Source organism: Saccharopolyspora galaxeae (genome assembly GCF_016526145.1).
Classification (GTDB): Bacteria; Actinomycetota; Actinomycetes; order Mycobacteriales; family Pseudonocardiaceae; genus Saccharopolyspora_C; species Saccharopolyspora_C galaxeae.
On record NZ_JADDUE010000001.1, the window covers coordinates 1 to 922,746 of the forward strand.

General features: G+C 70.8%; 767 protein-coding genes, 14 tRNA genes, 1 other RNA gene, 3 pseudogenes and 1 riboswitch (1 of these 786 only partly in view). Of the genes and pseudogenes, 459 read left to right on the forward strand and 326 right to left on the reverse strand.

What is annotated here, in order from left to right; genetic code table 11:
* Positions 1-311: pseudogene (locus INP57_RS00005) on the forward strand (Fe-S oxidoreductase); the annotation flags it as partial.
* A gap of 151 nt (positions 312-462) precedes the next feature.
* Positions 463-702, forward strand: coding sequence for a hypothetical protein (locus INP57_RS00010; protein WP_307849820.1), 240 nt, complete (start codon positions 463-465; stop codon positions 700-702).
* Between the two features lie 90 nt (positions 703-792).
* Here INP57_RS00010 and INP57_RS00015 read toward each other — a convergent pair whose 3' ends face one another.
* Positions 793-2,199, reverse strand: coding sequence for a sugar porter family MFS transporter (locus INP57_RS00015; protein WP_200067927.1), 1,407 nt, complete (start codon positions 2,197-2,199; stop codon positions 793-795).
* 177 nt (positions 2,200-2,376) lie between these two features.
* Positions 2,377-2,961, reverse strand: a complete 585-nt coding sequence (gene dcd, locus INP57_RS00020; protein WP_200067928.1) for a dCTP deaminase — start codon at positions 2,959-2,961, stop codon at positions 2,377-2,379.
* A gap of 92 nt (positions 2,962-3,053) precedes the next feature.
* Here dcd and INP57_RS00025 point away from each other — a divergent pair.
* A tRNA-Gly gene (locus INP57_RS00025) sits at positions 3,054-3,124 on the forward strand.
* Between the two features lie 97 nt (positions 3,125-3,221).
* On the opposite strand, the gene INP57_RS00030 is transcribed toward INP57_RS00025, so the two are convergent.
* The 6 genes from INP57_RS00030 to INP57_RS00055 all read right to left on the reverse strand — a co-directional run bounded on the left by INP57_RS00030 (position 3,222) and on the right by INP57_RS00055 (position 7,962).
* A complete protein-coding gene (locus tag INP57_RS00030; protein ID WP_200067929.1) occupies positions 3,222-3,773 on the reverse strand; it encodes a flavoprotein in 552 nt (183 codons plus the stop codon).
* A gap of 192 nt (positions 3,774-3,965) precedes the next feature.
* Positions 3,966-4,769, reverse strand: a complete 804-nt coding sequence (locus INP57_RS00035) for a S1 family peptidase (RefSeq protein ID WP_200067930.1) — start codon at positions 4,767-4,769, stop codon at positions 3,966-3,968.
* Between the two features lie 148 nt (positions 4,770-4,917).
* Positions 4,918-5,379, reverse strand: a complete 462-nt coding sequence (locus tag INP57_RS00040; RefSeq protein WP_200067931.1) for a GtrA family protein — start codon at positions 5,377-5,379, stop codon at positions 4,918-4,920.
* A 131-nt stretch (positions 5,380-5,510) separates the two neighbouring features.
* Positions 5,511-6,242 carry an SDR family NAD(P)-dependent oxidoreductase gene (locus INP57_RS00045; protein ID WP_200067932.1) on the reverse strand — a complete coding sequence of 244 codons (732 nt, stop codon included), beginning with the start codon at positions 6,240-6,242 and terminating at the stop codon, positions 5,511-5,513.
* Positions 6,242-6,649 carry a nuclear transport factor 2 family protein gene (locus INP57_RS00050; protein WP_200067933.1) on the reverse strand — a complete coding sequence of 136 codons (408 nt, stop codon included), beginning with the start codon at positions 6,647-6,649 and terminating at the stop codon, positions 6,242-6,244. The genes INP57_RS00045 and INP57_RS00050 overlap by 1 nt, the downstream gene beginning before the upstream one ends.
* A gap of 11 nt (positions 6,650-6,660) precedes the next feature.
* Positions 6,661-7,962, reverse strand: coding sequence for an MFS transporter (locus INP57_RS00055; RefSeq protein ID WP_200067934.1), 1,302 nt, complete (start codon positions 7,960-7,962; stop codon positions 6,661-6,663).
* A 262-nt stretch (positions 7,963-8,224) separates the two neighbouring features.
* Here INP57_RS00055 and INP57_RS00060 point away from each other — a divergent pair, with 262 nt between their 5' ends.
* Positions 8,225-9,670, forward strand: coding sequence for an FAD-binding oxidoreductase (locus tag INP57_RS00060; RefSeq protein WP_200068623.1), 1,446 nt, complete (start codon positions 8,225-8,227; stop codon positions 9,668-9,670).
* A gap of 1 nt (position 9,671) precedes the next feature.
* Here the strand turns inward: INP57_RS00060 and INP57_RS00065 are convergent, their stop codons facing one another.
* From INP57_RS00065 to INP57_RS00080, 4 genes are all read right to left on the reverse strand, one after another.
* Entirely contained in the window at positions 9,672-10,262 is a 591-nt protein-coding gene (locus tag INP57_RS00065; RefSeq protein ID WP_200067935.1) for a DJ-1/PfpI family protein, read from the reverse strand.
* Positions 10,262-11,605, reverse strand: coding sequence for an amidohydrolase family protein (locus tag INP57_RS00070; RefSeq protein ID WP_374220911.1), 1,344 nt, complete (start codon positions 11,603-11,605; stop codon positions 10,262-10,264). Before INP57_RS00070 ends, INP57_RS00065 begins: the two co-directional genes overlap by 1 nt.
* A gap of 87 nt (positions 11,606-11,692) precedes the next feature.
* Positions 11,693-12,352 (reverse strand): response regulator transcription factor, encoded by a 660-nt coding sequence (locus INP57_RS00075; RefSeq protein ID WP_200067937.1) that lies wholly within the window; start codon positions 12,350-12,352, stop codon positions 11,693-11,695.
* A gap of 112 nt (positions 12,353-12,464) precedes the next feature.
* Positions 12,465-14,186 (reverse strand): sensor histidine kinase, encoded by a 1,722-nt coding sequence (locus INP57_RS00080; RefSeq protein ID WP_200067938.1) that lies wholly within the window; start codon positions 14,184-14,186, stop codon positions 12,465-12,467.
* A gap of 243 nt (positions 14,187-14,429) precedes the next feature.
* Here INP57_RS00080 and INP57_RS29950 point away from each other — a divergent pair, with 243 nt between their 5' ends.
* The gene (locus INP57_RS29950) at positions 14,430-14,561 is read left to right on the forward strand and encodes a hypothetical protein (protein WP_255520687.1); all 132 of its coding nucleotides are present in this window, start codon (positions 14,430-14,432) and stop codon (positions 14,559-14,561) included.
* Here INP57_RS29950 and trmB read toward each other — a convergent pair.
* Together trmB and INP57_RS00090 are read right to left on the reverse strand one after the other, a co-directional pair.
* Positions 14,543-15,190 carry a tRNA (guanosine(46)-N7)-methyltransferase TrmB gene (gene trmB / locus INP57_RS00085; protein ID WP_233626627.1) on the reverse strand — a complete coding sequence of 216 codons (648 nt, stop codon included), beginning with the start codon at positions 15,188-15,190 and terminating at the stop codon, positions 14,543-14,545. The two genes, INP57_RS29950 and trmB, sit on opposite strands and share 19 nt — an antisense overlap.
* 105 nt (positions 15,191-15,295) lie before the next feature.
* Positions 15,296-15,871 (reverse strand): hypothetical protein, encoded by a 576-nt coding sequence (locus INP57_RS00090; protein WP_233626521.1) that lies wholly within the window; start codon positions 15,869-15,871, stop codon positions 15,296-15,298.
* Between the two features lie 242 nt (positions 15,872-16,113).
* Between INP57_RS00090 and INP57_RS00095 the strand changes: the two genes are divergently transcribed.
* Positions 16,114-16,557: a universal stress protein gene (locus tag INP57_RS00095; protein ID WP_200067940.1), complete on the forward strand. Its 444-nt coding sequence runs from the start codon at positions 16,114-16,116 to the stop codon at positions 16,555-16,557.
* 415 nt (positions 16,558-16,972) lie between these two features.
* On the opposite strand, the gene INP57_RS00100 is transcribed toward INP57_RS00095, so the two are convergent.
* From INP57_RS00100 to INP57_RS00115, 4 genes are all read right to left on the reverse strand, one after another.
* Positions 16,973-17,698, reverse strand: a complete 726-nt coding sequence (locus INP57_RS00100; RefSeq protein ID WP_200067941.1) for a hypothetical protein — start codon at positions 17,696-17,698, stop codon at positions 16,973-16,975.
* Complete coding sequence (locus tag INP57_RS00105; RefSeq protein ID WP_200067942.1) at positions 17,698-18,645, reverse strand: ABC transporter ATP-binding protein; 948 nt, start codon at positions 18,643-18,645, stop codon at positions 17,698-17,700. The genes INP57_RS00100 and INP57_RS00105 overlap by 1 nt, the downstream gene beginning before the upstream one ends.
* A 141-nt stretch (positions 18,646-18,786) precedes the next feature.
* Entirely contained in the window at positions 18,787-19,587 is an 801-nt protein-coding gene (locus INP57_RS00110) for an HAD family hydrolase (RefSeq protein WP_200067943.1), read from the reverse strand.
* Positions 19,588-19,705: 118 nt separating this feature from the next.
* Positions 19,706-20,107: a hypothetical protein gene (locus tag INP57_RS00115; RefSeq protein ID WP_200067944.1), complete on the reverse strand. Its 402-nt coding sequence runs from the start codon at positions 20,105-20,107 to the stop codon at positions 19,706-19,708.
* Between the two features lie 188 nt (positions 20,108-20,295).
* Between INP57_RS00115 and INP57_RS00120 the strand changes: the two genes are divergently transcribed.
* On the forward strand, positions 20,296-21,837 hold the full coding sequence (locus tag INP57_RS00120) for a dynamin family protein (RefSeq protein ID WP_445326506.1): 1,542 nt from the start codon (positions 20,296-20,298) through the stop codon (positions 21,835-21,837).
* A 171-nt stretch (positions 21,838-22,008) separates the two neighbouring features.
* A complete protein-coding gene (locus tag INP57_RS00125) occupies positions 22,009-23,877 on the forward strand; it encodes a dynamin family protein (protein WP_200067945.1) in 1,869 nt (622 codons plus the stop codon).
* Positions 23,878-23,923: 46 nt separating this feature from the next.
* On the opposite strand, the gene INP57_RS00130 is transcribed toward INP57_RS00125, so the two are convergent.
* Entirely contained in the window at positions 23,924-24,865 is a 942-nt protein-coding gene (locus INP57_RS00130) for a quinone oxidoreductase family protein (RefSeq protein WP_200067946.1), read from the reverse strand.
* A 120-nt stretch (positions 24,866-24,985) separates the two neighbouring features.
* Here INP57_RS00130 and INP57_RS00135 point away from each other — a divergent pair, with 120 nt between their 5' ends.
* The 4 genes from INP57_RS00135 to INP57_RS00150 all read left to right on the forward strand — a co-directional run bounded on the left by INP57_RS00135 (position 24,986) and on the right by INP57_RS00150 (position 30,983).
* A complete protein-coding gene (locus tag INP57_RS00135; protein ID WP_200067947.1) occupies positions 24,986-25,690 on the forward strand; it encodes a DUF6802 family protein in 705 nt (234 codons plus the stop codon).
* A gap of 144 nt (positions 25,691-25,834) precedes the next feature.
* On the forward strand, positions 25,835-28,291 hold the full coding sequence (locus INP57_RS00140; RefSeq protein WP_200067948.1) for an EAL domain-containing protein: 2,457 nt from the start codon (positions 25,835-25,837) through the stop codon (positions 28,289-28,291).
* Between the two features lie 367 nt (positions 28,292-28,658).
* Complete coding sequence (locus INP57_RS00145; protein WP_200067949.1) at positions 28,659-30,476, forward strand: phosphoenolpyruvate carboxykinase (GTP); 1,818 nt, start codon at positions 28,659-28,661, stop codon at positions 30,474-30,476.
* 351 nt (positions 30,477-30,827) lie between these two features.
* Positions 30,828-30,983, forward strand: a complete 156-nt coding sequence (locus INP57_RS00150; RefSeq protein ID WP_200067950.1) for a hypothetical protein — start codon at positions 30,828-30,830, stop codon at positions 30,981-30,983.
* 88 nt (positions 30,984-31,071) lie between these two features.
* Here the strand turns inward: INP57_RS00150 and INP57_RS00155 are convergent, their stop codons facing one another.
* Genes INP57_RS00155 through INP57_RS00165 form a run of 3 tightly spaced genes read right to left on the reverse strand, consistent with a single transcriptional unit; the run spans position 31,072 to position 34,108 of the window.
* Positions 31,072-31,893, reverse strand: coding sequence for a carbohydrate ABC transporter permease (locus tag INP57_RS00155; RefSeq protein ID WP_200067951.1), 822 nt, complete (start codon positions 31,891-31,893; stop codon positions 31,072-31,074).
* A complete protein-coding gene (locus INP57_RS00160; RefSeq protein WP_233626523.1) occupies positions 31,890-32,723 on the reverse strand; it encodes a carbohydrate ABC transporter permease in 834 nt (277 codons plus the stop codon). The genes INP57_RS00155 and INP57_RS00160 overlap by 4 nt, the downstream gene beginning before the upstream one ends.
* Before the next feature lie 59 nt (positions 32,724-32,782).
* Complete coding sequence (locus INP57_RS00165) at positions 32,783-34,108, reverse strand: extracellular solute-binding protein (protein ID WP_200067953.1); 1,326 nt, start codon at positions 34,106-34,108, stop codon at positions 32,783-32,785.
* Between the two features lie 177 nt (positions 34,109-34,285).
* Here INP57_RS00165 and INP57_RS00170 point away from each other — a divergent pair, with 177 nt between their 5' ends.
* Positions 34,286-35,494 (forward strand): ROK family transcriptional regulator, encoded by a 1,209-nt coding sequence (locus INP57_RS00170; protein ID WP_200067954.1) that lies wholly within the window; start codon positions 34,286-34,288, stop codon positions 35,492-35,494.
* Positions 35,495-35,634: 140 nt separating this feature from the next.
* Here the strand turns inward: INP57_RS00170 and INP57_RS00175 are convergent, their stop codons facing one another.
* The 5 genes from INP57_RS00175 to INP57_RS00195 all read right to left on the reverse strand — a co-directional run bounded on the left by INP57_RS00175 (position 35,635) and on the right by INP57_RS00195 (position 41,690).
* Positions 35,635-36,561: an SGNH/GDSL hydrolase family protein gene (locus INP57_RS00175; protein ID WP_307849822.1), complete on the reverse strand. Its 927-nt coding sequence runs from the start codon at positions 36,559-36,561 to the stop codon at positions 35,635-35,637.
* Between the two features lie 137 nt (positions 36,562-36,698).
* The gene (locus INP57_RS00180) at positions 36,699-38,972 is read right to left on the reverse strand and encodes an oxidoreductase (protein WP_200067955.1); all 2,274 of its coding nucleotides are present in this window, start codon (positions 38,970-38,972) and stop codon (positions 36,699-36,701) included.
* A gap of 267 nt (positions 38,973-39,239) precedes the next feature.
* On the reverse strand, positions 39,240-39,992 hold the full coding sequence (locus tag INP57_RS00185) for an amino acid ABC transporter ATP-binding protein (RefSeq protein WP_304611125.1): 753 nt from the start codon (positions 39,990-39,992) through the stop codon (positions 39,240-39,242).
* Between the two features lie 29 nt (positions 39,993-40,021).
* Positions 40,022-40,816: an amino acid ABC transporter permease gene (locus INP57_RS00190; RefSeq protein ID WP_200068628.1), complete on the reverse strand. Its 795-nt coding sequence runs from the start codon at positions 40,814-40,816 to the stop codon at positions 40,022-40,024.
* Between the two features lie 67 nt (positions 40,817-40,883).
* Complete coding sequence (locus INP57_RS00195) at positions 40,884-41,690, reverse strand: basic amino acid ABC transporter substrate-binding protein (protein ID WP_200067956.1); 807 nt, start codon at positions 41,688-41,690, stop codon at positions 40,884-40,886.
* Between the two features lie 528 nt (positions 41,691-42,218).
* Here INP57_RS00195 and INP57_RS00200 point away from each other — a divergent pair.
* Positions 42,219-43,010, forward strand: coding sequence for an endonuclease/exonuclease/phosphatase family protein (locus INP57_RS00200; protein ID WP_200067957.1), 792 nt, complete (start codon positions 42,219-42,221; stop codon positions 43,008-43,010).
* A 130-nt stretch (positions 43,011-43,140) separates the two neighbouring features.
* Positions 43,141-43,326, forward strand: a complete 186-nt coding sequence (locus INP57_RS00205; RefSeq protein WP_200067958.1) for a PspC domain-containing protein — start codon at positions 43,141-43,143, stop codon at positions 43,324-43,326.
* 9 nt (positions 43,327-43,335) lie between these two features.
* Here the strand turns inward: INP57_RS00205 and INP57_RS00210 are convergent, their stop codons facing one another.
* Positions 43,336-44,751, reverse strand: coding sequence for a M20/M25/M40 family metallo-hydrolase (locus tag INP57_RS00210; protein WP_200067959.1), 1,416 nt, complete (start codon positions 44,749-44,751; stop codon positions 43,336-43,338).
* A gap of 429 nt (positions 44,752-45,180) precedes the next feature.
* Between INP57_RS00210 and pdhA the strand changes: the two genes are divergently transcribed.
* Genes pdhA through INP57_RS00225 form a run of 3 tightly spaced genes read left to right on the forward strand, consistent with a single transcriptional unit; the run spans position 45,181 to position 48,809 of the window.
* Positions 45,181-46,416, forward strand: coding sequence for a pyruvate dehydrogenase (acetyl-transferring) E1 component subunit alpha (gene pdhA, locus INP57_RS00215; protein WP_200067960.1), 1,236 nt, complete (start codon positions 45,181-45,183; stop codon positions 46,414-46,416).
* Positions 46,416-47,444, forward strand: coding sequence for an alpha-ketoacid dehydrogenase subunit beta (locus INP57_RS00220; protein ID WP_200067961.1), 1,029 nt, complete (start codon positions 46,416-46,418; stop codon positions 47,442-47,444). Before pdhA ends, INP57_RS00220 begins: the two co-directional genes overlap by 1 nt.
* 12 nt (positions 47,445-47,456) lie before the next feature.
* Positions 47,457-48,809 carry a dihydrolipoamide acetyltransferase family protein gene (locus INP57_RS00225; protein ID WP_200067962.1) on the forward strand — a complete coding sequence of 451 codons (1,353 nt, stop codon included), beginning with the start codon at positions 47,457-47,459 and terminating at the stop codon, positions 48,807-48,809.
* A 58-nt stretch (positions 48,810-48,867) separates the two neighbouring features.
* On the opposite strand, the gene INP57_RS00230 is transcribed toward INP57_RS00225, so the two are convergent.
* On the reverse strand, positions 48,868-49,092 hold the full coding sequence (locus tag INP57_RS00230) for a hypothetical protein (RefSeq protein ID WP_200067963.1): 225 nt from the start codon (positions 49,090-49,092) through the stop codon (positions 48,868-48,870).
* 492 nt (positions 49,093-49,584) lie between these two features.
* Between INP57_RS00230 and INP57_RS00235 the strand changes: the two genes are divergently transcribed.
* On the forward strand, positions 49,585-50,121 hold the full coding sequence (locus INP57_RS00235; RefSeq protein ID WP_200067964.1) for a DUF4232 domain-containing protein: 537 nt from the start codon (positions 49,585-49,587) through the stop codon (positions 50,119-50,121).
* 130 nt (positions 50,122-50,251) lie between these two features.
* Here the strand turns inward: INP57_RS00235 and INP57_RS00240 are convergent, their stop codons facing one another.
* Together INP57_RS00240 and INP57_RS00245 are read right to left on the reverse strand one after the other, a co-directional pair.
* Positions 50,252-51,469, reverse strand: a complete 1,218-nt coding sequence (locus INP57_RS00240; RefSeq protein ID WP_200067965.1) for an acyl-CoA dehydrogenase family protein — start codon at positions 51,467-51,469, stop codon at positions 50,252-50,254.
* Between the two features lie 36 nt (positions 51,470-51,505).
* The gene (locus tag INP57_RS00245) at positions 51,506-52,057 is read right to left on the reverse strand and encodes an SCP2 sterol-binding domain-containing protein (protein WP_233626524.1); all 552 of its coding nucleotides are present in this window, start codon (positions 52,055-52,057) and stop codon (positions 51,506-51,508) included.
* Between the two features lie 165 nt (positions 52,058-52,222).
* On the opposite strand from INP57_RS00245, the gene INP57_RS00250 reads away from it, so the two are divergent.
* Positions 52,223-52,921: a TetR/AcrR family transcriptional regulator gene (locus tag INP57_RS00250; protein ID WP_200067967.1), complete on the forward strand. Its 699-nt coding sequence runs from the start codon at positions 52,223-52,225 to the stop codon at positions 52,919-52,921.
* Positions 52,922-52,981: 60 nt separating this feature from the next.
* Here the strand turns inward: INP57_RS00250 and INP57_RS00255 are convergent, their stop codons facing one another.
* Together INP57_RS00255 and INP57_RS00260 are read right to left on the reverse strand one after the other, a co-directional pair.
* Positions 52,982-53,860 carry a MaoC family dehydratase gene (locus tag INP57_RS00255; RefSeq protein ID WP_200067968.1) on the reverse strand — a complete coding sequence of 293 codons (879 nt, stop codon included), beginning with the start codon at positions 53,858-53,860 and terminating at the stop codon, positions 52,982-52,984.
* A gap of 1 nt (position 53,861) precedes the next feature.
* Complete coding sequence (locus INP57_RS00260) at positions 53,862-55,202, reverse strand: 3-oxoacyl-ACP reductase (protein WP_200067969.1); 1,341 nt, start codon at positions 55,200-55,202, stop codon at positions 53,862-53,864.
* Between the two features lie 264 nt (positions 55,203-55,466).
* Between INP57_RS00260 and INP57_RS00265 the strand changes: the two genes are divergently transcribed.
* Positions 55,467-56,744: an acetyl-CoA C-acetyltransferase gene (locus INP57_RS00265; protein ID WP_200067970.1), complete on the forward strand. Its 1,278-nt coding sequence runs from the start codon at positions 55,467-55,469 to the stop codon at positions 56,742-56,744.
* Between the two features lie 64 nt (positions 56,745-56,808).
* Here INP57_RS00265 and INP57_RS00270 read toward each other — a convergent pair whose 3' ends face one another.
* Complete coding sequence (locus INP57_RS00270; protein WP_200067971.1) at positions 56,809-57,912, reverse strand: sulfite oxidase; 1,104 nt, start codon at positions 57,910-57,912, stop codon at positions 56,809-56,811.
* A gap of 373 nt (positions 57,913-58,285) precedes the next feature.
* On the opposite strand from INP57_RS00270, the gene INP57_RS00275 reads away from it, so the two are divergent.
* From INP57_RS00275 to INP57_RS00295, 5 genes are all read left to right on the forward strand, one after another.
* On the forward strand, positions 58,286-60,088 hold the full coding sequence (locus INP57_RS00275) for a C69 family dipeptidase (RefSeq protein ID WP_200067972.1): 1,803 nt from the start codon (positions 58,286-58,288) through the stop codon (positions 60,086-60,088).
* Positions 60,089-60,179: 91 nt separating this feature from the next.
* Complete coding sequence (locus INP57_RS00280; RefSeq protein WP_200067973.1) at positions 60,180-62,036, forward strand: NHL domain-containing thioredoxin family protein; 1,857 nt, start codon at positions 60,180-60,182, stop codon at positions 62,034-62,036.
* 50 nt (positions 62,037-62,086) lie between these two features.
* Positions 62,087-62,407 carry a GroES family chaperonin gene (locus tag INP57_RS00285; protein ID WP_200067974.1) on the forward strand — a complete coding sequence of 107 codons (321 nt, stop codon included), beginning with the start codon at positions 62,087-62,089 and terminating at the stop codon, positions 62,405-62,407.
* A gap of 217 nt (positions 62,408-62,624) precedes the next feature.
* Positions 62,625-65,033 (forward strand): VanW family protein, encoded by a 2,409-nt coding sequence (locus INP57_RS00290; RefSeq protein WP_307849823.1) that lies wholly within the window; start codon positions 62,625-62,627, stop codon positions 65,031-65,033.
* Between the two features lie 155 nt (positions 65,034-65,188).
* Positions 65,189-66,223: a zinc-dependent alcohol dehydrogenase family protein gene (locus INP57_RS00295; protein ID WP_200067975.1), complete on the forward strand. Its 1,035-nt coding sequence runs from the start codon at positions 65,189-65,191 to the stop codon at positions 66,221-66,223.
* A 64-nt stretch (positions 66,224-66,287) separates the two neighbouring features.
* Here INP57_RS00295 and INP57_RS00300 read toward each other — a convergent pair whose 3' ends face one another.
* Positions 66,288-68,132, reverse strand: coding sequence for an acyl-CoA dehydrogenase (locus tag INP57_RS00300; protein WP_200067976.1), 1,845 nt, complete (start codon positions 68,130-68,132; stop codon positions 66,288-66,290).
* 314 nt (positions 68,133-68,446) lie between these two features.
* Here INP57_RS00300 and INP57_RS00305 point away from each other — a divergent pair, with 314 nt between their 5' ends.
* Positions 68,447-68,974 carry an OmpA family protein gene (locus tag INP57_RS00305; protein ID WP_200067977.1) on the forward strand — a complete coding sequence of 176 codons (528 nt, stop codon included), beginning with the start codon at positions 68,447-68,449 and terminating at the stop codon, positions 68,972-68,974.
* A 119-nt stretch (positions 68,975-69,093) separates the two neighbouring features.
* Here INP57_RS00305 and INP57_RS00310 read toward each other — a convergent pair whose 3' ends face one another.
* Positions 69,094-69,771 carry an SDR family oxidoreductase gene (locus INP57_RS00310; RefSeq protein WP_200067978.1) on the reverse strand — a complete coding sequence of 226 codons (678 nt, stop codon included), beginning with the start codon at positions 69,769-69,771 and terminating at the stop codon, positions 69,094-69,096.
* A gap of 102 nt (positions 69,772-69,873) precedes the next feature.
* Between INP57_RS00310 and INP57_RS00315 the strand changes: the two genes are divergently transcribed.
* The gene (locus tag INP57_RS00315; RefSeq protein WP_200067979.1) at positions 69,874-71,217 is read left to right on the forward strand and encodes an MFS transporter; all 1,344 of its coding nucleotides are present in this window, start codon (positions 69,874-69,876) and stop codon (positions 71,215-71,217) included.
* 158 nt (positions 71,218-71,375) lie between these two features.
* Here INP57_RS00315 and INP57_RS00320 read toward each other — a convergent pair whose 3' ends face one another.
* On the reverse strand, positions 71,376-73,370 hold the full coding sequence (locus INP57_RS00320) for a PhoX family protein (protein ID WP_200067980.1): 1,995 nt from the start codon (positions 73,368-73,370) through the stop codon (positions 71,376-71,378).
* 539 nt (positions 73,371-73,909) lie between these two features.
* Between INP57_RS00320 and erm the strand changes: the two genes are divergently transcribed.
* The gene (gene erm, locus INP57_RS00325) at positions 73,910-74,653 is read left to right on the forward strand and encodes a 23S ribosomal RNA methyltransferase Erm (protein ID WP_200067981.1); all 744 of its coding nucleotides are present in this window, start codon (positions 73,910-73,912) and stop codon (positions 74,651-74,653) included.
* 11 nt (positions 74,654-74,664) lie between these two features.
* Here erm and INP57_RS00330 read toward each other — a convergent pair whose 3' ends face one another.
* Positions 74,665-75,891, reverse strand: coding sequence for an MFS transporter (locus INP57_RS00330; RefSeq protein ID WP_200067982.1), 1,227 nt, complete (start codon positions 75,889-75,891; stop codon positions 74,665-74,667).
* A 261-nt stretch (positions 75,892-76,152) separates the two neighbouring features.
* Here INP57_RS00330 and INP57_RS00335 point away from each other — a divergent pair, with 261 nt between their 5' ends.
* Positions 76,153-76,806 (forward strand): HAD family hydrolase, encoded by a 654-nt coding sequence (locus INP57_RS00335; RefSeq protein ID WP_200067983.1) that lies wholly within the window; start codon positions 76,153-76,155, stop codon positions 76,804-76,806.
* A 30-nt stretch (positions 76,807-76,836) separates the two neighbouring features.
* Here INP57_RS00335 and INP57_RS00340 read toward each other — a convergent pair whose 3' ends face one another.
* From INP57_RS00340 to INP57_RS00375, 8 genes are all read right to left on the reverse strand, one after another.
* Positions 76,837-76,986: a hypothetical protein gene (locus INP57_RS00340; RefSeq protein WP_200067984.1), complete on the reverse strand. Its 150-nt coding sequence runs from the start codon at positions 76,984-76,986 to the stop codon at positions 76,837-76,839.
* Between the two features lie 30 nt (positions 76,987-77,016).
* Positions 77,017-78,858: a hypothetical protein gene (locus tag INP57_RS00345; RefSeq protein ID WP_200067985.1), complete on the reverse strand. Its 1,842-nt coding sequence runs from the start codon at positions 78,856-78,858 to the stop codon at positions 77,017-77,019.
* A 240-nt stretch (positions 78,859-79,098) separates the two neighbouring features.
* Positions 79,099-81,564, reverse strand: coding sequence for a replicative DNA helicase (gene dnaB / locus INP57_RS00350; protein ID WP_200067986.1), 2,466 nt, complete (start codon positions 81,562-81,564; stop codon positions 79,099-79,101).
* A gap of 597 nt (positions 81,565-82,161) precedes the next feature.
* Positions 82,162-82,614 carry a 50S ribosomal protein L9 gene (gene rplI, locus INP57_RS00355; RefSeq protein ID WP_200067987.1) on the reverse strand — a complete coding sequence of 151 codons (453 nt, stop codon included), beginning with the start codon at positions 82,612-82,614 and terminating at the stop codon, positions 82,162-82,164.
* Between the two features lie 88 nt (positions 82,615-82,702).
* Positions 82,703-82,942: a 30S ribosomal protein S18 gene (gene rpsR / locus INP57_RS00360; RefSeq protein WP_200067988.1), complete on the reverse strand. Its 240-nt coding sequence runs from the start codon at positions 82,940-82,942 to the stop codon at positions 82,703-82,705.
* 47 nt (positions 82,943-82,989) lie between these two features.
* Positions 82,990-83,475 (reverse strand): single-stranded DNA-binding protein, encoded by a 486-nt coding sequence (locus INP57_RS00365; RefSeq protein WP_200067989.1) that lies wholly within the window; start codon positions 83,473-83,475, stop codon positions 82,990-82,992.
* Between the two features lie 99 nt (positions 83,476-83,574).
* Positions 83,575-83,928, reverse strand: a complete 354-nt coding sequence (gene rpsF, locus INP57_RS00370; RefSeq protein WP_200067990.1) for a 30S ribosomal protein S6 — start codon at positions 83,926-83,928, stop codon at positions 83,575-83,577.
* Positions 83,929-84,130: 202 nt separating this feature from the next.
* On the reverse strand, positions 84,131-85,129 hold the full coding sequence (locus INP57_RS00375) for a hypothetical protein (RefSeq protein ID WP_200067991.1): 999 nt from the start codon (positions 85,127-85,129) through the stop codon (positions 84,131-84,133).
* Between the two features lie 178 nt (positions 85,130-85,307).
* Here INP57_RS00375 and INP57_RS00380 point away from each other — a divergent pair, with 178 nt between their 5' ends.
* Both INP57_RS00380 and INP57_RS00385 read left to right on the forward strand, forming a co-directional pair.
* Positions 85,308-86,078: a deoxyribonuclease IV gene (locus tag INP57_RS00380; RefSeq protein ID WP_200067992.1), complete on the forward strand. Its 771-nt coding sequence runs from the start codon at positions 85,308-85,310 to the stop codon at positions 86,076-86,078.
* A gap of 194 nt (positions 86,079-86,272) precedes the next feature.
* Positions 86,273-87,520, forward strand: coding sequence for a glycosyltransferase family 87 protein (locus INP57_RS00385; protein WP_200068631.1), 1,248 nt, complete (start codon positions 86,273-86,275; stop codon positions 87,518-87,520).
* On the opposite strand, the gene INP57_RS00390 is transcribed toward INP57_RS00385, so the two are convergent.
* The 3 genes from INP57_RS00390 to INP57_RS00400 all read right to left on the reverse strand — a co-directional run bounded on the left by INP57_RS00390 (position 87,513) and on the right by INP57_RS00400 (position 93,291).
* Positions 87,513-89,159 (reverse strand): glycosyltransferase family 87 protein, encoded by a 1,647-nt coding sequence (locus INP57_RS00390; RefSeq protein WP_307849824.1) that lies wholly within the window; start codon positions 89,157-89,159, stop codon positions 87,513-87,515. The two genes, INP57_RS00385 and INP57_RS00390, sit on opposite strands and share 8 nt — an antisense overlap.
* Before the next feature lie 81 nt (positions 89,160-89,240).
* Positions 89,241-92,789: a transglycosylase domain-containing protein gene (locus tag INP57_RS30245; protein ID WP_200067993.1), complete on the reverse strand. Its 3,549-nt coding sequence runs from the start codon at positions 92,787-92,789 to the stop codon at positions 89,241-89,243.
* Between the two features lie 97 nt (positions 92,790-92,886).
* Positions 92,887-93,291, reverse strand: coding sequence for a DUF5318 domain-containing protein (locus tag INP57_RS00400; RefSeq protein WP_200067994.1), 405 nt, complete (start codon positions 93,289-93,291; stop codon positions 92,887-92,889).
* A 399-nt stretch (positions 93,292-93,690) separates the two neighbouring features.
* Here INP57_RS00400 and INP57_RS00405 point away from each other — a divergent pair, with 399 nt between their 5' ends.
* Entirely contained in the window at positions 93,691-94,776 is a 1,086-nt protein-coding gene (locus tag INP57_RS00405) for an inositol-3-phosphate synthase (RefSeq protein ID WP_200067995.1), read from the forward strand.
* A 24-nt stretch (positions 94,777-94,800) separates the two neighbouring features.
* Here the strand turns inward: INP57_RS00405 and INP57_RS00410 are convergent, their stop codons facing one another.
* Positions 94,801-95,649: a sensor domain-containing diguanylate cyclase gene (locus INP57_RS00410; RefSeq protein WP_200067996.1), complete on the reverse strand. Its 849-nt coding sequence runs from the start codon at positions 95,647-95,649 to the stop codon at positions 94,801-94,803.
* 328 nt (positions 95,650-95,977) lie between these two features.
* Here INP57_RS00410 and INP57_RS00415 point away from each other — a divergent pair, with 328 nt between their 5' ends.
* Positions 95,978-97,273 (forward strand): glycosyltransferase 87 family protein, encoded by a 1,296-nt coding sequence (locus INP57_RS00415; protein WP_307849825.1) that lies wholly within the window; start codon positions 95,978-95,980, stop codon positions 97,271-97,273.
* A gap of 54 nt (positions 97,274-97,327) precedes the next feature.
* On the opposite strand, the gene INP57_RS00420 is transcribed toward INP57_RS00415, so the two are convergent.
* Both INP57_RS00420 and INP57_RS00425 read right to left on the reverse strand, forming a co-directional pair.
* Complete coding sequence (locus INP57_RS00420) at positions 97,328-98,671, reverse strand: hypothetical protein (RefSeq protein ID WP_200067998.1); 1,344 nt, start codon at positions 98,669-98,671, stop codon at positions 97,328-97,330.
* 99 nt (positions 98,672-98,770) lie between these two features.
* A complete protein-coding gene (locus tag INP57_RS00425; RefSeq protein WP_200067999.1) occupies positions 98,771-99,685 on the reverse strand; it encodes a hypothetical protein in 915 nt (304 codons plus the stop codon).
* Positions 99,686-99,926: 241 nt separating this feature from the next.
* Here INP57_RS00425 and INP57_RS00430 point away from each other — a divergent pair, with 241 nt between their 5' ends.
* A complete protein-coding gene (locus INP57_RS00430; RefSeq protein WP_200068000.1) occupies positions 99,927-101,150 on the forward strand; it encodes an AI-2E family transporter in 1,224 nt (407 codons plus the stop codon).
* A gap of 70 nt (positions 101,151-101,220) precedes the next feature.
* Here the strand turns inward: INP57_RS00430 and INP57_RS00435 are convergent, their stop codons facing one another.
* On the reverse strand, positions 101,221-102,411 hold the full coding sequence (locus INP57_RS00435) for a GGDEF domain-containing protein (RefSeq protein WP_200068001.1): 1,191 nt from the start codon (positions 102,409-102,411) through the stop codon (positions 101,221-101,223).
* A gap of 272 nt (positions 102,412-102,683) precedes the next feature.
* On the opposite strand from INP57_RS00435, the gene macS reads away from it, so the two are divergent.
* The 7 genes from macS to INP57_RS00470 all read left to right on the forward strand — a co-directional run bounded on the left by macS (position 102,684) and on the right by INP57_RS00470 (position 108,069).
* Positions 102,684-104,021 carry a MacS family sensor histidine kinase gene (gene macS, locus INP57_RS00440; protein ID WP_295138638.1) on the forward strand — a complete coding sequence of 446 codons (1,338 nt, stop codon included), beginning with the start codon at positions 102,684-102,686 and terminating at the stop codon, positions 104,019-104,021.
* The gene (locus INP57_RS00445; protein ID WP_200068002.1) at positions 104,018-104,686 is read left to right on the forward strand and encodes a response regulator; all 669 of its coding nucleotides are present in this window, start codon (positions 104,018-104,020) and stop codon (positions 104,684-104,686) included. The genes macS and INP57_RS00445 overlap by 4 nt, the downstream gene beginning before the upstream one ends.
* Positions 104,687-104,986: 300 nt before the next feature.
* On the forward strand, positions 104,987-105,181 hold the full coding sequence (locus INP57_RS00450; protein WP_200068003.1) for a hypothetical protein: 195 nt from the start codon (positions 104,987-104,989) through the stop codon (positions 105,179-105,181).
* A 123-nt stretch (positions 105,182-105,304) separates the two neighbouring features.
* Positions 105,305-105,484 (forward strand): hypothetical protein, encoded by a 180-nt coding sequence (locus INP57_RS00455; RefSeq protein ID WP_233626907.1) that lies wholly within the window; start codon positions 105,305-105,307, stop codon positions 105,482-105,484.
* 65 nt (positions 105,485-105,549) lie between these two features.
* Entirely contained in the window at positions 105,550-105,714 is a 165-nt protein-coding gene (locus INP57_RS00460; RefSeq protein ID WP_200068004.1) for a hypothetical protein, read from the forward strand.
* A 78-nt stretch (positions 105,715-105,792) separates the two neighbouring features.
* A complete protein-coding gene (locus tag INP57_RS00465; protein WP_200068005.1) occupies positions 105,793-107,202 on the forward strand; it encodes a hypothetical protein in 1,410 nt (469 codons plus the stop codon).
* 117 nt (positions 107,203-107,319) lie between these two features.
* Complete coding sequence (locus tag INP57_RS00470; protein WP_200068006.1) at positions 107,320-108,069, forward strand: AfsR/SARP family transcriptional regulator; 750 nt, start codon at positions 107,320-107,322, stop codon at positions 108,067-108,069.
* Positions 108,070-108,404: 335 nt separating this feature from the next.
* On the opposite strand, the gene ptsP is transcribed toward INP57_RS00470, so the two are convergent.
* Positions 108,405-110,045 carry a phosphoenolpyruvate--protein phosphotransferase gene (gene ptsP / locus INP57_RS00475; RefSeq protein WP_200068007.1) on the reverse strand — a complete coding sequence of 547 codons (1,641 nt, stop codon included), beginning with the start codon at positions 110,043-110,045 and terminating at the stop codon, positions 108,405-108,407.
* A gap of 202 nt (positions 110,046-110,247) precedes the next feature.
* Here ptsP and INP57_RS00480 point away from each other — a divergent pair, with 202 nt between their 5' ends.
* Positions 110,248-112,476 (forward strand): DUF2339 domain-containing protein, encoded by a 2,229-nt coding sequence (locus tag INP57_RS00480; protein ID WP_200068008.1) that lies wholly within the window; start codon positions 110,248-110,250, stop codon positions 112,474-112,476.
* A gap of 222 nt (positions 112,477-112,698) precedes the next feature.
* Here INP57_RS00480 and INP57_RS00485 read toward each other — a convergent pair whose 3' ends face one another.
* Positions 112,699-113,064, reverse strand: coding sequence for a glutaredoxin family protein (locus INP57_RS00485; RefSeq protein ID WP_200068009.1), 366 nt, complete (start codon positions 113,062-113,064; stop codon positions 112,699-112,701).
* Positions 113,065-113,282: 218 nt separating this feature from the next.
* Here INP57_RS00485 and INP57_RS00490 point away from each other — a divergent pair, with 218 nt between their 5' ends.
* The gene (locus INP57_RS00490) at positions 113,283-114,026 is read left to right on the forward strand and encodes a TetR/AcrR family transcriptional regulator (RefSeq protein ID WP_200068010.1); all 744 of its coding nucleotides are present in this window, start codon (positions 113,283-113,285) and stop codon (positions 114,024-114,026) included.
* A 102-nt stretch (positions 114,027-114,128) separates the two neighbouring features.
* Here the strand turns inward: INP57_RS00490 and INP57_RS00495 are convergent, their stop codons facing one another.
* The 4 genes from INP57_RS00495 to INP57_RS00510 form a co-directional block, all read right to left on the reverse strand.
* Entirely contained in the window at positions 114,129-114,599 is a 471-nt protein-coding gene (locus INP57_RS00495) for a CAP domain-containing protein (RefSeq protein WP_200068011.1), read from the reverse strand.
* Positions 114,600-114,874: 275 nt separating this feature from the next.
* A complete protein-coding gene (locus INP57_RS00500) occupies positions 114,875-116,839 on the reverse strand; it encodes an acyl-CoA dehydrogenase family protein (protein WP_200068012.1) in 1,965 nt (654 codons plus the stop codon).
* 161 nt (positions 116,840-117,000) lie between these two features.
* On the reverse strand, positions 117,001-119,967 hold the full coding sequence (gene leuS / locus INP57_RS00505) for a leucine--tRNA ligase (RefSeq protein WP_200068013.1): 2,967 nt from the start codon (positions 119,965-119,967) through the stop codon (positions 117,001-117,003).
* 129 nt (positions 119,968-120,096) lie between these two features.
* Positions 120,097-121,182: an esterase-like activity of phytase family protein gene (locus INP57_RS00510; RefSeq protein ID WP_200068014.1), complete on the reverse strand. Its 1,086-nt coding sequence runs from the start codon at positions 121,180-121,182 to the stop codon at positions 120,097-120,099.
* Between the two features lie 67 nt (positions 121,183-121,249).
* Here INP57_RS00510 and INP57_RS00515 point away from each other — a divergent pair, with 67 nt between their 5' ends.
* A complete protein-coding gene (locus INP57_RS00515; protein WP_307849826.1) occupies positions 121,250-121,648 on the forward strand; it encodes an SdpI family protein in 399 nt (132 codons plus the stop codon).
* 6 nt (positions 121,649-121,654) lie between these two features.
* On the opposite strand, the gene INP57_RS00520 is transcribed toward INP57_RS00515, so the two are convergent.
* Together INP57_RS00520 and INP57_RS00525 are read right to left on the reverse strand one after the other, a co-directional pair.
* Entirely contained in the window at positions 121,655-122,227 is a 573-nt protein-coding gene (locus INP57_RS00520; protein ID WP_200068016.1) for a YqgE/AlgH family protein, read from the reverse strand.
* Between the two features lie 219 nt (positions 122,228-122,446).
* A complete protein-coding gene (locus INP57_RS00525) occupies positions 122,447-123,943 on the reverse strand; it encodes a CCA tRNA nucleotidyltransferase (RefSeq protein WP_200068017.1) in 1,497 nt (498 codons plus the stop codon).
* Positions 123,944-124,041: 98 nt separating this feature from the next.
* On the opposite strand from INP57_RS00525, the gene INP57_RS00530 reads away from it, so the two are divergent.
* From INP57_RS00530 to INP57_RS00570, 9 genes are all read left to right on the forward strand, one after another.
* The gene (locus tag INP57_RS00530; protein WP_200068018.1) at positions 124,042-124,602 is read left to right on the forward strand and encodes an NUDIX hydrolase; all 561 of its coding nucleotides are present in this window, start codon (positions 124,042-124,044) and stop codon (positions 124,600-124,602) included.
* Entirely contained in the window at positions 124,599-126,899 is a 2,301-nt protein-coding gene (locus INP57_RS00535) for a DUF6049 family protein (RefSeq protein WP_200068019.1), read from the forward strand. Before INP57_RS00530 ends, INP57_RS00535 begins: the two co-directional genes overlap by 4 nt.
* Before the next feature lie 71 nt (positions 126,900-126,970).
* Positions 126,971-128,890 (forward strand): murein biosynthesis integral membrane protein MurJ, encoded by a 1,920-nt coding sequence (gene murJ / locus INP57_RS00540; protein ID WP_307849827.1) that lies wholly within the window; start codon positions 126,971-126,973, stop codon positions 128,888-128,890.
* A gap of 204 nt (positions 128,891-129,094) precedes the next feature.
* Positions 129,095-130,645: a protein kinase family protein gene (locus INP57_RS00545; RefSeq protein WP_200068020.1), complete on the forward strand. Its 1,551-nt coding sequence runs from the start codon at positions 129,095-129,097 to the stop codon at positions 130,643-130,645.
* A 69-nt stretch (positions 130,646-130,714) separates the two neighbouring features.
* Positions 130,715-131,323, forward strand: coding sequence for an RNA polymerase sigma factor SigM (gene sigM / locus INP57_RS00550; protein ID WP_200068021.1), 609 nt, complete (start codon positions 130,715-130,717; stop codon positions 131,321-131,323).
* Positions 131,320-132,126 (forward strand): RsmA family anti-sigma factor, encoded by an 807-nt coding sequence (locus INP57_RS00555; protein WP_200068022.1) that lies wholly within the window; start codon positions 131,320-131,322, stop codon positions 132,124-132,126. Before sigM ends, INP57_RS00555 begins: the two co-directional genes overlap by 4 nt.
* 121 nt (positions 132,127-132,247) lie before the next feature.
* A complete protein-coding gene (trxB, locus tag INP57_RS00560) occupies positions 132,248-133,255 on the forward strand; it encodes a thioredoxin-disulfide reductase (RefSeq protein ID WP_307849828.1) in 1,008 nt (335 codons plus the stop codon).
* Between the two features lie 38 nt (positions 133,256-133,293).
* Complete coding sequence (gene trxA, locus INP57_RS00565) at positions 133,294-133,626, forward strand: thioredoxin (protein WP_374220898.1); 333 nt, start codon at positions 133,294-133,296, stop codon at positions 133,624-133,626.
* A 247-nt stretch (positions 133,627-133,873) separates the two neighbouring features.
* Positions 133,874-135,031: an N-acetylmuramoyl-L-alanine amidase gene (locus INP57_RS00570; protein WP_200068025.1), complete on the forward strand. Its 1,158-nt coding sequence runs from the start codon at positions 133,874-133,876 to the stop codon at positions 135,029-135,031.
* 6 nt (positions 135,032-135,037) lie between these two features.
* Here INP57_RS00570 and INP57_RS00575 read toward each other — a convergent pair whose 3' ends face one another.
* Complete coding sequence (locus INP57_RS00575) at positions 135,038-135,658, reverse strand: GNAT family N-acetyltransferase (protein WP_200068026.1); 621 nt, start codon at positions 135,656-135,658, stop codon at positions 135,038-135,040.
* 268 nt (positions 135,659-135,926) lie between these two features.
* Here INP57_RS00575 and INP57_RS00580 point away from each other — a divergent pair, with 268 nt between their 5' ends.
* On the forward strand, positions 135,927-137,288 hold the full coding sequence (locus tag INP57_RS00580) for an aminotransferase-like domain-containing protein (protein ID WP_200068027.1): 1,362 nt from the start codon (positions 135,927-135,929) through the stop codon (positions 137,286-137,288).
* An 82-nt stretch (positions 137,289-137,370) separates the two neighbouring features.
* The gene (locus INP57_RS00585) at positions 137,371-138,321 is read left to right on the forward strand and encodes a D-alanine--D-alanine ligase family protein (RefSeq protein ID WP_200068028.1); all 951 of its coding nucleotides are present in this window, start codon (positions 137,371-137,373) and stop codon (positions 138,319-138,321) included.
* Between the two features lie 231 nt (positions 138,322-138,552).
* Here INP57_RS00585 and INP57_RS00590 read toward each other — a convergent pair whose 3' ends face one another.
* The 8 genes from INP57_RS00590 to rpmH all read right to left on the reverse strand — a co-directional run bounded on the left by INP57_RS00590 (position 138,553) and on the right by rpmH (position 144,109).
* A complete protein-coding gene (locus INP57_RS00590; protein WP_200068029.1) occupies positions 138,553-139,569 on the reverse strand; it encodes a ParB/RepB/Spo0J family partition protein in 1,017 nt (338 codons plus the stop codon).
* Complete coding sequence (locus INP57_RS00595) at positions 139,566-140,423, reverse strand: ParA family protein (protein WP_295148279.1); 858 nt, start codon at positions 140,421-140,423, stop codon at positions 139,566-139,568. Before INP57_RS00595 ends, INP57_RS00590 begins: the two co-directional genes overlap by 4 nt.
* Positions 140,424-140,566: 143 nt before the next feature.
* On the reverse strand, positions 140,567-141,289 hold the full coding sequence (gene rsmG / locus INP57_RS00600; protein WP_200068636.1) for a 16S rRNA (guanine(527)-N(7))-methyltransferase RsmG: 723 nt from the start codon (positions 141,287-141,289) through the stop codon (positions 140,567-140,569).
* Between the two features lie 255 nt (positions 141,290-141,544).
* On the reverse strand, positions 141,545-142,093 hold the full coding sequence (locus INP57_RS00605; protein WP_200068030.1) for a Jag family protein: 549 nt from the start codon (positions 142,091-142,093) through the stop codon (positions 141,545-141,547).
* Between the two features lie 29 nt (positions 142,094-142,122).
* A complete protein-coding gene (gene yidC, locus INP57_RS00610; protein WP_200068031.1) occupies positions 142,123-143,097 on the reverse strand; it encodes a membrane protein insertase YidC in 975 nt (324 codons plus the stop codon).
* Positions 143,097-143,414 carry a membrane protein insertion efficiency factor YidD gene (gene yidD / locus INP57_RS00615; RefSeq protein ID WP_200068032.1) on the reverse strand — a complete coding sequence of 106 codons (318 nt, stop codon included), beginning with the start codon at positions 143,412-143,414 and terminating at the stop codon, positions 143,097-143,099. The genes yidC and yidD overlap by 1 nt, the downstream gene beginning before the upstream one ends.
* Positions 143,415-143,428: 14 nt before the next feature.
* Positions 143,429-143,956, reverse strand: coding sequence for a ribonuclease P protein component (gene rnpA / locus INP57_RS00620; protein ID WP_200068033.1), 528 nt, complete (start codon positions 143,954-143,956; stop codon positions 143,429-143,431).
* A gap of 9 nt (positions 143,957-143,965) precedes the next feature.
* Positions 143,966-144,109, reverse strand: coding sequence for a 50S ribosomal protein L34 (gene rpmH, locus INP57_RS00625; protein ID WP_200068034.1), 144 nt, complete (start codon positions 144,107-144,109; stop codon positions 143,966-143,968).
* 592 nt (positions 144,110-144,701) lie between these two features.
* Here rpmH and dnaA point away from each other — a divergent pair.
* The 12 genes and pseudogenes from dnaA (at position 144,702) to INP57_RS00680 (ending at position 160,030) form a co-directional block, all read left to right on the forward strand.
* Positions 144,702-146,522, forward strand: a complete 1,821-nt coding sequence (gene dnaA, locus INP57_RS00630; protein WP_200068035.1) for a chromosomal replication initiator protein DnaA — start codon at positions 144,702-144,704, stop codon at positions 146,520-146,522.
* Between the two features lie 1,382 nt (positions 146,523-147,904).
* Positions 147,905-149,029, forward strand: coding sequence for a DNA polymerase III subunit beta (gene dnaN, locus INP57_RS00635; RefSeq protein WP_200068036.1), 1,125 nt, complete (start codon positions 147,905-147,907; stop codon positions 149,027-149,029).
* 110 nt (positions 149,030-149,139) lie between these two features.
* Positions 149,140-150,027 (forward strand): phosphogluconate dehydrogenase (NAD(+)-dependent, decarboxylating), encoded by an 888-nt coding sequence (gene gnd / locus INP57_RS00640; protein ID WP_200068037.1) that lies wholly within the window; start codon positions 149,140-149,142, stop codon positions 150,025-150,027.
* 144 nt (positions 150,028-150,171) lie between these two features.
* Complete coding sequence (gene recF, locus INP57_RS00645; protein WP_200068038.1) at positions 150,172-151,347, forward strand: DNA replication/repair protein RecF; 1,176 nt, start codon at positions 150,172-150,174, stop codon at positions 151,345-151,347.
* An 82-nt stretch (positions 151,348-151,429) separates the two neighbouring features.
* Complete coding sequence (locus INP57_RS00650; protein WP_307849829.1) at positions 151,430-151,996, forward strand: DciA family protein; 567 nt, start codon at positions 151,430-151,432, stop codon at positions 151,994-151,996.
* A gap of 345 nt (positions 151,997-152,341) precedes the next feature.
* The gene (gene gyrB / locus INP57_RS00655) at positions 152,342-154,315 is read left to right on the forward strand and encodes a DNA topoisomerase (ATP-hydrolyzing) subunit B (protein ID WP_200068040.1); all 1,974 of its coding nucleotides are present in this window, start codon (positions 152,342-152,344) and stop codon (positions 154,313-154,315) included.
* Positions 154,316-154,451: 136 nt separating this feature from the next.
* On the forward strand, positions 154,452-156,953 hold the full coding sequence (gene gyrA / locus INP57_RS00660) for a DNA gyrase subunit A (protein WP_200068041.1): 2,502 nt from the start codon (positions 154,452-154,454) through the stop codon (positions 156,951-156,953).
* Between the two features lie 33 nt (positions 156,954-156,986).
* Complete coding sequence (locus tag INP57_RS00665; RefSeq protein ID WP_307849830.1) at positions 156,987-157,748, forward strand: DUF3566 domain-containing protein; 762 nt, start codon at positions 156,987-156,989, stop codon at positions 157,746-157,748.
* Positions 157,749-157,848: 100 nt separating this feature from the next.
* Positions 157,849-157,922: transfer RNA gene (locus INP57_RS00670), tRNA-Ile, on the forward strand.
* A gap of 61 nt (positions 157,923-157,983) precedes the next feature.
* Positions 157,984-158,091, forward strand: a pseudogene (locus INP57_RS29285) (DLW-39 family protein); the annotation flags it as partial.
* Between the two features lie 171 nt (positions 158,092-158,262).
* A tRNA-Ala gene (locus INP57_RS00675) sits at positions 158,263-158,335 on the forward strand.
* Positions 158,336-158,809: 474 nt separating this feature from the next.
* The gene (locus INP57_RS00680) at positions 158,810-160,030 is read left to right on the forward strand and encodes an MFS transporter (RefSeq protein WP_200068042.1); all 1,221 of its coding nucleotides are present in this window, start codon (positions 158,810-158,812) and stop codon (positions 160,028-160,030) included.
* A gap of 74 nt (positions 160,031-160,104) precedes the next feature.
* Here the strand turns inward: INP57_RS00680 and INP57_RS00685 are convergent, their stop codons facing one another.
* Entirely contained in the window at positions 160,105-160,698 is a 594-nt protein-coding gene (locus INP57_RS00685; RefSeq protein ID WP_200068043.1) for a hypothetical protein, read from the reverse strand.
* 126 nt (positions 160,699-160,824) lie between these two features.
* Between INP57_RS00685 and INP57_RS00690 the strand changes: the two genes are divergently transcribed.
* On the forward strand, positions 160,825-161,382 hold the full coding sequence (locus INP57_RS00690; RefSeq protein WP_200068044.1) for a peptidylprolyl isomerase: 558 nt from the start codon (positions 160,825-160,827) through the stop codon (positions 161,380-161,382).
* Position 161,383: 1 nt separating this feature from the next.
* Positions 161,384-162,292, forward strand: coding sequence for a rhomboid family intramembrane serine protease (locus INP57_RS00695; protein WP_200068045.1), 909 nt, complete (start codon positions 161,384-161,386; stop codon positions 162,290-162,292).
* Positions 162,293-162,295: 3 nt separating this feature from the next.
* On the opposite strand, the gene INP57_RS00700 is transcribed toward INP57_RS00695, so the two are convergent.
* On the reverse strand, positions 162,296-162,706 hold the full coding sequence (locus INP57_RS00700; protein ID WP_200068046.1) for a PH domain-containing protein: 411 nt from the start codon (positions 162,704-162,706) through the stop codon (positions 162,296-162,298).
* A 165-nt stretch (positions 162,707-162,871) separates the two neighbouring features.
* The gene (crgA, locus tag INP57_RS00705) at positions 162,872-163,138 is read right to left on the reverse strand and encodes a cell division protein CrgA (RefSeq protein ID WP_200068047.1); all 267 of its coding nucleotides are present in this window, start codon (positions 163,136-163,138) and stop codon (positions 162,872-162,874) included.
* Between the two features lie 243 nt (positions 163,139-163,381).
* On the opposite strand from crgA, the gene INP57_RS00710 reads away from it, so the two are divergent.
* From INP57_RS00710 to INP57_RS00720, 3 genes are read left to right on the forward strand one after another with little or no spacing between them, the layout of a single operon-like run.
* On the forward strand, positions 163,382-164,200 hold the full coding sequence (locus tag INP57_RS00710; protein WP_200068048.1) for a class E sortase: 819 nt from the start codon (positions 163,382-163,384) through the stop codon (positions 164,198-164,200).
* Positions 164,200-164,355: a hypothetical protein gene (locus tag INP57_RS00715; protein ID WP_200068049.1), complete on the forward strand. Its 156-nt coding sequence runs from the start codon at positions 164,200-164,202 to the stop codon at positions 164,353-164,355. The genes INP57_RS00710 and INP57_RS00715 overlap by 1 nt, the downstream gene beginning before the upstream one ends.
* A 40-nt stretch (positions 164,356-164,395) precedes the next feature.
* Complete coding sequence (locus tag INP57_RS00720; protein WP_200068050.1) at positions 164,396-165,037, forward strand: aminodeoxychorismate/anthranilate synthase component II; 642 nt, start codon at positions 164,396-164,398, stop codon at positions 165,035-165,037.
* A 154-nt stretch (positions 165,038-165,191) separates the two neighbouring features.
* Here INP57_RS00720 and pknB read toward each other — a convergent pair whose 3' ends face one another.
* Genes pknB through INP57_RS00755 form a run of 7 tightly spaced genes read right to left on the reverse strand, consistent with a single transcriptional unit; the run spans position 165,192 to position 174,880 of the window.
* Positions 165,192-167,171 (reverse strand): Stk1 family PASTA domain-containing Ser/Thr kinase, encoded by a 1,980-nt coding sequence (gene pknB, locus INP57_RS00725; RefSeq protein ID WP_200068051.1) that lies wholly within the window; start codon positions 167,169-167,171, stop codon positions 165,192-165,194.
* Positions 167,168-168,766, reverse strand: a complete 1,599-nt coding sequence (locus tag INP57_RS00730; RefSeq protein WP_307849831.1) for a protein kinase domain-containing protein — start codon at positions 168,764-168,766, stop codon at positions 167,168-167,170. Before INP57_RS00730 ends, pknB begins: the two co-directional genes overlap by 4 nt.
* A gap of 3 nt (positions 168,767-168,769) precedes the next feature.
* Positions 168,770-170,221 carry a peptidoglycan D,D-transpeptidase FtsI family protein gene (locus INP57_RS00735; RefSeq protein ID WP_200068052.1) on the reverse strand — a complete coding sequence of 484 codons (1,452 nt, stop codon included), beginning with the start codon at positions 170,219-170,221 and terminating at the stop codon, positions 168,770-168,772.
* Complete coding sequence (locus INP57_RS00740) at positions 170,218-171,627, reverse strand: FtsW/RodA/SpoVE family cell cycle protein (RefSeq protein WP_200068053.1); 1,410 nt, start codon at positions 171,625-171,627, stop codon at positions 170,218-170,220. The genes INP57_RS00735 and INP57_RS00740 overlap by 4 nt, the downstream gene beginning before the upstream one ends.
* Entirely contained in the window at positions 171,627-173,063 is a 1,437-nt protein-coding gene (locus INP57_RS00745) for a PP2C family protein-serine/threonine phosphatase (RefSeq protein ID WP_200068054.1), read from the reverse strand. The genes INP57_RS00740 and INP57_RS00745 overlap by 1 nt, the downstream gene beginning before the upstream one ends.
* Positions 173,060-173,524 (reverse strand): FHA domain-containing protein FhaB/FipA, encoded by a 465-nt coding sequence (locus tag INP57_RS00750; RefSeq protein WP_200068055.1) that lies wholly within the window; start codon positions 173,522-173,524, stop codon positions 173,060-173,062. Before INP57_RS00750 ends, INP57_RS00745 begins: the two co-directional genes overlap by 4 nt.
* 51 nt (positions 173,525-173,575) lie before the next feature.
* A complete protein-coding gene (locus INP57_RS00755) occupies positions 173,576-174,880 on the reverse strand; it encodes an FhaA domain-containing protein (RefSeq protein ID WP_295142127.1) in 1,305 nt (434 codons plus the stop codon).
* A 222-nt stretch (positions 174,881-175,102) separates the two neighbouring features.
* Between INP57_RS00755 and INP57_RS00760 the strand changes: the two genes are divergently transcribed.
* Positions 175,103-175,185 (forward strand) — tRNA-Leu (locus INP57_RS00760).
* Positions 175,186-175,426: 241 nt separating this feature from the next.
* The gene (locus INP57_RS00765; protein WP_307849832.1) at positions 175,427-175,909 is read left to right on the forward strand and encodes an HD domain-containing protein; all 483 of its coding nucleotides are present in this window, start codon (positions 175,427-175,429) and stop codon (positions 175,907-175,909) included.
* 1 nt (position 175,910) lies between these two features.
* Here the strand turns inward: INP57_RS00765 and INP57_RS00770 are convergent, their stop codons facing one another.
* The gene (locus INP57_RS00770) at positions 175,911-176,141 is read right to left on the reverse strand and encodes a hypothetical protein (RefSeq protein WP_200068057.1); all 231 of its coding nucleotides are present in this window, start codon (positions 176,139-176,141) and stop codon (positions 175,911-175,913) included.
* Positions 176,142-176,299: 158 nt separating this feature from the next.
* Between INP57_RS00770 and pcaD the strand changes: the two genes are divergently transcribed.
* From pcaD to INP57_RS00790, 4 genes are all read left to right on the forward strand, one after another.
* Positions 176,300-177,085 (forward strand): 3-oxoadipate enol-lactonase, encoded by a 786-nt coding sequence (gene pcaD / locus INP57_RS00775; protein WP_233626539.1) that lies wholly within the window; start codon positions 176,300-176,302, stop codon positions 177,083-177,085.
* A gap of 132 nt (positions 177,086-177,217) precedes the next feature.
* Positions 177,218-178,000, forward strand: a complete 783-nt coding sequence (locus INP57_RS00780; RefSeq protein WP_200068059.1) for an IclR family transcriptional regulator — start codon at positions 177,218-177,220, stop codon at positions 177,998-178,000.
* A gap of 263 nt (positions 178,001-178,263) precedes the next feature.
* Positions 178,264-178,893, forward strand: a complete 630-nt coding sequence (locus INP57_RS00785) for a hypothetical protein (protein ID WP_233626540.1) — start codon at positions 178,264-178,266, stop codon at positions 178,891-178,893.
* Positions 178,894-178,954: 61 nt separating this feature from the next.
* The gene (locus tag INP57_RS00790) at positions 178,955-179,611 is read left to right on the forward strand and encodes an SDR family oxidoreductase (protein WP_200068061.1); all 657 of its coding nucleotides are present in this window, start codon (positions 178,955-178,957) and stop codon (positions 179,609-179,611) included.
* 38 nt (positions 179,612-179,649) lie between these two features.
* Here the strand turns inward: INP57_RS00790 and INP57_RS00795 are convergent, their stop codons facing one another.
* Positions 179,650-180,966, reverse strand: coding sequence for a D-arabinono-1,4-lactone oxidase (locus INP57_RS00795; RefSeq protein ID WP_200068062.1), 1,317 nt, complete (start codon positions 180,964-180,966; stop codon positions 179,650-179,652).
* 96 nt (positions 180,967-181,062) lie between these two features.
* Here INP57_RS00795 and INP57_RS00800 point away from each other — a divergent pair, with 96 nt between their 5' ends.
* Positions 181,063-182,274, forward strand: coding sequence for an amino acid deaminase/aldolase (locus INP57_RS00800; RefSeq protein ID WP_200068063.1), 1,212 nt, complete (start codon positions 181,063-181,065; stop codon positions 182,272-182,274).
* Here the strand turns inward: INP57_RS00800 and INP57_RS00805 are convergent.
* Positions 182,244-182,822, reverse strand: coding sequence for a TetR/AcrR family transcriptional regulator (locus INP57_RS00805; protein WP_200068639.1), 579 nt, complete (start codon positions 182,820-182,822; stop codon positions 182,244-182,246). The genes INP57_RS00800 and INP57_RS00805 overlap by 31 nt on opposite strands.
* A gap of 962 nt (positions 182,823-183,784) precedes the next feature.
* Here INP57_RS00805 and INP57_RS00810 point away from each other — a divergent pair.
* On the forward strand, positions 183,785-186,721 hold the full coding sequence (locus INP57_RS00810) for an L-tyrosine/L-tryptophan isonitrile synthase family protein (protein ID WP_200068064.1): 2,937 nt from the start codon (positions 183,785-183,787) through the stop codon (positions 186,719-186,721).
* A 326-nt stretch (positions 186,722-187,047) separates the two neighbouring features.
* Here INP57_RS00810 and INP57_RS00815 read toward each other — a convergent pair whose 3' ends face one another.
* A complete protein-coding gene (locus INP57_RS00815; protein WP_200068065.1) occupies positions 187,048-187,386 on the reverse strand; it encodes a hypothetical protein in 339 nt (112 codons plus the stop codon).
* 13 nt (positions 187,387-187,399) lie between these two features.
* Entirely contained in the window at positions 187,400-187,684 is a 285-nt protein-coding gene (locus tag INP57_RS00820; RefSeq protein ID WP_233626543.1) for a hypothetical protein, read from the reverse strand.
* A gap of 221 nt (positions 187,685-187,905) precedes the next feature.
* On the opposite strand from INP57_RS00820, the gene INP57_RS00825 reads away from it, so the two are divergent.
* From INP57_RS00825 to INP57_RS00835, 3 genes are all read left to right on the forward strand, one after another.
* Entirely contained in the window at positions 187,906-189,273 is a 1,368-nt protein-coding gene (locus tag INP57_RS00825) for an NsdA family TPR-like regulatory protein (RefSeq protein WP_200068066.1), read from the forward strand.
* 79 nt (positions 189,274-189,352) lie between these two features.
* On the forward strand, positions 189,353-190,261 hold the full coding sequence (locus INP57_RS00830) for a phosphotransferase family protein (RefSeq protein ID WP_200068067.1): 909 nt from the start codon (positions 189,353-189,355) through the stop codon (positions 190,259-190,261).
* 162 nt (positions 190,262-190,423) lie between these two features.
* The gene (locus INP57_RS00835; protein ID WP_200068068.1) at positions 190,424-190,708 is read left to right on the forward strand and encodes a hypothetical protein; all 285 of its coding nucleotides are present in this window, start codon (positions 190,424-190,426) and stop codon (positions 190,706-190,708) included.
* A gap of 181 nt (positions 190,709-190,889) precedes the next feature.
* Here the strand turns inward: INP57_RS00835 and INP57_RS00840 are convergent, their stop codons facing one another.
* On the reverse strand, positions 190,890-191,420 hold the full coding sequence (locus INP57_RS00840; RefSeq protein ID WP_200068069.1) for a copper resistance CopC family protein: 531 nt from the start codon (positions 191,418-191,420) through the stop codon (positions 190,890-190,892).
* The gene (locus tag INP57_RS00845; RefSeq protein WP_200068070.1) at positions 191,417-192,145 is read right to left on the reverse strand and encodes a YcnI family copper-binding membrane protein; all 729 of its coding nucleotides are present in this window, start codon (positions 192,143-192,145) and stop codon (positions 191,417-191,419) included. The genes INP57_RS00840 and INP57_RS00845 overlap by 4 nt, the downstream gene beginning before the upstream one ends.
* Positions 192,146-192,949: 804 nt before the next feature.
* On the opposite strand from INP57_RS00845, the gene INP57_RS00850 reads away from it, so the two are divergent.
* The 6 genes from INP57_RS00850 to INP57_RS00875 all read left to right on the forward strand — a co-directional run bounded on the left by INP57_RS00850 (position 192,950) and on the right by INP57_RS00875 (position 198,941).
* Entirely contained in the window at positions 192,950-194,734 is a 1,785-nt protein-coding gene (locus INP57_RS00850; RefSeq protein ID WP_200068071.1) for a BCCT family transporter, read from the forward strand.
* Complete coding sequence (locus INP57_RS00855; protein ID WP_200068072.1) at positions 194,731-195,378, forward strand: ABC transporter permease; 648 nt, start codon at positions 194,731-194,733, stop codon at positions 195,376-195,378. The genes INP57_RS00850 and INP57_RS00855 overlap by 4 nt, the downstream gene beginning before the upstream one ends.
* Positions 195,371-196,633 carry an ABC transporter ATP-binding protein gene (locus INP57_RS00860; protein WP_307849833.1) on the forward strand — a complete coding sequence of 421 codons (1,263 nt, stop codon included), beginning with the start codon at positions 195,371-195,373 and terminating at the stop codon, positions 196,631-196,633. Before INP57_RS00855 ends, INP57_RS00860 begins: the two co-directional genes overlap by 8 nt.
* Positions 196,630-197,397, forward strand: a complete 768-nt coding sequence (locus tag INP57_RS00865; RefSeq protein ID WP_200068073.1) for an ABC transporter permease — start codon at positions 196,630-196,632, stop codon at positions 197,395-197,397. The genes INP57_RS00860 and INP57_RS00865 overlap by 4 nt, the downstream gene beginning before the upstream one ends.
* A complete protein-coding gene (locus INP57_RS00870) occupies positions 197,394-198,401 on the forward strand; it encodes a glycine betaine ABC transporter substrate-binding protein (RefSeq protein WP_233626552.1) in 1,008 nt (335 codons plus the stop codon). Before INP57_RS00865 ends, INP57_RS00870 begins: the two co-directional genes overlap by 4 nt.
* Positions 198,402-198,686: 285 nt before the next feature.
* Positions 198,687-198,941, forward strand: coding sequence for a Smr/MutS family protein (locus INP57_RS00875; protein ID WP_200068074.1), 255 nt, complete (start codon positions 198,687-198,689; stop codon positions 198,939-198,941).
* A gap of 226 nt (positions 198,942-199,167) precedes the next feature.
* Here the strand turns inward: INP57_RS00875 and INP57_RS00880 are convergent, their stop codons facing one another.
* Positions 199,168-199,863 carry a DUF6474 family protein gene (locus INP57_RS00880; protein WP_233626554.1) on the reverse strand — a complete coding sequence of 232 codons (696 nt, stop codon included), beginning with the start codon at positions 199,861-199,863 and terminating at the stop codon, positions 199,168-199,170.
* A 195-nt stretch (positions 199,864-200,058) separates the two neighbouring features.
* Between INP57_RS00880 and INP57_RS00885 the strand changes: the two genes are divergently transcribed.
* A complete protein-coding gene (locus INP57_RS00885; protein ID WP_200068075.1) occupies positions 200,059-201,693 on the forward strand; it encodes a TM0106 family RecB-like putative nuclease in 1,635 nt (544 codons plus the stop codon).
* Positions 201,694-201,766: 73 nt separating this feature from the next.
* Here the strand turns inward: INP57_RS00885 and INP57_RS00890 are convergent, their stop codons facing one another.
* Positions 201,767-202,810 carry an NAD(P)-dependent alcohol dehydrogenase gene (locus INP57_RS00890; RefSeq protein WP_307849834.1) on the reverse strand — a complete coding sequence of 348 codons (1,044 nt, stop codon included), beginning with the start codon at positions 202,808-202,810 and terminating at the stop codon, positions 201,767-201,769.
* Positions 202,811-202,846: 36 nt separating this feature from the next.
* Positions 202,847-203,605 carry an SDR family NAD(P)-dependent oxidoreductase gene (locus INP57_RS00895; RefSeq protein WP_200068076.1) on the reverse strand — a complete coding sequence of 253 codons (759 nt, stop codon included), beginning with the start codon at positions 203,603-203,605 and terminating at the stop codon, positions 202,847-202,849.
* Positions 203,606-203,783: 178 nt separating this feature from the next.
* Between INP57_RS00895 and INP57_RS00900 the strand changes: the two genes are divergently transcribed.
* From INP57_RS00900 to INP57_RS00920, 5 genes are all read left to right on the forward strand, one after another.
* Entirely contained in the window at positions 203,784-204,296 is a 513-nt protein-coding gene (locus tag INP57_RS00900; RefSeq protein WP_200068077.1) for a hypothetical protein, read from the forward strand.
* Between the two features lie 182 nt (positions 204,297-204,478).
* The gene (locus INP57_RS00905; RefSeq protein WP_200068078.1) at positions 204,479-204,781 is read left to right on the forward strand and encodes a type VII secretion target; all 303 of its coding nucleotides are present in this window, start codon (positions 204,479-204,481) and stop codon (positions 204,779-204,781) included.
* Complete coding sequence (locus INP57_RS00910) at positions 204,781-206,028, forward strand: putative T7SS-secreted protein (RefSeq protein WP_200068079.1); 1,248 nt, start codon at positions 204,781-204,783, stop codon at positions 206,026-206,028. The genes INP57_RS00905 and INP57_RS00910 overlap by 1 nt, the downstream gene beginning before the upstream one ends.
* Before the next feature lie 49 nt (positions 206,029-206,077).
* The gene (locus tag INP57_RS00915; protein ID WP_200068080.1) at positions 206,078-206,566 is read left to right on the forward strand and encodes a hypothetical protein; all 489 of its coding nucleotides are present in this window, start codon (positions 206,078-206,080) and stop codon (positions 206,564-206,566) included.
* Between the two features lie 198 nt (positions 206,567-206,764).
* Positions 206,765-208,075 (forward strand): UDP-glucose dehydrogenase family protein, encoded by a 1,311-nt coding sequence (locus INP57_RS00920; protein ID WP_200068081.1) that lies wholly within the window; start codon positions 206,765-206,767, stop codon positions 208,073-208,075.
* A gap of 354 nt (positions 208,076-208,429) precedes the next feature.
* Here INP57_RS00920 and INP57_RS00925 read toward each other — a convergent pair whose 3' ends face one another.
* From INP57_RS00925 to INP57_RS00935, 3 genes are read right to left on the reverse strand one after another with little or no spacing between them, the layout of a single operon-like run.
* Entirely contained in the window at positions 208,430-209,092 is a 663-nt protein-coding gene (locus INP57_RS00925) for a response regulator transcription factor (RefSeq protein ID WP_200068082.1), read from the reverse strand.
* Positions 209,092-210,543: a sensor histidine kinase gene (locus INP57_RS00930; RefSeq protein WP_233626556.1), complete on the reverse strand. Its 1,452-nt coding sequence runs from the start codon at positions 210,541-210,543 to the stop codon at positions 209,092-209,094. Before INP57_RS00930 ends, INP57_RS00925 begins: the two co-directional genes overlap by 1 nt.
* Complete coding sequence (locus tag INP57_RS00935) at positions 210,536-210,799, reverse strand: hypothetical protein (RefSeq protein WP_200068084.1); 264 nt, start codon at positions 210,797-210,799, stop codon at positions 210,536-210,538. The genes INP57_RS00930 and INP57_RS00935 overlap by 8 nt, the downstream gene beginning before the upstream one ends.
* A 131-nt stretch (positions 210,800-210,930) precedes the next feature.
* Between INP57_RS00935 and INP57_RS00940 the strand changes: the two genes are divergently transcribed.
* The gene (locus INP57_RS00940) at positions 210,931-214,179 is read left to right on the forward strand and encodes a glycosyltransferase (RefSeq protein WP_200068085.1); all 3,249 of its coding nucleotides are present in this window, start codon (positions 210,931-210,933) and stop codon (positions 214,177-214,179) included.
* Here INP57_RS00940 and INP57_RS29955 read toward each other — a convergent pair.
* Positions 214,166-214,291, reverse strand: coding sequence for a hypothetical protein (locus INP57_RS29955; protein WP_255520697.1), 126 nt, complete (start codon positions 214,289-214,291; stop codon positions 214,166-214,168). The two genes, INP57_RS00940 and INP57_RS29955, sit on opposite strands and share 14 nt — an antisense overlap.
* Positions 214,292-214,350: 59 nt before the next feature.
* Positions 214,351-215,553, reverse strand: coding sequence for a hypothetical protein (locus INP57_RS00945; RefSeq protein WP_200068086.1), 1,203 nt, complete (start codon positions 215,551-215,553; stop codon positions 214,351-214,353).
* A gap of 212 nt (positions 215,554-215,765) precedes the next feature.
* Between INP57_RS00945 and INP57_RS00950 the strand changes: the two genes are divergently transcribed.
* Positions 215,766-217,001 carry an acyltransferase family protein gene (locus tag INP57_RS00950; protein WP_307849835.1) on the forward strand — a complete coding sequence of 412 codons (1,236 nt, stop codon included), beginning with the start codon at positions 215,766-215,768 and terminating at the stop codon, positions 216,999-217,001.
* Between the two features lie 21 nt (positions 217,002-217,022).
* Positions 217,023-217,679, forward strand: coding sequence for a peptide-methionine (S)-S-oxide reductase MsrA (msrA, locus tag INP57_RS00955; protein WP_200068087.1), 657 nt, complete (start codon positions 217,023-217,025; stop codon positions 217,677-217,679).
* A 171-nt stretch (positions 217,680-217,850) separates the two neighbouring features.
* On the opposite strand, the gene INP57_RS00960 is transcribed toward msrA, so the two are convergent.
* Entirely contained in the window at positions 217,851-218,450 is a 600-nt protein-coding gene (locus tag INP57_RS00960) for a lytic polysaccharide monooxygenase auxiliary activity family 9 protein (protein ID WP_200068088.1), read from the reverse strand.
* Between the two features lie 188 nt (positions 218,451-218,638).
* Here INP57_RS00960 and INP57_RS00965 point away from each other — a divergent pair, with 188 nt between their 5' ends.
* Positions 218,639-218,848: a dodecin gene (locus INP57_RS00965; protein ID WP_200068089.1), complete on the forward strand. Its 210-nt coding sequence runs from the start codon at positions 218,639-218,641 to the stop codon at positions 218,846-218,848.
* Positions 218,849-218,906: 58 nt separating this feature from the next.
* Here INP57_RS00965 and INP57_RS00970 read toward each other — a convergent pair.
* Positions 218,907-218,979 (reverse strand) — tRNA-Gly (locus tag INP57_RS00970).
* 69 nt (positions 218,980-219,048) lie between these two features.
* Complete coding sequence (locus INP57_RS00975) at positions 219,049-219,492, reverse strand: PPOX class F420-dependent oxidoreductase (RefSeq protein ID WP_307849836.1); 444 nt, start codon at positions 219,490-219,492, stop codon at positions 219,049-219,051.
* A 263-nt stretch (positions 219,493-219,755) separates the two neighbouring features.
* Here INP57_RS00975 and INP57_RS00980 point away from each other — a divergent pair, with 263 nt between their 5' ends.
* The 15 genes from INP57_RS00980 (at position 219,756) to INP57_RS01050 (ending at position 233,170) form a co-directional block, all read left to right on the forward strand.
* Positions 219,756-220,193: a DUF983 domain-containing protein gene (locus tag INP57_RS00980; protein ID WP_200068090.1), complete on the forward strand. Its 438-nt coding sequence runs from the start codon at positions 219,756-219,758 to the stop codon at positions 220,191-220,193.
* A gap of 39 nt (positions 220,194-220,232) precedes the next feature.
* The gene (locus tag INP57_RS00985; RefSeq protein WP_200068091.1) at positions 220,233-221,084 is read left to right on the forward strand and encodes an Fpg/Nei family DNA glycosylase; all 852 of its coding nucleotides are present in this window, start codon (positions 220,233-220,235) and stop codon (positions 221,082-221,084) included.
* 187 nt (positions 221,085-221,271) lie between these two features.
* Positions 221,272-222,519: a histidine kinase gene (locus INP57_RS00990; RefSeq protein WP_295143348.1), complete on the forward strand. Its 1,248-nt coding sequence runs from the start codon at positions 221,272-221,274 to the stop codon at positions 222,517-222,519.
* 9 nt (positions 222,520-222,528) lie between these two features.
* Positions 222,529-223,428: a S49 family peptidase gene (locus INP57_RS00995; protein ID WP_200068092.1), complete on the forward strand. Its 900-nt coding sequence runs from the start codon at positions 222,529-222,531 to the stop codon at positions 223,426-223,428.
* A gap of 344 nt (positions 223,429-223,772) precedes the next feature.
* The gene (locus INP57_RS01000) at positions 223,773-224,621 is read left to right on the forward strand and encodes a LytR/AlgR family response regulator transcription factor (protein WP_307849837.1); all 849 of its coding nucleotides are present in this window, start codon (positions 223,773-223,775) and stop codon (positions 224,619-224,621) included.
* 37 nt (positions 224,622-224,658) lie between these two features.
* The gene (locus INP57_RS01005; protein ID WP_200068094.1) at positions 224,659-225,054 is read left to right on the forward strand and encodes a DUF485 domain-containing protein; all 396 of its coding nucleotides are present in this window, start codon (positions 224,659-224,661) and stop codon (positions 225,052-225,054) included.
* A 7-nt stretch (positions 225,055-225,061) separates the two neighbouring features.
* Positions 225,062-226,855, forward strand: coding sequence for a sodium/solute symporter (locus INP57_RS01010; RefSeq protein WP_200068095.1), 1,794 nt, complete (start codon positions 225,062-225,064; stop codon positions 226,853-226,855).
* Positions 226,856-227,087: 232 nt separating this feature from the next.
* The gene (locus INP57_RS01015; protein WP_200068096.1) at positions 227,088-227,459 is read left to right on the forward strand and encodes a DUF485 domain-containing protein; all 372 of its coding nucleotides are present in this window, start codon (positions 227,088-227,090) and stop codon (positions 227,457-227,459) included.
* 23 nt (positions 227,460-227,482) lie between these two features.
* The gene (locus tag INP57_RS01020) at positions 227,483-229,105 is read left to right on the forward strand and encodes a monocarboxylic acid transporter (RefSeq protein WP_200068647.1); all 1,623 of its coding nucleotides are present in this window, start codon (positions 227,483-227,485) and stop codon (positions 229,103-229,105) included.
* Between the two features lie 203 nt (positions 229,106-229,308).
* Positions 229,309-229,650 carry a rhodanese-like domain-containing protein gene (locus INP57_RS01025; protein WP_200068648.1) on the forward strand — a complete coding sequence of 114 codons (342 nt, stop codon included), beginning with the start codon at positions 229,309-229,311 and terminating at the stop codon, positions 229,648-229,650.
* Between the two features lie 38 nt (positions 229,651-229,688).
* A complete protein-coding gene (locus INP57_RS01030; RefSeq protein ID WP_200068097.1) occupies positions 229,689-230,564 on the forward strand; it encodes a DUF4328 domain-containing protein in 876 nt (291 codons plus the stop codon).
* A gap of 121 nt (positions 230,565-230,685) precedes the next feature.
* On the forward strand, positions 230,686-231,627 hold the full coding sequence (locus tag INP57_RS01035; protein WP_200068098.1) for a DUF5926 family protein: 942 nt from the start codon (positions 230,686-230,688) through the stop codon (positions 231,625-231,627).
* 4 nt (positions 231,628-231,631) lie between these two features.
* Complete coding sequence (locus INP57_RS01040) at positions 231,632-232,003, forward strand: hypothetical protein (RefSeq protein WP_200068099.1); 372 nt, start codon at positions 231,632-231,634, stop codon at positions 232,001-232,003.
* Between the two features lie 103 nt (positions 232,004-232,106).
* Entirely contained in the window at positions 232,107-232,685 is a 579-nt protein-coding gene (locus INP57_RS01045; protein WP_200068100.1) for a SigE family RNA polymerase sigma factor, read from the forward strand.
* Entirely contained in the window at positions 232,685-233,170 is a 486-nt protein-coding gene (locus INP57_RS01050; RefSeq protein WP_200068101.1) for a hypothetical protein, read from the forward strand. The genes INP57_RS01045 and INP57_RS01050 overlap by 1 nt, the downstream gene beginning before the upstream one ends.
* Before the next feature lie 66 nt (positions 233,171-233,236).
* On the opposite strand, the gene INP57_RS01055 is transcribed toward INP57_RS01050, so the two are convergent.
* The 3 genes from INP57_RS01055 to INP57_RS01065 form a co-directional block, all read right to left on the reverse strand.
* On the reverse strand, positions 233,237-233,797 hold the full coding sequence (locus INP57_RS01055; RefSeq protein WP_200068102.1) for a ferritin: 561 nt from the start codon (positions 233,795-233,797) through the stop codon (positions 233,237-233,239).
* A 245-nt stretch (positions 233,798-234,042) separates the two neighbouring features.
* Positions 234,043-235,224 carry an arginine deiminase gene (locus INP57_RS01060; protein ID WP_200068649.1) on the reverse strand — a complete coding sequence of 394 codons (1,182 nt, stop codon included), beginning with the start codon at positions 235,222-235,224 and terminating at the stop codon, positions 234,043-234,045.
* Between the two features lie 116 nt (positions 235,225-235,340).
* The gene (locus INP57_RS01065; protein WP_374220899.1) at positions 235,341-236,150 is read right to left on the reverse strand and encodes a CPBP family intramembrane glutamic endopeptidase; all 810 of its coding nucleotides are present in this window, start codon (positions 236,148-236,150) and stop codon (positions 235,341-235,343) included.
* Between the two features lie 196 nt (positions 236,151-236,346).
* Here INP57_RS01065 and INP57_RS01070 point away from each other — a divergent pair, with 196 nt between their 5' ends.
* The gene (locus INP57_RS01070; protein ID WP_200068104.1) at positions 236,347-236,736 is read left to right on the forward strand and encodes a hypothetical protein; all 390 of its coding nucleotides are present in this window, start codon (positions 236,347-236,349) and stop codon (positions 236,734-236,736) included.
* A 22-nt stretch (positions 236,737-236,758) separates the two neighbouring features.
* Here INP57_RS01070 and INP57_RS01075 read toward each other — a convergent pair whose 3' ends face one another.
* Positions 236,759-237,538, reverse strand: coding sequence for a DUF2470 domain-containing protein (locus tag INP57_RS01075; RefSeq protein WP_295148744.1), 780 nt, complete (start codon positions 237,536-237,538; stop codon positions 236,759-236,761).
* Positions 237,539-237,909: 371 nt separating this feature from the next.
* Here INP57_RS01075 and INP57_RS01080 point away from each other — a divergent pair, with 371 nt between their 5' ends.
* From INP57_RS01080 to INP57_RS01120, 9 genes are all read left to right on the forward strand, one after another.
* Positions 237,910-238,779 carry a hypothetical protein gene (locus INP57_RS01080; protein WP_295148747.1) on the forward strand — a complete coding sequence of 290 codons (870 nt, stop codon included), beginning with the start codon at positions 237,910-237,912 and terminating at the stop codon, positions 238,777-238,779.
* Entirely contained in the window at positions 238,776-239,981 is a 1,206-nt protein-coding gene (locus INP57_RS01085; protein ID WP_200068105.1) for a fumarylacetoacetate hydrolase family protein, read from the forward strand. The genes INP57_RS01080 and INP57_RS01085 overlap by 4 nt, the downstream gene beginning before the upstream one ends.
* Positions 239,982-240,001: 20 nt before the next feature.
* Positions 240,002-240,688, forward strand: a complete 687-nt coding sequence (locus tag INP57_RS01090) for an IclR family transcriptional regulator (RefSeq protein ID WP_200068652.1) — start codon at positions 240,002-240,004, stop codon at positions 240,686-240,688.
* Between the two features lie 212 nt (positions 240,689-240,900).
* Positions 240,901-242,400, forward strand: coding sequence for a cytochrome ubiquinol oxidase subunit I (locus INP57_RS01095; protein ID WP_200068106.1), 1,500 nt, complete (start codon positions 240,901-240,903; stop codon positions 242,398-242,400).
* A gap of 16 nt (positions 242,401-242,416) precedes the next feature.
* A complete protein-coding gene (cydB, locus tag INP57_RS01100; RefSeq protein WP_200068107.1) occupies positions 242,417-243,424 on the forward strand; it encodes a cytochrome d ubiquinol oxidase subunit II in 1,008 nt (335 codons plus the stop codon).
* Positions 243,421-246,699, forward strand: coding sequence for a thiol reductant ABC exporter subunit CydD (cydD, locus tag INP57_RS01105; RefSeq protein WP_307849838.1), 3,279 nt, complete (start codon positions 243,421-243,423; stop codon positions 246,697-246,699). Before cydB ends, cydD begins: the two co-directional genes overlap by 4 nt.
* A gap of 1,228 nt (positions 246,700-247,927) precedes the next feature.
* Positions 247,928-248,224, forward strand: coding sequence for an antibiotic biosynthesis monooxygenase family protein (locus tag INP57_RS01110; RefSeq protein WP_200068108.1), 297 nt, complete (start codon positions 247,928-247,930; stop codon positions 248,222-248,224).
* A gap of 273 nt (positions 248,225-248,497) precedes the next feature.
* The gene (locus INP57_RS01115; RefSeq protein WP_200068109.1) at positions 248,498-249,409 is read left to right on the forward strand and encodes an EamA family transporter; all 912 of its coding nucleotides are present in this window, start codon (positions 248,498-248,500) and stop codon (positions 249,407-249,409) included.
* Positions 249,410-249,999: 590 nt separating this feature from the next.
* Positions 250,000-250,962, forward strand: coding sequence for a LysR family transcriptional regulator (locus tag INP57_RS01120; protein ID WP_200068110.1), 963 nt, complete (start codon positions 250,000-250,002; stop codon positions 250,960-250,962).
* Between the two features lie 326 nt (positions 250,963-251,288).
* On the opposite strand, the gene INP57_RS01125 is transcribed toward INP57_RS01120, so the two are convergent.
* Together INP57_RS01125 and INP57_RS01130 are read right to left on the reverse strand one after the other, a co-directional pair.
* Entirely contained in the window at positions 251,289-251,492 is a 204-nt protein-coding gene (locus tag INP57_RS01125) for a DUF397 domain-containing protein (RefSeq protein ID WP_200068111.1), read from the reverse strand.
* Complete coding sequence (locus tag INP57_RS01130; protein ID WP_200068112.1) at positions 251,485-252,321, reverse strand: helix-turn-helix domain-containing protein; 837 nt, start codon at positions 252,319-252,321, stop codon at positions 251,485-251,487. The genes INP57_RS01125 and INP57_RS01130 overlap by 8 nt, the downstream gene beginning before the upstream one ends.
* 1,659 nt (positions 252,322-253,980) lie before the next feature.
* Between INP57_RS01130 and INP57_RS01135 the strand changes: the two genes are divergently transcribed.
* The 12 genes from INP57_RS01135 (at position 253,981) to INP57_RS01190 (ending at position 263,594) form a co-directional block, all read left to right on the forward strand.
* Positions 253,981-254,280: a hypothetical protein gene (locus INP57_RS01135; protein WP_200068113.1), complete on the forward strand. Its 300-nt coding sequence runs from the start codon at positions 253,981-253,983 to the stop codon at positions 254,278-254,280.
* A gap of 1,044 nt (positions 254,281-255,324) precedes the next feature.
* Entirely contained in the window at positions 255,325-255,657 is a 333-nt protein-coding gene (locus INP57_RS01140) for a hypothetical protein (protein ID WP_200068114.1), read from the forward strand.
* Positions 255,650-256,021: a WhiB family transcriptional regulator gene (locus INP57_RS01145; protein WP_200068115.1), complete on the forward strand. Its 372-nt coding sequence runs from the start codon at positions 255,650-255,652 to the stop codon at positions 256,019-256,021. The genes INP57_RS01140 and INP57_RS01145 overlap by 8 nt, the downstream gene beginning before the upstream one ends.
* A 43-nt stretch (positions 256,022-256,064) precedes the next feature.
* Positions 256,065-256,265 carry a hypothetical protein gene (locus INP57_RS01150; RefSeq protein WP_200068116.1) on the forward strand — a complete coding sequence of 67 codons (201 nt, stop codon included), beginning with the start codon at positions 256,065-256,067 and terminating at the stop codon, positions 256,263-256,265.
* Positions 256,266-256,497: 232 nt separating this feature from the next.
* Positions 256,498-256,704 (forward strand): hypothetical protein, encoded by a 207-nt coding sequence (locus tag INP57_RS01155; protein WP_200068117.1) that lies wholly within the window; start codon positions 256,498-256,500, stop codon positions 256,702-256,704.
* Positions 256,705-256,907: 203 nt separating this feature from the next.
* A complete protein-coding gene (locus tag INP57_RS01160) occupies positions 256,908-257,171 on the forward strand; it encodes a hypothetical protein (protein ID WP_200068118.1) in 264 nt (87 codons plus the stop codon).
* Positions 257,172-257,192: 21 nt separating this feature from the next.
* Positions 257,193-257,375 carry a hypothetical protein gene (locus tag INP57_RS01165; protein ID WP_200068119.1) on the forward strand — a complete coding sequence of 61 codons (183 nt, stop codon included), beginning with the start codon at positions 257,193-257,195 and terminating at the stop codon, positions 257,373-257,375.
* Positions 257,376-257,505: 130 nt separating this feature from the next.
* Positions 257,506-258,921, forward strand: coding sequence for a cell division protein FtsK (locus INP57_RS01170; protein ID WP_307849839.1), 1,416 nt, complete (start codon positions 257,506-257,508; stop codon positions 258,919-258,921).
* Positions 258,922-259,029: 108 nt separating this feature from the next.
* Positions 259,030-260,736: a replication initiator gene (locus tag INP57_RS01175; RefSeq protein ID WP_200068120.1), complete on the forward strand. Its 1,707-nt coding sequence runs from the start codon at positions 259,030-259,032 to the stop codon at positions 260,734-260,736.
* Between the two features lie 38 nt (positions 260,737-260,774).
* On the forward strand, positions 260,775-260,930 hold the full coding sequence (locus tag INP57_RS01180; protein WP_233626564.1) for a helix-turn-helix domain-containing protein: 156 nt from the start codon (positions 260,775-260,777) through the stop codon (positions 260,928-260,930).
* 181 nt (positions 260,931-261,111) lie between these two features.
* The gene (locus INP57_RS01185) at positions 261,112-262,296 is read left to right on the forward strand and encodes a tyrosine-type recombinase/integrase (protein WP_200068122.1); all 1,185 of its coding nucleotides are present in this window, start codon (positions 261,112-261,114) and stop codon (positions 262,294-262,296) included.
* A 158-nt stretch (positions 262,297-262,454) separates the two neighbouring features.
* Complete coding sequence (locus INP57_RS01190; protein ID WP_200068123.1) at positions 262,455-263,594, forward strand: GAF domain-containing sensor histidine kinase; 1,140 nt, start codon at positions 262,455-262,457, stop codon at positions 263,592-263,594.
* Between the two features lie 273 nt (positions 263,595-263,867).
* Here INP57_RS01190 and INP57_RS01195 read toward each other — a convergent pair whose 3' ends face one another.
* Positions 263,868-264,503 carry a response regulator gene (locus INP57_RS01195; protein ID WP_200068124.1) on the reverse strand — a complete coding sequence of 212 codons (636 nt, stop codon included), beginning with the start codon at positions 264,501-264,503 and terminating at the stop codon, positions 263,868-263,870.
* 108 nt (positions 264,504-264,611) lie between these two features.
* Positions 264,612-265,124 carry a DoxX family protein gene (locus tag INP57_RS01200; protein ID WP_200068655.1) on the reverse strand — a complete coding sequence of 171 codons (513 nt, stop codon included), beginning with the start codon at positions 265,122-265,124 and terminating at the stop codon, positions 264,612-264,614.
* Positions 265,125-265,309: 185 nt separating this feature from the next.
* On the opposite strand from INP57_RS01200, the gene INP57_RS01205 reads away from it, so the two are divergent.
* Positions 265,310-265,804 carry an Hsp20/alpha crystallin family protein gene (locus INP57_RS01205; RefSeq protein ID WP_200068125.1) on the forward strand — a complete coding sequence of 165 codons (495 nt, stop codon included), beginning with the start codon at positions 265,310-265,312 and terminating at the stop codon, positions 265,802-265,804.
* A 119-nt stretch (positions 265,805-265,923) separates the two neighbouring features.
* Here the strand turns inward: INP57_RS01205 and INP57_RS01210 are convergent, their stop codons facing one another.
* Positions 265,924-266,523, reverse strand: a complete 600-nt coding sequence (locus INP57_RS01210; RefSeq protein WP_374220900.1) for a macro domain-containing protein — start codon at positions 266,521-266,523, stop codon at positions 265,924-265,926.
* A gap of 120 nt (positions 266,524-266,643) precedes the next feature.
* On the opposite strand from INP57_RS01210, the gene pheA reads away from it, so the two are divergent.
* Complete coding sequence (gene pheA, locus INP57_RS01215) at positions 266,644-267,567, forward strand: prephenate dehydratase (RefSeq protein ID WP_200068127.1); 924 nt, start codon at positions 266,644-266,646, stop codon at positions 267,565-267,567.
* Complete coding sequence (locus INP57_RS01220) at positions 267,564-268,211, forward strand: histidine phosphatase family protein (protein ID WP_233626565.1); 648 nt, start codon at positions 267,564-267,566, stop codon at positions 268,209-268,211. Before pheA ends, INP57_RS01220 begins: the two co-directional genes overlap by 4 nt.
* 120 nt (positions 268,212-268,331) lie before the next feature.
* On the opposite strand, the gene INP57_RS01225 is transcribed toward INP57_RS01220, so the two are convergent.
* Both INP57_RS01225 and INP57_RS01230 read right to left on the reverse strand, forming a co-directional pair.
* Positions 268,332-268,685 carry a metallopeptidase family protein gene (locus INP57_RS01225; protein ID WP_200068128.1) on the reverse strand — a complete coding sequence of 118 codons (354 nt, stop codon included), beginning with the start codon at positions 268,683-268,685 and terminating at the stop codon, positions 268,332-268,334.
* A gap of 4 nt (positions 268,686-268,689) precedes the next feature.
* The gene (locus INP57_RS01230) at positions 268,690-269,691 is read right to left on the reverse strand and encodes a septum formation family protein (protein ID WP_200068129.1); all 1,002 of its coding nucleotides are present in this window, start codon (positions 269,689-269,691) and stop codon (positions 268,690-268,692) included.
* 164 nt (positions 269,692-269,855) lie between these two features.
* On the opposite strand from INP57_RS01230, the gene INP57_RS01235 reads away from it, so the two are divergent.
* The 5 genes from INP57_RS01235 (at position 269,856) to serS (ending at position 274,503) form a co-directional block, all read left to right on the forward strand.
* Positions 269,856-270,569, forward strand: a complete 714-nt coding sequence (locus INP57_RS01235; RefSeq protein ID WP_233626572.1) for a hypothetical protein — start codon at positions 269,856-269,858, stop codon at positions 270,567-270,569.
* Positions 270,570-270,572: 3 nt separating this feature from the next.
* Positions 270,573-271,739, forward strand: a complete 1,167-nt coding sequence (locus tag INP57_RS01240) for a glutathionylspermidine synthase family protein (protein WP_200068130.1) — start codon at positions 270,573-270,575, stop codon at positions 271,737-271,739.
* A gap of 117 nt (positions 271,740-271,856) precedes the next feature.
* Positions 271,857-272,915 carry a hypothetical protein gene (locus tag INP57_RS01245; protein WP_200068131.1) on the forward strand — a complete coding sequence of 353 codons (1,059 nt, stop codon included), beginning with the start codon at positions 271,857-271,859 and terminating at the stop codon, positions 272,913-272,915.
* Complete coding sequence (locus INP57_RS01250) at positions 272,912-273,160, forward strand: hypothetical protein (RefSeq protein WP_200068132.1); 249 nt, start codon at positions 272,912-272,914, stop codon at positions 273,158-273,160. Before INP57_RS01245 ends, INP57_RS01250 begins: the two co-directional genes overlap by 4 nt.
* Before the next feature lie 77 nt (positions 273,161-273,237).
* A complete protein-coding gene (gene serS, locus INP57_RS01255; protein ID WP_200068133.1) occupies positions 273,238-274,503 on the forward strand; it encodes a serine--tRNA ligase in 1,266 nt (421 codons plus the stop codon).
* Between the two features lie 32 nt (positions 274,504-274,535).
* Here the strand turns inward: serS and INP57_RS01260 are convergent, their stop codons facing one another.
* Positions 274,536-275,171: an endonuclease gene (locus INP57_RS01260; protein ID WP_200068134.1), complete on the reverse strand. Its 636-nt coding sequence runs from the start codon at positions 275,169-275,171 to the stop codon at positions 274,536-274,538.
* A gap of 100 nt (positions 275,172-275,271) precedes the next feature.
* Between INP57_RS01260 and INP57_RS01265 the strand changes: the two genes are divergently transcribed.
* Positions 275,272-275,886 (forward strand): helix-turn-helix domain-containing protein, encoded by a 615-nt coding sequence (locus tag INP57_RS01265; protein WP_307849840.1) that lies wholly within the window; start codon positions 275,272-275,274, stop codon positions 275,884-275,886.
* A 150-nt stretch (positions 275,887-276,036) separates the two neighbouring features.
* Here INP57_RS01265 and INP57_RS01270 read toward each other — a convergent pair whose 3' ends face one another.
* On the reverse strand, positions 276,037-276,912 hold the full coding sequence (locus INP57_RS01270; RefSeq protein WP_200068136.1) for an LLM class flavin-dependent oxidoreductase: 876 nt from the start codon (positions 276,910-276,912) through the stop codon (positions 276,037-276,039).
* 172 nt (positions 276,913-277,084) lie between these two features.
* On the opposite strand from INP57_RS01270, the gene INP57_RS01275 reads away from it, so the two are divergent.
* Complete coding sequence (locus INP57_RS01275; RefSeq protein WP_200068137.1) at positions 277,085-277,900, forward strand: HAD family hydrolase; 816 nt, start codon at positions 277,085-277,087, stop codon at positions 277,898-277,900.
* A gap of 7 nt (positions 277,901-277,907) precedes the next feature.
* On the opposite strand, the gene INP57_RS01280 is transcribed toward INP57_RS01275, so the two are convergent.
* Positions 277,908-279,146 carry a glycosyltransferase 87 family protein gene (locus tag INP57_RS01280; protein WP_200068138.1) on the reverse strand — a complete coding sequence of 413 codons (1,239 nt, stop codon included), beginning with the start codon at positions 279,144-279,146 and terminating at the stop codon, positions 277,908-277,910.
* 283 nt (positions 279,147-279,429) lie between these two features.
* On the opposite strand from INP57_RS01280, the gene glf reads away from it, so the two are divergent.
* The 6 genes from glf to INP57_RS01310 all read left to right on the forward strand — a co-directional run bounded on the left by glf (position 279,430) and on the right by INP57_RS01310 (position 286,558).
* Positions 279,430-280,614 carry a UDP-galactopyranose mutase gene (gene glf, locus INP57_RS01285; protein WP_200068139.1) on the forward strand — a complete coding sequence of 395 codons (1,185 nt, stop codon included), beginning with the start codon at positions 279,430-279,432 and terminating at the stop codon, positions 280,612-280,614.
* A 1-nt stretch (position 280,615) separates the two neighbouring features.
* Complete coding sequence (locus tag INP57_RS01290) at positions 280,616-282,604, forward strand: glycosyltransferase (protein WP_307849841.1); 1,989 nt, start codon at positions 280,616-280,618, stop codon at positions 282,602-282,604.
* Between the two features lie 123 nt (positions 282,605-282,727).
* Positions 282,728-283,246, forward strand: coding sequence for a phosphatase PAP2 family protein (locus INP57_RS01295; RefSeq protein ID WP_200068660.1), 519 nt, complete (start codon positions 282,728-282,730; stop codon positions 283,244-283,246).
* 205 nt (positions 283,247-283,451) lie between these two features.
* Positions 283,452-284,408 (forward strand): decaprenyl-phosphate phosphoribosyltransferase, encoded by a 957-nt coding sequence (locus INP57_RS01300; protein WP_233626697.1) that lies wholly within the window; start codon positions 283,452-283,454, stop codon positions 284,406-284,408.
* Positions 284,409-284,547: 139 nt separating this feature from the next.
* A complete protein-coding gene (locus tag INP57_RS01305; protein ID WP_233626583.1) occupies positions 284,548-285,507 on the forward strand; it encodes a D-alanyl-D-alanine carboxypeptidase family protein in 960 nt (319 codons plus the stop codon).
* Positions 285,508-285,619: 112 nt separating this feature from the next.
* Positions 285,620-286,558 (forward strand): hypothetical protein, encoded by a 939-nt coding sequence (locus INP57_RS01310; protein ID WP_307849843.1) that lies wholly within the window; start codon positions 285,620-285,622, stop codon positions 286,556-286,558.
* 133 nt (positions 286,559-286,691) lie between these two features.
* Here the strand turns inward: INP57_RS01310 and INP57_RS01315 are convergent, their stop codons facing one another.
* The 5 genes from INP57_RS01315 to INP57_RS01335 form a co-directional block, all read right to left on the reverse strand.
* Positions 286,692-287,960 carry an NAD(P)/FAD-dependent oxidoreductase gene (locus INP57_RS01315; RefSeq protein ID WP_233626584.1) on the reverse strand — a complete coding sequence of 423 codons (1,269 nt, stop codon included), beginning with the start codon at positions 287,958-287,960 and terminating at the stop codon, positions 286,692-286,694.
* Entirely contained in the window at positions 287,957-288,361 is a 405-nt protein-coding gene (locus INP57_RS01320) for a GtrA family protein (RefSeq protein WP_200068140.1), read from the reverse strand. Before INP57_RS01320 ends, INP57_RS01315 begins: the two co-directional genes overlap by 4 nt.
* Positions 288,348-289,355 (reverse strand): glycosyltransferase family 2 protein, encoded by a 1,008-nt coding sequence (locus tag INP57_RS01325; protein ID WP_200068141.1) that lies wholly within the window; start codon positions 289,353-289,355, stop codon positions 288,348-288,350. The genes INP57_RS01320 and INP57_RS01325 overlap by 14 nt, the downstream gene beginning before the upstream one ends.
* A gap of 172 nt (positions 289,356-289,527) precedes the next feature.
* The gene (locus tag INP57_RS01330) at positions 289,528-292,770 is read right to left on the reverse strand and encodes an arabinosyltransferase domain-containing protein (protein WP_307849844.1); all 3,243 of its coding nucleotides are present in this window, start codon (positions 292,768-292,770) and stop codon (positions 289,528-289,530) included.
* 184 nt (positions 292,771-292,954) lie between these two features.
* Complete coding sequence (locus INP57_RS01335) at positions 292,955-293,887, reverse strand: helix-turn-helix domain-containing protein (RefSeq protein WP_200068143.1); 933 nt, start codon at positions 293,885-293,887, stop codon at positions 292,955-292,957.
* Between the two features lie 365 nt (positions 293,888-294,252).
* On the opposite strand from INP57_RS01335, the gene INP57_RS01340 reads away from it, so the two are divergent.
* Positions 294,253-294,741 (forward strand): hypothetical protein, encoded by a 489-nt coding sequence (locus INP57_RS01340; protein ID WP_200068735.1) that lies wholly within the window; start codon positions 294,253-294,255, stop codon positions 294,739-294,741.
* A 95-nt stretch (positions 294,742-294,836) separates the two neighbouring features.
* Complete coding sequence (locus INP57_RS01345; protein WP_200068144.1) at positions 294,837-295,760, forward strand: alpha/beta fold hydrolase; 924 nt, start codon at positions 294,837-294,839, stop codon at positions 295,758-295,760.
* On the opposite strand, the gene INP57_RS01350 is transcribed toward INP57_RS01345, so the two are convergent.
* The 3 genes from INP57_RS01350 to INP57_RS01360 all read right to left on the reverse strand — a co-directional run bounded on the left by INP57_RS01350 (position 295,738) and on the right by INP57_RS01360 (position 300,818).
* Entirely contained in the window at positions 295,738-296,688 is a 951-nt protein-coding gene (locus tag INP57_RS01350) for an LGFP repeat-containing protein (protein WP_233626587.1), read from the reverse strand. The genes INP57_RS01345 and INP57_RS01350 overlap by 23 nt on opposite strands.
* 159 nt (positions 296,689-296,847) lie before the next feature.
* Positions 296,848-299,865 carry an arabinosyltransferase domain-containing protein gene (locus tag INP57_RS01355; protein WP_200068145.1) on the reverse strand — a complete coding sequence of 1,006 codons (3,018 nt, stop codon included), beginning with the start codon at positions 299,863-299,865 and terminating at the stop codon, positions 296,848-296,850.
* A gap of 125 nt (positions 299,866-299,990) precedes the next feature.
* Positions 299,991-300,818 (reverse strand): SDR family NAD(P)-dependent oxidoreductase, encoded by an 828-nt coding sequence (locus tag INP57_RS01360; RefSeq protein WP_200068146.1) that lies wholly within the window; start codon positions 300,816-300,818, stop codon positions 299,991-299,993.
* A 255-nt stretch (positions 300,819-301,073) separates the two neighbouring features.
* Between INP57_RS01360 and INP57_RS01365 the strand changes: the two genes are divergently transcribed.
* The gene (locus tag INP57_RS01365) at positions 301,074-301,949 is read left to right on the forward strand and encodes a helix-turn-helix transcriptional regulator (protein ID WP_200068147.1); all 876 of its coding nucleotides are present in this window, start codon (positions 301,074-301,076) and stop codon (positions 301,947-301,949) included.
* Between the two features lie 258 nt (positions 301,950-302,207).
* On the opposite strand, the gene dprE2 is transcribed toward INP57_RS01365, so the two are convergent.
* The 3 genes from dprE2 to dprE1 (INP57_RS01380) are packed head-to-tail and all read right to left on the reverse strand — an operon-like array spanning position 302,208 to position 305,661.
* A complete protein-coding gene (gene dprE2, locus INP57_RS01370; RefSeq protein ID WP_200068148.1) occupies positions 302,208-302,969 on the reverse strand; it encodes a decaprenylphospho-beta-D-erythro-pentofuranosid-2-ulose 2-reductase in 762 nt (253 codons plus the stop codon).
* The gene (gene dprE1 / locus INP57_RS01375; RefSeq protein ID WP_200068665.1) at positions 302,966-304,300 is read right to left on the reverse strand and encodes a decaprenylphosphoryl-beta-D-ribose oxidase; all 1,335 of its coding nucleotides are present in this window, start codon (positions 304,298-304,300) and stop codon (positions 302,966-302,968) included. The genes dprE2 and dprE1 (INP57_RS01375) overlap by 4 nt, the downstream gene beginning before the upstream one ends.
* Before the next feature lie 26 nt (positions 304,301-304,326).
* The gene (dprE1, locus tag INP57_RS01380) at positions 304,327-305,661 is read right to left on the reverse strand and encodes a decaprenylphosphoryl-beta-D-ribose oxidase (protein ID WP_233626703.1); all 1,335 of its coding nucleotides are present in this window, start codon (positions 305,659-305,661) and stop codon (positions 304,327-304,329) included.
* Between the two features lie 242 nt (positions 305,662-305,903).
* On the opposite strand from dprE1 (INP57_RS01380), the gene INP57_RS01385 reads away from it, so the two are divergent.
* Positions 305,904-306,416 (forward strand): GtrA family protein, encoded by a 513-nt coding sequence (locus tag INP57_RS01385; protein ID WP_374220901.1) that lies wholly within the window; start codon positions 305,904-305,906, stop codon positions 306,414-306,416.
* 113 nt (positions 306,417-306,529) lie between these two features.
* Here the strand turns inward: INP57_RS01385 and INP57_RS01390 are convergent, their stop codons facing one another.
* From INP57_RS01390 to INP57_RS01415, 6 genes are all read right to left on the reverse strand, one after another.
* Positions 306,530-306,796 (reverse strand): hypothetical protein, encoded by a 267-nt coding sequence (locus tag INP57_RS01390; protein ID WP_200068150.1) that lies wholly within the window; start codon positions 306,794-306,796, stop codon positions 306,530-306,532.
* Between the two features lie 148 nt (positions 306,797-306,944).
* The gene (locus INP57_RS01395; protein WP_374220902.1) at positions 306,945-310,262 is read right to left on the reverse strand and encodes an arabinosyltransferase domain-containing protein; all 3,318 of its coding nucleotides are present in this window, start codon (positions 310,260-310,262) and stop codon (positions 306,945-306,947) included.
* A gap of 245 nt (positions 310,263-310,507) precedes the next feature.
* A complete protein-coding gene (glfT1, locus tag INP57_RS01400; RefSeq protein WP_200068151.1) occupies positions 310,508-311,434 on the reverse strand; it encodes a galactofuranosyltransferase GlfT1 in 927 nt (308 codons plus the stop codon).
* Positions 311,431-312,291, reverse strand: a complete 861-nt coding sequence (wzt, locus tag INP57_RS01405) for a galactan export ABC transporter ATP-binding subunit Wzt/RfbE (RefSeq protein ID WP_445326507.1) — start codon at positions 312,289-312,291, stop codon at positions 311,431-311,433. The genes glfT1 and wzt overlap by 4 nt, the downstream gene beginning before the upstream one ends.
* Positions 312,266-313,138: a galactan export ABC transporter permease subunit Wzm/RfbD gene (gene wzm / locus INP57_RS01410; protein ID WP_200068153.1), complete on the reverse strand. Its 873-nt coding sequence runs from the start codon at positions 313,136-313,138 to the stop codon at positions 312,266-312,268. The genes wzt and wzm overlap by 26 nt, the downstream gene beginning before the upstream one ends.
* 94 nt (positions 313,139-313,232) lie before the next feature.
* The gene (locus INP57_RS01415; RefSeq protein ID WP_374220903.1) at positions 313,233-313,763 is read right to left on the reverse strand and encodes a bacterial proteasome activator family protein; all 531 of its coding nucleotides are present in this window, start codon (positions 313,761-313,763) and stop codon (positions 313,233-313,235) included.
* Positions 313,764-313,848: 85 nt separating this feature from the next.
* Here INP57_RS01415 and INP57_RS01420 point away from each other — a divergent pair, with 85 nt between their 5' ends.
* Both INP57_RS01420 and secA2 read left to right on the forward strand, forming a co-directional pair.
* Complete coding sequence (locus tag INP57_RS01420) at positions 313,849-315,048, forward strand: cysteine desulfurase-like protein (RefSeq protein WP_200068155.1); 1,200 nt, start codon at positions 313,849-313,851, stop codon at positions 315,046-315,048.
* 152 nt (positions 315,049-315,200) lie between these two features.
* Complete coding sequence (gene secA2 / locus INP57_RS01425) at positions 315,201-317,528, forward strand: accessory Sec system translocase SecA2 (RefSeq protein ID WP_200068156.1); 2,328 nt, start codon at positions 315,201-315,203, stop codon at positions 317,526-317,528.
* Positions 317,529-317,655: 127 nt separating this feature from the next.
* On the opposite strand, the gene INP57_RS01430 is transcribed toward secA2, so the two are convergent.
* Positions 317,656-318,636, reverse strand: a complete 981-nt coding sequence (locus INP57_RS01430) for an NAD(P)H-quinone oxidoreductase (RefSeq protein WP_200068157.1) — start codon at positions 318,634-318,636, stop codon at positions 317,656-317,658.
* A gap of 129 nt (positions 318,637-318,765) precedes the next feature.
* On the opposite strand from INP57_RS01430, the gene INP57_RS01435 reads away from it, so the two are divergent.
* A complete protein-coding gene (locus tag INP57_RS01435; RefSeq protein WP_200068158.1) occupies positions 318,766-320,226 on the forward strand; it encodes a M28 family metallopeptidase in 1,461 nt (486 codons plus the stop codon).
* Between the two features lie 33 nt (positions 320,227-320,259).
* Here the strand turns inward: INP57_RS01435 and INP57_RS01440 are convergent, their stop codons facing one another.
* Together INP57_RS01440 and INP57_RS01445 are read right to left on the reverse strand one after the other, a co-directional pair.
* Positions 320,260-321,033, reverse strand: coding sequence for an ABC transporter permease (locus tag INP57_RS01440; RefSeq protein WP_200068668.1), 774 nt, complete (start codon positions 321,031-321,033; stop codon positions 320,260-320,262).
* Between the two features lie 59 nt (positions 321,034-321,092).
* The gene (locus tag INP57_RS01445; protein WP_200068159.1) at positions 321,093-322,064 is read right to left on the reverse strand and encodes an ABC transporter ATP-binding protein; all 972 of its coding nucleotides are present in this window, start codon (positions 322,062-322,064) and stop codon (positions 321,093-321,095) included.
* Between the two features lie 191 nt (positions 322,065-322,255).
* Between INP57_RS01445 and INP57_RS01450 the strand changes: the two genes are divergently transcribed.
* A tRNA-Ser gene (locus tag INP57_RS01450) sits at positions 322,256-322,340 on the forward strand.
* Positions 322,341-322,573: 233 nt separating this feature from the next.
* Complete coding sequence (locus INP57_RS01455; RefSeq protein WP_200068160.1) at positions 322,574-324,655, forward strand: NACHT domain-containing protein; 2,082 nt, start codon at positions 322,574-322,576, stop codon at positions 324,653-324,655.
* 56 nt (positions 324,656-324,711) lie between these two features.
* On the opposite strand, the gene INP57_RS01460 is transcribed toward INP57_RS01455, so the two are convergent.
* The 13 genes from INP57_RS01460 to INP57_RS01520 all read right to left on the reverse strand — a co-directional run bounded on the left by INP57_RS01460 (position 324,712) and on the right by INP57_RS01520 (position 334,181).
* Complete coding sequence (locus tag INP57_RS01460) at positions 324,712-325,914, reverse strand: tyrosine-type recombinase/integrase (protein WP_200068161.1); 1,203 nt, start codon at positions 325,912-325,914, stop codon at positions 324,712-324,714.
* A gap of 10 nt (positions 325,915-325,924) precedes the next feature.
* Complete coding sequence (locus tag INP57_RS01465) at positions 325,925-326,239, reverse strand: helix-turn-helix domain-containing protein (RefSeq protein WP_200068162.1); 315 nt, start codon at positions 326,237-326,239, stop codon at positions 325,925-325,927.
* Positions 326,236-327,483, reverse strand: coding sequence for a DUF3631 domain-containing protein (locus INP57_RS01470; RefSeq protein WP_200068163.1), 1,248 nt, complete (start codon positions 327,481-327,483; stop codon positions 326,236-326,238). The genes INP57_RS01465 and INP57_RS01470 overlap by 4 nt, the downstream gene beginning before the upstream one ends.
* 34 nt (positions 327,484-327,517) lie before the next feature.
* Positions 327,518-328,528 carry a bifunctional DNA primase/polymerase gene (locus tag INP57_RS01475; RefSeq protein WP_200068164.1) on the reverse strand — a complete coding sequence of 337 codons (1,011 nt, stop codon included), beginning with the start codon at positions 328,526-328,528 and terminating at the stop codon, positions 327,518-327,520.
* A gap of 20 nt (positions 328,529-328,548) precedes the next feature.
* The gene (locus tag INP57_RS01480; protein ID WP_200068165.1) at positions 328,549-329,151 is read right to left on the reverse strand and encodes a GGDEF domain-containing protein; all 603 of its coding nucleotides are present in this window, start codon (positions 329,149-329,151) and stop codon (positions 328,549-328,551) included.
* Positions 329,152-329,238: 87 nt separating this feature from the next.
* Positions 329,239-329,496, reverse strand: coding sequence for a hypothetical protein (locus INP57_RS01485; protein WP_307849846.1), 258 nt, complete (start codon positions 329,494-329,496; stop codon positions 329,239-329,241).
* 141 nt (positions 329,497-329,637) lie between these two features.
* Entirely contained in the window at positions 329,638-331,890 is a 2,253-nt protein-coding gene (locus INP57_RS01490; RefSeq protein ID WP_200068166.1) for an FtsK/SpoIIIE domain-containing protein, read from the reverse strand.
* Positions 331,887-332,750, reverse strand: a complete 864-nt coding sequence (locus tag INP57_RS01495; protein ID WP_200068167.1) for an ABC transporter permease — start codon at positions 332,748-332,750, stop codon at positions 331,887-331,889. The genes INP57_RS01490 and INP57_RS01495 overlap by 4 nt, the downstream gene beginning before the upstream one ends.
* Complete coding sequence (locus INP57_RS01500; protein WP_233626589.1) at positions 332,747-332,986, reverse strand: hypothetical protein; 240 nt, start codon at positions 332,984-332,986, stop codon at positions 332,747-332,749. Before INP57_RS01500 ends, INP57_RS01495 begins: the two co-directional genes overlap by 4 nt.
* Before the next feature lie 84 nt (positions 332,987-333,070).
* On the reverse strand, positions 333,071-333,241 hold the full coding sequence (locus INP57_RS01505) for a hypothetical protein (RefSeq protein WP_200068168.1): 171 nt from the start codon (positions 333,239-333,241) through the stop codon (positions 333,071-333,073).
* Positions 333,242-333,292: 51 nt separating this feature from the next.
* Positions 333,293-333,478: a hypothetical protein gene (locus INP57_RS01510; RefSeq protein ID WP_200068169.1), complete on the reverse strand. Its 186-nt coding sequence runs from the start codon at positions 333,476-333,478 to the stop codon at positions 333,293-333,295.
* Positions 333,479-333,495: 17 nt separating this feature from the next.
* Positions 333,496-333,897: an RRQRL motif-containing zinc-binding protein gene (locus tag INP57_RS01515; RefSeq protein WP_200068170.1), complete on the reverse strand. Its 402-nt coding sequence runs from the start codon at positions 333,895-333,897 to the stop codon at positions 333,496-333,498.
* Positions 333,897-334,181, reverse strand: coding sequence for a hypothetical protein (locus tag INP57_RS01520; RefSeq protein ID WP_200068171.1), 285 nt, complete (start codon positions 334,179-334,181; stop codon positions 333,897-333,899). The genes INP57_RS01515 and INP57_RS01520 overlap by 1 nt, the downstream gene beginning before the upstream one ends.
* 109 nt (positions 334,182-334,290) lie before the next feature.
* Here INP57_RS01520 and INP57_RS01525 point away from each other — a divergent pair, with 109 nt between their 5' ends.
* The gene (locus tag INP57_RS01525) at positions 334,291-334,695 is read left to right on the forward strand and encodes a GntR family transcriptional regulator (RefSeq protein ID WP_200068172.1); all 405 of its coding nucleotides are present in this window, start codon (positions 334,291-334,293) and stop codon (positions 334,693-334,695) included.
* Here the strand turns inward: INP57_RS01525 and INP57_RS01530 are convergent.
* Entirely contained in the window at positions 334,688-334,888 is a 201-nt protein-coding gene (locus INP57_RS01530) for a hypothetical protein (protein WP_200068173.1), read from the reverse strand. The two genes, INP57_RS01525 and INP57_RS01530, sit on opposite strands and share 8 nt — an antisense overlap.
* Positions 334,889-335,075: 187 nt before the next feature.
* Here INP57_RS01530 and INP57_RS01535 point away from each other — a divergent pair, with 187 nt between their 5' ends.
* From INP57_RS01535 to INP57_RS01545, 3 genes are all read left to right on the forward strand, one after another.
* Positions 335,076-335,867, forward strand: a complete 792-nt coding sequence (locus tag INP57_RS01535) for an aminotransferase class IV family protein (protein ID WP_233626590.1) — start codon at positions 335,076-335,078, stop codon at positions 335,865-335,867.
* Positions 335,868-335,904: 37 nt separating this feature from the next.
* The gene (locus INP57_RS01540) at positions 335,905-336,861 is read left to right on the forward strand and encodes an SUMF1/EgtB/PvdO family nonheme iron enzyme (protein ID WP_200068174.1); all 957 of its coding nucleotides are present in this window, start codon (positions 335,905-335,907) and stop codon (positions 336,859-336,861) included.
* Between the two features lie 505 nt (positions 336,862-337,366).
* Positions 337,367-337,561 carry a helix-turn-helix domain-containing protein gene (locus tag INP57_RS01545; protein ID WP_307849848.1) on the forward strand — a complete coding sequence of 65 codons (195 nt, stop codon included), beginning with the start codon at positions 337,367-337,369 and terminating at the stop codon, positions 337,559-337,561.
* Positions 337,562-337,587: 26 nt separating this feature from the next.
* Here the strand turns inward: INP57_RS01545 and INP57_RS01550 are convergent, their stop codons facing one another.
* Both INP57_RS01550 and INP57_RS01555 read right to left on the reverse strand, forming a co-directional pair.
* The gene (locus tag INP57_RS01550) at positions 337,588-337,761 is read right to left on the reverse strand and encodes a hypothetical protein (protein WP_200068175.1); all 174 of its coding nucleotides are present in this window, start codon (positions 337,759-337,761) and stop codon (positions 337,588-337,590) included.
* Positions 337,762-338,031: 270 nt separating this feature from the next.
* Positions 338,032-338,256 carry a hypothetical protein gene (locus INP57_RS01555; RefSeq protein ID WP_200068176.1) on the reverse strand — a complete coding sequence of 75 codons (225 nt, stop codon included), beginning with the start codon at positions 338,254-338,256 and terminating at the stop codon, positions 338,032-338,034.
* 182 nt (positions 338,257-338,438) lie between these two features.
* On the opposite strand from INP57_RS01555, the gene INP57_RS01560 reads away from it, so the two are divergent.
* The gene (locus INP57_RS01560) at positions 338,439-339,668 is read left to right on the forward strand and encodes a helix-turn-helix domain-containing protein (protein WP_200068177.1); all 1,230 of its coding nucleotides are present in this window, start codon (positions 338,439-338,441) and stop codon (positions 339,666-339,668) included.
* 264 nt (positions 339,669-339,932) lie between these two features.
* A complete protein-coding gene (locus INP57_RS01565) occupies positions 339,933-340,751 on the forward strand; it encodes a hypothetical protein (protein ID WP_200068178.1) in 819 nt (272 codons plus the stop codon).
* 428 nt (positions 340,752-341,179) lie between these two features.
* On the opposite strand, the gene INP57_RS01570 is transcribed toward INP57_RS01565, so the two are convergent.
* The gene (locus INP57_RS01570) at positions 341,180-341,503 is read right to left on the reverse strand and encodes a hypothetical protein (protein ID WP_200068179.1); all 324 of its coding nucleotides are present in this window, start codon (positions 341,501-341,503) and stop codon (positions 341,180-341,182) included.
* A gap of 1,422 nt (positions 341,504-342,925) precedes the next feature.
* Between INP57_RS01570 and ldtCP the strand changes: the two genes are divergently transcribed.
* The 3 genes from ldtCP to INP57_RS01585 all read left to right on the forward strand — a co-directional run bounded on the left by ldtCP (position 342,926) and on the right by INP57_RS01585 (position 345,257).
* Entirely contained in the window at positions 342,926-343,789 is an 864-nt protein-coding gene (gene ldtCP / locus INP57_RS01575) for a L,D-transpeptidase (protein WP_233626591.1), read from the forward strand.
* Positions 343,790-343,926: 137 nt separating this feature from the next.
* Complete coding sequence (locus INP57_RS01580) at positions 343,927-344,412, forward strand: hypothetical protein (RefSeq protein ID WP_200068180.1); 486 nt, start codon at positions 343,927-343,929, stop codon at positions 344,410-344,412.
* Positions 344,413-344,501: 89 nt separating this feature from the next.
* Complete coding sequence (locus tag INP57_RS01585; protein ID WP_200068181.1) at positions 344,502-345,257, forward strand: hypothetical protein; 756 nt, start codon at positions 344,502-344,504, stop codon at positions 345,255-345,257.
* A gap of 218 nt (positions 345,258-345,475) precedes the next feature.
* On the opposite strand, the gene INP57_RS01590 is transcribed toward INP57_RS01585, so the two are convergent.
* Together INP57_RS01590 and hisC are read right to left on the reverse strand one after the other, a co-directional pair.
* A complete protein-coding gene (locus INP57_RS01590) occupies positions 345,476-346,231 on the reverse strand; it encodes a serine hydrolase family protein (protein WP_200068182.1) in 756 nt (251 codons plus the stop codon).
* 76 nt (positions 346,232-346,307) lie between these two features.
* Entirely contained in the window at positions 346,308-347,363 is a 1,056-nt protein-coding gene (gene hisC, locus INP57_RS01595) for a histidinol-phosphate transaminase (protein WP_200068183.1), read from the reverse strand.
* Positions 347,364-347,764: 401 nt separating this feature from the next.
* On the opposite strand from hisC, the gene INP57_RS01600 reads away from it, so the two are divergent.
* From INP57_RS01600 to INP57_RS01615, 4 genes are all read left to right on the forward strand, one after another.
* Positions 347,765-348,469, forward strand: a complete 705-nt coding sequence (locus INP57_RS01600; protein WP_200068184.1) for a dienelactone hydrolase family protein — start codon at positions 347,765-347,767, stop codon at positions 348,467-348,469.
* Positions 348,470-348,586: 117 nt separating this feature from the next.
* Positions 348,587-350,581 (forward strand): acetoacetate--CoA ligase, encoded by a 1,995-nt coding sequence (locus INP57_RS01605; RefSeq protein WP_200068185.1) that lies wholly within the window; start codon positions 348,587-348,589, stop codon positions 350,579-350,581.
* Between the two features lie 78 nt (positions 350,582-350,659).
* Positions 350,660-350,749 (forward strand) — tRNA-Ser (locus INP57_RS01610).
* A 37-nt stretch (positions 350,750-350,786) separates the two neighbouring features.
* Positions 350,787-350,859 (forward strand) — tRNA-Arg (locus INP57_RS01615).
* 223 nt (positions 350,860-351,082) lie between these two features.
* On the opposite strand, the gene INP57_RS01620 is transcribed toward INP57_RS01615, so the two are convergent.
* Together INP57_RS01620 and INP57_RS01625 are read right to left on the reverse strand one after the other, a co-directional pair.
* The gene (locus INP57_RS01620) at positions 351,083-352,234 is read right to left on the reverse strand and encodes a glutathione-independent formaldehyde dehydrogenase (protein ID WP_200068186.1); all 1,152 of its coding nucleotides are present in this window, start codon (positions 352,232-352,234) and stop codon (positions 351,083-351,085) included.
* A gap of 199 nt (positions 352,235-352,433) precedes the next feature.
* Complete coding sequence (locus tag INP57_RS01625) at positions 352,434-352,781, reverse strand: group I truncated hemoglobin (protein ID WP_200068187.1); 348 nt, start codon at positions 352,779-352,781, stop codon at positions 352,434-352,436.
* Positions 352,782-352,895: 114 nt separating this feature from the next.
* Here INP57_RS01625 and INP57_RS01630 point away from each other — a divergent pair, with 114 nt between their 5' ends.
* Positions 352,896-353,687, forward strand: coding sequence for an aminotransferase class IV (locus tag INP57_RS01630; RefSeq protein ID WP_200068188.1), 792 nt, complete (start codon positions 352,896-352,898; stop codon positions 353,685-353,687).
* A 253-nt stretch (positions 353,688-353,940) separates the two neighbouring features.
* On the opposite strand, the gene INP57_RS01635 is transcribed toward INP57_RS01630, so the two are convergent.
* Both INP57_RS01635 and INP57_RS01640 read right to left on the reverse strand, forming a co-directional pair.
* A complete protein-coding gene (locus INP57_RS01635; protein WP_200068189.1) occupies positions 353,941-355,140 on the reverse strand; it encodes a thiolase family protein in 1,200 nt (399 codons plus the stop codon).
* Positions 355,141-355,185: 45 nt separating this feature from the next.
* Positions 355,186-356,163, reverse strand: a complete 978-nt coding sequence (locus tag INP57_RS01640) for a prephenate dehydrogenase (protein WP_307849849.1) — start codon at positions 356,161-356,163, stop codon at positions 355,186-355,188.
* Between the two features lie 128 nt (positions 356,164-356,291).
* Between INP57_RS01640 and INP57_RS01645 the strand changes: the two genes are divergently transcribed.
* The 4 genes from INP57_RS01645 (at position 356,292) to INP57_RS01660 (ending at position 357,656) form a co-directional block, all read left to right on the forward strand.
* Positions 356,292-356,780 (forward strand): tRNA adenosine deaminase-associated protein, encoded by a 489-nt coding sequence (locus INP57_RS01645; protein ID WP_200068191.1) that lies wholly within the window; start codon positions 356,292-356,294, stop codon positions 356,778-356,780.
* Positions 356,777-357,235: a nucleoside deaminase gene (locus INP57_RS01650; protein WP_200068192.1), complete on the forward strand. Its 459-nt coding sequence runs from the start codon at positions 356,777-356,779 to the stop codon at positions 357,233-357,235. Before INP57_RS01645 ends, INP57_RS01650 begins: the two co-directional genes overlap by 4 nt.
* A gap of 63 nt (positions 357,236-357,298) precedes the next feature.
* Complete coding sequence (locus tag INP57_RS01655; protein ID WP_200068193.1) at positions 357,299-357,520, forward strand: CsbD family protein; 222 nt, start codon at positions 357,299-357,301, stop codon at positions 357,518-357,520.
* Between the two features lie 51 nt (positions 357,521-357,571).
* Positions 357,572-357,656: transfer RNA gene (locus INP57_RS01660), tRNA-Ser, on the forward strand.
* Positions 357,657-358,085: 429 nt separating this feature from the next.
* Here INP57_RS01660 and INP57_RS01665 read toward each other — a convergent pair.
* Positions 358,086-359,279, reverse strand: a complete 1,194-nt coding sequence (locus INP57_RS01665; RefSeq protein ID WP_200068194.1) for a lipase family protein — start codon at positions 359,277-359,279, stop codon at positions 358,086-358,088.
* 66 nt (positions 359,280-359,345) lie between these two features.
* Positions 359,346-360,926, reverse strand: a complete 1,581-nt coding sequence (locus INP57_RS01670; RefSeq protein ID WP_200068195.1) for a GMC oxidoreductase — start codon at positions 360,924-360,926, stop codon at positions 359,346-359,348.
* A 201-nt stretch (positions 360,927-361,127) separates the two neighbouring features.
* Here INP57_RS01670 and INP57_RS01675 point away from each other — a divergent pair, with 201 nt between their 5' ends.
* Both INP57_RS01675 and INP57_RS01680 read left to right on the forward strand, forming a co-directional pair.
* Complete coding sequence (locus tag INP57_RS01675; RefSeq protein ID WP_200068196.1) at positions 361,128-361,682, forward strand: TetR/AcrR family transcriptional regulator; 555 nt, start codon at positions 361,128-361,130, stop codon at positions 361,680-361,682.
* 77 nt (positions 361,683-361,759) lie between these two features.
* Entirely contained in the window at positions 361,760-361,945 is a 186-nt protein-coding gene (locus INP57_RS01680) for a hypothetical protein (RefSeq protein WP_200068197.1), read from the forward strand.
* 130 nt (positions 361,946-362,075) lie between these two features.
* On the opposite strand, the gene INP57_RS01685 is transcribed toward INP57_RS01680, so the two are convergent.
* Positions 362,076-362,161, reverse strand: a tRNA-Ser gene (locus INP57_RS01685).
* 137 nt (positions 362,162-362,298) lie between these two features.
* Positions 362,299-362,958, reverse strand: a complete 660-nt coding sequence (locus INP57_RS01690; protein ID WP_200068198.1) for a superoxide dismutase family protein — start codon at positions 362,956-362,958, stop codon at positions 362,299-362,301.
* A 102-nt stretch (positions 362,959-363,060) separates the two neighbouring features.
* On the opposite strand from INP57_RS01690, the gene ffs reads away from it, so the two are divergent.
* Positions 363,061-363,157: signal recognition particle sRNA small type (ffs, locus tag INP57_RS01695), an RNA gene on the forward strand.
* A 68-nt stretch (positions 363,158-363,225) separates the two neighbouring features.
* Positions 363,226-365,475: a DNA polymerase III subunit gamma and tau gene (locus INP57_RS01700; protein ID WP_200068199.1), complete on the forward strand. Its 2,250-nt coding sequence runs from the start codon at positions 363,226-363,228 to the stop codon at positions 365,473-365,475.
* A 12-nt stretch (positions 365,476-365,487) separates the two neighbouring features.
* Here INP57_RS01700 and INP57_RS01705 read toward each other — a convergent pair whose 3' ends face one another.
* Complete coding sequence (locus INP57_RS01705; protein ID WP_200068200.1) at positions 365,488-367,299, reverse strand: alpha/beta hydrolase family protein; 1,812 nt, start codon at positions 367,297-367,299, stop codon at positions 365,488-365,490.
* A 299-nt stretch (positions 367,300-367,598) separates the two neighbouring features.
* On the opposite strand from INP57_RS01705, the gene INP57_RS01710 reads away from it, so the two are divergent.
* Both INP57_RS01710 and recR read left to right on the forward strand, forming a co-directional pair.
* Positions 367,599-367,916, forward strand: a complete 318-nt coding sequence (locus INP57_RS01710; protein ID WP_233626592.1) for a YbaB/EbfC family nucleoid-associated protein — start codon at positions 367,599-367,601, stop codon at positions 367,914-367,916.
* Between the two features lie 12 nt (positions 367,917-367,928).
* Positions 367,929-368,525 carry a recombination mediator RecR gene (recR, locus tag INP57_RS01715; RefSeq protein ID WP_200068202.1) on the forward strand — a complete coding sequence of 199 codons (597 nt, stop codon included), beginning with the start codon at positions 367,929-367,931 and terminating at the stop codon, positions 368,523-368,525.
* Positions 368,526-368,622: 97 nt separating this feature from the next.
* Here recR and INP57_RS01720 read toward each other — a convergent pair whose 3' ends face one another.
* Positions 368,623-370,227, reverse strand: a complete 1,605-nt coding sequence (locus INP57_RS01720; RefSeq protein ID WP_200068203.1) for a hypothetical protein — start codon at positions 370,225-370,227, stop codon at positions 368,623-368,625.
* An 836-nt stretch (positions 370,228-371,063) separates the two neighbouring features.
* Positions 371,064-371,297: an HC3 family zinc finger protein gene (locus tag INP57_RS01730; protein ID WP_200068205.1), complete on the reverse strand. Its 234-nt coding sequence runs from the start codon at positions 371,295-371,297 to the stop codon at positions 371,064-371,066.
* Positions 371,298-371,554: 257 nt separating this feature from the next.
* Between INP57_RS01730 and INP57_RS01735 the strand changes: the two genes are divergently transcribed.
* Both INP57_RS01735 and INP57_RS01740 read left to right on the forward strand, forming a co-directional pair.
* Positions 371,555-372,418, forward strand: coding sequence for a helix-turn-helix domain-containing protein (locus tag INP57_RS01735; protein ID WP_200068206.1), 864 nt, complete (start codon positions 371,555-371,557; stop codon positions 372,416-372,418).
* Positions 372,415-372,618 (forward strand): DUF397 domain-containing protein, encoded by a 204-nt coding sequence (locus INP57_RS01740; RefSeq protein ID WP_200068207.1) that lies wholly within the window; start codon positions 372,415-372,417, stop codon positions 372,616-372,618. The genes INP57_RS01735 and INP57_RS01740 overlap by 4 nt, the downstream gene beginning before the upstream one ends.
* A 68-nt stretch (positions 372,619-372,686) precedes the next feature.
* Here INP57_RS01740 and leuA read toward each other — a convergent pair whose 3' ends face one another.
* A complete protein-coding gene (gene leuA, locus INP57_RS01745) occupies positions 372,687-374,474 on the reverse strand; it encodes a 2-isopropylmalate synthase (protein WP_200068208.1) in 1,788 nt (595 codons plus the stop codon).
* Positions 374,475-374,642: 168 nt separating this feature from the next.
* On the opposite strand from leuA, the gene INP57_RS01750 reads away from it, so the two are divergent.
* The 4 genes from INP57_RS01750 to INP57_RS01765 all read left to right on the forward strand — a co-directional run bounded on the left by INP57_RS01750 (position 374,643) and on the right by INP57_RS01765 (position 377,898).
* Entirely contained in the window at positions 374,643-375,005 is a 363-nt protein-coding gene (locus INP57_RS01750; RefSeq protein WP_233626593.1) for a hypothetical protein, read from the forward strand.
* 174 nt (positions 375,006-375,179) lie between these two features.
* Entirely contained in the window at positions 375,180-375,566 is a 387-nt protein-coding gene (locus INP57_RS01755) for a hypothetical protein (RefSeq protein ID WP_200068209.1), read from the forward strand.
* Between the two features lie 137 nt (positions 375,567-375,703).
* On the forward strand, positions 375,704-377,593 hold the full coding sequence (locus tag INP57_RS01760; RefSeq protein ID WP_307849850.1) for an FUSC family protein: 1,890 nt from the start codon (positions 375,704-375,706) through the stop codon (positions 377,591-377,593).
* 146 nt (positions 377,594-377,739) lie between these two features.
* A complete protein-coding gene (locus INP57_RS01765) occupies positions 377,740-377,898 on the forward strand; it encodes a hypothetical protein (protein ID WP_200068211.1) in 159 nt (52 codons plus the stop codon).
* Positions 377,899-378,042: 144 nt separating this feature from the next.
* Here INP57_RS01765 and INP57_RS01770 read toward each other — a convergent pair whose 3' ends face one another.
* From INP57_RS01770 to INP57_RS01780, 3 genes are read right to left on the reverse strand one after another with little or no spacing between them, the layout of a single operon-like run.
* Positions 378,043-379,164, reverse strand: a complete 1,122-nt coding sequence (locus INP57_RS01770; protein ID WP_233626594.1) for an aminotransferase class V-fold PLP-dependent enzyme — start codon at positions 379,162-379,164, stop codon at positions 378,043-378,045.
* Between the two features lie 41 nt (positions 379,165-379,205).
* Positions 379,206-379,799, reverse strand: a complete 594-nt coding sequence (locus INP57_RS01775) for a nitroreductase family protein (RefSeq protein WP_200068212.1) — start codon at positions 379,797-379,799, stop codon at positions 379,206-379,208.
* Between the two features lie 16 nt (positions 379,800-379,815).
* Positions 379,816-381,057 (reverse strand): mannosyltransferase family protein, encoded by a 1,242-nt coding sequence (locus INP57_RS01780; protein ID WP_233626595.1) that lies wholly within the window; start codon positions 381,055-381,057, stop codon positions 379,816-379,818.
* 308 nt (positions 381,058-381,365) lie between these two features.
* On the opposite strand from INP57_RS01780, the gene INP57_RS01785 reads away from it, so the two are divergent.
* The 7 genes from INP57_RS01785 to INP57_RS01815 all read left to right on the forward strand — a co-directional run bounded on the left by INP57_RS01785 (position 381,366) and on the right by INP57_RS01815 (position 389,775).
* A complete protein-coding gene (locus tag INP57_RS01785) occupies positions 381,366-382,631 on the forward strand; it encodes an aspartate kinase (RefSeq protein WP_200068213.1) in 1,266 nt (421 codons plus the stop codon).
* Positions 382,631-383,683: an aspartate-semialdehyde dehydrogenase gene (locus INP57_RS01790; RefSeq protein ID WP_200068214.1), complete on the forward strand. Its 1,053-nt coding sequence runs from the start codon at positions 382,631-382,633 to the stop codon at positions 383,681-383,683. The genes INP57_RS01785 and INP57_RS01790 overlap by 1 nt, the downstream gene beginning before the upstream one ends.
* Positions 383,684-383,833: 150 nt before the next feature.
* Positions 383,834-384,406 (forward strand): Uma2 family endonuclease, encoded by a 573-nt coding sequence (locus INP57_RS01795; RefSeq protein WP_233626597.1) that lies wholly within the window; start codon positions 383,834-383,836, stop codon positions 384,404-384,406.
* Positions 384,407-384,484: 78 nt separating this feature from the next.
* Entirely contained in the window at positions 384,485-385,984 is a 1,500-nt protein-coding gene (locus INP57_RS01800; RefSeq protein ID WP_200068215.1) for a gluconokinase, read from the forward strand.
* 193 nt (positions 385,985-386,177) lie between these two features.
* Entirely contained in the window at positions 386,178-387,593 is a 1,416-nt protein-coding gene (locus tag INP57_RS01805; RefSeq protein WP_374220904.1) for a GntP family permease, read from the forward strand.
* Between the two features lie 188 nt (positions 387,594-387,781).
* Positions 387,782-388,294 carry a Fur family transcriptional regulator gene (locus INP57_RS01810; protein ID WP_200068216.1) on the forward strand — a complete coding sequence of 171 codons (513 nt, stop codon included), beginning with the start codon at positions 387,782-387,784 and terminating at the stop codon, positions 388,292-388,294.
* 29 nt (positions 388,295-388,323) lie between these two features.
* Positions 388,324-389,775 (forward strand): catalase, encoded by a 1,452-nt coding sequence (locus INP57_RS01815; protein WP_200068217.1) that lies wholly within the window; start codon positions 388,324-388,326, stop codon positions 389,773-389,775.
* Positions 389,776-389,963: 188 nt separating this feature from the next.
* On the opposite strand, the gene INP57_RS01820 is transcribed toward INP57_RS01815, so the two are convergent.
* From INP57_RS01820 to INP57_RS01830, 3 genes are all read right to left on the reverse strand, one after another.
* A complete protein-coding gene (locus INP57_RS01820) occupies positions 389,964-391,433 on the reverse strand; it encodes a dynamin family protein (RefSeq protein WP_200068218.1) in 1,470 nt (489 codons plus the stop codon).
* Positions 391,430-393,241, reverse strand: a complete 1,812-nt coding sequence (locus tag INP57_RS01825) for a dynamin family protein (protein ID WP_200068219.1) — start codon at positions 393,239-393,241, stop codon at positions 391,430-391,432. Before INP57_RS01825 ends, INP57_RS01820 begins: the two co-directional genes overlap by 4 nt.
* Positions 393,242-393,403: 162 nt before the next feature.
* Complete coding sequence (locus INP57_RS01830) at positions 393,404-394,519, reverse strand: IniB N-terminal domain-containing protein (protein WP_200068220.1); 1,116 nt, start codon at positions 394,517-394,519, stop codon at positions 393,404-393,406.
* Positions 394,520-394,848: 329 nt separating this feature from the next.
* Between INP57_RS01830 and INP57_RS01835 the strand changes: the two genes are divergently transcribed.
* Together INP57_RS01835 and INP57_RS30175 are read left to right on the forward strand one after the other, a co-directional pair.
* Positions 394,849-396,297: an Hsp70 family protein gene (locus INP57_RS01835; protein WP_200068221.1), complete on the forward strand. Its 1,449-nt coding sequence runs from the start codon at positions 394,849-394,851 to the stop codon at positions 396,295-396,297.
* Between the two features lie 41 nt (positions 396,298-396,338).
* Entirely contained in the window at positions 396,339-398,825 is a 2,487-nt protein-coding gene (locus INP57_RS30175) for a helix-turn-helix transcriptional regulator (RefSeq protein ID WP_200068222.1), read from the forward strand.
* Positions 398,826-398,872: 47 nt separating this feature from the next.
* Here INP57_RS30175 and INP57_RS01845 read toward each other — a convergent pair whose 3' ends face one another.
* On the reverse strand, positions 398,873-399,970 hold the full coding sequence (locus INP57_RS01845) for an alpha/beta hydrolase (protein WP_200068223.1): 1,098 nt from the start codon (positions 399,968-399,970) through the stop codon (positions 398,873-398,875).
* 158 nt (positions 399,971-400,128) lie between these two features.
* On the opposite strand from INP57_RS01845, the gene INP57_RS01850 reads away from it, so the two are divergent.
* Positions 400,129-400,686: an NADPH-dependent FMN reductase gene (locus INP57_RS01850; protein WP_200068224.1), complete on the forward strand. Its 558-nt coding sequence runs from the start codon at positions 400,129-400,131 to the stop codon at positions 400,684-400,686.
* Between the two features lie 103 nt (positions 400,687-400,789).
* Entirely contained in the window at positions 400,790-401,281 is a 492-nt protein-coding gene (locus INP57_RS01855; protein WP_200068225.1) for a Dps family protein, read from the forward strand.
* Positions 401,282-401,394: 113 nt separating this feature from the next.
* Here INP57_RS01855 and INP57_RS01860 read toward each other — a convergent pair whose 3' ends face one another.
* Entirely contained in the window at positions 401,395-402,459 is a 1,065-nt protein-coding gene (locus INP57_RS01860; protein WP_200068226.1) for an NADH:flavin oxidoreductase/NADH oxidase, read from the reverse strand.
* A gap of 413 nt (positions 402,460-402,872) precedes the next feature.
* Here INP57_RS01860 and INP57_RS01865 point away from each other — a divergent pair, with 413 nt between their 5' ends.
* Entirely contained in the window at positions 402,873-404,681 is a 1,809-nt protein-coding gene (locus INP57_RS01865; protein WP_200068227.1) for an ABC transporter ATP-binding protein, read from the forward strand.
* Between the two features lie 41 nt (positions 404,682-404,722).
* Here INP57_RS01865 and INP57_RS01870 read toward each other — a convergent pair whose 3' ends face one another.
* Positions 404,723-406,567, reverse strand: a complete 1,845-nt coding sequence (locus tag INP57_RS01870; protein ID WP_200068228.1) for a prolyl oligopeptidase family serine peptidase — start codon at positions 406,565-406,567, stop codon at positions 404,723-404,725.
* A 188-nt stretch (positions 406,568-406,755) separates the two neighbouring features.
* Here INP57_RS01870 and INP57_RS01875 point away from each other — a divergent pair, with 188 nt between their 5' ends.
* Complete coding sequence (locus INP57_RS01875) at positions 406,756-407,775, forward strand: hypothetical protein (RefSeq protein WP_200068229.1); 1,020 nt, start codon at positions 406,756-406,758, stop codon at positions 407,773-407,775.
* A 1,044-nt stretch (positions 407,776-408,819) separates the two neighbouring features.
* Positions 408,820-409,305 carry a hypothetical protein gene (locus tag INP57_RS01880; protein WP_200068230.1) on the forward strand — a complete coding sequence of 162 codons (486 nt, stop codon included), beginning with the start codon at positions 408,820-408,822 and terminating at the stop codon, positions 409,303-409,305.
* A 121-nt stretch (positions 409,306-409,426) separates the two neighbouring features.
* On the opposite strand, the gene INP57_RS01885 is transcribed toward INP57_RS01880, so the two are convergent.
* From INP57_RS01885 to INP57_RS01900, 4 genes are all read right to left on the reverse strand, one after another.
* Positions 409,427-409,500: transfer RNA gene (locus tag INP57_RS01885), tRNA-Pro, on the reverse strand.
* 51 nt (positions 409,501-409,551) lie between these two features.
* Positions 409,552-410,493, reverse strand: a complete 942-nt coding sequence (locus INP57_RS01890; protein WP_200068679.1) for a metallophosphoesterase — start codon at positions 410,491-410,493, stop codon at positions 409,552-409,554.
* Positions 410,494-410,621: 128 nt separating this feature from the next.
* Complete coding sequence (locus INP57_RS01895) at positions 410,622-411,407, reverse strand: siderophore-interacting protein (RefSeq protein ID WP_307849852.1); 786 nt, start codon at positions 411,405-411,407, stop codon at positions 410,622-410,624.
* Positions 411,408-411,438: 31 nt separating this feature from the next.
* Positions 411,439-413,907, reverse strand: a complete 2,469-nt coding sequence (locus INP57_RS01900; protein WP_200068680.1) for a transglycosylase domain-containing protein — start codon at positions 413,905-413,907, stop codon at positions 411,439-411,441.
* Between the two features lie 214 nt (positions 413,908-414,121).
* Between INP57_RS01900 and INP57_RS01905 the strand changes: the two genes are divergently transcribed.
* Complete coding sequence (locus INP57_RS01905) at positions 414,122-414,421, forward strand: WhiB family transcriptional regulator (RefSeq protein WP_200068231.1); 300 nt, start codon at positions 414,122-414,124, stop codon at positions 414,419-414,421.
* Between the two features lie 68 nt (positions 414,422-414,489).
* Here INP57_RS01905 and bagB read toward each other — a convergent pair whose 3' ends face one another.
* The 3 genes from bagB to INP57_RS01920 form a co-directional block, all read right to left on the reverse strand.
* Positions 414,490-415,635 carry an ATPase BagB gene (gene bagB, locus INP57_RS01910; protein WP_200068232.1) on the reverse strand — a complete coding sequence of 382 codons (1,146 nt, stop codon included), beginning with the start codon at positions 415,633-415,635 and terminating at the stop codon, positions 414,490-414,492.
* Positions 415,632-416,633 (reverse strand): ATPase BagA, encoded by a 1,002-nt coding sequence (bagA, locus tag INP57_RS01915; RefSeq protein WP_200068233.1) that lies wholly within the window; start codon positions 416,631-416,633, stop codon positions 415,632-415,634. The genes bagB and bagA overlap by 4 nt, the downstream gene beginning before the upstream one ends.
* An 88-nt stretch (positions 416,634-416,721) precedes the next feature.
* Positions 416,722-416,973 (reverse strand): hypothetical protein, encoded by a 252-nt coding sequence (locus tag INP57_RS01920; RefSeq protein WP_200068234.1) that lies wholly within the window; start codon positions 416,971-416,973, stop codon positions 416,722-416,724.
* 141 nt (positions 416,974-417,114) lie between these two features.
* On the opposite strand from INP57_RS01920, the gene sp36 reads away from it, so the two are divergent.
* From sp36 to INP57_RS29295, 4 genes are all read left to right on the forward strand, one after another.
* Positions 417,115-417,276 (forward strand): Sp36 family protein, encoded by a 162-nt coding sequence (sp36, locus tag INP57_RS01925; RefSeq protein ID WP_200068235.1) that lies wholly within the window; start codon positions 417,115-417,117, stop codon positions 417,274-417,276.
* 2 nt (positions 417,277-417,278) lie between these two features.
* Positions 417,279-417,737, forward strand: a complete 459-nt coding sequence (locus INP57_RS01930) for a RidA family protein (protein ID WP_200068236.1) — start codon at positions 417,279-417,281, stop codon at positions 417,735-417,737.
* A gap of 343 nt (positions 417,738-418,080) precedes the next feature.
* Positions 418,081-418,689, forward strand: a complete 609-nt coding sequence (locus INP57_RS01935) for a hypothetical protein (RefSeq protein WP_200068237.1) — start codon at positions 418,081-418,083, stop codon at positions 418,687-418,689.
* 2 nt (positions 418,690-418,691) lie between these two features.
* Entirely contained in the window at positions 418,692-420,152 is a 1,461-nt protein-coding gene (locus INP57_RS29295; protein ID WP_307849854.1) for a hypothetical protein, read from the forward strand.
* A gap of 41 nt (positions 420,153-420,193) precedes the next feature.
* Here INP57_RS29295 and INP57_RS01945 read toward each other — a convergent pair whose 3' ends face one another.
* Positions 420,194-421,084, reverse strand: coding sequence for a Gfo/Idh/MocA family protein (locus INP57_RS01945; protein WP_200068238.1), 891 nt, complete (start codon positions 421,082-421,084; stop codon positions 420,194-420,196).
* A gap of 481 nt (positions 421,085-421,565) precedes the next feature.
* Between INP57_RS01945 and INP57_RS29965 the strand changes: the two genes are divergently transcribed.
* The 3 genes from INP57_RS29965 (at position 421,566) to INP57_RS01955 (ending at position 423,702) form a co-directional block, all read left to right on the forward strand.
* Positions 421,566-421,694, forward strand: a complete 129-nt coding sequence (locus INP57_RS29965) for a hypothetical protein (RefSeq protein ID WP_255520707.1) — start codon at positions 421,566-421,568, stop codon at positions 421,692-421,694.
* A gap of 386 nt (positions 421,695-422,080) precedes the next feature.
* Positions 422,081-422,917 carry an NUDIX hydrolase gene (locus INP57_RS01950; RefSeq protein WP_200068239.1) on the forward strand — a complete coding sequence of 279 codons (837 nt, stop codon included), beginning with the start codon at positions 422,081-422,083 and terminating at the stop codon, positions 422,915-422,917.
* Positions 422,914-423,702: an MBL fold metallo-hydrolase gene (locus tag INP57_RS01955; protein WP_200068240.1), complete on the forward strand. Its 789-nt coding sequence runs from the start codon at positions 422,914-422,916 to the stop codon at positions 423,700-423,702. Before INP57_RS01950 ends, INP57_RS01955 begins: the two co-directional genes overlap by 4 nt.
* Before the next feature lies 1 nt (position 423,703).
* On the opposite strand, the gene INP57_RS01960 is transcribed toward INP57_RS01955, so the two are convergent.
* The 3 genes from INP57_RS01960 to INP57_RS01970 all read right to left on the reverse strand — a co-directional run bounded on the left by INP57_RS01960 (position 423,704) and on the right by INP57_RS01970 (position 426,558).
* Positions 423,704-424,927 carry an MFS transporter gene (locus tag INP57_RS01960; protein ID WP_200068241.1) on the reverse strand — a complete coding sequence of 408 codons (1,224 nt, stop codon included), beginning with the start codon at positions 424,925-424,927 and terminating at the stop codon, positions 423,704-423,706.
* Positions 424,928-425,533: 606 nt separating this feature from the next.
* Positions 425,534-426,208 (reverse strand): Crp/Fnr family transcriptional regulator, encoded by a 675-nt coding sequence (locus INP57_RS01965; RefSeq protein ID WP_200068242.1) that lies wholly within the window; start codon positions 426,206-426,208, stop codon positions 425,534-425,536.
* Between the two features lie 95 nt (positions 426,209-426,303).
* Positions 426,304-426,558 (reverse strand): hypothetical protein, encoded by a 255-nt coding sequence (locus tag INP57_RS01970; RefSeq protein ID WP_200068243.1) that lies wholly within the window; start codon positions 426,556-426,558, stop codon positions 426,304-426,306.
* Between the two features lie 301 nt (positions 426,559-426,859).
* Between INP57_RS01970 and nth the strand changes: the two genes are divergently transcribed.
* The 4 genes from nth (at position 426,860) to INP57_RS01990 (ending at position 430,211) form a co-directional block, all read left to right on the forward strand.
* Positions 426,860-427,597 (forward strand): endonuclease III, encoded by a 738-nt coding sequence (nth, locus tag INP57_RS01975; RefSeq protein WP_200068682.1) that lies wholly within the window; start codon positions 426,860-426,862, stop codon positions 427,595-427,597.
* On the forward strand, positions 427,594-428,253 hold the full coding sequence (locus tag INP57_RS01980; protein ID WP_307849855.1) for a TlpA family protein disulfide reductase: 660 nt from the start codon (positions 427,594-427,596) through the stop codon (positions 428,251-428,253). The genes nth and INP57_RS01980 overlap by 4 nt, the downstream gene beginning before the upstream one ends.
* Positions 428,250-428,945 carry an NUDIX hydrolase gene (locus tag INP57_RS01985; protein ID WP_200068244.1) on the forward strand — a complete coding sequence of 232 codons (696 nt, stop codon included), beginning with the start codon at positions 428,250-428,252 and terminating at the stop codon, positions 428,943-428,945. The genes INP57_RS01980 and INP57_RS01985 overlap by 4 nt, the downstream gene beginning before the upstream one ends.
* 78 nt (positions 428,946-429,023) lie before the next feature.
* A complete protein-coding gene (locus INP57_RS01990; protein WP_200068245.1) occupies positions 429,024-430,211 on the forward strand; it encodes a MarP family serine protease in 1,188 nt (395 codons plus the stop codon).
* A 131-nt stretch (positions 430,212-430,342) separates the two neighbouring features.
* Here the strand turns inward: INP57_RS01990 and INP57_RS01995 are convergent, their stop codons facing one another.
* The 4 genes from INP57_RS01995 to INP57_RS02010 all read right to left on the reverse strand — a co-directional run bounded on the left by INP57_RS01995 (position 430,343) and on the right by INP57_RS02010 (position 435,248).
* Entirely contained in the window at positions 430,343-430,849 is a 507-nt protein-coding gene (locus INP57_RS01995; protein ID WP_200068246.1) for a phage holin family protein, read from the reverse strand.
* Positions 430,850-430,961: 112 nt separating this feature from the next.
* Entirely contained in the window at positions 430,962-432,179 is a 1,218-nt protein-coding gene (gene nhaA, locus INP57_RS02000; RefSeq protein WP_200068247.1) for a Na+/H+ antiporter NhaA, read from the reverse strand.
* A 153-nt stretch (positions 432,180-432,332) separates the two neighbouring features.
* Positions 432,333-434,315 carry an acetate--CoA ligase gene (acs, locus tag INP57_RS02005; protein ID WP_200068248.1) on the reverse strand — a complete coding sequence of 661 codons (1,983 nt, stop codon included), beginning with the start codon at positions 434,313-434,315 and terminating at the stop codon, positions 432,333-432,335.
* 495 nt (positions 434,316-434,810) lie between these two features.
* Entirely contained in the window at positions 434,811-435,248 is a 438-nt protein-coding gene (locus tag INP57_RS02010; RefSeq protein WP_200068249.1) for a hypothetical protein, read from the reverse strand.
* Positions 435,249-435,464: 216 nt separating this feature from the next.
* Here INP57_RS02010 and INP57_RS02015 point away from each other — a divergent pair, with 216 nt between their 5' ends.
* On the forward strand, positions 435,465-436,220 hold the full coding sequence (locus INP57_RS02015; RefSeq protein WP_200068250.1) for a Fic family protein: 756 nt from the start codon (positions 435,465-435,467) through the stop codon (positions 436,218-436,220).
* A 134-nt stretch (positions 436,221-436,354) separates the two neighbouring features.
* Positions 436,355-437,290, forward strand: coding sequence for a nucleoside hydrolase (locus INP57_RS02020; RefSeq protein WP_200068251.1), 936 nt, complete (start codon positions 436,355-436,357; stop codon positions 437,288-437,290).
* 69 nt (positions 437,291-437,359) lie between these two features.
* On the opposite strand, the gene murQ is transcribed toward INP57_RS02020, so the two are convergent.
* The 6 genes from murQ to INP57_RS02050 all read right to left on the reverse strand — a co-directional run bounded on the left by murQ (position 437,360) and on the right by INP57_RS02050 (position 445,584).
* Positions 437,360-438,280: an N-acetylmuramic acid 6-phosphate etherase gene (gene murQ / locus INP57_RS02025; RefSeq protein WP_200068252.1), complete on the reverse strand. Its 921-nt coding sequence runs from the start codon at positions 438,278-438,280 to the stop codon at positions 437,360-437,362.
* Entirely contained in the window at positions 438,277-439,221 is a 945-nt protein-coding gene (locus tag INP57_RS02030; protein ID WP_200068253.1) for a MurR/RpiR family transcriptional regulator, read from the reverse strand. Before INP57_RS02030 ends, murQ begins: the two co-directional genes overlap by 4 nt.
* A gap of 185 nt (positions 439,222-439,406) precedes the next feature.
* A complete protein-coding gene (locus tag INP57_RS02035; RefSeq protein ID WP_200068254.1) occupies positions 439,407-441,155 on the reverse strand; it encodes a serine hydrolase in 1,749 nt (582 codons plus the stop codon).
* A gap of 33 nt (positions 441,156-441,188) precedes the next feature.
* Positions 441,189-442,436 carry an exo-beta-N-acetylmuramidase NamZ family protein gene (locus INP57_RS02040; protein ID WP_200068255.1) on the reverse strand — a complete coding sequence of 416 codons (1,248 nt, stop codon included), beginning with the start codon at positions 442,434-442,436 and terminating at the stop codon, positions 441,189-441,191.
* Positions 442,437-442,440: 4 nt separating this feature from the next.
* Positions 442,441-444,240 (reverse strand): glycoside hydrolase family 3 protein, encoded by a 1,800-nt coding sequence (locus INP57_RS02045; RefSeq protein ID WP_307849856.1) that lies wholly within the window; start codon positions 444,238-444,240, stop codon positions 442,441-442,443.
* A 504-nt stretch (positions 444,241-444,744) separates the two neighbouring features.
* Complete coding sequence (locus tag INP57_RS02050) at positions 444,745-445,584, reverse strand: HAD family hydrolase (RefSeq protein ID WP_200068256.1); 840 nt, start codon at positions 445,582-445,584, stop codon at positions 444,745-444,747.
* 606 nt (positions 445,585-446,190) lie between these two features.
* On the opposite strand from INP57_RS02050, the gene ssd reads away from it, so the two are divergent.
* The 8 genes from ssd (at position 446,191) to INP57_RS02090 (ending at position 452,207) form a co-directional block, all read left to right on the forward strand.
* Positions 446,191-447,303, forward strand: coding sequence for a septum site-determining protein Ssd (gene ssd, locus INP57_RS02055; RefSeq protein WP_200068257.1), 1,113 nt, complete (start codon positions 446,191-446,193; stop codon positions 447,301-447,303).
* Positions 447,300-448,469, forward strand: a complete 1,170-nt coding sequence (locus INP57_RS02060; protein ID WP_200068258.1) for a TadA family conjugal transfer-associated ATPase — start codon at positions 447,300-447,302, stop codon at positions 448,467-448,469. Before ssd ends, INP57_RS02060 begins: the two co-directional genes overlap by 4 nt.
* The gene (locus tag INP57_RS02065) at positions 448,463-449,302 is read left to right on the forward strand and encodes a type II secretion system F family protein (protein WP_200068259.1); all 840 of its coding nucleotides are present in this window, start codon (positions 448,463-448,465) and stop codon (positions 449,300-449,302) included. Before INP57_RS02060 ends, INP57_RS02065 begins: the two co-directional genes overlap by 7 nt.
* The gene (locus tag INP57_RS02070) at positions 449,299-450,024 is read left to right on the forward strand and encodes a type II secretion system F family protein (RefSeq protein WP_200068260.1); all 726 of its coding nucleotides are present in this window, start codon (positions 449,299-449,301) and stop codon (positions 450,022-450,024) included. Before INP57_RS02065 ends, INP57_RS02070 begins: the two co-directional genes overlap by 4 nt.
* Before the next feature lie 112 nt (positions 450,025-450,136).
* Positions 450,137-450,400: a DUF4244 domain-containing protein gene (locus INP57_RS02075; RefSeq protein ID WP_200068261.1), complete on the forward strand. Its 264-nt coding sequence runs from the start codon at positions 450,137-450,139 to the stop codon at positions 450,398-450,400.
* Between the two features lie 86 nt (positions 450,401-450,486).
* The gene (locus INP57_RS02080; protein WP_200068262.1) at positions 450,487-450,831 is read left to right on the forward strand and encodes a TadE family type IV pilus minor pilin; all 345 of its coding nucleotides are present in this window, start codon (positions 450,487-450,489) and stop codon (positions 450,829-450,831) included.
* Positions 450,828-451,193 carry an Rv3654c family TadE-like protein gene (locus INP57_RS02085; RefSeq protein ID WP_200068263.1) on the forward strand — a complete coding sequence of 122 codons (366 nt, stop codon included), beginning with the start codon at positions 450,828-450,830 and terminating at the stop codon, positions 451,191-451,193. The genes INP57_RS02080 and INP57_RS02085 overlap by 4 nt, the downstream gene beginning before the upstream one ends.
* A 306-nt stretch (positions 451,194-451,499) precedes the next feature.
* Positions 451,500-452,207, forward strand: a complete 708-nt coding sequence (locus tag INP57_RS02090; RefSeq protein ID WP_200068264.1) for a bifunctional DNA primase/polymerase — start codon at positions 451,500-451,502, stop codon at positions 452,205-452,207.
* 138 nt (positions 452,208-452,345) lie between these two features.
* Here INP57_RS02090 and sftH read toward each other — a convergent pair whose 3' ends face one another.
* Positions 452,346-454,724 carry a DEAD/DEAH box helicase gene (gene sftH / locus INP57_RS02095; protein ID WP_200068685.1) on the reverse strand — a complete coding sequence of 793 codons (2,379 nt, stop codon included), beginning with the start codon at positions 454,722-454,724 and terminating at the stop codon, positions 452,346-452,348.
* A 572-nt stretch (positions 454,725-455,296) separates the two neighbouring features.
* Here sftH and INP57_RS02100 point away from each other — a divergent pair.
* The 5 genes from INP57_RS02100 (at position 455,297) to INP57_RS02120 (ending at position 463,743) form a co-directional block, all read left to right on the forward strand.
* Positions 455,297-457,609: a sodium-translocating pyrophosphatase gene (locus INP57_RS02100; RefSeq protein ID WP_233626737.1), complete on the forward strand. Its 2,313-nt coding sequence runs from the start codon at positions 455,297-455,299 to the stop codon at positions 457,607-457,609.
* 225 nt (positions 457,610-457,834) lie between these two features.
* Positions 457,835-458,530 carry a hypothetical protein gene (locus tag INP57_RS02105; protein ID WP_200068266.1) on the forward strand — a complete coding sequence of 232 codons (696 nt, stop codon included), beginning with the start codon at positions 457,835-457,837 and terminating at the stop codon, positions 458,528-458,530.
* 88 nt (positions 458,531-458,618) lie between these two features.
* Positions 458,619-459,203, forward strand: coding sequence for a hypothetical protein (locus tag INP57_RS02110; protein ID WP_200068267.1), 585 nt, complete (start codon positions 458,619-458,621; stop codon positions 459,201-459,203).
* 189 nt (positions 459,204-459,392) lie between these two features.
* Positions 459,393-462,419, forward strand: a complete 3,027-nt coding sequence (topA, locus tag INP57_RS02115) for a type I DNA topoisomerase (RefSeq protein WP_374220905.1) — start codon at positions 459,393-459,395, stop codon at positions 462,417-462,419.
* 73 nt (positions 462,420-462,492) lie between these two features.
* Positions 462,493-463,743, forward strand: coding sequence for a DNA polymerase III subunit delta' (locus INP57_RS02120; RefSeq protein ID WP_200068268.1), 1,251 nt, complete (start codon positions 462,493-462,495; stop codon positions 463,741-463,743).
* Between the two features lie 72 nt (positions 463,744-463,815).
* On the opposite strand, the gene INP57_RS02125 is transcribed toward INP57_RS02120, so the two are convergent.
* From INP57_RS02125 to INP57_RS02135, 3 genes are all read right to left on the reverse strand, one after another.
* Positions 463,816-464,616, reverse strand: a complete 801-nt coding sequence (locus tag INP57_RS02125; RefSeq protein ID WP_200068269.1) for a hypothetical protein — start codon at positions 464,614-464,616, stop codon at positions 463,816-463,818.
* A gap of 165 nt (positions 464,617-464,781) precedes the next feature.
* Positions 464,782-465,621, reverse strand: a complete 840-nt coding sequence (locus tag INP57_RS02130) for a DUF4231 domain-containing protein (protein WP_200068270.1) — start codon at positions 465,619-465,621, stop codon at positions 464,782-464,784.
* Positions 465,622-466,178: 557 nt separating this feature from the next.
* Positions 466,179-466,252, reverse strand: a tRNA-Thr gene (locus INP57_RS02135).
* Positions 466,253-466,448: 196 nt separating this feature from the next.
* On the opposite strand from INP57_RS02135, the gene INP57_RS02140 reads away from it, so the two are divergent.
* Positions 466,449-467,969, forward strand: coding sequence for a hypothetical protein (locus tag INP57_RS02140; protein ID WP_233626599.1), 1,521 nt, complete (start codon positions 466,449-466,451; stop codon positions 467,967-467,969).
* Positions 467,970-468,065: 96 nt separating this feature from the next.
* On the opposite strand, the gene INP57_RS02145 is transcribed toward INP57_RS02140, so the two are convergent.
* Entirely contained in the window at positions 468,066-468,557 is a 492-nt protein-coding gene (locus INP57_RS02145; protein WP_200068271.1) for an inorganic diphosphatase, read from the reverse strand.
* A gap of 274 nt (positions 468,558-468,831) precedes the next feature.
* On the opposite strand from INP57_RS02145, the gene dacB reads away from it, so the two are divergent.
* The 9 genes from dacB to folK all read left to right on the forward strand — a co-directional run bounded on the left by dacB (position 468,832) and on the right by folK (position 481,684).
* Entirely contained in the window at positions 468,832-473,400 is a 4,569-nt protein-coding gene (gene dacB, locus INP57_RS02150; protein WP_200068272.1) for a D-alanyl-D-alanine carboxypeptidase/D-alanyl-D-alanine endopeptidase, read from the forward strand.
* 140 nt (positions 473,401-473,540) lie between these two features.
* Positions 473,541-474,638 (forward strand): Rv3626c family coenzyme F420 biosynthesis-associated protein, encoded by a 1,098-nt coding sequence (locus tag INP57_RS02155; RefSeq protein WP_255520732.1) that lies wholly within the window; start codon positions 473,541-473,543, stop codon positions 474,636-474,638.
* Between the two features lie 34 nt (positions 474,639-474,672).
* A complete protein-coding gene (tilS, locus tag INP57_RS02160; protein WP_374220906.1) occupies positions 474,673-475,704 on the forward strand; it encodes a tRNA lysidine(34) synthetase TilS in 1,032 nt (343 codons plus the stop codon).
* A 33-nt stretch (positions 475,705-475,737) separates the two neighbouring features.
* Entirely contained in the window at positions 475,738-476,295 is a 558-nt protein-coding gene (gene hpt, locus INP57_RS02165; RefSeq protein WP_200068273.1) for a hypoxanthine phosphoribosyltransferase, read from the forward strand.
* A 224-nt stretch (positions 476,296-476,519) separates the two neighbouring features.
* Positions 476,520-479,081 carry an ATP-dependent zinc metalloprotease FtsH gene (ftsH, locus tag INP57_RS02170; RefSeq protein ID WP_200068274.1) on the forward strand — a complete coding sequence of 854 codons (2,562 nt, stop codon included), beginning with the start codon at positions 476,520-476,522 and terminating at the stop codon, positions 479,079-479,081.
* Between the two features lie 109 nt (positions 479,082-479,190).
* On the forward strand, positions 479,191-479,832 hold the full coding sequence (gene folE / locus INP57_RS02175; protein ID WP_295142362.1) for a GTP cyclohydrolase I FolE: 642 nt from the start codon (positions 479,191-479,193) through the stop codon (positions 479,830-479,832).
* The gene (gene folP, locus INP57_RS02180; RefSeq protein ID WP_200068276.1) at positions 479,832-480,677 is read left to right on the forward strand and encodes a dihydropteroate synthase; all 846 of its coding nucleotides are present in this window, start codon (positions 479,832-479,834) and stop codon (positions 480,675-480,677) included. The genes folE and folP overlap by 1 nt, the downstream gene beginning before the upstream one ends.
* The gene (gene folB / locus INP57_RS02185; RefSeq protein ID WP_200068277.1) at positions 480,670-481,056 is read left to right on the forward strand and encodes a dihydroneopterin aldolase; all 387 of its coding nucleotides are present in this window, start codon (positions 480,670-480,672) and stop codon (positions 481,054-481,056) included. Before folP ends, folB begins: the two co-directional genes overlap by 8 nt.
* 124 nt (positions 481,057-481,180) lie before the next feature.
* Positions 481,181-481,684, forward strand: a complete 504-nt coding sequence (gene folK / locus INP57_RS02190) for a 2-amino-4-hydroxy-6-hydroxymethyldihydropteridine diphosphokinase (protein WP_200068278.1) — start codon at positions 481,181-481,183, stop codon at positions 481,682-481,684.
* Positions 481,685-481,908: 224 nt separating this feature from the next.
* On the opposite strand, the gene INP57_RS02195 is transcribed toward folK, so the two are convergent.
* Complete coding sequence (locus INP57_RS02195; RefSeq protein ID WP_307849858.1) at positions 481,909-482,856, reverse strand: MerR family transcriptional regulator; 948 nt, start codon at positions 482,854-482,856, stop codon at positions 481,909-481,911.
* Between the two features lie 121 nt (positions 482,857-482,977).
* On the opposite strand from INP57_RS02195, the gene INP57_RS02200 reads away from it, so the two are divergent.
* From INP57_RS02200 to INP57_RS02255, 12 genes are all read left to right on the forward strand, one after another.
* Positions 482,978-483,439 carry a DUF3180 domain-containing protein gene (locus tag INP57_RS02200; RefSeq protein WP_200068280.1) on the forward strand — a complete coding sequence of 154 codons (462 nt, stop codon included), beginning with the start codon at positions 482,978-482,980 and terminating at the stop codon, positions 483,437-483,439.
* A 135-nt stretch (positions 483,440-483,574) separates the two neighbouring features.
* Positions 483,575-484,795: a DUF6779 domain-containing protein gene (locus tag INP57_RS02205; RefSeq protein WP_233626600.1), complete on the forward strand. Its 1,221-nt coding sequence runs from the start codon at positions 483,575-483,577 to the stop codon at positions 484,793-484,795.
* Positions 484,796-484,929: 134 nt separating this feature from the next.
* Positions 484,930-486,480, forward strand: a complete 1,551-nt coding sequence (locus tag INP57_RS02210; RefSeq protein WP_307849859.1) for a PrsW family glutamic-type intramembrane protease — start codon at positions 484,930-484,932, stop codon at positions 486,478-486,480.
* A 210-nt stretch (positions 486,481-486,690) separates the two neighbouring features.
* Positions 486,691-487,605, forward strand: coding sequence for a Rossmann-like and DUF2520 domain-containing protein (locus tag INP57_RS02215; RefSeq protein ID WP_200068689.1), 915 nt, complete (start codon positions 486,691-486,693; stop codon positions 487,603-487,605).
* Positions 487,602-488,495 (forward strand): pantoate--beta-alanine ligase, encoded by an 894-nt coding sequence (panC, locus tag INP57_RS02220; RefSeq protein ID WP_200068281.1) that lies wholly within the window; start codon positions 487,602-487,604, stop codon positions 488,493-488,495. The genes INP57_RS02215 and panC overlap by 4 nt, the downstream gene beginning before the upstream one ends.
* 53 nt (positions 488,496-488,548) lie before the next feature.
* Positions 488,549-489,034 (forward strand): aspartate 1-decarboxylase, encoded by a 486-nt coding sequence (gene panD / locus INP57_RS02225; protein ID WP_200068282.1) that lies wholly within the window; start codon positions 488,549-488,551, stop codon positions 489,032-489,034.
* 57 nt (positions 489,035-489,091) lie between these two features.
* Positions 489,092-489,889: a type III pantothenate kinase gene (locus INP57_RS02230; RefSeq protein ID WP_200068283.1), complete on the forward strand. Its 798-nt coding sequence runs from the start codon at positions 489,092-489,094 to the stop codon at positions 489,887-489,889.
* Positions 489,890-490,605: 716 nt separating this feature from the next.
* Entirely contained in the window at positions 490,606-490,959 is a 354-nt protein-coding gene (locus INP57_RS02235; RefSeq protein WP_200068690.1) for a histone-like nucleoid-structuring protein Lsr2, read from the forward strand.
* Between the two features lie 1,001 nt (positions 490,960-491,960).
* Complete coding sequence (locus INP57_RS02240; RefSeq protein ID WP_200068691.1) at positions 491,961-492,965, forward strand: FecCD family ABC transporter permease; 1,005 nt, start codon at positions 491,961-491,963, stop codon at positions 492,963-492,965.
* Entirely contained in the window at positions 492,962-494,038 is a 1,077-nt protein-coding gene (locus INP57_RS02245) for a FecCD family ABC transporter permease (protein WP_200068284.1), read from the forward strand. Before INP57_RS02240 ends, INP57_RS02245 begins: the two co-directional genes overlap by 4 nt.
* Positions 494,035-494,901, forward strand: coding sequence for an ABC transporter ATP-binding protein (locus INP57_RS02250; protein WP_200068285.1), 867 nt, complete (start codon positions 494,035-494,037; stop codon positions 494,899-494,901). The genes INP57_RS02245 and INP57_RS02250 overlap by 4 nt, the downstream gene beginning before the upstream one ends.
* A gap of 277 nt (positions 494,902-495,178) precedes the next feature.
* Positions 495,179-497,743 (forward strand): ATP-dependent Clp protease ATP-binding subunit, encoded by a 2,565-nt coding sequence (locus INP57_RS02255; RefSeq protein ID WP_200068286.1) that lies wholly within the window; start codon positions 495,179-495,181, stop codon positions 497,741-497,743.
* Between the two features lie 156 nt (positions 497,744-497,899).
* Here INP57_RS02255 and INP57_RS02260 read toward each other — a convergent pair whose 3' ends face one another.
* Positions 497,900-498,637 carry a DedA family protein gene (locus INP57_RS02260; protein WP_200068287.1) on the reverse strand — a complete coding sequence of 246 codons (738 nt, stop codon included), beginning with the start codon at positions 498,635-498,637 and terminating at the stop codon, positions 497,900-497,902.
* A gap of 330 nt (positions 498,638-498,967) precedes the next feature.
* Between INP57_RS02260 and INP57_RS02265 the strand changes: the two genes are divergently transcribed.
* Positions 498,968-499,462: a hypothetical protein gene (locus INP57_RS02265; protein ID WP_200068288.1), complete on the forward strand. Its 495-nt coding sequence runs from the start codon at positions 498,968-498,970 to the stop codon at positions 499,460-499,462.
* A 153-nt stretch (positions 499,463-499,615) separates the two neighbouring features.
* Here INP57_RS02265 and INP57_RS02270 read toward each other — a convergent pair whose 3' ends face one another.
* Both INP57_RS02270 and INP57_RS02275 read right to left on the reverse strand, forming a co-directional pair.
* Positions 499,616-500,440, reverse strand: coding sequence for an ABC transporter permease (locus INP57_RS02270; RefSeq protein WP_200068289.1), 825 nt, complete (start codon positions 500,438-500,440; stop codon positions 499,616-499,618).
* A complete protein-coding gene (locus INP57_RS02275; RefSeq protein WP_200068290.1) occupies positions 500,437-501,414 on the reverse strand; it encodes an ATP-binding cassette domain-containing protein in 978 nt (325 codons plus the stop codon). Before INP57_RS02275 ends, INP57_RS02270 begins: the two co-directional genes overlap by 4 nt.
* Positions 501,415-501,518: 104 nt before the next feature.
* On the opposite strand from INP57_RS02275, the gene INP57_RS02280 reads away from it, so the two are divergent.
* Positions 501,519-502,517, forward strand: coding sequence for an endonuclease/exonuclease/phosphatase family protein (locus INP57_RS02280; protein ID WP_200068291.1), 999 nt, complete (start codon positions 501,519-501,521; stop codon positions 502,515-502,517).
* 1 nt (position 502,518) lies between these two features.
* On the opposite strand, the gene INP57_RS02285 is transcribed toward INP57_RS02280, so the two are convergent.
* The 6 genes from INP57_RS02285 to INP57_RS02310 all read right to left on the reverse strand — a co-directional run bounded on the left by INP57_RS02285 (position 502,519) and on the right by INP57_RS02310 (position 508,083).
* The gene (locus INP57_RS02285) at positions 502,519-503,340 is read right to left on the reverse strand and encodes an SIR2 family NAD-dependent protein deacylase (RefSeq protein ID WP_200068292.1); all 822 of its coding nucleotides are present in this window, start codon (positions 503,338-503,340) and stop codon (positions 502,519-502,521) included.
* A gap of 73 nt (positions 503,341-503,413) precedes the next feature.
* Positions 503,414-503,716, reverse strand: coding sequence for an antibiotic biosynthesis monooxygenase family protein (locus tag INP57_RS02290; protein WP_200068293.1), 303 nt, complete (start codon positions 503,714-503,716; stop codon positions 503,414-503,416).
* A 39-nt stretch (positions 503,717-503,755) separates the two neighbouring features.
* Positions 503,756-505,696, reverse strand: a complete 1,941-nt coding sequence (locus INP57_RS02295) for a YhgE/Pip family protein (protein ID WP_200068294.1) — start codon at positions 505,694-505,696, stop codon at positions 503,756-503,758.
* On the reverse strand, positions 505,693-506,388 hold the full coding sequence (locus tag INP57_RS02300; RefSeq protein ID WP_200068295.1) for an ATP-binding cassette domain-containing protein: 696 nt from the start codon (positions 506,386-506,388) through the stop codon (positions 505,693-505,695). Before INP57_RS02300 ends, INP57_RS02295 begins: the two co-directional genes overlap by 4 nt.
* 182 nt (positions 506,389-506,570) lie before the next feature.
* Positions 506,571-507,068 carry a 2'-5' RNA ligase family protein gene (locus INP57_RS02305; RefSeq protein ID WP_200068296.1) on the reverse strand — a complete coding sequence of 166 codons (498 nt, stop codon included), beginning with the start codon at positions 507,066-507,068 and terminating at the stop codon, positions 506,571-506,573.
* A 124-nt stretch (positions 507,069-507,192) separates the two neighbouring features.
* On the reverse strand, positions 507,193-508,083 hold the full coding sequence (locus INP57_RS02310; protein WP_200068297.1) for an iron-sulfur binding domain-containing protein: 891 nt from the start codon (positions 508,081-508,083) through the stop codon (positions 507,193-507,195).
* A gap of 180 nt (positions 508,084-508,263) precedes the next feature.
* Between INP57_RS02310 and INP57_RS02315 the strand changes: the two genes are divergently transcribed.
* Positions 508,264-508,872, forward strand: a complete 609-nt coding sequence (locus tag INP57_RS02315) for a hypothetical protein (protein WP_200068298.1) — start codon at positions 508,264-508,266, stop codon at positions 508,870-508,872.
* Between the two features lie 91 nt (positions 508,873-508,963).
* On the opposite strand, the gene radA is transcribed toward INP57_RS02315, so the two are convergent.
* A complete protein-coding gene (gene radA, locus INP57_RS02320) occupies positions 508,964-510,340 on the reverse strand; it encodes a DNA repair protein RadA (protein ID WP_200068299.1) in 1,377 nt (458 codons plus the stop codon).
* A gap of 116 nt (positions 510,341-510,456) precedes the next feature.
* Entirely contained in the window at positions 510,457-511,095 is a 639-nt protein-coding gene (locus tag INP57_RS02325; protein WP_307849860.1) for a copper chaperone PCu(A)C domain-containing protein, read from the reverse strand.
* A gap of 276 nt (positions 511,096-511,371) precedes the next feature.
* Here INP57_RS02325 and INP57_RS02330 point away from each other — a divergent pair, with 276 nt between their 5' ends.
* The 4 genes from INP57_RS02330 to INP57_RS02345 all read left to right on the forward strand — a co-directional run bounded on the left by INP57_RS02330 (position 511,372) and on the right by INP57_RS02345 (position 513,447).
* Positions 511,372-511,860, forward strand: coding sequence for a CarD family transcriptional regulator (locus INP57_RS02330; RefSeq protein WP_200068300.1), 489 nt, complete (start codon positions 511,372-511,374; stop codon positions 511,858-511,860).
* Between the two features lie 19 nt (positions 511,861-511,879).
* Positions 511,880-512,656, forward strand: a complete 777-nt coding sequence (gene ispD / locus INP57_RS02335; protein ID WP_200068301.1) for a 2-C-methyl-D-erythritol 4-phosphate cytidylyltransferase — start codon at positions 511,880-511,882, stop codon at positions 512,654-512,656.
* Positions 512,653-513,144, forward strand: a complete 492-nt coding sequence (gene ispF / locus INP57_RS02340) for a 2-C-methyl-D-erythritol 2,4-cyclodiphosphate synthase (RefSeq protein ID WP_295150762.1) — start codon at positions 512,653-512,655, stop codon at positions 513,142-513,144. The genes ispD and ispF overlap by 4 nt, the downstream gene beginning before the upstream one ends.
* A gap of 102 nt (positions 513,145-513,246) precedes the next feature.
* Entirely contained in the window at positions 513,247-513,447 is a 201-nt protein-coding gene (locus INP57_RS02345) for a hypothetical protein (RefSeq protein WP_200068302.1), read from the forward strand.
* A 3-nt stretch (positions 513,448-513,450) separates the two neighbouring features.
* Here INP57_RS02345 and INP57_RS02350 read toward each other — a convergent pair whose 3' ends face one another.
* The gene (locus tag INP57_RS02350) at positions 513,451-515,373 is read right to left on the reverse strand and encodes an NACHT domain-containing protein (RefSeq protein WP_200068303.1); all 1,923 of its coding nucleotides are present in this window, start codon (positions 515,371-515,373) and stop codon (positions 513,451-513,453) included.
* A gap of 134 nt (positions 515,374-515,507) precedes the next feature.
* On the opposite strand from INP57_RS02350, the gene INP57_RS02355 reads away from it, so the two are divergent.
* The 6 genes from INP57_RS02355 to INP57_RS02380 all read left to right on the forward strand — a co-directional run bounded on the left by INP57_RS02355 (position 515,508) and on the right by INP57_RS02380 (position 522,233).
* Positions 515,508-516,215 (forward strand): HAD family hydrolase, encoded by a 708-nt coding sequence (locus tag INP57_RS02355; protein ID WP_200068304.1) that lies wholly within the window; start codon positions 515,508-515,510, stop codon positions 516,213-516,215.
* An 86-nt stretch (positions 516,216-516,301) separates the two neighbouring features.
* Entirely contained in the window at positions 516,302-517,696 is a 1,395-nt protein-coding gene (cysS, locus tag INP57_RS02360; protein WP_200068305.1) for a cysteine--tRNA ligase, read from the forward strand.
* Between the two features lie 7 nt (positions 517,697-517,703).
* Positions 517,704-518,660, forward strand: a complete 957-nt coding sequence (gene rlmB / locus INP57_RS02365) for a 23S rRNA (guanosine(2251)-2'-O)-methyltransferase RlmB (RefSeq protein WP_200068306.1) — start codon at positions 517,704-517,706, stop codon at positions 518,658-518,660.
* A gap of 292 nt (positions 518,661-518,952) precedes the next feature.
* Positions 518,953-520,386: an MBOAT family O-acyltransferase gene (locus INP57_RS02370; protein WP_200068307.1), complete on the forward strand. Its 1,434-nt coding sequence runs from the start codon at positions 518,953-518,955 to the stop codon at positions 520,384-520,386.
* A gap of 44 nt (positions 520,387-520,430) precedes the next feature.
* Positions 520,431-520,898, forward strand: coding sequence for a GNAT family N-acetyltransferase (locus tag INP57_RS02375; protein WP_200068308.1), 468 nt, complete (start codon positions 520,431-520,433; stop codon positions 520,896-520,898).
* 54 nt (positions 520,899-520,952) lie between these two features.
* A complete protein-coding gene (locus INP57_RS02380) occupies positions 520,953-522,233 on the forward strand; it encodes an alginate O-acetyltransferase AlgX-related protein (RefSeq protein ID WP_200068309.1) in 1,281 nt (426 codons plus the stop codon).
* Between the two features lie 5 nt (positions 522,234-522,238).
* Here INP57_RS02380 and INP57_RS30250 read toward each other — a convergent pair whose 3' ends face one another.
* The 5 genes from INP57_RS30250 to INP57_RS02405 form a co-directional block, all read right to left on the reverse strand.
* Positions 522,239-522,727: an ion channel gene (locus INP57_RS30250; protein ID WP_200068310.1), complete on the reverse strand. Its 489-nt coding sequence runs from the start codon at positions 522,725-522,727 to the stop codon at positions 522,239-522,241.
* 52 nt (positions 522,728-522,779) lie between these two features.
* Positions 522,780-523,658, reverse strand: a complete 879-nt coding sequence (locus tag INP57_RS02390; RefSeq protein ID WP_200068311.1) for a metal ABC transporter permease — start codon at positions 523,656-523,658, stop codon at positions 522,780-522,782.
* The gene (locus INP57_RS02395) at positions 523,658-524,503 is read right to left on the reverse strand and encodes a metal ABC transporter ATP-binding protein (protein ID WP_233626601.1); all 846 of its coding nucleotides are present in this window, start codon (positions 524,501-524,503) and stop codon (positions 523,658-523,660) included. Before INP57_RS02395 ends, INP57_RS02390 begins: the two co-directional genes overlap by 1 nt.
* 43 nt (positions 524,504-524,546) lie before the next feature.
* A complete protein-coding gene (locus tag INP57_RS02400) occupies positions 524,547-525,560 on the reverse strand; it encodes a metal ABC transporter solute-binding protein, Zn/Mn family (protein ID WP_200068312.1) in 1,014 nt (337 codons plus the stop codon).
* A gap of 469 nt (positions 525,561-526,029) precedes the next feature.
* On the reverse strand, positions 526,030-527,127 hold the full coding sequence (locus INP57_RS02405; RefSeq protein ID WP_200068313.1) for an ABC transporter ATP-binding protein: 1,098 nt from the start codon (positions 527,125-527,127) through the stop codon (positions 526,030-526,032).
* Between the two features lie 187 nt (positions 527,128-527,314).
* On the opposite strand from INP57_RS02405, the gene INP57_RS02410 reads away from it, so the two are divergent.
* A complete protein-coding gene (locus tag INP57_RS02410) occupies positions 527,315-528,415 on the forward strand; it encodes a LacI family DNA-binding transcriptional regulator (protein WP_200068314.1) in 1,101 nt (366 codons plus the stop codon).
* Between the two features lie 122 nt (positions 528,416-528,537).
* Here INP57_RS02410 and otsB read toward each other — a convergent pair whose 3' ends face one another.
* The 3 genes from otsB to INP57_RS02425 all read right to left on the reverse strand — a co-directional run bounded on the left by otsB (position 528,538) and on the right by INP57_RS02425 (position 534,361).
* On the reverse strand, positions 528,538-531,087 hold the full coding sequence (gene otsB, locus INP57_RS02415; RefSeq protein WP_200068315.1) for a trehalose-phosphatase: 2,550 nt from the start codon (positions 531,085-531,087) through the stop codon (positions 528,538-528,540).
* Between the two features lie 157 nt (positions 531,088-531,244).
* Positions 531,245-532,684 carry an alpha,alpha-trehalose-phosphate synthase (UDP-forming) gene (locus tag INP57_RS02420; protein WP_200068316.1) on the reverse strand — a complete coding sequence of 480 codons (1,440 nt, stop codon included), beginning with the start codon at positions 532,682-532,684 and terminating at the stop codon, positions 531,245-531,247.
* Between the two features lie 222 nt (positions 532,685-532,906).
* The gene (locus tag INP57_RS02425) at positions 532,907-534,361 is read right to left on the reverse strand and encodes a threonine/serine exporter family protein (RefSeq protein WP_200068317.1); all 1,455 of its coding nucleotides are present in this window, start codon (positions 534,359-534,361) and stop codon (positions 532,907-532,909) included.
* 231 nt (positions 534,362-534,592) lie between these two features.
* Here INP57_RS02425 and INP57_RS02430 point away from each other — a divergent pair.
* Positions 534,593-534,665, forward strand: a tRNA-Thr gene (locus tag INP57_RS02430).
* An 87-nt stretch (positions 534,666-534,752) separates the two neighbouring features.
* Here the strand turns inward: INP57_RS02430 and INP57_RS02435 are convergent.
* Positions 534,753-535,535: a VOC family protein gene (locus INP57_RS02435; protein ID WP_200068318.1), complete on the reverse strand. Its 783-nt coding sequence runs from the start codon at positions 535,533-535,535 to the stop codon at positions 534,753-534,755.
* Between the two features lie 244 nt (positions 535,536-535,779).
* Between INP57_RS02435 and INP57_RS02440 the strand changes: the two genes are divergently transcribed.
* The 5 genes from INP57_RS02440 to thpD all read left to right on the forward strand — a co-directional run bounded on the left by INP57_RS02440 (position 535,780) and on the right by thpD (position 540,685).
* Positions 535,780-536,520, forward strand: a complete 741-nt coding sequence (locus tag INP57_RS02440) for a S1 family peptidase (protein ID WP_307849861.1) — start codon at positions 535,780-535,782, stop codon at positions 536,518-536,520.
* Positions 536,521-536,897: 377 nt separating this feature from the next.
* Complete coding sequence (gene ectA, locus INP57_RS02445; protein WP_200068320.1) at positions 536,898-537,497, forward strand: diaminobutyrate acetyltransferase; 600 nt, start codon at positions 536,898-536,900, stop codon at positions 537,495-537,497.
* Positions 537,498-537,737: 240 nt separating this feature from the next.
* Positions 537,738-538,985: a diaminobutyrate--2-oxoglutarate transaminase gene (gene ectB / locus INP57_RS02450; protein ID WP_200068321.1), complete on the forward strand. Its 1,248-nt coding sequence runs from the start codon at positions 537,738-537,740 to the stop codon at positions 538,983-538,985.
* A 104-nt stretch (positions 538,986-539,089) separates the two neighbouring features.
* Positions 539,090-539,479: an ectoine synthase gene (locus INP57_RS02455; RefSeq protein WP_200068322.1), complete on the forward strand. Its 390-nt coding sequence runs from the start codon at positions 539,090-539,092 to the stop codon at positions 539,477-539,479.
* A gap of 303 nt (positions 539,480-539,782) precedes the next feature.
* Positions 539,783-540,685, forward strand: coding sequence for an ectoine hydroxylase (gene thpD / locus INP57_RS02460; protein WP_200068323.1), 903 nt, complete (start codon positions 539,783-539,785; stop codon positions 540,683-540,685).
* A gap of 46 nt (positions 540,686-540,731) precedes the next feature.
* Here thpD and INP57_RS02465 read toward each other — a convergent pair whose 3' ends face one another.
* Complete coding sequence (locus INP57_RS02465) at positions 540,732-541,769, reverse strand: ADP-ribosylglycohydrolase family protein (protein ID WP_200068324.1); 1,038 nt, start codon at positions 541,767-541,769, stop codon at positions 540,732-540,734.
* Positions 541,770-542,128: 359 nt separating this feature from the next.
* Between INP57_RS02465 and INP57_RS02470 the strand changes: the two genes are divergently transcribed.
* A complete protein-coding gene (locus INP57_RS02470) occupies positions 542,129-544,975 on the forward strand; it encodes an AfsR/SARP family transcriptional regulator (RefSeq protein WP_200068325.1) in 2,847 nt (948 codons plus the stop codon).
* Positions 544,976-545,325: 350 nt separating this feature from the next.
* Here the strand turns inward: INP57_RS02470 and INP57_RS02475 are convergent, their stop codons facing one another.
* Entirely contained in the window at positions 545,326-546,171 is an 846-nt protein-coding gene (locus tag INP57_RS02475) for an SGNH/GDSL hydrolase family protein (protein ID WP_200068326.1), read from the reverse strand.
* A 2,772-nt stretch (positions 546,172-548,943) separates the two neighbouring features.
* On the opposite strand from INP57_RS02475, the gene INP57_RS02480 reads away from it, so the two are divergent.
* The 3 genes from INP57_RS02480 to INP57_RS02490 all read left to right on the forward strand — a co-directional run bounded on the left by INP57_RS02480 (position 548,944) and on the right by INP57_RS02490 (position 550,730).
* Complete coding sequence (locus INP57_RS02480; RefSeq protein ID WP_200068327.1) at positions 548,944-549,201, forward strand: hypothetical protein; 258 nt, start codon at positions 548,944-548,946, stop codon at positions 549,199-549,201.
* Between the two features lie 45 nt (positions 549,202-549,246).
* Positions 549,247-549,927, forward strand: coding sequence for an ESX secretion-associated protein EspG (locus INP57_RS02485; protein WP_200068328.1), 681 nt, complete (start codon positions 549,247-549,249; stop codon positions 549,925-549,927).
* A gap of 122 nt (positions 549,928-550,049) precedes the next feature.
* Positions 550,050-550,730, forward strand: a complete 681-nt coding sequence (locus INP57_RS02490; RefSeq protein ID WP_307849862.1) for a DUF3159 domain-containing protein — start codon at positions 550,050-550,052, stop codon at positions 550,728-550,730.
* 230 nt (positions 550,731-550,960) lie between these two features.
* On the opposite strand, the gene INP57_RS02495 is transcribed toward INP57_RS02490, so the two are convergent.
* Positions 550,961-551,923, reverse strand: coding sequence for an N-acetylglucosamine kinase (locus INP57_RS02495; protein ID WP_200068329.1), 963 nt, complete (start codon positions 551,921-551,923; stop codon positions 550,961-550,963).
* Positions 551,924-552,035: 112 nt separating this feature from the next.
* On the opposite strand from INP57_RS02495, the gene INP57_RS02500 reads away from it, so the two are divergent.
* The gene (locus tag INP57_RS02500) at positions 552,036-552,878 is read left to right on the forward strand and encodes an amidohydrolase family protein (protein WP_200068330.1); all 843 of its coding nucleotides are present in this window, start codon (positions 552,036-552,038) and stop codon (positions 552,876-552,878) included.
* 112 nt (positions 552,879-552,990) lie between these two features.
* Here the strand turns inward: INP57_RS02500 and INP57_RS02505 are convergent, their stop codons facing one another.
* Positions 552,991-554,025, reverse strand: coding sequence for an SIS domain-containing protein (locus INP57_RS02505; protein WP_200068331.1), 1,035 nt, complete (start codon positions 554,023-554,025; stop codon positions 552,991-552,993).
* Between the two features lie 271 nt (positions 554,026-554,296).
* Between INP57_RS02505 and INP57_RS02510 the strand changes: the two genes are divergently transcribed.
* Positions 554,297-555,055, forward strand: a complete 759-nt coding sequence (locus INP57_RS02510) for a GntR family transcriptional regulator (RefSeq protein WP_200068332.1) — start codon at positions 554,297-554,299, stop codon at positions 555,053-555,055.
* Positions 554,986-555,807, forward strand: coding sequence for an rRNA methyltransferase (locus INP57_RS02515; protein ID WP_200068333.1), 822 nt, complete (start codon positions 554,986-554,988; stop codon positions 555,805-555,807). The genes INP57_RS02510 and INP57_RS02515 overlap by 70 nt, the downstream gene beginning before the upstream one ends.
* A gap of 1 nt (position 555,808) precedes the next feature.
* On the opposite strand, the gene INP57_RS02520 is transcribed toward INP57_RS02515, so the two are convergent.
* Entirely contained in the window at positions 555,809-556,792 is a 984-nt protein-coding gene (locus tag INP57_RS02520) for a threonine ammonia-lyase (RefSeq protein ID WP_200068334.1), read from the reverse strand.
* Between the two features lie 154 nt (positions 556,793-556,946).
* Here INP57_RS02520 and INP57_RS02525 point away from each other — a divergent pair, with 154 nt between their 5' ends.
* Both INP57_RS02525 and INP57_RS02530 read left to right on the forward strand, forming a co-directional pair.
* Positions 556,947-557,969 carry a hypothetical protein gene (locus INP57_RS02525; protein WP_200068737.1) on the forward strand — a complete coding sequence of 341 codons (1,023 nt, stop codon included), beginning with the start codon at positions 556,947-556,949 and terminating at the stop codon, positions 557,967-557,969.
* A 175-nt stretch (positions 557,970-558,144) separates the two neighbouring features.
* Positions 558,145-559,263, forward strand: coding sequence for a S1 family peptidase (locus tag INP57_RS02530; protein ID WP_200068335.1), 1,119 nt, complete (start codon positions 558,145-558,147; stop codon positions 559,261-559,263).
* A gap of 81 nt (positions 559,264-559,344) precedes the next feature.
* On the opposite strand, the gene thiE is transcribed toward INP57_RS02530, so the two are convergent.
* Positions 559,345-560,019 (reverse strand): thiamine phosphate synthase, encoded by a 675-nt coding sequence (thiE, locus tag INP57_RS02535; RefSeq protein ID WP_200068336.1) that lies wholly within the window; start codon positions 560,017-560,019, stop codon positions 559,345-559,347.
* A 61-nt stretch (positions 560,020-560,080) separates the two neighbouring features.
* Positions 560,081-560,190: riboswitch (TPP riboswitch) on the forward strand.
* Between thiE and thiO the strand changes: the two genes are divergently transcribed.
* From thiO to INP57_RS02555, 4 genes are all read left to right on the forward strand, one after another.
* The gene (thiO, locus tag INP57_RS02540; protein ID WP_200068337.1) at positions 560,181-561,347 is read left to right on the forward strand and encodes a glycine oxidase ThiO; all 1,167 of its coding nucleotides are present in this window, start codon (positions 560,181-560,183) and stop codon (positions 561,345-561,347) included. (Overlaps the previous riboswitch by 10 nt.)
* The gene (thiS, locus tag INP57_RS02545) at positions 561,344-561,535 is read left to right on the forward strand and encodes a sulfur carrier protein ThiS (RefSeq protein WP_200068696.1); all 192 of its coding nucleotides are present in this window, start codon (positions 561,344-561,346) and stop codon (positions 561,533-561,535) included. The genes thiO and thiS overlap by 4 nt, the downstream gene beginning before the upstream one ends.
* Before the next feature lies 1 nt (position 561,536).
* Complete coding sequence (locus tag INP57_RS02550; protein WP_200068338.1) at positions 561,537-562,295, forward strand: thiazole synthase; 759 nt, start codon at positions 561,537-561,539, stop codon at positions 562,293-562,295.
* Between the two features lie 205 nt (positions 562,296-562,500).
* On the forward strand, positions 562,501-564,714 hold the full coding sequence (locus INP57_RS02555) for an AAA family ATPase (protein WP_200068339.1): 2,214 nt from the start codon (positions 562,501-562,503) through the stop codon (positions 564,712-564,714).
* Between the two features lie 160 nt (positions 564,715-564,874).
* Here the strand turns inward: INP57_RS02555 and INP57_RS02560 are convergent, their stop codons facing one another.
* Positions 564,875-565,525 (reverse strand): LytR C-terminal domain-containing protein, encoded by a 651-nt coding sequence (locus INP57_RS02560; RefSeq protein ID WP_200068340.1) that lies wholly within the window; start codon positions 565,523-565,525, stop codon positions 564,875-564,877.
* Entirely contained in the window at positions 565,525-566,157 is a 633-nt protein-coding gene (locus INP57_RS30465; RefSeq protein WP_374220907.1) for a DUF3263 domain-containing protein, read from the reverse strand. The genes INP57_RS02560 and INP57_RS30465 overlap by 1 nt, the downstream gene beginning before the upstream one ends.
* A gap of 186 nt (positions 566,158-566,343) precedes the next feature.
* Here INP57_RS30465 and INP57_RS02570 point away from each other — a divergent pair, with 186 nt between their 5' ends.
* Positions 566,344-566,919 (forward strand): peptide deformylase, encoded by a 576-nt coding sequence (locus tag INP57_RS02570; RefSeq protein WP_200068341.1) that lies wholly within the window; start codon positions 566,344-566,346, stop codon positions 566,917-566,919.
* Positions 566,920-566,927: 8 nt separating this feature from the next.
* On the opposite strand, the gene INP57_RS02575 is transcribed toward INP57_RS02570, so the two are convergent.
* Positions 566,928-567,503: a Uma2 family endonuclease gene (locus tag INP57_RS02575; RefSeq protein WP_200068342.1), complete on the reverse strand. Its 576-nt coding sequence runs from the start codon at positions 567,501-567,503 to the stop codon at positions 566,928-566,930.
* Between the two features lie 281 nt (positions 567,504-567,784).
* Between INP57_RS02575 and thiC the strand changes: the two genes are divergently transcribed.
* The 3 genes from thiC (at position 567,785) to INP57_RS02590 (ending at position 572,933) form a co-directional block, all read left to right on the forward strand.
* Positions 567,785-569,482, forward strand: coding sequence for a phosphomethylpyrimidine synthase ThiC (gene thiC, locus INP57_RS02580; RefSeq protein WP_200068343.1), 1,698 nt, complete (start codon positions 567,785-567,787; stop codon positions 569,480-569,482).
* Positions 569,483-569,717: 235 nt separating this feature from the next.
* Entirely contained in the window at positions 569,718-570,578 is an 861-nt protein-coding gene (gene thiD, locus INP57_RS02585) for a bifunctional hydroxymethylpyrimidine kinase/phosphomethylpyrimidine kinase (RefSeq protein WP_200068344.1), read from the forward strand.
* Positions 570,579-570,974: 396 nt separating this feature from the next.
* Complete coding sequence (locus INP57_RS02590) at positions 570,975-572,933, forward strand: FUSC family protein (protein ID WP_233626603.1); 1,959 nt, start codon at positions 570,975-570,977, stop codon at positions 572,931-572,933.
* A gap of 150 nt (positions 572,934-573,083) precedes the next feature.
* Here INP57_RS02590 and pssA read toward each other — a convergent pair whose 3' ends face one another.
* The 4 genes from pssA to moeA form a co-directional block, all read right to left on the reverse strand.
* Complete coding sequence (pssA, locus tag INP57_RS02595) at positions 573,084-574,022, reverse strand: CDP-diacylglycerol--serine O-phosphatidyltransferase (protein WP_200068346.1); 939 nt, start codon at positions 574,020-574,022, stop codon at positions 573,084-573,086.
* Positions 574,019-574,768, reverse strand: coding sequence for a phosphatidylserine decarboxylase (locus INP57_RS02600; protein ID WP_200068347.1), 750 nt, complete (start codon positions 574,766-574,768; stop codon positions 574,019-574,021). Before INP57_RS02600 ends, pssA begins: the two co-directional genes overlap by 4 nt.
* A gap of 562 nt (positions 574,769-575,330) precedes the next feature.
* Positions 575,331-577,292: a M48 family metallopeptidase gene (locus tag INP57_RS02605; protein ID WP_200068348.1), complete on the reverse strand. Its 1,962-nt coding sequence runs from the start codon at positions 577,290-577,292 to the stop codon at positions 575,331-575,333.
* A 71-nt stretch (positions 577,293-577,363) separates the two neighbouring features.
* On the reverse strand, positions 577,364-578,611 hold the full coding sequence (moeA, locus tag INP57_RS02610; RefSeq protein ID WP_200068349.1) for a molybdopterin molybdotransferase MoeA: 1,248 nt from the start codon (positions 578,609-578,611) through the stop codon (positions 577,364-577,366).
* Positions 578,612-578,929: 318 nt separating this feature from the next.
* Here moeA and INP57_RS02615 point away from each other — a divergent pair, with 318 nt between their 5' ends.
* The 5 genes from INP57_RS02615 (at position 578,930) to INP57_RS02635 (ending at position 586,055) form a co-directional block, all read left to right on the forward strand.
* A complete protein-coding gene (locus tag INP57_RS02615) occupies positions 578,930-579,607 on the forward strand; it encodes a TIGR00266 family protein (protein ID WP_200068350.1) in 678 nt (225 codons plus the stop codon).
* A 307-nt stretch (positions 579,608-579,914) separates the two neighbouring features.
* A complete protein-coding gene (locus INP57_RS02620) occupies positions 579,915-580,118 on the forward strand; it encodes a cold-shock protein (protein WP_200068351.1) in 204 nt (67 codons plus the stop codon).
* A 284-nt stretch (positions 580,119-580,402) separates the two neighbouring features.
* Positions 580,403-581,791 carry a serine/threonine protein kinase gene (locus INP57_RS02625; RefSeq protein ID WP_200068352.1) on the forward strand — a complete coding sequence of 463 codons (1,389 nt, stop codon included), beginning with the start codon at positions 580,403-580,405 and terminating at the stop codon, positions 581,789-581,791.
* Positions 581,792-582,089: 298 nt separating this feature from the next.
* A complete protein-coding gene (gene groL, locus INP57_RS02630; protein WP_200068698.1) occupies positions 582,090-583,727 on the forward strand; it encodes a chaperonin GroEL in 1,638 nt (545 codons plus the stop codon).
* 309 nt (positions 583,728-584,036) lie between these two features.
* Positions 584,037-586,055, forward strand: coding sequence for a glycoside hydrolase family 84 protein (locus INP57_RS02635; protein WP_233626604.1), 2,019 nt, complete (start codon positions 584,037-584,039; stop codon positions 586,053-586,055).
* Positions 586,056-586,062: 7 nt separating this feature from the next.
* Here the strand turns inward: INP57_RS02635 and INP57_RS02640 are convergent, their stop codons facing one another.
* Together INP57_RS02640 and INP57_RS02645 are read right to left on the reverse strand one after the other, a co-directional pair.
* Positions 586,063-586,305 (reverse strand): PspC domain-containing protein, encoded by a 243-nt coding sequence (locus INP57_RS02640; protein WP_200068353.1) that lies wholly within the window; start codon positions 586,303-586,305, stop codon positions 586,063-586,065.
* Positions 586,306-586,426: 121 nt separating this feature from the next.
* Entirely contained in the window at positions 586,427-586,984 is a 558-nt protein-coding gene (locus INP57_RS02645; RefSeq protein ID WP_200068354.1) for a suppressor of fused domain protein, read from the reverse strand.
* 78 nt (positions 586,985-587,062) lie between these two features.
* On the opposite strand from INP57_RS02645, the gene INP57_RS02650 reads away from it, so the two are divergent.
* The 7 genes from INP57_RS02650 to INP57_RS02680 all read left to right on the forward strand — a co-directional run bounded on the left by INP57_RS02650 (position 587,063) and on the right by INP57_RS02680 (position 595,693).
* A complete protein-coding gene (locus tag INP57_RS02650; protein ID WP_200068355.1) occupies positions 587,063-587,959 on the forward strand; it encodes an AAA family ATPase in 897 nt (298 codons plus the stop codon).
* A 108-nt stretch (positions 587,960-588,067) separates the two neighbouring features.
* Positions 588,068-589,243, forward strand: coding sequence for a vWA domain-containing protein (locus INP57_RS02655; RefSeq protein WP_200068356.1), 1,176 nt, complete (start codon positions 588,068-588,070; stop codon positions 589,241-589,243).
* The gene (locus tag INP57_RS02660) at positions 589,236-590,348 is read left to right on the forward strand and encodes an XdhC family protein (RefSeq protein ID WP_200068357.1); all 1,113 of its coding nucleotides are present in this window, start codon (positions 589,236-589,238) and stop codon (positions 590,346-590,348) included. The genes INP57_RS02655 and INP57_RS02660 overlap by 8 nt, the downstream gene beginning before the upstream one ends.
* Before the next feature lie 273 nt (positions 590,349-590,621).
* Entirely contained in the window at positions 590,622-591,170 is a 549-nt protein-coding gene (locus INP57_RS02665; protein WP_200068358.1) for a (2Fe-2S)-binding protein, read from the forward strand.
* Positions 591,167-593,608 carry a xanthine dehydrogenase family protein molybdopterin-binding subunit gene (locus INP57_RS02670; protein WP_200068359.1) on the forward strand — a complete coding sequence of 814 codons (2,442 nt, stop codon included), beginning with the start codon at positions 591,167-591,169 and terminating at the stop codon, positions 593,606-593,608. Before INP57_RS02665 ends, INP57_RS02670 begins: the two co-directional genes overlap by 4 nt.
* Positions 593,605-594,459, forward strand: coding sequence for an FAD binding domain-containing protein (locus INP57_RS02675; RefSeq protein ID WP_200068360.1), 855 nt, complete (start codon positions 593,605-593,607; stop codon positions 594,457-594,459). The genes INP57_RS02670 and INP57_RS02675 overlap by 4 nt, the downstream gene beginning before the upstream one ends.
* 355 nt (positions 594,460-594,814) lie before the next feature.
* Complete coding sequence (locus INP57_RS02680) at positions 594,815-595,693, forward strand: SRPBCC family protein (RefSeq protein WP_200068361.1); 879 nt, start codon at positions 594,815-594,817, stop codon at positions 595,691-595,693.
* Between the two features lie 19 nt (positions 595,694-595,712).
* Here INP57_RS02680 and INP57_RS02685 read toward each other — a convergent pair whose 3' ends face one another.
* The 5 genes from INP57_RS02685 to INP57_RS02705 all read right to left on the reverse strand — a co-directional run bounded on the left by INP57_RS02685 (position 595,713) and on the right by INP57_RS02705 (position 600,060).
* On the reverse strand, positions 595,713-596,096 hold the full coding sequence (locus INP57_RS02685; protein WP_200068362.1) for a type II toxin-antitoxin system VapC family toxin: 384 nt from the start codon (positions 596,094-596,096) through the stop codon (positions 595,713-595,715).
* Positions 596,093-596,398: an AbrB/MazE/SpoVT family DNA-binding domain-containing protein gene (locus tag INP57_RS02690; protein ID WP_200068363.1), complete on the reverse strand. Its 306-nt coding sequence runs from the start codon at positions 596,396-596,398 to the stop codon at positions 596,093-596,095. Before INP57_RS02690 ends, INP57_RS02685 begins: the two co-directional genes overlap by 4 nt.
* Positions 596,399-596,427: 29 nt before the next feature.
* Positions 596,428-597,414 carry an o-succinylbenzoate synthase gene (locus INP57_RS02695; RefSeq protein ID WP_200068364.1) on the reverse strand — a complete coding sequence of 329 codons (987 nt, stop codon included), beginning with the start codon at positions 597,412-597,414 and terminating at the stop codon, positions 596,428-596,430.
* Positions 597,415-597,677: 263 nt separating this feature from the next.
* Positions 597,678-598,271 (reverse strand): suppressor of fused domain protein, encoded by a 594-nt coding sequence (locus tag INP57_RS02700; protein ID WP_200068365.1) that lies wholly within the window; start codon positions 598,269-598,271, stop codon positions 597,678-597,680.
* A 127-nt stretch (positions 598,272-598,398) separates the two neighbouring features.
* Entirely contained in the window at positions 598,399-600,060 is a 1,662-nt protein-coding gene (locus tag INP57_RS02705) for a DNA repair helicase XPB (RefSeq protein ID WP_200068366.1), read from the reverse strand.
* Between the two features lie 221 nt (positions 600,061-600,281).
* Here INP57_RS02705 and mdlC (INP57_RS02710) point away from each other — a divergent pair, with 221 nt between their 5' ends.
* Positions 600,282-601,865 carry a benzoylformate decarboxylase gene (gene mdlC, locus INP57_RS02710; protein WP_200068367.1) on the forward strand — a complete coding sequence of 528 codons (1,584 nt, stop codon included), beginning with the start codon at positions 600,282-600,284 and terminating at the stop codon, positions 601,863-601,865.
* Between the two features lie 207 nt (positions 601,866-602,072).
* Here the strand turns inward: mdlC (INP57_RS02710) and INP57_RS02715 are convergent, their stop codons facing one another.
* Positions 602,073-603,131 carry an ABC transporter substrate-binding protein gene (locus tag INP57_RS02715; protein ID WP_200068368.1) on the reverse strand — a complete coding sequence of 353 codons (1,059 nt, stop codon included), beginning with the start codon at positions 603,129-603,131 and terminating at the stop codon, positions 602,073-602,075.
* Positions 603,132-603,390: 259 nt separating this feature from the next.
* On the opposite strand from INP57_RS02715, the gene mdlC (INP57_RS02720) reads away from it, so the two are divergent.
* Positions 603,391-604,983: a benzoylformate decarboxylase gene (mdlC, locus tag INP57_RS02720; RefSeq protein WP_200068369.1), complete on the forward strand. Its 1,593-nt coding sequence runs from the start codon at positions 603,391-603,393 to the stop codon at positions 604,981-604,983.
* Between the two features lie 181 nt (positions 604,984-605,164).
* Here mdlC (INP57_RS02720) and INP57_RS02725 read toward each other — a convergent pair whose 3' ends face one another.
* The 3 genes from INP57_RS02725 to INP57_RS02735 are packed head-to-tail and all read right to left on the reverse strand — an operon-like array spanning position 605,165 to position 607,505.
* Complete coding sequence (locus INP57_RS02725) at positions 605,165-605,935, reverse strand: ABC transporter ATP-binding protein (protein WP_200068370.1); 771 nt, start codon at positions 605,933-605,935, stop codon at positions 605,165-605,167.
* Between the two features lie 2 nt (positions 605,936-605,937).
* The gene (locus INP57_RS02730; RefSeq protein ID WP_200068371.1) at positions 605,938-606,741 is read right to left on the reverse strand and encodes an ABC transporter permease; all 804 of its coding nucleotides are present in this window, start codon (positions 606,739-606,741) and stop codon (positions 605,938-605,940) included.
* Positions 606,738-607,505, reverse strand: coding sequence for an ABC transporter permease (locus INP57_RS02735; protein WP_200068372.1), 768 nt, complete (start codon positions 607,503-607,505; stop codon positions 606,738-606,740). The genes INP57_RS02730 and INP57_RS02735 overlap by 4 nt, the downstream gene beginning before the upstream one ends.
* A gap of 819 nt (positions 607,506-608,324) precedes the next feature.
* Between INP57_RS02735 and INP57_RS02740 the strand changes: the two genes are divergently transcribed.
* The 5 genes from INP57_RS02740 to INP57_RS02760 all read left to right on the forward strand — a co-directional run bounded on the left by INP57_RS02740 (position 608,325) and on the right by INP57_RS02760 (position 614,933).
* Complete coding sequence (locus INP57_RS02740) at positions 608,325-611,771, forward strand: sensor histidine kinase (RefSeq protein WP_200068373.1); 3,447 nt, start codon at positions 608,325-608,327, stop codon at positions 611,769-611,771.
* A gap of 20 nt (positions 611,772-611,791) precedes the next feature.
* A complete protein-coding gene (locus tag INP57_RS02745) occupies positions 611,792-612,199 on the forward strand; it encodes a roadblock/LC7 domain-containing protein (RefSeq protein WP_200068700.1) in 408 nt (135 codons plus the stop codon).
* 40 nt (positions 612,200-612,239) lie between these two features.
* Entirely contained in the window at positions 612,240-613,055 is an 816-nt protein-coding gene (locus INP57_RS02750; RefSeq protein WP_200068374.1) for a DUF742 domain-containing protein, read from the forward strand.
* Positions 613,036-613,671 carry a GTP-binding protein gene (locus INP57_RS02755; protein ID WP_200068375.1) on the forward strand — a complete coding sequence of 212 codons (636 nt, stop codon included), beginning with the start codon at positions 613,036-613,038 and terminating at the stop codon, positions 613,669-613,671. Before INP57_RS02750 ends, INP57_RS02755 begins: the two co-directional genes overlap by 20 nt.
* A gap of 275 nt (positions 613,672-613,946) precedes the next feature.
* Positions 613,947-614,933 (forward strand): methyltransferase, encoded by a 987-nt coding sequence (locus INP57_RS02760; RefSeq protein ID WP_233626605.1) that lies wholly within the window; start codon positions 613,947-613,949, stop codon positions 614,931-614,933.
* Between the two features lie 169 nt (positions 614,934-615,102).
* Here the strand turns inward: INP57_RS02760 and INP57_RS02765 are convergent, their stop codons facing one another.
* A complete protein-coding gene (locus tag INP57_RS02765; protein WP_200068377.1) occupies positions 615,103-617,364 on the reverse strand; it encodes a helicase-associated domain-containing protein in 2,262 nt (753 codons plus the stop codon).
* Positions 617,365-617,543: 179 nt separating this feature from the next.
* Between INP57_RS02765 and INP57_RS02770 the strand changes: the two genes are divergently transcribed.
* From INP57_RS02770 to INP57_RS02785, 4 genes are all read left to right on the forward strand, one after another.
* Positions 617,544-617,720 (forward strand): hypothetical protein, encoded by a 177-nt coding sequence (locus INP57_RS02770; protein WP_200068378.1) that lies wholly within the window; start codon positions 617,544-617,546, stop codon positions 617,718-617,720.
* A gap of 281 nt (positions 617,721-618,001) precedes the next feature.
* Positions 618,002-619,456 (forward strand): NAD-dependent malic enzyme, encoded by a 1,455-nt coding sequence (locus INP57_RS02775; protein ID WP_200068379.1) that lies wholly within the window; start codon positions 618,002-618,004, stop codon positions 619,454-619,456.
* A gap of 191 nt (positions 619,457-619,647) precedes the next feature.
* Positions 619,648-620,127 (forward strand): cyclic pyranopterin monophosphate synthase MoaC, encoded by a 480-nt coding sequence (gene moaC / locus INP57_RS02780; RefSeq protein WP_200068380.1) that lies wholly within the window; start codon positions 619,648-619,650, stop codon positions 620,125-620,127.
* 273 nt (positions 620,128-620,400) lie between these two features.
* Entirely contained in the window at positions 620,401-621,348 is a 948-nt protein-coding gene (locus INP57_RS02785) for a molybdenum cofactor biosynthesis protein MoaE (RefSeq protein WP_200068381.1), read from the forward strand.
* Positions 621,349-621,493: 145 nt separating this feature from the next.
* Here INP57_RS02785 and INP57_RS02790 read toward each other — a convergent pair whose 3' ends face one another.
* The 3 genes from INP57_RS02790 to moaA form a co-directional block, all read right to left on the reverse strand.
* Entirely contained in the window at positions 621,494-622,135 is a 642-nt protein-coding gene (locus tag INP57_RS02790; protein WP_200068382.1) for a LysM peptidoglycan-binding domain-containing protein, read from the reverse strand.
* Positions 622,136-622,923: 788 nt separating this feature from the next.
* Positions 622,924-623,178, reverse strand: coding sequence for a MoaD/ThiS family protein (locus INP57_RS02795; RefSeq protein WP_307849867.1), 255 nt, complete (start codon positions 623,176-623,178; stop codon positions 622,924-622,926).
* A gap of 56 nt (positions 623,179-623,234) precedes the next feature.
* Positions 623,235-624,293, reverse strand: a complete 1,059-nt coding sequence (gene moaA / locus INP57_RS02800; protein ID WP_200068383.1) for a GTP 3',8-cyclase MoaA — start codon at positions 624,291-624,293, stop codon at positions 623,235-623,237.
* A gap of 161 nt (positions 624,294-624,454) precedes the next feature.
* Between moaA and INP57_RS02805 the strand changes: the two genes are divergently transcribed.
* From INP57_RS02805 to INP57_RS02825, 6 genes and pseudogenes are all read left to right on the forward strand, one after another.
* Positions 624,455-624,853: a TOBE domain-containing protein gene (locus INP57_RS02805; RefSeq protein ID WP_200068384.1), complete on the forward strand. Its 399-nt coding sequence runs from the start codon at positions 624,455-624,457 to the stop codon at positions 624,851-624,853.
* Between the two features lie 2 nt (positions 624,854-624,855).
* Positions 624,856-625,629 (forward strand): molybdate ABC transporter substrate-binding protein, encoded by a 774-nt coding sequence (modA, locus tag INP57_RS02810; RefSeq protein ID WP_307849868.1) that lies wholly within the window; start codon positions 624,856-624,858, stop codon positions 625,627-625,629.
* A gap of 29 nt (positions 625,630-625,658) precedes the next feature.
* On the forward strand, positions 625,659-626,429 hold the full coding sequence (locus INP57_RS02815) for an ABC transporter permease (protein WP_200068385.1): 771 nt from the start codon (positions 625,659-625,661) through the stop codon (positions 626,427-626,429).
* A gap of 56 nt (positions 626,430-626,485) precedes the next feature.
* Positions 626,486-626,908, forward strand: a pseudogene (locus tag INP57_RS30620) (ATP-binding cassette domain-containing protein); the annotation flags it as partial.
* Between the two features lie 363 nt (positions 626,909-627,271).
* The gene (locus INP57_RS30625; protein WP_445326510.1) at positions 627,272-627,523 is read left to right on the forward strand and encodes a TOBE domain-containing protein; all 252 of its coding nucleotides are present in this window, start codon (positions 627,272-627,274) and stop codon (positions 627,521-627,523) included.
* Between the two features lie 26 nt (positions 627,524-627,549).
* A complete protein-coding gene (locus tag INP57_RS02825) occupies positions 627,550-628,314 on the forward strand; it encodes an HAD-IIA family hydrolase (RefSeq protein WP_200068703.1) in 765 nt (254 codons plus the stop codon).
* A gap of 105 nt (positions 628,315-628,419) precedes the next feature.
* Here INP57_RS02825 and INP57_RS02830 read toward each other — a convergent pair whose 3' ends face one another.
* On the reverse strand, positions 628,420-628,818 hold the full coding sequence (locus tag INP57_RS02830; protein ID WP_200068387.1) for a YccF domain-containing protein: 399 nt from the start codon (positions 628,816-628,818) through the stop codon (positions 628,420-628,422).
* Positions 628,819-628,910: 92 nt separating this feature from the next.
* Positions 628,911-629,684, reverse strand: coding sequence for a PhzF family phenazine biosynthesis protein (locus INP57_RS02835; RefSeq protein WP_200068388.1), 774 nt, complete (start codon positions 629,682-629,684; stop codon positions 628,911-628,913).
* A 212-nt stretch (positions 629,685-629,896) separates the two neighbouring features.
* Between INP57_RS02835 and INP57_RS02840 the strand changes: the two genes are divergently transcribed.
* Positions 629,897-631,546 (forward strand): AMP-binding protein, encoded by a 1,650-nt coding sequence (locus INP57_RS02840; RefSeq protein WP_200068389.1) that lies wholly within the window; start codon positions 629,897-629,899, stop codon positions 631,544-631,546.
* Between the two features lie 54 nt (positions 631,547-631,600).
* Here INP57_RS02840 and INP57_RS02845 read toward each other — a convergent pair whose 3' ends face one another.
* Complete coding sequence (locus tag INP57_RS02845) at positions 631,601-632,563, reverse strand: R2-like ligand-binding oxidase (RefSeq protein ID WP_200068390.1); 963 nt, start codon at positions 632,561-632,563, stop codon at positions 631,601-631,603.
* A gap of 131 nt (positions 632,564-632,694) precedes the next feature.
* On the opposite strand from INP57_RS02845, the gene INP57_RS02850 reads away from it, so the two are divergent.
* Entirely contained in the window at positions 632,695-633,297 is a 603-nt protein-coding gene (locus INP57_RS02850) for an HAD family hydrolase (RefSeq protein WP_200068391.1), read from the forward strand.
* 3 nt (positions 633,298-633,300) lie between these two features.
* Here INP57_RS02850 and INP57_RS02855 read toward each other — a convergent pair whose 3' ends face one another.
* Complete coding sequence (locus tag INP57_RS02855) at positions 633,301-633,504, reverse strand: hypothetical protein (protein WP_200068392.1); 204 nt, start codon at positions 633,502-633,504, stop codon at positions 633,301-633,303.
* Positions 633,505-633,797: 293 nt separating this feature from the next.
* Between INP57_RS02855 and INP57_RS30180 the strand changes: the two genes are divergently transcribed.
* Complete coding sequence (locus tag INP57_RS30180) at positions 633,798-634,190, forward strand: cold-shock protein (protein ID WP_200068704.1); 393 nt, start codon at positions 633,798-633,800, stop codon at positions 634,188-634,190.
* 229 nt (positions 634,191-634,419) lie between these two features.
* Here INP57_RS30180 and INP57_RS02865 read toward each other — a convergent pair whose 3' ends face one another.
* On the reverse strand, positions 634,420-635,316 hold the full coding sequence (locus INP57_RS02865) for a CPBP family intramembrane glutamic endopeptidase (protein WP_200068393.1): 897 nt from the start codon (positions 635,314-635,316) through the stop codon (positions 634,420-634,422).
* A gap of 62 nt (positions 635,317-635,378) precedes the next feature.
* Here INP57_RS02865 and INP57_RS02870 point away from each other — a divergent pair, with 62 nt between their 5' ends.
* Positions 635,379-636,071, forward strand: a complete 693-nt coding sequence (locus INP57_RS02870; protein ID WP_200068394.1) for a TetR/AcrR family transcriptional regulator — start codon at positions 635,379-635,381, stop codon at positions 636,069-636,071.
* Between the two features lie 293 nt (positions 636,072-636,364).
* Here the strand turns inward: INP57_RS02870 and INP57_RS02875 are convergent, their stop codons facing one another.
* The 3 genes from INP57_RS02875 to INP57_RS02885 form a co-directional block, all read right to left on the reverse strand.
* Entirely contained in the window at positions 636,365-636,868 is a 504-nt protein-coding gene (locus tag INP57_RS02875) for a DUF2771 family protein (protein ID WP_200068395.1), read from the reverse strand.
* A 9-nt stretch (positions 636,869-636,877) separates the two neighbouring features.
* Positions 636,878-638,272 (reverse strand): MFS transporter, encoded by a 1,395-nt coding sequence (locus INP57_RS02880; RefSeq protein WP_374220908.1) that lies wholly within the window; start codon positions 638,270-638,272, stop codon positions 636,878-636,880.
* Positions 638,273-638,597: 325 nt separating this feature from the next.
* The gene (locus INP57_RS02885) at positions 638,598-639,404 is read right to left on the reverse strand and encodes a glutaminyl-peptide cyclotransferase (RefSeq protein ID WP_374220909.1); all 807 of its coding nucleotides are present in this window, start codon (positions 639,402-639,404) and stop codon (positions 638,598-638,600) included.
* Between INP57_RS02885 and INP57_RS02890 the strand changes: the two genes are divergently transcribed.
* Both INP57_RS02890 and INP57_RS02895 read left to right on the forward strand, forming a co-directional pair.
* The gene (locus tag INP57_RS02890; RefSeq protein WP_307849869.1) at positions 639,300-640,409 is read left to right on the forward strand and encodes a DUF3027 domain-containing protein; all 1,110 of its coding nucleotides are present in this window, start codon (positions 639,300-639,302) and stop codon (positions 640,407-640,409) included. The genes INP57_RS02885 and INP57_RS02890 overlap by 105 nt on opposite strands.
* Complete coding sequence (locus INP57_RS02895; RefSeq protein ID WP_200068398.1) at positions 640,406-643,384, forward strand: ATP-binding protein; 2,979 nt, start codon at positions 640,406-640,408, stop codon at positions 643,382-643,384. The genes INP57_RS02890 and INP57_RS02895 overlap by 4 nt, the downstream gene beginning before the upstream one ends.
* Before the next feature lie 9 nt (positions 643,385-643,393).
* Here the strand turns inward: INP57_RS02895 and INP57_RS02900 are convergent, their stop codons facing one another.
* Entirely contained in the window at positions 643,394-643,699 is a 306-nt protein-coding gene (locus INP57_RS02900; protein WP_307849870.1) for a DUF2530 domain-containing protein, read from the reverse strand.
* 46 nt (positions 643,700-643,745) lie between these two features.
* Here INP57_RS02900 and INP57_RS02905 point away from each other — a divergent pair, with 46 nt between their 5' ends.
* The 3 genes from INP57_RS02905 (at position 643,746) to INP57_RS02915 (ending at position 647,223) form a co-directional block, all read left to right on the forward strand.
* A complete protein-coding gene (locus INP57_RS02905; protein WP_200068399.1) occupies positions 643,746-645,293 on the forward strand; it encodes an NCS2 family permease in 1,548 nt (515 codons plus the stop codon).
* A 126-nt stretch (positions 645,294-645,419) separates the two neighbouring features.
* Positions 645,420-645,854 carry a MarR family winged helix-turn-helix transcriptional regulator gene (locus INP57_RS02910; RefSeq protein ID WP_200068400.1) on the forward strand — a complete coding sequence of 145 codons (435 nt, stop codon included), beginning with the start codon at positions 645,420-645,422 and terminating at the stop codon, positions 645,852-645,854.
* Positions 645,855-645,993: 139 nt separating this feature from the next.
* A complete protein-coding gene (locus INP57_RS02915) occupies positions 645,994-647,223 on the forward strand; it encodes an MFS transporter (protein WP_200068401.1) in 1,230 nt (409 codons plus the stop codon).
* Positions 647,224-647,473: 250 nt separating this feature from the next.
* Here the strand turns inward: INP57_RS02915 and INP57_RS02920 are convergent, their stop codons facing one another.
* The 4 genes from INP57_RS02920 to INP57_RS02935 form a co-directional block, all read right to left on the reverse strand.
* Positions 647,474-648,103, reverse strand: a complete 630-nt coding sequence (locus INP57_RS02920; RefSeq protein WP_200068402.1) for a superoxide dismutase — start codon at positions 648,101-648,103, stop codon at positions 647,474-647,476.
* Positions 648,104-648,225: 122 nt separating this feature from the next.
* Entirely contained in the window at positions 648,226-649,722 is a 1,497-nt protein-coding gene (locus INP57_RS02925; protein WP_200068403.1) for a glutamate-cysteine ligase family protein, read from the reverse strand.
* A gap of 157 nt (positions 649,723-649,879) precedes the next feature.
* Positions 649,880-650,815 carry an aldo/keto reductase gene (locus INP57_RS02930; RefSeq protein ID WP_200068404.1) on the reverse strand — a complete coding sequence of 312 codons (936 nt, stop codon included), beginning with the start codon at positions 650,813-650,815 and terminating at the stop codon, positions 649,880-649,882.
* 54 nt (positions 650,816-650,869) lie between these two features.
* Positions 650,870-652,204: a multidrug effflux MFS transporter gene (locus tag INP57_RS02935; protein ID WP_200068405.1), complete on the reverse strand. Its 1,335-nt coding sequence runs from the start codon at positions 652,202-652,204 to the stop codon at positions 650,870-650,872.
* 182 nt (positions 652,205-652,386) lie between these two features.
* Here INP57_RS02935 and INP57_RS02940 point away from each other — a divergent pair, with 182 nt between their 5' ends.
* Together INP57_RS02940 and INP57_RS02945 are read left to right on the forward strand one after the other, a co-directional pair.
* Complete coding sequence (locus INP57_RS02940) at positions 652,387-653,193, forward strand: TrmH family RNA methyltransferase (protein WP_200068406.1); 807 nt, start codon at positions 652,387-652,389, stop codon at positions 653,191-653,193.
* The gene (locus INP57_RS02945; protein WP_233626610.1) at positions 653,190-653,813 is read left to right on the forward strand and encodes a DUF2537 domain-containing protein; all 624 of its coding nucleotides are present in this window, start codon (positions 653,190-653,192) and stop codon (positions 653,811-653,813) included. The genes INP57_RS02940 and INP57_RS02945 overlap by 4 nt, the downstream gene beginning before the upstream one ends.
* 122 nt (positions 653,814-653,935) lie before the next feature.
* On the opposite strand, the gene sepH is transcribed toward INP57_RS02945, so the two are convergent.
* The 3 genes from sepH to INP57_RS02960 form a co-directional block, all read right to left on the reverse strand.
* Positions 653,936-654,898, reverse strand: coding sequence for a septation protein SepH (sepH, locus tag INP57_RS02950; protein WP_200068407.1), 963 nt, complete (start codon positions 654,896-654,898; stop codon positions 653,936-653,938).
* A 266-nt stretch (positions 654,899-655,164) separates the two neighbouring features.
* Entirely contained in the window at positions 655,165-656,304 is a 1,140-nt protein-coding gene (gene serC / locus INP57_RS02955) for a phosphoserine transaminase (protein WP_200068408.1), read from the reverse strand.
* Positions 656,305-657,002: 698 nt separating this feature from the next.
* Complete coding sequence (locus tag INP57_RS02960; RefSeq protein ID WP_200068409.1) at positions 657,003-658,133, reverse strand: citrate synthase 2; 1,131 nt, start codon at positions 658,131-658,133, stop codon at positions 657,003-657,005.
* A gap of 649 nt (positions 658,134-658,782) precedes the next feature.
* On the opposite strand from INP57_RS02960, the gene pdxH reads away from it, so the two are divergent.
* From pdxH to INP57_RS02990, 6 genes are all read left to right on the forward strand, one after another.
* Positions 658,783-659,451 (forward strand): pyridoxamine 5'-phosphate oxidase, encoded by a 669-nt coding sequence (gene pdxH / locus INP57_RS02965; RefSeq protein WP_200068410.1) that lies wholly within the window; start codon positions 658,783-658,785, stop codon positions 659,449-659,451.
* Positions 659,452-659,744: 293 nt separating this feature from the next.
* Positions 659,745-661,046: an MFS transporter gene (locus INP57_RS02970; RefSeq protein WP_307849873.1), complete on the forward strand. Its 1,302-nt coding sequence runs from the start codon at positions 659,745-659,747 to the stop codon at positions 661,044-661,046.
* Positions 661,047-661,270: 224 nt separating this feature from the next.
* Entirely contained in the window at positions 661,271-662,665 is a 1,395-nt protein-coding gene (locus tag INP57_RS02975; RefSeq protein ID WP_200068411.1) for an APC family permease, read from the forward strand.
* Positions 662,666-662,767: 102 nt separating this feature from the next.
* The gene (locus INP57_RS02980; protein ID WP_200068412.1) at positions 662,768-663,694 is read left to right on the forward strand and encodes an aldose 1-epimerase family protein; all 927 of its coding nucleotides are present in this window, start codon (positions 662,768-662,770) and stop codon (positions 663,692-663,694) included.
* Positions 663,695-663,969: 275 nt separating this feature from the next.
* Positions 663,970-664,332, forward strand: coding sequence for a hypothetical protein (locus tag INP57_RS02985; protein ID WP_200068413.1), 363 nt, complete (start codon positions 663,970-663,972; stop codon positions 664,330-664,332).
* A gap of 9 nt (positions 664,333-664,341) precedes the next feature.
* Complete coding sequence (locus INP57_RS02990) at positions 664,342-664,644, forward strand: hypothetical protein (protein WP_200068414.1); 303 nt, start codon at positions 664,342-664,344, stop codon at positions 664,642-664,644.
* A gap of 69 nt (positions 664,645-664,713) precedes the next feature.
* Here INP57_RS02990 and INP57_RS02995 read toward each other — a convergent pair whose 3' ends face one another.
* The gene (locus INP57_RS02995) at positions 664,714-665,859 is read right to left on the reverse strand and encodes an acyl-CoA dehydrogenase family protein (RefSeq protein WP_200068415.1); all 1,146 of its coding nucleotides are present in this window, start codon (positions 665,857-665,859) and stop codon (positions 664,714-664,716) included.
* A 186-nt stretch (positions 665,860-666,045) separates the two neighbouring features.
* Between INP57_RS02995 and INP57_RS03000 the strand changes: the two genes are divergently transcribed.
* The 4 genes from INP57_RS03000 to INP57_RS03015 all read left to right on the forward strand — a co-directional run bounded on the left by INP57_RS03000 (position 666,046) and on the right by INP57_RS03015 (position 670,938).
* Positions 666,046-666,720 (forward strand): TetR/AcrR family transcriptional regulator, encoded by a 675-nt coding sequence (locus tag INP57_RS03000; protein WP_200068416.1) that lies wholly within the window; start codon positions 666,046-666,048, stop codon positions 666,718-666,720.
* A 133-nt stretch (positions 666,721-666,853) separates the two neighbouring features.
* Positions 666,854-667,789: a carbohydrate kinase family protein gene (locus INP57_RS03005; protein ID WP_200068417.1), complete on the forward strand. Its 936-nt coding sequence runs from the start codon at positions 666,854-666,856 to the stop codon at positions 667,787-667,789.
* Positions 667,790-668,166: 377 nt separating this feature from the next.
* On the forward strand, positions 668,167-669,468 hold the full coding sequence (locus INP57_RS03010; protein ID WP_200068418.1) for a citrate synthase: 1,302 nt from the start codon (positions 668,167-668,169) through the stop codon (positions 669,466-669,468).
* Positions 669,469-669,555: 87 nt separating this feature from the next.
* Positions 669,556-670,938, forward strand: coding sequence for a cryptochrome/photolyase family protein (locus INP57_RS03015; protein ID WP_200068419.1), 1,383 nt, complete (start codon positions 669,556-669,558; stop codon positions 670,936-670,938).
* Positions 670,939-671,177: 239 nt separating this feature from the next.
* Here the strand turns inward: INP57_RS03015 and INP57_RS03020 are convergent, their stop codons facing one another.
* Both INP57_RS03020 and eccE read right to left on the reverse strand, forming a co-directional pair.
* On the reverse strand, positions 671,178-671,915 hold the full coding sequence (locus INP57_RS03020) for a hypothetical protein (protein ID WP_200068420.1): 738 nt from the start codon (positions 671,913-671,915) through the stop codon (positions 671,178-671,180).
* The gene (gene eccE / locus INP57_RS03025; protein WP_200068421.1) at positions 671,912-673,210 is read right to left on the reverse strand and encodes a type VII secretion protein EccE; all 1,299 of its coding nucleotides are present in this window, start codon (positions 673,208-673,210) and stop codon (positions 671,912-671,914) included. Before eccE ends, INP57_RS03020 begins: the two co-directional genes overlap by 4 nt.
* A 166-nt stretch (positions 673,211-673,376) precedes the next feature.
* Between eccE and eccB (INP57_RS03030) the strand changes: the two genes are divergently transcribed.
* On the forward strand, positions 673,377-674,954 hold the full coding sequence (gene eccB, locus INP57_RS03030; RefSeq protein ID WP_200068422.1) for a type VII secretion protein EccB: 1,578 nt from the start codon (positions 673,377-673,379) through the stop codon (positions 674,952-674,954).
* Positions 674,955-675,304: 350 nt separating this feature from the next.
* Here eccB (INP57_RS03030) and mycP (INP57_RS03035) read toward each other — a convergent pair whose 3' ends face one another.
* A complete protein-coding gene (mycP, locus tag INP57_RS03035; RefSeq protein WP_200068423.1) occupies positions 675,305-676,696 on the reverse strand; it encodes a type VII secretion-associated serine protease mycosin in 1,392 nt (463 codons plus the stop codon).
* Entirely contained in the window at positions 676,696-678,114 is a 1,419-nt protein-coding gene (gene eccD / locus INP57_RS03040; protein WP_200068424.1) for a type VII secretion integral membrane protein EccD, read from the reverse strand. Before eccD (INP57_RS03040) ends, mycP (INP57_RS03035) begins: the two co-directional genes overlap by 1 nt.
* 303 nt (positions 678,115-678,417) lie before the next feature.
* Here eccD (INP57_RS03040) and eccCa (INP57_RS03045) point away from each other — a divergent pair, with 303 nt between their 5' ends.
* From eccCa (INP57_RS03045) to INP57_RS03105, 13 genes are all read left to right on the forward strand, one after another.
* Complete coding sequence (eccCa, locus tag INP57_RS03045; protein ID WP_200068425.1) at positions 678,418-682,527, forward strand: type VII secretion protein EccCa; 4,110 nt, start codon at positions 678,418-678,420, stop codon at positions 682,525-682,527.
* Between the two features lie 140 nt (positions 682,528-682,667).
* The gene (locus INP57_RS03050) at positions 682,668-683,558 is read left to right on the forward strand and encodes a helix-turn-helix domain-containing protein (protein WP_200068426.1); all 891 of its coding nucleotides are present in this window, start codon (positions 682,668-682,670) and stop codon (positions 683,556-683,558) included.
* Between the two features lie 28 nt (positions 683,559-683,586).
* Positions 683,587-683,793 (forward strand): DUF397 domain-containing protein, encoded by a 207-nt coding sequence (locus INP57_RS30255; RefSeq protein ID WP_307849875.1) that lies wholly within the window; start codon positions 683,587-683,589, stop codon positions 683,791-683,793.
* Positions 683,794-683,989: 196 nt separating this feature from the next.
* On the forward strand, positions 683,990-685,897 hold the full coding sequence (locus INP57_RS03060; protein WP_200068428.1) for a type VII secretion-associated protein: 1,908 nt from the start codon (positions 683,990-683,992) through the stop codon (positions 685,895-685,897).
* A 269-nt stretch (positions 685,898-686,166) separates the two neighbouring features.
* Positions 686,167-686,478, forward strand: a complete 312-nt coding sequence (locus INP57_RS03065; RefSeq protein WP_200068429.1) for a WXG100 family type VII secretion target — start codon at positions 686,167-686,169, stop codon at positions 686,476-686,478.
* Between the two features lie 56 nt (positions 686,479-686,534).
* Positions 686,535-686,813 (forward strand): WXG100 family type VII secretion target, encoded by a 279-nt coding sequence (locus INP57_RS03070; protein ID WP_200068430.1) that lies wholly within the window; start codon positions 686,535-686,537, stop codon positions 686,811-686,813.
* Positions 686,814-687,291: 478 nt separating this feature from the next.
* On the forward strand, positions 687,292-687,738 hold the full coding sequence (gene rplM, locus INP57_RS03075) for a 50S ribosomal protein L13 (RefSeq protein ID WP_200068431.1): 447 nt from the start codon (positions 687,292-687,294) through the stop codon (positions 687,736-687,738).
* Between the two features lie 86 nt (positions 687,739-687,824).
* On the forward strand, positions 687,825-688,259 hold the full coding sequence (rpsI, locus tag INP57_RS03080) for a 30S ribosomal protein S9 (protein ID WP_295140260.1): 435 nt from the start codon (positions 687,825-687,827) through the stop codon (positions 688,257-688,259).
* A gap of 123 nt (positions 688,260-688,382) precedes the next feature.
* A complete protein-coding gene (gene glmM / locus INP57_RS03085) occupies positions 688,383-689,717 on the forward strand; it encodes a phosphoglucosamine mutase (protein WP_200068432.1) in 1,335 nt (444 codons plus the stop codon).
* 51 nt (positions 689,718-689,768) lie between these two features.
* Positions 689,769-689,930 (forward strand): hypothetical protein, encoded by a 162-nt coding sequence (locus tag INP57_RS03090; RefSeq protein ID WP_200068433.1) that lies wholly within the window; start codon positions 689,769-689,771, stop codon positions 689,928-689,930.
* Positions 689,931-690,221: 291 nt separating this feature from the next.
* Positions 690,222-690,527 carry a type VII secretion target gene (locus INP57_RS03095; protein ID WP_200068434.1) on the forward strand — a complete coding sequence of 102 codons (306 nt, stop codon included), beginning with the start codon at positions 690,222-690,224 and terminating at the stop codon, positions 690,525-690,527.
* Positions 690,524-692,017, forward strand: coding sequence for a hypothetical protein (locus tag INP57_RS03100; RefSeq protein ID WP_200068435.1), 1,494 nt, complete (start codon positions 690,524-690,526; stop codon positions 692,015-692,017). Before INP57_RS03095 ends, INP57_RS03100 begins: the two co-directional genes overlap by 4 nt.
* Positions 692,018-692,024: 7 nt before the next feature.
* Positions 692,025-692,315, forward strand: a complete 291-nt coding sequence (locus tag INP57_RS03105) for a hypothetical protein (protein ID WP_200068436.1) — start codon at positions 692,025-692,027, stop codon at positions 692,313-692,315.
* A gap of 33 nt (positions 692,316-692,348) precedes the next feature.
* Here the strand turns inward: INP57_RS03105 and INP57_RS03110 are convergent, their stop codons facing one another.
* The gene (locus tag INP57_RS03110) at positions 692,349-693,176 is read right to left on the reverse strand and encodes a dienelactone hydrolase family protein (RefSeq protein WP_200068437.1); all 828 of its coding nucleotides are present in this window, start codon (positions 693,174-693,176) and stop codon (positions 692,349-692,351) included.
* A gap of 110 nt (positions 693,177-693,286) precedes the next feature.
* On the opposite strand from INP57_RS03110, the gene glmS reads away from it, so the two are divergent.
* The 5 genes from glmS to tsaE all read left to right on the forward strand — a co-directional run bounded on the left by glmS (position 693,287) and on the right by tsaE (position 699,934).
* Positions 693,287-695,149, forward strand: coding sequence for a glutamine--fructose-6-phosphate transaminase (isomerizing) (glmS, locus tag INP57_RS03115; protein WP_200068438.1), 1,863 nt, complete (start codon positions 693,287-693,289; stop codon positions 695,147-695,149).
* Between the two features lie 267 nt (positions 695,150-695,416).
* The gene (locus INP57_RS03120; RefSeq protein ID WP_200068439.1) at positions 695,417-696,931 is read left to right on the forward strand and encodes an NAD(P)H-hydrate dehydratase; all 1,515 of its coding nucleotides are present in this window, start codon (positions 695,417-695,419) and stop codon (positions 696,929-696,931) included.
* A gap of 290 nt (positions 696,932-697,221) precedes the next feature.
* A complete protein-coding gene (gene alr, locus INP57_RS03125) occupies positions 697,222-698,370 on the forward strand; it encodes an alanine racemase (protein ID WP_200068440.1) in 1,149 nt (382 codons plus the stop codon).
* Entirely contained in the window at positions 698,367-699,461 is a 1,095-nt protein-coding gene (locus tag INP57_RS03130; protein WP_200068441.1) for an alpha/beta fold hydrolase, read from the forward strand. Before alr ends, INP57_RS03130 begins: the two co-directional genes overlap by 4 nt.
* Positions 699,458-699,934 (forward strand): tRNA (adenosine(37)-N6)-threonylcarbamoyltransferase complex ATPase subunit type 1 TsaE, encoded by a 477-nt coding sequence (gene tsaE / locus INP57_RS03135; protein WP_200068442.1) that lies wholly within the window; start codon positions 699,458-699,460, stop codon positions 699,932-699,934. The genes INP57_RS03130 and tsaE overlap by 4 nt, the downstream gene beginning before the upstream one ends.
* Positions 699,935-700,021: 87 nt before the next feature.
* Here the strand turns inward: tsaE and INP57_RS03140 are convergent, their stop codons facing one another.
* The gene (locus INP57_RS03140) at positions 700,022-700,798 is read right to left on the reverse strand and encodes an IclR family transcriptional regulator (RefSeq protein WP_200068443.1); all 777 of its coding nucleotides are present in this window, start codon (positions 700,796-700,798) and stop codon (positions 700,022-700,024) included.
* 235 nt (positions 700,799-701,033) lie between these two features.
* Between INP57_RS03140 and aceB the strand changes: the two genes are divergently transcribed.
* Positions 701,034-702,629 carry a malate synthase A gene (gene aceB, locus INP57_RS03145; protein ID WP_200068444.1) on the forward strand — a complete coding sequence of 532 codons (1,596 nt, stop codon included), beginning with the start codon at positions 701,034-701,036 and terminating at the stop codon, positions 702,627-702,629.
* Between the two features lie 74 nt (positions 702,630-702,703).
* Complete coding sequence (locus tag INP57_RS03150; RefSeq protein WP_307849876.1) at positions 702,704-703,966, forward strand: DUF6986 family protein; 1,263 nt, start codon at positions 702,704-702,706, stop codon at positions 703,964-703,966.
* A gap of 89 nt (positions 703,967-704,055) precedes the next feature.
* Here the strand turns inward: INP57_RS03150 and INP57_RS03155 are convergent, their stop codons facing one another.
* The gene (locus INP57_RS03155) at positions 704,056-704,445 is read right to left on the reverse strand and encodes a hypothetical protein (RefSeq protein ID WP_200068445.1); all 390 of its coding nucleotides are present in this window, start codon (positions 704,443-704,445) and stop codon (positions 704,056-704,058) included.
* Positions 704,446-704,965: 520 nt separating this feature from the next.
* Here INP57_RS03155 and INP57_RS03160 point away from each other — a divergent pair.
* A complete protein-coding gene (locus INP57_RS03160; protein ID WP_200068446.1) occupies positions 704,966-705,301 on the forward strand; it encodes a hypothetical protein in 336 nt (111 codons plus the stop codon).
* Between the two features lie 68 nt (positions 705,302-705,369).
* On the opposite strand, the gene INP57_RS03165 is transcribed toward INP57_RS03160, so the two are convergent.
* Together INP57_RS03165 and INP57_RS03170 are read right to left on the reverse strand one after the other, a co-directional pair.
* Positions 705,370-706,269, reverse strand: coding sequence for a serine hydrolase (locus tag INP57_RS03165; RefSeq protein WP_200068447.1), 900 nt, complete (start codon positions 706,267-706,269; stop codon positions 705,370-705,372).
* Positions 706,251-707,150, reverse strand: coding sequence for a LysR family transcriptional regulator (locus INP57_RS03170; RefSeq protein WP_200068448.1), 900 nt, complete (start codon positions 707,148-707,150; stop codon positions 706,251-706,253). Before INP57_RS03170 ends, INP57_RS03165 begins: the two co-directional genes overlap by 19 nt.
* Positions 707,151-707,232: 82 nt before the next feature.
* Here INP57_RS03170 and bla point away from each other — a divergent pair, with 82 nt between their 5' ends.
* Entirely contained in the window at positions 707,233-708,189 is a 957-nt protein-coding gene (bla, locus tag INP57_RS03175) for a class A beta-lactamase (RefSeq protein WP_200068449.1), read from the forward strand.
* Between the two features lies 1 nt (position 708,190).
* On the opposite strand, the gene INP57_RS03180 is transcribed toward bla, so the two are convergent.
* Together INP57_RS03180 and INP57_RS03185 are read right to left on the reverse strand one after the other, a co-directional pair.
* Complete coding sequence (locus INP57_RS03180) at positions 708,191-709,081, reverse strand: serine/threonine-protein kinase (protein WP_200068450.1); 891 nt, start codon at positions 709,079-709,081, stop codon at positions 708,191-708,193.
* Between the two features lie 33 nt (positions 709,082-709,114).
* Positions 709,115-709,318 (reverse strand): hypothetical protein, encoded by a 204-nt coding sequence (locus INP57_RS03185; RefSeq protein ID WP_200068451.1) that lies wholly within the window; start codon positions 709,316-709,318, stop codon positions 709,115-709,117.
* 115 nt (positions 709,319-709,433) lie between these two features.
* Between INP57_RS03185 and INP57_RS03190 the strand changes: the two genes are divergently transcribed.
* From INP57_RS03190 to INP57_RS03215, 6 genes are all read left to right on the forward strand, one after another.
* Positions 709,434-709,964 (forward strand): SdpI family protein, encoded by a 531-nt coding sequence (locus INP57_RS03190; protein ID WP_200068452.1) that lies wholly within the window; start codon positions 709,434-709,436, stop codon positions 709,962-709,964.
* 141 nt (positions 709,965-710,105) lie between these two features.
* Complete coding sequence (locus INP57_RS03195) at positions 710,106-710,387, forward strand: hypothetical protein (protein ID WP_200068453.1); 282 nt, start codon at positions 710,106-710,108, stop codon at positions 710,385-710,387.
* 7 nt (positions 710,388-710,394) lie between these two features.
* Positions 710,395-711,660 carry a hypothetical protein gene (locus INP57_RS03200; RefSeq protein ID WP_200068454.1) on the forward strand — a complete coding sequence of 422 codons (1,266 nt, stop codon included), beginning with the start codon at positions 710,395-710,397 and terminating at the stop codon, positions 711,658-711,660.
* 3 nt (positions 711,661-711,663) lie between these two features.
* Positions 711,664-711,933: a hypothetical protein gene (locus tag INP57_RS03205; RefSeq protein ID WP_200068455.1), complete on the forward strand. Its 270-nt coding sequence runs from the start codon at positions 711,664-711,666 to the stop codon at positions 711,931-711,933.
* Positions 711,930-712,187 carry a hypothetical protein gene (locus tag INP57_RS03210; protein WP_200068456.1) on the forward strand — a complete coding sequence of 86 codons (258 nt, stop codon included), beginning with the start codon at positions 711,930-711,932 and terminating at the stop codon, positions 712,185-712,187. The genes INP57_RS03205 and INP57_RS03210 overlap by 4 nt, the downstream gene beginning before the upstream one ends.
* A 4-nt stretch (positions 712,188-712,191) precedes the next feature.
* Entirely contained in the window at positions 712,192-712,560 is a 369-nt protein-coding gene (locus tag INP57_RS03215) for an SAV_915 family protein (RefSeq protein ID WP_200068457.1), read from the forward strand.
* Between the two features lie 155 nt (positions 712,561-712,715).
* On the opposite strand, the gene INP57_RS03220 is transcribed toward INP57_RS03215, so the two are convergent.
* On the reverse strand, positions 712,716-712,985 hold the full coding sequence (locus INP57_RS03220) for a hypothetical protein (protein ID WP_200068458.1): 270 nt from the start codon (positions 712,983-712,985) through the stop codon (positions 712,716-712,718).
* 170 nt (positions 712,986-713,155) lie between these two features.
* On the opposite strand from INP57_RS03220, the gene INP57_RS03225 reads away from it, so the two are divergent.
* The 4 genes from INP57_RS03225 (at position 713,156) to INP57_RS03240 (ending at position 716,681) form a co-directional block, all read left to right on the forward strand.
* Positions 713,156-714,022, forward strand: coding sequence for a helix-turn-helix domain-containing protein (locus INP57_RS03225; protein ID WP_200068459.1), 867 nt, complete (start codon positions 713,156-713,158; stop codon positions 714,020-714,022).
* Positions 713,991-714,185: a DUF397 domain-containing protein gene (locus tag INP57_RS03230; protein ID WP_200068460.1), complete on the forward strand. Its 195-nt coding sequence runs from the start codon at positions 713,991-713,993 to the stop codon at positions 714,183-714,185. Before INP57_RS03225 ends, INP57_RS03230 begins: the two co-directional genes overlap by 32 nt.
* 35 nt (positions 714,186-714,220) lie before the next feature.
* Positions 714,221-716,347 carry a tetratricopeptide repeat protein gene (locus tag INP57_RS03235; RefSeq protein WP_307849877.1) on the forward strand — a complete coding sequence of 709 codons (2,127 nt, stop codon included), beginning with the start codon at positions 714,221-714,223 and terminating at the stop codon, positions 716,345-716,347.
* Between the two features lie 121 nt (positions 716,348-716,468).
* A complete protein-coding gene (locus INP57_RS03240; protein WP_200068461.1) occupies positions 716,469-716,681 on the forward strand; it encodes a hypothetical protein in 213 nt (70 codons plus the stop codon).
* An 82-nt stretch (positions 716,682-716,763) separates the two neighbouring features.
* On the opposite strand, the gene INP57_RS03245 is transcribed toward INP57_RS03240, so the two are convergent.
* The 9 genes from INP57_RS03245 to INP57_RS03285 all read right to left on the reverse strand — a co-directional run bounded on the left by INP57_RS03245 (position 716,764) and on the right by INP57_RS03285 (position 724,770).
* Complete coding sequence (locus INP57_RS03245; protein WP_200068462.1) at positions 716,764-717,777, reverse strand: S8 family serine peptidase; 1,014 nt, start codon at positions 717,775-717,777, stop codon at positions 716,764-716,766.
* A 387-nt stretch (positions 717,778-718,164) separates the two neighbouring features.
* A complete protein-coding gene (locus INP57_RS03250; RefSeq protein ID WP_200068463.1) occupies positions 718,165-719,160 on the reverse strand; it encodes a glycoside hydrolase family 43 protein in 996 nt (331 codons plus the stop codon).
* 215 nt (positions 719,161-719,375) lie between these two features.
* Positions 719,376-720,653, reverse strand: coding sequence for a VanZ family protein (locus INP57_RS03255; RefSeq protein WP_200068464.1), 1,278 nt, complete (start codon positions 720,651-720,653; stop codon positions 719,376-719,378).
* 113 nt (positions 720,654-720,766) lie between these two features.
* Positions 720,767-722,101, reverse strand: a complete 1,335-nt coding sequence (locus INP57_RS03260; protein WP_200068465.1) for a nucleobase:cation symporter-2 family protein — start codon at positions 722,099-722,101, stop codon at positions 720,767-720,769.
* A 159-nt stretch (positions 722,102-722,260) separates the two neighbouring features.
* Positions 722,261-723,151, reverse strand: coding sequence for a factor-independent urate hydroxylase (gene pucL, locus INP57_RS03265; RefSeq protein ID WP_200068466.1), 891 nt, complete (start codon positions 723,149-723,151; stop codon positions 722,261-722,263).
* 6 nt (positions 723,152-723,157) lie between these two features.
* Entirely contained in the window at positions 723,158-723,481 is a 324-nt protein-coding gene (uraH, locus tag INP57_RS03270) for a hydroxyisourate hydrolase (RefSeq protein ID WP_200068467.1), read from the reverse strand.
* Entirely contained in the window at positions 723,478-723,975 is a 498-nt protein-coding gene (uraD, locus tag INP57_RS03275; RefSeq protein ID WP_200068468.1) for a 2-oxo-4-hydroxy-4-carboxy-5-ureidoimidazoline decarboxylase, read from the reverse strand. Before uraD ends, uraH begins: the two co-directional genes overlap by 4 nt.
* Positions 723,976-724,062: 87 nt before the next feature.
* Entirely contained in the window at positions 724,063-724,413 is a 351-nt protein-coding gene (locus INP57_RS03280) for a helix-turn-helix domain-containing protein (protein ID WP_200068469.1), read from the reverse strand.
* Positions 724,414-724,494: 81 nt separating this feature from the next.
* On the reverse strand, positions 724,495-724,770 hold the full coding sequence (locus tag INP57_RS03285; protein ID WP_200068470.1) for a hypothetical protein: 276 nt from the start codon (positions 724,768-724,770) through the stop codon (positions 724,495-724,497).
* A 209-nt stretch (positions 724,771-724,979) separates the two neighbouring features.
* Between INP57_RS03285 and INP57_RS03290 the strand changes: the two genes are divergently transcribed.
* The 6 genes from INP57_RS03290 to tsaD all read left to right on the forward strand — a co-directional run bounded on the left by INP57_RS03290 (position 724,980) and on the right by tsaD (position 731,083).
* The gene (locus INP57_RS03290) at positions 724,980-726,092 is read left to right on the forward strand and encodes a glycerate kinase (RefSeq protein WP_200068471.1); all 1,113 of its coding nucleotides are present in this window, start codon (positions 724,980-724,982) and stop codon (positions 726,090-726,092) included.
* Positions 726,093-726,188: 96 nt separating this feature from the next.
* Positions 726,189-726,830 (forward strand): GntR family transcriptional regulator, encoded by a 642-nt coding sequence (locus tag INP57_RS03295; RefSeq protein ID WP_200068472.1) that lies wholly within the window; start codon positions 726,189-726,191, stop codon positions 726,828-726,830.
* A gap of 326 nt (positions 726,831-727,156) precedes the next feature.
* Positions 727,157-728,500 (forward strand): allantoinase AllB, encoded by a 1,344-nt coding sequence (gene allB, locus INP57_RS03300; protein WP_307849878.1) that lies wholly within the window; start codon positions 727,157-727,159, stop codon positions 728,498-728,500.
* 263 nt (positions 728,501-728,763) lie between these two features.
* Entirely contained in the window at positions 728,764-729,528 is a 765-nt protein-coding gene (tsaB, locus tag INP57_RS03305) for a tRNA (adenosine(37)-N6)-threonylcarbamoyltransferase complex dimerization subunit type 1 TsaB (protein WP_200068473.1), read from the forward strand.
* Entirely contained in the window at positions 729,525-730,013 is a 489-nt protein-coding gene (rimI, locus tag INP57_RS03310) for a ribosomal protein S18-alanine N-acetyltransferase (RefSeq protein WP_200068474.1), read from the forward strand. The genes tsaB and rimI overlap by 4 nt, the downstream gene beginning before the upstream one ends.
* The gene (gene tsaD, locus INP57_RS03315; RefSeq protein ID WP_200068475.1) at positions 730,010-731,083 is read left to right on the forward strand and encodes a tRNA (adenosine(37)-N6)-threonylcarbamoyltransferase complex transferase subunit TsaD; all 1,074 of its coding nucleotides are present in this window, start codon (positions 730,010-730,012) and stop codon (positions 731,081-731,083) included. Before rimI ends, tsaD begins: the two co-directional genes overlap by 4 nt.
* Before the next feature lie 164 nt (positions 731,084-731,247).
* On the opposite strand, the gene INP57_RS03320 is transcribed toward tsaD, so the two are convergent.
* From INP57_RS03320 to INP57_RS03340, 5 genes are all read right to left on the reverse strand, one after another.
* Positions 731,248-731,676, reverse strand: a complete 429-nt coding sequence (locus INP57_RS03320; RefSeq protein WP_200068476.1) for a thioesterase family protein — start codon at positions 731,674-731,676, stop codon at positions 731,248-731,250.
* On the reverse strand, positions 731,673-732,602 hold the full coding sequence (locus tag INP57_RS03325; protein WP_200068477.1) for a 3-hydroxyacyl-CoA dehydrogenase NAD-binding domain-containing protein: 930 nt from the start codon (positions 732,600-732,602) through the stop codon (positions 731,673-731,675). Before INP57_RS03325 ends, INP57_RS03320 begins: the two co-directional genes overlap by 4 nt.
* Entirely contained in the window at positions 732,602-733,489 is an 888-nt protein-coding gene (locus INP57_RS03330) for a beta-keto acid cleavage family enzyme (RefSeq protein ID WP_200068478.1), read from the reverse strand. Before INP57_RS03330 ends, INP57_RS03325 begins: the two co-directional genes overlap by 1 nt.
* Positions 733,490-733,627: 138 nt before the next feature.
* Positions 733,628-734,209 carry a SanA/YdcF family protein gene (locus INP57_RS03335; RefSeq protein WP_307849880.1) on the reverse strand — a complete coding sequence of 194 codons (582 nt, stop codon included), beginning with the start codon at positions 734,207-734,209 and terminating at the stop codon, positions 733,628-733,630.
* Positions 734,210-734,333: 124 nt separating this feature from the next.
* On the reverse strand, positions 734,334-735,905 hold the full coding sequence (locus INP57_RS03340; RefSeq protein ID WP_200068479.1) for an alkaline phosphatase D family protein: 1,572 nt from the start codon (positions 735,903-735,905) through the stop codon (positions 734,334-734,336).
* Between the two features lie 815 nt (positions 735,906-736,720).
* Between INP57_RS03340 and groES the strand changes: the two genes are divergently transcribed.
* Both groES and groL (INP57_RS03350) read left to right on the forward strand, forming a co-directional pair.
* A complete protein-coding gene (gene groES, locus INP57_RS03345; protein WP_200068480.1) occupies positions 736,721-737,011 on the forward strand; it encodes a co-chaperone GroES in 291 nt (96 codons plus the stop codon).
* A gap of 248 nt (positions 737,012-737,259) precedes the next feature.
* Positions 737,260-738,876, forward strand: coding sequence for a chaperonin GroEL (gene groL, locus INP57_RS03350; protein WP_200068481.1), 1,617 nt, complete (start codon positions 737,260-737,262; stop codon positions 738,874-738,876).
* Between the two features lie 232 nt (positions 738,877-739,108).
* On the opposite strand, the gene INP57_RS03355 is transcribed toward groL (INP57_RS03350), so the two are convergent.
* A complete protein-coding gene (locus INP57_RS03355) occupies positions 739,109-739,411 on the reverse strand; it encodes a WhiB family transcriptional regulator (RefSeq protein ID WP_200068482.1) in 303 nt (100 codons plus the stop codon).
* Between the two features lie 208 nt (positions 739,412-739,619).
* Between INP57_RS03355 and INP57_RS03360 the strand changes: the two genes are divergently transcribed.
* From INP57_RS03360 to INP57_RS03375, 4 genes are all read left to right on the forward strand, one after another.
* A complete protein-coding gene (locus tag INP57_RS03360; RefSeq protein WP_233626812.1) occupies positions 739,620-741,020 on the forward strand; it encodes a MerR family transcriptional regulator in 1,401 nt (466 codons plus the stop codon).
* 286 nt (positions 741,021-741,306) lie between these two features.
* Positions 741,307-741,903 (forward strand): response regulator transcription factor, encoded by a 597-nt coding sequence (locus INP57_RS03365; RefSeq protein ID WP_184483053.1) that lies wholly within the window; start codon positions 741,307-741,309, stop codon positions 741,901-741,903.
* Between the two features lie 620 nt (positions 741,904-742,523).
* Positions 742,524-743,096: a sigma-70 family RNA polymerase sigma factor gene (locus INP57_RS03370; RefSeq protein ID WP_200068483.1), complete on the forward strand. Its 573-nt coding sequence runs from the start codon at positions 742,524-742,526 to the stop codon at positions 743,094-743,096.
* A complete protein-coding gene (locus tag INP57_RS03375; RefSeq protein ID WP_200068484.1) occupies positions 743,097-744,425 on the forward strand; it encodes an anti-sigma-D factor RsdA in 1,329 nt (442 codons plus the stop codon).
* 195 nt (positions 744,426-744,620) lie between these two features.
* On the opposite strand, the gene INP57_RS03380 is transcribed toward INP57_RS03375, so the two are convergent.
* The gene (locus INP57_RS03380) at positions 744,621-745,022 is read right to left on the reverse strand and encodes a DUF5319 domain-containing protein (RefSeq protein WP_200068485.1); all 402 of its coding nucleotides are present in this window, start codon (positions 745,020-745,022) and stop codon (positions 744,621-744,623) included.
* Between the two features lie 235 nt (positions 745,023-745,257).
* Between INP57_RS03380 and guaB the strand changes: the two genes are divergently transcribed.
* The 4 genes from guaB to guaA all read left to right on the forward strand — a co-directional run bounded on the left by guaB (position 745,258) and on the right by guaA (position 751,742).
* The gene (gene guaB, locus INP57_RS03385) at positions 745,258-746,769 is read left to right on the forward strand and encodes an IMP dehydrogenase (protein ID WP_200068486.1); all 1,512 of its coding nucleotides are present in this window, start codon (positions 745,258-745,260) and stop codon (positions 746,767-746,769) included.
* Between the two features lie 154 nt (positions 746,770-746,923).
* Positions 746,924-748,054 (forward strand): GuaB3 family IMP dehydrogenase-related protein, encoded by a 1,131-nt coding sequence (locus INP57_RS03390; protein ID WP_200068487.1) that lies wholly within the window; start codon positions 746,924-746,926, stop codon positions 748,052-748,054.
* A gap of 110 nt (positions 748,055-748,164) precedes the next feature.
* Positions 748,165-749,883, forward strand: coding sequence for an FAD-dependent oxidoreductase (locus INP57_RS03395; protein ID WP_200068488.1), 1,719 nt, complete (start codon positions 748,165-748,167; stop codon positions 749,881-749,883).
* A gap of 263 nt (positions 749,884-750,146) precedes the next feature.
* Positions 750,147-751,742: a glutamine-hydrolyzing GMP synthase gene (guaA, locus tag INP57_RS03400; protein WP_200068714.1), complete on the forward strand. Its 1,596-nt coding sequence runs from the start codon at positions 750,147-750,149 to the stop codon at positions 751,740-751,742.
* A 141-nt stretch (positions 751,743-751,883) separates the two neighbouring features.
* Here the strand turns inward: guaA and INP57_RS03405 are convergent, their stop codons facing one another.
* From INP57_RS03405 to INP57_RS03415, 3 genes are all read right to left on the reverse strand, one after another.
* On the reverse strand, positions 751,884-752,798 hold the full coding sequence (locus INP57_RS03405) for a glycoside hydrolase family 16 protein (protein ID WP_295148197.1): 915 nt from the start codon (positions 752,796-752,798) through the stop codon (positions 751,884-751,886).
* Positions 752,799-753,099: 301 nt separating this feature from the next.
* Positions 753,100-753,303 (reverse strand): hypothetical protein, encoded by a 204-nt coding sequence (locus tag INP57_RS03410; protein ID WP_200068489.1) that lies wholly within the window; start codon positions 753,301-753,303, stop codon positions 753,100-753,102.
* Entirely contained in the window at positions 753,296-754,468 is a 1,173-nt protein-coding gene (locus tag INP57_RS03415) for a PspC domain-containing protein (protein ID WP_200068490.1), read from the reverse strand. The genes INP57_RS03410 and INP57_RS03415 overlap by 8 nt, the downstream gene beginning before the upstream one ends.
* Before the next feature lie 120 nt (positions 754,469-754,588).
* Here INP57_RS03415 and INP57_RS03420 point away from each other — a divergent pair, with 120 nt between their 5' ends.
* Positions 754,589-755,953, forward strand: a complete 1,365-nt coding sequence (locus tag INP57_RS03420; RefSeq protein WP_307849881.1) for an ATP-binding protein — start codon at positions 754,589-754,591, stop codon at positions 755,951-755,953.
* Positions 755,950-756,621, forward strand: a complete 672-nt coding sequence (locus INP57_RS03425) for a response regulator (protein ID WP_200068491.1) — start codon at positions 755,950-755,952, stop codon at positions 756,619-756,621. Before INP57_RS03420 ends, INP57_RS03425 begins: the two co-directional genes overlap by 4 nt.
* Positions 756,622-756,625: 4 nt before the next feature.
* On the opposite strand, the gene INP57_RS03430 is transcribed toward INP57_RS03425, so the two are convergent.
* The gene (locus tag INP57_RS03430; protein WP_200068492.1) at positions 756,626-757,597 is read right to left on the reverse strand and encodes a DMT family transporter; all 972 of its coding nucleotides are present in this window, start codon (positions 757,595-757,597) and stop codon (positions 756,626-756,628) included.
* Between the two features lie 151 nt (positions 757,598-757,748).
* Here INP57_RS03430 and INP57_RS03435 point away from each other — a divergent pair, with 151 nt between their 5' ends.
* Positions 757,749-758,645, forward strand: a complete 897-nt coding sequence (locus INP57_RS03435) for a LysR family transcriptional regulator (RefSeq protein WP_200068493.1) — start codon at positions 757,749-757,751, stop codon at positions 758,643-758,645.
* 28 nt (positions 758,646-758,673) lie between these two features.
* Here INP57_RS03435 and INP57_RS03440 read toward each other — a convergent pair whose 3' ends face one another.
* The 5 genes from INP57_RS03440 to INP57_RS03460 all read right to left on the reverse strand — a co-directional run bounded on the left by INP57_RS03440 (position 758,674) and on the right by INP57_RS03460 (position 764,667).
* A complete protein-coding gene (locus INP57_RS03440) occupies positions 758,674-760,245 on the reverse strand; it encodes a serine/threonine-protein kinase (protein WP_200068494.1) in 1,572 nt (523 codons plus the stop codon).
* A gap of 160 nt (positions 760,246-760,405) precedes the next feature.
* The gene (locus INP57_RS03445) at positions 760,406-761,875 is read right to left on the reverse strand and encodes a serine/threonine-protein kinase (protein WP_200068495.1); all 1,470 of its coding nucleotides are present in this window, start codon (positions 761,873-761,875) and stop codon (positions 760,406-760,408) included.
* Positions 761,876-762,350: 475 nt separating this feature from the next.
* Entirely contained in the window at positions 762,351-763,076 is a 726-nt protein-coding gene (locus tag INP57_RS03450; RefSeq protein WP_200068496.1) for a hypothetical protein, read from the reverse strand.
* A gap of 162 nt (positions 763,077-763,238) precedes the next feature.
* Positions 763,239-764,225: a hypothetical protein gene (locus INP57_RS03455; protein WP_200068497.1), complete on the reverse strand. Its 987-nt coding sequence runs from the start codon at positions 764,223-764,225 to the stop codon at positions 763,239-763,241.
* Between the two features lie 121 nt (positions 764,226-764,346).
* Positions 764,347-764,667, reverse strand: a complete 321-nt coding sequence (locus INP57_RS03460) for a hypothetical protein (protein ID WP_200068498.1) — start codon at positions 764,665-764,667, stop codon at positions 764,347-764,349.
* 135 nt (positions 764,668-764,802) lie between these two features.
* Between INP57_RS03460 and INP57_RS03465 the strand changes: the two genes are divergently transcribed.
* Positions 764,803-765,588, forward strand: a complete 786-nt coding sequence (locus INP57_RS03465; protein ID WP_200068499.1) for a 3-hydroxybutyrate dehydrogenase — start codon at positions 764,803-764,805, stop codon at positions 765,586-765,588.
* 42 nt (positions 765,589-765,630) lie between these two features.
* Here the strand turns inward: INP57_RS03465 and INP57_RS03470 are convergent, their stop codons facing one another.
* Complete coding sequence (locus tag INP57_RS03470) at positions 765,631-765,945, reverse strand: chorismate mutase (protein WP_200068500.1); 315 nt, start codon at positions 765,943-765,945, stop codon at positions 765,631-765,633.
* A gap of 307 nt (positions 765,946-766,252) precedes the next feature.
* On the opposite strand from INP57_RS03470, the gene INP57_RS03475 reads away from it, so the two are divergent.
* The 4 genes from INP57_RS03475 to INP57_RS03490 all read left to right on the forward strand — a co-directional run bounded on the left by INP57_RS03475 (position 766,253) and on the right by INP57_RS03490 (position 770,527).
* Positions 766,253-766,615 carry a hypothetical protein gene (locus tag INP57_RS03475; RefSeq protein WP_200068501.1) on the forward strand — a complete coding sequence of 121 codons (363 nt, stop codon included), beginning with the start codon at positions 766,253-766,255 and terminating at the stop codon, positions 766,613-766,615.
* On the forward strand, positions 766,612-767,010 hold the full coding sequence (locus INP57_RS03480) for a type II toxin-antitoxin system VapC family toxin (RefSeq protein WP_200068502.1): 399 nt from the start codon (positions 766,612-766,614) through the stop codon (positions 767,008-767,010). The genes INP57_RS03475 and INP57_RS03480 overlap by 4 nt, the downstream gene beginning before the upstream one ends.
* A 58-nt stretch (positions 767,011-767,068) precedes the next feature.
* Positions 767,069-769,633, forward strand: coding sequence for a UvrD-helicase domain-containing protein (locus INP57_RS03485; RefSeq protein WP_200068503.1), 2,565 nt, complete (start codon positions 767,069-767,071; stop codon positions 769,631-769,633).
* A 69-nt stretch (positions 769,634-769,702) separates the two neighbouring features.
* Positions 769,703-770,527, forward strand: coding sequence for a class I SAM-dependent methyltransferase (locus INP57_RS03490; RefSeq protein ID WP_200068504.1), 825 nt, complete (start codon positions 769,703-769,705; stop codon positions 770,525-770,527).
* 50 nt (positions 770,528-770,577) lie between these two features.
* On the opposite strand, the gene INP57_RS03495 is transcribed toward INP57_RS03490, so the two are convergent.
* Positions 770,578-771,294 carry a M23 family metallopeptidase gene (locus tag INP57_RS03495; RefSeq protein ID WP_307849882.1) on the reverse strand — a complete coding sequence of 239 codons (717 nt, stop codon included), beginning with the start codon at positions 771,292-771,294 and terminating at the stop codon, positions 770,578-770,580.
* Between the two features lie 665 nt (positions 771,295-771,959).
* Between INP57_RS03495 and INP57_RS03500 the strand changes: the two genes are divergently transcribed.
* The 12 genes from INP57_RS03500 (at position 771,960) to INP57_RS03555 (ending at position 790,500) form a co-directional block, all read left to right on the forward strand.
* Complete coding sequence (locus INP57_RS03500) at positions 771,960-773,762, forward strand: hypothetical protein (protein ID WP_200068506.1); 1,803 nt, start codon at positions 771,960-771,962, stop codon at positions 773,760-773,762.
* 200 nt (positions 773,763-773,962) lie between these two features.
* Positions 773,963-775,132 carry an ADP-forming succinate--CoA ligase subunit beta gene (gene sucC / locus INP57_RS03505; RefSeq protein WP_200068507.1) on the forward strand — a complete coding sequence of 390 codons (1,170 nt, stop codon included), beginning with the start codon at positions 773,963-773,965 and terminating at the stop codon, positions 775,130-775,132.
* Positions 775,133-775,137: 5 nt separating this feature from the next.
* Positions 775,138-776,022 (forward strand): succinate--CoA ligase subunit alpha, encoded by an 885-nt coding sequence (gene sucD, locus INP57_RS03510; RefSeq protein ID WP_200068717.1) that lies wholly within the window; start codon positions 775,138-775,140, stop codon positions 776,020-776,022.
* Positions 776,023-776,391: 369 nt separating this feature from the next.
* Entirely contained in the window at positions 776,392-777,273 is an 882-nt protein-coding gene (locus INP57_RS03515) for a DUF5336 domain-containing protein (protein ID WP_200068508.1), read from the forward strand.
* 164 nt (positions 777,274-777,437) lie between these two features.
* Positions 777,438-778,952, forward strand: coding sequence for a cell division protein PerM (locus INP57_RS03520; protein WP_200068509.1), 1,515 nt, complete (start codon positions 777,438-777,440; stop codon positions 778,950-778,952).
* A gap of 229 nt (positions 778,953-779,181) precedes the next feature.
* Positions 779,182-779,808: a phosphoribosylglycinamide formyltransferase gene (gene purN, locus INP57_RS03525; RefSeq protein WP_200068718.1), complete on the forward strand. Its 627-nt coding sequence runs from the start codon at positions 779,182-779,184 to the stop codon at positions 779,806-779,808.
* Positions 779,805-781,400 (forward strand): bifunctional phosphoribosylaminoimidazolecarboxamide formyltransferase/IMP cyclohydrolase, encoded by a 1,596-nt coding sequence (gene purH, locus INP57_RS03530; protein WP_307849883.1) that lies wholly within the window; start codon positions 779,805-779,807, stop codon positions 781,398-781,400. The genes purN and purH overlap by 4 nt, the downstream gene beginning before the upstream one ends.
* Before the next feature lie 684 nt (positions 781,401-782,084).
* A complete protein-coding gene (gene imuA' / locus INP57_RS03535; RefSeq protein ID WP_307849884.1) occupies positions 782,085-782,981 on the forward strand; it encodes a DnaE2-dependent mutagenesis accessory factor ImuA' in 897 nt (298 codons plus the stop codon).
* Positions 782,971-785,037, forward strand: coding sequence for a DNA polymerase Y family protein (locus INP57_RS03540; protein ID WP_200068510.1), 2,067 nt, complete (start codon positions 782,971-782,973; stop codon positions 785,035-785,037). Before imuA' ends, INP57_RS03540 begins: the two co-directional genes overlap by 11 nt.
* Positions 785,034-788,450 (forward strand): error-prone DNA polymerase, encoded by a 3,417-nt coding sequence (locus INP57_RS03545; RefSeq protein WP_200068511.1) that lies wholly within the window; start codon positions 785,034-785,036, stop codon positions 788,448-788,450. The genes INP57_RS03540 and INP57_RS03545 overlap by 4 nt, the downstream gene beginning before the upstream one ends.
* A 100-nt stretch (positions 788,451-788,550) precedes the next feature.
* The gene (locus INP57_RS03550; protein ID WP_200068512.1) at positions 788,551-789,552 is read left to right on the forward strand and encodes a DUF418 domain-containing protein; all 1,002 of its coding nucleotides are present in this window, start codon (positions 788,551-788,553) and stop codon (positions 789,550-789,552) included.
* A 39-nt stretch (positions 789,553-789,591) separates the two neighbouring features.
* Positions 789,592-790,500 carry an aminoglycoside phosphotransferase family protein gene (locus tag INP57_RS03555; protein WP_307849885.1) on the forward strand — a complete coding sequence of 303 codons (909 nt, stop codon included), beginning with the start codon at positions 789,592-789,594 and terminating at the stop codon, positions 790,498-790,500.
* Positions 790,501-790,561: 61 nt separating this feature from the next.
* Here the strand turns inward: INP57_RS03555 and INP57_RS03560 are convergent, their stop codons facing one another.
* Entirely contained in the window at positions 790,562-791,845 is a 1,284-nt protein-coding gene (locus tag INP57_RS03560) for an ArgE/DapE family deacylase (protein WP_200068513.1), read from the reverse strand.
* Between the two features lie 17 nt (positions 791,846-791,862).
* Between INP57_RS03560 and INP57_RS03565 the strand changes: the two genes are divergently transcribed.
* Positions 791,863-792,366 carry a universal stress protein gene (locus INP57_RS03565; protein WP_200068514.1) on the forward strand — a complete coding sequence of 168 codons (504 nt, stop codon included), beginning with the start codon at positions 791,863-791,865 and terminating at the stop codon, positions 792,364-792,366.
* Between the two features lie 335 nt (positions 792,367-792,701).
* A complete protein-coding gene (locus INP57_RS03570; RefSeq protein ID WP_200068515.1) occupies positions 792,702-793,301 on the forward strand; it encodes a pentapeptide repeat-containing protein in 600 nt (199 codons plus the stop codon).
* A 167-nt stretch (positions 793,302-793,468) separates the two neighbouring features.
* On the opposite strand, the gene INP57_RS03575 is transcribed toward INP57_RS03570, so the two are convergent.
* Positions 793,469-796,597, reverse strand: coding sequence for a glycohydrolase toxin TNT-related protein (locus tag INP57_RS03575; protein WP_200068516.1), 3,129 nt, complete (start codon positions 796,595-796,597; stop codon positions 793,469-793,471).
* A gap of 103 nt (positions 796,598-796,700) precedes the next feature.
* Here INP57_RS03575 and INP57_RS03580 point away from each other — a divergent pair, with 103 nt between their 5' ends.
* The 4 genes from INP57_RS03580 (at position 796,701) to INP57_RS03595 (ending at position 799,347) form a co-directional block, all read left to right on the forward strand.
* The gene (locus tag INP57_RS03580; RefSeq protein ID WP_200068517.1) at positions 796,701-797,105 is read left to right on the forward strand and encodes an MFS transporter; all 405 of its coding nucleotides are present in this window, start codon (positions 796,701-796,703) and stop codon (positions 797,103-797,105) included.
* Positions 797,102-798,058: a DMT family transporter gene (locus tag INP57_RS03585; RefSeq protein ID WP_200068518.1), complete on the forward strand. Its 957-nt coding sequence runs from the start codon at positions 797,102-797,104 to the stop codon at positions 798,056-798,058. The genes INP57_RS03580 and INP57_RS03585 overlap by 4 nt, the downstream gene beginning before the upstream one ends.
* 58 nt (positions 798,059-798,116) lie before the next feature.
* Positions 798,117-798,980: a bifunctional methylenetetrahydrofolate dehydrogenase/methenyltetrahydrofolate cyclohydrolase gene (locus tag INP57_RS03590; RefSeq protein WP_200068519.1), complete on the forward strand. Its 864-nt coding sequence runs from the start codon at positions 798,117-798,119 to the stop codon at positions 798,978-798,980.
* A 70-nt stretch (positions 798,981-799,050) separates the two neighbouring features.
* Complete coding sequence (locus tag INP57_RS03595; RefSeq protein ID WP_200068520.1) at positions 799,051-799,347, forward strand: DUF3017 domain-containing protein; 297 nt, start codon at positions 799,051-799,053, stop codon at positions 799,345-799,347.
* 100 nt (positions 799,348-799,447) lie between these two features.
* Here INP57_RS03595 and INP57_RS03600 read toward each other — a convergent pair whose 3' ends face one another.
* The 3 genes from INP57_RS03600 to INP57_RS03610 all read right to left on the reverse strand — a co-directional run bounded on the left by INP57_RS03600 (position 799,448) and on the right by INP57_RS03610 (position 801,617).
* A complete protein-coding gene (locus INP57_RS03600) occupies positions 799,448-800,398 on the reverse strand; it encodes a DUF4253 domain-containing protein (protein ID WP_233626614.1) in 951 nt (316 codons plus the stop codon).
* A gap of 105 nt (positions 800,399-800,503) precedes the next feature.
* A complete protein-coding gene (locus INP57_RS03605) occupies positions 800,504-800,701 on the reverse strand; it encodes a DUF1918 domain-containing protein (RefSeq protein WP_200068521.1) in 198 nt (65 codons plus the stop codon).
* 82 nt (positions 800,702-800,783) lie between these two features.
* Positions 800,784-801,617 carry a metal-dependent hydrolase gene (locus tag INP57_RS03610; protein ID WP_200068522.1) on the reverse strand — a complete coding sequence of 278 codons (834 nt, stop codon included), beginning with the start codon at positions 801,615-801,617 and terminating at the stop codon, positions 800,784-800,786.
* Between the two features lie 180 nt (positions 801,618-801,797).
* Here INP57_RS03610 and INP57_RS03615 point away from each other — a divergent pair, with 180 nt between their 5' ends.
* From INP57_RS03615 to hsdR, 4 genes are all read left to right on the forward strand, one after another.
* Positions 801,798-803,018, forward strand: coding sequence for an NADP-dependent isocitrate dehydrogenase (locus tag INP57_RS03615; protein WP_200068523.1), 1,221 nt, complete (start codon positions 801,798-801,800; stop codon positions 803,016-803,018).
* Positions 803,019-803,159: 141 nt separating this feature from the next.
* The gene (locus INP57_RS03620; RefSeq protein WP_200068524.1) at positions 803,160-803,360 is read left to right on the forward strand and encodes a DUF4177 domain-containing protein; all 201 of its coding nucleotides are present in this window, start codon (positions 803,160-803,162) and stop codon (positions 803,358-803,360) included.
* A gap of 110 nt (positions 803,361-803,470) precedes the next feature.
* Positions 803,471-803,545: transfer RNA gene (locus INP57_RS03625), tRNA-Val, on the forward strand.
* Positions 803,546-804,033: 488 nt separating this feature from the next.
* Entirely contained in the window at positions 804,034-805,944 is a 1,911-nt protein-coding gene (gene hsdR, locus INP57_RS03630) for an EcoAI/FtnUII family type I restriction enzme subunit R (protein WP_200068525.1), read from the forward strand.
* Between the two features lie 370 nt (positions 805,945-806,314).
* On the opposite strand, the gene INP57_RS03635 is transcribed toward hsdR, so the two are convergent.
* Complete coding sequence (locus INP57_RS03635) at positions 806,315-807,190, reverse strand: GlxA family transcriptional regulator (RefSeq protein WP_445326508.1); 876 nt, start codon at positions 807,188-807,190, stop codon at positions 806,315-806,317.
* A gap of 173 nt (positions 807,191-807,363) precedes the next feature.
* Here INP57_RS03635 and INP57_RS03640 point away from each other — a divergent pair, with 173 nt between their 5' ends.
* Together INP57_RS03640 and INP57_RS03645 are read left to right on the forward strand one after the other, a co-directional pair.
* Complete coding sequence (locus INP57_RS03640; protein WP_200068527.1) at positions 807,364-807,675, forward strand: putative quinol monooxygenase; 312 nt, start codon at positions 807,364-807,366, stop codon at positions 807,673-807,675.
* A gap of 776 nt (positions 807,676-808,451) precedes the next feature.
* A complete protein-coding gene (locus tag INP57_RS03645; RefSeq protein ID WP_200068528.1) occupies positions 808,452-809,777 on the forward strand; it encodes an ISL3-like element ISPfr2 family transposase in 1,326 nt (441 codons plus the stop codon).
* On the opposite strand, the gene INP57_RS03650 is transcribed toward INP57_RS03645, so the two are convergent.
* Positions 809,708-810,304, reverse strand: coding sequence for a tyrosine-type recombinase/integrase (locus tag INP57_RS03650; protein ID WP_233626615.1), 597 nt, complete (start codon positions 810,302-810,304; stop codon positions 809,708-809,710). The genes INP57_RS03645 and INP57_RS03650 overlap by 70 nt on opposite strands.
* A 79-nt stretch (positions 810,305-810,383) precedes the next feature.
* Between INP57_RS03650 and INP57_RS29320 the strand changes: the two genes are divergently transcribed.
* Together INP57_RS29320 and nhaA (INP57_RS03655) are read left to right on the forward strand one after the other, a co-directional pair.
* Complete coding sequence (locus INP57_RS29320) at positions 810,384-810,545, forward strand: hypothetical protein (protein WP_233626616.1); 162 nt, start codon at positions 810,384-810,386, stop codon at positions 810,543-810,545.
* An 84-nt stretch (positions 810,546-810,629) separates the two neighbouring features.
* A complete protein-coding gene (gene nhaA, locus INP57_RS03655) occupies positions 810,630-812,444 on the forward strand; it encodes a Na+/H+ antiporter NhaA (RefSeq protein ID WP_200068530.1) in 1,815 nt (604 codons plus the stop codon).
* A gap of 57 nt (positions 812,445-812,501) precedes the next feature.
* Here the strand turns inward: nhaA (INP57_RS03655) and INP57_RS03660 are convergent, their stop codons facing one another.
* Positions 812,502-812,957 carry a DUF4186 domain-containing protein gene (locus INP57_RS03660; protein WP_154076178.1) on the reverse strand — a complete coding sequence of 152 codons (456 nt, stop codon included), beginning with the start codon at positions 812,955-812,957 and terminating at the stop codon, positions 812,502-812,504.
* A gap of 87 nt (positions 812,958-813,044) precedes the next feature.
* Between INP57_RS03660 and INP57_RS03665 the strand changes: the two genes are divergently transcribed.
* Together INP57_RS03665 and INP57_RS29325 are read left to right on the forward strand one after the other, a co-directional pair.
* Positions 813,045-813,785, forward strand: a complete 741-nt coding sequence (locus INP57_RS03665) for an alpha/beta hydrolase (RefSeq protein ID WP_200068531.1) — start codon at positions 813,045-813,047, stop codon at positions 813,783-813,785.
* Positions 813,786-815,045: 1,260 nt separating this feature from the next.
* On the forward strand, positions 815,046-815,342 hold the full coding sequence (locus tag INP57_RS29325; protein ID WP_233626618.1) for a hypothetical protein: 297 nt from the start codon (positions 815,046-815,048) through the stop codon (positions 815,340-815,342).
* 654 nt (positions 815,343-815,996) lie between these two features.
* Here the strand turns inward: INP57_RS29325 and INP57_RS03675 are convergent.
* The gene (locus INP57_RS03675; RefSeq protein ID WP_200068532.1) at positions 815,997-816,599 is read right to left on the reverse strand and encodes a DUF4232 domain-containing protein; all 603 of its coding nucleotides are present in this window, start codon (positions 816,597-816,599) and stop codon (positions 815,997-815,999) included.
* A gap of 504 nt (positions 816,600-817,103) precedes the next feature.
* Here INP57_RS03675 and INP57_RS03680 point away from each other — a divergent pair.
* From INP57_RS03680 to INP57_RS03695, 4 genes are all read left to right on the forward strand, one after another.
* The gene (locus tag INP57_RS03680; protein ID WP_200068533.1) at positions 817,104-819,161 is read left to right on the forward strand and encodes an N-acetylmuramoyl-L-alanine amidase; all 2,058 of its coding nucleotides are present in this window, start codon (positions 817,104-817,106) and stop codon (positions 819,159-819,161) included.
* Between the two features lie 215 nt (positions 819,162-819,376).
* On the forward strand, positions 819,377-819,859 hold the full coding sequence (locus INP57_RS03685) for a hypothetical protein (RefSeq protein ID WP_200068534.1): 483 nt from the start codon (positions 819,377-819,379) through the stop codon (positions 819,857-819,859).
* Positions 819,852-820,181 carry a winged helix-turn-helix domain-containing protein gene (locus INP57_RS03690; protein WP_200068535.1) on the forward strand — a complete coding sequence of 110 codons (330 nt, stop codon included), beginning with the start codon at positions 819,852-819,854 and terminating at the stop codon, positions 820,179-820,181. The genes INP57_RS03685 and INP57_RS03690 overlap by 8 nt, the downstream gene beginning before the upstream one ends.
* A gap of 295 nt (positions 820,182-820,476) precedes the next feature.
* Positions 820,477-821,157 (forward strand): helix-turn-helix transcriptional regulator, encoded by a 681-nt coding sequence (locus tag INP57_RS03695; RefSeq protein ID WP_307849886.1) that lies wholly within the window; start codon positions 820,477-820,479, stop codon positions 821,155-821,157.
* A gap of 212 nt (positions 821,158-821,369) precedes the next feature.
* Here INP57_RS03695 and INP57_RS03700 read toward each other — a convergent pair whose 3' ends face one another.
* Entirely contained in the window at positions 821,370-824,048 is a 2,679-nt protein-coding gene (locus INP57_RS03700) for an AAA family ATPase (protein WP_200068536.1), read from the reverse strand.
* Between the two features lie 209 nt (positions 824,049-824,257).
* On the opposite strand from INP57_RS03700, the gene INP57_RS03705 reads away from it, so the two are divergent.
* Both INP57_RS03705 and INP57_RS03710 read left to right on the forward strand, forming a co-directional pair.
* Complete coding sequence (locus INP57_RS03705) at positions 824,258-825,628, forward strand: helix-turn-helix transcriptional regulator (protein ID WP_200068537.1); 1,371 nt, start codon at positions 824,258-824,260, stop codon at positions 825,626-825,628.
* Positions 825,629-825,967: 339 nt separating this feature from the next.
* Positions 825,968-827,047 (forward strand): sensor histidine kinase, encoded by a 1,080-nt coding sequence (locus tag INP57_RS03710; RefSeq protein WP_200068538.1) that lies wholly within the window; start codon positions 825,968-825,970, stop codon positions 827,045-827,047.
* 216 nt (positions 827,048-827,263) lie between these two features.
* Here INP57_RS03710 and INP57_RS03720 read toward each other — a convergent pair whose 3' ends face one another.
* From INP57_RS03720 to INP57_RS03740, 5 genes are all read right to left on the reverse strand, one after another.
* A complete protein-coding gene (locus tag INP57_RS03720; RefSeq protein ID WP_200068540.1) occupies positions 827,264-828,631 on the reverse strand; it encodes a PLL family lectin in 1,368 nt (455 codons plus the stop codon).
* A 247-nt stretch (positions 828,632-828,878) separates the two neighbouring features.
* Positions 828,879-830,003, reverse strand: coding sequence for a sensor histidine kinase (locus tag INP57_RS03725; protein ID WP_200068541.1), 1,125 nt, complete (start codon positions 830,001-830,003; stop codon positions 828,879-828,881).
* Positions 830,000-830,740 carry a response regulator transcription factor gene (locus tag INP57_RS03730; RefSeq protein ID WP_200068542.1) on the reverse strand — a complete coding sequence of 247 codons (741 nt, stop codon included), beginning with the start codon at positions 830,738-830,740 and terminating at the stop codon, positions 830,000-830,002. Before INP57_RS03730 ends, INP57_RS03725 begins: the two co-directional genes overlap by 4 nt.
* Positions 830,741-830,890: 150 nt before the next feature.
* A complete protein-coding gene (locus tag INP57_RS03735) occupies positions 830,891-831,592 on the reverse strand; it encodes a Mut7-C RNAse domain-containing protein (RefSeq protein WP_200068543.1) in 702 nt (233 codons plus the stop codon).
* 91 nt (positions 831,593-831,683) lie between these two features.
* Positions 831,684-832,889: a cytochrome P450 family protein gene (locus INP57_RS03740; protein ID WP_307849887.1), complete on the reverse strand. Its 1,206-nt coding sequence runs from the start codon at positions 832,887-832,889 to the stop codon at positions 831,684-831,686.
* Positions 832,890-833,144: 255 nt separating this feature from the next.
* On the opposite strand from INP57_RS03740, the gene pabB reads away from it, so the two are divergent.
* From pabB to INP57_RS03760, 4 genes are all read left to right on the forward strand, one after another.
* Positions 833,145-835,292 carry an aminodeoxychorismate synthase component I gene (pabB, locus tag INP57_RS03745; RefSeq protein ID WP_200068724.1) on the forward strand — a complete coding sequence of 716 codons (2,148 nt, stop codon included), beginning with the start codon at positions 833,145-833,147 and terminating at the stop codon, positions 835,290-835,292.
* Between the two features lie 142 nt (positions 835,293-835,434).
* The gene (gene idi, locus INP57_RS03750; protein ID WP_200068544.1) at positions 835,435-836,025 is read left to right on the forward strand and encodes an isopentenyl-diphosphate Delta-isomerase; all 591 of its coding nucleotides are present in this window, start codon (positions 835,435-835,437) and stop codon (positions 836,023-836,025) included.
* 132 nt (positions 836,026-836,157) lie between these two features.
* Positions 836,158-837,126, forward strand: coding sequence for a quinone oxidoreductase family protein (locus INP57_RS03755; protein WP_200068545.1), 969 nt, complete (start codon positions 836,158-836,160; stop codon positions 837,124-837,126).
* A gap of 133 nt (positions 837,127-837,259) precedes the next feature.
* A complete protein-coding gene (locus tag INP57_RS03760; protein WP_200068546.1) occupies positions 837,260-838,009 on the forward strand; it encodes a thioesterase II family protein in 750 nt (249 codons plus the stop codon).
* A gap of 160 nt (positions 838,010-838,169) precedes the next feature.
* On the opposite strand, the gene INP57_RS03765 is transcribed toward INP57_RS03760, so the two are convergent.
* Positions 838,170-838,517, reverse strand: a complete 348-nt coding sequence (locus INP57_RS03765; protein WP_200068547.1) for a beta/gamma crystallin domain-containing protein — start codon at positions 838,515-838,517, stop codon at positions 838,170-838,172.
* 435 nt (positions 838,518-838,952) lie between these two features.
* On the opposite strand from INP57_RS03765, the gene INP57_RS03770 reads away from it, so the two are divergent.
* Entirely contained in the window at positions 838,953-839,366 is a 414-nt protein-coding gene (locus INP57_RS03770) for a hypothetical protein (protein ID WP_200068548.1), read from the forward strand.
* A gap of 55 nt (positions 839,367-839,421) precedes the next feature.
* Here INP57_RS03770 and INP57_RS03775 read toward each other — a convergent pair whose 3' ends face one another.
* Both INP57_RS03775 and INP57_RS03780 read right to left on the reverse strand, forming a co-directional pair.
* Positions 839,422-839,616: a DUF397 domain-containing protein gene (locus tag INP57_RS03775; RefSeq protein ID WP_200068549.1), complete on the reverse strand. Its 195-nt coding sequence runs from the start codon at positions 839,614-839,616 to the stop codon at positions 839,422-839,424.
* Complete coding sequence (locus INP57_RS03780; protein WP_200068550.1) at positions 839,613-840,479, reverse strand: helix-turn-helix domain-containing protein; 867 nt, start codon at positions 840,477-840,479, stop codon at positions 839,613-839,615. The genes INP57_RS03775 and INP57_RS03780 overlap by 4 nt, the downstream gene beginning before the upstream one ends.
* Before the next feature lie 261 nt (positions 840,480-840,740).
* Here INP57_RS03780 and INP57_RS03785 point away from each other — a divergent pair, with 261 nt between their 5' ends.
* Complete coding sequence (locus INP57_RS03785) at positions 840,741-841,001, forward strand: hypothetical protein (protein WP_200068551.1); 261 nt, start codon at positions 840,741-840,743, stop codon at positions 840,999-841,001.
* Positions 840,998-841,417, forward strand: a complete 420-nt coding sequence (locus tag INP57_RS03790) for a hypothetical protein (RefSeq protein ID WP_200068552.1) — start codon at positions 840,998-841,000, stop codon at positions 841,415-841,417. Before INP57_RS03785 ends, INP57_RS03790 begins: the two co-directional genes overlap by 4 nt.
* A gap of 343 nt (positions 841,418-841,760) precedes the next feature.
* Here the strand turns inward: INP57_RS03790 and INP57_RS03795 are convergent, their stop codons facing one another.
* Positions 841,761-844,577, reverse strand: a complete 2,817-nt coding sequence (locus INP57_RS03795; protein WP_200068553.1) for a LuxR C-terminal-related transcriptional regulator — start codon at positions 844,575-844,577, stop codon at positions 841,761-841,763.
* A 320-nt stretch (positions 844,578-844,897) separates the two neighbouring features.
* On the opposite strand from INP57_RS03795, the gene INP57_RS03800 reads away from it, so the two are divergent.
* The 3 genes from INP57_RS03800 to mycP (INP57_RS03810) all read left to right on the forward strand — a co-directional run bounded on the left by INP57_RS03800 (position 844,898) and on the right by mycP (INP57_RS03810) (position 852,971).
* Positions 844,898-847,675, forward strand: coding sequence for an AAA family ATPase (locus INP57_RS03800; RefSeq protein WP_200068554.1), 2,778 nt, complete (start codon positions 844,898-844,900; stop codon positions 847,673-847,675).
* A 194-nt stretch (positions 847,676-847,869) separates the two neighbouring features.
* Positions 847,870-851,691 carry a hypothetical protein gene (locus INP57_RS03805; RefSeq protein WP_200068555.1) on the forward strand — a complete coding sequence of 1,274 codons (3,822 nt, stop codon included), beginning with the start codon at positions 847,870-847,872 and terminating at the stop codon, positions 851,689-851,691.
* Positions 851,688-852,971 carry a type VII secretion-associated serine protease mycosin gene (gene mycP, locus INP57_RS03810; protein WP_307849888.1) on the forward strand — a complete coding sequence of 428 codons (1,284 nt, stop codon included), beginning with the start codon at positions 851,688-851,690 and terminating at the stop codon, positions 852,969-852,971. Before INP57_RS03805 ends, mycP (INP57_RS03810) begins: the two co-directional genes overlap by 4 nt.
* An 83-nt stretch (positions 852,972-853,054) precedes the next feature.
* Here the strand turns inward: mycP (INP57_RS03810) and eccCa (INP57_RS03815) are convergent, their stop codons facing one another.
* Complete coding sequence (gene eccCa, locus INP57_RS03815) at positions 853,055-857,050, reverse strand: type VII secretion protein EccCa (RefSeq protein ID WP_200068556.1); 3,996 nt, start codon at positions 857,048-857,050, stop codon at positions 853,055-853,057.
* Positions 857,051-857,187: 137 nt separating this feature from the next.
* Between eccCa (INP57_RS03815) and eccD (INP57_RS03820) the strand changes: the two genes are divergently transcribed.
* The 16 genes from eccD (INP57_RS03820) to INP57_RS03895 all read left to right on the forward strand — a co-directional run bounded on the left by eccD (INP57_RS03820) (position 857,188) and on the right by INP57_RS03895 (position 921,860).
* Entirely contained in the window at positions 857,188-858,594 is a 1,407-nt protein-coding gene (eccD, locus tag INP57_RS03820; RefSeq protein ID WP_200068557.1) for a type VII secretion integral membrane protein EccD, read from the forward strand.
* Positions 858,594-860,033 (forward strand): type VII secretion protein EccB, encoded by a 1,440-nt coding sequence (gene eccB, locus INP57_RS03825; protein WP_200068558.1) that lies wholly within the window; start codon positions 858,594-858,596, stop codon positions 860,031-860,033. The genes eccD (INP57_RS03820) and eccB (INP57_RS03825) overlap by 1 nt, the downstream gene beginning before the upstream one ends.
* A 181-nt stretch (positions 860,034-860,214) precedes the next feature.
* Positions 860,215-860,544 carry a hypothetical protein gene (locus INP57_RS03830; protein WP_200068559.1) on the forward strand — a complete coding sequence of 110 codons (330 nt, stop codon included), beginning with the start codon at positions 860,215-860,217 and terminating at the stop codon, positions 860,542-860,544.
* Between the two features lie 56 nt (positions 860,545-860,600).
* A complete protein-coding gene (locus tag INP57_RS03835; protein ID WP_200068560.1) occupies positions 860,601-860,900 on the forward strand; it encodes a WXG100 family type VII secretion target in 300 nt (99 codons plus the stop codon).
* Between the two features lie 122 nt (positions 860,901-861,022).
* Entirely contained in the window at positions 861,023-861,469 is a 447-nt protein-coding gene (locus INP57_RS03840) for a DUF2563 family protein (RefSeq protein WP_307849889.1), read from the forward strand.
* Between the two features lie 66 nt (positions 861,470-861,535).
* Positions 861,536-864,271 carry a hypothetical protein gene (locus INP57_RS03845; RefSeq protein ID WP_200068561.1) on the forward strand — a complete coding sequence of 912 codons (2,736 nt, stop codon included), beginning with the start codon at positions 861,536-861,538 and terminating at the stop codon, positions 864,269-864,271.
* 4 nt (positions 864,272-864,275) lie between these two features.
* Positions 864,276-866,327: a hypothetical protein gene (locus tag INP57_RS03850; protein ID WP_200068562.1), complete on the forward strand. Its 2,052-nt coding sequence runs from the start codon at positions 864,276-864,278 to the stop codon at positions 866,325-866,327.
* Positions 866,324-866,785 carry a YbaB/EbfC family nucleoid-associated protein gene (locus INP57_RS03855; protein ID WP_200068563.1) on the forward strand — a complete coding sequence of 154 codons (462 nt, stop codon included), beginning with the start codon at positions 866,324-866,326 and terminating at the stop codon, positions 866,783-866,785. The genes INP57_RS03850 and INP57_RS03855 overlap by 4 nt, the downstream gene beginning before the upstream one ends.
* Positions 866,778-867,104: a hypothetical protein gene (locus tag INP57_RS03860; RefSeq protein WP_200068564.1), complete on the forward strand. Its 327-nt coding sequence runs from the start codon at positions 866,778-866,780 to the stop codon at positions 867,102-867,104. Before INP57_RS03855 ends, INP57_RS03860 begins: the two co-directional genes overlap by 8 nt.
* A gap of 68 nt (positions 867,105-867,172) precedes the next feature.
* On the forward strand, positions 867,173-915,109 hold the full coding sequence (locus INP57_RS03865) for a WXG100-like domain-containing protein (RefSeq protein ID WP_200068565.1): 47,937 nt from the start codon (positions 867,173-867,175) through the stop codon (positions 915,107-915,109).
* A gap of 223 nt (positions 915,110-915,332) precedes the next feature.
* Entirely contained in the window at positions 915,333-915,920 is a 588-nt protein-coding gene (locus INP57_RS03870) for a type VII secretion system-associated protein (RefSeq protein ID WP_200068566.1), read from the forward strand.
* Positions 915,921-915,941: 21 nt separating this feature from the next.
* On the forward strand, positions 915,942-916,832 hold the full coding sequence (locus INP57_RS03875; RefSeq protein WP_200068567.1) for a type VII secretion system-associated protein: 891 nt from the start codon (positions 915,942-915,944) through the stop codon (positions 916,830-916,832).
* 94 nt (positions 916,833-916,926) lie between these two features.
* Complete coding sequence (locus INP57_RS03880; protein ID WP_307849891.1) at positions 916,927-917,895, forward strand: hypothetical protein; 969 nt, start codon at positions 916,927-916,929, stop codon at positions 917,893-917,895.
* A gap of 20 nt (positions 917,896-917,915) precedes the next feature.
* Positions 917,916-918,548: a type VII secretion system-associated protein gene (locus tag INP57_RS03885; RefSeq protein ID WP_200068568.1), complete on the forward strand. Its 633-nt coding sequence runs from the start codon at positions 917,916-917,918 to the stop codon at positions 918,546-918,548.
* Positions 918,545-919,135: a type VII secretion system-associated protein gene (locus INP57_RS03890; protein WP_200068569.1), complete on the forward strand. Its 591-nt coding sequence runs from the start codon at positions 918,545-918,547 to the stop codon at positions 919,133-919,135. Before INP57_RS03885 ends, INP57_RS03890 begins: the two co-directional genes overlap by 4 nt.
* Positions 919,136-919,451: 316 nt before the next feature.
* Positions 919,452-921,860 (forward strand): right-handed parallel beta-helix repeat-containing protein, encoded by a 2,409-nt coding sequence (locus tag INP57_RS03895; protein WP_200068570.1) that lies wholly within the window; start codon positions 919,452-919,454, stop codon positions 921,858-921,860.
* On the opposite strand, the gene INP57_RS03900 is transcribed toward INP57_RS03895, so the two are convergent.
* Together INP57_RS03900 and INP57_RS03905 are read right to left on the reverse strand one after the other, a co-directional pair.
* A complete protein-coding gene (locus INP57_RS03900; RefSeq protein WP_200068571.1) occupies positions 921,847-922,188 on the reverse strand; it encodes a hypothetical protein in 342 nt (113 codons plus the stop codon). The two genes, INP57_RS03895 and INP57_RS03900, sit on opposite strands and share 14 nt — an antisense overlap.
* Before the next feature lie 24 nt (positions 922,189-922,212).
* Positions 922,213-922,746 carry the final stretch of a hypothetical protein gene (locus INP57_RS03905; protein WP_200068572.1) on the reverse strand. The gene runs 1,698 nt beyond the window's last position, so only the last 534 of its 2,232 coding nucleotides appear in the window; its start codon lies off the right edge, out of view — the gene reads right to left on this strand; it ends in the stop codon at positions 922,213-922,215.

Below are 922,746 nucleotides of genomic sequence, written 5' to 3' on the forward strand. Positions count from 1 at the left end.
TCGACCGCGTGGACGAGGCGCTGGGCACCGCGCCGCAGAAGATCGCCACCGGCTGCCCGTTCTGCCGCGTCATGCTCACCGACGGGCTGACCTCCCGGCAGAACGAGCAGGCCGCCTCCGAGGACGTCGAAGTCCTCGACGTGGCGCAACTGCTGCTGTCCAGCGTCAAGCGCGGCACCGACGGCGCCTCGGCGCCGGTCACCGAGACCGACCCGGGCGCCGAGGCCGAGGCCAACGGCAAGGCCGACGTCGCCACCGACGCCGAACCCACCGGCACTCCGCTGCCGAAGGAGGACAAGGCCGACAGCTGACCGCAACAGCGAGAAGGGCAGGCCCGAGTGGCCTGCCCTTTTTGCGTTCGGCGGCACTGGCACAGCGATCGATCACTTCGCGGTGCTACGCGCCCCTGCCGAGGGGCAAGTGTGGGTTCCGGCAGAGAAGGCGTTGCTGGTCGGTGAATGCGTGTCACCGTCGAGCCGCAAGCGGGACCGCATCGACAAGCCTGCCCGCTGCGCCGAGGCGGGCATCGAATACTTCATGCGGGTCGAGGTCTCCTACGCGCGGCAACACGCCGAGGTCGTGCTGCTGCGGCTGGACGAAGCCGGCTACCGGGTGCACGCGAAGGCGTTGGCCGGGTCGCGGTTCGAGACGGAGGTTCCGTTCCCGCTGGCGTTCGATCCTGCCGAGCTGCTGGAGGACTGACCTCCCGCCAGGGCCGGACCGCGGCAGAAAAAGAACGGTCCAGCCGGGAAGTCGTCCCGGCTGGACCGTCCGCGAGTCGATCAGCTGCTGTCAGCTGCCCATCTCTTCCAGGGACCGGCCGTTGGTCTCCTTGAGGTACCGCAGCACGAAGACCAACGAGATCAGCGCGAACGCCGCGTACATGAAGTAGGTCGCGGGCAGGTTCCAGTCGCGCAGGCTCGGGAAGCTGACCGTGACCAGCCAGTTCGCGATCCAGTTGGTCATGGTGCCCACGGCCAGCGCAGCGGCGCGGATGCGCGGCGGGAACATCTCGCCGAGCAGCACCCACATCACCACGCCCCACGAGGAGGCGAAGAACAGCACGAACGCGCTCGCCGTGATCAGCGCGACGACACCCCACTCCGGCGGGAGCTTCGCGTCCTCACCGACCACCTCGGCGAAGCTGAACGCCCAGCCGGTCACCGCCAGCGAGACGGCCATGCCGATGGAACCGATGACCAGCAGCGGCTTGCGGCCGATCTTGTCGACCAGCGCGATCGCGACGAACGTGCCGAGGATGTTCACGATCGAGGTGAACAGGCTCAGCAGCAGCGAGCTGCTCTCGTCGATGCCGACGGACTGCCACAGCGACGAGGAGTAGTAGAAGATCACGTTGATGCCGACGAACTGCTGCAGCGCGGCGATGGCCATGCCGACCCAGACGATCGGCAGCACGCCGAACCGGCCGCGCAGGTCGGAGAGCTTCGGCTTGCGCTCGCCGAGCGCGTCGCGGATCTCGGAGATCTTGCCGTCCGGGTCGCCGGGCTCGATCTTGGCCAGCACCGCGCGGGCTTCGTCGGTCTTGCCCGCGGCGACCAGGTAGCGCGGCGATTCCGGAATCCGCGACGCGACGATCAGGTAGATCAGCGCCGGGACCGCGGCGACCGCGAGCATCCACTGCCACGCCTGCCACGGGCCGAGCTCGTTGGAGGCGCTGCCGCCCGCCGCAGCGGCCAGCCCGTAGTTGACCAGCTGGGACAGCGCGATCCCGAGCACGATGGCGAGCTGCTGCAACGAGGTCAGCCTGCCCCGGTACTCGGCGGGCGCGACCTCGGCGATGTAGCCGGGGGCGATCACCGAGGCGATGCCGATCGCGATGCCGCCGATGATGCGCCAGATCGCCAGGTCCCAGATGGCGAACGGGACGGCGGAACCGAGCGCGCTGATGATGAACAGCACCGCCGCGAGCTGCATCACCCGGATGCGCCCGATCCGGTCGGCGAGCCCACCGGCGATCGCGGCGCCGACGGCCGACCCGAGCAGCGCCGAGGAGACGACCAGCCCGGTCAGCGCGGACCCCACGCGGAAGTGGGCCTGGATGGCATCGACGCCACCGTTGATCACGGAGGTGTCGTAGCCGAAGAGGAAACCACCGAGCGCCGCCGCGCTCGCGATCATCAACACGTGCCCCAAGTGCCCCGAAGGGGCCTCGGAGGCGCGCGACTGCGAAACCGACATCGAAGTTCTCCTGTGCCCGCTCGCCGGTATGCCACCTTGCATCCCTGGGGAGAGCGCCGGGCTTCGGGGACTTTAGAGTCTGAACCTCAGCTTTACTTCCACGATTCAGCGTGACGATCGTCACGATCCGCTCTGGATCGTTCAGGCAGGAGTTGTGCGGACACGCCTCGTGTGCATTCAGCCGCGGCGAGTGTCCACGCGGTGGAAGCTCATGTACGCGCGCGAGGGAGTCGGCCCGCGCTGCCCCTGGTAGCGGGAACCGGCGCGCTTCGTGCCGTACGGGTGCTCGGCCGGACTGGACAACCGGAACAGGCACAGCTGCCCGATCTTCATGCCCGGCCACAACGTGATCGGCAGATTGGCCACATTGGACAGTTCGAGCGTGATGTGCCCGAAGAACCCGGGATCGATGAACCCGGCCGTGGAATGCGTGAGCAGCCCGAGCCGGCCCAGCGAGGATTTGCCCTCCAACCGGCCCGCCAGGTCCTCCGGCAGCCGCACCGCCTCGTAGGTCGACCCGAGCACGAACTCGCCGGGGTGCAGCACGAACGGATCGTCGTCGGGCACCTCCACCGGCGAAGTCAGCTCGTCCTGCTGCTGCGCCGGGTCGATGTGGGTGTACTTCGAGTTGTCGAAGACCCGGAAGAACCGGTCCAGTCGCACGTCGATGCTCGACGGCTGGATCATCGCCGACTCGAACGGGTCGAGCCGCAGCCGACCCTCGTCGAGTTCTTTACGCAGGTCCCGGTCGCTCAGTAGCACGCGGTGCAGCGTATCCGGAGGGGGTGGAACGATCTTCGACGGCCGCCGTGCTAGGCTGATGAACACCGCAGACGGCAATACGGCTGTGGAATGCGGATGTAGTTCAATGGTAGAACATCAGCTTCCCAAGCTGAGAATGCGGGTTCGATTCCCGTCATCCGCTCCGAACACGAAGGCCCAGGTCAGAAGCGTCGAGCGCTTCGCCTGGGCCTTTTTGCAAGCTCCCGGGGATGCTGCAATGCCGAGGGAATGATCAGTCCCTATCGGCTCGGGACGAGCATTTCGACCACGTCGAGGATCTGCTGCCAAGGCAGGTCCTCGTCCGGCGCACTACGCGGCTCGTGCAGCGGCAAGTAACCCATGAGCAGGTGCACACCGGCGCTGCGCAAGGCCTCGATGTGCGAGTTCCACGCGGGTTGGCGCGCATGGGCGGCGTTGATCCTCGGGAACACGGCGACCGGCACGTCCTGGCCGCCGATCGCTTCGCAGACGGTGGTGAGCGCCTGGTTGTCGGACAGGCCCAGCGCGAGCTTGGCGACCGTGTTGGACGAAGCCGGGCAGACCAAGTAGCAGTCGATCGGCGGGTGCGGCCTGGCCTCGGACGGCATTCGCGGTTGCACTCGGCACGGCAACCCGGTGACGCGCTCGATCCGATCCCGCTCACCCGTGGAGTCCAGCCAGGTTCCGGCGGTCGGTGTCAGCGTGACCGCGACCCGCCAACCGCGCTCCATCGCAGGCTCGACCAGCGACGAGCGGAGCGTCTCCAGACCGCCGGCCGCCGAGCCGATCAAGCCCAGCGTGCGAGTGCCCATCGAACCGCCCTGCATCGCTCCGCCAACCCCAGCAGCGGGAAGACCTGCCGCTGCTCACCGGCGAGCGACGATACATCGCCCGGACCGTGTGCCGGACCACCGCCGAGTGCGCGGAGCCGCTTCGGGCGCACGGCACGAAGGCCCAGGCCGGAAGCGTCGAGCGCTTCGCCTGGGCCATCGTCGCGTCGAGACCTACGCCGCCGTTTGCTGGTCGATCCAGTCGCGGTGGGTGGTCACGTCGGTGTAGACGCCGGTGCCGGTGCCGCACTTGGGGTCGTTGTCGCCGTCGCGGCTGGTCGCGCCGATCAGTTCCCACTCGCCCGGCTTGCCCTTCAGCTGCGGGCCGCCGGAGTCGCCGTTGCAGGCTTGGGTGCCTTCGGTCTGGCCGTCGATGCAGAGTTCGCGCTCGGCGTTGATCTCGTCGCAGCGCTCGGCGGGGACCAGGTCCATGCCCACTTCCTGCAGCCGCAGCGGCGGTTCCGGGCACTGCTGGCGGTCATCGCAGGTCGCTCCCCAGCCGATGATGCGGGTCGGAGTTCCGGCGGGACCGGCTTCCGGGGCGATCCGGATCGGTTCCTGCGGGACCGGCTTGTCGAGCTTGAGCAGCGCGACGTCGAAGCCCTTCTCGAAGTGCTGCGGGTCGAACTCGGGGTGCGGGATCGCCTCGCTGACGCCCGCCACGGTGCCGCCGGTCGTGCGGTCGGCGCTGCCGATGCGGACCTGCATCTCGCCGGGTTCCTTGCCCAGCACGCAGTGTCCGGCGGTGACCACCCAGTCCTTCTTGATCAAAGAACCGCCGCAGGAGTGTTCGCCGGTGGGGCCTTGCAGCGACACCATGAACGGATATTCCTCGGTGGAGTCGTGCCCGCCGACGACGAAGGGCTGCACCTGCGCGGCGGCGGACGGCACCAGTGCCGCCGTCAACGCGCACGCCGCCAATGCCGAGCCCAGCGCTAAGCGCGCTTTGGAGGTTCGCTTCCGGCCGCTGTTGGTCATGTTCTCCGCTCCCGATGATCGCGATGATCTCCTGCGGCACGGACGTTAGGACCTCGGCGCGAACCACCGGATCAGCCGAAAAGCCGAGCGAACCGTACTTTCGGCCACAAACCGCCGCGCCGTGGCGCGGCCTGGAGTCGACGACCGGTCAGCGCGAAGCCGGGTTCGGATGATCGTTCTCGCGGTCCGGGTCCCGCCGCCGGAAGACGAAGGTTCGCTGGGCGACGAAGTTGAACGCGGTCGCGATCGCCTGCGAAACGGCCCAGGCGAGGGTGATCTGCCACGACGAGTCGGGCAGCAGCTGGCGCGCCAGCGCGTTGGTCACCCCGACCAGGACGAACGTGATCGCGAGGACGGTCGTCAAGGCGGCCTTCTCGCGGAAATCGCGCCGCGCGGTGAAAGTCCAGCGCCGGTTCACCAGGTAGACGGCGGTGCTGCCGATGGTGAAGCTGAGCACGCGGGCCAGGTTCGGCCACACCCCGGCCGCGAGGATCAGCTGCAGGCTGCCGAAGTCGACGACCGCTCCGCCGATGCCGACCAGGCCGAAGCGCAACGCCTGGGAGAAGAAGCCGATCCGCTCCGCCTCCCGCGGCGGGCTTGCTGAAGTCAACTTTCCCCCAGTGCCGAGTTCTCGCGCCGGAGAGTATCAACGCGGAACCGGAATCGACCGGCTCGCGTGCAACACCGATCAGCCTCGAACGTCCAGTCGCCGGGCGGCGGCACCGCCCGGCGAACTCGGCGTCAATCCGCGGTGCCCTGGGCGGTCCAGCCACCGTCGATGGGGATCACGGTTCCGGTGATGTAGGACGACAGCGGACTGCCGAGGAAGTGCGCCAGCTCGGCGACCTCTTCGGGTTTCCCGAAGCGCCGCAACGGAACCCGGTCCAGGAAGTCCTGTTCGCGGATCACTCCGCGGCGGATGAACTCGGCGGACATCTCGGTGCGGATCGGGCCGGGCGCGATCGCGTTGACCCGCACGTCGCCGGCCGCCCACTCGGTCGCGAGTCCTTTGACCAACCCGGCGACGCCTGCTTTGGCGGCGCCGTAAGCAGTGCGGCCGGGGAAACCGACCTGGCCATTGATGGACGAGAGCACCACGATCGACCCGCCGCCGGACATCCGGGCCGCGGCTTGCCGCGCCCCGACGAAGAAGCCGGTGAGGTGCACATCGAGCATCTTGTGCCACTGCTCCAGCGGGTAGTCCATGCTCGCGCCCGCGCGGGCGTGACCGGCGTTGGCCACGAACGCCCGCAGACCACCGGCCGCGGCGCGCTCGCAGACCTCGCCCACCGCCGCTTCGTCGGTGATGTCCGCGCAGCAGGCCACGTGCGTGCCCGGCCAGCCATCGACCCGTTCCCGCAGGGCGTCGCCGTCCAGGTCGACGCCGAAGACCTCGTAGCCTTCGCGGGCGAAGCGCTTCCCGATGGCGGCGCCGAGTCCGCGAGCCGCACCGGTGACGACGACGGCGCCCATCAGCGGAGCACGTCGGCGCGGAAGATCCGCTGGATCCGGATCCCCTTGCGGGACAACCACCAGCGCCCGTCGATGCGCCGGAACCTGTCGGCGTACTCGCCGAAGACGATGGTGCCCTGCCCGTCCTTGTCCATCGGCGCCTGGAAGTAGGACCCGACCTCGGCGGAGTCGCCGTCCACCCGCACGTCCACGTTGACGATCAGATGTTTCGACCACACCTCGGGGTCGCCGAGGAGTTGGTGGTAGACGCGCAGGAACGCCTCCTTGCCGCGGTGCACACCGTCCTCGCGTTCGATCTCCACGTCGTCGGTGACCAGCTGCGCGAGCTTGTCGAAGTCGCGCGTGTCGCACGCGCGGGCATAGGCGTTGAGCACGTCCTGGATCTGCTGCTGCGCGGAGTCGGTCATGTTCGCCTCTCTCATACGGTTGACACAGCGTTGTGCGGTGCGGGCACGGACGAACGGGTGCGCGGAAGCAGCAGCACGAACACCGCGCCGAGCGCCACCGGGAGCAAGAACACGTAGAAGTTCCACTGCGCGGGCACCTGCGCGGCCGCGATCCAGCCGCCGAGCAGCGGGCCGAGGATGCCGCCGAACCGGGCCACGGTCATGATCGTGCCCAGCGCCGATGCGCGTACCTGCGCGGGGAACCACGTCGCGATGAAACCGTTGAGGATCACCGCGGTGCCGTTGGCGCCGACGCCGGCCAGCGCGACCGCCACGTACAGCACCGCGGTCGGCGGGTTCAGGCTCAGCACCACCAACGCGGCGACGCCGATCAGAAAGCCGGTGAACGCCACCCGCCGCGGCCCGATCCGATCCGCCGTCCAGGACATCACCGCTGCCCCGGCGATCGCGCCGACGCTCATCGCGGTGAGGAACTGCAACGCGGACCCGAGCGGATAGCCTGCCGAGCGCATGATCTGCGGCAGCCAGGTCCCGAGGCCGTAGATGAACAGCTGCCCGATCAGGCAGGTCGCGGCGAAAACCGCGACGACGCGCCGGAAAGGCGGCTTGAGCAGCGTGCCGATTCCGGCATCGTCGGCTGCGGAGACCGGTTCGGGCACGGTTTTGCCGTACCGCGCGGCCACTTCCCGCGCCTCGGCGAGCCTGCCCTTGGCCACCAGGAAGTCGATCGACTCCGGCAGCACGCGCCAGGCGATCGGCACGATCAGCACCAGCGGCAGCACGCCGAACGCGAACATCGGCCGGAACCCGTGGCTTTCCAGCACCGCGATTCCCAGCAGCGAAGCCACGATCGAGCCCGCGGAGAACCCGGAACTCATGACGGCGCTGAAGAAGTTCCGCCGGTTCGGCGGCGCGAACTCCACGGTCAGCGCGATCGCGGTCGGCAGGATCCCGCCGAGTCCGATCCCGGACAGCAGCCGGAACAGCGCGAACACCCAGCTGCTCGGGGCCAGCGCGCAGCCCAGCATGCACAGCGAGAACCAGGTGGCGCAGGCCAGGAAGAGCCTCCTGCGGCCCAGCAGGTCGGTGGCGAACCCGGACAGCAGCGTGCCCAGCAGCATCCCGATCATCGCGTAGCCGGCGATCACGCCGAGCTGCGCGGCGTCCAGCGACCACGGTTCGTAGGCCAGCAGGCTCGGGATGGTGGTGCCGAAGACGATCAGGTCGTAGCCGTCGAAGACGACGGTGACCAGGCAGATGACCGCGACCAGCGTGCCGCGGTGGTTCGGCCGGGATTCCGGGGTTCTCGCCACCTGAGCCCTCCGGGGTGCGGATTCGGTTGTGTCTCGCGAGCACGCACCGAATCGCTCGGCTGATCCGATGTGCGACCCGGACGGGCAACTCCCAGACTCGGATAATCATGATAATGATCCATGCCCAGCGTCGAGTCAAGGACGCGTCGCCTACCGCTCCGGCGGGCCGCTGTCAACAGTCGGCGGGCACTGGTCGATCCCCGGCCCAGGCGATTGCCTGGTGCGCACAGCGATCTCGCAACCGACCAAGAGGTGAACGGCCATGGCGGTACGGCTCAGGACCCTGGGCACCGCGGAGATCAGCGGTGAAACGACCCTGTCCGACGAGGTGCTCGCCGAGCTGCGCACCGCCTTCCGCGGCCCCCTGATCGGCCCCGATGACGACCGGTACGAGAAGGCGTGCGTGGTGCAGAACGGCATGTTCCGGCGCAGCCCCGGTTTGATCGTGCGCTGCACCGGCACCGCCGACGTCGTGGACGCGGTGCGGCTCGCCCGCGAGCACGACCTGCTGATCGCGGTGCGCGGCGGCGGGCACAGCATCGCCGGGCACAGCATCCACGACGGGGCGCTGCTGATCGACCTGTCCGGGATGCGCTCGGTCACGGTGGACCCCGCGCTGCGCACGGTGCGGGTGCAGGGCGGCGCGACCTGGGGCGATGTGGACCGGGAGGCGCAGCTGTTCGGACTCGCGGTGCCCGGCGGCATCGTCTCCAGCACCGGTGTCGGCGGGCTCACGCTCGGCGGCGGCATCGGCTGGTTGCACCGCAAGTACGGGTTGACCTGCGACAACCTTCGGTCCGCCGAGGTCGTCACGGCCACCGGCAAAGTGCTGCGGGTCGACGAGGACAACCACCCCGAACTGCTTTGGGGGCTGCGCGGCGGTGGCGGCAACTTCGGCATCGTGACCGCTTTCGAGTTCGACGCGCACCCCGTCGGCCCGGTCGTGTGGAACGGCACCGCGATCTACCCGGCGGCCAACGCCGAACGGGTGCTGCGCTTCTGGCGGGACTGGACCACCGACCTGCCGGACGAGATCACCACGCGGGCGGTGCGCTGGACCACGCCCACCGACCCGCACTTGCCGCCGGAGCTGCACGACCAGGACGTGCTGATCATCGGGGCGCTGCACGCCGGAGGCACCGCGGACGGCGAACGCGCGCTCGCACCGATGCGGCGGTTCGGGACCCCGCTGGTCGACCTCAGCGGGCCGACGCCGTACCGCGCGGTGCAGTCGATGCTCGACCCGTTCTTCCCGAAGGGCGAACTGCTCAGCTACTGGAAATCGACGTACTGCCGGGAGCTCGACGACGCCGTGCTCGACCTCGTGCTGCGCAGCGCACTGGAGCGGCCGCACCCGCGAACGATGGTGCACGTGCCGCTGCTGGGCGGCGCGGCCGGGCGGATCCCGGAAACCGCGACGGCGTTCGGCGACCGCAGCCCGCAGTACATGCTCAGCTTCGACGCGAACTGGACCGACGCGGCCGACACCGACCGCGCGGTGCGGTGGGTCCGGGACGTGCTCGCGGAGGCCGGAGCGCAGCCTTCGGCGACCGGGACTTACCTGAACTTCAGCGGGGAAGCGGTGCTCGACCCTGGTGCGCGGATGGCCGCCTACGGGCCGAACCTGGAGCGGCTGGGCCGGTTGAAAGCGACCTACGACCCGGAGAACCGTTTCCGGCTGAACAACAACATCCCACCGGCGAGCTGATTCACACCGGCGGCGCGGGGTCGTACTGGATGCCGCCGCGGACTTCGGCGGCTCGTTCCGGCGAGGACAACCGAGCCACCAAGTGCAGCGCCATGTCGATGCCCGCCGAGATCCCCGCCGAGGTGACCACGTCGCCGTCGTCGACGAACCGGTCGTCCGGGCGCACTTCGACGGTCGGGTCGAGTTCGCCCAACCGCGCCAACGACGCCCGATGCGTGGTGGCCGGGCGACCGCGGAGCAGGCCCGCTGCGGCGTACACCAGCGAGCCGGTGCACACGCTGGTCATCAGCGGCACCGACGCGCGCTGCTCGCGCACCCAATCGAGGTGCTGCTCGTCCGTGAGCAGCGGACGGGTGCCCCGGCCGCCGGGGTGCAGCAGCACCTCGTACTCCGGGGCGGCGGCGAAGGAATGCTGCGCGAGCACCGTCAGCCCCTTCGCGCACTCCACCCGGCCGCCATCGCGGGCCAGCGTCGAGACCGCGTAGCCGTCGCCGGGGAAGTTGCGCGTCCAGTAGGACAGCACCTCCCACGGCCCGATCGCGTCGAGTTCTTCGACCTGGGGAAACAGCAGAACGCCGAGGTGCCGGACCATCACGCCGCCCGCAGGTGCTGTGCGGCGGTGCGCGCGGTGGCCTGCACGGCGCGGCGGTCGACGCGGGTCGGTTCGCGGTCGTGCAGCACTTCCGCACCGGCCACCCACACGTCGCGCACGCTGCGCGAACCGGCCGCCCACACCAGGTTCGACAGCAGCTGCTCGTCCGGGGTGTCCAACCCGGTCGCGAACGCGGGGTTGTCCACGTCGAGGTGCACGACATCCGCCCAGTTGCCGGGTTCGAGCGAGCCGATGTCGTCGCGGTGCAGCGCCCTGGCGCCGCCGCGAGTGGCCGCCAGCAGCGCGGAGCGCGCGCTCAGCGCCGTCGCGTCACCCCGGGACAGCCGGGCGAGCATCCCCGCGAGCTGCACTTCCTCCCACAGGTCCAGGTCGTCGTTGCTGGACGGCCCGTCGGTGCCCAGCCCGACCGGGATGCCGGCGGCGAGCATGTCGACCAGCCGCGCGGTTCCCGAAGCCAGCTTCGCGTTCGAGCCGGGGCAGTGCGCGATCCCGGTGCCGCGGCGGGCGAACAGCGCGAGGTCCGCGTCCGACATGTGCACGCAGTGCGCGGCGAGGACCCGGCCGTCCAGCACGCCGACCTTGTCCAGCAGCGCGGGCACCGAGCCGAACCGCTCCCGCTGCTCCACGTCCTCGTCGGCGGCTTCGGCGACGTGCGTCTGCACCAGCGCGCCGCGCTGCTGCGCCGACTCGCCGATGGTCTGCAACGCCTCCGGCGGCAGCGTGTAGGCGGAGTGCGCGCCGTAGCCCAGCTCGACCCGGTCGGCCGGGCCGAACCGCAGGCCGTCCGCGTCGATCCACCGGCTGATGTCCTCGACCACGCGCTGCCAGGACCCGACGCCCTCCAGGCCCGGTGCCGCGATCACCGCGGGGCCGAGCACCAGCCGCGACCCGACCGCGAGCACCGCCTCGACCACCGACTCCCCGGAGAAGTACATCTCCGCGCTGGTGGTGACCCCGGCGCGCAGCATCTCCACGGCACCCAGCTCCATGCCCGCGCGGATGTCCGCGGGCCGCAGCCGCGCCTCGGCGGGCCAGATCACTTCCTGCAGCCAGCGCAGCAGCGGCAGATCGCCGCCCATCCCGCGCAACAGCGTCATCGGGCTGTGCGCGTGCGCGTTGATCAGGCCGGGCAGCAGGATGCCGCCGCACTCCCGCACATCGCTGTCCGCGGGCCGCGGCGGGGCGTCGGTGCGCGGCCCGCAGAACAGGACCCGGCCCTGCTCGTCGACGTCGAGCACGGCATCCCGGATCACTGAGCACGCCGCGTCGCACGGGAGCGCGACCGGGGCGTGCAGGCGCAGAGCTGTGGGCATGTCCCGCATTCTCCCGAAGCCGGTCCCGCGGGACGCCGATGGCTCGGCCATCCACAAGGACACCGATGGCTCGGCCATCCATCGGACGCCGATGGCTCAGTCATCCATCAGTCCGCTGCGCCAGGCCCAGGACGCGGTTTCCACCCGGTTGCGCGCGGAGATCTTGGACTGGGCCGCGGCCAGGTGGGTCTTCACCGTGGACAGCGACATGTACAGCTCCGAGCCGATCTCGATGTTGGTGAGCCCGCGCGCGACCGCGCGGACCACGTCCAGCTCCCGCTCGGTCAGCTCGTCGTGCGGCTGCGGCACGGCGCGGCGCGGTTTCTGCTGCGGCTGCTCGAAGTGCTTCAGCAGCCGGACCGTGATCTGCGGCGACACCAACGCGTCCCCGCGCACGGCCGCGTTGATCGCTTCCACCAGCAGCGCGGGCCCGGCGTCCTTGAGCAGGAAACCGCTGGCACCGTTGGACAGCGCCGTGGCCACGTACTCGTCGAGGTCGAACGTGGTGACCACCACGACCTTGATCGGGTCGGCCACGCCGGGGCCGGTGAGCTGCTTGGTCGCCTCCAGACCGTCCAGCCCGGGCATCCGGATGTCCATCAGGCACACGTCCGGGCGCAGCTCGCGGGCGCGCTGCACCGCGTCCACGCCGTTGGCCACATCGGCGACGACCTCGATGCCCTCCTGCGAATCCAGGATCATCCGGAATCCCGCCCGCACCATTTCCTGATCGTCGGCGATCAACACCCGGATCATCCTGAAACCCGCCTCCCGGCCTGGTCGTGACATGACTTCGATTCGTCGAACGGCCCGCGCGGCGGAACCCCGGTCCCGTCTCGTCCGGCGGCCGCCGAGCGGTCCGCGGTGCTCACTCGGCCTCCTGCTCGGCCAGCGGCAACCACGCCTCCACGCGCCAGCCGGCGCGTTCCCCGGGCCCGGCGCTGAACCGGCCGCCGAGCAGCTCGATCCGCTCCCGCATCCCGACGAGACCGTAGCCGCCCGACCCGCCGACCGGGGCGGTGCTGCGCCCGGTTCCGTTGTCGGTGATCCGGACGTGCAGGTGCTCGTGCGGGGAGCGGACCAGCACGCGCACGTGCGTGACGTCGGTGCCGTGCTTCTCGGCGTTGGTCAGCGATTCCTGCACCAGCCGCAGCGCGGAGCGCGCGACCTCCTGCGGCACCTCGTTGACCAGCTCCAGGGTCAGCGCGACCTCCGGACCGGCCTTCTCGACCAGTGCGGAGAGGTCGGCGTGCAGGTCGGTGCTGGCGTGCTCGGCCGGGCTGCTTCCCGCGGGCTCCGCGCCGCGCATGCTCGCGACCAGCCTGCGCATCGCGACCAGCGCCTCGGTTCCGCTGTTGGCGATCTTGTCCAGCGCGTCGGCCGCCGCCTCCGGTTGCTTGCCCGCCACCATCTGCGCCGCCTGCGCCTGCACGACGATGCCGGTGACGTGGTGCGCGACGATGTCGTGCAGTTCCCTGGCAAGCGCCAAGCGCTCGGTCTGCTGCGCCTGCTCCACCGCGACGTGCACCGTTCGGTTCCTTTCTCCGTCCCTGGCCCGGAAGTACATCCCGGCGCCGACCGACAGCGCCAGCAGCAGCGCCCCGAGCGCGAGCAGCTGGGCGATCGTCGACAGCTCCTGCCCGCGCACCGCGAACAGCACCGCGAACAGCGCAGCGACGACCAGCGCGCCCACTGCCCAGCAGGCTTTGCGCACGTCCGGGTAGCGGGTCGCGAACGCCACCAGCAGCATCGCCGCGACCACCGCGGTCAGCGGCAGCGGCAGCGGATCCAGCAGCGCCGTGCGGCTCAGCGAGCCGCCGACCAGCCGATCGGCGACGCCCATGAACGCCAGCGCGCTCGCGCCCAGCAGCGCCGACTCCACCGGCCGCAACGGGGCGATCACCGCCAGCGCCGCCAGCACCACCGCGCCCAGCAGCATCGGCAGCCGTCCGGCCGAGCCGATGCCGCCGTTGCCGAACTCCACGAACAGCAGCACCGACAGGCCCGCCATCATCGGCCACTGACGGCGCAGCAACTGCACCAGCGGAGTCGAGTTCAACCGCAGGCTCTGGCCGCGCAGGTAGCTACCGGTACCGACTGCGAGCACGCACTCCAGCACCCCGAAGGCCACCAGCTGCGACTCGCTCCAAGCTGCCTCGTACGGCCGCAGGTGCAGCGAGATCAGGAAGGCCGACGCGAGCAGACCGGTCACCGGCGCGGCTTTGGCCGCGGGCAACCGCCGGTGCACGTACAGCACCAGCAGCACTCCGCCGATGTTCTCGGTCGGCAGGATCGGACCGAACGGCTGCAGGTAGGGAACGGCGCCGGTCACGTTGACCACGAGCGAACTCAGCACCAGCACGCCTGCCGCGGCCGCCCCGCACAACGCCGGATACGCGCGGCCGCGCACCGCGAGCAGCGCGAACAGCGCCAGCCCCGGCACCAGGACCAGGTCCGCAGTGGAGTGCAGCGCGGAAAGCACGCTGTCGATGCAGCACAGGATCGTCAGCACGGTCGCGGGCAGCCACGGGCCGAGCACCACGCGGCGCAGGCGCCGCCGCCACGGCTGAGTCGTCGGGCTGGAGCTCACGCGGCGACCTTAGTGCCCGCCCCGGACCGGGCGGATTGGCCGATGGGCTCCGGCCACCCCGGCCGAACGGTCCGAAGACCGCTGCCGCAGCGCACCGGGCGCGCCGCGGCGGGCACCCACACGTCGCAGCGAGCCGCGAAAACCGCGCCGGAAGGCCGCCCGTACCAGCCACCCGGCCGATTCGCCGCAGCCCCGTGCCCGGCGACGCTGAGGTCACAAGCTCGAAACAGGGGAGGACGAGCCATGTTCGCCACCGCAATCAGCACCGCTGGAACCGTCGTCGCACTCGGCGTCCTGGTCTTGATGGCCGCCGGGTCCGTGCTCAACGACATCACCGAGGCCGTGCAGGACCGTCGTTACGGAACCCGCTCGTAGATCAGGTCGTGGATCACGCGGCCCTCGTCGTGCGCGCGGTTCTCGAACTTCGTGACCGGACGCCACGAAGGCCGGGGCGCCCAGCCGCCCGCCGCGTCGGCGTACCGGTTGCGCAGCGCCGGTTCGGCGTCGCAGACCTCGCGCATCTGCTCGGCGTAGTGGTCCCAGTCCGTGGCCAGGTGCAGGTAGCCGCCCGGGGCCAGCCGGGACGCGATCAGCTCGACGACGCCGGGCTGCACCAGCCGCCGCTTGTGGTGGCGCTTCTTCGGCCACGGGTCCGGGAAGAAGATCCGCACCCCCGCCAGGGCGGACGGGGCGAGGTGCTCGCGCAGCAGCACGACCGCGTCGCCGCGCAGCAACCGCAGGTTCGCGAGTTCCAGCGACTCGGCGCGCAGCAGCAGCTGTGCAAGACCGGGCTTGTAGACCTCGACGGCGAGGTGGTCGACCGCCGGGTCGGCCGCGGCCAGTCGCGCGGTCGTCTCGCCCATCCCGGAGCCGATCTCCAGCACCAGCGGAGCCGATCGGCCGAACCACGCTTCGGTGTCCAGCCCTCCCGCGGGCAGCTCACCGACATCGGCGCCCAGGTCCGCCCACTGCCGGTCCCAGGCGCGTTGCTGGCCCGCGGTCATCCGCTCGCCGCGCTGGACGTAGCTCACGACCGTGCGGCGGTGGCGTACCTGCTGGTCAGAAGTGTTCACAGGACGCCAGTATCGCAAACCGGCCGGACGCGGTGACTACCAGGACTCGACCTCGGGCAGCGCGGTGCGCAACCCGCCGGGACCGTCGACCGCGCGCGGTGCGGGCGGCTGGTCGGTGCTGGCGGGCACGACGTGCAGCCAGCCGGGGTGCTGATCGGTGAGGCTGACGGTGGTCGGCGCCTGCCTGCCGCCGCGTTCGGACGGGGCGTACTCCCAGTAGCCGGTCTCGCCGACGCCCGCCCACGGCACGAAGACCCAGCCGCTGCTGCCGGTCAGCAGGGCGTGCACGGCGTCCTCGACGGCGAAGCCCTCCGCCCGGGAGCCGAGCTCGCCGCGGTCCAGCGCCCGCAGCCACCAGGGGGCGGGAAGGCGGCCGCTCGGGCCGTTCAGCTGGCGGTAGAGCTCGAGCACCTTGCGCTGCGGTGCGGTGTGGATCCAGCTGCGCCGCAGCGCAGCCGGAGCGGCGGCTTGGGCGATCGCCGGTTGCGGGTGGGCTTCGGTGGCCAGCGACCACTCCAGCCGGGGAACGGGTTCCAGGTGCACTTCCGGGGGGAACCGCCGACTCGGCAGCGGGTTGCGCCGGTCCTCGAAGCACTCGGTCGAATGCACCATGGCCCACCTATCTGCTGTTGAGGTGACACGGCCGGGCGCGCGCCCGGCCCGCTGCTCTCAAGCGACATTGGTTCAGAGCAAACGTCCTTACCTATCCATTACCACAACGAACCGGTCAAACGGTGGTCACGGCCGAAATGTGTGCAAATTCTTATGCATCCGGCAGAGATGTCGTCGCTCGATTCGACAGCGCGGCCGCGAGCAGGTGAAGTAGGAGTGTGGCGGAGAGCACAGTACAGCGCGTGGAACTCGACGGCGGAGTAGCCGTCGGCTTGGACGGGTCGGCTTCCTCGGTGCGAGCGTTGGACGTCGCCGCGCGCGAAGCCGAACTGCGCGGCGCGACCTTGCACGTCGTGCGGGCCTGGAGCATTCGGACCGCGCGCCGCCCGGCGCACTGCCCGCCGGGCGCCGTGCCGAGCATGGACGAGTACCAGCAGGCGGTCACCGAAGCGACCCAGGAGCTGGTGAACGGCAAGCTGGGCGCCTCGCCCGCGTTCGCGGTGGAGCTGCACGTGGTGCATTCGCCGTCGCCGCAAGCGCTGCTGTCGGCCTCGCGCGGTGCCGACGTGCTCGTGGTCGGGCACCGCGGCCGCGGCGGGTTCGCGGGGCTGCTGCTCGGCTCCGTGGCCGAGCAGTGCGTCCGGCACGCGGCGTGCCCGGTGCTGGTGGTCCGGCCTGCGGTGTGAGCACCTCGCGAGTCCGATGAGGACGGACGCGGTCGCGCGCCGCCGAGAAAAGCCGGGCCTGCGGGCCGGATCCGGAAAGCCGCGAGCTGCGGAGAGCGCAGGATCCGCGGAAACCCCCGGTTCGCGGAAAGCCCCCCATTCACGGAAAGCACAGGGCCCGGGCCATCCCCCGAATGACAGCCCGGGCCCTCCCCCGTCCCGACCGCCGGCGCCCCCGAGCGCTGGTGCAGTCGGTCGCTTTTCGTTGTGCCGGATCGCGCGCGGCGTCCACTGTGTCCGGTCCCGGCGGAGTGCGAGCACCAGGAAGGATCACCACGGCTCGATCTTGCCGAGATCCTAACGGCCGGGGTGATCGACCTCTCCAGCGGGCTCGATAACGCGGCGCTGCGACTGTTGAACGCGCTGGTTCCGCTTCTCAGGCGTCCCTGCGCCGGACGACGAAGGCCGCGACGGTGAGTACCGCGACGGCTACGGCGGCGAAGTATGCCAGGGACCCCCACGGGCCCAGCGGCCCCCCGCTTTCCGCCGACCGGAAGAAACTCATGCCCACGTGGAAGGGCAACCAGTCGCCGACAGCGCTTCCGAAGCCCGGGATCGCGCTGATCAGGTTCTCCGCGAGCAGCGTCCAGATCAGCAGGAAGGTGACCGCACCCGCGGTCTGCCGCAGCAGTGCTCCGACACCGACGGCCAAGACCGCGGCGCAGGCGAACACCGGGCCGGCGCCGAGCAGTTCGCGCCACGCATCGGCGTCGTCGACCGCGAGTCCGGGACCGGGCGCCACGCCCAGCGCGATCGCCCACGACAGCAGGGCGGCGAGCTCACCGAGCACGAAGCCGAGCGCGGCGACGACGCCTGCCTTGGCGAACAGCACCGACGACCGGTTCGGCACCGCTTGGAAAGTGGTGCGGATGGTGCCGAAGCGGTATTCGCTGGTGACGCTGAGAGCGGCCAGCGCGAGCACCACGACCATCGACGTCTGCAGCCCGCTGGCGAGCCCGGTCAGGTGCATTCCGCCCGAGGAGCCGCTGTTCATGGCGCTGAGGCCGGTGAACAGCACCGCCAGCGCGACCGCAGTGCCCGCGCACCACCAGGGCGAGCGGATGGACAGCAGTTTCATCCGTTCCACGGCGAGCAGGTTCATCAGGCACTCTTCCCGGCGGTCGCCAGCGCGCCGCCCGATTCGGTCCGGTATTCCACGGCTTGGCCGGTGATCCGCATGAACGCCTCTTCCAGCGAACCGCGCTGGGGCGACAACTCGTGCAGCACCACGCCTTCGGCGGCGGCGATCTCGCCGACCTGGGCGCTGGGGACGTCGCCCAGCAGGAGCGTGTCGGGGTTCTGCGGGTCGGGGTCGCCCACCGGCAGCCCGCGCGCGCCCAGCACCTGCCGCAGCTTGGCGGCTTGCGGCGAGCGGACCTTCAGCGATGCGACCCCGGAACCGGCGACGAACTCGTCGGTGTCGCATTCCGCGATCAGCTCGCCGCGGCCGACGACCACCAGCCGATCAGCCGTCTGCGACATCTCGGACATCAGGTGGCTGGAGACGAACACGGTGCGGCCCTGTTCGGCGAGTTGCCGCATGAACCGGCGGACCCAGTGGATGCCCTCCGGGTCGAGGCCGTTGACCGGCTCGTCGAACAGCACCACCTGCGGATCCCCGAGCATCGCGGTGGCGATCCCGAGTCGTTGCGACATGCCCAGCGAGAACCCGCCCGCACGCTTGTCGGCCACGTCGTGCAGCCCGACCATGCCGAGTACTTCGTCGACCCGGCCGGCCGGGAGGTTGTTGGACTTGGCCAGCCAGCGCAGGTGGGCGCGCGCGGACCGGTTCGGGTGCACCGCCCTGGCGTCCAGCAGCGCGCCGACCGTGCGCAGCGGCTCCTTGAGCTGCTCGTACGGCCGGCCTGCCACGCGGGTCTGGCCTGCGCTGGGACGGTCCAGCCCGAGGATCATCCGCATCGTGGTGGACTTGCCCGCTCCGTTCGGCCCCAGGAAACCGGTGACCTTGCCCGATTGGGCGGTGAACGACAGGTCGTTGACCGCGACCGTCGCTCCGTAGCGTTTGGTGAGGCCGACCGCCTCGATCATGTTCGCTCCTGTGCTGCGGTGAGCGCCGGGCTCCTTACCGCCCCGGCGGATCGAGCCTGTCGCAGCACCCGGAGCCGTCACATCAGCCGTGCGGCCTTTCGGATGGGCCGATCGGCCGGGACGGAGCAGCGCCGAGCGCGATCACCGGAACCACCGGGCGAGCGCGGACACCAGTCCGTCTTCGGCGACCGGCGCGGTCACCTCGGTCGCGGCGGTGCGCACCTCCACCGGGGCCTGCCCCATGGCGACGCTGTGCGCTGCCCAGCGCAGCATCTGGATGTCGTTGCTGCCGTCGCCCGCCGCGAAGGTGTCCTCGACGGCGAGTCCGAGTTCGGTGCGCAGCTTCTCCAGCGCGGCGCCCTTGGTTACGCCGGCGGGCACCGCGGTCACCCACGGCTCGTAGTGGTCGACGGTGATCGTGCAGTTGGGCAGTTCGACGCCGACCAGGGCCGCGGCCACCTCCTCGGGCCGCTGGCCCTCCCACTGCGCGATCATCCGCGGCACCGGCTCGGCGACCAGTTCGTCGAGGTCGGCGAGCCGTTGCGGTCCGTGCAGCTGGTATTCGCGGAACGGGCTGGTCACCAGGCTGCCGGTGCCGATCTGCTCGGCGGCGAAGATCGCTCCGGGCAACGCCGCGGCGAGCCTCGCGTGCACCGGTGCGGGGTCGAAGGTCTCCACCGCCAGCGCGTCACCGGTGGCCGCGTCCAGCGTGACCGCCCCGTTCGAGCACAGCGCCACACCGGAGTGCAGCTCGAGTTCGCGCAGCACCGGCACGGTGCCGAGCATGCTGCGACCGGTGGCGAGCACCACGTGCACACCGGAGTCCGCGATGCGGCGCACCGCGTCGCGGACCGCGGGGGAGATGGTCTGGGTTTCGGGGTCGAGCAGCGTTCCGTCCACGTCCAGCGCGGCGAGCTGCGGTTTCGATGCGGGGTCGGACACCGGTCCAGGCTAACCGGTCACCTGTGCCGAGGTGCCGGTTCGCCGGGCCCGCGGCCTCCGGCCCCGCCTGTTCCGGCCACTGTGGACCCGGCGTGGGGCACCGGACGCTGGGAGCGCCTCACGCCGTGCCCGCCTCCGGCTTGGCGTCGAAGTGCTCGCTGGTCCGGCTGGTGATCTCCTCCTGCAGCACCTTGTCCCGCTGCCTGGAACGCATCCGGGCCAGGATCAAGATGGTGACGCCGTGCGCGGCCGCCAGCACCAGGAACAGCGCGCCGAGCCTGCTGACCATCGCGGTGAACGGATCCCCGCCGCCCATCGGCAACGTCGAGACCAGCGCGACGACCCCGAGGGTCGTCAGGTGGAACAACACGGTGACCAGCTGGTTCACCGAGTCCGCGACCTTCCCGTCCGGGTAGACCGCGGAGAGGTAGGTCGTGCCGCTGCGGCGCAGCAGCCAGCCGTCGACGAACACCAGCACGGCGCCGATGACGAGGAACGCGAACGTGTAGCCGGTTCCCATTGGAATCACCGAACTCCTTTCCGTCGCGGAGTGCGCATGTCCGTGCACTCGACGGTGTTCCCGGCAAGATCCCCGGACAAACCGGGTGATCGGGCCGCGGCTCGGCCGCATGGCAAGATGTCGGCGTTCGGTTCCACGTACGCAGGGGGAACAGGCACCCGGACCGGACAGGCACACAGGGGGCAGGGGTGAGCTCGCCGGTCGAACAGCAGAACTGGCCCGGTCCGCTCTCGGCCGCGGTCGCCCGGATGTGCACCGGCCTGCGGCCGGAGGTTTCGCAGCGCACCGCGGAAGGTTTCGACGAAGTGCTGCGCAGGCTGGCCGCGCCGTTGCAGGTCGCCGTGGCCGGCCGGATCAAATCCGGCAAGTCCACGCTGGTCAACGCGCTGATCGGACGACGCGTCGCGCCGACGGACGTGGGCGAGTGCACCCGGCTGGTGACCCGCTTCCAGTACGGCACGGTGGACCGGGTCGAGGTGGTCTTCCACGACGGCGAGAAGCAGGCGCTGCCGTTCGACGCCGACGGCGGCATCCCGGCCGATCTCGGCGTCGAACCGGAGCGGGTCTCGCACCTGGAGGCGTACCTGACCAACGCGGTGCTGCGCGATCTCACCGTCATCGACACGCCTGGACTGGGTTCGCTGGACGCGGCCTCGGTGGCCCGGACCGAGCAGCTGCTCGGTGCCCTGGACCCGGATCCCGACTCGGACTCGGACGAGCTGGACCCGGTCTCGCGCAACGCGGTCGCAGGGGCCGAGGCGGTGCTCTACGTGGTCACCCAGGCGGTGCGCGCCGACGACCAGCAGGCGCTGGCCGCGTTCACCGCCGCGACCGCGGGCCGGGAGGCCGGACCGGTGAACGCGATCGCGGTGCTGAACAAGGCCGACACGGTCGAACCGGACTCGGTGCCCGATTCCGGCGGGGACACCTGGCGGGCCGCGGAGCTGCTGGCTGCCGAGCAGGCCGGCCTGCTGGGTCCGCGGGTGGCCGACGTGCTGCCGGTGATCGGGCTGCTCGCGGAGACCGCGGAGGCGGGCGGGTTCAGCTCGGCCGACGCGGACGTGCTGCACCGGCTCGCCGCGCTGGACGCGGAGACCCGGCAGACCCTGCTGCTGTCGGCCGACCTGTTCACCGGCTGGGAGTGCGAGATCCCCGCGGACGAGCGGGAAGGGCTGCTGGCGCGGCTGGACCTGCACGGGATCCGGCGGGCGCTGGCCGCGGTGGACGACGATCCGGAGATCACCGCGGGCGCGTTGCGGCGGACGCTGCGCGACGCCTGCGGGCTGGACGGGGTGCTGCACCGGTTGGACGACGTGTTCCGCGCCCGCGCGGACGGGATCAAGGCCGCTGCCGGGCTCGCGTCGCTGACCGCGCTGGCGCACGCCTCCGACGACCAGGCCAGGGTGCACGACGCGATCGAACTGCTGCTGTCCCGCCCGGAAGCGCACCAGCTGCAGCTGCTGGAGGCGTTGACGCTGGTCAGCTCGGGCGCGGTGACGTTGCCGGAAGATCTGGCCGAAGAAGTGCTGCGGGTCGGCGGGAGCTCCGGCACCGCGGAGCGGCTGGGCCTGGCCGGGAAGGAACGGCAGGCGCTGGTCGACTACGCGATGGAGCGCGCGACCTGGTGGCGCTCGTTCACCTCGTTCGGAGCGACTCCGGCGCAGGCCCGCGTCGGCTACGTGGTGCACCGGGCTTACTTCTTGATCTGGCAGGAACTGCGCAACGGCTGAGCTTCCTCGGCACGGCGGCGCGCCGACCGGATCCGCCTGCGCAGAGCTCGCGCGGCCGCGCCCACTCCCCGAACGGAGGCGTGGGAACCGGCCGCGCGCGGCGCCGTCGCGGGTACATTCACGCCCGCGCGGAACCAGCGCGAGGCGACCCAGCGACAGGAGTGCCAGCAGATGACTTCGGCCGGCCCGGCGACCGGGGTGCCCGCAGCGGCGACCGCGCTGCCGCAGCAGGTCAAGCAGACCCGGGACAAGCTGTTCGCGCTGCTTCGCCAGGCCGCCCCGGACGCGGCGGAATGGGCCGAGGAGGTGCGCCGCTCGCGCCCGGACGTGCCCAGCGTGGTCGTGGTCGGCGAGACCAATCGCGGCAAGAGCTCCTTGGTGAACGCGCTGCTCGGGCACCCCGATCTGTCCCCTGTGGACGCCGCGGTGGCCACTTCGACCTACCTGGAGTTCCGGCACGGGCAGCGGTGGTGCGGATCCGCGCACTACCCGGCGCAGTCCGAACCGGTGGAGTTCGACGTGGCCGAACTGCCCGCTTGGGCCTCGGTGCGCCACGAACTCCCGGAGGGCAGGCTGCCGCCGCGGCACCTGAGCGTGCACGCGCCGCTGGACACGCTCACCGAGCTGACCATTGTGGACACTCCAGGGGTCGGCGGGCTGGACTCGGTGCACGGCGAGCTCGCCGCGGAGGCGGCCTCGGCGGGAACCGCGCTGCTGTTCGTCATCGACGCCGCCGCCCCGTTCACCCGCGGAGAGCTCGAATTCCTGCACCGCGCCGCCGACCGGGTGGAGACCGTGGTGTTCGCGCTGGCCAAGACCGACCAGCACCGCAGCTGGCGGCAGGTGCTGGAGCAGGACCGCAAGCTGCTGGCCGAACACGCCCCGCGGTTCGCCGAAGTGCCGATCCACCCGGTCTCCGCGCGGATGCTGCAGCTGGCCGCGCAAGCGCCGAGCGAGCAGGCGGCCGAGCTGCTGCGCGAGCGCTCCGGTGTCGCCGAGCTGCGTTCCGCGCTGGTGCAGCTCGTCGGCGGTCGCGCCGCGATGCTCGGCGAGGCCAACACGATGCGCGCGCTGTCCACTGTGCTCGGAGAGCTGATCGCGCGGCTGGAGGCGGAGACGCGCGCGCTGACCGTCGGCGCGGACGAGGCCGAGTCGCTGCGCGCGCGCCGCGACGAACTCGCCGCCACCCGCCGCTCCGCCACCCGCGGCTGGCAGGTGAAGCTGCGCGGCGAGATCCAGCGCACCCGGGTGGAAGCAGGTCACGAGGTGACCCGGCAGATGCGCGAGGTGCAGAGCTGGTTCCGCCGCACCATCGACGGCGCCGACCGGGTCACCCTCGGCGAACTGCCCGCGCAGGTCGACGCGGCGCTGCAGATGGTGTCCTCGCGGGTCTCGGCGCTGCTGTCCGCGCGGCTGGCGAAGGTCGCCGAGGTCGCGCTGGCGGAGCTGTTCTCCGCGGAGGAGCTGGACGTGATCCGCTCCCAGTTCGCCCGCGGCGCGCAGTCGCCGATCGCGCTGCGCCCACCGGACAAGCGACCGCCGACCGCGGAGGACAAGCTGCTGGTGTTCATGGGCGTGTCCGGCGGGCTGGGGCTCGGCCGGGCCGCGGCGATGCCGCTGGCCGGGGTCGGGGTGGCGGTGCTGAACCCGGTGGTGCTGCCGGTGACGATCGTGCTCGGGCTCGGCGCCGGGTGGTGGATGGCGCGCACCCGCAAGCACGCGGCGGACAAGCAGCACTTCAAGCAGTGGCTCACCGAGGCGATCGCGGACGCGCGTTCCGCGCTGGACCAACTGGTCTCCGAGCAGCTCATCGACGCCGAGCAGCAGTTGTCGCTGGCCCTGGACGACGCGCTGAGCAGGCGCATCGAGTCGATCGACGAGCAGGTTCGGGAGGTCGACAAGGCGCTGAAGATGGACGCCGCCGAACGCGGCGACCGGCTGCGGACCGCGAACCGCAGGCTCCAGGAGGCCCAGGCGGGCCGCGACCGCGCCGAGCAACTGCTGCGCTCCGTGCGCGCCTTGCGCGACCACGCCGAATGACGCGCGGTGCGCACGGCCCGGGCGGACCGCGCGCACCGGAAGCGGATCAGGGCAGCAGCACGAGCTTTCCGCCGGGGTGGCCGTCGATCGAGAGCCGATGCGCCTCGGCCGCCTCGGTGAGCGGGAACGTCCGCGCGATCGGCAACTCCAGCCGCCCCTGCGCGGCGAGCTGGAACAGCCGCCGCCACGCGTTGCCGCGGACCTCGGTGCCCGGGTCCGCGCCGGGGCCGCCACCCACCGGCTTGATTCCGTCGTCGGCCCGGTGGAACGCGGCCGCGGTGACGATCCGCTCCGGATCCACCAGTTCCAGCGAGGTGTCGATCGCCTCGTCGGTACCGACCGCGTCGACCACGCCGACGACCTCGGACGGTGCCGCGGCGCGCACCCGATCGGTCAGTCCGGGACCGTAGGCGACCGGCGTGATCCCGCGCTCGCGCAGCGCGGCGTGCCGCGACTCGCCCGCGGTGCCGACCACTTCGGACCCCGCTTCCAGCGCCAGCTGCGCGGCCAGCAGCCCGACCGCGCCGGAAACACCGTGCACCAGCAGCGTCTTGCCGTGCGGCGTGCCGGTCAGCGAAAGCATGTGCACGGCGGTCGATCCGGCCAGCAGCAGCCCGGCGGCGTCTTGCCAGGACACCTCGGCGGGCTTGGACACGGCGTTCGCCGCCGAGACCGTCACCGCGCTCGCGTACGCACCGGGTGCCGGGTGCACGACCACCTCGTCGCCGACCGCGAGCGGCCCGTCCTTGCCGTGGGCGTCCGGCCCGGCGGCGGTGACCACACCGGCCAGTTCGTGCCCGAGCCGCATCGGCAGCTTCCCGGGATCCTCCCCGAACGCGCCGCTGTAGAGCTTGAAGTCGATCGGGTTCACCCCGATCGCCCGGGGCTCGACCGTCACCTGCCCCGGTCCGGGGTCGGGCACGTCGACGTCGACGACGGACAGATTCTCTGGGCCACCGAAGCCGGTGGCGACAACAGCCTTGGCCATGTCATGGCGAACACCGCCGGACACCGGGTGGATTCCCGCCGTCACCGGCTCGATCGCGCCGATCGGGTGTCGTGGTGGAACCGCCGCGCTCTACGCTGCGTCGCAGGAGTTGAACGCACGGTGGCAGCTAGCCGAATCGAGGGGCGCATGTACATCGAGGAGACCGGTGCGGGCGACGGCGACATCAAGGTCACCGTCGAAGGGCAGGAGTACACCGCAGAGGCGAACTACGACCTCGATGGCGACGGCGTGGACGACACCGTGACCGTGCTGACCGACGACGGCCACGTCGCCTACATCGACGAGAACGCCGACGGCGAAGCCGACGTCATGCAGACCGTGCGCGCCGACGGCACCGTCGCGGGTCAAGCCCGGTTCGAGCCGGCCTCCGGCGACTGGGTCGCCGAACGGCCCGAACAACACCCCGCTCCGCCGCAGGACGAGCAGCCGATGATGATCGACACGCCGCACGGCGACCGGCCGATCGGCCCGGCCACCGAGGACACCGACAACGACGGGAACCCGGACACCGCGGTGGTCACCACCGGCACCGCGACGCTGCTGGCCACCGACGTGGACGGGGACGGCTCGGCCGACCAGCTGGTGGAGATCGGCGACGCGGGCGAGGTCACCATCACCCAGCACACCGGCGACGGGCAGTGGACGCTCGTCGAGCAGGGCCACCTGGACCACAACGGCCGCTACACCGCCGAACCGCATCCGCCTGCCGTCGCGACCGACGACGCGACCTGGACCTTCGATCCGCCGCCCGCGCCTGCCGACGGACCCGCCGCGCGGCCCGCTCCGGGTACCGCCTGGGCCTGACGCCGCGCGCCCGCGGCGACGGCTCGCCCGGCCACGTCATCCCGATCGCGCCGTTCCCGATCGCGGCGAGCGCGAGTCGCCCGCGAATCGCTCGGCACTTACGCTGCGGCCGTGGCCTGGCTACGGCGCGCACGGTCCTCGCTGGTGCGACGGGTCCACCTGCTGGTCGCCGTCCTCGTGTTGCTGATCGGCGCCGTAGCCGCGTCGACCCTCGGGTTCTGGCAGCAGGCCGGAGCCGCGACCACCCGGCTGACCACCGTCATCCTCCCGGCCGAAACGGCCGTCACCGAGCTGAGCACTGCCTACTCGGACCAGTCCAACGCACTGGGCGGCTACCTGCTCACCCGTGATCCGTCGTTCCTGCGCACCTACCGCGATGCGCAGGCGGACGCGGCGCGGCTGACCGGGATCATCGATCTGCAGCTCGCCGACGACCCGACGACGATGCAGCTGCTGGACAGCGTCCAGGCGGCCGCCCGCGCGTGGCGCGAGCAGTCCGCACGACCGCAAGTCGAGGGCAGGCCCAGTCCGGGCGGGCCGGAGCAGTCGCCGCACCAGTTCGACACGCTGCGCACCGAACTGGCCGAGCTGCACACCCGGATCGGCCGGCTGGCCTCGGACGAATCCGCCAAGGCATCGGCCGCGCGCGCCACGGCCACCTGGTTGACCACGGCCACGGTGCTGGTCGCCTTCGTCGTCGCCGCCGTAGTGGTCCTGATGCTGCGCAGATCGCTCACGAGACCGCTGCGCGCGCTGGTGTCCGACGTCGACCAGGTGGCCGAAGGGGACCTCGACCGGCAGGTCCGCGAGACGGGACCGTCGGAGCTGACCACGCTCGCCCGCGCCGTCGAGACGATGCGCGCCCGGATACTGAGCGAATCCCGCCGGATCGCGCAGATGCAGCAGGACCTGGCCCGGCACGAGGAAGCGGAGCGGCGGCGGGCCGAACAGGACTTCGCCACCGTCGTCGCAGCGCTCGACGAGGGCGTGCTCGTGGTCGGCCAGACCGGCACCATCGAGTCGGCCAACCCGGCGGCGCAGCAGGTCTTCGGCGCGTCCGAGTCCGAGATCGTCGGCTCATCGCCCGCGGCCTGGCCGGTGCACGACGAGTCCGGGGCGGTGCTGCGGCGCAACCACCTGGCGATGCCGACGCAGCAGACCGGGGAGCCGGTGAACTCCCGCGTCGTGTGCTTCGAGCGGGCCGACGGTCGCAACGTGTGGCTCGCGGTCACCTCGCGAGCGCTGAACCCGCAGGAAACGGCTCCGCACGCGGTGGTCGTCTCGTTCACCGACGTCACCGAGACCCGGGCCGCGCGGGAGCGCTTGGAGTACCAGGCCACCCACGACCCGCTCACCGACCTGGCCAACCGCACGCAGGTGCTGCGCCACTGGGCCGACGACTCGCGGACGCACCCGATCGCCGTGCTGTTCGTCGACCTGGACAACTTCAAGCTCATCAACGATTCGCTCGGGCACGCTGCCGGTGACGAAGTGCTGCGCACCGTCGGGGCACGGCTGGTGCGGGCGGTGCCGGAAGGGGCTCAGGTCGGCAGGCTCGGCGGGGACGAGTTCGTGGTGCTGGTCCTGGACGAATCCGACCACGGCGCGCTCGCCGCGCTCAGCGACCGCCTGCTGCGGGAACTGACCCGGCCGATCCACGTGGAGGGCAGGCCGCTGCACGTGAACGGCAGCATCGGAGTGCTGGTCTCGCTGCCGGACGACGGGCGGGACGGTCCGGACGTGCTGCGGGACGCGGACGTCGCCATGTACCGGGCCAAAGCGCGGGGCGGCGGTGGCCACGCGTTCTTCGACGTCGAACTCCGGGAACGGGTGCAGCGGCACATGATCTTGGAGCAGGACCTGCGGCACGCCGTTGCGCAGGACCAGCTCTGGGTCGCCTACCAACCGATCGTCGACCTGCGCACCGAAGGCACCGTCGCCGTGGAGGGACTGTTGCGCTGGCAGCACCCGGACCACGGCACGGTTTCCCCGGCCGAGTTCATCCCGCTGGCCGAACAGAGCGAGCTGATCAACTCGATCGGCGCGCACATGCTGCGCACCGCGTTGCGCCAGCTCGCCGCCGAACGCGAGCGCCGCGGCGGCGACCTGCGGCTCAACGCGAACCTCTCGCCGCGCCAGCTCAAAGACCCGCACCTGCCCGCCCTCGTCCGGCAGTCGCTCGCGGAGACCGGCCTGCCCGCGCACACGCTGTGCCTGGAGATCACCGAGAACGTGATCATGCAGGATCCCGCGGGGGCCGCGGGGATCCTGACGGGGTTGCGCGATCTAGGAGTGCACCTGGCGATCGACGACTTCGGGACCGGGTACTCCTCGCTGGCCCAGCTGCGGCGGCTGCCGCTGGACAGCCTCAAGGTCGACCGCTCGTTCGTCACCGACCTCGCCGGTTCGCACGAGCTGCACACCATCGTCAGCAGCATCATCGCGATGGCGCACTCGCTGGGCGTGGTCGTGGTCGCGGAAGGCGTCGAGACGGCTGCGCAGCTCGAGGTGCTGCGCGCGCTCGACTGCGACGAGGCGCAAGGTTTCTACTTCGGCAAACCCGGCCCGGTGGAACGACTTCGCGTTCCACCGGGCGGTTGAGCGCGGTGCCCGCGGGCGTGCGCGGCCCGGGCAACCGCCATCCGGTGGTCGATCCCGCGTCACCCGTCGTTCGCACGACTGTCCGCTTCGCCGGAAATCCTTGGTCATCATCGGCTCGGCACGGCCGAATTTTCGTCTAGACCTATGCGTCGAAGTGGTTCTGAATCGATCCCCTTATCGTTCCTGTGAGAGAACCGACACAGCTGATCTCCATTGCGAGCGCCCGGCACCGTTAGCCTCGATGCATCCCTTTTCCGCACCGCCCGTTCTCCGCGGGCGGGGCGGAGCATTCTCTGAACACGCCGGTGGCACCGTCGCCGCCGGTCCGGATTCCGGGCTGTGGCGCCCAGTCAGGAGACACGACGCGATGACCGCATTGACCATCCCCGGTCTCGACCAGGCACCGACCACGCACGAGCGCCTGCTGTCGTGGGTGCGCGAGGTCGCCGAGCTGACCACGCCCGACCGTGTGGTGTGGTGCGACGGTTCGCAAGAGGAGTGGAACCGGCTGACCGACGAGCTGGTCGCGGCGGGCACCTTCGAACGGCTGGAGAAGAAGCCGAATTCCTTCTGGGCCGCATCGGACCCCAGCGACGTGGCGCGCGTCGAGGAGCGCACGTTCATCTGCTCCCGGGAACGCAAGGACTCGGGCGTGACGAACAACTGGATGCAGCCCGACGAGATGAAGGCGATCATGACCGAGCTCTACCGGGGCTCGATGCGCGGTCGCACCATGTACGTCATCCCGTTCTGCATGGGCCCGCTGGACGCCGACGAGCCGAAGCTGGGCGTGGAGATCACCGACACCGCCTACGTCGTCACCTCGATGCACATCATGACCCGGATGGGCTCGAAGGTGCTGGACAAGCTGGGCACCGACGGTGACTTCGTACCGGCGCTGCACTCGGTGGGCGCCCCGTTGGAGCCGGGCCAGCAGGACGTGCCGTGGCCCTGCAACGACACCAAGTACATCACGCACTTCCCCGAGGAGCGGATGATCTGGAGCTTCGGCTCCGGCTACGGCGGCAACGCGCTGCTGGGCAAGAAGTGCTACTCGCTGCGGATCGCCTCGGCGATGGCCCGGGACGAGGGCTGGCTCGCCGAGCACATGCTGATCCTCAAACTGATCTCCCCGGAGAACAAGGTCCACTACGTCGCCGCGGCGTTCCCGTCGGCCTGCGGCAAGACGAACCTGGCGATGCTGGAACCGACCATCCCGGGCTGGAAGGTCGAGACCCTCGGCGACGACATCGCGTGGATGCGCTTCGGCGACGACGGCAGGCTGTACGCGGTGAACCCGGAGGCCGGCTTCTTCGGCGTCGCGCCCGGCACCAACTGGAAGACCAACCCGAACGCGATGCGCACCATCGAGAAGGGCAACTCGCTGTTCACCAACGTCGCGCTCACCGACGACGGCGACGTGTGGTGGGAGGACCACGAGGGCGAGCCCCAGCACCTCACCGACTGGAAGCAGCGGGACTGGACGCCGGACTCCGAGGAGAAGGCCGCGCACCCGAACTCCCGCTACTGCACGCCGATGTCGCAGTGCCCGATCCTGGCGCCGGAGTGGGACGACCCGCAGGGCGTGCCGATCTCGGCGATCCTGTTCGGTGGCCGCCGCAAGACCACGGTTCCGCTGGTCAACGAGGCGTTCGACTGGCAGCACGGCGTTTTCATGGGCGCCACGCTGTCCTCGGAGAAGACCGCCGCGGCCGCCGGCAAGGTCGGCGAGGTGCGCCGCGACCCGATGGCCATGCTGCCGTTCATCGGCTACAACGTCGGCGACTACTTCCAGCACTGGGTCAACGTGGGCAAGGAGGCCGACGCCTCCAAGCTGCCGCGGATCTTCTACGTGAACTGGTTCCGCCGCGACGAGTCCGGCAAGAAGATCGTGTGGCCCGGTTTCGGGGAGAACTCCCGGGTGCTCAAGTGGATCGTCGACCGGATCGAGGGCAACGCGGCCGCGGAGGACACCGCGATCGGGCGGGTGCCCGCGGGCGACCAGATCGACCTGTCCGGGCTGGACACCCCGCGCGCGGACGTGGACACCGCGCTGCACGTCGACGTCGAGGAGTGGAAGTCCGAGCTGCCGCTGATCGAGGAGTGGTTCGACACCATCGGTGACGACCTGCCGACCTCGATGCGCGACGAGTTCGAGGCGCTCAAGCAGCGCCTCGGCGCCTGACCTGACCAACCGGCGACAGGGCCGTCCGCGGATTCCGCGGGCGGCCCTGTCGCATTTTTTTGCGATTAATCGGAACGATTCCGCACCTGTGCGCAATGCACGCGGCCGAATCGGTCTGGAATGCAGGTGGGTCGCGGCGCCGGCGCGGACGCCACCGCAGGCGCCGCGGCCCGCTTTGGGGGTGTGGAGCACCGGGGTCCGCACCGGCCGAACACGGTGCGGACCTCGGTGCGCGGCGGGCCGCGCTGGACGCCGCGAAGGAAAAAGTTCGACGGAGTGGAACCGGAAGGGCACGCTGTGCGTCTTACGGAGACCGGAAAGGCCGATGCGAATGGAAAGGAGGTGATCGAAATGGCTGCTAGTGCGGCGATGATGGTGCTGGCACTGGTCGCGGTCGTGGCGGTGTGGCTGGTGCTGCGCCGAGACGACGAGGTCGTCCCCGCGCGATGCCACGGGAACGAGGCTGACAACGACACGAAGCCCATCGAGAACAAGGGACGGGCCTGATGAGGGACGGTCACGCGGTGTCGCGGGGCGGTGAGCGGAAACCCGGCTCACCGCCCCTTTCACATCGCGGGGTTCGTCCGAAGTGGACTCACTTGATGGCCCCGGTGAGCGCGAAGGCGCCGCCGAGCGAGCGCGAGACCACCAGGTACAGCGCGATCACCGGCGCGGTGTAGAGGATCGAGTAAGCCGCGAGCTGCCCGTAAGCGATCAGCCCGCCCTGCCCGAAGAAGGTGTACACGCCCACCGAGGCGGGCTGCTTGGCCGGATCCAGCAGCAGCACGAACGGCACGAAGAAGTTCCCCCACGCGGTGATGAACGTGAAGATCCCGACCACGCCCATGCCGGGCGCGATCAGCGGCAGCACCACCGAACGCAACGCCTGCGCGGGCGAGGCTCCGTCCACCCACGCCGCCTCTTCCAGGCTCAGCGGCACGCCGTCCATGAAGTTCTTCGTCATCCAGATCGCGATCGGCAGCGACGTCGCGGCCAGGAACAGCATGGTGCCCGCCATCGAATCCACCAGGCCGAACCGCACGAACATGCTGTAGACCGGCACCATCACGGCGGTGATCGGCAGTCCGGTCGCGAACAGCACGGTGTAGAGGAACGGCCGCCGGAACCGCAGCTGGTAGCGGGACAGCGGGTAGGCGCACAGCACCGCGGTCAGCACCGAGACCACGGCCGCACCACCGGAGAGCAGCAGCCCGTTCCACAGTGGACGAACGCTGGTCTCCCAGTTGAGCACCTGCGCGAAGTTGTCCAAGGTGAACCGTTCCGGGACCGACGCGGAAAGCGGCGCCTCCGCGTCGAACGCCGCGGTCACCAGCCACAGCAGCGGAGCCGCGAACAGCAGCGCGATCACCGCGAGCACCAGGGTGACCACAGTGGACTCGACCCGCGCACGGCTCATACTTCCTCCCGCAAACTGCGCGCGTACACCACGGCGAACAACGCGCCGACCGCCAGCAGCACCAGGGAGATCGACGCGCCGTAGCCGATCTCGTCGAGCTCGAACGCCTCGTCGTACATCAGCAGCGGCAGCGTCCGCGTCGCCGAACCCGGGCCGCCGGCGGTGAGCACGTAGATCAGCGTGAACATGCCGAGCGTCTGCAACGTGACCAGCATCAGGTTGGTCAGCACCGAACGCCGGATCACCGGCAGCGTCACGTGCCAGAACCGGCGCAGCGCACCGGCACCGTCCACTTCGGCCGCCTCGGCCAGCTCGGTCGGCACCTCGGACAGCGCGGCCTGGTAGACCAGCATCGAAAAGGCCGTGCCACGCCAGATGTTGCCCAGCACCACGGCGAGCATCGGCACGCTGTAGAGCCAATTCGCGCCCGCCCAGCCGAACGCGCCGAGGACCCCGTTCAGCGTTCCCGCCGGATTCAGGAACGCGTAGAGCGCGAACGCCGCGACCAGCTCCGGCAGCACCCACGCCGCGACCACGGCGATGCCGACGGTGTTGCGCAGCAACCGGTTCCGGTGCCGGGTCAGCACGGCGATCAGCAGTCCAACCACGTTCTGCCCGAGCACCGCGGAACCGACCGTGAACACCACGGTCAACCAAGCCGAGCGCCACGTGTCCGGGTCGCTGAACAGGCGGCGGAAGTTCTCCAGCCCCACGAACTCCGGCGAGGTCGCGGCCGCGCCGGTCAACGCGGCGTTGGTGAACGAGACGTAGCAGCTCCACAGGATCGGGCCGGCGACGAACAACCCGAGCAGCACGAACGCGGGCGCCATGGGGAGCAACCACCGCGCCGCGCGCGGCCGCCCGAGTCGTCGCTGCGCCAGGACGGCCATCAGCCGCCTCGCGTGTTCGCGGGCTCGACGATCCGCCGCACCGACTGCGTCCACTCCCGCGAGGCTTCCGCCGGATCGGTGCCGCCGACGACGTCCTGCACGGCCTGCTGGATCTCCTCGGAGATCTTCGGGTACTCCGGCAGCGTCGGGCGGAAGTGCGTGTTGTCCAGCAGTCCCAGCCAGAACCCGGCCAGCGGGTTGGCGCCGGTGAGCCGGGGATCCTGCGCTGAGTCCTCGCGGGACGGCAGGTTCCCCGAAGCGACCGCGTAGTCGGCGATGTTGTCCCGGGACAGCGCCAGCTTCACGAACTCGAAGGCATCGTCCTGCTTGCGCCCGGACGCGCTCAGCGCCAGCGTCCAGCCGCCGGAGAGCGTCACCGTGCCCGGCGGCTGCCCGTACTGCGTCGGCATCGGCGCCGCCGACATCGTCTCGGCCCAATCGCGCCAGCCCGAGCCTTCCCACTGCCCGGCGGCGAAGCTGCCGTCCAGCCGGATCGCGACCTTGCCCTGCCTGGTGAGGTCGTCGCGCAGCTTCTTGTCGTACTGCGCGTCGGCGATCTGGGCCTTGCTCTGGGTGCGGCCTTCGCCGACGGCGGTGGACAGGAACCGCATCGCGTCGGTGAAACCGCGGTTCGGCGCTACCCACTTGCCGTCGTGCAGGGTGCCGGTCGGCGTGCCCTGGAGCAGCATCCCGACCGTCTGCATGCTCACCGCCTCGCCTTCCGCCTTGCCCAGCGGCAGGTCCAGTCCGATCACGTCGGGGAAGCGCTGCTGCACCTGACGAGCGGCGTCGAGCACGTCCTGCCAGGTGCGCGGGCGCCAGTCGGCGGGCAGCCCGGCACGCGCGAACAGGTCGCGGTTGAACCAGAGCCCGCGGGTGTCGGTGTCCAGCGGAACGCCGTAGACGCGGCCGTCGGTGGCGCGGCCGGCCTGCTTGGTCACGTCGATGAACGACGACCACTCCGGCCAGCGCGCGAGCCGGTCGTCCAGCGGCGCCAAGTAGCCGGCCGCGACGTCGGAATTGACCGAGAAGCTGTCCTCGTAGAGCACGTCCGGCGCGGTCGAGGGCGAGCGCATCCGCAGTTGCAGCTTCGAGAGGTACTCGCCCTCCGGCGCGACCACCGGGTCCAGCGCGACCTCCTTGCCCGGGAAAGCCCGCTCGTACTGCTGCTCGACCCGCTGCATCAGGCGGTCGATCTGCACGACGTTGCCGTAGCGGTGGTAGGCGACGGTGATGGTGTTCGGGTCGTCGGTGGCTCCGCCGCCGCAGCCGGTCAGCACCAGCAGCGCGGCGGCAAGAGCGACGGGTAATCGCCTGCGGCGCATCGATCCTCCCCGGGCTATGTGCCCGGCGGCCGGTGCGGGAACGGAACCGGACTGCCGGTGCGGGCGAGCCGAGCGCCGAGTGCTTGCGCCCGATGTGAGATCAGGATCACACTGCACCGTAATTCCATTCGATGAAGCAAGTCAACGAATCCACCCATCTCCCGGGAGCGCCCCTAGATGCCGCAGGAGTTCTGGCAAGGCACCAACCTGCCGAAGGTGGGCGGGTTCAACCGCGCCGTCGTGCTCGACGCGATCCGCGCCAACGGCGGCGTGAGCCGCGTGGAACTGGCCCGCACGACCGGGCTCACAGCGCAGACGATGTCCAACATCGTGCGCGCGCTGATGGACGACGGACTGGTCATCGAGGACGGGCACGCGCCGTCCACCGGCGGCAAACGGCGGGTGATGCTGCGGGTCGTGCCGGACGCCTACTCGTCGGTGGGGCTGCACCTCGACCCGGAGCGGATCACCGGAGTGCTGCTGGACCTGGACGGGCGGGTGCGGCTGCGCAGCCAGCGCCGGGTGCCGCCGGGCGCGTCGCCGGAAGCCGTGGTCGGCGCGCTCGCCCGCACCTTCCACCACCTCGTGCAACGTTCCGGGATCGACGGCGGCCGAGTGCTCGGCGCGGGCCTTGCGGTGCCGGGCCCGCTGGACCGCACGCACCGGCGGCTGTTCGGGCCGCCGAACCTGCCCGGCTGGACCGAGGTGGCGCTGGCGGACCTGCTGGAGGACCGCACCGGGCTGCCGGTGGTGATGGACAACGACGCGACCGCCGCGGCCATCGGCGAGCGCTGGGCGGGCGGGGCGGACCGGGCGGGTTCGTTCGTCTACGTCTACGTCGGTACCGGCGTCGGAATCGGCGTCGTGCTGGGAGATCAGGTCTATCGGGGGACCAGCAGCAACGCGGGCGAGGTCGGGCACGTGCCGGGCGCGGGCAAGGAATGCACCTGCGGCAAGCGGGGCTGCCTGGAGGCGTACTGCTCGATGCGGGCCGTGGTGGCCGAGTGGGCGGCCGCGGGCGGCGCAGCCGACGGCTCGGTGTCCGCGGCGTACCAGCGGATCTGCCGCGAAGCCGCGGACGGCGACGACGGCGCGGTGAAGATCCTGCGCGTCGCCGCGAACCGGCTCGGTCAGACGCTGGCCACGGTCGTCAGCGTGCTCGACGTGGACCGGGTGGTGCTCGGCGGACCCGCGTTGCGGCACGCGGGCGAGCTGATCCGCGCGCGGGTCGGGAAGGTGCTCAAGGCTCAGGTGTGGGCGCCGCACGTGCGTCCGGTGCGGGTGCAGGCGGCGCTGATCGGGGAGGACGCCGGGGCGGTGGGCGCGGCCTGCCTGGTGCTCGACCACGCCTACTCGCCGCGGCTGGCGACGTTGCTCGGCGGCTGACCCGCCTCCGCCCGGGAACGAACGGACCTCTTCGCCCAGTCTCACCGGGCGAAGAAGTCCTGCACGCGGATTCCCCACACAACGACCGTTCGACCAGCCATTTCGGACGAGCGGTCCGTTCACTCGGGGAGTACGTGGGGTCAGGTGGCAGCGGACGACCCGACGGCATCGGCGACGGCGTCGCCGAAGGCCGCCATGCCGCGGGCGTTCGGGTGCAGCGGAGCGGCCACCGAGGTCGGCAGCACGCCTTCCAGGTACTTCTCATCGGGCGCGGCGCACACGTCGTGGCCCTCGCTGACCGCGGCGGTGTCCACGAACTCCGCGCCGTGCGCACTGGCCTGCTCCGCCAGCATCGCGTTCATCTTGTCCACACTGGACTGCAGGTAGTCGGCGTCGCGCGCCCAGATCGGCTCCTTCGGATGGCAACCGCCCGGCCGGATGTAGGTGCCGTACCCGGCGACCACGACCTCCGCGTCGGGCGCGCGCTGCGCGATGCCGTCCAAGGCCGCGGCGAAGTCGTCGGTGACGGCGTCGATCCGCTCGGCCAGTTCGTCGCCGTGCTCGGTGAACCGGTCCGCGCAGGAGATCCCGACCGGTTCGGGCAGCGCGTTGAGGCAGCTCACCGCCGCCTGCACCAGCTGCGCGTCGTTGCCGCCGATGGTGAGGGTGACCAGGTCGGTGGTCTCCTCGAGCGCGTCGAACTGCGGCGGCAGGAAACCGTGCTGGCGACCGGTGAAGTCCTCGATCTCGGCGCCGGAGCAGGTTACGTCGGTGAGTTCGGCGCCGAGCTGCTCGGCCGCGACGCGCGGGTAGTTCATCGTGGAACGCAGGCAGGCGAGGTTCGGGTCCGGCCCCGGGACCAGCGGCCCGGCTGCCGCCGAGTCGCCCAGCGCGACGTAGTCGATGCGCTCCGCGGACTGCGCGGGGGCGGGCAGCAGCGCGCAGGACGCCGAAACCGCGAGCAACGCGGCGCAGCGCCGCAGCGCCCACTTCTTGTCCACAGTGGAGTTGGGTCGGGTGCGGGTAGCGGATCTGCGACGGCCGGGTCGATCGGGCTGGACGTCCACGGTGACCTCCGATGCTCGGTGTCTACTTGATGTAGCACGTACCGAGCTCGATTCCCGCCGCCGTTCGCGGGTTGTTCCGCGTCACCAGCACTTCGGGTGACGACCGGGAAGCGCGATCCGCCTGCCGCCGCGCCCGCTCAATGCTCCCGGCGCAGCGCCCTGGTGATGCCCGCCGCCACCGTGGTCGCCAGGATCCATCCTGCGGCGATGAGCACCACGGTGATCCACTGCGAATTGCCCTCGGCCCGCCACATCACGTCGTGCCCGAGGTTGATGATCGGCACCAACTGGTCGACGGTGTAGAGCAACGGGTTCCAGATCGGATTGTCCTCTTCGTTGATCGGCTCCAGCCGGTGGTAGCTGAACCAGACCGTGCCGCCCACCGCGAAGGCCAGCAGCCACAGCAACGCCCGCAGCGGCCGGTACCCGTAGGCGACCGTGCTGCGCTGCAACATGCTCCACAACCGGACCGAAGGCCGCAGCAGCCGCGGGGAGGCACCGGCCAGCGCCTGGTAGCGGCGGCGCTGCTTCTCGATCAGCACCGTGACCGCGTGTTCCTCGTTGCCGTTGTTGCGGAACACCTCGGCCAGCTGGTCGTACGGGCCGGGCTGGTAGCGGCCGGTGGTCGCGCGCAGCCACGACAACCGTTCCCGCACGCGCGCCGCGTCGGTGGGTTCGATCGGGTGGCTGAGGTTGTAGTACGTGAAGTCCTCGACGTCGACGCCGCGAGTCGCCGACCACGTCAAGGCGTTGTCGTCGAGCAGTTCGCACTGCGCCTGGCGCAGCACGACCCGGCCCTGCGGGGGCTGCGCGGGCAGCAGCATGATCTCCTGCGCCACCAGCCCGAACGCGTTGAAGGCGTTCGTCGAGCTCCCGTCGCCGAGCACGCAGCCCCAGAAGTTCGCCTGCCTGCCGATCACCGCCCGGCGCAGCTGCACCTCGCCTTCGGCGCGGAAGAACTGCTTGCCTTCCGCGCACACCAGGTCCCGGCCGATGCTCGCCGCCCGCAGGTCCAAAGAGGACTTGTACGCCTGGCGGTGCCGGTGCCAGGCGGGTTTGAGCAGTTGCGCGGCCCGCAGATCCACGTTCGCGCCGATGTTCGCGCCCTGCAGCTGCAACGTGCCGGTGATGTCGGCTTCGCGGCAGTCGAAGTTGCTGCCCACCTGGATCCGGTTGGCCTGCACGGTGTCGGTGCGCGGCCCGGCCAGGGACGCGCGGGTCAGTTGGAAGCTGCCGTGCACGCGCACGTCGACCATCCGCATCTGGCCGTGCAGCGTCGCTCCCACGGCTTCCAGGTTGCCGAGGACTTCCGTGCCGTCGAGGTGCAGCGCGCGCATCGGCTGGTCCACCGACGCCGCCGGGGAGCGCGCCCAGCTCAGGTCGATCTGCGCGCCCGCCATCCGCAGGTCGCCGCCGATCTTGCTGCTGACCAGGCGGATCGTGCCGCCGCTGCGGAAGTTCTGGTCGAGCTGCACGTCGCCGCGGACCTCGCCGCGGTCCAGCAGCAGCGTGCTGATCGGGTCGTCGTACTGGGACTCGCCGCGCTTGGGCGGGCTGACACCGGGTTCCAGCACCGCGTCGCGCAGCCGCAGGTCGCCCTGCAGGTGCGCGCTGGGCAAGTACAGCAGCCCGGCCACGGTGAACGGCGCGCCGCTGATCCGGTCCACGTCGCCGCGCAGGCTGCCGCCGATCTGGATGCCGTTGGCGTTGAGCGCGTTGCGCCCGCGGTTGCGCAGCGCGCCACCGGAGAAGTTCAGGTTGCCGCCGATCTTCGCCCCGGGGATGCGCACCTCGCCGGAGACCTTGATCCGCTGGCCGAGCATCGCGCCCGCCACCGCCAGCCGGTCGGCGTAGATCGCGCGACCGCCGGGGTTGCGCAGCTCCGAATCGTCGAGCTGCAGCGAGCCGCCGAGTTCGGCGTCGGCCAGGTCCACCGTGCCGCCGACGCTGGTGCAGTTGCGCAGCACCGTGTCGTGGCTGGTGTGCAGGTTCCGGCCGTTGAGCCCGGGGAACCGGCAGTGCCACAGCACCAGGCCGGTCAACGTGGCCTGCCGCAGGTCCGGCCGCATGTCGAAGCGGCAGCGCACGAACTCCAGCAGGTAGGGCAGTTCGGCCGCGCGCAGGTCCAGCCTGCCGGTGATCACGGCGTCCTCGATGCGCACCACCGGCTGCTGCCCGCCGCGGCGCCAGAACGCGCGCCAACCCTGCTCGTCGGGGGATTCGACGAGTTTGCGGGTCAGGTACTCGCCGCGGATCTCCCGCTCCGGGTCGTACATGTCGGCGTGCACGTCGAGCGGGATCACCGGCGTGTCCTGGCGGCGGCCCCACGCCCTGCCCTGCCCGAGCAGGTCGTCGAGCCGCTGCTCGGCGGTCGTCGGCGCCCCGGCGTTGTCCCACGGCCTGTTCGGCACGGTCCTCCCCGACTTCGGTCCGGCACAGCTGTTGATCCGGCACAGCTGTTGATCCGGCGAATCGCCGGAACAGTAGTAGATCAACTACCACCGACAGTTCAGACGCTCGAGTTCAGCCTGAGGTTGTGACCCCCGCGGGCGACACCGCCGAGGGAGCGGTATGCCGCCGCACGGCGCAGGATCCATGCCGTCGAATGTCCGATGAGGACTCGTCGATCTCGCGTAATCTCGATATTCGCGAGAATCGATCGCCGAGTCCGATGATTTTCACGCGTGGCTGCGCGTCGGATCGAGCACCCTGGCCAGGAACGCGCGGGTGCGCTCCTCCTTCGGCGAGCCGATCACCTCGGACGGCGGCCCCTGCTCGACGATCCCGCCGCCGTCCATGAACAGCACCCGGTCGGCGACCTCCCTGGCGAACTGCATCTCGTGGGTGACCACCAGCATCGTCATGCCCTCGTCGGCGAGCCCGCGCATCACGCCCAGCACGTCGCCGACCAGCTCGGGGTCCAGAGCCGATGTCGGCTCGTCGAACAGCATCACGTTCGGATCCATCGACAGCGCCCGCGCGATCGCCACCCGCTGCTGCTGCCCGCCGGACAGCTGCGCGGGCATCGCCTCCGCCTTCTCCGCGAGCCCGACCCTGCCGAGGTTCTCGCGCGCGATCCGCTCGGCATCGGCCCGCTGCCTGCGCAGCACCTTCCGCTGCGCCACCGCGAGGTTGTCCAGCACGTCGAGGTGCGTGAACAGGTTGAAGCCCTGGAAGACCATGCCGATGTGCCTGCGCGCGGCGTCGATGTCCGCGTCCGGGTCGGTCAGCTCCACCCCGTCCACCGAGACCTGCCCCGAGGTCGGCTGCTCCAGCAGGTTCACACAGCGCAGCAACGTGGACTTGCCCGAGCCGGACGGCCCGATCACGCACACCACCTCGCCGCGCTGCACCCGCACATCGACGCCGCGCAGCACCTCCAGCGAGCCGAACGACTTGCCCAGACCGGAGATCTCGATCATCGCGTGCATCCGGTGCTCCTGTTCCGACGTGCCGGTGCTCATTGGGTACCCGACGGGACCCGGCCGCCGTAGCGGCGCTCCAGCCGGTTCGACAACCGCGACAGCGGGATCGTGATGATCAGGTAGCACAGCCCGGCCAGCAGGATCGGGGTCAGCGACTGGTACTGGGTCAACGCGGCGCGGCCGAACTTCGCGAGCTCGTACTGCGCGGTGGACAACCCGAGCAGGTAGATCAGCGACGAGTCCTTGGTGAGCAGGATCAGCTCGTTCGTCAGCGGCGGCAGGATGATCCGGAACGCCTGCGGCATCACCACCGTGACCATCGCGCGGGCGCTGGACATGCCCAGCGAGCGCGCCGCCTCGACCTGCCCGGCGGGCACCGCCTGCACCCCGGCGCGGATCGTCTCGGCCATGTAGGCCGCGCCGACCAGGCCCAGGCTCAACATCACCGTGGAGTAGATGTCGAAGACCAGCTGGAACGCGATCGGTACCCCGTAGCCCAGCGCGATGAACACCAGCAGCGCGGGCACGCCGCGGAAGAACTCGACGTAGACCGCGGCGATCCACCGGTACGGCGCCACCGAGGACAACCGCATCAGCGCGAGCACCACGCCCAGCACCAGGCCGAAACCGAAGCCGAGCGCGGTGTAGACGACGGTGTTCAGCAGCGCGCTGATGATGATCGCCGGGAATTGCGCGGCGGCGACTTCGACGTCGAAGAACGCCGAAGCGATCCGCCCCCAGTCGGCGAAGATCGCCAGCAGCACGGCCGCGAGCACCAGGATCGCGTACTGCACGCCGCGGGTGATCTTGCTGCGCTGCCGCTTGCTCATCCGCGGCGCCGTCGCGGTGTCGGTCGTGGTCATCGCCGTCCCCGGCCTCGTCCCGTGGTTCCGCCGCTCATGGCCGGTCCGGCGGCTTGCCGATCCACTTCTGGTAGATCCGGTCGTACTCGCCGTCGGCCTTGGCCTTGGCCAACGACTCGTTGACCTTCGCCAGCAGCGGCCCGTTGCCCTGCTGCACGCCGATGCCGTACTTCTCCCCGGTGGGGATCTCGGTGCTCACTTCGGTGTCCGGGTTGTTCTTGGCGAAGTGCAGCAGCACGCCGTTGTCGTTGATCGCCGCGTCGACGCTGCCGTTCTGCACGCTGGACTCCAGCAGCGCGACGTCCTCGTACTGGCGGACCTGGTAGCCGAACTCGGCCCGGTGCTCGTTGGCGTACTCCTCGCCGGTGGTGCCGAGCTGCACGCCCAGCACCTTGCCGCGCAGCGCTGCCAGCTCCTTGTCCGCGGCGCCCTTCTTGACCAGCAGCGCCTGGTCGGCGTCGAAGTACGGGTCGGAGAAGTTCATGTTCTGCTGCCGGGTGGGCGTGATCGTGATCGCCGCGGCGGCCACGTCGCACTTGCGGGTGTTGAGCGCCTCGCCGGACTGGATGCCCTCGAACGGCGTGTCGAACAGTTCCTGCTGCAGGCCCAGGTCGCGGGCGATGTAGTCCACCAGTTCCACGTCGAAGCCGACCTTCTTGCCGTCCTGGACGAACTGGAACGGCTCGTACGGCAGGTGCGTGCAGGTGGTGAGCTTGCCGGGGCGCGTGAACCGCAGCTGCCCGTCCTCGCCGACCGGGGCGATGGACTTCGCGCAGCCCGCCGCGGTGAGCAGCAGAACGGGCAGCAGGGCGAGCGCTTTCCAAGTTCTCCGACGCGCCACGACGTCTCCTAAGTGGGTCTCCTGGTGGGCGAGAACGCGAGTGCTCCGGATCCTGCCACTCGAAATGATCGGATTCTCCCGCGCGATGTTTCGAATCAGTCAATTTTTCGGCTTGCTGGGCGAAAACGCCGGTGCCGCCGGAACCGAACCGCGCGGTTCGCCGAGAACGCGCGCCGCCCACCTTGCTGTTGCACGTCGTAGTTGCGTCCCGACCGAGATCGCGGCTGTAGTTTCATGCGCCGATCGTGGCCGGTCAACAGAAAGTTCACCACGCGGATCTAAACTCGTGCGCTGCAAGATCACCTCCACAGCTACGAGGTTGCTCCATTCGGACCGTCCCGCTGCACCGGTCGGAGCCGTCCGCCGTGATCACTTTTTCCGGCCGATTCCCACTTTTGCGGAAATGTGTGGGAAAGACGAACACCGCAATGGCCGATTCGGCCGCTGTCGAACGGCCGTGAGCTTCGGCAGACTGCGCCGTCGACAGGGGAACGACACCGCCGAGACGAGAACAAGGAGATCAGGTCGATGACCGACGGCCACTTATCCAGCGGAGTAGCCCGGCGGCTCTCGCTCGCGGGCGCGTTGCTCGCCTGCGTGGGCTTCGCCGTACCGGCCGCCGCGGACACCGCGACGGCCGCGCCCGCAGCCGGGTTCGATGTGCTGCAGCTCAACGTTTGCCACAGCGGTTCCGCGGAGTGCCCCTCGACGGGCAACGCGGTCGAGTCCGGGATCGCAGCCGTGCGGGAGCGCGCCCCGAGGATCGTCACGATCAACGAGGTCTGCGCGCACGACGTCACGAAGATGACCCGCGAAACCGGTTACCACGCCGAATTCACCCCGGCGCGTGCCGCCGACGGCGCGCCGGCGGCCTGCACCGACGGCCGCGGCGACTACGGCATCGCGGTGCTCGCCCACCCCGACCTCGGAGCGGTCAGCGGCGCGGTCACCGAGCAGGTCTTCACCGCGCAGGACGGCACCGGGCAGCAGCGGGTCGCGCTGTGCGCACCGTTCTCCTCGTTCGCGGCCTGCACCTCGCAGCTTTCGGCGGCCGATCCGCAGGTCGCCGCGCAGCAGTGCGCGGAGCTCAGCGAGGTGGCCACCGGCCTGGGCAGGCCGACGGTGCTCGGCGGCGATTTGAACCTGCGCCACGGCGCGGCACCGGACGTGCAGGACTGCGTGCCCAGCGGTTGGGTGCGGACCGGCGACGGCTCGGTGCAGCACGTGTTCAACAGCGCCGACTTCGCCTTCGAGCGGACCGAGAACCTCCCGCTCGACGGGACCGACTACCCGGGCCTGGTCGTCGAGCTCTCGCACTGAGCGGCGAACGGGTCGGGCTGCCGCGCGTTGTACTGGACGGCCCCGCGCGATCTCCGGGTGGCCCCCGATGCGGCAAGTCGTCGCAATCTTGCACGATTACCGCAAACGATCACCGAAGCAGGAGGAGACGATGAGCAGCCTGACCCGACCCAAGCACGGCACTTTGATCGCGGGGGTGTGCGCCGGGCTGGCCGACCGGTTCGGCATGAAGACCGGCCTGGTGCGGTTCCTGTTCATCCTGTCGTGCCTGCTGCCGGGCCCGCAGTTCGTGCTCTACATCGTGCTGTGGATCGTGATGCCCAAGAACTCCTACTGATCGAGCGGCTCAGCGCCGGGCGTGCGCGTCCAGTGCGTAGGCGATCGCGGTGCTGACCTTGGCCGCGTAGGCGAGGTCCAGCGATTCGTCCGGCACGTGGGCGTTGCTGCCCGGCCCCAGCGCCCCGGTCACCACGAACTGGGCGTCCGGGTAGGCGTCCTGCAGGATGCCCATCAGCGGGATGGATCCGCCGACGCCCATGGTGCGCCAGCCGCCCTCGAACACGTCGTCGCTGACCTCGTCCAGCGCCTCGGACAGCCACGGCTCGACTTCCGGGGCGTTCCAGCCCGCGGCGCCGTCGGAGAGCGGGAAGGTCACTTCGGCGCCGTAGGGCACGTCCGTGGACAGCGCCTTGCGCAGCGCCTCCAGCGCGGTCTCCGGGTCCGTGGTCGGCGGAGTGCGCACGCTCAGCGCGAGCGTGGTGAACGGGCGCAGCACGTTGCCCGCGTCCGCCAGCGCCGGTAGCCCCTCCGCGCCGATGACCGACACCGCGGGGCGCCAGGTGTTGTTCAACGCGAGTTCGACCTCGTCCTCGCTGACCGGGCGCATCCCTTCCCTGGTGGGCACCGAGTCACGGGTCATGCCGGGCACGGCTTCGATCGCCGCGCGAGCCTCGGCGACGCGGTTGGGCGGGATCTGCACGTTCAGCTCCGGCAGCAGCACTTCGCCGGTAGCGGAGTCCTCGACCCGGTCCAGCAGGCTGCGCAGGACGCGGAACGAGCTCGGCACGATTCCGCTGGCCATGCCGGAGTGCTGGCCGCTGTCGAGCACCCGCACCTGCACGCCCACCCGCACGTCCCCGCGCAGCGAGGTCGTCAGCCACAACCGCCGGTAGTCCGCCGCACCGGAATCCAGGCACACCACCAGCGACACGTGCCCGAGCCGGTCGGCCAGGTGCGCCACGTAGGCGGGCATGTCCGGGCTGCCGGACTCCTCACCGGTCTCCAGCACCAGCACGCATCGCGCGTGCGAGCCGCCGTGCGCGCGCACGGCTTCGATGGCGCTGATCGCGGCGTAGGGCGCATAGCCGTCGTCGACGCTGCCGCGCCCGTAGAGGCGGCCGTCGCGCACCACCGGCGTCCACGGGTCCAGGCCCTCCGACCAGCCTCCGACCGGCGGCTGCTTGTCCAGGTGGCCGTAGAGCAGCACGGTCTCCTGCACGGCTCCGGCACTGGCCGGGATGTCCACCAGCAGCAGCGGGGTGCGCCCGGGCAACCGGACTTCTTCGAGGTGCGCGCCGGGGATCCCGCGCGCCGCGATCCAGTCGCGCACGTGCGCGATCGCGGCGTCGAGGCGGCCGCCGGCCGCCCAGTCCGCGTCGTAGGCCGGCGATACCGCCGGAATCCGGACGAGGTCGCTGAGGCTGGGCAGCACCGAGTCCTGCCACGCCTGCTGCACGGTCTTGCGCACGGCGGAACGATCCATGTTCGCGATCGTATGCCCGCAGCACGCGCAGCAGGCCCGGCGCTCGCCGCGACCGGAACGCCGGGCACGACCGGCAACGTTGGCAATTTCCAACGGAGGTCGATGATCATTCGCCCGCAGTGTCGGTACCGCGATCGTTCCAAGCACGTCATTCGGACGCCCATTGCTTTGATGACCTGGCGTTTTGGCCTCGCCGACCGCGAACTACGGTGCGCCGCGGGACGATCTCCGGGCGCGTCGCGCGCGGCGTTCGCCCCTGTGGCAGGGCTCACTGATCCGGGGATTTCCGTGCCAGGATTGGCCCAGAGCGATCCAACCGCTCCCGGTCGAGAACCCGCGCGGCCCCAACCCCGGTCGCACGGTCCCGGCCGGGGTTGCCGGGCAGCGTCGCCACAAGCGGCCGCCCGGCGTGACATATAGGAGATCCGCATGTCCCCGGAACACTGGACGCGACCGCTCCGACCAGGAGACGAGCACGACAACGACGTCGCCACCGGCCCCCCTGCCGCTACCGCAGCGAAACCCACACGGGAGCAGGTGATCGCGGGCTTGCGCGCGACGAGCGAAGGTGGAGCCGACCTGGTTCAGCTCCTCACCCCGGAAGGCCAGCGGGTGCACCACCCCGACTTCGGCCTGGACATCGGCGACGAGCAGCTGCGCGGGCTGTACCGCGACATGGTGCTGGTGCGCCGCTTCGACCGCGAAGGCAATGCGCTGCAGCGCCAGGGCCAGCTGGGCATCTGGGTGCCGCTGCTGGGCCAGGAGGCCGCGCAGATCGGCGCGGGCCGCGCGCTGCGCCCGCGGGACATGGCCTTCCCCAGCTACCGCGAGCACGGGATCGCGTGGTGCCGCGGGCTGGACCCGACCGAGCTGCTGGGCATCTTCCGCGGCACCGACCACGGCAGCTGGGACCCGGTGGCCACCGGGATGCACCTGTACACGATCGTCATCGGCAACCAGGCGCTGAACGCGGCCGGCTACGCGATGGGCCAGAAGTTCGAGGGCAAGGTCGGCGACGACGACGGCGAGGCCACCATGTGCTTCTTCGGCGACGGCGCGACCAGCCAGGGCGACGTGCACGAGGCGATGGTCTGGGGTTCGGTCTACGACGCGCCGCTGGTGCTGTTCTGCCAGAACAACCAGTGGGCGATCTCCGAGCCGGTGGAGCGCCAGACCCGCAGCCCGCTGTACGAGCGCGCGGGCGGCTACGGCTTCCCCGGCATCCGCGTCGACGGCAACGACGTGCTGGCCAGCCTCGCGGTCTCGCGCTGGGCGCTGGACGAGTGCAGGCACGGCAACGGGCCGGTGCTGGTCGAAGCGTTCACCTACCGGATGGACGCGCACACCAGCAGCGACGACCCGACCCGCTACCGGCTCGCCGACGAGCTCGAGGCGTGGAAGCTCAAGGACCCGATCGAGCGGCTGCGGGTGCACCTGGTGCGCGAGCAGCTCGCGGATCAGGACTTCTTCGACGGCGTGCAGGCCGAGTCCGACGAACTGGCCGCCCGGTTCCGCGAGTTCTGCTTCGCCATGCCCGAGCCGGATCCGGAACGGATCTTCTCCGAGGTCTACGCCCAGCCCAGTCCCGAACTGGACGCCCAGCGGGAGGGCTACCTGAACTACTTGGACGGCTTCGCCGACCAACCGCGAGGAGGTGTGCGCTGATGGCCGCGCCCGCGATGGAACGCGCCGGCAACGGCGCCCGCACCGACCAGACCGCGCGGACGGCGACGCTGGCGAAGAGCCTGAACATGGGCCTGCGCGCCGCGCTGGAGAGCGACCCGAAAGTCCTGATCATGGGCGAGGACGTGGGCAAGCTCGGCGGTGTCTTCCGGGTCACCGACGGCCTGCAGAAGGACTTCGGGCAGCACCGCGTGCTGGACACCCCGCTGGCCGAGGCCGGGATCATCGGCACCGCGGTCGGACTGGCCATCCGCGGCTTCCGCCCGGTCTGCGAGATCCAGTTCGACGGGTTCATCTTCCCCGGCTTCGACCAGATCGTCTCGCAGCTGGCGAAGCTGCACTACCGCAGCCAGGGCAAGGTCAAGATGCCGGTCGTGGTGCGGGTGCCGTTCGGCGGCGGCATCGGCGGGGTGGAGCACCACTCGGAGTCGCCGGAATCGCTGTTCGCGCACGTCGGCGGGCTGCGAGTGGTCGCGTGCTCGAACCCGGCCGACGCCTACTGGATGTTGCAGCAGGCGATCGCCAGCGACGATCCGGTGCTGTTCTTCGAGCCGAAGCGGCGCTACTACGAGAAGGCCGAGCTGGACGTGGCCGCCGAGCCGCCGCCGCTGTTCAGCTCGCGCGTGCTGCGCCGGGGCACGTCGGCGACGCTGGCCGCGTACGGGCCGCTGGTGTCCACCTGCCTCACGGCGGCGGACGCCGCCGCCGAGGAGGGCACCGAGCTGGAGGTCATCGACCTGCGCACGCTGTCCCCGCTGGACCTGGGCCCGGTGTTCGAGTCGGTGCGCCGCACCGGCAGGCTGGTGCTGGCCAGCGAGGCGCCGCCCGAGTCGTCGATCACCTCGGAGATCACCACCCGCGTGCAGCAGGAGTGCTTCTACTCGCTGGAGGCGCCGGTGCTGCGGGCGACCGGCTTCGACTCCCCGTACCCGCCGAGCAAGCTGGAGAAGCACTACCTGCCCGATCTCGACCGGGTGCTCGACGCCGTCGACCGCTCGCTGGCGTTCTGAGGGGAGCGTTCGATGCCGCAGCTCAAGCACTTCCCGCTACCGGACGTCGGGGAAGGGCTCACCGAGGCCGAGATCCTCGGCTGGAAGGTGGCGCCCGGCGACGCGGTCGCGGTGAACCAGGTGTTCGTGGAGATCGAGACGGCCAAGGCGGCGGTCGAGCTGCCGTGCGCCTACTCCGGCAAGGTGGTCGAACTGCTCGCCGAGCCGGGGCAGACCGTCGAGGTCGGCACGCCGATCATCTCGATCGACCTGGACCCCGACGGCGCCGACGCGCCTGCGGGGCCGCCAGCGAACGGTGCACCGCAGCGGACCGACCAGGACGCCACGCCGAACCTGGTCGGTTACGGGCCGCAGGCCACCAGTTCCAAGCGCCGCCCGCGCAAGGCGCCCGCCAGCGCGGACACCGCGCAGGAGGCGTTGCAGGGCGCGATGCAGGGCGCCCCGGTGGCGTTGCAGGAGGAACCGGCCGCGAGCTGGTCCCCGCCGTCCAAGCGGGTCGAGCCGGAATCCGGCTCGGTTCCGCAGGCGAAGCCGCCGGTGCGCAAGCTCGCCAAGGACCTGGGCGTGGACCTGCGGGCGCTGACCGGGTCCGGCGCGGGCGGAGTGATCACCCGCGAGGACGTCGAAACGGCCGCGCGACCGGCACCCGCCGAGCCCGCGACCGGAGCCCGGGAGCACCGGGTACCGATCAAGGGCGTCCGCAAGGCCACCGCCCAGGCAATGGTGCAGAGCGCCTTCACCGCACCGCACGTCACGGAGTTCCTCACGGTCGACGTGACGCCGATGATGCAGCTGCGCGAGCGGCTCAAGTCGGACCCGGAGTTCCGGGACGTGAAGATCACTCCGCTGGCGTTCGCCGCGAAGGCGCTGTGCCTGGCCGTGCGCCGGACTCCGGACGTCAACGCGACCTGGGACGAAGCCGCCGGTGAGATCGTCTACAAGGACTACGTGCACCTCGGGGTCGCGGCGGCCACGCCGCGCGGCCTGGTGGTGCCGAAGGTCCGCGACGCCGACGGCATGTCGCTGCGATCGCTCGCGGCTGCGCTGCAGGAGTTGACCACGACCGCGCGCGACGGCAAGACCGCTCCGGCGGACCTGGTCGGCGGCACGATCACGATCACCAACGTCGGCGTGTTCGGCGTGGACACCGGTACCCCGATCCTGAATCCGGGGGAGTCGGCGATCCTCGCGTTCGGCGCGGTCCGGGACCTGCCGTGGGTCGTCGACGGCCAGGTCGTGCCGCGCAAGGTGTGCCAGCTGGCGCTGAGCTTCGACCACCGGGTGGTCGACGGCCAGCAGGGCTCGCGGTTCCTCGCCGACGTCGGCGCGCTGCTCGCCGACCCGGGGATGGCGCTGACCTACTGACGCCGAAGGCCGGGTCCGCGCCGTTCGCGCGGGCCCGGCCCTGGTCAGCGGGGAGAGCTCAGTCCTCCTTGCGGCGGCGCCCGCCGGAGCGGGTGGCGCTCTTGGTCTGCGCTGCTTGACCGGACTGCGTCGCGGCCGCGGTGTCCTGCTGTTCGGACTCACCGGACTCGCCGCCGAAGTCGAAGCTGTGCGAGTCGAACTCGTGCACGTCGATCTCGGGCAGACCGCCGAGCTCGTTGTTCAGCTCGCCGAAGATCGGTGTACCTGGATCGGGCTTGTTCACCGCTTCGCCCTCCCATTTCGTTCTCGAAGCCGTGTTGCCGGTGCGGACGGCCGCCGCGCGGCGACGGCACAGGGCGCGAGGGGCTTCAGCAGCCAACGGCACGGCGCGGACCCACGCGTCCACTGTGCCGATCGAACGCGAACTGGTCCGTTCGCCTCGCGTCGACCACCGGCATTCATCCCTACGGGTGATGGTGATGAACCCTGCCATGATGCCTTCCATTCCGGCCGGAAGTCAGGCACCCCCCGGGATCTTGCACTCTCAAGTGCAACACCGCCCGGTGTTCGCCGATTCCCGGGAGTGGCGATCGCCACTGCTGCCAACCGGCCGACCGAGCCGCCGCGCATGCCGTTTCCTAGGGCATTTCCGCAGGTCGGATCGAAAGAAGTGTTCCACGTCACAGCGAGTCAACGTCGAGCACCCTCCGCGCATCACACGAATGTGTGGCGGTGCGGGGCACCGCCCCCAACCGACTTGAGGAGTGTGAGCGGAATGTTCAACAACAAGCGCAGCAGCACCGGCCGGATCGCCGCGATCGCCGGATCGGCGGTGCTCGCCGGCCTGCTGCTCGGCGGCACGGCGCAGGCCATGCCCGACGACCACCCGGGCTACGACCGCTACTGCACCGCGGACCAGGTCGACGTCGGCATCACGCCGCTCGACCACAGCACGATGCAGGCCGGCGCGGACGTGCAGTTCACCGCGAAGCCGGGCCAGAGCTGCCAGCTCGGCGGCGCGCCCGGGCTGACCTTCCTGGACGGGCAGGGCAAGCCGCTCGGCATCAGCACCGAGCGGGCGGGCGGCGACGCCGCGGACCACGTCGTCGACGGGCAGCACGCGGTGAACGCGAGCTTCCACTACCAGGTCACCGACCCGAACACCGGCGACGCGCTGCCCGGCCCGACGCCGGCGTCGGTGGACGTCGCCTTCCCCGGCCCGGTCGCGCCCTACACCGTGAACGTGCCCTGGAACGGCACTTCCGTGCCCGGCCCGGTCTCGATCAGCGACGTCGCCCCGGCGCAGGGCTGACCGGCACCGGCGCGGACCCGACCCGCACCGCCTGAGCCGGGTACCAGTCTCAGGCGCGGCGGGCAGCGGGCACCCCGGCCGGCGGCGAGCCGGCGGACCGGACCGGCAAGATCCGGGAACCGTTCGGCGCCTACTGGATGTGCCTGCCCGAGATGGAGCGGGCGACCACCAGCTGCTGGATCTGCTCGGTGCCCTCGAAGATGTCGTAGATCTTGGCGTCCCGGTGCATCCGCTCGACGGGGAACTCGCGGGTGTAGCCGTTGCCGCCGAGGATCTGGATCGCGCGCTCGGTCGCCCAGGTGGCGACCCGCCCGGCCTTGAGCTTCGACATCGAGCCCTCACCGGCGGTGAACGGCTCGTCGTTGCGGCCCATCCAGGCCGCCCGCCAGACCAGCAGCCGCGCCGCGTCGATCTCGGTGCGCATGTCGGCGAGGGTGAACGCGATCGACTGGTTGTCGATGATCGGCCGCCCGAAGGTCTCCCGCTGCTTGGCGTATTCCAAGGCGTGCTCGTAGGCGGCGCGCGCGATGCCGAGGGCCTGCGAGCCGACGGTGGGCCGGGACAGCTCGAAGGTCTTCATCGCGGCCTGCCCGCCACCTGCGGCCTTGCCGCCTTCGCGGGCGCGGGCGAGCTTCTCGTCGAGCTTGTCCTTGCCGCCGAGCAGGCAGCTGCCGGGCACCCGCACGTCGTCCAGGAAGATGTCGGCGGTGTGCGAGGCGCGCAGGCCGTGCTTCTTGATCTTGCTGGGGGACTCCAGCCCCTTGGTGCCGGGCGGGATCACGAACGCGGCCTGCCCGCGCGAGCCCAGCTCGGAGTCGACGACCGCCTGCACCACGTGCACGTTCGCGATGCCGCCGTTGGTGGCCCACGCCTTCTGGCCGTTGAGCACCCATTCGTCCTTGGCCTCGTCGTAGACCGCGCGGGTGCGCATCGCCGAGACGTCGGAACCGGCGGCGGGCTCGGACGAGCAGAACGCGGCGACCTTCGGGTCGTCGGCGTCGCCGTAGCACTGCGGCACCCACTCGGCCATCTGGTCCGGAGTGCCCGCGGCGAAGATGCCCGCCACCGCCAGCGTGGTGCCGAAGATCGCCATGCCGATGCCGCCGTCGCCCCAGAACAGCTCCTCGTTGGCGATCGGCAGCGACAGACCGGTGTCGTCGGCCCAGAACGTGGCGACCGTCTCGAAGCCGTAGAGGCCGATCTTGGCGGCTTCCTGGATGACCGGCCACGGGGTCTGCTCCCGCTCGTCCCACTCGGCGGCCGCGGGGCGGATGACCTTCTCCGCGAATCCGTGCACCCATTCCCGCAGGTCGCGGTGTTCCTCGCTCAGTTCAAGGGAGAAGCTCATCGATTTCCTTCGCGCGTCGGGCCGGTGGTGTGCGGGTCAGGCCTTGGGGATCTGGAAGAGTTTGGTGAGCCCGGCGGCGAAGCCGACGTCCCCGGCGACCTTCAGCTTGCCGGTCATGAACTGCACCGGAGCGGAGGCGTTGCCGGAGACCAGTTTCAGGAACTCCACCGGCGTGATCATGATCGTGACCCGCGGGTCGTCGTGCTGCGGCTCCTTGTTGACCGTGCAGGTGCCGCCGGTGAGCACGGTTTCGTAGCGCACGGTGTCCGCGTCCTCGGTACCGATGCGCCACCGCACCACCGCCTCGGTGGAGCGCGCCTTCTCGGCCTTGTAGTGCTCGCCCATCCGCCGGAACACCTCGTCGAGCACCTGCACGCGCAGCTCCGGGCGCGCCATGACGGCCTCGACCTGGGCCGCGGAGGCGCGGGAGATGAGCTTGGCGAACTGCTCCGGCCGCAGCGCGCTGAGGTCGGCGGTGCCCTGCTTGGCGTGCTCGGAGGCGGCTGCCAGGAGTTCCACGAACTCCTCGTTGCCGACCTTCTTCGGGTCTGCCTCGGCGAGCGCGCCGATCGGGTCCGGCTGGGACATGGTGACCTCCATTTACCTACTCGCTAGTAAGACTACGCGCGAGTAGGTTAGTGGGCAAGGCATGCGCGTGATCGTTGCTGTTCTAGCCTGATCGGCGCGCGCACGGGCGGTTTTCGGCCGGAACGGCCCGGATGGCCGGTTGGAACGGCCCGAACAGGAGGTGGGATGCAGGCAGCCGGTGGGAGCCAGGCCGACGAGGACGACGGCGACGGGCCGCGGCGCCCGCGCAGCCGGCGGCTGCCGCGGTCGGTGCGGGAACGCCAAATCCTCGACGCCGCCGTCGAGTCCTTCGCGGCGCGCGGCTTCCACCTCGCGTCGATGGACGAGATCTCGGAGTTCGCGGGCATCTCGAAACCGATGATCTACGCGTACCTCGGTTCCAAGGAAGAGCTGTTCATCGCCTGCATCCAGCGCGAGGCGAACCGGTTGATCGAAGCCATCGGCACGGCGGTCGAACCGGACCTGCGCCCGGACGAGCAGCTCTGGCGCGGGCTGCGGGTGTTCTTCGACTACGTGCAGCGGAACCGGGCGAGCTGGACGATCCTGCACCGCCAGGCCGCGACCGGTGGCGAGCCGTTCTCCTCCGAGTTCGCCCAGTGGCGGCAGCAGGCGATGGCGCTGATCTCGACGTTGCTGGCACGTGCGACCGAATCCGCCGCGCAGCCGATGCAGCCGCAGCAGATGGAGCCGTTCGCCGCGGCCCTGGTCGGTGCGGGGGAGTCGCTGCTGGACTGGTGGGTGGAGCATCCCGAGCACACCGCCGACGGCCTGGCCATGCGCCTGATGAACCTGGCGTGGATGGGCTTCGGCGACCTGGTCGAAGGACGTTCCTGGAGCCCGCGGGTCCCGGACCAGCCGGAGTGAGCCGCCGGGCACCGCGGCAAGCCCCGCCCGCAGCCGAGCGGGGCTTGCGCGCCCGCGAAATCAGCGCAACCGGCCCTGCAGGTGCGGCTTGCCGGAGCGGGAGTGCACGGCGAACCGGGCGTCCCGGCCGGGCCGTGCGGTTCCCGTGCCCGGGCCGACCCCCGTGCCTGGGCCGGCCTCGGTGAACTCGACGGTCGAGGGCAGCAGCAGCGGTTTCACGAAGTCGACGTCCACGGTGAACGACTCCGGCAGCCTGCCGTCGAACGCCGCCAGCGCCCGCGCCTTCGTCCACATGCCGTGCGCGATCGCGCGCGGGAAGCCCAGCACCTTCGCCGACCACGGGTGCAGGTGGATCGGGTTGCGATCCCCGGACACCGCCGCATAACGGCGCCCCTGATCGCCGGGGACCCGCCAGGTCGCGGTCGGCGCGCCCGGTTCGACCTCGGCGGCCCGCTCGGCGTGCGGCGCGGAGTCGTCGGGCTTGCCGCGGCGCAGGTAGGTGCTGGTCTCGCTCCACACCATCTCGCCGCCGACGCTGGTCTCGGCGATCACGTCGAGCTGCTTGCCCTTCGGGTGCGCGCGCAGGTTCGCCACCCGCACCCGCTGGTCGAGCACGTCGGTGACCCGCAACGGCCGGTGCACCGTGATGCTGTTGGCCACGTGCACCAGTCCGACCAGCGGAAACGGGAATCCGGGGTCGGTCATCAACCGCACCGACAGACCGAACGAGAGCACGTGCGGGTAGGTCGGCGGCAGCTCGTCGCGCAGCCCGAACCCGCAGACCCGGTTGTACTCGGCGAGGTGCGCCTGGTCGATCTCGATGCCGCGGCGCACGTACTCGGTCTGCGGCAGTTCCCCGCCGCGCCGCAGCGGGCCGGAGGTGACCGCCTTCAGGTACAGCGCCGAGAGATTCGGGGCGGAGTCGACTTCGGTGCTCATCTCACGCCCCCAACAGGCTCTGGCCGCAGACCCGCACGACGTTGCCGTTCACGCCCGCCGATGCGGGGCTGGCGTACCAGGCGATCGTTTCGGCGACGTCGACCGGCAGCCCGCCCTGCTGCAGGCTGCTCATCAACCGCCCGGCCTCGCGGATGAACAGCGGCACGGCCGCGGTCATCTTGGTCTCGATGAACCCGGGCGCGACGGCGTTGATCGTGACGCCGCGGCGGGCCGCGGTCGGCGCCGACGCCTGCACCAGGCCGATCACGCCCGCCTTCGACGTCGAGTAGTTCGCCTGCCCGACGTTGCCCGCGATGCCGCTGATCGAAGCGACACCGATCAGCCGGCCGCCGGAGCGCAGCGGCGAGTCCTCCCGCAGCAGCGCCTCGTTGATGCGTTCCTGGGCGGTGAGGTTCACCGCCAGCACCGAGTCCCACTTGCCCTCGTCCATGCGCCCGAGCGTCTTGTCCCGGGTGATGCCCGCGTTGTGCACCACGATGTCGAGCCCGTCGTGGCGTTCGGTGAAGTGCTCGGCGATGCGCTGCGGCGCGTCCTCGGCGGTGATGTCGAGCTGCAGGGTGGACCCGCCGATGCGGTTGGCGACCCTGGCCAGGTCCTCGCCTTGGGCGGGCACGTCCAGGCAGACCACGTGCGCGCCGTCGCGGGCGAGGGTTTCCGCGATCGACTCGCCGATGCCCCGCGAGGCGCCGGTGACCAGCGCGACCTTGTCCCGCAGCGGGTGCTGCCGGTCGACCTTGGGCGCGTCCGCGGAACCGACCCGGATGACCTGGCCGGACACGAACGCGGACTTCGGCGAGAGCAGGAAGCTCAGCGTCGAGTCCAGCGCGGCCTCGGCACCTTCGGAGACGTAGACCAGCTGCGCGGTGGCGCCGCGCTTGAGCTCCTTGCCGACGGTCCGCATGAAGCCTTCCAGGGCGCGTTGCGCGACCCGCTCACCGGCGGAGGTGGTCTCCTCCGGCGGGGTGCCGAGCACGATGACGCGGCCGCAGCCGCCGACCTGCCGGATCAGCGGGCCGAAGAAGTCGCGCAGCTGGTGCAGCTGGTCGCTGCCGGTGATGCCGGTGGCGTCGAAGATCAGCGCGGCGTACCGCGCGTCCTCCTGCGGCTCACCGGACTCGACCTCGGCGTGCGCGCCGGTGAGCGTTGCCGCCACGGAATCGGTCAGCCGCGAACCCTTCGCCGCCCCGGTGCGCACCGTGCCGCTGACGACGGGATCACCGGACCGGTGCCTTCGCAGTGGGGCAGGCGTGGGCAGGCCGAGGCGCTTTGCGAGCGAGCGGCCGAACGCGGTCGAGGTGAACTGCTGGTACCGATCGGGCATGCGTACTCCCGTGCAGGCAGGTTGTCGGATGGATTCGTGCGCGGAAACGGGCCAGGGGCCGTCGCGCGGTGATCCTGCTCGACGACTAACCTACCCGCGGGTAGGTTAGTGCGTCACCGGGGTGCGCACCAGACCCGCGATCCCGGAATCCCAGTACAGCGGCCGACCCCAGCCGCACGCCGGACCGACGGTCCTCGAACGCACCCGGACCGACGGTCCTCGAAACGAACCCGGACCGACGGTCCTCAAACGAAGGAGTCCAGCATGTCCACCACTCGCCGCGTAGCGATCGTCGGCGGCAACCGGATCCCCTTCGCGCGTTCCGGCGGCCGCTACACGCGGGCCTCCAACCAGGACATGCTCACCGCAGCGCTGGACGGGCTGCTGGCCCGCTTCGGACTGCAGGGCGAGCAGCTGGGCGAGTTCGTCGCGGGCGCGGTGCTCAAGCACAGCCGCGACTTCAACCTCGCCCGCGAAACCGTGCTCGGCTCCCGGCTCGACCCGCGCACCCCCGCCCACGACGTGCAGATGGCGTGCGCGACCGGGCTGGAGTCGGTGGTCTCGGTGGCCAACAAGATCGCGCTGGGCCAGCTCGAGTCGGGCATCGCAGGTGGCGTGGACTCGGCCAGCGACGCGCCGATCGCGCTCAACGACGACCTGCGCCGGGTGCTGCTGGCGGCCAACCACGCGAAGAGCTTCGGCGGCAGGCTCAAGGCGCTGACCGGCGTGCGCCCGCAGCACGTGGTGCCGGAGATCCCGCAGAACTCCGAGCCGCGCACCGGACTTTCCATGGGAGAGCACGCCGCGAAGACCGCGCTGGCCTGGGAGATCTCCCGGGAGGCGCAGGACGAGCTGGCCGCGCGCAGCCACCAGCGGCTCGCCGCCGCCTACGAGCGCGGGTTCTTCGACGACCTGGTCACGCCGTTCCAGGGCGTGGCCGAGGACCAGAACATGCGTGCCGACAGCACCCCGGAAAAGCTGGCGAAGCTGAAGCCGGTGTTCGGCAAGGGCGAGGGCGCGACCATGACGGCGGGCAACTCGACCCCGCTCACCGACGGCGCCTCCACCGTGCTGCTGGCCAGCGAGGAGTGGGCGAAGGCGCACAAGCTGCCGGTGCTGGCGTACCTCAGCGACGTGCTGCCCGCCGCGGTGGACCACGTCAGCGGCGACGAGGGCCTGCTGATGGCGCCCGCCTACGCGGTGCCGAAGTTGTTGCAGCGCAACGGCATCGGCCTGGGCGAGTTCGACTTCTACGAGGTGCACGAGGCGTTCGCCTCGCAGGTGCTGGCCACGTTGCAGGCGTGGCAGGACCCGGAGTTCTGCAAGAACCGCCTCGGCCTGGACGCGCCGCTGGGCGGCGTGGACACCGCGAAGCTGAACGTGAACGGCTCGTCGCTGGCCGCCGGGCACCCGTTCGCCGCGACCGGCGGGCGGATCGTGGCGACGCTGTCGAAGCTGCTGTCCGAGCAGGGCTCGGGCCGCGGGCTGATCTCCATCTGCGCCGCCGGCGGGCAGGGCGTCACCGCGATCCTGGAGCGCTGATCCCGGTTCGCTCGAGGGTGAGCGGACCGCTGGACCGCCAAGAACGGTCCGCTCACTCGCCGGATCACTCGGGGATGCAGCTGACCGGGACGGTGTGCACCAGGTTGTTGCCGAAGCCGCCGCGGTTCCAGGACTGGCCGGTCGGCTGGACGTTCCCGTCGGCGTCGGTAGCGCGGGCGGCCAGCACGTGCGAGCCGGGCTCGGCCCGCCACCTGCTGCGCCAGCCGCGCCACGACCAGCGCGGCCGGTCGGCGTCGAGTTCGGCTTCCGCCCAGTTGCGGCCGCCGTCGGTGCTGACCTCCACCCGGTCGATCGGCGCGTGCCCGGACCAGGCGCGACCGCGCAGCTCGAGCTCACCTGGGCGCACCACCCGCGCGCGGGACATGAAGTCCGGGAAGCCCGGCGGCTCGATCAGCGAGCGCGGCACCATGCGGGTCGCGGGCTCGCCGGGATCGTCCGGGGACTGCCGGTAGCGGTACGCGCGGTGCTGGAAACCGCGGAACGGCTCCTCGACCACCGAGATCTCCTGCAACCACTTCACGTTCGTCATGCCGTACCAGCCGGGAACGACCAGGCGCACCGGATGACCGTGCTGCGGCGGCAACGGCTGCCCGTTCATCTCGTAGGCCAGCAGCACCTCTTCGCCCAGCGCCTCGTCGAGCGGCAGGCCGCGCTGGTAGTCCTGCTCCACACCGCGCTCCACGCCGTGATCGGCACCGGTGAACACGACCTCGGCCGCCGAAGGCCGCACGCCCGCGGATTCCAGCACGTCGCGCAGCGGCACCCCGGTCCACTCCGCGGTGCCGACCGCCTCCACCAGCCACGGCTGGCTGATCGGGCGCGGGTGCATCCGGGCGCGGCCGTTGCCCGCGCACTCCATCGTGACCCGCACCGTGCGGGCGGGCCGCGAGCGCAGCTCGTCGAGGGTGAGCTCGAGCCTTCGGGAGACCGCCCCGGTCACCGCCAGCCGCCACGTCGCCGGGTCCAGCGCGGGCATGTCGTAGTGCGTGAGCAGGTAGTGCAGGCCGATCGGGGTGACGTCGTAGCGCAGCGCCTCGAGCATGATGCCGTGGTTGCGCGCGGCCAGCGCGAGTTCCTCCTGGCTGATGCCTTCGTCCTGATCGGCGAGCCGGGAAGGCAAGCTGACATCGGCGAGCTGTGCGTCCATGGCTACCAGGATGCGGTTCGCGCGCGGGTGGGAACACTCGTCCACTCGGCGGCACGCGGGTGAGGTCGCCGCGGCCGCGCCGTTCGGCCGAAGCCGCGGCGATCCGATGTGATGACGATATGTGCTGGTCAGCAGCCCACATCCACACGCGCGGAGGCCCGTTTCGTCACCCACCCGCGGTGACTTAAAGCACAGTGCGGGCGGTGTGTAACAACGCCCGGGGGCCCGGCGATATGCATGGTGACCCCGCGGTGCTGTCGGACCCCCGACCTGGCAGCACCGCGGGGATTTCCAATTTCCGGGCCGTTCCCGCTGGTCTTGCGCAGCGGGATGATCTATCAACGACTCCTGCCCTCGAAGCGCAGGAGGTCCCATGCCCCGGCCGCGGCACGCCCTCGCCTTGGCGGTTCTCGTCGCAGCGGCGGCGACCCCCGCCCACGCGGCACCGGCGGACGCGCAGGCACCCCGGCGGGCGCAACATCCGAGCGCGGACAAGAGCATCGCCTTCTACGTGGGCAAGAACCGCACCGAGAGCGGCTCGACGCTGCTCGGCGGTTTCGGGCACGAGCCGTCCAGCCACTGGCTGGAGATCGTGCCGCACCGGCGGCACCCGCCGGGCTCGACGATCACCGTCGGCGCCACCGCGGAGGCCGACCTGCCCGGCAGGCTCACCCGGATCCCGCAGGCGACCGAGACCGCGAAGTACCTCACCTCGAACTACTCCGAGTTCTCCGGTTTCCCCGCCCCGCTGACCAACGGCGGTCTGAACGAGCACGGCGTGGCCGCTCGCGACGTCTGGTCGGACTCCCGCCCGGAGCTGGTGGCGATGACCCCGCCCGGCCAGACCGGCCCGAACTACAGCGACCTGTCCCGGATCGCGATGGAGCGGGCGCACTCGGCGCGCGAAGCGGTCGACATCCTCGGGCGGTTGATCGACGAGCACGGCTACACCACCTACGGCGGCAACTCGCACCTGTTCGCCGACGCGAACGAGGGCTGGGTGTTCGTCGAGTACGCAGGCGGTCAGGGCCTGTGGGCCGCGGAACGGCTCGGGCCGGACGACGTCCGGGTGTCCTACCCGGGCTACATCGGCGATTTCCCGGCCGCACCCGGGAACCCGGACTTCCGCGGCTCGCCGAACCTGGTGGACTTCGCGGTGCGGCAGGGCTGGTGGAACCCGGCGAGCGGGAAGCCGTTCAACCTGCAAGAGGTCTACGGCACGCCGTTCCCCGGCCACCCCGGCAAGTCCGCGCCGCGCGACGAGGCGCCGTGGCGGCATCCGCCGACGCTGGAGTCCGAGCTGCGCAGGCTCGGCGACGTGTCCCTGGTGGACATGCAGCGCATGGTGCGGGATCCGCGGTGGTCCGACGACCGTTCCGGCTACGGGCAGGTGGCGCAGCTGCGCGCGGACCTGCCGAACCCGGAGCTGGCGACGCTGTGGGTGGCGAACACGGCTGCGGTGACCGCGCCGTACATCCCGTTCCACATCGGCGCGACGGCGGTGCCGCCGGAGTACGCCCAGCACCGCTACCTCACCGCTGGTGCGGCGCAGGACTACCTGAACCCGGAGTTCGCGGCGCAGGAGGCGACCCGCTCGGCGACCCACCTGTCCAAGCGCCTCATGTACTACACCTGCGATCGGCCGGAGGTGTTCCTGGACCGGGTCACCAAGACCTACGAGGGGTTCGAGGCCGAGACGCTCCACGAGATCGGTGACGTGCAGCGGCGCGCCGCCGACGCCTACCGCGCCGGGCGCGCCGAGCAGGCTCGGGCGCTGCTGACCGGCTGGAGCAACCGCCGGGCGCTGCGGGGCGTGGATCTCACCGAGCACCTGCTCGACGAGGTGGAAGCCGAGACGAAGGCCCGGTTCGGCATCCGCCCGCCGCGCGTCGACGTACCGCCGGGAACCACCGCGGGACCGGGCAGCATGGACATGTCGCTGCCCGCGGACGCCGTCGCGGCGCGGGACCGGATCACCTGCGACATGGGCAACGGCTGGGCCGACGGCACGACGGTCGACCGGAAAGGCCAGGTGGGCGATCCGGCGAACGTGCCGGACCTCCGCGCGCAACCTTCCGCCGAGGGCGGCTTCGGGTGGCTGCCGCTCGCGGGCGCCGCGCTGGGCGGGCTGCTCGCCGGGGTGCTGATCACTCTGTTCGTCCGGCGCTGGAGATGACTTCGCGCCGCGCGGCATCCCGTGAAGTGGGAAGCGCCTCGGATCATCGTCGAGCGGGAACAGCTTCATCGAGCGGTGTTGTTGCCCGGGCGTGAGCATCGCGCAGCAGAAGCCCAGAACCCGTGTCCGCGCGCCGGAGCTGACCGGCCGGGAGTGGTTGAACACCGGCGGCCGGGAGGTCCAGCTCGGCGAGCTGCGCGGGAAGGTCGTGCTGCTGGACTTCTGGACCTTCTGCTGCATCAACTGCCTGCACGTGATCGACGAGCTGCGGCCGCTGGAGGAGGAGTTCGGCGACGAGCTGGTCGTGGTCGGCGTGCACTCGCCGAAGTTCGAGCACGAAGCGGACCCGGACGCGCTGGCCGCGGCCGTGGAGCGCTACGCCGTGCGGCACCCGGTGCTCGACGACCCGGAGCTGAGCACCTGGCGCAACTACGCGGTCAAGGCGTGGCCGACGCTGGCCGTGATCGACCCCGAGGGCTACCTCGTGCACGTCGCCGCAGGTGAGGGGCACGTCGAGGCGTTGCGCAGCGTCATCGGCGAAATCGTGGCCGAACACGACGAGAAGGGCACGCTGCACCGCGGCGACGGCCCGTACGTGCCGCCGCGGACCGCGGCGACGACGTTGCGGTTCCCGGCGAAGGCGGTGTCCGGACCGGGCACGATCCTGGTCGCCGACTCGGCCAACCATTCGCTGGTGGAGTTCGCCGAGGACGGTGAGACGGTGCTGCGGCGCATCGGCAGTGGTGCTCGAGGCCGTGCCGATGGCGAAGCGCAGGACGCTTCGTTCGCCGAGCCGTCCGGGCTCGCGGTGCTGCCGAAGGACGTCGCCGCCGCGGCGGGCTACGACCTGGTGGTGGCCGACACCGCCAACCACCTGCTGCGCGGGGTGCGGCTCGCGGACGGCGCGGTGACCACCATCGCGGGCACGGGACAGCAGTGGCGCGACGGCGAGGACGGCGGACCTGCGCTGGACATCCCCCTCACCAGCCCCTGGGACGTCGCTTGGTGGGAGCCCGCAGGCGGTGTGGTGATCGCGATGGCGGGCAACCACACGCTCGGCCTGTTCGACCCGACCGGCGGGAAGCTGCGCAGGCTGGCGGGCACCACCGTCGAAGGGCTGCGGGACGGCGCGGCGCCGGAGGCGTTCTTCGCCCAGCCGTCCGGGCTCGCCGACGGCGGTGAGCGGCTGTGGCTGGCCGACTCGGAGACCTCGGCGCTGCGCTGGATCGAGCCGGACGGGGACGGGTTCGCGGTGCGCACCGCGGTCGGCCGCGGGCTGTTCGACTTCGGGCACGCGGACGGTCCCGCCGATGGCGCGTTGTTCCAGCACCCGCTGGGCGTCGCGGCGCTGCCGGACGGTTCGGTCGCGGTCTGCGACACCTACAACGGCGCGGTGCGACGTTACGATCCGGCATCGGACGAGGTCTCCACGTTGGCCACGCACCTGGCCGAACCTTCCGGGGCGACGCTGGTCGACGGCGAGCTCGTGGTGGTCGCCTCGGCCGCGCACAAGCTGGAGCGCCCGGTGCCGCCCGGCGTCTCCGATCGGCTCATCGAAGGCGCGTCGCAGCAGGTCACGCGCCCCGCGACCGATGTCGCGCCGGGCTCGGTGGAGCTGGCGGTGGTGTTCACCCCGCCGCCGGGCAGCAAGCTCGACGAGCGCTACGGCCCGTCCACCCGGCTGGAGATCACCGCGTCACCGGCGGAGCTGCTGGTCGAAGGCGCGGGCACGGGGACGGACCTGACCCGGCGGCTGGTGCTCGCCGACGACGTCGAGCACGGCGTGCTGCACGTCGTCGCGCAGGCCGCCAGTTGCACCGACGATCCGGGGGTGGAGCACCCCACCTGCCACCTGACCAGGCAGGACTGGGGAGTTCCGGTGCGGGTCGGCGGCTCCGGCCCGGACCGGCTGCCATTGATCATGGGCGGGATGGACGCCGGTTCATGAGGGGCTCCCCGCTCGGAAGGCTTCGGTGGGCCGGGTCGTAAACTTTTCGAGTGACCGATGCCAAGCTTGAGATCCAGATGCTGCATGACCGGGTCATGGTGCGGGTCTCTGCGGAATCCGGGGAACGTCGCAGCAGCGGCGGCATCGTGATTCCGGCGACCGCCCAGATGGCCAAGCGGCTCCTCTGGGGCGAGGTCTTCGGGGTGGGCAGCCACGTGCGGGCCGTCAAGGTCGGCGACCAGGTGCTGTTCAACCCCGAGGAGCAGTTCGAGGTCGAGGTGCAGGGCCAGTCCTACCTGGTCATGCGGGAGCGAGACCTGCACGCCGTGGCCAGCGAGCAGACCGAGCAGGGCACCGGCCTGTACCTGTGATCGCGCGCTGACCTCGGCCCTGCTTCGGGGTCACCGGGAGTCCCGGTGGCTGGGAGTCCCGGTGGCTGGGAGTCCCGGTGGCCGCGACCGGTCCGGTGCGCCGACCGGCGTTCTTGACGGGCTGGCGTTCTTGACGGGCTGGGCGTTCTTGACGGGCTGGGCCCGACGCCTGTTCGCTGTGCATCCCGCCGCACGACCAGACGATGAAGGGGAAGCGGTGCCGGAAAACTACGACGTCCCGCCGGACGACGACCCGCATCGGGGTTCGGACCGGCCGGGCCCGGCCGAGAAGGAATCCGGCTCCGGCGACACGACCGGCACCGACCGGGAAGCGACCTCGCCGGAGTCCGCGGGCGAGCGGACCACCCGCATCTCGGCGGGGAGGCTCGCCGCCGAGCAGTCCGGCCAAGCGGATCAATCGGGCCGGACCGGACAAACCGGCACGGCTGAAGCCGATCACGCCGAATCCGCCCAGGCTCCGCCGACCGGATCAACCACCGCGGAATCGCAGCACGGGCAGCTCGCGGGCGAGCTGACCGAGCAGGGCACCCGCCCCATCTCGCAGTCCGGCGCGCAGTCCGAGGGCACGGAACGGATCGACGGCACCGGGACGACCGCGGCTTCCGGCGCCTCCGGTGAGCAACCGCCGGAGTCCGACGCCGAGCGCACCGCGACGATCCCTCCGGTGCCCGGCACCGAACCGGCCGCGGCCACCGAGCAGACCTACGCCTCACCGACGGACTTCATCGGCATCATCGGCGGAAGCTCGCAGCAGCAGACCGCGCGGTTCCCCGAGCACGACACCGAACGCACCGACACCATCCCGCGGGTCCAGCCGCAGGAGCAGCCGACCTGGTCGTTCGCCGACGGCGTCGGCGGTTTCTCCGCGGACCCACCGGAAGGCCCGAAGCCGCGCCCGCAGAACCGCAGCCGCTTGGTGCGCGCGGGCATCGGCGCGGGCATCGCGGTCGGTGCGCTGGCACTGCTCTACCTCGGTGATCTGTTCTTCAGCAGCGGCAGCGTGCCGCGCGGCACCACCGTCGCCGACGTGCAGATCGGCGGGATGAGCAAGACCGCCGCCGAGCGCAAGCTCAAGAACCAGCTGGAAGCCGGCCTGCACGAACCGATCCGGCTGACCACCGGGGAGACCCAGGCGAGCCTTTCGCCGGACGACGCCGGGCTGCGGATGGACTGGGGCGAGACCGTCGAACGCGCCGGTTCGCAGCCGCTGAACCCGATCACCCGGATCACCTCGCTGTTCACCGAACGCGAGATCACCCCCGCCAGCTCGGCCGACCGCGCTCAGGTCCGCCAGGCCCTGGAACAGGTGAAACCGCAGCTGGACCGCGCGCCCGCGGAGGGCACCATCCGCTTCGAGGGCGCGACTCCGGTGCCGGTGGACCCGGTCACGGGCCGCACGGTCGACCTCTCGTCGGCGACCGACGTGGTGTTGTCGAAGTGGGCGATCAACGGCCCGGTGCGGATCCCGTACTCCGAGCAGCCGGTGACCACCACCAAGGAAGGCGTGCAGAAGGCGCTGCGCGAGGTCGCGCAGCCGGCGGTGTCCGGTCCGGTGACCGTCCGCGGTGAGGGGCACGACGCCGCGATCTCCCCGGAGACCATCGCGGCCTCGCTGCGCTTCGAGCCGGACGGCGACGGCGGCCTGCGCGCGGGCGTGGACGTCCCGGCCGTGGTCGGCGGGGTGGAACCGCAGCTGCGCGACACGATCAAGCCCGGCCAGGACGCCCAGATCGTGCTCGAAGGCGGCAAACCGGTGGTCCGCCCGTCGGTCGAAGGCCGCGGGGTGGACTGGAACAAGAGCTTCGAGAAGCTGCTGGACATCTACAAGAAGCGGGACGGTCGCAGCGTCCAGGCGATCTACCAGCAGCAGCCGCCGCCGTTCACCACCGAGCAGGCCAACGGGCTCGGCATCCGCGAGGTCATCAGCGAGTTCGAGACCGGCGGGTTCGAGCCCGCCTCCGGGGCGAACATCCGGCGGGTCGCCGAGCAGGTCAACGGCGCGGTCATCAAACCGGGCGAGACGTTCAGCCTGAACGGCCACACCGGCCCGCGCGGCGTTCCGCAGGGTTACGTCGAGTCCGGGATCATCGAGGACGGCCGCCCGGCGAAGGCCGTCGGCGGCGGGATCTCGCAGTTCGCCACCACGCTCTACAACGCCTCCTACTTCGCAGGCGTGAAGGACGTGGAGCACAAGGAGCACAGCTACTACATCAGCCGCTACCCCCCGGGTCGCGAGGCGACGGTGTTCCAGAACCCGGACGGCAGCAGCGTCATCGACGTGAAGTTCAAGAACACCCTCAACAGCGGGGTCATGATCACGACGCAGTGGACGCCGTCCTCGATCAAGATCCAGTTCTGGGGCACCAAGCAGTACGACGTGACCTCGCAGACCGGTCCGCGCACGGATGAGAAGCCGCCGCACGAGAAGGTCGTCCCGCCGGGGCAGCCGTGCAGCACCAGCAAGGGCACCGGCGGGTTCACCGTCACCGACACCCGCACCCTGCGAGACGTCAAGACGGGCAAGGTGACCACCGAGAAGCCCAGCAAGACGGTGTACAACCCGCAGCCGATCATCCACTGCGGGCCGCCACCGCCCAAGCCCTGACCGGCGCGAACCGACCTGGCCGGCCCTCTTCCCGCGCGGAAGGGGGCCGGCCTTTTCGCGCTGCGGTGAGTCTTCCCACATGCCCGGATCGAAATACGTGCATCCGCTCCGGACGTCGAACCAGGGGAAGACGAATCGATTCCGGAGGTGTCCGAATGCGTGCCACCGTGATCCACGGTGCGGGGGACGTGCGCGTGGAGCAGGTCGCCGACGCGGCGCTGCTCGAGCCGACCGACGCCATCGTGCGGGTGAGCCTGACCTGCGTGTGCGGCAGCGACCTGTGGCCGTACAAGAGCATGGGCGCCGACGAGCAGGGCCAGCGGATCGGCCACGAGTTCATCGGCGTCGTCGAGGAGACCGGCTCGGCGGTGACCGGTCTGCAACGGGGCGACCTGGTCGTTTCCCCGTTCACCTACTCCGACGGCGAATGCGAGTTCTGCCGGGATTCGCTGCACACCTCATGCGTGCAGGGCGGTATCTGGGGCTCGCCCGGCAACGACGGGGCGCAGGGCGAGGCGGTCCGCGTACCGGTCGCGGACGGCACGCTGGTGAAGCTGCCGGTGGAGCCGGACGACGCGCTGCTGCCCTCGCTGCTGACGCTCGCCGACGTGTTCCCGACCGGGCACCACGCCGCGGTTTCCGCCGGGGTGCGCAAGGGCGACACGGTGGCCGTCGTCGGTGACGGCGCCGTCGGTGTCAGCGGGGTGCTGGCCGCGTCCCGGCTCGGTGCCGAGCGGATCGTCATCATGGGCAGGCACACCGACCGCACCGACCTGGCCCGCGAGTTCGGCGCCACCGACGTGATCCCGGAACGCGGCGCCGAGGGCGTCGAGCGGCTGCGCGAGCTGACCGGCGGACAGGGCGCGCACGCGGTGCTGGAGTGCGTCGGAACCGGCGACTCGCTGAGCATGGCGCTGCGCTTGGCCCGGGACGGCGGCGGCGTCGGCTACGTCGGCGTGCCGCAGGACGGCGAGGGCGTCGACGTGCGCGAGATCTTCATGCGCAACGTCGCGCTCGGCGGCGGCGTGTGCCCCGCCCGCGCCTACATCGAGGAGCTGATGCCGGACGTGCTCTCCGGCAAGATCCAGCCGGGCCGGGTGTTCGACCACACCACCGACCTGGACGGCGTCCCGGAGGGCTACCGCAGGATGGCCGACCGCGAGTCGCTCAAGACGCTCGTGCGGCCCTGACCCGCACCGACGAAAAAGGCGGGCGCCCCGATGTGGGGCGCCCGCCTCGTTTCGTCCGGGACGATCAGAAAGCGGCCTCGTCCAGGTCCATGATCGCGTTGTCGGCGGACTCGACGATCTTGCGCCGGGAGGCCAGCTCCGGCAGCACATTCTTGCTGAAGAACCGCGCCACCGCGACCTTGCCCTGGTAGTAGGGCTGGTCCTTGGCGGAGGCTCCGGCGTCCAGCGCGGCCTGGGCCACCTCGGCCTGGCGCAGCAGCAGCCAGCCGATCAGCAGGTCGCCCATGCTCATCAGCACGGTCACGGCGTGCTGGCCGACCTTGTAGACGTTGTTGACGTCCTCCTGCGCGGAGGTCAGGAACCCGAACACCGCGCCGAGGGTGGCCTGCGCGTCGTCCAACGCCTGCGCGACCAGCGCCCGCTCTTCCTTCAGCCGGTCGTCGGCGCCGTCGGCCTGCAGCGTCTGCTGCACCTGCTCGGCGATGTGCCCGAGCGCCGCGCCGTTGTTCTTCACGATCTTGCGGAAGAAGAAGTCCTGCGCCTGGATCGCCGTGGTGCCCTCGTACAGGCTGTCGATCTTGGCGTCCCGGATGTACTGCTCGATGGGGTAGTCCTGCAGGTAGCCGGAGCCGCCGAGGGTCTGCAGCGACAGCGTCAGCATCTCGTAGGCCCGCTCCGAGCCCACGCCCTTGACGATCGGCAGCAGCAGGTCGTTGACCTGCTCGGCCAGCGCGACGTCCGCTCCGGTGGCTTTGCCCTGCGCGATCTGGTCCTGGTAGGTCGAGGTGTACAGGTACACCGCGCGCAGCCCCTCCGCGTACGCCTTCTGCAGCATCAGGATCCGGCGCACGTCGGGGTGGTTGGTGATCGTGACCCGCGGGGCGGTCTTGTCCGTGGTCCGGGTCAGGTCGGCGCTTTGCACCCGCTCCTTGGCGTACTCCAGCGCGTTGAGGTAGCCGGTGGACAACGTGCCGATGGCCTTGGTGCCGACCATCATCCGCGCGTACTCGATGACCTGGAACATCTGGGCGATGCCGTCGTGCACCTCGCCGAGCAGCCAGCCCTTCGCCGGGACGTCGTGCTGGCCGAAGGTCAGCTCGCAGGTCGCCGAGGCGTTCAGGCCCATCTTGTGCTCGACGTTGGTGACGTAGGCGCCGTTGCGCGCGCCGGACTCACCGCTCTGGTCGTCGAAGTGGAACTTCGGCACCAGGAACAGGCTCAGGCCCTTGGTGCCGGGCTTGTTCTCGATGCCTTCGCCTTCGGGGCGGGCCAGCACCAGGTGCATGATGTTCTCGGTCATGTCCTGGTCGGCGGAGGTGATGAACCGCTTCACGCCCTCCAGGTGCCACGAGCCGTCATCCTGCTGCACGGCCTTGGTGCGACCGGCGCCCACGTCGGAGCCCGCGTCCGGCTCGGTCAGCACCATCGTGGCGCCCCAGCCGCGCTCGATCATCAGCTCGGCCCAGCGGCGCTGCTGCTCGGTGCCGTTGTTCCACAGGATCGTCGCGAAGTTCGGCCCGGCCATGTACATGAAGATCGCCGGGTTGGCCCCGAGCATCAGCTCGGCCGACGCCCACTGCACGGTGGGCGGGATGCCGTAGCCGCCGAGCTCGTCGGGCAGCCCGAGCCGCCACCACTCGCCGTCCATGACCTGCTGGTAGGACTTCTTGAACGCCTCGGGCAGCGTCACCGAGTGCGTCTTGGGGTCGAACTGGGCCGGGGTGCGGTCACCCTCTTCGAAGGACTCCGCGAGCGGGCCGGTGGCCAGCGTGTTCAGCTCGGTGAGCACACCGCGGACGGTGTCCTCATCGGACTGCTCGAAGGCGCCGGTGCCGAGCCGGTCCTGCACCTTGAACACCTCGAACAAGTTGAATTCGAGGTCGCGGATGTTGCTCTTGTAGTGGCCCATTCGAGGCTCCCTCTGCGCGCACTGGTGGTCCGAGCCGGCCCCGCTTGTGTCGGACATGGCCTTACTCGTCGGTAACCCGAGCGTATTACTTAGCAGTAACTTCTGTCGAGGCGGGGAGGCGAAATCGGTTCACGTTCGATCGCGGACATCACACGTTCGCGTTGCGCTGGGTCGCTCGACCTGCTCAACCGGACCGCTCGGAATGGAATGGAGCACACCCCGCTCGCCGGGCGGTCCGGGTCCGTGGCACGGGGCCACCGGTCGGACGACGCGCCGGCGGAACGTCCGGCGAGCTCCCGACAGCGGAGGTTGGCATGGACCGAATCAAAGCCACGAACGCCGTCGCCGGAATCGCTTTCGCCGCGGCGCTGGTGGCCGGGTGCTCCGGCGGACAGCAGCAGGGCCAAGGGGGCCAAGAGGGCGAGGTGCCACCCGCAGCACCGGCGCCCGAGCAGCAGCAACAGCAGCAGCCCCCGAAGCCTGACCCGGGCGCAGCGAAGGCGGCGCTGCAGCAGCAGATCGATCAGGCGCTGCAGCAGCGCCCGATCACCTTCGAACCGGACACCGCGAACCTGACCGAGCAGGGCAAGCAGACCGCCACCAAGGCGGCCGAGCTGGCCAAGTCGGCCCCGCAGGAGCTGCGGTTCACCATCGCCGGGTTCATCGCCAACACCGGCACACCGAAGCCGCAGGACCAGGAATTGTCCCAGCAGCGGGCGCAAGCCGTCGCCGACAAGTTCAAGGAGGCCGGAGTGCCCGCGGAGCGCCTCGAAGCCGTCGGACGAGGTGCCGCGCAAGGGAACCAGGAAAGCGATCGCCGGGTCGAGATTCAGGTCATGTAGCCGCTGCGCAGCGAAAAAGGGAGGGCACCCCTGGCACCCTCCCTTTTTCATGCGCTCATGCGGTAGCGCCGATGAATAGGCGTGAGTATCGACTGCTCGCTATTACGAGCGAGAAGTGCTCAGGACGGGCGGACGACGATCTCGGTGAGGTGCGCGTCGCGGGAGGCGTGCACCGCGGAAACGACCGGGGCGGCGACGGACTCCGGGCGCAGGTAGTGCTCCGGCTGGTACTCGCCGCCTTCGGAAACGCGCACCTCGCGCTGCATGTCGGTGTCCACCCGGCCCGGGAAGACCGAGGTCACCCGCACGTCCGCTTCCTCGGCGCGCAGGGTGTCCGCGAACGCCCGCAGCGCGAACTTGCTGGCGGCGTAGGAGCCCCAGTTTGGCTTCGCGGACAGTCCGGATCCCGAGTTGACCAGCACGACGTGGCCCTCCGCCGCCCGCAGCGCGGGCAGCAGCAGCCGGGTCAGCTCGGTGACCGCGAACAGGTTCAGCTCGAACGTGCGACGCCACGAATCCACCGGCAGATCGGAGACCGGGCCGAGCTCCACCAGGCCCGCGCTGTGCACCAGCACGTCCAGCCGATCGATGCCGGAGACCGCGTCGGCCACCGACGCGGAATCGGTCAGCTCCACCGGCCACGGCTTCGCACCTTCGACCTGGCTCGCCAGGGTCCGCAACGCCCCGCCGTCCCGGCCACCCAGCAGCACGTCGTGGGTCTCGGCCAGGGAGCGTGCGACGGCGGCCCCGATTCCACGGGACGCGCCTGTGACCAGGGCAATCGGACGTTGTGCCATGTTCTGAATCGTATCGGTCGCACGTTCGCGCACACTGTGCCGGGGACCTCTTCGCGGGCGGCGGGCTTGACCCGCGTCAGCGGTGCGGAATAGGACGTTCCGGTGAACAGCACCGATGCCGCCGCCGGCAACCGGGTCCTGCGCAAGGTCTCGCTCCGGCTGATGCCCTTCCTGTGCCTGCTGTACTTCGTCAACTACCTGGACCGGGTCAACATCGGGTTCGCCGGTCCGAACGGCATGAACGACGAACTCGGCATGACCGCCACCGCGTTCGGGCTCGCCTCGGGCATCTTCTTCCTCGGCTACCTGGTGCTGGAAGTGCCGAGCAACCTGGCGTTGCACCGGTTCGGCGCGCGCCGCTGGCTGGCCCGGATCATGATCACCTGGGGTGTGCTGGCCACGATCATGGCGTTCGTGCCGAGCGCGACCGGGCTGATCGTGCTGCGGTTCCTGCTGGGCATCGCCGAGGCCGGGTTCTTCCCCGGCATCATCCTGTACCTGACCTACTGGTTCCCGGCCGCGCAGCGGGCGAAGGCGGTCGCGCTGTTCATGACCGCGGTGCCGGTCTCCAGCGCCATCGGCGCGACCGTGTCCAGCCTGCTGATCGACGCCGGGCACGGGGTGTTCGGGTTGTCCGGCTGGCGGTTCATGTTCCTGGTCGAAGGCGTGCCCGCGATGCTGCTGGCCGTGGCGACCTGGTTCTACCTGACCGACCGCCCGGAGCAGGCCAAGTGGCTCACCGCGGGCGAACGGGAATGGCTCGGCGAACAGCTGGCGGCCGAGCGGCGCGAAACGGAGCAGGCGCACCACTGGCCGCTGCGCAAGGCGCTGACGCACCCGCGGATCCCGGCGCTGGCGTTCGTCTACTTCGGGATCTCCTACGGGCTATACGCGCTCGGGTTCTTCCTGCCGACGATCATCGACGGCTTTGAGCAGCAGTACGGCACCAAGCTCTCCACCGTGCAGTCCGGCCTGGTCACAGCGGTGCCGTACGTGATCGGCGCGGTGGCGATGGTGTTCTGGGCCGCCCACGGCGACCGCACCCGCGAGCGCGTCTGGCACGTGGCGCTGCCGATGCTGCTCGGCGGGGTGTGCATTCCCATCGCGCTGTACCTGGGCAACCCGATCCTGGCGATGATCGCGGTGACGGTGTGCGCGGTGGGGGTGTGCGCGGCGCTTCCGACGTTCTGGGCGTTGCCGAGCACGTTCCTGTCCGGGGCCGCTGCCGCGGGCGGTATCGCGCTGATCAACTCGCTGGGCAACATCAGCGGGTTCGCCGCGCCGTACGTCACCGGTGCGCTGCGCGACGTGACGGGATCGCAGCGGGCCGGGTTGTGGGTCGTCGGCCTGGTCATGATCGCGGCGGCGTTCGTGGCGGTCGCGCTGCGCGCGACGCCCGCGCAGACCGGGCGGGGCGCGGAGAAGGAATCGCCGGCGGAGAGCTAGTCCGCGCTCGACGAGCCGGGCCGTCTCGGAGAGCCGGCCCGCTGCCGACGTGCCGACCCGCACGCGGCGAGTTGGCCGCTCAGCCCGTATTCGGGGACCAACCAGAGCGCAACGGGGGCCTCCCGGGTTCGGAAGGCCCCCGCGCTCGCCGGGCCGGATCAGCGCACGCCGATCCGGCCTCCGTCTTCGCGGTAGACGACCGCCACCGCGGGCCGGGGCGCCGAAGTGCCGCCGTCCGGCCAGTGCGAGGTCGGGTGCTGCGGGTCCTCCGCGTCCTCACCGGGGTGCTGCACGTTGACCGTGATCAGGTCTTCGAGGATCACCGGGCCGCAGGTCTCGGCCCCGACCGGAACGGTCAGGAACTGCTTGACCTGCCCGCGCTCCGGGCCTTCCACCGGCACCGCGAACAACCCGTCGTTGGAGCCGAGCTCGTTGCCGTCGGTGGTGATCCACAGGTTGCCGAACCGGTCGAAGGCGACGTTGTCCGGGCAGGAGATCGGGCTGACGGCGCTCTTGTCGAAGCCGCCGAAGTAGGTGCCCGGATCGTTCGGGTCGCCGCAGACCAGCAGCAGGTTCCAGCCGAACCGGGTACCGGTGGTGTCGTCGTCGACCTCCAGCACGTGCCCGTGCTTGTTCTCCACGCGCGGATTCGCCTCGTCCGGCCCGGCGTTGCCCGCCGAGCCGCGGTTGGAGTTGTTCGTCAGCGCGCAGTAGATGCGGCCGTTGACCGGGTTCGGCTCCATGTCCTCGGGCCGGTCCATCTTGGTGGCACCGGCCGCGTCGGCGGCGAGCCGGGTGAACACGTAGACCTCTTCGGCGGTGAACCCGGGCACGAACGACTCGTCGCCGCTGGCCAGCTTGATCCACTCGCCCGCACCGTCGAAGTGGCCGTCGGCGGGCAGCTTGCCGGAGCCGTCGATCTCGGACTCCGGGCTGTTGCCGGTGAACTTGGCGACGTAGAGCGTGCCGTCGTCGAGCAGCGCGGAGTTGTGCCTGCGCGCGTGCGCGCTGCGGCCCGGTTTGATCCGGCCGTTCGAGACGAACTTGTAGACGTACTCGAACCGCTCGTCATCGCCCAGGTAGGCCGCGACCCGGCCGTCGTCGGCGACCTGGATGGTCGCGGCCTCGTGCTTGAACCGGCCCAGCGCGGTGTGCTTGATCGGGGTGGACTCCGGGTCGTTCGGGTCGATCTCCACGATCCAGCCGAACCGGTTCGGCTCGTTCGGCTCCCGCGGGACGTCCCAGCGCTTGTCGAACCGCTCCCACTTGCGCTCCGAGACGCCGGTGCCGATCGCGTAGCGCTCGTAGCGCTGCTTGGCGACCGGGTCGGTGACCTTGTCCGAGTTGGCGAAGTACTGGTGGATGTTCTCCTCGCCGGACAGGATCGTGCCCCACGGAGTGACCCCGCCCGAGCAGTTGTTCTGAGTGCCGAAGACCTTGGTGGCGGTCGGGTCCGCGGAGGTCTTCAGGTGCTCGCTGCCCGCGGCCGGGCCGCGAACCTCGAACTCGGTGTTCAGCGTGATCCGGCGGTTGTACTTGCCGATCTTCGGGGTGAGCCCCTTGCCGGGTTCGCGGGTCACCTCGACCACGGAAAGACCGTGCGCGGCCCACGCGATCCGGGCGTGCTCCTCGGTGGGGTTCTCGGCGTCGTAGTCCGGGAACATGTGCGGCTCGGTGCTGTACTCGTGGTTCACCACGAGCAGGCCGCGCTCGCCGGTGCTGTCCAGCGGGACGAACCCGGCGAAGTCGTTGTTGTAGCCGAACTGCTTTTCCTGCGCCGCGGAGTTCTGGTGGTGGAAGTCGAACTCGGGCGCGCCGGGCAGCACCGGGTCTCCCCAGCGGATCACGATGTCCTGCCGGTAGCCCTCGGGGACGGTGACCCGGTCGTCCTTGTTCGGCGCGACGGGGGTGAAGTCGGTACCGGGCACGCCGCGGCCTGCGAACTCGCCCGGTGCCGCTGCCGCGGTGCCGGACAGCGCGCCGGCCGACCCGGACAGCGCGGTGCCGCCGACCGCGAGCGCCAGCACGCCGCCTGCTTTGAGGGCGCCGCGGCGGTTGAGCACCCGTTCCACGACGTCACCGAAGTAGCCGTTGTCCGAAGTGTTCGGCGCCTCGTGCGCGCAAGCGTTGCCGCAGCGGTACTTGCAGGTCACGGCGGAACGCCGCGCGGAGTGGTGGGACAGGAGTGGGAGCGGGACGACCCGCCCGCTGTCCGATCGGGGAGTCAAGCGGCCCTCCAGGGGTCAGTCGGGAACATCCGAACGCTATGCCGGGCAGGCGAGAAATCCTGGACCGTCAGGTGAACAGCGCCCGAACTCATGACGCGCGGTGCGCACTCGAATCCGCAATCGGCCGATCCGGTAGCTCCGACGCTCCCGGCCGGACACGCAGTGCGAGCAAAATTCGTTCGCGCCGGTGTCCGGGCTCGGCTAGCTTGCCCGGCATGGCATGTGCAGCGTTCGTCATCCGGCCGCGGAACAGCTGAGCGACCACCGGACTTCCGCTTTCCGGTGAGCCGCCACGCGCCCGGGTCCGTCCCCGGGGCGTGTTCCGCCGCCTCGTACCCGCGCGGCGCAGCTGAGCCGCTCAGCACGGCCGCCGCGGGCCTATCGGCATCCGCCGCGCGCGCAGCCACACGTCCCGGCCGACGCGAGACCCGGTGTTCCCCGGTCCCGCGAACGCTGGAGCACCCATGCCTTCCCGCACGTCCCGTGCGAGCCGCGAACTCGGCCAGAACTTCCTCATCGACCCGCAGGTGCCCGCGCGCGTGCTGGAACTGCTGGATCCGCGCGACGGGCGTCCGCTGGTCGAACTCGGCGCCGGCGGCGGCGCGCTGACCGGTCGGCTCGCCGCGACCGGGCACCCGGTGACCGCCGTAGAACTCGACCCGCGCTGGGCGGCCCGACTGCGCGGCAAGTGGTCCCGAGTCCGCGTCGTGCGCTGCGACATGCTGCGGTTCCGCTTTCCGGCAGGCCCGTTCGACGTCGTCGGCAACCTGCCTTACGGGCTCACCACCGCCATGACGCGGCGGCTGCTCGACATCCCGGCCTGGCGACGCGCGGTATTGCTGGTGCAGTGGGACGTGGCGCGAAAGCGCGGCGTCGGCGGCTCGATGCTCAACGCCCAGTGGGCGCCGTGGTACGAGTTCCGGCTGCACGACCGGATTCCGGCGCGTGCCTTCCACCCGAGGCCCGCGGTCGACGGTGGTCTGCTGCGCATCGACCGCAGGCCGGACCCCGCGCTGCCGTTCGCCGAACGCGGACCGTTCCAGGACTTCGTGGAAGCGGTGTTCACCGGACGTGGGCACGGCATCGGCGAGATCGTCCACCGCAACCACGGCCGGGTGCCGCGCTGGCTCCCGGCCGCGTCGTTGCCGCGAGATCTAACACCGGAGTCGTGGAGCCGTCTCTACCTGGAGCTGCGACGGGCCTCCTGAGCGTCCGCGGGTCAGAACTCCTCGCCGACCAGAGCGGCCTCGCTGGGCACCTGGTGCGGATCGCGCCGCTTGCGCAGGTCGACCGCCAGCAGCGCGGCCGCGACCAGGCAGGACACCGCGGCGACCGCGAACGGGGCGTGCGGCGAACCCAGCCACTCCGCGACGTGGCCGACCAGCGTCGCCGCGAGGGCACCGCCGAGCCAGCGGCAGAAGTTGTAGCCCGCGCTGGCCACCGGCCGCGGCGCGTTGCTGATGCTCATCGCCGTGCCGGTGAACAGGGTGTTCAACAGCCCGGATGCGATACCGCTGAAGATCACCGCGACCACCACGACCGGCTTGGTGCCGATCGCCATCGCGAACAGCAGCACCGCGTAGATCAGCACCGCGATCACGGTGCCGCCGGCCTCGCCGAACCGCGCTGCCAGCCGCGGCGCCAGCGTCACCCCGGCCACCGCCACGCACAGCCCCCAGCCGAAGAACACCAGCCCGACCGCGATCGCGCCGAACTCCAGCACGAACGGCGCCCAAGCCAGCACGATGAAGAACGCCGCGGTGTAGAACGCCGAGCCGACCGCGGTGCGCAGCAGGCCGCCGTGCCCGAGCGCGCGCAACGGGTCGAGCAGCCGGATCCGCTGCCGCTTCGACGGGTCCTTGTCGTCGGCGGGCAGGAACCCGGCCGAGAGGATCAGCGCAATCGCCATCAGCACCGCGGTGCCCGCGAACGGTCCGCGCCACGAGATGTTGCCGAGCAGTGCTCCCAGCAGCGGGCCGGTGGACAGGCCGATGCCGAGCGCGGCCTCGTAGAGCAGGACCGCGGCCTGCTGCCCGCCGCTGGCCGCACCGACGATCACCGACAGCGCCGTCGCGATGAAGAAGGCGTTGCCCAGTCCCCACACCGCGCGCAGCGCGACGAGCTGCCCGATCGAACCGGCGACCGCGCACGCGATGGTGGCGAGCACGATCAGCACCAGGCCGGTCACGACGGTGCGCTTGGCACCGAACCGGGCGCTGAACGCGCCGGTGATCAGCATCGCGATGACCTGTACGCCCAGGTAGGAGGAGAACAGCAGGGTCACCTGCTCCGGCCCGGCGTGCAGCGCCTCGGCGATGGACAGCAGGATCGGATCGACCAGCCCGATTCCCATGAAGGCGATCACCGCGGCGAACGCGGTGACCCACACGGCCTTGGGCTGGCCTTTGAAGACGTCCAGCAGCCGGACGTCGTGCGCGCCGCTCATCGGCCGCGCCTCCTCGCCAGGTCGATGTGGGTGGAACGGACATCCACCACAATTTCGTTCGCCATGCTAACTTTTAGGTGGCTGCGGAACCAGCGGGCATGAGCAGGCACACATTGCGCGAATCGCCCGACGCAGCAACGGTGTTCGAGACCGGCGGTGTCAGCTGGTCGCTCGAACAGCGGTGTCCGTGCTGCGTCGGGGGCAGCACGGACATCCCTCGCCGAAGCGCCGGTCGTGCAGCGCGGCTCTTATGATCGAGGTGTGCAACCTGCTGCTGTGCTGTTCGACCTCGACGGCGTGCTCGTCGACTCCGAACACCTCTGGGATCGGATTCGCCGCGAAACCGTCGACGCCCACGGTGGTCGATGGACCGAAGGCGCGACCGAGGCCATGATGGGCATGAGCACTCCGGAATGGTCCCGCTACGTGGTGGCGGAACTGGGGGCTCAGCTCACGCCGGAGCAAGCCGCCGAGACCGTCATCGACGGGATGGCCGAGGTCTACCGCAACGATCCCCCGGTACTGCCGGGCGCGGCGGAAACCCTGCGCACGATCGCGGCCGAGTACCGGACCGCGATCGCGAGCTCCGCACCACCGCGCATCATCCGGGCCTTCCTGGAAAGCGCCGGGGCAACGGTCGGCTACACGATCTCCAGCGAAGAGGTCGGCGCAGGCAAACCGGCCCCGGACGTCTACCTGGAAGCCGCGCGAGGGCTCGACGTCTCGGCGGCGGAGTCCGTCGCCGTCGAAGACTCCAGCAACGGCTTGCGCGCGGCCGCCGCTTCCGGCGCCACCGTGTTCGCGGTGCCGAACGCGCACTTCCCGCCCGCCGAGGACGCCCTGGCCGGCGCGTACCGGGTGCTCGGAGACATCAGCGAACTCCCCGAAGCCCTCCGCGACCTCGCCCGCGGCTGACGCCGGCAGCAACGGCGTGCGCATAGCCGGTCACATCGCCGCTTCGCGCTCTACCGCCGCGACGGTGTCCGCGATCCCGGAGAGCATGTACCGCCGCCACAACGGAGCCAGCCCGATCAGCCCGATCAGCCCGAGCGCCCACTGCGCTCGGGTTCGTGCGCATCGACCGCGCTCGGTCAAACCGTGCGCTCGGGTATACCGGCCCGCTGTTCAGGCGGGTTCGTCGGCGGTGCGGTGGGCGAGATGGCGGCGGGCAGCGGCGGAGACCTGGTGGTCCGGATGTTGCTGGGCGAGCAGGCCGAGCAGCAGGTCCGCGCGGGCGTGCCGGGTGCGGGCGAGCTCGTCGACGAAGGCGAGCTGGTCCGGGCGGGCCTGGAAATCCGCGAGGAACGCGGCCGGATCCTCCTGCGCGGTGACCACCATGGCGTCCAGCGAGACCGCCAGTTCGTCGCCGTGCTGCAACGCCACCTCGGTCTCCACCGGCCGAACCCGCAGCCACATCCGCGCAGCCGCGCCGCACAACGGATCCTCGCGCAGGCCGAGCACTTCCGCGACGCCCTCCTGGCCGGTGTGCTCCAGCAGCCACAGCGCCCCCAGCCGCAGTTCCGGGTCGTCCACCCGGCGCAGCACCTCGGCCAGTTCGGCACTGGCCGCGGCCCGCCCGCGCCGGGCGACCCAGTCGCCCACGACCTCCTCGACCACGTCCGCGGGACTGCCCGGCAACGCGAGCACGACGACTTCCGCAGGCAGCGCCGCCATTCCGGCGACCGTCGGCACGACGAAACCGAACTCCTCCAGCGAACCGTGCGCGGCCCGCACGCCCAGCGGCGTCAGCTCCACGACGGTCCGGTCCGGCTCGCCTTCCGGGGCGAGCTCGGCGATGCGCTCCAGGCGCTCCGGCAGCTCGGTCGGCTCGCAGCGCACCACGCCGAGCACGGCCCACTGGTCGAGTACGCGGCCGACCGCGCGGTGCACCGCGCGGCGATATTCCGGGGTCAACTCGTCCTCGTCCGCCAGCGCATGAACGGCCAGGCTCACCACCTGCTCCACCGGCACCGCCTCGGTCTCCGAATACAGCGCGGTCAGCACCGCCTGCACCAGATCCAGCAGCAAGCCGGCATCGCCGGCGGGGAACTCCGGTTCATCACCGAGAACGTCCTCCAACTGCAGGAAGAGCTCCCACAGCCGGGACCACAGCACCCCGGGTTCCGCCAGCAACGCGGCACTGATCTCGGTGCGCACCAGGCGGTCGCCGGTCGTTCGCACCAGGTGCGCCCGCTTCGCCCACTCCAGCGTCAGGCCCGCCGTGAACCGGTCGGTGCCGAGCGCGCCCGCCAGCTCATCGAGGCCGTCCTCCGAACCTGCGATCAGCGCCCGGCCCGCGCCGACCCACTCGTGCAGCAGCTTCATGCGTTCCAGGACGGGAGCCCGCTCCGCCTCAGCACCCGGCGTGTTCGAGTCCGGGACCCGTACCGGCGGCAACCAGTACGCGGGCGCGTCCGCCGGCTCCGGCTTCTCTTCGATCGCGTGCAGCAGGTCGTGATCAAGTCCCGCGGCACCGTCCCGCGCCTCGGCGACGAACCGCTCGAACTCCACCGGATCGTCCGGGTCCACACCGCGCTCGCGCGCTTCGGATGCCCAGAACTTGCCCGCTCCCCACTTCGCGGGACGGGCCATCGCATCGAGGTAATCGGGAGTCGCGGCATCAACCGCCGCGTGCAGCGCGCGCAGCGAGCCGCTGCCGGGTAGCAGCAATCCCGCGGCAGCGAGGAAGTCGAACCACTCGTGCAGCACCCGCGGCACCGCCGACCAGTTCGGCAGCACCATCCGGCGCGGCACGACGTCGGCGAGGAAACGGGTCACGTCCGCCTCGGTCCACCGGGTGAGCAGGCCGTCCTGCACGCCCTTCTCGTGCAGCATCGCCGTGATCAGACCGGGTGCCTCGGCGCGCGGCCCGAACCGCTCGGACAGCGCGGCAGCCGCCTCCGAGCAGCGGTCCGCCTCGCCGTGCAGGAAAACGGTGCGCATCGCCGACCCTTCGTCGCAGTGCATTCGTGATCGAGGGTAGGCATCGCGCAGTGATCACTCGGGCACAAGATGCATCGGCGTGTCGGCCGCACCCACCACCTGCCGCGTGCTAACCGGATCGAGTCATCGGCGGCCACGACGTGCAGCACGGCGGGCGAACGAACCGCTGCTCCGACGAGTCAGCGGCGGCGCATGCCCGTCCGGGGTGCTGCACGCAAGGAAAACGGGCCACGGCAAGCCGACCGCGGCTCTACGCAGGCCGGCTCATTCCTGCGCCATGTCCACGAAACGGCTGTAGTGCAGCTGGTGCGCGACGGTCACGGTGGAGGTCGGACCGGCGCGGTGCTTGGCCAGGATCAGGTCCGCCTCACCCATCCGCGGATCGTCCCGCTCGAACGCGTCCGGGCGATGAATCAAGATCACCATATCCGCGTCCTGCTCCAGCGAGCCACTTTCACGCAGGTCAGCAAGTTGTGGCCGCTTGTCGTTGCGCTGCTCGGGGCCGCGGTTGAGCTGGGAGATCGCCACCACGGGCACTTCCAGTTCCTTGGCGAGCAGCTTCAGGTTCCGGGAGAACTCCGAAACCTCCTGCTGGCGCGACTCGACCCGCTTGCCGGAGGTCATCAGCTGCATGTAGTCGACCACGACGAGCTGGATGTCGGAGCGCTGCTTGAGCCGCCGGGCCTTCGCCCGGATCTCCATCATCGTCAGGTTCGGCGAGTCGTCCACGAACAGCGGCGCTTCGCTGACCTCGCTCATCCGCCGGGCCAGCCGGGTCCAGTCGTCGTCGGTCATCCGGCCGCCGCGCATGTCGCCGAGCCGGATGCGGGCCTCCGCGGACAGCATCCGCATCACGATCTCGGTGCGGCCCATCTCCAGCGAGAAGATCACGCTGCCCATGCCGTGCTTGATCGAGGCCGCGCGGGCGAAGTCCAGGCCCAGCGTGGAGTTGTGCGTCGGCACCATGCCGCGCCCGGCCAGGTAGAGGTGGTCCGGTGCGTCGACCTCCACGCAGCGCACCGGCACGCCTGCGACCTCGCGGACGGCGACGATGGCGCGCGCGGCCGGGGTCCGGTCCAGGCGGTGGGTCTTGTGCTCGGCGTTCTTCGCGGGGAGCCGGAAGACCTCGTCCGCACCGCTGTCAAAGACCAGCACCACCTGGTCGAAACGGTCCGCCGCGGAGTCCGCGAGCCGCGCCCCGCAGGCGTAGCCGAGGCTGAGCACGAGTTCCCGGACGCGCACCGACATCGGCTCGCTGACCTCGAGCCGCAGCGCGCCGTCCGCGGAGACCGAACCCGCCGCGTCGAGCAGGCCCGCCAGCAGCGCACGCCGCTGTTCCGGGCCTGCGCGCAAGTAGCGGAGCGGGACGTCGTGGTCGTCCCACACGCCGAGCCGGGCGAGCGCACCGGCGATGTCCGAGTCGAAGTTCGCGCTGGGCGACTCGACCGGCCCGTCCGTCCGAAGTGGACTGCTCTCGTCGCCCTGCGCAGGCTCGGCGGATTCGGGCGCTTCGGCGTCGTCGCCGGACGACTCGGCCTCGGCGGACGACTCAGGCTCGGCGGGCTGCTCGGCCTCGGCGTGCTGCTCGGGCTCGGCCTGCTCCGGCTCACCGGCCTGCTCGGCCGCGACCCGCGGCTGCAGACCGGCCTGCTCGAGCAGCTCCGGTTCCGCGTGCACCACACCGGAACGATCCCCGGCGGCCAGCCACACGCCGAGCGTGTAAGGCGACACCGGCAGCTCCCGCTCCGGCAGCTCGAACGCGGCGTGGGTGGGCAGCGCCGGACGCGAACCCGACTGCGCCAACTCGCCGGTGGTGCGCACGCTGCCGTCGGCGAGGCGCCACTGGTGCTCGGCGTCGGCGACGATCAACGCGCCGTCGGAGAACTCCACCTCGAAGCAGCGCCGGTCGTCGAGCACCTCGGTCGCGCGCAGCACCCGCACCGGCTTGCCGTGCGCGCCGATCAGCTCGTCACCGGCGGCGACCTCGCCCATCGTGGTCCAGCCGCCCGGTGTGGGCAGCGGCGTGTCCAGCGCGAGCGCTTTGCCGACACCGGGACGGGCGGCGACGATGACCATCTGGCCCGGGTGCAGCCCGTTGGTGACCTCGTCGAGGTCGGTGAAGCCGGTGGGGATGCCCTGGGACTCGCCGCCGCGCGAAGCGATGGCGTCGATCTCGTCCATCGTCGGCTGGAGCAGGTCTTCGAGCGCCGCGTAGTCCTCGCTGGTGCGGCGTTCGGTCACGTCGTAGATCGCGGCCTGCGCGCGGTCCACGACCTCCTCGATCTCCGAGCCCTCCGAACCGTGGTAGCCGAGCTGCACGATGCGCGTGCCCGCCTCGACCAGCCGCCGCAGCACCGCCTTCTCGGAGACGATTTCCGCGTAGTAGCCCGCGTTCGCGGCGGTGGGCACGCTCGCGATCAGCGTGTGCATGTAGGGCGCGCCGCCGATGCGCAGCAGTTCCTGGCGGCGCTCCAGCTCGGCCGAGACGGTGATCGCGTCGGCGGGCTCACCGCGGCCGTAGAGGTCCAGCACGCAGTCGTAGATCTTCTGGTGCGCCGGCTTGTAGAAGTCGTTCGGGCTGAGCACCTCGACGACGTCCGCGATCGCGTCCTTGCTCAGCATCATGCCGCCGAGCACGGACTGCTCGGCGGCGAGGTCCTGCGGCGGCTGGCGCTCGAAGCTGTCGCTGTAGTCGCCGGGCTCGACACCGCGCTCGTCTGCTAACGCCACCGGTACCCGTCACCTCCGAGCCGTCGCCACCGACACCGGTGGCATTGCTGATCGGGCAACCCGCGCCGGGTGCCGCTGCTGCGCGGCGCCGGGTACGGCGCACGCGCGATCCCGGGCCGACGGCCGCGGCATGATCACCCACCGTTGCGCACGAGTGCGCTCGCGAAGCTAGATCGCCCGCTTGGAGCAGGCAAACCGAGCTGTGGACAAGCCTCGGGACAACCTGTGGACAACTGGGGACAGGTCGGTGGACAGCTGTGCACAACTCGGGTGGATAGCTGGGGACAACCTGGGGACAACCGACGAAGATCATCTAAACACCGCAGGTCAGAGCTTGTGCATGCGGTGTGGAAGAAATTCGTGGAAAAGCCTCGGCGTGTCGCGCCAACTGCGCACATCGGCGTGTCGGGCACAGCGCCCGGCGACCGCGCGTTGCTCACGGTCAAGCGGCCGATCGAGTGGGGAGCACTGTCCAAACCAGACTCGAACGGCGCAACGCACGTTGCCGACCCGAGTCCGGGAGCGAGTGCTCCCGGACCGGTCGAGGCGCCCCGCGGCGACCGGGCGCAACCGCCTCGGCCGCCGGGGGTCCGTGGTTCAGTCCGCGGCCGCGACCTGCACGTCGACCGACGCCTTCACGTCGGGGTGCAGCCGCACGTCGACGCCGTGCTTGCCCAGCGCCTTGATGTGCCCGCGCAGGTCCACCGAGCGCTTGTCCAGGTTCGGGCCACCGGCCTTGCGCACCGCGGCGACCACGTCGGCCGGGGTGATCGAACCGAACAGCTTGCCCTGCTTGGACACCTTCGCGGTCAGCGTCACCGAGCCGAGCTCCTGCAGCTGCTGCTTGAGCTCCTGGGCGTGCTCCAGGTTCCGGACCCGGCGCGCCTCCTGTGTGCGGCGGATGGTCTCGACCTGCTTCTGCGCGCCCTTGGTGGCGACGATCGCCAGGTTGCGCGGCAGCAGGTAGTTGCGGCCGTAGCCGTCCCGGACCTCGACGATGTCACCCGACTCGCCCAGGCCGGTCACGTCCGCAGTCAGAATGATCTTCACGACGTGTCTCCTTCTAGCGTTCCTAACGGGACCGCACCGCGTCCGCCGCCCTGCGGCACCCGCCGCGGGGCGGACGAGCGGTCCCGGATCAGCGGGCGGTCGAGGTGTAGGGCAGCAGCGCCATCTCGCGGGCGTTCTTCACCGCGATGGCGACGTCGCGCTGGTGCTGGCTGCAGTTGCCGGTCACCCGACGAGCGCGGATCTTGCCGCGGTCGGAGATGTACTTGCGCAGCAGCGTCGTGTCCTTGTAGTCGATGCTCTGCGCGGCGCGGTCCTTGCAGAACGCGCAGACCTTCTTCTTCGGCTTGCGCACCGGCGCCTTGGCCATGGTCTTCCTCCTGAAAAGCTATCTCGAGTCTGGTGCGCCGCGGGCGGTCAGAACGGCGGCTCGTCGTTGAACCCGCCGCCGGAACCGGCGGGCGGGGCCGAGCCCCACGGGTCGTCGGCGGGCGCGGAAGAACCGCCGCCACCGCCGAAACCACCGCCACCGCCGCCGCGGCTGATCTTGTTCACCTTGGCGGTCGCGTACTTCAGCGACGGCCCGATCTCGTCGACCTCCAGCTCCACGACCGTGCGCTTCTCGCCTTCCTTCGTCTCGAAGGAGCGCTGGCGCAACCGGCCCTGCGCGACGACCCGCATCCCGCGGGTCAGCGTCTCGGCCACGTTCTCCGCCGCCTGCCGCCAGATGTTGCAGCGCATGAACAGCGCTTCCTGGTCCTTCCACTCGCCGCTCTGGCGGTCGAAGGTCCGCGGTGTGGAAGCGATCGTGAAGTTCGCGACCGCGGCACCGGAGGGCGTGAAGCGCAGTTCCGGATCGGCGGTGAGGTTGCCGACCACCGTGATTACCGTTTCACCGGCCATCGCCTGGACTCCGTCCTTGAGGTGCGGGAACTGTCTTGCCGTGCGGATTCAGCGAGGCGCGAACCGCCTGCCGCCGGGGCGGGAGGTCCGATCGGGTGCTCAGGCCGAGGCGGTCTGCTTGTTCGCCTTCGCCGCGGCGCGGGCGACGCGGGCGGCCTTGCGCGGCTCGACCACGCGCCGCAGCACCTTGGTGCGCAGCACGTTCTCGTTCAGGTTGAGCTGGCGGTCCAGCTCCTTGATCGAGGCGGACTCGCTGTTGATGTCCAGCACGACGTAGATGCCCTCGGCGTGCTTGTCGATCTCGTAGGAGAGCCGGCGACGGCCCCAGACTTCGAGCTTCTCGATGCTGCCGCCATCGTTGCGGATGACCTTGAGGAAGTTCTCCAGGGACTGCGGCACGTTGCGCTCGTCCAGGCTCGGGTCGAGGATGACCATGAGCTCGTAATGACGCATGAGGACCACTCACCTCCTGTGGACTCACGGCCACGGACTTTCCGTGGCAGGAGGGTCGTTCGCGTCCACGAACGTCGACCAGGCTAGCAACCTGCCCCGACAGGACCGCGTGGCGGGTGCGCCGCGCGCCGGTCCGGTGGGTACGAGTGCCTCAAGGTTTCCGGGCCGGTCGGCGAGGCGGCCGGCCGCAAGCAATTCCGCATCAGGCGCGGCGCAGCACCCAGGTGCGCACCAGCGCGGCGGTCACCCCGGCCAGCGAGATCGCGGCGATGAGCACCGGCAGCGCGACTCGGTTGTCCTGCCCGGCAGGCAGCGTCTCGGCCTTGCCCGCGGCGCGGACCTCTTGCTGCGCGGCGTTCTCCCGCTGCTCGCGCTGCTTCGCGGCGGCTTGTTCGCGCAGATCACCCACGTTCGGGGCGAATCCGGGTGCCGCGCCGAACTGCGACTGCGCCCACGGCGGCAGTGTTCCGGGCGCGGCCGAGCCGTAGTTCGGCGGCACCACGACGACCGGCGCGGAAGTCCCGACGCGCGGGTCGGCGCGCGGCGTGCCCGGCGCCGCGACCGGCGCGGAAGTCTCGTCGTCCGCAGGAACGCCGGGTTCGGCCGACGGTGGTGCGGGTTGCTCGCTGGGTTCCTCGGGTTCGGGCGCGGGCTCCGGTGGCGGCGGTGGCGGCTGCTCCTGACCCGGCACCCGCGCGCCGCCGATGCAGCCGAGCGCGGCGAGGTTGCGGACGTGGGTGCTCACCTCGGAGCCCTTGTCCTGCAGCCCGGAGAGACCTTCGATCTGCCCGGCGAAAGCGTCCGCGAGGTTCTGACCGGAGAAGGTCTGGGTCTCCTCGCCGACGGTGCCGAGGCCGACCGACCCGCTGCCGCTGAACTCCTCCTTCGCCTGCTTGGCGAGGTCGAACTGCAGCGGGAACGCCAGCAGCACGGCCTGCTCCACCTTCGCGTCCAGCGCGGCCGGGCTGGCCACGATGCGCTGGCCGAACTCGCTGCTGTCGGTGCTTCCGGTGCACTGCTCGATCACCGCGGAGCCGGCGGCGTTCGCGGTACCCGCGCCGAGCAGGGTGCTCGCGGTGACCAACGCTCCTGCCGCGCCCGCGGCGAGCACCCGGCCCATCGCCTTGCTCGGCGGACGTTCGCTGACCAGTGGGTTCACCTGCGCGTTCGACTGCTGATCGGCGGCCAGGCCGTCGCTCATGGTTCCTCCCCGAAGATCACCGCCGCGTGACAGCGATTAACACCCTCCGGTGAAAATAACGTGGATCAGCGCGCTGAGTGACGGCCAGTGCAGTGAAAAACCGGCGGAATCCGCATCCTGGGAATCCGGCGCCGGGTCCGGCCGCCGCGCTGTCCGGGCTCGCTCGTAAGCTGCGGCCATGCGCATCGGGGCCCACGTCCGCGACGACGACCCGCTGACCGCCGCCACCGAGCGGGGTGCGGAGGTCGTGCAGTTCTTCCTGTCCGAGCCGCAGGGCTGGAAAGCCCCGAAGCCGCACCCGCAGGCCGCCCAGCTGCGGGACAGCGAACTCGCGGTGTTCGTGCACTCCCCGTACGTCATCAACGTCGCCTCGCTGAACAACCGCATCCGCATCCCGTCCCGCAAGGCGGTCACCCAGCAGGCCAAGGCAGCGGCCGAAGTCGGCGCGCAGGGCCTGGTCGTGCACGGCGGGCACGTGACCAAGGACGACGACCCGGCCGAAGGCATCGCGAACTGGCGCAAGCTGTTCGAGCGGCAGGCCGCCGAAGGCGGGTTCGAGGTCCCGGTGCTGATCGAGAACACCGCGGGCGGGGCGAACGCGATGGCCCGCCGGTTCGACGTGCTGGCCCGGTTGTGGGACGCCGTCGGCGAGTTCGGCGCCGGGTTCTGCCTGGACACCTGCCACGCGCACGCGGCGGGGGAGGACCTGCCCGGCATCGTCGAGCGGGTCAAGGCGATCACCGGGCGGATCGACCTGGTGCACCTGAACGACTCGCGGGACGGTTTCGGCTCCTCGCGGGACCGGCACGCGAACATCGGTGCGGGCGAGATCGACCCGGACGTGCTGGCCGAGGTGTGCCGCAACGCCGGTGCGCCGGTCGTGGTGGAGACGCCGGGCGAGGGGCAGGCCGCGGACATCGAGTTCCTGCGGAGCAAGGTCGGCGGCTGATCGTCCCGATCGCCCGTTAGGGTCGGTTCCGCGGGCGCGCCCCCGACCGCCCGGAGCCGAAGCGGCGGGAAGGACATCGATTGCGCGAACAGCTCCCGACCGCCCCGATCTTCGACGTCCCCGATCCCAGCCGCACCGCGCGGCGGCTCACCTTCGCAGCGCTGGCCCTGCTGTGCTTGCTGACCGCGTTGACGATGGCGGCCGGGTACGCGAACAAGGCGCGCTGCACCGGGCCGGAGTTCGACGAGTGGGGCCGTTCCGAACCGTCCTACCAGGAGCGTTCCTACCGGGACGGCTGCTACTCGGACATCCAGAACCTGTGGATCGGCCGGGACATCGACCGGCACACCTTCCCGTACGTGCACGGCGGAATCGACGAGGACGGTTCGCTGCACGGCGGTGTCGTCGAATACCCGGTGCTGTCCGGGCTGTTGATCTGGCTCGGGGCGTTGCTGGTGCACACCGATGCCGGCTTCCTGGCCGCATCGGCGCTGCTCATGGCCCCGTTCGGGCTGGCGGTCGCCTGGTGGCTGGGGCGGTTGAGCCGGTGGCGCGCGCTGCTGTGGGCGCTGGGTCCGCCACTGGTGCTGTACGCGTTCCACAACTGGGACCTGCCTGCGGTCGGGTGCGCGACCGCGGCGGTGTTCGTCGTGCACCGGTGCACTTCGATGCCGTTGCGCAAGCGCGCGTTCTGGGCGTCGGTGCTGCTCGGAGCGGGGTTCGCGTGCAAGATCTACCCGGGCTTGTTCGTGCTGCCGCTCGCGCTGTACGTGCTCACCGGTGGCCGCCGCGGCGCTGAGCTGCCATCCGGGCTGCCGCCGGGCAAGCGCTACGACGTGCGCGGTGCGCTCGCCGTGGTCGCCGCCGCGGCGGGAACGGTGCTGCTGGTCAACCTCCCGTTCGCGCTGGCCGGCTTCCGCGGCTGGCTGGCGTCGTTCCAGTTCCAGTCGCAGCGCGAGGTGGACCTGAGCACGAACTCCATCTGGTACTGGGGTTTCCGCTCGTTCGCCGACGCCGACGGGTTCCAGTCCGCGGTCAGCGTGGCGTCCCCGCTGCTGATGCTCGGCTCGTTCGCCGCGGCTTGCCTGATCGGATGGCGGATGCAGCTGCGGGCGGGGACGTTCCCCTGGCTGCAGGTGTCGGCGGCGATGCTGTGCGGATTCCTGCTGCTGCACAAGGTGCACTCGCCGCAGTACACGCTGTGGCTGTTGCCGTTCTTCGTGCTGGTCCGGGTGCGCTGGGGCTGGATCGTCGGCTACCTGCTGGCGGACCTGGCGATGGGGTTGAGCATCTTCCCGTGGATGTACTCGCCGACCGGGATCAACGACGGGTTCACCGCGCAAGCCCTGATGATCGGGGTGTGGGGCCGGGCCGTGTTGCTGGCCGGATTGTTCGTGGCATTCCTCGGCGCGCGGAACTCGGTGGACGAGCCGCTCACTTGAACGGCGCGGGACCGCCGACGGCGGCGCGCGCCCCTTCGGACAGCCGCTTCGTCAGGCGATGCGGCCACGGCAGCGTGAACCGGTCCGGTGCGTCGTCGAGCACGCCGCCGGACGGGTCGTGCACGGCCGGACGCTCGTGCGCGCCCGCGGGTTCGAGCGAGGTACGCACCCGATCCGTCTTCGGGCGCAGGATCTCCCGCACCACCAGCACGCACAGCGCGATCACCAGCGCGTCCCGCACCAGCACGGCGCCGAGGAACCAGCCTTCCGGCAGTCCCTTGTTGCCGGTGCCGAGGTAGTAGTACATCCGCGGTGCCCACAGCGCCGCATCGGCGATCATCCAGCTCAGCAGCCACCGCCAGCGCGGCACCGCCAGCACCGCCAGCGGCACCAGCCACAGCGAGTACTGCGGGCTCCACACCTTGTTGGTCAGCAGGAACACCGCCACGACCAGGAAGCACAGCTGCACCAGCCGCGGGCGCACCGGCGCGGCCAGCGCGAGCCAGGCGATTCCCGCGCAGGCGAGGGCGAACACGCCGAGCGAGACCGCGTTGAGCACCACCGGCACCTGGCCGGCGGCCAGCGGACCGTCGAACCCGGCCCAGCCGGTGTAGTGGTACAGCACGTTGTACAGCGAGTCCGGGTCCGCAGACCTGCTGCCGTTGAGCCGGTAGAACTCGCTCCAGCCCCTCGGGTACAGCGCCAAGATCGGCACGTTCACGATCAGCCAGGCCACCGCGGTCGAGAGCAGCACTCGTCCGCCGTCCCGCAACCTCCCGGAACGCAGGCACAGCACCAGCAGCGGCCCGAGCAGCAGGAGCGGATAGAGCTTCGCCGCGGCGCCCAGCCCGATCAGCGCCCCGGCCCAACCCGGTCGTCGCCGCGACCACGCGAGCAACCCGCCGGTCGCGAGCGCGACGGCGAGCGCGTCGAAGTTGGTGAAGGCGTGCACGAACGCCAGCGGTGACAACGCCACCAGCGCCGAATCCCACGGTCGTCGCCCGCCCAGCAGCAGCACCGCCCACGCCGTGCTCAGCCACGCCGCGGTGAGCCAGAACGCGGTGACGTTGAAGTACACGACGGTGATCAGCGCGGAAGGCAGCCAGCCGAGTCCGGCCAGCGTCGACCAGCCGTCGGCGATCTTCGCGTTGACCCACTGGAAGACGCCGGTGACCACCGGGTACTCCATGTACCGGTCCGGCTGGGTCGCCCCGGGGCTCTGCGTCCACGGCGTCTTGTACGGGAACACCCCGTCCGGGGCGAGATCGCCCATGCCGAACCGGGGGATGACGTCCGAATAGCACATCGCCGTGTACTGCTTGCCGTGCCGCCAGTCCAGCTGCGGACCCTGCGACGTGTCGTAAGTCTGCAGGCACGGCGCTTTGAACAGGTAGGCGGCCGAGAGCGTCACCATCGCCAGCAGCAGCACCACCCGCAGCGGCGTCCAGAACCACTGCCTGCCGACCTGCGCGTGCCTGCCCATCCGGCCGCCGAACGGCCGCGCGGCCGCGGCCGCGACGGGTTCGGTCCAACTCGGCGCGACCCGGTCCGCGGCGTCCAGCGACTCGCCGTCCACGGCCGCGCTCACCTTTACGGGCTCCTCAAGCTCGGTGCCGGCGTGCTCGGGCTTCGTGGACACGCCCGGATGCTACGTCCCGGGCGAGCCCTCGCCCGCGCCCGCACCGGGCGGCGCCGGAAGCGCCACCCGGTGCGGATCGGTTCATTCGCCGTCGCGTCCCCGGGTCGGGGCCACGCCGTTCGGCATCCCCGCGCCGCCGTCGTCGCCGCCCGGGCTGTCGTTCCCGCCACCGGGGCAGCCGAACAGGCCGCAGCCGGAACCGGGACCGGGCCGCGACGACTCCGTCTCGCTCTCCGACGTCTCGCTCTCGCTGCTCGTGGGCGGCAGCGAAGACGTGGTCGGCGGCAACGAGGACGTGGTCGGCGGCGGTGCCGTGGTGGACGGCGCCGGCGGCGGTGGCGGCGGCTTCACCTGGTACTGGCCGATCGGCGTCGGCTTCGGGAACTGCTCCACCGGCAGGTTCTTGTGGTAGGCGTTCATGAACTCCTGCCAGATGTCACCTGGCAGTCCGCTGCCGTAGAACGACTTGCCGGTCTTGTCCCGCACCGCAACGGGCTTGCCGTTCTCGTCCGCGAGCATCCCGACCGCGGTGGACAGCTGCGGCGTGGTGCCGATCATCCACGCGTTCTGGTTGTCGCCGGTCTCGGCGAACTGGTGGGTACCGGTCTTCGACGCCACCGGCCGGTTGCGGTCCAGCGGCAGCTTGGAGTGCTCGGCCACCCCGAGCATCGACTCGATGACGTTCGCGGCGATGTTCTTGGACTTCTCGCCGTCCTTGTCGAACGCGGGCTGCGGCGGCGGGGGCGAGAAGGTCTCCGACTTCACGGAGTTCTCGACCTTCTGCACGAACCTCGGCTGCACCCGTTTGCCGTCGTTGGCGAAGGTGCCATATGCGGAGGCCATGTCGATGGTGCGCACCGGGTAGGCACCCAGGGCGATACCGGAGTCGATGGTGCCGTCCGCGTTCTGCAGGCTCGGCTTGCCGCTGAACTGGGCCGGGATGCCCGCGTCGATCGCGGCTTCGCGGACCGAGGGCGGTCCGAACCGCACCGCCATGTTGACGAACACGGTGTTCACCGACTCGTTCATCGCTTCACGGACGCCGCAGTTCTTGGGGTCGTCGCAGGTCGAGCCTTCGGCGTTGGAGAACTTCGTACCGGCGATCATCTGGTTGTTGCTGCCGTCGTAGGTCTCGCCCAGGCCGTAGCCCTTCTTCAGGCCCGCGGCCGCGACGAACGGCTTGAACGACGAACCCGGCGGCTGCGGCGAACCGGCGTAGTCGAAGAAGACGTTGTCACCGCCGCCGTAGTAGGCGCGCACGTTGCCGGTCTTCGGCTCGACCGCTGCGAGCGTGGTGTGCAGGTTCTGGGGCTGGCCCTGCAAGGTGCGCTGGACGGCTTCCTCCGCGGCCCGCTGCGCGTTGGGATCGATGTTCGTGGTGATCGTGTAGCCGCCGAGGGACAGCGCCTGCTGGTCGTAGCCCTCCCGTTCGAGCTCCGCGAGGACCTGCTTGCGGACGTGCAGGTGGGAGCTGCCGTCGCCCTTGCTGGTCCACGCGTCGCGCGGACGGGTCTCGGGCAATTGCATCGCGTCGCGTTCGGCCTTGCTGACGAACTTGTTCGCCAGCATCTGCCCGGCCACGTACTCCCAGCGGCTCTGCGCCTGTTCCTTGTCCGCGCGCGGGTCGTTGTCGTAAGGGCGCTGCACCATGCCGGCGAGCACTGCGGCCTCACTCGGAGTGAGCTGCGAGGGCAGCTTGCCGAAGTACGCCTCGGCAGCGTCGTGGATGCCCCGCGCGCCCCGCCCGTAGTAGGCGGTGTTCATGTAGGCCTTGAGGATGTCGTCCTTGCTCTGCTGGTTCGTCACCTTGTAGGCGATGACGACTTCCTTCACCTTGCGCGTGATCGAGTACTCGTCCTGGTCCAGCGCGAGCTTGACGTACTGCTGAGTCAGCGTGGAACCGCCGCCCTGGCCACCGACGAACTGGTTGAACACCGCGCCGGCGATCCCCCTGATGGAGAACCCGGGGTTGCTGTAGAAGGACGCGTCCTCGGCCGCGACGGTGGCGTCGAGCATCGGTTTCGCCACTTCTTTGCGCAGGTCGCGGATCATCGTCGTCCCGCCGCCCTCGGGCTCCACGCGGGTCATCTCTTGGCCGTTGGCGTAATTGATCGTGATGGTCTGCTGGGTCTCACTGGCGATCTTCTCCGGGTTCGGGACCTCCCACATGGTGTAGCCCCAGGCGAAGGTGCCGATGCCGAGCAGCAGCATCGCGGCCGCGGCCACGTAGCAGCCGCGGCGTATCCGGCGCCAGATCACCTTGCGCTTGGCCTTGCGGGCGCTCATCTCGTCGTCCGGGAAGAGACCGTCCGGATCGTCGTCGTACGGGCCGTCCGCGTAGGCGCCATCCGAATACCCGTCGTCGTAGTCGTCGTAGTCGTCGTAGCGCCCGCCGTCCGAATAAGCGCTGTCCGAGTAGTAGTTGTACCCGGCGGCACGGGATTCGTGGGTGAGCAGCTCCGGCTCGCGCATGGAACCGCCCGCGCCGCCCGCCGCGCCCGCGGCACCGGCGGCACCGCCCGCCGCGCCGGAGCCCGCACCGGCTGCGGCCGCGGCACCGCCGGCCGCAGCGGCGCCGGCTACTCCACCGACGACGCCACCGGCGGCTGCGGCACCACCCCGCGATCCCCGGTTCGAACCGCCGTCCCGGGCGTTGCCGGGAGTTTGCGGAATGTTCGCGGTTGGCCGTTCGCCCGGATCCTGCGGCGGCCTACCGGTCGGCGGCACCTGGCGGGTGCCCTGCTGGCCGCCCGGGGGCGGAGGGGGGCCCTGCCGGGTCGGCTGCTGGCCGGGGCGCTGCTGCGGGCCCACCTGCTGAGTGCCCTGCTCGCCGGGCTGCTGCGGGGGCTGCTGAGGGTTCTGCTGCTGCGGATTCGGCTGCTGGGCGTTCGGCGGCTGCTGGGGCGGCTGCGGACGCTGACCCGCACCGGGCGGCGCCTGCCTGCCACCGGCCTGCTCCCGCGGAGGCGGCGGCTGCTGGGCGAACGACGTCGGTAAGTCGAGCTTGCGCCCCTCCGCCGAATCGCCGCGCGAACCCGAGGCGCCATCGTCGTCGTCATCGTCGAACGACGGAGTCCACGCGCCGGTCGTCTCCTGCGGCGACTCCGGAGCCGAACCCGAGCGCTGCTGGCCGGACGGACCGTTGCGCACGGTGTCCGGGGACTGCGCTCCTTCACCGGGCCACTGCGGCTGTTCGCCCTGCCGGGAACGGCCCGCACCGTCTCCTGCGCGCGGCCCTTGCCCCGGCGGCGGTCCGGGCGGCGGTCCTTGCTGACCGGCTCCCTGCTGACCGGGCCCCTGTTGGGGACCTTGCTGACCGGGCCGCTGCGGCTGGCCTTGCTGCGGGCCCTGCTGCCCAGCAGGCGGACCCTGCGGCGGGCGCTGCGGAGCGCCGCCCTGCCCGGGCGGCGGACCGGCGGGCCTGCCGGACTGCGGCGGCTGCTGGTTCGGCGGCGGCCCCTGCGGCGCACCACCCTGCCCGGGGGGCGGCCCCGGCGGTGGTCCTTGCGACCGCGGACCCTGCTGCCGGGCCGTGGGGGGCGTGTCCCGGTCTTCGGGGGGACCGGGGTTGCGACCTTCGGGCTGCCGGGAGTGGCGGCCACGAGCCGGGTCGTCACGCTCGTCGTTCACGAGTTGGCCTCCAGGACAGGCGTCGGTCGACGCCAGGTGATGCATTCAAGTCGGGGTACGCCCGCTGAGCGGCGCTGCTGGGGTGTCACGGCCCGGTTCACTCCGCCGCAGTCTTGCGCCGGTGGCGGCGGTCGTTCAAGTCACCGGTGCCCAGCACGTACGACTGCACCAGGTGGTTCCACCGACAGGTGCGGCACACCTCGACGACGTGCACGGTGAATTCCTTGAACACGGCCGCGAACCGTTCCAGCTCTTCGGGGCCGCGGGCGGAGCCCGAAGCGTGCTTGAGCTCCTCGCCGAAGATCCACGAAACCATCGTGAGCGACTCCTTGCGGCAGACCGGGCAGGTCACGTCGCTGGGCTGGCCGTGGTACTTCGCCGCCCGCAGCAGGTACGGGTTGGCATCGCAGACCTCATCAACCCCGACTCGGCCCGCGTGGACCCGCGCGAGCAGCGCCCGGCGCTGCAACGCGTAATCCACCACTTGCCGTTGGGTCCGCACGAGGGACAGGGTACGTGTCCGCTGCTGCGGCTCCATGCGCCGTTCAGGGCAGGACCGGTTTGTGCGGTCTGCCCGGCCTGACGGTAGCGGCGCCGTAGCGCCCGACCTGCGATTTTCCGAGATCCCGGACGGATATACTGCTTCGGCGAGCAAGTGCCGCGGGTGGTCCGGCGGCCCCGGGACGCACCGGGGGCCGCGGTTCGCGCGCCTTTCGAGGGGGAGCCGGCTCAGCGGGAACAGCCCGGGCCGGGCCGCGGTTGTCAGGTTCAGCGGCGCAGCGCGCGGACCGGTCGGGGTCCGGAGGCGGCCGCGCACCAGGTCGGTCGATGCGCGCCGCCCGCGCTGCGCGCCGGACCGCCAGGGAAAGGGAGACGAATGATCAACAAGGAGAACCCTGCCATGAGCACAGACCGCCGCGAGGGTGCGGTTCGAGTGGCGATCGCAGGCGTCGGCAATTGCGCCGCTTCGCTGGTGCAGGGCGTCCACTACTACGCCGACGCCGACCCGGACGCCCGCGTACCCGGACTCATGCACGTGCAGTTCGGCGAGTACCACGTGCGCGACGTGCAGTTCGTGGCCGCGTTCGACGTGGACGCCAAGAAGGTCGGCAGGGACCTCTCCGAAGCGATCGTGGCCAGCGAGAACAACACCATCAAGATCGCCGACGTGCCGCCGCTGGGCGTGCCGGTGCAGCGCGGGCGAACCCTCGACGGCCTCGGGCAGTTCTACCGCGAAACGATCACCGAGGCCGAGGAGCAGCCGGTCGACGTGGCGCAGGCACTGCGCGACGCCGAGGTGGACGTGCTGGTCTCCTACCTCCCGGTGGGCTCGGAAGACGCGGGCAAGTTCTACGCGCAGGCCGCGCTGGACGCCGGGGTGGCGTTCGTCAACGCGCTGCCGGTGTTCATCGCCTCCGACCCGGAGTGGGCGCGGAAGTTCACCGACGCCGGGGTGCCGATCGTCGGCGACGACATCAAGTCGCAGGTCGGCGCGACGATCACGCACCGGGTGCTGGCCAAGCTGTTCGAGGACCGGGGCGTGCACCTGGACCGCACGATGCAGCTCAACGTCGGCGGCAACATGGACTTCCTGAACATGAAGGAATCCCAGCGCTTGGAGTCGAAGAAGACCTCCAAGACCCAGTCGGTCACCTCGCAGGTGCAGCGCGACCTGGACAAGCGCAACGTGCACATCGGCCCGTCGGACTACGTGCCGTGGCTGGACGACCGCAAGTGGGCCTACATCCGGCTGGAAGGCCGCGCGTTCGGCGACGTGCCGCTGAACCTGGAGTACAAGCTGGAGGTGTGGGACTCGCCGAACTCGGCGGGGATCATCATCGACGCGCTGCGCGCCGCGAAGATCGCCAAGGACCGCGGCGTCGGCGGACCGGTGCTGTCCGCTTCGTCGTACTTCATGAAATCGCCGCCGGAGCAGTACGCGGACTCCGACGCCTACCAGGCGGTCGAGGACTTCATCACCAGCTGAGGAACTCCCCGCCGCCCGCGCGGATCAATGCTGCAGCTGCTGCTCGGCGCGGGAGAGCACCGCGTGCGCGGTGGCGTTGCCGTTGGTGGTGACCCAGGAGACCCGCAACCCCGGCCGCACCCGGGAGCGGCCGATCCGCATCGGCCAGGTCGCCACCCGGCGCGCCTGCTGGGCGATCGCCGCACCGGTGCCGTGCGGGTGGTCGGCGACCAGTGCGAACTCGTCGCCGCCGTAGCGGGCCACGGTGTGCTCGTCGGACAGACCTTGCCGGAGCCTGCCCGCGAGGGTGCTGAGCAGTTCGTCGCCGCGGTCGAAACCGTGCTCGGTGTTGAACGCGGCCAGCTGCTGCACGTCGATCAGCACCAGGGTGGTGAGCATGCCGCGGGTGCGCGCCCGCACCAGGGACTGCTCCAGCCGGTCCAGCAGCAGCGCGCGCCCCGGCAGGCCGGTCAGCGGGTCGAGCAGGCCGCGGGCGTGACCGACGTCGGTCTGCACGGCCTGCAGCAGGATCAGCACCCGGCGCTTGCCCTGTGCGCGGACCGCGTGGAAATCGCCCCACAGCCGCGTCGGGTGGCCGCCGCGCTCGACCACCATCGGGGTGGACAGCGGGGAACCGGCGCGCAGCACCTGGCCGGCCAGTTCGGACCAGTCCGGCATGGCCGCGCCGGTGTCGTCGCGCACCGTCCAGCCGCTGGGGCGGGCGCCGGTGAGCAGATCGGACTTGGTCAGCTGCATGAGGTCCGCGGCGACGTCGTTGGTGGCGAGCACCTGGCCGCGCTCGTCGGTGAGCAGCACACCAACGGTCAGCCCGGTGATCAGCTCGTCCCAGATCGGCGGCAACTGGGACGGTGCTGTCACGTCGAGGACACTCATTCGGCCCCTCCTCCCCACCAAACGGAGCAGTCCTCTGGACTCTCCTCCGCGGAGAGGGGCTAATTCAAGAGCATCACTACCACCCGTAATGGTGGTATTCACGGAACGCTAATAACGCTGGGTCAGCAAGTATCGTTGCTGTCGATCAGGCGCCACCCGATGCGGGAATCGACCTGTCCGGACGGTTGACGGTAACCGACTCCGGTCCGCCCGGCCGCCCGCGACGCGGCGACGCGCTCCGAGCGCGATCAAGGCGGCCTCTAGGCTGGGCAAGGTCGCCGGATCGGCGACGGCACCCGCACTACGACCTGGACGGTGAACCGTGGCGGTGAGCGGACCGGCGACGAGACCCGCACTGCGCCAGCTGATGCACGAGCACCGAGGACTGCTGCTGGCGATCGGGATCGCCGAGCTGGTCGCCGTGCTCATGGTCTCCACGATCAGCCCGCACGACCACATCGACGGCGAGGTCTACCGGCTCGGCGCGCGCGCCTGGCTCGCGGGCCAGGACGTCTACGGACCGCTGCCCGCCACCGAGTCGGGCCTCAAGCTGCCGTTCATCTACCCGCCGTTCGCGGCGATCCTGTTCAGCCCGCTCGGGCTGGTGCCCAAGACCGCCGCGGTGGCGGTCATCATGCTCGTCTCGCACCTGTCGCTGCTGATCACGCTGTACGTGGTGCTCGGCACCGCGAAGTTCCTGCGCGGGCAGCGCGAGCGATTGCTGCTGGGCACCGCGGTCGCGCTGCCGCTGGCGACGTTGTCCGAGCCGGTGATGGAGACCATCACCTACGCGCAGATCAACCTCGTGCTGATGGCGATGGTCGCGGTGGACTGCCTGTGGCGCACCGAACCGGGCCGCAAGCTGCCCTACCCGCGCGGGCTGCTGATCGGGATCGCCGCAGGGATCAAGCTCACCCCGGCTGCCTTCCTGCTGTTCTTCTTGCTGCGCAAGGACTTCCGACCGGTCCTGATGGCGGTGCTGGGCTTCCTCGGCACCGTGCTGGCCGGAGTCGTGCTGGCCTTCGACGACGCGCGCGAGTTCTGGCTGCACCAGGTGCTGGCCACCGGCAACGTTTCGTTCGGGCCGACGTTCACCGGCGACGCCTCGGTGTACGCGGGCAACCAGTCGCTGCGCTCGGCGCTGACCAAGCTCGGCGTCGGGCACGTGTCGATCGTGTTCCTCGTGCTGGCGGTGCTGGTGCTGGCGCTGGCCGTGGTGGGCATGGTGCACGCGATCCGGCAGCAGGACCTGCCGATGGCGGTGACGCTCAACGGCGTCCTGTCGCTGCTGGTGTCGCCGATATCCTGGTCGCACCACTGGGTGTGGGCGATTCCGGGGCTGGTGCTGCTGGCGGGGGCCGCGTGGAGCAGGCGGAACTGGCCGCTGCTGGTGATCACCGCGCTGGCCGCGTCCTTCTTCATGATCGGACCGCACTGGAAGGTGCCGCAGGGCTACGGCCGCGAGCTGCGCTGGAACCTCTTCGAGCACCTGATCGGCAACGCTTACGTCTACTTCGGACTCGCGCTGCTGGTTTACGCCGGGCTCGCTTGGTGGCGGGCGCGGCGGACCGGCGCGGGCCGGAACATCGCGGAAACCACCGAGCCGGTCACCGCGGCTTCCTGAGCGAGCGACGAAAACGGCCGCCGGATGTCCGGCGGCCGTTTTGCGCGGCAGGGCTCAGATGCGCTGCAACTCGACGGTGTCCTCGATGCTGCGTCCCGGGGCGGGGCCCGGCGATGGCGAACCCCTCCCCGGCACGACCAGCGACGGCAGCGGGCCGCCGAGCACCGGCAGCGCCATCTCGACCGGCGCCGCACGCGGCATCGGGAACGGGTTGCGGGCCACCACGTCCCGTTCCGCCAGTACTGCATCGAGCGCGTCGAGCGGTTTGACCTGCACCGGCAGCTTCAGCGGGTCGCTGGTGAAGCGGGCGGCCAGCAGCGGCGTGGTCGGCAGGTCGCCGGTCCGCATCGCTCGATCGAACGCAGCGCCCACCCGCTCGGGAGCGGGCGCGGAGACGCGGTCGGCGCCGAAGGCGTTGAGCTCGCCCAGCGGCGGCAGCGGTGCCTGCACACCGGGCCGCTCCGCCGCGCGCGGCTCGGCCACCAACGGGTGCTGAAGAGCCGGCGCCTCGTTCGCGGCGACCAGGTACTCGCCCGGCAGTTGCGACGACACGGAGTCCCGCTGGCCGATCGCGTGCGCGGGCTCGTCCAGCGCCACCGCGAGCAGCGACGGCGGCAGCGTGTGCAGCCGGTACTCCGGGGCTGCGAGCACGCCGGAAGTGAGGTCGACCGACTCGGCGTCGAGCAGCGCGGCCGTGGGCGGCGCCTGGCGATGAACCTCCTGCCGCCGAGCCTCCTGCGGCTGGGTCTCCTGCCGCTGGGACTGCTGCCACAGCGACACCAGCCCCTCGCCCGCCGGAGCCGCTGCGCGCGGTTGCTCGCGAACCACCTCGCCGATCGCTCCAGCCCAGCTCAGCGACCGGTGGAACCCCTCAGCCGGAGTGCGCAGCGCGTGCCGGGAGGGCGCGGCACCGGGCTCCATGCTGTGCCTGCCCGCGCTCGGCGCCGGGCGCGCGGTGGCCGGGTCGGCCACCCAGCCCGCGAGTTCCATCCGCGGCACCCGCGACGCGAGCCAGCCCTGCTCGCTCAGCGCGGGGATCTCCCGCGTGGGCGCGTCTTCGACGGCAGGAAGCAGGTCCCGCACCGGGTCGATCCGGCCGGTGAGCACCAGCGCCCGGTAGCGCCCATCTCCACCGGAACGCAGGTGCGCGGGGAACAACTCGCCGTCCATCCGCGCGGCTGCGTCGCGCGCGGGGAATATCGGCTGGGTGTCCTCCGCGCTGTGCAGCGGCCGGTGCTGGTCCGCGCTCGACGCGCGATGCGCGCCGTTGCCTGCGGGGAAGTCGCCGGAATGCCGCGCGGCGTTCGCGTCTTCGGTGGCGGCCATGGTCGTTCCCACGGCCAGCACACCGCCGGTCACCAGCGCGGCGCGGACGCCTCGCTTCGCCCAGGTCTGCATGGGGTCTCCTTCGGATGTGTCCCGCGCGGGCGGGGAAGAGCAGTGGTTCGGGGGAGCGCCGCATCGGATCTCCGGGGCGCGTCGCGGTTGATCGCCGACCTAGTCGGGCGTGGTGCCGGGTGCCGAGCCTTCGGCGCCGAGCAGGGCGCGCGCGGCCGGATGTTCGACGCGTTGCGCGGCCGTGGGCAGCGGTGTGGACGACGGCGGTTGCCCGGTGATGCCGAGTCCGCCGCCGTGGCCGAGTCCGTCGGCCGGGCAACCACATCCGGCGGCGGGCGGCGCGGGCAGCAGACCCGGGTGGCGCGGTGGCCAGGGCAGTGGCGGCGCGGGACTGTCCGGGCTCTCGCTTGTGATCACGGCGCCGCCGTCGGCTGCCGGCTCGGGCGCGGTGCGCGGTTGGTCGAGGTGGTGCGGAAGCGGTGCCACAGCGGAGGGCGGAGGTCGCGCGGCGAGCGGCGCGGGCGGCGCCTCCGGTGTCCACGCTGGCGGTTCGGGTTCGGCCGCGGGCGGGGCGGGCTCCGTCGGGGCCGGATCGCCGGAGTGCCCGTCGCTCAGCGGGTCCAGCAGCGAGTGCGCACCGGGCACCAGGTCCGCGGCCGACTCGGCCGTGCCGACGAGGCGCTGCGGGTCCAGGTCGTGCAGCGCGAACTCGCCGGCTTCCGCGGAGTCCGGCTCGGGCTGCGGCGCGGGCACGAGCCCGCGAGCGGTGTCGGTAGCTAAGGACAGCAGCGAGGGCGCGGAATCGTCCGCCGCGGGCCGGGAATCCGCGGCCTGCGCGCCGTCGTCGATCATCGCACGGCCTTGCTGGGCAGCGGCCCCGTCCGCGTGGCCGACCGCAGCGGCGGCGACCTGTTCGGCCGGGCCAGGCACGGTGATCTCGGGCAGGACGGGCTCCGCCGCGTGCGCCAGCCAGCCCACCGAGGTGCCCGCGGCCGTCGCGCCCGCGACGACCAGCGTCCGGGCCAGCAGCCGCCATCCGCGGCCGCCGCCCGTCCTCCGGAGGCTGTCCGACATCTGCTGTTCCGGTCCCGTGCTCGGCGTTGTCGCCCGGGCGCCGCACTCGCTCACCCGCGAGATTGCGCCATCCGGCGGTTTGATCCGCATTGCCGACGGGAACTTTGTCAGCGCAGCGGCCGCGGAGGTACCCGGTCACCACCAACATCGCCGGATCGAGTTACAAGAAAATCTCCGCGGAAACCGCGTCAAGATCGCTCCGGGCGCCCGGGCACGCAACCGGCACGGCTACGGTTGCAGGGTGAGCGACGCGAAGATCACTCCGGCCGATGCCGCCTCCGACGTGCCGCGCGTGCTGCGGGTATCGGCAGCGGTGTCCTGGCGGATCCTGGTGGTGCTCGGCCTGTTCTACGTGCTGGGGATGGCGATCGGCCGGCTGTACGTCGTGGTGATCCCGGTGGCCATCGCCCTGCTGCTGGCCGCGCTGCTGGCACCCGCGGTGTCCTGGGTGACGCGGCTGCGGATGCCGGAGCGGGTCAGCACCGCGGTTCCGTGGCTGGGCCGAATCCGGGTGCCGCGGGCGCTGGCGACCGCGGTCGTGCTGATCGGCGGGCTGGCGCTGGTCGGCAGCGTGCTCAGCTTCGTGATCAACGCTTTCATCAGCGGTTTTCCGGCGTTGCAGCGGCAGATCCTGCGCAGCTTCGACCAGATCCGGGGCTGGCTGCTGCAGGGGCCGCTGCACCTGCGCGAGGAGCAGATCGACCAGTACATCGGGCAGGCCGCAGGCTGGCTGCAGGAGAACCAGGCCGCGCTGACCAGCGGGGCGCTGTCCACCGCCTCCACGTTCGGCAACCTGCTCACCGGCCTGGTGCTGGCACTGTTCACGCTGATCTTCTTCCTGCACGACGGGCGGCAGGTGTGGACGTTCCTGCTGAAGCTGGTGCCGAGCGCGGCGCGGGACCGGGTGGACGTGGCCGGGGTGCGCGGGTTCGCCTCGCTGGTCGGCTACGTGCGGGCGACGGCGCTGGTCGCCGTGGCCGATGCGATCGGCATCGGGATCGGGCTGACGGCCATCGGGGTGCCGCTGGCGCTGCCGCTGTCCGCCCTGGTGTTCCTCGGCGGGTTCGTGCCGATCGTCGGCGCGGTGGCTTCCGGCGCGGTGGCGGTGCTGGTCGCGCTGGTGACCAGCGGCCCGGTGGACGCCCTGCTGGTGGTCGCGGTGGTGCTGGCGGTGCAGCAGCTCGAAGGCAACGTGCTGCAGCCGATGCTGCTGGGACGTGCGGTGCGGATCCACGCGCTGGCGGTGGTGCTGGCGATCAGCGCGGGCGTGGTGGTCGCGGGCATCGTGGGGGCGCTGCTGTCGGTGCCGCTGGTCGCGGTGCTGAACTCGGCGATCCGCTCGCTGGCGGCCGGGGAGACCTCGGCGTCGCTGGTGGATCCGGACGACCCGCGGCAGGCGGAGCCGGACGCGGATTCCGACGGGGAATCGGTCGCGCGGGAAACGGATTCGGACGACGCTCGGTGACCGCACGCCGGGATTCCACCGAACACGAAATCTATTCAGGAATTGTCGCCTGCGCGGTCCGGAAAGGCGGCTACGCCACGGTGACCGCATTCCGCCCCGCCGACTTCGCCTGCATCAGCGCCGCGTCCGCGGCGGCCAGCAGATCCCCGAGCTCGTAGCCGAACCGCACCGAGGTCGCCACCCCGGCGCTCACCGTCACCCCGCACAGCTCGCGCGGCTCGCCGAGGGTGTCCCGCGTGGGCACGGAGAGCGCAGCGATCGCCAATCGGATGCGGTCGGCGACCACGCGGGCCACCTCCGGTGCGGCCGTCGGCAGCAGCACCACGAACTCCTCGCCGCCGAACCTGCCGACCACGTCGTCCTTGCGGACGCTGCCGCGCAGCGTCAGCGCCACGGCCGCGAGCACCGCGTCACCGGCCATGTGCCCCACCTCGTCGTTGACCCGCTTGAAGTGGTCCAAGTCCAGCAGCAGCACCGCGGTCGGCTGCTGCCGCGCGCACGCCCGGCGCAGCTCGGCGCGGGCGAGGCGGTCCCAGTGCAGCGCATTGGCCAGCCCGGTCTTGCCGTCGCGCTGCGCCGAGCGGCGCCAGTGCGGCAGCTGCCCGGCCAGATCGAGCAACGCCAGCACCGGAGCTCCCAGCAGCGCCACGCCCGGCTCCCGCAGCACCGCCATGCCCAGCACACCGCCGAAGCACGCCGCCACGATGCCCAGCAGCACGTCGGCGGACTCGCCCAGCACTTCCGAACCGCGCGCGTCCGGGTCCCGCAGCCGCAGGCCGATGGCGACGAGCGCGGCCCGGACCAGCAACAACACGGTGCCCGCGAGCACGATCAGCACCGGATTCCACGCCGGGTCCCGCCAGCCGATCACCCACCGGGCGGCGAACACGGCCCAGACCGTCGCGGCGCTGACGAACAGCCACCGGTGCGGCTCCGGGCGCCGCTCCAGCGCGGCGTGCAGACCGGGCCCGACCAGCAGCAGGACCAGCAGATCCGGCGGCAGCGTCAGCCCGCCCGCCGCGAGGTAGGCGGTGTGCACCGTCCACGGGTCGCGCCGCACCTCGCTGCGCACCCGGATCGACACCGAAGTCGCGATGATGACCACGCCCGCGGTGGCCGCCAGCATGCTGAAGCGCAGCCATTCGCCCGGGCTCGGCGGCGAGCTGCCCAGCACCACCGGGAGCACCGCGGCGAGGGCCGCGGTTTCGACCAGCAGCCCGTAGATCAAGGCGGGCGCCCGGAGCCTCGGCCACAGCGCCATGAATCCTCGCGTCTCTTCGCCACCCGCATGGACCAGGGCGATTGGTCCGTTCGCAATTCCCGATCCGCACGAATGGCGTCGTTGTCGCACAACCGATCAACGGATCGATCACTGCTCCAGAGACTCGCATAACCCGATCAAGCGGTGATAGCCGGGACGGCCTCCCATTCGATTGATCCATTCGGTGACAACAAACACCCAGCGTGTTCACCGATCGCCGGGTTACGAGATCGTCGCCGTACGGCAGGATGGGCCGCCGGGAAGGAGCAACCGTGGCCACACCGCACGCCAGCCAGCCAGCGCAACGACCGCGCGTCGCCGACGGCCGGACACCGCTGTGGCGCACGCACAACTTCTTCCGCTCCGTGGGGCTGTGCTACGCGATCCTGTGCTTCGCGATCCAGTTCCGGGACTACCGGTACCCGGCGCTGGCGGCGGCCGAACTGCTGATCATGATCGGCTGGACGGTGTTCACGGTCCGGCGGTTCCGGGTGCGCGAGCACCGCACGAACCGACTCGTGCTGATCGACCAGGTGCTGGTCTCGGTGCTGTTCCTGAGCAACGAGCTGATCATGACCGAGCAGCAGATGACCGACGACCTGCCGTCGGTGGTGACCCTGTGGCAACCGTCGATGGTGACGCTGGCGGCGGTGCAGTGGGGTTGGCTCGGCGGCGGCGTGTCCGGCGTGCTCTCCGCGGGGATCAACTTCCTGATCCGCGGCCACTCCAACTCCGTGATGCTGCAGGAGGCCGTGCTGCTGGTCGGCACCGGAGTGCTGTTCGGGCTGGCCGCGGACACCGCGCGCCGGTCGACCGAGCGGCTCAGCCAGGCGTTGCGCGCGGAGGCGGCCACCGCCGAGCGCGAACGCCTGGCCCGGTCGATCCACGACAGCGTGCTCCAAGTGCTGGCCAGGGTGCGCAGGCGCGGCACCGAACTCGGCGGGGAAGCCGCCGAACTCGCCCAGCTCGCGGGGGAGCAGGAGATCGCGTTGCGCTCGCTGGTGGCGACCGCCCCGGTCGAACCGACCGCCGGGGGCGAGACGGACCTGGTGGCCCGGCTGCAGGTGTTGCGCAGCGGACGAGTGCAGGTATCGGTGCCCGCCACGAGCGTGCTGCTGCCGGAACCGCTGTGTTCGGACCTGTTCTCGGTGGTGCGGGAAGCGTTGGAGAACGTCGAACGGCACGCGGGCTCCGAGGCGCGGGCATGGGTGCTGCTGGAGGAACTGCCGGACGAGATCGTGCTCAGCGTCCGCGACGACGGGCCCGGCATCCCCGAAGGGCGGCTCGACGAGGCCGCCGCCGAGGGGCGGATGGGCGTGGCCCAGTCGATCCGCGGTCGCGTCGCCACGCTGGACGGAACGGTCGCGCTGGACACCTCGCCGGGGGAAGGCACCGAGTGGGAGCTGCGCGTGCCGCGCCCCTCCACGACCGACGGGACCGCTGACACGGCGCCCCTGGGCGAACGGGCGAAACGCCCGGACGGGAAGATCTCCGGCAGGCGTACCGCCGCGGGCACCGGAACCGAGCAGGACGCCGCCGGGCGCCGGTCGCCGGACTCCGCGGACGAGGTTTCCGCAGCCGAGGCACGTCGCATAGGAGGAGACGGATGACCGAGCCGCAGGTCTCGGTGATGGTTGTCGACGATCACCCCATTTGGCGCGACGGCGTGTCCAGGGATCTCTCCGAGCGCGGCTTCGAGGTGCGGGCCACCAGCGCGGACGCGGTCTCCGCGCTGCGCATCGCCCGTACCGTGCGCCCGGACGTGGTGCTGATGGACATCAACCTCGGCGACACCTCCGGGGTGGACGCGTCCCGGCAGATCACCCAGGAGATCCCCGGCACCCGGGTGCTGGTGCTCTCGGCCAGCGGCGAGCACAGCGACGTGCTGGAAGCGGTCAAGGCCGGTGCCTCCGGCTACCTGGTGAAGTCCGCCTCGGTGGACGAGCTGGTCGACGCGGTGCAGCGCACCGCGGCCGGGGATGCGGTGTTCAACGCGGGGCTGGCCGGGCTGGTGCTCGGCGAGTACCGGCGGATGGCCGTCACCCCCGGCGGGGAGTCGCAGGCTCCGCAGCTCAGCGACCGGGAGACCGAGGTGCTGCGGCAGGTGGCGAAGGGCCTGACCGCGCGCCAGATCGCGAACAAGCTGGTCATCTCGCACCGCACGGTGGAGAACCACGTGCAGTCCACGCTGCGCAAGCTCCAGCTGCACAACCGCGTGGAGCTGGCCCGCTACGCCATCGAGCACGGCTTGGACGCCGACGGCGAAACCGAGTGATCCGCCCCGGTTCTCGGCAACTTCTTTCAGCCCTCCGCAAGATCTTTCCCGGTTCACCCGACCCGGTCACCCAGCGCGGCGGCCGGGTCGTCGCTTGTCCGGACCCGACCGGATTTCCCCCAGGTCACACCGCTGCTCACCGCCGGTGAGCAGCGCGTCGGCGCTCGTCGTCCGGGCGGGTGCCGCGGATTCGCCGTGACGCGCGCGTGACGAGTCGGTGACGGCGTGTTTGGCGTACTCGCCGCCAGCGGCAAGAGGGCCGCGGTTCGCAAGTTCGTCAACACGATGAGGAGCACGACCGTGAGCGTTTTCGAGATCTCCGAGTTGGAACTGTCCGCCGAGCTGTTGCCGGCGCGCGAGGCGCTGGGCGGGCTGAACCTGAACGTCGCCGACATCACCGCCGAGAACACCGCGGTGGCCATCAACGGTGGCTTCGGCGACGCCGTGGCGACCGCCGAGCAGGACCTCGACGTCGGCCAGCACAGCGGCTGGTGAACCGTTCCCTGCACCGCAGGGGCCCGGTTCTGCACCGTTCGGTGACTCCGGGGCGGTGGTCCCGGAGCACCACCAGCGGCCAGCGGCCGCGACCGATTCCCACTTCGATTTCAGGAGCACATCGTGAACTTCGACATTTCCGCGGAAGCCTCGGCCGAGCTGCTGCCTGCGCGTGAGGCGCTGGGCGGGCTGAACCTGAACGTCGCCGACATCACCGCCGAGAACACCGCAGTGGCCCTCAACGGACCGTTCGGCGACGCCGTGGCGACCGCCGAGCAGGACCTCGACGTGAGCCAGAAGTAATCGAGTTCCCGGCCGCGTGCTGAGCACCGGTGCGCGGCCGGGTCACCACCCACCAGGAGGAGCACATGCACGAATTCGAGCTGGCCGAGCAGTCGGCCGAACTGCTGCCGCAGCGCGAGGCCACCGGCCTCGTCGACGTCACAAATGCCGTGGGGGTCAACGTCGGCGTCGCGGTCAGCATCGGCGGCGACGCTGCGGCGATTCTGGATCAAGGCGTCAGCGCGAAGTAACAGCGGATATCGGACGTGCCTGCCGGCCGGGGATGGGTCGTTTCCCGTCCCCGGCCGGTTTGCCAAGAGGGGAATCCCATGTCAGAAGCCACCGAGGCCGGGCAGCCCGGGACCGCGTCCGTCCAGCGCCCCGGAACCGAACTCGCGGATTCCGCGGGCGAGGCCGATCCCACCGACGAGCACGCGGTACCCGTAAGGGCCGAGGGCATCTCGCTGTGCGGACGGTACGAGGGCGCCGGTTACGCCGAACCGCGCTACCTGCTGTCCCGCGCCGACGGCCAGATGGTCCTGGTGTCCGAACTCCTGTACCGGGTGACCGAGCAGATCGACGGACAGCGGACGCTGCGCCAGATCGCCGAGCGGATCACCGCCGACTGCGGCAAGCAGCTGTCCGTACCCGGCGTCGAGTACCTGATCAACGACAAGTTGCACGAACTCGGCGTGGCCACCCTGGCCGAGCCGGTGGCGAAAGCACCGCGGGCCGATCCGCTGATCGCGCTCGCGATGCGCGGCGTGCTGCTGCCCGCGCGGTTCGTGCGTCCGCTGGCCGCCGTGCTGGCGCCGCTGTTCCAGCCCGCGCTGGTGGTGGCGGTGCTGTGCGCGCTGGTGATCGTCGACGTCGCGCTGGTGAGTTCGGGCGCGCTGGATCCGGCGTTCCACCGCGCGGTGGGCGATCCGGCTCAGGTGCTGACGGTGATGGCGCTGGTGATCACCTCCACGTTGTTCCACGAGACCGGGCACGCCGCCGCCTGCCGCTACGGGGGAGCGCGGCCGGGCTCCATCGGCGTCGGGATCCTGCTGGTGATCCCGGCCTTCTACACCAATGTCACGGACGCCTACCGGCTGGACCGAGCGGGCAGGCTGCGTACCGACCTCGGTGGGCTGTACTTCAACGCGATCTTCATCCTGGGCGCCGCGGGGCTCTTCTGGGCCACGCACTTCCCGCCGCTGATGGTGTTCATCGTGCTCAGCCACATACAGATGCTCCAGCAGCTGCTGCCGCTGATCCGGCTGGACGGGTACTACATCCTCGGCGACCTGGTCGGCGTGCCGAACCTGTTCGCGCACGTGCGGCCGTTCCTGCAGCGGCTCGCGGGCAAGCACCGGCTGGCCGGACAGCCCGCCGGCGGGGCACTGCGTCCGCGGGTGCGCATGATCGTGACGGCCTGGGTGATGGTGGTCGTACCGGTGCTGGGCCTGGCCATGGTGTCGCTGCTGGTACGGGTGCCGCGCTACCTGGAGACCGCGTTGACGCGGGGGCGGAGCTTCTGGGACGCGGGAGTCGCCGGTCTCGGACAGGGCCAAACGCTGGCCGGAGTGCTGGCGATCGTCTCGCTGGTGGTGGTGCTGCTGCCGTGGCTCGGCGCGACGGCGTTCCTGCTCCGCACCGGCCGCAAGGTGTTCCTCTGGCACCGCCGCAAGCACCCCAAGCACCAGCCGCGGCATCGTGCGCAACTCGCGCATCGTGGCGCGGCCAAAACGCCCTGACCTGCACAGACATCACGCTGGGTAGTGGTGTAACGGCTTGCCGTCGCGTCCCCGACGGCACCGGTGACGGGTCCCGCCCGCGGGCGCGGCCGGTCTTGCTCGGCAGAAGGGGGAGTCATGAACGAGGGACCTGTGCGTCCGATCCCGCAGCCCTTGCGGCTGGATCTGCTCGGCGGATGGTCGCTGCACCGGGACGGTGCCGGGGTGGCGATGTCCAGCAGCGGGCAGCGGCTGCTGGCGTTGCTGGCGCTGCGGGGGCGGACTCAGCGGGACTTCGTCGCGGGGGTGCTGTGGCCGGACAACGACGACCAGAGCGCGCTGGCGAACCTGCGCACCACGCTGTGGCGAGTGCGCAGGCGGGTGCAGGGGGCCATCGAAGGCAGCGGTGCGGAGATCGAGCTCGGCCCGCAGGTGGTGGTGGACGTGCACGAACTGATCACCACGGGGGAGCGGTTGTTGCAGCAGGACGCCGCGGAGCCGATCTCGGACTGGGCCGGGATCGGGCACGCCCTCGCGCGGCACGACCCGCTGCTGCCGGGCTGGTACGAGGACTGGGTGCTGGCCGAGCGGGAGCGGTTGCAGCAGGTCCAGGTGCACGCGCTGGAGATCGCCGCGGAACGGCTCGTGCAGTCCCGCCAGCTGGCGACCGCGCTGGAGGTGGCGCAGGCCGCCACGGTCGTCGAGCCGTTCCGGGAGACCGCGCACTGCGCGGTGGTGCGGGTACTGCTCAAGCAGTCCAATCCCGCGCAGGCGCTGCGCCACTACCGCCGCTACGCGCAATTGCTGGATCGGGAGCTGGGCATCGAACCGTCGCCGGACCTGCGCGAACTGGTGCGGCCGGTACTTGGGGACCACGTGCGCGCCTGACCCGGGTGCCGCAGGGCACCCGTGGACGACGGGCTCCCCTGGGGATGGAGCCTGCCGTCCGCTGCCGGTCGCGTCCCGGTACTGCCCCGCCGGGGCGCGGCCGGTGGCCGGGGTGGGGGCGCGCCATGAGCCCCCACCCCGGTCCGCTGCTCCGCCGATATCGCGCCACCACCGAGCGGGCCGCGCGGAGCGCGACCCGGCAGGCGGAGCCCGCGGTGCCGATCGGCGCGGAACCACCGATCAGGCGGGCCGGATCCGGCTAGCGGATCCGGCCGGGAACCCCCTCCCGCGGGATGTGACGGCCGGGACCCCGGCGCATTACGCGAATCGCGGAATCAAGCTTGCAGCGAAGTCACCGCGGCTTCCCGCGCGCGAGCCGCGCTCGGCGCGTTCTGCGCCGCGTCCGCCGCGACCTGGTAGGCGGCCAACGGGTGAGCGGCCAGCGCCGAGCCGACGGCGGGCACGGCAGCGGCGGTCATCGAGAGGCTCGTCACTCCCAAGCCGGTGAGCACCCCGGCCAGCAGCGGGTCGGCCGCCGCCTCGCCGCACACGCCGACCGGTTTGCCCAGCTTCTGGCCTGCCTGGCCGACCTGCGCGATCAGCCGCAGCAACGCCGGCTGCCACGGGTCGTTGAGGCTCGCCAGCGCACCGGACATCCGGTCGGCGGCGAACACGTACTGCGCGAGGTCGTTGGTGCCGATGCTGACGAAATCGACCGCGTCCAAGATCTCGTGCGCGGCCAGCGCGGCTGCGGGCACCTCGATCATCACGCCGGCCCGGCCCAGCCCGGCGGCCCGCACCCGTTCGGCGAACCAGGAGGCTTCGTCGGCGGTGGCGACCATCGGGGCCATCACCGCGACCTGCGCGCCGGATTCCTCCGCGGCCGCGACGATCGCTTCCAACTGGCGGTCCAGCACGCCGGGCCGCTCGAAGCAGATCCGCAACCCGCGAACGCCCAGCGCGGGGTTCGGCTCCACGCCCATGTCCAGGAACGACAGCGGCTTGTCCGCGCCCGCGTCCAGGGTCCGCACCACGACCGGCCGTTCCGCGAACGGCGTGAGCACGCCGGCGTAGGCGGCGCGCTGGGTGGGCACGTCGGGTTCGTCGTCGGTGGCGAGGTAGCAGAACTCGGTGCGGAACAGCCCGACGCCTTGCGCTCCGGCCTCCACCGCCAGGTGCGCGTCGGCGACCGAGCCGACGTTGGCGAGGATCGAGACGCTGTGCCCGTCCGAGGTGCCGCCGGTGCCGGTCCAGTTCACCTCGGTCGGCCGCTGCGCGGCCTGGGTGCGCACCGCCTCGGACGAAGTGTCGACGGCACCGGTGTCGCCGTCGACGGTCGCCCCGACCACCGGCGCCGCGGCGAGCACCCCGCGGGCGGCGACGACCGCGGGGATGCCCAGCGAACGCGCCAGGATCGCGGTGTGGCTGGTCGGCCCGCCTTCTTCGGTCACCAGCGCGAGCACCAGCCGCGGATCCAGGTCGGCGGTGTCGGCCGGGGCCAGGTCGCGGGCCAGCAGCACGCTCGGGCGTTCCAGGTCCGGCACGCCCGGCGGGGTCGCACCGAGCAGTTCGGCGATGATCCGGTCCCGCACGTCGTGGATGTCCCGGACCCGTTCGGCCAGGTAGCCGCCCGCGCTGCGCAGCGCTTCGGCGAAGCCGTTCGCGGCTTCGTGCACGGCACGGGCCGCAGGCAGCGAGTTGCCGGTGACCAGTTGCTCGGCCTGGGACAGCAGCGCCGGGTCGAGCGCCATCGCCGCGGTGGTCTCCAGCAGCGCCTTGGCTTCGCCGCCGACCGCTCCCGCCCGCTCGGACAACCGGTCGGCGACGGCTTCGGCGGCCGGTCGGATGCGTCGCGCCTCGGCGGCGGGATCGGTTGGCGCCGGCGCGGCGGCAGGCTCGGGGAGGGCTTCGGCGACCCTGGCGACGGGGCCGGATGCGCGGCCGGAACTGACTCCGACACCACTGAACGACGACATGGTCTAGACCATACCTTTCTCTTGCGGCCTCTCCTCGATCGTAGGCACCGCTCATCCGATCGGCCCGGATGCGCGCAGGTACGACGGCCACCGCGAGCACCGGCTACGTACCCGCACGGAGCAGCGATTGCGCTGACCGATGAGTAACCGATGAGTAGCCGTACGGATCCCGGCGAACCCCTTCGGCCGACAGAGTGTGCTCATGGCAACACAGCAGACGGCACGGAACATGGTCGCAGGCCCGACTCCGGACCTCGGCAAGCTCGCCGACCCGATCGAACGACTCGCGGGAATCTTCGCCGACCTGGGCGGCGAACTCGGCGAATTCGGAGCGCAGCTCCGCGAGCTCCGTGCGGACGCCGAGAAACCTGGGGAGAAGGCCACTACTGGGGAAGGCAACGACATGACCGGGCAAGACACCCAGCCGGAGCGCACCGGGCCGCCACCGGAGCATCCGCCGAAACAACGACAACCCGTCCCGGACAAGCTACCGCCGCCGACAGCAGCGGTGGACACCGGACCAGCACCGCTACCAGGTGAACCGGTGGACACCAGCTTCGCCGAACCGACGCAGACCCCGGCCGCTCAGGCGGCCGGGGCTGCCCCGTATCAGGGGGCCGATGCGGAGCGGGGACGAATCGGCGGCGAAGGATCGACCGAGCACCGAGCGCCCGCCGGGGACCAGCTGCCCGCAGCATCCGCTGCCCAAGACGGACCCACCGGCGACCACGTCCTCGCCGACGCACCGGCACGGGCTGACGACCGGGCGTTCTCCGACGAGTGGTTGCCCGAAAACCGCGCGCCGTCGCTCGATCCCGTCCCGCAGCGCGCCGGGGTGCTCGACGTGATCGCGAACTGGACCGCTCGCCAAGGCACCCGCGTGCTCGCATGGGCGGGAGCCGCGATCACGCTGCTCGGCGTCGTGCTGCTGATGGTGATGGCGGTGCAGCAGGGCTGGATCGGCCCGCTCGGCCGGATCGCCGCCGGCGGCGGCCTCGGGCTCGCGCTGCTCGCCAGCGGCGTGTGGGTGCGCCGCCGCTCCGCGCCCGCGGCCGCGTTCTCGCTGGCCGCGACCGGCATCGCCGCGCTTTACCTGGACGTGCTCGCGGCCACCGCGCTCTACCGCTTCCTGCCTGCCCCGGCCGGTCTGGGGGCCGCGCTGGCGCTGTCGGTGGCCGGGCTCTGGCTCGCCGACCGCTGGCGTTCGCAAGCCTTGGCGGTCGGCGTCGTGCTCGGGTGCGCGTTGTGCGCGCCGTTGCTGTGCGCACCGCTGCTGTTCGGGCCGGTGCCGGCTGCTACCGCGCTGCTGACCGGATTCCTGGTCGTGCTCAAGATCGCCGCAACGCCGGTGCAGCTGCGCCGGGGCTGGCGCGGGCTCACGGCCGCCTCCGCCTTCCCCGCGATCCTCGCCGCGCTGATCAGCGACGGACTCGCGCTGAGCGCCCGCGAGCCGTGGACGGCCGCGTGGGCCGCCCTCGCCGTCTCCGTCACCGGCCTCGCGCTCGCCGCCGCCACTGCGCACCGCCGCGGCAAGGACCCGATCGGCATCGCGCTGCTGATCAGCGCCGCCGCACCGACCGCGCTGGTCGCCCCGATGCTGGGACGCTGGCCCGCGTTCGGATTCCTCGCGCTGCTCGGCGCGCTGTACTTCGCGGTGTGGTGCGCCGGCCGAGTCGGTCGACTGCCCGCTGCGTTCGGCGTCGTCGCAGGCGGGGTGAGCGCCATGCTGCTGTTCCAGCTGACGGTGCTGTGCACCGGCGCTTCGGCCCGTTCGATCAGCGTCCTCGCGGAAGCACTGCTGCTGGCAATGCTGGCATTCCGGCTGCGCGGCAAGGGACTGCTGCTGAGCGCCGCCCTTTTCGGTTCGGCGGGAACCCTGCTGGCGCTGCTGATCGACGTGCCGCCGAGCCTGTTCACCGGCTTCCCCGCTCAGCCGTACTTCGACGACGGCCGCGCGCTGACGCCCGCGATGCTCGGCGGGCTGGCGGCCTTCTTGCTCATAGCCGGCGCTACCACCGCCACTACCTGGGCCGCGGTCCGGATGAACGTGCTACCGCGAACTCCGCAAGCGTTGACGCTCGCAGCTGTCGGACTTCTCTACGGCTGCGGTGGTGCCGTGCTCACCGCGAGCCTCCTGGTGCTGCCGACTACCTCGGGCTTCCTGGCCGGGCACGCGCTGATCACCGTCTCGTGGATGGTGCTGGCTTTCCTGCTGCTGTTGCGCGGCATCGGTTCGGTGCCGCCGCGGGTCGCGGGATTCGCGCTGGTCGGCGTCGCGCTGGCGAAACTGCTGCTGTTCGACCTCGCCGCGCTGTCCGGCCTGGCCCGAGTGCTGGCGTTCCTGGCCGCCGGGCTCATCCTGCTGGCGGGCGGCACCCGGTACGCGCGGCTGATCGGCGGCAGAGAGGCCCGCGCGGGCATCGCGTCGTGACCCCGCACCGACGCGGGTTCCACCCGTTCGGGCGTAGTTGGGAACGAAGATGCATCCTCGCGGGGAGGCTGAACGTCAAACTGGATGAGTTGCTGCTCGCCGGTATCGCGCCACCGACGATCGCAACCCCCAGGTGCCGGTCGCAACGCCCCCCGTGCGGCCGGCCCTGGTTCATCCCGGCCCGTGCGGTTGCGCGACCGGGTCGGCCGCGGCCCGCGCTGCTCAGCCGTTGCGCCGCAGGCCCAGCGCGTTCAGCGTGCCTTGCACCGGACCCGGCTTCTGCTCCGGCAGCAGCTCCGGCGCGTGCTCGCCGAGCGCCGCGACGACCTCGGACGCCGACGGGTTCACCGCCGAGAACTCACCGACCACGACCGTCGGGACCGTCTCGTTGCCGTCCGCGATCGACCGCACGACGGCCCTGGCTTCGTCGTCCTGCCAGATGTCGAGCTCCCGGAAGGCCACCCCCTGCTTGCGCAGGCCCGCCCGCAGCGATGTGCAGAACGGGCAGCCGGGCCTGGTGTAGACGACGAGTTCCCGCGCCGCCGCGTCGTTCGTTCCCGCTGGGTCGTTCGTTCCTGCCGCGTCCATCGAGTACACCTTTCCGCCCCGGAGGCCACCGACCGGCCGTCTTCGGCAGCGCCAACACATGCCGACAAGTCGATATTCCTGATCGGCGTTCGGTGGTGGCGACCGGAACGGAACCGATAACGTGCACCGCAAGTAATTGATCGCCGTCCGATCGGTGAGCTGCGCAGCGGTCGAACCCGCGGCGCGGCACCGGCGGAACACGCCATGGAGTCGGTCAGATGAGCGAGGGCACTCGGCGCGAACGCATCCGTGCTGCCACCGAGATGGAGATCCGCCAGCACGCCCGGACGCTGCTCATCGAACAGGGCCGGGACGCGGTCACGTTGCGCGCGATCGCCCGCGAGCTGGGCATCACCGCACCCGCGCTGTACCGCTACTACGACTCGCGCGAAGACCTCCTGCGCCAACTCGGCGAGGACATCTGCGGCGACCTGGTCGACGAGCTGAGCGAGCGGTTGCGCGAGATCGACCAGCGCGACTTCCACGGGAAGCTGCGGTCGGTGTGCCACGGCTTTCGGCGCTGGGCGCTGGCGCATCCCAAAGAGTTCGGGCTGGTTTTCGCCACCCGCGCGGACGAGACCGCGGAACCCGGCGCGGACGGCGCCGGTCCGGAAGGCGCCCGGGACCAGTTCGCCGGGGTCTTCCTGCGGCTCATCGGCCCGCTGATGGCCGAGAGCACGCACGTGGTGGACCGCGAGTCGGCACCGGCGAGCCTGCAATCGGAACTGTCCCCGAACCAGCTCGCGCTGGCCGAGGCGTTCTCGCAGCACGGGATCGACCTGCCCGCGGAAGCGCAGGACACCGACGCGGTCTACTTCCTGCTGCGCTGGTGGGTCCGGATCTACGGGCACGTGGCGCTGGAGGTGTTCGGGCGGTTCCCGTTCACGTTGGCGCACTCCGACCGGCTCTACGAGTCGCTGCTCGACGAGCTGGCCCACGAGCTCGGGCTGACCACCGGATGACACGTGCGGCCAGGTCCCCTCGGCGAACCGGGAGCCCTGGCCGCACGCCGATCGGGCCGCGATGCTCGCTGCGCCCGTGCAGCGGAGTCGCGGTCCGGGGGATCAGTAGCCGAAGTCCTGCGTCCAGTTCCAGCCGCTGGTCTCGACTCCGACGCCGATCTTGTTCAGCTTGCAGTTCAGGATGTTCTTCTTGTGCCCTGGCGATTTCATCCAGGCGTTCATCACCTGCTCGGGGCTGCTCTGGCCGGCGGCGATGTTCTCCGCGCCCGGGGACGGGTAGCCCGCGTTCTTGATCCGCTTGTCGAACGACACGCCTTCCGGGGTGTCGTGCGAGAAGTAGTTCCGGTTGGCCATGTCGGAGCTGTGCCCGTTGGCCGCTTGGGTGAGCCGCTTGTCGACCTTCACCGGTCCGCAGCCGGCACCGGCGCGCTGCTGGTTGACGAGTTCGACGACGCGGTTCTGCTGCCCGGCGTCGGCGGCGAGCGCCTGCGCGGGCATGGCGGCGCCCGCACCGAGCGCCGCGGCTACGAGTCCGGATGCGATTACAGTGCGTTTAAAATTGGTCCGTGCCATGCGGCGAGAAACTACCCATTCGCATGAAGCAGTTTCCGCCATGTGTGCATATCGGCACAGATCAAGCGACGGTGAGTATTCGGTCCATATCGTTTCGAATTCGTCGATCTTCCATTATTCCTGCACAGCGCCATACCGGAAAGATATGGTTCCGCAAAAACGGCCGGTTTCGCACGCCTTGCCGAACAATTCCGGATCAGTTCGGGGTCGCGCCAAAAAAGCGCGGCCCGCCCGTCGGCGAATCGCCACGAGCGGGCCGCCCGGCAGAATGCGGATCAGTCGTCCCGGCGGTCGTGCTCCCGCTGGACCTCCTGGCGCTGCTGCTCCGCACCGGTCGCGATCGGCGCGGTGAGCCACTGGCGCGGCAGGCCGAACGCCGCCACCAAGTCCACCGCGTGCGGGCGCAACGCCTGGCACAACCCGTTCACCGCCTCGGTCACGGCCTTCGCCCGCCGCGGGGTGATCCGCTCGTGCTCCAGGAACCAGCCCCGGTCCTCCTCGACCGTGGACAGCACGTACAGATCGCACAGGCGCTCCAGCACCAGCGCGGTGTCCGGATCCTGGCAGCGCTCGACACCGGCGACGAACGCCTCGAGCACGACCCGGTCGATGTGCACCCGCGCCGCGCGCAGCACGTGGTCCTGCGCGTCGTTGAACACCTCGAACGGGTCCGCGGAACCGCCGGTGGCGCGCCGCAGGCGGCGGGCGAGGCCGTCGAGCACGTGCCGCTCGCGGTCGTCGAACAGCTTCACCTGCCAGCCGCGCTCGAACACCGCCTCCTCGTCGTCCGGCACCGCGGCGTCGACCAGGCGCTGCACCAGCGACTTCGCCGCCGTGCGTTCGATCACCGCGCCCACGAACTGGTCGGCGACGAACCTGGCCATCCCCATCGTGCCGAGCTCGTCGAACTGGCCCTTGTAGTTCGTCAGCAGGCCCTTGGCGACCAGCTGCAGCAGCACCGTGTTGTCGCCCTCGAAGGTCGTGAACACGTCGGTGTCCGCCTTGAGCTGCGGCAACTGGTTCTCCGCGAGGTAGCCGGCGCCGCCGCACGCCTCGCGGGCGATCTGGATGGTCCGGGTGGCGTGCCAGGTGGTGACGGCTTTGATCCCCGCGGTGCGCGACTCCAGTTCCCGCTGTGCGCGTTCGTCCCCGGAGCCCTGCACCTCGTGCAGCGTCGATACCAGCTGTTCCTGCGCGAAGTGCAGCGCGAACGTCTTCGCCAGCGCGGGCAGCAGCTTGCGCTGGTGCCCTAGGTAGTCCAGCACGACGGTTTCCTCGTCGGTGCCGGGCCGGTCGAACTGCCTGCGCGCCGAGCCGTAGCGCAGCGCGATCTCCAGGGCCAGCTTCGTGGCGCTGCCCGCCGTGCCCGCCACCGAGATCCGGCCGCGGATCAGCGTGCCCAGCATGGTGAAGAACCGCTTGCCGGTGCTGTCGATCGGACTGCTGTAGGTGCCGTCCGCGGCCACGTCGCCGTAGCGGTTGAGCAGCGCTTCGCGCGGGACTCGCACGTTGTCGAAGGTGATGCGCCCGTTGTCCACGCCGTTGAGCCCGGCCTTGCGGCCGCAGTCCTCGATGTGCACGCCGGGCAGGACCGCACCCGCGGAGTCGCGGATCGGAACCATGAACGCGTGCACGCCGTGCCCATGACCACCGGTGAACAGCTGGGCGAACACCACCGCCATCCGGCCGTCGCGGGCGGCGTTGCCGATGTACTCCTTGCGCGCCGACTCGTGCGGGGTGTGCACGACGAACTCTTCGGTCGCCGGGTCGTAGGCGGCGGTGCTGCGCAGGCGCTGCACGTCCGAGCCGTGCCCGGTCTCGGTCATCGCGAAGCAGCCCGGCAGGTCCAGGTTGATGATCGACGGCAGGTAGCGCTCGTGGTGCCGTTCGGTGCCCAGCGCCTGCACCGCACCGCCGAACAGGCCCCACTGGACCCCGGACTTGACCATCAGCGAGAGGTTCCCGGCCAGCATCTCCAGGGACACCACCGAACCGCCGGTGTCGCCCTGCCCGCCTTGCGCGACCGGGAAGCCGATCTCCGGGATGCCGCTTTTGACCAGCAGGTGCAGCTGCTCCAGGGTCAGCGCGCGGTGCGCCTCGGTGTCCAGGTGATCGCCGGGTGGCAGCTCGGTGCCCTCCAGCGCGCTGCGGACCTGCGCGCGGACGTCAGCCCAGCGCCCGTCCAGCAGGGCCGCCAGCTCACCCGCGTCGAATCCGGCCGGTGTCCTCGGGATGTCCATGCCAGCCTCCGCACTTGGAGTTCCGTCGCCGCCGAGCGTAGTTACTCGTGAGTAACCAGCGCTACGTGACCTGCCTCGCCACCTCGGCCTACCCGTTCCGGAACCGGTGCGACGCGAAAACGGCCCGCTCGCGCGGAGCGGGCCGTTCGCCGCAGGGCGGCTCAGGCCACCACGTTGACCAGCTTGCCGGGCACGACGATGACCTTGCGCGGCTCGTTGCCCTCCAGCGCGGCCACCACCTTCTCGTCCGCCAGCGCCGCCGCACGCACCTCGTCCTGCTCGGCCGCTGCGGGCACGACCACCCGGGAGCGCACCTTGCCGTTGATCTGGATCGGGTACTCCGCGGTGTCCTCGACCAGGTACTCGGGATCCGCCACCGGGAACGGGCCGTGCGCCAGGCTGGTGTCGTGGCCCAGCCGCGCCCACAGCTCCTCGGCCAGGTGCGGGGTCAGCGGGGCGACCATCAGCACCAGCGGCTCGACGACCTGCCGCGGCGTGCGCTGCTGCGCCGAGTAGGTCTTGGTGACGCGGTTGTTCAGCTCGATCAGCTTCGCCACCGCGGTGTTGAACCGCAGCGCGTCCAAGTCCTCCCGGACACCCGCGATGGTCTTGTGCAGCGCACGCAGCATCTCTTCGTCCGGGCGCTCGTCGGCGACCCGCAGCTGCCCGGTGTGCTCGTCGATGACGTTGCGCCACAGCCGCTGCAGGAACCGTTGCGAGCCGACGACGTCCTTGGTCGCCCACGGACGCGAGGTGTCCAGCGGGCCCATCGCCATCTCGTAGAGCCGCAGCGTGTCCGCGCCGTAGCTGTCGGCCATCTCGTCCGGGGACACGGAGTTCTTCAGGCTCTTGCCCATCTTCCCGTACTCGCGGCGGACCGGTTCGCCGTGGAAGAAGTACTCGCCGCCGCTTTCCTCGACCTCCTCGGCGGGCACGTACACGCCGCGCGAGTCGGTGAAGGCGAACGCCTGGATGTAGCCCTGGTTGTACAGCCGCCGGTACGGCTCCTCCGAGCTCACGTAGCCCAGGTCGTACAGCACCTTGTGCCAGAACCGGGAGTACAGCAGGTGCAGCACCGCGTGCTCCACGCCGCCGACGTACAGGTCCAGCCCGCCCGGGTCGCTCGCGCCGTGCTGCTGCGGGCGCGGGCCCATCCAGTACCGCTCGTTGACCGGGTCGACGAACGCCTCGTCGTTGACCGGGTCGATGTAGCGCAGCTGGTACCAGCAGGAACCGGCCCACTGCGGCATCACGTTGGTGTCCCGGCTGTAGTGCTTGAGCCCGTCGCCCAGGTCCAGCTCGACCTCGGCCCAGTCGGTGGCCTTGGCCAGCGGCGGCTCCGGGCGGCTGTCGGCGTCCTCCGGGTCGAAGGTGCGCGGCGAGTAGTCCGCGACCTCCGGCAGCACCACCGGCAGTTCGCCGTCCGGCACGCCCAGCGGCACGCCGTCTTCGTCGTAGACGATCGGGAACGGCTCGCCCCAGTAGCGCTGCCGCGCGAACAGCCAGTCGCGCAGCTTGTACTCCACGGTCCCCGCGCCGTGCCCGCGCTGCTCGAGCCACTCGGTGACGGTGCTCTTGGCGTCCTCCAGGCCCAGCCCGTTCAGGTCCAGACCGGCTTGCGGATTCGCGGAGTTGATCCGCGGCCCGTCACCGGTGTAGGCGCCGCCCGGGTGCTCGGCGGAGGGCTGCACGGTGCGCACCACCGGCAGCTCGAAGACGTGCGCGAAGTCCCAGTCGCGGAGGTCCTCACCGGGCACCGCCATGATCGCGCCGGTGCCGTAGCCCATCAGCACGTAGTCCGCCACGAACACCGGGATCTGGGCGCCGTTGACCGGGTTCGTCGCCCACGCACCGGTGAACACGCCGGTCTTGTCCTTGTTCTCCTGGCGGTCCAGGTCGGACTTCATCGAAGCGGTGCGCCGGTAGTCGGCGACCGCTTCGGCGGGCGTCGCCGCGCCGCCGGTCCACACCTCGTGGGTGCCCGCGGGCCACTCGGTGGTGGTCAGCTCGTCGACCAGCGGGTGCTCCGGGGCCAGCACCAGGTAGGTCACGCCGAACAACGTGTCCGGGCGGGTGGTGAACACCTGCACCTCGCCCGCGGAACCGTCCAGCCGGAAGGTCACGTTCGCGCCGTGCGAGCGGCCGATCCAGTTCCGCTGCATGCTCTTGACCTTGTCCGGCCAGTCCAGCCGGTCCAGGTCGTCGACCAGGCGGTCGGCGTAAGCGGTGATCCGCATCATCCACTGCTTCAGATTGCGGCGGAACACCGGGAAGTTGCCGCGCTCGGTCAGGCCGTCCGCGGTGACCTCCTCGTTCGCCACGACGGTGCCCAGACCGGGCGCCCAGTTCACCGGGGCCTCGGACAGGTAGGCCAGCCGGTAGGTGTCGATCAGCCGGCGCTGCTCGGTGCGGGACAGCTCGGTCCACGCCCTGCCGTCCGGGGTGGCGCGCTCACCGGCGGCGAACTGCTCCTCCAGCTCGGCGATCGGCCGCGCCCGGCCGCGGCCGCCGTCGGCGGCGGTGTCGTACCAGGCGTTGAAGATCTGCAGGAAGATCCACTGCGTCCACTTGTAGAACTCGATGTCGGTGGTGGCGATCCGCCTGCGCTCGTCGTGGCCCAGCCCCAGCCTGCGGATCTGGTTGAGGTACCGCTCGATGTTCTGCTCGGTCGTGGTGCGCGGGTGCGTGCCGGTCTGCGCCGCGTACTGCTCGGCGGGCAGCCCGAAGGCGTCGAAACCCATCGTGTGCAGCACGTTGCGGCCCAGCATCCGGTGGAAGCGGGCGTAGACGTCGGTGCCGATGAAGCCCAGCGGATGTCCGACGTGCAGCCCGGAGCCCGACGGGTACGGGAACATGTCCTGGATGAACAGCTTCTCGGCGGATTCCGGGTCGCCGCCTGCCGGGTCGTCGGCCGATTCGGCGCGCAGCTTGCCGACCGGGTTCGGGGCGTGGAAGGTGCCGAGCTCCTCCCAGCGCCGCTGCCAGCGCTGTTCGACCTCGGCCGCGATCTCCGCCGTGTAGCGGAACCGGGGCGCCTCCTCACTCCCGTTCGGGCCCCCCGTCGCCGGGCCTCCCGTCACCGGGGTCTCCGTCGGCTCGCCCGTCACGCCTGCTGCCTGGCCGCTCATCGCCTGTGCTTCCTTCCCTGCTCATCACGCGGATCGCACACCCCTAGTGTGCCGCCCGCCGCCAACGCGTTTCCCGCAGGCCCGCCCGGGGCGCCGGCGGGCGGGCTGATCGTCGGCGACGACCCGGCCTCACCGCACGGCGAGCGCGATCAGCTGGGTCGTCTGGGCTGGGGAGAAATTGTTGTCGCTGACCAGGGCCAGGGTGTGTTCGCCGGTGGGCAGGCGCGGTCCCCAGGCGAGCCCTTCGACGTTGTCCACGGTGCTGAGCCCGAGGCCGGAGAGGTCCGCGAGCAGCCGCTTGCGCATCGGCGCGACCTCGGTGCCGCGCAAGGAGCCGAGGTGCCGCACGTCGGTCGCTCCGCGCGGATCCGCCTCGTAGACGCGGACCGAGTTGCCCGCGCCCGGCACGTAGGCGCGCTCCAGCACCAGCAATCGGGACGGGTCGCGCTCGTCGGCGAGGATCGACGCGATCCCGTTGTCACCGCCGCCCCGGGCGAAGACCGGGTCGACGGGGTAGGCGTGCTGCGCCGACACCCGGCCTGCCCGGTCCTGCACGGTGACCCGGCTGAGCGCGCCGCGTTCCGGATCCGGTGGTTCGCCGTCCTGCAGCAGCGTCGACTCCACCGCGCTGATCAGCAGCGATCCGCCGGCGGCGAAGGTCAGCGACTCCAGCGACTCGTTGTCCCGCGGACCGCTGCCGGGGCGCATCGCCAGGTTCGGCGGCAGCGGGAGCTCGCCGCGGAACCCGCCGTCGGGCGCCGCCGAACGGATCGACGGGTCGGCCGGCCGGTCGCGATCACCTTCGGCGGTCCACCGCAGCTCGTGCGACCGCGGATCGAAGCGGACCTCCTCCGGATCGACCGCGTCCTCCGGATACGGCTTCCCGTCCGGACGCAGCAGCGGATGCGTGCCGGTGAGCCGCCAGTCGCCGAGCCCGTCCGCCCGCACGTCGATCTGCGCGGTGTAGGTGCGGGAAGGCTGGTGCTGCGAGCGATCATCGCTGATGAACACCCACTGCCCGGAACGGGCGTCGTAGTCCAGCCCGGACAATCCGCCCACGGTGGTGTTCTGGAACGTCGTGCCCCAAGGCAACGTCCGCTCGCCGAGCACGCGCACGCCCTCCGGCGGGGTCGTCGGCTGCGCGCAGGCGGAGGAGAGCAGCCCGGCAGCGAGGGCGACGGCAATACGGGCTGCGGGCGAGCGTGCTGCGATCATGTGACCCAGTGAACCCCAGCCGGGTAGCGCGCGGATGACCCGCGAGCGGCCGCCGTACGCTGGGCCGGTGATAGCTGTGCAGGTGATCTTGTCCGCGCTGCTCGTGGTGCTCGGGGCGGCGCTGTTGTTCATCGGCTGGCGCGGGCTGCGCAGCCAGCTCCCGCCGAACCGCTACGTCGGGGTTCGCACGCCGGCGACGCTGCGCAGCGAGGAAGCCTTCGAGCTCGGCAACCGGGCGGCGGCGCCCGCGATGCTGGCAGGCGGCGCGATCGCAGTGCTCGCCGGAGTTTCGGAGCCGCTGCTGGGCACGATGTTCAGCGCCGTGCTGGTCGCCGTGCTGGGCATCGCGGGCGCGTTCGCGCTCATGGTGATCGGCGGAGTGTTCGGCGACCGGGCCGCGGAAGCCCTGCCCGAACCGGTCGCGGCCGGCGGCTGCACCGGCTGCCCCGGTGGCTGCTGCGGCTGAGCGGGGTCAGTTCAGCTTCACATCGCCAGGGTGCGTGGCCAGGAACGACACCGGAGTGCGCTGCCGCCGCAGCACCCGGCCCCACAGGTCCGCGCCGGGTGCGGCGATGACGTCGTCCGGCAGCGCGGGCACCACGAGCCAGTCACCGCGTTCGATCTCACCGGCGAGCTGGCGCGCCTCCCACCCCGCGTAGCCGGCGAAGAACCGCAGCCCGCGGGTGCGCGGGACCAGCTGCTCCGGATCTCCGTCGAGGTCGACCAGGCCGACCGGGCCGCGCACGCCGACCACGCCGCCGAGAGTCCCGACGTCCTCGCCGGTGCGCAGGGCGGCCAGGCAGATCGCCGTGCGCTGTTCCACCGGTCCGCCGACGAACAGCGACTGCGGTTCGCTGGCGTGCGGTGCCCAATGCGGCAGCACGTCGCTGATCGCCACCTCGCTGGGCCGGTTCAGGATGACGCCGAGGGTGCCTTCGCCGCGGTGGTGGATCACGTACACCACCGAGCGGCGGAAGTTCTCATCGAGTAGCTGCGGAGCAGCCACCAGCAGCGTCCCCGGCTCCACCTCCGCGTCAGATTCCACCTCCGCATGATCGCAGAGGTGGCCGGTTCGCGGCGCGTCCGTCTCCCGACGAATGCGGTTGGCCGCAGTCGATGGTCAGCCTTCGCTGCTGATTGTTCACCGAAACGCCTGAGTATTTGCACTTCAGTAATATTATGAAGCTTTGACCTGCGATGATCAGAGCAGGGAAACTGGGGGAGAAGCCGGAACCCGTACAGCGCGAGACCGCGCACCGACGGATCAGCTCTCGCCGGGAACCTCGATGCCCTGGTCGGCCGCCCACCGGTACAGCTCGGCGACGGCCTCCGCGCGATCCACCGGACCGCGGTCGAGCCGGACGTCCTTCAGGTGCTTCCACGCCTTGCCGACGATCGGGCCCGGCGGGACGCCGAGCAGCCGCATGATCTCGTTGCCGTCCAGGTCCGGCCGGACCTTCGCCAGGTCCTCCTCGGCGGCGATCCGGGCGATCCGCTCCTCGAGGTCGTCGTAGGAGCGCTGCAGCGCGTTGGCCTTGCGCCGGTTGCGGGTGGTGCAGTCCGCGCGCACCAGCTTGTGCAGCCGCGGCAGCAAGTGCCCGGCGTCGGTGACGTAGCGGCGCACCGCGGAGTCCGTCCAGTTCCCCTCGCCGTAACCGTGGAACCGCAGGTGCAGGTACACCAGGTCGGACACGTCGTGCACGATCTCCTTGGAGTAGCGCAGCGCGCGCAGCCGCTTGCGCGTCATCTTCGCGCCGACCACCTCGTGGTGGTGGAAGCTCACCCCGCCGCCCGGCTCGAACCGCCGCGTGTCCGGCTTGCCGATGTCGTGCAGCAGCGCCGCCAGCCGCAGCACCAGGTCCGGCTCGCCGTCCGGGTCGGCGGCCCGCTCCAGGTCGATCGCCTGCTGCAGGACCACCAGCGAGTGCTCGTAGACGTCCTTGTGCTGGTGGTGCTCGTCGATCTCCAGCCGCATCGCGGGCACCTCGGGCAGGACGTGCTCGGCCAGCCCGGTGTGCACCAGCAGCTGCACGCCCTCGCGCGGGTACCGGCCGCACAGCAGCTTCGACAGCTCCGCCTGCACCCGCTCCGGAGTGATCCGGGCGATCTGCTCCGCCATGCCGCGCATCGCCTCGACCACCCGCGGCGCGGGCTCGAAACCGAGCTGGGCGGCGAACCGCGCGGCCCGCAGCATCCGCAGCGGGTCGTCGGCGAACGACTCCTGCGGAGTCGCAGGCGTGTCCAGCCGGCGCCGCGCCACGTCCTCCAGACCGCCGTGCAGGTCGACGAACTCGCGCGAACCCAGCTCGATCGCCATGGCGTTCACGGTGAAGTCGCGGCGCAGCACGTCGCCCTCGATGGAGTCGCCGAAGTCGACCTGCGGGTTCCGGCTCACCCGGTCGTAGCTGTCCGCGCGGAACGTGGTGATCTCCACGGTGGTGCCGCGCTTGTAGGCGCCGAGGGTGCCGAAGTCGATCCCGGTGTCCCAGACGGTCTCCGCCCAGCCGTCCAGCAGCTCGCGGACCCGGTCCGGGCGTGCCTCGGTGGTGAAGTCCAGGTCGGTGCCCAGCCGCCCGAGCAGCGCGTCGCGCACGCTGCCGCCCACCAGGTACAGGCGGTGGCCCGCGGCGGCGAACCGGTCGGCCAGTTCCTGCGCGACCGGGGCCACCTTCACGAGCTCGACCACGGCGTTGCGTTGCGCCTCCCGCTCACGGGAGCGCAGGTCGGTCTCGTCGGAGGCGTCACGGGTCGAAGGGGCCACGACACGAGGGTATCGGCTGCTCAACCGGTGATCAGCAGGCGGCGGCAGGCCGCGCTACGAGGCCCGGACCCGCAGCTGATCGCATTACCATCGGCGCCATGCCCCCGTCGCCCCACCGCTCCGGCGGTCCGCAGCCGGGGCGTCGCAACCGGCGCCGCCGCAAGCGGCTGCGGACCGTGGACGAGACCTCGGCCGGGGGGCTGGTGGTCGACGACGCCGAACGCCTCGCTGCGATCATCGGGCGGACCGACCGCAGGGGACGACTGCTGTGGTCGCTGCCGAAGGGCCACATCGAGCCTGGTGAGAGGCCGGAACAGACCGCGGTGCGCGAGGTCGCGGAAGAGACCGGGATCATCGGACGGGTGACGGTGGCGATCGGCACGATCGACTACTGGTTCGTCGCTGGCAACCGGCGGGTGCACAAGACGGTGCACCACTTCCTGCTGGATGCGGTCGGCGGAGAGCTTTCCGACGAAGACGTGGAGGTCACCGAGGTGGCTTGGGTGCCGCTAGGTGAACTGGACGGCGTGCTGGCCTACGCCGACGAACGGCGGCTGGTGCGGCACGCGGTCGCGCTGCTGGACGGGGCCGACCCGGGCGGCGCGCCAAGGCCGGGGACCGGGAACCGGCCGCGGAGCACGGGAACGGAGCCGGGTTGAGGTGTCTGGTAGCCGTCGTGGTGGCGGTCCTGCTGATCGGCGGGATCCCGATCACCTCGGCAGGCACGGCGAATGCGCAGGACTCGTCGCTGGCCCAGCTCGAAGTGACCAAGGTCACTCCGTCGGTGGTATCCGGACCGGGCGAAGTGACGATCAGCGGGCGGCTGACCAACACCTCCGGCCGCACTCTGCACGACATCGAGGCCCGCGTGCAGCGCGGCGCCCCGACCTCCACCGTTCCGGCCACCCAGGACGCGGTGCGCGGAAACGCCTCGACCGTCACGGGCCCCGAGTTCCAACCGCAGGTGGGCAGCCTCGCGCCGGGGCAGCAGGCGCCGTTCGAGCTGCGCATCCCGATCAACGGCGGTCCGCAGTCGCTGCAGATCGACCAGCCCGGGACGTTCCCGCTGCTGGTCAACGTCAACGGCAAACCCGACGACGGCGGCCGGGCGCGGGTCGGTGAGGCGAGCTTCCTGCTGCCGGTGCTCAACACGCCCGGCGCGCCGCCCGCGAAACCTCCGCAGCCCACGCCGATGACGATGCTGGTGCCGATCGTCGACTACCCGCGGATGCAGCGGGAGGGCACCCAGGGGCAGCGTCCGGTGCTCGCCGACGACTCGCTGGCCAGTTCGCTCACCCCTGGCGGCCGGCTCTACGACCTCGTGCAGTCCGTGGTGGAAAACGCAGGACCGGGGTCCCCGCTGGGCAACGGCCTGTGCTTCGCCGTCGACCCGGACCTGCTGGCGACGGTGAACGCCATGCAGGGCGGTTACCAGGTGCGCCAGCCCGACGGCGGGCTCATCGAAGGCACCGGGGCGGCGTCGGCGCAGCTGTGGATGAACAAGTTGCGGCAGGCCACCGAAGGCCGTTGCGTGATCTCGCTGCCCTACGCCGACTCCGACGTGGTGGCGCTGGGCCGGGCCGGGCTGCCGGACCTGATCCAGGGCGCGCTGGACGGCGCGCTGGTCGTGCGCCAGACGCTGCGCCAGGAACCGCAGCGCAACGTGCTGTGGCCGATCGAAGGCGCGCTCGACGAGCCCGCCGCCAGCGAACTCAGCCGCTTCGGCATCGACACGATGCTCATGGAGCCCTCGTCGCTGTCCACGCCCGATGGCTCGCTGGAGCCGGTGCGGCTGCGCGCCAAAGGCTCACCGACCGCGGTGCCGGTCGACCCGCTGCTGTCCGAAGCGCTGGACCCGCTGCACGGCACGCCGCAGGAGTCGACCGCGCTGTCCCCGCCGGACAGCGGGGCGTTGAGCGCGCAGAACGCGCTCGGTGCGATGGCGTTCCGCGCGACCGGCGGCTACCAGGACGGGGCGACTTCGGTGCTGGCGCCGCCACGTCGCTGGAACCTCAGCGGCTCGGACCTGCGTTCGCTGCTGCAGGGCATGGAACAGCTCACCGGCGCCGGGTACGTGCGACCGACCGGGTTGCCGCAGGACGGCGGGCAGGCGCAGCAGGCCGCCACGCCGCCTCCCGAAGCGCGGTTGGCCTACCCGCCGGAACACGCGGGGGAGGAGATCCCGCAGCCGGTGCTGGACCAGCTCGCGCGGCAGAACTACAAGGTCGGCGACCTGTTCCGCTCCAGCAGCCGGGACCCCGCGGCCAACCTGGAACCGGCCGCGCTGACGAACCCGCTGCGCAACGGGCTGCTGCGCGGGGCTTCCAGCGCGTGGCGCGGTGATCCGGACACCGCCCGGCACTGGGTCCGGGTCGCCTCGGACACGCTGGGCGGGGTGCTCTCGCGGGTCCGGCTGGACGAGTTCTCCGGGAAGATCACGCTGACCGCCTCGAACGCGCCGATTCCGATGACGGTCACCAACGACCTGCCGGTGACGGTCTCGGTGGTGCTGCGCATCCCCGACACGGCCGGGATCAAGACGAAGGACCTCGGCGTGATCCGGGTGCCCGCGCAGGGCCGCAGGCACTTCCGGCTGGAGACCGAGGTGCACCGGGCGGGCCAGTTCACCGTCGACGTGGACGTGACCACCGAGTCCGGCACCGAACTCGGGCCCGCGAAGCGGCTGCAGCTGCAGTCCTACGCCTACGACCCGTTCACCGTGGGATTCACCGCGATCGCCAGCGCGCTGCTGGTCGTGCTCTCGGCCCGGCGGATCCTGCGCCGGTTGCGCGCCCGCCGGGGCAGGCAGGGCGAGCAGCCGCACTCGGACTCCGAGTCGACCGCGCCGAACCCGGTCGTCCGGGACGATCCCGCGGCCGAAACCATGCCCGGCGTGACCGGCCCGCCGCCCGCTGGGCCCGGCAACACCACCGAAAGTGACCGCGACCGGGGCTGACATCCTGGTCCAGGCCACACGCCGGGGTGACATGCTGCTGCGGCGCAGGCGGCGAGTGAAGGGCGCGAGAGGTGAACCGAGACAGCGACGCGCAGACGCGGCGGAACGTGCCCGGTCCGGGCCAGCCGCCGCCGGGGCGTGGCGCCGACGCCGAATCGACCCGGCCGATCCCGCGCGTGCCCGCGAACCCGCCGCAGCCGCGCCCCGCGCACCCGTCGCAGCCACGCCCCGCTCAGCCGCAGCCGCCCGGACCCGTGCCGCACAGCGGCGCTCGCCAGCCGGGATGGCACGCCGCCGACACCCAGCCGATCCCGGCGGTGCTGCCCGAGCCGGGGCTGGACCAGGCCGCCGAGCGCGCCGACGAGCAGACCCAAGTGCTGCGCACGACCTCCTCCGGCGGCAAGAAGTCGCTGCTGCGCGCGAGCGGCTCGATGGCCGTCGCGACGCTGATCAGCCGGATCACCGGCTTCGGCTGGAAGCTGCTGCTAGCGCTGGTGATCGGGTTCGGGGTGAAGAACGACTCGTTCACCGTCGCCAACAACCTGCCCAACAGCGTCTTCGAGTTCCTCATCGGCGGCGTGCTGACCAGCGTGATCGTGCCGGTGCTGGTGCGGGCGCAGAAGTCGGACTCCGACGGCGGTGAGGCCTACATCCAGCGGCTGCTGACGATGTCGGTCGCGCTGCTGGTGGTCGGCACCGTGGTCGCCGTCGTGGCCGCACCCGGCTTGGTGTGGCTCTACGTGCGCGACGGGGGCAAGGCCAGCCCGGAACTGGCCACCGCGCTCGCCTACCTGCTGCTGCCGCAGATCCTCTTCTACGGGATCAGCGCGCTGGTGAGCGCGATCCTGCAGGCGAAGCAGATCTTCAGCCCACCGGCGTGGGCACCGGTCGTGAACAACCTCGTGGTGATCACCACGATCTTCGTGTTCTGGGCGATCCCCGGCGAACTCACGATCAACCCGGTGCGGATGACCAACGTGCACCTGCTGGTGCTGGGGATCGGCGTGACCCTCGGCGTGGCGGCGCAGGCGTTCATCCAGGTGCCCGCGCTGCGCCGCACCGGCTTCCGGTTCCGCTGGCGCTGGGGCTGGGACTCGCGGCTCAACGAGTTCGGCGGGCTGGCGCTGTGGATGCTGGCCTACGTGGGGATCAGCCAGGTCGGGCTCATGGTGATGAGCGGCGTCGGCACCCGCGCCGTCGTGTGGTCGATGTACAACTACGTGTGGATGCTGCTGCAGCTGCCCTACGGCGTCATCGGCTTCTCCGTGATGACCGCCATCCTGCCGCGGATGAGCGCGGCGGCAGCCGACCACGACTACCCGCGCCTGGTCTCGGATCTCTCGCTGGGCAACCGGCTGTCCACCGTCGCGCTGCTGCCGATCAGCGGGATCATGAGCGCCATCGGCTTGCCGCTGGCGCTGGCGCTGTTCTCGATCGGCAAGAGCAGCGGGGACGCCGACCAGATCGGCATCGCGCTGGCGGTCTCGGCGTTCGGCGTGCTGCCGTACGCGCTCACCATGCTGCAGATGCGGGTGTTCTACGCGCTCAAGGACGCCCGCACGCCCACCTTGATCATGGTGGTGATGACCGTCGTCAAGGTCGTGCTCACCTTGCTGTGCGGTGCGATCGAAGACCCGCAGATGGTGCTGTACGCGCTGGTGTTCATCAACTCGTTCGGCTTCGTCGTCGGCTGGCTGGTGGGCGAGGTGTGGCTGCGGCACCGGCTCGGCCCGCTCGACGGACGGCGGTTCGCCGCCACCCTCGGCAAGACCTTCGCGGCTTCGGTGCTGGGCGCGCTGGTGACCTGGCTGGTCGTGCTCGGCGTCGACGGCGTGGTCCCCGGAGCGGCGGGCGCCGGTACCGGCTGGCTGCAACTCCTGCTCGGGTCGGTGCTCGGGTTCGCGGCCACCTTCGGGCTGATGACGCTGTTCCGGGTGAGCGAGATCGAACCAGCCGTCGCCCGGGTCACCGCGATGGTCCGCCGCGGCTGATGTCCGCGGATCGGTGCTCCAGCGGCCCGTTGCGCTGCCGCACTGCTCCGGCTGCGGGAACCGCGGCGTGCGATCGGGCGGCGCACCGATCTGCTGCGTCGTAGTTGCCGTGAGCGTCACGTACCCTCGATCCGGAAGTCTTCTCCCGTGGGGAGGGGGTGGCCAGTGCCCCCCGGCTGGAGCGGGAGGAGCGGGAGAGGGAAGGTGAGCAGCAAACCGACCAGGCAAGCAATGCCGGAACACGACGCGGTCGAGGGCTCGGCGGAGAACGCGGAGCAAGCGCTGACCCCCGGAGCGGTGCTCGACCACGGCCGATACCGCCTGCTGGCGAAGGTCGGCTCGGACCCGCGGTGCGACGCGGAGCTATGGCGGGCCAAGGACGGTGTGCTCGGGCGCGACGTCGCGCTGACGATCCTGACCGGGGACCGCTCGGACTCGCAGTCGGCGTCCAGCGCGCGGCGCACGCTGGAGCGGGCGATGCACGCCAGCACCTTCAACCACGTCGGCGTCGCGCGAGTGCTGGACGTCGTCACGCCGGCGCCCGGTGATCCGGACGGCGTGCTCGGTGTGGTCATCGCCGAATGGACCCACGGCACCGACCTGCTGGACCTGGTCTCCGAGGGACCGCTGCCGCCCGGCACGGCCGCGCGGCTGCTGCAACCGCTGGCCGCCGCCGTCGAGGCGGCGCACCACGCAGGTCTGGTCCTCGGTGCGGATCATCCGCAGCGCATCCGGGTGACGCCGGAGGGCGAGGTCCGGATGGCGTTCCCCGGCCCGCTTTCAGCGGCCAGTTCCACCGACGACGTGCGCGGGCTGGGTGCCGCGCTGTACCTGCTGCTGACCGGCCGATGGGCGCTGGACGGGGCTCCGGAGGGCCTTGCGCTGGCCCCGACCGGCCCGGACGGCACCGTCGTCGCGCCGCGCACGCTGCGCCCGACCGTGCCGCTGGAGCTGTCCACGGTCGCGCTGCGCGCGCTCGGCAGCCAGGACGGCAACGGCACCACCGGCGGCGTCCGCACGGGCGCCGCGGTGCTCCGGGTGCTGGAGCAGCACGCCACGTTCGACGGCCCGACCTCGGTGGTGCAGCAGCCGCCGACCAGCGGCGACACCCACGAGGTGTGGAGCACCCAGGACCCGAAGCCGGACAAGGTCAAGCGCAAGAAGCTCGCGATCAGCGTGGGCGCGCTGGCGGTGGCCACCCTGCTGGTCATCGGCTGGATCGCGGCCAACCTGATCGGCATCTTCGCGGGCGGCGACCAGGCCGAAGGCCCCTCGAAGACGCTGGGGGAGCCGGACCAGCAGGCCCGTCCGGTACCGGTGCAGGTCACCGGCGGCACGCCGATCATCAAGGAGCAGACGCCGGACAGCCCGGACAAGATCCCGAACCTCTACGACGGCGATCCGTCGACCTCGTGGGCCACCGACTCCTACAACGACCAGTTCGGCAGCGGGTTCAAGTCGGGCACCGGGACGCTGCTGACGCTGCAGCGGCCGACGAGCGTGCGCGAAGTCGTGATCGATTCGCCCAGCGCGGGCACCGTGGTGGAGGTCCGCGCGGCGAACGGGCCGAACCCGAACGTGGACGCCAGTCCGCTGCTCGGCCAGCAGACGCTCAACGCGGGCCAGACGACGATCCCGATCGCCCAGGGCCAGCCGACGCAGAACCTGATCGTGTGGGTCAAGCAGCTCGCCCCGTCCGGCGGCAAGTACCAGTCCCGGATCAACGAGATCACGGTGCAGGGCACCGCGTCCTGACCGGCCGCGGTCACCGGTGCGCAGCGGGCGTACCGGTGGCCGAGATCACGGTCAGTAGAGTGCTGATCCGTGTCTGCCCCCGCCAGATCGGACGCCGACCTCATCGCGGCGCACACCAGTGGCGATCCGGATGCGTTCGCCGAACTCTTCCGCCGGCACCGCGACCGGTTGTGGGCGGTCGCGCTGCGCACCATGCGCGACCAGGAGGACGCGGCGGACGCGTTGCAGGACGCGATGATCTCAGCGTTCCGCAACGCCGCATCGTTCCGCGCGGAATCCCAGGTCACCACGTGGTTGCACCGGATCGTGGTGAACGCCTGCCTGGACCGGATCCGGCGCAGGCAAGCCCGGCCGACGGTGCCCTTACCGGAGGCCGGGCCCGCTGAACCGGCGGCTCCGCGGGACGCGATCGCGGAGCAGGACACCCGGATGGCCGTGCAGGACGCGCTGGGCGAGCTGCCGGAGGAGCAACGCGCGGCGATCGTGCTCGTTGACGTCGAGGGCCGTTCGGTGACCGAAGCGGCCGCCATGCTCGGCGTCGCCGAAGGCACCGTGAAGAGCCGGTGCGCCCGCGGGCGAGTCCGGTTGGCGAAACTTCTGGGGCACCTCCGGAACCCGAGTGCGGATGCGAACGTCCCAGATGACGCCAGCGACAAGCGTCGACGGGAGGGACGATGAGCGGCGAACAACGGCGCCCGGACGCGCCGCGGAGCGGCCCTCCGTGGTCTCCCGAGCTGGTGGCCGAGCTGCACGCGGGGATGCTGGATCAGGCCACGGTCGACGAGCTGCTGCCGCGCATCGAGGCCGACCCGGAAGCCCGCGAGCTGCTCGCCGCGCTGGAAGCGACCACGTCCGATCTCGCGGCGCTGCCCGACGTGACCATGCCCGGCGATGTTGCTGCCCGGCTGGACACCGCCCTCGACGAGGAGATCCGGACCAGATCCGCCCAGCAGGGTGCACCGCAGCCGCCGACCGCGGACGGAGCCGCTCCGGATCCGCACGGCGGACAGGTCGTGGACTTCGCCGCCGCCCGCAGCCGCCGGCGCAGGCGGTACGGCCGCAGCGCCGCGATGGTGACCGCGGCGGCCGCGGTCACCGGCGTCGTCGTGCTCGCCTCCACGCTGTTCGGTGCCGGTGGCGGACAGCAGGCCGCGAACGCGCCCGAACCCGCGCAGGGGCCGCCGCCGCTGGCCCTCAGCGGTGACCGGCCCACGCTCGCGCCCGACCAGCTCGGCGAAGTGCTCGGAACCAAGCGCTACGGCGCGCTGACCGACCCGGGCCGGTTGCTCGGCTGCCTGCAAGCCAACGGCGTGCGCAGCGGAAACCCGCTCGGCGCCCGGGAAGTGACGATCAACGGCGAACCCGCGCAGCTGCTCGTGCTGCAAGGCGGCGGGATCGGCCGCTTCCGGCTGCTGGTGGTCGGCCCGGAGTGCGGACCGGACCGCCCCGCGACGATCTCCGACAGCACCCTGGGAAGCTGAGCGGGGTCCGGCCCGTCACGGCGCGGCGGATTCGGGAACACACCTGCCTAGGATCGCGTTGACCCGGATGCGCTCGCGCTTCGGAGCACGGCGGGCAGCACGCGACAACGGAAGGGGCGCGGTGACTGGCGACGTCCGCAACCTCATCATCGTGGGCTCCGGCCCCGCTGGGTACACCGCTGCGGTGTATGCCGCGCGGGCGGAGCTGCAGCCACTGATCTTCGAGGGCACGCAGTTCGGTGGGGCGCTCATGACCACCACCGACGTGGAGAACTACCCCGGTTTCCGGGACGGCATCATGGGTCCCGAACTCATGGAGCAGATGCGCGAGCAGGCCAAGCGCTTCGGCGGGGAGCTGCGCACCGAGGACGTGGAGAGCATCGACCTCGAAGGCGATGTGAAGACGGTCGTCGCGAACGGGGTGGAGTACCGCGCGAAGGCGATCGTGCTCGCGATGGGCGCCGCCGCCCGCTACCTCGGCGTACCGGGCGAGGAGAAGCTGCTCGGGCACGGGGTCTCGGCCTGCGCGACCTGCGACGGCTTCTTCTTCCGCGAGCAGCACATCGCCGTGATCGGCGGCGGTGACTCGGCGATGGAGGAGGCCACGTTCCTCACCAAGTTCGCCGACACGGTCACGATCATCCACCGGCGCGACGAGTTCCGCGCGTCCAAGATCATGCTGGAGCGGGCCAAGGCCAACGAGAAGATCCGCTGGCGCACCAACGCCGCGGTCGACGAGGTCCTCGGCGACACCGCCGTGACCGGCCTGAAGCTGCGCGACACGGTCAGCGGCGAGGAATCCGAGCTGGACGTCACCGGCATGTTCGTGGCGATCGGGCACGACCCGCGCAGCGAGCTCGTCCGGGACCAGCTGCAGCTCGACGAAGAGGGCTACGTGGCCGTCCAGCAGCCCACCACGCACACCGGCATCCCCGGGGTGTTCGCCGCGGGCGATCTGGTCGACCGGACCTACCGGCAGGCCGTCACCGCGGCCGGCTCCGGCTGCTCCGCGGCGATGGACGCCGAACGCTGGCTGGCCGAGCAGGAGGTCTCCGGCGCGGCCCACGTCGCGCCCGAACACGCAGGCGGTGGCTACGCGCCGACCTCCGAAACCGCCGCCGCGCGCTGACCAGCGCACGACGACCCGACGACACACGCACGAGGGAGATGAACATGGCCGGCAACACCGTGACCGTCGACGCCAACTCGTTCAAGTCCGACGTACTGGGCAGCGACAAGCCCGTACTGGTCGACTTCTGGGCGACCTGGTGCGGCCCCTGCAAGATGGTCGCCCCGGTGCTGGAGGAGATCGCCGACGAGAACCCGGACAAGATCACCGTGGCGAAGCTGGACATCGACCAGAACCCGTCGGTCGCCCGCGACTACCAGGTGATGAGCGTGCCCACGCTGCTGCTGTTCAAGGACGGCGAGCCGGTCAAGCAGATCGTCGGCGCGAAGCCGAAGGCGGCGCTGCTGTCCGACCTGGAGGACTACCTGTGATCCGTTCCTGACCGGGACGTTTCCTCGTTCGCCGACCCCGCTGAGCTCCGGCTCGGCGGGGTCGGCGTCGTTCGCACCGACTGCGTCGGCCTGTGCGCGGGCCGCAGCGCCGGTGCGAGTCGGGCAAGGCACAATGAACTGATTGGGTTCGCATCTGAACTCGTTTTCCACCAAAAGTGGATATCGGGGGAGAACGACCGTCCTTCGCGCCGGCTCCGCACCGGCGCCTGAATCGAGCGAGGAGTGCATGCAGCTGCTCCACCGCGGTGACGTCGGTCCGGCCGTTGCCGAGATCAGGAACACCCTTGCTGCGCTGGGTCTGCTTCCCGCCCCCGAAGGTGCGGCCGCCCCCGGGCCCGCGACTTTCGACGCAGCGGTGGAACACGCGGTGCACGTCTTCCAGCAGCGCCGCGGCCTGATCACCGACGGCGTCGTCGGCCCCGCCACCTACCGCGCGCTGACCGATGCGCGCTGGCAGCTCGGCGACCGCTCGCTGGCCTACCTGGTGTCCAAACCGGTCAGCGGGGACGACGTGTTCGCGCTGCAGGAACGGCTGCTCGAGCTCGGTTTCGACGCGGGGCGCCCGGACGGCATCTTCGGCTGGCAGACCGAGCACGCGCTGCGCAGCTTCCAGCGCGACTACGGGCTCAACTCGGACGGCATCTGCGGCCCGGGAACGCTGCGCGCGCTCAAGCAACTCGCCCCCAAGGTGCGCGGCGGACGCCCCGTCTACCTGCGCGAACAAGAGAAGGTCCGGCGTTCCGGCCCGCTGCTGCGCGGTAAGCGGATCGTGCTCGACCCGGGGCACGGCGGCACCGACCGCGGTGTGACGGTCGGCGGCGTCAGCGAGGCCGATCTCGCCTGGGACCTGGTGCGCCGCCTCGAAGGCCGGATGGTGGCCACCGGGATGGAAGCGTTGATCTCCCGCGGCCCGCACGCCTGCCCGCCCGAAGCCGATCGCGCCGACTTCGCCAACCAGGCCGGCGCGGACCTGTTCGTGTCGCTGCACATGGACGCGAACTCCGCGCCCGCCGCGCAGGGCGTGGCCAGCTTCCACTTCGGCACCGGCAACGGCACGACCTCCACGGTCGGGGAGGCGCTGGGCGGTTTCATCCAGCGGGAGATCGCCGCTCGCACCGGCATGCTGGACGGCCGGCTGCACCCGAAGACCTGGGAAGTCCTGCGGCTGACCCGGATGCCCGCAGTGCGCACCGAGATCGGCTACCTCACCAACGCCGAGGACCGGCGGCGGCTGCTCGACCCGGCGTTCCGGGACGTCATCGCGGAGGGACTGCTGGTGGCGGTGAAGCGGCTCTACCTGCTCGGGCAGGACGACCAGCCGACGGGGACGTTCACCTTCGACGACCTGCTCCGGCACGAACTCGCCCGCGCCGAAGGCGCCTGAGCGCCCTCAACCGAGCGCGGGCTCCGCGGTCCGCACCGATACCGTGCCGAGCAGGCGTTCCAGCGCTGCCTCCACGTCTTCCTTCCACGAGATCGCGGTGCGCAGCTCCAGCCGCAGCCGCGGCCACTTCGGGTGCTGCTGGACCGTCTTGAAGCCGACCTGCTGCAGGAACCCGGCCGGGATCACGCATCCACCGGCGTCCTCGTGCAGGTCACCGAAGGCTTCGATCGCACGCACACCGCGCCGGGTGAGGTCCTTGGCGACGTTCTGCACCAGCACCCGTCCGAGTCCGCCGTGCTCGAAATCGCCGACGACCCGCAGCGCCGTCAGCAGCACCGCGTCCGCGCTGATCGGCCCGCTCGGAAAGGCGGCCGCGCGCGGTACCACCGCGGGCGGCGCGTAGAGCGCGTACCCGGCGGGAACGTTGTCGATGTAGAGGACGCGGCCGCAGGATCCCCAGTCGAGCAGTACGTTCGAGACCCACGCTTCCTTCTCGAACTCGGTCTCACCGAACTCCTCCGCCTGCTCCCGGATGTGCGGAGCCAGCTCCCAGAACACGCAGCGTCGGCACGTCCGAGGCAGGTGGTCGAGGTTGTCCAGCGTGACGCCCACAACGCGTCGCGACACCTGACCTCCTGCGAAACCCGCGAGAACCCGCGCTCAGGCAGGTGGGGACGTGGTCAGGATATGCCGCCACGACCGGCCGCCGGAAGTTCCCCACCCTTCCCAGCGTCCCCCGCACTGGTGAGATGGGTTACCGTCGATCCGGTTTCAGCGAGGCGCCCGTTACACGAACGGTCCCCGGGCGCGATAGCACAGATAGAATCGCGCGACCGTCGCCTAGCGGTAACAGGAGACGAGCTCCCCAGCGCACACCCGAACCCCGGAGCGCGGAATGTCCGACCACGGCAGCACCCCGAACGATCCTCAGCCGGAGCAGCGAACGGAAGCCGCCCCGCAGCAGGCAGGCACGGCGCGCAACCTCGACGCGCACCGCGACCGGTACGCCGCGCGCACCGCGGGCATGACCGCGTCCGAGATCCGCGCACTGTTCGCCGTGGCCAGCCGCCCCGAGGTCGTCTCGCTCGCCGGGGGGATGCCGAACCTCGCCGCGCTCCCGCTGGACTCGCTGGCCTCCGAGGTCGGCCGGTTGATCGCGGATGACGGCCAGGCCGCCTTGCAGTACGGCTCCGCGCACGGCGTGCCGGAACTGCGCGAGCAGATCTGCGAGATCATGGCGCTGGAGGGCGTCTCCGGGCACCCGGACGACGTCATGGTCACGGTCGGATCCCAGATGGCGCTGGACATGGTCACCAGGCTGTTCTGCGACCCCGGGGACGTGGTCCTCGCCGAGGGCCCCTCCTACGTCGGCGCGCTCGGCTCCTTCGCCGCGTACGAGGCGAAAGTCGTGCACGTGGCGATGGACGACGACGGGCTGCAGCCAGAGGCGCTGCGGCACGCCATCGCCGAAGTCACCAGTCGCGGGGAGCGGATCAAGTTCCTCTACACGATCCCGAACTTCCACAACCCCGGTGGCGTGACGCTCGCCGTGCAGCGCCGCGCCGAGATCCTGGAGATCTGCAGGCAGCACGACATCCTGGTGCTGGAGGACAACCCGTACGGGCTGCTCGGGTTCAGCGGGCAGACCTACCCGGCGCTGCGCAGCTTGGACCCGGAGAACGTGGTCTACCTCGGTTCGTTCTCCAAGACCTTCGCTTCCGGCCTGCGGGTCGGCTGGGTGCTGGCCCCGCACGCGGTGCGCGAGAAACTCGTGCTGGCCGCCGAATCGGCGACGTTGTGCCCGCCCACGCTGAACCAGATGATCGTCTCGCGGTACCTGAGCACGCACGATTGGGAAGGCCAGATCAAAACGTTCCGCGAGCAGTACCGCGAGCGCCGCGATGCGATGCTCGGCGCGCTGGAGCAGCACATGCCTGATGGCTGTTCCTGGACCAAGCCGGACGGCGGCTTCTACGTGTGGCTGACCGCGCCGGAAGGCGTTGACACGAAGGCGATGCTGCCGCGGGCGGTCACCCAGCGGGTGGCCTACGCCTCCGGTACCGGCTTCTACGCCGACTCGCTCGGCGGCAGGCAGATGCGGCTGTCCTACTGCTTCCCGACGCCGGAACGAATCCGGGAAGGCGTCCGCAGGCTGGCGAACACGCTCACCGAAGAGCGGGAGCTCGTGCAGACCTTCGGCACGGTTCCGCAGCGGGAGGTCTCCGGCCCCGAAGCTCCGTCGCCGGACACCGCGTAACCTCGTTCCGGCCGCACGATCCGATCGGTCCACTGCGCACCTCGTGCGCAGTGGACGCTTACTTTCAGGGGTGTTTCGACTAGTGTCCGATCGTTGGGTCGCCGTGCTCTCCGGTGGGCTTTCGCACGAGCGTGAGGTTTCGCTGCGTTCGGGGCGACGCCTGTCCACCGCGCTGCGCTCGGTCGGGATGACCGTGGGGGAGTGGGACGCCGATTCCCGCCTGGTCGCACGCGTCCAGGACGAGCGGCCGGATGCCGTGGTGATCGCCCTGCACGGTGGCGAAGGTGAGAACGGCGCCGTGCAGTCGGTGCTGGACATGCTCGGCGTGCCGTACGTGGGCACCGACCCGCGCGCGTGCCGCCGCGCCTGGGACAAGCCGACCGCCAAGGCCGAACTCGCCCGCGCCGGGTTGAGCACTCCGGACTGGGTCGTGCTTCCGCACGCCACCTTCCGCGAGCTCGGCGCGCAGTCCGTGTTGGACGCGCTGGTCGCGAAGCTGGGTCTGCCGCTGATGCTCAAGCCGGACCAGGGTGGTTCGGCACTCGGCGCGCGGGTCGTCCGCGAGGCATCGGAGCTGCCGTCGGCGATGGTCGGTGCGCTTTCGTACGGGGACACCGTGCTGGTCGAGCAGTTCGTCGAAGGCGTCGAGGTGGCGATCGGCGTCGTGGACACCGCGGACGGACCGGAAGCGCTGCCTGCGGTACGGATCGAGACCACCGACGGGGTCTACGACTACACCGCGCGCTACACCGCCGGACTCGCGAGCTACGAGGCGCCGGCCGATCTGGATCCGGAAGTAGCTGCGCGGGCAGGGGAGTTGGCGGTGTCCGCGCACAAGCTGCTCGGGCTGCGCGACGTCTCCCGCACCGACGCGATCATCGACCGGGATGGCACGGTCCACTTCCTCGAGGTGAACGTCTCGCCCGGGCTGACCGAGACCTCGCTGCTGCCGATGGCCGTCGAGGCCGCGGGGCACTCGCTCGGGAACGTGTTCGCCGATCTGGTCGAGAAGGCGATCAACCGCGCGAGCTGATCGGTTTCACGTGAAACCACGATCGGCGCTCGGCCGAGCTTCACCTCGCCGCCCGGCGAACCCTTCGCCGCGCCGCCTGCTGATCCCGATCGACCGGATCACCGAAGATCCGGTCGATCCACGTTCCATCAGCAACGGACACTCGGGGAGTCGCGAACCCGGCGAACCTCTGCACAGAAGCGGACATTCAGCGCTAATTTCCTAACGTCACCGTGACGGAAGACCCGCGAGTCATCCTTCATCGATCTCGCGGGTCTGCGAACCGCCATCGGGCAACAACAGCGCCGCCAGCCGCTCCAAGTCACCGACCGACCCGAACTCGATCACGATCCGGCCCTTCCGCTTGCCCAGATCCACCTTGACCTTCGTGTCGAAGTGATCGGAGAGCTTGTCCGCGAGCCCCTCCAAGCCGGGGGCCTGCAGCTGCTTGCGCGCGGTCGACTGCTGCTTCGCGGGGGACTCGCCCTTCTTCAGCGTGACCGCCTCTTCGGTCGCGCGAACCGACAGGCCCTCCGCGATGATCCGGGACGCCAGCTCCTCCTGGCCCTCCGGCTCGTCCAACGTGAGCAACGCCCGCGCGTGTCCCGCGGACAGCACACCGGCCGCGACCCGGCGCTGCACCGGCATGGGGAGCCGCAGCAAGCGGATCGTGTTCGTGATGACCGGGCGGCTCCGGCCGATCCGATCCGCCAGCTCGTCGTGCGTCACGTCGAACTCCTCCAGCAGCTGCTGGTACGCCGACGCTTCCTCCAACGGATTCAGCTGCACCCGGTGGATGTTCTCCAGCAACGCATCGCGCAGCAGTGCGTCGTCCTGGGTCTCCCGGACGATCGCCGGAAGCACTTCGAGGCCGGCTCGCTGCGAAGCCCGCCAGCGACGTTCGCCCATGATGAGCTCGAACTGCCCGGACTCCACCTGGCGCACGACGATCGGCTGCATCAGGCCGAACTCGCGGATCGAGTGCTGCAGCTCGCTCAGCGCCTCTTCGTCGAAGACCTGGCGTGGCTGCCGCGGGTTCGGCGTGATCGCGGAGGTCGGGATCTCCCGGTAAACCGCACCGGCGACGGACCCGCTCTCGGTTTCACGTGAAACCGGCTCCGGGACGTCCGGCTCGTCGGCGGGGGAGGAGGGTGCACTGAATCCGGCTCCCCGGACGGTTACCCCGTCCGGCGAACCGTCCTCTGCGGGCGGACCGCTCGGGATGAGCGCGGCCAGCCCACGACCCAGTCCACCCTTGCGTTCGGTCATGCCGTCTTCCTCTCCACACCTCGTTCGGCGATCTCCTTCGCCGCATCCAGGTAACTCATCGACCCCCGTGAACCAGGATCGTAGGTCAGCACCGTCCTACCGAATCCGGGCGCCTCCGAGATCTTCACGCTGCGCGGGATGACCGTTCGCAGGGTCAGGTCCCCGAAGTGACCGCGTACCTCGTTGGTCACCTGATCCGCCAGCTTGGTCCGGCCGTCGTACATCGTCAGCACGATCGTCGAGACCCAGAGCGCGGGGTTCAGGTGCGCCTGCACCAGTTCGATGTTGCGGAGCAACTGGCCGAGGCCCTCCAGCGCGTAGTACTCGCACTGGATCGGAATCAGCACCTCGTGGGCTGCCACCATCGCGTTCACCGTGAGCAGGCCCAGCGACGGCGGGCAGTCGATGAGCACGTAGTCCGGTGCCACCTGATCCACCGCATCCGACTTAAGCGCTTCCTTCAGCCTGCCCTCGCGGGCGACCATGGTCACCAACTCGATTTCCGAGCCGGCCAGATCGATCGTCGCCGGGATGCAGTACAGGTTCGGCGACTCGGCGCTTTGCGCCGCCGCGTCCGCAACGCTGATCTCCCCGAGCAGCACCTCGTACACCGAAGGAACACCGGACCGGTGGTCCACGCCCAACGCGGTGCTGGCGTTCCCCTGCGGGTCGAGGTCGATCACGAGGACCTTGAGTCCTTGCAGGGCGAGCGCGGCTGCCAGGTTCACCGTGCTGGTCGTCTTGCCGACACCGCCCTTCTGATTGGCGACCGTCAGGATTCGACGCCGATCCGGCTGCGGAAGCTGCATCGTCTCCGGGTGCAGCACCCGCGTCGCCCGCTCGGCCTCCTCCATGATCGGAGTCCAGCCCACACCGTCCGCGGAGAAGTTGGAGTTCACCGACTGCTCGTTCTCTCCGCCGCCGGCCGGGAAGCGCATACCGCCCACAGCGCGCCCCTTGGTTTCACGTGAAACACGCTCCGCTCCGTTCGACTCCGTCACCGTCCACGATCCTTCCTCGCTCGACGACCACCGTCACGACGCCGACCGGGCGTCTTCTGAGGCCGCGCCTCGCTCACCCGGTCCACGACCACGACGGTCGTCGGCACATCGAGCACTTCGTAACCACACGACACCAATTCACAGCGACCGCCACCGGCCGCACGGATCGCCTCCGCGTCACGGTCCAGTTCTTCCGCCGCAGTAGATCCCTTCAACGCGAGCAACCGACCGCCCGGACGCAATAAGGGGAGGCACCACGCCGCGAGCCGAGCCATCGGCGCCACCGCCCGAGCGGTCACGGCATCACAACCGGCGAGGTGCTCCCGCGCCGAAGCTTCCTCCGCGCGCCCGCGGACCACCTCGACGGCGAGGTCCAGTTCCGTGACGACTTCCCGCAACCACGCCACCCGTCGAGCCATCGGTTCCAGCAGAACCAACTCGACGTCGGGACGAGCGATCGCCAGCGGGATCCCCGGCAACCCTGCTCCTGAGCCTACGTCGACAACCCGGGATTCCGGTGTCAGCAACTCCGCGAGTACCGCGGAGTTCAGCAGATGGCGTTCCCAGATTCGGCTCACCTCCCGCGGGCCGATCAGCCCGCGTCGCACTCCCTGCTCGGTGAGCATCGCGGTGAACCGCTCGGCTGTTGGCAGGCGATCACCGAACACCGCTCGCGCGGCTTCCGGAACCGGAGTCGGATCACCTTCTGCTGCGGCCACAGTCTTCCACCCTGTTGTCGTTGTTTCACGTGAAACGGTCCGCAATTCGACGAACCGGTACGGAGTTGTTTCCCGCGAGGCGCGGATCCGCTGCCGCACGCGGAACGTGGCGCGGCCGGAGCAGCCGGCGCGCGGATCTACGTCATCATCTCAGCTCGAAGTCGGTCTTGCTCCCGCACCTCGTTTCACGTGAAACACAAAAGCCCCGCGGCCCATCGGGACCGCGGGGCTGGGAACGCCGGGGGAGGGGAGAGGTCAGCTCGACTTGTAGACGACGACCTTCCGGCTCGGCTCCTCACCTTCGCTCTCGCTGTGCACGCCGTCGACGCTCGCGACCGCATCGTGAATGATCTTCCGCTCGAACGGCGTCATCGGACGGAGCCTGGTTTCCTCGCCGGTCTCCAGCACGGTCTTCGCCGTGTCCTTGCCGAGCGTGCTGAGCTCGTCGCGACGACCGGCCCGCCAGCCGCTGACGTCCAACATCAGCCTGCTGCGGACACCGCTGTTCTGCTGCACGGCCAGCCGGGTCAATTCCTGGAGCGCCTCGAGGACCTGGCCGCGCGAGCCGACCAGCTTCTCCAGATCGCTGCCGCCATCGATGCTCACCACCGCGCGGCCGGCTTCGACATCCAGGTCGATGTCCCCGTCGTAGTCGAGCAGGTCCAGCAGCCGCTCCAAGTAGTCCCCGGCGACGTCGCCCTCCTGGACGAGCAGCGTTTCGGTGTTGCTCCGCTCTTGGCCGGCTTCCAGCGGCTCTTCCGCGGACTGTCCCGCCTCCGTCGGCTCCTGCACGGTTTCAGACACTGGGTCTCCTCTCCAGGGGTTCGCGACGCTCAACGGCTCTCGCCGGACTGCTCGTCGCGGGAACGGTTTTCGATCACCCCGGGGGCGTCACCGGGTTGGTCTGCGGCGGTGGCCGATCGGCCGGTCGCTTCCGCGGCATCGGAGGACACGGATTCCGACTCCACCACGGCCGGCGGGGACGAGTCCGCGGAGCCGTCGCCTGTCGTGCCGTCGGCGACCGCGGCTTCGGCCTCCTCGCGGTCGATCCGGCGGTAGACGATCCGCTGCTGCACCAGCGTCCAGCAGTTGTTCGCCAGCCAGTAGACCAGGATCGCCAGCGGCAGGAACGGCCCGCCGATGATCGCGAACATCGGGAACACCCACAGCACCATGCGATTCATGACCGCCGTCTGCGGGTTGGCCGCGGCGTCGGTCGTCTGGCGCTGCACCGAGTGCCGCGAAGTGAAGTGGGTGGCGATCGCCGCGACGATCATCAGCGGCACACCGATCGCCAGCATCGAGGGCCGGTCGGTACCGAAGTTCGCCAGCACGTCCGCGGGCTGGCCCATCGTGTTCGACAACTTCGCGCCGAACAGGTCGGCTTCCACGAACGAAGTCACGTCGTCCCGGCTGAACACGAAGTTCGACTGGGCGCCGGGGTGGAAGCCGTGCAGCACTTGGAACAACCCGATGAACACCGGGGCCTGCACCAGCACGGGCAGGCAACCGCCGACGGGGTTGAATCCCTTCTCCAGCTGCAGCTTCTGCATCTCCTGGGCGAGCCGCTGCCGGTCGTTGCCGTACTTCTCCTGCAGCTCGCGGATCTGCGGGGTGAACTCCTGCATCTTCTTCATCGACCGCACCTGGTGCAGGAACGGCTTGAACAGCAACGTGCGCAAGGTGAACACCAGGAACACCACCGACAGCGCCCAGGCATAACCGCTGGCCGGGTCAAGCACGAAACCGAAGATCGAGTGCCAGAACCAGAGGATCGCCGAGACGGGGTAGTTGATGAAGTCGAGCACTACTCCTCCGCGGGGGTTCGGTGGGGGCCGGATCGCCCGGCGTCGACGCGGTCCCGCCGGGGTGGAACGGGGTCGAGGCCACCCGGGTGCCAAGGGCCGCACCGCAACAGCCGGCGCGCGGTGAGCCAACCGCCGCGCAGCGCGCCGTGCACGGTCAGTGCCTCGACCGCGTAGGCGCTGCAACTCGGGTAGAACCGGCAGGTCGGTGGCAGCAGGGGCGAGATGATCTTGCGGTAGGCGTGCACCGGCAACAGCAGCAACCAGGCGGCCGGACTCGGGCGCCGAGTCGATTCACCGGGGTCGAACTCGTCCGGCATCCGGGGCCTCCCCGTCACCTGGGACCTGCCGCCGGACCGCCCGTCCGCGGAGTCCGGAGCTTGCGCAGCGCCGCGTCGAGGTCCGCGCCGAGTTCGCGGCTGGAGGCGGTTGCGGCGGGTGGAAGCGCGCGAACCACCACCAGTGTGCCAGCGGGCAGAACACCGAGGCGGTCGCGCATGAGGTGCCGCAGTCGTCGCGTCACCCGGTGCCGGATCACCGCGTTGCCGACGGCTTTGCTCACGACGAAACCCACACGGGACGGTTCGGGAACGTCCCGCGTGGGTTCAGTGTGCGTGCCGGGCCCGGAGGTCGACGCCGCGTGCGGTGGGCCGGGCTCGTGCTGTTCCCGGCTTCGGTGATCAGCGGAGTCCGGCTGCTCGGCGGCTCCGGACGAAACAGGTCGCCTCGCACCGTCGGCCTGGGCCGCGGAACTCGCGAGCAGCAGATGTACCACCAGCCGGGCGCGCCCGGCACGGCGGCCACGACGGACCACCAGGCGGAACTCCTGGCTCCTGGTCAGCCGGGCGGCCGCGGGAAGCACGGCCCGCGATCAGGCGGTCAGACGGCTGCGACCCCGGCGCCGGCGCGCGGAAACGATCGCGCGGCCCGCGCGCGTACGCATGCGCAGCCGGAACCCGTGCTTGCGGGAACGTCGACGGTTGTTCGGCTGGAAGGTGCGCTTGCCCTTGCTCACGGTGGATCTCCCCGTTACTTCAGGCCCGTTGTTGACAGGCTCGTGCTCGGCCCCGATGGCTCGGTCAAGATGTCCCCGCCCGCCGTGGCGGTCGCCATGTCGGCCGCACCCCTGCCGCGGCGAGAGGAGTCTGCGCGCGGCGATCGGTTCAGCCGCACGCCGCGCTCGGTTCCCTGCGCGAAAATCAAGCGCGGCGACATACCCGCTCGTGCAGCGGGGGACTGCACGAGGCTACGCGGTCGGACGCGCCCATCGGTCACCGGGGGTATCCACCGGCGTCAGGCCGCGGGGAGCCCGCCTTGTGAGGCGTTCATGACCTTGTTACGTTGTCCCTCCTGCGACGCGCGCCCCCGGTGTGGGAGCCGAGGGTCAGTGCTGGCGACCTGGACCGCAGGCACCGGTGGGGCCCCGGGGGGAAGACCTAAGTCCCCTGCCGTACCTTCGTGCACAGTTGTGGACAACTCTGTGGACACGTGCCCCGGGCGCCCCGCGGAGCCGGTTCACCATCACCCCGCGCTGGCGAAGCCGCCCTGGCCCAGGTGTGGGAGTCACGGCGCGGGAAACGTGCCTGCGAGGGGAGGGGAGCGCTGCGGTGTCCGACCATCAATCCGAGCTTGGTCGGGTCTGGGACGAAGTGGTGCACGAGCTGTCGTCGGGCACGCTCTCGCCGCAACAACGCGCCTGGATGCGGGTGACCCGGCCGATCGGCCTGCTGGACGGCACGGCGCTGTTGGCGGCTCCCAGTGACTTCGCCAAGGAAGCGATCGAGCGGGCGCTGCGCGATCCGATCACGGACGCGTTGTCGCGCAGGCTCGGCCGCGAGGTATCGCTCGCGGTGAAGGTGGACACCGCCGTTCCGGCACCCACCCGACCGCTGGCCGCGCCGGAGGCGCGCCAGGAGGCACCTGCCCGCAGCGGTCCGGAAGAGGCCGCCGAGCAGTCCGGCGGTTACGGGATCACCTTCGACAATTCGGCTTATGCCGCCACCGCCTCGGCGGGGCATTACTCCGCGGCGCCTCCGCGCCCGGAGACGTTCAGCTCCGCGCAGACCGGGACGATCAGCGGATCTCTCCCGGAGACGCAGGCGAACGGTGCTCGCACGCAGCACTACTCCGAATCTTCTTACTCCGAGACTTCTTACCCGGGCACCGACGAGGAACCGGAGCCCGAGCAGCACTCGCCCAAGCAGCAGTGGCCGGCTGCCGCGGACTCCGCGACCGAACCGGAGCCGAGCGGCGAAGACGACACCGACCACGAAGGGCCGGACGAGCAGTCCGATTCGGAGATCTGGCCGACCTTCGGCCGCGGCCAGCACAACGACCAGCCGCAGCAGCAAGGCCAGCCGTTCACCGCGCCGAAGAACGGCCCGCCGACCTCGCAGACGCGGTTGAACGGGAAGTACACCTTCGACACGTTCGTGATCGGGGCGTCGAACCGGTTCGCCCACGCCGCGGCCGTGGCCGCCGCGGAGGCACCGGCCCGCGCGTACAACCCGCTGTTCATCTGGGGCGAGTCCGGGCTGGGCAAGACGCACCTGCTGCACGCGGTGGGGCACTACACGCAGCGGCTGTTCCCGGGGATGCGGGTGCGCTACGTGTCCACCGAGGAGTTCACCAACGACTTCATCAACTCGCTGCGCGACGACCGGCAGGTCGCGTTCCAGCGCCGCTACCGCGACGTGGACGTGCTGCTGGTCGACGACATCCAGTTCCTGGAGGGCAAGGAAGGAACTCAGGAGGAGTTCTTCCACACCTTCAACACGCTGCACAACTCGAACAAGCAGATCGTGGTCTCCTCCGACCGGCCGCCGAAGGGGTTGCGCACGCTGGAGGACCGGCTGCGGACGCGGTTCGAGTGGGGCCTGATCACCGACATCCAGCCGCCGGAGCTGGAGACCCGGATCGCGATCTTGCGCAAGAAGGCCGCGCAGGACCGGATGGCCGCGCCCGCCGAGGTGCTGGAGTTCATCGCGGCCCGCATCGAGCGCAACATCCGCGAACTGGAGGGTGCGCTGATCCGGGTCACCGCGTTCGCCTCGTTGAACCGGCAGCCGGTCGACGTGCAACTCGCCGAGATCGTGCTGCGGGATCTGATCCCGGACCAGCAGACCCCGGAGATCACCGCACCGACGATCATGGGCGTTACCGCGGAGTTCTTCGGCGTGACGATCGACGACCTGTGCGGGCCGGGCAAGACGAAGGCGCTGGCGCAGGCACGGCAGATCGCGATGTACCTGTGCCGGGAGCTCACCGACTCCTCGCTGCCGAAGATCGGGCAGAGCTTCGGCGGCCGGGACCACACGACGGTGATGCACGCGGACAAGAAGATCCGCAAGGAGATGGCGGAGCGGCGCCGGGTCTACGACCAGGTTCAGGAGCTGACTTCGCGAATCAAGCAGCAGTCGCGCGGTTAGCGCCTGGCTGAGGTTTTCGGCGTGCGGGCCGGGTCGGCGTTCTCGGCCCGGCCCGCGCTCATGCAAGGCATCTGACCTGCATTGAAGCGCTATCCACATGGACCTGGGGAACTCTGAGGACTAATACGAAATAGTATTAGTGAGTTTTCTCGTTCAGCGTTGACCAGCCGTTTGTGTTCGGCCGGCGCGCTGGTGAGCTCCGCTGGTGGTTGAGCACGGGCGTCCGCCCGGCAAGTTTTCTGTTGGGCCCCGCAGGTGCAGGCTCCCCGCCCGGTCAGAAACTTCTCGCGCCGCGTCCCGGCGCCGTGCGGCCCGGCGGCTGCGGTGAGTCGCGCGGAGTGCGTCCCCAGCCAAGCCGTCACGAATCTTTCTGGTCGGCCACCTGGCTCCGAGCTCGGCCCCGCACAGAAACATCCGGTGCCGCAGCGGCGGGTGGCAGGACGTCTCCGGCGGCCCCATCCACCGCGGCCCATCACGGAACGGCCGATCACGGAACGGCCCTGCACGGATGCGCGTCGCGCACGGATGGTCGCGGTGGACCGGAACTTTTCTGTGGATCCGGGGTGACGTCAGCCGCACCGCTCAACAAAAAGTCCCGCCGTGGCGCGCTGTTGTCCACATCTTCCACATCCCCAGGGCTGAGCTGGAGTTCTCCCCAATCCACCCACAGCTTGTGCACAACCTTCCACCGGTTACCCACAGGCCGGGAGCGGGTTGGCCACAAGAAGCACACAGATTCGCCCACAACCCGATCGGTGGAGACGGAAATCGGGCCGCCTTTCCGCAAGGGCTGGGTACAACTACGGGGACAACTGTGGATGGCGGTGTGGACTACGAGCGGCTGCTGTGGACAACCTCCGGGGAGGCCGAAGTTGTCCACGACCCGTTCAGCCCATCCACCGATCACTCCCAGTGCTCCTCCACAGTTGGGGAAGCGCTCTGACCAGCCAGGAAGGCGGTTGTCCCCACAACCCACAACCCTTACTACTACGGCTGTCTTTTTCTTTCTCTTGAAATGAAGAACAAAAGAAGAGAAGGGGCGGTGGACAAGTGGACAACTCACGGCCGCCGCGGGTTCCCAGCCGCTTCACCGAGCCCGGACCCGGATGCAGCGATCGCGATGAACGCTCTACGGTGGAACTCCCGCGAAGGCCGCCCAGCCGGACTCCGTGCTCGCGGCGGTCTCGTGGGGGACGAGTCGCGATGCGCCCCGGCTCAGCACGCAACCGGCGGCAACGCACCTCGGGTGGCCCGCAGAACCGGGCGGCGCGGCGCGACCGGTACTCCCGGACAACCGCGAGCCCGAACCAGCAACCTCCGAGCTGGCCGCACCAGCAGCGATCTCCCGGCAGCCGGCCTCGGCCGAAACCGAAAGGACATCGATGAAGATCCGCGTGGAACGTGACGGCCTAGCCGACGCCGTCGCCTGGGTCGCGCGCAGCCTGCCTTCGCGGCCTCCGGTACCCGTGCTGGGCGGAGTGCTGCTGGATGCGAGCTCCGGCGAGGCGCTGACCATCTCCGGTTTCGACTACGAGGTTTCCGCCCAGGTCACCACCGAGGCGTCCATCGACTCCACCGGCAAGACCCTGGTCTCCGGGCGGTTGCTGGCCGACATCACCAAGTCGCTGCCGAACCGGCCGGTGGAGATCACCGTCGACGGTCCGCGGGTCACGATCACCTGCGGCAGCTCCAAGTTCAGCCTGCCGACCATGCCGGTCGAGGACTACCCGGAACTGCCCGCGATGCCGCAGCGCGCAGGCGCGGTCCCCGGCGACCTGTTCGCCGAAGCGGTCGCCCAAGTCGCGGTGGCAGCGGGCAAGGACGACACGCTGCCGATGCTCACCGGCGTCCGGATGGAGATCAACGCCGATCAGCTGACGATCGTGGCCACCGACCGGTTCCGGCTGGCCATGCGGGAGTTCACCTGGGAACCGGACGAGTCGATCGAGGACACCTCGGTGCTGGTGCCCGCGCGCACGCTCGCCGAGTCGGCGAAGACGATCGGCGGGGCAGGCAGCAAGGTCGAGATCTCGCTGGCCTCCGGCGACGGTCTGCTGGGGCTGACCGGCACGACGCGGCGCAACACCACGCGCCTGCTGGACGCGGAATTCCCGAAGTACCGCCAGCTGCTGCCTTCCGAGACCGCGGCCACCGCCATCGTCGACGTGGCCCCGCTGGTCGAGGCGATCAAGCGCGTGTCCCTGGTCGCCGAGCGCGGCACGCAGGTGCGGCTGGAGATCTCCGACTCGGGGCTGCGGCTGACCGCGGGCGGCGACGACGAGGGCAGCGCCGAGGAAGAACTCCCGGTGGAGCTGTCCGGCGAGTCGCTGACGATCGCCTTCAACCCGGCCTACCTGCAGGACGGCCTCGGTGCGTTGAAGACCGACCGCGCGCAGATGCTGTTCACCACATCCAACCGGCCCGCGTTGCTCAAACCGGTCGGGGAAGATGGTGAAGTGGTCCCGGGCTACCTCTACCTGCTGATGCCGGTGCGCTTGCCGGGCTGAGGCCGCCTCGGCGGCCCGCCCGGTGACGAGCGGGCCGGAAGATCACATCGATGCCGGGCCGCGGAAATCGGGCGAGTCCGGGCGAAGGTTCGTCTCGAAGGGAATAACCGTTGCAACTGGGACTTGTCGGTCTCGGCCGAATGGGTTTCAACATGCGCGAGCGGCTGCGGACCGCCGGGCACGAGGTGGTCGGCTACGACCGCAACCAAGACGTCAGCGACGTTCCCTCGCTCGCCGAGCTGGCAGGCAAGCTGACCGGCCCGCGGATCGTGTGGATCATGGTGCCGCACGGTGAGCCGACCAGGCAGACCATCGAGGAGCTCGCAGGCGTGCTCGCCGCGGGCGACCTGATCATCGAGGGCGGGAACTCCCGGTTCACCGACGACCAGGACAACGCCGCGCTGCTGGCCGAACACGGCATCAAGTACGTCGACGTCGGCGTGTCCGGCGGGGTGTGGGGCGCGAAGAACGGTTACGGGCTGATGGCCGGCGGCGACACCGCGGACATCGAGCGGGCGCTGCCGATCTTCGACGCGCTGCGCCCGGAAGGCCCGCGTGAGGAAGGCTTCGCGCACGCGGGCCCGGTCGGTGCCGGGCACTACGCGAAGATGGTGCACAACGGCATCGAGTACGGGTTGATGCAGGCGTACGCCGAGGGCTTCGAGCTGCTGGCCGCTTCCGACGTGGTCACCGACGTGCCCGCGACGGTCAAGGCGTGGAGCCGGGGCACCGTGGTGCGGTCCTGGCTGCTGGACCTGCTGGTGCGCGCGCTGGAGGAAGACCCGGACCTGGAGCGGCTGCGCGGCTACGTCTCGGACTCCGGCGAGGGGCGTTGGACCGTCGAGGAGTCGGTGCGCAATTCCGTGCCGGCCCCCGTGATGACGGCCGCGCTCTACGCCAGGTTCGCTTCCCGGCAGGACGACTCGCCCGCGATGAAGGCCGTCGCCGCGCTGCGCAACCAGTTCGGCGGGCACGCCGTGGAGACGAACGAGGGCTGAGCTCCTCGCTGCCGGACCCTCCGCGTCCGGTCGATTTGTCGACACGGCGACATGTCGGTGCGGCGATCCGAGGCGGTCTCCGCACCTGCCCGGCGCGTCCCCGCGCACCGCGCGACTCCGAACCCGACTCCCCTCGGGAGCGTTTTGTACGTCCGCCATCTCCAAGTGACCGATTTCCGCTCCTGGCAGCACGCGGACCTGGCCTTCGAGCCGGGGGCTTCGGTGCTGATCGGCGCGAACGGCCAGGGCAAGACGAACCTGGTCGAGGCGCTGGGCTACGTCGCCACGCTCGGTTCGCACCGCGTGCCGAACGACGCACCGCTGGTCCGCGACGGCGCGCAGCGCGCGTTCGTGCGCGCGGCCGTCGTCAACGGCGGCCGCGAGCTGCTGGTCGAGCTGGAGATCACGCCCGGCAAGGCGAACCGGGCGCGGATCAACCGAGGCGCGCCCGGCAAACCCCGCGACGTGCTGGGTGTGCTGCGCACGGTGTTGTTCGCGCCCGAGGATCTCGCGGTGGTCCGCGGTGATCCGGGGGAGCGGCGCCGGTTCCTGGATGACCTGCTGGTGTCCCGGGCACCCCGCTATGCCGGGGTGCGCTCGGACTACGAGCGGGTGTTGCGCCAGCGCAGCGCGCTGCTGAAGTCGGCGGGCGCGGCGCGCAAGGGCGGTCCCGCCGCGGATTTGCGGACCCTGGAGGTCTGGGACGGGCACCTGGCGCGGCACGGTGCGGACCTGCTGGCCGGGCGGCTGGACCTGGTCGCCGACCTCGCACCGCACGTGACCAGCGCTTACGCCAGCGTCGCGGCGACCGGTGGGGACAGCGCGCCCGCGGGCCGGGTCGCCGACGTGCGGTATCGCAGCAGCCTCGGCGACTCGTTGCCGGAGGGCTTCGGGGTGCCAATGGGGCGGCGCGCGGATCCCGCGGAGCTGGAGCAGGTGCTGCTCGCCGAGTTGGAGCAGGTGCGCGGTCAGGAGCTGGAGCGCGGGGTTTCCCTGATCGGGCCGCACCGGGACGACCTCGAGCTGGTGCTGGGCGAGCTGCCCGCGAAGGGTTACGCGAGCCACGGCGAATCGTGGTCGTTCGTGCTGGCGTTGCGGCTGGCCTCGTACCACCTGCTCGCCGAGGATGGCGCGGAACCGGTCTTGATCCTCGACGACGTGTTCGCGGAGCTGGACCGCAGGCGGCGGTCCCGGCTGGCGGAGCTGGTCGCCGGTGCCGAGCAGGTGCTGGTGACCGCCGCGGTGCCGGAAGACGTGCCGGAGGAACTAGCGGGCACCCGCTTCGAGGTCCGCGATGGGGAGGTCAGCCGTGTCGGATGAACGGTCCGGGCACGCTCCGCAAGGATCGACACGCACTGTGCAGGACTCGTCTCCACAGTTACCCACAACTGGGGATAACGCTGTGGATGGTGTGGAGAACTCGGTGACATCGGGCGAGCACAGCGCGTCCGCGGCCGGTTCCGACGGAGCCGAGCTGCACGGATCCGACCTCGCGCGAGCCGCGCTGCAGGCGGCCAAGGAGCAGTCCCAGGGCAACCGCCGCCGGCCCAAGCGGGGCAAGTCCCCGGCCGGTCGGCGCAGGCGCCGCGGCTGGTCCGGTCCGGGCGCCGACGATCGCGATCCGCAGCCGCTGGGCAGGCTGGCCTCCAGGCTGGCCACCGACCACGGCTGGACCGACCGGCTCTCCGGCGGTCAGGTCTTCGCCCGCTGGACCAGCCTGGTCGGCGGGGACATCGCCGAGCACACCAAACCGGTCGCGCTGAGCAATGCGGAGCTGACCGTGCAGGCCGAGTCGACCGCCTGGGCCACTCAGCTGCGCCTGCTGCAGCGCCAGATCATCAAGCGGATCGCAGATGGCGTGGGCGACGGCGTGGTCCGGCGGATCAAGGTGCAGGGCCCGGCCGCGCCGAGCTGGCGGCACGGTCCGCGGCACGTCCCGGGCCGCGGACCCCGGGACACCTACGGCTGAGCCGACGCTCGCGCGAGTCCGCGCAGGAAGCTCGCGGACCCGCTCGCGGGTCTCGGATGGTGTCCTGATCCGAGTTATCGGCTCTGTGAGGAATTCAGGGGTGTCCTTGCCGCACTTCTGTCCGGGACGACCAGTAGACTGGAGCGGTGGGCGTGGCATCCGCGAGTCGCCGCGTTCCCGGCATCGCGCACCCAGCCGCCGTCGAACCGCCGGTCAAGGTCGTGCGCCGGAACGCCACCCGCAGCCGTGCCCACTTCGGTCGGCGCCCGTGCGCGGCCGCCGCTGGCGGCCTCCGGGCTGCCCGATCACCCGACACACAGCCGGTTCGAGGAGACACCGAGGCCCGTGGCAGCGAAGAAGAACGAATACAGCGCGTCGTCCATCACCGTTCTTGAGGGCCTGGAGGCCGTCCGCAAGCGGCCCGGCATGTACATCGGTTCCACCGGTGAACGCGGCCTGCACCACTTGGTGCAGGAGGTCGTGGACAACTCGGTCGACGAGGCGATGGCGGGCTACGCCAGCAAGGTCGAGGTGACGCTGCTGGCCGACGGCGGCGTCCGTGTCACCGACGACGGCCGCGGCATCCCGGTGGACATGCACCCGGTGGAGAAGAAGCCGACGCTCGAGGTCGTGCTGACCGTGCTGCACGCGGGCGGCAAGTTCGGCGGCGACTCCTACGCGGTCTCCGGTGGTCTGCACGGCGTCGGCGTGTCCGTGGTGAACGCGCTGTCCACCGCGCTGGAGGCGGAGGTCTGCCGCGACGGGCACGTCTGGCGGCAGCGCTACGAGGACTCCAAGCCCGTCACCGAGATCCAGCAGGGCGAGGCCACCAAGAAGACCGGCACCACGATCACGTTCTGGGCCGACGGGAACGTCTTCGAGACCACCCGGTTCAACGCGGAGACCATCTCCCGGCGGCTGCAGGAGATGGCGTTCCTGAACAAGGGCCTGACCATCGTGCTGCGCGACGAGCGCGCCGCCGAAGAGGACGAGGCCGGGCAGGACGCCGACGGCAGCTCGGCGCGCGCGCAGGAGCGGACCTTCCACTACCCGGGCGGTCTGGAGGACTTCGTCAAGCACATCAACGCGACGAAGGACCCCATCCACAAGAAGGCCATCGCGTTCAACGCCGCGGGCAACGGCCTCGAGGTGGAGATCGCGATGCAGTGGAACTCCGGGTTCAACCAGTCCGTTTACACCTTCGCGAACACGATCAACACGCACGAGGGCGGCACCCACGAGGAAGGCTTCCGCGCGGCGCTGACCAGGGTGGTCAACGCCTACGCGAAGGAGAAGAAGCTGCTCAAGGACAAGGACGGCAGCCTCACCGGCGACGACGTCCGCGAGGGCCTGGCGGCGATCGTGTCGGTGAAGGTCGGCGAGCCGCAGTTCGAGGGGCAGACCAAGACCAAGCTGGGCAACACCGAGGTCAAGTCGTTCGTGCAGACCGCCGCGTTCGAGTGGCTCAACGACTGGTTCGACCGCAACCCGGCGGACGCCAAGACGATCATCAACAAGGCGGTCGGCTCGGCGCAGGCCCGGATGGCGGCCCGGCGGGCCAAGGAGCTGGTGCGCCGCAAGAGCGCGATGGACATCGGCGGGCTGCCCGGCAAGCTGAAGGACTGCCAGTCGAACGTTCCGGACGAGTGCGAGCTCTACGTCGTGGAAGGCGACTCGGCGGGCGGTTCGGCCAAGGACGGCCGGGAATCGCGGTTCCAGGCGATCCTGCCGATCCGCGGCAAGATCATCAACGTGGAGAAGGCGCGGATCGACAAGGTCCTCAAGAACAACGAGGTCCAGTCCATCATCACCGCGTTGGGCACCGGCATCCACGACGAGTTCGACCTGTCCAAGCTGCGCTACCACAAGATCGTGCTGATGGCCGACGCCGACGTGGACGGCCAGCACATCCGGACGCTGCTGCTGACGCTGCTGTTCCGGTTCATGCGCCCGCTGATCGAGAACGGGCACGTGTACCTGGCCCGCCCGCCGCTCTACAAGATCAAGTGGCCGCGCGCGGAGCCGGAGTACGCCTATTCCGACCGGGAGCGCGACGGCCTGCTGGAGGCGGGTGCGGCGGCCGGTCGCCGGCTGCCGAAGGACGACGGGATCCAGCGCTACAAGGGTCTCGGCGAGATGAACCCGCAGGAGCTGTGGGAGACCACGATGGACCCGTCGAGCAGGCTGCTGATGCAGGTCTCGCTGGACGACGCCGCCACCGCCGACGAACTGTTCAGCGTGCTCATGGGCGAGGACGTGGAGGCGCGCCGCTCGTACATCACGCGCAACGCCAGGGACGCCGGTCTGCTCGACGTGTGACCCGACGTCCGGGTGGCGACCAGCCGGGTCGCCGCGCCCGCGGCACCTGCGCCGACGAGCGAGGTGCGCGGGACACCTGGCCCGCGCCGCGGCGCCGCCGGAACACGCTGACCTTGCCTGAAAGGAATCTCTACTCGTGACGGAAATCCTGCCGCCGGAACACGGCCGGGTCGAACCGGTCGACATCCAGCAGGAGATGCAGAACTCCTACATCAACTACGCGATGAGCGTGATCGTCGCCCGGGCGCTGCCCGACGTGCGCGACGGCCTCAAGCCGGTGCACCGGCGCGTGCTCTACGCGATGTACGACTCCGGGTTCCGCCCGGACCGGGGTTACGTCAAGTGCTCCCGCGTCGTCGGCGAGGTGATGGGTAACTACCACCCGCACGGCGACTCGGCGATCTACGACGCGCTGGTGCGGCTCGCGCAGCCGTGGGCGATGCGGCACCCGCTCATCGACGGCCAGGGCAACTTCGGCTCGCCCGGCAACGACCCGGCGGCGGCGATGCGCTACACCGAGGCGCGGCTGGACCCGTTGGCGATGCACATGCTCGCCGACATCGAAGAGGACACCGTCGACTTCTCGGACAACTACGACGGGCGCACCCAGGAACCCGACGTGTTGCCGGCGCGCATTCCGAACCTGCTGGTCAACGGCGGGAACGGGATCGCGGTCGGGATGGCGACCAACATCCCGCCGCACAACCTGCGGGAAGTCGCCGACGGCGTGGTGTACCTGCTGGACAACCCCGAGGTCGACGACGAGACGCTGCTCGAAGAGCTGATCAAGCTGATCAAGGGCCCGGACTTCCCGACCCGCGGGCTCATCATGGGCACCAACGCGATCGCCGATGCCTACCGCACCGGGCGCGGGTCCATCCGGATGCGGTCGGTGGTCTCGGTGGAGGAGGACGCCAAGGGGCGGACCTCGCTGGTCGTCACGGAGTTGCCGTACCAGGTCAACCCGGACAACCTGATCGAGAGCATCGCGACGATGCACCGGGACGGCAAGATCTCCGGCGTCTCCGACATCGCCGACGAGTCCAACAGCCGGCGCGGGATGCGCATCGTCATCACCTTGAAGCGGGACGCGATCCCGAAGGTGGTGCTCAACAACCTCTACAAGCACACCCAGCTGCAGACGACCTTCGGCGTGAACATGCTCGCGCTGGTCGAAGGCGTGCCCCGCACGCTGCGGCTGGACCAGGTGATCCGCTACTACGTCAAGCACCAGCTCGAGGTCATCGTCCGGCGCACCCGGTTCCGGCTGCGCAAGGCCGAAGAACGCGCCCACGTGCTGCGCGGGCTGGTCAAGGCGCTGGACGCGCTGGACGAGGTGATCGCGCTGATCCGCCGCTCGCCGACGGTGGACGAGGCGCGCACCGGCCTGATCGGGCTGCTGGACGTGGACGACGTGCAGGCCAACGCGATCCTGGAGATGCAGCTGCGGCGGCTGTCCGCGCTGGAACGGCAGAAGATCGTCGACCAGCTCGCCGAGCTGGAACGCGAGATCGAGGACTACAAGGACATCCTGGACCGGCCGGAGCGGCAGCGCGCGATCGTGCGCGACGAGCTGATGGCGATCGTCGACAAGCACGGCGACGACCGCCGCACCAAGATCGTGCCCTACGAGGGCGAGGTCTCCATGGAAGACCTCATCGCCGACGAGGACGTCGTCGTCACGATCACCCGCACCGGCTACGCGAAGCGCACCCGCACCGACCTGTACCGGGCGCAGAAGCGCGGCGGCAAGGGCGTGCAGGGCGCGCAGCTCAAGCAGGACGACATCGTGTCGCACTTCTTCGTGTGCTCCACGCACGACTGGATCCTGTTCTTCACCAACAAGGGGCGGGTGTACCGGGCGAAGGCGTACGACCTGCCGGAGGCCAACCGCACCGCGCGCGGGCAGCACGTGGCGAACCTGCTGGCCTTCCAACCGGACGAGCACATCGCCCAGGTCATGCAGATCAAGGACTACACCGCCGCGCCGTACCTGGTGCTGGCCACCAAGAACGGCCTGGTCAAGAAGTCGAAGCTGACCGACTTCGACTCGAACCGCTCGGGCGGCCTCATCGGGGTGAACTTGAAGGACGAGGACGAGCTGGTCGGGGCGGTGCTGTGCTCCACCGACGACGACCTGCTGCTGGTCTCCGCGGAGGGCCAGTCGATCCGGTTCCACGCCACCGACGAGGCGCTGCGCCCGATGGGCCGGGCCACCTCCGGCGTGCTGGGCATGCGGTTCAACCGCGGCGACGAGCTGCTCGCCATGGGTGTCGTGCGCGCCGGGCGGTACGTCCTGGTGGCCACCGACGGCGGCTACGCCAAGCGGACGCCGATCGACGACTACCCGGTCCAGGGGCGCGGCGGCAAGGGAGTGCTGACCATTCAGCACGACGACAAACGTGGGAGGCTTGTCGCGGCGCTCATCGCCGACCTGGACGATGAGCTGTACGCGATCACCTCCACCGGCGGTGTCATCCGGACGACCGCCAAGGAGGTTCGCAAAGCGGGCAGGCAGACGAAGGGGGTGCGTCTGATGAACCTGGGCGACGGGACCTCGGTCGTGGCCATCGCGCGAAACGCCGACGAGGCCGCCGACCCGGACGCCGCCGGGCCTGGCCCCGAGCCGACGAAGTAGCGACACGCCGACCACGATCATGAAGGATCTCTCGTGACCACTTCCGACAAGCCGGAGCGTCCGGAGGGGCATTCGGAGCAGCCGGACGCCGAGCGCAACAGCAGCCAGAACTCCCCGCACACCTCGGTCATGACCGGTGAGGACGGTGCCGGGTCCGGTGCCGCGGACTCGGCGGCCACCGGCGGCGACGGGGAGACCTTCGACGGCACCGACGTCCCCCCGCCGTGGCAACGCGCATCGGCGACCGGCGATGGTGCGGACGGCACCGGCTCCGATTCGGCCGCCACCCAGGCGAAATTCGGCGACGAGCAGGAAACCGTGCGCACCGAGATTCCCGGGCAGGGCTTCGACGGTTCCGGGCGCACTTCGGTGTCGTTCGGCGCCTCCGCGCGAGCCGGTGCGCAGGCGAGCGCCAGCGCGCGCAGGCCGAGCAGGGGACCGCGCCGGGCCAGCCTGCAGATCAAGCGGCTCGACCCGTGGTCGGTGTTGAAGCTGGCGCTGGTGCTCAGCGTCGCCATGTTCTTCGTGTGGATGATCGCGGTCGCCGTGCTCTACGGGGTGCTCGACGGCATGGGCGTGTGGGACTCGCTGAACGGCACGTTCACCGAGCTCACCCAGCCGGAGAACGCGGCAGCCGAACTGATCAGCGCGGGCCGGGTGTTCGGCGTCGCCTCGATCATCGGGGCGATCAACATCGTGCTGTTCACCGCGCTGGCGACGGTCAGCGCGTTCATCTACAACGTGGCCGCCGACTTCGCGGGTGGCGTCGAGGTCACGCTGTCCGAGCGGGAGTGACCGGCCGGGGGTGGCGGCCCGCGGTCGCCACCCCCGCCGACCGCCGGGACCCCCCGCTACGAAGGCCGCCCGGCGTCCTGTAATCTTTGAAGCACACCAAGGGCCTATAGCTCAGACGGTTAGAGCGCTTCGCTGATAACGAAGAGGTCGGAGGTTCAAGTCCTCCTAGGCCCACTTTCCTTGAGGAATCTCCCTCGCCCGCGGTCGCGGGCCGTGCGCTAGGAGGCGACCGGAAATGAAGAAGCTGCTCGCACTCGCCGTCGTTGCTGGTGCCGTGCTGTTCGTCGTCCGCCGCAACCGCGCCGCCAAGGCCGAGGCCGACCTCTGGCGCGAGGCCACCGCCGGCGAGGTGTGAGCCGCTCGCGGCGCACCGGCACGTAAGGAACCAACCGGCGACCACGTCGAGCGCTCGCCCGCGCGGTGAGCCCGCCGTGGTCGCTGTTCATTGCGGACGGGCCTTCGCTAACATCGGAAAGCCGCCGGACGTGCGTGGCCAGGTGCGACCGGCACCACCGGGGACGTAGCTCAATTGGCAGAGCACCGCCTTTGCAAGGCGGGGGTTAGGGGTTCGATTCCCCTCGTCTCCACTCGATCGCGGGCGTGTCTGCTCGGCGGGCACGCCTTCGGGTTTTTCGATCTTCGTCGTGTTTGTGCGGGGGGCCGAGCCCCCCGCGCCCCCGGCCGGAGGGCTGCGCCCCCGGACCCCCATCCCCGGCCTTGTTGGTGGGTTGCGTTGGGTTGGCCTGTGTCGGTCTCGGTCGGAATTCGCTGGGTGGCCGGATTCGCTGGGGCGGTCGGATGACCGGGCGGGTGGGATGGATCGGCCGGACCGTCGGGGGCGGGCGGATCGGGTGGAAGTTGGCTGGGGATCTGGATTCGTGAGTTCGGCTTTGCGGGCCTGCGGTGTGAGTCCGGCGGGTTCGTCAGGTGGTGTCGACTTGCTGTTCTGGGGTTTTCGATGAGTGGAATGGTGGGGATGGTCCGGGGGCTGCTGGGGGGCACGATGCTTCGGCAACGGACGCGGTGATCAATCGGGCCGCGCGAACCCGACGGGGGTAGCGATGCCGAACCAGCGCAGCGCCGAAAGATCCGGGTACGCCCGTTGGGTCGTGCCGCTGTGCTGGAGCGCGGTGCTGCTAGAGGGGTTCGACGTCGTCGTGCTCGGCAGTGTGCTGCCGGTCCTGCTCGACCAAGGGCAATGGGGACTCACGCACGCCTCCGGCTCGCTGGTCTCCACCGCCGGGCTGATCGGCATGACCATCGGCTCGCTCGCGATCGGCACGATCACCGACATCATCGGGCGGCGCAAAGCGCTGCTGCTCGCGGTGATCGGCTTCTCGGTGTTCACCGCGTTGTGCGCCGCGGCCCCATCGGTGCTGATCTTCGGGCTGCTGCGGTTCCTCGCCGGCCTCGGGCTCGGCGGCTGCGTGCCCACCGCCATCGCGCTGGTCACCGAAAACGCCCGTGCCGGACGCGGCAGCGGCGCCGCCACCACGCTGATGACCGGCTACCACGTCGGCGCAGTGCTCACCGCCTTGCTCGGCATCGGGGTGCTGCCGCTACTCGGATGGCGGTGGATGTTCCTGATCGGCGCGGCACCCGCGCTGGTGCTGGTGCCGCTGATGTTCCGATACCTGCCGGAATCGTTGCCGTCGGACCACGGCGGCGGAATGCGCGGTGGACTGGCCAACGTCGCCTCGCTGCTGCGAGGAGCCTTCGCGCGCGACACGATCGCCTTCTGGGTCGCCTCGTTCATGGGGCTGCTGCTGGTCTACGGGCTCAACACCTGGTTGCCGGAGATCATGCGCGCCGCAGGCTACCCGCTAGGAGCTTCGCTGGGACTGCTGCTGACGCTCAACGCCGGCGCCATCGCCGGGCTCGTCATCGCAGGCCGGATCGCCGACCGGGCGGGAATCCGGCCGGTCACCATCGGCTGGTTCGCGGCGGGCGCGGTGTTCCTCGCCGCGCTAAGCATCAAACTTCCCGGAGCAGGCGTGTACCTGGCGGTGTTCATCGCGGGCTGTTTCGTGTTCAGCGCCCAAGTGCTGGTTTACGCCTACATCGGACGGGCCTACGAGGTCTCCACCCGAGCGACCGCCCTGGGCTGGGCGGCAGGAGTCGGCCGGATCGGCGCGATCTGCGGTCCGTTGCTCGGCGGCGGACTGCTCACCGCAGGCATCGCTTACCCGTGGGGCTTCTACGCGTTCGCCGCGGTGGGGGCGCTGGGCGCGATAGGGATCGCGGCGGTGCGCCGGACCACCGCCGAACCCGTGGCGGGTTGAACGAACCGGTGCGGCTGCGCCGCCGAACGTGCACGAGGCGGGCGCCCGTGCGGGCACCCGCCTCGTACCGAGCATCAGCGGTCCTGGTCGGAGCCCAGCGCGTCGGACCGTCCGCCGAGCTGGCCGTCCCGCACCGGGCCGCTGCCGTTGCGGGACAGCCCGTCCTCGTGCGTCGGGAAGTCCTCGGCATCGGCCACCGGCAGCTCCTCCGGACGGCGCGACAACGCCACCACGGCGATCCCGGCCAGGCCCGCCAGCGCCAGCAGCACCCACGGCCACTTCCGCCGCGACTTCGGCGCGGGCTCGATCCGGGCGGCGAGTTCCTTGCGCGCCACCTCGGTGTTCTTGGCCAGCCGCTTGCGCGTCTTGGCGGTCTTCTTCTCCCAGTCCTTGCGGGCCTTCTCCCACTGCTTGCGGGCCTTGCGGCCGCGATCGGCCAGATCGTCCCTGGAAAGACCGGTGGCCTTCTGGGTCAGCAGCTCGGGCAGCTGCTCCGCGGACAGCCCGTGCTCGGCGAGTTCCTGCTCGGCCCTGGCAATGGCCTGCTTGCTCGCGGCCCGGCCGGCCTTGCCCGCGCGCACCGCGCCTTCGCGAGCGCTCCGCACCCCCGTGCCGACCGCTCTGCCCACGTTCTCACCAGTTCGGGCCATCGCCTCCACCTCGTCCATCGTGTGCCTCCTTGGCCGGCGTTCGCCGGTCGCCTTGCCGCGCCGGAGCCGCTCCGGCACGTGACGATCACCCCCAATACTGCACCCAGCCACGTGGTTCGCGCTTTCCGATGGCAGGATGGACGTGTGGCTGAAGACAACGGATCGCTCGTCGGGAAGACCGTGACCGCGACCCTGCACACTTCGCAGGGCGACATCCGCGTCGACCTCTTCCCGAACCAGGCGCCGAAAACGGTGGGCAACTTCGTGGGGCTCGCCGAGGGGACCAAGGAATACAGCAACCCGAACGCGCGCGGGGAGCGTTCCGGGCCGTTCTTCGACGGCGTGATCTTCCACCGGGTCATCGACGGTTTCATGATCCAGACCGGCGACCCGACCGGAACCGGGCGCGGTGGTCCCGGCTACGACTTCGAGGACGAGTTCCACCCGGAGCTGCAGTTCGACCGGCCGTACATGCTGGGCATGGCCAACCCGGGCCGCCCGAACTCGAACGGCTCGCAGTTCTTCATCACGGTGGCGCGCACGCCGCACCTGAACTACAAGCACACGATCTTCGGCGAAGTGGCCGATCAGGAGTCCCGCGAGGTCGTGGACGCCATCGCGCACACCGCCACCGGCCCGCAGGACCGTCCGATGAGCGACATCGTGATCGAGAAGGTCACCGTGGAGCGCGGCGAGTCCTGACGTGAGCACCCCGCCCGGCCCCGCGACCGGCCCGGAACAGGCGGCGCAGCAACCGGCCTGCGTGCGGCACCCGGACCGGCCGACCGGACTGCGTTGCGTGCGCTGCGAGCGCCCGGCCTGTCCGGACTGCCTCCAAGAGGCTTCGGTCGGTTACCAGTGCGTGGACTGCGTCGCGCAGGGCCGGAACCGGGGTCGCGAGGCGGTGACCGTCGCAGGCGCCCGGCTGGCCAGCCGCCCGATCGTCGTTCCGGTGCTGATCGCGTTGAACGTGGCGGCCTTCGTGGCCACCGCGGTGCAGGCGAAGAGCATCCAGAACAACATCGACTCGCAGCTGTTCGACACGTTCGCGATGTGGCCGGTCGGTGTTGCGGGCGGCGAGTGGGTGCGCCTGATCAGCTCCGGCTTCCTGCACTTCGGGCCGATCCACCTGCTGATGAACATGATCGCGCTGTGGGTGATCGGCCGCGACCTCGAGCTCGTGCTCGGGCGGCTCCGGTTCACCGCGGTGTACCTGCTGTCGCTGCTCGGTGGCAGCGTCGCAGTCTTCCTGTTCGGTGACCTGGGGTCGCCGGTCGCCGGCGCTTCCGGTGCGGTGTACGGCCTGATGGGCGGGATCGCGCTCGCAGCGCTGCGGCTGAAGGTGAGCCTGCGGCCGGTGCTGGTGGTGATCGCGCTGAACATCGTGTTGAGCGTGACGATCCCGGGGATTTCGCTGCTCGGCCACCTCGGTGGTCTGGTGCTCGGCGGGGCTTCCACCGCGGCGCTGGTCTACGCGCCGCGGAACCGGCGGGTGCTGCTGCAATCCGCGGCGCTCGGGGCGTTGCTGCTGGTGTTGATCGCCTTGCTGATCACGCGGGATCTGCAGTTCGGGCCGGTCAGCTGCTTCAACGGTCGCTGCTTCGGGGCGTGAGCCTCAGCGGCGCAAACCCTCGATGGCCTCGGCGACGTCCTCCGGATCTTCCCCGAGGTCGATGCGGCCGAGCACGACCAGCTCCCCGTTGTCCCCGTCCAGCTCCAGGGTTCGCGCCGACCGCCCGAGCCGCTGCCTGCTGCGGACGTGGACCTGGATCCGCGACCACGGGTGGTGCCGGGTCCGGCCGAGCCCGCGCAGCGTGATGCCGGACTCGTCGGCCCGCAGGCGCGGCCGCGCCAGGCTCACGTAAGCCGAGGCGGTCGCCAGCACGAGCGCGAGCACGGCCACGAACAGCCGGTCCGTCGCGCTCTCGGTCAGCCAGCACCACCACGCGGCGGCCGCGGTCAGCAACCAGCCGCAAACGACGAGACCGATCGGCGTGGACCACTCGCGGGACGAATTCACAGGCACCCCCGCAGTCTGCCGCACTCGGGCGCCGGGGGAGTTATCCACAAGGGTTGTCCACAGTGGGGATGACTTACACGCGTGTGATTCCGCGGCCGCACCTGCGGCCGACGCCGCTGCCTGCAGCTTCGCGCAGTGCCGCCGCGCGAGACGGAGCGGTTCCGGTGCGGGTCAGCGCCACTTCATCGTCATCAGCAAGCCGACGATGATGAAGGCGAAGCCGACCGCGAAGTTCCACGCCTCCAGCTCCCGCATGAACGGGATCTGCGGACCGGCGAGGTAGTTGACGACCAGCCACAGCAAGCCGATCAACATCATCCCGAACATGACGACCAGGTAGATCGGGTGGGACGGGCCGACCGACTTCGCCTGCACCGGCGTGCGCCGATCGGCCGCCGGGGTGTACGAGTCCTTCTTGCGGACCTTCGACTTAGGCATGTTGTCCTCGTCGTGCGGGTCGGCGGCGCTCGCGCCTGCGCGGGGTCTGCTGACAGCGCCGCGGAAACGCCCGATGGCCGCTCGCGCGATCGGCCGTGCTGGTCCCGACCGCGATTCCCGGCGAACCGGGCGGGGCGGAACCGCGAACGGCGCTGCTCGTTGTCCATCTACACGTTAACGCAATTGCGCATCCGACCGAACACCCCTTCGCCGGTGCTGATCAGGTCGTGTCGAGAGGAGACCGTGTCAACCTCCGAGGTCGCAGAGTCCCCGCCGCCCGATCGGCGGCCCGAGCGGGTCGGCAAGGTCGTCCGAGGATGCGGAGAGGTGCTGATCACCTTCGGTCTGGTGCTGCTGCTGTTCGTGTTCTACGAGGTGTACGTAACGGACTGGTTCAGCGCTCACCGCCAGGCCGAGGCGGGCAAGCGGCTCCGCGAGCGGTGGCAGCACGGGCCGGCGCAGCAGCCTGCCGTGGTGGACGGCGACGGGTTCGCCGAGCTCTACATCCCCGCGCTGGGGCACGACTCCCGCTACACCGTGCTGGAGGGGACCGATACCCGGACGCTGGCGAACGGCCCCGGGCACTACACCGGCACCGCGCTACCCGGAGAGCAGGGCAATTTCGCCGTGGCCGGGCACCGGATCGGGCGCGGTGCGCCGTTCGGCGACCTCGACCAGCTGCGCTCGTGCGATGCCGTGGTCACCGAGACCGCAACCGACTGGTACATCTACCGCGTGCTGCCGATGCAGGGCGAAGCCGCCGGCTGGAACCCTGCGCACGATTCGCGGTGCGAAGGCGTCGCGCCGATCGGCGGGCCCTATGCCGGAGTGGCCGGCCGAGACATCGTGCGCCCGGACCAGGGCGAGGTGATCTACCCGGTCCCCGGGAAACCGCGTGAGCTGCTGCCGCGCTCCCAGCAAACCCGGATGATCACGCTGACCACCTGTCATCCGCGGTTCTCCGCGGCGCAGCGGTTGATCGTCCACGGCGTGCTGGTCAAGCAGTACCCGAAGGAACCGGCGCAGCCGGAACTGCGCCCGCCTGAGTTGGAGGAGTCCTGATGTACGCCTGGGTCTGGCGGCAGCTGCCGGGACCGCTCGGGGCCAAGATCGCGGAGGCGGTCCTGCTGGTGCTCGCGGTCATCGCACTGCTGCTGTTCGTCGTGTTCCCGTGGCTGGAACCGAAGCTCCCGTTCAGCGATGTGACCACGGTCTGAGCCCGCCGAAATCCGTGGACGCCGCCGGTATGGTGGCCACGTGCGCGTACTAGTCGTCGACAACTACGACAGCTTCGTCTACAACCTCGTCCAGTACCTCGCCCAGTTGGGCGCGGAGTGCGTGGTGCGGCGCAACGACGCGGTCACCGATGCCGACGTCGAAGCCGCCGACGGCGTCCTGCTCAGCCCCGGCCCCGGCACGCCGGACCGCGCGGGCCGGTCGGTGGAGCTGGTGCAGCGCTGCGCCCGCGACCGGCGACCGCTGTTCGGTGTGTGCCTCGGGCATCAGGCGATCGGCGCGGCTTGGGGTGGCGTGGTCGAGCGGGCGCCGGTGCTGCTGCACGGCAAGACCTCGATGATCGAACACTCCGCAGCGGGCGTGTTCGCCGGATTGCCGCAGCCGTTCGTCGCCACCCGTTACCACTCGCTGATCGTGCGCGCGACGACCGTGCCCGCGGAGTTCGAAGTCACCGCGCGCACCGCCGACGGCATCGTGATGGGGATGCGGCACCCCGAGCTGCCGCTCGAAGGCGTGCAGTTCCACCCCGAGTCGGTGCTCACCGACGGCGGGCACCGGATGCTGGCGAACTGGATGGCCGCGGCGGGGCACCCGGTTCCGGCGGAGCTGGTGGACGAACTGGAAGGCGAGATGCGCGCACTCGCCGCCGCGGCGCACCGCTGAGCTTGATCATTCGCGAGTCCCTGCGCTGGGGCGAAGGCGGTTCCACGTGAAACCGCCGGATAGCCGGCCGCGCAGCACGCGACCCGGCCGAGCGCACTAGGCACGCAAAAAGGCGCCGCCGCGACCCTGCGCGACGGCGCCTCGAAACTTCCGATCAGTCGAACGGCGGGAGCAGCCCACCCGTGGTCGGCGGGTTGCTGCCGCTCGGGCTGAGGTCGTACTCGCCGATCTGCAACGTCACCGACTGGTTCTTGCTGATCTTCTGACCGGCCGACGGTGAACTGCCGAGCACCTTGTCGTCCATGCTCGTGTCGTTGGTCGGCGTCTTCTGCTCGTTGATCGAGCCGTTCCAGCCGAGCTTCTTGAGCTCGGCTTCCGCCTCTTCCTTCGACTTGCCGGTCAACGATGGCATGGTCAACTGGGCGCTGTTCGAGACGACCAGGGTGACCTCGGCGTTGCGCTTGACCTGCGTGCTGCCGCTCGGGTTCTGGTCGATCACCTGGTTGCCGGGCTGGTCGGAGTCGCGCTCCTGGCGCTTGACCTTGAAGCCCGCGCTCTCCAACGTCGCCTTCGCCTGCTCGTAGGGCAGGCCGACCACGGTGGGCAGCAGCGTCTTCGGGATCTCGGCACCGATCGTCACGTTGATCGTGGTGCCCTTGGCCACGGAACTGCCCTTGTTGTCCCACTCCACGATCCGGCCGACCAGGCTGGAGTCCTCGACCGGGGTCTCCTTGTCGTCCAGGCCGATGCTCAGCCCGGCCTGGGCCAGCAGCTGGGCTGCCTCGTTCTTGCCCTTGCCGTAGATGTCCGGCACCTGGACCATCTCGGGGCCCTTGCCCTCGCAGAGGTTGATCCGCGTCTGGCTCTTGAGCACCATCGCGCCCGGCGGCGGGTCCTGCTTCATGACGTGACCGACCTGGTCCGCGGGCGAGAAGCAAGGGGACGTGTCGAAGTGCCATCCCTGCGAGTTGAGCTGCTCGCGCGCTGCGGCCATCGTCATGCCCTGCACCGGTGGCACCGCGACCTGCTTCGGTTGCTCGGGCCCGCCGAAGATCCCGGTCGCCAGCCAAGCGACCAGCGCGAACACCGCCACGCAGGCGAGCGTCACCAACGCGATCAGCCAGTTCCGGCGGCCCCTGCCCTGCGGCGGGTCGTCGTCGACGACCGCGGTCGTGCCGGTGGGACGGTCCCCGGAACGGTGCCTGCCCGGGGTGAACACCTCGGTGTTGGCAGGCGGGGGAGCCATCATCGAGGTGCGCTCCTCCTCCGACATGACCATCGGAGCCTTCGGGCGCTGCCCGGACAACACCCGCACCAGGTCGGCGCGCATCTCGGCGGCCGACTGGTAGCGGTTGGCCGGGTTCTTGCTCAACGCCTTGAGCACCACCGCGTCCAGCGAAGCGGGCACGGTCTGGTTGACGTCCGAAGGTTTGCGCGGATCCTCCCGCACGTGCTGGTAGGCCACCGCCACCGGCGAGTCACCGGTGAACGGCGGCTCCGAGGCCAGCAGCTCGAACAGCACGCAACCCGATGCGTACACGTCGGAGCGGGCGTCCACCGACTCGCCGCGCGCCTGCTCCGGGGACAGGTATTGCGCCGTGCCGATCACGGCGGCGGTCTGCGTCACCGCCGCTTGCCCGTCGGCGAGCGCGCGGGCGATGCCGAAGTCCATCACCTTCACCGCGCCGGAGCGGGTGATCATGATGTTGGCCGGTTTGACGTCGCGGTGCACGATGCCGTGCCGGTGGCTGAAGTCCAGCGCAGCCGAAGCGTCCGCCATGACCTCCATGGCCCGGCGCGGCGTCAGCGGGCCCTCGGTCTTGACGATGTCGCGCAGCGTCCGGCCGTCCACGTACTCCATGACGATGTACGGCAGCGGCCCGTTCTCCGACTCCGTCTCACCGGTGTCGTAGACGGCGACGATCGCCGGGTGGTTCAGCGCCGCGGCGTTCTGCGCTTCCCGGCGGAAGCGCAGCTGGAACGTGGGATCGCGGGCCAGGTCGGCGCGCAATACCTTGACCGCCACGTCGCGCCCCAGCCGGATGTCCCGGCCGCGGTGGACCTCCGACATACCGCCGTACCCGAGGTTGTCCCCGAGTTCGTAGCGGTTGGAGAGAAGTCGCGGTGAGCTCATCGATGCGTCGTCCCGATCCTTGTCAATGATCGTCCCATCATGCCGACCCGCAGTCCGCTGCCGATCGCCGCCGGATGGTGGCGCCGACCTGCGTGGTGTGTTCCCGTTCCGGCTGTTCCCGTCCTGGTCGGTCCGACGGCGGGAACGATTCCGAACGCCGGCCGCGAAGGCTCCGGTGACCGGCTCCCGGCGCCCGCACGGCGCGCGCGGTCACGACCGGAATGCCGTAGCGCAGTCTGTCTGATCCATCCCGAAGAATCCAGGAGCCTCAGCTCGTCGGCGCACCGACGCGGGTCCACGCGAGTGGCCCCCATCGTTGCAGAGCCGACTGCCGCGGTTCCCGGTACCGCCTTCGGAGTTGCGCCGGTGCGCACGGCCTCGATTCGACGCCGCCACCCCATCGCACCGAGCAGCGGCGAGCCGGCGGCGACGGCCATCGTGCCGGGCATCAGCAACCAGCTCAGCCAGCCGATCAGCACGACGACGATCACGCCGAGCAGCGCGAGCACCACCCACAGCGCGGCCCGGGAACGGCGCTGCGCGGAAGCCTGCACCGGGATTCCCGAAGTCGGGGGCCCGGACTGCTGGGCGGCCGCTGGCAGCTGCACCGACCCCGGGGGATATGTGCCGCCGAGCTGTCCGCCGGGAAGTGCGGGCTGCCCGACATGCAGCGGGGGCACGCCTCCGGAGGGTGCCCCCACGTTCCTCGGTGGTGGTTGCTGCGGCGGGATGCCCAGCGCCGCAGGCGTCGGTAGCGGTAATCCGGCCCGTACCGCGGCCACCGCGGCGGCGAACTCGCCGCCCCCGCCGTAGCGGCGCCGGGGGTCCTTCACCAGCGTCGCTTCGAGCAACGCCCGCACCCCCGGCGGCACGTCCGGCGGCAACGGCGGCGGTAGCTCGCGGATGTGCATCATCGCGACCGTGACCGCGTTGTCCGACAGGAACGGGCGATACCCCTTCAAGCACTCGTAGCCGACCACCGCCAGCGAATACACGTCGCTGGAGGGGGTCGCGTCACCGCCCAGCGCCTGCTCCGGGGCGATGTAGTGCGCAGTTCCCATGACCATTCCCGAACGCGTGACCGGCGCGGCATCCGCCGCCTTCGCGATGCCGAAGTCGGTGAGCTTCACCGTGCCGGTCGGGGTGATCAGGATGTTGCCGGGCTTCACGTCGCGGTGCACCAGGCCACGCTCGTGCGCGGCCTGCAAGGCGTTGCCCGCCTGTTCCAGCATGTCCACGACGTGCTCCGGGGCGATCCGGCCCTCGCGGGCCAGCACCGCCGCCAGCGGCTCGCCCTCGACCAGTTCCATCACCAGGTAGGCGGTGTCCTCCGGCCCGTCCGGGATCGCCGCGGTTTCGCCGTAGTCGTGCACGGCGGCGATCCCCGGGTGGTTCAGGGAGGCGGTGGTGCGCGCTTCGGTGCGGAAGCGGTGCAGGAACTCGGCATCCCCGCACAACTCCGGCTTGAGCACCTTGATCGCGACCGTGCGGTCCAACCGGACGTCGACGGCTTCCCACACCTCGCCCATTCCACCCACGGCGATCCGCAGGCCCAAGCGGTACCGCTCGGCGAGCAACTGGCCGGAGGTCAGCACTGATCAGCCACCTCCCTGCAAGCCCGCGCGGATCACCTCGCGGCCGATCGGGGCGGCGATCGAACCACCGGTCGCCTCGGCGCCCTCGTCGCCACCGTTCTCGACGATGACCGCGACCGCGATCTGCGGGTCCTCAGCGGGCGCGAACGCCACGTACCAGCCGTGCGGCTTGTCGCCCTCGTCGCCGTGCTGGGCGGTGCCGGTCTTGGAGGCGATGTCGACGCCGGAGATCTTGCCGGAGCCCTTCGTGTACTTCTCCGACTGCAGCATCATGTCCTTGATCTGCCGAGCGGCGTTCGCGGACACGGCCTGGCTCATCTGCTCCGGCTGCAGCTGGTCCATGACCTCCATGTCCGGCGCCCGGGTGCTCTTGACCAGCTGCGGCTTCATCAGCTTGCCGTCGTTGGCGATCGCGGCGGCCATCATCGCGTTCTGCATCGGGGTGACGCGCACGTCGCGCTGGCCGATGCCGCTCTGGTACAGCGAGGCGGGGTCGGACATCGGGCCGAGGTCGGACTTGGCGACCTCCATCGGGATCTGCAGGTCCTTGCCGAACCCGAACTTGCCTGCGGTTTCGCGCAGCTTGTCCGCGCCGACCTTGCCCGCGACCTCGGCGAACGCGGTGTTGCACGAGTGCGCCAGCGCCTCGGTCAGCGTCCCGCCCTTGCAGGTGTTGCCGCCGTAGTTCGGCAGCTGCGTGTTCGTGTTCGGCAGCGTGATCGACGAGTCGCGGGTGACCGGGCTGTTCGGCTGGTAGCCGCTGTCCAGCGCGGCCGCCGTGGTGATCAGCTTGAAGGTCGAACCGGGCGGGTAGATCTCGGAGACCGAGCGGTTGCTCATCGGCGAGCCCTCGGCGTTCTCCTGCGCCTTCCAGTGCTTCGCGGCGACGTTGCGGTTGTGCGAAGCCAGCGGGTTCGGGTCGTAGGAGGGCGCGTTGGCCATGCTCAGGATTTCGCCGCTCTTCGGGTTCAGCGCCACCACCGAGCCTTGGTAGCCCTTGCTGGTGAGCTGCTGGTAGGCGGTCTCCTGCATGGCCGAGTCGATGGTCAGCTCCACGTCCCCGCCCGCGGGGTCGCGACCGGTGATCATGTCCGAGAGCCGCCCCAAGGCCATGCTGTCGTCCGAGCCGTTGAGGATCTTGTCCTTGGCCCGTTCGATGCCGTTGGAACCGTGGGAGGCGGAGTAGAACCCGGTCACCGGCGCGTACGCCGGCCCCTTCGGGTAGGTGCGCAGGTACTTCAGCTCGTCCGGGGTCTCCACCGAGTTGGCCACGGACTGCCCGCCCGCGATGATCTGCCCGCGCTGGTGGGAGTACTCGTCGTAGATCGTCCGGCGGTTCTGCGGGTGGTCCCGCAGCTCACCGGCCTGGATCACCTGCACGTAGGTGACGTTGCCCATCAGCAGCAGCACCATCGCCATCATGGCCATCGCCACCCGGCGCAACGGCTTGTTCATCGCGGACGCTCCACCAGCTCGGTATGTGCTTCGGCGATCGGCGCCTGCTGCTGCTTCGGCTTGGCCGGAGTCTGCGGTCGGCGCGCCGCGTCCGAGATGCGCAGCAGGAACGCGATCAGGATGTAGTTCGCCAGCAGCGAGGAACCGCCGTACGCCAGGAACGGCGCAGTAAGGCCGGTCAGCGGGATCAACCCGGTGACACCACCGGCCACCACGAACAACTGCAGGGCGAGCACGAACGACAGCCCGCCGCCGAACAGCTTGCCGAAAGAGTCGCGCACCGCCAATGCGCTGCGCAGACCGCGCATCATCAGCATCAGGTACATCATGAAGATCGCCATCAGGCCGACCAGCCCGAGCTCTTCACCCAGCGACGTGACGATGAAGTCGCTGAACGAGAACGGCACCCGCTCGGGGCTTCCGTTGCCCAGGCCGGTCCCGCCGATGCCGCCGTAACCGAGGCCGAACAGCGCTTCCCGGAGCTGGTAGACGGTGTCGTCCTCGCTGAGCGGATTCAGCCAGCCGTTGACCCGGTCCTGCACGCGGCCGACCAGCTGGAACGCGAGGAAGGCACCCCCCGCGAACAGCGACAGGCCCAGCACCACCCAGATCGCGCGCTCGGTGGCGATGTAGATCATCACCAGCACGATGCCGAAGAACAGCAGCGACGTGCCCAGGTCCTTCTCCAGCACACCGATGCCGATCGCGGCCGCCCAGGCCACCAGGATCGGCATCAGGTCGCGCGGTCGCGGCAGCTCCACGTTCAGGAACTTGCGGCCGGCCGTGGTGAACAGGTCGCGCTTGGACACCAGGAACGACGCGAAGAAGACCATCAGCAGGATCTTGGCGAACTCGCTGGGCTGCACGCCCAGCGGACCGATCTTGATCCACAGCTTCGCGCCGTTGGCCTCGGAGATCGCGCTCGGCAGCACGCCGGGCAGCGCCAGCAGCGCCAGACCGACGAACCCGCAGGTGAAGCTGTACTTCGCCAGCAGCCGGTGATCCTTGACGAAGATCAGCACCAGCAGGAACAGCACCAGGCTCAACGTGAGCCACACGATCTGCCGGATCGTGTAGCTGCTGCCCGATGCGATGTCGATCCGGTGGATCATCACGATCCCGAGCCCGTTCAGCAGCGCCACCAGCGGCAGGATCAGCGGATCCGCGTACGGCGCCCACTTGCGCACCGCGAGGTGCGCGCCGCCGAACAGGGCCAGGTACGCCGCGCCGTAGTAGAACAGCTGGCGCGTGACCGTGTTCTCCTGGCTGATCTCCACCAGCATGATCGCGACCGTGACGATCGCCGCGGAGAACACGAGCATGGTCAGCTCGGTGCCCCGGCGGGTGTTGCCCCGCGGAGCCGGAGCCGACCCGTGGGTCTCGGAGGCGGCTTCCGGCTGTGCCATCAGCTCACCGTCCGGCAGGTGACACCGGGAGTCTGCTGCACCGAGACCAGCGGGGTGTCGGTCGGCGACGGCGGCGGGCTCGGCGGTGACGGCGGCTGGCCCGGTGCGGTGGACGTCGCCGGGGCGCCCGGAGGCGTGCTCCCGGGCGCGGGGTTGTCCGCCGGTGGGGGAGTGGGCTGCTGCGGCGGTTCCGGCTTCGGCTCCTCGCACTGCGGCAGCAGCGAATTCATCCGCAGCCGCCGCATCGACTCGCGAGCCGCTTCCAGCCCGTTCACATCAGTGATCCCGCTGCGCACGTCGGTCCGGCGCGCCTCCTGCAGGTCGTTGATGCCGATCGGCTTGCAGTCGGCCGCCGAGCCCTGCGGGCAGGAGTCCTCCACCTGCCAGCGCAGCGACACGCCCAGCGCACTTCCCTGCAAGCCCTGGAAGATCACCACGTCGTCGGCCTGGTTGACGCCGATGTAGTACTGGTTGAGCACCCACCAGCGCCCCACCAAGGCCGCGATGACCAGCACCGCCAGCACTCCGCAGGTCACGAGCAGCGCACGCAGCCGGCCTCGCCGGTGCGTGCGTTGGTCAGGAGGGGGGGATGTGTCGTACCGCTGCTGCGGCTGCTTCGGCAGCGTCGCCGCGCTGGCGCGGGCGGCCGAAGAGTCCGGCTGCGGATCCTCCTCTCCGACTCCCGCGGCGCCCCCGACGATCGGGGCGTCCTCGCCGAATTCGACGTCCACCACGTCGGCGACGATCACCGTGACGTTGTCCGGGCCGCCGCCGCGCAGCGCGAGCTCGATCATCCGATCTGCGCACGCCTGCGGGTCGGCGATCCGCAGCGCCTCGGCCATCGTCTCCTCGCTGACCGGGCTGGTGAGGCCGTCCGAGCACAGCAGGTAGCGGTCGCCCGCACGGGCCTCGCGCACCGCCAGGCTCGGCTCCACCTCGTGGCCGGTCAACGCCTTCAGCAGCAGCGAGCGCTGCGGGTGGTTGGCGGCCTCCTCTTCGGTGATCCGGCCTTCGTCGATCAGCGACTGCACGAAGGTGTCGTCGTGGGTTATCTGGGAAAGCTCGCCGTCGCGCACCAGGTAGGCGCGGGAGTCGCCGATGTGCACCAGCCCCAGCTTGCTGCCCGCGAACAGCACCGCGGTCAGCGTGGTCCCCATCCCGTCCAGGTCGGGATCGTGCGAGACCAGCTCGGAGATCGCACCATTGCCGGACAGCACTGCCTGCCGCAGGTGCCCGAGCAGGTCGTCGCCGGGTTCGTCGTCGTCCAGCGGCGCCAGCGCCGCGATGACGACCTTGCTGGCGACCTCACCGGCGGCATGGCCACCCATGCCGTCCGCGAGGGCGAGGAGTCGTGGGCCGGCATAGACCGAGTCCTGGTTGTTGGAACGAACCAGGCCGCGGTCGCTGCGGGCTGCGTAGTGAAGGACGAGGGTCATGAGCGCAGCTCGATCACCGTCTTGCCGATTTTGATCGGAACGCCGAGCGGGACCTTGGAAGCTCCCGTGACCTTCGCCCGATCGAGGTATGTGCCGTTAGTAGAGCCTAGATCTTCCACGTACCAGTCGTTGCCGCGCAGCGACAACCTCGCGTGCCGGGTCGACGCGTAGTCGTCGTCCAGCACCAACGTGGAGTCGTCGGCTCGGCCGATCATGATCGGCCGCCCTTCGAGCGAGATGCGCGTGCCCGCCAGCGGGCCGTGCGTCACGACCATCTGCCGTGGCGCCTTGCTCCTGCCGCGGGCCTGCTTGCTCGACGTCTTACCCGCCCCCGGCATCGACACCCGCATGCCGGAGGCGGAGTACAGATCGGAACGAACCACGCGAAGCGCGGCCAGCACGAACAACCAGAGCAGGGCGAGGAACCCTGCTCTGGTCAGCTGAATAACCAGCTCTGGCACTTGTTGTGAACGCTCCTACTCCGTCGTCGGAGCCAGGCGACCGGGAACCGGTCAGCCCTGGCTGCGGAACACCAGGGACGAGTGGCCGACGCGGACCACGTCCCCGTCCGCCAGCTGCCAAGTCTGCACCGGCGTGCCGTTCACCGTGGTGCCGTTCGTGGAACCGAGGTCCGCCAGCATCGCCGACATGCCGTCCCAGGTGATCTCGATGTGCTTGCGCGAGACGCCGGTGTCGGGCAGCCGGAACTGCCCCTCCTGGCCGCGGCCGATCACGTTGGAGCCGTGCTGCAGCGTGTACGAGCGGTTCGATCCGTCGTCGAGTTGCAGCGTAGCGGTCAGCTGGCGCTGGTCCGGATACCCCGGAGCGTTCGGCGGGTAGCCACCGGGCTGGCCGAAGCCCTGGTCGAAACCGGGCTGCGGCTGGCCGAAGCCCTGGTCGTAGCCCGGCTGCGGCGGCTGGCCGAAGCCCTGGTCATAACCGGGCTGCTGGCCGTAGCCGGGGTCGTAGCCCTGCGGCGGCTGCGCGTAACCCTGCCCGTAGCCCTGGTCGTAGCCCGGCTGCTGCGGGAAACCGCCAGGAGTGCTCGGCGGGTAGCCCCCGCCCGGCTGCGGCGGCTGGCCGTAACCCGGCTGCGGCGGCTGGCCGTAGGGGTCGTAGCCGGGCTGCGGCGGCTGGCCGTACCCGTAACCCTGGTCGTAACCGGGCTGCTGGCCGTAGCCGGGCTGCTGGCCGTAGGGGTCGTAACCCGGCTGCGGCGGCTGGGCGTACCCGGGGGCCTGCTCGTAGCCCGGCGGCTGCTGCCCGTAGCCGGGCTGCTGGCCGTAGCCGTAGTTGGGGTCCTGGCCGTACTGGTTCTGCCCGTAGCCCTGGTCGTAGCCGTACTGACCCTGCTGGCCGTACGGATCTCCCTGGGGATAGTGGCCTGGTGGCTGGCTCATGGGTCGGTCTCCTGCGGTACGAGGGGTGGCCGTCCGACGTTTTACATCGGGGTCGACGGACGACTTGATACGAAACTGTCCCGTGTGCAGCGTCTCAGAGCGCTCCAGGGAGACTACGACGTCACCATATGTGTCCCACCCCTGCTCTGTGAGGTGCTCCTGAACGCAGTCGGTGAGGAGGTCGATAACCCGGTCCTCATCACCGGCGAGCCGCTCGTGATCCGACGGGCTCAGCAGCACGGCGTAGTGGTTGCACGCCAGCAGCCTGCCACCCGCGAGCTCGCGCAACTGCATGTCGGCTTCCCGCTGCAAGTCCTGCGCGACCTCTTGCGGGACGACCTTCCCGCCGAACACACGCGCGAAGCCATTGCCGACCATGCCTTCGAGCCTGCGCTCGAAGCGCTGCACGAGGCCCACGACAATCCCCTCCACACGTACGACTCCGACGACCATCGTATCTGGGTCAACGGGGCGGGACACCGCCCAGTTCCCAACTCGTCGACCCCCTGCCGAAAGTCGTTTGCCGCGTGGTGCTAATGTTCTTCTCGCCAGCACGACGGCGGGCCGGTACCAACCAGGTGCAGCGGACCCCCGGTGCGAACGGTCGGAGCGGGCAAGATAAGCTTCGGACCGAGCCACGGGCGAGTGGCGGAATGGCAGACGCGCACGGTTCAGGTCCGTGTGTCCGGAAGGACGTGAGGGTTCAACTCCCTCCTCGCCCACTCGAAAAGGCCCTCGGCTGCTGCGCCGGGGGCCTTTTCTCGTCGTATTAGTTGGGGGACTGAGTCCCCCAAGCCCCCTGCGGTGCGGCTGGGCGCGTTTCGCGGGCTCCTTGCGATTGGGACGGTTCCCGGTCTGGGTGGGGGACCAGCCTTCGGCGGTCCTGGGGGACCGGCCTTCGGCGGTCGGTGGGGGTGCTCTGGTGGGGTTTTCGGGGGTGAGACTTTCCTCAGCTTTGGACGGGTGGGGAAGGTCATGGTCGCGGTGCGGGTAGAAGGTGGCGTTGTGCTGGGTTTGGTCGAAGTCGAAGAGGTGGCCCGGAAAGCGCACGCCGGCCAAGTGGACAAGGCCGGTCGGCCGTACGCGGAGCACCTGGCGGCGGTCGCGGCGGGGGTCATCTCCGCCGGCGGCGACGACTGCCAGATCGCTGCCGCCTGGCTGCACGACGCGGTCGAGGACGGCGCGGTCAGCCCGGAATGGCTCGCACGCGCGGACCTGTCGGAGCGCACCAGGAGCATCGTGCTCGCCTTGACCAGGCGCGATGGGGAGGATCAAGCCGAATACGCCCGGCGGATCCTGGCGACTCCCGGCGCACTGCTGGTCAAGCGATCGGATCTCGCGCACAACGCCGACCCGCAGCGGCTCGCCGAACTGGATGCGGCGACCGCGGGGCGGCTGGCCCGCAAGTACGCCGAAATGCGGGAGTTGCTGGGAATCGGGAGCTGACTCAAGCGTTCCAGGTGACTTCGCACGGTTGGTGCGGCCGGACCGCCGACGTGCACTCCGGACAACGCTGGATGATCGACTCGGCGTGTCCGCCGCCCGCGAACGGGATCTTGATCCAGCGGTTGCAGACGGTCGGCAGCAACTGGCCGCCGGGGAACGTCCCGGGTGCGAACTCCACCGCGTGGCGCACTCGCGCACCCGGTCCGACCAGCCAATACACCGTTTCGCGCATAGCGCCTCCCCACGCCGCGGTCCGGTTCGGACACGCTAACGGCGCGACCCGCACCTCCACAGGTATCGGTCGAGTGAACTGAACAGTTTCGGATAGTGCCCGCGGGCATGACCGGCCCGGCCGCGGGTAAGCCGTCGACGACGGAGAAAGGAGCCGGTTTGCGCAGTTGGGAAGAACTGGGTCTGCACGCCGAGGTCGAAGGCCCGGCGGACGGTCCCGCGCTGGTCCTGTCGAACGCGCTGGGAGGCACCCGCGAGATGTGGGGATCGCAACTCCCTGCCCTCACCGAGCACCACCGCGTGGTGCGCTACGACCAGCGCGGTCACGGCTTTTCGCAGGCGCCGCCCGGCCCCTACCTGCTGGAGGACTTGGCCGAGGACGTGCTCGTGCTGCTGGACCACCTGGAAATCCGGTCCGCGTCGTTCGCGGGTTCCTCGCTCGGCGGCATGATCGGGTTGTGGCTGGCCGCGCACGCCCCGGACCGGATCGGCACGCTGACGGTGTGCTGCACGTCGGCCTGGCTGGACGGGCGGGAGACCGAGCTGGACCGCGCGCGTGCTGCGCGCGAGCACGGCACCAACGAGCTGGTCTCGCCGACCATCGAGCGCTGGTTCACGCCGTACTTCCGCGAGCACCACAGCGTGGAGACCGCCGATTACGCGGCGATGATCGCGGGCACCGACGACGAGGCGTACGCGCTGTGCTGCGAGGTGATCGCGCACGCCGACCTGCGCGCGGACCTGCCCGCGATCAGCGCGCCGACGCTGGTGATCTCCGGCGCGGACGATCCGGCGACGCCGCCGGAGCACGGCGCCGCGATCGCGGACGGCATCGGCGACAACGCCCGCCTGGAAGTACTGCCGCACGCCGCGCACCTCGCCAACGTCGAACGCGCCGCGGACTTCGACCGGTTGCTCACCGGGCATCTCGCCGTCCGGCCGTGAACTCGCCGGGAAACCCGGTGCCCGCGTCGGAATCCGGGTCTTGGCCGGGGGCGGGGACTGTGCTGGGCTGGACCTTGCGCGGGCGGAGTTGATCGGGTGACGCCGTCCGGTGGTTTCGCCGCGGGAGGTTCGATGGCGGGCAACAGCCGGGATGCCGGGCGGTCGGTGACGGCTCGCGCGTTGAGCGTGCTGACCGCGTTCGACCTCGAGCACAGCCGGCTGACGCTGACCGCGATCGCGCGGCGCGCGGGAATCCCGCTGGCCACGGCGCACCGGCTGGTCGGTGAGCTGGAGCTTTGGGGCGCGCTGCAGCGCGACGCCGACGGGCGCTACGCGATCGGCCTGCGGCTGTGGGAGATCGGGATGCTCGCGCCGCTGAACACGAGCCTGCGCGACGCCGCGCTGCCGTTCATGCAGGAGCTGTGCGAGACGACGCGGGAAAACGTGCACCTCGCGGTGCGCGATCGCTGGGATGCCGTGTACGTGGAGAAGCTGACCGCCCCTCGATCGGTGTCGATCGTTTCTCGGACGGGTGGCAGGTTGCCGTTGCACAGCACCGGAGTCGGCAAGGTGCTGCTGGCCCACGCGCCGGCCGTCGTCGTGCACGAGTACTGCGAGCACGGACTTGCCCGGCACACCCCGTACACGATCACCGAGCCCGGGCGGTTGGGCCGTGAGCTGCACGCGGTGCGCAGCCGGGGGTTCGCGCAAACGTCCGAGGAGATGACGCTCGGTAATTGTTCGGTGGCGGTGCCGCTGCGGGCCGGGGACGGGGCCGTGATCGCCGCGCTCGGGCTCGTCGCACGCAGCGTGCGCGCCGAGCCTTCCAAGCTGGTCAAGCCGTTGCTGCCGGCGGCGGAGGCGATTCGCAGGCGGCTGCTGGAACAGGCTGGGGCGCACTCCGGAGTGGGCTGACCGGCGATCGGCGCAGGAAGGCTGACGCCCCTTCCGTGCGTCACCTGATTGGCCGCACCGCCGGGCTGAAGTCGGCCAACCGCTCACCGACCGGTCACCGACCGCCCAGCGCCGCCGGTCGCAGGAACACCGCGACGGCGCAGAGGAAACGGCCGGGACCTGTTTTAGTCGAACTGCCCGGCCGGGATGCACATCCGCCGGGTGCGCAAGCGCTTTTTCGCGGACGGTCAGCGCATCGAGGGAGGCGGGGAGCCGTGACCGGAATGCCGGGACGTACCACGGTCGACAACGAGGTCCGGGTCTGCTCGGCCCAGGTGCGGTCGCCGCTCGAATTACCGGCCTCCATCGGCAAGCTCTCGACGCTGGCCGCGGACGCGCTCGGCTGGGCGGGCAGTGTGCTGCCGCCGGTCAAGATGCTGGGCAGGCACGTCGTCCCGGTGGCCGAGCTGGTCCCGGACGCGCACGCCGAGCGGCTGTGCTTCGGCAGCGAGCCGGTGCTGGACCGGGCCGAGATAGCCACCTGGGTGTGGCCGGAGATGGACGGGCGGGTACCGCCGCCCGGAGCGCACCTGGCGGGGATGCTCGCCCCGGCGCGGCACTGGCGGACCGCGCTGACGGCCGCGGTGCCGTTCGCCCGGTTCACCAGCACCGCGATCGTGGTGCCCAAGAGCGTCACCGACGCCAGCGACTTCATGTCCACCTGCCTGATCCGGGCTCGGCAGTTCGGCGTGGCGGTGCTCAGCGCGGACTCGGAGAACGTGCAGGTCCAGCTGCCGGGCAGGTCGTTCGCGGACGCGCCGCCGATCGAGCACACGGCCGTTTCCCGCTGGGTCAACGAGGTCGTCTACCAGCAACTGCTCTGCGCCGAGGCGCCGGCGCCTTCGCGCAGCTGACGCAGCCGCAGCCGAGCCCGATCTGTGCGCGCTGCCGCGGTGCGGTCATAGGGTGCTGGTCATGCGAGTCGTGGTAGCCGGAGGACATGGAAAGATCGCCCGACACCTGACGCGTCGGCTGGCCGACCGGGGTGACGCGGTGACCGGGTTGATCCGCAATCCGGAGCACGCCGACGACCTGCGCGCGGACGGCGCGGAACCGGTGGTGCTCGACTTGGAATCGGCCGATGCGGACACGCTGGCCGGTCACCTCGAAGGCGCTGATGCCGCCGTGTTCGCCGCGGGCGCCGGTCCGGGCAGCGGCGTGGCCCGCAAGGAAACCGTCGACCGCGGCGCTTCCGCGCTGCTGGCGCGCGCCTGCGAGCAGGCGGGCGTGCGGCGGTTCGTGCAGGTCAGCGCAATCGGTACGGCGAATCCGAACCCGCCGGACGTGGGTGAGGTGTTCGGCGCGTACCTGGATGCCAAGCGCGCCGCGGAGCAGGATCTGCGCGAGCGGGACCTGGATTGGACGATCTTGCGTCCCGGCATCCTCACCGATGATCAGCCCACCGGGCAGGTGTTGCTGACCACGGAGCTGCAGCGGGCGGAGATTCCGCGCTCGGACGTGGCCGCGGTGCTGGTCGCGCTGCTGGACGAGCCGAAGTCGACCGGCCACGCGCTCACCTTGATCAGCGGTGCGACTCCCGTCGCGGAGGCGGTTCGCGCGGTCGTTTCCTGAAGCTCGGGTGAGCGGGCCGCGCGAATGGCGCGGTTCGCTCACCCCGGGCCGAGGACCCGGGCCAGGTAGGGATTCGCGAACAGGCCGCCCGGGTCGAGTTCGGTCCGCAGTCGGCGGAAGTCGTCGAAGCGCGGATAGCGCTGCTGCAACGCGGCCGCGTCCAGCCGGTGCAGCTTGCCCCAGTGCGGCCGCCCGCCCACCGAGTCCACTATGGACCAGAAGGCGTCGAACCAGGCGCGGTGCGGCATCCCGGCGAACTGGTGCACCGCCACATAAGCCGTTTCCCGCTGGTGCGCGGTGGACAGCCAGATGTCGTCGGCAGCGGCGACCCGCACTTCGACCGGGAACATCACGGGGTCGGCGAGCCGGTCGGCGGCGGTGCGCAGGGCGGTGAGCACGCCGGGCAGCTCGGCGCGCGGGATCGCGTACTCCGACTCGACGAAGCGCACCCGGCGCCGGGTGACGAACACCTTCCGCGCGACGTCGCTGTAGTGCCGGGCCGACCAGGTCGCGGCGCAGAACCGGTTGAGCGGCCGGACCAGGCCGGGCCACGCGCGGCCGAGGTGGCACACCGCGCCGAAGGCCCGGTTCTCCATCAGCTCGTACTCGAAGAACTCGCGCACCCGTCCCAGCGGCTCGGGGTGCCGACCGGCGGGCAACCGGTTGTTGCGCTTGACCAGCGTCCGGCGGCTGTGCGGGAACCAGTAGAACTCGAAGTGGTCGTTGCCATCGGCCAGCTCGTCGAACCGCGCCAGCACGTCGTCCAGCGGTTCCGGGCGCTCATCGGCTTCCAGGTCGAACGCGGGTACGCAGCGCAAGGTCACCTTGGTCAGCACACCCAGCGCGCCCAGGCCGACGCGGGCGGCGGCGAACAGCTCGGGGTTCTCGGTGGCCGAGCAGCGGCGCAGCGTCCCGTCGGCGAGCAGCAGTTCGAGTCCGGCCACCTGGGTGGCCAGCCCGCCGAGCGCGGCTCCGGTGCCGTGGGTGCCGGTGCAGATCGCGCCTGCGACGGTCTGCCGGTCGATGTCGCCGAGGTTCGGCAGCGCGAGTCCGAGTTCGGCCAGTTCCCTGTTGAGCCGGTGCAGCGGTGTGCCTGCGAGAACGGTGACGTGCGGTGGGCAGGCGTGCTCGATGCCGCTCCACTGGCTCAGGTCGAGCGCGAGCGCGCCGTCTGCGGGCGCGCCGACGCCGGTGAACGAGTGCCCGCTGCCCAGCGGCCGGACGGTGCGCCCGCCGCGCGCGGAGGCGATCAGCAGTTCCGCGGCGTGCTCGGGATCGCGCGGCCGGGCGGTCGCGGCCGGGTCGCGGCTGACCGTGCGCGCCCAGTTCTGCCAGCCCGGGGTCGTTCGGGACATCCGCGTCCTCCTCGCTCGCGCGGATCGAGCCGCGCTGAGCCAGAAATTATGTGAAAGAGATTCACTTAACAACCCCCTTCGCTTACGGTGTGTCAGGTGGCGAGCAACCGCACCGCAGCATCGGCCCGCGCTGCCGACCTGGACCGGGCGACCGGCGAACTCGACCCGCCGTTCGCCGTCGCCGACCTCGAAGCCTTCCGGCGCAACGCCCGCGATCTGGCCCGCCGGGCGCACGGCACCCCGATCCGGATCGCGACGAAGTCCGTGCGCTGCCGCGAACTGCTCGAGCTGGCGCTGGCCGAACCCGGATACGCGGGGTTGATGGCTTACAGCCTGTCCGAGGCGCTCTGGCTGCACCGGGTGGGCACCAGCAACGACATCCTCGTCGCCTACCCCACCACCGACCGCCGAGCGTTGCGCGAGCTCGCCGCCGATCCGGCCGCGGCTGCCGCGATCACGATCATGGTCGATTCCGCCGACCACCTCGACCACGTCGATGCCGTGACCGGCTCGCGCCGTCCGGACCTGCGGATCTGCCTGGAACTGGACGCTTCGTGGCGGCCGCTGCCCGGCGCGCACGTGGGAACGCGGCGCTCCCCGGTGCACGGAGTCCGCGCAGCGCGGCGGCTCGCCGAGCACGTCGAACGCCGCAACGGTTTCCGGCTGGTGGGGATGATGGCCTACGAAGGCCAGATCGCCGGGCTCGGCGACGCCCCACCCGGTCGTCCGCTGGCAGGCCGGGTGCTGCGCTGGATGCGCCGCCGGTCCGCCGCGGAACTGGCGGAACGCCGCGGCGAAGCGGTGGCCGCGGTGCGCGGCGTCGCGCCGCTGGAATTCGTCAACGGCGGCGGAACCGGCAGCCTGGAGATCACCGGCACCGAGCGGGCGGTCACCGAACTCGCCGCGGGCTCCGGGCTCATCGGCCCGACCTTGTTCGACGCCTACAGCACGTTCCGGCCGCAGCCCGCCGTGCTGTACGCGCTGCCGGTGGTGCGCAAGCCCGCCGGCCGATTCGCGACGCTGTTCGGCGGCGGCTACATCGCCTCCGGACCGACCGGGCCGAGCCGGGCGCCGAGCGTGCACCTGCCGCCCGGGCTGCGCCTGACAGCGGCCGAAGGCGCCGGTGAGGTGCAGACCCCGGTCGCCGGGGCGGGCGCGCGCGGGTTGCGGCTCGGTGATCGGGTGTGGCTGCGGCACGCCAAGGCGGGCGAGCTCGCCGAACGGTTCACGCACTACCACCTCGTCGAGGGCGGCACGCTGCTGCGCAGCGCGCCGACCTACCGCGGCGAGGGCATGTCGTTCGGCTGACCCGGCGGCAACCGGTTGGCCAGGTAGCCGCGCACCAGCTCCTTCGCCTCGCTGACCAGCTCGGCGTCCCCGGCGGCGTCGCGGCGGAACGCGAGGTTGAGCACCGCGTCCGCGGCCTCCACCGCGACCGACAGCGGAAGTTGCAGCTGCGAGCCTTCCAAGTCGAATTCCCTGGCCAGCAGCTCGGTCAGCTTCTCCGCGATCACCGCGTTGTTGTCCTGGGTGTCGTCCAGCAGCCGCAGATCCACCACGTCGCCGAAGTGCAGCCGGCTGAACGCCGGGACGTCGCGGTGCATGGTGATGTAGACGTCGATCACCGTGTCCACCGCGTCCCACCAGTGCTGCAGGTCGGCGGTGGTGAACCGCTCGGAGATCGCGGCGACGAAGCGGTCCAGGTTGCGCTGCGTCAACTCCTGCACGACCGCCCGCTTGTCCGGGAAGAACTGGTACAGCGAGCCGACCGCGACACCGGCGCGTTCCGCGATCAGCGTGGTGGTCACCCCCTCGTAGCCGAGCTCGTCGATGAGCTCGGCGCAGGACTCCAGCATCTTCTCCACCCGCTGGGTGCTGCGCTGCTGTACGGGCCTGCGGCGGAGGGGGGCGACTTCGGCGGGCAAGGCGACTCCTTGATCACATGTGCGGACCGTCGCGGGCTGGACGTCGGCGGTGCTGACGATCCCGCTGCGGAGGGTCCCGGTGGCCGGCCCGGACCCCGCGTGCTCGGCATCCTGGCGGCCACGAGTGGCGCTTTCACATCTTCCCAGCAACCGGGACCCGTCCGGCTCGCTGGATCTCTTCAGCTCCCGGGCGGTTCCAGCACCGCCAGGTGCGGCCGGCCGGCGGCCGCGCAGCTGGTGAAGCGGCGTGCGCGGATGGCCGGACGCTGCCGTGGCGGCTGGGCAGGCGGTCGGTCTGACTGGTGCGTCCAGATTCGGCCGATCACGTGCAGTGTGCCGCTCGCGCCGGTGCGGCGGGGCGGGGACATGCCGGGGCCGGTGTCGACCGAAGGGGTGGCTTCGCGCGGCCGCGTCCCGCTCGGTGGAACACCTGTGCCCGCGTCAGGCAATTACCGACATAGTGTCGCAGGTCACCCTGGATGGGTTGGAGTTACTGCGTGGCGTATGCATTCGGTCACGTTGCTGGCGCACATAGTCACTATCTAGCGTGAGGCGAAGCCTCCCGGGTCGCCAACTGGTGTGAGGCGGAACGTCCCGAGCTGTGACGGAAAGGTGATCGTGAGCTACTGCGGCGTCGCGCCCCGTTCTCCCCGTTCCCGAATGCCCTGCACCCCGGGGAACGCCGCCGTCCGGCAGGTCCACCCGTCCCCACCGTCCAGAGAACTCGCCGCGGGCACTTGCCGCCCCGTCACCGGGGGCGTCCCCGCGCACCACCAGTTCGCCCGGTGACCGCGCGAACGCCGGTCTCCCGGCCGGTCCCGACACCGCGAACAACACCGGAGCAGTCCCGCCGCGGCCTTTGGGCGCCGTTGTGCGCTTCGGAAGCGGACGCGATGTTGCAAGCAGGCGGCTACACCGAGCGCGTCCGCTGGTCCGCGGGTGAGCTCCGGCTGGTCGGTTCCCGCGGCCGGGGAGTGCCGCTGGGCGCCGAACCCGCCTGGGCCGACCTGTTTCGCGCGCTGGTCCGCTGCCGGTCCAGGCGCACCCGGCACGATCCGCGTTGGCTCCGGCGGCTGAGCAGGCAACTCCCCGGGCCGGCGCCGGATCTTCCAGCAGCGGACGGTTTCGCGGCAGTGGTGCGCACGGATCCGGTGCTGCGGATGCACTGCGCGGTGCTCGCCGCTCGCGCGGAGCACGCGGAGCCGAGTCCGCAACACCCGGAGCACCCCGGCGGAACCATCGCGGCCGGGTCGCGCGCGCTGGTCGAACCTGGCCCGGACGGTGCTCCGGCGTTGCTGAAGCTGCTGGTGGACAACCGGTTCGAGCACCGCGAGCACGAGTTCGGGTTCTTCCTCGAGCGCTTCGTGCGCCCGGCGGTGCGCGCTTTCCGCATCGCACTGGAGCAGCACCGCGCGGTGCTGTTCGCGGGCGAGGACGCGCGACCCGCCTTCGAGCTCTCACCGGAACTCGCGGTCACCGGCCGAGTCGTGGCCACCGGCGTGGTCGCGGACGCCCACCCGGTCGCCGTCGCGCGCGGTGCGCGGTCGTTGCGCGGTGCGCTCGACGAACTCGGCGCCGCTTTCGACCGCATCGGATACCGGCCGTTCGCCGCGGAATCCGCGCGCGCGGGGATCGAACGGGTGCTCACCGAGGAGTTCCGATACCTGCAGCCGCGCACCGCGCGGCTGCTCGGGTCGGTTGCGCAGTTGCGGCCGTTCGCGCACACCGTCGAGTCCGAACAGGACGAACTGCTCCGGCACGTGCTGCACCAGGTGCAGGAGCGCACCCGGAAACGGCGGTGGGACCGCTCGTTGCCCCAGCCCGCGGTGGTGATCGACCTGGACCTGTGCGGCATCGTGCCGTTGCGCCGCACCGTCGAAGCCACTCGCGCGATCGCCGGGCCGCGGCCGGGCGCACCGGAGGGCATACCGGAGCTCGCCGGCCCGGACTCGCTGCCGGTGCTGCCGACCTGCGCCGAAGCCACCTGGCAGCGGTTCGTCGAGCTCAGCGGGCTCGGCGCGCAGTATCCGGCGGTGGACTGGCCAGCGGTGCACACCGAGTTCTCCCGCGCTCTAGCCCGACCCCGGGAACTGCTGCGCACCGACGTGGTCAACGCGGGCCTTGCCCGGTTCGCGTGGGACGTGCGCGACGCGGGCGGCCAGGTCGTGTTCTGCACCGGACGCGACGAGCAGTTGCGCGAGCACACCGACGCGGTGCTGGCGGCCGCGGGCGTGCCGACCGCTCCGCTGCTGTGCATGCCGGACGGGAAGGCCGAGGCACTACCGGAACTGCGCGAGCTCGACGTGGTCGCGGTGTTCGGCGACCAGCGGGAAGGCCGGATCGCGCTGGGCGAGGCGTTCCCCTCCGCGTTGACCATCCGCGTGCAAGTCCCCGGACTGGTGGCCGAACGCGAACAGCCGCACGCGCAGCGCGCGATCGCGACGTTCGAGACGACGCCGCGCGCGCCCGCGCCCGGTCCCCGGTTGTCGCACACGCACTCGCTGGAGGAACTGCAGATCGGCGAACTGCGGGCGAACCGGTCCGCGCAGGACTGGGCCGTCCGGCTGGACCACGCGGAATCGCTGGAGCTGGTCCGGTCGGTGCGTGCCGACGCCGACCGCGCCGCCGACCGCCTCGCGAGCAGCGCGCGCAGCACCTTCGCGCTCGACGAACCCGGAACGCAGGAGCAGCGGGTGGAACGCACCTTGCGGGCGCTGCACCACGTGCTCACCCGCAAGCAGTTCCGCAAGGGGGCGCGCGCGAACTACCAGGTGGCCGACCTGCGCCGCGACGCCGAACCGTTCGTGCGCGGCGACCAGCCGATCGACGTGGTGCTGCTGGGCTTCCCGGTCAAGCAGCACCTGAACGGGCTGAAGGCCTCCGGGCCGCTGCCGGACCTCGCCGAGCTGGGCTCGCTGCTGCGGCTGCGGGAGATGCACCGGGCGGCGAGCGCTGTGCACCCGCCGGGGCTGCGGTTCCGCATCCTCACCGACGGCAGGCACTTCCGGCCGCGGCCGGCGTCGATCACGGGTGCCTACGTCCGGAAGCTGCGGGAGTACGCCGAACTGGCAGGCATCGCCGAGGCTTGCGCGATCGAAGAGGTGGACGCGGCCGCGGCACGCAGGATCGGCGGCGACCTGACCGCCGAACGCGCGGTCCGCGCCGCCCGCTACCGGCGGCTGCTCACCGAGGCGTTGCGGGGCCTGGACATCACCGACGACCCGCTGCGCACCTTGGACAGCGCGCACGCGCGAGCGTCCGAAGTGGACGATTCGGTGGCGCCCGCGCTGGTGTTGTTCCGGGAAATGCTGATGTCGCTGGTGTACTCGGTGCCGCTGCCGGTGCCCTCCGGGATGCGGCGCGGCACCTGGGCGCGGCTGGTGTATTCGGACGTCTACGACCTCGCGGGCAGCGCGGTGCCGCCCGCGGTGCGGCAGGCGCGCGCGGACGTCCTGCGCCGAGCCTGGCACATCGTGATCCGCTACCTGGCCACGCTGCGGGTCGACGAGGAGCTCGGGTACGAGGAGATGTTCCCGAACCGGATCCGCCTCACCGTCAGCGCCGCGCGCCGCGGGCGGTGCGGGTTCACCTACCTCGGCGGTTCCGGCCTGTTGCCGTGGCAGGGGACGGGGGCGGTGGATGCGCGCGGAACGGTGGGTGCGGACTTCGCGGTTTCCTTGCAGGACCAGGGATTCGTGCCGGTCTACTCCGCGCTGCTCGGGCCGCGCCAACCGTGGTTCGCGGTGCCCGCCGGGTGCACCGTTCCCGGGCGCGGGGAGGTGCGGCTCGATCCCGAACTGGTCGCCCGGGCGCGGCTAAGGCGCAAGTAGCGCGTGGTCGTGCGAAATAGAAAGGCCCCGGCGCCCATCCGGGGAAACGGACGCCGGGGCCCCTCGTCCACTCCGGTCCCCTTCGGGGATAGGGGACCGGAGCCGTTGGAATCCGCGAACCGGTACCGGTCGGGGGAGGGGAGTTGCTCAGCACCGGCCCGCGGAAGACTGGGATGTCCACTGTGGAGTTTTTCCTACGTGGTGGCCGGCGACCACGCCGTGGTCGGGGGAGCACGGCGGAGTGCGCCGGCCACCAGGCGGTTGCTCGGCGGCGATCCGGTTCGGGGAGGGAGTGGTGCTGACCGGACCGCGCCGAGGCCGCCGGCCTAGGGCACCGGCGCGGCCGGGCGCAGCTCGTGCGCCGGGCGCTGGTGCCTGGCGGGACGGGGTGCGAGGGCACCGGCGACCAGGTGCTCGTAGGCCGAGCGCCACACCGAGCACGGTGCGCTGCGGGGGCGCCATCGGGTCGAGCACTCCGTGCAGTTGCCCTTGTCGTCGGTGTCGTGAGCGGCCAGCAGCGTTCGCCACCCCTCGGTCAGCCGAGGGAGCTCGGAACGCGCCACGGACAGCAGGGACGGGGCGTCCGCGCGGTTCGCCAGCTCGCTCAGCACGTCGAGCCGCTCCCACACCGCGTTGCGCAGCACCTGACCCAATACCTCGTCCACCGAAACGTCACCGTCACTCTCTCGCCTGCTCAGCGGCCTTCCGCAGTGCGTTGCTCAACTCGCCGACTCCGTCGGTCGACAGCACCACGGTGCGGCCGGGCGGTCCGACGAGAACCACCCTGTCCCGGTTGACCAGCACGGTGAGGTAGCGGCGGATGTGCAGCACGTCGCGGCACAGCACCCGCCACCAACGGCGGCGGCCGGCGGTTCCGGACTCCGGTCCGGCCTGCGCGGGCACCGGGACGCTGCCGGTGGGCTCCGCGCCGGACCGCGGGTCCGACTCCTTGATGCCGTCCACTGCCGATCGGGTTCCTCTCCGTACTCGGTTGCTTACCGATGACTAGATTGGAACGGGTCGGCCGCGGGCGGTAGCGGGTAGGCGACGACCGGCCCGACCGCGACGACGAACGGTCGGCGGAGTTCACCTCGGCCGATCACCTTTGCCGAATCGCACTTCACCGCTTTGTCGAAGTGCCCTTACTCTGCGATCGACGCCCGTGCAGAGCGTGAGGGGTCTAAATGAACACCATCGGTTCGAACGGCTCGCTCGTTACACCCGACGTGTGGAACGAGCGAAGGATGCGGGACGCGTTGGCGGCCCGGAACGTCAGCGAGATCTACCGGCAACTGCGCCGGGTCGGCGTTTCGCAGCGCCAGATCGCCGCATCGACGGGCCAGTCGCAGTCCGAGGTGTCCGAGATCCTCAAGGGTCGCCAGGTCATGGCCTATGACGTGCTGGCCCGCATCGCCGACGGGCTCGGAATACCGAGGGGGTACATGGGCCTCGCCTATGACGGGGCGACGGCGATGAGGGTCGCGAACTCCAGCGACCCCCAGGCTGAGGAGGACGAGTCGGTGAAGCGTCGGAAATTCCTGTCCCACGCCGCGGCGGTGACCATGGGGGCAGCGGTCTTCGGTGCCGAGGAGAGCACCTGGGTGCCGAGCAATGTGCAGACGCCGGCCCCGGGGCGCATCGGCATGACCGACGTGCAGCAGATCCAGGCGGCGACCAAGGCGTTACGCGACCTGGACTACCGCTACGGCGGCGGCACCTGCCGGGACGCCGTGGTCGCCCAGCTTTCCTGGGCGCAGCAGCTGCTGGATGCGAACGCATCCGACCAGGTCAAGCAGAAGCTCTACGTGTCGCTGGCGGACATGCACAGCCTCGCCGGGTGGACTTCGTTCGACACCGGGCTGCTGGATCCGGCGCGCGGGCACTTCGGCAAGGCGCTGGAGTTCGCCAAGCAGGCCGAGGACGACAGCCTGGTGGCCAGCGTGTTGTACCGGATGGGCCGCGTCTACCTGCACTACCAGGAGCCGAACGAGGCGCTGAAGCTGTTCCAGCTCGGCCAGATCGCCGCGCAGGAGTCCGGTTCGGCGCTGACCGTCGCGGTGCTGTGCGCGAACGAGGCCTGGGCCTACGGCATGTTGAACAAGCCCGACCAGGTGCAGAAGATGGTCGGCCGCACCAAGGACGAGTTCGCCCGCGCGAACGTCACCGAGGCGCCGGACTGGGTGCGGTTCTTCAACGAGAACGACCTGCACGGGATGATCGGCTCCGCGCACGACGCGCTGGCCGTGTTCGACCCGGACCGCTACGCACCGCTGGCGGTGGCCGAGACGATCAAGTGCAACGAGGCGTACGGCGCGGACATGCAGCGCACGCACGTGTTCGGGCTGAGCTTGCAGGCCACCAACCACATCCGGGCCGGCGACCTGCAGCAGGGCATCAAGGTCGGGCGGCAGGCGCTGCAGATCGGCGAGCGGGTCAAGTCGGCCCGGGTCGCCGACCGGATCAAGCCGCTGCAGGTGGAGGCGGGCAAGCACCGGATGAACTCCGATGCCCGGGACCTGTCCGAAGAGATCCGCCGGTTCCGCGAGACGTGAGTCCGGTGAGCGCGGGGCCGCCGCCCCGGAAGCAGGCCGCTGCGGCGGCGGTGCGCGGCCGCACTCCGATGGGTTCTCGATGACGTCGCGCACCCGTGCCGCGGAAGGCCGCTACACCCGGCCGAAGCTGGCGATGGCGCTGGCGGAGATCTGCGCCGCCGCGGGGTTGGACCCGCGCGGGGCGAAGCTGGTGCGGTTCGTCAACAACGGGGTGTTCCTGCTGCGGGAGCATCCGGTGATCGTGCGGATCGTGCTGGCTCCGTCGTTCTCCTACCGCGCGGTCAACGTCGTGGAGGCCGGTCGCGTGCTGGCCGAGCACCAGGTGCCCGCGGTGCGGCTGCTGCCGGGAGTTGCGCAGCCGGTGCGCGCGGGAGGGCATCTGGCGACGCTGTGGCAGGCGGTGCCGGAGGTCGGCCCGGCGCCGGGCGGTAGCGACCTGGGCGGGTTGCTGCGGCAGGTGCACGCGCTGCCGGTGCCGTCCACGTTGCCCGAATGGCGCCCGATGGAAGACGTGCGCAGGCGCATCGCGGACGCGGAGGAGCTGGACGCCGCCGACTGCGCGTTCCTGCAGCACTACTGCGACGACGTCGAGGAGCGGTTGGGACGGCTGGAGTTCCCGCTGGCCCGCTCGGTGGTGCACGGCGACGCGCACCTCGGCAACCTGATCGCAGGTCCGGAGGGGCCGCTGCTGTGCGATCTGGACTCGTTGTGCGCTGGGCCGCCGGAGTGGGACCTCACGCCGATGGCGGTCGGCATGTTGCGGCTCGGCGCACCGCCGGAGCGCTACCGGGAGCTGGCCGCGGTCTACGGCTTCGACGTGACGGCTTGGCCGGGCTTCCAGGTGTTGCGCGACCTGCGCGAGCTGAAGATCACGGCCAGCGTGCTGCCGATCCTGCGCAGCAATCCGGGTGTGCGGGAGCAGCTGCGGATCCGGCTGCGTTCGATGCGCGAGGGTGATCGCACGGTGCAGTGGGAGCCGTATCGCTAGGAAGTTGATACGTACGATCGGGCGAACTTTGTCGACCCAGGTTGTTCGTGCGGTGATTCTTGGTGAAAGACGTGACCCTGGCGTGGTAGTCAAACGTGGATGTCGGCGGCTGTTGGGGGCCGAGTGGACGGATCGAGCGGAAGGGCCGCATGGCTGCGGCGGATGGGCCGGAAGGTGACGCTGCGCGGCCGCAAGGCGCTGCACTCCGCGCGAGTGCTGGACGACGTGGTGGACACCGAGGTCGTGCTGGTGCCCGGGCTGAGCGAGCAGGCGCGGCAGCGCGCCGTGGATCACCTGGCCGAGCTGGTGATGCTCAGCCACGCTTACCGGATCTATGCCGATGGCCGGATCAGCCGGCGTGAGCTCGCGCGGCGCGGGCGCGGTGCCGTGGGGCGGCTGGAGACGCTGCAGATGCCGACCGCCCAGCAACTCACCGAGCGCGAATGACCGTTCGGCGACAGGGCACGGACTTTCGCATCGCGGAAGAATCGGGTCCGATTCGGCGCGGCTGAAGCTCTGCGCGCCTGCCGGGGCCGCCGATGATCGCACGGTTCGCGGCGCAGTGCTCGACTCTAGTTCGCGCTGCGCCGCGTCATACCGCCGAACGTGCCAGTCGGAGCCCGGCGGATCAGCCCTCGTCGGTCGGCTTGCCCAGCCGCAGCGCCAGCACCAGCCCGGCGACGACCAGCACGACCGCACCCGCGATCCACGGCCAGATCGGCATCGCGCCGCCGGAGTGCTGCTGCGACCCGTCCGCGGCGGCCGGTGGCGGGGCCGGGGTGCCGCCGCCGGGTTCGGTGAGCGTGAACGACACCTTGCCGGGCACCGGATGTCCGTCGTTGGACAGCACCCGGTAGCCGACCGTGTAGACACCTGCCGGACCGAGCGGGCGCACCGGCGCGCTGACCGAGTTGCCGGTCACCCGCACCTGGCCGTCGGTCCAGTAGCTGCCGTCCGGCCCGACGACGTTGACCGTGTTGTAGCCCTCGCCCGCGCGCACCGGCTGGTCGAAGGTCAGCCGCACCTCGCCGGGGCCGGTGGTCAGCTGTGCGCCCTCGGCCGGGTCGCTTCCGACCAGCGTGTTGTGCGCGGCCGCCGGGCCGGCAAGGCCGAGCAGTGCGGTGCAGGTCAGGGCCGCGGTAGCCAGCAGCCGCCTCATGAGTCGGCCCGCCCGCGCCGGCCGCGCAACAGCGCACCGATGCCCACGCCGAGGCCGAGCGCGCCGACGAGCAGGCCCGCGCCGCCGAGCACGCGCGCGGTGTCGTCCGATGCGGGCGCGGGCTCGCCGGAACTCGGTGCGGCGCTGTCCGCGGGTGCGCCGTGGGAGTGCTCCTCGGTCGCGGGCAGCAGTTGCAGGCTGGGGGCCGGGCGCTCGGGCTCGGAACCGTCCGGTCCCTGCGACTGGTCCCAGCGCACCACTTCGCCGCTGTCGTAGGTCTGCTCGGCGGGAAGCAACACCTCGCCGGTGTCGGTGGGCAGGGTGCCGAGGGTCGCCTCGAACTCCTCGAACTGGTCCGGGGCGATCCTGGTGCCGGGCCGGGCGGTCCAGGTGATGCCGGAGACGGCCTCGGTGACCTCGGCGCCCGCCACGTTGACCGGCCGGTCCAGCCGCACCTTCTGCACCTGCGCCGTCCAGCCGGGCAGCGGGCGGGTGCGCACCGAACTCAGCGGGTGCTCCAGCGGCAGCGCCACGTGCACGCGGACGGTGCCCGCGTCCGGTCGTTCGTTCGGCACCCGGAAGGTGACCTTCGCGGTGCCGCCTTGCTCGGCTTGTTCCGGCTGCACGTGGACGTGCGCGGTGGCGGTGCCCGCGCCGGCGAGGGCGCTGAGCCCGATGGCTGCGGCGGTGACCGCGAGCCGCGCGGCGGGTCTGGATTCGTTCATGGTCTTCGGGACTCCTTGCACTGCGCGAGTGCGTTCGCGCGGATATCGCGCTGAGGACACATGTCGGAAACGATCGGACGACGTTCCTTGATCTTTGTCGGGAATTCCGCCCGCGGGTTCGGAGGGCCGCGCGAAGCGTGAATTCTCGGGTGGATCAATTGCCCGAGCAAACGAAAGTTCTCGGTGGGCACGCGGCACGTCCGCCACGATGTCACCGATCGTAACGGCGAGGGCTTTTCTCTCGGACGGGTGAAGACTAAGGTTCCATCGGCTACGAAGCGTGCAGGATGATCCGGATGCCTGCGCGCCGTGGCTCGCAGCACCGACGGGGCGTGGATCGAGGACGCGGAGGCCGTGCCGGGCGCTTCGCGCGTTCCCGGAGGATCCCCCGCTGCCTGGAGAAATACCCGAAATGCGAGCCGCCTGGCTCCCAGTGCACCTACAATGCGAAATACCCGTCGCCTGCGACGGGCGAGCGCCGAACCGGCGGCGGCGAACAGAACAGCGATCACGGTGGGGCTCCCGGGGCCGGGAGTTGAGCCACCGGAGGCCGGGTGCGTTGCTACGGACAGTGACTCCGTGGCGGCGGCCGGGACCGGACTGCGCAGCCGGCGCCGAGCGCCTCGTGCATGGCCGGAATTGGTCGCCACGGCGGCCGAGTCTAGATGTCGGTTCGGCCACGCTCAGCGCAGGCGTGCTTGCCTTGATCCGCCGAATGGGTCACGGTTTACGGGTTGCAGACGGCCGGAACCAGTTCCTGTACGAGCAGGTTGTGACAGCTGAATAGGTCCCGGCGGTCGTGACATGAGGACGGAGAGGAGGGGGCGTCGCGAGTGGGCGCCGGTACCTGTGTCTACTGAAACAGATCAAGGAAGGGGTGGCTCGGCCGCATCGAGCCATCCACCGGAGCTATCCGGACAGTCCCAGTTCATCGAGAAGCCGAGGACCGACTGGGTCGTCTTCGGCACCACCGCGGCCATCATGTTCATCCTGGTGGCCTGGGGTGCGCTGAGCACCAATTCGCTGAAGGCCTTCGCGGACGCCGCGCTGGACTGGCTGGTGCTCAACATCGGCTGGGGCTTCGTGCTGGCCGCGACCGGTTTCGTCATCTTCGCGCTGTTCCTGGCGTTCAGCCGGTACGGGCGCATCCCGCTGGGGGAGGACGGCGAGAAGCCGGAGTTCAGGACGGTGTCCTGGATCGCGATGATGTTCAGCGCCGGCATGGGCATCGGCCTGATGTTCTACGGCGTCAGCGAGCCGTTGTCGCACTTCACCGAACCACCGCCGGGAACGGTGGCGCCGGAGTCCGACCCCGCGGTGAACACCGCGATGGCGACTTCGCTGTTCCACTGGACGTTGCACCCGTGGGCGATCTACGCGGTGGTCGGCCTCGCCATCGCCTACAGCAGCTTCCGCCGCGGCCGCAAGCAGCTGATCAGCGCGGTGTTCCTGCCGCTGATCGGCAAGCGCAACGCCGAAGGCCCGCTCGGCAGGCTGATCGACATCCTCGCGCTGTTCGCGACGCTGTTCGGCTCCGCGGCATCGCTGGGCCTGGGCACCCTGCAGATCCAGGCGGGGATGCAGGCCGCCGGGTGGATCGGCGCGACGAGCAAGATCCTGCTCGTGGGGATCATCGTCGTGCTGACGATCTGCTTCATCCTCTCCGCGGTGTCCGGTGTCGCCAAGGGCATCCAGTGGCTGTCGAACATCAACATGGTGCTCGCCGCGCTGCTGGCGATCTTCGTGTTCGTCGTCGGCCCGACCGTGCTGATCCTGAACCTGCTGCCGACCTCGCTGGGCGCGTACATCAGCGACTTCGGCGACATGGCCTCCCGCGCCGGAGCGACCGGCGGCGGCGAGATGCACGAGTGGCTGTCCACTTGGACGATCTTCTACTGGGCGTGGTGGATCTCCTGGACGCCGTTCGTCGGGATGTTCATCGCGCGGATCAGCCGCGGCCGCACGATCCGGCAGTTCATCGGCGGCGTGATGCTGGTGCCCAGCGTGGTCAGCCTCGTGTGGTTCGCCATCTTCGGTGGCGCGGCCATCGGCAGCCAGCAGGCCGGGCAGAACCCGGCCGGCAGCGGTGAGGCCGAGGCGCAGACCTTCTCCGTGCTGGAGAACATGCCGTTGTCCGTGATCACTTCGGTGCTGGTCATGGTGCTGGTGGCGATCTTCTTCGTCTCCGGTGCCGACGCCGCCTCGGTCGTGATGGGCACGCTCTCGCAGCGGGGTTCGATCGAGCCCAGCCGCTGGGTGGTCATCTTCTGGGGTGCCGCCACCGGTGCGGTCGCCGCGATCATGCTGGTGATCGGCGGGAACAACGCGTTGGAAGGCATCCAGAACCTCACGTTCATGGGCGCGCTGCCGTTCGCGATCGTCATGGTGTTCCTGTGCGTCGCCCTCACCAAGGACCTGCGCAGCGACCCGATCACGCTGCGCGACGAGAAGGGCGCTGAGGTCCTCGAGCAGGCGGTCATCGCGGGCACCGAGGAGCACGAGGGTGACTTCCAGCTGGTCACCACGCCCGCCGAGGACGAGGGCGAGGAAAGCGGCGACGCCGGGAATTCGGAGAAGAACGGTTCGTGAGTTTCCTGGACTACGTCGCCTCCAGGTGGCAGCAACTGCTGGTCGATTCCTACCAGCACGCCAGCATGGTGGTGCAGTGCATCCTGCTGGCGACCATCGTCGGCGTCCTGGTCGGGGTTGCGGTCTACCGCAGCCCCGCCGGGGCGGCGGTGGCCACCGCCCTTTCCAGCGCGGTGCTGACCGTGCCGTCGTTCGCCCTGTTCGGGCTGCTCATCCCGGTTCTCGGGCTGGGCGTCGCGCCGTCGGTGGTGACCTTGGTGCTGTACGCGCTGCTGCCGATCGTGCGCAACACCATCGTCGGGCTGTCGTCGGTGGACCAGCCCGTGCTGGACGCCGCCCGCGGCATCGGCATGAACCGGCTGCGGGTGCTGACCAGGGTCGAACTGGCGTTGGCATGGCCGGGGATCCTCGCCGGGATGCGGGTCAGCACGCAGATGCTGATGGGCATCGCGGCCATCGCCGCCTACGCCAAGGGACCCGGGCTCGGAAACCTGATCTTCAGCGGGCTGTCCGGGCTGGGCAGCGCCAACGCGCTGAACATGGCGCTCGCGGGCACGCTCGGCGTGATCGTGCTGGCGCTGCTGCTGGACGGGGTGTTCGTGCTGCTCGGGCGCCTGACGACTTCGAGAGGTATTCGTGGCTGACAACGAAGTGCCCGGCTCCGACGACTCCGGCAACGGACACGGGGTGGAGATCCGCCTGGAGGAGGTCTCCAAGCGTTATCCGGGTCAGAAGCTCGCCGCGGTCGAATCGGTCACGATGACCATTCCGGCTGGCGAGACGGTGGTGCTGGTCGGTCCGTCCGGCAGCGGCAAGACCACCACCATGCGGATGATCAACCGGTTGATCGAGCCCAGCTCCGGGCGGATCACCATCGGCGGCCAGGACGTGCTGAACCTGGACCCGGACAAGTTGCGCCGCGAGATCGGCTACTCGATCCAGCAGGCCGGGCTGTTCCCGCACATGACCGTCGGCGAGAACGTCGGCATGGTGCCGGGCCTGGTCGGGTGGAGCAAGCAGCGGACCGGCGAGCGCGTGGACGAGATGCTGGACCTGGTCGGGCTGGACCCGGCGGAGTACCGCAAGCGCTACCCGCGCCAGCTCTCCGGCGGCCAGGCGCAGCGCGTCGGGGTGGCCCGCGCGTTAGCCGCGGATCCGCCGGTGCTGCTGATGGACGAGCCGTTCGGAGCGGTGGACCCGATCACCCGCGGGGTGCTGCAGGACGAGCTGATGCGGCTGCAGGCCGACCTGGGCAAGACGATCGTGTTCGTCACGCACGACTTCGACGAGGCCGTGAAGCTGGGCGACCGGATCGCGGTGCTCGGTGACCAGTCCAAGATCCTGCAGTACGACACGCCGGACGCGATCCTGGCCAACCCCGCCGACGACACGGTCGCCGGGTTCGTCGGGGCGGGCGCCGCGCTCAAGCAGCTCACGCTGCGCCGGGTCCGCGAGATCGAACTCGGCCAGGTGCCGACCGCCGCGGTCGACGAGGAACCCGGCGTGCTGCGGGACCGGCTGGGCACCCGGCGCGGCGCGATCGGATTGGTGCTGGACCGCCGGAAGCGGCCGCTGCGCTGGACCACCGCCCGCGAAGCCGGTGCGGTGTCCACGCTGTCGCGGGCCGGGCGCCCGGTGGAGGACAGCGTCTCGCCCGCCTCCACGTTGCAGGACGCGCTGGAAGCGATCCTGACCGACGACGACGGGGTCGCGGTGGTCACCGGCTCGCGCGGGGAGTACATCGGCGTGGTCGACATCGACACGGTGATGACCACGATCAAATCGCTGCGCGAGGAACACGCGGACAGCGGTGCGGACACCGGCGACGCCGCGGCCGCGGACACCGGCGACGCCGGTGCCGCCGACGCCGGTGCCGCGGATGCCGAGGCGCGGTCATGACCAGCGCCTACTCCTCGGACTCCGGATCGCGCGGAGCGGAACGGCTGCGGCTGTTCGCCCAGCCGATCGTGGCCGCGGTGCTGGTCGCGGTGGTGCTCGGCGTCGCGTACGCGCACCGGGACAACGTGATCACTTCGCGGAACATCACCGCGTCCGCGTTGCTGACGCTGACCTGGCAGCACTTCCTGATCAGCCTGGCCGTGGCGCTGATCGTGGTGCTGCTGGCGGTCCCGCTGGGCGTGCTGCTGAGCCGTTCCTGGGCGCGGCGGCTGAGCCCGATCGTGATCGGCATCGCGAACGTCGGCCAGGCAGCCCCGTCGGTCGGCCTGCTGGTGCTGTTCTTCCTGCTCACCAACGGCACCACCGGTTTCTGGATCGCCACGTTGCCGATCGCCGTCTACGCCCTGCTGCCGGTGCTGCGCAACACGCTCGTCGGGCTGCAGCAGGTGGATCCGGCGCTGATCGACGCGGGCCGGGGCATCGGCATGTCCGGGACGAAGGTGCTGCTGCGGATCGAACTGCCGCTGTCGGTGCCGTTCATCCTCGCCGGGCTGCGCACCGCGCTGGTGCTGGCCGTCGGGACCGCCTCGCTGGCGTGGTTCGTCGGCGCGGGCGGTGTCGGGGAGCTGATCGACACCGGTTACAAGCTCAGCAACTGGACGGTGCTGTCGGTCGGCGCGGTGCTCGCGATGGCGCTGGCGCTGCTGGTGGACTGGCTCGGCGGCGTCGCCGAGCAGTACCTGTCTCCGAAGGGACTGCGATGAACACACGGATGTCCCGGCGGAGCGCGTTGAAACTCGCCTCGGCCGCGGCGGCGGGCGCGGCGCTGAGCGGTTGCGGGCTCAGCTCCGGCTCGTCGGTGCCGCTGCGGGTCGAGCCGGGCTCGATCCGGCCGGTCCCGGAGCTGGAGGGCGTGCGGTTCACGGTCGGCTCGAAGGACTTCACCGAGCAGATCGTGCTCGCCTACCTGGCCGAGTTCGCGCTGCTGGCCGCAGGCGCCGAGGTGCGCGACCTGAGCAACATCACCGGCTCGGCCAGCGCCCGCAACGCACTGGTCAGCAACCAGATCGACGTGCTGTGGGAGTACACCGGCGCGTCCTGGATCAGCTACAACGGCAACACCGAGCCGATCCCGGATCCGATCGCCCAGTACGAGGCCGTGCGCAAGATGGACCTCGAGCGCAACGGGGTCGCCTGGTTCGCCTTGGCGTTGCAGGCGGACAACACCTACTCGTTCGCGTTGAACCAGCAGAACGCGCGGCGGCTCGGGGTGGAGACCTTCTCCGACCTCAAGCGGCTGGGCGCCGAGCGGCCGCAGGAGCTGAGCTTCTGCGTGGAGACCGAGTTCGCCAGCCGCAACGACGGCCTGCCCGGGGTTTCGCAGACCTACGGTTTCGAGGTGGACCCGTCCCGGGTGGAGACGCTGAACACCGGCACCATCTACGCGGCGACCGCGTCGGGCAACACCTGCAACTTCGGCGAGGTGTTCACGACCGACGGGCGGATCCGCTCGCTGGACCTGAAGGTGCTGACCGACGACAAGGGGTTCTTCCCGCGCTACAACCTCGGGGTCACGGTGCGGGCCGGGATGCTGCAGCGGTATCCGCAGTTGCAGCAGGTGTTCCAGCCGATCTCGGACCGGTTGAACAACGCCGAGCTGATGGAGCTCAACGCGGGCGTCGACGTCGACGGCCGGGACCCGGCCGACGTGGCCAGGGACTGGATGGTCAAGCACGGTTTCGTGACCTTGCCGAACAACGCCGCCTGACCATTCCGGGCGGGGCCGGCGGCCCGTCGTCGCCGCTCGGGCTGGGTAAACGCCCCCGCTGGGCAAAACCGCTTTCGCAATGTCCCTGGACGAGCACGTCCGGAATCGAGACCGCGATGGCACTCGGCTTTGCTCGGTGGGTGGCGGCGTCGGAGGATCGATGGCCCTTGCGGGCGCATGCCGCGCCCATTCGTGCTCAAACCTGCGCACGAGGCTTGGGGTGTCGCCCGCATCGTGCTTGGGTCCAGCGCGAGCCAAGTCGGTAATCACACCTGGGAGAACGCGATGCCGGAGAAGCTGACCGTGGATCTTCACCCGATCTTCCGCAGCGACAGGGACATCGACAACGCAGTGCGCAACGGGATCTTCCGTGCGGCCGGCGAGAACGTGCCGCTCGTCGAGATCATTCCGGGCAAGGGTGCCGGCAAGCTCAAGAAGCGCGTTCTCGCGATGCTGAAGCAGCCCCACATCAAGAAGCTGTACCGGAGTGTGGAGGTGGCCCCCGGCAACGACGGGATGGTGCTGGTGCACTTGAGGTAGGCGGACACACGGCCACATCCAGGGTGGCATCCGGGAGACGGGCGGAAGATATTCGAGATCAGTTCAAGCAGACCGATCCGAACACCTTCGCACCGCGCTCTGCGGCAAAGATCGATGACTATCCAGGCAGGCCTGTGCTAACCGGGAATCCGCCCCGCCTGACCGACGCCGGAGTGGCATCTGCCCGGAGCTTGTCGCTATTGCCGGTCCGATCCGGCTATGAACACTAGATGCCGAGGCGGTTGAGCAGGTCGTCCTCGATGCGGTCGAGTTCGCCGGTCACCGCCCGATGCGCCGCCCGGCGGCGTTGCGCGGGCATCCGCTCGGCGGCGCGCACGGCGCCGGCCAGCTGGCCCAGGCGGGCTTCGGCCCGCTCGGCGAACTGCTCGGTGGTGCTGCCGTCCTCGGCCGACCGGCCGGTGCGCAGCTCGCGCAGCGCGTCGGTGTCGCCTGCGATCCGGGCTTGCAGCCCGGCGCCTCTGCCGGTGAAGCGGCCGGCATCGGCCGCGTCGATGCCGAGCCTGCGGGCGCGCGCCCGCTCGTAGCCGTCGCGGGCCATGCCGAACGCCTGCCGCGCGTACGGTGCGACGGCCGGTCCGAGCACCCGTACGACACCGACCAGCTTCTTCGCGTTGCCCGGGGTGAGCCTGCCGTGCTCGCCCTTCGCGACGGCCTTCGCCTCCCGCTTGGCCTTCTTCTCCGCGGCCTTCGTCTCGCGTTTGGCCTTCTTGTCAGCGGTTTTGTTGTCGTCGTGCACGGCCTTGGTGGCCTGCTTCGCGATCTTCGTGTCCTGCTTGGCCGCCCGCTGTTCCCGCTTGCTCGCCTTCGCTTCCAGCTTCGCGGCGCGTTTGGCGTCGTGGACCACCCAGCGCGTGGTGGCCGGCTCGATGGCTTCCGCTCGGTCCTCGGTCTTTCGGGTCATCGCCGCCTCCTGCTCTCGCCGGTGGTCCTCGCGTTCGCGGATCACGGTAAGGAGTGTGTGCGTTCGCCGCCGCCCGCGCAGATTGACCGAGCGGGGGAGCCGGAGCCGGGGTGAACACGCTGCGTACTCGATCGACGTGCTGCGTCACCGGGGTGATGGGCGCGATTGTCGGGGGCACGGCCTACGCTGCTGGACGTGGATGACGGGGTGCAGCTGGACGCGGGCGTGGTGACTCGCTGCCGCAGGCGGGTGCACCTGGAGAACGACCCGGCTGCTCGTGACCTGCCGAAAGCCCCGATGGACGCGGGCGTCGAGCAGCGCATCGCGGACGCCGCCGAGCACCGCCGCGCGGTTGCCGGGCAGCTGGCCGCCTTGCTCGGCGAGCAGTGGGTCGCGGTCTCGCGGGAAGGCACCCGCCGCGAGCGGGAGCGTGCCACCGCGGAGGCGATGCGCGCGGGCACCCGGTTCATCTCCGGCGCCCAGCTGCCCGCGGATCCGGACGGCGGTCGTCTCGGCGCCATCGACCTGCTCGTGCGCAGCGGCGTCGGCTACGTCCCGGTGCTGGTGGTGCGGCACAAGACCGCCGATCCGGGCAACGGCGCGCGCACCGCACCGCTGAGCGATCCGACGCCTGCCGCGGCGCGTCCCGACCCGGACCGCAAGGTGCGTTCGCAGCCGCGCGACCAGCTCCGGCTGGTGCACGTGCGGCGGTTGCTCGAGGCGTGCGGGATGGCGGCCGACGATCCTGTCGGCGGCGTCATCGGTGTCGAGGCGGACGTGGTCGTCTGGCACGACCTGCGGGCGCCGAACTGGCCGGGCGGGCGCACCGCGCTCACCGAGTACGACGCGCGGTTCGCCGACCGGCTCGACGTCGCCACCGCGGCCGCCGCGGGCGCCGAGCCGCTGGCGCAGCCGTCCCGGATCACCGAGTGCAAGGGCTGCCCCTGGTGGCCCACCTGCGAAACCGAGCTGCGCGAGCGGCGCGACGTGAGCCTCGTCGTGCGCGGCGAAGAAGCGACGGCGATGCGGGATGCCGGGGTCGGCACCGTCGACGAGCTCGCCGCGCTGCCCGCGGAACGGCTGCCGGAGGTGCAGCTGTCGCCGGGCCGCGGCGCCGACGCGGTGCTGCTGGCCAAGGCGTGGCTGCGGGAGCTGCCGCTGGTGCGCCGGGTGCGGCGGCTGGCGGTGCCGCGCGCCGACGTCGAGGTCGACGTGGACATGGAGAGCTACGCCGACTCCGGCGCCTACATGTGGGGCTGCTGGTTGTCCGGCACGGACATCGGCGAAGCACCGGGCTACCGCGCGTTCGTGACCTGGGATCCGCTGCCGTCCGACGACGAGGCGCGGTCCTTCGCCGAGTTCTGGACCTGGTTCACCGAGCTGCGCGCGAAGGCGCACGCGCGAGGGCTCACGTTCCGCGCGTACTGCTACAACGAGCTGGCCGAGAACCGGTGGATGCTGTCCTCGGCGGAACGGTTCGCGGGCAAGCCCGGTATTCCCGAGGTGGCCCGGGTCCGCGAGTTCATCGGTTCGGACGAGTGGGTCGACCTGTTCGCGGCGGTCCGCGACCAGTTCCTGTGCCCGCACGGCAAGGGCTTGAAGGTGATCGCGCCGAGCGCCGGGTTCCACTGGCGCGACGACGAGGCCGGCGGCGAGAACTCGATGCGCTGGTATCGCGACGCGGTGGGCCTGGACGGCTACGCACCGGTGCTGTCGCAGCGCCGTCGCCTGCTGGAGTACAACGAGGACGACGTGCGGGCCACGTGGACGATCCGGCGCTGGATGACCTCCACCGCCGCGGAGCAGGTCCCGTACGCCGAGGATCTGTGAGCTGGTTCGTCAGTGCCCGTCTCGGAACCTGCGTTCGGCACTGCCGAGCGACGACCTGGGCAAAACGAGTTGCTCAGGGCACGATCACGGCGCGGCCGGTGATCTCCCCGCGGTGCAGCCGCTCGTACGCCAGCGGCGCCTCGTCGATGCCGTAGGTCTCGGTGTGCACGGTCAGCGCGCCGGAACGCGCCATTTCCAGCACCTCGATCAGCTCGTCGCGGGCGCCCCAGTACGGCGCGGCGACCGACACCTCGAACGGCGGCGAACCGAACCCCACCTGCAGCCGCCCGCCTGCGACGCCGACGATCGTGACGTCGCCTTCCACTGCGACGCAGCGGCTGGCGATCTGCACGGTGGGTTCGGCACCGACGAAGTCGAGGACGACCTCGGCGCCGAGTCCGCCGGTCAGCTCCAGCACCTTCGCCGGTGCCGACTCGTCCGAGCGCAATGCGTGGTGCGCGCCGACCTCGCTCGCTAGCTGCAACGCGCTGTCCGCGACGTCCAGTGCGATGACCTGCGCCGGAGTCATCTCGCGCAGCATCTGCACGCCCAGGTGCCCCAGGCCGCCGGTGCCGATGACGACCGCGGTGCTGCCCGCGACCAGCTTCGGCAGCGAGCGCTTGATCGCGTGGTACGGGGTGAGCCCTGCGTCGGTCAGCGGCGCCGCAGCCACCGGGTCCAACCCGCGCAGCGGCACGACGTGCCGCGGGTCGTCGACGAGCATGTACTCGGCCATCGCCCCGGGCGAACCGAGGCCCGGCGGCATGATGCCGAGGTCGGCGGCCCGCGGGCAGTAGTTCTCCTTGCCCGCGGCGCACTTGTGGCACGCCCCGCAGCCCCACGGGCCGTACACCGCGACCTGGTCGCCCTCGGACAACGTGCGGACCCCGGGCCCGAGCGCGGCGATCTCGCCGACGCCTTCGTGGCCCAGCGTCAGCGGCATCGGGTACGGGAGGTCTTCCGCCGGCCAGCTCATCACCGTGATGTCCGAGTGGCACATGCCCGCGGCGAGCACGCGCAGCAGCACCTGCCCGGGGCCCGGCTGCGGGATCGGAATCTCGACCACCTGCGGCTTTCCGCCGACTTCGGTGTACTGGACGGCATTCATCGAGCTCATCGCCGAGTCCCTTCAGCGCCGTGACCGCTTTGGCGATCATTTTGGCGCCATTCGCAGCCCTCCGTCCATGCGCACGACCTCGCCGTTGAGGTAGTCGTGCTCGATGATGTTCGTCGCCAGCAGCGCGTAGTCGCCGGGCACGGCCAGCCGCTTCGGGAACGGCACGCCTTCGGCGAGCCCGCTGCGGTACTCCTCGCTGACCGTGGCCAGCATCGGGGTGTCCACGATGCCGGGGGCGATGGTCATCACCCGGATCCCGGAGGAGGCGAGGTCCCGCGCGGCGGGCAGCGTCAGGCTGGCCACTCCGCCCTTGGACGCTGCGTAGGCGGCTTGGCCGATCTGGCCGTCGTAGGCGGCGACGGAGGCGGTGTTCACCACCACCCCGCGCTGACCTTCCTGGTCAGCTTCGGTGGCGCGGATCGCCGGCGCGGCCAGCCGCAGCACGTTGAACGTGCCGAGCAGGTTGACCTCGAGAACCTTGCGGAACATGTCCAGGTCGTGCGGCCCCTGCTTGCCGCTGATCCGCGCGGACGGCCCGATGCCCGCGCAGTTGACCACGATCCGCAGCGGCACGCTCGCACCGGCGGCCTGCTCGACCGCGGTCTGCACCTGCTCGGGGTCGGTGACGTCCGCGCCGCTGTAGGTCACGCCGTCCACGAGCGGCGCCTTGCCCACGGTGTCCGGCAGGTCGATGCCGAACACGCGCGCTCCCCGCTCGGCGAGCGCCCGCGCCGTCGCCGCCCCGAGCCCCGATGCCGCGCCGGTCACGATCGCCGCGGTACCGCTGATCTGCATGGGAATCCTCCTAGTCGATCGGTGCGCACCGAACGGTACTGCGAGCCTGCTTTCCAGTACTGGTCGCCTTGGGTCGACCCCACCTCGGATAGTTCCGCAAAGTTGCCATTTCTGCGGGCAGATCCCTGCTAGCGTTCCGCCCGAAGTCGACCAGTCTTGCGGAGGGATGCACCCGACTATGGGGATGTTCGATTGGCTCACCGGCACGAAGCGACCGGGGACCGGCGTGCAACCGCGTCCCGTGCACGAGGTGCACGAGGCGCTGCTGACGGTGAACGATCCGGCCGCGCCGTACCTGGTCCGGGACGGCTCGGCGGAGTCGGTCGACCTGGTAGCGGAGTGGCGCATCGTTGATGCCGACTGGTACACGTTTTTCGCTAAAGTCGGCCTCACCAGGACGTTCAAGGTGCTGATGCGATACGACCCGCAGCAGTGCGAAGTCCGCTCGGTCGATGAGGAATGGCAGGTCGAGTGGAAATCCGGCGTGCCGGAGCTGTCCCGCTCTGTGGAGAAGCATCGTGGGCAGAAGCGTGAGGTTTCGTTCCAGAAAACGTTCGCCTTCAATAAGAAAGGCGAATACGACAAGGTCGTGGACTACAAGTTTTCCACGGGTGAGCTGAAGAACCCATTGCAGGACGCAGTGATCGGGTGCGGCTGGACCTGGCGTGCGGTCAGCTTTGGAAAGCTCTGAGGATCGACGGGCCCGAAAAGCTCCGCGTTGGTTCCGAAGCAACACGATGGTCAGCGGTAGCGGTAGTCCGCGTCGGGATATTCACGAGCTGCGGGGTCGTTCCCCGGGGGAAGGTTAGGCGTATCCGGAATCGGTCAATTTGAACGGGGTCCGGGTATGCTCTGAAAGAAGAGGATTTGCGCATGGGGGAAGGCTTCGATGTGGGCCCCGAAGAATTGCGGAAGCTGGCGTCGAACATATCCGAAGTGGTGAGCGAATCCGATGCTGAAGTATTCGCGCGGATCGGCCGCGACGGAATGGATTTCGGGCACGGCGCGCTGAGCGCGGCTTTCCGCGACTTTTGCTCGGGTCTGGAGTCCTCGGTGAACGTGCTGAAACAGACCGCGGAATCGGCGGGCGATTCGCTGCGCGAATCCGCGCGGACTTACGAGGTGGGCGACGACGCGGCACGGCAGTCAATCCAGCAATCCGATGGGGGCGTCTGATGGCGGCGGAACTGGGGCAGACCACCGATCCGAAGGCGCTCGTGCCGGGCGAACCGGACGCGATCGATGGGAAGGCCCGCGAACTGCGCGTCGAGGGACACAAGCTGTCCGGCATCGGCGATGAGTTGAAGCGGGTCGATGTCGGCAGCTGGAAGGGCGAGGCCAGCGAAGGGTTCACGACTGCTTTCAGCAAGGAACCGCCGAAATGGCTCAAGAGCAGCGATGCGGTCGAAGACGCTTGCCGTGCCTTGATCGAGTACGCGCACACGTTGCGCTGGGCACAATCTCAGGCGGCTCAAGCCGTTGAACTCTGGGAGCAGGGCGAAGTGGCGACAGGGCAAGCCACCGCAGCGCACCAGGCGGCGATGGAACGCGCTAACGCGAACGAAGCGGCGGGTGGCCCGTCGAGCGTTCTGGGTGCCTCCTCGGACCCGGGAGAGAAGCTGCGGCAAGAAGCGCGTGAACAGCTCGACCGGGCTCGCAACCAGGTCGACGAGGTGGGGATGCGTACCGCTGGCGCCGTCGGCGGTCGGCCGGGTGCAGGACAAGGCGCGCTCGGTGCGCTTGTCGATGCTGTGACCAGTACATGGAAAACGGACGGCAAGGCCGGGGTCAGCGGGCCGGGCGCCGGGGTCGCAGCCTCCGGAGCAGGACCGAAAGGCCAGCTGGGGCAGATTCGTGCCTATGCCGAACTCGCCAAGGCCAGTGCCGAGGGGTCGGTGAGCAACGACCTGTTCAAACTCAGCGGCAAGGCAGAAGCGGGCGTGCTGGCCGAAGCCACAGCGTCCGCGTCCTTCAGCAAAGACGGCGTCGCGGGAACCGCCGAAGCGATGCTCGGGGCGAAAGCTAGTGCGGAGACCAAGGCCGAGGCTGGTCCGCTGGCGGTCGGCGGCAAGGCCGAAGGGATGGCAGGTGCACGCGCCGGCGCCAGCACGACGCTGGGCAAGGGCGGGCTTTCCGCGGAGGCCGACGCGTTCGCAGGCGCGAAGGGTAGCGTCGAAGGAAGCGCCGATGTCGGCGGTATCGGTGTGACCGGCAATGCCGAGGGATGGGCCGGTGCCGGCGCCGAAGCCGGAGTTGATTTCGGCATGAACGAGGACGGGGAATTCGAGATCGGCGCAAACGCGGGGTTGGCCCCGGGGCTCGGCGGCAAACTGGGGTTCGAAGTCACCGTCGACCCGGCCAAGGTCACCAAAACCGCTGGCGATGCCGCCGGTGCCGTCGGCGATTTCGTCGGACTCTCCTGACCGCCACAGCGCATGGCCGCCCCGCCTGTACCACCGAATGGAGTTCGAAATGGTCACGTCGATGCCGGTGCCGCTCAACTTCCGGCTGCCGGACGGTTGGACGCCTGCCCGCCCGGACGACGTCGGCGCCCCGGGCGCCGCCTTCGTCGCACTGCGCACGGCCTCGCAAGGTCCCGGCTTCACCACCAACATCACGATCGACGGCGAACATCGTTCGGATGAAGTGGAGCTGCCGACGATTGCCGACGAGTCGGTGCAGCAGCTGGCGGACGCCGGTTCCCAGGTTTCCGTGCTGAAGCGGACCGAAGTGGGGGATGCGGAATCCCCCGGGCTCACCCAGTTGCTGAAGATCGTCACGATGACCGGTGACGAGGTGCAGGACTTGACGCAATGCCAGGTTTACTTGGAAATGCCTGATGTGCACCAGCCGCAGCATCGCGCTGTGGTGCGGCTGGTGCTCACTGCCCCGGCCGAGGAGATCGACGGGTTGCTGCCACAGTTCCAGCTGTTCGTGGACTCGGTGCGGTCGAAGAACTGATCGGTCGCCTGCTGCACCGGGATTCGGTGCTGGGGGGTGTTGAACGGCCGGATACCGGGTTGCCACCGTGCGGGCAGCAGTGCGTGAACAGTTTTCAAAAGGGCTTCCCGGTGCGTCGAACTGTGCCACGATCCGATCGGATCAGCTTTCCGGCCTGGGGTTTCCCGGCCGGGCCGCGTGCTGGGAGGTCGGTGCACCGTGTTCGCTCGCCGGATCGTGGTCGTCGGAACCGGTTACGTCGGGTTGACCACCGGGGCGTGTCTGGCGTCGCTGGGGCATCGGGTGGTGTGCAGCGATGTGGACGCGGCGAAGGTGGCGCGCTTGTCCCGCGGTGAGGTGGGGATCCTCGAACCCGGGCTCGCCGAGCTTGTCGCCGAGGGGATCGCGGCGGGGCGGCTGGAGTTCGCGGTCGGTTCGGCGGGTGCGGTCGTCGATGCCGAGGTGGTGTTCCTGTGCGTGCCGACTCCGATGGGGGCCGACGGCGCGGCGGATCTGGCGGCGGTGGAGTCGGTCGTGTCCGAGGTCGCCTGCGCGCTGCCTACCGGGTGCGTGCTGGTGTGCAAGTCGACCGTGCCGGTCGGTACCTCGGCGCGGGTGGCCGAGCTGGTCGGGCGACCGGACGTGCCGACCGTGTCCAACCCGGAGTTCCTGCGCGAAGGTTCCGCGGTGCACGACTTCCTCAACCCCGACCGGATCGTCGTCGGATCCGACTCGCAGGACGCCGCCGAGCGGGTCGCCGCGCTCTACGCGCGCCTCGGAGCGCCGACCGTGCTGACCGACGCCGCCAGCGCCGAACTGGTCAAGTACGCGGCGAACTGCTTCCTGGCCACCAAGTTGTCCTACGTGAACGCGGTGGCCGAGCTGTGCGAGCGGCTCGGCGCGAACATCTCCGACGTCACCGAGGGCATGGGCTACGACCGGCGGATCGGGCAGTCCTTCCTGCAGCCCGGGCCGGGCTGGGGCGGCTCGTGCCTGCCGAAGGACACCGCGGCGATGATGCGGGTCGCCTCGTCGGTGGGATTCGAGTTCGAACTGCTCGGCGCGGCGATCGACTCGAACGCGCGGCAGCGCGAGCGCGTGGTGGACAAGGTCGCCGACGCGTGCGGGGAAGGCTTGCGGCGCTCGCTGGAGGGGGTGCGGCTGGGCCTGCTCGGGCTCACTTTCAAGGCGGGCACCGACGACCTGCGGGATTCTCCGGCGCTGGCGGTCGCGGAGCTGCTGGCCGCGCGGGGTGCGGAGCTGGTGGCCTGCGACCCGGGGTTGTGCGGTGACGAGCCGGGCCTGCAGGGCGTGGTTTCGCTGGTCGACGACCCGTACGAGGCGGCGAAGGGATCGGCGGGGCTCGTGGTGCTGACCGAGTGGCCGCAATTCCGGGCGCTGGAGTGGCCGCGCGTGGCCGGGCTGCTGGCCGGGCCGGTCGTGGTGGACACCCGCAACCACCTCGACCCGGACATGCTGCGCCGCGCGGGAATCACCTGCCACGGCGCCGGACGGGTCGCCGTGGGTTGAGTCCGCTGAGCACTGCTCTGTTGATCGACCCGGGCGCCGTCGGAGGGCGCCCGCGATCAGCTCGCAACCTGTGGACGGTGCCGTTCCAGACGTCTCCGGACGCTTCCGCGGGAACGGGCGGTGGACAGCTCGGCGAAGCGAACGTGAACGGTTGACGAGTCGTCCTTCAGCTTTCCGCACTGTGCGGCTTCGCCAGCGGAAACATGCCGTCCACAAGTTGTGGACAAATCCCGTTTCCACAGGTCCGGCCTGTGGATGAACGGGGTTGTGGGCCGGGTTGTGCACAGCTGTGGATCGAGTTGTCCACAAGTGTGCACAACTGCGATTCGCGCCGCGCCGGCGAGCACCGCAGGCTCACGCCCCGAGCCGGTAGCCCATGCCGCGCACCGTCCGAATCCGGTCGCTGCCGATCTTGCGCCGCAGCGCGCGGACGTAGACGTCCACGACGTTGGAACCGGGATCGAAGTCGTAACCCCACACGTGCGAGAGGATCTGCTCCCGGGACAGCACCTGCCCGGAATGCCGCAAGAACAGCTCCAGCATCGCGAACTCCCGCGCCGTGAGGTCCACCGTCGAATCCGGCAGCTGCACCCGGCGGGTCCGCAGGTCCAGCGACAGCTCCCCCTCGCGCAGCACCGTCACGTCCGGCGTGCGCTCCGCCGAGCGCAGCCGCAGCCGCACCCGCGCCAGCAGCTCCTCGAACCGGAACGGCTTGGTCATGTAGTCGTCCGCGCCGCCTTCCAGCCCGGCGACCGTGTCGCTGACCGAGTCCCGCGCCGTCAGGATGATCACCGGGATGCTCACCTGCCGCGCCCGGACCTGCTGCAGCACCGCGAAGCCGTCCGGACCCGGCAGCCCCAGGTCGAGCACCGCCAAGTCGAAATCACCACTGATCAGGTGCCGGAACGCGCTGTCCCCGTCGCCGACCGAGGTGGTGCTGAACCCGTTCGCGCGCAGCCCCTTCTCCAGGAACGCCGCGATCCGCCCCTCGTCCTCGATGATCAGGATCTTGCTCATCAGTGCGCCTCCTCGGCGGTCGGGGAAGGGGCGGTCGCCGGCGGCCGGGCGGGCAGCTCGAGGGTGAACGTGGCCCCGGACCCGGGTTCGGAGCGCACCCGGACGGCGCCGTGGTGCGCTTCGGCGATCGCGGCCACGATCGCCAGCCCCAGCCCGGCACCGCCGCGGCGCCCGGAGCTGCCGTGCGCGAACCGGCCGAAGATCCGCTCCACCTCGGCGGCCTCGACGCCCGGCCCGCGGTCGGTCACCCACAGCGCCAGGCGCCCGCGGTCCAGCGCAGAGCCGAGCCGGATCTCCGATCCGTCCTCGGTGTGCTGCACCGCGTTCTGCGCTAGCTGCACCATCGCCTGGGTCAGCCGTTGCGGGTCGACCACCACGTCGCCCTCGCCGATGCTCTCCAACACCCATCTGCGGTCCCCGAGCGAGCGGACCTTCGCCTCGATGTCGCTGGTCAGCTCCGCCAGCGGGAATTCGGTGGGCGTCACGAAATCCGGCCGGTCGGCCTTGGCCAGCATCAGCAGTTCCTCGACGATGCGGGTCATCCGGTCCAGCTCGTCGGTGCACAACCGGACCACCTCGTCGCGCTCGGCCGGGTCGTCCCCGAGCAGTTCGAGGTGTCCGCGCACGATCGTGATCGGGGTGCGCAGCTCGTGGCTGGCGTCGTCGACGAACTGCCGCTGGGTGCGGAACGCGGCCTCCAGCCGGTCCAGCATCGCGTTGAACTGGTAGGCCAGCGCGGCGATGTCGTCGCGCCCCTCGACCGGGATGCGCCGGGTCAGGTCGTGCTCGCTGATCTCGGCCGCGGTGTGCCGCACGGTGCGCACCGGCGCCAGGATGGCGCCCGCGACCACCCACGAAGAACCGGCGGCCAGCAGCACGCCGAACGCGCTGACCAGCGTGAGCGTCTGCGCGGCGCGGCGGACCTCGGCGAGTTCGTGCTCGGTGAAGTGCGCGGTGACGAACCACGCCCGCCCGCCCTGGGCGGTCACCGCCTGCACCTTCACCCAGCGCACCGGTCCGGCACCGGTCTGCGCGGTGCCGTGCGCGCGGGGGTCGGCGGTGATGCGTTCCAGCAGGCCGGGTTCCTGCACCGCCCGCTTGGTGCCGGTGTCCTGCGACTGCATCCGCCAGTCCAGGCCGGTCGGGGTCTGCCACGCCCCGATCAGCGCCTCCCAGGCGTCCGGGTACTGGCGGCCGAGGTGGGAGTCGAACAGCTGCGCCGGGTCGCCGAGCAGCGCGCCGGTGGCGGGGTCGCGCCCGGTGCGGGCGTAGTTGACGAACTCGCCGACTTCCTGCTCCATCGAGCCGGTGACCTTGTTCATCGCCTCGTTGTGCAGGAACTGCCACACCAGCAGGACCACCGCGGTCAGCACCGCGACCAGCACGAGCAGCATCCACGCCATGATCTTCGCGCGGGCGGGGAGGCGGATGCCGCGCAGCGGCTCAGTCATCGTCGGGGTCGTCCGGTTCGGGCTCGTCGTCATCGTCCGGTTCGGGTGGCGGCAACTCCGCGGTCGGGGCGGGGCCGGTGCTCGGCGCGGGCGCCGTCGGCACCGGCGTGGACGGACCGGGGGAGATGCCGACGCGCACTTCGGCGGGCACCTGCGGAGTTCGCGGGCCTTCGGTCAACGCGTAGCTGAGCACGACGACGAGCAGCGGCAGCGCCAGCGCGGCGAGCAGCAAGGACAACCGGGGCACCGACCGCATGGCTCCACCCTCCCGGTCGCGTCGGGGGTGCGCGATGAATTGTGGATGAGAACTCCTTCATGCGAACCGGGTCCGGGGCGCCACGGCGAGGCGCTAGCCTGCTCGGCGAACGGCGCGCGAGGGGTTTGGACATGGACGAGGACGGCGACCGGTTGCTGGACTGGACCGGGGAGCGCTGCCTGCCCTGGGCAGACGACGTGCAGGTGATCTACGAGCACTACCACCGCTACGCGCTGGCCGCCCGGTTCGTGCGCGGCAAGCGGGTGCTCGACCTGGCCTGCGGCGAGGGCTACGGCGCTGCGCTGCTGGCCGCCGAAGGCGCCGAGGTGGTGGGTCTCGACGTCGACCCGGCCGCGGTGCAGCACGCGACGCGGCGCTACGGCGGCCGCGGCGTCTCGTTCCGCACCGGCTCGATCACCGATCCGGCGGCGCTGGCCGAGGAGAAGCCGTTCGACGTGGTCGTGTGCTTCGAGGCGATCGAGCACGTCGAAGATCACGACGCGGTGCTCGCACTGGTCCGCTCGAGCCTGCAACAGGGCGGGTTGTTCCTGGTCAGCACACCGGACACGACGATCTACCAGCACGCGCACGGCAACGACAACCCGTTCCACGCCAAGGAGCTCTCCGCCGCGGAGTTCGATTCGCTGCTGGAGGGCGCGTTCCGGCACGTGGCGGTGCTCAAGCAGAACACCGCGGTCGGTTCGGTGCTCGCGCCCGCCGACCACGGCGATCCGGACACCGCGATCGAGGGCGTCCGGTTGCAGACCTTGCACCGCGAGAGCTCCGAGTCGTGGACGGTGCACCAGGGCCTGCCGCACACCTACCTGCTCGGCGTCGCGTCGGATCGGCGGTTGCCGAAGCTGCCTGCCGCGGCGGTGCTGCTCGACGACGAGCTGACGCTGGCCCGCGGTGCGCAGGACGTGCGCCCGGTCGTCGAGCAGCGCGACGAGGCCGTCGCCGACGTGGCCAAGCTCAACGAGCTCTACCGAAGCAGCCGCGCGGAAGCGGACGAGCTGAAGGGCGCGGTCGCCCGGCTCGAAGAGCTGCGCAAGGCCGAGGAACGGCGCGCCGTGGCGGCCGAGTCCGAACGCGAACGCTTCCGCGTCGAGTTGGCGCAGGTCAACGAATTGGTCGAAGGCGCTCGCCGGAACGCGGAACGCGACGGGGCCCGCATCGAGTGGTTGCGCGAAACCGTCGCTCGGCTGGAGGAGCGCGCCGCCGGAGCCGAGCACCGCGCCGGTGAGCTGACCACCCGCAACGCCGAACTGGAAGCGCAGAACTCCGCGCTGGTGCAGCGCGCCGTGCGCAAGTACCGCACCGTCGTGGAGCGCGTCGCGCCGCGCGGCACCAGCCGCCGCGACGTCTACGAGATCGCCCTGGGCCGCGAGCCCGGTTCGGCGCGCCCGGCCGTGCAGCAGGAGACCGGCCCGATCGCGGTGCCGCGCAGCGACGAGCCGGTGGTCAGCGTGATCGTGCCGGTGCACGGCAAGTGGCCCTACACGCGGCAGTGCCTGCGGTTCCTCGCCGGGCACCTGGTGTCGGTGCCGTTCGAGGTGGTCGTGGTGGACGACGCCTCGCCGGACGACAGCGCGGCCAAGCTCGCCGCCTGCGACGGGGTGCGGCTGGTGCGCGCGGAGCGCAACCTCGGGTTCATCGGTGCCTGCAACCTCGGGGCCGAGCACGCGCGCGGCAGGGACCTGTTCTTCCTGAACAACGATGCCGAAGTCACCGAGTCCTGGTTGGACACCCTGATGTCCACGATGGACTCGGACGAGCGGATCGGGCTGGTCGGCGCGAAACTCGTCTATCCCGACGGCAGGCTGCAGGAGTGCGGCGCCGTCGTGTGGTCCGACGGCACCGGCTGGAACCTCGGCCGCGGCGGGGATCCGGACGCCGCCGAGTACAACGACGTCCGCGACGTCGACTACTGCTCCGGTGCGGCGATCCTGGTGCGCGCCGGGGTGTTCCGCGAGGTCGGCGGTTTCGACGGCCGGTTCGCGCCCGCCTACTACGAGGACACCGACCTCGCGTTCGCCGTGCGCGCGGCCGGCTACCGCACCGTGGTGCAGCCGAAAGCCGTGGTGGTGCACCACGAGGGCATCTCGAACGGGACCGACGCGTCCACCGGCGTGAAGCGGCACCAGGAGCTCAACCGGCAGGTGTTCGTGGACAAGTGGGCCGACGCGCTCGCCGACCACCTGCCGGAAGCCTCGCCGCGCAACCTCTGGATGGCCCGCAACCGCGGCACTCGCGGGCATCGCGGGCCGATCGTGCTGGTCAAGGACCACCAGGTACCGCGGCCGGACTTCGACTCCGGGTCGGTGCGGATCCGCCGGATGCTGGCGCAGCTGGTCGAACTCGGCGCGCGGGTGGTGTTCTTCCCCGGCAACCACGCCCGGCTGGAGCCCTACACCGGGGACCTCCAGCAGCTCGGCGTGACCGTGCTGCCCGCACCCGAGCTCCAGCAGGCGTTCCTGGCCGAAGCGGGCGCGGAGATCTCGCTGGCGCTGCTGTCCCGCCCGCAGGTCGCGTGGAGCCTGGTGGAGCAGCTGCGCACCGACGCGCCGCAGGCGCTGATCGCCTACGACACGGTGGACGTGCACTTCCTGCGGTTGCAGCGGCAGGCCGCGCTGGCCGCGGAGCAGGCGGAGCCGGAGCTGGCGAAGTCGTTGCGGCGCAAGGCTCTCGCGTCCCGCGAGATGGAGCTCGGGCTGACCCGGGCCTGCGACGTGACGCTGGTGGTCTCGGAGGCCGAGCAGGAGCTGCTCGCCGAACTCGTCCCGGACGCCGACGTGCGCGTGCTGTCCAACGTGCACGACGTGCGCGCGGAGCCCGCGCACCCGTGGGGACGCCGCGACGTGCTGTTCGTCGGCAGCTTCGACCACCCGCCGAACCGGGACGCGGCCTTGTGGGCGGCGCGCGAGATCATGCCGCTGGTCCGCGAGCAGTGCCCGGACGCGGTGCTGCACGTCGTCGGCTCCAACCCCACCGAGGACGTGCTGGCGTTGGCCGGGGACGGCGTGCAGGTGCACGGCTGGGTGCCCGACCTGCGGGCGCTCTACGACGGCGCGCGGGTCACGCTCGCCCCCTTGCGGTTCGGCGCCGGGGTGAAGGGCAAGGTCGGCGAGAGCGCCGGGTTCGGGGTACCGGTGGCCGGCACGACGCTCGCGCTGGAAGGCATGCACCTGGAACCGGAGCGGGACGTGCTGGTCGCCGACGACGCGCCGGGACTGGCCGCGGCCGTGGTGCGGCTGCTCACCGACGACGCCACCTGGTCGCGGCTGTCCGCCGCGGGCATGGCCGGAGTGTCCGCGCAGTTCGGTCCGGCGGTTTCCGCCGCCGCCCTCGCCGAGCTGCTGGGGACGGTCAGCGCGCCGTGATGCGCGCCCGCGCCGAGGAGTTGTTCACGTAGCCCTTCGGATTCCACAGCTGCGCGGCGCTTTCCGGCTGCACGGCCGCCGAGGTGTCCCACGCGCGAGCGGTGCTCGGCACACCTTCCGCGCGGTTCCGCCTCGCCGGATACCCGCTGCGGCCGCGTCGAACAGGGGGAGTCAGCCGCGCACGGTCGGCGGGGTCTGCGAGAGCTGCTGCGTGAGCAGCTGCTGGAAGGTGTTCTCCGCGTTCTGCTCGTTCGGGTCGCTGGTCTCCACGATGACCACGAACCCGTGCGCGACGTAGGCGGTGCGGAACACGCCGCCGCCGGTGGTCACCACCTGCACGCCCTGGTACGACAGGTCCTTGTCCGGGCTGAGTCCCTGCTGGTCGTTCAGGTACGCCTGCGCGACGGCCGAAGCGGCACCGTCGTTCGGCATCCGCACGGTCAGCAGCACCACCGATGGCGGCCCGTCGGTGCGGTTGATCCAGCCGTCGATCATGCCGCCCTGCAACGCCGCGTTGCGCACCGGATCGCGCAGCACACCGGCCTTCGGGCCCTCCAGGGCGGGACGGTCCAGCGGGCCGTTGAACGGGTGCGGCGGCCCGGGCGGGGTCGGCACCAGGACGGCCTGCGAAGCCGCGGGAGGGGCCTTCGCGGGAGGCGGCTCGGGCAGCGGTTTCGTGGTCGGAGCCGGTGGCGGTGGCGCCGGCTGCGCGGTGGGGGCCGGAGCCGGCTGCCCGCCTCCGCCGGAAGTGGTGAAGTAGAAGACGCCCGCGACCACCACGACGACCAGCAGCACCGAACCGATGACCACGCCGGTGATCATCTTGCCCTTCGAGGCCCCCTCGGAGACCTCGAAGACCTCCGGGCCCTGGCGCATCCAGCTGGTGTCGCCGTGCTCCGGCGGCTGGCCCCATGCCGTGTTCGCGTTCCAGCCCTGATTCCACTGCTGCTGGTCCGGCCACTGCTGCTGGGAGCCGACGTTGACGGTCTGCGTGCTGTCCGCCCCGGTGAGCGGGTTCGGCACCACGTGCGTGGGTTCGTTCGACGGCTGCGGCTGGTTCTGCTGCTGGGCGGCCTGCGCTCCCTGCGCGGCGGCGGCTCCCCAGCTGAACGCGGGCGGGAACGGGCTGGACTGCTCACCCTGCTGACCGCCCGGCTGGGCGAACCCGCCGGAGGGGGTACCGGGACCGGATGCGCCCGGGGACTGGTTGCCCGGGGACTGGCCACCCGGCTGCTGCGCGGAACTCCCGGCGGAGCCTTCCTGCCCCTGCGCCCGGCCGGCCAAAGCGTCCCGCCGGGACCGGTACTCCTCCGCGGAGATCCTGCCCGCCGCCAGTTCGGCATCCAGGTTCTGCAGCTCGTCTTGCCAGGTCACCGATGCGCCCTTTCCGGATTTACCGAGTCGTGATCACCGGCCATTCTGCACCAGGCAGCGCATCGCGGGAGCCACCTCCCGGATAACGATCCAGCGGGTGTGACCACTCGCTCCCGCCCGCGCGCGACGATCGCACTTCCGATCTCGACGGCACCCGATACGCTACCCGGCGTCGCGGATGCGCCGGGCGGCACGTCGTGGGGGTGAAACGGGTGGGCACAGCGCGTGTCGAGCACGCTCATCCGGAGCGTTTCGCCGCCCCCGCGCACGGTTTCGCGTGGATCCGCATGATCGGCGCGCTGCTGGTGATCTACGGGCACAGTTCTCCGCTGGTGGGCAGCGGCGACCTGTTCCCGCCGGAATGGCCGCTGCAGCCCGATGAGGCCGTGCTCATGGGATTCTTCGCGATGAGCGGTTTCCAGATCACCGAGAGCTGGATCCGCGATCCGCACCCGCTGCGCTTCGCCGCCAAGCGGGTGCTGCGGCTGTGGCCGCCGATGCTCACCGTCTCGGTGGGCATGGCGCTGATCGTCGGGCCGTTGGTGACGACGTTGTCGGTGGGGGAGTACTTCGCCGCGCACGGCACCTGGGCCTACATCGTCAACAACACCGGGCTGCTGACCCTCAACCACCACTTGCCGGGTGTGTTCACCGGCAATCCCTGGCCGGGCGCGGTGAACGGTGCGCTGTGGACGTTGCCGATGGAGCTGCTGGCCTATGCCGGCCTGTACGCGTTGCTGCTGGTGGGCGCTGCCAAGCAGCGGTTGCGGTGGCTCGCGGTGCTCGCGCTGTGCGCGATCGTGGTGTGGGACCGCTACCTGGAGCAGGACCCGGGCGCGGAGTCGGCCGGTTCGCTGCTGAGCGTCCCGGTCGAGTCGCTGGTGGCGTTCCTGGTCGCGTTCGCCTTCGGCGTGGTGCTGAACCTGTACCGGATGCCGCTGTCGGTGCTGGCCGCCGGTGCCGGGGTGGCGGTGCTGGGCGCGATGCCGAACAGCATCGCCGCGTCGTTCCTGATGGCGTTCGTGGTCAGCTACGCGGTGGTGGTGGCGGGTCATTTCTGGCCCGCCCGGCTCACCGTGCCCGGGCACTGGGTCAACGGCAGCTACGGCGTTTACGTCTGGGGCTTTCCGGTGCAGCAGCTGCTGGCGATGGCCGGAGTCGGCAACCAGTACGTGATGGTGCTGTGCGCGGTGCCGATCTCGTACGTGCTGGGCACGTTGTCGTGGACGTTCGTCGAAGAGCCGGTGATGCGGCTGCGCCACTACATCGCTCCGCAACGCCGCAGCCGCCCGGCGGGTGCTGTTCCTCCCGAGGAGCTGTCCGACACCGAGGAACGGGCCGACGCCGAGGAACGGGCCGACGCCGAGGAACGGGCCGACGCCGAGGAACGGACCCCGGGACCGAACAGACCGCTCGACCCGATTTCCGGGCGGCCGGAGCGGTTTTGATGCGGGCGTAGCATCGGGACCATGGTGCTGTTCAAAGCTAGGCGCATGATCACCCCCGATGAGGCGCTGCCGGGCCGCAGCACTCCGCTTTCCGTGCCGGAGCGGCACGCGGTGTTCGGCGACCGCCCGATCAAGCCACCGTTCCCGGAGACCACCTCGACCCTGGTAGTGGGCATGGGCTGCTTCTGGGGCGCGGAACGCATCTTCTGGCGCACCGACGGGGTGTGGACCACCGCGGTCGGCTACGCGGGCGGGTATACCCCCAACCCCACCTACGAAGAGGTCTGCACCGGCCTGACCGGGCACACCGAGGCGGTGCTGGTGGTCTTCGACCCCTCCGTGATCACGCTGTCGCAGGTGCTGAAGGTGTTCTGGGAGAACCACGACCCGACGCAGGGCCTCCGGCAGGGCAACGACGTCGGCAGCCAGTACCGCTCGGCGATCTACTACGCCGACGACGCCCAGCGCGAAGTCGTCGAACGCAGCCGCGAGCAGTTCCAGGAGGCGCTGAGCGCCGCGGGCCACGGCGAGATCACCACCGAGATCGCGCCGCTCGGCGAGTTCTACTACGCCGAGGGCTACCACCAGCAGTACCTGTCGGAGTCCAAGAACCCGAACGGCTACTGCGGCATCGACGGCACCGGCGTCTCCTGCCCGATCGGCCTCGGCACGGCCTGACCGCCCGGCCACCCGATTCAGCGAACCTAATTCTGGCAAAGATCTTTTTCCCAGAATTCCTGGACCTCGGAAACCATTTCCGGGCGCCGTGCGATTCCGCTGTCCGGAAGGTTCCGCGCCCGGTGCGCCTCGCGCGCACCGGGCCACGGAGCCGGGGGACGAAAACGCGGGTCAGCCGAAGTTCACGTCCGCGCAGGAATAGAAGGCGTTGCTGGTGTCCGCGACGTCCCACACGCCGAGGATCAGGTGCTTGCCGGTCTTGTCCGGCAGTTTCCCGGTGTGCGTGTACACGTCCGGCGGCTGCTGCCCGCCGTAATCGACGTTGACGAACGGCGCCGGTTCGAGCTGGTCGCGGGTGAGCGGCTGGCTCGGGTCCCAGCCGTCCTTGGTGATGAAGTACCGCCACGACGACGTCGAGTGGTTCGCGGTGATCTTCCACTGGAACTGGAAGTCCTGGCCGGCCTGCACGTCGGTCGCTGGCCATTGACCGCCGCGCGGGTCGTCGAGCTCGCTGAACTGCTCCAGACCGGCCGAGCAGATGCTGCCGTCGACCGGGCCCGCCTCCGGGAAGCCCTTCGGGCCTTCGACGCTCTGCGGTTCCCACTGGATCGCGCCGCAATTCGTCGCCGCGCCGGTCGAGCAGGCGTCCTGGCGGCTGGAAGGGCTCTGGGTGAATCCGTGCGAACTCGCGACACCGGATGTGAAAATCGGTAATGCCAGGGTGGCGATGCCGACGGCGGCGATACCGATCTTGCTTTTCACTTTCGACATGGAAGTACTCCCTTCCTGGATCGGTGCCGGAGAAATTTACACTCGCGTTATTCGCGGCAAATAGCACCGTTCTGCGCAACATCGCGGGGGCCGCGGCTCGGCTAGTGGTCCAGACCTTGAGGCCGTTCGGAGCAGCGCAAGATCGCGTTCGGCTTGCGGGCGGGTGCGTCCGTACGCACGATGCCGGGATGGGAGACAACATCTACCGCGTAACCGAGATCGTCGGAACGTCCGCGGACGGCGTCGACGACGCGATCCGCCGCGGTGTGCACCGCGCGTCGCAGACCCTGCGGGACGTGGACTGGTTCGAAGTCACCGAGGTCCGCGGCCACGTCGAGAACGGCGAGATCGCGCACTTCCAGGTCGGGCTGAAGGTCGGCTTCAAGCTGGAGGAGTGAACCGGCCCGGCGAGCACGAGGAAGGCCCCCGCCGGATTCCGGCGGGGGCCTTCTGCGGAGCGGATGACGGGACTCGAACCCGCGACCCTCACCTTGGCAAGGTGATGCGCTACCAGCTGCGCTACATCCGCAAGCGAACGATCTCTCGATCGCTGTTGAGCACTACTTTAACCCATCGTTCGCGCACCGTTCCAAGGGGGTCAGCGCCGTGCCGGTCCGACCCGCGACGGCTCGATGCGCAGCAGCACGCGGTCCTCTTCGCGCATCGCGCGCCGGTAGTCCTCCCAGTCGTCGTGCTCGCCGGAGACGCGGCGGAAGTAGTCCTCCAGCAGCGGCATCGCCGCGGGCAGCCGCACGACCTCCGCGGTGCCGTCGACCTGGATCCAGTCGCCGAAGAACTCGTCCGGCAGCACGCACAGCCAGGCGCGCGGGTCGCGGACCAGGTTGTGCACCTTGGCGGTGGCCGCGCGGGTGCTCACCACGATGCGCCCGGCGTCGTCCACGGCCGCCAGCACCGGGCTCAGCTGCGGTGTCCCGTCCCCGCGAAGCGTGCCCAGCACCGCGCGGTGGTGTTCGCGGACGAACGATCTTGCCTGTTCGAGGTCCATGCCCCGCCCTTCGCCGGGTGTCAGGTCGACGGGCACACCTTAGTCACCGCGCGCGAGGTCGCGAGCGCATTGGCGGGACCGGGGTGGTCCGGCGCGGCGGTGTGATCGACAATGCCTCGGGTGCCGTGCGCTTTCACCCGTGAGGCCGATGACGGTCGCGATACCGTGTCGGCACGCTCGGTCCCGGTGCGTGGCCGCTCAGGCGGGCTCCGCGGTGCCGGGCGGCGCTCCCGGTGCCGATGGCGGTACGGCTTGCAACGACCGAACGGAAACGCCCGGCGCCGGGCGAGGAGGCGACGATGAACCGCGTGGTGCGGGGCTCCGACGGCAGGTTGTGGAACGTGCGCTCCAGCCTGGAGTGGTCGAACCCGATCGCCGGCGACGACTTCGAGCACGACGTCAACGGTGGCCGCGGCCCGGGGATCATGATGTTCGGCATCCTCATCCTGCTCGCGCTGCTGTTCGTGCTGTGGACGCCGGAGGGCGTGCACGTGCCGATCTGGCTGGTCCTGGCGCTGATCGTGGCGGCGATGTTCTTCCCGGTGCGCTGGCTGCTGCACCGGCCGTGGACGATCATCGCGGAAACCCCCGGCGACGAGGAGGAGCACCAGCCGGAGCGCTGGGTCGGGGTGCAGCGCGGCTTCCTCAACGTCCGGCAGGAGACCGCGAAGGTGGCCCGCCAGATCGAGCTCTACGCCGAACCGGACATGAACGGCTCGCTGCAGCCCACGGAGTGACGGCCGCCGCAGGCCGATCGATCTTGGCAGACTGGTGGGGTGCCCGAACTGCCCGAAGTCGAGGCGCTGGCCCGGCACCTGCGCGAGCACGCCGTGGGCAGCACCCTCGCCCGCATCGACGTCGCCTCGCTGAGCGTGCTCAAGACCGCCAGCCCGCCCTACACCGAGCTGCACGGCCGCCCGGTGACCGGCGCGGCACGGCACGGCAAGTACCTGGACCTGGACTGCGACGGGCTGCACCTGGTGGTGCACCTGGCCCGCGCGGGCTGGCTGCGCTGGTCCGACGAGCTCTCGCCCGCACCGCCGAAACCCGGCCGCGGGCCGATCGCGCTGCGCGTGCACCTCGGCGGTCCCGGCTTCGACCTGACCGAGGCCGGGACGCAGAAGAAGCTCGCGGTCTGGGTGGTGGCCGATCCGGCGGAGGTGCCCGGTGTGGCCCGCCTGGGCCCGGACGCGCTGGCGGTGACCGCCGATGAGTTCGCCGGCCTGCTGCGCGGCCGATCGGAACGGGTGAAGACGCTGCTGACCGACCAGTCCGCGCTGGCCGGGATCGGCAACGCCTACTCCGACGAGGTCCTGCACCGCGCGCGGCTGTCCCCGTTCGCGACCGCGGGCAAGCTCGCGGAGGAGTCGGTGGCCCGGCTGCACGAAGCGATGCGCGAGGTGCTCGGGGACGCGGTGCAACGCTCGCTGCAACAGGACGCAGCGCGGTTGAAGGCGGAGAAGCGCTCCGGGCTGCGGGTGCACGGGCGCACCGGGCTGCCGTGCCCGGTCTGCGGGGACGCGGTCGGCGAGGTGTCGTTCGCGGATCGCTCGTTCCAGTACTGCCCGACCTGTCAGACCGGCGGCAAGCGGCTCGCGGACCGGAGGATGTCGAAGCTGCTGAAGTGACTTCCGGGGGAGCCGGGCGCCCGCCGATTGCAGCTCTGATGCAACCCATGCGATGTCATGCAAACCTGTGCCGTTCGGCGGTGCGGGTTGCGCCATGCGGCCCGCTCATCGACCGCTCACCGAGGGGTTGTGCACACTGAGCGTAGCGTTCTTGATTCCTTGCGTACCGACATCGAATACTGGTGCGGTGCAGGGGTTGTTGACCGAGCGGACCGTGCTCACGGCGCTCGCCGCGCTCGCCGTGCTCGGCATGTTCGTGCTGTTGTGCCGATCGCGCCGGGTCAGTACCTCGGTGGAAGACGCCATGCTGGCGGCGTTGCATCGTGTCACCAGCGCTGCGCCGCACCTGCGGTCGGGCATGACGCAGGATTCGGCGGACCGCACGGCGCCGCACCTGCGGGAGCTGCTGGCGTGCGTGGCGGTCGGCGTCGTCGATGCCGACGGCACGCTGCTGAGCTGGGACGGCGAGGCGAACCAGCACTACGCGGACATGCGCGGCAAGATCGAGGCGGTGCTGCGCACCGGCAAGCGCGAGTACGTCGACCACACCGACCTGCTCTGCGACGAACGCCCGTGCCTGATGCGGCACGGCGTCGTGGTCCCGCTGGAGGTCTCCGAGGAGATCAAGGGCGCGCTGGTGATCATCAGCGACGGCGACCGGCGGCGGCTGCTGCGCGCGGCGGGCGAGGTCGCGCACCACGTGTCCACCCAGCTGGAGCTGGCGCACCTGCAGGAGTCCAAGGAGAAGCTGGCGCGGGCCGAGGTGCGGGCGCTGCGCGCGCAGATCTCCCCGCATTTCATCTACAACGCGCTGAACACCATCTCCTCGCAGATCCGCAACGACCCGGAGCAGGCCCGCGACCTGCTGATGGAGTTCGCCGACTTCACCCGCTACTCGTTCCGCTCCTCCGGGCTCTACACCACGCTGGCCGACGAGATCCGCAACATCGACCGCTACCTGACCCTGGAGCGCGCCCGGTTCGGCCCGGACCGGCTGAAGGTGCAGCTCAAGATCGCGCCCGAGGTGCTTCCGGTGGTGGTGCCGTTCCTGGCGCTGCAACCGCTGGTGGAGAACGCGGTGCGGCACGGGCTGGCCACCAAGCCCGGTGGCGGCACCGTCTCGGTGGTCGCCGAGGACCGCGGCTCGGAGGCGCTGATCAGCGTGGACGACGACGGCATCGGGATGGATCCGGAACGGCTGGACGAGGAGCTGGCCAACGCGCACCTCAGCGGCGCGCACGTGGGCCTCGGCAACATCAACAACCGGATGCGGGCGACCTTCGGCGACGACTACGGCCTGGTGGTGGAGACCGAGCAGGGCGAGGGCATGAAGGTGATCATGCGGGTGCCGAAGTTCGCGCCCGGAGTGCTGCCGCTACCAGCCACGTCCCTGGACGAACCCGCGTCGGGGGCCGCCGCGCAGTCGAGCCGGTAGCGTCGAAGCATGAACGACAAAGCGCCGCAGAAGTTCACCGACGTGCTGACCGGCAAGCTGTCCTCGAAGCTGCCGCCCAAGCTGGCCGAGCGCGCCGAACGCGGGCCGGTGGTCGCCACGGTCAAGCTGCACGGCGCGATCACCGCGAACCCCTCGCCGGTAAACCGCGGCACGATCTCGCTGCAGGCCGTGGACTCCGCGCTGACCAAGGCGTTCGGCCACGACCGGCTCGCCGCGGTGGCGCTGACGATCAACTCGCCGGGCGGTGCGGCGACGCAGTCCGCGCTGGTCGCCGACCGGATCCGCGGCCTGGCCGAGGAGAAGAAGGTGCCGGTGCTGGCGTTCTGCGAGGACGTCGCCGCTTCCGGCGGGTACTGGCTGGCCTGCGCGGCCGACGAGATCTACGCGCACAGCACTTCGATGGTCGGGTCGGTCGGCGTGGTCAGCGCGACGTTCGGGTTGAACGGCCTGCTGGACCGCATCGGAGTGGAGCGCCGGGTCTACGCCGCCGGGCAGAACAAGGTGCGGCTGGACCCGTTCAGCCCCGAGAAGGACGACGACGTGCAGTGGCTGCGCGGCTTGCAGACCGAGCTGCACGAGCAGTTCGCCGACTGGGTGCGCTCCCGGCGCGGGAAGAAGCTCTCCGAGACCGAGGAGCTGTTCACCGGCGAGGTGTGGACCGGCAAGCGCGCGCAGCAGCTCGGTCTGGTCGACGGTGTCGGCACCTTGCGCGGGATCGTCAAGGAGCGGTTCCCGGAGGCGCACATCGTCGGAGTCGAACCGCGCAAGCCGCTGCTGGCTCGGTTGAGCGAGCGCGGATCGGCCGCCGGGCTCGGCGCGGGCGGTTCGGCGTCGTCGCTGCTGGACGCGTTGGAGCAGCGCGCGCTGTGGTCGCGTTTCGGGTTGTGATCGGCTTCGGCGGGCGTGCGTGGTGCGCCGCGCCGTCCGCCTTCGGCCACCCCGCCGTTCACATGCCGGGCCGAACACCGTACGTTGAAGTCACGGCGTGACACACCTCACTCGCGGGCGCGGCCCGGTGTGCCCTGTGTCGCTGGGCCGGGTGATGTCAGGATGATCTGCGCAGCGCGCCCGACATGTCACCGTCCGGCGGCACCGCAGGTGCGGGCAGCCGGTCCGCGCCCGGCGCGTGTGACAGCGCTGTCGCGGTGCTCGACGCCGAGCGGACCCGAAGTCGTGGACAGTGCGCCCCCGGCGCGGCAGGATGTGGCGTTACAGTGAGTATTCAACCGGACGTGAGCGGTCGACCCGGCGACTCGGGGCTCGTCGTGCTGGCGGTGGACGACGAGATGGCCGGGCTGGACGAGATGGATTTCCTGCTCCGGAACAACCCGCGGGTCGCGCAGGTGCTCACCGCTTTCGACGCAGCCGACGCGCTGCGGCTGCTGCGCAGCGACGACCAGGTGCGCGCCAAGGACGGCGACGAGTCCGTGGTGGACGCGGTGTTCGCCGACGTGTCCATGCCGGGGCTGAGCGGCATGGAGCTCGCGCGGGTGCTCAACGCTTTCAAGCACCCCCCGTCGCTGGTGTTCATCACCGGCCACGAGGAGAACGCGCTGGAAGCCTTCGAGGTCGGCGCGCTGGACTACATCATGAAGCCCGCCGACGCCGACCGGGTGGACCGCGCGCTGCGCACCGTCGAACGCGGCAAGGCCGAGCGCGGCAGCACCGACGGCGCCACCGGCACCGGCGAGCCCGCACCGGAACTCCCCGCGGCCGACGATGACGAGGTGATCCCCGTGGAGCTGGCCGGCACGACGAAGATGGTCTCCCGCAAGAACGTGCGCTGGGTGGAAGCCCAGGGCGACTACGCGCGGCTGCACACCACCGACGGCGGGTCGCACCTGGTGCGGATCCCGCTGGCGCAGCTGGAGGAGCGCTGGGCCGACGCCAACTTCATCCGCATCCACCGCTCCTACCTGGTGTCGATGTCGCTGGTCAGCGAGCTGCGGATGTCGTCGTCCGGTTATTCGGTGCTGCTCGGCGGCGGGGAGCCGAAGGAGCTGCCGGTCAGCCGCAGGCACACCCGCGAACTCAAGGACCGCCTGGTGCGGGCGCCCAGGCAGGGCTGGGGCCAGGCATGACGCCGCGCGGGCAGCAGCACTCGCCGGCCGGGCGGGCATGACGCCGGAGCAGGGGACCCCGGCGGCCGGGCGCCGCCGTCCCCGCCGCAAGCGCGTCGTGCTGGCCGACCGGTACCGCACCGCTCCGATGAGCCGTACGATCATGGAGCTGGAGGAGCAGACCAGCGTCGGCGAGATGGTGGTCGGCCACCTGGTGCGGGCGCAGCTGCGCAGCGCGCTGGTGCTGACCGGGCTGGTCGCGGTGGGCCTGTTCGGACTGCCCTTGTTGTTCTACCTGCTGCCGTCGCTGGGGGACGCGGTGATCTTCGGAGTCCGGCTGCCGTGGCTGGCGCTGGGGGTGCTGCCCTACCCGTTCATGGTGCTGGTCGGCTACTGGTATTCGCGTTCCGCGGCTCGGCACGAACGCGATTTCCTGCACATGATCGAGCGGTAGCTCGGCGATGGTCTCCGCTTCCTGGGCGCTGGGCGGCATCGCGCTCGTCGCCGTGGCCACTTTCGCGATCGGCATCTGGGGTTCGAGCACCGCGCGCACCACTTCGGATCTGCTGGTGGCGCGGCGGCTGGTGCGGGAGGAGCGCAACGCCGCAGCCATTTCCGGGGAATACCTCTCGGCCGCCTCGTTCCTCGGCATCGCGGGTTTGATCCTGAAGGACGGCGTGGACGCGCTGTGGTATCCGATCGGTTTCGCTTCCGGGTATCTGGCGGTGCTGTTGTTCGTCGCCGCGCCGCTGCGCCGGTCCGGCGCTTACACGATTCCGGATTTCGTCGAGGCCCGGCTGGATTCGCTGCGGCTGCGCTGGTTCAGCACGGTTTTCGTGGTGCTGATCGGCGTGCTGTACCTGATTCCGCAGTTCCAGGCGGCCGGATTGACGCTGGCCACCGTTTCCGGCGTGCCGTTCTGGGCGGGTGTGCTCGCGGTGGCCGTGCTCGTGATGGCAGGCGTGCTCAGCGGCGGGATGCGCGCGGTGACGCTGGTGCAGGCGTTCCAGTACTGGGTGAAGCTGTTCGCGATCACCGTGCCCGCGTTCGTGCTGTTCGGGGTGTTCTTGACGGGTGGATCCCACGGCGTGCGGCTGGAATCGCCCGGGCCGGAGTTCCAGCACGACACGGTCGTCCAGGTGCAGACCCCGGTCCGGCTGCACGTCGCCGAGCCGGTGTGGGTCGACGTGACCGGTTCGCCCGCGCCGAGCGGGGACGGGCCGTTGCAGCCGCGGGGCCACGCCGAGGTGTTCGTCTCGGCCGGGGACTACCAGGTCGACAAGGGCACCCAGCTGCGGTTCCCGGCGCACAGCCCGGTGCCGGTGGTCGCCGACGCGGACCCGGACAACGCCTCGTGGCTGCACCCGCAGGACGGCGGGCCGGATTCGCTGGTGGAGACGTACTCGCTGATCTTGGCGACGTTCCTGGGGACGATGGGTCTGCCGCACGTGCTGATCCGCTTCTACACGAACCCCAGCGGGCACGCCGCCCGCCGCACGGCGCTGTTCGTGCTGTTGCTGCTGGGCATGTTCTTCCTCTTCCCGACCATCTTCGGGTTGCTGTCCCGGTTGTTCGTGCCGGAGTTGCTGGTCACCGGAACCACCGACGCCGCCGTGCTGCTGCTGCCGAACGCGATGCTCAGCGGCTGGCCGGGGACGCTGCTGACGGTGCTGACCGCGGCGGGCGCGTTCGCGGCGTTCGTGTCGACCTCGTCCGGTCTCGTGGTCAGCATCGCCGGGGTGGTCTCGACCGACCTGCTGCGGGACCGGGGAGTCGACGCGCGGCTGGTGCTGGTGGCCACTGCGCTGCTGCCGGTGGCGCTGTCGCTGGTGCTGCCGCAGGACGATCTTCCGCGCGGAGTGGGACTCGCGTTCGCGCTGGCGGCCTCGACGTTCTGCCCGCTGCTGATCCTCGGCGTGTGGTGGCGCGGGCTGACCGCCGCCGGGGCCGGAGCGGGCCTGACCACCGGGGGAGTCCTGGTGCTCGCGGCCATGGGCGCGAGCGCGATGTGGCCGGAGACCGACGGCATCGCCGGTGCGCTGCTGCGCCAGCCCGCGCTGGTGACGGTGCCGATCGCGTTCTCGACGGCGGTGCTGGTCAGCTTCGCCACCCGCGCTCGCCTTCCGGACGGCGTCTCGCGGATCATGCTGCGGATGCACGCCCCGGACCGGCTCGGGTTCCAGGACGGCCCGGCGACCCGGGCGAGCGGCCGGGGACGCAGGTCGGTCCCGGAAGGACGGCACCGGCGGCGCTGAGCGTTCCGCAATGTCCGGAATGTCGCCCGATCGTTATTCACCGTCGGCAGAAGTGCCGGTGACAACCCTCACAGCACGTGCCAAGCTCTGCTTTCGCAAGTCCGCCTGATGGTCATCCACCCGGTTTGGGAAATTCCTCATTCCGGCGGATTCCGCGAAGATCGTCGGGTGCGTAGCGTTCGCGCGTTCACAGCTCGAGCTCCGCCCGGCGCCGGCGGGCGGGAGCGCACCGATGCAGGAGGAAAAGACAACCGTGAACTCCACGGGCCAAAGCGATCCGAGCCCCGGCACCGATGCCGAAGTCTGGATCGACACCCAGCGCAGTCCCGATTTCCGCACGCTCCGGCAACGGTTGCGTAAATTCGTCTTCCCGGTATCGGCGATCTTCCTCGCCTGGTACTTGATCTACGTGCTGCTCGCGGACTACGCGCACGGCTTCATGAGCATCAAGCTCGCCGGGAACATCAACGTCGGCCTGGTCCTCGGGCTGTTGCAATTCGTGTCCACGTTCGTCATCACGACGCTCTACGTCCGGTTCGCCAACAAGAACCTGGATCCGGTGGCCGAGCGGATCCGCGAGAGCGTCGAAGGAGAGCAGCGGTGAGCGCCACTACGACCGCGCTGGGAATGCACCTGGCGCAGAACCCGAACACCGACACGGCGTCCAACCGCTGGCTCAACATCGGCATCTTCGCGGTGTTCGTGCTGGTGACGCTGGTGATCGTGTTCCGGGCGAGCCGGAACACCAAGACCGCGTCGGACTACTACGCCGCAGGCCGCTCGTTCAGCGGCCCGCAGAACGGCATCGCGATCTCCGGCGACTACCTGTCCGCGGCGTCGTTCCTCGGCATCGCGGGCGCGATCGCGGTGTACGGCTACGACGGATTCCTGTACTCGATCGGCTTCCTCGTGGCCTGGCTGGTGGCGTTGCTGCTGGTCGCGGAACTGCTGCGGAACACCGGCCGGTACACGATGGCCGACGTGCTCAGCTTCCGGATGCGGGAGCGTCCGGTGCGCACCGCGGCCTCGCTGTCGACGCTGGCGGTGACGTTCTTCTACCTGCTGGCCCAGATGGCGGGCGCCGGCGGCCTGATCGCGCTGCTGCTGGGCGTGACGGACAAGGGCCAGCAGGCCATCGTGATCGCCGTCGTCGGCGTGCTGATGATCGTGTACGTGCTGGTCGGCGGCATGAAGGGCACCACATGGGTGCAGATCATCAAGGCGGCGCTGCTGATCGCGGGCACGTTCGTGATGACGGTGTGGGTGCTGGGCCTGTACGGCTTCAACCTGTCCGGGCTGCTCGGATCGGCCGTGGACACCGCGGGCGCGAACGGCGAGAAGCTGCTCAACCCGGGTGCGCAGTACGGCAAGACCGAAGCCAGCAGGCTCGACTTCGTGTCCCTGGGGCTGGCGCTGGTGCTCGGCACCGCGGGCCTGCCGCACGTGCTGATGCGCTTCTACACCGTGCCCACGGCCAAGGAGGCGCGGCGCTCGGTGGTGTGGGCGATCTGGCTGATCGGCCTGTTCTACCTGTTCACGCTGGTTCTCGGGTACGGCGCCGGGGCCATGGTCGGGCCGGACGCGATCAAGGAGGCCCCTGGCGGGGTCAACTCGGCAGCGCCGCTGCTGGCGCTGCAACTCGGCGGGCCGTGGTTGCTCGGGTTCATCTCGGCGGTCGCGTTCGCCACGATCCTCGCGGTCGTCGCGGGCCTGACGATCACCGCTTCGGCGTCGTTCGCGCACGACATCTACGCGAACGTGATCAAGAACGGGCAGGTGGACGACAAGCAGCAGGAGGTGAAGGTCGCGCGGATCACCGCGGTGGTGATCGGCGTGGTCTCGATCCTCGGCGGCATCGCGGCCAACGGGCAGAACGTGGCGTTCCTGGTCGCGCTCGCGTTCGCGGTGGCGGCCTCGGCGAACCTGCCGACCCTGCTGTACTCGCTGTTCTGGAAGCGGTTCAACACCACCGGCGCGCTGTGGAGCATCTACGGCGGGCTCGCGGTGACCATCGTGCTGATCATCTTCTCGCCCGCGGTGACCGGCGACGAGGAGGCGATGTTCCCGTCGCTGGACATCGCGCTGTTCCCGCTGAAGAACCCGGGCCTGGTGTCCATCCCGATCTCGTTCCTGCTCGGCTACCTGGGCACGGTGCTGAGCAAGGAGCCGCACAACGCGGAGAAGTACGCCGAGATGGAGGTCCGCTCGCTGACCGGTGCCGGCGCGGAGAAGTCGACCGCGCAGCACTGAGAAGTGCTCCGACCGCAGCACTGATGAGTGCTCGGACAACCGCGCAGTCCAGGAACGCCCCGCCCACCCGGCGGGGCGTTCCGCTGCGCGGTGCGAGTCACGGCACGGGCGAGTCACGGCACGGGCGAGTCACGGCACGGGGACGTGGGCACCTCACGACATGCCCACGGCCGGCGTGGCAGCATCGTGGCGTGACTACCCCGATGCAAGTGCCCGGTGTCCCGCCGGAGGAGCTGCCCGCCGAACTGCCCGGTGCGGGCAACGCGCTGCTGGACGTCCGGGAGCACGACGAGTGGGCCGCAGGGCACGCGCCCGGCGCGGTGCACATCCCGATGAGCGAGATCCCGCAGCGGCTCGACGACCTGCCCGAGGCCGACCAGCTCTACGTGGTGTGCCGCTCCGGTGGCCGTTCGGCGCGCGTCACGGCGTACCTGAACGCGAACGGCTGGGACGCGGTGAACGTGGAGCGCGGCATGAACGGCTGGCACACCAGCGGCCGCAGCGTCGTCTCCGACGACCCCGGCACCGAGCCGTACGTGCTGTGACTCCTCCCGAGCCGGGTCCGCCGCCGCGGCCGGAGTGGGTGGCCACTCCACCGGGCGGACCGCGCACGCGCAGGCGCCCGCGCCCGGCTCGCCCCTACGCCGGACCGCCCGCGTACCCGGCGGTTCCGCGCTGGGGCTTCCCGCCGCTGGGATGGCGCTGGCCGCTCGCGCTGCCGACGCAGCCGCGGGCCGATCCGGTGCAGCGGGTCGCGTCGTGGTCGGCGACGACGATCTCGGCGCTGCGGCTGACCGCGGGCATGGCCGGTGTGGCCGCCGCGGCGGAGCTCTGGCGCTACGTGCTGCTGCTGATGAGCCGGGACACCGCGCTGTCGAAAACCGCGTTGGACGTCTCGGACGCCCTGGTGCTCGCGGCGGGTTCGCTGAGCTGGCTGCTCGGTTTCTGCAGCGGAGTTTTCGCCGTGCTGTGGCTGCTGTGGGCGCGCGTCGCCTCCGCGGATCGGATCGGGGTGCTTCCGCGCCGCCCGGATTGGCAGGTCGTGGCGGGGGTGCTGGTGCCCGGCGCGAACCTGGTGCTGCCGGGTTCGGCGCTGGCCGAGGTCGAACACGCCGTGCTGATCGGTGCGGGCACCCGCGGTTCCGGCGAGCGTCCCCGTCCCTCGCGGCTGGTGCTGGCTTGGTGGGCCGCGTGGGCGGTGAGCCTCGTGCTCGGCTGGATCGCGTTCCTGTGGGGTTTCCGCAGCGGAGTACAGGCGCTTGCGGACGGCGTGGTGCTGCACTTCTGGACCGATGTGGCCGTGGTGGCCGTGGCAGTGCTGACGTTGCGCGTCGTGCACTACCTGTCCAGCTTGATCGTGCCGCTGGATCCGGCGGGGCTGGCGCGCTGGCGCGTCCTCGACGTCCGGGGTGCGCCGACGCCGCAGCGCGCCGAGCGGCCGTCCACCGCCGCGCGCTGAGCGAGCTTCGCCCAACGGGCGGCTGGCACAGCGCACGGCGGTTGCCCCGGGGAATCGCCGGTGTCCGCGGCTCGGTAGCGTCGGTGGGTCCGATCACACGACTCGAGCGAGGAGGCTTCGAGTGTCGAAGCGAACGGCCACCCGGTCCCAGGCCGCAGAGGGCGCTGTCGGCCCGAGGCAGCCTTGCCCGTGCGGGTCCGGCAAGCGCTACAAGAACTGCCACGGCACCGCCCGAGGTGCCGGCGACGTGATCGTGACCAGGCCGTTCGAGGGCCTGGCCGCGGAGGGCGACCTGGTGGCCCTGCGCGAGTTCGTCCCGTCGGCCACGGCGAAGCTGCCGTTGCGCGACGGCGCGGACGTGACGGTGGCCTCGGTGCTGCCGATGGCGGCCGCGGCGGTCAAGCGCTCCGACGAGGAGGCGTTCGTCGGGCTGCAGGTGCAGACCCGCTCCGGCGATCTCAGCCGCGACCTGGCCCGCGCGGTCGAGTGGGTGCGCGAGGCCGAGGCGGGCGAGTCGCTGCCGGTCGTCGGCCCCGAGACGCCGCAGCCGGACGCGACCCGGTTGCAGGACCTGATCGACCCGGACGCCGAGCTGGACGTCGAGCTGCACGAGGACTTCTCGTGGTGGCTGCCGGAGGGCACCGAGCCGACCGGTGAGATCAAGCTGTCCCTGGAGCGGGCGAACGCCGCGATCATGCCGACCGCCCGGCTCTCCACCGCCCGCTCGGCGTACTGGGTGGACACCGGCGAGAAGGCGCATCTGCGCTGGGTGCGCCCGGAGCCGGAGGAGAAGCTGCTGGCCGCCTGCGCGCGCCTGTCCGCGCGCGGTGAGCTGGCGCTGGACGACGACAGCCGGTTCGCCGGGTCGTTCCGCGCGCACGGCGTGCTGGTGCCGGTGTGGGACCTGGACCGCGACAAGCACCCGCGGGAGTGGGACGAACCCGCTGCTGCGCTGGGCGAACGGCTCACCGAGGCGTTGCAGTCGCTGGAGAGCACTCCGCTGGACGCGACCGAGCGGCGTTCCCGCGACGGGTTGCGCGGTCGCCAAGTCACGCTGCGCTGAGGCGATGCCGGAGCGCGAAGTGCCCGAGGAGCTCCCGCGCGTCCTCGCCGACGTGGGGGAGCTCGCCGCGGACGAATCATCCGGTGTGCGGTGGAAGCTCGCTGAAGCCGGGCGGCAGTTGGACGCCAACGTCGTCCGGTTGGCCCCGCACCAGCGTGTGGACGCGCACGCCGAACCGGACCTGGACGTGCTGCTGCTCGTGCTCGGCGGGAACGGCGTGCTCGAAGCCGCGGACGGCTCGCACCCGATGACCGGGGGCGCGCTGCTGTGGCTCCCGCACGGCTCGCGCCGCGCCTTCACGGCCGGGGAAGCCGGGCTCACTTACCTGACCACGCACCGACGGCGTCCCGGGATGTGGATCGGCTCCGCGCCCTGATCTCCGCTGGGCCGTTCGGGTGGTCAGGAGCCGGAACGGCAACCCTGCCGACCGCGGGCGCGTACCTCCGTAAAGCGACAGTGCTGCGGAGGGGAGTGGTGGCGTGACCGCTCGATCGCCTGCTGTGCCACCCGCCGCGGAGTCGGCGGTGAGCTGGTCGCGCCCGGTGCGAGCGCGGGACGTGGCCGAGGTGGAGGACGACTTCGCGGAGTTCGTCCGGGCCGCCCTGCCCGGGTTGATGCGCTACGGCCACGCGCTGACCGGCAATCCGCACGACGCGGCGGACCTGGTGCAGACGGTGCTGGAGAAGGTCGGCGCCCGCTGGTCGAAGATCAGCCAGAGCTGCCAGGAACCCCGCGCCTACGTGCGCAAGGCGATGGCCAACGCGCACGTCAGCCGCTGGCGCAGAACTCGCAGGGAAACGCTGCTCGCCGAGTTCCCGGACGTCCCGGCCGCCGATGCCCCGGACCGGCTGGAGAACGAGCCGCTGTGGCAGGCGCTGCGGGACCTGCCGCCGCGGCAGCGCGCGGTCGTGGTGCTGCGCTACTACGAGGGCTTGTCCGAAGCGGAGATCGCCCGCTCGCTGGGCGTCAGCCCGGGCACGGTGAAGAGCCAGGCCAGCAAGGCGCTGGCCGCGTTGCGCCGCAAGCTCGGCCCGCTGTTCGAGGGCGGTGAGGTGTGATGGGGCTCGACGACGAGCTGCACCGCTTGTTCGCCGACGACCGGCTGGAAGTGCCGGTGCGCACGGGCGCCGAATGGGCGTTGGTGGCGTCCGCGCGCCGTCGCCGCAGGCGGCAGACGGCCCTCGCCGCGGTGGGCAGTGCGATGGCGTTGACGGCGCTGGTCGGTGGCGGTGCCACGCTGGTCGCCCGGTCGCCGCAGGAGCCCGTGCGCCCGGCGGCGCCGGTGGTCGTCACGCCCAGCTCGACGCAGCAGCGGACGCATCCGCACGTGGTCCCCACGTCGCCGCCGCCGGACCGGCCGAGCCGGATCGAGCAGCCGGGAGCACCGCCCGAGGTGCCGCGCGGCAGTTCGACGCACGAGATCCCGTCGATCCTGCGCGATTCGGAGTCCTCCCGGCCGGAGCCGACGACGTCCAGTCCGTCGAGCTCGGAATCATCGACCTCGCAGTCGACGTCCTCGGCCCCCAGCGGCGACGCGGACTAGACCAGCGGCGAACCGCGCGAAAAGGGCGGCCGGACAATCCGGCCGCCCTTCGTAATCGCGCCTCGGTCACACGGCGCCGCCCGCCACGGGCGGAGCGGTGGCGTCGAGGCCTTCGTCGCCCACGTTCTCGCGGGCGAGGAAGTTCTCCACGTCGAACAGGTTGCCGTTGGAACGGTCCACCACGGCCAGCAGCGTGGACATCTGCGAGACCTCTTCGACCTGTTCCTTCAGGAACCACTGCAGGAACTGCTCACCGAGGAAGTCGCCTTCGTTGCGGGCCTCCTTGGCCAGCGTGAAGAACTCCTGGGTGACTTCGCGCTCCTGTTCCAGCGCCAGCGCGACGAGTTCGCGGGTTTCGGTGAAGTCGTTGCGGACCTCGTCGATGGCCGGGATGGCCACCTTGATGTCGTTGTCCATCAGGTACTGCACGATCATCATGCCGTGGTTGCGCTCTTCCAGCGCCTGCCGGTAGAAGTGCGCGGCCAAGCGGGGCAGGTCCTCGTTGTCGAACCACACCGCTGCCGCGAGGTACTGCTGCGATGCGTTCAGCTCGTTGCGCACCTGGTCCTGCAGCAGCTGGTGGAATCGGGATTCGCGGGGCTGGAGCTTCTTTGCGGTGACGTTCATGCTGCCGATGGTACGCCGAATTCGCGCCCTCACAATTTGGCGAGGAATGCCTGGAGGAACCTTCGCCTCGCCTTTCCCAGGTTCCCTTCACCTAATTTCGGCAAGGCGATCCTTACCGGTGTTCGTGGTGGTTATCCGGCTGCGGCCCGACTTCGCGCGGGATTTTGCTCCGGCAGCTTCGCGATGACTTCCGGGAGGCCGCCCGGCACAACGTGGATCGGGTGAGCGAAATCATTTCGCAGCCGTCAAAGCGCCTCGCGGACGAGCGGGCAGGACATGCACCGCGGGCCGCCGCGGCCGGAGCCGAGTTCGGTGCCGCTGACGCGCAGCACCTCGACGCCGGCGGCTTCCAGGCGGGAGTTCGTCTCGACGTTGCGCTCGTAGGCGACGACGACGCCGGGGGACAGCGCGAGCGTGTTGTTGCCGTCCTCCCACTGCTCGCGTTCCGCGGTGACCGGGTCCAGGCCGGTGTCGATGACGCGGAGGCGGTCGATGCCCATCGCGCGCGCCGCCGCGTCGAGGAACGGCTCCGGGTCGGCGACGTCCAGGTCGCCGTCCTTGGGGCGCAGCGCGTACGCGGTCAGCGAATGCTGCACCGCCGGGTACATCACCACGGCGTCCACATCGACCATCGTGCACACCGTGTCCAGGTGCATCGACGCACGCTGCTGCTCGATCGGCACGGCCAGCACGGTGTGCGCGAGGTCGTCGGCGAACATCGAGCGGGCGAAGGACTCCGCGCCCGCCGGGGTGGTGCGTTCGCCGACGCCGATAGCGACCACGCCCGGCGCCAGCAGCAGCACGTCGCCGCCCTCGACGGGGGCGGAGTGCGCGCCGTACGCGCGGGCCGAGTGCGAGAAGCGCGGGTGGTAGGCGTAGATCAGGTCGGTGAGCGCGGACTCGCGGCGGCGGGCGGGCATCGCCAGCGCGGCGATCGCCGCGCGGTCGCCGACCCACACCGAGGAGTCGCGGGTGAACAGCAGGTTCGGCAGCGGCGTGAGCGCGAAGTCGTGCGAGTGGTGCATCCGGCGCACCAGCGAACGGCCTTCCGAACCGGGTAGTTCCTCGAAGGTCATGCCCGCGGTCAGCGCCTCCGCGAGCACCTGTTCGGGCACTGTGGACAGGTAGGAGCGGAGGGTGTCGGCGACGTCCTGGCCCAGCCGCAGCTCGTCGACGCCGGAATGCACCGCCGCGGCCCGCGCCCGCGCGTCGCCGAGGGTCTGCACCAGCAGGTCGCGCAGCAGCACGACCTCGATGCCGCGGCCGCGCAGCACATCGGCGAAGGCGTCGTGCTCGGCCTGCGCGCGGTCCACCCACGGGATCGCGTCGAACAGCAGCTGGTCGCTGTTGCGCGGCGTGAGGCGTTTGAGCTCGTTGCCCGGGCGGTGCAGCAGAACGCTGTGCAGGCCGCCGACCTCGCTGCGCACGTGCGGTTCACTCACGTCGCGAAAGCCTAGTCGGCGTAGCCGAAATCGGAACCGTCCCGGCTTCGGGAAGATCGATCCTTGCGCAGAAAAGTCGATCTACGGCGGGATCGTTGCGCTCAGGGCAGCCAACCGACGTGCCCGCGCAGCGCCGCGTAGCCGACGAACGCGACCACGTCGATCAGCGCGTGCCCGGCCACCAGCGGCCACAGCCGGTTCGTCCGCTGCCACACCCGGCCGTAGACCAGACCCATCACCAGGTTGCCCACGAACCCGCCGAACCCCTGGTACAGGTGGTAGCTGCCGCGCAGCACCGCGGACAGCCACAACGACCTGTTCTCCGACCAGCCGAGCTGCCGCAGCCGGGTCAGCAGGTAGGCGACCACCAGCGCTTCCTCGGCGAAGGAGTTGCCGAACGCGGAAAGCACCAGCACCGGCGCCCGCCACCACGCGTCGTCCAAAGTGGACGGCTGCACGGTGAGGCTCAGGCCCAGCGCGTGCGCGACCAGGTACAGCCCGAGTCCGGGAACGCCGATCAGCGCCGCCAAGCCCGCGCCGCCCGCGAGGTCGCGCCACGGGCGCGAACGGTCCATGCCGATCCGGGCCAGCGCGATCCCACCGCGCCACAGCAGGAAAATCCCCAGCGCGCCCCAGGACAGCAGCCGCAGCACGTTCGCCAGCTGCTCCAGCAGGTTCAGCAGGCCCAGCTGCGCCTGCGGCCGATTGATCGCTACCGACTGGTCGGCCAGCGGCGCCTGCTGCGAAAGTGCGTCCAGCAGCGAGAGCAGGCTCTGCAGACCCGACATGCCCAGCGTCACGGTGAACACCACGACCAGCTCGACACCGATCATCCGGCGCTGGGCCGGGTCGGTGAGCTCGCCGGGTTCGGCCGGCCGGGCCGGGAACGACCAGGTGCGCACGATGCTCACCCGGTGCACCGTACCGGCCCGCGATTCGCGGAAGATTCCCCGGACGATACGGGGAAAATCGGCGGCGGTCCGGCGGAACCGCACGCGGACGTGAGACATCCGAGCGGGGGGCCGCCGATCTGCGGTCCGGCAGGACACGGGCCGACGAAGCGCGGCCGACGAAGCACGGGGGGCCGAGACACGAGGGGGACGGGCGATGACCGGCTACCGGGTTTTCCTGCGCGGAGAGCCCTCCACCGAGCACGTGCTGGCCGCATTGGAGCTGGTGCACCCGTTGCTGGCGCTGGACGGGCCGATCGGTCCTGCGGACCTCGTCGGGGTGCGCGGATCGCTGCTGATCGAGCTGCGCGAGGACCACGAGGAGACCGATCACGCCGGGCTGGCGCGCTATCCGCTGCTGGTGCGGTTCGTGCCCACCGCGAACGAGATGTCGGCGTGGATCGCCGCGCACGCGTTCCTGTGGCGGGTCACCCGCGGCGGACACGTGGACGAGGCGCTGCTGCTGGGAGGCGACGCGGAGCCGCTGCGCTACAAGCGCGGCCGCATCGAGCCGTTGCACGGCAGCCGTTCGCGGACCGAGGACTGACCGACAGCGCCGGTGAGCGCTGCTACCCGGCCTGCTGAGCGGCCAGGAACGGGCAGCCGACCAACCGGCGCAGCTCCAGGCCCAGCGCCTTGGCGTCGGCGACCGGGCCGGAGAACGCCAGCCGGACGTCGTGATCGCCGTCCGCGGACTCCACCCGCAACCGCAGGCCGAAGCGGTCCAGCCCGAGCGGGCGGATGTGCCCGCCGCGCAACTCCTCCGGCAGGTGCCGGGCCAGCAGGCCCACCACGTCCCGGTGCGAGCTCTCCAAGTGCCGCAGCCAGCCGTCCTCCAGCAGGCAGAACGGGTCCGGGCGGGCCGCGCTGAAGTCCGCGGCGGGCACCGAGCAGGTGCCTTCGGCGTCCGCGAGCACCAGCGAGGCCGGGTCCAGCTTGAGCACCGAAGCGCCGTGCCCGGCGTCCAGCAGCCTGCTGTCCGGGCGTTGCTCGGCCACCGCGAGCACGTCCTCGCGGGCCTGCTCGCCGCTGAGCAGCCGGATCGTGCCGGTCAGCCACAACAGGCCGCGCACCGGTTCGCGCAGTTGCACCGGAGTGGGATCGGCGAGCTCGAGCACCGCGGTCAGCTCCGCACGCGGCGACTGCCACGCGGTCCCGACCAGCGGGTGCTCGTCGGCGAGCAGCACCGTCGCGGAGCCGTCCGGGTGCACGTGGTGCAGCAACGGGGAGATCCGCGCGGCGGTCTCGCCGGAGGGCATCAGCGCGGCCCGCCCACCGCGCCGGGCAATCGTCCTGGCCCGCTCCGCCGGGTTCGGCTTCGCCGGGCGACGTGTCGTCCTCTCGCGCACCGCTCACCTCCTACTTAGGTAAGCCTAACCCAATCGCTCCGGTGGGGGAAAGTCGTTTCCGTCTTACCAGGTGATCGGTTCCTGCTGCGCGCATCCGACGGGTGAATCCCGGGTGCTGAGCACGCTCCGTCCCTTCCCCCGGGGGGAACCGCCGTACGAGTGATCGGCGCTCGAAGCCGGTTCGGCAGCGGCCGCCCGCGCGATCAGCTCCGAGCGGAGTCCGCGCGGCCTGTCGCCCGCCCGGATGAGGCGGCTTCGCAACGCGCACACCAGGGCCGATGATCGGCCGGTGGGAGGCTGGTCAAGTCCGCCGAACGTTCGTATATCGGCCACCTTTGTTCACTGAACGGCGCGGCATTAGCGTGTTCGCCGTGTCAAGCGCTGTTGAGCTTCGCGCGCCGGGTCCGCGCGGCATACCGCCCCTGTTCTCCCGACTGGTCGACGACGCCGCGCTGTTCCCACCGGGCAGCGCGCCGGCCCCGGAGGCGGTGTCCGCCCACCTCGCCGCCCGCGGCGGGCAATACAGCGGGCTGCTCGGTCCGATGCTGTGCCAGGCGTCCCGGCTCGCCGAGCTGATCACCGAGCTCGCCAAGGCCAAGCCCGCCGAACCGGTGCCGCTGTCGCTGGTGTGCGACACCGGCCTCGGCGGCGTGCCGAAATCGCTGTCGATCATCGAGGGCCGCCAGGAGCTGCTGGCGCTGCGGATGGTGGAGATGCCCGCGCCCTCGGACGTCGACGACATCTGGCTCGAGCGGGTCTCCGAGTTCGTTCCCGAGGACGTGGTGCGCGTCGTGGAACCCCGCCGCAGCACCGAGGACGGCTGGCTGGACGGGGTCAAGCGGGTCGCCGAGCACGGCTGCTGGCCGAAGCTGCGCTGCGGCGGGCCGACCTCCGAGTCGGTGCCGCCGGTCGACGTCGTGGCCGACTTCCTGGCCACCATCAGCACCCTGTCCGTGCCGTTCAAGACCACCGCGGGCATCCGCTCGGCGGTCCGCGGCGAAGACCCCGACAACGGGTACGTGCGGCACGGGTTCCTGAACATGCTGGTCGCCACCGCGCGCTGCCTGTCCGGCAAGGACGTGCGAGATGCGCTGGCCAGCACCGACGCGGAGGCGCTCGCGGAGGAGGCGAACTCGCTGTCCGACGAGGCCGCCACCGCGGTGCGCGACGTGTTCTCCTCCTACGGCTCCGACTCGCTGACCGACCCGGCGACCGACCTGGAAGGGCTGGGGCTGTTGTGACCTGGATCGAGGATCCCGAGTTCGCCGCGGACAAGCCGTTCGGGCCGCAGACGCTGCCCTACGGCGTGCTGGTCACCTCCAGCGGTCCGGTGATCTGCGCGCGCGTCGGCAAGCACGCCTTGCCGCTGCGCGGGATCGCCGACTCGCTCGGACCGCGGCTGGCCGAGCTGGTCAGCGCGAACTCGCTGGATCCGCTGCTGGCCGCGGGCCACCAGCGGTGGCGGGAGCTGCGGGAACGGCTCACCGAGCTGGTCACCGCGGATTCCGCGCCTGCCGGCGCCGGGCTGCTGCGCACCGACTGGCACACGCTGGTGCTGCCGTTCCGCGTCGGCGACTACGTCGACTTCTACTCGTCGCGGCACCACGCCGAGAACGTCGGGCGCATCTTGCGGCGGGGTTCGCCGGTCCTGCCGGAGAACTGGACGCACCTGCCGATCGGCTACCACGGCCGCTCCGGCACCGTGCAGGTCTCCGGCACCGACGTGCCGCGGCCCAGCGGGCAGCGGCGCACCAGCGGCGACCTGCATCCCGCGTTCGGCCCGACGCGGCGGCTGGACTTCGAAGCCGAGGTCGGGTTCGTCTGCGGCGGGGAACCGGCCGCGCAGGTGGCCACCGCCGACTTCCCGGCGCACTGCTTCGGGGTGGCGCTGGTCAACGACTGGTCCGCGCGGGACCTGCAAGCTTGGGAGGCGCAGCCGCTCGGGCCGTTCCTGTCGAAGTCGTTCGCCACCTCCATCGCCGGGTGGATCACGCCGCTGGAGGCCTTCGAGCAGGCCCGCGTTCCGCTGCCGGAACGCGAGCACGGGCTGCACGACTACCTCCTCGAGATCGACCCGTGGGGCCTGGACCTGGCGCTGGAGGTGCGGTGCAACGACATCCCGCTGTCCCGGCCGCGGTTCGCCGCGATGCACTGGTCGCCCGCGCAGCAGCTGGCGCACATGACGGTGAACGGCGCGCAGGTGCGGCCGGGCGACCTGTTCGCCTCCGGAACCGTGTCCGGGCCGTCCCGCGAGGAGCGCGGTTGCCTGCTCGAACTCACCTGGGGCGGGGCGGAACCGATCACCCTCGACGACGGTGAGCAGCGCACCTTCCTGCAGGACGGGGACCGGGTCACGCTCGGCGGGACCGCGCCGGGGCCGGACGGGTCGGTGGTCGGGCTCAGCGAGGTCACGGGCACCGTGCTGTCCGCGGCCTGGCGGTGACGCCGGTGAGCCGCCCGCCCGTGCCCGAGCCTGCGCGCGCACCCCGCTCGCAGGTGCCGCGCGAAGCCCCGGCCGCGCCGAAGGAGACTTCGCTGACGCTGGAGCGCGGCCTGAACCTGCTGCAGGCGGTGGCCGACGCGGAAGGTTCGGCACCGACCATCAGCGATCTCGCGCACGCCGCCGGGGTCAGCAGGGCCGCGGTGTACCGGCTGCTCGGGCCGTTGCAGAGCCGCGGCCTGGTGCGCCGGGAAGGGACCCGGGTGCGGCTCGGGCTCGGCGTGCTGTGGCTGGCCGGGAGGGTGCTGCCGCAGCTGCGGTTCGCTTCGCTGCCCGCGCTGCGCGGACTGGCCGAGCGGGTCGGCGCGACCGCGCACCTGACCGTCGCCGACGGCGGGGACGCGCAGGCGGTCGCGGTGGTCGAACCGTCGTGGACGAGTTGCCACGTGTCCTACCGGGTGGGGACGCGGCACCCGGTGCAGCGCGGCGCGGCCGGGCGAGCGGTGGATCTGCCCGCGGGCGGGCCGCGGTGGGTCGCCGCGAGCGGGGAACCGCACGCCGGGACGTCCGGCGTGGCCGCACCGGTTCGCGGGGTGCCGGGATTGCGGGCGAGCGTCGGCGTCCTGTCGCTCGAATCGCTGCCCGCCGACGAGGAGATCGGGCCGCTGGTCTTCGACACCGCGCAAGCGGTGGCCGACGCGCTGCGCTGAGCGGCCGCCGAATTCGTTCCATTCCGTATTTCGCCTTTTCGTTCCGGCAGGCTCGGCGGAGAAGGGTTCCGCGCGGCGCGGGTTATTGGTAGAAAAGAGTGGCCCGAGCCACCTGCCAGGACCAAAGTCCCGGGTGGTGCCGGACCAAAAGTCCCTTCGTGCAGGACGCCCGTCCCTGATCGGGCCGATTCCGGCGGCGGCAGACTGGCCGCGTGGACCTCCTCGACATCGCCCGCTGGCAATTCGGGATCACGACCGTCTACCACTTCCTGATGGTTCCGCTGACCATCGGGCTTTCGCTGCTGGTCGCCGGAATGCAGACGGCTTGGGTGCGCACCGGGAAGCAGCGCTACCTGCGGATGACCCGGTTCTGGGGCAAGTTGATGATGATCAACTTCGCGATGGGCGTGGTCACCGGGATCGTGCAGGAGTTCCAGTTCGGCATGGCCTGGAGCGAGTACTCGCGGTTCGTCGGCGACGTGTTCGGCGCCCCGCTGGCCATGGAGGGCCTGGTCGCGTTCTTCGTCGAATCCACCTTCCTGGGGCTGTGGATCTTCGGTTGGGACCGGCTGCCGAAGCGCGTGCACCTCGCGTGCGCCTGGGCGTTCTCGCTGGCCACGGCCGCGTCGGCGTACTTCATCCTGGCGGCGAACTCGTGGATGCAGCACCCGGTCGGCATCGAGTTCGCCGACGGGCGCCCGCGACTGAACTCGATCTGGGCGGTGCTGGGCAACAACACCGTGCTGGCCGCGTTCCCGCACACCATCTTCGGCTGCTTCGCGGTGGCCGGTTCGTTCCTGATCGGCATCGCCGCCTACAAGATCGCCAAGCACCACCGGAACTCGGACCCGGACGACGAGGACCGCAAGCTCTGGCACGTCTCGATGCGGCTGGGCGCATGGGTCGGCGTGATCGCGTTCGCCGGGCTCGCGCTGTCCGGCGATGTGCAGGGCAAGCTGATGTTCGAGCAGCAGCCGATGAAGATGGCTTCGGCCGAGGCGCTGTGCCACACCGAGCAGCCCGCCAGCTTCTCGATCTTCGCCTACGGCGACGTGGGGCAGCCGAACTGCGAGGACGTCAAGAGCTTCACCGTGCCCTACATCCTGTCGTACCTGGCCAACGGCGACTTCAGCAGCGAGGTCAAGGGCATCCAGCAGCTGGTGCCGGAATACCAGGCCAAGTACGGCACGCACCTGCCGGACGATCCGCGGATGGGGCAGTACGCCGGGGCGCCGATCGACTACGTGCCGAACCTGCCGGCCACTTACTGGGGATTCCGGTTCATGATCGGCTTCGGGGCGATGGCCGCGCTCGGTTCGGTCGCGGTGCTGTGGCTGACCCGCAAGAACCGGTTCCCGAAGGGACGCTGGTGGGCGCCGCTGGCCGTGGCCAGCATCGCGACGCCGTTCCTGGGCAACGCGTTCGGCTGGATCTTTACCGAGCTCGGCCGCCAGCCGTTCGTGGTGGCGCCGAACCCCACTCCGTCCGGTGTGGACGGAGTGTGGATGTACACCGCGCAGGCGGTCTCCTCCGGGGTGTCGCCGGGCGAGATGCTGACCTCGCTGATCGCGCTGACCAGCATCTACGGCGTGCTGGCCGTGGTGGAGATCTTCCTGATCGTGCGCTACGTCCGGGCCGGGGTGGACGCCGCGATGCCGCACGAGCCGTCCGAGGACGACAAGTCCGACGACACCCTGTCGTTCGCGTACTGACCGGAGTGGATGAGTGATGGACCTGCCCACGTTCTGGTTCGCCCTGATCGCCGTGCTGTGGCTGGGCTACCTGTTCCTGGAGGGCTTCGACTTCGGCGTCGGGATGCTGCTGCCGATCCTGGGCCGCGAGGAGCGGGAACGCCGGGTGCTGATCAACACGATCGGCCCGGTCTGGGACGGCAACGAGGTCTGGCTGATCGTGGCGGGCGGGGCGACGTTCGCCGCGTTCCCCGGCTGGTACGCCTCGCTGTTCAGCGCCGCATATCTGCCGCTGCTGTTGCTGCTGCTGGCGCTGATCGGGCGCGGGGTGGCGTTCGAGTACCGCGGCAAGGTGGACACGGCGCGGTGGCGGCGCAGCTGGGACACCGTGATCGTGCTGGCCTCGTGGATCTCGCCGATGATGGTCGGGCTGATCTTGTCGGCCAGCGTGTTCGGCCTGCCGCTGGATGCCAACGGCGATCGGGTCGGTGGGCCGCTGGGCATCCTGACCACGTCGAACGTGCTCGGTGCGCTGGCGGTGTGGGGGTTCTCGTTCCTGCACGGGGCGGCGTTCCTGTCGTTGAAGACCGCCGGTGAGGTGCGGGAGCGGGCGCGGGCCTTCGCGCTGCGCTTCGGTGTGCCGCTGCTGCTGCCGGTGGTCCTGCTGGTGCTGGTCGCGCAGTTCGCGGCGGGTTCCGCGTGGACGTGGGTTCCGCTGGTCGTCGCGCTGGTGGCGGCGTTGGCCGGGCTGGTGCGGATGTACTCGTGGCGGGACGGGCAGGCGTTCGCACTGCAGGGCGTCGCGCTCGCGGGCGTGGTGGTGACGTTGTTCGGTGCGCTGTGGCCCGACGTGCTCCCGTCCACTTTGGACCCGGAGTGGTCGTTGTCGGTCGCGGACACCGCATCGAGCCCGTACACGCTCACCGTGATGACCTGGGTCGCCGCGTTCGGCACGCCGGCCGTGCTGGTCTACCAGGGCTGGACTTACTGGGTGTTCCGCAAGCGCATCGGCGCCCACCACATCCCGCCGGTGCACGCGCCGTGAGCGGGCCGCTGGGCGCGCTGCCCCGGCTGTCCGGTTCCGCCCGGCGAGCCCTGGTGGCGGGCGGTTCGCTGGCGGTGGGCAACGCCGCCGCGCTGGTGGTGCAAGCCTGGGCGCTCGCGAGTGCGCTGTCCGATGTGGTGGCGCATGGCGTCGGTGGCGCCGCGATCAGCGACCGGCTCGGTGTGCTGGCAGGCGCGATCGTCGCGCGTGCCGTTCTGGGTTGGGCGACCGAGGCGGTTTCCGCGCGGGCCGCGGCCGGGGCCAAGGAGGAGCTGCGGGCGCGGCTGGTCGACGTGGCGCTGCGCCGCGGTCCGGAGTGGATCCAGCGGCGCGGTCCCGCGGAGCTGACCGCGCTGGCCACCAAGGGGCTCGACGCGCTCGACGCCTACTTCACGAAGTACTTGCCCGCGCTGGTCACCGCGTCCGTCGTGCCGCTGCTGGTGGGGGCGTCGATCCTGTACGCCGATCCGCCTTCGGCGCTGGCGATCGTGATCACGGTGCCGTTGATCCCGCTGTTCGCGTGGCTGGTCGGGCGGTTCACCGAGCAGCGGACCGCGCGGGCCACCGAGTCGATGCAGCGGCTTTCCGGGCAGTTGCACGAGTTGGTGCGCGCGCTGCCGGTGCTCAGCGCGTTCGGGCGGGCCCGGGCGCAGCGCGAGGTGGTGCGCCGGGTCAGCGACCGGCATCGCACCAGCACGGTCGCCACGTTGCGGATCGCGTTCCTGTCCGCGCTGGTGCTGGAGCTGGCGTCGTCGCTGTCGGTGGCGCTGGTCGCGGTCGGCATCGGGTTGCGGCTGGTATCCGGTGAGCTCGACCTGGCCACCGGGCTGCTGGTGCTGGTGCTCGCGCCGGAGTGCTACCTGCCGCTGCGGGCCGCTGGTGCGGCGCACCACGCCAGCGAGGACGGTGTCGAAGCGGTGCGGCGGGTCGACGAGATCGTCTCCGCGGCCGAGGACGAACGTGCCGGGACGGCGCAGGTGCCGACCTCCGGGTCGCTGCGGGTGCGCGATCTCGCCGTGGCGCGGCGCGGTGGCCGGGCACCGGACGGGCTCAGCTGCACCGCAGAGCCGGGGCGGGTGCTGCGGCTGGAAGGGTTCGACGGCATCGGCCCCAGCGGCAGCGGTAAGTCCACGACGTTCTCGGTGCTGCTCGGGTTCATCCGGCCGGAGCGCGGCGCGGTGACCTACGGGGGCGCGGACATCGCGGAGTTCGATCCCGCGCAATGGCGCAGGAACCTCGCGTGGGTGCCGCAGCGGCCGGTGTTCACCGGCGGAACTGTCGCCGACGAGCTCGAGCTCGCGGTGACCGATCAGCCCGCGGGCACCGCTGCGGCGATCCCGGTCGCGCTGCGGGAAGTCGCCGCGGCGCACCTGCACGATCGCCGCGTCGACGGACTGTCCACAGGGGAGCGCCAGCGGGTCGCGGTGGCGCGCGCGTTGCTGCGGCTCGAAGGCGATGCGCGCGTGCTGCTGCTGGACGAACCCACCGCGCACCTCGATCAGGCCACTGCGCACAAAGTCGACAAAGCCATTAAGCGCGTTGCCGACCGCGGTGTGACGGTGGTGCTCGCCAGCCACCGGCCGGACGCGGTACCCGCCGAACCCGAGGCCGCGCACGCCGCGGAACCTGCGGAAGTGCCCGGTTTGGAGCCGGCGCGCGGGCGGCTGCGCGAGCTGATCACGCCGCGCACCCTGGCCGGAGTCGTGTTCGGCGCGTTGTCGCTGATGGCGGGGTTGGCGCTGACCGCGGCCTCCGCGTGGCTGATCGCTCGGGCGTCCCAGCAGCCACCGATCCTCACGCTGTCCGTGGCCGTCGTCGGAGTGCGCACGTTCGCGCTCTCGCGCGCCGCGCTGCGCTACGTCGAGCGCCTCTGCACGCACGACGCGGCGTTCCGCCTCTCCGGCGTGCTGCGGCTGCGCCTGTGGGACGCGCTGGTGCGCCTGGGCCCGGCGCGCTCCGCCGCGCTCCGCCGCGGCGACGGCGCCGCGCGCCTCGTCGACGACGTCGACTCGGTGCGCGACCTGGTGCCGCGGGTCCTCCTCCCACCGCTGATCGCGGTGCTCGTCGCCGCGGCGGCGGTCGCCGTGCAGTCCGTCGTGTTGCCCGCAGCAGGCGCACTGCTCGCCGCCGCGCTGCTGCTCGCCGCCTTCGGCGGCTGCGCTGCCGCGCTGTTCGCGGAGCGGCGCGCGAGCGCCGCGGTGGCCGATGGCCGTCGCCGCATCGCGGCTCGGCTGCTGGCGCTGCTGGACGGCGCGGGTGAGCTGATCGCGTTCGGTGCGCACGCCGATCGGCGTGCGGAGCTGGCGGATGTCGATGCGCGGCTGGCCGCTCGCGCGCGCCGCGCGGCCTTCGGCGCTGGTGCGGCCACGGCGGTGCAGGTGCTCGCGGTGGGCATCGCGGTGCTGGGTGGCGCGTGGTTCGCGGCTCAGGCGGTGGCCGCCGGACGGCTCGCGCCGGAGCTGGCGCCGTTGCTGGCGCTGGTGCCGCTCGCCGCGGCGGAGGCGGTGGCGGAGTTGCCCGCCGCGGTGCAGCAGTGGCGGAATCTGCGCTCCGCGCACGATCGAGTCGCTCCGCTGCTCGGGGCCGCACCGGCATCGAGTCACGAGTCCGAAGTGGACACGGCCGCCGAGCGCGCGGAGAACGGCGACATCGAGCTCCGCGACGTCGATGTCCGCTGGCCTGGTGCCCCCGCGGCCGCGCTGCACGGCGCCACGGTTCGGATCCCGGCGGGCGCGCACGTCGCGATCCTCGGGCCGTCCGGAAGCGGCAAGTCGACATTTTTGGCTCTGCTGCTGGGGATGCTGCCGGTGGAACGCGGCGAAGCGCGCGTGCCGCAGCGGTTCGCCTGGTGCCCGCAGGAACCTGGCCTGGTGGCCACCACGGTCCGGGAGAACCTGCGGATGGCCGCGCCCGAGGCCGATGACCAGCGGCTGGCCGAGGCGCTGCTGCTGGCCGGGTTGCCGGACTGGGGCGAGCGGCTGGGCGAGTTCGTCGGCTCCGGAGGCACCGCGCTGTCCGGTGGTGAGGCGCAGCGGCTCGCCCTGGCTCGCGCTTTGCTCGGCGAGGGGCCGCTGCTGCTGGACGAACCGACCGCGCACCTCGACGTCCCGACCTCGGACGCACTGCTGCGGCGCCTGCACGGCGACGCCGCCGGACGAACCGTGCTGCACGTGACGCACCGCCCCGCGGAGACCGAGCACGCCGACATGGTCCTGCGCATCCGCGACGGCCTGCTCACCGTTGCCCGCGACGACGCGCTCGAAGTCCGACCGTGAACCGCCCCGGCGCGGGTGAACGGCCGGTGCGTCCCGGTAGGCCGGTCGAAAAGTCCGTTCGCTCCAGCACGATTTCGAGTGAACGGCCTGTTCTTCTCACCGGGGTTCGCTGACGTGTGGCAATGCCGTTCACGGCTGCTCTGACCTGCGCCAATGTTGCTTGTTAGTGCGTATTGGTTTGGGGTGGTTCGTGACGTTTCACGGCCTGGTGACGGCCTGGCCGGGGCCCGGCTGAGGGCTGCTTGTAGGGGCGGCCTCGCGCACCCTGACCGAGCGGCGGGGCCACCCTCTCCTTAACGGAGGGGGATCAGCCGACGCTGCCCGCGCGTGCCTGGCGGGGCGGGAACAGGGCGAGCTGGCCGAGCGGGCGCGGCGTGGCTCGGCAGGACTCACAGTAGTGGGCGTGGCGCTGCCAGCAGCGGAATTCGGTTCCGCAGCGGGTGCAGGTGCGGACGGAGTGGGCGAACAGCATGGGTGCCTCCTGTAGGTCGTGGCGTGTGGCGAACTGATGGCGGGACCACACGAGGGGCGTGCAGGGTCCAGCCGCGTTTAGAAGAAGTTTTCGGCCGGACCGCTTCCTCAGAGTTTGGGAAAGCTGTGCGGTCCGGCCGGAAAGTTTTTCTGCGGCTTGACGCTGTGCGTTCCTCGTGTCGCCATCGGTTCAGTTCGCCGCTCGCTGCGACCGGCTTGGGAGACGCTTCACGTTGCCCACGCAACCACGCCTGCACCTGGTGCGGGACTGCTGCCCACCGGCACCGGCGGGGCTGAGACCGCACCGGGGCACTTCACCGGACCACGCGGGTCGTAAAGGTGCCCTGTTGTGGGTAGCCAGCACTGGCGGGTCATGGAGTCTCCCCACACAATGGGTGCCTCGGTGTCCCCATCCCGTCGACCGGGCGCAGCCCGATCAGGACGGGTCAAGGGGTACCCGATGCACCCGGCCGAGTTTGCGCGCAGACTGCCCCTTGACCTGGCCTGATAGCCCTCGTGGCGGTCGACGGGGTGGGGACACACCAAGCGATCACCCAAACAACCGGACACCACAGCTCCACCCCACCCATCCCGGAGACCGCCGGGGGCTTGGGGGCGGCGAGCGCCCCAGAACATCATTAAGCGATGTGCCCGGTATGCCACAGGTGAACGTTGGCCCTCCAGCGCCCGAGACACGCTAAAGGATCGGCTCGTAATACGGGTGGATTCTCCCCGCGCCGACGTGGATCATGGCGGCATGATTCTCGAGCATGCCCTGCTGTACGTGGTACCCGGCCAAGAGAACGATTTCGAATTGGCATTCTCGGAGGCCAAAGCCATCATCGCGGCGATGCCTGGTTTTCGCAGCCTGCGCCTCTCACGCTGCATCGAACGGCTAAGTACCTACCTGCTGCTTGTCGAGTGGGAACAGCTTGAGGACCACACGGAGGGCTTCCGCTCCTCGCCCCAGTACCAGCAATGGCGAGCGCTGCTGCACCACTTCTACGACCCGTTCCCGAACGTCGAGCACTACGAGCAGCTGCACACGGCCTGACATTCGCTGGATAATCTGAAACGCCAGTACGGCCCGTCCATCTTTATATTGTCAATTGCAGACGGAAACGCAAACCCACACAATCGCTACCGAAAGTTCGGAACTGGTACTCGACATCTGAAGTCATCCTCACGAGCGCCACCTTCCGTAGGGGTTTGCTACCTGTGGCCCCTTGCGCCTTGCAAGTAAAGGCGCGAATGTTCTGCTGTGCTTAACGCTCTTGTTCGAGAAAATGTGATAGTAGAGGTGGGATATGCGGCTTATGCTTACTGTATGCGATCCGGACATGCGGCGGTGGCGGCTACCGTCGCCCTGGTATGGGGTGTTAACTTCGTTGTGATCAATATTGGGCTGAAGCACTACCCGCCCTTGCTTTTCGCTGCGCTGCGCTTCGCTTTTGTAGCGATACCTGCCATCTTCTTTGTGCGAAAGCCAAGAATTGGATGGGTCCTGATTTTCCTGGTTGGCCTGTTTCTGGGGGTGGGCAATTTCGGACTATTGTTCTTGGGAATGCATCTGGGTATGCCCGCCGGGCTTTCATCGCTCATTCTGCAGTCACAGGCTGTTTTTACTCTGGTCTTCGGGAGTGTATTTCTGCGCGAACGCCCACGAGGCGCCGAGGTCACGGGGACTGTGGTGGCAACGGCCGGAGTCGCCATAATCGGAATCGGGACAGGAGATACTGTTCCTTTCATGGCTCTCCTGCTGGTTTTGGGTGGTGCGGCATCCTGGGCTGCAGCGAATGTCTGCATCCGATACGCCAAGGCAACTTCCAGCCTCGACCTGCTCATCTGGTCCAGTATCGTTCCGCCCATTCCGCTTGTCGCGCTGTCGGTAGTTGTGGAGAGTCCGGCGACCGTAGTGCATGCGTTGACCACTATGGAATTCGCGCCAATCGCCGCGTTGGCCTACCTTGTCGTTCTGGCGACATTGTTCGGTTTCGGCGCCTGGAACTCACTGCTTCTTCGTTATCCGGCAAGTGTGGTCGCACCGTACTCTCTACTAGTGCCCGTGTTTGGCTTGCTCGCTGCATACGTGGTCCTCGGTGAGCGACCGTCGGCGGCATCGTTGTTGGGAGCAGCAGTCATTTTTGCCGGGGTATTTCTGGTCACTTGGTCTGGCAAACATCGCGGTATCCGCCAGAAGTGCCTCACTGTCGAGGGCCGAGAGATCGGTACGTCATAACGACTGTGCAGTACGAGCCCCCGGACGGTAATGCACTAACGCCGCATCCGCCTCGTTAACCAGCCGAGCCGTACCTCAGCATCCGGCGTCGCTGTTCGCTAGCTCGATTTATCCACACCAGCATGGCGAAATCTGACTCGTACCGCGAGCCGCTATTGCTGTTCTGTGGACCCACGGAAAGGAGATGCTTATGCACGTGCACACACGATTCATAAGAGCTTGGGGAAGGATTCACAAATTTTTCCTATCTAGTATCCAATTGTGGGCGAAGGTACTTCAGCAGCACCGGCCATGGGAAGAAGAGTGGCTTAAGTGGACAAGCTCGCCCGAGGGTACGGAACTGCGAGGATCGGTAATCCCACCACTTGGACAGCACGACCGCCAATGGATGAAAAGACACCACCGAGTCCGGACGGGTCGTGACTGGCCCCTGTGCTAGGCGTGGTCGGCTGTAGCTGGTTCACCAGCTCGTCGTGCAACAGAAGCGCACAACCAGGCACCCTTATAGTGGATCTACGGAACTTTCGGGAGAATCAAGTCCGGCAGCAAGACGTAAATGCGTGATGGTATGACCAAAAAGTGGAGTCAGGGTGAGCTTGGTGATCGATGTTCGTCGGCTAAGACTGCTTGAGGCTCTTGCTCGTCACGGAACCGTGCGGGCGACAGCGGAAGCAGTGCACATGAGCCCCTCCGCGGTATCACAGCAGATCAGCCTTCTCGAGCACGAGTCCGGTGTGATCTTGGTGGAGAAGGACGGACGAAACATCCGCCTAACCCCGGGGGCGTGGCTACTGATCGAACATGCACGCACGATCTTCTCCGAGCTGGAAAGCGCCAAGGCCGACTTGGAGGCATACCAACAGGGAGAGCGCGGCCTCACGAGAGTCGGCGCGTTCGCGTCGGCCATCCCCAGCTTCATCGCCCCGGCTATAGCGCGGCTACGGCACATGCGCCCGCAGTGGAAGTTCCATATTATGCAGGTCGAACCCGAGACCAGCATCGATCGCCTGATCAATGGCGATGTGGAACTGGTCATCACGATGTCATGCCGACACCTCCCCCACAGCGACCATCCGCAGGTACGCCTGGAACCGCTGCTGACCGAACCCTACGACGCCGTTTTGCGCGCCGATGATCCGCTCTGCGCCGAGCCAGACCTCGATTTCGCCACGCATCTGGAGGGCCAGGACTGGGTCATGTCCGCGCCGGGAAGCGCCTGGCACGACTGCGCGGTGGCGGCAGCAAACCAAGCAGGATTCCAACCTCGAGTGATGCACACAGTGGACGACTTTACTGCCGCTATCGGGCTCGTTCGGGCTGGACTAGGGATAACGGTGCTTCCCCGGCTTGGTTGGAACAGCGCCTCGCGCTCCGGTATCGCAGTACGCACCCTCCGTTCTGGACCACGACGCAAAGTATTCGCCGCGGTCCGCCGGGGAGATCGCGCCCCTGCGTTGGTCGAGCTTCTACGCGAAGAGGGCGCACGACTCGTGTCGGGCGTGGATAAGGAACGAGCACCGGCACAAAATCTGATGACCGCTTGCGATGAGTAACTGGCAACGGTTGCCGCAGCAGTAGATTTCGAAAGGACCCGGTGGTTATGCCTGGTCGCTAGCTCGATCGGACCAGTCGTGTTCGTGTTGGTCCCGATGGGCTGGGGCTGATCACTGTGTGAGCCTGAGAGGGTAAACAGGCGGGAGCTGCGGCGCGAGAACACCGCGCCAGCGGTGGAGCGCAAGCGCCGGAAAAGCTCCCGCCCGCGCCGCCGACAGGCGGCGCCTTGATACAGGTACAGAAAAATTCGGCAACAGACTGCGCCTACGTAGAACACGACAAAGCCCCGACCGCCAGAGGGTCGGGGCTCAGTCGCGGAAGTATGTCAGCCGTTGAAGCGGCTGCCCTTCACGGCGCCGATGAAAGCCGCAAAAACGGACGACTTTACCTTAATGATTGGGGACTCGTCGCTTAGCTTTGAGTCGCGGATCATGGCCATGTTGGTGAGATTGGTAGCGACTTCAACGCATTGCTGCGCCCCGCCGCTACGGCCGGACTTGCGCCACACAGCGCCGGTTGTGTCAGTCATGCGTTACTCCCTGTATGCAGCGGTCGATCAGTGCCCGCGTGTCGTCCTCCGACAGTGCGTCACCTTCGGCCTGATCGAACGCGAGGGTATACGCCTCGGTGCTCTTCACGTAGTCGGCACCGGTCAGCGTCTCGACGTACGCGATGGTGGCCCGCGCCTGCTCGATCCATAGCAGTGTGAACGGACAGCTCAAGCCCGCGTGCGGTCCGTGCTCAAGAGGAACCACCTTCAAGGTGACAGAAGGTAGGTCAGCGATCTCGCGCAGTCGGCGAAGCTGCGTACCCATCTGGTCGTGTGTTCCGACACGGCGGCGTAGTGCCTCCTCGCCGAGGACAGCCCAGACGTGAGGAGCGCCGTCGCGGTACAGGCGGTTCCCTCGCTCTTCGCGTGCGGCAGCCATCGAGTCCAGGTCGGCCGCAGTGACGACTGGCGAACGCGATAGTTGTGCGCGTGCGTAGTCCTTCGTCTGAAGCAAGCCGGGGACCTCGCCGTAGACCATGCGAATCTCAGATGACGCACGTTCGAGCGGGATGTACTGCTTGGCCCAGTCGGAGACCCGTTCAGGCGCAGCTCGTCGGCGTGCCTCGCGTCCGAGCTGGCGGACTTGCTCAGCGTCAGGGCCGGTGACGCCGTACCGACTGAGGAGAGTTGTCAACTCCTTCTCGGAGGCGCCGAGGGTGCCAGTCTCTACCTTCGACAGCTTGCCTCGGTACCAGCCAAGCGCGGCATTGGCGTCATCCAGACCGACCCCGCTTGCCTCGCGAAGCGCGCGGAGACGTTCCCCGAGGATCAATCGCTGAACTACTGGGCCGGGATCTTCGTCGAGCATGGCGAACAGTCTGCCTCATGGTGCTCTGAACACACAGAGTGTCCGATTGAGTCTCAAAATTAACCCGATCAGCAGACAGTGAATCTGTGTCGTCGATTGAGTCTCAGTTATAAGCTCACGCCATGACTAACTGGAAGTTGTATCACCGGCAGCCACGTGGACGAACGAGCCCTAGATCAAGCGAGGAGGTATCGCTGTCTCAGCAGCGCACGACGTACCCCGTGCTGAGCAGCGAGGCATCGACGCGTCGGGTGGTGGCGGGATGACAGGGGCGGTGGTGTTCGTGCTGCTCGTGGCGGCGTTGGGGATGTTGCTTGCGTGGGGTCCGAGTGATCGTTCCTCGGACGGTGGTCGGTGATGGCGGGGTTGGCGTGGGTGGCGTCGGCAACAGTGGGCGACACGTCGTGGCATGTGGTGAATCGACTTGGTGGCTGGGTTCTGCCGACTGCGTGCGGGGTGTGGGCGTACGGGCCGTTTCACGTTCGGCGGGTGGTCTTGCCGGTCAACTTGGCAGCAGGGGAGGCAAGTCCCCTGCTTGATCGTGAAGTGTGCCCGGGGTGCGCGGCAGCCGTGGGGGTTAAGGCATGGCCTGCGGCCGGGTTGATGGGGCTTCGGGAATTGGCGACCTCGCGGAATCGGGTGTTGTCGGCATCGTTGGCGGTGGCTACGGCTGCGGATCCGGCCGCTGAAACCGAACCGATCGCGTGGCCGAGTGAGGATCCGGACGGGGAGGAACCGAGAAGGGTGACGTGGTGGCGGCGCGGCCCTGGTGGCGTCGATCGGTGGTCTCCCCGGCTTGGTGTTCGCGGGGTGGCGGCGTGATGGATGGGCCGTTAAGTGACCGTGACCGGCATTATTGGCGTCCGAGCGGTGACCAGGTGCGGCACGCGTTCCGCGGGCGTCGTTGGGACCGGCAGCTATCGGAGACGTCTGTCTGCGGCTCAGAAGTTGAATTGTGGGCGGAGGTCACAGAAGAGCAGTGGGTGATGGCTGCTTCCTGTGAGGCGTGTACAGCGATGTTGCAGCGCGAGTGCGCGGAGCGTGCAGAACGCGAGCAACGAACTGGGCCGTCATTGAATGGTGGCCCCCGCTAGTCGGTAGCTAGCGGGGGCCGGTGGGGACGGTATCGCACGCCGTTCGCTGCCGGATTGAGTGTCCCTGTTCGGTGATCACGCTGTTCACACCTGACACCGGCAGGGGGTCCTGACGATGCGAACGAAGGGAGGTTGTCCCTGTTGCACTGTAACGACTGTGGTTGTCCGTGGCATTCACCGCGTGGCCGGGCAAGCCGTGTGCGCGGGCTTAAGTGAGTGATCGCACGGGCCGGGTGTCATCCGCGCCGGTGTCCCGGCTCGTGCCCGTGCATAGCGAAGTGACGGCGTGCGCGGGATGTGCCCACGGACGGCTTTGGTAGTGGGCTTGCTTGATGTCTGGTCGGTCGTTCTCGTTGCTGAGTCGACTCGGGCCGCTCCCCGGTCAGTCCTGTTCGCCACAGTGGCCGTATATGCCGCTAACGGGGCTTTGCTGGGTGGCCTGGGCACGGTTGTTTCTCTTTTTCGTCGCTGTGCCTAGCAGTGGGTCCGGCCGGGCGGTGCCGCTTATTACTGCGCGGCCGGGCCCCCTCACAACGTTTCCGTAATGAAACACGGGGGAATTTGGATGGATGAACGCAATTTTCGCCCGCTAGTCAGGAAGATGGGCAATTGTGGCCCGGTGTGGGAATTCGCTCACCGCGATCCGGACAAGGAGGCGGCGCTAGACGCTGGGTTGTTGCACGAGTGGCCGGTGGAGGTCGGGTACAACACGGTGACGGTCACGGGGCATCGCGGTGAAGATCCCGGGGTGGTTCTGGACCTGGGGTTCCGCATGGGTGCGACGTGGGACCGGGAGACGACGTTTTCGGTGTTGGATGCGCTGTTGCAGGCGGTTCGGTGGGTCTGGTCGGACTGTGAGGACTGAGGGCGAAGTTCGGTCGTAAGCGGGCGGGAAGCGGGTGTTCGTTGTCCGGTCCGGATATTGCGCTTGCGCCTGGTGCGCTGGTGTGAAGTCTGGTGAGGATGGCCGGAGGGTTGCTACGGGCACACGTAGGTAGTACGCCGTAGGTGCCCGCTGGTTGGGAAGTGCCGGGGTCAGCGTGCGGCTGGTTCCGGCACTTTTTTGCGTGTTTGTCAAGTGGCAGGATCGTCTTTTCGAGTGAACGACACGCCGTATTTTTAGTGGACGTCTAGCGGGTGTTTAGCGGACGTTTAGTGTCTTGCGCGCGAGAGAGGTTTAGGCCAATCTCTGAGCGTATCCGTGGCCCTGGGTGGCCAGTAGTGTTCGTGCTGGTTTTGATCGTAGTGGGATATACCACAGTCTGTTTGTGCTGGTCCAGGGATTGTGCGTGGTCGAATCGCCGTTAGGTTGTTGCGTATCCGGAGGGTTCGTGGTCGGGGGGCCGTGGTCTTCGGTGTTTCGGGGAGTCGCAGCAATTTAGGGGAGAGTGCGCGTTTTGGCGTTAGCGCGTAATTATCGGTTTCCGGTGAGTTTTGGTGATGTGTTTCCGTCGGGTGCGTTGGCGATTGGTGAAGTGGAGCCTGCGACGGAACGGCAGAGTGAGCAGGATCGGGCTCGGGGTCGTGCTGCTCGGCAGCGTCGGGATGAGGCGACGGGGTTGCCGATTTGGATGGTGATGGTGTCGGATCCGGCTCCGGCTCGGCGGAGTGAGGCGTCACCGACCGTTCAGGTGTTGTCGGAGGATGAGCCGGTGTTGCCGGACCCGATTGCGGGTTTGGGTGTTCGGCCGGTCGAGTTCGTGGGCCTCACGGCGGAGCCGCGTGTGGGCGGGCAGGGCGAATTTCGGTATCTGACGTTCCAGCTCCGCGCCGATGGGGTTCGACCTGCGTCGTCGGGTGGCGGCTCGTCGGCGGGGTCGGGCTCGTCGGGGAAAGGTGCCAGGGGCGGTTCGTCGGCGGCGCCGAGTTCCGGTGAAGGTTCGGGATCGTCGGGTTCGGGTGATCGTTGATGGGGCGGCACAGCAGTCAGCGGGCGTTGCCGCCGGGGCCGTCGATGTTGCGGTTGTTGCCGCGTGAGTGGACGGTGGCGCCGTCGGATCATGGGGCGTGGTATCTGCTCGGTGGGCCGTTGGCCGGTGATCCGGACGTGCTGATCACGGTGGAACAAGCGGTTGGCGGGAATCGTGATCTCGGCCAGTCCACGGCGTGGCTGCTCGCCGAGTTGCTGGCGGTGATGACCGGCGGCGGCACGGATGGTGCGGAGCTGTCGGAGCGGGAACGGTCGGATCTCACGTCGCAGTTGCGGATGATGCTGCGCACGGCTCGGGGTCTGCATGGCTGAACCGGGCGATTCGGGTCCGGTGTGGCCGGTGCCGGTGGCCTGGGGCGCGTTGGCGCTGGCGGTGTTCCGTGGCGGGGCGCGCCCCTCGTGGCATTCGGAAGCGGCGTGCGCGGAAGTTCCTGAGCTGTTCGAGGGGCGGCAGGGACAGAGCCAACGGGCACGGCAGGTGTGTGCGGACTGTCCGGTCCGGCATGAATGCCTGCGGGATATTCTGGAGTGGGAAACCGGCACAGGCACGCGGGCGGCATTTCCGGTCGGTACACGGGCGGGACTGACTGCGATGCAGCGGTCGGAATTGTATCAGGCGATGCCGAAATCGGTGGGGCTATCCGGGGTTCAGCGTCGGAAACCCCGCCGCCGGTAACCCTTCCCTCGATCCCCGCGTTAGGGCGGGAGGGGGTGAGAAAGTGGCCGGTTCCGATGATGTTCCGGGTAAGGGTATTGAGTACGAGATGTTGCATCCGGCTCCGGATGTGACTGCACTCGGGTATTGCACGTTATGCCAGCAGCCGGAAGAGGACCATATCGGCCCGGATGGTTCGGTGAGTGTGCGGGAGTTTCACCGGTCGTTTTTGGGTTCGCACACGCGGTTTATTGATGAGGCATGACCGAATGAGGGGGTGGAATGGCTGGCGCGGACGCTATTTCGGACGCGATTACGGAACTGATGCAGAGGGGGAACTCATGCGAGGCGGTGCGAGCGGTCCGGGGCGAAACGTTCTTTCATCTGGCCGAAGTGTGGGACGCGATGTCGGTCGGCGGGGATGCTGCGTCGGAACTGGCCGAGACACGGGCGCGGCAGTGCCGGGAACGGGGCCGGTCGCTGTTGGGCCGGGTCGGATGAGCACGGCCGATGCGCATGTGCGGGCGCTGGCGGATCAGATTGCGGCGGCGTTGCGGGAGTGGCCGGCGCGGTCCGCATCGGAGGATTGCGCAGCGTGTCAGGCGCGGATGGTGCAGCTGGCCGGGTGTGTGGGCTGGCGTTCGGCGCGGCGGCTGGTGCTGGACCGGGTGCGGCGGGGTGATCCGGTCGAGGGCGCGGCGTGACTGCGGAACCGGAACCCGAACCGGAACAGGAATCGTGTGGACCGGGTCGGCATTTCGCAATCATGGTGTGGGACACGGAATTGGAAATGCTGTCAATTGTCTGCGTGGCGTGTGCGCACGCGATCATTTCGGCGCATGAATCGCAGGGATCGTGGATGTGGGATTTGATGCGGGAGATCAACGGCGGGACGGGGGTGTGAGTAGTGCCAGCCACGACGGAGGAAGCGTTTCGGGTCATCGCTGAGCGTGAGGTGATGTCGGATGCGGCCCGGGTCGGATTCCGGGTGGTGTCCGAACTCGAAGAGTCTTCGGCCTCGTGCAACAGGGTGTTTGCCGCGTTCGGAGACGAGTATCCGCAGATCGAGGAATCGTCGCGAACGGCGCTGGCGCGGCTTCGGGAGGCTGAGCAAGTGCTGCGGGATGCGTCGGTCCGGCTGCGGTATCTCGGCGGTCATCTGGGCGCGTAACGACAGATCGGGGGTGCGGTGATGAGTGAGGATCTGCGGCGTGCGGCCGATGAAGTCGGCGCGGCGGCGGATGATCTGGAAAACGCTGGGCGGCCGGTGACGGTGTCGGAGTCGGCGTTGTCGGAGCCGCTGCGGGCGGCTGTGGCCGCGGTGCGTGATTTGGCCTCGGAACTCGCTGAATCGGGGCGGCGAGTGTCCGAGTAGCCGCCATCCCACCGTCCACGGGTGGGTGGGCGGTGGGTGGTGGCTGGCCCCCGGGACGGCGCGAGCGGGGCGCGTCGTTCCCGGGGGCCTTCTTCTTTCTTCGGGGCGCTTTGTTCGGGGGTGTGTGGTGGTGCGTGGTCGTGGTGGTCGGTCTCGGGCACCGTGGGAGGACGGCGGCGGTGGGCAGGAATCGGCGGATGTCGCTACCGAGGTAGCCGAGATCAGCGAAGCGATCGCGACCGGCGTGTTCGCGCTGGCAGGGTGGTTGATCCGGCATCCGCTCGTACTCGCGGTGGCGGGCGCGGTGTGGTGGTGCTGGCACACAGCGGGGCTGGTCGGCCTGATAGTGATCGGACTGCTCCTGTTCGGGTTCGGGCTGGCGTGGCGCATCGGCGGACCGGAGTCATTCGAGCGACGGGTCACCGGGCCGCTGCGTTCCGGGGTGATGCGCTCGGCGGTGTATGAACTGCGGTGGGCACGGTGGGCGCGGGCCGCGCGGCTGGTCGGACATGACGACCAGTGGAGACCGGGACACGTGCCCCGGCTGATGTCGGTGCGTTCCGGTCGGTACTGGGATGACGTGCGGGTGCGGCTGGCGGCCGGGCAACGTACCCATGATTTCGAAACGGCGGCCGAAGCACTCGCGCATTCCCGGCGGGTACAGCGCTGCGCAGTCACCGAAGTCTCTCCGGGCGTGGTGAACCTGGGATTCATGCGCCGCGACCCGCTGGTGCACCCGGTCGCGCTCCCGCCGATGCCGGACGCACCGGGCGAGACGCTGGATCTGTCGCACGTGGCGTTGGGCAGCACCGAACGCGGGGACCCGTGGCGGGTGCCGCTGCTGGGGACGCACCTGTTCGGCGGCGGGGCGACCGGCGCGGGGAAAGGCGGGCTGTTGTGGGGCACCGTGCGCCAGGTGGCCCCGGCGATCCACTCCGGGCGGGTGCGGGTCACGATGATCGACCCGAAAGGCGGGATGGAAGCCGAACAAGGCGCCCCGCTGTTCACCCGCTACGCCCGCGAAGAACCTAAGACGATCGTGGACGTGTTCACGGCCGTGGTCGACGGCATGAGCGACCGCAAGGCCGCGCTGCGCGGTGTCGTGCGCACGGTCGAACCAAGCATCGAGTATCCGCTAGAGCTGGTGATCGTCGACGAACTCGCGGCGGTGACCAAATACCTCAGTGACCGCAAACTCGGGCAGGAAGCCGAACGGCTCCTTGGCATTCTGCTGACCCAGGGCCGGGCGTTGGGCTACGTCGTGCACGCCTACGCGCAAGAGCCCACCAAGGAAGTCGTGCCGTTCCGGTCGCTGGTGCCCTACAAAGTCGCCATGCGGCTGGACACCCCGAACCAAGTGGACATGGTCCTGGGGGATGCCTCCTGGGAACGCGGCGCCCACGCCGACCGCATCCCCCGCTCGCTGCCCGGTCTGGGCTACGTCGTGCAGGAGGGCGTACGCGAACCGGTCCGCGTCCGGGCGGCTTACACCCCCGATGGCGAGATCGTGCGACTCGCCGAGACCTACCCCGCCCCCGCCGTATAACCAGAAACCGGATTTCGGGACTTTTCGGGGGACAACATGACTGGACAACACTCCACTGTAGACGGCCTAGGCCGCGATGCGGAGTCCACACAGGACAGTTCTGCGGGGATGCTGCGGGGGCCGTCCGGGCTGTCTGTCGCGCAAGCCGCTGCGGAGAACGAGCACGTGTGTACCCGGCCGATGGCCATGCGCCGGACCGACACCGACACGGGGTCGTCTCGGGTGGTGGCCGTGGCCTGCGGCGCTACCCGTGAGGCCGTGTGCGGGCCGTGCGCCCGGCGGCATCGGCGGCTACGGGTCGAGCAATGCCGCCAGGGCTGGCACCTGGAGGCAGAACCGGATACCGGACGGCGGGAACCTGACCGGGAACAGACGGCGTTGATGGGCTATCGGGCCGATCTGCTCACGCTCGGCCGGGAAGCGCTGGAAGCCAACGAACCCGGCCACGTCGCCGATGTCCGGGAAGCGTTAGCGGAGGTGGACGGCGCACTACGGGATGCGGGCGTGACCTCTCGGCTGCCCGGCTTTGACGAAATCGAACACCCAGCACCCTCGCATCGGGGCCGTTCCACCCGGCGACGCGCGGACATTCCGGACTTGCCTCGGCGTCCGGTGCGGGGCGAGACGATCGGGCAGACCTATGCGGGCGGGCGTTACCGGCCGTCGCTGTTCGCCACGCTCACCTTGCCGTCCTACGGGCCGGTGCACTCCGCTCGCTGGCGTGGCGGCCGCATCGTTCGCTGCGGCTGCGGGCAGACCCACCGGCCAGACTCCCCGGTGTTGGGCACGCCGGTTGATCCGGACTCCTACGACTACGCCCGCGCGGCCCGCGATGCGATCCACTTCTCCAGCCTGGTTGATCGGTTCTGGCAGAACCTCCGCCGTGCCGTGGGCTGGAATGTGCAGTACTTCGCCGCTGTCGAACCACAGAAACGGTTGACTCCGCACTTACATACCGCGATCCGTGGCACGGTGCCGCGTGCGTTGCTGGGCCAGGTCGTAGCGGGCACCTATCACCACGTGTGGTGGCCCCAGCACGATCACCCGGTCTACGGCGGGGAGCGGTTACCGGTGTGGAATCCGGACGCGTCGGCCTGGTGCGATCCGGACACCCGGCGTGCGCTGCCCACGTGGGAGGAGTCGCTACCCGTGCCCGATGCCGAACCGGCCGACGCCGCGCACACCGTGCGGTTCGGGGCTCAGACCGACGTGCGCGGCGTGCTCGGCGGCAGCACGGAAGCCGAACGGCACACCCGGTACCTCACCAAGTACTTGACCAAAAGCGTCGGCGAAACCCACACCGCCACGCACTCCGCGCAGCGCGAGCACGCCCGGCGGCTGCTGGACGCACTCGCCGTTACCCCGTGCTCCCCGCGCTGCGGGGTGTGGCTGCTCTACGGCATCCAACCGCGCGGCGCCTCTTCCCGCACCCACCCGGGACAGTGTCGGGGCAAGGCACATCAACCCCACGCGCTCGGGGTGGCCGGGCGTCGCGTGCTGGTCTCGCGCGCGTGGACGGGGAAAACACTGCCGCAGCACGCGGAAACCCGTCGCGCCCATGTCCGCGCCACCCTGACCGCTGGGGGCGTGCTGCCTGAGGGCGGTGATCAGCCCGCGCGCTCGTTCGGCAATTCTGGGGAACGTGCCTCACCAGGGGCGACCTGGGAACGCATCCGCCCCGGTGACTCTGACGTGCCACCGCGCCCGCTGCTGATCCTCGATTCGATCGCTCGCAGACGACGATCACGAGCCGACTATCAGGCCGCGCAACACGCGCTCGCGCTGACAGACGATGCGGCAGACGGGGGCGTGTGATGGCCGCGCGCCGTGCCCGGCCCGATCACCTCTGGACCATGGACGAACTCGCCAAGTACCTGCGGGTTCCGGTGCGGACCCTCTATCACTGGAACTACCGGCAGACTGGGCCACCGGCCTACCGGATCGGGCGCGAACTGCGCTTCGACCCGCGCGACGTGTGGGAATGGATGCAACACCACACCACTGATTGACCGGAAAAGCACCCCGCGAAAACGCCAAAATCGCTTCCGGAATGTTCCGCATCTTGGTAATCTTGACGGGCCACACGGAAGAGAACCCCGATCCGACACGCAAAGGATCATTTCCGTGGGACACGTGCAAGATCGGTGGTTCACAACCCAACACGACACTGCAATAGGAAAGGACAAGCGCGTGAAAACCGCCCAGTACGGTAAGGGGATGCGCTACAAAGTGCGCTACCTCGACCCCGACGGGCGCGAGCGGTCCAAGTGCTTCCCCGACAAGTGCAAGAAACAAGCCGATGACTTCAAGCTGTCGATGGAGTCCGACCAGCGCAGCGGCCGCTACGTCGACCCTGACGCAGGCAAGACGCTGCTGCGGGACTACGCCGAGAACTGGATCAAGGGGCAAGCGGCCGACCTCAACAGCCGCGCCACCCTTCGGCAAAAGGTGAACTCCCGGATCCTGGCCTACCTCGGGTCGAAACCTCTGTCGGCGGTCGAGAAACCGGCCACCATCCGGGATTGGCTCGATTGGCTCCGCTCCTCGGGAACCGTGTCCGAGAACTACGCCGAAGCGCTGTATCGGACGTTGTCCGGGATGCTGGAATCGGCCGTGTCCGAAAAGTTGATTCACAACAACCCGTGCCGGGCAAAGGGCATTTCCCGGCCCCGGCACAAAACAGCCCCGGCCGTAGCCTGGGACCCAGAACGTCTCACCGCGATCCGCGAGGCTGTGCCGGACCGGGAACGGATCGCGGTAGACCTCGGGGTCGGCCTCGGCCTGCGCTTCGGGGAAATCCTCGGACTCTCCCCCGACGACGTCGACGACACAGCGGGTGTCGTGCACGTGCGCCGCCAGGTCCGCAAGGTCAAAGGAAGCGGGGCGCTGGTGTTCTCGCTACCGAAGCGGGGCAAGCTGCGTGACGTGCCCCTGTCACCGGACCTGGCCGCGCTCCTGCAGGCCTACCTGGCAGCGTTCCCAGCCCAACCGGTGACCCTGCCGTGGAAACACCCCGGCGGGCAGCCGGTCACGCACACCGTGTTCCTGTCCCGGCCCGGCGGGCGCACCTGGGACGCAAGCGGGTGGAGCTACCACGTGTGGGACCCGACATTCCGCCGTGCGGGCCTGACCAAACGGCGCCGCATCGACGGAATCCACGCACTCCGGCACACCTACGCGAGCCTGCTCCTAGCCGACGGGGTCAGCGTGCGAGAACTGGCGACCTACCTTGGGCACGACAAGCTGTCGTTCACGCTAGAGATCTACACACACATGCTGCCCAGCAGTCACCAACGCGCACAGGCAGCCGTAACCGGCTTCCTCCGCAACCACATCGCGGCCCAGCCGCCCGCAGACGGCCTACAGGCGGCCTGACAACCACGAAACACAACAAAAAAGCAGGTCAGAGCAGTCCACGAAAAGAACGGCCTGTCTGCCCGATCTATTGGGACGAACGGTCCGTTCACTCGGAGGCTCCGGGTGCGGGTTCGGCCGGTGGGCGCCGCCGGGCGAGGACTAGCCTCGGGATCGTCATGGATTCCACGCTCGCCCAGCGAATGCTCGCGGCGTCCACCGAGATCACCAAGGCCGCGCTGTCCTCCGAGGAGCCCGACGCGGTGCTGCCCATGGTGGTGCGCCGCGCCGCCGCGCTGGCCGAAAGCGACCTCGGCCTGGTCATGGTGCACGCCGACGACGGCCGCCTCACCGTCGAAGCCGCGCACGGCGCCTCCACCGCGTCCAGCGACCCGGTGGGCGCGGTGCTCTCCGCCCGGTCGGCCGCGGCGCGGGCCGCGCGCAGCGGCGTGCCGGTGGTCGTCGACGACCTGATCGACGACCCGATCACCGCGCCTTACGTGCCGCCCGCGCTGCGGGCTTACGGGCCGTTCGCGGTGGCCCCGTTCGGCACCCGGGAGCGCAAGCTCGGCGCGATCGCGGTGTACCGCAAGCGCGGTTCGCCGACGTTCAACCGGGTGGCGGTGGAGGTGCTGACCGGGTTCGCCGCGCAAGCCGGTCTCGCCCTGGTGCTGGCCGAAGGCTCCACCGCGCGCCAGCGCATCGCCGTCTACCAGGAGCGGGAACGCATCGCGCGGGACCTGCACGACGTGATCGTGCAGCGGCTCTACGGCGCGGGCGTGCAGCTGGAAGTGCTGGATCGCAAGCTCGCCGGGCGGCTGGCGGCCGAGGACTCCGAACGGCTCACCGAGACCATGGACCAGCTCGACCAGACCATCGCCGAAGTCCGCGCGACGGTGCGGGCGCTGCGCTCGTCCGACCCGGAGACCGCCGAGGAGGCCCCGGACCTGGCCGACTCGATCCGCTCCGAGGTGCACACCGCGGGGGAACTGCTCGGCAGGCCGCCGAAGCTGGACATCGACGGGGATCTCACCGGCGTGCCCGTCGCGATCGCCGATCACGCGCGGGCCGCGCTGCGCGAAGCGCTGTCCAACGTGGTGCGGCACTCGGGCGCCCGCACCGTGCTGGTGCGGGTGCGGCGCGCTCCGGAGTCGATGCGCCTGCAGGTCGTGGACGACGGGTGCGGGATTCCGCGGGACGTCAGCAAACGCGGGCTGCGGCACCTGGAGGAACGCGCCGCGGCCGCGGGCGGGCGGTGCACCGTGAATTCCTCGCCGGACAGCGGCACCACGGTCACCTGGGAAGTTCCGTTGACGTAGAGAGTTGTTTAGCACGTGGTTTGCGTAGGTGGTCGGGTAGCGGAACCTCATCAGGCGTCTGCCGGCTCCGGGATCGCCTCGGAGACGTAGCTCCCTACGCGGCGTCGGCGCTGTCCTCGCCAGCAGACGCCTGAGAACCCGCCGGTGGTCGGGCTGAGTCCTCGGGCACCGCAAGCGGCTTCGCCGCTTTCTGAACAGAACTAGCTGGCTGTGCGCGTGCGGCTGCCCGGCCTGAAAGAGCATCGGAGCCTCGTGCGGCTCAGCCCGTGCCGCTCAGCCCTGCCTGCGGGCGACCCAGGCGGCGGCCTGGGTGCGGCGTTCCATGCCGAGCTTGGCCAGCACCGCCGTGACGTAGTTCTTCACCGTCTTCTCCGCCAGGAACAGCCGCTCGGCGATCTGCCGGTTCGTCAGCCCTTCGCCGATCAGGTCCAGCACCCGGCGTTCCTGCTCGGTCAGCGCCTCCAGCTCGTCGGCCGGGCGGTCGCCGCCGCGGCGCATCCGCTCCAGCACCCGCGCGGTCGTCACCGGGTCCAGCAGCGAGCGGCCCGCGGCGACTTCGCGCACCGCGTTGACCAGGTCCTGCCCGCGCACCTGCTTGAGCAGGTAGCCGGACGCGCCGGCGTTGATCGCGCCCACCAGCGCCTGCTCGTCGTCGAACGCGGTGAGCACCAGGCAGCGCGGCGGCACCGGCAGGTCCCGCAGCCGGCGGCACAGGTCCAGCCCGTCCCCGTCCGGCAGCCGCATGTCCACCACCGCCACGTCCGGCTCCGCGGCCCGCGTGCGCACCACCGCCTCGTCGACGCCGCCGGCTTCGGCGACGACGTCCACGTCGGCTTCGGTGCTGAGCAGGTCGCGCAGGCCGCGACGGACCACCTCGTGATCGTCCACGAGCAGCACGCGCACCGGCACGCCCTCACGCTACGACCGCGCGCCCGATCACCTTCGGTAAGGGTGCCCTGATCAGGACGTGAAAAAGCGGACCGCCGGGTGGGCGGTCCGCTCCTCGGGCGGTTCGGGTCAGCGCCGCTTGCGGGCGGTCTTCTTGGCGACCTTGACGCCTTGCTGGGTTTGCTCGGCCACGACGTGCGCGCCGTGCCTGGCGCGGTAGGTAACCGACGGTTTGCCCTCGGTGTCCACCGCCGCGATCAGCAGGCCGCCGAGCAGGCCGAGGTTCTTCAGGAACTGGGTCTGCTGCGCACTGCGCTCCTGCGGATCGTCGATCTCCCAGAAGGCGTGCCCGACCAGCGTGGTCGGCACGACGCTGCCCGCCAGCAGCAGCGCCGCCAGCCGGGGTGCCTTGCCCAGCGCCAGCAGCGTCCCGGCGCCGATCTTGACCGCGCCGTCCAGCCGCACCAGCGTCTCGGCGTCGGTCGGCACCTGGTCCGGCAGCGAGTCCTGGACGTTGCCCACCGTCTTGTCCACCAGCGGACGGGCGGCCTTCGCGTGACCTTCGGCGTCGCGGAGGGCGCCGATCCCGCCGTAGATGAACACGGCGGCGAGCAGGGGACGGGCCAAGCGGCGGATGAGCATGTGGACCTCCTCGGTGTTGCCGCGGATCCCGACGGTACTCACCCCGGCCTCGACACGCTCGCATCAAGGCGCAGAAGTTGATCCCTACTTCGGGAACAATCCGCAAAGTTGAGTCGTTGGCACTCATGTAAGCGGCGTCGGAAGATGGGAACCGGCGCCCAGTGCACTAGTGGAGTGATGCAGCGATGGCTCTTGCCGTTCGAGGATGGGATCCGTTCACCGGCCTGAACCGCCGGTTCGACCGCGACTTCGACGCGCTGGTGCGCCGTTCCTTCGGCGGTCGTGCTGCGCAGCCGTTCGTCCCCGCGGCCGACGTGGTGCGCGACGGCTCGGACGTGCTGATCCGGCTGGAGCTGCCGGGCGTGGACGTGGACCAGGACGTCGACGTGGAGGTCTCCGGCGGGGTGCTGACGATCAGCGGCCGGCGGTCCGAGACCTCCGAGCAGGACGACTCGGGCGTGCTGGTGCGGGAGATCCGCAGCGGCTCGTTCCAGCGCCGGTTCAACCTGCCGGATGGCGTGACCGGTGAGCGGGTCGAGGCCGACTACGACCGCGGTGTGCTGCAGGTCCGGGTGCGTGAGGCGGTGCCGCAGGCGCCGAGCCCGACCAAGGTGGCGAACCGCGACCGCTCGGCTGAAGAGTCCCGGGAAGCTGAGCAGGCCCGGGAAACCGGGGAGTGAGCGATCGGGCGGCCGCCCGCCGTGCGGCACGGCGGGCGGCGCCGGACGTTCAGCGGAGCACCGTTCGCCCGGCGATGTGATCGCGGGGTCCACCGCGACGTCGTCGTGCAGCGCCCGGCTCAGACGTGGTCGGCGCGGGCGAAGATCTCGTCCCACGCCGCACCGACCTGGTGCGCGCACAGCTCGGGGGTCACCCCGCCGACACCGGTCCCGAGCCCGGGCAGCGCGATGCTGCGCACGACGTCGCGGACCGGCATCCCGTTCTCCAGCACCCCGCGCGACCACAGCTGCAGCACCGCACGCGCCGCGAGGTACGGGTGCACGGTGTCGGCGGGCAGCTGCTCGCCGGGCTCGCGCATGGTCGGCGCGCTGACCAGCCACGCCGGGCCGGGTGCGCCGGTGGGCACCAGCAGCGCCTCACCGACCGGCAGTTCCCCGCCGTGGTAAGCGAGCACGGCGCTGCGCACGTTCTGCTCGACCTCGGGAAAAGCGCGCGCGTACATCGCGTCCACGCCGCCGCGCATCCAGCCGTAGGAGTTCGCCGGGCTCACCACGGCGTCCACCCGAAGGTCCAGCACCGAACCCTGGTGCACGTCGAGCCCGGTGCGGTCGCCGGCGATGCCGCGCCAAGCTGCGGCCAGCGGCTCGTCCAGCGCGCTGAGGACGAGCCGCAGCTCCGGTTCCGCTCGGTCCGTTGAGCGCTCCGAATCCGCGGTCACGCCCACAGCATCGCAGGAAAGGGCCACTGCATGTAATTGGGTGCGTCACACATTCGTAGATCAACCCTCACCGAACCGGGGCGAGGTGGTAGGAACCGGGCGCCCCGTAGGCTGGTCGCCGTGCCGCAAATCGCCTACCTGGGACCGCCGGGAACCTTCACCGAGCAGGCGACCCGGGTCCTCACCGCCGACTTCGACGCCGAACCGGTGCCGTTCGAGACGGTGCCGCAGGCGTTGAGCGCGCTGCGCTCCGGGGACGTGCTGGCCGCCGGGGTGCCGGTGGAGAACTCGGTGGAAGGCGCCGTGCCCGCGACGATGGACGCGCTGGTCAGCGGCGAACCCCTGATCGCCGTCGGCGAGGCGATGATCCCGGTGCGGTTCGACGTGCTGGTGCGCGCGGGCGCCACCGCCGACCAGGTCGGCACGGTCGCCAGCCACCCGCACGCCATCGCGCAGGTCCGCGAGTGGCTGGCGGACAGGTTGCCGCAGGCCGAGGTCCGGGCCGCGGGTTCCACCGCGGCGGCCGCCCGGTCGGTCGCCGCGGGCGAAGTCGATGCGGCGATCTCATCGCCGCTGGCGATCGAGCAGTTCAGCGGGCTGGAACGGCTCGCGACCGGGGTGGCCGACGTCCCCGACGCGCTCACCCGGTTCCTGCTGCTGCGCAGGCCGGGCGCGCTGCCCGAACCGACCGGCGCGGACCGCACGTCGATCGCCGCGGTCATCGGCGACGAGGTCGGGTCGCTGACCGAGCTGCTGATGGAGCTGTCGCTGCGCGGCATCAACCTGTCCCGCATCGAGTCGCGGCCCACCAAGGACCGGCTCGGCGAGTACCGGTTCTTCCTGGACTTCGACGGCCACGTCGCCGACGCCCGGGTCGGGGACGCGCTCACCGGCCTGCGCAGGCGATGCAGCGAGGTGCGGTTCCTCGGCTCCTACCCGAAGGCCGACCATTCCCCGGCCAGCGTGCGGCCGTCCGCCTCGGAGCAGGCGTTCCAGGCATCGGCCCGCTGGCTGGAACGCATCCGGGCAGGAGGTTCCCCATGACCGAGTTCGCGCTGCGCGCCCGCGCCGACGGGCTGCGGCTGCTGCTGGTGCGGCACGGCCAGACCCCGTCGAACGTGCGGGGCGCGCTGGACACGCTGCCGCCCGGTCCCGGGCTCACCGACGAGGGCTCGCAGCAGGCGGAGGCGCTGGCCGGGCGGCTGGCCGACGAGAAGGTCCTGTCCATCCACGCGAGCCGCGCGTTGCGCGCGCAGCAGACCGCCCGCCCGCTGGCCGACCGGCACGGGCTGGACGTGGAGGTCGCCGACGGCACCCACGAGATCCACGTGGGTGAGCTGGAAGGCAACGCCGACGCCGCGTCCCGGCAGCGGTTCGACGAGGTCTACGCGGGCTGGCACCTGGGTTCCCCGGACGTGCCGATGCCCGGCGGGGAAACCGGCGAGCAGGCGCTCGCCAGGTTCTTCGGCTCGGCGCAGCCACTGCTGGAGGACGTGCTGACCGGCTCAGTGGTGCTGGTCAGCCACGGCGCGATGATCCGCCTCGTCGCCGGGCGCCTGGCACCGGAGGTCGACGGCGAACGCGCCAACGCGGCATACCTGCCGAACACCGGGCTCATCGCGCTCGAAGCCGATTCCTCCTCGCCGACCGGCTGGCGCTGCACCCAGTGGGACGATCTCCCGGCCTGATCGAAGAGTTGTTCAGGGATCGGTTCGGGTAGCTGGTCGGATGGCGGCGCCGGCTGACGCCGCTTCTTGACAGAGCCAGCGGTTCCGCGAGCAGGCCCGCTGTTCCGATCAGGCCCGCGATCAGGCCCAGCCCAGCGAGTGCAGCGTCTCGTCGTCGATGCCGAAGTGGTGCGCGATCTCGTGCACGACGGTGATCGCGACCTCGTCGACGACGTCCTGCTCGCTGTCGCACATCTCCAGCAGCGGCTCGCGGTAGATCATGATCCGGTCCGGCAGCACGCCCGCGTAGGCGCTGTCGTCCCGTTCGGTCAGCGCGATCCCGAAGTACAGCCCGAGCAGCGAGGGATCCTCCGGGTCGCGGTCCTCGACCAGCACGACCACGTTGTTCATCGCCGTCGCGAACTGCTCCGGCACCAGGTCGAGGGCATCGGCGACGAGCTCCTCGAACCGCTTCCGGGTCATCTCCACCGGCACCGGTTCAGCGCTCCCCGGTGGCGGGCACGCCGGGTTCGATCGGCGCGCTGTCCTGCGGCGCGGGTTCGGTACCGACCTGCACGTCACCCTTGACGCTGCCGGTGACCGGGGCGAGCCCGCTGCCGTCCGGCAGCTGCGCGCTGGCCTTGCAGTTGACCTGCCGGGAACCGGCGTCCCAGCTCTCCTGCGGCAGCGTGTCCCAGTAGCTGACCAGCTTCTTGTCCGCCACCGCGGTCGGGCTGCCCGCGTACTGCGCGGTGAGTTCGGTGCAGCGGGTCGCGAGGAAGCCGTCCTGCTGGTCCTCGCCCGGGAAACCGCCGGGGAACTGCCGGCCGAGGTCGACCAGTCCGGTGATCTCCACCGAATGCGGCTGCGCGCAATCCACCGGATCCCACACCGCGGTCCCGTTGACGCCCAGGCAGCGACCCACCTCGTAGGTGTTCGACTGGTCCTGCTTGGCCACCTGCCCCTTGATCGCGTACAGCTTGCCGGACGGGCCGGGCTGCTGGAGCCCGCAGTGCAGGGTCCGGTCCCCGGAATCCCAGCCCTGCTGGCTGGGCGTGAACGCGCCGACGGCGAACCGGCCGTTCGGGTCCAGCCTGCCGCCGAGGTACCGGTTCGAGACCTCCGTGCAGCGTTGCTGCTTGAGCTGCTGCCACTGCTCGCCGCTCGGGTAAGGCGTGTTCGGGCCGAACTCCGCGTTCAGGTTGGCTTGACCGGTGACCTCGAACAGGTGCCGCTCGCCGCACTTGACCTGGCGGATGTCGGCCGCGTCGGGTTCGGTCCAGTGCAGGCAGCTGCCGGCCTTCGCCTGGAACACCGGCGGCGTGGCGGGCGAGGAGCCTTGCCTGCCCGGGCCGCCGATGCCGGAGCCGCCACCGCCGGTGGGCGTGTTCAGCAGTGCGCTGATCAGCAGCACCAGTCCGCCGCCCAGCGCGGCCATCACCATCAGCAGCCAGGTGTGCGGCTTCTTCCGGCGGTTCCCGGATTTCTTGTCGGCGGCCATCGAGCTACATCATGCCTGGCGGCCGACGGGCACGCGCGGGTACCGAGACAACGTGTCGAAACCGATTCGTGTCCGGTTGCGTTGCGGCATTGCATCCCCTGCCCGGGGCGGCGATGGGTAGGGTTGCCGCAGGGAGCGGGCGATGACGGGAAGATGGCAGACCATTGGTTGAGCAGGACAGACCACGGCGCGAGGACGAATCCCCCGACGGACAGCAGCCCTCCGGCGCTGATCGGACCGGCGGGACCAACGGTGACGAGCCGACCGAGCAGGTGCACGCGCCGCGTGGCCGGGTGCGCCAGCAGGACGCGGAGACGGCCACGCCGCGCGAGCCGACGCTGAGCGAGCAGCGCGCCCGGGTCGCCGCCGAGAAGCGCCGCGAGGAGCAGGAGCAGCGCGAGCTCGACGAAGCGGAGCGCAAGACGCAGAAGCGCCGCCGCGTGATGGTCGGCGGCGGGGTCACCGTGGGCGTGGTGGCGCTGGTGTCGGCGTTCTACTCCGGTGCGGCCTACAGCGAGCAGAAGAACGCGGTCGAGCAGTACTGCGCCGCCGCCGACCAGCAGCCCGGCCAGACCACGGTGGAGCGTCCGGAGCTGTGCAACGAGGACTACGTGCGCAGCCAGGGCGGTTACCCGACCGGCGGCGGCATGATGTTCATGCCGATCTTCTTCCCCGGCACCAGCACGCCGATTCCCGGGCAGGGCCACTCCTACCGCTACGGCTACACCCAGCCCGGCACCTCGGCCCCGCCGGTGGGCGGCACGGTGAACTCGCCGAACTTCAACAAGCCGTCCGGCGCCACGGTCAAGGACGGCAAGGGAACGACCGTGTCCCGCGGCGGTTTCGGCATCAACAGCAAGGGCACGAGCGGGAGCTGACGAGTGCGTCGCAGGACAACCGGACGACGGCCGGACTGGCAGCGCAAGATCGAGGAACTGGGCCTGGTGTTCGGCTCGCCGGCCCGCGCCGCCGACGGATCGCGGCGGCCGTACTGGGACGAGGCCGTGCACTACGAGTTCGGCCTGGACGAGGTGCTGTCCCTGGAGGCCGACGTCGAACTGCTGCAGTCCATGTGCCTGGACGCGGTGGACCACGTGATCACCACCGAGCGGTTCAAGGACTTCGGCATCCCGGAATGGGCTTGGCCGCACATCGCCGATTCCTGGAAGCGCGGCGACCCGCACCTCTACGGCCGGTTCGACCTGCGCTACGACGGCTCCGGCCCGGCGAAGCTGCTGGAGTACAACGCCGACACCCCGACCTCGCTGCTGGAGGCGGCGGTGGTGCAGTGGCACTGGCTGACCGAGTGCCACGAGGGCGACGACCAGTGGAACTCCGTGCACGAGAAGCTGGTCGAGCGCTGGGGCGAGATCAAGGACCAGCTCTCCTCCAACGAGGTGCACTTCACCTGGTCCGGCGCGGACACCAGCGGCGAGGACAACATCACCTCCGCGTACCTGCAGGAGACCGCCGCGGAGGCCGGGATCGACACCGTCGGCCTGGTCATCGAGGACATCGGCTGGGACAGCCTGCTGGAGCGCTTCGTCGACCTCGAAGAATCCCCGATGAGCTCCGCCGTCAAGATCTACCCGTGGGAGTGGATGGTCGACGACGAGTTCGGCAAGCACGCGGTGCACAGCCTGCCCGCGACGCAGTGGATCGAGCCGCTGTGGAAGATGCTGCTGTCGAACAAGGCGCTGCTCGCGGTGCTGTGGGAGATGTACCCGGGCCATCCGAACCTGCTGCCGACCTTCCTGGACCAGCCGGGCCTGCTGACCGAGTACGTGCGCAAACCGCGGCTCGGCCGCGAGGGCAACAACATCAGCGTGGTCGCGCCGGGCTGGGAGCTGGACACCGGCGGGGTCTACGGCGAGGAAGGCTTCGTCTACCAGGCGTTCGATCCGCTGCCGGAGTTCGACGGGATGCGCCCGGCGCTGGGCGCTTGGGTGGTCGGCGACTCCGCGGCGGGCCTGGGCATCCGGGAGACCGCGGGGCTGATCACGGACGACGGGGCCGCGTTCGTTCCGCACCGCATCCCGGGTTCCTGATCTCCGCGGTGTCCCCGGTCCGGCGCGACATGCCGCGCTGAACTGTGTTTTCGTGGGCTGGTGGGGCGTTCCGCCAAGGGGGAGGGCACGCCCCGACGAGCCAGCGGGGTGGGACCGATGCCCTACAGCCAAGCGCCGCAAGACGACGGCACCGGCCCGGACGAGCAGCGGCAGGACGAAATCCGGCCCGAGTCCGGCGCGGCGGACGAGCAGCGCGCCGGTGATCAGGAGCCGGATGTGCTGCTCGACGTGCCGGTGCTGAAGGTCGATGAGATCAACTTGGAAGTCGAGGACCTGCACGCGAAGGTCTCGCTGTCGGCGGAGGTCCTCGATCTGCTGCGGCTGAACGTCGGGGCGGATGTGACGCTGGGGCGGGTCGGCCTGGACATCAAGGGCGTGGAGGCGGAGGCGCTGCTGAAGGTCCGGCTCGGCAACGTCGCCGCGATCATCGAGCGCGTGTTGCAGACGATCGACCGGAATCCGGAGATCCTGGAGCAGATCACGCGGGGAGCCGGAGCCGCCTTGCGCGATGTCGGATCCGGTGCCGGTGAGGCTGTGGAAGAGGTCGGCACGGGAGCGGGTCAGGCTGTGGAAGAGGTCGGCACGGGAGCGGGTCAGGCTGTGGAAGAGGTCGGCACGGGAGCGGGTCAGGCTGTGGAAGAGGTCGGCACGGGAGCGGGTCAGGCTGTGGAAGAGGTCGGCATGGGAGCGGGCCGCGCAGCCGAAGAGGTCGGCACGGGGGCGGGACGAGCGGTCGATGACGTCGGGGCCGGAGCCGGTCGCGCGGCGGAAGAGGCAGGCTCGGGCGCGGGCCGCGCAGCGGAAGGCGTCGGTGCGAGTGCCGGACGGACGGCCGAGGAGCTGGGCGAGCGGGTCGGCCGGGCTGCGGGAGGCGTTCGCCGCATCGCCGGGGAAGCCGGCCGGGGCGTTGGGAGAGCCGCCGGCAGCGCCGCCGGTCGCGGCTCCGAACGCAGCGCGGAACGCAGATCCGAAGGCAGCACCGAACGCAAATCCGACGGCACCGAAGCAGCAGGCAGGTCGCGGCGCCGCACCGACGAGGGCGATGCCCGCGAGCCTCGCGGCCGTTCGGGGCGCGCGAGGATCCCCAAAGGGGGTCGGTCCGGCGAGGACCCTCGCCGGGAGCCGCGACCGCGCCGTCGTCGCAGCGACGAGTGACCGAGCACGACGCGGAAGTGTCGTGGACCGCCACCGTGGCGGCCGCGGAGCTGACCTTCCGGGCGGTTCCCGCCTCGCGGGTCGACTTCACCGGGGACCACGCCCCCGGATCGACTTCCGGCAGCGTTCGCCGTGGCGTGTCCCGCCCGGCTCGGGAAGAGGTCGTGTACCGCGACGTCCGGGTGCACCACTGGATCTTGGCGGCGCTCGAGACCGAGTCCAGGGCCAGTCCGGAGCCGACGTGACCGCGCCCGCGGCTGCGCGGCGCCCGGCCGCCACCCGTGCGGTCCCTGGCCGGTGCGGCCCGCTAGGCTGACCTGCTGTGATCGACCTGAAGACGCTTCGCGAGAACCCGGAGGCCGTGCGCGCTTCGCAGCGCGCCCGCGGTGAGGACGCGGCACTGGTGGACGCCCTGCTCTCCGCCGACGAGCGGCGCAGGTCGGCGGTCTCCCGCGCGGACACGTTGCGGGCCGAGCAGAAGCAGCTCGGCAAGCAGGTCGGCAAGGCCCAGGGCGACGAGCGCGAGCAGCTGCTGTCCCGGGCCAAGGACCTGGCCGCGCAGGTCAAGGAAGCCGAAGCGGAACAGGGCGCGGCCGACGACGAGCTGCTGGCCGCGCAGAAGAAGGTCTCCAACGTCGTCGAGCCGCAGACCCCGCACGGCGGTGAGGACGACTTCGCGGTGCTCAAGCACGTCGGCACCCCGCGCGAATTCGACTTCGACGTCAAGGACCACCTGGAACTGGGCGAGGGGCTGCGCGCGTTCGACATGGAACGCGGCGCGAAGGTCTCCGGCGCCCGGTTCTACTTCCTCACCGGCGTCGGCGCGCAACTGGAACTGGCGCTGCTGAACATGGCCGCCGCGCAGGCCACCGCGGCCGGGTTCACGCTGGTCGTGCCGCCGGTGCTGGTGCGTCCGGAGATCATGGACGGCACCGGTTTCCTCGGCGAGCACTCGACCGAGGTGTACCGGCTGGAGGAGGACGACGCCTACCTCGTCGGCACCTCGGAGGTCCCGCTGGCCGGCTACCACGCCGGCGAGATCCTGGAGCTGTCCGGCGGCCCGCTGCGCTACGCGGGCTGGTCGACCTGCTTCCGCAGGGAAGCCGGTTCGTACGGCAAGGACACCCGCGGCATCATCCGCGTGCACCAGTTCAACAAGCTGGAGATGTTCGTCTACTGCCGCGAGCAGGAATCCCGGGCCGAGCACGAGCGGCTGCTGGCCTGGGAGGAGGAGATGCTCACCAAGCTCGAGCTGCCGTACCGCGTGGTGGACATCGCCGCCGGTGATCTCGGTGCGAGCGCGGCGCGGAAGTTCGACTGCGAGGCCTGGGTGCCCTCGCAGGGCGCCTACCGCGAGCTGACCTCCACCTCGAACTGCACCACCTTCCAGGCGCGGCGGCTCAACACCCGCTACCGCGAGGCGGAGGGGCCGAACCAGTTCGCTTCGACGTTGAACGGCACGCTGGCCACCACGCGGTGGATCGTGGCGATCTTGGAGAACCACCAGCAGGCGGACGGTTCGGTGCTGGTCCCCGAGGCGCTGCGGCCGTTCCTCGGTGGGCGCGAAGTGCTGGAGCCGGTGGCGTGAACGTGCTCGGGTGACCGAGCGCGGCGGCCGGCTCAGGCCGGGGCCTTGATCTCCTCCAGCAGTCCCTTTTCCAGCGTGAGCCGGACGAGCGCGGCGGAGAAGCGGGCGTAGTCCGCGGCGTCCACCAGCTCGGCGAGGCGGCCCGCGTCCTTCGGCAGCCCCGCCTTCTCCGCGCCGGAGAGTGCCTTCTTGTCGAAGTACGGCCGCAGTTCCGGCCACACCGCCTGCGCTTCGCGGCAGAAGATGTCGATGCCGACCGGGCCGAGGTTGGGCACCTCGCGCAGCAGTTCCTTGATCCGGCGCACGTCCCCGCCCGCTTCCTTGCGGAGCTTGCGCAGGTCGCCGCCGTACTTGTCGAGCAGCAGATCGGCACCGTTGCCGAGCGCGGTGGCGGTGCTCTCGTCGTAGCGGACGTAGCTGCCGCGGCCGAGCGCGTCGACGCGCTGCTGCCAGGTGGCCTCGCGCATCCGGCGGGCGGTGGGGAACGCGCCGAGTTCACGGGCGGCGGAGACCGCGATCTCGGCCTTGATGCGGGTGGACAGCAGCACCGACAGCACCAGCAGCCGGTACAGCTGCGAGGGCTTGTCGGTGAGCGTGAAACCTGCTTGCGCGGCGTAGCTCGTGCCCGCTTCGCGGATGATCGCGCGAGCCGTGGCTTGCTCGGACATCTCTGGCACCTCCTCGGGCGCCGGTCTACCCGTGCGGGCGAGCGGGCACACCGCGACGAGCGCAGCGCGTGGCACCTGCCGCGCGCTTATGGTGGTGAGCGTGTCGGATCACTCGGACGAGGTGCACGGATCGCGCGGTGCGGCGCACAGCCGTGTGCTGACCGGGCTCGGCGACCGGATACGCCGCCTGCGCACCACCCGCGAGCTGCCGCAACGGGATCTCGCAGGCCGGGCCGAACTCAGCGAGGAACACCTCGCGGGAGTGGAGCAGGGCGATGTCGCCCCGTCGCTGGCGGAGCTGACCAGGCTGGCGGACGCGCTGCAGGTCGCGCTGGCGGAGTTGTTCACCGACGAGGCCCCCGGCCCGGCCGCGGTCGTGCTGCGCGCCGAGGAGGCGCCGACCGTCGAGTACGGCGACATCGCGGTGCAGGTCCTCACGCCGCGCTCGGTGATCCCCGGGATGTACGCGGCCCGCTACCGGTTGTCGCCGGCGAGTTCCGGGGTGCGGCCGGTGCAGCACGAGGGGCACGACTGGTTGTACGTGCTCAGCGGGCAGCTGCGCATCGAGTTCGAGCAGGACGCGGTGACGTTGTCGCCCGGCGACAGCGTCAGCTTCAGCTCGAACGTGCTGCACCGGCTGGTCGCGCCCGATGCGGCCGCGGAATTCCTGGCCGTCGGCGCCACCCTGCTGGGCGATGCCGGTTCCGCTGCTTGACCGGTCGGAAGCCGCTGGTGATCCCGGGCGCGATTCGTCCCGGAGACCGCGTGGACCCGCCCGTACGGCGAATCGGGATCAGGACCGATTCGCGCGCCGGGCGGCCTTGTTCCGAAGAATCCGGACGAATGCGGCGGTACCGCCGGAAACTCACAGTTCCGGCAGCACTTCTGCCGCGATGTCCTCCACGGTCGACTCAGTTCCCGCGTACGGCTCGTCCGTGCGCGGCCAGTGCGTGATCACGTCGGTGAAGCCGAGCTCCTCGGCCCGTCCCACCACCTCGCGGAAGTACTCGAGGCTGCGCATCGAGTAGGCGGGCGCCGCGTCCGCGGACAGGTACCGCTGCACCCGCTGCGGATCGCGGCCCTCGTCGGCCATCGTGTCCGCGAACCGCTTGGTCAGCTCGGCCACCCCGCGCCACCAGGCTTCGAGGTCGTCCTCCGCGGCCGGGCCGGTGGTGACCCAGCCCCGGCCGAAGCGCGCGGCCAGCCGCATGCTGCGCGTCCCGTTCGCAGCGATCACGAACGGCAGCCGCGGCATCTGCACGCAGCCGGGCGCCCGGCGCGCTTCCACCGCCGTGTAGTGCTCGCCGTACCAGGTGGTGCAGTCCTGCGTGAGGATCTTGTCCAGCAGCTCTACGAACTCCGCGAACCGGTCCACGCGGGTGCCCGCGTCCGGTTGCGCCCCGCCGAGCACCGTCGTGTCGAAACCGGGACCGCCCGCACCGATGCCCAGCGTGATCCGCCCGTCGGAGACGTCGTCGAGCGCGAGCACCTCCCGGGCGAAGTGCACCGGATGCCGGAAGTTGGGCGAGGCGACCAGCGTGCCCAACCGGATGTTGGAGGTGACCGTGGCCGCTGCGGTGAGCGTGGGCACCGCGTCGAACCAGGGTTTGTCGACCAGCGATCGCCAGCCGAGGTGGTCGTAGGTCCAGGCGTGGGCGAAGCCGTATTCCTCGGCCATCCGCCACAGCGGTTCCGCGGCCCACCACCGGTGTTCGGGCAGTATCACAATCCCAACGCGCACATCGATGACCGTATCGGTACTACCCAGATGTGTTCGACCCGATGCGGTCCGTGCCGCGCGCCTCGGCGCACAACTCGATCCGGTTTCGCCCAATTCAGGAAAGATCCACACGCTCAGGTGAAGACAGATTAATCCGGACCAATGCTGACCTGCGGCTCGCCAGCATGATCGCGTGAACAAACCGGATCTTGTCGCATCCGATCTGGACGGCACCCTGCTGGACCCGTCGGTGCGAGTGAGCGAGCGGACCGCGCGCACCGTGCGCGCGGTCGCGGCGGACACCCCTTTCGTGCTCGTGACCGGAAGGCCGCCGCGCTGGGTGCCGCAGATCGTGGACGGGCTCGGCGTCGCGGGCGTGGCCGTCTGCTCCAACGGCGCGGTCATCTACGACGCCGAGGCCGACCGCGTGCTGCACAGCACCGACATCCCGCCCGAACGGCTGCGCGACGCGGCACGGGAGCTGCGGGACGCGTTGCCCGGCTGCACGTTCGCGGTGGAGCGCTCCACCGAGCGCGCCCGGGACCGGGTGGACGATCAATTCCTCGCGGAGGCGGGGTTCCACCGCGTGTGGCCGAACCGGGACATCCGGGTGACCGGCGCGGACGAGCTGTTCGACCGGCCCGCGGCGAAGCTGATGGTGCTGCACGAGCAGCACCGGGGCGCGGACATGGTTCCCGCGGTGCACGACGTGCTCGGTTCCCGGTTGTGCCTGACCTGCTCGATCGGAGGCGGTCCGGTCGAGCTGTCCTCGCCGGGGGTGGACAAGGCCAGCGGGCTGGCGTTCGTGGCGGGCGAGCTCGACGTCGAGCAGGATGCGGTGATCGGCTTCGGCGACATGCCCAACGACATTCCGATGCTGGACTGGGTCGGTCACGGCGTCGCCATGCGCAACGCCCATCCCGGTGTGCTGGAGGTGGCCGACGAAATCACCACCTGCAACAGCCAGGACGGCGTCGCGCAGGTTCTGGAGCGCTGGTGGACGAACTGACCGCGGATCAACTTCCCGGGCCCGCCACGGTGGCGGGCTCGGGCCGAGCCGGGGTGGCCGCGCGATCGCGGTGCAGGAAGAACGCGACCGTTGCGGCGATCAGGAAACCGATGCCGAACAGCGTGTAGGCGTTGCCGACCACCTGCTGCGAGAACGTCCAGTTCAGTTCCTTGTCGTCGGTGTAGGGCAAGTACCACTGCGGCCCGATCAGCACCACCAGCGTCGCGAACAGCACCGACAGCTGCACTCCGTACCAGCGGTGCCGCAGCGCCATCGCGAACAGCAGGGCCAGCGTCGGCGCCGCCCAGACCCAGTGGTGCGACCAGGAGATCGGGGAGATCAGCAGCACCAGGATCGCGTTGATCATCAGTGCCAGCGGGGTGTTGCGCGTGTTCAGCGCGTAGCGCATCCCGAGCACGGCCAGCACCAGCAGCAGCACCGAGCCGCCGATCCACAGCCCGTCCAGCGCACCACCGGTGATGTCCTGCTTGGCCAGCAGGCTGCGCAGCGTCAGGTTGCCCGCGTAGACCGCGCCCATGTCCTCGCCGGTGGACCACATCTCGCTGAGCCACCAGTCCGCCGAGTCGTTCGGCGCGGCCAGCAACCCCACCAGCACCGTCGCGGCGAACGTGCACGCCGAGATGGACAACGCCCGGAAGTCCTTGCGCAGCAGGAACAGCAGCAGGAACCCGAGCGGGGTGAGCTTGACGGCCGCCGCGATCCCGACCAGCAGCCCGCGCGGCCAGCGGGTGCGCGGCAGCAGGCAGTCCGCGGCGACCAGCGCCATCAGCACCAGGTTGATCTGCCCGTAGTTGATCGTGTCGCGGGCCGGTTCGATCAACGTGATGAACGGCAGCAGCGCCGCGGTGCCCACCGCGACCAATCCCGCGCGCGGGGCCAAATACGGCGAGGAGCGCGCCAGCGAATACGCGGTGACGAGGATCGACAAGTGCGACAGGATCGCGACCGCGACCACCGCGCCGTCCTCGGACAGCGCCGTCAGGGGGCTGAACACGATCGCCGCGAAAGGCGGGTAGATGAACGGCAGCGTGCTGCTGTCCGGACTTTCCGGAGTGAGATCGCCGCTGTAGATCTCGTAACCGTTCAGCCACGCTCGGGCACCGAGCCGGTAAATCTCGGTGTCCATGTATCCGCGGGTGTCGATCCAGTGCACGAACCAGATCGCGAGCACTTCCAGGACTATCGCCGTGACCAGCAGGTACCTGCCGTCGCGTACCCGAGTCACGCTTTCGATCACCTTCCCGGTCAAGGGCTGCTCGCGGGCGGCGACGATGCTACCGAATCCGACTCGCCGAGCGGGTCGCCGACCGGAGCGATATTGATTCGCGCGCACTGCCGCAGACGACTCCGGAGTGTGGCGAAATATCACTGTTCGTGGTAGCCAATCCGTCCTGATCGGACTTCCGACCACCCGTATGGCCAGGAAAAACACGGGTGGTAACGACATCGGGCGAAGAACGTCAACGCGGTTTCGGAGCGCGCGGCGGCGGCCGCTACCCTCGACGGCTGTGAGCTTCGCAGGCTATGACCTGATCGTTGTTGGTTCCGGGTTTTTCGGACTGACGATCGCAGAGCGCGCCGCCACCCAGCTGGACAAGCGGGTGCTGGTGCTGGACCGACGTGACCACATCGGCGGCAACGCCTATTCGGAACCGGAACCGGAAACCGGGATCGAGGTGCACCGCTACGGCGCGCACCTGTTCCACACCTCGAACAAACGGGTGTGGGACTACGTCAACCGGTTCACGGATTTCACCGATTACCAGCACCGGGTGTTCACCCGGCACCAAGACCAGATTTACTCGTTCCCGATGAACCTGGGCCTGTTGTGCCAGTTCTTCGGGCGCGCGTTCTCGCCGGACGAGGCGAAAGCGCTGGTCGCCGAACAAGCCGCGGAGGTGGACACCGCCGAGGCGCAGAACTTCGAAGAGAAGGCGATCTCGCTGATCGGCCGCCCGCTCTACGAGGCATTCATCCGCGGCTACACGGCCAAGCAGTGGCAGACCGATCCGAAGGAACTGCCCGCCGCGAACATCACCCGGCTGCCGGTGCGCTACACCTTCAACAACCGGTACTTCAACGACACCTACGAGGGTCTGCCGGTCGAGGGCTACACCGCCTGGCTGGAGAAGATGGCCGAGCACCCGAACATCGAGGTGCGGCTGAGCACCGACTACTTCGACGTGCGCGGCGAGCTGCCGGACGCCCCGGTCGTCTACACCGGGCCGCTGGACCGCTACTTCGACTACGCCGAGGGCGAGCTGGGCTGGCGCACCCTGGACTTCGAGTCCGAGGTCGTGCCGACCGGCGACTACCAGGGCACGCCGGTGCTCAACTACGCCGACGAAGAGGTGCCCTACACCCGGATCCACGAGTTCCGGCACTTCCACCCGGAGCGGGACTACCCGAAGGACAAGACGGTCATCGTGCGGGAGTACTCCCGGGCCGCCGAGAGCGGCGACGAGCCGTACTACCCGATCAACACCACCGACGACCGGGCGAAGCTGGAGGCGTACCGGCAGCGGGCCAAGGCGGAGGCCAAGGACCGCGGCGTGATCTTCGGTGGCCGCCTGGGCACCTACAAGTACCTGGACATGCACATGGCGATCGGCTCGGCGTTGAGCATGTTCGACAACAAGCTCGTCCCATATTTCACCGAGGGCCGCCTCCTGGACGGCTCGCTGGAGGACTGACGTGACCGACCGGACCCCCGCCGCGTCCGGGGCTGCCGCGCAGCCCGCCGGGACCGGCCAAGCCACCGAGGGCGAGAGCAAGCTCAGCGACGTGACCTCGGTCCGCTCCGGCGGCCGCCGCAAGGTGGCGCCGGAGCAGGTGCTGCAGCGCGTGGTGTTCCCGCGCGGCGAGGACCCGCTGGACGTGCGCGCGCTCTACATCGACGAGCCGCAGGTCGGCACGACCACCGTGTCGTCCCGCCGGTCGATCAAGGTGCCCGCGCACAACAAGATCTCGCTGGCGTCCTACTTCAACGCCTTCCCGGCCAGCTACTGGAAGCGCTGGACGAAGGTCGACGAGGTGGTCCTGCGGCTGAAGGTCAAGGGCGCGGGCCGGCTCGACGTCTACCGCTCGAAGCCGAACGGCGACAGCGTGCACCTGGAAGGTGCGCCGGTGTCCAGCGGGAAGGCCTGGACCTACCTGGAGTTCCGGGTCGCGATGCAGCCGTTCGAGGACGGCGGCTGGATCTGGTTCGACGTGTTCACCAACGACACCGCGCTGGAGATCGACGAGGCGGCCTGGACCACCGACGTCGAGCTGCCCAAGCAGAAGGTCGTCGTCGGCACCACCACGATCCGCCCGCAGGACTGCGTCGTCGCGTTGCAGACCCTGGGTGAGGACCCGCAGGTGCTGGACGTGGTGGAGAAGGTCGTCGTCGCCGACCAGGGCGGGCAGAAGATCCGCGATACCGAGGGCTTCGAGCTGGCCGCCGAGCGGCTCGGCGAGAAGCTGCAGGTGATCGAGCAGGCCAACCTCGGCGGCTCCGGCGGCTTCACCCGCGTGATGTACGAGGGCGTGCACAACTCCGACGCGGAGCAGGTGCTGCTGCTCGACGACGACATCGCGCTGGAACCGGACGGCGTGCTGCGCGCGAACGCCTTCGCCCGCGCCGCGACCCAGCCGGTGATCGTCGGCGGGCACATGCTCAACCTGCAGGCCCGGTCCCGGCTGCACACCATGGGCGAGGTCGTCGACGTCGGCGCGGGCATCTGGCGGGCCGCGCCGGGCGCGGTCACCGACTACGACTTCGCGAAGACCCCGCTGCGCAAGAGCAAGAAGCTGCACAAGCGGATCGACGCGAACTACAACGGCTGGTGGATGTGCCTGTTCCCGCGCGAGGTCGTGGAGAACACCGGGCTGCCGCTGCCGCTGTTCATCAAGATGGACGACGCGGAGTACTCGATCCGCGCGGCCGCGCGCGGCTACCCGACGGTGACGCTGCCGGGCGCGGCGGTGTGGCACATGCCGTGGACGGACAAGAACGACGCCACCGACTGGACGGCCTACTTCCACACCCGCAACCGGCTGATCATGGCCGCGCTGCACAGCCCGGAAGAGGTGCGCCAGGTCCTGGTCAAGCAGGGCCTGAAGCTGACCCTGCGGCACCTGCTGTCCATGGAGTACTCCACGGTCGCGGTGCAGCAGAAGGCGATCGAGGACTTCCTGTCCGGTCCGGACGAGTTGTTCCGCTCGCTGCGCACCGCCCGGCCCGAGGTGGTCGAGCTGCGCAAGCACTACGACGACGCGAAGACGCTGCCGTCGGCGCGGGAGTTCCCGCCGCCGTCCGCGGACCCGATCATGGCCGAGGGCCTGCTGAAGCCGCCGGTGAACCCGGCCGTGATCGCCGCGCGCGCCTCCAAGGCGCTGCTGCACAACCTGAAGGATCCGGAGCGCGAAGCGGGCGAGCGCCCGCAGCTGAACATCCCCGCGGACAGCGCCCGCTGGTTCCTGCTCGGGGCGCTGGACAGCGCGACGGTGTCCAACGCCGACGGCAGCGGGGTGGCGTTCCGGCGCCGCGACCCGGAGGAGTTCCGCAGGCTCGGGTTCCGCGCGTTGGCGAACTACCGCAGGCTGGCCCAGGAATGGCCGCGGCTGCGCGAGCGCTACCGCGCGGCGCTGCCCGAGCTGACCAGCCCGGAGTCCTGGAAGCAGGTCTTCGACGAGACGTGAGCACGCCCCCGCTGCAGACCATCCTGCCCCGACCCCGGAGACGAAGTGACTGCTGAACCGACGACGAAACCAGGCGCGACCGGCGCCGCGGAGCAGGAGTTCATTCCCGGCACGGACGAACCGATGCCGGAGGTCACCAACGAGACCCTCGCCCTGCGCAAGGTGCAGGGCACGCTGGCCAAGCCGCCGGTGGTCAAGGCGGCCAAGGCGATGTCGCTGTTCGGCGAGCACGCGGCCGGTTGGCTGGCGATCGGCGCCCTGGGCGCCGTGGTGGACCGCAAGCGCCGCGGCCAGTGGGTGACGGCCGCGGCCGGGGTGGCCGCCGCGCACGGCGCCTCGATCGCGGTCAAGCGGGTCGTGCGGCGCAGCCGCCCGGGAGACCCGCAGGTGAAGGTGCTGGTCGGGACGCCGAGCAAGCTCAGCTTCCCGTCCTCGCACGCGACGTCGACCACGACCGCCGCCGTGCTCTACGGCGGCCTGGTCGGCAAGCGGCTGACCCCGGCGCTGGTGCCGCCGATGATGGTCAGCCGGATGGTGCTGGGGGTGCATTACCCGAGCGATGTTCTCGCCGGCTCGGCGCTCGGCGGTGCCGTGGCGCTGGGCGTGCGGCGGTTCATGAGACGGCGGAGGAACCGTGGCTGACAAGAACGAGAGCGGCGCGACCGTCAGCGAACCCGAAACCGATTCCGGCGCCGCCGGGACGAACGGTGTCGCGGCCGCGCACGAGGACGCTGGCGAGAACGGCCAGGTCGTGACGGAGACCGACGGCGAGCAGGCCGCGCGCGAAGAGGTCGAGGCCGACGCGGACGGCTCCATCGGCTCGGAGGCCGGCGGCAGCGCCGCCGTGCTGGAGGAGACCACCGAGCAGGCCGAGGACGACAAGGACAAGTCCTCGGACGCCTACCACGCGAAGGTGACCGCGAAGGCGGGCACCGTCGGCGGCCTGATCAGCGGCCTGATCAAGGAGCTGCGGCCGAAGCAGTGGGTGAAGAACGTCCTGGTGCTGGCCGCCCCGTTCACCGCGGGCGCGCTGTGGGACCCGACGATCCTCGCCGACGCGGCGCTGGCGTTCGTGGTGTTCTCGATGGCCGCTTCGGGCATCTACTTCATCAACGACGCCATCGACGTGGAGTCCGACCGCCAGCACCCGACCAAGCGGAACCGGCCGATCGCGGCCGGTCTGATCCCGCTGCCGGTCGCGTACCTGGTGTGCGGGCTGCTGCTGGGTGGCTCGCTGGTGATCTCGGGCGTGGTCAGCATGGGCCTGCTGACGGTGATGGCGGTCTACATCGGGGTGCAGCTGGGCTACTGCTTCGGGCTCAAGCACCAGCCGGTGATCGACCTGTGCATCGTGGCCTCCGGCTTCCTGCTGCGCGCGGTCGCCGGTGGTGCCGCGGCCGGGCTGGTCATCACCCAGTGGTTCTACCTGGTGGTGGCGTTCGGCTCGCTGTTCATGGTGGCGGGCAAGCGCTACGCCGAGGTGAAGCTGGCCGCCGAGACCGGCGCGAAGATCCGCAAGTCGCTGAAGGCGTACTCGCCGTCGTACCTGCGGTTCGTCTGGGCCATCTCGGCGGCGATCACGATCATGAACTACTGCCTGTGGGCCTACGACATCCGCGCGATCGAGCAGTCCCGCTGGGGCATCATCTCGATCATCCCGATGGTGATCGCGATCCTGCGGTACGCGGTGGACGTGGACAAGGGCGTCGCGGGCGAGCCGGAAGAGGTCGCGCTCAAGGACAAGGTCCTGCTGGTCCTGGGCGCCTGCCTCGCGGGTTGCCTGTTCCTGGCGTACTACCTGTAAACCGCCGGCGGAAGTACGCGAACGCTCGACCGGGGTTTTCCCGGTCGAGCGTTCTGCTTTTCGCGGGTTGCCGCGGGGTCCTCCCGGTTGTCGCCGCAAGGACGACCTTTTCGCCCGCTCCGTTCGTAGTCTCACCGGCATGTGCGCAGTGCAGAAGGCCGGTGTCCGGTCGCGGCGCAGACCGGTGCTGGCGGTGAGCGCAGCGGTGGGCTGCGCCGCGTTCCTCGGAGTTTCCTGCCTCGCGTGGTCGGCGGATTTCCCGCTCGGCTCGACCGCGGGCCACGTCGTGGTGGACGACGCGAGCGGCGAGGTCGAGTCGCAGGACAACGAGCACCTGAAGTTCCGCGCCGCGTCGGTGGTGAAGCTGCTCATCGCGCTGGACCACCTGGAACGGCTCGATCCCGACGTGCCGATCACCGAAGACGACCGGTTGCTGCTGCAGCCGATGTTGCGCTCCAGCAATGACGACGTGGCCACCGCGTTGTGGGCGGAGGGCGGCGGGGTCGAGATCATCGAACGCGCGGTGGACAAGATCGGCTTGTCGGACACCGAACCGCCGCCGGCGGGCCAGGAAACCACCTGGGGCTACACCAGGATGAGCGCTTCGGACGTCGCCGCGACCTACCGCTACATCAGGCACGGGGCCGATCCCCGCACTCGGGATTTCATGCTGGAGAACCTGCGGCGGCACACCGCCTGCGCCGCCGACGGTTTCGACCAGTCCTTCGGCCTGCCCAGCGCCGCGCCCGAGGTGGGTGCGGTCAAGCAGGGCTGGTCCGGTTTCGGCGCCTCGCCCGCGTCGGGCCGCAGGTGCAACGGCTCCGACGATCCGGCCCGCACCGGTGAGCTACTGGCCGATCTCGCGGGGCAGGCGGTGCGCGCGCCGGCCCCGGTGGACGACGTCCCGGCCGCGGCGGACGACGTCCCGGCCGCGGCGGAGCAGGCAGCGGACCCGAACACGACGCGGCGAGCCATGCACACCACCGGCATCGTCGACGACAAGATCGTCGTGCTGCTCACGCTGCAACCCGACGGCACCACCTGGCAGACCGCGGCGGACGCGGTGTCCGAACGCACCGGCGAGTTGCTGCAGAGCTGATCTCCGCGGCGGGCCTCCGGGGTTCTGCGATCTCTTCCGGGCTGTCGAAGGGAATCCCCGATCTTCCGTCCGAAGTGGACCACTCGGCCGCGTAGCGGCATAGGCTCCGCTCGTGGCCAGTATTCGAAACCTCAAACATGCCAAGGAATTCGGTCGTTTCGTCGGTGCCGCGGCGGTCGGCCTCGCACTGCTGGCGTCTCCGGGAGTCGCCTCGGCCGCCGAACTTCCCGCGAACTCCACCGCCGCCCACGTCGTCATGGACGAGTCGGGCGGGAAGGTCCGTTCGAAGCACGACGAGCACCGGAAGTTCCGCGCCGCGTCGGTGGTGAAGCTGCTCATCGCCGTGGACCACCTGGAACGCCTCGACCAGGCCAAGCCGATCCCCGAGGAGGACAAGCTGCTGCTGCAGCCGATGCTGCGATCCAGCAACGACGACGCGGCCAGCGATTTCTGGGTGCGCAACGGCGGCGCCGAGATCATCGAGCGCTCGGTCGCCAAGATGGGGCTGCAGGACACCGTGCCGCCGCCCGCCGACCAGTCGAGCGTTTGGGGCTACACCGGCACCAGCGCCTCCGACATCGCCAAGACCTACCGCTACGTCCTGGACAAGACCGATGCCCGCACCCGGGACTTCGTGCTGACGAACCTGGGCAAGCACACCAAGTGCGCCGCGGACGGTTTCGACCAGTCCTTCGGCCTGCCCAGCGCCGCGCCCGAGGCGGACGCGGCCAAGCAGGGCTGGTCCGGCTTCGGCGACGGTCCCGCGCCGGGACAGGAGTGCAACGACTCCGACGATCCCGCGCGCACCGGGCAGCTGCTGTCCTCGGAGCCGGTCCAGCGCTCCAAGGCGTCGGCTTCGGCGGAAAGCCGCGGCGGCGCTCGGCCGTTCGCGGCGAACGGCGACGTGGACCTCACCCGGCGAGCCATGCACACCACGGGCATCGCGGACGGCAAGATCGTCGTGCTGCTCACCCTGCAGCCCGATGGCACCCCCTGGCAGACCGCTGCCGACGGGGTGACCGCCAGCACCGAGGAGCTGCTGGCCGGCTGACCCGCGGCCAGCGCCTCCGGGCCGCACCGCCTCGCCGACCGCTCACCGCGCGGGCGCCGCACCTCCGGGCCCGGGCGTTGAGCGGTTCTGCGCGGCGGGGCCGCTGATTCCGCCCGCTACCGCCGCTGCCTGCTCACGACGGGCGGTCGAGCCCGAGGCGGCGGGTGACGTCGTGCGCCATCCGCACCGCATAGCTCTGCCCGCGGTCCTGCGGATAGATCTGGGACATGGTGGCGAGCGTGACGCCGGGCATCGGGGTTTCGTGCGCGGGGATCAGCGAGCGGTATTCCGGGGTGACGATCGGCTGCGCGAAACCGGCCTTGGAGAAGTGCCAGTTCGAGATCCACGACTCGTCGAAGTCCGGGTTCAGCTTGCGCAGCCACGGGATGTAGCGCTCCAGCAGCTCGGCGGGCTCGGTGGTGAACCGCCAGTCGTCGCGCGGCACGTAGTTGCCGACGTAGACCACGTGCTTCCCGCCGTACTCGGCGCGGTCGACCATCCGGGTGTGCTCGACGACGGCGAGGAACGGGAACTCGGTGTCGTTGATGTTCAGCCAGTAGTACGGGATCAGGCTCCGCTCGCACTCCAGCACGAAGCAGGTGGCGCCGAGGTACTGGTTGCGCCACAGCACGTCGTCGGATTCGAGGTCGGCGGCGCGGGCGAACGCCGGCTGCGGAACCGTCACGATCAGCCGGTCGAACTCGTACTCGGCGCCGTCGGCGGTGCCCACCGCCACCAGGTCGGGCTGGCTGATCGAGCTGACCGGTTTGCCGAACTCGACCCGCCCGCCGCGCGCGGTCACCGCCTCCAGCAGCGCCCGGTACACCTGCTCGAACCCGCCGTGCACGTAGCCGAGGCCGAACGTGCGGTAGTGGATCCGCGCCCACAGCCAGGCCATCGAGATCTCACCTGCTCGCTCGCCGAACTTGCCGGTCAGCAGCGGTTCCCAGATGGTCTCGGTGACCCGGGGCCCGGCCCAGCGGCGCATCCAGTCCAGCGCGCGCACCGAGTTGAACCGGGAGCCGTCGCGGACCGCTTTGAGCGCCGCCGAGCTCGCCCCGAACCGCAGGCGGTCGAGCAGCGAGAACTCGGGGAACCGCAGCATTTCCGCCGGTGTGCCGAACGGGTGCGTCCGCCCGCCGTAGTAGACGCCGGTGGCGGGGGAGTGGAAGCGCAGCTTGTCGCCCAGGCCGAGCTCCTCGACCAGCTCGATCATCGCCCGGTCGGTCTTGAAGCTGTGGTGGTAGAACCGCTCCAGCGGTGTGCCGCCCACCTCGATCGAGGCCGCGAGCCCGCCGAGTTCGCCGGAGGCTTCCAGCACGGTCACGTCGTGGCCGGCCTTGACCGCGTCGAACGCGGCGGTCAGGCCGGTGGCACCCGCACCGACGACACCCAGCTTCATCCGAAACTCCACCTCTTGTTGATCAAGTACTGCAGCCCGACGACCAGCGGGATCGCGGCCGCTTTGACCAGGTTCGGATTCCAGCCGAACGCCCCGGAGCCGAGCTGCAGCAGCAGGAACGTCAGCGCCATCCCGGCCAGGCCGACCGTGTAGAACCGGGCGAACCGCCGCAGCAGCCGGTCCCGGGTGCGGAAGTTCAACCAGGCGTTGAACACGAAGTTGTTCGCGATGCCCACGCTGGTGCTGATCGCGTTCGCCACCTGCTCGTGCATCCCGGCCACGTTGAACAGCAGCAGGAACAGCAGGTAGTCCAGGGTGACGCCGCAGACTCCGATGATCCCGTAGAGCACCAGCGCGCGGCTCGGCAGCGGCAGTTTGACCTGCTGCTCAGTCCTGGTCATGCCGGATCTCTCTGCGCACGATGTACAGCGGCCGCTGCTGGACCTCGTGGTAGATCCGCCCGATGTAGCTGCCGATCACGCCCAGCGACAGCATTTGCACCCCGCCGAGGAACAACATCACCACCATCAGCATCGTCCAGCCGGAAACGGTGATCGACGGCCACAGCAGCCGCATCGCCACCGCGTACATGATGCCGATCGCGGCCAGCGCCAAGCTCACGAACCCCACCCGAGTGATCAGCTTCAGCGGTGCGGTGGAGAAACCGGTGACGCCGTCGGCGGCCAGCCGCACCATCTGCTGCAGCGGGTACTTCGTCTCGCCCGCGGCGCGCTCGTCCCGGTCGAACAGCACCTCGGTGTGCTGGAACCCCATCGAGGCGACCATGCCGCGGATGAACCTGCTGCGTTCGCGGAAGCCGCGCAGCTCCTCGGCCGCGCGCCGGTCGAGCAGGCGGAAATCGCCGGTGTCGGTCGGGATGTCCACTTCGGCCCAGGTGTGCAGCAGCCGGTAGTAGGTGTGCGCGGTGAGCCGCTTGAACCGGGTGTCCTGCCTGCTGCGCCGCCGCGCCGAGACGATCTCGGCACCGCCGCGCCAGGCGTCGATCAGCTCCAGGCTCACCTCCGGCGGATCCTGCAGATCGGTGTCCATCACGATCACCGCGTCGCCGTCGGCGTAGTCCAGGCCAGCGGTGATGGCGATCTGGTGGCCGAAGTTGCGGGCGAAGTCCAGCACCCGCACCCGCGGATCGGCGATGGCGAGTTCCCGCAGGATCACCAGCGAGCGGTCCGCGGAACCGTCGTTGACGTAGATGAACTCGTAGTCGAATTCGGGGCGCGTCCCGGTGGCCGCGAGCAACGCGCGGTGGAAACCGCGGATGCCCTCGGCTTCGTTGTAGACCGGCAGGACGTAGCAGATCCGCAGGCCGGTTCTCGCGCGCTCGCGCCGCGGTTCCGGCGACGGCACGGGTACGGCTTCGCCGATCGTTTCCGCCACCTGAAAGACCTCCCTCGCTCCCACCCGCTGCGTGGACGCCGCGGACCGCCGGTGCGTTGCCCGTGGAACGGGCCCGGGCGGGGCGGTGCCGGGCGCACTCGCGCACGATCAGTTTTGCGCAGCACGGCCGCGGTTCGCAGCCCGATCGTTTGATCGTTATGTGCGCGCGGGGTCAGGGATGCAGGTTGCCGGGCTCGAACGGGTACTCGCCGTCGCCGTCCGCGCCGCCCTGCCGCACGCGGCGGGTGCGGGTGTCGTAGGCGTCCCGTTCCACGTCGTAGCTCACCGACAGCACGTGGCCCCAGATCACTCCGGGCGCACCGCGCAACCGGCTCGGAGTCTCCAGGCGGCGGGACTGGCTCAGCGCGCCGGTGAACACACCGCCGTAGGACGGGTCGAACGCCATCGAGCCTTCTCCGCCGGGCGGGGTGACCAGCACGCCCGGACTGTCCGCGGTGCCCCGCGTGACGCGCGGGTAGTCGATGTGGCACGGGAACAGGAAGCTGATCGGCCAATCGACCAGCGCAGGCCGCCCGCCGTCCAGAACGTCGCGCAGCGGCACCACATCTCGCACCGCCGGGCCGCCGAACGCGAGCCAGCCCTGCTCGTCGGTGGTGGTGTCGGTGGCGCGCAGCCGCACCCGGTCGGTACCGGCGGGCAACTCGTTCGCGTCTACGGTGAGCAGCCGCCAGGAGCTGAAGTCGCGCCAGTCGACGGGCCTGCCCATCCGCGGATCCTCGAACGGGAGCTGCTGCGGCGGTGCGTCCCGCAGCGTTCGCGAGCCGAGGCCGCGCGTCCCGGAACCGGTCGAGCCGCCGAACTCCATGCGCAGGTCGTTGCCCTGCTCGGGGCGTCCGGCGACCCACACCGACAGCACTTGCCCGGGGCGCGGGCGGGGCAGCTCGAACCAGCCGGTGGTCACTTCGCCGACGGTCCGCGGCCCGTTGGCCAGGCTGTCCCACATCAGCGGACTCGCCTCGGCCGGTGTCGCTTCCGGGCCGGTCGGGCGCAGCGGTCGCTCGCCCGGCGGGCGGCGCAGCAGCGGTTCCTGCGGGGGCCATCCCGGACGTCCTTGATTCGCGGCGAAGCCGCTGCCCGTCTCGCCGCTGCCTGCTTCGCCGGTGTCGTCCAGCGGGCCGTCGGTGATCCGCAGCGTGCCGTTCTCGGCCAGCGGCAGCGTCTCCACCTCGTTCTCGATGCCGCAGCTGCGCGCGCGAACGCTGTCCCAATTGGACTGAGCGATGGAGAATTCGCCGGCCTTGGCGGGCGCCTGCGCGAACGAGCCGAGCAGCACCCCGACCATCACCAGCGCGGACAGCGTGAACAGCGAAGAAGCAGGCAGCGTGACCGCCGAAGCGAGCACCCGCAGCCGCACCAGTCCGTATGCCGCGAGCCCGACGACGGCGGCCGCTGCCAGCCACGCCAGCGGGCTGTCCAGCGGCAATCCCAACGGCCGCACCGGGGCGTCCGACCACGCCATGCCGAAATCGGAGTACTGCCACCACGAGTTCGGCCCCATGAACGACAGCGCGGCGGCGACCGCGGCGGCCACCGCGCCGAACAGGCCGAGCAGCTTCGCCTCCCGCCGCGCGGACTCCAGCACGCCCGTCCGGGACAGCAGCACCACCGTCGCCGCCAGCAGCGCGGGCGCGAGACCGGCCAGCGCGCCGAAGTGGTGCGTCCACTTCGACGGCGTGAACCACAGCGTCGCGAACACCGCGACCACCGAGCCGAGCAGCAACGGCAGCTCCGGCATCCGCGTCATGCGGTGCAATCCACGCATCGCGCACCCGGCGGTGATCAGCACCGCGGTCACCGTCAGCAGCACGGCCAGCCGTTTGCCCGCCGAGCCCCACGAGGTGGTGCCCAGCAGCTCCGCGTACCGGTCGATCTCCTGGTACCAGCCCAGGCTCGGCCCGAACTCGTTGTGCACGGCATTGGCCTGTTTGAGCCCGTTCCAGGTGGAGTCGGTGAACATCGCGACCACACCGACCGCGCCGAGGCAGCCGAGCAGCGCGACCCGTGCGGGCAACACCAGCCACCGGCTGACCGTCCCGGGGCGCAGCAACAGGCGCCGGATCCGCGGCGCGAACATCGCCACGATCAGCAGTGCGGCGATCCCGGTGGGCGTGACAGCGACCGTGAGCCCGGTCAGCAACGCGGCGGCGCCGAGCCATCCGAACGGCGAGCGCGCGCCTTCGGCGCTCGCCCGCAGCAGCGCCGCGACGACACCGGCGGTGCCGAGCGCGACGAACGCCTCCGGCCGGATGCCCAGGTCGAACGGCAGCCAGCAGACGAGGAAGAACACCGCGGTCAACAGGTGCAGCGGCACTCGCCGGGTGCCCCGGCACAGCCGCGCGACGATGCCGTGGCCGAGCACCAGCCAGGTGAGGAAACCGGCGACGACGCTGGGCACCCGCAGCCACGCGGGCGCCAGGCTGTAGTCGGAAACCCAGCGCATCAGGTGCTGCACCAGCGTGAACGGGGTTTCCGAGGCGTTGAACCAGCGGTAGAAGTTGCCGATGTCGCCGGTCTCCGCGAAATTGCGCACGGTCAGCATCGCGAAGCCGTCGTCATCGCTGAGCGGTCCGATGACCAGCCACGACGCGAGCGCGGCAGCCACCGCGGCATCAGTCAGCAGTATTAGTGAAGTGTTCCACCGAATGCGTCGGCGCAGTGCCAGCCGGACCCCGGTCCACGTCGGCGGCGCGTGCGCGACCAGCAGCAGTAGCGACACCGCGGCGAGCAGGATCGCGGTGAGCGCCAGCGACCTCTTCAGCGGCGTCGGGGACGTCTCGAACCACGAGTAGGTGCGGGCGTCGACCGACAGCTGCGCCGCGTCCGGCGGCGCGAGCCCGGTGCGGAAGGTGAAGACCTCCGGCGCGGCGACTCCGGGCAGCGTGATCACCGGGCTGTCGCCGATCGAGACCTGCGAGTCGTGCCCGTCCGCGCGCACGGTCAGGTCGCAGTCGGCAGGCAGCGGCGGCAGCGGCACTTCGCGCTGGCCGAGCACCAGTTCCGGCTCGCCCGCCGCGGTGCTCAGCACCATGCCTTCGCGGTCGCTACCCGGCGGCAAGGTTGACAGCAAGGTCGTCGGCGCGGGCTTGTCCAGCGCTGTGCGCAGCACCGGGCAGGGCACCGTCGCGGTGAATTCGGCAGGCCGGTAGGGAGCGAGCAGGGCGGTCGTGGACACCGCGGGTTCCTCGGCGGACGGCCAATGCACGTCCGTGCGGTCCGCCCACACCGGCGCGAACGGCAGCACCAGCGCGCAGATCAACCCGGCCACGCCCGCGAACAGCGCCAGCGAGTGCGCGGCCCACCGAGCCCGCAGCGCCGCCCGCGCTTCCAGTTCGTCGAGGCGGGAGCGCTGCGCGATGTCCGGGTCGTCCGCGCGGACCGGGCTGCTGGGCTCCACGGCACCGTCCTCAGATCGCCAAGCCGGGTGGGGTAGCGAAGGCATTCTTCCCCACGCGCCACAGCGGTTGCGGGTTGCCGTCTGCGGCCACGACCCGGGCTATCAGCGCGGACCGGCGGCGGCCAACGATCCTGCGCGGCAGCCGATCGAACCGTGGTCCCTTCGTGACCGGACCGAGAGCGGATCAAGCCCCGAGCAGCTTCTCCAGCAGCTCGGCACTGCGTTCGGTGTTCAGCGCGGTGTCCTGGAGCCGGTCGAAGGTGCGCGCGTACCAGTCGGTCTGCGCGTTGCTGTCGAGGTAGCTGGAACCGATCAGCTCCTCCAGGTAGACCACCGAACTCGGGGTCGGCTGCTCGGTGCGCACCAGCTGGAACGACGTGGCCATCGCCGGGTGCGCGCCGGTGTCGAAGGGCAGGATCTGCACCGCGACGTTCGGCAGATCGGCCAGCTCGCGCAGGTGCTCCAGCTGGTTCTGCAGCACCGGCTCGCCACCCACCGGGCGGCGCAGCACGGCTTCGTTGAGCACGGCCGCGATTTGCGGTGGCTGCTCCCGGTCGAGCACCGTTCTGCGTTCCTCGAGGACCGCGGAAAGGCGTTCGAGTTCTTCGTCGCTCAGGCCGGTGTCGGCGGCGCGGTTGATCGCCTTCGCGTAGTCGGCGGTCCGCAACAGCGCGGGCACGAGTTCGGACTGGTAGATCGAGACCGCGGTGGCAATGCTTTCCAATGCGACGAAACGTTGCGCCCAATCGGGAACGCGAATCTGATTCCGCTTCCGCGCCTGGCGGGCGAGTTCCAGCACGGCTTCCGTCGGATCGCCGTGCACCCCGTAGAACCCGACGAGCAGCCGGACGTCACCCGGGCCGATGGTGGCCTTGCCGGTTTCGATCTTGCTGATCTTCGGTTTGGTGCACTCCAGCGCGAGCGCCGCCTCGGCCTGCGTCTTTCCGCAGCTCTCCCGCATGTCGCGGAGCAGCCGTCCCAGTCGCAGGCGGGCCACGGGCGGGCTCAGCGCGCGGTGCGCGACGCTGTCCGCGGGAACGCCTCCGGCGGAGCCATCGGCGCGGATGCGCTGCCGGCCAACGCCCTCCCGGGAGAGGCTCTCGGCGGTGCGGCTCATGATTCCCCTTCTGCTCGGATTGTCTGATCCGGATGCGATCCGGTGGTCTGATCCGCCGGTGGTTCGGTCCGGTGATCGGGCGGGCTCCGGCGCCGGAATGACATGGCTTCACTTTCAGTTCTTCCAGCGGAATCCGCGCACGGCAACCAAGATCATCCAATTGGGTAGTTCCCGGTGCGAAGCAGGTTTCTTTATCGTTCATGAGGGCGGTCGCCACTGCGGGATATTCCCGCCGCTCCGGACCGAGCGAACCGGTGGAACCGCCCGGAGCGAGTCGCAACGGGCACGGAACAGCAACGGGCAAGCAACAGGAATCCGGCCGCCGGTGCATCCGGCGAGAGCTCCCGAGACGCGAGGAAGCGAGCATGAGCATCGAAATCTGCGCGACGATCGCGCTGTTCGCGCTGGCCACCGCGGTTCTGCTGGCGTTCCCGCTGCGCAGCGGCAACGGCGAGCACGCGCACGCGGGCCCGGGCACGTTGACGGTGCACCGCCTGCACGAGGTGGTCGCCGCGCTGCCCGCCGGTCCTGGGCTGCCCGCCGGTCCTGCGCAGCTCGCCATTCCCGAACCGGCCGCTCCCGCATCGGCCCGGTCCCGGACCCGAACCGGCTCGGCCGCCGCCGAACCGGACGACGAGGACATCGCCTGGCCCGAGCACGACTGGTCGGAGTACGTCGGCAGGCACCGCCTGAGCACCGACAACCCGATCTTCCACCGGCTCGCGATGGGCGTGTGGCTCTACATCCACCGCCATCCGCACTCGCGGGAGGCGGGCAACCGCCGCTTCCGGCATCCCGGAAAAGAGTTCGTCGTGTTCAACAAGCCGCCGCTACTGTTGGACCAGCCGTTCTGATCCGCCGACCGCAGGCGGCGCTCCGGGTGATCGGCGAGGCTCCGGCGGTTCCGGGCTCGCCGTAGCGGCGGGGTCGCAGCCGGGACCGAGGCAGCTTGTCCGCCGGCACCTCTCCCACGCTGCTACTGGTGCACGGCGCGGCCTCCACCGCGCAGGTGTGGGGCCCGCTGCAACGCGAGCTCGCGCTGCTAGGCCACCGGACTCTCGCGGTGGACCTGCCGGGGCACGGCACCCGCGCGCACCATCCCGCCGGTTACCACCAGTCGCCGCAGGACCTGGAAGCGTTCGCGGCCGAGCCGTCCGCGCTGGCCGGGATCGGACTCACCGACTACACCGACGACCTGCTGGCGGTGGTGCGCAGGCTGGCCGAGCACGGCCCGGTGGTGCTGGCGGGTACGAGTGCGGGTGGAGTGCCGATCACCGCGGTCGCCGAGGCCGCTCCGGAGGTGGTCCACGGCCTGGTCTACCTGTCCGCGTGGTGCGCGGTGCGCTCGGCCACCGTCGGCGAGAACGCCACCTGGCCCGAGCACTCGGGCAACCCGTTCGACCAGATCCCGTGGCCGCAGGTGGGCGACCCGGAGCGGCTCGGCGTGGTCCGGCTCAACCTGCGCAGCGCCGATCCCGACTACTTGGCGAAGGCGCACGCGGCGATCATGGCCGAGGGTTCCGCGGACGAGTTCCGCGCGCTGCTGGGCACCATGGAACCGGACGTGAACTTCCTGCTCGGAACCCAGCGATGCCCTGCGACTCCGCAGCGGTGGGGCCGGGTGCCGCGGCACTACGTGCGGTTCACCGCGGACCGAGCGATCCTGCCCGCCGCGCAGGACCGGATGATCGCCGAGGCGGACGCACTGGCGCCGCGGAACCCGTTCCGGGTGCACTCCGTCGACGCCGGGCACGTCGGTTACCACAGCCGTCCCCGCGAGCTCGCCGAACTGCTGGACGGGATCGTGGCGGGTTCCGCCCGGCCCGCGGACCAGGCGGAACCCGCGCGGATCACGACCAAGGACCGTCGCTGACGCCGCCGGTGACGGGGTCGAACAGGATGTAGCCGCGCTGGAAGTCCACCTGCGTGCCGCCCTCGACCTCGTGCGGATCGGAGGTCGGGTAGCCGAGGTATCCGGACTGCCGGTCCAGCTCGTCCCAGCGCGCCAGCACCGCGCCGGTCAGCCAGTGCGCACCGGCGTCCGGGTGCCAGTAGGCAACACCGGCTTGCTCGCCGGAGAACTCGTTGTAGCGGCCGACGCCGTCCGGCGCCGCCAGCTCGTCGGTGACCGGGTAGCCCAGCGGCCCGGTCTCGGAGCCCTGCGCGATCCAGGCGTCGCGGATCGCGCCCTGCACCGAGTGCGTGCCGGTCCGCTCGGTCGAGTACACCGATGCGCCCGCGGCGTCCGGCCCGACGAACTGGTTCTGCTCGCCGAGCCCGTCCGGCGTGGCCTCGGTGGTCGTCGTCGGATACCCGAGGTAGCCGACCTCCCAGCCCTTCTCCGCCCAGAACGCCCGCACCGCGCCCCACACGCCCTGCGCGCCGGTGTCCGGGGTCCAGTAGATCGAGGCTTCTCCGCGGGTGCCGCCGGTGAACTGGTTGTAGCGGCCGACTCCGTCCGGCGCGATCAGCTCGTCGCTGGTGGCGGCCCCGAGCGACGCGTAGCCGCCCGCGGAGTCGTAGCGGGCGGCGATGTCGCTGTGGATCTCGGCGACCCCGGTCCGCTCGGTGTGGAACAGCCAGCCGTGCTGGAACTGCCGGTAGGTGACCGCGCCGTCGCCCTGTTCGGAGTCCACCGGGTCGCCGAGCAGTTCCCGCAGCGCCGCGTCGTTCCAGTAGCGGTCTTCGATCGGCGTGAACTCCCGGACCTGTGCGGGTGGTGCGGCGGAGGCGGGCGCCGCCAGTGCATCCGGGGTGGCCAGTGCGACCGGGGTGGCCGGTGCCAGCGGGAGGACGGCCAACGGTAGAAGGGCGAGAGCGGTGCCCCAGCGTGTCGTGTTCAAGTCGGGTCCCCTTTTTTGTTGTCCGACACGGTCACCGCTCGCACGCACCGGCCACCGCGCCGGTTTGCCGCCGTCCGGCAAATTCACCGGTTCGGCCGCACGGCCCGGTTCCGGGCGCTAGTCCCGCGCATCGCCGTCCCGGTCGGAGCGCTGCACGCCCGCATTGCCGTCGATGTCCCCGTAGTCGTTGTCCGCGAGGGTCGGCAGCCGCGTCCACCCCTGCCGCGTCACCTGCCGCACGTCGAGGTCGTACTGGCCGACCGGGTGCAGGTAGCGGTTCACGAACACGTTCCCCCACGGCAGCCGGGGCGGTCCGCCGGGCAGTTCGGCGGGCAGCTTGGTCTGCACCCACGTTCGCGAGGTCTGCACCCACGCGCCGGCCCACGGCAGGTTGCTGATGTTGTCCAGCCATTCCGACGGCAAGCCTTCGTCGGCGGTCAGCCGGACCTCGGGCGTCTCGGTGATGCCGTTGTGCACCGACACCTGGTTCACGCACGGCCACAGCGGCGCGGCGATGTGGTTGGCGAACACCGTGCGCCCGCGGGTGACCTCGGTGACGGGCCGGGATTCGGTGGCCTTCGGCTCGGCGACCGCGAGCCAGCTGTTCGCGCCGGTGATCCGGTCGACGGCCACCACCCTGGCGGCGTCCGGTCGAGCCTGCGGCACCGGCGCGGAAACCTGCTGCCATTCGCGCAGTGCCGAGCGCCGCAGGTCCGGCGTCAGTTCCGCGGAGCCGGTGACGGTGAAGCCGTCACCCGCGGCGTGCCCGAACTCGACGCGCAATTCCTGCCCTTCGAGCCCGCCAGCGACGGGCACGGTGATGTTCGTGCCCTCGCCTGCCAGCGGGTACCACGGGGTGACGAGCTTGCCGACGCTCGGCGTGGTGCCGTCCGGGCGCGCGTCGTGCCAGAGCGCGGTGGGCGAACCCCACGGGCTCGTCGGAATCGGAGGCTGGGCGCCGGAGCCCGCGAAATCGTCGTACACCTCGGCCTGCCCCACGGGAGCACCGAGCTGACGCTGCACCGGCAGCTGCACCCGCGCATCGGAAGCCAGCCCGCACCCGTCGCCGAAGGCGGTCTGTATCCCGCTGCGCGCCACCGTCCACCCCGGTGCCTGCGCGATCGGCGCGTACACGAACAGCGCGCCCATCAGCAGCACCGAGCCGAGCGAGGCGGTCACCAGCACGGCCCGGTCCGCGCTGATCCGCACGAGCTTGCCGGACCGGCGTCGCCAACGCGCCCACAACCACGTGCCCAGCGCGAGCGTCAGCCACGGCAGCGGGTTGTGCAGGAAGAGCGGGCCGATGTGCGGGAGTTGGTCGTCGGCGGCCGGGTTCACGTGGTTGCCGAACCGCTGTCCGGCGTCGGTGAACGGGATCCACCAGTTCTTCCCGGCGAAGCTCAGCGACACCGCGCCGATCAGCACCAAGACGCTGCCGATGCTGATCACCGCCCCGGCCCGCCGCGGCAGCGGGGATCGCAGCAGCACGGCCGCGAGCAGCACCGTCGGAGCGGCGGCGATGGAGTGGAAGTGGTTCACCCACTTCGTCGGGCTCAGCGCGATCAGGCCGAGCGCCATGGCGGTGGTGATCGCGCTGGTGAGCACGAGCCGCCGGATCGGGTCACGCCCCATGCCGCCGCGCCCGCTGGCGACGGTGACAACGGCCAGCACGCCCAGCGCGAGCAGCACCGGCAGCCGCCGCGCCCAGCCCGCGGTGTTCAGCAGCGTGTTGTAGTGCTCGAACTCCTCGTACCAGGAGAACGACAGGTAGTACCACTTGTGCACGTCGGTGGCCTCGAGGACGTCGCCGAGCGTGGCGTCGGCGAAGCCCACGGGCACGATCACCGAGGCCGATGCCGCGGCCAGCAGCAGCACCCCGGCCCGCTCCGCCCAGCTCTGCTCGCGCAGCCAGCGCAGCACCCAGGGCACGCTCAGCAGCAGCGGGGCGGCCGCGACCACCCCGGACGGCGAGGCGGTGACCGCGAGCGTGGCGCACACCGTGCCCGCGGCCAGCGCCCCGACCGACCGCTGCGCCCGCGCCGCCTCGGCGAACACCAGCGTCGCCGCCGCGAACAGCACGATCACCGGCTCCGGACGCAGCGTGGTGCCGTAAGGCAGGTACCAGACCAGGTGCGCGACCAGCAGCGCCCACGGCACCGCCCGCAGGTTCGCCGTCCGGCCGAGCATCGTCGCCAGCAACACCCGCAGCAGCGCCCACGTCGCGAGGCCGCAGAGCGTCGGCACCAGCCGCATCCACCACAGCGACCATCCGCCGAGCCAGCCCCAGACCTGCAGCATGTACTGGCTGAGCCCGAAGGGGTTCTCCGTGGCGTTGTACATGTAGACGAAGTTGCCGAGGTAGCCGGAAGCCTCGGCGTTGCGGGCCATCATCATGTACCAGCCGTCGTCCATGTTGGCCGGTCCGAGCAGCACCCACGCCACCGAGACCAGCACCACGACCGCGTCCGCCGGTGCCGGCCGGGGAACCCGCAGGCGGTGCATCGACTGCGTGCCGCGCCATCGCCGCCAGGCCAGCACCAGCAGCAGCGCCAGGCAGCACGCGTGCGCGATCAGCAGCACCGTTTTCACCGCGGTGGGGCCGGATTCGTAGCGCGCGTCGGTGTGCAGCTCGACGCCGAGCCCGGGAGCGCCGGGGACGTCACTGGCCAGTTCGGCCACCTGGGGCGGCAGCAGGTCCGGCCGGGACACCAGCTCGTGGCCGTCGCGCAGCACCTGCACGCCGCCCGCGTCGGCGTGCACCCGGTAAGCGCAGTCGCCCGCGGGCAGCGGCTCGGCCAGCAGTTCGTCCACGCCGTATCCGAAGTGGACGGTCCCGGAGCCTGCGGTGACGCGCAGGCCGGGTCCTTCCGGCGACGTGCTCAACGCCGTGCCGTCCTGCGCGTCCACCGCGTGCAACGCCCCGCACGGGATCGTCGCGTCGAACTCCAGCGGCCGGTACGGCGATAGCGGCAGCACCGTCGACGATGCCGGAGCATCGGCTTTCGGCCAGCGCACCACCGGGTCGTCGGCGCGGACCGGAGCCAGCACCGCCAACACGCCGAGCAGCAGGGTCAAGCCGCCGAGCGCCGCGAGCAGCGCGGCACCGGCACGCGAGGAACGTGAAAATAAGCCCACGTTTCGTTGATCGCTGACCAGCGTGAATGCTTTTCCGTGGTTGGATTGCTATCCGATTACGATCGTCTGATCTGCGGAAATACCCCGGAGATTCGTCCCGGTTCAAGGGTTTCCCCGCAGCGCGCTCACTCCGCGGCGGTGGCCGCCGCCGCTTCCCGCCACTGGTCGAGATCCCCGCGCAACGCCGCGAGCTTCACCTCGAGCCGTTCGATCGCGTCCGCGCCGACCGGCAGGTGCCCGGGGAGCTTCTCCTGCTCGGTCACCTCGCAGATGAACCGCGCGGCGAGCGCCGGGTCGCCGAGCTGAGCATGGTTCGTGGCGGCCGCCCAGTCCAGCGTGTCGTGCGCGGGAGTGCCGTCGTAGACCGCGAGGGAGTTCGCGGGCCGCGACAGCGAGCTGCCGTCCAGGAAGTCCGTCCGGAAAGTACCCGGCTCGACGACCATGCTCTGCACGCCCAGCGGTGCCAGTTCCGCCGCCAGCGCCTCGCTGATCCCGGCCACTGCGAACTTCGTGGCGTTGTACGCGCCCGCGCCCGGCTCGCCCTCGAATCGGCCGCGGGAACCGATGTGCACGATGCGGCCGCCGGACTCGCGCAACGCGGGCAGCGCCGCGCGGGTCGTGTTCAGCAGGCCGAACACGTTCAGCTCGAACAGCGAGCGGACCTCCTGGTCGGACAGTTCCTCCAGCGCGCCCAGCAGGCCGCGACCGGCGTTGTTGACCAGCACGTCGATCCCGCCGAACCGGTCGATCGCCGCGTCGATCGCGGCGGGGACGTCCGCACTGCGCGTCACGTCCAGCTGCACGCCGAGCACCTGCTCCGAGTCCCGCAGGTCGGCCGGGAGCTTGCGCGGGTCGCGGGCTGCGGCCACGACGTCGTTGCCGCGGGCGAGCGCGGCGCGGGCGATCTCCGCGCCGAGACCGCGAGCCGCGCCGGTGATCAACCACGTTGCCATTGCCGAATTCCTCTCCTAAGTGCCTGTCTTTGAACTTGTTGTGCGGAGGTGTCCGGGTAGCGGAACCTGGGCACACACCCGGACCGCCAAGTTCAAGGACAGGTTCTAAGATCCTCCGGCCGTGCCGGCCGGACGAACACCACGGAAGCAGCTCGGCGACCCGATTCGGGCGGCTGAGCAGGCCCCGCTCATCGGGGGAAGAACCGTCCCACCCGAGCGGCCCCTCGGCCCGCCTGCGCAGGGCACACTGGTGGTATGAGTCCACAGCGCACCGCTCTTTCGGGGTTCCTGCGGTCCTGCCGGGCCAGGGTGGACCCGGCGGAGCTGGGCCTGCCGGACACCGGCAGGCGACGGGTTCCGGGCCTGCGGCGCGAAGAACTCGCCCGGCTCGCCGGCGTGAGCGTCGACTACTGCACCCGCCTGGAGCAGGGCCGCAGCACCACCGCCTCGGCCGAAGTGCTCGACGCGCTGGCCGGCGCGCTGCGGCTGAACGATGCCGAGCGCAGCCACCTGTTCGACCTGGCCCGCCCCGGCCCGGAACGCAAGCGGCGGCCGAAGCCGCAGCGCGTGGCTCCGGCCACGCTGGACCTGGTGCGCAGCCTCGACCAGGTCTGCTCACCGGCGTTCGTGCTCGGGCGGCGGCTGGACGTGCTCGCGCACAACCGGATCGCCGCGGCGCTGATCACCGACTTCAACGCGCTTCCGGCGCAGCGGCGCAACCAGGCGCGGTTCGTGTTCTTCGACCCGCACGCACCAGAGCTCTACGCGGACTGGGACGCGGTGGCCGCGGACACGGTGGCGATGCTGCGGCTGGACGCGGGCCGCAACCCGGACGATCCGAAGCTCAGCGCGCTGATCGGCGAGTTGTCCATCCACAGCGAGAAGTTCCGCCGCTGCTGGTCGGACAACAAGGTGCACCTGCGCACGACCGGGACGAAGGGCTACCACCACCCGCTGGTCGGCGACCTCACCGTCCGGTACCAGGCGCTGACGCCCAACGGCGATCCCGATCAGAGCGTGTACGTCTACACCACCGAGCCGGGATCCTCTTCGGAGGCGGCCATGCACCTGTTGTCCCGGCTCACCTCGGAGGGCAGCGAGCGCACCGCCGAGCAGCCGACGCCTGGGTGAGCGGCATCTTGCGAGCGCGCTCGGCCCGTCGATGGTGGAACGGGACGCGCTGCAGATCGTGGCGGTGCTCGGCACGCTACTGGTGCTGCACGCGCTGATCCGTCCACGCCTCCGGACGATCGCCGCCGTCGCCGGTTGCACCACCGCGGCCGCGGGGCGGCGCACCGGCCGAACATCTAAGTCCACAGTGGACTCGTGTGGAAAAAGCGGGCCGCCGGAGCGAAAAGCCCCGGCGGCCCGGCGGATCGAGCGGCTCGATCAGAACGACAGCTTGCGGAAGATCGCCCGCGGCAGGTGCCGCAGCACGGTCATCACCCAGCGCATCTGCGCCGGGACCCAGATGGACTCCTTGCCCTTGCGGACCGCGTCGACGATCGCGGCGCCGACCTGCTCCGGCGTCTGCGCCATCGGCGCGGGCTTCATGCCCTCGGTCAGCTTCGTCTTCACGAAGTTCGGGCGCACGACCGTGACCTTCACGCCCGAGTCGGACAGCGCGTAGGTCAGCCCGGAGTAGAACAGGTCGATGCCGCCCTTGGCGGAGCCGTAGACGAAGTTCGTCCGGCGCGCGCGCTCACCGGCGGGCGAAGCCATCATCACCAGGTGCCCGTGGCCCTGCTTGCGCAGCTTCTCCGCCAGGTGCACGCCCAGCGACATCGGCGCCACGTAGTTGACCTCCGCGGTCAGCCGCGCGGCCGCCGGGTCGGTCCAGCACTTCTCGTTGTCCAGCTGCACGCCGAACGCGACCAGGGTGACGTCGATGTCGCCGTCGGCGAACGCCTTCTCGACCACCTCGCCGTGCGTTTCCGGGTCGCGGGCCTCGAACTCGATGGTGCTGACCGTGCTGCCGGTCTTGCGCAGCCGCTCGGCCGCGGCCTCGACCAGCTCGGCCTCCTCCGGGCGCGCGGCCAGCACGATCCGCAGCGGGCGCTGGTTCGCGTACCGCTCCGCGGTCGCCAGCGCGATGTCGGAGGTACCGCCGAGGATGAACAGGGACTGCGGGTTGCCAACGGCGTCAATCACAGCTCGAGCCTCCGGCTCATGTCTGAGGCGAACACGCCTCGGGGGTCAACGGATTGGCGGATCTTGCGGAACTCCTCGACCCGCGGATACATCTTGTGGAACGTTTCCGCGGTGGTCCGCGAGTCCTTCGCGGTGTACAGGCGGCCGCCGAGCGAGAGCACTTCCTCGTCCAGCTCGGTGCAGAACCGGCTCAGCCCGTCCACGATCGGGAAGTCCAGGCACACCATCCAGCCGGGGTGCGGGTAGGACAGCAGGCCCCGGTTGCCCTCGCCCATCTTCTTGATGACGTTGAGGAACGAGACGTGCCCGGAGTGCGCGATCTTGCGGATGATCCGCTTGAGGTCCTCCTCCTTGCCGTACGGCACGGAGAACTGGTACTGCGCGAAGCCCTGCGAACCGTACGCCCTGCTCCACTCACCGATGAGGTCGAGCATGTGGTAGAAGGCGCTGATGTTCTGGATCTGGTCCCGGCCGCGCTTCGGGGTCTTGCGGTAGTACAGCTCGCCGATCGTGCTGAACGTGAGCTTGTTGCCCAGCCGCGGCGGGAACACGTCCGGCAGCGTCAGCAGTTGCGGGGCGTCGAACTTCAGCGGGTCCGCGCGCAGCTTCTTCGGCAGCTGGTCGACGGTGGCCAGCGAACCGCGGCCGAACGCGGCGCGGCCCAGCTTCGACCCGGTGGAGATCGAGTCGAACCAGGCCGAGGAGTAGGTGTACTTCTCGTCCGAGCCGTCGTCGAACAGCGCGATCGTCTCGTCCAGGTCGGCGGTCTGATCGGTGTCCGCGATGAAGTACGCGGTCTCGGTCCGGGTCATCCGGATCTTGGCGCGCAGCAGGATGCCGGTCAGGCCGATGCCCGCCACGGTGGCCCAGAACAGCTCGGACTCGGCGCCGTCCGGCGTCAGCGTGCGGACTTCGCCGTCCGCGGTGAGCAGGTCCATCGACACCACGTGGTTGCCGAAGCTGCCCGCGCTGTGGTGGTTCTTGCCGTGGATGTCGTTGGCGATCGCGCCGCCGATGGTCACCTGGCGGGTGCCCGGCAGCACCGGAACCCACAGGCCGTAGGGCAGCGCGGCCTTCATCAGCTGGTCCAGGCTCACGCCCGCGTCCACGTCCACCAGCGCCGAATCGGGGTCGATGTCGTGGATGCGGTCCAGCGGGGTGATGTCGACGACGACGCCCCCCGCGTTCTGCGCGGGATCGCCGTAGCTGCGGCCCAGGCCGCGGGCGATCACACCGCGCTCGTCGCTCTCGCGCACGGCGCGGGCGATCGCCTCGACATCGCGGGTGCTCAGCACGCGGGCCTGGGTCGGCGCGGTGCGCGCCCAGCCCATCAGCGTGCGGTTCTGCAACGCAGCGGTCACAGGCTCAACCTCCGGGACAGGTCGGAATGGAACACGCCCTCGGGGTCGACCGAGGCGCGGATCTTGCGCCACTCGTGGATGCGCGGGTACATCCGCTCGATCATCTCCGCCGTCGTCCGCGACTCCTTGGCCAGGTACAACCGGCCGCCCGCCGCGAGCACCATGGCGTCGAGCTCGCGGCAGAGCCGGTCCAGCCCCGGCGTGACCGGGATGTCGACGGTCAGCGTCCAGCCCTCCCCGGGGAACGACATCGGTGCCGGATTGCCCGGGCCGAACGTCTTGAGCACGTTCAGGAACGACGCGTGCCCGGAGGCGCTGATCTTCTCGACGCAGCGGCGGAACACCGCCTCCTGCCCGAACGGCACCATGAACTGGTACTGCAGGAAACCGTTCGAGCCGTACACCCGGTTCCACTCGCCGACCAGGTCCAGCGGGTGGAAGAACTGGGTGATGTTCTGGACCTGGCCGAACCGCGTCGGCGCCTTGCGGTACCAGACCTCGTTGAAGGCGGTGATCGTGCGGCGGTTCACCAGCCCGTTCGGGAAGATCGCCGGAGCGGTCATCAACTGCGGCGCGTTGAACTTCAACGGGTCCTTGCGCAGCTTGCGCGGCAGGTCCTCCACCTTGGCGGAGTTGCCGCGGGTCAGCAGCGCCCGGCCCATCGCGTCGCCGCGCGCCAGCGAGTCGAACCAGGCGACGGAATAGGTGTAGTTCGCGTCGGAGCCGTCGGTGAAGTGCTCGATCAGCTCGTCGAGGTTCTTCGTCCGCACGTTGTCGACCAGGAAGTAGGCCGTTTCGACGCGCTTGAGGCGGATCGTCGCGCGCAGCACGATGCCGGTCAGCCCCATGCCGCCGACGGTCGCCCAGAACAGCTCCGACCCCTCGCCCTGCGGCGTCAGCGTGCGCACCGAACCGTCGGCGGTGAGCAGGTCCAGCGACAGCACGTGGCTGCCGAACGAACCCTGCGAGTGGTGGTTCTTGCCGTGGATGTCGGCACCGATCGCGCCGCCGACGGTGACCTGGCGGGTGCCCGGCAGCACCGGGATCCACAGGCCGAACGGCAGCAGGCGGCGCATCAGCGCGTCCAGCGAGACACCGGCGTCGGTCACCACGGTCGCCGCGTCGGCGTCGACCTGGTGCACCCGGTCCAGCGCGGTCATGTCGATGACGGTGCCGCCCGCGTTCTGCGCCGGGTCGCCGTAGCTGCGGCCGAGCCCGCGGGCGATGACGCCGCGCGCACCGGCTCCGCGGACCGCCTTGGCGAGCACGTCCACGTCCGGTGTGCTCAGCACCCGCGCCGTGCTCGGCGCCGTGCGGCCCCAGCCGGTCAGCCGCCGTGCCTGCGCAGCGGCCGGACCGCCGGCGGAGTCGCCGTCGGCGTGCTGCTGCTGTACCGATCCCACCCAGCCGAGTCTATCCGCGCGGCATCCCCCGGTACTGCCGGGTAGTCGCCCGCTGAAGCACGGGCGGCGAGTGCCGTAAATAGGTGCGCCGTTACACTTTTCGGGGATCAGTGGCGCCTGTGCGTCGTCGATCTTCCCGGCCTGTCGTTGACGACTCTTGAGGTGACCCAGTGGCCGTGGCCGACACCGAGACCGAGGGCCCCAAGGGCGACCGTCCCGAGGGCGATGGCTCCGCCGGGGCGGACGCAGCTGGCTCCGGATCAGCACAATCCGGGGAATCAGCACAACTCGGGCTGTTCCAGCAGCTCCTGCGGTTCGTGGTGATCGGCGGCGGTTGCGCGCTGATCGACTTCGGCACCTATTCGCTGCTGCTCGGCCTGGCCGGGTTCCCGGTGTGGTTGTCCAAGTCGATCTCGTTCATCCTCGGCACCACCACCTCGTACCTGATCAACCGGAAGTACACCTTCAGCGGCGCCAGCACCGGCAACTCGAAGGCCAAGGCCGGGGCGTTCGCGATCGTCTACACCGTGACGTTCTTCGTGAACATGGGGTCGAACCAGCTGCTGGTGGTGTTGTTCGACGCCCAGCAGGCGTGGCAGTTCACGTTGTTCTGGGTGATCGCGCAGGGCTTCGGCACGCTGATCAACTTCGTGATGCTGAAGTGGGTCGTCTTCCGGGACTGACCGGTGCCGCCGAACCTGCGGCGGTCCTGCTGCGGGCGCACCCGGCCGACCGCGCAGCGGCGCGACGAGTCCGGGCCGCGCCGGATCGGCCCGGCCCGCGCTCCGGTCTCCGCTCAGCTGCCGAACCCGGTCCCGCGGCTCGGCGCGCCGTAGTCGTTCGTGTCCGAGCGGGAGTTCTCCAGGTGCGCGGTCGCCACCTGCCCGAAGTTCACCGCGAACCGGCCGCCGTCGGCCATGGCCAGCAGCGTGGTGCCCCCGGAGCCCATCAGCTCGGGCAACCGCGCGTTGAGGGTTTCCGCCTCGGCCGGGTCCAGCGCGATGTGCAACGGCTGCGGTGCCCCGGCCAGGTGCAGCACTAGTGCGGGTCGTTTTTCGCTCATGGACCAAGCGCACCACCGGTGCGCCCGGTGCGGCAGGCGTTTTCACCCTGAGCTGACGCGCACCGCCCCGATTTCACCGTGAGCGGACGCGAAAAGGCCCGCTCGACGATGCGCGGGCCCTTCTGCCGCGGCGGTGCTCAGCACCGGATCACTTCTGCGACTGCTCTCCCTCGTCGCCGCTGAGGTTCTTCACGTCGTTGCGGTCGTCCGAACTCGGCACGTCACCGGGCAGCTGCACCGTCGGCGTCAGCGGTCCCGGCGACCAGAAGCCCCAATGGGTCTCCTTGCGCACGTCCATCGCCGCTTCGGCGGGCAGCGCGTCCGGCTGGTACGGGTCCACCTCGTAGAGCGAGCCCCAGTCCCGGTTCACGTCGCCGTTCATGTAGGTCGGCAGCTCCCGCACGCTGGCGCTGACGTTCATCCAGCCGAACGGGCCGCCTGCGTCCGGCGACGACCAGCCGGCGCCGATGTCGCGCACCTCGGCCCCGGCCGTGACGCGGAACTTCGGCATCTCCGCGACACCGTTGTGGATGCCCGCGATCCGCAGGCTCGGGTGCACCAGCGCCGCGGTCCACTCCACGAAGCTCGGGGAGCGGCCCACGACGTCGGTCATCTTCGACAGCTGCGGAACGCGCGGGGCGCTCACCGCGAGCCAGCCGTTCGGCGAAACCGACTGGTCCACGCCGACCACCCGCATCTTGGTGGCGCCCTGCGCGTCACCGCTGACGTTGTAGCGGAAGTCGCGCCACTGCGGGCCGCCTTCCTGGCCGACGGGCTGCCGGTGCAGCACCTCGAAGCCCTGCGGGGTCTCCTTGCCGAACTCCAGCGTCAGCGAGTTCGCGCCGGTCTCGACACCGGCCATGCTCAGCACCACCGGCGCCTGCCCGTTCGCGGCCTGCTCCGGCAGGTCGTACCACTGGGTCCGCAGCTCGCCGGAGCCGATACCGGCCTCGTCGTAGCTGCCCCACACCGGCGCCTGGTCGGTGCCGAACTGGTGCGGCGGGCGCCAATCCGGTTCCTCCGGATCGGAGCCGTCGCCTGCGGGCAGACCGGGCCTGCTGAAGCCCTGCATGGTCGGCCGCATGTACTGGTCGGCGTTCTCCTTGTCCTCGTTGTTCTTCGGCACCTTGAAGCCGGGCGCGGCCTTGGCGGGCTGCTGCTTGGCGGCGGTGAGGATGCCGTCCTGCGGATCGGTCTCCACGTACACCGAGTCCGAGAGCCCGCGGCTCTGCCCGGTCAGCTGGCGGACGTTGTCCAACCCGATGCTGTAGCTGGACGCCTGCTTCTGCACCGCCTTGCCGAAGGTGGCCAGCTCGGCCAGCACCAGCAGCGCGCAGATGATCGACAGCGGTGCGGTGCCCAGCCGCAGCGCGCGGCTGCGCTGCTCGAAACTCGGTGGCTCGCCGACCTGCGGGTTCTTCTCGTCCAGCCGCAGGTGCTCGACGAACGCGACCACCGCGGCGATCGCGGCCACGCCGAGCAGCAGCGTGCTCGCGTTGTGCCCGTGGATCGAGGGCGCCTTGTCGTACCACGGCACGCCCCAGCCGGAGACGTACCAGTAGGCGTTCGGCCCGGTGGCGGCGAACGCGCAGATCACCATCAACCCGGAGAAGAACGCGGCCCGGTTGCGCCGCGACCGCAGCACCGTGCTGCTGGTCGCCAACGCGGTCAACGCCGCGAGCGCCCCGCCCAGCGCGGCGAACATGCCGAAGTGGTGCGACCACTTGGTGGGGGTCAGCGCCAGCACCACGAACGACAGCGCGGTGATCGCGAGCAGCCTGCGGCTCGGCCCGACCGCAGCGCCGCGGATGCGCCCGCGCCGCAGCAGCATCACCGCGCAGGTGACCAGGCACAGGATGACCAGCAGCACCGGGAACCGGCGCACCAGCGAGCCGTCCGGGGTCGGGCTGAACAGCAGGTTGTAGCGGTTGAGCTCCTGGTACCAGTCCTCGCTCGGACCGATCTCGGTGCGCAGGTCGGTGGCGTCCATGACCGACTGCCAGGTCTGGTCGGCGAACACCACGGTCAGGATGATGAACCCGCAGGCCGCGATCGGTGCCAGGATCGCCACCCAGCCGTAGTCCTTGGCGCGCAGCCGCACCAGCCGCAGCAGCGGCTTCAGCGCGGCGATGTAGGGCAGCACCGAGACCAGGCCGTGCGGGTTCGCACCGACCGACAGCGCTGCGACCACCAGCCCGAGCGCGGCGGGCATCAACCTGCCGGTGGCCACCGCTCGCTCGACGGCGCACAGCGCCAGCAGCGAGAACAGCACCACGACCGGCTCGGGGCGCAGCCCGTTGTTGTAGGGCAGCCAGAACGCGAGGAACACCGCGGCCGCGGCCCACCCGGCGGCGTTGCTGCGCCGCACCTGCTGACCCAGCCTGGGCAGCACTTCGCGGCTGATCAGCAGCCAGCTCATCGAGCCCATCAGCAGCGCGGGCAGTCGCACCCAGGGCGTCGCCGTGGACACCTGCACCCACAGCGAATACAGCTCGTAGAACCAGCCGAACGGCGCTTCCGGAACGGCGAACCATCGGAAGTAGTTGCTGATGTACCCGGCGCTCTCGCGCGCTCGCGCGATCGTGAGGATGTAGCCGTCGTCGGAGGTCATCGCCCCGATCAGCCACCACACGACGAGCGAGCCGATGACCGCGATGTCCCGCAGCGTCGGCTTCCACCAGCCGCGCGGCACCAGTCGCGGCGGCCTGCGTCCCGCGCGCACGTCCAGCCGCCGCAGGCAGATCACCGAGCCGATGAACGCCAGCACGGCCGCGCCGATCACCGTGTACTTCAGCACCGTGGCGCTGCTCTCGTACCGGTTGTCCACCCGGGCCTCGAAGGACAGGCCGTCGATGTTGTCGGCCTGCGCGTCCAGGTCGGAGAAGATCCCGGTCAGCTGCGGGCGCTGGTCGCCGCGCACGTTCATCAGCGACTCGTCGCCGAGCTTGACCTTGGTCCCCACGGCGTCGGAGTGCACCGAGATCGAGCAGCCGCCCGGCGGCAACTGCGTCGAACTGACCTGCTGGCCCTTGGCCAGCACCACCAGCTGACCGTTGTTCACCTGCAGCGTCAGGCCGGTGAGGTTGCCGTACTCGGAGTTCGGCGGGTTCGTGCTCAGCACGTTCGCCACCCCGGGGGTGCGCGCGTCGAGGCTGCGCATCGACTCGCAGGGCACGTTGGCGTCCATCCACGCCGGGGAGAAGCTCACCAGCGGCGCGGAGACGGACTTGGTGCCCTGCGCCGTCGGCCAGCGCAACGTGTTGATCTCGTGGTTCACCGGCAGGAAGGGCACGACGATCGCCAGCACCGCGCCCAGCAGCCCGAGCACGGAGGCGAACAGCGTCAACCGCTTCGCGGAGGGCTCGCGCCTGCCCGCGGCGGGGCTCGCCGGGTCTTCCACCGCCGGAGGAGCGGACGACTCGTCCCGATCGTCCTTGCGACTGTCTTCCTGCTGCCCGTTAAGCACGCCAGCACAATAGTAGTCGCTGGTCCGGGGGCCTTCGGCGCGTTCGTGAGGTACCGCAACGAGATCATTGCCGACGCTATGAGCAGGCTCGATCGAGTGACTCTCAGGCGGCTCTCAGCATCCTGTGACACTCCGGTGACTCGACTGCGACGGCAGGTGCGAGGCCGCGCTCGTGGCCGGTCCGAAACGAGTTCGTCCGCCGCGGCATCGGCCCGCGGCGGACGAAAGGAACGGTGCGGAGGTGCTCAGCGCCGGTAGAAGTGCTCCCGCTGCCCCTGCCGGACCAGGCGCAGCCACTCCAGGAACGCCTTCGGGTCGCGGCGGTGCCCGATGAAGTACAGGCCGAAGCGCAGCACTTCCAGCGCCCCGATCTTGCGCATCCCCGGCTGGGAGAGCAGGTAGCCCCGGTTGCGGTAGGTGTAGTAGCGCTTGTTCGCGTCCGGCGGGTCCTGCGCGTGGAACCGGCCGCCGAGCATCGGTTTGAACTCGTCCGAGCCGTCCGGGTGCACGAACCGCGTCTTGAGCGAGGTCCCGAACGGCAGCCCGGAACGCACCACGCGGCGGTGCAGCTCCACCTCGTCGCCGCGGAAGAACAACCGGTAGTCCGGCACGCCGACCACGTCCAGCGCGCTCGCGCGGAACAGCGCCCCGTTGAAGAACGACGCGATGCCCGGCAGGAAGTCCCCGTCCGAGTCGGCCAGCTCCTCCGGGTGCCGCTTCCAGGTCAGCCCGCGGCGCAGCGGGAACGCCAGCTTGTCCGGCCGGTCGATGTTCACCACCACCGGCGAGACCGCGGCCAGCTTCCGCTCCACGGCCACGTCCAGCAGCGTCCGCAACGCGTGGTCGTCGGCGGGCCTGCCGTCGTCGTCGCCGAGCCACACCCATTCCGCGCCGAGCGCCAGCGCGTGCAGCATGCCCAGCGCGAAACCGCCCGCGCCGCCGAGGTTGCGGTGCGACGGCAGGTACGTCGAAGGGATCGGGCACTCCTCGACGACCGGCCGCGCGGGCTGGTCCGGGCCGTTGTCGACCACCACGAGGTGGTCCGGCACCCGGGTCTGGGTGGCGATCACCTTGAGGGATTCCGCCAGCAGCTCGCGGCGGTTCCTGGTGACGATCACCGCGACCACGGAGTCCGCGGGCAGGGCGGACCGCTCGGCGGAGTCGGTGCTCATGAGCCTTCTTCGCTCCCGATGGTGGCGCCGGCGGCGGAGGTGATCTTCGCCAGCGCGTCCGGACTGAGGTTCTCGTACGGGTCCTTGCCCTTGTAGGCGGTCAGGACGCTGCGCAGCGAACCGTGCTCGCGGATGGAGCCCTTGTCCATCCACAGGCCGGTGTCGCACAGCTCCATCAGGAACTCGTCCGAGTGCGATGCGAAGATCAGGATGCCGGAGCGCTTCACCAGTTCCTTCAACCGGTCCCGCACCTTCTCCAGGAAGTCCGCGTCGACCGCGCCGATGCCCTCGTCGAGCACCAGGATCTCCGGGTCGATGGAGGTGACCACGCCGATCGCCAGCCGCACCCGCATCCCGGTGGAGTAGGTGCGCAGCGGCATGTCCAGGTAGTCGCCGAGCTCGGTGAACTCGGCGATCTCGTCCATCCGCTTCTCCATCTCCCGGCGGTTCATGCCGAGGAACAGCCCGCGGATGATGATGTTCTCGTAGCCGGAGATCTCCGGGTCCATGCCGACGCCGAGGTCGAACACCGGCGCCACCTTGCCCACCACGCGGGCGCTGCCGCGGGTCGGCTCGTAGATGCCCGCGAGCAGCCGCAGCAGCGTGGACTTGCCCGCGCCGTTGTGCCCGACCAGGGCCAACCGGTCGCCGTGCTGCAGGTGCAGGTCGATGTCGTGCAGCGCCTCGATGATCGGGACCTTGCTGTCCGAGTCGATCTTGCCGCCGGCCTTGCCGAGCACGGCCTTCTTCAGCGACCGGGACTTCGCGTCGAAGATCGGGAAGTCGACCGCCGCGTTCCAGACGTCGATGCTGACCACTTTTCGATCTCCCTCAGACCCAGTAGGGGACGCGGGCACGGTAGTTGCGCAGCACCACCGCGGCGAGCAAGTAGCCGACGACGGTGCAGCCCAGCACCCAGTACCAGTGGTAGAGGTGCTGGTCGAAGCCGATCAACGGATCGCGGAAGATGGCGATGTAGTGCGACAGCGGGTTGCCGTCGACGAAGACCTGCCGCCAGGCGTTCTGCGGGTTGTGGTCGAACTCGAACATGCCCCAGGTGATCGGGGACATGAACAGCGCCATCGTCATCAGGCTCTGGATCACCGGCGGGATGTCCCGGAACCGGGTGGCGACCACGCCGAACAGGGTCGCGACCCAGATGCCGTTGAGCATGATCAGGAACAGCGCGGGCACCGCGGCGATCACGGTCCAGGTCACCGGGATGGGATTCGCGGTGAACGCGAAGATGATCAGCAGGATGAAGTAGATGACCAGGTTGTGCACGAAGAACAGGGTCTGCCGCCACACCAGCCGGTAGATGTGCACGCTCAGCGGCGCGGGCAGCTGCTTCATCAGGCCTTCGTTCTTGATGAAGACCTCGGTGCCCTCGGTGACGCAGTTGCGGATGAACTCCCAGATGATGAAGCCGACCGCCAGGTGCGGCAGCTTCTGGTGCAGCGGCGAGCCGAACAGGCTGCCGTAGAGGATGCCCAGCCCGGTCACCATCACGCCCATGCTGATGGTGATCCACAGCGGTCCGATCACCGAACGGCGGTATCGCTGCTTGATGTCCTGCCAGCCCAGGTGCGCCCACAGCTCGCGCTGCTTGGCACCCTCGGCGAGGTCGGTGAACGCTTTTCGCCAGGTCCGCGACGAAGTCTCGGGCGGAGCCGGGGCTCTCTCGATCGTGCTCGTGGCCTGCACGGTGCGTCAGAGTACCGATCGGGGTGTCGTCACCGGGCAGAGGGCGGCATCCGCGAGCAAGATCGCTCATAGCGGACAGCCCTGGACACAACGGTCACAGGTACTGGCCGGTGCTGCTGCTCGCCGCGTTGTCCTCCTCGCCGCTGCCCGCCGGGAGGCCGCGGCGCATCTGCTCCAGCTGCGCCCGCGCCGCCATCTGCTGCGCGAACAGCGCCGTCTGCATCCCGTGGAACAGGCCTTCCAGCCAGCCCACCAGCTGCGCCTGCGCGATCCGCAGCTCGGCCTCCGAGGGGGTGGAATCCTGGGTGAACGGCAGCGACAGCCGTTCCAGCTCCTCGATCAGCTCCGGGGCCAGGCCCTGCTCCAGCTCCCGGATCGAGGACTGGTGGATCTCCTTTAGCCGGTTGCGGCTGGCCTCGTCCAGCGGCGCCGCGCGCACCTCCTCCAGCAGCTGCTTGATCATCGTGCCGATCCGCATCACCTTCGCGGGCTGCTCGACGAGTTCGCCGACGTTCTCCCGTTCGCCGTGCTCGGTCGCCGCGGCGGCGTCCCCGCCGAGCGGGGTGCCCTCGCCGACGACGAACACTTGGCGCTGGTCCTGCTCGTTCTCGCTCATGCCCACCATCCTGCCGTGCCCGCCGGGCCGGGCGCCGCCGACCGGCGCGGCACCCGGCGATCAGCGGGTTCCCATCGCTGCGTACCGTAGGTCCATGGCGTTCGACGTCGCTGCTGTGCGCGGGCTGTTCCCCGCGCTCGGCGACGGGTGGGTGCACTTGGACGCCCCGGCCGGAATGCAGGTCCCCGAGCAGGTCGCGACCGCGGTCTCCACCGCGCTGCGCGCGCCGGTTTCCGGACCCGGCGGGATCTTCCCCGCTTCGCAGCGCGCCGAGGCCATCGTGGACGCCGCCCGTCGCGCACTGGCCGATCTCGTGGGTGCCGATCCCGCCGGGGTGGTGCTCGGGCCGAACTCCGGCGTGCTGCTGCAACGGCTCGCCGACGGGCTCGGGGACAGCTGGGTGATCGGCGACGACGTCGTGGTGTCCAGATTGGACCACCCGGCGAACGTGGTGTGCTGGCAGCGCGCGGCGCAGCGATCCGGTTGCCAGGTGCGGTGGGCCGAAGTGGACATCGAGACCTGCGAACTGCCCGCGTGGCAGTACCGGGACCTCGTCGGCGACCGCACGAAGGTCGTCGCGATCACGGCCGCTTCCGGTGCGGTCGGCACCCGCCCGGAGGTGCGCCAGGTCGCTGACCTGGCCGCCGCGCACGACGCGCTGGTGGTGGTGGACGCCTCCGCGGCGGCACCGTTCCTGCCGCTGGACATCACCTCGCTGGGCGCCGACGTGCTGGCGCTGAACGCTTCGGCGTGGGGCGGGCCGCCGGTCGGTGCGCTGGTGTTCCGCGACCCGGGGATGATCGATCAGCTGCCGCCCGCGGCGCTGGAACCGGATTCGGACGGGGCCGAACGGCTGGAACTGGGCCCGCACGCCTACCCGCTGCTGGCGGGGCTCGTGTCCTCCGTGGACTACCTGGCGGGGCTGGACGACGCGGCGCTCGGCCCGCGCCGGGAACGGCTGCTGACCTCGCTGGGTTCGGTGAAGTCGTACCAAGCGGGCCTGCTGGCCAACCTCACCAACGGCCTGCGCAGGCTGCGGCACGTCATGGTGATCGGCGACGCCATGCGGCGGGTGCCGTCGATGGCTTTCACGGTCGACGGGGTGAAGGCCGTCGATGCGATCGAGCACTTGGCCGAGCGCGGGGTGTGCGCGTTCGCCGACCCGGGCACGCACGGGGTGTTCGCGGTGCTCGGCGCCGGCGAGGTCGGGGGAGCGGTGCGGGTGGGGCTCACCCACTACACCAACGCTCACGAAGTGGACCAGTTGTTGCGGGCGGTCGCGGATCTCGGTTGAGCATTCCGGGAAAACCCGTTCCGGACGGTCGAGCGAAAATTCTGCGTTCCGGATCGGTGAGGACGAAAGCCGGGTGTTCGCGCAGTCTCCCCGGCACTTTCCGGTAGCGGCGTATCGTGCGGTTGGCGAGCTGCCCACCACGAGGAGTGCCCATGCGGCTTCGTGATCGGATCCGGCGTTTTTTGGAACGTCCGGGAACCGCGGATCTGAAGCGCTGCCGGCAATGGGTGGCCGCGGCCGGTTCGCGGGAAGAAGCGGTGCGTGCGCTCTCCGCGCCGGAGTGGGAGCGCGCCATCACCCAGCTGCGCGGCAAGCGCGAGTTCGGCCGCGCCGAACTGATCGAGACCTGCGCGCTGGGGCGGGAAGCGGCTCGCCACCGGCTGGGCGAGCGCCCGTTCGACGTGCAACTGCTCGGCACGCTGGGGCTGCTCACCGGGCACGTGGTGGAGATGGCCACCGGGGAGGGCAAGACGCTCTCCGGCGCGCTGGCAGCGGTGGGTTTCGCGATGCAGGGGCGGCGGGTGCACGTCCTGTCGGTCAACGACTACCTCGCCCAGCGCGACGCGACGTGGATGGGCGGGCTCTTCGAGGCGTTCGGCGTGTCCGTGAGCTGGGTGGATCAGCACACCACCCGAGCAGGCCGGGCCGCGGCGTACGAGGCCGACGTGACCTACGTGCCGGTGCGCGAACTCGGCTTCGACGTGCTGCGGGACCGGATGCGCACCGATCCCGGCGAGCTGGTGCTGCCGGCCCCGGACGTGGTGCTGGTCGACGAGGCCGACTCGGTGCTGGTGGACGAGGCGCGGGTTCCGCTGGTGCTGGCGGGCGCGGCCGAGGGCGCCGAAGGTGACCCGCTCGTCGCGGAAGTCGTCCGCGGCCTGCGCCCCGACGAGCACTACGAGGTGGACGCGGAAGGGCGCAACGTCCACCTCAACGACGCGGGCCTGGAGCGGGTGGAACGCGCGCTGGGCGAGGAAGACCTGTACGCGCCGGGGCGCGGGCACCGGCTCAGCCAGGTGCACGTCGCGCTGCACGCGCACGCGCTGCTGCGCCGGGACGTCGACTACCTGGTGCGCGACGGCAAGGTGGAGTTGATCGACGACTCGCGCGGCAGGGTCGCGCTGCTGCAGCGCTGGCCGGACGGCCTGCAAGCCGCCGTGGAAGCCAAGGAGGGAGTGCCGGCCAGCCCCACCGGCGAAGTGCTCGACTCGACCGTGGTGCAGGCGCTGATCGAGCGCTACCGGACCGCGTGCGGGATGAGCGGTACCGCCGTGCCGGTCGCCGAGCAGCTGTGGGAGTTCTACCGGCTGCCGGTGGCCGCGATACCGACGAACGTGCCCTGCATCCGCCGCGATCACCCGGATCGGCTGCACGCCGCGGTCGAGCAGAAGGAGACCGCGATCGTCGAGCACGTCGCCGAAGCGCACGCCACCGGCAGGCCGGTGCTGCTCGGGACGCTGGACGTGGCCGAGTCCGAACGGCTGGCGGCCCGGCTCGTCGCAGCCGGCGTGCCCGGGGTCGTGCTCAACGCCCGCAACGACGCGGAAGAAGCAGCGCTGATCGCGCGGGCGGGCGAACGCGGACGGGTCACGATCTCCACCCAGATGGCCGGTCGCGGCACCGACATCCGGCTGGGTTCGCCGGACGGCGCGGGCCGGGAGGAGGTGGTGCGGCTCGGCGGGCTGTGCCTGGTCGGCACCGGGCGGTACCACACGATCCGGCTCGACGATCAGCTGCGCGGACGGGCCGGGAGACAGGGCGATCCCGGCGATTCGGTGCTGTTCACCAGCATCGATGACGAGCTGGTCCAGCGGAATGCGCCGGATCGCCGGGCGCCCGCTCAGGTCGATGCGGACGGACTGGTGCACGACGAACGCGCGCAGTCGACGGTGGAGCACGCCCAGCGGGTGGCGGCGGGCGCGCACCTGGAGAACCAGCGCACGACGTGGCGCTACAACCACCTGATCAACGTGCAGCGCACCGCCGTGCTGGCGCACCGCGACGAGGTGTTGCACGCCGATCAGGCCGCCCGCCAGCTCGCGGACAGGTGTGCGCAGCGCTACCGGGAACTGCACGATTCGGCCGGGCAGCGGGCGCTCGATGCGGCCGCGCGCGCGATCGTGCTCCACCACCTCGACCGGCACTGGACCGAGCACTTGGCCTTCCTCGCCGATGTCCGCGAGGGAATCCACCTGCGCGCGCTGGCCAGGGAGAACCCGCTGGACGAATTCCACCGGATCGCGGTCCGCCAATTCCGGGAGTTCTTCCCCGGCGTCTACGCGGATTCGGTCCGGACCTTCCTGGACGCGTCGATCACCGCGGACGGCGTCGACCTCGAGTCCATGGGGTTGAAGCGTCCCACGTCCACCTGGACCTACCTGGTCACCGACAACCCGTTCGGCACGCCGGAAGAACGCTTCGTCCAGCGCATCGGCACGATTGTCCGGGACGGTGCCGTCCGGGCGGGCGTGCGCGACTGAGCGTTCCGCGAATTGGGCGCGAACCGCTGCCGCTTTCCTCCGGACGGAGCACGGCAGGAATCCGCTTCGGCATTCCGGGGCGCCGGGCGGTCGCGCTCACCGGATGAGCGCGACCGCCCGGCCGTGCTCAGGGCCGGGTGAGCAGGATCTTGCCGCGCAGGCCACCGGCTTCCATCAGGGAGTGCGCGCGGGTCGCCTCCGGCAGCGGGATGCGGTGGTGCACGAGCGAGCGCACCTCGCCGCGGGCGACCAGCGGCCACAGCTTCTCCCGCACGTCGGCGACGATGGCGGCCTTGCCGTTCGGCCCGTCCACCGGCCGCCCGCGCAGCCCGAGCACCGACATCCGCAGCCGCTTGACCAGCATCCGGCCGATGTCCAGCTCGGCCTTGCGGCCGCCCTGCATCCCGATCACCGCGAGGTGCCCGTCCGGTGCCAGCGCGGACAGGTTGCGGTCCAAATAGGACGCTCCCATGTTGTCCAGCACGACGTTCGCGCCGCCGAGCCCCTTGACCACCTCGGCGAAGTCCTCGTCCCGGTAGTTGATCACCGGGTCGGCGCCGAGCTCGCGGCAGAACTGCACGCTTTCCGGTGCGCCCGCGGTCGTGGCGACCCGGGCACCGAGCGCACGCCCGATCTGGATCGCATTGCTGCCGATCCCGCCGGAGCCGCCGTGCACCAGCAGCAGCTGGCCGGACGAAAGACCGCCCTCCATGACCACGTTGGACCACACGGTGCAGGCGACCTCCGGCAGACCGGCCGCGTCCACCAAGTCCACGCCTTCGGGGATCGGCAGCAGCTGGCTCGCGGGAACCACGACCCGCTCCGCGTAACCGCCACCGGCCAGCAGCGCGCACACCTCATCGCCGACCTGCCAGTCCCGCACATCATCGCCGAGTTCCGCGACGGTGCCGGAGCACTCCAGCCCCAGCACCTCGCTGGCGCCCTTCGGTGGCGGGTAGTTTCCCTGCCGCTGCGCCAGGTCCGCCCGGTTCACCCCGGCCGCGGCCACCTCCAGCAGCACTTCGCCGGGGCCCGGCCGCGGATCGGCCTGCTCGGTCCACTCCAGCACGTCCGGTTCGCCCGGCTCACGGATAGCGATCGCGTACATGCCAACGACACTAGTACGCCTGCGAACTCCGGCAATCTTGGGAAAACCTGCCGAACCGGACGGATTTCGGGCAATCTTGGCGGAGCCGGGGAACGCCCGGCGAACCTCACCTGCCGGGGAGACAACAGCATGAGCGTTGTGAGATCGAGGCGCCGCCTAGCGGCCGTGCTCGCGACCTGCGCCGCGACGGTCCTCGCGGCCGCGCCCGCTTCCGCCGCCCCCGCCGGGCTCGGCGACCGGGTCGATGTGGACCGGGTGCAGCGGCACCTGGTGGCGTTGCAGCGCATCGCCGACACCCACGACGGCAACCGGGCCTCCGGCCTGCCCGGATACGAGTCCAGTGTGGACTACGTCGCCGGGAAGCTGCGGAACGCCGGATTCGACGTGCGCACACCGGAGTTCGACTACCAGGCATACCGGCTCGACTCGTTCGCGCTGGACGTGGACGGCTCGCCGACCGAAGGCGACGCCCTCGAATACTCCCCGGCGACACCGCGGGGCGGGCTGACCGCGCCGCTGTCGGTGGCCGCGGTCGACGACACACCCGGCTGCGAAGCCGCCGACTTCCCGGCCGACGTGGCGGGCAAGGTCGTGCTGGTCCAGCGCGGATCCTGCTCGTTCGCGCAGAAGCAGCAAGTCGCAGCCGACCTCGGTGCGGCAGCCGCGATCATCTACAACAACGCGGAAGGACCGCTGGGCGGCACGCTCGGCGACCCCGCGGACGCGCGCATTCCCACCGCGGGCGTCACTCGGGCCGTCGGAGCGGACCTCGCAGGTCGAGCCGGTGCGCAGGTGCACCTGGACGTGCAATCGCGGCTGGAGAACATCACCACCCGCAACGTCATCGCGCAGACCCGCACCGGCCGCCCGGACAACGTGGTGATGGCCGGTGCGCACCTGGACAGCGTTCCGGAAGGCGCGGGCATCAACGACAACGGCACCGGCACGGCGGGGCTGCTGGAGACCGCGCTGCGGCTGGGCGGCGAGCCGGGCACGCCGAACGCGGTGCGGTTCGCCTTCTGGGGTGCCGAGGAGTCCGGCCTGGTCGGCTCGACGAAGTACGTGCAGGGCTTGAGCTTCGAGCAGCGGCTGGACATCGCGCTGTACCTGAACTTCGACATGATCGGGTCGCCGAACGCGGGCTACTTCGCCTACGACGGCGACGACTCCGACGGCGTGGGAGCGGGCCCGGGGCCGGAGGGTTCCGCGGCGATCGAACGCGACCTCACCGCGGCGATGGCCGCGCAGGGCGTGCGGCTGCAGGGCACCGACTTCGACGGCCGTTCCGACTACGGTGAGTTCATCGCGAACGGCATCCCGTCCGGCGGGCTGTTCACCGGTGCCGAGGACCTCAAGACCGAGCAGCAGGCCGCGGAGTGGGGCGGCACGGCCGGGCAGCCGTACGACCTGAACTACCACGGCCCGGCCGACACTCTGTCCAATGTGGACGAGGTGGCGCTGGAGCGGAATTCCAAGGCGCTGGCCACGACGATCGGTGCGTACGCGGAAAGCACCGGCAGCGTGCACCGGGGCAGCCGCGCCCTGGCCGCGGAGGAACCGCCGATGCTCGGCTCGCACGCGCGGATCTGACGGGTGAGCGGCCCGTTCGCGCCAACGGGCCGCTCAGTCCAACGCCCGCCGCAGGAAGAACACGATCCCCAGCGCACCGAACAACGCGCACGCGCCCACCAGCACCAGCACGCACACCCACGGCGCCAGGTGCGGAACGTCCGGCAGCAGCGCTCCGCGCATCCCTTCGCTGACGTAGGTCAGCGGGTTGAACCCGCAAAGCACTTGGAACCAGCGCAGATTCCCCAGCTGCGTCCACGGGAACTGCGTCGCCCCGGTGAACATCAGCGGCGCCAGGATCACCGCGAAGATGATGTTGATGCGCCGCGGCGGCACGATCGTGCCCACCGTCATCCCCACGGCCGCCCCGGTCAGCGAACCGAGCAGCATGCACAGCACCGCGAACCAGAGCCCGCCGAGGTCCCAGCTGATCCGCCCGAGCATCCACATCCCCAGCGGGATCATCAGCACCGCCGCGAACAGTCCCCGAGCCGCACCGAACAGCATCTTCTCCACCGCGACCCAGCTCACCGGCATCGGTGCCAGCAGCCGGTCCTCGATCTCCCGCGAGTAGGAGAAGTCGAACACCAGCGGGAACGACGTGTTCTGCAACGCGACCAGGAAAGCGTTCATCGCGATCATGCCCGGCAGCAGGATCTGCTCGTACCCGGGCTGGGTGTAGCCGAGCGAGCCGAGCACCTTGCCGAAGATGAACAGGATCGCCACTGGCTGGACCAGCACCTGCGCCAGGAAGCTCGGCATTTCGCGGCCGGTGACGAACACGTCGCGGCCCAGTACCGCGGTGAACGCCCGCAGCCGAGCCGCCATGTTCCCCGCAAGTGGTTCCGCGCCCGCCGGCAGCGGCGCGCGCCCGGCATCCGTGTCGGTCATCGCAGCTCCCGGCCGGTCAAGTCGATGAACACGTCTTCCAACGTCGCCGACCCCGGCGACAGCTCGGTGACCGGCACCTGGTGCTCGTGCAGCACCCGCGCGACCGGGCCGAGCAGTTCCGCGGGCTCCCCGCCGCAGTAGAGCCGCAGCCGCAGCTGGCCGTCGTCGTGCCCGGCGATCTGCTCGACCTGCTCGACTCTGGGCAGGTCGGTGAGCAGCGCACGCGCCTTGTCGGCGTCGGCCCCGTCGGCCCGCATCGCCGCGTCCACCGTGCCGCCGCCCGGCAGCGATTTGATCAACGCGGCCGGAGTGTCCAATGTGAGCAGTCGCCCGTGGTCGACGATGCCCACCCGATCCGACAGCTTCTCGGCCTCGTCCATGTCGTGCGTGGTCAGCAGCACCGTCACGCCCTCCGCGCGCAGCTCGCTGATGCGGTCGTGCACGAACAGCCGGGCTTGCGGGTCCAGCCCGGTGGACGGTTCGTCCAGGAACAGCACCTCCGGGCGGTGCATCAGCGCCCGCGCGATCATCAACCGCTGCGATTGGCCGCCGGAGAGGTCGTCCACCCGCGCCTTTCGCTTGTCCGCGAGCCCCATCCGCTCCAGCAGCCCGTCGGCCAGCCGATTCCGCTCGGCCCGCGGAACACCGTGGTAAGCGGCGTGGAACGTCAGGTTCTGCCGCGCGTTGAGCGAGCGGTCCAGGTTGACCCGCTGCGGCACGACGGCCACCTTCCGGCGCGCCGAAACGGGATCGGCGGCCACGTCCACGCCGCCGATCTGCGCCGATCCACCGCTCGGCAGCACCCGGGTGGTCAGCACTCCCACGGTGGTCGTCTTGCCCGCGCCGTTCGGCCCGAGCAGCCCGAAGATCTCCCCGCTGTGCACCTGGAAGCTCAACCGGTCGACCGCGGGCGGTGATCCGCCGTCGAACCTCTTGACCAACTCGCGCACTTCGACCGCGTGCGTCACGTCAGCATCCCCCTCCGCCGCCGACAGCCGACCACGCAGACAACCATCCTCGACGATCGCCCCGCAAATGATTTTTCCCGCGCACCGAGCACGACACCGCAGCTCACGACGCCACCCGCCGTCCCCGGGGCCACTCGTCCTCGGCCGCCCCGCTGTCCGCGGCGAAGCGCGGACGGTTACGCTCCAACGTTGGAAGCGTGGCAGAGCGGCCGAATGCACTCGCCTTGAAAGCGAGCGACCTGAGAGGGTCCGGGGGTTCGAATCCCCCCGCTTCCGCGCCGCTGACCAGCAAGAACAGAGCCGGGTGAGGATCACTCCCCCCGTCCTCCTTTGTGCCTAGTCTCAGTTTTAGTCTCAGTACGGCCGTGCCGGACCGTTCCAGGCTGCTTGTTCCCAGCGGTCGAGCGGTTCGCAGGAATGAGCCGCGATCTTCATGACCACCCACCTGCGGCGACGTACTTCGCGAAGAGCATTACATTGCGTAGATCTTTTGCGGCACACTGTGCGAGGTGGCAGGGGACAACGAGACCCACAACGACCTCAGCGGCCGGGTGGGCGGGAACAGCGTCCAGTTCGGTATTAGCCAAGGCCCTACCTCGATATCGTTCGGTTCCCCCGAGCGACGGAGTCTCGACGAGGAGCAAGAACGTCTGCTCCGGAGTCTCGCCGGGCAGGTGCGCTCGGCGAGCGATCGGGAGCTAGGCAAGTGGGGCATCCGCGACTGGGACGCGTTGCCGGTGCGCTGGCACACCGCCGCGGACAACCTGTTCGACCGCCCGGAGAAGATCTACGGCAGCGCCGAACCGGTGCCGTTGGACGGGCGGTTCACGGAGATTTTGGACACCTACGAGGCCGTCCCGTCGAGACGGCTGGTGATCCTCGGTGAGGCCGGTGCGGGGAAGACCGTGCTCGCCCATCGCCTCATCCTCGGCTTGCTCAAAAAACGGGAAACCGAGCACGCCGGGCCGGTACCGGTGCTGTTCAGCCTCGGCGGCTGGAACCCCACCGAAACCGAGTTACCTCAATGGCTGACCCAGCAACTGGTCCAGGACTTCCCCTACCTAGAAGCACGCGACGCCACCACCAGGGCGAAGCAGGCCGAGCTCTTGATCGAAGGTGGCTTCGTCCTGCCCGTCCTGGACGGGTTCGACGAGGTCCCCGAACGTCATCACTCCGGTGCGATCAAAAGGATCGGCACTCTGGACCTGCCGCTGATAGTCACCAGCCGGCCGAACGCATATGCCGTGGCCGCGCGCGGAATCAAGGCTGTCAGCGGTGCGGCGGCCATCACCCTCGAACCGCTCACCCTCGACGAGGCCCGCGACTACCTGTGCCACACAACCAGCAAAGACCGCGCGCCCGCGTGGGACGAGGTTTTCGAGCGCCTTGCCGCCGAGCCGGATGAAAGCGTCAGCCAAGACCTGGCCAGTGTGCTGACCACTCCGTTGATGGTCGTGCTCGCCCGCACCGTCTACAACGACGAGACAGGCCGCACGCCACTCGATCTGCTCGCCAGCCAGCGCTTCCCCACCAAAACGGTCGTGGAAGACCATCTTCTGGACGAGTACCTCACCACCGTCTACGCGCACCCTGACACCGGTGTAGGTAGATCGCGTACCCCGAATTGGGACCCCGCCCGGGTCCGTCACTGGCTCGGCTACCTCGCCACCCACCTCCAACGGCGCGACACCCACGACCTCACCTGGTGGCACCTGCACACCACCCTCCACCGCCGGACCCGCGTCCTCATCACCGCAGCAATCGTTGCACTCACGGTCGGATTCACGACCGGGCTCGCGAAAGGGCTTGTGGATGGGTTTGCGCAGGGACTCACGTACGGGCTTATGGACGGGCTCACGCTCGGGCTCGCGGTCGGGTTCGTGGTCGGGTTGGTTAACGAAGTCCGATTTTCGCGTGGACGAACACGGAAACCGGAGCGACTGCGTCTAAGCATGCGTCGGCGAGGCGGTCAATCACGCGACGGGTGGATGACCTACCTCAAGATATCCACCTTCGAGTTCACGGTGGGACTCACGGTCGGGCTTACGTACGGGCTTGCGGAGAGGATCACGAACGGGCTCACGGCCTGGCAACTGGACGTGACCACGAACGGGCTCACGGTCTGGCTTACGTACGGTTTTACGTACGGTCTTACGTACGGGCTTACGCTCGGGCTCATACTCGGGTTCCCAAGTATTGTCGTAGTAGCTCTCGGAGATACCTCCGATCCTCATACCACTAGCACGTGGACACTCTTGACCCGTGACCGAACGGTCACGCTCATCGGAATGGCAATGGCGATGGTGTTCGTGGCCGTGCTCGCAGGCCCATTCGGATTCTTAATGAGAATCGTAATCTTGATTCCATTAATTCGATTGGCGCTCTCGGCATGGGGACGCTGGCTGCTGTTCGCGAGGCTGTGGCTGCCTCTGACCGGGCGGTTGCCGTGGCGCCCGAAGCGATTCCTCGAAGACGCCAACGTCCTTGGCGTACTACGAACCGCAGGTGCGGTCTATCAATTCCGCCACGCACGGCTCCGGGATCATCTCGCCGAGCGCTACCGAAAATTGTCCACGCGCCGCTTGTCCTGAATGAAACTGCCCCAAAGAACCTCGGCTTTTTAGAGCAGTTTCATTCACTCGACGTCCTACCAGAGGTGGGAACCAACCCGTTCGGCGATATCTCCGAGTACCGCGTTGCCGACGTGTTGGTAACGTTTGGCAACGCTTGGATTGGACCAGCCCATGACCTTCATCGCCGCCGGGTCAGAGATCCCGAGCTCCACCAGGACAGTCGCGGCCGTGTGTCGGGCGTCGTGCAGCCGGGCGTCCCGAACACCGGCGTCGGCCAAGAGCCGCTTCCAATGCGCCAGGTCGGTGCGATGGTTGATGGGATGGCCGGTCTCAGTGGCGAACAACCAATCTTCACCGGCCCAGAGGTCTCCGGCCGTCGCACGCTCGGCGGCTTGCTCCTCGCGGTGCTGCTTCAGGTACTCAAGCAACGATTCCGGCAGCCCGACCGGACGGCGACCGGCGGCTGACTTCGGCGTCTTCGTCTCCGGCCGGAGATTGATGCGCTGTGGGCAGTGGCCCCCGTGCTTCCGCCCGCACGTCGCGCCGCAACCGTGCTCCCACTTCGGGCGTGGACGCTGCACGCGGACTCGCAACGTGCCTTCATCGAAGTTGACGTCACGCCATTGCAGCCCTAGAACTTCGCCCTGGCGAAGCCCCAACGAGATCGCGATGATCCACCGGCAGGCGTTCCGCTGCTGCAAGGCGACCGCGAACAACTTGGTGATCTCGTCGCGGCTGAAGGGCTCCACCTCCTCCTCTTCCACGCGAGGAGATTTCGCGATCAATGCAGGGTTCTTCGTCAGGTAGCCGCGCTTCACCGCTTCGTTCAAGGAAGTGCGGATCGTACGATGCACTTGGTGCGCGGTCGAAGCTGACGAGCCCGATTCCTGCATCTTTCGGTACATCTTCTCCAGGTGGTCGGGCCGGAGGTTCGTGAGCTTGTGGGCGCCGACGTGCTTCCTGATGTGTTTCACGGCGTAGTAGTACGCATCCCAGCCATTCCCGGTTGTCGTGATGCTCGCGATGTCGTCCAGCCAGTGGCCGATCCACTGGTCGACCGTCATCGGCTTTCCCGGCTTGGTCACCGTTCCCGCCTCACGATCCTTCTCCAGATCAGAGACCTTGCGGGCGACCTCGGCCCGCGTTTTCCGCATGACGTGTCGGCGGTCCGGCTTGCCGTTGTCGAGAACGCCGACCGTGACACGGCCGTGCCAGTAGCCGTCTTTGCCCTTGTAGATGCTCGAACGGCCGTTGGCGTTTCTGGTCTTTTTCGCCACGGGTGCCCCTTTACGCTGCGTTCTGCTGGGTGGGCTGGTGGTGGATGAGTCGTGCGGCGTAGTCGTTGATGGCGTCCTTGGGGATGCGGCGGAGTCGGCCGATTTGGACGGAGTCGAGTTCGCCGGAGCGGACGAGTGCGTAGGCGGTGGTGCGGCCGATGCCGAGTTGTTTGGCGGCTTCCTCGACGGTCAGCAGCACTCGTTCCGGCATGGCGCGCACGGTTCGATCGGGCGCCGGGGGAGCGGGCTCGTCCTGCTCTTGGTCGGCCAGGAGTGCGGCGAGCTTGGCGAGTGTGGCGGCGATATCGGTGGAGCGGTCGGTCACGCGGCTCCTTTCTCGGTCGACTTAGCAGGGGTGTCCGTCCCAGCCGTCCCGGGTGTCGCGATGCTGGTCAGGCCGGGACGGTTGGGTTCGGTGGGACGAGTTGAGCCGTCCCGGTGAGGTATGGCGTCCCGCGCTGAGCTGGGCGGAGACGCTTGGGACGGCGGGGACGCCTCACCCGTGGTGGGTGGGCAGTAGCGGTTCCAGGCGTCGCGGAAGTCGCTGCGGCGGTAGCCCTTGGCTTGGCTGCCGTCGGGGAAGCGGATGTTGCCGGACTTGATGTCGAATTCGCCGAGCAGCCGGGCGAGTTTGGCTTGGGTCAGGCCGTGGGTGCCGTAGTCGCTCCAGGGCGCTTCGGGGTCGGTGTTGAGCTGGCGGACGAGTTCGGCGCTGGCGATTTCGTTGTGGTCGCCGAAGATGGTGCGGCAGTCGACCAGCAGCCGGGTTCGCACGGTTCCTTCGTTGTCGCCTTGGGTCTCGGCGATGAGTGCGAGGGCTGCTTGGCGGCCGCGGTCGGGCCAGTCGCCTCCGGCGTGGTCGGCGACGGCTAGGAGTGGTTCCCAGGTGTCGGCTGCGCGGTCTTCCATGGGCATGACCGGCTCGGCACGTTCGAGCTGGGCGAGGTCGCCGCGCAGCCACTTTCCTACCTGTTCGGCGAGTTCGGTTAGGGCGGGCCGGTCGCGGCGGTGCCGGTAGGGCGCGACTTTTTCGCCGGGTGCGCGGCGGCGCATCCGCACGATGACGGCGCGGTCTTCGATGGTGTCGGGCATCGTGCCGATCCCGGCCAGGGCGGCCATGGCGAACGTGGGGATGGACTCGACTCGGTTGGTGGCGGCGTCGTAGCGCTTGGCCGGCCGATTGCGTTGGTGCCCGGCGTTGAGCAGCCCGCGCAGGTCTTCGTTCGCGTCAGCGCTGGCGCCGAAGATCGTGTCGGCTTCGTCCACGAGCATCGTGGGCGGGTCGTCGCTGATCGATCGGTACACAGCCGCCGAGCTGGCGTTCACCGTCAGGAACGGGTCGTGGCAGGTCGCTTCCACGATGTCGAGCAGGCGGGACTTTCCGCACCGCTTCTCGGGTGCGCGGATCACTAGCCGTGGGGCGTGTGCCCATGCGAGTTGTGCGTGCGTGGCGGCGATCCAGAGCACGACGGCGTCGGTGGCGTGTGGGCTGGGCAGGATCACGTACCGCGTGAGGGCGTCGTGCAGCTCATCGAGCAGCGCGGTGCCTTCGCGGGCGGGTTCGAGCATCACTTGCTACCTCCGGGAGTGCGGTGAGGGCGGGTCATGCGGTGCGGCCGAAGCCGGACAGCGAGTCGGGACCGTCGCGGTGGCCGCGTTGCCAACCGCGGGCGGCGTTGCGGCGCGCGGTGGATTCCTCGATCGGCTTGCCCGTGTGTCTGCGGCGCCGGACGGCGGCGGAGACCAGTGCGGCGATGGCCTCGTTCTCGGACCACGGGGCGGTGTCGTGAACCGCGAGGTTCGCCAGGCGCCGCGCGGAGGCGTAGACCAGGCGCCACCGCTCGCCATCGCGGTTCTCGACCTTGCTCAGTTCGTCTTCCCAGATTCGGAGCCAATAGCCCGGTGCATGACTGCCCGTCCGGCTCACTTGCAGGTTGGGAGCCTCGGGCGGTCCGATCGACGGGCGCGGCGGCACAACGCGGCGGCACAGCCACTCGGGCAGCGGTGCGATGCCGGTCGTGCCGGAAATCCGCGTGTAGCTACCGGCGGAGTCCTCCGGCGGAGCGCTAATCGAAGAACCGGGCGCGACCACGTAGCCGCCCTGCGCGCGAACATCGATCTGGTAACCCACACGTCCGGTGGCATCGCTGGGCACATCGAGCCCGTGCGCCGTGCGGAAGTACAGATGCCGCCCGCCGCTCGGGGTGGCCACGGTCAGCGTCTCGGGCACGGCCGCGCCCTCGGCTGAGCAGAGCGCAGCGAGGGCTCCCAACCCGTCAGCGACGAGCGCCGCCAGGTCGTGCGCGGCGGGTGCCTTGGGCTTGGGCTTGCGGTCGAGGTCGAGCACGACCAGCCCAGATGGTCCGGCGCTGATCCCGACATTGGCGCGGGGCGTGTGCGTCCACCAACGCCGGAGCATGGACGGATTCGTGGTCGCGGCGAGGTAGCCATGGCACGGCCGGAGCGCGGTCAGGCACCGGCACTCGCGCGGGGTGCACTGGTCGGCCTTGCAGCGCTGGCAGTTGCCGAACGGCTTCTTGCTGGACGGTCGTAGCGGGAAGACGTGCAGGCCGTGGCGGGCGAACCAGAGGGCCAGGTCGAGCGCGTGGTGCATGGTGTGCTCCTCCGAGTGGTTCATGCGGCGTGGTCGGGTGGCGGCAGGTCGCGGACTCGCCGAGGCCGGGCGGTGCGCAGCGCGGGCGGCCGCCGCCGGGCGTGCTTGGCCCGGTACATCCGGCGGTCGGCGGCGCCGAGCAGGTCGCCGAGCGGTGTGCTGGCGGTGCCGGTGGCGAAGCCGACGCTGCCGAGTGCGGTGAGGCGCTGATCGGCGACGTGCAGCGGCTCGGCGAGGGCTGCGGTGACCTCCTCGGCGCGTTGCCGGGCGTGCGATCGGTCGGGGATGTGTCCGAGGTGCACGGCGAACTCGTCGCCGTGCAGCCGCACGGGCTGCTCACCGGGCGCGACGACTTCGGCGAGGCGTGCACCGAGCGCGGCCAGGACGTGGTTGCCGAAGTCGTGGCCGTGGGTGTCGTTGATGGCTTTGAACTGGTCCAGATCGATCAGCAGCACCCCGACCAGCCCGGACCGGGTGCGGCGAGCGCGGCGCTGGAGGGCGGCGCGGTTGCCGAGCCCGGTCAGCTCGTCGGTGTGCAGGCGACGGTCCAACACAGCGGCCGTCGCGCTGGCGATCGCGGCCCAGCCAACAGCGGCCAACGGCAGCAGGAACTCTGCGAACATGGGTTGGCACTCCTTGTGAGGGGTGAAGTGGTCCCGCCCGTCGGTGCTCCGGCCAGAGACAGCCGGGCGGGACCGCGGCTCGTTCGGTCAGCGGTTGCGGCGGTTGTCGCGGGCGACGCGGCGGTAGGCGTTCCACGCCTTGAGCCCGATCCGCGGCCGTAGTCCGGTGCCGCCGCAGGGCGGGCAGTGGCGGATCGCGCGGATGAACGGGGAGCGCAGCTTGCCGGTGCCCTCGCAGGTGCGGCACGCCTTGAACGGCCAGATCTTGCAACTCGCGACGTAACCCAGAGTAAACAGAAGCAGGATGGCGAGCAGGAACATGGTGGTGGAGCCGTCGGGGGTCACAGGTGCCTCCTGGGCGGTTTTTGAGACAGGTCGGCCCGGGCGCCTCTAGGCACTAGGGCGCTGGTGGTGATGGGGATGGGTGTCTAGCGGGGTCTCTAGACCTAGAAGCGGCCACCTCTAGACCTAGAGACCTGGCGAGGGCTAGGCGGCACCGCTGCCACGGTTACGCTCCGCTACTTCGTTGGCGACCTCGGCGCGGGTGATGCCGATGCGGCTGGCGCCCTTGCCGTCGTCGGTGCTGCCCCAGACTTGGGCGGTGCGGATGCCGTGCCGCTTCAAGGCGGCAGTCAGATCGGCGGCTTCCCGGTAGGTGCCGTACACGTCGGGGCGGAGCTCGTAGAGCCGGGCAATCACGCGCTCGTTCCAGACCTTCTTCTCGGTCTCGGGCACCACGGTCAGGATGTCGTCGAGCAGCGTGTCCCGGCGGATGTCCTCTTCGGACTCCAACTGTTCGCCGATGGCGTGGCCCGACAATGTTCCGGCCTGCTCCCGCAGGTGCCGTGCGTAGGCGGCGATCTTGTCGGCGGCGGGTCCGTCGAGTCCGGCCACCGACCGCACGATCTGCGCATCGCTGCCTTCGCCGACGAGGTAGCCGATGCCTTTGTCTTCCCACGCGAAGGTCGTGGCGCGCACGCCTTGCTTGTACTTGGAGGTGCCGAGGACCATGTCGTTTTCGGTCTGTCCTTGGACTTTCAGGCACAGTCGGGTGGAGGCGTTCGCGGAAATCCCCGTGGGTAGGGATTTCGCGTCGGGTCGTTGGGTGGCGAGCATGAGCACGATGCCGAGTGCGGGGCCGCGTTTGACGAGGTCGGTGCAGATGTCTTCGAGTTCTTCGCCGTAGTCGGGGTGCTCGAACCACACCTGGCACTCGTCCACGCCGATGACGATCGGCTGCAATCCGAGCGAGGGCTTGCTGGCCAGGTCGGGGGTGACCTTGTTTTCCGGGCACATTCCCTGCTTGGCCAAGTCCCGGATCAGCTTCGCCCGGCGCCGCAGCTCCTTGCGGAGTCCGCGCATGTCCGCCACGGCTTTGTCGATTTCCTCCGGCTCGTCACCGACGCCGTGGACGTGGGTGACGGGTTCGAGGGGGTCGAGATCGCCGGTGCCTTTCAGGTCGTAGGTGTGTAGCTGCGACCGCGGGTCCAACGCGGCGATGAGCAGAAGCTCGCGTAGGGCGAAGGTTTTGCCCATGCGCGGGATCGCGCCGATGACGACGCTGGTGAACATCAGCCGGAGGTCGACCCATCGGCCGCGCTGGTCGGTGCCGAACGGCTGCGACTGGAACAGATCGACCTGAGCGCCTTTGCGCAGCTTCCAGGCCGGTTGCGCGGCCTTGCGCATGTCCTGATCCCCGACCCACAACACCAACCGGCCCGCGTGCTCGCTGTTGTCGGATTCGGGCCACACGCAGCCGACGGGGCGGCGCAGCCCGGAGGCGAGTTTGGCGCGGCGCTCCATGATGTCGCCCGGGATCACACCCGGCGGCAGGTCGATATCCGCACGCCAACCCTTGCCATCCCGCGCGATCGGCCGCGGGAACCCGACCCCGGAACCGCCTTTGCCGAGTGCTTGGTTGATCAGCGAGATCCCGAGCGAGGCCAGCGCGGTTTCGACCGCACCGGAGGTGAGCTTGGGGACCTTGGTCGACTCCACCGCCCGCGAGGCGATCGGCTTGTCCGAGGGGGCTCCCAACCAGCCCAGCCCACCGACCAGGGCGGCCACCGACACCCACTGCACCAGCGACGGCAACAGCTCATAACCCAGCACGATCGCGGCGATCCCGGCCGCGCCGAGACCGGCCGCCAAGGCTGCTCGGGCACGGACTCGGCCGTCCCGCTGTTGCGAGAGCTTCAGATATTCGGCGGCGTCCTCGCGCCGGGCGGAGGCGTGCCGGACGGCGCGGCCCTCGGCGTCGCCGATCCACCGAGATACGGCTTGGATCAGGCGCAGGGTGCCCTGCGGAACCCGCGCGAGGATCCGTCCGAGATAGATCGGGCACCGCACCGCGTGATAAGCGCTGGTGTGTCCGGCGTAGCCGAGCGCCCACCGGGCTGTGGCCTGGAATTCCTGCGGGTCCTTGGCCCACGCGGGCAGGATCGGCAACCGCTTCTCCGACCGCGCCAGCGAGTTGCTGGGCTCGGACTTCGCTTCGGGCTGGTCGACCTGCGGCGAGTCGATGACCTCGCCCTCGATCACCGTCGACTCGCCGGAATCCGGCTCGGTCGACTCTGCCGCGCGTTCGTCCTCGGGTGCCTCGGTCTCGCGGGACTCGTCAGCCGGTCCGGCCGTGGCGCTGTTGGGAGTGTCGATGCGTTCGGACGGCAGCCGCAGCACTCGCGCGGTGTCGGGTTCCTGCTGGGCCTGGTCGTGGTGTTCCTCGTGGTGCTGGTTCATGGGGACACCTCCGGAGGGTCGGTGTGCAGCAGGTGCGTGAGTGCGGCGCCCATGCCGAGCACGGCCACAGGCAGACAGGCGACCAACGTGGTGATCCACCAGGGGGCGGTGGTCATGTCGGTGGCGGTCATCAGGTGATAAGCGATCTGGCCGAGCGCACCCAATGCGAGCGAGCCGAGCGCGGAGACCTTGGCGAACCGGCGAGCGCGCTGCGGCACGCGGCCGGACAGCCACACGCGCAGGGCGTAGGCGGCGTAGGTCTCGACCCCGATCGGCAGCGTGATGGCCGTGTTCACTTCGAACCCGGACCAAATGCCCGGGAGCGGGTGCACGATCCCGAACCCGGTCAGCCCCCCGAGGCCGACCCAGCCGGACCAGATCGCCACGAACGCGGGCAACGCCAGCAACAACACCGGCCACCGCGGCACCGGCCTACCAACCACCGGCGGCCCCGGGCTCGCATGATTGCTGACCTGCTCCGAACCAACCGGCTCCGGCGCGATCTGAGCTGTCGGTTCGTCCGGCTCGTCGGCATTGGCGGAACCGGACTCGGCAGGCTCCGGGCCCGGGGCGTGCTCGTCGTCGTGTCCCTCGGGCAGTGGTTGCGTCGGTTCGTCGCTGGATTCCTGCGAGTCCGCCGACGAAACCACGTGCAGACGACCCAGGTTCGCCGTGTGCGGCTCTGGCGCGGCCGTGTCGAGCAGGTCCAGAAGCGTGTTGGCCTTCTTCGCGCCGATCCGCAGTTCGGACATCAACCGGTTCCGCGACGGCAGCTCACCGAGGTCGGCGGAGAGCTGGCGTGCCTGCGGCAGCAGGTCGTCCACGGGGACCGGGTAGGCGCTTTTCGTCGCCGTCGTCATCGGGCCACCTCCCAGTTCAGTCGCGGCGCCGGGACGTGTTCGGCGATGTAGTCGACGGACACGATCGCGGCACGCAGCAGCACGACCAGGGCGAACGCACACAGCGCGGTGGTGCGCACGAGCCCGGAGCACAGCGACAGCACGATCAGCAGCGCGATCGGCAAGGCCACTTGCCGCACTCCCCGGAACGTCACCCGCACGGGTGCGGCGACGAGCCGGAACAGGCGCACTAGCATCGAATTCCTCCTGATTGATCAGGCATTGGTTGGGAGCCCCGGCCCAGCGCGGTTCTTGGCGGGACGGCTGGGCCGGGGGCACCGCTACTTGCGGTTGGGCTTCCAGTTCCTCGCGGTGCTTTCCAAGAACTTCTGCTCGGTCGTGGCGTTGCCGTGCTGGTCGATCGGCCCGCGGTACCCGCCCGCGCGCTGATCGAAGAACTTCGTGTCGGCAGGGGTTTCGGGCTTGCCGTCGGGGCGTCGGGTCTGTGCCACGAGGAATGTCCTTTCTGGACAGTGAAGCGAGTGAACGGGTGCGAGAGCGGGTCAGTCGAAGGTGATGTCGCCGAAGATGACCTCGGCCTGAATGCCGACCACGGCCGACCCGAGATTGACGTTGATGGCGCTGTTGCCGGACTCGGAGATCGCCGGATCGTCGTGGTGCGTGCCCGCGGCGATGTCCTCGGCGGTGTAGCTGCGGCCGTTGACCTGGATGGCGAAGTCGCTGCTCATGAAGTCCTTCTTCCTGGTCAGGCAGCAGCGGGCTGCTGCTGGTCGGGGTTGTCGGGATCGCAGGTCCAGCACTGGCGCGTGGTGGTCGGCAGGCAGTGCCCGGCATCGCGGCCGCAGGTGCGGCAGGTGCGCCGGGCGGTCATGGCTTTGCGCAACGTACGGCGCTGGGCGATGGTCGGAATGCGCTTCGGCTGGGCGAGGTCGAGCCGGTACAGCGCGGCCCACGCGCGGCCGCCGCGCCACTCCAGCAACGCGGCCGGTTCGTGACCGCCGGGGCACAGCTCCGCTGCTCGCAGTTGGCGGCGGGTCGCCAGCCCGGACGGGGCACCGCGGAATGGGAACGCCGGAAGGCCAGCAGAGATCCAGCCCAGCTCCCAGCGGCCGTCCCAGAGCCGCACCCACCGCAGCCGCCGACTCATCAGGCGGCCTCCCCGCGCTCCGCAGCGGACGGAGAGTCGGTCTCGGCGGTGACCAGCCGCAGCACCGCGTTCCCAGCCCGCCGCTGGTAACGGCGCAACCGCACCCGCTCGCCCGAGCCCATCACCGACCACACCTGCGGCGACGCTGGCCGCTCCGGCGCTCCCAACTCCTCGGAGATCACGGCCTCCCAGTAGTCCCGCACGCTCAGCCGCTCCCATTCCTCCAGCGGTGATTCGCAGTCGGCGAGCCCGTACGGGAAGCCGTCCATGTCCAGCTCGGTCATCTCAACTCCTTCGGAATGTCGTAAGACATCTCAGATGTTTGAAGACATTAGGGAGGGTTGAGGGTGGTGTCAACCCCATGTCTCAAGACGGTTTGGGTAGGGTGACCCCGTGGTCGAGAGCGCTCCTGACGAGGACAAACGCCCAGCTAGCCGCCGGGTCGCCGAGGCGTTGCTGTCGCAGATCGAGTCCGGTGACCTGCGACCGGGGGCGGCGTTGCCGACCTACCGGGGTCTTGCCGACGAGTTCGGCGTGGCGGTCAACACGGCTATGGCTGCCGTGCGGCTCCTCCGCGATCGGGGTGCGGTCACGATCCGGCCGAACGCCGGGGCGCAGGTCCGGGACCGCGCGGAGGATGTCGACTTCGCCGCCGAGCTGAAGAAGGTCCGAGCCGAGGTCAGCGACCTTCGCGCCGAGGTCCGTCGGTTCGATACCGCGTTGGAAGATCTCGAAGCGCAGATCGAGTCCTTGGCCGAACACGCCGACGAGGCGACCGACACGGGGCGCACTAGCTAACCCCTTCCAAGAAGGTCATGAGCGATTCGGCGACGTGACCGGCTCCGGTCATCAGGTTCGACACCAGGTGCGCGGCTTCGGTCGGGCTCTTGATGACGAGCGCCACGAAGCCGATGGCGATGAGGCCGAAAATGATTTTCGGGGCCGAGCTTCCGCCGCTGGACTGGATTCCGGGGAGTGTCTGCTTCGCCATGGTTTTTCCCTTCGCTTCGCCGCTTTCGGCTGGGCTGTCGTTGTCTGTGCCTCAAGATTGCGGCCTTAATCGCGCGAAGAGAACTGCCCTGCTGCTACCCCAATGCTGAACTTCCGCTGAACCAGGGTCCCTGAACTTTCACCGAACTTCGGTGCAGCGCCGCTTCAGAAACGACAGGTGAGATGCGATGCTGGCGCGCATGGAGTTGAACGGCGCACCTGCAACCAGCGACCAGGTCAAGACGCTGGCCTTGACCAACTACGGGCACTTCACCTCGATGCTCGTCGAGGACGGCCGGGTGCGCGGTCTATCGCTCCACATGCAGCGCTTGGCCCGGGATGCCCGGCACCTGTTCGGCGTCGACCTGGACACCGACCGGGTCCGCGACTACATCCGCAAGGCGCTGGCCAGCAGCGATCAGCGCACCACGGTCAGGGTTACGATCTTCGATCCCGCGCTTGAGATGGGCGCGATCGGTTCGGATGCGGACCCGAGCGTGCTCGTCACGACCCGGCCGGCCGCGTCTGGCCGGCCGAAGCCGTGGCGGCTGCAAGCGATCTCGTACCGCCGCGAGGACCCGGCGGTGAAGCACGTCGGCCTGTTCGGCGCGATGAAGCACCGCCGCACCGCGCAGCGCGAAGGATTTGATGATGCGCTGTTCTTGAACCCTGATGGAACCATTTCCGAGATCGCTACCTCGAACATCGGATTCGTGCGCGGCGGTCAGGTCGTATGGCCGCGCTCGGAATACCTGTCCGGCGTGACGATGACGTTGTTCCGGCAGGCGCTTGACGAATCCGTCACGACCGAACCGCTCACGCTTTCCGATCTGTCGGGCATGGACGCCGCTTTCGCAACGAACGCGGCAACCGGTATCCGGCCGATCGTCGCTGTGGACAGCACCGAGTGGTCCGCAGACCACCCGCTCCTGAGCGAGCTGCACGACCTGTACGCCGAGATCCCCGGCGAGGAGATCTAGACCTTGCCCTAGCCCGATACGCTCCCCGCAGCATCGGATGCGTAGGGGAGTAGGTCAGGTGGCGACGGTTCAGCAGTGGTCGGGGGTCGAGGTGCGCGCGCTTCGCGACGCGATGCGTATGAGCATCCGGGAGTTCGCTGCGCACTTGGGGATCAGCGAACGCATGATCTCCAAGTGGGAAGCGGCGGGCGCGAGCATCAACCCGCGGCCGGTGAACCAAGCGGCGCTCGACACCTGCTTGAAGCGCAGCGATGCGGACACGCAGGCGCGCTTCGCGCACCTCACCGGCGGCGCTCTAACCTCCGGGTCCGATGTGGACGCGAATCCCGCCCCGATTGGGAGCAGCAAGGTTCGCCACCCCAAGGACGGAAGCGAAATGGTCGAGGTTGAGGGCAGCGTGTTCCTCTCCGGCCGCAGCAATGATCCGGTGTGGTTGGCGGACTTCTACATCGACGTTCACCCGGTCAGTAACGGCGACTACGCGCGCTTCGTCGCGGCGACCGGTCATCCTGCGCCGAAGCACTGGGCCGATGGCCAGATGCCGACGGATACGGCTGCGCATCCGGTCGTGTTCGTGACGTGGGGCGATGCGGCGGCCTATGCCGAGTGGGCGGGCAAGCGGCTCCCAACCGCGCAGGAGTGGGAGAAGGCGGCTCGCGGTACGCGCGGCAACGTCTATCCGTGGGGCGATCAGCCGACTCCGGCCAAGTGCAACGTGCGGGAAAACGGCGTCGGCGCGACGACTCCTGTCGGTCGGTATCAGAGCGGTGTGAGCCCGTACGGCGTGTACGACCTGTGCGGCAACGTGTGGGAGTGGTGCGGGACCGACTCGACTCCGGGCCGCCGCGAACTCAAGGGCGGCGCGTGGACAAGCCCGTTCGACCGCTGCGCTCCACCGTCGTTCAACGATGCCGCCGAGGCGATGTGCGACGACGACACCGGTTTCCGCTGCGCCGTGGCCGCCGACGAGCTGAGAAAGCGGCTCGGAAGCTAACCAAGCGCGATACGAACCGCCGCCTGCGCTGCTGAGTCGCACTGTGCGAGGTCGTGCGAGCAGATGCCGCTTACTGCTGATCCTATGCAGGAGCGGGAACACGGGACGTCTCATGTCGCCCTCACATCGACTGTGAGCGGCAAACCGAGGGGCTTCGGTGGGAGGGGAGGGGCCGAAGCCGCTTCGCGTTCACGGTGATCGGCGCGGCACCACTCGCGGAAGGACTCGTAATCCTGGAACCGGTTGACCGGGATCGAGCGCACTGGGCTTGCGTCTTGAACCTCCCCGGCTAGCCGCCGCACGTACTCGGCAGCGCCGTACACGTGCACCTTCGTGCCACGCGGCCAGATGTACGACCACTCGCCGATGGTCACCACCCACGTACTCCGCTCCATCGGTCACCTCCAAAACGGACACTGAGGCCAAGTAGGCCAACTATAAGGCCAAAGAGGCCACACAGGCCAGTGGGGCAGCAGAGGCCATGCGGCGGCCATACGTTCGCCACGTGGCTAAGCGGCTGTTGTCCTCTGGCGAGTTGGCGAAGGAGCTTGGAATTTCCCGCCGCTCGATCAGTCGCTACGCCGACGAAGGGCTGATCTCCGTCGCGCTCGTGACACCCGGCGGGCGGTACAGGTTCGATCTGGACGTGGTCCGCGAAGAGCTGCGCAAGGTGGCCCAGGACCGTCGACGTGATGACTAGCCGCCGCTCATGCGATTCGAGGCTGTTCACAGGTGGTGTAGGCGGTCGTGCACGCGCTTCATCAGCTCGATGTCCCGGCAGGGTTCCGGGAGCGGAAATATGCGTCCTGACCAGGAAAGGCGCCGATCGAGCTTCGCGGCTTCGGACGCCTGCGGCACTCGCTGATCGAGGCCCGCGGCGGTCTTCTGGTGCTGGCTCATGTGCATTCCTCCCGGCAGGCGTGGTGTCGGGCGTAGTCGGCAATGGATTCGGCTACGCAGGCGTCGCAGCCGCTCGTAGCGCGGGTGCTGGCCGGGTGGTCGACTTCGGCGCGGCAGAATGTCTTGTCGGTTCCGGCTTCGCGGATGTGCGCCACACCTGCTAGATCAGTCCAGAACCCGGCAGGATGAAGCGGGGGCTCGGTGGCGTGGGGAAACGGTTCGGTTGCGCACCCCGCGCGGTGTTTGGTGACCCCGGTTGAGACCGGGCGCTTACTGCTCAAGCTCGGCCCCCGTGGGCATGTTCAAGGTGCACACCAGGCAGGGCATACCTGCCCAGGACGGCAGTTGTTCGAGCACGCCCGGCGGGAACGCTTGCCCGCATAGGGCCTCGACCGTCGGCGGCCAGGTGCCGCTGTCGGGAAGGGTGATGGCGTGGCTGATCCGCTCGCGTTCGCTGACGAGCCCTTCCCGGTAGCGCGCAAACACAACGTTCACGACGGCACCACCTGCTCATTCCCAGTCATGGATAGAAGGTATGAACGGGGAGAGGGGTTGCTGTTTACAAGTGGTAAACCAGTGCCCACGCTGTGTAGATCATTGTTGTGGTCAGCGGAGTATCGTGACCCTTTGAGGGGCCGGAGGGCACGGTAAGAGGGCACGTGCGGGAGGTACCGCTGATGACACAGAAGCCTGCGGATATCACGGAGATCGGCGGGCGCGTGCGCGCGATCCGGCGGCGGCGCGGCCTTGGCCTCGACACTGCGGCAGGGCTGGCGGGAATCTCCAAGGGCTACCTGAGCCTGTTGGAGAACGGCCGTCGCCGAGTGGACTCCCGGGCGCTGTTGGATCGGCTGGCGGACGCACTCGGATGTTCGGTGGTGGATCTGACCGGCGAACCGTTCGTTCCCGCGCACCGGCACAGTGCCGACGCTTTACAAGCGGTCCCGGCCGTGCAGCTCGCTCTGGCGGACTGCTCGCTCGATGACGTGCCGGACGTGCCCGCCCGTCCACTGGCCGATCTCGCCGAGCCCGTGCACGAAGCGCACCGCAACTACCTCGACCACGCGCGCTACGACCTGGCCGGTGCCGGTCTCGGTTCGCTGCTGACCGATCTACACATTCACGCGGCCACCGGCGCGGAACCCGAGCGACAGCGAGCCTTGGCGCTGCTGGTGGAAGCTTGCATCGTCGCGTTCGGCGTGACCAAGAACCTCGGGCATCCCGACCTCGCGCTACAAGCCGCCCACCGTGCTCATGAAGCTGCGAAAGCGGCCGCGGACCCGGCGCTGCTGGCCTTCGCCGGGCAACGCCGAGCCCAAGCCCTCCAGCGGGTCGGCGCCTTCCGCCGGGCAGGAACGGTGCTGGAACAAGCCCTGAACAACACCCAGGAATTCGCCGACCCGACCGCGGCCGACACGAGCGCGGCCGAAGGCGTCGGGCTGCTGCACCTGGCCGCGGCCATGAACGCAGCCCGCGCCGGATACGTCGACCGCGCTCATAACCATCTCGCGGCGGCCGAGGAGTTGGGAGCCCGCACCGGCGAACGCAACGCACTCGGCCAGCACTTCGGACCGGCCAACCTCGGTGTCTGGCGCATCTCGATCGGCGTGGAACTCGGCGACGGTGCTGCGGCCTACGACCGGGCGAGCGGTGGAATCGACCCGGCAACGCTGGCTAGCGCCGACCGAGTCGCCATGATGCGTGCCGACTCCGCCCGAGCACTCGCGCAGGAAGACGGCCGACGCGACGAGGAAGCCATCCGGCTGCTCGACAGCGCCGACCGCACCGCACCGGCCCGCGTACGGCAGGACCCCGTCATGCGCGAACTCCTCTCAACCTTGGGCAACCGCACCCGCCGCCGCTCCTGGGAACTCGCCAGCCTCCGCAACCGCTTCGGACTGAACTGAGCGGCAGCCACCTGGTGTGTCGCCTGGTGTCCTGTTCTGCACTTGCTGCAGGTATGGCGATCTTGCGTGCGCAACTAGCAGTATGAACGGGCGTTCGACTTGCAGGCTCCGCCGCCGAGTTATCTCGACCAGGATCGTCCGGTGCGCCCTTTAACGACACGCTTGGTCCGGAAAGGTGAGTTCTGCTGAACTTACCACTTGCTATGGCAGCTCGGATGACAATGTTAGCGAGTAGTCACATTGACGGACCATAAGGGGTTATGCGTGCGCCCATTTCTAGCTGTTGAGAAGCTGCTGCATGGCGATGCAATAGGAATATTAACGAAGAATGAGCTTGATCCCGAAGTGGGACAATGGGCGTTGAAGATGCTAGCGCACAAACTCTGGCGTGACGTTGCTGTGTTCGGGTTTCCTGTGGTGGCGGTCTCGAGCATCCAGTTGGCGTTACTATTACTGGGCCAGCATGCCTGGTTCGATGCCGTCGAAAAGTCTATGCCCACCCCGGTGTTGGTTGCATTATTCTTCTCCTGGATGTTTGTGTACGGCGGACGCGGCGGCAGGCCCAGTCCCCTTGTCCTGCTTGAGGATTTAGTTTATATGACTGACGTGCTCAGCACGCTTGAGGATGAGACTTTTACCTGCCCGCCAAACGGCAAAAAGTGGCCGGAATACGATAGGATCGTGGCTGGGCTGACCAAGCTGAGGCAGTCCATCGAATCGAGGTCATGGAAATTCGCGAAGCGGGTTGCGCAGGCAGCCGGAAAAACTCCGCAGGAGAAGCATGATCTCGCGTGGAGCTGCACCTCGCGCTTGGTCCTAGCTGCCGCAGACAATCCACGGAGTCGAATATCACGGGTGGCCGCCTACCGGGCGTGCGCCATCCACATTACGCGCTTGCACTCAGGCCACCTGTTCGATCCGATACCGCGCGGGAATTCGGCATCTAACTATCCGGAATTACGGGCACCACGGTTCAAAGCACGCATCCGTGCACTCCTGCGGAACTCCACAACTTATGTTGTGGTCGTCACGTTGATCGCGGCCCCGATAAGCCCACTGCTGACTGAAGCGCTCAAGGGTTAAAGTCGCGGGCTCGCGAATCCACCGGGACAGGCACTCGATCAGCAGACTTTTCCGATGCGGCTCTTGCCGGGGTTCGGGGCAGGGAGAAGGGCCAGCAGATCAGCGATGACGGACTCGTTCAGGGGAGCGACACCGTGCTGCCCGTCCTGCTATGCCCGGACCCCCGGCCAGCACGTCCGCAACGAGCGCGCCATCGTCCACAGACGAGTTCAGTTCGATGGCGGCTTCGTGGTCTCCGATCAACCCGCCCTGGTTCGTGCTGCCACCAGCTCGGCAGTGGCCAGCCGGGGCCGCAACCACGCGGCGAGTCCCTCCTTTGCACCCCCACCGCGGAATCGGGGTGGACGTGGGAACGCTGACCGTGGTGCACGGACGCGGCACATTCGTCGCACCACGTAAGCCCGACGTCTCGGCTGTGCGGGCGGTTTTCAGATCGAGGCGTCCGGTGGGTCTGGGCGCGGACGGGGAATATCGGCCGGGTGGGCGGCGTCCTGGGCCCGGCGGCGGGCCCAACCCACCACCGCTGCGGCCACCCGTACTTCGAGTTCGGGGCGGGCGTAGGTCAGTACGGCGGCATCGGCGCGGTCCCAGACGACGTACAACACGGAGCCGAGCTGGCGATGCTTGTTCGCCTCCAGCCAGGATTCGACGTCGACGATGTGCTCGGTGGCGCGGTTGTGGTGCTGGGCCAGGGCTTGAGCGACGAGCTTGAGCTCGGCGGTGCGGTCGCGACGGTCGGTGCGGCGGCTCATGCGATCACCCCGCCAACGAGGACACCGCAGCCACGCCCGCCCGGGTACCGATGAACGTGTACGCGCCAGGCGCACTCGGGTGAGCGCGCGGCACGGCGTTCTCAGCCCGGCGGGCCAACCGTCCGCGCGCACTCGACCAGATCGTCGCGCGCACCGCCGAGGTGCAGTTCGTGCACGTCATCCGATGTTGGGAGCGGGGCTCGCTGGTAGAGGGGAGTGCGAGCCGATGGGTGACTAACTGAGTGACAACCGATGCCGTCGTGTGCGGACTCATGTGGACACTCCCGGACAGTCGGTGCAGGTCAACGCGACCGGCAGTCCATGTCGATCGACACCTCGAAATGCCCAGCAGTCAAGGGGTTACCTGGTGTCTTCGTGGCGCAGTATGCGCACCATTGAGTGGCTGGTGCAGATGGCCAGAGGCCCTCCGCTTAGTCTCAGTCCTAGTCTCATTCGCTGGCGTCCAGTGCCGTTCACGCGCGTCCGTGGAGCGCTCTGACCAGTCCGTATGGACGCGCTGAACGGCTCCGTACAGCCGTGCGCAGACCTTGAAAGCGAGCGAGCCGAAAGGCTCCGGGGGTTCGAATCCCCCCGCTTCCGCGTCGCTGACCAGCACGAACAGCGCCCGGTGAGGGTCGCTCCCGCTCGGGCTCCATTGTGCTTAGTCTCAGTTCGTGCTCAGGCGCCTGCCAGGGGTGTGCGCCGACTCGTTCGGCGATGTCGCCGAGGACGTTGCCGCCGACGTGTTGGTAGCGCTCGGTGACGCCGACGTAGTCAGTCGTCCGAACAGGGAAATAAGTCCCGGAAAGTTCGCATTCCTTGAAATGCTCGAGTACGTGGGTTCGCGCGTAAAGATCGTTATTTTGGGGCTTTGCCGGAAACGTGGCGGTTCAAAATCATTCAGTCGCCGGAGCTCGCCGGCGGGAGTATCCGTCGAGACGCGGGTGCCGACCGGTGGAGCCCGGTCGCTGCTGCGGTGCCGGGCGGTGTCGGTGCAGGAGGACGGCGTGCCGCCGCGCCCTGGGTCGGGTGATTTGCGGCGTTGGGGTGATCGGGATGCCTACCGCGGACGCGCGCGCGATTAATGCCGCCGAAAGCGAACGGAAAGCCGCGACATGTTCACTCGTCTCGGTGAATATCAACACCCATTCGTGGTGCGTTGGCGACGAATCTGCGGTCGCGGCTGTGTCGGTCGCGGACGTTTTGCCTGCTCACGCGCTACTTTGATCGATTTTTCGGCAGGTCGGAGCGGCATATTCGCGTTTGGACGGTCCGGTGCCGTGGGTTAGCGTCCGCCCGGCATGGATCGGCGGCGACCAACTTCCTTCCCCGAAACCCCGAACCCGTTTCCCGACGAATGCCGCCATGGCCCCGACGCAGCCGGAAACCGAACCGGCCGGTCATGAAACCCCGAGGATTGTCATGAGATCGCGGAACGCAGCCACGCTTCCCGCCCCGGCGGCCTGCCGGGCGGTCCGTTGCGCGTGGTCGTCGACGATCCTGGCGGGAGCGCTGGCGATGCTGCTCACGGGCTGTTCCGGGACGCTGTCGGCACCGACCGCACCCATGCCTGCGCGGCCGGCCGCGCAACAGCCGCCGATCCCGCAGGCGGATCGGGTCGATCTCAGCGGCCTGCCGGAAGCCACGACCTTCGGTGATCTCATCGGCGGGGTCCCCGATCCGGAACCGCAACGCGACACCGACGGCGTGGTGCTGCACATCGAGCAGCCGGTCGCGGTGCACGACAGGCCAGGCGGATCGGCGTTCGCGAAACTGCCCGCCACGCAGCTCGGCAATCCCACGTGGGTTCCGGTGATCGCGCGCTCCGGTGCCTGGGCGCAGGTGTTGCTGCCGTCCAGGCCGAACGGCACGAGCGGCTGGATCCGCGTCACCGCCGCGGACCCGGTCCGGCAGGCCCGCTCGCCGTTCCGGGTCGAGGTCGACGTCGAGGCCAAGCGGCTGGCGGTGTGGCGCGGCGCCGAACGGCTGGGGGAGTGGACCGTCGGAGTCGGGGCCGCCGAATCGCCCACGCCGCGCGGCCGGACCTTCGTGATGGCCGCCGTCGAAGAGCAGGTCACCCGCTTCAGCCCGATCATCCTGCCGCTGGGCACGCATTCGGAGACGTTCAACTCCTACGGCGGCGGGCCGGGCACGGTGGCGCTGCACGGCTGGCCGGGTGACGAAGTGTTCGGCAAGGCCATCAGCGACGGGTGCGTGCGCGTCCCACCGGACGCATTACAGCTGCTGAGCACGCTGCCGCTGGGAACGGTCGTGCTGCTGCGGTGACCGCGGGCACTACGGCCGCGCGGTGACAGGACCCAACGGGACCTGTCGCGAAAGGACGGACCCGGCCTCACCGGACGACGGGGTGCGGTGAGGGCGGACCGAGGAACCCCGTAATCGAAACCGAAGGAAGTGCGACAGTGCGCAAAAATGCCTGCTACTTCGCCGGTGTCGTAACCGCGACCGCCGGATTGCTGCTCACCGCCGTCCCGGCGTCCGCGGACGGTACCCAGAACGATGGTGTCAACGGCGGCAACGACGACAACGTGAACGTGGCGCCGATCCAGCTGTGCAACAGCAGCGTCGCCGTCGTCGGCGCCGTCGCCGACGGGCTCTCTCCGGACGGCTCGGGTTGCAAGCCCGAGGACAAGCCCAAGCCGGAGAAGCCGAAGCCCGAGAAGCCGAAGCCGCCGAAGCCCGAGAAGCCGCACGCGCCTGCGCCGCCGCCGGTGCCTGCCCCGGGCCCCGCTCCGGGTCCGGCTCCCGCTCCGGCTCCGGCACCGGAACAGGCTCCGGAGCAGGCTCCGCAACAGCAGGCACCGGCCCAGGAAGCGGTCTCACCCGCCGAGCTGCCCGCGGCGCCGAGCCCGGTCGCGGTCGCCGGTCACGCCGCCGTAACGGGCTGACCAGCGGCGGAGCTCACTACCACGTGCCCGCACCCCGTCTCCGGCCACGGTTGTGGTCGACGGGGTGCGGGCACGTGCACAGTAGGGGCATGTTGATCCGCATCCCCACGCCCGGCGACGTGCTGGGCGTCGCGAAGTCCACCGTCGGCTGGGCGGTGGAGTCGGCCACGACCGCGGCGACCGCGCCGGCCAGGGTGCTGGGACTGGTCGATCAGGTGGAGATGTTGCTGCGCCGGGTCAACACCATCGTCGACGGGGCCGAGGAAACCCTGGCGCGCACCGACCGCACCGTCGGCGAGGTCGAGGAAGTGCTGCGGCAAGCCCGCAACACCGCCGATGCCGCCGCGGGCACCGTGGCCGAAGCCGCGGACATCTCCGCCGGAGCGCGCAAGCTGGTCGCGGAAGCCGGTGGAGTCAGCGCCGACGCCGCGGACACCGTGCGCGATGTGCAGAAGACCGCCGCGGTGGCCGACGAACTGCTCAACACCTACGAACCGGTGGCGCGCCGTGCCGCGCCGATGGCGCAGCGGTTCGTCGACGAGCTCTCGCAGAAAGAGGTCGATGCGGCGATCCGGCTGGTCGACGAGCTGCCGGTGCTCACCGAGCACGTGCTGTCGGACGTGCTGCCGATCCTGCGCACGCTGGACAAGGTCGGCCCGGAGATCCACGAACTGCTGGAAGTCACCCACGACGTGCGCCGCGCGATCGTCGGCATTCCCGGTTTCCGGTTCTTCCGCCGCCGCGGCGAGGACCGGGTCAGCGAGGAGGAAGTCGGCAAACCGGCCGCCGACCACTACCAGCCGCGCCCGCCGGACGAAGCCGAAGCTCGCTCCACCGGCCGCTGAACGGGCAAGATCTTCCACTCGAACGAGCGATCATGGTGCTCGTGCCCGGCGGGTTTTCCACGGGTGCGGCTAGATTCGCCCTCGGCGTAGTTCACTACGCAGTCGGCGTGATCACCGGTTGCCGCCGGGATCACCTCGTGGGGTGTCCGGCGAAGTACTCCCCCTCTCTTCGCCGGACATCTCCCGCAGCCCGGTGGCGACCGCGGGAGAACGTGGCGCTACTCCGACGTTTTCGCCGCTTCCGCGTCGAGTTCGCGGGTCAATTCGGTGATCCGCGCCGCGGACGCGTCCCAGCTGGTCATTTCGGGCTGCAGGGTGAGCACCACCATGATCCGCTCGCGGTCGCCGTGCCGCACGGTTCCGGTGCTGTGCATGGCGGGCCGCTGCAGATCGATCCGCTCGTCGGGGACCTTGCGGCGGCTCTTGCCGTTGACGGATTCGTTCGGGCCGGGGCCGAAACCGGACCAGCCCTGCTTGACCGCTACCGGGTGGTCGGCGCCGTCGGGCAGGCCGAAGCCCTGGTCGAAGCCGTCCGAGGCGAATTTCGTGTACTCGCCCAGGTTCGCCAGCACGTATTCCCCGACGCTGCCCGAACTGCGCAGGTAGTCGTAGATCCGGACCACGTCCGCCGCGGTGATCGCGGTGTATCCCCACATCTCCGGATCGCGCGGCGGCGCGGTGTCGGCCAGCCCCATTTCCGCGACCATCCGTCCGACCACGTCGTTGCGCCCGCCGCGGTCCCAGAGCTCGCTGGCCGCGTCGTCGTCGCTGGCCCGCAGCATCGGCTCCAGCAGGACGCGGTCGGCGTCCGGGACCGGACCGTCCAGCCGCAGCAGGTGGTCCACCGCGATCAGCGGTTTCACCAGCGATGCGGACCGGATCTTGTCGTCGGCGTGCCGGGTGCGCAGCACTTTTCCCGTCACGGCATCGACGACGAGGTACGCGGCGCGCATGCCGTCCGGTATCTGCTGCATAGCCGCTCCCCGCCGTCGACCGTTCGCCGGATGGACCCTAGCAACGCGGGGCGATCAGCGGCTTCCCCTCGTGGTGTCAGGTTTTCCGGAACGAGCGGGCGGCCGCCAGGAAAGCGTCGTTCTCCGCGGCGCCGCCGATGGTGACGCGGGTTCCGTCCCCGGCGAACGCGCGCACCACCACCCCCTCGCCCATGCAGTGCTCGTTGAATTCCTGCGTCCGCTCGCCCAGCGCGAGCCACACGAAGTTCGCCTGCGTCTCCGGAACGTCGTAGCCGAGCGCGAGCAGGTCGTCGCGGACCCGGACGCGTTCGGCGGCGACCGACTCGCAGCGATCCTTCAGCTCGTTGCCCGCGTCCAGCGAGGCCAGCGCGGCGGCCTGGCCGACCGCGTTGATGCTGAACGGGATGCAGACCTTGCGCAGCGCTTCGATCACGTGCTCCGGGCCGACCGCGTAGCCGACGCGCAGGCCCGCCAGCCCGTACGCCTTCGAGAACGTCCGCAGCGACAGCACGTTGGCGTACCGGCGGGACAGCTCGATGCCGTCCGGCACGTCGGGGTCGGTGACGAACTCGCGGTACGCCTCGTCGAGCACCACCAGCACGTCCGACGGCACCGCGTCCAGGAACCGCTCCAGCTCGGCGCGGCGCAGCGCGGTGCCCGTCGGGTTGTTCGGCGTGCACACGAACACCAGCCGGGTCGCAGGCGTGATCGCGGCGGCCAGTGCGTCCAGGTCGAGCGCGTGCCCGGTGCTCAGCGGTACCGGGACCTGCCCGGCGCCGTGCACCTGCGTGACGATCGGGTACGCCTCGAACGAGCGCCACGGGAAAACGACCTGGTCCTCGGCGGTGCAGGTGATCTGCACGAGTTGTTCGCACAGCGCCACCGAGCCGCAGCCGATGGCGATTCGCTCCGGCGCGACGTCGAGGCGCTCCGCGAGCGTTCCGGTGAGCCGGGTCGCGCCCATGTCGGGGTAGCGGTGCACGTCCGCGGCCGCGCGCGCGATCGCCGCCTCGACGCCGGGCAGCGGACCGGCTGAGACTTCGTTGCTGGCCAGCTTGATCGCACCGGGGACGGTGCGGCCTGCGACGTAGGCGGGCAGCTGGTCGAGGTCTGCGCGGATGCGGACGGTCATGCACGGCTCCTTGGTTCGACGTACCGCGGGCGACGGTGTCGCCCGCCAACTCTAGAGCGCGGTGCGGCTCTGCGGTGGCACCCCGAGCGGCGTCGATTCGCGCGTGTTCGACATCCGCGGGCGACTTGTCGGTTCCTGTGCGCTGCGGACGCCGACCGGGTGTAATGCGTGCCACGTCGCGGGTGCGGTGCTGGTTCGGATCCGGGCGTTCGCGCGGCTCGGCACGGGTGTTGCGGAGGTCGAATCATCGCAGTTCGTGGCCGTTGCGATCGAGTTTCTCCGCACGCTGGCGGGGCGGCGACGAGTCACCGGCGGTGCTCGTGGACGGAGCGTCAGCGACCTACCGCCATCCGGACGATCACGTTGACTTTTGTTCACCCGTACCTGGTTACCTGAACGACATGACCGAATCCCGGACCGAGACGCTCGCGCTCACCGACGGCAGCACGCTGCGGATGACCGTCGCCGAACCGGACAACGTCGTGCGCGGCGGGCTGGTGGTGCTGCACGAAGCCCGGGGCGTGACCGGCCGAGTGCGCTCGCTGGTGAGCAGCCTCGCCGACGAGGGCTGGCTGACGGTGGCGCCGCACCTCTACCACCGCGACGGCACCGACGAGCTCTCCGACGGCCACGGCGACGACCAGGTCAACGACCAGGTGCAGCGGCTGAGCGGCGAGTCGATCCTCGCCGACTCGGACGCGGCGTTCGTGTGGCTGACCGACCGGGGCGTGCCCGCCGACCGGCAAGGGGTCATCGGGTTCGACATCGGCGGCTCGGCGGCGCTGGTGGTGGCGGGCAGCCGCAGCCTCGGAGCTGCGGTGACCGTCGGCGGTGGCGGCATCCTCGAACCGCTCTCCGATGGGCTGCCGGCCCTGGTGGAGATCGCCGGTGAGCTGACCTGCCCGTGGCTGGGGCTCTACAGCGAGCTCGACCCGGGCATCCCGGCCGCGGAGGTCGGCAAGCTGCGGGACGCGGCGGCCACCGCCCGGGTCGCCACGGACGTCGTGCACTACGCGCGCAGCGACCACCGCTTCGACACCGATTCGAGCGCCGCGGTCGAGGCGTGGCAGCGGGCGCGGAACTGGTTCGACACGCACCTGCGCTGATCTCGATCCACAATGTGTGGACAACTTGTCCACAGTCGCTGTGGATGAATTGTTTCCGGTGCACACCTGGTCTCCCGGCTATGGCGTCCGGGCGTCTTCGTGGGTTAGGAAACGTGCATGACTTCCAGTACGGCTCCCGAATTGCTGTGGCAGCCCGCGCCGGACCAGGTCCGCCGCACCCGGATCGAGGGCTTCCGCGAGTGGCTGCGTACCGAGCGGGGCGTGGACCTGCCGGACTACCGGGCGCTGTGGCGCTGGTCGATCACGGACCTGGAGGGGTTCTGGGGAGCCGTCGCGGACTTCTTCGGCGTCACGTTCCACGAGCGGCCGAGCCGGGTGCTGCCCGCCGAGGTCATGCCGGGTGCGGAGTGGTTCCCCGGCGCGACGTTGAACTACGCCGAGCACGCGCTGCGCCGCGTTGAAGGAAACGGGGGCGAAGCGAAGCGGGATCAGGACTCGGCGATCGTGTTCGCCCGCGAGGACGGGCTCGAGGCCGAGCTCACCTACGGCGAGCTGCGCGCCCGCGTGGCCGCGATGCGGGCGGCGCTGGCCGAGCAGGGCGTGGGCCGCGGTGACCGGGTCGCGGCGCTGGCCCCGAACTGCCCGGAGACGCTGATCGCGTTCCTGGCGGCCGCGAGCCTGGGTGCGATCTGGTCGTCGTGCTCACCGGACTTCGGGCTGCGCGCGGTCGCCGACCGGTTCGTGCAGATCGAGCCGAAGGTGCTGGTCGCCGTCGACGGCTACGTCTACGGCGGCAAGCGCTACGACATCAGGTCCACTGTGGACGAACTGCGCGGAATGCTGCCCGGGTTGGCGAGCACCGTGCTGGTCGACTACGTCGGCGCCGGCGAACTCGACGGCTGCGCGGACTGGGCGGAGCTGCTGCGACGGCACCGCGACGCCGAGCTCGCCTTCGACGCCGTGCCGTTCGACCACCCGCTGTGGGTGCTCTACTCGTCCGGCACCACCGGTTTGCCGAAGGGCATCGTGCACGGCCACGGCGGCATGGTCGTCGAACAGCTCAAGTCGGTCGGGCTGCACTGCGACCTCGGTCCGGGCGACACGTTCTTCTGGTTCACCACGACCGGCTGGATGATGTGGAACTTCCTGCTCGGCGGGTTGCTCACCGGCGCCCGGCTGCTGCTGTTCGACGGCAGCCCCGGGCATCCATCGCTGAACGCGTTGTGGGAGCTCGCGCAGCGCCACCGGGTGAGCTACTTCGGCACCTCAGCGCCGTTCATCCAGAGCTGCCTGAAAAGCGAGCTGCGGCCGAAGGCCGACTACGACCTCTCGGCGCTGCGCGCGGTCGGCTCGACCGGTTCGCCGCTGAGCACCGACGGCTTCCGCTGGGTCGCCGACGCGGTGGGCGAGCGCGTGCAGATCGCCAGCGTCTCCGGCGGGACGGACCTGTGCACCGCGGTCGTCGGCGCGGCACCGGACGTTCCGGTGTGGCTCGGCGAGATCTCCTGCCCGCTGCTGGGGGCGGCGGTGCGGTCCTACTCCGAGGACGGCCGGGAACTGCACGGCGAGGTCGGCGAGCTGGTGATCACCAAGCCGATGCCGTCGATGCCGGTGTTCTTCTGGAACGACCCGGACGGTTCCCGCCTGCACGAGGCGTACTTCGACACGTATCCGGGCGTGTGGCGGCACGGCGACTGGGTGGAGGTCACCGAGCGGGAGACCTTGGTGATCCACGGCCGCAGCGACTCGACGTTGAACCGTGGCGGCATCCGGATGGGAACCGCCGAGTTCTACCGGGTGGTCGAGGGATTCGACGAGGTGACCGACTCGCTCGTGATCGACACCTCCGGCGCGGCGGGCGGCGAGGGCGAATTGCTGTGCTTCCTGGTCCTGGCCGAAGGCGCGGAGCTGGCGGACGTCGAGCCGGAGCTCAAGCGGCAGCTGCGGTCCCAGCTCTCGCCGCGGCACGTGCCGAACCGGTTCATCGTCGTCGACGAGGTCCCGCAGACGCTGAACGGCAAGAAGCTGGAGGTGCCGGTGAAGAAGATCCTCGCAGGCGCCGACCCGGAGCGGGCCGTGAGCCGCGACGCCCTGCGCAATCCGGCCGCGCTGAACCCGTTCGTGCAGCTCGGGAAGGACGCCGGGAGCTGAGCTCCGGCCGGGCGGACCCCCCTTTGTCGCCGCGATGGCAGGTTGTGTAGGCTTTCCGCAGTGGCCGAGAGGACACCGGGAGGCTTCGCCTAGTCTGGTCTATGGCGCCGCACTGCTAATGCGGTTGGGGGTCACGCCCCCTCCCGGGTTCAAATCCCGGAGCCTCCGCGGGGTTCCCGCCCGGCGGGGATCCACAACTGAACAAGCGCCCGTAGCTCAACGGATAGAGCATCTGACTACGGATCAGAAGGTTTGGGGTTCGAATCCCTACGGGCGCGCGTCTGGTCGAGACAGCAAAAACCCCCTGTGCAGCAGGGGGTTTTTGCTTGTGGGGATCGAATCGCCGAACTCCCGCCGCGAACTCGGCGCCCAGCGCCAGGCCGCGTGCCGCCGCGGCGACGTTCGCGGGTCAGCGAGACGGAAGCCCTGCTCCGTCAAAGAAGCGACCGAACGTCGTTCGCTGCCCGGAAATCCGCCGATCCCCGGGCAGCGGTCGGTGCTTCACGAAGTTCGGCCGGGATGCAGGACCACCTTCGTCCAACCGTCTTCACGGGCGTCGAAGCGCTTGTAGGCGTTCGGCGCCTCATCCAGCGGCAGGTCGTGCGAGACGATCCAGGACGGGGTGGCCTTGCCCTCGTGGATCAGGTTGCGCAGATGCCGGTTGTAGCGCTTGACCGGGGCTTGGCCGCACCCCATCTGCTGGCCCTTGAACCAGAAGTCGCCGAAGTCGAACCGGGCCTTCCCGTTGCGGGCCAGCTCGTCCGGGCCGCCCGGATCCTGCGGGACGAACACGCCGACCGTGCCGATGCCGCCGGTGAACCGCACCGAGGAGACCAGGTCGTTCAGCGTGGTCGCGTTGTCCTCGCGGCCTTGCGGATCGTGGGCCTGGTAGCCGACGCACTCGCAGCCCCGGTCGGCGCCGCGCCCGCCGGTCCGCTCCAGCACCTGATCGACCGCGGGGGCCTTCGAGTCGTCGATCGGGATTGCGCCGATCTGCTCGGCGAGCCGGAGCCGGTCCGGGTGCCGATCGACGACCAGCACCTTCGCCGCGCCTTTGAGCTCGGCCGAGAGCGCGGCCATCAGGCCGACAGGGCCGCCGCCGAAGATCACGATCGTTTCGCCGGGGCGCATCCCGGACATCTCCACGGCGTGCCAGCCGGTGGGGAAGATGTCCGAGAGCATGACGTAGTCGTCCTGCTTTTCCGCCGCGTCCTCCGGAAGCCGCAGGCACTGGAAATCGCCCCACGGCACGCGCAGCAACTCGGCCTGACCGCCGGGCCACGGGCCCATGTCGGCGAAGCCGTACGCCGCCCCGGCCATGCCTTCCTGATCGTTGGCTTGCAGGCAGTAATTCGTCAGGCCGTGCTCGCAGTTCTCGCAGTGCCCGCAACTGACGTTGAACGGCGCCGAGATCATGTCGCCGACCCGGACCTTGTCCACACCGGAACCGACTTCGACGACCTCGCCGACGTTCTCGTGCCCGAAGATGCGGCCGGGCTCGAAGTCCGTGCGGCCTTCGTACATGTGCAGGTCCGAGCCGCACACGTTGGTCGAGGTGACTTTGACCAGCACGTCGGTGGGTTTCTCGAGGCGCGCGTCCGGGACCTCTTGGACGTCGACCTGCCGCGGCCCTTGGTACACCACTGCCTTCATCAGGGACCTCCTTCGCGCGGGTGCGGACCTGCGGGTCACCGAGGCGCTCTTGCGAACCGGCCGCCCGGCGCAGGTCCCGCAGCTGTGCGGTGATCAACCGCTTGTCCAGGGCTTACCCGCAGCAGCGGGTCGCGCAAACAGGACCTGCGTCGCGGCGGGGCGCCGAGCCCCGCCGCGGCAGTGGAATCCGCGCGGTCACCTACGAGTGGTAGGCAGTGACGATGTCGGCGGACAGCGGCGAGATGGTGGTCAAAATGCGCTGCACCGTGTCCGCCGGTACGCCTACTTCGTTCAACGACGCAGCCAGGTGCTGCGCCACCAGGTCGAAGTGCTGCTGCTCGATGCCGCGGCCCTGGTGCACCTGCCGCATCGGTTCCGGGCCGCCGAGCGCGGCGGCGAAGAATTCGACCTGCTTGCCCTGCAGCCGGGACATGTTCACACCGCGGAAGAATTCGGTCAGCGCCGGGTCGGCCAGGACTTTCCGGTAGAACTCCGAAACCACCTCTTCCAGCGCGGGCGCGCCGCCGATTTCGTCGTAGATGCTCATCTGTCCTCGGTTCGCGGGGAATGCGCAAACGACACCACGGCTGTTTTTCAGCGCCATGATCTGCGGGTGAAGACGTCGCTACGCACCGCACATCGGCGGCTACCCTTGCCTGCCGTGGGAGTCCTGCGCATGGAGATCAACGGCGAGCCGGCGACGCCCGAACAGGTGCGGTCGGCGCAGACCTACGGGCACTTCACGTCGATGCAGATTCGCGACGGGGCGGTCGCGGGCTGGCGGCATCACCTGCGCAGGCTCGCGGACTCCTCGCAGGAGCTGTTCGGGCGCCCGTTGGAGCCGGGACGAGTGGCCGAGCTGGTCCGTTCGGCGTTGCGGGACATGCCTGCGGCGGTATCCGTGCGGGTCAACGTGTTCGCCAGGTCCGGAGTGCCGGTGCAGCCGGTCGATCCCGACCTGCTGGTGATCGTGGCCGGGCCGGAAACCAGCGAGCCGGGCCCGCCGATGCGAGTGCGGAGCATCGGGTACGAGCGGGACTTGGCACATCTGAAGCACTACGACTTCCTCGGCGTGCTGCACCGGCGTCGGCAGGCGCAGGCGGCAGGCTTCGACGACGTGCTGTTCGTGGACCGTCGCGGCCGGATCAGCGAAGGTTCGATCTGGAACATCGCCTTCTGGGACGGCGAGCGCGTCGTGTGGCCGGAAGCCGACATGCTGTGCGGGATCACCATGCAGGTGCTCGCCGAAGGCCTCGACCGGATCGGCGTGCCGCAGGTGCAGCGCCCGGTGCTGCTGGACGAACTGCCCGCACTGCGGGCTGCGTTCGCGACGAACTCGGTCTGTCCGGCGCAGCCCATCGGCTCAATCGACGACGTGGCGTTCTCGGGGACCGGGGACGCGGATCCGCTCAGCTCGGCGTGGGCCGCCGTGCCCGCTGAACCGTTGGGCTGACTCGAGACAACCGCGGCGGGTTGTGCCGATCGACCGCGTCGGTCATGCCGGGGCCTTCGTGCAGCTCAGCACGTGTTGGCAGAACAAGACTCCAGCGCGCGCGGGGCTCGCGGCGGCACTAGCTTCGTAAGCACCTGCTCCGCTGCTCGGCCGAAGCTGACCGGAGGGACCTGGCGAGGGTGGTCTTGACCGCAGTGGCCGGCGGCGACATGGAACGGGGTCGTCCACTACGCGGGGCGGCCCCGTTCCCACGTCACGCGCGCACGGCCAGCGCCATGCCCTGCCCGACTCCCACCGAAGCGGCCGCGATTCCGAGACCGCCGCCGCGGTGCCGCAGGTGCCGGCACAAGTCGATCACCACACGCGGCATCGAAGCGCCCAGTGGGTGCCCGTAGGCGAGCGCGCCGCCGTGCACGTTGACCCGCTCGCGGTCGACGTCCGGCAGGTGCTCCAGGACGGCGAGCACCACCGCGGAGAACGTCTCGTTGATCTCCCACAGGTCCACGTCCGCAGCGCCGATGCCCAGGTGCCGCAGCAGCTTGCGGATCGCGGGCACCGCGGCCAGCGCGAAGTGGTGCGGTTCGGTCCCGGTGGTCGCCGACCCCAGCAGCTCGCCCCACGTGCGCACGCCGAGCCGCTCGGCCCGCTCCTGCGTGCCGATCAGCGCCGCCAGCGCGCCGTCCGACAGCGGAGCCGAGTTGCCCACCGTGACCGGACCGTCCGGGGAGAACGCCGGCTCCAGCTTGGCGAGTTTGCGTTCGCTCGTGTCCGGGCGGACCGACTCGTCGCGCCGCACGAGAACACCGCCCGGCGTGCTGACCGGGAACGCGAATCCGTCGTGCGCCCCGGCGTCCCACGCCGCCGAGGCGCGGCGGTGCGAGCGCAGCGCGTAGTTGTCCATGCGTTCGCGGGTGATGCCGAGGTCGAGCGCGCTGCGTTCGGCGGCGTGCCCGAGCGGGACCGTCCACGCCGCCGGGAGCTTCGGGTTCACCAGCCGCCAGCCCGCGGCAGTGGACACGACCTCCATCCGGTCCGGCATGGCCTGCTCGGGCCGCGGCATGACGAACGGCGCGCGGCTCATGCCTTCGACGCCGCCTGCGATCAGCAGCTGCGCCTCGTCGGCCTTGACCGCCCGGGCGGCCTGCACCAGCGATTCGCCGCCCGAGGCGCACAGCCGGTTCAACGTGACGCCGGGGACCGTGGCGGGCAGGCCCGCCAGCAGCGCGGCCATCCGTGCCACGTCGCGGTTGTCCTCACCGGCTCCGTTGGTGTTGCCGTAGAGCACGTCGTCGACCTGCGCCGGGTCGAGCAGGTCACTGCCTTCCGGCCCGTGCCGCCGCAGCAGCTCGGTGATCGGCAGCGCCGCGAGGTCGTCGGTGCGGAGACCGGACAGGGCGCCCCGGTACCGGCCGAACGGAGTGCGAGCGGCGTCGATCACGAAGGCGCGGGCCATGCCCCAATGCTGACCGAACGGCTGGCCGGGGCAAAGGCCGCGAGCTCAAGGGGTCGGCAGTTCGACCGTCGCGCCACCGGACTCCAGCGAGACCACCCGGCCGCCGCGGTCGCCGAGTTCGCGCAGCTTGCGCAGGTCGTCGTCGCCGCGCAAGGCCACGTTGGTCCGGGTGCGCGCGCTCGCGCCGAGTTCTTCGAGTTCGGTCCTGGCTCGGAAACCCGCGTCCACGGTGGTCTGCAGCGCGCCGGTGGAGGCCAGCGAACCCCGCGCGGCGCCGAGCCTGCCCAGCGCATCGTCCACCGCGTCCAGCAGCGCGACCCGGTTGCCTTCGGTCATCGCCCGCACCAGCTCCGGATCACTGCCGGCGACGCGAGTGGTGTCCCGGAACGAACCGGCCGCCAGCGACAGCGCAAGCGGGCCGCCGTCCGCGCCGACCGCCGCCAAGATCTCCGCGAACACGTGCGGCAGGTGCGAGATCCGGGCCACCGCGGAGTCGTGCTCGGCGGCAGAGGTCGCGACCACGTGGGCGCCGCAGTCCAGCGCGAGTTCCGCCGCGTCCCGCCAAGCCTGCAACGTGGTGCCGTCCTCGACGGCCACGGCCCAGGCCGCGCCCTGGAACAACTCGGCCGAACCGGCCGCCCAGCCGGAGGCGGTGACCCCGGCCATCGGGTGCCCGCCTGCGTAGCGGGCGGCGGGCAGCAGGCTGCGGACCTCGGCGTCGACCGGGTCCTTCACGCTGACCACGTCGGTGAGCCGGGCCTCCGGCGCGTGCCAGGCGATCTTGCGCAGCACCGACCGCACCGCGGTGAGCGGGGTGGCGACGACGACCAGCGCGTCCTGCTCGGCGGCTCGCCGCAGCGCGTCCTCGGTGCCGAGAACGTCGTGGCCCTCGGCGCGCGCCGCTTCGGCGTCCGCATCGGAGTTCGTCGAGCCCCATCCGGTTCGCCCGGCGGCGGCCGCGGCCCGCAGCACGGAGCCGCCGATCAATCCCAGTCCGATCACGCAAACGGCACGCATGGTCACATCCTGCCGGACCGCCGCACCCCGGCGCCCCACCCGGTCGAGGGTCGTTCGGACTCGATCGCGGTGCGGAAGGTCACGAGCGCGCAATAGTGCTTTCGGGGGGCACCCGCACGATTTACGGTGTGCACATGACAGGGCAGGAGCCGGTCGCGGGCTTCGCCGTTGCCGTCGTGCGAGAGGACGGCCGGTGGCGGTGCAGCGCCTTGGACAGCTCGGTGCTGAGCGGGTTGGACGCCACCATCACGGCGTTGCGCGATCTGCGCTCCACCGGCGCGGTGTTCGGCATGTGCAACGTGGACGACGAGTTCTTCGTGCTGATCCGGCCGGTGCCGGGCGGCGTGGACCTGCTGCTGTCGGACGCCGCGGCGGCGCTCGACTACGACATCGCCGCCGACGTGCTGGACCTGCTGCGCGCGGACACCCCGGACGAGGACGACGACGAGGTGTGGCCGGAGGGCAACCTGGCGCTGCTCTCGGACATCGGCCTGCCCGAGGGCGAACTGCTGGTGATCATCGAAGAGGTCGACCTGTACCCGGACGAGCAGCTGGAGATGATCGCCCAGCGCTGCGGGTTCGGCGAACAGTTCGCCGGGCTGCTGGAGAAGCTGGACCAGTGAACGACCGCGACACCGAGCTGGTGCGCGCGGCCCTCGACATCGCTCCCGGCGCGTTGCCCAGCGCAGACGTGCCGATCGGCGCGGTCGTCGCGGCTCCCGACGGGTCGATCCTGGCCCGCACGCACAACCGTCGCGAACTGCTGGCGGACCCGACCGCGCACGCGGAGATCCTGGCGCTGCGCGAGGCGGCGGCCGCGTTCGGCGACGGCTGGCGGCTCGCCGGCTGCACCCTCGCCGTCACGGTCGAACCGTGCACGATGTGCGCGGGCGCGCTCGTGCTCGCGCGGGTGAGCCGCGTGGTGTTCGGGGTGTGGGAGCCGCGCACCGGCGCGGTCGGGTCGCTGTGGGACGTGGTCCGCGACCGGCGAACCAACCATCGCCCGGAGGTCGTCGGCGGCGTGCTCGCCGACGAGTGCGCGGCGCTGCTGGAAGGCTTCTTCGACCGGCAGCGGTGATGCGTGCCGCCGGATCATGCTGGGTACCCGGGGGATGCACGGACCCAGTGGAAGGAGTGACCGATGGGCGTGTTCGACAAGGTCAAGCACCAGGCCCAGCAGCTCGCAGGCCGGGCCAAGGAGGCCACCGGCAGCGCGAGCGGCAACGACGAGCTCCGCGACGCGGGCAAACGCGACCAGGCCGAAGGCAAGGTGAAGGAAACCGGCCAGGACATCAAGGACAAGGCCGCAGGTGCCGCGGAGGACGTGCAGGACAAGTTCCGCGGTTCGGGCAAGGGTGAGTGATCATCGACCCCGTCTGCGGAGATCGCTGCGGCGTCCAGTAGCCTAGTCGGCGGTAGCGTGTCCGAGCGGCCTAAGGAGCGCGACTCGAAATCGCGTGAGGTGAGAGCCTCCGTGGGTTCGAATCCCACCGCTACCGCCGGTCGGAGCCGGTCCCCGCGAGCAGCGGGGACCGGCTCTTCGTCGTTGGTCTCAGTATTGGTCTCGTCCGGCCCTCGGGCGGGCGCTCGCCGCTGACACGTCGTCGCTGCCGCCAGGGCCGTGCTACTCGGTGAAAACAACAAGAAGTGCGGACAAGGCCGTGAGTACGCCCACTGCTGAAGCGGCTAGGTACCAGCTTCGCTGTGCGGCTGGATCAGCACGGCGTGTGCCGGTTCGGGCAGCGAGGCTGAGCACCAATAGCAGCACTGCGAGTCCTGCGGTGACGTACAGCATGGCGGGTATCCCTCTCGCATAGGTCAGCACGCACGGTGCCACAGCGAATGATGGTGCCGAAGGGATGTCGTAGGCAGTGCAGCGCACGAGCCGGTCCCCGCAGTGCGCGGGGACCGGCTTCGGTATGCAGGGGTCAGCAGTCGTTGGGTGCGGGTTCGCCCTCGAAGCGGTCGGCGAGGTAGTCGACCACGCTGCCCGCCGCGGTGATCATGGTGCTGACGTGCTCGCCCGGGAACGTCTTCCAGGAGACCTCGGAGCCCGCCCGGCAGTACTGGTCGCGCAAATCCGCCGCCTGGTCCAGCGGGATGAGTTCGTCGGCGTTGCCGTGGAACAGGTAGACCGGCGCTTGCGGCCGGGCGGAGCCGAGCTTGTTCTGCTCCAGCCGGGCTTGCCAGCGGGGATCCGCCAGCGGGTTGCTGGTCGTGAAGTCGCTGATGCGCTGGAAGGCGTGGCCGAACACCGCATCCACGCAGGCGCCCTGCTCGGACTCGTACGTCTCGCGGCCCTTGTCGTTGAGGAACGACTGGAGATCGAGTTCGGGGTAGGCGCTGTCCAGGCCGAAGGCGGACATCAGCAGGAAACCGAAACCGACGTTGCCGTCGAGCTGCCGGGACACCGCTTGGAGGTCGGCGGGCACGCCGCCGCCGGTGACGCCGACGACGTTCATCTCGGGTGCGTACTCCGGTGCGAGCTCACCCGCCCATGCCGCACCGCCGCCGCCCTGCGAGTAGCCGGAGAACGCCACCGGCGAGTCGGAGCTCAGTCCGGTCGCGGGCAGGCGGGTGGCGGCGCGCGCGGCGTCGATCACGGTGCGGCCTTCGGACCGGCCGACGACGTAGGTGTGCCCGCCGGGAGTTCCGAGCCCTTCGTAGTCGGTGATCGCCACCGCCCAGCCGCGTTGCAGCATCGGTTCGACCAGCGGCCGCTCGTAGTCCGGTTGGAACTTCGACGGGGCGCAACTGTCGCCGACGCCGCGCGTCCCGCTCGCCAGCGACACGATCGGCCGCGGTTCGTCCGGATTCTGCGGAACATCCGGTACAAGAATTCTCCCGGACACGGCTATCGGCTCGCCGGTGGCGGACTCCGAGCGGTACAGCACCAGGTAGGTCCGGACGTTGAATTGCCGGGGCAGTTCCTGCCAGCGGATCACATCGCCGCTGACGCCTTCCGGTAGCGGATTCGGCGGTGTGTAGAAGGTGTCGTCCGGCTTGCCCGGCGGGCGCTGTTCCGGTGCGGCGATCGCTGTCGCGGAAGGCGCTGACAACAGCAGTGCGACGGCTGCGATGAGCACGCGCCAGGCGCGCAATGGGCGGAGGTTGCGCTGCATTGGAACTCCTCGTTGAGCTGCGCACGCCGTCGTGCGCGACCAATTCGAATCAGCGTTTCCGGGGCGTCAGAACACCACGTCCACGTCGTTGGCGATCAGTTCGTCCGTGGCGCGCTCGGCGAGCGCGGCGATGGTCATCGAGGGGTTGCACGCCGCGCTGTTGCCCGGCATCAGCGCGCCGTCCAGCACGTAGAGCCCGCGGTGGCCCTGGACGCGGCCGGCGAGGTCGCAGACCGTGCCCATCGAAGCCCCGCCCAGCGGGTGCCAGGTGTTGGGCACCAGCGAGGTCGTGTCGAGCCGCACGGCGCCGCGGCCCGCGACTCGGGAAACCCGTTCGTCGATGTGCTCCGCCAGCTCGGCGTCGGGGTTGCCGGGCCACTGCAGCACCGCGTCGTCCTTGGCGGAGTCGTAGACGAACTCGCCGCGCCCCTGGCTCACGCCGTAGCCGACGAGCATCGTGGTGCGCAGGTCCGGCAGCGGCGGCAGCGAAGCCTGGATGACCGTGTTCGCCCGCGCGGGGTCGTCCCATTCCAAGCTGCCGTAGACGACCGGACCGCCTTGGGGCGCGCCGAAATCGTCCGCGAAGTTCGTCCAGGTGTAGATGCGGTCGCCGTTGGAGCCCCAGTTCGTGCCCAGGCCGTCCGGCATGTCCGGGATCTGGTCCTTCGCAGCCGAGCGCATCAGCAACCTGGTCGTCCCGGCCGTTCCGGCCGCCATCACCAGCGCCTTCGTCGTGATGATCTTCTTTTCCAGCACGGTTCCGTCGGTGTGGATCCGGTCGACGTGGACCTCCCAGCCGCCGTCTTTGCGCATAACCACGTCGGTGACGTTGTGCTGCGTCGCGACGGTGACCCGGCCGGTCGCTTCCGCCTCGGCGAGGTAGGTGACGTCGATCGAGTTCTTCCCGCCGTTGTTCACGCCGAACGCGCAGTCGCCGTTGGTGTAGGACGGCTTCATCTCGCCGCGCAGCTCGCGCAGCGCGTAGTCCCAGTCGATCGGCATCGGGATCTTCGAGAGCGGATAGCCGGCCTGCTCGACGTTGCGGGCGAACACCCGCGAGGCCTTGTAGGTCTTGCTGTTGAGCAGTTCGTCCGGCGCGGTCTGCAGCCGCAGCATCTTGGCCACCCGCGGGTAGTGGATCCGGTCCATGCGGGCGTAATCGAGCTGTTCGGGGAAGTTGGCGTTGAACACCTCAGCGGTGGGCTGCAGAGTCATCCCCTGGTACACCAGGGAACCGCCACCGACGCCCGCGGCGCACATGATGTCCATCCCGTTGCCCGGCACCTGCTCCAGCAGCCCGGTGTAGGGCTTGAGCGGCAGCACCGGAACCCCGAACAGCGACGGCGTCGAACCGAGCCAGGACATCCGCTCGTCCGGCGAGGTCGGGCGCGGGAACGTCTCCGCGTTCGGCCCGCTCGGCCAGCGGATCCCGCGCTCCAGCACCAGCACCGGCACCCCGGCCTGGGCGAAGCGCAGCGCTGTCACGCCGCCGCCGAAACCGGATCCGATGACCACGACGCGTTGCTCCTCGCGCGTCACCGGGATCCGGCGGGCGGGCCCGGCCAGCGCCGTCGGACCACCGACGACGGACAGCCCGGTGGCGGCCGCAGCGCCGGCGAGCACGGAACGTCGGCTCAGTGCAGGCATAGTCGCTCCTCGCGCGGTGAGCCGGCCGCCGCACGCGAGGATCGGCGGGAGAACTCTGCTGACCCTGATCACTGCGGGACGCCGGCTGATCACTGTCGGGGCGGGAGTGTATGGAGCTGAACCGAGAGAAAGAACGGGTCGCTGATCTCACTACGCGCGAGTAACATCGGGCTTCGTGTGGCAACAGCGAGGTCGCCGGCTGTGAGGTCCCGGCGCACCGATGCCCGCCGCAACCGGCAGGCCATCCTGCGGGTCGCCGACGCGGCGTTCGCGCAGGGCACCGAGGTGGTTCCGCTCGCGGAGATCGCGCGCCGCGCCGGTCTCGGGCGGGCCACCGTCTACCGGCACTTCCCCGACCGGCAAGCGCTCGGCGCGGCCGTCGCAGCGCAGCAGATCGGGATGTTGCGCAGGGTCGCCGACGCGGACGGCGAAGAGGTCGACTTCCGCTGCTTGATGCACCTGGTGCTGGCCGACCAGATCGCGCGGCGCCCGCTGGTGCAGCTGTTCCGCGAGCTGTCCTCCCGTGATCAGCGCCGCTACGTCGACTCGCTGATCGGCGCGCTCACTCCGGCGTTCCGGCGGGCGCAGGCGGACGGTCAGATCCGCGCCGACCTCGAACCGGCCGATCTGGTGCTGGTCTTCGAAATGGTCGAAGCCGCGCTGACCTCGCCGTTCTCCGAGGCGGACCGGGGTGCGGCCGCCGAACGGCTGCTGCCCGCGATCCTCGACGGGCTCTGCGTCCGATCGGCCTCCTGACGGGCTCCGTCGAAAGGTGGCCGCCGAACGAGTGGCGGGGGTTCAGGGACCGGGGTCGCCGGGTCGAAGGTGGGGACATGCGGATCGCTGGGCGGGAGTACCTCGTGATCGTCGAACGGGACGATCAGGACGGTTTCAACGCGCGGGTGGCGGGACTGCCGGGAGTGGCGGCCGCGGCCGCCGCGTACGACGAGTGCGTCTCGCGGGTGCGTGCCGAGGTCGAGGAATACTTGGCCGGACTCGGCTTGCGCGGACCGGACTAGGCACCGCTCGGTACCGGCGGGACCGGTCAGGAACGCCGACGTTCGCGTAGAGGGATCAACTGGGCCCCGAACTGAGACCCGCAACGAAAGAGGGCCGGGCACCTGTACTGTGCCCGGCCCTTTCGACCTGCGGAGGATACGGGATTCGAACCCGTGAGGGCTGTTAACCCAACACGATTTCCAATCGTGCGCCTTAGGCCGCTCGGCCAATCCTCCGCACGGAAGTGTACGTGAGCGGTCGCGTCGTTCGGCGCAGGGGGCTCGGCGGCACCGGCGGAACGGATCGCAACCGGTCACGCGGCAAACGGGGCTCCTGCACGGCCGGCCGGTTCGCGACCGACCGGCCCGCCGGCTCAGGACTCGATGTTCAGGCAGGCCGACCTTCCACCGGCCTTGCCCGCCTCGCCGGGCCCGGTGGAGGTCTGCTGCGCCTCGTGCACGATGATCGACTTCGGGGCGCGTTCGGTGAAGCCGAACGGGACCTGCGTGGTCGCCTCGCCGGATCCTTGCGCGTCGGTGCCCAGGTCGAGCCAGATCTCGTTCTGCGGGTTGGCGAAGGCCGGGTCGGTCGACGGTTTCTGCGGCGAGGCCGCCGGGTCCTGCCGGTTCTGGAAGTGCGGCCCCGCCGCGTCGCCGGTCGGCCCGCACGGGTTGACGTGCGCGTGCACCGCGTAACCGCGGTTCGGCTGGAAACCGTCCACCTTGAAGTTCACGGTCGTGGCTTCCGGCGAGCCGTGGACCTGCGTCTCGACGTGCGCGCCGACCGGAGCGGCCGCCGGGTCGTAGGTGAACGCGTTGCCCTGCCCGCCGGGTTCGGCCAGCGTCCCGCTGAACGAGCCGGACTGCGCGTGCGCGCCCGGGGTCTCGGGCTGCGGAGGCGGGGGAGTGCCGGGGCCCGGCGGCTGCTGCGAAGGCTGCCCGGGCGGGGTGCAGGCGGTCAGGGCGAGCGCGACGGCGGCGCCGCCGGTCACCAGCAGGCGGCGGCCGAGGCGCGATGAGATCCGCGGAGTCATGGCGATGATGATGCCCGAAAACGACTTATCCGGCGATAACCGGCACGCTCGATGATCCGGACGGGTGGGGTTCGGATGCCGCGCGGCGGGGGTTACACTATCTGCGGGACTCCGTGCGGCGTCCATCCTGTGAACTCCCCCAGGGCCGAGAGGCAGCAAGGGTAAGCGGGCTCTGGCGGGTGCACGGGGTCCCGCCTACTTTCTCCCCGGCCGCGGCGGACCTCGCCCGGATCCGGATCGTCAGTGGCACCGCGTAGGGTCTCGACCGTGGCGCTCGCCCTTTACCGCAAGTACCGTCCGGCGACCTTCGCTGAGGTCGTCGGGCAGGAGCACGTCACCGAGCCGCTGCGGACCGCGCTGGGCGCGCAGCGGATCAACCACGCCTACCTGTTCTCCGGGCCGCGCGGCTGCGGCAAGACCTCCAGCGCCCGGATCCTGGCGCGCTCGCTGAACTGCGCGCAGGGCCCGACGCCGGACCCGTGCGGCGAGTGCGACTCGTGCGTGGCGCTGGCCCCGGAGGGCGGCGGCAGCGTCGACGTGATCGAGCTCGACGCGGCCAGCCACGGCGGCGTCGACGACACCCGCGAGCTGCGGGACCGCGCGTTCTTCGCGCCCGCGCAGTCCCGTTACCGCATCTTCGTCATCGACGAGGCCCACATGGTCACCACGCAGGGCTTCAACGCCCTGCTCAAGATCGTGGAGGAGCCGCCGGAGCACCTCATCTTCGTGTTCGCCACGACCGAACCGGACAAGGTGCTGACCACCATCCGCTCCCGAACGCACCACTACCCGTTCCGGCTGATGCCGCCCGGGGTGATGCGGGAGCTGCTGGAGACGATCTGCGGCGACGAGGGCGTGCGGGTCGAGCCCGCGGTGTATCCGCTGGTGATCCGGGCCGGTGGGGGTTCCGCGCGGGACACCCTCAGCGTGCTGGACCAGCTGCTGGCCGGGGCGGGCGACGAGGGCGTCACCTACGACCGCGCGGTCGCGCTGCTCGGCGTCACCGACGTGGCGCTGATCGACGACATGGTCGACGCGCTCGCGGCCGAGGACGGTGCGGCCGTTTACGGCACGGTGGACCGGCTGGTGGAGGCCGGGCACGATCCGCGGCGGTTCGCCTCCGACCTGCTGGACCGGCTGCGCGATCTGGTGCTGCTGCACGCGGTGCCGGACGCGGCGCAGCGGGGGCTGCTGGACACCGCGGGCGACGAGCTCACCAAGATGCAGAGCCAGGCCGAGCAGCTCGGCGCGGCCACGCTGTCCCGGTTCGCGGAGATCGTGCACACCGGGCTGCAGGACATGCGCGGTGCCACCGCGCCGCGGCTGCTGCTGGAGCTGCTCTGCGCGCGGATGATGCTGCCGACCGTGTCCGAGTCGGAAGGCGCGCTGCTGCAACGGATCGAGCAGGTCGAGCGGCGGATGACGCTGGGGCCGCCCGCGGAGGGCGCTGCCGCGGAGGATTCGCGGCGGGTTTACCAGCGGCCCAGCGAGCGGCAGGACAACGCGCAGGAAGCGGGTTCCGAGCAGGCCGGGAGCGGGCCGGAGAAGCAGGCCGCGCAAGCTGCTGCTCCGGCAGCGCCCGCGGGGACGCCGGATTCCGCGGGCAAGCGGCCGCAGGAGAGTTCGGTGCCCAGGGCGGCTCCGCCGCCGGAAGAGCCGGTGCACTCCGATCCGCCGGAGGCCGCGGTGGCTCAGCCGGAGCAGGCGCAGGCGAACCAGGCCCAGCCGACTCAGGACCAGCCGAGCCAGTCTCAGCCGAGCCAGCCCCAGTCGAGCGGGTTCGACGCGGTCAAGGTCCGCCAGGTGTGGACGGCGCTGCTGCAGGCCGTGGCCAAGCGCAACCGGCCGACGCAGGCGTTGCTGCTCAACGCCATCGTGCAGGACTTCTCCGACGGCACGCTGGTGCTGTCGATGCCCACGTCCGGCCTGGTCAAGCAGTTCGCCCAGCAGCACCGGATCGAGTTCGTGCGGGACGCGATGCGCGAGGTGCTCGGTCCCGACGGCGAGTACGAGGTGCAGTGCGTGGAGGCCGGTGAAGCCGGTCAGCAGGCATCCGCGCAGCAGCGGCAGTCGCAGCAGCGACCGGCTCCGCAGCGGCAGCAGACCCAGCGTCCCGAGCAGCAGCGCCCCGAGCAGCAGCGTCCTGAGCAGCAGCGCAGCGGTGGTCAGCCGCCGAGCGAGGGCCAGAACGGCCGGCGCGGCCCGAACCCGGACCAGGGCAAGCAGGACCAGCGCGGCGGGACCGCGCAGGCGAGCGGGCAGCGCAGCGGCGGACGCGCCAGGTCGTCCTCGGACGACATCCCGCCGCCGCCGGAACCGCCGCCGGACGACGAGCCCCCTCCGGAAGAGCCCGCACCGCCGCCTCCTCCGCAGCCGCCGGAAGAGGAGGACGAAGAATCCATGATCGCCGGCTCGTCGCCCGCCTCGGCGGCCGATGCCGCGCCGAAGCGGAACCGGGAGGCGGAAGCCGTCGAGCTGTTCACCGCCGAACTCGGCGCGCGCCGCATCGACGACTGAGGCCGCCGGGGCTCAGCCCAGGTGCCTGCGCAGGAACTCCATCGCCCGCGGGTAGGCGTCCAGCCGGTTGCCGCGCTTGGCGAGCCCGTGCCCTTCGTCGTCGTAGACGAGCAGATCGCACTCCAGTCCCTTGTCGCGCACCGCGGCCGCGACCTGCTCGGCTTCCGACAGCGGCACCCGCGGATCGTTCGCCCCGTGGATCACGAACAGCGGCGCCGAGATCTCGTCGACGTGCGTCAACGGTGAGGCCTCGCGCAGGAAGTCCGCGTCCGCGGCCAGCGAACCGTACTCGCGCTCCCGGTGCGCCCGCCGGTACGGCGAGGTGTTCTCCAGGAACGTCAGCAGCGAGGAGATCCCGACGATGTCCACTCCGGCGGCCCACCGCTGCGGCTGGAACGCCAGCCCGGCCAGCACCATGTACCCGCCGTAGGAACCGCCCCACAGCGCGGCCCGCGCCGGGTCCAGCCCGAGCGTGCCCAGCCAGTCGTGCACGGCGGCCAGGTCGCGCACCGAAACCAGCCGTTCCCGCGCGTCGTCGGCGCTGTACCAGCGCTTCCCGTAGCCGGTGGAGCCGCGCACGTTCGGCACCAGCACGGTGTGGCCCTGCGCGGCCAGCGCCTGCGCGATCGGGCTGAACGTGCGCACCGACTGGCCTTCCGGCCCGCCGTGGATGATCAGCACCGAGGAACCGGTGGGCTCCGGCGGCGAGTAGGCGAAGCACGGCACCCGCTCGTCGTCCGGTGTCGGCACCCGGTGCGCGGTGGGCGTGACCAGCCGTTCGCCCGCCAGCGGACCGGCCGATTCGGTCAGCTTGTGCACGGTGCCTTCGGCGATGTCGATCATCAGCACGTCGCCGGGCAGGTCCGGGGCGCTGAACGAGAGGACCGCCAGCCGCGAGTTCGGCGACCACACCGGCGACGGCAGCGGGAAGGTGCACCACCCGTCGGAGGGCAGCCGCAGCTGTTGGCGCAGCTCGCCGGTCGCGGCGTCGTGCAGGCTGAGCCGGGACGTCCCGTCGTCGTTGGTGTGCACCAGCAGCGTCCGACCGTCCGGCGAGAGCCAGCCGATCAGGTCGTGCTCGTCGGAGGTGACCAGCCACGTCAGCTTCCCGGTGCGCGGGTGGATCCGGGCGACGCCGGTGTGGTCCCGGTCCGCGTTCGTGCTCACGACCAGGCCGGAGTCGTCGGGCATCCACCGCAGGTGGGTGCAGCGGGCGTGCCGGTCGGCACCGGTGACCGCGCGGACCTGGTCGCCTTCGGTGGCGGGCATGGTGTTGACCCGCACGATCTGGTCGGACATCGGCTTGTTGCCGGGCAGCGTCAAGGCCAGGTACTGGCTGTCCGGGGTGGCGACGACTTCCTGCACCATGCCGCCGCGGTCGTAGACGACCTGCTCCGCGCCGGTGAGCGCGCTGCGGATCACCACGTCGAAGTCGACGCCGTTGCGGCGGTTGGTGGAGTACACGAGCCGGCCGGGCAGCACGTCGAGCAGCCGGTGCACGTACCGCGAGTCGCGCACCAGCGGCTGCAGTTCGCCGAGTTCGGCCGGCTTGGTGCGGCGCCGGTCCAGCCGCAGCAGCGACAGCTGGCCGCGTTCGTTGCCGCCGGTGTCGTGCTGGATCACCGCGGCCCGCTCACCGGGCAGGTAGCGGCCGCTGACGGCGCCGGAAAGGGCGGTGATCGGGACGTTCTTGCCGAGCGGGGACAGCTCGACGAGCTGGGTCGAGCCGGATTCGTCGGATCCGGCGAGCACCCGGCCCGCGTCGTCCACGTCGAACGCCCGCCAGCTCGTCAGTCCCAGCAACCTTGCCAAGTCCACCGCCATGCCGCTCACCTTGTCACGCACTATGCGTGCTGTGGCGCACCGGTTCCGCTGCTGATCGAAGTGCCGCGAATGCTGGGTTCGTCCGATGCGCCTGGAGCGGCCCGCCAGCGGCCGGGTGATCGCGGCGGCGGATCTGCGGGAGTGGTTGCGCGGCCTCCGCGCGGGTCACGACTACCCTTGCGGATGTGCCCGGCAAGGGCGCGCGCCCGCGTTGGGGTCGGCTCGACCGGCGGACCCAGCGGCGAGACGAGAACAGCTCTGGGAGGACCACAGTGCAACCGGGTGGCGAGCAGCCGAACATGCAGCAGATCATGGAACAGGCGCAGCAGATGCAGCAGCAGCTGATGACCGCGCAGCAGGAACTCGCCGACGCGGAAGCCACCGGCACCGCGGGCGGCGGCCTGGTCTCGGCGGTGGTCAGCGGTACCGGCGAGCTCAAGTCGATGACCATCGACCCGAAGGCCGCCGACCCCGAGGACACCGAAACGCTCGCGGACCTGGTGGTCGCGGCGGTGCGGGACGCGAACAACGCCGCGCAGCAGCTGCAGGCGGACAAGATGGGGCCGGTCACCGGCGCGCTGGGCGGCCAGGGCGGGCTCGGCCTGCCCGGCATGTGACGAGGGAGCGCGGTGTACGAGGGTCCGGTCCAGGACTTGATCGACGAGCTCGGCAGGCTGCCGGGCGTCGGTCCGAAAAGCGCGCAGCGCATCGCCTTCCACTTGCTCGCGGCGGAACCTGCGGACGTGACGCGGCTGGAGGAGGCCCTGCAGAAGGTCAAGGAGGGCGTGGTCTTCTGCGAGGTCTGCGGCAACGTCGCCGAGCAGGAGCGCTGCCGGATCTGCCAGGACGCCCGGCGTGATCCGACCTTGGTGTGCGTGGTGGAGGAACCCAAGGACGTGCTCGCGGTGGAACGCACCCGCGAGTTCAAGGGCCGCTACCACGTGCTGGGCGGCGCGCTGGACCCGTTGTCCGGGGTCGGCCCCGACCAGTTGCGGGTGCGCCAGCTGCTGGCCCGCATCGGGCAGGACGAGATCACCGAGGTGATCATCGCGACGGACCCGAACACCGAGGGGGAGGCCACGGCGACGTACCTGGTGCGGATGCTGCGGGACTTCCCCGGGCTGAACGTGACGCGGCTGGCTTCCGGCCTGCCGATGGGCGGCGACCTGGAATTCGCCGACGAACTGACGCTCGGCCGCGCACTGTCCGGCCGGCGTTCGATGTGAGGCTCGCGCGGACGGGCCATCGTGCGCGGTGGCCCGCCGTTCACCGGGCCGCAGCAGTGCGTTGGTTCTCGCTGATCCGCGGCCGTGCGAAACCAGTTCAGCGCGGTGCGTGCTGCTGCGCCCAGCGGGCGATGGCGGCGACTTCGTCGGCGTGCGCGGGCAGCGTGTCGTCGGCGATGCCCACGACCGGGATGTGCCCGGCGCGTTCGACGTCGGGCGGGCGCGGCACGAAACCTTTCTCGTGCACCCCGGTGCTTCCGCGGCCCGGGGAGCCTTGCGCGAGGTGCCCGGTGGTGCGCGCGTAGCGGGTGAGCACCTGCGGCAGTCGCAGGTCGCGGTCGACTCCGAACCACTGCTGGCTGAGCGGGAAGATCCCGGACAGCGCGTCCCACCAGCCTTCCGCGGCCAGCAGCAGGCCCGGGTGCCTGCGCCGCAGCTCGTCGGCGAGGCGCCGGTAGCCGTCCACGAGTTCGTGCCGCGGGTCGTTGAACCAGTAGCCGACGGTGTCGAAGAACGCCGCGTCCACGCCGAACTCGGACACGACGGCGGAGACGGATTCCACCAGGTGCTCCCGGAATCCCGGTTCGCCGGGGTTGAGGAACACCTGATCACCTTCGCCGCTGCGGTCGGAGTCCCAGTCCGGCCGGTTCAGCAGTTCCACGTAGCGATCGGTGTCGTTGCGGAACACCGCGCGCTCCCAGTCCGGGTATTGCGCGACGTTCGCGCCGTGCCCGCCGAACATCGGCATCAGCCGGACTCCGAGCTCGCGCGCCGTGCCCGCTAACGCGTGCAGGCCGGCCGCGCCGCCGAGGTCTTCGCCCGGCCGGTAGCTCGGGTAGTCGTGGTAGTAGCGGCCTTCCCATCCGGGCAGGTAGGCGAGCACCCGGTGTCCGTCGATGTGCCGGGTGATGAACCGCAGCGCTTCGGCCATCGCGGGGAAGGTGTTGAACACGTACCCGGTCCAGTGCTGGCCGTGCAGCGTGACCACAAGTGCGATGTCGCGCAGCCACTCCGGCACGTCGGTTCGCTGTTCCCAGGGCACCAGCCGATGCGTTCGGTCCACAAAGGACATGTGGTCCGCGAGGTCGGTTTCGGGCGCGGAAACGTTGCTGCGCAACAGGATCGGCGGAACCTGGTAGGTCGTCGTGCGGTTCGAGGCCGGTGCGACGTGCACCAGCTCGGCGATCGGCGCCGAAGCGTAGGCGGGCTGGTGTACGTGCAGGATCTGCCGCCGCACCAGCGGATCCCGCACGCTGAGCGTCAGATCTCCGGCGGCCACCCAAGGTGTCGCCCAGTCCGGCCCGGGATATTCGAGCTGGAACCGCTGCCCGTCGACCCCGTGCACCTGCCCGCGCGGGGTGTTCGCCGCCCACCAGCCGCCGCGCGTGCTCGCGGGCAGCCCGGTCAGCAGGAGCTTTACCGCCTTCACCGGTTCCGGGTGGCGCACGTTGATCGACCACTCCAGGTGGTCGCCGGTGCGGCGGAGTTCGATGTCCGCGCCACCTTCGCTGGTCCGCTGCTGCCCGAGCAGCGCGAGCCGGTCGCAACGCACTCCACCGTCGTGCGGCTGCGCGCTCGCGGCGTCGAGGCCGTAACCGTTGCCGGTGGTGAAGATCTGCACCGCCCAGCGCAGGTCGGTGCCGGGCACTGGGAAGTAGGGGTCGCGGGGGTCGAAGCTCAGGTCCGAGTCGATCAGCGCCACGAGCCCTCCTGGATCAGGTGGTGTCGGTGTGCCCGGTGGCCTCGTCCAGCAGGGCGGCGAAGTCGTCGGCCTCGTCCGCGTCGAAGATCACCGTGTCTCCCGGCGGCAGCACGACGGCCACTCGATCGCCCATGACCAGCACCGATACGGTGCGATTCTCGCCGCCGGAGTCGCGGCAGGGAATCCGCCATCGGAGGTCATCGGTCGGTTCGCCGTTCGGCCACATGTCGTCCTGTCCACTTCGGGCTGTGCGGTCTGGATGACTGAACCGCGTGTACCGCCCGGCTTCAAGTGGCGTCGACCGATCGAGTGGTGAATCGTGATCAACTTCGCTCGGGAGCTTCCCGTGAGCGGGGAAAGCGGCCGGCCCCGACGAGTCCGCTGACCCACCGGCCGCCCTCCCGATCATCCCCAGGGGTAAGCCAGATCACCGCAACCTTCAGCGGCTCTCACTATTTTGGGGGCGCTGGACTAGCTTTCACTACCTCCTTTAGTCGAGTCGTTGCGCCGAACGTGATAACGCCGACTCCGCCGCCGGATCAGATCGTCGCGACCCGCTCACCGCAGGTGACGATTTGTTTTCTGAAGAAACGGTTGCGAGTGCACCTATTCGCCTGTGCTGCGCCTTCCTTCCGGATGCGCTGCAAGGCCCGATCGGCCCTCGCTTTTTCGGCAGTCGGAGCAAATGCGCCGCGCGACGTCGTCCGCCGGGGCGTCGAGCCTGCGATGCACCGGCCCGTAGAGCCGATGGCCGCACGCCGCGACCGGCGCCCCGCCGCCGGATGTGATCCGGTGCCAGGTCGCGCTGTAGACGCTGCTCATCCAGCCCTGCGCGGTCATCCGAACATCGGTTTCGGCGCGGCTGCGTATTCCTCGGCGAGTCGCCGCGTTTCCGGCGCGCATTCCGGGCAGGTGGGCCACAGCCATCCGCACTCCGAGTTATCCGCGCAAATTTGCACCCCGCATAAAGTTTCCACGGAAATCCCGGTCGGATACCCGCCACCCGGTCGCGTATCGAGCGTGGCGTGCCGCTGCCCAGCGGCCGGAACCCAGTGAAACGGATACGGCATCGAAACCGCCTTTCGGAAAGTGCGGGGCCGGTGAGCCGATGCCGGGGGATGCTCACCGACCCCGCGAACCGCTGCGCGCCAGGCCGGGGAGGGAAAGGCCGTCGCCGCAAGCGGTCGTTTTCTGGTCCATGGACCGTTCGGTCCGTGGACCAAATTAAGCCAGTGTTGCCGATCTAGCCGCAATGCCCTGATCGAGTGGATCAATCCTGGTCATGGGGTCGCAAAGGTGAAGCCGTCTCGACTCTTAAGATTCGTGCATGGCCAAGATCCCCGGTGGCGGCCCGCGAGCCCGCGCGGTCGGCTACGAGCTGCGCAAGAAGCGCGAACAAGATCGAGTCACGACCAGGGCGCTGGCGGCACGCCTGGAGATCGCCAAAACACGACTGCTGCGCTACGAAAGCGGCGAGATTCTGCCGTCGTTGGAAGAGATCGCGCGCTACCTCGGCAAGCTCTCCGTCTCCCGCAGCGAGACCGAACGCATCCTGGAACAAGCTCGCGAAGCGCACAGCGCCGCCGACGACAGCACGCTGAGCACCTACGGCAGGGGTATCCACCAAGAACTCGCCACGCTGGCCGAGTTCGAGAGCACTGCCGCCAACATCGTCGAAGTCGCCCCGCTGGTGATCCCCGGCCTGTTGCAGACCCGCGAATACGCGAACGCGGTGCTGGACGGTCAGGGCGAGGAGGAGAAGGAGAACAAGCTCGCGGTTCGGTTGCAGCGACAGGAAATCCTGAACCGGTCCCGGCCACCTCAGCTGACGGTCATCGTCGGTGAGTTCGCGCTGCGCGAGCCGATCGGCGGCGTCGAGGTTCTTCGCGCCCAGCTGGACCAGCTGATCAGTGCCGCGGAGCGCGAACGTATCTCGGTCCGGGTACTCGAGTCCGGCTCCGAGGTCTTGCACGCGGGGCATCTCGGCGAGTTCATGTTGTTCGACTACGACGACAAGGCTCGGCCGTTGGTGCATGTCGAGGGCTACTTCACTGCGTCTTCGACCAGCAACGCGAAGGTCATCGCGACCTACCAGGGCGCTGTTGACGACCTGCTGAACAGGGCTCTGGGCCGTGATGAGTCAGTACAGTTCATCAAGGCACTGCACAACGAATCGGGGTCGTTGAGATGACTGCGTTAGATGCACTGACATCCGGCTGGAGGAAGTCCAGCCACTCGGGACCGCACACCGCCTGCGTCGAAGTCGCGCCCACCGCCACGGGGACCGCGGTCCGCGACTCGAAGTTCCCGGCCTCGGGCCACTTTGCCGTCGACCGTCCACAGTGGTCCGATTTCCTCGGGGCGATCAAGCGCGGCGACTTCGACCGCTGACCGGCCCAGCCGGACCGGCGGGAGTCGCGCCCGCGCAGGGGAACGCGGGCGCGAACTCCGCTGGACGGTCAGCGGTTGGCGCGGTTGATCGCGGAGACGACTGCGCGCAGGGACGCCGTGACCGTGGAGGTGTCGATGCCGGCGCCCCAGAAGATCTCGTCGCCGACCGCGCACTCCAGGTAGGAGGCGGCGCGGGCGTCGTCGCCCGCGGTGAGCGCGTGCTCGTTGTAGTCCATGACGCGCACGTCGTAGCCGATGGTGCTCAGCGCGTCGACGAACGCGGCGATCGGCCCGTTGCCGGAGCCGGTGATCTCCTGCTCGGTGCCGTCCACGACGACCTTCGCGGTGATGGACTCGTTGCCCTCCCCGCCGGTGAAGGAGCGGCTGACCAGCTCCAGCGGCGTCCGCGGCTGCAAGTACTCCTCGGAGAAGACCTGCCACATCACCTCGGGGCTGACCTCGCCGCCCTCGGAGTCGGTGCGGGCCTGCACCAGCTTGGCGAACTCGATCTGCAGCTTGCGCGGCAGGTCGAGCTGGTGCTCGCTCTTCATCACGTAGGCCACGCCGCCCTTGCCGGACTGCGAGTTGACCCGGATCACGGCCTCGTAGCTGCGGCCGACGTCCTTGGGGTCGATCGGCAGGTACGGGACCTCCCAGCGGTGCTCGGCCAGCTCGACGCCTGCCCGGTCGGCCTCCACCTGCAGCGCGTCCAAGCCCTTGTTGATCGCGTCCTGGTGGCTGCCGGAGAACGCGGTGTAGACGAGCTCACCGCCCCACGGGTGCCGCTCGTGCACCGGCAGCTGGTTGCAGTGCTCCACGGTCCGCTTGATGTGGTCGATGTCCGAGAAGTCGATCTGCGGGTCGACGCCCTGGCTGAACATGTTCATGCCCAGCGCGACCAGGTCCACGTTGCCGGTGCGCTCGCCGTTGCCGAACAGGCAGCCCTCGATGCGGTCCGCGCCCGCCTGGTAGCCCAGCTCCGCGGCGGCGATGCCGGTGCCGCGGTCGTTGTGCGGGTGCAGCGAGAGGATCACCGAGTCGCGCCGGGACAGGTTGCGGTGCATCCACTCGATCGAGTCCGCGTAGACGTTCGGCGTGGCCATCTCCACCGTCGCGGGCAGGTTCAGGATCACCGGTTTCTCCGGCGTCGGCTGCAAGATCTCGGTGACCGCGTCGCACACCTCGACGGCGTAGGACAGCTCGGTGCCGGTGTAGGACTCCGGCGAGTACTGGAACCGGAAGTCGGTGTCGGGGTACTTGCCCGCGTACTCCAGCGCCAGCTCCGCGGCCGTCGTGGCGATCTTCTTGATGCCCTCGCGTTCCTCCCGGAACACCACGCGGCGCTGCAGGATCGACGTCGAGTTGTAGAAGTGCACGACCGCGCGCGGCGCTCCCTCCAACGCGGCGAAAGTGCGCTCGATCAGCTCCGGGCGGCACTGCGTGAGCACCTGGATTCGCACGTCGTCCGGGATGGCGCCGTCCTCGATGATCTCCCGGACGAAGTCGTAGTCGGTCTGGCTGGCCGCCGGGAATCCGACCTCGATCTCCTTGTAGCCCATCTGCACCAGCAGCTCGAACATCCGGCGCTTGCGGGCGGGCGACATCGGGTCGATCAGCGCCTGGTTGCCGTCGCGCAGGTCCACCGCGCACCACAGCGGGGCGCGGGTGATGCGGTTGTCCGGCCAGGTGCGGTCCGGTACCGATACGTCCTCGACCAGCTCGTGGAACGGCCGGTAGCGGTGGAACGGCATCGAGCTGCCCTGCTGCGGGTTCCACGGTGCCTGGTCGGCCGGGGCGGTCCGGGAAGGTTTGCGGACATCGCCGGTGAAGGGGGCCTGCGGCTCTTGCGAAGTCATCTGCTCGTCTCCTGCTGGTTGGCGGCTGAGCCTGGCGACCGGCAGGTTGCTACCCCGCGACGAGGGGCCGGTCTGTCAGACCCCGTCGCGGCGGCGAAGCAGGAGAACGCGAGCCACGACGGCCAGGTTAACCGCGAGGTCCGCCCGCGATGCAACCAGGTATCCCACATGTTGAGCGAACCGCTGCGCAGCGCGGCGCTGCGGCGATCGGGGGATCGGGGGCTGGCGGCGGCGGGCAGACTGAAGATCATGGCTGCGAAGAAGAAGGGATCCGGGATCGGCACGCTGATCACCGGTGTGGGATTCGTGTTCGCCGTGATCTTGGTGCTGCACATCATCTCGGTGCTGTTCAAGATCCCCGCCGAGAACGGGTTCATCGACTCGGTGCACCAAGCCGCCGAGCCGCTCGCGCTGTTCTTCCCGGGGCTGGTGCAAACCGGGAACTCGCAGCTGCAGGTGCTGGTCGACTACGGCCTCGCCGCCGGGTTCTGGGTCCTCGTGACCAGCCTGCTGGCCCGCGCTTTCGGCTGAGCGCCGAATGCGGCCGACGATGCTTCACGAACGATTCGGCCGATGGGGCGCAGAGCTTCCCTGCGCGGGGCAACCTCGAGGCTTCCCGAGCGACTGGGTCCGGGCCCGCGTGCTGCGGGCCCGGCCGCCTACCGGTTGGTAGCTTTCTGTGTGGCCGCGTGCCACACTTCCGGCATGTCGGAGAACGTCGGTGGAGTGACCACCGGTGATCAGGACGGCGACCGGCCCAACGGAGGGCGACGACGGCTGCGGCAGTCGTACGACTGGGCGAAGGCTCGGGCGCGCGTCGTCGGTGTGCTGTCCGCAGTGGCCCGCTGGGTCGGGACGCTGATCGCGCTGCTGCTGGTGCTGCGAGTCGTGTTCACCCTCGGTGGTGCCAACCCGGACAACGGCATCACGCGGTTCATCACGGAATGGTCCGATCCGCTCGCGCTCGGATTCTCCGACCTGTTCACGCCGGCCGATCCGCAGCTCGCGGTATTGGTGAACTACGGGATCGCCGCGCTGTTCTGGCTGTTCATCACGTCCATCGCGGTGCGGATCATCAACGCCTTCGCTTGACCCCAACCGGTGATGTGACGCACCGCAACGTGTGACGCTTGCACATCGCAGTTCTGCTTGCCACGCAGCGGCGTGACAATGCACGAACCCAGCCGCTCGGCGTGGAGCGCGCCAGTCCCACCAGGGAAGGGATGTGCGTGACACAGAGCGATGCGATTCCCACCGCGACCCGGAATTCCCGCGCGCCGCTGCCCGCGTGGCTGATCCGGATGCTGCGTCCCGCGCCGCTGCCGCTGGACTGGACCCGGATCGTCGCGGCCGCCGTCGGCATCGGCGGGCCCGCGGTGGTCGGCATCGCGGTGCAGCGGATGGAGCCGGCCGTGCTGGTGTCGGTCGGGGCGTTGTGCGTCAGCTTCTCGGACCTCACCGGTTCCTACCGATATCGCACGAAGCGGGTCGGGCTGACCGTGCTCACCGGCGGTTTCGGGTTCGCAGCGGGGGTGCTCGCGCCGGGGCCGGTGTGGTCGGCGGTCGTGGTGGTCGCGGTGTCGATCCCGTCGGTGCTCTCCAGCCGGGTCAACGACCTGTGCGCGGCGGCGGGCGCGCAGATGCTGACGTTCTGCGTGGTGGCGACCGGCCACGTCTCGACGGGGATGCCCCCGAACGAGCAGATCGCCTGGTTCGTCACCGGTGAGTTGCTGCTGCTGGCGATGGTCGCGGCCACCTGGCCGTTCCGGCGCACCGCGCCCGCGCGCGCCGCGGTCGCGCGGGTCTTCGACGCGCTGCTGCGGTTGTTCGACGCGGCGGGCACCGGCGCCGCGATCGGCGCGCGGCAGAACCTCACGAAAGCGCTCAACGGAGCGCACGACATCCTGCTCGGCGGCGCATCGGTTTCCCGCAGCCGGGTGCACGACCGGCTGTACGTGATCCTGGCCCGGGCGACGCCGGTGGTCGAGGCGTCGGTCGCGCTGGCGCACTCGGGGAGCAGGCCGTCCGGCGAGGCGCTCGCGGCGCTGCGCAGCATCGCCTCGTGCGTCCGAAGTGGACAAGCGTTGCCGCGGTACCGCCCGGCGCCGAGTGGTTCGGTGGTGGAACACGCGCTGGACCAGGGCATCGCCGACCTCATCGATGCGTGGCTGCGCGTGAAGAGCGCCGACGAGCCGGTGTTCCAGGAACGGCTCGGCCCGCGTGAACACTTCCGGCTCTGGCGCAGCAACATCAGCATCGGGCGCACCGGGTGGCTGCTGGCGGTGCGGATGGTGCTGTGCCTGGCCGTCGCCGAAGGCGTCGGGCTGGCGCTGAACTTCGAGCAGTCCTACTGGATCGCGATGACCGTCGCGCTGGTGCTCAAACCGAACTCCGGCTCGGTGTTCGCCCGCACCGTGCTGCGCGGATTCGGCACCGTGGTGGGAGTTCTGATCGCCAGCGTGCTGCTGGCCGTCATACCCGCCGGGTGGCCGCTGGCGGTGATCACGGTGCTGCTCGCTGCGTTCGTGCCGGAAGCGCTCAGCAGGCACTACGGGATGTTCACCATGGTCGTGACGATCGTGGTGCTGGTGCAGATGCACCAGAGCGAGCTGTTCATGGACCAGCTGCCGGTCGTGCGGCTGGTGGACTCGCTGCTCGGCTGCGGGATCGTGCTGCTCATCGGCTATCTCATGTGGCCGCCGGGGCGCAGCCCAGCGCTGGCGGGCAGGCTCGCGGACGCGGTGGAGACGGTCTCGGAGTACGTGTCGCGGGCACTCGCCGGCCGCGAGCAGGGCCGCTCGACGCTGCGGCGGCGCACCTACCGCGAACTGTCGGACCTGCGCGCGACGCTGCAGCAACAACTCATGGAACCGGCTTCCATCGGGCGTAACGCCGAAGTGTGGTGGCCGTCGATCATCCTGCTGGAACGCCTCGTGGACGCCGCGACCGGGCGTGCGCTGCTGATCGAACGCGGCGATGACGACCTGCGGCTCGAACACACCCAGCGTTTGGTATCCACAATGCGCACCGCTGCCCGACAACTCCGGATTCAGCCGGATGCGCCCGCGCACACCCTGCGGAATCGGCTCACGGACGTCTACACCGAGGTAGTTTCCTGAACCGCGCCGAATCCCGAAGCGTCCACAGTGGAACGCGAATGCGGGGTTTCCCTACAAGCCGGTTCTGCGCGGGACGGCTTGGCCGGGCCCGCAGTAGGTTGTTGATCAACGCGGAACGACCGCGAGGAATAGAGCGAGGAGAAATCATGCGGCTCAAGAGTCTTACCCGTAGTGCAGTGGTGCTGGTGGCGGGCGCCGTGCTCGGCCTCAGCGGTGCCGGGATCGCTACGGCGGACGGGAGCCGTCCAGGCGACTACTACCCCATTGTTGAGGCTCCGCAGCACCCGTCGCAGTCGCAGCAGTAGCCTCTGCTGACGGTGGCTTTCCCGGTGCACAAAGCTCGGACGCATCGTCAAGCGCGAGTCCGACGGTGCAGCCGCACTTTCCGCCGCCTGGCCAGGTGAATGCCGGTAGGTCTTACGGGGTCGCCCGGTGCCCGGGCCAGTCAGCTAAGCAGGCAGTTGCCGGACGATCTCGTGGAAGTGGGCCGCGGCCTCGCTGACATCGGTGTAGCGCAGCCACAGCGGGGCGAAGCCGAACCGCAGCTTGCACGGTTCGGGGACGTCGACGACCACGCCACGGCCGAGCAGTGCCTGCGCCACCTGGTGCGCGTGCCGGTGCCGCACGCAGACGTGCGGTCCGCGGCGGAGCCCTTCCGGGATCGGCACCGGATCCGCACCGGGCGCATCGGCCAGGCAGCGCAGGAAGAACTCGGCCAATCCGGCCGCTTTCGCCTCCAACGCGGCGGGTGCGGCACCGGTGAGCGCGGAAAGACCGGAACGCAGCTCCGAGAGCGCCAGCGTCGACGGTGCGCCGGGGAACGCGTCAGCGCCTGCCGCCTCTTCGTGCCTGTCCCGCGCGAGGTACGAGAACCCCGGCGCGCCGGAGCCGCCGCCGAGGTAGCGGTGGCCGCAGCCGATCGCGAAGTCGGCGCCCCACGAGCCCAGGTCGATCAGCATCGCGCCCGCCGAATGGCTCAGGTCCCACAGCGTCAGCGCGCCGTGCCGGTGCGCCAGCTCGGTGATCGCGGTCGCGTCCCGGACCGCCCCCGATTCCGGGTCGACGTGCGACAGCGCCAGCACCGCCACCCGTTCGTCGAGCAGCTCCGGCAGGTCGTGCAGCTCGTCGAACAGCCGCAGCTCGCAGCCGGCGATGTCGGCGGCCGAACGGGCCAAGTAGTGGTCGGTGGCGAAGCAAAACTTGCCGACTGCCAGCACCGGTCTGCCCGGCCGCATCCCGGCAGCCCGCAGCAGTGCGCTGAACAGGTTCATCGAGGCGGATTCGGCGACGGCCACCTCCGATGGCAGCGCGCCGATCAGCGGTGCGATGCTCGCGGCGGCCAGCCGGGCCTGCTTGCGGCGGCCGCCGTCGGTTCCCGCGCGGTGATCCCAGCGGTGCTCGACGAACTCGCGCAGCTTCGCCGGAGTGGACCGGGTGCGCGGGCCGCTGCTGCCGTCCAATCGGATCCTCGTGGCGGGCAAGCCGTAGCGGGAGCGCAGCGGGGCCAGCTCGTCGGCGCGGTCGAGCGCCTCGGCGGCAGCTCTCGTGCTCGTCCACACGAGTGAAGTCATACCGCATTGATCGACGCTGCGTCACCGCTTCGGCGCGGATTTCAGTACCGGGGGCTTCCCCAACCGTCCGTGAAAACCAGCTCTGCCAAGGGTTTCCGGGTGCGCGGCGCCTGCTCCTTCTGCTGCAGCCGGTCCGGCAGCTCGTCCGCGTTGCCCGGCGCGCCCACCGCGATCGCGACCATCGGCTCGAAATCGCCGGGTACCGCGAACTCGGCCCGCGCGGCTTCGCGGTCGAAACCGGCCATCTGGTGCGCCACCAAGCCTTCCGCGACCGCTTGCAGCACCAGGTTCTCGCTGGCCAGACCCAAGCCGTACGCGGCGTACGGCAGCGGCTCGCCGTCGTCGGCGACGGTCTGCGCGAGACCGATCGCCAGCGCTGCGGCCGAAGCCGCCCAGCCCCGGTTACCGCGCGAGAGGGTGCCGTGGATCCGGTCGAACGTCGGCTCGCCCCGGCGTCCGGCCAGGTAGCGGGCCGGTTGGGTGTTGCCCCAGGACGGCGCCCAGCGCGCGGCTTCGAACAGCGCGGTGAACTGCGCTTCGGCCAGCTCGAAAGCCGGATCCAGCGCTCGCGGGCTCCACCGGGAGGCCAGCAACGGGTGCAGCGGAACCGAGGTCACCGCGTCCTTCTCGCCCATCGGAATCCTCCTGCGGTCAGATCGCGTACGGCCACGCCGTGAGTGAGTAAGCGCCGAACCACGCACCGAAGCACACGATCAGCGCGGCCGAGCACACCGCGGTCGTGCGGCGGCGGTGCGCCAAGCCCATCGCGACCGGGATCAGCAGCGGGAACGCGGGAAGCATCAACCGGACCTTGGAGTACATCAGGCCGTCCGAGCCCAAGTCCATCGCCAGCACCGCGAACGCGAACAGCACCAGCGGCCACGGCAACCGGTTCCGCACGCACAGCACCATCAGCACCAGCGCGGCCAGCACGATCCAGACGGTGAACGTCTCCAGCACCGACTTGTCCTGCGACAACGCTTCCAGGGCGAACTTGCCGGTCGCCCAGCCGCCGTCGAACGCCGACGACCAGCCGCGCTGCTGCAGCTTGAAGTAGCCGTCCAGCGAGCCGGTCTGCAACGCCACCCAGCCCACGTAAGCCGCCAGCCCGGCCGGCGCGAGCAGCACCGCCAGCCACGGCCGCCACGAGTCCCGGCGCTGGAAGATCGCCACCAGCGCGGCCAGCCCGACCACGCCGATCAGCGCGGCAGCGGTAGGCCGCACCAGCCCGGACGCCGCGCAGCACAACCCGGCCAGCGTCCAGTTCCGCTCCAGCACGCCGACCAGCGCCCACACCGAAAGCGCGCAGAACAGCGCCTCCGAGTAGGCCATCGACAGGGTCACCGCCATCGGCGACGCGGCGAACAGCACCACCAGCAGCAGCCCCACGCCGTGCGAGCCGCTCACCAGGCGCCCGATCCGGACCAGTCCGTAAGCGGCGGCGATGCCGGTCAACAAGCTCACCGCGATGGCCGCGCCCTGCACGCCCACGCCGGGCAGCAGGTCGAGCAGCTGCACCAGCACCGGGTAGCCGGGGAAGAACGCCAGCGGCGTCTCGGGGGAGCGGTGCCCGTAACCGTCGACCATGCCCGGGTCGACGCCGCCGTAGCCGTGCGCGGCGATCTCCAGGTACCACTCGCCGTCCCAGGACGAGAGGTTGTCCAGCAGCGACTCGCTGTTGGCCGCGGACATCAGCGCGAGCACCAGCAGCCCGAACAGGCGGATTGCGAGGTAAACCACACCGGGTGCCAGGAAGGACCAGCGGCCGCCGGGGTGCGACAACTTCTCCAGAGCCTGCGCCCACCGGCCCGATACCCGCTGTTGCCGCTGGGTACGTGCCGCTTCCCCGGTCGGCGAGGGATCCGGCCCGACCGCTTCGGGAGTGGTGGACAACCCGCTCCTCCGCCCTTGTCGACAAACCGGTTCGCCAGGCTAGTAGCCGGTCCGGGAGGTGGGGCCGGACGGTGCTGGTTCGGTAGGCTGGTGCAGCAGCGGAGCGACCCGTGAGCGGCCGCCCGACCGGACCGGTCGAAGCTGCTTCTCGCTGGTCGCGGGGCTCCCCGGTACGTCGCCGTCGGCGGCGGCACCGCGCTGGTGCTCTTCGTCCACCGGCGTCAGTGCGGGGGGCCACCCCGTGCCCGGGACGACCGCTTCCTGCGGGCACCCACACCCGAGGAACGGCGCGAGGAGGTTTGTTTCACGTGGCGCTCGTCGTCCAGAAGTACGGCGGTTCCTCGCTGGAAAGTGCCGACCGGATCAAACGGGTCGCCGAACGCATCGTGGAGACCCGCAAAGCGGGCAACGACGTGGTCGTCGTGTGCTCGGCGATGGGCGACACCACCGACGAAATGCTGGACCTGGCTCAGCAGGTCAACCCCGCCCCGCCGGAGCGGGAGCTGGACATGCTGCTCACCGCGGGGGAGCGGATCTCCAACGCGCTCGTGGCGATGGCCGTCGAGGCGCTCGGCGTCGAGGCGCGCTCGTTCTCCGGCTCGCAGGCCGGGGTGATCACCACCGCGGCGCACCAGAACGCGCGGATCATCGACGTCACGCCGGGGCGCGTGCAGGAAGCCCTCGCCGAGGGCCAAGTGGTGCTGGTGGCCGGTTTCCAGGGCGTCGCCCAGGACACCAAGGACATCACCACGCTCGGCCGGGGCGGTTCGGACACCACCGCCGTCGCGGTCGCCGCGGCGATGAAGGCCGACGTCTGCGAGATCTACACCGACGTGGACGGCGTCTACACCGCGGACCCGCGGATCGCTCCCGACGCCAAGCAGCTGGAGCGCGTGACCTACGAGGAGATGCTGGAGCTGGCCGCGACCGGCGCGAAGGTGCTGCACCTGCGCGCGGTCGAGTACGCCCGCCGCTACGGCGTCCCGCTGCACGTCCGCTCGTCGTACTCACCCAAGCCCGGAACGATCGTTTCCGGCTCAGTGGAGGACCTTTCCGTGGAACAGGCGATGATCACCGGCGTGGCGCACGACCGGTCGGAGGCCAAGGTCACCGTGCGCGGTGTACCGGACAACCGGGGCGTCGCGGGCAAGATCTTCCGCGCGGTCGCCGACGCCGAGATCGACATCGACATGGTGCTGCAGAACGTTTCCGGCACCAGCTCCGGGCGCACCGACGTCACGTTCACCGTGTCCAGGGACAACGGCCCGGAGGCGGTCGCCGAGCTGGAGAAGATCTCCGCCGCGGTGGGCTTCGAGGAGGTCGTCTACGACGACAACGTCGGCAAGGTCTCGCTGGTGGGAGCCGGGATGCGCTCGCACCCCGGGGTCACCGCGACGTTCTGCGAGGCGCTGTCCGACGCGGGTGTGAACATCGAGATCATCAACACCTCGGAGATCCGGATCTCGGTGCTGGTCCGGGACACCCAGCTGGCGGACGCGGTCAGCGCGCTGCACGCCGCGTTCGAGCTCGGTGGCGAGGAAGAGGCAGTCGTGTACGCGGGGAGTGGTCGCTGATGGCCCCCACCGTTGCGATCGTCGGCGCCACCGGCGCCGTCGGCAGCGTCATGATCGACATCATCAACCAGCGCGAGTCGGTGCCGTGGGACGAGGTCCGGCTGATCGCCTCGGCCCGCTCCGCGGGCAAGAAGATCACCGTGCGCGGGCGGGAGACCACAGTGGTCGAACTCGCCCCGGAAGCGTTCGACGGCGTGGACATCGTGCTGTTCGACGTGCCGGACGAGATCTCCGCGCAGTGGGCGCCGATCGCGGCCGAGCGCGGTGCCATCGCGGTGGACAACTCCGGCGCGTTCCGGATGGACCCCGAGGTTCCGCTGGTGGTGCCCGAGGTCAACCCGGAGAAGGTGCACGAGCGCCCGCGCGGCATCATCGCCAACCCGAACTGCACGACGCTGTCGATGATGGCTGCGCTCGGTGCGCTGCACCGCGAGTTCGGGCTGCGCGAGCTGGTCGTTTCCTCGTACCAGGCGGCGTCCGGTGCCGGGCAGGAAGGCGTCGACCGGCTCTACGACGAGATCGCGGCCATCGCGGGCAAGCAGCTCGGCGTGCGGGCCGGCGACGTGGCCGAGGCGCTGATCGCGGCCGGGCTGCCGGAGGAGACGCCGTTCAAGGCTCCGCTGGCGCTGAACGTGGTGCCGTGGGCGGGCTCGGCCAAGGGCGACGGGTGGACCTCCGAGGAGCTCAAGGTCCGCAACGAGTCCCGCAAGATCCTCGGCATCCCGGAGCTGAAGGTCTCCGCGACCTGCGTGCGGGTGCCGGTGGTGACCACGCACGCGCTGGCGGTGCACGCGGTGTTCGAGCGCGAGGTCACCGTGCCGGAGGCGCACCGGGTGTTCGAGTCGCAGCCGTCGATCGTGCTGCAGGACGACCCGGACGAGCTGGACTTCCCCACTCCGGCCGGGGTCGTCGGCGCCGATCCGACCTACGTCGGGCGGGTGCGGCAGGCGCTGGACTTCCCGAGCACGCTGGAGTTCTTCGTCTGCGGTGACAACCTGCGCAAGGGCGCGGCGCTGAACACCTACGAGATCGCGGAGACGCTGGTGCGGTGATCCCGGCGCGGGTCCGGTGGGGCGCCTTCCTCCTGGTGCGGAGGGAGGCGCCCTTCTATTGTCTGCGGCAGGGATCGCGCGAGTCACCTGACCGAGTGTTGATCATAAGAGTCGATCAAGAGCTCGCCTGGTAGCGCCGATGATGGAGGTATGACCGCGATGAGTTGGCCCGATCATCTGCTGACGCTGGAGGAGTTCGACCGCCTCCCCGAGGACAACTCGCGGCGCTACGAGCTCCAGGAAGGTCTTCTCCAGGTGTCCCCCAAGGCAGCAGCCGTTCACCAGCGCGTCGTCAAGCGGATCACCTCGAGCTTGGACGAACAACTTCCGTCGAAGTGGGAAGCGCTGCAGGACGTCGAAGTCGCGCTCGACGCGCGATTCCCGCCGACGCTGCGCATCCCCGACGTCGTCCTCGCCCCCACCATGGCGTTCGACGCGAACCCGAACCGCTTGTACGCCAACGACGTCGCAGTCGCGGTCGAGGTCGTCTCGCCCGGCTCGGGCCGGATCGACCGGTTGATGAAGGTGCACGAGTACGCGCAAGCCGGTATCCAGCACTACTGGATCCTGGACATCGACAGCTCTGTGACGATCAGTGCGCTCAGACTGCACGACGGTGCGTACGCGAGCTGCTTCGAAGGTGGCGGAATGTTCAAAACGACCGACCCGTTCGAGCTGGCAGTCGACCTTTCCGCGCTGGCCGTACGCTCGCCGGAACGCTGAACGTCCCAGGCGCTTCCGAAGTCGCGAGTAGCTCCTCCGTGCGGAGGTGGCGGTCGGCGGCCCGGATAGGTTGGGGTCATGAGCTCCGCAGCGGTCGTTCTCGGCATTGATCTCGGCACCACGTCGACCAAGGTCGTCGCCGCCACTCGCGAAGCGAAGGTGCTGCACCAGACCGAGCGCGGCTACCCGTTGCGCACCGAGCAGCCGGGGGAGGCGACGCAGGACCCGGCCACGGTGCGCGATGCGGCGATCGAGGCGTTGATCGAGTGCGTCGAGTGGACCCGCAGCCACGGCCACGAGGTGCGGGCGCTGTCGTTCAGCACCGCGATGCACACGATCCTCGGCTTGGACTCCGCCGGGACACCGGTGACGCCGTCGTTCAACTGGGCCGACACGCAGGCGTCCGAGATGGCGCGGCGGCTGCGGACCTCCGGGACCGCGGACTCGACCGGGCATTCCGAGACCGCTGCCGAGCTGCACCGGGCCACCGGCACACCGGTGCACACCCAGTCGGTGATGGTGAAGCTGGCCTGGCTGACCGGGAAGTACCCGGACTTGGCGCGCACGGCCGACCGGTGGTGCGCGCTGAAGGACTTCGTCTTCGAGGAGTTCGCAGGCGAGTTCGTCACCGACTACTCGCTCGCGTCCGGCAGCGGCTTGCAGGACATGCAGAGCCTGCAATGGCATCCGGACGCGCTGGAGGTCGCCGGGGTGCGGGCGGAGCAGCTGCCCGAGATCAAGTCGCCGGTGGACACCGTGGCGCTCGGGGCCGAGATGGCGCGCAGGACGGGGCTGCCGGAAGGGCTGCCGGTCGCGCTGGGCGGTGGTGACGGACCGCTGGCCAATCTGGGCGTGGGCGCGATCCGGCCGGGTGTGGCGGCATTGTCCCTGGGCACGAGCGGGGCACTGCGGGTGGTCCGGGAGAAGCCGGGCATCGATGACCGGTGCCGGACGTTCAGCTACGCGCTCGCCGAAGGCTTGTGGGTCGTCGGCGGAGCGGTGAGCAACGGAGCCGTCGTCGGGCAGTGGGCGGCCGACGCCTTCGGCGTCGACGTGGCCGAGCTGCTCGACGAAGCGCGGGAGGTGGCTCCCGGCGCGGACGGGCTCATGGCCCTGCCGTACCTGCTGGGAGAACGCGCGCCCTGGTGGGAAGCGGACCTGACCGGCGCGTTCGTGGGCCTGCGCAAGTCGCACGGGCGGGCCGAGATGACCCGGGCCGTCGTCGAGGGCGTCGCGCAGCAGCTCGCGCTGGTGCGGGACGCGGTGCTCGACGCGGGTGCGCAGGTGCGGGCCGTGCGCGCGACCGGGGGCGGTTTCCGCAGTCCGGTGTGGGCGGAGGCGATCTCCGCAGCGCTGGACCTCGATCTGCAGCTCGCCGAGAGCAGCGGCGGCTCCGGGCTCGGCGCGGTGCTGCTGGGCTGGCGGGCGTTGGGCGAGTTCGACTCGCTGGAGGAAGCGGGCGGGTTCGTGCACCCGGAGCGGGTGGTCTCGCCGGACCCGGCGGCCGCCGAGCTGATGACCCGCCGCAGGCCGCTGGTGGATCAGCTGCACCGGGCCCTGCGAGCGCTCGAACTCTGACCGCGGTACCGCTGTTCGGGGCGGGCGGCTGCGCCGAACGGCGGGGCGTGCTCGGGCACCCGGGTTGCGGTTGCGTGACGCTTGCGCGGCCGGGGCTGCGCGGGGCTGGCCCGCGACGGGATCGAGTTGTCACGATCTCGAACCTCGGTTCTGCCGATCGTGCACAACGTCGTGACCGCGAGGGGATTCCGCCGTGCCGAACCTGCTGGCGCAAGGCGCCGAACCAGTAGTCCCGGCCCTCAGCGCCGGGTCCGCGCTGGCCATCGCGGCCGCGTCGATCGCCGTGCTGCTCGTGCTGATCATGGCCCTGAAGATGCAGCCGCTCATCGCGCTGCTGCTGGTCAGCCTGGGCTCCGCGCTCGCGTTGCAGGTGCCGGTGGGCGAGGTGATGGACACCTTGCTCGGCGGGCTCGGCGAAACGCTCGCCGAAGTGGCGTTGCTGGTGGCGCTCGGCGCGATGCTCGGCCGGATGCTGGAGATCTCCGGCGGTGCCGCGGTGCTGGCGCGTGCGCTGGTCCGGCGGTTCGGCGAGCGGCGGGCGCCGTTCGCGCTGGGGGTGGCGGGGATGCTGTTCGGCTTCCCGATCTTCCTGGACGCCGGTGTGATCATCTTCTTGCCGATCGTGTTCTCGGTGGCGCGCAGGCTCGGCGGCTCGGTGCTGCGCTACGGGTTGCCGGTCGCGGGCGGGTTCGCCGTGATGCACGTGTTCCTGCCGCCGCACCCGGGGCCGGTGGCCGCGGCGGGACTGCTCGGTGCGGACATCGGGCTGCTGGTGCTGCTGGGCCTGGTCGTCGCGGTGCCCACCTGGTTGATCGCCGGTTACGGGTTCGGCCGGTGGGCGGGGGAACGCATCTACCTGCCGGTGCCCGAGATGTCCGTGACCGCCGAGGGCGAGCAGGACGAAGACGATCCGGCGGGCGGGCCGTCCGCGTTCACGGTGATCGCCATGCTGCTGCTGCCGCTGTTGCTGATCCTGCTCAACACCGGCCTGAGCACGCTGGCCGAAGCCGGCGTCGTCGACGACTCGGCGCAGTGGGTGCAGATCGCCACGTTGATCGGGGAGAGCCCGGTCGCGCTGGTGATCTCGGTGCTGGTCGCCTGCGTGCTGCTCGGCTTGCGCCGCGGGATGCGCGCGGCCGAGATCGAGCACCAGCTCACCGATTGCCTCGGGCCGATCGCAGCGGTGATCCTGGTGACCGGCGCGGGCGGCATGTTCGGTGCGGTGCTGGAAGCCGGGGGTGTGGGCCAGGCACTCGCTGGCGCGCTCAACGCGCTGGGCATTCCGCTGATCCTGGCCGCGTTCGTGATCGCGATGGTGATGCGGGTGGCGCAGGGTTCGGCGACGGTCGCGCTGACCACGGCGGCCGGGTTCATCGCGCCCGCGGTGCACGCCGCCCAAGGGCTCTCGCCCGCCGACGTGTGCCTGATCGTGCTCGCCATCGCGGCCGGGGCGACCGTGCTCTCGCACGTCAACGACTCCGGGTTCTGGCTGATCGGGCGGCTGCTGGGGATGGACGTGCCGACGACGCTGCGGACCTGGACGGTGCTGGAGACGCTGATCGGCCTGATCGGGTTCGCCATCACCTGGGGGCTGTCGCTGGTGCTGTGACCGGCTCGCCCGGCGGGGCCGAGATCACCGGGCGAACGTGCCGGGAGATGCCATGCTGCCCGGAGCCGCCGCTGCGGAGCCGTCCGCGCGCAACCGGGGCCGGCAGGCGAATTCCCCCGGATGAGATGCGCGACAGCGGCGTTTTTTCTTGACTCGTTCCAATCTGGCCGTGGCATACTCGAAGTGCCATGGAACCCAGCGCGACCCCGGACGACAGGCTGATCCCGGACGACGGCGAGCACGCGGCCGGTCACGAGGTGACCCGGATCCGCGAGCTGCTGCGCGAGGCCGGACTGCGGGCCACCAAACCGCGCGTGGCGGTGCTGCGGTGGTTGACCGGGAATCCGCACTCGACCGCCGAGCAGGCGGCGAGCGCGGTGCGCCGCGAACTCGGTGCGGTGTCCACGCAGGCCGTCTACGACGTGCTGCACGCGTGCAACCAAGCCGGGCTGCTGCGGCGCATCGAACCGGCCGGGCACCCCGCCCGGTTCGAGACCCGCACCGCCGACAACCACCACCACCTGGTCTGCCGGGGCTGCGGCCGGACCACGGACGTCGACTGCGTCCGCGGCGCCGCGCCGTGCCTGGCCCCGTCCACCACGGCCGGGTACGAGGTGGACGAGGCCGAGATCGTGTTCTGGGGCCGGTGCCCGGACTGCCGCCGCACGGCAACCGAACCGCTGCCCGGCGGGCAGCACTGACGAAGCCACCACCACTAGGAGGGACGCTCGTGACGCCAAGGCCCACGACGACCAACGCCGGCATCCCGGTCGGCAGCGACGACCACTCGCTCACCGCCGGCCCGAACGGCCCGGTCCTGCTGCAGGACCACTACTTGATCGAGAAGAACGCGCAGTTCAACCGGGAGCGCGTGCCGGAGCGCGTGGTGCACGCCAAGGGCGGCGGCGCGTTCGGCTTCTTCGAGGTCACCGAGGACGTCAGCCAGTTCACCAAGGCCGCGGTGTTCCAGCCCGGCGCCAAGACCGAAACGCTGATCCGGTTCTCCTCGGTCGCAGGCGAGCTCGGTTCCCCCGACACCTGGCGCGACCCGCGCGGCACCGCGATCAAGTTCTACACCAGCGAGGGCAACTACGACCTCGTCGGCAACAACACCCCGGTGTTCTTCATCCGGGACGCGATCAAGTTCCCGGACTTCATCCACTCGCAGAAGCGCCGCGCCGACAACCACCTGCGCGACAACGACATGCAGTGGGACTTCTGGACCCAGTGCCCGGAGTCGGCGCACCAGGTGACCTGGCTGATGGGTGACCGCGGGCTGCCCAAGACCTGGCGGCACATGAACCTCTACGGTTCGCACACCTACCTGTGGCAGAACGCGGGCGGCGAGAAGTTCTGGGTCAAGTACCACTTCAAGACCGACCAGGGCCACGACTTCCTGCCGCAGGCCGAGGCCGACCGGCTCGCCGGTGCCGACGGGGACCACCACATCCGCGACCTGTGGACCTCGATCAAGGGCGGCGAGTACCCGAGCTGGACGCTGTACGTGCAGGTCATGCCCTACACCGACGCGGCGGACTACCGGTTCAACCCGTTCGACCTGACCAAGATCTGGCCGCACGGCGACTACCCGCTGATCAAGGTCGGCCGGTTCGTGCTGAACAGGAACCCGGAGAACTACTTCGCCCAGATCGAGCAGGCCGCGTTCGAGCCGTCGAACCTGGTTCCGGGCATCGGCACCTCGCCGGACAAGATGCTGCAGGGCCGGTTGTTCGCCTACCCGGACGCGCACCGGTACCGGATCGGCGCCAACTACATGGACCTGCCGGTCAACCGCCCGGTCTCGGAGGTCAACAGCTACTCCAAGGACGGCCAGATGCGCTACAGCTTCGGCCACGGCGACCCGGTGTACGCGCCGAACTCCTACGGCGGTCCGCACGCCGACAGCGCGCGCTCCGGTGAGGACGAGGCTCCGGCGAACCTGGAGCAGGAGGTCCTGCGGTCGGCCTACGCGCTGCACTCCGAGGACGACGACTTCGGGCAGCCGGGCGCGATGGTGCGCAACGTGTTCAGCGACGAGGAGCGGGCGCGGTTCATCGACAACGTCGCCGGGCACATCAACGGCGGCGTGACCAAGCCGATCCAGGACAAGGCGCTGAACTACTGGCGCAGCGTCGACAAGGCGACCGGCGACAAGATCGCCGAGAAGGTGCAGGGCGCCTGATCGGTTCGCGGCAACGGCGCCGGCCCCCCGGCGCCGGTTGACGCACCGGCGCGGGCTCCGGCGGAGCCGCCGCGCCGTCCGCTGACTGCGGAATCCCACCACGGACGCCAGGTCCGGGACGAGTTCCCGGGCCTGGCGTCTTTCTTTCGCGGATCGGGTCGAGGAATCGATGCGCGGGCGGTGCCGCGCTACCGCATCCGCGCGGCGATGATGCGTTCGCAGCTGCGCAGCACGACCCGGACGGCTTCCCGGTGCGCGCGGTCGTGCATCGGGTTCACCAGCTGGTCCCGCCACCGCGCCAGCGCCGAACTCGCCTCCTCCGCGAGGATCGACTCCAGCGTGTCGGATTCCTGGCCCAGGCGGGACGGGGCGTCCTGGCCCTGCCCGCCGAGCAGCCGCCGCGCCTCGTTCTGCAGCGGGCGGGGGAAGCTGAGCTGGCCCGACTGCAGCGCCGAGAGCAGCCGCAGCTCCTCCCACTCCGGCGCGTTCGCCAGCAGGCGCTCGAACTCGCCGAGCAGCTGCTGCACGCCCGGGCGCGGGTTGGCCCGCAGCGCCATGTCCACCGCCAGCAGCGCCGACCGCGCCCGCAGCGCCTCCTGGCGCTCGATGAACTGCTGGTACACCGCTTCCTGCAGATCGTTGAGCCTGCTGGCCTCCAGCAGCTGCGCGGAGAGCTTCTTCGGTTCGGAAACCCCTTCGCCGAGGGCGGTGAGCGCTTGCGCGACGCCGTACCGGCCGAACTTCTCCAGCAGTCCTTGCCGCACGCTGGTGGGCACCGACTCCGGGGTGCTGTTGTTGGCGAACCGGTCGGCCGACAGCAGCAGTGCTTCCAGCGAGCTCTCCGGAAGCTGCCGCAGCGCCACCAACGAGGCGAAGTCCTCGTCGGTGAGCGTCGCCGCCGCCTGCCCGAGCAGCCCGACCACGGGGATCACGTACTGCGCGAACGCGCGCACCGTCGGATCGTCGCGATAGCGCAGCGAGATCCGCTCCGCGGCCTGCAAGGCGCCGCTGCCGCCGTTGCCGGTCTCGTCCGCGCGGGAGAACGCGACGATCGTGTTGATCGGAGCCCGCCGCGCCAGCTGCAGCTCGTGCACCGACTGCAGGAACTGCACGTCGGTCTGCTGCGGATAGCGCGTCAGGTACAGCACCGCGTCGGCCTCGGACAGGATCTGCGCCAGCGCCGAGCGCCCGGTCTCCTGCACCGCCGACGACGAGACCCCGGGGGTCTCGATCAGCGAGATCGCCTGCAGGCCGGGCACCGGTGCCTCGATCACCAGCCGCGCCACCTCGTCCGGCCGCCACCGCTGCAGGTCCCGGATCGTGCTCGGATCCAGCGTCGTGACGGGCACGTTCTGCACCGTGCCGTGCGGGGTGTGCACGGTGATCTTCGGTTCCGGCCCGTACCGGTACAGCGTGCTGACCTGGGTGCTCTCCTCTGCGTCGGAGGGCGCGAGCCGCTGCCCGACCAGTGCGTTGATCAGCGTGGACTTGCCGGACTTGACCCTGCCGCTGACCGCGATCCGCAGCGGCTGGTCGAGCCGCTCCAACCTGCCGCGCAGCCAGCTCGCGGTGCGCGGGTCGTCCCGGTAGAACGTCATCGCCCGGATCAGCAGCGACCGCGAACGCTCCAGCAGCGGGTCTTCGGGGGGAGCGGTCATGCCGCGGTGATGCGGTTCGTGGTCAGCATCCCGGCCCGCCTGCGCAGCTGCGCCAGCTCCTCCAGCTTGCGGCGGATCTCGCGGGCGCGGTCCTCGCGGTCCACCGCGCTGCGCTCCGCGCTGCGCTTGATGTCCTGGATGGCGGTGCTGATCTCCAACTGCGCTTCCTCGGTGAGCTGCGTGAAATGCGTGTGCAACGTGCGGTGGGTGCGCCGGATCGCGTCCTTGGCCTCCTTGTTGACCTGGAAGGCCACCTGCTCGACGTAGCGCTGCGCCGAGGTCTTCGCCTCGGCCTGGCGGCGCCGCTTGCGCACGTCCTTCTCCTCGCTGAGGCTGCGGGTGCCCAGCAGCATGCCCGCCGTGATGGTCACGACGTTCAGCAGTCCCAGCCCCAACATGTTGGTGACCAGGCCGAACATCAGCACGCCCCCGTAGGACCCGCGCAACCCGGTCAGCACCTGGTCCAGCCGCCGGTACTCCCCGTTCTTCGGGTACTTCAGCTCGGCCACCTCGGCGAACGGCTCGGGCTTGGGCAGTTTCTCGATGCGGGGCCGGGCACCCGGGTGTTCCCGCAGGAACTGGTCGGCGACCTCGTCGCTGAGCCGTTCGAGGCGGCTGTCGAGCCAGCCGAAGGTTTCCTCGATGGCCTCGGCGAGCGCGTTTTCGAGCCATTCCACGAAGTCGTCCCAGACCAGCACCGGGTCGGCCTCGTCCATGGTCTCGTTGAGCTGGGTGGTGATCGCCCAGGCGCGTTCGCGGAAGTCGAACTCGATGTCGGCGAACAGTTCACCGATGCCGTCGTTGAGCGTCTTCTGCCAGTGCCCGGTGGACCGCCGCAGGTCCTCGGAACGGCGCTGCGCGGTCTCCAGCTCGACCAGCGTCTCGGCGGCGGTTCGCGGGCTCTGCGCGGACAGTTCGGCCTTGAGCGTCTCGGTGAGCTCGTCCACGGCGTCGGCGACGTTCTGCGCGACCAGTCGCCGGGTCAGCTGGTCGTGCTTGCCCAGCGCTTCGGAGCGCAGGTGCTCGACCAGCTGCGGGAAGCCGGACTCGTTGTTCAGGTTGCCGTCGCGGGCGTGCATGGCCTGCAGCCGGATCGTGGACGAGACCGGGAAGACCTTGGCGCTGATCCCGGCCCCGGCGAGGTGGCGCTGGTTGACCTCGACGACCTTCCGCCAGTGCGGGCTCAGGTCGGTCTTGGGCTGCACCACCGCGACGTTCGGGCACAGCTTGGTGACCTTCTTCAGGAAGCTGATCTCGTTGTGCGTGAGTTCCTGGGTGGCGTCGGAGACCATCAGCAGCGCGTCCGCCTCGGCCACCACGGCCAGCGTGCGCGCGGTGAGCGTGGTCGAGGTGGTGCCGACGCCGGGGGTGTCCATCAGCGTCAGCCCGTCCTTGAGCACCGCGCGCGGGAGGCCGACCTCACCGCGGGAGACCGGTCGGCCGTCGCCGATGGCCTGCTCGATGCGTTCCCGGACCTGTTCGACCGGGACCGGAACGCGATCCAGCGCCGCGGGGCCCTGCGCCGGTTCTTGTTCGATGACCAGCGCGTTGGGTTGTTCGGAATGCCGCACCAGGGTGGGCACGACGGTGGTGGCGTCCTCGCCCGCGTCGCAGACGGCGGCGTTGACCAGAGCGTTGACGAGTTCGCTTTTGCCCTGTTTCGGCTCGCCGACGATCAGCACCAGCTGCGCCGGATCGAGCGCGCGCGTGCGGATTTGCCGCAGCCGGCTGTGCAGGTCGGGGCGCTGCTGCTCGGCGCATTCGGCAGTCGCGCGATCGATCAGTTCCACCATTGCCGTCTCGATCACGGCGTTGATTGTGAACCGTTCTCACTCGGAAGAGAAACCCGAGCGGGTGACTCGTAGCTCGAATGTGGTGTGGTAGCACGAAGGCCGGATTCGTGCAAAGCGCACGAATCCGGCCTTCGTGATCAGAATGCTGACGCCTCGATCAGCCCTTGCCGGGCTGGATCAGAGCAGGCCGTCCAGCGGCAGCGAGTCGGTCGCGCCGCCCGCGACGTCGCCCACGGCGTCTCCGGCGCCGCCCACGACGCCCTCGGCGGTGCCGCCGACGGCGCCCACGGCGCCGCCCGCAACGCCCTCGGCGGTGCCCACGGCGCCACCGGCCACGCCACTGACGGTGTCGACGGCCGGGCCGGCCACGTCACCGGCGACCGGGACGTTGCCCGCCACGTCGCCCGCGGTGTCCAGCGCGCCACCGGCGACGCCCTCGGCGGTGCCCACGGCGCCGCCCGCAACGCCCTCGACGGTGCCCACGGCGCCACCGGCGACACCGCCGACGGTGTCGACGGCCGGGCCGGCCACGTCACCGGCGACCGGCACGTCGCCGGCCACGTCGCCCACGGTGCCCAGCGCGCCGTCGACGGTGCCCGAGATCGGGCCACCGGCGGAGCCGGCGTCGGCGTTCGGCAGCGCGGCGGGCAGGGCGCCGGTCAGGTCGTCCAGCGGCAGGTCGCCGCCGGTCGCGCCACCGGCGACGCCGCCGACGGTGCTCACGGTGTTGTCGACGGTGTTGGTCACGTTGCCGACCGCGTCGGTCACGTCGCCGACGGCGTTCCCGTTGGCAACGTCGTTGCCGCTCAGGACGTCGTGCACGTTGATCAGGTTGTGCGAGTCGGTCTGTTCAACGTTGACGTTGGTCTCCGACTCCGGGTCCTCGTGCGGGGCGGGGGCGGGCGGGTTTTCCGAGTGCAGCATGCTCAGTTCCGTAACTTCCTGCTCGGGTGGATGTGCGGGATGCAGTTCCGTGATCGCGACGTGCTGGGTGTTCGCGGCGAACTTCTCGACGCTGCTCTGGAGTGAGCGGCCGTATTCGTCCGCGACTTCGACTGGCGCGTAGTCGAGCACCAGCGACGTGGCTTGCAGCACGTCCGTCGCGCTCATGTCCCCGAGTCCGGCCTGATCCAGCGTGGCGCGCGGATCAGCGTCGAAGGCCGACCGGGCGTCCGGACTGGTGACGATCCTGGTCAGGAACTCGTACAGCGTGGGTCCGTCCGGTGCGGCCGCCTCGGGGTGGGAGTCGGGGGTTTCGGCGCGACCTGGGGCATCTTCCGGCTGAGAGTGCATGGCGCTATCTCCTCGCTCAGCGGAACTCGGTTACGTGTGACCGGGTGAGGCCGTGCTGACTCCCTCACTCCCAGCGAGCACGCTACTGCGAGGCGTGCCGATCGCCATCGGGTACGACTCCTAGTGAGTGGGGGCACTGTTAGGGGATGGGATTGATACCTGATTAGGGGGTTGGTGGGGGATCCGTCAGCGTTGCGTGATCGGCGACGCGCTAAGTTGTCACCGCCTTGAGCGCGTGAGGCGGTCGTGCTGGTCCGATGACCTGCTCCGCACCCAACGTGTCCAGGTACCGTCAGCGACCCGAAAAGGTGATCACGGGAAGGGGTTCGATGCCTTACGTCCTGGGGATCCACGTGGGGGCCACGGCCACCTCGGCGGCCGTCGCGCGGCGCGAGGGCGGCCGGTGGGGCGCGGCTCAGCCGCTGCCGTTGAGCTCGACCGCGCAAACCGTCCCCACGGTGCTCTGCCGGGTCCAGGACGGCTCGTTCGTCGCCGGTGAACCGGCGAGCAGGCAGGAACTGACCCATCACGAGTGGGTCGTGCGGGGCTTCACCCGCCAGGTCGGCGACGACGCCCCGATGCTGGTCGGCAGCGAGTTCGTCAGCGCGCAGGCGCTGGTGGCCTCGATGGTCGAGTGGGTCGCCGACGTGGTCGCCCAGCAGCTCGGGCACCCCGCGGAGCACATCACCCTCGCGCACAGCGCGTTGTGGGGACCGTTCCGCACGCACCTGGTGCGCCAAGCCCTGGCCGGGCTGGGGCTGCGCGACGTGACGATGGTGCCGGAGCCGGTCGCGGTGGCCATGGACTACGCGAGCAAGCAGCAGGTCACCGAGCAGGGCAAGGTCGCGGTCGCCAACGTCGGCGGCAGCGGTTTCGACGCCACCGTGCTGCAGCACCGCGCGCCCGGGTTCGACGTGCTCGGCTCGCCGCTGGACGCGGGTTACCCCAGCGGGCAGGACCTCGACGACGAGGTGTTCGGGCACGTGCGGGAAGCCTTCGGCGAGCACATCGACGAGCTGGACCCGACCGACCGCACGCACCGGGCCGCGCTGGCCGGGCTGCGCGCCGAGTGCGCCAGGGCGAAGGAGGCGCTGTCGTACCACCCGGGCGCGACGGTCCGGGTGGATCTGCCGCAGGTGCGCACCGACTTCGCGCTGTCCCGTTCGCGGTTCGAGCAGCTCAGCCGCGGGCACCTGGAACGCATTCCGGAACTGCTGCTGCAGTCGATCCAGTCCGCGGGGCTGGGCAAGTCCAGCGAGTCGGACAGGGCGGCCCGGACGGGCAAGACCGGGTCGGTCAGCTCCGGCGGAACCGGCGCCGACGACCTCGACGCCGTGGTGCTCGCGGGCGGCTCGGTGCGCACCCCGCTGGCCAAGCAGATCGTGGCCGAACGCCTGGAGACGACGCCGCAGGTGGACGCCGCCCCCGAACTCGTCGCCGCCCGCGGCGCCGCGGTCTCCGCGGTCGGCGTGCTGTCGAAGGGCAGCGACCAGCAGGCATCGGCGGCCGAGACGAGCGTGCTGATGCGCGTGGAAGGCGGCCCGGATTCGGACCGGGTCGACATCATCGAAGCCCAGCGCCAGCGGGAAGCCGAACCGCGGCCACCGGTGCAGGTGAAAGCGATGTACGTGGAACCACCCGACGAAGACCGGGAACGCCGGCTCAAGATCTTGAAGTTGAGCCTGGCCGCCCTGCTGATCCTCGCCGGGCTGGCGCTCACCTTCGTGCAGACCGTCGAAGGCCACCCGCTCAGCCCGACGACCAGTACCCAGCGCTGATCCGCCGCAGCTATGAGGTGTTCCGTGAACCGAGGACTCCTGTGAACCATCGGACCGTCCCCGCCCCCGACCCGACCACCGAGCTGCGTGCCGCCCGCCTCCGCGAAACGATCACCGCGGATCCCGCGGCACCGATCCGCACCGCCGTGCAAGGAGCCGGTGGGCACGGCAAGACGACGCTGCTGCGCGAGCTGACCGGCGCTTACCGCGCCGCGGGCGTGCCGGTAGCCGACCGCCCGGAAGAGGTGGCCGACGCGGCCTCGACCGCGGTGCTCGTCGACGACGCCCACCTGCTCGACCCCGAGCGGCTGCCCGCGCTGCGCGAACTGGCCGAGAACCCGGGCGCGCGGCTGGTCGTGGCCTACCGGCCGTGGCCACGCGGTGCCGAGCTGACCGAGCTGCTGAACTCCCTCGGCCCGCCGGTGCTGCTGGGCGCCTTCAGCGCGCAAGACGTGGCGCACCTCGCGGAACGGGCGTACGGCGCGGCGCCGCCGCACGCGTGGCTGGAGCGGGTGCTCGCGCAGACCGGCGGGGTGCCGCGCTACGTGGCCGCGATGCTCGCCGGGCTCGGGCCGCACGACCGGCCCGAGGCGCTGCCGCAGCGCGTCGTGGAGCAGTTCCAGCACGACTTCGAACGGCTCGACCGGCCTGCCAGGGACTGCGTGAGCGCGGTCGCGGTGGGTGCCGCCGCCCATCCGGACGTGCTGGCGTGGCTGCTCGAGCTGGAACCGGACGCGGTGCTGCGCGCGCTCTCGGCGGTGCGGGCGAGCGGGCTGGTCGACGGCTCGGACGTGCTGCTGCCGGTGGTGCGCCACGCCGCACTGCTGCTCACGCCGATCGAATGGCGGCTGCGGGCGGTGCGCAGGCTGGTGCGGGTGCAGCTGGACCGCGGCAAACCGGTGCTGGGCCTGCTTCGGCCGTTCCTGGACGCCCACGACGCGCTGGCCGCCGACCCGACGATGGCCGCCGCGTTCGAGCAGGCCGCGGAGGAAGCGGTCCGGCAGGCACCGGCGCTGGCCTCCCGGTTCTTCGACGCTGCCGTGTCCGCGGGTACGCCCGCGCCCACGCTGGCCGCGCGGCGCGCCCGCGCCGCGGCCGTCGCCGGTGATTTCGACGAGGCGCTGCGGCTGGCCGACGAGGTCATCGTGGACTCGGCCGCCCCGGAGCGGGCGCTGGGCGTGCAGGTCGCGGCAGGCGTCCTCGCGCACCGCGGGCTGCCCGCCCGCTCGGCGCAGTTGTGCCGCTGGTCGGCCGAGCACCTGCGCTGGCCGGGAGACCGGGCGTACGCGGCGGTTTCGCTGATCGGGATCGGGCGGTTCGGCGACGCGGAGCAGCTGCTCGACGGGAGCACCGACGCGGCGGCACCGCCGACCTCGCTGTCGGGTTCCTCGGACCAGCTGGTCGACGGCCTGCGGGAGTCGATCACCGGCAGCCCGGCCACGGCGCTGTCCATGCTGGCGCGGTCGGCCTCGCTGGCCGAGCCCGTCGGCCCGGGAGTGCTGGTGCCGGACACCCCGGCCGCGATCGCCACGCTCGCCGCGCTGCACTGCGGTGAGCTGGACGTCGCGGCCTCGGTCGTGAACCGCGCGATCGAAGCGGGCAGCGGCGGTTCGATGCTGGCCGTGCGGCACCGGCTGCTCGCCGCGTGGATCCCCATGACCAGGGGGGACACCGTCGGCGCAAGATCAGCGCTGGAGCAGGCCGCGCCCGCGCCGGAGTCGCTGCAGGCCCGCGACCGGCTGCTGGCGACCGCGGTCGAAGCCGGCATCGCCGACCGGGACAACGACACCGCCGCGCTGCACGCGGTGCGCGGCCGGGCGCGGCAGGCCATCGCCGAACACCCGGCGGACCTGTTCGGGCTGCTGCCGCTCGGCGAGCTGGTCGTGTCCTGCGCCCGGCTGCACGACCAGGAATGGGTCGACCCGCACCTGGACGCCGCGTTCGCGCTGCTGCGCCAGCTCGGCGACCCGCCGCTGTGGGCGGGCCTGCTGCGCTGGAAGTGCTTGCAGGCCGCGATCGTCGCCGAGGACCCGACGGCCGCGCGCAAGCACGCCGCCGAACTCGACGCCATGGCCGCCAGCAGCCCGATGGCCTCGGCGATGGCCGCGGCGGCCCGCGCGTGGCTGGGTGTGCTGGCCGGTGAGGTGGATCGAGAAGCCACCGAACAAGCAGCTCGCGGGCTGCACGCGGCCGGTCTGACCTGGGACGGCGCCCGGCTGGCCGGGCAGGCGGCGCTGCACACGCCGGACCGCCCCGCGATGCTGGCGCTGCTGGAGTGCGCCCGTTCGCTGCAGGGCAAGCCCGGACGGCCGCGCGCGGTCGGCGGCCCGGACGGCGGAGCGCTCAGCGGCCGCGAACGCGAGGTCGCCGAGCTGGTGCTGTCCGGGCTCACCTACAAGCAGGTCGGCAAGAAGCTGTTCATCTCCGCCAAGACCGTGGAGCACCACATCGGGCGGATGAAGCAACGGCTCGGCGCGAGCACCCGCGAAGATCTGCTGATCCGCCTGCGCGGCCTGCTGGACGAGTGATGCGCGGGAGTCGGCGGCGGCTCAGGTGCCGCTCGACCGCCGCGGACTCAGGGAACGGAGTCGACCGGCTCGCCCAGCGCGAGTCCGGCTCGCAGCGTCCCGGCGATCTCGCTGCACGCCTCGTTGAACCGCGTCCCGGCTTGGCGCAGGTTCGCGAATCCGTGCACGAGGTCGTCGAACCGGCGCGCGACGACCGGGACGCCGGCTTCGGTGAGCCGCCGCGCGTACTCCTCGCCTTCGTCCCGCAGCGGGTCGAACCCGGCGGTGACCACGTGCGCGGGCGGCAGCCCGGCGAGGTCTTCGGCCAGCAGCACCGACAGCCGCACGTCGCTGCGCCGATCCATCTCCGGCACGTACTGGTCCAGGAACCAGGTCATGTCGGCGTCGCTGAGGATCAGGTTCAGATCGCCGAACACCTCCCGCGAGCGCCTGCGGACCGTCGCGTCCACCGCCGGGTACAGCAGCAGCTGGAAAGCCGGTTTCGTCCCGCCTTCGCGGGTGGCCTGGTAGGCCACGGACGCGGCGAGGTTCCCGCCCGCGCTGTCCCCGCCGACGGCGATCCACTCCGGCCGGGTGCCGAGTTCGGTCGCCTTGTCCACCGCGTACCGCCAGGACGCCATCGCGTCGTCGAACGCGGCGGGGAACGGGTGCTCGGGCGCGAGCCGGTAGTCCACCGACAGCACCCGCGTTCCGGCGTTCTTGGCGAGGTATCGGCACAGGTCGTCGTGGGTGTCCAGATCGCCGACGACCCAGCCGCCGCCGTGGAAGAACACCAGCAGCCCGCTCGGATCGTGCACGTGCTGCGGCCGGTACAGCCGGGCTGCGAGTTCGCCGGAAGGCGTGGGGATGCGCCGGTCGCCCACCGAGACACCGCTGATCTCGGTGCGTTCCACGATCCCGTGCGACTTGGTCATCATCGCGCGTGCGAGCTGCGCGGTCGGCGCGGACAGCTGGGTGCTTCCGGTGAGCTTCTGCAGCTTCAGCAGCAGTTGCGCGTCCAGCGCCAGCTCTTGCCCGTCCATCCGCAGCGGCGTGCCCGCGATGGCCCGGCGGATCGGGCGCGGCAGCGCGAACACGGTGTGCAACCCGGCTCCCAGCACGCGGGTGGCCGGGGCGGAGCTGAGCGCGGCGGTGGCTATCGACATGGCGGAACCTTCCGGACGGTGAACACGCGAACCCGAGGCTACTCACAAGTAGGCGTGTTCGGGGACACCGCTTCGCACCTTGACCTTGAGCTGGCTGCAAGTCGTAGCGTGAATCGCGAGCCGCCAGCGGTACGCCGCTGCGAGGGAAGGATCGACGTATGACGGTGACCGTGGTGGGCCTCGGCGGCTCGATGCGACCGGGTTCGCAGTCCGAGCGGGCGATGCACGTCGTGCTCGCAGGCGCCCAGGCGGCCGGCGCGAAGGTGCAGGCGATCGGCGGCGACGACCTGGTGCTGCCGTTCTACGACCCGGAGGACCCGCAGCGCGTTCCCGCGGCCGGACAGCTGGTGCGGGCGTTGCGCACCGCGGACGGCGTCGTGCTGGCCTCGCCCGGTTACCACGGCACGATCTCCGGGCTGATGAAGAACGCGCTGGACTACGTCGAGGACCTGCGCGGCGACGATCCGCCCTACCTGGACGGACGGGCCGTCGGCTGCGTCGGAACCGCCTACGGCTGGCAGGCAACCGTGAGCACCTTGCACGCGTTGCGGTCGGTGGTGCACGCGTTGCGCGGGTGGCCTACGCCGCTGGGCGCCGCGGTGAACTCCACCGAGACCCGCTTCGGCCCGGACGGCGAGTGCTCCGACGCGAAGGTCGCCGAAACCCTGCGCACCATCGGTGAACAGGTCGTCGAGTTCGCGCAGCGGCACCGCTGATTCGATTCCGTCCGCGCCGGCGAGTGATTTTCCGGCCCCGCTCGGGTACCCCACGGGTGCGTTTCCTGAACCGACTGCGCACCCGAGCACGAGGAGGTACCTCATGGGCGACAAGTCGAAGGCTCCGGTCACGAGCCCGCTGGGCGATGCGGAGCAGGACATCACCGGCAAGGCGCTGCAAGGCACCCTGCTCGACATGATCGACCTGCACCTGGTCGCCAAGCAGGCGCACTGGAACGTCGTCGGCCGGTCGTTCCGCACCGTGCACCTCCAGCTGGACGAGCTGGTCAGCGCCGCGCGCGGATTCGCCGACGACGTCGCGGAACGGGCCGCTTCGCTCGGCGTCCCACCGGACGGGCGCGCCTCCACGGTCGCCGAGGGTTCCGGCGTGCCCACCTTCGAGAAGGGCTGGCGCCAGGACCGCGACGTGATCGAGGCGGTCGTCGAGTCGCTGGAGAAGATCATCCGGCGGATGCGCGGCCGGATCGACGAGACCGACAAGACGGACCTGGTCACCCAGGACATGCTGATCAGCATCGCGCAGGAGCTGGAGAAGACGCACTGGATGTGGCAGGCCCAGCTCGCCGAAGCCTGACTCGCGCGCACGAACGTCCCGCCGGCGCACCACTGCCGGCGGGACGTTCGTGTTCGCGGTCGGGGGACGTTCACCCCGTCCATCGGGGTAGAGGGGTCCGGCGCCCCGGTTCGTCAGGCGCGGCGGGCGCGCCCGTACTGGCGGGGCCAGATGTTGTCCGCGTGCAGCCGGTCCGCGGCGTGCAACGGCCAGTGCGGGTCGCGCAGCAGTTCCCGCGCCAGCAGCACCGCGTCCGCCGAGCCGGAGGAGACGACCTCCTCGGCCTGCTCCGGCGAGGTGATCAGGCCGACCGCGCCGGTCGGCACTCCGGCCTCCGCGCGGACCTGGCGGGCGAACCGGACCTGGTAACCCGCACCGACGGGAATCCGGGCGTCCGGCACCGCGCCGCCGGTCGAGGCGTCGACGAGGTCCACACCCCGCTCGGCCAGCAGTTTCGCCAGCCGCACCGAATCCTCGCCGGTCCAGCCGCCGTCCACCCAGTCGGTCGCGGAGATCCGCACCAGCAGCGGCCGCTCCTGCGGCCACACCGCGCGCACCGCGTCCACGATCTCCAGCGGCGCCCGCACCCGGCCGGCGAAGTCGCCGCCGTAGCGGTCGGTGCGGTCGTTGATCAGCGGTGAGTAGAACTGATGCGCCAGGTAGCCGTGCGCGAAGTGCAGCTCCACCGCGTCGAACCCGGCGGCTTCGGCGCGGCGGGCGGAGGCGGCGAACTGCTCGGGCAGCGCCGCGACCTCCGCCTCGGTCAACGCCCGCGGAGCGGCCAGCTCGCCGAAGGCGGCGTCGGTGGAGCTGATCGTGCGCCAGCCGCCCGCTGATTCGGGAACGCTCGCGCCGCCGTCCCACGGAGCCTCCGTGGAAGCTTTGCGTCCCGCGTGCGCGAGCTGGACGGCGGCCGTCGAGCCCTGCTGGTGCAGGAAGTCGGTGATCCGCCGCCACGCGGTGGCCTGCTCGTCGTTCCACAACCCGGCGTCGGCGGGGCTGATCCGGCCTTCCGGGGCGACCGCGCTGGCCTCGGCCATGACCAGGCCCGCACCGCCGGTGGCGAACTGGCCGAGGTGGACGAAGTGCCAATCGCCGGGCACGCCGTCGATCGCGGAGTACTGGCACATGGGCGAGACCCACACCCGGTTGGGGATGGCGACATCGCGCAGCTTCAGCGGCTCGAACAGGTGACTCATATTTCGCAACAACCCGGCTGCGCAGGGGTTTATTCCTGTTGTACGGCAGCTCACAGCGGCTGGGAACTTCCTCGTAGAACGGTGTGCGCCCGCTGGGAAATCGGCAGCCCGGCCGGACGCGGGAATTCGTCCAGGAGCTTCCCAGTGGATTTCCGGATATTTTCCGTCGAATCCGTTCCGAAATGCTCGGTAGGTTGATTCCAGTCGGCGCCGAAACGGCCCGGCCAAATGTGATTCGATTCGACCAGGAGGTCGCAAATGGGTTTCCCCGTTCCGGTCCCAGGCAAGCCGCGCCCGCCCAAGCCGCCGAAGCCCCCGAAGCCGGAGCCGGGCCGGCCGCCGCACAAGTGAGTTGATCCTCGGCGGGCCGGTCGGTTCAGCACCGGCCCGCCGGGGCAGCGGGAAGGACCGAGATGAGCGCTGCGCCGGGAATTCGCGAGGTTTTCGCCCGCTTCCGGCCGTTCCTGCGCCCGGAGCGCGGTGGCCTGCTGGTCGCTGCGGTGCTGCTGGTGATCTCCGCGCTGGCCGACACCGCGGGCATCTGGATGTTCATGCTGATCACCGACGACGCGCTGGCGACCGGCAGGTTGGCGGAGTTCTGGGCGCCGGGCCTGTCCTGGCTGGCGATCGCGGCGGTCGGCGCAGCGGCCTCCTTCGGCGGCTCCTACTTTTCCGCGCGGGCGGCCGAACGTTTCCTGGTGCGGTTGCGCGCGCACGTCTTCGCGCATTTGCAGCGGCTTTCCCCGGATTTCTTCGCGCGCAGCAAACTGGGCGATCTGGTCTCGCGGCTCTCCGGGGACGTGGAGGCGGTGGAACGGCTCGTCGCATCCGGCATGGTCGAGACCGTCACCGCGATGTTCAGCGTGGTCCTCTACGCGGGCGCCGCGCTGTACCTGCGCTGGGACCTGGCGCTGCTTTCGTTCGCGCTCGCGCCGGTTTTCTGGCTGGTGGCGCGTAGCTTCGCGAACCGGATCAGGTCGGCGTCGCGGGACGAGCGGGCGGGCAATGGCGAGCTGAGCACGGTCGTCGAAGAAGGACTCGGGCACATCGAGCTGGTGCAGGCCGCGAACCAGCAGCCGCGCAAATCCGCCGAGCTGCACGCCGCCTCGATGCGCTGGTTCCGCGCGAAGATTACCGAGGCGCGGCTGTCCGCGCTGTACCCGCCGCTGGTCACGATTGTCGAGACGGGGTGCGTGCTGCTGGTGATCGGCGTCGGCGTGTGGGAGATCTCGGCGCAGCGCATCAGCATCGGCGGCCTGATGGCGTTCGCCGCCTACATCGGCTACCTGTACCCGCCGCTGCAGGACCTCGGCCGGATCACCATGGCGGTGACCGCCGCGCGCGCCGGTTCGGAGCGGTTGATCGAGCTCATGGACGCGCAACCGGCGGTGGCCGACGCGCCCAGCGGCGTGTCGTTGCCGCCGCGGCGCCCCGCGGGGCGGGCGATCGAGTTCGACCGGGTCGGTTTCGGCTACCCGGGCGCGGGCCGGGCTGCGCTTCGCGACTTCCGGCTGCACGTCCGGCCGGGAGAGTTCGTGCTGGTCACCGGCCCCAGCGGAGCCGGGAAATCGACGCTGGCGAGGCTGCTGCTGCGGTTCTACGACCCGGGCGCGGGCCGGGTGCTGCTGGACGGCGTGGAATTGCCCCGGCTCCCGCTGCACGAGGTTCGCGACCAGATCGCCTACGTGCCGCAGGAAGCCGACGTGCTGCACGGAACGGTCGCGGACAACATCGCGTTCGCCGCGCCAGGGGCGTCTCGGGCCGACGTCGTCGCAGCGGCTCAGGAAGCCGACGCCGACGAGTTCGTCCGGGCCTTGCCGGACGGCTACGACACGGTGCTCGGCGAGCGCGGAGCGCTGCTTTCCGGCGGCCAGCGCAGACGGATCGCCATCGCCCGCGCCGTGCTGCGCCGTGCTCCAGTGCTGGTGCTGGACGAACCGACCAACGGACTGGACCAGGAGTCCAAGCGCAACGTCCTCGCCCCGCTGCGGCGGCTCGCCCGCACCCGCACGACCTTGCTGATCAGCCACGATCCTGATCTCGCCGAACTGGCCGACCGGATCGTGCGGCTGCGCGGGCAAGGCACGAACGCTGCCGGGAACGCGCCGGTTCAGCAGGAGCCGACGGCATCGGATGCCGGTCCCGACGAGACCCCCACGGTCCGGCTCCGCCCGCCGTGGCCTGCGGGGCTCACCGATCCGCTGCACGCGCGGCACCGATGAAGGTGCCGGGGCCGCCGGGCTGACCGGCGGCCCCGGTGCGATCAAGCCAGCCCGACGGCCCGCTGCGCGAAGTGGATCTCCGCGGAAACCTGGCGCAGCGTCTCGGCCACCACCAGCGAACCGTGTCCGGCGTCGTAGCGGTAGAACTCGAACGGCACCTGCCGCGCGGACAGCCGGTCCAGGTAGTTCAGGATCTGCCGGAGCGGACAGCGCGGATCGTTGTCCCCGGCCAGCACCAGCACCGGCGCGCGGACCTCGTCGACGTAGGTCAGCGGCGAGCAGTCCCGGTACACCGCGGGGACGTCCTCCGGCGAGCCGCCGAACAACGCGCGGTCGTAGGCGCGCAACGGCTCCATCTCATCGGCGTAGGCCGAGACGTAGTCCGCCACCGGCACCCCGGCCACGCCGCCCGCCCACCGCTGCGGTTGCGTGCCCAGCGCCAGCAACGTCAGGTAGCCGCCCCACGAAGCTCCGGCGACCACGCTCAACGCTGGCGTGGTGAGCCCTTCCGCGACGGCCCAGTCGTGCACCCTGGCGACGTCGGCCAGCTCGGTCAGCCCCGGACGTCCCTCGATGGCGTCCCGCCAAGCCGAGCCGTAACCGGTCGAACCCCGGTAGTTGATCTCCACCACGGCGAAGCCCGCGTCCAGCCACGCCGCCCGGTACGACGAGAACCGGTCCTCGTCGGCCGCGTGCGGCCCACCGTGCAGGTTGAACACCGTGGGCAACGGCTCGTCCCCGGAGTTTTCCGGGCGGGATACCAGCGCGTGCACGGTCTCGTTCGGCCCGTACGGCACTTCCACGAACACGTCGCCGACCGGCTGCGAACCGGGCGCCCGCTCCCCGGGAGGCGTCAGCAGCACGCGGTCCTCGCCGTCCGCGGTCAGCGTGCGCACCAGCCCCGGCGTCGCGGCCGACGACCACGAGTACTCCACCGACCGGTCCGGTCGCACCGAGGCGTTGCCGACCGTCCCGGCCGGGGTCGACAGGTCGGTCAGCTCGCCAGAAGCCAGGTCGTAGCGGTGCATCGTGGTGCGCGCCCGATGGGTGTGCGCGATCAGCAGCGCCGAACCGTCCGGGTACCAGTCCGCGGAGACCTCACCGGGCAGTCCGAGGTCGAGCTCCTGCTCGGTGTCCGCGAGCACGTCCCAGATCAGCAGCTCTTCGCGGCCGTGCCGCTCGTGCAGCACCAGCAGCCGGGGATCCCCGCTCACCGGCGCGAAGTCCAGCGCGTCCAGGCCCTTGCCCGGCCCGTCGTACTTCTCGGCGACGGTCGCCGCGTCGGACACCCGCAGCACCCGCAGCGCCGGGTGCCTGCTGTCGCCGTGCTCCGAGTGCGACAGCACCAGCAGCGACTCGTCCCAGGACAGCGCGGAAAGACCGCCGTCCTGCTCGTGCTCGTAGACGACTTCCGGGCTCGCGCCGTGCTTCGACACCCAGATCGTGACGCCGTCGTCGGTGGACATCCCGATCCCGGTCACGGTCGGCCCGAGCGCCAGCCCGGCCGGGTAGCCGGCGTGCGTGCCCGGCACCGCCTCGGCCGGCTTCTCGCCGCCGTAGGTGAAGTCCTCGCTGACCCACTTGCCGAACTCGTCGCCGTCGGTGTCGTCGAACCACCACACCCGCGTCCCGTCCGCGGACAAGGTGCCGTGGAAGGTGCCGTTCGGCCGGTCGGTGACCTGCCGGTGTTCGCCGGAGTCCCGGTCCCAGGCGTAGAGCTCCCAGGTTCCGCTGCTGTTGGAGACGTACAGGCTGCGCGCCGGGGCGTCGCGCGCCCAGTCCGGCAGGGACACGCGCGGCGCGCTGAACCGCGCCCGCCAGCGCCGCTCCAGCTCGGCGTCGTCGAACAGCTCTTCCGGGATCTTCGCGTCAGGGTAGGTGCTCACCCCACCGATCCTGCCCGATCCGTCCGACAGGTCGCCGCCCCCAGGGGCGCGGATCGCCCTCGGCGGAATCCGCGGCGTACCCGGTGAAGGGTTTCCCGACGCAGCTCGCCCGCGCCGCGGCAGCGGGCGACTTCGGCTCGGCGCTCATCGTCCACTTCAGGTCCGCGCAACAACACGAGGGAGCTGCATTGGTCTCCAAAGCAACGACTCTGCCCAGGCTGGTCGCGTTGGGCGGCGTGCTCGCCGGGTCGGTCGCGCTGGCACCGGTGCCCGCGGTCGCCGAGCCGCAGGCCGCCGCGCCCGCCGAGTGCCGGATCCACGAATTGCCGATGCCGCCCGACGCGACCAAGGGGAACGTCAGCGGCGGCAGCCCGGACGGCCGCACACTGGTCGGCACCGTCGAGGGCGCCACGCCGACCGACCTGATCCACGTCGTGTGGCGGGACGGCGAGATCCTGGAAACGCCCGGGAACCTGCCGGACCGGCTGGAAGACGTGAACTCCGACGGCGTCGCCGTGGGCGGGATCTTCGACGAGTACGGCGAACGCCGTCCGTACGTCTACCGCGACGGCGAGGTCCGCGTGCTGCCCGGCCACGTGACGCCGCGCGGCATCAACGACGCCGGGCAGATCGTCGGGTTCCGCAGCGACGCAGCGGGCGAGATCCCGGTCAGCTGGGAACCCGGCGCCGACCAGCCGGTCGACCTGCCCGGACCACCCGGCGTCGCCGAGGACGTCGCCGCGGACGGCACGGCGGTCGGCACGGTCGCGGGCGAGACTCCGGGCGCCCCGACCAACGGCTTCGTCTGGCGGCCGGACGGCACCTCCGCGGCGCTGCCGCGGCCGGAAGGCATCCCCGCGAACGAGCACTTGGAGGCCCACCAGATCAACGGCCCGTGGGTGATCGGTTCCGGCAGCAGCGGCGAGATCCGCTGGAACCTGGACACCGGCACGGCCGAGGTCATCCCGAACACGATCTTCGACTCGGGGGCGATCAACGAACAGGGCTGGGTCGCCGCGGCCAGGCGGGACAGCGAGGGCAGGGCGGCAACGGCAACCCTGTTCGCCGATGGACAGCAGGTTCCGCTGCCGGGGATCAACAACTGGGATCTCTCCGCGAGCTCGATCAGTCCGGACGGCAGCGTGATCGGCGGCACCGCGTTGCTCTCGCGCGGGCCGTCCAAGCCGGTGTCCTGGACCTGCTCCTGACGGCTGTCCGAGCAGGGGCCGTTACCGGACCACCGCGTTCCACCGTGGTCTCCGAGGCGGGGAGCCGATCATCGAGAACGGCTCCCCGCCTTCTCCCTGCGGAATCCTGGAACAGGAGACGGCCTGGTCAGAACTTCTCGCGGAATTTGCTAGCCGTGCGCTGATGTTGATCTCGGAGCGTTGTCTCAACGCTCCCAAGGTCGAACCTGCATGACCGCAAGCGCACCGGGCGCCCGCAACCACTCGACCATCGCCGCCCTCCGGCTCGCGAGCCGGACATCCCCAGCCCAGTCCAGGCCACCCACCAAACCCCTGACGCAACGTTGACGCCGAACCTCCAACCCTGAGCGCGCCGTTGACGCGCGTTCGTCGGCACGGAGCAGCGCACCGGAACTCACGTCCCCCGTTCGGCAGCGGGCATCGGCACACCGGGTCAGCGCCTACCACCGTCCGAACGCATCGGACGACCCGCACGGACAAGCGCAAGACCAGCATCGCGACGCAGCGAGTTTCGCTGGACCAGCGGTAGATCAAGACCACGCTGCCGGGAAGCATGCGTTTTCAGCGGCTCTTCTTCCGCGCCCTGGAGGAAAATTGACGCATCCGTCCAACTGTCAACGTGCCGGTGGCGATACCTGCGAGTGCCAGTGCGGAGGCTCCCAGCACGGCTGGCCCGGCGCCATCTCGCTAATCCGTGACCGATCTCCCGATGCTCTCGACGAATTTCGGCAACGAGCCGACTGTCGCTGGGACGCTGCTGAAGACCACGCCGCTGCAGGGAAGAACCGGTCCCGATCGACGATGAACCACAAGCGTGCTGCGGTGAATACCGCACGCGATCACGTGCTCCGGGCACTCCGCGATGAACTGCACGCCACCACGAATTCCGTTGGAGAGCAGGAGGAACCTCCGCACGCCCCCGCAGAGCCTCCATCGAGTTCGGCTCCGCATGATGCAACGGTCGATGCCACGACTCGGGAACGAGAGGACAACACCAACCGGAAGCTCGCGACCGCCCGCACCGATGTGGATCGGGTAGAAGCAGTGGGCGAGCTGCTCGGCCAGGTCCTTGCCCAGGTTGAGCGGGAGATCGGACCGCTGGGCGTCGACACTCGCACGGCGATGGCGGATCACTTCTGGTGTGAACTGCTCGTGCAGCTCGTCGTGGTGATCGAGGAGGCGAAGCGCGCCTGGGACGCGGTTCCGCAGGTGGTGGGAAAGCGGCTCGACAAGGTGGTCAATGCGAGCGGGCGCAAAATTCCCACCAAGGTCGTCGCCGCGTGCACGAAGCAGCTCTGGAAACGCCTCACCGAAGCACTCGGCCTCGGCGGGATCGAGCAAGCCGCCACGCTGCTGCCCGCGCTGCGGACGCTCGCGGTCCTGTTGTGCAAATCCCCGGCCCGCCATCCGGCGGTCGTGCAGCACTGCCTGGACCCGCTCAAGGCACTGCTGCTCGACAAGGCGAAGCAGCGGTTGAAGCAGGCGTTCAGCGAGAACCTGCTCCCCGAGATCCGCGCCCAACTCGGCTAGCGCCAGAACGAGCAGGGCCACGTGCTGTAGGAGTCTCCGTGCCCGGTGCAAGACGCGGTCCGGACATGAGAAAGGGCCTGGCCGGAACTCCTTGTGGAGTCCTGACCAGGCCCTTTACTTGTCGGGGTGGCGGGATTTGAACCCACGACCTCTTCGACCCGAACGAAGCGCGCTCCCAACCTGCGCCACACCCCGATCTTCCGGCGGTGGACTTATCGGGTCCCTGTCCGACCGCCGCGAAAAAGTCTAGCGGATGTTCGTGCGCGCTCCGGAAGGGGGGCTGCCGACCGCGGCCGCCGACTCGGCCGACCCGGCGCGCGAACGCGGGACCAGCGTCAACAGCGTCGCCTCCGGCGGGCAGGCGAAGCGCACCGGCGCGTACGGCGAGGTGCCCAGACCGGCCGAGACGTGCAGGTGCATCCGCTCGCCCCACGTCGATGCGCCGCGCGCCCGCGCGCGGTCCAGCTCGCAGTTGGTGACCAGCGCGCCGTAGCCCGGCAGCCGCAGCTGGCCGCCGTGGGTGTGCCCGGCCAGCACGAGGTCGTAGTCGTCGTCGGCGAACGCGTCCAGCACCCGCGGCTCGGGCGAGTGCGTCAGGCCCAGCCGCAGGTGGGCGTCGTGCGCGGGCGCGCCCGCGATCTTCGAGTACTTGTCCCGCTTGAGGTGCGGGTCGTCGAGCCCGGCGACGTGGATGCGCACTCCGTTGACTTCCAGGTCGCTCCAACGGTGCGTCACGTCGAGCCAGCCGCGCTCGGTCATCGCCGCGCGCAGATCCCGCCACGGCAGCGGGTCGCCGTGGATGCGCTTGGTCTTCGCCGACGGCAGCAGGTAGCGCGCGGGGTTCTTCGGCTTCGGCCCGTAGTAGTCGTTGCTGCCGAACACGAACAGGCCCGGCCGGTCCAGCAGCGAGCCCAGTGCGCGCAGCGCGGCGGGCACCGCCTGCGGGTGCGCCAGGTTGTCGCCGGTGTTGACGACCAGGTCTGGGGCGAGTTCGTCCAGCGCGGCCACCCAGCGCTGCTTGGAGCGCTGGTTCGGCAGCATGTGCAGGTCGGAGATGTGCAGCACGCGTAGTTCGGGGGCGCCTTCGGCCAGCACGGGAATCTCCGCGCGCCGTAGCGTCCAGTGGCTGCGTTCCACACCGGCGGCGTATCCGAAGGTGGCGGCACCGACCGCGCCACCGGCGAGCATGATCCGACCCAACTTGTTCACGCCATCCAGCCTACGGCCGGTGGCAGGCCCGCGACGCCCGGGATGGGCCGCGCCGCCAACCGCCCTTTCCGGCGCTGTGACCAGGTAAATCGACGTCCCGTCGAGGGTCAGGGCCCGGCGGCGTCCAGCCGCCAGTACGCCAGCGCGTAAACCCGGCGCCGGTCCAGCCCGAGCACGTCCTGGCAGTGCTCGCGGATGCGCTGCACGGCCGTGGATTCGGCACCGGCCCACACGTCCGGGCGCGGCCCCAGGTCCGCCGCGCGAACCGCGTCTTCGAGCAGCGTGCTCCGCCCGGCCGCGACGCCTTCGCGGTGCAGCCAGGTCCACGAGACGTCCGCTTCGGTCCGCACTTGCTGTTCTTCGGCGGCGTCGGCGACTTCGGCGAACACCTGAACGCGGGCCTGCGGGGGCAGCTCGCCGACCATCGCCAGCATGGCGGGCAACGCGGTCTCGTCCCCGGCGAGCACGAGCCGATCGGCCGCGGGGTCCGGCGCGTAGGACGGGCTCGGCCCGACCGCCACCACCTGGTCGCCCGGGGCCGCGGTGGAGATCCAGGACGCGCCCGGCGCCTCGTGCTCGTGCACCACGAAGTCGATCGCGAGCTCGTGGGCGGCCGGGTCGAACCAGCGCACCGTGTAGGTCCGCTGCTTAGGTTGCTGCTCGCGGGGCAGCGCGAACACCTCGGCGCGGTCGCGGCCCAGCGGAGTCGGTCGCCCCGGCCGCGGCAGGCACAGCTTGATCCGCTGGTCGCTGCCGGTGCTGTCGAAATCCGCCAGCTCCGGGCCGCCGAGCACCATCCGCAGCATCCGCGGCGTCAGCCACCGCACCGACCGGACCTGGACCAACCGGTACCGGGAACGCACTCGCCGGATGCTCGCCCGCGTGTCCACCACGAACGCCGAGTCTAGGCAGCGACCGAGTCGGCTACGGAGGGGAGTTCCCCGGCGGCGGCGCGGCGGGAGGATTCGGCGCGGGACCGCCCGGCGCGGGCTCTTCCGGCTGTTCCGGCGGGCGAGCAGGCTCCTCCGGTGGCCGAGCAGGGGGAGGCGGGGCCGGTGCGGTCGACGGCGGCGGCACGTAGCCGGTGCTCACCGACAGCGTCACCGTCTCGCCGGGCAGCGCGAAACCGCGCGGCGTCTGACTGGTCACCGAGCCCTTGCGCCGCTCGCTGTTGATCGAGCGCTTCTGCACCTTGTAGCCGGCCTTCTCCAGCGACGTCGTGGCCCGGTCCGCGCCGAGCCCGACGACGTTCGGCACCTGGAACTCGTCGCCGCCGTTCTTGTAGCGCTCGTTGACCGGCGGCAGCGGGATCTCCGGAAGCCCCTCGTGGATCGGTTTCATCGCGTCGAACCAGGTGCGCGCAGGCACCTTGCCGCCGTAGATGTTGCCGCCGTTGGCCCCGCACAGCGTCGGCGGTGTGCTGTCGCAGATGCCCTGCGGCCGGTTGCCGTCGGAGAACGTCAGCACCGCACCGGCGAATTGCGGCGAGGCGCCGAGGAAACCGGCCGACTGGTGCGCCTCGGTGGTGCCGGTCTTGCCCGCGATCGGCCTGCTCCAGCCCGCACCCTGCGCGGCGGCGTTCGCGGTGCCGCCCGCCTGGTCGTCCTGGCTCATGCCGACGACCATGGCGTTCGCCAGTTCCTTGTCCACGGCCTGCTCGCACGGATCTTCGGTGATCTTGACCTGGTTGCCCTGCCGGTCGGTGATCTCGGCGATGGGTGTCGGCGGGCACCAGGTGCCGCCGCTCATCAACGTGGCGGAGACGTTGGCCAGCTCCAGCGGGCTGGTCGGGCCGAAGCCGAGGGTGAACGCGCCGATCTTCTTCTGTTTGACCACTTCGGCCATCGACGGCCCGTTCGAGCCGTTCGGCGTCAGCGGATCACCGCTGAGGTTCGACTGCTGCAGCGTTTGGCGCATTCCCAGCCGGGTCGCCATGTCCACCGTCGGATTCAGCCCCACTCGCTCCTCCAGCGCCACGAACGCAGTGTTCGGCGAAGTCGCCAGCGCCCTCTGCAAGGTGCGCGGGCCGGGCGAGACACCTTCGGCGTTGCCCACGGTGTAAGGGGCGCTGCCGTTCCGGAAGACCTTGGAGGTGTAGGTGCCGGGGGCTTGGATGGTGTTCTGGATTCCCATCCCCTTCTCCAGCGCCGCGGCCGCGGTGAACACCTTGTAGACCGACCCGGCGCCGAACTTCGCCACGCCGCTGGGCAGCGCGTACGAGGTCTGGCCCTTGTCCGCGTCGTTGCCGAAATCGCGATTGGCGACCAGCGCGCGCACCCGGTGCTTGTCGCTGCCCGGTTCCACCACGGCCATCACGTTCGCGATGCCTTCGGTGTCCTTCGGCACGTGCTTCTCCGCGGCGGCCTTGGCGGCGCCGGTCGCTTTGTGATCGAGCGTGGTGCGGATCGTGTAGCCGCCGGACCGCAGTTCCTCTTCGGAGAATCCGGCGTTCTGCAAATAGTCGATGACGTATTTGCAGAAGAAGCCGTCCGCGGGGCCCGCTCCGACGCAGTTGTTCGGCAGCGAGTTCAACGGCTGCACCAGGCCCAGCGGCGCCCTGCGCGCTTGCTCGGCGGTCGGTGCGTCGATGCGCTGCTGCGCCTCCATCGCATCGATCACGAGGTTGCGGCGAGCCAGCGCCTCGTCCGGGTTGGTCTCCGGGTTCAGGGCGCTGGGGCTGTTGACCATCCCGGCCAGCAGCGCGGACTGCGGGATCGTGAGCTTGTCCGGGGTGCTGTTGAAATAGGTGCGCGCCGCGGCGGCGACCCCGTAGCTCTGGTGCCCGAACGGCACGACGTTCAGGTACCGCGCCAGGATCTCCTCCTTCGGCAGCCGCTTTTCCAGCTGCAGCGCGATCCGGATCTCCCGCAGCTTGCGCGCCGGGGTCTGCTCGACGGCCTTGGCCTGCTTGACCGGATCGTCGGCCGCGGTCACGTGCACCTGGTAGTTCTTCACGTACTGCTGGGTCAGCGTCGAGCCGCCCTGGGCGATCTCACCGGACATCTGGTTGGTGACCGCCGCGCGCACCGTGCCCGGCCAGTCCACGCCCTGGTGCTCGTAGAACCGGCGGTCCTCGATGGAGATGATCGCGGCCTTCATCGGATCCGAGATTTCATCCGGCGCGACCGGGGTCCGATTCTGCTCGTACAGGTAAGCGAGCGGAGTGCCCGCGCGATCGGTGATGGTCGTGGCCAGCGGCGGTTGCTGGGTCATCAATTCCGCGGAGATGTTGTTCACCGCGTCGCCTGCGCGGTTGGAGACCACGCCGAGCGCGCCGGCCATCGGGAAGAGCATCCCCGCGACCAGGACTCCCGCCAGCACGCACAGACCGAACAGCTTCAGCAACCCGTCCCGGACACGCACGCGGGCAAGCCTAAGCCGGGTGCCGGACATCAACACGGCGTCGCCGGGCACACCCCCCGATGTGATGAGGGTCAAACATAACGGAGCGACAACCCTTGTTTGGCCGTGGAACCGAAAGGATCTAGAGTTCGTCCACGTCCAGCGACAGCATCGTTGCGGCGCGCCATGCGCCGCAGCATCCGGTGCCGGGGGGCTCCGGACGAAACAAGTCGCCGACGATCCAGTGAGGAGCTGGGGGAACCTTATGTTGGAGCAGGGGGATTGGCGGGTTAACGCCGCTTGCCGGGACGAGAATCCCGACCAGTTGTTCGTACGTGGGGCTGAGCAGCGCAAAGCACGGATGATCTGCTTCGGCTGCCCGGTGCGCACGGAGTGCCTCGGTGAGGCGCTCGACAACAAGATCGAATTCGGGGTCTGGGGCGGAATGACCGAGCGGGAACGGCGCGCGTTACTGCGTCGCCGCCCGGACGTCCGCAACTGGCGCGAGCTGCTGGAAGCCGCGCGTCAGGACTACACGGATATCGACGAGTACCAGGTGGGCTGAAACTCACTCGGATGCCGGATCGGGCGGCCCGCTTTCCGGGTCGCCCGCACCGGAAATTGCGGAAATGATCATTCCGCGGCGAGTCGCCGCCCGATCTCGCGCAGCCCGCCCAGGTCGTGCACGTCCGCGGGCAGTGCCGGTACGCCCACCAGCGACACCTCCGGGTGCGCGCGGGTGAACCGGGCGAGCATCCGGCGTTCCCGGTCGCCGATCGCGACGCGGTCGGCGTGCACCCGCAGGACCGCCGCGGCCAGCTCGGCGTTCCCGGTGGCTTCGAGCTCCTCTGCCGCCGTGGTCGCGCGCGTCCCGGTCAGCTCGGCGAACACGGGGTGCGTGCGGTTCGCGATCAGCCCGGCCAGCGGCATGTTCTCGGTGCTGAGCCGTTCGACGAAGAACGACGCCTCGCGCAGCGCGTCCGGTTCGGGCGCGGCGACCACCAGGAACGCCGTGCCGGGCGAGCGCAGCAGCTGGTAGGTGTTCTCGGCGCGTTCCCGGAAACCGCCGAAGGTCGAGTCGAAGGCTTGCACGAACGCGGACGCGTCCGCGAGCAGCTGACCCCCGATCACGGTGGAAACGGCCTTGGAGAACATGCCGAACCCGGCACCGACGATCTTGCGCAGGCCCTTGCCGCTCGCCTTGGCCGGGCTGGACAGCAGCCGGATCAGCTTGCCGTCCAGCACCGTGGACAGCCGCTGCGGCGCGTCCAGGAAGTCCAGCGCGGATCGGCTCGGCGGGGTGTCCACGATGATCAGGTCCCAGCTTCCGGTAGCGGCGAGCTGGCCCAGCTTCTCCATCGCCATGTACTCCTGCGTTCCGGAGAACGAGGTGGAAATGGTCTGGTAGAAGGGGTTCTCCAGGATCTGCTGCGCCCGGTCCCGCCCGGCGTGCGCGAGCACCATGTCGTCGAAGGTGCGGCGCATGTCCAGCATCATCGCGTTGAGGTCGCCGTCGGGCTCGAACCCGTCCAGCACCACCTGCCGCGGCTGGTTGCCCAGTTCCCGCATCCCGAGCGCCTGCGCCAACCGGCGCGCCGGGTCGATCGTGAGCACCACGGTCTTGCGGCCGCGCTCGGCGGCGCGCACCGCCAGCGCCGCGGCGGTGGTCGTCTTGCCGACACCGCCCGAGCCGCAGCACACCACGGTCTTGGTCGCCGGATCGTCGAGCAGCGCGTCGACGTCCAGTCGCGCGGGGTCGTCGCGCGCGGGTTCGGTCATCGCGGCCTCCCGACGCCGTTCTCGGTCAAGATCTCGGCGAGTTCGTAGAGCTCGGCGACGTCGATCCCGGCGGTCAGCTCGGGCAGCGACACTGTCGGCAGGCCGGCGGCCGCGAGCCGCTCGCCCGCGTCCTGCTCGGAGCGGGCGCGCACCGCGTGCTCGGCGGCTTCGTCCGCGAGACCGCGCAGCATCGCCTCGTCCGGATGCAGCCCCGCGGTGTCCAAGCCGGTGCGCAACCGGTCGACGTCGAGCTGCCCGGTGGCCGCGACCGGTACGGACGAAGCGGGCAGCCTGCTCGGGCGGACCCGGTTGAGCAGCACCGCACCGGGCCGCAGCTCGGCCGAGTCGAGTTCCGCGACGGCCTCCAAGGTCTCCCGCACCGGCAGGTCTTCGAGCAGGCTCACCAGGTGCACCACCGTGTCGCCGGAGTGCAGCAGCTTGACCACGCCTTCGCTGTGCCCCCGGATCGGCCCGACCTTCGCGAGGTCGGCCATCGCGCGGGTCACGTCCAGGAACTTCACCACCCGCCCGGTCGGCGGCGCGTCCACCACGACCGCGTCGTAGAAGTGCCGCCCGTGCTCGTCGGTGCGCCCGACGCATTCCTTGATCTTGCCGGTGAACAGCACGTCGCGGAGGCCGGGCGCGAGCGTGGTGGCGAACTCGATGGCGCCCATCCGCTTGAGCGTCCGGCCCGCGAACCCGAGGTTGTAGAACATCGACAGGTACTCCAGCAGCGCCGGTTCGGCGTCGATGGCCAGCGCCCGCACCTCGCCGCCGCCCGGCGCGGCCGCGATGGACTCCTCGGAGTAGGGCAGCGGGGCGGTGTCGAAGAGCTGCGCGATGCCCTGCCTGCCCTCCACCTCGATCAGCAGCACCCGGCGTCCGCCGGTCGCCAGCGCCAGCGCGAGCGCGGCTGCGACCGTGGTCTTGCCGGTGCCTCCCTTGCCGCTGACCACGTGCAGCCGGGCGTCGTTGAGTTCGGCGTCCCACTCGGTCACACGATCAGCGTAGGTGGGCGGCCCGTGCTGTGTCTCCCGCAGGAGGCGGCCGTCTCCCGTACGGGTCGCACGAGCCGTGTCCAGCGGTTCAGTCGATCACGAACCGGATCGAGATGATCAGCGCGGTGGCCGCGAGCAACGCCCACACGAGCGTCGCGGGCAGCACAGTCGCGACCAGCCCGGTGCTCACCACCAGCAGCAACCCGCCTTGCACCGCGGCGCGCGCCCGCTTCGGGCGGCGTTGTGCGCGGGTGCCGCGGATCCCGACCACGGCATCCAGGATCAACAAAGCGCCGAAGGCGATCGTCAGCGCGGTCGCCACAATCCGCCAAACCTCCACTTCGCGCAAGCTAGTCCGATGCGGTGATCAATGAGGCGCGAACGAATGAAGGCGAGGTCGCGTTCCGATATCGACCTGTGCCTGCGGGACCCGCGCCGGACCGGGGCAGCGGTGCCGCGGCGACACCCGCTCTTTACGCTGGTGACCATGACCAAGTGGGAGTACTCCACCGTGCCGCTGTTGAGCCACGCGACCAAGCAGATCCTCGACCAGTGGGGCGAGGACGGCTGGGAACTCGTCGCCGTCCTGCCCGGCCCGACCGGCGAGCAGATGGTCGCCTACATGAAGCGGCCGAAGGAGTAGTCATGGCTTCCTGGAAGCAACGGCTCACCGAGCTCGGCATCGAACTGCCGGAGGTCGCCGCGCCGGTCGCCGCCTACGTGCCCGCGGTGCGCAGCGGTTCGCAGGTCTTCACATCGGGGCAGGTCCCCTTCGTGGAGGGCAAGCTGGCCGCGGCGGGCAAGGTCGGCGCGGAGATCGACCCCGAGGAGGCCAAGCGGCACGCGCGCACCTGCGTGCTCAACGCGCTGGCCGCCGTCGACGCGCTGGTCGGGCTGGACTCGATCGTGCGGGTGGTGAAGGTGGTCGGTTTCGTGGCTTCCGCGGAGGGCTTCTCCGGGCAGCCCGCCGTGGTCAACGGCGCTTCCGAGCTGCTCGGGGAGATCTTCGGCGACGCCGGGCAGCACGCGCGTTCCGCGGTCGGCGTCGCCGAGCTGCCGGTGGGCGCGCCCGTCGAAGTCGAGATGATCGTCGAGGTCGGCTGAGCCCGATCCAGCACGAACACGGCCCGGTCCGGGAGCTGCTCCCGGGCCGGGCCGAGCTGTGTCGCGCCCGCTTCCCGGCGCTGTGACGTATTCCGCGGTGCGGACCGCCGTTTTCTCGCCAGCCGGACCCCACACGGCTCGTACTACCCAGTACGCTACGGCCGCCGCTACTTGGGGTGACTACATCGGGTTCGCCCGAACGGCGGTATTGATGCCTGCGTGTGTCCGATCTGGTTTGCCCGTGCGTCGGTTGACGGGGCAGAGTTCACCCGATCGGGCGCTCGCGTGTGGGGTGCGGGTGGCCGCCCGCACGTGATGAGCGAACGAAGCTGAGAGGGGCGACGTGGCGGTGCGCGAATCGGACCTGCTGTGCCACGAGTTGCTGCTTCGACTTGCCGGTCGGCTGCCGGACCGGCATCTGTGGCGCTACCGCGATTGGCTGGCGGGGGGAGCAGGCGACGTCCTCGCGCGTTCGCTGCCCGCCACCCTGGTCCGCGAACGGGTCGCGCTGTCCGACGCCGACCACCGCAGGCTCGCCGAAGCACTGCTGCCCCTCGGCGCCGACCCGTCCGCGGTGCACGCGGTGCTGCCCGGCGCGGAGCCCGACCGCTACACGTTCCGCGCGGAGTCGCACAGCGACGACAAGGGCGACCCCGCGGTGCTGGTGCTCGGCGCGACGCTGCGCGGGAGGCAGGGCGTGCGCGAGGCGCGCAGCTCGTGGCGCCACCTGCCGGGGCAGCGCTCGAAGCGGATCTTCCTGGTGACCGCATCGACCGACCCGGTCGAGCTCACCAGTGAACTGCAGCGCATCCTGCGGGCGCTCGGTGACCCCGAGCCGTGCGTCGAGGTGCTGCCGCCCGAACTCGAACCGACCGCCTACCAGCGCGCCGCGCTCGCGGAATCGATGCTGGTGTGCCTGGGCGGCGACGAACTGGTGGGACACCGTGGCTGATGGTGTCCCGAGGTCTGGGCAAGACCGCGCAGAAGGAGGCTTTCGTGGTGGACGTCGCTGAGGGTGCGGGGCCGGTGGAACGCCTGCACAACCTCGTGCTGGCCTTGACGGGCCGGGTGGACGACGACGCCGTCAATTCGGTCCGCGAGATGCTCGGCATCGGCCAGCTCGACGCCGCGGCGGAGTTCCTGGCCGGCTGCCTGCTGGCCGGCCGCATCCCGGTGACCTCGACCGAGCAGTACCACCTGCGCCGGGCGCTGGAGGAGGCTCGTTCGCAGCAGGCGCTGGCGGATCGGTTGCACGTGGTGGAGGCGGTGCCGGACGAGGGGCACCGGTTCAGCGACGAGCACGACCAGGACCGCTCGGACCGCGAGCTGGTGGACGCGCTGGCCCCGATCGCGGGCCGGTTGCACGGGGTTCGCGCGCTGTGGTGCGCCTGGCGCACGACTCCGGCCGGGGTGACTTACGGGGCGGTGCCGCGGCGGGTGCTGCTCGCCGAGGTCGGTTCGGACGGTTCGGTAGCCGCGGCCGGCTACCAGCTGCTGGAGGCGGTGCGCCGGGCCGGTCTGGGCTGCTCGGTGGACGTCTTCAACAGCGGGATGGATCTGCCGCCGTACCACCGCAACGCGCTGGCCAACGCGCGCCGGGTGCACCTGGACCTGGGTTCGCAGATCGCGGTGCCGAACGGTTCCAACCACGCGCGCGCACCACGGGCCACGGCGGGAAGCAAGGCCGGGGGCGCTGACGCGCCGAGTGAGCCAGCGACGGGGTCGGGAAAACGGGCCGAGGCCCCGGCTCCGGAGCCCGCAGCCTTCGACTCGGCACGTCCGGATTACGCCGAACCGGCGCACCTCGATCCGGGCGAGGCGAACCTGGCGCCGGTGGGGCGCGAACGCGCGGGTGAGCGCGCTGGTCGGGAACGTGGCGACTGGGAGCGCACCGAGCGGGAGCACGCCGAGCGGGAACGCCCTGATCGGGAGCACGCTGATCGGGAACGCCCTGATCGGGAGCACGCTGATCGGGAACGCGCCGAACCCGACCCCGTCGCGGCCGAGCGCGCCGAACCGGCCCTGTCGGCTCAACCGGAATCTCAGGCGCACCCGGAATCGGCGCACGCCGAGCCGGAACCGGCTCCGGCACCGGAGCCCGACGCGCCCGAGCAGGGCGAGCAGACGGTGCAGACCGGCGGCAAGAACACCCGCGTTCCGGCAGCGGTCGACGCGAAGCTGACCGACCGGGAACGCAACCTGCTGCGCAAGCTGCACGAGGAACTGGCGCAGCGCGAGCAGGACAAGGAAACCGCGGGCGAGCAAGTGGCGGGCGAGCAGGTGGCGGCGGGCGGGAAGTCCGCCGGTTCCGGCCAGGACGCTTGGACGGCGACGATGCCGGGCACTCCGACCGGCGGTTTCCCGTCGATCGGTGCGCCCACGTCGAGCGGTCGGGAGCGTCCCGGTTCCGAGTGACCGCGCGGATCAGCTGACGGGTCGGTAAGTCGGCGGGCCGCTCAGCCGACGGCCCGCTGCACGGCGTCGAGCACCCGCTGCAGGTGCAGCCCGCGGCGCACGTCGCACGGGTGCCCGGTGCGGCCCGAGCAGATCATCCCGAACCATTCCTCCAGCAGTTTCGCGTAGCACTCGCGGGCGGCGGTCCGGCCGCCGGTGAGCTGCGATTTGCCCTGCGAGCCGTAGATCGTGAACTCGACCAGCGCGGGCTGTACCGGCACTCGCAGCGACAGCGCCAGCGTGCTGTTCGCCCCGCTGGCGTGCCCGAGCACCAGATGCCACAGATCGCCCGCGTCCCGTTGTGCGTAGTGCACCAGGTTGATGCTGCCGAGCGCGGCGTCCAGCAGGTCGAGCGCGTGCGGTCCGGCGTCCAGCAGCGATCCCGCGCGTTCTTGCCGCCACGGTGAACCGGCGTAGTCACCGCCGAGCAGCCCACCGGCCAGCCATTGCGCGGTGCCGCCCTTCCAGCCGCCGAGCTTGCCGAGCCCGGTCAGCCAGTCCCGCACCTCGGGGGCGTAGCGGCGGGTCAGCATCAAAAGCGCCGCCACGCCGTTGCGCTCCACTGCGCGGACCGTTGCTTCGGCAGCCGCCACGTCCGCGGCCAGCGGCTTCTCCAGCACCAGGTGTTTGCCCGCGTCAGCGGCGTGCACGGCCAGTTCGGCCTGCACCGCGGGCGGCACTGCGAATGCCACGGCGTCGACCGCGTCCAGCAGCGCGTCGAACCCGTCGACGACGTCCGCGTCGTAGGGGCGGGCGAGTTCTTTCGCCGCGTCCGGGCGGCGCGCCCACACCGCGGTCAGCCGCATCCGGGGGTGCGCGTGCAGCCCGGGCGCGTGGACGCGTTTCGCCCACGGTCCCGCTCCGACGATGCCGACCCGCAGTGCTTCGTTCATCCGTCCATGGTCCCCGCGCCCCGATCAACACGCAGACCGTGGGGCGGGCCGGTAGGCGCCGGCAGCGCTGTCCCGCGCCTTAGTGGCCGCCGGGTTGCTCGCTTGTTTCGAGACTTTTCGGGTCCCTATTTCGGTGCGGGTATAGGTCCATACCGCCGAACTTGAAGCGTTTTCGCGCATTGCTCCAAATGAGGATTATTCCACCTTACGGGTGGGGCATAGGGCTACTGGCAGTCGCTGAAGATGGTTCTCGTGCCTGGATCCAAGGTCGGCCAGCCAGATTGCCACTCTGTCGGAGTCCCCTGTTAAGGTTCGACATCAACGCTTCGCGTTCGACTTCGAGAGAGATTGACGCCGAGAACTTCCTCGCTTTGTGGAAATTTCCAACACGCAGGGAGAGAAGGAGAGCGTGATGCCGAAGAGAATGAGGTGGTGGCCCGATGGTCGTCGATGGCCGGGCATCTTGGATGCGCTTGCGTTCGTGGCTGATGGCACGGCGCTGCTGATCGAGTTGCGCTGCCAAGACGACCTGGTCGCCAAGGTGGCGGCCAGGCCGCTGGCTTTCATGTTGCGGGTGATCGCCCGCTGGTTGCGCTCGCGCAACTGTTGAACAAGGACGCGGTCGGGGTGCGCAAACACGCGAAGCGCCAACTTCGCGCGTGCCCCGACCGTTGTCCGAATTTGCAGCCGACCGCGAGGTGGACCCGCGCAGCCTGCTGGCTTGTCCAGCCTAGTGGGCGTGCCCGCCACTTGGCCATACCGGCCGGTATCACAAGCTGATCACCAGAGGCTGCTTTCCGCTGGTGCGCGAAACGCTTCGAGGGCATGTCTCGCCAGGCGTCGTCCGAACCGGACTCCGGACTGCCGGTGCTCGGTGTTTCCGTCCTGGGAATGCGCTGCTGCCCGTTCGGAAGGCCGGTCATGTCCCGAACTCCGGTCGAGGTGATCCCGGCCGGGAGGGTGGGACATGAGAGTTCCTCGGCTTAAGGTGTCCGCATGGTGCGACTGCCGGAGGAGATGACGTTGCCGGACGGATTCGTGCCCGCGCCGGCGCCGGATCCGCCCGCGACGCCGAAGGACGCCGCGACGGTCGTGCTGCTGCGCGAAGGCGACCAGGGCACCGAGGTCTTCCTGCAGCGCCGGGTGCGGAACATGCCGTTCGCGGGCGGGATGACGGTCTTCCCCGGCGGCGGCGTCGACCCGCGGGACGCCGATGCTTCGATCGCGTGGAGCGGCCCGCCGCCGCAGTGGTGGGCCGAACGCTTCGAGTGCACCGAGGAGGTCGCGCGCGCCCTGGTGTGCGCGGCGGTGCGGGAGACCTTCGAGGAATCCGGCGTGCTGCTGGCGGGTCCGGACCCGGACACCGTCGTCGCGGACACCCGCCCCTACGCCGAAGCCCGTCCGCGCCTGGAGTCCCGCGAGCTGTCCCTGGCCGGTTTCCTCGCCGAGTCCGGCCTCGTGCTGCGCGCGGACCTGCTGCGCCCGTGGGCGAACTGGGTCACCCCGGTCGACGAGCCGAAGCGCTACGACACGCGGTTCTTCCTCGCCGCCATGCCGGACGGGCAACGTGCGGACGGGGTGACCACGGAAGCCGCGCACGCCTACTGGAGCACTCCGGAAGACGCTCTGGAGCAGTGGCGGCGAGGTCGCTGCGGGCTCATGCCGCCGACCTGGGTGACGTTGTCCGAGATCGGTGCTTGTGACGGCGTCGAGGCCGCGCTCGCGGTGCAACGACCGCTCGGGAAGGTCCTGCCGCGGCTGGTGCACCGCGACGGCGCTTGGCGCGTGGTGCTGCCCGGCGAACCCGGCTACGACGAGGAGAGCGACCGGTGAACCATCCCGCTTACGGCGAATTCCGGCCGGTGACACCGTTCGCTTCGGTGCTGCTGGCGGACAACCCCGGCCCGATGACGCTGGACGGCACCAACACCTGGCTGGTCGGCACCGGCGCCAACCGGGTGGTCATCGACCCGGGGCCGGCCGATGCCGGGCACCTGCGGCGGGTCGCCGAGCACGCCCCGGTCTCGCTGATCCTGCTCAGCCACCACCACCCGGACCACACCGAAGGCGTCGCGGAATTGGCCGAGCTGACCGGGGCGCCGGTGCGCGCGCTGGACCCGGAGCTGTGCGCGGGCGCGGAGGCGCTCACCGACGGCGCGGTCATCGAGGAGTCCGGAGTGCGCCTCGAAGTGCTCGCGACCCCGGGGCACACCAAGGACTCGGTGTGCTTCGCCGCGGAGCACGCCGGAGCCACCGCGGTGTTCACCGGCGACACCATCCTCGGGCGCGGCACCACAGTGGTGGCGCAGCCGGACGGGCACCTCGGCTCGTACCTGGAATCGCTGGGCAAGCTGGCGCGGTCGCCGGAAGGGACGCCCGCGCTGCCCGGCCACGGCCCGGACCTGCCGGACGTCGCCGAGGCAGCACGGGGCTACCTGGCGCATCGCGCGCAGCGGCTCGACCAGGTGCGGCGGGTCGTGGATGAGCGCGGACCCCGGGTCACCGCCCGCGAGGTCGTGGAGGTCGTCTACGCGGACGTGGACCCGTCGGTCTGGCCTGCCGCGGAGTGGACCGTGGACGCGCAGCTGACCTACCTGTCCGAGCAGGGCGAACGCTGACTCACACCAGAGCGGGCGCGGTGGCGCTCGCCGGCAGCAGCGTGCGCCGCCGCAGCCACAGCGCCCCCGCCAGCACGGCGCCCGCGATGCCTGCCGTCGCGAACGCCGACGGCGGTCCGAACAGCTCGACGAGTTGTCCGCTGGTCGACTGGCCCACCGCGGCTCCGAGCGTCACCGACGTGACCACCCAGCCGAAGGCTTCGGTCTCGGTGCCCGCGGGTGCGGCCAGTTCCAGCGCGACCGAGTGCGCGGTGGACTGCGGAGTGATCAAACTGCCCGCCACCAGCAGCGCCACGCACAGCCCCAACAGCGACCCCGGCAGCGACAGCAGGGCGACCAGCACCGCGAAACCGAACAGCAGCGCGGGCAGCCGCAGGTGCATCGGCCGCGGCCACGGCCGCATCCCGTAGAGCACGCCCACCACGACCGAGCTCACCGACAGCACGCTCAGCAGCAGTCCGCCCGCCGAGGGGTGACCGGCGCGTTCGGCCGATGCGGGTACCGCGACCTCGATGAACCCGACCAGCACGCCGAACCCGAGCGCGGCCAGCGCCACCGTGCGCATCCCCGGCGTGGCGATGGCTCCCAGCAGGCTGCCCTGCGCTGCGCCTTCCGGACGCAGCGCGCGGGCCGCGGGGGTCGCGGCGAACCCGAGACTGCCGATGATCATGCACGCGGCGCCCGCGACCAGCCCGGTGCCCGGCCACGGCAGCGCGACCAGCACTCCGGCCAGCCCCGGGCCGAGGATGAAGAACACCTCCATGCTGATCGCCTCGTACGAGTAGGCGGCGTCCCGCACCGCGCCCGCGGGCAGCAACCGCGTCCACAGCGCCCGCGAAGCCGGCGCCACCGTCGGCTGGCTGAGCCCGAGCGCGAACCCCAGCGTCGTCAGCACGGCCACCGGAGCGCCCAGCTCGATCGCCGCGATCTCCGCGCTGACCAGCAACGCCAGCACCAGCGACATCACCGCCATCGGGCGGCTCGGGCCGATCCGGTCGATGATCCGGCTCTGCACCACCGAACCGCAGGCGACGCCGATCAGCTCGCCCGCCGAAACGAGTCCTGCGGCCGCGAAGCTGCCGGTCTCGCGCTGCACGTACAGCATCAGCGCCAGCCCGATCATCGCGATGGGCAGCCGCCCCAGCAGGGACGTCAACACGGGAGCGGTGGCGCGCGGCGTGCTCAGCGCGACGCGGTAGTCGGCCAGGGACACCGAGTGGGACATGCGTACCATTATTGGTCATGCTGGTACGTGAGTACCAGTCATTTTCGCCGTGCTCCCGCACACCCTCCGAGGTCAGGACGTTGTGCCCGGTGCTCGCCCGTAATCCCGGGGCACACTCGTGCAAGCAGGACAGCGGGAAAAGCCGAAAAATCTGCTGGGACCGTGCAACGTCTCGCGCCGCTGCAACGTCCTAGAGAGTGAAGGGCCTTGAAACCGGCGCTGGGCGACGCCCATCGTTGAGCCCGGGCAGGCGCCCGGTGCACGAGCCCGCACGGCGGGTAACTGCCACAAGAGCACAGACCACCTCCGATGCCGGGTTCGGGGCCGACACTTCGGAGGTTCGGGGAAAGCGTGGTTGGTCGGGGGACGAGCCGCGCAGCGAAGAGGCCGGAGCGTCGCGTCGGGGGCGACGCCCGGTCTCTTCGCATGTTCGGCCCCAACACCGCGTCTGCGAGCCGGTGTCAGGCAACCTGCCCCGTACAGTCGGCGACCGTACTCCGGTACGAAGATGTCGTCGGCACACCAGCGCACACGAAAACGCGCGCCGACTGAGGGGTCCGAATACCAGCGAACCCGTCAGGCGGCGCGCGTTGTGTGCCGCGGAGGTCAGCGGGCGCGGCGCGCCAGCCGTTCCGGATCGAGGATGAGCACGCTCTTGCCCTCCAGCCGCAGCCAGCCGCGGTGCGCGAAGTCCGCCAGCGCCTTGTTCACGGTCTCCCGCGAAGCCCCGACGTACTGCGCGATCTCCTCCTGCGTGAGGTCGTGCGTGACCCGCAGCAGCCCGGCTTCCTGGCTGCCGAAGCGCTGCGCGAGCTGCAGCAGCGCCTTGGCGACCCGGCCCGGCACGTCGGTGAAGATCAGGTCGGCCAGCATGCCGTTGGTCCGGCGCAGTCTGCGCGCGATGACGCGCAGCAGCTGCTCGGCGATCTCGGGCCGGGTGCCGATCCACTGGCGCAGCGCGCCGCGGTCCATCGTCAGCGCGCGGACCTCGGTCACCGTCGTGGCGGTGGAAGTCCGCGGACCCGGGTCGAAGATGGACAGCTCGCCGAACATGTCCGACGGCCCCATGATCGCCAGCAGGTTCTCCCGCCCGTCCGGCGACTTGCGGCCGAGCTTCACCTTGCCGGATTGAATGATGTAGAGCCGATCACCCGGCTCGCCCTCGGCGAAGATCACGTGTCCGCGCGGGAACTCCGACGGTTCCAGCGACTGGGTCAATGCCTCCGCAGCGGCCGGTTCCACTCCCTGGAAAATGCCGGCCCTGGATAGGGTCTCGTCCACCTCGTCCCTCCATGCTGAGACGCGGCGGCTTGTTCGTCGCGGCCCCGCGTCCCGTTGCGGTCACCGGCCTTGCCGCCGATCACTACCCGTCAAGTCTAAGACCGGTCACGGGAACGGCGAGTCCGCAGTCTGCCTGCGCGTCCCACCCTGCGTAGCTGGAACAGCTCCAGCGCACGTCCAATTCCCTGCCGGAACAGCGCCCGCACCTCGTCCGGCCGGGCGTTCTCCAGCAGCTCTTCGACCTCGTTCTCCTGCACCGCGACGTGCCGCAGTCTCGCCTCCACGCGCTCCATGAACAGCGTGAAGAACATGATCACTAGCGGTACGACGACAACGAACCAGGCAGTCATGATGCTCCGAATCCTCGCTCATGCCTTCGAGCCAGGTGCAACCGGGGGTGGGTCACCGCCGCTCGGGGCCGGACCGGGGTGTCGACCGGGTCCGTACCCTGGTGGGGTGCCGGAGCCAGCTCAAGACCGCTCGAACGCGTCGGCCACCGCAGCGCGGGGCCGGGGTCGATCTTCCTCAGCGCAGCCGACCGGGTCCGGTGCCACTTCGCCGAATGGCCGGGACGGCACCCGCAAGGCACCGGCCCGGCGCAGGTCACGGGCCGCGGAGACGCGGACCGGCCTGGTCCGGCGCGCCCGCAGGATGCTGCGCGCGCTGGCCGAGGCCTATCCGGAGGCGCACTGCGAGCTGGACTTCGAGACGCCGCTGGAACTGGCGGTGGCGACCGTGCTGTCCGCCCAGTGCACCGACAAGCGGGTCAACGAGGTCACGCCCGCGCTGTTCGCGCGCTACCGCACGGCCGCCGACTACGCGGGAGCCGAGCGCGCCGAGCTGGAGGAGATGATCCGCTCCACCGGCTTCTACCGGAACAAGGCGAATTCGCTGATGGGCATGGGCGCCGCGCTCGTCGAGCGGCACGACGGGCAGCTGCCCGCGCGGCTGGAGGACCTGGTCAAGCTGCCGGGCATCGGCCGCAAGACCGCCAACGTCATCCTCGGCAACGCCTTCGACGTCCCCGGCATCACGGTGGACACGCACTTCGGCCGGCTGGTGCGGCGCTGGCAGTGGACCGCGGAGGAGGACCCGGTCAAGGTCGAGCACGCGGTCGGCGAGCTCATTCCGCGCAAGGAATGGACGATGCTCTCGCACTACGTGATCTTCCACGGCCGCCGCGTGTGCCACTCGCGGAAACCGGCGTGCGGGGCGTGCCTGCTGGCCAAGGACTGCCCGGCGTTCGGCGCGGGACCGGAGGAACCGCAGGCAGCGGCGAAGCTGGTGCGCGGCCCGGAGGCGCCGCGGCTGCTGGAACTGGCCGGGGTGGCCGGGGAGCTGGGCGCGGCGACGATCGAGCGCGCCGCGGCCGAGGAGCCGGACAGGTGAGCCGCTGGCGGCAGCTGCGCGAGTTCCGCACCGAGATCCAGTGGACGATCGTGGTGCTCGTGCTGGCCGGGCTCGCCGTGGTCGCGCTGTTGCCGGGCGCCCAGCTCGCCGGCCGGGACTCCGGTGGAACCGTGAGCCCGCAGCCGGCTCCGGGCGCCCCGGCCCCGCCCCCGGTCGATCCGGCGCTGCGCACCGGCATGCAGCCGTGCCCGCAGCCGCGACCGGGCGGTCCGGCGCAGCTCGCGGGCATCACCGGGACGTGCATGGCCGACGGGGCTCCGATCGATGTCGGCGCGGCGGTCGCGGGCAGGCCGGTGCTGATCAACGTGTGGGCGACGTGGTGCGGTCCGTGCCGCACCGAGCTGCCCGCGCTGCAGGAGTATTCGCAGCGGCCCGGTTCGGTGCCGGTGCTCGGCGTGCAGGTGCTCAGCGACGAGGCAGGCGGGTTGCAGCTGCTGCGGGACCTCGGGGTCCGGTTCCCCGCCGTGCACGACGCCGGCGGCGGGCTCCGCTCGGCGCTGCGGGTGCCGAACGTGCTGCCCGCCAGCTTCGTGCTCACCGCTTCCGGCGAAGTGCGCCGCGTCGATCCGGGGGTGTTCGGCTCGGCCGACGAGGTCCGAGCCGCGGTCAGCCGCACCTTGGGAGGGCAGTCGTGACGGAGCAGGTCGCCCTCGACGGCGCGCCGGATTGGCTGCGCCCGCTGGTCCGGCGCACCGCCGAAGTCGACCAGGGCCATTTCGGCTGGCCGCACGGGCGCCCGCCGCGCAGCGCCCGCCCGGCGGCGGTGCTGATCCTGTTCGGCGAGCAGGCGGGCACCGGCCCGGACGTGCTGCTGATCCGCCGCGCCGACGGGTTGAACTCGCACCCGGGGCAGGTCGCCTTCCCCGGAGGTTCGATCGATCCGGACGACGACGGCCCGACCGGTGCGGCACTGCGGGAAGCGCAGGAAGAAGTGGGCGTGCTCCCGGGGGGTGTGCGGACGCTGGGCACGCTGCCGGAGCTGCACGTCGCGCACAGCGGTTTCCGGGTGACGCCGGTGCTGGCGCACTGGCGCGAACCGTCGCCGGTGGCCCCGGTCGACCCGGGCGAGACCCGGGCGGTGGCGCGGGTGCCGATCTCGTGGCTGGTCGACCCGGCGAACCGGATCAACGTGCGGTTGAGCAGCCGCCACCCGAGCCCGGCCTTCCTGGTGCCCGGGATGCTGGTGTGGGGCTTCACCGGTGCGCTGCTGTCCGGCGTGCTGGACTTGGCCGGCTGGTCGCGCCGGTGGAACGGCGACGACGTGCTGGGCCTGGACGAGGCGTGGCGGGCCGCTGAGGAGGCCGATGACGCCGGGTTCGGTTCGTGACGGCTTGCTGATGCCGGTTCCGGTCGGGTTGAGTGATCGCTCGGATCGCCGCGGGCGGCGGCCGTCGAAGGGAGCTCGGTGAACTGGGTCGATCTGCTGGTGGTGGCGCTGGCGTTGCTGGCCGCCGTGTCCGGCGCGCGCAACGGCCTGGTCACGGCCCTGTTCTCGTTCCTCGGCGTGTTCGTCGGGGCGATCGTGGGGTTGCGGGTGGCGCCGCTGCTGCTGGAGCGGCTGGACAGCCAACCGGCCCGGGTCGGGTTCGGCGTGGGCATCGTGGTGCTGCTGGTGGCCTTCGGCGAGACGTTCGGCATGTGGGCCGGGCGGGAGCTGCGCGACCGGATCACCTCGGCGAAGCTGACCGGCGTGGACAACGTGCTCGGCGCGGTGCTGCAGTGCGCGGCCGTGTTCGTGGTGGCGTGGCTGGTGGCGCTGCCGTTCACGTCCGCTTCGGCGATGCCGGGGCTGGCTTCGTCGATCACCCGGTCCTCGGTGCTGCGCACGGTGGATTCGGTGATGCCGGCGGCGGTGAAGTCGTTGCCGGACGAGCTGCGCCGGATGCTCGGGGTCAGCGGCTTCCCGGACGCGCTGGAACCGTTCTCGCAGACCCCGGTGGCCGCGATCGATCCGCCGGACCCGGCGCTGGCCTCCAGCGACGTGGTGCGCAACGCGCAGACCAGCGTGGTGAAGGTCCGCGGCCGCGCGTCCTCGTGCGCGCGGGCGCTGGAGGGCACCGGTTTCGTGGTCGCGCCGCACCGGGTGATGACCAACGCGCACGTCGTCGCGGGCACCGACCGGGTGTCGATCGAGGTCGGCCGCGGCCAGTTCGACGCGGAAGTGGTGCTGTTCGACCCGTCCACGGACGTTGCGGTGCTGTCGGTGCCGGACCTGGACGCGGACGCGATGCCGTTGGACCGCTCCGAGGTGCCGCCCGGCGGCAACGCGATCGCGCTCGGCTACCCGCTGGACGGGCCGTACACGGCCGCCGCAGGCCGGGTGCGCGAGCGGATCAACCTGCGCGGCCCGGACATCTACGACGGCAACACCGTGGTCCGCGACGTGTACACGGTGCGCGGGAAGGTGCAGAGCGGGAACTCGGGCGGTCCGCTGATCGACGCGGAGGGCGACGTCGTCGGCGTCGTGTTCGGCGCGGCCGTGGACGACCCGGACACCGGGTTCGCGCTGACCGCCGACGAGGTGTCCGACGAGGTCGCGCAAGCCTCCGCGCTGAACACCCCGGTGTCCACGGGGGAGTGCACCGCGGGCTGAGCCCGGGCGCGAAAAACCGCCCGGTCCACGTGCGGGACCGGGCGGTTTCGTCGGCTGCGGCCGGGTTCAGTTCAGCGAGCGGAGTCACGGCTTGCGGTGCCCGCGGACCCGGACCACTTCCCGAACAGCGGCTAGCTTTCGATGGCTTGTTCCTCGGATTGGCCGCGTCGCTGCGCCAGCTGCTTGGTGTCCTTGAGCGTGGCGATGGTGCGCTTCGGTGCCCGGATCTTGCGCACCCGCCGGTAGCCGAGCAGCCCGAACACGCCGGCCACCAGCAGCATCAGCAGGAAGGTGATCCCGAACGACGCCCACCGCCAGATCCCGAGCGCGTGCAGCCCTTCGGCGAGCGTGAAGAACAGGAAGAACATGCTGAACGCGAGCACGGCCAGCGCGAGGATGAAGAAGACGCTGCCCTTGACGCCCTTCTTGACCTCACCGGTGATTTCGGTCTTGGCGAGTTCGATCTCGCCGCGCACCAGGGTCGACAAGTGCGTCGTCGCGTCCCGCACGAGCGTGCCGACGGACTGCTCGCCGCCCGCGCCGGTGCCCTCCTCGGACAGCGGGAGGGACGTGACGGCCGACGCCGCGGCGCTGTCGCTGCTGCCTTGCTGGTTCTTCTGGGCGTTCACGCCCGCCATCGTGCCACGTGGCCCGACCGGCAACCGAGCGAGACTCGCTCGGTGTTACCGGCGGGTGATCTCGGCTCGTCGGTGAGCTCGATTTGCCGAGGTGATCGCTCGGCGCGACCTCTTAGGCGCCGTCTCGCCGCGTGCCGCGGCGGCGCAGCAGCATCGCCGATGCGGCGAGGGAGGCGAGGGCGGAGGCGAGCAGCACGGCGGCCTTGGCGCGTTCGGCGGCGTCACCGGCCAGCGAGAGTTCGGCGATCAGCAGGCTCACCGTGAAGCCGACCCCGCCGAGCATCGCCAGCGCCGCCATGTCCCGCCAGGTCACGCCGGTCGGGGAGGCGGCAAGGCCCAGTTTCACCGCGGCGAACGAGGTGCCGAGGATGCCGATGAACTTCCCGACGAACAGTCCGGCCATCACCGCGACCGCGACCCGGTCCTGGAACATCTCGCCGAGCGCTGCGGCGTCCACCGGAACCCCGGCGGCGAAGAACGCGAACACCGGCACCACCAGCCCGGCCGACCAGGGCTGCAGCCGGTGCTCCAGCCGCATCGACGGCGAGGCGTCCTCGTCCGGGTCGCGCTTGACGCGGGTCAGCAGGCCGAGCGCGACACCGGCGATCGTGGCGTGGATGCCGCTGCTGTGCACCGCGATCCACGTGGCCAGCGCCAGCGGGACGTAGAGGTAGGCGGTACTGATCCGCTTGTGCTGGGCGAACCAGTAGGCCGCGCACAGCACGACGGCCGCCAGCAGCGCCAGCAGGTTCAATCCCTGCGTGAACAGCACCGCGATCACGACGATCGCCCCGAGGTCGTCCACCACGGCGAGGCTGAGCAGGAACACCCGCGCGGCCGTCGGCATCCCCGACCCGGTCAGCGACAGCACCCCGAGCGCGAACGCGATGTCGGTGGCCACCGGGATCGCCCACGCCTGTCCGGCGCCGGGGGCGCCGTGCCCGATCGCGAAGGCGAGCACCGCGGGCACGATCATGCCGCCCAGCGCGGCCAGCACCGGCAGCAGCGCCCGCTTGCGGTCGGCGAGTTCGCCGACGACCAGTTCGCGTTTGAGCTCCAGGCCCGCGACGAAGAAGAAGATCGCCAGCAGGCCGTCCTTGGCCCACTCGCCGATGCTCAGGTCCAGGTGCAGCGCCTGCGGCCCGAGCTGGAAGTCGCGCACCGCCTGGTAGAGCCCGCCGGCAGGCGAGTTCGCCGCGATCAGCGCGATGGCGGTCGCCGCCAGCAGCACCATGCCGCCGACCGTCTCGGTCCGCAGGTACTCCCCGAAGTCGAACGCCCTGGCCCGGACGCGTCCGCGGGGCGACTGGTCGTTGTCGGGTTCGGTCATCGGCCGGGCCTCCTGGACGTACGCGGTCACACCACGCCGACCAGACTTCCCGGCACACCCTGGCAAGACCCTAACAGCAGCACTTCAGCTCGCGGCCGACCGCAGAGTGCAGGCCCCCTCGGTCGCGAAGGGGCCTGCACTCGGGTCAGCGGATCACTCCTCCGCGGACTTGCTGATGCCCTTCGAGATCTGGTCCATCACCGAGGAGTCGGCCAGCGTGGACACGTCGCCGACCTCCCGGTTCTCCGCGACGTCCCGCAGCAGCCTGCGCATGATCTTGCCGGAGCGGGTCTTCGGCAGCTCCTGCACGACCATGATCTGCCGGGGCTTGGCGATCGGCCCGATCTCGCGGGTGACGTGGTCGCGCAGCGCCTGCATCGCGGCCTCGCCACCGGCTTCGTCCGCGGCGTTGCCGCGCAGGATCACGAACGCGACGATGCCCTCGCCGGTCGTGGCGTCCTTGGCGCCGACCACCGCGGCCTCGGCCACCGTCGGGTGCGACACCAGCGCGGACTCCACCTCGGTCGTGGAGATGCGGTGCCCGGAGACGTTCATGACGTCGTCCACCCGGCCCAGCAGCCAGAGGTCGCCGTCCTCGTCGTACTTCGCCCCGTCACCCGCGAAGTAGTAGCCGAGGTCGGCGAACTTCGACCAGTAGGTGTCCTTGAACCGCTGGTCATCGCCCCAGATGCCGCGCAGCATCGACGGCCACGGCTGGTCCAGCACCAGCAGCCCACCGCCGCCGGGGCCGACGTCCGCGCCGGACTCGTCGACCACCTTCGCCGAGATGCCGGGCAGCGGTACCTGCGCCGAACCGGGCTTGGTGGCGGTCACCCCGGGCAGCGGCGAGATCATGATCGCGCCGGTCTCGGTCTGCCACCAGGTGTCCACGATCGGCGCGGTGCCGCCGCCGATGTGCTCGCGGTACCACATCCACGCCTCCGGGTTGATCGGCTCGCCGACCGAGCCCAGCACCCGCAGCGTCGAGAGGTCGTACTTGGCGGGGAACTCCGAGCCCCACTTCATGAAGGTGCGGATCGTGGTCGGCGCCGTGTAGTACAGCGAAACGCCGTACTTCTGCACGATCTCCCAGTGCCTGCCCTCGTGCGGCGTGTTCGGGGTGCCCTCGTAGATCACCTGCGAAGCGCCGTTGGCCAGCGGGCCGTACACGATGTAGGTGTGCCCGGTGACCCAGCCGATGTCGGCGGTGCACCAGTACACGTCCGACTCCGGCTTCAGGTCGAACACGTTGCGGTGCGTGTAGGCGGCCTGCGTGAGGTAGCCGCCGGAGGTGTGCAGGATGCCCTTCGGGTTCCCGGTGGTGCCCGAGGTGTAGAGGATGAACAGCGGGTGCTCGGAGTCGAACGCCTGCGGGCTGTGGTTGTCGGACTGCCGGGGGACCACGTCGTGCCACCACTTGTCCCGGCTGTCGTCCCACTGCACCTCGGACTCAGTGCGCTGGACCACGAGCACGTGCTCGATGCTCGGCGTGCCCTCCACGGCCTCGTCCACGTTGGCCTTCAGCGGGGCGGCCTTGCCGCGGCGGTACTGGCCGTCGCAGGTGATGACGACCTTCGCCTGCGCGTCGTTGATCCGGGAGCGCAGCGCCTCGGCGGAGAAGCCGCCGAACACGACGCTGTGCAGGGCGCCGAGCCGCGCGCAGGCCAGCATCGAGAACACGGCCTCGGGCAGCATCGGCAGGTAGATCGCGACCCGGTCACCGGTGCCGACGCCGAGCTCGGACAGCGCGTTTGCGGTGCGGGAGACCTCGCGCTGCAGCTCCGCGTAGGTGATCCGGCGGCTGTCGCCGGGTTCACCTTCCCAATGGATCGCGACCCGGTCGCCGTTGCCCTCGTCGACGTGCCGGTCCACGCAGTTGTAGGCGACGTTGAGCTTGCCGCCGACGAACCACTTCGCGAACGGTGCGTCGGACCAATCCAGCACCTGCGACCACTCGGTGTCCCAGTGCAGGTGCTCGGCCTGTTTCGCCCAGAAGCCTTCGCGGTCGGCCGCGGCCTGGTCGTACATCTCCGACGTGGCGTTGGCCGCGGCGGCGAACTCCTGCGGCGGGGGGAAGGTCCTGCTCTCGGTGAGCAGGTTGTCCAGGGTGTTGCTTTGCCCGTCGGGCTGACTCATCGCGGGGAACCTCCCAGCTCAAGGGGCGCCTTTCGTGTCGGGTAGACCGTAGTGCGATCCGGCTCACGCCGACAGGGGTTCGCGGGCGGGTCCGGCCGATCTGGTGGCGGACGCGATGAGATCAGCAGCTTACCGTCCGTGCATCGCAGTGCGCTGTGACGAAAGTTGCATCCACTTGTCCGTTGCGTTCCGGGTGCGATGGGCCTATCGAGACCGGATCGTGCAGGAAACCGGAAGGCACCAGCCGGGAGGGTGCCTTCCGGTATCGGTTCGCCTGCCGACGGTTTCCGGTCCACGGCGACTCGCTCGCCCGTTCGCCGCGCGTCAGCGGCGCGGACCCGTCCCGCGCGCATCCCGCTGCTGTTGGTCGCGGGCAATTCCCGGAAACACCGCGGGCGGGTTCGGAATCGGCCGCGCGCGGTGAACGTGTTCCCGCTGCCGGGGTGTCCCGGGGCGGGGTTCTCGGAACCCGTCCGGACGGATCGGGGCTGCGGGTCAGCCCGCCTGCGTCGTGGCGATGATCGAGATGTTCTGGTCGTCGAAGCAGTCGACGGCCTGGGCGCCGGTTTCCTGCACGGTGCTCAGGTGGCAGTCGAAGCCCTGGTAGACGTCCTTGGCGTACTTGTCGGCGCCCACCAACTCCGCCGGGTCGGTGTTGAAGTAGGCGTTGATGGTGTTCATGGATTCCTCGGCGCCCGCGAATCCCTCGTCGCTCTGGCGGGCGTAGACCTCCCAGAAGCCGCCGTCGGGGCCTTGGGTCCCGCCCTGGTCGATGTCGTTCTTCGTCGGTCCGGGGATCTGGTTCGCTTCGCCCTGGTGCGAGCCGGACGCCGAAGCAGCCATGCTCGTACTTCCGGAGTCCACCATTCCGGTGCAGGCGGACAGGGAAATGCCGGCGGCGAGAATGGAACCGGCGATGGCGAGGCCGCGCATTGTTGTCTCCTTGGATGGGATGCGCATTTCGTTTTCCGTCCGGTGGACGCCCGGCTGCGTCGGAGGTTCATCGTCGGGCCCAAATTCGTTGCCGCGGATTTGCTGCTGAGGGATTTCCCGCACGCGCCGTTTTCGATCCCGAGCGGTGCTTGTGGTGCCCTTGCCCGGTCCGGGTTGTGCGCTCCGGCCGCGGCCGACCGGGTAGCGTCCGGCGGCGTGAACGCGCAAGAGTCGTTGCTCCCCCTGCTGGAGCTGCCCGGCGTGCAGGACGCCGTGACCGCCGCGCGGGCGGCCATCGACGAGATCCACGAGCACCCGGCGAACCGCCGCGGCTGGCCCGCCACCAGCGCGGAGGCCTCGGTGCGCGCGGCCCGCGCTTCGGCGGCGGTCGCGGGCGGGGCGGCCGAGATCCCGGACAGCGGCGAGGTCACCGATCCGCTGCTGGCCGGTTCGCTGCGGGTCGCCGAAGCGCTCGGGCCGCTGCTGCCGACCTGGCAGCGCGCCCCGATGCAAGCCCTCGCACGGCTGCACGTGCTGGCCGCCGCGGACCTGGCGGACGATCAGGAACGGCTGGGCCGCCCGCGGGAGGACCCGGCGGTCTCCGCGCGGCTGGACCTGCTCGCGCAGATCGTCGCGGACGCGGGCGGCAAGTCGCAGGGGCTCGTGCCCGGTCCGGTGCAGGCCGCCGTGGTGCACGGCGAGCTGCTCGCGCTGTCCGCGTTCGGCGAGGTCGACGGCATCGTGGCGCGCGCGGCGGCGCGGCTGAGCATGATCGGCAGCGGGCTGGACCCGAAGGGGCTGGTGGTGCCGGAGGTCGCCTACTTCCGGCGGCAGCCCGACTACGTCGCGGCCGCCGAAGGTTTCGCCTCCGGAGAGCCGGACGGCGTCGCGAAGTGGATCGTGCACTGCTGCACCGCGCTGGAAACCGGCGCGCGGGAGGCGAAGTCCATCGCCGACGCCGTGGAGTCCTGATGAGGGCCGGCTTCGAGCGGCTCCGCCGCGGCAGCCGCTGACCGCACACGCGTCCGGAAGCGTGCATCCGCACCGCGACGGAACCGCTGGTCGACCGACGCGCGCACCGACCCCGAAGAACCGACGGGAGCGAAATGCCGAAGAAGGTCCTGATCGACTGCGATCCGGGCATCGACGACGCGCTGGCGCTGGCGCTCGCGCACGGCAGCCCGGAACTGGACGTCGTCGGCGTGACCACCGTGGCGGGCAACGTCGGCCTGCCGCACACCACGAACAACGCCCTGTGCCTGGCGGACTTCTACGGGATGGACGTGCCGATCGCGGCCGGCGCGGGCCGCCCGCTCGTTCGCGAAGCGCTGACGGCCGGCGACGTGCACGGCGGCAACGGGCTCGGGGGCGTGGTGCTGCCCGCGGCCACGGCACGGGCGATCGACGGCCACGCCGTGGATCGAATAGTCGACGAGCTGGCCGCCGCGCCCGGCGAGATCTCGCTGGTCGCGATCGGTCCGCTGACCAACATCGCGCTGGCGGTGCGCAAGGAGCCCAGGATCGTCGAGTGGGCGCGCGAGTTCGTCGTCATGGGCGGCTCCTACACCCGCGGGAACCGCAACCCGGCGGCGGAGTTCAACGTGCTCGCCGACCCGGAGGCCGCGGCCGTCGCGTTCGACGCGGGCTGGCGCACCACCATGGTCGGGCTGGACCTGACCGCGCAGGCCCGCGCCACCGCCGAAGTGCGCGAGCGGTTCGGTGCGCTCGGGCGGCTCGAGGCGGAACTGCTTTCGCCGATCCTGGACTTCTACGCACAGCACCGGCAGTACCGCGCCGAAGGTCCCGCGGTCCACGACGCCTGCGCCGTCGCGCACGTGCTCGATCCGGGGTTGCTGAGCACCGTGCCCGCGCGGGTGGACGTGGAGACGCACGGCCGGTTCACCTCGGGCATGACGGTGACCGACTTCGACGCGCCCGCCGAGCGCTGCAACGCGGACGTGGCGACGGTGCTCGACACCGGAGCCTTCTGGAACCGCGTGCTCACCGCCTTCGAGCGGGTCGCCGCCGAACTACCGGAGTGAACGGACTGTTCGTCCGGCCAGATTGGTCAGACGGTCCGTTCGCCCGGTCCGTTCGCTCAGAGCTTCGGCTCAGCGCGTCAGCGAGCGCAGCGCGTCCCGCACCCGGCCGTCCGAGACCGCCAGCGCCGCCGCGGACCGCTCCACGTCGGAGCCGGTCAGCAAGTGCACCAGCGCCGTCTTCAAGTCACCGCCCGCGTCGCCGAGCGCGCGAGCGCACTCCTGCTCGGACGCGTCGGTGGCCTCGCGCAGGATCGCCACGGTCCGGCCGCGCAGCTTCGCGTTCGTGGCCAGCATGCTGACCATGAGGTTCGAGTAGGTGCGGCCCATCCGGATCATCACCGCGGTGGAGAACGAGGTCAGCACCAGCTTCTGCGCGGTGCCCGCCTTCATCCGGGTGGAGCCCGCGATCGGTTCCGGCCCGGTGTCCACCGCGATCACCACGTCCGCCGGGGCGTTGCCCGCCGACTCCGGGTTCGCCGACATCAGCGCCGTGCCCGCCCCGGCCCGCCGGGCCGCCTGCAGCGCTCCCATGACGTACGGCGTGCGGCCGGAGGCGGTCAGCCCGAGCACGAAGTCCGAACCGGTGACCTGCGAATCGACCAGCGCGGCACCGGAATCGGTGTCGTCCTCGGCGTTCTCCACGGCTTTCTGGAAGGCGCCGCTGCCACCGGCCTGGTGCGCCACCACCCAGTCCGCGGGCACGTTGTAGGTCGGGATCAGCTCGGCGGCGTCGAGCACCGCGAGCCTCCCGGAGGTGCCCGCGCCCACGTAGTGCACCCGTCCGCCGGAGCGCAGCGCGGTCACCGCCAGGTCCACCGCGCGGGCCAGCTCCGGCAGCGCCCGGCCGACCGCCTCCGGAACGGTGCGGTCCTCGGCGTTGAGCACGTGCAGGATGTCCAGCGTCGGCAGCAGGTCGATGTCCCTGGTGCGCTCGTTGGTCCGTTCCGTCGGGGCGTTCACCCGCGCGGGCGGCTGCGGATCGCGGGTCATCCAGCGTCCTCCTCGTTCCTGGGCCGGTCCGGATGCCTGCGGCGATCCGGGCGGGCACCGAGCCGGTGCCCGTCGACGGCCGCGTAGGTGGCTTCCAGCGCTGCCTTCGTGTCGTCGATGTGCCGTTGCGCCACCCCGATGAACAGGCAGTCGATCACGGTGAGCTGGCCGAGCCTGCTCGCCATCGCCCCGGAGCGGTAGGTCGTCTCGCGCACCGCCGTGGTCAGCACGTTCCCGGCGATCTCGGTGATCGGCGAACGGCTGAAGTTGGTCAGCGCGGCGGTGACCGCCCCGTGCCGCCCGGCCTCCCGCAACGCCTCCACCGTCTCGGAGGTGGCTCCGGTGTGCGAGATGCCGATGGCCACGTCGCCGTCGCGCAGCAGCGCCGCCGAGGTCAGCGCGGTGTGCGTGTCCGACCACGCGAAGCAGGTCAGGCCGATGCGGTGCAGCTTCTGCTGCAGGTCGAGCGCGACGAAGGCGCTGGCGCCGACGCCGTAGACGTCGATCCGGCGGGCCCGCGCGACGGCGTCGACGACCGCGGCGAGCGCTTCGGCGTCGAGCTGTCCGGCGGTTTCCTCGACGGCTTTCGCGTCCGCGTAGGCGACCTTCTCGATGATCTGCGCCAGGTCGTCGTCCGGTTCGATGTCGCCGCCGAGGTCGCGGTCGCGTTCGGAGGTGCGGGCGGTGTCCGCGGCCAGCGCGATGCGCAGGTCGGGATACCCGCCGACGCCGATCGCCTTGCAGAACCGGGTGACGGTGGTTTCGCTGGTGCCCGCCGCTTCGGCGACCTCGGTGATGCTGCGCCGGGCGATGGAGGCGGGATCGGCGAGCACGATGCCCGCGACCCGCTGCTCGGCTCTGGCCAGCCCCGGGAGCAGCGAGCGGATCCGCACGAGGGGACTGCCGTCCCCGGCTTCGGACGAGCTGTCGTCAACGGCCATGTGGGAAACTTACTAACCGCGATCTGTGCAGGTCAATGCGGGTGTCTCCGGGTCGGCCGAGGTTCGGGCGGGGCCGGCGGGCCGCGCCCGCCGTGGACAGGACGGTTCGCACCGGGAATCGGGTTGCACCGTGCGGCGGTGCGCCGATCACCTTCGTGGGCCAACGGCGCCGAGTCCGCGCGGGCTCAGCGGTGCACCGGCGCCCAGCCCCGCGGGTCGAAGCCCTGCGGCTCGCGCTCGCCGTCGAGCAGCGTGCGGTCCCGGTCGGCCACCGAGATTCCGTCGACCAGCACGCCCCGCCCGGTGTACTGCTTGTCCGGCGCGTAGCGCCAGCGCACCTGGACGTGCTGGCCGGGCTGAGCGTCCACGGTGCCGCGCACCTGCCACCACGCGCGGTGGCCCGATCCGGCCAGCGACTGCTGCGGCCCTTCCGGTGCACCCGGCCCGTTCGCGGTCACCGGCACCGGCCGCCAGCTCGCCCCGCCGTCCACACTGGACTCCAGTAGCAGCGGGTCGGCGCCGTCCGGATCCCGCTGGGTGTCCACGAAAGCGTCGAACGACACCTCCGCCTGCCCGGCCACCGGCCCGAGGTCCCGGGTGCGCAACGTCGCCGGAGCCGCCGCGGGCGCGCCCCACGACTCCGACCCGCGCTCCGGGCGCACCGCCAGCGCCTCCGCCATCGCCTGCGCGATCGCCTCCCGCGCCGGGTTGTTCGAGCCCCACTCCCGCGTCGGGTGCACCCGGTTGGTCAGCAGCACCACCACCGAACGCGAGTCCGGGTCCAGCACCAGCGAAGTACCGGTGAAACCGGTGTGCCCGGCCGTGCGCGGGCCGCTCAGCCCGGCCATGTACCAGCGCTGGTCCAGTTCGAAGCCCAAACCGTGCCCGTCGCCGGGGAACGCGCCGTTGTAGTCGGTCAGCATCCGCTCGACCGTCTCCGGCTGCAGGATCCGCTGCTCGCCGTAACCGCCGCCGTTGACCAGCGCCTGCCCGAGCACGCCCAGGTCGTGCGCGGTGGAGAACAAGCCCGCTTCACCCGCCACGCCGCCCAGCGACCAGGCGTTCTCGTCGTGCGGCTCGCCGCGGACCATGCCGCGCGGGGGCTCGGTCTGGAACTCGGTCGCCGCGATGTGGTGCAGCTCGCTCGGCGGCGGGTTGTAGCCGGTGTCGTCCATGCCCAGCGGGCCGGTGATGCGTTCGCGGACCACCTGGTCCAGCGGCGCATCGGCCATCCGGGACACCAGCACGCCCAGGGTGATGAAGTTCGGGTCGGAGTACTGGTAAGCCGTTCCCGGCGGCTTCTCCGGGCTCAGCCGCAGCACGTGCGGGATCCGCTCCTGCGGGGGCAGCTTCCACAGCTGCACCTCGGACGGCAGCCCGGAGGTGTGCGTGAGCAGCTGCCGCACGGTGATCGACTGCTTGCCCTGGCCGCCGAACTCCGGCAGGTAGTGCGCGACAGGGGTGTCCAGGTCCACGTCGCCGTCCTCGACCTGCTGCAGCACCGCGATCGAGGTGAACAGCTTCGTCAGCGATGCGACGTCGAAGATCGTGTCCGGGCGCATCGGCTCCTGCTGCTGCGGCGGCAGCTCGGTGCCCTGCGCGTCGGAGTAGCGCACCTCCTTGCCGAACGCCTCGTGCCGCACCACCACGCCGTCGTGGGCCAGCAGCGCCACCGCACCGGCGAACATCGGGTGCTCGCGCCCCGGCGTCGGCCCCGTCCAAGCCCCGATCCGCCGCAGCGCGTCATCGATCGGCGCCGCCGCGAGCCCGGCCTGCTCCGGGGAACCCGGCCGCAGCACGGTCTCCGCGGAGGAGAACCCGTCCTGCGGGCGGTCGAAGCGGCCGCCCGCGCCGACCGGCGGCGAAGCGCACGCCGGTCCCGCGGCCGTCGCCGTGATCGCCGTGAGGACCAGAGCCAACAGCGTTCCGCGCATCAAGACCCACCCTCGTCAGCAATGAGCACGCGCTCACCGGTACAGCAGGAAACGCTCCCGCAGGCGCCGGAACTCGGCCAGTTCCGCGTCCCACGAGCCGACGATCTCGTCCACGCCCGCGCCCGCGTCGACCATGGTGCGGACCCGGTCGGTGCCGGCCAGCTTGTCGATCATGCCGTCCGGGCGCCAGCCGAAGACCTGGCCGAACAGCCGCTTCGCCGTGACCAGCATGGTGATCGCGATGCGGATCGCGTCGACCTCGCCGCCGCGGTGCAGCTGCACGCCGCCGCAGGTGGCGCCGGCGTGCTTGCCGAACTCGGGCACGAAGTAGGTCTCCCGGAAGCGGAGACCCTCCAGCCCGGCGGCGTTCAGCTCGTCCGCCCAGCGCCAATCGATCCCCGGCGCCCCGATGATCTCGAACGGGTGCGTGGTGCCGCGCCCCTCGGACAGCACGGTGCCCTCGAACAGCCCGGTGCCCGGGTACACCATCGCGGTGTCCGGCGTCGGCATGTTCGGGCTCGGCGGCACCCACGGCAACGCCGAGCCCGCGGCACGACCGCGCCATCCTTCGGCGCGCACCACCGACAGCCGCTGGCCGAGCGGCGGGTCGAGGTACTCGGCGTCGAACATGCGGGCAAGCTCGCCGAGCGTCATGCCGTGCTGCTGCGCGATCGGCAGCGCACCGACACCGGAGGCGAACCGCATGTCCAGCCGCGGACCCGCCACTTGCGCACCGATCGGGTTCGGCCGGTCCAGCACGACGAACTCGGCGCCGGTGCGCGCGGCTGCGCGCATCGCGGTGTACATGGTCCACACGTAGGTGTAGAAGCGGGCGCCGACGTCGGCGATGTCGAACACCACGCGCTGCACACCGGCCTTGCCGAACATGCGGGCCAGCTCGTCCGCGTTCGCGCCGTAGGCGTCGTAGACCGGCAGGCCGGTGCGCGGATCGGTCACGTTCCCCTCGGAGCCACCGGCCTGCGAGGTGCCGCGGAAACCGTGCTCGGGACCGAACACGGCGGCGATGTCCACCGCACCGGACGCGTGCATCGCATCGACGATGTGCTGCAAGGAAGCCAGCACGCCCGTCGGGTTGGTGATCAGTCCGACCCGGCTGCCCGTCAGCGGCTGCCAGTTCTGCGCGGCCAGCACGTCCGCGCCGGTGCGCACCGCGCCGCCGTCGATCCGCTCCTGCTGCGGGGCCGCGCACGCGGCACCGGCGCCCACCAGCGGCGCCGACAGCGCCGTGGAAGCCAGCAAACTCCTCCTGCTCAGCGGCATCGCACTACCAGCTCAATCCGTGTCCGAGCGGGAAGCGGTCCGCACCCGCGCCTTCCGGATCCGGCACCGGGACCGGCAGCTTGCCCTGCGGAGCGATCTCGCCGAACAGCACCTTCGCCAGCGATTCCATCGCCACCGGCTTGTCCGAGTACGTCGCCAGCCAGGTCGGCACCTGCTCGGCGTACGCGGCGTCGTACGGATCCCGCACGGCCGCGGCCACCACCGGCACGTTCGCCCGCTGCAACGCGCGCACGAGCTCCTGCTGGGCGGCGTTGTCCGCGTCCCACGCCGCGTTGATCAGCACGACCGTCACGTCGTTGCCCTTCGCGGCCTGCACCGCCTGCGAGATCTGCTGCTGGGTCGGTGCCTTCCCCGTCGGTAGCGAGGTCGCCTGCGGCCCGCGCGCCCGCACGCGATCCGCCAGTGCCCCGGTCGCGTCCTCTCCGGCCCCGGTGACCAGCATCTTCCCGGGCTTCTGCCGCATCGGGAGCTGACCGGCGTCGTTGCGCAGCAGCGTCGTGGTCCGGTCGGTGATCCGCTGCGCCTGCTGCGCGTGCTCCCGGCTGCCGACGACCCGGTCCACGCGGCCGGTGTCCACGAACGGCGCGTCCAGCACGCCGCGCTTGCGCTTCATCTCGAGGATCCGTTCGACGCTCGCGTCGATGCGGTCCTCGGTCAGCGCGCCGGTGTGGACCGCGTCCAGCACCCCGTTGATGGCGACCTGGAGGTTCTGCGGCATCAGCAGTTGATCCGCACCCGCCCGCAACGCCAGCACCGGGATCTCGGCGTCCGGGTGCTTCGCCCGCACCCCGTCCATCTGCAGGGAGTCCGTGGTGATCACGCCCTTGTAGCCCAGCTCGTCGCGCAGCATCCCGGTCAGCACCGTCGGTGACAGCGTCGAGGGCTCACCGGAGGAATCCAGGTTCGGCACCACGATGTGCGCGCTCATCACCGCGTCCGTGCCCGCCTCGATCGCCTCCCGGAACGGTGGCGCGTCCAGCCGTTCCCACTGCTCGCGGGTGTGCTCGATGACCGGCAGGTCGGTGTGGCTGTCCTGGTTGGTGTCCCCGTGCCCGGGGAAGTGCTTGGCGGCCGCCGACACGCCGGCCGCGCCCGGGTCCTGGTAACCGTGCACGGCCGCTCCGGTCAGCCGCGCCGCCAGCTGCGGGTCGGACGAGAACGAACGCACCCCGATCACCGGGTTGGCCGGGTTCACGTTGACGTCGCCGCTGGGCGCGAAGTCCTGGTTGAGGCCCATCGCGCGCATCTCTTCGCCGGTGATCCGCGCGGACAGGCCGGTGTCGGCCGCGCTGCGGCCGGCGCCGAGCGCCATGTTCCCCGGCAGCTGCGTGACCGGTTCCGGCAGCCTGCTCACCTGGCCCTGCTCCTGGTCGGTGGAGATCAGCAGCGGTATTCCGGCACCGGAGGAGGTAGCCGCCCGCTGCACGCCGTTGGACAGCTCGGCGATCTGCCGCGGTTCGTACAGGCTGTCGGTCCAGCTGAAGTGGATCAGCCCGCCCGGGTGGTAGCGCTGCACCACCTGCGCCGGGGTGTCCACGCCGAACTCCTCGCGGTTCTGCGGGTGCGGGGTGTCCGCGTCGCGGCCATAGGCGTAGGTGACGAACAGCTGGCCGACCTTCTCCTCGAGGCTCATCGCCCGCACCTTCTCGGTGACGGCGGGGTCGACCTCGCTGTGCCGCACTTCCGGTGGCTGCGCGCCCGCGGACGAACCGCCGCCGATCGTCACCACCGCCGCTGCGCTGATCAGCACCGCCACGAGGCGGCGCGAACGGTTCGAGCCCACGGAACCTCCTGGGGCTGCTCGCCCACGGTCCCGGACGTCTTCGTGGGGTCGTCCAGTGGGCTCGGGTGGAAAGTCCTCCACGACAACGCGGATGGGATTCGGAAGTTACCCACCGTGCTGAGCCCGGTCAACGACATTCACCGGCAGGCCGCGCACGTTTCGCGCGGATTTCGCTGCGCACGAACGACGGCGCCCGCCGGCAGGCAGGCGCCGTCTTGCGTGAACGGACGGGTTACCAAGCGTGCAACAAGTGTCGTAACTCTTGGGCTAGGCGTCCGGCGTCCCGGTACGCAACCCGGTCGACGTTTCAGCCTCTCGTGGCGGCTGCGCGTGGGTGCTCCGTCCGCACGCACGGAGCCCGGTTCAGGGGGAGCGCCGCTTCTCCTCCGCGTCGCCCCTGGCCGAGCCAGGGTCCGCAATTCCTTTGTAGTCGGCTGCCCCTGGCCGCTGCAAGGTTTCTGAATCGGTCGCGGACGGCCTCGATCACCTGGGATTTCGCTGCGTTCAGCGGTGCCTGCGCCAGTAGCGCAGACCCCACCAGGCCGCTCCGGCCGCGGCGACCGCGCCCATGCCGACGCCGGCCGCCGTCACTGCCGCGCGCGAAGGCGTGGGGAAGCGCGCGCGCAGCGAAACCGGCTGCTCGAACGCCAGCGACGGCCAGCCGCGTTGCGCGGCGTGCCTGCGCAGCCCGCGATCCGGGTTGACCACCGTCGGGTGGCCCACCGCTTCCAGCAGCGGCAGGTCCGTCACCGAATCCGAATAGGCGTGGCAATCCCGCAGGTCGTAGCCGTAGCGCTCGGCGAGGTCGCGGGCCGCGGCGGCCTTGTTCCCCGCCGAGCAGTAGAACTCGACCTCACCGGTGTAGCGGCCGTCGGCGACGACCATCCGGGTTCCGGCGGAATGCGTTGCGCCGAGCAGTTTGGCGATCGGCGCCACCACTTCTTCGCCGGAGGCCGACAGCACCACGATGTCGTGGCCCTGTTCCTTGTGCTCGGCGATGAGCTGGGTGGCTTCCTTGTAGACGAGCGGATCGACGATGTCGTGCAGGGTCTCCTCGACGATCGCGTTGACCTGCTCGACGTCCCAGCCGGTGCACAGCGAGGTGATGTGCGCGCGCATCCGGTCCATCTGGTCGGCGTCCGCGCCTGCCAGCATGAAAACGAATTGTGCGTAGGCGCTTTTCAGCACCGCCCGGCGGTTGATGAGACCTTCCTGGAAGAACGGCCTGCTGAATGCGAGCGTGCTCGATTTGGCGATGACCGTTTTGTCCAGGTCGAAGAATGCCGCCGTCCGGGGTCCGGTGGCGGTCGGGGGGTTCGCGGGCGCTGTCACGTCGCACAGCATACGACCGGACCCCGGCGCGGCGGGCGATGCGCGGCGCGCGGGCCGGCTTCACTGCGAGTGGCCGACTTCGGCTCGTTGCAGTGAGTTCTCGCCACGTTCGGGCAGTGGATCGGTCGTGGCGTTTCCAGAAGGCGCGACAGGGTGCTTATGTTCGTCCTAATGGACGGGACGCGAGTGGGGGAGACCGGGCGCTAGAGTATGGGGGTCCGGGAACCGGACGGGTTCAGCTCGACCCCCCGGAGCTGAACTCTCGGCGACCCCCGTCCTCCCCCTGGCGGGGGTCGTCCGCATTCTCGGGGGCGATGTTCCCGGCCGCGTCCGGTGCGGACGGTTTCCGAGCAAATTATTCCAGTCTTCAAGTAGTTTCGCGGTGCGCGGGCACTTCTTTTCGGCTCCCGGCGCTGGTCGGGCCATTTCCGGTGAATCCTTCACGGTTGATCGCTTAATCGGGTGAAGAAGTTGTCCACAAGGTGCCGGTCCATCCACAGATTCCGGAATTCGGTCTGGGCGCCGCCGCCCGGCCGCTGCAACGTGGACGTCGAGCGGGAATTCCGCCGGTCCCGGCGAATTCCTCCCGCGAGCCCTGCGACCGGAACGGGTGCCGGCATGCCCACCTCGACCACCGCACCACCACTGCTCGTCAGCCAGGACGACGACCTGGCCGCGGAGATCACTCGGTTGACCGCCGTCGCGGGCTGCGACCTGCGGCGTCGCGCCGACCCGGCGGAGACGGGGCAACTCTGGCGCGAAGCGCCGCTGGTGCTGCTCGACGACCGCACGGCGGCTCGTGCTGCCGCGGCCGGTATGCCGCGAAGATCAGCGGTCCTGCTGGTCTCCCGCACGCAGCGAGCGGAGCGGTGGCGGTCCGCGTTCGAGATCGGCGCGGACGCGGTGCTGCAGTTGCCCGAGCAGGAAGCGCAACTCGTCGAGCTGCTCGCCGAGGCCGTCGACGCTCCCGCGTCCGGCGCAGGACGGGTGCTCACCGTGCTCGGCGGAACCGGCGGCGCGGGTGCCTCCACGTTGGCCGCGGCGGTCTCCGTCGTCGCGGCACGCCGCGGCGACCGCGCGTTGCTGCTCGACTGCGACCCGCTCGGCGGCGGGTTGGACCTGACCGTCGGTGTGGAGCGCACGCAGGGGTTGCGCTGGTCCGGACTGGCGATCAGCGGTGGCCGCGTGGCGGCCGGTGCGCTGCGGGAGGCGCTACCGGGACAGCGGGTCGGTTCCGGCGCGCTCACCGTGCTCTCCTGCGACCGCGACGGTGCGGCCAGCGGACTCACCGCGCCGTCGGTGCAAGCCGTGCTCGCCGCCGGTCGCCGGGGCGGTGAAACGGTCGTGTGCGATCTCCCGCGGGATCTGTCCGAGCCTGCTTGCGCGGTGCTGCGCACCGCCGATCTGACCGTCCTGGTCGTGCCCGCGCAGGTCCGGGCGTGCGCGGCCGCGGCGAGCCGGCTGCGGGTGCTGCGGGAACGCGCTTCCGCACCGGTGCGGCTGGTGATCCGCGGGCCTGCGCCCGCCGGGCTCCGCGTGCGCGACATCGAGCTTGCGGTGGGCGCGCCGGTGCTCGCGGTGCTGCGAACGCAGGCGGGTCTGCCGGGAGCCGTCGACAAAGCGGGACTGTGCGGGACGCGGGCGAGCAGCCGGGGAGCCACGGCCAGAGCCGCGGCGGAAGTCCTCGAGACCTTGGATGATCAGCGAGCCCCGGAACGGGTGGCGTCATGAACACCGACTTGATCGAGCGGGTGCGCAACCGCCTCGCTGGCGGCGGCACGCCGGTGAGCCCTTCGGCGGTGGCGGCCGCGGTGCGCGAGGAAGCGGGCGGTCCGGTGGCGGACGCCGACCTGCTCACCGCTTTGCGGTCGCTGCAACAAGAATTCCTCGGTACCGGCGTGGTCGAGCCGCTGCTGCGCGATCCGGAAGTCACCGACGTACTGGTGACCGCACCGGACGAGGTCTGGGTGGACCGCGGCGACGGGTTGTGCCGCTCCGCGGTGACGTTCTCGGACGAGGAGGCGGTCCGCAGGCTCGCGCAACGGCTCGCCGTGGCCACCGGCAGGCGGTTGGACGAAGCGCAACCGTGGGTCGACGGCTGGCTTCCCGGAGCCGGTGCGGGCGAAGCGGTCCGGATGCACGCGGTGCTGCCGCCGATCGCCGTGAACGGGACGTGCTTGTCGTTGCGGATTCTGCGGCCCGCCTCGCACGGGGTGGATGCGCTGCTGCGGATGGGCACGTTCTCGCCGGAACTGGGCGCGGTGCTGCGCTCGATCGTGCGGGCGAGGCTGGCCTTGCTCGTGACCGGCGGCACCGGCGCCGGGAAGACGACCCTGCTGGCCGCGCTGCTCGGCGAGGTTTCCGCGGCTGAGCGGATCGTCTGCGTGGAGGAAGCGGGTGAGCTCCGCCCGCGGCATCCGCACGTCGTCCGGCTGCTGACCCGGCCCGCGAACGTGGAGGGAGCCGGTGAGGTGCGGATGCGGGATCTGGTGCGGCAGTCCCTGCGGATGCGCCCGGACCGGTTGATCGTCGGCGAGGTGCGCGGCGCGGAGGTGTGCGAACTGCTCGCCGCGTTGAACACCGGCCACGAAGGCGGTGGAGGGACCGTGCACGCCAACTCCCCGGAAGAGGTTCCGGCCCGGATGGAGGCCCTGGCCGCGCTGGGCGGTATGGCCCGGGAGGCGTTGCACAGCCAGCTGGCCGCCGCCGTGCAGGTGGTGCTGCACGTGCGCCGCAGCGCCGATCGCGGCAGGCAGTTGGCCGCGATCGGTGTGTTGCGCCGTGAACGGGACCGAGTGTCGGTCGTGCCGGCCTGGCGGTGCGACGACGGTTGGATCGAGGGGCGTTCGGAACTCGCCGGGCTGATCCGTTCGCGGGGAGGTGCGGCGCCGTGCTGACTCTGCTGCTGCCTGCCGCGGCGTTGCTCGGATGGCCGGACCTGCGAGCGCACCACCGACTGCTACCCAGGCGTGAAGTTTCGCTGCCGCACCGGAATCCGGTTTCGTCGTTGCGGATCGGCGCGGTTCCGGCCGCCGCGCTGCTCGGACTGCTGCTCGCCGGTGTCGGCGGATTGCTGGCGGCGAGTGCGCTGACCGCGCTCGGCGTGTGGTGGTGGCGTACCCGCGGCGGGTACCGCCTGCGGTTGCAGCGCTCGGCGGCGCTGGCGGCCGGATTCCGGTTGCTGGTCGCCGAGCTTCGAGCGGGGTCGCACCCGGCCGCCGCCGCGGAAGGGGCGGCCGTGGACGCGGATTTTCCGGTCGCCGCCGTGTTCCGCGACCTGTCCACCACGGCAAGGATGGGCGGCGACGTCGCATCCGTGCTCACCGCAGCAGGTGCGGGCGCCGAAGCGGTGGATCGCCGCGTGTTCCGGTTCGGCGAGCGAGCTGCGCCCGTCGATCCCTTGGCACGGGCCGGCAGAGCGTGGGCGTTGGCCGAACGTCACGGCGTCGCCCTGGCGGAGCTGCTGGACGCGGTGCGCCGCGATCTCGAGCACCGAGTGGCGTTCGCGCGGGAGGTCGAGGCGAAGCTGGCCGGTCCGCGAGCCACCGCCGCGGTATTGGCGGGTTTGCCGTTGCTCGGCTTGCTGCTCGGGGAGGTCTCGGGAGCGACTCCGCTCGCGGTGCTCACCGGAGGTCTCTTCGGGCAGGCCGTGCTCGTGCTCGGAGTGGCACTGCTGTGCGCGGGTGTGCTGTGGACCGTCCGGCTGACCGAGTCGGTGGTGCGGACATGAGCGCCCTCGAACCGGTGTTGCTCGCGATCGCGCTGCTGTTGCTGCCCGTCCGATCGGCGCGGGTCGCCGTGCTGCACCGGAGGGGTGAAGCTGCCGCCGCCGGGCAGCCGAACTCCGTCACGCGGCTGTTGTCGAGATGGCCGGAACGAGCCAGAGCTCCCGTGGCTGCGGCTGCGTCCGGCGCCCTCGGCGCTGCCGTCGCCGGGGTGATTCCCGGTGCGGTGCTCGCTGCGGCCGTCTTCTGGCTGGTGCTTCGCGCTCGGGCCGGACCGCCGGACACCGATCCGCTGGAGCTGGCCGCGGGGTGGGATCTGCTGGCGGCCGGGATGCGCGCAGGGCTGCCGCTGGTCGTGCTCGTGCGGGCGGTGGCCGCGGAACTCGCTGGTCCGGCGGGTACCGCGCTGCGCGAGGTCGCGGGGCTGCTCGAACTCGGGGCCGACCCGGCCTCGGCGTGGGAACCGGCGCTTCGCCATCCCGGCACCGCCGAACTCGCCCGCGCGGCCCGCCGCAGTGCGCGGACCGGCAGTGCGTTGGCCGAGGTCGCCGACGGCCTGGCGGCCGAAGCGCGAACCGCGGTCGCCGACCGAGCCCAAGCAGCAGCTCAGCGGGCCGGGGTGTGGATCACCGCGCCGCTCGGCTTGTGCTTCCTGCCCGCGTTCCTGTGCCTGGGCGTGGTTCCGGTCGTGGCGGGGATGGTGCAGCGGCTCGCCGCGACCTGGTGAGCAGGCCGGATTCCGTCGTGCGGCGAGACATTCGTTGCCGACAACCGGCCCGGCAAGCCGCGAAAAGCGATGCGCGGTGCCGGGCGAACGACAACACGAGAAAGGCGGGAGCATGACCCCGATTCCTACGAAGATCAGCTGCACGGTGCCTGCCGGCGATCGCCGCACGAGCCGCTCCGGACTCAGCCGTCGTCGATTGCGGAGTCTTCGAACGCTGTTGCACGGCGACCGCGGTATGAGCACCGCCGAGTACGCCATCGGCACCGTGGCGGCGGCCGCTTTCGCGGCGCTGCTCTACACCGTCGTCACCGGCGACTCGGTGACGGCCGCGCTCACCGGGCTGGTCGAACGTGCATTGCAAGGCAGTGTCCCGTGATCGCGCGGCGAGCGCTCCCGGTCGGCTCGGGCGGCCGAGCGGTCCCGGCGGCGCGAAGTCCGGATTCCTTTTCCGACCGCGGTGCGGTGACGGTCGAGGCGGCCCTGGGCGTGGGCGCGGTCGTAGCGGTGTTCGTGCTCGTGCTGACCGCCATGAACATGGTGCTCGGGCAGGTCCGGTGCACCGACGCCGCGGTCGAGGCCGCTCGGCTGGCGTCCAGGGGAGATCGCGAGCAGGCCGACGCAGCGGTGCGGCGGTTGGCCCCGCCGGGCGCGAGCTTGGCGATCTCCGTTCGGGACGACCAGGTGACGACCGAGGTGAGCGCTCCACCGGTGGTCGGTTTCCTGCCCGCCCAGTGGTGGACCAGTCGAGCCGCGGCAGTGCTGGAACCGGGTGCGGCCGGGTCCGGTCCGGCGGAGCCCGCGCGGTGAGCACCGGTGCCGGCGGCCGGGATGCCGGTGTCGCCACGGTGCTCGCCGCGGTGCTGATCCTCGGATTGCTGGTCATCCTCGGGTTCGGCCTGGCACTCGGCTCCGCCGTGCTGGCCAGGCATCGCGCGGAGGGGGCCGCCGACCTCGCCGCGCTGGCCGCTGCATCGCACGCCACCGCGGGCGGCACGGCGGCGTGCGAGCAAGCGGAACGGGTGGCGCGCGGGATGCACGCGAGCGTGCTCGACTGCCGACTGTCCGGCCCGGATGCGCGAGTGATCGTCGCAGAACGCACTTCCGCCCTGCCCGGGTTGCTTTCATCCCAGGTCAGCGCCAGGGCAAGGGCGGGGCCGGCACCGCGCTGAACGCGAGTGGCGTGTTCCGGGTGCGCGCTCAGCGGTCACACGTCCCCGGGCGGCGACCGGTTGCCGTGTCGCGCGGCCGGGAACGCCCACCCCGGCATATCAGTGCCTCTGGTCCCGTTCCCGACGTTCGTCGCCGCTGAACGACCGTTCGTCGCCGCGGGGGTATACGCGGGTGCGCCTTGTGACGTTGATTGAAAGTGCGAGTTGCGGGCAAGAGTTCCGACAACGTGGTCGGGCTCGCAGGTGGACCGCGATACCGCGGGAAACCGTTGCCGAGGCGCTCGCCGTTGTTGAGGAGGAGAGGGAATGGACTGGTCGGCGGACGAGCGGCCCGGTGTTGCTACAGGGACCGGTGTCGCTCCAGAGACCAGTGTCGCCGGTTCCGGCACCGGCGGTTGGCGCGGAGCGGCCGATTGGGCCGGTGCGTTCCGCATCGAGCTGCGGGTGCAAGCGATCGAGCTGGCCGCGCGCAGCTGGCCGGTGGTGCCCGGCACGTTCCCGGTCGCTGCGACCGGGAGATGGTCCGGTGGTGGCTCCACCGGCCCGGTGCCCGTGCACGAGGACTGGCAGGACCGGCGGAGCACCGACGCGGACCAGGTCGCGGCCTGGTTCGGTGAGCGGCCGTACAGCCTGCTGATCGCCACCGGTGACGAGGTGGAAGTACTCGAGGTCGGTGCCGAGCTCGGGCGGCGTGCCGCGCGGGCGCTGCGCTCGATGGGCGCTCCGGCACCGATCGTGGCGACTCCGGACGCCCGCTGGTACTTCCTGGCCGCCGGTGGCCGTGCTGCCGCGGTGTGCCCCGAGCTCGTCACCGCGGGAGCGGTGCGCAGGCACACCGCCGGAAGCTGGCTCCCGGTGCCGCCGAGCACTTTCCACCACGGTGTCGTGCACTGGCGCGTCAAGCCGGAGGTCTGCGGGTGGCGGCTACCGTCGCCCGAGGTCATCGGCGATGCGTTGCGCATCGGTGCGGACACCGCCGAAGACGTGGCCCAGCTCGTCGTGGCCGGCAACTGACGGTCGGCGGCGACCGCGAAATTAGCCGCGGGCAACTGGACGTCCGACCCGTCCAGGGGCACCCCCGATGAGACGTCCGGCGGTGGGAGCGAGCGGGACCGGCGAACCCGCTCGCTCACCCGACCCGCCGCCGTCGTCTCAGCCCCGCCCAGCGGCTTCCCCGTGCGCGGTCGAGAGCACGTCGAGCACAGCCACCGCCCCCGCCTTGTCCAGCGGTTCGTTGCCGTTCCCGCACTTCGGCGACTGAACGCAGGACGGGCACCCCGCCGGGCACCCGCAGGAGACGATCGCCTCCCGCGTCGCGGCCAACCAGGGGAACAACGCGGCATAGCCGCGGTCGGCGAAGCCGGCACCCCCCGGGTGACCGTCGTGCACGAACACAGTGGCTCGTCCGGTGTGTTCGTGCCGGGCAGTGGAGACACCACCGATGTCCCACCGGTCGCAGGTCGCGAACAGCGGCAGCAGGCCGATCGCCGCGTGCTCGGCGGCGTGCAGCGCGCCGGGGATGCGTGCCGGGTCCAGCCCGGCCCTCCCCGGCGCGCTGCCGGTAAGCAACTCGTCGGAGATCGTGTACCAGACGGCGCGGGTCACCAGGTTCCGCGCGGGAAGCTCCAGCGCCACCTGGTCGAGCACCTCGCCGGACGGCAGTTTGCGCAGGTAGCCGACGACCTGCGAGGTGACTTCCACGTCGCCGAGGCAGACCGTCACCCCCGGGGCGACCATCCGTTCCTCCACGGTGCGCAGCACCGAGATGTCCACGACGTCGCGCGGCGAAGTGGTCCACTCCGGGTTCTCCGAGTGCACCAGCGCCAGCCCGCTGTCCAGGTCGAGCTCGTCGACGACGAACGACTGGCCCTGGTGCAGGTGCACCGCACCGGGATGCACCATCGAGCAGGCCGATTCCGGGTCGACGGTGCCCAGCATCCGCCCCGAGTCGCCCTCCACCACCGCGACCTGCTGGCCTCCTGACCCGCGCAGCTCCACCGCCCCGTGCGGCCGATCCTTCGCGGTCCAGTACCAGCCGCGTGGCCGTTTGCGCAGCACACCTTCGTCGGTCAGCGCCTCGACCGCCGCCCGCGCGGGCGCCCCGCCGAAGATCTCGAACGATGATTCGTCCAGCGGCAGCTCCGCGGCGGCGCAAGCCAGGTGCGGTTCGAGCACGTACGGGTTCGCCGGATCCAGCACCGTCGATTCGACCGGCCGGTCCAGCACCGCGGGCGGGTTGTGCACCAGGTAGGTGTCCAGCGGATCATCCCGCGCGACGAAGATGACCAGCGCGTCCTCCCCATCCCGCCCGGCCCGGCCCGCCTGCTGCCAGAACGAGGCCAGCGTTCCCGGATACCCGGCCACCACCACGGCGTCGAGCCCCGCGATGTCCACACCCAGTTCCAAGGCGTTGGTCGCCGCCACCGCGAGCAGTTCCCCGGACAGCAACGCCCGTTCCAGCCAGCGCCGGTCCTCGGGGAGGTAACCGCCGCGGTAGGCGGCGACCTTGTCCGCGAGTTCATGGTCCACTTCGGACAGAGCGCGCCGGGTGGACAGCGCGGCCAGCTCGACGCCGCGCCGCGAGCGGATGAACGCCAGCGTCCGCGCGCCCTCGATGACCAGCTCGGTCAGGATGCGCGCCGCCTCGGTCCCGGCCGCGCGACGCACCGGCGCGTCGTTCTCGCCCGCCAAGTCGTCCAGCAACGGCGGTTCCCACAACGCGACGGTCCGCGAACCCCGCGGTGAACCGTCTTCGCTGATCGCGTGGCACTCCACCCCGGTGAGCCGTTCGGCGAGCGCACCGGGATCGGCCACCGTCGCCGAGGCCAGCACGAACACCGGGTCCGACCCGTAGTACCGGGCGATCCGCCGCAGCCGCCGCAGCAGCAGTGCCACGTGGGAACCGAACACGCCGCGGTAGGTGTGGCACTCGTCGATCACCACGAACTTGAGGTTCCGGAAGAACCGCGCCCATCGCGAGTGCCGGGTGAGCACGCCGTGGTGGAGCATGTCCGGGTTCGTGAAGACCCAGCGACCGTGCGCGCGAACCCAGTCCCGTTCGACCTTGGGCGTGTCCCCGTCGTAGGAGCTCGCACGCACTCCTTCGAGCCCTTCACCGCAAAGCTCCTCCACCGCCCGGAGCTGGTCGGCGCCGAGCGCCTTGGTCGGAGACAGGTACAGCGCGGTGCTCCGCGCGTCCGACAGCAGCTCGGCGAGCACCGGGAGCTGGTAGATCATCGACTTGCCGGAGGCGGTGCCGGTGGCCACCACGACGTGCTCACCGGCCCGCGCCGCTTCGGCCCCTTCGGTCTGGTGCGACCACGGCAGCTCCGCGCCGCGGGCGCGCATCGCGGCCACCAGCTGTTCCGGCGCCCAGTCCGGCCAATCCGCGTGCTTGGCCGGGCGTGCTGGTGTCTGCTCGACGTGGCGCAACGGGGACTCGTCGGCAGGCACTCCGGCCAGCGCGCGATCGAGCAGCCGTCGCCCGCGGCCGTCCCGGTCCCGGCCGGTGTCCGCCTGGCCTGCACCCATGTGCGCTGCGTTCACGTCTTCGAGCCTCGCACAGGGCGCACGCGGCACCGCACACGTGTGTGCATACCCGGTGATGATCTCGATCGAGTGATCTTGCGCGGGCTGCGGGCCGTTCGCTGAGCGCGGTCGTTTCGTCCGGCCGGCGCGCGCGGCTTCGTCCCCTTCGCGTGGTTGCGCCGACCGGGTGAGCGCGCGACACGCCGGACGGAGCTCCCGAGCGACACGCGATACCGGAAGTCACCCGTTCGGTCCACGTCAAGATTTGCCCGAACGGGCGATCAAGGCCGCACTGTATCGATCATGAAATAACGAATCCGCACGTCGATGCGAGGCACGCATCACACGGTGAAGTAAGACACTTCGAGCCTGAATAGACTCCCCGCCCACGACTTCGTCGCGCGCGGCCCCCGGCGGGCCGGGCGTCGGCGGGGAAGTATCGAGCGTCGGAGCGGACGCAGCACCGCCCTCTCCGGCGCGCCACTGAGCACATTCGAGGAGGACGGATGTCCCTGCTGACGCCGGCCCAGCCAGGTTGGGCCGCTCAGGGCACTGCACCACCGAGCTCGACGCAGATGAACCTCGCGCAAGCCGCTCCCGGCGGCGGTCTGGATCTCAGCGGCGCGGACTACGCCGTGGTCGGTGTCGTCATGGTCATCGCCCTGGCCGCGCTGGCCTTCGGCTACGTGCTGATCAAGGAGGTGCTGGCGGCCGGTCAGGGATCGGCCAAGATGCAGGAGATCTCCCGAGCGGTCCAGGAAGGTGCCGCCGCGTACCTCAACCGCCAGTTCCGCACCCTCGCCGGGTTCGCGGTGGTGGTGTTCCTGGTGCTGTTCGCGCTACCCGCCGACAGCGCCGCCGAGCGGATCGGCCGATCGATCTTCTTCCTGTTCGGTGCCGCGTTCTCGGCGGCCATCGGTTACCTCGGGATGTGGCTGTCCACCCGCGCGAACGTGCGGGTCGCGGCGGCCTCGAACGACCCGGGTGCGGGCAGGCAGACGGCGATGAAGGTGGCGTTCCGCACCGGCGGTGTGGTCGGCATGACCACGGTCGGCCTTGGCCTGTTCGGTGCGTCCCTGGTGGTGCTGGTCTACGCCGGTGAAGCACCGCGGGTGCTGGAGGGCTTCGGCTTCGGCGCCGCCCTGCTGGCGATGTTCATGCGGGTCGGCGGCGGCATCTTCACCAAGGCCGCCGACGTGGGTGCCGACCTGGTCGGCAAGGTCGAGCAGGACATCCCGGAGGACGACCCCCGCAACGCCGCGACCATCGCGGACAACGTGGGCGACAACGTCGGCGACTGCGCGGGCATGGCGGCGGACCTGTTCGAGTCCTACGCGGTCACGCTGGTGGCCTCGCTGATCCTGGGCACCGCGGCGTTCGGCCTGAAGGGTCTGCTGTTCCCGCTGATCGTGCCCGCGATCGGCGTGGTCACCGCGGTCATCGGCGTCTACATCACCAGGGCGCGGGCCGCCGAGAGCGCGCTGACCGCGATCAACCGCTCGTTCTACATCTCGGCGGGCATCTCCGCGGTCGCGTGCGCGATCGCCGCGCTGCTGTACCTGCCGACGTCGTTCTCGCAGTTGGCCGGGGTCTCCCCGGAGATCAGCAACAGCCCGGGCAACCCGGCGCTGATCGCGCTCGCCGCGGTGATCATCGGCATTCTGCTGGCCGTGGTGATCCTGAAGCTGACCGGCTACTTCACCGCCACCGAGCACCGGCCGGTGCAGGACGTCGGCAAGTCCTCGCTGACCGGCCCGGCCACGGTGATCCTCACCGGCCTGTCCGTCGGGTTCGAGTCCGCCGTCTACACCGCGCTGGTGATCGGCGCGGCGGTCCTCGGTGCATTCCTGCTCTCGGGCACGTTGACGGTGGCGCTGTTCGCGGTCGCGCTGGCCGGCTGCGGACTGCTGACCACGGTCGGCGTGATCGTCGCGATGGACACCTTCGGGCCGGTCGCCGACAACGCGCAGGGCATCGCGGAGATGTCCGGCGAGTTCGAGGGCGAGGGTGCCAAGATCCTCACCGAGCTGGACGCGGTGGGCAACACCACCAAGGCCATCACCAAGGGCATCGCCATCGCGACCGCGGTGCTGGCGGCGACGGCGCTGTTCGGGTCGTACCAGGACGCGATCACGAAGGCCGCCCGCAACGTCGGAGAGGCGATCAGCGCGGCCGACTACCAGGTGTTCGCGCCCAACGTGCTGGTCGGCATCGCGATCGGGGCGGCCGTGGTGTTCCTGTTCTCCGGGCTCGCGATCAACGCGGTGTCCCGCGCGGCAGGCGCCGTGGTCTACGAGGTGCGGCGCCAGTTCAAGGACAACCCGGGGATCATGGACGGTTCGACCCGGCCGGAGTACCACCGCGTCGTCGACATCTGCACCCGCGACTCGCTGCGCGAGCTCGCCACCCCCGGTCTGCTGGCGGTGCTGGCGCCGATCGCGGTGGGCTTCGGGCTCGGCGTCGGTCCGCTGGCCGGTTACCTGGCGGGCGCGATCGCCGCCGGCACCCTGATGGCGATCTTCCTGGCCAACTCCGGCGGTGCGTGGGACAACTCGAAGAAGCTGGTCGAGGACGGCTACCACGGCGGCAAGGGTTCCGAGGCGCACTCGGCGACGGTCATCGGCGACACGGTCGGCGACCCGTTCAAGGACACCGCTGGACCGGCGATCAACCCGCTGATCAAGGTGATGAACCTGGTCTCGGTGCTGATCGCGCCTGCGGTGGTCACCCTGACCATGGGCGACTCGGCCTCGCGGCCGGTGCAGATCGCGATCGCGGTCGTGGCGGCGCTGGTGATCGTGGGCGCGGTCGTGGCGTCGAAGCGGCGCAGCACGGCCATCGCCGACGAGCCTGCCGACGAGGGCAAGGTCGTCAACGGCGCGGCCTGACGAGCCGTCCTGGCGGGGCGTCCGGCGCGGCCGGGCGCTCCGCCTTTTTCGGTGCTGACGGGTGAAGTGGGCGGCTTGTGCGTTGTCTCGCCGCACATCCTTCTCCGACGAGTCCGCAGTTCCGTGCGCAGCGATGAAGGTCCAGTGCGCCCCCGGCCTGCCGGTCGCGGCCGCGGGTGCGGGACAGTCGGGGCGCACGGTGAAGCAAACCCCAGGGGAATGCGCATGAAGATCCGTTCGACCTCCGTCGCGGTGCTCGCCGCCGTCCCGCTGGCGCTGGCCGGTTGTTCGCAGGGACCGCAGCCGCCGGAGCAGCCGCCGCAGCAGCCACCGGCTCCGCAGCAACAGCAGCCCGCCCCGAACCAGCCGGCGAAGGTCAGCGCCGAGGGCGTGGCGTGGACCGGCAAGCTGTGCGGCCTGGTGGGCAGCTTCTCCGCGTCGCAGCAGCAGGCGCCGCAGGTGGATCGCAGCAACACCGACGCCTTCAAGAACTCCTCGGTCGCCCAGATGACCGCCGCCGAGCAGGCCGCGAACCAGACGGTGACCGGGCTGCAGCAGATCGGCCCGTCTCCGATCAAGGGCGGCGACCAGGTCGCGGGCACCTTCGTCGACGGGTTCTCGCAGGTGCGCGACATCCTGAGCACGGCCAAGGGCAAGGCCGAGCAGGTCGACTCGCACGACAAGCAGGCGTTCACCGCGGGCATGACCGGTGTGCAGGACGAGCTGAAGAAGGGGCAGCAGCTGGACTTCAGCGCCCAGTTCGAGCAGTTCTCCAAGAACGCGGAGCTGAACCAGGCGGCGACGCAGGCTCCGGAGTGCCAGCAGCTGACGGCGCAGGCTCAGCAGCAGGCCCAGCAACAGCAGCAGATGCAGCAGCAACAGCAGCAACAGCAGCAGCCGGCGCCCCAACCGCCGCGCTGATCGACGCGGTGCGCCCGGCCGGGCCCGAGTAGCCCGACCGGGCGTACCCACTGGTCAAGCTCGAACGACTGTTCTACGATCATGGATCGTGGACCAGCTGTCCTTCTTCTCGGCGGAGGCCCGCCATCCCCGCGTGGCCGATCTCGCGGGAATGCTGTGCGGGCCGGGCCAGGCGGTGGGCTTCGGCCGCGGCACCGCCGCCCGGCTGTCCGTCGTGGTCGCCGACGACTGGCGCGCCCGCTCGCTGGTGCGTGCCTGCGAGGAGCGCGGGGTCGGCGCCGAACTCGACCGCTCCGAAGCCGATCACCCGCTGGTGCGCACCGCGTTCCGCGCCGACCTGACCGAGCTCGCGCGCGATTGGCTGCGCGGCGCGATGAAGTCGGTGCCCGCCGATTTCGCCCCGGACGGCGCCGCGCTGCGGATCTGGGCGCTCACGGCGGGACGCCCGGTGCCCGGCGGTTACCTGCTCGGCCTGGATCCGCACGCGCCGGACACGCACGAGCCGTTGACCTCCGCGCTGTCCAGGGCAGGACTTCCGACGCGCTGCCTCGGGCCGCGCGCCGGCGGTCCGGCGTTGCGCGTCACCGGGCGGCGCCGCATCGAACGCCTCGCCGAACTCGTCGGCCCGACACCCGATGGTGCGATCGAGCGCACGTGGCCACTCGTTTCGTGACGCTTCACCGCAGGCAGTGACAGGTCACGCAACGGAACACGTTCCTCACCCGATACGTTCGTACGGGACGGAAGACGCGAGTACCGGCGTGTGGTGTGCCACGCTGTGCGTCCCTGGGTGCGGCATATCGGACCGCGTCCGGTGCACACTGGCGGATCGGACGCCTTCGCGAGGAGAGAGCAGGTAAGCGTGGCTGGGTCGACACGGGCGAAGCAGGACGGCAACGGCCGGGCTTCGGGGTCCGCGAACGGAGCGGGCGCCGGTGGTCGGCGGCTGGTGATCGTCGAGTCCCCCGCCAAGGCCAAGAAGATCGCCTCGTTCCTCGGTTCCGAGTTCCTGGTGGAGTCCTCCCGCGGGCACATCCGGGACCTGCCGCGCGGCGCCGCGGACGTCCCGGCGAAGTACAAGGGCCAGTCCTGGGCGCGGCTCGGCGTGGACGTGGAGAACAACTTCGAGCCGCTGTACCTGGTGACCGCGGACAAGAAGAGCACGGTCAGCGAGCTCAAGGACGCGCTGAAGGAAGTCGACGAGCTCTACCTCGCCACGGACGGCGACCGCGAGGGCGAAGCGATCGCCTGGCACCTGATGGAAACGCTCAAGCCGAAGGTGCCGGTGCGCCGGATGGTGTTCCACGAGATCACCGAGTCCGCCATCCAGGCCGCCGCGGCGAACCCGCGCGACCTGGACCAGGACTTGGTGGACGCGCAGGAGACGCGCCGCATCCTGGACCGGCTCTACGGCTACGAGGTCAGCCCGGTGCTGTGGAAGAAGGTCATGCCGAAGCTCTCGGCGGGCCGGGTGCAGTCCGTGGCGACCCGGATCGTGGTGCAGCGCGAGCGGGAGCGCATCAAGTTCGTGCCCGCTTCCTACTGGGACATCTCGGCCACCATGGATGCCGGTGCGCAGGCCGATCCGCGCCGCTTCGGCGCCCGCCTGGTCAGCGTGGACGGCGCGAAGATCGCCACCGGACGGGACTTCGGTTCGGACGGCAGGTTGCGCAACGCCGATGTGCGCCCGCTCGACGAGCAGGAGGCGCGCCGCCTGGCGGGCGCGCTCGCCGACGCGCAGCTGAGCGTGTCCAGCGTCGAGGAGAAGCCCTACACGCGGCGCCCCTACGCGCCGTTCATGACCTCCACGTTGCAGCAGGAGGCCAGCCGCAAGCTCCGCTTCTCCGCGGACCGCACGATGCGCACCGCGCAGCGGCTCTACGAGAACGGCTACATCACCTACATGCGGACCGACTCGACCACGCTGTCCGAGACGGCGCTGAGCGCGGCCCGCAACCAGGCGCGGGACCTCTACGGCGACGATCACCTCTCGCCGCAACCCCGGCAGTACAACCGCAAGGTCAAAAACGCGCAGGAAGCGCACGAGGCGATCCGGCCCGCCGGGGACACCTTCCGCACGCCCGGCCAGGTGGCCAACGAGCTCGACGCCGACGGGTTCAAGCTCTACGAGCTGATCTGGCAGCGCACCATCGCCTCGCAGATGGCCGACGCGAAGGGCACCACGCTGTCGGTGCGCATCACCGGCACCGCCGCGGGCGGCGAGGAGTGCACGTTCGCCGCATCCGGGCGCACGATCACCTTCCCCGGCTTCCTGAAGGCCTACGTCGAGTCGGTGGACTCGGAGGCGGGCGGCGTCGCCGACGACGCGGAGTCCAGGCTGCCGCGGCTCGCGCAGGACCAGCCGATCACCGCCGCCGAACTGGAGCCGGACGGGCACAGCACCAATCCGCCCGCCCGCTACACCGAGGCCAGCCTGGTCAAGGCGCTGGAAGAGCTCGGCATCGGCCGCCCGTCCACCTACGCCTCGATCATCAGCACCGTGCAGGAACGCGGCTACGTGTGGAAGAAGGGCTCCGCGCTGGTGCCGTCCTGGGTGGCGTTCGCCGTGGTGGGCTTGATGGAACAGCACTTCGGCCGGCTGGTGGACTACGACTTCACCGCCGCGCTGGAGGACGAGCTGGACCGCATCGCCGAGGGGCGCCAGCAGCGCACGAAGTGGCTTTCCGGCTTCTACTTCGGCGGCGAGGTCGGGCCGGACGACTCGATCGGCCGCGCCGGCGGGCTCAAGAAGCTGGTCGGTTCCAGCGTGGAGCAGATCGACGCCCGCGAGGTGAACTCGATCCCGATGTTCACCGACGACGAGGACCGCACGGTCTACGTCCGGGTCGGCAGGTACGGGCCGTACCTGGAGCGCCCGCTCGGCGACGACGAGTCGCAGCGCGCGAACCTGCCGGACGACCTGCCGCCGGACGAGCTCACCGCGCAGATCGCGGAGAAGCTGTTCGCGACGCCGATGGAGGGCCGCAGCCTCGGCACCGATCCGGAGTCGGGGCACGAGGTGCTGGCCAAGGAAGGCCGCTTCGGCCCGTACGTCACCGAGGTGCTGCCCGAGGGCGACAAGTCCAAGCCGCGCACCGGCAGCCTGCTCAAGTCGATGTCGCTGGACACCGTGACGCTCGAGGACGCGCTGAAGCTGCTGTCGCTGCCGCGGGTGGTCGGCACCGATCCCGACTCCGGCGAGGAGATCACCGCGCAGAACGGCCGCTACGGGCCGTACTTGAAGCGCGGCACCGATTCGCGGTCGCTGGAGACCGAGGAGCAGATCTTCACGGTCACGCTGGACGAGGCGAAGAAGCTCTACGCGCAGCCGAAGCAGCGCGGCAGGCGGGCCGCGGCGGCTCCACTGCGCGAACTGGGCGATGAGCCGGACACCGGCAAGCCGCTGGTGATCAAGGACGGCCGGTTCGGGCCGTACGTCACCGACGGCGAGACGAACGCTTCGCTGCGCAAGGGCGATGACGTCGAGTCGCTGTCGATGGACCGCGCGACCGAACTGATCCAGGAACGCCGCGCGAAGGCTCCGCCGAAGAAGAAGTCGGCGCAGTCGAAGAGCAGCTCGTCGAAGAGCGCCCCCGCCAAGAGCGCCTCAGCCAAGAGCACCTCCGCCAAGAGCGCTGCGTCGAAGAGTTCCGCGTCGAAGAGCACGGCGTCCAAGAGCGGCTCCAAGAGCACGTCCGGCAAGAGCACCGCCAAGTCCGGCACGTCGGCGAAGTCGGGCACGTCGGCGAAGTCGGGGACCTCCGCCAAGAGCACGGCATCGAAGAGCTCCACAGCCAAGACGAACGGCTCGAAGAGCACGTCGTCGCGCAGCACCGGCGCCCGCAGCAAGTCCGCGAAGAGCGACGAAACCGCGTCTTCGCAGTCCTGAACCGCCCCGGGTGCGCCCGGTCCGCTGTCGTGGCCGCCTCGTACAGTGCGGGTGAACGCCACGGAGGTGACCTGTGCAGGAGTCCCCGGATCCGGTCGAGGGCGAGGTCCCGCCGGACACCGGCGTCTGGGCGGACATCGTCGGTCAGCCCGCCGCGGTGCGCACGCTGCTGGCAGCCGCCCGCGCCGCGCGGTTGCAGATCCGGGGTGAGCCGGCGCCGGCCGGGGCGATGACCCACGCGTGGTTGTTCACCGGACCGCCCGGATCCGGCCGCTCGGTGGCGGCTCGCGCCTTCGCGGCGGCACTGCAGTGCACGGACCCGGCCGCGGATGGTGACCTGCCGGGCTGCGGGCACTGCTCCGCCTGCCGCACGGTCATGTCCGGCACGCACGCGGACGTGCGCGTGGTCGTGCCGGAGGGTCTGACGATCTCGGTGCGCGAGATGCGCGAGCTCGTGCAGGCCGCGGCTCGCCGCCCGACCACCGGGGAATGGCGGGTCGTGCTCATCGAGGATTCCGACCGGCTGACCGAAGGCGCGGCGAACGCGCTGCTCAAGGCCGTCGAAGAACCTCCGGACCGCACGGTTTTCGCGCTGTGCGCGCCTTCGGACCACCCGGAGGACGTGCCGGTGACGATCCGCTCGCGGTGCCGCGCCGTGCAGCTGCGCACTCCGCTGGCGTCCGCGATCGCGGAGGTGCTGCGCGAACGGGACGGCATCGAGGACGCCATGGCCACCTGGGCCGCGTCCGTGTGCGGCGGACACATCGGCCGTGCGCGGCGGTTGGCGACAGATTCCGATGCGCGGGAGCGGCGCGCGAAGGTGCTCAGCGTCCCGGCCGGTCTGCGCCGGTTCTCCGATGTGTTCACCGCCGCCGGCGGGCTGGTGAAGTCCGCGGAGACGGAGGCGGCAGCGGCCAACGAGGAACGCGACGAAGCCGAGAAGGACGAGCTGCGCACCGCCATGGGAGCGGGCGGTACCGGTAAGGGAACCGCGGCGGCGAACCGCGGCGCGAACGCCGCGCTGCGCGAACTGGAGAAGCGGCAGAAGTCCCGGGCCACCCGTTCGCAGCGGGACGCGCTGGACCTGGCGCTGGTGGACTTGGCGGGGTTCTACCGGGACGTGCTGGTGACCCGGTCGCGTTCGGCCGCGCCGCTGAACCATCCGGACTACGAGGCGGATGTGGTGCGCGCGGCTTCGGAGTGGAGCTCGGAGTCGGCGCTGCGGCGGCTGGAAGCGGTGCTGGAGTGCCGCACGGCGCTGAGCCGCAACGTGAAGCCGATCATCGCCGTGGAGGCGATGGCCGCCACCTTGCACCGGGGCTGACGCCGCCGCGGACGTGAAACGGCCCCCGCACCCTCCTCCCCTGGGTGCGGGGGCCGCGTCAGTGGCGGCCGGTCAGTCGGCCGGGGTCTGCTGCGGGACGTTGACCGCTTCGGCCAGCGAGCTGTGCCCCAGGCCGTGCTGCAGCGGCTTGCCGAGCATGCCGTTGGCGTTGCTGAGGTCGAGCAGGTGCGGGCGCTGCGCACTGCGCGGGGCGGGCTTGGTGGTCGGGGCGTTGATCGCTTCGGAGCTGCCGCCCGCCTGGCCGTCGGTGCCGCTGAGACCGCCGGATCCGGGCTTGCCCGGCTTGCCGTTCTCGGCGGTGACGTGCTGGTTCATCGCCTCGGGCGGGAGGGCGTTGACGAAGTCGACCATCGCGTTGCCCGCCGTGTTGACGGCGTCGCCGATGTCCCGCGGCGGGAACGCGGGCTGGGCGGCGCGCGCACCGTCTGCCGGGGACTGCGCACTGCGCGGCACCGGGTGCGTGGTCGCGTGGTCGAACGGGGCGAGCGGGTCGCCGAGCGCGCCGTCCTTCTCGGCGGAGCCGCCCAGCGGGCCGTTGTCGAAGGCCGCGTTGAGGGGACCGTTCTCGAGGCTGTTCGCCAAGGGGCCGTTCTGGAAGGTGCTCGCCAGGGGCCCGCCGTCGCGCTGCTGGCCTGCCTGCTGCGCCAACCCGGAGGGTGCGGAGACCACGTCGCCGACGGTCTTCTGGATGCCGTGGACCGTGCCTGCGCCGTGGAAGGCGGTCTGCGCGAGCCCGTTCTGCACGGGCAGTTCGGCCGGGTATTGGGGGGTGGCCAGGGCGGCCCCTGCGGAGCCGACTACGCCGGCCCCGGTCAGCACGGCGGCGGCCGCCGCGGTCAGGCTGCGTTTCATCGCCTTGCTCCTCTCCGCACAGGTGCTCACCTGTGCACCGGGCGGAGAGTACGGAGCCGGGTTCGACCACGAATCAGCGATCACGACCTTCGGAAAATATCTACGCGCAGTGTGTGGAACGGGGCAGAATCCGCTCACTTTCGAGTGATCCGAACGGTCCCGCGATCACTGTCCGGCGAAGGACGTGATGTCCACGGATTGGTTGAGGTGCTGTTGGCGCTTGGCCTGCTCCTCGCGCAACGATTCCACGGTATCGGCGAATTCGGCGTAGGCGTCGGTTTCGTCCTCGAACCTACTGTACCGACCGGCCCGCAATTCGACCGAATGGTATTCGCGTTCCAGCACATCGGCGGTCTGCTGCAGGCTCACGCCCCGCTCGCGGTACTTGGCGTAACCGCCGAACGCGGCCGCGACCGCCACCAGCAGCCCGACGCAAACAGCTGCCCAGCGGAAACTGGGGGCCGAAGTGCCCGCGGCGGTGACCGTGGCGCTGACGATCGAGCCGACGATCACCACGGTCTGCAGGAACTGGTCCTTCCAGCGGTGCCTGCCCGCTTCGTCGCGGTAGCGCTCGATCACGTCGGGCAGGTCCGCCCGGTAGCGCTTGCGCATCCCGAGCAGGTCACCGGAGTTCCACTCGTCGAGCTGGTGCTCGCGGTGCGCCCGTTCGACCTCGCGCAGCTCGGTGGCCACCGAGCGCATCCTGAAATGCTGGCGGTAAGCGGTCCGGGCGGAGACGGCGACCGAGCCGATCGGTAGCACCACTGCCGCGACCGTGGCCGCCACGGGCGGATTGAGCAGGCTGATCCCGGCAGCGGAGATGCCGAACAGGGCCAGGTTGCCCGGATAGACCCAGAGCAGCAGGAAGCGTTGCAGCAGCCGTGCCCGGTAGAGCTGCTCGGACAACTCGCTGATGCGTCGTTCCCAGTCCTGCGCCTGGGATTCTCCGGCGATGACCCCGCCGCCGATGATGCCCGTGCCGTTGCCCGCGTCCCAACGCTCCATCACATCGATCCTTCCGGCGTCACTGTGATCGAAGTAGCTCCCCAAGTTCGGCGACAATCGGCTATCAGGGTGAAGGTCGATTGGGCTGATCGGCCTACACCTGGTGGCGCCGTGTGATCACTGCAGGTCGGTCGCGAGATGTCGACTTCGAAACCCGCCAGTGATAACAGCTGTTGCCACCAGCCGTCCGTCACCGTCCCTACTTGCCCCGGATCGGGGTGACCCACTTTGGCAGCGCCGCCGAACGGCTCAATCACGTGGGGCGCGAACGACGGCGTTCGGACTCTGCTATGGGGCGGAGCCGAGCGGCGTTCTCGGTGGCTGCGGTGGAGTTCACCGCGGTTGTTCGTGTTGGAACTTCTGCTGTGTGCGATTTAGGAATTCCGAATAAAAGCGGAACGATCCAGAACGAAATTTCTTGCCGATTGTTCCGACTTGGAACTTGATCAAGCCGTTCACGCCTACCCGTCCATGGTCCTGCGGTCGCCCGGACCGCACCACGGCGAGCCGGACGCGAAACAGCCCCCTCCCGGAGGCCGGAAAGGGGCTGTGCGCGGAGCCGCCTGCGGGAATCGAACCCGCGACCTACGCATTACGAGTGCGTCGCTCTGTCCGACTGAGCTAAGGCGGCGTTGCGCGGCCAGTGTAGCGGGGCGACGCGACGGCTCCGACGGAGGGGAGGGCTCCGACGGAGGGGAGGTTCGGAGGCGGTCGCGAGCGGCGAGCGGACGTGCACACGCGGCAATCGGGCCGTCACCCCGGCCAGGGCGCATCGTTGTGCTGATCGGTGATACGTGTCACCGATCCGACCAACGGAGGTCTTCGCGATGCGATCGAACCGACCGCTGCGCCGCTTCGCCGCTTGCACGACGGTGTCGCTGGCCATCGCCGGGCTGAGCGTGCCGGCCGCGTTCGCGGAGACCACCACGACGCCCATTCCGATCCCCGAGGATCCGAACCAGCCGCCCGCGTCCTCCGGCCCGCCGGTACCGCCGCCGGGGCCGATCGTGGCGGAAGCCGGCACCGGCATCGGGGTGGTGCGGGTGCTGCCGGGCACCGTGCCCGGGGACTCGATCATCGACGGACAGCAGGTGCCGAACCAGTCCGTGGCGGAAGCCGGCATGGGGCTGGCCACCGCGAAGGCGGACTCGGGGACTTACCTGGCGCAGGAGCGCTCGGTCGCGGAAGCCGCGCCGTTCGGTGCGGCGATCGCGGGCAACCCGATCCAGGTTCCCGGGGTGTCGGTGAACCAGACGGCGCTGCCGGACCACCCCGAACCGACCGCGACCGGCTTCGGGCCGTCTCCGTCGCCTGCCGACTCGGTGCTGAAACTCGGTGCGGTGCAAGGGAGTGCGCACGCGAGGTGGGACGAGCTGCAGGGGCCGTGCGTGTCCCCGATCTCCGATGCGGACACCTCGGTCGCGAGCGTTTCCGCGGTCAACGCGCTGCCCGCGATGCCGGACACCCCGCAGGAGTTCGACCGGCTGGCGAGCGACCCGGGCTCGGCCCAGGCGAAGACCGCCGAGCTGCGCGCGATGCTCGATGGCGGGAAGGGCGCCACGCTCGGCGGTCTGCTCTCCGGCGGTGCGCCGGACGAATCGGGCAACGGCTCGCTGCTCAACGTGCCGCAGTCGATCCGCGCGCACTCCCGCATCGAGCTGGTGGACGTGCCGGGCGCGGCGGGCAAGGCGGTGCGGTCCACCTCCGAGATGCAGCTCGCCAGCGTCCAGCTGCTCGCCGGGACGCCGCAGGAGGTGCGGGTCGACGTGGTCAGCGCGCCGAAGCTGACGGTCACCGCCACCGGCGATCCCGCGACCTCCAGCGTCGACTACTCGGCGCCGGTGCTGCGGGTCTCGCAGGGCGGCCGGGAATTGGCGGTGCTCGACGCGGCGCACCCGACGCAGGACCTGCCGATCGGGATGCCGCCGGGATCGGATCGGCTGCCGGTCGTCGGCGACGCGCTGAACAGCCGGATGCTCGACCTCGGGGTGCTGCGGCTGAACCTCGGATCGCTGACGCAGCAGGCCGACGGCACCGAACTCAGCGCCGATGCGCGGTTGTTCGAGCTGAAGGTGCTGCCTGCCGATGCGCTGGGGATGCCCGGTGCCGCGCTGGCCGACATCTCGTTCGGGGAGCAGTCGGCGCAGGCCGGTGCGCCCGAAGGCGGCGTGCAGTGCGGGCAGCAGCCGCTCCCCGCGCCTGCGGACCCGCCCGCGGAGGGCGCTGCTGCGCCACCGCTGGCGAAGACCAGCGGTGCCTACTACACGATTCCGCTGTTCTGGACCGGTGCCGGGCTCCTGCTGCTGGGCGGCGTGCTGGTCGCCGCGGTCCCGCGCCGCAGGAACTAGCGGCGCCGTCCCCGCACCCCGAATCCGGGGACGGCCCGCCCGGCACGACGAAGGCCCTCACCCCGGCGAGGTGAGGGCCTTCGGTGCGAGCGCGGTTCAGTGCTCGCCGTGCTCCTTGGCGCGCCGGTAGGAGCGGTGGATCTCCTCCTCCGCCTCGGTCCGGCCGACCCAGGTGGCGCCCTCCACGCTCTTGCCCGGCTCCAGATCCTTGTAGACCTCGAAGAAGTGCTGGATCTCCAGCTTGTAGAACTCCGCCAGGTGGTGGATGTCGCGCAGGTGCTCCTGGCGCGGGTCGTCCGAGGGCACGCAGATGAGCTTGTCATCGCCGCCCTTCTCGTCCCGCATGCGGAACATGCCGACCGCGCGGGCGGTGATTAGGCAGCCGGGGAACGTCGGTTCCTGCACCAGCACCAGCGCGTCCAGCGGGTCCCCGTCCTCGCCGAGGGTGTGCTCCACGTAGCCGTAGTCGGCCGGGTACTGGGTTGCGGTGAACAACGTGCGGTCCAGCCGGATCCGGCCCGTCTTGTGGTCCACTTCGTACTTGTTCCGGCTCCCCTTGGGGATTTCGATAAGGACGTCGAACTCCACGCGGTTCCTCACTCGTTCTCGCCAGCTTGCTCGTCGAGACTCTCGCCCGACCGGTTGCGGCCCGCCGCTGCCACGCCGGTCGGCGTCCGGCCCGCGGCGCGCCTGCCGGGCACTGCGCGGTGCCACCTCGCAGGCCACCAGGCCCGACGAGTCGACAGCGGCCGCCCGTGCCGCGGCACGACCACGTCTAGTGTGGACCACGGCCGCGCGCCCGGCCCCACCGCAGTGCGGCAGCTCGCATCTGGCAATCTGTCCACCCGTCGAGGAGGAGCCCGTGCCCGAACCCCACAGCATCCGGGGTGAGGTGTCCGATCCCGATCGCGAGCAGCACTCGGACTCCGCGCGAACGTCGAAGACGGGGGCCGGGGACCAGGCGAGCGCGGACGCGGACACCACGCGCCCGGAGCAGCGCTCGCCGTCCGGCGAGCCGGAGCCGGGTGGCCGGTCGGCCGGCGCCAAGACGCTCGCGGGGGACGTGCGCGGCGGGGCGGACAACGGCGGTGGCACGCGGGTTTCCGGAGATCTCGCGGACGGTCAAGGATCGGAGCAGCCGGACGAGACCGGGCGATCGGAAGGTTCCTCGCACGACGAAGCCGCCGGGTCCGCGGAGCGTTCGTCGGATGCTGCGGCGGATTCCGGCACGGACAGCGCCCAGCGGCAGGCCGCTGCGCAGGATTTTTCCGGTTGGCAGGCGGGTTCTGGGCTGTTCGGCGCTACCTCGGCGCCGAGTTCCGCGCAGCGTCGTGGTGCGTTCGCGGCGCCGATGGTCGGCGAACTGCCCACTGATGACGCCGGGGCCGAGGAGGACTCCGGTGCGCGTGCGAGCTCCGAGGGATCAGACGCGGCGGATGACGACCGCGCGGGTTCGTCCGAGGAGGCCGTGGCCCGGACGGCGGATCAGGACGGGCAGGTAGCTGCCGACGAGGATGTCTCGGCGCCCGAATCCGATGTCCCCGAATCCGATGCCGTGGAATCCGATGCCGCGGACGACGATTCCGGCGTGGGGGAAACGCGCGGTTCGTCCGAGGAAGCGGGCGCGCGGTCCGACTCGACGGCTGCTGAAGCGCCCGCCGCGGAAGCCGCGGAGCCGCAGCGTGCATCCGGCTGGGCGGGCCAGGCGGTGGACCAGGTGGCGAGCCCGGCGGAGAGCGGAACCGAGGAGCGGAGCAACGGGCAGCCGGACACCGGCGAAGACGAGCGGGACGCGACGGCCGACGGCAGCCGGTCCCGGGCTTCACCCGAGGTGGACGCCGATTCCGGCCGGAGTGCCGAGGGCGGTGCCGGCCCGGAAGAGGTGACCGGTCGGTTCGGGACGGTGGACCGGAATTCCGGGGCTGCCGAGCAGGAATCCGGCACCGGGCAGGACGCGGAGACCGGGCCGGTCGATCCGGCGACCGGCGAGCAGGACCCGGCAGGCCCGAGCAGCGCGGCGACCGGCGGTGTCCGGACCGCCGAGCAGGGGCCGACCGATCGACGAGCGGCCGAGGGCTCCGGCCGGGCCACTGCGCGCTTCGCGACGGGGCGGATCGATCGTGCGCCCGAGCGCTCCGCGGACGGGGTGGCGGCCGAGGACTCCGCCGACGCGGACGGTGTCAGCGCGGGCGGTGCTGATCCGGACCGCGCCGACCAGGAAGGTTCCGATCAGGTAAGTGCTGGTCAGGGACGCGCCGATCAGGAGAACGCCGATCAGGGCCGCGCGGATCAGGGCCGAGACGAACAGGACGGCGACGGCCGGGACCGCTCTGGTCAAGACAGCGACGACCAGCACGGTGCCAGCCAGGATGACGCTGATCCCGACCGCGCCGACCAGGACGGCGAGGACACCGGCCGGTCCTCGGACGAGCGGCCGGACGCGGCTGCAGAACCCGAGCAGGCGGTTCGAGCTCCGAACGCCGAACCCGACGGGCCTGACGAAGACGCGCAGGCGACCGGACCGCTCGGCGCCTCCGACGAACAAGCAGCGGCGGAGTTGCCCCGAGCGGCCGGTAGCAGCGCGGGAACTCAGCAGATCACCGGTACCGCCGACCCGGACGGGCAGGCGACCGGGAAGTTCGAGGTCGTCGACGAGGATGCCGGGGAGGGCGCCGAGGACGGCTCGGTTTCGGATCGGGAGGAGACCGACGAGTCCGCCACGCAGGTGACCGGCCGGTTCGAGACGGTCGAGCAGGACGAGGTTCCTGCCGCGACCGAGCCGGTGGCGGGCGAACGCGACGCGGACTCCGCGCCGGCCGAGCCAGCGGAGGTCGATCCAACCGCGGCCGATCCGGTCGTGGGCGACTCGGCAGCGGTCGAGCGCGGTGCGGATGCCGAGTCGGCCCCGTTTACCGACCCAGCCCCGTTCACCGACCCAGCCCCGTTCACCGAGCCAGCCCCGTTCACCGAGCCGACCACAGCGGCCGAGTCGGTCCCGGCCGAAGGCGCTGCAGCGGCGGCCGAGCCGCTCGCGGATGAGCCTGCTGCGGATCCCACCGCGGTCGACTCGGTCCCGGCCGATGATGCCGCCGGTTCAGCGGCAGCCGCGCCCGAGCACGACGAGACTCCGACGGGGGAAGACGGCTCCCAGCCCGGCTTCACCGGCCAAGCCACCGGCCGCATCGATCTCGACGACATCGACGCGCCAGCGGACACCGCGCAGCGCGAGGACACCTCGCCGCCCGCGCCCGCCGCGACCGCACCGGAGGTCGACCAGACCGGGGCGACGCCCGATGAAGGCGAGTGGGCCACCGCCGAGCAGCAGCGCATCGACGTCCCGATCGCCCCCGGCTCCGCAGGCACGCCCGCAGCGGACCCGTCGTTCCCCGGTGCGGACACCGCGCCGCCCGCGCCGGAGGAACCGGTCGATTCCGCCTTCTCCGCGGACTCCGGTTCGGACCCGATCGGCACCCGCGGCGGTGGGCTCGCGAGCGGTCCGCTGCGGGAGGCGCCGCCGCCCTCCGACGTCGAGCGGACGCAGCAGCTGAAGCCGATCGAGGACACCCAGCAGTTCAGCGTCGCCGACCTGGAACGCGAGGTGGCCAGGCAGGAAGGCGGGCCCACCGAGCAGCGGCCCACCGAGCAGGGTTCCGCCGCGGACCGGAACGACGACGGCGGGCCTGCGACGACCCGGATACCGGTCGTCCCGCCAGCGCCCGAACCGGTCGAGGCGCCCTCGGACACCGAGACCACCCAGCAGTTCCGCATCCCGGACTTCAGCGCACCGCCGCGGCCAGGGCCGCCTGCGCCGCCGGCCGCTCAGCCGCACCACTTCCCGTCGCCGCAGGCCAGGCAGGCACCGCCCGCCGCAGCGCCGCGATCGGCGCACCCGCAGGACTTCGCGGGTGCGCCGTCCCAAGCGCCCGGGCCGTACCGGGCGGCGCCGCAGCGGGTGACGCCCGCCGAGCACGAGCCGGACCTCCACGCCGAACCCGCCGAACCAGCCGAGCCCGCTGCGGAGGAACCGCGCCGGAAGCGGTTCCGCGGCGTGCTGGCCGTGGCGGTCGTGGTGGTGCTCGGCGTCGGCGCCGCGATCGGCGTGCCCGCCGCGATCGACGGCATTTCCGCCGCGCAGATCGCCGATCCGCCTGCGCCGGTGCGGTTGAGCCCGTCGATCAAGCCGGTCGGCTCCTCGGCTCCGGAACCGGCTTCGGCCGCGCTGGACGCGGCGCTGAACGGCCCGGCCTCGAACCCGGTGCTGGCGCCGTTCGGCGGTGTGGTGCTCGATCCGGCGACCGGCCGCACGCTGTGGGACCGCGGGGCGTCGCAACCGCTGACGCCCGCCTCCACCGGCAAGCTGCTGACGATGAGCGCGGCGATGCTCACGCTCGACCACGAGTCGCGGTTCACCACCAAGGTGGTGCGCGGGTCGGAACCGGGCAGCGTGGTGCTCGTCGGCGGTGGCGACCCCACGCTCTCCAGCCTGCCCGCGGGGGACGAGTCGGTGTACCCGGGCGCGGCGCACCTCGCCGATCTGGCCGCGCAGGTGCGGGCGGCGACCGGTGGGCAGGTCACCTCGGTCAAGGTCGACAACAGCCGCTACAAGGGCCCGAAGCTGGCGCCCGGCTGGCTGCCGACGGACATCGCGGGCGGGCAGATGTCGCCGATGGAGCCGGTGATGCTCGACGGCGGGCGGAAGAATCCGAAGGAGGACTACAGCCCCCGCACCGAAACCCCGGCGCAGCAGACGGGGCAGGAGCTCGCGAAGCTGCTCGGGCTGCCGTCCTCGGCGGTCTCGGAGGCCAGCGCCGGGCCGAACGCGCAGAGCCTCGGCCAGGTCGAATCGCCGACGGTGCGCAAGATGGTCGAGACGACCCTGCTGCACTCGGACAACGTGCTGGCCGAAGCGCTCGGCAGGGAAGTCGCCATCAAGAACGGCAAGGAGCCGTCGTTCGCCGGCGCCACCCAGGCGGTGCGCGAAGTGCTGCAGCGCAACGGTTTCGACCTGACCGGCGTGCGGATGGACGACAGCAGCGGGTTGTCCACCAACGACAAGATCCCGCCGAAGGTGCTCGGCAACCTGCTGGCCGCGGCGAACTCGACCGGCGGGGCGAACGCGAACGGCGGTTCCGGCTCGACCGGCGGGGCGTCGGACAAGTCGGCGAAGCTGCGCGAGCTGCTGACCGGGCTGCCGGTGGCGGGCGGTTCCGGCAGCCTCGGCGACCGGTACGCGGACAGCTCCGGTCGCGGATGGGTCCGGGCGAAGACCGGCACGCTGGACGGGGCGAACGGCTTGGCCGGGTCGGTGGTCACCCGGGACGGCCGGTTGCTGGTGTTCGCGTTCATGTCCAACCACACCGGAAGCTCCGGCGTGCTGCGTCCCGCGCTGGACAAGGTCGCCTCCGCGTTGCGGGAGTGCGGCTGCCGCTGAGCGGCTCCGCGCGGGTTCCGTGCGCTGCACGTGGGAGTGTCCGTGCCCTGCACGTGGAATGTCGCTGCGCAGCGCGCGGAAGTGTCGGTGCGCAGGGCACCGGGGGTACGGTCGGTGCTGTGACTTCGCGATCCGCCACTTTGCCGCCGAGCACTCCCGACAACGGCTCGACCGGAGCGGATCGCACGCTGGATTGGGACCTGGCCGCGGCGACCGCGGCCCGGCTGATGTCCAGCGGCCCGGACGTGCCTCGGCAGGAAGCGGACCGCGCGGTGCGCGATCTGCGGCGGGCCAGCGTCGCGGCGGAGTCGCACGTGCGCGAACTGACCGGCTTGGGCCTGGACCTGCCGGTGTTGCAGGGCGATGTGGTCGACCGGCCGGAATGGGTGCGCGCGGCCGCGCACGGGCTGTCCGAGTTGACCGGTGTGGCGCTGCGCTCGGCCGGTCGTCCCGGCGCGCTCGGCGCTGATCTGCTCAGCGGACTCGGTGCGCGCGGCGCCGGGCTGCAAACCGGACTCGTGCTGTCGTACCTGGGCACGAAGGTCCTCGGGCAGTACGACCCGTTCCTGCCGAGTTCCCGCGGCACGCGTCCCGGGCAGCTGCTGCTGGTGGCGCCGAACATCGTGGCCGCGCAGCGGGCGTTGGACGTGCCCGCGGACGACTTCGTGATGTGGGTGTGCCTGCACGAGTCGACGCACCGGCTGCAGTTCAACGCGGTTCCGTGGCTGCGGGAGCACTTCGCGCAGAGTCTCGGGGTGCTGCTCTCGGACATGGACTCGTCGCTGGTCGAGCTGCTGCGGCGGTTGCCGTCGGTGCTGCGCGGGCCACGGGCCGGGGCGGAGTCGAGCCCGGGGATGCTCGGCGTGGTCGAGCTGCTGCAGGGGCCTGAGCAGCGGGCGGCGCTGGACCGGATCCTCGCGCTGTCCACGCTGCTGGAAGGCCACGCCGATCACGTGATGGACGCCGTCGGGCCGGAGGTGGTGCCCAGCGTGGCCACCATCCGCCGCAGGTTCACCGAGCGCCGCAACGGTGGCGGATTGCTGGACCGGCTGCTGCGCAGCCTGCTCGGGGTGGACGCGAAGATGCGGCAGTACGCGGAGGGTGCGGCGTTCACCCGGCACGTCGTGCGCGAGGTGGGCATGGACGGGTTCAACGCGGTGTGGACGTCGCCGGAGCAGCTGCCGACGCGCGCCGAGATCTCGGATCCGCCGTCGTGGCTGCGCCGCGTGCACGGCTGACAGCGGCTGTCGCCGCGCCCCGCACAATGTTGTCGTGACCTCCGCGTTCCCCGGCCCCGCGGCCGACGGCGCCAGCCGCTTCGCAGGCCAGGCGACTCTGGCCGTGCGAACGGCGCTGCGCCGCTTTCTCGCCGCGGCCGGAAACGCGGCCCCGCTGGTGGTGGCGTGTTCCGGTGGCGCCGACTCGCTCGCGCTCGCCGCCGCTGCTTCGCACGTGGCGGCCCGCGAAGGTCGCTCGCTGCGCGGAGTGGTCGTGGACCACGGGTTGCAGGAGGAATCCGCAGAGGTGGCTTCGACGGCTGCCGACCAGTTGCGGGCACTGGATTTCCCGGACGTGCAAGTACTGCCGGTGCGGGTGAGCGGTGCAGGCGGCACGGAGGCCGCCGCTCGACGCGCGCGGTACGAGGCGCTGGAGCGGGCGCGGCCGGACGGGTCGATGGTGCTGCTCGGGCACACGCTGGACGATCAGGCCGAGACGGTGCTGCTGGGATTGGGACGCGGTTCGGGAGCTCGTTCGCTGGCCGGGATGCGCGCGTGGGACGAACCCTGGGCGCGGCCGCTGCTGGAGATCACCAGGGAGACCACGGCCCGTTCCTGCGCCGAACTCGGCCTGGTGCCGTGGCAGGACCCGCACAACAGCGACGGCAGGTTCACCCGCGTCCGGCTGCGCGGGGAAGTGCTCCCGCTGCTGGAGGAAGTGCTGCAGGGCGGCGTCGCACCGGCGTTGGCCCGCACGGCCCGCCAGCTGCGCGAGGACGTGGACGCGCTGGACGCGGTCGCGGCACGAGTGCGCGGCCGGGTCGAGCTCGCGGGCGCGCTCGACGCGACGGCGCTGGCAGCCGAACCGCCCGCGGTGCGGCGCCGGGTGCTGCGCGGTTGGTTGCTGCAGCAGGGCGTCGCCGAGCTCTCGGACGCCCATCTGCGGTCCGCGGACGCCCTGATCGGTGACTGGCGGGGACAGGGTGGTCACGCTCTGCCGGGCAACTTTGTGCTGCGCCGGACGCATGGCAGGCTTCAGGTGGAACGTGGTGGACGAGGAACCGCCGAACGGTTGAGCGGCGGGTGAACGTGCGCCCAACAGGAGAGGGGAAGCCGGGCCGTGTACGACGGCGACATCGCTTCAGTGCTCATCACCGAGCAGCAGATCAAGGACAAGACGGCCGAGTTGGCCAAGCAGATCTCCGAGGACTACCGGGACGCCCCGGGCGGGGACCTGCTGCTGGTGGGAGTGCTCAAGGGTGCGGTGATGGTCATGACCGACCTGGCGCGGGCGCTGCCGCAGCCCGCCCAGCTGGAGTTTATGGCGGTCAGCTCGTACGGCTCCTCGACCTCGTCGTCCGGCGTGGTGCGGATCCTCAAGGACCTGGACCGGGACATCGCGGGCCGCCAGGTGCTGATCGTGGAGGACATCATCGACTCCGGGCTGACGCTGTCCTGGCTGCTGAAGAACCTGGCTTCGCGCAACCCCGCCTCCCTGGAGGTGTGCACGCTGCTGCGCAAGCCGGACGCGGTGCAGGTGGACGTGCCGGTCCGCTACGTCGGGTTCGACATCCCGAACGAGTTCGTCGTGGGCTACGGGCTGGACTTCGCCGAGCGCTACCGCGACCTGCCCTACATCGGCTCCTTGGACCCGAAGGTCTACACCTCGGGGCTGTGAAGCCGCACCGGCGGGCGGGAACGGCCGCGCGAAAGATCCGGTTCCGGCCAAGAGTAGGCTGGTCTGACTGCACGGCTCGCGGCGTGGTCGCGCACTCGTGGCGGCCGGTACGCTGGTTCGAGGGGGTTGACGGCGGCGACGGTTCGTGCGTGCGCCGTTCACCGGTGCCGTTGCCCGAGGTGAAGTCAGGGAGGGTCGAGGCCGAATCCGTCGGCCGCAAGTGAATGGACCGAAAGCGCCTGCTCCGTAACCCGCTGCTTTGGATCCTGGCGGTGTTCGCGCTGATGTGGGGCCTCAGCGTGATCATGGACGAGACCCGGGGCTACCACCCGGTCTCCACCTCCCAAGCGCTTCAGCAGATCTCCGAAGGCAAGGTCTCCGAAGCGACCATCCAGGACAAAGAACAGCGCGTGCTGCTGACCATGAAGCCCGGCCAGAGCTTCGACGGCAGCTCGATGCTGACGACCCAGTACCCCGCGGGCTCCACCGACGCGGTGGTCAACGAGATCCGCCAGGCCGGCGTCGGCAGCTGGAACACCCAGGTCACCCAGGATTCGCTCTGGATGCAGATGCTGATCTACCTGGTGCCGATCGGCCTGCTGGTGCTGCTGCTGATGTGGATGATGAACAACGTCCAGGGCGGCGGCAACCGGGTGTTGAACTTCGGCAAGTCCAAGGCCAAGCAGCTCACCAAGGACATGCCCAAGACGCTGTTCGGCGACGTCGCCGGTGCCGACGAGGCCGTCGAAGAGCTGCACGAGATCAAGGACTTCCTCTCCTACCCGGCGCGCTACCAGGCGCTCGGCGCGAAGATCCCGAAGGGCGTGCTGCTCTACGGGCCGCCCGGCACCGGTAAGACGCTGCTGGCGCGGGCCGTCGCCGGCGAGGCGGGCGTGCCGTTCTACTCGATCTCCGGTTCGGACTTCGTGGAGATGTTCGTCGGTGTCGGCGCCTCCCGCGTCCGCGACCTGTTCGAGCAGGCCAAGCAGAACGCGCCGTGCATCGTGTTCGTCGACGAGATCGACGCGGTCGGCCGCCAGCGCGGCGCCGGGCTCGGCGGCGGGCACGACGAGCGGGAGCAGACGCTCAACCAGCTGCTGGTGGAGATGGACGGGTTCGACTCCCGCGGCGGGATCATCCTGATCGCGGCGACGAACCGCCCGGACATCCTGGACCCGGCGCTGCTGCGGCCGGGCCGGTTCGACCGGCAGATCCCGGTTTCGGCGCCGGACCTGCGGGGCCGCCGCGCGATCCTGGGCGTGCACTCCAAGGGCAAGCCGCTCGCCGGGGACGCGGACATGGAAGGCCTGGCCAAGCGCACCGTCGGGTTCTCCGGCGCGGACCTGGAGAACGTGGTCAACGAGGCCGCGCTGCTCACCGCCAGGGAGAACGGCCAGCTGATCACCGCCGCCGCCCTGGAGGAGTCGGTGGACCGCGTGATCGGCGGCCCGCGGCGCAAGAGCAAGATCATTTCAGAGCGGGACAAGAAGATCACCGCTTATCACGAGGGCGGGCACGCACTCGCCGCGTGGGCGATGCCGGACGTGGAGCCGGTCTACAAGCTCACGATCCTGCCGCGCGGCCGGACCGGTGGGCACGCCTTGGTCGTTCCCGAGGACGACAAGGACATGATGACCCGCTCGGAGATGATCGGGCGGCTGGTCTTCGCGCTCGGCGGACGCTCCGCCGAGGAGCTGGTGTTCCACGAGCCGACCACCGGTGCCTCCAGCGACATCGAGCAGGCGACCAAGATCGCCCGCGCGATGGTCACCGAGTACGGCATGACCGCCCGCCTCGGCGCGGTCAAGTACGGCAAGGAGGAGGGCGACCCGTTCCTGGGCCGCTCCGCCGGGCAGCAGCCGAACTACTCGCTGGAGGTCGCGCACGAGATCGACGAGGAGGTGCGCAAGCTCATCGAGGCCGCGCACACCGAGGCGTGGGAGGTGCTCAACACCTACCGCGACGTCCTCGACGACCTCGTGATGGAGGTCCTGGAGAAGGAGACGCTGGTCCGCAAGGACCTGGAGCGGATCTTCTCCCGGGTGGAGAAGCGGCCGCGGATCACCGCGTTCAACGACTTCGGCGGGCGCACCCCGTCGGAGAAGCCGCCGATCAAGACCCCTGGCGAGCAGGCGATCGAGCGCGGCGAGCCGTGGCCCCCGCCGGAGGCCGAGCCCACGCCGGTCAGTGCCGGTCAGCAGAACGGTTCGGTGCCCGCGGGCGCGGTCCCGGGTGCGCAGCAGAACCAGCAGTACGACCAGCAGAATCAGGGGACCGTCCAGTTCCCGAACCCGCAGCAGGGCCAGTACCCGCAGGGCGGCCAGTACCAGCAGGGGCAGCAACCGCAGGGCGGGCATTACCCGCAGCAGGGCCAGCCTCCGCAGGGCCAGCAGCTGCCGCACGGCGTGCCGCCGAACTACGGCGCTCCGCCCGGGTGGAGCCCGGCCACGGCGTCCGGCGGTGTCGCGCCGGGCGGGCAGCAGCCGGCTGGACAGCAGCAGCCCTACCAGTGGGTTCCGTCCTGGGAACGCCAGCAGCCCACGGCCGGTCCGGGTGAGCAGTACGGCGGGCAACAGCCCCAGCAGCCGGCCAGCCAGCAGTCCGGCAGCCAGCAGCCGGGGAACCAGCAGCCAGGCGCGGCCGAAGGCCAGAACGCTTCGGGTGCGCAGGACCAGGCCGACCGGTCCGGGACCGAGCAGAACTCGGCGCAGTCCCCGCCCGCGGGCGAGGACCCGAACCGGACGGACCGGGGAGACGAATCGGGCGGCGGCGGCACGTCCCGCTGAGCACGACGGCCGCGCGTCGAGGAATCGAGCCGGTGCACGAGCAACGCCGATGGGGGCACCGCACGCCGGTGCCCCCATCGGTGCGGCCGAACCGGTGGAGGAACGACCAGTGATCAGCAGTCTCGGTGAGCAAGCCGGGTCGGAGGACGACTTCCGGCCGTCCGCGACGACGTTCGAACACCCCCGCTTCGACCACGAGCGGGCGCAGGCGGCGATCCGGGAACTGCTGCTCGCCGCCGGTGAGGACCCGGACCGGGAGGGCCTGCGGGAAACCCCGTCCCGGGTGGCGCGGGCGTACCAGGAACTGTTCGCGGGCCTCTACACCGACCCGGACGAGGTGCTCGACCGCACCTTCGACGAAGCGCACGAGGAACTCGTGCTGGTGCGCGACATCCCGATGTACTCGCAGTGCGAGCACCATCTGCTGCCGTTCCACGGGGTCGCGCACATCGGCTACATCCCGAACGAGAAGGGCCGGGTGACCGGGCTGTCCAAGCTGGCCCGGCTGGTGGATCTGTACGCGAAGCGCCCGCAGGTGCAGGAGCGGCTGACTTCGCAGGTCGCCGACGCCCTGGTGCGCAAACTCGAACCGCGCGGCGTGATCGTGGTGGTCGACGCCGAGCACCTGTGCATGGGGATGCGCGGCGTGCGCAAGGCCGGGTCGACCACGACCACTTCGGCGGTGCGCGGCGTGTTCCGCACGTCGGCTTCGTCGCGGTCCGAGGCCCTGGCGTTGATCAGGGGGAACTGATGGTCGTCGAGCTGCCCCGCCCCGGCCGGTGCGCCGTGCTGGGCGTGTTGAACGTGACGCCGGATTCGTTCTCGGACGGCGGGCGCTACCTGGACCGCGCGGCCGCGATCGAGCACGGCATCGAGATGCACCGGGCGGGCGCGGACATCATCGACGTCGGTGGCGAGTCCACCCGGCCGGGATCGGCGCGGGTCGATCCCGGCACCGAGGCCGATCGGGTGCTTCCGGTGGTGACCGAGCTGGTCGCGGCCGGTGTGCCGGTGAGCGTGGACACCACGCGTGCGCAGGTCGCGGAGGCCACCGCGAAGGCCGGTGCCGCGATGATCAACGACGTTTCCGGCGGGCTGGCGGACCCGGACATGGCGCGGGTCGCCGCGGAGACCGGGTTGCCGTGGGTGCTGATGCACTGGCGCGGGCACAGCCGGGACATGAATTCGCTGGCGAACTACACCGACGTGGTCGCCGAGGTGCGTTCCGAACTGCTGCGGCAGGTGGACGCGGCGGTGCGGGCCGGTGTCCGGGAGGAGGCGATCGTGCTCGACCCGGGGCTCGGCTTCGCCAAGACCGGGGAGCACGACTGGGCGCTGCTGCACGACCTCGGCGAGTTCGTGCAGCTCGGGTTCCCGGTGCTGGTGGGCGCTGCCCGCAAGCGGTTCCTCGGCAAGCTGCTGGCCGATCCGGACGGCACGCCGCGCCCGCCCACTGGGCGGGAGACCGCGACGGCGGCGGTTTCGGCGCTGGCCGCGGACCGCGGCGCGTGGGCGGTCCGGGTGCACGACGTGGTGAGTTCGTTGGACGCGGTCGCGGTGGCCGCGGCGTGGCGAGCGGGGAGGACCGTTGGCTGACCGGATCACGTTGACCGGGCTGCGGGTGCACGGCAGGCACGGGGTCTACGACCAGGAGAAGCGCGACGGGCACGAGTTCTCCGTCGACATCACCGTGTGGGCCGACTTGGCGGGTGCCGCGGCGGACGACGACCTGGCGCAGACGCTGAACTACGGCGAGCTGGCGCAGCGCGCGGCGGACGTCGTGGGCGGTCCCTCGCGGGATCTGATCGAGACCGTGGCCGCGGAGATCGCCGACGGCATCATGGCCGAGCACGCCGCGCACGCCGCGGAGGTGACGATCCACAAGCCGTCCGCCCCGATCCCGTTGACGTTCGCGGACGTGGCGGTGACGATCCGCCGTTCGCGGCGCGGTGGCCGGGGCGGCAACTCGCCCTGAGCTGGTTCGCGGCGAGATGGTCTGCTTCGTGGGAGCGACCGCGGCTCTCTGCGATCGATCGAGCTGCACGACATCGGGGCGGCGTGACAGCGATCGGCGAGCTTGATCTGGCGGGAGGGTGCGGATGAGCAGGGCGGTGCTCTCGCTCGGGTCGAATCTGGGGGACCGGCTGGGTTTCCTGCAGCTGGCCGTGGACGGGTTCGCCGACGTCCTGGTGGCGGCCTCACCGGTGTTCGAGACCGAACCGTGGGGCGTGACCGATCAGCCGGACTTCCTCAACGCGGTGCTCGTGGTGCAGTCGTCCGATGTGGACGAATGGGGTTGGCTGCGGCGCGCTCAAGAGCTGGAACGGGCTGCGGAACGGATCCGCGAGCAACGCTGGGGTCCGCGCACGCTGGACGTCGACGTCGTCGCCGTGGACGGGGTGCGCAGCGAGCACCCGGACCTGCTGCTGCCGCATCCCGGAACGCCGAGCCGGGCGACGGTGCTGATCCCGTGGCTCGCGGTCGAGCCGGAGGCGGTGCTGCCCGGGCGCGGTCGGGTCGCGGCGCTGCGCGATGCCTTGCCCGCTGCCGACCTCGAAGCAGTGCGTGCTCGCCCGGACCTCGCGCTGCGCATTCCGCGCTGAAGAACCGCCTGTTCGCTCCGACCCGAGCTCCGCGCTGCGCCGACACGCCCGGAAACCGGCGCTCTGCTGCGATTTCCGCAATGAGTGAACGGACCGTTCGCCCAGTCTTGTAGGGCGAAGAGGTCGTTCACTCCGGGTGCAAGTGCACCGTTCGGCGGGTGGGCGGGCGTGTCGGCGGGAGGGCGAGCGCGGATCAGGCTCAGCAGGGATCAGTCCAGAGTGGATCAATCCAGCGTGCCGCGCACCGCGGCGGCGAGCCAGTGCATCCCGGCCTGCCTGGTCGGGTGCGCGGGCCAGTCGTTGATGATCGCCAGCAGCTCCCAGTAGCGCGACATCCGCTCGTCGACCGGCTGCGCCAGGAACTCCGCCAGCTCGCCGCGGACCTGCGGCGAGTCGGCGGTGCCGAGCTGCTCGGCGTAGGTCCGGGCGGCCCGCTCGGCTAGCTCCCGGCCACGAGCCGAGTCCGGCGCCGTGCCCGCCTGCTCGGCCGCGTTGACGTCGTCGTGCAGCGACCACCACTGCGCCGCCTGGTCCGGGGTCTGCACGGGAACCTCGTCGCCCGCCGCCATCCGCTCGGCCTGCCGGCGCCACATCTCCCGCACCGCGGCGCGGAAGCTCTGGTCGTTGATCAGCTCGGCCAGTTCCACCCACGCTTCGACCTGCGCGGGATTCGGGTCGTCCGGCAACCGGGGTTTCGCCGAACGCATCCACTCGGCGAATTCCTCGTCGATGTCCAGCCCGCTGATCGTGTAGTCCCAGAACTCGTCGATCAGCCGGTCGCGCTCGCCGTCCGACATCTGCGCGAGCTTGTGCATGAGCCTCACCTCTTCGGTCGTCTTCTGCTCCCGGACGACCGCGCGCAGCACGGCCCGCCGCGTCCGCAGCCGCCGCAACTGCTCCTCCACCAGCTGAAGCTGCCGCTGCGCCAGCGACGGCAGATCCGTCTCGGCGGCCAGCACGCGGCGTACCTCGCCGAGACCGGCACCGAGGTCGCGCAACGTGCGCACCAGTTCGAGCCGGGCCATCGCGGTCACGTCGTAGCGGCGGTGGCCCGCGGAGGTGCGGTCGGTGGGCGGGACCAGGCCCTCGTCGGAGTAGAACCGGATCGTCTTGGCGCTCAGGCCCGTGCGGCGGCTGAGCTCTCCGATGCTGTAGCGCTGGTCGTCGTCCACGCCGGTCACCTTCCGCCTTCCAGCCGCTGGAAGTGCAAGCCCGATTTCCGCTGCGGGGCGTGGCGGGCACGGGGCCGCGCGGTGGGATGCTGGTCCGGTGGCACCTCGGCAGCAAGAGCGGATGAGCTTCACCCAGATCCGGCACCTCGTCATCGCCGCCGTCGTGGCGGGTGCGCTGGCGTACCTGGGCTGCCGCGCAGCCTATGGCGGACTGCCGCGGCTGCCCGCGCTCGCGGGCGCGACGTTGCTGCTGGTCGCGATCGTCGACGTGATCCTGGCCAGCACCATGCGGCCGCGGATCCTGCGCAAGTCCGGTACCGAGCCGGTGGATTCGCTGACCGCGGCGCGCGCGGTCGCGCTGGCGAAGGCTTCCTCGATGGCCGGCGCGATCATGGGCGGGGTGTGGCTCGGCCTGCTCGGCTTCCTGCTGCCGATGCGCGGCGAAGTGCAGGCCGCGGCCTCGGACACCCCGGCGGCCGTCATCGGGCTGGTGAGCGCGGCGCTGCTGGTGGCGGCCGGGTTGTGGCTGGAGCACTGCCTGCGCAATCCGGACGACCCCGAAGAGCACGACGACGAGGAGTGACTCCGCGGGTTTCTCTCACGCGGAAAACAACGGCTCGGCCGTCCGGAGGTATGGCACTGGTGCGCGCCGCGGAACATGCCGAGCGGTCGGTTCCCTGCGGATCTCGAACAGATAACCGCCGGGTACCGTGCGGACATGACCAGCTCCGGCCGCCCCGAACACGCGCCTCGACACACCTCGGCGCTGTGGATCGGCACGGTCGTGCTCGCCGCCGCGGCGGCCGCGGTGATGGTGCTCAGCGACGACTCGCGGGTGCTCAAACTGGGCTTGGTGGCGGCGCTGTGGGCGGCGCTGCTCGGCGCGTTCGCGGTGGCCAAGCTGCGCGCCAAGGTCGCGGCCGAGGCGGAGCGCTCCGACGAGCGGCAGCGGATCTACGAGCTGGAGCTGGAGCGCGAGATCGCCGCTCGCCGTGAGTTCGAGGCCGAGGCCGAAGCCGACGCCCGGCGCAAGGCCGCCGAGCAGTCCGACACCGAGATCCAGGCGTTGAAGGCGGAGCTGCAGTCGCTGCGGGAGAACCTGGAGAAGGTGCTCGGCGGCGACGTGCTGTTCGAGCGGGTCGCGCTGCGCGCGGAGTCCACCCGGCTGCGCTCGCTGGCCGAGCACGGCGGCACCGGGAACCAGCCGCGGGTGATCCAGCACGGCGACGGCCGCGGCAAGCTCTCCACCGGTGTGCAGGGCCAGGTGGATCCGCACGTGGGCGAGCAGCAACCGCCGCGCCAGCCGCGTCCGCGCAAGTCCCGTCCGCAGCAGGGCAGACCCGCGCCCCGGCAGCCGGAACCGCGGAAACCGCGCAACGTCGCGCAGGGCGCGTGGCCCGCGCAGCAGCCGCAACCGCCGATCCAGCGGCCGCGGGAGCACCCGGCGAGCCGGACCGGGGAGATCCCGGTGAACGGCGGCACCGATGTGCAGGAGGCTCTCGCGGGCAACCCCGCCGCGACCGGGCGCGCCGCCGCGCACCAGCCGACGCCGGCCGCTGGTGCGCAGGCAACCGGCGGGCATCCCCAGCAGGCCGGGGTGGGCAATCCGGCCATGACGGCCGAACAACCTGCCGTGCAATCGAAAAGCGCTGCGGCACCAGAAAGTTCCCCGGCGTCGACGCAGGACCGCGCGGCGGCGCCGCAAAACTCCGCCCCGCCTGCGCAACACCACTCAGGGCCACCGGAAACCTCCGCAGCAGCACCGGGGAATCCCGCTGGAGCACCGGCGAAGCCGCAGCAACCGGCCGAGCCGCAAGAAGCGGATCCGTCGAACGCGGCCGGAGCGCACACCGAGGGCACTTCGGTCACCGACCTGCTCGCCGCCTACGGCGATTCGCGCGGCTCCGCGTCGAAGCGCCGTCGTCGCCGCAGCGACTGAGCCGCGCGGCCTGCCCACCCGCATCGCCCTGAACGCTTCGCCGAGGCGTTGCGACGATTTTGCCGGACCGGTCAGCGCGCAGATCGCCGCCCGGGCGGTCCCGGGCGGCCCGGCCGCGTTCTAAGGTTTCGGGCGTGTCCCATCCTGATCTTCCCGGTCCCGACCTCTCCGGTGCGCGCAGGCTGCAGACCCGCAAGCATTCCGCGGTCGGTCTGCCGGTGGCCGGTCTGCTGGTGCTCGGCGTGGTCGGTCTGGTGATGGTCGGCGTGGCCACCTCCCGGGTCGGTGCGCTGCCCGCGCTGGTCGGCGCGTTGGCGGCGTTGATCCCGGTGGGCGTCGTGTTCGCCGCCATCGTGTGGATCGACCGCTGGGAACCGGAGCCGCCGCTGCTCATGCTCGGCGCGTTCCTGTGGGGCGCGGGTGGTGCCACGGCGTGCTCGTTGCTGCTCAACGACTCGGTGGTCGGGCTCGGTGAGCTGCTGTTCGGCCCCAGCAGGCACGTCTTCTTCGAGCGCGCGCTGATGGCCCCGCTGGTGGAGGAGGGCGCCAAGGCGCTGTTCGTGGTGGCGCTGTGGTTCCGGCGGCGCTCGGAGTTCAACGGCCTGGTCGACGGCATCGTCTACGCGAGCCTGACCGCGGCGGGCTTCGCGTTCACCGAGAACATCCTGTACTTCGGCAAGGCGTTCGCGGAGGGCGGCCTGGGCAACGCCACGGGCGGGGTGGTCGCGGTGTTCATCCTGCGCGGCGTGCTCGCGCCGTTCTCGCACCCGCTGTTCAGCGCGATGGTCGGCATCGGCATCGGGCTGGCCTCGCGCACCGCCGACAACCGGCGGCGCGTGCTGTGGCCGTTGCTGGGCTACCTCGGCGCGGTGGTGCTGCACGCGGCTTGGAACGCTTCGACGCTGCTCAGCGGTACGGGCTTCCTGAACATGTACTTCCTGATCATGGTGCCGATCTTCGCGGGCACCGGCTGGCTGATCGTCTGGCAGCGCAAGCGGGAGCAGCGGATCGTCGTGGACCAGCTGCCGGTGCTGCAGCGGGCCGGGCTGATCGTGCGCAGCGAGGTGGAGATGCTGGCTTCGCTGGCGGGCCGACAGGGCTGGTTGCGCAAAGTGCGCCGCAGCGCGGGCGCGGATGCCGCGAAGGCGGTGCGGGACTACCAGATCGCGGTGACCGAGTTGGCGTTCCTGCAGCACCGCGCGGCCGAGGGGCGCACCACCAGTGCGGTGCGCCGCGCGCGGCGGGAGCAGCTGATCGAGGAGCTCAAGGCCGCCCGGCGGGAGGCCGTCGGGTCGCGGGAGGGGTTCCAGACCGCTCGGGTCAAGATCCACGAGCTGACGCAGAGCGTGCGGCGCCCGGCGGTGTGGCCGACGGTTCCGGACGACGCGCAGGAGGACGCGAATCAGGCGGGCCGGGCGGCCCGGCCGAATCAGCAGGGGCCGAATCAGCAAGCCCCGCACCAGCAAGCCCCGCACCAGCAAGCCCCGCACCAGCAGCCCCCGCCCCAGCCGGGCCCGCCCCCGGGCGCGCGGCCCGCACCCGGCCAGCCGGTGCGCAACCCGCACGATCCGCCGAACGCGCAGCCCCACGGTCCGCAGCACAGGCCTCCGCAATCCCCGCCGGGTCAGCACCCGCCGAACCGGCCGCACCCGAACCCGCCGCCGGATCAGCACCGCCCGGGCTAGTCCGTCCGGCAGCTCGGAGGGACCGCACCACCGGCACGACGCGGACGCGGCAACGCTCCCGCCCCGGCGGCCTGATCGCCCCGGCCCGGCCGAACCGCCCGCGTAATCCTGCCCACCCGCCTGTCCGCGCACCGCATCGCGCGGGCTACTCTCGCGCTGCTGTCCGGTACCCGGTTCGGGACTGGAACAGGTAGGGAGGACGACGTGGCGATGTCTGCCGGGCGTCCGGCCCGCCGGGGCGACGGCCCGCGGCTACGGGTCGGCGTGATCTCCGCGGGCCGAGTGGGCGCCGTGCTGGGAGCAGCGTTCCAGCGCGCCGGGCACGAGGTCGTCGCGGTCTCCGGTGTTTCCGCCGCGTCGCTGCGCCGCGCCGAGGAGCTGCTGCCGCAAGTTCCGGTGCGCCCGCCCGACGAGGTCGCGAACTCCGCCGATCTGGTGCTGCTCGCGGTGCCCGACGACGTGCTCGCCGGTCTGGTGCGCGGCCTGGTCGCCACCGGCTCGCTGCGCTCCGGGCAGATCTTGGTGCACACCTGCGGCGCGCACGGCGTCGCCGTGCTCGAACCCGCAGCGGAGGTCGGCGTGCTGCCGCTGGCGCTGCACCCGGCGATGACGTTCACCGGCCGACCCGAGGACGTCGAGCGGTTGGCGAGCGCCTGCGCGGCCGTCACCGCCGCCGGGGCGGACGAAGCCTCCTGGAACGTCGGCGAAGTGCTCGCGCTCGAACTCGGCGCGGAACCGGTGCGGGTGCCCGAGCAGGCCCGGCGGCTGTACCACACCGCGCTCTCGCACGGCGCGAACCACCTGATCACCCTGATCAACGAGTGCTCGGACCTGCTGCGCGGCGCGGGTGTCGAGATCCCGGAACGAGTGCTGGCGCCGATCCTGTCGGCCTCGCTGGACAACGCGCTGCGCTTCGGCGACAAGGGGCTGACCGGCCCGGTTTCGCGGGGCGACACCGGCACGGTCCGGGCGCACCTCGCCGAACTGCGCGAGTCCGCGCCGGAGGTCTCCGCCGGCTACGCGGAGCTGGCCCGCCGCACCGCGGCGCGCGCCGAGCAGGCCGGGTTGCTGGACCGGCACTCGGCTTCCGAAGTGACCGACGTGCTGGACGAGGAGCAGCGATGACCACAGCGAACAGCGTTGGTGCAGGCCCCGGTTTCACGCCGCGAGAGCTCACCGTGCACCGCATGCCCGCCGAGCTGGCGAAGGTCACGCGGGCGCTGCGCGCGACGGGGCGGCAGGTCGTGCTGGTGCCGACGATGGGCGCGCTGCACGCCGGGCACGTCGAGCTGATCCGCGCGGCGCGCAAGGTGCCGAACTCGGTGGCCGTCGTGTCGATCTTCGTGAACCCGCTGCAGTTCGGGCCGGGCGAGGACTTCGACCGCTACCCGCGTTCGCAGGAAGCCGATCTGGAGGTCTGCCGCGCGGAAGGCGCCGAGCTCGTGCTGGCACCGGAACCGGCGCAGATGTACGGCCCGGACCCGCAGATCGGCGTCACCGCGGGATCCATCGGCGAACAGCTCGAAGGCGCCAGCAGGCCCGGCCACTTCGACGGGGTGCTGACCGTGGTCGCGAAGCTGCTCGGCATCGTGCGCCCGGACTACGCGCTGTTCGGCGAGAAGGACTACCAGCAGCTGGTGTTGATCCGCCGGATGGCCAGGGAGCTGAACTTCGACACCGGTATCCAGGGCGTGCCGACCGTGCGCAACGCCGACGGGCTGGCCCTGTCCTCGCGCAACGGCTACTTGGACGAGCAGCAGCGCCGCGCCGCGCTCGCGCTGTCCGCGGCGATGGCCGCCGGTGCGCACGCGGGTCGTTCCGGGGCGTCGGCGGTGGTCGCCGCCGCGCGCGAGGTGCTCGACGCGGAACCGCTCGTGCAGCCGGACTACCTGGAGCTGCGGGACACCGAACTCGGGCCCGCACCGGAGTCCGGAGAAGCCCGGCTGCTGGTGGCGGCGAAGGTCGGCACCACCAGGTTGATCGACAACGCGCTCGTGGTGCTGGGCTCCCAGTGACGCCGCGGCCGGTGCCGGACCGCTGCGGCGGTGGATGAAGGGGAGCTGTCCCGATGTTCCGCACGATGCTCAAGTCGAAGATCCACCGGGCCACGGTGACCCGGTCGGACCTGCACTACGTCGGATCCGTCACGGTGGACGCGGACCTGATGGACGCCGCCGACCTGCTGGCGGGCGAGCAGGTCACGATCGTCGACGTGACCAACGGGGCGCGGCTGGAGACCTACGTGATCACCGGTGCGCGCGGGTCCGGAGTGCTCGGCATCAACGGCGCGGCCGCGCACCTGGTCGAGCCCGGTGACCTGGTCATCCTGATCGCCTACGGGGTGATGGACGAGGCGGAGGCGCGCAGCCGCGAGGCCAACGTGGTCTTCGTCGACGCGGACAACGCGGTGGTCGAACGCGGCGCCGATCCGGGTTCCGCCCCGGCAGGTTCCGGGCTCGCCACCAGCGCCGTCGAACCGGCGGATTCCGCGGCGCCCGCCGAGACCGACGACGCCACGCGCCTCGACGCGCTGCTGGCCCGTCCCGAAGCCTGACCGGCCGGACCCGCCCCGAAGCCCGCCCCGCGGCGAAATCTGGAAGGAAGGAAGCCGGTGCTGCTCGCCCTGGACGTCGGCAACACCAACATCACCCTCGGCCTCTACGACGAAGCGGACGGGGCGGATCGCGCGGACGGCGGGCTGGTGCGGGACTGGCGGATGCGGACCGAACCGCGGATGACGGCTGACGAGCTCGCGCTGACCGTGCGCGGTCTGCTCGGCTCGCACGCCGACGGGATAACCGGCATCTCCGCGTTGTCCACGGTTCCCGCGTTGCTGCGCGAACTGCGCGTGATGCTCGGCCGCTATTGGGACGAGGTGCCGCGAGTCGTGGTGGAACCGGGTGTGCGCACCGGGGTTCCGCTGCTGGTGGACAACCCGAAGGAGGTCGGCGCGGACCGGGTCATCAACACCTTGGCCGCGCACCACCTGCATTCCACGAACTGCGTGGTGGTGGATTTCGGTACGTCCACGAACGTCGATGTGATCTCGTCGAAAGGGGAGTTCCTCGGCGGCGCGTTCGCGCCCGGTGTGGAGATCTCGTTGGACGCGCTGGCCTCCCGCGCCGCGCAGCTGCGCAAGGTCGAACTCACCCGGCCCCGCTCGGTGATCGGCAAGAACACCGTGGAGTGCCTGCAATCCGGGATCCTGTTCGGTTTCGCGGGTCAGGTCGACGGGCTGGTGGAGCAGATCGTGGCGGAACTGGAATCCACCCACGGCGGCCCGACGACGGTGCTGGCCACCGGTGGTCTCGCGCCACTGGTCGTCGCCGAATCGCGAACGATCACCCAGCACGTGCCGGATCTGACGCTGCTCGGGCTGCGGTTGGTCTACGACCGCAACTTCCGCTGATCCGGCGCCGCTGCGAAATCGGTATCCCGCACCGCGCTCGTTACTCGTGAGGGATAGTCCGACGCTTGCCACGCGGAACCGGTGCGGTCATCGGGAAGTTCGGCTGCGGGCGAGGTCGCGGCCCGGTGAGTGCGTGCTTTCTGCTTGCCGCGGAGTGCGGAATGCCGTCGGCGGTGCAGGAATGGCAGTACCGGAGACCATGCGGTGCGACGAGTGGGTATCGGCTCGATCCGCTTCGGAGAGCTCGCCCGGAATGACCCGATCCGGGGAGTCCCCTAGGATTTTCCTCGGCGGGGTGAGTGCGTTTGCCGAGTCGCTGCGCTAACCTGACCGTGACAATGTTCGGTGACGGCTCCTATGACAGCTGCGACGGCAGCTTCGATACGGCCGATGACGGCTTCGGCGAACGCTCCAACCGGAAGGCGATTGTTCAACTCGGTTGTGCGCTGTCGAACTTCATCGCCGGCTCGGTGGCACCGCCCGAAGAAGGACCGCTTGCGAGTCACTTCCGGGCAACCGCCGCCGGAGTCCGGTGGCCCGGTCGGCGCACCCCGAGTGCGCCGGAACGGGAAGGTCGGGTGGAGCAGTTCGGCAATAGCGCCCAGCCAGCGGCTCGGTGGGAGAGTCCCGGTGCGGAGTCCGGGCCGCCTGTCCAGGTCACGGCGCCAGGTGTCGTCATCAGGTTTATCGCACAAACTCCGGGGAGGATTGCCACCATGGCGCAGAAGGTCACGGTCACGCTTGTCGACGATCTGGACGGCGGACAGGCCGATGAAACAGTCGAGTTCGCGCTGGACGGCGTCTCGTACCAGATCGACCTTTCCAACGACAATGCGAGCGAGTTGCGCGACGCGCTGTCCGGCTACGTCTCCAGCGCCCGGCGGGCCGGTGGGCGCAAGAAGCCCGGCCCGCGGCCGTCCTCGAGCGGGCGCTCCTCGAGCGGTTCCACCAGCGCGGACCGGGAGCAGAACCAGGCGATTCGGGAATGGGCGCGCAAGCGCGGCCTGAAGGTCTCGGACCGGGGCCGCATCCCCGCCGACATCGTCGACCAATACCACAAGGCGAACTGAAGCAGTCGCGATCAGGGGGCGCCGGGTGATCCCGGCGCCCCCTGATCGTTGTGCGCCGGTTGTTCGCGGCTCGGGCGGATACCGATCACGACTCCGGCGCGTTGTTTCGCGGGCGCGTGGGATCGAGAAGTGACCGGGAGTGCTCGCCCGGTTCGCGCGAGCGCCGCGGGATTGCCGGTCGGTGTCGAATCCGCGGGCGCCGCGCAGGCATCGGCCGTTGATCGGATTGTCACTTTCGGTGTTCGGGTGTGCGGTGCCGAGTGCTGTTCGGCTATCCGGATGTTCGGCGTTCCGCCGCTCGTTTGGTGCCTGCCGATGCGGGCGTGCGCCGAATGTTCTCGGCTCGCAACTTCTCACCGCGCGTCGCCGCGGCGTCGGTGGTCGTTTCGCATCCGAACTCGCCGGTTTCTTTCCGCGTCCGCCCGCGGTCGCCCGCGGGTCGCGAAACGAGCGGTTCGGATGTTCGCGCGCTGCGTTCCGGCTCGCGGGCAGCGGATTTTTTGCACCGTGCTGACCCGTTCGCCGCAAGATTGCCGCAGCGGTCGTGCCTCGTTCTGCCGGACAGAGCAAACCGATATGCGGCAGCGAGCGCAGTGCGCGCGGTTCGCCGAACGGCGTCGCGCGCGGCGCATGAAACGGCACCGTGCGTGCCGAGTGGAAAAACAGCGCACCGCGCGGAAACCCGCGCCCGCTTCCCGTCGGTCGCACGCCCGGTGCCGGGACCAGCGCCCGGTGTGAGGTGTCCGGATGCTCCGGCTCGAAGGAAAACGGTCGGCTTCGCCGGACCGGTCGGCTAGCCTTAGGACGGCCTAACCTAACTTGGGTGCCGGAACGAGCCGGACGAGCTGGGAGTGGACGCTTTGAGACCAAGCGGGAGCGGCGCGACCGCCGCGGGCACCGCCGACGGCCCACCCGACGGCCCGGCAGGCGGCCCAGCAGGCGGCCCGGCAAACGGCTCTGCTGACGGCTCTGAGCGGGGATCCGCACCCGCGGCCGCGCGGCTGGGTTCCCGGCGCAGGCGGCGGCTGCTCGGGTTGGCGGTGCTGCTCGGCGTGCTCGTGGTGAGCTGCCTGCTCAGCGTCGCGGCCGGGGCGAAGTCCATCCCGCTCGGCGACGTCTGGCAGGCGCTGATCGCGCCCGCGGGCGCGGAGAACGATCTGATCGTGCAGCAGCTCCGGCTGCCCCGGACGCTGGTCGGCGTGCTGGCCGGTGCCGCGCTCGGCCTGGCCGGCGCGTTGATGCAGGGCCACACCCGCAACCCGATCGCCGACCCCGGCATCCTCGGCATCACCCAGGGCGCCGCGCTCGCGGTGGTGCTCGCGGTGTACTCGTTCGGCATCAGCAGCCTCTACGGCTACATCTGGTTCGCGTTCGTCGGCGCGCTGCTCGGTGCGATCGCCGTGTTCGCCATCGGCTCGATGGGCCGCGGCGGGTCGACACCCGTGACGCTCGCGCTGGCGGGCATGGCGATCAGCGCTCTGCTGCAGGCGTTGACCTCGGCGCTGGTGCTGACCGATCAGGAGAGCCTGGACACCTACCGGTTCTGGAAGGTCGGCTCGATCGCGATCACCGACCCCGGCGTGCTCTGGCAGGTGGCGCCGTTCCTGGTGGCCGGGATGGTGCTGGCGTTGGCGAACGCTTCCGGGCTCAACGCGCTGTCGCTGGGCGACGACGTGGCCCGCGGGCTGGGCCACCGCGTCGAGTGGACCCGCCGGCTCGGGCTGCTCGCGATCGCAGTGCTGGTCGGCGGTGCGGCGGCGGTGTGCGGGCCGATCAGCTTCGTCGGGCTCGTCGTGCCGCACATCGCGCGGTTCTTCACCGGTTCCGATCACCGCTGGCTGCTGCCGTTCTCCGCGTTGCTGGGCGCTTCCCTGGTGCTGCTCGCGGACGTCGTGGGCCGGCTGGTCGCGCGGCCCGCCGAGGTGCAGGTCGGAGTGATGCTCGCGATGGTCGGCGCCCCGTTCTTCATCGCGCTGGTGCGGCGCAGGAGGCTGGTGCGGCTGTGACTCAGCTACTCGAGAGCCCCAAGCGGGTACCCGGCCGCTCGCCGGTGCGGGTCGGTCCGCTGTCCGGAGTGCTGCGCGCCCGGCCACTGCTGGTGCTGTTCGGCGGGCTCGTGGTGCTGCTCGCCGGGCTGGTGCTAGACGTCGCCATCGGGACGTACCCGATCAGCCCGGGTCAGGTGCTGGCGACGTTGTTCGGCGGCGGTGACCGCGCGGATCAGCTCATCGTGTTCACGCTGCGGATGCCGCGGGCGCTGACCGGCCTGCTGGTCGGCGCAGCGCTCGGGCTGGCGGGCGCGATCACCCAGGCGGTCGCGCGCAACCCGCTGGCCAGTCCGGACATGCTGGGCATCACCTCGGGCGCGGGGCTGGCGGCGACCACGATGATCGTGCTCGGCAGCGGGCTCGGCGCGGCTTCGGCGATCGGCCTGCCGGTGGTCGCGCTGATCGGCGGACTGCTCGCCGGGCTGGCGATCTACCTGCTGGCCTATCGCCAGGGCGTCGACTCCTACCGGATCGTGCTGGTCGGCGTGGGCGTCTCCGCGTTGGCCGGAAACGCCACGTACTGGCTGCTGACCGTCGGCGACGTCAACGACGCGGGGCGCGCGATGGTGTGGCTGACCGGCAGCCTCAACGCGCGCGGCTGGGAGCACGTGGTGCCGACGGCGATCGCGCTGGCGGTGCTGCTGCCGCTGGCGCTGCTCGGCGCGCACGTGCTCGGGGCGTTGCAGTTCGACGACGACACCGTCCGCGGGCTGGGCGTGCGGACCGACCTGGCGCGGGGCGCGCTGCTGCTGGCTTCGGTCGTGCTGGCCTCGGTCGCGACCGCAGCCGCGGGACCGGTGCAGTTCGTGGCGCTCGCAGCGCCGCAGATCGCGATGCGGATGGCGCGGGCGGCACGACCACCCCTGGTCGCATCGCTGGTGTTCGGCGCGGTGCTGGTGGTCGTGGCCGACCTGCTGTCCCGGACCGCCTTCGGCGCCATGGAACTCCCGGTCGGCATCGTGACCGCGATCCTGGGCGCCCCATACCTGATCTACCTGCTCGTCCGTCGGTACCGGGAGGACCACGCATGACCTCACCCGTGTCCACACCCACCCAGCCGCTCACCGGCTCCGCAGCCGACCAGCGGTTGCGCGGCCGCGGGCTGCGGCTGGCCTACGGCGAACGGGTCGTCGTGGACGGCCTCGACATCGACGTGCCGGACGGCACGATCTCGGCCGTGATCGGGCCGAACGGCTGCGGCAAGTCGACCCTGCTGCGCGCGCTGGCGCGGCTGCTGCCGCCGAAGAGCGGGCAGGTGCTGCTGGACGGCAAGCAGATCCACAAGATGCCGACCAAGGAGGTCGCCCGCGTGCTCGGCCTGCTGCCGCAGTCGCCGCAGGCGCCGGAGGGGCTGACGGTGGCCGATCTGGTCGCGCGCGGCAGGCACCCGCACCAGTCCTGGTACCGGCAGTGGTCCTCGGACGACGAGCGGGCGGTGGCCGAGTCGCTGGCGTTGACCGGCATCGGCGACCTGGCGGAGCGCGCGGTCGACGAGCTCTCCGGCGGCCAGCGGCAGCGCGCCTGGCTGTCCATGGCGCTGGCGCAGGGCACCGATCTGCTGCTGCTCGACGAGCCCACGACGTACCTGGACCTCTCGCATCAGGTGGAGGTGCTGGACCTGATCGGCAGGCTGCACGACGACAGCGGGCGGACCGTGGTCATGGTGCTGCACGACCTGAACCTGGCCGCCCGCTACGCGGACCGGCTGGTCGCGATGCGCGACGGGGCGATCGTGGCCGAGGGGGCGCCGGGCGAGGTGCTCACCGAGGAATTGCTGGCGGATGTCTTCGGGTTGAACGCCAAGGTGATTCCGGACCCGGTCGCGGGTACTCCGATGGTGGTGCCCGTAGGCGGCCGGCAAACGCCCAGCGTGCCGAACGAGACCGGTCGGTGACACCCGAACGAGTGCAATCGACCTGCGGAAAGCGGCCGTGTTCGCGGTGAGCGGACACCGCCCCCATTGCCCTGCCCCGGCGGAATGTCGCAGCACAGCGGCTCGTTGAACCGCACGGTAGAGGACGAAAGTGAACAGCGGGCTGCCAGCGGGCGCGGACCGTGGCGGGGTGGGGCTACTACAGTGGACCCCAGCGTGCTGAACCCATCGTGGGCATCGGCGAGGCAGGAGCCGTGTCCCGGTACAACACCGCCGGCGCAGCAGTCAGGGAGTGCGAATGTTCGAGAGGTTCACCGACCGCGCGAGGCGGGTGGTCGTCCTGGCCCAAGAAGAGGCCCGGATGCTCAACCACAACTACATCGGCACCGAGCACATTCTCCTGGGCTTGATCCACGAGGGTGAGGGTGTCGCCGCCAAGGCGCTGGAGTCGCTGGGCATCGCCCTGGAAGGCGTGCGCCAGCAGGTCGAGGAGATCATCGGCCAGGGCCAGCAGGCCCCGAGCGGTCACATCCCGTTCACCCCACGGGCGAAGAAGGTGCTGGAGCTGTCGCTGCGCGAGGCGCTGCAGCTCGGCCACAACTACATCGGCACCGAGCACATCCTGCTCGGGCTGATCCGCGAAGGCGAGGGCGTCGCCGCGCAGGTGCTGGTCAAGCTTGGCGCGGATCTGAACCGGGTGCGCCAGCAGGTGCTGCAGCTGCTGTCCGGCTACCAGGGCAAGGAACCGGCCGAGGCCGGTGGCCGCGGGGAGGGCACGCCGTCCTCGTCGCTGGTGCTCGACCAGTTCGGCCGCAACCTCACGCAGAGCGCGCGCGAGTCGAAGCTCGACCCGGTGATCGGCCGGGACAAGGAGATCGAGCGCATCATGCAGGTGCTCTCGCGCCGCACCAAGAACAACCCGGTGATGATCGGCGAGGCCGGTGTCGGCAAGACCGCCGTCGTCGAGGGCCTGGCGCAGAAGGTCGTCAAGGGCGAGGTGCCCGAGACGCTCAAGGAGAAGCAGCTCTACACCCTCGACCTGGGTTCGCTGGTCGCCGGCTCCCGCTACCGCGGTGACTTCGAGGAGCGCCTGAAGAAGGTGCTCAAGGAGATCAAGACCCGCGGCGACATCATCCTGTTCATCGACGAGATCCACACCCTCGTCGGCGCCGGAGCGGCAGAAGGCGCCATAGACGCCGCGAGCATCCTCAAGCCGATGCTGGCCCGCGGCGAGCTGCAGACGATCGGCGCCACCACGCTCGAGGAGTACCGCAAGTACGTCGAGAAGGACCCGGCGCTGGAGCGCCGCTTCCAGCCGATCCAGGTGGGCGAGCCCTCGCTGGAGCACACCGTGGAGATCCTCAAGGGCCTCCGCGACCGCTACGAGGCGCACCACCGGGTGTCCATCACCGACGGCGCGCTGGCCTCGGCGGCCAGCCTGGCGGACCGCTACATCAACGACCGCTACCTGCCGGACAAGGCGATCGACCTGATCGACGAGGCGGGCGCCCGGATGCGCATCCGGCGCATGACCGCGCCGCCGGACCTGCGCGAGTTCGACGAGAAGATCGCCGACGTGCGCCGCGACAAGGAGTCCGCGATCGACGCGCAGGACTTCGAGCGGGCCGCCCGCCTGCGGGACGAGGAGAAGCAGCTCCTCGGCCAGAAGGAGGAGCGGGAGAAGCAGTGGAAGGCCGGTGACCTGGACGTCGTCGCGGAGGTCGACGACGAGCAGATCGCCGAGGTGCTGGCGAACTGGACCGGCATCCCGGTGTTCAAGCTCACCGAGGAGGAGACCACGCGGCTGCTCCGCATGGAGGACGAGCTGCACAAGCGGATCATCGGCCAGGAGGACGCGGTCAAGGCCGTGTCGCAGGCGATCCGCCGCACTCGTGCCGGGTTGAAGGACCCCAAGCGCCCGTCCGGTTCGTTCATCTTCGCCGGCCCGTCCGGTGTGGGTAAGACCGAGCTGTCCAAGGCGCTGGCGGAGTTCCTGTTCGGCGACGACGACGCGCTCGTTCAGATCGACATGGGCGAGTTCCACGACCGCTACACGGCCTCCCGGCTGTTCGGCGCCCCTCCGGGCTACGTCGGTTACGAGGAAGGCGGGCAGCTGACCGAGAAGGTGCGGCGCAAGCCGTTCTCGGTGGTGCTGTTCGACGAGATCGAGAAGGCGCACCAGGAGATCTACAACACGCTGCTGCAGGTGTTGGAGGACGGCCGCCTGACCGACGGTCAGGGCCGCACGGTGGACTTCAAGAACACCGTGCTGATCTTCACCTCGAACTTGGGCACGGGCGACATCTCCAAGGCCGTGGGCCTGGGCTTCTCCGCGGGGAACTCGGCGGAGTCCAACTACGAGCGGATGAAGTCCAAGGTCAACGAGGAGATGAAGAAGCACTTCCGGCCGGAGTTCCTGAACCGCATCGACGACGTGATCGTGTTCCACCAGCTGACCGAGAACGAGATCGTGCAGATGGTGGACCTGCTCACCGGCCGGGTGGAGAAGGCGCTCAAGGGCAAGGACATGTCCTTGGAGCTGACCTCGACCGCGAAGAAGCTGCTGGCCAAGCGCGGGTTCGACCCGGTGCTGGGTGCGCGGCCGCTGCGCCGCACGATCCAGCGCGAGGTGGAGGACCGGCTGTCCGAGAAGATCCTGTTCGGCGAGGTCGAGGCCGGGCAGATCGTGATCGTGGACGTCGAGGGCTGGGACGGCGAAGGCTCCGACGACCAGGCGCAGTTCACCTTCCGCGGCGAGACGAAGCCGGGCCTGGTCCCGGACTCCCCGCCGGTGGACCTGGCCTCCTCGACCGGCCCGTCGGGCTCGTCGGAGGAGTCCGGCGAGAACCGCGAGTCGGAGTGACCTGACGAGCTCCGCTGACGAACGCGGCCCCCGCACCCTTCTCTTGGTGCGGGGGCCGCTTCGCGTTTGCGGTTTTCGACCACCGACGGGGAGCGAACGGACCGTTGGTCCTGCTGGATGGGGCGAACAGGTCGTTCACTCCGAGAAAGCGGGGCGTCAGCGGATGCGGGGGAGGCGTTCGGTGGGGCTTTCGGGGTGGGTGACGCGGGGGAACTGGTCGGTGGGGGCATCCGCATCGTCCGCCTCGTCGCGCTCGCGGCGGGTTTGCCGGACGCGGGAGATCACGAAGTAGGCGATGGCCAGTGCGACCACGGCCAGGACGACCTTGGAGAGGATGCCCGCGTACTGCTCGACGAGGTACCAGTTCTGCCCGAGCAGGTAGCCCGCCACCACGAACACGGTGTTCCAGATCAGGCTGCCGAGGCTGGTGAACAGCACGAACGTGGGCAGCGGCATCTTCTCCACCCCTGCGGGCAGCGAGATGAAGCTGCGGAACAGCGGGATCATCCGGCCGAAGAACACCGCCTTCACGCCGTGCTTGCCGAACCACGCCTCGGTGCGGTCCACGTCGGAGAGCTTGACCAGCGGCATCTTCGCCGCGATCCGGTGCATCCGCTCCCTGCCGAGCGCGTGGCCGAGCCAGTACAGCGCGAGCGCGCCGAGCAGCGATCCGGCCGTCGTCCACAGCACCGCCGCGAAGATGTTCATGTTGCCCTGGCTGGCGGTGAACCCGGCCAGCGGCAGGATGAGTTCGCTGGGGATCGGCGGGAACAGGTTCTCGATCGCGATGATCAGGCCGGCGCCGGGGCCGCCGAGAGTTTCCATCACGCCGATGACCCAGGCGGTGAACCCGGTCGGCTCGGCGGGCGCGGCGGCCAGTGCGGTCGAGTGCATCGGGAACTCCGGTGGCGTCGGCAGCAGAGGGGCTGTGCTGGTCGGTGCGGCTTCGCCCGGTCGCGGCGTCCCGTGGGGGCGGGCGCGGCCAGGTCCGCGGATCATCCGGAGATCGACCGGGTAGGGGCGAATGTCCGTTATTCCATAATTCCAGCGCGCTCGGGCGCTTCGCCGTGTGATCCTAATCGCGCCCGACTCGGCGCATTGATCCACAGAGCTGTGGATAACAAGCCTTCCTGTGGACCCCTCTTGTGGACAACTACGTGATCAATCCACAGGGCGCTGAAAAATCCCGCGCATCCGGCTCAAGCCCGCTGCGAAGCTGGACGGGTGCGCGTGGCGATGCTGGGGCCGTTCCGCCTGCACTCGGCCGACGGAAAGCAGGGGGCGCAGGCGCACCGGCACCTGGCCGAGGCGGAAGAAGCGGCTTCGGACATGTCGCGCACCGGTCCCGCGCAGGTGGTGACGGCAATGGCCGCCGCACCGGTGCTGCTCGACGAGAACGAGCACGAGGCGACGCGGGAACGGCTGGTCTTGGCGCTGGACAGCGGCATGGGCGTGCGGGAGATGCCCGCGGTGGCCGCGATCGCCGAGATCGCGGCGCGCTGGCGGCTGCGCATCGGTGATCCGCTGGGTGCCGAGCGGATGCTCGGGCTGGCGGTGCGGCTGCGCGGCGTGCTGGACGAGGGAGATCCGGACCTGCGCGGCGTGCTCGCGGAGCTCGCCGCGCACCCGGACCCGGAGACCCGGCGCAAGGCGTTCGACGCCGGCGCCGCGCTCAGCCGCGAAGAGGCTTTCGACGAGCTGCGCGCGACGCTGGCCTGACCCGGCCTGGTCGGCCCTGTTCGGATCGGCCCTGGCCTGATCCGCACCGGCCTGATCGGCACCGGCCCGATCGACGCCGATCTGAGCGGCACCGGTCTGAACGGCTCGATCCGGTGCCGACCCGACCCGGCGGCGTGCTCCGGCGCAACCCGCTCACACCCGCCTGCTGTACGCCCACATCGCGAGCGGGAAGAACACCGCCACGATCACCGCCATCCAGATCACCGTCGCGGTGAGCGGACCGGCCACCGGCCCGCCGATCATCAGCCCGCGCGCGGTGTCCGCGAGCTGCGTGACCGGGTTGACCTTCACCCACGCCTGCAGCCACCCGGGCATCGTGTCGGTCGGCGCGAACACGTTGCTTCCCATGGTCAGCGGGAACATGACCGACATCGCCACCCCGGGCACCGCCTGCTCGCTGCGCACCAGCATCCCGATGAACACCGTGATCCAGCACATCACCAGCGCGAACGCCAGCACCACCACGATCGCGGCCGCCAGCTGCACCGGCCCGGTCTGGATGCGGAAGCCCATCAGCGTCGCCACCACCAGCAGCACCGCCAGCGACACCATGTAGCGGACGATGTCGCCGAGCACGGCTCCGACCAGCGGCGCCGAGCGGGCGATCGGCAGGCTGCGGAACCGGTCGAACACGCCCTTGTTGATGTCGGTGTTGAGCTGCATGCCGGTGCCGAGGCTGCCGAAGACCATGTTCATCGCCATCACGCCGGGCAGCGTGATCTGCAGGTACGCGCCGGTGTCCGCGGCGATCGCGCCGCCGAGCAGGTAGACGAACATGACCAGGAACAGGACCGGCTGCAAGGTCACGTCCAGCAGCGCCGCCGGAGTCTTGCGGATCTTCAGGACGCTGCGCCCGGCCAGCACCAGGCCGTGCCGGGCCGCCCGCAGCGGACCGATGCGACCGTGCGCCACCGGCTGCGCCGCGGTGTCGGCGGAACGTTCGACGGTGGTGGTCATGCCACGTCCTCCTGTCCGGTCCCGGCGCTGCCGGGTTCCTCGGCCGGTTTGCCGGTCAGCGCCAGGAAAACCTCGTCCAGGCTGGGCAGCCGCAACGCCAGCTCGTCGGCGGTGATCCCGGCGTCGTCGAGCCTGCGCACCAGGGCGGACAGCAGCACGGGATCGTCCACCGGCGCGGTGATCAAGGCGCCTTCGTCGGCGGTCGCGGGCTGGGCCGCGGTGAGTTCGGCGACGATCCGCCACACCTCGGCGGCGTCGGCGGGATCGCTCGGCCGCACCAGCAGGGTCTGGCTGCCGGTGCGGCGCTTGAGCTCGTCGGCGCGGCCCTCGGCGACGACCCGACCGTGGTCGATCACGCTGATGCGGTCCGCGAGGTGGTCGGCCTCCTCCAGGTATTGGGTGGTCAGCAGCACGGTGACGCCTTCTTCGGTGAGCGTGCGGACCATGTCCCACACCTGGTTGCGGCTGCGCGGGTCCAGCCCGGTGGTGGGTTCGTCGAGGTAGAGCAGTTCGGGCCTGCCGACCAGGCTGGCGGCCAGGTCGAGCCGCCTGCGCATCCCGCCGGAGTAGGTCTTCAGCGACCGGTGCGCCGCGTCGGACAGGCCGAAGCGCTCCAGCAGCTCGGCGGAGCGGGCGCGCGCCTCGCGGCGGGGCAGCTCGAGCAACCTGCCGATCAGCACCAGGTTCTCGGTGCCGGTCAGTTCCTCGTCCACCGAGGCGTACTGCCCGGTGAGCCCGATCTTGCTGCGCACCGCCACCGCTTCGCGGCGCAGGTCGTGCCCTGCGATGCGCGCTTCGCCCGCGTCCGGCCGCAGCAGCGTGGCCAGGATCCGCACGGCGGTGGTCTTGCCCGCGCCGTTCGGTCCGAGCACGCCGAGGATCGAGCCGGTGGGCGCGGCCAGGTCGATTCCGTCCAGCGCCGTGGTGCCGCCGAACCGTTTCACCAGACCTTCGGCCTGGATCGCGTGGGACATTCCCCCTCCTCGTTTCGCTATCCTCGCCATCATCGGGGGCACGGCTGACAGTCGGCGCACAGGTCGCTGGCAGCCGGTGCGGGAACGGGTGTCGGGGGGAGTGCATGGATCTGGCCGTGGCCGAACCGCAGGAGATCGAACCACCTCCCCGCAAGCGCAAGAGCGGCACCGTGACCGCGCTGGTCGCGCTCGCCGTGCTCGGCCTGCTGGCGTGGACGGCGCCGGTGCTGCTCGGTTTCGACACGCAGAACCGGTACACGATCGCACTGGTCGCGATCCTGCAGTACGCACTTCCGGTCGGCGTGGTGCTGGTCGTGCTCGGGCTGGCGTTGCGGCGGTGGATCAGCACGCTGGTCGCCGCGCTGCTGACGGTGCTGCTGGCGGTGCTGGTGCTACCCCGCGGAATCCCGGACTCGCCGACTCCCGTGCAGGGCACGCCGCTGCGGGTGCTGTCGGTCAACCTGTACTTCGGCCAAGCGCAGCCGGAGCGGGTGGTCGAGTTGGTGCGCAGCCGCCGGGTCGACGTGCTGAGCCTGCAGGAGGTCACGCCGGAGGCAGTCGCCGCGCTGGACCGCGCGGGCCTGCGCGAGCTGCTGCCGCACCGCGTCGTGCACGCCCGTCCCGGCGCGGACGGGACCGGGATCGCCTCCCGCTTCCCGATGCGCGAGTTGTCGCTGGTGCCGCCGACCTCGCTGGCGCAGCCCTCCGCGCGCATCGACCTGCCCGGCGGGCGGGACGTCGAGTTCGTCGGGGTGCACCCGCTGTACCCGATGGGCGCGGACACCGCCGGATCATGGCTGCGCGAGATCACCGCGCTGCCCGGACCGCCCGCGGAGGGCGGCCCGGCCCGGGTTCTCGCGGGTGACTTCAACGGGACGCTGGACCACACGCCGCTGCGCACGATGCTCGGGCGCGGCTATTCGGACGCGGCCGAGGTCACCGGCGGCGGGTTCACCCCGACCTGGGGCAGCGGCTGGGTGCCGCGGGTGACCATCGATCACGTGCTGACCAGCGCGGGCGTGGTTGCGCAGGCGTACTCGGTGCTGGACGTGCCGGGCAGCGATCACCGCGCGGTGTTCGCGCACCTGGTGGTCCCGAGCTGAGTCAGAGCCGCTCGTCGATCGCCCCGAGCGCCTCCAGCGCGCCCACGGGAAGCGAGATGCCCCGCCCGTGCCGGACCTCCGGCTCGCGCGGGTTGATCCGGATGAGTGCGCCGGACCCGGCGCTGGCCAGCTCGGCGTGCCGCCGCACCGTCGGCACCGCGGTTCCCGCGCCCAGCTCGACCACGGCCAGGCGGGCCGAGCGCAACGACCGCCGCCACGCCTGCAACGAGTCCAGCGCTGGCTGCGCGTGCTCCGGGATCCAGCTGAAATCCCCGAACATCAGGATGTTCGGCCGCGCGGTGCCGCCGCAGTTGCGGCAGGCGGGCAGCGGCGGAACCGCCCGCATGGTCGCGGTGTCGACCTCGACGGAGACGTCGTCGGCGGACCACACGTCGTCCGTGCAGGGTTCCAGGCACTGCAGGTGGTGGATGCTGCCGTGGCATTCGGCGACCTGCTCGAACCCGGCCGCTTGGAAATGTCCGTCCACGTTGGACGTGAACACGCCGGAGCCGGACGGCATCGACGCACCCCAGCGGCGCAGGATCCGGAAACCCTCGTGCGGCGTGGTGCGCCGGTACATCGCCAGCCGGTGGCCGTAGAAGCCCCACGCCAGCTCGGGATCTTCGGCGAAGTGGACCGGATCGGCGACCTCGGCGAAGCTCAGGCCCAGCCGCTCGTACGGCGGATAGGCCCGCCAGAAACCGGTGTCGCCGCGGAAGTCGGGCAGGCCGGAGTCCACCCCGATCCCCGCGCCCGCGCACACCAGCAGCGCTTCGGCGTCGCGGATCAGCTCCGCGGCCGCGGACAGCGCATCGTCGCTCATGCCCGCGTCCCCGAGCGGCCGCGCGCCCGGCGGACGGGCGGCGCGGCGGCCGGGGCCGTTTCCGCGTCCGGGCTCACTTCTGCGTCTGCTGGACGATCTCGAACTCCAGCAGGCTCGCGCCGGTGGCGACCGGGTTCTCGTTCGCGTTCGCGTGCGCGGCCTTCGCCGGGCCCTGCGCCCAGTTCTGGAAGTCCTCTTCGGTCTCCCACTTGGTGTAGACGAAGTACCGCGACTCGCCGTTGACCGGGCGCAGCAGCTCGAAACCGAGGAAGCCCGGGGCGTCCTCGACCGACCCGTGCCTGCTGGCGAACCGCTTCTCCAACTCGGGCCCCTGACCTTCCGGGACCTCGATCGCATTGATCTTCACAACCGCCATGTGCCCAGGCTACTGATGCGCGCGGGCCGCTGACGAGCGCTACACCTCGAACTGCGGGTGCAGCCGCGCGACCGTCCACATCCGGTGCCGCACCACCACCAGCGAGGTCAGCAGCAGGAAGCCGAGCAGCACGCTGCCCAGCACGACCGCGTCGTGCACCAGGTGCGTCACCTCGCCGCCGCTGATCGTCACCCGCAACCCGTCCACGAGGTAGGTCATCGGCAGCAGGGCGTGCACCGCCTGGAACGGCTCCGGCGAGACCTCCAGCGGGTACAGCCCGCCGGAGCCCGCTATTTGCAGCACCAGCAGCGCCGCCGACACCAGGCCGCCGGTCGCCCCGAAAGCCGCGCGCAGGAAGTGATCGATCGCCACGAACGCGCCCGCGCCCAAGGTGATCAACCCGACCGTGCCCACCGGGTCCACCGGTGCCAGCCCCAGCGCCAGATCGAGCGCGCCCATCAGCACCAGCCCGCCGATCACACCGAGCGCTGCCGCGGGCAGCCAGCCGCCGACGGCGATCGAGAACGGGTTGGTGCGCCCGCCCAGCGCCCGCGGGTTCAGCGGCTTGAACAGCAGGTAAGCGAACAGCCCGAAGCTCCACAACGCGATGCCGAACAGCAGCGGAGCCATCCCTCGTCCGTAGGTGTCGGCCGAGTTCAGCGTCGTCGCCCGCACCACCGAGGGGGTGCCCAGCTCCGAGGACGCCTTCGCGACCTCGGTCGGCCCGGCGGGCGGCATCCGGTCCAGGCCGCCGCGCACGTTGTCCGCGAGCTTGCGCGCCCCGTCGTTGAGCTGCCCCGCGCTGGTCTCGGCGACGCCGATGTTCGCGACCAGCGCGTTGATCCCCTGCGTGAGCCCGGAGGAGGCGGCGCTGAGTTCGGCGGACGCCACCCGCAGCCGCTCGGCGGGCTCGTTGACGTCCTTGATCTCCTCCTGCAACGGCACCATGTCGTCGCGCAGCGCCAATGCCCGGTCGTGCGCATCCGCGGCGGATGTTCGCGCGTCCTGCGCGGCGCCGTCGATGGCCGCGGTGGTCGCGGCTACCTGGCGGGCGTCGCCCAGCGCGGATCGGTACGCCGGGTCCGCGGACAGCTCCGGGTGCCGGTTCGCGAGTCGCTGCAAGGCGCCCGCGCTCCGGGCGGCCTGACCGTTCACCGCCGCGGTGCCGGAAGCGACGCCGTTGAGGTCGCTGACCGCTCGTCCGCCCGCGTCGACCAGCGCGTCCGCGGTGGCGGGCAGCCGTTGGGAGGAGAAGTCGTTGATCGAGGACAACCGCTGGTCCAGCTGCGCGGTGGCGTCCGAGATGTCCTGCGAGCCGCCGGAGACGCGGCCGGTCCCGTCCTGCACTCCGCCGAGCCCGCGCGCCAGCGCCCCGGTGCTCTGCCTGCTCAGCTGGGTGCCCTGCACCAGCTGCTCGGAGCCCTCGGCCGCGGAGGTGAGCTTGCCGCGCACCTCGCCGAGGTCGCCGTACAGCGCCCGCGCGTAGGCCGAGTAGGCGGCGGCGTTGATCTGGTTCTGCAGCTCGCCGCGCATCGTGTCGGCCATGATCCCTGCCAGGTGCCCGTTGGCGTCGTTCCTGGTCAGCATCAGCGCCGGGCGTTGCGGCGCGCTGCGGGTGGAACTCGCCAGCCGGCTGCTGAAGTCCTCCGGCACCTGGATGGTGAAGTAGTAGCGCCCGTCCTCGAGCCCGGCGCGCGCTTCCTGCGCGTCGACGAAGTTCCACTGGAACGTGTCCGTCGTGCGCAGCTGCTGCACGAACTGCTCACCGGCGTTGACCCGCTCCCCGTTGCGGTCGGCCGGGCGGTCGGAGTTGACCACCGCGACCGGCACCGCCGACATCCGCCCGTAGGGGTCCCAGTTCGACCACAGGAACACCGCCCCGTACAGCAGCGGGATCAGGATCAGCACCGCGGGCGCGAACCGGCGCCACGGCCCGCGGAACCGGCGCAGTTCCAGCCAAGCCAGGTACAGCGCCTTCATCGGGTGTCCTCGCGGGCCAAGGGCGTGCTGAACAGCGGGAGCCCGGTGGTGTCGTCGCCGAAGTCGACGATGTTGTACGGCAGCTTGATCTGCACGTCGGCTTCCGAAGGGTGTTCGGTGGCGCTGGCCAGCACGGTCATGCCGGTGTCGGCGAGCGTGCGCAACGCCGACCACACCCGGCTGCGCCCGGACGGCAGCAGTCCGAGGTCGACGTCGTCGACCAGCATCCCCGGCGGCTCACCGGCTGCGGCCAGCGCGATGGCCAGCAGCAGCTTGTCGTCCGGGTACAGCTCGTCGATCAGCGCGTCCCGGTCCACGTCGGCGCCCACCAGGGCCAGCGCTTCCTCCACGGCCCGGGCGGAAACGCGGGTGGTGAGCCTGCGCTCCCGGATGGTCTCGGCGACCCGCAGCCGGCCTTCCAGCTCGAAACCGGGCCGCAGCCGGGCGGGCACCACGCTCCGCCGCACGTGCCGCGCGCGGCGGGGTGCTTCGTCGAACTCGATCCGCCCGGCGAGCACCCGCAGCCTGCCGGACAGCGCCAGCAGCAGCGAGGTGCGGTCGGTGCCGCCCTCACCGACGACCACCGCCAGTTCGCCCGGGTAGATCCGCGCGTCGACGTTCTCGAAGACGATGCCTTCCGGGCCGGTTGCGGTGATCCCGCGGGCGACGATGCTCACGCCTTCGACATCCATGTCGCTCCTCACGCCGCGTGGCAGGATGCCGATCCAAAGTGGGCCTGCAGGTGGGCGTGGGCAACTCGGGCGGGCACCCGGAGTAGTCCACTGTGGATAGCTCGGGATCGCAGGTCGCAGGCTTGCGGGAGCTGTTTCGCGGTGCCGGTCGGAGCGGTGCGGAGATCACCCGACCGAGCGCGTCAGGCGAGCGTTTCGGCCCCGTTCGCGTCCTTGATCGCGATCTCGGAGACCGAGCCGCGGATCGAGCCCGCGGGTTGCAGCGCGGCGAACCCGGCCGCCAGCTGCTCGCGGTCCAATGCCGGAGTCAGCGGGCAGTGCGGGATCCAGGCGCCGGGGAAGTAGTACGCCGACGGGTGCGCGACCTTTCCCGCCAGCACGTCGTGCACGGCCGAATGCACCGCCAGCAGCTCGGTGTCCACCACCGCCGTCAGCAGCAGAACCGCGTCCTCGCCGGGGAAAGTGCCCAGCGTGTAGAACCACAGGTCCGGAATGGACAGCACGCGCAGCTCCGCGCGCAGCGCTTTGCGCGTCGCCGCCGGGATGTTGCCCGCGGCGGCCAGCGTCACGCCGGGACGTCCCGCGGTGACCGGAACTCCGGCCGCGGTGAGCCGGTCGCGCAGCGCGCGCAGCTCGCCGTCGGTGGAGTCGTCGAAGAAGACGGTCAGTTCCTGCGCCATCGGTCCAGCTCCCTCGATTTCCAATCGGCCGGATCGCTCGGCGCTCCGTTGGTGCTTGGGTCGGTGCTGCTGCGGGCCAGTGCTCGTCCGGCTCGCGGAGGAAGACGTCCGCGGCAAGCGTTGCCTAGGCCCCGTGCTCCCCGGGCAATGCGAACCTTCCGTCCTCGGTCTGCTCCATGAGCCCGTCCACCAGCAGCGAATCCAGGCAACGGTCCCGCTGACCGGCGTCCGACCAGACCGCGTCGAGCTGTTCCCGCCGCACCGGACCTTCCGCGCCGCGCAGCACGTCCAGCAGTTTGCCGCGCACCTGCCGGTCGGTTCCCGCGAAGCGCTGCACCTTCTTCGGCGGTCCCGCGTAGGCCGGGCGCCCGGCGTGCTGCCACGCGCAGTCGTGCGCGATCGGGCAGCGCTCGCAGGCGGGGGAGCGGACCGTGCACACCACCTGCCCGAGTTCCATCAACGCCGCCGACAGGCTCGCCGCGCTCGCGTCGTCGCCGGGCAGCAGCACCTCGACATCGGCGAGGTCGCGCTTCGGCGACGGCGGCCCGGCATCGCCCGCGCCGTGCACGGCCCGTGCCACGACCCTGCGGACGTTCGTGTCCACCACGGGAGCCCGCTTGCCGTAGGCGAACGCGGCGACCGCGCGGGCGGTGTAGGTCCCGATCCCCGGCAGTGCCAACAGGGTGTCCACATCGGACGGAACGAGGTCGTCGTGGTCGGCGGCGATCGCCCCGGCGGCCTGGTGCAGGCGCAGCGCGCGGCGCGGGTAGCCGAGCTTGCCCCAGGCCCGCAGCACTTCGGCCTGCGGGGCCGCGGCCAGGTCGGATGGGCGCGGCCAGCGCGCCATCCACTCCTGCCAGATCGGCAGCACGCGGTTCACCGGCGTCTGCTGCAGCATGGTTTCGCTGACCAGCACGCCCCAGCCGGTCGTGCCGGGCGCGCGCCACGGCAGCGGGCGGGCCTCGGCGGCGAACCAGTCGATCAGCTCGGTGGGGTCCCAGGCGGTCGTCGTCATCTCGGCACCGATCCTGCCAGGCGCGCGCCGGAGCTCCCGGGGCGCCCCGGAACCGGCCGCGTACCGGGGCAAGACCACACGAACGGACTGATCTTGCTGCCTGAACGGCGGTACAAATACGCCTGATCGGGTGATCATCGATTGGTCGGCTCAGCGGGATCACCGGGTTACTGTCGGACCGTGCTGGATCCCATCGGACCGCTTCGCCCCGAGGTGTACTGGCGCCGCCGAGCGGTGGCGTTCGGTGCGGTCCTGCTGGCGATCGCTCTCGCGGTGTGGGGCGTGATCGCGCTGGCCGGAGCGCTCGTCCCGGCAGCATCGCAGCAAGCCGGAACGCACGGGGCGGCCCCGCCGCCGCAGGCCGCTGCGCCACCCGCGGCTCCACCGGCGTGCGGCGACCGGGACCTGCGGATCACCGCGGAGCCGGTGCGCCCGGAGATCCCGGCAGGCGAACCGGTCGGGCTGCGCATGGTCATCACCAACACCGGCCCGGTGGACTGCGTCCGGGACACCGGCCGGATGCTGCGCGAGGTCGTGGTGTCCACTGCGGACGGCAAGCGCTTCTGGTCGAGCAACGACTGCCAGACCGAATCCAGCAACGAGATGCCGGTGCTGGCCCCCGGTGAATCCGTCCGCAACGAACTCGAATGGACCGGCGTCGCCTCCACCCCGGAAGCATCGCCCGAGCAGTGCGCCGCCAAGCGCGAGACCGCTCCCGCGGGCGACTACGTAGTCGGCGCCCGCCTGGGCGGCCTCATCAGCCAGCCAACCCCGTTCCGCCTCACCTGACCCCGTTCATCGTGGGTGAACGGACCGTTGGTCCGAATAGATTGGTCGAACGGTCCGTTCACCCGCTGAGGCTGGCGCGTGCGGGAGAGGCTCAGTTCGAGCGCAGCGACTTGAGGGCGGTTTGCAGGTCGGGCACGACGGTGGCCTTGATCCCGGAGGGGAGCCTGCCGGAATCCGGCGGCACCAGCGCGCGGTCGAAACCCAGCCGCTGCGCCTCCGCGAGCCGCCTGCCCACCGCGTTCACCCGGCGGATCTCCCCGGCCAGCCCGACCTCGCCGACCACCACCATGTTCGGCGGCAGCGGAACGTCCATGGCCGACGATGCGATGGCCAGCGCCACCGCCAGATCCGCGGCCGGCTCGGTGACCTTCATGCCGCCGACAGTGGCAGCGAACACCTCCTTCTCGCCGGTGCGGACCCGGCCGCGCTTTTCCAGCACCGCCAGCGCCATCGACACCCGCGCCGAGTCCAGCCCGCTCACCGCCCGGCGCGGGATCTGCATCTGGGTCGGCGCGACCAGCGCCTGCACCTCCGCCAGCAGCGGGCGCTTGCCCTCGACCATGACCGTCACCGCGGTTCCCGGGACCGCAGCCTCCTGGCGGTTCAGGAACAACCCGGAGGGATCGGCCACCTCGGCGATCCCGTCGTCGCGCTGCTCGAAGCAGCCGACCTCGTCGGCTGGGCCGAAGCGGTTCTTGATTCCGCGCAGCATCCGCAGCGACGAATGCCGGTCGCCCTCGAAGTTGAGCACCACGTCCACCAGGTGCTCCAGCGCGCGCGGTCCCGCCACCGCGCCGTCCTTGGTCACGTGCCCGACCAGCACCACCGGCAGCCCGCGTTCCTTGGCCAGCGCGACCAGGCCGGAGGTGACCGCGCGGACCTGGGTGACCCCGCCCGGCGTGCCGTCCACGTCCGGCGACTGCACGGTCTGCACCGAGTCGATGATCAGCAGTCCGGGGCGGATGGCGTCCACGTGCCCGAGCACGGCTCCGAGGTCGGCTTCCGAACCGAGGTAGAGCTCGGGGTGCAGCGAGTCGGTGCGCTCCGCGCGCAACCGCACCTGGCCCGCCGATTCCTCACCCGTGACGTACAGCGAAGGGCCGCCCGAACCGGCCGCCGCCCAGCGGTGCGCGACCTCCAGCAGCAGCGTCGACTTGCCCACTCCCGGCTCCCCGGCCAGCAGCATCACCGCGCCAGGCACGATCCCGCCGCCGAGCACCCGGTCCAGCTCGGCGATGCCGGTCGGCACCTGCCGGGCCGAGTCCAGGTCCACTTCGGCGATCGGGCGCGCGGAGGTCGCCGGTGCGGCGGCGGTGACCTTCGCGGCGGCGGGCCGGGCCGCGGCGGTCTCCTCGATGGTGTTCCAGGCGTGGCAGGAGGGGCAGCGGCCGAGCCACTTGGTGACCTCGTGGCCGCAGTCGGCGCAGCGGTAGGCGGGGCGGGCCGCGCGGGCGTTCTTGGCAGGCACGGCGGGAGGCTATCCGCCGGGCCCGACGACTCCACCGGCCGCAGTGCTCCGGCGAGTCGGCCCCGGACATGCCGAAGGGCCGCCCGCTGGCGGCCCTCCCGAAGCGAAACCGCTGGTCAGTGGTGGCTCGCCCCGCCGGAACCGTGTTCCGGGCGCGGGCTGGAGTCCTCGCCGATCGGCACCTGCACGGTGACCGGTCCGGCCTTGGCGAACACGAAGGTCACCGGAACCGTGACGCCCGGTGTGATCTGCTGCGTGAGGCCGTTCAGCGTGATCGACACCTGCCGCTCGTCGGTGGCGCTGCCCTGCGAGGGCGCCTGCTGCTGCGACGGCTGGCCGCTCTGCGAAGGCTGGGCACCCTGCGAGGTCTGGCCGCTCTGCGACGGCGCACCGTCGGCGTGCAGCGAGCTGTTCGACGGCAGCTCCGTCGTCTGCCCGACCTGCACCGAATTGGCGAAGCTGCTGGTGACCTGGACCAGCTTGTCGTCCTGCGCGCCGCTGTTGATCAAGACGGCCTGCAGCGGCGCCGAGGAGCCCGGGCCGTACCGGCCCTGGCCGGTCGGGAAGACCAGCGTCGCGTTGCGCACGCCGATGCCGTTGACATCGCCGCTGCCGCCGGGGACGGCGGCGACCTGGGTGTCGGTCTCGGTCACCTGGCCCGCGCTGCAGCCGGCGAGTGCGACGACGGCGCCCAGGCCCAGTGCGGCCGAGGTCAACCGCACGCGGAAAGCAGTGTGGTGCTGGGGGCGGCTCACGGTGGCAGTGTCCTTCCTGATAGCCGGACGACCGCGTGGCAGCTTAATCGCCCTTCCCGCAGGACCCGAGGCAGACCCCCGTCCGGCGGCGTGCGGCCCGCCCACCGGATGTCCACAATGGATCAATCGAGCCATCCGCGCGGACCTGGCGAAGCACGGCCAGTGGCTGTTTGTCAACCCCCGATCGCGTCCTGACCTGCGATGACGATGGTAGGGCGGTCGAGGCTCGGTTGTCGCTCGTGCTAGGCTGAGCTGAGCGAAAGGGGCAGAGGACACATGGTTTTCAAGGTCGGAGAGACCGTCGTCTACCCGCACCACGGTGCTGCGCTCATCGAAGCAATCGAGACCCGCGTGATCAAGGGCGAGGAAAAGCAGTACCTCGTCCTGCGAGTCGCCCAAGGCGACTTGACCGTGCGCGTTCCTGCGGACAACGCCGAGATCGTCGGTGTTCGGGACGTGGTCGGTCAAGAGGGTCTGGACCATGTCTTCGACGTGCTGCGCGCCCCGCACACCGAGGAACCGACGAACTGGTCCCGGCGGTACAAGGCCAACGTGGAGAAACTCGCCTCCGGCGATGTGAACAAGGTGGCCGAAGTGGTGCGCGACCTCTGGCGGCGCGAAAAGGACCGCGGATTGTCCGCGGGTGAGAAGCGAATGCTCGCGAAGGCCCGGCAAATACTGGTCAGCGAGCTCGCGCTGGCAGAGGGCACCGACGAGGGCAAGGCCGAGTCCCTGTTGGACGAAGTGCTCGCAACGGCCGTCTGATCGGCGGGTCCGGCGAAGCGTGAAAGTGGTGGCCCTGGTTCCGGCCGCCGGGCGCGGGGTGCGCCTGGGGGCCGGGACGCCGAAAGCACTGGTCCCGGTTTCGGGTGAGTCCTTGCTGGTCCGCGCCGTTCGCGGGCTGTTGGAGTCCGGCAGCGTGCACCACGTGGTGGTCGCTGCCCCGCCCGACCAGGTCGATGTCGTGCAGCGGGAGTTGGCGGTGCTCGGTGCCGTCGCGTCGTGGCGGCCGGATTCCGGTTTCGGCGCGAACGTTCCCGAATCACCTGCCGAGGTGTCCGATCCGGCTTCGCCGGTCGGCGTCGTTGCCGGTGGTGCGGACCGGACCGAGTCAGTGCGGCTGGCACTGGCGGCGGCCGAGCGGGCCGTGCCGGATGTCCGGGCGGTGCTGGTGCACGACGCCGCGCGGGCGTTCACCCCGGTGCCGGTGATCCGCGAGGTGGCCGACGCCGTTCGCGGCGGTGCCTCCGCGGTCGTTCCGGTGCTGCCGGTCAGTGACACGATCAAGCAGGTCGACGCCGACGAGGTGGTCAGCGCGACCGTGGACCGTTCCCGGCTGCGCAGCGTGCAGACCCCGCAGGGCTTCGAGATCGACGTGCTGCGCGCCGCGTACGCCGCGGCCGATGACTCCGCCACCGACGACGCCGGGCTGGTCGAGCGGATCGGTGGTGTGGTGCGCACCGTTGCGGGCCACCCGCACGCCTTGAAGATCACCACCGCGTTCGACCTGGCGATCGCCGAGTCGGTGCTCGCGGCCGAACCGATCGGAGATCCCCGGTGAACGCACCGTCCGGCCCGGTTCCCCGGATCGGGCAGGGCGTCGACGTGCATCCGGTGGAAGCGGGACGCGAGTGCTGGGTGGCCGGGCTGCACTGGCCCGGCGTCGACGGGTGCAGCGGACATTCGGACGGTGATGTCGCAGCGCACGCGCTGTGCGACGCGCTGCTTTCCGCGGCCGGGCTCGGAGATCTCGGTGCCGTGTTCGGCACCGGCGACCAGCGGTGGTCCGGCGCGCACGGTTCGGAGCTGCTGACCGAAGCGCGCTCGCGGATCACCGCGGCCGGTTTCCAGGTCGGCAACGCCGTGGTCCAGGTGATCGGCAACGCGCCGCGGATCGGCAAGCGCCGCGAGGAGGCGCAGCGGGTGCTTTCCGAGGTGCTCGGCGCGCCGGTGTCGGTTTCCGGAACCACCAGTGACGGGCTCGGGCTGACCGGCCGCGGGGAAGGCATCGCCGCGATCGCCACCGCGTTGCTCTTCCCGGCCGCTTGACCTGCGCGCCCGGTTAACGCCGGGGGATCGCGGGGACAAGTCCGGGAAAGCTCGGGGTGCGCACCCTGGCCGCGCCGCCCGCATCCGGTTCATGCTCGACGCATGGTGATCGGACAGAACCGCTGGGTGCGCCGGGCAGTGGTCGGACAGCCGCTGATCGCCTGGCCGTGCGCATTGCTGCTGTGGGCGGGCGGCGGGCCCGCCGCGCTCGCCTTGGCCGCGCTGGTCCTGTGGATCAGCACCGCGTGCTGCGTGTTCGGAATCCTCGCGCCCATGCACCGCGACCGGGCGAGCCGATGCTGAGCATCACCACTTCTGCTTGATGTGCTCCTTCAGCTGCGCGTGCCGGAACTGGTACACGGCTCCGGATTGCCGGAGCAGTTCGCGCTCCCGCGCGTCGTCGAGGAACCGCATCAGCCGCAGCGGGATCTTGCCGCGCATCGCCAGCCAGCCGCGGGCGATCACGAAGTACCACCATGCTGATTCCGTCAGCGTTCCGATGCACAGCACCGTCCCGATGAGGTCGGTCAGCCCTGCGGTGGTGACCGGCCACGCTTCGTCCGGGGGCATCGGCCCCAGCGCCAAGAGCGCGAGCGTCGGCAGTTTCCCGAGCACGAGGAAGGTCAACGCCGGGATCAGGGTGGCGGTCCGGTCGTCGCGCAACGAAGTAGTGGGAGTGGTCGCCTCCCACGAGGTGCCGGAGATGCCGCCGCCGCGGGTCAGCCAGTGCCAGGTCGCCCGGGATCGGCCGTTCCGGGAGTTGCTCGCGCCGAGCAGGAACTGGATCGCCGCGCCTCCCGTCAGCAGCATCGCCGCGGAGACCGCGACCATCGCCGCGCACACTCGCGCGATTCTCCGGGCGAGGTCGGTGACAGGTCGGCGTCCGGTCCGCCGCAGCGTCGACTTCGGGGCTTTGCCTTCCACAGCGGCGATGCTGAAGCGGCCCATGAAGATCAGGAAGGTCACTACGAGCGAGCCGACGGCGAGGACCGGGTCGAACAGCTCCACCGGGTTGCCCGCGCCCGCCCAGCACGCACCCAGTGCCACGGCGAAGACGATTCCGCCGGAAACCGGGTAGAGCCAACGCGGCACCGCGAATTGCAGCTCCCACCACGCCAGGTCGGGATTGCCGACACCGTGCTTGTTGCCGGTGTGCGGAGTGCCGGCCAGGAACCGAAGCCACTGCGGGGCCTTTCGGGGATCGTGCGCCTGCGCCGATGGCTCCTCGTAGGCGTGCCGCACCAGGTCGTCCAGCAGGTGCTCGTCCACCTCGCTACGGGTCGCCAGCTCGGTCAGGTGCACCGGTGCGTACCGCCGCGGCGCATGAACGTTGCGCAGCAGCGAGGCCATGAACGGCGATCCGAGGGCTTGGGCCAGCGGTCCGTCCGGGTGCTCCCGCAAATGCGTGAACACCCGCTGCCACGAGTTCGTCCGCTGCGGCGAGACGGCCGCGGACAGGTAGTCGATGACCACGTCGACGCCGACCGGCTCGACCTGCACCACCGCCGCGGACCGCAGCACATCGGCCTTGCGGACCGCTGCCTCGTACTCCACGGTGCGACTGGTCAGCACGAGCGGGGCGTCGGCGTTCAGCGAGCGGTTCAACGTCGTGATCGCCAGCTCCCGCCGAGGGCCGGGCAACTCGTCCAAGCCGTCCAGGATCGGCAGCACGCGACCGGTGCCGAGCAGGCGCTGCACGGTGTCCGGCCCTTGATCACCGAGGTCCGGGTAGTCCTCCGCCAGCCGCCGGGCCAGCCAGGTGTGCACGTGCTCACCGGCGGAGTTCCACGAGCTGATCGACTGCAGCACCGGCACCGGATCACCCGGCGCGCGCTCCTTCAGTAGCCCGAGCAGCAACAGCAGCGCGAGCGTGGTCTTGCCGGAGCCGCCGTCGCCGAGCAGGACCAGGCGGCGTTCCGGCGTCTCCCGGAAGGCCCGCACCAGGGTGCTGATCCGGTCGCTGCTGCCGGAGATCGGTGCGCCGGTGTTGCGCGCGTGGTCGGCCAGGTCTCCGTCGACCGCGTGCCAGGACACCGCCAGCGGTGCCGGGTCGAACAGCCTGCGCTTGGCCGCTTCTTCGCGCCATTGCAGTTCGACGGCGTGCGCGAGGGCTTCCTGGGGCTCGCTCAGCGGATCATCGGGGACCTGCGTGATGTGCACGTTGTCGATGCGTTCCGCCTGGACAACGTGCTTGGCATTGCCGTGGAACTCGTTGTGCGAGTGCGCCATGGTCGCCTTCGGCAGCCGGTGCTGTGATCGAAGGGTAGCGGAGAGTGCGGTCACCTCGTGTCCGGTCGTCGTTGCGCAGTGAGATCGGCCGCAGGTTCCGGCGGTGCGCTCCGGCCCGCACGTACGCTGGGCCGGTGACCTTGCGCGCGGTGTTCTTCGACTTCTCCGGCACGTTGTTCCGGTTGGAGCAGGACGAGTCCTGGCTGGCCGATCTCACCGACGGCAGCGGTACCCCGCTGGACCTGGAGGCGCAGACCGAGGTGCTGCGCAAGCTCACCGCCCCGTCCGGCAACGTGGCGGTGATGGAGCCCGAGTACCAGCACGCCTGGTACCACCGGGACCTCGACCCGGAGATGCACCGCAAGTCGAACCTCGAGGTGCTGCGGCTGTCCGGGATCAGCACGCCGGAGCAGGCCGAGGGGCTGTACTCGCGGCTGGTCGACCCGCTGTCCTGGACGCCGTATCCGGACACCGCCCAGGTGCTGCGCAACCTGCGGGACCAGGGCGTGCGGATCGCGGTGATCAGCAACATCGCCTTCGACATCCGGCCGGCGTTCGCCGAGCTGGGCGTGCTCGACCTCGTCGACGAGTACCTGATGTCCTACGTCGAAGGCGTGATCAAGCCGGACGCCGAGCTGTTCCGGCTCGCCTGCGCGCGGCTGGACGTGGCGCCGGAGGAGGCGCTGATGATCGGCGACAGCGAGGAGGCCGACGGCGGCGCCGCGCAGATCGGCTGCGCCGTCGAGATCGTGCCCCCGCTGCCGACCGAGGACCGGCCGGATGCGCTGCTCAAGGCGGTCGCCGCGCACGGTGCGCAGGCCGAACCGGTCCGCGAGGGTTGAGGCCGGGCGGAAATTCCGCTGGCCGGTCTTGACGCGCCGACCCCTGTCGTGGTTCGCGATCAGGCTGGCCCCGTACCATCGGGATCGTGAGCCTGCACCTGCATGACACCGCGACCCGGACGACGCGCGAATTCCACCCGCGCTGCGGCGGAGTGGCGTCGATCTACGTCTGTGGGGCGACCGTGCAGGGCGTGCCGCACGTCGGCCACGTGCGCAGCGGGCTCAACTTCGACGTGCTGCGCCGCTGGCTGCGGCACACCGGTTACGACGTGCGGCTGATCCGCAACGTCACGGACATCGACGACAAGATCATCAACAAGGCGGCCGAGGCCGGACGTCCGTGGTGGGAGTGGGCGGCCACCCACGAGCGGGCCTTCGAGCACGCCTACGACCAGCTCGGCTGCCTGCCCCCGTCGGCGTTGCCGCGCGCCACCGGGCACATCGGGCAGATGTCCGAGCTCATCGAGCGGTTGATCGACAAGGGGCACGCGTACGCCACCGGCGGCGACGTGTACTTCTCGGTGTCCTCCTGGAGCGAGGAGTACGGCAGGTTGTCCGGGCAGCGCCTCGACGAGGTGCAGCAGGGCGAGGTCGCGGCCGCAGGCAAGCGGGATCCGCGCGACTTCACGCTCTGGAAGGCCGCCAAGCCCGGCGAACCGAGCTGGCCCACGCCGTGGGGCGAGGGGCGGCCGGGCTGGCACCTGGAGTGCTCCGCGATGGCGACCAGCTACCTGGGCAGCGAGTTCGACATCCACGGCGGCGGGCTGGACCTGGTGTTCCCGCACCACGAGAACGAACTCGCCCAGTCCAACGCGGCCGGCGACCCCTTCGCCCGGTACTGGATGCACAACGCCTGGGTGACGATGAGCGGCGAGAAGATGTCGAAGTCGCTCGGCAACATGCTGACCATCCCGGCGGTGCTGGAACGCGCCAGGGCCAGCGAGCTGCGGTACTACCTGGTCGGCCCGCACTACCGCTCGACCGTCGAGTTCTCCGAGGAAGGGCTGACCGAGGCGAGCACCACCTACCGCCGGATCGAGTCGTTCCTGCACCGCGTCGTGCAGCGCACCGGCAGCGTCGAGCACGGCGAGGTCCGGCCGGAGTTCGCCGCGGCGATGGACGACGACCTGTCCACGCCGCAGGCGATCGCCGCGGTGCACACCACGATCCGCGACGGCAACGCGGCGCTGGACGCCGGTGACGACGCCGCGGCGCGCACGGCGGCGGCCTCGGTGCGCACGATGACCGATGTGCTCGGCCTGGACCCGCTCTCGCCGCAGTGGGCCGAGGATTCCGGCGCCGACGACGCGGCGCGGCGAGCACTGACCGAGCTGGTGGACGGCCTGCTGGAGCAGCGGCAGAAAGCGCGGGCGGAACGCGACTTCGCCACCGCCGACCTGTTGCGGGACCGGCTGCTGGCTTCCGGCGTCGCCGTCGAGGACACCCCCGACGGTCCGCTGTGGACACTCAAGGACGGGTGAGACAACGTTGGCAGGCAACGACAAGCGCCGCGGGGCGACCCGCAAGCCCGGCACCAAGAAGGGCATGGTGAAGGGCTCCGGCGGCCAGCGTCGCAAGGGGCTGGAAGGCAAGGGCCCCACGCCCAAGGCGAAGAACCGGGTCAGCCACCCCGCCAAGCAGCGGGTCGACTCGGCCAAGGCGAAGTCCGAGTTCCAGCAGCGCAAGCAGCGGGAACAGCGGGAGCAGCCGGAGCTGATCGCGGGCCGCAACCCGGTCGCGGAATGCCTGCGCGCGGAGGTTCCCTCCACCGGGCTGTACGTGGCGTACGGCATCGACGCGGACGACCGCGTGAAAGAAGCGGTGCAGCGTGCAGGCGACCGCGGCATCTCGGTCGTCGAGGTGCCGCGCACCGAGCTGGACCGGATGACCGGTGGCGCGTTGCACCAGGGCATGGCGCTGCAGGTGCCGCCGTACAAGTATGCGCACACCGACGACGTGCTCCGCGCCGCCGTGGATTCCGGCCGGCCGCCGCTGCTGGTCGCGCTGGACGGGGTGACCGATCCGCGCAACCTGGGTGCGGTGATCCGTTCCGCGGCCGCGTTCGGCGCGCACGGGGTGATCCTGCCGCAGCGGCGCAGCGCCGGGATCACCGCGGTCGCCTGGCGCACCAGCGCCGGGGCGGCGGCGAAGCTGCCGGTGGCGATGGCGGTGAACCTCACCCGCACGCTCAAGGACCTCAAGTCCGAGGGCCTGATGGTGGTCGGGCTGGACGCGGACTCCGACATCAGCTCCGACGAGCTGGAGCTGGCGACCCGGCCGCTGGTCGTGGTGGTCGGCTCGGAGGGCCGCGGGCTTTCCCGGCTGGTGCGGGACACCTGCGATCAGACGGTGTCCATCCCGATGTTCAGCGAGGTCGAGTCGTTGAACGCCTCGGTCGCGGCCGGGGTCGTGCTCTCCGAGGTGGCTCGCCGCCGGAGGCGCTGAGCAGCGTGCCGAGCCGCTGGCGCTGATCGGGGTGCGCCCCGCCGGATCCGCTCGCTCACGAGCACCCGGAGTTTCCGAGCGAACGGACTGTTGGTCCGAATAGATTGGTCGAACGGTCCGTTCACTCCTGGCGAAGCGGGGTGGGCGGGCCGCTGGGGCGGGTGCCGGTAGCTGCGCCGCGCGCGAATCGGATCGCGCCGTTCCGCAGAATCCGGGGACTCGCCTGCACTAGAGTCCGGCGGAGACGAACGGGGAGGCCAGGGCCTCCCGGCAACGCGAGGCCGGCGCACCGATGTACTTCTCCACTCCGCTGTTCCTGTGGTTGTTCCTGCCGGTCGTGCTGGCGGCCGTGCTGCTCGCCCCGCGCACCGCGCGCAACGGGATCGTCGCCGCCGCGAGCCTGGTGTTCTACGCCAGCGGCGCAGGCGGCACGACGTTGCTGCTGCTGGCGTGCGTGGTGGTCAACTACTTCGCCGGGCGCGGCCTGGAACCGGACGAATGGCGGTTGGACGCGCAGCGCCGCAGGTGGCTGCTGATCGGCGCGGTCTCGTTCAACCTGCTGGTCCTGGTGCTGTGGAAGTACGCGGGCTTCGCCACGCAGCAGATCGCGACGCTGGGCGGCTGGTTCGGCGCGGACCTGCCGGTACTGCAGCTGGCACTGCCGATCGGGATCTCGTTCTACACGTTCCACCACATCTCCTACGTCGTGGACGTGTACCGCGGTGAGCGGCCCGCGCTGCGCAACCCGGTCGCGTTCGTCACCTACATCGCGATGTTCCCGCAGCTGGTGGCCGGTCCGATCGTGCGCTACCGGGAGATCGCCGATCAGCTGCCGCAGCCGCGCACGCACCGGCTGGACGACATCGCCGCCGGTTTCCCCCGGTTCGCGTGGGGGCTGACGAAGAAGGTCGTGGTCGCCGACACGCTGGCGCCGATGGTCGACGCCTGCTTCGCCACGCCGGGCTCGGAGATGACCTTCGCGGTGGCGTGGCTCGGGGCGATCGGCTACGCGGTGCAGCTGTACTTCGACTTCTCCGGATACTCGGACATGGCGATCGGGCTCGGCCGGATGCTGGGGTTCAAGCTCCCGGAGAACTTCGCGCGCCCGTACTCCTCGGTGACCATCACCGAGTTCTGGCGGCGCTGGCACATGTCGCTGTCCCGCTGGTTCCGCGACTACGTGTACATCCCGCTGGGCGGCAACCGGCGCGGTGTGGGCCGCACCTACCGGAACCTGACGATCGTCTTCGTGCTCACCGGGTTCTGGCACGGGGCGGCGTGGACCTACCTGGTGTGGGGCCTGTTCCACGGGCTGCTGCTGGTCGTCGAGCGCGCCACAGGTTACGACCGCGCGCCGGAGGAGTGGGCGGCGCAGCTGGGCCGCCGCGCCTTGACGCTGCTGCTGATCGTCGTCGGGTGGGTGTTCTTCCGGGCACCTGATCTGGGCACCGCGGGAACGATGCTCGGGCACATGCTGGTGCCCGACCTGTCCGGGCTGACCGACATCGTCGCCGCTTCGGTCACGCACCAGCGGATGTTCTTCCTGCTGGTCGCGTTGGTCGTGGTGGCGCTGCCCGCGACGACCGGGACCGGGCCGTTCCTCGAATCCGTCCGCACCAGGCAGGCGAACGCGCTGCGCATCGGGGTCATGACGGTGGGGCTGGCGTACTCCGGGCTGCTGGTGGCCACCGGTGCGTTCAGCCCGTTCTTGTACTACCAGTTCTGACGAATGCTCCGGAACGCCCGGACTTCGCCCAGTACCGTGCCCGCATGCTCGATCTGCGCCCCACCGCCGAGCACGAGCTGGCCGCTGTCGCGGAGATGGAACTCGACGACGGCACGTCCCGGTGGCTCGGCGACACCAGCCGGGAATGGCACGCGAAGGCGTTGGCGGACTCCGATCAGGAACATCTGCTCGCCGAAACCCGCGACGGCCCCGCCGGTTTCGCGGTGCTGGCCGGGTTGAGCAGGCAGGACCGCGTGATCGAGCTGCGCAGGATCGTGGTCGCCGAGCACGCCCGCGGTTCCGGGACCGGGCGGCGGTTGCTGCGGCTGCTGGTGGACCGGGCCCACCAGCGCTATCAGGCGAGCAGGGTGTGGCTCGACGTGAAACCGAGCAATGCGCGGGCGCTGGCGCTCTACGAGTCGGAGGGCTTCGTGGTGGAACGGACCCTGCCCGCCGCCATTGCTGAACCCGACGGGAGCCGTTCCGACCTGCTCCTGCTCGTGCACCCCTGACGAGCGCGGTGAAGTGCCCGCGGCGGGACGCGGCCGCCCGCTAGCGTGAGCACCGTGTCGAGGACGGACCCCACGGAATTACCTGCGGTGCACGAGTCGTGGCTGCCGCGGGAGCACCCGCTGCACCGGCCGCGGCACGGGCGGCGGCAGCTCACGGCCCTGCTGTGCGCGCTGCTGTTCCTGACCGCACCGGTGACGACCTGGGTGTTCGGGGCACGCGCGGAGCAGTTGGAGAACCGGCCGCCCGCGGAGTTCCCGAGCATCACCGAGGGCTGGGGCTTCCTCACCGGCCTCGGGCCGTGGGCGGCGGAGAACCTGCCGTTCCGCGGTGCGGCGGTGCGTTCGGTGCACGGCATCAGCCAGGGCGTGTTCGGTGAACCCGCCCGGTTGGACAACGGCTCGCACAGCTCGCCGATCGGCACCGGAAGCGACCAGCAGCCGCGCCCGCCGCTGGACGAGAACGTGTTCCCCAAGGTCATCGAGGGTGACGCGGGCTGGCTGTACCTCGGGCACGACGTGTCGTACCCGTGCACCGCGCGGCGCGACCTGGAGCAGGTGATCAGCGGCCTGCAGCGGTGGCGGCAGGTGGTGGAGGCGTCCGGGCGGCGGTTCCAACTGGTGATCGCGCCGGACAAATCCACGATGTACCCGGGGAACCTGCCGGAGAACTACGCGGGCGAGGACTGCGCCACGCGCGCGCGGCAGGAGTTCTGGCGGCGCGTGCCGCAGGCCACCGGCGCAGTGGACATGCGCGAACCGCTGCGGGAAGCCGCCGAGCGCAACGGGCGGCCGATCTACCACGACATCGACACGCACTGGACCCACGAGGGCGGCATCACGATGGCCTACCAGCTCGGCGAGCGCCTGCAGCCCGGCGTGACCGACGGTTGGAAGGTCGCGCCCAGCAGGCAGTACCCGCACACCGCGGACATCCCCGACCTGCTCGGGCAGCAGCGCACCGTGCCGATCCAGGCATATTCGCTGGCCCCGGACGGCGGCGCGGACAACACCCGATTCCGGCCCAGTGATTTCCACCGGCCGCTGCAGCTGCACTCGCCGCCCAAGCCGGGCATGATCCGGCAGCCGACGCGGATGATCGGGGACTCGTTCAGCCAGTTCGCCAGCCCGTACCTGGCCGCGACGTTCACCGACATCGGCATCGCGCACGCCGAAGACGTGCCTGCCCGGCCGCGGGAGATGGGCGAGTTCCTGGCCGAAGGCGAGGTGGTGACGTTCGAGCTGTCCGAGCGGTTCGTCTCCGGCGGCCGCTACGACCTGCTCGATCCGGCCGTCGCCGACCGGATCGGCGCGGTCCTCGCCGCGCATCCTCGTTGACCCGGTCAGGCGCGGACGGACCGGACGGCGTGCACCGCGACCCCGAGGAAGCCGAGGTTGAACACGAGATGCACGCCGACCACCGCGCGCGCCTGCTGCCCGGCCGCGTGCACGTCGCCGAACCCGACCGTGCTGGTGATCGACAGCGCGAAGTACAGCGCGTCGACCTTCGTGCGCAGCTGCACCACCGACCCCGGCCAGTGCGCGGACAGTCCGAAGTAGACAGCCGCGAAGAACAGCACCGCCAGGTACAGCGAAGTGAGCACCCCGGTCAACCTGGCCGCGCCGGAGCGGAAGCGCCGCACCTGCCGCACGATCGCCGCCGACACCAGCGCCAGCCCCAGCGCGAACAGCGCGACGAACGCCCACGTGCCGGACTTGCCGAACACGCCAAGCGGCAGCGCGAAGTACACCGCCGTGCCTGCGGCGATCGCGCCAACGTTCGTCAGCGCACCGACCAGCAGGGTCCGTCCGCTCGGCTCCGGTGAGAACACCGGTCCAGCGTGGGCGCGGCAGCGGGAGACCGCCAGCGACGTCCCGGGCGGCTCAGGCCGCGGCCGGTGCGTGCGCCACCCGGCGCAGCCGAGCGCCGCCGACCAGCCTGCACACCAGGTAGATCACGAACGACAAGATCGTCACGAACGCGCTCACCGGCGCCCCCGGAGCCAGCGACAGCACGATGCCGCCGAGCACCGCGAACTCCGCGAACACCACCGCCAGCACCGTCGCCAGCAGCGGGCTCGCCGTCACCCGCGCCGCCGCGGCACCCGGCGTGACCATCAGCGCGAGCACCAGCAGCGCGCCCACCGTGTAGACCCCGAGCGCCGTGGCCACCCCGACCAGCACCGCGAACAGCGGGGTGAGCATCCGGGCGGGAACTCCGCGCGCAGCCGCCACGTCCGGGTCGACGCTGGCGAACAGCAGCGGCCGGTACACCACCGCGAGCGCCACCAGCACCACCGCGGCGCTGCCGGTCAGCAGCGCGACGTCGGCTGAGTCCACGCCCACGATCTGGCCCACCAGCAGGCTGAACTTGTTCGCGGTGCGCTCCGGGTTCATCCACAGCAGCAGCACGCCCAGACCCAGCCCGAACGAGAGGATCGCGCCGATCACCGAGTCCCGCTCACCGCCGCGCTGCCCGAGCAGGCCGAGCAGCAGCGCAGCGACCACGGCGCCCGCTAGCGCGCCGACGCCGACGCTCGCCCCGATCAGCAAGGCCGCCGCGGCGCCGGTGAACGCCAGCTCGGCGGTGCCGTGCACCGCGAACGACATCTTCCGGGCCACCACCAGCGGCGCCAGCGCGCCCGAGACCAGCCCGAGCGCGGCCGCGGCCAGCAGCGCCTGCTGCACGAACGGGTAGCCGAGCAGCTCCCCGGTCAGCTCGAAGTCGAACATCCGGCCCAGCGATTCGATCAGCTCGTCCATCACCGCTGCCCTTCGACGTGGTGGTCGGGCCCGTCGGCGCCCGCGACGACCAGGCGGCCGCCGACGCGGGCCACTTCCACGTCGGCGCGGTAGAGCTCGGACAGCGTCTCCGAGGTCATCACCTCGTCCGGAGTGCCGATCCGGAACCGGCCGTCGACCAGGTACAGCACCCGGTCCACCAGCGGCAGCACCGGGTTGATCTCGTGCGTCACGAACAGCACCGCCGCGTCGGCGTCCCGCGCCTGCCGGGCGATCAAGCTGCTCACGTTGCGCTGGTGCGCCAGGTCCAGCGACAGCAGCGGTTCGTCGCACAGCAGCACGTCCGGCTCGCCGACCAGGGCCTGCGCGACGCGGAGCCGCTGCTGCTCACCACCGGAGAGCAGGCCCAGCGGCGCCCGCGCGTACTCGGTGGCCTCCACCGCGCGCAGCGCCCGCTCGACCCGCTGCTTGCGCGCGCGGCGGTGCCGCAAGCCCACGCCCCAGTGGTGCCCGTCCAGCCCGAGCCCGACGAGGTCGGTGCCGCGCACCGTCAGCGTCGGGTCGATGGAGCGCTGCTGCGGGATGTAGCCGATGCGGTCGCTGCCGCGCCGGGCCGGTTCGCCCGCGACGCGCACGGTTCCGGCCGACAGCGGCTGCAGTCCGAGCAGCACGCGCAGCAGGCTCGTCTTGCCCGAGCCGTTCGGGCCGAGCACGGCCAGGAACTCCCCGGGGCGCACGTCCAGGTCGAGCCCCTCCCACAGCACTCGGGTGCCGTAGGCCAGGCGTGCGTCGCGCAGCTCGACCGCGGGGTCGCGGTCCGGTGCGGAGGGCGCGGAGGTGTCCGCGGTGTCGGTGATGGGTTCCAACGGTGGCTTTCGGTTCGGAGGTGGCGCGGTCCGGGCGGGCCGCTCAGGGGCGGGCGGTCAGCGCCTGCCGCAGGTCGTTGATCTGCCCGTCCATCCAACGCAGGTAGTCCTGATCCTGCGGCAGCGTCTCGGTCATCTCGACGACGGGGGTGCCACCGCGCTGCGCGGCCTCCCGGACCGACTTGGTGACCGGGGATTCGGTCTGCGGGTTGTAGATCACCGCGGCGGCCTGCTTGGAGTTCACCGCGTTCTGGATCTCCGCGACCGCCGCGGCGGGCGGGTCGTTGCCCTCCTCCGCGGAACGCACGAACGACTGCGGGGTGATGTCCGTGAGCCCCGCTCGTTCGACCAGGTAGTGCGCGACCGGCTCGGTGACGATCACCTTCTTGCCGCGGTCCGCGGCGGCGAGCTGGTCCACCCGGGAGCCGAGGTCCTCGATCTGCGCGCCGAACCTGGCGGCGTTGTCCCGGAATTCCTGGGCCTGCTGCGGTTGCTGCTTGCCGAGCTGCTCGGCGACCTTGTCGGCGGTCTCGCGCACGACGTGCAGGTCGTACCAGACGTGTTCGTTGGTGGAGTGGTCGTGGCCCCCGTGCTCATGTTCCCCGTGCTCATGTCCGCCGTGCTCATGTCCGGCGTGCTCGTTTTCCCCCTGCGCGGGTTCGCCGTGGTCGTGGCTGTGCTCGTTCTCGCCCTCGACGGCTTGCACGGTCGGCTTGTCCTGCCCGGAGCCTGCCAAGATCTGCTCGGCGAACTCGTCGTAGCCGCCGCCGTTGACCAGCACCAGGTCGGCATCGGAGACCTTGGCCGCGTCCCGCGGGCTGCTCTCGTAGGAGTGCGGGTCCGCGGCCGGGTCGTCGATGATCGAGTCGACCTGGACGCCGGGGCCGCCGACCGCGCGGGCCACGCTCGCCCACACGTTGGTGGTGGCCACGACGTTGAGCCCGTCGTCGGCGGACCCGCCGCCCGCGCCGCCGCAGCCGCTCACGGTCAGCGCTGTCGCCGCCAGTCCTGCCACTGCGGCGCTGGTGCGGCGGGCACGTCGGATCAACGCGGTCATGTGCGACTCCTCGGGCAGGCGGCAGGCAAACGGAAACCGTTGTCATGTGCAGCTTACGCCGCCGCACCAGCGAAAACCATCGGCTGGGCGAAGTGAACATGACAACTATTTGTGTTCACTCGCGGTGCCCGACCGGACCCGCGGAGTGCGCGAATGCTTGTGAGCCGTTCCGCCGGTGCACTGATTTGCGCAGGTCATCCGGCGAGATCGTGCTGCGGGGAGTGTCGTGACCGGTTGGTCGGATCTGGAGCGACGTTCACCTGGCGCAAGCCGCAGCGCCACCTGCTGCAGCACTGCTCCCGCGTGGCCGAGCCCGGTGGGCATCGAGTTGGCCCGGCGCGTCGGCAGGCAGGCTCTCGTCCTGTCGCCGACGACGGCCATTCGCAACCAGTGGCGCGACTCCGTCGCGCCGTTTCGGTGCACCTTGCGCGGAGCAGCGCGGCAGCGGATCGCTGCCGCTCCGGGCGCGTCAGGCCTCGAGGCGGGCGCCGGTTTCCGGGTGGAACAGGTGCAGTTCGCTCGCGTCGCGCAGCGCCACCTGCACCTGCTGCCCGAGCGCCGGAGGCGTGCGGCCGTCGGTGCGCACCACGAACCGCTCCGGCGAGCCGTCGACCTGGATGGTGCCGTGCACGAGCGCGTCCGCGCCCAGCTCCTCGACCAGCTGCACGGTCATCTGCAGGCTCTTCTCGTCCGCGCCGGAGACCAGGCGCAGCGACTCCGGGCGGATGCCGAAGGTCACCTGCTCCAGCCCCTCGGCGGCGGCCAGCGCCGAGCGGGTCAGCGGCACCGTCTGCCCGTCCAGCTCCGCGCCGCTTTCGTTCAGCCGCACGGTCTTGAGGTTCATCGCGGGCGAGCCGATGAACCCGGCCACGAAGGCGTTGCGCGGGTTCTCGTACAGCTCGCGCGGGGTGGCCGCCTGTTGCAGCACGCCGTCCTTGAGCACCGCCACCCGGTGTCCCATCGTCATCGCCTCGACCTGGTCGTGCGTGACGTAGATCGTCGTGGTGCCCAGCCGCTGCTGCAGCGCGGCGATGTTCGCGCGGGTCTCCACCCGCAGCTTCGCGTCCAAATTGGACAGCGGCTCGTCCATCAGGAACACGCTGGGTTCGCGCACGATCGCGCGGCCCATCGCGACGCGCTGGCGCTGCCCGCCGGACAGCGCCTTCGGCTTGCGGTCCAGGTACTGCTCCAGGTCGAGCATCTTGGCGGCCTCGGTGACCTTGGCCCGGATCCGGTCCTTCGGCGTCTTGCGCAGCTTGAGCGCGAAGCCCATGTTCTCCGCGACGGTCATGTGCGGGTACAGCGCGTAGGACTGGAAGACCATCGCGATGTCGCGGGCCTTCGGCGCGGTGTTGGTGACGTCCTGGCCGCCGATGGTGATCGAGCCTTCGTCGATGTCCTCCAGGCCCGCCAGCATCCGCAGCGCCGTGGACTTGCCCGAGCCGGAAGGTCCGACCAGCACCAGGAACTCGCCGTCGGAGACCTGCAGGTCGAGGGCGTCGACCGCGCGAACCGGCGGGTTGCCGGGGTAGAGGCGTGCTGCCTGGACGTATGCGACCTCTGACATGTGTGACGCACCTTTCACTGGCTCGAGTGAAAGCAAACTTAGCGCTTAACTAAGTTAAGTTCACGGGTTCCGGCGCACCCGTTCACTGCGTGATCACGTGATGACCAGGAGTGATCGTTTCCGATCAGCGGTGGGATCTGCATCATGGCGGCTTCACCCCCGAGTACTGAACCGTTACCGTTCCTCCATGGCTCGGTCAACGAATGCCCGACGGCCCGCGACGCTGGCTTCGCTCGCCGCGGAGCTGGGCGTTTCCAGGACCACGGTGTCGAATGCCTACAACCGCCCCGACCAGCTCTCGCCGGAGCTGCGCAAGCGGGTGCTGGACACCGCGCGCAGGCTGGGCTACCCCGGGCCGGACCCGGTGGCGCGTTCGCTGCGCACCCGCAAGGCGGGTGCGGTCGGACTGCTGCTCACCGAGAACCTCTCCTACGCCTTCCGCGACCCCGCGGCGATCCGCTTCCTGGAAGGCCTCGCGCTGGCCTGCGAGGACGCCGGGCAGGGGCTGCTGCTGATCCCGGCCAACCCGGAACACGAAGACGTCGCGTCGGTGCACCGCGCCGGGGTGGACGGCTTCGTCGTGTACTCGGTGCCGGAGGACGACCCGCACCTGGCCGCCGTGCTGGAACGGCCGGTGCCGGTGGTGGTCGCCGACCAGCCGCGCGTCGAGCAGGTCGACTGGGTCGGGCCGGACGACGAACGCGCCGTCAAAGTCCTCACCGAGCACCTGATCGGCCTCGGGCACCGGCGCATCGGGGTCTGCTGCATGCGGCTCGCGCGCGGGCGCAACGACGGGATCGCCTCGGTGCACCGGCAGGCCAACGCCAGCTTCCACGTGCAGCGCTCCCGGCTCACCGCGCTCGCCGAAGGGTTCAGCGAAGCGGGCGTGGACTGGTCGAAGGTGCCGGTGGTGGAGCGCTTCGACCACTCCACCGAATCCGGTGCCTCCGCGGCGGCGCAACTGCTGGAGCTGGACCCGGAGATCACCGCGGTGGTGTGCACCTCGGACATCCTCGCGCTGGGCGCGATGCAGGAGGCCGAGCGCCGCGGCCTGCGCGTGCCGGAAGACCTCACGGTCACCGGCTTCGACGGCATCGAGGACGCCGAGCGGGTCGGGCTGACCACGATTCGCCAGCCGGTGATGGAGAAGGGCCGCGCGGCCGGGCGGTTGCTGCTGGACACCAGCGAACCGGGCCGCCCGCGCGAGGTCGTGCTGGAGACGCAGATGCTCACCGGCAGCACCGCCGCGCCGCCGCGGTCCGCCGAGGAGCGCTGGTTCGGGCCGTGACGAGCCGCTGAGCCGGCACCGGCCGGCGCAGGAAAAAGCGGGCCGGCTCGCCCGGTGCACCGGACGAGCCGGCCCGCTCGTTCGCGCGGGTCAGGCTCGGCCGCCCGACCCGCGGCACAGCGCTACGACAGCAACTGGGCGCAGCGGATCAAGCCCAGGTGCGAGTAGGCCTGCGGGTGGTTGCCCAGCGAACGCTCCGCGATCGGGTCGTACTCCTCGGCCAGCAGCCCGGTCGGCCCTGCGGTGTCCACGATCTGCTGGAACAGCTCCTCGGCCTCGGTGCGCCGCCCGATCAGCAGGTACGCCTCGATCAGCCACGCCGCGCAGAGGTGGAAACCGCCCTCGTCGCCGGGCAGTCCGTCGTCGCGGCGGTACCGGTAGACGGTGGAGCCGCTGCGCAGCTCCGACTCGATCGCGGTGACCGTGGCGCTGAACCGCTCGTCCGCCGGGTCGATCAGCCCGGACAAGCCGACGTGCAGCGAAGCCGCGTCCAGGTCCGAGCCCTCGTAGGCGGTGGTGAACGCCTGCACGTCCGCCTGCCAGCCGTTCTTGAGCACGTCCTGGGAGATCTGGTCGCGCAGCGGGCCCCACGTCGATTCCGGAGTGCGGTCGTAGCGCTCGCCCAGCTTGATCGCGCGGTCCAGCGTGACCCAGCACATCACCTTCGAGTACACGTGGTGCCGCGGCTGGTCGCGTTCCTCCCAGATGCCGTGGTCCGGCTCGAACCAGCGGTGCGAGACGGCCTCGGCCATCGCCTTGACCAGTTCCCAGTCCTGATCGCGCAGCGCGCCGGTGGCCGCCGCCAGGTTCGTCACCAGCTCCACGACCGGCCCGAACACGTCCAGCTGCACCTGCTGGTCGGCGAGGTTGCCGACGCGGACCGGGCGGGATCCGGCGTAGCCGGGCAGGCTGTCGATCACGGCCTCCGGGCCGAGGCTGGTGCCCTGCAAGCTGTAGAGCGGGTGCAGCCGCTCCGGGCCCGGCAGCGATGCCAGCACGTTGTGCAGCCAGTTCAGGAAACCTTCCGCTTCCGCGGTGGAGCCGAGCGTGACCAGCGCCTGCGCGGTCATCGAGCCGTCCCGCAGCCAGCAGTAGCGGTAGTCCCAGTTGCGCACCCCGCCGATCTCCTCGGGCAGCGAGGTCGTGGCGGCCGCCATGATGCCGCCGGTGTCGGTGTTGCACAGCCCGCGCAGCGTCAGCGCGGAACGGCCCACCAGGTCGCGCTCGACCGCGGGCAGCGTGAGCGTCTCCAGCCAGTCCGACCAGTAGGCGTCCGCCGCGGCGCGGCGCTGCGGCTGGGTCAGCTGCGCGGGGGAGAGGTCCTCGGTGCCGCAGCGCATCTCCAGCACCACCGGCTCGGCGTCGGAGGCTTCCACCACGGCGTGCGCAGATTCGTGCATCCCGTCCGAGGTGATCTCCCACTGCACGTCGGGCGAGTGCAGCACGATCGGCTCGGAGGTGCCCATCACCCGCAGGCCGCCCGCCTCCTGCACCAGCCGCACCGGCACCTGGCCGAACTCGGGGCGCGGGGCGAACTCGATGCTCGCGGTGCTGCCGCCGCTGATCACCCGGATCAGATCGGTGCGGTGCCCGTCGACTCCGTGCTCCAGGTAGTCCGTGACCAGCAGCCGCGACCAGCGGGTCTCGACGGTCATGGTGCCCGGCACGTAGCGCTGGCCCAGCGGCAGCGGGCTGCGCGGTGCGCCGTCGCCGCCGTGCGGGCGGATCGAGAAGTGCCCGGCGCCGGGGCCGCCGAGCAGGTCGGCGAACACCGCCGCCGAATCCGGCCCTGGGTGGCACATCCAGGTCACCCGGGCGTCCGGGGTCAGCAGCGCCACGGTGCGCTCGTTGGACAGCATGGTCAGCCGCTCGATCGGCGGGGCCTGCTCGCCGTAGAGCCAGGTGCGCCGCTCCTCCATCAGGAACGCCAGCGCGGTGGCGACCTGCGTGGTGTCGGCCACCCGGAAACCGGCCAGCGTTTCGCCGTCGCCGACCTTGAGCCCGATGTCCGGGCCGTGCAGCCGGGCGAACGCCTTCTCGTCGGTGACGTCGTCGCCGAGGAAGATCGCGGCGGTCGCGCCGACCTGGTGGCGCAGCGCGTCCAGCGCGTTGCCCTTGTCGGTCTGCACCACGGCCAGCTCGATCACCGATTTGCCCTCGGTGACCTGCACGCCGTCCCAGGTGGCCGGGCCGGAGCGGATGGCGTCGAGCACCCGCTCGGCCACGTCTTCCGCGGCGCGGCGCACGTGCACGGCCACGCTGGCCGGCTTGGCCTCCAGCGTGACGCCTTCCTCGCCGACCACGACCTCCTGCGCGGCCCGCTGCAGCGCGGTGCGCAGCTCGGTGGCCTGCGGGTCCAGCTGGTGCACGAAGCCGACGTCGAACTCGGAGCCGTGGCTGCCGACCAGGTGCACCTCGGCGGGCAGCCGGGACAGGGTGGCGAGGTCGCGCAGGGCGCGTCCGGAGATCACCGCGGTGGTGGTCGCGGGAAGAGCGGCCAGCGAACGCATGGCGTGCACCGATTCGGGCAGCGGTTTGGCCGCGTTCGGGTCGGCCACGATCGGTGCGAGCGTGCCGTCGTAGTCGCAGGCGACCAGCAGTCGAGGGGTGCGCGCGAGCTGCACGAGAGTGCGTCGGAGCTCGGCGGGGAGAGCTTCGGCGGTCAACGCCATACTCCTCTGGGGCTTCTCGGATGGGTCTTCGTGATCGATCCGGTGCCGCGGCGCGCGAGTCGGGTCCGCTGCCGGTTCCCGCAGCACGCCTGCCGGTGGTCGATCGGTCGTGCCGTCGCCCGCTTCCCGGTCGTGCCGGCGAATGCGGGACCGCGCACTAATCCGTAAGGGTCGTACCCAGCGCTTCGAGGAACGATCGCGCCCAGCGATCGACATCGTGCGTGAGCACCTGCCTACGCAATGCTCGCATCCTACGGCGGCCCTCGGCCTGCTCGATGTCGAGGGCGGCCAGCAGCGCTTCCTTGACTCCGTCCAGGTTGTGCGGGTTGACTAGGTAGGCGCTGGTCAGTTCCGCGGACGCGCCGGCGAACTCGCTGAGCACGAGCGCGCCGCCGAGATCGTTGCGGCACGCCACGTACTCCTTGCACACCAGGTTCATGCCGTCCCGCACCGGCGTCACGACCATGACGTCGGCCGCGCAGTAGAACGCCACCAGGTCCCGCTTGTCCACCGAGGTGTGCAGGTAGTGCACCGCGGGGTGGCCGACCCGGCCGAACTCGCCGTTGATCCGGCCGACCTCGCGCTCGATGCCTTCGCGCATCTGCTTGTAGTGCTCGACGCGCTCCCGGCTGGGCGTGGCGATCTGGATCATGGCCACGTCCTCGGCGCGGACCCGGCCTTCCTGCAGCATCTCGTGCATCGCGTGCAGCCGGACGTCGATGCCCTTGGTGTAGTCCAGCCGGTCCACCCCGAGCATGATCTTGCGCGGGTTGCCCAGCTCGGCCCGGATCTCCTTGGCGCGCTGCTGCACGTCCTTGCTGCGGGCCATGTGGTCCAGCTCGGAGGAGGCGATCGAGATCGGGAACGCCCCGACCCGCACCGTGCGGTCGCCGACCTGCACCACGCCCGGCCGCGAGCGCACCCCGACCTGGCCGCGGCTGGGCTCGAAACCGGCCAGCCGCCGGGCCAGCCACAGGAAGTTCTGCGCGCCGCCGGGCCGGTGGAACCCGACGAGGTCGGCGCCCAGCAGCCCGCGCACGATCTCGGTGCGCCACGGCAGCTGCATGAACAGCTCCACCGGCGGGAACGGGATGTGCAGGAAGAACCCGATCCGCAGGTCCGGGCGCAGCTCCCGCAGCATCGCGGGCACCAGCTGCAGCTGGTAGTCCTGCACCCAGACGGTCGCGCCCTCGGCGCTGACCGCGGCCGCCGCCTCGGCGAACCGCCTGTTCACCCGCCGGTACGCCTCCCACCAGGAGCGGTCGAACACCGGCGGCACCACGACGTCGTGGTAGAGCGGCCACAGCGTCGCGTTCGAGAAACCCTCGTAGTAGTCGCGGAACTCGTCCGAGGACAGCCGCACCGGGTGCAGGTGCAGGTCCCCGTCGTCGAACGGCTCCACGTCGATGTCGGCGACACCGGGCCAGCCGACCCACGCGCCGCGCCGGGCGCGCAGGAACGGCTCCAGCGCCGTCACCAGGCCTCCCGGGCTGTGCTTCCAGCGTTCCGTGCCGTCTTCCAGCCGCTCCAGGTCCACGGTCAGCCGGTTGGCCACGACGACGAAATCCGCTCGGGCGGGGTTGCTGCCCCTAGTCACCGGTGTGCCTCCTCGGGAGACTTCTGCTGTCTCGGGCGGGATGGGCTGCGCCGACGGCGTTGGTGCTCTCCAGCGGCTCGGGGCTGGGCGTCACCCGCTGCCCGGTTGGCATCGCGGGGCCGATCCCGGATCACCCACTACCCGCTCGCGAGGCTAACCAATCAGCCCCATGGGCGCGTCGGACGTGTGGTGCAACCGAGAGCGAGTGTTCGGTCACGCAACTCATTCCAGCCTGCGGCGGGTGGGCCGCAGCGGCCCGGACAGCCGCGGCCCGACCAGCTTGCGCTCCAGCCTGCCCAGCCGCGTCCGCACCGGCTGCGCCAGGTATTCGCCGAGCACCACGCCCGCGCCGAGCGCGAGGCCGGTGGCCGCCGCCAGCATCAGCGTGGACATCCCGTTCGGGTCGCTGAACACCACGATCTCGTACAGCCCGCGGTAGGTGGCCAGCCCTGGCAGCAGCGGTGCCACGCCGGAGACCGCGATCACCAGCGCCGGGATCTCCAGCCTGCGGGCGACGACCCCGCCGATCACGCCGACCACCGTGGTGGCCACGGCACCGGCCAGCACCGGGTCCAGTGCCAGCACGCTGGTGAACGTCGCCGAGACGCCCGCCGCGACCGCGCCGCCGAGCCCGGCCACGATCAGCGGCCGCGGCGGTGCGTAGCTGGCCAGCGCGAAGCACGCGGATGTCGACGCGCCCGCCAGGGTCTGCACCGGGATCACCAGCGCCTTGGACTCGATCTGCGCGCCGCCGACGTCCTTGAACATCGCGCCCGCGAGCCTGGGGTCCCCGGCGATCTGGCCGAACAACTGGGAACCGGTGTAGAGGGCCAGCACCACGCCTGCGATCAACCCGGCGGACATCAGCGCGATCTCGGCGATCCGCCCGGCTGCGGTCACGTTGTACCCGGTGATCGCGTCCTGCATGGAACCGACGACGGTCATCCCGGACAGCAGCACGATGATGCTCGCCGCCACCGCGAGGGCGCCGGAACCCTCCGGTAGGAAGCTCTCCCGGTACGAGCACAGCAACGCGATGGTGGTGGCGATGGCACCGCCCACCGCCTGCTGGAAGAAGAACGGCAGCGCGCGTTTGTTCAGCACCCGCCCGATCCGGTCCACCAGCGCGGTCGCCACGGCGGCCACGATGGCCAGCCGCGGGCCGCCGCCGAGCAGCACCGACAGCGAAGCCGCCATCCCGGCCCAGGCCAGCGTCGCCACCCAGCGCGGGAACGGGTGCGGTGCGGAGGTGATCTGGTCCAGCTCCGAGTACGCCTCCGCGGCGGACATCTCGCCGGCGGTGATCCGCCGGACCAGCTTTTCCACGTCGTCGAGGCGGGTGTAGTCGATCGAGCGGTTGCGCACCACGCGCAGCGAGGTGATCGGCACCGACTCGGTGCCGCGGTAGCAGGAAACCGTGATCGACGTGTAGATCACGTCGACCTCGCAGTGCGGCAGACCGTAGGCGCTGACCACGCCGATGATCGTGGCCGTCACGTCGGAGGCGCCCGCACCGCTGGCCATCTGGACCTCGCCGATGCGCAGTCCTAGGTCCATGACCAAGTGGACGGTCGATTCGTCGGGCAGTGCCGGCCCGTAAACGGCGTTGCGGGTCCCGACCGTCTCGGCCGGTTCGCGCCGCCGCAGCACACCACGGGCGCGCTGCGTGATTCCCACCGCTGAAACCACCTTCCTGCTCACCGCTCCCGGCGGCTCGCCTTGATCGTCACCTCGCCCATCGGCGCCGTTGCCGTTGCTGTTGCACGGACCTCGGGTGTCCTCGGTCACGAGCCTGACACTTCGCCTCGCGCGCCCGCGTGCGAGGGTCCTGCGCGACCGCCTGCTCGCGGCGGGCGTGCGGTGATTACGATGTGTCCGCGTGGTCGCCGGCATCGCCGGTTGCTGTGCGCCGCTGTAGCTCAGTAGGCAGAGCGCCCGCCTTGTAAGCGGATGGTCAGGGGTTCGAATCCCCTCAGCGGCTCCCGGTTCGAGCAGCCTAAGCGCGTCCTGCCCTTCGGCGACAGGACCCGATCGAGGCATTGATCGCCCCCGGCCGCGAGCCGCGGCGTCAACCCGGCGCGGCCGCGGGGTTGATCGCGATGATGCCGAACAGCCCGCCCGCCGGGTCGTGCACCACGGCGAACCGGCCCGGCTCGATGTCGGTGGGGCCCGCGAGCACGGTTCCGCCGAGCCGGTCGAGGTGCTCGATCGCGGCGTCGGTGTCGGCGACGGTGAAGTAGACCGTCCAGTGCGCGGGCAGCTCGGTGGGCCAGCTCGCGGTCATCTGGATCATGCCCGCGATCGTGCGCCCCTCCAGCCGCCAGGCGGTGTAGTCCTCCGCGCCGATCTGCTCGTTGGCCGCCTCCCAGCCGAACACGGCGGAGTAGAACTCCACCGCGGATTCCGGGTCGCGGGTGGCGAGTTCGTGCCAGCAGGGGGCGCCGGGTTCGTCCAGCACGGCCGAGCCGATGTGCTCGTTGGGCTGCCACGCCGCGATGGCCGCTCCCGAGGGGTCGGTGAACACCGCCATGCGGCCAGCGTCCAGCACGTCCATCGGCTCCAGCTGCACCTGCCCCGCCGCCCTGCGCACCGCTTCCGCTGCGGCGTCGGCGTCGCGGACGCAGATGTAGGTGGTCCACGACCGCGGGCCGCTGCTGCCGCCGGAGTGCGGGCCGATGCCCGCGACGGGTTTGCCGTGGCGCAGGCACATCCGGTAGCCGCCGCCTTCGTCGCCGGTGTCGTGCACGGTCCAGCCGAACAGCTCGGCGTAGAACTCGGATGTCGTGCTGGGGTCGGGCACGCCGAGGTCCACCCAGCACGGGGTGCCCGGGCGGTATTCGGTGATCTCCATGGGTGTCCCCGCTGCTCATCGAGGTGCGGCCGCCGAGGTGCGGGAGACGTCCGACCGGCGCCATAGTGGGCACCCGATTGTTGGTTGAGTCCGTCGATCGGCGCATCTCGATCAGAACTCAGCTCGCAGTCGCGGTGGCGAATAGTGACCAATTGGTTGACCCATTACCCGTTCGGGTGAGGGTATGGAGCGTGTTCGAAGCCGCTCCGTACAGCGTTGCCGCTGCTACCCAGAGGAGATCAGCGTGTCTCTGGTCCGAGTTCTGACCGGCGCTGCGGGCTTGGCCCTGGCCGCCGCCGCGTTCGCCGTCCCAGCCCAAGCCGCGGCTCCCGCGGCGCCCGCTCCGCCGTCCGACCTGCAGCCGATGATCATCGACGGGGAGGACGCCACGAACGCTCCCTGGGCGGCCCGCCTGCTCAACAACGGCCAGGAGGCGTGCACCGCCACGGCCATCTCGCCGGAATGGGTGCTGACCGCCCAGCACTGCGTGGAAGGCGCCGAGGACGGAGCCATCAGCTTCCGCGTCGGCAGCCTCAACCAGCACGAGGGCGAGGAGTTCAAGGCCAAGTCCGGCGGCGTGCACATCCACGACAGCGTGGACCTCGCGCTGGTCAACGTGGACCGCCCGATGAACGTCGAGTTCGCGCCGCTCGGCGAAACCGGCGACGTCGCCAACGGCGACACCGTGCAGACCTACGGCTGGGGCGCGACCTGCACCGACAAGCCCGAATCCGAGTGCCAGGCGACCAACCTGAAGGTCGCCGACGTCAAGGTCACCGACATCGCCTGCACGGACTACCGCGGCGGCACCGCGGTCTGCGCCGAGCGCGGCACCGGCATCCCGGCGGGCGGCGACTCCGGCGGGCCGATGTTCTCCAACGGCAAGCAGGTCGGGGTGGCCTCGACCAGTGACCGGGCCACCTCCACGGCCTACAACAACATCACCGAATACCGGGACTGGATCAAGGAGGTCGCCGGCGTCTGATCGACGCCGGATGCCGTGCGTCCGGGGCCGCCGCACTCGCGGCCCCGGACGCACGTGTTCGGTCGCGGCCGCCTGCCGTGCGCGGCCGCTCGCGCGGCGCCGCTGAAGATCGCAATTCCGCGCGTTATCCGAAATATCGGCGGATGCAATCCGCGGGCTGCGGGCGAACAGCTTGTGAAGCGGGCGTTTTCGCTGGTCACGCCCGCACTGGGGAATTTCGATCACTAGTTCCGACACATCGTTAACACTGCGGAGATGCGCAGCGCAACGATCATGTCGTGCTCATCACGTGTAGAATCGGGTATCGCCTGGTAGTGCCGCCAGGAAACGTTCATGTACCTGACGGCTTAGGCGATGTTCTGTTAAGTTGGCAAAGCATGACCGGCGACAAACCCAGCCATAACGGCTACGGACCGAATGGCGGACGGAATGGCGGAAGCGACTCTCCCGATGCGGAGATCGGCATTCCGGTCGTCGCGGACGGACCCGCACTCTACCGGATCACGAGCGATTCGGGAGTGCTCGATGTGAACTCGTCCTACGCCTACCTGATGTGGTGCCGCGACTTCGCGGGCACCAGCGTGGTGGCGCGGGAGGACGGCGAAGCGGTCGGCTTCATCACCGGATACCTGCGGCCGGACGCGCCGGACGTGCTGATGGTCTGGCAGGTCGCGGTCGACGCATCCCAGCGCGGGCGCGGCCTCGCGGGCAAACTGCTCACGCACCTCGTCGACCGCCTGGTGCCGCGGGGGGTGCGCTATCTGGAAACGACGATCACCGCGGACAACACCGCTTCGATCAAGTTGTTCTCGGCGCTGGCGCGGGACCGCGGCACCGAACTCGCCCGCAGCGAGCTGTTCACCGCGGACCTTTTCCCCGATGCGCACGAGGACGAGGACCTTTACCGAATCGGGCCGTTCCCGGCTCCGGGCGTCGTGCCCGCGGACTCGGCGGCGGCGCCCAGGCCGGCCGATTAGCCGAGGCGTACCGATCAGCACAGGCAGACCGATCAGCCCGGCCCGGCCCCCGTGGTCCAGCGGGCCGATCGGCACACGCGGTGAGCGCGGGCCGGGGCGATCGCGAAGCAGCCCGGCGGCCGTGCCGGATCGCACAACCGCAGGTTCCCGGCGCACCAACGGCGGTCTCCCCGCCGGGAGACGAGAAGACCTACTGCACAGCCGGTGGCCGCCAACGGTCGCCGCGCCGAACGGAGGATCGTGAACGACATCTTCGCAAGCCTCGAATCCGAGGTGCGCAGCTACAGCAGGAACTGGCCGACCACGTTCGACGTGGCCCGCGGCAGCTGGCTCTACGGCGAGGACGGCACCCCCTACCTGGACTTCTTCGCCGGTGCGGGGGCGCTCAACTACGGGCACAACAACCCCGCGCTGAAACGCAAGATGCTGGAGTACCTGGAGCGCGACGGGGTCACGCACGGCCTGGACCAGGCCACCGTGGCCAAGCGGGAGTTCCTGGAGACGCTCGACGAGAAGCTGCTCAAGCCGCGCGGGCTGGACTACAAGGTCCAGTTCCCGGGGCCGACGGGCACGAACTCGGTGGAGTCCGCGCTCAAGCTGGCCCGCAAGATCACCGGCCGCGAGTCGATCATCAGCTTCACCAACGCGTTCCACGGCATGACGCTGGGTTCGTTGTCGGTGACCGGCAACTCGATGAAGCGCGGCAGCGCGGGCATCCCGCTGGTGCACGCCACGCCGATGCCCTACGACAACTACTTCGAGGGCCAGGTCCCGGACTTCCTGTACTTCGAGCGGCTGCTGGAGGACAGCGGATCCGGCCTGAACGAGCCCGCCGCGGTCATCGTCGAGACGCTGCAGGGCGAGGGCGGCATCAACAACTCCCGCCCGGAGTGGCTGCGCGGCCTGCGCGAACTGTGCGACAAGCACGGGATGCTGCTGATCATCGACGACGTGCAGATGGGCTGCGGGCGCACCGGCCCGTTCTTCAGCTTCGAGGAAGCGGGCATCGTGCCGGACATCGTGTGCCTGTCGAAGTCCATCGGCGGCTACGGGATGCCGCTGGCGCTGACCCTGATCAAGTCCGACCTGGACGTGTGGGAGCCCGGTGAGCACAACGGCACCTTCCGCGGCAACAACCCCGCGTTCGTGACGGGGTCCGAGGCGCTGCGGCTGTACTGGAGCGACGACGCGCTGCAGCGCGGCACGATCGCCAAGGGCGAGCGGATCGGCCAGGTTATCGGCGAGATCGCGGACAAGTACGAGGGCGCGCAGGCCAAGGGCCGCGGCCTGGCCCGCGGGCTCGGCTTCGACGACCCGGAGACCGCGGGCAAGATCTCGAAGGCCGCGTTCGACCGGAAGATGATCCTGGAGACCTCCGGGCCGCAGAGCGAGGTCATCAAGATCATGCCGCCGCTGACCGTCTCCGACGATGAACTCGAACAGGGGCTTCAAATCATCGTGGATTCGGTGCAGGCTGTGCTTGCCTGAATCCAGCGCACACCGGCCGGCCCGGCTGTCTCCGGGCCGGCCGCTCGCGTCCGCACTACCGAAGCTGGCAAACCCGAAGCCGGCCCACCGAAGGAGGGAAAGCAGTGTTCGTCCGCAGTCTCGAAGACGTCGAGGACACCGACGACGACATCAAGACCGAGAACTGGCGCAGCAAGCGCATCGTGCTGGCCAAGCAGAAAGTCGGCTTCTCCGTGCACGAGACCACGCTGTACGCCGGCACGGTGAACGACTTCTGGTACGCCAACCACATCGAGGCGGTCTTCGTCTACGAGGGCGAAGGCGAGGTCGAGGACAAGGCCACCGGTGAGGTGCACCAGCTCAAGCCGGGCACCGTCTACATGCTGAACGACCACGACAAGCACCAGGTGCGGCCGAAGACGGACATGCGCACGGTGTGCGTGTTCAACCCGCCGGTGACCGGGCGCGAAGTGCACGACGAGAACGGCGTTTACCCGCTGGTCGTCGAAGACTGACCGACCCCCCCGGGCGAATCTTGCAGCCCACGGGCCGCTGCGGCGGCTCGTGGGCTGTTTCGCGTTCGGGCGCTGATCGCATTTCGCCCTTCGTGATCGATCCCACCGGCCGCCGGGCTCGAAGACTCCGCTGCGCGGATGCGTAATGCCGAGTGCCGAGGGGTATCCGGCGAGTGTCAGGTTGCCTGCCGCGGTGCGCGGCCCCGCATTCGGGGAAACGCCACCGAACGAGGAACCGAGAAATGGCGGCGGTGCGTGCGGCACCGGCCGCTCCGGCGGGAATTCGCGAAGGAGGCGCAACTGATGACCGTCGCAGACGTGCGGACGCAGGACCGCTATCCGACCCGGCGCGGAGCCGAGTCCGCGCTGCTGGAACGCACCGATCCGGTGGTCTGGCCCGGCGTGGATTCCGGGCCTGCGGGCACCGGCGAACTGGCCGAGCACCAGGACAAGGGCTTCCACGTGCTGCCGGGCCTGCTCTCGCCGGCGGAGGTGCAGGAGCACTGGCAGGAGCTGGAGCGGCTCGTCCGCGACCCGGACGTCCGCGCCGACGAGCGCACCGTGGTGGAGAAGGAATCCAACGAGGTCCGCTCGCTGTTCGAAGTGCACCGCACCAGCGAAATGGTGGCGGAACTGATCCGCCAGCCGCGCATTCTCGATCGCGCGCGGCAGATCCTCGGGTCCGATGTCTACGTGCACCAGAGCCGGATCAACTACATGCCGGGATTCCGCGGAAACGGTTTCTACTGGCATTCCGATTTCGAGACCTGGCACGCCGAGGACGGCATGCCCGCGCCGCGCGCGGTGAGCCTGTCGATCGCGCTGACCGACAATTTCCCGTTCAACGGCGGGTTGATGGTGATGCCGGGCGCGCACCGCACCTATGTTTCCTGCGCGGGAAAGACGCCGGACGACAACTACAAGTCGTCGCTGCAGGAGCAGAAGGTCGGCGTCCCCGCCGAGGACGACATCCGGCGGCTCGGGTACGAGCACGGGATCGAGCAGTTCACCGGGGCCGCGGGCGCGGCGTTGTGGTTCGACTCGAACACGATGCACGGGTCGGGCAACAACATCACCCCGTACCCGCGCTCGAACATCTTCGTCGTGTTCAACAGCGTGCAGAACACGCTGGTCGATCCGTTCGCGGCGAAGCAGCGCAGGCCGGAGTTCGTCGCCGCCACGGACTTCACCCCGCTCGGCAGGTGAGCGCCTCCGCGGTCCGGCCCCCGCGAGGGGGCCGGACCTGCGTTGCTCAGGTGTCCAGGCCCAGGTAGCGGCGTTCGTTGAACTTCTCCCCGGAGCACGACGCGCCGACGTCGTGCCCCACCCGCTCGACCACGTCGGCCAGTTCCAACCGGGACAGCCAGTTCCGCGGCAACGCGGCGGTGCCGTGCCGGGCGCCGAGGATCGCGCCGGTGATCGCGGCGGTGGTGTCGCTGTGCCCGGAGTGGTTCGCCGCCAGTCGCAGCGCCGCGGTGAACTGCTCCGCCTTGGGCAGCGCCAGCGCGCAGTACACCCCGATGGCCAGCGCCTCCGGGCCGATCCAGCCCTGACCGAGCCGCTCCACGTGGCCGACCGAGCCGCCGAGCCGGGCCAGCGTGGAAGCCTCCGCGAGCAGGCCCGCCGTCTCCGGGTCGTCGCGCAGCACGCGCCCGGAGGCCTGGTCGACGGCCTCGGTCAGCCGCCGGTCCTGGACCGCGATCAAGTGCACGACCAGCGACAACGCACCTGCGGACGCCCAGCCGCCCGCGCCGCCGTGGGTCAGCGCCGCGAACCGGCAGCCCAGTCCGTAGGCCAGCGCGGAACTGGGCGCGAAACCGAGCGGGGCGGTGCGGTCCAGCCCGCCGCATCCCTTCGAGCTGTTCCGCGGCCGGTCCGGGCTGCCCAGCTGCGGTTCGCCCAGCGCGCGCAGGCTGGTCAGGCCCGGGGAGCGGTTGGCGTAGAGCTCGCCTTCGGCGAGCAGTCCGGTCGCGCCCGTCGGCGGTTTGTCCTCCTGCTGCGTGGACAACCAGCGCCGGTAGGCCGCCGCGGCCGATTCGACCGGGTTCCACTGGCCGCCGTTGTTGCCGCGGGTCCACGCGCTCAGGTAGCCCTCGCCGGTGAACAGCGTCATCTGGGTCGCGTCGCCGAGCAGCGCGGGCATGGGTGGCTCGGCGACGCCCTGTTCGCCGAACTCCGCGCGGATGCCGTCGAGCTGCTGGAACTCGACCGGCACGCCGAGCGAGTCGCCGAGCGCGACGCCGAGCAGGCAGCCCACGGCGCGATCGACCACTGCGGACGGGGTGGGCACGCGGCGGGCTCCTTCGGGTGGTGCTCGACGATGATCGATCTGGTGCGAGGGTACTGGGCACCTCCGCGAACCGGGAGCCGATCGGAGCAGCGCCGGCGCCGTCCGGGGGTGAGTCCGGGCACGGTGCGCCACTGCTGCGACCCTTCGGCCGCGTGCTGAGCTGCACCGGAACCGGAGATCCACCGCGGGCGGCCGCGCCGCTCGCTGGGCCGATCGGGTGAGCTAGTCGGCGGTGCCGCAGGTGCTCGCCGCGCCGCTCGCTAGCGTGTGTCGGTTTCGCCGCTAGTGGACTCGCCGCCGCGCGGTGCCCGAAACTGACCAGGACCGGATCAAGCGCAGGAACGGCAGGTGTGCACGGGATGCCAGGGCAGGACGCCTCGCTCGGCGGAGGGGGCAGCGGATTCACCTTCCGCGTGCTCGGCCCGCTGGAGGTGCGCCTGGACGGCGTCCCGCTGCGGGTGGGGTCGGCCGCGGCGCGCGGCGCGCTCGCCTGCCTGCTGCTGGAGCCGAACCACGTCGTGCCGATGGACCGGTTGATCGACATCCTCTGGGGGGAAGCACCGCCCGCGACCGCGCGGACCATCGTGCACGGCTACATCGCGCGCATCCGCCGGATGCTGGAACAGCAGCACGAGGACGAGCCCGGCAGGCCCGCGGTGCTGACCCGGTCGCCCGGCTACCTGCTGCGGGTGGACAACGACCGGATCGACGCGCACCGGGCGCGCACGCTGGTCAACCAGGCGCACGGGCTGGAACCGGCGAACCGCGCCAAGCTGCTCAACGAGGCGCTCGACCTGTGGCGCGGACCGGTGCTGTCCGATGTGGGCGCCGAACGGCTGCACCAGATGGTCGGGCCGAACCTCGACGAGCTGCGGCTGCTGGCGCTGGAAGAACGCATCTCGGCGGACCTGGAGCTGGGCAAGCACCACCGGCTCGTGGTCGAACTGGCGAACCTGGTCGACGAGCACCCGCTGCGGGAACGGCTGACCTACCTGCTGATGCTCGCCGCGTACCGCGCCGGGAACCGCGCCGAGGCGCAAGCCTCCTACCACGCGCTGCGGCAACGGCTCTCCGGCGAACTCGGCATCGACCCCGGCCCGGAGGTGCGCACCCTCTACGAACGGCTGCTGCGCGATGACGAGACGCTGCTGGGCGGTGTGCGGCCGAGCACCGGCCGGGACTCGGCTCCGATCCGGCCGGTGCCCGCCGAGCTGCCGCCCGCGGTCGCCGGCTTCGTCGGCCGGGAGAGCGAACTCGGCGTGCTGGACCGGATGCTGGCCGAACGGGACCGGGGCGGCGCCACCATGCTCGGCGTGCTCACCGGCACCGCGGGGGTGGGCAAGAGCGCCGTGGCGATCACCTGGGCGCACCGGGTGGCCGGTTCGTTCCCGGAGGGACAGCTCTACGCCTCGTTGCGCGGTTTCGACTCCGAGCGGGCGCCGCTGTCCCCCGGCGAAGCGCTGACCAGCATGTTGAAGGCGCTCGGCGTGGCCGCCGACGCGATCCCGCTGGACGTCGACGACCGGGCCGCGCTGTACCGCTCGCTGCTGGCCGACCGGCGGGTGCTGGTGCTGCTGGACAACGCGCGGGACTCCGACCAGGTCCGGCCGCTGCTGCCCGGCAGCTCGACCGCGCTGGTGCTGGTCACCAGCAGGCGCAGGCTGGACGGGCTGGTCGTGCGCAGCGGGGCGCGAGTGCTGCCGCTGGAGACGCTGCCGACCGGATCCGCCGTCGCGCTGCTGGACCGGGCCGGCGGTACCGAGGGTTCCGCGGCCGAGCCGGACGCTGCCCGCGAACTCGCCGAACTCTGCGGCGGGCTGCCGCTGGCGCTGCGCATCGCGGCCGCCCGGCTGGCCGCGAACCCGGCGCGCGGCGTGGCCGACCTGGTGCACGAGCTCACCGACGAGAGCAACCGGTTGCACGGGCTGGACATCGACGACGCCGACACCAGCGTGCGGCGGGCGTTCGACATCTCCTACCGGAACCTGCATCCGGTGCACGCCAGCACGTTCCGGCTGCTCGGGCTGGTGCCCGGGCAAACGTTCACCGCGCAAGCCGTGGCAGCGCTGTGCGAGACCGACTCGGCGGGCGCCTACCGCAGGTTGCGCGCGCTGGCGCTGGCGCACCTGGTCACCGAGACCGAGCCGGACCGGTTCGGGATGCACGACCTGCTGCGGCTGTACGCGCGGGAACTGCTCAACACTCCGGAGGAGCGGACGGGCGAGCGGGACGGCGGCGCGTTGCAGCGGTTGCTGCACTACTACCTGGTGGTCTCCGACCACGCCCGCAGGTTCCTGCGGCCCGCGCGGGACGACGTCGACTTCTCCGGCGACTCCACCTTCGAGCAGCCCGCCATCCGTAACCGCACCGAAGCGCTGGCCTGGTTCGACGCGGAATGGCCGAACCTGGTCGCCGCGGTGCGCACCGCGAAGGCCCAGGGCCTGCACCAGCACGCCTGGCAGCTGGTGCGCTGCCAGTTCAACTACCTGGTGGTGCGCTGCCCCTGGGAGGACTGGATCCAGGTCTACGGGGACGGGCTGGAATCCGCCCGGCTCGCCGCCGACCCGATCGGCCAGGTGCTGATGCCCGCCGGGCTCGGCGTCGCCTACGCCCGCAGCGGGCGGCACGAGGAGGCGCTGGTGCACTACGCGGAGTCCTACCGCTGCGCGGTCGCCACCGGCAGCCCCAGCTGGCTGGCGATGGCGCAGGTCAACATGGGTGCGGTGCTGTTCAGGATGCAGCGCTACGCGGAGGCGCAGGTGCACTGCCGGGACGCGCTGCGGGTGTACCGCACGCTGGGCGACCGCTACCGCGAAGCGGGCGCGCTGAACAACCTCGCCCAGGTCGAGCAGGCGGGCGGGCACCTCGCCGAAGCCCTGGAGCACCTGCTGGAAGCGGTCGTGATGTACCGCGAGGCCGACGACCTGGAGACGTTGTCGATGGTGCTGAACAACTGCGGCGAGGTCAGCATCGAACTCGGCAGGCTCGCCGACGGCGAGAACTACCACCATGAAGCGCTGGACGTGGCGCAGCGCTGCGGCTCTGCGATGCACCAGGCGTCGGCCTACCTGGGGCTCGGCGACGCGGCGCACGCGCGGGGCGATCGGTCGGTTGCGCAGACCCGCTGGGAGACCGCGCTGTCCATCTACGAGACCAGCGGCTCGCCGCGCGCCGAGCAGGCGCGGTCCAGGCTGGACAGTCTCTGAACCGGCGTTTTTGCTGTTCAGGCGAGCGTTTAGCGGACGTTTAGCCGACGTCTAGCCCGCGCTGGGAGCTTGTCTTGCGTGCGGGTCGGCGAGTTCGGATCCGCACCGGGCGGCTCCTGGGGGATCCGAGGGGGATGCCGCCCGGCCGTCCCGGCTCGTACCCGCTGCGGCGGGTGCCGGCCGGGGTGGCCGCTCCGGGGGGGGAGCGGAACATCCGGGACACCGGATGGACGTGGGGGTGGGTGCGGACCTTTGGCGTGAACGGGGTGGTCCAAAGGTCCGCACTTCGTCCGTGGCGGAGCCGTGCACGGCTGCCGCGGGATCACGGGGACTCAGCGGCCGCAGCGCGCTCACCGCTCCCGGGACGACTCGGTTTCGCGGGTGCGTCCGGGTGCCGCGGAGCAGAGCCGTTCGAGCTGCGGCCGCTTCGGGCCGCGCCCGTCACCGCTGGATTGCCCGCGCAACCGCCGCACGATCCACGGCGCCAGGTGCTCCCGCGCCCACTGGATGTCCTGCGCCCGCTGCACCCGCCACGGCTGCTCCGGCAGTTCCGGCCACGGTGCGCGCCAATCCTGGGTGACTTCCACGCCGAGCGCTTCGCACGCCCGCAGCGAGACCCGGCGGTGCCCTTCCGGCGACAGGTGCAAGCGATCCTCGCTCCAGGCCCGCGGATCCTGCAGCACCCGCATCGACCACAGGTCGACCACGAAGCAGTCGTGCCGGTCGGCGATCGCGCGCAGGTGCGCGTTGTAGGTGCCGACCTTGCCGCGCACCCGGCGCAGCACCGGCGTCGAGAGGGTGTCGAAACCGGTGCCGATCAGCACGTCCGCACCGGTCGCGCGCAGTTCCCGCACCGCGTCGTCGAACATCGCCGCGAGCGCGTCCGGGTCGCTGCCGGGGCGGATGATGTCGTTGCCGCCTCCCACCAGGGAGAACAGGGCGGGGCGCAGTCCGAGCGCGGACGGGACCTGGTCCTCGGTGATCTGCTTGAGCAGCTTGCCGCGCACCGCGAGGTTGGCGTAGCGCAGCTGCGGGTCGGTCGCGGCCAACGTCTCGGCCAGCCGGTCGGCCCAGCCGCGGTACCCGCCGCCGGGGGACGGGTCGGCGATCCCCTCCGTGAAGCTGTCGCCCAGCGCGACGTAGCTCGGCCACCCCGCCCGCTGCTCGGTACCGCCCGTTCCTTGCCGGCCGTTCATCGGCCCTCCTCCCGCTCCTGTCGCGCTGTGCGCCGCAGGCCCGCGGCGCACGTCGAACGCGCTGGTGGGCGCTGCGTCGGGCGATCCGCCGTTCGCGCGCCAATGAACACCCTGATCCTCGGGTGACGACCTACGCCACCGTCGGTTACCGGATCGGTGATCAACGGCACTCGCGGGTCCAGGTGCAATGTGCCGGTATGTCCGATGTGCCCGGGCGGTGGGGAGGTGCCGAGGTCCGGGCGTTGCCCGGAAACGCGCATCCGGGGCGATCGCTACTGCTAATGTCGCCGCGCGGTGGCGTCAAGCAGCAAGGGGGCTCGTGATGTCGCGTTCCACGCAGGTGGTCGATCTGCGCGCGGCCGGGGGAGGGGCCGCCGCGGCCCGCACGACGGGCCGTGCGAGCCGCTGATCGGCGATGCCACCGCAAGCCGCGTGCCGCGTCGTGGCGGGCCCTCGAGCTCGCCGTTCGCGGGGACCGGATGTCGACGAGCTGGGGGAGAAGTGACGTCACCGCAGAACTCTGCGGTCCAGCCTGGGGCGGTCCAGCCTGGGGCGGTCCAGCCTGGGGCGGCCGGGCCTGGGGCGGCCGCACCGGGTCCGGTGGGGCACCCGTCGCCGGGTGCGGCCGGTGGCAGGCGGCGAGTTGCGATGCACGCGGTTCCCGGCGCGGGCGGGCCGGTCCCGATCCGCGAGAGCGCGCCGATGAACGGTTCCGCTCCCGGTGCGCCGCCCGGGCCGCCGGGTGCGCTCGACGGCTCCGGCGATGGCGGCCCCGAGGCGTCGGCCAGCGGTTTCGGTGCGCCGCGCGATGGTGGATCTGCGGAACGCTCTTCCGGAAGGCCCCGTCCTGGTCCCGCACCGGGTGAGTCCGGTGTGCCCACGGGATTGCGTGGCTCGGGCGAACTCGGGCCGGTGGAACCGCAAGCGGCCCGTCCCGACGCGCCGCGGCACACCTCCGAGCAGTCCGCGCCCCGTTTCGACCTGCGGTCCGAGTTCGCCGCGCTGGCCGCCGAGCGGGATCCGTTCGAGCTGTGGCGGCGCAGCAGGCGATTCCCCGACCGTTTCCGGCATGAGCAGCACCGCCCGGGCCGGCGCGTGCGACCGGATCGGCCGGAGTCGTCCGGTGGGGTGTCCGCGTTGTCCGGCGACCTCGGCGGTACGGGCGCACCTGCGGAATCGCCTCGGGCGGAGTCCTTCGCGCCGCTGAGCTCCGGGTCGCTGGAGTCGGAACCGCTGCTGTCCGGGTCGTTGGAGATCGGGGCGTCGGAGATCGGGGCGTCGGGCATCGGCGCTTCGGCGGACGTGGAGTCGAGTTCCCCGCTCGGCGGGGATACGGCTCGCTCCGATTCGCCTGCACAAGGCCCGGATGACCAGCCTCCGCACGAGCGAACCCAGCACGAGGAGCACGGAGCCGCGCCGAGCGGTCCGCGCGGTGGCAGGGCGCCACTCCCGCCGCGTCCGGGCCCGCCTGGACCGGCGCACGGTGTCCCGCAGAACGTCCCGCAGGCACCGGTCGGCGGTGCGCCGATCCCGCCGGCGCCGAACATTCCGCCGCCACCGGGCAGGCCGAATCCCGCTCCGGCCGCGGGGGATCAGACCGTGGACGTCCCGGGTAGGCATGGTCGGTCCGGGGCGTCGGACGACGCGGTCGCGATGAACATCGGTCCGCCGCCACCCAATCCGGGTCCTGGGCGCACTGCGCGACCGGGAGCGACCGGCCCGTCGAACGCGCAGGCCGACCCGCGCGGGGCACCGCCGAATTCGGGCGCCGCGTCGGGTGGGTTCAACCAGGTCGCTCCGCCGAGTGGGCCGAATCAGGTTGGTCCGCCGAGCGGGCCGAATCAGGTCGGCCCGCCGAGCGGACCGAATCAGGTCGGCCCGCCGAGCGGGCCGAACCAGGTCGCTCCGCCGAGCGGGCCGAATCAGGCCGGTCCGCCGAGTGGGCCGAATCAGGTCGGCCCGCCGAGCGGGCCGAACCGGGCGGTTCCGCCGGAGCTCGCGGGGCCTGCGCGGTCCGCGCGACCTGCGCCGCCCGGGGCCGCTCCGCCGGATTCGGGACGCTCGACCGGTCCGCACCCGGCTCATCCCGGCCCGCTGCCCGCAGCCCGGCCGCCGATGCCGCCGGACGGCCCCGAGCAGTCGGCGCTGGAGATCACGACCGAGACACCGCGCGTCCCCGGAGCGGCAGCGCACCGGCCGCCGGAGCCGAACCCGCCAGCTCAGCCCGCTGCACCCGTCCAGCCCGCTGCGCCTGTCCAGTCCGCCGGGCCGGCTGCACCGGCCCAACCCGCGCAGCCTGCTCCGCACGGTCAGCCCGCGGCACCCGACCAACCACCCGCGCCGACTCCGCAACCGCACGCACCGGTCGCCCCGCCGCACGTTGCGGCTCCTCAGCCGGTTCCGCCCGCTCCCGCCGGGTCCGCGGACTCGCCCGGTCCGGAGTTCTTCGACGCTCCGCAAGCCCCGGGCGGTCTGATGGCGCCACCCGGCGACGACGGCCGCAGACCGGGGCCTCCCGCGCCGCACGGCGCACCAGCGCATCCGCCCGCACCGCCGTCACCTCCCCGCGGTGTGCCTGCGCGTCCCCCGAACCGCCCGGAGCCGCAGAACCGACCGGAACACCCGGACCGCCCGGAGCCGCAGAACCGTCCCGCGCCTCCGAACCGCCCGGAGCCGGGACCGCTGCCTCCCGCCGATCGGTCCGCGCCGAGCGCTCCACCCGCACCGGCGTCGCCGCGCTACCAGCCGCGACCGGACGGCGGGTTCGGCCCGATGGGTTCCGGGGCTGCGCGCGGCGCCAATTCCGCCGGACGGTCGCGCGGTTCCTGGAACCACGCGGCGGACGAGCCGGTGGAGCGCCGCGAACGCGAGTACAGCGTGGGCGGCGGCTACCGCCCCGGCGAGTCCGGCGGGAACGAGCGCGGCCCGCAGTTCCTCGTCGAGGCCGACGACGGCGACGGCTACGGCGGCGGCAGGTTGGTCGCGCCTCCGGTGCTGGGCGAATCCCCCGCCGGCTTCCGCGACTTCTGACCCGCCCCAGCCGCCCGGCGCACCGAAGGTGAGACACGACGCCCGATGGTCGACACGATCGCGCTATCCCTACCGGCCGTGGACGTGCTGGCCGAGCAGCTCAACCTGGACATCCGGCAGTACCCGTTCGAGCTGCCGCGCGCCCGCGAGCACGGGCGCGCACCGGACCAGGTGCTCGGCGAGCTGGAAGCGGCCGGTCTGGCCGCGGACGGCAGGCCGGAGCCGGAGGTGGCGGACGCGCTGTACCTGCTGTGCGGCTCGGAGGTCTCGGTCGCGGCGGCCGGGCTGCTGGATGTGCGGGCCGGGCAGCGGTTGGCCGCGCGAGTGGTGGCCACCGGAGAGGTCGGAGTCGTCGGCGTGCTCGACGGGCGCGGGCTGCGGATGGACTTCCTCGACCCGCAGGACGTGCCTGCGGTGTGCGCGGACCTGCTGCCACCCGCCGCGGCGGGGGCCGGTGAGCCGTTGCGGGCTGAAGACGCGGACGCGCCTGCCGCGCGGGAGCTGGCGGAGATCACCGGGCGGCCGAAGTCCCGGCTCGGGCACTTCCTGGTCTCCGGTGCCGGGCGCCGCGGCCGGGCTGGGCAGCCCGGGCTGACCTGGTTCGACAACGATCTCGGCCGGTTCACGTTGCTCGGCGAGACCGCGCCGGACGGTCGGGAATCGCTGACCTGCGCCCCGGCGGACCGCGCAGCGCTGGTCGAGCGGCTCGCGGCGCTGCTGCGGTGAGCCGGTCGAGCCCGCGAGCGATCCGCAGATCCGGCCGCGGCAGCGGGATGTGACGCAATAGCCCGCGGTTGCGCCTGGGCGGCGGGTGTGCATGCGACTTCGCGTCCGGCAGGCTGTGGGGCGTGACGCAGGAACGGCAGACCGGCAACCCGCGCACCGCCACGGAGACCGGTGACGAGCGGGATTCGTTGATGAACTTGCTCGGCGGCCGTACCAGCGCCGTCGACGCCAGCCTGCCGCCGGTGGCCTTCGGCCTCGGCTGGTACCTCGGTGGCGAGTCGATTCCCGCGGGCGGCGCCGCCGCCGTGCTGGTGGCCGCGGCGATCGGGGTGTGGCGGCTGCGCGCCGGTGCCCGTCCCACGGCGGTGCTGGTGAGCCTGCTCGCGGTGCTGGCCGGTGCGCTCGTCGCGTTGTACACCGGCAACGCCGCGGACTACTTCCTGATCCGGGTGGTCACCAACGCCGCGAGCGGGCTGGTGTGGATGATCAGCATCGCGGCCCGCTGGCCGCTGCTCGGCGTGATCCTCGGCGGCGTGCTCGGGCAGGGCCGCAAGTGGCGGCAGGACCCGGCACTGGTGCGCGCCTACAACCGGGCGAGCTGGGTGTGGGTGGGCCAGTACACCGCGCGGCTGCTGGTGTTCGTCCCGCTGTGGGCGGCCGACGCCGTGTTCGCGCTGAGCATCGCGCAGGCGGCGCTGACCTGGCCGTTGGTGGCGTTGTGCATCACCGCGAGCTGGTGGGTGCTGCGCCGCGCGCTGCCCGCTGGGCACCCGGGCTTGCGTCATCCGCAGGTCGCGAGCTGATTCCGCGAGGTGCCGTCCCGTGGGCGCCTGCCGGTGTCCGTAGCGGCAGCACCGCCGTTCGCCGACATTCGAGCCCCGTCGTCCCGCCGGATTTGCGCAACGTAGGAGCGTCTACCGCTCCGTTCGCTCACGATCACCGGCGTGTGCGGATCGCGAGCCGAGCGCGGTGAACGGACCGTTGGTCCCGCTGGATTGGTCGAACGGTCCGTTCGCTCATCTACGGGATGCGCTCAGATGCCGGGGTAGCGGGCGGGTTCATCGCCGGTGAGATCGAGCGCGGCCAGCCAAGCCGCGCCCGCCGCGCCAGGTCCCGCGGCGTGCAGCTCGGGGGCGGGCGAACCGGCACGCCGCAGCAGTTCGGCGCGCAGTGCAGCACCGACCGGGTTGCCATCCGCGGTGAGCCCGCCCGCGAGCACGATCGGTGCGCGCTCCTCGCCGGGCCGCCGCGCACCGGCGGCCGTGTCGGCCAGCACGGCCGCTGCGCGCGCGACGATGTCCCGCGCGTCCGCATCCGTCCCGCTCGCGGCCGTGACCAGCGGAGCCAGCTCGGCCAGCGCGATCGGCGCGCGCCCGTTCACCGCGGCGATGAGCTGCTTGCGCAGCGCGTCCGCGTCGTCCGGTCCGGTGCCGAGCAGTTCCGCGCGCACCGCCCGGCCGAGTTCCCCGACGGGCTCGCCGCGGTCCAGCGCTCGCAGCAGCGCCCGGACGGCCTCCCTTCCCAGCCAGAACGCCGATCCCTCATCGCCGAGCAGCCACCCGTGCCCGCCGATCGTGGCGACCAGCCGGTGCCGCTCGACGCGCGCGGCGATCGCTCCGGTCCCGGCGATCAGCACGGTGCCATCGGCGGCCGCCGTCCCGGCGGCGAACGCCACCTCGCAGTCGCTGACCACGCGCACCGGGCACCGCAGGTCCAGCGCGCGCCAGCCTTCGTCGAACAGCTCCGCCACCTGCGGATCGGTCATCTTGCTGATCCCGGCCATGCCCAGCACGACCCGGCGCACCGAGCCCGCTTCCAGCCCGTTCATCGCGGCCGCGGCGGCCGCGGTCACCTCCGCGACCGCCTGCCGCGGCGGGTGCGAGTTCGGATTCCCGCCACCTGCCGATCCGCGGCCCACGACCCGGCCGCGCAGATCGCCCACGAGCGCGCGGCTGGACGTGCCGCCGATGTCCAGGCCGAGTACCAGGTCGAGCATGGGCACCTTTGTACCGCGCCGGAGGGCCGCCGCGGACAATGCCGTGAGCCCGCATCGGCCGCCGCATCCGGCCGGACCGCGGGAGCAACGATGGAAGCCCTGAAAGGCGAGCATGACCGTCGACGCGCATCACCACCTGTGGGACATCGACGTCCGCGACCAGCCGTGCATCACCGGCCCGGAGATGGCGCCGCTGCGCCGCGATTTCCTGCCCGCCGACCTGCGGGCGGCCGCGCAGGGCACCTCGGTCGACACCACCGTGCTGGTGCAAACGGCCACCGATCCGCAGGAGACCCCGGAGATGCTGGTGCTGGCCGACTCGGTCGGCTGCATCGGCGCGGTGGTGGGCTGGGTCGACCTCACCGCGCGGGACGTGCGGGAACGGCTCGGCGCGTTGCAGCTGCACCCGTCCGGGAAGTGGTTGAAGGGCGTGCGGCACCCGGCCGAGCGGGAAGCCGACCCGGAGTGGCTCGCCCGCCCGGACGTGCTCGCCGGGCTCGCCGCGGTGGAGGACGCCGGCCTGGTCTACGAACTGCTGGTGCGCCCGCACCAGCTGCCCGCCGCGATCAAGGCTGCAGGCGAGTTCCCGCAGCTGACGTTCGTGCTGGACCACTGCGGCAAACCGCCGGTGGGCGGCGAGCTGCGGCCGTGGGCCGCGGCGGTGCGCAGGCTGGCGAGCCACCCGAACGTCGTGTGCAAGCTCTCCGGCCTGGTCACCGAGGCCGAGTGGGCCGGTGCTCCGGAGGTCGAGGCGATGCGGCCGTGCGCGGAGCTGGTGCTGGAGGCGTTCGGCCCGGGCCGGGTGATGTTCGGTTCGGACTGGCCGGTGTGCCTGCTGGCCGCTTCCTACGGGCAGGTGCTGGACGTGGCCGCCAGGCTCACCGAGGGACTGTCCGCGGCGGAGCGGACGGCGGTGTTCGACGGGACCGCGCGGCAGGTCTACGAATTGCGCTGACCGGGGAGCGAGCCCTGTAGTCAATATGACCCGTTCGGCGTAATCTGACGCTGCCCGCCTCACCCCGCCCCCTCGGTGAGGCGGGCCTTCGCTTGCGCCCCGCCGCCGCGGATCAGCGCGTCCGGGTGATCTTGGACAGGCCGCGCGGCTGATCCGGGTCGACGCCGCGGGCCAGCGCGAGGTCCAGCGCGAGCCGCTGCACCGGAAGGATCTCCAGCACCGGCGCGATTTCTTCGGCGCAATCCGGCACCGGGATGCGGTGCGCGATCGAATCGTCGTCGCCCGAGCCGACGGCGCACACGTCGGCGCCGCGCTCGGCGACCGCGCTCAGCACTTCCCGCATCGCCTCGCCGCCTTCGCCGGGCCCGCGCACCGCGAGCACCGCGGTCTCGGAGTCGACCGCCGCCACCGGGCCGTGCAGCAGGTCCGCCCCGCTGTAGGAGCGAGCAGGCAGGTAGCTGGTCTCGGCCAGTTTCAGCGCGGCTTCGGCGGCGGTGGCCAGCGAGTAGCCGCGCGCGGTGGTGACCAGCCGTTCGGCGAAGCGGTACCGGCGCACCGCCGCGGCGACCGCGGGTTCGCTGTCCCGCAGCGCATCCGAGGCCTGCTCGGGCAGCTCCGCGGCATCCCTGCCCGTGCCGCCGCGCACCGCGTCGACCAGCAGGTACAGCGTGAGCAGCGTGGCGCTGTAGGTCTTGGTGGCCGCGACCGCCCGCTCCTGGCCCGCGCGGATGTCCACCGACAGCTCCGCGGTGGAGTTCAGCGTCGAGTCGGCGGTGTTGGTGACCGCGACGGTGGTGGCCCCGCGCCGCCGCGCCGCTGCGGTGACCTCGATCAGGTCCGGTGAACCGCCGCTCTGGCTGACCGTCAGCAGCAGCACGTCGGTCAGGTCCGGCCGCGCACCGTAGAGCGTCGTGGTGGATGGCGAGACCAGCCCGGCAGGCAGTTCCAGCAGGACTTCGATCAGATATTTCGCGTACAGCGCCGCGTGGTCGCTGGAGCCGCGGGCGGCCAGCAGCGCGAACCGCGGCTTGCGCTCGGCGATGGTCGCGGCAACCGCCGCGATCTGCTCGCGGGCGGCGAGCAGATCGGCGAAGATCCGCGGCTGCTGGTCGATCTCGGCGCGCATTCGCTCACCGGGGCTGGTCATGGGTACCTCTCCGCGATCGAAGTCCAGGTCTAGACCATTATTGCTGATCGGGCCCGCACGCCGGGGCGCGGCGTGCCTGCGCACACCGAGCTTGGCCCGGTGGACCGCGGGTGCGCCACCCGGTCGGCAGACCAAGATCACCCGATGCGAATACTGGTGAGAACGTGATGATGGCGCACGGCTTCAGGCATCCTGGACAGTCATGGCGCTGCTTCGCGCACGGCCGTGCGGGCGGTCCGTGCGCGGTGCCCAGGTACGGGTAGGAGGACAGATGCTGGAAACGTCGGTGTCCGGCGGGGCGGACACCCCGGTTCGCGTGCAGCGCGAACCCAAGTACTGGGGCCTGAAGCAGCACCTGCTGGACATGCTGCGATCCCTGCCGCCGGGCTCTCCGATCCCCACCGAACGCGCGCTCGCCGCCGAGTTCGACGTCTCGCGCACCACCGTGCGCCAGGCGCTGGCCGAGCTGACCGTCGAAGGCCGCCTGCTGCGGGTGCAGGGCAAGGGCACCTTCGCCGCCAAACCCAAGGTCGCGCAGCGGCTGCAGCTGTCCAGCTACACCGAGGACATGCGCGCGCAGGGCCGCCAGCCCACCTCGCGCCTGCTGGAAGTCGTGGAGGAACCGGCGGGCGAAGAACTCGCCACGCTGCTCGGCACCCGAACCGGCTCGACCGTGCTGCGGCTGCGGCGGCTGCGGCTGGCCGACGCGGAGCCGATGGCCATCGAGACCACGCACCTGGCGCTGTCCCGGTTCCGCGGGCTGACCTCGAAGCTGGCGGAGGACGGTTCGCTGTACCGGGTGCTGCGCGAGCAGTTCGGCGTCGCGCTCGGGCACGCCGACGAAACGATCGAGACCGCGCTGGCCAGCCCGGAGGAGGCCGAAGCGCTGGGCGCCGACGTGGGCCTGCCGATGCTGCTGCTGTCCAGGCACTCCTTCGACGCGGACGGCGAGCCGGTCGAGTGGGTGCGATCCATCTACCGCGGCGACCGCTACAAGTTCGTCGCCCGCCTGAACCCGCCGGCTTCCTGACTCGGGGAGCAACGATCAGCTACCGCTACGAGACCGGTCGTGCCGACTTCAGCGACCTCGCGGGCGGGTTCGTGCTCAAGGCCGTTCCCGGCTTCCCCGGGTTCCCGGTCCGGCTGGCCAGTGAAGTGTTCCAGCGGGCGGCGCAGCTGTGCGGTGCGGCGGAGCGGGTCACGCTGTGGGATCCGTGCTGCGGCAGCGGCTACCTGCTGAGCACGATCGGACTGCTGCACCGGCAGCGGCTCGCGGCGGTGTTCGGCACGGATGCGGACCCCGACGCGCTCGGGGTGGCGGCGAGCAACCTGCGGATGCTCTCGCGGGACGGTCTGCTCGAACGCCGCCGGGAGCTCGCCGGGATGGCCGAGCGCCACGGCAAGAACTCGCACCAGGCGGCCGTCGACGCCGCCGACCGCCTCATCGCGGGACTGCCATCGGAGCCCGGCCCGCGAACCGGCACCGCCGTGGCGAACGCCTTCGATCCGGAGCAGACCGCAGCAGCGCTCGGCGGGCGGGCGCCGGACATCGTCTGCACCGACGTGCCTTACGGCGATCAGGTCGGCTGGTCCGGCGCTCCCGACGATCCGATTCCGGCGCTGATCCGCTCGATCGCCGAGGTCGTGCCGCCGTCCGCGGTGATCGCGGTGACCTGCCGGGCGCGGAAGGTCCCGCTCGGCGACGGCATCCGGGCCGCGGAGCGCTTGAAGGTGGGGCACCGCTCGGTAGCGCTGGTGCCCGCGAGCCGCATCGAGCGCTGACTCAGTCCGCGGCATCGAGGCAGGTCGCCAGGTCCGCCGCGTCGATGTTGCCGCCGGAGACGATCGCGGCGGTGCGTCCCGGTGGCAGCGTGCGGTGCAGGCAGGCCGCGACCGAAACGGCCCCGCTGCGCTCGGCGACGATCCGCGCCTCCCGCGCGAGCACGCCCACGGTGCTCGCGATCTCGGTCTCGCTGACGGTGACGATGTCGTCGACCAGCGCGGACAGGTGGGCGAAGGTGAGTTCGGAGGGCTCTGCGGTCAGCCCGTCCGCGCTGGTCCGGGTGCGCTCCTCGACCGGCCAGGGCACCCGGTGCCCGGCGAGCAGGCCCGCCCGCGCGTCGGCGGCCAGCTCGGGCTCCACGCCGATGATCTTCGCCGCCGGCCGGAGCGCCTTGACCGCGGCGGCGACCCCGGAGATCAGCCCGCCGCCGCTGATCGGCGCCACCACCACGTCGACGTCGAGGTCCTCGGCGATCTCCAGGCCCGCGGTGCCCTGCCCGGCGATGACCGCGCGGTCGTCGAACGGCGGGATCAGCGCGGCGCCGGAACCCTCCGCGATCTCCTGCGCGCGGACCTCCCGATCGGCGACCTGCACCGGCACGATCTCGGCGCCGAGGGCGCGGGCGGCGGCCACCTTCGCGGCGGGCGCGGTGCTCGGCACGACGACCGTGGCGGGCACGCCGAAGGTCCGGGCGGCGTGCGCGATGGCTCGGGCGTGGTTGCCGCTGGAGTAGGTGACGACGCCGCGCGCGCGGATGTCCGGTGGCAGCGCGGCCACCGCGTGCAACGCGCCGCGGATCTTGAATGCGCCGGTGGGTTGCAGATTCTCCGGTTTCACCCAGAGCTGCCTACCGGCATCGGAAAGTAGCTGCCGGGCATCCGAAAGCAGCGGCAGCAACGGGGTGCGCACCGCCGCCGATGGTCCGGTCGCGGTGCCGATCAACCGTTGTGCGGACCGGACGTCCGCGAGGCTCACCAATTCCATGCCGAAATCATCCTTGATCGGTTTCGGCGGAGCCGGATTGCACCGGCTTCGTTACCGGAAGTGGGAGTTGTCACGAAAGAGCAACGATTAGGAGAACGTCGGCGAGATCAGACGTTGGGAGTCCAGGAAACCTGTGTGAGTGCGTGGGAGCCACATGGCCGAGGAGAACGACAAGGGCAAGCGGGACGAATCCGATGACCGGACGTCCAAGAAGATCGAACTCTCCGGGGCGCAGGTCGCGGGAGGCGCGCTCGCCTCGGTGACCGCCGCCTTGCTCGGCTCGCAGCTCGGCGTGGCGGGCACCGTCTTCGGCGCCGGGATGACCAGCGTGATCATCACCGTCGGCGGGGCGCTCTACCAGCGGTCGCTGGAGAAGACCAAGACGAAGCTGGAGAACACCAAGGACAAGGCGAACGCGGCCGCCGCCCGCGCCGCGCTCAAGCGCGCCACCAGCATCGGTGCCCAAGGGCTGACCAAGCTGCAGCCGCCGCGGCCGCCTGCGCGGCGCGAATCGTCCGCGAGCAGCCCCGCGGACGAGGCCGCCACCCGCAAGATCCGCTGGTACGGCAGCGCCATGCACTGGCCCGGTGGTGAGGAGGTCGTCGACGACCCGAACGCGACCCGGCGGATCGATGCGCAGGCGGTCGCCGACGGCGCGACCGCGCGCAGCGAAGGTGTCGGCGCTGATCCCGCCGAGTCCACGCGCCACGAGCCCGCGCCCTCCGGCGAGACCGAAGTCGTCAGCCCGCCCGCGCCCCGCCGCGGCCTGCGCTGGGGCGTGCTGGCGGTGACCAGCGGGCTCGCGTTCGTGCTGGCCATGGTCGTGATCACCGGCTGGGAAGGGATCACCGGCAAGACGCTTTCCGGGGATCAGGGAACCAGCATCGGCCGGGTCGTGCGGCCCGGTCCACCGCCCGAACCGCAGGAGCCCGCTCCGGCGGAGACCGGGACCAGCGAGCCCAGCACTTCGAGCGCGCCGGAGCCCACCTCGGAAAGCGAACCCAGCTCGGAAAGCACCGCGCCGACGGCTCCGGAAACGACCGGCGGCAGCACCACGCAGCAGAGCCCCACTCGCGAAACCGGGCGGTCGACGGCTCCCCGGACCACCGGTCAACTGCCGCAGCCGTCCGAAACCGGGCGAATCGAGGTGCCGCAGCAGGAATCCAACCCGCAGTAACGAGTCGAACGCTTTTCGTGAGAATTCCCGGTGCCGGGCCCATCGCGGGCTCGGCGCCGGGAATTCTTCTTGTGGGATGCGTCGAAAGGTGGATGCGCGGTGCGCCTGGTCGCACCAATACTGCTCCCGTCGGGATCTTCGAGCCGAACCGCCGGATCTTCAGATAGGGAGCCCCATGAGACGCAGACTCGCGGCCAGAATGGCCGGCGCGGTCCTGCTGGCGGCGGCCACCGCCGCCGCGCTGACCGTGCCCGCCTCCGCCGCGCCGCAGCCCGCGCCGCTCGCCAAGGCGGCCACCCAGCTGGAGGCCATGCAGCGCGACCTCGGCCTCACCGCCGGGCAAGCGCTGGACCGGCTGCGCAGCGAAAGCACCGCGAACCGGGCCGACCGGACGGTGCGCGACCTGCTCGGGACGGCGTTCGGCGGTTCGCACTACGACGCGGGTCTGGGCAAGCTGGTCGTCGGCGTCACCGATGCGAACCTGCTCGACGAGGTGCGCGCGGCCGGTGCCGAGGCGAAGCTCGTGCGGTTCGGCGCCGACCGGCTCGGCGCGGTCGCCGACGGGCTGAACAGGAACGCGCCGCCGCAGGGCGTGACCGGGTGGTACGTCGACTCCGCCAGCAACTCGGTGGTGCTGACCACCGCGATCGGCTCGGCCGCGAAGGCGGCGGAGTTCGTGCGCTCCACCGGGGTGGACCAGCAGGCCGTGCGGGTCGTCGAGTCGCGCGAAGCGCCGCGCCCGCTGGCCGACGTGATCGGCGGCAACGCGTACTACAACGGCAGCACCCGCTGCTCGGTCGGCTTCCCGGTGCAGGGCGGCTTCGTCAGCGCCGGGCACTGCGGCAAGCAGGGCGAGGCGACCACCCAGCCGTCCGGCACCTTCGTCGGGTCGTCGTACCCGGACAACGACTACTCGTTCGTCCAGACCGGTCCCGGCGAGACGCCGCAGCCGCTGGTGAACGACTACGCGGGCGGCAGCGTCGGCGTCGCCGGGTCCGCCGAGGCCGCCGAGGGCGCGTCGGTCTGCCGGTCCGGTTCCACCTCCGGCTGGCACTGCGGCACGGTGCAGGCCAAGAACCAGTCGGTGCGCTACCCGCAGGGCGTCGTGTCCGGGCTGACCCGCACCGACGTGTGCGCCGAGCCGGGCGACTCCGGCGGTTCGTTCCTGGCCGGGGATCAGGCGCAGGGGGTGACCTCGGGCGGTTCCGGCAACTGCAGCCTCGGTGGCACGACCTACTTCCAGCCGGTCAACGAGATCCTCGGCGCGTACGGTCTCACGCTGCTCACCGGCTGATCCCGCTCTCCGGCCGAACGGATCGTTCGACCGACCGCCCCAGGCGAACGGTCCGTTCACTCCGGAAGAGCAGCGGGCGGCTCAGCCGGGGAGCCCGGCGCGGAGGGACTCGGCGGCGGCGCGCGGGTCTTCGGCCTCGGTGACCGCGCGGACCACCACGGCCCGCTCGGCACCGGCCGCGACCGCCTCGGCGAGGTTGCCGTGCCCGACGCCGCCGATCGCGAACCACGGCCTGCCGTGCCCGTGGTGCTCCGCGGCGTGCCGCACCAGCTCCAGCCCGGCCGCCGCACGACCCGGCTTCGTCGGCGTCGTCCACACCGGGCCGGTGCAGAAGTAGTCCACGCCCGGCTCGGTCGCCGCCGCGTCGGCCTGCACCACGTCGTGCGTGGAACGCCCCAGCACCACCTCGTCGCCGACGATGCGCCGCGCGAGCCCGACCGGGATGTCCTCCTGCCCGAGGTGCAGCACGTCGGCTTCCGCGGCCAGCGCCACGTCCGCGCGGTCGTTCACCGCGAGCAGCGCGCCGTGCCGCACGCACGCCTCGGCGAGCACTTCCAGCGCCGCCAGTTCTCGGCGGGCCTCCAACGGCGCGCCTTCGGCGCTCTTGTCGCGCAGCTGGATGATGTCGACCCCGCCGGACAACGCCGAGTCGGCGAAGTCCGCGAGATCACCCCGCTCGGTCCGCGCATCGGTGCACAAGTACAGGCGCGCATCGGCGAGCCGAGCGCGGATGCCGTAACCGTCCAACCCTGGCATGTGACCGAGCTTAGCCCGCGGTCGGCGGCTGACTCCGCCTCGCGCGGTCGGTAACGTGGACATCGGTCCGCACGGGAGTCCGGGGGAGTACCGGACTGAGAGGGGGCGCCAGCCCCGACCGTCGAACCTGATCCGGGTCATGCCGGCGCAGGGAGCGCAAAATGTCGCACAGTTCCACCGGCCTCGCGGCCGCCCGTCACGTCTCCGCTCGACCGTCCGTAACCGTCGTGGGCGGCGGTGTCATCGGTCTCGCCATCGCGTGGTGCGCCGCGCGCGACGGAAGTCCGGTGCGCCTGGTGGACGCCGAGGAGCCCGCCGCGTCCTGGGTCGCAGGCGGGATGCTGGCCCCGATCGCGGAGGCATGGCCGGGCGAGGAGGAGCTGCTCGAGCTCGGCGCGGCTTCGCTGGCGCGGTGGCCCGATTTCGCCGCCGAACTCACCGCCGCCTCGGGCCTGCCGTCCGGCCTGCGCACCGAGGGCACGCTGGTGGCCGGAGTGGACGGCGCGGACCGCGCGGACCTGGACCGGCTCGCCGAGCATCTGGCGAGCGTGGGTCGCGAGGTCTCCCGCATCGACGGCCGCGCCGCGCGGAGGCTGGAGCCTTCGCTGGGCCCCGCGGTGCGCCGCGGCCTGGAAGTGCCCGGTGATCTCGCCGTGGACAACCGGATCGCGTTGGCCGCGCTCCGGGCGGCCGCGACGAACGTGGGCGTCGAGTTCGTCGCGGACCGTGTGCTGCGCGTGCGCCCCGGCGAGGTGGACTTCGCCGATTCCGCGCTGCGCAGCGACATCGTGGTGATCGCGGCCGGGGCGCACTCCGGCGCGCTGCATCCCGCGCTGGACGGCCGGATCCGCCCGGTGAAGGGCGAGGTGTTGCGACTGCGGGCGCGCGGCTCCGCGCTGCCGCCGCCGTCGCGCACGGTCCGCGGCCCGGTGCACGGCAGGCAGGTGTACTTGGTGCCGCGCGACGAGGGCGGACTGGTGGTCGGTGCGACGCAGTACGACGTCGGGTTCGACACCGACGTCACCGTCGGCGGGGTGCGCGACCTGATGAACGCCGCCGAACGACTCGTGCCCGGCATCGCCGAATACCAGCTGGTCGAGGCGGACGCGGGCCTGCGGCCGGGTACGCACGACAACTTGCCGCTGCTCGGCGAACTGGAGCCGGGCGTGCTGGTGGCCACCGGCCACCACCGCAACGGTTTCCTGCTCGCCCCGCTCACCGCCGAGGCGATCGTCGCGGCGCTGAGCGGCCGGGAACCGCCGCCGGTGGTGCGCGCGGCCGCGCCGGGCAGGGCCGTCGAGACAGGAGGTCGACCGTGCAGATCATGATCAACGGCGCGCCGCGTCCGCTCGGCGCGGACGAAACGCTGGCCACCGTGCTCGACGAGTTCGGCGTGCCGCACCGAGGTGTGGCCGTGGCCGTGGACGGGGCCGTGGTGCCCAGGGCTTCCTGGGCGCAGACCGAGCTGCGCGACGGCTCGGCGGTCGAAGTGCTCACCGCCGTGCAAGGAGGCTGACGTGGACGATCCGCTGCTGATCGCGGGCCGCGAGTTCGGCTCACGGCTGATCACCGGAACCGGGGGCGCGACGAACCTGTCGGTGCTGGAGCGCGCGCTGCTGGCGTCCGGCACCGAGCTGACCACCGTCGCGATGCGGCGCGCGGACGCGGGCGGGCGCACCGGCGTGCTGGAGCTGCTGCAGCGGCTCGGCATCGAAGCCCTGCCGAACACCGCGGGCTGCCGCACCGCGGCGGAGGCGGTGCTCACCGCCCAGCTCGCGCGGGAGGCGCTGGAGACCAGCTGGGTGAAGCTGGAAGTGGTCGCCGACGAGGACACCCTGCTGCCGGACCCGGTCGAGCTGCCCGAGGCCGCCGAGCAGCTGGTGGACGACGGGTTCACCGTGCTCGCCTACACCAACGACGACCCGGTGCTCGCGCGCAAGCTGGAAGACCTCGGCTGCGCTGCGGTGATGCCGCTGGGCTCGCCGATCGGCACCGGGCTGGGCATCCGCAACCCGCACAACATCGAGATGATCGTGGCGCGGGCCGGGGTGCCGGTCGTGCTGGACGCCGGGATCGGCACCGCCTCCGACGCGGCGCTGGCGATGGAGCTGGGTTGCGACGCGGTGCTGCTGGCTACCGCGGTGACCCGCGCGAAGGACCCGGAGCGGATGGCCGCGGCGATGCGGGCGGCCGTCGACGGCGGCCGGCTGGCTTCCCAAGCGGGCCGCATCCCGCAACGCTTCTGGGCGCAGGCTTCCAGCCCCACGACCCCCTGAACCCCGTTCTCCAGGAGTGAACGGACCGTTCGTCCAATCTAGTCGGACCAACAGGCCGTTCACTCCGGAAAGATCAACCGGGGAGGGTGGCGTTCGGGCGTGTCGGGCAGGTGTGGCCGGAACCGGGTGGAAGGAGCGGTGCACGCCGGCGAAGGGTCTTCACTCGGATCGGTACCGCTCGCGGTGCGTCGCTTAGGCTCGTGGAGTGCCGTCGCTGACCTTGACCGCTCGCCTGTCCACCTCCGCGGCCCACACCCGGCGCGGCGTGGTCCGGCTGCACCCGGAAGTCCTCGATGCGCTCGGGCTGCGGCCGTGGGACGCCGTCGAGCTCACCGGCGGCCGGGTGACGGTCGCGCTGGCCGCGGCCGCCGACCGCGCGGGCCCGGCGGGAGTGCTGCTGCTCGATGACGTGGCGCTGATGAACCTCGGCATGACCGAGGGCGCGGAGCTCGGCGTCGCCCCGGCACGGGTGCAGCCCGCGCGGCAGGTGACCGTGGCCGGTTCTCGCCTGGCCACCGCCGCAGTCTCGGCGGAGACGGTGCGGCTGGCGCTGACCGGCAAGGTCTTCCGGCCAGGGGACACGGTTTCGCTGCTGCCGCAGGACCTGGCTCCGGCGACGGCGGCCAACGCGGGGCAGGTGCGCAGGCGGCTGTCCGCGGCGATCGGGATGACCTGGACCAACGAGCTGATCACCATCGCCGGTGCCGACCCGGACGGTCCCGTGGCGGTGACTCCGTCCACTGTGGTCGCTTGGCGCGGTGCTGCGGGGGAGCGCCCGGAAGCCGCCGCGGTGACCGCGCCGCCCGCGGCTCCCGCACCGGAGCCCGAACCGCACGCCGAACCACCGGTGCCGCTGCACGACCTGGCCGGTTCGCGGGATGCGGCGAACCGGCTCGCCGAATGGCTCCGGTTGTCCTTCGAGCAGCCCGAACTGCTGCGCCGCCTTGGCACGACCCCGCAGCTCGGAGTCCTGCTCAGCGGCCCGGCCGGGGTCGGCAAGGCGACCGCGGCCCGATCCGTGGCCCGCGAGGTCGGCGCGGAACTGGTGGAGATCACCGCTCCCAGCATCGCCGCGCTGGAGGCCAAAAGCGCGGCGCAGCGCTGGCAGGACGCGCTCGACCGGGCGGCGAGCAGCGCCGCCGAGCACACCTGCGTCCTGCTGATCACCGACGTGGACAGCCTGCTGCCCGCGTCCGAACCGCCGCCGCTGGCCACCGTCGCGCTGGACGCGCTTACCGCGGTGCTCAGCACGAGCAACCTCGCCGTCGTGGTCACCAGCGCCCAGCCGCAGGCCGTCGATCCGCGGCTGCGCGAGCCGGGGCGGGTGGACCGCGAACTCACCATCGGCCTGCCGGACGCGCCGACCCGGACCGAGCTGCTGCGGGTCCTGCTGCGCAACGCACCGCTCGCGGAGGACGTGCGGCCCGGCGAGATCGCCGAGCGCACACCCGGATTCGTCGTCGCCGACCTGGTGGCGCTGTGCCGGGAGGCGGCGGTGCGCGCCGCACTGGGCCACGCGCAAGGCACCGAACCCGCCGTGGCCCAGCAGGACTTCCTCGACGCCCTCACCGCCGTGCGCCCCATCTCGATGTCCACATCGGACAACTTGCAGACCGGCGGCCTGACCCTGGACGACGTCGGCGACATGGCCGAGGTGAAGCAGTCGCTGACCGAGACGGTGCTGTGGCCGCTGCGCTACCCGGACTCGTTCACCCGCCTCGGCGTGGAACCGCCGCGCGGGGTGCTGCTGTACGGCCCGCCCGGGTGCGGCAAGACGTTCCTGGTGCGTGCGCTGGCAGGCAGCGGGCGGCTCAACGTGCTGTCGGTCAAGGGTGCCGAGCTGATGGACAAGTTCGTGGGCGAGTCCGAACGCGCCGTGCGCGAACTGTTCCTGCGCGCCGCGAACGCCTCGCCGGCGCTGGTGTTCCTGGACGAGGTGGACGCGCTCGCGCCGCGCCGCGGCCAGTCCGGCGATTCCGGCGTCAGCGACCGGGTGGTGGCCGCGCTGCTGACCGAATTGGACGGCGTGGAGCCGATGCGCGACGTCGTCGTGCTCGGCGCGACCAACCGGCCCGAACTGGTGGATCCGGCGCTGCTGCGCCCCGGCAGGCTGGAACGGCTGGTGTACGTGCCGCCGCCGGATGCGGCCGCGCGCGAGGAGATCCTGCGCTCCGCGTCCCGCAACACCCCGCTCGCGTCCGATGTGGACTTGGGTGAGCTGGCTGCCGAGCTGGACGGCTACTCGGCGGCGGACTGCGCTGCGCTGGTGCGCGAAGCGGCGTTGACCGCGATGCGCGAATCCCTCGCCGCCGCGGAGGTTTCCGCCGCGCACTTGCGCACCGCACGCGGCGCGGTGCGCCCGTCGCTGGACCCCGCGCAGCTGGCGGCGCTGGAGTCCTACGCCGACTCGCGTCGCTGAGTGCCCTGTCTTCGGGCTCGTTCCGCGAAGCTGGCCGACGCCGGTCGCGAGGCAGGCGCTGAGGTCTTGCGCGGGATTCGGCGCAGTGCCGCCGACTCCGCCCGGGCCCGCCGCGCACCCGCCGAGCCGCACGACCGGCCACAGTGGACGGAAGCGGCCGTCAGCTACCGCCCTTGCCCCCGGAAATGCCCTTGTAATCGTTGGTGATGATGGCGATGACCCCGGGGCTGGCGTCCTCCAGTCCCGGGAACCGGGGCTCGAGCTTGGCCCGGAACGCCGAGGCCACCGCCTGCGCCTGCTTCTCTTCCGGGGTTCCCGGCCGGTAGTACACGGTGGTCGTCGGGATCGTGCCGCGCGCGTAGTTGCCCACCTCGGGCACCTCGTAGCCGGCGCTGCGGAAGTCGTCCGCGGCCCGGTGCGCCAGCCCCTTGATGGTGCTGTTGTTGTAGACCCGCACGACGATCTTCGCCTGGCCCGGCTCGGCGCCCGGGGCGTCCGGGCGCGGCTGGTTCGCCGACGGTGGCTGCTCGGGTTGCGGCAGGCTGCTCGGGCTCGGCGGCGGCGCTGCGCCGTTGGTGGGCTCCGGGCTGCTGGTGGGATCCGGACTGCTGGTCGGCTCCGGCGGCAGCGGCGGCAACGGCGGTTGCGGCGCGGAGGTCTGCTCGCCCGCAGGCGGCACCGCCTCGGTGTCCTCACCACCGCCTGCCAGCGTCGCCAGGCCGACCACTGCGGCCACGGCTCCGACGCCGATGAGCGCGAACCCGCCGAGCTTCGCCGCGGACGGGCTGGACGGGGGTTGCCCGGAAGTCATCAGTGCCACTCGATTCCCAGTCGGCGGGCCTGCCGGGCACGTTGCCGACTCGCCCGCAGCTTGCGCAAACGTTTGATCAGCATGGGATCCGACCGCACCGCCGCCTGGTCGTCCAGCAGCCCGTTGAGCACCTGGTAGTAGCGGGTGCCGGACATGTCGAACAGCTCCCGGATCGCCCGCTCCTTGCCGCCGGAACGCTTCCACCACTGCCGTTCGAAGGCGAGGATGCCCGCTTCCTGCTCGGTCAGGTTCCGATCGGCCTGCTTCCGGTCGGTGGGCTCCCGGTCGGCCGGGCCACGGTCCGCGGACCTGCGCCCGATGCATTCGCGGCCCTGCCGCTGCGGCTCGGGCCTGCTCGGCCCGGCGCCGTTCGGCTCGGTTCCGGCACGTTCGTCTCGACCCGGTTCGGCACCGCCCGGCCGGTCGGTTTCCGGTCCGGCGACTCGCAGCATCGGCTCGGTGACCGCCTCCACCGGGCGCAGCCGTCCGTCCGGCAGCTGCCCGTCCGGAAGGTGCCCGTCCGGCAGCTGCCCATCCGGCGCCACTCCGCCGCCGCGCCGGCCCACGACCCGCGCCAGTTCCTCGCATTGCCGCGCGATCTCCTGCGCGGTCAACATCTGAGCGGCGTCCATCTGGCTCCTCGCGTCGCGATCCGGGGATCCCGCGTTCGCCGGAATCACAAGGGTGTGATTCCGCGACCATTACATCACGCGGCCCGGTGCCGGATGCGAGGACAACACACCGGCGACGACACCCGTGCTGGTGATCCACTCCGCGCCTGCGGCGACGGCCGCGGACCGACCGATACGCTCCGCCGCATGGCTGTTCACCCGATCCGCATCGTGGGCGACCCGGTGCTGCACCACCCCACCCGTCCCGTGGAGCAGTTCGACGCGGAACTGCGCACGCTGGTGGACGAGATGTTCGAGACGAACGCGGCCGCCAACGGTGCCGGGCTCGCGGCCAATCAGATCGGCGTGGACCTGCGGGTGTTCGTCTACGACTGCCCCGACGACGACGGCGTGCGGCACCGCGGCGTGCTGGTGAACCCGTCGCTGGAAACCGGCGAGATCCCGGAGACCATGCCGGACCCGGAAGACGACTGGGAGGGCTGCCTGTCGGTGCCCGGCGAGGCCTTTCCCACCGGCCGCGCGAGCTGGGCGAAGGCCACCGGCCAGGACGTGGACGGCTCGCCGATCGAGGTGGAGGGCACCGGTTTCTTCGCCCGCTGCCTGCAGCACGAGACCGACCACCTGGACGGCTACCTCTACCTGAGCAGGTTGATCGGGCGGAACGCGCGGGCGGCGAAGAAGACCGTGAAGCGCAACGGCTGGGGAGTCCCCGGATTGTCCTGGGACCCGGCGGTGGAAGGCGATCCGTTCGGCGTGGAATGAACCGCCGATCAGCGCGGGAAATCCGCCGTCTCGATCGTCACGTCGAACGGCCCGGGCAGGATCAACGGTTTTCCGAACGGGACCGCGCGTGCAGCTCGGTAGACGTCTTCGGCCGGATCGGAATACAGGGTCACCGTTGGCCACCGATCCGCGAACCGGTCGATGAGCAGGTAGAGCGGGATTGCAGCACGGGCGTAAGCGTGCAGTTTCCTGGTGCGGCCGGTATCCGCGTAGCCCTTCGAGGTGATTTCCATCGCGAGCAAGGCGGCTTCCCCGGGAATGACCCCTGATTCGCCCTCGGTGGCGTCGCGTGGGAACGCGATCAGGTCGGGTACGTACTGGCCAGGGAAAGGCGGTGCGGAAACGCCCGCGGTCTGGAATAGCACGATGTCTCGCGGCAGCGCCGGGTAGATCGATCGTTGGACCGAGTCGGCGATTAGATTGTGCTTCGGCGCGGGCGGCGGGGACATCACGATCCTTCCGTCGATGATCTCCGCGCGCCAGCCTTCGGGAGGATCGAGGTGCTCGAAGACCTCGACGAGTTCGTCCCAAGACGAATCCTGAAGTGCCGGGGCTGCACTCACAGCGCGATCACCTCCTGTATTGGTGTCATCACGCACTGTATCCTCCCGGTCTGACAATCAAGCATCGTCCCTGGTAATCAGCTTAGCGGTGATCCGTCCCGGCGTCGGTGGCCCACTTGTGGTCTTGGCACGGGCCGTGTCCGCCGCTAGCCTCGATCGGGACAACACAACCGCGGGAGCCCGCACCGGAAGCGGGCTGAGAGGGCGGCTGGACCGATCGGTCCGGGGCCGCCGACCGCCTGAACCTGACCGGATAATGCCGGCGTAGGGAGTGAACGGCCATGGCCGACGTGCGTCCTGATCAGTCCACTGCGGACACCCGAGCCACCGCGGAAGCGCAGCGCCCGGTGCGCTCTCAGTCCACTGTGGAATCCGTCGTGCCCGGGGTGACCACCGGCCCGATCACCGGCTCGCGCAAGGTCTACCGCGAGACCGCCGGGCTGCGCGTGCCGCAGCGCCGCATCGACCTCAGCAACGGCGAGCACCTGGACGTCTACGACACCTCCGGCCCGTACACCGACACCGCGGCCGACATTGACGTCCACAGTGGACTTCCGCGTGCCAGGGAAGGCTGGAACGGCGAGCACCGGACCCAGCTGGCGTGGGCGAAGGCGGGCGTGCTCACCCGCGAGATGGAGTTCGTCGCCGCGCGCGAGGACCTGCCTGCCGAGCTGGTGCGCGACGAGATCGCCCGCGGCCGCGCGGTGCTGCCCGCGAACCGCTGCCACCCGGAGACCGAGCCGATGATCATCGGGAAGAACTTCCTGGTGAAGGTGAACGCCAACATCGGCAACTCGGCGGTGACCTCGTCGGTCGAGGAAGAGGTCGAGAAGATGGTGTGGGCCGCCCGCTGGGGCGCCGACACGATCATGGACCTGTCCACCGGCAAGCGGATCCACGAAACCCGCGAGCGGATCCTGCGCAATTCGCCCGTCCCGGTCGGCACCGTGCCGATCTACCAGGCGCTGGAGAAGGTCGACGGCGATCCGGCGCAGCTGACCTGGGAGCTGTACCGGGACACCGTGATCGAGCAGTGCGAGCAGGGCGTGGACTACATGACCGTGCACGCGGGCGTGCTGCTGCGCTACGTGCCGCTGACCGCGCAGCGCGTCACGGGGATCGTCTCGCGCGGGGGTTCGATCATGGCGGCGTGGTGCCTGGCGCACCACCGGGAGAGCTTCCTGTACACGCACTTCTCCGAGCTGTGCGAGATCCTGCGGGACTACGACGTCACGTTCTCCCTCGGCGACGGGTTGCGGCCCGGATCCATCGCGGACGCCAACGACCGCGCCCAGTTCGCCGAGCTGGAGACCCTCGGCGAGCTCACCCGGATCGCCCGCGAGCACGACGTGCAGGTGATGATCGAAGGCCCCGGCCACGTGCCGATGCACAAGATCGCGGAGAACGTGCGGCTGGAAGAGGAGCTGTGCGACGAGGCGCCGTTCTACACCCTCGGGCCGCTGACCACCGACATCGCGCCCGCCTACGACCACATCACCTCCGGCATCGGCGCGGCGGTGATCGCGCAGGCCGGTACCGCGATGCTCTGCTACGTCACGCCGAAGGAGCACCTCGGGCTGCCGGACCGGGACGACGTGAAGACCGGTGTGATCACCTACAAGATCGCCGCGCACGCCGGTGACCTCGCGAAGGGGCACCCGCGGGCGCAGGAGTGGGACGACGCGCTGTCGAAGGCGCGGTTCGAGTTCCGCTGGACCGACCAGTTCCACCTGTCGCTGGACCCGGACACCGCGAAGTCCTTCCACGACCAGACACTGCCCGCGGAACCCGCGAAGACGGCGCACTTCTGCTCGATGTGCGGGCCGAAGTTCTGCTCCATGAAGATCACCCAGGACGTCCGCAGGTTCGCCGAGGAGCGCGGGTTGACCAGTGTGGAGGCGATCGAGGAAGGCATGCGGGAGAAGTCCGAGGAGTTCGCCGAGTCCGGCGGCGAGGTCTACCTGCCGATCGTGCGGTGAGTGCTTGCCTGTTGAGCTCGTTTTGCGTAGGTGGTCGGGTAGCGGAACCTCAGGCGCCGTCTCGCTGCGGGATCTCCTCCTGAAGTAGCGCCCTACTCGGCGTCGGAGCTGTCCTCGCGAGACGACGCCTGAGAACCCGCGGTGGTGCCGGTTGCGTAGGTGGCGAAAGCGGCTGACGCCGCTTGAAAAGACCAACACCAGAACCGTTCCGAGACAGGCGCCTAGGATGAGCAGGATGTACGACGAGCCTGGCCTGCGACGACCCGCCAACGACACGGCGCCGCCGACCGCGCTGACCATCGCCGGCTCGGACTCCGGTGGCAGTGCCGGGATGCACGCCGATCTGCGCGCGTTCTTCTCCTGCGGCGTGCACGGCATGACCGCGGTGACCGCGGTGACCGTGCAGAACACCGTGGGAGTCACGGGCCTGGTGGAAATCCCGGCGGAGACGGTGGGTGCGCAGATCGGCGCCGTCGCCTCGGACATCGGGGTGGATGCGGCGAAGACGGGGGTGCTGGCCTCGGCGGCGACCATAGAGGCGGTCGTGGCCGCCTGCGACGAGCACGGCATCGGCGGCTCCGGCCGCACCCCGTTCGTCGTCGACCCGGTCGCCGCATCCCGCAGCGGTGAGCCGCTGTTGCGCGCGGACGCCCTCGACGTGCTGCGCTACCAGGCGTTCCCCAGGGCGACGCTGGTGACGCCGAACCTGGACGAGGTGCGGCTGCTCACCGGCCGCGACGCGCGCACCCGGGACGACCTGCTGGACGCGGCGAAGGCGGTGCACGACTTCGGGCCGCAGTGGGTGCTGATCAAGAGCGGGCACCTGCGGGACGACCCGGAGTGCGTGGACCTGCTCTTCGACGGCAGCACGGCGATGCCGCTGCCGGGCCCGCGCTACTCCACGGTGCACACGCACGGCGCCGGTGACGTGTTCGCTTCGGCGATCACCGCCGCGCTCGCCAAGGGTGCTGCGGTGCCGGAGGCGGTGGCGGCGGGCAAGCGGTTCGTGACGCGCAGCGTCGAGCACGCCTACCCGCTCGGTTCCGGAGTGGGACCGGTGTCGACGTTCTGGCGGATCAGCCCGCGGTCGATCTGATGGGGACCGGCTTGAGTTACCTGATCGAGTGATTTTCGACGACGCCGTAACTCACGAGGCGGGTCGCACCGACATAGATCGTGAGTCATGCGGCAGCCTGCCGATCGGCCAGTGCCTCTCCGGCCCAGTGCTTGTCCGGCCAGTGTTTGTCCGGCCCAGTGCCTCGTCGGCCCAGTGCCTTTTCGGCGCTGTGCCTCTGCGGCGCTGGGCCCCTCCGGCGCTGTGGCTTCCCCGACTCCGCGCCGCTCGGGCGAAGCCCGCTGCGGATGCCGGGGGAATGCCCGGCGTCCTGCGCAACGCTCGGCTACGGGGCGCATCGACCTCTCGCACGCGACGAAGAAGTAGGAGTAAGCGACCACCGTGGCTGCATCGGTGTTGACGAAGGTAAGAGAGCGGTTGGACACCGGCCTGAACACCGAGGCGGGGGCGCCGGATCTCCGGCGGCGCCAGTACGCGGTGGCCGTGCTCGTGACCGCGGTCGTGGCCACCGCGGGCGGCTGGTTGTTCGACCTGCGCACGCCCGCGCTGATCGGCGGGCTGACCGCGGTGTTCGCCCTGGTGGCGGCCGGTGGGCGGTCGCTGCGGTCGGATCTGCACCGGTTCTCCTGGTTCGGTCCGGCGCTGGTGCTGGTGATGGCGCTGGGACCGGTGCTCTACGGCATCCCGGTGCTGGCCGGGTCGCTGGTCGCGGTGGTCGTGTTCGGTTCCGGGATGCTGCCCGCGCTCGGCGAGCAGTACCGGGTCAGCGGGCAGACGTTCGCGGCGGCGACGTTGTTCTCCAGCACCACCGGCATCGGTAGCGACCAGCCCGCCTGGATGCTGTTCCTGTGCACCGTCGCAGGTGCGTTGTTCGCGCTGGTCCTGCGAGTGCTCATCGGCATCGGCGACTCGACCCGCGCGACCCGCGCGGCCGTCGCCCGCACGCTGCTCGAACCCGGGCCGGGGGTGTTGGAGTCGGCCGCGAGCGCTTGGCGCGCGGACGGCTCCACGACCTGGCTCGGGCAGGTGCTGGCCGGCGCGGCCCGGTTCCGCGCGGCCCGCGAGGCACTGCTGGCGCAGGCCGAGCAGGCCGACCGGATCGAAGCCGAGCGGCTGCACCGCATCGTCGCCGAGGCCGACCTCGTCGCCGCCGAACTCGCCCGCGCGGTGCGTTCCCGCGCCTGCAGCGGGCTGCCGGCGATGGCGCGCGTCGACCCCGCGCAGGCCGTGGTCTCCGCGGGCGGCAGGCAGGACCTGCCGGAAGCGGTCGCCGGGATGAACCAGGGGCTGGACCGGATCCGCGGCGCGGTCGTGCAGCGGGTCGAAGCGCCCGCCAGCCCGCCCGCGCCCGGCGGTGCCAAGCAGCGCGCGATCGGCGGCATCAAGGCTCACCTGTCGTTGCGGTCATCGCTGTTCCGGCACGCGTTGCGCTGCACGCTCGCGGTGGGGATCGGGCTGGTGATCGTGCTGCTGCTGCACGATCCGTCGGCGTCGACGCTGCTGCTCGCGCTGTACGTGGTGCTCGCGCCCGCGGCGCGGGACAGCATGAACGGGGCGCTGGAGCGGACCGGTGGCGCGGTGCTCGGCGTGGTCTTCCTCGCCGCGCTGATCACGCTGCTGCCGGGGGTGTACCTGCTGGTGCCCGCGGTGGTGGCGGCGATGCTGCTCGGGGTGGAGCGGCTGCGCACCGACTACCAGGTGCTGCTGAGCTCGTTGATCGTCATCACCGCGGTGGACCAGGCGATGCGGCTGGACCGGCCGCTGGCCAACGTCGCGATCAGCTTCGCGTCGAACACCGCGGTCGGCGCGGCCATCGCGCTCGGCGTCGGCTACGTCAGCTTCATCGTGCTGCCCAGCAGCATGGTGCCGGACGTGCGCGGTGCGGTCCGCTCCACCGTGTGGTCGGTCTCCGAGCTGCTGCGCAGCGTGCGCGCGGCCGGGCAGGGCCACCAGGTGCAGGCGGCGATGCAGGCCGCGCACGTGCTCGCGCTGCGGCGGACCCAGGATCTGCTCGGGATGCCTGCGCTGCTGGACGACCCGGAGTCGGACGAGGACCAGGAGGCCACCCGGGCCGCGGCGATCGCGCTGGACGCGCTGCGCCAGGACGTGTCGACGCTGGCGTTCCGGCCGGAGGACGAGCAGGCCGTCGCGGTGCCCGCGCTGCAGGCGGTGGACCAGCTGCTCAGCGGGCGGCCCACGGCGAAGGTGCCGGACATCCAGTCCGCCGGGGCGCCCGCGACCGAGCTGCTGGCGAGTTCGCTGGTGGAGAACGCGCTGCACGCGCGCTCGGCGATCGATCGGACGCTGGGCAATCAGCAGCCGTGGAAGCGCTACACGATCAACTTCGTGCGCACCGAACGCCTCCGCATCCGCTGAGCGCTCTGCGCCGACGAGTGAGCGGACCGCTCAAGACGGGTCGACGGTCCGCTCGCTCCGGCTCACCGCGCCTCGGCTCGTCGAGCCGAGTGAGCGGCCTGCTCGCCCCACTGGATCGGTCGAACAGCCCGTTCGCTCGGCCGGGATGGCTCAGCGGGGGCTGCCGTTGCGGCTGCGGCGCAGTCCGAGGCGGCGCCAGCTCAACCGGGGGCCTTCCGGCCCGCGGGTGCGGCGCATCCGCTGCCGCGCCCCGGCCAGCGCCCGGCGCGGGTGCGGCGGCCGCAGCCCGAGCCGCCGCTGGGTGCGCCTGCGGATGGCGCGGCGCTCGCGCGGCGGCGCCGCCCACGCCTCCGGGTGCCGCAGCAGCCAGCGGTACCGGTACACCGCGTACGGGATGTGCACGAGGTACACCACCAGCGCCACGGCCAGCGAGACCAGCGGGAACATGATGATCCCCGCGGCCAGCAGCGCCACCAGCACCAGCAGCGGAGCGACCGCCTTCGCAGGCACCTTCACGGTCTTCAGCGACAACGTCGGCACCCGGCTCACCGCGAGCGCGGCGACCGCGACCATCCAGACCATCACCACGGGCTGCTGCGCCCACCAGCCCGGATAGCCGAAGTGCGCGGTCAGCACCAGCGGCAGCAGCGCCAGCAACCCGGCCGCGGGCGCGGGCACGCCGACGAAGAACTCCTTGCTGAAGGCGGGCTGCTCGACGTCGTCCAGCAACGTGTTGAACCGCGCCAGCCGCAGGATCATGCACACCGCGAAGACCAGCGCGGCGATCCAGCCCGCCCGGTTGTCCTGCAACTGCCAGGCGTAGAGCGTCAGCGCGGGGGCGACGCCGAAGGACATCGCGTCGGACAGCGAGTCCAGCTCAGCGCCCATCCGCGTGGTGGCGTCCAGCAGCCGCGCGATCCGCCCGTCCAGCCCGTCCAGCACGGCGGCCACCGCGACCGCCGCGATGGCTCCGGTGAGCTGCGCGTTCAGCGCGAACTGCACGGCCGACAGCCCGGCGCACATCGCCAGCACGGTGACGGCGTTGGGCAGCAGCCGGATTCCGGGTGGTGCGCCGCGCAGCCCGTTCATGCCTGCCCGCCGCTGGCCGGGGATTCCGCCGCCGCGCCGGTCGGCAGCTCGGCAACCGCGGTTTCCGCGCCGACGGTGCGCTGGCCGGGTTCCACCAGCACCCGGCTGCCCGGCGGCAGGTACAGGTCCACGCGGGAGCCGAAGCGGATCAGCCCGTAGGTGTGCCCGGCCAGCACCCGGTCGCCGTCGCGCACCGAGCTGACGATGCGGCGCGCGACCAGCCCGGCGATCTGCACCACCACCAGTTCGTGCCCGTCGTCGGTGCGCAGCAGCAGCGAGTTGCGCTCGTTGTCCTCGCTGGCCTTGTCCAGGTCGGCGGACAGGAAGGCGCCGGGCCGGTAGGCGGTCTTGGCGATCTCCCCGGTGGCGGGCAGCCGCTGCACGTGCACGTCGAAGATCGTGAGGAACACGCTGACCCGGGTCAGCGGTCGATCGCCGAGCCCGAGTTCGGGTGGCGGCGCGGCGGTCTCCACGTGCGCCACGGTGCCGTCGGCGGGCGCGACCGCGATGCCGTCGCGCTGCGGCGTGACCCGCGCGGGCTCGCGGAAGAACCAGGCGCACCAGGCCGTGGCGATGCCGCCGAGCACGCCCGCGGGCCGCCACTTGCGGCGCAGCAGCAGCGTCGCGGCCGCCGCGCCGAGCACGAACGGCTTGCCCGCCGGATGCATCGGCGGAACGGTGTCGCGGGCGAGCTGAGCCAGGTGCGCCAGCGGGTTCGTCGTGCCTGGTTCTGTCTGGGTGCTCATCGAGCTGCTACACCCCGTGCGTCGGAGGTCGGTGCTGCGGCGCGGTGACCGCGCTGCGGCCGTGTCGGTACAGCATCGCGGACGCGGCCGCGGCTTCGACGCCAGGGGGCGGTGTGGATCACGCGGGTCGCTGTGCGCAGGTGAAAGCGCGTTGCGTGCTGATTCGTGCCGGATGCGTGAGCGGCGGCTCGGCCGGGTGGCGGCCGCGGCCGGGCGAGTCGGCGGAGCCCGGTGGCAGAAACGGGCCGCAAATTAAGGATGCCGGAGCGGACCGGCGCCCCCGAAGCGCCGGTGCCGCTCCGGCACCGCACCGCAAGGCGCCTCCCCGTTGGCGCCGAGCGGTCCCCGAGGTGGGTCCGTGCACCCCCCGACGGCACACGGGACCCGGGGTTGCCCGCTGCCCGCGGCGAAGCGGGAGCGGACGTCTGTGAAGACGGAGTCGATCGACGGGTTGTTACGCGGTCACCAGTGTAATTGGGCTCACACGAACTACGTAGCCGCTATTGGAGGACATTGGTCTGCGATTTGCTCACGCAGAGTCACATCCCTGCCTGGGCGGGCTTCACTCGGCCGGTGCGCCCCGCCTGTCGTCGATCGACATCCGGGCGCCCATCAGCTCACCCAGCCCGCGGTACGGATCGCCGCGCTCCTCGGAATCCCCGCTGCTGCGCACGATCAACTCCGGGATGTCGTTCGGACCCTGCTGCACGGCGTCCTGCTGCACCGTCGACATCGACGCGTCGTCCAAGTACAGCTCCAGCGTCAGCGACCAGCCGGAACGTTCCTGCACCAGCGTCGCGACCGCCACGTCGCGGCTGTCGATCCATTGCGCGTCGGCCTGCTCCCGCAACCGCTGCACCGGGGTCTCCGAGAGCTCGCAGAGCTCCTCGTTCTCCGCCTTCCGCAGCCGCCCGACCGCGCCGGCCAGCAGCCGCTTCGCCGGGCTGGCCGCGCTCGGCACCAGCACCAGGCCCCGGTCGGTGACCACCATGTCGAACCGCCCGCCCGCGTACTGCACCGGGCTGACGACCCCGGAGATCGACGGGTCCGGGTCGTCCGCGGGCTCCCGGTAGTGCTGCAACGGCACGCCCAGATCCACCAGCGCCCGATGCAATCCGGGCACCAGCCGCGGGTCCTGCACCGCCGGGCGCACCAGCCGGTCCGGGTCCAGCGGGTGCCCGGTGGACAGCCGCACCACCGACTCGCCCGCCCAGTCCAGTTCGTGCTGCGCGCGCCCGGCGCACACCAGCGCGTCCACCACCGCGCCGCCGAGCAGCTCGGTGAGGGTGTCCACCACGGCCTCGTCCAGCTTCTCCGGGCTCAGGCCCGGATTGAGCACCGGGTTGATCAGGTCGGCGCGCTGGTCGCGGTGGATCGCGGCCAGCACTCCGCCGATCGCGGGCTGGCAGTCCAGGCCGCTCTGGCGCACCGCCGAAGCCAGCAGCCCGGCCTGCCGCGCGACCGCCGCGGCGCCCGCCTTGCGCGCCAGGTCCGGCCAGGGCAGCCGCGGGCCGAGACCGTCGACCAGCAACCGGTCCTCCAGCGCGGGAACCGTCTCGCGCGGTTCCCGCAGCAGCGCGAACGCGGGCCGGTCGTCGGGATCGCGGTCGCCGCCGCGCAGCCGCTTCATCGCCTCCACCCGTTTCCGGGTGGACGGGCGCACGCCGCGTTCTTCGGCGATCGCCTGCTTGACGCGCTCGGACAGCTCCGGTTTGCGCTCCGGGTGGTCCATGAAAGCCCGGAAGCCCAGCAGCAGGTCCGGGGTGTGCTCCACCTTGGCGGCCATCGTGAGGTACTCCTCGGCGTAGGCGCGCCACCCGAATTCGACGGCCTGCACCTTCCGCAACGAGGTCACCGCGGCCCGCTTGCCCGCCGCCTGCACGGCGATGGTGTCCGCGCCGAACCACAGGTTCGCTCCCGGATCGCCCGCCACCGCCGCGTACGCGCGGGCGTAGCCGGTGAACAGCCACTTCGCCGGGCCGCCGGTGAGCCCTTCAGCGGTGCGCAGCACGCTGGTCCGGACCCGGTCGGCCAGCACCACCAGCCGGCCGGCGCCGACGGTGCGGCCGAGCTCGCGCGCCGCGACGGCCCGCAGATCGCTCGCCGACAACCCGGCCAGCAGCGGCAACCCGATCTCCAGGTAGCGCGCCCGCACCCGCAGGCCCAGCAGCGCGGTGTCCTCGCGCAGCAGCGACCCCGGCTCCGAGGTGATCCGCACTTCGTCCGGGGGCTGCGCGCCGGAACCGGTGCAGACGGTGTCGATCACCTTCCAGACCTTCGGCTGCTCCGCGCGCTTGAGCGCGACTCCGCGCGGGATCTCTTGGCTGCGCAGCACCGTGCGCAGGCCGATGCCGACCACGGCGGCGACCACGAAAGCGGCCAGCCCGGCTCGCGCGCCGAGTCCGATGTCGGCGCGCACGGTGTAAGCGGTGATGCCCAGCAGGCCGAGCACCACGGCCAGTGGGAAGGCGAAGAAGCCGATGTGCAACGCCAGCGCCAGGGCGGCGCGCCAGGGGCCACGCACGGGAACTCCAGCTCGAAGTAGACGCGCACCCCGGGGTGCGCGGGCGGACTTGGCGGACTGCTGCTGCGAGGTCACTCCATCAAGATCACGTCCACGGTCGCGCCCGCGGGTAGCGAAGTCGTCTCCTCCGGCACCTCGAGCAGGCTGTTCGCCCCGGCCATCGCGGAGAGCAGGTGCGAGCCGGGTCCGCCGTGCGGGGTCACCGTCGCGGTCGCCGGGTCGAACACCGCTCTGCGGTACTGCCGCCTGCCCGCCGAGGTCTTCTCCAGCGGTTCGGTCAGCACGGCCTGCCTCGTCGGCCGCTGGTTGCGGTGGTGCCCGGCCGCCGAACGCAGCGCCGGGCGCACGAAGATCTCGAACGACACCATGGAGCTGACCGGGTTGCCGGGCAGCGTCACCACCGCGGGGCCGTCCCGGTAGCGCCCGCAGCCCTGCGGCATCCCCGGCTGCATCGCGACCTTGGTGAACTCCACGCCGTTGCCCGCCAGCGCGTCCTTGACCACCTCGTACGCCCCGGCGCTGACCCCGCCGGAGGTGAGGATCAGGTCGGTGGTCTCCAGGTGCGGCTGCAGCGCGGCGTGGAACGAGTCCACGTCGTCGGGCACGAACCGCAGCAGCTGCGCCTCGCCGCCGGCCTCGCGCACCGCAGCGGCCAGCATCAGCCCGTTGGACTCGTAGATCTGCCCGGCGCGCAGCGGCGAACCCGGTTCCACGAGTTCCGACCCGGTGGACAGCACCAGGACCCGCACCGGCCGCCGCACCGGCAGCCGCGCGGCGCCGACGGCCGCGGCGATGCCGAGCTGCGCCGGGCCCAGGGACACTCCGGCGTGGAGCACCGCCGTGCCGACCTGCACGTCCTCCCCGGCTCGGCGCAGGTGCGCACCGGGTTGCACGGAGGCGTGCAGGCGCACCTCGGAGGTCCCGGCGTCGGTGCGTTCCACCGGTACGACCGCGTCCGCTCCCGCGGGCATCTGCGCGCCGGTCATGATCCGGTGCGCGGTGCCGGGCTGCAGCGGCGGGCTGTCGATCCGGCCTGCCGGGACGTCTTCGCTGACCGGCAGCGTCACCGGGTCGTCCGGGCCCGCTTCGGCCACGTCCACCGAGCGGACCGCGTAACCGTCCATCGCGGAGTTGTCGAACGGTGGCAGCGGGATCGCCGCCACCAGGTCTTCGGCCAGCGCCAGGTCCAGGCAGTCCGCCAGCGGGCGGGACTCGGCGCGGGCCGGGGGCAGCAGGGTGGCGATCCGCGCCTGGTGTTCGGGCACCGGGGTCAACCCGGATGGTCCAGTTGCTTGGGGCACGCCCCGATCATCGGTCATGGGGTGCCGCGCTGTCGCCACCGGCGTGCCAAAAGCGACTTGCGCCGCTGGGCTCCGGGGCCGCGGTGGATCGCGCCGCTTCGGTGGGTGATGGTTCGTGCGCGTTTCGCTTCCGCTTCGGGCGATCGTCGGCTCGGTGCTGTGGCCGTTGCGTAGCAACGGCGCGTCCGCATCGGCGACCGGTGCCGGGTGTCCTCATTGGAAACCGGCGTTGGGCGTCCTCATAGGCGACCGGCGCTTGGTGTCCTTATAGGCGACCGGCGCTGGGCGCCCTCATGGCAAACTGCCTCCGACCGCGCGGCGACCGGAGGAGGGCATGTGCAGGTACGAACCCGTCACACGCCGTCGTTCGGGGTCGCCAGGCTGCTGCTCGCGCCCGGCGAGCCGGTCCGGATCGCGGCCGGTTCGATGCTGGCCACCAGCTACGGCGTCGTGGTCGAAGCGCGCACCGGTGGCGGCCTGCTCAAGTCGCTGACCAGGGGAGCGTTCGGCGGCGACGCGGCGGTGACCACCTGCACGGCCGGGCAACAGGGCGGTTGGGTCGACGTGGCGGGGCCGTTGCCCGGCGACCTCAACGTGCTCGAGCTGGACGGGCGCGGCTGGTGCGTCGCGCGCGGTGCCTGGCTCGCCTCCGGCGGGACGACGCACAGCGACGACCAGTGGCCCGGGTTCAACAACCTCTTCGGCGGTGAGCCCGGATTCCTCAGCCACGTCAGCGGACCGGGTCCGGTGGTGCTGGCCTGCTACGGCGCGTTGGACGTGATGACCTTGCAGCCCGGTGAGTTCGTCACCGTCGATCCGGGGCACGTGGTGGCCTACGCGGATGCGGTGCAGACCCGGTTGCGCCAGGCCGGTCAGGGCGTGCCGCAGTCGATGCGCACCGGGGAGGGGCTGGTGTTCGATTTCGCCGGCCCGGGACAGGTGCTGGTGCAGACGCGGGATCCCCGCGGTCTGGCGTCCTGGTTGCAGGCGCAGGGTTCCGCGGGCCGTTCCTGACCGCTCGAATGCGGTGCTGCAAATGATCACCGTTTCGCGCATTGCGCGGTGCTGCACGGCCGGTGTTCGTCCGTCTCGAGAATCTCCGTTCGGCGGAATATGCCGCGGCGGTGGTCCGCGGGAAAGGCTTATCCGATGTATCCGATGACGGTGCGTGCTGCATAAATACACCCGTTCGGCCCAGCATTTCGCGGAAAAGTCGCAATGGTGAACGGCGGACGAATCGCGCCTTCTCGGGTAGCGTGACCCCTGCTCCAGCGGCGCTTTCGGGAGCGCCGTGCATCATTGTTTCCACTAGGAGGACGCCGTGGCGGTCGGCACGGTCAAATGGTTCAACTCGGAAAAGGGCTACGGCTTCATCGCCACCGACGGTGGTTCCGATGTGTTCGTGCACTACACCTCGATCAACATGTCCGGTTTCCGCACCCTTTCGGAAGGCGACCGGGTCGAATTCGAGGTGAAACCGGGGCGCGACGGCCGAACCCAGGCGGACGGCGTCCGCAAGGTCTGAGGCGCGCACTGCGGGCCCGGCTCCGGATCGGGGCCGGGCCGCGTGCTGTCCGGCGAATTCGCGCCGCCCGCGATTCGGTTCCCGGGCATTCGGTGCTCGATTCGCCGCCGGTCCGGTCCTGGTCTGGTCCGCTGGGCCGATCCGTTGCTGAGCGGATCCGCCTGCTGGGTCGGTTTGCCTGCTGGGCCGGTTTGCCTGCTGGCCGGTTTGCTGCTGGGCCGATCCGACGACGCGCTCCCGGAACCCGCAGACGTCGCTGATCGCCGACCGTTAGGCTCCCCCGCGTGTCGGAAGACCTCACCGGACGCCGCCTCGGCCACTTCAAGATCGACGGGGTGCTGGGCCGCGGCGGGATGAGCGTGCTCTACCGCGCCACCGATACCCGCCTGGGCCGCAAGGTCGCGCTCAAGGTCATGGGCGAGCACATCACCGGTGATGCCGAGTTCCGCGAGCGGTTCGTCGACGAGGCCCGCAACACCTCCGCCATCGACCACGCGAACGTCGTGCCGCTGTACGACTTCGGCGAGATCGACGGGATGCTCTACATCGCGATGCGGCTGGTCGACGGGTCCGACCTGGCCAGCCTGATCAAGGACGGCCCGATCTCGCCGTACCGCGCGGTGGAACTGCTCAGCCAGGTAGCCGAGGCGCTGGACATGCTGCACGAGCGCGGGCTGGTGCACCTGGACCTCAAACCGGCGAACGTGCTGGTGACCTCGCGGGAGTCCGCGGGCGAGCACGTGTACCTCGCGGATTTCGGGCTGACCCGCCGCGGCGCTACCGGGCACCGCACCAGCTCCGGCGACTTCCTCGGTTCGCCGACCTACGCCGCGCCGGAGCACCTGCGCGGCGAGCCGGTCGACGGACGCACCGATCTCTACGCGCTGTGCTGCATGCTGTTCGCCTGCCTGACCGGCCGCCCGCCCTTCCAGGGCGACGTGCAGGAGGTCATCCAGGGTCACTTGAACGCCGAGCCGCCGTCCGCGACGGCGCTGCTGTCGCTGCCGGCGGGGATCGACGCCGTGCTGCGCAACGGCATGTCGAAGAAGCCGGACCAGCGCTACGACGACTGCCGGAAGCTGATGGCGGCCGCGAAGGAAGTGCTGGCGCAGTCCGGGGATGCGCGCACGAAGCGCACCATGCCCGCGGTCGGGCCGCCTTCCGGTCCGCAGCCCGCGCAACCCGGCCCGGTGCCGAACCAGGGCGGACCGGGTTCGGCACCGCCGGTGGCTCCCGGGCCGTTCGGGCCGTCCTACCCGCAGCAGGGCGGTCGGCATCCGGGCGGGCAGCCTCCGGGCTCGCAGCCTCCGGTGAGCCCTCCGGGTGTGCAGCCGCCGGGTGCCCAGCATCCCGGTGCCCAGCCGCAGCCTCCGGGCGTCCGACCTCCCGGTGCCCGGCCGCCGGGAACCCAGCCGCCGGGCGGCGAACCGGTCCGGCTGCGGCCGCCGATGCCCGCGCAGGGCTCGCCGTTCGCGGCCAAGCGGACCGGCGGCACGGCGAAGTGGCTGGTGCCGCTGCTGATCGCGGTGGCTGTTGTCGTGCTCGCGGTCCTGTTCATCGCGATGGCGGTCTCGTCGGGCGGTTCCGGCGGCGGCCCGTCCGGCGGTTCACCGCCGTCCTCGTCGTACAACAGCACCGAACTGCCCACCGAGGTCCCCACGGTCGGCGGCTGAACGGCCTGATCACCTGGGCGAACCCGATGCGCCCGCTCGATCGGGCGAAAAGCGGTCTGCGCCGGAGCGGAGCGGGCGAGCGGCTTGCACTCGATGTGTGTGAGTGCTAAACCTGGATCTGGCACTCAGCGCAGTTGAGTGCCAGGTCGGGACGGTGAGGCCGTCGCGCCGGTGCCACACGACGGTGCCGCCGCGTCCGGTCGTCCGTCGCGGGCACCGAGCCTGGCCGAGCACAGAGTCCTGCCACGGGGTGAACATCCCCCGCGTGGCGTCCAGACAGGTGGAGGACCACACCGCAATGGCCAAGATGATCGCGTTCGACGAGGAAGCCCGCCGCGGCCTTGAGCGCGGCATGAACACCCTCGCCGACGCCGTCAAGGTGACGCTCGGGCCGAGGGGCCGCAACGTCGTGCTCGAAAAGAAGTGGGGCGCGCCGACCATCACCAACGACGGCGTCTCCATCGCCAAGGAGATCGAGCTCGAGGACGCCTGGGAGAAGATCGGCGCCGAGCTCGTCAAGGAAGTGGCGAAGAAGACCGACGACGTCGCCGGTGACGGCACGACGACCGCCACCGTGCTGGCCCAGGCGCTGGTGCGCGAGGGTCTGCGCAACGTGGCGGCAGGCGCCAGCCCGATCGCCCTCAAGCGGGGCATCGAGAAGGCCACCGAGGCGATCGCCGAGCAGCTGCTCAAGAACGCCAAGGAGATCGAGACCAAGGACCAGATCGCCGCCACCGCGGGGATCTCGGCCGGCGACCGCCAGATCGGCGAGCTCATCGCCGAGGCGATGGACAAGGTCGGCAAGGAAGGCGTCATCACCGTCGAGGAGAGCAACACCTTCGGGCTCGAGCTCGAGCTCACCGAGGGGATGCGCTTCGACAAGGGCTACATCTCCCCGTACTTCGTGACCGACACGGAGCGGATGGAGGCGTCCCTCGACGACCCGTACATCCTGCTGCTGAGCAGCAAGATCTCGAACATCAAGGACCTGCTCCCGCTGCTGGAGAAGGTCATGCAGTCGAACAAGCCGCTGCTGATCATCTCGGAGGACGTCGAGGGCGAGGCCCTGTCCACCCTGGTGGTCAACAAGATCCGCGGCACGTTCAAGTCGGTCGCGGTCAAGGCCCCCGGCTTCGGCGACCGCCGCAAGGCGATGCTGCAGGACATGGCGATCCTGACCGGCGGCCAGGTGATCTCCGAGGAGGTCGGCCTGAAGCTGGAGAGCGCCGACCTGCCGCTGCTGGGCCAGGCGCGCAAGGTCGTCGTCACCAAGGACGAGACCACCATCGTCGAGGGCGCCGGCGACGACGAGCAGATCGCCGGCCGGGTCAACGAGATCCGCGCCGAGATCGACCGCTCGGACTCCGACTACGACCGCGAGAAGCTGCAGGAGCGGCTGGCCAAGCTGGCCGGCGGCGTGGCCGTGATCAAGGCCGGTGCGGCGACCGAGGTCGAGCTCAAGGAGCGCAAGCACCGGATCGAGGACGCGGTCCGCAACGCCAAGGCCGCCGTCGAGGAGGGCGTCGTCGCTGGTGGCGGCGTTTCCCTGCTGCAGGCGACCGTGGCCGCGTTCGACGACCTCAAGCTGGAGGGCGACGAGGCGACCGGCGCGAACAGCGTCCGGCTGGCCGTCGAGGGCCCGCTCAAGCAGATCGCCATCAACGCCGGCCTCGAGGGCGGCGTCGTGGCGGAGAAGGTCAAGGGCCTCGCCCCCGGCCACGGCCTCAACGCCGCGACCGGCGAGTACGAGGACCTGCTGGCCGCGGGCGTCACCGACCCGGCCAAGGTCACCCGCTCGGCGCTGCAGAACGCCGCGTCGATCGCCGCGCTGTTCCTGACCACCGAGGCCGTGGTCGCGGACAAGCCGGAGAAGGAGGCGGCCGGTGCCGCCGCCGGTGGTGGCGACCCGATGGGTGGCATGGGCGGCATGATGTGACGACCGCCGTGCCCGGGCGGCAGCGTCCGCGCTGACGCCCGCACCGCACGCGAGGAGGGCCGTTCCCGTTCGGGGAGCGGCCCTTCGTCGTGTCCGGCCCCTTTCCGGTCGGTTCCGGAGGTCGTGCGTCGTCGCGTCGCGCGGCGTTGCGCTGGGTACGTTGTGCTGGGCGTTCGGCGCCGCCGCCCGGTGGTGGCGGGCAGCGGCCCGGCGATGATCGTGGCGGGACCGCGTCAGCCCGCGGCCGCCCGGACCGGGATGTGATCTCCTGGTATCCGCACGTGCCAGGTCGAAGGAGGTTCGGACGGCATGTCCTTTCCGTTGCGCCGGCTCGCCGGTCCGGTGGCCGCACTGATCAGCGCGGCGATGCTCGCCGCGGGCTGCACCGCCGGTGCCCCGCCGGAGCAGGCACCGCCCGGGAACGAAGAGGTCTCCGGGCCGGACTCCTTCCCGGCCGAAGGCGTTCCGCAGGTGGTGCCGCAGCCGCAGAAGATGGAACGGCTCGGTGACGACGTCGCGGTGCGCGGCAAGGTCGAGCTGGTGCTGGACCCGCTGGTCGACCGGCAGACCCGGGACTTGGCCGAGAACGTGCTGCGCTCGGCCGGGGCCTCCGAGGTCGTGGTGCGGCCGCCGGGGCCGCCGGTGCAGGACGCCACGCTGCGGGTGCGCATCGGCGACCGGAGCTCGCCCGGCGTGACGAAGGGCTTGCAGGACAACTACTGGGGTTCGCCGTCGCCGCTGCCCGCCGAGGGCTACGTGTTCGCCGCGTCCGGCGGCAAGGACTCGGTGATCCTCGGCGCGTCCGATCCCGCAGGCGCCTACTACGCGGTGCAGACGATGCGGCAACTCACCTCGCCGGGCCGGATCGCCGGGGTCGGCGTGGTGGACCAGCCGAACATGCCGCTGCGCGGTTCGATCGAGGGCTTCTACGGCACCCCGTGGACGCACGCCGAGCGGATGGACCAGCTGGCCTTCTACGGCGACGTCAAGTTCAACACCTACATCTACGCGCCGAAGGACGACCCGTTCCACCGGGAGCGCTGGCGCGAGCCGTACCCGCCGGACAAGCTCGGGCAGGTGCGGGAGCTGATCGGGCAGGCGGGCGCGCACCACGTGAACTTCACGTTCGCGCTCTCGCCGGGGAACTCGATCTGCTTCAGCGACCCGGCGGACTTCCAGGCGCTGCAGGACAAGCTGCAGACCATGTACGACTCCGGGGTGCGGGACTTCTCGGTGCCGTTCGACGACATCTCCTACACCCGCTGGAACTGCGGGCAGGACCAGGCGCGCTACGGCCCGCCGAACGAGGCCGCCGCCGGCCGGGCGCAGAAGGATCTGCTCAACCGGGTGCAGCGGGAGTTCATCGACACCCATCCCGGCGCGCGTCCGGTGCAGACCGTGCCGACGGAGTACTCCGACCTGGACGAGTCGCCTTACAAGACGGCGCTGAGCGAGGGGCTCGACCCGCGCGTGGTGCTGATGTGGACCGGCGACGGCGTGATCCCCAAGCAGATCACCGTCTCCGACGCCGAGCAGGCCGCCCAGCTCTGGGGCCGCAAGGTGTACCTGTGGGACAACTACCCGGTCAACGACTTCAAGAAGGCGCAGGGCAGGCTGCTGCTCGGGCCGTACGACCGGCGCGAGCCGGGGCTGAGCCGGCACCTCGTCGGCGATGCGGTGAACCCGATGAACCAGGCCGCGGCCAGCAAGGTCGTCGAGACCGGCGCTGCGGACTTCGCCTGGAACGACGACGACTTCGACCCGCAGCGGGCGCATCGCGCGGCGGCGCGCTACCTGGCGACGGATCCGGCCGCGGTGCTGCGGCCGGACTCGGCGGCGAACCCGGACCTGGTGCGGGCGCTGCTGGTGTTCTTCGACCTGAACAACATGTCGCCGCTGGCCAGCGGCAAGCCGTGGCAGCCACCGGCACCGGAGCTGGCCAGGCGCATCGACGAGTTCCGCGCCACGTGGGGCAGCGGGGACAACCAGGCGGCGCTGGCCGAGCTGCGCGACTACGCGCAGCAGGTCGCGCAGGCCCCGGAGCGGATCAGGTCCGGGGCGCCGCAGGACTTCGTGTCCGACTCGGAGCCGTGGTTGCAGGCCGCCGACCTGTGGGGCGACGCGTTCGTGACCACTGTGGACGGTTTGCAGGCGCGGGCGGACGGCAACGAGGCGGTGGCCGGTGAGCGGTTCGCCGCCGCCGGTGCGCTGGCCGACCGGGCCGAGCAGGTGCAGACGGTGCCGGGCGAGCCGCGCACGCCGGGTCCGGTGAAGCTCGCCGACGGGGTGCTGGACACCTTCGTCCGGCAGGCGCCGCGGCTGAAGTGACCGCGGATCACTCCTGCGGAGCCAGCAGCCAGGCGGCGAGGTAGAGCACGATCCCGGTGCCGAAGCCGAGGATCGTTGCGGCCAGCAGCAGCACGCGGATCAGCGTCGGGTCGATGCCGAAGTACTCGGCCGCCCCGGCGCACACTCCGGCGACCATGCCGTTGCGGCTGCGGGTGAACCGGCGGTAGCCGCCGGATCCGGTGCTGCTCTCCGGTGCGGTGGGCGCTGCGATGTGCACGTTTTCGGTCATGCCGCCGACTCTGCTCCGCGGGAGTCCGCGGAACCTCCGGGCGTGCCCCGGATCGCTCCCTGACCCTTCGGCCGCGGGGTGGGGGACACCCCGGGGTTCGAGCCGTGGCGAACTGCGGGAGTCAGCCGACGGAGCGGCGGCGCACGTCGGTGAGGTCGGTGCCGTTCTGCTCCCACCGGTCGTAGAGCACGTCCTTGCCGTAGCGGGACACCAGCTGCGCCTCGCCGCGCGTGATCGGCAGCAGCGTGATCAGCTGCAGCACCGGCCTGCCGTCCCCGTCGAGCAGCACGTCGAACTCGTCGGCGAAGTACGGGTGCGGAGCTGCCAGCGCCCCGGCGATCTCCGTTTCCGGCAGCAGCGCGCGATCGTTCATGATCAGCGCGCCGTAGCCGACGCGGCTGGCCGATTCGGTGAGCAGTTCCGCGATCACTCCGGTCAGGTGCTTGCCGTGCAGTTCCTGGGCGGCGTGCACGGTGCACAGCAACTCCTGCGGCAGCGGGGCGCCCGCGGTGTGCTCGCGCAGGCCGCTGGTCAGCACGGTCACGTGCGAGCCGTCGTGGCCGTCGCAGTAGACGAGGTGGTAGCCGCGGTCCCTGCCGCCGGTTTCCCTGCTGTCCGCGCCCCGGACCCTCCCGGCGTAGCGCTCGATGTGCCCCGGGAACCCGTCGAACCGGCTCATGCCCGCACCTCCGCGAAGGATCATCGCACGGCCCGGCGTGATCACCGCGGGGCTGGTGCGCTCGCATACGCTCGCGGCATGGCGGACGACGATGAGGCGCTGGACGTGGGCTCGCCGGCCGAGGTGGCCGCGGCGTTGGACGGGACGGGCTACCTGCCCGATGAGGGCATCGCCACGGCCGCGTTCCTGGCGCTGAAGATGCGCCGCCCGCTGCTGTGCGAGGGCGAGCCCGGTACCGGCAAGACCGCGCTGGCGCAGGCGCTGGCGAGCGCGCTGGGCGTGGAGCTGATCCGGTTGCAGTGCCACGAGGGCATCGACGCCGCGCAGGCGCTCTACGACTGGGACTTCCCGCGCCAGCTGCTGCATCTGCGCACGCTGGAGGCGGCTTCCGGCGGCTCGCTGGATCCGGAGTCGGCGGAGTCCTCCCTCTACACCCAGCGCTTCCTGCTGTCCCGGCCGCTGCTGCGGGCGCTGCGGGAGTCGCCGTGCGTGCTGCTGGTCGACGAGATCGACCGCGCCGACGACGAGTTCGAGGCGTTCCTGCTGGAGGTGCTGTCCGAGTACGCGGTGAGCATCCCGGAGTACGGCGAGGTGCGGGCGACCGTGCCGCCGGTCGTGCTGCTCACCTCGAACCGCACCCGCGAGGTGCACGACGCGCTCAAGCGCCGCTGCCTCTACCACTGGCTCGACCACCCGGATCTGGAACGGGAGGTCGCGATCCTGCGCCGCCGGCTGCCCGGGCTGGACGAGCGGCTGGCCGAGCAGGTGGCCTCGGCGGTGCGGCGGATGCGGGAGCTGGAACTGCTCAAGCCACCGGGCGTGGCCGAGGCGCTGGACTGGGCGCAGGCGCTGCTGGCCCTGGGCAACGGCGAGCTCGGGCCGGAGGCCGCGGCGGTGACGCTCGGCGCGGTGCTGAAGTACCGCGAAGACGCCGAACGGGTGCGCGCGGCCGGACTCCTCGACAGCAGCGGCTGAAGCGGCGCCGCCGGACTACGCAGACCACTCCCTAGCACCCACCCGACCTCGGTGGGAGGGCACGTCCATCACTCGATCCACTACCCACCGGAACGGCAGAATGGGTGCATGGACACCGTTGCCGGTCTCGTCGGGTTCGCCCGTGCGCTGCGGTACTCGGGCATGTCGTGCGGCCCTGCGCGGGTCGAGGCGTTCCTGGCCGCGACCGGGCACACCGGGCTGCACGACCGGTCCGGCGTGTACTGGGCGGGGCGGTTGACGCTGTGCGCCGACCCGGAGGACCTGGACCGCTACGACGCGGCGTTCGCCGCCTGGTTCGGCGAGTCCGAGATGCCCGGGCTCGGCGAAGCGCCGAGCATCCGGCAGCGCACCAAGATCGCCGCGCTGAGCTCCGGAGACGGCGACGAGGAGTCCGACTCCGACCCGATCAAGGCCGCGGCCAGCGAGGACGAGGTGCTCCGGCACCGGGACCTCGCCGATCTCAGCGAGGCCGAGCGCGAGCACCTGCGCCGGATGCTCGCCGTGCTGCGCCCCGAACCGCCGGCACGAGCGGCCGTGCGGCGTCACCGCTCCCGCCGCGGACCGCTGGATTCCCGCGCGACGATGCGGGAAATGCTGCGGGCCGGTGGTGAGCCGCTGCGCCTGGCGCGGCACCGCAAGGCGCGCAGGCCGCGCCGGGTGGTGCTGCTGATCGACGTTTCCGGCTCGATGGCCCCGTACGCCGACGCGCTGCTGCGGTTCGCGCACGTGGTGGTTCGCCGCACCCCGGCGAGCACCGAAGTCTTCACGCTGGGCACCAGGATGACCCGGGTGAGCAGGCAGCTGCGCCAGCGCGACCCGGAGCACGCGCTGCACGCGGCGTCGAAGGCGGTGCCGGACTTCTCCGGCGGAACCAGGCTCGGCGAGACGCTGCGCGGGTTCCTGGACCGGTGGGGCCAGCGGGGCGTTGCCCGCGGTTCGGTCGTCGTGCTGTTCTCCGACGGCTGGGAACGCGGTGACGTGCAGCTGCTGGCCGAGCAGACGCACCGGTTGCGGCGGCTGGCGCGGGCGGTCATCTGGGCCAACCCGCACGCCGGTCATGCGGGATACGAGCCGGTGCAGTCCGGGATCGTGGCCGCCGCGCCGCACGTGGACGCCTTGGTGGCCGGGCACAGCCTCGACTCGTTGCAGCGGGTGTGGTCGCGGGTGCGGCGGTTCGGGAATTCCGGTGCGACCGCGAACGCTGACAAGCAAATGCCGCCGGAAGTTCCCGGTCGGCCGACAGCGGAGGTGGGCCGTGCGTGACGTGCTCGATGAGGTGGCCAAGCGCTGGGATTCCGGCGAACCGGTGGGGCTCGGCACGGTGGTGGCCACGTTCCGCTCGGCGCCGCGCCCGCCCGGTGCGGCGATGCTGGTGACCCCCGAGGGGGAGGCGGTCGGCAGCGTCTCCGGCGGTTGCGTGGAAGGCGCGGTCTACGAGCGGGCGACCGCGGTGCTCGACGGCGACCCCGCGGGCCTGCAGCGCTACGGCGTCAGCGACGACGACGCGTTCGCGGTCGGGCTGACCTGCGGCGGCATCCTCGACGTGTTCGTCGAGCGGATCGACCGGGAATCGTTCCCCGAGTTCGACGCGGTCGCCGATTCGGTGCGCGCGGAGGAACCGGTCGCGGTGACGACCGTGGTCGAGCATCCGGACCCCGCCCGGGTCGGAGCGCGCCTGCTGGTGTGGCGCGACCGCACCGGCGGCAGCCTGGGCGAGCGGCGGATGGACGACGCGGTGGCCGACGACGCGCGGGGGATGCTCGCCAGCGGCCGCAGCGGCGTCCTGGAGTACGGACCGGAGGGCCAGCGGCGCGGCGAAGGGATGCGGGTGTTCGTGAACTCCTTCGAGCCGCCGCCGCGAATGCTGGTGTTCGGCGCGATCGACTTCGCCGCCGCGATGGCGCGGATCGGCTCGTTCCTCGGCTACCGCGTGACGGTGTGCGACGCGCGGCCGGTGTTCGCCACGCACAGCCGGTTCCCCGGCGTGGACGACGTGGTGGTGGATTGGCCGCACCGCTACCTGGCCGCGGAGGCCGAGGCGGGGAGGCTGGACGAGCGGACCGCGGTCATGGTGCTCACGCACGACCCGAAGTTCGACGTGCCCGTGCTGGAGCTCGCGCTGCGGCACGACCTCGGCTACGTGGGCGCGATGGGTTCGCGGCGCACGCACGACGACCGGATGCAGCGGCTGCGCGAACAGGGCCTCGCGGAGGCGGAGCTGGCCAAGCTGTCCTCGCCGATCGGGTTGGATCTGGGTGCGCGCACACCGGAGGAGACCGCGGTGTCCATCGCGGCGGAACTGATCTCGCTGCGCTGGGGCGGCGCGGGAACCCGCCTCACCGAAACCGCGGGTCCCATCCACCGCTGAAGCACCGGCCGTCCCGGCGGAATCGTGCCGAGCTGGGAGTTCGGCGCGGCGCACTGCTCCGAACGGGCCATCCGCGGGCCGTCCGGGAGCTGATCGGTTCACCAGTCATGCGCCCGCGTGCGCGGCACGCCGCGGCCGCCGCACCCCGCGCGAGGTGGGGTTGCTCTTGGCGCGTACGCGTAGCAGGCTCAGGAGCCGAGTGACCTCCGTCACCCATAGGGGTCAACGTTCCCGAACACCCGCGCTAACCGCGGCCCGTCCAATGGAGGCCCGATGCCGCGCATCACCGTCAACGTCGACGGCACCGAGTACACCGACGAAGTCGAACCCCGCACCCTGCTCGTGCAGCACCTGCGCGACCGGCTGGGCAAGGTCGGCACCGTCGTCGGCTGCGACACCAGCAACTGCGGCGCCTGCACCGTTCACCTGGACGGCCAGAGCGTCAAATCCTGTTCGGTGCTCGCGGTGCAGGCCGACGGGCACGACGTCACCACCATCGAAGGACTCGAACGGGACGGCGAGCTGCACCCGGTGCAGCAGGCGTTCCACGACAACCACGCGCTGCAGTGCGGGTTCTGCACGCCCGGCATGATCATGCAGTCGCTGGACCTGCTCGCGGAGAACTCCGCGCCCAGCGACGAGCAGATCCGCGAAGGGCTGGAGGGCAACCTCTGCCGCTGCACCGGCTACCAGAACATCGTCCGCGCGGTGCAGGACGCGGCCGGGAAGATGCGGCCGGGCGCCGGACCGCCGATCGAGCAGACCGCGGACACTCCGCAGCAGCGCACCGGCGAGCAGCAGGCGGAGGTGCGGCAGCCATGACTTCCACCGCGGAACCCGAACTCGGCCGCGCCCGCAAGCGCAAGGAGGACGCCCGGCTGATCACCGGGCGCACCCGCTGGACCGACAACATGGCGCTGCCCGGGATGCTGCACCTGGCGATCTTGCGCAGCCCGGTCGCGCACGCGCGCATCACCGCCATCGACACCGAAAGCGCGCGCAAGATGCCGGGCGTGCGAGCGGTGCTCACCGGGCAGGACGTCGCCGACGAGCAGGGCAGCCTGCCGTGCGCGTGGCCGATCACCGAGGACATGAAGTCGCCGGACGCGCCGTCGCTGGCGGTGGACACCGTCAACTTCGCCGGTGAGGCGGTCGCCGTGGTCGCCGCCCGCAGCGCGGCCGAGGCGCACGACGCGCTGGACGCGATCGAGGTGGACTACGAGGACCTGCCGGTGGTCCTGGACATCACCGCGGCGGCCACCGACGAATCCCCGCTGGTGCACGAGGACTTGGGCACCAACCGCAGCGCGACCTGGACGTTCGACTCGGCCGCTGCGGGCACCGGCGGCGACGTGCAGCAGGCGCTCGACGACGCCGAGGTGCGGGTGGACCGCACGTTCCGGCAGCAGCGGCTCATCCCGGCGTTCATGGAGCCCCGCTCGGTCGTGGTGGACCCGACCGGCGAGCAGTTCACCATGTGGTCGGCCACCCAGGTGCCGCACATCCTGCGGCTGATGATCGCGATGAACCTGGGCGTGCCGGAGCACAAGGTGCGGGTGATCGCGCCGGACGTGGGCGGCGGCTTCGGCGGCAAGCTGCAGGTCACCCCGGAGGAGTTCATCGCGTTCCTGCTGGCCCGCAGGCTGGGCAAGCCGGTGAAGTGGACCGAGTCGCGCTCCGAGACGATGGTCTCCGCGCACCACGGCCGCGACCAGGTGCAGCGGTTGTCGATCTCGGCCCGCCGGGACGGCACGGTCACCGGGCTTAAGGTCGAGCTGCTCGCGGACATGGGCGCCTACCTGCGGCTGGTCACGCCGGGCGTGCCGATCCTGGGCGCGTTCATGTTCAACGCGATCTACAAGTTCCCGGCGTACCACTTCAGCTGCACGAACGTGTTCACGAACAAGACCCCGACGGACGCCTACCGAGGTGCCGGGCGGCCGGAGGCCACCTTCGGCATCGAGCGGATGATGGACGAGCTCGCCGCCGAGCTGGGCATGGATCCGATGGAGGTCCGGCGCAAGAACTGGATCGGCCGCGACGAGTTCCCGTACGACACGGTCGCCGGGCTGACCTACGACTCGGGCGATTACGAGGCCGCGACCGACCGGGCGATGGAACTGCTGGGCTACGACTCGCTGCGGCAGGAGCAGGCCGAGCGCAGGCGGCGCGGGGACACCGTGCAGCTGGGCATCGGGATCTCCACGTTCACCGAGATGTGCGGGCTGGCGCCGTCGCGGGTGCTGGGTTCGCTGTCCTACGGCGCGGGCGGCTGGGAACACGCCGCGATCCGGGTGCTGCCCACCGGCAAGGTCGAGGTCGTCACCGGCGTCTCGCCGCACGGGCAGGGCCACGAGACGGCGTGGAGCCAGATCGTCGCCGACCGGCTGGGCGTGCCGTTCGAGGACGTGGAGATCCTGCACGGCGACACCCAGTCCTCGCCGAAGGGCCTGGACACCTACGGTTCGCGCTCGCTGGCGGTCGGCGGCATGGCGGTGGTCAGCGCCGCGGACAAGGTGATCGACAAGGCCCGCACGATCGCCGCGCACATGATGGAGTGCGCCGAGGACGACGTGGAGTTCACCGCGGGCAGCTTCGGCGTGCGCGGCACCGACCGGGCCACCGCGCTCGGCGAGGTGGCGCTGGCCGCGTTCGCCGCGCACGACCTGCCGGAAGGGGTGGAGCCGAGCCTGGACGCGGACGCCACGTTCGACCCGGAGAACTTCTCCTTCCCGCACGGCACGCACCTGTGCGCGACCGAAGTGGACACCGCGACCGGGCGGGTGCGCATCCGCGACTACGTCTGCGTGGACGACGTGGGCACCGTGGTCAACCCGCTGATCGTGGAAGGCCAGGTGCACGGCGGGCTCGCGCAGGGCATCGCGCAGGCGCTGTTCGAGGAGGCCGTGCACGACGAGTCCGGCACGCTGACCACGGCCACGCTGGCGGACTACCTGGTGCCGTCGGCTGCGGACCTGCCGGAGTACGTCACCGACCGCACCGAGACCCGCGCGACGTCGAACGCGCTGGGCGTGAAGGGCGTCGGGGAGGCGGGCACGATCGCCTCCACCCCGGCGGTGGTCAACGCGGTCGTGGACGCGATCCGGCACTTCGGCGTCGACGACGTGGAGATGCCGTGCTCGCCGCAGCGCGTGTGGCGGGCGATCACCGGGGCGCGAGCTTCCGGGCAGACCGCGCCGGAATCCGGTGGCGGCATGGGTTCGATGGAAGGTTCCGGCTCGCGAGGAGGTAACCGGTGATCCCCGCATCCTTCGACTACATCGCACCGTCCACAGTGGATGAGGCGGTGACCGCGCTGCAGCAGGCGGGCGACGAGGCCAAGGTGCTCGGCGGCGGGCAGAGCCTGCTGCCGGTGCTGCGGATGCGGCTGGCCGACCCGCGGGTGGTCGTCGACCTCGGCCGCATCCCGCAGCTGCGCGGCGTCCGCGAGGACGGCGACCGGCTGGTGATCGGCGCGATGACCACGCACCACGAGATCGCCCGCGACCCGCTCGTCCGCGAGCACGCCGAGCTGATCGCGCTGGCCACCCGCACCGTGGCGGACCCGCAGGTGCGCCACCGCGGCACGTTCGGCGGATCGCTGGCGCACGCCGACCCGGCCGGGGATCTGCCCGCTCCGGCACTCGTGCTGGACGCCGAGATGGTCATCGCCGGTCCGGGCGGGCAGCGGACGGTGCCCGCGGCGGAGTTCTTCGCGGACTTCTTCACCACCGCGCTGGAGGCCGACGAGGTGCTGGTCGAGATCCGGATGCCGAAGTGGACCGGCTGGTCGGCGCACTACGAGAAGTTCAACCGCGTCGCGCAGGCGTGGTCCATGGTCGGGGTGGCCGCCGCCGTGCTCGTGCGGGACGGCGCGATCGCCGAGGCCCGCGTGGGGCTGACGAACATGGGCGCCACGCCGATCCGGGCGCGCGGGGTGGAAGGGGCGCTGCTCGGCGCCCCGGCCACCGCGGAGGCGATCACCGCGGCGGCCCGGCACGCGGCGGAGGGCACCAGTGCCACCGCCGATGCCAGCGCCGACGTGGACTACCGGGAACATCTCGCCGAAGTGCTCACCGGCCGGGCGGTCGCCACGGCGGTCGGCGTGTAGTAATGGAGTGGTCGGCGCGTTCGCGCGCCGGAGTCGTCCGTTCGCCCCGGCCGGGCTCGGCTCGGCTGGTCGGCATAGTCGGGCTCGGCTGGTCGGCACAGTCGGGCTCGGCTGGTCGGCACCGCCGGGCTCGGCTCGGCTGGTCGGCACCGTCGGGCTCGGCTCGGCCGGTGGCACAGTCCGGCCCGGTAGGACTCGTCCGGCACCGCCGGGAGCTACCGCCCGCCGGGGCGAACGGGCAGACTCGAACGGGGTGGTTCGCGCCGGGGCCGGGCCGCCCGCCCGGGCCGCAGCCGCGGGCCGGAACTCGCCCCGCGCCGAGCCCAAGCGGCGATGGACCAGGAGGATTTCTCCCGTGCAGATGCAACACCACTTCACCGTCCCGGTCCCGGTCGACGTGGCGTGGCCGGCGATGATCGACCCGGAGCAGGTGGCCCCCTGCATGCCCGGCGCGACGCTCAGCAGCGCCGACGGCAACGAGTTCGCCGGTTCGGTGAAGGTGAAGCTCGGCCCGATCTCCTTGCTGTACAAGGGGAAGGGCTCGTTCGAAGAGGTCGACGAAGCGGCTCGCAAGGTCGTCATCGACGCCAGCGGCAAGGACTCGCGGGGCAACGGCACCGCTGCCGCCACCGTCACGCTCACCCTCACGCCCGAAGGCGGCAGCACCTCCGCGCAGGTGGACACCGACCTGAAGGTCACCGGCAAGCCCGCGCAGCTCGGGCGGGGCCTGATGACCGAGGTCGGCAGCAAGATCCTGAACCAGTTCGCGGCGAACCTGGCCGAGAAGCTCGCCGGTGAGGCGGCCGCCGCCGAGGGCGCGGGCGCGGCTTCGGCGGGTGGCTCCGGCAAGACCGAGTCGGACAAGGTGGCCGAAGCCGCGCAGGCGGCCGAGGACTCCGCGGGCGAGCAGCGCACCACCGCCGCGGCGGCGGCTGCGCAGGGCGCGGAAGCAGCGCGCAGCCGCACCCCGGCGTGGCGGGTCACGCCACCGGCGGGGGAGCAGGCGGCAGGGGAGCAGCCGGACACCGTCGGCTCGTCGAGCGCCGCCAGGCACGCCCGGTCCGATCGCGCGGACACGGTCGTCACCGGCGGCCCGATGCCGACCGACGAGGCGATCGACCTGCTCGGCACCGCGGGCACGCCGGTGCTCAAGCGGGTGCTGCCCGCGGTGGCGGTGCTGGCCGCCGGTGCGCTGCTGTTCCGCTGGCTCCGCCGCCGCAAGCACCGCCGCTGACGCGGCAGCTCGAAGCCGCTCAGCGGATCAGCCGGACGTCCGCATCGGTGTCGAGCCGTTTCCAAGCTTGGTCCGAAGTGAGCACTGGCGCGGCGAGGCGCCGCGCCAGTGCCAGGCATGCTCGGTCCCCGAGCGACAGGCCGGCCTCCCGGGTCGTCGGCCAAAGCGCGGCCGTCGCTAGCGAGTCGTCTCGACCGAAAGCGATCACTTCCACGCCCAGAGCTTCGATCTGCAGGCCGAGAAGGTCGGCGTCGCCGCCATTGGCAGCGATCTTCTGCAAGACCTCTGACCAGTTCACCGCACTGATCAGCGCCCCGTCGAGATGTTCGGCGACCGCTTCTTGTCCCGATTCCGCATATACCCACGCCAGGACTGCCGAAGCGTCGAGGACGACCGTGCTCATGACTCCGTCTCGGCGGTTTCGCGTGCTGCTGCGGCACGTCGGTCTGCGAGCAGCTCGTCGACTGGTGATCCAGCTGTCGCCCGGCTGTTGAGCGCCGTCTGCTGGATGCGCCGCATCAGGTGTTCCCGTTCTTCGAACACCACTCGTCCGTCTTCGACATAGCTGACCAGGTCGGTGTCCGGTGTGAGCCCCAGTTCATGCCGGAAAGGCGCCGGTATCGAGACCCGGCCCTGCGGATTCATCTTCACAGCAGCGCTTGTCATGCCTTCACTGTATATGTCACGAAAGTACATGTCATGCACCAATTGTCCACCATTGTGCATGTGTGCGATCAAGCTGGCAGCAGCTGGTGGACGCGGGTGAGGCGGTCGAGCCAGCGGCGCTGGTCCTCGGCGGACGGGGTGGCGGCCGCGACGCGGGCCGGGTCCGGCAGCGGAGCGCTCCGCGGCACCGGGAGATGACCGCCGCGCGGCACGAACGACTCGGCCACCAGGTCGCCGTCCAGCAGCGACGTCGTGCCCAGCCCGCAGGCGAACGGCAGCTCCGGCAGCGCCCCGGCGAGCGCGAGCTGCGCGGCCAGGCCGACGCTGCTCTCCACCGCCGAGGACACCACGCACGGCAGCCCGCACGCTTCGGCGACCTGCAACGCCCGGCGCACCCCGCCCAGCGGCGCGGCCTTGAGCACCGCCACGTCCGCCGCTTCGGCGACCGCGACCCGCAGCGGGTCCTCGGCGCGGCGGATCGATTCGTCCGCCGCGATCCGGACCGCCACCTTGCGCCGCACGGCGGCGAGCTCCTCGACGCTCGGGCAGGGCTGCTCGACGTACTCCAGACCACCCGCGGCGCGGTCCAGCTCCGCGATCCGGGCGACCGCGGTGTCCACGTCCCAGGCCGCGTTCGCGTCCACCCGGATCGCGCCCGCCGGGCCGAGGGCGTCGCGCACCGCGGCCACCCGCTCGACGTCGTCGGCGGCGAACTGCGACGACTCGGCCACCTTCACCTTCGCCGTGCTGCAGCCCGAGGCGGACACGATCTCGTGCGCCTGCTCGCCGTCCACCGCCGGAACCGTGCAGTTCACCGGCACGGTGTCGCGCACCGCCGCAGGCCAATCCCCGGCGCACGCCTCCAAGGCCGCCAGCAGCCACGGCACGGACTGCGCGTCGTCGTAGTCCTCGAACGGGCAGAACTCGCCCCAGCCGCCGGGACCGCCGAGCAGCACCCCCTGCCTGCGGGTGATCCCGCGGAACCGGGTGCGCATCGGCAGGCCGTACACCCGCACGGAATCCAACTCGGCCAAGCTGATCGTCGCCCCGCTCATGATCCGTCCCTTCCAGCTCGCCCGGTCCGGCACCTGTCCCCGCGTCCGGAGGCACCATCCTCGCCCGAGCATCGGGCGCGCGTCAGCACGGCAGTTCGCGGAGAAACGTGCGTCGGCGCCCGGTGAACGGCGACGGGGCACACACCGGTGCCCTAGTGCGCCCCAAGGTCGATACGCGGGCGAGGCCCGTTCTGTTCCCGGGTGCGGAAGTGATCAGCCCGACGATCGGCCGCACCGCCGCGAGCGGTCAGGGCCGCGGAAGGTCAGGCCACGCTGGGGCGGCCCAGGTCGAACACGTCCACCTCGAACCGCGCCCACTGCTGGCGCAGCGCGGTTACCCCGCTGTCCAGGATGTAGTTCAGCTCCCCGAGGGTGACCGGCAGCAGCGTGAACACCTGCAGCTGCTCGGTGCCCTCCTGGTCGGTGAACCTGGTGAACTCGGGCGGGAACAGCGGATGCCCGCTGGCCAGCACGCCGAAGAACTCGGTGCCGGGCAGCAGCGGGCTCTCGTTCGGCACGATCTGGTCCGGCACCAGGTGCGTGCCGCTCTCCACCAGCAGCTCGCTGGTCACGTCCACCAGGTGCCGGGCCGCTTCGGCCTGCTCCTTGTACACCGTGCACGCGAGCTCCTGCGCCGGGTCGGCACCGAGCGGCTGGAACCGCAGGCCCGAGCTGATCACCGTGCTCAGGTGGTACTGGTCCAGGTGGAAGAACACCAGCCCGTACCCGCGGTTGTCGCCGCGGACGTTGGGCGGCTCGGCGGCAGTCGGCGTACCCGCGTGCCGTTCGAGGTTCTCCGCGAGCCCGATGAACCGGTGCGCACCACCCACCGCGGTGTTGTGCTTCTCGGTGTTCATCCGATCTCCACTGCTGCGTCTGTCTCGCAAACGGTAACCGGTGCCGTGCGTCGCACGGGCAGTTTCGCCAACGCCACCGAAAATACGACCCCGCCCGCAAGCCGCGGCGGCCGGGCGGCGGAACTGATCAACCCACGTCCGGCAACGCCGGTCCGAGCAGGTCATCGGCGTCCACGATGCGGTAGGCGTAGCCCTGTTCGGCCAGGAACCGCTGGCGGTGCGCGGCGTAGTCGGTGTCCAGGGTGTCCCGGGAGACCACCGAGTAGAAGTGCGCCTGCCTGCCCTCGGCCTTCGGGCGCAGCAACCGGCCGAGCCGCTGCGCCTCCTCCTGGCGGGAACCGAACGTGCCGGAGACCTGCACCGCCACCGAAGCCTCCGGCAAGTCGATGGAGAAGTTCGCCACTTTCGACACCACGAGCCGGTCGATCTCGCCGCGCCGGAACGCGTCGAAGAGCTTCTCCCGCTCCTTGTTCCGGGTGGAGCCCTCGACGATCGGCGCGTCCAGCGCCTCGCCGAGCTCGTGCAGCTGCTCCAGGTACGCGCCGATCACCAGCGCCGGCTCGCCCGGGTGCTGATCGAGGATCGCCCGCACGACCGGGGCCTTGGTGCGTGCCGTGGAGCAGACCTTGTAGCGCTCCTCGGCTTCCGAGGTGGCGTAGCGCAGCCGCTCGTCGTCGGTGAGCGTCACGCGCACTTCGACGCAGTCGGCCGGGGCGATCCAGCCCTGCGACTCGATGTCCTTCCACGGCGCGTCGAAGCGCTTCGGCCCGATCAGCGAGAACACGTCGCCTTCCCGGCCGTCCTCGCGCACCAGCGTCGCGGTCAGCCCGAGGCGCCGCCGCGACTGCAGGTCGGCGGTCATCCGGAAGACCGGGGCGGGCAGCAGGTGCACCTCGTCGTAGACCACCAGGCCCCAGTCGCGGGAGTCGAACAGCTCCAGGTGCTTGTACTCGCCCTTCGACTTGCGGGTGATCACCTGGTAGGTGGCGATGGTGACCGGGCGGATCTCCTTCTTCTCGCCGGAGTACTCGCCGATCTCCTCCTCGGTCAGCGAAGTGCGCTCGACCAGCTCCCGCTTCCACTGCCTGCCCGCGACGGTGTTGGTGACCAGGATCAGCGTGGTCGCGCCCGCCTCGGCCATCGCGGCGGCGCCGACCAGCGTCTTGCCAGCGCCGCACGGCAGCACGACCACGCCGGAACCGCCCGACCAGAACGACTGCACCGCTTGGCGCTGGTAGTCCCGCAGGCTCCAGCCCTCTTCGCGGAGGCTGATCGGGTGCGCTTCGCCGTCGACGTAGCCCGCCAGGTCCTCGGCGGGCCAGCCGATCTTGAGCAGCAGCTGCTTGAGCCGCCCGCGCTCGCTGGGATGCACGGCCACGGTGTCGTCGTCGATGCGCTCGCCGAGCATCGGCTTGACCTTCTTGTGCCGCATCACCTCTTCCAGCACCGCGCGGTCCAGCGAGATCAGCACCAGCCCGTGCGCCGGGTCGTGCGCGAGCTGCAACCGGCCGAACCGGCCCATGGTCTCGGCGATGTCGACCAGCAGCGGCTGCGGAACGGGGTAGCGGGAGTACCGGACCAGGCCGTCGACCACCTGCTCCGCGTCGTGCCCCGCGGCGCGCGCGTTCCACAGCGCCAGCGGTGTGATCCGGTAGGTGTGCACGTGCTCGGGGGCGCGTTCCAGTTCCGCGAACGGGGCGATGGCGGTGCGCGCTTCGTCGGCCTGCTCGTGGTCGACTTCCAGCAGCAGGGTCTTGTCGGACTGGACGATCAGCGGTCCGTCGGTCACGGGTGCTGCTCCCTCGGCTGTTCGGGCGCTTTCGTGCGGGTGGGGGCTTTGCGCAGGTGATCGGCCACGCTGACAACGGCCGGACCGGTCTCCAGTATTCCACCGCCGCGACCGCGGCCGGGGTGCGCGGGGCCGAGGGCTTCCGCTCGCCGGATGGCGCGGTGTGCACTGAGCGGGTGCCGGTGTGCTGGGCTTGATCGGAGTCGTCGCGGGAGGCGGGCATGGGCGATCGGACGGTTCGGGACGTCACGCGGGATCTGCTGCGCAGGCTCGGGATGACCACCGTGTTCGGCAATCCGGGCACGACCGAGGTGCCGTTCCTGGCGGACTGGCCGGACGACTTCGGCTACGTGCTGGGCCTGCAGGAATCCGCGGTCGTCGCGATGGCCGACGGGTACGCCCAGGCGCGCCGGGCTCCGGCGCTGGTGAACCTGCATTCGGCGGGCGGCGTCGGGCACGGGCTCGGGTCGCTGTTCACCGCGTACCGCAACGGCACTCCGCTGGTCGTGACGGCCGGGCAGCAGACCCGGACGCTGCTGCTGGACGAGCCGTTCCTCGGCGCGACCGACGCGCCGCAGTTCCCCAAGCCGTACGTGAAGTTCAGCTGCGAACCGGTCAGTGCGGCCGACGTGCCCGCGGCGATCGCCCGCGCCCACCAGCTCGCGGTGACTCCGCCGCAGGGGCCGGTGTTCGTGTCGATCCCCGCCGACGACTGGGACCGGCCGGCCACCGAGGTCCCGGACCGGCCGGTCACGCCCGGCCCGGCCCCTGATCCGGCGGCGCTCGCGGGACTGGCGGAGGCGCTGGGCGGTGCCGAACGTCCCGCGTTCGTGGTCGGCCCGGCCGTCGATCACGAGGGAGTCGTGCCGGAGATGGTGGCGCTGGCCGAGCGCGCGAAGGCCGCGGTGTGGGCGAGCCCGCTGTCCCCGCGCTGCTCCTTCCCCGAGGACCACCCGCGGTTCGCGGGTTTCCTGCAGCCCGAGCGGAAGCTGCTGGCCGCCGAACTCGCCGCCTACGACCTGGTCGCGGTCTTCGGCGCTGCCGCGTTCACCTACCACGTCTACCGAGGTCCGGCGGCTGACGAGCTGCCGGAGCTGTTCCTCCTGCACGACGACCCGGACGTGCTCGCGCGCGCCCGCCGCGGCACCGGCCTGCTGGGGACGATGGCGCACTCGGTGCGCGGGCTCGGTGAGCTGGTGCGCCCGTCGGAGCGGCCGGAACCGGCGGCGTTGCAACGTCCGCCGCGTCCGCGCGCCGGGACGCCGATGAGCGCGAGCTACGTGCTCGCCGAGATCAACGCGGTGTTGCCCGCGGCGGCCGTCGTGGTCGAAGAAGCCCCGAGCCACCGCAACGACCTGCACGAGCACTTTCCGATCCGCTCGCGCGACGGCGGGTTCTTCGCGGCCGCCTCGGGCGCGCTCGGTTACGGCATCGGCGCCGCGGTGGGCGTGGCGATGGCCGACCCGCAGCGGCCGGTGCTGGCGCTGCTCGGCGACGGTTCCAGCATGTACGGGTTCCAGGCGGTGTGGACGGCGGTGCGCGAGCAGGCGCCGGTGACGTTCGTGATCCTGGACAACTCCCGGTACGCCGCGGTGGCCGTGCTCAGCGGTGGCGAGCAGAAGCTGCCCGGCGTCGAGCTGGGTGGCACGGACTTCGCCGGGCTGGCGCGCAGCCTCGGCTGTCCGGCGACGACGGTGCGCGAGCCCGGCGAGCTGGCCGCCGAACTCGCGGCCCTGCCCGGCCGCCCCTCCGGCCCGCGCCTGCTCCACGTGCACGTCGACCCGGCCCCGACACCCCTCTACTAGCCTCCGCGGGATGCACCAGTGAACGGACCGTTGGTCCCACTAGGTTGGTCAAACGGTCCGTTCGCTCATGATCGTCGGTGGGCCCGAGCCGGGATGCGCCGCGCTGATCGGGCGGACCGAGCCGAGTGAACGGACTGCTGGTCCCACTAGATTGGTCCAACAGGCCGTTCACTCGTGATCGTCGGTGGGACTCCGAGAGCGGTCCGGTCAGCGGCCTGCGGGCTGGGCTTCCTCCAGCGGCGGCGGCTGCACCAGCATCTTGGACACGGCGACCTCCTTGCCGATCTGCCCGAAGCGCTTCATCAGCTCCGAGACCCGCTGCAACCGGGCGGCGTCCATCGAGGTCGGGATCTTGCCCAGCTCGACGATCGGCGCCAGCTCCGGGGTGATCTTGGCGAACTGCGGCAGCAGCGGCGTCACCTCGGCCCGGTTCTGCCCGGTCAGCTGCGCCCGCTGGACCGCGCGCTGGAACGCCTGCAGCGTCTTCGGGTTCTCCTGCGCGAACTTCGCGGTGGTCGTCGCCCCGGCCACCGGGAAGTCCGAAGTGCCACCGGAGAAGCAGTCCACCACCGTGGTCGCGCCCGCGTTCTTCGCGGCCTGGGTGATGAACGGCTCGGTCATCACCGCCGCGTCGACCTGCCCGTTCTGCAGCGCGGGCAGCATGTCCGGGAAGCCGAACTTGACGAACTCGGCGTTGCGGATGTCCACGCCGCGTTCCTGCAGCGCGGCCTTGGCGCCGATGTCGGTGATCGCGCCCGGTGCGCTGATGGCGATCTTGGCGTTGGAGAGGTCCTCCGGCTTCTTCACCGAGGAGTTCGGCAACGTCATGATGTTCATGTTGTTCGGCACCGAGACCATCATCTCGCTGACGAACTTGAGGTCACCGGCGCCGGTGGCCTGCGCCTTGATCGGCGCGGTGTAGCTGCCCAGGCTGATGTCGTTCTGCCCGGACAGCAGCGAGGTCAGCGCGGCCGGTCCGTCGCCGACCGGCTGGACCTTGACGTTGAGGCCCTCGTCCTGGAAGTAGCCCTTCGCCTGCGCGAGCGCGACCGGGGCCTGGGACAGCGCGGGCAGCGAACCGATCACGATCGTCGGTTTCTCCAGCCCCGCGTCGCCGCCGGTGGCGTTGGAGCCGTCCGCGCCGCTGAGCAATCCGCACCCGCTCAGCGTGAAAGCGGTAGCGCCGATCGTGGCCACGGAAAGTAGTGCGCGGGTGAGGCGAAGCCGGGATCTGCGGCGCGCGGTCCCGATCGGTCTGCTCGGCATGTGGGGGGTGCCTCCTTGGGCGAGCGGTGCGGAAAGCGACACGGAGCTGGCCGTGCGGGGTGGCGCACCGGAAGCCCACGTCGTACCTGGCGTTACAGGCTGCAATAGGATTTGAATGCTATGTGCCCGAACGTGTCAAGATGATCTTCTTTTTGGTGACGAGGCGTGTCGAGTATTCGACATCGCGTAGCGTCGGCGGTTCGGGTGCCGGATTTTTCTCCCGCTGCGGGAAAAATGTGAATGGTTCGGGAGGAAGCTGATGGCCGACGCCGCCGTGCCGACCGTGCGCGACGTGACCCGCGGGTTGATGCGCGAGCTGGGACTCACCACGGTCTTCGGCAACCCGGGCACGACCGAGGTGCCGTTCCTGGACCAGTGGCCGGACGACTTCCGCTACGTGCTGGGGCTGCAGGAGTCGGTGGCCGCCGCGATGGCCGACGGCTACGCGCAGCAGACCGGCAACGCGGTGCTGGTCAACCTGCACTCCGCAGGCGGGGTGGGGCACGCGCTGGGCGCGGTGTTCGGCGCCTACCGCAACCGCACGCCGATGATCGTCCTCGCCGGTCAGCAGGTTCGGCGGTTGCTGCCGCACGATCCGTTCCTGGGCGCGACCGAGGCACCGGAGTTCCCCAAGCCGTACGTGAAGTGGTCGCTGGAACCCGCCCGCGCCGCGGACGTTCCGCTGGCGCTGGCCCGCGCCTACCAGCTGGCGATGCAGGCGCCGCGCGGTCCGGTGTTCCTGTCCGTGCCCGCCGACGACTGGGACGAGCCCGGTGAGCCCGTCGAAGCACCCGCGCCGATCGCCCAGCCCGGCGCGGACCCGGCCGCGATCAGCGAGTTCGCCGACGCGCTGCGCTCGTGCCTGCGGCCCGCGCTCGTCGTCGGGCCCGCGGTGATCGAGGAGGGCGTGGTGCGCGAGATGGTCGAGCTGGCCGAGCGGACCCGCGCGGCGGTGTGGCTCTCGCCGATGGTCTCGCGCTCGTCGTTCCCGGAGACGCACCCGCAGTTCGCCGGATTCCTGCAGCCCTCCGAGGCCGCGGTCGCCGCTGACCTGGCCGAGTACGACCTCGTCGGAGTCTTCGGGGCGCCCGCGTTCACCTACCACGTGTTCCGCGGCGCGGCCGAGCGCGAATGGCCGTCGAGCTTCTTGATCAGCGACGATCCGCAGATCCTCGCGCGTGCCCAGCACACCCGGGGCATCCGCGCGGCGCTGGGACCGGCGCTGCGCCAGCTGCTGCCGGAGCTGCCGCAGTCCGAACGGCCGCTGCCCACCGGCAGGCAGCTTCCCGAACTGCCGCCGCTGACCAGCCCGCCACCGGCCGAGCGCGTGCTCAGCGTGCTGCGCGAACAGCTGCCCGCGGACGCCGTGGTGGTCACCGAGGCACCCACGCACAAGCAGACGATCCAGCGCTTCCTGCCGTTCGACTCCCCGGAGCAGGACTTCCACGCCGGTGCCAGCGGTGCGCTGGGCTACGGCATCTCCGCGGTGGTCGGGTCCGCGCTGGCCACCCGGCGCCCGGTGGTCGGCGTGCTCGGCGATGGCGCGAGCATGTACGGCATCCAGGCGTTGTGGACCGCGGCCCAGGAGCACGCGTCGCTGACGGTGCTGGTGCTGGACAACGAGGAGTACGCGGCGGTGCGGCTGCTCGGCGAGGTGGGCGAGGACGGCAAGATGCCCGGTGTGCGCCTCGGTGGCATCGACTTCGTGGCGCTGGCGCAGGGCATGGGCTGCGCGGCGCGGCGGGTGGACGACCTGACCGAATTCGATCGGGAACTGCGCGCGGCATTGGCCGAATCCGGCCCGACCGTGCTGCACGTTCCGGTCGCCCCGAGCGGGCGCCGGATGTATTGATCCGCGGTTCCGGGCGGCGCCGGGAAATGATCGGCGCGCCGGTCGGCGCATCGGGTCGAATGATTTCCCCAGAATTCGCGATTCGGCGCCCGCGCCGCCGCCCGGGTCATTCGCGGGCGAATGGCCCGAACTTCCCGGTATTTCCGGGAAGTGTGGGGAATTTCCCGGTTGCCGGGCTCGATCAGTTGGCTGCGGTCTCCGCGCGACCGGACTGCAACAGTTTCGCCACGTGACTACGGAGCGTGATGAACCCGTCGGATGCCCGGGTGCCGATCTGGTCGCGCTCGGAACCGAGGTCGACGTCCAGGTCGGCGACGACTTCCGCGGGCGAGCGGGACAGCACCAGCACCCGGTCGCCGAGGTAGACGCTCTCGTCGATGTCGTGCGTGACCAGCAGGATCGTGCTGCCGTACTGCTCGCGCACGGACAGCAGCAGGTCCTCCAGCTCGAACCGGGTCTGCGCGTCGACCGAGGCGAACGGTTCGTCCAGCAGCAGCAGCTCGGGCCGGGTCGCCAGCGCCCGCGCGATCGCCACCCGCTGCTGCATCCCGCCGGAGAGCTGCCACGGGTACTTCTTCGCCGCGTCGGCCAGACCCACCCAGGACAGCGCTTCCGCGGCCCGCTCGCGCCGCTTCACAGAGCGCGTGCGCAGCGGGAACTCCACGTTGCCGCGCACCGTCATCCACGGGAACAGCGAGCGGCCGTAGTCCTGGAAGACCACCGCGAGGTCCTCCGGCACGCCGTCGATCTGCTCGCCGCGCAGCGCCACGCGGCCGCTGGTGGGTCGTTGCAGGCCGCCGACCAGCCGCAGCAGCGTCGACTTGCCGCAGCCGGACGGACCGACGATGCAGGTCAGCTGCCCCTCCTCGACCGTGAAGCCCAGGTCGCGGATGGCGACGTGGCCGCCTTCGTAGGTGTGGCCGAGCCCGGCCACCTCCAGCATCGTGCGCACAGTCATCCTTTCGCTCGCGCGGGGTCGGCGGAGCCGTGTTGCCAGGTGAGCGCCCGCCGCTGCACCGCAAGCAGCGCGGTGTTGAGCAGGTAGCCCAGCAGGGCCAGCAGCACGATTCCCGCCCACAGGTCGGCGAACTCGAACTGCTGCTGGGCGTAGACGAGCTGGTAGCCGAGGCCGCTGCTGGCGCCGACCATCTCGGAGACCACCATCAGGATCAGCGCCTGCGACAGGCTGATCCGCAGCCCGGCGAAGATCTTCGGCGCGGCCGCGGGCAGCACGATCCGGCTCCACCAGTCCCACCGGCCGATCCGGAAAGCGCGGGCGGTGTGCTGCTTGACCGCGTCCACCGAGGCCGCGCCGTCGGCGGTGTTGAGCACCACGGTGAACACCGTGCCGAACACGATCGTCGCCAGCTGCATCGGCGTGCCCAGCGTGAACAGCACCAGGAACAGCGGCACCAGCGCCGGAGTGGGCACCGACCGGAAGAAGTCCAGCAGCGGCCCGAAGTAGTCGGTGGCCCGCCGGGAGCGGCCGAGCGCGACGCCGATGACGACCCCGGCCGCACCGGAGATCAGCCAGCCGCCGAACAGCCTGCCCAGGCTCGGCAGCACGTCCCGGAAAACCGCGTCGGTCAGCCACAGCTGCTCGGCGGGCCCGGTCAGCCACAGCTGCCATGCGTGCGCGGCGATCCGCGTCGGTGGCAGGAAGTACACGCTGCCCGCGGCGCGCGTGACGATCTCCCACGCCACCACCAGGACCAGCAGCAGGCCCCACTTGCCCAGGAACTTCCGCAGCGACTTCACAGTTCCTCCCGGCTCGTGGCCCAGCCGAACAGCCTGCGCTGGAGCTGGTGCAGGCCGGTGTTGATCAGGTAGCCGAGCACGCCGACGATCACCGTGCCCGCCAGCACCAGGTCCATCCGCCCGCCGCCGGAGCTGGCCTCCAGGATGAAGGTGCCCACGCCGCGCGCCCCGCCCGCGATCAGCTCCACGACCACCACCACGACCAGCGCGATCGACGCGGAGACCCGGATGCCGGTGGCCACGAACGGCGCCGCGTGCGGCAGCGCGACCGTGCAGGCCGTGCGCAACCTGCTGAACCGGAAGGACCGGGCGATGTCGGTGTAGAGCGGGTCCATCTCGTCCAGCGCGTACATCGTGTTGAACAGGATCGGCCACACCGCCGCGTAGGTGGCCAGCGTGATCTTGGTTCCGGGTCCGCCGCCGAGCAGCAGCATCAGCAGCGGCAGCAGCGCAACCGCGGGCAGCGGGCGCAGGAATTCCACGACCGTCAGCATCGCCGTGCGCGCGGGCCGGACGCTGCCGAGCAGCAGTCCGAGCGGGATCGCGATCAGTGCGGCCAGTCCCACCGCGATCAGGAACGTCAGCACCGTCGCGACGCTGTCCAGCAGGAAGTCGGTGTCGCCGGCCAGCAGCTCGGCGGCTCGCGGCAGCACCGTCGACGGCGGCGGCAGGTAGCGGGCGTCGAGCAGGCCGATCGCGCAGGCCAGTTCCCAGACGGCGAGCAGGCCGGCCAGTCCGGCCAGGCCGCGGGCGAGCCGGGCCATGTCAGTCCCCACCCGGAAGCGCGGCGGCGCGGCGGCCGGGACTCGGTGCTGGGCTGCGCATCTCGGTCGTTTCTCCTCGGTCGGCGCGGGCTCCGCGGCGGTGCGGGCGCACTCGCAGCCGGTGCGGGGTCCGGCCGCCAGGGCGCGGGTGTTGATCTACTGTTGATCAACGTTCGGTTCGACGCTGATCACCTAGAGTGATAAGCGAGCCGTTTCGGGGAGCGTTGCGCTACCCGTTCGGCCGACCGGATCAGGTGTCGATGAACCGACGGCGAGGGGATCATGCCCGATGTTCATCGACTCGCCGAATCGACGGACACCTTAAGTGATAGGCCGAACGAGTGGCGGCATGGGCGTGACGAACCAGAGCGACGGACTGAAAGCTACGCGTAGTGATCAGCGAGCCGAAGACGCACGTACACTCCTCTTTGGAGTGAACGTTATGCGGGTAGGTTACCTACCGTGTCCTTACCCACTTCCCCGTCGATGGTCCTCGCAAGTACCCTGTGCTGCGCTGGAACCCATGGCGTCCGGCGACCGTCCCAGACGGGAGCCGGTTCGCTGATCAGCCGAAGAAATGCCCGCTGAACTGCGGGTTCGTTCCTCGGTGTGATCGAAGTGTAGATTTTCGCAAGCGGTGCGAGCCTCCGCTGTTGTCGAAAGAGGAAGCCTGGAGTGGCCCGAGGAGACACAGGTCGCGAGCGCCTGAGCCGCACGGAACAGGCCGACGCCGATATCCACCACATGGGCGAGGCGCTCGGTACCGGAACTCAGTCGCTCGGCACCGGAGGTCGGAGCGATTCGCTCGGCCTCGGAACCGTGCAGCCGCGAACCGGTCAGGGGGACGGCGAGGGCGACTGGCGGCTGAGCAACTGGAGACTGCGCACCAAGCTGCTCGCGGTCCTGCTGATCCCGCTGCTCAGCGCAGTGGCGTTCGGCGGGCTGCACATCTGGGACGGGTTCGCGGAGTCCAACACCTACCAGCGCGCGCACGAGCAGGTGCGGCTGCAGAACGCCATGAACGGGCTGGTGCACCAGCTGCAGCGGGAACGCGACCTCTCGGTCTCCCGCGTCGCGGACGGCCGCTCGGCCGACCCGGCCGCGCTGAACCAGACCCGCTCGGCCGTCGATCAGGAACTCACCGGTCTGACCGGCCTGATCGACGCCTCCGACCCGGCGGTCAGCGACCAGTTCCGCACCGAAGCGCAGAACGTGCAGTCGCGGCTGAGCAGCCTGCGGCAGTCGGTCGACAGCACCAGCTACCCGGCCGAGGGGGTGCTGCGCAGCTACACCCAGAGCATCACCAGCCTGCTGAAGCTGAACCTGCAGGGCGTCACCGGCATCCGGGAACCGGAGCTGCAGCGGCTGGCCCTGGCCACGAACGCGATCGCGGACGCGCAGGAGGCCGCTTCGACGCGCGCCGCGCTGCTCAACGACGCGATCCGATCCGGGCAGTTCCGCACCGAGCAGGACCGCGAGCTGCTCTCGGCCGACGCCCGCTACGAGTCCGCGCTGAACTACTTCACCGCCGTGGCCAGCCCGGTCCAGGCGCAGCGCTACCAGGACACCGTGACCGGCGCCGAGGTCGACCGGGCGAACAGCATCGCGCAGACCGCGCTGGCGTACGACTCGGACAACCGAAACCTGCGTTCGCTGAACCCGCAGGAGTGGGACACCGTCGCGGACAAGCAGGTCAACCTGGTCAACCAGGTCGGCGACGAGCTGCGCGGCCAGCTGGAGCAGGCCAGCCAGCAAGCCGCGTCGAACGCGCAGCAGCGCACCATCCTCGCGACGGTCGCGACCCTGCTCGCGCTGATCGCCGCGCTGGTGGTGGCGTTCGTGGTGGCCCGCCAGCTGCTCGGTTCGCTGCGCACGCTGCGGCATTCCGCGTTGGACGTGGCCGACCGGCGGCTGCCGGACGCGGTCCAGTCGATCCTGAGCGAGGCGGGCCCCGGCGTCACGCACGTCGAGCCGATCCCGGTGCACAGCAACGAGGAGATCGGCAGGGTGGCCCGCTCGTTCGACGCGGTGCATTCGCAGGCGCTGCGGCTGGCCTCCGAGCAGGCGCTGCTGCGCAACAACGTCAACGACCTGTTCGTCAACCTGGCCCGCCGCAGTCAGACGCTGGTGCAGCGCCAGCTGTCCGTGATCGACCGGCTGGAGCAGGACGAGCAGGACCCGGACCAGCTCTCCAGCCTGTTCGAGCTGGACCACCTGGCGACCCGGATGCGCCGGAACAACGAGAACCTGCTGATCCTCGGCGGCACCGACCTGACCCGCCGGATGGTGCGGCCGGTGCCGCTGACCGAGGTCGTGGGTGCCGCGGTCTCCGAGGTGGAGCAGTACACCCGGGTCGCCGTCGCCGATTCGCCGGACCTGGCCATCCAGGGCCGGGTGGTCAACGACTTCGTGCACCTGGTGGCCGAGCTGCTGGAGAACGCGACGGTGTTCTCCAACCCGGACACCGAGGTCACCGTGCGCACCGCCTACCGCAGGCAGGAACTGGTGCTGGAGATCCGGGACCGCGGGGTGGGCATCGACTCCGCCGAGCTCAGCGAGATCAACGAGCGGCTGACCAGGCCGCCGGAGATCGACGTCGCGGTCTCCCGCCGGATGGGCCTGTACGTGGTCGGGCAGCTGGCCCAGCGCCACGACATCCGGGTGGACCTGCGCAACAACGGTGACCTGGAAGGCGGCGTGACCGCCAGCGTGCGGCTCTCCGGTGAGCTGGTCGTGCAGCTGACCCCGGACGGGCCGCGCCCGATGCCGGACGTGCAGCGGGTTTCCGCGGACGACCGGGAGACGGTGGACACCGGCTCGCACGCGGGCTTGGCCGCGGCGTTCGGCGGCGCCGCTTCCGGGCGCGACCCGGCGCAGCAGCTGCCGCCGGCCGAAGCGGAACCGCAGGCGAGCTTGTCCGGTGCCGCGCAGTTCGACCAATTCGATCAGCCCCGGACCGGCCCGGCGCCGTCGGCGCCCACCGGCAAGGGCGCGATCGAGAAGGTGTTCGTCTCGCCGGAGTGGGTCACCGAGGACGACGACCCCGCCGATCAGCTGGACTCCGCGCCGATCGAGCCGAGCCCGCAGGCCGCGCGGCAGGAACCCGCCGAGCGGGAATCCACGCGGCAGGAGCCCGTCCGCCGGGAGCCCGAACCGGAGCGGTCCGAAACCTCGCAGCCCGAGCAGCCGGCCGCCGAACCGAGCACCGACTACTCGGTCCGGCTCGCCGCCCGGAACGACTACGGAGTCAGCGACGTGCCTCGCTGGGACACCGCCGAGCGGCCCGCGATCCGGGACGAACCGCCGGAGCAGGCGACCACGGAACAGCCCGCAGCCGACGCGTGGCCCGCCGAGCAGGCCGCCGCCGACTTCGACGGCCAGTGCGGCACGCCGCCCGGCCTGGACGGCGTGCCCGAGCACGGCGGCCTGGACGACGAGACGACCACGTTCAGCCGCGTCGACGATGCGCGGGAAGACCTGTTCAACAGCCCGTTCGAGGCCGAGAAGACCCAGCAGTTCACCCGCCCGTCGGCCGACTGGGAACCGGCTTGGCAGCCGGCCGACCCACCGGCGCCGAACGGTGCGGGCACCGAGCCACCGCCGCTGGGCATGGCTCACCAGCACCGCGAGGCCGACGACGCGCCGACCGAGCGGCTGCCGATCTACGAGGCGGTGCTCTCGCAGTGGTTCCGGGAGGAAGCCGCCGAAGCTCCCTCCTCGGGCTCCCCGGAGACGACCGGTTCGCAGTCGTTGAGCCGCGACCCGCTGGGCGGGTTGGCGAACGGCCGCAGCCGGTCGCGCACCGAACCGGACTCGTCCGCCGAATCCGATTCGCGGGCCGCCCAGCCCGCGGCCGGGCAGGCCGAGCAGCCGGTCGGCCCGGACCCGACGGCCGGCGCCGACGCGCTGGAAGCCCCGAGCGGGTTCACGGCCACGCAGTCGGCCAGCGCCGATTCCGCGGACCCCGGCTGGGGCTCGGCGGACGTCGGCTGGCAGGCGGCCGAGGCGCTGGTGGAACACGCCAGGGGAGAGCAGGAGACCACCTCGGCCGGGCTGCCCAAGCGGGTTCCGAAGTCGAACCTGGTGCCCGGTTCCGCAGCGCCGCGGTCCCAGTCCCCGAGCCCCGCCAAGCCTGCGGCGCCGCGTTCGGCCGAAGCCGTTCGCGGACGAATGTCCAACTTCCAGAGCGGCGTCCGCCGTGGTAGGCACGCCAAGGCAGAACCAGTCTCGACCGAACCGCCCCGCCGTCCCGAGGAGCAGGAGTGACCGGGTCCGTGCAGCAACCCATGAGCCAGAACAGCTTCAGTTGGCTGATCACCGATTTCGTGCGCCGGGTACCCGGCGTCGCGCACTCCGTGGTGGTCTCCGCGGACGGCCTGCTGCTGGCCGGTTCGCAGGGCCTGCCGCGGGATCGCGCCGAGCAGCTGTCCGCGGTCGCGTCCGGTCTGGTCAGCCTGACGCAGGGCGCGGCGCGCTGCTTCGAGGCCGGTGACGTCACGCAGACCGTGGTGGAGATGGAGCAGGGCTACCTGTTCCTGATGTCGATCAGCGACGGCTCCTGCCTGGCCGTGCTGGCCGCGCCGAACGCGGACATCGGACTGGTCGCCTACGAGATGACCTTGCTGGTGGAGCGCGTCGGCAAGCAGCTCACCCCGGAACTGCGAGCGCAGCTGCAGGGCATGAGCAGGCGATGAGCTTCGCCTGGGAACCGGCGTTGATCGAGGGGGACTCGGCATGACCTCCGGGGCCGATCCGAACTGGGACGGCGACCTGTTCCGCAACTACCACCGGCGTGGCGGTGCCGACTCCTGGCAGGACGACTTCGTGGACGATCCGCGCGGCGGGCAGCCGGACAACTGGCCGGGCACGACCGGCGGTTCGGATTACGGGCGCGCGTTGTTCGGCGGGCCGGGAGCCGACCTGTTCGGTTCGGGAGCGTCGTCCTCGTCGATGCCTTCGGTTTCCGGTTCGGTGCCCGGCACGTCCGGGCACGGGCCCTCGTTCGACATGCCGCACGCCCAGGGCGCGCATTCCCGGGACGGCAGGCAGCGCCCGGATCCGCAGAACTGGGGTGACGGCGGGCCGCCGTCGGGCTCGATGCCGTCGTTGTCGCAGTCGTTGCCGCCGGTGTCGCAGTCGTTGCCGTCGGTGTCGTCGGGTTCGCTGCCCGCGATGCCGAACGGAGCGCCGGACCACGGGGAAATGCAGGACACCGGCTCGCTCGTGCGACCCTATGCCCGGACGCGGGGCCGCACGCGCACCGATTATGATCTTGCTATCGAGACGTTGGTCTCCACCAGCGACCGGGGCCGATCGCAGGCCAATCCGGCCACGCCGGAGCACCGCTCGATCTGCGGGCTGTGCCTGGAGGCGCGCTCGGTCGCCGAGGTCTCGGCCCACCTGCGGCTTCCGTTGGGTGTGGTGCGGGTGTTGATCGGTGACATGGCCGGTCTCGGCCTGGTCTTGATTCACGACAGCGGTTTGGTCGTGGGTGACCGTCCGTCGATGGAATTCTTGGAGAGGGTGCTCAGTGGGCTACGAAAGCTCTGATCCTCGGGCGATCGTGAACAACCAAAGCAGCGGCAAGACCTCGACCAAGATCGTCGTCGCGGGTGGCTTCGGGGTCGGCAAGACGACCTTCGTGGGCTCGGTGTCCGAGATCATGCCGCTGACCACCGAGGCGGTGATGACCGAGGCGAGCGTGGGGGTCGACGACCTGACCGCGACGCCGGGCAAGGTCACCACCACGGTGGCGATGGACTTCGGTCGCGTTTCGCTGGACGAGGACTTGATCCTGTACCTGTTCGGCACGCCCGGCCAGCACCGGTTCTGGTTCATGTGGGACGACCTGGTGCGCGGCGCGATCGGCGCGATCGTGCTGGTCGACACCAGGCGGCTGGCGGACGCTTTCGCGTCGATCGACTTCTTCGACGACCGGCAGCTGCCGTACATCATCGCGGTGAACACCTTCGACGGGGTGTTGCACCACGAGATGGAGGACGTGCGCGAGGCGCTGACGATCGACAAGTCGGTGCCGATGATCTCCTGCGACGCCCGCAACCGGGAGTCCACCAAGCACGCCTTGATCACGCTGGTCCAGCACGCCATGCGCCGCCGCCTGGCGGAGCCCGCGCAGTCGTCGGCGTCCTCGCAGACCAACAGCTGACCGGTTTCCCGTCGCCCGTACGGTGCGGTACTTCGGCACGAGCGAGCGATTCTTCCTGTACGTGCAGAAGCTTTCCTAGCTCGAGGCCGCCGACGGCCGCGCCGGTGCGGAATCGGACGGGATCATTCCATTCGCTGGGGCGAGCTGACCGCGTTCTACATCTCCGGGCACTCGTCCATCTGGTCCTGGTGCGCAGCAATCGGGCCAGGCGTTCCGGTTCGTGCGGATAACCTCCGGCAATGGATCAACGGGCGGCAGCACCTTCGATTCGTGCCATGGCCGATCTGGCCACTCCGATGGCGATACGGGTGGCGGCGACGCTGAGCCTGGTGGAACGGGCGGGCGGCGCGGGAGCGACGGCGGAACGACTGGCCGCCGAGACCGGGACCTCCGAGCCTGCGCTGTGCCGGTTGCTCGACCACCTGGTCGCGATCGGCGTATTCGATTTCGACGCGGAGTCCGGCCGTTTCCGGCCCACGGACCTCGGTGCCGGGATGAGCGGCGAGACGGCGGACGGGGTCAAGCCGTTGCTCGACATCAACACCTCGGGCGGCCGTGCCGACCTCGCCTTCGTCGAACTGCTCGGGACGGTCACCACCGGTGCTCCGGCCTACCAGAGCCGGTACGGGCGCGATTTCTGGACGGATCTCGACGCGCATCCGCAGCTGCGGCGCTCGTTCGACGCCCAGATGAATTGGCGGTTCCAGGTGCAGCCCGCGCAGATCGCCGAACACTTCGACTGGACCCGTTTCGACGAGGTGCTCGACGTCGGTGGCGGCAACGGGGTCGTGCTCGCGGCCGTCCTGCGAGCTCATCCCGGCTTGCGCGGGCAGGTCCTGGAGCTGCCGCCGACCGCAGCCGCTGCTGCCGCGAGGTTCGCTGCGGCCGGGCTCGATGACCGAGCGGGCGCCGTCTCCGGCAGCTTCTTCGACCCGCTGCCCGCGAGCGCCGACGCCTACCTGCTGTCCGACGTCCTGCACGACTGGGACGACGAGCACGCCCGCAAGATCCTGGCCGGGTGCCGGCGGGCCGCCGCACCCGGCGGCACCGTGGTGGTGATCGAGCGGGTGCCCGACCGCGGAGTCGACACCGCGATGAACCTGTTCATGCTGATGTGCTTCGGCGGCCGCGAACGAACGATCACCGAGCTGGCCGAACTCGCCGCCGGCTGCGGACTCGTGCTGCGCAACCGGGCCCCAGTGGCCGAAGGACGAACGGCACTCGAGTTCGGAGTCGCACCAGCGCCCGATGCCTCGGAGTGAACGGACCGTTGGTCCCACTGGATTTGCCCAACGTAGGAGCATCGAACGGTCCGTTCGCTCATCGCGCTACCGCTCGTGAGCCCTGCTCGAAGCGCGCCGGCGCCTGTGATCGAGCAAGAACCGGGCCTGGACCCATCGCCTCACCGGCATCGCCTGGCGAACCACCGGCTCATTCCTCCACCACGGCCACCGAAGTGATCCGGTGCAGCGGGTAGCGGCCGGGTTCGCCGGTGCCGCGGTCGACGCCTTGCAGGACTCCGCCGCCGACGCTGACCGGCTGCACCACCACCTGGCTGGCCACGCCGTTGGAGCTGACGAAACCGAGCCACACGCTGCGGTCCTGGACCGCCGCGTCGCGCAGGAGTTGCAGCGTGGCCTCCGCGCTCGGCCTGCCGCGCTCCGGGTGCATCGCGCTGCCGCGCCGGGCGGTGCCCGCGCGGTCGCCGGAGCGCAGTTGCGCGACGAGTTCGGTCAGCTGCTCGTCGTCCGGTGCCGACGGGCCCGCGGACGGCGCGGGAGTGGTCCTGCCGCGGCCGCGCACGCGATGGCCCTCGGAACGCAGGTCCAGGACTTGGCCGTCCGGGCCTTCGGCGGCGGGAGCGAACCCGGCGGAACGCAGCGCGTCCACCACTTCCGCCAGCGGCAGCGGGCTCACCAGCACGGTCGGGGCGATGCGGCGCAGCTCCAGCTCACCGATGCTCGGATGCGCCAGCACTTCCTCGAGCAGCACGGAATCGTCGCAGCGCAGGAAGGCCGATGCGGTTCCTGCGCGGAGCCTGCCGTGCCTGCGGGCCACGTCGTCGATCAAGTACGTCAACGACTGCGGCAACGGAGTGCGGGAGCGGTCGCGGAACAGGGCGTGCAGCTCGTCGGCGGTACGGCCGGAATCAAGGGCGCGGCGCACGCTGCTGTCGCTGACGCGGTAGACGGTGGCGCTGCCCGCGGATTCCACGTCGGCGACGAGTTCCATGTCCGCGGCCAGATCCGGCTCCAGCCGCCCCGGCGCCACCACGGTCAGGTCGGCCTGCACGAGCACGTGGTCCAGCGGTTCCGGCAGCGCTTCGCCGAGCAGCTTCGCGGCTTGCGAGGTGTCGCCGAACAGCGCGGCGCGGCCCGCGGTGGACAGCGCACCGAGCGCGACGACGCCCAGCGCGGTCGCCTCGGACAACGTCCAGCGCACCAGGTCGTCGCGCATCCGCCCGCCGCGGCGGGGAGCCCGCCAGGCCAGCACCGCGGCGGCGTCGTCGGGTTTGCGCACGCCGTGGCCGCCGGGGAGTTCGTCCAGCAGGCTCAGGATCCGCATCCGGTCGCGCGGCGCCAGCGGCCTGCGCAGGTCCTCGGAAAGCGGGCCGAGCAGCCGGTCCTTCTCGTCGCGGGCGCCGATCAGGCCGGGCAGCCGCGGCATGTCCAGCCAGGTGCGGGCCAGCGGAGCCCAGCGTTGCTCCGGGCCGGCGGCCAGCCAGGTGTCCGCGCCGTAGGTGAGCATCCACTGCGGCTCGTTGCCTTCCGAGGACGCGATCAGGTTCGCCGCCACCGCCAGCTCGACCAGCAGCGAAACCCGCGACTCGTCGACCTCCAGGACCTTGGCGGCGCGGCGGATCTCGCGGACGCCGACACCGCCGGAACGCAGTACGTCGGGCGGTTCCTCGCTCCACAGGTGCAGCAGCGATTCCAAGTGCCGCAGCAGTTCCAGCACCTCACCGGCCGCCGTGGAGTCCACAGTGGATTGGCCGAGGTCGGCGAGGTCGAGCAGCGGCTCCTCCGGCTCGACCGCGCCCATCGGGTGCGCACCGCGCACCGCGAAGGCGAGCTGGCGGGGCAGCTCCACGGTCGCCGCGTCCCGGCGCAGCAGCAGGCCCTTCGCCAGCAGCCGCTGCACCGGGGTCTGGGCATCGGCGAGGGTGAAGTTGCGGCCCGCGTCCTTCGTGCTGCCCACCGGCTGATCGCCCGCGAGCTTGCCGACCAGGTCCCGCTCCTGCTGGTCCAGTGCGGCCAGCGCGGTTTGCGCCGCCGCTTCGGTCATGTCCTCGGCCGGGCGGCCCAGCCCCGCCGGGAACGTCGGCAACGACTCCCGCACCGCGGGCACCACCGACAGCTCTTCGTCCGCGCCCCAGGCCAGCGCGCGCAGCCGCAGGTCGGCGACGGATCGGCGGGTCCGCTGCGGAGTGACTTCGGCGCCCAGCAACTCCGCGACCGCGTCCAGCGGCACCGGGGCCGCATCCGCGTCCAGCAGCACCAGTGCTTCCAGCGTGGACAACGTGAACGAGTCCAGGTCCTCGCACGCCCGCGCCACCGAAGAGCGCACGCCGGCCCGCGTCGCCAGCACCGACGTGTCCGCGGGCGGGGGAGTGGCCAGGTCCGGCCGGGCGCGCAGCAGCGCGACCAGTTCCTCGTCGTCGCGTGCGCGCAGCGAGTCCGCGAGTGCAGCCATCCCGGCCACGATACCGAGCCGGATGCGCGTGCCCACGCGGTTCGTCCGGTGTGACGCGTGCGGGGTGGGGTTCGTTCGGGCGGCCCGGTCGGGCAGACTTGCATGGGCAGGCCGGATGACCTGGCCAGCAGACCCCGGCAAGACGACCCCGGCAAGACGACACAGCGCGGAGGGTGACCGTGGCAGGCAAGGCGAAGAAGGACCGCATCGACCCCGCGTGGCCGCAGGATCCGCACGCGGTCAGCGAGCTGGTCGCCGACAAGCAGGGCGCGTTGTCCCCGTTCGGCGGCACCACGTTCCCGCTGGACGAGGAGACCGTCCCGTACGAGCACCCGGTCACCGAGATCAACAAGTAGGCCCTCGCCGGAGCCTCCGGGCCGCGCCCTGCACGGGCGCGGCCCGTTTTCGTGTCGCACCCTGTCCCCGTCCGCATCGCGCGCGGATCCCGTTCGTCCCGATTCCATCCGGAGGCAAGGGGGTTCCGGCGGAAAAGGTGTTGGTCGTTGGTCACAAAGCGGAAAGTTCTGGAGATTTTCTTTGTAGGGTGAAGCCCGACCGCTTTGGCGGCACGCAGGGCTTGCCCTCCGGCGAGTTCTGTGCAAGGGCTCGAAGCTTCTCGCGTAACAGGGGTGTGACCATGCCGGTTCCAGGTCCGGGGTACTCGATCACGGTCCGGGTGGAGGCGCCGCCGTCGGCCAGCGCCGCCGGTGACCTCACCACCGCCATCGGCCGGGCAGGCGGGGTGCTCACCGCCTTCGACGTGGTCGAGTCGCACGCCGACCGCATCGTCGTGGACATCACCTGCAACGCGCTGTCGGCCGATCACGCCAACGACATCACCGACCGGCTCGGCGAACTGCCCGGCGTGCAGGTGCGCAAGATCTCCGACCGGACCTTCCTGGTGCACCTCGGCGGGAAGATCGAGGTGAACTCCCGGGTCGCGTTGGCCAACCGCGATGACCTCTCGCGCGCCTACACGCCCGGTGTCGCGCGGGTGTGCACCGCCATCGCGGCGAACCCGGAGGACGCCCGCAGGCTGACCGTCAAGCGCAACTCGGTCGCCGTGGTCACCGACGGTTCCGCGGTGCTGGGGTTGGGCAACATCGGCCCGGCTGCGGCGCTTCCGGTGATGGAGGGCAAGGCCGCGCTGTTCAAGAAGTTCTCCGGCGTGAACGCCTGGCCGGTGTGCCTGGACACCCAGGACACCGAGGAGCTGATCCGCACGATCGAACTGCTCGCCCCGGTCTACGGCGGCATCAACCTGGAGGACATCGCCGCACCCCGGTGCTTCGAGATCGAGGCCCGGCTGCGCGAGAAGCTGGACATCCCGGTGTTCCACGACGACCAGCACGGCACCGCGATCGTGGTGCTCGGCGCGCTGCGCAACGCGCTGCGAGTCGTCGGCAAGAACATCGAGGACTGCCGCATCGTGGTCTGCGGAGTGGGCGCCGCCGGTTCGGCGATCATCCGGTTGCTGCAGCACAAGAAGCCGCGCGACATCATCGCGGCGGACATCGACGGCATCGTGCACAGCGGGCGCGGCGACACCGACCCCAACCTGCGATCGATCGCCGCGAGCACCAACGCCGACGGTCGCACCGGCACGCTCTCGGACGCGATGCCCGACGCGGACGTGTTCATCGGGGTGTCCGCGCCGAACCTGCTCGGCGAGTCCGACGTGGCCGCGATGAACTCCGATTCGATCGTGTTCGCGCTGGCCAACCCGGATCCGGAGATCGACCCGCTGGAAGCGCGCAAGCACGCGGCGGTGGTGGCCACCGGCCGCAGCGACTACCCGAACCAGATCAACAACGTGCTGGCCTTCCCCGGGTTCTTCCGCGGGCTGCTGGACGCGCACGCGCACGAGATCACCGACGACATGATGATCGCGGCGTCGAACGCGATCGCCGACGTCGTCGACGGGGAGGAGCGGGTGAACGCTTCGTTCATCGTGCCCAGCGTGTTCGACTCCAACGTGGCTCCCGCCGTGGCGGAGGCCGTCCGCAAGGCCGTGATCGCCGGCCGCTCCGAGCCGCCTTCCCCCGGCGGCACCTCCCTGCCCTGGTCCATGGCCGAGGACTTCGACTACTGACCCGCCCGACACGCCCGCCCAAGCCCGTGTCCGCCGGTAAGTGAACGGCCTGTTCGCCCGGCTAGATTGGTCGAACGGTCCGTTCGCTCACGTCGTTGTTGGTCGGAGCGAGTGATGTGCGGGCGTGTCGGCCATTGCCGCGGCATCCCGGCAGCCGTCGCTCGTTCGGCGCCGCGCTCTAAGGTGCGGGCATGGGGCACAACGAACTCACGCACACCGACGAGTCGGGCGCGGCACGCATGGTCGACGTCTCGGAGAAGCAGGCGAGTGCGCGCACCGCCGTGGCCACCGGCGTCGTGCGCACCACCGAGGAAGTCGTCGCGCTGGTGCGCAGCGATGGCCTGCCGAAGGGCGACGCGCTGGCCACCGCCCGCATCGCGGGGATCATGGCCGCCAAGCGCACCCCGGACCTCGTGCCGCTGTGCCATCCCATCGCGTTGTCCGGCGTCGAGGTCCAGCTCGAGCCCGCCGACGCGGAAGTGCGGATCACCGCGACCGTGCGCACCACCGACCGCACCGGTGTGGAGATGGAAGCGCTGACCGCCGTGACCGGCGCGGGCCTGGCGCTGCACGACATGATCAAGGCGGTGGATCCCGCGGCGGTCTTGGACGGCGTGTGCGTGCAGCGCAAGGAAGGCGGCAAGACCGGGACGTGGACCCGCGAGGACTGACGCGTCCCGGCAACCGGGCCGCACGATCGGAAAACGGGCCGCACTACCGGCGGCGGGGCGGAAAACGGGCCGCGCCGCACGACCGGGGTTCCGCCGCACGCCACGACGGCAACCGGCCGCACGGCCGGATCGCGGCGACGCCGCCCGCGGCCGGTGGCGAAGACTTCGCCGTCGAGATGGACACCGGGAATCAGCACGGCTCGCGAACCGCAGCGCCGCCGCGCTCGTAGGCTGGAACCACCGCCGACCTCCCCGTCGCAAGGAGACCCGCAGATGCCTGCCCGCACCGCCCGCGTCGTGGCCGCCTCGAACCGCGCCGCCGCCGGGGTGTACGAGGACCGCACCGGCCCGGTGATCGTCGAATGGCTGCGCGCCCGCGGCTACGAGGTGCCCGAGCCGCTGGTAGTGCCGGACGGCGAGCCGGTCGGCAACGCGCTGCGCGGCGCGGTCGCCGACGAGGTCGCGGTGGTGCTCACGACCGGCGGCACCGGTATCAACCCGAACGACCGCACTCCCGAGGTCACCGCGGAGGTGCTGGACCACCCGGTCCCGGGCCTGGCGGACGCGATCCGCGCGGCGGGGCTTCCGCAGGTGCCGACCGCGGTGCTCTCCCGCGGCCTGGCCGGGGTGAGCGGACGGACCTTGATCGTGAACCTGCCGGGCTCGCGCGGCGGAGTCGCGGACGGGCTCGGCGTGCTCGACGGGGTGCTCGAGCACGCGGTGGACCAGCTGCACGGCGGCGATCACGTCCAGGCGCCGGAAGCGCACGCACATCACCACGAGCCGGAGATCGTGCCCACCGACGTGCTGCAGGCCGAGGTGACCGCGGAGCCGCTGAACGTCGAAGACCTGGCCGCGCGGGTCGAGCACCGAGCCGCAGGCGCTGTCGTGACGTTCAGCGGTGTGGTGCGCGACCACGACGGCGGCCGCGGCGTCAGCGAACTCGAATACGTCGGCCACCCCACTGCCAACGACGTGATCCGCGAGGTCGCCGACGAACTGGCCGCGGGCCGCGCGGGCGTTCGCGCGCTGGCCGTGGCGCACCGCGTCGGCAGGCTCGGCATCGGGGACGTCGCGCTGGCCTGCGCGGTCTCCGCAGACCACCGCAAGGAGGCGTTCGAGGTGTGCGCCGAACTGGTCGACGAGGTCAAGCGCCGGCTGCCGATCTGGAAGCGCCAGGTGTTCCACGACGGCGCCGAGGAATGGGTCAACTGCCCCTGATTCTTTTCAGTTGGTGCGGGAACGAAACGGGACCCTGCCGCTGGGGGATGGCGGCAGGGTCCCGAGTGGAGGGGCCTGCCGGTCCGCACGGGGGAGCGGAGCCGGCCGACCTGCTCCGGATCGCCGGGCCGGGCCCGGCGGGTGATCACTTGATGTCGAGCTGCTGACCCGGGAAGATCATGTTCGGGTCCTGCAGCACGTTGCCGTTGCGCTCGAAGATGTCCTGGTAGTTCACGCCGTACTGCTTGGCGATCTTGCCCAGGGTGTCCCCGGTCTGCACGGTGTAGTCCGAGCCGCCGGACTTCACCGCGGACTTCTTGCTGCTCTTCGAGGAGCTGCTCTCGGACTTCTTGCTGCTCTTCGAGGAGCTGTCGTCCGAGGAGCTGCTGGCCTTGCTCGAGCTGCCACTGGTGCTGCCGCTGGTCCAGCTGGTCTTGGAAGTGCAGCCCGGCCAGGCGCCGGGGCCCTGCGCCTGCAGGACCTTCTCGGCCACCTGGATCTGCTCTTCGCGGCTGGCGTCCTTGGCGTTCGAGGCGTACTGCGAACCGCCGTAGGCCTTCCAGGTCGACGGAGTGAACTGCAGACCACCGGAGAACCCGTTGCCGGTGTTGGCGCTCCAGTTCCCGCTGCTCTCGCACTGCGCGAGCTTGTCCCAGTCGGCCGCGTTGGCGGGCGCTGCGATCGCGATCGGGGCTGCGACCACGGCGCCTGCGACGGCGATCCGGGCGGCGTTGCGGGTGACGCTGGAGGTCGAAGGTTTCCGGTGCTTACCTGCGTTGCGAGCCATGTCCCTCTCCTGCCGCGCCTGCGAGTTGAGCCATGTCGGGTTCGGGCTGCTGGCAGCCCGTCCCGGCTCGGGGAGCATCCGCACTCGTGGGCGTTCGGGGCGCCCGTGGTGCTTTCCCGCCCCTGTCCGGTGTGTTCGGTTTCGGGGGTTGGAAGCCCGCCGGACAGGGTTCGGCGCTGCGGACTTCCGGGTCCTTGCTGATCGGTTCGGGGCCGACCGGGGAGCGACACTACGTAACTGTTGGACGAAGCGGAAATCAGAGTTCACGTGACGGTCGTCACAGTAACGAGCGTTCGGGGCCTGTCGATCCCGATCATTTTCGCTGATCAGGGGGCCGTTATCGTCCCGTTTCCGGCCCGATATCGATCACCGTCAGTGAGGCGTGGCTCACCCCTTTAGCGGGCGGGAAACCTGCCCGTCGACGACTCGCAACCTTCCCCGGGCGCCTCGATCACGGTCCTGGCGCGCGTGGATCCGGCTCGCGACGCGATCACGCAGTGATCAACCTAGATTACGCAAAGTAGCAGCGGTTGCTCGGTGGTGTGATCAAATCAGGGAAGATCGGCGAGCTCCATCAAGTCGCAGCACGGGTCGGCCGAGGGCCGTCCGGAGCCGACGTGCAGAGGCGCAGCGGGGCCGCTCGATCGCACACCGCAACATCACTCGTTAGAGCGTGTCAGACACGCGGGGCCATGTTGTATTCGCGCACGCACGCCTGCGCGGGCGGATAAATAAGGAGTAGCGGCGAACCTTGGAGTAGCCGCGCACGCCGCGGCGGGGGCGGCGGTTCAGCCGCCCGCGAACGGCGGCAGCACGTCCAGCTCATCGCCCTCGGCGACCTCGGCCCCGCGGTCCCGCACCGCGACGCCGTTGAGCAGGAAGCTGCACGCGGCGACCACCTGGGCCAGCCGCCTGCCGTGCGAGCTCAGCACGGCATCCACCACGTCCGAAGCCAGCACCGCGCCGTTCGGGAGAGCCGGCGCCACCTGCACCGTCTCTTCGGCCACACCGGCGGCCTCCCGCGCGCCTGCGAAATAGCGCACGCGCACCGCCACCGCTCGGCGTTCGGGTTGCTCCGTGGATCGCGTCGGCACAGCGCTCAACCCCCGATCGCGCTCATCGGCCGGGACGGCTGGGCGAAACCGGAGGAGTCCATCCCGTGTCCGGCCGCCTTCGCCCACATCGTGTCCCGCCACAGCCGGGCCAGTTCCGCGTCGTCCGCGCCGGACCGCAGCGGCCCGCGCAGGTCGGTTTCCGTGGTGGAGAAAAGGCAGGACCGCAATTGCCCGTCCGCGGTGAGCCGGGTGCGGTCGCAGGCCGCGCAGAACGGCCGGGTCACCGAGCCGATCACGCCGACCGTGCCGGGCCCGCCGTCGACCAGCCAGCGCTCGGCGGGTGCCGAGCCGCGCTCGGCCGCGTGCGGGGTCAGGCTGAATTCGGCGGCGAGCTGCTCCAGGATCTCGTCCGCGGTGACCATCTGCGCGCGGTCCCAGCCGTGTTGCGGGTCCAGCGGCATCTGCTCGATGAACCGCAGCTGGTAGCCCTGCTCCAGGCAGAACCGCAGCAGGTCGCCCGCTTCGTCGTCGTTCTGCCCGCGCAGCAGCACCGCGTTGACCTTGACCGGTTCCAGCCCGGTGGACTTGGCCGCGGCCAGCCCGGCCAGCACGTCGTCGAAGCGGTCCCGGCGGGTCAGCTCGCGGAAGGTGTCCGGGCGCAGCGTGTCCAGCGAGACGTTGACCCGGTCCAGGCCCGCATCGACCAGCGCGTCGGCGTAGCGGCCGAGGTTGATGCCGTTGGTGGTCAGCGAGGTCTTCGGGTTCCCGGGAAGTGCGCTGGTGGCGGCGATGACGTCGACGAGGTCCTGGCGCAGCAGCGGTTCCCCGCCGGTGAACCGCACGTTGGTGATGCCCAGTTCGCGCACCGCTAGCGAGATCACCCGGATCATCTCGTCGGTGTCGAGCATTTCCTGGCGCTTCATCCAGGGCAGGCCTTCGGCGGGCATGCAGTAGGTGCAGCGCAGGTTGCACTTGTCGATCAGCGACACCCGCAGGTCGGTGGCCACCCGCCCGAAGCGGTCGATCAGCGCCGGGGTGTCCGGGCGCGCCGAGCTGTCGGTCTCGGCGCGCACCGCCGGGATTCCCAGGTCCACTGCGTTCACAGTTCGACCCTAACCCCGCACGCAGCGGTATTTCGAGCTTCTGCCGATCATGCTTGCACCGGCGGTGAACTGCGCAGACATCCGCGGGAGCGGAGCGATTCCGCGGTTGCGTGGGAAATGGCACTGTTTCAGCCGCAACTGCGGAAGTATTCTGCCCGACTGTGCCGCACTACCGGATATCGGAGGCCGCCGGCCTGCTCGGGGTCAGCGATGACACCGTCCGCCGCTGGGTCGACGCGCGCCAGCTGGCCGCGCAGCGGGACGACGCGGGCAGGCTCGTCGTGGACGGCGCGGAACTCGCCGAGTTCGCGCGTGCGCAGGCCCGATCCGTGCCGGATCCCTCGGGTGTGGGCCGCTCGGCGCGCAACCGGCTCGTCGGGCTGGTCACCGAAATCGTCTCGGACCGGGTGATGTCCCAGGTGGAGCTGCAGTGCGGCCCGCACCGGGTGGTGTCGCTGATGAGCACCGAAGCCGTGCAGGAGCTGGGGCTGCAACCGGGAGTGCTGGCGGTGGCGGTGGTCAAGTCGACCACCGTCGTGGTGGAGACACCGGGAGGCTGATCGTGGGCAAGGGCAAGATCGTCGGCAGGGGCGTCGCCGGGCTGACCGGATTGGCGCTGCTGGCGGGGTGTTCGGCGGCGGGGCAGGAGCAGCCGCAGGGCGAGCGGACGGTGACGGTGCTCGCGGCGGCTTCGCTGACCGAGTCGTTCGACCAGCTCGGGCAGCGGTTCAGCGCCGAGAACCCCGGGGTGCGCGTGCAGTTCGACTACGCCGGTTCGTCCACGTTGGCCGAACAGCTCAAGCAGGGGCGGCAGGCCGACCTGTTCGCCTCCGCGGACACCAAGAACATGACCAAGGCGACCAGCGCCGGAGTCGCCGCGGGCGAGCCGCAGACCTTCGCCACGAACAAGCTGACCATCGCGGTGCCGAAGGGGAACCCGGGCAACATCCGTTCGCTGGCCGACCTGAACGCGCCCGGCCGGGACGTGGTGCAGTGCGCGCCGCAGGTCCCGTGCGGGGCGGCGGCGCAGACCGCGGAGCGGGCCGCCGGCGTGCAGGTGCGCGCGGCCAGCGAGGAGAACGACGTGAAGTCGGTGCTGCGCAAGGTCACCGCGGGTGAGGCGGACGCCGGGCTGGTGTACGTCTCGGACGCGAAGGCCGCGGCCGGGCAGGTCGACTCGGTCGAGTTCCCCGCGGCCGACGCGGCGATCAACGACTATCCGATCGTGCCGGTCAAGGGCGCCGCGGAACCGGAGCTGGCCGCGAAGTTCCTGGAGTTCGTGCGCGGCCCGGCCGGTGCGGAAGTGCTCGGGCAGCACGGGTTCGGGACTCCTTGAGGGCACGACGTCCGTTGCGGGCTGTGGCCGTGCCGGGAGTCCTGTGGCTGCCCGCGGTGCTCGCGCTGGCCCTGATCGTCCTGCCCGTGCTCGGGCTGCTGACCCGCGTCGACGCGGCCCGGTTGCCCGCGCTGCTGAGCAGTCCGGCCGCGCTGGACGCGTTGAACCTGTCGGTGCGCACCTCGTTCGTCGCGACCGCGTTGTCGCTGGTGCTGGGCGGGCCGCTCGCGGTCGTGCTGGCGCGCGCCCGGCTGCGCGGGCTGCGGGTGCTGCGTGCCGTGGTGCTGCTGCCGCTGGTGCTGCCGCCGGTCGTGGGCGGGCTGGCGCTGCTGTACCTGCTCGGGCGGACCGGTCCGGTCGGCGGCCTGCTCGATCTGGCGGGGCTGCGGTTGCCCTACACCACGGCCGCCGTGGTGCTGGCGCAGACGTTCGTGGCGATGCCGTTCCTGGTGGTCGGGCTGGAAGGCGCGCTGCGCTCGGCCGATGCCCGGTACGAGCAGGTCGCGGCCACGCTCGGCGCCGGACCGTGGCTGACCTTCCGGCGGGTCACGGTGCCGCTGCTGCTGCCCGCGCTGGGCTCCAGCGTGGTGCTCACGTTCGCCCGCGCGCTGGGCGAGTTCGGCGCGACGATCACGTTCGCGGGCAGCCTGCAGGGCACCACCCGAACCCTGCCGCTGGCCATCTACACCACCGCGCAGTCCGATGTGGACGCCGCGGTGGCGATGTCGCTGCTGCTGGTGGTGCTGGCGCTGCTGGTGATCGGCCTGGCGGGCACGAAAGCCGTGGAGGGACGCGGGTGAGCGGGCTGCACGCCGAGATCGAGTTCCACCGCGCCGAGTTCGCGCTGCACGCGGAACTGGACGTGCCGCCGGGCGAGGTGCTCGCGGTGCTCGGACCGAACGGGGCGGGCAAGTCGACGCTGCTGTCGGTGCTGTCCGGGCTGCTCGATCCGGACCGCGGGCGGGTGCAGCTGCAGCAGCAGGTGTGGTGCGACGCCGAGCGCCAGATCCACGTGCCCACGCACCGCCGGGGCGTCGGGCTGCTCGCGCAGAACGCGCTGCTGTTCCCGAACCTGACCGCGCTGGAGAACGTCGCGTTCGGACCGCGTGCCGCGGGCGACCGCAAGGCGGCCGCCCGGCAGACCGCGCGGCACTGGCTGGCCGAGGTGGACGCCGCCGAGCTCGCCGACCGCAAACCCGCCCAGCTCTCCGGCGGCCAGGCCCAGCGGGTCGCGCTCGCCCGCGCGCTGGCGGCCGCGCCCGAGCTGCTGCTGCTCGACGAGCCGCTCGCCGCCCTGGACGTGGACGCGGCACCGGCGATCCGCGGCCTGCTGCACCGCGTGCTGCGCGCGCAGCAGCAGCCGACCGTGCTGGTCACGCACGACGTGCTGGACGCGGTGGTGCTCGCCGACCGGGTCGCGGTGCTGGTGGACGGGCGGATCATCGAGCAGGGCCCGACGCGCGACGTGCTCGCCCGGCCGCGGGCGTCGTTCACCGCCCGCATCGCCGGGTTGAACCTGCTCACCGGGCCGGGTGCGGACGGCGGGCTCACCTTCGACGAGATCGCGGTGACCGGTCGGGAAGCCGAGGCGGTCGCTGCCGGGGAGTCCGCGGCGGCGGTGTTCGCTCCGGCGGCCGTGGCGGTGCACCGCGAACGCCCGCACGCCAGCCCGCGCAACGCCGTGCCGGTGCGCCTCACCGGCCTCGAACCGCGCGGGGACGTGGTGCGGCTGCGCGCCGAAACCCGCACCGCAGGGCGGGTGGCGCTGGCCGCCGACGTGACTCCGGCGGCCGTTGCCGATCTGGGGCTCGCGCTCGAAGACCAGGTTTTCTTCGTGGTCAAGGCCACCGAAGTAGCCATCCACCCCCTTTCCGATGGATCATCGGTCCCGTGACTGAGGTAGCGCCCTGGACGTACTTGATGGACATGGACGGCGTGCTCGTGCACGAGGAGCACATGGTGCCCGGAGCGGACCGGTTCCTAGCCGAGCTGCGCGAGCAGGGACTGCCGTTCCTGGTGTTCACGAACAACTCGATCTACACCCCGCGGGACCTGCGGGCGCGGCTGCTGCGCAGCGGGCTGGACGTGCCGGAGTCGGCGATCTGGACCTCCGCGCTGGCCACCGCGCAGTTCCTGGAGCAGCAGCGGCCCGGCGGTTCCGCGTTCGTCGTCGGTGAATCGGGGCTGACCACGGCCCTGCACAACATCGGCTACGTGCTCACCGACCGGGACCCCGACTACGTGATCCTCGGGGAGACCCGCACCTACAGCTTCGAAGCGATCACCAAGGCGATCCGGCTGGTCGAGGGCGGTTCGCGGTTCATCGCGACGAACCCGGACGAGAAGGGGCCGAGCCGGGAGGGCACGCTGCCCGCGACCGGTGCGGTGGCCGCGCTGATCGAGCGGGTGACCGGGCGCGGGCCGTACTACGTCGGCAAGCCGAACCCGCTGATGATGCGCTCGGCGCTGCGGGCGTTGGGCGCGCACTCCGAGAACACGCTGATGATCGGCGACCGGATGGACACCGACGTGCGCTCCGGTCTGGAGTCGGGCTTGCAGACGATCCTGGTGCTGTCGGGCATCTCCGGCGAAAGCACCGCGGAGCTGTTCCCGTACCGCCCGACGAAGGTGATCGGCTCGGTCGCCGACCTGGTCGGGAACACCAGCAACCCGTTCGCCATCTGAGCCCGGCCGCGGCCGATTCGCCGGTGGTGGACCCGTCCACCGGCCTATCGGTCCGGAGTGGGGGGCCGTTCGCGAACAGGTCCCTCACTCCTGGTGCGACCGGGGTCAGCGGCCCGGGAGGGCGCGCGGGTCGTCGGAGTCGACGATCTGCTTGCCCATCGGCAGCAGCGAAACCGGGATGAGCTTGAAGTGCCCGACGCCCAGCGGGATGCCGATGATCGTGACGCACAGCGCGACGCCGGTGAGCAAGTGCCCGAGCGCGAGCCACCAACCGGCCAGCACCAGCCAGAGCACGTTGCCGAGCCCGGACATCGCGCCCGCGCCCGGTTCGTCCACGAGCCTGCGGCCGAACGGCAGCAACGCGTAGTTGGCCATCCGGACCGACGCGATGGCGAACGGGATCCCGATGATCGTGATGCACAGGATCAGCCCGGCGAGCAGGTAGCCGAGCGACATCCAGAGCCCGCCGAAGATCAACCAGACCACGTTCAGCAACAAGCGCATGATCACCATCGTGTCAGGCGTGCTGCGGCCGGGCTTCCGGCGGTGACCCCGAGTCGTCCCGGAGGGCGACCCCGAGGCACCGGGCCGGGGAGTCAGACCCGGAGGTCGCCTTCCAGCACGGTGACCGCCCGCCCGCGCAGCGCCACCCGGTCGCCGCGTGGCGTCGCCCGCACGAATCCGCCGCGCGGCGACGCCTGCTCGCCCACCAGCTCGCCGTCGCGTCCCAGCTCGGCTGCCCAGTAGGGCGCCAGCAGGCAGTGCGCCGAGCCGGTCACGGGATCTTCCGGGATGCCCGCGCCGGGCGCGAAGAAGCGGCTGACGAAGTCCACCCCCGGTCGATCACCGGGCGCGGTGACCACGACGGCGCGGAACGGCAGCTGCGCCACCGCGGCCAGGTCAGGCGCGACGTCCCGCACCTCACCGGCGGTCGCCAACCGCACGAGCAGGTCGGAGCGGCTCGGCGCGGTCTCGGTGACCGTGACGCCGGGGAGCGCGGCGATCAGCCCATCGGGCGGCTCGGCCCGGTCGGCCGGGTTCGCGGGGAAGTCCATCCCGATCCAGCCGCCACCCTCGTCGGTGCAGGTCAGCTCCCCGCTGCGGGTGCTGAACCGCTGGGTCCCGCCGAGCACGTGGGCACTGGCGAGCGTCGCGTGCCCGCACAGGTCGACCTCGGTGGCGGGGGTGAACCAGCGCAGCGGTTTCGGTTCGGTGCCGTCGAGCACGACGAACGCGGTCTCGGCGTGCTTCATCTCCGCGGCGACGGACTGCATCCAGGCGTCCGGAGCGGGTGCGTCCAGCAGCACCACGCCTGCCGGATTGCCGCTGAACGGTGTCTCGGTGAAGGAATCCACAACAGCTATGCGCACGCGGGTGAGCGTAGAACGCCTGCCCCGCCGCGGTCGCGATCATTTTCCGCCGCCATCGCAGCGACTCCCGCCCCGTGCAGCAGCCGGACCCGGCGCTGAATCGGTCCCGCGCGGAGGCCGCAGTCCACCGAGGACACTCCGGCCCTCGATTTTTTGCGAGACAGACGTAATCATGAGTGCCTTGCGTCACGCCCAGCGTTGGGGAGGTCACTGTGGACACCGCCGGACATGCCGCGATCAGCTACGACTCCGGGATTTCGGACGTCCCGCTGCTCGGCGAGACGATCGGCGCGAACCTGGACCGGATCGCCGCCCGCTTCCCGGACCGCGATGCGCTGGTCGAGTACGAGCGGGGCCGCCGCTGGACCTACCGGGAGCTCGTTGCCGACGTGGACGCGCTGGCCCGCGGCCTGCTGGATGCCGGGATCGGCAAGGGCGACCGGGTCGGCATCTGGTCGCCGAACCGCGCGGAGTGGACGCTGACCCAGTACGCCACCGCCAAGATCGGGGCGGTCCTGGTCAACATCAACCCCGCGTACCGGCTGCACGAGCTGGAGTTCGTGCTCGACCAGGCCGGGATCCGGATGCTGGTCTCCGCGCAGCGGTTCAAAAGCTCCGACTACGCAGCGATGATCGCCGAGGCCCGCCCGAAGTGCCCGGCGCTCGAACAGGTCGTGCTGTTCGGCGACGCCACCTGGGACGGGCTGTTCGAGCGCGGGCGGGCGGCCGACCCGGGCGGACTCGCCGCCGCGCAGGCCGGGCTCAGCGCGGACGACCCGATCAACATCCAGTACACCTCCGGGACCACCGGGTTCCCGAAGGGCGCGACGCTGTCGCACCACAACATCCTGAACAACGGCTACTTCGTCGGTGAGCTGTGCGGCTACACCGAGGCCGACCGGGTCGCGATCGTGCCGCCGTTCTACCACTGCTTCGGGATGGTGATGGGCAACCTGGCCTGCACCAGCCACGGCTCGGCGATGATCATTCCGGCGGAGGGCTTCGATCCCGGCACCACCCTGTCCGCGGTCGCCGCGGAGCGCTGCACCTCGCTGTACGGGGTGCCGACGATGTTCATCGCCGAGCTGGACCACCCGGACTTCGCGAGCTTCGACCTCGGTTCGCTGCGCACCGGGATCATGGCAGGCTCGCCCTGCCCCGCGGAGGTGATGAAGCAGGTCATCGAGCGGATGGGGATGGCGGAGGTGGCCATCTGCTACGGCATGACCGAAACCAGCCCGGTCAGCGTCCAGACCCGCGCGGACGACTCGCTGGACCGCCGGGTCTCCACCGTCGGCCGCGTCGGCCCGCACCTCGAGGTCAAGATCGTCGACCCGGTCACCGGGCTGACCGTGCCGCGCGGCGAGCCGGGCGAGCTGTGCACCCGCGGCTACTCGGTGATGCTCGGCTACTGGGAGCAGCCCGACAAGACCGCCGAAGTGATCGACCGGGCGCGCTGGATGCACACCGGCGATCTGGCCGTGATGGACGAGGCCGGATACGTCAGCATCACCGGGCGGATCAAGGACATGGTCATCCGCGGCGGTGAGAACGTGTACCCGCGGGAGATCGAGGAATTCCTCTACACCCACCCGGACATCCTGGACGCGCAGGTCATCGGCGTTCCGGACCAGCGGTACGGGGAAGAGCTGATGGTGTGGGTGCGGCTGCGCGACGGCGCGGCGGAGCTGACCGCCGAGGCGCTGCGGGAGTTCTGCAGCGGCAAGCTCGCGCACTACAAGATCCCGCGCTACGTGCACGTCGTGGACGACTTCCCGATGACCGTCACCGGCAAGGTCCGCAAGGTCGAGATGCGCGAGCAGGCCAAGACCCTGCTGGACCTGCCCGCGCCGGCCGAGTGAACGGACCGCTCGTCCCAATGGGCCGGGCGATCCGTTCGGTCCGCGGGAAACCGCTCAGGTGGCGGCGAGTTCGGCGGCGTCCTCGGCGCCGAACTGCTCCTCCAGCTGCTCCGGCGAGGCGTCCACGTCGATCTTCGCCAGCGACACCCCGCGGGCCGAGGAGATCGCCCCGAGCCGCCGACCGGCGCGGTCCGATGCGTAGGCGCTGAGCTCCTCGGTCTTGAGCTCGAACGGCCGCACCTCCGGCGCGTCCGCGGGCTGCCACTCGATCAGCGTCATCGCGTGCGGCAGCAGCTCCTGCATCATCTCCTCGACGGCGTCCCAGTTGCGCTCGTCGGCGGCGACGTGCCTGCGGCAGGTGAAGGTGCCCCACGCCATGTGCCTGCGCTCGTCGTCGCCGATGTGCCCGATCAGCTGCTGCATCCCGGGGAACAGCCCGCGGCTGCGGCAGATCTTGTTCCAGGCGTAGTAGCCGGTCAGCGCCAGCGAGCCCTCCACGACGTGGTTGTAGGTGACCGAGGCGCGGATCTGGTTGCGCGGGCTCGGGTCGGCGTCGAGCGTGTGCAGCACGCTCGGCAGCACCTCGTAGAAGATCGTGCGGTAGCCGGGGTTGTCCTCGACGTACTCGTTGAGGTTCTCGGTCAGGCCCACGGCGTCCATCCACAGCCGGAACGCCTGGGTGTGCTTGGCTTCCTCGTACATGAACTGGGTCAGGTACATCTCGTCGCCGAACCGGCCTTCGGCGGCCATCGCGGAAAGGAACGGCTGCAGGTCCTGCGTGACGGCTTCCTCGCCCGCGATGAACTCGGCGCACAGCCCGGCGACGCTGCGCCGCTCCTCGTCGGTGAGCCCGGCCATGTCCCGCGCGTCCTGCTCGAAGTCCAGCTCGGCGGGGTTCCAGAACTTCGCGTTGCCCTTGGTGAACAGCCGCAGCGGCAGCGAATCCCAATTCAGGCCGCCCGGCCGCAGGGAGTGGAAGTCGTCGCGGTGCTTGCTGTCGTTCGTGGTGGTCGTCATCGGCCTGCTCCAGCTCGCACGGGGAAATGTGTGAGTCACATTACAGGGGCGATTTTCGGTACTAAACGGTTTCGCGTCAAGCTCGATCGGTTCCGCGCCGAGCCGGTCGCTCGCTTGCGTAGCCTGCGTTCGTGACCACCGTCGGCTTCGACCTCGACCTGACCCTGATCGACCCGCGACCCGGGATGATCGACGTGTTCGACCGGCTCCGCGCGGAGTTCGGCGTAGCGCTGGACGGCGAGCACTTCGCCGCGAACCTCGGCCCGCCGCTGCCGGACGTGCTGCGCGGCTACGGCTTCGACGAGCCACTGGTGCAGCGGCTGGTGCACCGGTTCCGGGAGCTGTATCCGGACCTCGTCGTCCCCGCGACCCGCGCGATGCCCGGCGCGGACGAAGCGCTGCGGGCCGTGCGCGCACGCGGCGGGCGCACGCTGGTGATCACCGGGAAGTACGAGCCGAACGCGGCGTTGCACCTGAAAGCGCTGGACTGGTCCGTCGACCGGCTCGCAGGCGAGGTCTTCGCCGCGGCCAAGGGCGAGGCGCTGCTCGCGGAGCGGGCCGGGATCTACGTCGGCGACCACCTCGGCGACATCGTCGGCGCGAAAACCGCCGGAGCCGTCGCGGTCGGCGTCGCCACCGGCCCCTACGACGCGGCGGCCCTGGCCGAAGCGGGCGCGGACGTCGTGCTCGGCGACCTCACCGAATTCCCGCGGGTGCTGGCCGAAGCCGCGTAGGGGTCAACGCCGGGCGCGCAGCACCGCGCCGAGGACGCCGACGATCAACCCGGCCGGAGCCAGCAGCGTCGCCAGGTTCAGCCACAGCGGCAGGTCCGTGCGGCCGGTCGCGTAGAGCCCGAACACCACCAGCACCGCCAGTACGCCCAGCGCGAACAAACCCACCGCGACGGGAAGAACGACCGGCCGGGACGTCGAAGCACTCATGCCGCCAGCGTATGCCGCCGCACCCGGCGACCTGCCGGTGACCGCAAGGTGAAAGACCCGGAGCCGTCTTGTTTCGGACAGGTACCCTTAAACTGGCGCGTCCCGGGCACGCCTTGCTGTTGCACCAGCATCTCCACGGCGAAACCGGGGCGCGTTCGTCGTGCCGGGGCCGGTACCGCCCGCGGTTGGAACCCGGGCGACGTGCAGTGACGAGCAGACAGACCCGCTCGCTTCCGGCCCGCCCGGTTCGCGGAGGAGTGCGGGCCGGGCAGCGACAGGGAACGGTGAGGACAGTGCCGACCGGCAGGGTCAAGTGGTTCGACGCGGACAAGGGCTTCGGCTTCGTGACCCAGGACGGCGGGGAGGACGTCTACGTCCGTTCTTCGGCGCTGCCGGAGGGTGTCGAGACCTTGAAGTCCGGTCAGCGGGTGGACTTCGACATGGCGCAGGGGCGCCGTGGCCCGCAGGCACTGCGGGTGCAGCTGCTGGACCCGCCGCCGTCGGTGGTCGAGGCGCGCCGCCGCCCCGCGGACGAACTGCACGGCATGGTCGACGACATGATCAAGCTGCTGGAGTCGAAGGTGCTGCCGGACCTGCGCCGCGGCCGCTACCCGGACCGCAAGGAAGCCAAGCAGATCGGCAAGGTCGTGCGCGCCGTCGCTCGTGAACTGGACCCGGGCGCTTAGTGCTGCAACGGAACGCATAGCGGGTTTCTCGCGCGAGGTCACCGAGCGCTCAACCTTCGACGGCTGAACGTGAGCGCAAGCAGGCCCACCCGGGACGTTCGGCCGGGTGGGCCTGCTGGTTCTCGTGGACTGGCGGTGCCGGCTCCGGAATCGCGGCGTGGGTTCCGCCGTCGTGGGATGCGGCTGCCGTGGTCGGCCGGTGCGGGCTCGGTTGCCGGGACCTGCCGGATCAGGACTCCTGCAGCGCGGAAACCTTCCGGCGGGGCATTCCCAGCCGTCCCTTGGTGACGGCCAGCATGATCAGGCACAGGACGGTCATCGCGATCACCGCGTCGCCCATGCCTTCCGAGCCGAATGCCGCGACCTTGAGTCCGGAGGCGGTGTTGACGCCGGCGTGGGCGATGACCACGGTGAGCAGGCCGCCCCGCGAGAAGTTGTAGATGTTGCCGAAGGCGACGCAGAAGGTGACCACGAGCAGGACGTAGATCGGCATGGACGTGCCGGCCTGCGAGGTTGCCTGGATCTCCCACAGCGGGGCGTGCCACACGGCCCAGATGATGCCGAGCACGACGTTCGAGGCGAACGGCGGGAGCGCGGACTGCAGCCGGGGGAGGGCGAAACCGCGCCAGCCGAGTTCCTCGTTGCCACCGCCGGCCAGTGCGATGAACAGGAAGGTCGCGGGCGCGCTCAGCAGCGCGGCGTGCAATGCGGCTTCGTTGATCTGCTCGCCGCGGAGCAGCAGCGGGATCAGCCCGGACGCCGCGATGAACACGCCCGGAGCCAGCGCGAGCAGGTAGGGCAGGAACCAGCGTCGTCGGCGTGGCGAGTACCGCCGGAACAGGGCGCCCACTCCGGCCTTGCCCTGCGTCGCGGCGGTGACGGCCACTGACGCGAGCGCTGGGCCGAAGCTGCCGGTGAGGACGAAGACCATCGGGTTCACGCCGGAGATCAGGGTGCTCGCGTACCAGAGGCTCCAGGAGAAGCCGAACGCGATCAGGAAGAACGCGGCGAGTCCGCGGGGCGGGAGGGTCCTCGTGCGGGCCAGGTCGACGGTGTCCGCGGGGAGCTGTTGCGCGTGCTTGTCGGTGTCGGCGGGGAGCTGTTGCGTGTGCTCGTTGGTGATCATGTGGAGAAACATACACTGTAGGTCGATTCTCCTACAACGTATGTCTCGGTTACCCTTGTTCCATGTCCGAAACACCCTCTGACCAGCAATGGGACAGCGTCTTCCACCGGCCGCAACGGCAGCGCCGCTCGGAATCAACCCTCAGTCGTGACCGAATAGTTACCGCCAGCGTCGCGCTGCTCGACCGGGACGGGGCGAGCGCGTTGACCATGCGGAAGGTCGCGGCGGAATTGGGCGTGCACGCGACGAGCCTGTACTGGTACGTGCAGCGCCGGGAAGATCTCATCGACCTGGCGGTGGACCACGTGCTTTCGGAGGCCGCGGGGAACCTCCCCGGCGACGACGTGCCATGGGACGTCGTCGTCTTCCGGGTCGCCAAGCAGTACTACGCCTCGTTCGCCGACCATCCCTGGGTCGCCGGGTTCGCGGGTACGCGACCGCTGATCGGGCCGAACGCGATGGCGCTGTCCAACCGGATCGTCACCGCGTTGCGCGAGTCCGGGGGCGTCGAGAAGGACCAGATGATCGCCGCCACCGCGATCTCGCAGCAGGTCCTCGGTGCGGCCACGACCGCCGTCGTCCTGCGCGGGTTGAAGCTGGGGAATTCGGCCGAAGCCGCGGACGAACTCGCCGCCGCGGTGGGCACACCGGAGACGCTCGGCATCTGGATCCCGCCGTTCGACGACGTGCTGGAGCTGCTGGTCGACGCCATCCGGGCCAGGCTCGGTGCCGCGAGTCCGGAGAAGAACGCTTGACGCGCGCCGCTGACCATCGATCAACCTCAGCGCCCGAGCACGTCACCCGCCGAGCGCGTGTGGTCGTGCTGCACGGCGCCGACACCAAGCAGCCCCACGGCCACTACCGAAGACGCGGCCGGAAGGGTCCTGACGTTTTCAAGAAGTGATGTGCGCAGGTGGTGGGCCGGAACTTCAGGCGCTCGGCCCCCACCCGGCGCGACGGCCCTTCCCGATGCAGCGAGCCGCCGGGCGTAGTCCGGTCGAGTCGATGCCGGGAAACGGGCGGATTCCGCCCTGATATCGGCAAGTGCTCAAGCCGTGGGCGGCGCCGGCGCACCGCGCGTGTCGAGGACCCACGTGCCGGAGATGCCGAAGTCCACGCCGCCCTCGGCCGCGGCGCTGAGCACCGCCGAGTACTGCTGCACTTCCACGTGCTCCAGCCGCGCCGCGTCCGGCGGCAGCCGCAACGTGTAGGAGTGCCGCTCGTCCGGCCCGAACACCGGTGCGCGCCCGCCGACCTCTTGGCCCTTGTCGTCGCGGTAGATGTAGACGACCTGCCACGGCGTCGCGGACACGTCGCCCGGCACCGAGATCTGCAACGGGGCGCCCTCCGGCACGCGCAGTTCACCGACCGGGTCCGGCGCGGGCGGGGAGCAGCCTTCGCCGGTCGGTTCGCAGTAGCGGGCGGGCGCGACCTCGACGGACTCGCCGTGCGAGTAGAAGGTGACCTGCGGGTCGGCGGGCGCCGAGCAGCCCGCGAGCGCGGCGGCAACCACCGGGCTCGCGGTGAGCAGCGCCTTCAGTCCTCGTTGCACGCCGCGAGCTTACGACCCGGCCACGTGGCCGGCGGTGCCCGGTTCCTGCGATCTCGGCAACAGTCCCGCGCCGTGCCCGGCGAGCACGGTCTGCGCCAGGAGCAGACCAAGCAACGCGGCGAGCACCGTGAACCCGATCCACCACACCGCGGGCAGCAGCACGCCGAGCGCGCCGCCGAAGACCCAGCTCAGCTGCAGCACCGTTTCGGAACGGCCGAACGCGGAAGCCCTCGCCCGCTCGACGACGTCCCGCTGCACCACCGCATCCAGGCACACCTTGGCCAGCGCGCTCGCGGTGGCTCCGACGAGCGCGGCCAGCACGGCCATCGGCAGCCCGGCGAGCACGGCCGCGACCACCGCCACCGCGAACGCGGCGCCGAGGCAGCTCACGATCAGCCGGTCCGGCTTGCCGAACCGCATCCGGGAACCGGCGGCATTGCCTGCGAAGCCGCCGAGCCCGGCGGCGCCGCCGACCGCGCCGAGCAGCACCAGCTGCAAGAACGGGTCCTGCCGAGTGCCTTCCTTGATCACGAAGGCGGCGAACAAGGTGAGGAAGCCGGTCAGCAACCGGATGCCGCCGTTGCCCCACAGCGCGACGACCACGTGCCGCCCGAGCGGAGCCCGCCGCCGGTTACCGGCAGGTACTTCGCCGCGCGAGCTCTCCACCCGGTCCGAGAGCCGCAGACCTGCGAAGATCCCGGCGACGGCCAGCGCGGCCATGAACCACAACGCCCCCTGCGAGCCCAGCAGCCAGGCGACTCCCGAGGCGATCGCGCCGACCACTCCGCCGGCGGCCATGCCGAAGGTCGTCAGCCGCGAATTCGCCGTGGTCAGGCTGATCGCGTCCGGCAGCACGCGCGGCGTCATGGCGGCCTTGAGCACGCCGAACGACTTCGACAGCACCATGCAGCCCAGTGCGGCCGGATACAGCGCCCAGCCGTCGAAGTTCAGCGCCATCACCGCCGCGAGCAGCACCCGCACGCCGAACGAGACGGCCAGCGCGGTGCGGCGGCCGTGCCGCAGCCGGTCCAGCGCGGGGCCGATGACGGGCGCGATCACCGCGAACGGAGCCATCGTGATCAGCAGGTACAGCGCCACCTTGTCCTTGCTCTCCGCGGTCGCGGCGGAGAAGAACAGGGTGTTCGCCAGCGCCACGGCCATCGCGGCGTCCACTGCGTAGTTGACCATCACCGCGTAGGTGAACCTGGCCAGGCCGGACTCGGCGGCGCCGTCTGCGTGCGCGGCGGAGAAGAACAGGCGCATCAGCCGCCACGTCAGCTGGCGGCCGCGCCAGGCCGCCACCCGCGTGACGGTGATCTTCCGGGGCGGTGCGTCCGCCCCGGCGGACTCGTCGCGATCCTGCTGGTCCGCAGCGCCGGGATGGTCGTCCGGCAGCGGGGGCAACGTCCGCGAGTGCGGCTCGGCGCGGTACTCCGGGTCCTCCTGCCAGGGATAACGACGCTCCGTGCGCCCGGCCCGATCCGCTGTGCGCGACTGCTGCTCGGCGGACGAAGCTCGATCCTCCGGGCGCGAGGGCGGAGCCTGATCGCCTGCCCGTGAAACCCGTTGCCCGGCGGATGCCCGTCCGTCAGCGGAGACCCGGCCGCGCCTGCCGCGCCGCCCGGCACCCCACCCCGGTCGACCGCTCGCCGAGCTCTGTTGATCACCGCGCCTGAACCCCACGACTTCATCGTCCCCCAAACCGCCGCGCACAGCGCCGACCCGCGTGTCACTCCGGGACGAACCGGACGCGGTAGACGTGCGGCCAGAGCTTGCCGGTCAGCAGGAACTCGTCGGTGCCGGGCACCGCCGCGATCCCGTTGAGCACGTCGGTGCCCGCGCGCTCCGGGCCCCGCAACAGCCCCGAAGCGTCCACAACCGCGGTGACCTGCCCGGATGCCGGGTCGATGCGCAGGATCTCGTCGCTGCCCCAGACGTTCGCGAACACCTGCCCGCCGACGCACTCCAGCTCGTTGAGCTCGTCGACCGGCTCCCCGCCGGAGCGCACGGTGACCGAGCCGAGCTCGGCGAAGCTCGCCGGGTCGCGGAACGTCAGCTGCGAGCCGCCGTCGCTCATCACCAGCCGCGAACCGTCCGCGCACAGCCCCCAGCCCTCGCCGGAATACCGCACCCGCCGCAGCTCACGCAGGCTCTGCCGGTCCCGCTCCAGCGCGACCCCTTCCTGCCAGGTGATCTGCCAGATACGGTCACCGGCGACGGTGATGCCTTCGCCGAAGAGCGCCGACGGGAGTCGTTCTTCCCGGAGCACGCGCCCGGTGTCCGGGTCCAACGCCCGCAGCGCCGACCGCCCGTGCTGCCCGGTGCCCTCGTAGAGGGTGCCATCGGACAGTTCCAGGCCCTGGGTGAACGAGGAGCGGTCGTGCGGGAGCACGCGAGTCACCATCGCTCGCAGGTGTGGCACGCTCGCCGCGTGCCCCAAGCCTTGATCGGACTGCTCGCGCTCGTGCTGGCCCTCGTGCTGCGCTGGTACGTGCGCCGTGCACGCGCCAACGCCCGCCAGCAACGTCAAGATCACACCGGCCAGGTTGCCGCGCAGCGCAGCGCGGCGGGGGAGAACTCCGGTTCGCACCCCGAAAGCCTGACACGGGCAGCGGGCACCCCGAGCGCGTACGGCACAATCGAGCATGTGACGCCTATGCCTGCTCCGACCACTGACCCGGATCCGCTCGGATTCCGCGGGGAGCCGAGCGGCGAGCCAGCGGCGGACCGGATCGATCCGGCCCCGCTCGACCCGGCCCCGCTCGACCCGGCGCTGGCCGCGGCCGTGGACACCGCCCGCGCCGCCGCCGAAGAAGAGGCGGCACCGGCGACCGGCCCGATCGGTTCGCCGGTGCTGACGGTGGACGATGCCGAGGACGCGCCGGTCGGCGCGCACGTCGGCGTGGAGCCGGAGGGCGACGGCGTCGCCACGCACTACTTCGAGTCGAACTACCCGGGTTACGTGGGCTGGCGCTGGGCCGTGACGGTCGCGCTCGCCGCCCCGGACGAGCCGGTCACGGTCAGCGAGGTCGTGCTGCTGCCCGGGCAGGACGCGCTGACCGCTCCGGCCTGGGTGCCGTGGCACGACCGGGTCCGGCCCGGCGATCTGGGCGCCGGCGACCTGATGCCCAGCTCCCCGGAAGATCCGCGGCTGGCGCCGGGCTACCTCTCCGGCGGGGACCAGGCGGTGCAGGACCTCGCGCACGAGGTGGGCCTCGGGCGCACGCGGGTGCTCAGCGACGAGGGCAGGCTCGCCGCCGCGGAGCGCTGGCTCGCAGGCGATTTCGGTCCCAACAGCGAGACCGCGAAGATGGCGCCCGGCGCGTGCGGGACCTGCGGGTTCTTCCTGTCGCTGGCCGGGCCGCTGCAGGCGGCGTTCGGCGTTTGCGGCAACGAGATCGCGCCCGCCGACGGCCGCGTGGTGCACGTGGAGTTCGGCTGCGGTGCGCATTCCGAGGCCGAGGTGGACACCTCATCGACGGTGCCGGTGGCCGAGGTCGTCTACGACGACACCACGCTGGACTTCGAGTCGCGCGGGTGAACGGTCCCGACGTGTTCGGCACGGCCGGGCTGCGGCGGGCCGTGCTCGGGTCCTGGGAGTCTTCCCCGACGAGGTTCCGCGAGGACGCCAACGCCGAGGAAGACCTCCGGCTCGGTGGTTACCGCGACCGGCTGCTGGTGGAGCTGGCGCAGAACGCGGCGGACGCGGCCGGTTCCGACGGTGTGCTCTGGGTCCGGCTGGAGTCCGGTGAGCTGCGGATCGCGAACACCGGAGCTGCGCTGAGCGCTGCAGGTGTGGAGGCGCTGGCTTCGCTGCGTGCCTCGGCCAAGCGCGACGGCGCGACGGTCGGCCGGTTCGGCGTGGGGTTCGCCGCCGTGCTGGCGATCACCGACGAGCCCCGCGTGGCGTCGGTTTCCGGATCGATCGGCTTCTCCGCGCAGCGCACCAGGCAGGAAGCGGCGCAGCTGCCCGGACCGGCCGAGGAGCTCGAAGCCCGGGAGGGCTCGGTCCCGGTGCTGCGGCTGGTGTGGCCGACGCAGGAGCAGCCGCCGGAGGGGTTCGACACCGACGTCCGGCTGCCACTCCGGTCCGATGTGGACGGTGATGCGCTGCTGGCCGGGTTCGCCGAGCACGCCTCGGACCTGCTGCTTGCGCTGCCCGCGCTGCGCGAGGTGCGGGTCGGCGCGCAGTCCTGGCGCCGCGCGGACGAGGGCGCTTCGCGGGTGGTCGTGCGCAGCCCGCACAGCATCGACCGCTGGTTGCTGCACCGCGTTTCCGGACGGCTGGGGGAGTCCGCGCTGGAAGGTCTCGGCGCGGAAGCCCGGCGCGGCGCGGACTGGTGGGCCTGCTGGGCGGTGCCGCTGGACCCCGACGATGTGCCGAACCCGTTGGCCGAGGACGTGCTGCACGCCCCGACGCCCACCGAGGAGCGGCTGTCGCTGCCCGCCCGGCTGCTGGCAGGCGTGCCGCTGGAGGCCGACCGGCGCCGTGCCGCGGCAGCGCACGCGACGGACTCGGTGCTGACGTTCGCCGCGGAGAGCTATCCGGACCTGGTGCTGAAGATCGCCGCGCAGCACCGCCCCGCACTGGTGCCGCTGCCCGGCTTCCCGCTGTCCGATGTGGACGACAAGCTCCGGCAGGGCGTGCTGGACCGGTTGCGGGTGACCGAATGGCTGCCCGGCGGGGCCGGCGGCGCGGTGGCTCCGCACGGGGCCGTGGTGCTGGACTACTACTCGCCGGAACTGGTGCGGCTGCTCTCCGACGTCGTGCCCGGCCTGCTCGCTTCCGAGCTCTCCGATGCTTCGCAGCGCCGCGCGCTGAGCACGCTGGAGGTGCCGCGGCTGGGCGCGGCCGACGTCGTGGAGGCGGTTCGCGGGCTGGAACGCCCCGCCTCCTGGTGGTACCGGCTCTACGAAGCGCTCGCTCCGATACAGCGCACCGACCTCAACGCGCGGGAGGAGTTCGCGGCGCTGCCGGTCCCGCTGGCCGACGGCCGCACCGTCACCGGCGTCCGGGACGTGCTGCTCAGCGAAGGCGACTCGGACACCGGCCCCGCCGCCGTGCTGTCCACTCTGGACATAACGGGACTGCGCATCGCGCATCCGGACGCGGCCCACCCGCTGCTGGAGCAGCTCGGCGCGCACCGGGCCGGGCCTGCGGAATTGCTCAACTCCGCCCCGCTGGCCGAGGCGGTGCGCGGCAGCGTCGCCGAAGCCCAGGCGGGCGCGGACGTGCTGCCGCTGACCGAATCGGTGCTCGGGCTGGTGCGCGATTCGCACCCGCACGACTGGCTGGCCGCGCTGGCGCTGCCGGACCGCGACGGCGACTTCCGCCGCGCCGACGAACTCCTGCTGCCCGACGCCGCGCTGCTCGACGTGCTGGATCCCGACGAGATCGGGCCGGACGCGCCGCTGTCGGTGCTGGATTCGGCGTTCGCCGGGCGCTGGCCGCGCGAGCTGCTGCGGTCGGTCGGGGTGCTGGACGGCTTCGCGCTGCACGTGGAAGAGGACCCGGTGGAACCCGACGAGCGGTTCGCCGACAGCGCGCAGTGGTGGCGCGAGCAGGAAGTGGCCTCGGCAGGCGCGTGGCCGCCCGCCCGGTTCAGCACGGTCCGGGACCTCGACCTGGTCGCCGACGACGCTTGGCCAGCGGCGATCCGGATGCTGTCCGGCTCCGCCGACGTGCAGCGCATCCTGCAGGACCCGCACAGCCACCCGGCGTGGTGGCTGTCCCGGTTCGCGCTGCTCGGCGGCGCGCCGCCGCGGCACTGGCGGCTGCCGGAATCCGAAGAACTCGCCGGGATCTACGACCCGGTTCCCGGCGTGGGCCTGGACTCCCGCCAGTTGCGGCTGGCCGGGGTGCGCGGCGAACTCCGCATCGACGACCCGGGCGACGCGGCCGATCTGGTGGCACGTCTGGGAGATCCCGAGCGCACCATCCGCGCGGGCACCGCGCTGCGCGCGCACCGGGAACTGGCGAACGCGCTCGCGGACGGAGTGCTCGAGGCCGGTTTCACCGAGCCCCCGGAATCCGTGCGGTCGATCTCCGGTGCCGTGGTCAGCGCCGAGCGAGCGGTGGTGCTGGACGAGCCGTGGATGCTCGGCGTGCTGGAGGCGCCGCTGGTCGTCGCGGGCGGGGGAACCGACCAGTTCGACGCCGAAGCGCTCGCCGAACTGCTGGACCTCCCGCTGGCCTCCGAGGAGAGCACCATGCAGGTGCTCGGTGAAGGCCGCGTGCAGCCGTGGCGGGAAGTCGGCCGGGTGCCGACCGCCTGCGAACTCCTCGGCATCGTGGTGCCCGCCGGCTCGGTCGCGCTGCACGACGGCCTGCGGGTGAGCACGCGCGCGGGCGAGCAGCGGGTGCACTGGTGGGTCGACTCCGCCGGAGCCGTGCACGCCGAACGCGCTCCCGACGGGCTCTCCCGCGCCTTGGCCTGGGCCGCGGGGGCCTGGCAAAGCCGGTTCGCCCTCGCCGCGCTGCTGGCGGATCCGGAAGGCGTCACGTTGCTGCGGTGAGGCGGGCTGCTAGCCGTCGAGTCCGGCGAGTCCCTTCCACGCGCCGCGGGAGCCGCGGCGGGACGCGGAGCGCTGCCAGCGGAACACTCCGTAACCGATGACTCCCAGCACGAACCCGGCGGTGCAGGTCCAGAACTGCACGCTCTGCGGTGCGACCACGGCGAACAGCACCGCAGCGGCCAGCCACAGCAGCGTCCCGGCCAGCACCACGGGCGTCGGCTCGGCCAGCCTGCGTGGCAGCGCGGGCACGGTGTGTGCACGGGCTGGCGGTGTCGCCGCTGGTGAGGCGGGGGCGGATGCACTGTCGTCGGCCACGTCGGGCAGGCTACCCCGGTAGTCGGCAGCAGGGTGAGGGTCAGTGATGGCGGAGGACACTCCCGGGCAACCGCTCCCGGAGGCGGGCGCCGAAGGCGTCGTCGAGCAGGGCGTTGACCCGGGCGGGCGAACCGCGCGGCGGCGCGGCGGCATCGGCGCGCTGGACCGCTACTTCAAGATCACCGAGCGCGGTTCCACGCTGAACCGGGAACTGCGCGGCGGCCTGGTCACGTTCGTGACCATCGCCTACATCATCGTGCTCAACCCGCTGATCCTCGGCAGCTCGTCGCCCGACTCGCCCACCGCGAAGCGGGACGTGCTCGGCGACATCCTTACCGTGCCGCAGGTGGCCGCGAGCACCGCGCTGGTCGCTGGCGTGATGACGCTGCTGTTCGGCCTGATCGCGAACTACCCGTTCGCCATCGCCGCCGGGCTGGGCATCAACACCCTGCTGGCGGTGACCATCGCCGCGCAGGTGAGCTGGCCGGAGGCGATGGGCCTGGTGGTCGTCGACGGCATCATCATCCTGATCCTGGTCGCCACCGGGTTCCGCACCGCGGTGTTCAACGCGGTGCCGCCGCCGTTGAAGGCGGCGATCGCGGTCGGCATCGGCCTGTTCATCAGCTTCGTCGGGCTGGTCGACGCCGGGTTCGTGCGCCGCCTGCCGGACTCGGCGAACACGACGGTGCCGGTGGGGCTGGGCATCGACGGGTCGATCGCGTCCTGGCCGACCGCGGTGTTCGCGTTCGGCCTGCTGCTGACCGCGGTCCTGGTCGCGCGCAAGATCCGCGGCGGCATCCTGATCGCCATCGCGACCAACACGGTGGTCGCGATCGTCGTCGAGTCGCTGGTGCACTCGGGGTCTTCGGAGGACACCGGCAGCACCGGCTGGAACCTGGGCTATCCGGCGCTGCCCGATCAGATCGCCGGGCTGCCGGACCTGTCGCTGGTAGGGGAGATCTCGTTCGGCGCGTGGACGCGGCTGCCCGCGCTGGCCGCGGCGATGCTGGTGTTCACGCTGGTGCTGGCGAACTTCTTCGACGCGATGGGCACGATGACCGGGCTCGGCAAGGAGGCCGGGCTGGCCGATCGGGAAGGCAACCTGCCGGGCATCGGCAAGGCGCTGGCCGTCGAGGGCATCGGGGCGGTCGCCGGGGGCGCGGGCTCGGCCAGCTCCAACACCGTGTTCGTCGAGTCGGCCTCGGGCATCGCCGAGGGCGCGCGCACCGGGCTGGCGAACGTGGTCACCGGCCTGCTGTTCCTGGCCGCGATGTTCTTCACGCCGCTCTACCAGGTCATCCCGGTGGAGGCGGCCGCGCCCGCGCTGGTCGTGGTGGGCGCGATGATGCTGGCGCAGATCCGGGACATCGACCTGTCCGACTTCACCATCGCGCTGCCCGCGTTCCTGACGATCGTGGTCATGCCGTTCACCTACTCCATCGCGAACGGCATCGGCGTCGGCTTCATCAGCTACGTGCTGCTGCAGTCGGCGACCGGGCGGGTGCGCGCGGTGCACCCGCTGATGTGGGTCGTGTCCGCGGCATTCGTGCTGTACTTCGTCGCCGATCCGGTGAGCGCGCTGTTCGGCGCGTGACCTCCGGGCCGCGTTCTGCCACCTTGGGTGCCTCGCTGCGGCAGCCGTGTTCTATGCTCCGCCGCACCCGCGCCGGAAGGCGGGGTTTGTCCGAATTGCCGCCAGATAGTTTGGTAGACTAACGACGTGTCCGAGATCGCCGAACGCGAGCGCACGCTGGCAGGCAGCCTGCGGATCGCCTCCGTTCGCCTCAACCGCAGGTTGCGGGCGCAGAGCACCGACTCCGTGGTGACGCTGACCCAGCTGTCCGCGCTGTCCACGCTGCACAAGACGGGTGCGATGACACCGGGCGAGCTGGCCGCCAAAGAAGGCGTGCAGCCGCCGTCGATGACGCGCGTGATCGCCGCGCTGGAAGACCTCGGCCTGGTGGTGCGCCGGGCGCACCCGACCGATGGGCGGCAGGCGATCGTCGAGCTGACCGAGGCCGGTCGGCACCGGATCGAAGAAGAGGTCTCCGCCCGCGAACGCTGGCTCGACCAGCAGCTAGCGGACCTCAGCGACGAAGATCGCGCAGCATTGGGCCGCGCGGCCGAAATAATGGAACGGATCGCCGAACGCTAGGAAGGGGCTGAGCACGTCGCCCGGGCCAGGGAGAGCTCCGAAGCCGCCGGGTCACGACCCGGACGACGTCGCAACCGGCTCCGAACCAGGAGCCTCCGGTGCCCCACCGGGCCGCTCGCGCACCGATACCGGCGGTGGCATGTTCGCGTCGCTGCGCGAGCGGAACTACCGCCTCTACGCCTCCGGCCAGGTCGTGTCGCTGACCGGCACCTGGATGCAGCGGGCCGCGCAGGACTGGCTCGTGCTCGAACTCTCCGGCGGTAGCGCGGGATCGCTCGGCGTGGCCGTGGCGCTGCAGTTCCTGCCCACGCTGCTGCTGACGCTGTGGGCGGGCATGATCGCCGACCGCTTCGACAAGCGGTGGCTGCTGGTCGGCACGCAGGCCGCGCTCGGCGCGTGCGGGTTGTTGCTTGGGATGCTGGACGTGTCCGGGCTCGCGCAGCTCTGGCACGTTTACGCGCTGTGCTTCGTGCTGGGCTGCTTCGCCGCGATCGACGCGCCGGTGCGGCAATCGTTCGTCGTCGAGATGGTCGGCCCGGCGCAGCTGACCAACGCGGTCGCGTTGAACTCGATGACGTTCAACCTGGCCCGCATCGTCGGTCCGGCCATCGCCGGGCTGCTGATCACCGCGATCGGCACCGGCTGGGTCTTCCTGCTCAACGGGGGCAGTTCGGCGGCCGTGGTGGGCGGGCTGCTGCTGATGAGCTCGGCGCAGCTGTACCGCGGCAAGCCCGCGCCCAAAGAACGCGGCCAGCTGCGCGCCGGGCTGCAGTACGTGCGGCGGCGGCCGGACCTGGTCGTGGTGCTGGTGCTGGTGTTCTGCATCGGCACGTTCGGGATGAACTTCGAGAACCTGTTCGCGGTCATCGCGCGCAACGTGTTCGGCCGCGACGCCGACGGCTACGGCCTGCTGATCACGATGCTGGCGATCGGCACGCTGTCCGGGGCGACGCTCGCGGCGCGCCGCAGCGGGCGCGGAGGCCCGCGGCTGCGGCTGATGCTGATCGGGGCCGCGGCGTTCGGCCTGCTGGAGGCGCTGGCCGCGGTGATGCCCACCTACTGGTCGTTCGGAGCCGCGCTGATCCCGGTCGGGATCGCGGTCATGACGTTCACGACCAGCGCGAACGCGACCGTGCAGTTGGCGGTGGAGCCGACCATGCGAGGCCGCGTGATGGGCCTGTACATGCTGCTGTTCCTGGGTGGGAAACCGTTGGGCGGGCTGGCTTCCGGCTGGCTGGCCGAAATCCTGGGCGCGCGGGCTCCGCTGTTGCTCGGCGGCGTGCTCGCGTTGCTCGCGGCGACGGCCGGTGCGCTGGTGCTCAGACGAGTTCGCGGCGCGGGGGTTGTGCAGCCTGGCAGGTTAGGCTAACCTAATACATGTCCGCTTCGTGGTGGGAGCGGCAGTCAGTTCGGGAACGGACGGCCCTCGTCTCCTCCGGGAGGCGGGGGCCGTTCCCGTATCGCGGGCCGTTTGAGCATCGCGTGGCTTGCTCGGCACCGCCCCCGGACAGCACTTCGGGGCCTCCCCGGAGGAAGGCCCCGAAGTGTCGGCAGCGTCGCTTGTCGGAGCATTCACTGCCGAGCCTGGAGCGCCTGAGCGGATCAGGCGGCCGGCCGGATCAAGCGGTGGGCAGCCGCAGCCCGTTGTAACCGGCACGGGCGTCGGCGAAGCGCTTGCCGACCTCGTCCCAGTTGACGACGTTCCACAGCTGCTTGACGTAGTCCGCCTTCACGTTCTTGTACTGCAGGTAGTAGGCGTGCTCCCAGATGTCGAACACCAGCAGCGGAGTGGTGGCGATCGACAGGTTGGAGTGGTGGTCCCGCAGCTGCTGGGTGATCAGCCGCTGGCCGACCGGGTCCCAGGCCAGCACGCCCCAGCCGTTGCCCTGGATGGTCGTGGACACGGCCTCCATCTGCGCCCGGAACTTGTCGAACGAGCCGAAGTCCTGGTCGATGGCCGCGGCCAGCTCGCCGGTGGGCTTGTCGCCGCCGTTCGGGGACAGGATCTTCCACCACACCAGGTGCAGCGAGTGCCCGGCCAGGTTGAACGCCAGGGTGGTCTCCAGGCCCACGATCGAGCCGAAGTCGCCCTTGTCGCGGGCCTCGGCGATCTTCTCGACCGTGTCGTTCGCGCCCTTGACGTAGGTCGCGTGGTGCTTGCTGTGGTGCAGCTCGTTGATCTCCCCCGAGATCGCGGGCTCCAGCGCCGCGTAGTCGTAGTCCAACTCGGGCAGCACGTACTGAGCCATGGAGCGTCTCCCTGTGCCGTATCGCTGTAAGCAGTCTCTAGCAATCGCAATCTAGTAGCAACAGCGAGACAAGTGCATTCCGGGCCGACTTGATCTGGATCACCAGGTGGTTGCGCTGGGGATCAGTCGACGGGCCAGGTGTGCACGGGTTCGGCGGAGTCGGTCAGCGCGACGTAGCGGCGCAGCATCCCCGCCAGCGCGGACTGCCGGTCGTGGCCCGCGCGCTGCAAACCGCCGACGACTTCCCGCTGCCACGACGAACCGGTCTGCCTGCGCAGGCAGCGGGCCTCGATGATGCCGAGGTGGTGCTCGCGCGCCGCGTCGGAAACCCCGCACGCGCGCAGGCCCTCGTGCGCCATCGGCAGCAGTTTCCGCAGCACCAGCTCTTCCGGCGCGATCCAGCCCAAGCCGGGCCAGTACAGGTGCCCGTCCATGCCGTGCCGGGCGCCGGTGTAGAAGTTCTCCTCGGCCGCCGCGAACGACATCTGCGTCCACACCGGGCGGTCGTGCTCGGTCAGCGCGCGCTGCGCGCCGTAGAAGAACGCCGCGTTGGCCAGCACGTCCACCACGCTCGGGCCGGAGGGCAGCACCCGGTTCTCCACCCGCAGGTGCGGCACTCCGTCCACGAGGTCGTAGACCGGGCGGTTCCACCGCCAGATGGTGCCGTTGTGCAGCCGCAGCTCGGCCAGCGTCGGCGCCCGCCCGGAGTGCAGCGCCGCCACCGGGTCCTCGTCCTCCGGTTCGGGCAGCAGCGCTGGGAAGTAGCGCACGTTCTCCTCGAACAGGTCGAAGATCGAGGTGATCCAGCGTTCCCCGAACCACACCCGGGGCCGCACGCCCTGGTTCTTCAACTCCTGCGGGCGGGTGTCGGTGGCCTGCTGGAACAGCGGCACCCTGGTCTCGTGCCAGAGCGCCTTGCCGAGCAGGAACGGTGAGTTCGCGCCGATCGCCAGCTGCACCCCGGCCAGGCACTGCGCGGCGTTCCAGTGCGCGGCGAAATCCTCCGGTGCGATCTGCAGGTGCAGCTGCACGGAGGTGCACGCGGACTCCGGCAAGATCGAATCGGCGTAGCACAGCAGCCGTTCCGGGCCGCCGTCGGACAGCGGCGCGCCCTCCATGTCCAGCCGCATCTCCTCGCCCTTGGCGGCGAAGATCTGGTCGTTGAGCTGCGAGTAGCGCGGCGCGCGGGACAGCCAGTTCGGATCGAAGTGGTTGCGCCGCAACGTCGGCAGCGTGCCGATCATGACCAGCTTCGCGTCCGCGTCCCGCGCTTTGCCGTCCGCGTCCAGCAGCGCCTCGCGCAGCTCCTGCTCCAGTTCCAGCGCGCCGTCCCCGGCCAGCGCGCGCGGCCGGACGTTCAGCTCGATGTTGTGCTGGCCGAGTTCGGTGGTGAACGCCGGGTCGCTGATCTTCTCCAGCACCACGGAGTTCGACATGGACGGTTCCATCCGCTCGTCGACCAGGCTCAGCTCCATCTCCAGCCCCATTTGCTGGTGCGGGAAGGAGAAGTTGCCGTCGGCGAGCATCCGGGCCAGCGCGTCCAGGCCCCGCTGCATCTTGTCCCGGTAGCGTTGCCGGTCGACGGGCTTGAACGCCCGGTTGGTCACGTGCTTACCCATGCCGTCTCCCCGCTCGGTCGGCCAGCACGCTGCTCGGCGGACAACCACGGTGGCACATCGGTACCCGGCGGACCAGCGTCCAAAACGGTGTTCGATCCGCGGCCCGGCGCACCCCGCGTGACCAGCGGGAAGACGGCGATGGGAAGAACGCCGGTGGTCAGCCGGATGCGGTGGTGAGCCGGTCCAGCTCGTCCGCGGTCAGCTCCAGCTCGGCCGCGCTCAGCAGTGCGCCGAGCTGGCCGGTGTTGCGGGCGCTGGCGATCGGCGCGGCCACGTTCGGCCGAGCGCGCAGCCACGCCAACGCCACCGCAGCCTCCGGAACGCCACGCAGCGTCGCCACTTCCTCCAGCGCGGTGAGCACCTTGACGCCGCGCTCGTCCAGGTAGCCGCGGGCACCTTCGGCGCGCGGGCTGTCCGAACTCGTGTCGCCCGGCCGGTACTTGCCGGTCAGGAAGCCCTTGGCCAGCGCGAAGTAGGGCAGCACCGGCAGCTTCTCGCGCTCGGCCAGCGGTGCGAGGTCGTCCTCGTACCCGGCGCGCTCGACGAGGTTGTAGTGCGGCTGCAGCGCTTGGTAGCGGGCGAGCCCGTGCTGGTCCGAGATGGCCAGCGCGCTCTCGAGCCGCTGCGCGCTGAAGTTCGACGCCGCCAGGTGCCGCACCTTGCCGCTGCGCACCAGCTCGTCGAACGCGGCCATCGTTTCCTCCTGCGGCACGGACTCGTCGTCCCGGTGCGCGTAGTAGAGGTCGATGTGCTCGACGCCCAGGCGGCGCAGCGAATCCTCCGCGGCCGCGCGGATGTTCTGCGCCGAGAGGCCGGGGCGGTCCGGCAGCATCCCGACCTTGGTCGCGATGACCACCTGGTCGCGGGTGCCGCGGCTGCGCAGCCACTCGCCGATCAGCGCCTCGGACTCACCGCCGGAGTTGCCTGGCGCGTTGGCCATGTACAGATCCGCGGTGTCCAGGAAGTTGCCGCCCGCGGCCAGGTAGGCGTCGAGCACCGCGAAGGTGTCGTCGCGGTCGGCGGTCCAGCCGAACACGTTCGTGCCGAGGCAGATCGGGAAGACGTCGAGGTCGGTAGCTCCGAGCTTGGCCATGGTTGCCTTTCTGGGTGATGGTTGCGCAGGCACCTGATCATCGGCGCCGGATGATCACTGCTCGACTGCGGGATTGCGCTCGGAGTCCGCGGCGGCCGCGCGATCGTTGCGCGCCGACCCGGCGACCACCTCCGTACCCGTGGCCCCGTGCCTGCCGAGCGTCACGAACACCACCAGCGCGGCGAGCACCACGCAGCACATCACTGTCGCCATCGGCAGCGCCGTCCCGGTTCCGCCGAGGCCGACCAGCGGCGCGGCCAGCGCGCCCACGATGAACTGGCTGACGCCCAGCAGCGCCGAGGCGCTGCCGGAGACGTCGCGGTTGTCGGCCAGCGCGAGCATCGTCGTGTTCGGCATCACGAAGCCCAGCGACGCCACCATCACGAACAGCGCCGCGAGCAGGAACGGCAGCGGCAGGTTCAGCAGCGCAACGCCCAGCAGCACCACGCCCGCGACCGCGGCCGCGGACAACGCCACCAGCAGCAGCTGCACCTCGTTCGCCACCCGGCCGACCAGCCGCGCATTGATCTGACCGGCGAGCACGATCCCGACCGCGTTCGCGCCGAAGGCCAAGCTGAACATCTGCGGCGACATGCCGTAGACGCCCTGCAGCACGAACGACGAACCGGAGATGTAGGCGAACATCGCCGACATGCCCAATCCGGCGGTCAGCGCGTTGCCCAGGAACGAACGCCGGGCCAGCAGGGTGCCGAAGGTGCGGAAGGTCGAACCGAGGTGCGCGGGCTGGCGCCACTCCTGGCGCTTCGTTTCCGGCAGCAGGAACGTGGACACCAGCAGCAGGAGGGTGCCGAACCCGGTCAGCACCACGAAAACGCCGCGCCAGGTGGTGTGCGTGAGGATCTGCCCGCCGATGACCGGCGCCAAGATCGGTGCCAGTCCGGTGACCAGCATCAGCGAGGAGAAGAACCGCGCGGCTTCGCGCCCCGAGTACAGGTCGCGGACCGTCGCGCGGGCGATGACCACGCCCGCCGCGGCGCCCAAGCCCTGCAACCCGCGCAGCGCCGCCAGCGCGTACACCGAGCCGGACAGCGCGCACAGCACGGACGCCGTGATGTAGACGGCCAGTCCGATCAGCAGCGGGCGCCTGCGGCCGACCGAGTCGCTGATCGGCCCGGCGACGAGCTGGCCGAGCGCGAGCCCGAGCAGCACGGCGGTCAGCGTGAGCTGCGACTGCGCAGCGGACGCCCCGAGCTCGCTGCTCAGCGCGGGCAGCGCGGGCAGGTACATGTCGATCGACAGCGGCCCGAACGCCGTCAGCCCGCCCAGGATGAGCGCGAAGCGGACCTTGCTCGGGGCCTTCCGGCGCGGCCGGTCGGCGGTGCGGTTGGTTTCGGGGTCGTCGTGGCTGGCTTGCTGGGCCGGGGACATGCGACTCCTCTGGCTCGGCCGGACCTTCGAGTTGCTAATTGCCCGCTACAACCAACAAGATCGTCGGTCTGGTTATGCCCGTCCTGCGTTCGATTTCTGCTGTGAACTGAGTCATCGGCCCCTCGGCCGAGCCGATCACGAGGCCGTGCGGGCGACGACCCGCCCAATGCCAAAATGACCGGGTGGCGCGCGTGTTCGAGGTGACCGAGGTCGACGACCCACGGGTCGACGACTTCCGGGACCTGTCCACCGCCGACCGCCGCCCGGACCGCCCTGGCGGGCGCGGCCTGGTGATCGCTGAAGGCGTGGTGGTCGTCGAGCGGCTGCTCGCCTCGCCGTACCCGGTGCGCGCGCTGCTCGGCGTGCGGCGGCGCATCGACGCGCTCGCCGACCAGCTCGCGGAGGTCGACGTGCCCGCCTACGTCGCGGACGCGGACGTGATGGCGCGCGTGGTGGGGTTCCACCTCAACCGCGGGGTGCTCGCCGTCGCCGACCGCGCGGAGCCGGTCGACCCGGACGCGCTGATCGCCCGCGCACGACGGCTCGCGGTGCTCGAAGGCGTCGGTGACCACGAGAACCTGGGTGCGCTGTTCCGCAACGCCGCCGCGCTCGGCGTCGACGGGGTGTTGCTCGGTGCCGGATGCTCCGACCCCCTCTACCGGCGCAGCATCCGCGTCTCGATGGGGCACGTGCTGCGTGTGCCGTTCGCCCCGCTGGACCCCTGGCCCGCCGGGTTGGAACGGCTGGCCAACGGCCACCGGGTCGCCGCGCTGACTCCGCGCGCGGACGCGATGCCGCTGAGCAGGGCCGGGCTCGACAGCGGACCGGTGGCGATCGTGCTCGGCTCGGAAGGCCCCGGCCTGACCGAGGAGGCCATCACCGCAGCGGACGTCGCGGTGCGCATCCCGATGCACCAGGACGTCGATTCCCTCAACGTCGCGACCGCCGGGGCGATCGCGTTCCACGCGATGAGCGGTGCGGCCGGATGAGCGGCGCGACGATGCAGCGTTCCAGGTGGGAACTGCGCGTGCGGCAGGGACGTGCCGTGCTGATCGGGCGCGGAGACGGCGGAGATCGCTCCACCCGAGGCGTGCGCGAGTACGACCCGGCGAAGCTTCCGCTACCGCCCGCGCTGGCCGCGGCCATGCACGAGTGGGCGCAAGTGGTGCACGGCGTCGCCGCTGATCAGCAGGTCGCAGGCGAAACCTCGGCGACGCTGATGTCCCGCCGCGGGCGCCAGCTCGCCGCCCGGCTGGCGGCCGAGACCGGCGCCGAAGTCTGCTACTGGGATCCGGCTCGCGGCCGGGTCAGCAGGATCGGCCGGGTGAGCCGTGCGCCCGGCGCCCAGGAACCCACGCCGTGGGGCACCGGGCTCACCGTCACCGCCTTCGTCGCAGCACTCGTCGTGGTCGCGCTGGTGGTGGTCAGCCTGGGGCTGGCCGAGGTGAGCGTGCTGCTGGCGGTGATCGTCAACCTGGTCGTGGCCGGCGGGTTCGCGCCGTCGATCTGGCTGGGCAGGCGGGTACCGGTGTGGCGGTGGGTGGCGTTCGGCACCGCGATCGGCGTCGTGCTCGCGTGGATCGCCTTGGCGCTGTCCGCGCTCGGTTGAGTCCGGAGCGCGCGGCGAAGACAGCCGCCTCGACGCCCGGCCGAAGCGCCGCTCGTCCCTATCACCGCACGGCAGACCGCGAACGCGGAGTCCGGCCGGCCCGTCGGCGCGCGCGAAGCGGTTCAGCGATGGGAGCGGACCCCGAGCAGCACGTCCTCCCAGGACGGAACGATCGGGTGGTTCTTGCGCCGCCGCGCAGGCTCGGTGTTGCGGGCCGCCTCGTCCTCGATCGCTTCCACGTCGTCCTCGTCGGCCTGCTCGACCAGCCCGGCGGGCGGCTCTTCTTCCTGCTCGGACGTGGCCTGCGGCTGCGGTCCGGTGTCCAGGTCCAGCGCCGGAACCGTCGGAGTCGGCTCGGCGACCGCGGTCGGCTCTGCGACCGGAGCGGGTGTGCTGACCGGCTCCTCCGGCTCCTCCGCGAGTTCTTCCGCGCCTTCCTGCTGCTCCAGCTCCAGCGCCTCGCGGGCCAGCGCGGTCACCGGGCGCACCGTGCGCAACGGCCGGTTCGGCGACGGATCCAGCAGGTCGGTGGCGTGGTCGTCGATCGCGGCGACGGTGCCGCCGTGCGCACCGGGGTGGAAGACCCAGTGCGCCCGGTTCTCCGAACGACCCGCCTGCCACTGCAGCCGCACGACCCATTTGCCGTCGTCCCCGCGCCAGGCGTCCCAGTCGGCGTCGCTGAAGTCGTGCCCGCGCATCCCGAAGGTGTGCGCGACGACCTCGCCGAGGGTCTGGACGTCCGGGCCGTCCTCGCGCACCGGGTGCGCGCGCTGCGAACGCTCCGCGATCTGGGCGCGTTCCAGCAGCACCGGATAGGCGTAGCGCTCGACCCGCTGCTCCGGCACGCCGGAAGAAGCCGCGACGTCCTCGACGGAGGCGCCCGCCCGGATGCGGGCCTGGATCTCGCGGGGGCGCAGTTGCGCCTCCATCTCGATCTGCACCTGGCCCAACCGGGTCAGATCACCGCGCGCGGCCGCGCGCAGTCGCTCGTCGGCGGGCACCGAAAAACGGTCGCCGTTCTCCGGGTCCTCGCAGATGACGGTCTCACCGTCCTCGTCAAGCCCGACCACCCGCAGCGCGCGCATACGCCAGCCTCCCCGGTCACTGTCGTCACCAAGCTGTGACCGTAACCCGGCGTGCCCGCTTGACGGAGGGGGCGCGCCGGGTTCGGTGTCGCTTCGTGACCATCCTCTCCGTCCCCGATCTTGCCTGAATGGCGGTCGACTTGCGAACTCGTGGCCGAACCCGGCCGCCGTGTTGATCACTGCAAGTGATCGATCTCAGTTCGGGGACACGGACGTGTCGGCCGCTATGGTGCGCCGACGACCTCGGGAGACCGGCTGCGCCGCGCTCAGGAGAGCTGCGAAACCACCCAGTCGATGGACCTCGTCAGCGCGGTCACGTCGTCCGGCTCGATCGCCGGGAAGGTGCCGATCCGGAGCTGGTTGCGCCCCAGCTTGCGGTACGGCTCGGTGTCCAGGATCCCGTTCGCCCGCAGCGCCTTGGCGATCGCGGCCGCGTCGATCGACTCGTCGAAGTCGATGGTGCCGACCACCTGCGAACGCTTCGCCGGGTCCTGCACGAACGGCGTCGCGTGCTCCGACGCCTCCGCCCACTGGTACAGCCGCTGCGAAGACTCGCGGGTGCGCGCGACGCACCAGTCCAGCCCGCCGTTGGAGTTCATCCAGTCGATCTGGTCGGCCAGCAGGAACAGCGTGGCGACCGCCGGGGTGTTGTAGGTCTGGTCCTTGCGGGAGTTGTCCAGCGCCGTGGTCAGCGACAGGAACTCCGGCACCCAGCGGTCCGAAGCGCCGATCTCGCCGATCCGCTCCAGCGCGGCCGGGCTCATCGCGGCCAGCCACAGCCCGCCGTCCGAGGCGAACGACTTCTGCGGGGCGAAGTAGTAGACGTCAACGTCAGCCGGGTCGACCGGAAGGCCGCCCGCGCCCGAGGTCGCGTCCACCGCGATCAGCGCGTTTTCCGAACCGGCGGGACGGGTCGGCGGCAGCATCACGCCGGTGGAGGTCTCGTTGTGCGCCCAGGCGATCAGGTCCGCGCTCGGGTCGGACACCGGTGCGGGGGCGTCGCCGGGCTCGGCGGAGACGACCACCGGGTCGCCGAGGAACGGCGCGTCCGTGGTGGCCTTGGCGAACTTCTGCGAGAACTCGCCGTAGGTCAGGTGCAGCGCGCGCTCCCGCACCAGCCCGAACGCCGCGGCGTCCCAGAACGCGGTGGTGCCGCCGACGCCGAGCACGATCTCGTAGCCCGCGGGCAGCGAGAACAGCTGGGACAGGCCCTCGCGAACCCTTCCGACCAGCGACTTCACCGGCTTCTGCCGGTGCGAGGTGCCCATCACCCAGGCGCCTTCGTCGGCGAGCCGGGCGAGCTGCTCGGTGCGCACCTTGGACGGGCCGCAGCCGAAGCGGCCGTCGGAGGGCGTGAGCTCGCTGGGCAGTTTCAGGGTCGTCGGGTCGGTCTCGGCCTGCGTCATTCCGGCGCCTCCGGTGGTCGTTCGGGTCGGCTTGGCTCGCGGTTACCCCGATGTCGGGGTGCGGCGCGTCCGGGTGCGGCGGATCGGGGTTCGGGTGGAACCCGGATCGCCCGGGATGACCGGCGGCGTTGCCGGTTCCTGTGGCGGCGCGTTGCGGCGGCGTGTCCGGAAGGTGAACGCCGGCCGCGGCGCCCGAGCCGGTGGGCAACTTACTGCCCGGGGCGCGCTTTGGCCAGCATGCGGAGTGCGCGAGGAGCCTGTTCGGATGCTGTGACCAGGGGTTTCAGCGGTAGGTTCGCGGTCCGGAGGGCTGGCGCGCAGGAGCTCAGGACGGCGTTGCGAGCGGTTCGCCCGCGCCTTGGCCGGGTTCGGCCGGGCGGCTGCTGATCCACCCGATCAAGCTATGGCGAACGGATGTTCGGGTCCGGATACTCGAAAACATGAGCGAACACGCGGTCTTCCGGCGAGCAGCCCACTGGCGATCGATCCACTGCCGATCCGTCAAGCGATCAAGCGAGCAAACCCGCCAACGGGCCCGGCGCCCAGCGATCCTGGCCGCGGCGGCCCTGACTGCAGCGGTCCTGACTGCAGCGGCGCTGGCTGCTGCAGCGGCGCCGCGTCCTCCGAGTCCGCGTCGTGGGAGAAGGAGCTGCCACGGGAGCGGTGGCGGGCCGCCGGCCGGCCCGCCACTCCCGGTCTCATGCCACCGCGACCGGCAACGGCGAGACGGAGTCCCAGCCGTCGACCTGCTGCGGCGAGCGGGCCTCCGGGCCGACGTAGTGCGCCGACGGCCGCACGAGCCGCCCGGTGCGCTTCTGCTCCAGCACGTGCGCGGACCAGCCCGCGGTGCGGGCGCAGGTGAACATCGCGGGCATCATCTCGGTCGGAACCTGCGCGAAGTCCAGGATCACCGCGGCCCAGAACTCCACGTTCGTCTCGATCGGGCGGTCCGGGCGGCGCTCCCGCAGCACCTCGAGAGCGGCGCGCTCCAGTTCGGCGGCCGCTTCGAAGCGGGGCGCGCCGAGCTGCTCGCAGGTGTTGCGCAGTACCCGGGCTCGCGGGTCCTGCGCGCGGTAGACGCGGTGACCGAATCCCATCAGCCGGTCGCCGCGGTCCAGGATGGACTCGACGACCTTGCGCGCATCGCCGGTGCGCTCGGCTTCAGCCAGCATCGGCAGCACTCGCGCGGGAGCGCCGCCGTGCAGCGGACCGGACATCGCACCGACCGCGCCGGAGATCGTGGCCGCGACGTCGGCGCCGGTGGAGGCGATGACACGGGCGGTGAACGTGGAGGCGTTCATGCCGTGCTCGGCGGCGGAGACCCAGTAGGCGTCGAGCGCCTGCACGTGCGCCGGGTCCGGCTCGCCGCGCCAGCGGGTCAGGAACCGCTCGGTCACCGTGGCGCACTCGTCGACGCGGTTCTCCGGTACCCGCGGCAGGTCCTCGCCGCGGGCGGACTGCGCCACGTAGGAGAGCCCGAGGGTGGTGGTCCGGGCGAGCTGGTCGCGGGCCTGCTCGTCGGTGATGTCCAGCAGCGGCTCGAACCCGTAGGCGGGTGCCAGCATCGCGATCGCCGCTTGCGCATCCACCCGCACGTTGCCGGTGCGCACCGGCAGCAGTGCCGGGCCGGTGGCGGGCAGGCCGCCGCCGAACCGGCCGTCGACCAGCAGCTGCCACACGTCGCCGAAGGACACCCGACCGGCCAGGTCCTCGACGTCCACGCCTCGGTAGCGCAGCGCACCGCCGTCCTTGTCCGGTTCGGCGATCTCGGTCTGGAATGCGACCACGCCTTCCAGGCCGGGGCGGAAGTCGGTGGGTTCGTTGCTCATGGTGGCCTCGTCTCCTCGTCGAGTCGTTCCGGGCGGCCGCGCGCGGGACGCGCGGCGGGACGTGGCGGGGTGCATGAGCACGAGGACTTCAGCGGTCGCGGTCGCAGCCTGTGCTGTGCCGGTAACAGTGCACCCGCCGGAGGCGGCGAGGCAATCGCCGCGAAGTCGCCGACGACCTCGGAATGGCGAAGATCACACGGCTTGCGGCGCCCGGTGGATATGACATTTCGAAGAATGGCCCGCAATGCCGGATCAATTCCTGTTTCGCACTGCCACTACGCAGCGGTGGCGGCGTCGCAGCGGCATTGTGCGCCCCGCTCGGCAGAACGCCCGGTCCGCGGCCCTCCGCGATGTGGCCGGTGATCGCTGCAGGGCCCGGCGGGTGATCACTGCGCGACCAGGTCGGTGACCGGCGAACCCGGTGTTGACCAGGGCGCACGACTCTGCCGTCCGGGTGTGCGTGCGGTCACTGCATCGTTTGCGGAATCGATCGTGACCTTCGGCTCGGTTCGGCCTAGGTTCGGAGTCCGTTTACCGTCATAGCGGGTGCCGTGGCGCACCGCGACCGTCTCCGGGGACGGCGCGGCTCGTAACCTCCGGCGCTGCCGGTCGTCGGGCGCACACCAGTCGGGTCAGGGAGGAAGTTCGGATGTCGGAAAGCACCACGAGCACCGCCAACGGCACGTTGTCCGCCATGCGGGTGTCCTACGAGGCCGGCTCCCTGCAGGAGCACCTGCTCGCGCCCACCTGGCACGAGCAGCTGCGGGTGTGGTTCGACGAGGCGGTGCAGGAGCAGGTACCGGAACCGAACGCGATGGTGCTCGCGACCGCGGATGCCGACGGGTTCCCGTCCTCCCGGACCGTGCTGTGCAAGGGCTTCGACGAGCGCGGCCTGGTGTTCTTCACGAACTACACCTCCTCGAAGAGCCACGACCTGTTCGCCACCCGCGTCGCCGCCGCCACCTTCCCCTGGCTGACCTTGCAGCGGCAGGTGAACGTGCGCGGCGAGGTGGAGAAGGTGCGGCCGGAGGAGACCGCCGAGTACTGGGCGGTCCGGCCCCGCGGGTCGCAGCTCGGTGCCTGGGCCTCGCCGCAGTCCCGGGTGGTCAACGGACGCGACTCGCTGCAGTCGGCGCTCAACGGCATGGAACGGCGCTTCGCCGAGGCCGAGAAGGTGCCGGTGCCGCCGCACTGGGGCGGCTGGCGGATCCGGCCGGAGGCGGTCGAGTTCTGGCAGGGCCGTCCGGACCGGCTGCACGACCGGCTCCGCTTCCGGCGCGACGACGACAACTGGAGCGTGGAGCGGTTGGCTCCGTGATTCTGCGCCCTCGGGCAGCGCTGCGGACCGCTGACGGCGGGCGGCTCTGAAAGACCGGTCCGCAGTGCCGAGACCCAGCAGCACTGAAGACCTGCAGCACTGGAGGAGGCGGCGCTAAAACCAGCAGCGCTGACGCCTCGCAGCACTGACCCCGCGGGGTGCAAGATCGTCGGGATCACGTGTCCCATCGGTCGTTTTTGCCTTGCTGGGGCGGATTTCGACGCGATGCGGCCGGTCGGGTGCATCACAAATCGCGGTGTCCGCGATGCGTGCGATGGCTAGGCTGGCCGCTCGTGACTCAGCGCAGCGGTGGCACGGCGCAAACATCCGGAGGGTCCCGGCGGACGTTGCGGGGACTGCTCGGCAAGATCGTGCTGGACACCCGGCCGCTGCGGTATCCCGCCTACCGGCGGTTGTGGATCTCCAGCATCGTGACCTCGGTGGGCGCCCAGTTCAGCGCGGTCGCGGTGCCCAAGCAGCTCTACGACCTCACCGGGAACTCGGCCTACGTCGGATTGGCCGGGGTGTTCGGTCTCGTCCCGCTGCTGGTGTTCGGGCTCTGGGGCGGCGCGGTCGCCGACACCGTGGACCGGCGCAAGCTGTTGCTGTTGACCAACTCCGGGTTGGCTTTCACCTCGATCCTGCTGTGGCTGGTGGCCGCCTCCGGGGTGGGTTCGGTGTGGCTGGTGCTGGTGCTGTTCGCCGCGCAACAGACGTGCTTCGCGGTGAACATGCCGACCCGCAGCGCCGCCATCGCCCGGTTGATCCCGGCGCCGCTGCTGCCGTCGGCGCAGGCGCTGGGCTCGACGATCTTCCAGCTCGGTTCGATCGTGGGTCCGTTGCTGGCGGGGGCGTTGTTGCCGTTGCTGGGCTTGTCGGTGCTCTACCTCGTGGACGCGTTGGCGCTGACCGTGGCGGTATGGGCGGTGTTCCAGCTGCCCGCGCTGCCGCCGCTGGACGGGGCGCCGACCTCGGCCGGGCTGCGGTCGGTGCTCGACGGGTTCCGCTACCTGGGCGGGCACGCGGTGCTGCTGGCGTCGTTCCTGATGGACATCATCGCGATGGTCTTCGGGATGCCGCGGGCGCTGTACCCGGAGCTGGCCGAGCGAGTGTTCGGCGACCCGCCCGGCGGCGGTGCGGCGCTGGGTGCGTTGTACGCGGCGATCCCGCTGGGCGCGTTCGCGGCCGGCGTGCTGTCCGGTTGGCTGCACCGGATCCAGCGGCACGGGGTCGGAGTGACGACCGCCGTGGTCGCCTGGGGTGTGGCGATCGTGGGCTTCGGGCTCGCGGACTCGCTGTGGCTGGCCGCGTTGTTCCTGGCCGTCGGCGGCGCGGCCGACCTGGTGAGCATGGTCTACCGCAGCGCGATGTTGCAGGCCGCGGCCACCGACGAGATGCGCGGACGCATCCAAGGCGTGTTCACCGTGGTGGTGGCGGGCGGTCCACGGCTGGCCGACGTGCTGCACGGCGCCGGCGGCTCGGCCGCGGGTGCGCAGGCCGCGAGCGCGGTGGGCGGCGTACTCGTCGTGGTGTTCGCGGCGCTGGCGGCGGTGTGCCTGCCCGCTTTCTGGCGCTACCGCGCGCCGACCGAATAACCACCGGAACGGAGCAGTACCTGCCTCCAGCGGTGACGGAACGGACTCGGTTTCGCCCGGTGACTCTTCCGATCGCGTTGCTTCCGGGCGCCCGCGAGACGGCGGGAAACCCGGATTCGCGGAGTCCGCTGCGCCGTTCGCACCAGCCCGGCGCGGCGCGGTGGCAGCGCGTTCCGCAGGGCCGCCACAAGATCGCCTGGACGTGGCGGGCACACTCTCCTGCCATGGCGAACGACACGACCGAGCAAGGCGAGGCTCCGGACGGTGCGCAGCCCGGCCTGAAACGGGTCATGGGGCCGAAACTGCTGCTGTTCTTCGTGGTGGGCGACATCCTCGGCACCACCGTGTACTCCCTGACCGGCAAGGTCGCAGGCAAGGTCGGCGGGGCGTTGTGGGTCCCGTTCGTGGTGGCTTTCGTGGTCGCCTTCCTGACCGCGTGCAGCTACCTGGAACTGGTCGGCAAGTACCCGAAGGCCGGTGGCGCTCCGCTGTACGTGCACCGCGCGTTCGGCGTCCACTTCATCACCTTCCTAATCGCGTTCGCGGTGATGTGCTCCGGCATCACTTCGGCCTCGTCGGCCGCGCAGGCGTTCAGCGGTGACTACCTGGAAGAGATCTTCCCGGTCAGCAGTCCCGTCGCGCTGATCATCGGGCTGTTGTTCCTGATCGTGCTAGCCCTGATCAACTTCCGGGGCGTGGGCGAGTCGGTGAAGATGAACGTGGTGCTGACGTTCATCGAGCTGTCCGGGCTGGTGATCGTGATCGGCTTCGGCGCCTACGCGCTGCTGGCGGGCAGCTCCGACCCGAACGTGCAGCCCGACCCGAGCAGGCTCACCCAGTTCTCCACGGATTCCTCGCCGCTGTTCGCCGTCACGTCGGCGACCGCGCTGGCGTTCTTCGCGATGGTCGGTTTCGAGGACTCGGTGAACATGGCCGAGGAGACCCGCGACCCCGTCAAGACGTTCCCGCGCGCGCTGCTGTTGGGCCTGGGCATCACGGCCGCGATCTACCTGGCGATCGCCGTGATCACGTCCACGCTGGTGCCGACCGATGAGCTCGCCGCGTCCTCCGCGCCGCTGCTGCTCGTGGTCGAGGCCGCGGCGCCGTGGTTCCCGGGCATCCTGTTCTCCGTCATCGCGCTGTTCGCGGTCACCAACACCGCCTTGATGAACATGCTGATGGCCAGCCGGCTCGTGTACGGCATGTCGAACGAGCGGATCATCCCTTCGGCGTTCGGCCGGGTGCACCGCAGCAGGCAGACGCCGTGGGTGGCGATCCTGTTCACCAGCTTGCTCGCGGTGGTGCTGGTGAGCACGTTGAACATCGAGGACTTGGGCAGCACCACCTCGCTGCTGCTGCTCGCGGTGTTCGCGGTGGTCAACATCGCGGTCTTGGTGCTGCGCCGGGAGAAGGTCGAGCACGAGCACTTCAAGGCACCCACCTGGGTTCCGGTGCTCGGCGCGATCCTGTGCGCGTTCTTCGCCAGCCCGCTGTCCGGCCGCCCGGTCGACGAATATCTGATCGGCGGACTGCTGCTGCTGGTCGGCGTGGTGTTCTGGGTGGTCAACCGGCTGATCGTGGGACGGGTCGAGTTCGACCCGGAGGCGTTGAACAAGTAGCCCGCAGCCTTCGCGAAGCCCCGTTCCCGCCGCGGGAATCCGCGCGGGAACGGGGCTTTCGTTCGGCCACGCCGCGGCGCCGGAAGCTCTAGAGTGGTCGGCGTGAATGATCCAGTTCCCGCGACCGGCCGCCAGTTCGAGATCGCGCACGGCGCGGCCCGCGCGGTGGTCACCGAGGTCGGGGCGGCGCTGCGCGCGTTCGAGGTGGACGGGGTGGCGTACTCCGAGAGCTACCACCCGGACCGGCTGCCGCCGGGCGCGGCGGGTGGGGTGCTGGTGCCGTGGCCGAACCGCGTCGCCGACGGCCGCTGGGTGCTGGAGCGCGAGCCGCAGCAGCTCGCGCTGACCGAGCCGGACCGGCACAACGCCATCCACGGCCTGCTGCGGCACACGGTGTGGACGGTCGTGGAGCACGCGGAGTCGACGATCGTGCTGCACGCGATGGTCCCGGTGCAGCCGGGCTGGCCGGTGCCGCTGCTGACCTCGATCGGCTACGCGCTGGACGAGTCGGGGCTGACCGTCACGCACACCGTGGAGAACCTGGGCGCCCGCGCCGTCCCGTTCGGCGTCGGGGTGCATCCGTACCCGCGGGCCGGTTCGGCCGAGACCGACGACTGCACGTTGAAACTGGCCGCGGCGACGGTGCTGCCGGTGGATCCGGAGCGGCTGCTGCCGGTGCGCCCACCGCGTTCGCTGGAGGGGGACGAGCAGGAGTTCCGCCGCGGCCGCAGGCTCGCCGGGGTGCTGCTGGACACCGCGTTCGGCGGTGCGGAGCCGCTGCCGGACGATCCGGATGAGCTGGTGCGGCACTCGCTCACCGCGCCTTCCGGGCACGGTGTCGAGCTGTGGGCCGATCCGGTGTTCAAGTGGGTGCAGGTCTACACGGCCGACGAGTTCCCCGGCCGCGGCCGCGCGGTCGCGATCGAGCCGATGACCTGCCCGCCGGACGCGTTGAACTCCGGCATCGACCTGATCACGCTGCCACCGGGGGAGAACTGGATCGCCCAGTGGGGCCTGCGCCCGTTCTGACGGCCGCCGGGTGCCGTGCCCGGTAAGACTAGTTGGGCCATTCGGGTGTCATCGCCGAATTCGCGCCCCTCCTGGTGCGCGCGTCGTTAAGTTGCGGCAGGTCTCAGGATCGGCGCAATGATGATGGGAATGTGCTCTTGCTGAAAAGAATCGCCGTCTTCGGCGCGGCTGTTGCCCTTACGATGTCGTTTCCCGGCTTAGCGCAGGCGGATACTGAGCCTGCGGGCCCAGCGGCTCGGACGACCGTCCTCAAGTACAGCGGCGGCGAGTGCGAGATGAAGTCCGACAACCCGCACTGGTCGCGAGGAGCCCAGTCGGTGATCTTCAAAACTCGGGTCGAGTGCGCTGGTACCGAGGCGCCGACCGTGCGGATCACCGGCGACATGTTCTACGTGGAGGGCGGTCTTCCCGGTCTTCCGTCGGATGCCCCGACGCGCCCGGTCGGGCATTCCGAGCTCCAGCAGGTGGTCCCGATCGGCGATACGGTCACCTATTACACGCCGCTTGAGGACGACCCCAGCAAACTGACTGCGTTGGGTACTTACCAAGGGACTGCTGTGGGAGAGATCGTGGCGCCTGTGCACAGCAATCTCAACCCCTTCACGACGGCGCGGGCATATGTCGTCCCGCGGCTATAGGATCGACCGATGTCGAATCGACAGGAGCCATCCGATAGGTGGGTACCGGACGCCAGGACGATTCACTGGGCGTTCGGGCGTTCCCACGAGGACCGGATCAAAGACGCCATTCGACTCGATGTCCGTGAACGCGGGCGCGACCTCGACCCGGATAGCGATGACTACTGGAAGCTCCTCGCGGAGGTCGCCATCGAGGCCGTTCTCTATGACCTCGTGGACATGGCGAAGGAGGAGGGCACGGCTTTCACCAGTGACACGTACCGGATCGTCGACGAACCAGGGCCTCGGTCATCGACCTGGCGCATGAAGTGAGCCGCGCGCTTCGGACGGGGCAGGGCGGCCGGTCGCGTCACTGAAGGGCAGCACCGCTGCACATGAGCATCAGGCGTCGGCGAGGTGCCGGGCGATGAGCATCCGCTGGATCTGGTTGGTGCCCTCGAAGATCTGCAGGACCTTCGCCTCCCGCATGTAGCGCTCGGCGGCGAAGTCCGTGGTGTAGCCGGCGCCGCCGAGCACCTGCACCGCGTCGGTGGTCACTCGCATCGCCGCATCGGTGGCGAGCAGCTTGGCCATCGATGACTGCATCCCGAACGGTTTGCCTGCGTCGCGCCGCCGCGCCCCGTCCAGGTAGGCCGAGCGGGCGGAGTGCACGGCGGCGGCCATGTCGGCGAGCAGGAACTCCACGCCTTGGAAATCGATGATCGGCTTGCCGAACTGCTGCCGCTGCCCGGCGTAGTCCACGGCCAGGTCCAGCGCCGCCTGCGCGAGCCCGACCGCGCAGGCGGCGATGCCGAGCCGCCCGGAGTCCAGCGCGTCCAGCGCGATCGCGAGCCCTTGCCCCTCGGCGCCGATCCGCCGCTCGGCGGGCACCCGTGCGCCCTCGAACCGCAGCTCGGTGGTGGGCGATCCGGTCAGCCCCATCTTGTGCTCCGGCGGGGCGGCGGAAAGTCCTTCGGTGCGCCCGTCGACCAGCAGGCACGTGATGCCGCGTGGTCCTTCGTCGGAGGTGCGCGCCATCAGCGCGTAGTAGTCCGCGACGCCGCCGTGGGTGATCCACGTCTTGGTGCCGGTGACGGTGTAGTCGTCGCCGTCGCGTTCGGCGCGGGTGCTGAGCGCGGCCGCGTCCGAGCCGGCGTGCGCCTCGGACAGCGCGTAGCCACCCAGCAGCTCGCCGCCGAGCATTTTCGGTAGCCACCGTTCGCGCTGCGCATCGGTGCCGTAGCGGGCCAGCGGGTAGCAGGACATGGTGTGCACCGACAGCCCGACGCCGACGGTCATCCAGGCGCTGCTGAGTTCTTCGAGCACCTGGAGGTAGACCTCGTACGGCTGGCCGCCTCCGCCGTGTTCTTCGGCGTAGGGCAGCCCCAACAGCCCGGAGGAGCCGAGCAGCCGGAACGCTTTGCGCGGGAAGTCCGCGCGCTGCTCGGCTCCGGCCGCGGCGGGCGCGAGTTCGTCCCGGGCGATGTCGCGGGTGAGCGCGATGAGGTCGGCGGCTTCGGTGCTGGGCAGCAGGCGGTCGACGGGCATGGCGCAGCTCCTGGTGCTCGGCGGAGCACGCGGTCCGAGCCCTGGCTCGAAAAATCTTCAGGTACTCCGCTGGGTACTATAGGATCAATCAGAGTACTGATGCCGTCGTGCGCGCACCAGCCCGCGGCACAGCTGGAAATTGCCCCTCCAACCGGGCTTGCGGCCCGGCTGTGGCAGTCTCGGCGCATGACCACCTCCGATCCGGGCGTGCGCAGCCCCGGCGGGACGCGCACGTCCGGCGTCGCGCGGTCCGGATCGCGAGCGCAACGCCGTGCGCAGCTGTTGGACCGGCTCTGCGAGCTGTTCCTCGCGGAGGGGTTCGCGCACTTCACCCTCGACGACCTGGCCGCGCACCTGCACTGCTCGAAGTCGACGCTGTACACGCTCGCGGGCAGCAAGGAGCAGCTGGCGGTGCGGGTCGTGGGGCACTTCTTCAAGACCGCCACCGCGGGAATCGAACGCGCCGTGGCCGACGCCGCCGACGTGCGCAGCAGGATGCGCACCTACCTCGACGCCGCGGCGGAACGGCTGCGCCCGGCTTCGCGCCAGTTCATGGCGGACATGGCCGCCAACCCGGCGACGCGCGCCAGCTACGAGGCCAACGCGCGAGCCGCCGCCGAGCACGTGCGCGGCTACATCCGCGACGGCGTGCGCGAAGGCGTGTTCCGCGAGGTGCACGCCGCGTTCGTCGCGGAGCTGGTCGGCAGCACCATCGGAGCGATTCAGCGCGGCGAGATCGCCGAGCGGACCGGCCTGTCCGACGCGGAGGCGTTCGCGGAGCTGTCCCGCTTCCTGCTCGGCGGCCTGTCCGAACCCGGTGCGGCGAACCCGCGGATCGACCCGCCCGAAGCGGGTGCCTGAACGTCCCGGGGATCTCCCGGTTCGGCGCAAGCCAGACTGGCCGGTAGCGCAGCAGCGCGGCCCGCGGCGGACAACCCACAGCGAAGCAGCCCGAAAGCAAGCCAGCCCAGAGCAACGGCAGCACGGAGGAAACGTGATCGTCATCGGCGGAGAAGCCCTCGTCGACCTCGTCCCGGACGCAGGCACTCCCGGCGGCGAGCTGGGGCCGCTGCACCCGCGGCTCGGCGGCGGGCCGTACAACGTCGCGATCGCGCTCGGTCGCCTCCAGGTGCCCACCGCCTTCTACGCGAAGCTCTCCACCGACCAGTTCGGCGAGAAGCTGGTGGACCGGCTGGTCGAGTCCGGCGTGCGCACCGACCTGGTGCAGCGCGGGCCGGAGCCGACGACGCTGGCGGTGGTGGGGCTGAGCGAGGACGGCTCGGCGCGCTACGTCTTCCACACCGCCGAGACCGCAGCGCGGCTGGTGGCCGACAGCGGGCCGTTCCCGGACGAGGTCACCGCCGTCTCGTTCGGCACGCTCGGCATGGTGCTGGAGCCCTCCGCGACGGTCTACGAGCAGGCGCTGTTCCGGGAGGCCGCCCGCGGCCGGTTCGTGGCACTGGACCCGAACATCCGCGCCGACCTGATCACCGACCCGGACGCCTACCGCGAGCGGTTCGAGAGCTGGCTGCCCTCGGTGCACCTGCTGAAGCTGTCGGTGGAGGACGCCGAGTGGCTGGCCGGCGGGCAGGACCTGGACGCGGCGCTGCGCCGCTGGCAGCGGGCCGGACCCGCGGGAGTGGTGCTGACCCGTGGTGCGGACGGGATTTCCGTGCTGGTCGGTGACGGTGCGCCGGTCGAGGTCGCGGGCGTGCGGGCCGAAGTCGCCGACACGATCGGCGCCGGTGACACGGTGCACGCGGCGTTGCTCGCGTGGCTGCACCGCAACGGTGCGTTGAGTCCGGAGGCGCTGCGCGAGCTCACTCCCGAGCAGTGGCGGGAGGGGCTCGGGTTCGCCGCCCGCGCCGCCGCGATCACCGTCTCGCGTCCGGGGGCCGAGCCGCCGACGGCCGCCGAACTGGACCGCTGACGATCTTGGTCGGGAGCTTTCCGACGCGTTGGGTGCACACCGGCGCGGGCGCCGGTTCCGGACGGTGATCAGGCTGGTTCGCCCCGCCCGGTCCGTCCGGATCGGCCGCTGCGTCAACCGGCCGAAGGGGGTGGCAGCATCCGGCCCGATCAACGATGTGATCGTGGTCCCACCTGCCCAAAAGGGCTAACACGATTGCTGCGCGAGGGGCCTGCAGCGGTCTAGCGTGACAACTGACAGGACCCCAACGGGGTGGTGCTGCGGCGGTCCGGAAGACCCCGGCCGACGCTTCGCCCGACCACGCTGCCGCGCCGGGGAGGTGCGCGCGTCGCCGCGGATGGCTCACCACCCCATTCACGAGCGCGAGAGGTTCCCGAATGCCCGACGAGACCGCCAAACGTACCGTCGCGCTGCGCTACGACGGTGGCGAGCACGAAATGCAGGTGACGCAGCCCACCGAAGGCTCGCCCGGTGTGGATCTCGGGAAGCTGCTGTCCCAGACCGGTTTGGTGACGCTGGACCCGGGTTTCGTCAACACCGCGTCCTGCGAGTCCAACATCACCTACATCGACGGGGACGCGGGTGTCCTGCGCTACCGCGGCTACCCGATCGAGGAGCTGGCCGCCAAGTCGAACTTCATCGAGGTCAGCTACCTGCTGATCTACGGTGAGCTGCCCACCCAGGCGCAGTACGACGAGTTCAACGACCGGGTCCAGCGGCACACCCTGCTGCACGAGGACCTCAAGCAGTTCTTCGACGGCTTCCCGCGCGACGCGCACCCGATGCCGGTGCTGTCCTCGGCGGTGTCCGCGCTGTCCACCTTCTACCAGGACAGCCTCGACCCGTTCGACGAGAACCAGGTGGAGCTGTCCACCGTGCGGCTGCTGGCGAAGCTGCCCACGATCGCCGCCTACGCCTACAAGAAGTCCGTCGGCCAGCCGTTCCTGTACCCGGACAACTCGCTGGGGCTGGTGGAGAACTTCCTGCGGATGACCTTCGGGTTCCCCGCCGAGCCCTACGAGGTCGACCCCGCGCTGACCCGCGCGCTGGACCTGCTGTTCATCCTGCACGCCGACCACGAGCAGAACTGCTCGACCTCCACGGTGCGGATGGTCGGCTCCTCGGAGGCGAACCTGTTCGCCAGCACCTCGGCGGGCATCAACGCGCTGTTCGGGCCGCTGCACGGCGGGGCGAACAGCGCGGTGCTGGAGATGCTGGAAGGCATCCACAACAACGGCGACGACGTGGATTCGTTCGTCAACCGGGTCAAGAACAAGGAGCCCGGTGTGAAGCTGATGGGCTTCGGGCACCGGGTGTACAAGAACTACGACCCGCGCGCGGCGATCGTGAAGAAGACCGCCGACGAGGTGCTGAGCAAGCTCGGCGCGAACGACCCGCTGCTGGACATCGCGATGCGGCTGGAGGAGCGGGCGCTGGCCGACGACTACTTCGTCGAGCGCAAGCTGTACCCGAACGTCGACTTCTACACCGGCCTGATCTACAAGGCGATGGGGTTCCCGACGAAGTACTTCACCGTGCTGTTCGCGCTCGGCCGGCTGCCCGGCTGGATCGCGCACTGGCGGGAGATGCTGGTCGACCCGGCCCGCAAGATCAGCCGTCCGCGCCAGGTCTACACCGGCGCGGCCGAGCGCTCCTACCAGCCCATCGGCGAGCGCTGAATCGAGCTCTGAATCGTCGGGCAGGCCCCGGACCGGCCATCGGCCGGTGCCGGGGCCGTTTCGCGTTCGCGGCCGTATGGTCCGGGCATGAGCGCACCCGCGATTCTGTGGTTCCGCCGCGACCTACGCCTCGGTGATCACCCGGCGTTGCAGGAAGCGGCCCGCCGCGGCCCGGTGATCGGGTTGTTCGTGCTGGACGAGGCGCTGCTCGGGCCGTCAGGGCCTGCGCGCCGCACGTTCCTGTACCGGTGCCTGCGGGAACTCGACGAGCAGCTCGGCGGGAAGTTGCTGGTGCTGCGCGGTGAGCCGGAGCGGGTGGTGCCGGAACTGGCCGAGCGGACGGGCGCGAGCAGCGTGCACGTCTCCGCCGACACCGGGCCGTACGGACGCCGCCGCGATGAGCGGGTCCGGGAAGCGCTGCGGGGCCGGGAAGCGCTGGGAGCCGATGTCGAGTGGGTGCCGACCGGTTCGCCGTACGCGGTCACCCCTGGCCGGATCACCAAGCGGGACGGCGCGCCGTACAAGGTGTTCACGCCGTTCCGCCGCGCATGGGACGAGCACGGCCGCCCGAAGCCCGCCCGCACGAGCGCGTCCGCTGCGGACTGGACGCTGCCGCGCCGGGTAGGTGCGGTGCCGATCCCGGACGACGAGGAACTCGGCGAACTGGTGCTGCCGCCTGCGGGGGAGTCCGCGGCGAAGAAGCGCTGGCGGGAATTCCTCAAGTCCACTGTGCACGAATACGAGCGGGACCGGGACCGCCCGGACCACGCCGGGACGAGCCGGATGTCGCCGTACCTGCGCTGGGGGTGCGTGCACCCGCGGACGCTGCTGGCTGATCTGGACGGGCGCGGCGGCGAAGGCGTCGACAGCTACCGCAACGAGCTGGCGTTCCGCGAGTTCTACGCCGATGTGCTGTGGCACTGGCCGGAAAGCGCGCGGCGCAACTTCGACGCGCGGTTCGACCGGATGCGGCTGGACACCGGCGCCGACGCCTGGGAGCGGTTCGAGGCGTGGTGCGCCGGACGCACCGGATTCCCCGTGGTCGACGCCGGGATGCGGCAGCTGCTCGCGGTCGGGTGGATGCACAACCGGATTCGCATGGTGGTGGCGAGTTTCCTGGTCAAAGACCTGCACCTGCCGTGGTGGTGGGGCGCCCGGCACTTCATGCGGCACCTGGTCGACGGGGACCTGGCCTCGAACCAGCACGGCTGGCAGTGGGCGGCCGGGACGGGCACCGACGCGGCGCCGTACTTCCGGATCTTCAACCCGATCACGCAGGGCACGAGGTTCGACCCGGACGGCGCCTACGTGCGCGAGTTCGTCCCGGAACTGCGCGGGCTCAGCGCCAAGTCGACGCACGAGCCGTGGAAACTGCCCGACGGGCCGCCGAACGGCTATCCCGGCCCGATCGTCGAGCACCACCACGAACGCCAGGAGTCCCTGGCCCGCTACGGCGAGATCAAGACCTGACCGGCGCGCCCGGCCGAGTTCCCCGGACTCAGCAATCGCAGCGAGCGAACGGACTGTTCGCCCGGTCTAGCCGGACCAACGGTCCGTTCGCTCCTGGAAGGACTGGGCGGAACGGGTGGCGTGCGGGCGTGTCGGCCCGGCACTCGCCCACCCGGAGTGCGCGAGCGAACGGACCGTTTGACCAATCTATTCGGACGAACAGGCCGTTCACTCCGGGAGCGCGAACGGTGTGCGCGGGGTCAGTCGCCGCGGCGGATGGGGCCGAGGATGTCCTGCTCCTTGGGGTTCGTGACCAGCGTGATCGGGGCCCACATGTTGTTGCCGAGGGCGATCACTCCGTCGTCGGGGAGTTGGGTCAGCTGCTGGACGCGCGTCGAGGGATCGAAGTACCAGAAGCGGGCCGCCAGCTGCGCCTGCTGCAACGGCAACCGCTGCAGCAGCACCAGATCCGCGGTGTTCGTGGCCGTACCGCTGCCCGCCTGCGGGTGCAGGTAGGGCAGCACGTACATCGTGGTCTGCCACGGGGCGCGCGGCGGGAACAGCTCCTGCGGCACCGCACCGCCGTCGTGGATCATCAGCAGCGGCGCGTCCTCGGTGGGCCGCGGAAGGTCGTAGGGCTGCAGCTTGCGCAGCTGAACCAGCGGTACCTGGCTGCCGTCCGCGAGCTTGCCCGCCGCGTGCTCCACCGTCTTCCACGCCGCGGGCCTGCCGGTGGCGATGGTGACCCACGCGCCGGTGGCGATGGCGCGCAGCGCGATCTGCCGGGCCAGGTACAGCCCGCCGACGGTGACCACGCGGGTGGGGTCCGGGCGCAGGATCGAGGCGGTTACCGACTCGCCACGCGCGCCCTTGCCGATGACCATGCCGCCGCGGTCACCCGGCGGGCTCACCACGTCCAGCATCTCCGGGCGCACCAGGAACTCCGGTGCGGTGCCGTTGACGTTGCCCGGGGTGTCCAAGGTCCGGGTTCGGCTCATGCCGCACCTCCCAGCGGCAGCGTTCCGGTCAGCCCGGCCAGCTGCATCCCGCGCAGCGGGGTGAGGGTCAGGTTGAGCCGGTTGCTGATCTCGCGCAGTCGTTCGTCCGAAGCGTTCAGGGCCGAAGGGGTCCGGGCGCTGACCCGGACCAGGCCGCGCAGCCCGACCTCACCGTCCTCACCGGACGGTGCGATGGACATCGCGATGCTGGTGGACAGCGCCCGCACGCCGGTCAGTGCGTTGATGCTGTCGCTCATGTGGTTCGGCCAGCCGGTGATCGCGTAGCTGGAGTGCCCGACGCTGCCCGCGGTGACGCTGTTCCACCGCTCGGTCAGCCCGACCGGGCGCTGTTCGCGCAGCGAGTCGTTCAGCTCGGCCGAGGAGATGCCCGCCTGCAGCAGCTCGTCCGGGTCCAGCGGACGGGTTGGGATGCCGCATCCGCTGAGCGCGTTGCGCACCCGGGAGAGCGCGCCGATCAGCGCCCGGTGCGCACCGACCACGCCACCGCCGCGTTCGCCGACGGCCTTCGCGCAGCGCTGCGGGTCCAGCCGCACCGCCACCCACGTGCTGCGGCGCGCGGCCGCCGCGGTCGGCCCCACCATCTCCAAGTACGAGTTCAGCGCGGGGGAATCCGCGGGCAGCGACGAACTGCCGGGGTAGCAGTGCCAGATGACCTGGATCGCGTCCAGCACCACGCCGCGGTCCTCCAGGCAGGGCGCGAGCACGCCCAGCGGCAGGTTCAACGCGGTCTCGGTGGGCTTGAGCAGCGGCGGGGTGGGGTCGACCATCAGCACCGCGGTCCATTTGCCGTCGTGCCAGGCCAAACCGACGGGATTGCGGTCGTGGTCCCGGCCGCGCGCGACGACCAGGTCCTCGACGGCGATCCGCAGCAGCGCCACGCGGTGGTTCTCGTCCGGGCCGATGATGCCGTCGCCGTTGATGTCCTCGGCGAGTTCGCTGACGTCCGCGGACGGCGGTTCGGACCGGCGGGTGTGGCTGCGGGTGCGGTACTGCAGCACCAGTCCGAACCACTGGGTGAACCACCGCCCGCGCCTGCGCAGCAGCGCGATGATCAACGCGAGTCCGGCAACGCCCGCGGCCACCGGCCACAGCAGCTCGTTGAGCCACACCAGGATCAAGCCGATCGCCAGGCCGACCTCGATGACGACGATGTTGGCCACCGGCATCGCCCCGAGGCTCGCGCCGATGGTGCGCCGCCGCGCGCGGATGCGCGTGCGGGCGCCGCCGGGAGCGGAGGCGTTCGGCTGGGCCGGATGTTGCGTGCTGACGGACATCCGTTCGGTCTCTTCCCCTCGCAGGTAGTGCGCGCGGCGCGCTAACCAGGTCGTTCGGCGGCCGCGCGAAAGAATGCCCACGGACTCGGCGGATCGGACCCGTTCGCGGACTCTCGGCGGCTATCCTGCGGAACCGTACCTCGGACGGGAGAGCTGTAGGCGAAGAATGGCATCAACACCCACAACGAAGTCACAGGTCCAGGCGTACCGGTTCGTCCTTCGCCGCATGGAATCGGCACTGGTCCGCAAAGACGCCGTGATGCTGCACGATCCGATGGGTTCGCATAAGCGCGCGACCGTCGCGGGCGCGATCCTCGCCTGCATCGGCATCATCGGATTCCTGGTGTGGGGACTGTTCGGCGGCAAGGGTTCGGTGCCGCAGCCGGGCTCGATCGTGATCGGCAAGGACAGCGGCAGCGTGTACGTCGTCACCGCCGACCAGCAGGCGCAGAAGCGGCTGATCCCGATGCTGAACATGGCATCGGCGAAGCTGCTGGTGATGGCCCAGGGCGGTGGCCAGGGCGGGCAGGCGGTGCAGGCCACCACGGTGAAGGAGGCCGCGCTGGGCGAATTCCCGCGCGGGCCGCGCACCGGGATGGTCAACGCGCCGAACTACCTGCCGGACCCGAACAACATCGCCGATCCGTCCTGGGCGATCTGCGACGTGGGCCAGGTCGCCGACGACCTCAACGTCTCCGGCTCGGCGCGCCCGGCGAACGTGGAGACCACCGTCATCGGCGGGGATCCCAACCACGGCACCGAGTTGGCCGAGAACCAGTCGCTGTTCGTGCGGGACCAGGCGTCCGGGCAGGAATACCTGATGTACCGGGTGGACGGTGCGCCGGGCAACCCGAACACCCGCACGGTGAAGGCGAAGGTGGACCGCTCCGAGCGGGCCGTGATGGACATCTACGGGCTGAACGGGCAGACCCCGCGCACCATCAGCACGAAGATGCTCAACGCCGTCCCGGAGGTGCCGGAGCTGCGGATCCCGGAGGCGCCCAGCGGCACGGTCGACTACATGCAGAACTCCTACGACTCCGGTGACGTGGTCCGCCAGACCGTCGCGGGCAACCCGGACAAGTTCTACGTGCTGCTGCCCAGCGGGAAGCAGGAGATCAGCGCCGGTGCGGCCGCCGTGCTGCACGCGGACAAGCCGCGCTCGGAAGGCATTCCGAACGCCACCGGCACGATCACCGACGCGCAGTCCGCACCGGACGGGCAGCAGATGGCGCTGGAGACCTTCCCGACCGTGGTGCCGAAGCCGGTGCCGTTCCAGCAGGCCGACACGTCCTGCCTGAGCTGGCGCAACATCAACGGCGGGCAGCACATCACGGTCACCACGAACAAGGGCAGCCCGGCGAAGGCCGCGCCGGTGAAGCTGGCCCAGTTCGACGGGACCGGCCCGAACGTGGACTACTTCTACATGCCCGCTGGCAAGGCCGGGGTGGTGCGCGCGGCGTTCAACGAGCCGGGTGCCGAGTCCGGGCCGATCTACCTGGTGTCCGACCAGGGCGTGGTCTACGGCGTGAAGGACGGGAAGACGGCGCAGGGGCTGGGCGTGACCAACAACCCCGGGTCGATCAAGGCGGGGCCGGCGCGGATTCTTGGCACGTTGCCGCGCGGTGACTTCCTCGATCCGGCGCAGGCGAGCTTCGTCTACGACTCCATCCCGGTGCCGCCGGGCGGGGTGAACCGGCCGCCGCCGCAGGCGCAGCAGCAATCCGGCACTGCCGGGAGCTGACCGGAACGCTCTGGTCGTCCGCAGAATCCGCCCGCCGGCCCATCGGGTCGCGGGCGGATTTTTGCGCGGTGACCGCGATATGGGATCCGTGGTTTTCGGTGCATTGTTCGCGGCCGGGTCATCGTCAACGGCCGGGCGACATCCGATGCGTAACGAAAATGTGAACGCCGATTTTGCGCCGGGGCGTGAAGGCGTTTTGACACGCTCCGTCCGGAGCATTTCCACAAGGCGTGATGATTCGGCACCGAATCCCGGAGGAATGCGGTCGGGGGTTGCACTGCGCAGAACAAACGGCCCGGAACCATCCGCGCCAGGACGATTCCGGGCCGTTCGCCGGCCGTTCCGCGCCGCTACTCCGCGTCCTGCCCTGCTTCCCGCGCCCGCACGGCGCGCCGCGCGCGCACCAAGAACGCCGTGAACAGCACCGCTCCGATGCCGCCGAGCGAGCCGCCGAAGGCGATCGTCAGCGCGAGCCAGTTCGGCTGCGGGATCACGTCCGCTCCGAGCCGCGCGGGCTTGACCGGCGCGGGCCGCTGGCCGTGCTCGGCGGGGATCACGTTGTCCAGCGCGGCCATCGGGTCGATCAGGCCGTAGCCGACGATGTCGTTGCGGCCGTTCGGCCCGCCGGGGCTCAGCGCGGTCTTCTCGATCCGGTCCATCACTTCGCCCGCGGACAGCTCGGGGTGCTTCTGCTTGATCAGCACCGCCAGCCCGGAGACGTAGGGCGCGGCGAAGCTGGTGCCCTGGATCGGGCCCGGCTGGCCGCCCTGCCCGGTCGCGAGCTGGTTGACGACCGTGGTGCCGCCCTTGCCCGGGTCGAGCCCGGTGAGGTTCTCGCCGGGCGCTGCGACGTCCACCCACGGGCCGGGGACGGTGAACTCCGACGGCTGGCCCTGCTGTCCGACCGACCCGACCGTGAGCACGTACTTGTCGAACCAGGCGGGCAGCACCGCGGTGGTCGGGGAACCGGACGGGTTCTTCTGGCAGCTGTCCTGCGTGTTGCCCGCAGCAGCGACGACGACGATGCCCTTGTCGTAGGCGTTCTTGACCGCGTTGCCCAGTCGGTTGTTGTGGTCGCCGAGGTCCGCCATCGCCTGCGCCATCGGCTGGCAGGACGACTGCGAGATGTTGATGACGCTGACGTTCTGGTCGACGGCGTGCTGCACGGCCTGCGCCATCGACTGCGTGTCGCCGACCGTCTTGTTCTGCTGCTTGTCCTGGAACAGCTGGGAGGACTGGCGGATCGACATGATCGTCGAATCGGGCGCCACTCCGGTGAATCCCGTCTCGGGGGAGTCGGAGGCCCCGATGATCCCGGCGACCACGGTGCCGTGGCCGTCGCAGTCGGAGTTCGCCCCGCCGTCCGGCACGGCGCTACCTCCGCCGCCGTTCAGCTGCAGCCGCGGATGCGGGTTCACGCCGGTGTCGATCACCGCGACCGTCGCGCCGGAGCCGGTGTAGCCCTGCTCGTGCGCCCGCTCGAAACCGAGCGTGCGCTGGCTCCACGGCTTCTCCTGAACCGAGGTGCCGCCGCTGTTGGGCTGCATGCAGCCCTGCGCGGCTTCGTAGTTCCCGGTAACCCCGAGCGGCCCGCTGGGCGGGGTGGCGGGAGTCAGCTCCGGCGGCTGGAAGTCCAAGGGGTCCTCGGCGGAGGCGGGCATCGCAGGGCCGAACACCGTCACGCCCACTACCGCCGACAGCGCCAGCGCGCGCCGCAACGACCGGTTGGTGCGGCTGGTCATCAGAACGAGAGGTTCAGGTCGCGGACCGCCATGTACAGGTCCATGACGCCGAGTGCGAGCGGCAGCACCAGCGCGATCAGCACCGCCTCCAGGATGTCCACCGTCCGCCGCTGCACCGGCGAGAACCGCCGGTTCGGGAACACCACGCCGAACACCAGCGCCAGCACGCCGAGCAGCAGCAGCGGCGGGAACACCCCGGCCACCCAGACCGGCTGCTGCGCGACCATCACCAGCAACCCGGCGGTGACGCCGAGCGCCGCGAGCAGACCGGTCAGCAGCAGCGCCACCGCTTGACTGCCGTTGGCGTAGTTGCGGCCGCGCAGCAGCAGCACCGCGGACACGACCACGGCCAGCAGCGGGCCGAAGACGCCGTGCTCGGACGTCACGGCCGCGAGGATCGCGCCGAGCGCCGCGGTCAGCCCGCAGCCGATGATCAGCCCGGTCATGTACTGGTGCGCCAGCCCGGTGCGGCGCTCGATCATCCGGTAGTCCGGGAAGCCCGCGTCCTCCTTGAGGTCTTCGGCGTTGCCCGGCACGTGCGGCAGCGGCAGCTTGGCGAGCTGGATGGTCAGCCGCGGCAGCAGCGAGATCCCGGCGAGCCCGACCGCGGCGGCGCCCGCGGCGACTCCGGCAGCAGTGGCTTCCCGCGGCAGCAGCGTCGCGACGATGAACGCCAGCACGCCGAACGAGGACACGGTGGCCGCGGCGATGAACGTGACCACGCCGGTGCCGATCACCATCAGCGAGATCGACGCGAAGATCAGCACCAGCGCGCTGGCCAGCAGCAGGCCCGGCCGCAGGCTGTCGCCGAACGGAATGGCGTTGAGCCCGGCCACGAACGCCATCGGCAGCCCGCCCGCCCCGGCGATCACCGTGCCGGTGGTGGGGGCGCCGTAGGCGCGGGCGACGATCGAGCCGATGCCGGTGGCGAACACCGCAACGAACAGCGCCACGACAGCCGTGACGATGTGGAACAGCAGCCCGCCGGTGACGCTGGTCAACCCCAGCGCCGCGGCCGCGCCGACCATCGCCAGCGCGCCCGCGGTGTGCCCGATCTTGTTCGCGGTCTCCTTGGTCCACGGCCGGTAGCTGCCCGGCTCGGCCTCGGCGAGCGCGTCGACCACGTCGTCGTACAGCGGCGGGGGCGGATTGTCCGAACGACGCCGCAGTTGCAGCAGGTCACCGTCCACAATGCCCAGCGAGGCCAGCGTCTGGCTGTTGTCCAGCGGCTCGTCGCCGAGCTTGGCCAGGCACCACCCGCCGTGCCGCGAACCGCCGTCGGGTGCGGTCTCTCGGGACATGTCCAGCAGCATCGGCAGCAGATCCGCCACCGCGACATCGGCGGGCAGCGCCAAATCGATGCGAGTGTTCGGCGCCACCACTGTCACGCGGCTGAACACCGTGGTCCCGGTAGCCACTCCAGGCCCCCTACTTCCTAGGTCCGTGCATTCCGCTCGCTCCACGAAGGACGGTCGGTTTCTCGCCGAAAGCGGCCCGCCCGGCCGCGAAGCGCCCCTAGTATGGCCGCACCGACCGCGAGCGGGTGAAGGGTTTGGTCCAACTCGTGCCAACACGTTGATATCCGGTTGGTCACGAGCACGGTCGAGTCCCGGGGTTCCGCGGACGGCGCCGCCGCGGGCAGTGCAGAATGCCGCCCGCGGTCCGCGGCCGCCGCGCCCGGCCGCACGCATTGCCACGAGAAGGAAAGGTTGTCGCCTCCGGTGAGCACGCTGCAGTTCAAGCGAATGCCGCGACTGGCCGCTCCGAGGCCACCGGGTGGGGAGGTGCACCTCGAACCACCGCCGGAGATTCCGCGGGTGATCCCGGGCAACATCGTCCAGAAGGTGCTTCCGGGCGTCATGATCGTGGCATCGCTCGGGATGATGGCGTTCATGCTTCAGCGGGCCAAGGACAACCCGATGATGATGATGATGCCGATGATGATGCTGGTCAGCACCGTCGGCATGATGGCTGGTGGCGGCCGGGAAGGCGGCCAGAAGAAGGCCGAGATGAACGAGGACCGCAAGGACTACCTGCGCTACCTCGGCCAGATGCGGGAACGCGCCAGGGAAGCCGCCGACGAGCAGCGGCTGGCCCGCGAGTGGGTGCACCCGGACCCGCAGACGCTCTGGTCCATTGCGGACGGTTCCCGCCGGATGTGGGAGCGGCGCCCGAACGACAACGACTTCTGCCAGGTGCGCGTGGGCCGCGGTTCGCAGCGGCTGGAGACCCGCCTGGTGCCGCCGCAGACCGGCCCGGTCGAGGAGCTGGAGCCGATCACCACGCTGGCGCTGCGCCGGTTCGTGCGCGCGCACTCGCTGGTGTCCGGCCTGCCGATCGCCACCTCGCTGCGCGGGTTCGCCGCGGTCGGGCTGCAGGGCGAGCGCGAGCTGGCGCGCGGGCTGGCGCGGGCGATGCTGACCCAGCTCGCCACCTTCCACACCCCCGACGACGTGATCATCGCGGTCGCCTCCAGCGGCCGCTCGCGCAGCGAGTGGGACTGGGTGAAGTGGCTGCCGCACGCCCAGCACCCCACCGAGACCGACGGCATCGGCCCGATGCGGCTGATGGCCGGTTCGCTGCGCGCCATCGAGGAGATGCTCGGCGAGGAACTCGCCGACCGCCCGCGGTTCCAGCGCAACGCGGCTCCGCCGGAGGGCCGCCCGCACGTCGTGATCCTGCTCGACGACGCCGAGATCAGCCGCGAGGAGCAGATCGTCGTCGAAGGCGGCATGGCAGGCGTGACGCTGATCGACCTCACCGACGTGCTCGGCCAGCTCACCGCGCGCCGCGGGATGCGGATCGTGGTGGAGCCGGACCGGATCGGCGCCCGCGGGCAGAACAGCGTGGAGTGGTTCGGCGAACCGGACTCGCTGACCATGGCGGAGGCCACCTCGGTGGCCCGGATGATGTCGCCGTACCGGGTCCCGAGCGGAGCCGCGGCAGTGGAGGACGACGGCGCGTTCGAGCCGCTGAAGACCCCGCTGAACTACATCGAGCAGCTGGGGCTGGCGGGCGACCCGGTCACCTTCGACCTGAACGAGGCGTGGCGGCCGCGTCCGCGCGAGGACCTCTACCGGGTCGCGATCGGACCCGGTGAGCAGGGCGAGATCGTGCACCTGGACATCAAGGAGACCGCCTACGGCGGCATGGGCCCGCACGGGCTGTGCATCGGTGCGACCGGCTCCGGCAAGTCGGAGTTCCTGCGCACGATCGTGCTCGGGCTGCTGGCGACGCACTCCTCGGCGGCGTTGAACTTCGTGCTGGTCGACTTCAAGGGCGGTGCGACGTTCAACGGTTTCGAGACCGCGCCGCACGTCTCGGCCAGCGTCTCCAACCTGGGCGACGACGCCACGCTGGTGGACCGGATGCAGGCCGCGCTGGACGGCGAGATGAACCGCCGCCAGGAAGTGCTGAACAAGGCGGGCGCGCGCAACGTCTGGGACTACCGCAAGCTCTACGAAGCCGGTGACGACAACGCGCAGGAGCCGATGCCCGCGCTGTTCGTGGTGATCGACGAGTTCAGCGAGCTGCTCTCGCAGAAGCCGGACTTCGCCGAGCTGTTCACCATGATCGGCCGGCTGGGCCGGTCGCTGCAGGTCCACTTGCTGCTGGCCTCGCAGCGGGTGGACGAGGGCAAGCTGCGCGGTCTGCAGGCGCACCTGTCCTACCGGGTCGGGCTCAAGACCTTCGACGCTTCGGAATCCCGTGCGGCGATCGGGATGCCGGACGCCGCGGACCTGCCCGCCGACGGTGGGCACGGCTACCTCAAGCATCCCGAGGGCATGGACCGCTTCCGCGCCGCCTACGTCTCCGAGCACGACCACCAGACCAGCGGCCGGCGTCCGATGGGCATCGCGGCCTCGCCGGTCACCGGCGAGAAGCGGCCGCGGGAGTTCACCCCGGAATACGTGGAAAAGCCTCCGGAACCGGAGACCCCGGTGGTCGAGGAGCCCAAGGAGACCAAGGACGACACCGCTGCCCCGACCGACTTCCAGCTGGTGATCCGCAAGGTCGAGGGCGCGGGCCCGCCCGCGCACACGGTCTGGCTGCCGCCGCTGGACGCACCGCCCACTTTGGACGGTCTGCTGCCGCCGCTGCAGGCGACCGACGACCGCGGCTACACCGCAGCCGGGTCGTTCAACAGCGGGCGGTTGCAGGTGCCGGTCGGGCTGATCGACGTGCCGTACCACCAGCGCCAGGACTCGCTGACGCTGGACCTGGCGGGTGCCCAGGGGCACGGCGCGGTCGTCGGCGGCCCGCAGGCGGGCAAGTCCAACCTGCTGCGCACCATGATCACTTCGATGGCGCTCACGCACACCCCGCAGGAGGTGCAGTTCTACTGCATCGACCTCGGTGGCGGTGCGCTCTCGGCGCTGCGGAACCTGCCGCACGTCGGCGCGTTCGGCAGCCGCCGCGATCCGGACACGGTGCGCCGTACGATCGCCGAGATCAAGGCGCTGATGACCGCGCGGGAGGCCCGGTTCCAGGAGACCGGCCTCGACTCGATGAGCGATTTCCGCGCCCGCAAGCAGCGCGGCGAGCTCACCGACGACCCGTACGGCGACGTGTTCCTGATCATCGACGGCTGGGAGGCGTTCCGCGCCGAGACGGAGTTCGAGCCGCTGGAACCCGAGATCAACAACCTCGCGCAGCAGGGCTTGGCGTTCGGCATCCACGTGTTCCTGTCCGCGAACCGGTGGTCGGGCATCCGCCCGGTGCTCAAGGACAACCTCGGCACCCGGCTGGAGCTGCGGCTCGGCGATCCGGGCGAGTCGGAGGTGAACCGCAAGGTCGCCCTGACCGTTCCGGAAGGACGGCCCGGACGCGGTCTGCACGCGTCCCAGCTGCACTTCCTGACCGCGCTGCCGCGGGTGGACAGCGAGAAGCTGGGTGACCGCATCCCCGTGGAGCGCAAGCGCGCGGAGGAGGCCAGGAAGCGCGGCGCGGACGAGGCCGAGCGCACGCCGCGCCCCGGCTGGCAGCTCTACAACGACGACCTCGCCGACGGGGTCGCCGACCTGGTCAACCGGGTGAAGAGTTCGTGGAAGGGTCGTCCGGCGCCGCAGGTCAGGCTGCTGCCGGAGCTGCTGCCGTACGAGCAGCTGCCGACGCTGGAGCAGCAGCCCCGGCCGCACCTGGTGCCGATCGGCATCAACGAGGACGGGCTCAACCCGGTCTACCTGGACTTCAAGGCGGAGCCGCACTTCTACGCCTTCGCCGAGCGGGAATCGGGCAAGACTTCGCTGCTGCGCACGATCGTCCGCGGCATCACGACGCGCTACACGCCGCAGGAGGCGCTGATCCTGCTGGTCGACGTGCGCCGCACGATGCTCGGGTTCATCGACTCGCCGCACCTGATGGAGTACACCGTCACGACCGAGCAGCTCAAGAACAACGTCCGCGACGTGGCCGCGGCGCTGAAGAAGCGGATGCCGGGTCCGGACGTGACCCAGCAGCAGCTGCGGGACCGGTCCTGGTGGACGGGTCCGGAGCTGTTCGTCGTGATCGACGACTACGAGCTGGTCTCGCCGCAGGGCAACAATCCGCTGACGCCGTTGCAGGAGTACGTCGCCCAGGCCACCGACGTGGGCCTGCACATGATCATCGTGCGGAACTCCGGCAATGCGGGTCGCGCGCTGTTCGAGCCGATCATCGGCAAGATGCGGGAGGTTTCCGCGCCGGGTCTGGCGATGAGCGCCAACAAGGACGACGGGCAGCTGGTCGGCAACATCAAGTCGCGGCAGCTGCCGCCGGGCCGGGGCACCTTGGTCAGCAGGCGGCTGCGGACGCCGCAACAGATTCAGACCGCGATGATCCGCCCGGAGTGATCGCCGGACCGGATCGGGCAATACCACGGACCTCCCTCGCCGATCGGTGGGGGAGGTCCGCCGTTCCAGGCGTGCGGAACGCGAAATCATGACACGATCGAGCGAAGATCTTGCTCCGATGTAACACTTAAACTGTGTCCATGTCGGACACACCGCGAGCTCGTGCTCTGGGAAAGGAATTACGCTCCGCACGGGCGGAGTCCGGGTTGACGATGCGCCAGGTCGGCAGCTTGATCGGCTGTTCGGAAGCAAAGGTCAGCCGGCTGGAGACCGCCCGGCGCAGACTGTCCCCGCCCACCGTGCGCGCGTTCCTGGACGCGCTCGACGTGCGCGGCGGGGAACGGGACCGGCTGCTGCGGATGGCGCACGACATCGATCGCACCGCCTGGTGGGAATCCGGCGGCGGGCTGCCCGCGCAGCTCACCGAACTCGCCGACGCGGAAAGCCGCGCGGTGCGCATCACCGAACTGTCCGAAGTGCTCATTCCGGGGCTGCTGCAGATCCCGGAGTACTCCCGCGCGCTGTTCGCCGCGACCGAAGTGGAACCGCAGCACCGCGACCGGCTCGTCGCGGCCCGGCTGGCGCGCCAGCAGATCTTGAACGAGCCGGAACCGGTGCGCTACCTGGTGCTGCTGGACGAGGCGGCGCTGCGCCGGGCGGTCGGCGGCAGGCTGGTGATGGCCGACCAGTTGCGCGCGGTGCTCAAAACGGCCCGGCTGCCGAACGTGACGCTGCAGGTGATGCCGTTCTCGCTCGGCGCGCACACCGGGCTGGACGGCCCGTTCCTGCTGCTGGAGTTCGAGCGGAGCAAGCCGCTGGTGCACTTGGAGCAGCGGCGCTGCGGCGCATTCCTCGATGCTCCGGAAGATGTCACCCCGTTCCAGCGCGCTCGCTCTACGCTGTGCCGGACCGCGATGAGCCCGGCGCGTTCGGCCGACCTCGTCGCGGCCTATGCCGATGCGTACGAGCGTGAGGAGGACACCGGTGATGGGCGGCGGGAAGCGCTGGCGGAAGTCGAGCTACAGCGGTAGCCAGTCGGCTTGCGTGGAGGTCGGCGGCGTGGCGGCGGTGGTCCGCGTCCGGGATTCCAAGGACCGTTCCGCGGTGTTGCGCTTCCGCCGCGAGCAGTGGCGCAGCTTCGTCGCCGACCTCAAGCGGCGCGAATCGCCGTTTCCCGCGCGGCGCATTGCCGCAGTTCTGCGCGCGAATGCGCCCGCACCGTTTTGCAGCGGCACACCGGGAGCGGACGTCAAGCGATCTGTGTGAATGCCACCCGATCGAGGGCAGATTGTTGAAGTGAGCGCACCCTCGGCACCTAGGCTGCTTCGGTGAATTCTGATCGGGGGGGAGTTCAACTCGGGCAAAGTTCCGTTCCCGTCGGCAAGCCTGCCTGCCGCCGAAGACACCGCCGCTGCAGCGTCCGGGTCGGAGGTTCGGCCGGTGGCGCGTGAAGGAGTTGTTGGTGTCCCTGCACGTCTCGGTCGACTTCGGCACCTCCAGCACTTGCACCGTGGTCTCCGCGGGCGGCGGTGAGCCGCAGGTCGTGGCCATCGACGGCCGCCCGCTGGTGCCCTCCGCGGTGTTCGCGGCGGCCGACGGCACGCTGTTCGTCGGCAACGAGGCGGAACGGCAGGCCGCGGTCGACCCGTCCCGCTTCGAACCGCATCCCAAGCGGCGCGTGGACGAGGGCGAACTGCTGCTGGGCAGCACCGTGCTGCGGGTCGGCGACGTGGTCCGGTCGGTGCTGCAGCGCGCTGTCGGCGAAGCCCGCAGGTACGCGGGCGGTGCGGCGGTGGAGCTGCTGGTGCTGACGCATCCGGCCGATTGGGGTTCGGTGCGCGCGGGCGTGCTGCGCCAAGCCGCGGCAGGGCTGGCGCAGCAGCTCGTGCTGGTGCCGGAGCCGGTGGCCGCGGCGGTGTTCCACTCCTCCGGCTGCGGTCGGACCGGTTACGGGCAGGCCGGTTGCGGCGGCGCCGGCTACGGCCTGCCGGACGGCGGTGCGCTGGCGGTGCTCGACTTCGGCGGCGGCACCGTCGACGCCAGCGTGGTGTGCAAGCAGGGCCGGTCGTTCCGGGTGCTGGCGACCAAGGGCGACCCGAACTACGGCGGCGCCGACATCGATCAGGCGCTGCTGGAGCACATCGGCGGTGTCGTGTCCGGAATGGACCCGGCGGCCTGGCAGCAGCTGGTGGCGGGCCGCGAAATGGCCGACCGCCGCCGCAGGCGGGTATTGCGCCAGGACGTGCGGGGTGCGAAGGAGACGCTGTCCCGGCACACCTACACCGACGTGCCGATGCCGCCGCCGTTCTCCGACGCGCACCTCACCCGCGCCGATCTGGAGCGGCTGGTCGCCGCGGCGCTGGCCAAGGCGGTCGACCTGGTTCCGGCGACGCTGCGCGAGGGCCGGGTCCCGCGTTCCCGGCTGGCCGGGGTCTTCCTGGTCGGCGGTTCCAGCCGGATTCCGCTGGTGTCGCGGCTGATCCACGAGCGAACCGGCGTGCTGCCGACCACTTTGGACCAGCCCGAGACCGTGGTCGCGCGCGGTGCGCTGCGCGCGGTGCGGCTCGATCCGGAACGAGCCGGCGGCCTGGCGCCCGCCGGGGCGCATCGCGGATCCAACGCCCCGACGGTGCGCAAGTACCCGAACTCGCCCGCGGGCGTTGCGCAGACCGCTGCGCAGGTGGCCGCGCCCGCGCCACCGCCGGTGCAGCCGGACGACTCGCTCAGCCGAGCGTCCACAGTGGTCATCGGCGGCAGCGATCAGACCCGCCCGGTGCTGCGGTGGCCCGCGGCGCAGCAGCGCAGGCGCGCCGTGCAGTGGCGGGGAAAGGCGCTGCCCCGGGTGCTCGGCGGCGGCGCCGCGTTGCTGGGCGTCGCCGCGATCGTGGCGGCCGCGCTGCTCTCGCCGGGTTCCGGCGGACGGGCCCAGCAGCCTCCGGCGGAGCACATCGCGCAGTACGAGTATTCCTTCGACTACCCGGCGCAGTGGCAGCAGACCGGCGGAGACCCGAACCTCTGGCAGACGATCGTCGCCCCGGGCCCAGGTCGCGACGACCGGATCGTGGTGCAGGAAGGCGACCTCGGCTACGACACCGGGGCGGATCGGGCGCGGGCGGTGCGGGACCTGCGCGCGCAGTACGACCGGTTCGTCGCGCAGGGCAAGCCGTTCTCCGCTTTCGACGGCGATGTTTCGTTCGCCGGGCGCAACGCGGTGTACTACCGCGAAGACCTCGCGGGCACGACAGCGGAATGGTTCGTGCTGCACCAGGGCCGGTTCCAGGTCAGCGTCGGCTGCCGCTACACCGCCGCGGCCGAACAGGAGGTGCGGCGCGGCTGCGAGCAGGTCGTCTCCTCGCTGCGGGTGCCCTGATCGTCTGCCGGCGAGTACGCGGCCGTTGCGCAGAGGTTTCCGAGCGTTCGGTTCACCATCGCGAATCACTCCTGCAAATAGCGTCCATGAATCCGTTGTGCGCGGCACCTTTCCCGTTCGCGAATGCCTTGGTGGACCGCGGAAATCGGCGATGGCGTTCACAGCCGCAACTGTTTGGGCACAAGCGGGGACAACGCGGAACCGGGCATGGCAACCTCTCCGTCGTAGATGCATCGATCTTCGGGCGACGTTTGAAGGAGACCTGCGGTATGAGCGGATTTGAAGCCGACGCACAGCAGATGGAGACGGCTGCGAGCCAAATCGAAGAGGTCCGCAGCAACGTCGACCACGCGGTGAAAACGCTGCACGGCCAGATCGAGCCGGTGATGGCGGGCTGGGAAGGGCAGCCGGCGATCGTCTTCCGCAGGCTGATGGAGCGTTTCCAGCAGAACGCGGACACGATCAACCGGAAGCTCGGTGAAATCGGGGAGGCCGTGCAGATCTCCGGCAAGGAGTACGACAAGAACGAGCAGGAGCAGGCCGACCAGATGTCCCGGATCGAGGGCTTGCTCGAAGGCTGAGGGGCTTCGAACTTCCTGGTCCGATTCACCGACTACGTAACGTGCGAGGATAACTCATGATCAAGGTCAATTTCGCGCAGCTCAGCCAGGCATCGGACGACCTGGGCGCGGTGTCCCGCAAGATCCAGGCGGAGCTGGACGAGCTGGAGCAAAAGCTCAAGCCGCTGGTCGAAACCTGGAGCGGTGGTGCGATGGAGGCGTACAAGGGTGCGCAGCAGGAGTGGGACCAAGCCGCCAGGGAGATGGTCGAGACCGCCGCGAAGATGGGCGTGGCCGTCAACACCGCCAACGAGGCGTACCAGGCCGGCGAGCGGAAGAACGTGGGCAGGTTCTGAGGATTCCCGGGGACGTCGGCCACCGACGGTAGCCGATGTCCCACCGCACGCCGACCCCGCGGGCTGGACGCCCCGGGGTCGGCGGCGTCCGGTAGGCGGGTGTCCGCTCGTCCCGTGGTGCCGGGTAGCATCTCGGTCGGCGACGAGGCGGGCGTTCCGATGTGGTCGGCGAGCCCGGACTGGCGCGGCAGTGCGATCCAGGCCAAGCGACCCCGTTCGATCCGGCTTCGCGCCACCGAGTACCCTGATTGTTTGTTGTGCGGTGCGCGACTGCGGTGTTGGAGCGGTGACCGGACCCAGCGGAACGCCAGGCGTTGGCCGAGGCGGCGCCGGGGGAGCAGGTCTCCGGTGAACACCCAGGACGTGCCGGTTCCCCGGCCCGGCCGGGGCATCCGACCCGGCACGGTTCCGATGGGCTTCCCGGAGGAACACGGGGTCCGCACCGAGATTCCGACGCGAACGACGACGAGGTAGATCCGTGCGCACGTACAGCCCGAAGGCCGGTGAGGTGACCCGCGCCTGGCATGTCATCGACGCCGAGGACGTGGTGCTCGGCCGGCTGGCCACCCAGGCCGCCCTCCTGCTGCGGGGCAAGCACAAGCCGATTTACGCCCCCCACATGGACACCGGCGACTTCGTCGTCATCGTGAACGCCGAGAAGGTGGCGCTGACCGGGAACAAGCGGGAGCAGGCGTTCCAGTACCGGCACAGCGGCTACCCGGGCGGGTTGCGCAAGCAGTCCTTCGGCCAGGTGCTCGAGTCGCACCCGGAGCGGCTGCTGGAGAAGGCCATCAAGGGGATGCTGCCGAAGAACAAGCTCGGCCGGGCGATGAGCAAGAAGCTCAAGGTCTACGCCGGACCGGAGCACCCGCACGCGGCCCAGAACCCGCAGCCGTACCAGATCAACGCGAAGGTCGAGAAGTGACTGAGGGACCCGAGGACCAGCCCGTGACCACGCCCGCCGCGGAGGAGACTCCGCTGTCCGAGACCGTCGGCGACAGCGTCGGCGAGATCTTCGCCGAGGAGGAGGCCCCGCGCGAGGTCGCGCCGATTCCGGCCGGCCGCCCGGTGCAGACCGTCGGTCGCCGCAAGCAGGCCATCGTGCGCGTGCGCCTGGCGCCGGGCAGCGGCGGTTTCAAGCTGAACGGCAAGGCGCTCGAGGACTACTTCCCGAACAAGGTGCACCAGCAGATCATCAAGGAACCGCTGACGCTGGTGGACCGCGCCGAGGGCTTCGACGTGACCGCGAACCTGCGCGGCGGCGGCCCCTCCGGGCAGGCCGGCGCGCTGCGCATGGCGATCGCCCGCGCGCTGTCGCAGCTGGACGGCGATGACCGTCCCGCGCTGAAGAAGGCCGGGATGCTCACCCGCGACTCGCGGGCCAAGGAGCGCAAGAAGTACGGCCTCAAGAAGGCGCGCAAGGCTCCGCAGTACAGCAAGCGCTGACCTTTCGTACGATCCACGGGAGCAGTCGCGGCGTCGCACCCGGCGCCGAGGCTGCTCCCGTGGTGTTTGTGCCCGGCCGGTGCCGGGCTCGGCCTGCCGTCGACCCAGGAGGTTTCGCTGCCCATGTCCCGGCTGTTCGGCACCGACGGGGTCCGCGGTCTGGCGAACGCGGATCTGACGCCGGAATTGGCGCTGGCGGTCTCGGCGGCCGCCGCCCGCGTGCTCTACGACCGGGACGACTCCCGCCGCCGGGTCGCGGTGGTCGGCCGGGATCCGCGGGCGAGCGGGGAGATGCTGGAGGCCGCCGTCACGGCCGGGCTGGCCTCGGAGGGCATGGACGTGCTGCGGGTGGGCGTGCTGCCCACGCCCGCGGTGGCCTACCTGGTCGGTGAGCTGGGTGCGGACATCGGCGTGATGATCTCCGCTTCGCACAACCCGATGCCGGACAACGGGATCAAGCTGTTCGCCGCAGGCGGGCACAAGCTGCCGGACCTGGTCGAGGACGAGATCGCCGACCGGCTCTACGAGCAGGTGCAGCGTCCTACCGGACAGCACGTCGGCCGGGTGCGCGACGTGCCGGACGCGGTGCAGCGCTACGTGGACCACCTGCTGATCGCGACGCCGCAGCGGCTGGACGGCATCAAGGTCGTGGTGGACTGCGCGAACGGCGCCGCTTCGGTCCCCGCGCCGGAGGCGTACAGCAGGGCGGGCGCCGAGGTCGTGGCGCTGCACGCCGAGCCGGACGGCCTGAACATCAACGACGGTGTGGGCTCGACGCACCTGGACGCGGTGCGCGCCGCCGTCGTGGAGCACGGCGCCGACCTGGGCATCGCGCACGACGGGGACGCGGACCGCTGCCTGGCGGTGGACGCGGAGGGCACCGTCGTGGACGGCGACCAGATCCTGGCGATCTTGGCCGTGGCGATGAAGGAGGCCGGCGAACTCGCCGACGACACCTTGGTCGCCACCGTGATGAGCAACCTCGGCCTGCACCTGGCGATGCGGGAGCACGGCATCAAGCTGCGCACCACCGCGGTCGGCGACCGCTACGTGCTGGAGGAGCTGCGCGCGGGCGGGTTCTCGCTGGGCGGTGAGCAGTCCGGGCACGTGGTGCTGCCGGGCCACGCGACCACCGGCGACGGGCTGCTCACCGCGCTGCGCGTGATGGGCCGGATGGCGGCCACCGGCGGCACGCTCACTTCGCTGGGCACCACGATGCACCGGTTGCCGCAGGTGCTGGAGAACGTGCGAGTCGTGGACAAGTCGGTGGCGGTGTCCGCGCCGACGGTGACGCAGGCCGTCGCGGACGCCGAGGCCGAACTGGGTGAGCAGGGCCGGGTGCTGCTGCGCCCCTCCGGCACCGAGCAGCTGGTGCGGGTGATGGTGGAGGCGCCGAGCGAGGAGATCGCGGACGCGACGGCGCGGCGGATCGCCGAGGTCGTTGCTGCCATCCGGTGATCTTGTGATTTAGGTCTCCGTTGCGCGGCGCAAGTGTGAGATGCTGCTCACATGGGTGCCATCGTCGTCGCCATAGTCGCAGTCGCGGCCGTCCTGCTGGTCGGGGCCATCATCGTGCTCGGCACGTTCGCGATCTTCGGGTCCAAAGCCATCAACGCAGTGCACGATGGCGGTCAGTGGTGGGTGAACCGCCGTCAGCGCCGCAGGCATTGAGCGGGGTGCGGTGATGCGCGGAGGAGCCTTCGGCGACCTGCTCATCGTGGTCGTGCTTCCGCTGGCAGCGATGCTGCTGTCGGTGCTGCTGACCTACTTCCTGACCGTGGGCTGAGCCGCTGCGTGCGGAAGGCCGCGAGCCGGTTGGCTCGGCGGCCGATTCTTGTTGTGCCCATCGACCGGGCCGCGTTCGCGATTGCAAGTGTTCTGCCCGACTCGCCTCCATCGCCGGCGCACCGCTGCCAGGATGCGTCGATCGAATTCGCCGCGACCGGCCGGTGGAGGGCAGCCGTGACGACGGGAACGGGCACTTCGGGCCAGGACGTCCAGCGCGCGGCGCAGGCGTTCGCGGACGCGGCTGGGCGAATTCGCGCGCAGGCCGAGCAGATCGATGCGTGCGGGGCCGAGCCGGATCCGGCGGGCCGCCAATTCGGGCCGGAAGGTTCGGCGTACCGGGAGGCGATGCGCCGGCTCGGCGCGAACGTCCGAGCGTTCGCGGAGCGGAGCGACGAGTTCGCCGCGGCTTTCCGGACGGTCGCCCGCCGGTATTCCGAAATCGACCGGGCCGGGGCGGACGAGCTCGGGAAGGTGCGATGACCGGGCCGATGCGCGGGTTCGACGCAGCCGGGCGGCGGTTGAACGAGGCCGGGGTCGTGCGCACTTCCGACGAACTGCTCGACGATGGCGCGCACGGTCTCCGGTTCTTCCGGGAATTCTTGCCGCTGCTGGCGGAGTGGACCGAGCAAGAGCTTGGATTCGACCGCCATGTCCTGGAAAGGTACGACCGGCTGCGCGGTATCGACTTCGGCGCGTTCCGGGAGGACGCGCGGCTGCTCGATGCGGTGCACCGGGCGTTGCTGGCGGACTACGAATTGATCAACGGTGAGTTCCGCGCTGCGTTGCGGACCTGGGAGGGTGAGGCGGCGGAGTCCGCGGCGGCGAGCATCGATGAGCACACCGGCGCGGGCAGTGCCGTGCTGGACGAGCTCGCGGCGTTCGGCGGGGCGATCCCGCCGGTGATCGACGGCATCGAGCGGGCCGTGCGCGAGTACGCGAGGTTCGTGCTGGACCTCGCCGCGGACATGGAGTGCGCGGGCAGAACGACGGACGGGACCAGGGCCGAGATCCGCAAGGCGCGCGGAGATCTGCAGGTCGCCGATCTGGCGCGGGTGGACGACGTGTTCACCGGTGCGTTCTCCGGCTACGCGCCGAGCGCGAAGGACTTCATCGCCGGGAAAGGCCCGGTGCCCGGGATCCCGGGAGCGAAGAAGGCGTGCGACGAGCTGCGGCGGAATGTGGTCGAAGAAGCCGCGAAATGGCTCGACACCGCTTTCGAACCGGAGTTGCAGGCGAAGTTGCGGCAGTTCGAGCAGCAGAGCGGCAGCACGCAGGAGTGCGTGCAACGGGCGTACGACCAGTTGCTGAGTGCTGTGGAGATCAGCGAGAACCCATTTCGCCGGGTCGGCGTCCGACCGGCCGAGCACACCGCCGATTCCGCTGCTGCGGGAGGCGAGGACCGGCCTGCTGGAACGACACCGCAGTCGGCGGAATCGAGCCCGGATGGCGAGCCGGTGCGGGCTGGGGACGGTCCGGTCGCCGGCACGGGTGAGCCGGGTCCGGCCTCGACCGCTCCGCAATCCGCGGGCTCGGACTCGATGAGCGACGTGGGAGGCAGCGTGCAGAGCACGTTCGCCGACCTGTCGCAGCGCCTGTTCGCCGGCGGTCTCGCGCCGGAGCAGGGCCTTCCTGAGCAGGGGCATTCCGTCCCGTTCGGCGGCCCGCCGCCGCACAGCGGCGCGATCGGGCTCGCCACCGCGGACCAGTCCGGGACCGGCGGTTCGCGAGGGGCGACGGGGTTCGCCTCGATCTCCGAACCGGAGGAGGCGCGCAGCGAGCAGCAGTCCGCGGGCTCCTCCGCCGGAACGATGGGCGCCGGAACGATGGGCGCCGGAATGCTGGGCTTGGGGACCATGGCCGATGACCAGGCAGGCGACCAGGAGCGCCCTGCCGGTGATCGGCGTGCGGAGGCGTGGTTCGACGTCGCCGGTCCGGGAACGACGCCGGTCTTCGGCGAAGATCGGGAGTGACGCGAGCGTGGTGTTGCTGAACCAGCGGGTCGCCGACGAGATCACCAGCTTGGTCGCCAGGCACCGCTACGGCATCGAGGACGGCCGGGACGCGGTGCGCTCGGCCGAGCAAGCCGCGGCCGAGCGGAACGCGCAGCTGCGCGCGGAAGCCGCCGAGCGGCGCGCGGGCCTTCCCGAGCTGGGCGCGCGGGCTCACGAGCAGCGGGACCGCCAGGACGTCGAGCGCCCCGCAGCAACGCCCCGGCGACCGGTGTTCGAGGACGACGAAGACTTCTCGGCCGGGTCCTGGCTGCGCTGACCCGCCCGTCGGGCACGAGCCGCCGGAAAGCCTTCAGGCCGCGCCCGCGCGGGTGCCGGACGTCCGGCTGCGGACCTGGTCGATCGCGGTCCCGGAGACGTCGTTGTCCAGCAACACGTCCCCGCGCTTGTCCCCGGTCAAGGTTCGCAGCAGGAACGCGGTGAGCAACGCCCGGGACAACCGCCGCGTGCCCCACTCGGACTTGCCGTGCAGCAGCAGCTCGCTCCAGTGCCGCCCGTCGGTGTAGCCGAGGTGGCTGGCCTTCTTCAGCTCGCGCAACTGCACCGGCCCGCCCCAGGTGGCGGCGATCGGCTGGGCGTTCGCGACCGCGGGCGCCAGCAGGTCGTTGCCGCCGGTCAGGTGCAGGCCGGGCACGGTCACCCCGGACGCGGCCGCTACCGCGGACGGCGCGGTCTCGGTGACCGCGAACGTGCCGACCGCGCGGACCCGGCTGTCCTCGGCGGCGGCGAGCACGGCGCTGCCGCCGCCCATCGCGTGCCCCGCGACGGCGAGCCGGTCGGCGTCGACGCTGATCCCGCCTTCACCGAGCCGCACGCCGACGCAGATGTCCAGCGCGGTCCGCAGGTCCGCGGCGAACAGCCGGTGCGAGGCCAGCGGCCCGCGCTGGGTGCCGGGAGCGGCGGCGACGATGCCCCACGAGGCGAGGTGCCGCAGCAGCGACCCGTACCGGCGGGGTGATTGCAGCCACCCGTGCCCGAACGCGACGGCGGGCAGCCCGCGGCCGCTGCGCGGGGTGCACACCACGCCGGGCATTCCGACCAGCGCGAGGTCGCCGTGCAGCACCTCGTGCGGTCCGCGATGGGCCAGTTCTTCCAACGCCTTCTTGGCATTCCGCGCCATGGTCGGTCACGGTAGCCGACGAGCCCCCCGCACCGCCGCAGCCACGGTCCGGCCCGCGCGGGCGCCCGCCCGTTCTGAGCGGTTCCAGCGCGGTGGCTACGCTGGCTCGAGTGTGCGGGATCGTGGGTTACGCAGGACATCGGCAAGCACTGGACGTCGTGCTGGACGGGCTCAGACGGCTGGAATACCGCGGGTACGACTCCGCGGGAGTAGCGATGCTCGACGGCGCGGGAGGGCTCGCGGTCGAACGCGCCGCCGGTGCGCTGTCCAATCTGGAGAGCAAGCTGGCCGGGCTGGACGGAGCCCGGTTCACCGCCACCAGCGGCATGGGCCACACCCGGTGGGCCACGCACGGTGCGCCGACCGACCGCAATGCGCATCCGCACCAGGACACCGCGGGCAAGGTCGCGGTGGTGCACAACGGCATCATCGAGAACTTCGCCGTGCTGCGCGCCGAGCTGGAGGCCGCCGGTGTCGAGATGACCAGCGAGACCGACACCGAGACGACTGCGCACCTGGTCGCCGCCGCCTACTCGGCAGGCCCCGGCGCCGGTGACCTCAGCGCGGCGGTGCGCGCGGTGGCCGCTCGGCTGGAGGGCGCGTTCACGCTGGTCGTCACGCACGCCGACGAGCCGGGCAAGATCGTCGCGGCGCGCCGTTCGTCACCGCTGGTGGTGGGCGTCGGCTCCGGGGAGAACTTCGTGGCCTCGGACGTCGCGGCGTTCATCGAGCACACCCGGGACGCGGTGGAGCTCGGCCAGGACCAGGTGGTGACGATCACCCCGGACGGCTACCGGGTGACCGACTTCGCGGGCGAAGAGGTGCCTGCCAAACCGTTCACCGTGGACTGGGATCTGTCGGCCGCCGAGAAGGGCGGGCACGACTACTTCATGCTCAAGGAGATCGAGGAGCAGCCGGAGGCGCTGCAGAACACGCTGCGCGGGCACTTCGCCCGCGGCGGGGTGGTCCTCGACGAGCAGCGGATGACCGAGCAGGACCTGCGCGACATCGACAAGGTCTTCGTGGTGGCCTGCGGCACCGCGTACCACTCGGGCCTGCTGGCGAAGTACGCGATCGAGCACTGGTGCCGGATCCCGGTGGAAGTGGAGCTGGCCAGCGAGTTCCGCTACCGCGACCCGGTGCTGGGCCGCGACACGCTTGTGGTCGCGATCTCGCAGTCCGGCGAGACCGCGGACACCTTGGAGGCGGTGCGGCACGCGCGCACCCAGCGCGCCCGCGTGCTGGCGATCTGCAACACCAACGGCGCGCAGATCCCGCGCGAGTCCGATGCGGTGCTCTACACCCACGCGGGTCCGGAGATCGGGGTTGCGGCGACGAAGACGTTCCTGGCGCAGATCACCGCGAACTACCTGGTGGGCTTGGCGTTGGCGCAGGCTCGGGGCACGAAGTACTCCGACGAGGTGGCCCGCGAGTTCGACGAGCTGGCCGCGATGCCGGAGGCGGTGCGCCGCGCGCTGTCCACTGTGGAGCAGATGCGCGAGCTGGGGCGTGCGCTGGCGAACTCCAAGGCGGTGCTGTTCCTCGGGCGGCACGTCGGCTATCCGGTGGCGCTGGAAGGCGCGTTGAAGCTCAAGGAGCTCGCCTACATGCACGCCGAGGGCTTCGCCGCCGGGGAGCTCAAGCACGGCCCGATCGCGTTGATCGAGGACGGCCTGCCGGTGGTGGTGGTGATGCCTTCGGCGAAGGGCCGGGCGCTGCTGCACTCGAAGATGCTGTCCAACATCCGCGAGATCCAGGCGCGCGGGGCGCGCACCATCGTGATCGCGGAGGAGGGCGACGAGGCGGTGCGCCCGTTCGCCGACGAGCTGGTGGAGATCCCGGCGGTGGCGACGCTGTTGCAGCCGCTGGTCTCGACGGTTCCGCTGCAGGTGCTGGCCGCCGAGATCGCGCGTGCCCGCGGCTACGACGTGGACAAGCCCCGCAACCTCGCCAAGTCCGTCACCGTCGAGTGAGCTAGCCGACCGCGTTCGGCGTGCGTCGCGCCCGACGCACCGCGACGTCACTTGATCGATGTGATCGGTTGGGAGTGAACGACTCGTCGGTCCGGCTAGATTGGTCGATCGGTCGCTCCGATCAACTCGGCCGGATCGAGCGATGTGCGGGGCGTGTCGGCACGGCTCCGGCGCTCGCCGTTGATCAGCGGGGCCGGGGGTGCCGGTGGTAGCTCCGGGAAATCCGGTCGGACGGTCCGTTCACCGGCGAACCTCGGGAGGTCGTGCGTGCAGGGAGTGTGGACCCCGGAACAGATCCGGGCGGCCGAAGCCGAGCTGTTCGGCGAGGTCCCGGAACCGGTGGTGATGCGCCGGGCGGCCTACGCGGTCGCGCTGCACGGCTCGCGGCTGCTGGCCGAGTCGTGCGGGACGACATCGGGCAGGCACGTGACGCTGCTCGTCGGCGGCGGCAACAACGGCGGTGACGCGCTGTGGGCCGGGGTGTACCTGCGGCGCCGCGGCGCCGGGGTCACCGCGGTGCTGCTGTCTCCGGACAAGGCTCACCCGGAGGGCCTGGCTGCGCTGCGCCGCGCGGGCGGCCGGGTCGTCGAAGCGGAAGGTCCGGGTGCGGACACCGCCGGTATCGGCGCCGGCGCGGCGGACGCGGTGCAGCGCGCGGACCTGGTGGTCGACGGCATCGTCGGGCTCGCCGCGCACGGCGGCCTGCGCCCGGTGGCGGCCGAGCTGGTCGAGCGGGTCACCGTCCCGATCGTGTCCGTCGACCTGCCCAGCGGTGTCGACCCGATCACCGGTGCGGTCGACGGGCCCGCGGTGCCGGCGGAGCTGACGGTGACCTTCGGCGGCCGCAAGCCGTGCCACGTGCTCAGCGGCGGTGCGGTCCGGTCCGGTTCGGTCGCCGTCGCCGGGATCGGCGTGGACGAGCACCTGCCCGCGCCGGAGCTGTACGTGCTCGAGCGCGCGGACGTGGGCGCCTACTGGCCGATCCCGTCGCCGGCGGACGACAAGTACTCCCAGGGCGTGGTGGGCGTCGCGGCCGGTTCGGCGACCTTCCCCGGTGCCGCGGTGCTGGCCGCCGGAGCCGCGGTGCAGGCGACCTCCGGCATGGTGCGCTACGCCGGTCCGGCCGCGGACGTGGTGCGTTCGCACTGGCCGGAGGTGGTGGCGACCGGCTCGGTCACCGATGCGGGCCGGGTCCAGTCGTGGGCGGTCGGACCGGGCGTCGGCACCGGCGGCAGCGGCCGCGAGGTGATGCGGTACGTGCTGGAGTCCGGCAGGCCGGTGTGCGCGGACGCGGACGCGATCACGCTGCTGGCGGAGGACTCGACGCTGTGGGACTCCCGCGACCCGGAGACCCCGCTGGTGCTCACGCCGCACGACGGTGAGTTCGCGCGGCTGGCAGGCGACGTGGGTGCGGACCGGGTCGCCGCCGCGCGCGACGCCGCGCAGCGCTTCGACGCGGTGCTGCTGCTGAAGGGCAACACGACGGTGATCGCGGCGCCGGACGGGCGGGTGCTGGTGAACGCTTCGGCGCACGCTTGGCCGGCGACGGCCGGTTCGGGCGACGTGCTGACCGGGTTGATCGGTGCGCTGCTGGCTTCCGGGATGGATCCGTGGCTGGCGTGCGGCTGCGCTGCGCACCTGCATTCGGCGGCTGCCGAGCTGGCCGCGTTCGGCGGCGCGGGGCAGGCCGCGCCTTCCGCGGAGGGCGCCGCGCCCATCGGTGCCTCCGCGCTGCTGTCCGCGGTGCCCGCCGCCATCCGCGAGGTCCGCGCCGCCGCCTGACCGGGCTCGGTCCGCAACGGAAGCTCGGCCCGACACGCCCGGACGCCACCTGTTCAGCGGCGGATCTTGCCGAGTGAACGGACCGCTGGTCCGAATAGATCGGGCGAACGGTCCGCTCGCTCGGACCTGGCCGGGGGTGCCGACACGCGCGGGCGCCACCCGCTGAGCGCGGTCTTTCGTGGAGTGAACGAACCGCCGGTCCCAGTGGATGGGCGAGCGGGCGGCGAAGAGCCCGGGGACGCGCCTTGCCGGCGGGGCCGCGGCGGACGGTGTGCGACGATGTCGGCGCCATGACCGAGGAGCCCGTGCACCGCGCCGACCTGCGCATTGACGTCGGCGCGCTTCGCCACAACGTCGCGCTGCTGGCCGAACGCGCCCAACGGTCGGGCGCCCGCACGATGGTCGTGGTGAAGTCCGACGGCTACGGCCACGGTGCGCTCACGATGGCGCGGGCCGCGCTGGACGCGGGCGCTTCCGCGCTGGGCGTAGCGGCGATCGATGAGGCGTTGCAGCTGCGCCGCGCGGGCATCACGGCTCCGCTGCTGTGCTGGCTGTACCCGCCGGGTGACGATTTCGCCGCGGCCGTGGCCTCCGACGTCGACCTGTCCGCCTCCTCGCGCGCCGAGCTGGACGCGATCATCGAGGCGGCGCGGCTGGCAGGCCGTACGGCGCGGGTGCATCTCAAGATCGACACCGGACTGAATCGCAACGGCTGCCCGCACGAGCTGTGGCCGGACCTGGTGGAACGCGCCGCGGCCGCGCAGGCCGGCGGCGCGCTGGAGGTCGTGGCGGTGTGGTCGCACCTGGCTTGCGCGGACGAGATCGGCCACCCGTCGATCGACGCGCAGGCCGAGCGCTTCCGCCGCGCGTACGAACAGGCCCTCGCGGCGGGTCTGCGCCCGATCCGGCACCTGGCGAACTCGGCGGCGCTGCTGACCCGCCCGGACCTGCACTTCGAGCTGGTGCGCCCGGGCATCGCGGCCTACGGCCTGGACCCGGTGCCGCAGCACGGTGATCACGGGTTGTGCCCTGCGATGACCTTCCGCTCGACGGTGGTGCAGGCCAAGCGGGTGCAGGCGGGCGAAAGCGTCTCCTACGGGCATCTGTGGACCGCCGAGCGGGAATGCACGCTCGCCCTGATCCCGGTCGGGTACGCCGACGGCGTGCCGCGGTCGCTGTCCGGCCGGATGCAGGTGTGGCTGGCGGGTCGTCGCAGGCCGGTCGTGGGCCGGGTGTGCATGGACCAGCTGGTCGTGTTCTGCGGCGATGACCCGGTCGGCGAGGGTGACGAGGTCGTGCTGTTCGGCACCGGCGAGCTGGGCGAGCCGACCGCCGCCGAGTGGGCCGACGAGCTGGGCACGATCCACTACGAGATCGTCACCGGCATGTACCGGCCCCGCGTGACCCGGACCGTGGTGCGGACGGAGGTCCCGACGTGAAGCCTTGGCAGACCGTGGCCTGGGCCGGCGGGGTGCTCGGCGCCGCGGTCACCGGCGCAGCAGTGGGCGTGGTCGCGCACAGCACCCGCATCGCGACCCAGCGCAAGGACCCGGACGACCCGCTCGCCGAGGAGAACCTGGGAAAGCTCAAGCCCGACCGGCATTCCACGGTGGCCGCCGATGACGGCGTCCCGCTGGCGGTGCAGGAGGTCAAACCGGCCGACGGCGGGCACGCGGAGCTGACCGTCGTGCTGGTGCACGGCTACGCGCTGGACTCGCGGTGCTGGCACTTCCAGCGGCGGGACTTGCCGCTGCTGACCGATCCGCGGGTGCGGGTGGTGCTCTACGACCAGCGCAGCCACGGCCGTTCCGGGCATTCTTCGCGGCCCAACAGCACGATCGAACAGCTCGGCAAGGACCTGGACGCGGTGCTGCGGGCGACCGCGCGGCGCGGGCCGGTGGTGCTGGTGGGGCATTCGATGGGCGGCATGGCGATCATGGCGCTGGCCGAGCAGCGGCCGAAGCTGTTCCGCGACCGGGTGTGCGCGGTGGCGCTGCTGAGCACCTCCGCCGGTGAGGTCGGTGCGTCCGGACTGCCGAAGCCGTGGCTGTCCAAGAACAACCCGGTGACCCGCGGGCTCGGCGTGCTGGCCGGGATGCAGCCCGCGCTGGTGGAGCGGGTGCGCCGCGCGGGCGGTCAGCTGAGCTGGAGCATCGTGCGTTCGCTGGCGTTCGGCGGCAGGCAGGTCAGCCCGGCGATGGTGGACCTGATGAACGAGATGATCGGCGCGACGACGGTCGAGGTGGTCACCGACTTCCTGGAGACGCTCGGTTCGCACGACCGCAAGGCGGCGCTGGCCGGGTTGCGGCACTGCGAGGTGCTGGTGCTCAGCGGCGACGCGGACCGGATGACGCCGTTCACGCACTCCGAGGTGATCGCCGGGGAGCTCCCGGACGCTGAGCTGGTGCGGGTTCCGGAGGCCGGGCACATGGCGATGCTGGAGCGGCACGAACTGGTCACCGAGTACCTGGCGGCGCTGGTGCGGCGGGCTGCGGCGCGCGCCGAGGCCGAGCAGAAGGCGAGCTCATGAACACGGTGTCCACTGTGGAACTTCCTGCGGAGTCCGACGCGCTGGAGTTCGGGCGTTCGCTGGGCGCCCGGCTGCGCGCCGGCGACCTGGTGCTGCTCACCGGCCCGCTGGGGGCGGGCAAAACGGTGCTGGCCAAGGGGATCGCGGCCGGGATGGGGGTGACCGGCCAGGTCACCTCGCCGACGTTCGTGATCGCGCGGGTGCACCACCCGGCGGCCGGGTCCGGTCCGGCGCTGGTGCACGTGGACGCCTACCGGCTCGGTGGGCTGCCGGACATCGACGACCTCGACCTGGACACGGACCTCACCGAGGCGGCGGTGGTGGTTGAGTGGGGCGAGGGCTTGGCGGAGCGGCTGGCCGACGAATACCTGCTCGTCCGGCTCGACCGCCGCGAGGACGACGTGCGCGAGGCGACGCTGGAGCCGCACGGGCAGCGCTGGCGCGACTGCGGTGGTGAGCCGGGAAAGCCCTGACCCGGAAAAGCCCTGACACCGCCGCGTGTCATGGCCGCGCGCCGCCGCATGTTCCGGTGATCATTTAGGCGGGCGTGCCGCGTGCCGTTACGCCGGGTTGGAGACCACCGATTTCAGCTCGGCCGAGAGTTCCCGCGAGAGCCGTTGCATCAGCGGCACCAGCGTCTCCGGCGAGATCCGCGTCATGCGCCCTTCCGGCCCGCTCACGGAGATCGCGGCGCCCGCGGGTGCGCCCGGGACCGCCACCGCGTAGCAGCGCACGCCGACTTCCTGCTCGCCGTCGTCCACGGCGAAGCCCTGCGAGCGGACCCGCGCCAGTTCTTCCTGCATGGCGGCCACGCTGGTGATGGTGCGCTCGGTCTGCGGCCGCATCCCGGCGCGGCCGAGCATCTGCGACACGGTGCCCTCGCCGAGGGTGGCCATCACGGCCTTGCCGACGGCGGTGGCGTGCGCGTCGACCCGCCGCCCGACTTCGGTGAACATCCGCATCGAGTGCTGCGACGGGACCTGCGCGACGTAGACGACCTGGTCGCCGTCGAGCACCGCCATGTTCGAGGTCTCGCCGATGGCTTCGGTCAGCTCCGCCAGGTACGGCCGCGCCCACGAGCCGAGCGCGCGGCTGGCCGTCTCGCCCAGCCGGATCAGCCGCGGCCCGAGCGAGTAGCGCCGCGACGGCTGCTGTCGCGCGTAGCCGCTGCTCACGAGCGTGCGCATGATGCGGTGGATGGTCGGCAGCGGCAGCCCGGAGGCTTCGGCGAGGTCGGACAGCGCGACCTCGCCACCCGCGTCGGCCATCAGTTCCAGGATGTCGAAGGCGCGCTCGATCGACTGCACTCCTCCGCCTTGGTTGGCGCGGCCGGTCATCGCAGCGGTCCTTTCGTCGGCCGAGGTTGCTGGCCCGGTGGCGCTCGATCCGAAGATCGAGTCGGGGATCGATTCTAGGCGGCGGGGTCGGTGCCGGACGTCATGTTGCTTACCGCCGTTCGTGGAAACTAACATCCACGATGCAGAAAAAATACCGCAGTGTTGGCGGGCGTGGCGGTCGCGGCGGTCACGCGAACGGCGAACACCCCAGGTACCCGAGAGAGGTGGCCTTCCCATGTCCGAAACGACCCCGGCGAGCGTGCAAGTGCTCGGCGGACCGGTGGAGCGCGGCGCGGAGATCCTCACCGGCGAAGCGCTCGACTTCATCGCCGGCTTGCAGCGCAAGTTCGGCGCCCGTCGCGACGAGCTGCTGGCCCGCCGCAAGCAGCGCCGCGACGAGGCCGCCCGCAACGGCAGGCTGGACTTCCTGGAGGAGACCCGGGAGGTCCGCGAGTCCGACTGGCAGGTCGCCACCCCGCCCGCGGACATCGCCGACCGGCGCGTGGAGATCACCGGGCCGACCGACCGCAAGATGTCGGTGAACGCGCTCAACTCCGGCGCCCGGGTGTGGCTGGCCGACCTGGAGGACGCCAACACCCCGCACTGGGAGAACGTGGTCAGCGGCCAGGTCAACCTCTACGACGTGGTCCGCAAGCAGGTGGAGCTGTCCACGCCGGAGGGCAAGCAGTACAAGTTGCGCGACGACGTGCAGCACGCGGTGCCGCTGGTGCGCCCGCGCGGCTGGCACTTCGACGAGAAGCACCTGCTGGTGGACGGCAAGCCGGTGGTGGGCGCGCTGGTCGACTTCGGGCTGTACTTCTTCCACAACGCCCGCGAGCTGGTGAACCGCGGCAGCGGCCCGTACTTCTACCTGCCGAAGATGGAAAGCCACCTGGAAGCGCGGCTGTGGAACGAGGTGTTCACGCACGCGCAGCAGGAGCTCGGCATCCCGCACGGCACGATCCGCGGCACCGTGCTGATCGAGACCTTCCCGGCGGCGTTCGAGATGGAGGAGATCCTCTACGAGCTGCGCGACCACTCGGCCGGGCTGAACGCGGGCCGCTGGGACTACCTGTTCAGCGTCATCAAGACGTTCCGCGAGTCGGACCGCTACATCCTGCCGGACCGCAACACCGTCGGGATGACCGCGCCGTTCATGCGCGCCTACACCGAGCTGCTGGTGCGCACCTGCCACAAGCGCGGCGCGTTCGCGATCGGCGGCATGGCCGCGTTCATCCCGAACAAGAAGGACCCCGAGGCCAACGAGAAGGCCATGAACAAGGTCCACGAGGACAAGAAGCGCGAGGCCGGTGACGGCTTCGACGGCTCCTGGGTCGCGCACCCGGGCCTGGTGGAGATCTGCTACGAGGAGTTCGACGCGGTCCTGGGCGACAAGCCGAACCAGATCGACCGCAAGCGCGAGGACGTCGCGATCACCGCGGACGACCTGCTCGCGGTGGACCAGACGCCGGGCCAGAAGACCATCGAGGGCCTGCGCGCGGCGGTGGACGTGGGCGTGCGCTACATCGCCTCCTGGCTCGGCGGCAACGGTGCGGCGGCGATCCACAACCTGATGGAGGACGCGGCGACCGCGGAGATCTCCCGTTCGCAGATCTGGCAGTGGCTGCACAACGACGTCGTGCTCGCCGGTGGCGAGCAGGTGACGGCGGATCTGGTGCGCCAGGTGCTCGCCGACACCGAGAAGTCGCTGCGCGCCGAGGAAGGATTCCCGAACGACAACCTCGGCCGGGCGATCGAGCTGTTCGAGCAGGTCGCGGTGGCCGACGAGTTCGTCGACTTCCTGACGCTGCCCGCTTACGAAGCGCTCTGAGGCGGTTGGCGCGGAGGGAGCGGCGCGCCCGCTCCCTCCGTTGCCGAGGTACGACAGCAGAAGATCGGAAAGGGGTGCACCAGTTGGCCAAGACTTCGCTGGACGCGCAGGAGGTTCGGCAGCGGCTGGATCGGTTGTCGGCCGTGGACGAGCACATGGCGCGGCGGTATCCGGGAGTCGGCGCCGGCCGCCAGCCGGTGCACACCTGCTACGTCCCCGCGCACGCCGTGGCCGCGGGGACCTTGCTGCGCTGGTCGGATGATGCGCTGGCCGCGTTCGGCGCACATCTGTCCACATCGGACGAACTCGCCGCGGTGCTTGGCATGGACGGCGATGTGGCCGCGGGCGTGCATCCGCGGGTGCGGGAGAAGCTTTCCGGCGCGGCGGTCGAGGACCTGCGCATCGACTTCGAGGACGGCTACGGCGCGCCGGGCGACGAAACCGAGGACGACGACGCCGAGCGCACCGCCGGTGTCGTCGCGGACTGGCTGCGCGACGGCGTGCAGCCGTCGTGGTTCGGGCTGCGCGTGAAGTCGTTCGACACCTCCGAGCTGCGCGGCCGTTCGGTGCGCACGCTGGACGTGTTCCTGACTTCGCTGCTGCAGCAGTGGGGGAGCCTGCCGGACGGGTTCGTGCTGACGTTCCCGAAGGTCGTCGACGTCGCGCAGGTCGAGGTGTTCGTGCAGCTGCTGGAGCTGTTGGAGCAGCAGCTCGGGCTGGCCGAGGGCGCGCTGCGGTTCGAGATCCAGGTGGAGACCACTCAGTCCATAGTGGACTCATCGGGCCGGTTCGCGCTGCCGCGGTTCATCGAGGCGGGCGCCGGGCGGGTCACCGGCCTGCACTTCGGCACCTACGACTACACCGCGAGCTGCGGGCTCACCGCGGCGCACCAGCACTTGGCGCACCGCGCCTGCGACTTCGCGCGGCACGCCATGCAGGTTTCCGCCGCGGGAACCGGGATTTTCCTGTCCGACGGTTCGACGAACGTGCTGCCGGTCGGTGAGCAGGTCCGGCACGGTTGGCGCACGCACTACGACCTGGTGCGGCGGTCCCTCGCGCACGGCTTCTACCAGAGCTGGGACCTGCATCCGGCGCAGCTGGTGAGCCGGTACGCGGCGGTGTTCGCGGAGTTCCGGGAAGCAGCCCCGGCGCAGGGTGAACGGCTCGCGGCCTACGCATCGGCCCGCGGCGGGGCGGTGCTCGACGAGCCCGCGACCGCGCGGGCGCTGGCGGCGTCGTTCGTGCGCGCGCTGGCCAACGGCGCCACCGATGCGGCCGAAGCCGAGGCCTTGACCGGCCTGGACGAATCGGGATTGCGGGAACTCGCGCGGATGTGAACCGCTGAGCCCGGTGCCTGCCGGTGTGCGGGGGCGGCGATCGCGCCCCGCACACCGGCAGGTCCGCCGTCCTCGGCGAGGGGTACCGATCAGATCCGCGGGGTCATTACCTTCGGGTCGTCCAGGGTGCCGCTGGTGACGACGTTACCGCCTTCGCTCGGGCGGAAACTGCCCTCGCCGATCTCCTTGCCCTTGTCGTCGCTGCCCGCGTAGCCGTGCACCTTGATCTGCTCGACCTGGTCGTCGGAGCCCAGGGAGCCGAGGTTCGCGCAGTCGCCTGCCGGCACGATGACGCTGCTCAGGCCGCCCCGGTCGGGGAACTCGACGGAGGTCGCGTAGTCGCCCTTCGAGCACACGCTGATCTCGCCGGGCGTCGCGGCCGAGGCGGGGGCGGCGACGGCCAGCGCGGCGCCCGAGGTGAGGATGCCGACGACGGCGGCCGACGAGCCGATCCGCTTGATCGTGTTCGAGATGCGCATTCTTCGCTCCATTCTGATTGCTGGTTCCGGCGTTTCTCGCCAGGTCCGATCGCTATTCGCCCCGAAGTTATCGGGGTCGCTCAGGTGTTGCAATTAAATGCCGCAGAAATGCACCATCGGGCATGCGGCGTGCCCGCGAGCGGTCGATCTCGCAAATTCTCCGGGTAGGTGTTTCGGGGTCCTGTCGAAAATCTTAAAACAGGCTTGCTGGTTCGTTTTGGCTGTTCGCCTGGGCTTGGTCCCGGTTTCTCCGGTGCGCGGTGACGCGGTTCCGAGGTGGAGATCGCGGGGTTTCCCGATTCTTCGCGCGCGGCCGCGGCGAGTGCTTGCGAATCAGCCCGCCGTGCGGCTCCGGATTTCGTCCGCCGGGCAGTGCGAAACCGTTTTTCGCGATCGGCGGTAGTTCCGGAGCCGATCGCCGCGAGGCCGCCGCCACCCGCCCGCCTGGACGAATCCGGTTCGCGGGAACTCGCGCGGATGTGCGGCGCTACGGTCGGGGCCGACTTTCCGAGGAGGCGCGATGACCGAGGACGAGCGATCCCGAGACGAGCTGCCGCTCGCCGACCTGGCCCGCGACCTGGGTCCGAACCAGGTGTTCGGGCCGGTCGCGCAGCAGGGCGGCACGACGCTGGTGCCGGTCGCGCAGGTCCGCGCGAGCGGCGGGTTCGGCGGCAGGAAGAAGCCGGTCGGCGGCGGTGGCAACATCGTCGCGCGGCCGGTCGGGGCGTGGTCGGTGACCGCGGACGGAGTCGAGTGGCACGCGGCGGTGAGCGTCAACCGCATCGTGCTCGGCGGGCAGCTCGCGGCCGCCGCAGCGCTGGTCGCGGGGTTCATCGCGTTCCGCCGGAAGCGCTGAATCGTCGGGAAAAGTCCGCATCGTCAGGGAAAGTCCGCGACGACTCGGCCTCGGCGGGCGGGATTCGCTCACCGCCGCAAGTGGTCCCGCAACGTCCGCGCCACCCGCGCCATGAGCACTTCCGCTTCGGGTTGAGTCGCCGCGGGCACGCTGGACTCGGTGAGCGCTGCGATCGCGAACGCGCGCCCGTCGGCGTGCTCGACGACACCGGCTTCGTGCCGCAGGTTCAGCAACGTCCCCGTTTTCGACGACCACGTGGCGGCGTCGGAGATGAAGTCCGGTGCCAGCCGTTGCCGGATCAGGTTGCTGCCCATCAGCTCCCGCACCCGCGCGGCGACCTGCTCGTCGATCTGCGACGGCGTCCACAGCGCTTGCAGCAGGTCGGCGAACGCGCGCGCCGTCCCGGAGTTCGCGCGCGTGACGTCCAGCTGCGCGATCTCGTGCCCGCGCCCTTCGGTCCAGGCGCCGATGGCCAGCGAGTGCGCGAGGTGCGCCCGTGCCGGGTCGAACCGTTCCGCAGGCGTGTCCGCGAGATCGCCGATCCGGTGCCGGGCGGTGATCCCGCGCAGCCCCCACGCCCGCATGGCCCGCGTGACCTCGGCGGGCGGGGTGAGGTCGAACAGCGAGTCGGCGGCCACGTTGTCGCTGATCGCCATGCTCAGGTAGAGCAGGTCGTCGATCGCGATCTGCGCGGGGTGGCGGAACCTGGTCAGCCCGGTCGGGCCCGGGGTGCTGATCCGGCCCGGCTGCACCCGCAGTTCTTGCGCGCCGTCGAGTTCGCCGAGCCGGATGCGTTCCAGGGTGGCGGCGGCCAGCGGCACTTTGATCAGTGAGGCGACCGGGTAGGCGAGGTCGGGCTCGATGCCGATCTCGTGCCCGGAGTGCAGGTCGCGCACCAGGAACGAGCCGCGCAGCCCGCCTTCTTCTAGTTCGGCGACGAGTCCGCTGATCAGCTTTTCGGCGTGCATCCCTGCTCCTGCTCGTCCGCCCCGAGGCAGCGCGCGACGCCCGACCACAGCAGCGTCCGCAGTTTTTCCGCGTCGTCACCGACTTCTGCGGCGATCTCGAAGCCGCGCGCGAGCTGCACCTCGGCGATCGGCCGCCACCGAAGCCCGAATTCCGCGGCTTGCGCCGCCGAGCACAGCAGCAGGTCCGCCGACCCGAAGACTTCTGCGACGGCCGAGGTCAGCGACTCGGCGACGGTCACTTGCGCGGGTCGCAACCCCACGGAGTTGCGGACCCGAAACAGCCGGTCCCGGATGTGCGGCACGTCGTCCTCCGGCTGGATCCACACCCGGCGCCGCGGCGTCCGCCCGGAACGCCCGACGCGCAGCGTCTCCAGGTGCACGGCTCCGGACGGCAGGTCGACCGCGCTGCCCACCCCGAGCAATACCGTCCAGCTCGCCTCGTCGGGCGGTACTGCGGTGAGCGCGGCGCGCACGTCCTGCGTGCGCAGCAGGTCGACTCGCTCACCGGGGGCGGCGAGCCGGAATTCGAGGAACAGCTCGCTGGCGCGGGCTTCCGCGTCGAGTTCGGCGAGTTCCCGGTTTCCGCAGGTCGCGGGCATCGCCACCGGAAGTTCGCGGAGCCGCGCACGTTCCGCGGCCTGTTCCATCGCGTCGGCCAGCCGCATCAGCCGCCGCGCCCACGGCAGCATGTCGCGGCCGAACGGGGTGAGGTGCGCGCGCCGGGCGCTGCGGTCGAAAAGCCGCTCGCCGAGGTGTCGTTCCAGCGCGGCGACCCGGCGGCTGGCCACCGGCTGCGGGATGCCGGCCGCGGCGGATCCGCGGGTGAAGCTGCCGAGTTCGCTCACGCTCACGAACGCTTTGCAGCCGCCGACCAGGTCCACTGCAGCAGTCTATGCCGGTTCCGCATGGAAGTGTTCATTCCCGTCTTGGACGGCATGAGCGGGTGCGCAGCAGACTGGCCGCATGAAAGGAATTTCCGTGCACATACGACACTTCCGGCAGTCCGCGGTCGCCTTGTCGGCGCTGTTCGCGCTCGTCGGCTGCGCGGGCGTCGAGGCTCCGGCGCCGGGAACGGGGGCGCCGAACGCGGCGGCCCAGAACGCGGGAGCCCAGAACGCGCCTGCGGCCCGCCCGGACACTTCCACCGATGAGGATTTCGCGCGGCTGGAGCAGCAGTTCGGCGCCCGCCTCGGCGTGTACGCGGTGGACACGGGCACCGGCGAGGAGATCGCCCACCGCGCCGACGACCGCTTCGCCTACGCCTCCACGCACAAGGCGTTCTCCGGCGCAGCGGTGTTGCAGCGCAACGAGGTCGGCGAGCTGAACCGGCGGATCACCTACTCGGAGGCCGACTTGCTGCCGCATTCCCCGGTCACGGAAAAGCACGTCGGCACCGGCTTGCCGCTGCGCGAGGTGATCGGCGCCGCGATCCGCCACAGCGACAACACTGCCGCGAACCTGCTGTTCCGCGAGCTCGGCGGTCCGCCCGAGTTGCAGCGGGCGATGCGCGCCATCGGCGACGCGACCATCCACGTCGATCGGACGGAGCCGGACCTGAACCGGACCAGCCCGGGCGACATCCGCGACACGAGCACTCCGCGCGCCATGGCCGAAACGCTGCGCAAGCTCACCGTCGGCAACGTCCTGCCGCAGGACAAGCGCGGCATCCTCAACGAGATGCTGCGCACCGCCCAGCTCACCGACGACCTGATCCGCGCGGGCGTGCCCGCGGACTGGGAGGTCGGCGACAAATCCGGCGCCGCCGACTACGCGACGCGCAACGACATCGCCGTGATCCGCCCGCCCGGCCGCGCGCCGATCATGCTCGCGGTCATGTCGGACAAGGCGGATGAGGATGCGGACTACGACAACGCCCTGATCGCCCAGGCGGCCCGCGTGGTCGCCGACGACCTGCGTTGATTCAGGCCGCGGGGTCGATGCCGGACCAGGAGATGAGCCGGTCCGCGACTTCCGCGACGCTCGGCCTCGCCGTCGGATCGGCGAGGAGGCAGGCGTCCACGGTGCGCGACAGTCGCGCGGGCAGGCGACGCTTGGTCCGCAGCGGCGGCGGGGCCTCGTCGAGCTGCGGGTAGTACCGCGAGCCGTCCGCGCGGTGTTGCCGGTGCGGCACGTCCGACCACGGCGGAGCTCCGGAAAGCGCCTCGTGCAGGGTGATTCCGACTCCCCAGACGTCGGTGGCCGCGGTCATCTCGCCGCCGCGTGCCTGCTCGGGCGAGAGGTAGTCGAAGGTGCCCGCGGTGCTGCGCTCGCCGATCCGGCAGGCCAGGCTCAGGTCCAGCAGCACCGCGCGGCCGCCCGCGGAGACCACATTGGACGGTTTGACGTCGAGGTGCGCCCAGCCCTGCCGGTGCAGGTAACCCAGCACCGAGCAGAGCTGGACGCCGAGGATCGCCGCGTCCACCGGCCGCAGCCGTCCGTGCTGCTCGACGAGGTAGCTCAGCGTCGCGCCCGGCAGCGTTTCGCTGATCACCACGGGCCGCACCGGGTCGTTGCTGAGCACGGTTTCGTAGCCGCGCACCAGGTGCGGATGCGCGAGCGAGGTCAGCAGCATTCCCTCGTTGCGCAGCCACCCGGCCGCCGTGTCGTCCTCGGCGCGTTCCGGGCGGAGAGTTTTGCCGACGCACCGGCACTGCCGCTGCTCGCTCCACAGGTCGTAGACGTCGAGCCGATTTCCCCGCCGCAGCAGGGAAATCACGCGATATCCGGGTGCCGGGGAATCACCGGGCTCCAGCGGAGGGCCGGGAGGCCCCCAGTCGCCGTCTTCGCCGTAGTAGGAGCTGACCGCGCTCACCGCGCGCCGCCTGCTGTTAAGTGCAAAATCCGCTCAGCTGCGGCTGCGGCGCCTGCCGGAGCCGCTGTGGGAGCGGTGCCGACGGCGGTGGTCGGAGCCGCTGCCGGAGCGGTGGCGCCGCCGGTGGTCCGAGCCGGAGCCGCTGCCGGAGCGGCGCCGCCGGTGCCCGTCGCTGCCGTGCGAGCGGTGGCTGTGCTTGGCTGGTGAGAGCGAGTGGAACAGCTTGCCCAGGTCCATCGTCTTCTCCTCGTCGACGGGTCGGCCGCCGAGTCCGTCACGGCGCGCACGGCCGAGATCATCTACCGCCCGCCAGACTACGCGAAAGATCGGACATACCGGACGGTTTTTCTTCGTGCTGCTCGAATTTCCCCGTCTGCAGGTCGGTCGTGCCTTGCCGCGGTTGACGGGCCGCCTGCGCCCGCGTCAGCCTCCTGTTCGCAGCGGCCGGACGTCCGGTTCGGTCTCGCGCACGCAACTGAGGGACGAGAGGGCAATGGCTGAGCTGGGCGGAGTGCTGTTCCTCGCGTTGGGGTTGCTCTTGCTGTCCGGGGTGATCCACTACGTGAGCCGTGCGACGGCCGACGGGACGATCGGCCGCAACGCGATGGTCGGGATCAGGACGAGGCACACGCGGGCTTCGGACCGGGCTTGGCTGGTGGCGCACCGGACGGCTGCTCCGTGGCTCGTGATCGGGGCGTGGACCGGCTACTTCGGTGCCGCGCTGACCGTGGTCGCAGGAGGCTCGCTGCTGGCGACGCGGATCGGGTCGTCCGCAGGTGTGGCCATAGGTTTCCTCGGATTCGCCGGTGTGCTGGTGCTCCTTTTGATCGGCAGCAGCAAAGCCAATGCAGCAGCGAAAGAAGCCGCCCTCGAAAACAGCTGAGCCGACTGATCTCCGGTCTCGCCGGTCGATTGCTCGTCGAAGATCGCCGCGGCCATCCGGGTGATCGGTAGAACTACGCTCCACCTGGGCAAACGCCTCCGATACCGTGCGGTCGACGTGGTCGACTAGGGGAGGACGATCGTGGCTGGGTACGAAGTGTCACCGGAGCTGCTCGAGCGGACGCGCGGCACTCTTGACGGTGGCGTGGAAGGACTGGAAGGTATCGCCGACGAACCGGCACCCGGCATTGACGCCGGGGAATCCACGCCCACCGTCGCTGAAACGCTAGGTGCGCTGCTGGAAGCCAGTGCGGGAGTGCTGGCGGGCATGCAGGAGATGGCCGGCGATGTGCAGGCGACTCGCGACAGGTACTTGAGCGACGACGATGCCGCGGCGGAGCTGTTCGGCCGCCCCGGTCAGTGAGGCGCTGATGACGGCGATCAACACGCAGATCCTCGCCGACGCTCCTTCAGCGCGAGAGGGTGCGCATTACCTGAAACGGTTGGCCGAAGCCAATCGGGATGCGGCGACCGCGGTCCGCCGCGGTCGTTCGGAATCCGAGGAATGGGCGGGCAAAACCGCCGACGCCTTCCGCGACCTGGCTGAGCGCAGCGGTCGCGACACCGACGAGCTGGCTCGCATCACCGACAAGGTCGCGCGTGCCTTGGACAGCTTCGCCGACAACATCGGCACTTGTGTGTCCAGAATGGACGATGCTCGGCAAGCGGCTGCGGAAGGCGGTTTGTCCGTGCGGGGCTGGTGGATCGAGAAGCCGCCCGGTGATCCGGTGCAGTCGGCGCCGGAGGGAGCGGGCAGTCCATCCTTGCCCGGGCTGGACCCGGCCTATCACCGGCAGAAAGAGGCCGAGGCCAAGCTGGACGCATGGGAAGAGGTCGGCGGCCTGGTCAGCTGGGCGAGGCGCCTTGAGCGAACCGCGCACGAGGAACTCAACTCCGCGTTGACCGACGCCAACGACCTGGTCAAGTCGCTGATCAAGCTGTCGACGTTGTTCGCGAACGCCGTCGCGGGGGTGGGGGCGTTGCACGGTGCGGCGACGAAGCTGAAAGACATGGCCGTCGAGCGGCGGGCGTTCGTGGAAAATTTCAAGAAGTGGTCGGCGGATTCAACGTTGTCCGCGTCCGCCCGCCAAGCTCATCTCGACAACCTCTACAGGAGCATCGGGCTCACCGAGCGGCAGGCAGCCTCCAACGCCGAAGTGCTCGGCAACCTCGGCAACACCAGGGGCGGAAAGCTGATCTTCGACCCGCTGGCCAAGACCTTCGGTGGTTCGAAGCCGGGTGTCGCGCGAGGTATCGGCCGGATGGGTTCCGTGCCCGGCGCCATCCTGACCGGCGTCGAGGCGGGCAGGCAGATCATTTTCGAGGGCAAGCCTGTCGGGAAGACGCTGAGTGCGAATTTCCAGAGTTGGGGAGTAGGCGCTCTAGCCGGTGGTGGTATGGCCGCCGCCGCAAGCACAGCCGGTTTGGCGGGTGGCCCTGTAACGGTCGTCGGTGTTGGTTTCGGAGCGGCAGTGAGTTGGGCATACAGCTATTCGCAGAACAACACGTGGGCCGACTTCCAGCATGACTCGAAGGAAGCAGCCAAGGAAGGTTTGACCAAGCACGCCGAGGCGCAGAAGCAGATATACGAGATCGAACAGAAGAGCCCCGGGTCCATCCCGCTGTCGAAATGGTGAGTAATGCCCAAATGGTTGCGTTACCTGATCGTAGCGCTTTTTGGTGTGGTCGGTTTCGTCCTGCTTCTGGGGCCAGTTGGTCTCGCTGAGTCGTATGGGTTGGAGCGATCGACCGGGTCGAGTATCGGAGCTTTCAGTGCGATGGCTTGGTTCGGTGCGGGCTGGTGGATCAGCTCGCGGATCAACCGTCGTCAGGAGCGGCGGCGGCTGGAGCGCGAGTTCGGTCCGATCCTGGCGCAGTACCGGAACGACGACCGCAAGGACGAGGGATGAAGCAGCCCTCACGGGGCCGGAGCCTGCTGATCGGCTCGTTGGTGTTCATGCCGCTGATCCCGTTGGCGCTGGCTCCTCCGCTGGCTGCGGCGTTCGGCGCGGACCCGCACGCTGCGAAGATCGGCGGTGGCATTTTCACGGCGATGTTGTTCTTCGGGATGGTCTGCGTCCTTTCCGAACTCATGCATCGTGTTGACGACGACGCCGATGGTTACGACGACGATCGCGACGACGCCGAGCGGCGCGGGGATTGAGCTGATGAGCGAACGCGACATTTTCGCCGCGGACGATGAAGGTGTGGCTCCTGCGGTCTTCGGCGTCGAGCAGTTGGAGGAGGACGAGGACGAGCCGGTGGCGCCGACGCCGCCGGAGCCGGGGGAAGTCTTCGTCCTCCCCTCGGAACCGGTGACCGCGCCGCAGAGCGAAGTCACCGTGCAGCTGGGGCGCACCGAAGACGGTGAGCTGGTGTTGCTGGCGTTCAGCTCACCGGAGCGGCTGGCCTCTTGCCTCGGCGACGAGCAGCCGTGGGTGGCGGTCCCGAAGCCGGAACTCGAACAGGTTCGGCGAAACTGCGGAGCCGAAATCCTGGAGATCGACCCCGTGCGCCCCGCCGAAGTTTCCGAGTGAACGGACCGTTTGACCGATCTATTGGGACGAACGGTCCGTTCGCTCGGGGAGTGGTGGCCGGGCGCGGGGATTCGGGGAGGTGAGCGCCCGGCCACCGACCGGTCCGGCGTTGTCGGGGGAAATTGCCACCGGACCGGGGTTTTTCGGCGGTGCGGTCAGAAGTCCCAGGTGATCGAGAGATAAGCCTGGGTGGCGACGATTTCGGAGCACGGGGTGCAGCGGATCGCGATCGACTCGGAACGCGGCCTGCGCGGAGCCGGAGTGTCGAACGGGACGCGGATCCACGTGCCGCACAACGTGGGAGTCCACTCGCCTCCCGGCAGCGCACCGGGCCGTGATTCCGTCGCGTGCCGCAGATGCAGCGAGAGCCCCACGATCCAATAAGCGACCGGCGAAGTGCACCGGTATGGATGCGGCAACCCCATGATCGTCCTTCTTTCGGTTTAACCGCCGGATGAATTGCTGACGGGAAAGAAGGTAGATCGCTACCGTCGTGGTCAGCGAATTTGTGACAACCCAGGTCACGTGCTTGCCACAGCGGGCCGTGGCACAGCTTCTGCCCCCTGTCTGGCGAGGAAAGAAGGAGGTCACCGAAATGCGGCAGTCCGAGGCGCTGCGTCAATTGGGTCTGGGCGTGCACCTGCGTTCGTTGCGGGAGAAATCAGGAATGACCACCCGATCGGTGGCATCCTCGTTAGGAGTTTCCCGGTCGTCGGTCAGCCGGACCGAACGCGGGCTGCGAGCGCCCGATCGCGAGGAGGTGAGCGCGCTGTGTGCGTTGTTCGGCGTTGTCGGGGACGAGCGGGAGGAGTTGCTGAACAGGGTCGGCGACAATGCGGACGCATCCGCATGGCTGGCACTGGCTGACATGTCGGACCAGTTGGCCAGCATCCTGGTGCTGGAACGTGAGTCTGCCGTGATCACGAATGTCGAGCTAGCGCTGATCCCGGGACTCTTGCAGACCGCCGACTACTCGCGCCTGGTCATGGCAGCGTCCGTGCGGCCTGTTCCGGACCTGGAGAAGCGGGTCGCCAATCGGCTGGGGCGGCAAGCGATCTTGTCGCGGCCTAACGCAGCGATGGTCCGTTGCTTCGTCGACGAGGCGGCGTTGCGGAGGACCCTGGGTGACTCCGCGGTAATGCACGAACAGCTCCTTCACTTGCTGACAGTGCAGCGCCGATCGAACGTCGTGCTCCGGGTTCTTCCGCTGAGCGCCCAGGCGAACACTTCCCTCGACGGTTCGTTCGCGCTGTACGAGTTGCCCGGAGGCCAGCCGTACGTCTACGTGGAGGCACAGAACTTCGGAGTCTTGCTCACTGAAGCTGTTGACGTGCATCCGTTTGTGGAAACGTGCAGCCAGCTTGGGGATCATGCGTTGCAGGAGCGCGAGTCAGCTGAGTTGATCAACCAGATCGCGGAAGGGCTTGTCCATGAACGAGCGGGTATGGCGCAAGAGCAGTAGGAGCGGCACGTCGGTCAACTGTGTGGAGGTCGCGTTATCGCCGGACACGGCAGGCGTCCGCGACTCGAAGAACCGCGCGGCCGGGCACTTCACCGTCCCCGCCGCGACGTGGGGTTTCTTCTTGCAGGACTTGAAGTCCGGCCGCTTCGACCGGTCCCGCTGATGGAGGGATCGACCGTAGGGACTCCAGGCGAAGGCGTGCACAACAGCGCGTCGGACGGCGAAAACGTCGTCCAGGCGCAGCACATCCATGGCGACGTGCACGTCCATGGTTCGGCGGCGCGCGAAGGCGCCTCGGCGGCGCCACCTCGTCAGCTTCCGGCGACGGCGCGGCATTTCATCAACCGCACGGTCGAACAGGACGCGTTGACCACGCTGCTCAACGGTTCCGGTGCGCAACACACCCTGCTGGTCTCGATGATCTCTGGGCTGGCCGGGGTCGGGAAGTCGACGCTGGTGGTGGAGTGGGCGCACAAGGTGCGCGACCAGTTCCCCGACGGCGAGTTGTACGTGAACCTGCGCGGGTTCGATCCGGCAGCCGAGCCGGTGACTTCCGCGGAGGCATTGGCGGGTTTCCTGACGGCGCTCGGGATGGAACCGGATGCGATCCCGGCGTCCGAGCAAGCGCGGGCGGCGCAGTACCGCACTCTGGCGCATGGGCGGCGAATGCTGCTGGTGCTGGATAACGCCAGAGATGCCGAGCAGGTGCTGCCGTTGTTGCCCGGGGCGGCAGGATGTCTGGTGGTGGTCACCAGCCGCCAGCGGCTGGACGGACTGGTGACGCACCACGGGGCGCAGCGACTCGCCCTCGACACCCTCACTCCCGGAGAAGGGCACCAACTGCTCGCGCGGCACCTCGGCGCCGAGCGGCTGGACGCGGAGCCGGACGCGGCCGCGACTCTGTTGGAGTTCTGTGCCGGGTTGCCACTGGCGTTAACGCTGGTCTCGGTGCAGGCCGCGGCCGAACCGGATGTGCCGCTGGGCGATCTGGTCGCCGATCTCGCCGACGAGCACGATCGGCTCGATGCCCTCGATGCGGGCGGCATAACCGGAATCCGGGCGGTGTTCTCCTGGTCCTACCGCACGCTCTCACCCCCGGCCGCGCGGTTGTTCCGGCTGCTGGGGTTGCCGATTTCGCCGGACGTCAGCCTCGGCGCCGCTGCCGCGCTCGCGGGCGTCGATCACCGGTCGGCGCGGAAACTCCTCGGTGAGCTGGGCCGGGCGCATCTGGTGACTCGCCGGGCGGGCGACCGCTACGTCTTCCACGACCTGCTGCGCGCCTACGCGCGCGAACGCGCGCACGCCGACGACACCGAATCCGACCGCACGGCAGCATTGCAACGGCTGCTCGACCACCACCTCTACGCCACCTACGCCGCGAACCGGCAGTTGGCGCCCGCTCGTGACCTGGTCGAACTCGAATACGTCGACGAGCAGCTGAACTGCTCGTTCGCGGACTACGACGAAGCATTGGCGTGGTGGGACGCCGAACACGCGGGTGTTCTCGCCACCATCCGGCAAACGACCGCACTCGGAATGCCGCGAGCCGGGTGGCTCGCGAACGCCGCCACCTATCCGATGCGGCTTCGCGGACTGATCAGCGAACTGAAGACCAGCAGCACCGCCGGAATCGAAGCGGCCCGGCAGAACGACGATCGGCCCGCACTGGCCCGATTGCACGCCGACCTCAGCGAAGCCTGCTGGCGCCTGCGGGAACTGGACCGGGCGAGCGAGAACGCGCGGATCGCCGCCGGCCTGTTCGAAGCGATGGGCGAGCGGATGTGGACCGCGATCACCAGCTGCGGATCGGCGCTGATGTGCCTCGATGCGCAGCAGTACGCCGACGCGGTGACTTCCGCGCGCCACGCGAAACGGATCTTGGACGAGCTGGGCGGCACCTGCGAAGCAGTTCCGGAATCGCTCGCGACCCAGCAGCTCACGACCGACTCGCTGCTGGGCGTGGCATTGGCGCACTGCGGCGAATTCGACGAAGCGTTCCCGCTGCTGCGCCGTGCCCTCGAACTCGAATGGGACGAATTCGGCCGCGGCTACGTCCTGCACCGGCTCGCGACCGCGCACCTGCTCGCCGGAAACATCGCCGACGCCATCGAAACCTGCGGCCGAGCCGTCGAGCACCGGCGGCGCATCGGCCACTCGGCAGGCGAAGCCGAAAGCCTCACCGAACTCGGAAAAGCCCAGCACACCAACGGCGATACGGAAGCCGCCCGGCACACCTGGCAACAAGCACTCGCCATCCTCGACCCGCTCGGCCACCACAACGCCGAAGTGATCCGCGACCAGCTCAACGCGCTCGCCGGGCGGTAGGCCGGAAAGTCGGCCATAACAACAGAATTCGGTGACCGGTCCGTCCGGCGCGTGCACCGGTCATCGGACTGCTGCCTGCACGAAGGTGCCGAGGGCATTCGCGCGAGCCGGAAAGCACGGCATGGCTACTGACGACACCACCGCCGACCTGCCACCGCGGCCCGATCCCGAAACAGGCCAGCCGGTTACGCCGGAGGCGCCGACGCAGACGGCCGAGGGCTACAACGAGAAAAAGCCGAGCCGAGTGCCCGATCCGCCGCCCTGGCAGCGCGACCTGATCCCGGTGGAGCACGGCGTGCGGGCGGCGAACCAGCGGGCGGGCCGGAACTGCTGAAGGACAGTCTCCGGGCATAAAAAACCGGTGGGCGGTCCACCCGGCGTGTGGACCGACCACCGGCTCATTCAGAACAACGACCTCACGGAGCCGCGGTTGCGGCCGCCGCGTCCACGATCCCGTGGCCGTACTGCAGGTCGTACTTCCCGGTCTCGTTGCTACCGGGGGCGTGCGCGGTGTCCATCAGCGCCTTCTCGACCTGGTCGGCCGAACGGCCCTGCGCGGTCAGCAACGCCGCCAGCCCGGACACGTGCGGCGCGGCCATCGAAGTGCCCGCCAGCGCGTCGTAATCCGGCTGCCCGCACTTCGGCGTGCCCATGCCGCGCGGCACCGTGGCGATGATGTCGTCCGCGCAGACCTTGTTGCCCGCGCCGCCCGGAGCGGTCACGGCCTTCATGTCCAGCTTCAAGCCGAAGTTGGAGTAGTTCGCCCGCTGCTCACCGCGGTCGCTGGCCGCGACGCACATCGCGCCCTGCTCCCAAGACGGGGTGTCGCACAGCGGCGCGGTCTCGTTGCCCGCGGAAGCGACCACGACGACGCCCTTCTCGCGGGCGTAGGCCACCGCGTCCTTCGCGTCGGCGTTGAGGCCGAGCAGCGTCAGCAGCTGCGAGCCGGGCGGCGCGCCCAAGCTCAGGTTGATCACGTTGGCGCCGTTGTCGGCGGCGTAGCGGATGCCCGCACCGATGTCGGCGAACGAGCCGGAACCGTTCTCCAGCACCTTCACCGGCATGATCTTCGCGTCGGGGGCGACGCCCGCACCGCCGACACCGTTGTTCGCCGCCGCAGCCGCGATGCCGGAGACGTGCGTGCCGTGGATATCGGTCTCCTGACCGACCCCGTCCGGCCCGCGCCAGTCGCCGTCGCCGCACGGCGCAGGCCCCCCGCCGCAGGCGAACGTCGCGCCCGGCACCAGCTGCGACTGCAGATCCGGGTGTCCCATGTCGACACCGGTGTCGACCACGGCGATCGTCTGGCCCGCGCCGGTGCTGTTGTTCCAAGCATCCGTGGCGTGGACCTGGTCGAGTCCCCACTGCTGGCTTGCGAGGGGGTCGGTGGTGTCGGCGGCCGAGGCGGTCGGCGCTGCCAACGCGGTCACTCCGGCGACCGTTGCTACTAAGGCTCGCAAGCGCATGGGCTGCTCCCGAGATTGGTGAAACTTTTCAAGGCAACAACGACAGCCTGACTACGGTCGTTGCGTCCTGTCACCGTCCGATCGCAGAATGCGCTGACCGGCGCAGTCCTACTAGGACAAATGGAGCAGCATGAACACGATAAAACGGACCCGGTGTCCGCTGTGGACGCCGGGTCCGCTCCCTCCCTTGCCCCATCCGGTTGCCTCGCAAGGAGATCGCGCGCCATCGGAATGGGACTGATCGGAACTCTAGCCCGCGCGGCCTTCGGATTGAACGGTTTGCGCAGGCCACGATCGGGTGTATTCCGCGCGCGGCCGCTCAGTGCGGGAGTCCGGTCGCGCGGGAGTCGGTCAGGTTCGGGATTCCGGGCTCAGCACCGGATTCAAGCCGTCCCACGAGAGCCCGCCCATGTAGAGCCCGCGATCACCGGGCGGTGCGGGCAGATCGCCGTGGAACGCGATCCGGTCGCCATCGTCGAAAACGTCCTGGCCGCCGGGATTGCGGACCGAGCCGCCCAAGGCTTCCTTGCTCAGCAACGTGCCGGGAGCCTTGGTGAACGGGCCGGTCGGGCTCGGCGCGGTGGCGTAGTTGGTGAAGTAATCCCCGCTGTCGAAGGTGTTCCCGGAATAGAACAGCACGTATCCCTCCGGGCGGCGCACCAGCGTCGGAGCCTCCACGACACCGTTCTCCTCCGGACGGTCCGCGCTCAGCAACGACACGTCCGCGCCCGCGGGGGTGAGTCCGTCCGCGGCGACCGGTCGCAAGTGGATGGTCGACGGGCCGCTGCGCGCCCGCGCGCCACGGGAATCCTTGTAGAGCAGATACCGCTTTCCGTCGTCGTCGACGAAACTCGCCGGGTCGATCACGTCGCCCTGGCCCGGTGCGCAGATCAGCGGTTCCGGACTCGTCGGCTCGAACGGGCCGAGCGGGGAATCCGCGACCGCGGCACCGATGCATTGCCTGCCGGAAGGCGCGTGATTCGCGGTGTAGTAGAGCAGGTAGGTGCCGTCGTCGCGGGCGCTGACATCGGGCGCCCAGATGTTCAGGCTGCCGGACTCGGAAGGACCGATCCACGGCGGGAGTTTCGGGAGCACGTCGGGGCGTTGCTGCCACGGACCGGCCGGATCCGACGCGGTCGCCAATTGCACGTGATATCCGCCGGTGTTGGTGGCGTAGGCGTAGTAGGTGTCGTCCTCGGTGAAGACGTCGGGATCGGGGAAATTGCGGTTGATGACCTGCTGTGCCAACTCGGGCCCCCTGGTCGGTTCGCGCGCTTGCGCGTTCGGCGACAAGATCAGCAGGAGAATGGCGGCGAGCAGGCTGACGCTGGAGCGCTTTCGCGGCACGGTCCCTCCTTCGGTGTCCGTGCCAGTTCAGTCGCGCCCCTCCGGCCCCGCCCGCCACGTTCACCTCACGAGTGACACTCATCCGAGCGAGCAGGTCCGAGCGAACGGACCGCTCGTCCGACTAGATCAGCCGAACAGTCCGTTCGCTCGGAAAGATCGGGGGAGTGGATCACCTGATGGTGCGGAGAATGCGGGCGGAGATCACGGGGAGTGGGTCATTTCTCGGCCGAGGTGGCGTATTCGACCGCGCCCGCTTCGGGGGCGGATTCGCGCGTGGCGCGGGTGTGCGGCAGCGCGGAGTTCGACACCCCGGAGGCCAGCTCGTGCACGCTGCGGTCCTGCGGATTCCGCCGCACCACCACCGCGTACACCACGAGCCCGATGTGGATGAACACGACGGGCACCGCCAACACCAGGCAACGCACCAGCGTGCGGCCATCGAACGTGTCGAAGACCTGCTGCTGCACGTACGCCGGGTTCTGCTGGATCTGCGCGACGATCCCTCGCCACACGTCCGCTTCGGACACGAGGTTGACCAGCAGGACCAGCGCCCCTCCGCCGTACATCGCCATGGGCGGCACGACCGGAAGCGCCATCAGCAAGGCGCGCAACAGCAACTTCCCCGCCGTGGGCCGCTTTCCGTCCGCAGTGGTCAGTCGCAGCAGCAGGAGCCACTTGCCCGGTGTGGTCCCGGTCAGCCTCGGCAGTCCCACGAACCACGCCAGGAAGACCACCGCTGCCGCGCCCGACATCAGGCGAAAGTCGACGGACATCCAGTACGCGGGGAACGCCGCGACCACCGCGCACGCCAAGCAGCCCGTCCAGTCCAGCAGCAGTGCCACCACGCGCCGCCCGAAGGGGACGGGATGCCGCGCCAGCACCCGATCGTCGAAGTGCCGCGGGTGCGAAAGCCGCCGCACGATCGGACCGGCCAGCAGCCAGCCGATCACCGCACCGGAGGTGTTCACGATCAAATCGTCCACATCGGCCAGCCGGTACGGGCAGGGGTAGATCCCGAACAGCCCGGTGTACTGGGTGATCTCGAACAGCAGCGAAGTGCCCAGACCCGCCAGCGTCGTGGGTAGCAGGCCCCAGCGCAGCAGGTAGCGCAGGAACATGCCGAGCGGGACGATCAGCGCGATGTTGAAGACGGTCTTGTAGACCGCCGGATTGGTGAGGATCAGCGCGCTCAGCGTGAACTGGTGGTCCGCTTCCTTCCACACGTCGCCGAACGTGGAACCCGGGATCAGCTGCGGCTCGCGCATCTTCGCGTACTTGGTGCACACGTCCACCGACCCGCTCGGCAGCGGCATGATGACGAGGCAGCACGTCGCGATCCCGTAATACGCGAACGTGTAGAACGACAATGCCGACCAGCGCATCACGCCGTGGCGGCGGTACAGCACGACCGCGACCGGGACGAGCATCACGAATGCCAGCGCCGGGAAGATCAATGCGGATGCGCGGATCGGTAGCAGATAGGTCTCGAGCACGGGCCGCCAGTATTCCGCCGCCGCGGGCGGTTCCGGGAACGATCCGGTGGGATTCCGCGAACCTTCGGGATAACCCTTGTCGGCTTTTTCGGGTTCGCGGACCGGTCCCTGCGCTAGGAGGCCTCGGCCGCTGCCTTTCTGCGGGAGAACAGCAGGTTCAGCACGAGAGCGGCGAGGCAGCCGGTGCTGATCCCGGAATCCAGGACCGTGCGAAGGGCGGCCGGGGCGTGCTCGTAGAACTCCGGCTGCACGACCGGGATCAGTCCGATACCCAGCGATGCGGCCACGATCAGCTGCTGGAACGGATCGCCGAGGTCGGCGCGGCCCAGCGTGCGGATCCCGCTGGCCGCCACCGAACCGAACAGCACCAGCGCGGCGCCGCCCAGAACCGGTTGCGGCACGAGGGAAACCATCGCGCCCGCGATCGGGAACAACCCGAGCAGCACCAGAATCCCGCCCGCTGCTGCGACGACGAAGCGGCTGCGCACCCTGGTGAGCGCGACCAGCCCGATGTTCTGCGCGAACGCGCTGCAGGTGAAACCGCCGAACAGCGCGCTGATCGCGCTTCCCGCGCCATCGGCCCGCAACCCGGCCGCGATGGTGCTCTCATCGGCGGGGCGGTCCACGATCTCGCCCAGCGCGATCATGTCCGCGGTGCTCTCCATCATCGCCACCAGCATCACCACGCACATCGAGAGCGTGGCGCTGACGCTGAACGACGGCGTGCCCAGCTCGAACGGCATCGGCAGGTGGAACACCGGCGCCTGCTCGAACGTCGAGGTGTCCACCAGCCCGAACGGCCACGCCAGCAAGGTGCCGATCAGCAGGCCGATCAGCAGCGCGATGCGGTTCCAGAAGCCCTTCAGGAACCGGTTGAGCAGCAGCACCAGCACCAGCGTCACCGCGCCCAGCACGATCCGCGCGGGTGAGCCGTAGTCCGGTGCCGACTGGTTCTGCCCGGCCATCCACTTGATGCCCACCGGCATCAGCGACAGCCCGATCAGCGTGATCACGGTGCCGTTCACGACCGGCGGGAAGAACCGCACCAGGCGCGAGAAGAACGGCGCGGCCAGGAACGCCAGCACACCGGCGATCAGCACCGCGCCGTAGACGACCGACAGCGGATTGCCGCTCACCGGTTGTGCCACGATCGCCAGAATCGGTGCCACTGAGCCGAAAGTGACGCCGTTGACGAACGGCAGCCGCGCCCCGATCCGCCAAATCCCCAGCGACTGCAACAGAGTCGCCAGCCCGGCGGTGAACAGGCTCGCGCCGATCAGCAACGTCCGCTGCACCGCGGACAGCCCCAAGGACTCACCGATGATCAGCGGCGGCGCCACCACGCCCGCGTACATCGCGGCGACGTGCTGCAACCCGAACGCGGCCATCTTGGGCGGCGGGGGAATCTTGTCCACCGGATGCACGGCGGCTGTTTCATCGAGGGCCATCGCGGACTCCTAGGCCGGGAGGGATTTCGGCTCGAGTGCTACCCGGGAGGAGCCCTCGCCGGGTTTCCGTCGGATCAACGCTGATCGCCCGTTCCAGGGCGCGCGGAATCGCGAGTGGTGAGAAGTTGAGAAAACTGCCTGCGGAGTTCGCCGGTTACCTCAGAACTCCGGGAGGCTGTACCAGGCGGCCGCAGCGGGTTCGACGTCGTCGCGGGTCACGGTGCCTTCGATCAGGCCGTACGGGCGGTCCGCGGCGAAGAAGACCTCGTTTTCGTTGACCATCCCGAACGGGCTCATGTCGACCAGGAAGTTGTGCTTGTTCGGCAGCGACAACCGGACTTCGGCGACCTCCGGGTGCTTTTCCAGCACCGAGCGGCCCATTTCGTACAGCGTCTGCTGCAAGGCGTAGCTGTGCGTCGTGGCGAACGCCTCGAGCATGGTGGCGCGGATTTCGCCGAAGCTCTTGTCCCAATCCACGTCGGTGCCGAGGTAGCGCCAGCGCGCGGTCACCGCGGTGGACAAGATCCGGTCGGTGGTCTCCTGCAGCGTGGTGTACTCGTCCTTCGGGTAGCCCCAGAACTCCGAGCCGGTCGACTTCAGCACCACCAGGTTCTTCAGGCCCGCGACGACGTGCGACACCGAGCCGTCCAAGGTGACCGCGACCGTCCTGGCCTCGTCGCCGTCGCGGTGGAAGGCGTGGTCGTGGCCTTCGCCGCCGACCGGAATGCGCGCCCACGGGTGTTCCTCGACCAGCACGCGCGCGCCGTGCACGGGTTCTTGCGTGTCGATGAAGTGCCTGCCCAGCCGCAGCGCGAAGTCCTCGATCGCGCCGATCGGGGCCTGCTTGGCGAAGGCGTAGGCGGTGTTCTTCTGCGTGTCGGTCGGCAGCACGTTGGTGTTGTCGCCGGTGTAGTGCGCCTCGTCGAACTTCCCGCGCAGCGCGGTGCTCACGGTCAGATCGCGGAGGCCGTGCCTGCTGGTGGCGCGATCCACCGCCACCAAGCGGACTTCGGCCTTCCCGTACTGATTCGGTCCCATGACGATGCCCATTGAGGATCAGCTCCCTCGGTAGGTGGAGAACGCGAACGGGCTCAGCAGCAGCGGAACGTGGTAGTGCTGGGCGGGATCGGTGATCCGGAACGGGATCCGGACCCGCGGGTAGAAGGTTTCGGTGCCCTGGCGGGCGAAGTAGTCGCCGGTCTCGAAGATCACCTCGTAGTCGCCCGCTGCCAGCGAATCCGGGCCGAACTCCGGGATCCGGCCGTCGCCGTCGGTGACGCCTTCGGCCAACGTCGACTCCGCGCCGGCCAGGCGGACGGTGACGCCGGTCGCCGGGCGGCCCAGCGCGGCGTCCAGCACGTGCGTCGTCACAGCGCTCATTCGAGGACCTTCTCCAATCGCAGCAGCGCGATCTTGCGCAGTTCGTCGGCCACCACGCCCAGCTCGGTGCGCGGGTCGTTGTGCAGCCGGGAGCGCAGCACCTCCAGCAATTCGGCACCGCTGCGGCCGCTGGCGCAAACCAGGTAGACGTGGCCGAAGCGGTCCTCGTACTCCGCGTTCGCCGTCCGCAGCGCGCTCGCCAGCTCCGCGTCCCGGAAGTCCACACCGGACTGCTCCGATTTCGAGTGCGCGGCTTCCGCGCCCTGCCCCGAAGGGCGTTCACCGATCCGCGGGTGCGCGGACAGCGCGGCGTGCACTTCGTCGTCGGTGAGGTCGCGGGCGGCTTGGTCGGCCCGGTCGCGGAGCTCCCGCGACGAGTCGTACGGCCGGGCGTCGGCGACCACTGCGGCCCAGCGCGGCACGTCCAGGCACGCCCGCAGCTCGGCGAGCAGCGCGGGCCGATCCGCGGTGTTGAACCGGTCGGGTGCGGACATCGGGCTCCCCTCCATTTCGTTGGGAAAGGAAGCTACGACCACCGCCGAACGGTGTCAACACTTTGTTGAAATTGCTGGTGGGGAGGGCTATTCGCGATTGAGGTAGTTGTAGACGGTGAATCGGCTGACGCCCAGCGCCTTGGCCACCGACTCCACCGACTTGCGCAACGTGAACGCGCCGCGCTCCTCCAGCAGCCGGACCGCCCGCTGCTTCTCGGCCCGTTCCAGCTCCGGCAGGCGCGCGCCCAGCTCCGCCTCCACCTCGGCGATCAGCCGGTCCAGCGCGCTCGTCAGCTCCGCGCCCGGTAGGCGCACCGCCAGCGCGGGCTCGCCTTCCCAGTACAGCAGCACGTCGCCGGCTTCCCGCTGCTCGACCGGAACTGCGGTGGCGTCGAGCCGCGTCAGCAGCGGCTCGATCGCGGAAGCCAACTCATGCACGCGAACAGCCTAATAAGGAGTGCGCCGCGGACGGAGCGCGCAGCGGGTGGGGCAGCGCCCGGCGCGGATCAGGGGCGTCGATCAGGGCTCGTCGGTGGTGATCTGAAGCGTGATCCGGTTCGCCCCGGCCGCCAACGCGGTGTCGAAGACGCCGGACAGCGCGCCGAGCACGGTCTCGCGCGGGCCGGTGACCGAGGTGCCGAGCGGGCCGAAGTCCGGCTCCAGCCCGGCCGCCCGCAGCCGGTCCCGCGCGGCCACCGCGTGCTGCGGCGGTTCCCCCTCGCCGCGGAACGGCTCGGTGGTGAACTCGGCCGTCACTGGTGATTGGGCCGTGACCTGCGATTCGGTCGGGTGCATGGGGGCCTCCGTCGAGTGCGGGGCGGGCCGGATTCCGCCCAGCCTACGACGCCGGACGAGGGCGACCGGGCCGGTCCGGAGCTGCCGGTGAGCAGATCCACGAACGGCCCGGCCTGCTCCGCAAGGTGAGAAGTGATCAAGCGGGCTTCCGCTGATCGGGCGAGTCGGGTGGAATGTGCGGGTAACCAGTCGTCAGTGAGGAGAGCACCGTGCCCGGTCCCGTCCTGATCGCGCCGGACAAGTTCAAGGGGTCGTTGACCGCCCCGGGTGTCGCGGACGCGCTGGCCGCAGGGATGCCCGGGATCGAGGTGCGGCGGACGCCGGTCGCCGACGGCGGCGACGGAACCGTGCAGGCCGCGCTCGCCGCCGGTTACAAGTCGGTGCCGGTGCGGGTGACCGGGCCGGTCGGCACCCCGATCGGCACCGAGATCGCGGTGCAGGGGGACACCGCCGTGATCGAACTCGCCGGGGCCTCCGGTCTGGCGCTGCTGCCGCAGCGCGAGCTCGCGCCGATGACCGCCTCCAGCTTCGGCACCGGTGAGCTGGTCCGCGCGGCGCTGGACGCGGGCGCTCGCAAGATCGTGATCGGGGTCGGCGGCAGCGCCTGCACCGACGGCGGCGCGGGCATGATCGCCGCGCTCGGCGCCCGGCTGCTGGCCGACGCGGGCAAACCGCTGCCGCCCGGCGGCGGGGGACTGGTGGAACTGGCCTCGGTCGACCTCGGCGGGCTGGACCCGCGGGTGGCCGAAGCCGAGATCACCCTGGCGTCCGATGTGGACAATCCGCTGCTCGGGGAGCACGGTGCCGCGCACGTGTACGGGCCGCAGAAGGGTGCCGATCCCACCCAGGTCCGGCTGCTGGATTCCGCGCTGAAGAGCTGGTCGCGAGCGGTGACCCGCGCGGGCGGGGAAGACGTGGCCCAGCAGGAAGGCGCCGGTGCGGCAGGCGGCGTCGGCTACGCGGCGATGGCGGTGCTCGGTGCGCGGCAGCGTTCCGGCGCGGACCTGGTGCTCGAGCTCGTCGGATTCGACTCGGCGCTGCCGGGATCCGCGCTGGTCATCACGGGTGAGGGCGCGCTGGACGAGCAGACGCTGCACGGCAAGGCGCCGTCGGTGGTGGCAGGCCGGGCCGCCGCGGCAGGCGTGCCGGTGGTCGCGGTCGCGGGCCGGTGCGTGCTGACGCCGGAGCGGCTGCGTGAAGCCGGGTTCGCCGACGTGCACGCGCTCACCGACATCGAACCGGACCCGCAGCGCTGCATCCGCGACGCCGCATCGCTGCTGCCCGAACTGGCCCGCCGCATCGCCGCGAACTGGCTCGGCTGAGAATCCCGGTCGCGCTGGCCGCTGCGAAGAGATCGCGGACCGCGGCGAACGCCGGAGCGAGCACCCTAGGCTGGGGGCGATGGGGAGGAGTGCGCGGTGACCGAGGCGGCGAAGGTTCCGTTGCGGGACCAGGTCCGGCGGGCGTTGCAGGACCGGATCAGCGAAGGCGCGCTGCGGCCCGGCGACCGCCTCTACGAGCAGGAGATCGCCGCCGAGTTCGGCATTTCCCGGGTTCCGGTGCGCGAGGCCATTCGCATGTTGCAGAGCGAAGGGCTCGTCGAGGTGCAGCCGAACCGGCGCGGGGTGTTCGTGCGCAGCCTGGACCGCAGGCAGGTCGAGGAGCTGTTCGACGTGCGCGAGGCGCTGGAGGGGCTGGCGGCGCGGCTGGCCGCGAACCGCGCTTCGCAGGCCGAGGTGCAGCGGCTCGGCGAGCTGGCCGGGCGGTCGCGGCAGGCGTGGCAGGACTCCGACACCGACGCGATGTCGGCGGCGAACACCGAGTTCCACGACCGGCTGGTCGCGTTGTCCGGGAACGAACTGCTGGCCTCCATGTTGGAGCCGCTGCACGGCAGGCTCGCGTGGCTGTTCCGGCTGAACCTGGAGCCGCAGCGGGTGTGCGGGGAGCACGCCGAGCTGCACGCGGCGATCGCCGCCGGGGACGCCGATCGCGCCGCGGAGCTGGCGCTCGGCCACGTGCGCGCCAGCCGCGCCATGGTTCTGGAGCGAATGCTGTTCTGAACCGGCCCGCCCGGGAGCCGGATGAAGGACCTCTTCGCTCCCTCTGCCCGGTGGACGGACCCCTCGTGCTCTGCGCGGGGCGGGTGTCGCGTCGGTGTGTCGGCGGTGCGCGGGGTTCGGGAGTGAAGGGGTCGTTCGTTCCATTCGGCCGAAGGGGACCTTCGCTCCGGACGGGCGGCGGTTGACCCGGAGGGAACGGCGCTCTAGCTTCGTATACCGAAACGTATACGTCGCGGGGCGGCTGGCCGGCAGGGCCGCGCAAGCCGCCGCGGGCTTGACCAAGAGCAACACCTTGTTGCGACCATCCCGACGGTGAGGAGGCCGGTGTGACCGAGCAGTTCGACGTGGTCTTCCGGGCGCGGCGGATGATCGGCCCGCGCGGGGAAGCGCCGGGCAGCCTCGCCGTTCGCGACGGCCGGATCGCCGCCGTCGAAGCCTTCGACGCGGCACTGCCCGCCGAGCGCACCGTGGAACTCGCTGAGGACGAAGCGCTGCTGCCCGGCCTCGTCGACACCCACGTGCACGTCAACGACCCCGGCCGCACCGAGTGGGAAGGCTTCGCCACCGCCACCCGGGCCGCCGCGGAAGGCGGCATCACCACGCTCGTCGACATGCCGCTGAACAGCCTCCCGCCCACCGTCGACACCGAATCCCTCGACGTGAAGCGGAAAACCGCCCGCGATCAGGTGCACATCGACGTCGGTTTCTGGGGCGGCGCGATCCCCGGCAACCGCGAGCGGCTGCACGGGCTGCACGAGGCCGGGGTGTTCGGCTTCAAGTGCTTCCTGCTGCATTCCGGGGTGGACGAGTTCCCGCCGCTGAACTCCGAAGAACTCGTCGAAGCACTGACCGAGCTGGCCACCGACGACGCGCTGATGATCGTGCACGCGGAGAACTCCGAGGCCATCGACCACGCCCCGAGCGCGCACGGCGAGCACTACGGCGACTTCCTGGCCTCCCGGCCGCGCAGCGCGGAGAACGCCGCCATCGCGCAGGTCCTGGATCTCGCGCGGCGCATCGGCGGCCGGGTGCACATCCTGCACCTGTCCTCTTCGGACGCACTGTCGATGATCGCTTCGGCGAAGGCGGACGGAGTCCGGGTGACCGTCGAGACCTGCCCGCACTACCTGTGCTTCACCTCCGAGGAGATCCCGGACGGCGCGACCCAGTTCAAGTGCTGCCCGCCGATCCGCGAAGCGCAGAACCGGGAAGCGCTCTGGCGCGGGCTCGCCGACGGAACGATCGACTGCATCGTCAGCGACCACTCGCCGTGCACCCCGGAGCTGAAACGGCTCGACATCGGGGACTTCGGCGTCGCGTGGGGCGGCGTTTCCAGCCTCCAGCTCGGGCTCTCCGCGATCTGGACGCAGGCGCGGTTGCGCGGGCACGGGCTCAGCGACGTCGTGCGGTGGATGGCCGGTCGCACCTCGGAGATCGCCGGACTGAACCGGAAGGGCTCGCTGGCGGTCGGCGCCGACGCGGACCTGTGCGTGTTCGCGCCGGACGACGCCTTCGTGGTCGACGCCGCCGCGTTGCAGCACCGCAACCCGGTCTCCGCTTATCACGACCGCGCGCTCGCCGGGCGGGTGCGCCAAACCTGGCTGCGCGGCAACCGGATCGACGTCACCGGACCGCCGCGGGGGACGCTGCTGGGCCGCGGAGAGTCCTGACCGCGACCGTGTCTTGCGAGAGCTTCGTGCAGACCGACGCTGAACGCCGGGCCCATCGGCGTTAGCGGAGTCGCTCGGGCCGGAGGCCCGGTGTCCGCAGCCTCGGAACAGCAGGCGCATGTGCTGCGTGGTGCGTTCCTGCTCCGCTGGCAACGCGTGGTTCGGCAGCAGCATCCGCAGCTCGGGCGGGCCGGGTGCGCCCCGCATCCCTGCCGAGCACCCGTCGACCGGCGGTGACCAGGCTTGACGTAATCTGCAGTGCTGTGCTCGTCATCGCGCTGGACACCTCGACGCCCGCGGTCACCGCGGGACTGGTCGCCCTGGACGGCGGCGGGCCGCGGCCCCTCGCGCAACGTGTGACGATCAACGCGCGGGCGCACGGTGAGCTGCTCACCCCGCACCTGATGGCCGCGGTCGCCGAAGCCGGCCACCAGCTCTCCGACGCCGACGCGGTCGTCGTCGGCTCCGGACCCGGACCGTTCACCGGGCTGCGCGCGGGCATGGTCACCGCGGGCGCTCTCGGGCACGCCCTGGACGTGCCGGTGCATCCGGTGTGCAGCCTCGACGCGATCGCTGCCGCGGTACCCGGCGCGACCCCGGACGCGGGCGCGATCGCCGACATCGGCGAACCCGGGGCCGCCGTGGCGGGCGCGACCGGCGGGATGCGGCTGCTGGTCGCCACCGATGCGCGCCGCAAGGAGGTCTACTGGGCCGCCTACGGCAGCGACCGCTCCCGGCTGACCGGCCCGCACGTGCACCGCCCGCAGGACGTGCCCGCCGAGATCGACGGGCTCGACCTGGACCACGCGGCCGGGACGATGGCCGCCGAGCACCGCGACAGCTTCGGGCTCGACGTGCTGGAACCGCAGCATCCGACGCCGACCGGGCTGGTCGCGGCCGCCCGCGGTGAAGTGCTCTCCGGCGCCGAACCGCTCCCGCTGGTGCCGATGTACCTGCGGCGCCCGGACGCCGCAGCGCCCGCACCGCGCAAGCAGGTCAGCCCGGTGGATTCGGGAGGCACGCCGTGAGCGGGCCGTTCGTGGCGAAGCTGCGCCGCCGCGACCTGAAGCGCTGCGCCGAGCTGGAGCAGGTGCTGTTCCCCGGCGACGATCCGTGGTCGCTCGCCTCGTTCACCTCGGAACTCGACCGCGGCCACCTCTATTTCGGCGCCTACGACGGCGAGGTGCTGATCGGCTACGCGGGCCTGGCGCTGACCGGGCGCCCGCCGGAAGCCGAGGTGCACACCATCGGCGTCGACCCGGACCACCAGCGCCGCGGCGTCGGCCGGGCGCTGCTGCTGCGGCTGCTGTCCCGCGCCGATGAGCAGCGCGCCACGACGTTCCTCGAAGTGCGCACCGACAACGAACCGGCGATCGAGATGTACCGGGCGCACGGCTTCGAGATCGTCGGCCTGCGCAGGCGCTACTACCAGCCCTCCGGCGCCGACGCGCACACCATGCGCCGCCCGCCGCTGGGCGAACCGGAACACCAGGAGGGAGGTGGCCCGGAATGACCGCCACCGACCGGATCGTGCTCGGCATCGAGAGCTCCTGCGACGAAACCGGCGTCGGGCTGGTGCGCCTCGGCCCGGACGGTTCGGTGAGCCTGCTGGCGGACGCGGTCGCGTCCAGCGTCGACGAGCACGCCCGCTTCGGCGGGGTGGTGCCGGAGATCGCCAGCCGTGCGCACTTGGCCGCGATGGCGCCCACGATGCGCCGCGCGCTGGACGAATCCGGCCTCGGTCTGTCCGATGTGGACGCTATCGCGGTGACAGCCGGACCCGGCCTGGCCGGAGCGCTGATGGTCGGGGTCGCCGCGGCCAAGGCCTACTCGGCCGCGCTGGGCGTGCCGCTCTACGGCGTCAACCACCTCGCCGGGCACGTCGCCGTGGACACCCTGCAGCACGGGCCGCTGCCCAAGCGCTGCCTGGCGATGCTGGTCTCCGGCGGGCACACCCAGCTGCTGCTGGTGGAAGGCGTCGCCGAGAGCATCACGCAGATCGGCTCCACCATCGACGACGCGGCGGGGGAGGCGTACGACAAGGTCGCCCGCATCCTCGACCTGCCTTACCCGGGCGGGCCGCCGATCGACAAGATGGCGCGGGAGGGCTCCGCGGACGCGATCGAGTTCCCGCGCGGGCTGACCGGGCCGCGGGATTCGCGGCACGATTTCTCCTTCTCCGGGCTGAAAACGGCGGTGGCCCGGTGGGTCGAGCACGAGCAGCGGGCCGGGCGGGAAGTGCCGGTCGCCGACGTGTGCGCCTCGTTCCAGGAGGCGGTGGCCGACGTGCTCACCTCGAAGGCGGTGCGCGCGGCCGACGAGCTCGGCGTGGACACGGTGGTCATTTCCGGTGGCGTTGCGGCGAATTCGCGGCTGGCCGCGCTGGCCGCGGAGCGCTGCGCTGCCGCCGGGCTCGCGCTGCGCGTGCCGAAACCCCGGCTGTGCACCGACAACGGCGCGATGATCGCCGCGCTCGGCGCGCACGTGCTGGCCTCCGGCGCGCGACCGTCCCCGCTGGACATCTCCGCGAACCCCGGCCTGCCGGTCGACACCATCAACCTCCCCGCACACCACCAGGAGTGAACGGACCGCTCGTCCCACTAGATTGGTCGAACGGTCCGTTCGCTCAAATACATCGGCCCATGCCGACACGCCCGCGCGCCACTCGGCCAGGGCAACGGAGATCGGAGTGAACGGCCTGCTCGTCCCACTAGATTGGACCAACGGTCCGTTCGCTCGGCGGCGGTTCAGCTGATCGAGCGGCCCGCGTACTCGGGGGCGGGCTCGATGGCCGCGGTGATCCGGTCGGCGACGTCGTCCGGGAACGGGACCGCGCGGTCGGAGCCGACGTGCAGCGCAACGACCTCCTCGGTGGCGCGCAGCACGCCGTCCACGGTCATCTCGTGGCACAGCAAGAGCTTCTTCGCACCGCCGCCGACGATCCGGGACGTGACGACCATGTCCGCATCCGGGCCGACTTCCCGCAGGTACCGCACGTGCGCTTCGACGGTGTAGAGCGAATGCCCGGTCGTGGCGCGGTATGCGGCGTCCAAACCGATCCGCTCCATCACCGCGTCCGTGGCGAACCCGAACACCAGCACGTAGTACGCCTCGCTGAGGTGCCCGTTGTAGTCGATCCACTCCGGACGGACTTGCTGCCGCAGCTGCCAGCTCACGAACCCTCCCGCACTTCCCGCACCGCCCGCAGCACCGCGATCACCGCGCGGTCCCGCTCGGCGACGAGTTCGGAGATGTCCCGGCCGTCCTCTTCGGCGCAGCCCTGAATCATCCGTTCCCGCAGGTCGTCGGTGAGTTCCGGAGCTTCCAGCCGGGTCCACGGCGACTTCAGCGACGGCCCGAACTGGTCGAGCATGTGCGCCATCCCGCCTTCACCGCCAGCGAGGTGGAAGGTCAGGCACGGCCCGAAAAGCGGCCACCGCAACCCCGGGCCTTCGGTGATCGAGGCGTCGATCTGCGCGACCGTCGCCTCGCCCTCGGCCACCATGTGCAGCGCTTCCCGCCACAGCGCCTCTTGCAGCCGGTTGGCGATGAAACCCGGCACCTCGCGGTCCATCGTGATCACCGACTTGCCCGCCGCCTCGAAGAAGCGCGAAGCGTGCTCGACGGCCCACCGCTCGGTGCGCTCGCCGCCCACGACCTCGACCAGCGGGATCAGGTACGGCGGGTTGAACGGATGCCCGACCACCAGGCGTTCCGGGGTGGCGCAGCGCTGCTGCATCTCGGTCATGCCGTACCCGGAGGTGGACGAGGAGATCACCACGCCGGCGGGCGTCGCGGCGTCGATGCGGGCCAGCAGGTCCTGCTTGATCTCCAGGTCCTCCGGCGCGCTCTCCTGCACGAAGTCCGCCCCGGCCACCGCCTCGTCCAGAGTGGACGCGAAGGTGAGGTCGTCCCGCGTCGCGCCATCGGCCAGGCCCAGCTCGGTCAGCGCAGGCCACGCGGCATCAACCAGCCGCCGCAGCCGCGGCCCGAAGTCCGGGTCCGGATCCCATGCGGTCACGCGGTATCCCCGCGCCAGGAAGTGCGCGACCCAGCCGCCGCCGATGACTCCGGCGCCGATGCACGCGACGTGCGGTGCCATCAGGACCTCCGCTTCAGGCCGAGCTTGGCGCGCGCCTGGTCCGGAGTCGCCACCCGCGACCCCAAGCTCTCCACGATCGTCACCGCGCGCTCCACGAGCTGCGCGTTCGTGGCCTTCACACCCTTGCTCAGGTACAGGTTGTCCTCCAGCCCGACCCGGACCTGCCCGCCCAGCAGCGCCGACTGCGCCACCCACGGGAACTGGTTGCGGCCGATCGAGAAGCTCGCCCAGTTCGCGCCTTCCGGCAGCATCCGCACCATCGATTGCAGCAGCCCGGGGTCGGCCGGCGCGCCGTACGGAATTCCCATGCACAGCTGGAAAAGCGGCGGAGCGTCCAGCAGCCCTTCCTCGATCATCTTGGTGGCGAACCACAGCTGGCCGGTGTCGAAGATCTCCAGCTCCGGCTTGACGCCGAGCTCCTGGATCCGCTTCGCGCCCGCGCGCAGCATGTCCGGGGTGCTGATGTAGAGCTGGCTGCCCTCGCCGAAGTTCAGCGAACCGCAGTCCATCGTGCAGATGTCCGGCAGCAGCTCCTCGACGTGCGGCAGCCGGTCCAACCCGTTGACCAGGTCGGTGCCGTCCACCGGCTTGAGCGGGTCGTCCTGGTCGATCACCAGGTCGCCGCCCATGCCCGCGGTCAGGTTGATCACGACGTCCACATCGGACTCGCGAATGCGGCGCACCACCTCGCGGTACAGCGGCACCTCGCGCGAACCCTGGCCGGTTTCCACGTCGCGCACGTGGATGTGCACCACGGCGGCGCCCGCGTTCGCGGCTTGCACCGCGGATTCGGCGATCTGCTCGGGACTCACCGGCACGTGCTCGCTCTTGCCCACCGTGTCGCCCGCGCCGGTCAGCGCGGCGGTGATGATCACTTCGTCGTTCATGGCCCGGCCCCTTCCTCCGATCGAAGCCGGACGCTAGCAGTGGCGTTGCGGTAATCGCAATGGTCGAGACCCGTGGAAGGCATATTCAGACAGCAGAGGGAAATGCCACCCGAAGTTCTGATTGACCTGGGAGTCAGCTCAGTGGCTGCGCCAGAACGCCTTGGTGGTCGCCAGGAATTCACGCCGCGCGCCGCGCGCGGACACCCGCCGCAGCCCGTCGGCGGCCGCGTCGTGACCGACGCCGCAAGCGTCGATGCCCGCGCGGCGGCACAGCGCCACCGCCCGGCGCAGGTGGAACCGGGTGGTGACCACGGTGACCGCGCGCAGCCCGAACACCTCCGCGGCACCGCGGCACGAGCACCACGTGTCCACACCGGACTCGTCCAGCAGCACCGCCGTGCGCGGAACTCCCCGCGACACGAGGAAATCCCGCATGACCACCGGTTCGCTGTACCCGCGCGACTCCGGGCTCCCGCTGACCAGCAGCTGCTCGACCAGCCCGGACCGGTACAGGGCGAGCGCGACGTCCAGCCGCCCGGCCAATATCCGGCTGGGCCGCCCGTCCCAGCGCACCCCGGCGCCGAGCACCAGCGCCACCTCGGCGGGCGGCACGTCGGCGAACGTGCGGATCCGGCCCGCGCTGCGCGCTCGGACCCAGACCGAGGGCAGGCCCGCCAGCCCGAGCGAGCCCGCCACCAGTAACCACCATCGCCAGCGCACGCACCAAGTGTGCCGCGCCCGGCGCTGATCGAAGTGGGCGGACCGCCGGCGATGGGGCGGCCCGCTCACCCGCCTTGCTTACTTGCTGTCTTTCTTTCTTCGTTGCTTCCGTGCTTACCGCTGCTCACGCCTCGTTCAAGGCGGGCTTGCCGTCCTCGACGACGAAGCTCTTCGCCGTGGAGACCTCGGCGTCCTTCTTCGACACGTACGGCAGCACCCGGTAGTCCGCCCGCAGCTCGCCCGCGGTGAACTTGGTCCGCACGTAGCCGCGCCGGTTCTTGTGGAACTTCACGTGCGGGTTCTCCGCGAGCACGTCCTGCTTGCCGTCGTCGCTGCCGTCGCCGCCGCTGGTGATCGAGGTCGTGACGAACTCGGTGGCCACCACCGGGGAATCGGTGTTCTCGTGCTCGGTCTGCACCTCCGCGGCCCAGTGCCGGTGCACGTCACCGGTGAGCACCACGCCGTTGCGGACCTTGCTCTCGCCGAGCGCGGTGGCGACCCGGTCCCTGTTGGCCACGTACGCCGCCCACGAGTCGGTGCTGAACTCGACCCCGTCGTCGACGTCGTTGTCCAGCCGGGAGAAGAACACCTGCTGGCCCAGCACGTCCCAGCGCGCCGAGGAGTTCGCGAACCCGTCCAGCAGCCACCGCTCCTGCTCCGAGCCGGTGATCGTGCGGTCCGGGTTCAGCCTCTCCTTGCAGTCCACGTTGCCCTCGTCGCCGCACGGCTGGTCGTCCCGGTACTGCCGGGTGTCGAGCATGTGGAACGTGGTCAGGTCGCCCCACTGCAGCCGGCGGTAGAGCTGCATGTCGATGCCCTTGGGCTTGGCCGTGGAGCGCAGCGGCATGTTCTCGTAGTACGCCTGGAAGGCGGCCTTGCGGCGGTCCAGGAAGCCGGAGTCCGGTTTCTCCGGTGTCTCGTCCGCCCAGTTGTTCTCCGTCTCGTGGTCGTCCCACACCACGACCCACGGCGCGGTGGCGTGCGCGAGCTGCAGGTCCGGGTCGGTCTTGTACTGCGCGTGCCGCTGGCGGTAGTTCGCCAGCGTGCGCGTCTCCGGGCCGAGCACCTTGCGCACGTCGCCGTCCTCGGCGGCGTACTCGTACTGGTAGTCGCCGAGGTGCAGGATCAGCTGCGGCTCCTCCTCGGCCATCCGGCGGTAGGCGGTGAAGTAGCCCTCGCCGTAGTGCGCGCAGGAGGCGAAGCACATCTTCAGCTCACCCATCGTGCCCGGCGCGGGGGCGGTGCGGGTCAACGCGGCGGGCGAGACGCTGCCTTCGGCGCGGAACCGGTAGTAGTACTCCGCGCCGGGCCGCAGGCCCTCGAGTTCGACGTGCACGCTGTGCCCGAGTTCCGGGGCGGCCTGGGCTTCGCCGCGCTGCACGATGCGGCTGAAGTTCTCGTCCTCGGCGAGTTCCCACTGCACCGGCACGACGCGCTCGGGCATGCCGCCCTTGCCGTCGTCGGCGGTGGGGTCGGGCGCGAGCCGGGTCCAGAGCACGACGCCGTCGGCGACCGGGTCGCCGGAGGCGACGCCGAGCGTGAACGGGTCGGCCAGCGGCCGCCCGCTGCCCGCGCCGGGCAGCGCGAAGGCGTTCGCCAGCGCCGAACCGCCGACGGCGGTGGTGCCGAGCGCGGCGGCGCCGCCGAGCAGCACGGCGCGGCGGGAAACGGATCGAGGCGTGGTGGGGTCGGGCATGTCGGGTCCTCCCAGTTCGTCGGTGTCCGGCACGGGTGCGCGGCCACCGGCGAACCAGGCGTGGCGACCGCCCCGGCTTTAACTCGAACGAGTGGCAAGTTACCGACGCCCGATGGGGCGCTGGTTAATTTTCAGCGAAGAGGAGCTGTTGATCTCGGCGGTGATTCCGAGTTCCCGTCCCGGGACCGATGCTCGGCTCGGGTGTTTTCAAGCGGCGTCGGCCGCTGCCGCCACCCGAGCGCCTAAACGAGCTCGAAGACGGGAACCGAGTTCAGCGCGGGCGCCAGCCGGACCGGGTTGGTGGTCGGGACGGCCCTGGCGGACGGGACGGGCGAGGGCGGCGTTCCCACGGTCGGTTCGTGGGCTTCGTCGGAGCCATGGGGCAGAACCTAAGCCACGGCAGCGGGCTGGTGTGAACCTGCTTCGGGTTCCGGTGACATTTCCCGCAAGCCGATCTACCTGCGAAGATCGTCAACGAGATCGGGTTCGAGGCCGCGGCGGCGGGTGTGGCTGCGCCCGGCGCGATCCGCGCGCTGATCGTCGGCCGAGATCGGTTCCGGTGGAACCGTCCCGCGCGATCTCGTCGCGGCGCCCGCATCGCCCGGCACCGCGAGCGGCCGGACCCGTCCGCGCCGGTTCCCGCCTTCGGATTACGCGGGTAAGCGGTCCCCGTTGTTGAGGCTTGGCACTCGCCTCGGTAGAGTGCCAACCAGCACGGCGCCGGAGCGCCCCGGCACCCGCGACGGCGGGGAGTCACGGAGCCGTCACCAAACCAGCCAACGCTTACGCAGGCCCCAGAAGGTGGAGGTCACACCGTGGCGAGCATCAAGCCGCTTGAGGACAAGATCGTTGTCCAGGCGAGCGAGGCCGAGACGACCACTGCGTCCGGCATCGTCATCCCGGACACCGCCAAGGAGAAGCCCCAGGAGGGCAAAGTCCTGGCAGTCGGCCCGGGTCGCGTCGACGAAAAGGGCAACCGGGTTCCGGTGGACGTCAAGGAGGGTGACGTGGTCATCTACTCCAAGTACGGCGGGACCGAGGTCAAGTACAACGGCGAGGAGTACCTGATCCTCTCCGCCCGCGACGTGCTGGCCGTCGTCAACTGACGACCCGCACCATGCGCATCCCACCGCCCCGGTGGTCCCGCCTCCGGGACCCCGGGGCGGTGGTCTCTCCAACGCCGGGCACGCTCCGCACGCCGCGCGGCGGCGCTGCGGCGAGCCGGACCGGGCGGCGCTGAGCGCGCGGTCCCCGGACGAATCCGGGGCCGACCGCGCGGACCGCCGGGCGGGGCTCGCGCCGGAGCGGGCGCGGACCGGCATCGAACATCCCCATGCTGAAGGGCTGTTGAACCATGGCTAAGCAGATCACCTTCGACGAGGAAGCCCGCCGCTCGCTGGAACGCGGCGTCAACCAGCTCGCCGACACGGTGAAGGTGACCCTCGGCCCGCGCGGCAGGCACGTCGTGCTGGACAAGTCGTTCGGCGGGCCGCAGGTCACCAACGACGGCGTCACGATCGCCCGCGAGGTCGAGCTCGACGACCCGTACGAGAACCTGGGCGCGCAGCTGGCCAAGAACGTCGCCACCAAGACCAACGACGTCGCGGGCGACGGCACCACCACGGCCACCGTGCTGGCGCAGGCGCTGGTCAGCGAGGGCCTGCGCAACCTCGCCGCCGGTGCGAACCCGGCCTACCTGGGCAACGGCATCCAGGCCGCCGCCGACGCGGTCGAGGAGCAGCTCAAGGCGAAGGCCACCCCGGTCAAGGGCCGGGACAACATCGCCCAGATCGCCACCGTCTCGTCCCGCGACGAGAACATCGGCTCGCTGGTCGGCGAGGCGATGGAGAAGGTCGGCGACGACGGCGTGATCAGCATCGAGGAGTCCTCGACGCTGGCCACCGAGCTGGAGGTCACCGAGGGCGTCCAGTTCGACAAGGGCTTCGTCTCGCCCTACTTCGTCACCGACTCCGAGCGGCAGGAAGCGGTCCTGGAGGACCCGCAGATCCTGCTGCACCGGGAGAAGATCTCGAACATCCAGGAGCTGCTGCCGCTGCTGGAGAAGATCGCGCAGAACGGCAAGCCGCTGCTGCTGGTCGCCGAGGACGTCGAGGGCGAGGCGCTGTCCACCCTGGTCGTCAACGCGATCCGCAAGACCTTCAAGGTCGTGGCGGTCAAGGCCCCGTACTTCGGCGACCGCCGCAAGGCGTTCATGGACGACCTCGCCGCCGTCACCGGCGCGCAGGTCATCGCCCCCGAGGTCGGGCTCAAGCTCTCCGAGGTCGGCGAAGAGGTGCTGGGCAGCGCCCGGCGCGTCACCGTCACCAAGGACAACACCACGCTGGTCGACGGCCGCGGCAACAAGGACGACGTGCAGGCCCGCGTCGAGCAGATCCGCAAGGAGATCGAGGCCAGCGACTCCGACTGGGACCGCGAGAAGCTGCAGGAGCGGCTGGCCAAGCTGGCCGGCGGCGTCGCGGTGATCAAGGTCGGTGCGGCCACCGAGACCGAGCTCAAGGAACGCAAGTCCCGGATCGAGGACGCCGTCGCCGCGTCCAAGGCCGCCGCCGAGGAGGGCTCGGTGCCCGGCGGCGGGTCCAGCCTGATCCACGCGGCCAAGGTGCTCGAGGACGGCCTCGGCCGCACCGGTGACGAGGCCACCGGTGTCCGGCTGGTGCGCAAGGCGCTGGAGGCCCCGCTGTACTGGATCGCGCACAACGCGGGCGAGGAAGGCGCCGTCGTGGTCTCCAAGGTCCGCGACCTGGACTGGGGCTCCGGCTACAACGCCGCGACGCTGTCCTACGGCGACCTGATCGGGCCGGGTGTCGTCGACCCGCTGAAGGTGACCCGTTCCGCGGTCGCCAACGCGGCCTCCATCGCGCGCATGGTGCTGACCACCGAGAGCGCCGTGGTGGACAAGCCGGAGGAGGAAGAGGAGTCGGCCGGGCAGGGCCACGGCCACTCGCACTGACTCGGCGCTCCAGCCGCCGGCGTTGTCGCAGCGCCGCGGTTACCGCCGGAAACGCGATCAGGGGCGGCACCCACGGGTGCCGCCCCTGATCTTTTTCGCGCCTGCCTCGGGTGCGAAGCGGATGACGCCCCTCGTTGTCATCCGGTTCGCCGTTCCCGGGTGGCGCCGCCACTGCCGCGCGCGGCCACCACGCCCGAGCCCGGAGCCGGGCCCTAGCCGTGCGACGGGCCCATCAACCGGCCAGTGCCGCGACCCGGCGCTTGCGGGTCTTGATGATGATCTCCCGCTCGGATTCGGAGAGCCCGCCCCAGATCCCGTAGGGCTCCTGCACTGCCAATGCGTGCCTGCGGCACTGCTCGAGCACCGGGCAGTGCTGGCACACCTCTTTCGCCTTCGCCTCGCGCCGCGCCCGGGCCGGGCCGCGCTCGCCGTCGGGATGGAAGAAGTACGCGCTGTCCATGCCGCGACACGAACCCTTGATCTGCCAGTCCCAGATGTCGGCGTTCGGGCCTGGAAGACGCCGAGTGTCCGCCATTGCGAAAACCACCTCCCACCGGTGGAGTCCCCTCCCTGCCGCGACGGGTTCGCCACGGCCTCGCATGATCCAAGGTAGAACCGCGCCAATACTTGTTCAACCCCTTTCGCGCCGAAAGCTGTTCACTGTCGAGTGATCTCTGACTGGTGGCATCCCGTCGGACGTGCTTGCCACCGGCCGCCGCGATCCGGAACATGGCCGGGTGACCATGCGCCAGGAACCCCTGATCGGGCGGCACGACGCCGTCCAGGAGGCCGATCCCGGACTTGCCGACCGCTCGGACGGCCCGGGAGGGCGCGGCGAGGGGTCCGATCAGCTCGAAGATCACGATCGTCGGCCCGCGGAGATCATCGGCGAGCAGTGCGACGGCGCCGGTTGGCGTGAGATCGTTTCGCGTGCCTCCGGCGAACCGGGAGACGATCAACCAGTGGCGGAGCGGAACCAGCCGCGGCACCGCGCGGCCGACGAAGAACTCTGGCGCGAAGCGATCTCGGGCGCCGGGGTGGACGACCGGATGAGCGCAGGCGCCGACCCGGATGCAGCTGACCCCGATGCGGCTGCCGACGGGATCGAAGCGGGCAGCGCCGAATCGGTCGGCGCCGAAGTGATCAGCCTGGAAGCCGACGAGCCCCGGCTGACCGTCGCGGCCGTCGCGCGCAGGCTCGGCGTCGCTCCCGCGACCCTGCGGACCTGGGACCGCCGGTACGGATTAGGCCCCAGCGAGCACAGCTCCGGCAAGCACCGCCGCTACGGCCCGGAGGACGTGGCCCGGCTCGAACAGATGCAGCGCGCACTGCTGCGCGGCGCCGCCCCGGCCGAAGCGGCCCGGTACGCCCGCACGGTCGCGCCGCCTCCGCCGCGCGACTCGGCTGAACCCGCCACCGCTTCCCCCGGGTCCGCCGAGCCCGATCTCGTATCCGGCGTGCTGGATTCGCCCGCGGAGCTCGAAGTCGAGACCGCGTCGAACCCCGGCGGCCGCGGCCTGCGGCTCACCGGTGCCGGTCCCCGCGCGCGAGGTCTCGGCCGAGCCGTGCTGGCGTTGGACTCCTGGCATCTGCTGCGCCTGCTGCAGGAGTCGATCGAGGCGCAGGGCGTGCTGGCCACCTGGCGCGAAGTGCTCGCGCCCGTGCAGCGTGCGGTCGCCGAGCGCTGGCAGTCGACCGGGAACGGGGTGGAGGCGCTGCGGTTGCTCACCGACTCCGCCTCGACCGCACTCCGGTCGGTCCTCGCCACCGCCCCGGAGCCGCGGAACCCGCGTCCGGTCGTGCTCGCGCCGGTGCCCGGTGAGCAGCAGGAGCTCGAACTCGTCGCGCTGGCCGCCGAACTGGGGTCCCGGGGAGTCGGCCATCGGTTGTTCGCCGCGGGGCTGCCGCCGGAGGGGCTGGAAGCCGCGGTGCGGCGCGCGGCTCCTTCGGTGGTCGTGCTGTGGGCGGAGCAGCCGCATTACGCGGATCCCGGCTTGCTCGCCGGAGTGCCGAACACGCGGCAGCGCTCCCGGGTGCTCGCGGCCGGCTCGGGCTGGGCGCGAGGCGGGTTGCCGGGGCATGCCGAGTCGGTGGGGTCGCTGGAGGAGGCGGCGGAGCGCGTCGTCGACACCGTGCTCGGCTGATGTGACGTAAATCACACTCCTCTCGCTCCCGTCGAGTGCCGGGTGTCGCGAGATCGTGTGGCTCGGTCTTCCGGGAACCCTCGACTGGGTGAATATCGCAGGTATGCGCCTTGAGCCCCGGGTGACGACGCTGCTCGAGCGGGGGTCTGCTCCGTTCCAGTGAACATCACTATCGAGTGGCCCGACCCGATCTCTGGACGGATTCAGCACTAGATCGTGTCAAGGTCCGCGCCACTGCGTCCGATAGGGGAAGTGGAACGTCACTCGCCTGCAGGAAGGAGTTCCCGTGACGACGGTCCTGATCTGCGATGACCGACGCAGCGTCCGGGAAGGGCTCACCCGCGTGATGTCTGCTGTCCCGGGAGTGAGCCGGATCGACTGCGTCGCCCACGGCGACGAGCTGCTTGCCCGCTTCGCGCGGCAGGCCGTGGACGTCGTGCTGGTCGGCACCCAGCGTGCGGTGCCGAACGGTGTCGAGGCCACCCGGCGCCTCGTCTCCGCCCACCCGCAAGCCAACGTGATCGTCTTCGGCGCACCGGACGATGCGGGCAGCATCGCCGCGGCCATCGCCGGTGGCGCACGCGGCTACCTGCGGTGGGACGCCTCGCGGCCGGAACTGGTCGCCGCGCTGGCGCACACCCTCGCGAGCACCTCGGTGCCCGCGCCGCGGCAGCCCTCCGACCCGGGGGTGCAGCTCACCGAGCGCGAACTCCAGGTGCTGCGCGGCATGAGCCAGGGCAAGAGCAACGGCCAGATCGGCCGCGAGCTGTACCTGTCCGAGGACACCGTCAAGACCCACGCCCGCCGGCTGTTCCGCAAGCTCGGCGTGCGGGACCGGGCGCAGGCGGTCGCGCACGGGTTCCGGCGCGGACTGGTCGCCTGAGCAAAACGGAGCTTCGCGGATGACCACCTCGCGCCCGGACCCGGTCCAGCGCCCGGCCCAGCCACCCACCGGACTCGTCGCGGCGAGCAGTTCCGCCGACGGTCGTCGGTGCGCGGTCGGATCCGGCCGCAGGCGTTGCGATCGCACCGGCTCGGTGCGAGTTCGGCGCAGGTTCCGCACCCGCTCCTTCCTGCTGTGTGACGCCCCTCACCGGGAAGCGGCCGTCGGCCGCCTACCGGTTCACCGCGGCGCCGCCGACCGGGTCCGGCGGCGCCCGCAGGAGAACGGTGCCCCTCGCCACCTGCCGGTGACCGAACCGGCCGGCCGTGGCCGGGGGCACGTCTCGTGATCGCGTCCGCTGCGCACCGCGGCCGCTGGGCCGCCGCCGCGCGGACCCTTAACATTCGCCGATCCGCGGCACTTCCGGACTGGGCGAACCATGCCAGGGTGGATATCTGGTAGTTATGGTTGTGTGACAACGACCCCCGATGTCCCCCACTCCCTGTTCAGGGATCTGCCCTCGCCCGGTACGGTGACTCCGGCGCAACGTGCGGTGCACGTGATGTACGCCGGACAAATCCGAGTCGCTTGAACGCGTAACACCAGGGCTGCTGTCTGCGATGAGCAACGTGGGGGACGGGCTGGACGCTCTTGTAAGCGCCGCCGTCGACGGCGATCGTCAGTCGATCGAGCGCTTGCTGGCCGAAATCCGTCCTTTGGTGGTGCGGTACTGCCGCGCCAGGGTGGGACGAAACGAGCGGTCGTTCGCTTCTGCGGACGACGTGGCCCAGGAAGTCTGCCTCGCCGTGCTGACGGCGTTGCCCAGCTACCGGGATCAGGGTCGCCCCTTCTTGGCGTTCGTGTACGGCATCGCCGCGCACAAGGTGGCTGATGCGCATCGTGCGTCGGCCCGCAACCGCTCCGAACCGGTGGCGGACGTTCCGGACACCCCGGAATCCGAAGCCGGCCCGGAGCAGCGGGCGATGCAGGGTGAGCTTTCGGGCAGGATGGCGCAGCTGTTGCGCGTCCTCCCGGCCAAGCAGCGGGAGATCCTGCTGCTCCGGGTGGTCGTCGGGTTGTCCGCGGAGGAAACCGCCGAAGCGGTCGGTTCGACGCCGGGAGCGGTGCGAGTGGCGCAGCATCGTGCATTGGCCCGGCTGCGAAAGACGCTGTCCGCGGAGGAGGTGGTCTGAATGGTCGAGCGGGAAGAACCCGAGCGTGCCCCGGGGCGGGAGCACGCCGCGGAGCACCCCGTCGAATCCGGCCGGCCGGACGACCGTGCGGGTGGGTCGGGTGAACCGGAGGCAGCTTCGGCCCCGCCCGCCGCTGGCGAGGGAGCCGAGCTGATCGACAACCGAGAGTCCGACTCCGCCGCCGCCGTGGCCGCCGGGTCGAACACCGCCGAGACGCCCGACGAGCCGGGAGTCGCCGCAGCCGCGGATAGCACCGGCGCGGGCGAACAGAACGAGTCCGAACAGGACACCGAAAAGCTCGATACCGCCCAGCAGAGCGGCGATTCCGACGCCGCCGAGCTCCCGGATCAGTCCACTTCGGAGGAAACTCCGTCCACTTCGGACGGTTCGACGGACGCCACCGTGCTGGACTTCCGGCAGCGGCCGAGCGTGACCGACGCGGACACCGAGCAGGCCACCGCGGAAGGGCTGATCGACGCGGACGAGGTCGGCACCGAGCCGCTGAACCTCTCCGAGATCCAGTCCGACGACGCGCTGCTGGACGCCCTCGGCGGCACCAACCCGAGCGTGCCCGGGGAATCCGAAGAAGCCGGTCCTGCACTGGAATCGCTGCTGGTGGCGTGGCGGCGGGAAGTCGACGCCGCGCCCATCGGCGAGCTGGTCGAGCTCGACGAGGCGGCGGGCGCGATCGCCGCAGGCCGCCGCCCGCGGCGCCGGTCGCGGCGCAGGCACCTGGTTCCGGTGGCCTCCGCGGCCGCGGTGCTGATGATCGGGTTCACCGGCGTCGGGCTGGCGGCCCGGGACGCGATGCCGGGCGACATGCTGTGGGGCGTGGCGACGGTGCTCTACGCCGATCACTCGCGCTCGAGCCTGGCCGTCGACGCAGCGCAGCAGGATCTCAACGTCGCCGACAGCGCGCTTCAGGAGAACCGCACCGGAGACGCGAAGCAGGCGCTGGAGCGCGCGCTGGAGCACATGAAGGCGGTCGAGGACGGGCAACGACTCGACCAGCTGCGAAGCACCCATCGGGAGCTGCTGCGGCGCTACGAGGGGGGCACTTCCCCGTCGGAACCCTCGACCTCGGAGACCTCCACCAGCACGCACCAGCCCACGAGCATGACGCCGAGCCCGCCGCCGTCGCAGCTGCCGCTGCCGCCGCCGGAACCGTCGGTGCCGCCGACGACCCCGAGCACGCCCAGCTCCTCGCAGGTGCCGACGACATCGCCGAGCGCGCCGAGCGAGACCAGCGGCACCTCGGACCGGCCATCCAGCGGGATCGGCACGACCGGCGGGATGACCTCGGACTCGAACAGCTTCTTCCCGAACTGAGCCGCCGCGCGGTTCGGCCGGAGCGGCGCAAGCGCCGCCAGGATCCGGTCGAACCGTCCGGAGGCGGGAGGCGGACCGTCCGGCGGCAGGGTCTTCCGGACGCGGTCTCAGGCACCACGTGTACTCAGGCACCGCTGCAGCGGTACGGGTGCTGCGCGCGGACGCGCGGAGCGGAATCGGCGACGGCGACCGGCGTCAGCGGGTGTTCTCGTTCTCCGTCTCGGTGACGCCGTCGGCGAACCCGCGGCAGTACTCCCAGCTCACGTAATGGCTCGGGTCCGGGGAGTAGGCGGGTTCGTGCGGGCGCATCCGCCCGTCGTGCAGCAGCTGCTCCAAGCTGGAGCGCAGCAGTTCCCAGTCGTGGTAGTGCGGCTCGCCGCAGTCGGTGCAGTCCACGACGATCCCGCGGACCCCGCGCGGCTCCAGCAGCGCTTGGTAGACGGCGAGGTCGGTGAGGTCGGACAGCAGCTCGGCGCGTTCGTCCTCACCCAGCGGCGGGCCCTGTTCCGGGTCCTGGTCGTCGAGCGTTCTGCTCGGATCGTCCGGGTCGCCCGCGAACGGGTCTGGGGGCAGCGGATCGTGCGGCACGGACCGCACGGTACCGCCCACCTCGCAACCCGGAACCGCTCGGGGCGGCTGCCGCCGCGCGCGTGCGTGCCACCACACCGGGGACCGCTTGTGACCAGCGGGTCTATATCATGGGGAAATCGCACCTGCCGCTCGTGCCGGGGACGTCGACCGCCGCCTCCGGTGCGCGGTATCGCCCGATGAGCCCCCGCCCGGATCCTTCGGTGCCACCACCGTTGCTTGCAGGAAGGCACACCGCCTCGCCATGACCAGCGAACTGACCGCTCCCGGATTCCCCGCCAAGTTCGCCACGCTCGGGTTGACCTTCGACGACGTCCTGCTGTTGCCCGACGAGTCGGACGTGATCCCCAGCAGCGTCGATACCGGAACTCAGCTGTCCCGCAACGTGCAGCTGCGGGTGCCGCTGCTGTCCGCGGCGATGGACACGGTCACCGAGGCGCGGATGGCCATCGCGATGGCGCGCCAGGGCGGTGTCGGCATCCTGCAGCGGAACCTGCCGGTGGAGGAGCAGGCCGCGCAGGCCGAGGTGGTCAAGCGTTCCGAAGCCGGCATGGTGACCGACCCGGTGACCTGCTCGCCGGAGGACACCATGGCCGAGGTCGACGCGCTGTGCGCGCGCTACCGGATCTCCGGTGTGCCGGTGACCGATCCGGATGGCACGCTGGCGGGCATCATCACCAACCGGGACATGCGGTTCGAGGCCGACCACACCCGCCGGGTGCGCGAGATCATGACTCCCGCGCCGCTGGTGACCGCGCAGGTCGGGGTCACCGCGGACGCCGCGCTGGGCCTGCTGCGCAGGAACAAGGTCGAGAAGCTGCCGATCGTGGACAACGCGGGCAAGCTGCGCGGGCTGATCACCGTCAAGGACTTCGTCAAGACCGAGCAGTACCCGAACGCCACCAAGGACCCGGACGGCCGGTTGCTGTGCGGCGCGGCGGTCGGCGTCGGCGCCGACTCGCACGAGCGCGCGATGGCGCTGGTCGACGCCGGGGTGGACGTGCTGATCGTGGACACCGCGCACGGGCACTCCCGCGCGGTGGTGGACACCGTGGCGACGTTGAAGAAGGAGCTGGGCCACTCGGTCGACGTGATCGGCGGAAACGTGGCCAGCCGGGCCGGGGCGCAGGCGCTGGTGGACGCCGGTGCGGACGCGGTGAAGGTCGGCGTCGGACCGGGCTCCATCTGCACCACGCGGGTCGTGGCCGGGGTCGGCGTGCCGCAGATCAGCGCGATCTACGAGGCCGACCAGGCGTGCCGCCCGGCAGGCGTGCCGATCATCGGCGACGGCGGCATCCAGTACTCCGGCGACATCCCGAAGGCGATCGCCTCCGGCGCCAGCAGCGTGATGCTGGGCAGCCTGCTGGCGGGCACCGCGGAGTCGCCGGGCGAGCTGATCCTGGTCAACGGCAAGCAGTTCAAGGTCTACCGCGGGATGGGTTCGCTGGGTGCGATGCAGACCCGCGGGCAGGCCAAGTCGTACTCGAAGGACCGCTACTTCCAGGACGACGTGCTCTCCGAGGACAAGCTGGTGCCGGAGGGCATCGAAGGCCGGGTGCCGTACCGCGGCCCGCTGTCCCAGGTCGTCGACCAGCTCGTCGGGGGGCTGCGTTCCGGCATGGGCTACACCGGCTCGACGACGATCCCGCAGCTGCAGCGGGCGAATCTGGTGCGGATCACCGCGGCGGGTCTCAAGGAGAGCCACCCGCACGACATCACGATGACCGTCGAGGCCCCGAACTACACCACGCGCTGAACGGTCGGCGCAGGTCGCGGGGGCTGTTGATGCGCCTGCGCGGCCCGCTCGCCCAGCAGCTCGAACAGCCCGGCAGGCGGCCCGCCTGCGGGTCGCCTGCAAGCAGCAGCGAGAATGTCCGGCCGCAGTTGCGGTGCCGCGAGGGAGGAACAAGGTGCGGGATCTGGTGGAGATCGGCATGGGCCGGACGGCCATGCGCGGCTACGACCTGGACGACATCGAGATCGTGCCGTCGCGGCGGACCCGTTCGTCGAAGGACGTGTCGCTGTCCTGGCAGATCGACGCCTACCGGTTCGACATCCCGTTGGTGACGCACCCGACGGACGCGGTGGTCTCGCCGGCGACCGCGATCCGCATCGGTGAGCTCGGCGGGCTCGGCGTGCTCAACGCCGAGGGGCTCTGGGCGCGGCACGCCAACGTCGAAGAACGGCTGGCCGAGGTGGTGCGCGCCGCCGAGGAGAGCAGCGACCCGGATGCGGCGATGAAGCTGCTGCAGCGGCTGCACGCCGAACCGGTGCGCCGCGACCTGCTGACCCAGGCGGTCAAGCAGATCAAGGACTCCGGCGTGACCGTGGCCGCCCGGGTGAGCCCGCAGCACGCCGAGGAACTCACCCCCGACCTGCTGGCCGCCGGGGTCGAGGTGCTGATGGTGCAGGGCACCATCGTCTCGGCCGAGCACGTGGCCAGGGACGGCGAGCCGCTGAACCTGAAGCGGTTCATCGCCGACCTGGACGTGCCGGTGATCGCGGGCGGTGTCGGCGACTACCGCACCGCGATGCACCTGATGCGCACCGGCGCCGCGGGCGTGATCGTCGGCTTCGGCCGGTCCCGGTCGGCCACGACGACGCAGGTGCTGGGCATCGGGGTGCCGATGGCCACCGCGATCGCCGATGCCGCGGCGGCGCGCCGGGACTACCTGGACGAGACCGGCGGCCGGTACGTGCACGTGCTGGCCGACGGCGCGCTTTCCTACTCGGGCGAGATCGCCAAGGCGATCGCCTGCGGCGCGGACGCGGTGATGCTCGGCGAGGCGTTGACCGAGGCGTCCGAAGCCCCCGGGCAGGGTTACTACTGGACCGCGGCCGCGGCGCACCCGAGCCTGCCGCGCAGCGAGATCGTCGGGTTCACCGGTTCCGGCGCCGACCTGGAGACGGTGCTGTACGGGCCGAGCAGCGACCCGTACGGCACGATCAACCTGTTCGGCGGGCTGCGCCGGTCGATGGCGAAGACCGGATACTCGGAGCTGAAGGAGTTCCAGAAGGTCGGTCTGACGCTGCAGCGGTGAGCGGCGCCCGGGAAAGAACCGCGGTTTTTCCCGCCACCGGTACGGATCCCGCCAACGGCTTGGCGGCAACCTCTGGCTACCGGTGAGTAATGGCGTCTAACGTGAGGCGCATGGCTTCCAGCAACGGTGCTCTTGGTCACCAAGATCGGCAGAACCACTACGACGTCGTCGTGATCGGCTCCGGTTTCGGCGGGAGCGTCGCCGCGCTGCGGCTGACCGAGAAGGGCTACCGCGTTGCCGTGCTGGAGGCGGGGCGCCGGTTCGCCGACGACGAGTTCGCCGAGACCTCGTGGGACCTGCGCCGGTTCCTGTGGGCGCCGCAGTTCGGCTGCTACGGGATCCAGCGCATCCACCTGCTGCGGGACTGCCTGATCCTGGCCGGCTCCGGGGTCGGCGGTGGGTCGCTGGTGTACGCGAACACGCTGTACCGGCCGCTGCGGCCGTTCTACGAGGACTCGCAGTGGGCGCACATCACCGACTGGGAGGGCGAGCTCGCGCCGCACTACGACCAGGCCAGCCGGATGCTCGGGGTGGTGACCAACCCGAGCACCACGCCGTCGGACGAGGTGATGAAGCAGGTCGCCGCGGACATGGGCGTCGGCGGCAGCTACCACTCGACCCCGGTGGGGGTGCACTTCGGTTCGCCGGGCGAGACCGCCGAAGACCCGTACTTCGGCGGGGCCGGGCCGCAGCGCACCGGGTGCACCGAGTGCGGCGCGTGCATGACCGGCTGCCGCGTCGGCGCGAAGAACACGCTGGTGAAGAACTACCTCTACCTCGCCGAGGCCGGAGGTGCGGAGGTGTTCCCGATGACCACGGTGCACCGCCTGGCCGAAGGCTCCGGCGGGGGCTGGCGCATCGGCACCCGGCGCACCGGCGCGAAGATGTCGCTGGGCAGCAAGGTCTTCACCGCCGATCAAGTCGTGCTGGCGGCCGGTACCTGGGGCACCCAGAACCTGCTGCACCGCTCGCGGGACCGCGGGGACCTGCCGCGGATGTCGGCCAAGCTCGGCGAGTTGACCCGCACCAACTCCGAGGCGATCATCGGTGCGCAGGTGCCGGACGTGGGGGAGCGGAACTTCTCCGAGGGCGTCGCGATCACCTCGTCGTTCCACCCGGACGACGACACGCACATCGAACCCGTCCGCTACGGCAAGGGCAGCAACGCGATGGGGCTGCTGCAGACCTTCCCGACTCGCGGTGACGACCCGTCGCCGCGCTGGCGGCAGTGGTTGCGGTTCGTGCGCAAGAACCCGGTGGAGGCCGTGAAGATGGCCGTGGTGCGCCGGTGGAGCGAGCGCACGATCATCCTGCTGGTGATGCAGAGCCTGGACAATTCGCTGATCACGCGGGTCAAGCGCGGGCTGTTCGGTTCGCGGCTGACCTCGCGGCAGGGCCACGGCGCGCCGAACCCGGCCTACATCCCGGCCGGTGAGGAGGCCAACCGCCGCACCGCGGAGAAGATCGGCGGCATCGCGGGCGGTACCTGGGGCGAGCTGATGGACATCCCGATGACCGCGCACTTCATCGGCGGTTGCCCGATCGGGGAGGACGCCGAGCACGGTGTGATCGACCCGTACCACCGGGCCTACGGACACCCGACGCTGTCGGTCGTGGACGGCTCGGCGATCACCGCGAACCTCGGTGTGAACCCGTCGCTGACGATCACCGCGCAGGCCGAGCGGGCGTTCTCGATGTGGCCGAACAAGGGCGAGCAGGATCCGAGGGCCGAGCAGTCCGAGGGCTATCGGCGGGTGGATCCGGTCGCGCCGAAGTCGCCCGCGGTGCCTTCCGAGGCTCCCGCAGCGCTGCGCCTCCCGCTGGTCTAGCCGAGCGCCCGGCCGACACGCGCCACCGCCACCCGACCCGGTCGGAATCTTCGGAGCGAACGGACTCATCGCCCGATCTGTTCGGACCGGCGGTCCGTGCACTCGGATCTGTCTGCCCGGGTGGGGTGGTGTTCGGGCGCGTCGGCGGAATGCAGGAGCGGGTCTGGCGAGTCGGCGGTCGCGAGGGCGGAGGTGCTGCCCTGGTGGCCTCGGCCAGCTGGGATGATGGCGGTAGCGCCCGCATCCCTGGAGGTTTCGACGACGTGTCCGGTACCGCAAGCAGCCCCGACCAGCCCCCGCGCGACGGCAAGGGGCCCGTGCTGGTCGTCGACTACGGCGCGCAGTACGCGCAGCTGATCGCGCGCCGGGTGCGCGAGACGCAGATCTACTCCGAGGTCGTCCCGCACGACACGCCGGTCGATGAGCTGGTGCGCCGCGACCCGGCCGCGCTGGTGCTCTCCGGCGGCCCGGCCAGCGTCTACGCCGAAGACGCACCGCAGGTCGACCCGGCGATCTTCGACGCGGGCGTGCCCGTGTTCGGCATCTGCTACGGGTTCCAGGCGATGACCAAGGCGCTCGGCGGCAGCGTCGAACACACCGGCACCAGCGAGTACGGCCGAACCGACCTCGAGGTCTCCGGTGACGGCGGCACGCTGCACGAGGACCTGCCCGCGCACCACCCGGTGTGGATGAGCCACGGCGACTCGGTCAGCAAAGCACCGGAGGGCTTCGCCGTCACCGCGGGCAGCAAGGACACCCCGGTCGCGGCCTTCGAGGACCGGGAACGGCGGCTGGCCGGGGTGCAGTACCACCCCGAGGTGGCGCACTCGCCGCACGGCCAGGAGGTGCTGCGCCGGTTCCTGCAGGACATCGCAGGTGTGCGGCCGCAGTGGACGACCGCTTCGATCGTGGACGACACGGTCGCCGCGATCCGCGAGCAGGTGGGTGACCGGCGGGCGATCTGCGCGCTGTCCGGCGGAGTGGACTCCGCGGTCGCCGGTGCGCTCGTGCAGCGCGCCATCGGTGATCAGCTCACCTGCGTGTTCGTCGACCACGGCCTGCTGCGCGCGGGCGAGCGGGCGCAGGTGGAACGCGACTTCGTGGCGGCCACCGGTGTCAAGCTGGTGACGGTGGACGCGGTGGACCAGTTCGTCGGTGCGCTGGCCGGGGTGGCCGACCCGGAGGAGAAGCGCAAGATCATCGGGCGGGAGTTCATCCGCTCCTTCGAGAGCGCCGCCCGCGAGCTGGTCGCCGATTCCGGCGGTGACGTGGACTTCCTGGTGCAGGGCACGCTGTACCCGGACGTGGTGGAGTCCGGCGGCGGAACCGGCGCGGCGAACATCAAGAGCCACCACAACGTGGGCGGCCTGCCCGAAGACCTGCAGTTCCAGCTGGTGGAGCCGCTGCGCGCGCTGTTCAAGGACGAGGTGCGCCGGGTCGGGCTGGAACTGGGCCTGCCGGAGACGATCGTGCACCGCCAGCCGTTCCCCGGCCCGGGCCTGGCGATCCGCATCATCGGCGAGGTCACCGCGGACCGGCTGCACACCTTGCGCGCCGCGGACGCGATCGCGCGGGAGGAGCTGACCGCGGCCGGGCTCGACCGGGACATCTGGCAGTGCCCCGTGGTGCTGCTGGCGGACGTGCGCTCGGTGGGCGTGCAGGGCGACGGGCGGACCTACGGGCATCCGGTGGTGCTGCGGCCGGTTTCCAGCGAGGACGCGATGACCGCGGACTGGACCCGGCTGCCCTACGACGTGCTGGAGCGGATCTCCACGCGGATCACCAACGAGGTCTCCGAGGTCAACCGGGTCACGCTGGACGTCACGTCGAAGCCGCCGGGCACCATCGAGTGGGAGTGATCCGCGGCCGGGCGTGAGCGAGCGGGCCGTTCGTCCGGACAGGCCGGGCGAACGGTCCGCTCACTCATTCCTCGCGGTCGCGTGCGTCGAAGGCGCGGGTCACGACGCGCGCGATCGGGGAGACCGGGCGCTGCTGAGCGCTCAGCCCTGCTCGACCTTGACCCAGTCGACCAGGTAGCGGGCGCTTCCCGCGGCCACCTTGTCAACGGATTCCTGCGGCAGTCCGAAATAGGGTTCGGTGACGCCGTTGACGCCGTTCGGGAACTGCCCGCCGAGCGCGAAGTTCAGAATCATGAACTGCGGGTCGTCGTAGACCCAGCTCCAGCCGTTCTGCTCCATTTCGGCCTTGGTGATCTGGTAGAACTGCTTGCCGTCGACGGAGAAGGTGAACCCTTCCGGCGTCCAGTCCACCTTGTAGTCGTGCCAGTCGGCCGGGTCCATTCCGTCGAATTGCTGCTTGCCGGTGATCGGGGTGTCGCCGTTGTACTCGGGGCCGTGCAGCGCGGAGCTGGTCCACGGTTCGCCGACGTTTTCCATGACGTCGACTTCACCGCACTGCGGCCAGGACACCTCGTCGATGTTCGAGCCCAGCGACCACCAGGCGGGCCACAGGCCCGGGCTGCTGCCGCCCTCGGGCAGCTTCAGCCGCGCCGAATAGCTGCCGTAGGTGAACTCGTACTTGTCCTGCGTGCTGAGCCTGCCGGACTGGAAGTCGTAGGTGTTCCCGTCCGGGGCCTGGAAACCGGGGTTGTACCGGGGGTGCAGGGCCAGCGCGCCGTTCTGCGCGCCGGTGGCGGCGTCGTCCTGGTCCAGGTAGATCGTCTCGGGGGAGTCGACGTAGGCCTGCTGCTCCTGGTTGACGGTGTCGAAGTTCTCCCCGGTGACCTCCACCTGCCACTTGGACCGGTCGAGCTCGGAGCCGGAGAAGTCGTCGAAGAACACTTGCTTTTTCGGTGCGGCCGGCTGCGGGGCCGGATTCGCAGCCGCGGTGGCGAACGGGAGCAAGCACAGCGCGGCGAGCGCGGTGCCTGCCGCCTTGAATCCGGTGCGGGACACGGAAAGTCTCCTTCGGCAGGATCGAACGGTGCGCGCCACCGGTATGGGCTGCGCACCGGAAACGGTTCGGTGCAGGCTATATCGATGCAGCCCGCGCGCAATTCCGCCGATCGGCTGCAACGCGGAGTCGCACCAACTCCACCGGTCCCGTTTTTGCCACTTTCCGCGGCCGAATTCCACGGGATTCGCGGAATTCCCGGCCGGACTCGGGATGCGCCGCCGCACCGGTCGCACGCCGCGGCCGGGCGCGATGGATGCGCGGGCGAGCAGTGCCTGCGTGCGTTCGGTGCGCGGCGCGGTATCAGCGGCGGCGCATCGAGACCACCAGCAGGATCAGCCCGACGAACACCGCGATGCCCGCCAGCGACCACTCCATCCAGAAGTCCTCCGTACCGCCGAGCAGCAACGAACCGGCGAGCAGCAGCGCCAGCGCACCCGCGACCAGCAGCACGGTGTCGGGTTTCGTGTGGTCGTCGCCGTTCGCGCGAGAATCGTCGTCAGCCACGGAGCACCTCCACGCGCCCGTTCGCAGTGGTCAAGTCGAGTTCGACGTGTCCGCCACCGGGTCCGTCCGGGCCGTTGTCGGTGACGCTGATCCGGCTGTTGCTGCCGTTCGCCTGCGAGCCCAGGCATTCGACGGACCCGCCGTCGGCGCCGCATTCCGCGGTGACGTCCACGTTCGGCGGCAGCAGCACGCGGATCAGGCCGTTGGTCGTTTCCGCGCTGGTCGCGACGCTCTCGCCGGTCGGCATGCGCAGCGGCCGGAGGTCGAGCGAGATCAAGCGCGAGCCGCCCTGGTAGGAACCTTCGAGGTCGGCCGGGCTGGCGGCGACGACGATCCGGTCCGCGTCGACCTGCGGCGGCCGGTAGTTCACCTCCCGGTGCTCCTCGTTCATGCCGAGCAGCAGCGCCAGCGCTCCGACCGGCAGCGCGAACGCGATCAGCCCGCGGCCGCCGTGCAGGAACGCGCCGACCAGCATCCCGACGCCGAGCACGCCCAGCGCTACCGCGAGCGCCCTTTCGTCGCCGCCTTCGTAGACCGCGGCCGCCGCGGCCAACACGGCGAGCAGCACCGTCCCCCAGGTGATCCAGTGCCGCTTGCGCGGCGGCTCAGCCTGCGCTTCCGGCGGCTCGGGGAGGTCCCAGGCGAACGGGGCGGCGCCGAGCGGGTCCCACGCCGGTGGCTGCTCCGCGGACGACCCGCTACGGGCCTCGGCCGCGGAGTCCGCGTAGACCCACACGTTGTCCTGCTGCGGCCGTTCCGGTGCCGAACCGCGAATCGCTCGGTCCTGGTAGTTGCGGTGCAGCAAGAACAGCGCCGCGAGCCCCGCGGCGAACGCGACGAGTCCGACCGAGTGCAGCGACGCGAACGCGATCGGTGCCCCGAACAGCACCACGAGCACGACTCCCAGCACCGACAGGGCCTGCCGCGTGCCGCTGGTGACCCGCGACTGCTCCGGCGGCAGCACGAGCCAGCCCAGCAGGTACAGCGCGATCCCGGCGCCACCGGTCAGCAGTGCCACGATGAACACCACCCGCACCAGCACCGGATCGATGCCGTAGCGCTGCCCGATGGCCGCCGACACCCCGGCGATCTTGCGGCCGTGGCGCGGCCGGGCCGGTCGGCTCTCCCACATCTCGCGCAGTGTGTCGCGGACGCTCCCAGTCATGCCGCCGACTATCCGCGAGCGCCGCGGCCCGGCACATCGGGGAAATCCCTGACCGCGACGGGTGCTGCCCTGGAGATTCCCCGATGACCGCGCTCGCGTGCGCGTGGAACCATCGAGTTCGTGAGCATCCGGTCCCGGAAACGAACCGACGCGGCTTCCGAGCGTAGTGCGGCGCCCGACCGCAGCGGAGCACACCGCGTCCTCGCCCATCCGAAGCTGTACCGGCGGCGCGGCGGGCGACTGATCGCCGGGGTGTGCGGCGGGATCGCCGACCACCTGGACGTTTCGGTGCTGTGGGTGCGCGCGGTGTTCGCCGTGCTCGCCGCGTTCGGCGGGGCCGGCGTGCTGGCCTACGGGATCCTGTGGGTCTTCGTGCCGCAGAGCAGCGGTGCGGAGCGGCCGCTGTCGGACCGGGAGCGCCAGCAGGGGCTCGGGCTGATCATCCTCGGAATCGGGCTGGTGGCCGCCGTCGCTCTGCTGGGCATCCTGCCCGGCTGGCTGACCGGGCCGCTCGGGGTCGCGCTGGTCGGTGCCGCCGTGGTGTGGCGGGAAGCCGACGAGTCGCAGCGCAGGCGCTGGCGGGAAGGCGCCCGGTCCGGCATGGCGGGCGCGGTGCTCGGCGGTGGCGGTCGCTCGGCCGTGGTGCGGATCGTCTCGGGCGCAGCGCTGGTGGTGATCGGCGCCGTGGTGTTCCTGGGTGGGTCCGCCAGCGTGAGCGATCTGCGGTTCGCGCTGCTGTCCACGATGACCGCGCTGGTCGGCGCGGCGGTGCTGACCGTGCCGTGGTGGATGCGGCTGGTGCGGGACCTGAACGTGGAGCGCGCGGGCCGGGTCCGCTCGCAGGAGCGCGCCGAGATCGCCGCGCACCTGCACGACTCGGTGCTGCAGACGCTCGCGCTGATCCAGAAGCAGGCGGGTTCGGAGCGCGAGGTGCGCAGGCTCGCCCGCGGGCAGGAGCGGGAGCTGCGGAACTGGCTCTACGGCCCGGACGGGTACGGGCGCGGCGGTTCCGGGCAGGGGGCCGGCCAGGTCGAGCCGGCCGGGCAGGAGCAGGCCGCGACGCTCTCGGCGCAGCTGACCGAAGCGTTCGGGGAGATCGAGGACGCCTTCGCGATCGAGGTGCAGCACGTCGTGGTCGGCGACTGCGAGCTCGACGAGCGGCTCACGGCGCTGCTGGCCGCCGCGCGCGAGGCCGTGGTGAACTCCGCCAAGCATTCGGGCACCGGTGAGGTCAGCGTCTACGCGGAAGTCGAACCCGAACAGGTCTCGATCTTCGTGCGGGACCGCGGCACGGGATTCGACCCGGAAGCGGTGCCCGCCGACCGGCATGGCTTGGCCGACTCGATCCGGGGCAGGATGGGGCGCAACGGCGGCGCCGTGCGGCTCAAGACCGCCCCCGGCTCTGGCACCGAAGTGCAACTGGACATGCCCCGGCAGGCGCACCGGCGAGCCGAGGGCGGGCCGACCAAGGAGGACCAGTCGTGACAGCAGCAGCTCAGCCCGGCCCGGTGCGGGTGTTCCTCGTCGACGACCACGCGTTGTTCCGCTCCGGGGTGCGCGCCGAACTGGCCGGTGCCGCGGATCGGGTCGAAGTGGTCGGGGAGGCCGGTTCGGTCGCAGAGGCCGTCGCGGGCATCGGGCACTACCTCCCGCAGGTCGTGCTGCTCGACGTGCACATGCCCGACGGAGGCGGCGCGGAGGTGCTGCGCCGCACGCGCACCGAGTACCCCGACGTGGTCTTCCTGGCGCTGTCGGTCTCCGATGCCGCCGAGGACGTCATCGCGGTGATCCGCGGCGGAGCGCGCGGCTACGTCACCAAGACGATCTCCGGGCGGGAACTGGCGGACGCGGTGTGCCAGGTGGCCGGTGGTGATCCGGTGTTCTCCCCGAGGTTGGCGGGGTTCGTGCTGGACGCCTTCGCGCAGGGGCCGGACTCGGCTCCGGTGAGCGATCCGGAGCTGGACCAGCTCACCCCGCGGGAGCGGGACGTGCTGCGGTTGCTGGCGCGCGGGTACGCCTACAAGGAGATCGCTTCGGAGCTGTTCATCTCGGTGAAGACGGTCGAGACGCACGTGTCCAGCGTGCTGCGCAAGACGCAGCTGTCGAACCGCTACGAGCTCTCCCGCTGGGCCAGCGACCGCAGGCTGGTCTGAGTCCTCACTTCATCGGATTGTTGGTGGCGAGGTCCGCGTAGAGCTGCGAGCCGGCCCGCAGCACCGACCTCACTCGCTGCACCCGCGCGCGTGCCGCGCCGGGCCGTCCCTGCCGGGACAGCGCTACCCCGAGCAGGACCAGCGCGATGCCGCCCACAACGCGCCCGCCGATCTGCTCGCCGAGCACGAGCCAGCCGAGCAGCACCGAAACCACCGGCATCACGTAGGTGACGGTGGAGGCGGCCGTCGGTCCCTCGTCCGCGATCAGCCGGTAGTTCAGCGCGAAGCCGACGCCGGTGCCGAACACGCCGAGCACCGCGACGGCCAGCAGCGCGGCGGGCTCGAAGCGCACCGCCGGGAAACCTTCGACGGGCAGCGCCAGCACCGCGATCCCCGCTGCCGCGGTCAACTGCATCCCCGCCATCGCCAGTGGCGCCGGAGCATCGCCCGAGCTCCCGGTCAAGTGCCGTCCGATGTAGACGTACCCGATGCCGTAGCTGGCGGCGGCGGCCAGGCACGCGAGCACTCCCGGGCCCGCGCTGACGGCCTGCCACGGCGCGAGGATCAGCAGCACGCCCGCGAAACCCAGCGCCAGGCCGCCGAGCTTGCGCGGCGCGAGCGCGCGCTGCTGCCCGAACAGGAAGCCGAACAGCAGCGTCCACAGCGGAGTGGTGGCGTTCAGGACTCCGGTCAGCCCGGAGTCCACGGAACGCTCGGCGACCCCGTAGAGCATCCACGGCAGGGCGCTGGCGAACAGCCCGGCCACCGCGACGTGCCGCCACAACCGGCGGTCCGAGCTGAGCCGGATGCCGCGCAGCGCGCACAGCACGACCAGCACCAGCGCACCGAGCACGATCCGGGTGAACGCGATCTGCACCGGCGACATCGCGGTGAGCGCGATCTTGATCAGCAGGAAGCTCGCGCCCCACAACACCGCCAGCGCGCCGAGTCGCAGGTAGCTGGCCGAAGAAGTCATGATTCCCCCTGGTTCCGTCCGCAACCTGCGGACGCCCGTGCCGCGGTTCGCGTGAGTTCCGCGCCGATGACTCCAGCTTCGCCACCGAGGACTCGTTAGCACAATCGAAATATTCTGAACGGATCTTTCAGCAGTGCTGTACGGTCGAGTCATGCTCGACGCCCGCCGGATGCAGGTGCTGCGAGCCGTCGTCACCGGCGGCTCGATCAGCTCCGCCGCGAGCAACCTCGGCTACACGCCGTCCGCGATCAGCCAGCAGATCAGCGCGCTGGAACGGGAAGCGGGCACCGCGCTGCTGGAGAAGGTGGGCCGCGGAGTGCGCCCGACCGCCGCAGGCAGCCTGCTGGCCGAACGCGCCGCCGGGCTGGCCGACCTGCTCGCCGATGCCGAAGCCGACCTCGCCGACCTGCGCGCAGGGCGCACCGGCAGGCTCCGGGTGAGCTACTTCCACACCGCGGGCGTGGGGCTGATCCCGCCTGCCGCGGCGAAGTTCCGCGCGCAACTGCCGGGGGTGCGGCTCGACCTCAAGATGATCGACGAAGGCACCCTCGGCGAAGTCACCACCGGCGAAGCCGACGTCGCCGTGATCGTGGTCGGCCGCGAAATCCCCGAATCGCGCGGAATCCGGGTGCAGCACCTGGTCGACGAGCCGTACCGGGTGGTGCTGCCGCGCGGGCACCCGCTGTCCGACGAGGAACCGATCGACCTGGCTCGGCTGGCCGACGAGTCCTGGGTGCTCGGCGGCGTCGGCCCGGGAGGGCCCTGCGAGGAGTCGCTGCGGGACGCGTTCGGCAGCGCCGGTTTCGCGCCGCGGATCGCGCTGGAAACGGAGAACGACTACGCCACGCAGGGATTCGTCGCGGCCGGAATGGGCATCGCGCTGCAGCCGCGGCTGGCGCTGGGGATCGTGCATCCCGGTGTCGTGATCCGCGACGTCTGCCGCCCGGAGCCGGTGCGGCGGATCTACACCGCCGTGCGCGAAGCGGTGGCCGACCAGTCGGCTACCCGGACGCTGCTGTCGACGCTGGCCGAGATCGCGGCGGCCTGAGCGGCGAGTGCGTTGCCCGCGCCGCCGGCTAGCCGATCCGGGAGTCGCTGTTGATCAGCGGCTCACCATCGCGGGCGACCATGCCGAGCAGGTGCCTTTCGCGGCTCTTCTTCCCGTTCTTCTCGAACTCCAGCTGCACCAGCACCTTGGAACCCGCCGACTTCGGCTTGCCGAGCACCTTCACGTCGTCGACGGACTCCCAGAACGACTCGTAGCTGTCCTTGCCCATGGTCTGCATGTTCGGCCCGAGCAGCGACCACGACTTGTCCAGGTCGTCGGGAACCAGCGAGTAGTAGGTCTTGACGGTGTTCTCGACGTCGTTGTTGGTCGGCTGCTTGTCCTTGTCCTTCGAGCTGGTCGAGCTCGGCGGCGCACTGCTGGTGGTCGGCGCGGCCGAGGACGTCGGCGGGGCCGTCGTCGCGGGCGCCGAAGTCGTCGCCACCGGCTGCGCGGGCGGCGGCGGGGGAGCGGCCTGCGGCGGGTTCGGGCCGTCGGCCCGCTTGCCGCCTCCGCCCCACGCGTTCGCGGCCAGCACTCCCACGAGTACGGCTACCACCAGCGCCAATGCCCACAGCAGCACAGCCCTGCGAGTTCCGCTGCGCCGCGGCTCCGCCGCGACCGGCGTCTGCCCGACCTGCGTCGGCGGGTTGCCGCCCGCTGACGGCGCACCGGAGACCCGGGTCGCGGTCGCTTCCCGTTGCGGCTGCTGGCGGGTCGCCGCGGCAGGCGGGGCCGGACGCTGCCAGCCCGCGGCCGGAGTCGAACCGCCCGGCAGCGGACGGCCTTCCGCGACCGCCAGCAGCATCGCGCGGGTCTGCGCCATCGTCGGGCGATCCACCGGATCCGGGCGCAGCACCTGCATCAGCGCCGGCGCCAGCGGCCCGGCCTGCCGGGGCGGCTCCACCTGGCCGCGCGCCACCCGGTGCAGCAGGCTGATCGCGTTCTCGTCGGTGCCGAACGGCGGCTCGCCCTCCACCGCCGCGTACAGCGTGGCGCCCAGCGAGAACACGTCCGAAGCCGGCGCCGGGTCCCGGCCCATCGCCACCTCCGGCGAGAGGTACGCCGGAGTGCCCGCCAGGATGCCGCTCTTGGTCACCGACACGTCGCCGATGGCGCGGGAGATGCCGAAGTCCGTGATCTTGGCGATGCCGTTGTCGCCGAGCAGGATGTTGCCGGGCTTGAGGTCGCGGTGCACGATCCCGGCCATGTGCGCGGCGGCCAGCGCGCCTGCCACCTGCGAGCCGATCCGCGCCACCGACTGCGGCGGCAGCACGCCCTGCTCGGACAGCACCGAGGCCAGGCTCTGCGAGGGCAGGTACTCCATGACCAGCACCGGCTGGCCCTCGTCCTCGGCCACGTCGAAGACCACGATGGCGTTCTGGTGCTGCAACCGGGCGGCGATCCGGCCCTCGCGCATCGCGCGCTGGCGCGCCTCCTCGGTTTCCTCATCGGTGTAACCGGGTTGGAGCAGCAGTTGCTTGACGGCGACCGTGCGGTGCAACCGGTCGTCGACCGCGCGCCACACGGTTCCCATGGCGCCGCTGCCGATCTGCTTCTCCAGCCGGTAGCGGCCCGTGATCAAACGGCCCTCGGCGCTCACAGGTCTCTCCTGGTGCTGCGGTGTCTGCTTCGGTACGGACCGGACCCCCGAGACCGGTTCTTGCTCGACGGCTTCACGTTACTGGTGCGGCGATCGCCGAACGCAATGCGGCCGGGGTTCGCGTCCCGGACGCGAACCCCGGCCTGCCACGGCACCGGGGTCAGCTCGACGGCTGCTGGTTGGCGCTGACCTGACCGGACTGCGGCGATCCGGTCTGGGTCGAACCACCCGTGGTCGGCTGCGACGACGAGCCGCCGCCGGAGGTCGGCGAGCTCGTCTCGGTCGGCTGCGACGAGGTCGGCTGCTGCGTGGAGGTCGGCTGCGAACTCTCCTGCGTGGAGGTCGGCGTGCTGGTCTCGCTCTCCTCGGAGGTGGTCTCCGCGGACGACGAGGTCTCCTCGGACGTGGTCGGTGCAGGCGGCGGAGGCGGCAGCGGCCCCTGCGTGGTGTCCTGCTGGTTGCCCGCCGGGTCCGGCGGCGGCTTGCTGCCCAGGAACGCCGAGGTCACCAGCACCGCCACCACGGCGACCGCGACCAGCGCGATGCCGGAGATGACCACCGGGCGCTTGCTGCGCTTCGGCGGCACGTCCAGCGCCGCGTCCCCGCGCGGGTCCGAGCCCATGTAGGAGGTGCGCGGGTGGTGCTCCTGCGCGCTGTAGGGGTCCTCGTCGTAGTAGGCGACGGTGGTGCCGTTGCCCTGCTGGTTCGTGCCGACGACGCTGGTCGGCTGCAGGTCCGGCTGGCTGCCCGACTCCGGGTCGAACGCGGGCGGGATCGGCGCGGCCGAGGTCGGCACCGAGGTCACCGAGTAGCCGTCGGCGACCGTCTGCAGCATGTCCCGCACCTGGGCCATGTCCGGCCGGTCCTCGACGCGGGCCTGCATCATCGCCATCAGCGGTTCGCCCATGGCCCCGGACTGCTGCGGCGGGTCGATCCGGCCCGCGGCGACCGCGTGCAGCAGCGCCAGCGTGTTCTCGTTGAGCCCGAACGGCGGGCGGCCCTCGATCGCCGCGTAGAGCGTGGCGCCCAGCGAGAACACGTCGGACGCACCGGTCGGCTCCTGGCCCATCGCGACGTCCGGCGACAGGTACGCGGGCGTGCCCGCCAGCATTCCCGTCTTGGTCACCTGCACGTCGCCCTGGGCGCGCGAGATGCCGAAGTCGGTGATCTTCACCGTGCCGTTGTCGCCGAGCAGGATGTTGCCGGGCTTGATGTCGCGGTGCACCACCCCTGCGGAGTGCGCGGCGCCGAGCGCCGCCGCCACCTGCGCACCGATCCGAGCCACCTCTCGCGGCGGCAGCGGACCGTGCTCGGACATCATCGCGCCCAGGCTGGTGGACGGCAGGTATTCCATGACCAGCACCGGCTGGCCCTCGTCCTCGGCTACGTCGTAGACCGAGATCGCGTGCTGGTGCTGGAGGCGGGCCGCGATCCGGCCTTCCCGCATTGCCCGCTGCCGCGCTTCCTCGGCCTCACCCGGGTCCAGTCCGGGCTGCAACAACAACTGCTTGACCGCGACAGTGCGGTGCAGGCGTTCATCCACACACTCCCACACCACGCCCATCGCGCCACTGCCGATGCGTCGCTGCACTCGGTAGCGTCCGGCGACCAGGCGACCTTCGTCGCTCACCGACGTCTCCCCGTACTGCTCTCGATGCCCGCACGGGCTCGCGCCGCACCCCTCGGGATGGGCTGCGCCCCGCCGGGCAACGGCGGATTTGGCGGACCGGTTCGGCCCTCCGACATGTACACGTTCCTTGCTCCGCGGCCCGGTTTCGGCCCGGAAGCCGGACCTTGCCGCGGTACGGCAGCCTAGCCGACGCCTTCGCGGCATAGGCCCGAAGTCGCGAGATCCGACTGCCCGATCTGCACCGCGCGTGTCGCGACCCCGCCGTGTTGCGAATCGTTCCGGTCGGCCGAAGTGTTTCCGCAGTCCACGCCGCGGGTGGTGCGGCCGACCGGGGAGCACTGCCGAAGCGTTGATCGACTCGCGATCCGAATCCGGTGCGCGGCCGGGCGGCGCTGCGGCGGCCACGAGCCGACGGACGTCGTTGCCGCATTGTTGTGATCCCGCAGAACGGTACCGCCGCAGCGTTGTGCCGTGGTCAGCGGGGGAAGTGCTGGGCCGACAGCAGCTCCGCGCGCACGATCACCGGCCTGCGGTCGCCGGTGACGGTGATCCGATGCCGCAGCACCAGCCTGGCTCCGTCCGCATAACCCACTTCGACCTCGCTGCGCACCACGTTCGGGCCGAGCGCGCGTACCTGCAACGGGCGGACCGTCGTCGCCTCCGACCAGGCGCGCGCGACTTCGGCCTGCGGAGACAGCAGCACTCCCGGTGCGAGTCTGGCGACCGCCGTGCCCGGGGCCGATCCCAGGTCCCGGTAGAACGCCCGCACCGCTTCCACCGCCGCGCGCGGCGTCCCGGCCGCCGGGTTCACGCCGCTCAGCGGTTCGCCGGGCGGTTCCGGCGGCCGGACTGCGGCCTGCTGCACGCCGCCGTCCCGCTTGCCGCGCAGCACGTCGGGGCGGAATGCGAGCTCGCCGTGCGGCGCCTCCTCGGGAACCGCGACATCCGAGCTGAACCTCGCGGTGATCGTGCCGGCCGCGACGGCCGAGCCGAGCAGCAGCACGCCGCACAACGTTCCGATGATGATGCGGAAGCGCAGCGGCGCCGAGGGCGCGGGCACGGCGTCGTCGCTGCCGAGCAGCTCCTTGACGAGCTGCTCGGTCCTGGCCGCCTCGTCCGGTGTTGGGGTGAAGTGCGGTAACCAGCGGAGTTCCGGATCGCGGCGGACCGGAACCGGTTCGGTGGTACGTCGGTGCCGCATCTCGGTGCGGGCCTCCTCGGGGGACGACGCGCGGGCGCCATGCACACGTACTCCCGCTGGGGCGCGCATGGGTGCCCCAGGCCCGCGGTTCACCTGAAAGAGGATCAGGAATCCGGAGCCGAACGGCACGAACAGAGCAAGTGGCTACGCAGCGCAGGCGGCTCAGCCCGCTGGTTCGTCGGCGAACATCCGCGGATCGCTGCCCGCGGTGAAGCGCAGCCGGCGCTGCTGCTCGTGCACCGAGCCGTCGGGACGCTTGATGCGCAGGTCCGTCACGGTCCCGGAAGACGCGGCGGTCACCGCGACGACTTCGACCGACTCGGCCCGGTCGTAGCGCGCGGCGAACGCTTCGTACCCGTCGTTGCGCAGCGCACCGGTGGTCATCGAGTACGCCGAGGGGAGATCGCCGGAACTGATCGCGGCGAAGTACTCGCCGGAGCGTTCCGCCACCAACTGCGGATCCGCCAGCGTCAGCAGCTCGTTGCGGAAAGTCGTCTCCGGTGTCGTCGGCTCGGCCGGTGCCGGTGCGGGCTCGGCGTCGTCCGCGGGTGGTGCGACGGGCGGGGCGGCGACCGCCGGTGTTCCCGGTGCGGGCGGTTCGTGCTGGTGCTGAGGCCGCTGCGGCAGCGGGACGGACTGCGGCCGCGGGTCCGAAGCGGACGGCGGGACCACCGCCTCCGCCGGAAGCGACGCCAAGGGCAGCGGCCGGTCCGGTTGCAGCTCCGGGTATCCGCGGAAGCGCGGCATCCCGGGCAGCTGCAGACCGTCGATCGATTCGGAAGGGCCGACCGCGTTGGCCATCACCAGCAACAGGCCGCCGAGCGCGGCACCGGAGGCGGCCACCGCGAACCACGCCGCGCGCCGGGATGAGCGGGGCGGGGTGACCGAGGCGGGCACCATGCCGAGGTCGAACTTGTGCAGGCCGCCGGTGGGATCGGTGTCCGCCAGCGGATCGTCCGGTGGTGCGCTCGCCCGGTGCTTGCCGCCGTCGGACGCGAGCTCACCGGACCAGCGCACCGCCCGGTCGCCGCGGCCGACCCGGCGGGCCAGCGCGGGATGCGGAGGACTCGATCGTTCGGGAGCGGCGATGGGTCGTTCGGGCGCGACGATTGGTCGGAGCGCTGAACCGGATGCCGCCGAATGGCTCATGGTCGGGCAGGCTAGGCAGCAACGAGCGTCCCGCGCGTCACACGAGCAGGTGAGAAAGGCCAGCTCCGCCCGGACGGGTTACTGGCGCTGCCGGTCCGGCGGTTGCGGCCGGACCGGGACTTCAGTACTGCCCGCTGCGGAACTTGGTCTGGCTGCTCTGCAACGCCTTCAGCGAGACGGCACCGCCACCGGCGCCGAGCAGCATGGCGAAGATGTCCGCCCCGACGGCACCGCCGCTGGCGATCAGCAACGCCAGCAGCGTGACGCCCAGCGTCACGCCCGCCACCGGTAGCCGCTTGCGCGCGAAGTCCACCGCGGGCTGGCCACCGGGACGCTTGCGCGCCGCGGAGGTCAGCATCCCCAAGTAGACCGCGTGGCCACCGGCTGCCAGCACCGCCACGACGGTCACGAGCCAGGCGACGAGGTCAACGATTGCGCTCATGCCACCAGTCTGCCCGCACCGCGAGCCGTCCGGTATGGGGGATATCCCGGAAACGCCCCCGGCGCGGGCTGCCGGCCGCGAAAATGGTTGTCCCCGACCCTGGATTGAGATGGGTCTCACGCATAGGTTCGCGCTATGGATGATCGGCCGACCGGCTCTCCCGCCGTCCCGGACCCGTACCTGCTCGCCGGCAAGCGGGCGGTGGTGACCGGCGCGGCAAGCGGCATCGGCTCCGCCGCCGCGCGCAGGCTCGCCGCGGCCGGCGCCACCGTCGTGGCCGTGGACCGCGACGCCGAGCCGGTGCAGCGCATCGCGGAGGAGATCGGAGCCGAGGCCGGCATCGTCGACCTCGACGATCCGGAAGCCGCCGCCCCGCTGGGCGAGCACGCCGATGTCGTGGTCAACAACGCCGGGCTGCAGCACGTCGCCCCGGTGCACCAGTTCCCGCCGGAGGCGTTCGGCAAGCTGCTGCGAGTGATGCTGGAGTCCCCGTTCCGGCTGGTCCGGGCGGCGCTGCCCGGGATGTACGAGCGGGGCTGGGGCCGGATCGTGAACATCTCCTCGGTGCACGGCCTGCGCGCGTCGCCGTTCAAGAGCGCGTACGTCACCGCCAAGCACGGCTTGGAAGGGCTGTCCAAAACGATCGCGGTGGAGGGCGCCGCCTACGGCGTCACCTCGAACTGCATCAACCCCGGCTACGTGCGCACCCCGCTGGTGGAGAAGCAGGTCGCCGAGCAGGCCGAGCTGCACCGGGTGCCGGAGGAGCAGGTCATCGAAGACGTGCTGCTGGCGCGCACCCCGGTCAAGCGGCTGGTGGAGCCGGACGAGGTGGCCGACCTGGTGTGCTGGCTGTGCGGGCCGGCCACGACCTCGGTCACCGGTTCGTCGTTCCCGATGGACGGGGGCTGGACGGCGCACTGAACGCGCCGGGCGGCTCGGTGCCCGCCCGGCGCGCGGAGCGGGTCAGTGCCCGAGCCGGCCGCGGCCCAGGCGCAGCAGGATCATCGCGAGTTCCCGCCCTTCCGGGCCGAGTTCGCGGTAGCGCGCGAGCACGTCCATCTCGCGGTTGTAGACGATGCGGGGTCCGCCGTCGGCCATCCGCCGCTCGCCGACCTGCCTGGAAACCTCGGCGCGGCGCTTGACCAGGCGCAGGATCTCGGCGTCCAGGTAGTCGATCTCTTCGCGGAAGCCGGAGATCGCCTCCGACGCGGGCTGCGCGGGCTCCGCGGCGTCGGGGGTCTCGGGCTGTTGCTGGTCACCGTCCACAGCGGCGTTCATGACTCGTCCTCCGGATCGGCCCCGCCCCCGGCCCCGGCATGCGAACGCCCCGGGTCCGAGGACCCCGGGGCGTCGTAGTGGTCAGAGCTCACGCAACTACGGGCGCCGGAGTCCCGGGCCCGTAGAAAAACTCCACTGCGAAGTTCTGCGTCAGCACGTCGGCAAGTCTGCCACAGCTCGCGGCTCGGTGGCCATGTGCTGTCGGACTCAGGCGGAGCACCGCAAGATCACCGAGTTAGGCGACCACCTGTTCGAGTGGATCTTGTTGAAGTCGCCATCACCTGCGCGGAGAGTGCACCATATGACTATGACTGACGATCGGCCGCCGGAAGCAGGGCAAGAGCCGAGAAACGCCGAAATGCCGGCCGTCCCGACGATCAACGTGGACGATTTCGTAGCCGATGCGGCCGAACTGATGAGGCGAGTGCGGGAAGGCGAAGCGTTCGCGATCACCGCCGAGGGCGAACCGTTCGCCTTGGTTCGTCCGCAGAGCGCCGTGGAGCGGCGGATGGACGAGTTCGTCGGGAAGGGTTACGCCGACCCGGATTGGCCGCAGCGGCACGAGGAACTGCTGGAGATGGTTGCGGAAGGGCCTCTTCCGGCGATCTTCGAGCAGGGGTGGTCCGCGTCCGAGGAATTGCTCAGGGACCGTGCGGAGGATCAGCGATGATCTACTTCGACTCCTGCGCATTCCTCAAGTTGCTGCTGCCGGAGGAGCACCGGCCGGCCATCGCGAAGTACGTTTCCTCGAACCAGCAGCCTTGGGTTTCGAGCGAGTTGCTGCTCGTGGAAGTGCTTCGCGTGCTGAACCGCGGAGTTCCGAGCGAGAGTTCCTGGCGATGGGCCACCAAGATGCTCGCGGGCGTGGTCAAGGTGCCGGTGAGCGAGATCGCGACCCGGGCGTATCAGGTGACGCCCGCGAGCATTCGCTCGCTCGATGCGATTCATCTGGCCACGGCGCTGCACGTCGGTACCCCGTTGAGCGCGTTCATCACCTACGACAAGCGGTTGGAGGAGGCCGCGGTGGCGCACCAGCTGCCGGTGGTGGTGCCCAAGGACGAGTGATCGCGCAGCGTGCGGGTGCTCCGGGGGTGTCAGGGGCTCCCGGTAACGTGGAGCGGCGATGAGCACCCTGTTCGATCTTCCGCACGACGGTCCGTCCCAGGCGGGTTCCGCCGCTGCTGCAGGCGCGGCGGCGCATGATCCGGACGCCCTGCTCGCGGGCTTGAACCCGCAGCAGTCCGAGGCCGTGGTGCACACCGGCTCGCCGCTGCTGATCGTGGCGGGCGCCGGTTCCGGCAAGACCCGGGTGCTGACCAACCGGATCGCCTACCTGCTCGCGCAGGGGGTGCACCCCGGGCAGATCATGGCGATCACGTTCACCAACAAGGCCGCCGCCGAGATGAAGGAGCGGGTGGCCGAGCTGGTGGGCAGGCGCGCGAACGCGATGTGGGTGTCCACGTTCCACTCGATGTGCGTGCGGGTGCTGCGCCGCGAGGCGAAGACGCTGGGCATCTCGTCGAACTTCACCATCTACGACGCCGACGACTCGCGGCGGATGATCACGATGATCGGCCGCGAGCTGGAGCTGGACTCCAAGCGCTATCCGGCGCGCACCCTCGGCGTGCACGTGTCGAACCTGAAGAACGAGCTGGTCACCCCTGCGGAGGCGGCCGAGCGCGCGGGCAACGACATGGAGCGCAAGGTCGCTCAGGTCTACGCCGCCTACCAGCGCAAGCTGGCCGACTCGCAGGCGATGGACTTCGACGACCTGATCATGCGCACCGTGGACCTGCTGCGCGAACACCCGGACGTCGCCGAGCACTACCGCCGCCGGTTCCGGCACGTGATGGTCGACGAGTACCAGGACACCAACCACGCGCAGTACGTGCTGGTGCGCGAGCTGGTGGGGCTCGAACCGACCGAGAGCGGCACGCCGCCTGCCGAGCTGTGCGTGGTCGGCGACGCCGACCAGTCGATCTACGCGTTCCGCGGCGCGACGATCCGCAACATCGAGGAATTCGAGCGGGACTACCCGCAGGCCCGCACGATCCTGCTGGAGCAGAACTACCGCTCCACCCAGACCATCCTGAACGCGGCGAACTCGGTGATCCGGCGCAACTCGAACCGCCGGGACAAGCGGCTGTGGAGCGAGGCCGGCGAAGGCGCGCCGATCGTCGGGTACGTCGCCGACAACGAGCACGACGAGGCGGCGTTCGTGGCCGGCGAGATCGACAAGCTGGTCGACGACGGCGAGGTCACGTTCAACGACATCGCGGTGTTCTACCGGACCAACAACCAGTCCCGGGTGTTCGAGGAGGTGTTCATCCGCCTCGGTCTGCCCTACCGGGTCATCGGCGGGGTGCGCTTCTACGAGCGCCGCGAGGTCCGCGACGCGCTGGCCTACCTGCGGGTGCTGGACAACCCGGACGACACGGTGAGCCTGCGCCGGATCCTGAACGTGCCCAAGCGCGGTATCGGCGACAAGGCCGAGACCGTGGTCGCCTCGCACGCCGATCAGGAGCGGATTTCGTTCAACGCGGCGCTGCGCCAGGCCGCGGAGGGCCGGGTGCCTGCGCTGGCCACCCGCGCGCAGCGGCAGATCTCCGGTTTCGTGGCGCTACTGGACGAGCTCGGCGAGATCGCCCGCGAGTCGGACGTGGCCGACGTGCTGGAGGCGGTGCTGGAACGCACCGGCTACCGCGGTGAGCTGGAGGCCAGCGACGACCCGCAGGACGCCGGGCGGGTGGAGAACCTGACGGAGCTGGTCACGGTGGCTCGCGAGTTCACCGAGTCCCGCGCGCCGCAGGCACCCGGGCAGTCCTCCGACGGGCAGCCCGGCGGCGGGCAGCCCGGCAGCGGGCAGCCCGGCAGCGGACAGAACACAGCCGGGCACGACGAGCCCGGCCAGGACGTTTCCGGTCAGGACACCGACGACCCTTCCGCGGAATCCGTCGTGCGCCCGGCCGAACCGGCTGCGGAGGACACCGAGGAGGAAGCGCTCGGCCTGCCCGCGGACGACTCGCTGGCCGCGTTCCTGGAGCGGGTTTCGCTGGTGGCCGACGCCGACTCGCTGCCGGAATCCGGCGACGGCGTGGTCACCCTGATGACCCTGCACACCGCGAAGGGCCTGGAGTTCCCGGTGGTGTTCTCCACCGGCTGGGAGGACGGGATCTTCCCGCACATGCGGGCGCTGAGCGACCCCGCCGAACTGGCCGAGGAGCGGCGGCTGGCCTACGTCGGCATCACCCGCGCCCGGCAGCGGCTGTACCTGTCGCGGGCGTTGATGCGCTCGGCGTGGGGGCAGCCGATGACGAACCCGGCTTCGCGGTTCCTCACCGAGATCCCGGACGAGCTGTTCGAGTGGCGCCGCATCGAGCCGGAGCGGTCCGCGCCGCAGGTGCGCAGCACGTGGGGCAACCGCGGCGGGTTCGACCGCGGCGGCTCGGATTCGGCGCAGGCCGGGCTGGCCGAGCGCGGGATGCGCAGCACCGGCGCGGCGGGTTGGAAGGACCAGATGGCGATCAAGCTGGACGCCGGGGACCGGGTCACGCACGACAAGTACGGCCTCGGCACGGTGCTGGCCACCGAGGGCGAAGGTGCGCGCGCGACCGCCACGATCGATTTCGGGGCCTCGGGAACCGTGCGGTTGATGCTCATCGGCAGCGTTCCGCTGACCAAGCTGTGACCCCGGCCCGCCCGGGTGGAGTTAGCGTGCTCGCGCAAAGACTCCTGCACGCGGCTGGGGAATTCAGCGATGGAACGCGAGAGAGCCGATCTCACCGGCGCGCCGGCCACCATGCTCGCCACCCTCTACGGACGGGCGCTGCACAGCCGCTCGGCCGACCCGCTCCTGCACGATCCCTACGCGGAAGAGGCCGTGCGCCGGATCGACCACGACTTCAGCAAGACGGGAGTGCGCGGGAACGACCCGCTGTCGATCGCCCTGCGCGGCAGCCTGTTCGACCGGCTGGCCGCCGACCGGATCGCCGCGCATCCGGAGGTCACCGTGCTGCACCTCGGCTGCGGTCTGGACAGCCGCGGGCTGCGGCTGGACCTGCCGCCGTCGGTCGAGTGGTACGACGTCGACTTCCCCGAGGTCATCGACCTGCGCCGGAAGCTCTACGAACAGCCCGAACGGCACCACACGATCGCCTCGTCGGTCACCGACCCGGCGCTGCTCGACTCGATCCCGGGTGATCGCCGGGTCCTGGTGGTCGCCGAGGGGCTGACGATGTACTTGGACCCGCAAGAAGGCTTGGCCCTGCTGCGGCGGATCACCGAGCGCTTCCCCGCGGGGGAGTTGATCTGCGACGTGCAGGGCGAGCTGGCCGTCCGCTTCGCCAACGTGCTCAACAGCCCGGTGCGGGCGGCGAACGCGAAGTTGCGGTGGGCGATCGGCAGCGGTGCCGAGCTGGTGAACGCGGTCCCGGGGTTGGCGCTGGATGAGGAACTGACGTTCTTCGAGGTGCCCGGGTTGGAGCGGCTGCCCGCGAGCTACCGCGCATTGGTGCGCGCGATGGGGCACATCCCGGCGCTGCGCCGGATGGCGCTCATCCTGCGGATGCACTTCGACGGCTGACCCCACCCGCCCTGGTCCGCCCCGCCCGGCCGGGCGGGGCGCGGCGCGGATCAGGTCAAGTTGATGCCGCGCTCGCTCAGCCACGGCAGCGGATTGATCTTCTTGCCGCTGGCGTTCCACACCTCGAAGTGCAGGTGCGTGCCGGTGGAGAAACCGCGGTTTCCCATGGTGGCGATCTGGTCGCCAGCCTTGACCTGGTCGCCTTCGTCGGCGGTGATGCTGTTTACGTGCCCGTAGACGGTGATCGTGCCGTCGTTGTGCTGCACCCGGACCCACAGCCCGAAGCCGCTGGCCGGGCCTGCGTCGATCACGGTGCCGTCCATCGCGGACACGATGGGGGTGCCTTTGCTGTTTGCGATGTCGATGCCGTAGTGCGTGCTGCCCCAGCGGCCGCCGAACCCGGAGGTGAAGCTGCCTTGCGCGGGCTTGACTACCTGCGGGCGCTTGGCCTCTTCCTCGGCGGCGATGCGGGCGGCCTCGGCCGCGGCGCGCTCACCGGCGATCTGCTGGCTCTTGGCCAGCTTCTCCACTTCGGAGCCGGTGTCGGTGTTCTTGGTGACCGGCAGCACCTCGGGTGCGGGCGCGGATCCGCCCATCCCGGTGGAGGAGTCGGTGGCGGAGCCGAAGGAGGCGGCGGCGTCCTGGCCCGAGGCCAGCGGCTGCACGCCGTCCGAGTCCGGGGCCGGCTCGCCGTTGGCGATCGATTGGCCGGCTGCGGCGAACGCGCCGGCGGCGACGGCGGCGACCACGATGCGTCCGCGGATCACCGAAGGTGGGGTGGAGAACCGCCGCGAATTCTGCGATGGCGGATCGTGCGGGGACGACTCCTCGGCGTTCGGGGCGCCGGGGGAGCGATGTCGAGACAATGCCTGCCCTTCCGTCTCGGGGAGTCCGCTCACTCCCGGACGGGGATTCCGGGCGGCCGGTCGGGGAACCGGCATCGTGATCGGACCGTGACAACGGACCGGAGGACAGTAACCACGCCGATCCCCTAGGGGCAAATCTCGATCAGTGCGCGTGTGCCTACGGGGAGTGGTGGGATCCGGCGATGCAGGCGTGGTCGCACAGCGTGCAAAACGCGTCTCGGGGTTGTTACGGCGCGCCGCTGCCTGCCGGTTCGTGATCGAGCAAGACCCTCCCGTTTGGACCAAAGCAGGGCGCCTAGATCAACTCGGCGGGTGATCGAGCCCGAAAAATAGTGACTCAAGTCACAAAATTGGTTGCGCAGTGTCGTCAACCTTCGTCGCTCGTACGTTGTCACGCGGCTGAGTCGCGCGCCGGCCCGGAACCGATCGCGCCGGGCCCGGTGGCGGATCAGCACGGCGCTCGCAGCGCAAGAAACCTCCACGCGGGTGAATCGGGTCGGCGGCCGGTCGCGCTCCGTCGCTCCCGGCGTCCCACCGCGGGCCCGCGGGTTGCTAGCGTCGGCGCGGTGAGTGCGCGGCCCGATCTCCCGCCCGATGCGCCGTCGGTGACGCAGACCCGGCCGGCGCCCGCCGAAAGCGCCGGTCCACCGATCGGCCTGAACATCGCCGTCGCGCTGTCCGCGGCAGGTGCGCTGCTCGGTGGACTCGCCCCGCTGTTCGCAGCGGTGACTCCTTCGATGCCGCCCGCGTTCACGTCCTGGCCGCTGCTGCTCGTGCTCGCGTTGATCCCCACCGCGCTGTCGGCGGCTCTGCTGCGCCGCAAGCCAGGTGTGGCGGCTGCGGTGCTGCTCGGCCCGGCGGTGCTGGCGCCCGGCCGGTTCGTGCAGGACATGCAGCTCGTCGTGGACGCGAGCTACGCCGCGCGGCCGGAACTGCTGCACGCCGACACGCTCGAACCGCTGGCGCCCGCGGCAGGCACGTGGGTCCTGCTGGCCGGGCACGTGCTGACCACGATCGCGGGAGCGTTGGCCGTGATCGCGGGCGGCAAGCTGTTCGACCGCACCGGCGGGGCCGCGTTCGGCGCCGCCGATTCGGACCGCGCGCGGGCCCGCAAGCAGGGCTTGCTGGCGCTGGTGCTGTGCGCCTCGGTCGTCGCGTCCGTCGGCGCGCTCATGGGGCCGTTCACCTCCACCGACCCGTACCTGCTGGCGAAACCGGCGGTGGACGCGCCGGCCGCGGTCGGCATCGGCAGCCTCCTGCTGGCGCTCGCGCTGCTGACCGCCGCCGGAGTCGTCGCGGGCTCGACCGATCCGGACCTGGTCCGCGGTGGGCTGCTCGGGCTGGCCGCCGCGCTGGTGGCGGTCGCGGTGCCGCCGCTGGTCGCGGTGGCGGTGCTGGCGCAGCTCCAGCTCGGCTGGGGTCCGGTGCTGGTGCTGCTCGCGGCGGTAGCGCTGGTCGGCTTGGCCTTCCCGGGCGGGAAGTCGCCCGAGCGCGCCGCCGCCGAACCGCGGCTGCCCGCGTTGACCAAGCTGCTGACCGCCGCGGGAGCGCTCGCGGTGCTCTCGGGCGCGCTGGCGATCGCGGGTGCGCTCACCCCGCACCTGCAGATGCCGAGCTACCTCGACGACCCCTCGCCGTACCCGGCGCGGTTGCTGCTGCCTGGCGGCGTCGTGCTGGTGCTGCTCGGCGCCGGACTGCTGATCCGGCGCAAGCCGACCGCACCGGGCTCTGCCATTCCCACGGGCTCGCAGGACACGGCGAACGCGCAGCGTGCCGCGGCGGCGCTGCGCCCGGCGCTGACCGTGGCCTGGGCGATGCTGCCGCTGGGCGGTGCCGCCGCGCTGGACGCAGTGCTGATGGCGACCCAGCTGGCATCGGCCGAGGCCAGGGCAGGTGCGTGGCTGTCCGGCGCGGCGATGCTGCTGGCGATGGCCGCCGCCGTGGTGGCCGCGGTGGCCGGTGCCGTCGAGCGCGACGACGTCGACCTCACCGAGCAGGACTGGCGGCCTTCGGTCGCGGTGCCCGCGGCGATCGCCGCCGTGCTCTCGCTGGGCGCGGTGTTCCTGCCGGTGCTGACCGCGCCGGACTACACACCGCCGGGGATCTTCACCGAGTTCAGCACCAGTTCCTGGGGGCTGATCGCGACCGGTGCCGCCGCGCTGGCCGCACTGGTGCTGGCACCGCGCTGCCGTCCGCCGCGCGCGGTGGCACTGCTGGGCGGTGCGGCGCTGGTCATGTCGGTGCGGGTGCTGGAGTTCCCGATCACCTCCGGGCGGTTCGAGGGCGCGGCTCCCGGGCTCGGGCTGTGGTTCGCGATCGCCGCCGTGCTCGCCATCGCGGTGACCGCCGGGTTCGCGGCACGTCGCTGACGCGCCTCCGCCGGAGGTGTCGCGCCTGTTCCGTTCGTCACGTCAGGGCGGTTCCGGACCCGTGCCCACCCGGTGCTGGATGCATTCACCTGCGGCTACGCGCCTGCTCGGGTGAGCCAGTTCACCGGGTGCGCCGCACCGGGCTTCCTCGCAGGTCGATATCGTCGCCGCGTCCGACACCGACGTCGCAGGAGAGTCGAGTGGACCTGTACGAGTACCAGGCGAAGGAAATCTTCGCTGCCCACGGAGTGCCGACGCTGCCCGGTTCCGTGGCCGTAGATCCCGATGGGGCCAAGGCAGCCGCCGAGCAGCTCGGCGGGCCCGTTGTGATCAAGGCCCAGGTCAAGACCGGGGGCCGGGGCAAGGCAGGCGGCGTCAAGCTCGCCGAGAACGCCGATGAGGCCAAGACCAAGGCCGAGGCGATCCTCGGCCTGGACATCAAGGGCCACGTGACGCGGCGAGTGCTGGTCACGAGCGCCTCGGACATCGCCGACGAGTACTACTTCTCCTTCCTGCTCGACCGCGCCAACCGGAACTTCCTGGCGATGGCCTCGGTCGAGGGTGGGATGGAGATCGAGGAAGTCGCGGCGACCAAGCCGGAAGCACTGGCGCGCATCCCGATCGACCCGATCCAGGGCGTGGACGCGGCCAAGGCCCGCGAGATCGTCGACGCCGCGAAGTTCCCCGCCGAGATCGCCGACCAGGTCGTCGACGTGATCGTGCAGCTGTGGGAGACCTTCGTGGCCGAGGACGCCACGCTGGTGGAGATCAACCCGCTGGTCAAGGACCCGCAGGGCAAGGTCATCGCGCTGGACGGCAAGGTCACGCTGGACGAGAACGCCGCGTTCCGGCAGGCCAAGCAGGCCGACCTGGTCGACAAGGACGCCGAGGACCCGCTGGAGGCCAAGGCCAAGGCCAAGGACCTCAACTACGTCAAGCTCGACGGTGAGGTCGGCATCATCGGCAACGGCGCCGGGCTGGTCATGTCCACGCTGGACGTCGTCGCCTACGCGGGCGAGGCGCACAACAGCGTCAAGCCGGCGAACTTCCTGGACATCGGCGGCGGCGCTTCCGCCGAGGTGATGGCGGCCGGGCTGGACGTCATCCTCGGCGACAGCGACGTGAAGTCGGTGTTCGTCAACGTCTTCGGCGGCATCACCGCCTGCGACGCCGTGGCCAACGGCATCGTGCAGGCGCTGAAGATGCTCGGCGACGAGGCGACCAAGCCGCTGGTCGTGCGCCTCGACGGCAACAACGTCGAGGAGGGCAGGCGGATCCTGGCCGAGGCCAACCACCCGCTGGTGACGCTGGTGGACACCATGGACGGCGCGGCCGACAAGGCCGCCGAACTCGCTGCTGCGGGGGCGTGAGCGCGATGGCTATCTTCCTCAACGACGACAGCAAGGTCATCGTCCAGGGCATCACCGGGTCCGAGGGCACCAAGCACACCGCCCGGATGCTCAAGTCCGGCACCAACATCGTCGGCGGCGTCAACGCCCGCAAGGCCGGGCAGACCGTCGAGATCGAGGGCAAGCAGCTGAGCGTGTTCGGCTCGGTCGGCGAGGCGATGAAGGAGACCGGCGCCGACGTGTCGGTGGTGTTCGTGCCGCCGAAGTTCGCCAAGGACGCGGTGGTCGAGGCCATCGACGCCGAGATCCCGCTGGCCGTGGTGATCACCGAGGGCATCCCGGTGCACGACGCGGCGTACTTCTGGGCGCACGCCAACGCGACGGGCAACAAGACCCGCATCGTCGGGCCGAACTGCCCCGGCGTGATCTCGCCCGGCAAGTCCAACTCCGGCATCATCCCGGCCGACATCACCGGGCCCGGCAAGATCGGGCTGGTGTCCAAGTCGGGCACGCTGACGTACCAGATGATGTACGAGCTGCGCGACATCGGTTTCTCCACCGCCGTGGGCATCGGCGGCGACCCGATCATCGGCACCACGCACATCGACGCGCTCCAGGCGTTCCAGGACGACCCGGAGACCGAGGCGATCGTGATGATCGGTGAGATCGGCGGCGACGCCGAGGAGCGGGCCGCCGAGTTCGTCAAGGCCAACATCACCAAGCCGGTGGTGGGCTACGTCGCCGGGTTCACCGCGCCGGAGGGCAAGACGATGGGCCACGCGGGCGCCATCGTGTCCGGTTCGTCCGGCACGGCCGCGGCGAAGAAGGAAGCCCTCGAGGCCGCGGGCGTGAAGGTCGGCAAGACTCCGAGCGAGACCGCGAACCTGATGCGCGAGATCGTCCAGGGCTGAGTTCGTCCAGGGCTGAGTTCGTCCGGGTCGAAGACCTGCTGAGCTCGTCCGGAGCTGCACGGGGGCCGGGTTCCCGCGGGAGCCCGGCCCCCGTTTTCGCGGCCTCGTCCCGCGGATGTCGTGAAGTTCTCCACAGTTGCCAACCGCGGGTAACGGTCGCCGCGGCAGCGGGGTGGCGCGCTCGGGTCGCGCGCCGGTGGTCGGCGCAGACCGAGGTGAGCGGGCGGGCTCCCGGCGCGGTGCGCCTGCGGGTGCCGGAGGCGGACCGGTTCGGGGGTCCGGTCACGGTCCGATACCGTTTCACGTGTCACCTCACCCGGGCGAGCGTGCGCGTTCTCCCGACCCTCGGCGAGGAGGAGTTCTTCGACCATGTCCAATCCCTACGGTGCGCCCCCGCCCAACCAGCCGGCACCTCCGCACGCAGGGTCTCCTCGTCCCGATGCGCCGGGTCAGGACGGCGGTACCGAGCTGAGTTCCGTGCTGCCGCTGGTGGCGGCCGGTGCGGGGCTCGTCGCCTACGTCCTCGGGTTCTTCGACCAGGCCACGTCCGGGCTGATCGTGAGCACTCCGGGGCTCGCGATCGTCGTGGCCGCCGGGCTGGCCGGGCTGAAGGTGCTGCCGAAGATGCCGGACACGCTGGTCGCGGCCGGTCCGCTGGCGCTCTACGGGACGCTGGCGGTGCTGCAGAGCGTGGTCACCGGCACCGCGGGCGGTGTCGGGATCGTGCTGCTGATCATGTCTTTGGTGCAGCTCGCCGCGGTGGGCGCGCTGGTGCTGACCGGCGCCGGGGTGGTCTCCTCCGGGCCGCGGCCGGGACGTTCGCCGAGTTCGCTGCCGCCGCATCCGCAGGGGCCCGGCTCCGGGCCGTTCCCGCCGGCCGGCGCGCAGCCCGGCCCGAAGCCGCAGGGATTCGGCCAGCACTCCGGTCCGCAGTACGCGCAGCCGCAGCCCGCGCAGCCGCCGTGGGGACCGCCGCAGGGCGGGCAGCCGTTCGGCGCGCAGGGGCACGTGCCTGCCGGTTACCCCGGCGGACCGCAGAACGCGGCGGGCTACGGCGGTCCGGGCACGTCCGGGCAGCCGTTCGGCGCGGAGTCGCAGGCCCCGTCCGGCGGGTTCTCGGCCGCGCCCGGCGATGCGGGCACGCAGCAGGTTTCGCAGTCCGGCCCGCAGGCGTCGCAGTCCGGCCCGCAGCAGCCGGTGGACGGTCCGGAGGGGACGCGGCAGATGCCGTATCCGGGCCGCGAGAGCTGATCGGAAGTTCCTGGGGCGCCGTCCGCATCGTGCGGGCGGCGCCTTTCGCGCGTTCGGGCGCGAAGCTGCGCGCTGAGAACCCTCCGTGTTCCTGATCGCTCGATGGGCGGACGCCGCGGCGAGTCACGGGCCGGTCCTCCGCGTCCCGGTGCGACATTCGGCCCATGCCCTTGATCGAGTCGCTCCAGGAACCGGTCTCGCCGCGCGATCCCGTGGCCGAACCCGAGCGCGCGCCCGCCCCGCTTCGGTGGTTCGCCGCCGTCGCGGCGGGCTCGGTCGCGTTGGGCTACGCGTTGGCCGCTGCGCTGCTGGCGCTCGCGGTGAGCACCGCGAGCGGAGCGGGGTCCGCGATCGCGTCGGTTCCTGCCGTTGCGGTGCCGGGCTGGCTGGTGGCGCACCAGGTTCCGCTGTCGATCCAGGGCGCGCCGCTTTCCGCGCTTCCCTTCCTGCCCACGTTGGTGCTCGGCGCGGGGATCGCATGGCTGTCCGCGGCTTTCGCCCGGCGGACGGATGATCCCCGCGACGCCGTCCGGCTGGTGGTCGTCGTGGCGATGACCCATGCGGTCGTGGGCGGGCTCGCGGCGTCGCTGCTCGGTGGCGTCGTCGCAGCCGCCGTGCCCGGGGCCGTCCTGCGTTGCGGGCTCGTCGCCGCGGTCTCGGCCGGGCTCGGCGTGCTGCGGAGGGAGCGCTTCCGGGAGCTGTTGGGGGAGCGGCTCGGAGCCCGGCTGTGGCCCGGGGTCCGGGCTGCGGGCGCGGCGTGGTTGCCGCTCGCCGTCGCCGGTGCGCTGGTGGTCGTTCCGGCGCTGTGCTTGTCGGCGCCGCGCATCGGTGACGTGCTGGTGAGCTCGGGGTCGATCGGCGACGGGTTCGGGCTGGTGCTGCTGTCGCTGCTGTACCTGCCGAACGCGCTGCTGGCCGGGTGGGCCTTTGCGGCCGGTCCCGGGATCGCGGTCGGTCCGGTGCAGGCGGGGCCGTTCACCACCGTGCCGGGCCGGGTTCCGGAGGTGCCGCTGCTCGCGGCGCTGCCGGACGGCGCGGCTGCCGGTTGGTGGCCGATCGCGCTGCTGCTGCCGGTCGCGGTGGGCGCGTTCGTGGGCTTCACCTGCGGTCGCGAGCCGGGGTCCCGGCGGGAGCGGCTCCGGTCCGCAGCGGTGGCGGTGCTGGTCTCGGCGCTGGGGGTGTTCCTGATCGGGATCCTGGCCGGTGGCAGCGCCGGAGGCGGCAGCTACGAGTCGATCACGGTGCACCCGGTGGTGCTGGGGCTGGCGACGTTCGGCTGGCTGCTGCCGCCCGCCGCGCTCGTCGCGCTGCTGTTCCCGGCAGGGCTCGACGACGAGGTGCGGGTCGCGGCACCGCGGAGCGCGACCGAGGTCGCCGCGGACGACGAGCCGGAGACCACCGAAGATGCCGGGCCGGACGACGACCCGGACGCCGCCGCGGACTCCGCGCCTGACGAAGATCCGGACGCGCCGGCGGAAGCCGAGTCCGGCGGCGACGCCGCGGACTCCGAGGGCGAACCCGCCGAGGCGATCCGCGAGGACGAACTCGACGAGGCGGTCCGCGGGGACGAACTCGAAGAGGTGGACCCGAGGGACGAACTCGATCCCGACGAGGTCGAATGGGCCGACCTGATCCGCCGAGTCCAGCAGGCCGACACCACCGGCGACCCGCGGAACTGACCGGCGGGCGCCGGACCCGTCCTGGCGCATCCCGGCCGGCTGCGCGGCACGAGCCCGCGGACTGAGGGCTGGACCACTCGCCCGGGACCTGGCGGCGATTCCCGCCCGAGGGCCGCTTACGCTGCTGGGTGAGATCGTGACCAGGCATTGTCAGGAGCCAGAGCTGAGCACCCCCGCATCGAACGCGGCCGGTCCGGACCCCGCGGCAGCCACTGCGCAGGACACCGGGATCACCCGGTTCCGCCCCGCCGACCCGGCGCGCGTGCTGGTCCTGGTCTCCGGCTCGGGCTCCCTGCTGCAGGCCGTGCTGGACGCGACCGACCGGCCGGACTACCCGGTGCGGGTCGTGGCGGTCGGCGCGGACCGCTCCGGCGTCGAAGGGCTCGCCCGCGCCGAACGCGCAGGCATCCCGACCTTCGTGCAGCGGGTCGCCGAGCACGACAGCAGGCAGGACTGGGACGCGGCGCTGACCGCCGCCTGCACCGAATACGAACCGGACGTGGTCGTGTCCGCCGGGTTCATGAAGCTCGCCGGTGAACGCTTCCTGGAGCGCTTCGGCGGCCGCTACCTCAACAGCCATCCGGCGCTGCTGCCGTCGTTCCCCGGGATGCACGGGGTGCGCGACGCGCTGGACTACGGCGTGCAGGTCACCGGCTGCACCTTGTTCGTGGTCGACGCAGGCGTGGACACCGGCCCGATCCTGGCGCAGGAAGCGGTTCCGGTGCTGCCCGCGGACGACGAGGCGAGCTTGCACGAACGGATCAAGGCGGTCGAGCGGCGGCTGCTGGTGGACACGCTGGAACGGCTGGCACGGCACGGCTGGACCGTGCAGGGACGGAAGGTGAACATCCCGTGACGCAGAATTCGCAGGAACCGCAGCTCCGGGCGGACTCGCAGGAACGCCGTCCGGTCCGCCGGGCGATGATCGGCGTGTCGGACAAGTCCGGCCTGCTGGACCTGGCCACCGGGCTGCACGCGGCAGGCGTCGAGATCGTCTCCACCGGTGGCACGGCCCGCGCGATCGCCGACGCGGGGGTGCCGGTCACCCCGGTCGAAGAGCTCACCGGCTTCCCGGAGGCGCTGGACGGGCGGGTCAAGACGCTGCACCCGCGGGTGCACGCCGGGCTGCTGGCTGACCTGCGCCGCCCCGAGCACGCCGAGCAGCTGGAGCGCCTCGACATCCCGGCGTTCGACCTGCTGGTGGTGAACCTTTACCCGTTCGTGCGCACCGTCGGCTCCGGCGCCGAGCCGGACGAGGTGATCGAGCAGATCGACATCGGCGGTCCCGCGATGGTGCGGGCTTCGGCGAAGAACCACGCCAACATGGCCGTCGTGGTCGACCCGAGCCGCTACGAATGGCTGCTGGAGCAGGTGCGCGGCGGCGGGTTCACCCACGCCGAGCGGGTGGAGCTGGCCGCGGAGGCGTTCCGGCACACCGCTTCCTACGACGTGGCGGTCGCCGGGTGGATGAGCCGGGTACCGGTGGGCGACGACTCGGCGTTCCCGGGCTGGCTGGGCGAGACCTGGCAGCGGCGTTCCGCGCTGCGCTACGGCGAGAACCCGCACCAGCCGGCCGCGCTGTACGTCTCCGGTGGTGAGGCCGCCGGCCTGGCCGCGGCGGCCCAGCTGCACGGCAAGGAGATGTCCTACAACAACTATGTCGACGCCGACGCGGCCTGGCGCGCCGCGCACGACCACGCCGAGCCGTGCGTGGCGATCGTCAAGCACGCCAACCCGTGCGGCATCGCGGTCTCGGCCACCGATGTGGCCGAGGCGCACCGCAAGGCCCACGAGTGCGACCCGACCAGCGCCTTCGGTGGCGTGATCGCGTCGAACCGCGAGGTCACGGTGCCGATGGCGGAGCAGATCGCGGAAGTGTTCACCGAGGTCGTGGTCGCGCCCGGCTACGCCGACGGTGCGCTGGAAGTGCTGTCGCGGAAGAAGAACGTGCGCGTGCTGACCGTGCAGCCGCCGCAGCCGGGCCGGGTGGAGATGCGGGCGATCTCCGGCGGGATGCTGGTGCAGCGCTCCGACGAGATCGACGCCGCGGGCGACGATCCGGCGAACTGGGAGCGGGCCGCGGGGCCCGCCGCCGACGAGGCCACCTTGGCCGACCTGCGGTTCGCCTGGCGCACCTGCCGTGCGGTGAAGTCGAACGCGATCCTGCTGGCGCACGACGGCGCCACGGTCGGCGTGGGCATGGGGCAGGTGAACCGGGTGGATTCGGCGAAGCTGGCGGTCGCGCGCGGCGGTGCGCGGGTGGCCGGCTCGGTCGCCGCTTCGGATGCGTTCTTCCCGTTCGCGGACGGGCCGCAAGCGCTGATCGACGCCGGTGTGCGGGCGATCGTGCAGCCGGGTGGTTCGGTGCGGGATCAGGAGACGATCGACGCGTGCGCGGCCGCGGGCGTGGCGCTGTACCACACGGGGACCCGGCACTTCGCGCACTGAGCGGCGCGACGGCTCGGGCGACGCCACCGCTGGACGGGTTCCGGCGGTGGCGTCGTTGTTTTCCGGGGGCGTGCGGCGTGGTTCCGCGGCGCGCGCAGGCGCTCCGCCGCGGAGAAGTCGATCTTGTCGGTGCCCGGGCGCATCATGGGTCGCGCGGCGGGCTCGGGCGGTCGGAGCGGCGACCTGGGGTTTTCGAACTCGTGTTCGCTCTTTCCGGTGAAAGCCTTGACGGCAAGCCCGTGTCCAGGGTTTACTTAATCAAGTCGAACTAAGGTTCGATCTCGTTCCGGGTGGTCTTCGCCGAGCCGGTCTCCCTGCGGGCCGCCCGAGCGAGACGGCTCCACCGGCGCGGTGGGGCGGATGCCGGAGCGATCGGCGAGGTCGGGGACTCGGTCGCTGCGGCGGTAGTGCTCCCGGGGAACTGGAACGGATCGAGGTGGTGCCGAGGCGACTGCCGGAGCGTTGGACCGGCGCGGTGCGTCGGAGCGGGTGATCCGGGTCGGGTGGCCCGGAGGCGTTGAACTGGAAAGAACTCGGGAGTGGTCGCCGTCGGGGGGCGACCGCCCCTTGAGGTGGTGCCGTTCGGGTGCAGGCGGCGCGACCTCACCGCTGTCTCCCCACAGCGGACGGTTGGGTGCTCGATGCGGGGTCGGGTGCCGGGCGAACGAAGTGGGGAGGCAGCAGATGTCCGCGAGCACGCCTTTGGTGGCGTTGGACGGGGTGACCACGGCGAACGGGGTGTCCGTGGACTCCGCTGCCACCGAGGTGAACGGTGGTCCCGTTGCGGGACGGGAACTGCCGGTGCGGGCGGAACTCGCCACCGTGCTGCCATGGCCGGGCCTGCGCCGTGGCAGCACGGTGGCGGTGCAGGACTCGACCGCGCTGCTGCTGGCCTTGCTGTCCGAGGCGACTTCGGCGGGGTCGTGGGCGGCCGTGGTGGGATTGCCCGGCCTCGGCCTGTCCGCGGCGGCCGAGATGGGTGTGGACCTCGACCGGTTGGCGCTGGTGCCGCAGCCGGGCGGGGACCCGGTTTCGGTGATCGCCGCCCTGCTGGACGGGGTGGACCTGGTCGTGGTCGGACGTCCGGGCCTGCCCGCCGACGCCGACGCCCGCCGGTTGTCCGCCCGCGCGCGGCACCGCGGGGCGGTGCTGCTGCCGTTCGGTCCCTGGCCGGGGGCGGAGGTGCGGCTGGACTGCACGCAGGCGCGCTGGCGCGGCCTCGGGCAGGGGCACGGGCACCTGCGCGAGCGGGAGATAACCGTGCGCGCGGGCGGGCGCGGGGCGGCTTCCCGGCCGCGTTCGTGCAGGCTGCTGCTGCCGGGGCGGAACGGCTCCGCCGCGGAGCGGTTGGACGCGGAGATCCGCGACCTGCCGGACCGCCCCGATTCGCCGGACCGCCCCGATTCGCCGGAGCGGCGGCCCGGCAGGAGTGAGCAGCCGGGCTGCTCGGGACTGCCCGGGAGGCAGCACCGTTCGGTCGCGCCGGATCGGCGGCTTCCGGACCGTGCGGGTTCGCCGGATTCCGCCGCGCAGGGTCGGCCTCCGCTGCACTCGGTACCGGAGGACGACCATGCCGGGTGAGGACTTCGCGGCCGGCGCGCCCGTGCGCAGGCTCGTGGTGTGGTGCCCGGACTGGCCGGTGGTGGCGGCGACCACGGCCTGCGGGTTCGGGTCGCAGGCGGCGGCCGCGGTGTTCACCGCGAACCGGGTGCTGGCCTGTTCCGAAGCGGCGCGCGCCGCCGGGGTGCGCCGGGGGATGCGGCGCCGGGAAGCGCAGGGCAGATGCCCGGAACTCGCGGTGTGCGAACACGACCCGGACCGGGACGCGCGGCTTTTCGAGCCGGTGGTGGCCGCTGTGGAGGCGTTGATCCCGGGGGTGGAGATCGTGCGCCCGGGGCTGCTGGCCATGCCTGCGCGGGGTCCGGCGCGCTACTTCGGCGCGGAGGGGACCGCCGCCGAGCGGATCGTCGACCAGGTCGACGCGCATACCGGCGTGGAGTGCCAGGTGGGCGCGGCGGACGGGTTGTTCGCCGGGGAGCTCGCGGCGCGGCGGGGCGTGCTGGTGCCGCCGGGCGGAAGTCCGGAGTTCCTCGCGCCGCTGGGCATCGGCGAGGTCGATCAGCCCGCGCAGCAGGCCGCGGACCGGGCTGACCTGGTGGATCTGCTGCGACGACTGGGGATTCGGACGCTCGGCGAGTTCGCCGCGCTGACCCCCGCGGACGTCTCCACCCGGTTCGGCGGTGACGCGCTGCTGGCGCACCGCGCCGCGCGAGGTGCGGAGGAGCGCCCGCCGGACCGCCGCACGCCGCCGCCGGACCTGGTGGTCGAGGAACACCTGGACCCGCCGGTGGAGCGGGTGGACGCCGCCGCGTTCGCGGCCCGCGGGCTGGCCGAACGGCTGCACGTGCTGCTGAGCGAACGCGGCGTCGGCTGCACCCGCCTGGGCATCTCGGCCCGCACCGAACACGGCGAGCGGCTGCACCGCGTGTGGCGGTGCGCGGAGCCGCTGAGCCCGGCGGGCACGGTGGACCGGGTGCGCTGGCAGTTGGACGGCTGGCTCAGCGGCCGAGGCGAGCAGCGCCCCACCGCCGGGGTGTCCGTGCTGTCGCTGCACCCGGAGGAAGTCGTGGGCGCGGGCGGGCTCCAGCTCGACCTGATGCGTTCGGCCACCGGCGAGGCGGACTCCCGCGCGGGCCGCGCGTTCGTGCGCGTGCAGGGCATGATCGGCCCGGATCGGGTGCTGGTGGGCGCGCCCGCGGGCGGCCGGGACGTGCGGGACCTGGTGACCCTCGTGCCGTGGGGCGACGAGCGCAGTCCGCGGCGAGCACCGGACCGGCCCTGGCCCGGCCGGATCCCGGCACCGTCGCCTTCGGTGGTTCCCGGGCAGCCGTGGCCGGCGACGGTGCTCGACGCCGACGGCGAGCCGGTGTCGCTCACTGCCCGCTTCGGGTTGTCGGCCGAGCCGCACCGGGTCGTCGTGCACGGCCGTTCCCGCACCGTGGCCGCCTGGGCGGGCCCTTGGCCGCTCCAGGAGCGCTGGTGGACCACCCCCGGAGTGAAGGCCCGATCTTCCGGGGCCAACGGGTCGTTCGCTCCGGAGGGAGCCGGACCGGACGGGTGGCGCCCGGGTGCGTCGGTTCGGTGGTCGCCGGGAGAGGTGGCGCCGGACGGCGAAGGCGGTTTCGGGGTGAACGGACCGTTCGGGACCAACGGGTCGTTCGCTCCGGAAGGCTCGGGTGCCGAGGGCGCGGGATCGGGGCTGCCCGGGGTGGCGCGGATGCAGGTCGTGCTCGCGGCGGAGCGGGAAGCCGGGCGGGGAACCGACGAACAAGGAACCACTGGCCAGGGCACCACTGGCCAGGGCGGCACTGGGCAGGGCGGCACCGCCCGAGGAATCACCGGGCGGGGCGGCACTGTTCGAGGAATCACCGGGCAGGGCGCCACCAACCGAGGAGTCACCGGACGGAGCACCACCGACCGAGGAGCCACCGGGCGGAGCACCATTGGCCAAGGAACCGCTGGGCAGGCCACCACCGGCCAGGAATCCGCCGAGCCGGACCCGGACGACCCCGGCGAGGTCGCGCTGCTGCTGGTGCGCGAGAACGGCGCGTGGTGGGTGCAGGGGGTGTACCGGTGAGCTGGTTCAACCCCCGCCAGACCTGGTCGGAACTGGAACAGGCGCTGTCCGGCAACGCCCCCCTGCCAGACGACGTCCTGCCCGGAGACGGCCAGCCAGGAGATGCCCAACCCGAAGACGCCCGGCCCGAAGATGCCCAGCCCGAAGACGCCCCGCCCGGAAATCCCCAGCCCCGCAACTCCCTGCCCCGCGACGAGGAACACCCGGGCGACGGCGGCGACAGCCCGGCCTGGACGCGGACCCGCGCGCCGTACACCGCGGGCACCGGCCGCGCCCCGTCGGCCGTCCCGTTCGCCGAGCTGCACGCGCACTCGCACTTCAGCTTCCTGGACGGCGCGAGCTACCCGGAGGAGCTGGCCGCAGAGGCGGCCGAGCTGGGCCTGGAGGCCGTGGCGCTGACCGACCACGACGGCCTGTTCGGTGCCGTGCGATTCGCCGATGCCGCGGCCGAGCACGGCGTGCGCACCATCTTCGGCGCCGAGCTGAGCCTGCCCCCGCCCGGCGGACGCGCCACCGAGCGCACCGGCGTGCCGGACCCGCCGGACCAGCACCTGCTGGTGCTGGCCCGCGATCCGGACGGCTACGGCCGGTTGTGCCGCGCGATCAGCACCGGCCAGCTGCGCGGCGAGGAGAAGGGCCGTCCGCAGCACGTGCTGGAAGAGCTCGCGGCGGAGGCGGCGGGGCACTGGCTGGTGCTGACCGGCTGCCGCAAGGGCGCGGTGCGCTCCGCGCTGACCGAGCGCGGCCCGGCCGCCGCGAAGTCCGAAGTGGACAGACTGGTGGCGCTGTTCGGCCGGGACAACGTCGCGGTGGAACTCACCGAGCACGGCCTGCCGGAGGACTCCGCCCGCAACGACGAGCTCTACGAGATCGCCCGCCGCACCGGCGTCCGCGCGGTGGCCACTAACGCCGCGCACCTGGCGAACCCGCGGCGCGGACGGATCGCCTCGGTGCTGGCCGCGATCCGGGCCCGCACCAGCCTGGACGAGCTGGACGGCTGGCTGCCCGCATGGGCGGGCGCGTTCCTGCGCTCCGGTGAGGAGATGGCGCAGCGCTTCGCCCGCTATCCCGGCGCGGTCGAAGCCGCCGCCGAATTGGGCCGCGAGTGCGCCTTCGACCTGAAGCTGGTCGCGCCGCAACTCCCGCCGTTCGACGTGCCGCCCGGCCGCACCGAGGCCGAGCACCTGCGCGAGCAGACCTACCGGGGCGCGCTGGAGCGCTACGGCCCGCACCATCCGGCCGCCTACGAGCAGCTCGAGCACGAGCTCGCGGTGATCGAGAAGCTGAACTTCCCCGGCTACTTCCTGGTGGTGCACGACATCGTCCGGTTCTGCCTGGACTCCGGGATCCTGTGCCAGGGCCGGGGTTCGGCGGCGAATTCGGCGGTGTGCTTCGCGCTGCGCATCACCAATGCGGACCCGGTGCGCTACGGCCTGCTGTTCGAGCGCTTCCTGGCCCCGGAGCGGGACGGCCCGCCGGACATCGACCTGGACATCGAGTCCGATCGCCGCGAAGAGGTGATCCAGTACGTCTACCGCAAGCACGGCCGCACGCACGCCGCGCAGGTCGCGAACGTGATCTCGTACCGGCCGAAGTCGGCGGTGCGCGACGTCGCGCGGGCGCTGGGTTTCTCCCCCGGCCAGCAGGACGCCTGGAGCAAGCAGGTGGAGAGCTGGCACCAGCTGCCCGACGACGGCGAGCTGCCGGACCAGGTCCGCGAGCTGGCGAACGAGCTGATCGGCTTCCCGCGGCACCTGGGCATCCACTCCGGCGGCATGGTGCTGTGCCACCAGCCGGTCAGCGAGGTGTGTCCGGTGGAGTGGGCGCGGATGCCGGGCCGCACGGTGCTGCAGTGGGACAAGGACGACTGCGCGGGCGCGGGCCTGGTGAAGTTCGACCTGCTGGGGCTGGGGATGCTTTCGGTGCTGCACTACGCGATGGACATGGTCGCCGAGCACCACGGCCGCCACGTCGACCTCGGTGAGCTGGACCTGGAGGACGACGAGGTGTACGCGATGCTGCGCCGCGCCGACGCGATCGGGGTGTTCCAGGTGGAGAGCCGGGCGCAGCTGGCCACGCTGCCCAGGCTGAAACCGCGGCGGTTCTACGACCTGGTGGTGGAGGTGGCGCTGATCCGCCCCGGCCCGATCCAGGGCGGCTCGGTGCACCCCTACATCCGCCGCCGCAACGGCGACGAGGACTGGGACTACGAGCATCCGCTGATGGCGGGCGCGCTGGCGAAGACCCTGGGCGTGCCGCTGTTCCAGGAGCAGCTGATGCAGCTGGCGGTGGACGTGGCCGGGTTCTCCGCGGCGGAGTCCGACGAGTTGCGCCGGGCGATGGGCGCGAAGCGCTCCACCGCGCGGATGGCGCGGCTGCGCAGCCGGTTGTTCGAGGGCATGGCGGCCAACGGCATCTCAGGTGAGCTGGCCGAGCAGGTGTACGCGAAGCTGCTGGCGTTCGCGAACTACGGCTTCCCGGAAAGCCACGCGCTGAGCTTCGCGACGCTGGTGTTCGCCAGCTCCTGGTTCAAGCGCTACTACCCGGCGGCGTTCTGCGCGGCGTTGATCAAGGCGCAGCCGATGGGCTTCTACTCGCCGCAGTCGCTGGCCGCGGACGCCCGCAGGCACGGCGTGCGGGTGTCCGGCCCGGACATCAACGCCAGCCGGGTGCACGCCGACCTGGAGCCCGACGCGGAATCCACCGGCGGTGCGGCGGTGCGGCTGGGTCTGTCGTCGGTGCGCACGCTCGGCGATGACCTGGCCGAGCAGCTGGCCGCCGAACGCGCCGAACGCGGCGCGTACTCGTCGATGACCGACCTCGCGCGGCGCGTGACGCTGACGGCTCCGCAGATGGAGGCGCTGGCCACCGCGGGCGCGTTCGGCTGCTTCGGCCTTTCCCGCAGGCAGGCGCTGTGGAACGCGGCGGCGGCCGCGGCCGACCGCCCGGACCGGTTGCCGGAGACCACGGTGGCGGCGCAGGCCCCGTTGCTGCCGGACATGGACGGGGTGGAGCTGGCAGCCGCGGACGTGTGGGCCACCGGGGTTTCGCCGGACAGCTTCCCGGTGCAGTTCCTGCGGTCCAAATTGGACGAACTCGGCGCGGTGCCGGCCACCGGGCTGTCCGAAGTGGAGCAGGGTGAGCGGGTGCTGGTCGGCGGCGCGGTGACGCACCGGCAGCGCCCGGCTACCGCCAGCGGTGTCACGTTCCTGAACCTGGAGGACGAAACCGGGATGATCAACGTGGTGTGCACGGCCGGGCTGTGGGCGCGCTACCGCAAGGTGGGCCGCACCAGCTCGGCGCTGCTGGTGCGCGGCACCGTCGAGCGCGCCGAGGGGGTGGTCAACCTGCGCGCGGACCGGTTGCAGCGGCTGGACATGCGGGTGCCGTCCCAATCCCGTGACTTCCAGTGAGCCGCTACCGCCGCGAGCGCCGCGAACCCGGCTTTTCGGCCGGCGGGAGGAACTTTTCGGTTGATCGCCCGTCGTCGGCGAATCAATAACCTCACCGGACATGACGACTTCTCCGGCCGACGCCACCGTCCCGGTGCGGCGACCGCGCCCCCGGATCCGCGGATTGGACGCCCTACGCGGGTTCGCGCTGTGCGGCATCCTCGTGAGCAACATCGCGAACAGCATCCTGCACATGCAGCACATCGATCCGGGTCCGCACGTGCCGCTGGTGCCCGAGCTGCTGCACAGCATCGTGCACCAGCGGTTCTTCCCGATCTTCAGCTTGCTGTTCGGAGTCAGCTTCTGCTTCGTGCTCGAAGGTGCCGACAACCGCGCGTCGCGGCCGAGGCTGGTGCTGGTCCGGCGGCTGGTCTTCCTGCTGCTGCTCGGGATCGGGCACTCCTTGCTGCAACCGGGCGAGGCGTTGTCCGTTTATGCCGCGGCCGGTTTGGTGTTGCTGCTGCCCGCCAGCTGGTTGCCCGCGTGGGCCGTGCTCGCGCTCGGATTCGCCGTGCTGGCGGTCAATCCGAGCGGGCAGGTCGCCAGCGCAGGTTGCTTGCTGATCGGTTACGCGGTCGGGCGATTCGGCGTGCTGGACACCTTGGAGCGGCGCGGCCGGCAGCTGGCCGCGGTGCTGGCGATCGGCGCGGCGGTCACGGCCGTCGCCTTGCCGATGCAGTTGAGTGATCCGCTGAACAGCGGTTTCAACACCTCGTCCGCGGTGGCCGGGTTGGGGACGGCGCTCGTCTACGTCACCGGTTTCCTGCTGTTGCTGCGCTCTCCGCTGGGTTCGGTGCTCTCGCGGGTGTTCGAGCCGTTGGGGCGGATGGCGTTGACCCACTACGTGTCCGCGACGCTGCTGGTGCTGCTGGCCGATCAGCTGCTCGCGCTGGACGAATCGCGGAAGTGGGGCGTCATGTTCGCGTTGGCGGCCGGAATCGCCGTCGTGCAGTGGGTCTTCAGCCGGCTGTGGCTGCGCCGGTTCCGCTACGGGCCGCTGGAGTGGTGCTGGCGCTGCGTGACCTGGTGGCGCTACGTCCCGAATCTTCGCGTCGCCGCGTGACGAGCGTGCCGAGCACGGCCGAGCGCTACGGTTGCCGCTGTGCCGGACGAGATCACCGCAGATCTGATCGCGGAGTTGCTCCGCGAGCAGCACCCCGACTTGGCCGGTTTGCCGCTGGCGCTCGGTGCTCGTGGCTGGGACAACCAGTTGTGGCGGCTCGGTGACGACCTCGCGGTCCGGCTGCCCTGGGCCACCCAGGAAGCGGACGAGCTGCTGTTCAAGGAGCACGCCGTGCTGCCCGCCATGGCGCCGCGGCTGCCGTTGCCGATACCTGTTCCGCAGCGGCTGGGCCGCCCGTCCGAGCGGTTCCCGCGTCCGTGGATCGTCACCACCTGGGTCGCCGGTGAACCTGCCGACCACGCGCCGGCGACTCGCGGTGCCGAGGCGGCCGATGCGTTGGCGGCTTTCCTGGCGGCCTTGCACCAGCCCGCGCCCGATGACGCGCCTGCGGGGCGGAGCGGCCGAGGAGGTCCGCTGGCCGACGTCGGCGAAGGCGTCGCACAGCTGTTGAAGGAGACCACCGATCGTGGGTTGATCGCCGAGCCGGATGCAGTGCGCGAGGTCTGGGAGGACGCGCTGGCCGCGCCCGGCTGGACGGGTCGGCCGCGGTGGCTGCACGGGGACTTGCACCCGGCGAATCTGCTGACCAGCAATGGCGAATTCTGCGGCGTGGTCGACTTCGGCGACGTGTGCGCCGGAGATCCGGCCTGCGACCTGGCTGCCTGCTGGATGCTGCTGCCCGACGGGGTCATCGACCGCTTCCACCGCAGCTACTCGGCCGCCGTCGACGCAGCGACGCTGCGCCGCGCTCGCGGCTGGGCGTTGGTGAAGGCGCTCGTCTGCGCGCTCGTCGGCGATGCCGGAGTGCACGGCCGTCCGGGTGGAAAGCCGACGTGGGGGCCGCCGGCGGCCGCAGCGCTGCAACGCCTCACCGCGACTCGCCGCTAGGAACGATTCCCGTGGCGGTGGAGGAACGGACCTTTCCGCCCGCTGACCCGCGTCGCGCGGTTCAGCTCCGGATGCCGCAGCGGCGCATGGCGAGCAGGGCGTAGGTGCGGGCGGCCTGCTCCAACTCGGCCACCGGGACGTGCTCGTCGTGGGCGTGCGCGTACCGGACGTCGCCGGGGCCGTACTGCAGCGTCGGAACTCCGGCGCCCGCGTACTGCCGCAGGTCGGTGCCGTACGGGGCACCCAGCACGTCCGGCTCGGCCGCCCCGGCGTCCCGCACCGCTGCGCGTGTCTCATCGAGCAGCGGGTGTCCGCGCGGCAGCCTGCCGCTGGCGAAGATGCCGCCCGGCCAGCTCACCCGCACCGGATGCTCGGCCAGCCACGGATCCGCGGCGCAGGCCCGCGCGATCGTGGACTGGAACGCTTCGCGCGCCTCGCCGAGGTCTTCGTCCAGCCGGACGCCGAACCGTCCTTCGGCCACCGCCAGGTCCGGGACCGTGCTCGCCCAGTCCCCGGCGCGCAGCACGCCGACCGACAGCGGATACGGCAGCTCGAGGTGCGCGACCAGCGGATCCGGGTCGGCGTTGCGCTCGGCTTCGAGTTCGCGCAGCACCGGCAGCAGCCCGGCGAGCTTGTCCACCGCGTTGACCCCGCGCAGCCGGGTCGAGCCGTGCGTGCTCTGCCCGGGAACCTCCAACCGGAACGTCAGCGACCCGCCGTTCGCGGCGACGACGGTGCCCGCGCTGGGTTCGGCGAGCACGCAGGCCGCGCCGCGATGACCCCGTCGCAGCGTGGCGAACGCGCCGAGCCCGCCGTCCTCCTCGCCCACGACCGCGTGCACCCCGACCGGCCGCGCCAGCTGCACCCCGGCCGAGCGGATCGCCTGCAGGGCACCGAGGAACGCCGCGACACCGCCTTTCATGTCGCAGGTGCCGCGCCCGGCTGCGATCCCGTCGGAAACCCGCAACGCGTACGGGTCCCGCTGCGGCCACCGGTCCAGATCTCCGGGCGGGACCACGTCGGTGTGCCCGCAGAACACCAGCGCAGGTACGCCTTCGCCGCTGACGCCGACGCAGCCCGCGGCCTCGTCGCGGTCCGCCTCTTGGCCCGGGAATCCTTGCTGCGCGGCGAGTTCCGCCACGTCGATGCGCCAGTGGTCCACCCGGTGCCCGAGCCCGCCCAGCCGGTCGGCGCACCACTGCTGCGCGTCCAGCTCGCCCGCGGTGCCGCCGACGCTGGGAATGGCTACGAGTTCCCGCAGATCGCCGAGGATGCCGTCGACGTCCACCGCGTCCAGCGCTTTGCGCTCCACATCGGTCGGTTCCACGCGTTCCTGGCTGTGCACGCGGACGAGTGTCGCGCATGGTCGCGGAGCGGCGGAAGGGCGCCTACTACCATTCCGACGTGGCCGAAGGCGACAAGACCGAGCGCGATTTCGAGATCGGCAAAGACGGGCTGGGCGGCATCGTCGTCGGGATGGACGGCAGCCCCGCGAGCTTCCACGCCGCCGCCTGGGCCGCCGGGCTGGCCCGCCGCGAGCGCGCGCGCCTCGTGCTGGTCTACGTCGAGGCGGTGGGCGGCGTGGCCTACTGGTCTCCGATGGGGGTCGCGGTGGCCAGCGAAGCCGCCGAGAGCCTCGTCGAGGAGCTGAAGAAGGAAGTCGTGGCGCACCTGCGCTACATCGACATCGACTGGGACTTCGTGCACCACCGCGGTGATCCGGCGGTCGGGCTGGAGCAGGTGGCCGAGCAGTACCGCGCGGACCTCATCGTGGTCGGGCGGTCCCGGCGGCGCGGCGGTCTGCTGGGCACGGTGCCCGCGACGCTGGTGGTGGAGGCCGTGCGGCCCGTCGTCGTGGTCCCGTAGCGGCTCGCACCCGGTAGTCCTTCGCCGGTCCTTTCGCGCTTCCACCGGTACCCGCGTTGCTCGCCGCTCATCTCGGTCCCCGCGCTGAGCCGACACGCCCCACCCAACTCGATCCGAGCGAGTTGATCAGAGTGAACGGCCTGTTCGTCCAATCTAGTCGGACGAGCGGTCCGTTCACTCGGCAAGATCTGAGCTGATCGGGTGGGGGCGCGTGTCAGCGGGGAGGCGATGCGCGGGCGTGATCAGCGGTGCGCAATGCTGGGTATTAATGGTGGATTGATCTCGGTGGCTGCTCCTCGGCCGGATCGTCGGACCGGTGTGAAAAGGTCGCGGTCATGAGTGAGCCGGAGCCGGCCGTCGGGGAGGACTTCGCCGAAGCGGTGCTGATCCACCAGGAATGGGACGGGCGCGAGTTCGAGCACTGCGACTTCACCGGTGCCGACCTCACCGGGCTGCGGGCCGCCAACTGCGTGTTCACCGAGTGCACCTTCGCCCGCGCGGACCTGGCCGACGCGCGGCTGCGCGCCACCGCGTTCCGGTCCTGCACCTTCGACCGCACGCTGCTGCGCGAGTCCACTTGGGACGGTTGCTCGCTGCTCGGTTCTTCCTTCGTGGCCTGCAAGTTGCGGCCGTGCACGCTGCGCGAAACGGACTTCACGCTGGCCGGGATGGGCGGGGCCGACCTGCGCGGGCTGGACCTGCGGGGCCTGCGGTTCCGGGAGGCCAACCTCAGCGATGCCGACCTGCGCCGCTGCGACCTGCGGGAAACCGACTTCACCAGCTCCCGGTTGCTCGGCGCGAAACTCGACGATGCGGACCTGCGCGGCTCGCGGCTGGACGCGAACCAGCTGGTGCAGAGCTCGCTGTCCGGAGCGCGGGTCGACATGGAGACCGCGCTGGCCTACGCCGCCGCCAACGGCCTGCGCGTCGACTGAACCCGAAGCCCGGAGCATCCCGCGTGCTGCCGCCTCGCTGCGGAGGCAGCACGGCCGGCCCGGCTCACCGGATCTGCGGCGCAGCGGGCTCCAGCGCACGCATTTCCTTGCCGCACAACGAAAAACCGGCACCGCCGAAGCGATGCCGGTCCTCCGCTGGTGCTCGATCACTCCATCGGCGGGCGCTGCGCGTCCGGGAGTTCGACCAGCGAACCGTCCGCGAGCAGGTCGGTGATCGCCGAAGCCGTCACGTACGCCGTGCCACCGCCCGGCTGCTCGAACCACGGCACCGCCGTGCCCCGCAGCACCTGCACCGGGCGCTGCACGCGGTAGGCGGCGTACGGCCGGCTCGCCCACTGCGGCGGCAGCGAACGCAGGTTGTACGGGGTGTGCGCCGCGTAAGTGACGTTGCCGCTCGGATCGCCGAAGCGGTCCAGCTCGGTGCCCGGCTGCAGCACCAGCTGCCGCCGGTCCCGGTACAGCGTCAGCGGCGGTTCGCCGCGCAGCGGCTGGATCTCCTGGCCGGGCTGCTGTTGCGCCGGTTGCTGCTGACCGCCCTGCTGCTGCGTGCCCTGCTGCTGCGGGCCGCCCTGGGGCTGGCCCTGCTGGGGCTGGCGCGGCGGCTCGGGCGCGTTCTGCGGCGGCGGACGCTTGATCGGGCCGCCGGGGCGGTTCTGCGGCGGCTCACCCTGCGGTCCCTGCCGCGGCGGGCCGGACATGCCGGGCAGTCCGGCCGGGCCGGGACGGCGGTCCGCGCCGCCGACCGGTGCGGAGCCGGGAGTGCCCTGCGGGCCCGCCGGAGGACGACCGTCCTGCTCGGGACGCGGCGCGCGCTGCGGGAGGCCCGGGGGCGGCGTGCCCGGACCCGGCTGCGGGGCGTTCGGCGCGAAACCGTTCGGCGCCGAGCCGTTGGCCGATCCGCCGGGCTGCTGCCCGCCCGGCTGCCCGGCCGCGGGCTGCTGGCCCGGAGTCGGCATCGGCTGGAAGCGGGTCGCCTCCGGTTCGCCGGACTCGGCCGGTTCCGGAGCCGGGTCCTGGTTCGCGGTGAACAGGAAGTGCCCGCCGGTGCCGGGCGCCGGTCCGCGCTGCTGCGGCTGTTCCGGCGTGCGCCGCGGGAGATCGCCGATCGGCGGACGCCCGGACTGCTCGGGATCCGGTTCCGCCGCGGGCTCGTTCGCCGCGAACGGCTCGAACGACTGCTCCGCGGGGTCTTCGGCGGGCTGCTCGACCGGTTCGTGCGCGGTTTCCGCGGCCGGTTCTCGGTCCGGCTCGGCGGGTTCGTCCCGAACAGGCAGCTGCTCGGCGGCCGGCTGCGCGGGGACCTCAGCAGCGGACAGCGGTCCCGCTGCTGCCGGCGCCGACTCGGCGACCACCGGCGCCGGTTCCGCGGCCATCGGTGTCGGTTCCGCGGCAGCGGGCGGCGAATCCGCCACCTGCTGGGCCGCCACCGGCTCCGCCTGCTGGGCCGCCACCTGCTGGGCCGCTTCCTCGGGGGCCCGCCGCGGTTCGGCAGGCAGCGGTTCGGTGCTCGACAGCAGCAAGCTGCCCAGCAGGAACGCCGCGGCCTGGTCGGCGTGCTCGAAGCGGACGTCACCGTGCAGGTCGTCCTCACCGGCGGTGACGATCCAGTCCGGACCGTCCCGCAGCAGGCAGCGCGCGCTGTTCGAGTGGCTGCCGAGGCGGTACTCCTCGCTGGGCACGCCGAGCTCGCTGAGCCGGTCGTGCAGCCGGGCCAGCACCGCCTGCGTCTCGTCCAGGTCCTCGTTCTCGGCGGGCGCGTCCAGGACGTGCCGCGAACCGGCGGCAGCTTCGGCTGTTTCCGCAGGGCCCGTGTCGTGCGTGAGCAGCGGCGGTTCGCCTTCGAGGTGCTCGTCCGGCCCGGAATCGCGCAACGCCGGGCCGAGATCACCGGTGTCGGCCTCGTCGTCGCGATCGAACCGCGGGCCGGCGTCCGGCGCCGGGAGCTGGACCGCGAAGTCCTCCTGCGCGGCCGCGGGCGAAGGCTCGTACGCAGCGGGCTTGACCACGCCGGCGTCCAAGGCGCCCGAATCCAGTCCGCCGGAATCCCACGCGGCCGACTCGAAACCGTTCAGCTGCGGCGAATCGGGCTCGGGCTCGCCGAGCCCGGATCCGTCCGGCACGCGCTGCTGCTCGGGCTGCGCCATTGCCTGCGCGGGATCCTGGCCGGGCTGCAACGGCGCCCCTTCGAACGAGGCGGCCTGGAACTGCTCCGGCTGCTGCACGGCGTCGCGGGCCGGAGCCTGCTCGGCGGCGTCCTGGCGAGGCCGTGCCGGAGCCGCGCCCGGCTCCTCCGGCTGCTCGAACAGTTCCCGCACGGCGGCGTCGCGGGTGGAGTCGTCGACCTCACCGAGCGCGAACCGCCGCGCCCGGACGTGCTCGACGAGCTCCTGCTGCGGCGGAACGCCGTACTGCATCAGGTAGTACGGCACGGCGCCCGGCCACACCCAGGTGCCGTCGGTGTGCCAGGTCGAGGGGACCGAGGCCGGCGCGTTCGGGTCCAGCAGGTCGTCGTCGTTGTCCCGGGACGCCAGCACGATCGGCGCGTTCTCCAGGTAGTGCCGCAGCGGCCCGACTTCTTCCTGCTGCACCGGCGTGCGCGTGGTCACCAGCGGACGGCCCTGCTCGTCGAAGTCGTCGAACACCAGCGCCGTGCGGAACCGGTCACCGCTCGGGGCGGGGGAGGCGCCCCACTGGTGGCCGTTCGGCTGCGCGGGCGCTGCGGCGGCGAATTCGGCGGGGCCGGACTGCGCGAACTCGGCTGCCGCCTGCTGACCGGGCGGGGTGGGCGCCTGCTGACCGGGCGGAACCGCGGCCTGCTGCTCCGCCTGGGGGGAGGCGGCGGAACCGTCCAGCTTCTCCCGCATCCAATCCGGCACGTTGTCCTCGGTGCGCGGGTAGCGGCGCAGCTCGTCGACGTAGGCGGCGCGCGGCAGCGGCTGCTGCCACTGCGGCTCGGCGTCGAAGTTGATGTCGATGCGGTAGCTGGAGGGCCGCTCCACCACGTACAGCGCGCTGAGCCAGGTACCGACCTCCGGCCGGTACATGCCTTCGCGGAGGTGCTCGAAGATGCCCCACAGCTCTTCGGGTGGTTCCCACGGCTCCGTACCGCCGTCCTGGGCGGCGACCTCGCCGAGCAGATCGCGGTATTCGCCGGTGGCGCGGTACTCCACCGTGATCTGTTGCCAGTCCTCAGGTGCGGCCTGCAACAGCAGGACCCCGATCCTGCGGGCTATCTGTTCCTGCTCTTCCGGACTGATCGCTGTCGGACGCGACATGGGTGACATCCTCCCCCTCTCAACCAGGCACACCGACCCCACCCCGCGCAGACGCTACTCGAAGGTCCATCGGCGTTGTGTTCTCCCGGGTGAGTTAGGTGCGATGACCGCCCCCGCGGCCACCACGGTTGATCTTCGTGCGGGACAGCACCCAAGACTGCCCGCCGGGCCCGCCGAGCAACATCACACCACCAGGTGTGATCCGTTCAGCGGTAGACAGCGGAAATCCGGTGGCGGTGGCCCGCTGCCGACGGCGGCGAACTCGCGGGTCGGCGAGCTGGCGCCGGAACACCGGCGGGCGGAGGCGTTCGGCTGGTACACCAGCGCTGCCACTGCCGGTGCGGCGGTCGCCGCCCCGCTGTCCGGAGCGCTGCTGGATGCCACCGGGCCGGCCGCTGCTGCGGCGGTCGCGGCCGGGTTCGCGGTCGGCGCGGTGTGCCTCGTCGCACATCGCAGCCTCCGGGAGTCGCTTTCCGCGCAGTCCGCGGAGCACACTGCCGCTACGTGAGTGCACAAGCCCGTTCCACCGCCCGCGACCGAGTCCTCGGTCTGCTCGGGGCGATCGCAGTCGGAGTGCTGCTTTCCGTGCAGTCCCGGATCAACGGCACGCTCGGTGCGCGGCTGCAGGACGGTGCGGCCGCGGCGCTGATCTCCTTCGGCTCCGGGCTGGTGGTGCTGTTGATCGGCACCGCGTTCCTGCCCGCGGCGCGGCGGGGACTGCGCCGGGTGGGCACCGCGGTTCGCGGCGGCGGGCTGCGCTGGTGGCACCTGCTCGGCGGCATCTCCGGCGGCTACCTGGTGTTCAGCCAGAGCCTGACCGCGGCGACGCTCGGGGTCGCCCTGTTCACCGTCGCCGTGGTGGCCGGGCAGGTCAGCAGCGGGATGGTGGTGGACCGGCTCGGGCTCGGGCCCGCCGGGCCGCAGCGGGTCACCCCGCCGCGCATGATCGGCGGGGTGCTGGCGGTGATCGCGGTGGTCATCGCGGTCTCGGCGAAGCTGGGCGGGTCGGCGGCCAGCTGGCTGATCCTGGTGCCCGCGCTGGCCGGCATCGGTGTCGCGTGGCAGCAGGCGGTCAACGGCCGGGTGAAGCAGACCGCGGACTCCGCCGCCTCCGCCGCAGTGATCAACTTCGGTACGGGGACGGCGGCGCTGGCCGTGGCCTGGGTGGCGGAACTCGCGGTGCGCGGCCTGCCCTCGTCGCTGCCGACCGCGCCGTGGCTGTACGTGGGCGGTTTCCTCGGCATCTTCGTCATCGGCGGTTCCGCCGTGCTGGTGCACTACACCGGAGTGCTGGTGCTGAGCATGGGGATGGTCGCCGGCCAGCTGCTCGGCGCGCTCGTGCTGGACCTGGTGGTGCCCGCGCCGGGCACGCACGTGGCCGCGTCCACCTTGATCGGAGTGCTGCTGACGTTCGTCGCGGTGGCCGTCGCGTCCCTGCCGGACCGGTCCGCGCGGGCGTGATCCGGCGGGCTTGATCCGACCGGGCTCCGCCGTGCGCCGTCTGCCACGATGAACGGCTGTGAGCGCGACGACGCTGGACGGCAAAGCCACCAAGAACGCGATCTACGACGAGCTGCGCGCCCGGGTGGCCGCACTCGCGGAACGCGGCGCGCAACCAGGGTTGGGCACGGTGCTGGTCGGGGACGATCCCGGCTCGCACTCCTACGTCCGCGGCAAGCACAACGACTGCGCCAAGCTGGGCATCGCCTCGCTGCGCCGGGAGCTGCCCGCCGACGTGACGCAAGCCGCGGTCGAAGCCACGTTGGACGAGCTCAACGCCGACCCGGCCTGCACCGGCTACATCGTGCAGCTGCCGCTGCCGGAGCACCTCGACGCCGGAGCGCTGCTCGAGCGCATCGCGCCGGACAAGGACGCCGACGGGCTGCACCCGATCAGCCTCGGACGGCTCGTGCTCGGTGAACCGGCCCCGCTGCCGTGCACGCCCCGCGGCATCGTCGAGCTGCTGCGCAGGCACGAAGTTCCGCTGGACGGGGCGCAGGCCGCGGTCGTCGGCCGCGGCATCACGGTCGGACGCTCGCTCGGCCTGCTGCTGACCAGGCGCAGCGAGAACGCCACCGTCACGTTGTGCCACACCGGCACGAAAGACCTGGCCGCGCAGGTGCGGCAGGCCGACATCGTGGTCGCCGCGGCCGGTCGCCCGCACCTGATCACCGCGGACATGGTCAAACCCGGCGCGGCAGTGCTCGACGTCGGCGTCACGCGCACCGACGAGGGCGTGGCCGGGGACGTGCACCCGGACGTCGCCGAGGTCGCCGGGTACCTGTCGCCGAACCCGGGCGGCGTCGGGCCGATGACGCGGGCCATGCTGCTCACCAACGTCGTCGAGGCCGCCGAGCGCGCGGAGCGCGGCGATGTCGGCTGAAGGTCCGCAGGAGGCGCGCGGGCCGGGCTCTACGATGACCCGGCACTTCGGTAGCGCGCGGGAGGTCGGCATGAGCGAACGTTTCAGCGACCGGTCGCGGCTCTGGGAGCACGTGCCGTTCGCGGTGGTGGTGCTGGTGACGGCGCTCGGGTTGCTGCGGATAGCGATGCACGCCTGGCGCGAAGGCTCGGTGTGGCTGAGCCTCGCGCTGCTGCTGGCGGCCGGGATGCGCGCGGTGCTGGCCTCGGATCAGGTCGGGTTGCTGGCGGTGCGTTCGCGCACGGTGGACATGGTGCTCTACGGCGGTTTCGGCCTGCTGCTGCTGGCGGTCGCGCTGACCATCGTCGGCGGCCCGCTGGCCTTCTGACGCGAACACCCGCGGCGAGCGAGTCGCCCAGCTCGGACCCGAGTGGAACTTGGCGAATCCGGTCAGGTTCGGGCGTGTCCGCGCTGCGGCGCCGGGGAGTTCACTCCCACCAGAAGGACCAGGTCCGGCGGCCGCGGATTTCGCGGGCGTAGGCGGCGATGCTGCCGGATTCCTGCAGCACCCGGTCCGGGCAGAACGCCCAGTGCTCGGCCGCGACCGAAGTCGCGTGCGCCGGATCCTGCGGCGGCGCGGCCACGCTGATGTCCACCCGGTCCGGCCCGAGCCGCAGCAGCCGCGCCCCGAACCGGTCCTCCCAGCTGCGCAGGAAGGCCGACAGCCCGGCGGTGCGCGAGACGTGGTTGGCCGCGCCGGACCAGCCGAGCACGGTCAGCACGTCCGCCCCGCGGTGCACCGGCACCAGCGCGAGCCGCGTCTCGGTGTCGGCGAAGCGCGGCGCCTGCTGGTTGGCGAGGATGTCCGGGTCCGCCAGCAGGTTCCCGGCAGGGGCGAGTTCCGGGCAGTTGGCGTCGAACGGCGCCAGCGAATCCAGGTCGTAGGCGGGGCCGAGGTCGTCGTCGGAGCGGCAGAGCCCGTCCCAGATCCGCCGCATGACGTCCTCGGCCCGCCACATGTCGATGTGCTCGAGCGGTTCCGGCGGCACCACGCCGACCGTGCACCTGCTGCCGTAAGTCTCGTTGTCGTCGCACAGCAGCAGCGGCCACAGGCCGGTGCGCCGGTGGTCGGTGCGCAGCACGCCCAGCAGCCGCGGCGCGGGTGCATCGAGGCTGATCCAGCACAGCGGCGGTTCGTCGCCGGTGACGCGGGTGGACTGCTCGGCGAGCACTTCGCCTTCCGGCAGCGGCATGGCGGGCTCGCTGCCGGAGCTCCTTGCCAGCAGTGCCGACAGGTCCGCATCGGACCGGGCCGACGGGTCCGCATCGGACCGGGCCGACGGGTCCGCATCGGCCAGCGCCGACAAGCCCGCATCGGACTGGGCAGGCAGGCCCGTGCAGGATCCCGCTGAAGACCCGGTGGCCTGGTCGTCGTGCAACTCGTCACCGCCTCCGCACCGGACGTCACGCCGCGCCCACCCTAATGAGGGCACCGGAGCTGCGGTGCACCTGCTGCCTTTTCGTGATCGGCGGGCGCCCGCCGATCAGGTCTCCTGCGGCCGCCGCGGCTCGACGATGCAGTCCGGGCCGGGGTAGACGAGCCGTTCGTGGCCGTCGTCGAAACGCACCCGGTACGGCGGATCGCCGGAATCTCCGCGCACCTCCAGGATCACGCCGGTGCGGTCGGTCTCCTCGACCGTCCGGCTGTGCACGTGGAGCTGGTCGCCGACTGCTGCCTTCATCGCCCTCACCTCCGACACCAGGCTAGGTGACCGGCGCCACAGCGCGCAGGGCTCTGCGGCCGGGAATCGGGCCTGCCCGGAATCAGGCTCGCGGCACCAGCCAGCTCATCACCTCGGGCGGCAGATCGAGCGTCGCGATCCACGGTGCGGCACCGACCCGGTAGAGCACCACCGCGCCCAGCACCACGGCGATCAGCGTCAGCCCGGGCCCGACCAGCGCCATCTCGACCTTGCCGCCGGTGCGCATCCGCAGCGCTTTCGGCGGGGCGACCGGATACCAGGTCTTGCCGGACAGCGGGAACGGCCAGAGCATCGGGCAGCCCTGCTCGGTGATGGCGTCACCGATGAAGTGCGCGATGCAGCCGAGCATCACCGCGACGCCGAACGCCGCCGCGTCGGTGGGCTGATCACCGGCCCAGTACCAGCAGGTCAGCGTGAGTCCGAGCGAGGCGCAGGCGATCAGCAGCGCGTCCTGCCTCGGCGACCAGGTGTGCATGATGCCGCGCACGGCCAGCCCGGCGAAGGTGAACATCAGCACGCCGAGCGCCGCCCCGGAGCTGCTCTGCACGATCGCGGTGGTGATCAGTCCGGCGAGCACGGCGAAGACCACGGTGTGCGTGAACCCGCGGTGGGTGCCTTCGCGGTCGCTGTCGCTCTTGGTGCGGGTGAGCCGGTAGAGGAACCCGCTCAATCCGCTGATGGCCGCCGAGAATCCGCGCGACAGGGCGCCGAACGTGCTGGCCACGGTGGACTTCGGGTGGTCGATGTCGGGCAGCAGCGCGGCTCCGGAGGCCAGCGTGGCGCCCACGACCCAGGTCTTGGGGGAGAGCTGGCCGATCAAGTGGCTGTCGGCCAACGCGGTCACCGCGGCCCATGCCGCCAGTCCGCTGATGGCGTGTGTGGGTCCGGTCGCCAAGTGCCGCCTCCCGTGATCGTCGCCCGCGCCGAGCCTAGAAGAACGATCTGCCGGTCGGAGCGCCGCCTCGCCGGATTCGTCTCATGCAGGTGTCGCGCGCCGCGGGGGCGGGGCACAATCGAACACGAATAGCAGTACGCTTGTACCGCTTGCATTCTCGCGAGAGGAGCACCCCGCCACATGAGCAAGATCAAGGTCCAGGGCACGGTCGCCGAGCTCGACGGTGACGAGATGACCCGGATCATCTGGTCCTTCATCAAGGACAAGCTGATCCACCCCTATCTGGACATCAACCTCGACTACTACGACCTCGGCATCGAGCACCGGGACGCCACCGACGACCAGGTGACCGTGGACGCGGCGAAGGCCATCGCGCAGCACGGGGTCGGCGTCAAGTGCGCCACGATCACGCCGGACGAGGCGCGCGTGGAGGAGTTCGGCCTGAAGAAGATGTGGCGGAGCCCGAACGGGACGATCCGCAACATCCTCGGTGGCGTCATCTTCCGCGAGCCGATCGTGATCTCGAACGTTCCGCGCTACGTACCGACCTGGACGAAGCCGATCGTCATCGGGCGTCACGCGCACGGCGACCAGTACAAGGCCACGGACTTCAAGGTCCCGGGCCCGGGCACGGTGACCATCACCTACACGCCCTCGGACGGCTCCGAGCCGATCCAGCAGGAGGTCGCGCAGTTCCCGACCGACGGCGGCGTGGCGATGGCCATGTACAACTACAAGCGCTCCATCGAGGAGTTCGCGCGCGCTTCGTTCCGCTACGGCCTGGAGCGCGAGTACCCGGTGTACATGTCCACCAAGAACACGATCCTCAAGTCCTACGACGGCGTCTTCAAGGACGTCTTCGAAGAGGTCTACGAGAACGAGTTCAAGGCGGACTACGAGGCCAAGGGCCTCACCTACGAGCACCGGCTGATCGACGACATGGTCGCCACCGCGATGAAGTGGGAGGGCGGCTACGTCTGGGCGTGCAAGAACTACGACGGTGACGTGCAGTCCGACACGGTCGCGCAGGGCTTCGGTTCGCTGGGCCTGATGACCTCGGTGCTGATGACCGAGGACGGCAAGGTCGAGGCGGAGGCCGCGCACGGCACCGTCACCCGGCACTTCCGCCAGCACCAGGAGGGCAAGTCGACCTCGACGAACCCGATCGCGTCGATCTTCGCGTGGACCCGCGGCCTGGCCCAGCGCGGTCGGCTGGACTCCACCCCGGAGGTCACCGGTTTCGCCAACGCCCTGGAGCGGGTCGTCATCGAGACCGTGGAAAGCGGCAAGATGACCAAGGACCTGGCGCTGCTGGTCGGCGGCGGCCAGGGCCACCAGACCACCCAGGAATTCCTGGCCACGCTGGACGAGAACCTGCAGAAGAAGATGGCCGACCGCTGATCTTCCTCGGCTAGCCTGGAACGCCACTTTCGCCCCGGTTCCGGGGTGGGAGTGGCGTTTTCGCTTTCCGGGGGGAACCTCGCCGCGCGCCGAGCGTCTCCCGGTGGGACCTCGGTGCGAACGAAGTGAGGAGCGGAACGGATGCCGTACCAGTACAAGGTCGTGGAGCTGCGGGAGAAGATGCTGGGCGGCAAGATGTCCGGCGATCGGTTGGAGAAGGTGCTCAACGAGCACGCCGCCGAAGGCTGGCGGCTCAAGACGATCACCGGCGCCGACGTGAAGGGCCGGGTCGGCCCCGGCGGAGTGGACGGCCTGCTGGTCACCTTCGAGCGCGAGCACTGAAGCCGCGACCGGCCCGGGCGCATCCCGGGCCGGGCGGCCCGGCCGTCGGCGACGATCTCCGGTTCGGTAAGCTGATCGACAACGCGCCGTCGGCGCGGCCAACTTCACCAGCGCGATTAGCTCAGCGGGAGAGCGCTACCTTGACACGGTAGAGGTCACTGGTTCGATCCCAGTATCGCGCACCAGTTGTATACCCAGGTGAGAGCCCCAGCCGACGATATTAGTTGGTTGGGGTTCCTACTATTTTGGGAGCGCTGTGGGAGGCGTTGATCTTGGCTTACTGTGTTCACGGCATCTGTGTTCACCCCTGGCTGTTGGTGTCCGGGGCGGGGTGTGAACGCCGCCAGCGGCGCTCCAGTGTGGTGTTCAGGTGGTCGATCATGGGTTCGGTGACGTGGGAGTAGATGCCTTCGACGCCGGGCATGCGGTGGCCGAGCAGCTTAGCTGCGGGGTCCGACCAGTCCTTCGGGCCGGCGGCGTCGCGACGGATCGGACGTGGATTGCCTCGGCCAGCTGGTCCGTACGGCGTCTTCGTACACGCTCGGCGTGAGGCTGCCGGAGAGGGGGCCCGTTCATCTCGGCGGGTCACTCCACGGTGGTGGGCGGTACGGCCAGGAACGCTCGCTGCGGCGAATCCGGGACGTGTGACCGGGATGTCAGGTATCAAGGGATCATGGCGGGCCTTGGGCAGGGACTCGACGAAGACGAGACGTGTCAGCAGTTGGTGCTGCCGGCGCTCGCTGCGGCCGGTTGGGGCGGCCGGATTCGACACGAGTACCAGATCAACGACGGGAAGCTGCTGGCGGGCAAGCGTTGGCATCGTCGGGAAGCGCCGCTGCGAGCGGATTACGCGCTGGAGTACGCCGAAGATCTCGTCATCGCCGTCGTGGAGGCCAAGCGTACGCGTAAGGACGCTGACGAGGGCATCGAGCAAGCCAAGCAATATGCCCGGCGTCTCGACGTGCCCTTCGCCTATGCCACCAACGGGACCACGATCTACGAGATCGATGCCACGACGGGGCGGATCGACCAGGTCGACGAGTACCCGTCCCCCGATGAGCTCTGGCAGCGCTATCGCGACCGGCAGGGGATCGATACCGATCTGCAGGCCGAGCTGGAGAAGACCCCCTTCGACCACCAGCTCCGCAACACGAACAACACGCCTAAGCGGCCGCGCTATTACCAGCGTGTGGCGGTGAATCGCGCCGTGCGTGCGATCGCGCGGGGGGACAAGCGGCTCCTGCTGACCTTGGCCACCGGTACCGGGAAGACCTTCGTCGCCTACCTCATTGTGGCCAAGCTTCGGGAAGTCGGCTGGCCATCCGGGCGCAAGCCGAAGATCCTCTACCTCGCCGACCGCAACGTGCTCGTGGACCAGCCCAAGGATGACTACTTCGCCCGGGTTTACGGCGATCTCGTGCACAAGATCTCCGGCGGTGAGGTCAAACTGGGCAGGCAGATCTATTTCGCGCTCTACCAATCCCTGGAGAACGGCGACGAACAGGCGTTGTTCAAGCAGTTCCCGCCGGACTTCTTCGATCTGGTGATCGTCGACGAGTGTCACAGGGGGAGTGCCCGGGAGTCGTCTGGCTGGCGGAGCATCCTGGAGCACTACGCGCCCGCGACCCAGCTCGGTCTGACGGCGACCCCGGTCCGCAAGGCGGACGCCGACACGCACGCATACTTCACCAACGAAATCTACGAGTACTCCCTCAAGGACGGCATCGAGGACGGGTACCTGGCGCCCTACCGGGTCCGCAAGGTCCGGCTCAACATCGACATGACCGGGTGGCGGCCTGAGTCGGGGCAGCGAGACTTGCACGGAACGGAGATCCCGGACCGGCTGTACACGCCGAGGGACTACGAGAAGCAGCTGAAGATTCTGGACCGGACCGACGAGGCGGCACGGTACCTGACCGAGTACCTTCACCGCACGGACCGCATGGGCAAGACGATTGTGTTCTGCGAGGACACCGACCACGCCGGCCGCATGATGCGGGCGCTGAACAATCTCAACACCGACAAGGTCCGGCAGTACTGGAATTACGTCTGCCGCATCACCTCGAGTGACGGGAAGCACGGCCAGGCCTTGTTGGACGCGTTCAAGCGGATCGACACTGATGAGCCGGTGATTGCTGTGACGTCGAGGTTGCTGTCGACGGGTGTGGACATGCCGTCCGTGCGCAACATCGTCCTGTTCCGCCGGATCAGCTCGGTACCGGAGTTCAAGCAGATTATCGGACGCGGGACGCGACTGTGCCCGGATGTGCACAAGCAGTCGTTCGACATCATCGACTTCGTCGAAGCGACCGTGAAGTTCAACGACCCGGACTTCGACGGTCCCCCGGTACGAGTGATCGTCGATCAGGAGGACGAATCCGGCCTCTTCGAGGAAGTCGTGGAACAGGAGGTCGAAGCGCCCGAGGGGCCAGCTGACGACGAGGTGGCCGAGCCGGGGTCCGAGTACGTCGAGCAGGACGAGGGCGCTTGGGAGGCCCCGGAGCGCCGGGACGTGGTCACTGATCCGGAGGAGATCGAGCGCGTCCGAGCGCACGGTAAGGGCTCTTCCCAGATGAGGGTGTAGGTCGGCCGGGCGCGTCGGTCCGCAGATAGACGTCGAGGTCTCCCGACGATGGAGGTTCCTACGCCATCCATCCGAAAGACCTCGACGTGTCCGACGCTACCCCGCCGGCCGGGTTCGGCCGCCCTGACCTGACCGCCTTCGCGGCTCATCCCAATCGACCCTGATCGGGTCTGCTGACCCCCTCGACGAGAACGCAGCGACATCACAGCCACCCAACCCCGACCGTCCGGGAAGCCGGGGCACGTCACATGGCCTGTGCTGCGGGCGTGTCGAGTGGGTCGTCCAGGGGCGACGCAGGAGCGTCGACGCGACGTGCTGAGAGGTGGTTCCAACCGAGCGCTAGGACACCGGCTACAGGCATGGCGATAGGTCAGGAACGGCGTCGCTCCCTGCGCAGGAGGGAGCGCAGAGTCTCGGCGTTCGCGTAGCCGACCCGTCGCGCGATCTCGGCGGAGGTGAGGTCCGTGGTTGCTGAGAGGTGCCGAGCTCGTTCGATGCGAAGCCGTTGGACGAAGCCGAGCGGAGTGAGGTTGAGCGCCGCACGGACTCGTCGTTCGAGGGTGCGCCGGCTGGTGCCGAGCGACTGCGCGACGAAGGCGACGTTGAACGGTTCGTCCAGGCGGACGCGCACGAAGCGTTCGAACTCGACGACGATCGAGTCCTCGTGCCGGAGATGTTCGTAGGCGACGAAGGCCGCCTGCGACGGGCGCTCGTCGATGATGAGGAGCTTGGCGACATGTTGGGCCAGGTCGTGGCTGATCGATCGCACGAGTGAGAGCGCGAGGTCGATGTGGGCGAAGGCGGCGCCGGCGGTGACGAGGTTCCCGTCGACCACGACCATGGTGTCGAGATCGAGGGCGACGGTCGGATAGCGCTTCAGGAACTCCGGCCCCAGGAACCAGCTGGTCGTCGCCCGCCGATGATGCATCCGTCCGGTCTCGGCGACGGCGAACACGCCGGTGCACGCCGCGGCGATCCGGGTGGTCGCGTCGTCGAGGCGCCCGAGTGAGGCGATGACCGAACGAGCATCTCGGCTCTGGAGGGCGTCGTGGGTCGCGGCGGCCGTGAGGGTTCCAAGCGCAGGGACGACGACCACGTCGAACTCTCCGGACTCCGACAGCGGGTGGTCCACCGACAGGGTCATCGATGCCGTCGTGGTCACTCGCCGTTTCGGTCCGAGGATGGCGAGTTCGATCGGGTCGATCCGCGGGTCGACATCGCCGCGGGCTCCGTCGGCCACCCGCACGATGTCGATGACCGACGCGACCGCCGAACCGAAGCAGCCGTCGATCGCGATCAGTCCGATACGCATGGCGCGAACAATAGCAATACTGCCGTATACGCCACTCCCCACCGGCCCTCGCTCGTCATACGCTGAACTCGCCCCACGAAGAACCCCGACTTCAAGGAGAACCCCTCATGTCCACACCCGCATCACTTCCGTATGCCTTCGTCGCCAAGATCGTCGCGGCTGATGGACAGCACGACGCGCTCGCCGATCTGCTCGCCGGCGCTGTCGCACTCGCCAACGAAGAAGTAGGAACGATTGTCTGGTTCGCGGCTAGGACCCACGCCGACACCTTCTGGATCTTCGATGCATTCCCCGACGAGGCCGCTCGCGACGCCCACGCCAACGGCGCCATCGTCGCAGCCCTGATGGCCAACCAGCACCTCCTCGGCGCAGCACCCGAGATCATGGCGGCCGACGTCCTCGCGTCCAAGCTCCCGTAGTCCGCCAACGCACGAGACGATCGCGCCCCGCCGAGCCGTCGGACCCGACCGCCTCGACACCCGCACCACGTTGACGATCCCCGACGGGCCGATCACGAGGAGGCCAGGCAACACCAGGCGCAAGCCTGGAGCGGCACTGTTTCACCGGTGGTCATCGAGAGAGCCAGCGCGGTTCCATGGCAGCGCAACTGTGTCAACTTGCCCTCCGTCCCGCGAGGCGCCGTGGGCGGATCGTGGTTGCGATCCGTTGCCGTGACGGGAGACGCGTTGCGCGTCGCAGCGATGACGGGTCGTTGGCGTTCCGGGGCGTTGCGTTCGTGCGCGCCGCGCGTGCGGCATGGAGCATCTCGCTGCGCACACAACGATCGCTGCGCCGACGCACCGTTGACACCTCGCACGTCCAGGTCGCGACACAACGCCACGCTGCGTTGCCGAGCGGAGCGAGGCATATCGGCACACGGACAGGATGCCGGCCGCGAGCGCTCAGCCGGCGAGGGGTCCGTCGCAGAGGAGAGCGACGTCGGTGTCGGGCAGAGCCGTGAGGCCAGCGCATTGCGCGACCACCAGAACCGAACCGCCCCTGCCCTGCGTTTGCGCAGGTCAGGGGCTGTTCGCCGGAGCCGCCTGTCGGAATCGAACCGACGACCTAATCACGTCGGCTTTGCGGGCTCTTCCCAGATGAGGGTGTAGGTCGGCCGGGCGCGTCGGTCCGCAGATAGACGTCGAGGTCTCCCGACGATGGAGGTTCCTACGCCATCCATCCGAAAGACCTCGACGTGTCCGACGCTACCCCGCCGGCCGGCTTCGGCCGCCCTGACCTGACCGCCTTCGCTCGACTCGACGGCCTCGGTCTGAGCGTGACCGGGCAACGACTTGAACCGGATCGTGCGGTCCTCGCGTGCCGCGTGGTGGAACCAGATCAGTCTTGCCGACGGTGCGGCAGCGAAGGCGCTGCTCGTGACACCGTGATCCGGCGGTTGGCCTACGAGCCGCTGGGCTGGCGACCGACCGTGCTGGAAGTTGTAGTGCGCCGCTACCGCTGTGCCGACTGCGGACACGTGTGGCGCCAAGACACCAGCGCCGCGGCGGAGCCACGCGCGAAGCTCTCGCGCACCGGGTTGCGGTGGGCGCTGGAAGGGATCGTGGTCGCACACCTCACCGTCGCCTGTGTCGCCGAGGGACTCGGGGTCGCGTGGGACACCGCCAACAACGCGGTCCTGGCCGAAGGCAATCGGCTGCTGATCAACGACCCCACGCGGTTCGAGGGCGTGAAGGTCATTGGCGTCGATGAGCACGTCTGGCGCCACACCAGGCGTGGCGACAAGTACGTCACCGTGATCATCGACCTCACCCCGGTCCGCGATGGCGCCGGCCCAGCAAGGCTGCTGGACATGGTCGAGGGCCGGTCGAAGGCGGCGTTCAAGACCTGGCTCGCCGACCGCGACGACGCCTTCCGTGACGCGGTCGAGGTGGTCGCGATGGACGGCTTCACCGGGTTCAAGACCGCCGCTGCGGAGGAGATCCCGGACGCGGTCACGGTGATGGATCCCTTCCACGTCGTGCGCCTGGCCGGTGACGCCCTCGACAGGTGCCGGCGCCGGGTCCAACTCGCGATCCACGGGCACCGTGGGTTCAGGGACGACCCGCTCTACAAGTCGCGGCGCACGCTGCACACCGGCGCGGACCTGCTCACCGACAAGCAGAGCGACAGGCTACGCGCGCTGTTCGTTGATGACGCTCACGTCGAGGTCGAGGCGACCTGGGGTGTCTACCAGCGCATGATCGCCGCCTATCGCCACGAGGACCGGCAACGTGGCCGCGAGCTCATGGAGAAGCTGATCACCGACCTCAGCGCCGGCGTCCCCAAGGTGCTCACCGAGCTCACCACCCTGGGCCGGACCCTGAAGAAGCGAGCCGCCGACGTGCTCGCCTACTTCGAACGACCCGGCACCAGCAACGGGCCGACCGAGGCGCTCAACGGACGGCTCGAACACCTGCGCGGCTCCGCGCTCGGGTTCCGCAACCTGACCAACTACATCGCCCGAAGCCTGCTCGAGACCGGCGGCTTCAGACCCCAACTCCTACACCCCCGATTGGGATGAGCCTGACCGGGTGCCGGGGTGCTGGGTGGGTTGGTGGTGCGGGTTCGGTGGAGTGCGGTGAGGGCGGTGTTGTGGGTGTGGGGGAGGGTGTGGAGGTAGCGCTCGGTGGCGCGGAGGCTGCGGTGGCCGAGGCGTTCGCGGATGGTTTCGAGGTCGGCGCCGCCGGCGAGCATCCAGGATGCGTTGGTGTGGCGGAGGTCGTGGATGCGGGCCGGGTGGGTGAGGCCGGCGTTGGCTAGTGCGTGGTACCAGATGTTTCTGCGGAACCAGCTGCGGTCGAGGTGTTGGTCGTGGCGGGTGCGTCGGTGGCGGGTGGGGCGGTCGTGTCCGTGGGCTCGGCGGTGGCGGCGGTAGGTGGCGATGGCGGTGCGGCAGTGCTGGCAGCGGCATCCGGTGTTGTAGCGGGTGGCGGTGCCGTGCCCGGCGGTGCCGTGCCCGGCGGTGCCGTGCCCGGCGGTGCCGTGCCCGGCGGGTGTCGGGGTGGTGGCGGTGGCGGTGGCGGTTTCTGTGTGGGGGTTGGGGGTCATGGTGGGGGTGCCGAAGAGGAGATCGTCGGCGACGAGGTCGGTGTTGGGTAATGTGGTGTTGGAGGGCGGTGGTGAGTTCGTGGGTGAGGTGGAGTTGGCGGTATTCGGTGATTTTGGGGTAGTGCTTGACGACGAATCGTGTTCCGTCGGTGTTGGGTTGGTTGAGTTCGACGACGGCTCGGCTGATGGTCGCGACATGGAGGATCTCGTAGTGGATCGTGGCGATACCGGTACTCCGTGACGTGCGCCCGTTCTGCTGTCCGATGGTCGGACTTGTCAGGCAGAATTCAGCATTGTGCCTCACTCAAGACCATCTCCGCTGAGCATGACCGGATGGCTCCGCACGGAGTCGGGATCGGCGGTGCTCCTCACCGTCGTCACAGCGGTCGCGCTCATCTGGGCGAACTCGCCGCTCTCCTCTTCCTACTTCGAGCTGTGGCATCAGGGCCTGGGCTTCGACGTCGGCCCGTTCGGGCTGCACATGGACCTGCACCACTGGATTAACGACGGCCTGATGGTCGTGTTCTTCTTCGTCGTTGGGCTCGAGGTGCGTCAGGAGTTCGCCCACGGGGCGCTGAGGGACACCAGCCGTGCCCGTCTCGCCGTGATCGCCGGGGTCGCGAGTGTGGCTCTCCCCGCGCTGGTGTACGTCCTCGTCGTCGGTGCGGCCGGTGCCGAGGGCATCGAAGGCTGGGGAGCTGTGGTCGGCACCGACACCGCGTTCATGCTGGGCGCGCTCGCGATCGTCGGCCCTCGCCTGTCCGGTCAGCTGCGCGTCTTCCTCCTTACCCTGACGGTGGTCGACGACTTCCTCGCGGTGTCGATCATCGGCATCTTCTACAGCGAGGAGATCCGCATCGTCCCGCTGCTGGTCGCCCTCGCGTGCCTTCTCGCGCTGTGGCTGCTCGGACGCTCCCGCCAATGGAGCGCGGCTCCGTACGTGCTGATTGTCCTCGGGCTATGGCTGGCCACGCTCTCCTCAGGCGTCCACGCATCGCTCGCGGGGATGATCGCTGGCCTCCTCATCCCCGCGTACCCGACGCGGCGGCACAAGGTGGTCGCCGCCCGGCAGCTGTTCCGCGACTTCTGGCAATCGCCGAGCGCGTCTTCGGCCCGTGCCGTCGGCCGGGGGCTGTCTCGGGGCGTCTCGGTCAATGAGCGCCTGCACGAGTACCTCCGGCTGCCCACCGCGCTGCTGGTTGTGCCGATCTTCGCCCTGGCCAACGCAGGGGTGGACCTGCGGGGCGGGCTGCTCGTCGACTCGCTCGGCTCGCCGGTCACGTGGGGCGTCGTCGCGGGGCTCGTGCTCGGCAAGCTCTTGGGGATCGGGCTCGCGACGCTTTTGGCCGTCCGACTGGGTGCGGGGCGCCTGCCGGAAGGCGTCGGGATGGGCAGCGTGTTCGGGGGCGCGGCGCTGTCGGGCATTGGTTTCACCGTGTCACTGCTGATCATCGGGCTCGCCTTCGGCACCACCTCCGACCTCGGCCGTCAGGCGACTCTCGGCGTGTTCGTTGCTATGGTGCTCGCTTACGTGCTGGGGTGGGCGATCTTCAAGGTCGCCGCCCGCAGGTGGGGCGAGGAGACCGCGGATCTGCCGATGACGCTGGAGCCGCCGGTGGATCCGGAGGTCGACCACATCCGCGGCCCGGAGGACGCCCAGCTCACGCTCGTGGAGTTCGTGGACTTCGAGTGCCCGTTCTGCGCGCACGCCACCGGCTCTTGGGAGGATCTGCACGAGCGCTTCGGCGACGACCTGCGCTACGTGGTGCGCCATCTTCCGCACCACCCGCACGGGCCGATCGCCGCCAGGGCGGCCGAGGCGGCGGCGAATCAAGGCATGTTCTGGCCGTGGCTCGACTTCGTGTTCACCCGCCAGCACGCCCTGGAGCGCGACAACCTCGTCGACTACGCGGTCGAGCTCGGCCTCGACGTCGAGACATTCACCGAGGACCTCGACAGCGCGGAGGTCGCCAAGCGAGTCGAGCGAGACGCCGCGAGCGCGGCGGACAGCGGCGCGCACGCCACTCCGACCTTCTTCGTGGAGGGCTGCCGCCTGCTGGGCAGCTACGACGCGCGCACCCTGACGGCGATGCTGGAGTCCAGCCGCCGTGGCACCCGCACCCAGGAGATCCCGGCCTGAGCGCCGGACGAGAGGGGACGACCTGCGCACCGCAGGTGGTCCCCTCACCGAAGGCTCTCAGAACAGGGTCGGAGGCGGTGGCGGGGCACGAGTCGAGCCCGCCTGACTCTCGAGCTCGATCCACCTGCAGATGACGTGGACGACGTATTCCCGCTCACGCTCGCTGAGCTCGTGCCCCCGGATGATCTCGTGGTTGATCTGCAAGCACTTCCTGCAGCAGGTCGCGGTGGCGTGCTGGGCGCGGAAGACGGGGTGTCCGCCCCAGGGGGTCTGTCTGCCGTCCTTCTGCGGGTGCGCCGGGGCGAGCCGCGCGTCGATGAGCTCCTTCGCGTGCCGAGCGATGGTCTCCGGTCCGCGCGACGCGGCATAGGCGAGCTCGGGAGGGCGCAGGTGGAACTTCGCGCGGAAGGGGATCCGGGCGATGCGCGCCAGCCGAGCGTCCAGCCGGTCCTGGTCAATGGCCGTGCCGACATGCTCCGAAGCGTCGCCGGGATCGTGCGCACCCTCGGTCATGAGCCAGGTTCCGAGGCGGCCTGGGCCGGCGTCCCTTCCAAAGCGGCGATCTCCCGGTACTCGCCTGACAAGGGCGATACCGGCCAAGTGGGCGGGCAGAACAAGTGCGACTTCGTGATCGGGAACAAGAACGCGGACAACAGCACTTCGATCCGGGACATAGCCAGGGATCTCGCCAACTACATCCACGACAACTACAGCCCGGGTAATCCCGTCGACATCGTGGCGCATTCGATGGGAGGGCTGATCACGCGTGTCGCGGTGCTCGGCACTTACGAGCACTGGGAGGGGTTTCCGGAGAGCGTGTTCGTACAGGACATCGTGACACTCGGCACGCCGCACCAGGGCGTGCGAGGTGGGTGCCCGGAAGACAGTTGGGCCTCGGACGGTGATCCGTGCAGGCAGTGGAACCAAATGGTGCCCAGCGACGCCGGCGGCTCGGGGTTCATCGACAAGCTGCACGAGTCCGAGCCCGGTGCTGGTGACCGCGGCCTTGACGACGCGTGGGCATCTGGCATCGACTGGAGCTTGGTCGGCTCGGAGGAGGATCCCACGGTGTCCTACCGCTCGGCGATCGATCAGGGCTACTTCGCCAACCAGAAGTACGGCTACGACGAAGACCGCAACAACAACGGGAGCCAGGACTGCTGGTCACCGGAGGAAGTGGACCACCAAACGATCCGAGAGCTCACCGGATCCGGAGGCTTCTGCCTGCGCTACTGGCACGACGGTAGCGACGGAGGTCCCTACACCACCGACAACGGGTGGTCTCCGCTGAAAACGGCCTTTAAGGCCGCTACCCACGATGGAGACGACTTGCCGAGATGACCTCACAGAAGGGGGGATGCCGCCGGTGGGCTCCCCCTTGGGTGTGGACACCCTGATTCTGGGTCCTGTGGGTCCTGTGGGTCCTGTGGGTCCTGTGGGTCCTGTGGGTCCTGTGGAGGAAGTGTCCTTGGTGGCACGGAAGTCGAAGTTTCGCGAGGAGTTCAAGCGGGACGCGGTGGCGATTCGGAGAACCTTGAGTCGATGGGCTCGTTGATCACTGAGGAGTAGGAACTGGGGGCCGAGCTCGCCGGACGGGCTGCGCGCGAGTTGTGCGCCCTGAAGCGCTCTCCATTGTCGTGGGAGCAGAAATCTGGGAGGATTTTGGGAGGATAGATGTGCGTCGAACTGTACTCAACCGGATATGAGCGGTCGCAACAGCGTTGTTTCCACCTGCGGATTCTCGATTTTCGCAGGTCGGGCGGCTGCGGCTGTCTACCTTGACACGGTAGAGGTCACTGGTTCGATCCCAGTATCGCGCACCATTTTGTTGCCGGTCGGCGGTGTGGCCAATGATTTTGGTGGTCCGAGCACGGGTGCGTGTTCAGTTGACCGTGATTCGACCCCTGGACGTGCTGCAAATTTGGGAAGCACTCGCCCACCAGTTTCCGGAGCTGATCGCACCGCGGAAAGACGCACAGGTGAGGTGATCCGGGCAGGACCCGTTGCCCGAACGGACAAGGCCGCCGACGCGAGCAGCTCTCGCTGCGCAATCCCCGCTGCTCAGCCGGAATGGAGAGGGGTCCGACCGGCAGCGGCGGCACCGCGGCAAGGCGCTCGGGCGACGCGTTCGGGCAGCATCGTTGCCCGAACGGACAACGGAGATCGGCGCGACCGGTGGAAGTTGCGGGCAGGGGTTCGGTCATCGGGCCCGTCGCGGACCTGGATCGGCGCAGGTGGCGGTTCGGTGGTGCGGTGCTGCGGTGAACGTCCGGGCCAAAAGAGGTTTTCCCTATTCGTGCCGTATCCCTTGGTGGCCCGGCGCGGCGGTGTCGATCGGTCATCGGCGGCTTCTAGGCGGTGTGAGCTGGGCTGATCGAGGTTGCGGGGCCGTGCGGGACAGTGCTCCGACGGAATTCGGTGGTCTGCGAGGTCCCGTAGGGTGCGGGACGCGCTTTCTCGCACAACCCGATTTCATTCGGGGTGGTCCTTGTGGCGGCCACTGGTTGAGTTCCTGTGACGTGATTCATGGTCGGTCAACCTGGGGGCGAGTGCAGCGTCCTACGGACGAATACTTGGAACGCGGTTTTTGGGGAGAGAACGATGCGTAAGGCGTTGATCACCGGCGCGATCATTGCGGGGCTGGGGCTTTCCGGGGCGGCCTGCGGAACCAGCGGCGAATCGGCACCCGATCCTGGTCAAGCGGCCGTGAAGAAGCTGCCGTCGCAGGTGGAGCCGGGTTCGCCGGGTGACGAGAACGGCAATGGTCAGCTGGACTCGAGTGAGACTCCGGATAACCCGGATGCGTTGCCGTCGCAGGTGGAGCCGGGTTCGCCGGGTGACGAGAACGGGAACGGTCAGCTGGACTCGAGCGAGACCCCGGACAACCCGGACGCATGATCGGTTTTCTCAGTCGCGGGTAATCCGGTGTTCGCGAACACCGGGACCGCGAGTTCGCGGATCCGCTGCCGACACCACGTCGGCAGCGGATTTTTGCGTTTGGTGCCCTCCTGCGGCAGCGGTTCCGGACGGCAAGACGGTCCTTGGCGAATTCCCCCCCGTCCGGATCACGCCGGAGTCGCGCGCCTGCGGGGTTTCCGCGCACCCACCGAGTTGAGGTTCACGACGCAGCGGCCGGTGGGTTGTTCCAGGCGGAACGGCTCAACGGCGGGCCGCCGCGCGCATCCGCCGCCGGCCGAACCGGACAGCAGCACGGGCGTGGCGATCGTGGCGGTGCGGAGGGTTCCGATGGAGTCGCGCGGTCGCAGTGCCGCGCAGCAACATGTACGGCACTCGGGAGTTCATGGCTGCTTCCGCGAATGCTTGTAGTGGCCGATAGCGCGCGAGCCGTTCCGTTCCGGCTTGAGGAAGGGCACCGCTCCGCGGCCGGCCATCGCAGATCACCGGGCCATCGCTCCGGTGGTAGCGCTCGGCCGACGCGTTCACTCCGGCACCGGCCGATTCCCGTCGCCCCGACGAATCAGCCGGGAACGGCGCCGCGGACACAACGAACCCCCACCGGTCGCCCGGTGGGGGTTCGTTGTGCGGCGCGGCTCAGAGGCCGACGTTCAAGCCCTGATCGACCGGCTGCATGGTGCCGACGCGGACGCCCTTGACCGGAAGGCTCGTGCCGGTCTCCGGGTCGCTGGGCGAGATCTCGGCCACGTTGCTGCCCGGACCGTTCATGTTCGAAGCCTTCGCGTTGAAGCCCGTGGCGACCATGGCGTTCGGGTCCGACTTGTCGGTGAGCTCGAACTTCACACCGGCGTAGGCGCTCTTGCCCGGGTCCACCACGAACTCCTTCGGCGCACCGGGGACGTCGGCGTCCTGGCTCGGCACCTTGAACTCCTCGTCGTCCATGGACTTCGGCGTCAGCACCGGGTAGCCGTCCACCTGGCAGGGCTTGTCCGAGGTGTTCTTCATGCTCAGCACGTACGACCCCGGCGCGTGCTGCGGCTGCGCATCGAGCCGGTAGGCGAAGTCCGCAGCCGTGCAGTCGCTGGACTTGCCGATGTCCACGGCACCCGGGGCGTCTCCTTGCTGGCTCTCCGGCGCCACCGCGGAGTTCGTGGCCGCCTGGCCGCTGCATCCGGCCAGCAGCAGCGCCCCACCGACCAGTGCCGCCGCCGCGCTTGCCGTACGAGTCCGCTTCACCATCATCAAAACCTTTCCGGAGTGTGCGAGCGCGGTGTTCCCTTGCGCTTTTCTAACCGTAAGACGGCTGCTTCCCGATGAGGTTGCGCATCGCCCGAAAAAACTTGGAAAAGGATCTGTCCTGCACAGACGACGGTTCCGGTAAGGTTGAGCCGGAGTTGCGGAAGTCACTCCGAGGAATTGGAGCGGCGGTTCGTGAGGGGTTTCCCTGAGGGGCGCGGAAAGGCTGGCGGAGTTGTTGAGCACGGCCCCTGCCGGCATTTAGCCGCGTGCGCGGTTCATTTTGTGCACATCACTTGCCCGTTCGGGTCGCAAAACCGTTCGGCGGGTGCGAAATCCTTGCCGAGATCGCTAAGGTGCGGCCTGCGGCCTGCCGATCCCGGTGGCCGCGCGCGGGCGCCGCACATCCGAGCGGCCCCGCAGCACCAGGTCCGCGCGCCGGTGGACGCGAATTCGCCGTGGCCCCGCGCGCGTCCGAGCATCCGCACGCGAACCGCGAGGGACGATGTGATCACTCCAAGACGCCGCTGGGCGCGGTCGGTGGTGGCGGCAGCGCTCGCCGCCGGGCTGCTGACCGGCGCGAGCCATTCCGCGTTCGGCGAGCCGCGCACCGCGCAGGCTCCGAACACCGAAGAACAACGCGCGTTCGAGTCCGCCGCCGAGGAATTCGGGGTGCCCACCCCGCTGCTGATGGCGGTCTCGTACCAGCTGACCAGGTGGGAGAACCACCACGGCGAGCAGAGCAAGGCCGGCGGGTACGGCCCGATGCACCTGACCGACGTGCGCCCGGAGCAGCTGCGCGCCGACAACCCGAAGCTGCTCGAGCAGGCCGCCGACAACCCGCGGCTGCACACCCTGCAGAAGGCCGCCGGCCTGGTCGGCTCCGACGCGGATCAGGTCAAGCGGGACATGGCGCAGAACATCCGCGCCGGTGCCGCGCTGCTGGCCGACCGCGCCGAGGAACTCGACGGCGGGAAGCTGCCGGAGAACATCGGCGGCTGGTACCCGGCGGTCGCCGAGCTCAGCGGCAGCCCGCAGGCCAGCGGTGCGCGCTCGTTCGCCGAGGACGTCTACGACGTGCTCGGGCAGGGCCGCAAGCGCACCACCTCCACCGGTCAGGAGCTTGCCTACCCCAAGGTCGCGGACGTGCGGCCGGATCGGGACCTCGCGGGCACCGGGCTGGAAGGCACCGGAGAAGAAGGCACCGGAGCGGAAGGCACCGAAGAGGCGCCGTCTGCGGAACCAAGCACGAGCCAGGACCCGGCGGGTGACCGCTCGCAGACCGGGCAGGACTCCGCCCGGACGTCCGAGCAGCCCAGCTCGTCGCAGCAGAACTCGGACCGGCAGGCGGAGTGCCCCGACGACGTCGACTGCCGCTACGTCCCGGCCGCCTACGAGCCCACGGACCCGGAAAAGCCCGCGGGCTCCTACGGCAACTACGACACCGCGAACCGGCCGCAGGACGTCAAGATCGACTCGATCGTGCTGCACAACACCGAGCTTTCGTACCAGGCGACGATCTCGGCGTTCCAGAACCCGGCCAACGCCAGCGCATCGCACTACGTGGTGCGGTCATCGGACGGCCAGATCACGCAGATGGTGCCGACCAAGGACATGCCGTGGCACGCGGGCAGCTGGGACCGCAACATCCGCTCCATCGGCATCGAGCACGAGGGCTGGGCCGCCGAGGGCGGCACCTGGTACACGGAGCAGATGTACCGGTCGTCGGCGAAGCTGGTGAAGTACTTGGCGGACAAGTACGACATCCCGCTGGACCGCACGCACATCCTCGGCCACGACGAGGTCACCGCGGAAACGCCGAAGAAGGCGGGCCTGGAGCACTACGATCCCGGCCCGTTCTGGGACTGGGCGCACTACATGAACCTGCTCGGTTCGCCGCTGGACGATGCCAGCGGCGGCGCTGAAGAAGATGTCGTGACGATCTTCCCGAACTTCGCCGAGAACCGTCCCGAGGTGCAGAACTGCCCGGACGGCAACTGCGAGGTGCTGCCGAAGCAGGGCGCCAACTTCCTGCCGTTGCGCACCGAACCGCGCGCCGACGCGCCGCTGCTGACCTCGGAGGTGGTGCACCCGGACGGTTCTGCGGGCAGCACCCGGATCGAGGACTGGGGCAACAAGGCGGCCACCGGCAGGCAGTACGCGGTCGCCGAGCGCTCCGGCGAGTGGCTGGCGATCTGGTTCGACGGCAAGAAGGCGTGGCTGCACGACCCCGACGGCAAGAACACCGCGCCAGCCGATGACGCCGAGCTGGTGCGCGCCAAGCGGGATCGGATACCGACCTACGGGCGCGCGGCGCCGACCGCCGAGGAGTACCCGGAGGGCGTCGAGCCGACCGAGCTGGAGCCGTTGCCGTACGAGGTCCCGGCTGGGCAGGCCTACGTCAAGGGCCCGGACGCGAAGGCGAAGGACTACCACGTGGCCTTCGACGGGGCGGACGACCCGAACAACCACAAGGTGGTCAACGGGTCGGAGGAGTTCGTCCAGATCTCGTTCAACCACCGCTGGGTCTATGTGAAGAAGGCGGACCTGCAGGCCGCTTCCTGACCGCTCCGGCCCGGCTGGGCGGCATCGCTGGAGAACCCCCACCGGCATTGCCGGTGGGGGTTCTCCGTTGTTCGGGGCGGCCGCCTCTTCTCCCTCGGGGCAGGTACTTGCCTGCCGGGAAAGTGCCCGTGTACTTTCCTTGTAGGCAAGTACATGAGACGGCGGCAAAGTCCGGACTTCGCGGGCATCCGCCGACCGAGACGGGAGTGGCGATGATGGCGACCGAACCGACCCCGCAAGAAGCCTCCGACGCGCTGCGCGAGATCTCCGCGCGCAAGCAGCAGGTGACCGGCCGGAACTCGCAGCCGAAGTGGGTGCTGTGGGCGACGGCGGCGCTGGTGCTCGCGCTCGGGCTCACCTCGGACCTGAGCCCGCAGCTGCGGACGCCGGTGTCCTACCTGGTACTGGCGTTCGTGCTGGTGGTGTCCATCTTGTCGCGCTGGAAGCGCCTTGGTTCCGCGATCGGATACCAGCGATCGCCCAGCGTCCGCCCGGCGATGTCGGTGCGCACCCGGCTGCTGAACATCCTCGTGCTGCTGGTGATGATCGTGCTCGTGCTCGGGGCTTCGGCGCTGCTGCGCGATTCGGAGGTGCCGTACCCGGGCACCATCGCCGGCGTGCTGATCGTCGCGACGATGCCGCTGTGGCAGCGGTTCTTCGGCCACCGGATGCGCGGGTCGCGAGCGGATCATGGCTGAGCAGGGCGAACTGGACCAGGCGCTGCTGGATCCGACGCGGCTGTCGATCGTGTCGCTGCTGGCGGCCACGCACTGGGCGGAGTTCGGCTACGTGCGGGAATCGGTGCGGCTGTCCGACTCCGCACTGTCCAAACAGGTCAGTTCGCTGGAGAAGCTGGGCTACGTCGAGGTGGACAAGGGCTACGTCGGCAAGCGGCCGCGCACCTGGCTCAACCTCAGCCGCACCGGCCGGGAGGTGCTGACCGGGCACATCGCCGCGCTGCAGCGGATCGCCGCCGACGCGGGGGAGACCGGGGCGCGGCATCAGCGGCAGGCCGATTAGCGGCGCGGAAATCTGCCCGGCCGTTTAGTTCTCGGCTGTTCGCGGATAGCCGGATTCCGTCGGCGGTGGCGCCGGTTCGTAGCCGATGTCGGCGGCGCGGACTCCGCGTCGTTGCGGCTTCGCGCAGTGCGTGCGGCCCGGGATTCCCGTCGAGGGGAATCCCGGGTTTTGCCGGACGGTGGCGGTGCTCGCGCACCGGTCGGTATGCGTGCGCATAAACTCCCGAATGGGGTGATTCCGAGTGCGGTTCGCGGAAACGCCGAGAACTCGGAACGCGAGTGCGAGGGGAGCGCGAATGTCGACCGAAGCCGGCCCGGACACTTCTCCGGGAGCAATGCCCGCCGCGCCGGAATCGAAACCGCGCACCCGGGTGTCGGTGTGGGCGCCGGATCCGCTCACGCTGCTCGGGCTGACCGAAGCGCTGCTGGGCTCGTTCGAGGTGTTCGTGCCGGACGATCGCGATGCCGAAGCCGACGTGCTGGTCTTCGCCGCCGACCAGGTCACCGACCGGGTGGTGGCGAACATGCGCCGCGCCGCGGCCGGGTCCGCAGCGCCCGCGGTGCTGGTGGCGGGTGAGCTCGAAGCGTCCCGCCTGATGAGCGTGGTGGAGTGCCGGGTGGTCGCGGTGGTCTCGCGGGCGGCGGCCACCGAGCGCAGGCTCGGCGCGGCGATCGCCGCGGCCGCCGCGGGTGGTGGCGTGCTGCCGCCGAACCTGCTGGGTGAGCTGCTGCGGCAGGTGCAGGAGCTGCAGCGGGACGTGCTGGCGCCGCGCGGGCTGGACTCGGTCGGGCTGACCGCGCGGGAGGTCGAGGTCGTGCGGCTGCTGGCGGAGGGGTGCGACACCGAGGAGATCGGTTCGCGGCTGAGCTACTCGGAACGCACGGTCAAGAACATCGTCCGCGTCATGATGCGCAATCTCGACGTGCGCAATCGTCCGCAACTGGTCGCGCACGCGCTGCGCTCCGGACTCATCTGAGCGTTCCGGGTTCGCGCCGGAATCGCTAGGAGTGAAGGTCGCCCCCATTCTGCCGGGCGGCCCGCGCTCCGATGCTCGGCGAGAAATGGGATGCTCGGCGATGAATGGGGAGTGTGCCGGCCCGCCCGCTCGGCTACCGAATGGAGCCGAGCGGTTCCGGACGCGGGTCCCCGTCATCCCGATCATTCGCAGCGCTGTCGAATACTGCGGTCTCACGTCGGTTCGACGGAGAAATCGCCGTGCAGCAAAGCCGTCGCCAGTTCGGCGCGGGACCGGAAACCGGCCCGCTGGAACAGCCGGGTGAGCCGTCCTTCGATCCCTTTCTCGCTGGTGCCCAGGATCGTCGCGAGCTGCGCGTTGGTCAGGCCCTCGGCGATCAACGTGGCCAGCAGCCGCTCGTTCTCGGCGACCGTGGTGCCGCGCCCGGGGACGGTGACCTTGCGTTCCCGCATCAGCAGCCGCAGCCGCGCGCGCGGGATGAGCGCGTCGAGCTCGCCGAACAACTCGTAGGCGGTGCGCAGCATCGTGCCGCTACCGGCCGCGGAGCCGCCCACGGTGGCCAAAGTGCGGGCGAGTTCGCAGGGGCGCTGCCGGGACTCGGCGAGCTCGATCGCCTCCGCCGCGGCCGCGGTGTCGCCGTGCACCAGGACCCGGCCCAGCAGGTCGTTTCGGCGAGCAGCGGAGTCGTCCAGCCGCGCCGCGACCTGTTCCAGCCGCGCGGCGTGCTCCCGAGCAGCCGCGTGGTCACCGCACCGCGTTTCCAGTTCGACCAGGGCGCGCAGCAGTTCGTCGGTGCCGATGAGCACGCCGTCGGCGTCCGCGGCCCGCAACGCCGAGGTCAGGTGCGCGCGAGCTCGGTCGGTCGCACCGGTGGTGCTTTCCAGCTCGGCTTCCGGGATGGCCAGCAGGTGCGGGAGCAGCAGGTGCTGTTCGCGGGCCTCCGCGATGATGGTGCGCGCTCGCTGCAGCTGTCCGCGGGCGACGAAGATGTCGGCCATTTGCCGGAACAACGCGGTGTGTCCGGGTGTGCCGCCCCACGCGGCGGCGGTGGCCAGGCCGGAACGGGCGTGCTCCAGCGCCTCGTCCCACCGGCCCGCGTGTCCGAAGTGGACCGCCCGCTCGGCCGCCACCTGCGCTCCCTGCGCCGGTTCGCGCAGTCCGCCGAACAACGTCAACGCCCGGGTCAGAATCCGGAGCACGTCCGCGGTGGTGCCGCGCCCCCGCGCCGAGCCGCTCCAGCGGGAGCGGCCCAGCACCGCCGCCGCCGAATCCAGCAGCACCCGGCCGAACATGCCGTTGGTGGACTCGGACGAGGACCACAGCGGAAGGTCCTCGACGAGCTCGTCGTGCGCCTGCGCCCACCGCCCGAGCAGGCACAGCCCGGCGGCCCGGGTGACCACGGTGGACGGAGAGCGTTCGGGGACGAGCTCACCCAGCGCACCGGTGCCCGCGGCCGCGACCAACCGCACGATCCGCAGTTCCTGCGCGGAATCCGGGCTCAGCTGCTGCGGATGGTCGCGCAGCACCTCGTCCGCGCTTTCCGCGGCCGACTCGAACCGCATGTGCAGTGCGCTGGTCACCGCATGGCGGTGCAGCACCTCGGCGCGCTGCCCGCTCTCGGTGCACAACCGCGCCGCGGCGCGGCCCCAATGGTCGGCGAGGTCCCCGCGCTCCGGCGGTGTCCGGCCGCTGAGCTGCACAAGCTCCGCCGCGGCCCGGTTCGGGTCGACCAGCCTGCCCGCGGTCGCCAGCCGCTCCGCCAAGTACTCCGGATCAGCGCAGGTCGCCGCGCCGTTCCACAGCGCGAGCACCGCGAGCTCGCTGACCCGCCGCCGCTCGTACGGGCCGAGGCAGGTCGTGAGCAGCGCACCCAGCGCGGGCACCCGGAACCGCCACTCGCCGGTCAGCACACCGGTCGCGCGCAGCGCTTTGAGCGCTTCGAGCACCTGGTGCTCTGGCAGGTCGGTCGCTCGGGCGATCAGCTCCGGGACGTTGCCGCGCAGCGGGTGCAGCACGGCCAGCGCCTTGAGCACCGGCCAGCACGGCGAACCCAGCTCGCTCAGCCCGGCGAACAGCGGGTGCGTGATCCGCACGGCGGGCCCCCGGCCACCGACCGGGCAGACCCGCTGGTCCACGATCCGCAGGCAGCCGGCTTCGCGGTAGCCGTCGAGCAGCGCGTGCGCGAAAGCGGGCAGCCCGCGGCTGTTCCGGCGCACCGCGCGCACCAGCTGCGGCGCCGGTTCGGCTTGCAGGTCGTCGGTGAGCAGCGCGCGCATCGCGGATTCGTCCAGCGGGCGCAGCCGTTCCTCGTGCACGAGTCCGGCGTCGCGCAGCCGCGCGAGTTCGGCGGGTGCGCCCGCGGCGGGGGTGCGGAATGCGCAGACGAAAGTGACCCGGTGGCAGTTCTGCGGATTCACCATGCGGGCGAGTTCGGCCAGGCAGCCCGGCGCGATCCGCTGCGCGTCGTCGACGATCACCACCAGCGGCCCGTGCTGTTCGGTGTGCTGGGCGAGCAGTCGCGTCAGCGGGACGCGCACGGCTTCGCGCGGGTCCTTGCCGAGTTCGTCGGCGAGCCGGGCGGCGAGGTGCGCCACGTCGTGCTCCTCGCGGGTGATCCGGAGTTGCACGGGGCGCAGGTGGTGCGCTTCCACCCTCGCGCGCAGCCGCGCGAGCAGCGCGCTGCGGCCGGATCCCGACGGGCCGAGCAGCGCCACCACGGGGGCGCTCGCCGCGGCGCGGCAGATGTCCAGCAGCCGTCCGACGATCTCTTCGCGGCCGGGCAACGGGGCGTCGGCGTGGTGCGCGAGTCCCAACGGCGTCACCCGCGGCGCGGCGGGCGCGGCCGAGCGCGTGATCCGGCGGGCCGGTGGCATCGAAGTCGAAGTGAGCACGTCACCAGTATTGCCATCGGGGCCGCAGGAAGCTGTATGCAAAGAATGAAGACTTCTTACGGATTCCTTAACCGCGGGTGCGATATTACGCATCTCTTAAATGAGTGCTTCGGTATTCTTGGCGGGCCCCGATTCCGCCGTTTGCGCCCGTAGGGTCCGGGCCATCGCAGCGAACACGCGGGCGCTGCCCGGAACGGGAACGGACGGCTATGGGTCGGGAACAGATCGCAGGTAGGAGCAGTGCGCTGGCGGCTCTGCGCGCTGCTTGGCGGGACGGGGCTTGGCAAGGCACGGCCACCCGCTGCCACGGGCGGCTGGTGCTGCTGCGCGGGCCCGCCGGGATCGGCAAGACCCGGCTGATGGACGCGCTGGTCCGCCCGCGGCGGGCCGAGCAGCAGCGGGTGTGGGTGGACGGCCGTGCGGCCACCGACGCGCGCGGCCTGGACGTGGTGCTGGACGCGCTGCGCGAGGACTTCGACCGGTTCGGGCGCCGGGGGCTGGTCGACGCGGTCGACGCGCTGGCGCGGCTGCGCGCCCGCCCGGAATCGCCGGTCTCCACCGTGATCGGGGAGCTGACCAAGGTGTTCTCCCAGGCAGGCGCGCCGGGAGTGCTCGTCGACGACGCGCTGGAGATCATCGATCCGGCGCCGTTGCTGATCGCGGCTCGCCGGGCCGGTTGCGCGGTGGTCGCCGCGGTGCGCGACGACGCCGCGTCCGTCCCGATGGCGGCGGAACTGGCTGCGCTGGCCGACGAGGTGATCGACCTCGAACCGCTGAGCGCCGAGCAGACCAGGACCGCGGTGGGCGGCGATCTGCACGAGGACGTGCACCGGGCGTTGCAGGAGGCGTTGGGGCCGCTGTACGGCAATCCCGGCGCTGCGCTCGGTGCCGCCCGGATGCTGCGCGCGAGCGGCCGCCTGGTGCCCTCCGGCGACGGATTGCGGCTGGCCGACGCCGCGATGCCCGTGCTGCTGCCGCCGGAGCACGAGCTGCTGCAGCGGATCCGCCCGCTCGGCCGCCTCGCGAGCAAGCTGCTGGCCGCGGCAGGCGTGCTCGGCGTGCTCGACGTGGACGAACTGCCGCAGGTGGCAGCCGCACTGCGCGAGGACGCCGGGGAGTGCGGCAGGCTGGTCGACCAGCTGGTGGCGCTGGGTGCGCTGGTCGGTGACGAGTGGGGCCGGTTCGGCTGCCTGTGCCCCGCGCTAGCGGCGAGCGCCGCGGCTGAGGAGCCGGCCGTGGTCCGGCGGATGCGCGTCGGCACCGTGGTGCGCCCGATGCAGCCGCGCGTGCCCGCGCGGTCGCGGTGCACGGCGGGCGAAGCCGTGCGGCCCGAACGGGGCTGGCCGGGACGGGACCGGTCGGATCGGGGATGGTCTGCCATCGAGGTGCGGATGGTCGAACTGATCGGCAGCGGCTGCACCAACCGCCGCATCGCCAGCGAGTTCGGGGTCAGCGAGAAGACCGTCGAAGCGCACCTGACAAGGCTCTTCGCCAAGACCGGCTGCCGCAGCCGGGTCGAGCTGGTGGCGGCGAACCTGCACGGACGCGCAGGCGCCCCGGTGACCGATCGCGCGGTATGACCCAGCCCGGACTTCGACGTCCGAGGCGACCCGGCTGCGCGCGCACCGTCCGCGGCGGCGAGGAACAACCGCAAGCTTTGCGAGGAACAACGTGACGCAGCCGGGCAGCATCGCCACGCCGACTCAGCGCAGCATCGCCACGCCGACTCAGCGGCGACGAGTCCTTCCGCGCGAATGCTCGCGCTACGGGACCGGCCGCCGGGCTCGGCGCCGCGCGGGCTTTCCGCAGGGTGCGCCGAGCAACCCGCGCAGTTCGACCCGAGTGAACGGACTGTTCGTCCGAATAGATTGGGCGATCAGTCCGTTCGCTCCGGAAGAGCCGACCCGTGCGGCGCTGTCATGAACTGCTCTCCGTTGCAGGCCGTGCTGATCGCCGCTTGTGAGTCGAGCGGGGTGGGGCTGCTCGGCGCCGCGGTGCTGCGGTCGCTGCGCGGCCGCCGGGTCGAGCACCAGCTGGCCGCCGTGCTGGGCACGACCGTGGCCGCGTTGATCGTGAGCACCGTCGCGGCCTTGCTGATGGCGCGTCCCGCACCCGACGCGGAGGTCGCGGTGCTGGTGGTGTGCGCGTCCGGCGTGGTCTCGACCGGCATCGGGCTGCTGCTCGGCCGCTCGGTGCTGCGCGGACCCGATGCCCGCGGTTGCGACGGGCGGACCTCCGCGCTGGCCCGGCAGCTGGTCGCGGCCAACGCCGAACTCGCCGAGGCCAGGCAGCACCGGCGCGCCGCGGAAGACGCCCGGCGCCAGCTGGTCAGCTGGTTCGCGCACGACCTGCGCACCCCGCTGGCGCGGCTGCGGGCGATCGCGGAGTCCGCGCAGGAAGGCGTGCTCGTCGACCGATCCCGGTACTTGGGGCAGGTGCAGAACGAGGTGCGGCGGCTGACCACCCTGGTGGACGACCTGTTCGAGCTCTCCCGCATCCAGGCGGGCGCGGTGACGCTGACCCCGGCGGACGCGGCGCTGGACGATTTCGTCAGCGACGCCGTGGCCGAACTCGGCGATGCCGCGGCCGAAGGCGGCGTGCAGCTCTCGGCAGGACGGATGGAACCGGTGGTGGCGGTGGTCGATCACAAGGCGATGGCGCGGGTGATGCGCGAGCTGCTCACCAACGCGATCCGGCACGGCGGCGCAGCGGTCTCGATCGACACCTGGCGCGAGAGCGGTGGCTCCGCCGGGCAGCGGTGGGCGGTCGTGTCGATCAGCGACGAATGCGGCGGGATCCCCGAGCAGGACCTGGATTCGGTGTTCGAGGTGGGCTGGCGCGGCGGGCAGGTCCGCGAGGACGAGGGCGGCGGGCTCGGGCTCGCGATCGCGCACGGGCTCGTCGTGGCGCAGCGCGGGGAGATCGCGGTGCGCAACAGCGGCGGCGGATGCTGCTTCGAGGTCCGCGTCCCGCTCAGCGGCCCCGACCGCTCCGGATGACGCGACAACTCCGGATCACCCGAGCGCTCCGGATGACCCGAGCGCTCCGGATCACCCGGCCGTTCCGGGCGACCTGGCTGCTCCGGGCGATCCGGCCGTGCCGGGCGCCCCGGCCGCTCCGGGCGATCCGGCCGCGCCGGACAACCCGAGCGCTCCGGACGACTCGACTGCTCCGGACGACCCGGCCGCTCCGGACCATCCGTCCACTTCGGACGCTCAGGGAGAGCTCGACTGCTCCTGCGGGAACGTGCCGCCGAAGCTGTGCATCCAGCCCTTCCACGGGCCTCCCGCGCGCTTGGTCTGGTAGTTCTGCTCCATCGCACCGTTGATGCCGATGCCGAACACCACCATGTGCCCGTTGACGTCCGGCGCCACGGCTTCCAGCTGGGTGAGGCTGCCGAGCAGCGTGAACGGCTCCGCCCAGCCTTTTTTCGCCATACCGACCTGGAAGCTGTGCATCAGCGACCCGTCCGCCTTGTTGATGGCGTAAACGCCCACCGTGTTGTGCGGGTCCGCGGCGACGAGCGGTTCGCCGGTGAACTGCCCCTTCCCGCCGAGCGGGCGCCAGTCGACCCACTCGCCGGAGGCGGGGCCGGTTTCGTTGGTGTGCCACAACGCCCCGTCGATGCCGACGGTGAACACTTGCAGCCGCCCCTGGCCGTCGCAGGCCACCGCGGGCGAGGATCCGGCGACCGCCCCCGGGAGCCGGTCGCCGGCATAGGTGTCGGGTCCGGTCTCGGTCAGCGTGTGCACCGCACCGCCCTCCCCGAGGGCGAACACCCGCAGCTTGTCGTGGATGTCCCGGAAAACCACCGGATCGCCCTGCACGGGCGGCAAGTCCAACCGCTGCGACTTGCTCCAATCCGCACCGGCGGGCGCGAGCTGGTGCGTCTCCCAGAGCGCCCCGTCGACGTCCCTGGCGAACACGACGAACCTGCCGTCCTGGGCCTGCATCGCGGCGGGAGTGCCCTGCAGCCGCTGACCGGGCAGCTCCCGCCATTCCGGCAGGTGCGCCGCGGTCGACGAGATGTCGCCCGCGAACAGCGGGCGGCCGTCCGTGCTGATCGCGAAGCCGGACATCTTGCCGTCCGCGCTCTTGGCGAGCACCGGTTGACCGACGATCTTGCGGCCCGGTGGCGTGTCCGCGGGGTGCCAGTCGACCGGTTGACTCCCGGGTTCGCGCTGGAAGGTGCGCTGGACCTCGCCGTTCCAGCCGCGGGCCAGCACCACCAGCCGGTTCGTGCTGTCCAGGTTCGCCGGCGCGGCGGGCATCGGTTCGGACAGCTGCGCGGGCGGCATCGGCGGTTCGGCCGGACCGCCGGCGGGGACACCGGGCGACCCGCTGCCGGGTAAGGAAGATCCCAGCGGGCGCAGGACGGTGAACAGCAGCGGCGGCAGCAGGATCAGCACCAACCCGCTGACGCAAGCCAGCACCAGGAGTTTCCGGTCGCTCCAGCGGCCCTGCCGGGGTCGGCGGATGGGCATGGTGTGGTCGTTCGACCAGTCCGGCCGGTCGGCGGGCTGTTCGGCACGCCCAGCGGATCGGCCCCCTGGCTCCTCATCGTGCGCGGAGAACGACGGCACCGGGCCACCCCCACTCTGCGACTTAGCTGTGCGACACGTTACCGGGAGCGGGAATCTGCCCGGCGAGAACCTCGCCGTCCGCGCGAGTGCCACCGCCTGGTCTTCGTCTTGTGCCTGCTGATCGCTGGTACGCGACGTACCTTGATCGTAACAGTGCGCCTGCGCGCCGGTCATCGTTTCCTGCGGCACATGCGGAAGGCGCACGCCTGCCCGCGCGGCGAGATCAGTCGAAGGCCGCTCGAAGCGGTCAGGCGGTCACCAGCGGGAGCTGAACCTGGAAGCAGCAGCCGCCGGGGACGTTGTGCACCGACACCCGGCCCCGGTGCGCCTGCACGACGCCCTGCACGATCGCCAGCCCGAGGCCGCCGCCCTTGTTGTTGCCGGAGCGTTGCGCCGAGTTGCCGCGCCAGCCCATGTCGAACACCGAACCCAGGTTCTCCGGCGGAATGCCACCGCACTCGTCGGCGACCGAGACCGTCGCCCAGCCGCCGTCCGCCCGCACGTCGAGGGAGACGGTGGTGCCCTCCGGGCTGTAGTGCATCGCGTTGTTCAGCAGGTTGTTGAACGCGCGGCTCATCGTGCGCTCGTCCACCGAGACGGTCACCTGGTCGATCCGCGCGGGCCGCAGCGTCACGTTGCGCTGCCCGGCGAGCACCTCCTGCCCGGCCACCACGTCGCTGATCAGATCGTCCAGCGCGAGCCGCTGCGGTTGCAGCGGCAGCGTGCCCGCCTGGATGCGGGAGAGCTCGAACAGGTCGTCCACCATCTCGGCCAGCCGGTCCGCGTCCGCCCGGATCTGGGCGACGTAGCGCGGCAGGTCGGTGGCGACCCCGTCCTGCACCGACTCGGTCATGGCCCGCATCCGCGCGAGCGGGCTGCGCAGGTCGTGCGAGATCCACGCGACGAGCCGCCTGCGGGACGCCTCGGCGGTCTGCTCGCGCCGCCGCGACTCGGCGAGCTTGTCGCTGGTGATGCGCAGTTCCCTGGCCAGTTCGGCCAGTTCCGCGGTCGGCGGGTCCTCCGGCGGCCGGAACTGCTGCGCGGTGCCGAACTCGCGGGTGGCGCTGGCCAGCCGGGCGCTGCCCGCCATCACCGACCGGCCCAGCATCAGGCCGATCCCGATGGAGACCGCACCGGCCACGCAGCTGGCGAGCAGGTCCACCCCGGCGGGCAGCTGCGCCGAGCGGGTCGCCAGCATCATGGTCAGCAGGCTGGTGTTCATCGCCAGCACCGTGATCACCACGACCGCGATCAGCGACACCCCGAGCGAGTAGCGCCGCAGCAGCCGCAGCACGACCATGCCGATCAGCCCGATGCCCGCCGATTCGCACAGCGAGATCAGCACGATCAGGGCGATCTGCCAGGCGTTCATCGCGCCTCGGCGGGCGGGTCGAACCGGTAGCCGACGCCCCAGACGGTCACCAGCACCAGCGGGCGCGACGGGTTGTCCTCGATCTTCTCCCGCAGCCGCCGCACGTGGACGGTGACGGTGGAGGCGTCGCCGATGTCGTGCGACCACACCTCGCGCATCAGCTCGTCGCGGCGGAACACCTGGCCGGGGTGGTCGATCAGGTACGCCAGCAGCTCGAATTCCTTGTTCGTCAGCGTCAGCTCGCGGCCCGCCTTGGTGACCACGCGGGCGTTCTGGTCCACCACCAGGTCGCCCGCCCGGCGCGGTGCCGCGGCCTGCTGCGGCGGCATCGCCATGGTGCGGCGCAGCACCGACTGCACGCGCATCACCAGCTCGCGCGGGCTGAACGGTTTGGTGAGGTAGTCGTCCGCGCCCGCTTCCAGGCCGCGCAGCCGGTCCTCCTCCTCGCCCAGCGCCGTCAGCATGATCACGGGGGTGCTGCTGGTGCCGCGCAGTCTGCGGCAGAACTCGATCCCGCCGATGCCGGGAAGCCCCAGGTCCAGCACGATCAGATCGGGCCCGAGCTGGTGCGCCAGCTGCAGGCCGATGCCGCCGTCGGAGGCGACGACCGTGGTGTGGCCCGCCCGGTGCAGGTATCCGGTGATCACCTCGACGACCGTGGGGTCGTCGTCCACCACCAGGATGCGCGGTCCTGCGGTGGGCGGTGCGCCGTCCGGTCCGCTTCCCGGCTGCGTCATCTCCCGGTCCGTCCTGTCCCGCGTTCGATCCTCGGTTCGAGCACACTGCTGTCGATCATGCGGCGTTCGATCATGCTGCCAGCGCAGCCTACTCGGCCCTCGTAGCTCCGCTTCGCCCGATTCGGCGAGGCTTGCCGAATCGGGCTGCTCTCACCGGCCGGGAACGGCCGCGCGGATCATCTTCTCGATGCGGCGCGAGTGGGCGCCGCGCCAGTACACCCGGCCGCAGTCGGGGCAGCGGGCGTAGCGGTCGTAGTTGCGCCGGGTGCCCGGCTGGATCTCGCCGGTGACCGACGTCTTGGGCACCGCGCGCAGCACGCCGTTGCACGCGGTGCAGCGCGTCCACGGTGCCAGCGGTGGTGCGAACCGGTCGAGCACGTCGGCGAGCTGGTCGTCCGGATCGCTGCCGCGCACGAACGCCCCGATGCGCACCGCCCTGCGGTGCAGGATGCCGCGGTCCTGGGTGAGCAGCACGCGGTCGTCCCGGGCCGCTTCGGCGATCAGCTCGTCGTCGGCCGCGTCGTTTCGGTAGCCGGTGTCGATGCCCAGCAGCCGCATCCGCCGCGCGAGCTTGCCGAAGTGCACGTCGAGCTGGAACCGCGGCGGAGCGGGCTGCGGCCGCGGCACCGGCGGGACGTCGATGACCGAGCCCGCTGCCGGGCGGTGCGCGGCCGGGACCGGTTCGCCGTCCACCCGCAGCTCGCCGGTCTCGGTCAGCGGCACACCGAGCGAGCGCACGACGTGCCCGGTGCTGGCGGTGCCGTCGTGCGTGCTGCGCACGCAGTGGGCGCGGCGCTTGGACGGCAGGAAGAACCGCAGCTCGGCGGCTACCCGCACGGTCACTTCGGGCATCGCCGCAGATGGTCCGCCCCGGCTGCGCGGCTGTCCAAACGCCGCCGGCTCCGGCCGCCGGCCCGGGCTGCGACGGCCGGAGTCCGGCCGTTCAGCCCAGCAGCAGCGGCAGTTCGCGGAAGCCGTTCATGAGCGTGCTGGTGCCCCTGCGCAGCTCGTCGTCGGGCACGGCCAGCCGCGCGTCCGGGAACCGGCTGGTGAGCGCGGCGAACGCTTCGGCTCCTTCCAGGCGCGCCAGCGGCGCCCCGAGGCAGTGGTGGATGCCGTAGCCGAACGTGAGGTGCCCGGTCTGCCCGCGCTCCAGTTCCAGCTCGTCGGGCCGCTCGAAGCGCGCCGCGTCCCGGTTCGCCGAAGTGATGTTGATCAGCACGATCTCGCCCGCCGGGATGGTCACGTCGCCGATCGTCACCGGTTCCGTCGTGAACCGCCGCGTGCTGGTGCGCAGCGGCCCGTCGAAACGCAGCAGTTCTTCGACCGCGCCCGGTACCTGGTCCGGCTGCGCGCCCAGCGCCGCCCAGCGCTGCGGTTCCTGCAGCAGCGCCCGCGTGCCGTTGCCGATCAGGTTCACCGTGGTCTCGTGCCCGGCGACGATCAGCAGGAACGCGGTGCTGAGCAGTTCGCCTGCGCTGAGCCGGTCGCCGTCGTCGGAGGCGATGGTCAGCGCGGACAGCAGGTCGTCGGCGGGCGCGGCGCGCTTGTCCTCGATCAGGCCGGTGAAGTACTCCGCCATCTCGCGGGAAGCGATCCGGGGCTGTTCCTCGCTCTGCGGGTCCATCAAGGCGCCGGTCCATCCGCGCAGCGGGCCGCGGTCGGCCTCCGGCACGCCCATGAGCTCGCAGATCACCGTGATCGGCAGCGGGAAGGCGAACCGGTCGATGAGGTCCACCGGCTCGTCGCGGGGCAGGTCGCGCAGCAGGTCGTCGATCAGTTCGCGCACCCGCGGGCGCAGGTTCTCGACGCGGCGGGAGGTGAAGTCGCGGGCGAGCAGTTTGCGCAGCCGGGTGTGGTCCGGCGGGTCGGCGTTGAGCATGTCCCGTCCGACCATCTCGGGAATCTCCGCCACACCGCGCGGGCTGAGCTTGTCCAGCATCCGCTCCCGCAGCTGTTCGGCGTCCTTGGCCAGCCGCGGATCGGCCAGCGCCGCGCGGGCGTCGGCGTAGCGGCTGATCACCCAGACCGGCAGGCCGTAGCGGGCGTACGCGGTGTGCACCGGGGCCCGCTCGCGCAGCTCCCGCTCCACTTCCAGGGCGTTCTGCCAGTAGTCGGCATCGAACAACATCGGTTTCGCGTCCGTCACTCCGCCCAGTGTGCCGCCGATCACCGGCCGGCGGCGACAGCCGAAAGAAGTAGTCCCCGGTGCTGCCAGGGGGATCCGGTGGTCGGCCTGCTTCGTCGAGCACCACGAAGGCAGCTGAAGATCGACGCGCCGGGGCGGATCGGCTCGACGGCTCCGTGCTCCCGGCCCGTTCGGTTCGCGGGACCGGCGACGGCCGGATGTGGGGTTGGCCGCTGTGCGGGGCCGGTGCGCCGGGTGAGCTGGGAACATGGCCTCGTGCGCACGTTGCTGATCGACAACTACGACTCCTACACGTTCAACCTGTGCCATCTGTTGGCCGAGGTGAACGGGCGGGAGCCGGTCGTGGTGGCACACGACGCCGCGGAGGTCGGCGAACTGGACCTGGACCGCTACGAGGCCGTGGTGATCTCGCCCGGTGCCGGTGACCCGCGGCGTGCGCGGGACTTCGGGGTGTGCCGGGACGTGCTGCTGAAGACGAACCTGCCGGTGCTGGGGGTGTGCCTGGGGCACCAGGGGATCGCGGTGGCCGAAGGCGGCGGCGTGGTCCGCGCCCCGCAGGCCAGGCACGGGTACGTCACGCGGGTCGAGCACGGCGGGGAGGAGCTGTTCGCGGGCATCCCGTCCGGGTTCGGCGCGGTGCGCTACCACTCGCTGTGCGTGGCCGAGCCGTTGCCGCCGGAATTGGCGGTCACCGCCCGCGCCGAGGACGGCGTGGTGATGGCGCTGCGGCACCAGCGGTTGCCGCGCTGGGGTGTGCAGTTCCACCCGGAGTCGATCGAGACGGAGTTCGGGTGCAGGCTGCTGGAGAACTTCCGCGCGCTGGCGCTCGGGCGCGCGGCGGCTGAGCCTTCCGCGGCCGGTCCGCTCGCGTCCGGCGTGCAGCATCCGGCGCCCGCGCACTTCGACATCAGCGACACGGCTTCGTCGCAGCGCACCAAGGCCCTGCGGGGTGAGACCGCGGACCCGGCCCGCACCGGATCCGCGAACCCGAACCGCACTGGAACCCCGGCCCGCACCGGAACCCCGGCGCCCACCGCACCGCCACTCCACTACACCGCGCACGTCCGCGAACTCCCCGGCGCCATCGACGCCGATGCGGCGTTCACGCGGCTGTTCGCCGCATCGGAAACCGCGTTCTGGCTGGACTCCTCGCGGGTCGAGCCGGGTATGGCGCGGTTCTCGTTCTTCGGCGACGGTTCCGGCCCGCTGGCGGAAACGGTGCGCCACCGGGTCGGCGAGTCCCCGCCGCTGTTCGACGAGCTGCGCGCGCAGCTGGCGCGCCGGGAGGTGTCCGCGCCTCCGCTGCCGTTCGATTTCGTCGGCGGCTACGTGGGCTATTTCGGCTACGAGCTCAAAGCCGAGTGCGGCGGTGACGCCCGGCACCGCGCCGAGACTCCGGACGCTCGCTGGCTGTTCGCCGACCGCTTCGTCGCCGTGGACCACGAGCAGGACGCGACGTACCTGGTCGCGCTGAGCATCGGCGCGGAAACCGCCCGCGACGCCACCGCCTGGCTGGACGAGACCGGCCGTGCATTGCGCACGCTCCCGGCATCGCCGGATCCGCTGGCCGGGCACCGCGGCACGTCCGCGGTCGAACCGGACCGCGAGAGCTACCTCGCCGCCGTCGAGCACTGCCGGGAATCGTTGCTGGCGGGGGAGAGCTACGAGATCTGCCTGACCACCGGCGCGGAATTCGCGGCCGTGGACGGTGGATTCGAGACCTACCGGCGGCTGCGGACGTTGAATCCCGCGCCGTACTCGGCTTTCCTGCGCTTCGACGACGTGGAGGTGGCCTGTTCGTCGCCGGAGCGCTTCTTGAAGGTCAGCGGCGGCGTGGCCGAGGCGAAGCCCATCAAGGGCACCGCGCCGCGCGGTGACAGCCCTGAATCCGACGCCCGGTTGCGCGCCGATCTCGCCGCGGATCCCAAGTGCCGCGCGGAAAACCTGATGATCGTGGACCTGCTGCGCAACGACCTCGGCCGGGTGTGCAGGCCGGGTTCGGTGCACGTCCCGGTCCTGATGGAGGTGCAGAGCTACCAGACGGTGCATCAGCTCGTCTCCACCGTCCGCGGGGAGATCGACGACGGCCGGGACGCGGTGGAATGCGTGCGGGCCTGCTTCCCCGGCGGTTCGATGACCGGCGCGCCGAAGCGGCGCACGATGGAACTCATCGACGACGTGGAGCAGCGGGCGCGCGGCGTCTACTCCGGTGCACTGGGCTTCTTGAGCCTCAACGGCGCCGCGGACCTCAACATCGTCATCCGCACTTTGGTGCGCAGCGGCGGGAAATGGCGCACCGGAGCGGGCGGCGCGATCGTGCTCGGCTCGGATCCGGCGGCGGAGTACGAGGAGATGCTGCTGAAGGCGGCCGCACCGGCACCTGCTCTATCCACAGTGGACTGATCGGTGCCGGCCGGTAACTCCGTCGCGCGGCGGCACGGCCCCGAACCACTCGGTCGTGCGACTCCAGCGGCGCGCCCGGCTCGGCCAGGGTGGAGGGGTGCTCGCACCGGGCACGAAGGCACCGCAGACAGGGAGGAAAGCGATGGAGCGAGTGGTTCTGCTCGACGAGGACGGGCGAGCCGTGGGCACCACCGACAAGGCCACCGTGCACCACGAGGAAACACCGCTGCACCTGGCCTTTTCCTGCTACCTGTTCAACCCGCGCGGCGAGCTGCTGCTGACCCGGCGGGCGCTGAGCAAGCCGACTTGGCCGGGCGTGTGGACGAACACCTGCTGCGGCCATCCCGGTCCGGCGGAGACGCCGCGGGACGCGGTGCTGCGCAGGCTTTCCGATGAGCTCGGCATCGAGTTGGCCGATGTCGAACTGGTGCTGCCCGGCTTCCGCTACCGCGCGGTGATGGGCAACGGCGTGGTGGAGAACGAGATGTGCCCGGTGTTCCGGGCGATCACCGAGGTCACCGCGCACCCGAATCCGGCTGAGGTGGAAGAGGTGCGCTGGGTCTCGTGGGCGCAGCTGACCGCGGATGTGGCCGGGGGGACCGCGGAGATCTCGCCGTGGGCGAAGCTGCAGATCGACGAGCTCACCGGCCTTGGAACGGACCCGTCCCGCTGGCCGCTCGGCGATCCGGTGGACCTGCCGCCCGCCGCGCGGGAACCGATGAACGCGGCCTGAAACCGGCCGTGCTCCCGTTTCCCGGAATGGACGTGGTGCGTACGTGGTTGCTGATCGGTGGGGGCCGACGCGTTCGCCCTCGGGCGGCGAGCGGCGCCGCTGGAACCCGATCACGCTCCAGGGAGGCCGGATATGAAGGCGGCGGTGTACTCCGAGAACGGCGGTCCCGAGGTCCTGCGCTACGAGGATGTACCGGACCCGCGAGTGCGGGCCGGTGAGGTGCTGCTGCGGGTCGCCGCCGTCAGCGTCCAGGGCGGTGATCTGCTGCACCGGCAGCTGGTGCCGTTCGAGACCGCGCCGCACATCGTCGGCTACCAGGCCGCCGGAACCGTCGCGGCCGTCGGCGAGGGCGTCACGTCGGTGCGCGAGGGGCAGCGGGTGGTCGCGTTCATGCCCGAGGGCTCGCACGCCGAGCTGGCCACGGCAGCCGAAGGGCACGTGTACCCGGTGCCGGACGAGCTGGACCTGCGGCTCGCCGCGGGCATCCCGGTCGAGTTCGGCACCGCCGACGAGTGCCTGTTCGAGTTCGGCGGGTTGCGCGCGGGGGAGACGGTGCTGGTGCAGGCCGCGTCCAGCGGTGTGGGCTTGGCCGCTGTGCAGCTCGCGAAGGCCGCCGGTGCGACGGTTCTCGGCACCGCCTCCAGCGACAACAAGCTCGCCCGGCTCGCCGATTACGGCCTCGACCACGGGATCAACTACAGGAGCTCCGATGTCGTCGCCGAGGTCATGCGCCGCACCGGCGATCGCGGGGTCGACTTGGTCGTCGATCCGGTCGGCGGGCGCACCTTGGAAGGCAGCGTCGGCGCGCTCGCCTACCGGGGCCGGATCAGCTGGGTCGGCCAGGCCGGCCGGGACGAGCAGCAGCCGCAGCTCGCGCCGCTGATGTTCAAGAACGCTTCGCTAAACGGCGTCTACCTGGGCGGCGAGTTCGAGCACGCTCCGGAGCGCACGAGGTCGGTCGTCGAACGGCTCATCGGCCGGGTCGCGGCCGGGGAGCTCACCGTCGTGCTGGACCGGGAGTTCCCGCTCGCCGAGGCCGCCGCGGCACACCGCTACATCGAGAGCCGTGCCGCGTTCGGACGGGTCCTGCTCATCCCCTGAGTGCTCGACTCTTTCCCCTGCGGAGTCGCCGGAACGTCCCGTGAAGTCCCGCTCTTTCAGGGTTTTCCGGCCCGCCGCGTTGATAGCGTCCTGATCCGAAACGAGAGCCGGCGAGCCGAGCGGCAGGAGCGCGATGACCGGGATCACCGACGACACCGACCGATGGCTGCGGCGCTTCCGCCCTTCGCCGGACGCCACCGCGCGGCTGGCCTGCTTCCCGTACGCCGGTGGCGCGGCCCCGTACTTCGTCCCGGTCGCGAAGATGCTCGCGCCCTCGATCGACGTGCTCGCGGTGCAGTACCCGGGCAGGCAGGACCGCCGCGGCGAGGACTGCCTGGGCAGCGTCGAGGAGATCGCCGAACAGGTGCTCCCGGGCCTGCGCCGGTGGGCGGACGATTCGCTCGCGCTGTTCGGGCACAGCATGGGCGCCAGCGTCGCCTTCGAGGTGGCCCGCCGGTTGGAGGCCGAAGGCACACCGCCGCGCGCGCTGTTCGTTTCCGGCAGGCCCGCGCCCACCCGCAACCGCGATGAAGGAATCCACTCGCTCGGCGACGACGCTTTCATCGCCGAGCTGCGGAAACTCGGCGCAGCCGCCGCGGCCGCCCTCGCCGACGAGGAGCTGCGGCGGATGGCGATGCCGTCGCTGCGCGCCGACTACCGCGCCGCCGAGACCTACACGTACCGGCCGGGCACCGACCTGACCTGCCCGGTGCACGCCCTGATCGGCGTGGACGACCCGGTGGTCACCGAGGACGAGGCCCAGGATTGGCAGCACCGCACCAGCGGCCCGTTCACGCTGCACAAATACCCCGGCGGCCACTTCTACCTGGACACCGAGACCGATGACGTCCTCGCGCTGCTGCGGCGAACCCTGGAGGTGTGACCGCGGCCGGGTTTCGTCGAGGTCGGAGCTGGACTGATGACGAGCCGAGTGCGAGCGGATTCCCGCCCGGGGAACCCGCTCGCACTCGATCATTTCCAGATGTGTTCCGGGATCGGCGATCAGCGCGCAGCGCCGTTCCGGGAAAGGGGTCGTCGACCCGTCACTTGATTTCGATGGCGTCGATCTTCGCCGGGGTGTTCCGGACGAGCGTCTTGCCCGGGTCGACCTTGAGCACGTCGCCGTTGTGGTCGTAGAGGTACAGCGTGTTGTTGCCCGCGTAGGCCTTGTCGACCCACCAGCCGCCGAAGTCCATCTTCCCGCCGTTCGCGTAGCAGTCGGTGCTGTCCTCGCCGCCGCTGCTGTGCGACCAGATCTGCGAGAAGTTCTCGTCGGGGTTGCACTCCACCTTGTTGATGGCGAAACCGGTCGCGGCCGGTCCGACCATGGTGAACGTGGCGGCCGCGATGATCGCGGCGGCCGCGCCGCGCGCCGTCTTCTTCGTGTTCATGACCATAATTCCTCCTCGGAGAGAATCCAGAACCCATGAGCGCACTTCGCGACTTCTCGAGTGCGTCGTGCAGAACAACAGTCTCAGCGGGCGCAGCCGACGGCAATTGTTGAAACGTTTTCCGGGGTCGCTTCTGCACTCTTTTGCATTGCGCGTGTCCGTTGGAGAAAAACCCGCACCAGGTCCGATCGCGTCCCTTCTGCGCAGGTAGGCGGCTTGCTGCGGTCGGCGGAATATGACCAAGCGCCCGATTTTGTTGCGCGTTCACGAGTTCCGGGAATTGAAATCCCGGCGGATCGCGTCGGGGTTCGTGAGTCGTGTTCAGGCGTCGAAGCGGCCGGTGCGAGTCGGTTCGCCGGAGGAAAACCCCGAGGCCGGCGCGCCGGGCGGTGCGGGCGGGCGCGTCGTGCGGTGGCGGATGGTGCAGTGCCGATCATGGTCGGTTGGAAGAAGGCGCTCGCGCTGCTGGTGGCGGCGTTCGGGATTGCAGCGGTGGGCGTGTACGCGCAGGAAATACTCCCGGACGTCGTGCCGGACGCGGTCCTGTTCTGGACGTACGTGGTGGGAATGACCGCGATCCCCGGTGTGGTCACCTATTTGCGCACTCGGCCGGATTTCGGCGATCGGGGCGTGGCGCTGGCGACCGCGGTGAGCGTCGTGGCAGGGGGTGCGGCCGCGGTTTGCACCTTCGTTTTCGGGCTGTTCGCCTTCCTCGTCGTCGCAGCGCTGCACTTGGTGCTGCGACGGTTCCTCCGGGCCGTTCCGGCCCTCGCCGTGTCGGCGGTCGTCCTGGCCGCGGGACTCGGATACGCGACGCTGGTCACGACGGAATTCCTGAACCGGATGTGATGAACGACGACGAGCCCGGCGCGTCCTGCCGCCGGGCTCGTCGTCGAGTGATCCTTCAGGCGTCGTAGCGTCCGGTTTTGACGGCGCTGAGGAAGGCGGTCCACTGGGCGGGCGTGGTGGTGAAGTAGCCGGCGGAACGGTTCTTGGTGTCGCGGACTGCGGTGCCGTCGGCCGTTCGGCCGACCTCCACGCAACTCGTCTGCTTGCCCGACCTGCTCGACTTGTGCCACCCGTAGGGGGTTGTGCTCATGCTGTCTTCTCCAATTCGCTGATTCGCCGGTTGATGACCTTCGCGGAATCTTCGGCGGTCATCGCCGACTTCGAGATGCTTTCGATCGCATCCCGGTAGACCTGCACATCAGCGGACTCGTAGAGGAACGCCGAGGCGCTCAAGTGCTCCAAGTGGACGATCGGCGCCGCCTTGGGAAACTCGAAGTAGATGAACATCCCGATGAGCGCGTCGTGCCACGTCGTCAGGTCATGCGGAATGATCTGGACAGTGACGTTCGGGCGCTCAGCCATCGCGGTGATGTGGTGCAGCTGATCGAGCATCACCCCGACACCTCCAACGGACCTCTGCAAGACCGTCTCATCAATAATCGCACGGAAGTTCGGTGCATCGGAACGTCGCGTGAGAACGTCTCGCCTTCCGAGCCGCATCGCGACCCGTGCTTCCACCTCGTGCGGCGGCATCTCCGTCATGACCGCGCGGGCGTAGCCGGAACTCTGCAAGAGTCCTGGGATCGCCAGCGGCGCGACATCGGTGATCCCCGAAGCGGTCCGCTCGAACTCCATCAGGTCCGTCAGCTCGTGGGCGATGCCGAGGGTTCCGGCCGAGCCGGGTTTGAGCCAGTTGCCGTCGCTGCCCTGCTCGCGGGCGAGCTCGGTGAGGCGGTCGCGGTCGGCCTCCGGGGCGCCGAGCACGGTGAGGATCGCGGCCACCTCCTCCGGCGCGGGGCGTCGTTCGCCTAATTCGTTCCTGGCGTAGCGCGAATGATGACCGCCGAGGTGCTGCGACAAGTCGCGGACTGTCATTTGCGCGTTTTTGCGGAATTCGCGCAGCTCGGCGCCGAGGGCGCGATTGCGGGGTGATCCAGCCTGGTCGCGGTTCATGCGACGGAATGGTAATCCCCGGCTGACCTGCGAAGACAACTCACCTGATCGGGTCATTCCCAGCTTGTCGCCGGTCCCATTAAATTCACCGCGACATCTCACCGAGGGTGCGAACGTCGGCGAACAAGAGAGGTGCGGAATGTCCTGCTGGCCGAATCCATCAGCGCGATCCGAATTCGCAGTTTCCGCTAAGCGACTGCCGAGTGCCGCGCGTCCGGAGCCGTGCAGAGCCCGGCCGCGGCGGATGGCGGTGGTTCAGCTATGAACGCCCCGGACTACCCGGTGCGCGTGCGCTACCGCTCGGGCGTGGTCGGCGAGGCCAAGCGGGTGGTGCACATCGCGATGTCGTTGCCCGGCGGGGACTTCCTCGGCTTGTGCGAGTTGCGGCTGGCGGGTGCGGACACCGAGTTGATCTCGGACTTGCTGGGGATGCCGTGCATGGTGTGCACCCGGCTGCTGGCGATGCGCTCGCGGGTGCGGGACTCCGCCGGGTTCGCCGGGCCGCGGGAGGTCGGCGGGTGACCGCGTGGATGACCTCGGAGTGGTGCTCGACGTGGCACGTGGTCGACCGGGGCGCGTGCGGGCGGATCGTGGTCGCCACCTGCGGGCATCCGCTGACCGGCCGGTTGTCGCGCGTCCTGCGCGGACCGTTGCCCGCGGACTCGCGGCAGGTGTGCCAGGCGTGCGTGGCGCTGGTCGGTGCCCGCGCGGCGGACAGCACGCAGGCCGCGGTGTTCGCGACCGCCCTCGGCGCACTGACCGACCGCCGCTCGCTCACCCCGCCTTCCTCCGAGAGTGAACGGACCGTTCGTCCAATCTATTCGGACCAACAGTCCGTTCACTCGGAGACGGTTTTGAGCGAACGGACCGTTTGCCCAATCTATTCGGACGAACAGTCCGTTCACTCGGAGGCTGTGCTCGTCGCAGCTCTCAGTTGAGGAACCGGGTCCGCCGCTGCGCCCCCAGCGGCGGTGGACCGCGCCCCGCCGGTGTCGCTCGCGCCCCCGTAGGCGAGCGCCCCGGCGGGGCAACGGAAACCGGCGCCCGACTCCCTCCCTGCGGGTGCCGGCGGGCCGGGCAACGGACTCCCGAACTCCCCACCGTTGCCCGGCCTCCCCGAAACCGGCCGCGCGGTGTCCCCGTACCGCGCGGCCGTACCGGAAAGCCCGGCCGTACCGGAAAGCACAGCCGCGCCGAAACCCGGGCCGCGAACCCCGGCTGCGAACCCCGGCTGCGAACTCCGGCCAGCACGCACCGCCGGAAAGCACCGCCGGACCGGCCCTACGAGCCGGATTTCGCGGGCAACCTGCCCTCCAGCGACGCCGCCGCCAGCTCCACCCGCGACCGGCAGCCGGTGCGGGCGAACAGCTTGGTCAGATGGCTCTCCACCGTCTTCTCGCTGACCTGCACGGCCATCGCGATCTGCCGGTTGGTGCAGCCGTCGCTGACCAGGTCGATGATGCGGATCTCGGTGCTGGAGAACGGTTCCCGCCTGCTGCGCGAGCGCGGCGGAGCGACCCCGCGCGCCCGCATCAGCTCCTGCGAAGTGGTGCGGGCGACGTGCCAGCCGAGCTGCTTGGCCAGCGCGTAGGCCTCGTGCAACCAGTCCGCCGGATCGTCGGTCAGATCCGCCAGCAGCAAGAACAACCCGCCGCGCGCGGGCAGATCGCCGCGTCGCCGAGCCAGCGCGAGCGCCTGCTCGGCGTGCTCGGGGCTGCGGTAGGTGCGGGCTTGCGCGGTCAGCAGCTGCTCGCGGCTGCTCGCCGAGCACAACTGCGCGTCCAACTCGGCGAGTTCGGCCAGCGCGCGTTCGGCGAACTCGGTCCGGCCCTCCCGGTGCGCCAGCTCGACCAGCCGTCCCAGCAGCCGCTCCAGCCCGGCCGGCGAACCGCGGTCGCGGTATTGCAGGTAGTCCTGCCAGCCCTCGTCGAGCGCTTCGCCGGTCGCGCCTTCCTGGTAGCGCACGCCGAGCCGCACCCACGCCGAGACGTGACCGCCGTCCATCACCCGCGGCGAGCGGTGCAGCCACTCGCTCGCCCGCCGCAGCTCGCCGCGCGCCGAGCAGATCTCGGCGGCCACGGCCCTGGCGAGGTAGCGGGCAGGCGCGCTGCGCTGCGCGGGCAGCTCCGTCTCCATCCGCCTGGCCAGCGACAACGCGGTGTCCCACGCGCCGCCGAGGTAGGCGCGCAGCACCTCCTGGTAGCGCAGCACGCTGCCGCGGCTCGGGCGTCCGTAGTCGTCGCCGAGGATGAGTTCCAACGCGGTCGCGTAGTCGGTCATCGCACCCGCCTCGCGCAACCGCTCCGGATCCGCGACGGCCGGAACCGGAGTCGAACAACGCCGCTGCCACAGCGACCAGGCGTGCTGGAAATCCTCGTGGTGGCCGCAGATCGCGTTCAGCAGCAGCAGCACCTCGCCGAGCTCGATGAACCCGCCGGGCTCGCCGACCTCGTCGGAATCCAGGTTGAACAGGGCGTTGAGCAGCGCGGCGGCCTCGTCCAGCCGACCGTCGAACAACGCCGAGGAGAACCGGCGGATCTCCGCGTCGAACCGGGAACCACCGCCGAACGCGGCGAACATGCCCGCGGGCTCCGGATGCGCGCGCTCGTCGTGCAGCAGCGCCGACAGCCAGCACATCCCGACCGTCACCAGCAGCGTCCGGCGTTCCCGCAGCGCCTCGCCGGTGCCGGAAGCGGCCGGGGCGAGCAGCCCGATGTCCTCGGTCAGCTCGCGGTACTGGCCCAGCGAAGTGCGCAGCCGCAGCAGCGTGCGCAGCAGATCCGGCCAGCGCTCGTCATCGGTGGCCAGCTGGCGCAGCGCCGCGTGGTACCAGGTGGCCGCCCACGACGGGGCGGTGTCGGGGACGCGGTCGGCTTCCTCGATGAGCACCTGCGCGCCGAGCGAGCTGTCGAAATCCGGGCCGGTGCGCACCAAGTGGTAGGCGAGCGTCGGCCGATCCACCGCACCACCCCGCTGCAACTGCGCCAGCATCCGCCGGGCCAGCGCCGCGTGCAGCGACCACGCCCGCTCCGGACCGGCGCGGCGGCGCAGCGTCGCGGCCAGCGCGGGTACCGCGAACCGCACCTCGTCCTGGACGTCGACCACCAGCACACCGCGCGCGACCAGCCGGTCCAGGTCCTGGCCGGACGGTTCCAGCCCGACAGCGGCGGCCGCGGTCAGCATCGGCAGGTCGTCCACCCGCACCCGATCTTGCAGCGCCAGCACGGAAGCCAGCCGTTCGGTGTCGTCGCCGTCCTCGACGACCGCTTGCACCAGGGCGTGCTGCTCCGGCAGCGCCACCGGCTCGGTCAGCGGGGACAGGCAGAAGTGCTCGTCCACCACGGTCAGCCGCCCGCGCTCGCGCAGATCGTGCAGCGTCGACAGCAGCGTGCCCGGATTGCCGAACAGCGGGCCGAGCGCGGTGCGCAGCGCCTCCACCACCGTCTGGTCCAGCTTCGCCCGGCCGTGCGCGGCGCACCAGCGGGTCAGCAGCGCGGTGACGTCCCGGTCGGCCAGCGGCCCGAGCTCCACTACCCGGTCGGCCAGCGAGATCAGCTGCCAGGTGCTGCTGGCGGCGAACGAGTGCGTGCGGGTGGAGAACACGATCGCGCAGCCGACCGCGCGCAGCCGCTGCACCAGCGGGCACAGGGCCACCGACAGCAGCGGGCCGCAGCGGTCCACGTCCTCGATGATGATCACGGTGTGGGCGCGGGCGGCGATGACGCCGAGCGCGCGGGCCAGCTCGTGCACCATCGGCAGCAGCGCGCGCTGCGGCTGCTGGTCCAGCTCGCTGCGCCGCCGCGCGGCCGCGGCCACCGCGTCCAGCAGCTGCGGATCCCAGCCGCGCTCCAAGAACTGCCGCGCGCCGTCGAGCAGCGCGTCGATCGCGGCGCGGCCGTCGCCGTCCGCGGCATCGGCCAGCAGCACGTGGCCGCCGTGGCGCTGCGAGTTCGCCGCGGCCGCCTCCAGCAGCGCGGTCTTGCCTTCCCCCGGCTTGCCGTGCAGCGCCAGCAGCTCCCCCGAGCCGCGGCCGCAGGCAGCACTGATCTCGGCCCACTGCTCGTCCCGGCCGAACACCGGCCCGCTGTCCCGAGCCATTCTTCCTCTCTCCAATCGACTGCTCGCGGCCGGGCGCACCCCACCGCAAGCCTCCCCCTCGCCCTTCCTATTGCCCGGCCGTGCGCGAGCGGTGGTCCGGTGATTGCGCGGACCTAGATCGAGGGACATCCCTCGGCTGGACCACAATGGGGCATTCGGCGCGGCCGGCGTCGACCGGCCCGCGTGCGGACATGGAGCCGTGGCGAGCTTTCCGGGCAACGGACTCAGGAAGGAGTGTGGAGTGGTTCGCGCAGAACGTCGCTTTTCGGCCGAATCTCCCGCTGTGGCCGGTTCCGTCCCGGACGGCCCTGGGCAGTGCCGTGGCTGAGCGCACATCGGCCGAACAGGATCCGGTTGGCGCGCGGCTGGCCGGCCGCGACGACGTGCTCGCCGAAGTGCTCAGAACCGTGCAGGCCAAGGACGTTCCCGTGACGTTGCTGAGCGGTGCCGCCGGCTCCGGGCGCACGGCGGTGCTCGCGGAAGTGCGCGATCGCTGCACCGCCGCCGGTGCGCGAGTGCTGGAGATGCGGGCCACGGAGCCGGACCGCTCGACTCCGTACGGTGCGCTGTACCGGCTGTTGTCGGAAGTGGGCGAACTCGCTCCCGCGGCCGGGGAGGCGCGCGGATCGGTGCTCGCGCTGGTGGCCAAGCTCAGCGCCGCGCCGGACCCGGCCACCTCGCAGCCCATCGCGGCGCAGCTGGCCGGTGCGCTGCACGCGGCGACCCGCAACATGCGGCCGCTGGTGGTGCTGGCCGACGACGCGCAGTGGCTCGACGATGCCACCGCCGCGCTGCTGGAGCCGCTGGTGCAGCGGATGAACGGCAATTCGTTCTCGATCGTGCTGTCCGCTCGGTCCGATGTGGACTCCGGTAGGGGAGTTGCGGCGCTGCGGCGGCTGCGCGCGGCCGGGCTGGTGCGCACGGTGACGCTGCGCCCGCTGACCAGGCTGCACAGCGCCCGGCTGATCGCCCGGACATTGCAGGCGAAACCGGACGCGGAAGTCGTCGACATGCTGCACGGCGCGGCCCGCGGACTGCCCGCGGCGCTGGAGGCGGGCATCGACGCCTACCGGCGCGCCGAGGCGCTGAGCATCGTGGACCGGCACGCCTACCTGGTCTCGCACGAGGAACGTCCTGCGCTGGACGATCGGCATCCGCTGCTGGCTCCGGTGCGCGACGCAGGCGGGCAGTCCTGGGCGGTGGCGCGCGCGATGAGCCTGCTCGCGCCGCTGGGCGAACAGGCGCCGCGGCTGGCCGGAGCGGCCATCGGGCTCGACCCGGAAACCGTGCGGGACGCGCTGGAACGACTCCGCGAGCGTCGCGTGCTGATCCGCTCCGGACGGCGTTGGCGGTTCCGGGTGCCGATGGTCGGCGTTGCGCTGGAAGCCGGGCTCGGACCGTTCGAGCGCCGCAACCTCGCGGCCGCGGCGGTCACCGCGATCTGGGACGGCTCGGCGCAAGCAGAAGACCCTGCTTACTTGCCGGACCGGCTGATCGACGCGGGCGCGCTGGTCGATCCGCAGCGCGCGGGGCGGGAACTGCTCGAAACGGGCGGACAGCGCATCTTCCAGGACACCGCGAACGCCTCGCGCTGGCTGCAAGCGGCCGCGGACAAGCTCGGCGATCCGGCCTCGCGCGCCATGGCGCTGATGGGAAACGCCGCCGCGTGCACCTCGCGCAGCCGCTTGAGCGAGACCGCTGAGAACGCCCGCGACCTGCTCAGCAGGCACGCCGCCGAGCTGGAACCGCAGATGCTGCAGATGTCGGTGCTGTCCTACCTGTCCGTGATCGCCAGCATCAGTGACCACACGGCGCTGCGGCGCATCGCCGAGGCGGAGACACCGATGCCGGGCGGGCGGGCGCAGCAACTCGTGGCGCAGGCGTTCGCGCTGGGCTGGCAGGACCAATGGGTGGCGGGCCGCCGCCTGCTGGACGAGAACCGCGAACTGTGGGCCGGGGCGGAACCGGTGCTGGAAGACCACGTGAACACCTACCGCAGCGGCGTCGCGCTGATGCAGGGCGACACCACCGAGCTGTTCCGGTTCATCGAGGACCCGGCGCTGTGGCGCGGCGGCGACCTGCCGACGCAACGGCTCGAAACGGTCCGCTACGAAGTCAACATGCTGCTCGCGCTGGGCGAGTTGCAGCAGGCGACGGAACTGATGCGGCGCCACGAGCTGCCGCCGTCGCAGCTTTCGGAGATCGGCCGGTTCATCGTCGAGCACAGCCGCGGCGACTGGCTGCACGCGCTGGACATCGCCCGGCGCTACATGGCCGCTCCGGTGCACCGCGTCGAGTCCGTCGGCTGGGCGATGCTGCACATGGGCGCGGCGCAGGTGCACACCGAAGGCGGGATGCTCGCCCGCGCACGGCACATGACCCAGCGGGCCGGGGACGGATCGTTCGCGTACCTGTTCCGGTTCGCCGAAGCGCAGGTCTCGCGCGCCCTCGGCGAGCACGAGGACGCCGATGCCCTGCTGCGCGAAGCCGTGCGCATCTCCGAGGAGACCGGATTCGCAGTCGGCACCGAACTGCTGTGGGCCGAGGTCGCGCTGCGCGCCGAGCTGCGCGAAGACCACGTCGAGGCGCAGGAAGCGTTGGCACGGCTGGAAAAAATGGCGGCACGACTCGGCACCGGCCGCGCCGAGCTGGCACTGCGGCTGACCGAGGCGCGGATGCACGGCGACCTGGCGGCCGCGGACGCTGCGGTGGCGCTGGCCCGCGAGCGCGGGCAGCGCTATGAACAGATCATCACCTTCAGCGGTGTCGCCAAAGCCGGGTTCCACACCGCGAAGCTGCTGCCGGAAGCCTACGAACTGGCGGGTGAACTGGGCTCGCTGCTGCAACGTTCGCGGCTGCGGCGGGCGATGCGCGAGCACGGCGTCCCGGTGCCCGACCGCACCACCGCGACCCGCGAGAACGAGCGGCTGCTGGCGGTGCTGGTGACCGAGGGCCTGACCAACCGGCAACTGGCCACTGTGCTCGGTGCCACGGAGAAGAGCGTGGAAGGGCGGCTCACCCGGATGTTCGCCCGCATCGGCTACCGGTCCAGAGTGGAACTGGCCGCGGCGATGGTCACCGGCGAGTACCCGGGCTGAGCCGGGCATGGCAAGATCAGCCGCAGCGGGCCTCCGGGATGAACCCGCGCTTCACCGCGGGAAGTGAGGGATACCCCGCCAGCAGCCTGTCCCCGCCCGATGCTGCGCGTGGACCGTTGGCGCAACGGTGATACTCCGGCGGTCGGACCCGTAGAAGCGTCACTTCGAGCCACTTGTGCTCGATGGGAGTGGAGATGCAGCAGGCGTCAGCAGGTCAGTCGCGCGGTTCGCTGGTAACCGAGCGGTGCGGTTCGCACGTGCTCGTCCGGCGCCGGGACGAGACCGCGACCGAGCGGGCCTTCTTGGCGCAGCTACCGGCCACCCCGAACGAGCTGTTCGTAGCCGTTTCCCGTGCGGCGCAGCAGGTTCCCGAGCTGCCCGGAGAACTGCCCGCACTGCTCGGGCCGGTGGTGAAGGCCGCGGAGCAGGCTCCGCGCGTGCTGTGGCTCACCGCTCTCGGCGGCCGCGCCGAGCTGGCGGGCCGGCTTTCCCAGCAGCTCGGCATCGACGTGGTGCTGCCGGACGTGCAACCCGCGACGGCGCCCGGCACCGGCGCCTACGCCGGACGTGCCGCGGGTGGCAGCGGCTGGTACCGGTTCCGCGCGAACAACCGGCCCCTGCTGTTCAGCACCCGCTACCCGGTCCCGGGCTGGGAGCGGTCGATGCCCGCCCAGCGGCTGGTGCACGGATCCGCCGCCGTGGAACCGATGCCCGCGGGCGCACTGGTGCACGACGCGCGGAGATCGCCGCAGGCGGCCGCGCAGCTGGCGGCGCGGGTCGCGGTCTCCTCCCGGTTCCCGAAGCTGCTGCTCGGCGGGCAGGTCTCGCCGGAAGCGGTCGGCGGCGTGGTCAAGCAGCTGCCGGAGACCGCGCGGGCGGGGCTCATGCTGGTCCCGCTGGTCGCCGACGCGGGCAGGCACCAGTGGATGGCGGAACTGGCGCTGCGCCTGTCCAGGCCGCTCACCTTCACCGCGGGCGCGGAACTGGCAAACGCGGGCGGCGCCTGCGCGACGGTCCTGCTGGAGGCGTCCGGGCAGCAGCGGTTCCGCCCGTTCGCGACGGTGCTGCGCCAGCCCGCCGGGGCCGGTGACCAGGAAGTGCTCGACATCGCGGAGCCGCCGCCGGGCTGGCGGCGCTACGGGCCGCGCTCCTACCGCCTCGCCGCGGACACCGATGACAGCGGGGTGCTGGCCGATGTGGTGCCGTCCGGGATCGTGCTGCACGGGACCGGGTCGGAGCTGGCCCCGGAAACGGCCGCAAGGGCCGTGCCGTTCAGCCCGGACGAGTGGGTGCTGAACGTGGGCACCGCAGGGGAGGCGGTGGACGATGCGCTGCTCACCGCCGTCGAAGCGCTGCTGAACAAGCTCGACCCGGGGCGGCGTGCGACCGTGCGGCTGCGTGCGCCGGGAAAGCTCGAGCACGACACCGCGGCGCGGCTGCGCAAGATCGGCTCCGCGGCCGGGGTGCGGATGGACCTCCCGGCCGAGACGCCTGCGCAGTCCACTTCGGACGGTTCGGTGGGTAAGCCGGAGGGCAGCACCGTCACCGGGACGGAATCCGGCGGTGGTGCGGCATCCGGTCGTGGCCAGGCCGACAGTGCTCGGTCCGGCGGCGCACCGGCCGGTGATGCGCAGTCGGAACCCGGGCTGTCGGGTTCCGGTGGCCCCCGGCCCGGTGTCGTGCAGCCCGGTGTCGTGCAGCCCGGCTCGGCCGAGTCCCCCGCCGAGCAGTCCGGGCCGGCGCAGCCGGGAACGGCCGCGCGATCGGATTCGGCTCAGCCCGGACCGGCGGGGACCGGCTCCGGGCAGGCGCCGGAATCTGCGCAGTCCGATCCGGCGTCCGCGGCCGGGCAGCCGCCGGGCGGCGCGCAATCCGGCACCGGGCGATCGCCTGCGGCCGAACCGCAGGTGCCCTCGGCCGGTCAGACCCAGGCGCTCGGCAAGCCGGATGCGCAATCGCCGCAGGCGGCGCCGGCTGCGCCCATCGTGACGATGTCCGCCCCGCCGGTCTCGACCGTGTCCGGGGCGCCGTCCCGATCGGATTCCGCTGCGCGGGCAACGCCGCCCGATTCGCCCGAGTCCGCCGAGCAGTCGGAGCCCTCCGAACCGCAGGACCGGGAAACCCCGGAAAATCCGGACGTCACGCCGGAATCGGCGGAGTCCGATTCGGACGGTCCGGACGAGCCGACGAAGCAGAACCGCCCGGTCGGCGAGCCCCCGCAGACCGGTCCGGACGCGCCGACCGAGCAGAACCGTCCGGTCGGCCGGAATCCGCAGGCGGGTCCGGACGTTCCCGCGAGCCCGGTCGGCAGGCCGGGCCCGAACGGCCCGGCGACTCCGAACGGTCCCGCGAGCCCGGTCGGCCCAGCCGGTGCGGACCGCCCGATGAGCCGCAACAGCCCTGTCCGTCCCCACAATCCTCAGTCCCCCAATCCCGGGCATCCGCACAATCCCGCGAACGCCGCCGGTCGCCCGGTTCCGGGCGAGCCGCCGAATCGGGGCGGTTCGGCCAATCCCGCCGGTCCGGCCGCGCCGCAAGGTCCGGGTGCGGCGAACGGCCCGGCCGCGCCCAACGGTCCGGCCGCGCCCAACGGCCCGGCGAACCGGAACAGGCCGCCCGGCCCGAACGTGCCGATCGAGCAGAACCGCCCGATCAACCAGCATCCGCCGAGCGGGCCGAATCCCGTGGCGACTCCGGGTGGTCCGGTCGCCCCGCATGGCCCGGCGCATCGGAACGGTCCGGCGGCGCCGAACAATCCGGGTGTTCCGAACAATCCGGTGGCGTCCCCGAACGCTGCGCCGAACCCGAACGCTGCGCCGAACCCGAACGGCCCGGTGACCCCGAACGGTCGCGCCAACCCGAGCGGCGGCCCGGCGGCTCCGAACGCGCCGACACCGCCGAACCCCGCGGGACATCCGAACGCCCAGCCGAGTCCCAACCCCCGGCCGAACCCGAACGCGCCCGCGCCTCCGGCAGCGCCCGGACCCGCGGGCCCGCGGAACCCGGCGGCTCCGGAAGCCGGACGCGCTGCCGAACCCCAGGTGCCCGGCGTCGTGAGCGGGCCGGGCCAGTCGACCACCGTGCGGCTGGACCCGGTCGGCGGCTCCGAGCAAGCGGCCGAGCAGGCCGCGCCCGTCGAAGAGGCCCCGCCGGATCCGGCTCAGGCGTCGAAGGTCAAGGACCGCAAGAGCACCACCGGCGAGCAGAACCGCTTCGCGGCGGCCGCGGGCGAGGCGTACTCCGACGCGCTGGCGACCGTGAACGCCGCCATGGCGACCTGGCCTTCGCTGCGCCACTCCGACGACTCCGGCGCCAAAGCCGACTACGTCGCGGTGTGCCTGTACCTCGGACTCGGCGACGGCGGGGCGGGCGAACTCAACTCGGCGGTGCGCAGCGGCTCCGCCACCGCGCTGGAAAGCCACCTGCCATGCCTGGTCTCCGGGATGCGGCGGCTGCCGACGCACCGCAGGCCGGTGCTGCGGCAGTGCACCGTGGCGGACTCGGTCGAGGGGCGCTCCGAACCCGGCTCGCTGCTGGTGGAGCCGGGGTTCCTCAGCGCGAGCATGAACCTCGACGTGACCGTGCCCGGTGCGCACGTCGATGTGCTGATCTGGCCGTCCAAGGCGCGCCGCACCTCGGAGCTGGTGTTGAACCGTCCGGTGGACGAGGTCGTGTTCCTCGCGGGCACCCGGTTCAAGACGCTGGCCGTGCGCGAAGCAGCGGAATCCGAGGACGGCATCGACGAGGACGACGGCCCGACGGCCCCGCGGGCCGCGGTGCTGTTCCGCGAACTCGCCCCGGACGAACGTTCCACCGGGTCCGAATTGGACGAACGGGACCGGGCCGCTCTGTCCAAACTGGACCGGGCGCTGGCCAGGCGGCAGCGCGCCTCGCTGCGGCAGGTGGAGGACTCCGACGTGGTCGCCCGGCTCACCAGGTCGATGGTCGTGGCGCCCGAGGAGCACGCCGTGGACGAGCAGTTGGCCACCGCCGGAACTTCGGCGGGGCAGTCGTGACCGGGCGCGCGCAGCGCACCGCCGTCTGCCTGGCGCTGGCGGGAGGACTGCTGCCCGCGGTGGCCGTTCCCGCTGCGGCGCAAGGCGATCCGCCGCCGCTGCCGAACTCGGGGCAGAACTGCATCCAGGCGCCGACGGTGACCTACGAGGGCACTCCGTGGGGCCAGCAGCTGCTGGCACCCGAGCGCATCTGGGACATCACCGAGGGCAAGGGCATCAAGGTCGCCGTGGTGGACACCGGTGTGGATGCGCGGACGCCGCAGCTCGCGGGCAAGGTGCTGCCCGGCGCGGACGTGATGGGCGGCCCGGCGAACGGGCCGGCCGCCGACGACTGCTTCGGGCACGGCACGTTCGTGGCCGGGATCATCGGCGCATCGCCCGCCGAAGGCACCGGGTTCACCGGCGTCGCACCCGGCGTGCAGATCGTGCCGATCCGGGTGGCCACGGGTACCGAGGAGCAGACCGGCAACACCTTCACCCCTGCCGCGCTGGCCCGCGGCATCCGGGCGGCAGTGGATTCCGGCGCCCAGGTGATCAACGTCTCGGCGAGCTCCAACGCGCCGGATCCGCAACTGGCCGATGCGGTGCGCTACGCCGCCGAGCGGGACGTCTCGCTGATCGCCTCCGCCGCGAACGGTGCGCAGAAGGGCGACCCGGTCACTTATCCCGCGTCCTACCCAGGGGTGATCGCGGTGGGGGCGATCGATTCCGCAGGCAACCATGCGGCGTTCTCCCAGACCGGGCCGTACCTGTCGCTGGTGGCGCCGGGCGTGGACGTGGTCAGCACCGGGCCGCACGGGCCGGGGCACTGGCAGGGCAGCGGCACCAGCTACGCGGCGCCGTTCGTGGCGGGCACCGCCGCGCTGGTGCGCGCGTACCACCCCGAGCTGAACGCCGCGCAGGTCAAGCAGCGGCTGGAGATGACGGCCAGCCATCCGGCGACGGCGCTGCCGGACCCGGCGCTGGGCTGGGGGACGGTGAACCCGACCGCCGCGGTCTCCTCGGTGGTGAACGGCGAAGGCGGCGTCGGGCGGACCGTGGTGCCGCCGTCGCCGAAACCGGCTTCGGCGCGGCTGGAAGACGATCTGGGGCCGCGACTGGCGCTGCTCGGTGGCGGTGCTGCCGTGGTGGTGATCCTGGCGCTGGTGCTCGTCTTCCGGCTCGGCGCGGCGGGCAACCGGCGCGGCTGGAGCCCGGCGCGGGTGGTGCGGGTGCGTCCGGACCGTTCCGAAACCGAACCGGACGCCGAGCAGCAGCCGGTCTCCACCCCCAGCGGCTGACCGCCCGCCCGCTGCATTCGGAACCGAGCGAGCGGGCCGCTCACCCGCAACGGGTGGGCGGCCCGCTCACTTCAAAGCACTCCCTAGTCCTTCGACTTCGGGTTGGTGCCCTCGGTCAGCGGGGTTTGGACCAGGCGGACCGAGCGGCGGCGGTTGACGTACTGGGCGCGGCCCGGCAACAAGGTGCGCGGACGCAGGTTGCCCAGGAACATGCCCTCGTCCTTCGGGCAGGACAGCAGCAACCCCGGTGTCCCGAGCTCCCACATCCGCCGGATCACCGGGTTCGACATCGACCGCGCGGCACCGGACGTGCTGCGCGCGATGATCACGTGCACCCCGATGTCCGCGCCGTGCGGGATCAGCGGCATCAGCGGTTCCAGCACCCCGCCGCCGAAACCGCTCTCGGCCAGCTGGAAGTCATCGATGATGACGAACAGCCGGCCGCCCTGCCACCAGTCCCGCTTCGGCAACCGGCTCGGGCTGATCTCCGGCCCGGGGATGCGCTTCTCCAGCCCGACCGCGGCGCCCGCGATGGACTTGCCCAGCGCATCCGCACCGACCGCGTACTCGATCTGGTTCTCCGGCGGGATCGAGTCGTGCAGCTCGCGCTGGAAGTCGCCGAACATCACCCGCGCCTCGCCCGGGCCGTAGGCGGCGGTGATCGAGCGGGCGATGTGCCGCAGGACGCTGGTCTTGCCGGTCTCCGCATCGCCGTAGACCAGCAGGTGCGGGCTGGCGTCGAAGTCGTACCACTGGGTGGACAGGCCGACGTCCTCGATGCCCAGCGGCACCCGGACGACCGCCTGCGGCGTCGGCCGCACCGGGTCGGGCAGGTCGCTCGCCGAGAGCATCGTCGGCAGCATCCGCACCTGCGGAGCCCGCGGCGCGCCCGGCTGGGCCAGCGCCTCGGACAGCTCGGTGGTGGCATCGGCGAGGTCTTCGGTGTCCGACGTCCCGTCGATGCGCGGCAGCGCCGCCAGGAAGTGCAGCTTGTCGGTGGTCAGCCCGCGGCCGGGAATGTTCGGCACGGTCGCGGCCAGCCTGCTGTTGACCTCCGAGTCGACCGGGTCGCCGAGCCGCAGCTCATACCGGGTGCCCAGCACGTCCCGCAGCCACGGCCGCATCTCCGACCAGCGGTTGGTGGCGACCAGCAGGTGGATGCCGAAGCTCAGGCCGCGCGCGGCGAGCTCGGTGAACCGGTCCTCGAGCTCCTCGAAGTCCTGCCGGATCGTGTACCAGCCGTCGACCACCAGGAACACGTCGCCGTACGGGTCGTCCTGGTGGAACCGGCCTTCCCGGCGAGCGCGCCGGTAGCTGGTCATCGAGTCGATGTTGTGCTCGGCGAACAGCGCTTCCCGCCGGGCCAGCAGGTTCGTCATCTCCAGCACGGTGCGGGTGACGCGGTCCTTGTCCAGCCGGTTGGCCATGCTGCCCACGTGCGGCATCTTCGCCAGCGAGCTGAGCGTGCCGCCGAAGTCCAGGCAGTAGAACTGCACTTCAGCGGCGCTGTGCGTGAGCGCCAGCGAGCTGAGCATGGTGCGCAGCATCGTGCTCTTGCCGGTCTGCGGCCCGCCGACCACGGCCACGTTGCCCTTGCTGCCGGACAGGTCCGCTTCGAGCAGTTCGCGGCGCTGCTGCGCAGGCAGGTCCACCAGACCCGCCGGGATCTGCAGGCCCGCCGTCTCCAGGTCGCCGACCGGACGCGGCCCGAGCTCACCGTGGTCGACCAGCGGCGGCAGCAGCTGGTCCAGGGTCGGCGAGGTCTTCAGCGGCGGCAGCCAGACCTGGTGCGCACGGGGACCGATGTCGCGCAGCCGCTCGATCAGCACTTCGAGCATGGACTGCGCGGGCTCGTCGGGTGCCGGCTCCGGTTCCGGCTCCTGCTGCGGTGCCGCGGTCGGTTCGACGTAGCCGGTGCCGAACGACACGACCTGCTGTTCGGCCTTCGCCCGGGTGGTGCGCTGGCGCTTGCTCGACCGGTACGGGCCGGAGACGTAGGCGCCCTTGAACCGCACCAGATTCGTGGTGTCCGGACGCAGGTAGCCGTTGCCGGGGCTGGTCGGCAACTCGTAGGCGTCCGGCACCCCGAGCACGCTGCGGCTCTCCATCGCGGAGAAGGTGCGCAGCCCGATCTTGTAGGACAGGTGCGTCTCGATCTTGTGGATGCGGCCCTCGTCGAGCCGCTGCGAGGCCAGCAGCAGGTGCACCCCGAGGCTCCGGCCGAGCCGGCCGATCATCGCGAACACGTCGACGAACTCGGGTTTGCTGGAGAGCATCTCGCTGAACTCGTCGACCACGATGAACAGCGCGGGCATCGGTTCCAGCTGCGCACCCTGCGCGCGGGCCGCCTCGTAGTCGCGCCGCGAGGCGTAGTTGCCGGAGGCGCGCAGGTGCTCCTGGCGGCGGTTGAGCTCGCCGGTGAGCGCGTCCTGCATCCGGTCGACCAGCTCCAGCTCGTCGGCCAGGTTCGTGATCACCGCCGAGGTGTGCGGCAGCTGGTCGAACCCGAGGAACGCCGCACCGCCCTTGAAGTCGACGAGCACGAAGTTGAGCTCCTCCGAGGAATGCGTGGCTGCCAGCGCCGCCACCAGGGTCCGCAGCAGTTCGCTCTTGCCGGAGCCGGTCGCGCCGATGCACAGCCCGTGCGGGCCCATTCCGTCCTCAGCGGATTCCTTGATGTCCAGTTCCAGCGGAGCACCGCCGCCGCCGATGCCGATCGGCACCCGCAGCCTGCGCTTGGCGGTGGACCGCTCGCGGCGGTACTTGACCGGGTCGAAGGTGCGCACGTCGCCGATCCCGAGCAGTCCGGCCATGTCGTAGTCGCCGGTGAGCGGCTCGTCCGACTCGTTGGACGCTTCTCCGACGCGGTAGCGCGCCATGGTGCGCGCCAGCGCGGAGGAGCCGATGGTGCTGAGCCGGTCCGGTACGCACAACTCGGTGTTGTGCGGCTTGCCGAGCCGGTCGAACGACACGGTGCTGACCAGCTCTTCCTCCACGTCCAGGAACAGCGCGCCCGGTTTCGCCTGCCACGGCAGGGATTCCCCGACGTCGAGCACCACCGCGTTGCGGTAGCCCTCGTCCCCGGCCCGGTGGTCCGGGGGCAGCTGCACCCCGTCGAGGACGATCACCACGAACGGTTCGTTCGCGGTGATCGGAGTGTCCGGTTCGAACCGCGGCCGCGAGGTGAACGCCCCGCCGCCGAGCAGTTCCTCCATCGCCCCGATGGATTCGGCGATCAGCCGCCGCGAACCGGCCGCGTCCCGGCTGTCCGGGGATTGGTTGTGCGGCAACCACTTCAGCCAGTCCCAGGCATCCTGGCGGTCCCCGCTGGCGCACAGCGCGACCTGCACGTCGCCGGGCGCGTGCGCGGTCGCCAGCTGCGCCAGCATCGCCCGCACCAGCCCGCGCACGTGCTGCGCGTCACCGCGGAACCGGATCTGCCCGAACCCGCGCAGGTAAACCGCGATCGGGGAGTGCGACAGCGTCGTGTAGGCGCGCAGGAACCGCCGCAGCGCGTGCGCCGCCAGCGGCTCCAGGTCCTCGACGGGTTTGCTGTCCGGCGGCGTCAGCTTCACCGACGACCGCTGCTTGCCCAGTCCCAGCCGGACTTCGCCGAAGTCGTCGTGCGCCGGGCGCCGCTCCCACAGCCGGTATCCCAGCGCCAGCGACCACAGCGACCGGGGCGACGGGTGGATCCAGCGCGCCGCCTGCTGCTGGGTGGCGAGCGCTTCGCGCACCCGGCGGCGGGTCTGCGACAGGTAGCGGATGTAGTCCCGCCGGTGCCCTTGGAGCTTCTGCTTGTGGGTGACCGAACTCCGCAGCATCTGCGAGACGATCATGCCGACCGCCGAGAGCGCCATCACGCCGCCGCCGATGTAGGCCATCGTGCCGGAACCCGGGCGCACGAACATCATGACCATCGCCAGCGAACTCAGGCCCATCGGCGCGTACATCAGCACGCCGCTGAGCCCACCGTCGGTGGACTCGGGTACTGCGGGCGGCTCCTGGATCTCTATCTCTTCGCTCGGTGCGGTCGGCTTCGGGCGCCGGGACCGCCGAGCGAACAACACCGTGCTCACACACTCTCCCTTTGGTGAAAGAAAACCCCAGACTCGCGGTCCCGGGTGCCGGAGCACCTCGCGTGCGCGCGCGGGCCGCGTACGTTCCTGGCCGGGTCACGGTCTCCAACCCTGGCAGGAAGGACCTCCGGCACCAGATGGCGTTTTCGGAAGAGCAGACTCAGCATCGCACAACCGAGTCCGGGAGGCTACGGTTCGTCCTCGGCAAGCAGGCGACGGACGTGGCGCTGCCCACCGAAGTGCCGCTGGCCGACCTACTACCCGCGGTCCTGCCGCAATTCGGTGCGGAGTGGATCGAGCAGGGCGCCGACCACGAGGGCTGGATCGTCCAGCGCGTCGGCGAGCAAGCCCTGGACGAGGACCGCACGATCGCCGAGCTCGGGCTGCTGGACGGCGAAACCGTCCACTTGCGACCCCGCGCAGGCGAGCTCGCCCCGATCGACTACGACGACCTGGTCGACGGCGTCGGTGAGCAGGTGTCGCGGGGCGCGGGCACCTGGAACCCGGAGCGCACCCGCTGGATGCTGCGCGCCGGCGCATTGTTGTTGCTGCTGCTGGGCTTTCCGCTGCTGATCGGTGCGGCGCCGGTGTTCCCGCAGTTCTCCATCGCCGGTGGCATCACGGTGCTGCTGCTCGGCGCGAGCGCGCTGGTGGCGCGGGGAGCGGCGAATCCGGTGGTCGCCACGTTGCTGGCCGGAGTCGGCGCCGGATATGCCGCGCTCACCGGAATTTCCTTGCTGCTGGCGCTGGATCCGGTGGCCACGCCGGTCGTGATGCTGGCCTGCGGATGCGCCGGCGCGCTGGTCGCGCTGGTCGTCGGCGTGCTCGCGGTGGCCGATTCGGCGCTGCTGTTCACCGGTGCGATCACTTTCGTCACCGCGGTCGGCGGCACCGCGCTGATCGGCTCGACCGCTCCGGTGCAGCCGCACGCGGCGGGCGCGATCGGGCTGCTGCTGACGCTGGTCGCGGCGCTGTTCATCCCGTCGCTGTCGTTCCGGCTCTCCGGATTGTCGCTACCGATGCTGCCCGGCAACAGCAGCGAGCTCGGCGAGGACATCGAGCCGGTGCCGTACCAGCTGGTGGTGGACCGCGGGGCGCTGACCTTCGGCTACTCGAAGGCGCTCTACACCGGACTCGGCGCGGCGCAGACGCTGCTGGTGCTCGCGCCGCTGACCGGTAGCGACGTGTGGACGCTGGTGTTCTTCGCGGTCACCGCGGTGCTGCTGTTCCTGCGCGCGCGGCACCCGGAAGGGGCGGTGCAGCGCTGGTCGCTCATCGTGCCGGGTGGGCTCAGCCTGGTGCTGGTGGTGCTGCTGCTGGCGTTCAGCCAGGAGTCGCTGCTGCGGCTGGTCGCGTTCTGGCTGCCGGTGCTGCTGGTCGGCACGCTGATGCTGGTGTTCGGTGAGTTCCTGCCCGGGCGGCGGCTGCGCCCGTACTGGGGCAGGGCCGCGGACATCTTCGAGACGCTGACCGCGGTGGCGGCGCTGCCACTGCTGCTCCAGGTGCTCAACGTCTTCTCGATGATGCGGGGGCTCGCGGGCTGATGCAGTCGCGCAGGGATCAGGTCCAGGCATACTTCTTCGTCGTCGGGCGGCTGGTTTCGGCCGTGACGCACGGCAAACCGGACGCGCTGGAGATGCCGAACAAGCGGATCCGCAACGGCATCGTGTTCGGGGTGCTGGTGAGCGTCCTGCTGATGGCGATCTTCGGCATCCTCGGACTGTTCAAGCCCGGCAAGAGCACGGCCTGGCAGCAGGACGGCTCGATCGTGGTGAACAAGGACAGCGGCGCGCAGTTCGTCTACCTCGGCGGCCAGCTGCGCCCGGTGCTGAACTACTCATCGGCCCGGCTGGCCGCGGGCGACTCCGGCGGCACGGTGCAGTCGGTTTCGCAGCAGTCGCTGGAGGGAACCCCAGTCGGCCAGCCGATCGGCATTCCCGGCGCGCCGGACTCGATCCCGACCGCGCAGACCCTGGAAACCGGGCCGTGGACGGTATGCGTGCAGCCGGGCGCGGCGCGCCCGAAGCCCACCGATCCGGTGGTGACGCTGAAGTTCGGCAACCGGCCAGGGAAGTCCACATCGGACGGGCAGGGGCTGCTGGTGAGCACCCCGGACAACGCCGTGCACCTGGTGTGGAACGGCAAGCGCTACAAGGTCCCGGATCAGCGGACGCTGGACGCGCTGCCCTATGGCAACGTCACCCCGTTGCAGGTCTCGACGGCCTGGCTGGATCCGATTCCCGCCGGGCGCGACCTCGCGCTGCCCGCGATCGAGGGCGCGGGCTCGCCGGGACCGGTGATCGACGGCAAGCCGAGCAAGGTCGGGCAGGTCTACGAGGTGCGCAACCCGGCGACCGAATCCGACCAGTTCTACCTGGTGCGCGAGGACGGCAAGACGGCGCTGAACCGGACCAGCGCCGCGCTGGCCCTGGCGTCCCCGGCGGTGCAGTCCGCCTACCCGGGCGGGCAGGTGAGCGTGCTCCAGGCCGGTCCCACGGCGCTGACGAGCGTGCCCGATTCGGGCGGTCCGGACCTGGTCGGCGGTTTTCCGCCGGTGCCGCCGCAAGCCGTGGTGCCGCCCCCGGATGCGCAGCCCTGCGCCCGTTACTCCCCGTCCGGCACCGGGGATCTGAAGGTGACCGTGGAGATGCAGTCCACATCGGAGGTCGACGCGGGTTCAGTGGCGCTGGCCGAGCACGTTTCCGGGTCGATGGCGGACAAGATCTCGCTACCCGCGGGACGCGGTGTGCTGGCCAAGAGCCTGCCCGCACCCGGGGCGCAGCCGGGCGCTGCCTTCCTGATCACCGATACCGGGACGAAATACCCGCTCGCCGACGACAAGGTGGTGGAAGGACTCGGTTACTCGCCGACTTCAGCCGTGCAAATTCCGGATGAATTGCTGGACTTGTTGCCTGCGGGTCCGATGCTGACCAGCTCCGGTGCGGTCCAGGTCCAGACGCCGCAGCCGAATGAGCAGCCCTGACCCGTGCCGGAACTCGTCCGAAGCGGTCCCGAGGGAAGTCCCTAAAGGACGACGATCGGACGAGCAGCACGGCTTTCACCCGAGATCACCCGAATAAGCTGGCCGACGGTAGGAAGTCGACCTGTGTCCTGCGGCCGTCGGCTTCCGAAAACCGGATACCCCGCTTCACCAGGAGGTTGTGGTGGCCAACAACGGCAACGTGAACATCGATCTGCCCGAGATCCAGCGGCAGGCTTCCCAGCACGACACGACCCGGCAGGACATCCAGACCGAGCTGGACCAGCTCAAGACCCGCATCGACAGCGTGCAGCAGGCCAGCAAGAACGAGATGACCGACGCGCTGCTGGAGCAGTACGAGCAGTCCGTGCAGAAGCTGAAGAACAGCGTGCTGGCCGACCTGGAGTCGATGGCGCAGCAGATGCGCAAGGTCTCCGGCGACCAGGACGAGCAGGACCGCTCCGCCAGCAAGCCGGTCCAGTCCGCGGACATGGCCAGCTTCATCCCCAGCTGACCGTTCCCGCCTGATCTCCGCTCAGGCCGTTCTCTCTCCAGGAAGGGTGTTTTCCCGTGGCTCCCAAGGTTTACGACTACGAGGCCCTGCAGCAGGCGCAGCAGGACATGAAGAAGACCGTCGACCACATCCGCGACGAGGCCAACAAGCTCATCAGCCAGGCCCAGCAGCTCCAGCAGAACGGCTGGACCGGTGAGTCCGCGCAGGGCTACAACGCCTCGGCGGAGAAGCTGAAGCAGTCCCTGAACGGCTTCGGCGAGTACCTCACGCAGCAGCAGCAGAACGTGAACAGCGGTACCGGCAACATGCAGGACACCGACAAGCAGGGCGGCAAGCAGATGGGCCAGTTCGCCTGACTCGTCCGCCGCGGCGACGAGAGCCGGGCCGATGGTGGCTCGGCTTTCCTCGTCCGATTACCCCGGGACGCCGGTGCGTCCCACCGCAATTCCGGAACGCGCAGTGATCGGAGAGAATTACCGTGGCCGACGGCACCGCATTCGATTCCGAGGAAATCGACAAGGCCGCTAAGGAGATCGGCAAGCTCATGAGCGACATGAGCGCCTTCCAGTCGCTGAAGGAGCACTGGCCGAACGCAGGCAAGTTCGAGACCGCGCAGTGGCTGGAGCGGGTCGTCGACGACCGCCGCAACGGCCTGGTGGCGCACGCCGAGCGCATGAAGAACGTGCTCGAGGAAATGGAGACGCAGCTGTCCACGATTGCTCGTGATTTCGAGAACATGGACGGCGAGAACGCTGCGAAGATGAAGACCAAGGTCGATGACATGCAGCGCAACATCGACAGCTCGGTCGCGAGCCTGGACAAGGGCACCGAGAGCGAGCAGCACAACTTCAGCGAAGACCCGAACATCAAGCCCGAGGACAACGCGGGCGACGGTGACGGTTACAACGACACCTTGCAGGCCTGACTCCGGTCCCGATCGATCACGAAGCTGCCGCCGGTGTCGCGGCCGCGCTGGTGAGGAACATTCGCTATGGCGGAAGATCAGCAGAATTCCACGGTGGGCGTGTACAACGCCTCCGCGCCGTCGATGGCTGTCGATCAGTACGGCAGCTGGGAGGAAATCGACGCCGCCACGGCGGACATCACGCACAACGGTGCGGCCGACGGCGAGCACGCCGATCTTTCCGGCAACCGCGCGGCCGAGGACTGGTACAAGCTGGAAGACGCCTTCAACAAGGCCACCGAGCGGCTCGGTGAGATCAACGAGCAGTTCAACGGGCTGATCAAGCGGGTCGGCGACCACATGCAGGGCGAGGCCGGGGACGCGTTCAACAAGTACGCGACCGACCTGTTCAAGCAGAGCGAAGACCTCTACAACACGCTCAAGAGCCAGGCATACGGCACCACGGTCGGCAACATCGGCCACGACATTCAGCTTTTCGCCGCGAACTGGTGGCAGGCGCTCAACGATGCGCACGAGGAGCTGGCCACCACCACCGACGAGATCTCCAACAGCTATTCCGGCACGAACGCGGCCGAAGAGGGCGCCAGCAAGATCAACGAGGCGGTCGACGCGAGTGAGAAGGGCCTGCTCGAAGACCTCAAGAAGCTGCTGAGCGAGCTCGTCGACAAGTACAGCAACCGCGGCCAAGAGCTGCAGCCGCTGCACATCGCGTTGTCCACGGATGGGGCCGGGACTGGTTCGGGCGGCAATACCGGTGGGAACGATCAGTCCGGTGGGAACGACCAGTCCGGTGGGAACGACCAGTCCGGTGGCAATGATCAGTCTGGTGGGAATGACCAGTCCGGCGGCAATGACCAGTCCGGCGGGAACAACCAGTCCGGTGGCAATGATCAGTCTGGTGGTAACAACCAGACCGGTGGGAATGATCAGTCTGGTGGGAACAGCCAGTCCGGTGGCAACAACCAGACCGGTGGCAATGATCAGTCTGGTGGGAACAACCAGACAGGTGGCAACAACCAGACCGGTGGGAATGACCAGTCCGGCGGGAACAGCCAGTCTGGTGGGAACAGCCAGTCTGGTGGGAATGACCAGTCCGGCGGGAACAGCCAGTCTGGTGGGAACGACCAGACCGGCGGCAATGACCAGTCCGGCGGGAACCAGCAGTCCGACGACCAGGCAAGGCAGCAGGCCAAGGCCGAGGCGGACGAAGCGATCAACGACATGGCGAACCAGGGCCCAGGTGGTTCGGAAGGCGGCTCCGGCGGCGGTAGTGATCAGTCCGGCGGGTCCGGCGGCGACCAGTCCGGTGGCGGTGCCGTTCCGACCGGGATGGGCACCGGCGGTGGCCCGAACAGCACCGGCGGCAACCAGAGCGGCGGCAAGGGCAAGGGTCAGAGCCAGGGCAGCAGCGGCGGCCAGACCGGTGGCGGCCAGAACAACGAAAAGCTGGACCAGGCCCGCCAGTCCGCGAACGACGCGATCGACGAGATGCAGAACCCGAACACCGAGTCCGGCGGACCGGGCGGCGACTCCGGCGGGCAAGGCGGTGGTTCGGGCGGCGACAGCGGCGGCAAGGACGGCGGCAGCGGCGGCCAGGGCGACCAGAACGGCCAGAACAAGCAGGACGGCCAGAACAACCAGGACGACCAGGCGCTGGACGACGCACGCAACAGCGCCAACGAAGCGATCAACGACCTGAAGAACCCGACCACCGAGTCCGGCGGCCCCGGCGGCGACCAGCCCACCGGACAGGAAGCACAGCACGCCGCCACGGGCGCGATCGACGAAGCGATGTCCAAAACGGACGATCCGCAGGCGCAGCAGGCGTTGCAGGACGCGCGCCAGTCGGCGAACGAGGCGATCAAGGGCCTGGGCGAGGACGGCACGCCCGCGACCGCGCAGGAAGCGCAGCACGCCGTCGACAACTCGCTCGGCGAGGCGGCCGCGCAGGCGAGCGATCCGCAGGCGCAGCAGGCGTTGCAGGACGCGCGCCAGTCCGCGAACGAAGCGATCAAGGGCTTGTCCGACCAGGGCGGCGATCCCGGTGGTGCGACCGGTGCGGAGGCCCAGCGCTCCGCCAACGACGCGATCGGCGACGTGGCGGCGAAGACCACCGACCCGGCTGCGCAACAAGCCCTCCAGAACGCGCACCAGTCCGCGAACGACGCGATCAACCAGCTGGGCCAGGACGGCACCCCGCCGACGCCGGAGGAAACCCAGCAAGCGCTGGACAAAACCTTCAACGATGCCAAGCAGGACGCCGCGAACCCGGCCGCGCAGCAGGCGCTGGACGAGGCGCGCAAGTCCGCCGACGAAGCGATCAGCGGGCTCGGCGGCGGACCGTCCGCAATGGACGATTTCCTCGCGGGCGGTGATCCGGGCGGCGCCAGCGGCGGGGACAGCTCGGCGTTGGATTCGGCCCGCAAGTCCGCCGACGACGCGCTCTCCTCGATGGGCGGCGGCTCCGGTGGCGGCGCTGGCGGTGGTTCGGGTGGCGGTGCAGGCGGCTCGGGCGGGCCTGTCGCGCAGTTCGACACCGACATGGCAGGCAAGCAGGGCCTCGCCCCGCCCGGCGGGCAGCCCGCCGGGCCACCGGCCGGTGGCGGCACCGGTGGCGGTGCCGGGCAAGGCGGTGGCATGGGCGGCGGCGGGATGCCGATGTCGCCGATGGGCGGTATGGGCGGCGCCGGTGCCGGGCAGCAGGGCCAGGAACGCGAGCCGCAGATCTGGATGAAGGCCGACGACGGCACCTGGGACGATCAGAACGAGGACAACCCCCCGCCGGTGATCGGACGGAGCTGAACCGATGGCAGGCGCGCAGCCGACTCCCGCCACCGACCCGTACCTGGAGCAGTTGAACTTCGAGCAATTGGCGCAGCTGGTGCACGGCAGCTCGCCGGAGGTCTTCTACCGGCAGGCCGGTGCGTTCGACCGGGCCGCGGACCGGCTGCGCGAGGTGACCGACCGGTTCCGCGCGCAGTGGCGGGACATCGGCACGCACTCGTCCGGGCAGGCCATCGACCGCGCCGTGGCGGCGGGCGATCGGCTCGCCGCGGACAACGAGAAGGTCTTGGAAGCCACGTTGGCACCGGGTTATGCGCGGATGCTGCGCCGCGCCGGTGACGCGCTGGCCGAGGGGCAGCGCCGGATGCGGGACCTCGAACAGCAGCGCAGCGCGCAAGCCGCCGCGCAGCCGGGAGTTCCGGGGCAGCCTCCCGGAATTCCCGGGCAGGCGCCGGGAGTTCCGGGGCAGGCGCTGGGTGCTCCCGGGCGGGTGCCCGGAGGTCCGGGCCGGCCGTCGCCGGGGCAGCCATCCGGATTTCCCGGGCAGCAACAGGGCGGGCCCGGGCCGGGCCAAGCGCTCGGCGCTCCCGCACCGGACGCAGCGGGGAACGGTCCGCAGGCACCGCCGCCGGGCGACGAGGAGCGCACCCAGCAGGCCCGGCAGATCGTCTACGACATCTCAGCGGTCTACAGCGACGTGGCCAAGTCCATGACGGCGATGCCCGGCAAGGGCGGTAGCACGCCTGGAGCGGCCGATCCGCTCGCGCTGCGCTCGGCGTCGTCCGGGTCCGGTGGCTGGAGCGCTTCCGGTTCCGGCGGCGCGCAGCAGGCCATGTACTTCTCGTCCGGCTCGGGTTCCGGCGCGATGACGGTCAGCGATTCTTCGGGCGGTTCCGGCGGATGGCAGGACACCGGGCGACCGCCGAACGCCGGTGGTGCATCGGAATCCGGGGCATCGCCGACGGGCGCGCCGTGGCTCGCGGTCGCCGCGCAGAGCTCGCCCGCCGTGCTCGGCGGGCGATCCTCCGGGGGTTCGGCGGGCAAGCGCACCAGCGAGAAGTCCACTGAGGACTCTTCGGTGGGTGGCTGGCAGGCCGCGTCCGGCGTGCTCGGGCGGCAGTCGAACAACTCGGGTGGATGGTCGTCCGGTTCCGAGCGGAGTTCCCGGTCGGGCGAGAGCTCCGGATCGGACGAGAGCTCCAAGCCGGACAGCAGCTCGAAGTCGGACGAGAACTCGAAGTCGGACGAGAATTCCGAGTCGGGCTCGGACCGCCCGGAAACCGTGTCGCGCAAACAGGATTCGGACTCGTCCGCGTCCGAGGTGCGCACCTTCTCGGCGGAACCGCAGCACGCCCCGGCCCGGTCGATGCCGGCCCACGCGAGTGCACCTCCCCCGCAGACCGCGGCGGCCACCGCTCCCACCGCGGCGAGTGCGTCGGCCGCGAGCGCCCCCGCGCCGCCCCAGCCACCCGCGAATCCCGGTCCGGCACCGCAAACCGTGTCCGGTCCCGACCCCTCCGCGGCAGGCGGGCACGGGCACAGCAGTGCGCAGTCCTCCGCACCGGCCGGTTCCGCTCCGGCGACGTCTTCCGCAAGTTCCCCGCCGAGCAGCTCGGTCCCGCGCACTCCCGCGCCGTCCGCGTTGGACCTGGGCCAGATGACCACACCGAACCCGTCGACCGGCGCGGGCACGCCGCCTGCCGCCGGGACGCACGGCGCGCCGGTGAACCTGAACACCGCCGGCTCCGGGCAGCCGATGACCGGCACCGCGCCCGCGGGCGGCACGGCACCACCGCCCGCGGGTGGAACCGGGCAGGCAGGCGGCCACCCGATGGGCCCGATGATGGGCGGGATGCCGCCTCAGCCGGGCCAGCAGCGCGACGACAACCAGATCCCGATCAACGCCGAGCGGACGGTTTGGGGCGAGCAACAGGGCGTGGCAGGCAGCCTCGGCAGGCCGGAGCAGCCGGAGGAACCGCCGGAGAATCCGGACGAGCCCACCGAAGCCGGCCCGGACCGCGCGCGAGCCGACGAGTTCCTGGAAAAGCTCCGGGAGAACAGGAGGATTCGATGACGGACCCGAAACCGGACCCGAAACCGGACGTGCCGACGGACATCGATTCCGCGATGTCCATGCTGGAGCGGGAGCGCGAGCGCGTCGCCGACGTCACCAAGCAGCAGCAGGGGCAGTCCACGACCGTGCAGGCCAAGGATCACTCGCTGGAAGCGACCTTCGACGGCAGCGGCGAGCTCACCGGCCTGAAGTTCAACGGGAACAAGTACCGCAGCATGGCGCCCGCGCAGCTGGCCAGCGTGATCGTCGAGACGATCCAGGCCGGGCGGACGCAGAGCATGACCAAGCTGACCGAGCAGATGTCCGGCGGCATGCTGCCGGGCGTCGACCTGGCGGGGATCGCCTCCGGCAAGGTCGACCCGAGCACGGTGCTCGACCAGCTGATGAAGCCGATCGTCGGAATGGCCGAGGAACTGCCGGGCGTCCCGCGCGAGAAGAAGGACCGCAGGGATGGCTGACGAGAACTTCCGCATCGACCCCGACGCGCTCGAAGACATCAACAAGAAGCTGCGCGCGGTGGGCGAGGACCTCACGGCGAGCTTCAACGAGATGAAGACGACGCTCGAAGACCATTGGGGCTGCTGGGGCAACGACGATATCGGTGAGGCGTTCATCAAGAACTTCGAAGAGCCGAACAAGAAGTTGCAAGAGGGCGCTGAGGCCATGAGCGGCGCCCCGAACGGCTTGGCCGACCAGATCGACAAGCAGATCGAGGTCGTCCGCAAACAGGACGCCGCGAACCGCGCCGCCATCGAGCAGAACGAATACGGAAACTGAACGCAGGAGCATGGCCCGCTGACCAACGGGGGAAATGACCGGTCGCGCCCACGAGGAAGGAGGTCTCTGTGAGTGGTTATGACGAAACCAACGACTTGCCGGACGGCTTGCAGGACTTCCTCAAGGGCACGATCGGCATGGAGCTGCCGGAGGGCAATGAGTTCGGCCTTCGGAACATCAGCCAGGCGCTGATCCAGTACGCCGATACGTGCCGGGACACGGCGGACCGGTTGGATTCGTTGTCGGGGGAGATCGACGACGTCTTGGACGGCGAGTTCGCCAAGCAAGTGGTCGACAAGCTGGGCACCACGTCGCCGGAGGCCCTGCGTGGGCAGGAGCAGTCGGCGCGCGATCTGGGCAGCCAGGCCAAGGATGCCGCGGCGGACATCGAGAAGACGCGGATCATGTTCATCGCCATGACGATCATGGTCGCGGCGGAGGTCGCGTATCTGCTGTCGACCCTGATCCTGGCGCCGCTGGCGGGTGCCGTCATCGCTACTGCCCGCGGCGTGATGCAAGTCGGATTGCAGCAGCTGATCAAGCAGATCGCGTCGCGCACGGCATCGGTGGTCAGCAAGATCCCCACCGCGCTGCGAGGTGCGAGCACGCAGGGCGTGGCCAAGGAAATCGGCAAGCGCGCGTGGACGACGGCGAAGTACGCCGCGGGCGGTGCGGCTTTCGGTACGGCGTTCATGGCCGGGATGGACGGTGGTATTCAGCTCGATCAGAAGAACAAGGGAACCCGGGACAAGATCAACAAGGAGTCCATCAAGGGTTCCGCGATCGGCGGTGCGATCGGTGGTGGTGCCGCAGGTGCGGCTGCTGGTGCGGCGCGGTCGGTGGCGGTGCGGGCCGAGGCGAAGCTGAGCCAGGGGCCGCGCGAGTTCAACAAGAAGATCGACAGCTTCAACTCTCAGCACGGCACGAATTTCGCGAAGGTGCCGGAGCGGCCGAACGCGAAGAGCGTCCGCGAGTTCAACAAGAAGATCGACGACTTCAACTCCCAGCACGGCACGAATTTCGCGAAGAAGCAGGAAGGGGCGGACTGGCCCCCCGGGATGCGCAAGCTGGGCGGGATGGCGGATGCCTCGCTGCAGATGCTGTCGGTGCCCGCGAGCAACCCGCTGGTGTACCTGGCCACCGACGATCATCACGGTGGTGCTGCGGACGGCATGTTCGGTGCCTTCGCGCGAGGTGGCGCGGGCGGCCGAACGGGCGGGGCCTCGGGGGAGGCGTCGTCGCGTGCGGACGCGAGTGCGCAGGCCGCGCTGGATGCGACGAATGCGGTGACGCAGGACGGGAAGTTGAAGATCCCGGAGGTGGCATCCTCCGGCGATGCGCTCAGCACGACCTCGAGCGACCTCAGCGGCTCGACGCTGGACGGTGGTTCGGACTTCTCCTCGGACGCCGAGACGCTGAACGGGGATGCGGATCGTGCTTCGACGGTTTTGCAGGGGCCTGACGACGGCGCGGTGAGTTCGCCCGGGGACGCGCCGGTGACGACGTCCTCGGACGGGGCAGGCACCGCCGACGGCGATCCCGGTGGCAGCACCGAGCCGAGCGGCTCGCCTTCGCGCTCGGTGAGCGATTTCCTCGGTGGCGCGAACACCGAGGACAGCACCGTCTCGTCCGGTCAGGGCGAGACGATTTCGTCCGCTGATGCTCCGCCGCCTTCGGGCGCGCACGAGCCGAGTCAGCAAGCCGGGGGCGTTGCTCCCGGTGCAGCGCACGGTGGCGCCGCGCCGGGTCAGGGCGGCGCTTCGGGTGCGGCTGCCGGCCCGGGCGCGCACGCACCCGGGAGGGGCGGCGCAGCTGTTGGCGGCGTGCCGCCAGCGAGTGCTGCCGGTCCCGCTGCGCCGAGTGCCGTTCCGCCGAGCACCTCGTCGACGGGCCCGGGGCCATCCGGCCAGTCGGTCCAGCCGGGTTCTGCCACCCAGTCCGGGCCTGCCACGCAGTCCGGTTCGCCCGCACCGTCCGGTCAGCAGCCCGGTGCGACCCAGCCCGGTGCGACCCAGCCCGGTGCGACCCAGCCCGGTACGACCCAGCAGGCGCAGTCCGGCCGGCCGGAGGGCGACACCGCGAACGGACGGCAGCCGGACCACTCCGGCGAGCGACCGCAGAGCACCGAAACCGCCGAGGGAACCGCGACCGCGAACGAGCAAGCACGCCCGGACGATGCCGCTGCGCCCGGCCGTGCCGACGCGCAGCCGGACGCCGATAACCCGACGGGTGAGCAGGGCACCCTTCACTCGGCCGGGGAGGACGCGCCGACACCGGAGTCCGGCGATCGCCCCGAACAGCCTGATGTTCCAGCGCGGGACGAAGAGGCCATATTGGACGGTGCGCCGCCGCTGGCGGAACGTCCCGAGAGCTCCGATGTTCAGCGCAGCGAGCCGGAGGCACCGGCACGAACCGATGAGTCCACATCGGATGGTGCGGTCCCGGACGGGGAGCGGCCCGCGGACCAGTACGGCCGCACCGACGACCGGGGCGAGCCGGTTCCGGGCGGCGAACCGCTGGAGAACGGTGAACCGGCGCCGACCGGCTCCGTGCCGGGTCAGTTCCACCAGTCGCCGCAGAATCCGGGCCAGCCGCCCGCAGGGCAGTCCGCCCGCGGCGGTACTCCCGATCCGGGTGTCGACCAGGGCCGCACCGCGCAGCAGGACCCGCGGGCAGCGTCGTCCCGGCCGGACACCACGGTTCCGGGCCCGCGCACCGGCGGATCGGCCGACGCGCCCGCGGCGAACCAGCCGCGGCAGACCAGCTCCGGCCCTGCGTCCACATCGGACGCTTCGAATCCGGCGACTTCTTCCCGCGGCCCCGCGGCCGACACCGCTCGGCGCGATGCCGCGGACGACGAGCAGGGCCCGAATCTGGTTCCGCCCGATTCCCGCGCCGCGGGCGAGACCACGCAGCCCGAACACGACGGCACCACCCAGCAGCGGCCCGCGGACCCGCCGCGGCACGACCCGCCGCCGTTGTTCGCGTACCTCGCGGGCGGTTTCGAGCATTTCGTGCCGCCCGCGGAGCTTTCACGCCATGCCGGCGATGCCTCCACCGCGAACCGCCTGCGGATTCCCTCGGGCGACGTGATCGGGCGCAACCGGTCCCTGGTGCACGGCGGTGTGGCCGCGCAGCGGCCGGTCGTCAGCGCTTGGGGAAGCTCCACCGGTACCGCGTTCACCCGCGGCCCCGTGCCGGAGGGGGCTACCGGGCCGGTCGGCGACTCGCCGCGCGAGCCCGGCCCGGGCTCGCCGGACGCGGAGGGCAACGCGCGCACGGACGACGGCGCGCACGACCCGAACCGGCCGGCCGAAGACCCGGCGTGGCGGCGTTCGATGGCCAGGTCGGCGCCGTGGTTCGATCCGCAGCCGGATCCGCTGCGCCCGGACGAGTGGGAGCACCTGCGGGGCGCTCTGCCGGACGCCACGGTGCGGACCACTTGGCGGCTGGCCACGATGAACGGCAGCTACCTTCTGGGACAACTCCGCTACGACTGGCGCCGGATCGAGGTCCGGCCCGGTCGTTTCGTGCAGGAGTTCACGTTCAAGGCGGGGTTGGAGACCGAGCAGCAGCTGAAGCTGTTGGAGCTGACCGACGACCTGGAATTGCTCCGCGCGCAGCACGCGGACAACCGGGTGACCCGGACCGAAGAGGTCCTCGACCGGCTCCGTGCGGAGTCGGCCGACACCGCTCGGATCGAGCGTGCGCAGGCCCGCCTCGAAACCCGCCGGAACGAGGCCGCCGAGCAGTGGAAGACGGCTCGTGCGGCGCACGCCGAAGTAATGCACCGGCAGCAGTTGATCGACGACATGAAGCAGCAGACCTGGCTGCGGATGGATGCGCTGGTCAACCGGGGCTATCGGATGCCGGGCTCCGGTGATCAGTTCCACTTCCGGGTGGAGTTCTTCGACGATCCGGCGCAGGGGCATGCACCGATCGAGCTGAGCAGCGACCCGGCCACCCGCTCGCACATGAGCCTCTGGAACATGCACGAGGCCGGAGACGTCTTCGTGCACGAGCTCCTGCACCGCCTCGGCATACCCGACGAGTACGCCGAGGCCCCGCCGTTCCGGGTCGGCAGCAGGCGCACCGCGGACGGCCAGGTGTGGCCGGAATACACCGTCAACCTGCACGTGAACGGCGACGCGCACTTGGCGCCGTACCGCGACGAAGTGGCCGCGGCCGAACGCGACGCCGCGGAGCTGACGGAGGTGGCCGAGCAGGACCGCCAGTACGCCGAATTCCTCGGTCCGCGACCGGATGCCGGGTCCGGCGACGCCCCGCGCCAGGTGATCGACGCGCACGACAGGGCAGCCGCCGCGCAGCAGCAGGCGCAGCGCAAGCAGGAAGAGGCGGCGCAAGCGCGGCAGCGGCTCGTGGACGAGCAGCACAAGGTCGAGCAGCTGCGCGCCCGTGCGGTGGACGGGGTCGAGAAGTTCTACCGGCCGGACCGGATGAACAACAGCAACGATCCGTCGGCGGGCTACTTCGTCAAACTCGAGCTGGACAACGGTCAGCCGATCTCGGACAGCATCGGGATCACCATCGAACCGGACTCGACCGGCGACCGCTCCTCGTGGGGCATCGACGAGGACGGGACCCGCATCGCCCGCAAGGTCGGCCGGACCCTGGGGCTGGACGACGGATTCCTCGGGCAGATGGAGAACGGCGCGGTCGACGGCAAGGTGCCGCGCCCGGACGGCGCGGACGAGCGGCGGGTGCTGAACCGGGCTGATCCCCCCATGCCGCGGGACACCGCCACCGGCCGGCCGCATCGAGCGCAGAACATGCACGTCCCCGACGACGGGTTGATGGGCACCAATCCCAAATCCTTCCTGCCGCGGCACCTGTGGCGGATCCAGGACGTCGCGCACAGCCAGGGATTGCGGCCGGACATGGCGATACCGGGTGCCGAGCGGCTGGCCAGGCGGGTGGACCACCTGCTCTCCCGCGAGCAGGTGGATTCGGACGCGGTGTTGACCGAGCTGGGCAAGGCGGGCGGCGATCCGGCGGCGGTGCAACAGCTGCGTACCGCGTTCCTGGACGGCACCGGCGAGCCGCTGGACGCGATGCTGCAGCTGCACTTCGGTGACGACGCGCTCAGCCGCGCGCAATGGCGCGCCGAGGACGCCGCGAACGGCAAGCCGGACGCCACCGTGTCGGCGCAGCGGCTCGAACAGCTGCTCTCCCGCGATCAGGTCAGCGAAGAAGCGGTGCTGACCGAGCTGGGCAAGGCGGGCGGCGATCCGGCGGCGGTGCAACAGCTGCGTACCGCGTTCCTGGACGGCACCGGCGAGCCGCTGGACGCGATGCTGCGGCTCGATCTCGGTGACGAGGGATACCACCGCGCGCAGTGGCAGCTGGAGTTGGGCGATCCCGCCACGCTGCAGAGCCTGGACGAGACTCGTCCGTCCACTCCGGACAGTCAGGAGGGGCGGGGCTGGCGCAGCGGCAACCCGCCGCGGCACGACCCGCCGCCGCCACCGTTCGCGCACCTGCTGGACAGCGCCGGGCAGCCGCCTACCGCCCGGCCGCCCCGCGATGGCGCGGACGGCTCGGCGCTCGAAGTGCCGGCGGGTGGCCGGAACCGGGCCGGTTCCGGGCCGTACGAAGGCGTTTCCGGAGTGATGGGCGGGGCGCAGTCCGCGCAGCGACCGGTCGAAGGCGCAGCCACGGGGACCTCGTTCACCCGGCAGACCACGCTGGACGAGGACGTCCGCGGTGCCGCGGAGCGGGGCTACGGCAAGCTCTCCCCGGCCGCCGCGCGCAGCGCGCTGGACGCCACCGGCGCGCTGCTCAGCGACGCGCGGGCGCGGCCGGATACGGTGCCGACCTCGCTGTGGCAGGCCATCGCCTACCGGATGGCGCAGCAGGAGCACGGTCGCGCGCAGGAACTCGTGCAGCGCTACCAAGCCGACCCCGACTCGCTGACGTCCGACGGCGGGCCGCACCGCACCGGGCGCCCGGACGTCGATGCGGCGCAGTCCGGCCAGAACCGCCCGCAAGACGCCGAACGGTCGCCGGAACGCAACGGCGACGATGGTGCGGGCCGCGACGGCGACCGGCAGGACAACAGCGGCGACCGGCAGGAAACCAGCGACAAGCCGGAAACCCCGATGTCCGCGGACGAGATCCGCGAAGCGCTGCCGGAGTACATCCGCGACGGCCAATCGCTCGGCCCGCTCACCCCGATCGGCGCGACCCGCAGGCCCGAGCTGTCCGGGGAGAACACCCGCGACCTGCCGTTCACCGGCCCGGACGTGGTGGCCTCGCTGAACAAGCTGCTGCCCGGGAAAGCGGGCAAGTGGGAGGACGTCCACCTCGCGCAGAAGCAGATCGACAACGAGCCGCAGTCGCTGGTCGGCGAGGGCGACACCTTCATCGTGCGCAAGGGCGGCGAGTACTACGAGCTGGGCGTCAGAGCCACGCCGCTGTGGGACCGGATGCGCCCGATGAAGACGGTGCTGGATGCCGATCTGCGGGCGAGGACGATTCCGGTCAACAACACCAGCGACATCACGCTGGTCGACCGCAACGACCTCTCGCGGGACGGGACGTTCAGCCCGCAGCTGGCCTACACCGCGATCCCCGGCCTGTACCTGTACGTGAACCCGACCGTGCCGTTCACGTACTCGGAAGGCGCCACGTCGAAGCACACCGCCAAGTTCGGCGCCAGCAACAGGTTCGACCTGAAGAACCTGCAGGACGTGGAAGTGCCGATGCGGTTCGACTTCACGTTGCGCGGCAAGCACGGCGAGCGCGTCATCCCGAGCGGGGTCATGCCCGATGTGGACCCCGCGACGCAGCGGTTCCGGCCGTTCACGAGCACCGATGTGGGCAACGTGGCGCTGCGAGTGCCGATCGGGCTCGACAGCGGGAGGTGGCTCGGGAACCTGCTTGCGGCCGAGTACGCGCGCAGCGACGGCTACGCGTCGCCGCTCGACGCCGGACGGCTGGAGAACCTCGGTGCCGCGGGCGTGCACCGGCTCGGGCAGCTCGGCGACGCTGGGCGGCGGGCGATCCGCGACAGCAACGTGACCGGCGCCACGATCCACATCAAGCCGTCCCGCGGATCGTTCTTCGAGCAGGTCAAGGCGCGGCTGGACCGGAAGTACTCGCAGGAGACCGATGTCGGCGCGCACGGCCGCCCGGTGCTGGCGAACTTCCTGCACGGCAGCAACATCGCGGCCCTGCTGCCGAAGATGGCGGTGTTCGACGGTGCGCACCCGCAGGACGGGTGGACCCGGATCGACGACGAGATCTACCGCGGGCGGGGACTGTCGAAGTTCCGCACCCAGCCCGGCACCCGGGTGGAGATGCGCGCCGTCGCCAAGTGGATCAAGTTGGCCGACGAGCAGCCCGACCTGCGCAACCGCAACGCCGGGATCAGCAACTCCGGCCGCGCGGAGACCCGCAGTGCCGGCCGCGGCGGCGGGGTCAACGTCGTGGTCGGTCCCGGCGGCGAAGTGCTCGGGCACCGCGCCATGGCCGGGCCGAACGTCGGTTTCAACCGCGGCACGAACCGCGCGCAGGAGGTCAGCGGTTCGACCGAGGTCGCGAACACCTTGGAGAAGACCGGCGACGCCGTCGGCCTGCAGCTCGCCTTCGAGATGCAGGTGCGCGAGCTGGGCGGCCGTCCGTTCACCTTGGACGGTCTGTTCGTCGCCGACATGCTGGGGGATCTGCCCAGCGGCCGGGAAGCGGGGCTGTTCGACGGCACACCGCTGGCGGCCCGGAACCAGCCGGGCGAGTTCCGCTCCGGTGCCGACCGCACGCACTTCCTGCCGGAGTCCGTCGAGAACGGACACGCCTTCGTCGGCGACTTCGCGGAGTTCCCGGTCGGGCGGGAACTGTACGACCGGCTCGCTGACCTGCTGCGGGACGTGCCGCTGCGCGGGAAGTGGTTGGACAGCAACATGTTCGTGGGGCGGTTCGACGACCCGGACTTCGCGAAGGGGCTGTCCGCGAGGATCTCCGAGGCGCTCAAGCGGGAGCAGGACCTGGCCGGTGTGCTCGCCGATGAGCAGGTGTTCCAGCAAGTCGCGCCGCTCCTGCTGGGTGAGGGGCTCTACTTGCCGGTGTACGCGAAGGAGTTCGCGCACGACTACGTGTCGATGATCCGGTTGTCGATGGATTTCGACAACGTCCGGGACGGCGATCCGCTCCTGGTAGGTGCGCGGGACGACGCGAACGGCGACCCGGTCGCGGACAACGGCAGCAGGACCGACGACACCGCGGACACCGACGGCGAGGCGAACACCGACGGCGCGGCGAACACCGCCGACACCCCCGCGAACGGCAGCAGCAAGACCGGTGCTCAGGGCCGGGTCCACACGATCCAGAAGACGACCGAGAAGATCGGGGCGAAAACCAGCCGGTCCACTTCGTGGAGCGCGATCGGTGGCTTTCAGACGCGGTTCTACTCCGCGCTGGGCGGCGGCCTGAACGTGCTCTTCGGCGGCTACCGCACCGATTTCACCCGCAGTCATCGGCAGGATTACGAGTCCAGCAAGCAGACCGTCGCCGAAGGCAAGCGGGCCGCCGGGAGCCTGCAGGCGAACGGCAAGGTCGATCCGCAGCCGCTGCGGGAGTTCCGCGCCGATTTCCACCTGAAGGCCGAGGTGCTGTCGTACGTGCGCCCGAGCGAGGGGTTGCGCCGCGTTCTGCCGCAGCGCCCCGGCAGGGACGTGCCCAAGTTCCAGGCGCTGACCGCGGGCCTCCCGCTCGACCTGCCGCCGGAGCAGCACGGGCGGCACCGCAAACTGGCGAATCCGGCCGCGCCGATCACCAGCACCGTCGATGCCCGGTTCGTGGTCCCGGAAAGCCTCGTCTCCCGCGGCCGGCTCGGCGATGCCGGCGACGTCCCGCACTCCGAGCAAGCCGCCCGCGGCACCGAGGAGAGTCCCCAGTCCGAGCACGCAGGGCAACCCGAGCAGTTGGGCGACCGGACCGGCGGGTCGCAACGCGCCGACGCGGACTCCCCGGAACCGGTCATCCAGCAGCTCGGCGATCCGCCGCCGCTGAGCGAGCTGCCCGCCGGCGCCACCCGCAAGCTGGACTACGCCCGGCTGGTCGGCTTCCAGGGCGGCGAAGTGCTCGGGAAGATGGCCCAGGACCTGCTGAAGCGGGTCACCAACGACGATCCGATCGTGCGCTTCCCGGTCCCGGAGATCGTCCGCCCGGTGCAAGCGATGATCAACCCACGGCGGATCGAGGCCGACCCGCAGCGGTTCAGCAGGCCCCGGACCGCGGAGCTGTCCTACCAGCGGACGCGCGCCAACCTGCACGTCTCGATGGCCACCACGCTCAAACCGGTGCTGGACGACTCCGCGCCGGTGACCCGCAGCGAGTACGAGCTGATGTCCCGCGAGCTCACCGCCAGGAACAAGGTGGGCCACGCCCGGGGCTGGAACGTCACCAGCGCCGGCTTCGTGGGTTCGGTGTTCCTGGGCTACCTGGGCGGTTCGCAGCACGACGGGCACCTCGCGCAGGGCCAGGGGATCGGCGTGGTCAACACCTCGCCGTACAGCACGTCACGGGGCGCGGAGACCACGCGCGGTGTGGAAAGCGGCCATCGCACGCGGATCGAGAATCCGGCGCAGCCGGTGTACCTGGCGCGGGTCAAGGTGCACGCGGGCATGGTCGCCGAGGGCAGGTACCGGGGGAATCTGGACCCGTTCAACTGGTTCCCGGACCGCTCCGGGGTCAGGCGGCGCGGCAACATCGCCGAACTGCCCGGAACCCAGCTGATGTGGCTGACCAAGGACCAGCTCGACGAGTTGCGGCCCGGTCTGCCGGAACAGGACGGCACGGCCGCTCCGGACGCGCCGGTGCGGCCCGACGAGCCCGCGGAAGCGGGCCCGTCCGAACCCCCGCGGCACGCCGAACAGGACGGACCGGCCGAACCGCCGCTGCCGGTGCCGCCCGCGCTGGACCCGCAGCGCGCCGTCCGGCCGTCGTTCGGCCTCGGCGGGATCATCGACCCGGTCGACCTGCGCGACCAGCTCGGCCAGGTGCGGACCAGCCTGGCCGAGCGCTACGGCGCGGAGGTCGCGCAAGCCCTGCTGCCGCAGGATTCCGCCGGCAACTGGCACCAGAACCAGGACTTGCTGAACACGCTGCTCAGCGACGTCAACGACGCCGCCAAGCAGACCATGAACGGCGGCGAGCGCACCGAGCTGCGCTACGAACGCCGATTCCGCGGCAACACCTACCACTTCGCGCTGGAAGCGGAGTTCACCCCGCGCGGCGACGGCAAGCTCGTGCACGCCAACAAGCTGAAGGTCACCAACCTCGCCACACCGAGCGTGGAAAAGAAGGCGAGCCGCGCCCGGACCATGTTGAGCACCATGCTCGGCGCCCGCCTCGGCGGCCGCGGCAGCGAGATCCGCACCGGGCCGGAGCACCACCCCAGCTACGGCGCGGCAGGTACAGGGGGGCAGCTGCAGAGCCGATGGGGCTTCCGCAAGCGGACGGGTACCGAGACCGAGGAGACCGGCCTCGAGCACTCCGCCGAAACCATCGGCCCGGTCGCCGAGTACGGCGGGGACCTGCGGCTGAAGCTGCGAGTGGGGCGCAACGAGGAGAGCTTCACCGACGCGGTCGCCGTGGACCGGCCGGTCGCGGTGACCAAGCTGCTCGAGGAATCGCTGCCTGCGCCGGACAGCCGGTACGGCCAGGTCACCCGCCGCGGCCGTGTCCCGGAGGCGGAACACACGCCGGAAGCGCTGGCGGACTGGCAGGAGCAGGGGCATCCGCAGCCCGTGCCGGACACCCAGTGGGGCGAGCACTTCTTCGGCGATGTCCAGGAAGTGATCGACGCCGCCCGCGGCGCGCTGGGCGACACCGGAGTACGCGGCAGCGAAGAGCTCAGCCGAACCTTGACGTCGTCGATCACCCTCGCGCAGCTGCTGGCCGGACTGCCGGTGGGCGGATTCAACGTTCCGCTGCACGGGCTGGGCCGGACGCTGGAGGTGCGCGTCCGTTTCCCGGACGCGCCGAAGTTCGGCAGCACCAGCGACGCGGTGGAGCTGCTCAACAAGATCAAGCCGAAGATCGAGCGTAGTTCCGAACTGGAAACCGGACACACCAGCGAGGTGCGCCAAACCGAACCGTGGGGCATGGGCGGTGAGCGCCACGCGAGCGACCGCCACGCATTCGGGCAGCACTCCGGCTACTTCGCCCGCGACCTGATGGCGCTGTCCTCGCGGGACCCCGCCAAGCTGACCCAGAGCGGCGAACTGCATTCCTACGAAGCGGAGCGCCAGCCCACCGCGGATTCGGTCATCCACAACGAGGAGACCCTGACCCGGGCGCTGCTGAACAACGTCGAGTTCCGCGTGGTCGCCAGGGAGAACCCGAGCGGGATGCCGCTGGTCGGGTCCATGGTCGACCGGTGGCGCGGCTTGTCCACCGGTGCTCGGGACGTCGCGTTCCGGGACGCCTACGTCAACCGGATGTACGACGACGTGGCCACCGAGCACACCGGCCACACCTTGTCGCCGGAGCTGGCGCAGGCCACCAAGGACCTCAAGGAGAAGGGCAAGACCTACCGGGAAGCCACGCAGCAGCTCGTTGCGGCCAGGGAGGAGGCCCAGCGACAGGAGGCCCAGCAGCAGGACGGCGGGCAGCGGGACGGCGACTCCGCGCAGCCGGACCGGGCCGCCGACGACTCCGCCGGGCGGGACGGCGTGGCCGAAGCGGAGCGGCAGGAGTCCGCGGCACGCTCGGAATTCTGGAAGACCAAGCGGGATTGGGATCGGCTCACCGTCGCGGAGCAGGCCCGCGACGCGCAGGCGCGGGAGCAGGCGCGGCGGGCGCGCCTGCGGGGCGAATCGCCGCCGCAGCGCGACGACCGGCCGGCCCGCCACGACGAGCACCGGCAGCACGAGCCGGGGCAGCCGGCCCGCCGGGGCAACCGCGGCGACTCCCCGCTGTCCGGCTGGCGGGGCTTGCTCGGCGGCGGGCGCCCCCGTCCCGAACCGCTGCCGGACATCCCGGAAGAGAGCGGATTCGAGCTGTCCGACCTCGGCCCCGGTGATCAGCCCGCCCGCGGCGCGGACGAACTGCCCGATCCGCGGAGCCCGCGGGACGATCAGGTTCCTGGCGACACCGAACGGTCCACTTCGGACGGTTCGGGACGGCCGCACGATCCGGATTACCAGGCACCCGGGTTGCTGCCGCCGATCCCGCGGATCGCCGGGGACGGCAGCCTCTCCAGCTGGCTCGACGAGTTGGGCGCCGACGACGGGACGGTGCGCGGTGAGCAGGCCGCGCCGGATTCGCTGACGCCGGACCCGACCCACCGGCCCGCTAGCCCCCAGCGCGTCGAGATGGGCGCAACGGTCCCTCCTTACCGCGCGTTGCTGGACGCGCTGCGGCAGTCGGAGCAGCGCGCCGTGGACGAGGCCGCGCGGACGCTCGGCGACCGCGACGCGCTGAGCCGACCGATCCGTGACACCGGGGCCGGCCGGGACGGCGCGACTACTCCGGACATCACGGCACCGCCCGCTTGGGACCGCGCGGCGACCGAGCGGCTGACCGGACGCGTGGTCCGGATGCTGGAGGACGGTCTGCGCGACCGCCCGGGGGAGCTGCTGCTGACCTCGGTCGACGACCTGGTGCGCAGCCATCCCGACCCGGCGCTGATCTGGAACGCGGCGATCACGCACCTGGCCGAGCACCCGGCTTCCGGCCCGCTGATCGAAGCCGCCACCTTCGTCCGCGAGGAGAACGGCAGGCCGCGGCCCGTCGACTTGCCGCGGCACGCCGCCAACGTGCTCCGCCTCGACGAAGCCGCGCTGTACCAGCGCGGCGGTGAGGCCGGCGCGCTCACCCGCATCGAGAACCCAGGTGCCCCGGTCCCGGACTCCGGTGCGACTCCGCCGGAGTCGATTGTTCCGTTGGGTCGTGGGCGGAGTTTGACGGCTGAGCAGGTGGATGTTGTCGGGCTGCGGGACGGTCCGGATGGTGAAGAGGTCGGTTTCGGGTTTCCGCACAGTGCTGATGAGGCTGCGGCGATGCGTGGTGCTTTTGAGCGTGGTGCGCTTTCGCGGGCGGCGGAGTTGTACGGCATCCCGAAGGGTGTGAAGCCTAATGTGGCGGCGCCGCATTTTGCGGATGGCCGGTTTGTGGTGCGTGCGAAGTCGGGGCAGTTGCACTCGCTCGATCATGAGCAGATGGTCGGGTTGTTGCTGAGTGCTGGTCGTGCTGGTGGGGTGTGGTCGCAGCAGCGGCCGTTGCTGTGGTTTAGCTGCAATCTGGGTGATCCGGTGAATGCGGTTGTGTCGACCGGTTTGCGGGATTTGCTGGCTGGTTCCGTGGGGGAGCAGCGGGCGCCGGTGGGCCGGCCGGAGTTGACCAGCGAGGGCGGCGTCGGGTTGCTCGGCGATTCCGGTGTTTCCCGGTTGGGCGTGGGCGAGGTGCATCGGGCCGACCCGGCGCAACTCGGTCCGCAGGAGGGCAGCCGGACCCAGCTGACAGGCGATGCCGGTGAACGCGCCCGGCTGAAGTCCGAAATTTCGAACTTGGTCGCTGCGGTGGACCGGAATCTGACGGCGTTGCCCGCTGACCAGTTCCGGCAGGCGCGCGCAGGAATGACTACGTGGCCGGACTCGCTCCGCCGCGGAATGTTGGACAGCATGTCCATCGAGGGCCTCCGCACGATGCTGGAAACCGGGCGGAGGATGGCCGAACAGATTCGCACGGAACGCTTCCGCCGGATCGAGCAGCTGAACCGGCAGGTGGACGAGGACCGCGAATCGTCCGGCGAACTGCTGCCGGACTTCCATCGGGGTGGTGTGCCCGGCGGGGCGAGCTCCCGGCCGGATGCGCAGCTCGGTTTCGAGGTCGAATTCCAGCTGTCCAACTTGGACGCGAAGGTGAACGCGCTGGGCAACGCGCTCGCCGGCCGCGGCCACCTGTACTGGGTCGACGGGCAGAAGTTGCCGGAACCCGACGACCCGGTGGTCGAGCAAGCGCGCGAGCAGGGCAAATGGGCAATGGTCCGGGAGCGGCCGGAGGCCGGCGCCGTTGAGCTCGTCTCGCCGATCATCCGCCCCGGCCAGGACCCCGCGACCTGGCCGAGCTTCGAAGAGATCTTGCACGCGGTCCGGTACCTCGACGGCGACGCGGGCAACATGGGCGGTCACGTCAACGTGAGCTTCACCGAATCGCTGACGCCGCACGAGTACCTGCGGCTGGCGCGGCTGGGCAAGGCGTTCGAATCCATGATGTACCGCTTGGGCAATTACCAGCGCGGCGGTAAGCAGCGTTCCCTCCACCAGGTGGGCCCGAATCCGTTGCCGCCGGACCCGTCCGCGGTGTCGTCGTTCGACGATGTGCGCCGGTTCAGCCGCGGCAAGTACGACGCGTTGAACTTCCAGCACGTCGAAGGTGACCCCGGCAGTCACCGGGTGGAGTTCCGGTTCTGGGCGGGCAGCGTGGACCCGGGCGTGTGGCAGGCCCATGCCGAGCTGAGTGCGGCGATGCTGGCGGCGGCGAAGGACCCGTCCATCGACACGCGCCTGGAGGCGCTGCTGGCCGAGCCGATGCTGCTGGGCAAGGCACCCGCCGGGGTTTCGGAGCTGGCGCAGTTCCTGGAGCTGCTGCCGATGAACCCGCACTCGCAGGAGCAGGCGGTCCAGCTGTTCAACTCGACCAAGCCGTGGACCGAGTCCGCGATAAACGACTTCCAGGAGCGGTCGCAGACGGTCGGCTTGCCGGGCGACGGTGGGCTGCTGTTCCCCGCGCACGGGCAGTCGGTGGCCTCGGCGATGCAAACGGCGCGGGTCGTGCAGCACTACCCGAACGCCGATGTGGTGATGGCCGAACTGGTGCCGGGCTCCGAAGAGATCGCGCTCTGGAACAATGACTCCTTGAGCGGCGACGAATTCGGAGCACTCCTCGCGCGCCGAGGGGCCGGCACGACCAAGCCGTTGGTGCTGGCGATGTCCCGCGCACCCGGCGCGGAGTGGTTCGAGAAGTTCGTCGAGAAATTCGACTACCCGGTGCTGAGCGCGTCGAACGTGGCGCTCACCCGGGACGGCCGGCTCATGCCGGTCCGGTCCGACGTCGGCGCGGACGGCAGGATGCGGATCGGGTTCGATCCGGACGGCTGGGTCGAACACTACGACGACGGTTCGAGGGCCACCGGAGAAGTCGAGTTGGGCCGCGCGCTCGCCGCAGTCGACGAGCGCGCCATGAGTGCGGAAAGTGCGCAGGAGCCCGTCCAGCGGGTCGTAATGGGCGGCCCCGAGCCGGCGTGGTCCTCCCGCAGTGCGCAGGACGTCAGCGAAGCGGCGGACCGGATGCTGCGGGACGTCGAGGATTCCGTGCGGCCGAACCGGACGGAGCCCGCGCCGCTGTTGGGCGAGGATTACTTCGGCCTGCTGAGCCCGGCCCCCCGCCCGGAATGGCTGTCCGATGTGGACCACATCGGGCTGACGACCGCGGAACTCGGGTCGCTGCTGGAGGCGGCCGACCTCACCCACGACGCCCCCGCCTCCTTGAGCCGTGCGGACCTGACGTCCACGCCGGAGCAGGTGTTGCCGGTGCACCGGCCGGAGCAGACTCGCTCGGACTGGGCACCAGGCGAGGTCGAGCGGCTCCCTGCCGACCTGGAGATGCCCGCGCTGCTGCACACGGTCTGGCTGGGCGGCCCGGTCGTGCCCTCCGGTGGTACGGCGCCGGTGTGGCACAACTTCGGGGATGCCGCGTCGAAGTACACCGGCGGCACTTCGGTGCTGTGGACCGACGTCCCGCGCGCGGATTTCCAAGCCGCACGGGAAAACCCCGCGCCCACCGACGGTTCCCCGGATCCGCATGCCGCGGTGCGGCAGATGTCCGATTGGGCGCAGCGCAACAACGTGCGCCTGGTCAACATCCACGAGATGTTCCACGCGGATTCCCCGATGCGGCTGGCCGCCCGCTTCAACAGCCAATCCGCGCAGCTGTCCGGCCGCGGATGGGCCGGTGCCAGCGACATCGCCCGCCTGGAGATTCTCCGCGCGTTCGGCGGCACTTACACCGACGGGGACAACACGGTGCGCGACCCGGACCTGGCACAGGCGGTCGCCCGCACGCCGGAAGCCTGGGCGCTGCTGACGACCAGCAAGAAGCTGATCGGCAATTCGGCGTTCGCGATGCCCCGTCACCATCCGGTGGCGGATTACCTGCTGGAGCACATGGAGCGGAAATTCGCCGCGACCCAGCGGGGACGGTTCGGCGAGGCGATGGACCTGCCCAACGAGGTCTTCGACGCCCCCAAGATGCGATCCCGCCGGTACTCGGTGATGCAGCGCGGGCCGGATCTGCTGAACGACGTGGCGGCCGCGCTGGGCTACCGGGAGGCGACCGATCTTCCGACGGTGCCCGCGGTGCACCCCGACTCCGCCGGATCCTGGCTGAGCGACCCGGCCGAGCAGCAGGGGCCGAGCAGCGATCAGGTCGGTAAACCGGCGCCGATCCGCGATCCTGCCGGGTCCGCCGACCTGACCCGCAAGGTCGTCCAGACGCTGGTGCGCGATCTGCACAATCGCGAGGGGGACCTGCACCGCACCGCTGTGGGCCCGGCTCTCGCGCGGCACGCCGATCCGGACGCGGTGTGCACCGCCGCGCTCCGGTTCATCGCGAACCGTCCGGAGCTGGCCGGCATGGTCCGCTCGATCACCGACCGCTATTGGGCGGACGGCGAGTTCCACGACACGCCTCTTCCCGAGGCAGCGCGCGACCTGTTCGTGGTGGCCCCCGCCGGGCACCGGGACATGCTGGCGGAGACGGTGAAACCGGCAGCGGTGCGCACGCCTGCGACGAGCCTGGACTTCGGCCCCGGTGCGGGCGAGCTGCCCGCCGGCGTCCGGTCCGAAGTGGACTGGATGGCGGCGGTTGCCGGGGCGCTGGGGCTGGAGCACGAATCCGGGCCGGGGCCGTCCGTCGAGGTCCGCGGTGACGAGGCGGCCGCGCAGCAGGTCGCGTCCGAACTCCGCGAACGTCTCGCGCAGCACGCGCCGGGTCCGCTCCGCCCCGATGTGGTGGTCCTGCCGGAATCCGGGCGGACGACCGTCGACCTGGCGGTGAAACCGCTCGATCAGAACTGGCAGGCGAAGGTCGACGCGGCGCGCGACATGCCGGTCGAGTCCCCGGAAAGCCGTCCGGAGGCACCGGAAGATCCGGACCCGTACGATTCGTTCGCCGACCAGAACGAGGGTCGGAACGAGGACTCCGACAGCGATTCCGACGGCGGCTTCTTCGCGATGCCGATCCGGGGTTCGGGTGGTGAGCAGGCGGCACGCCGTGACTCGGTCGACTCGGACAGCGACTCCGACGACAACTTTTTCGCGGTGCAGCCGAACCGGTCGGTGGAGATGGGGCCGAATTCCGCCGACGGGCCGGAGTCGATTGTTCCGTTGGGTCGTGGGCGGAGTTTGACGGCTGACCAGGTGGACATCGTCGGGCTGCGGGACGGTCCGGATGGTGAAGAGGTCGGTTTCGGGTTCCCGCACAGTGCCGATGAGGCTGCGGCGATGCGTGGTGCTTTCGAGCACGGTGCGGCTTCGCGGGCGGCGGAGCTTTACGGCGTCCCCGAAGGCGCGAAGCCTTACGCGGCGGCGGCGCATTTCGCCGATGGCCGGTTCGTGGTGCGCGCCAAGTCGGGGCAGTTGCATTCGCTTGATCATGAGCAGATGGCCGGTTTGTTGTTGAGTGCTGGTCGTCTTGGTGGGGGGTGGTCGCAGCAGCGGCCGTTGTTGTGGTTGAGCTGCAATCTGGGTGATGCGGTGAATTCGGCTGTGTCGCAGGGGTTGCGGGATTTGTTGTCTGCGCATGTCGGTGAGCAGCGGGTCTCGGTCGGTCGTCCGGAGCTGTTCGAGCGCGGTGGTGTCAAGCTCCATGGCGATGCGGGGGTTTCCCGGCTGGGTGATGGTGTGGTTCACCGTGCGGATCCGGCGGAACTCGGCTCGCAGGAAGGACACCGGGTCCGGCTGCCCGGCAACACCGACGAGCGGGCGTCGCTGGCCGGCGAGATGTCCGGCTTGGCCGGTGCGGTGCAGCGGCGGCTGTCGACGTTGCCCGCGCAGCTGTTCCCCGAGGTGCGCGAGCAGGTCGCGTCCTGGCCGGACGCCGCGAACCCCGGGGTGTTCAACAACCTCCCGGTGGACGCGCTCCGCGCGATGGTGCGAGAGACCCGTGGCCTGCTGGAGCGCGTGAGCGGGGAATCGGCGGGCCAGCGGGGTTCCACCGCCGATTACGGCGCGAGCTCCCGCCCGGGCACGGCTGCGAACCCGGGCACGGCTGCGAACCCCGGCACGGCTGCCAACACTGGCGAGGCTTCGCACGCGCCCTCCGTCCCGCTCATCTCGCAGTCGGACCGCGCGCGGTTCGCCTCCGGCATCGGCACGCTGATCGGCCAGGTGCGCCGGAACCTTGCCGTGCTGCCCCCGTCCGCGCTTCCGCGGGTGCGCGCGCAGGTCTCCGCGTGGCCTGCCCAGGTGCAGCCCGGCATGTTCGACCGGCTGAGTCTCGACGAGCTGCGCAAGTTCGAACGCAGGGCGCAGCGCGTGCTGCGCGAGGTGCGCGCGGAACGCAGCGCGCAGGTCGGTGAGATCTTCCGCCAGGCGCAGCAGGAGCGGAACCACTCCGGTGCGGCGTCCCCGGGCTTCTACCGGCACGGGCTGCCCGGCGGGGTCAGCTCGCGCCGTGCCGCGGCGCTCGACCTGCCGGTGGTTTTCCGGCTGCCGCAGGAGGGTTTCGCTGCTCGGCTGGATGGGCTGGGGCAGCGGTTGGCGGATGCCGGTGTGCTGGGTTCGTGGTCGCCGGGTCGTGGGTTGCCGGATGCGGCTGATCCGGCGGTGGCTTCCGCGGTTCGGGAGGCGAATGCGCGGGGCGAGTGGGCGATGGTCGCCGATGGTTCCGGTGCGGTGCGGTTGGTGCCGCCGCCGTTGCGGCCGGGTCACGACGCTCGTGCGTGGTCGGATTTCGCCGGGGTGCTCCACGAGGTCCAGGCCGCGGGCGGACACACCGAGAACGTCCCCGGCAGCGTCGGGGTCGGCTTCACCCAGCCGGTCACGCCCGCCGTCGACCTGCCGGTGGTTTTCCGGCTGCCGCAGGAGGGTTTCGCTGCTCGGCTGGATGGGCTGGGGCAGCGGTTGGCGGATGCCGGTGTGCTGGGTTCGTGGTCGCCGGGTCGTGGGTTGCCGGATGCGGCTGATCCGGCGGTGGCTTCCGCGGTTCGGGAGGCGAATGCGCGGGGCGAGTGGGCGATGGTCGCCGATGGTTCCGGTGCGGTGCGGTTGGTGCCGCCGCCGTTGCGGCCGGGTCACGACGCTCGTGCGTGGTCCGGTTTCACCAGGGCGGTCGACGAGATTCAGGCCGCCGGCGGGCATGTCGAGAACATCCCTGCGAGCGCGCGGGAAGGCTTCTCGCGCCCGCCGCTGACGCCGCCCGAACACACCCGGCTGGCGCAGCTGGCCAAGGCGTTCGAGCCGGTGCTGTTCCAGCTGGGCAATCAGTCCGGCGGTGCCGCACGCGGGCTCAATGCGGTGGGCCCGAACCCGTTGCCGCCGGACCCCGCTGCGGTGGCTTCGCCCGGCGACGTCCGCGGACTGAACCGGGGCCCGCATGATGCGCTGGACTTCCGGCACGTCACGGGCTCCGGCAACGATCGAGTCGAGTTCCGCCAGTTGTCGGCGAGCCTGGATCCGGGCGTGCGGCAGGCGCAGGCGGAGTTGAGCGCGGCACTGCTGGCGGCGGCCAAGGACCGCTCCATCCACGCGCGGCTGGACGAGCTGCTGGCCGAACCGCTGCTGCTGCGCGGCGGCCCTGCCGATTTGCCGCAGCTGCTGAACCTGCTGGAACTGCTGCCGTTGAGCCCGCACGCGCAGGAACAGCTCGTCCGGCTGTTCGCCACGACCGACCCGTGGCTGGACGACGGCGGGAACGACCCGGCAGCTCGCGCGCAGAGCATGGGCCTGCCGGGCGGCAGGGGGCTGCTGTTCCCTGGCGAGGCCTACTCGGTGCAGGACGCCGCTCGGGTGGCGCGGACCGTGCGCAGCCACCCGGACGCGGATCTGGTGCTGGCCGGCCTGACACCCGGCGGGGACCGGGTCCGGCTCTGGAACGGCGCGACCGTGCCCGGCGATGTTTTCGCCCGGATGCTCGCCGATCAGGGCATCGGACGGGACCGGCCGGTGGTGCTGGCCGCCCTGGCCAGACCCGCCGGAACCGGGTTCGTGCAGCAGTTGGCGCACGCTTTCGACCAGCCGGTGCTGGCCGCGACGAACGTGGTGCCCCGCGCTGGTCAGCTCACCGCGTCCCGGGCGGTCGCGGACGGCGACGGACGAGTGCGGTTCGTGCCGGACCCGCAGGGCTGGGTCCGGTATTCGGCGAACGAGCAGGTAGCCACCGGCAAGACCGCGCTCACCGAACTCGGCCCGGACGACCTCGGCCTGCGCGGGCCCGCCGCGGCGATGGAACTCGACGATCGGCCCGCGTCCGAGCACAGTGCCTTCGACAGCGAGCGGGCCGCGGACGAATTCCTGAACCTGCCGGAGAGTCCCGCTGCTTCGACGCTGGACGAGGACGGCGACACCTCGATGGACTCCGGTCCGTCCGCGGACGAATCCGGCTCGTCCGATGGCGGCTCGCCGACTTCGGCAGCCCGGCCGGACGATGTCGGCCGGACCCCCGTGGACCAGCCCGCCGCCGACCAGCCCGCCGCCGACCTGCGACCGGAGCGGGAGGCGCCGGTCGACGACCGCTCGTGGCGGTATTCCGAGCAGCGCACGGCGCGCTGGTTCGAGCCGCTGTCCGATCCGCTGCACCCCGAGTCCTGGGAGCATCTGCGGCAACCGATCCCGGACGGCACGGTGCACGTCGAACGGCTGCTCCCGCAGATGAGCAGCTATCGGGCCGAGAATTCGAATGTCCCGGGCACGCACATCAGGCTCCGGAGCATCGAAGGTCCCGCCGAGTACGACTGGCGGCGCATCGAGGTGCAGCCGGGCCGGTTCGTGCAGGAGCTCACGTTCAAGGCGCACCCGCGCGAAACCGAGTTCCTGCAGACGTACCGGACTGCCAGTGAGCAGGACGATCTGCAGGCGATGTCGCAGGAAGTCACGGCGGGACTGCTCGACATCGAGGCCAGCTGGATGGAGCAGAACAGCCTGCCGGGAGATCCGGCCGCGGCCGCCGCGCGCGCGGTGGCCGTCGATGCCCGGCAGCTGGCTGACCAGCTGCGGCAGCGGGCGGATTCGTCGGCGGCCGAGCTGGCGGTCAAGCAGCAGCAGCTCGACGTGCTCAAGCAGCGTGCGCTGCAGGGCGTCGCGGACCGGTTCAACCAGGGCTACCGGATGGCGCAATCCGGTGACCAGTTCCACTTCCGGATGGAGTGGGTCGACGACCCGGCGCAGGCACACCGGTCGATCGCGGCCACCGACGGCGGGATCTTCGACCAGTCCAGCTGGCAGATCGAGCGCGAACCGGAGACCTACGCGCACGAGGACGGGCACTGGGCCGGACTGACCGACGAGTACAGCCGCGAGGTCGGTTTCGAACTGCGGCGCAGGCGGGCCGCGCCGTACGACTACCAGCGCGTCGAAGTGCAGCCGGGCCGGTTCGCGCAGCAGTTCACGGTCAAGGCGCACCTGCGTTCCGATGCGTTCCTCGCGGCGGCGCGCGAGCAGGCCGCGCAGGACGACGCGCAGGCCACCACGCAGTTTATGACGTCGCTGTTCAACGAGTTCGATGCCAATTCGCTCCCGCCGGGCTCGGCGCCGGAAGTCGTGGCCGCCGCGCACGCGGCGGCCGCCGATGCCCGGCAGCTGGCGGACCAGCTGCGGCAGTGGGCGGATTCGTCGGCGGCCGAGCTGGCGGCCAAGCAGCAGCAGCTCGACGGGCTCAAGCAGCGTGCGCAGCAGGGTGTCGCGAGCATGCTGAACCAGCAGTCCGCCGGTGATCGGTTCCAGGTGCGGCTGGAGTTCGTCGACGATCCGGCGCAGGCGCACCTGGCCATCGATCCGATGGACGGCAGGCCGATGAACCGGCTGGACTGGGACGTCAACGCCGACCCGGCCGGATACGCCGAGCAGGTCGCCCGGCAGCTCGGCGTGCCCGACGAGGCGATCACCGCGCAGGGCATCGACCTCGGCCGCAGGCGGACTCCGGACGGCCCCGGTTTCCTGCCGGAGTACCTGATCCGGATGCACCTGGACCCCGAGCCGTACCTGGCCCAGTACCGCGACCAGGCCACTGCGGCCGCCGAGCGAGCAGCGGCGGACGAGCAGCGGGCCGCGCAGCAACAGCAGTACGCCCAGGCGCTCGCCTCGATGGTGGCCGGCGACGCCTCGATCGACTTGTTGATCAACGTGGCCGACGCGCAGACCGAGGCTTCCGCCGCTCAAGTGCAGGCCGAGCAGTCGCGCGCGTTGGCCGATCAAGCGCTGTGGGCACTCGCCGACGCCATCGGACAGGTCGATGGGCTGCGCGACCGCGCGGCGCGCGGGACGGAGAACTTCTTCCGCCCCGAGCGGATGCATCCCGACGCGCGGTATTTCGCGAAGCTGGAGTTCACCGACGATCCCGCGCAGGCGCACCTGTCCCGCCAGGTGCGCGGTGACGCGATGATGCTCGACGAGGACTGGGGGGTCGGCGAGAACGACTGGAACATCGGCCTCAAGGTCGCCTCGCACCTGTCGCCCGGGTTCGTGGCCGAGTCGATCTTCGGCCGGGGAAGCGATGTGCGGGATCTCCCGCTGGATCTGCGGGTGGCGGTGACCCGGCAGGATCAACCCACCGGCCGGGACCACGAAACCGGTGCTCGGCACCAGGCGCGGAACAACCATTTCAGCGGCGACTCCCTGATGAACCAGGCCGGACCGTTCCTGCCGCGGCACCTGTGGCAGATCGAGCAGTTCGCCAGGGACCAGGGAATGCGCCCGGACGCGGTGATTCCGGGGCCGCAACGGGTGGCGCGGCGGCTGGCCTACCTGATGTCGCAGCGCCCGCGGGGCAGCGACGAGTTGTACGGCGAGCTGGCCCGGCTCGGCCAGGACCCCGCGGCGTACGACGCGGTCCGGTCCGCTTACCTGGACGACACCGGCCAGTCGCTGGACACGGCGCTGCACGACACGCTCGAGAACCGCGCCTTCGAGCGGGCGCTGCAAAACCTCGGGATGAGCAACGTCTTCAGCGCGCAGCCCGAGGAACCCGGCAACGGCGGTGGACTGATCACCGGTACCCAGCAGGCCCCGCCGGGCGCGGTGCACCGGGCCGACCCGGCGCAGCTCGGGTCGCAGGAAGGCGATCGGGTTCAGCTGGCCGGCGACGCCCGTGAACGCACCCGGTTGACTTCCCAGCTGGCGGGTCTGACCGGCGCGCTGTCCCGCCACCTGGCGGTGCTGCCGGGACAGTTCTTCCCCGGTCTGCGCGAGCAGGTCGCCACCTGGCAGGAGGCGGCGGAACGCGGCACGTTCAGCAGAACGCCCACGAGCCGGCTGCGGACGATGGTGGACGGTGCGCACGGCTTGCACGAGCAGGTGGCCGCGCAACGTTCCCAGCAGATCGCGCATATCCACCGCGAGGCCGCGAACACCCGCGCCCAGTTGGGCGAAGTGTCGCCGCAGTTCTACCGCGACGGTGTCCCCGGCGGGGTCAGCTCCCGCCCGGACGTGCAGTTCGGTTTCGAGGTGGAGTTCCAGGTCGACAGCGCGGACTTCGACGAGAAGGTGAACGAGCTCGGCAACGAGCTCGCCGAGCGCGACCTCACGAACTGGGAAGACGAGCAGGCCTTGCTCGAATCCGGGGACGCGGAGGTGGAGGAAGCCCACCGCGAGGGCAAGTGGGCGATGCTCACCGAAACCTCGGACCCCGATGCGGTGGAGCTGGTCTCGCCGGTTCTGACTCCCGGTGCCGAACCCCGGGCCTGGGCGAACTTCGGCGAGATCATGGACCTGGTCTGGGATGCCGACGGGTACGCCGAGAACATGGGCGGCCACGTCAACGTGAGCTCCACCGAAATGTTGACGCCGCCCGAATACCTGCGGCTCGCGCGGCTGGGCAAGGCGTTCGAGTCGGTGCTGTACCGGCTGGGCAACTACCCGAACCACGCGAACCAGCGGCCGATCAAGCTGGTGGGGCCGAACCCGCTGCCGCCCGATCCATCGGCGGTGTCCTCGTTCGAGGACGTGCGCAACCTCAGCCGCGGCAAGTACGACGCGCTGAACTTCCAGCACGTCGGGCCGGACTCCGCTGCGCACCGGGTGGAGTTCCGGTTCTGGGCCGGCAGCGTCGACAAGGGCGTGTGGCAGGCGCACGCCGAGTTGAGCGCGGCGATGCTCGCGGCGGCCAAGGATTCGTCGATCGATGCGCAGCTCGAGCAGCTGCTGGTCGCTCCGCTGCTGCTCGGCCACTCGCCCGCGGGGTTGCCGCAGCTGGCGCAGTTGCTGGGCCTGCTGCCGATGAGTCCGGAGTCGCAGCAGCAGGCGGTGGAGCTGTTCGCGGCGACCGACCCGTGGAAGGGCGACGGCAACAGCGACTTCTACTTGCGGTCCCAGACGGTCGGATTGCCCGGGGACCGCGGGTTGTACTTCCCGGCCGCGGGCCGGCCGGTCGCCACGGCCGTGCAGGTGGCGCAGACCGCGCAGAGTCACCCGGGCGCCGACCTGGTGCTGGCCGATCTGGCAGCGGGTACCGAGCGGATCAGCCTCTGGAACGGCAGAACGCTGGACGGCAACCTGTTCGCCGGAAACCTCCGGTACCGGGGGATCGGCCACGGCAAGCCGGTGGTGCTGGCCATGTCCGGCGCTGCGCGGACCGATTGGTTCCCCGGTTTCACCGACACCTTCGACACGGTGCTGACCGCACCGCAGGTGGCGTTCACCGCGGACGGTCGCTTCGTGGCGGTCCGGCACACCGTCGGCCCGGACGGCCGGCTGCGGGTCGAGCAGGACCCGCAGGGCTGGGTGCAGCATTCCGCGGAAGGCTCGGTCGCCACCGGGGAACCCGATCTGAACCGCGCGCTCGCTTCGCTCGATCCGCGAGGTGACGAGAAGGAGCAGCTGGCTTCCCGCATCGACGACTCGTTGCAGCGGGCCCAGCAGTACCTGAACGCACTGCCCGGCGATGCGTTGCCGCAACAGCGCGGGCAGATCATGCAATGGGCAACGGCGCGCAACGCCATCCTCGAGCGCACCGAAGTCGATGCGCTGCGCGGCTATGACCGCTCCGCCAAGGAGTTGCTGCACCAAGCGCGCGCGAGCTGGGCCGAGAAGGTGCACGCCGACACCAGGCAGCGCGCCGCGGCCGGACAGCCCGCGGTCATCTTCCACGCGGACGGGTTGCCCGGCGCCGCCACCGGCCGGGAGGACGTGCGGCTCGGGTTCGAGGTGGAGTACCAGCTGCCCGCGGATGGCTTCGACGATCGTGCCGAAGCATTGGCGCAGCACCTGCACCGCGAGGGCTTCATCGAGCGGGAGGACGGCGAACCGGCGCTGCTGGACGCCGAAGACGAGGTGGTCGGCGAGCGGCTGGAGCAGGAATCCTGGGTGCTGGTCGAAGAGGCCTCGGAGGAGCACACCGTCGAGGTGGTCTCCCCGGTGCTGCGGCCCGGCGACGACCCCGGGGCGTGGAACTGGGTCGCCAAGCTGCTGGGCATCGGCGTGCAGGCGCGCGGAAACCCCGCGAACAGCGGCGGGCACGTCAACGTCAGCCTCGCGGGCGGGATGACACCCGGCGAGTACGGGCAACTCGCCCAGCTGGGCAAGGCCTTCGAGCCGCTGCTGTTCCGGCTCGGCAACAACCCGCGCGGGCTCGAACACCGGTCGTTGACCTTCACCGGACCGAACCCGCTGCCACCGGATCCGTCCGAGGTGCGCACCTGGGCCGATGTCACGGCGCTGAGCCGGAACAAGCACGACGCCATCAACTTCCACCACGTGCACGGCACGCCTGATGACCGCGTGGAGTTCCGTTTCTGGGCGGCCAGCCTCGATCCGGGCGTGTGGCAGGTGCACGCCGAGATCAGCGCGGCGATGCTGCTGGCCGCGAAGGACCCGTCGATCCGGGCGAAACTGGCCGAGCTGCTGACCGAACCGCCGCTGCTGGGCAGGGGGGACGTCGACCAGCCGCGGCTGCTGATGGACTTCCTGGACCTGGTTCCGCTGAGCCCCGCGGCGCAGCAGCAGGTGGTGGAGCTGTTCGCGAGCACGGACCCGTGGCGGCCCACCGGCGGCAACGACGAACACTTCCGCGCGAGCACGCTGAGCATCGGCACCGACGGGCTGTTCTACCCGCGGCAGCGGTACTCGGTATCTGCGGCGGTGCAAGTGGCCCGGACGGTGCAGCGCTACCCGGACACGGACCTGGTGCTGGCGGATCTGCGGCCGGGCACCGATCAGGTCGAGCTCTGGAACGGCGAAGCCCTGCCCGGCGACCCATTCACCGACGTGATCAGGGAGCGCGGCGTCGGGTTGAACAACCGCACCGTGCTGGCGATTTCCGGGGTGGCGGAGACTCCCTGGTTCCGGCCGATGGTCGAGTCCGGCGGCCAGCCCGTGCTGGCGGCGTCCAAGGTGGCGATGACGCCGGACGGCAGGTTGCTCGCCGTTCGCTCGGCGTTGCGGCAGCAGGACGGCACGGTGCGGTTCGAGCCGGACCCGCAGGGGTGGGTCGAGTACCACCCGGACGGCCGGGCCGTCCCCACCGGCAGGAGCGACCTCGCGCAGCTGATCGACGACGGTCCGCTGGACCCGCAGCGGCTGCCGGCGATGGGTTCCGACGTACCCGCCGAGCCGGGTCCGGCCGTCCCGTTCGGACGCGGGCAGGACCTGACCTCCGCCGAAGTGGACATGGTCGGGTTGTCGCACGCCGCGGATGCGGCCGAGGTCGGGGCCGGTTACCCGCACCGCGCTTCCGGCACCGCCGACGATGCGTTCGCGGGCCGGTCGGTGACGATGGGCGGCGACCCCGGCCGTTCCGCCGCACCGATGTCGCTCGACGACTTCCTGGCCCCTGGCGGATCCGCGCGTCCGGACGACGCGGAGCCGGACGGCAGCTCGCTGGATGCCGAGGGCGAGACCGACCCGGATGTGGCCGGGAGTTCGCTGGATGCCGAAGGCGAGACCGATTCCGGCAGGTCCGGCGACTCCTCCCCGGACCCGACGCCGCAGGACCGGGCCCGCGCCCGGATGCATGCCGGGCTCTCCGCCAAGGTCGCCCAGCTGCGCAGGGACGTGGCCGCGCTGCCGCCGGACGCGGTGCCGCAGCTGCGGGAGCGCACCGCGATGTGGTCGGACCTGCTCGGTTCGCTGGCCGGCGCGCCGGTCGCGCACCTGCGCGATCGGTCGCGCGAGCTGGAGGCGCTTGCGGACCAGGCGCGCGGGCTCCGCTCCGCGGCGCTTTCCCAGGAGTTCACCGCGGCCGAGCGTGCCGCCCAGCGCCACCAGTCGCCGCTGGTGTTCCACCGCGACGGCATCCCCGGCGGCGTGAGTTCGCGGACCGACCTCAAGGCCGGATTCGAAGTCGAGTTCCAGCTGCCCGAGCGCGGGTTCGAAGCGCGGGCGCGCAGGCTGGTGGCGCAGCTGCGCAGCCTCGGATTCCTCGGCGAGCAGACGGGCCTGCTGGACGCGGGCAGCAGGCGGGTCGGCGCGGCGCACGACGCGGGCAAATCGGCCTTGGTGCGCGAGGAGTCCGATCCGAACACCGCCGAGCTGGTCACACCGGTGCTGCGGCCCGGGCGCAACCCGGGCACTTGGGGGAGCTTCGCCGACCTGCTCGCGCAGGTGCGCGCCGAATCGGGCGACGCCGCGATCACCGGCGGGCACATCAACCTGAGCTTCGACGCGCAGCTGACGCCGCAGCAGTACGTGCGGCTGGCGCAGCTGCAGAAGAGCTTCGAGTCGCTGACCTACCGGCTGGGCAACCACCCGAACGGCCGCCGCGCGCGGGTCATGGATTACGTGGGGCCGAACCCGCTGCCGATGAACCCGGCCGAGGTCACCTCGTACTCCGACCTGCGGATGCTCAACCGCGGCAAGCACGACGCGATCAACTTCGCGCACCTCGAGGGCACCGGCTCCGACCGGGTGGAGTTCCGGTTCTGGGCGGGCAGCCTGGACCCGGCGGAATGGCAGGTGCGCACCGAGATCAGCGCGGCGATGCTCGCGGCGGCGCAGGACCCGTCGATCCACTCGCGGCTGAACGAGCTGATGACCGATCCCGCGCTGCTCGGCATGGGCGATGCGGGACTGCCGGAGCTGCAGAACTTCCTGGAGCTGCTGCCGCTGAGCCCGGAGGCGCAGCGGCAGGCCGCGCGGCTGCTGGCGTGGACCGAACCGTGGGAGGACACCGGCGGCAACGACTTCTACGGCCGTGCGAACAGCGTGACGATGCCGAGCGCGGCCGGGGTGTACCTGCCGTACTTCGAGCAGCCGGTGCCAGACGTCATGCGGGCCGTCGCGGGACTGCCGCGGTTCCCGAACACCGACGTCGTGGTGGCGCACCCGGAAGACGGCGACCCCAGTATGTTCGAACGCTGGGACGGCGAGACGCTCGACGGCGACGAACTCGTGGACGTGATCACGAACCGCGACGTCGGCAACGGCAAGGCCGTGGTGCTGGCGATCCCCGGGCTGCTCAACGAGGACTCCAACGCCGGTTACGCCGATCCGGGCGCGCCGAACCCGTTCAAGGCGGACGTGGAAGCGGACTGGCTCGACTCGCTGACCTTCCGCACGAAGGCCCCGATCTACGTGGCGGCCAACGTGGTCAGCACCCCGGACGGGCGCTTGTTGGCGGGCAAGAACGTGCCGATGCCGGACGGCACCCTGCGGTTCCAGCCGGACCCGCGCGGCTGGGTCCGGTTCCAGCAGGACACCTCCGCCTCCCGCGGTGAGGCCGATCTGGCCCGGACGCTGGCGGCGGACGCGCCGATGATCCAGCAGTTCGCGGATGCGCAGCCGGACCTCGTGGACCCGCGGGACGAGAGCTCCAGCAGCGACGGCGAGCACAGCGACAGCGATGTCGACATGGACGGCCACTCCGATTCCGGCAGCCAGTCCGGAGCCGCGGCGTACGAGCAGGTACTGACGTTCGAGCCGCAGCAGCCCGCGACCCGGCCGCGGCGGCCGCGCGCGGACTCGGACGACGAGATGACCGACGCGGACACGACCGACGCGGACACGACCGACGCGGACGGCGATGCCGGCATGACCGACTCCGATGCGGGGTCGGTCTCCACCGAAGTCGCGACCGAATCCGGCACCGCCTCGGTGGTCGGCGACGCCGAGATGGCCGAGGCGAACGCGCATTCCGAGGCGGGCTCGGAAAACTCGGCCTCGGCTGATTCCGATGCGGAATCCACCGGCGCTGCACCGGAAACTCCGCAAACCGAGGTGGAACCCGGCTGGCCGGGCGGGGTGGAACCACCCCCGACAGACCCGGCCTGGCGGCACACGCAGGTCAAGTCGGCGTCGTGGTTCGGCCCGGAAGGACCGCTGGACCCGGACGCCCTGGATCGGGCGCGGCGGCCGATGCCGGATCGCACGGTGGAGACCGAGGACAACGACCTCAAGATGTCCGGCACTCGCAAGCGGGCGGACGTCGTGGCCGGACCGGTCCGCTACGACTTCCAGCGCATCAAGGTCGGCAACCGGTGGGTCCAGGAATTCACGTTCAAGGCGCACCTGCAGTCCGACGAGCACCTGGCGTCCTACCTGGACAAGGCCAAGGACGACCGGGCGACGGCCGACCGGTCGGAAGCCGACGCGCAGAACGCCGAAGCGGCGGTCGGGCTGCTCGAACTGTCCGCCCCGCCGGGTGATCCCGGCGTCGTGGAGGCGCGCAAGAAGGCCGATCGTGCCCGGGCGCGCGCCGACCGGTACAGCCGCCAGGCCGACGCATCCGAAGCCGAGGTGCAGCGGCAGCGGCAGCGCATCGCGGATCTCAAGGATCGTGCGCACAGCGCAGTCAACTCGATGTACAACCGGGGCTACCGGATGCCGCACTCCCGCGACCGGTTCCAGGTGCGGCTGGAGTTCGTCGACGACCCGGCGCAGGCGCACGACTCGATTTCTCTCGTCGAGGGCGAGCGGATGAGCCAGAGCATCTGGTCCTTCGACGACCCGGGAATCGGGTTCGCCCACGAGATCGGGCACTACCTGGGCCTGCCGGACGAGTACCTCGAAAAGGTCTTGTTCAAGCTCGGCTGGCGCAAGTACAAGGGGCAGCTGGTGCCGCAATACACCGTGCGGACCCACCTGAACACCACCTCGTACCTGGAGCCGTACGTCAAGCAGGCCGAGGCCGCCGAGAAGCGGGCGGTCGAGGCCGAGGAGATCGCCGACCTCGACCAGCACGACGTCGAGCGGCTGACCGCCGACCTGATGGACGAGGACAGCGTCGAGACGCCCGACGAGGTGCTCGCGGCCGAGCAGCAGGAGCGGAACTCGCGGGCGGAGGCGGCGCGGCTGCGGGAAGAAGCCGAGCTCGCCAAGCAGGGGTTGCGGAACGAAACCCAGCGCGCTGAAGCCATCCGCGACCGCGCGGCGCGCGGCGTCGCGGACTTGTTCCACCCAGGCCGGATGAAGCCGGACAATCCGTACTTCGTCAAGCTCGAGTTCGTCGACAGCCCGCGGCAGGCGCACCACCGGGTCGACCTCCAGCGCGAGGAGGCGTTCGTTCCGGGCAAGTGGAGCGTCGAGGACCCCGGCGGCGTCATCGCGTTGAAGACCGGCAGGCACCTGGGCTTGCCCACGATCTTCACGGGCGGGTTGGCCAGGGCAGAGCCGAACGATGCGAACGTCCACCCGGTCGACGAGCGCCGGGTGTTCAACCGGATGGATCGGCCTGCTGCCCACGACCACACCACCGGTCTGCCGCACCGGATGCAGAACTCCTACATCGACGGCACGGGGTGGACCGGTTTGTCGGGCGACGAGTTCCTGCCCCGGCACTTGTGGCGGATCGAGGAGGTCGCGCGTTCCCAGGGGCTGACCCCGGAGGCGATCGTGCCTGCGCCGACGCGCGAGGCGTGGCGGCTGCGCTACCTGTTGTCGAAGGACAACGTCAGCAAGGGCGAGGTGCTCGGAGCGCTGCGCGAGCTGGGCGGGGACCGGGCCAAGGTCGACGCGGTCCGGGAGGCGTTCGGGCAGGAGACCGGCCGATCGCTCGATGCGGCGCTGCACGCCGCGCTCGACGACCGCGGTTTCGAGCGCGCATTGCACCACCTGCGCAGCAGCGAGGTCTTCCGCGCCGGGCCGGCGCACACCCCGACGAGCGGCGGCCGTCCGCGGATGCAGCCGAACACGCTCGACGACGCGCCGGAACCGAGTCCGGAACACGACCGGCAGGCGGAGACGACCCCGGACAACCAGCAGGCGCAGCAACATCCCGAGCAGGGCGCGGAGGACGCGCCGCGGCTCGAGCAAGCGCGGTCGGAAACGGAGCCCGCCCAGACCGAGCCCGCCCAGACCGAGCCCGCCCGGACCGAGAGCCCCCGGACCGAGAGCCCCCGGACCGAGAACCGCGAGATCGGCACTGCCGAGCCCGAGGTCGCCGCCGCGGAGGCCAGTACGCCGGAGGCAGCGGCGCCCGCCCCGCATTCCACGCTCGAAGACTTCCTGTCGCCGTCCGCGGACAACACCACTCCCGAAGCCGACGAGTCCGCGCCGGAGCAAGCGACCGGCATCGAGGCCGCACCCGAGAGCCCGGCCCTTCCGGAGACCCCGGACGACGCCCGGGAACCGAATCGCGCGGACTCGGCCCAGCCGGACCCCGGCGCAACGGCTTCCCCGAACCGCGACGAAACGGTTTCGCCGGATCAGGAAGAGACGGTGTCGCGGGACCGCGACCGGACGGCTTCGCCGGACCCCGACGGGACGGTCGACCGCGATCGCGACGAGACGACTTCGCTGGACGGGACGACTTCGCGGGACGAAGCATCCCGGGACGGGGCACCCCGGGACGACCCGGCCCGGCAGGACCCCGACGACCGCGCCGAACGGCCCGAGACAGAGGCGCCGGCCCGCCGCGGCGGCGGGCTGCCATCCGCCCTGCGGGAAGGACGCGGGTTCGGCCCGGGCGGTCAGCGCCGCCCCATCGAGGAAGCCGGCCGCGTCGTCGCCGCCGCGTGGAACCTGCTCGGGCGGACGCCGGACGAGCAGGAATCCGCCCGCGTGCGGCGGATCGTGGCCGAGGAGTTCGAATCGTTCCTCGGCAGCGGCCGGACCTTGGAGATCGGCGGCGAGCGCGTGCACGTCACGGCCGAGCTGCACCCGGAACGGGCGAGCACCCCGGAACAGCACAGCGGCGACGCGCCGGTGCGCGAGGCCGGTTGGTCGAACAGCACCGCCGCCAAGGGATCGGTCGGCAGCGCCCCGATGTCCCGGTGGTTCTTCTTCCTGCCGATGGTTCCGGGATTCTTCGGCATCGGCGGGGCCAACGTCGCGACGGACGTGGCCTACTCGCGCACGGCAGGCCGCGACGACGCGCTGGGCGTGCGGACCAGCGTCGCGCTGCCCGCGAATCCGGAGCACCCGCGGCTCGGCGGTTACCAGGGGATGCGCGCGGCGCGCGTCCCGGCCTCGGTGTCGCTGAGCCGGCCGGACGCGGACGCCACCCGGCCCGGAACGGTCTTCGCGACCCGGGTGCCCGAAGGCCCCGGCGCCGACCCGATCGAGGTCGAGGTGAACGTGCCGGAGGGGCTGGAAGGCGCCGGGCGCGAGGTCGCGATGCCGGCGCGGCTACCGGACTCGGTGCTGGAGGACGCCCGGATCGATGGCACCGCGCGCGGCTGGTACCGGGGCAAGTGGCTGCCGCAGCGCGACGGCGCCCCGGCCGCCATGCACGAGCAGGTCGCCGCGCACCTGGGCGAACTCACCGCACGTGGGCGCGAGGCGTTGCGGGACTTCCTCAGCCCGGAAAAGCTCAAGCAGAACCTGCCCGCGATGACGGTCACCCCGGCCCAGGCCGCGCGGGGCGAAGGCTGGACGAGCCTGGAAACCCTGCTGCCGCGCGGCAACTGGTTCAAGCGGCTGATCGGCCGCGATCCCAACCAGGTGCAGGTGCGCGCCGTGCTCACCGACCTCGCTCACGACCAGATCATCGATGGCGCGCACTTCACCAGGACCACCAGCGATGCGCAGACCGCTACCGATACCGCGCAGGCGGGCCGCGACGTGGGCGGGTCGTTCGCGGGCGGTCCCGGCCTGGACAGCGGCGCGGCGACCTTCGGCGCCGGCCCCGCCGCCTCCGCCGCGCACGGCAGGAGCAACACGCAGGAGCGAAGCCGCGAGACGACCGGCGAAACCACGGACTCCGACACCGGATCGCTGACGCGCTACACCGGTCGCGTGGAGTTCCAGGTCCGCCGGTCCGGTCATCCGCCGATCTCGTTCCCGGATGCTGCGCAGGCCGCGTTCTGGGCGAAGACCGCGGAGGCCGAAGCCGCGGGCATCGGCGAGTCGGCGGTCACCGAGGAACTCACCCAGCGGCACGTCAACGGCGCGGCGACCGGCATCGCGCTGCAGGAGGCGAGCGAGCGGCTCAGCGAGATCCTGCGCAACAGCCTCCCGGAAGTGCCCGGTCACCACCGCTGGAAGTGGCGCGACAGCGAGTACACCACCGCTTTCGACAACCCCGAGCTCGCGGACGGCGTCTCCGCCGGTGCGCAGCGGAAGCTGACCCGCAACGAGCAGATCGACCAGCTGGTCTCCCCGCAGAACCTGCTCAACCGCGAACGGGACATGCTGGCCGGCCAGCCGCTGGTGCTCGAGCTGGTTCCGGAACCCGGGCGGGCGCACGACTACCACGCCGAGCTGCTGATCTCCGCGAAGCTGCACGACGGCGCGCGGGTCACTCCCGAAGCGGACCAGACCGGTACGACGACCGAGAAGCTCTCCGACTCCGAGGGCGGGACGTTCTCCCGCAGCCGGAGCTGGTCGTTCTTCGGCGGCATCGTCTTCCGCGCGTACTCGGCCCTGATCGCGATGGAGATGCTGACCAGCCCGCACGGCGTCACGCACGGCCGGTCGGAGACGACCTCGCTCGGGCGGCAGGCCGGGCATTCCAGCGGTGGCGTCCGCGGCGGGCAGCTGGACGCGGACGGCAACGTGCGCGCCGAGCCGCCGCAGCGGTACCGGGCGCGGGTCGAGCTCGAGGTTTCCGGCCGCTACTGGTCCCGGACGAACGACATGGTCCGGCACCTGACCATCGGCAGCCCCGGCAAGCACGCCCCGGAGTGGCACCAGCTGCCCATCGCGGATCCGACGGCCGCCGCGGACGGCCGCAGGCCGGGCGTCGTCGCCGTCGACGTGGTGCTGGGGCCGGAGGCCGGGGCGGTGCTGCGCGATCCGCAGACCGGGGAACTCGGTCTCCAGCAGGCGGACCCGAACGCAGCGGACCCACCGCGTGCCGCGGACGAGACCGCGGACAGCCCCGACTCCGCCCACCCGCAGCCCGCACGGCAGCCGCTGCCCGACGTCGAGCCGGTCAACCGTACCGAGCTGCCGGACGTCTCGATCAACCACAGCGACCTGCTGCGCCACGGCCGGACCTCGAAGCTGGACGGCGTGCACCTGCTGTCGGTGCGCGGGCTGGAGCACGTGCGCGGATCGCTGCGGTCGCTGCTGCACCGGTCTTCCGGTGATCCGGCGATGAGCTTCCCGGCAGGCGCCAACTCCCGGCTGATCGAGCAGACCGTCTCCGCGAGCGCGCTGCGCCGCGACCGGCGGGCGCTGAGCCGGTTGCAGCGGATCAGCGGACTCGGCTGGACGCGCAGGCTGGCGAACACCGAAGGCAGCGCGGCGGTCTCCTACCAGCTGCGCGACGTCAACAAGCACGAAACCGTGTGGCTGCAACCGGCGGAGTCCAGCACCGGCACCAGCACCACCGGTTCCGAGCGCAGCCGCAGCTGGGGCTGGAAGAGCACGATCGAGCCCGCCTTCATGGCGACCAGCGAAACCTCCGGGCACAGCCCCGGCACCACCAGCTACGGCTTCGGGATGCTGTTCAGCACGATCGACGTGCTGAACAACTCCAAGGGCCGCACGGACGGGCACCGCAGCACCATCACCGACGAGCTGGCGATGTCCTCCGAACCGCGCCGGGTGCACGTCATCAGCGCCACCCTGGAAGCCACCCAGGCCGTCGAGACCCGCCGCCGCGGCAAGCTGGACCGCTGGAACCTGTTCAGCTCCCGCGAGGTCGGTCGCGCTGCGGAGCGCTTCGAGCTGCCGAACGCGGTGTGGGCGGTGGTCGACGACCAGCAGCTGCACGAACTCCGCATCCGGCAGGCCGAACAGGACGCCCACCGCGCCGCCGAGGGGCCGGAGCCGCCGCGGCTGCCCGAGCCCGAATCGCGGCCGGAGCGCGCGGACCTCAGCCCGATCCCGGACGGCCAGGACCTCGGCGCCCCGCGCTGGGCGGACGGGGTGATCGAGCCGGTCGACCTGAGCGATCAGCTCAAGCCGCTGCACGACCAGCTGGTGCGGCGCCTCGGCCAGGAACGGGCGGACGAGCTGCTTTCCCCGGCCTCGCAGGGGACTGCGCACGACAACTACGCCGAAGCCGAGCGCTACCTGTCGCGGATCCAGGCTTCGCTGCGCGATCTGTCCAACGGCGGCACGAGCGCCCCGCTGCGGTTGGAGGACCGGCTCCGCGGCGAGACCTACGAGCTGCACGTGGCCGCCGAGCAGGTGGGGCAGGCCGAGCCGGTCGGCATCAAGCACGGCGAGCGGCAGCGGGCCACCAAGGCGTCGTTCGTGACCAGCACGGCGCGCAGCTTCCGGCGGGCGGTGCTGGAAGTGTTCAACATGGCCATCCCGTCGGTGATGATGCAGAACGACAAGGCCGCCGCGAGCACCGCGCCTGCCGAGCACGGTGCGCCGTACAACTACTGGGGGCTCGGGCTCGGCCACGCCTTCGAGGGGCTCAAGGCATCCCGGAACGTGCGCCAGGACGGCACGATCGAGCACACCCACACCGAAACGGTGCGCGGCGCGCTGGCCGAGCACCGCGTGAAGCTGCTGTTCGACCTGCGCATCGAGCGCCACGGCGAGCGCATCGCGGCGGCCCCGGACACCCGCACCGTCACCACGCACACCCCGGTCGAGGACGCGATCCCCGGCCCCGCGAGCTCGCGCAGCGGCGAGATTCACCGCCGCAGCGCGGACGACGCCGATGCGGCGGCGCTGGCCCGGTGGCGCGCCGACGCCGTGCGACTCCCGGAGGACCCGGCGAAGTGGCGGGCGATCGACTTCGGCGGCGACGTGCGCGACCTGGTCCGCGGAGCGGAGCGAACGCTCGAGGAAGCGGGCGTCGAGGTGGACGCGCACACGCGCAGGATGCTGCGCGCCGCCCTCACGTCGAGCCGGGCGACCGGAACGTTGGGTTCGCACGGCTCCGACGGGGTGCCGCTGGATCTGCCGCCGAGCCTCGGCGTCGAGTTGACGATGCATCCGAAGGCGACCGGCCCCGGCGAACTGGCCGGCGCCAGCGGCCGCATCGAGCTGGGCGGGGAATCGGCCTTCCCGAGCAGCACCCGGACCGAACACAGCACCGCGACGGGCAACTCGCTGAGCGCGCTGCCGTTCGCCGCGTTCGGCGTGCCGCAGCACCCGGACGCGGCTTCCTACCCGAACCGGGAGCTGTTCGGGCAGGCCGGTGACTGGGTGATCCCGAACGAGCCGCTCGGTGCGAAGCGCAGTGAGCAGGCGTACCAGGGCGGCACCTCGTCCGGCGGCAGGCAGCTGCCCGCGCACGACGCCGACCCGTCCGGGATCACCAGCACCTGGTCGCACGGCGCCGGGTACCGGTTCGTCGCCACGCCCACCTCGAAGCTGACCCGCAAGCGACCCGCCGTCGTGGACGTCGAGTTCGAGCAGGGCTTCGTGCTCCGCCGCGGCGATGTTTCGGGCGTGCTGCCCGCCTCCTTGATCACCGCGAGCAGGGAACTCGCCGCGCGGGACGCCGACTGGCAGACCGCCCGGGCCCGGCGCCGCGCCGCGGACCCGTCCGCGCCGGGCGACCGGGACGACCTGGCCACGCAGGTGACCGGCGCGCCGGAACTGAGCCCGCACGTCGAGGCCGAACGAGCCGCCGAAGCCGCCTACTGGCAGGCGAAACGCGGCTACGAGCAGGCGCTGGACCACGCGCGCAACGACCCGGGCGTGCGCGCGGTGGACCCGGCCGCGCGCGTGACGATCCCGGCCGAGGCCGAGCGGCTCCCGGTGCAGGAGCGCCTCCGGCTGCACTCGATCGCGCGGCAGGCACTGGCCGCGCACGCGGACGGCAGGCAGCCGGTCGTGCGGTACCGGGTCCGCGGTGATGTCGATTCCTCCCGCGCGGCGAACGATTTCTCCGCGCTGATGCCCGAACTCGACCACGCGCTGCGGCTGGCGCAGCGGAACCGGCCGGAGGGCGACCGGCTGGGCCGCAGCGACCTCGGCTTCGACGCCGCCCCGCACTTCGTGCACTCCGAGGGGCCGACCGGGGTGGAGATCTGGGTCGAGCCGGGTGATCGGGCTTCCTCCGATGACGGCGCGGTGAGCTCCGACTTCGCGGACGGTCGTGCCGCCGTGGACGAGTCCGCATCCGCGCTTGCGGGCGATCGGGAGCGGTTGCGTGCGCGGGCGGCTGCCGCTGAGGAGTCGTTGGGCAAGCGGCGCGTCGACGAATTCGAGGCGTTGCTGCGCGATGCCGGGCGGATCGTGGGCCGGGTGCACGAGGTTCCGCCGATGGCCGATGTCCGGGACGCGACGCCGCAGCAGCGGGCGGAGCGGGAGTTCTTCGAGGACGTCGCGCGTGTCGTGGCGCGGGAATTGCACGTGGGCGATCCGAGCACGGCCGAGTCTCTTGCACGGCAACTCGCCGGGGAATTCGGGACGGCTCGCCGTTCGGTGCCGCCGGCCGGTTTCGGCGGGGCTCGTGGTGCGGACGGGGGCGCGCCGCAGACCGATCCGGAGGCAGGCCCGTCCGGTCGTTCCGGCGAAGCGGAATCCGACTCGCCCGCGCCGGAACCGGGCCGGGACGGCGACGACTCCGCGCCGCGCGGCGACGAACCGGCCGGTCCGGAGCCTGGAACGGATGGCTCCGTGCTCGACTCCGCGGACATCGAGAATGCGCTGGCCGGGGAGCTGAACCCGCAACCGGAGGATGCGCACGCCCGCCATCTCGGGCTCGACCCGTTCGGCGCGCGCCGGAACGTGCCGGACGCGCCGGACCACCTGATGCGGCACGGTGTCGGCTACGACTTCCGGAAGCTGAACGCGGACAAGCGGGACGCGTTCTTCGAACAGATCGACATGGCGCGTGGCGACCGGCCGACGTGGGATGAGCTGCAACCGGAGAACCTGTCGCCCCGCGCCGACTCGGTGACCGAGGGCAGGCGGGTCGGACGCGGCAGCGGCCCGGGCTTCAAGCACCGGCGCATCCCGCACCTGGTGCACAGCATTTGGCTGGGCGGGCCGCTGTACCAGGACCAGGCGAACGGCGGCTCGCGCGCCGACTTCATGGCCAACATCGGCAGCGCGGCGAAGAACGCGGACCTGCGGGGCTTCAAGTTCATGGTGTGGACGGACGTCTCGCGCGCGGACATCGAGCGGGTCGGCGGGATGGATTCGCCGACCGGCCGGGACGGCCGGATCCGCCAGATGCTCGATTGGGCGCGCGAGCACGACGTCCGGCTGGTGAACATCGACGAGGTGTTCCCGCGCCAGAACCCGATGTCGCTGGACGCCGAAGTGCGCACCGAGCGGGCGCGCGGCACGGGTGCTTCGTATGCCGTGGCCAGCGACGTGAGCCGGTTGGAGATCCTGGACCGGTTCGGCGGCATCTACACCGACGGCGACAACTCGCTGGTCCATCCGGACGGCCGTGGCCGGGACCTCGGCAGCGCGGTGCGTGAGGCCGCGCAGCACAAGTTCGGGTTCCTGGCGTCCCGGGAACGGCTCGGCAGGCTGATGAATTCGGCGCTGATTTCCGCTGCCGGTGTCGACGCCACCCGGGAGTATCTGCGTATTCAGCACGATAATTTCGGCAGGGATTTGGCGGAGACGATGGCTCGATCGAGCCCGGACATCGAATTCCTCGAACAGGCCGAACAATGGAACGCGGAACAGCGGCTGCCCATGTGGTTGTCCGATGATCGGACGGCGAACACGGACAACGCCCGTAATGAGACGGTGCGGCGCACCGGGCCGACCGCGAACATGTTCAACCAGCTCGCGGCAGCGCTCGGCATCGCCGGGAACAACCCGCGCGATGAACTGCCCGGGATCAGCGACGAGGTCATCCACCTCAATTTCGGGCACAGCTGGCTGGAGCCGAGTCAGGCGTCGGAGAGTCCTGCGCCGGTGCATCCGGGGCGTGCGGGTGTGCTCGATGCGGTGCGCAGTGCGGTGGTTACGCTGCATCGGGAGATGCCGAATCGTGGTGGTCATCTGCATTTGCCGGGTGCGGCGCGCACGATCAACAAGCTTCCCGAAGCGCAGCGTCCCGGTGCGTGGACGGCCGCGCTGAACCTGTTCCACAGGACGGTGCCACCCGGCACGCCAGTGCACTTGGCTTCCAAGTGGCTGCACGACGTCCCACCCGAGGTGGCCGAGCAGGCGCGGGACCTGTTCGGCGCGGATCGGAACACCCGAGGCGACGGTGAGCGCGCCCGGGAGCGGGGACTCGCGGACCGGGGCGAGTTGGACGCGCTCGAGGTGCAGGCGGTGCGATCGGCCTTCCGGAACGGGTTCGGTCGTTCGGTGTCGCCGGATGAGGCGCGCGCGGCCTTCCGGGAATACCTGCGGTGGATGGATGAGCACGGGAAGGAGCGCCGCTTCCCGGAGAATTCGGCGCGGTTGGGTTCCGAGGTCGCCCAGCTGGCGGTGACCGGGGATCCGCGGCCGCAGCTGCGCGGTGGTGCGCGGGATTCCGGTGGACCGGCGGCCGGTGGTTCGGGTGCCGGGCCTTCCCGGTTCCGCGGCTGGAAACGCTTCGTCCCGATGCAGCGCGGGGACCGGGAAGTTCCGGCAAGCTCCGCCGCCGTCGCGGTGAGCGATTTCGTGGACCCCGAGATCACGATTCGCGCGAAGGTCGGCCGGTTCAGGTGGACCAACCTGCGCCTGGGCGACATCGCCTACCACGTCATGCCCGGCGACGGGAGCGGATACGGCGTGTCGTTCGCCCAGGACGATCCGTATTACCTCACCGGCCGGTACTACGACACGCTCAACACCTTGCCCGGCGAGTCGCCGCACGAAGCGGCCGTCCACCGGACGCGGCCGTCCGCGCAGCGCACGCAGTCCGATGTGCGGGTGTTCTCCTACGCCGCGACCGACCGCGGGCGGTACGAGATCTTCCGGCGCGACGGTTCTTCCGTGCGCGTCGACGCCGCCGGGTACGGCGAGATCCTCGCCAACTTCCGGCCGATGCGGACACTGTCGCAAGCGATGTTCGACAGTCCGGGCGTCAAACTGCTGTCGGCGACGCCTGATGTGCGCTCCACTGCCAGGGCCCTGCACCGCAGCGGGGTGCCGTTGGTGGTCGAGGCGCCGGTGGGTGGTTCGGCCACCCAGCTCGCGGACGGACCCTTCAGCACTCCCGGCAACCTGGGATGGCAAGAACACACCCCGCACGGGCAGGTCCACACGCACAGCGTCTACTCGGACGGCAACGTCGACAACATCAGATTTTTCGAGAGGTTCCTGCCCGGTGCGCCTGAGATCTTGGACGCGAACCGGCCGTTGACCGGGCATCTCGACGACGGCACCCCGTTCGAGTTCTATCCGCACGAACTACTGGACAACGAACTCAAGAGCGAAGGCACGGGTTGGACCCGAACCGTCGGAAATTCCTACAAGAGTTCCGAGGAATCGTCGGCAGAGCGCTATCGGGGCGGTCTTGCCGATGAGCTGCACCATGTTGTGCGGACGCGGAAGGGCGAGCGGTCCAACCTCGACGATGAGGTCGCCGATCTCGATCGGCACGACCCGTACCACCGCCTGGTTCCTGCTCCGTTCGCGCCGACCACGGTCACCCTGTCGAACCCGCGCACCGGTGCACCGCAACAGGTCACCGCCGGGCCGAACATCCTCAGCGCGCACGGAACCGAGGAAACCGCCACCATCCACGTCGAGCGGGGTGGTCAGCGCTACAAGTTGTCGGTCGACGGGCGGACCTTCACCCGGCTGTCGTTGCAGCGCCGGAATTTCCACCGGATGGTCGCGGCCAACCCGGCCGGAAAACTCCTGTACTCCATGTGCAGCGTTGCGAAGAACACCAGTACCGGCTTCGCGGACGAACAGCCTGGGGGAGTCTTCTTCCGGTCGTCGGTCCGGGAGTTCCACGATTTCACCTTCACGAACACGGCTTACGCCCCGCGCGACATGCTGTGGATTCCCCGTCTCTACGCCGAGGACAACGCGGGATGGGCCAGCAGCTACGTCAAGGACGGCCGGCAGTTCATCGAAGTCCACGAGAGCACCCGGTACACCGGGCAGGAGCCGGGGAATCCGGACGGCGGTGCAGCGGTAGCCGAGCCGGTTGCCCCGGCTGTCGACGCGGATCTGCGGGCGTGGCTGGGTTCGTTCGATCAGCACACTTCGGAGTTCGTGCGGTCGTCGTTGTCGGCAGCGTTGGGGCGGGCGGTTTCGGCGGCTGAGATGTCCGCGGCGCTCGAGGGTTATGCGGCTTGGTTGACCCGGAATCGGCATCGTCATGCGGTGCCGGAGAACCTGCTGCGGTTGGCGTCCGAGATGGCGCAGTGGATGCAGACGGGTGGGACGAGCGGACTCCGCGGCGCCGGTCGCCGGTTCGGTCGTCCCGCAGGCGCAGGGCGCGTGCCCGCTGGTGCGGAGTCGTCGAGCGCGCAGGGGGCGCCCCCTGCCGGGTCCGGTGGGGCACGCAGAAGTACCCGGGCGGCTGCTTCGCGGCCCGACCCCGATTTCGATCCGCAGCCCGGCCCGTCCCGTTCGGCGGGCGCGGACGATCGGTACCCCGAGAACCTGGCCCTGCGGTTCGAACGTGGCGCGCTGTCGCCGGACAGTGAGATGCGGCTTCGGGGCCGGACGGCGGCATTCCTGGAGCAGATCGCACAACGTCCGGCGGAGGCCCTCGCGCAACAGCCCGCGATGGAGATCGTGGTCAACGGACGCCGCGTCAGCGAGGCCCTTCTTGCGCAGCGGCGCAGCACCGTGCAGGAGTTGATCGAGTCCGTGATCGGCGCCGTTCCCGGCTGGTCGGCGCAACCGGAGAGCCACGGGGCGGTGTCGAGGATCGTGTTGACCGGCCCCGCGGGCGCGCACGGAGTCGTCGAGCTGTCCAGCCAGGCGAGGGTGAAGCTCGGCGACACCTTGGTCGGTGCCCGGGTGCGGGTCTCGGGCGTCGCCAAGCCGGATGTTCCCGGCGAAGGCGGCGCGGGGCACTCGGTGCAGTCCGCGGCTACCGACGGCGAGGACCGGTACGCAGAGCAGCTGGGCGTCCGGTTCACACCCGGCAGGTCTTCCTCGGGCCAAAACCTGTTGCCGGTCGAGGAGGAGCGGCGGCTCAGGCACCGGATGGCCGGGTTCCTGGAGCAGGCCGGGCAACAGCCGCCCGGGCGGCAGCTTGCGATGCAGGCCGTGCTCTCCAGCGTCAGCGTCGGCGAGGCTCTGCTCGCGCGGCGGCACAGTGTGGTGCAGGAGTTGTTCGAGTCGGTGGTCGATGCCGACCCTGCTTGGTCGCGCGAGAGTTCGTTCGACGGCCGCCGCGGGGTGACCAAGATCGTGTTGACCGGCCCGGCGGGTGCGGGCGGAGTCGTCGAGCTGTCCCACCAGAAGAACCCGCGGGTCGGCACCACATCGGTCGGTATGCGGGTGCGGGTCTCCGGCGTCGAGCAGGCGCGCGCTGCTCCCGCAGCAGGCGATTCCGTTGCGGGCAGCGCGGCGCGACCCGGGGCTGCGGGTGGTGGGACCCGCTACGCAGAAGATCTCGGCGTGCGGCTCGCGGTCGGCAACAAGTCGTCCGGGCGCTTTCCGTTCTCGGCCGACGATGAGCAGCGGCTTCGGGATCGCGTGGGCGGGTTCCTGGAGCAGGTCGAGCAGCAGCCGCCGGAACAGGAACCTGCGATGGCGGTCGTGCTCGCCGCCCACAACGTCAGCGATGCTTCGCTGGGGCGGCGGCGTGCCGCCGCGCAGGAGTTGATCGAGTCGGTGACCGGCGCCGTTCCCGGCTGGTCGGCGGAATCCTCGCTGGACAGCCGCGGGGCGGTGTCGAGGATCGTGTTGACCGCCCCGTCGGGTGCGCGGGGAGTCGTCGAGTTCTCCCAGCAGCCACGAGTGATCATCAACAAGATCCCGGTCGCTATTCGGGTGCGGGTGTCGGCCGGGGCGGCGCCGGACGTTCCCGTTGACGGAGGCGCTGCGGCCGCCGACCCCGCAGCGGCTACCGGCATTGCGGAGCCGGTCGGGGAGGCCGGGCCCGATGCGATGGATTGGGTGCCGGAGGGAGCCGACCGGGGTTGGTCGTGGAGTGATGCGGCTCCGCCCGAGTTGTTCGATGCCGGCGATTTCGATCCTGCAGCGGTGCTCCCGCCTCCGCTGTTGCCGCAGCGGGAATCCGCAGGTGTGCCCGCGGCGTCGGATGCATGGGAGCCGTCGTGGTTCGGTGCGGCCCCGTCGTGGTTCGGTGCGGCCGAGGCTGTCGAGGTGCAGGGCGAGCCGCGTGCGGTGGAATCCGGCGTACCCGAGTCGGTCCGCCAGGCCGTCGAGGCGGATGCGGAGCCGTCGTCGAGCACGCAGGCGGCGCCCGAGGGTGCGGTCGCCGACGCACAGGACTCCGGTGTGCCCGCGGACTCCGTGCGGGACGCGGGGCAGGGGGCGCCGCGTGTTCATGGTGCGTTCGTCGGTTCCGCGGAGGCTTTGGAATTCGATCTGGGACTGTTGCGGGAGTGGGTGCGTTCCGGGGGATCGGAGTCGTTGGCGGCGCGGTTCCGGTCGGCGGTTGCCGAGCAGCGCGCTCGGGAGGTTCCTGCGGCGGCGTTCGAGTGGCCGCAGTTGTGGCTGGAGTCGATCGAGTCTCGCGGGCTGGATTCCGCGCGGTTGACGGGGCAGCTTCGCACGGCGCTGGAGGAGGCCGCCGGTGTCGCCTTGCCGGAGGAGGCTGTCGAGCTCACTCGGGTGCTGCGGCGTTCGCGCGAGCTCAGCGGGCCGGGCGCCGCTGTGGCAGCGCCCGCGGAGCGGCGTTTTGCGCTCGCGGCGGACAACGCTCCGGCGGAGCGGTTCGTGCGTGCGGTCGAGGACCTCGGTGCGAACCTGTCGCTCGACTACGTGGGCAACGGCCGGACGGAGTTGGAGTCGGTGTTCCGGCGTCGGCTGTATCGGCGGTTGGCCGCGTTCGTGCGGGAGGCGCAACGCGATCCGGAATTGCGCCTTCCGATCCGGGTGGCAGCGGCCTACCCCGGGACCAGGGCGAAACGTGTCGCCGCTGCTCAGGAGCAGGTGCGTGCCGGGATCGCGTTGGCGCTGCGGCTGGATCCGGCTGACGACCGGGTGGAAGCGCTGCTGAACCGCGTCGATGTCGCCGGTCGAGCCAAGGTCGACGTCACTGTTGCGGACTTGGACGGAGCGCCGCGGCGGCGCGGGCACGGCTCGGCGATGTTGATCGGTGCCGCGATCGGTGCTGCCGAACGGGGCAACGCTGGTGCCGGGGAGTGGGCGCGGGTCGTGGACGCCGACGATGGATCGCACCGTGTTCATGGCGCTTTCGTTCGTTCGGCGGACGCGCTGGAGTTCGACGCGGAGTCGTTGCGGGAGTGGGTGCGTTCCGGGGGATCGGAGTCGCTGGTGGCGCGGTTCCGGTCGGCGGTTGCGGAGCAGCGTGCTCGGGGGGTTTCTGCGGCGGCGTACGAGTGGCCGCAGCTGCGGCTGGAGCTGGTCGATCCGCGCGGACTGGATTTCGCGCGGTTGACGGGGCAGCTTCGGACGGCGCTGGAGGAGGCCATCGGTGGCCGGTTGCCGGAAGAGGCCGTCGAGTTGCTCCGCCAGCAGCGCCGCGAGAGCGCGTTCAGCGTCGTTTCGGGTTCGCTCGTGCGCAGACGTTTTGCGGTTGCGGTGGAGAATGCTGCGGCCGAGCGGTATCTGCGTGCGGTCGAACAGATCGACAAGGGCCTGGTGCTCGGCTATGTGGGCAACAACCGGGCGGAGTTGGAGTCGGTGTTCCGGCGTCGGCTGTATCGGCGGTTGGCCGCGTTCGTGCGGGAGGCGCAAGGTGATCCGGAGTTGCGTCTGCCGGTCGGGGTGGTGTCGACCAACCTCGAATTGAGGGCGAAACGTGCTGCTGCTGCTCGGGAGCAGGCGCGTGCCGGGATCGCGTTGGCGCTGGGGCTGGATCCGGCGGATGACCGGGTGGGGGCGCTGCTGAACCGCGTCGATGTCACCGAGCACGCGGGGCTCGAAGTCACTGCTGCTGAGCCGGACGGGGCGCCGCGGCGGCGCAGGCACCAATCGGCGATGGTGATCGGTCCCTCGATCGGTGGCGGGTCGTACTCGGGGGGTCCGACGGTGCAGGCAGCCGCGGCCGGTCCTGGCGCGCGGCGCACCGGTGCCCCGTTGCCTGCGGACACGGCGGCGGCACCGGAGTCGTGGGTGGGCGAGTTCTCGGAATTCCTGGATACGGTGCGGCGCGCTGTTGCGCGGAACGATCCGGGCTCGGTCGGACTCATCTCGCAGCATGGCGGCCCGTTGTCGGCGTGGTTGCGGGCGGCGGCGGACAAGCAGGCCGAGGCGCACCGGGATGGCACCGAGCCGATCGACCTGCGGGTGCACTTGAGCAGGTCAGCGGTGAGCGCCGGCGGTGGTCGGGTGCTTGCGCATCATGTGCGGGAGGCGATCGCCGCGTCGTTGCCTGCGGGCGCGGTTCTTCCGGAACCGCTGTTCACCGAGATCACGACCGCGGTCCACGACCTCCGGAGGCCGTTGGGCGTTGCCGACCGGGACACCGTGCTGGTCGAACTGGTCGAGACGCCGGGGCTGGCCGAGCGGGATTATCGGAATGTCGAGCGGCGGCTGGACCTGAAATTCCTGCCTGCTCGGGCGCGGCTTCCGGAGGCTGCGCGGCGGCGGTTGCGCTGGCGGCTGGCCGGGTTCGTGGATGCCGCCGCGGATGCGCCCCGGATGCGGTTGCCGATCGAGATCGCCGCTACGGCGAGGCAGGGCCGGGCTCGGACCGACGCGGTGCGGCAGGAAGTGCGGGAGACGTTCAAGCAGTGGTTGCACTCGCCGGACGGTAGGTCCTGGATGCGCAGCAAGGAGATCCTGAGCCTGGACAGGGCTGTCGAGAGGTGGTCCGGGCGTGTCTCGATCGAGCAGATCGATCGGCGCGGCACCGGCGTGCCCGTCGGTGGGATGCGGGTTGCGCCGGTGTACGAGGTGCCCCTGGTGGGGTCCGCGCCTGCGGAGGCGCTGCCTGCGGGGCGGTTCACCGTTCCGGGACGGGAGCCCGAGGCATCGCCGGTGCTCAGCTGGCTGTTCTCCGCAGGGGATCCGAGTGCGGATTTCGCGCATACGCTGCTGGCGATGGTCCGGGAAGCGGAGTCGGCGGGCCGGGAGTGGCCGGATGTGCGCGTGATCGCCGACCGCAACGGCGGGCGAAACCTCGGGCAGGTGTGGGACTCGCTAGCGGAGAAGCTGCGTGACGCGGTCGAGCGTGCCGCCGGGGAGGAACCGGCCTCGCACGTGCCGTACACCCGGCTCTACATGCACGGCGGTGTTGATCGGATCGAGGTGCATCCGGGGCCGGGGTGGTCCGCGGAGCAGTACCGCACGGCTGCGGCGCTGGATCTGTCGTTCATCCGCCGGACGCCGACGATGTCGATGGCGATGTTGCAGCGGTTCGCGTGGCGTGCGCATGGCTTCTTGGATCAGCTGGCGCGGCGGGATGCGGACGAGCCCGGGCCGGTGCCGACGATGCGGATCGTGGCCCGGGTTTCGTCTGGCGATCGTTGGTATTACGTGTGGGAGATGTTGGAGGAGGTGTTGCGGCACCGGGTGGCTGATTCGTTGTGGCAGCGCAGCGATGTGGAAGAGCTGGACGGGAACCGCGAGTCGCGGATCTCGCTGACGGCTCCGTCAGGAGCGCTCGGCGTGATCAGCCTGGTTCGGGAAAGCACGTACCCGAATCTGGTGCGGGTTGAGGTGTCCGGCCTCGGTGCCGAGCCGGTGCCTGCTGAGGCGGCGGATTCGCCGGACGCGGGTGGTGCGTGGCCGCAGGCTGATCCATGGGCGTTGCAGGACGGTTTTGACGTGCCTGCGATTCCGGATGAGATTCCGGAGCTGCCGCCGGAGGTGTTGGACGATCTGCAGTCGGTTCTCGCCTCGGCCGATTGGATGGGGACGCTGACGGCCGCGGACCCGTCGGGTGCGTTGCCGGAGTCGCTGATCGATCCGGCTTTGCTGGAGCAGTCGGCAGCGGACCTGGAATTGCCGGAGCTGCCTGCCGAGTTGGCGTGGCCGCAGGCCCCTTCCGGTGGTCTCGGCACCGAGCTGCCGAGTGCGGTTGACGAGCAGCCCGCTGATCTCCGCAGGGACGAGTCCGGTGCTGCGGGTGTTGCCGAGCGGCCGCAGTCGGTCGACGTGCCGGAGGCCGATCGGATGGAGCTGGATTCGGATGGCGCGGATTCGTTGTTCTCCGATGGCAGGCCGTTGGACGAGTTCGTCGACTATGACGGCGATGCCGTTCCGGGTGAGTCGTCGCCGGGTGATCGGGTTCGGTTGCGGGCGGCTGCGGCTGCGGCTGTGGATGTGTTGGGCAAGCGGCGTCCGGAGGAGTTCGACGCGTTGTTGCGCGATGCGGGGCAACTCGTGGCGCAGGTGCACGAGGTTCCGGGGTTGGCCGATGTGCGGGAGGCGACGCCGCAGCAGCGGGCGGAGCGGGAGTTTTTCGAGGATGTGGCCCGTGTTGTGGCGCGGGAGTTGCACGCGCGTGGTCCGGGAGCGGCTGCGGGTCTTGCGCGGGAGTTGGCTGCGGAGTTCGGGACGGCGCGCCGGTCGTGAGGCCGCACCTCGCCTTCCGGCCGCGCCGCGAGTGCCCGAATTCCACCAGATGTCCTGCCGCGCCGGTCCCCGCCGGGTCGGCACCTGCCGCGGAGCCCGCGTCGCCGCCGGTGTCCACGACCTCGGGCGACCCGGTCCGCACCGGATCCGAAGCCACGAGTACGCGCAATAATGGAACCACCAGCGCTGCGCGACAGCGTTCCGCAATGGACAAGGAATTCCCATGACCACCGACGAATCCGCGGAAGCCGGCGAGGCGCAGTGGGCCTTCGTCCTCGACCCCGCCTGGCGACCCGAGTCGGATGAGCAGAACGCGCCCCTCGAAGCGGTCCTCGGCGCCTGGTACCTCGAACCGGACGGAACCACCGGGCCGTTCCGGGCGAACCCCTACTACCTGCCTACCCGGGAGAATTCGCCGACCGACCCGGTGGACGCGGCGTTGCAGCTGCTGATCGACGGTGCGTACGACGGCGACGAGCTGTTGGCGGTCATGCGGGACGCGCTGTTCGGGATCGCCCTCGACGAGCAGGGCAGCGCGGTCGTCGCACCGTCCCCGGACGACGTGCCTTCGGTGCTGGTCGCGACGTCACCCGTGCACGCCCACCGGGTCGAGGTGGCTGCTTGGCAGGAGATCACCGCCAAGGATCTGGCCGACTCGCTGCCCGGTGAGGGCGTCGACGTGCTGCTGAACCCTGGCGCGCCGGCGTCGATGCGGGTGTTGGCGAGTTCGCTGAAAGGCGCCGTCGCCGACGTCGAATCCGGTGCTCGGATCCCGGGTGGGAACCCGTTCGAGCCGCCCGAGCAGGACTGAACGGGCCCGGGAGGAGTCTCGATGGCAGCGGAAGAAACCACCTCGCCGGAGACCGCCGAGCGGGCGCCGGAGGTGGCAGCCCCGGATGCAGCCGCGGACCAGATCACCGGCGAAGCGCCGGAAGACCAGTGGGTCGTGCTGATCGACTCCGCGTGGGAACCGGAGGACGAGCAGGACCAGCCGCCGGAGAGCGCCGTGGTCGGCGCCTGGTACGTCGAGCGCGACGGTTCCACCGGGACGTTCCGCAGCAACCCGTCGTACTTGCCGTCCAGCCCGGACTCGCCGACCGACCCGGTGGACGCCTCGCTGCGGTTGGTGATGCGCGGTCAGCTGCCCGTCGAGGAGCTGCTGGCGACGTTGCCCGGTTCGCTGTTGATCATCGGCTTGGACGAGCAGGACGTGCCGATCATCACCCGTGCACCGGACGGGAGCCCGTCGGTGCTGGTGCTCAGCGCGCTCGCGCACGCGCACCGGCTGACCGTGCCTTCATGGCGGGAGGTCACCGCGGAGGGGTTGGCCGATTCCCTGCCGGAGCAAGGCGTTGATGTGCTGCTGAACCCCGGGGCGCCCGCCTCGACCCGGATCGGTGCGGCCGAATTCTGCGCGGCCGTGCGCGGCCCGGTTCCCGGTGAACGGCCGGCAACCGCCGCGGAACCACCGGAGCGCACCGCAGCTCCCGATACCGTGGCTCCGCTGGCCGGGACCGCTGGACGCGTCGTCGATGAGCCGGTCCCGGCGTCCGGGCACCGGGTGGCGACCGTCGAAGATTTCGCCGGTCAGCTCCGGTTCGGCGCTGCGCCGTCGGCCGGTCTCCACGGCGCGGCCGACGGGGAAGCCGCGTGGGTACCCGCTGAACCGCCGGCGAGCGACCCGGAAAATGGGTCCGGCGGGCGGGCGCGCGGCGATTCGTGAGGGGTTCGCCGAGTTTCGGCCCGGCCCGGCCCGATCGGCGCCGCATGGCCGAGCCGACCGTGCCAATCTCCGATCAGCGAAAGGGGAGAACGTGGTGACCGTGGTCGACCGGATGCACGACCTGCTGCTGCACTTGGCGGGGCGCGTGCCGGATGACTTTCTGGCGTCGGCGCGGCAACGCCTGGCCGAGCGAACGGTGGCCGAAACGGCCGACGCGCTGTGCCTGCAGCTCGCCGAGCGCAAGGTGCCGGTGACGATCGCGCAGGCCGGTCTGCTCAGCGAGCTGGTGGACGATTCCGCTTCCGCGGTGTTCAGCGGCATCCCGATCCGGGACGACCAGCCGGCCCTGGAGTGGCTGTTCGCCGAGCAACCCGGAACTCCGGAGCAGCCCGCAGCCGAGGCCACTACAGCCGCGCTGATCGCGGTGCTGTCCGGCAACTCCGCCGCGCGCGGACTCTGGCTGTCCTGGCGCACGCCGTTCCGCGACGGCGGCACAAGGCTGCCGGTGCACGTGGTGGAAGCCGATGACGGCCTCCCCGCCCTGAGCGCCGAGCTGCACGGCGCGCTGGCCGAGCACCCCGGCACACCCCGCATCGAGGTCGTCGGCACCGACGAGGTGCCCGGTTACCAGCGCGCGGCCCGTGCCAACGGCGCACTGGTGTGGGCGGCGACCGAACCGCCCGAGCTGTCCGTGGCGCGGGTCTTCGACCGCGTCGACCCGGACGGCCGGCCGCAGTTCGACCAAGACCACCCGCAGCTCACCGACCAGGACGAGCTCCAGCGCGTGCTGGACTACCTGCGGGCGGGTGAAGTGCTGCTGAGCACCGCCGCCACAATGGACGACGTGGTGCGGCCCGACCGCGGCCAGGTCGTGCCGACGACCTACCGCACTGACGGAGTGTGGTTGTGGCCGGACGCGGTCAGCTACTACCTGGAGGAGTACGGCTTGGCCCCGGACGAGCAGTTCTTCGCGCATATCCGTGCCGCCGGGCGCCCACCTGAGCAGTTGGACGCGGTCAGCACGCACCGCGCGCTGCGCCACCTGCTCGACCCGTCGACCTGACCCGGCCGGAAGGAGTCCCGATGCCGTCCGAGGTCACCGGTGAGGGCAACTGGTACCTGCTGATGGATCCGCAGTGGACACCCGCTGCGGAGGAGACCGAACCGCCGGTCGCCTCGATCATGGGCTTGTGGCCGGTGGACGAAAACGGCGAGCTGGGCCGCTTCCGCGCCAACCCCGACTACGAACCGAGCGACCCGGACGCTCCGGCGGACCCGCTGGACGCGCTGTTCCGGATGCTGATCGTGCGCCGAGCCGAACCGGACCAGGCGCGGCTGCTGCTGCGCGACAGCGAGTACGAGGTGGCGCTCGGTCCCGGCGGCGGGCCGCTGATCGTGCCGTCGCCGGACGAGGTCGACTGCCTGCTGGTGGCGACTTCGCCCGCCCACCGGCTGGATTCGCCGAAGGTCGGTTCGTGGCGGCACGTCGGCATCGAGCAGCTCACCGACCTGTTGCCGGAGGGCATCGACGTGCTGTTCAACCCGGGCAGTCCCGGCTCGGTGCGCCTGGTGGCCGCGTTCGTGCGCTCCGCCAGGCAACCCACGGAACGACAACTCGCGAACGCGCGCACCAGCCTGCCCACCGCGGCCGCGGAAGACCTGCGGATGCTGGACTGGCGGATGGGCCCCGGAACCGGAGAGGGAACCGACCGATGAGCGAAGACCCCGGCCAGGGGCTGCCCGAAGCCGCCGCGGACGAGGACCCGACGGACTGGCTGCTGCTGACCGACACCGAATGGGCTCCGGAATTCGGGGAGGACCCGCCGCCTGAGCGCGTGCTCGGCGGCTGGGCCACCTGGGCGGACGGTTCGTGGGGCCGGTTCCGGGCGAACCCGGCCTACGAGCCCGCCACGCCCGACTCGCCGACCGACCCGGTGGACGCGGTGCTGCGGATGCTCGTGCGGGACGGCCGCGGCGCGGACGAGCTGATGTCGGTGCTGGAGGACACCTCGCTGGAGATCGCGCTGGACGCCGACGGTGTCGCGCTCGTCGCCGAAGCGCCGGACGGCAAGCCCTCGGTGCTGGTGGCAACGGCGACGCTGCACCGCGACCTGGTGCAGGCGGACGGCTGGCGGGCCACCGACGTGCACGAGATCGCCGATGCGTTGCCGGAGAGCGGGGTCGATGTGCTGCTGAACCCCAACTCGCCCGCCTCGATGCGGCTCGACGCAGACGCGTTCCGCCGCTTCTCGGCCGACCCGGACTCGGCCGTGCAAGGCGAAATCCGCACCGTGAGCACCTAGGGTCGACTCCGCTGCCGGATCCTGCGTGGCGGAGCCCACCGCACCGGGATGGCGTCCGGGGCCGATCCATGAAGGAAGTCCCCACATTCGGTCGCCGGCAGCGGCGCCGGGAACTCCGCCGCGGAAGAACGGGTTATGACTGACGGAGTCGACGCGAATGCGAACCCCGAAGCGGCGCGTCGAGCGGCACGGCAGCGCGCAGCTGGTGAGCGGATCCCGCGTTCCGGTACCGGGCGTGCCGATGATCATCACGCCGCGGGTACGTTGAGATCGGCGCAGATTGCGGTCGTGCGGTGAGTACGGAGGAACGCCGAACGTGAGCCAGAACGTCATCATGGTCACCCAAGGCATCGGCCAGGGCCATCGCAGCATCGGCGACGCCGTCGAAAGCGCCTCCGATGGCGCGGTGATCGTGGTGGGGCCCGGCCGCTACACCGAGAACCTGGTGCTGACCAAGGCGATCACCATCACCGCCGAGGAAGGTCCGGGCACCGTCCGGATCGCCGCGCAGAAGGGCGTCGCGGTCGCACTGGCCGCCGATTCGGCCGCGCTGTCCGGGATCACCGTGGACGCCGTCGACGGCGAGAACCCGGCGGTGCTGGCGACCACGGGGCAGCTTTCGCTGACCGAGTGCGAGGTCGGTTCCAGCGGCTGGGCCGCGATCTACGCTCGGGACACCGGCAGCGTGCTGATGCGCGAGTGCAAGGTCCGCAACCAGGTCGGCGCGGGCGTGGTGGTCACCTCCGCGCAGGGTGGTGTGCTGGATTCCTGCGAATTGCTGCAACTGGGCACCTCCGCGGTCGTCGTGGCCGAGAGCGGGGACCTGACCGTGCGGGCCTGCGCGGTGCGGGAGGCCGCGGGCAACGGGATTTGCCTGAACGGCCACGGCCGGATCTCCGTCGCGGACACCACCGTGTCCGGAGTGGCCAAACCGGCCATCGCGGTGGAGCAGCAGGCGCAGCTCAACGCGAGCCGGCTGACCGTGTCCGACTGCCGCGGCATCGGCTTCTACCTGGCGAGCCCGCAGTCGGTGCAGCTGGAGGAGTGCGGCGTCGAACGGGTCGGTGCGGAAGGCATGTACGTGGCGGAAGGTTGCGCGCCGGTGCTGCGCTCCTGCCGCGTGCAGGGTGCGCGCGGGCGCGGGCTGCACTTCGCGGGCCGTTCCTCCGGCGCGGTCACCGGCTGCGATGTGTCCGATGTGGATGGTGTCGGCGTCGGGCTCACCGAGCGCAGCACCGCCGAGTTCGACGGGACCGAGGTCTCCAGCTGCACCGGCGGGCTGCTCATCGAGGATGGCTCCGACCCGTTCTTCCGCAGGCTGCGGGTGATCGGCAGCGACGGCGCGGCGATCGTGGTGGACGGCGCCGCCCGCGGGCGGCTGGAGAACGTGGAGATCGACCGGACCGGCACGGAAGGCGTGCAGGTCAGCAATGGCGCGCGGCCCTCGATCTCGGGGCTGAGCCTGAGCCGTTCCGGCGCGGCGGGCGTCTCGATCAACGAGGCGGCGCTGCTGCTCAACGACTGCGACATCACCGAAGCGGGCGGCGACGGCGTGCTGGCGGGCTCCGGTTCGGACCTGTCGTTGCAGCGCTGCCGGGTGCACGGCAGCCGCGGCATGGGCTGCCGGGTCGCAGCGGGCGCGTCCGGGACGGTGTCCGAATCGGAGTTCACCGGTGGCGGCGCGGACGGCGTCCTGCTGGAAACCGAGGAGCCGGTGAAGCTGATCGGCTGCACGGTCCGGGACAACCGGGGCAGCGGAGTCCGGCAGCTGCGCCCCGCCGCGGAGATCACGGTGCAGGACCTGATCAGCGGCGGCAACGGCGCGCAGGACGCCTACGGGAGCTCGGCGGCGGCGACCACCGAACAACCCGCCGAACAGCCCGCGCCGCAGGCCCGCGAGAAGGCCCCGAGCGCTTCCGACCCGCTGGGCGAGCTGAATCGCCTGGTCGGCCTGGAGGGCGTCAAGAAGGAAGTGACCTCGCTGGTCAACCTGAACAAGATGGCCAAGCGGCGGGTGGACGCGGGCCTGTCCGCACCGCCGATGGCGCGGCACCTGGTGTTCGCGGGCTCTCCCGGCACCGGCAAGACCACCGTCGCCCGGCTCTACGGCGAGATCCTCGCCGAGCTCGGCGTGCTCCGCGTGGGCCACCTGATCGAGGTTTCCCGCGCGGACCTGGTCGCGCAGATCATCGGCGGCACCGCGATCAAGACGACCGAGGCGTTCAACACCGCGCTCGGCGGGGTGCTGTTCATCGACGAGGCTTACGCGCTCAGCGCAGGCAGCGGCGGTACCGGGCCGGACTTCGGCAAGGAAGCCATCGACACGCTGGTGAAGCTGATGGAGGATCACCGCGACGACGTCGTGGTGATCGCCGCGGGCTATTCCAAGGAGATGGAGGATTTCCTGCGCGCGAACCCCGGCATGGAATCCCGGTTCAGCCGCACCATCGAGTTCGCCAACTACAGCCCGGACGAACTGGTCACGATCGTCGAAACGCAGTGCCGCAAGCACGACTACCAGCTCGATGCGGAGGCCGTGCAGGCACTGCTGGACTACTTCGAGGCGATCCCGAAGGACGGCACGTTCGGCAACGGCCGCACCGCGCGCAAGGTCTTCGAGGACATGACCGGCAGGCAGGCTTCCCGGCTGGCCGCGGACAACGACGCGCTGCCCGCGGACCTGACCGTGCTGAAGGCGGCGGACTTGGAGCTCACCGCTCGTTGAGCCCGCAGCGCGCGGAGCCGCGGGCTTCCGAGCACTGGTCGGCGAGCCCGCTTTCGTCGGCGTGCGCGCGCCAGCGTGGGATGAGCCGAGCCGGTGCCGCGGTCACTTCCGCTGCGAATCCGGCTGCGTTCCCCTGGTCCGTTCGCTGCGGTTCGATCGGTTGCCGCGCCTGCGAGCGCCGACCTCTTCTTGCGCCGGTCGAGTTGCCGGGCGAGCGGGCGGCGCCGGGTTCGCGATCGAGCAGCATTTCCGGCCACTGGCGGGCTTTTTGCGTCGAATCCGCACGTGACGGTGCGATGCTCCGCGCTGTGGCGGGCAGCGTCGGCACTTCCGTCGGATCGGCCGCACTCGCCTAGTCGGTGGCCGGTGTGTCCGAGGAAGACGGGGTGTCGGCGTGACCGGTCGAGTTCGCCTTCCGCCGCCGCGCCTCGCGCAGCCTCCGCTGCTTCGACCAGTCCGAGGCGCCCGGCTGGCGCTTCGGCAGCGACTCCGGCTTTCCGGTTCCCGTTCGCCCGGGTTCCGGCCGAGGCTCCGCCCGCCTGGGTTCGGTCGGCCCGCGCCTCCTTCGTCCGGCTTCCGGCCGCTCGGGTTCGGGGTGCTCAGGTTCGGGGTGCTCGGGTTCGGGGTGCTCGGGTTCCGGGTGCTCGGTATCCGGCCGCCCAGTCTTCGGTGGGACAGTCGCCGCCGGCCCAGCCTCCGCCGGCCCAGCCTCCGGCGGGGTCGCCGCCCCGTCACCGGCAGGCGCGGCCAGCGCAGCACGTTCGATCTTGACGGTCTTCCAGCTCGCCCCCGATTCCGGCGCGCTCGGCCCGGATCGCGTGCGAACAGCCGGACTTCCGGCCGCGACCGTCAAGTTCCGGACCGTCGGCTCGTTCAGCGCGGTCCG

What these genes read in the sequence shown, in the direction of transcription:
- INP57_RS00015 (WP_200067927.1), bottom strand. Translation starts at nt 2,199, where the DNA reads ATGTCGGTTTCGCAGTCGCGCGCCTCCGAGGCCCCTTCGGGGCACTTG.
- INP57_RS00030 (WP_200067929.1), bottom strand. Translation starts at nt 3,773, where the DNA reads ATGGGCACTCGCACGCTGGGCTTGATCGGCTCGGCGGCCGGCGGTCTG.
- INP57_RS00035 (WP_200067930.1), bottom strand. Translation starts at nt 4,769, where the DNA reads ATGACCAACAGCGGCCGGAAGCGAACCTCCAAAGCGCGCTTAGCGCTG.
- INP57_RS00045 (WP_200067932.1), bottom strand. Translation starts at nt 6,242, where the DNA reads ATGGGCGCCGTCGTCGTCACCGGTGCGGCTCGCGGACTCGGCGCCGCC.
- INP57_RS00050 (WP_200067933.1), bottom strand. Translation starts at nt 6,649, where the DNA reads ATGACCGACTCCGCGCAGCAGCAGATCCAGGACGTGCTCAACGCCTAT.
- INP57_RS00060 (WP_200068623.1), top strand. Translation starts at nt 8,225, where the DNA reads ATGGCGGTACGGCTCAGGACCCTGGGCACCGCGGAGATCAGCGGTGAA.
- INP57_RS00065 (WP_200067935.1), bottom strand. Translation starts at nt 10,262, where the DNA reads ATGGTCCGGCACCTCGGCGTTCTGCTGTTTCCCCAGGTCGAAGAACTC.
- INP57_RS00070 (WP_374220911.1), bottom strand. Translation starts at nt 11,605, where the DNA reads ATGCGGGACATGCCCACAGCTCTGCGCCTGCACGCCCCGGTCGCGCTC.
- INP57_RS00075 (WP_200067937.1), bottom strand. Translation starts at nt 12,352, where the DNA reads ATGATCCGGGTGTTGATCGCCGACGATCAGGAAATGGTGCGGGCGGGA.
- INP57_RS29950 (WP_255520687.1), top strand. Translation starts at nt 14,430, where the DNA reads ATGTTCGCCACCGCAATCAGCACCGCTGGAACCGTCGTCGCACTCGGC.
- trmB (WP_233626627.1), bottom strand. Translation starts at nt 15,190, where the DNA reads ATGACCGCGGGCCAGCAACGCGCCTGGGACCGGCAGTGGGCGGACCTG.
- INP57_RS00090 (WP_233626521.1), bottom strand. Translation starts at nt 15,871, where the DNA reads ATGGTGCATTCGACCGAGTGCTTCGAGGACCGGCGCAACCCGCTGCCG.
- INP57_RS00100 (WP_200067941.1), bottom strand. Translation starts at nt 17,698, where the DNA reads ATGAACCTGCTCGCCGTGGAACGGATGAAACTGCTGTCCATCCGCTCG.
- INP57_RS00105 (WP_200067942.1), bottom strand. Translation starts at nt 18,645, where the DNA reads ATGATCGAGGCGGTCGGCCTCACCAAACGCTACGGAGCGACGGTCGCG.
- INP57_RS00115 (WP_200067944.1), bottom strand. Translation starts at nt 20,107, where the DNA reads ATGGGAACCGGCTACACGTTCGCGTTCCTCGTCATCGGCGCCGTGCTG.
- INP57_RS00125 (WP_200067945.1), top strand. Translation starts at nt 22,009, where the DNA reads ATGACTTCGGCCGGCCCGGCGACCGGGGTGCCCGCAGCGGCGACCGCG.
- INP57_RS00130 (WP_200067946.1), bottom strand. Translation starts at nt 24,865, where the DNA reads ATGGCCAAGGCTGTTGTCGCCACCGGCTTCGGTGGCCCAGAGAATCTG.
- INP57_RS00145 (WP_200067949.1), top strand. Translation starts at nt 28,659, where the DNA reads ATGACCGCATTGACCATCCCCGGTCTCGACCAGGCACCGACCACGCAC.
- INP57_RS00150 (WP_200067950.1), top strand. Translation starts at nt 30,828, where the DNA reads ATGGCTGCTAGTGCGGCGATGATGGTGCTGGCACTGGTCGCGGTCGTG.
- INP57_RS00155 (WP_200067951.1), bottom strand. Translation starts at nt 31,893, where the DNA reads ATGAGCCGTGCGCGGGTCGAGTCCACTGTGGTCACCCTGGTGCTCGCG.
- INP57_RS00160 (WP_233626523.1), bottom strand. Translation starts at nt 32,723, where the DNA reads ATGGCGCCCGCGTTCGTGCTGCTCGGGTTGTTCGTCGCCGGCCCGATC.
- INP57_RS00165 (WP_200067953.1), bottom strand. Translation starts at nt 34,108, where the DNA reads ATGCGCCGCAGGCGATTACCCGTCGCTCTTGCCGCCGCGCTGCTGGTG.
- INP57_RS00170 (WP_200067954.1), top strand. Translation starts at nt 34,286, where the DNA reads ATGCCGCAGGAGTTCTGGCAAGGCACCAACCTGCCGAAGGTGGGCGGG.
- INP57_RS00185 (WP_304611125.1), bottom strand. Translation starts at nt 39,992, where the DNA reads ATGCACGCGATGATCGAGATCTCCGGTCTGGGCAAGTCGTTCGGCTCG.
- INP57_RS00190 (WP_200068628.1), bottom strand. Translation starts at nt 40,816, where the DNA reads ATGAGCAAGCGGCAGCGCAGCAAGATCACCCGCGGCGTGCAGTACGCG.
- INP57_RS00200 (WP_200067957.1), top strand. Translation starts at nt 42,219, where the DNA reads ATGACCGACGGCCACTTATCCAGCGGAGTAGCCCGGCGGCTCTCGCTC.
- INP57_RS00205 (WP_200067958.1), top strand. Translation starts at nt 43,141, where the DNA reads ATGAGCAGCCTGACCCGACCCAAGCACGGCACTTTGATCGCGGGGGTG.
- INP57_RS00210 (WP_200067959.1), bottom strand. Translation starts at nt 44,751, where the DNA reads ATGGATCGTTCCGCCGTGCGCAAGACCGTGCAGCAGGCGTGGCAGGAC.
- pdhA (WP_200067960.1), top strand. Translation starts at nt 45,181, where the DNA reads ATGTCCCCGGAACACTGGACGCGACCGCTCCGACCAGGAGACGAGCAC.
- INP57_RS00220 (WP_200067961.1), top strand. Translation starts at nt 46,416, where the DNA reads ATGGCCGCGCCCGCGATGGAACGCGCCGGCAACGGCGCCCGCACCGAC.
- INP57_RS00225 (WP_200067962.1), top strand. Translation starts at nt 47,457, where the DNA reads ATGCCGCAGCTCAAGCACTTCCCGCTACCGGACGTCGGGGAAGGGCTC.
- INP57_RS00235 (WP_200067964.1), top strand. Translation starts at nt 49,585, where the DNA reads ATGTTCAACAACAAGCGCAGCAGCACCGGCCGGATCGCCGCGATCGCC.
- INP57_RS00240 (WP_200067965.1), bottom strand. Translation starts at nt 51,469, where the DNA reads ATGAGCTTCTCCCTTGAACTGAGCGAGGAACACCGCGACCTGCGGGAA.
- INP57_RS00245 (WP_233626524.1), bottom strand. Translation starts at nt 52,057, where the DNA reads ATGTCCCAGCCGGACCCGATCGGCGCGCTCGCCGAGGCAGACCCGAAG.
- INP57_RS00250 (WP_200067967.1), top strand. Translation starts at nt 52,223, where the DNA reads ATGCAGGCAGCCGGTGGGAGCCAGGCCGACGAGGACGACGGCGACGGG.
- INP57_RS00255 (WP_200067968.1), bottom strand. Translation starts at nt 53,860, where the DNA reads ATGAGCACCGAAGTCGACTCCGCCCCGAATCTCTCGGCGCTGTACCTG.
- INP57_RS00260 (WP_200067969.1), bottom strand. Translation starts at nt 55,202, where the DNA reads ATGCCCGATCGGTACCAGCAGTTCACCTCGACCGCGTTCGGCCGCTCG.
- INP57_RS00265 (WP_200067970.1), top strand. Translation starts at nt 55,467, where the DNA reads ATGTCCACCACTCGCCGCGTAGCGATCGTCGGCGGCAACCGGATCCCC.
- INP57_RS00270 (WP_200067971.1), bottom strand. Translation starts at nt 57,912, where the DNA reads ATGGACGCACAGCTCGCCGATGTCAGCTTGCCTTCCCGGCTCGCCGAT.
- INP57_RS00275 (WP_200067972.1), top strand. Translation starts at nt 58,286, where the DNA reads ATGCCCCGGCCGCGGCACGCCCTCGCCTTGGCGGTTCTCGTCGCAGCG.
- INP57_RS00295 (WP_200067975.1), top strand. Translation starts at nt 65,189, where the DNA reads ATGCGTGCCACCGTGATCCACGGTGCGGGGGACGTGCGCGTGGAGCAG.
- INP57_RS00300 (WP_200067976.1), bottom strand. Translation starts at nt 68,132, where the DNA reads ATGGGCCACTACAAGAGCAACATCCGCGACCTCGAATTCAACTTGTTC.
- INP57_RS00305 (WP_200067977.1), top strand. Translation starts at nt 68,447, where the DNA reads ATGGACCGAATCAAAGCCACGAACGCCGTCGCCGGAATCGCTTTCGCC.
- INP57_RS00310 (WP_200067978.1), bottom strand. Translation starts at nt 69,771, where the DNA reads ATGGCACAACGTCCGATTGCCCTGGTCACAGGCGCGTCCCGTGGAATC.
- erm (WP_200067981.1), top strand. Translation starts at nt 73,910, where the DNA reads ATGCCTTCCCGCACGTCCCGTGCGAGCCGCGAACTCGGCCAGAACTTC.
- INP57_RS00330 (WP_200067982.1), bottom strand. Translation starts at nt 75,891, where the DNA reads ATGAGCGGCGCGCACGACGTCCGGCTGCTGGACGTCTTCAAAGGCCAG.
- INP57_RS00345 (WP_200067985.1), bottom strand. Translation starts at nt 78,858, where the DNA reads ATGCACTGCGACGAAGGGTCGGCGATGCGCACCGTTTTCCTGCACGGC.
- rpsR (WP_200067988.1), bottom strand. Translation starts at nt 82,942, where the DNA reads ATGGCCAAGGCGCCGGTGCGCAAGCCGAAGAAGAAGGTCTGCGCGTTC.
- INP57_RS00365 (WP_200067989.1), bottom strand. Translation starts at nt 83,475, where the DNA reads ATGGCCGGTGAAACGGTAATCACGGTGGTCGGCAACCTCACCGCCGAT.
- rpsF (WP_200067990.1), bottom strand. Translation starts at nt 83,928, where the DNA reads ATGCGTCATTACGAGCTCATGGTCATCCTCGACCCGAGCCTGGACGAG.
- INP57_RS00375 (WP_200067991.1), bottom strand. Translation starts at nt 85,129, where the DNA reads ATGAGCGACGGCCTGGCCGCCGATCAGCAGTCGAACGCGCAGGTGAAC.
- INP57_RS00380 (WP_200067992.1), top strand. Translation starts at nt 85,308, where the DNA reads ATGCGCATCGGGGCCCACGTCCGCGACGACGACCCGCTGACCGCCGCC.
- INP57_RS00385 (WP_200068631.1), top strand. Translation starts at nt 86,273, where the DNA reads ATGGCGGCCGGGTACGCGAACAAGGCGCGCTGCACCGGGCCGGAGTTC.
- INP57_RS00405 (WP_200067995.1), top strand. Translation starts at nt 93,691, where the DNA reads ATGAGCACAGACCGCCGCGAGGGTGCGGTTCGAGTGGCGATCGCAGGC.
- INP57_RS00410 (WP_200067996.1), bottom strand. Translation starts at nt 95,649, where the DNA reads ATGAGTGTCCTCGACGTGACAGCACCGTCCCAGTTGCCGCCGATCTGG.
- INP57_RS00420 (WP_200067998.1), bottom strand. Translation starts at nt 98,671, where the DNA reads ATGCAGACCTGGGCGAAGCGAGGCGTCCGCGCCGCGCTGGTGACCGGC.
- INP57_RS00425 (WP_200067999.1), bottom strand. Translation starts at nt 99,685, where the DNA reads ATGTCGGACAGCCTCCGGAGGACGGGCGGCGGCCGCGGATGGCGGCTG.
- INP57_RS00435 (WP_200068001.1), bottom strand. Translation starts at nt 102,411, where the DNA reads ATGGCGCTGTGGCCGAGGCTCCGGGCGCCCGCCTTGATCTACGGGCTG.
- INP57_RS00445 (WP_200068002.1), top strand. Translation starts at nt 104,018, where the DNA reads ATGACCGAGCCGCAGGTCTCGGTGATGGTTGTCGACGATCACCCCATT.
- INP57_RS00460 (WP_200068004.1), top strand. Translation starts at nt 105,550, where the DNA reads ATGCACGAATTCGAGCTGGCCGAGCAGTCGGCCGAACTGCTGCCGCAG.
- INP57_RS00465 (WP_200068005.1), top strand. Translation starts at nt 105,793, where the DNA reads ATGTCAGAAGCCACCGAGGCCGGGCAGCCCGGGACCGCGTCCGTCCAG.
- INP57_RS00470 (WP_200068006.1), top strand. Translation starts at nt 107,320, where the DNA reads ATGAACGAGGGACCTGTGCGTCCGATCCCGCAGCCCTTGCGGCTGGAT.
- ptsP (WP_200068007.1), bottom strand. Translation starts at nt 110,045, where the DNA reads ATGTCGTCGTTCAGTGGTGTCGGAGTCAGTTCCGGCCGCGCATCCGGC.
- INP57_RS00480 (WP_200068008.1), top strand. Translation starts at nt 110,248, where the DNA reads ATGGCAACACAGCAGACGGCACGGAACATGGTCGCAGGCCCGACTCCG.
- INP57_RS00485 (WP_200068009.1), bottom strand. Translation starts at nt 113,064, where the DNA reads ATGGACGCGGCAGGAACGAACGACCCAGCGGGAACGAACGACGCGGCG.
- INP57_RS00490 (WP_200068010.1), top strand. Translation starts at nt 113,283, where the DNA reads ATGAGCGAGGGCACTCGGCGCGAACGCATCCGTGCTGCCACCGAGATG.
- INP57_RS00495 (WP_200068011.1), bottom strand. Translation starts at nt 114,599, where the DNA reads ATGGCACGGACCAATTTTAAACGCACTGTAATCGCATCCGGACTCGTA.
- INP57_RS00500 (WP_200068012.1), bottom strand. Translation starts at nt 116,839, where the DNA reads ATGGACATCCCGAGGACACCGGCCGGATTCGACGCGGGTGAGCTGGCG.
- leuS (WP_200068013.1), bottom strand. Translation starts at nt 119,967, where the DNA reads ATGAGCGGCCAGGCAGCAGGCGTGACGGGCGAGCCGACGGAGACCCCG.
- INP57_RS00510 (WP_200068014.1), bottom strand. Translation starts at nt 121,182, where the DNA reads ATGATCGCAGCACGCTCGCCCGCAGCCCGTATTGCCGTCGCCCTCGCT.
- INP57_RS00530 (WP_200068018.1), top strand. Translation starts at nt 124,042, where the DNA reads ATGCCCCCGTCGCCCCACCGCTCCGGCGGTCCGCAGCCGGGGCGTCGC.
- INP57_RS00555 (WP_200068022.1), top strand. Translation starts at nt 131,320, where the DNA reads ATGAGCGGCGAACAACGGCGCCCGGACGCGCCGCGGAGCGGCCCTCCG.
- trxA (WP_374220898.1), top strand. Translation starts at nt 133,294, where the DNA reads ATGAACATGGCCGGCAACACCGTGACCGTCGACGCCAACTCGTTCAAG.
- INP57_RS00570 (WP_200068025.1), top strand. Translation starts at nt 133,874, where the DNA reads ATGCAGCTGCTCCACCGCGGTGACGTCGGTCCGGCCGTTGCCGAGATC.
- INP57_RS00580 (WP_200068027.1), top strand. Translation starts at nt 135,927, where the DNA reads ATGTCCGACCACGGCAGCACCCCGAACGATCCTCAGCCGGAGCAGCGA.
- INP57_RS00590 (WP_200068029.1), bottom strand. Translation starts at nt 139,569, where the DNA reads ATGACCGAACGCAAGGGTGGACTGGGTCGTGGGCTGGCCGCGCTCATC.
- INP57_RS00595 (WP_295148279.1), bottom strand. Translation starts at nt 140,423, where the DNA reads ATGGAGGAGGCCGAGCGGGCGACGCGGGTGCTGCACCCGGAGACGATG.
- yidD (WP_200068032.1), bottom strand. Translation starts at nt 143,414, where the DNA reads ATGCCGGACGAGTTCGACCCCGGTGAATCGACTCGGCGCCCGAGTCCG.
- dnaN (WP_200068036.1), top strand. Translation starts at nt 147,905, where the DNA reads ATGAAGATCCGCGTGGAACGTGACGGCCTAGCCGACGCCGTCGCCTGG.
- INP57_RS00680 (WP_200068042.1), top strand. Translation starts at nt 158,810, where the DNA reads ATGCCGAACCAGCGCAGCGCCGAAAGATCCGGGTACGCCCGTTGGGTC.
- INP57_RS00685 (WP_200068043.1), bottom strand. Translation starts at nt 160,698, where the DNA reads ATGGACGAGGTGGAGGCGATGGCCCGAACTGGTGAGAACGTGGGCAGA.
- crgA (WP_200068047.1), bottom strand. Translation starts at nt 163,138, where the DNA reads ATGCCTAAGTCGAAGGTCCGCAAGAAGGACTCGTACACCCCGGCGGCC.
- INP57_RS00715 (WP_200068049.1), top strand. Translation starts at nt 164,200, where the DNA reads ATGTACGCCTGGGTCTGGCGGCAGCTGCCGGGACCGCTCGGGGCCAAG.
- pknB (WP_200068051.1), bottom strand. Translation starts at nt 167,171, where the DNA reads ATGAGCTCACCGCGACTTCTCTCCAACCGCTACGAACTCGGGGACAAC.
- INP57_RS00735 (WP_200068052.1), bottom strand. Translation starts at nt 170,221, where the DNA reads ATGAACAAGCCGTTGCGCCGGGTGGCGATGGCCATGATGGCGATGGTG.
- INP57_RS00740 (WP_200068053.1), bottom strand. Translation starts at nt 171,627, where the DNA reads ATGGCACAGCCGGAAGCCGCCTCCGAGACCCACGGGTCGGCTCCGGCT.
- INP57_RS00745 (WP_200068054.1), bottom strand. Translation starts at nt 173,063, where the DNA reads ATGACCCTCGTCCTTCACTACGCAGCCCGCAGCGACCGCGGCCTGGTT.
- INP57_RS00770 (WP_200068057.1), bottom strand. Translation starts at nt 176,141, where the DNA reads ATGCGCGAAACGGTGTATTGGCTGGTCGGACCGGGTGCGCGAGTGCGC.
- INP57_RS00780 (WP_200068059.1), top strand. Translation starts at nt 177,218, where the DNA reads ATGGCGGGCAACAGCCGGGATGCCGGGCGGTCGGTGACGGCTCGCGCG.
- INP57_RS00785 (WP_233626540.1), top strand. Translation starts at nt 178,264, where the DNA reads ATGCCGGGACGTACCACGGTCGACAACGAGGTCCGGGTCTGCTCGGCC.
- INP57_RS00790 (WP_200068061.1), top strand. Translation starts at nt 178,955, where the DNA reads ATGCGAGTCGTGGTAGCCGGAGGACATGGAAAGATCGCCCGACACCTG.
- INP57_RS00795 (WP_200068062.1), bottom strand. Translation starts at nt 180,966, where the DNA reads ATGTCCCGAACGACCCCGGGCTGGCAGAACTGGGCGCGCACGGTCAGC.
- INP57_RS00805 (WP_200068639.1), bottom strand. Translation starts at nt 182,822, where the DNA reads ATGCTGGAGTCCTGCGCCGAGCTCATCGACGAGCTCGGCTACGAGGGG.
- INP57_RS00810 (WP_200068064.1), top strand. Translation starts at nt 183,785, where the DNA reads ATGTTGCAAGCAGGCGGCTACACCGAGCGCGTCCGCTGGTCCGCGGGT.
- INP57_RS00825 (WP_200068066.1), top strand. Translation starts at nt 187,906, where the DNA reads ATGAACACCATCGGTTCGAACGGCTCGCTCGTTACACCCGACGTGTGG.
- INP57_RS00830 (WP_200068067.1), top strand. Translation starts at nt 189,353, where the DNA reads ATGACGTCGCGCACCCGTGCCGCGGAAGGCCGCTACACCCGGCCGAAG.
- INP57_RS00835 (WP_200068068.1), top strand. Translation starts at nt 190,424, where the DNA reads ATGGGCCGGAAGGTGACGCTGCGCGGCCGCAAGGCGCTGCACTCCGCG.
- INP57_RS00840 (WP_200068069.1), bottom strand. Translation starts at nt 191,420, where the DNA reads ATGAGGCGGCTGCTGGCTACCGCGGCCCTGACCTGCACCGCACTGCTC.
- INP57_RS00845 (WP_200068070.1), bottom strand. Translation starts at nt 192,145, where the DNA reads ATGAACGAATCCAGACCCGCCGCGCGGCTCGCGGTCACCGCCGCAGCC.
- INP57_RS00850 (WP_200068071.1), top strand. Translation starts at nt 192,950, where the DNA reads ATGAGGACGGAGAGGAGGGGGCGTCGCGAGTGGGCGCCGGTACCTGTG.
- INP57_RS00865 (WP_200068073.1), top strand. Translation starts at nt 196,630, where the DNA reads ATGACCAGCGCCTACTCCTCGGACTCCGGATCGCGCGGAGCGGAACGG.
- INP57_RS00870 (WP_233626552.1), top strand. Translation starts at nt 197,394, where the DNA reads ATGAACACACGGATGTCCCGGCGGAGCGCGTTGAAACTCGCCTCGGCC.
- INP57_RS00875 (WP_200068074.1), top strand. Translation starts at nt 198,687, where the DNA reads ATGCCGGAGAAGCTGACCGTGGATCTTCACCCGATCTTCCGCAGCGAC.
- INP57_RS00880 (WP_233626554.1), bottom strand. Translation starts at nt 199,863, where the DNA reads ATGACCCGAAAGACCGAGGACCGAGCGGAAGCCATCGAGCCGGCCACC.
- INP57_RS00890 (WP_307849834.1), bottom strand. Translation starts at nt 202,810, where the DNA reads ATGAGCTCGATGAATGCCGTCCAGTACACCGAAGTCGGCGGAAAGCCG.
- INP57_RS00895 (WP_200068076.1), bottom strand. Translation starts at nt 203,605, where the DNA reads ATGCAGATCAGCGGTACCGCGGCGATCGTGACCGGCGCGGCATCGGGG.
- INP57_RS00900 (WP_200068077.1), top strand. Translation starts at nt 203,784, where the DNA reads ATGGGGATGTTCGATTGGCTCACCGGCACGAAGCGACCGGGGACCGGC.
- INP57_RS00905 (WP_200068078.1), top strand. Translation starts at nt 204,479, where the DNA reads ATGGGGGAAGGCTTCGATGTGGGCCCCGAAGAATTGCGGAAGCTGGCG.
- INP57_RS00910 (WP_200068079.1), top strand. Translation starts at nt 204,781, where the DNA reads ATGGCGGCGGAACTGGGGCAGACCACCGATCCGAAGGCGCTCGTGCCG.
- INP57_RS00915 (WP_200068080.1), top strand. Translation starts at nt 206,078, where the DNA reads ATGGTCACGTCGATGCCGGTGCCGCTCAACTTCCGGCTGCCGGACGGT.
- INP57_RS00925 (WP_200068082.1), bottom strand. Translation starts at nt 209,092, where the DNA reads ATGAGCAAGATCCTGATCATCGAGGACGAGGGGCGGATCGCGGCGTTC.
- INP57_RS00930 (WP_233626556.1), bottom strand. Translation starts at nt 210,543, where the DNA reads ATGACTGAGCCGCTGCGCGGCATCCGCCTCCCCGCCCGCGCGAAGATC.
- INP57_RS00935 (WP_200068084.1), bottom strand. Translation starts at nt 210,799, where the DNA reads ATGCGGTCGGTGCCCCGGTTGTCCTTGCTGCTCGCCGCGCTGGCGCTG.
- INP57_RS00940 (WP_200068085.1), top strand. Translation starts at nt 210,931, where the DNA reads ATGGACGAGGACGGCGACCGGTTGCTGGACTGGACCGGGGAGCGCTGC.
- msrA (WP_200068087.1), top strand. Translation starts at nt 217,023, where the DNA reads ATGGTGCTGTTCAAAGCTAGGCGCATGATCACCCCCGATGAGGCGCTG.
- INP57_RS00960 (WP_200068088.1), bottom strand. Translation starts at nt 218,450, where the DNA reads ATGTCGAAAGTGAAAAGCAAGATCGGTATCGCCGCCGTCGGCATCGCC.
- INP57_RS00965 (WP_200068089.1), top strand. Translation starts at nt 218,639, where the DNA reads ATGGGAGACAACATCTACCGCGTAACCGAGATCGTCGGAACGTCCGCG.
- INP57_RS00980 (WP_200068090.1), top strand. Translation starts at nt 219,756, where the DNA reads ATGAACCGCGTGGTGCGGGGCTCCGACGGCAGGTTGTGGAACGTGCGC.
- INP57_RS00995 (WP_200068092.1), top strand. Translation starts at nt 222,529, where the DNA reads ATGAACGACAAAGCGCCGCAGAAGTTCACCGACGTGCTGACCGGCAAG.
- INP57_RS01005 (WP_200068094.1), top strand. Translation starts at nt 224,659, where the DNA reads ATGACGCCGGAGCAGGGGACCCCGGCGGCCGGGCGCCGCCGTCCCCGC.
- INP57_RS01010 (WP_200068095.1), top strand. Translation starts at nt 225,062, where the DNA reads ATGGTCTCCGCTTCCTGGGCGCTGGGCGGCATCGCGCTCGTCGCCGTG.
- INP57_RS01015 (WP_200068096.1), top strand. Translation starts at nt 227,088, where the DNA reads ATGCAGGAGGAAAAGACAACCGTGAACTCCACGGGCCAAAGCGATCCG.
- INP57_RS01020 (WP_200068647.1), top strand. Translation starts at nt 227,483, where the DNA reads ATGCACCTGGCGCAGAACCCGAACACCGACACGGCGTCCAACCGCTGG.
- INP57_RS01025 (WP_200068648.1), top strand. Translation starts at nt 229,309, where the DNA reads ATGCAAGTGCCCGGTGTCCCGCCGGAGGAGCTGCCCGCCGAACTGCCC.
- INP57_RS01040 (WP_200068099.1), top strand. Translation starts at nt 231,632, where the DNA reads ATGCCGGAGCGCGAAGTGCCCGAGGAGCTCCCGCGCGTCCTCGCCGAC.
- INP57_RS01050 (WP_200068101.1), top strand. Translation starts at nt 232,685, where the DNA reads ATGGGGCTCGACGACGAGCTGCACCGCTTGTTCGCCGACGACCGGCTG.
- INP57_RS01055 (WP_200068102.1), bottom strand. Translation starts at nt 233,797, where the DNA reads ATGAACGTCACCGCAAAGAAGCTCCAGCCCCGCGAATCCCGATTCCAC.
- INP57_RS01070 (WP_200068104.1), top strand. Translation starts at nt 236,347, where the DNA reads ATGACCGGCTACCGGGTTTTCCTGCGCGGAGAGCCCTCCACCGAGCAC.
- cydB (WP_200068107.1), top strand. Translation starts at nt 242,417, where the DNA reads ATGGACCTGCCCACGTTCTGGTTCGCCCTGATCGCCGTGCTGTGGCTG.
- INP57_RS01110 (WP_200068108.1), top strand. Translation starts at nt 247,928, where the DNA reads ATGATTCTCGAGCATGCCCTGCTGTACGTGGTACCCGGCCAAGAGAAC.
- INP57_RS01115 (WP_200068109.1), top strand. Translation starts at nt 248,498, where the DNA reads ATGCGATCCGGACATGCGGCGGTGGCGGCTACCGTCGCCCTGGTATGG.
- INP57_RS01125 (WP_200068111.1), bottom strand. Translation starts at nt 251,492, where the DNA reads ATGACTGACACAACCGGCGCTGTGTGGCGCAAGTCCGGCCGTAGCGGC.
- INP57_RS01130 (WP_200068112.1), bottom strand. Translation starts at nt 252,321, where the DNA reads ATGCTCGACGAAGATCCCGGCCCAGTAGTTCAGCGATTGATCCTCGGG.
- INP57_RS01135 (WP_200068113.1), top strand. Translation starts at nt 253,981, where the DNA reads ATGGATGAACGCAATTTTCGCCCGCTAGTCAGGAAGATGGGCAATTGT.
- INP57_RS01140 (WP_200068114.1), top strand. Translation starts at nt 255,325, where the DNA reads ATGGGGCGGCACAGCAGTCAGCGGGCGTTGCCGCCGGGGCCGTCGATG.
- INP57_RS01145 (WP_200068115.1), top strand. Translation starts at nt 255,650, where the DNA reads ATGGCTGAACCGGGCGATTCGGGTCCGGTGTGGCCGGTGCCGGTGGCC.
- INP57_RS01155 (WP_200068117.1), top strand. Translation starts at nt 256,498, where the DNA reads ATGAGCACGGCCGATGCGCATGTGCGGGCGCTGGCGGATCAGATTGCG.
- INP57_RS01165 (WP_200068119.1), top strand. Translation starts at nt 257,193, where the DNA reads ATGAGTGAGGATCTGCGGCGTGCGGCCGATGAAGTCGGCGCGGCGGCG.
- INP57_RS01175 (WP_200068120.1), top strand. Translation starts at nt 259,030, where the DNA reads ATGCTGCGGGGGCCGTCCGGGCTGTCTGTCGCGCAAGCCGCTGCGGAG.
- INP57_RS01180 (WP_233626564.1), top strand. Translation starts at nt 260,775, where the DNA reads ATGGACGAACTCGCCAAGTACCTGCGGGTTCCGGTGCGGACCCTCTAT.
- INP57_RS01190 (WP_200068123.1), top strand. Translation starts at nt 262,455, where the DNA reads ATGGATTCCACGCTCGCCCAGCGAATGCTCGCGGCGTCCACCGAGATC.
- INP57_RS01200 (WP_200068655.1), bottom strand. Translation starts at nt 265,124, where the DNA reads ATGCTCATCCGCCGCTTGGCCCGTCCCCTGCTCGCCGCCGTGTTCATC.
- INP57_RS01205 (WP_200068125.1), top strand. Translation starts at nt 265,310, where the DNA reads ATGGCTCTTGCCGTTCGAGGATGGGATCCGTTCACCGGCCTGAACCGC.
- INP57_RS01220 (WP_233626565.1), top strand. Translation starts at nt 267,564, where the DNA reads ATGACCGAGTTCGCGCTGCGCGCCCGCGCCGACGGGCTGCGGCTGCTG.
- INP57_RS01230 (WP_200068129.1), bottom strand. Translation starts at nt 269,691, where the DNA reads ATGGCCGCCGACAAGAAATCCGGGAACCGCCGGAAGAAGCCGCACACC.
- INP57_RS01245 (WP_200068131.1), top strand. Translation starts at nt 271,857, where the DNA reads ATGCCCTACAGCCAAGCGCCGCAAGACGACGGCACCGGCCCGGACGAG.
- INP57_RS01260 (WP_200068134.1), bottom strand. Translation starts at nt 275,171, where the DNA reads ATGTCCGAGCAAGCCACGGCTCGCGCGATCATCCGCGAAGCGGGCACG.
- INP57_RS01295 (WP_200068660.1), top strand. Translation starts at nt 282,728, where the DNA reads ATGCCGGAGGTCACCAACGAGACCCTCGCCCTGCGCAAGGTGCAGGGC.
- INP57_RS01305 (WP_233626583.1), top strand. Translation starts at nt 284,548, where the DNA reads ATGTGCGCAGTGCAGAAGGCCGGTGTCCGGTCGCGGCGCAGACCGGTG.
- INP57_RS01315 (WP_233626584.1), bottom strand. Translation starts at nt 287,960, where the DNA reads ATGAAGCTGGGTGTCGTCGGTGCGGGTGCCACCGGCCTGACCGCCGCG.
- INP57_RS01320 (WP_200068140.1), bottom strand. Translation starts at nt 288,361, where the DNA reads ATGACCAGGACTGAGCAGCAGGTCAAACTGCCGCTGCCGAGCCGCGCG.
- INP57_RS01335 (WP_200068143.1), bottom strand. Translation starts at nt 293,887, where the DNA reads ATGAGCCGCACCGCCGAGAGCCTCTCCCGGGAGGGCGTTGGCCGGCAG.
- INP57_RS01340 (WP_200068735.1), top strand. Translation starts at nt 294,253, where the DNA reads ATGAGCATCGAAATCTGCGCGACGATCGCGCTGTTCGCGCTGGCCACC.
- INP57_RS01360 (WP_200068146.1), bottom strand. Translation starts at nt 300,818, where the DNA reads ATGGCAACGTGGTTGATCACCGGCGCGGCTCGCGGTCTCGGCGCGGAG.
- INP57_RS01365 (WP_200068147.1), top strand. Translation starts at nt 301,074, where the DNA reads ATGAGTCCACAGCGCACCGCTCTTTCGGGGTTCCTGCGGTCCTGCCGG.
- dprE1 (WP_200068665.1), bottom strand. Translation starts at nt 304,300, where the DNA reads ATGGGCTGGGCGCGCACCGCGCCGACCCAGGCCCGCGTGCTGAGCACC.
- INP57_RS01390 (WP_200068150.1), bottom strand. Translation starts at nt 306,796, where the DNA reads ATGAGCGAAAAACGACCCGCACTAGTGCTGCACCTGGCCGGGGCACCG.
- glfT1 (WP_200068151.1), bottom strand. Translation starts at nt 311,434, where the DNA reads ATGAGCACCGACTCCGCCGAGCGGTCCGCCCTGCCCGCGGACTCCGTG.
- INP57_RS01415 (WP_374220903.1), bottom strand. Translation starts at nt 313,763, where the DNA reads ATGGTGGGCATGAGCGAGAACGAGCAGGACCAGCGCCAAGTGTTCGTC.
- INP57_RS01420 (WP_200068155.1), top strand. Translation starts at nt 313,849, where the DNA reads ATGGCGTTCGACGTCGCTGCTGTGCGCGGGCTGTTCCCCGCGCTCGGC.
- secA2 (WP_200068156.1), top strand. Translation starts at nt 315,201, where the DNA reads ATGCGGCTTCGTGATCGGATCCGGCGTTTTTTGGAACGTCCGGGAACC.
- INP57_RS01430 (WP_200068157.1), bottom strand. Translation starts at nt 318,636, where the DNA reads ATGTACGCGATCGCTATCCGTGAGCCGGGCGAACCGGACGTGCTGGAG.
- INP57_RS01435 (WP_200068158.1), top strand. Translation starts at nt 318,766, where the DNA reads ATGAGCGTTGTGAGATCGAGGCGCCGCCTAGCGGCCGTGCTCGCGACC.
- INP57_RS01440 (WP_200068668.1), bottom strand. Translation starts at nt 321,033, where the DNA reads ATGGCGGCTCGGCTGCGGGCGTTCACCGCGGTACTGGGCCGCGACGTG.
- INP57_RS01470 (WP_200068163.1), bottom strand. Translation starts at nt 327,483, where the DNA reads ATGCTCGAACCCGCCCGCGAAGGCACCGCGCTGCTCGATGAGCTGCAC.
- INP57_RS01475 (WP_200068164.1), bottom strand. Translation starts at nt 328,528, where the DNA reads ATGCACCACGCGCTCGACCTGGCCCTCTGGTTCGCCCGCCACGGCCTG.
- INP57_RS01480 (WP_200068165.1), bottom strand. Translation starts at nt 329,151, where the DNA reads ATGTTCGCAGAGTTCCTGCTGCCGTTGGCCGCTGTTGGCTGGGCCGCG.
- INP57_RS01490 (WP_200068166.1), bottom strand. Translation starts at nt 331,890, where the DNA reads ATGAACCAGCACCACGAGGAACACCACGACCAGGCCCAGCAGGAACCC.
- INP57_RS01495 (WP_200068167.1), bottom strand. Translation starts at nt 332,750, where the DNA reads ATGACGACGGCGACGAAAAGCGCCTACCCGGTCCCCGTGGACGACCTG.
- INP57_RS01500 (WP_233626589.1), bottom strand. Translation starts at nt 332,986, where the DNA reads ATGCTAGTGCGCCTGTTCCGGCTCGTCGCCGCACCCGTGCGGGTGACG.
- INP57_RS01510 (WP_200068169.1), bottom strand. Translation starts at nt 333,478, where the DNA reads ATGAGCAGCGACTTCGCCATCCAGGTCAACGGCCGCAGCTACACCGCC.
- INP57_RS01515 (WP_200068170.1), bottom strand. Translation starts at nt 333,897, where the DNA reads ATGAGTCGGCGGCTGCGGTGGGTGCGGCTCTGGGACGGCCGCTGGGAG.
- INP57_RS01520 (WP_200068171.1), bottom strand. Translation starts at nt 334,181, where the DNA reads ATGACCGAGCTGGACATGGACGGCTTCCCGTACGGGCTCGCCGACTGC.
- INP57_RS01530 (WP_200068173.1), bottom strand. Translation starts at nt 334,888, where the DNA reads ATGGCGAAGCAGACACTCCCCGGAATCCAGTCCAGCGGCGGAAGCTCG.
- INP57_RS01535 (WP_233626590.1), top strand. Translation starts at nt 335,076, where the DNA reads ATGCTGGCGCGCATGGAGTTGAACGGCGCACCTGCAACCAGCGACCAG.
- INP57_RS01540 (WP_200068174.1), top strand. Translation starts at nt 335,905, where the DNA reads ATGCGTAGGGGAGTAGGTCAGGTGGCGACGGTTCAGCAGTGGTCGGGG.
- INP57_RS01550 (WP_200068175.1), bottom strand. Translation starts at nt 337,761, where the DNA reads ATGAGCCAGCACCAGAAGACCGCCGCGGGCCTCGATCAGCGAGTGCCG.
- INP57_RS01560 (WP_200068177.1), top strand. Translation starts at nt 338,439, where the DNA reads ATGACACAGAAGCCTGCGGATATCACGGAGATCGGCGGGCGCGTGCGC.
- INP57_RS01570 (WP_200068179.1), bottom strand. Translation starts at nt 341,503, where the DNA reads ATGAGCCGCCGCACCGACCGTCGCGACCGCACCGCCGAGCTCAAGCTC.
- ldtCP (WP_233626591.1), top strand. Translation starts at nt 342,926, where the DNA reads ATGAGATCGCGGAACGCAGCCACGCTTCCCGCCCCGGCGGCCTGCCGG.
- INP57_RS01585 (WP_200068181.1), top strand. Translation starts at nt 344,502, where the DNA reads ATGTTGATCCGCATCCCCACGCCCGGCGACGTGCTGGGCGTCGCGAAG.
- INP57_RS01590 (WP_200068182.1), bottom strand. Translation starts at nt 346,231, where the DNA reads ATGCAGCAGATACCGGACGGCATGCGCGCCGCGTACCTCGTCGTCGAT.
- hisC (WP_200068183.1), bottom strand. Translation starts at nt 347,363, where the DNA reads ATGACCGTCCGCATCCGCGCAGACCTCGACCAGCTGCCCGCCTACGTC.
- INP57_RS01600 (WP_200068184.1), top strand. Translation starts at nt 347,765, where the DNA reads ATGACCGAATCCCGGACCGAGACGCTCGCGCTCACCGACGGCAGCACG.
- INP57_RS01605 (WP_200068185.1), top strand. Translation starts at nt 348,587, where the DNA reads ATGACTTCCAGTACGGCTCCCGAATTGCTGTGGCAGCCCGCGCCGGAC.
- INP57_RS01620 (WP_200068186.1), bottom strand. Translation starts at nt 352,234, where the DNA reads ATGAAGGCAGTGGTGTACCAAGGGCCGCGGCAGGTCGACGTCCAAGAG.
- INP57_RS01625 (WP_200068187.1), bottom strand. Translation starts at nt 352,781, where the DNA reads ATGAGCATCTACGACGAAATCGGCGGCGCGCCCGCGCTGGAAGAGGTG.
- INP57_RS01635 (WP_200068189.1), bottom strand. Translation starts at nt 355,140, where the DNA reads ATGGCCCGCGCCTTCGTGATCGACGCCGCTCGCACTCCGTTCGGCCGG.
- INP57_RS01645 (WP_200068191.1), top strand. Translation starts at nt 356,292, where the DNA reads ATGACAGGGCAGGAGCCGGTCGCGGGCTTCGCCGTTGCCGTCGTGCGA.
- INP57_RS01655 (WP_200068193.1), top strand. Translation starts at nt 357,299, where the DNA reads ATGGGCGTGTTCGACAAGGTCAAGCACCAGGCCCAGCAGCTCGCAGGC.
- INP57_RS01665 (WP_200068194.1), bottom strand. Translation starts at nt 359,279, where the DNA reads ATGCAGCGCAACCTCCGCCCATTGCGCGCCTGGCGCGTGCTCATCGCA.
- INP57_RS01670 (WP_200068195.1), bottom strand. Translation starts at nt 360,926, where the DNA reads ATGCCTGCACTGAGCCGACGTTCCGTGCTCGCCGGCGCTGCGGCCGCC.
- INP57_RS01680 (WP_200068197.1), top strand. Translation starts at nt 361,760, where the DNA reads ATGCGGATCGCTGGGCGGGAGTACCTCGTGATCGTCGAACGGGACGAT.
- INP57_RS01690 (WP_200068198.1), bottom strand. Translation starts at nt 362,958, where the DNA reads ATGACTCCGCGGATCTCATCGCGCCTCGGCCGCCGCCTGCTGGTGACC.
- INP57_RS01705 (WP_200068200.1), bottom strand. Translation starts at nt 367,299, where the DNA reads ATGGCGGTGGACTTGGCAAGGTTGCTGGGACTGACGAGCTGGCGGGCG.
- INP57_RS01710 (WP_233626592.1), top strand. Translation starts at nt 367,599, where the DNA reads ATGCAGCAGATCATGGAACAGGCGCAGCAGATGCAGCAGCAGCTGATG.
- INP57_RS01730 (WP_200068205.1), bottom strand. Translation starts at nt 371,297, where the DNA reads ATGCCGTATCCGTTTCACTGGGTTCCGGCCGCTGGGCAGCGGCACGCC.
- INP57_RS01735 (WP_200068206.1), top strand. Translation starts at nt 371,555, where the DNA reads ATGGCCAAGATCCCCGGTGGCGGCCCGCGAGCCCGCGCGGTCGGCTAC.
- INP57_RS01740 (WP_200068207.1), top strand. Translation starts at nt 372,415, where the DNA reads ATGACTGCGTTAGATGCACTGACATCCGGCTGGAGGAAGTCCAGCCAC.
- leuA (WP_200068208.1), bottom strand. Translation starts at nt 374,474, where the DNA reads ATGACTTCGCAAGAGCCGCAGGCCCCCTTCACCGGCGATGTCCGCAAA.
- INP57_RS01750 (WP_233626593.1), top strand. Translation starts at nt 374,643, where the DNA reads ATGTTGAGCGAACCGCTGCGCAGCGCGGCGCTGCGGCGATCGGGGGAT.
- INP57_RS01755 (WP_200068209.1), top strand. Translation starts at nt 375,180, where the DNA reads ATGTCGGAGAACGTCGGTGGAGTGACCACCGGTGATCAGGACGGCGAC.
- INP57_RS01765 (WP_200068211.1), top strand. Translation starts at nt 377,740, where the DNA reads ATGCGGCTCAAGAGTCTTACCCGTAGTGCAGTGGTGCTGGTGGCGGGC.
- INP57_RS01770 (WP_233626594.1), bottom strand. Translation starts at nt 379,164, where the DNA reads ATGACTTCACTCGTGTGGACGAGCACGAGAGCTGCCGCCGAGGCGCTC.
- INP57_RS01775 (WP_200068212.1), bottom strand. Translation starts at nt 379,799, where the DNA reads ATGGGCGAGAAGGACGCGGTGACCTCGGTTCCGCTGCACCCGTTGCTG.
- INP57_RS01790 (WP_200068214.1), top strand. Translation starts at nt 382,631, where the DNA reads ATGGCCCCCACCGTTGCGATCGTCGGCGCCACCGGCGCCGTCGGCAGC.
- INP57_RS01795 (WP_233626597.1), top strand. Translation starts at nt 383,834, where the DNA reads ATGACCGCGATGAGTTGGCCCGATCATCTGCTGACGCTGGAGGAGTTC.
- INP57_RS01800 (WP_200068215.1), top strand. Translation starts at nt 384,485, where the DNA reads ATGAGCTCCGCAGCGGTCGTTCTCGGCATTGATCTCGGCACCACGTCG.
- INP57_RS01810 (WP_200068216.1), top strand. Translation starts at nt 387,782, where the DNA reads ATGGAACCCAGCGCGACCCCGGACGACAGGCTGATCCCGGACGACGGC.
- INP57_RS01820 (WP_200068218.1), bottom strand. Translation starts at nt 391,433, where the DNA reads ATGACCGCTCCCCCCGAAGACCCGCTGCTGGAGCGTTCGCGGTCGCTG.
- INP57_RS01830 (WP_200068220.1), bottom strand. Translation starts at nt 394,519, where the DNA reads ATGCACTCTCAGCCGGAAGATGCCCCAGGTCGCGCCGAAACCCCCGAC.
- INP57_RS01835 (WP_200068221.1), top strand. Translation starts at nt 394,849, where the DNA reads ATGCCTTACGTCCTGGGGATCCACGTGGGGGCCACGGCCACCTCGGCG.
- INP57_RS01845 (WP_200068223.1), bottom strand. Translation starts at nt 399,970, where the DNA reads ATGTCGATAGCCACCGCCGCGCTCAGCTCCGCCCCGGCCACCCGCGTG.
- INP57_RS01850 (WP_200068224.1), top strand. Translation starts at nt 400,129, where the DNA reads ATGACGGTGACCGTGGTGGGCCTCGGCGGCTCGATGCGACCGGGTTCG.
- INP57_RS01855 (WP_200068225.1), top strand. Translation starts at nt 400,790, where the DNA reads ATGGGCGACAAGTCGAAGGCTCCGGTCACGAGCCCGCTGGGCGATGCG.
- INP57_RS01860 (WP_200068226.1), bottom strand. Translation starts at nt 402,459, where the DNA reads ATGAGTCACCTGTTCGAGCCGCTGAAGCTGCGCGATGTCGCCATCCCC.
- INP57_RS01865 (WP_200068227.1), top strand. Translation starts at nt 402,873, where the DNA reads ATGAGCGCTGCGCCGGGAATTCGCGAGGTTTTCGCCCGCTTCCGGCCG.
- INP57_RS01890 (WP_200068679.1), bottom strand. Translation starts at nt 410,493, where the DNA reads ATGCTCGCCGGTGGCGCGGTCGGTGCCGCCACCTTCGGATACGCCGCC.
- INP57_RS01900 (WP_200068680.1), bottom strand. Translation starts at nt 413,907, where the DNA reads ATGTCCGGCACCCGGCTTAGGCTTGCCCGCGTGCGTGTCCGGGACGGG.
- INP57_RS01905 (WP_200068231.1), top strand. Translation starts at nt 414,122, where the DNA reads ATGTTGGAGCAGGGGGATTGGCGGGTTAACGCCGCTTGCCGGGACGAG.
- bagB (WP_200068232.1), bottom strand. Translation starts at nt 415,635, where the DNA reads ATGACCGAACCCGCGCGCGACGACCCCGCGCGACTGGACGTCGACGCG.
- INP57_RS01930 (WP_200068236.1), top strand. Translation starts at nt 417,279, where the DNA reads ATGGCTTCCTGGAAGCAACGGCTCACCGAGCTCGGCATCGAACTGCCG.
- INP57_RS01945 (WP_200068238.1), bottom strand. Translation starts at nt 421,084, where the DNA reads ATGAACGAAGCACTGCGGGTCGGCATCGTCGGAGCGGGACCGTGGGCG.
- INP57_RS01950 (WP_200068239.1), top strand. Translation starts at nt 422,081, where the DNA reads ATGGTGCGACTGCCGGAGGAGATGACGTTGCCGGACGGATTCGTGCCC.
- INP57_RS01960 (WP_200068241.1), bottom strand. Translation starts at nt 424,927, where the DNA reads ATGTCCCACTCGGTGTCCCTGGCCGACTACCGCGTCGCGCTGAGCACG.
- INP57_RS01970 (WP_200068243.1), bottom strand. Translation starts at nt 426,558, where the DNA reads ATGACTGCCTGGTTCGTTGTCGTCGTACCGCTAGTGATCATGTTCTTC.
- nth (WP_200068682.1), top strand. Translation starts at nt 426,860, where the DNA reads ATGCTGCGCGCGCTGGCCGAGGCCTATCCGGAGGCGCACTGCGAGCTG.
- INP57_RS01995 (WP_200068246.1), bottom strand. Translation starts at nt 430,849, where the DNA reads ATGGCGGGCGTGAACGCCCAGAAGAACCAGCAAGGCAGCAGCGACAGC.
- nhaA (WP_200068247.1), bottom strand. Translation starts at nt 432,179, where the DNA reads ATGACCGAACCCGACAACGACCAGTCGCCCCGCGGACGCGTCCGGGCC.
- acs (WP_200068248.1), bottom strand. Translation starts at nt 434,315, where the DNA reads ATGAGTCAGCCCGACGGGCAAAGCAACACCCTGGACAACCTGCTCACC.
- INP57_RS02010 (WP_200068249.1), bottom strand. Translation starts at nt 435,248, where the DNA reads ATGCGCGGCCTCGCCATCGCCGGTTCCATTCTCGCCGCCGGCATTTCC.
- INP57_RS02020 (WP_200068251.1), top strand. Translation starts at nt 436,355, where the DNA reads ATGCCGAAGAAGGTCCTGATCGACTGCGATCCGGGCATCGACGACGCG.
- murQ (WP_200068252.1), bottom strand. Translation starts at nt 438,280, where the DNA reads ATGACCCGCGATCCGCAGCCGCCCGCGCGGGTGAACGCCCCGACGGAA.
- INP57_RS02030 (WP_200068253.1), bottom strand. Translation starts at nt 439,221, where the DNA reads ATGGCCGTTGACGACAGCTCGTCCGAAGCCGGGGACGGCAGTCCCCTC.
- INP57_RS02035 (WP_200068254.1), bottom strand. Translation starts at nt 441,155, where the DNA reads ATGCGCGGAACGCTGTTGGCTCTGGTCCTCACGGCGATCACGGCGACG.
- INP57_RS02040 (WP_200068255.1), bottom strand. Translation starts at nt 442,436, where the DNA reads ATGCCGCTGAGCAGGAGGAGTTTGCTGGCTTCCACGGCGCTGTCGGCG.
- INP57_RS02050 (WP_200068256.1), bottom strand. Translation starts at nt 445,584, where the DNA reads ATGCTGTGCGACGTGACAGCGCCCGCGAACCCCCCGACCGCCACCGGA.
- ssd (WP_200068257.1), top strand. Translation starts at nt 446,191, where the DNA reads ATGCCCACCTCGACCACCGCACCACCACTGCTCGTCAGCCAGGACGAC.
- INP57_RS02060 (WP_200068258.1), top strand. Translation starts at nt 447,300, where the DNA reads ATGAACACCGACTTGATCGAGCGGGTGCGCAACCGCCTCGCTGGCGGC.
- INP57_RS02070 (WP_200068260.1), top strand. Translation starts at nt 449,299, where the DNA reads ATGAGCGCCCTCGAACCGGTGTTGCTCGCGATCGCGCTGCTGTTGCTG.
- INP57_RS02075 (WP_200068261.1), top strand. Translation starts at nt 450,137, where the DNA reads ATGACCCCGATTCCTACGAAGATCAGCTGCACGGTGCCTGCCGGCGAT.
- INP57_RS02090 (WP_200068264.1), top strand. Translation starts at nt 451,500, where the DNA reads ATGGACTGGTCGGCGGACGAGCGGCCCGGTGTTGCTACAGGGACCGGT.
- sftH (WP_200068685.1), bottom strand. Translation starts at nt 454,724, where the DNA reads ATGGGTGCAGGCCAGGCGGACACCGGCCGGGACCGGGACGGCCGCGGG.
- INP57_RS02100 (WP_233626737.1), top strand. Translation starts at nt 455,297, where the DNA reads ATGAACCTCGCGCAAGCCGCTCCCGGCGGCGGTCTGGATCTCAGCGGC.
- INP57_RS02105 (WP_200068266.1), top strand. Translation starts at nt 457,835, where the DNA reads ATGAAGATCCGTTCGACCTCCGTCGCGGTGCTCGCCGCCGTCCCGCTG.
- INP57_RS02125 (WP_200068269.1), bottom strand. Translation starts at nt 464,616, where the DNA reads ATGAAACGCAGCCTGACCGCGGCGGCCGCCGCCGTGCTGACCGGGGCC.
- INP57_RS02130 (WP_200068270.1), bottom strand. Translation starts at nt 465,621, where the DNA reads ATGGAGCGTTGGGACGCGGGCAACGGCACGGGCATCATCGGCGGCGGG.
- INP57_RS02140 (WP_233626599.1), top strand. Translation starts at nt 466,449, where the DNA reads ATGCGATCGAACCGACCGCTGCGCCGCTTCGCCGCTTGCACGACGGTG.
- ftsH (WP_200068274.1), top strand. Translation starts at nt 476,520, where the DNA reads ATGGACCGAAAGCGCCTGCTCCGTAACCCGCTGCTTTGGATCCTGGCG.
- folP (WP_200068276.1), top strand. Translation starts at nt 479,832, where the DNA reads ATGGTCGTCGAGCTGCCCCGCCCCGGCCGGTGCGCCGTGCTGGGCGTG.
- folK (WP_200068278.1), top strand. Translation starts at nt 481,181, where the DNA reads ATGAGCAGGGCGGTGCTCTCGCTCGGGTCGAATCTGGGGGACCGGCTG.
- INP57_RS02200 (WP_200068280.1), top strand. Translation starts at nt 482,978, where the DNA reads ATGAGCTTCACCCAGATCCGGCACCTCGTCATCGCCGCCGTCGTGGCG.
- INP57_RS02205 (WP_233626600.1), top strand. Translation starts at nt 483,575, where the DNA reads ATGACCAGCTCCGGCCGCCCCGAACACGCGCCTCGACACACCTCGGCG.
- INP57_RS02215 (WP_200068689.1), top strand. Translation starts at nt 486,691, where the DNA reads ATGTCTGCCGGGCGTCCGGCCCGCCGGGGCGACGGCCCGCGGCTACGG.
- panC (WP_200068281.1), top strand. Translation starts at nt 487,602, where the DNA reads ATGACCACAGCGAACAGCGTTGGTGCAGGCCCCGGTTTCACGCCGCGA.
- panD (WP_200068282.1), top strand. Translation starts at nt 488,549, where the DNA reads ATGTTCCGCACGATGCTCAAGTCGAAGATCCACCGGGCCACGGTGACC.
- INP57_RS02235 (WP_200068690.1), top strand. Translation starts at nt 490,606, where the DNA reads ATGGCGCAGAAGGTCACGGTCACGCTTGTCGACGATCTGGACGGCGGA.
- INP57_RS02250 (WP_200068285.1), top strand. Translation starts at nt 494,035, where the DNA reads ATGACCTCACCCGTGTCCACACCCACCCAGCCGCTCACCGGCTCCGCA.
- INP57_RS02255 (WP_200068286.1), top strand. Translation starts at nt 495,179, where the DNA reads ATGTTCGAGAGGTTCACCGACCGCGCGAGGCGGGTGGTCGTCCTGGCC.
- INP57_RS02260 (WP_200068287.1), bottom strand. Translation starts at nt 498,637, where the DNA reads ATGCACTCGACCGCACTGGCCGCCGCGCCCGCCGAGCCGACCGGGTTC.
- INP57_RS02270 (WP_200068289.1), bottom strand. Translation starts at nt 500,440, where the DNA reads ATGACCACCACCGTCGAACGTTCCGCCGACACCGCGGCGCAGCCGGTG.
- INP57_RS02275 (WP_200068290.1), bottom strand. Translation starts at nt 501,414, where the DNA reads ATGTCCCACGCGATCCAGGCCGAAGGTCTGGTGAAACGGTTCGGCGGC.
- INP57_RS02280 (WP_200068291.1), top strand. Translation starts at nt 501,519, where the DNA reads ATGGATCTGGCCGTGGCCGAACCGCAGGAGATCGAACCACCTCCCCGC.
- INP57_RS02285 (WP_200068292.1), bottom strand. Translation starts at nt 503,340, where the DNA reads ATGAGCGACGATGCGCTGTCCGCGGCCGCGGAGCTGATCCGCGACGCC.
- INP57_RS02290 (WP_200068293.1), bottom strand. Translation starts at nt 503,716, where the DNA reads ATGGCGGTTGTGAAGATCAATGCGATCGAGGTCCCGGAAGGTCAGGGG.
- INP57_RS02295 (WP_200068294.1), bottom strand. Translation starts at nt 505,696, where the DNA reads ATGAAGGCGCTGTACCTGGCTTGGCTGGAACTGCGCCGGTTCCGCGGG.
- INP57_RS02300 (WP_200068295.1), bottom strand. Translation starts at nt 506,388, where the DNA reads ATGGATGTCGAAGGCGTGAGCATCGTCGCCCGCGGGATCACCGCAACC.
- INP57_RS02305 (WP_200068296.1), bottom strand. Translation starts at nt 507,068, where the DNA reads ATGGCGCAGGAACTGACCGTCTTCTTCGACGACTCCACCGACGGCGAG.
- INP57_RS02310 (WP_200068297.1), bottom strand. Translation starts at nt 508,083, where the DNA reads ATGACGACGACCGCCTGGGACCCCACCGAGCTGATCGACTGGTTCGCC.
- INP57_RS02330 (WP_200068300.1), top strand. Translation starts at nt 511,372, where the DNA reads ATGGTTTTCAAGGTCGGAGAGACCGTCGTCTACCCGCACCACGGTGCT.
- INP57_RS02345 (WP_200068302.1), top strand. Translation starts at nt 513,247, where the DNA reads ATGGTGATCGGACAGAACCGCTGGGTGCGCCGGGCAGTGGTCGGACAG.
- INP57_RS02350 (WP_200068303.1), bottom strand. Translation starts at nt 515,373, where the DNA reads ATGGCGCACTCGCACAACGAGTTCCACGGCAATGCCAAGCACGTTGTC.
- INP57_RS02370 (WP_200068307.1), top strand. Translation starts at nt 518,953, where the DNA reads ATGTACTTCTCCACTCCGCTGTTCCTGTGGTTGTTCCTGCCGGTCGTG.
- INP57_RS02375 (WP_200068308.1), top strand. Translation starts at nt 520,431, where the DNA reads ATGCTCGATCTGCGCCCCACCGCCGAGCACGAGCTGGCCGCTGTCGCG.
- INP57_RS02390 (WP_200068311.1), bottom strand. Translation starts at nt 523,658, where the DNA reads ATGGACGAGCTGATCGAATCGCTGGGCCGGATGTTCGACTTCGAGCTG.
- INP57_RS02400 (WP_200068312.1), bottom strand. Translation starts at nt 525,560, where the DNA reads ATGACCGCGTTGATCCGACGTGCCCGCCGCACCAGCGCCGCAGTGGCA.
- INP57_RS02405 (WP_200068313.1), bottom strand. Translation starts at nt 527,127, where the DNA reads ATGTCAGAGGTCGCATACGTCCAGGCAGCACGCCTCTACCCCGGCAAC.
- INP57_RS02410 (WP_200068314.1), top strand. Translation starts at nt 527,315, where the DNA reads ATGGCTCGGTCAACGAATGCCCGACGGCCCGCGACGCTGGCTTCGCTC.
- otsB (WP_200068315.1), bottom strand. Translation starts at nt 531,087, where the DNA reads ATGGCGTTGACCGCCGAAGCTCTCCCCGCCGAGCTCCGACGCACTCTC.
- INP57_RS02435 (WP_200068318.1), bottom strand. Translation starts at nt 535,535, where the DNA reads ATGGAGATCACCGAATACCGCCCGGGCACCCCGTGCTGGGTGGACCTC.
- ectA (WP_200068320.1), top strand. Translation starts at nt 536,898, where the DNA reads ATGACCGGCGACAAACCCAGCCATAACGGCTACGGACCGAATGGCGGA.
- thpD (WP_200068323.1), top strand. Translation starts at nt 539,783, where the DNA reads ATGACCGTCGCAGACGTGCGGACGCAGGACCGCTATCCGACCCGGCGC.
- INP57_RS02470 (WP_200068325.1), top strand. Translation starts at nt 542,129, where the DNA reads ATGCCAGGGCAGGACGCCTCGCTCGGCGGAGGGGGCAGCGGATTCACC.
- INP57_RS02475 (WP_200068326.1), bottom strand. Translation starts at nt 546,171, where the DNA reads ATGAACGGCCGGCAAGGAACGGGCGGTACCGAGCAGCGGGCGGGGTGG.
- INP57_RS02480 (WP_200068327.1), top strand. Translation starts at nt 548,944, where the DNA reads ATGGGTTCCGGGGCTGCGCGCGGCGCCAATTCCGCCGGACGGTCGCGC.
- INP57_RS02485 (WP_200068328.1), top strand. Translation starts at nt 549,247, where the DNA reads ATGGTCGACACGATCGCGCTATCCCTACCGGCCGTGGACGTGCTGGCC.
- INP57_RS02495 (WP_200068329.1), bottom strand. Translation starts at nt 551,923, where the DNA reads ATGCTCGACCTGGTACTCGGCCTGGACATCGGCGGCACGTCCAGCCGC.
- INP57_RS02500 (WP_200068330.1), top strand. Translation starts at nt 552,036, where the DNA reads ATGACCGTCGACGCGCATCACCACCTGTGGGACATCGACGTCCGCGAC.
- INP57_RS02505 (WP_200068331.1), bottom strand. Translation starts at nt 554,025, where the DNA reads ATGACCAGCCCCGGTGAGCGAATGCGCGCCGAGATCGACCAGCAGCCG.
- INP57_RS02510 (WP_200068332.1), top strand. Translation starts at nt 554,297, where the DNA reads ATGCTGGAAACGTCGGTGTCCGGCGGGGCGGACACCCCGGTTCGCGTG.
- INP57_RS02520 (WP_200068334.1), bottom strand. Translation starts at nt 556,792, where the DNA reads ATGGAATTGGTGAGCCTCGCGGACGTCCGGTCCGCACAACGGTTGATC.
- INP57_RS02525 (WP_200068737.1), top strand. Translation starts at nt 556,947, where the DNA reads ATGGCCGAGGAGAACGACAAGGGCAAGCGGGACGAATCCGATGACCGG.
- INP57_RS02530 (WP_200068335.1), top strand. Translation starts at nt 558,145, where the DNA reads ATGAGACGCAGACTCGCGGCCAGAATGGCCGGCGCGGTCCTGCTGGCG.
- thiE (WP_200068336.1), bottom strand. Translation starts at nt 560,019, where the DNA reads ATGCCAGGGTTGGACGGTTACGGCATCCGCGCTCGGCTCGCCGATGCG.
- thiO (WP_200068337.1), top strand. Translation starts at nt 560,181, where the DNA reads ATGTCGCACAGTTCCACCGGCCTCGCGGCCGCCCGTCACGTCTCCGCT.
- thiS (WP_200068696.1), top strand. Translation starts at nt 561,344, where the DNA reads ATGATCAACGGCGCGCCGCGTCCGCTCGGCGCGGACGAAACGCTGGCC.
- INP57_RS02560 (WP_200068340.1), bottom strand. Translation starts at nt 565,525, where the DNA reads ATGACTTCCGGGCAACCCCCGTCCAGCCCGTCCGCGGCGAAGCTCGGC.
- INP57_RS30465 (WP_374220907.1), bottom strand. Translation starts at nt 566,157, where the DNA reads ATGGACGCCGCTCAGATGTTGACCGCGCAGGAGATCGCGCGGCAATGC.
- INP57_RS02570 (WP_200068341.1), top strand. Translation starts at nt 566,344, where the DNA reads ATGGCTGTTCACCCGATCCGCATCGTGGGCGACCCGGTGCTGCACCAC.
- thiC (WP_200068343.1), top strand. Translation starts at nt 567,785, where the DNA reads ATGGCCGACGTGCGTCCTGATCAGTCCACTGCGGACACCCGAGCCACC.
- thiD (WP_200068344.1), top strand. Translation starts at nt 569,718, where the DNA reads ATGTACGACGAGCCTGGCCTGCGACGACCCGCCAACGACACGGCGCCG.
- pssA (WP_200068346.1), bottom strand. Translation starts at nt 574,022, where the DNA reads ATGAACGGGCTGCGCGGCGCACCACCCGGAATCCGGCTGCTGCCCAAC.
- INP57_RS02600 (WP_200068347.1), bottom strand. Translation starts at nt 574,768, where the DNA reads ATGAGCACCCAGACAGAACCAGGCACGACGAACCCGCTGGCGCACCTG.
- moeA (WP_200068349.1), bottom strand. Translation starts at nt 578,611, where the DNA reads ATGACCGATGATCGGGGCGTGCCCCAAGCAACTGGACCATCCGGGTTG.
- groL (WP_200068698.1), top strand. Translation starts at nt 582,090, where the DNA reads ATGGCCAAGATGATCGCGTTCGACGAGGAAGCCCGCCGCGGCCTTGAG.
- INP57_RS02635 (WP_233626604.1), top strand. Translation starts at nt 584,037, where the DNA reads ATGTCCTTTCCGTTGCGCCGGCTCGCCGGTCCGGTGGCCGCACTGATC.
- INP57_RS02640 (WP_200068353.1), bottom strand. Translation starts at nt 586,305, where the DNA reads ATGACCGAAAACGTGCACATCGCAGCGCCCACCGCACCGGAGAGCAGC.
- INP57_RS02645 (WP_200068354.1), bottom strand. Translation starts at nt 586,984, where the DNA reads ATGAGCCGGTTCGACGGGTTCCCGGGGCACATCGAGCGCTACGCCGGG.
- INP57_RS02650 (WP_200068355.1), top strand. Translation starts at nt 587,063, where the DNA reads ATGGCGGACGACGATGAGGCGCTGGACGTGGGCTCGCCGGCCGAGGTG.
- INP57_RS02655 (WP_200068356.1), top strand. Translation starts at nt 588,068, where the DNA reads ATGGACACCGTTGCCGGTCTCGTCGGGTTCGCCCGTGCGCTGCGGTAC.
- INP57_RS02665 (WP_200068358.1), top strand. Translation starts at nt 590,622, where the DNA reads ATGCCGCGCATCACCGTCAACGTCGACGGCACCGAGTACACCGACGAA.
- INP57_RS02670 (WP_200068359.1), top strand. Translation starts at nt 591,167, where the DNA reads ATGACTTCCACCGCGGAACCCGAACTCGGCCGCGCCCGCAAGCGCAAG.
- INP57_RS02685 (WP_200068362.1), bottom strand. Translation starts at nt 596,096, where the DNA reads ATGAGCACGGTCGTCCTCGACGCTTCGGCAGTCCTGGCGTGGGTATAT.
- INP57_RS02695 (WP_200068364.1), bottom strand. Translation starts at nt 597,414, where the DNA reads ATGAGCGGGGCGACGATCAGCTTGGCCGAGTTGGATTCCGTGCGGGTG.
- INP57_RS02700 (WP_200068365.1), bottom strand. Translation starts at nt 598,271, where the DNA reads ATGAACACCGAGAAGCACAACACCGCGGTGGGTGGTGCGCACCGGTTC.
- mdlC (WP_200068367.1), top strand. Translation starts at nt 600,282, where the DNA reads ATGGGCGATCGGACGGTTCGGGACGTCACGCGGGATCTGCTGCGCAGG.
- INP57_RS02715 (WP_200068368.1), bottom strand. Translation starts at nt 603,131, where the DNA reads ATGCCGAGCAGACCGATCGGGACCGCGCGCCGCAGATCCCGGCTTCGC.
- mdlC (WP_200068369.1), top strand. Translation starts at nt 603,391, where the DNA reads ATGGCCGACGCCGCCGTGCCGACCGTGCGCGACGTGACCCGCGGGTTG.
- INP57_RS02735 (WP_200068372.1), bottom strand. Translation starts at nt 607,505, where the DNA reads ATGGCCCGGCTCGCCCGCGGCCTGGCCGGACTGGCCGGCCTGCTCGCC.
- INP57_RS02745 (WP_200068700.1), top strand. Translation starts at nt 611,792, where the DNA reads ATGAGCCAGAACAGCTTCAGTTGGCTGATCACCGATTTCGTGCGCCGG.
- INP57_RS02750 (WP_200068374.1), top strand. Translation starts at nt 612,240, where the DNA reads ATGACCTCCGGGGCCGATCCGAACTGGGACGGCGACCTGTTCCGCAAC.
- INP57_RS02760 (WP_233626605.1), top strand. Translation starts at nt 613,947, where the DNA reads ATGGCCGATCTGGCCACTCCGATGGCGATACGGGTGGCGGCGACGCTG.
- INP57_RS02765 (WP_200068377.1), bottom strand. Translation starts at nt 617,364, where the DNA reads ATGGCTGCACTCGCGGACTCGCTGCGCGCACGCGACGACGAGGAACTG.
- INP57_RS02775 (WP_200068379.1), top strand. Translation starts at nt 618,002, where the DNA reads ATGCCGGTTCCAGGTCCGGGGTACTCGATCACGGTCCGGGTGGAGGCG.
- moaC (WP_200068380.1), top strand. Translation starts at nt 619,648, where the DNA reads ATGGGGCACAACGAACTCACGCACACCGACGAGTCGGGCGCGGCACGC.
- INP57_RS02785 (WP_200068381.1), top strand. Translation starts at nt 620,401, where the DNA reads ATGCCTGCCCGCACCGCCCGCGTCGTGGCCGCCTCGAACCGCGCCGCC.
- INP57_RS02790 (WP_200068382.1), bottom strand. Translation starts at nt 622,135, where the DNA reads ATGGCTCGCAACGCAGGTAAGCACCGGAAACCTTCGACCTCCAGCGTC.
- INP57_RS02825 (WP_200068703.1), top strand. Translation starts at nt 627,550, where the DNA reads ATGGACATGGACGGCGTGCTCGTGCACGAGGAGCACATGGTGCCCGGA.
- INP57_RS02830 (WP_200068387.1), bottom strand. Translation starts at nt 628,818, where the DNA reads ATGCGCTTGTTGCTGAACGTGGTCTGGTTGATCTTCGGCGGGCTCTGG.
- INP57_RS02845 (WP_200068390.1), bottom strand. Translation starts at nt 632,563, where the DNA reads ATGACGACCACCACGAACGACAGCAAGCACCGCGACGACTTCCACTCC.
- INP57_RS02855 (WP_200068392.1), bottom strand. Translation starts at nt 633,504, where the DNA reads ATGAGTGCTTCGACGTCCCGGCCGGTCGTTCTTCCCGTCGCGGTGGGT.
- INP57_RS02865 (WP_200068393.1), bottom strand. Translation starts at nt 635,316, where the DNA reads ATGATCACCAACGAGCACACGCAACAGCTCCCCGCCGACACCGACAAG.
- INP57_RS02870 (WP_200068394.1), top strand. Translation starts at nt 635,379, where the DNA reads ATGTCCGAAACACCCTCTGACCAGCAATGGGACAGCGTCTTCCACCGG.
- INP57_RS02905 (WP_200068399.1), top strand. Translation starts at nt 643,746, where the DNA reads ATGGCGGAGGACACTCCCGGGCAACCGCTCCCGGAGGCGGGCGCCGAA.
- INP57_RS02915 (WP_200068401.1), top strand. Translation starts at nt 645,994, where the DNA reads ATGTTCGCGTCGCTGCGCGAGCGGAACTACCGCCTCTACGCCTCCGGC.
- INP57_RS02920 (WP_200068402.1), bottom strand. Translation starts at nt 648,103, where the DNA reads ATGGCTCAGTACGTGCTGCCCGAGTTGGACTACGACTACGCGGCGCTG.
- INP57_RS02925 (WP_200068403.1), bottom strand. Translation starts at nt 649,722, where the DNA reads ATGGGTAAGCACGTGACCAACCGGGCGTTCAAGCCCGTCGACCGGCAA.
- INP57_RS02930 (WP_200068404.1), bottom strand. Translation starts at nt 650,815, where the DNA reads ATGGCCAAGCTCGGAGCTACCGACCTCGACGTCTTCCCGATCTGCCTC.
- INP57_RS02935 (WP_200068405.1), bottom strand. Translation starts at nt 652,204, where the DNA reads ATGTCCCCGGCCCAGCAAGCCAGCCACGACGACCCCGAAACCAACCGC.
- INP57_RS02945 (WP_233626610.1), top strand. Translation starts at nt 653,190, where the DNA reads ATGAGCGGCGCGACGATGCAGCGTTCCAGGTGGGAACTGCGCGTGCGG.
- sepH (WP_200068407.1), bottom strand. Translation starts at nt 654,898, where the DNA reads ATGCGCGCGCTGCGGGTGGTCGGGCTTGACGAGGACGGTGAGACCGTC.
- serC (WP_200068408.1), bottom strand. Translation starts at nt 656,304, where the DNA reads ATGACGCAGGCCGAGACCGACCCGACGACCCTGAAACTGCCCAGCGAG.
- INP57_RS02960 (WP_200068409.1), bottom strand. Translation starts at nt 658,133, where the DNA reads ATGAGCAACGAACCCACCGACTTCCGCCCCGGCCTGGAAGGCGTGGTC.
- pdxH (WP_200068410.1), top strand. Translation starts at nt 658,783, where the DNA reads ATGTCGGAAAGCACCACGAGCACCGCCAACGGCACGTTGTCCGCCATG.
- INP57_RS02975 (WP_200068411.1), top strand. Translation starts at nt 661,271, where the DNA reads ATGGCGAACGACACGACCGAGCAAGGCGAGGCTCCGGACGGTGCGCAG.
- INP57_RS02985 (WP_200068413.1), top strand. Translation starts at nt 663,970, where the DNA reads ATGAAGTCCGACAACCCGCACTGGTCGCGAGGAGCCCAGTCGGTGATC.
- INP57_RS02990 (WP_200068414.1), top strand. Translation starts at nt 664,342, where the DNA reads ATGTCGAATCGACAGGAGCCATCCGATAGGTGGGTACCGGACGCCAGG.
- INP57_RS02995 (WP_200068415.1), bottom strand. Translation starts at nt 665,859, where the DNA reads ATGCCCGTCGACCGCCTGCTGCCCAGCACCGAAGCCGCCGACCTCATC.
- INP57_RS03000 (WP_200068416.1), top strand. Translation starts at nt 666,046, where the DNA reads ATGACCACCTCCGATCCGGGCGTGCGCAGCCCCGGCGGGACGCGCACG.
- INP57_RS03010 (WP_200068418.1), top strand. Translation starts at nt 668,167, where the DNA reads ATGCCCGACGAGACCGCCAAACGTACCGTCGCGCTGCGCTACGACGGT.
- INP57_RS03015 (WP_200068419.1), top strand. Translation starts at nt 669,556, where the DNA reads ATGAGCGCACCCGCGATTCTGTGGTTCCGCCGCGACCTACGCCTCGGT.
- INP57_RS03020 (WP_200068420.1), bottom strand. Translation starts at nt 671,915, where the DNA reads ATGAGCCGAACCCGGACCTTGGACACCCCGGGCAACGTCAACGGCACC.
- eccE (WP_200068421.1), bottom strand. Translation starts at nt 673,210, where the DNA reads ATGTCCGTCAGCACGCAACATCCGGCCCAGCCGAACGCCTCCGCTCCC.
- eccB (WP_200068422.1), top strand. Translation starts at nt 673,377, where the DNA reads ATGGCATCAACACCCACAACGAAGTCACAGGTCCAGGCGTACCGGTTC.
- mycP (WP_200068423.1), bottom strand. Translation starts at nt 676,696, where the DNA reads ATGACCAGCCGCACCAACCGGTCGTTGCGGCGCGCGCTGGCGCTGTCG.
- INP57_RS03050 (WP_200068426.1), top strand. Translation starts at nt 682,668, where the DNA reads ATGTCGGACACACCGCGAGCTCGTGCTCTGGGAAAGGAATTACGCTCC.
- INP57_RS03065 (WP_200068429.1), top strand. Translation starts at nt 686,167, where the DNA reads ATGAGCGGATTTGAAGCCGACGCACAGCAGATGGAGACGGCTGCGAGC.
- INP57_RS03070 (WP_200068430.1), top strand. Translation starts at nt 686,535, where the DNA reads ATGATCAAGGTCAATTTCGCGCAGCTCAGCCAGGCATCGGACGACCTG.
- glmM (WP_200068432.1), top strand. Translation starts at nt 688,383, where the DNA reads ATGTCCCGGCTGTTCGGCACCGACGGGGTCCGCGGTCTGGCGAACGCG.
- INP57_RS03090 (WP_200068433.1), top strand. Translation starts at nt 689,769, where the DNA reads ATGGGTGCCATCGTCGTCGCCATAGTCGCAGTCGCGGCCGTCCTGCTG.
- INP57_RS03100 (WP_200068435.1), top strand. Translation starts at nt 690,524, where the DNA reads ATGACCGGGCCGATGCGCGGGTTCGACGCAGCCGGGCGGCGGTTGAAC.
- INP57_RS03110 (WP_200068437.1), bottom strand. Translation starts at nt 693,176, where the DNA reads ATGGCGCGGAATGCCAAGAAGGCGTTGGAAGAACTGGCCCATCGCGGA.
- alr (WP_200068440.1), top strand. Translation starts at nt 697,222, where the DNA reads ATGACCGAGGAGCCCGTGCACCGCGCCGACCTGCGCATTGACGTCGGC.
- tsaE (WP_200068442.1), top strand. Translation starts at nt 699,458, where the DNA reads ATGAACACGGTGTCCACTGTGGAACTTCCTGCGGAGTCCGACGCGCTG.
- INP57_RS03140 (WP_200068443.1), bottom strand. Translation starts at nt 700,798, where the DNA reads ATGACCGGCCGCGCCAACCAAGGCGGAGGAGTGCAGTCGATCGAGCGC.
- aceB (WP_200068444.1), top strand. Translation starts at nt 701,034, where the DNA reads ATGTCCGAAACGACCCCGGCGAGCGTGCAAGTGCTCGGCGGACCGGTG.
- INP57_RS03155 (WP_200068445.1), bottom strand. Translation starts at nt 704,445, where the DNA reads ATGCGCATCTCGAACACGATCAAGCGGATCGGCTCGTCGGCCGCCGTC.
- INP57_RS03160 (WP_200068446.1), top strand. Translation starts at nt 704,966, where the DNA reads ATGACCGAGGACGAGCGATCCCGAGACGAGCTGCCGCTCGCCGACCTG.
- INP57_RS03165 (WP_200068447.1), bottom strand. Translation starts at nt 706,269, where the DNA reads ATGCACGCCGAAAAGCTGATCAGCGGACTCGTCGCCGAACTAGAAGAA.
- bla (WP_200068449.1), top strand. Translation starts at nt 707,233, where the DNA reads ATGAAAGGAATTTCCGTGCACATACGACACTTCCGGCAGTCCGCGGTC.
- INP57_RS03185 (WP_200068451.1), bottom strand. Translation starts at nt 709,318, where the DNA reads ATGGACCTGGGCAAGCTGTTCCACTCGCTCTCACCAGCCAAGCACAGC.
- INP57_RS03200 (WP_200068454.1), top strand. Translation starts at nt 710,395, where the DNA reads ATGACGGCGATCAACACGCAGATCCTCGCCGACGCTCCTTCAGCGCGA.
- INP57_RS03205 (WP_200068455.1), top strand. Translation starts at nt 711,664, where the DNA reads ATGCCCAAATGGTTGCGTTACCTGATCGTAGCGCTTTTTGGTGTGGTC.
- INP57_RS03210 (WP_200068456.1), top strand. Translation starts at nt 711,930, where the DNA reads ATGAAGCAGCCCTCACGGGGCCGGAGCCTGCTGATCGGCTCGTTGGTG.
- INP57_RS03215 (WP_200068457.1), top strand. Translation starts at nt 712,192, where the DNA reads ATGAGCGAACGCGACATTTTCGCCGCGGACGATGAAGGTGTGGCTCCT.
- INP57_RS03220 (WP_200068458.1), bottom strand. Translation starts at nt 712,985, where the DNA reads ATGGGGTTGCCGCATCCATACCGGTGCACTTCGCCGGTCGCTTATTGG.
- INP57_RS03225 (WP_200068459.1), top strand. Translation starts at nt 713,156, where the DNA reads ATGCGGCAGTCCGAGGCGCTGCGTCAATTGGGTCTGGGCGTGCACCTG.
- INP57_RS03230 (WP_200068460.1), top strand. Translation starts at nt 713,991, where the DNA reads ATGAACGAGCGGGTATGGCGCAAGAGCAGTAGGAGCGGCACGTCGGTC.
- INP57_RS03240 (WP_200068461.1), top strand. Translation starts at nt 716,469, where the DNA reads ATGGCTACTGACGACACCACCGCCGACCTGCCACCGCGGCCCGATCCC.
- INP57_RS03260 (WP_200068465.1), bottom strand. Translation starts at nt 722,101, where the DNA reads ATGGCCCTCGATGAAACAGCCGCCGTGCATCCGGTGGACAAGATTCCC.
- pucL (WP_200068466.1), bottom strand. Translation starts at nt 723,151, where the DNA reads ATGGGCATCGTCATGGGACCGAATCAGTACGGGAAGGCCGAAGTCCGC.
- uraH (WP_200068467.1), bottom strand. Translation starts at nt 723,481, where the DNA reads ATGAGCGCTGTGACGACGCACGTGCTGGACGCCGCGCTGGGCCGCCCG.
- uraD (WP_200068468.1), bottom strand. Translation starts at nt 723,975, where the DNA reads ATGTCCGCACCCGACCGGTTCAACACCGCGGATCGGCCCGCGCTGCTC.
- INP57_RS03285 (WP_200068470.1), bottom strand. Translation starts at nt 724,770, where the DNA reads ATGCACCCGACCGAATCGCAGGTCACGGCCCAATCACCAGTGACGGCC.
- tsaD (WP_200068475.1), top strand. Translation starts at nt 730,010, where the DNA reads ATGACCGCCACCGACCGGATCGTGCTCGGCATCGAGAGCTCCTGCGAC.
- INP57_RS03325 (WP_200068477.1), bottom strand. Translation starts at nt 732,602, where the DNA reads ATGGCACCGCACGTCGCGTGCATCGGCGCCGGAGTCATCGGCGGCGGC.
- INP57_RS03330 (WP_200068478.1), bottom strand. Translation starts at nt 733,489, where the DNA reads ATGAACGACGAAGTGATCATCACCGCCGCGCTGACCGGCGCGGGCGAC.
- INP57_RS03340 (WP_200068479.1), bottom strand. Translation starts at nt 735,905, where the DNA reads ATGCCCGACCCCACCACGCCTCGATCCGTTTCCCGCCGCGCCGTGCTG.
- groL (WP_200068481.1), top strand. Translation starts at nt 737,260, where the DNA reads ATGGCTAAGCAGATCACCTTCGACGAGGAAGCCCGCCGCTCGCTGGAA.
- INP57_RS03355 (WP_200068482.1), bottom strand. Translation starts at nt 739,411, where the DNA reads ATGGCGGACACTCGGCGTCTTCCAGGCCCGAACGCCGACATCTGGGAC.
- INP57_RS03360 (WP_233626812.1), top strand. Translation starts at nt 739,620, where the DNA reads ATGCGCCAGGAACCCCTGATCGGGCGGCACGACGCCGTCCAGGAGGCC.
- INP57_RS03370 (WP_200068483.1), top strand. Translation starts at nt 742,524, where the DNA reads ATGAGCAACGTGGGGGACGGGCTGGACGCTCTTGTAAGCGCCGCCGTC.
- INP57_RS03375 (WP_200068484.1), top strand. Translation starts at nt 743,097, where the DNA reads ATGGTCGAGCGGGAAGAACCCGAGCGTGCCCCGGGGCGGGAGCACGCC.
- guaB (WP_200068486.1), top strand. Translation starts at nt 745,258, where the DNA reads ATGACCAGCGAACTGACCGCTCCCGGATTCCCCGCCAAGTTCGCCACG.
- INP57_RS03395 (WP_200068488.1), top strand. Translation starts at nt 748,165, where the DNA reads ATGGCTTCCAGCAACGGTGCTCTTGGTCACCAAGATCGGCAGAACCAC.
- INP57_RS03415 (WP_200068490.1), bottom strand. Translation starts at nt 754,468, where the DNA reads ATGACTGGGAGCGTCCGCGACACACTGCGCGAGATGTGGGAGAGCCGA.
- INP57_RS03430 (WP_200068492.1), bottom strand. Translation starts at nt 757,597, where the DNA reads ATGACTTCTTCGGCCAGCTACCTGCGACTCGGCGCGCTGGCGGTGTTG.
- INP57_RS03435 (WP_200068493.1), top strand. Translation starts at nt 757,749, where the DNA reads ATGCTCGACGCCCGCCGGATGCAGGTGCTGCGAGCCGTCGTCACCGGC.
- INP57_RS03450 (WP_200068496.1), bottom strand. Translation starts at nt 763,076, where the DNA reads ATGCGGCACCGACGTACCACCGAACCGGTTCCGGTCCGCCGCGATCCG.
- INP57_RS03455 (WP_200068497.1), bottom strand. Translation starts at nt 764,225, where the DNA reads ATGAGCCATTCGGCGGCATCCGGTTCAGCGCTCCGACCAATCGTCGCG.
- INP57_RS03460 (WP_200068498.1), bottom strand. Translation starts at nt 764,667, where the DNA reads ATGAGCGCAATCGTTGACCTCGTCGCCTGGCTCGTGACCGTCGTGGCG.
- INP57_RS03465 (WP_200068499.1), top strand. Translation starts at nt 764,803, where the DNA reads ATGGATGATCGGCCGACCGGCTCTCCCGCCGTCCCGGACCCGTACCTG.
- INP57_RS03470 (WP_200068500.1), bottom strand. Translation starts at nt 765,945, where the DNA reads ATGAACGCCGCTGTGGACGGTGACCAGCAACAGCCCGAGACCCCCGAC.
- INP57_RS03475 (WP_200068501.1), top strand. Translation starts at nt 766,253, where the DNA reads ATGACTGACGATCGGCCGCCGGAAGCAGGGCAAGAGCCGAGAAACGCC.
- INP57_RS03480 (WP_200068502.1), top strand. Translation starts at nt 766,612, where the DNA reads ATGATCTACTTCGACTCCTGCGCATTCCTCAAGTTGCTGCTGCCGGAG.
- INP57_RS03485 (WP_200068503.1), top strand. Translation starts at nt 767,069, where the DNA reads ATGAGCACCCTGTTCGATCTTCCGCACGACGGTCCGTCCCAGGCGGGT.
- INP57_RS03490 (WP_200068504.1), top strand. Translation starts at nt 769,703, where the DNA reads ATGGAACGCGAGAGAGCCGATCTCACCGGCGCGCCGGCCACCATGCTC.
- sucD (WP_200068717.1), top strand. Translation starts at nt 775,138, where the DNA reads ATGGCTATCTTCCTCAACGACGACAGCAAGGTCATCGTCCAGGGCATC.
- INP57_RS03515 (WP_200068508.1), top strand. Translation starts at nt 776,392, where the DNA reads ATGTCCAATCCCTACGGTGCGCCCCCGCCCAACCAGCCGGCACCTCCG.
- INP57_RS03520 (WP_200068509.1), top strand. Translation starts at nt 777,438, where the DNA reads ATGCCCTTGATCGAGTCGCTCCAGGAACCGGTCTCGCCGCGCGATCCC.
- imuA' (WP_307849884.1), top strand. Translation starts at nt 782,085, where the DNA reads ATGTCCGCGAGCACGCCTTTGGTGGCGTTGGACGGGGTGACCACGGCG.
- INP57_RS03540 (WP_200068510.1), top strand. Translation starts at nt 782,971, where the DNA reads ATGCCGGGTGAGGACTTCGCGGCCGGCGCGCCCGTGCGCAGGCTCGTG.
- INP57_RS03550 (WP_200068512.1), top strand. Translation starts at nt 788,551, where the DNA reads ATGACGACTTCTCCGGCCGACGCCACCGTCCCGGTGCGGCGACCGCGC.
- INP57_RS03565 (WP_200068514.1), top strand. Translation starts at nt 791,863, where the DNA reads ATGGTCGCGGAGCGGCGGAAGGGCGCCTACTACCATTCCGACGTGGCC.
- INP57_RS03570 (WP_200068515.1), top strand. Translation starts at nt 792,702, where the DNA reads ATGAGTGAGCCGGAGCCGGCCGTCGGGGAGGACTTCGCCGAAGCGGTG.
- INP57_RS03575 (WP_200068516.1), bottom strand. Translation starts at nt 796,597, where the DNA reads ATGTCGCGTCCGACAGCGATCAGTCCGGAAGAGCAGGAACAGATAGCC.
- INP57_RS03580 (WP_200068517.1), top strand. Translation starts at nt 796,701, where the DNA reads ATGACCGCCCCCGCGGCCACCACGGTTGATCTTCGTGCGGGACAGCAC.
- INP57_RS03595 (WP_200068520.1), top strand. Translation starts at nt 799,051, where the DNA reads ATGAGCGAACGTTTCAGCGACCGGTCGCGGCTCTGGGAGCACGTGCCG.
- INP57_RS03605 (WP_200068521.1), bottom strand. Translation starts at nt 800,701, where the DNA reads ATGAAGGCAGCAGTCGGCGACCAGCTCCACGTGCACAGCCGGACGGTC.
- INP57_RS03615 (WP_200068523.1), top strand. Translation starts at nt 801,798, where the DNA reads ATGAGCAAGATCAAGGTCCAGGGCACGGTCGCCGAGCTCGACGGTGAC.
- INP57_RS03620 (WP_200068524.1), top strand. Translation starts at nt 803,160, where the DNA reads ATGCCGTACCAGTACAAGGTCGTGGAGCTGCGGGAGAAGATGCTGGGC.
- hsdR (WP_200068525.1), top strand. Translation starts at nt 804,034, where the DNA reads ATGGCGGGCCTTGGGCAGGGACTCGACGAAGACGAGACGTGTCAGCAG.
- INP57_RS03640 (WP_200068527.1), top strand. Translation starts at nt 807,364, where the DNA reads ATGTCCACACCCGCATCACTTCCGTATGCCTTCGTCGCCAAGATCGTC.
- INP57_RS03650 (WP_233626615.1), bottom strand. Translation starts at nt 810,304, where the DNA reads ATGACCCCCAACCCCCACACAGAAACCGCCACCGCCACCGCCACCACC.
- nhaA (WP_200068530.1), top strand. Translation starts at nt 810,630, where the DNA reads ATGACCGGATGGCTCCGCACGGAGTCGGGATCGGCGGTGCTCCTCACC.
- INP57_RS03660 (WP_154076178.1), bottom strand. Translation starts at nt 812,957, where the DNA reads ATGACCGAGGGTGCGCACGATCCCGGCGACGCTTCGGAGCATGTCGGC.
- INP57_RS29325 (WP_233626618.1), top strand. Translation starts at nt 815,046, where the DNA reads ATGCGTAAGGCGTTGATCACCGGCGCGATCATTGCGGGGCTGGGGCTT.
- INP57_RS03675 (WP_200068532.1), bottom strand. Translation starts at nt 816,599, where the DNA reads ATGGTGAAGCGGACTCGTACGGCAAGCGCGGCGGCGGCACTGGTCGGT.
- INP57_RS03685 (WP_200068534.1), top strand. Translation starts at nt 819,377, where the DNA reads ATGGCGACCGAACCGACCCCGCAAGAAGCCTCCGACGCGCTGCGCGAG.
- INP57_RS03690 (WP_200068535.1), top strand. Translation starts at nt 819,852, where the DNA reads ATGGCTGAGCAGGGCGAACTGGACCAGGCGCTGCTGGATCCGACGCGG.
- INP57_RS03695 (WP_307849886.1), top strand. Translation starts at nt 820,477, where the DNA reads ATGTCGACCGAAGCCGGCCCGGACACTTCTCCGGGAGCAATGCCCGCC.
- INP57_RS03705 (WP_200068537.1), top strand. Translation starts at nt 824,258, where the DNA reads ATGGGTCGGGAACAGATCGCAGGTAGGAGCAGTGCGCTGGCGGCTCTG.
- INP57_RS03710 (WP_200068538.1), top strand. Translation starts at nt 825,968, where the DNA reads ATGAACTGCTCTCCGTTGCAGGCCGTGCTGATCGCCGCTTGTGAGTCG.
- INP57_RS03725 (WP_200068541.1), bottom strand. Translation starts at nt 830,003, where the DNA reads ATGAACGCCTGGCAGATCGCCCTGATCGTGCTGATCTCGCTGTGCGAA.
- INP57_RS03730 (WP_200068542.1), bottom strand. Translation starts at nt 830,740, where the DNA reads ATGACGCAGCCGGGAAGCGGACCGGACGGCGCACCGCCCACCGCAGGA.
- INP57_RS03735 (WP_200068543.1), bottom strand. Translation starts at nt 831,592, where the DNA reads ATGCCCGAAGTGACCGTGCGGGTAGCCGCCGAGCTGCGGTTCTTCCTG.
- idi (WP_200068544.1), top strand. Translation starts at nt 835,435, where the DNA reads ATGGAGCGAGTGGTTCTGCTCGACGAGGACGGGCGAGCCGTGGGCACC.
- INP57_RS03755 (WP_200068545.1), top strand. Translation starts at nt 836,158, where the DNA reads ATGAAGGCGGCGGTGTACTCCGAGAACGGCGGTCCCGAGGTCCTGCGC.
- INP57_RS03760 (WP_200068546.1), top strand. Translation starts at nt 837,260, where the DNA reads ATGACCGGGATCACCGACGACACCGACCGATGGCTGCGGCGCTTCCGC.
- INP57_RS03765 (WP_200068547.1), bottom strand. Translation starts at nt 838,517, where the DNA reads ATGAACACGAAGAAGACGGCGCGCGGCGCGGCCGCCGCGATCATCGCG.
- INP57_RS03770 (WP_200068548.1), top strand. Translation starts at nt 838,953, where the DNA reads ATGGTCGGTTGGAAGAAGGCGCTCGCGCTGCTGGTGGCGGCGTTCGGG.
- INP57_RS03775 (WP_200068549.1), bottom strand. Translation starts at nt 839,616, where the DNA reads ATGAGCACAACCCCCTACGGGTGGCACAAGTCGAGCAGGTCGGGCAAG.
- INP57_RS03780 (WP_200068550.1), bottom strand. Translation starts at nt 840,479, where the DNA reads ATGAACCGCGACCAGGCTGGATCACCCCGCAATCGCGCCCTCGGCGCC.
- INP57_RS03785 (WP_200068551.1), top strand. Translation starts at nt 840,741, where the DNA reads ATGAACGCCCCGGACTACCCGGTGCGCGTGCGCTACCGCTCGGGCGTG.
- INP57_RS03795 (WP_200068553.1), bottom strand. Translation starts at nt 844,577, where the DNA reads ATGGCTCGGGACAGCGGGCCGGTGTTCGGCCGGGACGAGCAGTGGGCC.
- INP57_RS03805 (WP_200068555.1), top strand. Translation starts at nt 847,870, where the DNA reads ATGCAGCAGGCGTCAGCAGGTCAGTCGCGCGGTTCGCTGGTAACCGAG.
- eccD (WP_200068557.1), top strand. Translation starts at nt 857,188, where the DNA reads ATGGCGTTTTCGGAAGAGCAGACTCAGCATCGCACAACCGAGTCCGGG.
- eccB (WP_200068558.1), top strand. Translation starts at nt 858,594, where the DNA reads ATGCAGTCGCGCAGGGATCAGGTCCAGGCATACTTCTTCGTCGTCGGG.
- INP57_RS03845 (WP_200068561.1), top strand. Translation starts at nt 861,536, where the DNA reads ATGGCGGAAGATCAGCAGAATTCCACGGTGGGCGTGTACAACGCCTCC.
- INP57_RS03850 (WP_200068562.1), top strand. Translation starts at nt 864,276, where the DNA reads ATGGCAGGCGCGCAGCCGACTCCCGCCACCGACCCGTACCTGGAGCAG.
- INP57_RS03855 (WP_200068563.1), top strand. Translation starts at nt 866,324, where the DNA reads ATGACGGACCCGAAACCGGACCCGAAACCGGACGTGCCGACGGACATC.
- INP57_RS03860 (WP_200068564.1), top strand. Translation starts at nt 866,778, where the DNA reads ATGGCTGACGAGAACTTCCGCATCGACCCCGACGCGCTCGAAGACATC.
- INP57_RS03870 (WP_200068566.1), top strand. Translation starts at nt 915,333, where the DNA reads ATGACCACCGACGAATCCGCGGAAGCCGGCGAGGCGCAGTGGGCCTTC.
- INP57_RS03875 (WP_200068567.1), top strand. Translation starts at nt 915,942, where the DNA reads ATGGCAGCGGAAGAAACCACCTCGCCGGAGACCGCCGAGCGGGCGCCG.
- INP57_RS03885 (WP_200068568.1), top strand. Translation starts at nt 917,916, where the DNA reads ATGCCGTCCGAGGTCACCGGTGAGGGCAACTGGTACCTGCTGATGGAT.
- INP57_RS03890 (WP_200068569.1), top strand. Translation starts at nt 918,545, where the DNA reads ATGAGCGAAGACCCCGGCCAGGGGCTGCCCGAAGCCGCCGCGGACGAG.